The organism is Anaerolineales bacterium (genome assembly GCA_025808555.1).
Classification (GTDB): Bacteria; Chloroflexota; Anaerolineae; order Anaerolineales; family UBA11579; genus JAMCZK01.
This window is the reverse complement of the sequence record CP075526.1, coordinates 778,080-1,700,825: the sequence shown is the minus strand read 5'-3', so window position 1 is coordinate 1,700,825 and position 922,746 is coordinate 778,080. Positions and strand designations below refer to the sequence as shown.

Genomic DNA, 922,746 nt, shown 5'->3' with positions numbered 1-922,746 from the left:
GCTAGTGTGCTGCTAGCAGCCGGAATTAGCCGACGACGTCCTAAGCTTGGGGTCCTTCTGTCCCTGGGTCACGGTGATACCCCTGCCGACCTTCTTGAAAGTTGGGAAAGCGGGCGAATAGCTACGCCGTTCGCCGTGGGCGACATGTTTCCAAATTGCTTCAGGGCTTAGGAGCTATAAGCGCGCTGTCTTTGAGGCGTTGCTAACAATTCTGCGCGCTTGGGATGCGGCGAGATCAGTAACAGCGGGTGAGGCTGCCCGTTCCTCGGAGTACTGAGCCGCGAAACATCCAGACAAGGAGGACAGCATGGCAGACGACAAGACGCGTCACGAGGACCAGCCGAGCGGGGGTGTACGGCACGACCCCACCGCAGTGCCGGGGGAGGACTACAACCCGCAGCCGGGGGACGCCGACCCGACGGGTACGGTGCCGGACGAAGACTTTGTGAACGACGAGGATGATGGCGTGGAGACGCCGGGCTAATGCGCTGCTACGCAGCGCGGTAGAAGCTACTCGGCGGAGCCGAGTAACGCTTCTACGATGAGTGCGAACCTGGAGATTGCTTCGTGCGCAGGCAAGGCTGCGCCTCGCAATGACAGATGGAAACAAAAAAGCCGCCCCATTGCTGGGGCGGCTTTTTGTTTCGTTAAGCTAGTTGACTAGCCTACGACGGTGACGTCCTGAGCCTGGGGGCCTTTCTGGCCCTGGGTCACGGTGAATTCCACCTTCTGACCTTCTTCCAGGTTGCGGAAGCCGTCACCGCTGATGGCGCTGAAGTGGACGAAGACGTCCGGGCCACCCTCACGGGTGATAAAACCGAAGCCCTTGGTGCCATTGAACCACTTCACGGTGCCTTGAATGCGTTCTGCCATTGCGATCTGTTTAACTCCTTTCTTGCAGAGTTAGGTAGAGCGCTCTTACGCCGCGGGGGCGGCGCGACAGACCGGAATTCAGCATCGCTGAATTCACATCTGTGCATTCAAGCATACAGTTGTTGAGACCGTACAGGGGAAAATCTTGAAAAACCACTACTAACCTACAGAGCAGAATATATCACGAAATTTATAAGATGTATATATGAAAAGTGCGCTGCTGTGCAGCGCGGGAGAACTGCCCCGGCTAACGCCGGGCGGCGTTCTCCACCAGTATAGGCAGGCAACGAGGGTATTGCGCTGCTGCGCAGTCAACTATAGGCAGGGCTGGCAGAATGGGGCAGCGAGGGTCCCTCGCTACGCTCGGGACGCACGATGGCTTGGCAGAGGGAGCGATTGGCTGGGCTGTATAATGTGGCTATGCGCAGAACAAACTTAGTCATTTCTTTACTGGTGCTGGCAAGTTTTGCGGTCGGGTGCAGCGCACTGGCACCCGCCCCCACGGAAACGCCCACGGTGACAGCGAGCAGCACGGCGACCCTGACCCCCAGCGCCACGGCGACGGCCAGCCGCACGCCCACGCCGACGATCACGCTGACGCCAAGCATCACCCCTACCCCGAGCGCTACACTGCCGCCGACACCCAGTTTCACCTGGGGGACGGTGAACGTGGAGATGGCCAGCTGTCGCTTTGGGCCGGGCGGCGGCTACCTGCTGACCACCACCCTGTATCAGGGCGATACGGTTGAGGTGCTGGGGCACATGGAGCTGAACGAGAACTGGTGGCTGGTGCGCCAGGTGTCACGCGGGCTGCGGCGCTGCTGGGTGAGCCAGGAGCTGATCACGCTAGGGGTGGACCGCAGCCTGGTGTACCCAATCGATAACCCGCATATTGTCCTGGCATGGACCACGCAGCCGTACGAGCCGCTGAAGGGCGTGCGCTCCAGCCGCAATGGCAACATTGTGACGGTGTATTGGGAGCCGTTCGAGTACTTGCCGGGTGACGATTCTTTGCAGAACAAGTACCTGGTGGAGGCGTGGGTGTGCCAGAACGGCCAGTTCGTGTTCCGAGCCTATGGCACGAACAACACCTCTATCGAGATCCATGACGAGAAGGGCAACTGCAGCGAGGCTTCGTACGCGCGGGCGTTTGGCTCAGACAAGCACGGGTACACAGGCTGGGTGGGGGTGCCCTGGCCCTAGTACGGTGCCTTCGGCACCTTTCGGAGTTCTACGCTGCTTCGCAGCGTACAACTCCAGATCTATAAAAAAAGACGGCGCATGCGCCGTCTTTTTTTATGTGATGAGCGAGCGGCCTACAGGCCGTAGCGGCCGAAGGCGAGCAGGTGGAGCAGGATGAGCAACCATAGGTTGCCGGTCTTGCGCCAGAAGTAGCCAGCGAGGACACCGTTGGTAGTCACGAGGACAAGAGCAGCGGCCAGCGGCAGCGGATAGCGATTGCCGTACAGATACAGCGGCAGGAAGGCGGCGCTATACATTAGCGCTTGCACCAGCACGGCCCAGCGGCCGGGCAGGTAAGCGGCCAAGCGCGGCTGCAAATAAACTCGAAAGAACACTTCTTCAAGGATCGCGGCGACCACGGCCACGACCAGCACGTTGCCGATGGTCGTGAAGGCCGGGGCGACGAGATTGATGACATCCTCGCTGGGCAGCTCGCTGGCGGGCAACACGGCGCCCAGGGCGCGGCTAAGGCCATAGGTGAGCAAGACCACGACGGCCAGCACGCCGATCTCGCTGGGTTTGGGCAGGCGCAGGCCCCAGGCTTTGGGGCCGTAGCCGGCCGAAACCATGGCGATGACGGGCAGCAGCATGGCGCCGGCGAGCCAGGGCCAGGCAAGGCCGAAGCTGTAATGGGTGCGGGCGCCGATCATGATCAGCAGGTAGCCGACGAGCGCCATGATGAGCTCGCGGCGCGGGCCTTTGAGGCGCTCTTTGGGGGCATCTTTCCAGGGAAGGTATTGGCGGGCTACCGCGAAGGTGGCCGCCAGGATGACGGCTTCGGCCAAGAAGTTGCGCGTGGCGAAGCCGGGGCCAACGGTAACGAGGGCGACGGCGAAGCCGACCGCCAGCATGACGCCGATGACGACGCTGGTGTCGTAGTTATTGAAGAAACCTGGTTCTTTCATGCGCGTGCCTCCGGCTTTGTGGCCAATTGCCTGAAAGTATAATGCAAAGGCTATGAAACGACGCGCGGCCCCGCTTTCACTGCTGCTGCTTGCGCTCAGCGCGCTGTTCTCGGCGTGCGGGGCATTGGCGCCGGCACCCACAGAGACGCCATTGCCGCCGCCGGCGACGATCACGCCTTCGGAGACGCCGGTGCCGAGCGCGACCGCCACCCCAACGGAGACGCCGACCCCGGTGCCGACGGCGACAGACACGCCAACGATCACGCCGACCTACGTCACTTCATTGCGGGCGAAGGTGCTGGTGGAGGGACGGCTGTCGTGCCGCTTTGGGCCGGGGGCGGATTATTTGTACAAGTTCACGTTCCCAGGTGGCGTCAATATCGAAGTGGTTGGCCGCATGGAGCACAGCAATTGGGTGCTGGCGCAGGCGATCGGCGGGAACAACCGCTGCTGGGTGAACGGCGGCGAGGAGTATTTGCAATTCAACGGTGACCGCAATTCGCTGCCGCCGCGTGACCCGCATACGGTGCTGGCGTGGTCTTACATTTATACATACGGGCTAAGCGGCGTGAGCGCCAGCCGCAGCGGCAACACGGTAACGGTGAGCTGGTATGGCATTCAGCTGAATGCTGGCGACGACTCGGAGCAGACGCCGTATATTGTGGAGGCGTGGGTGTGTCAGGGCGGCGAGTACGTTTTCACGGCGGTGGGCTCGTGGGGCAGGTCGGCGCAGGTGGTCGATGATCGCAGCTGCGGCATCCCGGGCTATGCCCGGGTGGCAGCCGCGGAGAAGCACGGGTATACGCCGTTCGTGGATGTGCCCTGGCCCTAATCCATGGCGGATTTAAACGAAAGCTCCGGCAGTGATGCCGGAGCTTTTTAGTTTCGTTCTGTTGGTTTACAGAGCGACAACGTCTTGAGCCTGGAGGCCCTTATCGCCCTGGGCCACAGTGAACTCGACTTTTTGACCCTCTTCCAAGTTGCGGAAGCCATCGCCACGAATGGCGCTGAAGTGGACAAAGACATCATCGGCGCCGTTGTCACGGGTGATGAAGCCGAAGCCCTTGGACCCATTGAACCATTTAACGGTTCCTTGCTCTCGATCAGCCATTGAATTTGGAACTCCTTTCTTACAAATTTCGGACTACAGGTTCCAAATCGAACGGGGCTGCCCCCTGAACTTGGTACTGTGTGCCAGATGCTGATGTTAACACGATTCGGGAATTGGGCGTTATGGGTGGCGAGTACTATTTTGTCTATGGGTGGAGATGGGGGTTTAAGGCCGTGGTTGTGAGGACTTAGGTGGCCTAAAGGTTCTCTTTCCCCGTCGCGATGCGGCGAGTGGGCTATCTGCGATGCTGGCGTTTGTTCAGGCGCAGCAATGGCCTTCGCTGCGCTCAGGGCGACGCGGCTTGGAGGCTGTGTTGGTGGATTATGGATGTGGGTAGAGCTGGTTCTTTTCGGGATGGTCTGGCAGATAGAGTACCACGGCGGGGCCAGGGGCGTGGGTGAGCTGGGGATTGTTCAGGGTGCTGGTGCTGCCCTCGTAGAGCTTGCCGTCAAGGGTGAATTGATAGCGAATGGTCCACGGCATGCGGCCATTGATGCGCACACTGTGGTTGGGCTCCAGGCTGATCACCTCGCCCTCTTTGGCGCGGCCGGATTTGAGCACCTCGACGGTTTGGACGGCTTGCTGGTAGCGCCAATAGAGCACCGAACCACCGCCACCAAGGAAGAGCAGGCCCATGCCGACAAAAGGCAGGCCGACGAAGGCAGTGATGATGCCAATGGTGAGGCCGGCGCCCACGATGATGAAGATGAAACCGAGCAGGACGAAGACGAACATCGAGATTACCCAGCCATCCTGCCCTAGGATCTTCCAGACATAGTTGGGGGCGATGCCGCGCGGCGGTGAGGGTGGCCAGGTGAGCTGGCGACGGGTGCGGGCACGCTCTTGTGGCTGTACGGCGGCGGCCTGAGTGGGCGCAGGCATGGTGCCACCGCAGTTGCTGCAGTTGGACTGAAAGCTGAGGTAATTTGTGCCACACCAGGGGCAAATGACAACGCTGTTCATTTCACTCATTTCTTGGGCAGTATAAGCAATTTGGATTGACACTGCCAACTGCGGCGTATACACTTTCGTTATGCCTAAACCTGCGGCGAATGCAAAAGAGCCGCTTTCCCAATCCATTGAGGATTATCTCAAGGCGATCTACGAACTGACACGGGGCGAGGGACGCGCGTCTACCAACGCGCTGGCTGAGTATCTGAACGTAGCGCCGGCCTCGGTGACGGGCATGCTGCAAAAGCTGGCCAGCACGCAACCGGCGTTGGTGGAGTACCAGAAGCACCGCGGCGTGCTGCTGACCGAGCAAGGCGAGCGCGTGGCGCTGGAAACCATTCGGCACCACCGCCTGCTGGAGCTGTTTTTGCACCAGATCCTGGGCTATGAGTGGCACGAAGTGCACGAAGAAGCTGACCGCCTGGAACATGTGATCAGCGAGCAGTTCGAGCAACGCATCGCCGAGGCGCTGGGCGACCCGCGCATTGACCCGCACGGCGACCCGATCCCACGGATGGACCTGAGCCTGCCGGAGAGCGACGAGACGCCGCTGAGCGCCCTGCGCCCGGGCCAGCGCGCCCGTGTGACGCGGGTGCGTGACAGCATGGCAGACCTGCTGCTGCACCTGAGCGAGCTGGGCGTAGTGCCAAGCGCCGAGCTGACCGTGACGGCTTTCTCTGAGTTTGACGGCAACCTGCATGTGAAGCTGCGCGGGCGCAAGGATGAGATCGTGCTGGGGCCGCGCATTACCAGCCAGGTGTATGTAGAAGTCCTGTAGCTTTCAACTAACCTATCAGCCAAACCCTAATGGCGCTAGGAATTTACCCAGGCTGGGGAGCCTGTGAACACGAGTAAAATTGCCCTGGCCTCACTATGCGCATCGCCTATTTCACTGAGACCTTTTTGCCCAAGATCGACGGCATTGTTATCACCCTGACCCATCTATTTGACTATCTAAAAGAAGAAGGGCATGACAGCCTGCTGTTCGCCCCCAGCGGATCGATCGAGCGCTATGCGGGTACGCCGGTCTCACGCCACCGCAGCATGAAGACCCCGTTCTACCCTGAGCTGCGCATCGCTACGCCGGTGGCGCGGGTGGAGAAGAAAGTGCTGGACTTCAAGCCTGACCTGATCCACCTGGTCAACCCCACCTCGCTGGGGATCGCCGGGCTGCGGGTGGCGCTGAAGCATTCCATCCCGGTGGTGGCCTCGTACCAGACAGACGTATCTGGCTTCGCGCGGCGCTGGAAGATGGGCATGGTATCTGAGCCGGTGTTCCAGTTCTACAAGTTCATTCACAACCGGGCGGATATCAACCTGGTACCTTCCAACTTTACGCGCAAACAGCTGGTAGCCAAAGGCTTCAAGCGGCTGACGGTGTGGCCGGGCGGCGTGGACCTGGAGCGCTTCTCTCCCAAGAAGCGCACGGCCAAATGGCGCAAGAAGCTGACCGGCGGTGAAGACGGCAAGGTGCTGGCGATCTTTGTCAGCCGGCTTTCACGCGAGAAGCGGGTGGACCTGTTGCTGCCGATCGCGCGGGACATTCCCGGCCTGCGCTTGGCAATCGTAGGCGACGGGCCGGACCGCAAACGGCTGGAGCGCGTATTCAAGAACACGCCCACCGTCTTCACCGGGTATCTGCGCGGCGAGAACCTGGCGCAGGCATATGCCTCCGGTGACCTGTTCGTGTTCACCGGCGCCGAGGAGACTTACGGCAACGTGGTGGTGGAAGCGATGGCATCCGGCCTGCCGGTGATCGCCCCCAACTCGGGCGGCGTGGTGGACCTGGTGGACAATGGCAAGACCGGCCTGCAATACCCCTCGGAGAGCCCGGAGCGCTTGTTCAAGGCGGTCAAGAAGCTGGCGGGCGACCCGGCCCTGTTGAAACAGATGGGCAAGGCGGGATACAAGAAGGCGCAGACGCAGAGCTGGCAAAATTCGTTCGATACCTTGTTCGCACAGTATGACAAGGCGCTGAAGCTGCCGCGGCGGGCGCCGCGGGACATGGTGGACTTTCATTTGCCGAGCATTCGCAGCAAAACGCGCGGCAAGTAGCCCTCACTATTCCCCATGCTCATCCGCACCATCTTCTTTGACCTGGACGACACTCTGTATCCCAAGGACAGCGGGGTGTGGGACGCGCTGCGCGGGCGGATCGCCCAATATATGCACGAAGTAGTTGGCATCCCTGAGGCGGAAGTGCCTGGCGTGCGCGAGTTTTACTTGAAGACGTACGGCACCTCGCTGCGCGGGCTGCAGAAGCACCACGCCATTGATGCCGAGGATTATTTGCGCTATACGCATGAGCTGCCGATCGAGGAGCTGGTGACGCCCAACCCAGGCCTGGATGCGATGCTGACCCAGCTGCCACAGGCCAAGTACATCTTCACCAATTCGGCCAGCTTTCATGCGGAGCGGGTGCTGCGGGCACTGGGCGTGGAGCGACACTTTGCCGACATTGTGGATGTGCGCGCGATGCAATTCCAGAGCAAGCCGGACCCCTTCGCCTACCAGCTAGCCTTCGAGCGCAGCGGGACGGCAGCCAGCCAGGCGCTGTTCGTGGATGACATGCCGGTGAACCTGGCGGCGGCCAAGCAGCTGGGCGCGTCTGCGGCGCTGGTGGGCAGCGGGGAGCCGGACTCGGCGGCGGATGTCAGCATTGCCCGGGTAGAGCAGCTGATCGAGGCGATGCCCGCGCTGGTAGAATTGCCGCATGGGTGAACGCGCCATCGTGATCATTTGCCTGACGCTGTTCGTGGCGGTGGGCATTTTAGCGGTACTGTATGCGGGGGCGCGGCGAGGCAGCGCCATTGGACAGATCGAGATCGCCAAAAAGATCTTCAAGGGCGCCCGCGACCCCTGGAAGCCGGAAGATGAGCGCTTGGAAGAACTGGCCCGCAAGGTGGAGGCCTTGAAGAAAGACGAGTGAATGTTTATACCGCTCTAATCCGCCCGTGATACGCTTACCCAAATTGAAAAACCTATTCGCCACCCCATCAGAACGGACCGTCCTATGAAATCAAATAAACCGCTTGTTGCCATTCTTGTGGCTTTGATTCTGATTGCCATGTGCGTTTGTGTTACCAGCGTAGCCGTATTTGGCTGGACCTTGCGGGATGACATAGCCCAGATATTGAACGACCCTCAATCTTTGCTGGAAGAGAACAAACCCACTCCGGCTGAACCGGAAGTGCAGACCCCGGTAGGCAGCAATATAGACCTGGGGCGTCTGTTCAACCCCGTCTGGGAAGTCAATGATATTCTGCACCAGGACTTTTATGACCAGCCGGTCAACGACACGGTGTATGCCCAGGGCGCACACGATGGCCTGAAGGCCAGCCTGGAAGCGCTGGAAGTTGACCTGGCCACGCTGACACCGGCGGCAGATGCCCCGCCCACCAGCCAACTGGCCGACGAGGCGAATACGCCGCCTCAGCTGTACGATGCGATGCTGCCGTTCTGGGAGACCTGGCGCCGAGTGCAGTACAGCGGCGTCGAACTGGACACCAGCTACGAGCAGCTGATGCGGGATGCCCTGCACGGCGCGGTGGCCGCCATGGGCGACCAGCACACAGGCTTCATGGACCCCGTGCAACTGTTCCAAGCCGACCTGGAGCTGCAAGGCAACTATGAAGGCATTGGCGCCTGGGTGGACACCGGCGGCGATTACGTGGTGATCATTGCGCCGATGGAAGGCTCTCCCGCGGAAGCCGCCGGCCTGCGCCCGGGTGACCAGGTGCTGGCCATTGACGGCGAAGACATGAGCAAGATCGACAGCTCGCTGGCGGTCAACCGCATTCTCGGCCCGGCCGGCACGCCGGTCACGCTGACGATCGGCCGCGAGGGCGAGGAGCCCTTCGACGTAACGATCGTGCGCAGCCGCATCATTGTGCCGAGCGTGGAAAGCGAGATGCTGGAGGGCAACATTGCCTATGTGCAGCTGTTCACCTTCGGCGCCGACTCGGGGCGCGATCTGCAGGTTGCATTGGAAGACCTGCTGGCCCAGAACCCGAGCGGCCTGATCGTCGACCTGCGTAACAACGGCGGCGGCTATCTGGACACGGCGGTCGAGATCACCTCTGAATTTTTGACGGATGGCGTGGTGCTGCTGGAAGACTACAACGACGGCTCACGCTATACGTATGAAGTGGAAGAGGGCGGCGTTGCCACCGGGATCCCCATGGTTGTGCTGGTGAACCAGGGCTCGGCTTCGGCTTCTGAGATCCTGGCCGGTGCGCTGCAGGATTATGGCCGCGCACCGCTGGTGGGTGAAACCACCTTTGGCAAGGGCTCGGTGCAGATCACGCGCATGCTCTCGGACGACCAGGGCGCCCTGCGCGTCACGATCGCCCGCTGGCTAACGCCGGATGGCCGCCAGATCCACGGCCTGGGTCTGGAACCGGATTATGTGGTGCCGCTGACCCAAGAGGATGTGGACGCCGGGCGTGACCCGCAGCTGGATGAAGCCATCCGCCTGCTGAGCGGCAACTAAGCTGACTTTAGGAGGATAGATGTTCTTTAACTCTGGTTACTTTATCTACATGCTGCCCGCCTTTCTGGCAATGATGCTGGCGCAGTGGTATGTAAATTCGGCGTACGGCCGCTGGAGCCGGGTAGCGGCGCGCAGCGGGCTGACCGGCGCCCAGGCGGCCCAGAAGCTGGCGCAGCGCGGCGGCTTGAACGTGAGCATTGAGCAAGTAGGCGGCCGCCTGAGCGACCATTACGACCCGCGCAGCAAGACCCTGCGCTTGTCGCAGGGGGTTGCGCAGAGCCCCTCGGTGGCGGCGCTGGCGATCGCGGCCCACGAACTGGGCCACGCCATGCAGGACCGCGAGGACTACGGCCCGCTGCGCCTGCGGGCGGCCCTGGTGCCGATGGTCAACATCGGCTCGTGGCTGGGCTGGATCCTGCTGATGGTCGGGTTTGCGCTCAACTTTACGGAGCTGGCCTGGCTGGGCGTGATCGTGTTCGCGGGCGGTGCGGTGTTTGCGCTGGCAACGCTGCCGGTGGAGCTCGACGCTTCAACGCGGGCACGCCGCCTGTTGGCGGACGCGGGCATCATCACCAGTCAAGAGGAGCAGGCTGGCGTGAACAACGTACTGAACGCGGCCGCGCTGACCTATGTGGCGGCGCTGTTCACCGCGGTGATGCAGCTGCTGTACTATGCCTCGTTGGTGATGGGCATGGGGCGGCGCAACAGCTAGGGTTCGCAGATTGCAAGAATAAAAAAACGCCAGCAAATGCTGGCGTTTTTTGTTGGCACGAGGCTATAGGCCGAATTCGGCGATGACTTGGGGAACCCAGGCGGCGATGCGGCCCTCGGTGAGGTCACGCTGGTTGTCATCGTCGAGGGAGAGGCCCATGAACTTGCCGTCTTCCAAGCCGAGGGACTCGTCGAAGGTGAAGCCATCAGTGGACATGAAACCGACCAGGGTGGCGCCGCGCTCGCGCACTTTGCGGCCCAGCAGACCGATGCAGTCCTGGAAGGTGGCGGGGTAGCCGCGCTGGTCGCCCTGGCCAAAGACAGCAGCCTTCTTGCCAGCGAGCTCGAGCGTGTCGAGCTCATCCCACACGTTCTTCCAGTCTTCCTGAATCTCGCCAATGTCCCAGGTGGGGATACCGAGGACGAGGTATTCGTACTGCTCCATGCCTTTTACGGATTCAGAATAGACATTGAGGAGGTTGACCTCATGCCCGGCGGCCTGCAAGAGCTTCTGAATTTGCTCTGCCGCATTTTCCGTATTGCCGGTGGAGGAACCAAAAAACAAACCTATCGTAGCCATGCTGCTCCTGTCGTGATGTGGCGGCGGTTGGGCCGCCTGAGTAACGGCGTTAGTGTAGGAGCAGTACGATGGGGAATCTAGGGTAGTGTGCGAAGTCTAAGTTCAACTGGTATCAAAAATTCATCTGACAGTTGCGCTGCTGCCGCAGCGCAGATTGGCTTGAACTTGGAATGCCCTAAAGGATTCCTCGCCTCGCTCTGCTCGGCTTCGGAATGACAGTTGCGTTTCTACTTCGCTCAGGGCGCGACACGAGGGTGCTGAGGGTGCAGTAAGACCAACCTGCCAAGCAGAATTACTTTAGCAAATCACGAAGCGCGGGCTCGAGGTCAGGGTATTTGAATTCGAAGCCGGCGGCTTGCAGCGCGGCGGGCACGGCGTTCTGGCCGTCGAGGACGACCGTGGAGACTTCGCCGAGGGCCAGCTGCATGGCGAAGCGCGGTGTGGGCAGCCAGCTGGGGCGGCGCAGCACACGCCCCAGCGTGGCGGCGAACTGGCGGTTGGGCAGCGGCTGCGGCGCGCTGATGTTGAAGACGCCGCGGGCCTTGCCGTCCTCGAGCAGGAAGGTGAGCGCGGCAATGTAGTCTTCAATGTGGATCCAGGGATAGTACTGGCGCCCGTCGCCGAACCATCCACCGGCGAACAGGCGGAAGGGCAGCACCAGCAGCGGCATCGCCCCACCCTGCATGGTGAGCGGCAGGCCGGTGCGCAGCACGATGCGGCGCACGCCGAGCGCCTCGGCGTCCTGCGTGCTGGCCTCCCATTGCTGGCAGACGCCAGCCAGGAAGTCTGCGCCCGGGCCGGTCTCCTCTGTGATGGGCTCCGGGCCGCGCGGGCCGTAGTAGCCCACGGCCGAGGCCTGCAGCAAGGTGCGCGGCTTTTTGGGCGCGGCCCGCAGGGCTGCCCGGAGGGCATCCATCACGGCCTGGCCGGCCTGGACGCGGCTGCTGAGGATGAGGGCTTTGCGTTTGGGGGTCCAGCGGGAGGGCAGGAAACCATCGCCCTTGATGCTGGCGCCGGCCAGGTTGATGATGACATCGGCGGCATCGGCGTGCGGCTGCCAGCCGGCCGCCGTACGGCCATCCCAGCCGGCAATGGTGACGGCGGCGGGCAGGCCGGTAACGGCGGCGGGCTTACGGCTGAGGATGGTGACCTGGTGGCCGGAGGCCAGCAGGTGGCGGGTGAGGCGGCGGCCTAACAGGCCGCTGCCACCGGTAATGAGGATGTTCATTTTTGAGCCTCCTTCGCTTGCAAGAGGGCGGCCTTGGCTGGTGGGGGCAGGAAGGCCAGTTCGAGGGCGTTTTGCTGGGCCTGGTGGATCTGGGCCAGGCTAAGGCCGGCCCGGGGGGCGGCCACATCGTACTCGTAGGGCAAGGTGATGGCGCTAATGCCGGGGTCGTCTGAGTTGATGGTAGCCAGGATGCCCGCTTCCAGCTGGGTCTTGAGGGGATGGGCGGCATAACTTGGCACGGTGCTGGTCTGGAGGTTGCTGGTGAGGTTGGCCTCGATGCCGATGCGATGTTCGGCCAGGTGGGCCATCAGGGCGGGGTCATCCATGGTGCGGACGCCATGGCCAATGCGGGTAGCGCCAAGCTCGCGCACAGCCTGCCAGATGCTCTCGGCGCCGGCCGCCTCGCCGGCGTGGACGGTGATATGCCAGCCGGCCTCACGGGCCAGGCGGAAATGTTCTACGAAGAGTGAGCCGGGGTAGCGCCCCTCGTCGCCAGCCAGGTCAAGGGCAACGAAGCGGTCGCGATGGGCCAGCAGGGCGTTCAATTCTTGCATGCCCTGCTCTGCCCCGAAATGGCGGCTGATAATGCCGATCAGGTTGGCCTGAACTCCGGTGTCGGCGACGCCGCGCTGCATGCCAGCGGCCACGGCGGCGCAGATCTCTGCCGGGTCGAGGCCGTGGCCGGTGGCCATGAAGGCAGGGCTGAAGCGGAGCTCTATGTAGTCTATGCCCTCGGCCTTGGCATCGAGGATGTTCTCATAGGCGATGCGCTCGACGGCATCGTAATCCACCATCACGCCAACCATCCATTTGAAGCGGGCAATGAACTCCATGATATTGGGCTGGATGTCGGCCACCTGTACGTGGGGACGCAGCGTGTCCGGGTCCCAGGCGGGCAGCGGAAGGTTGTGCTGGCGGCCGAGATCGAGGATGGTTTGCAGGCGCACGCTGCCATCCAGATGGCGGTGAAGGTCTATGAGCGGCAGGCCGGGGTGGATGTTTGACATGAAACTATTATCCCCTGAATCATGTTTAAACAAAGAAGCGGTGCATAAATGCACCGCTTCTTTGTTTTTTACGAAAGAAAACCTAGCGCTTCTTAGCGGCCTTCTTCTTCGTTGCCTTCTTGGCAGTCTTCTTGACGGCCTTCTTCTTCACAACCTTCTTGGCAACTTTCTTCTTTGCAGCCTTCTTCTTAGCAACAGCCATCTTACTTTCTCCTTCCGGATTGCACTCATGTTTAAAAACAATGAGTGATTTAGAAAAGTATATGGCGTGTGATGTCTAAAACGCGTGTAAAACTGCGTATAAAAACGTGCGAAAAATGTTTTACGCGTGCAAAAAATGTAAAAAAGCGATGTTTTGCGCAAATTTTTTGCACGCGCGCAAAAATTTTCTCTTTTTTATGCGTTGTTCAAAAAAACTTTAGCGTTAGAAGATACCAAACATTTCCTGCAGCAGCGGAAGAATTGTATTCCAGTTTGGCAAGAGCACTTGCGCGCCACCGCCGGTGACCCACGGCGTTACTGCTTCACGCGGCAGCGTGAGCGCGTGCATGCCATCAAAAACAATGGCGCGCAGGAAGACGAAAGCATAGCGCGGCCACAACCACATGGGTAGATTGGTATCAACCGCGTCTGATAATGCGATCATTGCGCCCGGAATGCGCAGCCATTCGAGAGGATTGAGCATCTTTTTGCCAATCGAAACGATGAAAAGCTGCCCATGGGCCATGCGAAAAAAGTCATCGCCAGTACGATCGCGCACGAAGGCGAGGGCCTGGGTGCCATCCAAGTGGTGCGTGCCGGCAGGATAGCCGGCGGTAGGCGCACCAAGCGTGATGTCTACGCCGCCAAGAGCATCCACCACGGCGGGAAAGCCAGCCAAGCGGATGCGCAAGTAGTGATTGACATTGACGCGGAAGTTGGTGCGGATGGTTTCGAGCGCCAGGCGCGGCCCTCCGCCAGCGCCGGCACCCTCGCCGAAGGCGTGGGCGGCGTTGATACGGTTCTCACCATAGCCGGGGATGGGCACCCATAGGTCACGCGGGATGGAGAGCATTTCAATATGGCCTGTCAGCGGGCGAGCGCTGACCAGGATCATGGTGTCGCTGCGGCCAATATCAGTGCCGTCTGGCGTGCGGTCAATGCCCATGATCAGCAGGTTATTGGGCAGCGGGGTGAGCAGGTAGGCCGCCAGGGCAACGATGATGAGCATGAGCGGGCGCACAGAAAGGCAGCCACGCCGCGGGCGTGGCTGGCGCAGTTGGCTGGCCCGGTTGGGTTCGAGGGCAGCCGGGCCGACGACATCTCGCGAGGTGATCGGCCTGGCCTCAGTGGGCTTGCGGGCTGGCTGCGCGGGGGCAGCCCGCTGCGGGCGGGTATCTGGTTGCGCCGCTTCTGGGTCTGAGCGCAGCGGGGGTTCGTAGTTTTCGTAGGGGTCTATCATGGTAAGGATGAGGGATGAAGAAGGAAGGATGAAGGAACTGCAGATATTATGCCGTGCTTAGAGTGGGTAACGGCGGTGGCGGGCTTAGTGTTGCGTTAGTGCGCTTGCAAGCGCAGCTGGATGTCAACTATGTGGCGATAGTTCAGACACCCGCGATGGCCCTTCGCTGCGCTCAGGGCGACACGGGAGTTTAGCTGGCTGGGAAGATTGCTTCGTGCGCAGGCAAGCCTGCGCCTCGCAATGACGGGATGACTGTCCGCAATGTTGGCGATTATTCATACACCACGATGGCCCTTCGCTGCGCTCAGGGCGACACGGGATCTTGGCTGCTATTTGTTTGATTTGAGATGCTGGAACAGGCCAAAGCCGAGGATGAGACCACCAAGGTTGAAAGTGAGGCCAAGCTGGGAGACAGTGATGGCATTGATGAATTCCCTTAGAGCGGCGGGCAAGCGGAAACCAAAAAGATTCATCATGGGGAAAGAGACGAACAACAATGCTGCAGCCAGGGGCAGCAACACATAGGGAGACAGCGGGCCAGGTACTCGGATGGCAAAGAGGCACAACAAACCATAGAAAAGGGCCAGCAGAACAGGACGTAAGCGCAGCAAAAACACCAGTTCATCCATACGAAAGGCCTGGGAAAGCTGGCGAGCATATGAGGCAAAGGAATAGTCTGCAAACATGCCTACAACGAGAGCGATGACGGCGAGATGGTTCTTGTTCAAAGTCATGTATCCGAAAACGGAGGCCGAGCTGGGTCTGTTACTTGAAAAACAAAAAACGCCGCACATACTGTGCGGCGTTCTTTTGTTTCTCAGAACTGTTAGCCAGCTGCTGCGGCCGGGCGGCCGGCCAGGAACGGGTCTTGCTTGCCGGTCAACTCGTCACGGAACTGCTGGGTGTACAGGTTGTAGTAGTGGCCCTTCTGGCGCATCAGTTCACTGTGGCTGCCCATCTCAGCGATCTTGCCGCCTTCGATGACCAGGATGCGGTCAGCACGCTTGATGGTAGAAAGGCGGTGGGCGATGATGAAGCTGGTGCGGTCTTTCATCATAGTCTCCATGCCCTGCTGGATCAGCGCTTCGGTGAGGGTGTCCACAGAGCTGGTGGCCTCATCCATTACGAAGAATTCAGGGTTGGCCAACACGGCGCGGGCCAGGCTGATGAGCTGCTTCTGGCCGACGGAGAGCAGGTTACCGCCCTCCCCCACCTGGCCGTTGTAGCCGCCATCCAGATCCTCGATGAAGCGGTGCGCGCCGGCCAGCTTGGCGGCTTCTTCCACCTCTGCATCGGACGCATCCAGGCGGCCGTAGCGAATATTCTCGCGAATGGTTCCCGAGAACAGGTGCGGCGTTTGCAGCACCACGCCGATGCGGGACTGGATGCCGTGCAGGGTGAAGTCCTTGTAATCCGTACCGCCGATGAGGATACGGCCCTGGGTCGGCTCAAAAAAGCGGCAGATGAGATTGACGATGGTGCTTTTGCCGCCGCCGGTGGGGCCGACCAGGGCGATGTTCTCACCCTGCTTGACATGCAGGTTGAAGTCAGACAGCACGGCTTCATCCGGCGCATCATCGTAGGCAAAGCGCACATTCTCAAAGACGATGTCGCCCTTGATGGTGCCGGGGTCTTTGGCCCCGGGCAGGTTCACCACCGTGGGCACGGCATCCACCATCGAGAAGATGCGCTCAGCCGAGGCTACGGCGTGCTGCAGCTCGGCGTAGACGCGCGCCATCTCCTGGATGGGGAAGAGCATAAAGGTCATGTACGAGATGAAGGCCTGGATACCGCCGAGGGTCATGCCGCCGAACTCGGTTTGCAAGCCGCCATACCAGATGATGCTGCCCAGCGAGACCGCGGTAATGATCTGGACGACGGGCAGGAACAGAGCTGAGAGCCAGGCGGCCCGGAAGCCGGCACGGTACATCTCGCCAGTGGTGCCGCTGAACTCCCGCAGGTTGGCGACCTCGCGGCCGAGCGACTTGACGACGCGTACGCCGGTGATGTTCTCGTTGTAGGCGCCGGTGATGCGCGAGTTGATCTTGCGCACCTCGCGATACTCCTTGATAATGCGCTTCTGGAACCAGGAGGCGACCACGACCAGCACGGGGATGCAGGCGAAGACGATCAGGGCCAGCTTCCAGTTGATGATGGCCATGAAGTACATGGCGGTGATGATGTTCATGATGCCCCAGGTGGTATCCAGCATGCCCCAGGTGACCAGCTCGGCCACCCGGTCTGAATCCGAAGTGACGCGGGAAATGATCCACCCCACCGGGGTTCGGTTGTAGTAGGAGAGCGAGAGATTCTGCAGGTGCTCGAACATGGTCTTGCGCAGGTCATAGCGCACGCGCTCGCCCAGCACGCCGGTGAGCCAGATGAAGGCGAACACGGCCACGGCCTGCACCAGCAGCAGGGCGGCATAAGGCTTCATGAGCTCGAAGACCACGCCGATGTCACGGTTGGCGACCCCTTCGTCAATAATGCGCTTATTGAGGTATGTGAAGTACGAATCCAACCCTGAGACGAGGGTGATGGCGAACAGGAAACCCAGCACCCAAGGCCAGTGGGGTTTCAACTGGCTGAGGATGCGCAGGATGGTGCGACCGTTGAACTTGGTCGAAAATTCTTCTTCTTGAAATTCGTTGTAATCTTCCATTGTTATTCCTAGCCTGTCGCAGAGGCAACTTCGCGCTGGACTTCTTCTTCGATCATGGTTTGGATGTCGAAGACCTTGCGATAGATGCCATCCTGCGCCAGCAATTCTTCATGGGTGCCCTGCTGGACGATCTTGCCGCCGTCAAAGACGAGGATCAGGTCGGCCAGCATCACGCTTTGGATGCGGTGGGCGATGAGGAAGGTGGTGCGGTTCTCCATCAAACGCTTGAGCGCGGCGCGGATCTCGGCCTCGGTCTCGGTGTCCACCGAGGAGGTGGCATCGTCAAGCACGAGGATGGCCGGGTTCTTGAGCAGGGTGCGCGCCAGGGTGACGCGCTGCTTCTGGCCGCCGGAGAGGGTGACGCCGCGCTCGCCCACCAGGGTCTCGTAGGCCTTGGGGAAGGTGTTGATGACGTCGTGCACGGCCGCGGCGCGGGCAGCTTGTTCCACATCGCTATCGGGCGTTTCGTTGGCTACGCTGTAGCGAATGTTCTCGCGAATGCTGCGTGAGAACAGGAACGGCTCCTGCAGCACGATACCGATGTTGTCACGCAGGTAGCGGCGCGGGTAGCGCTTGAGCTCGACGCCATCCAGCAGGATGCGGCCGCTGGTGTAGTCGTAAAAGCGCGGCAGCAGGCTGACCAGGCTGGTCTTGCCAGAGCCGGTGGAACCCAGCAGGGCCACGGTCTGGCCGGGCTGGACGCGGAAGCTGATGTTGCTGAGCACCGGCTGGCCGGGTTCGTACTCGAAGCCCATATCCTCGAAGACCAGCTCGCCACGCGGGCGGGACTCGGGCAGGTAGTCGCCCTCGTCGAGCGGCTCGCGGTTCTCCTTGATGATGCTGGAGACGCGGTCAAAGGACACCAGGCCCTGGCTCATCTGCACGATGACGCGGCCGAGGTTGCGGATGGGCCACAGCAGCCACACCAGCACGCTGACGTAGGCGATGTAGTCGCCCAGGCTCAGCACGCCCTGGATAGTCAGCTGGGCGCCGAGGTAGAAGCCGTACAGCATCTGGGCGCCGGTGATGATGTCGGAAACCGGCCAGAAGAAGGAGTGCCATAGCAGCAGCTTGCGGCCGAGCAGGTACTTGCTCCAGTTCTCCTTCTCGAACTTATCGATCTCGTAGCGTTGGCGGGCGAAGGCCTTGACCACACGCACGCCGCTGAGGTTCTCCTGCAGTACGGAGGAGAGCACGCCATCCTGATTCTGGAAGGCTTCGTAGGCCTTGGAGATGCGGCCGAAGAAATAGATGGACATGCCGACCGTGATGGGCACGCAGATGACCGAAAGCCAGGCCAGGCGCGAGTTGATGTAGAGCAGCAGACCGAAGTTGACCAGGAACAGGCTGATGATGCGGCCAAATTCGATGGACTCCTGGGCGATGAAGCGGCGCACAGCATCCACGTCTGAGGTGACCTTTTGGATCAGCTCACCAGTCTTGTTGCGGTCATGGTAGCTGAAGGTCAGGCGCTGCAGATGATCGTAGAGGAAGTTGCGCAGGCGCTGCACCACACGCTCACCAGTGCGGCCGGCCAGCGTGCCGCTGGCGTAGGTGAAGAGGCCCTGCACCAGCGCCAAACCCAGGAAGCCGAGCGCCACCAGCGGCACGCGCGACTGGAAGTTGGGCTGGCCGAGGACATCATCCACAAAATAGGCCAGCAGTAGGTAGACCAGCGAGCGGCAGACGGCCGAGACGGCCAGGCTGAAGGTGGCCATGGCGTAGGGGCCATAGTTGCCTTGCAGCAAGCCGAAGAAGCCTTTGAGCCGCTTCTGCGAGACGACCTTCTTGAAATCTATGTTTTCTGAATTAACTTGTGTAACCACTATCTTTTACTCCTGATGCAGTGCGCCTGGGCACGAGACACTCAAACAGCCATCCGTAAACGGATGTGCGAAAACAGGCTATCCAATTGATAGGCAAAGGGGGCGAGCCGCAACAAGAAGCCGCCTGGCGGCAGAACCTGCCAGCCAGACAAAACCAACGCTGGAAGTCTATACCAAAGGCAGGGTTTCGTCAAACCCAGCTTACGGATACAATTTTTGGCAACCTCTATGAAAATCAAATTGAGCCATTTTGCCCGCTCCACCCTGATCATTGCCGCATTCTTTGGGCTGGATAAGGTGCTGGCCTTTGCTCGCCAGCTGATCATCAACAACCAGTTTGGCCTGTCTTACGAGCTGGATGTTTTTAATGCGGCAAACAACATCCCTGACCTGCTGTCGGCCCTGATCAGCGGCGGTGCGCTGGGTGTGGCGCTGATCCCGGTGCTGTCTGAGTACCTGGAAAAGAGCGGCCGCCAGGGCGCCTGGGACCTGTTCGTGCGCATCCTGAACCTGGCGTTCATTGTGACCGCGGCGCTCTCGGTGGTGATCGCCATCCTGGCGCCATGGCTGATCGATACGCTGATCGCGCCGGGCTTCCCGGCCGAGCAGAAGCTGCTCTCAGTGGAGCTGATGCGCCTGGACCTGATCGCGATCATCATTTTCTCGATCAGCGGCCTGGCGATGGCCGGGCTGCAAGCCAACAAGCACTTCCTGCTGCCGGCGCTGGCGCCGGGGCTGTACAACATCGGGCAGATCTTTGGCGCCCTGATCCTGGCGCCCAGCAGCCCGTACAACATTGGCGGCTTCGACCTGCCCCACTTCAACATGGGCATTCATGGGCTGGTATGGGGCGTGATCCTGGGGGCGCTATTGCACTTGGCGATCCAGGTGCCCGGGCTGCTGGCCTACGGCTTCCGCTGGCGGCCGGTGCTGGGCCTGCGCACGGAGGGCGTGCGCAAGGTGATTGTGCTGATGGCACCGCGTGTGCTGACCATGCTCTTTATTCATATTTACTTTGTGGCGCGCGACAACCTGGCCTCCGGCCTGGCCGAAGGCTCGATCACAGCTCTCAATCTTGGTTGGTTCATTATGCAGGTGCCTGAGACGCTGATCGGCAGCGCCCTGGCGATCGCCCTGCTGCCGAGCGTATCGCAGCTGTTCGCGCGCGGCGACCGGCCGGGTTTCACCCAGGCGGTGAACGGCGCGGTGCGCACCATCCTGGCGCTGACCATCCCCGCAGCCCTGCTGCTGGGGATAGGCCTGCGCCCGCTGGTGGAGCGCGCCTTCCCGGTGTACTCCGCCAGCGAAGTGGACCTGATCGTGTGGATCACGCAGCTATACCTGGCCGGCCTGACCGGGCATGCTCTGCTGGAGATCGGCTCGCGCTCGTTCTACGCGCAGCAAGAGGCGCGCACGCCCATGTGGGCGGCGGGCATCAACTCGGCGCTGTTCGTGGGCTTGGCGGTGGCGCTGACCGGCCGCATGGGCGCCGGCGGCATTGCGCTGGCGGGCACGATCGCCTTTACGCTGGAAGCGATCGTGCTGTTGTGGCTGCTGGCGCGGCGCTATCCCGGCCTGGGCGAGACGCGCAGCACGCTGCTGCGCACGGCCGCCGGCAGCCTGCTGGGCGCCGGGGTGCTGTACGCAGTGATGCAGTGGGCGCCGCTGCCGGGGGTGGTCGCGGCGCTGGGCGGCATGGTGCTGGGCATGCTACTGGCGATGGCTGTGCTGTGGCCGGATCTCAAGGTGTTCGCGCAGCTGGCGAGCAGCACGGATAAGGTTGAGCCAGCGGAGACGCCGGCGGCAGGCGACGCGAGTTTATAGTTGGTGTTATAGGCACACCGCTCGCTCGCTGTGACAGAAAACTTTTTTCCCCGACAATCAGACAAGACTTTAGAGCGACCTAAAGGATTCCTCCCTCGCCCTGCTCGGTCGGAATGACAAGCCTCTACAGCTCCAGCTTGGCCTTGGCGGCCTGATAGTCCGAGTAGCCGCCGGGGTATTCGACCAGCTTGCCGTCTTCAAGCTCGACAATGCGGGTAGCGACACGGTCAAGGAAGTAGCGGTCGTGCGAGATGGCCAGCACGCTGCCCTCAAACTCGGCCAGCGACTCTTCCAGCACTTCGGCTGAGCGGATGTCGAGGTTATTGGTCGGCTCATCCAGCAGCAGGAAGTTGGCCCCGCTAAGCATGATGAGGATGAGCTGCAGGCGGCTGCGCTCGCCGCCGGAGAGCGTACTGATGGGGTTGTTCATGCGCTGGTATTCGTAGACGAACTTATCCAGCAGCTTGACCGCATTGGCCTCAGACAGGTTGGCGGCGCGGCGCACGGTATCCATCAGGGTCATGGAATGGTCGAGCGTTTCGTGCTCCTGGGCGTAGTAACCAGTCTGGATGCTTGGGCCAACTTTGACCTCGCCGGCGTCAGGCTGCTCGCGGCCGAGAAGCAGGCGGAACAGCACGGACTTGCCGGCCCCGTTGGGGCCGACAAGGCCGACCCGCTCGCCGTGCCAGAGGGTGAGATCCAGCCCCTCCAACACCTGGTTCCAACCGGTGCTAGCCTCAAAGCCTTTGGCGATGTCAGTGAGCTCCAGCACTTTGTTGCTGCCGCGCCAGCCCTTGAACTGCAGCCCCATGGTGCGCGGATCGGCCTTGGGTTTCTCGACCTTCTCCATCTTCTCGATGCGCTTCATCATCGACTTGGCGCGGCGGATGAGTTTCTCGTTCTCGTGCGAGCGGCCCCAGATCAGCATGCGCTTGGCAGACTGCTCCAGGCGGCTGATCTCGCTCTGCTGGACCTTGAACTGGCGCTGCTGCTCCAGCAGTTTGGCTTCCTTGAGGGCGACATATTCGGAGTAGTTGCCCTCGTAGACGGTGACTTTGCCGTCACGCAATTCAGCGATCTCATCGGCGACCACATCAAGCATGAAACGATCGTGCGAGATGAGCACGACCCCGCCGGGATAGCTGCGGATGTATTGCTCTAAAAATTCCTTGCCGGCCATGTCGAGATGGTTGTCGGGCTCATCCAGCAGCAGGATGTCCGGGCGGGTAACGAGCAGCTTGGTGAGGCCGAGCAGCTTTTTCTGCCCGCCGCTCAGGTTGGTGACGGGCAGGTCCAGCTCATGCTCGGCGAAGCCGAGGCTGAGCAGCGTGGCGCGCACCTGGCCCGCGTAGCCGGGCCCGCCGATGCGGGTGTGCTCCTCGAGAAGCTGAGCATGCTCCTCCAGTTTGCGGCTGAGGCGCTTTTCGTCAGTGTAGACATCCGGCTGGCCCATTTGCTCTTCGACCTGGGCGAGCGAGTGCTCAAGCTCAAACAAGCGCGTGTGGGCAGTGAGCGCTTCTTCCAGCAGGGTGTGTTCGGGGTTGAAGCGTGGTTCCTGCGGCAGGTAACCGATGCTGAGCTTGCCGCGCATGTTGGCGTATCCGGTCTCGGTGGTCAGTTCGCCTGAGATGAGGCGCAGGAGCGTGCTTTTGCCGCTGCCGTTGATGCCGATCAGGCCGACGCAGCGGTCTTTATGGATCTCCCAAGAGAGATTTTTAAAAACAGGTTCTGCGTTATAGGTAACCGTAACCTGGTCGAGACTGAAACCAATTATGGCTGCCTCCCGCGGCCAATGGGACCGAGGTGGGTATTGTGGAACGAGTCGGGATATTTTAAGCCGTAGCCAAATACACGGTCGAGGCTGGCGTGAGCGAAGATGATGATGCCTGCAATGCGCAGGGGGATCGAATCCATCGGCACGCTGAGCGCGAACAGAAGCACGGCCAGGGCGCGGTGGTGGAAGAGGTTATAGGTGAAGGCACCGACGCGCGGGCCGGCCAGATAACCAATTGCCGAGAGGTCTGGTGCGAAGAGCAGCGCGGCAAACCACCACCACGGCAGGCCCATACCTGCATAAGCAAAGACGGCGAGTGCGAACAGGGAGGCTTCTTCAATGCGTAATAATGTTTTCACTAGAGGCTCCGTTGAGATTTAATCACAAAGGCACAAAGGGTACAAAGATAAAAACTTTGTTCTCTTTGTGCCTTTGCGGTAGTAGTTAGGGGCGCTAATGGCCTTCTTTTTCGTAGGGCTGGCCGTCGGCTGCAGGCATCTGACCGCGGCCAACAACGCCGGCCAGCACGATCATGGTGGCGATGTACGGCGCCATCAGCAGGAATTCGGAAGGCACGCGCACACCCAGGATGGCGAGCCGCGCGGCCAGCATATCGGCGAAGCCGAAGAGCAAGCCTGCGCCAAAGGCACCGAAGGGATTCCAGTTACCGAAGATCATGGCAGCCAGGCCGATGAAGCCGCGACCAGCGGTCATGACCTCATCAAAGCGGCCCACGGAACCCAGGGTGAAGTAGGCGCCGCCAAAGCCGGCCATCATGCCGCCTAAAATCACCGCCATGTAACGGGTTTTGAAAACGTTGATGCCCAGCGTGTCGGCAGCTTTGGGGTGCTCACCCACCGAGCGCAGGCGCAGGCCCCAGCGCGTAAAGAACAAGCCAAAATGCAGCAAGGCTAGCAAAAGAACCATCCCAAAAAAGAACACATTGTGCGAGAAGACAATCGGGCCGAGGAAGGGAATATCCACCAGGCCGGGGATCTGGATATCCGGGAAGATGCCGGGGTTGTTCAAGTGGCGGCTGCTAGCCAGGAATTTGGCAGAAATGAAAGAGGTGATGCCTATGGAAAAGATATTGATGACCGTGCCAGAGACGATCTGGTCGGTCTTGTATTTGATGGAGAGGATGGCATGCACCAAGGCCAGCAGGGCGCCTGCCAGTACACCGGCTAGCAGACCCACCCACAGCCCAAACAAGCTACCGAAGATGGCCGCCACCATTGCGCCGGTGAGCATCATGCCTTCGATGGCGATGTTGACCACACCGGCGCGCTCGCACAGAATGCCGGAGAGGGCGCCGAGGGTAATGGGTACGGCGCGGATGAGCGTGGCGCGCAGCAGGCCGGCCAGGTTGAGCGAGGTGCCGGAAGCGACCCAGGAAAGGAAGGCGAAGATGAACAGCGCCGCCACCAGACCGAGGATGGCATTGGTGCGTTTGCCAAAGCCGCGCATCAATTGATACCCACCCAGCAGCGCGCACACAAAGGCGATGCCCTGCAGCACCGGCAGCGTGATGAATTCCAAGTTGGGGAAATTGGCCTGGCTGCCGCCAGGGTTAAGGGTGAAGGTGGTGACCATTTGCCCCTGGGTGGTGCGGGCAAACAGGATCCAGATGGCAGCGGCCAACGCCAGGAAAACGATGCCCATCACGCGGCGACGGCTGCCGCTGGTGTACTCCGCCGATGATTTCATTGTGGATGTCAGGGTGCTCATGGTTAACCTCCCCAGCCACGAACATGCAAGGTATCTTCCTGCTGTTCAGGGGCGCGCAGGCGGTAGATGGTGCGGATGATGGCCGGGGCGGCGATGAAGGCCAGGATGAGCGCCTGCATGACCGAGATGATATCCACCGGGACGTTGGCAGCGATCTGCATTTGCAGGGCGCCATTGCGCAGCGTGCCGAACAGCAGCGCGGCCAGCACTACGCCCACCGGATGGCTCTTGCCGATCAACGCCAGGGCAATACTGTCAAAACCATAACCGGAGGAGAAGGCCGGGGCCAGGGTGTAATTGACGCCCAGCACTTCATTAGCGCCAGCCATGCCCGCCAGAGCGCCGGAGAGGCTCATGGCCAGCACAGTGATCACCAGAATATTCATACCAGCGTAGCGAGCAGCATTGGGGTTGGCGCCCACAGTGCGCAACTCAAAACCCAGGCGGGTCCTAAACAACAGCCAATATACGCCGTAGGCCGCCGCCAGCGCAATAAAGAAGCCAAGGTGAAAGCGTATCGGGCTTTCAAAGAAGCGCGGCAACTGAGCAGTGGTCTCAATGAAAGGACTGATGGGGTTGGTGGTGTCTGGGCGCTGCAAAGGGCCGCGCAGCAGGTACTCGCTCAGACGGAAGGCAATGTAGTTCATCATGATGGTGTTGATGACCTCATGCCCTCCGGTCTTGGCTTTAAGCCAGCCGGGGATAAAGCCCCAGATGGCGCCGCCCAGCGCCCCGGCCCCCAGCGCCAGGGGAACATGAATGATGGCAGGCAGGCCTTTGACAGCGAAACCCACGTAAACAGAGGCGACTGCCCCCATGAACAACTGGCCTTCGGCGCCGATGTTGAACAGGCCAGAGCGGAAACCCAAGGCAACCGCCAGACCGGCGAAGATATACGGCACCGATTTGGTGAGGCTTTCAAGGAAGGGGTTGAAGGCCCGTCGCAGGGCGGCGCTCTCTCCGCTGGCAAGAGCGTCGGCAATGCGCTCAGGGTTGCCGATGGCGCCGTTGAACAGCGCACTATACGAGCGTAAAGCGGCGTTGACGCCTACGCTCACTGCTTCCAATGGTGAGCGCGACCAGGCGGTGTAGACCTGCTCCGTGGTGACGGCGACAATGAGGCCGCCCAGCAGCAGTCCAGTAAGGATGGCAAGGATGGGAACGATCAGCGAGCCGCGGGTCAGCTCATGCATGAAGATGCCAAATGCGCTCTTCTTTTGCGGGGGTGTGGATGGGCTGTCTTGGTTCGCCATGCTTAGGAGTCCTTACGGCGGCGCGTAGTTTTGGAAGCGCGGGATGCTTTATTTTTCGGCGTGGTTTTCCTGGCGGCCGGCTTGGCTTTCGCTTTCGACTTGGCTTTGGTCTTTGCCTTGGGCTTAGGTTTGGCGCCAGCTGCCCGCCCGCCCACTACGCCAGCCATCAACAAGCCAACTTTTTCCTTGCTGGCGTCCTTGGAGGGCAGCACATCCACGATCTTGCCGCGGTAAATTACCGCAATGCGGTCAGAGAGCTGCATGATCTCATCCAATTCAGAGGAGACCAGCAGCACCGCGCCCCCGTTGTCGCGGCTTTCGATGAGGCGGCCGTGAATATATTCAATAGAGCCCACATCCAGGCCGCGAGTGGGCTGGGAAGCAACCACCAGCTTGACCGGGCGAGAGAGCTCACGTGCGACGATGACTTTCTGCTGGTTTCCGCCGGAAAGCGAGCCGGCACTGGTCTCTACACTTGGAGTGCGAATATCAAAGCTGCTAACGCGCTCTTCGGCCACCTCGGCAATGGTGGCCTGTTGCAACACTGCACCTTTGGAAAAAGGCTTCTGGTAATAGGTATTAAGCACGAGGTTGTCGGCCACGGGGAAGTTAAGCACCAAGCCATCCCGCTGGCGGTCTTCAGGGATGTGGGCCGTGCCCAGCTCAGTGATGCGCCGCGGGTTGGCCTTGGTGATGTCTTCGTTCAGCAAGCGTACGCTACCGTCCAAAGCAGGGCGCAGGCCGGTAAGCGCCTCGACCAGCTCGGTCTGGCCATTGCCTTGCACGCCGGCAACGCCCAGCACTTCTCCGGCGCGCACCGTAAAGCTCACATCGTCCACGGCAATGTGGCCGCGGTCGTCGCCCACTTTGAGGTTCTGCACTTCGAGTACATCGGCTCCAGGCGTGGCAGCGCGTTTGTGCACGCTAAGGTCCACTTCGCGCCCCACCATCATGGCGGCCAGCTTGCTCTGATCAGCTTCTTTGGGGGTGGTGGAGCCGACTACTTTGCCACGGCGGATGACGGTGATGCGGTCGGCGATCTCAAGCACTTCGCGCAGCTTATGGGTGATGAAAATGATGGACTTGCCCCGTTCAGTGAGCGAATGCATGATCTTGAACAACTCATCTGCTTCCTGCGGGGTCAGCACCGCGGTGGGCTCATCCAAAATCAGGATATCGGCTTCGCGATAGAGCAGCTTGATGATCTCGACGCGCTGCTGGCCGCCCACAGGGAGGTCACGTATATAGTCATCGGGATTGACTTCCAGCCCATAGGCGCTGGAGATCTCGCGGATGCGGTCGGCGGCCGTGCGGCGGTCAAGCACCCCGCCCAGCTTCAGGCTCTCAGAGCCCAACATTACATTCTCGGTTACGGTGAACACAGGGATCAGCATGAAGTGCTGGTGCACCATACCCACCCCAGCGTCAATAGCATCTGTAGGGGAGTGCACCTGGACCTGCTGACCATTGATGAAGATCTCGCCTTCATCAGGTTGGTACAGGCCATAGAGGATATTCATGAGGGTGGTCTTGCCGGCGCCGTTTTCGCCCAGCAAGGCGTGGATCTCACCGCGCTCAAGCGTAAGATCGATCTGGTCGTTCGCCAACACACCGGGGAAACGCTTGGTAATTTTTTTTAGCTCAAGGACGGGGGGCATGGGCTTACCTCGGCGGTGGCTAGGATGAACTTTGTGCATTCTACCATGAGCATCGTCTCGCAGTCAGACGCATGCGTAAAAAAAAGAACCGGGCTATGCCCGGCTCTTTTTTTGTGCAACAGTTGCGATGCTTACGGAGCGGTCTGAATGTCGCCGGCAACGATGCCGTCGATCAGAGCCTGCATGTTGTCGAAGCTCGCCGCTACGCCAACACCACCGTTCTCCAGAGTACCGAGGATCAGGGAACCGGCGCTCTCACCGTTGACAGCCGCCTGAATGTGCTGGAAGACGGTTGCGTCCATGTTCTTCAGCACGGAGTTCAGGATGATGCCAGCGTATTCCGGAGCAGTCTGGGTCCAGTCGCTGTCAACACCGATCAGCCAGGCGTTGCCGCGCTCCTGAATGGCCGCAGCGGAACCGAGGCCAACAGGGCCAGCCACCGGCATGATGATGTCGGCGCCTTCGTCCATCAGGCTCTCAGCAAAAGCACGACCGTCATCCAGGGAGTCGAAGTTGCCAGTGAACAGACCATCCTGTACAGCGGGGTCCCAACCGAGCACTTGGACATTGGTGCCGTGCTCCTGGTTGTAGTACTGCACGCCATACCAGAAGCCGTCCATGAACACAGTCACGGGCGGGATGTTGATGCCGCCGAAGGTGCCCACGACGCCGGTCTGGGTGCTAGCAGCCGCGTGGTAACCAGCCAGGAAAGCAGCCTCGTCAGTGGCGAAGGCGTGACCGGTCAGGTTGGGGAAGTCCAGGTAGTCGACATCGATGATGCCGAAGGCCTGGTCCGGATTAGCAGCCGCCGCAGCCGCGGTGGCATCGCCCATCAGGAAACCTACGGTGATGATCAGGTCACAACCCTGGTCAATCATGGCGTTGATGTTGGGCTCGTAGTCAGCCTGTTCGTTGGATTCAACGAAGGCGCCTTCGATACCAAGTTCATCCACGGCCTGTTCCACACCAGCCCAAGCGGTCTGGTTGAAGGAGGCATCATCAATGCCACCCGTGTCGGTAACCTGGCAGGCCTTGAAGTCGGCCGCGCCGGGCGCCGTCCCACCGCAGGCAGCCAAAACAAGCGCAGCCGCCAGAAGCAGGCCAAACAAGGAATAATGCTTCTTATTCATATACTCTCTTCCTCCTGGAAGAATCTTGGAAGCGCGGGGCGCGCATTGGGGCCCCAAGCACCTCACGTTTAGGGTACTGCGAGTCTATCATGAAGAAATTAGTGTGTAAATCTTTCAGACTAAAAGTATGAATGTTTTAACCTGATCACTGGCCTGTTTGCCAGACCAGCACCCCACTGAGCAGCTCCCCGATGGTGATCTGGACAAATTCAAGCCGGGATTGGCTGAACAAGGATGGATTGACATGCTCCACCGCCAGGCCGGAGGCCACATTGGGAGCCTGGCCAGCCAAGGCTTGCTGGAGCTGGGTCTGCAAACTGTCCCCGGAACGAGCGCTGACCGAGGCGACCCACTGATGGGCCACATCTGCCGGCGGGGCTGACGTGCCAATGAGCATGATGCCCAAACTGGCCAGATGCTGGGCCGCCCCGCTGTTCTCCATTTCAGGAGTGATATAGACCACGCGCACAAAATTGATCATGAACTGGTCTATGGCGGCCTGCCAGTTGTCCGGCGCGGCCTGGACTGCGATGGGATAGGTGCTGTTGGGCGGGCCGGCCGGCACGCACGCGCCGCAGAAATACGCCGCGCCGGCGCTGTACGGCGCCACCAGACCCGCATCGGATGCGCCGTAGAGCATGCCGGTGCGCCAATCATTGGCCGACATGGCGGCGATGTAGCCGGCGATGAAAGCCGCATCCTGGCTGCCAGCGGCGGCCGCCGCCGACAGGCTGGTGACGTTGGGCAGCGGCTCGGCGGGAGCAAAACCTATAGCAATGAAGCGCACCTGGGGCGCCGCGCTGGCAAGCTCCTGCAGGCCGGTGTCTGCCAGCAGCACGGCGGCCTGCAGCGTGGCGGGCAGCTCGGCGGCGGTGAGGCCGGCGCGCTGCTCGAACTGCAGGCCCTGCGCAGCGGCGAAGCCGCTGGCCGCGGCCTGCGCCTCGGCCAGCAGGCCGGCGTCCGCGCCTTCGGGAGCGATGAGGAGCACAATGCCCGGCTCTGTCGTGGGCGTTGGGGGTGCGACTGTGGGCAGTTCAACGGTGGGCGTGGGTTGTGCGGCGCCAAATGAGCACGCGCTCAATAGCAAAGCCAGCAAAAGATAAGCAATTTTCACTCCTGTATAATAACCGCCACAGCCCCATCTGACAAAAATGACCCTGCCCCCAAACCAAACACAGCCCGAAGACGACCCGCAGTTGCCCGCCGCCCGCCGGCGGCATGCGCGGCGCAGCTTGTTTGGCCCCTTAGGTGTAGACGAGCGCAGCCTGGCGCTGGAAGCGCTGGCGCGCAAGACCACGCCCACCTTTGACTTCTTCCTTTACTCGCTGCTGGCTGGCGGCGTCATCAGCCTGGGCCTCATGTTCGATTCGCCGTTGTTGCTGGTGCTGGGTGCGCTGTTGGCGCCGTTGATGGCGCCAGCCGTGGGCATTATGCTGGGCACCGCGCTCGGCTCCAGCAAGCATTTTGGGCGCAACCTCAGCGCCCTGCTTCTGGCGGGTGCGTTCGTGTTCGCCGGCGGCGCAGTGGCCGGCATTTTTAACGGCGCGGTCGCGGACAGCAACAGCGCAGCCGGCCTGCACGCCTTGCTGAGCTGGACCGGCTTGCTGGCGATGGCCGCGGCCGGGGCGCTGACCGCCGCCTCGCTGATACGCGAGCACAACGCCAGCGCGGCCAGCCTGCTGCTGAGCTATGGCCTGTATGTGCCGCTGGCAGTGGCCGGCTTCGGCCTCAGCAGCGGGCAACTGCACCTGTGGCCGCACGGCCTTGTGGTGTTCGCCATTCACCTGGCGGTGGCCACGCTGAGCGGCGCGGCTGCATTGGCGGCGATCGGCTTTCGCCCGCCAGCCTGGTATGGCTACTCGTTCAGCGCGGCCGTGCTGTTGGCCGGCGTGCTGTTGTTCATTGGCTTTACTGGTGCGGGCGCGGCCTTTGGGGCGCGGATTGGCCTGCCCACGCTGACGCCGAGCGCCACCCTGACCGCCAGCATTACGCCGACGCCTTCGATCACGCCCACGCCGGAACCAAGCGCGACACCCTCACGTACACCTACGCGCACGCCCACCCTCACCCCCAGCCCTACGGCAACGCCGCAGCTGGCGGTGATCAATGCGCAGGGCAGCGGCGCCTTCATCCGTGAGGAACCAGCTGGCCTGGCGATCACAACCATTCTCAACGGGCAGGTGGTGGAGCTGCTGCCCGAGCCGCCGCAGGAGGCAGGCGGGCAGCTGTGGCTGCACGTGCGCCTGCAGGGGCGCGATCTGACCGGCTGGATCCTGCAAAGCCTGCTGGCCACCGCCACTCCTCAACCCTAGCCTCTGTGTGCCGTCTGGTACAATTCGGCCTTGCCCGGTAACCTTGCCGGGCTTCATTTTGAACCCATAAGGATGTGAAACATGCAAGTTTTACTGTTACAAGATGTACACAAGCTGGGCCGCGCCGGCCAGATCAAGAAAGTTGCCAATGGCTACGGCCGCAACTACCTGATCCCGCAGGGCCTGGCGATCCCCGCCACCGCTAACGCCATCAAGATGGCCGAGAAGATCGCTGCTAACGCTGACAAGCAGCGCAGCACTCGCAATGCCGAAGCCGAAGCTTTGGCGGCCAAGATGCAGGGCATGCAGTTACTGTTCCCGGCCCGCGCCGGCGAGACCGGCAAGCTGTACGGCTCCATCACCACCCAGCTCATCGCTGAGCAGCTGGGTGAGAAACTGGGCGTGACCTTTGACCGCCGCCAGATCGATGTGCAGCCCCTGCGCCTGCTGGGTATGCACAAGGTGGCCGTGCGCCTGACCCTGGACGTGATCCCGGAGTTTGACGCGGTGGTGTACCGTGAAGGTGAGAACCCGGAGAACTACATGGTGGCCGCCAGCGAACTGGCCGCTTCTGCCGAATCCAACCAGCCGAAGCCGGTTGAAGAGGTTCTGGAGCCCATGGCCGAGGAGCTGGCTGCTGAGGCCGAAGTTGTTGAGGCGGAAGCCGAAGCAGCGGCCGACGAGCCTGCGGCCGAGTAAACGCATCATGCAGAATTAATCAGCCTGCCGATACAATAGGCAGGCTGATTTGTTTAAATGACCCCACAGAATGTCGGCCGCGCCCTGAGCGAACAACGCCAACAGCGCGGCATCACGCTCGAAAGAGCATCTGAAGCCACCCACATCCGCAAGCACTATTTGCAGGCGTTGGAAGAAGGCAACTTTGGCGCCCTGCCCTCGGCTGCGCAAGTGCGCGGCTTTCTGCGCGCCTATGCCGGCTACCTGGAGCTGGACCCGGATGCGGTGATGGGCTTGCTGAAGCAGCAACCGGCCGCCGCCCCGGCGGAGCCATCCGCACCTGAGGCTGCGGCAGACGAAGCAGCGCCTAGCGAGGCTCCGCCCCCGGTTGCGCTGGCAGAACCTGCCCAGCAAACTGCGCTGGAACCGGCCGATGATTACGCCGCCATCGGGGTTCAGCTGCGCGCCCGCCGCGAGAAGACCGAGCTGACCCTGGACGAGGTGGAGCAAAACACACACATCCCGCGGCATTATTTGCAGCGCCTGGAGCGCGGCGATTTTGAAAGCTTCCCCTCCCCCACGCAGGCGCGCGGCATGTTGGGCAATTACGCCGAGTTCCTGGGGCTGGAGAGCGAAGCGCTGCTGCTGCAATATGCTGAAGCGCTGCAATCGCGCTTTCAGCAGCGGGCGGCCGCGGCCCCCAAACCCAAGCCGAAGGCCGCCCGCCTTGCCCTGCCCCCGCTCAAATTCCGCCTGCCTGACTGGGCGCAGCCGCTGCTCACCCGCGATATTGCCTTTGGTGCCCTGGCGGGCGTGTTCCTGCTGGCCTTCATCACCTTCAGCATCGGCCGCGTGCTGGACACGCGGGCCGCCCAGAACATTGAGCCCACCGCGCCGCCGCTGGGCAGCCTGGTGCTGCCGACCGGCACGCCAGACCCTTCGGCTGTGGCCAGCGGCGGCGAATCGATCAACCTGCTGGGCAGCCCCACCCCCAGCGCCACCGCCGGCCTGCTGGGCGCCACAACGGTGGAAGCCGGCACGACCGGCAACATCAATCTTCGCCTACTTGCGCTGCAGCGGGTATGGATGCGCATTACGGCTGACGGCCAGGTGCAGTTCGAGGGGCGCACCACACCCGGCCAGAATTATTCTTACAGCGCCAACGGCCAGATCCTGCTACTAACCGGCAACGGGGCTGGCCTGCGCGCGTTTCTCAATGAGCAGGACCTTGGCATCGTAGGCCTGTTTGGCGAAGTGGTCAACGTGATCTTTAACGCCCAAGGCGCGGCGACGCCCACACCATCACCCACACCGACGACCGATCCGGCCGTGCTGACCGCCACCGCAGAAGCGACACCCAGCCCGCAGCCCACCAGCACGCCTGAGCCATAGGCCAACGGTTACAATCAGCCCCGCATGACCGATAAGAACTTTCATCTGGTGTCTTTAGGCTGCGCCAAGAACACTGTCGATTCCGAATCGATGGCGCAATTGCTGCAGCGCGAGGGTTACCGGCCCAGCCTTGTGGCAGACAACGCCGAAGTGTTGATCGTCAACACCTGCGGCTTTATTGGGCCAGCCAAAGAAGAGTCGTACCAGGCGCTCAGCGATCTGGCCGCCAACAAACGCGGCGACCAATGGTTGATCGCCGCCGGCTGCCTGAGCCAGCGCTATGGCGCTGAAGTCATCGAGCGCGTGCCCGGGGTGGATGCGTTGCTGGGCACACGGCGCTGGATGGACGTCCTGCAACTCATCGATAAGCTGCGCCGCCGCACCAGCCCTGAGCCGCTGTACCACCTGCCGGATGAAGCCATCACCGTTGGCCGTGACGAGCAGGACGTTTTGCGTATTTTCAAGCAAGGCTATAGCGCCTATTTGAAGATCGCCGACGGCTGCCGGCGCCCGTGCGCGTTCTGCGCTATCCCACTCATCAAGGGCACGCTGGTCAGCCGCCCGCTCGACAGTATTTTGGCTGAAGCGCGCGCCCTGCAGGCGGCCGGTGTGCGCGAGATCAACCTGATCGCCCAGGACAGCACCGATTGGGGCCACGAGCTGGGCATGAAAGACGGGCTGGCCAGCCTGCTCGAAGCGCTGGTGCATGAAGTGCCCCATGTGGATTGGATCCGCATTCTGTACAACTTCCCCGGTTCTGTGACCGACCGCCAGATCGAAACGATGGCAGCCCACAAGCAGCTGATCCCCTACCTGGATATGCCATTGCAGCACGCCCACCCCGCCACGCTCAAGCGCATGCGCCGCCCGGCCAATATGGACTGGGTGCACCGTACGTTGGAGAAGATGCGCAACAAACTGCCGGGGCTGGCGCTGCGCTCCACCTTTATTGTGGGCTACCCGGGCGAGACCGACGAAGAGTTCCAGGCCTTGATGGACTTTATTGAAGAGATCCGCTTTGACCGTGTGGGCGTGTTCACTTTCTCCTATGAGCCAGGCACCAGCAGCGAACCGCTGGGCGACCCCATCCCGGAGGACGTCAAAGAAGCCCGCAAGGCGCAGGTCATGGAAGCGCAGCAGCGCATCTCGCTGGAGAACAACCAGGCCCTGGTAGGCGAGACGATTGACGTGCTGATCGAAGGCACGGGCGAGGTGGACGGCAGCGACGAGCCGATCGCGGTCGGCCGCAGCTACCGCGATGCTCCGGAGATCGACGGGCTGGTGTTCGTGGAAGGCGGCGCGCCGGTGGGCGAGATCGTACCGGTGCGTATTACCGGCGCCATGCCGTACGACCTGAGCGGCACGGTAGATGTGAGCCGCAATGTGATCACCCTGGAAGGGTTGGAGATCAGAGAGTAGACAGCGGGGATTGTTAGTCAATAGATACTAGCGAGTTTTCGGCCACCTCATTTCGTGAAGTCAACCTCTTCTGCAGCATTGTCATTGCGAGCCACAGACCGCTTGCGGTCTGTACGCGTGGCAATCTGGGTTTCCGCAACCTAGTGGGCAGACTGCTTCGTAGTTCAGCTGCTACGCCGCTTCAAATCCTCGCAGTGACAGGAGTTGAGGCAGATCCACCACCTTGACAAACCGCCCAAACTCGCCAGCCAGCTGCCTCCTGTGCTATAAGCTCCGCATGCCATACGATGGGGACCAAAGTTGTTAGTAATAACTTTTAACCGCCACCCCCAGCCGCGCAATAACAACTTTAGGCTTCCGCCGCTTGAAATCGTGTCGCCCTGAGCGCAGCGAAGGGCAATCGCATAGCTTGGTTATAAATAAGAGCTTACTAGAGGCAAACTGTTTGAGGAATCACTGAGATTTTCTTGGGGCAATAATATTTAAAACAAGAAAACCAATAGCCCTGCCAACGCTCCGCCAAGCACCAGCCAGGCGGAATTCACCTTATAGCGCAATAGCACAGCCGTCAGCACGGCGATCCCGATCGTGGGCAGGTCGATCAACGCGGCGGCGCCCAGCTGCCAAGCCACACCTGCCATCAGGCCAACCGAGGCGATGTTGACGCCATCCAGGAAGGCGGCGGCCCAGGCAGACTGGCGCAGCCGTGGCAGCCAGCGGGCGGTCAAGCCTACGAGAATGAACGAGGGCAGGAAGATGCCGACGGTGGCCAGCAGGCTGCCAGGCAGCCCGCCCAGCAGATAGCCTACGAAGGTGGCGGAGGTGAACAGCGGGCCGGGCGTCAGCTGGCCCACGGCGATGGCGTCTATAAGCTGTTGCTGCGTAAGCCAGCCCAAGCGAGTGACGAACTCAGCCTGCATGAAAGCGAAGAGCACATAGCCGCTGCCATACAGCACCGTGCCAATTTTGAGAAAGACCCAGAACAGGCCGGAGAGTGTAATGGGCGCGGTGGGTAGCATGCCCAGCGGCAGCAGCAACGCCGCGGCCGGCGGCAGGCGGCGACCAGCGTTGGCAACAAGCGTGACCAGCAACGCCGCGCCAAACAGCAAGGCGATCTCGTTGAGGCCCAAGAGATAGAGGGCGAACACGCCCGCCCCCACGGCGGCCAGCCACAGGCTGCGGGCCGCCGTGCGACCCAGCAGCCACAAAGCGTGCAGAATGAGCACGATCACGACCGGCTTGACGCCGTAGAGCAACCAGGCGGCCTGCGGCAGGCTGCCGTAAGACTGGTAGAGCCAGGCCAGGGCCAGCACGGCCAGTGCGGCCGGGCTGATGAAGCAGAGGCCGGCCACCAGCAGCCCTGGCCAGCCACGGCGCAGGTAGCCGACATGCAGAACCATTTCAGTGGAGTTGGGGCCAGGGATCAGATTGGTGGCGCCGAGCAGATCGAGGAAATGCTGTTGGTTGAGCCAACCGCGGCGCGTGACGACTTCGTCACGCAGCATGGCGATATGGGCGGCTGGGCCGCCGAAGGCGGTGAGGCCGAGCTGCAGGCACAACAGCGCAAGTTCACGCATGGCGCTGCGAGTATAAAGCACATGCCCAAGGTTTAGCAATATTCATTGCAATATTAAATATATTTGCAATACAATATGCGGGTAGCTCAAGGCAACAAAAAAAAAGAGCCCCGCGCATGCGGGGCTCTTTTTTTATTGCTCGACTGAAGCTTACTTCAGAGCGAAGGTGATGGAAACATCCGCGCCGACGGTGATCTGGCCGGGCACGATGCTGGTGCTGGCCTCCGCGGCGCCACCGCCGCCACCCATGCCGTACATCGGGCCATAGTAGAAGCCGGTGGGCACGTAGCTGATGGAGATGATGTCACCCAGGGTCACGCCGGCCGCAGCAGCCAGGGCACGGGCCTCTTCCATGGCGTCTTGCACAGCGGCGTCACGGGCCTGGGCCTGCGCCTCAGACTTGTCGTCCACATCGAAGCTGACGCCCCAGATGGAGTTGGCGCCGGCGCCGACCGCGCGGTCAAGCAGCTCACCCAGAGTGGCCAAATCACGCACGGTGACGCTGACAGTGTTCTCCACCGAGTAGGTGGTGATGTCACCGGGCAGACCGGTCGCCGGGTCATAGCCCTGGTTGGCGTAGACGTTGAAGTTGGCGGTCTGCATGTCGGCAGGGGCAATGCCCATGTTGGAGAGAGCCTGCATGACCGAGGAAACCGTCTCGGCGTTGGCCGCCACCACTTCGGAGACGTTGGCGCCGTTGGTGCGCACGCCAATGGTCACCGTGGCGATGTTGGGCACCAGGCGGATCTCGCCGCGACCGGAGACCGTGATTCCGGTGACGGGTACGCTGGCGCCGGGAGCCACAGCCGCCGGGGCGGCTGTGCCACAGGCAGCCAGCAGCAAGCCAGCCAAAGCAACGAACAAAATACTTTTCTTAACCATGATTCACCATTCCTTTTTTTCCATTTTGCGGGGCTATGCCCGCCCAATGGGTTAACGAATTGTTGCATTAAAAGTTCCCGCCTTGCTAGAGGCAAATGTACGGGACACGCTATACAATGGCTCTGGAGGCCACAATGGATGCCAGTACCTTCAAAAACCTGTATGAGTACCACTTTACTCGCAACCGGGAATTGTGGGATCACTGCATCACGACTCTCACCCCTGACCAATTTTTGCAGGAAGTGAACTATTCGATTGGCTCGATGCGCAACCAATGCGTTCACCTGTTGAATATTGACGAGCGCTGGTTCAGTGGGTTGCGCAGTCTGCCTCTGCCCGATTTTGCCGACCCCGAACCCTATACGGACTTCGCCAGTGTACGCAGCAAGTGGGACGAGGTGGAGGCAGGGATGCGGGAGTACCTGACCGGTCTGAAGGATGTGACTTTGGCTGAGGACTTCATGCCAGGGGTGAAAGTGTGGCAGATTCTGTTCCATGTCATCAACCATGGGACAGACCACCGCGCCCAGATGCTGGCTGGGCTGTATTCTCTGGGCGCGCCGACCTTTGCGCAGGATTATTTCTTCTTTGCAAACGATATGCCGATCAAGTTGAGCTGATACGCTCTGAGCTGCCAGTTGACTAAGGCAGCAACAACATTGGGTCCACCGGCGCCCCACCCTGACGGATCTCGAAGTGGACAAAAGTACCCGCTGGATGGCCGATATGGCCGGCCGTACCCAGGGCCTCGCCCTGCAGCAGCGAAGCGCCGCACAGGGCCTGGACCTCGGCCAAGCCGGCATACAGGCTGAACTGACCGTTGCCATGATCAAGCATGACGGCGAAACCGTAGCCAAAGTTGGACCAGCCGGAAAAGGTGACCACGCCATCATCGGCGGCCAGGATAGGCTGGCCGGGCTCGGCGGCCAGGTCCACACCCGGATGGGCTGACCAGAAATCCTCGCCAGTTACATCAACTGCAGCAACCGGGGGCGCGTAGACCCCATCCCCCACCGCGCCGCCCTGGACATTCAGCGGGCAGGCGCCAGCGCCAAACTCAAGGAAATCCACAGCCATGGCCGTACGCGGCAGGTTGGGCATGGTGCGGCGGCCGAGGCTGCGCTGGCCGCCGGGGATCACCAGCCACTGGCCTGGTTGGATGACGGCGTTGGCGGGGTCTATGCCATTGCCGGCCCAGGTGATGATGGCTTGCGGATCAGCCGAGAAGAAGGCGGCGATGTTATTGACAGAATCGCCGCCGCCGACTTGATGGTAGACACCATCCACGGGCAGTATGGTGAGCTGCATCTCTTCAAAAAGCAGATCAGGAATATCCAGCAGCGCATCATAATTGGCCCACAGGATGGTCTCAGGCTGCAAACTGTAGGCAGCGGCGATGCTGCGCAACGTATCGCCGGGCTGGACGGTGTAGGTTTCCACCTCGAGGCGCGGCATCGGCGTGGCGGTTGGCTCTGAGGTGGGCGTGCCGGGCAGCGGGGAGGGCGTGAGCTCGAGCGAAAGCGTGGGCTGCGGTGTGGGCGCAGGCTCGCCGCCGCAGGCGGCGAGCAGAAACAGCAGCAGGCTCGAGCATAGGATGCGCCGAGCCTGCTGAATGTTTGCGTTCATAGCGGGAAGCAGAAGGCGCTAGGCCTGATCGATGAGGGTCTCCAGGAATTCCTGGTTGCTGTCGGTCTTGCCCATGCGCTGCAGCATGGCTTCCATGGCGTTGGTGGTGTCCATGCCGGCGCCGTGGGGCGGCTCGGCGATCATGGTGCCGTACATGCGGCGCATCAGCCAGACACGCTGGGTGATATCCGGTCCGAGTAGCAACTCCTCGCGGCGGGTAGAGGAACGCTCAATGTCGATGGCGGGGAAGATACGGCGTTCCTGCATCTTGCGCGAGAGGTGCAACTCCATGTTGCCAGTACCCTTGAATTCTTCGTACACGACATCATCCATACGGGAGCCGGTGTCCACCAGGCAGGTAGCGATGATGGTGAGCGAACCGCCCTCTTCGATGTTGCGGGCGGCGCCAAAGAAGCGCTTGGGCGGGTACAGGGCCGAGGGGTCAATACCGCCGGAGAGCGTGCGACCGGAGGGAGTGACCACCAGGTTGTAGGCGCGCGCCAGGCGGGTGATGGAGTCCATCAGGATCACGACATCGCGGCCGATCTCGACCAGACGCTTGGAGCGCTCCAGCACCATTTCAGCGGCGCGCACGTGCGAGGTGACGGGCTCGTCGAAGGTGGAGGAGATGACTTCAGCATCCACCGAGCGGTCCATGTCGGTCACTTCTTCAGGGCGCTCACCGATGAGGGCTACGACAAGGTGCACATCTTTGTAGTTGGTGGAGATGGAGTTGGCCATCTCTTTCAGAATGGTGGTTTTGCCGGATTTGGGCGGAGAGACGATGAGGCCACGTTGGCCGCGGCCCACAGGGGCGACGAGGTTGATCATGCGCATGGCGAGGCCACGCTTGTCGGTCTCGAGGTCAAAACGGCTGTCAGGAAAAATGGGTGTCAGGTTCTCAAAACGGGGGCGGGTCTTGGCCTTCTCAGGGTCCATGCCATTGACGGACTCGACTTTTACCAGGCCGAAGTGCTTCTCAGATTCGCGCGGAGGGCGGGCTTCACCAATGACAAGGTCACCATTGCGCAGGCCGTAGCGGCGGATCTGGGTTTGGGAGACGTACACATCGCCCGGGCCGCCCTGGTAATGCTCGGAGCGCAGGAAGCCGACGCCCTCGTTCATGATCTCGAGGATGCCGCCGCGCACCTCGCGGCCTTGCTTGCTGGCCATGACCTGGGCGATGGTGATGACCAGATCCTCCCGTTTGAGGCGGGCAGCACGCTCCACGCCAAGATCTTTGGCCTGCTTGCGCAAGTCAGCGAGTGAAGTAGTTTCAAGTTCTAGAATGTTCATGGGCTATATCTCTGCTAGCAACGATGATAGGTATGAATGCGTACGGGTAGCTGCCTAACGCCCCGGGCAGTACAGGACTAGGTGAGTCTGCAGGTTGGGTGGGATATTTACGTTGTAACCAAAAAAGTTTTTCTGGGGGGAACTCGCAAAGAATTATAACGGGAAAGTTTTGAGCGGGCAAGCAGGAATTTGGCTGGCTGCTTACTGGGGAGCCAAGGCTTGGCGCGCCATGAAGAGGCCCAACATGGTCTTGGCATCTTCGATCTCGCCGCTGGCGATAGCGGCCATGCACTCATCCAAGCTCAGGCTGACGAGTTCCAGCTCTTCATCCTGGTCAGGCGGCAACGCATCCGGCTGCAGATCCTGAGCGAGGAAGATCCACATGCGCTCGGAGGAGTAGCCGGGGGCGAGGTAGAACTCAGCCAGCAGGCTGAGGGAGCCGGCGGCCATGCCGACTTCTTCGCGCAGCTCACGCTGGGCGGTCTGCTCCACCGGCTCGCCGGGCTCCAGGGTGCCGGCAGGCAGCTCAAGGAGCTGCTTGCCGGTGGAGTGGCGATACTGGCGCACGAGCAGAATTTTGCCTTCGGCATCCACCGGCACCATGGAGACGGCGCCGATGTGCTCGACGGTGTCATAGATCAGCTCGCGGCCGTCGGTGGTCTCGAGCACATCGTGCCGCACGGAGAATTTCTGGCCGCGGTACGCCAATTCACTGCTGATGGTCTTATAGGTCGCCATTAGTCCACGATCTTGTAGTCGGCTACGCGCTGCTCAAGGGCACGCCAGATGTCAGGAGCCGCTTCGCCCGCAGCAAGATGCTCGGCGATGAAGCGACCCATGTCGGCACAGTGGTCAGAGTTGTTGTAGTTGTACATGCCGATGCGGCCCGTGGTGAGCAGGTTGGGCACCTGGCGCAGCTTGTCGCTGACCAGCTTCATTTTGTCGGCATACTCCAGGTCATAGCGCGGGTAGAAGTTGGGCTTGCGGATGACCAGACTGCCGGTCACTTCGTCTGAGCCGTTGATGAGGCCGGTTTCGACCAGGCCATCGATGACGCGCTGGGTGAGCTGCTCATCGCTGGATTGCCAGAGGGGACTGCCCTCAGCGGCGGTAAAGTCGGCCGTGATGACGGTGCGGTCAGCCGGGCCGAGAGCGGGGTTCATCTGCTTTTGTTCAAAGAGGCGGCTGAAAACGACATTGCGCTGCGGGAAGAAGACCCACTGATCTTCCATCACCATCTGGCGCTTGATCCAAACATATACGAGAACCAGGTGGCGGAACTGCAAACCGGTGACCGCCTTATTGAACTGCTCGTCAGTGCCGCCAAAGACCATGCGGCCGATCAGCGGTAGCGGCAGCGAGGAAACGAGATAGTCACAATCAAACTGCTGGGATTTGCCGGCTACTGCGGTCTTGACGCTGCGCACGCGGCCGTCTTGCATTTCCAGGCCTTGCACATCCACGCTGGTGAGCACCTGGCCGCCGTGGGCCAGGATGCCTTCGGCCAACGCCTGCGGCCAGTCACCAAAGCCGGCTTTGGGATAGTAGAAGAACTCGGCATTGGTGTCGGCGGTCTCTTTTTTGAGGCCGAGCAGCTTCAGGACCAGCTCCAGGCCGCCTGAGGCGGGCAGGCGAGTGCGGGCCATCTCCGGGTGCAAAGTGGCGGGTTCGCCCCAAACCTTGTCGGCCAGCGGCTCGAAGACCAACTCATAGGTTGGGCGGCCAAAACGGCGGATGATGTAGTCTTTGTATGAGCCTGGCGGTGTGCGGTTGAAGATGCCCTTGAGGACTTCAATGCCATAGCCAAAGCCGATCTGCAAAAAGCGCACAGGGCCGAGCGCTTTGGCCAGGTTGCCAAGCTTAAGGGGATAGTCGACCAGTTTGCCTTCGAGGTAGAGTCGATTCTTCTTGGGCAACTGGATTAGGCGGTCGCCCATCAGGGCCGTAGCTTCGTCAAGCACACCGGGGATGATGGAATAGAGCTTATGGGCGCCGTAATCCAGCACAAAACCATCGTGCTCAAAGCTGGCGCACAGACCTCCAATGACAGCCTCTTTCTCGAGCACAGTGACGGCGTATTTGCCAGTGCGAGCCAGGAAGTAGCCTGCCGCTAAGCCGCCAACACCGGCGCCAAGCACCACAATTTTTTCTTTGTTAGACAATTGAATCACTCCAAAGCATAGACGATCTTGGACATTGAATTATTTCTTCTCCGCCACGACGAGCATCTGGCCCATCCAGTACGGGATCTGCCAGTGGTACATGCCAAGGCGTTTGACCAGCCAGCCGGCAGCGCGGGCGACAGGGCGCAGATAGGCTTCCATGCGGAAGAGGACATAGCCCAGCTCCAGGCTTTGCCAATGGGTGCGATCTACGCGCAGTTGAAGGCCGAGCTCGTTGAGCATGCGGGTGAGTGTGGGGATGGTGAAGTAGTAGAGATGCACTGACAGCAAGAAGACCCAGCGGCGGCCCATGAGGCGGGCGACCAATGAATGGATGTCAGGATAGTTGACCACCAAGAGTCCGCCCGGTTTGAGGACACGGATGCACTCCTGCAAGGTGGCTTTGGGGTCAGGCGTGTGCTCAAGCACATCCCACAGGCTGACGACATCAAAGCTGGCATCGGCCAGTTTCATATCCTCAATAGTGCCGGGGTATACATCCAAGCCATAGTGCTGCTTGGCCCAGCCAGACATCCAGCGATTGGGCTCACAGCCGGAAACCTGCCAGCCGGCGCGCTGCGCGACGGCCATGAAGGAGCCGCCAGCGGTGCCGACATCCAGAAGGGTGCCGCGCTGCGGGCGCATACGCTCGATGAGCTTGAGCGAGCCGGCGAAGGTGCGCTCACGGCCGGCGGCCTGCGAGACGAACATCTCATCCGTGCCTTCGCTGTACCCGCCGATGACCACATCCGAGCGCAGACGCGGGTTCAAGTACATCAGACCGCATTGCTTGCAACGCACCAACTGGTCAAGCAGCACCTCGTCGCCCGAAGAGCGGAACGTGTTGGCGATCTCGTCTGGCTTGGCGTCCTCGTAACGCGGGGGGTAGACAACCTCGTAATCATCCGCGCCGCATAGATTGCAACTGACATGCTCCAGCAGCGCTTTATACGCTTCTACATTGTTTTGCATTTACTTGCTTCGCCTTAGATAGGTTTTGATGCCTTCGAAACGGGTGTTGATGGCATTGAGTGAAAGCCCGATACCAAGGGCCATTAACCCCGTGGGTACTCCTAGTAGTACTACGCCGCCCAGAATACTATCGGGCAGGCTACCCTGCCCCACAAAGCTGAACAGCCGCAGGATGCCGGCAATGAGCGCGAGCGTCCAGAACAGCAGGGCAACTGCGCCAAAAAGGCGTAATGGGCGGTGGTCCCGCAGCAGGATGGCGGCGGTGAGGATGATGCGATAACCATCGGCAAACGGACGCAGCTTGGAGCTGCTGTCGGCCGGCCGGCTGCGGTAACGAGTGGGTACCTCGACAATATGGAGGCCTTCGGCGAGGGCCTGGATGGTGATCTCGGTCTCAACCTCGAAACCCGAGGTGAGCACAGGCACGCCTTCAACAAAACGGCGGTTGAACGCACGGTAGCCAGAGAGCACATCCTCAAACTGGGTGCCGAACAGGCGGTTGATGTAGGCCACGATCATGCGATTGCCCAATTGGTTAAGACGCTTCATGTTGGCGTCAGTAGCGCCATCCATGCGGTGGCCGACCGCCATATCGGCAGTGCCATCCAGCACAGGCGCCAGCACGGCATTCACATCTTCGGCGTAGTAGGTGTCATCGCCGTCCACCATCACAATGACATCTTCATCCAACTGGTCAAAGATGGCGCGGATGACGTTGCCTTTGCCCAGCGCGCCCACCCGGCGCACTTCGGCGCGGGCCATGCGGGCCAGCTCGGCGCTGCCATCAGTGGAAGCGTTGTCGAAGACGTAGACCTTGGCGCGCGGCAGGTTCTTGCGGAAATCTGCCACCACTTTGGCAATGGTGGCAGCCTCATTATGGCAGGGGATGGCCACAGCGATGCGAGGGCGTGCGGGGGTACGTTTGGATGGCATGATCAGCGTGCAAACCAGCGGAGCGCCAGCGCCCGGTAGGGCACCATCTCCATCTTGGTTTGGAAGTTACGGCGCAAGAAGTTGAAGGGCTGCGACAACAGCTTGAGGGGATGATAACGCAGTTTCCACCACAGGAATCTCGCATACAGGCGGAAGCGGAATGCGGCCAATGCCTTATAGTCCTGACGCCAGGTGGGGCTGAAGTTAAGCTCAGACAGGTTGCTGTAGCCCTGGAACTGGTCATAGATGGAGGAGCCTGGCACCGGCGTAATGATGAAGAGGGCCACCTCGTCCACACCGACGCGGGTCAGATCGCGCACCATGTCCCAGGTCATTTGGAGATCCTCAGGGGTTTCGCCAGGGTAGCCGAGCACAAAGCAGGCCTGCGAACGGATGCCAACCTGGTTCATGCGCTTGACCAGGCGCACGGCATGGCCCAGGTTGAAAGGCTTGCGCATCAGCTTGAGCAGGCGCGGCGAGCCGGTTTCCGGCGAAATGGATATGTAGCGGCAGCCGGCAGCGGCCATTTGGTCAATCGTCTCTTCGTTGAGCATCGTCTCAACCTTGGTGCCAGCGGCGATCTTCCAAGTGATCTTGAGGCCGCGGCGGATGATCTCAGCACAGATGGCACGGATACGCTCATCAGAGATGGTGGGGTCAAGGTCTTCAATGTGAAACTCGCTCACGCCCAGTGTGCGCTGGAAATGCTCGATCTCATCCACCACGTTGGCGGCTGAACGCGGGCGCCAGCGCTGGCGGTTGGTGGCGGGAACCACACAGAAGCCGCAGGGGTACGGGCAGCCGCGCGAGGTGAGCAACGGCAGATAGCGCTCCGCTGAGAGCGGGCCGTGGGCAAAACCGAGGCTCCAGTAGTTGTGCAGCGGGAACAGATCCCAAGCGGGGAAAGGTAGCGCGCTGAGCTCAGCTTCATCCATGAACCCGGCGGGGAGAGTGTAAAAGTCTGGCCCGCCCACCCCATCAATGGCGCGAACAGCAGCAGCATCACCAGCTTGCAGCGCATCCAGCAGGCGCAGGGCGCGGCGCTCTGGCTCCCCGGTGAGGATGTAGTGTGCCCCGGCCGCATAAAATTCGGCGGCGACATGCGAGAGGGCATAGGCGGTGACGGCCTGCGTATTCTCGACGACCACCAGGGTGGCTTGCGGCGCGGCGTGGCGGGCGGCGCGCACCATTTCCATGGTGGACATGTGGTTGGTCAGGTTAATGGCGTAGACGAAGATGATGCGGCTATCGGCGGGGATCTGGGCGGCCAGCTCGGCTGGCGAAAGCCCGTAGACGTAAAACTCCCCCTGGTTGCGCGCCTGGCGCGGCGCGGCGGCATAGGCATCGAGCACTTGCACCGGGTGGCCAGCAGCCCGCAGGCTGGCGGCAAGGTAAGCCAGGCTGATGGGCATATAGACGATGCCAGTGGTCAGCGGGTCGTTGCGTTGCGCTACCAGATTGGGGTTGATTAGCAAAACTGACATAGGGTGCGCCCCACTGCCGTGCGCAATGAGTGCGAAAGATTAATTATACCTAGCGGCCATGTGGTGATTGGTTATGGCAGCGAGCTGCACTGCAGGCTGGCGGCGTAAGGAGCCAATGCATCTGTGGCCGCAGCTTGCAGGAAATGGACTGCGGCTACATAAAAGTAGCCTTCGTGCTGGCAGGCCAGCACGATCACATCGGCAGCATTAGGGAATGGGTGGACCCCGCCCGGCAAGGCCATGAGGAAGTGGCCTTGCGGGCCAACCAACCGGAACTCGGTGTGATCAAAAGGAAGACCGTCACCGACGGCAATCTCGGCAGGTGTACCGGCGCCTTGGTGGCGCGGGTACATGGCACGGCCCCAATACAGCCCAGCACCAGGCTGGCTGAGGAAGGCGGCCGGGTCGAGGCCGCTGGCAGCGATGGCAGGCGAAGCCTGCAGGCGCTGCAACGCGTCGGCCTGGGTTAGGCTGGCATAGTGGTTGGGGAGCAGCCCCTCGGCCAGCGGAATGAAGCTGCCCGCCAACAGAGCCAGCACCGCAGTCCACACCAGGCCGCGGTGCAGCTTAAGGCGAGCCGGCGGCTTGGCAGGCTGGACGGCGGGTGTAGCCGCCTGGAAGCCAAACAGGTAGCGGGCAGCCCACAAGGTGAGCTGGCCGATGCCCAGCGCATAGAAGAGGATGAGTACCCAATCAGCCGGCAGGATCAGGCGCCAGCCGGAAACACGCGCCAGCGCGGTGCTGGCACTGTAAAGCAAGTGCAGGCCGAGCGGGATAAGGGTCAGCCAGCCGACCCGGCGCCAGGCGGCGCCGATGCCCAGAGCGACCAGAGCCATGTTGATGGTCAGCGGCCAAGCCAGGTCTGGCGGGATGATGCCATCCCAGTCAGCCCAGTAGGGCGTGTTGTCAATATAGGCGCTGAGGGAGCAGCAGTGTGTCCAAAGCTGCGCCTCACGTTGCGGCCAGTAGGGGCGCAGGTTGTAGAACTCCACCAGACGGTCGGTGAGGTCAAAGCGAGCGGGCAGCGCAAGAAAAGAAGCCACTTCGTTATGGAGGAAGTGGGCGGTGATGAAGCGGGTCACTTCCACAGGATGCTCAAGCACAAACTGACGCACATTAGCGAAGCCCAGGCTCGCATACTCATCCACCGATGTAGTCTCAACATCAAAACCGGGGTCATTGCTTTCTGGGGTGAGGCTGTACTGGCGAGCCATGTAGAGCGCTTGGTACGGCTGCGAGTAGCCGAACTCGCCCGTGCGGGCACCATTGCGCAGCATCCAGGGCACGGCGGCGAGCACAAAACCAAGCAGCAGCAGCCCTCCCAGCGTGGCGCGCATACGCCAAATGGGGAGGCTGCGCCAGCCGCCGGGAATGCGCATTGCGGCCAGCAAAAGCAGTACTGGCAGGAAGATCAAGGTTTGTGAGCGCAACAGGAACAGCAGGCCCAGAGCCGCCCCCACCCACAGCGCGGCGCGCGGGCTGTGCTGTTTATGCTGCAACCAGTGCAGCACGAACAACGTGAGAGCGGCCAGGCCCAGCGCAGTAGGCAAGTCAGTCATCAGCAACTTGGAATGCGAGACCAGAATGCGGTTGGAGAGCGCCAGGGTGTTGACTTCCCTAAAGATGATGAGCAAAGCCAGCAGGATGCCCGAAAACCGGTGATGAAGCTGGGCAGCGATGAAATAGAGCACCACTGGAAAGAGGGCGAGGACAAGGATCTGCGTATTGACCACATCCGCATATTCCTGCCCGGCAACGGCGTGCAACCCCACGAGAAAGATGCCGTACAGCGGCTTCTCAATAATGTCAGTGAAGCGGTTGCCGGTCAGGAAGCTTTGCGCGGCAATATCCAAGGTAGCCGCGTCTGAGTTCGGGTAGTACTCCCAGTTGGGTGCGGACGGCGCGGGCGAGAAATGCGTGGGACGCAACGGCTCGGCGGTCCAAAGCAGGACCGCCAGCAGCCACAGGCCGATGGCGACAACAGCGTCCAGGCGGCTTTGGCGCCAGCCTGAGCGGCGGACAGCCCAGGCGCCGGCGGTAGCCAGCAGCACGGCAGCCAGCCAAGATAGCAGGACCTGCGTGTTGAGTATCGGAGCGCCCGGCGTATCCCAGCCGGTGCGGTCTGGCGAAAGGCCTAAGCCAGTGAGCACCATGACGATGACGACCAGCAACATAGTGGCCAACGCCGGTGCCGCGACACGCAGCACGCTGCGCTCGGCGCCCCACCTCAGCGTGGGACGCAGCCGCGGCCACAATATCACCGCGCCGGCGGCGGCCCAGGCCAGCCAGGCGCTGAGCGGCAAGATGCGCAGCAAGCGCGCCTGAGCAAACGCATCCGTGATACGCAGGCTGAACAACACAAGATACAAGGCCAGCACGAAGACGATGGCCGCCAACACCAGAAGCACATGCAAACGTATTGGGCGGGAAGTTAGAGCATGAGCAATAGAACGCAGCCCGGCCTCAGCACGCGCCAACGCTGTGCAGCCCGCCGCCAGTCCCAATAACAAGGCCACCAAGGCCAAGCGGGCGAGCGAGAGGCCCAGCAGCAGCGCGGCGTCTTGCTGGCTGGGCTGGGCGAAGACCAGCCCAACGGCCAGCAGGGCGCCAAAGGCGGCGGCCTGTAGCCATATGCGCAGCCAATGGTGAAGGGGGCGTTTCATTTAGCCTTTTCTAACATATTTGCGCAAAGCAAAAGGGGCTGGATTGCTCCAGCCCTTTTGGGTTCGCGTTCGGTTTAGGGGATGTGCAGCTGTGTGCCGCCAGGAATATTCTGGTCAAGACTCATGCTGTTGGCTTCGGCAATGTGCTCGGGCCAAACGTCGCCAAAGGCGCAGGCGATGCTGTAGAAGGTATCAGCGCCGGAGGCCACGTAGGTGGCAGGGTGGGCGCGGAGGGAACGCACACCCCCGAAACTACCCACTCCGCTGGGGATGGTGATGGTGGTGCCGACGCTGAGGCTGTTGGCGTTGTTGGCATTCAGACCGTTGGCAGAAAGCAGCGCATCCGGATTAATGTCAAAACGGCGCGCCAGGCAATAGGGCCATTCGCCCTCGTGCAGGGTGTAACTGCTGGGCACGGCTAATTGGGTGATGGGCGCGGGGGTGGTGGTGGCGGTGGGCTCGGGTGTGGCGCTGGGCTGCACGGTGGCCGTGTCGCCAAAGAGGGGCGTGGGGCTCAGCTCCAGGGTGGGCAGCGTGCCCGCCTTGTCCTGCGCAGCCAGCGCGGTTTGGGTGGCCATGGTGTTGAAGATGGAGACAAACGGGTCTTCAGTAGCCGAGCCGGCCACAGGATCCGTGGTGGCGGAACGCGTGCAGGCGGCCAGCAGCAGGCCAAGAAGTGCGATCAGGAGCGCAAACGAGCGTTTTCTCATGGTTTCAGAACATCCATTCCAGTCAGATCGCGATACTAGCATACGCAAAATTGAGCGTCAAGCGAAGCGGGCTGGCAATGTGCGCTGCTTCGTAGCAGCGATAGAAGGAATATTCGGCAAAGCCGAGTTCACTGCCGATTGAGGTCAGTTTTCGCCTGGGTGCAGTTTGGACGCAAGCAAGCCTCAGCTACTGAGCAGCGGCTCGAGTGTTGCGAAATCGAACTCAATGTAGGGCTGGCCGGCGTCGATACGCTCGCGGCGGCCGCGCATGAAATTGGCGATCCAGGGATTATCAATGTTCTCGAGGTCAAAGTCGCGGTGGATTACGGCATACAGCTCAAGTTCTCGGATCTTCATGAAGTACGGCATTTCCCGCAACCACTTGGGTTCAAGCGTGCACTGGCTGGCGTAACCGCGCAGGAAGGGCGGCATGAATTCGGCCGTAAAGGCTGCTTTGTCCTCGGCGGTGCTGGCCATGTAGAAAAGCACCATAGCGATATCGTTGACCAGCCAGTTGTAGCCGCAATCATCGAAGTCAAACAGGGTAATGCGGCCATCGTCATCAATGAAGAGATTGCCGCTGTGGGCATCCTGGTGAGTTAGCCCGTAAGACTGGGCGTCTTTAGGTAACGTGCGCACATAGTCGCAGACTTGCTTGTAGCGCTGTTTGATTTCGTGTTCGCTGTCGGGCAGGAAAGTGTTCACAAAGTCAAAGATGGGGTCATCCCACTGCGGGCGCTTGGGCGGCGCGGTATAGGCCTGGGTAAGTTTGTGCATGCGGCCAATGGTCTCGCCGTAGGTCTGGTATAGCTCTGGCGTCCAGCGGCCGCGGGCGGGGCCGCCAGGCGCCTTGGCGAAAGCGACAGCCAGGAAATCACCACCATGTCCATCCGGGATGGACTCGACCAGCTTATCGTTGATGGAGTGGATCGCCTGGGCGGCAGAGACACCGCCAGCGACGAGGTAGTTGATCCACTCCGTCTCGCCTTCGATCAAGGTCTGGTTACGGCGGTGGCTGTGGCCGATGCGCAGGATGTATTCCTTGCCATCCCGCGGGAATTCAAAGATGAAGCTTTCAAAGCTATCCAACATCTTGACCGCTGCAGGCTCTACGCCGTAGCGTTGAGCCGCCTGGTGCAAGATGGCATCATTGAAACGGTCTTTGATGAATTGTTCCATGCGGAGAATGGTACTTGGAAATCAGAAACTGCTTGAAGAGATTGGAGATTAACTTATATCCACCACGCAGAAACGATTGCCTTCAGGGTCTTGCATGATGATGTAATCGGCAGTGGGCGGGCGCTTGTTCCACTGCACTTCGGTGGCGCCCAGCGCCTTCAGGCGAGCTACTTCGGCGGCCTGGTCTTCCGTGTAAAGGTCGAGATGGATGCGCGGCGGCAGCTCGTAGGCCGAGTAATGCTGGTCGAGCGAAATATTGGGGCCAGCGCCGTTGCGCGGATGCAGCACAATAAAATCAGCGCTGCGAGACCCTTCGCGTGGCACATAATCCAAAGCAGCGGTCCAGAAGGCTTCCATGCGCGGTAAATGCTCCACCCGAAAGACGATGGAACCAACGCGCAAGCTGGGGTTCATGCTTGGTGGAGTTAAGCGACAGCCGGTCGGAACTTGTAACCGTAGATTAGCATGCCGCGCTCATCGGTGGCGGAGCGCAGCAGGCGGGTGACCATTTCCACCGGCATGCCGATGGCAGGGGTTTGCTCACCCAGGTCAGTGAGTTGAGCGGTGACCAGCGGGCCTTCGACCAGCTTGACCATGGCCAAGGTGTAGGGCGCCTGCTCGGCATAGCCTTCGGGTGCGTCGTACACGGTGGTGAAAGAGTAGACCTCGCCCTTGCCGCTGAACTGGAAGAGGGTCTTGGCCTCTTCGCCACATTCGGGGCAGATGTCACGCGGCGGGAACAGTTTGGCGTCACAATGCTCGCATACCTCGCCGGTGAGCGAGTAGCGCTGTTTCTTAAGTCTCCAATGGCGCGGAATATCCATCTTTTGTTTCTCCTGTCGAGCTTACTGTAATTGGGCCAGACTCTCAGAAACTATCAAATTGGCGGTGATTAATGCGCCTATAATCCAGCAGCTATGACCGTGGAATCTGACGAACAACTGCAAGCGTTGAAGGCGATCGGTAAGATCTGTGCCGCAACCCTGCGCAAAATGATGGCGGCCGCCAAGCCGGGCATGACCACGCGGGAATTAGACGAGCTAGGCCGCGGCTTCCTGGAAGCCCAGGGCGCGGCCTCGGCGCCAGAGGTCATGTACCAGTTCCCGTGCGCTACCTGCATCAGTGTTGCGCCGGTGATTGCCCACGGGGTGCCGGGGGATTATGTACTGCAGGCGGGCGACCTTATCCATATTGATGTATCTGCCGAAAAAGATGGTTACTTCGCAGACACCGGCGCATCGATGCAGGTGGGCAAGAAGAGCCAGGATATCAGCGCCCTGCTGGAAGCAACCAAAGAGACGTTAAAAAAGACACTGGCGACCGCCAAGGCGGGAGTACTCATCAGCGAGCTGGGACGCACCATGCAGAGCGAAGCGCGTCAGCGGGGCTACAACACGATCGCCGAGTTGGCCAGCCATGGCATTGGGCGCAAACTGCACGAATACCCGAGCGATGTGCTAAACGTGCCTAACCCACGCGACAAACGCGTGCTGACCGAAGGGTTGGTGCTGGCCCTGGAACCGTTCCTTGCCGTAGGATCCGGGCGCATTACTGAAGATAGCGACGGCTGGTCATTGCGCACACGTGACCGCTCGATCGCGGCCCAGTTTGAGCACACGATCGTGATCACGCAGGGCAAGCCGATCATCCTGACCCAAGCTTAAAAAAGCCCGCCGAATGGCGGGCTTTTTATTGGCTTTGGGATTGCTCGGGAAAGACTACAGCGCGTAGCGCTTGGCAAACTCTAGCGGGAACGGGATCCGGTTGGCGTAGAAATAGCGGATGAGCTGGCCCTGGTGCTGGGCTTCGTGCTCAAGCAGATCGTAAAGGATGTGCTGGCGCGCCTCGTTCCAAGGCTGCTCAGCGGCGGCGAGGGCGGCATGCAGCCCAGCCTGTGAAGCGGCCAGGGCCGCCTGCACGCTGGCGGGCACTTCGGGTTCCTTCAGGCTGCAACTGAAACCTTGCCAGGCGCCGGCTTCAAAAGCACGCGCATAGCTCTCGCGAGCGCCGACCACGCACCAGAACTGGGCGCCGATGGTGTTGGATGGCGCGGCGCCATTGTGGCTCTTTAGCTGCTCGCTGGTGAGCGATGCGGCCAGCGCGTTGGTGAGCGTGGTAGCTTTATCTAGACGAGCAGCAAGCAGATCCATCTAATTCTCCAATCGGCGCAAAACATGCGTGACCGCGGTCGAGGCAGGCCCGCCCAGGCTCTGCACGATAGCGGTCTTGGCGTCGGCCACTTGCGCCCCGCCCGCCTGACCGCGCAGCTGCAGGGCCGCTTCGGCGGCCTGGTAGGCGCCGGTAGCGCCGCCCGGGAAGCCGCGGGCCTTCAGCCCGCCCAGGGTCGTGATGGGCATCTGGCCGTTGAGCGAAATGGCGCCGTTCTGGGCCAGCTTCCAGCCCTCGCCGCGGGTAGCCAAGCCAGCCGCTTCCAGCGTCAGGGCGCTATAGATGGAGAAAGCATCGAACAATTCGAACAGGTCAGCATCGCCAGGCAAAATGCCAGCCTGGGCGCAGGCGCGCTCAATGGAGAGGCGCGCCGCGTTGAAGGTGAGCGGGTCCGGGCGGTCATGCAGAGCCAGAGTATCGGTAACCGCGCTGGAGCCGATAATCTCAACCAGGGGGTGCGAAAACTTGGGGGGCAGACGCTCACGGCGCGTGAGGATGAGCGCCGCGGCGCCATCGGCATTTGGCGCAACATCAAACATATTGAGCGGCGCGCTGACCATGCCAGCCTTGGTATAGGTCTCTGGCTTGATGGCCTTGCGGAACATGGCATTAGGATTGTGTGCGCCGTTGGCGTGGGCAGTGAGGGCAAAGCCTGCCAGAGCATGCTCTGGCAGTTTGTGCTCATGCACATAGCGCTGCGCCAGCAGGGCCGCCTGGGCGGTGAGGGTGAGGCCCTGCTCGGCTTCGTAGTCAGTGTCGGAGCTCATCGCCAGGGCGGCTTCGACCTCAGCAGGCACTTGCTCGCTGAGCTTCTCGACGCCCAGCACCATGGCGGCGTCTACCTGGCCGCTGGCAACCGCCAGCATGCCGACGCGCAGGGCCATGGCGGCGGAGGCGCCGGCGGCTTCCACCGTGGTGGCCTCAATACCCGTTAGGCCGGCAAAGTCGGCCAAGAGTGCGCCGAGCTGGCCTTGCCTGGAGAGCTGGCCCGCCAGCATGTTGCCGACGTACAGCGCAGTGGGGCGCAGGCCGCCAGCATCCTGCATGGCCGCTTCCATGGCGTGGAAGGCCAGCTCGCGCAGCGAGGTGTTCCAGTGTTCGTTGACGGGCGTCTGCCCGATACCGGCGATGATGATGTTGGTCATAATTCCCTTACTTCATTGTCAACTTGCCGCGCATACGTACATATGCGGCATAGTCGATCTCGGTGCGGCGTTGGATGTATTGCTCTGTGGTGGGCGCCAGGGCCGGCTTGCCAGCGATATTGTCGGTCACCCGCAGCACCATTGCATCCGAGCCAGCGCCAGAACCGAAGGAGACCAGCATGATGCGGTCGCCTGGCTTGGCAATATCCAAAATAGCGGTCAGGCCAATGATGGCCGCGCCGGAGTACGTGTTGCCGATGCGCGGCACCAGCAGCCCGGTCTGGATCTGCTCAGGTGCAAAGCCCAGCATCTGGCCGGCGCGCTGCGGGAACTTGGCGTTGGGCTGGTGGAAGACGGCGTAGGCATAATCTTCAGGCTTTGTGCCAGTGGCATCGAACATGGCCTGGCCGGCGGTGGTGATGTGCTTGAAGTAAGCCGGTTCGCCGGTGAAGCGCTGGCCATGCTCCGGGTACTTGGCATATTGACGGCGCCAGAAATCGGGCGTATCGGTGACGAAGGAATAAGTGCATTCGATCTCGGCGACGGATTCTTCGGCCGGGCCAATGATGAAAGCCGCCCCGCCCGCCCCCGCCGTGTATTCCAAAGCATCGCCCGGGCGGCCCTGGGCCGTGTCCATGCCGATGGCCATGGCGTACTGCGCCATGCGCGAGCCGACGAAGCCCATGGCAGCCACCATGGCCTCGGTGCCAGCTTTGCAGGCAAACTCCCAGTCGGCGGCCTGAATGCTGGTTGACGCGCCGATGGCTTCGGCTACCAGCGTGGAGCTGGGCTTCACCGCGTAGGGATGCGACTCGGAGCCGACCCAGATGGCGCGCAGTTCTTTGACCGGCACCTGAGCGCGGGCGACCGCATTGCGGGCGGCCTCGATCGACATAGTGATGACGTCCTCATCCAAGCCAGGCACAGATTTTTCAACAATGGGCAAACCAGCTGTCCCATCCGTCCACACACGGGCCACTTCTTTGGCTGGCAGACGGTAGCGCGGCACATAGGCGCCATAGCCAACGATGCCAACTGGATGCTCCGGTTTGAGCAAGCGGGCGGTTTCGTGCTCGTGAATGTGTTCTGTCATTGCGACCATTCCTTTAATAATTGCTCGGCGCGGTCTACGCGCACGGTTTTTTCGGCAACCAACTGTGCGGCCAGTTTCTCAACCTGCTCGCCTTGTGCGCCAGCGGCAATCGCCACCTGGCGGGCATGCAGGCTCATGTGGCCGCGTTGGATACCCTCGGTGGCCAGGGCGCGCAAGGCGGCCAGGTTTTGGGCCAGGCCGACGGCGGTAATTATCTCTGCCAACTCGGCCGCAGTGGAAACGCCCATCAGCTTGAGCGCGGCCTGGGCGGTGGGATGAACCTTGGTGGCGCCGCCCACGATGCCAACGGCCATCGGCAGCTCCAAGCTGCCGACGAGGTCACCGTCCGGCGAGACGCCCCAGGTGCTGAGCGAAGTGTAGCGGCCGCGGCTTGCGGCGTAAGCATGGGCGCCGGCTTCCACGGCGCGCCAATCATTGCCGGTGGCAATGACCACGGCATCAATGCCGTTCATGATGCCCTTGTTGTGCGTGGCCGCCCGGTACGGGTCAGCGGCGGCGAAGGCCCAGGCCTCCACGATGCCATCGCGCACCTGCTCGGCAGAGAAATCACCGAAGGCGAGCTCGCTGCGCTTGATGGTGCAGGCGGCGCGCGCCAGGCGGCGGTCGGCCAGGTTGCTGAGGATGCGCAGGTGGACGCGGCCGCCGGTGAGGGCTTCGATGCGCGGCGCCAGGCGCTCGCAGGCGGTGTTGATGGCATTGGCGCCCATGGCATCGCGCACGTCGTAGATCAGATGCAGCACCAGGAACGGCCCAATGGGTGACTCGTCAATACGGCGCACGACCAGCTCACGCGGGCCGCCGCCCAGCTTCAGGAGGACAGGGTCGATTTGGGCTGCCTCGGCCAGCAAATCAGGCGTGGCGGCCTGGATGGCGGCGGTGGCGGCATCCAAGTCAGTCACGTCCAACAATTGCATCTGACCGATCATGTGCGGCGCGTCGGTGGAGGCGGTGAAACCGCCAGCAGCGCGGGCCAGTTTGGCCATGAACGACGCGCCCGCCACGACCGAGGGTTCCTCGACGGCCATCGGCACCAGCACCTCGCGGCCATTGACTACGAAGTTGAGCCCCAGGCCGAGCGGAAGGCTGTGCACGCCGATGGCGTTCTCGACCATGTGGTCAGCCGCTTCGGCGTGGATGCCACCTTCGGCCAGGGCAGCCAACTGTTCCTCAGTGAGCACTCCAAGGCCACGCAGGCGCTGGTGGCGCTCTTCTATTGAAAGGTCATAGAAACCAGGAATACGAGAGGTGCTTTCAGTGGGCGAACTCATACACCCTAATTAATACGCGGGAGTACTTGCAAAAGCTATCAGGAACGGGTGGGGTTTGTGGGGAGAAATTTGTGGCTAAAAAGCAGGTTCTCCATGACAATCCAAGCCAACTTGAGGAGAATCATGAAACCCTTACATAAGCATCTCAGTTGGGGCTTTGTATTGCTGCTGACCCTTCTGGCTGCGTGCAGCCCCAGCGCCCCGGCAACGCCTACACCCACCCCAAGCGGTGGTGGCGGCGACACGAGCGCAAGCGGCTCGACGGACGCCGGCGGCTCGGCCGCTGATCCTGGGGCGAGCGTAGACGCTGCCACCGGGTTGGGTGCGCCGGTACTGGGCGCAGCGCCGGCTGGCGCGGCGCCGCCGGCCAGCCGGCCCAGTGGCGCACTGCCCAGCGATACATCGGCGGAGAATTCAGCCACGATCGCAATATCTGGCGGGTTGCCGCTGATGGTAACGGGCGGGTCCTGTTCCACGCTGGATGGCGAAACCTATGTCAGCGTACCTGCTGTCTTTGACGCGCCGCCTCCGTACGCCTCTTTGGTCATTTATCCGGCCTCGGATGAAAGCAACCTTCGCGGCGGCTATCTGGTGTGGGCAAGCAGTGACGCCGCTACCGATAGTGCCCTGGTATCCACACAGGATTTATTTGTAATCACATTAAACGACGACCTGTTTTCGGGTAGCTTCGCCGGTACTGCGCACAAGGTAGTGGAAGGTGTGCCAGTTCAAGAAGTGATTGATGTCAACGGTGTCTTCAATTGCATCGCCGGTCTGCTGCGTGTATTTGGCGATCACCCAGTGGATATGACCGGAGCTCAATGCGAGACGGTTCCCCAGATCGTGATCAGCAGCGGGCGAAGTGGCGAGAATGCAGCCTTGCTGGTGGTGGAACCCGGTGCCACGCCGGATACCGCGGTGCGCGGCGGATTGAGTTGGCGCGTAGGCGGTAGCGAGTACACTACCAACTGGCTCAGCGTGACCGTAAACGCTGACCAACTGTCAGGCTCCTACTACGGCGAAGGCCGCCGCCCAGATGGCAGCACTTTCCCAGTGCAGGGTGCATTCAACTGTCTGGGGATGTAAAAAGCGAGCAACCCTAATACAAAAAGCCTTTGGCGATGCCAAAGGCTTTTTTGTATTAGGCACCCTCGTATAATCGCCACCATGACCGCCATCACCAGCCGCAGCAACCCAAAAGTGAAACTAGTACGCAGCCTGCATGAACGGAAGACGCGGCAGGCAACCAGCCAATTCCTGGTTGAAGGCGTGTTTCACATCGGCGCAGCGTTGGAGGCTGGAGCAACATTAGAGATGGCGCTATATGCGCCCACCCTGCTGCGCGGTGAGTTTGCCCACGGGTTGCCGCAGCGGCTGCAGCAGGCGGGCGTGGAAACTATCGAAACAAACGAAGATGTGATGGCCAGCTTGAGCGAGAAGGACAACCCGCAGGGCATTCTGGCGGTTGCCCGCCAGAATGCGACCCACCTGGCGAACCTGCAGGTGCATCCCTCGGCGGTGTATTTGGCGGCGGTGGCTCCGCAAGACCCCGGGAACCTGGGCAGCCTGCTGCGCACGCTGGACGCGGCAGGCGGCGAGGGCTTGCTGCTACTGGATGGCGGCGCCGACCCCTGGCACCTGCAGGCTGTGCGAGCGGGTATGGGGGCCCACTTCACCAAGCCGATCGTGCAAGCCAGCTTTGCAGACTTTGTGGTGTGGGCCGCCGCAGAGGGCGTGAGCATCTACGGCAGCTCGGCCAAAGCCGAGCTTCCCTATCGCGAGGTGACCTACACGCGCCCAGCAGCCCTGCTGCTGGGCAGCGAGCGCGAAGGGCTGAGCCCAGAGCAGCTGACCACCTGCAGGCAGGTGGTCAGTATGCCAATGCGCGGGCGGGTCACTTCGCTCAACCTGGCTGTGGCGGCAGGGATCTGGCTGTATACAGTATTGGCCTAGCGCTGTTAGCCCTTGGGGAAGGTAAACGAAGCATATTCTTTGCCCTGCTTCTTGTATTGAGCGATCGCCTCGGCCACTTGCGGGTTGCTGGTCATGGCATCTTCTAGACCTTTGGAATCCCAGGTGACACGGCCGGCATGATATGAGGCCTTCATGCCTTCCACGGCCACATTGGCCTGGGCTGTCACTACACTCGCTTTGATCCTCTCTTCCAAGGCGGCCAGTGATTCTTCAGCCGCCTGGCTCTTGCCGGCAAATTCGGCTTCGATATCCGCAACGCGCTGGCGCACATCGGGCGGCATGGTTTCCTCAATCATGCGCTGTTTTTCTGATTCCAATTGAGCAGCCTTCGACTTCATGTCAACATATTGGTTCATCAGGTTCAGGATTTCTTCGTTTGTCATGCATATCTCCTTGGTTAGGGGTTACCCCAGATACGATATGAGTCAGTTGTGCAACGGGTGGCTTCATGCAGGCCGTCCAGGCAGACCTTGTAGACCACCTGCTCCCAATTCTGTCCTTGCACAGGTGGCACGCTTAGCTGGGTCTGCCCATTGGCATCCGTAGGGGGGAACGTGTAGAGCTGGCTGCCGCCTGAGGGCGTGGTAAGCTCCAAATAGGGCTGCAAGCCGGCCAGCAACTGGCCGTTGGCGTGCAGACTGGCGTAGATGGTCTGACCTTCAGTGGAGGAAACCTGCGAGCGCGCCTCCCACACATCAATGCGGATCTGTTCAAAAGCAGCTTGCACCTGGGGCGAAGCTTGATCGTAAAACTTTGTGCGGTACTCCAGCCCAAGCGGCAGCGGGCTGACCTGTCCGTTTTGATAACGCAAGCATGCGTTCACAAAGCACTGGCTTGCGCCGCCATCCGTGGGTTGCAACTCTGCAATCGGTGCGCCAAAGAGCTCGTAGCCGCCGCGCTGGGTGATGTACTCGTTGAAAACTAAAGGCACGTTGTAACCAAAGTCGCCATCCAATGCATAGAAGGTGAGATTGGCATTCTCCACCCGGGTGACGCGCGGATCAGGCAGGATGCCGAGCAGGGCCGTGATCGGGCGAGGCAGGACTGCGCTGGGCTGATCGGCTGGGGTGTAGAGCACCATGTTGTTGAAGATGACCTCTATGCTGCCATCGGCCAGCTGATATGGCCCCGCCAGGCGCGTGCCTACCACGTCACCCAGCGCGGCCACAGCGCCCACGAACGGCTCGCCATAGGCCAACTGAGACTGGATGACGGCGGCCGGGCTGCTGGCAGGTGCGCCGCAGCCCTGGGCGCAGACCTGGCGGCCGTAGTCCATCAGGCGTACGCCGGTCTGGGGCTCATCCAGGTCCATATAAAAACCCAGATTCTCAAAGTATTGCTCAACCCGGCTTTGCTCTTCTATAAAACGCACGCCGGTGAGCGGCTTGCCAATGTAGCGCTGCCCGCCGAGTTGGCGATAGAGATCCTCGAAACCTTCGTAAATAATGTAGCCATCGACAAAAAGCACGTCGGGCAGATTCATGTCCGGCAGGGGTGCATCCCAAACGCCCAGCTGCTGGCCCAATGGGGCCAGACTGTACTGTTCACTAGGCGCCAAGGCCGGGTTGTAGACCATGAGGCCGGCTTCGATGTATTGCTTTTGGATGTTGCCTTCAACAATGCCGGGCGAGATCACGGCGCCGGCGCGCTGCGGCCCGCCCAGAAAGGCATAAAACTCCGCAAACACTGGCTCGATGCTATACGGGCTAGGGGTGCTGGAAGCGGAATTGGCGCGTGGGGCGGCGCAGGCGACAAGCAGGAGCCCCAGTGTGAGTAGCAATAGGTGATTTCTGCGCCATGCCATATTGTTAATGGGTAAAGGCGATTTTAACATGCGGGCTCACCCTACCCTTTGCCTGGCTGGGGGCGAAAGTACTATAATGAAAACTACCCCATCTCCAAAGGAGCGCCCATGGTGCAAGTGAATGAAGCCAAAACCGAAGCACGCCCTATGACGGAAGAAGGCGACTTTCTGCCGATCCAGGGTATTGACCATTTACATTTCTACGTAGGCAATGCAAAACAAGCCATGCACTACTGGTGGAAGGGTCTGGGCTTCAAGCCCGTAGCCTATTCCGGCCTGGAGACGGGCAACCGCGAGTTTGCTTCTTACGTTTTGGAGTCTGGCAAGATCCGCGTTGTGGTGTCGGCTGCGTATGGCCCCAGCCATGAGATCGCCGGCCACCACCTGGCCCACGGCGACGGGGTCAAGGTTGTAGCCCTGCAAGTGGAAGATGTGGAGAAAGCCTACAAAGAGACCACCGCGCGCGGCGGCCAGAGCGCCTGGGCGCCGCGTGAGGAAAAGGACGACTTCGGCGTTCTGCGCACCTCCGCCATTCACACCTACGGCGAAGTGCTGCACATGTTCGTAGACCGCAGCGACTATAAAGGCCCTTTCGCCCCCGGCTACGAGCCGTACGAGCGCGAAGCACAGAGCACGGGCCTGGCCGCGGTAGACCACATTGTGGGCAATGTTCAGCTGGGCAAGATGAACCACTGGGTGAACTTCTATCACCGCGTGATGGGCTTCCGCCAACTGCAACACTTTGACGACGAGGACATCAGCACCGAGTATTCGGCCTTGATGTCCAAAGTGATGGAGAATGGCAACGGCCGCATCAAACTGCCGATCAATGAGCCGGCCGACGGCAAGCGCCGCAGCCAGATCGAGGAGTACCTGGACTACTACCTGGGGCCTGGCGTTCAACACTTGGCGCTCTCCACGGGCGACATCATTGAGACGATCACGCAGCTCAAGGCGAATGGCATTGAGTTCCTGCGTGTGCCTGACGAGTACTACGAACTGCTGCCTAAGCGCGTAGGCGACATCGTCAAAGAACCGTTGGACAAGATCAACGAGCTGGGCATCCTGGTGGACAAGGACGATGAGGGTTATTTGCTGCAAGTGTTCTCTCGCCCTATTCAGGACCGCCCCACGGCTTTCATTGAAGTGATCCAGCGCCGCGGCAGCCGCGGCTTCGGCAAGGGCAACTTCAAGGCCCTGTTCGAAGCGCTGGAAGCCGAGCAAGATCGCCGCGGCAACCTGTAAAGCCAATGCGATATCTGACCTTCAAAGCACCTGGTGATGGGCGCCCCCGTTTGGGGGCGCTCATTGCAGAAGACCGCGTGGTCTCGCTGGGCCGCGGCGACCTGCCGCAGGACATGCTGAGCTTTATCCGCGCCGGGGCGGCCACCTGGGGGCTGGCGGCGCAAGTGGCGCGCCAGACCCAGACTGTGTGGCCGCTGGATGAGGTGCGCCTGCTGGCGCCGTTGCAAAACCCACCCAGCATACGTGATGCATATGCTTTTGAGCAGCATGTGCGCACCGCCAACCAGAACCGCGGGCGCGAAGTGCCGGCGGAATGGTACGAGTTCCCCGTCTTTTACTTCACCAATCCCACGACGGTGTTTGGGCCAGATGATGAGATCCAAAAGCCCAGTTACACCGAAGCGCTGGATTATGAGCTGGAAGTTGCCGCGATCATTGGCAAGCCCGGCAAAGACATCCCGGCCGAGAATGCGCTGGAGCACATTTTTGGCTTCACCATCATGAATGACTGGTCTGCCCGTGATGTGCAGCGCAAGGAAATGAAAGTGGGTCTTGGCCCTGCCAAGGGCAAGGATTTTGCCACCAGCCTCGGCCCTGTGATCGTGACGCCGGATGAGCTGGAAAGCGTTAGTGCCGCCCGGCCGGGTGTATACAGCCTGGCGATGACGGCACGCGTGAACGGCAAAGAGCTTTCGCGCGGCAACTGGGCCGATATCCATTACTCCTTTGGGGAAATCATTGCGCGGGCTTCGCAGGGGGTAACCCTGCAGCCGGGAGACGTCATCGGCTCTGGTACGGTAGGCACTGGCTGCCTGCTGGAACTGACCAAGGCCGAAGGCCCGTGGCTGAAGGCTGGGGATGCTATTGAGCTCGAAATCGAACGCATTGGCACACTCAAAAACACTGTGCGTTAGCTCTGACGACTGAATTAGAATACTTTCAAGGCGGCTAAGGCTGCCAGCTACCCATCTCGATAAAGGAGCTCCCTCATGCCCTTCTATCATTCCCTTGGTGAATTTCCGCAAAAACGCCATGTGCAATTCCGCAAGCCGAGTGGCGGCTTGTACCGCGAAGAAGTCATGGGCTTGGAGGGCTTTTCCGGCATCCAATCCCTGCTGTATCACCACTTCCTGCCGCCGCGCATCAAGAAGGTAGAGCTGCTGGGCAGCGCCAAATCTGAGTACGTGGACTTTGGTGCCATCCGCCACCGCGCCTTCCGCACCGCGGATATCCCCGCCGGCGGCGACCCGGTAGCCGCCCGCCGCGAGCTGCTAGGCAACAACGATGTCACTATCGGGCTGAGCCGCCCGACCAAAAGCATGGATTACTTCTACCGCAATGCGCAGGCCTACGAGTGCTGGTTTGTGCATGAGGGCAGCGGCGTGCTGCGCAGCCAGTTTGGCGTTCTCGAGTTCCGCGAGGGCGACTATCTGGTAATCCCATTCGGAGTGACATGGAAGCTGGAGCTCTCCGGCACGGAGGCTCGCTTCCTGGTGGTCGAGACACCCTCGCACATTGAGCCGCCGCGCCGCTACCGCAACGAATACGGCCAACTGCTGGAGCATGCGCCGTACACCGAGCGCGACATCCGTGTGCCTACCCAACTGGACACGCACACTGAGCGCGGCGAGTTCGAAGTGCGCGTAAAGGTGCGCGACAGCATTACGCGCCACATTCTGGACCATCACCCGCATGATGTGGTGGGCTGGGATGGGTACCTGTATCCGTGGATCTTCAACATCAACGACTATGAGCCGCGCACCGGCGCTCTGCACTTGCCCCCGCCGACCCATCAGACCTTCCAAGGCCGCGGCTTTGTGCTGTGCTCGTTCGTGCCGCGCCTGTATGACTATCATCCAGATGCGATTCCCGCTCCGTACAACCACTCGAATGTGCAGTCTGACGAAGTGATCTATTACGCCGAGGGCGAGTTCATGTCTCGCAAGGGGATTGACCGTTGCGATATTTCGATGCATCCCTTCGGCTTGCCGCACGGCCCGCAGCCTGGCGCCACCGAGGCCTCGATCGGCAAGCAGCGCACGGATGAGCTGGCGGTGATGGTGGACACCTTCCACCCACTGCACGTCACCACGGCCGCGCTGGAGATGGAAAAGCCTGAATACCAGGACAGCTGGCTGGAAGGCGACGGCGAATAATGAAGGGCAAAGCACTCGAGCGCAACATTGCCCGGATGGCGCTGGCAGCCGGGCTGGTATTGGCTGCCATGCTGGTAGCGATGGTGCTGCAGGGCTCAGCCGAGACCTCCTTTGACACCTTCATGCCGCCGGCTGAGTATGCAGGCAACTTGCTGCAACATGAGGCGGCGGTGCGCACGTACGTGGCGCTGGACAGCCTGTTTGTGCTGTTCTACACGGCGCTGTTCGTGCTGCTGGCGATGGCGCTGAAGAATGCCGAGAATATGTGGCTGGTAGCTGCCGGCCTGGGCGCCTTGCTGATCACTACGTACCTGGACGTGCATGAGAACAATGAGCTGCTGGTCTTCATCCAGATGGCGCAGCAAGGCGTACTGCCCACCGCCGAGGTGGTGCACGCACGCGCCCTGTGGAGCGCGATCAAGTTTCATAGCAGCTACGTCAGCTTTTTTTTGATGGCGTTTGTGCTGCCGGATAAGACAACGCTGGAGCGCGGTTTGCGCTGGAGCTTGTGGCTGGGCTATGTGCTGTTCGGCGTGCTGGTGTACGCCTTTCCCAGCCCGTGGTTTACGCTGGCGCGCTTTTTCTTCATGCTGGTGGGGCTGTTTCTGCTGGCGTGGAACTTCCACCTGCGGGCACGCAAGTAGCCGCTGATGGAACTTGACCCGCAAAATGCCCCGGCCGGAGCGCTGGGCAAGATCATCAACGGTTCGGTGGTGCCCCGCCCGATCGCGTGGGTGTCCACGGCGGATAGCAACGGCGTGCGCAACCTGGCGCCCTTCTCGTTCTTCAACGTAGCCGCGCACAAGCCCCCCACCCTGCTGTTCTGTATCGAAGTGCGCGGCACGGATGGCGGCGTCAAGGATACATACAAGAATATTATTGCCACCAAGCAGTATGCGATCAACATTGTCAGCGAGCCGCTGGCGGAAGCAATGAACCTGAGCTCGACCGAGCTGCCGCCGGAGCGCGACGAGTTCGAAGTGGCCCGGCTGACGCCGGCAGCCTGCGTGCGCATCAAGGCGCCGCGGGTGGCGGAGAGCCCGGTCAGCTTCGAATGCGAGCTGCGCCAGGTGGTACCCATTGGGGATGGCACGCCAGGCTCGGCTTGGATCATGATCGGGGAGATCGTCTATATCCATGTGGCCGACGAGATCATCAATGACAAGTTCTATGTGGATGCGCAAAAGCTCCAGGCGATCGGACGTCTTTCCGGCTTTGGCTATACGCGTACCAATGACACCTTTGACATGAAGCGCCCACCCTCTCAACTTGCGAGCTAGACCATGATCACGATCAACAGCATCAGACTTTGGATGGAAGCCAACGAAAGCATTGCCCCCTGGGTGGTGCTGGGTGCGGTCCTGTTCAGCTTCATCATTGCCCGCTATGTCGTAGGCCGCGGGCTGACCTGGCTGGCGCGCAGCACCAAGAACCAGTGGGACGATGTGCTGGTGAAGCACATGCGGCCCAACCGCCTGTCGTGGGTGGCGCCGCTGGCGGTAATCTACGCCTTTGCGTACCTGTGGCCGCAGTTCGCACGCTCGCTGCAATCCGTATCGCTCTTTATTATTCTGTGGATCCTGGTGCTTACATTGAACGCCCTGCTCTCGGCGGCCAATATCATCTACGAGAGCCGGGCCAACTACAGCGGTGTAGCGATCCAAGGCTATCTGGACCTGGGCAAGATCCTAGTCATTGGCGTGGGCATCATTCTGAGCATCTCGGTGTTCACGGGGCGCTCGCCACTGCTGCTGCTGGGTGGGCTGGGGGCGCTGACGGCGATCCTGCTGCTCATCTTCCAGGACACGATCCTGGGGTTGGTGGCCAGTGTGCAGATCGCCGCCAATGATCTGGTCAAGGAAGGCGACTGGATCGAAGTGCCGGCGTTCAATGCGGACGGGGATGTGACCAACATGTCTCTGCATACGGTCAAGATCCAGAACTTTGACAAGACCTTTACGGTGATCCCGACCCATAAGCTGCTGGAAGTGTCTTTCAAGAACTGGCGCGGCATGAGCCAGAGCGGCGGGCGGCGAGTGAAGCGCTCCATTTCGCTGGATATCCAGAGCGTGCGCTTTTGCAATGAAAAAGAGATGGCGCGGCTTAAGCAAATGGAGCTGCTCAAGGATTTCTTCACCAACAAGCCCAGCCAGCTGACCAATGTTTCAGTGTTCATGGCCTATGTGGATGGCTATCTGCGGCAGCGGCCGGATGTGAAGAAGGACCAAACCATTATGGTGCGCCAGCTGGATCCCGGCCCTACAGGCCTGCCGATCGAGATCTATATCTTCACCACGACCACGGCCTGGGAAGCTTATGAGGCGATCCAGGCGAGCATCTTTGACCATCTGCTGGCTGTGGCGCCGGAATTTGGGCTACGAGTGTTCCAGAACCCGACGGGGGCTGATTTCTCCAGCTTTGGCAGCAGCCTGAGCACGTAAACCCTGCAAAGTTATTATGTCCAAAACAGGGAGGGGGTTAAAACTTATAAGTAACAACTTTTGGGCGGGTTTTCCCGGAGGCAGCTAACGCTGGAGGCTTGGACACGCATGCTGCATCTATAGCTTCAAACAGCGGACGGCGCAAGGGTGCGTCAAGCCACTGGACAAATATGCCGCTCTCGGAAGCAAACAAAAGCCTCGCTCAATGAGCGAGGCTTTTTGTTTGGCATATAGGCTAGATGGCTGAGTAGAGGTGGAATTCGTAGGGAGAAGGGCGCAGCGCGACCTCGTGGATCTCGCTCTGCTTGAGGTCCTTCCACATGGTGAGGACATCTTCGGTGAAGACGCCACCGTCCAGCAGGTAGTCGTGGTCTTTCTCCAGGGCGGCGACACTTTCGTTGAGGCTGCCGGGAACACTGCGGATGGCTTGCTTCTCTTCGGCGCCAAGCTCCCAGATGTTCTTGTCGAGCGGGCCGTAGCCAGCCTTGGTGGGGTCGATCTTGCGCTTGATGCCATCCAGGCCGGCCATCAGGATGGCTGAAAAGGCGAGATAGGGGTTGGCGGTGGGGTCCGGAGCGCGGAACTCGATGCGTTTGGCCTTGGCATTCTCCTCGCCGCTGGCATACATGGGGATGCGCACGATGGCGCTGCGATTGCGCTTGGAGAAGGCTACATTGACGGGCGCCTCGTAGTGCGGCACCAGGCGACGGTAGGAGTTGGTGGTGGGGGCGCAGAAGGCGAGCAAGCTATCGACATGGGTGAGGATGCCGCCAATGTAATACAGGGCGAGCTCAGAGAGCTCGGCGTAGGAGCCCTTGCCGAAGAAGAGATTCTTGCCGCCGCTCCACAGGCTGTTGTGCACATGCATGCCGGAACCATTGTCGCCAAAGAGCGGCTTGGGCATAAAGGTGGCTGTGAGGCCATGCGCCTTGGCGACATTGCGCACAACATATTTGTAGGTGAGCAACTTATCTGCCATGGAGACCAGGCTGTCAAAGCGCAAGTCCACCTCGCACTGGCCGGCGGAGGCAACCTCGTGATGATGCATCTCCACTTTGGCGCCGAGAGCATCCAGGGTCAGGGCGATCTCGCTGCGCACGTCTTGCAGGGTGTCCACCGGCGCGACGGGGAAGTAGCCGCCCTTGGTGGGCACGCGGTAGCCGAGGTTGGTCATATCCTCGCGGGCGCCGGTATTCCAGCTGGCTTCGGGGCTGTCGATGTCGAAACCCATGCTGTGCGGCTCGATGGAGTACGAGAGGTGTGAGAATAGGAAGAACTCGGCCTCAGGGCCCCAATAGCTGGTCTCGGCGATGCCGCTTTCTTTCAGGAAGGCCTCGGCCTTCTCAGCAATGAAGCGCGGGTCACGGCTGTAGCGCTTGCCCTGCTCCGGATCGTGAATGGTGGCGATGAAGGTGAGTGTCGGCGCCTGGTAAAAGGGATCCAGCTGGGCGCTGTCAGGCTGCAGGGTGAGCAACAGGTCAGAGTCATAGATCTGCTGGAAGCCTTTGATGCTGGAGCCATCAAACCCGATGCCGCTCTTGAGGGCACCTTCAAGCTCATCTATCGGTACGGAACAATGTTGCCAGACCCCCAGCGGGTCTGTAAAACGCACGTCTACCATTTTGGGGGAGTGGGCTTTGATCAACTTCTCGACGTTCGCGGGCAGTGCCATTCAAGCTCCTTGGATATTGAAAACAAAAAAAGTCTCCCGAGGTGTTGAACACACTCGGGAGACTCCATTGTCTTCCTAGTATTTAGTTATCCGCGCCGTTGCGAATAAGAGATTATAGTACGGAAACTTTAGGCGCTTGTCAATAGGCAAGCGCGGTGATTATGTACTTAGCAAACGCACGCGGGCAAAGCTCTAATCTTCGTGGGAGTTATGTGCTTGGCAAGCCCAAATGGGGCTTAGATGGCTAATTCAGATGGGTTTAACATAAAAAGGAACGACATGTACAGTTATTCCGTCAAGTTTGATTTCGATTCCGAATACCCCGTACTCCATAAAATGGAAGTCTGCGAAGTCAACCGATACGATTTCGGGTATTCTGCGGATGGTGATGTTCATGTCACTGCCTACGGGACCGTACGGTTTACCGCTGGGGTCCAAGAAGGACGCGTTGAAGGTGAATTGCTCTCCTAGCTCGCCACCGAACGCGGTGACCATAGAAAATAATTCGAGCTTGGCTACCCTATTTTCACCTATATCGCCACTAACTGCTGAAAACACATTATGTAATGATACTGTGGCAGTTTCGTGGTGAACTTCCAACCCTTTGCAGAGAACTGTCCAAAGTCTGGTGGGCATTTTGCTCTCCTAGTCTAATGTGAACGATCGCATTGTAAACGAAAGCGACTCGTTTCCGAGTCGCTTTTTTCGGCGACTGCTGTACTTGGCAATGTCAAAGGATCAACTTCTAGTAATCTCAAAGAAGGGGTTTGCTTTACACGTAGTTGCTTACAGCCTGAATAAAGAACCCAACAATCAGCAGACCAAGAGCAATTCGGGAATTTCGTTTGTAGATTTTCCCTAACCTAATACCTTCGTGGTCTACCTTCTGAGTTGCGATGCCAATATGCCCCGTAGCGTTGATGTCTGATGGAAGACCGTATTTAAACAAAAGTACAGCCCCTGCGATATCCAACGCAAGACCAACAGTGTTCAGACAGTTGGCGTCCATCAGTTATTCTTGCTGGGCTTCTTCTTTGGCTTTTTCTCGACTTCGGGCCTCACATCGGCTCCAATTGGTCCATCAACAGGATGGCGTCGCAGATCTCTTTGAGGGATTTACGGCGATCCATGCTTTCGCGCTGGATGAGCTTGTAGGCAGCTTCTTCATCCAGATTGCGGCGCTTCATCAGGATGCCCTTGGCCTTCTCGACCACTTTGCGCAGCTCGAGAGCTTCTTTGAGGGCGAGGGTTTCTTCGATCAGCAGGGCATTTTCCACGGCGGCGCCGACCAGGCGGCCGACGGCGGCGAGCAGGTTGATCTCGGTCTCAGAGTGAGTGTGCGGCTGGCGATGCTGAACGTTGATTACGCCCACCACCCCAGGCTTGCCGACAATGGGTACCGAGAGAAAGGCCTCAAAACGGTCTTCAGGCAGGTTGCGGAAGTACTTGAAGCGCGGGTCTTGCCCGGCGCCCTGGGCCAGCGCCACCGGCTGCTGCTGGCTGGCGACCCAGCCGGTAATGCCCTCGCCCTGCTTCAGGCTGACCTTTTGCAGGAGGGCGGGATGGGGGTTTTTGGAGGCGCGCAGCACCAGATCCCTGGCGTTGCCGGAGACAACGTAGACCAGCACCGAATCGGCGGCACTGACCTCCTCGGCCACGGTGACGATCTCGCTGAGTACCTCGTCCAATTCCAGGCGAAATACGTCACGCGTTACTCGGTAGAGTAAAGCGAGCTCTTTTTCAAGTTTTACGAGTTCGTCCTGCGTCACGAGGACGGATTATAAGCCCCCACATGACTGTTACAATTTTCGGCGTTCTGACGTGTGTCAGGGATGTTGAAAGGATGACGATGGCTACAAAGAAAAAGAAGCCCGCAAAGAAAGCAGCAGTGAAAGCCAAGGCCAAGAAGGGCGCCAAGGCTAAAGTGACCAAGAAGGCGGCTAAGAAGACGGTGCAGAAAGCCGTGCGCAAGCCGGCCGCCAAGAAGACGGCCGCCCGCAAGCCGAAGGCAGCTGCGGCCCCCAACCTGGGCAATGTGCCGCGCTGGGACCTGAGCAATGTGTACCCGGGTCTGGAGAGCGAGCAGTTCAAGGCCGGCATCGTAGACCTGCAGGCGCAACTGGAAGGCATCGAAGCCTATCTGGGCGAGCACCAGATCCGCAAGAACGCGAGCGGCCCGGCGCAAACCAGCACCGATGAGCAAGCCAACGTACTCTCGACCCTGCTGGACAAAGTGAATGCGGTGGCGCGCCTGTACGGCACGCTACGCGCCTACATCGCCTCGTACACTACGACCGATTCATACAACCAAGCCGCCCGCAAAATCGAGTCTGAGGTGGAGCAGTATGGCGTAAATCTACAGAAAATCGATGTAGCCATCAGCGGCTGGGTCGGGAGCCTGAGCAGCAGCCAACTGGCTGAGATCACGCAGCGCCCTGGCACGCTGGCCGGGCATGCCTTTTATCTGAAAGAGCTGCACGAACAGAGCAAGTACCTGATGGAGTCTGAGCAGGAGGCGCTGGCGGCTGAGCTTTCGCTGAGCGGCTCCAACGCGTGGGGCAAGCTGCAGAACACCACCAATTCGCAACTGAGCGTGGACTTCAAGCTGGACGGCAAGGTGCAGAAGCTGCCGATGCCGGCCCTGATCAACCTGCGCAGCCATGCCAACCCGGATGTGCGCCGCCGCGGCTACGAAGCCGAGATGGCCGCCTTCGACAGCGTGAAGGAAGTGTATGCGGCGGCGATGAATGGCGTGAAGGGCGAAGTCAACACGCTGAATAACCGTCGCGGGCGCAGCGACGCGCTGCATTCTTCGATCGACACCTCACGGATCGACCGCCAGACGCTGGACGCGATGATGGAAGCGATGCAAGACAGCTTCCCCATGTTCCGCAAATATTTCAAGTCGAAGGCCAAGCGGCTTGGCAAGAGTTCGCTGGCATGGTGGGACCTGTACGCCCCGATGGGCAGTATGGACCGCGTGTACACCTACGAGGAAACGCGCGACTTCATCCTGGAGCAGTTCGGCACCTTCTCAGATGACCTGCGCGAGCTAGCCCGGCGGGCCTTTGACAAGGGCTGGATCGACGCTGAAATGCGCGAAGGCAAGAGCGCCGGCGCGTTCTGCATGGATGTGCCCGGGGTGGACGAGTCGCGCATTCTGGCCAATTTTGACGGTTCGATGGAGCAGCTGAGCACGCTGGCGCACGAACTGGGCCATGCATATCACAACGAATGCCTGGTGGGCAAACCCTACCTGCAGGCGATCACTCCCATGACTCTGGCGGAGACCGCCTCGATCATGTGCGAGACGATCATCACCAACGCCTCGATCAAGTTGGCACAGACCCCGGGCGAGAAGCTGGCGATCCTGGAGAGCCAGCTGCTGAATGCTTCGCAGGTGATCGTGGATATCACCTCACGCTTCCTGTTCGAGAAAGAAGTGTTCGAGCGCCGCGACAAGGCCGAACTTTCGGCGGATGAGCTGTGCGAGATCATGGAACGAGCTCAGCTGGCTACCTACGGCGACGGCCTGGACCCCAAGCAGCTGCACAAGTACATGTGGACCTGGAAGCCGCACTACTACTATGCCGGCTTCTCGTTCTACAACTACCCGTACGCGTTCGGTTTGCTGTTTGGCACCGGCTTGTACGCCATCTACCAGCAGCGCGGCGCGGAGTTCACCAAGGACTATCGCGACCTCCTGGCGAGCACGGGCCTGGGCGATGCGGCCACCCTGGCGCAGCGCTTCGGTATCAACATTCGCGAGAAGAAGTTCTGGCAGGACAGCCTGGCCGTCATCGGTGAACAGATCGAAGAGTACGTCAACCTCAAGGCCTAGCTTGGAAATAAAATAACAAAAAAAGCCCGCCGAATGGCGGGCTTTTTTTTATGGACAAGGGGGACGCAGAATGGTGCTGGTGGAGGAAACCGTGATGGGAATGGTTTGCGTGCCAATAATGGCGCCCACGAAGGGCATGGTGAGACGGAACTGATGGGTAACCTGAACTCTAAGGCGACGGCCGGCGCATGCGGCGGGCGCCGGAGTGATGGGGCAGGCTCCGGTGGCGCCGCAGACGTTGACGGCGACAGTGACGTTGGTGGTGTCCGCCAGGTTGACCGGGGTGCTGGAGCTGCTGCGCACGCGGGCAATAATGTCTGAGGCGTTGGTGGGCCGGAAGGAGCCGAAGATCGCGCCTTCTTCGGCAGCTTCACGCAGGGAGATGAGCGAAAAGTAGGCCCGCCCGGAATCCACGCCGACCGAGAGGACCAACAGCAAGGCTACAAAGGAGATGGCCAGCTCGGTGAGGCTTTGGCCGCGCTCACGGCGGCTGCCGGGGGCGCGCATGCTACTCAGACTCCGCGAAGCTGATCTCAAGCGAGGCCAGCATAGGGATCCAGCTGCTCAAATCCACTTCTTTGACGATGGTGCGGCGCGAGATGGTGGTAAAGGTCATGGTGGGGAAGCGGAATATGGGCATGGGTGCACCGGGGGTGAATGTGCCGGTCACTTGCACGATAATACGGTCTCCCAATGCGATGGTGGAGGCACTGACCGGGCAGTTGCCCAGAGAGGAGGTGCCCGGCCCACGGTCATAGCTGATGAGCACATTGGCGGAAGTGACATTGCCCGGACGCCCTAGCTGCACGGCGCGGTTACGGATGGCGGTGCAGTTAATGTATGGCGGCGTGCCGCTGACATCACTGGCCCCGGAGCCGAGACGAGCCGCCTCACGGCTGGCGCTACTGATGGACTGGTAGACGTACAGCGCGCGCCCGGCCTCAAAGATGCCGACCATAATGAGCAGCAGAACCGGGATGGCCAATGCAAATTCGACCATGCCCTGCCCTGAGCGCAGTCGGGAGCGATTGAAGCGGGAGCGTAATGCTTGCAGCATATGCAGAAATTATAGCGATTAGACGCCTTCTGGCCTATTTCTTTTTGGCAGCTTTGTCCCTGGCTTTGGCCGGCGCGGCGGCGGGGCGCCCCATGCTGTAGAGGCGGTTGAGGCCGCGCACCAGGAAGAACAGGGCGATGGCCACGATCAGGAAGTGGATGAGCGCATTGGCGAATTCGCCATAGTTGAGGGTGACGGCGCCGGCGGTCTGGGCGGCTTCGAGCGAGGCGTACGGGCCGGCAGGGTCACCGGGTTTGAGGAGCACGTACAGGTCTTTGAAGTCAGCACCGCCGAGCAGCAGGCCGAGAGGCGGCATGAGCACGCCTTTGACCAGCGTGTTGACGATACCGGTGAAGGCCGTGCCGAGGATCAGGCCCACGGCAAGATCAACGGCATTACCACGAGTAGCAAATTCCTTGAATTCTTTGAGCATCATCCCTCTATGAGACGTTGGATTTATTCTGCGGATAAACGCAGGCCGAAGATGCCGGCGATCAGCAGGACCAGCGAGACAAGCTTGATGGCATCACGCGGTTCATCGAGCCACAGCATGCCAAAGATAGCGGTGCCCGCGGCGCCGATGCCTGTCCACACGGCGTAAGCCGTGCCGACAGGCAGGGTCTTGAGCGCCTGTGAGAGCAGGGCCATGCTGATGACCAGGCCAACCACAAAGGCGGCGGTGTAGGCCGGCTTGGTGAAGCCGTCTGACTGCTTGAGCATCAGCGCCCAGAACACTTCCATCAAGCCAGCAACGAAGAGAATGACCCAGCTCATAGGGGCAGGCACCTTAGGCAAGCGCATCGATCTTGTCCTGCAGGTAGGTGGAGAAGTAGCCGGCGTAGCGCTGGCGCAGCTCCGGCAGGCGCCAGTCTTCGCTGGTGATGGTGCCGCGGCAGTTGGCCGCGCCGCAGGCGCACTCAAAGTCTTCGTCGGGCGTGCTGTCGCACATGGCATAGTCTATACAGACTTCCTCGCCCGCGGCAATGTCGCGCATGGCGACGATGAGGATCTGGCCGCGGATACCCGCATTGCCATCGCAACTGTGATTGATGTAATCGCCAGGGCCGGGCTTGCTGGAGACGAGGTAGAAGCCATCGGCCACCTGGGCGCTCTGGCGTTTCTGGTGCTCGCCCAGCGTCTTGAACACGGCGGTAGGCACCACATCCCCACCCCAGATGGTGACAGTTTCACCCTTGCTGATGGGCTGCACTGCGAACATGCCGCGACCTTCCACTGTTTTCTCCTGGCGAATCTCCAGTTTGGGGGAAAGCCACGAATTAGGGTAAGGCAGGCTGTAATCTTCTGTTTTTGTCATGGGAAAAATGGCTCGGGCGGGCAGGATAGTTCACAGTCTATCATGCCCGCCCGAGAGAGTTCAATAGGAAGCGTAGCCTACCCCAGTTTCGCTGGGTGTCAGCGTGGCTAGGTCGTGAGGCCGAAGCCGAACGGGAAGAGCGGCTCGCCTTTGGCATCCTTCAGGGGAATCTGGTCCATGCTGCGCGGCCAGGTGAAGGAGAGCTTGCCGGTGAACGGCTTATCGCCAAAAAGCACATCGGTGATGCCGGCCGCTTCGGTGCCAGGCCAGAAGGAAGCGACAAAGGCATCGGCGAGCTTGATCTCCTCCGTGATGATGAGCGGGCGGCCGGAGAACAGGACGATGACCAACTTCCTGGCGCGCGCCCGCACGCGGGCGATCAGCTCGCGGTCGGCGTCTGAGAGCAAGAGCGACTCGCGGTCACCGCGGCCTTCGGCGTAGGGCTGCTCGGCCAGCATCAGCACGGCCACGTCTGCCTGCAGCGGTTTGCCATCTGCGGTGACCTGGTCATCAAAGTTGCCGAAGCGGTCAAAGACCACCAGGCTGTCCGTGGAATCGCTGTCAAGGAAGGCATCCAGAACCGTGGTGCCGGTGGTGCTGGGGCCAGGCTTGCCTTGCCATTCGATGGTCCAGCCGCCGGATTGCAAGCCGATATCGTTACCCTCGCCAGCGAGGAAGATCAGGCGGGTGTCCTTGGCGAGCGGCAGCAGGCCACCCTCGTTCTTGAGCAGCACGGCGGACTGCGCCACGGCTTCCCGGGCCAGCTCGCGGTGCTCGTGGCTGCCGACGTGCGGCAGCAGGGATTTGTCAGCATACGGGCGATCAAACAAACCGAGCTCAAGCTTGACCTTGAGGATGCGGCGCACGGCGTCATCAACGCGCTCCATGCTTACATCGCCGTTGTTCACGGCCTGGGTCAAGCAGTGTATGAACCTCTTGTAATCAAAGGGCACCATGTTCATATCAATGCCGGCGTTGAAGGCAATGACAACGGCCTGATAGTAGTCTGGCGTAATCTGATTGATGGCTTCCCAATCGGTGACGATGAAGCCTTCAAATCCCATTTCGCCCTTGAGCACATCGGTGAGCAGGTAGCGGTTGGCGTGCATCTTCATGCCGCCCCAACTGGAGAACGAAGCCATGACGCAGCGAGCGCCGGCTGCCAAGGCATCAAAATAGGGCGCCAGATGCACCGAACGCAACAGCGCCTCATCAACATCGGTGACGCCCTGATCAAGCAGGTACTGCACCATAATGAAGGTAGTGGAGGAGCCGTAGGCGGTGCCGCCATCGCCCACAAAGTGCTTGGGGGTGCCGAGCACGGCGGTGGGCGCAGCCAGGTCTGGCACGCCAGCTGGGTTTTGCAGGCCCTGCAGGTAGGCAATGGCCATCTCGGTCACCAGCTCGGGGCGTTCGCTGAAGCCTTCGAAGGCGCGGCCCCAGCGCAGGTCTTGCGGCACGGAGAGGGCCGGCGCATAGTTCCAGTAGATGCCGGTGGCGGCCATCTCCACCGCGGTGGCACGCGCGATCCGGCGCACCAGATCAGGATTGCGCGTGGCGCCCAGGCCGATGTTGTGCGGGAAGATGGTGGCACCGAATACGTTGTTGTGCCCGTGCACAGCATCCACACCGTAGATCATGGGGATGGCCAGGCGCGTATTAAGGGCGCGCTTCTGGAAGTCATTGACCATGTCAGCCCAATTTTCGGCCGTGTTGGGGTTGGGGTAACCACCGCCACCACTGAGCAGACCGCCGATGAAGTAAGTCTCTACGTCATCGAGGGTGATGCTGTTCTTCTCAACCAGGGTGAGTTGGCCTATCTTCTCGGCCAGGGTCATCTGGCTAAGCAAGGCCTCTACGCGGGTCATGTCAACGGCGGTGCTTACGTTCTGTGCAGATTGCATGTGTCTCCTAGTAACAGCTGTGATGTATGCGTACCCGAAGGCACACTAACTTGCGTCTTGCAGCGCTTTGAGATAGCCCGGATACAAAGCGCGGACATGTTTATTGGGGTCGGGATTGAATTCAGCGGCGTCAACGGCCAGCCTGGCCCATTCGGGGATGGGCTGGACAGTGGGCTTCGTGGTTGCGAACTGGCGAATGGCCTCAGCGTGCGGTTTGAGGCTACCATCGGGCCGCACGAGGCCGAAGAAACGTTCATGGCGGCTGGAGTCACAGGGAGGTTTATCCCATAGCTCTTCTACATAGTCAGCAAAGCACCATGTGATGGCGCCGGTGGTGCCGATCTGCTGAAGCTTGGGAAGGACCTGGCGAAAATATTCGGCCAAATCTTCTTCGGAGGCCATGAAGCGCTTGTAGTGCTGGCCCAGCGCGTCCCATTCCCAATCGTATGAGGCCTGGCCGGGGGCTGCAGTGCACCCGCCGAACTCTTCCATCAAGACGGGTTTGCCGCTCAGCGCGGCAGTGAGGGCGCAGGTATATGGGACAAAATCAGGGTCAAGCGGGTAGCGAGACCAATCCACATACATGGGGTAGGAATGCATGACGGCCACATCGGTTTCGGCGTAGACATCACTGATCATCAGCCCATTGCGCTCATGCAGGCTGCCGCCGTGCAGGCCAAGGGTGACGGGGTGCACGGGGTCAATATCCTTGATGAGCTGGGTCATCTCACGCGTCCAGGCGCGGCCCTCAGCATTGGAGGCGGGCCAGGCGAAGAGGTCAGGCTCGTTGCCGAGGTTCCACATCCAGATGGCGTCGTGCTGCTTGAAGCGCTCGACCACCGTGCGCAGCAGCAAACGCTCGGCTTCAAGGGCGACGGGGTCATTGAAGAAGTTGCGATAGCCGCTGCTCTGCACGCGGCCTTCGCTGACGACCTGGCGAATCCACTTGTGGTGCGGCAAGGGGCCGCCGAGCAGCCAACGCGGCGACCAGTTGGGGCCACTCATGTGGCCGGTGAAGAAGGTGACATCCAGCTGAATGCCTGCATCAACAGCGAGGTTGCAGACGGTTTCCAGATGAGCCAAGGCCTCAGGCGAGACGCGGTCAGGCTGCGGCTGGAAGTCATCCCATAGCAGAAAGATGCGCGCCACGCTCATGCCTAGATCGTGCAGCAAGGCAAAATCCTCGCGCACTTCGCCAGCGTCAAACTGGCTCCACCAGTACATAGCCTTGCGACGCGGCCAGTAATTGGCGCCAAGAACAAAGGGTTGGGGTGTCTGCGTCATAGAGCCAGTTAGGGAGCAGGGATGATGAGCAGGAGCATTGACTCGGGGCTGAGATCAAGCAAGGTTTCGTTGCTCACTTGCAGCGGGGGCTGAACCACGGCCGCTTGCTCTTTGTCAAACAACAGCGCCTGTGCCTGGCCTGAATAATCCCAGCCATTGAGGGTAAGCGGAACTTGCCTGGCTTCAGCGGCCAGGTTAATGACCATCACCGCCAGGGCGCCATCCTCACGCACGGAAGCGAAGACGGATACCAAGTCCTCGTCAGAGGAGGCGTAGACCAGCTCCTGCCCGAATTCCTTGTACATTAGGTAGACGCTGTAGATGGGACGCACTTCGTAGTTGGTCATCAATCCAAAGTTGCCGGCGATGGCAAACTGGTTGACCATATAGACGCCATTGCGAATCATGCGGCCGAGTGAATCCCCCCACCAGATGGCATTGAGATGCGAATCCATGGTGGTATCGCCGCCGCTGCTGGCAGCCCAACTGGAGTTGGCCTCGGTGACGGCTACGGGAATGTCGCGTCCGGCGTGCTCTCGAATCAGTTCGCGCAGATAGGGGATTTTGAGGTCCCACTCAGCGGAGGCATGACGCAACTCGTCAGGGCTAGGTGGGCCGGCCAGTTGCGAAGTGGGAAATGGGTAACGATGGATGGAAACTACATCCACCATATCACCATTGGCCTGTAGAAACTCAATCATCCAGCGTTCGAGTTCAAGCTGATGCGGCTGAGTGGGGTTTTCGTAAAATTGGTTAATTTCTGGGCCGATGAGAATGATGCTGGGGTCAACGGCGCGCATGGCCTCAGCCCACTCACGCCATTCGCGCACAAACTGATCGGTCTCGTAGCCATCGCCGAACAGATTGGGTTCGTTACCAATCGACCAGAAGCGGATGTTATAGCCCTTCTCGCTGTTGAGCATGCGCACATGCTCGGCAGCGCGTTCGGCGGTGCCATTGAGAAGGCGAACATGGATGTATGGCTCGGCGCCGAACTGGCGGGTCAGCGCAACGTACTGATCCAGGTTCCACTCATCCATGTCATTGCGGTCACCCCAGTTGCCGCCGGGGTAACGGACGACGCTTAGGTTGGCGGCCTCAGCTGCCGGCTGCATTTGCAGCGGCACAAACAGCCAGGGGCCGTAGTTGGTGCCATAGACCAGCGGGCTGACAGAGCCGGCGGGCACAGAAGCATCTACGAACAGGCCGGGCTGAGTAACGGGGATGGTTGGCGTCCAAGTGGGCAGAGGCTGCGGCCCGGCGTCGGTCGCCTCGGCGGCAGGCGCTTGGGCTGCTGGGGCGCAGGCCGCCAGCAGCAAAGCAGCGCACAGGCAGGCCAGAAAGGGGCGGAGGCGAACCTGTGCGGCTTGCCTCATTTCTCTACACCAGTGACGACGATGCCCTGCACGAAGACGCGCTGGGCGAGGAAGAACATCACCAGCGGCAGCGCGATGGCCATCATGGAAGCAGCCATGGCGAGGCCCGGCTGGGTGTTGAAGATGTTGTTGAACTGGGTCATACCAATGGAGATCGTGTACAGATCCTCACGGCCTTGCAGGTAGACCAGCGGTTCAAAGAAGTCGTTCCAGGCGAAGAAGAAGTGGAACAAGCCAACCGCGATCAGAGCCGGGATGGACTGCGGCAGGATCACGTGCCAAAGCACCTGCCAGGGGGTTGCGCCGTCCAGCGTGGCGGCTTCATCCAGATCACGCGGGATGGAGCGGAAATACTGGCGCAGCAGGAACACGTTGTAGGCGTTGGCAAAGAAGTGCGGCACGATGAGCGGAAGCCAGGTGCCCCCCCACCCGATGGTGCGAAAGAAGATATAGGTGGGAATGAGCGTGACCTGGCGCGGCAGGATGATGGTGGAGATCAGAATTAAGAAGAGAATACCGATGCCCGGGACCCTGAAGCGTGCGAAGCCATACGCCACCAGGATGGAAGAAAGCAAAGTGCCTATGGTTCCCAGGGTTGCGATGAAAATGGTGTTGCGGAACAGCCGCCCAAGATTCACCTGCTCCCATGAGGTTGGAAAGTTATCCAATGTGGGATCGAAGGCGTAAACCGGGTCAAAGGTGCGCCAGCGACCCACCACCGTGAAGGTGCCGGCTTCGGGATTTTGGGGGTCTACATAGTCGCTCTCTTCGCGGCCGGGCTTTACCAGCGCCAGCTCGCGCACGCCATCTTCCGTAGGGACCATTAGCAGCGGGTATTCGGCCCCCTGGTAGGTAAAGTTAATCGGGCTGGCTGGTAAGCCTTGCGAATGCGTATCACGCACCTGCACGATGGTCTTGAACGCGGTCAGCGACATGTAACCCAGAGGGGCAAGGAACAACAGCAGGATCACCAAGCCAAGGGTAGAGATGCCGAGGTAAGGCAACAGTTTACGGAAGCGCGGTTTGAACTGAAAACGCGGCTTTGAGGGCACGCTAAGGGACTGGCCGGCCATGGGTTATTCGCCTCCTGCGTAGTACACCCAGCGTTGCTGCGTGCGGAATAGGAAGATGGTGATGAGCAGCACGACCACAAACATGACCCAGGCCAAGGTAGCGCCATAACCCATATCCAGGAAGTTGAACGCTGTGCGGTAGAGATACAGGTTGTAGAACATGGTGGAGCCGTTTGGATCGCCACGGCCATTGCTGACAATATAGGCCTGGGTGAAATATTGGAAGGAGCCGATGAGGGCGAGCACCAATTGATAGAAGATGATGGGGGAAATGATGGGCAGGGTCACATGGCGAAAGCGCTGCATGCCGGTGGCGCCATCCACCTTGGCGGCGTCATAGAGCTCGGTGGGCACGTTTTGCAGGCCGGCCAACATAATGATCATGGCGTTGCCGACACCCCAGACGCCCATCAGGGTCAGGGCGGGTAGCACCCAGTTCTCATCCTGGAACCAGCTGGGGCCTTGAATGCCGAAGACGCCTAGCATGCGGTTGAGCCAGCCCGTCTCAGTGCTCATGATGCCGCGCCATACCATCACATTGACCACCACAGGGATCATTGAAGGCATAAAGAACAAAGCTCGATAAATATTCTTGCCCAGCAGGTGCTCAGAATTGACGAGCAGCGCCAGGCCCAAAGGAATAATGATGCCAAAAGGAACTGAAATAGCAACAAAACGGAGCGTCACGCCAATGGCCTGACGGAAAAAGGGGTCTGTGAACAGACGGGCATAGTTGGAAAAACCCGCAAAGCTGATCTGGTCTGGATGCAAGGGGTTGTAGTTGGTGAACGAAAAAGCCAATGAGGCCAGGGTTGGCAGCAAGGTGAAGATCAGGAAGCCGATCAGCCAGGGACTAAGAAACAGCAAACCCCAGCGAATTTCCCTTCGCATCAAATTGTTGCGCGGCTTGCTCTCTTTTGCCTTGGCCGGGGCAGCGGCCATCGTTTGGGTTGTATCTGCCATCCTACACCTCAGAGAAAGAATTGTCTGGCGGGCCAAACTGCAGCCCGCCAGACAATTATCAAGTGAAAGTTACTGAGCTTCCTGGTAGATCGCGGTCAGATCGGTCAGGAACTGAGCGATACGAGCGTCGATGTCCAGGCCCGGGTTGCTGCGCAGGTCACTACCAAACTGCAGGAACGCGTCGTGCGACTTGGCAATGTTGGGCAGCACCAACTCGTGGCCGGGCACTTCCAGGTACGGGATCATACGCAGGAAGACGTCCCAATCCACTACGTTGGGGGCAAAGTTGGCAGCCTGACCTTCAAAGAAGGCAGCTTGCTGAGAGGTGCGGGCCGGCAAACCACCATAGATGGCGTACAGGTCAGCGGAACCTTCACCCAGCATGTAGGAGTAGACCTCGAAGGCCTCTTCCGGATACTGAGTGGTGTTCATGATGGCGAAGGTGTCGCCATGCATCTTGGCGGTGGTCACACCGTTGTAGGAGGGAACCACAGCCACGTCCCAGCTGGGCACGGAAGCCTTGTCGATACAGCAGGTGTACCACAAGTGGGTCAGACCCATGGCAACCTTGCCGGAGCTGAAGGAGTTACCGCTGATCAGGTCGCTGTCCATCGCGGCCTGAGTGGGTAGGAAGGGCTGAGCGCCCCACATGGCATCGTAGTACCACTTGATGGCGTCAACCTGGCCAGCCGAGAGCTCGGCGGTGCCATCCGCAGCCACAGGGTAGTGCGGCTCAAAGTAGGCGCTGAACCAGCGCGGGCTGTCCTTGGTCCACTGGAAGTCAAAGCCGTACTGAACGATGTTGCTGCTGTCAAAGTCAGCGCTGGTGGCATCGTTGCCGTTGGCGTCCACCGTCAGGCGGCGGGCGACTTCGGCCAGGGTGTCAAAGTTCCACTCCACCTCAGCGCCATCCAGCACGTAGGGTTCACCCACTTCGTGCGGAGGATAGGCCAGGCCAGCTTCGTCGAACAGGGCAGTGTTGTAGAACACCGCAGACGGGAAGATGGCGAAAGGCAGACCGATCAACTCACCCTGGTCCTTGTAGAACTCCAGGAAGGCCGGGTCAATGTCGCTGGTGTCGTAGTCGAACTGGTCAACCAGGGGCTGCAGGTCCAGGAAGGCGCCGGGGAAGAAACCACGGCCTTCGGTGCCGACGGGGCCAACGATGTCGGGCGCGTTACCGGCCGCGATCTGAGCGGTCAGGTTGTCACGCGCGAACTGGTTGTCCACGACGATCATGATGAGCTGGATGTGATCCTGGGAGTCGTTGAACTTCTCCACAAACTCACGCTGCAGCGGGATCTGCTGCGGCTGGGCGCCAGCGCCCAGGCCGATGTACCAGTAGATCTGAACGCGGTCAGCCTGAGCCGTATCCGGCTCAACCATCACGCCGCCGTCGTCCTCAGCCTCTGTGTCGGCCGGGGCCGCGGTGGGGGCAGCGCCGCCACCACAGGCTGCCAGTACGAACGAGGCTACCATCAGCAGCGACAGCAAAGTAAGCAAATGCTTCTTCATGTACACTTCTCCTCTTGAAAGTTTAATAAACAACTGCATTAACGGATCTAGAACTTCCGCTGTATAGGGCAACCACCTCCTTTATTTTGAAAGTTGGTTTCACAGAGTAGGAAAGAAAAAGAATCGGCTTTTTCATTTTGCTAAGCCGATTCCCGGATAATCAAGTCTGAGGCGAAGATCTCGTTGGTCACGTCATTGGGCTGCTGCTCAATGACGTTCACCAGCATGTCCACGGCCCGGCGGCCAAGCTCGCCAATGGGCTGGGCAACGGTGGTGAGGGCCGGCTTATAGCTGGCGGCAAACGGCGCATCGTCGAAGCCCACCACGCCTACGTCCTCCGGCACGCGCACGCCCTGCTCACGCAAGAAGCGGATGGCACCGACGGCCATGGCGTCGTTGGTGGCAAACACTGCGTCCGGCTTGTGCGGGAAGATCTTGGCCATGGCGGCGTAACCACCCTCTTCGACAAAGCCGCCTTCGGCGATCAGGTTGTTGTCCACAGTGAAGCCGGCCTTGGCCAAGGTAGTGCGGTAGCCATCCAAACGCTCGCGGCTCACCATCGTGTCTGCCACGCCGGTGATGGTAGCGATGCGCTTGCGCCCGGTTTGGAGCAGGTAGTTGACCGCCATCTGGGCGCACTTCTCGTTATCGATATCGACAAAGTTGACCGGCAGGTCGCGGTAGCGGCCGATAAGCACAAAGGGAATCTGTGAGCGGTGGAGCGCGGCCACAATGGGGTCTTGATCCTTCAGAGACGAAACAATGACCCCGTCAAGGAGGTCATTGCTAAGAATCTGGGTAATACTCCTGCGCTCGTACTCCGGCTCCCCCAGCCAAAACATCACGGAACGATTGACTTGATTACAACGATTGGTAACGCTTTGGATGAGGATAGGGAAGAAAGGCTCTACAAACAGGCGGGAGACGCCAATGGGGATGACCAGACCGATCACGCCGGTGCGTCCACCCGCCAGCTTGCGGGCTGCACGATTGGGCACGTAGTTGTTGGAATTAACCACATCAAGCACACGCTCACGCGTCTGCTCATTTACGTTAGGGTCATTGTTGATGACCCTGGAAACCGTCGAGCGGGATACTCCTGCTTTTTTGGCGATTTCTTCGATCGTGCTCAAATCCGCAACTTTCTGAGAGCGTTCCCAACTTTGCAAGGAAAAATTACAGGGAAACAACTCTCGATTTCGTCAGATATTGGGAGCGTTCCCATTCTAAAGCGATTTTTGCAGGGCTGTCAATACTAGGATTCGGGCTTGACATTAGGGATAAACTGCTTTTATAATTAGGTATTCCTAAATTACGGAGAGAATGTGAAAACCAAAGCTCTAATCGTGTTCGCGTTGAGCCTGGCGCTTAGCGCGTGCTCCACCCCCGCACCCACCAGCGACAAGTTGCAAGTAGTTACCACCATCGGCCAGATCGGCGACGCCGCCATGAACATTGGCGGCGACCTGATTGATGTGCATCCACTGATGGGTCCAGGCGTGGATCCCCACTTGTATGTAGCTTCTGAAGGCGATGTGACTACCCTGCAAAATGCAGATGTGATCCTATACAACGGCCTATACCTTGAAGCCCAGATGGTAAGCATCATGGAACAGATCAGCGAATACAAGACGGTTGTGGCCGTCGCCGAAAGCATCCCTGCTGAACGCTTGCTCGCCTCCCCCATTTATCCGGACGAGCATGACCCGCACGTATGGTTTGATGTACAGCTCTGGCGGATCGTGGTGGAACAGGTGCGCGATACCTTGATGGCGGCTGACCCGGCCAACGCGGCCGCCTTCGAGGCGAACGCGGTTGCCTACCTGGCGGAACTTGATGAGCTGGACGCTTATGTCAAACAACAGGCGGAGCGCCTGCCGGTTGAGCAGCGCATCCTTATTACTGCCCATGATGCCTTCAATTACTTTGGCCGCGCGTATGAATTTGAAGTGATGGGGCTGCAAGGCATCAGCACGCAATCTGAAGCCAGCACCTCAGACGTGCAAGACCTGGCGACAGCAATCGTAGACCGCCAGGTGCCGGCCGTGTTCATCGAATCCTCGGTGCCTGTGCGCACCGTGGAAGCGTTGCAGGAAGCCGTGCGCGCCCGTGGGCACGAGGTCGCGATTGGCGGCCAGCTGTTCTCTGATGCGATGGGTTCGCCCGATACGCCGGAGGGTACCTACATCGGGATGGTGCGCCATAATATTGAAACAATCGTCGGCGCTTTGCTGGGCGAGAACTGAGGCAGCCATGCAGAACCAAGAACTTGCCGTTCAAGTAGCTGACCTGACGGTTGCATACCAGGAGAAACCCGTCTTGTGGGACGTGGACCTGGAAGTGCCCAAGGGCGTGCTGATGGCCATCGTTGGCCCGAACGGCGCCGGCAAGACCACGATGCTGAAAGCGATCCTGGGCTTGCTGACGCCCGCCGCGGGGCATGTCTCGATCTTTGGCAAGCCATACCAGCAGCAACGCGGCCTGGTGGGCTATGTGCCCCAGCGCGGCAGCGTGGATTGGGATTTCCCCACCAGCGTGCTGGACGTTGTGATGATGGGCAACTATGGCAAGCTGGGCTGGCTGCGCCGGCCGGGCGCAGCTGACCGCCAGGCCGCCCGCAGTGCGCTGGAGAAAGTGGGCATGGCGGACTATGCCGACCGCCAGATCAGCCAGCTCTCCGGTGGCCAACAGCAGCGCACCTTCCTGGCGCGGGCGTTGATGCAGGATGCGCAAGTCTATTTCATGGATGAACCCTTCCAGGGCGTTGACGCCACGACCGAGCGCGCCATTGTGGATCTGCTGAAAGATCTGCGCGCCGAGGGCAAGACCGTACTGGCGGTGCATCATGACCTGCAAACCGTGCCCGAATACTTTGACTGGGTGATGCTGCTGAACGTACGCCGCATCGCCAGCGGCCCGGTCAACGAAGTCTTCACTGACGAAAACCTGCGCAGCGCCTACGGAGGCCGGGTGGGCTTCCTCAACAAACGGCAAGACCATGAACCTGCTTGAGCTGCTCCACAGTCTGCTGTTCGACCACACCGTGCGCACCGTAGCATTGGGCACAGCCACCCTGGGCGTGGTGAGCGGCGTACTGGGCAGCTTTGCCGTGCTGCGGAAGCAAAGCCTGCTGGGTGATGCGCTTTCGCATGCCGCACTGCCCGGCGTGGCGATCGCCTATATGCTGACCCAAAGCAAATCGCCTATCGTGTTGATGCTGGGTGCGGGTGTGGCGGGGATTCTGGCGATCCTCTTGTTGATCAATATCACCCGCCAGACGCGCCTAAAAGAAGACAGCGTGCTGGGGATTGTGCTTTCGGTATTCTTTGGCTTCGGCCTGCTGCTGCTCACCTTTCTGCAGCGCAACCCGGATGCACGCCAGGCCGGTTTGAACACTTTCCTGTTCGGACAGGCGGCCACACTGCTGACTCGGGATGTCTTGACCATGGCGGTCTTTGGCGGCCTGGCCGTGCTGCTGGTAGCTGTTTTCTGGAAGGAATTCAAGCTATTGAGCTTTGACCGCGAATTTGGCGCCAGCCTGGGCCTGCCGATGGCACGCATTGATATCCTGCTAACCACCCTGCTGGTGGTGGCGGTGGTGATCGGCCTGCAGGCGGTGGGCGTGGTGCTGATGAGCGCCATGCTGGTGGCACCGGGCGCGGCCGCGCGCCAGTGGACCGATCACTTGGGCCGCATGACCCTGCTCTCGGCGCTGTTTGGGGCGTTGGCCGGTGTGGCCGGCGCCCTGCTGAGCAGCCTGGGCACCGGGCTCTCCACCGGGCCGGTGATCGTGCTATGCATCAGCATCATCGTGCTTTTCTCGCTCTTTCTAGCGCCCAATCGTGGATTGTTGTGGAATTACCTACGGCAATGGAGCAACCGCAGCCGGCTGCGCACCGAAGCTGTACTGGAGAACATTTACTTGATGAGCTCCCAACACGCTGACCCGCGCCACCCGCATGCGGTCACCGCGCTGGAAGCAGTCAGCGGCGCCGGCAACGTTCGCCGCTCGTTGGAGGAACTGCAGCGCCGTGGGCTGGCGACCCCTCACAGCGACAACAAGTGGGCTCTAACCATGGAGGGTGTGCGCGCTGCGGAAACGCACCTTCAGCCCGCCAACAAGGACAAAAAATGAGCAGCGCACAAATTGAAATTCAATTGATCGGCATTGTGGTGGCCGCGGCCTGCGCCCTGCCGGGCGTGTTCCTGGTGCTGCGCGGGATGGCCATGATGAGCGATGCGATCAGCCACACGGTTCTGCTGGGGATCGTGCTTGGCTTTCTGGTCACCGGAGACCTGGAGTCACCCTGGTTAATGTTTGGTGCAGCGGCGATGGGCCTGCTCACCGTGAGCCTTACAGAGTTGCTGAACCGCACGCGGCTGGTCAAACAAGATGCGGCGATCGGCCTGGTGTTCCCTGCCCTGTTCAGCATCGCCGTCATTCTCATCTCGCGTTTTGCACGCGGCGTCCATCTGGATACGGATGCTGTCCTCCTCGGCGAACTGGCCTTTGCTCCGTTCGACCGGCTAATGCTGCTTGGGGCGTTGCTACCGCGCTCTCTGGTGGTCATGAGCATCATCGCCATCGTCAACCTGGTCTGCCTTCTGGCCTTCTATAAGGAGCTGAAGCTGGCAACCTTTGACGCCGGATTGGCTGCGGCTCTGGGTTTCTCGCCTGCGCTTATTCATTATGGGCTGATGGGTCTGGTGTCCATCACAGCTGTGGGCGCATTTGACGCGGTAGGCTCGATTCTGGTGGTGGCCTTCATGGTGGCCCCTGCCGCGGCCGGCTACCTGCTGACCGACAAGCTGGAGCGTATGCTTCTCTATAGCGTGGGCTTGGGCGCATTGGGGGCAGTCGGGGGCTATTGGATGGCACACCTGATGGATGCCAACATTGCAGGCTCCATGGCGACGGTGATTGGCCTGCTGTTTCTGTTGTGCCTGCTGTTTGCGCCGCAGCGCGGCCTGTTGGCCGTGAGCGCTCGACAAAGACGCCAACGCTGGGAATTTGCGCAGACCATGCTGACCATTCACCTGCTCCACCACGAAGGCACGCCGGAAGCCGAAGTGGAGAACCGCGTGGACCACTTGCACGACCATTTGCGCTGGGAGCCAGCATTTGCTCAGGGCGTGGTGCAGCGGGCAGATGAGCGCGGGCTGGTGCGGCTGGAGAATGGCGGTCTGTATCTTACAGACGCAGGCCGCGGGCTTGCGACTACGATGCTGGCAGACAAGCGCTAGACAACAAAAGCCTGCACATCAGTGCAGGCTTTTGTTTATGTACGGTGGAGTTGCGTTACTCGGCGCAGCCGAGTAGAAACTCCTAGGAGTGGCGGCGCCAGCCGCCACGTATGCCCCCACGGGGAGTCGAACCCCGGTTTTGGCCTTGAGAGGGCCACGTCCTAGGCCACTAGACGATGAGGGCTTGCGGCGCAAAAGCAGCGCCGCGTTGGAGTTGCTACTCGGCTGGCGCCGAGTCACGCAACATCCATTGCCGGCGAGTATTACGCCGCTCGCGTTGGGCTTACTACTCGGCTACCGCCGAGTGACGCAAGACCCATATGAAAGGATTTTACCAGTATTTGAATACAGATGACTAACCCTTCCGTGTCCAAGGGATGAAGGCCGGAGTGCGCTTCATGTAGGCGGCGTAACCCGGCTTGCGTTTGGCAAGGGCGCGGTCAAGCATGTCTACGCCGGAGACGTAGCGCAGAAGCAAGGTCATCACGATCGGGCTGAAGACCGTCCACCAGGCGAAGCCACTGGCGACAGCCAGCAGCCAGAAGGCCCACCACTGAACGGCATCGCCAAAGTAGTTGGGATGACGAGTAAGTGCCCAGAGGCCCTCATCGAGCACTTTGCCTTTATTGGCGGGGTTGGCTTTGAAGCGCACCAGCTGCCAGTCGCCCGCAGCTTCAAAGTAAAAGCCGGCCAGCCAAAGAGCGGCGGCCAGGGCATCGAGCCAGCCGAGGGGACGGCTGCCGAGCACAGCGGCCAGCAGCGGAGCGCTGATGGCCCACAGCAGGATGCCCTGCAACAGGAAGACTTTGAAGAAACTACGCCACCACCAGCTGGCGCCGGCTTCACGACGCCATTCGGCGTAGCGGAAGTCTTCGCCTTTGCCGTGGTTGCGGCGGGCGATGTGGATGGCGAGGCGGAAGCCCCAGATGGTGACGAGTGCCAGCAGCAGCCAGTGACGGGCCGGGGTGCCGGCGCCTTCGCTGAGGCTGGCGTACAGCCAGGCTAGAGTGACAAAGCCAGTGCCCCAGAACATATCCACTATGCTGGAATCCTTGATGGGCAGGCTGAGTAGCCACCAAAGGATGCCCATTAGCAGGGTAGCAAGTGCCCCGTAAAGTAGCAGTGTTGTAAATTCCATTTTTTAGTCCTTTGTTATCAATGCAAAACCAGCCGCACCCGGGCCTACATGGGCCCCAATGACTGGCGTGATGCTGATAGGCTGTGGATCAATCTCGGAGACATAAGGTAAGAGGGCAGTACGCAGCTTGTTCGCTCGTTCAGGCGCATTGCTGTGCAACAATACCAAGCGTTCGATCTGCCCGCGCTCGGTCACCATTGATAGCAAACGTGCTTCCGCTTTGCTCGTGGTGCGTACGCGCTCTGAGCCAGGTACTCCGCCACGCATGGTCAGAATAGGCTTGATCTGCAATACACTGCCCAAACCTGCCATCACGCCATTCATACGCCCGCCCCGCCGCAGGAATTCCAGTGTGTGCAGTGCTGCAGCCACGAAAGTACGGCGCTCCAGCGAATCCAATGCCGACGAAATTTCCTCAACGGTTTTACCCTGCGCGGCCAATTTAGCAGCCAGCTCCACCTGGAACCCGGTTCCCATACTGAGTTGGCGCGAATCGCGCACCAGCACGGGAACCGCAGAGAACTCGCTGGCGGCGGACCGGGCAGAGTCGAGCACTGCGCTGAGCGCTTGCGAGATGTGAATACTGATGATTGCTTCTACTCCTTTTGCGGCCAGGGCTTGGTAAGCCTGCACAAATGCCGCAGTGCCGGGAGTGCCCGTGGTGGGGTGCGAAGCATATGAGGGCAGGTTGGCGTAGAACTCTTCGCGGCTTATGTCAACGCCATCCTTGAAGCCTGTGTCGCCGATGTTTATGAACAACGGCACCACCGTTACGCCCAGTTGCTTTATCTGCTCGTCTGGCAGATCACAGGTTGAATCAGTAACAATGCCCACTTTCATTTTTCTTGCTCCCGTTCATTACGTTTAATTGTTCGGTTTTTCATTGTGCACCCTTTGTTTCAAGATGTTGGCTCACTACTGATTTGAGGTCCTCAAAGAATATTGGGAACTGCGGCTGAAGATGGCGCCTAGCCATGTTTATGAAGCCATCCAGATACTGCCGCAGCGCTGCTGCTGGAACGCCAGCTTTATCCAACAAGCTGGCGGCCCAGCTGAGCTCATTTGAAAGAAAATTGAGATCGCCAAGAGCGACAGCCGCCTTTAGATTATTGTGCCAATAGTTGTTGATACGATCCATATTCACTTTAGGGAATTCAAACTCCATTTGGTTAGCGACCTTAGCGATCTCACGCTGGAGTTGGCGCAGATCACGCTGTACGTACTTATTGCGGCCCGCGCGAGGGGGCGGCGAATAAGGGAGAGCAAGATTGCGCTCCAAGACAAGCGCGGCACCGTGCAACTGGTTGCCAAGGTGGACGCCGGCAATCTGACCCGCAATGGCGGGGAGCTGATCGAACGGGCGGCCGCCGTAGTACACGCGCACACCCAGCGGGGCCAGGCGGGCTGCCGCCTGCTGCAGCCCGGCGGCGGTGGCCAGACTGGAAGCAGTGAGCACCACCGCGGCGGGCAGTGTGCGTTGGGCAGCGCTGTCTAGCTGCTCGACCGGGACGTTTGCACCGAGATATGCGACTGGAAAGCCCAGCTGGCGCAGTTCCCAGGCGATGTAGAGCGCGGGGTAGCTATGCTCTTCATCAGGCGCGCAGGCCACCAGTACTTTCTCGGGACGGGTGGGAGGGGGGCAGCTATCAAGCAGGACATACATATGACGCAACACCAGTGCAGTGGCAAAGTGCTCTTGCTGCACGGTAAGCTGGTTGGCGTGCCAGGCCTCGCCGAGCTCGGCGAGGCCGCGCTGGAAGAGGCCTGCGCAAGCATCGGGGGCGGGATAAGTGGCGAAGGCGGCCTGGGCGATGTGCTCAGCGGCAGGCTCGTCATAGGATTCGACGGCGCGCACCCAAGCAGCGCGCAGCTGGGCGAGGGATTGGGTGGCGGGCTGGCCAGGCTGCAAGTTGTGCAGCTGGGCCTGGCGCTGGCGCCAGAGGGCGATGGCCTGCGAGATGGTGACGCCTTTGGCAACTTCCGCCTTTAGCCAGCGCAGCGCCTCAATATCCCTGAGGGAAAAGAGGCGATGACCGCCAGCGGTGCGCTGGGGGGTGGGAAAACCGTAGCGGCGCTGCCAGGCGCGAACGGTATCGGCCGGGAGGCCGGTTTGCTCCACTACATGACCCATGTTGAATCGGGACCAGGTGTTCTCTTCCATTGCCCAGTGATGATATCCAGCAGAGCCCTGTTTGTCAATGTTTTGCACGGTTTTTTGGTACTACGCACTTGTGAAAAGTTTAGGGCAGCTCCATCGGCTATAATCGAAAGAAACCGCCCTTTTGGAGGCTGCTGGATGTACGATCGCGACAAGATTGAGAAGATCCGCGAAGAAAAAGAGAAATGGGAAGAAGTCACCCTGCAGCAAGGCAGCAGCCGTTTACCCGAACGCAAAAAGCAATTCATCACCACCTCATCAGAGCCAATTAATCGCATATACACCCCGTTGGATGTAGCTCATTTGGACTACACCAAGGACCTGGGCCTGCCGGGCGAGTATCCGTTCACGCGGGGGGTGCACCCCACCCTGTACCGCAGCAAACTGTGGACGATGCGCATGTTCGCCGGGTTCGGCTCGGCGGAGGAGACCAACAAGCGCTTCAAGTACCTGCTGGAACAGGGGCAGACCGGCCTCTCCACGGCGTTTGACCTGGCGACGCTGATGGGCTACGACACCGACCAACCGGAGGCCGAGGGCGAGTTCGGCGTGTGCGGTGTGGCGGTGTCCTCTCTGAAGGATATGGAGATCCTGTTCGACGGGATCCCGCTCGACAAGGTCTCGACCAGCATGACGATCAATTCGCCGGCCTCGATCATTTGGGCGATGTACATCGCGGCGGCCGAGAAACAGAGCGTACGCCCGGATCAACTGCGCGGTACGCTGCAGAACGACATTTTGAAAGAATATATTGCGCAGAAGGAGTACATCTTTCCGCCCGAGCCTTCGATGCGCTTGGTGACGGACACGGTGGAGTATGCGGCGCAGCATTTGCCGCAATGGAACCCGATCAGCATCTCGGGCTATCACATCCGCGAGGCGGGCAGCACGGCGGCGCAGGAGCTGGCCTTCACGCTGGCCGATGGCCTCGAATACGTGCGCTGGGGGATCGCCCGCGGGCTGGATATTGACGAGTTTGCGCCGCGGCTGAGCTTCTTTTTCAATGCGCACAATGACTTCTTCGAAGAGATCGCCAAGTACCGCGCCGCCCGCCGCATTTGGGCGCGCGAGATGCGAGAGACCTTTGGCGCCAAGAACCCACGCAGCTGGCTGATGCGCTTCCACACCCAGACGGCGGGCGTCTCGCTGACGGCACAGCAACCGGAGAACAACGTGGTGCGCGTGGCGATCCAGGCGTTGGCTGCCGTGCTGGGCGGGACGCAAAGCCTGCACACGAACAGCATGGACGAGGCGCTGGCGCTGCCGAGTGAGCACGCGGTGAAGGTGGCGCTGCGCACGCAACAGATCATTGCCGAGGAGAGCGGGGTGACCAATACGGTGGACCCGCTGGGCGGCAGCTTCTTTGTAGAGGCGATGACCGACCGGATGGAGAAGGCGGCGCTGGACTACTTCCGCCAGATAGAGGACCTGGGCGGAGTGTTGCCGGCGATCGAGCGCGGCTTCTTCCAGAGCGAGATCGCCGAAGCGGCCTACCAGTACCAGCGCGAGATCGATTCCAACGAACGCCTGATCGTGGGCGTGAACGCCTACAGCGACGAGGCCGGCTATAACATCCCAATCCTGGAGATGGACCCGGAGGGCGAGCGACGCCAGGTGGCGCGCCTGCAGACGCTGCGCAAGGAGCGCGATGCGGGGGCGCTGGGCCAGGCGCTGGACCGGCTGCGGATCGCCTGCCAGGGGACGGAGAACACCATGCCATACCTGCTGGATGCTGTGCGGTCGTATGCGACGCTGGGTGAGATCATGTCGCTGATGAAGGTGGAGTTCGGAGTGTACGAGGAATCGACTGAAATTTAGCGTGCCGGAGGTACGCTCTGGAGTTTGCAAACGTCGGCGTTTGCCACTCGGCTAAGGTCGGGTGACGAAACTCCGCGCGGTAGTACAACTAAGCATGCCTGAGACCCGCCAATGCGGCTGGCGCCGGGCAACGAAAGTAGAGACGGGCTAAAAGTTTTAACCTGAGTGCAAACTTTTACCCGTAAAGTTTGCACTTTTAACTTCCCGACGAATTGGTTAATACTTGACACTTTCCCCCTACTCTCCGGCTATCAAGCTGTAGTTGTAGTGCGGGGTGAGCGGGTCACTACAACTTGACATGATTTCCAGCTAAGCCTTAGATGTACAGGACCTTAATCGATTTGGGTGGCAAGCAGGGATTTTGGTGGCAGGTGTCAATGTTTTGCTCACTTATCTAATAACACTGGCTCAGATGCGCCTTGATTCGGCAGGTGAAGTCGCTGAGAGCAGCCCCGCCAACTACCCTTTCAACAAGCTCACCCAGGGCAGTTTGCCCGCCAACTTGTTGAAGAGCCGCTTGTCTGCCGTCAACATATCTTGGTTAAGTTTGTAGCCTAACGCCAGATAGGTTGCATCGTAGACGCTGCAACCTACATGGCGGGCGAGTTCCAGACTGTCGCCCCACTCCGGCGCGTGCAGCTCAATGCCCAACCCATCGACAGCCTGCAAGATTTCGGCGGCCTGCAAGTTGCTGATACGGCCGCGGCGTTCGGCCTGCCAGACCGCATTGTTCATCTCATAAATCAGCAGCATGGGAGCCTGCAGGCGTCGGCGGCCGGCAGCGTGCTCGCGCAAGAGGCCTTGGACGGCTCCCTGCGCCTCGTCGGGGAAGAAGGCGCACAGGAGCGCGGAAGCGTCGATGATCACGAGCGGTCTTCTAATTCGTCACGCGATGCCTCGTATAGCTCGCTGGCAGTCAAGCCACTTTCGCGTAGGGAGTGTGAGAGTCGCTCCACTTGGCCGTAGGCCTCGAATTGGCGCAGGCGCTCGTATTCCTCGGGCGCTAGCAGCACGCCCACAGGCTTGCCGTGGCTGGTAAGAGTGATGGCACCCTTGCGTATCTTCTTCAGCAACGCAGAAAGGCGGTTGTGCGCCTCGGCAATGGAGATTGTTTTCATTGTCCTCCAAAAATGTCTATATATATAGACATTATATCAGAGGTACTCAGATTAGTACCCAACCAAAGGCGCAGCGGTTCCCCGCTGCGCTTTTGGTTGGGTACTGGAAACTGGCAACTACTTGCTGAGATCGCCGACGACATCCAGCAGGGTTTTGAGGACCAGCTCGCTAGATTGGGCGCGGTGGGGTGTGGGGGCCATGGCGCTGTCGGCGACGAGGGCCTTGATGAGGGCCTCGCCGGTGCTGGCGCCTGAGTTCTTGGCGTTCATGTAAGCGATGCCGGCGTTGAGCAGGTCGGCGGCGGTGATCTCGTCAGTGTCGGAGGATTGCTGGCCGCCGGCGAGCTGGGTCAGGATGGAGCCTAATGGACTACTAGGAGCCGGTTGGGCCGCGGGCTTCTGGCCGCCGCCCATGAGCAACTGGATGAGCTGAAGGATGTTGCCAGCGTTGATCTCGCTGCCTTTGAACTGGCTGGCGGCCTGCTGCAGGCCCTTGGCGTACAGCTGGGCGGAGCCGCTGTTCTGCTGCGAGAGCAGCTGGGCGGCGTAGTCAAGCTGGGTGGCCTGCGGGCTGCCCTGCTTCTGCTGGATGGCCTGGCTAATAAGCTTAAAGGCCTGGACCATGTTGTCGCCATGGTCGTGGTTTTGGGTGTCAGCTTTGTTGAGCTGGGTTTGCTGCTGGGCAAGGGCTTTGGCCACCTGCGAGAACAGCGGGCCGAGATTGATCTGTTGATTGGACATTGCGTACGTTTCCTTCCACTAAAGTGTGCGAATGGTAACGCAGGGTAGAAGAGATTACAAGAAGTGGTGCTGGTTGGGATTGAGTTGCGAAGGTCTTTTAAGCGACTTGGGGATTGCTTCGTCAGCCAAGAAATCGCATGAACATGCGATTTCTTGGCACTCCTCGCAATGACAGCCAGCGTGGGGTTCGCTGCTTTTGCGCACTCCCGCCTTCTAACCAGGCTTGCGCTTTGCGCAAGCCTGGTTAGAAGGCAAGCATCTTGGCCATCTCGTAGTAGTCGAGGTTGGCTTCGCGCTGTTTGGTGGTGACGTCTGCCAGGGGGACAGGCTCGACTTCGCGGCCGCGCAGACCCATCATGACGTCGGTCTGGCCGGCGAGCAGGGCGTCGACGGCTTTGACGCCCATGCGGCTGGCGAGCAGGCGGTCGAAGGCGCTGGGCCGCCCGCCACGCTGGATATGGCCGAGGATGGTGATACGGGTGCTAAAGCCAACATCCATCTTGTCGAGCGCGCTGGCGAGCTCGGTGGTGAGGATGTTGGCGCCTTCGGAGACGATCACGATGGAGTGGGTCTTGCCACGCTTGTAGGCATCCTCAACTTTGGCAGCCACTTCTTCGATCGTGACAGGCGCTTCGGGGATGAGTACGACTTCAGCGCCGCCAATCACCCCGGCCATGACGGCAAGGTAACCGCAGTTGCGGCCCATGGTTTCGATGAGGAAGGCGCGGCGGTGCGATGATGCGGTGTCGCGCAGTTTATCTATAGCATCGCAGATGGTGTTGAGGGCGGTATCCACGCCGATGGACATGTTGGTGCCCCACAGATCGTTATCAATGCTGCCAGGGACGCCAACCACCGGCAGCCCGCGGGCCGCCAGGGCCCTGGCCCCGCGCATGGAACCGTCGCCGCCGATGACGACGAGGGCATCAACGCCGTGCTGCTCAAGATGCTGCATGGCCTTGAGTTGGCCGGCTTCAGTGCGAAACTCTTCGCTGCGGGCGGTACCGAGGATGGTACCGCCTCGCTGAATGATGCCGCCGACCTCGCGGGCATCCAGCGGAGCCATATCGCCGCGCAGCATACCCTCATAGCCGTCGCGAATACCGATGACGTCTATGCCGTTGAAGAGCGCGCAGCGGGCTACGGCGCGGATGCAGGTGTTCATGCCGGGGGCGTCGCCGCCAGAGGTGAGGACTGCGATACGTTTGATGGTAGACATAGGTGCACCAGTTGGATTTTATCAGTGAGTCGGTCGAGCTTGGAGATTGCTTCGTGCGCAGGCTTTGCCTGCGCCTCGCAATGACAAGTTTGGGGACTAGTGTATTTTCAAGTCTTCGACGCGGACGTTGTTGGGGCCGAGCAGACTTTCCAGTCGGGCAACCAACTCATCGTTGAGGTCGGTGGTTTCGTTGGGGAATTCGATGAGGTAGCTGCTGCGCCCCTCGAAGACATAGAAATTGAAGCGGTCGTTACCGGGATAGCTGATGATGGCGCCATGGACGCGGCGGATGTGCAAGATGTCGCGCATTTTGTCGCCCAGGCTACGCAGGTATATGGTAGCGATGCGCGGCCGGCGCTCCTGGCCAGGCTTGGCTGGCGCGGCGGGCTGCGCCTGCGGGGTAGGTTTTGCCTGTGCGGGCGGAGCCAACGGGGGCACTGGGGCGGGAGCGGGCTTGGTGGCCGCAGGCTGCGGGGGCGCAGCAGACACTGGACTGACGCTGGCGCCAAGTTCGGTGGCGGCGACACTAACGGCTGTGGTATCCGGGGCAATGTCCAGTGGAGGCTCGGGTTCAACCTCGGCGGTGTAGGCAGGCTCGCTGAGGTCCATTTCAATGGTGTGCTCATCGGCGGCTTCGACAGGAACTTTGACCATGGGCGAATGGTCCTGAGCCTGCACATCCCACCAGTCGCCGGCAAAGGTTTCAGGCTCAGCGGGCATATCGGCGGGGCTGGGATCAAAATCAGGCTCGTCTGAGGATGCGTAGGCAGGTTGCGGCCCGGTTGCGGGCGGCTCGGCGATGGCGGGCATAGGTAGCCCGTCTGGTTCAGCGGCGGCGGGCTGGCGGACCGGGACCAAGTTTGCGGGCTGCGCACCGGCAGCAGGTGCGGAGGCGCGGAGCGGCTCGACGATGTTGAAGTTGGTATCGAGCTTATCGGCGAGCACTTTGGGCTCAGCGTTCTCAGCATCGATCTTGCCTTCCACCAGTACGAGATTATCCAACTGCACCAGGCCGGCGAAACGCTTCCAGGTTTCCGGGAAGAGCACCAGCTCGATGAGGCCGAAACCATCATCCAGCGTGACGAAGGCCATGTCTTTGCCGCGCTTGGTCTGGAAGCTGCGGAAAGTTTTGACCTGGCCGGCGACGCGGACGCGTTCCTCATGCTGGGCTTCGCCGAGTTCGGTGGATTTGTGGGTGACCACTTCGGCAATGGTGCTCATCATGTGGCTGAGCGGATGGTCTGATACGTAGAGGCCGATGACCTCACGCTCCCAATTGAGGCGCTCACGGCGAGCAAATTCAGTATCGGCGTGGTTGGCGGACGCCAGGGTGATGGGCTGCTCCATGCCGCTGCCAGCGGCAAACATGCTGAGCTGGCCAGCCTCCTTGGCCGCAAAGTGAGCCGCGCTGGTGGCCACGATCTGGTCAACCGCATCGAGCAGCGAGTGGCGATCACCAAAGGCATCCAGGGCGCCTGCCTTCACCAGGCTCTCCAGCGGGCGTTTGCCGACATGGCGCAGATCTACGCGGTGGGCAAGGTCGCCCAGGTTTTGGAAGGGCTGGGCGCCGCGCCCGACGATGATGGCTTCGATGGCGCCGCGGCCAACGTTCTTGACGGCGCCGAGGCCGAAACGAATGGCGCCGGCAGTGTCTTCGCGGTCCTCGACAGCGAAATCCCACACACTGGAATTCAAGTCAGGCGGCAGGACGTCAATGTTCATGCGCTGGCAATCAGTGATGTAGGCAGCCACTTTGTCGGTGTCGCCTTGGGAGACGGATAGCAAGGCTGTCATGTACTCAACAGCAAAGTGGGTCTTGAGGTAGGCGGTTTGAACGGCGATGAGGCCATAGTCTGCAGCGTGGGCTTTGTTGAAACCGTAGCGGGCAAAGTTTTCCCAATCGGCAAAAATACCCTCGGCGGTTTTTTCGGCAATGCCCTGCTTGACTGCACCTTCAATAAATTTCTTGCGGTGCTTGTGCAGCTTGGATTCGATCTTTTTGGCGATGGCCTTGCGCAGGTCGTCCGCCTCGGAGGGCGTGTAACCGGCCACCTCCATGACGGCGAACATCAATTGTTCCTGGTAGACCGGGATGCCGTAGGTCTCAGCGAAGATGCTCTCAAGTTTGGGATGAGCGTACTTGACCTGCTCTTTGCCGTGCATGCGGGCAATGTAGGTGGGGATGAAATCCATTGGCCCGGGGCGGAAGAGGGCCACCATGGCCACCGCATTGTCGAGCCCTTTGGGTTTCATCGCCACCATCCAGCGGCGCATGCCCGAACCTTCAAACTGGAAGACGCCGGCGGTCTCGCCCCGGCCGAGCAGCTCGAAGGTCTCAGGGTCATCCAGCGGGATGTTGTAGAGATTGAGGTCTACCCCGCGGCGCTCTTTGATGAGGACGCAGGCGCGCTGCATGATGGTTAGGGTGGCGAGGCCGAGGAAATCGACCTTGAGCAGGCCGAGCGACTCCAGCGTCGCCATCTCGAACTGGGTCAGTTTTTTAATGGGCGTGTCTTCGGTGGCGTTGCCGGTTGGCCGATGCAGCGGCACGTATTCGATGATGGGCTTGTCAGCGATCACCACGCCGGCGGCGTGAGTGCCCGCGCCACGGATCACGCCTTCCATCTGAATGGCAGTATTCAGCAACTCTTTTGACTGGGGGTTGCTGTTGTACTCCGTCTTGAGGTCACGGATCTCTTCGAGCGCCTCGGTGATGGTCACGGGTTTGCCGGGGATGTTGGGGATCATCTTGGCGACGCGGTCGACATCGCTGAGGGGCACATTCATCACGCGGCCCACATCGCGCACAGCGGCGCGGGCTTTGAGCTTGTTGAAAGTGATGATGGCGGCCACGCGGTCATCGCCGTAGCGGCGGGCGGCGTATTCCAGCATGCGCGAACGCTTATCGTCCTGGAAGTCCAGGTCAATATCGGGCATGCTGACGCGGTCTACATTTAGGAAGCGCTCAAAGATGAGGCCATGGGCCAACGGGTCTACGAGGGTGATGCCCAGCAAATAGGCAACGATGGAGCCGGCCGCCGAACCGCGGGCGTTGTACCAAATGCCCTGTTCGGCGGCGAACTTGCACAGGTCCCACACGATGAGGAAATAGGCAGCAAATCCCATCTGATTGATGGTGTTAATTTCATGGTCGAGGCGGGTGCGGACATCAGTGTCCTGCTCGCGGCCCGGGTAGAGACGCGGCAGGCCAGCCTCGCAAAGTTCGCGCAGGTAGGTGGCGGGCGTGTGGCCGGTGGGCACATCGAATTCGGGTAGGCGGTAGCCCTGGGTGCTGAGGTCTACGTTGCAGCGCTCAGCAATGAGCAGGGTATTGCTGAGCGCATCGGGAACTTCGGAGAAAAGCTCGGCCATTTCCTGCGGGGTGCGCAGGTAGTACGAGTCGCCGGTCATCTTCATGCGGCGCGAATCATTGAGCAGTGCGCCGGTCTGCACGCAGAGCAGCACATCCTGCAGGCGGGCGTCGCTCTGGTTGACGTAGTGCACATCGTTGGTGGCGACGAAGCGGCTTTGGTAACGCGAGCCGAGCTCCATCAGGGTGCGGTTGACACGCTGCAACTCGGGGATATCGTGATGCTGCATTTCAAGGAAGAAACGATCTGGCCCGAAGACTTCGTAGTACCAATCGAGCTTCTTGCGCGCCTCGGCTAGCTGCTCGTTCTGGATGGCGCGGGGGACCTCAGCGGAGAGACAGCCGGAGGTAGCGATGAGCCCTTCGGAATGGGCGGCGAGGAACTCGCGGTCAATGCGGGGAAAATAATAGAAGCCATCCAGCTGAGAAGCCGAGGCGATCTTGAGCAGGTTTTGGTAGCCGGTGGCGTTTTCGGCCAGCAGCAGCATGTGGAAGGACTTTTTGTCTTCCTCAGGGTCACGATGCTGCATGGTGCGCGAGGCGAGGTAGGTCTCGATGCCGATGAGGGGCTTGATGTCTCGCTCACGGGCGGTGTTGAAGAAGTCAATTACGCCGTAGAGCGCGCCGTGGTCGGTGATGGCCAGGGCGGGCATCTCCAGCTCTTTGGCTCGATCCACCAGTTTGGGAATCTTGCTGAACCCGTCCAGCAGGGAATACTCAGTGTGGACGTGGAGGTGGACGAAGGAAGAGGACATTGGGATTTTTGATTGTTGACTGATGATTTTGATTGATGATTCGAACAACAATCAACTGGGTGATTCTAGCATTCTGAGGACAGTGATACCAGCCAGCAAGCTTAAAGTTGCTGGATTTTAAGATTGGGATGATGTGGCAGGTTCAGTTCTCGGCCAGGATGCCACCCCATTCAGCGGGGTCGGAGTCGCGCAGGGTCTGGGAGAAGGTCCACACGTGGCCGGCGGGGTCGGAGACGCTGTATTGGCGCTCGCCGTAAGGAAAATCCTGCGGACTGGCCAGAATTTTGGCGCCGGCGGCCTTGGCCTGGGCGTGGTGGGCGTTGACATCGGCCACGCGCACCATGACGCTGTGGTCTGCGCCGCCCGGCTCGCCGCGAGTGACAACGATGCAGCCTCCGTCACCTACGTTGAGCTGGATGCGGTGGCCGCCGATGCGCAGGCGCGGGGTGAAGCCGAAGGCGGCGCACAGCCAATCGGCGGCGGTGGGCACGTCTGGATAGGCCAGCGTGGGAATGACAAGGCTATTCGGCATGGAGCGATTGGGGAGCATGGGGAAAGTATAAGACCTTGATATGAGAATGCTAGGGCGAGAACTCATAAATTGTGGAGGGTTATAATCACTTTTCACGGAGTATTAGCCCCATCATGTTCAAAAACATAGCCAAAATCATTGGGGGTGACCCCAACAAACAGGCTGTAGAAGCCTACGCCAAGAACGTTGAAAAAATCAATTCACTGGAAGCGGAGTACGAGGCGCTTTCAGAGGAGGCTTTGCGCGGCAAGACCGCCGAGTTCCGGCAGCGGCTGGCAGCGGGCGAAAGCCTGGACGCCCTGCTGCCCGAGGCGTTTGCGGCGGTGCGCGAGGCTGGCAAGCGCACCTTGGGGCTGCGCGCCTACGATGTGCAGATGATGGGCGGCATGGCCCTGCACGAGGGGCGGATTGCCGAGATGCGCACCGGTGAGGGCAAGACGTTGGTAGCAACCGCCCCGCTGTATCTGAACTCGCTAAGCGGCGAAGGCGCCCACCTCATCACGGTCAACGACTACCTGGCGCGGCGTGACGCCCGCTGGATGGGCCCGATCTTCAGTCTGCTTGGCGTGAGCGTGGGCGTGCTGCAAATGGGCACGCGCACCGACAGCGGGCGCTGGGCCTATATTGTGGACTTGGGCAAAGAATCAACCCAGGAGGACCAGCACCAAATGCGCCAGGTAGAGCGGGCTGAAGCCTACCGGGCGGATATTACCTACGGCACGAACAGCGAATTTGGCTTTGACTATTTGCGCGACAACATGCGTATGACCCAGGCCGAGAAGGTGCAGCGCGGCCACAATTACGCCATCATTGACGAAGTGGATAACGTGCTCATTGACGAGGCACGCACGCCGCTGATCATCTCAGGCCCGGCCCACGACGAGGCCGAGCACTACATGCGCATGGCGGATGTGGTGAAGCGCCTGAACCCTGAAGACTACGAGATCAACGAGAAGGACCGCACGGTCACCCTGACCGAAGTGGGTACGGCACACATGGAGCAACTGCTGGGCACGCCGTTGAGCGACCCGGAGCGCCCCGAGGACGTGACGCCGGAACAGGCGCGTACGATGGGCTTTGTGGAGCAAGCGCTGCGGGCGCAGTTCCTCTTCAAGCGCAACAAGGACTACCTGGTGCAGGGTGGCCAGGTGGTGATCATTGACGAGTACACCGGGCGCCTGATGCCCGGCCGGCGCTGGTCAGACGGTTTGCACCAGGCGACGGAAGCCAAAGAGAAGGTGAAGGTGGAGAGCGAAAATGTGACCTACGCCACCATCACCATCCAGAACTACTTCCGCATGTACAAGAAGCTGGCCGGCATGACCGGCACGGCGCTGACCGAGGCCGAAGAGTTCAGCAAGATCTACAAACTGGAAGTGGTGGCGCTGCCACCGCAGGTGGAGTACGCCGCCTCGCGGAAGGATTCAACCCTGGAAGAAGTAGAAGCCAAGGACGAACAAGGGTATCGCTACAGTTACTTCTCACTCCGGGATGACCCGCAGAAGACGCCGGCCCTGTGGCGGCGCAAAGATTATCCGGATGTGGTGTACCGCACCGAGGAAGCCAAGCTACGCTCCATTGTGCAGGAGATCATTAGCATCCATGTCATCGGCCGCCCCATCCTGGTGGGCACCACCTCGGTAGAGCGCTCAGACCAGCTCTCCGGCCGCCTGCGCGCCGAGCCGATCCAGCGTCTGCTGCAGGCGATGCTGCTGCGCCAGATGTGGCTGCAGAAAAACAACAAAACGGATGAAGGTTTTGTCATCCCTGAACTGCAATTCTTGTACGAGCCGCTGGAGAAACTCAACGTGGCGCAGTTGCGCCAGTTTGGGCGCGACCTGGGCGTGCAGCTGAACTTGCAGAACGAAGAGAACCTGCCTACCCTGCTGAGCATCCTGGGCCTGCGGGCCGAGGATGCGCCGCGGTTGGGCAACGTGATCCAGGGCGGCGTGGCGCACCAGGTGCTGAATGCCCGCAGGCATACGGAAGAGAGCCAGATCATTGCCGGCGCCGGCGCGTTCGGGGCGGTCACGATCGCCACTAACATGGCCGGCCGCGGCGTGGACATCAAGCTGGGCGGCGAGATCGCCGAAGAAGTCACCAGCGCGGTCAACCGCGTGCTGCGCAAAGCCGGGCACGCCAACGCATATGCCCTGACCTACGACGAGCAGCGCAAGCTGTTGCTGGAGATGAAACCAGAGGACTTTGGCATTTATAGGTCTGAAGTTGAGTACTTCATGCAGTCGGTAGAGGAAATGGCCAAGGTCAAGACGCTGGGCGGCCTGCACGTCATCGGCAGCGAGCGGCATGATGCGCGGCGGATCGACAACCAGCTGCGCGGCCGCGCCGCCCGCCAGGGCGACCCGGGCTCCTCGCGCTTTTATCTTTCGCTGCAGGATGACCTGATGCGCCTGTTCGGCGGGCAGCAGGTTGAGAGCGCCATGCTGCGTATGCGCATGGACGACGCATTGCCACTGGAATATGGGCTCGTAAGCCGCATCATTGAGCAATCGCAAACCCGGGTGGAGGGCGCCAACTTCGACGCACGCAAGCACCTGCTGGAATATGACGATGTGCTGAACTCGCAGCGCGCCACGGTGTATGCACAGCGCGACCGCATCATGTCCAAGGACGACCTGACCGACGATGTACTGCAGATGCTGGAAGAGGAAGTGAGTTTGCGCGTGCCTGCCGCACTGGCAGATAGCGACGGGGCGTGGAAACTACTGGCCTGGCTGGAGCAGATCCAGCCGACCTTGATCATCAATGGCGTGCCGGTGCCCTCGTTCACCTTCCAGCTGTTGCTGGATGAGCTCAAGGCCAAGAACCTCAAGAGTATTGAAGAAGCCAAGACCGCGCTGAACGAAGTGGCGACACGCGCCCTGCAAACGGAGCAGGCGCACCTGCTGAGCAGCCTGGCCGGGTTGGTGGAAAGCAACCAAACGCGGCTTGACCAGGTGCTGGATGAGCGTCTTGAAACGATCGAAACCTTTAAGCAGGGCATGCGCATGGAGGATGAAGGCCAGCAGCGCAATGCCAACGAGTTGAGCACAGAACTGAGCAACGCCCTACACATGCCGCTGAAGCTGGATGGTGGGCTGCAAAAGTTGCTGCGCGAGGACCCGGAAGCGGCCGCTGACCAGATCTACGAGCAGGTGGCAACCGCACTGACCGAGCAAGCCGTGGCGCGAGTAGTGGGCGCGGTGGAACGCCGCCTCGAGAGCGACCTGGGCATCAAGCCGGCGGAACTCGCCAGCCAGGACTGGCCGCAGATCAGCGAGCGGCTGAATGAGGCGGTCAACGCCGAGTTCGCCGCCCGCCAGGAGCGCCTGATCGGCAATGGCGACGGGCAACTGGCCAGGGACGTGACCCAGGCACTGGGTGACGGCGAAGTGAGCGAGCTGAAGCTGCTGGCCGCCCTGCTGGCGATGCCAGAGAGCCGGGTGGCCAGCTTTGACAAGCGCAGCCACCAGCAGGTGGTGCAGCGCCGCCGCCGGCTGAGCCTGACGTACTATGCGGCCAACTTTATTGAAGGGTTGGATGAACAGAAGGCGGGCGACCGCATCCTGAGCCATCTCAAGAATGCGCGGCGAGCCACCGAAGCAGTGTGGGGTGCGGGCGCGTGGGAAGCGGTGGCCGGGCGCACGCTGGCCGAGCTCTCACCGCAGGCGAGCGAGGCTGTGCGTGCGGCGATCGGCGAAGAGGCGGCGACCCGCATGGGCAGCCAGCCGCTGAGCAGCCTGCCCGAGGAAGCGCGCGTCAAGACGGTGGCCGAGCTTGGCCGCCGGGCGCTGAACGAAAGTTATCGCCAGGTGCTGCTGCGCGTAATCTCTGAACTGTGGGTGGACTATTTGACCCGTATGGAAGCGCTGCGCATCTCGGTGCGTTTGGAAGCGTATGCCCAGCGTGACCCGCTGGTGGAGTACAAGGCGCAAGCCTTCAAGATGTTCCAAACCCTCTTCGCGGATATGCGCACCAGCCTGGTGAACCGCATGTTCACCTTTGGCCCCGGCGCGGTGCAGAACATTGCGCGGGGAGCCAACCCTTCGGCTGCCAGCAGCCCCACGGCAGCGGGCAGCAATGGGAACCAGGAAGCTGCAGCCAGCGGCGCTGCGGAGGAAGCTGCAGCCGAAGGCGGCAGCAAGGGCAAACGCCGCCGCCGCAAGAAGAAGTAAAGGAAGCTTATGGCCTCAGAATGGCATCTCATCCCCACCGGGCGTGTATGGGTGGACCCGGGTGGCCCGTTTGGCCTGGTGCCGCGCTCCTTGTGGAGCCGCAGCCAGCAAGCCAATGAGCACGGCCTAGTGGCGATGGACCTGACCTGCCTGCTGATCATCTCAGAGGGCAAGACCATCCTGGTGGATACAGGGCTGGGCGACAAGCTGAACGAGAAGGGCATGCGCCAGTGGAACCTGGAGTACCCGCAAGGCACGATGCTCGAGAACCTTGCGACACACGGCGTGCGCCCGCAGGATGTGGACATTGTGCTGGATACGCACCTGCACGGCGACCACTGCAGCGGCAATACGACGCTCGCCGACGGTGCACTGGTGGCCACCTTCCCCAAGGCTGAATACTGGGTGCAGCGCCTGGAGTTTGCCGACGCGATGCACACGAATGAACGCACGCGGGCCACGTATTTGCCCGAGAATTTTGTGCCACTATGGGAGCAGGGCAAACTGCGCCTGCTGCACGGCGATACGCAGGTGACCAAGGATGTGCGCTGCGTGGTGACACCTGGCCACACGCGGGCCATGCAGTGCGTGCTATACGAAGGCGACAGTACGCCGTTGCTGTACGTCGCCGACCTGGCAAGCTATGCAGTGCACATGGAGCGGCGCGCCTGGGTAACGGCGTACGATGTAGAGCCGCTGGAAACCATCCGTACCAAGGGCTATTGGCAGGACTGGGCTCTGGAAACGCAGGCCCGCCTGGTATTCGAGCATGACACGACCATGCCAGTGGGTGTGCTGACCCAGGACACTGAGGGCAAGCTGAAGGTGAAGGCAGTCTCCATCAATTGACAGCTGCCCTCAGCAGTCAAAGCAGGTGACGATGGGACCGAGCATATGCGGTGGTGTTGCAGGCTTATTTGTGATTCCGCTTGATTAAAAAAGATGCCACGTTGTAAAGCGGCTTGCGCGCCGCCCACGTCCTCGCAGTGACGGGATCGTGGGCATGTCCTCGCATTGCTAAGCGACTTACGCCTCCTCTCGATGAAAGGTAGCTAGAGTCGCTGGCAATTCGGGCAGAAGTGGGTGCTACGCTGGCCGATGACGGTGCGGCTGATAGGAGTACCGCAGTGCGGGCAGGGCTCTCCGGTTTGCTGGTAAGCCTTGAAATAATTCTGAAACTCCCCACCCCGATAGACCCAATCAATACTTGCGCCGTTGCGCTTGATGCCCTCGGCGAGCACTTTGCGGATGGCGCGCAACAGCTTGCCAGCGGCGGCCCTGTCTACTGACTGGCTGGCCTGTAGCGGATGCAACTGCGCCGTCCACAGCGCTTCGTCTGCATAGATGTTGCCCAAGCCGGCAATGAAGGCCTGATCAAGCAGTAATGGTTTGAGCTGGCGGTTGCGCTGGGTCAGCATGCGGTGGAAGCGGGCGGGCGTGAGGGCGGGGTCGAACGGCTCGGGGCCGAGGGCGCCGAGCACCAGCTCCGGGTCATCCAGCAGCCAGAGGCGCCCGAATTTGCGGGCATCGTCAAAACTGAGCTGCACGCCGTCGTCAAAGAACATCTGCACGCGGGCAAAGCGCCCCAGCCGCGCCTCGCCGCGGCCCAAGAGCAGGTCGCCGCTCATGCGCAGGTGGACCAGCAAGCTGCCCTGCGAAAGGTCAATACGGATGAACTTGCCGCGCCGCCCCACCCCGGTGACCTGGCGGCCGGCCAACTGGCGCCCGAAGCTGCGGGCGCCGGGTACGGCGATACTGCGCGGCCAGCGCACGCTGGCACGCGCAAAGCGCCGGCCGACGACATTCAGACCGAGGCCCTGGCCGCTGACCAGGGAGCGGGCTACGGTTTCTACTTCGGGGAGTTCTGGCATCTTGCGCTACTTCGTAGCGCGGGCAAAGTTACCCGCTTGCAGCGGGTGACACTTTGCCTGCTTGGTTGGTTGGGATTCTTTCATTTTGTGTTTTGCGTTGCTCCGCAACACGGGCGAATCTGCTCGCCGTTGGCGAGCAACGATTGCCAGCAGGGTCTACTCGTTGAACATTTGGCCGACGCTGACGCCGCGATGGGCACGGGAGATGACCTCGCCCAGCAGCTCATCCACCGAGAGGATAGTGAGCCGGTCACCCAGTTTGGCTTTGGCCTCTGCGCTGATGGGCACAGTATCCGTGGTGATGATGCCGGCCAGCGGCTGTTCAGCCAAGCGCTCGATGGCAGGGCCGGAGAGCACGGCGTGCACGAAGACCAGGTAGACATTGCGGGCGCCGGTTTTCTTGAGCAGCTGGATGGCATTGGCGACCGAGCCAGCCGTATCCACTTCATCGTCCAACAGGATGACATCTTTATCGACTACATCGCCAACCACGCTCATGGCTTCGGTGCGGGCGTCGTGGGGAGTGCGGCGTTTCTCGACCAGAGCCAAGGGCACATCAATCCGTTCGGCAAAGTTGCGGGCGCGCTTGGCGAAACCAAGATCTGTGCTGACCACAACGGGGTCTTTGAGCTTCTTGCATAGCTGAGCCACATGCTTGGAGAGGATGTGGAAGGCGGTGAGCACATCGCCGGGGATAGAGAAGAAGCCCTGGATCTGGCCGGCATGCAGATCAAGCGTCATGTAACGGTCTGCGCCGGCCACCTGCACCATATCAGCCATCAGGCGGGCGACGATGGGCACACGGGGCTGGTCTTTCTTATCGGAACGAGCGTAGCTCATATACGGGATGACGGCGGTAATGCGAGCGGCCGAATCCAGCCGCAGGGTCTGCAGCATGATGAGCAGTTCCATCCAGTTACGCTGGACGGGACGGCTGGTGGACTGGATCACATATACATCCTGCCCGCGCACGCTGCCGTGAAGGCGAACCATAATGTTCTCATTGGAAAATTCAACAATGTCTCGCCCGCTGAGGGGTACTTTGAGGTACCGAGCGATCTTCTCAGCCAGCTCCGGGTTGCCGCTACCAGTGAACAGCTTAATGTCGCCATACAGGCCTTTGGTGCTGCGGGCGGCGGGGCTCATTTTGTGCTCCCTTGCAGGGCGTCATATTCAGGGCGAAGGATGCTCATCATCAGTACGTCAGAGTATACGCCTTCGTCATAGTGGGCGTGGCGCTGGCGGCCTTCAAACTGGAAACCCGCTTTCTCATAGGCGCGGATGCCAGCCTGGTTGCGCTCAAACGCACGCAGATACAAGCGGTGCAAGTTCAGGGTCTCAAAACCAATTCGCTGTAGCAACTGCATGGCCTCCGTGCCGTAGCCTTGATTCCAGTGCTCTTTGACGCCAATCATAATACCCAGCTCAGCGCTGCGGTGCACCCAATCGATGTGATGGAAGCCGCAGTTGCCGACCATCATCCAAGTATCGGCACGCTGGATCTCGATCACTAAAGGATGCTCGTGAACAGGACGGTTTGCCAGCTCAGCAAACCAGCGCTCTTCACGCGCCATGGACATGGGCCAATAGGCGGCCAGATTGTGACGAACTTCGGGGTCATTGAGCCAGGAAACGAATACGGGCAGATCAGCCTGCTCCGGGCTGCGCAAGCGTACGCGTGCGCCGTAGATCATGCGTGCACTCCCAACAATTGCGGGCTCATAGTGCTCACATGATACTGCGGAATTTTTTCAACGTAATGTCTCAGGGCAACAGGGTTTGCAAGGCCTGACGCGGAGAGAGCTTGCGCGCCACCAACTGGTCGAGCGCACTGGCATATTGCGCATCGGTAACCGTGCTGCGCCAGCTTGCCATCAGGGACTGCTGGACCAGGCCCAGCAGTTGGGTGTGCAGGCGGGAGCGCTCGCGGCGTTGCCAATCGCCGCTGTTTTGCAAATGGGCCTTGTGGGCGGCCAGCACGTCGAGCAACTCGGGCAAGCCAGTGCCCTCGGTGGCAACGGTGCGGCGGATGGGGATGAGCCAATCATCCGCGGGAGCGGCATCGGCGGGGGCAAACACTTCTTCCAGGCGGCCGTGGTGCTGCACCAAATGCTTGGTGGGATGGCCCAGCTTCAGCATGCCCAGCAAGGCACGCTCGGCGGCTTCTACGCCCGGACGGTCAGCCTTGTTTAGCACGAGGATGTCAGCGATCTCGAGAATGCCGGCTTTGATGGCCTGCACATCATCACCCAGGCCGGGTACATCTACCACGAGGACGCTGTGAGCCAGCTTAACGATCTCAACTTCGGATTGGCCCGCGCCTACGGTCTCGATGAGGATGACGTCAAAGCCAGCTGCATCCAGCACCTGGGCCATGCCGGCGGTGGCTTGTGCCAGGCCACCCAGCGAACCGCGGGTGGCCATGGAACGGATGAAGACCCCACTGTCTCCGGATAGCTCACGCATACGCACCCGATCGCCCAAGACCGCCCCGCCAGTGAACGGACTGCTGGGGTCGACCGCTACGATGGCAACCTTGAGCGGCTGGGCTGCCTTACGGTAGTGCAGGGCAAGCTGATTTACGAGGGATGATTTGCCGGTCCCAGGGGCGCCGGTGATGCCGATGAGGTGAGCTTTGCCCGTGTGGGTGAAGAGCTCGTTGAGGGCGGCCTGGCCGAGGGCGGTGTCGTTCTCCACTTCGGTAAGCAAGCGCGAAGTTGCCAGCCGGTCGCCCTGAAGGACGGAGTCTTGCAGGCTCACGCGTCCTCGTTAGGCGTCTTTGTTGACTAGTTTGCGAATGTCATCAATGATGGCGTGGGTGGGAGAACCGGGGCCATACACACCCGATACACCCATTTCTTTCAGCTTAGGCACATCCTCATCGGGAATAATGCCGCCCACAAAGATACGCACATCATCCTGTCCATTGGCCTGGATCAGCTGAGTGATGCGAGGCACGAGAGTGAGATGAGCGCCAGAAAGAATGGAGAGACCAACTGCATCAACATCCTCCTGCAGGGCGGCCTCGGCGATCATCTCAGGCGTTTGACGCAGGCCGGTGTAGATAACTTCCATACCAGCATCACGCAAAGCCCGGGCGATCACTTTTGCGCCGCGGTCATGCCCATCCAGGCCGGGTTTGGCGACCAAAACACGGATTTTCTTGTCAGTCATAGCTCTCCATTTGAAATTATAACTGTGCCAAGCAGGGATAAAAACAGCCCCATGAAGGGGCTGTTTTGGTTCCTGCGGAAGAAGCTTAGTCGGTCGACTGATCGGTGTAGGAGAGCAGCGCCAGGTGGCGGGCACGCTTGATGGCGCGGGCCAGCTTGCGCTGGTTGCGGGCGATCACGCCGGTCTGGCGACGGGGGCGAATCTTGCCCTCGGGCGACAGGAAGCGCTTGAGCAGATCTACATCCTTGTAGTCGATCTTCAAGGATTTGTCGGCCTCAAACGGATCCGTCTTGGGCTTGCGGAAGAAACGGCCACCGCCGCGCCCGCCGCGCTCTTCGCCGCCGCTGTCTTCGCCTTCTACACGATCTTCACGATTGTCACGATATGCCATGCTTGCTTCTCTTCCTAAGGGTAAATTTCCTTCAATACAGGTTCGTAATTGCAGATGCAGCCGCCCTCACGAGAGCAACCTTCCACCGGCAATACGGGAACTTCAAACTTGCTGTAGACGCCCTGCACGGTTTGCGCCGTGCTGCAATCCTCCGGCCCGGCCACACGCACCAACTCCACGCGCTCATTGGCTTGCAGCCGTTGCAGCGCTTGGTTTTGCTGTTGGGTCTTGTATGCGATGTGCTCGCTAACCGACATGAGGCGCCTGAAACTAGCTGACGTCGGCCAGGGTCTTGCCGTTGGAGCGCAAGTAGGCCAGCAGGCCGTGGGCGTCAATACTGCGCAGGTCACGCGTGGTTACGCGCAGCTTGATGAAACGGTTCAACTCCGGCACCCAAATGCGGCGCTCCTGCAGGTTGACTTCCCAGCGGCGGCGGCTGCGTTTCTTGGAGAAGGGCACATTATTGCCGTAGCTTGGACCCTTGCCGGTGATGGATGATCTTTTGGACATGAAAACTCCTTAACAGCGGGCGATTATACCAATGAAAGACAGCAAGGGGAAGGAGAGATTCGAAGGCGGGTTAGCGAGCCACTTCCCAGGCCAAATGTTCCAGCTCGGGCTGGATCAGTTTCTCCCAGGCCAGCTGGACGGCGGCCGGGCTGCCGGGGGTAGAGATGACGACCTTGCCGCGGTAAACCCCGGCAGTGGCACGCGAAAGCATGGCGGCCGCCCCCACCTGCTCATAGCTGAGCATGCGGAACAACTCGCCGAAGCCGGGCAAGGTCTTCTCCAGGTTGCGACTGAGGACATCAAAGGTGGTATCTCGTGGTGAAATGCCCGTGCCTCCATTGAAGAGGATGAGTTGGGCAGGCCCTGCGGCCAGCTCCTCGAGAATGGACTGGATCTGGGCTGGCTCATCCTTCACCAGGCGGTAATTGACTACCAGATGGCCCAGCGCCTCGATCTGCGGGCGCAGGTAATGGGCATTGGTGTCAGTTTCGGCGATGCGGGTGTCGCTGACGGTAACGATGGCCAACGCCACAGGGCCGCGCTGGGCGGCGAGTTGGCGATGGCTGGCACTGGAGTCTGATGGAGCCATGCGCTCATTTTATCCGACTGGTCATGCTTCCTCGTTTATACTGCCCGGCTATGACCGAGCACTTTCCCGAAGGTTTCCTATGGGGAGCCGCCACCGCTGCATACCAAATTGAAGGGGCGCACGACGAAGACGGACGCGGTGAAAGCATCTGGGACCGCTTTTCGCACACCCCCGGCAAAATCTTTAAAGGCCATACCGGAGACCGGGCGTGCGACCACTATCACCTCTGGCAGGACGACATTAAGCTGATGCAGGAGCTGGGGCTGCAGGCGTACCGCTTCTCGATCGCTTGGGCACGGGTGCTGCCAGAGGGGCACGGCAAGGTGAATCAGAAGGGCTTGGATTTTTATAGCCGCCTGGTGGACGGCCTGCTGGACGCGGGCATCGTGCCATACGCGACCCTTTACCACTGGGACCTGCCGCAGGCCCTGCAGGACCAGGGCGGTTGGCCGGCGCGCAGCACAGCCGAGGCCTTTGCCGAATACGCCGATATTGCCAGCCGCCACCTGGGTGACCGGGTGGCGAGCTGGGCCACGTTGAACGAGCCGCAGGTGAGCGCGGATGCCGGCTACCTGCAAGGCCGCCACGCTCCCGGGCACACCAGCCTGGCCGAGATGGCGGCGACCACGCATCACCTGCTGCTGGCGCACGGCCTGGCGGTGCCGGTGCTGCGGCGCAATGCGCCGCAGGCTCAGGTGGGGATTGTGCTCAACCTACAGCCGCATGTGGCGGCCTCGGCACGTGCGGCGGACGTGAAGGCGGCGCACCTGGGTGACGCCATGCAGAACCGCCGCTTCCTGGACCCGCTGGCGGGCCGTGGCTACCCGGAGGAAGTGCTGGCGCAATACGACGGCTGGCGCGGTTTTGTGCAGGCCGGCGACCTGGAAACAATCGCGGCGCCGGTAGATTATCTGGGCGTCAATCACTACTTCCGCACAGTACACCGCAGCGAGGATACGCCGGATGATGAAGTGACTGTGCCTGTGGGCGCTCACAAGACTGCGATGGGCTGGGAAGTGCACGCACCGGCCATCGAGCAGATATTAGTGCGCCTGCACAAAGACTACAGCTTCCCAGCGTACTATGTGACCGAGAACGGGGCGGCTTTTGCAGACACTGTGAGCGAAGATGGCCAGGTTCATGACCCGCAGCGCGTGGACTATTTGCAGAGTTATTTACACCACGCCCAGCGCGCCATCCAAGCCGGCGTGCCGCTGAAAGGCTACTTTGTCTGGAGCCTGATGGACAATTTTGAATGGGCCTGGGGCTATAGCCGGCGCTTTGGGATTGTGTATGTGGACTATGAGACACAGACGCGCATCATCAAGGACAGTGGACGTGCATACACACGAATCATCAAAGAGAACGCGCTAGGCTAGCCAGCATTTAGCTGATCACGGCGTAGTAGAGGGACTTAAGCAAGTTCCACAAGCTGGGCTTAGCCTGATAACGCGTGTCTTGACGGAAATAGAGATAGCTGCGCTTGGAATGGGCGTGGTAGGGGTCGGGTATTGAGATGAACGGGGCACGCACCACAGACTTGAGCGGGCGGTCGAACATGAGCGGGTTGTTGATGAAACCCACACCAGATTGAATGTCGAACATGTCGTGCCCGGGTGCGGCCCCCCAGGGCGTAATGCACATGTAGTAGCCTAGCGCACCCCAATGGTTCACCACCACTGTGCCATAGTTCAAATCGTCCACGGCCTGCTCCACCGCGGCGGCGACCAGCGGGTCTTGCATGCTCTTGGGATGAACGATGATTGAAGCGCACAGGCTGCCCCACAATTGCTCATTTGCAAACTTCACCGCATTGGTAATGAAATCGACCGTATCGGCGGCATCCAGCGCGGTTTCGGAGAACAGACCCATGAAGGGTTCTTCACAGAATGCAAGCTGGTCTGCGTCGGCTGGGTCAAGGCCGGGCAAGAAGGTCCACGGCAGCTGGCCTTCAGCAGGGCTGCCGATCTGCTGGGCCTGCGGGTACGCCTGAACGAACTTGGCGTGCTGGCGCTCGGCACCGGGATAATAGGCCTTACGAGTAGGCATCTCGGCCAAATAGCCGGCGATGGTCTGGTTGAGCGGCTGGCGCTGCGTCCAGGCGGCATGCTGGATGAGCATGCGCGGCGTGATGCAGTTGAAGCCGGCGTTGCGCACCAGCCAGCCGCCGATCTTGGCGGCCTGCTTGCGCACATCGGCAGCGCTCCACGGGCCGGGCACCACGATGACTGGTGAGACGTTACCCAGCTCAGCGCTGAAAGGCTTGGTGACCAAGGGCTGCTTGTTGAGTTTGCGCTGGCGGCCCTCTTCGCCCGGACCGAAGACAATGGCCTCATAGGTGCGGTCTGAGCCGGTGAGGTGCAGCTCATCAATAGACGGGTGGTGCACCAGATAATTGGCCACCTCCGCCCCACCCTCGGCCACCTGCATATAACCCGGCTCAACAAGGGCACGGAAGCCCTCCTCGATGAGCGGGGCGAGGTAGGCGTTGACCGGATTCATTTTGAGGAAGACGACCTGGCCTTCCACGAAGAGCTTGTGCAAAAAGTCGTAATTGACGGTCGAGGCGATGTTGCCGGCGGCCAGCACAAGGCAGAGTTTGCCCTCAGGCTGGGGCTGGCGGTAGAAGGCAGCCCGCGGCGGCTCATCGCCGTGCATGCTGTCGTACACGTGCACTTCGGCCTGCACGAAAGGCAGGGCCAGGAAATCCTTGACGGATTGCGGGTACACATCCAGCCGCCATTCGCCGGCGTGCTTCCAGCACACTTTGCCGGGCAGGCGCGGCTGGCCGCGCTTCTCAATATCTACCAGCGCTTTGCGCAAGTAGCGCAGCAGGCGATAGGTGACGGTGAGGGTGAAGCGCTCCTCGCCTTCGGCGAGGCTGCGCATCTGGCCGCCTTTGGCGGCCAAGCTGGCGGCGACCCAGCGCTCTTCGATAGCGGGCAGATCGGCGACGATCTGGTCGATCACGACGATGCGGGCGGCCATCGGCAGCTGCGCCCAGGCCTGCTTACCGGCCTGCAGGCGCGTCAACTTGGCGTCAAGGGCGGGTTGGCTGGCGATCGTAGCGGGCGCGGGGGCCTGGGTCTGAACCATGATGGGCAATTCTACGCCAGGAGTGGCATGCCTCAGGGGTTAATCTCCCCAACCACAACCCCATTGTTTAGTATTGTCAGAGTACCCACATCCATGTCTAGGAGAAAGCATAAACGACAATATAAAGCCGTCGACGGGATTGGTTGCATAAAAGAATCCAACGCCTTCTGCTGTTTCAGGTAAATCATTCAGATATATGGGGACAAGGGCCTTCAATTCAGCAGGGAACGAGTAGTTTTCTCTTTCATAGTGGTATATTGCGTCGATAATAGTTGACCCTGTTTCAATGTTAGTTTCTCGAGCTTCGTTAGCATTTACACAGGATGCAATCACCAAAGAAAGACATGTGACGATTAGCAAGGGATATGCCCGCGCAGATTTAATCTCCACGACCACACTCCCAACGTTCAAACCGCGAGGTATACCCGCAACCATAACCAGGCCTCACCCTAAAGCTGAGATGGAATCCATTGACAAGCTTGGTTGTGTAAAAAAAGCCATCACCATTCGCCATGGTCGGCATCTCCGGCAGAAAATTGGGAACTAACTCCTCTAAGCTTTCAGGAAAGGAACTTCTTTCCTCTTTAAAGTAATAAAGGGCCAAAATTATTCTGTCAGCGCGCTGGAGATTCTCTGCCACAACTATGGGTCTTGTGTTTCCACATCCAATAGAAAAGAGCAGAACAATCAAGCTGACAACGACCTTCTTCCTCATGGTTGCCCTACCCACTCTGTTGATCTCCAAAAAAAAAGGGAGATTTCACTGGCATCGGGGTGTTTTAAGTATTATGACACACAGTCTATTTTGATAAATGCTATCTAAGTAAAAAACTAATGATTTACTTGACGTAAAGATACTCTGCCTAGCATCCACTTACAGGAGATGCGTAACGCTGCACAGTCACGGCCACCTGATGCGAGCTTGAAACGGCTGCAGTAGAGCAGTTTGAGCAGATGGTGCTCCTTACAATTGCAACCGAATTGCAACCAACAAGCACAATTTAAAGACGAAACCTCCAAAAGTGGAGGTTTTACGGGGGAAACTAAGTGATCCCGGAAGGACTCGAACCTTCAACCAATTGATTAAGAGTCAACTGCTCTACCATTGAGCTACGGGACCGTAAGAAAGCGAATTATATCAAAGGATTACTGGGTTGCGACTTGGCGCTTTACAAAACCCGAGCGGGCGAGCGCGAGCAACTCGTGCGGGGGTATCGGCTTGCTGAAGTAGTCACCCTGAATTTGCTCGCAGCCGGCTTGCTGATACCGCTTCAGCTGGGACTCATGCTCCACGCCTTCGGCGAAGACTTCCATGCCCAATTTCTGCGCGATCGTGACGATGCCGCTGACGATGGCAGCATGCCCCGCGGAGTTCACGATCTGGGCAGCAAAGTGCCGATCGATCTTGAGGGTGTCAAACGGAAACTCGGCGAGTTGGCTGAGGGTGGAGTAGCCGGTGCCGAAGTCATCGATCGCCAGGCGCACACCAAGCTGCTTTAGATTCATCAGGATCTGGCGCGCCTGGCGGAAGTCTTGAAAGATGATGTTCTCGGAAAGTTCAAGCTCCAGCAGATGGGCGGGCAGTTGGCTGTGCTGCAAGGCAACTTTGACCCGCTGAACCAAGTCGCTTTGTTTCAGATCACGATCGGATAAGTTGACGGATAGGCGTATTGGCGCCAGACCGGAGTCAAGCCAACGCTTGACTTCGGCACAGGCCGTTTTGAGCATCCAGTCAGACAAGTCAACAATCAGGCCCATCTCCTCGGCCAGGCCTACAAAGCGCTCAGGCAGCAATAAGCCCAGCTGGGGGTGATGCCAGCGAGCCAGAGCTTCCACACCAACGATCCTGCCGGTTGCGCACTCCACCTGGGGCTGATAAAAAGCCGAGATCTCGTTACGCTCAAGAGCATAGCGCAGCTGGTTGCCCAACTCCAGCCGCTCGAGGGCCTTGGACCTCATGTCGGTTACAAAGAAGCGGAAGTTGTTCTTACCCTCAGCCTTGGAGGCGTACATAGCCCAGTCGGCATTCTGGATCAGCGTCTCAGGGTCACTGCCATGTACGGGGTACACGCTGATGCCTACGCTGGTGGTGATGAAAGCCTCTGCATTTTGGAAGTTGAAGGGCTGCGAAACCGCATCAATAAGCTTTTGGACGATGCCGACAGCCTCATCAGGGTCACGGATGCCTTCCAACAGGATGCCGAACTCATCGCCGCCCAGGCGGGCGACGGTGTCGCTTTTGCGCAGGGCTGACTGAATACGTTTGGCGATCAACTGCAGGACCGTATCGCCCTGCTCGTGACCAAAGGCGTCATTGACCGCCTTGAAGCCATCAAGATCTAAAAACAGGACGACAAGGGTGGATTGGTTGCGCTTGGCAATATCAATGGCATGTGAGACGCGATCAAGAAACAATGCACGGTTGGCCACCCCAGTGAGCGAATCGTAATTTGCCAGGCGTTGTAATTCAAGCTCGGTGATCTTGCGCTGGGTGATGTCACGCGCAATGCTCTGGTAGACCTGGCGGCCGTCCTGCTCCATGATAGTGGAGCTAACCTCAACTAACATGGTGCTGCCGTTTTTGCGCACATGAGTGCGTTCAAAAGTAAGATAACCGGTCTCAAGCAATCTTTGAACAATGTTGTCCGTGCGTTCAAGTTCTTCGCGCGGATAAATTTGATCAATCTCCATGCTCAACAGCTCTTCGCGCGTGTACCCAAGACGGTCGGCAGCCACCTGGTTCACATCCAGAATCCGGCGGGAAGCGACATCGATGATAAAAATGGAATCAATGGCGTTCTCAAACAGGCTTCTAAACTTGCCTTCACTGACGCGCAGGGCTTCTTTGATGTGGCGTTGCTCTTCATCGTATAGCAATTGGGTTTCTTTGGAGGAAATGGCGAGTGAGCGTTCGAGCAGGTAGCGATCCTGATCGGCCTGACGATACGCCTGTTCAACGGTGGAAAGAAAATCCTCCCATTCCTTGTGACTGGGAGGCGCATCAGGCACCAGCTTCAGGCGCCTGAGCTGACGCCACAAAAGTTTATGCATAACTACCCTAGAGCACTTCCCTCAGGATTGTGAGCGTCATGGTCTGGTTGTGCAGATCGCAGGTGCCGCTGGCGTATGGCGAAATTTCGCCGTAGGAATAAAAGCCCACCTGGCTCACGCCGGGGGGCAGCGCTTCCAGCGTGGCCTCGAGCTCCTCTTCGGTACGTTCGTTGAGCACAAGGCGGCGGCCAACACAACTGATGGCGACGGAGAGAATCGGCCCATCTGGCGTGGTGCTGGCGCCGGCCATCAAGGCGGCTTCACTGGCGCCATCGATCAGGCGGTCAAAGTTGGCTTTCATGAGTTGGGCATAGTATCCGATAGGAATATCGCCAGCGAAAGTCAGCGAATGGGCATTTTCATCAACGCCGAGGATGGTGCGCACGATGGTCTTCTGGGCCTCGCGATCTTCACTAAGTGCGAGCGGGAACAGCAGCGCGCTGGAGGGCAGACCGGAGACCAGGTCTCCCAAATATTCCTTGTACAGGTCGAGGGCTGGGCGGCCATCCAGCTCGTAGAGCACATTGCCTTCCGAACGCGTAACCAGGCGCTGCGGGCCGAACACATCCCAACCGCCTTTGGAGCCATGGCGCACTTCGATGTGCTCGCCATACAAGCCTACAGCGGCCACAGAATCTTGCGTGACCTCGCCGTCGTTGATGACCCAGGTGCGCTCAAATCGATCCCCATCGCCAGCCAGGCCGCCGGTGACGACCACCTGGCCGCCAAACTGGTCATTGAGGGCGCGCACCAGCTCGCTACCGTTGATGGTGGTGCCGTTGGAGAGGACGAACACGGCCACCAGGTCAGGCGCTTTAAGTTGGCTGGCGATCAATTCGCCCGCCTGGTACGAGTCCTTTGCGGAACTCACATGCGTGCCAGCCGAGGCCACCCGCGTGCGCTGAAACTGCATAACGGCTACAGAGAGCGAATCATCCTGCACCTCGGTGCCAATGATCTCGCCGGCGGTAGAGCAGCCCATGACTTTGGCCTGGGGATATTGGCGGATGAGATCTTCGATGGGTGTGGTGGCATCCAGGAAATTGGAGGCGCCAAATACAAGCAGGAGCGTATTGGCAGAATCCAGCGCGGGCAGGTCTTTGACAGACCATCCTTTATCTTTGGTGTAGGTAAAAGTTTCCAGCTTCATGATAAGTCCTAATAATGAATAACTTGCCTTAATGTCAGGTCATTGTATAGCAAGTGTGCAAGTGTCCTAAACGTCAATTTGTACTGGATTCATATTACAATAGAACACACGTTCTTATGTCGGCGCACCTCAATACTCACTCGTTTTTCTCCCTGCTGGCTGGGCTGAATTCGCCCAGCCAACTGGCCGAGGCGGCCGCCGCGGCCGGGCAAAGCGCCATCGCTCTGACTGACCGCAACCGCCTGACCGGTGCAGTCGAGTTTGCCGAGGCCTGCGGCCAGCACGGAGTGAAAGCCATTCTAGGTCTGGACGTACAGTTGGAAAGCGGGCGGCCGCTGGCCCTGCTGGCGCAGGATGCGGCTGGCTGGGCCAACCTGTGCAAGCTGAGCAGCTGGCTGTTGAGTGAGGAGAACAACGAGAGCCGCAAGCTGCCGCTGGCGCGGCTGCTGGCGCATGCTAACGGCCTGCTGTGCCTGGCCGCCTACGAGACGTCTAGCGGCGAAGCCCAACCGCGCACCTTTGCCCCGCCCGCCGCTGAACTGGCCGAGATCAAAGCGGCCTTTGCTGACCGGCTGTACATCCAAGTGCCGCCGGACGCGCACGCCGAGCCCGCTCTGAAGACGGCGCACAAGCTGGGCGTGCGCGGCGTGGCGGCGTGGTCGGTGTACTACCTGCAGCCTGACCAGGCGGAGCTGCAACGCACGGTAAGCGCCATGCGCTTGAACAGCACGGTGGTGCGTGTGCCGCCCGCAGAGCTTGCGCCGCACCAAGCATGGTTCGCCAGCACAGAGGAACTGCAGGCAGCCTACCGCGCCCACCCCGGCGCACTGGCAGCCACCGATGAGGTGGCGGCGCGCTGCACTTTCACATTGCCGCTGAACCAGCCCAACTATCCGCACCTCGACCTACCTGATGGCCAGACCCCACTGCAAGCGCTGCGCCAGCAGACGCTGCAAGGCGCAGAACGCCTGTATCCCGCACTGACCGAGCAGTTCACGCAGCGTATGGAGCACGAGCTGGCTGGCATCGAAGCTAGCGGTTACACCAGCTTGTTCCTCATCATGGCTGAGATCGTGGGTTTTGCGCGCAGCAAGGGTGTGCCGCTATCCTCGCGCGGCTCGGCCGCCTCTTCGCTAATTGCGCACTGCCTAGGCATCACAACACCAGATCCGCTGCGGCTGAATCTCTATTTCGAGCGTTTTCTGAACCCAGCCCGCCCCACCCCACCGGACATTGACACGGACATCTGCTCGGCACGACGGGATGTGGTCATCAAACATGTGTATGAACAATACGGCCATGACCGCGTGGCGATGGTGGCGACCATCAACCGTTTCCGTTTACGTTCGGCCTTGCGCGAAGTAGCCAAAGCGCACGGACTGAGCGCCGACGAGATCAAGCGCATGGCGGCGCGCCTACCCTACCGTTGGTGGGGGCCAGGACAAGATGATCGAGACGAGCAGCCGTATGCGAAGTTGGAAGGCGAGTTCAGCGACCCGCAAGCCCGCATTGTTCTGCAGCAGGCACGTGCCATTCTGGATACGCCGCACCATCTCTCCATCCACCCCGGCGGCATCGTGGTCAGCTCCGGCCCGCTGACCGAGCTGGTGCCGCTGCAGTACTCGGCCAAGGGCATGACCATTACCCAATACGACCTGACCGGCGTGCAAAAGATGGGCCTGGTGAAGATGGACCTGCTGGCCACGCGCGGCCTGACGGTACTGGGTGATGTGGCAGATCGCATCTGCGATATGCATCCGGAGATGGGCCGCAGCCGCCTGGAGGTGCTGGAAGCGATACCCGACGGCGACCCGGCCACGGCGCAAGCGGTGCGCAACGGGCGTACGATCGGCTGCTTCCAAATCGAGAGCCCGGGCATGCGCGCCACGTTGCGCGAAGTGCAGTCAGATTCGGTGGACAACATTATGGTGGCGCTGGCGTTGTTCCGCCCCGGGCCGCTGACCGGCGGCTTGAAAGATGCGTTTGTGCGCCGCCACCTGGGGCAGGAGCCAGTGCGGCATGTGCACCCGGCGCTGGAACCGTTGTTGGGTGAGACGCATGGCGTGTTCCTGTATCAGGAGCAGGTGCTGCGGGTAGCGCATGAGCTGGGCGGCTTCAGCCTGGCCGAGGCTGACCTGTTGCGGCGGGCGATGAGCCACTTTGACCCCGGCAAGCAGATGCAAACACTGAAAGAGAAGTTCATTAGCGGTGCCTATCAACGCCACCAGGTGCCAGCGGCGGTGGCTGAGCGCATTTGGGACATGATGGCGGCGTTTGCCGGGTATGGCTTCCCCAAGGCGCATGCCGCGTCGTATGCGCTCACCGCCTGGCGTTCGGCGTGGTGCAAAACCCACTATCCGGCCGAGTTCATGGCAGCGGTGCTGGCCAACTGGGGCGGCTACTACGACCAGAATACCTATCTGCTGGAGGCGCGCCGTTTGGGCCTGCCCCTGCACGCGCCGCACATCAACTATTCGCAGCCGCAATTCAGCGTGACGTATCACGATGGCGCGCCGCACTTATATATGGGGCTGGAACAGCTGCGCGACCTGGGGCGTGCTACGCAGCAGCGTATTCTGGAGCAGCGCCCGTTTGCGTCGCTGTCAGACTTCCTTGTGCGCGGCTTCCCGCGGCGGAATGAAGCCCGCAACCTGATCGAAGCCGGAGCGCTGGAAGGGCTGGGCAGCATCCCGGCCCTGCTGGAAGGGCTGGAGAGCGGCGGCTGGGTGCGCGGACAGATGCGGCTGTTCAACGCCCAGCACGAAGACCTGCCGGATTGGACGCCAGAGATGAAGGCCGCGGCGCAGGAGCGCCTGCTGGGTGTGAGCCTGATAGCCCATCCGTTGGACCTGCACGCGGCAGCCATGCAGGGCGCGGGCGTGCTGAGCACGCTGGAAGCCGCTTCGCACTTTGGGCAAGAGCTGCGCGTGGCGGGCATGCGCCAAAGCTGGCGTCGGGTGGGCAGCTCAGCAGGCGGCTATGTATATTTTATGGACCTGGCCGACTTGGAGGGCACGCTGCGGGTGGTGATCCCGGGGGATGTGTGTGCACGCGGCCGCAGGAGCATTCAGGAGGGGCAGCCGATCTTGATCGAAGGGCGAGTGGAAATGGCTCGGGATTCTGCAGAGCCGCTGTTGCGCGCCAGCAAAGTAGAGGGGCTGCACCTGCCGGTCATGGCGCATTAACCGAAAGCGCTAGGCCACCCGTGCCATGGCAGTGAACGCCAGCACGAGCAAACCCAGCAACAGGTTCAAGACGATCAGTGACTGGAAGCGGCGCAAGGTGTGCTCCACCGCGGCTCCGCTGGCCTTGCCGCGCGCCTGCTGCAGCGCGGCGCGGCTGAGAGCCGGGGCAACGCTCCAGGTGAGCACGCCTGAAACGCCGATCATGCCCAGAAAGACGATGTGCTTAAGGCAGATGGCTACGGACCAGGCATTGGAAATGCTGAGCAAGCCTTCGTAGTTGGCATTGCCATCCATCTGCAACAAACCTGTGAACGTGAGGATACCCAAGCTGAACCAACCGGCAGGGTCCAGGCGGCGATTGAGGGCATTAGCCCACGTGGCAAATTCTTTTACGGTGAGGGTGCGGCGCATGCTGGGGAACACGAACAGCGCCATCGCCGCCAGGCCGCCCAGCCAGGCCACCGTGGCCAGCATGTGCAACCAGAACGAGATAAGCAGCGCCCACTGCGGGATCATGCGCTAGCCGTTACCACGCTCGAGACAAGTGGCGGCATAGCTATCGGCCATGGCTTGATGCTCCGGCGAGAGCGGCGCGAGGGCAGCGGCCTGGCGCATCAGCTCATCAGCCGAGCACCACTGATCATCACGCGTCAGGCGCTCGGCCCGATCAACAAGATCCAATGAGTAGAAGGCAGATGCAGTTGCCAGACGCTCCTGCACGGTGAAGAAGTTGATGTCATGCAGATTGGGGGCGGCCGCAACCAGCGGTTGGAAGTAGTTCACCGCCTGCTCCCAATCCACTTCCCAGAAGCTCTGGCCGATGATGTAGTTGACCGCCCATTGGCGGTACATGATGGCTTCGGTGTCCAGCGGGCCAATTTGGGCGGCGCGGTTCAGATCGTAGATGCCGCCCTCCAGGTCACCCATGGGTGGCAGGATGCGCATGACGCCGCGATTGCGCAGGGCGGTGAAATACATGCCGTCCACTTCAATGGGATGGAAGTCAGGGAAGTTTGTACGCAAAGTATCCAGGGTGAGCAGCAAGTCATCCCAGCTGCGGGCAGCCAGCTGCGCCCGGGCATCGTTATAGGCCTGGTCTTGCCCGCGCATATCAGGCGTGGGCGTGGGGCCAGCCTCCTCACCGGGCTGCGGCGTGGCGGTGCCGGTGGTGCACAAGACGGCCTGTGAGAGCGCAGCCACCAGGCCCGGGTGGCTGGGGTTGAGTTCGGTCACATATTCAAAGCGCTGGCGGGCCAAGTCGCAGCGGCCAGCCTGCAGGTCACTTTGGGCAAGCTGGAACTGCGTTTCGGCCTCGATGGCGCGGGTCATGCTCTCTGCGTTAGTGCGGGAGTTGATGCCGGCCTGGGCGCCACCCAGCGCGGCAAGGCCCACGATGGCAATGAAGCCCACAATGAGGCCAAACAACCAGCGGCGGCCGCGGCGCGGCGGCTTGGGCGGCGCGGTTTCAGCGGCTACAGATACTTGCTGCGTCTCAGCGTTCTCCGTCGGCGCGGGCGGCTCAGGATCGGTTGCCTGGGGCGTCTGTTTTTGCTTTGGAGGGCGCTTGGGAGAACTGGGAACAGTCTTTTCGATGTCTTCAACATCCGGCATGCGGGCGATTATACCCGCAGCCTTTTTAAGGCCAGAGTGGCCTCATCCTTGGTTAATGGGGCTATTGATCCGTCTGCAGGCTTTCCAGAGCGGTAATGAGCGCCTGGTACTCTTCCCCACAGCCCGTGCACATCTCAAGGTGACGTTGGACCAATGGCAAGGCCTGGGCGGCGTCTTTGCCGTCCAGTTCCATCTCTACAAAGCGGTCCAACCCTTCAAAGCAGGTTTCACAGCCGATCTCATCCTTCTGGGTCTTGAGGATGCGATGCAGCAATTCCTTAAGGGTGGAAGACTTAATGCGTGCCATCTCTGCGACTCCTAGACTACCCAAACTCCAGCAATATTACTCATGATCCGTTGGTCTCGAACAGGGCCAGGGCCTCTTGAGCGGAGAAGCCGGCCTGCTCTTCCAGGCGCTGCTTCATGCGCTGGCGGGCATCATGCAGCAGCTTATACAGGGCGTTGGGGTTGGTGCCCATGCGTTCGGCCACCACCTGCAGGGGCACGCCATCTTGCAAAATGGCCAGCATGGCGGTGCGCTGGCGCTCAGTGAGCTCTTCCATGATGAGGCGTTCGACGCTGCGCAACAGGTCCCGGCGGGCGGCTTCCTGCTCAGGTGAGGCGCCCGGATCGGTCAGCAACAGTGGCGTGTATTCTTCGCCTTCAGGGGTTTCGGTGTATTCCTGCAGGGAGACGTCCTTCCAGCGCTTGCGGCGCAAGTCAGACAAGGCTACGTGGATGGCGATCTTCTGTGCCCAGGTGAGGAAGCGGCTTTCGCCGCGGAAGCTATCCAGGCTGCTGAGCACTTTGAGCACGGCCTCCTGCACAAAGTCTTCGCTGATGGTGTCCAGGTCACCGTTCACGCGGCCGGCCAGGGCGGCGCGCAGGCCGCGCAGCAGCACGGCCCGCAGGTCAGCGATGGCCTCAGGCGAGGCGGCACGCAGATCCGCCAGCCAATCTTGATTTTCACGCACTTGCAGGCTTGGGGTGCTCACGTACGCGAATGATACCAGCCAAGCCCTGCCAGCTTAAAGCTGGCAGGGCCTGGCGGGCAGTTACCACTCGTAGATATTGCAGGGGATCTCTTCGCCATCCACAATGGCGAAGAGCTGACGGTCATGATCTTGAATGGTGATGGCCGGGAAGCCCGGCTGAGACTGTAGGTGCGCCCAGGCGGCCGCGGCCTGTTGGCGAGAGAGCGTCCAATCACGCCAGGCATGTTCATAGCCATTGCTTTCGTAGGCATTGCAAGCCAGGGCAACAGCCAGCTGTTGGGCCAGCGCATGGTTGCCAGCCGCCTGCTGGCTGAGGAAGCCTTGCGCCAAAGCGGGCACGGCGTCAGACGAGAGGCTGGCCAGGTAGCTGCGGTCCACGACTTGCTCACGTGAAGCTTGCGGGGGAATTTGCAGCCCGTGCGCAATGTTGGCACGGGCCGAGAAGGCGTCAAGGTTCAGGATGGGCAGGGCAGCCACAAAACCTGCCGCGGCAAGCAAGACTGCCGCGGCAAAGTACTGTTGGCGCCCGGTCAGCTCCATCAACACGAGGGCCAACAGCAGAACGCCGAGCCATACCATGAAGATATGCGGTAAGAGGCGCATGCTGGTGAATCCATACGCCTGCTCATACAGCAGCAGGCGCTGGAAGGCAGAAACCAGAACCACTGCCACCAGCGCAAACAGCAAGGCACCGAGGCCGGAGAAGTACTTTTGCTGGGCGGCTGCGCGGCGGCTGAGGCTGCTGAGCAGCACGAAGAGAACCAGCACGATCACGGCCACCAGGCACAGCTCGGCAAAGCCACGCCGGGCATACTCAGCGTAGGTTGTGTAACCCTCCGGCCCGAGAATATTCTCAACGCCGCCGAAGAAATGCTGGAACTGGAAGACGACAAAGCTGGCTAGAAGCACAGCTACACTGAGCAGTACCACAAGCGTCTCAGTGAAACCAAGGAACGGTTTTACAAGGGCGGCCTTGGCTGCGCCGGCCCCGCTGCGCAGGAACGCGTAGGTATAGGCGCCGTAAGCCGTCAAAGCGACGATCGAGATAAGCACCAGGCGCGCGATGTATTCGGGAAGGCGGTCCAAACTGAGGAAGCTCACCAGGCCGCCCAGCCAATTGCCAAAGTAGCTATCGGCCGAAGCCAGCAACGTAGCCAACACCAGGACCACAGGCAGCGCAAGCAAAAGACCGCGCAGCACCGCCGCCCAAGGGCGGGCGGGCTGTTTTTTGCTTCGCCTGACGGGCTTGTAGCCACTCACCGCCATCCAGCCGGCGGGCACCAAGCCGGCCAACTTGACGAAGAAGTCGCTGAAGCGATAACGCAGCCATTGGCCCGCCAGCAGGTCGGCGGCGAACAGCATGAGCATCAACACGGAGAAGCCGCGCGTGAACAGGAGCGTATACGGCTCAGTTCGGACGGCACTAACCGCGGCAAAGCCGAGCGCGGCTACCAGCAGCCACCAGCTGCGGCGGGCGGGCTGCAGCTTTAGCCGGCTTGCCTGCCATAGACCGAGGCCGGCGGCAGCCATGATGAACAAAGTGAAGGAAATACCCCAGCGCTGATCCCACAACAACACATCAAAGAGCAGGCCCAGTGCAAAACACAAGGGTAAAAGAAGAACGGGGCGCGTCAAACGTGCCATACAACCTCCTGGCGGAACGGATTTGCGCTATTACCCCCTGCCCTGCCTATCAAAAGCTATCTCAAACTGTCAGAACAGAGCTCAAAATCATCGTAATGATGATGAGCAGCGCCAGCACCGCAAAAAGGATCTGGCTAAATGAGAGCTTGGTCTTGGTTTGCTTCTTGGCCATAAGCAAACTATACCTTATTCAGCACGGCGCGCTTGCAGGGCGTCGGCAACCGCCTGCTCCAACTCCGCCAGCGAGACGGGCTTGGTGACATAACCATCTGCGCCAGCGCGCAAGAGCTCATCCATGATGATCTCGTTGAACTCGGAGGTCAGCATGACCACCGGCAGGCGGGCGAACTCAGCGCGCTGGCGGACGAACTCCAAGAAGTCCTTGCCGCTGACCTGAGGCATATTGAGATCCAGCAGAATTAAGTCGCAGGGTTGGCCGGCCAGGAGCGCCTGAGCGGCGCTGGGCGCATCCAGGAAGCCGCGTGCCTGGTAGCCGAGCAGCTTGAGCATGAGGGCGATGGCGGAAGCCATCTCCTCATCATCGTCCACGAGCCAAGCGAGCTTGGTCTCAGCCAAGGTGCCCCTTGATGCTGGCGGCCAGCGACGGAGTGATGCCTTTGACGGCGGTCAGTTGCTCGATCTCAGCAGTGCGCAAAGCATCCACCGAGCCGAAGGCTTTGAGCAGAGCGCGGCGGCGGTTGGGGCCGATGCCGGGAATGCCGTCCAACTGCGAAACCAGGCTGCTCTTGCTGCGGCGGTTGCGGTGGGCGGTGATGGCGAAGCGATGGGCCTCATCACGGATGCGCTGCAACAAGAACAAAGCCTGCGAGTTGCGCGGCAGCAGCAGGCTGTCGGCATACCCAGGGCGGAAGACCTCTTCGCTCTGCTTGGCCAGCGAGATAAGCGGCACGCGATCTGTGAGGTGGAATTCTTCCAATACGGCGATGGCGCGAGCCAGCTGGCCGCGGCCGCCATCCACGATCAGCAAATCAGGCAGTTTGGCGAAGGCCGCATCGGGCTTTTTGCCGGGCGTTTCGCTGGGCTGTTCGGCGGCGGCCCAGCGCTTGAAACGCCGGGCGAGCACCTCTTGCATACTGGCAAAGTCATCCGGCCCCTCAACCGTCTTGATATTGAAGCGGCGATAAAGCTTATTGCTGGGCACGCCGCGCTCGAAGACCACCATGCTGCCCACAGCCGCGGTGCCCTGCGTGTTCGAAATGTCGTAGCACTCGATGCGCTCAGGCGCGGCATCCAACCCCAGCGCCTCCTGCAGCTCGGCCAGCGCCTGGGTCTGGCGGTGGGCATCCGCTTGCCATTGAGTCTGCAAGGCGGCCAGGGTTTCGGCGGCATTCTCAGCGGCCATCTGGATCAGCTCGTGCTTAGGCCCGCTGCGCGGAATTTTGATCTCGACACCGCCGTCGCCGCGGCGCTTGCTGAGCCACTGGCGGATCACCTGGGCTTCTTCGACTTCCTGCGGCAGCAGGACTTCAGGCGGCACGCTGGCGGCCTGGTCATAGTATTGCTTGATGAACTCGGCCATGACATCCGCATCCGGGCTGTCGGCCGTGTTCTCCATCATGAAGTATTCGCGGCCAATGAGCTTGCCGCCGCGGATGAAGAAGACCTGCACGCAGGCTTCGCGCTCGGAGCGGGCCATGGCGATGACGTCTGAGTCGACGTAATCGGTCGAGATGATCTTTTGGCGCTCCACGATGCTTTCAATGGCCTGCAGTTGGTCGCGCACGGCGGCTGCCTTTTCGTAGCGCAGCTTGGCGGATGCCAGGTTCATCTCAGCCGTGAGGCGGTTGACGATGGGCTCCGTGCGGCCGTTGAGAAATTCGCACAGGTCAGAGATCATCTGGCGGTAATTGGCCTGATCGATCATGCCGATGCAGGGAGCGGTGCACAGCTTGATGTCGTAATACAAGCAGGCACGTGTATCCTGCCCGGTGATCTCGCGGTCACAGGTGAGATAAGGAAAGATCTTGCGCAGTACATCCAGCGTTTTGTGCACCGCCCACACGCTGGTATACGGGCCAAAATAGCGCGAGCCATCAGCATCCATGTGACGGGTGACAGTCACCTTGGGGAACGGATCAGCCCAATGCACTTTGATGTAGGGGTAGCGCTTATCATCCTTGAGGCGCACGTTGTAGTGCGGCTTGTGCTTCTTGATGAGGGTCATCTCGAGGATGAGAGCCTCGAGCTCAGAAGCGACTACGATCCACTCGATTTCGCGCACACGCTGCACCATGTGCTCGGTGCGCGGGTGGTGCTGGGCGCCAGCATGGAAGTAGGAGCGCACGCGGCTGCGCAGGCTCAACGCCTTGCCGACGTAGATGACCTTGCCGTCCTCATCCTTCATGAGGTAACAGCCGGTGCGGTCTGGCAAGGTGCTTAATTGGGCCAGGATCTGTTCAGAGGGAAACATCGCACATATATTCTAGCATCCGCGCCATACGTGCACCATGTATGTGAAAACTTGCTATGAACCAAGACTAAAGATTGAGCAAGCCAGCGCGGCGCTCACGCGCGGCGGCGCGCTTGGCCAAGACTTCGCGATACAGCTCGTCGTAGCCCTTGAAGGTGCGCTCAAGAGTGTGTTGTTCGGCAATTTCACGCGCCCGGCGGCCAAAGGAGCTGGCATCCGGGTTATTGAGCAGCTTGGTGATGGCGGAGGCCATGCTGCGCTCATCACCCGAGCGCACCAAGTAACCGCTCTTGCCGTGCTCCACCATTTCAGAAACGGAGGTGGCGTCCACCGCCACGACGGGCAAGCCACTGGCAATCGCCTCCAGCAGTACCAGGCTCTGTACCTCCATCTCGCTGGCGGTAACGAACAGGGTTGCCATGCGGAACACCTTTGGCAGATCGGTCTTGGAGTCAACAAAGCCAGGGAAGTGGCCGCGCTCGGCAATGCCCAGCTCGGCGCACAAGGCCTGCAGGTCTTCGCGCTCTACGCCATCGCCTGCCAGCAGCAGATGGGCGTCATTGTTCTTCATGGCGCGGGCCGCGGCGCGCACCACGGCGGGCACGTTCTTGTCAGAATCCAGGCGGCCGGCATGCAGGATGATCGGAACATCCGGCGGGATGCCAAATTTTTCGCGCAGGTCCAGCTCTTCCTCACGCGGTAGCGGCTCGTCGGTGAAGCGGCTCAAGTCTGCCCCATTGCTGACCACGCGTACATCCACTTTAGTCTCCTCGTGAATTTCGCGGGCAGCGCGCAGGGAGGGGGCGACAACGAGATCACAACGGCGAATCACGCCGCGGGCATAAGCCCAGGAGATTGATTCAACCGTACGCGCCACTACAGGCATATCAGGCAAATAGGCATTGATGAGCCAGGGCATGGCGTGCGCGGTCAGCAGCACAGGGATGCGCAAGGCACGCGCAGCAGCAATACCTGCCAAGCCGGAGTTTGTCGGGTCGTGCAAATGGACGATATCAGCCTGGAAGTCGAGCAAGGCCGCTTTCATCTCGCCCGCGCCCCACACCGTCAGGCGCTGGCCTACGCGCAGCGGGTTGCGCCAAGATGTAAGGCGCACCAGGTGAATGCCATTGGTGACAGTGGTATAGGGTTCTTTGCGGTCAGATGCGCTGATGACCATGACCTGGTGTCCCAGGCCATGTGCGCCGCGCGCCAGGCGCTCCACCATAAAGGATTGCCCGCTGACCATTGGAGGATATGACTGGCAAATATGCGCAATCTTCATATGTTGTCTTTAAATGATAGCCGCAATTTCAGCGGTTTTGGCATGGGTGAGTTCAAGCAAGCTGCTGGGCGCGATCGAAATGTTCAGCCCGCGCTGGCCGCCTGAAACATACATGGTCTGGTGCTGCAACGCGCTAGTGTCCACCACTACCTCAAACCCCTTGGCCACCAAGGCCAGTGGAGAAATGCCGCCGGTCTGCAGGCCGGTGAGCTTCTCCGCCTGGGCCTGGGTGGCGAGCTGCAGTTTCTTGCCGCCCAGGGCACGGCCCAACGCCTTGAGCTCGATCTGGGCCGCGGCGGGAACCACGCCCAGCACGGGTTTGCCGCCATCCGGGCGGATGGCAACAATGGTCTTGTACATCTGGGCCGGGTCCACGCCTAAATAGGCAGCTGCCTCCAAACCGCTGAGCTTCTCAGCTGGAAGTTCGTGAGCCTCAAAGACCACGCCCTTGGCAGCCAGCATACGGGTAACGTTGTTGACCGGCGGCATATTATTCTTCGCTGCGCCCGGCGATCACGCGGATCTTTTCCCAGGGCTTGAGGTCAGCGCTTTCGGCAAGCAGGGTGCGCACATCGTAGAGCTGATCGCGCAGCAGGGCGGCTTGCTCGAACTCGAGGTTCTTGGCGGCCTGGCGCATACGGGCTTCCAGCTCGCTGATGAGACGTTCCATCTCTTTGCGGGACATTTCCTTGTCGGCGCCGGTCTTGTACTCGCCCTTGGCTTCGGCCATAGATTGGACCTTGATCTGGTCGGTCAGATCACGCACGGCCTTGATGATGCCCACCGGCTCAATGCCGTGTTCGGTGTTGTAGGCTTCCTGCTTGGCGCGGCGGCGCTCGGTCTCCTGGATGGCATAGCGCATCGAGTCGGTCATCTTGTCTGCGTACATGATGACCCGGCCGCGCACATGGCGGGCGGCGCGGCCAATGGTCTGGATCAGCGACGTCTCCGAGCGCAGGAAGCCCTCTTTGTCGGCATCCAGAATGGCCACCAACGACACCTCGGGCAGGTCCAAGCCTTCACGCAGCAGGTTGATGCCGACCACGACGTCAAAGACACCCAACCGCAGATCGCGCAGAATGCTGATGCGGTCCAGCGTTTCAACCTCGGAGTGCAGGTAGTGCACCTTGATACCGAGCTCCAGCAGATACTCGCTGAGGTCTTCGGCCATGCGCTTGGTGAGCGTGGTCACCAACACGCGCTCCTTTTCGGCAACGCGCTTGTTGATCTCGCCAACCAGGTCATCCACCTGGCCGGTGATCGGGCGCACCTCCACCTGGGGATCGATCAGCCCCGTGGGGCGAATGATCTGCTCGACCACTTGCTGGGCACGCTTGAGCTCGTATTCGCCAGGAGTAGCGGAGGTGTAGACCACTGTGCCCAGGCGCTGTTCAAATTCATCGAAAGTGAGCGGGCGGTTGTCCACCGCAGAGGGCAAACGGAAGCCATATTCCACCAGGATGTCTTTGCGTGCCCGGTCACCGTTGTACATGCCGCGCACTTGCGGAATGGTCATGTGCGACTCGTCGATGATCATCAGAAAGTCAGCCGGGAAGTAATCGATCAGCGTCCAGGGCGGCGTACCAGGGGCGCGCTGGTCCATATGGCGCGAATAGTTCTCGATGCCGGTGCAGTAGCCCACCTGGCGCAGCATCTCCAGGTCGTAGCGCGTGCGCTGCTCCAGGCGCTGAGCCTCCAGCAGCTTGTCGCGCGATTTCAAGAAGGCGAGACGCTCTACCAGCTCCTGTTCAATACCTATGATCGCAGCTGCCAGCTTGTCTTCATCAGTAATGAAGTGCTTGGCAGGGTAGATGGCGATGGTTTGCATTTCACGGCGGATCTCGCCAGTGACGGTATGGATCTCCACCATGCGCTCCACCTCATCACCGAAGAAGGTGATGCGATAGGCCAGCTTGTCCTGATAGGCGGGCACGACTTCCAGCGTGTCGCCGCGCACGCGGAAGGCGCCGGGTTCCAAGTCTGTATCCTTGCGCTCGTAGTGAATGTCCACCAGGTGGCGCAGTAAGTTGTCTCGACGGTAAGGCTTGCCGCTTTCCAGATTGAGCACCACGCGGCCATAGGCTTCGGGGTTACCCAAGCCGTAGATGCACGACACGGAGGCGACCACGATGGTGTCCTGGCGCGACATCAGCGAAGTGGTGGCAGCCAGGCGCAGCCGCTCGATCTCTTCGTTGATATCGGTCTCTTTTTCAATATAAAGATCACTGCGCGGCACATACGCTTCGGGCTGGTAGTAGTCGTAATACGAAGTGAAGAATTCGACCGCATTGTCCGGGAAGAATTCTCTAAACTCGGCATACAGCTGGGCCACGAGAGTCTTGTTGTGCGCCAACACCAGAGTGGGCTTTTGCACCGCCTGGATGACATTGGCCATCGTATAGGTTTTGCCGGTGCCAGTGGCGCCAAGCAGCACCTGTTGGCGCAGGCCTTGTTTATAGCCAGCCAGCAGTTTGTCAATTGCTTCGGGCTGGTCACCCGTGGGTTTGAAAGGAGCCTGAAGATTAAAGTTGGCGACCATAAAAGCAATTATAGAACATAAGTTTTTGAATGAGTAGTTACTATGTTAAATTGCCGGCGAATTGACGAAGCTTCAAAGCCACAGGTATAATCGCCACCGCTTGACCCTATAGGATTGGTGTAAAAACAAATGGAAACGATTCTCGATATTGCGATCATCATTACCTCGGTTGCCCTGGTGGCCACCATCCTGCTGCAGAGCAAGCAAGCAGGCTTGGGGGGCATTGGCGGCGCTGAGGTAGCCACCACCTTCTCCACCCGCCGCGGCCTGGAGAAGACCCTGTTCCGGGCTACGATCGTCCTGAGCGTGGTCTTTTTCGCCCTGGCTATCTACACGGTATACGTATCAGGCTAACTCTGGTTTCTGAAGCCGGTTACGCTTCACAATGAAAAAGCTTCGTTGGCAGCTCCTGCTTGTGGTGCTGGCCTTGGCTGCCATTGCCATTCTGTTACTGGCGCGGCAACCCCTTCTGCGCAGCCTGACGGCTGAGCCGGGCCAAGGCGGCATCTATATCGAAGGCCTGGTGGGGACCCTGGGCCGCCTTAACCCCCTGCTTGACGACGCCAACCCGGCTGACCAGGATATCAACCGCCTGCTGTTCAGCGGCCTGCTTCGCTTTGACGAGCGCGGCAACCCGCAGCCTGACCTGGCCGAGGCCTGGGGCGTGGTGGTGACCGGCGAAACGTACAACATCACCCTGCGCCAAGGCCTGACCTGGCACGACGGCGCGCCCCTCACAACCCAAGATGTTGCCTTCACCATTGAACTGATGCGCAACCCAGATCTGCCCATCCCGGCGGATGTGCGCAACCTGTGGAGCTCAGTGGAAGTCATCGTGCTTGACCCGCGCAATATGCAGCTCGTCCTGCCCAAGTCGTTTGCCCCGTTTCAGGATTATTTGACCTTTGGCGTACTGCCCCAGCACCTGCTGGGAAACATGAGCGCGGTCGAGCTGTTGAATGCTCCTTATAACTTACAGCCCGTTGGCTCCGGCCCTTACCGCTTCGGCGAACTGCTGTCTCAGGATGGGCAGATCAATGGTGTAGTTCTGGAAGCATGGGATGGCTATTACGCTGGCCGGCCGTTTCTCGATCAGGTCATTTTCAACTATTACGACAGTTCTGAGGCCGCCTATGCCGCCTACCAGCGCGGCGATGTGATGGGTGTAAGTTATCTGAGCCCGCAGGTATTGAGCAACGCACTCAATGATCCCTCGCTGAGCGTGTACACCAGCCGCCTGCCGCGCCTCACGATGATGATCATGAACCTGGGCAGCACGGAAGTGCCGTTCTTCAGCGAGCTAGGCGTGCGCCAGGCGATCCTGCAAGGCATTAATCGCCAGTGGATCATTGACCAGTATCTGGGCGGGCAGGCTATGCTGGCCAATGGACCGATATTGCCTGGCACCTGGGCCTACAACGAAAGCCTGCCACGCATTGAGTACAACGTGGAAGCGGCCACCAACCTGCTGCGCGAGGCCGGCTACAGTATTCCCGCCACTGGCGGCCAGGTGCGCAGCAAAGACGGTATTGACCTGCGTTTCCAGCTGGCGCACCCGGACACACCCCAGCACACCCTGATCGCTGAGAGCATCAAAAGCGACCTGGCTGCGCTGGGAATTGAAGTCAACCTGCTTGCCGTTCCATATGCTGATCTGATCGCAAACTACCTTGAGCCGCGCAGCTACCAGGCGGCGCTGATCGACCTGAACCTTTCGAACTACCCTGACCCGGACCCTTACCCCTTCTGGCACCAGGCCGCCGTCTCCGGCGGGCAGAACTACTCCCGCTGGGATGATCGCCGCGCCAGCGAATACCTGGAAGAAGCCCGTGTGACCACCAGCCAGGTGCAGCGCGCACGCCTGTACCGCAACTTCCAGAACCACTTCATCAATCAGGCGCCGGCGATCCCGCTGTACTTCCCGGTCTATAGCTATGGCGTGTCCTCCCTTGTGCGTGGCGTATCGGTTGGGCCGCTGTACCAGACCAGCGACCGCTTCACTACACTGGCCGAGTGGTTCCTGGTGGCGCGTGGCCAGCTAGACGAGCTGGAGCCCACTTCACAACCCCAGCAGAGCACAGATACGCCTGCAGCAACCACACCATAAACAAAAAAACGCCCGATACGAGCGTTTTTTATTGAGCTGCGTACAGCCTGCGATAGATATCGTATATCTCGTAGATGCTACGCAAGTGGTTACGCGTTTCCGTGAATTGCACGATCTCAACGAACAGATCCGGGTCACCCTGGGCTTGGTCACGCCAGAAGATCGCATTGCCCGGGCCGGCGTTGTATGCGGCCAAGGCTACGTAGAGATCGCCGTCAAAAGCGTTGAGCTGGCGCGCCAGGTATTCGACGCCTAGGCGAATGCTGACATTAGGGCGGTATAGGTCTTCTCCGGTGAAATTGGGCGGCCAGCCGCTGTGGACAGCCATCTCCTGCCCGGTAGACGGGATGATCTGCAGCAAACCTCGCGCCCCGGCCGACGAGGTGACAAAGCCCTCGTACAAGCTCTCCTGGCGCATCATGCTGTAAACGAACAGCGGGTCAATACCGCGGCGGGCGCTGTCCGTCTCCACCAGATCCTGGTAATAGAGCCCGAAGCGAATCCGGTTGAAATAGACTGGCGCATTCATGGTGCCTGCGTCGGTCATGCCTGCCAGATTGAGCACCTCACGCGCAGCAAAAACCGCACTGCGGTACATGCCCAGCTCCACAAGGTGATTCGCCAGACGGTAGGAATTGGCCGCATCCGTGCTCAGGTCTGCCCGCAGGCTTTCGAACTCATTGCGGGCCGCCTGATAGCGGCCCAGGTGCCACAGCTCTGTGCCGCGCACGAAGCGGGCATCCTGCCATAGCGGACCAGGCACACTGAGGTCAGTATCCATCGGCAGGCTGAAAGTACTACGCAGCCAGGCCTCAGCCTGTTGGCGCTCTGCTTCCAAGTCCACTTCGCGGTGATAGTCGGCTGGGGGCTCAAAGGGATCAAAGCCATCCAGGATGTCGCGAGCGCGCTCGCTGTAATAGCCGGTCGGGTCGATCGTGATGGTAGTGCGCCAAGTGTTACGCGCCGCTTCAGTGTCTCCCTGGGCGTTCTGGGATTTGCCGATCCAGAAGTGGCTCTGCGACTGCTGCTCCAGACTAAGGGCGGCCTGGTTGGCACGGGCAAACAGGCTTTGAGCGGCTACATACTCGCCCAGGCGATAGCGCGATATGCCCGCCATAAACAGCGCATCGTATGCATATTCAGAGGCGGGATATTCGTTGGCCACACGCGGGAAGATCTCGGCGGCGCGGGTGAGCCGGCCACCCACTTCGGCGACCATGCCCGCCTGATAAAGCACCCGGGCCGCATTGGGATGGCCGGCGTTGGTCACCAGGAAACCCTCGAGGGTGGCAATGGCAGCATCAAAGTTATCCAGATAACGCCATTGAATATCTGCTTTTTGCAAATAGCCGTCCAGCCAATAGGTGCCCAGGAGATGCTCGGCGAGCATGCCATCCAACTCACGGATGGCGGCTTCATAGTCGCCAGTATTACGCAGAGAGAGGGCGCGGAAATAGTGGGCCGTATCGTTGTGGTCTGCTGGTGCGGTGCTGAGATAGCGGTCAAAAGCAGCGATCGCGACCAGGTACAACTCGGTGGCGGTGCTGCCGCTGCTATTGGTAGCGGCGTAATAGTCCACCAGGCCGCGCTGCAATTCATCCACTGCCACGCCGGCATTGACCAGCTCCACCAAAGCAGCATACGAGGAAAAGGCCAGCGGAAACTTGGTAACCGCATCCTGAAACAAGGCGTGCGCCTGGGCGCTGTCGCCCATGGCCTGGTAGGCGCGGCCCATCAGCAGGTCCATCTCAGCCTTCAGATAATCGTTGGCGGTGGTGGTGTAAACGTTCTGATAGACCAGGATGGCAGCCTGATGGTCATTGCGGGTGGTGTGCAGCTTGCCGATCTTGACCTGCAGGGCCAGCGTATCGCCCAGGCGCGGGGCCAGCATGGCGGCGTTGTAAGCCGCCAGGGCGCCATCGGTGTCCGCAGCGGCCAGCAAGGCATCGCCGCGCAGCTCATGTACATAGGCATCCAGCACGCCGGGGCGCGTATCTATGTACTGCTGATAAGCCTGCGCCGCGGCAGCGTGGTTGTTCTGCAGGGTATGCATCTCCGCCAGGGCAAAATAGGCCGCGGCGGCATGTTCGCTGGCCGAGAATTGGCTGATCACGCTGTTTAGCGCGGTAGCCGCTTCGGCGTAGCGGCCCAGTTTCACATAAGCACGGCCCACACCCAGCAGCGCGGGTGCCTGCAGATCCGGCTCATCGCTCTGATATACGCGTTGATACTCAGCCAGCGCACCTTCCCAATCGCCGTAGAAGAACAGGCGGTCGGCAGACTGTACGCGGGCGCTATTGGTTGGGGTGGGCGCAGCGGTGGGTTGTGGGGTGACGGGTGTTGCCTGAGCGGCGCTGGGCAATGTAGATGTGGGCAGCGAAGGATCGAGCACACGCTGCATATTGCACGCCAGGCTGCCCAAGGCCAACGCCAGCACAGTGAAAAGAATGGCTCGCCATGGCATGCAGGGAATATACCGTAAAACAATTTTGCCCACGCCAGCCTCATAAGTGGCTAATTTTTGATTACACTACACTTATGGGGGATGAAACCACCTACCGCATAGCTGACATTGCCATCAACGAACGCCCGCGCGAACGGCTCAAACAGCACGGCGCAGGCTCACTCAGCACCGCTGAGCTGCTGGCCGTGCTGCTGCGCACTGGCTTGCAGGGCGAGAACGCGGTAGCGCTGGCTCAGCGCCTGCTGCAAAGCTTTGGCGGACTGGCGGGCCTGCACCGCGCCGACTTTGCCGAGATGGAAAGTACCCACGGCCTGGGCGAAGCCAAAGCCGCCACGATCAAGGCTGCCATCGAGCTTGGCCGCCGCCTGCACACGCAGGACCCCGAGCAGCGCGTGCGCATCAGCAGCCCGGCAGACGCGGCCACGCTGGTGCAATACGAAATGAGCGCACTGGAGCAAGAGCATCTGCGCACGATCCTGCTGACCACGCGCAACGAGGTCATCGAAATTGCGGAGATCTACCGCGGCTCACTCAACAGCGCGCCGGTGCGCATTGCCGATGTGTTCAAACCGGCGATCCGCAAGAACGCCGCCGCGATCATCCTGGTGCACAACCACCCCAGCGGCGACCCAACACCCAGCCCGGACGACATAGCGCTGACCAAAGCCATCCGCGAAGCCGGGCAGCTCCTTGGACTAGAAGTGCTGGATCACATCATTGTGGGTCAGGGCCGCTTTGTTTCGTTGAAAGAGAAACGGCTGGGGTTGTAGTAATTAATACTTGACGTCAAAACCAGCAAATTCATCGCTGGCTGGCAGCCACTCGATCTCGCAGTCTTTGACATCGGCTGCTGGCGGGCCGCTGCGCAGGGCAAGGGCTATCTGCTCCAGGTGAGCACGGCTGCCCTCGGCCAGCACCTCAACATTGCCGTTGAGCAAGTTGCGCACCCAACCGGTCAGGCCCAGGCTGCGGGCTTGCTGCCACACAAAATAGCGGAAGCCGACGCCCTGCACGCCACCGCGCACGATGGCCGTCATGCGTTCGTTCATCCTACCTCCCGCTGCGCGCCGCCAGCCGGCTGATTAGCCACAAAACCGTTGCCACTCCAGCAGCGGAAGCGATGGTGCCCCATGGTACCTGGGCCAGCGGGTCAGGCTGCTCAAACGTGGCCGCACGCCATTCCAGCTCCAGCTGCAACAGGTCGACGCCAAAAGCCGCTTGTGGGGCATTGATGCAGTCGCCACTGCGCGCATACGCTTCCACCAGGATAGCAAAACCGGTTGGATTAAAGCGCTGCACCAGATACCGAACCAGAGAGCCGGACTGTATGGATGCAAGCTGGGCCAGCCCGGGTTCCTGCGGCAATTGACCGCAGAGTGAATACAGCGCAGGCAACGCACCTGCCTGCGCCGCAGCATTCAGCAGGGCCAGCTGCTGCGGGTCAGGCTCACCTTCGGCGAGGACAGCCACGCCTTCGCTTAACCAGGCTGGCAAGTTGGCAAAGCCCTCCGTCCCCAACCCATCATAGAGCGTGAGATGCGCCACTTCGTGTGGAACACGGCGCAAAGCCGCCGGCGGCGCACCAGGTTCCAGAGCGAACAGCAGCACCCCGGCGCCGGGCTGCGTGTGCCCCGCCGCCCAGGGGTAGGCAGCCAGATCGGCGGCGCGCTGCAGGTCAGCCAGATTGGCATAAACGCGCAGCGTGACCGGGTGCGGCTGAGGCAGCGGCAACACCGCCTGCACCCGGGCCACGCCTTCGGCGGCGGCGGTCAGCACAGCCGCAGCCAGCTCTGGCCCGCCACTGTGCCAATACAGGGTGAATACGCCAAGCTCAGCTTGCTGCCAATCGAAACGATTGTCTTCGTAATACAGGTTATAGCGCGGGCTTTCAAAGAATTCGCCGTGATCTGAAGCAATACGGAACCAATAACGAACAGTAGTAAAGGCTTTGGGCTGGTTGCTATCATCCAGCCGTACGGTTACATCAAGGCGGCCGCGGCCTACATCCCCCTCGTAGACCCAGATGCGTTCGCTTTCACCGACCTGGTAAAAGACATAGCCATCCAGAATGACCGCGCTGCTATTGAACTCAGCCGCAAAACTGAAGCTCTCGCTAAAGTGATAATCAGCCGTGTGAGCAGTGAACTCCACCACCTCTTGCGCGCTGGCCCCGATTGTCGGGGCCAGCGCGGTAAAGCAAACAAGGGCGGCAAGCGCGCCGAAGCGGCCCAGAGTGCGCATAAGAATGAATTATAGGCCGCCACCGGGGGTGGGGATGCTATTCCTGATCGGGGTCTTCGTCGTCAACCGCGTCGGGATTGGCAAAATCTTCCAGATCCTCTGGCGAGAAATCCAGCAAGTTGAGCTCATCCATCTCATTGGCGAAGGCCAGGTTTTCAATAGCGCTTTCGAGAAGATCGATCTCATCTTCATCTTCAGCGCGCTCGATCATTTCCTCAAGTGCGTCGGCTATGCCATTGCCGCCAATTTGCGATAGCGCCCAGGCAGCCGCCAGGCGCACTTCGCTTTCTTCATCCTGCAGCAGATCAAAAAGGCCGGGGCGCGCCTCGCTGAGCTCCAGCTCGCCGGCGGCCTTGGCCGCCTCGCGGCTGATCTCCATATTGGGGTCAGCCAGGCTATGCATCACCTGCGGCCCCCAGCGCTCGTCGGCTGAGCGGCCCATGGCGAACAGAGCGCTGCTCACCCACTCCTCTTCGCCGCCGTCAAAGGCGTTCTCGATCAGCTCGGCCACTTCGGGGCGGCTGGAGAAACCCATCGATTCAAGCGCTCGGCGCTGGATGAGCGGGTCCTCGTCGCCATGCAGCACTTCTAACAGAGCCGCCTCGGCCTCTTGCTGGGCCGCGGCAGAGATCTCGCCCACTTCACCCAAGTACACGAAACGGCCAAGGCCAGCGGCGGCTTGGGCGCGCACATCCATATCCTTGTCAGTCTGCAGGATCTGCACAAGTTGGCCGATGAGCGCCGGCTGCTCGGTGGCCCACAGGCCGCGAATGGCAACCACGCGCACACGCGCGTCCTCATCCGTGAGCGCCATCTCATTGACGGAGTCAAAATCCATCACGGTGTTGCTCTCAGCCAGCATCTCGAGGTCTTCGAGCACGGCCACACGGCGAGCGGCGGAAAGCTGCTGCCAGACCGGCAGCAAGGCAGCCAGGTCGGCAGGCTCCAGGGCAGATAAGCGATAGAGATAGCGCGGCGCCAGCGGCGTTTTCTCATCTTGCAGTGCGGCAAGCACGTCGCTAAAACTCAGTTGGTCTTCAGAATGATTATCGTTTTCCATTTAAGGTATGACGAGCGGGTTGAGGAAGTCTTGCAGGTTGATGTAAACCATTGCCATCAGCAGGAAGGCAATACCCACCAGATTGACGGCGTTCTGATATGCGATCGGAATGCGCTTGCCGAAGAACAGCTCAGGCAGGGTGAAGAGGATGCGGCCACCGTCCAGCGCCGGCACGGGCAGCAGGTTGAGCAAACCCAGCGAAACCGAGATGGAAGCGAAGAACGACAGGGTATTCACGCCCGAAGGTAAGGGGCTATCGGGCGCGGCATCTGCCTCGCGCACTTCAGTGTAGATATCGTACATGCCCTTGTAGCCCACCAGGCGGCCCTGGCTTCCGTCAATCTCGCCGCTAGCAATGCGCATGGGTAGCGTGAGCAAGGTCTCGGCCTGGTCATAAATGGCCAGCGCTCCCTGGCTCAGCGCCTCACCAACGCCAATCGGCGTACTGGGATGGCCCATGGAGATGCCGATCGCTCCATCTGCCGGGGCGGGGTCACGCGGCACTAACAGCGTACGGTCATGCTGGCCATTGCGCTGATATTCGATCAGCACTTCTTTGCCAAGGTTATCGTAGATCACACTGCGCAGATCTTCGCTGCTGTTGACAGGCTGGCCGTTGATATGCGTGATGGTGTCGCCCACTAGCAGGCCCGCCTGCTGAGCGGGAGAATCCTCCGAGACGCTCATCACTTGCACCACGCTGAGGTCTGGGCGGCCAAGCTGGACGAAGATAATGGCGTACAACACCAGGGCAGCCAGCAGGTTCATGGCCGGGCCAGCCACAAAAATGAAGATGCGCTTCCACGGCGCGGCGGCAGAAAAACCACCCGGCACGTCCGGGTCATTCTCGCCAGCAGGCAAGGCAAACCCGCCCAGAGGAATGGCGTTCAGCGTGAACTCAGTTTCTTGGATCTTGAACAGCCGCACGATGCGCGGCGGAAAACCAATACCAAATTCCTGCACCTTGATGCCGAACAGCTTAGCGGCGAGATAATGACCAAGCTCGTGCACCACGATCAGCGCAGCAATCGCGATCACAAATTGAAGTACAGCCAGAAGAGCGCTCATGAAATGATTATATCCACTGCTAGAAAACAAGCCGCGCACTGGCTAATAGCCAGATTAGGCTCGCCAGATCAGGCTGGCAGCAAGGTTGCCGCGCCGCCTGCGCCAGCTTGCAGCACGCGCTGCACGCCGGCGATCCTGCCCAGCCGCGCCGCCACCTCAGCGGCATCGGTCGCCGCGCTCAGCACGTGCACATTTGGCCCAGCATCCAGCGTGTAGCCGGCCTGCAAGCCCTCGGCGCGCCAGGCGATCACCGCATGCATCACGGCCAGGCTGGCCGGTTGCCAATATAGCAGCGGCGGGCTGGAGGTCATCATCACGGCGTGCATCAAGTGATTATCCAACTCCATCACGGCTGCCAAGGCGGGCAAATCGCGCTGCAGGATGGCTTGGCGCGCCTGTGCCAGGCGCTGCTCGGCGCCGTGCAGGCGGGCGGCCTGCAACGGGCTGGTATCCGCTAGCGGGTGCCCGGCGGTGGAGCCCACCGCTTTGTGCTCCTCACTGATGACAGCGATGCTATCCACCAGGTCCCAATGTTCAGGCCCCGCCACCGAGACGGCGTAGCTCTCCTCATCTGAATCCGCGGTGCGCCATTCCACGAAGCCGGCCGGCACCGAACGGCTGGCCGAGCCGGAACCGCGGCGAGCCAGGCGCGAGAGCGCCGACTCGTCGAGCGCCAGGCCGGCGGCGGCGCTGGCCGCCAGCGCCAGGGCGGCGAAAGCCGACGAGGAGGAGGCGATGCCGGAGCCGCTAGGGAAGTTGTTGCTGCTGATCACCTGGGCAAACGCTGAGATGCCTGCCATGGCGCGCACCAGATCCAGCATGGCCGAGACGCGGGCCACTTGTGCCGGCGCGGCCGGCGCGCCATTGAAATCGAGCCCATCGGCGGCCAGCTGGCTGTCAAAGCGCACGGTGGTGCGCGTTTCCAGCCCGGCCAGATTCATCGAGATGGAACTATTTGAGGGCAGGCGCAATTCATGATCACGGTTGCCCCAATACTTGATGAAGGCGATGTTGGGATGGGCAAGTGCAGATGCTGTGCTCATAGGGTCATAGCCAAACCATCGGCCCGCGGGTCGCTACCGCCCCACAGCACGCCGGTGTCACTTTCTCTCAGGATAATTTGGCCGCGGCCAAAGGCGGCCCGCTGCAGCCCACCCAGCTGGCGCACCGAGTGACCCATGGCGGCCAGTCGTGTTTGCGTTTCGGCGGGTAGGCTTTCCTCCAACGAGACTGCCAAACCGGCTGTGCCATCTTCGATACAGAAGCGCGGTCGGTCCAGCGCAACCTGTGGGTCGAGCCCGTCGTCGATCAGGCCCACTGCCACTTGCATGTGGCCTTGCGGCTGCATGAAGCCGCCCATCACGCCATAGCACGCAAACAGGTCGCCGCTGTTTGCGTGGGTGATCATGGCCGGGATGATGGTGTGGTACGGACGTTTGCCGGGGGCCAATGCATTCGGGTGGGCTGGGTCAAGACTGAAGCCGTGGCCGCGATTTTGCAGAGTGAATCCCCAGCTCTTGGGCACGATACCGGTGCCGAAGCCCTGGTAGTTGCTGTTGATGAACGAGCAAGCATTACCCTCACCGTCCACCACACTGAAATAGACTGTGCCTGAGCTTGCCACCGGGCGGCCGCGCTGCACATCCGCCACGGCGCGCTGTGAATCAAGCAATGCGGCGCGTTGCGCCGCATATTGCTTGGAGAGCAGCGCCTCCAGCGGGGCGGGGTCCGTGGCCTGGTCGGCCACGTGCCAACGCGCATCGGCAAAGGCCAAACGCATGGCTTCGATCATCAGGTGCCAGCGTTCCGCGCCCAGCGGGTCTTGCCCGCTCAGGTCAAAGTTCTCCAGGATATTGAGCGCGAGCAAGGCCGCCAAGCCCTGCCCGTTGGGCGGGCACTCCCATACGCGATGGCCGCGGTAATCTGCAAAGATAGGCTCATCCCAGGTACTGTGATGGGCGGCCAGGTCGGCCGCGGTCATCACCCCACCCGCTTCCGTTAGCACTGCCACAATGGCTTCGGCAATCTCGCCCTGATAGAAGGCCGCCGGACCGCCATCGGCCAGGCGGCGGAAGGTGCGCGCCAGGCCCGGGTTGCGAAAGATCTCGCCGGGCTGCGGGGCGCGGCCATCAATGGTGAGTTCGGCGCCGTTAGGTGCCAGACTGAGCTGTCTCTCCACACCGCGTTCCCAAAAGTGGCTGGTGATCGGCGCCACGGGGAAGCCACCTTCCGCCAGCTCGATGGCAGGCGCAAGCACTTGCGCCAGCGAGAGGCGGCCATGGGCGGCCAGCAGGTCGGCCCAGCCGGCGGCAGCGCCGGGCACGGTGACCGTGTGAGGATGGAAGTTGGGCAGCTCGGCCAGCCCCTGCTTTTTCAGCAGCTCAAGCGACAAGCCAGCCGGTGCTCTGCCAGAACCGTTAAGAGCAAAAACGCGCTTCGTGCTGGCCTGGTAGTACAGGGCAAAACAGTCTCCGCCGATGCCGGTACTGGTCGGCTCAGTCACATTCAGCGCCGCGGCAGTGGCCACGGCCGCATCTGCAGCCGTGCCGCCGGCGCGCAGGATGCCAAGGCCGGCGGCTGTGGCCAGCGGCTGGCTGCTGGCGAGCATACCGCCGCGCCCAACAACGGGCGAGCGGCGCGAAGCAAAATCAGCGACAGGGGTAAAGTGCATCGGGAGGATTGTAATGGAAGCCGCCAAGAAAAAAAACGAAACGCTGTGCGTTTCGCTCTTCTATGCGTCTAATTCAGAAAATCTTCAGCGTAGTGGCAGGCAACCTGGTGGCCGGGGCGCAGTTCGCGGAGCAGCGGCTCCTCCACCGAACAATGCTCCAGCCGGGCGATCGGGCAACGCGGGTGGAAGCGGCAGCCGCTGGGCGGGTTGAGCGGGCTGGGCACATCCCCGCTGAGCACGGCGCGTTCGCGCCGTTGGGCGGGGTCGGGCATGGGGATAGCCCACATGAGGGCCTGCGTGTATGGATGCAGCGGTTTGGCAAACAGCTCTTCGCGCTCGGTCAGCTCCACGATCTTGCCAAGGTACATCACAGCCACGCGGTCAGAGATGTGCTCTACCACCGCCAGGTTGTGAGCTACGAACATATAGGTGAGCCCCAGCTCATCCTGCAGGTCCTTCAGAATGTTAAGCACCTGCGCCTGAATGGATACATCCAACGCCGAGACCGGCTCGTCGAGAACAATGAACTCAGGGTCGAGCACCAGCGCACGCGCAATGCCGATGCGTTGGCGCTGGCCGCCCGAGAATTCGTGCGGGTAGCGGCTGGCGTGATATTCCTCCAGCCCCACCATCTTGAGCGCTTTCAGTACGCGGTCGTAGCGCTCATTGACATTGCCCAACTTGTGGATCACCAGACCTTCGGCGATGGCATCGCCCACCGGCAGACGCGGGTCGAGCGAAGCGTAGGGGTCCTGGAACACGATCTGCATCTGGCGGCGCAGTTGTTTCAGCTCTTCGCCGCGGGCGGCGAAGACGCTTTGGTCGCGGAAGAAGACTTCGCCATCCGTGGCCTCATCCAACCGCAGCATGGTCTGGCTGACGGTGGTCTTGCCGCAGCCCGATTCACCCACCAGGCCGAGCGTTTCGCCCTGCTTGATGGTGAAACTGACATCGTCCACGGCCTTAACTTCAGCCGCGTTTCCAGACAGAAGGCGGTCGCCTACGGTGTAGTACTTGCGCAGATTGGCTACGCGCACCAGGTCGTTGGTTGCTTTGTTCGCGCTCATAGTCCTGCCACCGCGATCGGGGCTTTATGTCCCTCGGCACTTTCGTACAGCCAGCAGCGCACCTTGTGGCCCGGCGCCACTTCCAGCAGGCTGGGTTCCACGTGATTACAGATCTCCAGCTGGTACTCCACTCGGGCTTTGCAACGCGGCGCAAAACGGCAGCTTGGCTTCAGGCCGATCAAATTGGGCACTGAACCAGGAATGGTCTCCAGACGCTCTTTGACCTGACCCAACACAGGAATGGAGGCTTGCAGACCCATCGTATAAGGATGTAGCGGCTGCTTGAACAGGCGCTGCGTATCCGTCTCTTCCACAATCTGGCCGGCGTACATCACTGCCACGCGGTCAGCCATCTCGGCTACCACGCCCAGGTCATGCGTGATCAGGATGACCGAGGTGCCGGTCTCGGCGCTCAACTCGCGCAACAGGTCCAGGATCTGCGCCTGGATGGTCACATCCAGCGCGGTGGTGGGTTCGTCGGCGATCAGCAATTTGGGCTTGAGCGCCAGCGCCATGGCGATCATGACGCGCTGCGCCTGGCCGCCGGAAAGCTGGTGCGGATAAGCTTTGGCGCGCCGCTCCGGGTCAGGAATACCGACCTGACGCAGCAGATCCACGGCACGCGCCCAGGCTTCTTCCTTCTCTAGCTTCTCATGGATCTCAAACACTTCTACGATCTGAGCGCCGATGGTGAATACAGGGTTCAGGCTGCTCTTGGGCTGCTGGAAGATCATCGAGACTTGCTGGCCGCGGATGCGGTTCATCTCTTTGCCGTTCTTAAGCAGCAAGTCTTCGCCCTCCAGCAGGATTTCGCCAGAGATAATCCTGCCGGGTGGATCCACCAGACGCAGCACCGAGAGTGAAGTTACGCTCTTGCCGCAGCCCGATTCGCCTACCAGGCCAAAGATCTCGCCGGGGGCCACATCAAAGCTGACATCATCCACAGCAGTCAGCACACCGTCATCGGTATAGAAATAGGTCTTGAGGTGATTGACGTCCAGCAAAGGCTGGGCTGTTTTGGAGTTCATATCGCTTGCCATCATCGCCTACTTCTTCGCCACCTGGGCCAGGCGCGGGTCCATCGCATCGCGCACACCATCGCCCAGCAGGTTGAAGGCCAGCACAGTGAGCATGATCGCCAGGCCCGGGAAGAACACCAGATGTGGCGCGGTAAAAACTTGATTGCGCTCGCTGCCCAGCATGGTGCCCCACTCGGGTGTGGGCGGCTGGGCGCCCAGGCCCAGGAACGAGAGGGCGGCTGCCTCCAGGATGGCGGAGGCGATGCTGAGCGTGGCCTGCACCACCAGGGTGGGCAGCGCATTAGGGAAGATGCGCACGAACAGCAAGCGGAAGGCGCTGGCGCCCAAAGCGCGGGACGCAGATACAAACTCCTGCTCCTTGATGGATAGCACCGAGGCTCGAACCAAGCGTGCAAATACAGGAATGTTCACGATGGCGATCGCATACAGAGCGTTCTGCAGACCACGCCCGATCACCGTAATGATCGCGATCGCCAGCAGGAAACTGGGGAAGGCCAGCACCACATCCATAAGGCGCATGATGACGTTATCCACCCAGCCACCTATATAGCCCGAAACGGCGCCGATGACCGCTCCCACCACCACGGCCATGCCAATGGTGCTGAAGCCGATGAACAACGAGACGCGCGTGCCATAAATAATGCGGCTGAACACGTCACGATAATTGGCGTCGATGCCCATTAGATGCTCAGGCTTGTCTTCGGGGCAACCCAGCATGTGGATGCAGGGCGCCTCACGCTCCTTGAGCGTTTCGATGCCCAACAACGACTGCACAGGGTCGTAGGGTGCAATCAGTGGGGCGAATATGGCTACCAGCGTCAGGAAGAGAAGAATGGCCAGGCCCACAATCGCATTGCGCTGCTTGAACAGACGACGCCAAGTGAGTGCAGCCAGGCTGCGGGAGCGCATGGACTCGGTAGTGTTGGAAGGGTTGAGTGCTTTGGTATTGGCAGCCATGGTTACCGCAGGCGAATACGCGGATCAATGTACGCGTACGAGATATCAACAAGTAAGTTCACAATCACATAACCCATCGCCACCACCACCGTGAAACCTTGAATGATGGGGAAGTCTCGGCCAGTGATGGCGTCAAACAAGGCCCGCCCCACCCCGGAGAGGCCGAAGGTGGTCTCAGTTAGTACCGCGCCGGCAAACAAAGTACCTACCTGGATGCCAATGACCGTGATCACTGGCAAGAGAGCATTGCGCAGGGCGTGTTTCATGATAACCAGGTTCTCTGCCACGCCTTTGGCGCGGGCTGCACGCACATACTCGCGTCCCAGCACATCCAGCATGCTGGAGCGCGTGATGCGCGCAATTATGGAAAGCGGGATGGTGCTCAAGGCAATGGCCGGCAGGATCATGTGCCGGAAAGCATCCACAAGGACGTCCCATTGCCCAGTAATGATTGCATTAAAGAAAACGAAATTCGAAACAAAGTCGGCAAACATGTACAAAGTAGTGCCACGCGTCAGGCCCAGGCCCCATACCTGATAGAACGCGTCAGGGATCACGCCAGCCGTAAGGCGCCCCGTGGGCGCCAGCCAGAACGGCGTGTCCTTCAACAGGATCGCAAACACATACGCCAGCATCAGGCCCAGCCAGTACACCGGCATGGAAACGCCGATGTTTGCGCCCACCATAGTGGCCACATCCACTGCGGAGTTACGCCGTACGGCCGAAATGACGCCCATGGGCACGCCCACCAGGATGGCAATGAACAAAGCCGAGAAGCCAAGCTCCAGCGTGACCGGCAGGCGCTCAATGATCATTTGCGAGACTGGGCGGCTATAGCGGATCGAATCGCCAAAATCGCCTTTAAGTAAGATCTCGCGCATATAGATGCCCAGCTGCACAACGATGGGCTTATCCAGCCCCATACGAGCATTGAAGGCATTGCAGGCGGCTTCCGTAGCGCGTTCGCCAAGAGCCGAACGGCACGGGTCACCCGGAATGGAGCGCGCGATCACAAAGGTCACCACCAGGATGCCCAGAATGACCGGAATGGTCAGCAGGATGCGGCGCAGGATGTACTTAGACATAGGTGAAGTTGAGGATGCGCGGGATGGGTTTTGGCGAGAAACTCGCCGCACCCATCCCGCGCATTTATCTCAGACGTTCGCTTAATGAACGGGCCGTCGATTATTCGGCGGGAACGTTCATGAAGCTGTCCCACAGGTAGCCATAGTAGTCAAAGCTACCAGTGTTACCCACGTGGTACGGGTTGGAAGCATCCAAACCGCGGGCCCAGGAGGCCACCACGTCGTCAGCGTCAAAGTCGGAACCGTCGTGGAACTTCACACCATCACGCAGGTGGCAGGTCCACACCGTGGAGTCAGCATTGGCGTCACAAGAGGTGGCCAACTCAGGGAAGGTTGCACCCGAGTCCTTGCCGTACTCCAGCAGCGTCTCAACCACCTGTTGGCAGGCGGTTAGCGACTCACCGTCGGTTTCGTCAGCGCAGTCCAGGCTGATCGGCTCAGCGTTCTGTACGAACACCAGGCTGTCAGTACCGTTGTTCAGGAAGTTGAACTGCGGAGCGCCGAAGGGCGGGTAGTACGCGCCCTGCAGGGAGGCGAGGGCCGCGTGAGCAGCCGCACCGTGAGCAACAGGGATCAGGGGCACCAGCTCCTTGACAGCATTGTTGGCCTCGGCGTACAGCGGGGCAGCCGTGGCTACATCAGCGATCGAGGAAGCCTCTTGCAGAGGGCCATAGATCTCAGCGTGGGCGTTACCAAACTGCGGGTTGTTGGCGCCGAAGTGGAAGTCCATGAAGTTGGTGACGTGCGGGTAGTCCGCGCCCCAACCCAGGAGGTGCATACCATCGGTCAGCTCACCCGAGGTGGAAGCGGCAATGAACTCACCAGATTCCATGGGGACCACCTCAACCGTGATGCCCAGGTTCTCCTGCAGCTGCGCCTGGATCTCGGTGGCTACACGAGCCGGCTCAGGCAGGTAGACGCGGAACACGTCACGGTAGTACAGGCGGGTGGTGAAACCATCCGGGTAACCGGCTTCGGCCAGCAGCGCGCGGCCAGCCTCAGCGTCAAACTCGTACCAGGACTCACCTTCACAACCATTGGGGATGGCGCAGGGGGTGAAGTGAGAAGCGACCTCAGACCCATCGGGGTAGAAGTTGTCCACAATGCGCTGGTAGTCAATGCCCAAGGCAATGGCGCGGCGCACGTCTACATTGTCATACGGGGAAGCCGTGTTGGTGAAACCAATGTAGAACACATTGGGGTTCTGATGGTAGAGGATCTGCAGATTGGGGTCATTCTGAACCGTGGCGTAATCAGACGGGCTGATATTGCTCACGTAGTCAGCAGTGCCAGCCTGCAGTTCCTGCAAGCGGGCGGCGCCTTCGGTCAGCCAGCGCAGGGTCACAGTGCTGGCGCCGTTGGACTCACCCCAGTAATCGTCAAAGCGGGTGTAAACGATCTGGTTGCCGCGGTCCCACTCGGCTACCTGGTAAGGGCCAGTGCCGATGGGGTTCTCCAGCAGTTCGCCAGAGCCACCCGTGCGAGCCAGGTGCTCCTGCGGCTGAATGCCGAAGGGCGTGAAGGCGATCTTGGCCTCAAACGCCGGGTCCGGCTTGCACAGCGTGAACACCACGGTCAGTTCGTCCACCGCTTCGATGGAAAGAACCTTGCCGCCGTAGTCACAGCTGCCGGCATCCAGCTTCAGGCCTTCAAATTCTGCCAGGGCGGAAAACTCATCCTGCACCGCGGTTCCACCGGAACCACAAGCGGCCAGGACGAGGCTAAACGCCACCAGCAGAGCAAACAAAGTGCTCAATTTCTTCATATGTACTTCTCCTCAAAGACTTCTGTCAGGTACTGGATTAATAGAAAAATAGGTGAAACTTGCCCTTTGTTCAGCCTCACCTCCTTTATCTACCCCGGAAAAGGGGTAAGTTTGATTATAGTACTCAGAATAGGGCTGTCAACGCCCAAGTTAGTTAGTGGCTCAGGATTTGTGAGAGGAAGAGCTTGGTGCGCTCCTCTTTAGGGGAATGAAATAGCTGATTTGGGGGGGCAGATTCGACGATCAGGCCATTGTCCATAAAGATCACTTCATCTGCGGCGGCGCGGGCAAAACCCATCTCATGGGTTACGCACACCATGGTCATACCCTCTTTAGCCAGGGCCAGCATCACATCCAGCACCTCTTTGATCATTTCCGGGTCCAGGGCGCTGGTAGGCTCATCGAACAGCATGATCTTGGGGTTCATGGCCAGAGCCCGGGCAATCGCCACGCGCTGTTGCTGGCCGCCTGAAAGCTGCCCGGGAAAGCTGTCTGCCTTCTCAGAAATGCCCACCCGTTTTAGCTGCTCATGGGCTATGCGCACAGCTTCATCCTTCTTGCGGCCGCGCACCACCCGCTGGGCCAGGACAATATTGTCCAGGACGGTGAGATGGGGGAAAAGGTTGAAAAGCTGGAACACCATGCCAATCTCGGCGCGGATACTGTTGATGTCCTTGTTCTTCTCGTTCAGGCGTTTGCCATCCACCCATACTTCCCCTTCGGTTTCCACTTCCAGGTGGTTGATGCAGCGCAACAGCGTGCTCTTGCCAGAGCCGCTTGGGCCTACGATCACGACCACTTTGCCGCGCTCCACGCGCAGGTTAACCCCGCGCAACGCCTGCACATCTCCAAAGTACTTGTGCAGATTACGGGTTTCGATAATCGTCTTATTTTCTGCTGTTGCCATGCAGGCGCCTTTCAAGCACTCTCACCAGGATCGAGAGGATCAACGTCATACCCAGATACAGGATGGCCAATATGGTATAGGCCTCACGGAAGCGGAAGGTGCGCCCGGCATACAAACGCGCCACTTGGGTGATATCACGCACCGCCAGCACGGACACCAGCGAGGAGTCCTTGACCATGGCCACAAAGTCGTTGCCCAGCGCGGGCAGCACATTGCGGATGGCCTGCGGCAGGATGACATAACGCATGGCCTGCCCGTAGCTCATGCCCAGCGAGCGAGCCGCCTCCATCTGGCCCTTGCCAATGGACTGGATACCGGCACGGAAGATCTCGGCTAAAAACGCGCCGTAGGTGACCGAGAGCGCAATGATGGCGCGTACGTTCAGCGAAATGCTGTCATTGGTGATCGCCGCCAACGGCTGGCCGATGAAACCCAGCCCCAGCGAAGTGAGCCAGGCGCCCAGCGTTTTGAACATGCCCAGAGAATCGGGCACAGCCACCAGGGCGATATAAAAGATAAGTACAAGGATGGGAATGCCGCGCACCAGTTCCACATACAGAGTAGAGATGTTGCGCACTACAACGTTGCGAGAGATACGGCCTAGCCCGGCAACCAGACCAATGACCAGCGCAATACTGTACGCGTACAGCGTTGTCGTGATGGTGATGCCGATACCAATGCGAATGAAGTTGAGTGCCTCGCCAAAGCTGGTCTGGGTGGTGACCAGATAGAAGGCACCAACGGCGATGACAAGAATACCTCCGACCCACCACGGAAATTCGTCGATGCGCTCTTGCAATGTTTTGCTGCGCGGCGCAGTGCCGGGCGTGCCGGGAAGGGTGGGCTCGATTTCTGTGCTATGGGTCATGTGCCTCCGGAAGAGAGAAAAAAAGCCGGTGTGCAGAGGCTGCACACCGGCTTATTTATACTCTAGAAAAGACTAGATAACGAGATTACTCTTCGTCTTCGCCGTAGGCGCCAGGCCCAATGTCGTCGTAGGTGACGGCGAAGTCAGGTCCAAAGTAGATGGTGTTGAGCTCAGACAGCGTGCCATCAGCCATCATGGACTCAAGCGCCTGGTTGACCGGTGCAACCAGATCGCTGCCCTTGGGGAAGATGAAGCCGAGCTGATCGCTCGACATCGAGGGACCGACGAGCTTCAGCACATCAGCATTCTCGCCCAGGTAGCCCTGGCCGGCAGTCTCATCGATGATCACGGCGTCAATGTCGCCAGATACGAGAGCCTGAACAGCGAAGGGGAACTGCTCAAAGGCCTGGATGCGGTCCTCGGGCAAGTAGGTGGCGGCGATCTCGTAGTTGGTGGTGCCGGTCTGCGTACCCAGTTTCAAACTGGCGTCGTTGACGATGTCTTCGATGCTTTCGATACGGGTCTCATCAATGCGCACCAGCAGGCGCACATCAATGTTGACGTAGCCAATCGAGAAGTCCACGATCTGGGCGCGGTCCTCGGTGATGGTGATACCGTCAGCGGCAGCGTCAAACTGGCCATCGGCCACGGCCTGGATCATGCCGTCCCAGGCAGCCTCAACATACACCGGGGTGCAGTGCAGGCGGGTGCAGATCTCGTCCCAGGCATCGTAGTCCCAGCCACCCGGAACGCCGGTCTCAGCGTCAACATAGTTGAAGGGCAGGTAGGCGTTCTCAATAGCAACGGTCACCTCACGGCAGTCAAGGTCAACAATGGCCTCGCCCGCGGAGCCCAGACATTCCCCACCGCGTACGGTTGGGTCACCACCCGCGCCACACGCGCTTAGCACGAGGGCACCGACAATGAGGGCAAAAAGGGTAAAGCGAACTTTCTGCATCTTGTTCCTCCTTAGGAACTAATAAAGTAGCGTTGTACTAATGTACTCTTAAAAACGCAGCGATGCAACAGTAGGCAAATGCTACGCTTTTTTCTCCTCATCTTTGGGTTCATCATCGCCTGAAAGTCCCTTGCGGAAAGCACGGATGCCGGAGCCCAGATCAGCGCCCAGCTTGCCCAGGCGTCCCACACCAAAGATCAAAACAACGATAATGAGGATGACAATCCATTCCCAACCACTGAACATAACTACCTCCTGCTGCAAACAGAGGAATCAAACTCCTCTTGCGGGGTCATTCTACCAAAGCAGCCTATTAGCTGTGCAGCTGTGCTTTGAGATTAGAATGCCAGTCTTGGGGTATGACCACAACCACACCCGCTCAATTCGCCCAGCAAGTTCACCGCGCCCTGCAAAGCCTTGGCAAGCGTGGCACCGGCGCACCCGCCGTACAGGCGCTGCTGTACTACCAACTGGTCTGTGCGCAGCCCAGCCGCAGCGGGCGGCGCAGCGCACCATCGATGGAGAACTTTCTGCGGCGCGCGCTGCGCCAGTTCCGCGCCGAGCATGCAGGCCATGCCAGCTTGCTGACCCAGCGCTTCCTTGAACAAGTAACCGCGAAAGAGATCGCTCACCAGCAGTCCATCAGCCAGGAAACGGTGAATCGCAACCAGCACCGCGCCATTCAAGTCTTTGCGGATTGGCTTCTGGTGCAGGAGCGAGCGGCCCGCCAACAACGCCAGGCTGAGCTGCTGGCCAGCTTGCCGCCCGCCGGCTTTGCCGAACTGGTGGGTAAAAGCGCGTTGCAAAAGAAGCTAAGCGGCTTGCTCACCAGCCAGCAACTGCCCTGGGTGATCTGCCTGACGGGTATTGGCGGCATTGGCAAGACATCACTGGCCAACCAGGCCGTGCGCAATTTGCTACCCGCTACGCGCTATGACCGGGTGCTCTGGCTGCATCCGACCGAAGGGCAACCACTCACCCAGGCCACCTTGCTGGCCGCGCTCAGCAGGCGCTTGTTGCCCGCGACGCTGCCGGCCAGCGGGCGCCTGCCTGCACTGCGGCAGGCGCTCAAAAACCAGCCCAGCCTGATCGTGCTGGATGATGTGGGCAGTGAGATTGATGACCCAGCCTGGGTGGATTGGCTGCATTCTTTTGCCAAACCTAGCCGCTTCTTGATCTGCAGCCGCCAGCGGCCCGCTACGCTGGCGCGCGCCTACCTGCTGCCCATTGGTGAGTTGTCCGCCAAGGCTGCGCTAGAGTTGATGAGTATGCAGGCCCGCGAAGTAGGGCTGGAGGCGGCCCTGCCCGCCATCCGAAAGCATGTCGGCGCGCTCTACGCGCGCACGGGCGGCAACCCGCTGGCGCTCAAGCTGGCGGTTGGCCTGCTGCACAGCTGGCCGCTCGCCGCAGTACTGGAAGCGTTGCACGAGCGCACGAACATCGAGATCGACGCGGTGTACAACGCCATCTTCCGGGCCAGTTGGGATTCGTTGAGCCAACCCGCGCGCCGCCTTTTGCTGGCAATGCCCCTGGTGGGCAGCGAAGGCGCCAGCCTGGCGCAACTGCGTGCCCTGAGTGGTATGGACGTGGCCGGCCTGCGTAATGCGCTCATCGAGCTGCATCAGCGCAGCCTGCTTGAAGCCAGTGGCGATGCGGAGGACAAACGCTACAGCATTCACCAGCTTACGCGTGGCTTCTTACGCAACGAAGTATTGAAGCACGCAGATCACGATGAGAGCTGAAAAAGCCAGCAACCAATGGGTGCAAGCCAGCCTGTTGGCCGCGGTGCGCAGCAACCTGGAGTACTGGGCCGCCCAGCCTGCGGCAAAACTGCGCGGCGAGGGCAGTAACCTGCACAATGCCATTCGCTACGGCTTCTATCTGTTCCCAACTCGTCAGCAGGCAGCCCGTTTGCTTAGCCAGAGTTTTGGCATAGGGCTCACACAGCCCACCGCCTGGCTTCCGCTGTATGCCGCAGCGCTGCGGACTAAACCGCTGCCCAGTAGCCTGCAGGCTGGCCTGCTCTACCAGCAAGCCGTGCTGCTGTGGCAGCACGGCCTTATAAAAGACGCTGCCCGCGCCTTTGAGCGCAGCCAGCAATACGCTCAACACCATCGCCTGTCCAGCGTACACATCCGCAGTCTGATCGGGCTGTGTCTGGCGTACAGCCAGCAGCCTGCCAAAGCCGAGCGCGCCGCAAAGCGCCTACAAGCCGCACTTAGCCGCACGCGCACCCCTACTCTGCGCGCCCAAGGGTATTCAGCCTTGGGCACCGCAGCCTACTTTGCCGGGCAGCATCTGCAGGCCAGCCAGCACATTGCCGCCGCGCTGCAGGCTGCCCCGCCCAGCCTGGCGCAGGGCCAACTGCATATCCTGGCTGGGCTTTGCGCCCACGCCTTGGGCCAAACCGATGCAGCCCTAGAACACTACAACGCGGCCGCACACCGCCTGCAGCAGCGCGGTGCCAGCCCGGCCCAACTGGCCCGCGTGGAATTGCTGCGCGCCACCGCCCACTATCACAAGAGCACCCGCGGTCAGCATGTGCGCCTGCAGCCCGCAGTGGCCGCCCTGCAGCGCGCCGCCGAGTTGCTGAACCAGGGCGAGACGGATGCCCGCAGCCGTGCCCAGCTGGAGAGCCTGCTGGGGCGCGCCTACACCCGCCGCGGCGAGGTGGCGCAGGGCATCCGCTACCTCACTAGCGCGCTGGAGCTTTCAGCCGATACCAATGAACCGCACCTAGCGGCGGATATTTTCGCCGCCCTGCAGGAACTGGAAACCAAAAACCCCGCCTAACGGCGGGGTTTTTTAGTTTCTTAGCATTCTTTAGGCGCTGCGGCTGCCGAGCGTGCGCTCCAGCAGATCGTCCATTTCATCGGAGCTAGCCTTGGGTTTGCGGGCCTTGCCCTGGTCTTGGCGAGACTGGGTTTCTTGCGCCTTGCGCCAGGCCATTTCCATGGCAGTGGGAGCGGGCGTGTTGTCCACTTCCTCTTCCACTTCTTCGACTTCAGGTTCCGGGCTGGCCAGCAGAGCTTTGATGCTCAGCTTGATCTGCTTCTTGCGGCGGTCAACCTCCAGCACTTTGACGTCGATTTCATCGCCTACTTTGACGGCTTCTTCAGCCGAGCGGACATAGTCGTGCGACATTTCGCTGATGTGCACCAGGCCGGGGCGCTCAGCGCCTACTTCTACGAACGCGCCAAACTTCTCCAGCTTGGTTACCTTGCCTTTGAGCACGCTTTCTTTCTTGATCTCGCGCCATTCAAGGAGCAAAGGTTTGATGAGGGTCAGTTCAATATGCCCGTCGCTGCCAATGCGGCGAACCCAGGCTTCCACCTCTTCGCCCTCTTTGAGAACTTCTTCCACTTTGCGAACGGGCTCTTTGCGAAGCTGCGAAATGGGGATGACCGCCGGCTTGTCCTGGCCAATATCGACCACGGCGCCAGCCAGCGTAGCTTTAATCACTTTGCCTTTAATGAGGTCTTTCTTTTTGAGGCCAGACTCTTGTGGGGCGGCCTCTTCCATATGTGCTTCCGACATTTCACAACTCCGGGCTTGTTACCGATTTCACAACAAGCCCACATTGTACCTGCGCGCTTAAGGTTTGTAAAGTCTACGGACTGCGTTGCTACGCTGCCGCGCTGGCCGGGCGCGGTTTGCGACCAGAGAACAGCAGCGACAGCAGAACGGAAACCAGCAGGCAAGCCAGCACCAGCCAGCCAATGATCGTGTACATGGAGAACACGCCCACCTTATCGATCAGCAGGCCGCACAAGTAATAGCCCAGCGCAGTGCCGATGCCCATGAACATGGCGGAGAACAAACCCTGCGCAGTGGAGCTCAGGCCGCGCGGCGCCATCTCGGCCACAAACTTGATGCCGGCCACCCACATCAGCGGGTAGGTCAGGCCGTGCATCAACTGGATGAGCAACGCCTGGTCCGGCGTAGCCGTGTTGGCGTAGATGAAGCAGCGCAAAGCCATCGCCAGCATGGAAAGGTACAGCGCGCCGCGGCTACCCAAATTGCGCAAGAACCAGTGAGAGGCGGCCATGATGGGCGTCTCAGAAATTGTGGAAATGGTGATAGCGATCCCTACCAGCGCCACCCCGGAAACCGCAAACGGCAGCCAGCGGCTTACGCCCGGCAGCTCCTGGATAAGCAGGGGCATATAGTCATGCGCGGTGGAGCCGATGCCGGCCACCAGGACTGTGCCCAGGAAGAGCAGCCACTGCGGCTGACGCAGCAGGCGCCCCACCTTTGTGAAGTAAGCGTCTCGGTCCGGGTTCTCTTCAAACTGCAGCGAACTAAGCAGAAAAAGATTGACACTCATCAGCACACAAAATATCCAGAACATGGAGACCAGGCCCAGCCGGTCAAGCACAAAGCCAGCCAGCGCGCTCACAATTCCCCACGCAACCGTGCCCCACAAACGCACGCTGCCATAGCGGTCGCGGTTGCTGCCCATCATGTGGATGGTGGCGCTGTCCAGCAGCGGCAAAGTGTGCGAGCTGATGATCGCCATCAGGATCTGTACGCCAAGAATGAGCGAGAAAGAACGCAGGAACGGGAAGATGACGTTGAGCAGGATCGCCGCAACCACCGAGAGGTACAGCACAAACCGGTGGCGATTGGTGGCATCGGCATAGCCGGCCCAGAAGGGCTTGGCCGCCAGGCCGATCAACGGGCCAACACCCGTCAACACGCCGATCTGCGCGCCGCTAAAACCCAGCGATTGCAGATACAGCACAAAAAAGGGCGTAATGCACGCCCATGCGGCGAATGTAAAGAAATAGCTAAGCGAAAGACGGGCATAACCCGTCTTGGCTTCCGGAGCAGGGAGTGGAGCAGGTTTTAGCATGTGTATAGATACCAAGCATATTAACCCCCAGCTTGGCGTTCGTTTCGCTAACTGATCACGACTTGCGTGCCGTGGCCATTGGCCTGGCGCTGCTCAGGCTGACTGACCGGCGTGACCCAGCGATATAGCCAGGCGGCATGTTCCGGCCGCATGTTGATGCAGCCCTTGCTCATGGGTGCACCAAAGTTGTTGTGCCAATAAGCTCCATGGATGGCATAGCCGCCCTCGGCAAAGAACAGCGCCCACGGCACACCCGGCAGGTAGCGATCGCCCAGCGTGTCCGTCAGGCGGTTATCACCCATGTACTGGCTGGGCATCTTGGCATATAAATTGAAGTTACCAGTGGGCGTTTGCGTTGGTAGCCCGCTGGTGCTGGTATTGCGCACGCCCGAAGAGATCGGCACGCGCAGCACCACCGCGCCATTCTCATAGGCGGTAAGCTGCTGGGCCAGCAGCGAGATCTCGACCCGTTTCTGAGCCGCGGGCACATCCGGGCTGATGGGGGCCAGGTCTGCGGCCGGGATGGGCTGCAGATCCTCGGCTTTGGCGTAGTACTGCACGTTCGTCCACGACTCGGTGATCTGGTACCACGGCGAACCGTCCGGTCCGTCCACCTTGGCGGTCACCCAGTGCATGCTGTCAAAATAGAGCAGGAACTGTGATTGCTCTTGCCAGCCACGCTGCCGCGAATATATGTACGGCTGACTGATGGGCACGCTGATGCGGCACAGCATGCCGTCAGCCGGCACGCTCTCCACTGGCGTGTTGTTGATCTCTTCGACTACCTGTACAAAGCTGCTGTGCACATAGCCGTCTGCGACCTTGAACCAGTTGGGGTTATACGCCGGGCCGGTGAGCGGCTGCAACGCATACTCCAGCTGCACCAGCTCATCGCGGAACAGGGTGCGGATAGGACTCAGATTGATGCGCGGCTGGCGGAACACGCTCGAGTCGTATGTGACGCGGCCCAGCAGCCCGGCGTCTTGCGCGGCAGGCAAACCTGCGGGCAGCCGCCCGGCGGCCAAAGCCGCCAGCGACAGCCCGCTGAGTTTCAGGAAGTCGCGTCGCGTGAGATTCGACATTCAGAGATTCTATCCACAGATAAACACGGATGCCAAATAGATGACGGATTTATCAGATGTTCATCAACAGTCAATTATCTGTGTTCCTCTGTGGACTAATAGTACACTTGCGCCCATGCTAGCCAGGGTCTACTCCTGCGCTGTGGTGGGTTTGGACGGCGTAGTAGTGGAAGTAGAGGTGGATACACATCCTGGGCTCCCCAAAGTGGTCGTGGTGGGCTTGCCTGACGCGGCTGTGCAGGAAAGCCGCGAGCGCGTCGCCTCTGCCATCAAGAATTCCGGCTTCGAGTTCCCTCGCAAACACATCACCGTCAACCTGGCGCCAGCCAGTGTGCGCAAGGCCGGGCCGGTCTACGACCTGCCCATCGCGCTCGGCATCCTGGCCGCCAGTGGCCAGATCCCGGCTGCCAGGCTGGAAGGCTCGCTGACCCTGGGCGAGCTCTCGCTGGATGGGGCCGTGCGCCATGTGCGCGGCGTGCTGCCCATGGCCGCTCTGGCGCGCCAGCAGGGCATCCGCACCCTGTACGTGCCAGCCGTGGATGCAGCTGAGGCTGCCCTGGTACCCGATGTCGACATCTATCCCATCCGTTCGCTGCGCGATCTGGCCGACCACATCACCAACCAGCACAACCTTGCCCCGTTCCAGCGCACGGCTCCCGTGGATGAGCTAGCCGCCCCGGCTTCATACACCGACCTGCGCGAGGTCAAGGGCCAGGAGCAAGTCAAGCGCGCCCTCGAGGTGGCCGCTGCCGGCGGCCACAATATTTTGATGACTGGGGCGCCTGGCGCAGGCAAGACGCTAATGGCGCGGGCCTTGCCAGGCATCCTGCCCGAACTTAGTGTAGACGAGGCGCTGGACGTCACTCGCATCTATTCAGTCTCAGACAAGCTGAGTGAAAGCCATCCGCTGATCCGCACGCGCCCCTTCCGCGCCCCGCACCACACCATCTCGCACGCTGGCCTGGTGGGCGGCGGCACCTGGCCGCAGCCCGGCGAGATCTCGCTGGCGCACCGCGGCGTGTTGTTCCTCGATGAGTTGGTCGAGTTTGCGCCGCGGGTGCTGGAAGTGCTGCGCCAGCCCATCGAAGACAAAGTGGTCACCATCAGCCGCGCTCAGGGCGCCCTCACCTTCCCGGCCAACTTTCAATTGATCGGCGCCATGAACCCATGCCCCTGTGGCTACTACGGCGATCCATTGCGCGCCTGTACTTGCTCACCCGGCACGGTTACGCGCTATCAAAAGCGGCTTTCCGGCCCGCTGCTGGACCGCATTGACATCCATGTGGAAGTGCCGCGCGTAGACTACGAAAAATTGAGTGACGACCGCCTGGGCGAACCCTCCGCCGCGGTACGCGCCCGCGTGCAAGCCGCCCGCGAGCTGCAGCGCCAGCGTTTCGCTGGCCTGCCGGTTCACAGCAACGCCGATATGGGCGTGGCCGAGGTGCGCCGCTTCTGCGAGCTAGACGCTGAGGGCCGTGCGCTGATAAAAGCGGCCATGGCGCAGATGCAACTCACCGCCCGCGCCTATCACCGCGTGCTCAAGCTGGCCCGCACCATCGCTGACTTGGCTCGCGTGCAAAACGTAGCACCTCAGCACTTGGCTGAGGCGCTACAGTACCGGGCGCGGCTCACGGCTTAGGTAAAATCAAGGTACTTCAACTACGCGAGGTGCCATGTCCAAGCAAACTGTCTTTGCCCCCAAAGGAATCAAGCCCATGGGCCCTTACACGCCCGCCATCCGCATGGGAGATCTGCTCTTCATCTCCGGCCAGGTGGGCATTGACCCTGAGACCGGCCAGTTCGTTGAAGGCGGCGTGGCCGAGCAGGCCAGGCAAGTGCTCGAGAACCTGAAGGGCCTGGTGGAAACTGGCGGCAGCTCGATGGACAAGGTGCTCAAGACCACCATGTTCCTCACCAACATGGCTGATTTCGCCAAGGTCAACGAGGTCTACGCCCAATACTTCGCCAGCGAGCCGCCAGCCCGCTCCACCATCCAGGTGGTCGCCTTGCCGGGCGGCGCTCTGGTTGAGATCGAGGCGATCGCCAGCATCTAGCGCGGCTTCTTGCATGCCCCCCAGCGTCAGCATCATCGTGCCGTGTTTCAATGAGCAGGCCACCATCGGCGGCCTGCTTGAAGCCATCCTGGCACAGACCTATCCCGTAGAAAGAATGGAAGTGATTATCGCCGATGGCCTCTCCACCGATACCACGCGTGAGCGCATCGCCGCCTTCAGCCAGCAGCACCCAGAGCTGGCCGTCCGCGTGATTGACAACCCGGCCCGCAGCATCCCCAGGGGGCTCAACCTGGCCATCGCCGCCGCCCAGGGCAGCACCCTGCTGCGCCTGGATGCCCACTCCAGCCCGCACTCTGAATACGTAGCCCGCAGCCTGCAAGCGCTCGACGAGGACAAGGGCTGGAATGTGGGTGGAGTATGGGAAATACGCCCCGGCCAGGACACCTGGTTGGCACGCGCCATCGCTGCCGCCGCCGCCCACCCCTTCGGCGTGGGCGACGCCCGCTACCGCTACACCACCCAGGCCGGCGCGGTGGATACGGTGCCGTTTGGCGCCTTCCGCCGCAACCTCATCGAGCGCATCGGCGCCTTTGACGAGACCCTGCAAACCAACGAAGACTACGAATTCAACGCCCGTATCCGCCTGACAGGTGGCACGGTTTGGCTCGACCCGGCCATCCGCTCAGCCTACTATGCTCGCCCTACCCTGGGTGCATTAGCGCGCCAGTACTGGCGCTATGGCTACTGGAAATGGCGCATGCTGCGCCGCTACCCAGACACGCTGCGCCCCCGCCAGGCGATTCCACCCCTGTTTGTGCTGGCCCTGCTCGGCCTGAGCGGCCTGAGCCTGCTGTGGGCGCCGGCGACGTGGCCGCTGGGGGCCGTGGTGGTATCATACACACTGCTCTTGCTAGCGGCTGCTGTGCAAAAGGCAATTCAACTACAGCAGCCTTCTCTGCTTCTGGGAATGCCCTTAGCCATGATGATCATGCACCTCAGCTGGGGTGGCGCCTTCCTGTGGAGCCTGATCAGTTCGCTCACCAGCACACCTGGCGCACACGCAAATGGCACAAATCCGGTCTAAAGACACCACCCCTAGCATCCGCTTAGGTCTTAGTGAACGCCGTGTATTGCTGGCAGGTGGCGACCTTTTTATGGCCGCCATTGCGCTGGCCGTGGCGCTCTATTTCTGGCTGCTGGGGGTAGGCAACCTGGATGCGCTGGAAGTCATCGAATTCCTCCAAGAGCGCCCGCCCGACTGGTTCTACTTTCTGCCCATCATCTGGGTCATCCTGCTGTTTGAGACCTACGACCCGCATCGCGCCTCCAGTTGGCAGCAGACCCGCAACAGCCTGCTGGTGGCCGCTGCCTTGGGCATGGGCGTTTATGTGATCTATTACTTCGCAGCCGACCCGGGTACGCTGCCCCGCCGCAGCATCGCCGCTTTTGCAGTCACAGCCTTGTTGCTGACCACCTTCTGGCGTCTGCTGTACATCCGCATTTTCACTTCACCCCAGTTCGCCCGCCGCGCCATTATGCTGGGCGCGGGCAACGCCGGCCAGGCCCTGCTCCGCGTCATCGCTGGCATGCCGGCTCCGTATCACATCGTCGCCCTGCTGGATGACGATGCAGAAAAGAAGGGCCGCCAGATCGAGGGCCACGAAGTGCGCGGTGGCAGCGAATTGCTGCCCGAGCTTATTCAAGAACACAATGTGAGCGACATCCTGGTGGCCATCTCCGGCCAAATGCGCGAGACCACCTTCCACGCCCTGCTGGTGGCGCAGGAAAAAGGCGCCGAGATCGTGCGCATGCCCACCGCCTATGAGGAATTGCTGGGCCGGGTAGCCATAAACTATCTGGAGGCGGACTGGCTGGTGCGCTCCTTTGTAGACAGCACCCGCGTCAACCGCTTTTATCAACTGGGCAAGCGCTTGTTTGATATTGTTGGCGGGCTGACAGGCGTTGCCATCCTGCTGGTGCTCACCCCGATCGTTTCCATCCTCACCTTGATCGATACGGGCTGGCCTATCATCTTTTCGCAGACCCGCGCCGGCAAGGGCGGCAAGCCGTATCGCATCATCAAGTTCCGCACCATGCGCAAGGATGCCGAGAAGGATGGCAACCCGCAACTGGCGCAGGAGGATGACGAGCGCACCACCCGCCTGGGCAGGATCCTGCGCAAGACCCGTATCGATGAGTGGCCGCAATTCATCAACGTGCTGCGCGGCGATATGAGCCTGGTTGGCCCGCGCCCTGAGCGGCCCGAGCTGATGGAGCACTTTGAGCGCCGCATCCCCTTTTACCGCGCCCGCCTGCTGGAGCGCCCCGGCATCACCGGCTGGGCCCAGGTTAACTATGGCTACGCCGCCAGCATTGAGGAAATGAGCATCAAGCTGGAGTACGACCTGTACTACATCAAACACCGTGGCCCTATCCTCGACCTCGTGATCATTTTGCGCACCCTGGCCACTGTGTTTGGCTTCCGGGGGCGCTAGCGTGGCCTCCGTTCTGGTCACTGGCGGCGCCGGTTTCATCGGTTCGCACCTGGTTGCCGCCCTGCAGCAGCGCGGCGACAAGGTGCGCGTGCTGGATAATTTCTCCAGCAGCTCGCGCAGCCACCTGCCCGCTGGCGTAGAAGTTATCGAAGGCGATGTACAAGACCCGGCCGCGGTAGAAAAGGCTGTGGCTGGCGTCGAGACCATCTTTCACCAGGCTGCCTTCATCTCCGTGCCTGAGTCCATCGAGAACCCGGCTGCGTGCTGGGCCAGCAATGTAGACGGCACGCTCACGCTGCTGGCAGCCGCCCAGCGGGCGGGTTGCCGCGGTGTGGTGCTGGCCTCCAGCGCCGCCGTGTACGGCGACAGCCAGGATCTACCCCTGGCCGAGCACGCGCCGGCCAAGTGTCTCTCCCCCTACGCCGCATCCAAATACTTCAACGAGACACTGGCCCAGCTCTATACCCTGACCTACGGCTTGCCCGTTACCGCGCTGCGCTATTTCAACGTCTACGGCCCCAGCCAATCGCCCAATTCGGCTTATGCGGCGGCCATCCCCAAGTTCATCGCCGCGCTGGCCGCCGGGCAGGCGCCCACCGTATTCGGCGATGGCAACCAAGGGCGCGACTTTGTGTTCGTGGGCGATGTGGTGCACGCCAACCTACTGGCCGCCGAGGCCAACACCGGCGGCGTGTTTAACATCTGCACTGGGCAGGAGACCACCCTGCTTGACCTGTTGGCCGCGCTGTATCCGCTGTTTCCTGATGCGCCGCAGGCTGTGCACGCCGCCCCGCGCCTGGGCGATGTACCCCGCTCGCTGGGCGACCCGCACGCTGCGCAGGCCGCCCTCGGCTTCCGCGCCGAGACCAGCCTGGCGGATGGGTTGCGCCAGATTGTGGAGGCGCAGTGAGAGCCTGGGTGCGCACCAACCGCCTGCTCTTCGCAGACATGGTGCTGGCCGCCGCCAGCGTGTTGGGCGCCTTCATTCTGCGCCTCACGCCCGAACAACTCATTCTGGACTATTTGCCCACCTTCTTCTGGATGCTGGTGGTGGTATTGCTCGTCAAACCCATCGTCTACAAGCGCAGTGGCTTGTACGAGCGGGTGTGGGCCTATGCCTCCATCGCCGAAATGAAACTGATCGTGCGGGCCGTCACCATCGCCTCGCTGATCGTCACGCCCATCATCTTCGTACTGGATTGGCTGGGCGCCTTCGCCAACTTCGCCCGCTCGCTGGTGGCGATCGATTGGCTGCTCTCGCTGGCCGTGGTGGGCGGCTTGCGCTTCGGCCTGCGCCTGCTGGCTGAGAACCGCAAGGTCATCGAGCAGGCCAGCGGCGTCAAGCTGCGCCGGGCGCTCATTCTGGGCGCAGGCGACGCCGGCGCCCTGGTGGCGCGCGAGCTGCAGAAGAACCAGCAGCTCGGCCTCAACCCGCTGGCCTTTCTGGATGACGACCCGGAGAAGCAAGGCCAACGTCTGCACGGCATCCCCGTGGTTGGCACGTTGAAGGATCTGGCCGTCCAGGCGGCCGCCCTGCGTGCCGAAGAAGTCATCATGGCGATCCCCAGCGCGCCGGGCACTGTATTGCGCCAGGCCGCCGAGCTCAGCCGCCAAGCTGGCCTGCCCTACCGCACCATGCCGGGCCTGTACGAGCTTATTGGCGGCCGCGTCAGCGTGAGCCGCCTGCGCGAAGTAGACATTACCGACCTGCTGCGTCGCCAGCCGGCCCAGATCGACCGCAGCCGCGTGGGCGACAGCCTGCGCGGCAAACGCATCCTCATCACCGGCGCGGGCGGCTCGATCGCCAGCGAGCTGGGTCGTCAGATCGCCCGCTGGGAACCCAAGATGGTGGTGCTGCTTGGCCATGGCGAGAACAGCATCTTTGAGATCCTGCTCGAGCTGCACAACGAATACCCGCAGCTGGAGATCGTGCCGGTGATCGCCGATGTACGTGATGCCGGGCGCATTCAGGCCGCGCTGGAAAAATACAAGCCAGACATCGTCTTCCACGCCGCGGCCCATAAGCATGTGCCGCTCATGGAAGCCAATGTAGCCGAAGCCGTAGCCAACAACGTGCAGGGCACGCTCAACGTGGTGCAAGCCGCCGGCGAAGCCGGGGTGCAGCGCCTGGTAATGATCTCCACCGATAAGGCCGTGCGCCCCAGCAGCGTGATGGGCGCCACCAAGCGCATCGCCGAATGGGCCGTGCTGGATGCGGCCCGCCGCTTTGGCCGCAATTACTCCGTGGTTCGCTTCGGCAACGTGCTAGGCAGCCGGGGCAGCGTAGTGCCGCTGTTCAAGCATCAGATCGCCCAGGGTGGCCCGCTCACCATCACCCATCCCGAAGTTGAGCGCTATTTCATGACCATCCCGGAGGCCGTGCACCTGGTGCTGCAGGCCGCCGCCTTTGAAAGCCAGGGCGAGCTGTACATGCTGGACATGGGCCAGCCCGTGCGCATCGTGGACCTGGCCGAAGACCTGATCCGCCTTTCCGGCTTGACGCCGGGCGAGGACATCCAGATCGAGTTCAGCGGCCTGCGCCCGGGCGAGAAGCTCAGCGAGCAGTTGTGGGAAGCTGGCGCGGAGTATTCGCCCACCAATCATCCAGACATCCGCCGCGTGCAGGAGCCACAGGCGCCTGGCAGCCAGCAGCTGGAAGCCGCGTTGCGCCAGTTGATCGTGCTGGCTGAAGCCAATGACGGGTCTGGTATCCTCAAGCTGCTGGGCGAACTGCTGCCCGGCTCCGAAGTCGGCCAGGCGCCGCCGCCCGACTTCACTGCATTGCCCTGACATGGACACTCACGCCTGGAACGCCTTCATCAGCCAATTGCCGCGCCCTCACCTGCTGCAGACCGGCCAGTGGGCACGCGCCAAGGAACCCTTTGGTTGGACGGCGCACTACAAGACCTGGGAGCAGGACGGTAAGCTAGTAGCTGCCGCCCAGATCCTGCAACGCAGCGTGCGCCTGCCGCTGCTGGGCAAAGAGGTGTGCATGCTGTATGTGCCCAAGGGGCCGCTGCTGGCCGACTGGAACGATGCGGCCCTGCGCACCCGGGTGCTGGCCGACTTGCGCGAGATTGCGCAGGAGCTTGGCGCGTTCTTCATCAAGATCGACCCTGACCTGGCGTACGGCTACGGCCTGCCAGGCGCCGAGGACGAGCGCACAGTGCCGGCCGCGGCCGATTTTGTGGCCGAGCTGAAAGCGGCAGGCTGGCGCTACTCCAATGAGCAGGTGCAGATGCACAACACCATGCTCATCGACGTCGACAAGAGCGATGAGGAGCTTCTGGCGGCCATGAAGCAGAAGGGCCGCTACAACTTGCGCCTCTCGCAGAAAAAGGGCGTCACGGTGCGCCGCGGCACGCCCGCCGATTTCCCCACCTTCTACAAGATGTACGCCGAGACCTCGGTGCGGGATGGTTTTATCATCCGCAATGAGCAGTATTACCGGGCCGTATGGGACGAGTTCTACGAGGCGGGGCTCCTGGTGCCGCTGCTGGCGGAAGTGGAGGGCGAAGTGGTGGCCGGGCTGATGCTGTTCATCTATGGCGAGCAGTCCTGGTACATCTACGGCATGTCGCGTGCCCTGCACCGCGAAACGATGCCGAATTATTTGCTGCAGTGGGAAGCAATCCGTGCCAGCCGCGAGGCGGGCTGCAAGGTGTACGACCTGTGGGGTGCGCCGGACGAGTTCACTGAGGACGACCCGATGTGGGGTGTGTATCGCTTCAAGCTTAGCTTGGGGGCGTATGAGGCCCGCCACATCGGCGCCTGGGACCTGCCGGTGCAGCCTGCGGTGTATGGCTTGTATACGCAGGTGCTGCCGCGGCTGATCGCGGCGATGCGCTGGCGCGGCCGCCGCCAGACACGGCAGCAAGTGCTGGCTGAGTAGACACAGGCTTGTCTTGCAGCGGGCTTGATATAAGTTAAAACTTTCCCCCGTAGAACTTGACAAGATTAATACTTTCCCCCGTAAAGTTTACACTTTTAACTTTCCGACGAATTGGTTAAAACTTTTGCAGACTGGTGCGACGCTGGCATGGCTGGAATTGCGCAGGGTCTGGGAAAAGTTTTACTAATCATCATGGGCGTGCGGGGTTCAGTTAATAGTTCAAGTTCCTTGACAGCAAGCCATCGTGGAAGAGGGAAGCAACGAGCGACAAATTCAATGGTCGGATGAGCCATGGCTGTGGATATACCATGCTCGAGGCTGATGAACGGGAATTGCTGCAGGATGTCAAGGTAGTGACATCGAGGCTTCAATTTCAGTAAGCTTTATTTGAACCAGCTGAGTGATTGCCCTTCGCTACGCTCGGGCGACACCTTTTTGCTTGGCTGGAAACAAACGCCCGTACTGCGCGGTGATAAGGGCGATGGCCTGCTGAATGCGGACGCGGTTGGCGGCGATCTGGTGCCAGCGGCTGGCGCCCGAAGGGTGCGGCAGGGGTACGTACCAAACGCCATCGCGCTGCATTTCAGTGCCGATCACTTCCTCCAGCACAATGCCGCGGCCGTAAAAGGTCTCGATGGCCATTTTGCCAATGGGGATGATGAGCTTGGGCCGCACCAGCGCCAGTTCCTGATCCAGGAATGGGCGGCACAGCTGCTGCTCGCGGGGCGAGGGTGCCCGGTCACCGCCGCCAGTCTTGTTCTTGCCCGGGAAACATTTGGTGACCGAGGTCATGTACTGCGTGCGGCGAAACCAATCTTCGTCTATACCCGCTTCACCCAGCCATTGGAATAAACGCTTGCCGCTGCCGGCATTGAAGGGGCGCCTGGCGACCACTTCGGTGACGCCGGGCGCCTGACCCACGGTCATCATGCGCGCCTTCACGCTGCCACGCGTCACCGCCGGCGGCTCAATGTAATAGCCTGCCGCCAGGCATTGGCGGCAGGCACGCATGGCCAGCTGGAGTTGGTCAAAGCGCGCCTGGCGCTCGGCTAGTTTCAAGCGGGCTGCCCGTGGATCACTTCGCCGCCCAGTCGTTCCCAGGTCTGCTGATACAGTTTGGCGTCTTCTTCAAGAATGGGGCTTTCGCTCAGGATACGCCCGCCACAATCCATATCTTTGAGGGCGCGGAACAATTCTTCAAGATTGAAATCAGATTCGGCGATGGTGAGGTGGTTCTTTTCGCCCGCCGGCGTGTAAGCAATGCCGGAGAGATGGCAGCTCATGTTCTTCAGCGCGTCTGTGCTCAGCGCGTCGCGGTATTTGCCCAGCACCACCATCCACTCGTCGTAACTGTTCATGCTGCCGTCGCCGGCACGCGCATGCAGGTGGGCAAAATCAACGCAGGGCACCACGCCGGGAATTTCGCGGGCCATCTCCAGGTTTTCCTCCAGCGTGCCCAGCTGGTTAGATTTGCCCATCGTCTCGGGGCGCAGGGTGACCGGGTTCCTGTTGCGGCGCAGCTCGGCCACACAATCCTGCAGGCGGGCCTTGGCCAGCTTCATGGCCTCCTCAGGCGGCTTACCGCTGTAGCTGCCGGGATGAAAGATGATCTCGGTGGCGCCGGCCAGGTTGCCGTAGTGGGCGGCATCCATCAGACGGCGGCGCGCATTGGGCCATTCTTCAAAGTTGGCGTTGAGGTTGATATAGTACGGCGCATGCACGCTGAGCAGCACATCCGATTCCTTAGCCTGCTGGCGGATGGCGGCACAGGTTTCCTCGCTGACGCGCACGGACTGCACCCAACCTAACTCGAGCGCCCCAAAGCCCAGGGCGCGGATGTGCTGGACGGCGCCCACGCTGCCGCCGGGTTTCTTGGGCGCCGAGATCGGCGCGCCTACGGTTCCAAATCGAAAAGCCATGCAGGAATTGTAATAGAATGAATCCAGCTTGGAGTCACGCCTGAATCAGGCGTAGAATGCCCCACGAGGATTAGACCAATGACCACACGAGACGAAGCCCTTGCCATCGTGCGCGAGCATGTGAAGAACGAAGGGCTGGTGCGCCATATGCTGAGCGTGGAAACCGCAATGCGCCACTACGCCAAGATCTATGGGGAGGATGCAGAGCCATGGGGCCTGGCTGGCCTGCTGCACGACTTTGACTGGGAGATCCACCCCAGCCTGGAGGCGCATCCCCAAGATGGCGCACCTATTTTGAGGGAGCGCGGCGTGCCGGAGGAGATCGTGCAGGCGGTGTTGAGCCACGCCAACCACAGCGGCGTGCCGCGCACCACACAGATGCAAAAGGCGCTGTATGCCTGCGACGAGCTGGCCGGCCTGATCACCGCCGTGGCGCTGGTGCGGCCCTCGCGCTCGATCCTGGATGTGAGCGTTAAATCGATCAAGAACAAATGGAAAGACCGCGCGTTTGCCGCGGGCGCCAACCGCGAGGAGATGGAGGACGGCGCTGGTGAGCTGGGCCTGGATCTGTGGGAGCATGCGGGCAACGTGCTGGCGGCCATGCAGGCCAATGCCGCCGAGCTGGGCCTGGTGGGCAACCCCGAGGGTGGCGCCAGCTAGCCTCTCCTGTCCAAGCCCTTGATTTCTATGCCGAAAAGCCTGCATCAGCAGGCTTTTTGGTATTTTATGCCCGTGCATCAGCGGCCCAGCTGGCACACAACTTGCAAACCTAAGGGGGAGATGATGCGGCAATGCGCACACCATTTGGATTCATTCAATCTGCATACAGGCAAGCGCCAGCAGGCCAGCGCGGCGCGCCTGCAGGCAGATTGTTGCAAGCTGACACAAGCCACATCGAGGTGATCAAATGAGCATTCTTAGCGGAAAAGGTATGTACCTGTGGATCATCAGCCGGGTGGAAGGGGGTGACCCCAACCGCATCGCCGAGCTGGCCCACCAAGCGGGGATGACCCATGTGTTGATCAAGGTGGCTGACCGCAACTACAAGTACAACGTAGACAGCAACGGATTTGACCATGTGCCCGGCGTGGTTTCGGCGCTGCGGGCGCGGGGTATCCAGCCCTGGGGCTGGCAATATATTTACGGCACCAACCCGGCGGCCGAGGCTGCCATGGCGATCCAGCGCGTCAAGCAGTTCAGCCTGGATGGTTTTGTGGTGAATGCTGAGAAGGAATTCAAGGTGAAGGGCATGGATGTGCCCGCCCGGCAATACATGCAGGCGCTGCGGGCCGGCCTGCCGGGCACGCCGATCGGATTCAGCAGTTATCGCTACCCTACCCTGCACCGCCCGCTGCCGTTCGAGGTCTTCCTGCAATACAGCGACATCAACATGCCCCAGGTGTATTGGGTGCAGTCATCCAACCCGGCCCAACAATTGCTGCGTTCGGTGCGCGAGCATCAGGCGCTCAGCGTCTGGCGGCCGATCCTGCCCACGGGCGCCGCTTACCCCGATGGCAACTGGAACCCGACGCCCGGCCAGATCACCGAGTTCATGCAGGCCTGCAAAGACAACAACATTCCTGGCGCCAACTTCTGGGAGTGGTATTACGCCCGCCGCATCAGCGGTCTTTGGGACGCGGTGAGCAAGTTCCCGTGGGCGGTCAAGCCCGCGCCGGAGCCGGACATCAGCATCCGCTTTCTGGATGCGCTCAACTCACGCGACCCGGTGAAAGTGGCCGCGCTATATGGCAACGCGGGCGTGCATGTCACTGCCCAGCGCACTGTGCAGGGGAGCGAAGGCATCCTGCGCTGGTACAACTCGCTGTTACGCGACACGCTACCGGGCGCGCGCTTCGAGATCACCGGCTCGACCAGTAACAAGAACCTGCGCATCCTGACTTGGACGGCCACCTCGGACAAAGGCCGCGTGCTGGACGGCAAAGATTCGCTTGCTGTGCAACATAACAAGATCGCCTATCACCACACGTACTTCACGGTGAAGTAACAAGCAGTTCACTGCTCCTGTGCTGACTGTACAATGTGTTGGTGTTAAGTCCCCGAAATCTGGTTACGTTGTTGCTCGCATGCCTGTTGGCCGCCTGCAGCCTACCCACCGCGGCGCCAATTGCAGAACCCAGCACCACGCCAAGCCCGTTCCCGCCTTCGGTGGCAACGCATACGCCCAGCGCCAGCCCCTTTCCGCAGCACACCAGCACACCCGCCATCACGCCCACTCCGGCGCCCGAGCCTGCCAGCTTCACCAGCAGTCTTTTGCGCGCCTGGGTACAGCCGGCCAGCTACATAGCCGACCAGTGCGAGTACCTGGCCAAGCGCTGGGACCCGGCGGGCAGCCCGCCTGGCACTGTTGTGGCGCCGATCATGTATCACAGCATTCTGCGCGGCAACGCGGTACCTAGCCTCTCGCAAGATATCAACGAGGTGACCTTTTATCGCATCGTCGAAGTGGCCCGCAAGCTGGGCTACGAAACCATCACCAGCCAGCAGCTGGTGGACTTTTTGCACAACAACACCGCCATCCCGCCGCGCAGCATGCTGCTGATCCTGGACGACCGCCGCGCCGGCACAGCCCAGGAGTACTTCCTGCCGCTGTATGAAGAGTACGGCTGGGGCACGACGCTGGGCTGGATCATTGGCGACACGGACCAGCGCACGGGCGAGAATAGCAGCGAGAGCCTGTGGGATTGGATCGAGCGTTTGAACGAGACTGGCGCCTTCGATGTACAGTCGCACGGGCTGAACCATATCCCTATCGTGGGCGGTGAGAGCGCAGACTTTTTGCGCAGTGAGCTGGGCGACAACCGGCCGATCCTGGAGCAGCACTTCGGCCAATGGCCCATCGCCCATATCTGGACCGGCGGCAACTTCAGTGCGGCCGGTGTGGCCATGCTGGATGAGCTGGGGTATGAGATCGGCTTTACGGTGTACTCACGCGGGCCGATCGCGTTCAATTGGATCCCGCAAGGCGAGGAGGAGCGTGCCATCGCCAACCCGCTGCTGCTGCTGCCACGCTTCTGGGACTCGGCCGCCGAGCTGAACCTGCGCCAGGCGGCCGAGATCGGCGATGCGGCCGAGCAGTTCGCGCGGGCAAACTACGCGGCGGAAGCCGCGTGGTTTGCGCAGAACTGCGGCGGCGAGCTGCCGCCGCTGGACGCGGTGTTTGAGGAGTAGGCATACTGGGTGTTGCATGCTGAGCCAAGTGAAGCAGATAACTCAAGCTCAATATAGAAGACATGGCTGCAAGGATCCTTCGCTAGACTTGCCTCAGCGTCCGGTGTAGCTGTCCTCACCCGTTCAGGATGACACATCGCATAAAAAAACCGCCCGCACAATGTGCGGGCGGTTTTTAGTTTCGCTTATTCTTCGCTGACCGGAGGCAGCGGGTCGGCGGGCGGTTCAGGCAGCGGGCCGATGCCATCGCCGAGGCCGAAGCCATCGCTCATTGGCATCTCACCCAGCGGAGCGCCTAAGGGCGCCAGCTCTTCGCGGCGCGGCTCGGGCTGCGGCAGCAGGTGGGCATTGGCCTCGTGGCCGGTGCCCGCCGGGATCAGCTTGCCGAGGATGACGTTCTCCTTCAAGCCCGTCAGCGGGTCTTCCTGGCCGCCGATGGCTGCGCCGGCCAGCACCTTGATGGTGTGCTGGAAGGAGGCCGCCGACAGGAACGAGTCGGTGCTGAGCGATGCCTTGGTGATACCCAGCAGCACATCCACAAACTTGCCGGGCTCATTGCTCTCAGCCAGCAGGGCTTCGTTCTTCTTGCGCAAGTCCAGACGGTTGACGTAGTCACCCGGCAGCAAGCCGGTGTCGCCTGGGCGGGTCACCTGCACCTTGGACATCATCTTGCGGATGATGACCTCAAAGTGCTTATCGTGAATGTTCTGACCCTGTGAGCGATACACCTGCTGCACTTCGGTGAGGAGATACATGTAGCAGGCTTCACGGCCCTGAATGCGCAGGATGGAGTGCGGGTTCAGCGAACCCTCAGTGAGGGCCTGGCCTGCCTCCACCTTGGCGCCGTTCTGGATCAGCATGCGTGTGGTGTTGGGTACCTCGTACTCCACGGAGTCTTTCAACTCATAGGAGACGAAGACTTTGCGGTCCTCCACGCGCACTTTGCCGGCGTTCTCGGCTTTCAGTTCCTCTTCCTTCAACGAGGCGAGGACATGCCCGGCTTCCACCTTGTCGCCATCTTCGACGGCGATGCGGTAGCCCTTGGGCAGGTCGTACTCATCGTGCACCATGGCAGAGTGCAGAATGCGGATGACACGCAGGTCACTGAAGCGCTCGGACTGGGCCACTTCCACCGTGCCACCCAGCTCGGCTACAACCGCTTCACCCTTGGGCTGGCGGCGGGCTTCGAAGAGCTCTTCCACACGGGGGAGACCGGTGGTGATGTCGGATTCGGCGGCCACACCACCGGTGTGGAAGGTGCGCAGCGTCAGCTGCGTCCCCGGCTCACCGATGGACTGGGCGGCCACGATGCCAACAGCAGCGCCAGTAGCAACGGTGCGGCCGCGGCCCATATCCATGCCGTAGCATTTGATGCAGATACCCATTTCAGCTTCACACGTGAGCGGAGAGAAGACAAACACGTCTTGCACACCCGCAGCCACAACGTTGCGCACCTGCTCATGGTCCAGCAGGCCGCCCTTCTCCACCAGCACTTCGCCAGTGTTCGGGTCAACAACATTATGGGCTACGTTGCGGCCAAAAATACGGTTGCCCAGCGACTGGTCAGCTACATCGTCAGCCGAGCGCATCCAGATGCCTTCGTCGGTGCCACAGTCCTCAATGGTAGTGATGACGTCCTGGGCCACGTCCACCAGGCGGCGGGTCAGGTAACCCGCATCCGCAGTGCGCAGGGCGGTATCGGCCAGACCCTTACGGGAGCCGTGGGTGGAGATGAAGTATTCCAGCGTGGTGAGGCCTTCGCGGAAGTTGGAGCGGATGGGCAGCGGGATGATGCGCCCGGAGGGGTCAGCCATCATGCCGCGCATACCGGCCAGCTGCGAGATGGAGCTGAAGCCACCCTTGGTGGCTCCGGAGTTGGCCATGGTGGCCAGGTTGCCCTTCTCGTCCATGCTCTTGCGCACGGCAGCCGCCACCGTGTTGGTGGTCTCCTGCCAGATCTCGATGACGCGCTCGTTCTGTTCCTGCTCGGTCAGCAGGCCACGGCGGAAGTCTTCCTCTACGGCCTGTTCTTTCTCCATGGCGGCAGCCACAATGCCTTCTTTTTCATCCGGAATGGTGATATCCGAAATGGCGATGGTGGTGCCGGAGCGGGTGGCGTACTTGAAGCCAATGTCTTTGACGCGGTCAGCCACATCAGTGGTGCGCTTCTCGTCGCCGGTCACTTCCAGCAGCTCGGCCAGCAGGTCCTTGATGGTGCCCTTGTCAATCACATCATTGACAAAACGGATCTCGGGCTCGAGTTCCAGGTTGAGCAGCACGCGACCCACGGTGGTGTCCATGAAGCGCGTTTCGGCTTGCGCCATACGGTTGCCCTGCTGGTCGTACCAGGTTTCGGCACGCAGGCGGATGGGAGAGTGCACTTCCAGCTGGCCCAACTGGTAGACCATCACCACTTCGTCCATGTCGCCGAAGACTCGTGGCTGCTGCTTACCCTTGAGGGGTACAGGCGGCATGGTGAGGTAGTACACACCCAGCACCATATCCTTGGACGGGCCAATGATCGGCTCCCCGTCGGCGGGCTTGAGCAAGTTCTTCGTGGAAAGCATCAGTTCGCGGGCTTCCCATACCGCTTTCTGCGAAAGCGGCACGTGCACGGCCATCTGGTCACCGTCAAAGTCTGCGTTGAAGGCGGTAGTCACCAGCGGGTGCAATTGGATAGCGCTGCCCTCGATGAGGATAGGCTCAAAGGCCTGGATACCCAGGCGATGCAGGGTCGGGGCGCGGTTGAGGAGCACCGGACGCTCCTTGATGACCTCTTCCAGCACCTCGTAAACCTCGGGGCGGTTGCGGTCAATGATGCGCTTGGCGCCCTTCACATTGGCGGCGTAGTTGTCACGCACCAGATGGGAAATAACGAAGGGTTTGTACAGCTCCAGGGCCATGCTCTTGGGCAAGCCGCACTGGTACAGCTTAAGCTGCGGGCCGACCACGATCACGGAGCGGCCGGAGTAGTCCACACGCTTGCCCAGAAGGTTGCGGCGGAAGCGGCCCTTCTTGCCCTTGAGCAGATCGCTCAGGGATTTCAGTTCGCGGCGGCCACGGCGCGAGAGGGCCTTGCCGCGCTGCGAGTTATCGATCAGCGAGTCCACCGCTTCCTGCAACATGCGCTTTTCATTGCGCACAATCACATCCGGAGCGCCCAGTTCGAGCAGGCGCTTGAGGCGGTTGTTGCGGTTGATCACACGGCGGTACAGGTCATTCAGGTCTGAGGTGGCGAAGCGGCCGCCATCCAGCTGCACCATGGGGCGCAGGTCAGGCGGGATCACCGGCAGAACCGTCAGGATCATCCACTCGGGGCGGTTGTGCGAGCGCCGGAAGGCCTCGACGACGCGCAGGCGGTTGGTGGCCTTGCGGCGGCGCTGCTTGCTGCGCGAGGTGCGCAGTTCTTTCCAGAGTTCTTCGCTCAAACGGTCCAGGTCGAGACGCTCGAGGATGTCATAGAAGGCTTCGGCGCCCATATCGGCGCGGAACACCTGGCCGTAGCGGGCGCGCAGCTCGCGGTAGCGATTCTCGCCCATGAAGGTCATAGGGCGCAGGTCTTCAAGCTCTTCGCGGGTGCGCACCTGGTCTTCGTGCTCGTTGCTGGAAACTTTTTCATCCAGCGAGTCACGCAGGTTGCTCATGGTCAGCTCGGATTCAGCCTTGAGGCTGGCCTTCTCCACTGCGATGCGCTCAAGCTCGGCGTGCTTCTTCTCGCCGATCTTCTTTTCATTGTCTTCCAGGAACTCTTTGACAACTTCCTGGACGCGGGCGATGTGCTTGTTCTCCACCACTTCGCCGGCCTTGACCAGGTTGCCCTTGACCGCGCTGAAGGTGATGGCGGCCTTGGCAGCCGAGCCCATCTGCTCCTGCAGTTTGGTCTCTACGCGCTGGCCTTCTTTGATGACCGGGTCAATCTTGGCGGCCAGTTCTTCGTCGTAGCGGGTTTCAATTTCCTTGGTGCGCTGTTCCAGCTTGCCGAGCTTGTCATCACGCTGCTGCTTGGCTTCAGCGATCTGGGCGTTGATCTGGGCGGCGTGCTCTTTTTCAGCGGAGCTGATCTCTTCGTCCAGACGAGCCAGGGCCTTCTGGCGGGCATCCTCATCCACATAGGTCACCACGTACTGCGCAAAATACAGCACGCGGTCGAGGTTGCGGCGCGAAATATCAAGCAGCAGGCCCAGGTAGGAGGGCACGCGGCGGGTGTACCAGACATGGGCGACCGGTGCGGCCAGCGAGATGTGCCCCATTCGCTCACGGCGCACGGAGGAACGCGTGACCTCTACGCCACACTTGTCACAAATAATGCCTTTGTAGCGAATGTTCTTGTACTTGCCGCAGTAGCACTGCCAGTCACGCGTGGGGCCAAAGATGGCTTCGTCAAAAAGGCCATCCTTCTCCGGGCGCAAGCGGCGATAGTTAATTGTTTCGGGCTTAAGCACTTCACCGTAAGACCAGCTTCGAATGGTCTCTGGTGAGGCCAAGCTAATGCGCAATGCACGCAAACCCTTTGTTTCCATATGTGCGGCCTCCAATGGTTCAGATACAGCGAAAAGCGAAGCACCACTCAGCCTGACGTCCTACGTTCCCCCAAAGCTCGGACCTTTGATCCAGTCAGGCCGCGCAGCGTGCGCTCTGCAGTTTCTTGTTATCGAACAATTGTGCTATTTTTGAGACAAACCAAAGCAAGCGCTCAGAGGCATTTCCTCAAGCGCTTGCTTGCTCTCAGCACTATTCGATTTGTGTTCGTGAAGGATTATACCAACCAAAAACAGAGAGTCAAGCTAATCACACTAGGATTCGCTGAGAGGCAACTGGCAATAGAAACTGCTGCCAACCCCCAGATCACTCTCGGCCCACACTTTGCCTTTGTGACGCTGGATGATGGAGCGCACGATGTGCAGGCCGGTGGTGGCCGCCTGCCCCTCGCGGCGCTCAAAAATGCGCGGCAAGTCCACCGGGGCAATGCCGGCCCCGCTGTCCTTGACCCGCAGCACCACTGCGCCATCGGCATAGCTAGCGCCCACCCGCACTGACCGCCCGCGCGGGCTGAAGCGAATGGCATTGTCCAGCAGGTAAAACACGGCGCGTTGCAGCAGCGTGCGGTCGGCGCGCAGCAGGCGCTCGGCGCCCTCGGCTGGCTGCAAAACCAGCTCGATCTGCTTCTGGCGCGCCTGGGGCGCGGCCTCGGCCAGCGCGGCCTGCAGCACCTCGCTCAGCGCCAGGTTCTCCGGGCGCAGGCCTTCGGCCTCCTGCATGCGGTCAGCCGCCAGCAGGCTGGCCGAGAGGCGGGCAATCTGCTCAATGCTGGCGTCGATCTTTTGCACATAGCCCTTCTGCTGGTCGTTCAGCGGGCCGAGCACGCTCAGCATGGAAAGATAGCCGCTGACCATTTTGAGCGGGTCTTGCAGATCATGCCCTACTGTGCTCAGTGCTTCCAAGCGAGCGGACTCGAGTTTTTTAGATTGGGTCACATCCTGCAGGGTGCATACAAAGCCCAACAACTCTGGCCCGGCCCACAGCGGGTTGAGCGTGGCTTCGTAGGCGGCCTTATCGATCAACACTTCTGTGCTGTGCGGCCTGGGGCCAGCGGCGCGCAGCAAGGCCAGGAGGGATCGCTCAGTGATCACCTGCTCTACCGGCAGGCCCAGCGCATGATCAGGCCGCAGGCGCAAGATGCGCGCCGCGGCCGGGTTGGCGAATACTACATTCTGCCCAGCATCCAGCATCAGCATGGGCTGCGGGTCGGCCTGCAGCACCGCCTCAAGGCGTTGCTGGCCGAGGCGGGCCTGCAAATATTGGCGCGCATTCGTCGCGGCGGTGGATGCCTGGGCAGCCAGCGTTTCCAAATAGTGCACCGCACCGCTGCCGGGCTCAAAGCGCTGCGGCTGATCGTACGCCAGCCACAAAGCGCCCAACTGTTTCCTGCCATCCTTCAACGCAAAGGCAGCCACCGAGCCGGGATACGGCGTACCTTTGTCAACTTTCAAACGGGCGCGGGCCGGGTTGGCAAGCAGCACCTGCTCCTGCCCCTGGGTCAGGGCGAGCATTTGCGCATCCAGGGCCTCGTAGCGCTCATAGCCTTCGCCTTTGCCAAAGCTCAAACCGCTGCCGCCATTATCGCCCAGGAAGACCAGCCGCGCCAGCGAGGCCCCGCTGGCCAGCGCCGCCTCGAGCAGGGGCTCGATGTGGCTACGCACTTCCAGGCTGGAGGACAAGCCATGGCTCAGCGCCAGCAGGCGCTGGGTCACCTCCGTGCGCGCCAGTACCGCCCGGCGCATGACCTCGAACGCGGAGCCAAGGCGGCCGACTTCGTCTGTGCCAGTCACGGAAAGCGGGGCGCGCAGATCCCCTGAGGCGATGCGCTGCGTTTCAGCCGCCAATGTATGCAATGAAGCGCTGACGCTTTGCAGGCTCCTGCGCAGCAAGATGTAGGCGACCAGCGCCAACAACAGCAGCACACTCAGAATAGGCAGCGCCACGCTAAGCGCCAATTGCTGTGAAAGGCTTGCGGGCCAGCGCGCCACCACGGCCCAGTTGCTGCCAGACACAGGCTGGTACTGCACCAGCAGCCGCGTGCCGTCGGCGGCCGCGTCTTCGTATGACAATGCCCCTGGGCCAGTCTGGCCGCTATACGGCTGCAGCACGGCAGCCGCAAACGGCGCCACGGCAATCTGACCCCGTGCGTCCACCAACAGCGCCTGGGCGCCGAGCGTATTAATGCTCTGCAGGCTCTGCACCACCGGGCGGGCAAAGGGATTGACCTGCCAGGCCGTGCGCCCGACGAGCACATTGCGCACCTGGCCATTGCTGTTGCGCACCGCCGCCACGAACACCAACTGGGCTGAGGTCTGGTCTGCGCCCGCCGCGGGTGGTGCGCTGAGAATTTGCAGCGAGACGCCCTGGATCGCCAGGGCGACTGCGTTCAGCTCGGCCTGGCTGGGTTGCAAGCGGGCGTACTCGGCGGCCGGGATGCCTGCCACCGAATTGCCGCCAGTGTCCAGCAGGCTTAGTTGTTCAAAATAGGGCGCGCCATTTAATTGCGCCTGCAGCAAGCCCGCGGCTTGCTGTGGCCCGGCATCCGCCAGGCGCGTATCAGACGCCAGTTGCAATATCAGGTTCTGACCGGTCTCGAGCACAAAAGGCACCGAGTCGGCCGCGATCTGCACATTGTTAGCGATGCGGTCAGCGAAGAGCTGCTGCGCCCCGCGCCCCACTGTCCACCAAGTGAGGGCGCCCATAACCACAAAGGCCAGCGCGGCCAGCGGCGCCAGCGCAAACAGGAAGCGCGCCTCGAGGCTGCGTTCGCTCGGCGCAGGCTGGGAGGGCTCACTGGTGCGCTCCAACTGCGGACGACGGGCCAGCGCGACCTGCAGCACCAGCGCGCCGATCAGCAGCGGCGCGGCGGCTGCCAAGGCCGCGCCGGGCATACGCGAGAGGGCAAAGTCGAAGCTCACCAGCCAACTGGGCGAGACCCAGAACAAGGCTGAGCCTATAAAAAGAATGGGATACAGCAATGAGAGGGCGGCTGCGGCCACCAATGGCTGACGCAGCCAGGCAAACAGGGCGGTACCGTAGCGTTGGCTGCGCAGGTAAGCGAAGGCAGCTGCCAGCAACCCAAACTCCAGCGGGGTGAAGGGGCTGCGCGTATCCCAGGCGGCCAGCAGCAGGCCGCCGAAGGCGGCCAGCGCAGTGGCCGCCGGCGCGCCGTACCAGACCAGCGCCAGCATCCAGGGGATCGCCAGCAGCGGGGCGATGAGGGCGCCGATGGCCGGCACGCCCAGCGAGGGTATGGGCAGCGCGCCATCGGCCGGCATGCGTAAGGTGAACAGCAAAATCGAGAGAGGAACGGCCAGCACCAAAGCCAGCAAACGCAGCTGCTGCTTGCGCGTCCACAGTACGCCGCGACCGCCCAGGCGCAAGGCCAGCGCAACGCTGGCGCCAAGCAGGATCAGCCAGGCCAGCCAGCCCAGCAGGTCTGTGGGCGCAAGAATGCTAAGAAAAGGAAACGACTGCAGAAAAGTGTAGGTCACGTCCCAGTTGCCAGCTGCGCCTGGCGCTCACGCACAAGCTCGAGCACCTTGTCCAACACCTGCTCGGCCTGCATACCGTCAGACACCAGGGTGATGGCGTCGGCCGCGGCGACCAGGGGTGCGATCTCACGGCTGGTGTCGTAGGCATCGCGCTGCTTGAGAGACTCTAGCACTTCGGCATAGCTCGTGCTGTCGCCGCGCGCCTGCAATTCTTCAAAACGACGCTGGGCACGCTCCTCTTGCGAGGCGGTGAGGAAGATCTTGGGATCGGCCTCGGGCAGCACCACGGTGCCAATATCGCGCCCGGCCATCACCACCCCACCGCGTAGCCCAATGCGGCGCTGCTGTTCGGTGAGGGCGGTGCGCACTCCGGGATACGCTGAAACCTGGGATACGTGCGCTTCCACATCCGGCGTGCGCAGATCCCAGGTGCAGTCCACTTCGTCCAACAATACATCGTACAGGCGGCCATCGGTTACGCTGGCGGGCCGCAAGTCAATATGCACTTCACGCGCCAGTGCTTCCACAGCGGCCTGGTCATCCATGCTCACCTTGCGCTGCAGCGCCGCCAGGGTAACGGCGCGGTACATGGCCCCGGTATCGAAATACAAATACTCCAGCGCATCCGCCAGGCTCTTGGCCAGCGTGGATTTGCCGGAGGCTACCGGGCCGTCGATCGCAATGGTGAGTTGTTTGGACATTTAGCGTGAGTCTCCACTGGAATTGGTTGCCAGGTCCTGTGGAAACAGGTCGCTGGCCGCCCATAGAATGATGTGCTCGTGTGTTTGAGGGGCAATGCGGTACAGCAGCCAACTGACCGGGCTGGCCGGGGCATGCTGCCAGCCCGGCGTGCTGCCCAACAGGAAGCTCTGGCCGCGGTAGGCGCTGGCCTCGGCTGGCTCGGCATCGTTGGCGCGTGTAATGATCAGCGGTGCGCTGCCAGCCGCCGACGCGGCGGGCAACTCTCGCACCAGCCAGGCCAGTGCAGCACTATCTACGCGCAGGTCCACGCTCAGCGTGCCGGGCTGGCCGCTGGCGTAGTTTGAAAGATCGGTCAGGCTATCTTGCAGCAAGTCAAACTGGCCGGCGGCGGGGCCTGGCGCCCATAGGTCGGCGCCGCGGGCCGCGGCCGGATTGGCGAAGCGGGTGGCGCCCGCCAGGGCGAACAAGGCGAAGAACAAACCCAGCGCCCACACCAGGCCATGGATAGCGGCCTGGGCTGACCAGCCGAGGCCGATCAGCAGGCTGGCCACCACGCCCAGCGCCACCACCCCTGCAGCTACATACATATAGGAGCGGGCCAACTCCGGGATGGCTTCATTGCTGGGAATACGCACCAGCGACAATATCAAAAAGCACAGCAAGACCGAGAGCAACACCGCTTGGCCCCAGGCCGCGGTCTGCTCCTCCTGCGGAACGAAAAGATAGCGCGCAATCGCCTGCGCCGCCAGCGCCCACAAGGGCACCAGCACCCACAACAGGTCGGCGACTTGGCGGCCCGGATAAACCAGCGCGATGGCGAGGGCCAGCGCCGCAAACAGGCTCAGCAGGCGGCCAACTGCGTCTTTGTCACGCCAGGCCAACGCCGTGCCCCAGAGGCCGAAGATGAGCGCGGGCAGGCCATAACCAACAAGTGCGAACAGCAGCTTGAGCGCACTGACGCCTGAAGGCTGCACCCAACCTGAGAAGAAGGCCGCCAGCGGGGCAGCGATGCTGCCCAGCCCGGCCGGCACGCGCAAGAACAGCGTGCTGCCTAGAACTAGGACAGCTGCGGTGGCCAAAGCCGCCGGGCGCCATGTGTCAGCAGCCAGGCGCGCCGGGCTGGCAAAGAAGGCCCACACCAGCATCGCCGCAAAGATACCGATGTACACACTGGGCGCGCCGAGCAGCGCCAGCCCCGTCATTGCACCGGCGAGCACATGGCGCTTGGCGCGCCAGGCGGTCAGCGCCAGCGCAAATGCGCTCAGCGCCAGCATCTGCCCGCCGGCCAGGCGCGAGACCGCTACCAGCCCGGGGTCGAGCGCCAGACCCAGCGCCAACACCAACGCCGCCCGGCGGCCAAGTACCTCGCGCCAGAAATACGGCAGCACCACCAACGCCAGGCCGAACAAAGCCGGCCACAGGCGAGCGGCAAACTCGCTGCTGGGAATGACGGAGAAGACCAGGGTGGTGAGCAGAAGATAGGCCGGTTGCGCACCCAGCGCAGCCTGGCCGGTTTGCGCCAAGGTGTAGGCTGGCAGGGCGGCAGCCGCCTCGTGCTCGTTGAGCGGCAAGCCGCCCAGATTGTTGAAGCGCAATAGCGCCGCAACAAGGGCGATGGCAATATAGGCTGCTATTTCAATAGTGAATACTGAGTGGCGCGCCATAACCTATTCATTATAGTCGGCGCAATTCGTGCTGTTATGGTTGTGCTTTACGGAACAGCGTAAATGCTGACCGTGCCATTCTGGAACACCAGCGGCAGGCGCGCTTGGAACTTGGCTTCGTTCACAGAGTAAGCAGCCCGCTCCAAGTCACCCACAATGACGTAGTTAATGCTGTAGCGCTGCAATATCTCACTGGCAGTCACCCAGTCGCCTGTGGAATATAGACTCTCGATGGCGCCGATGCGGCCATAGTCCACATTCCCGCCGCGCCATTGGCCTTCGTGACCTGGCCAACCCATCACGTTCTGCATACCAGTGAAGGTGGCGTAGCGGGCGTAGGCGCTGTAGCTGCCGCCGACCGCCTCGGCCAGCACGCCGGGTTCGGCCGTCTGCAGCCAGGCGATCGCCTCGCGAGCGTCTGGCGGCAAATGGATGCTGCCGTCCAGGGTCAGCGGCTGGCCTTGCGGGCGGCTGGCTATATCCGCAAAGGCGTAGGCTGGGTACACAAAGCCAGCGCCAAGAACGACAAATACCAGCGTCGCCGCGGCCAGGCGCGCCCCGCGGCGCAACTCCAGCATCAACACAGAAATACCGAAGGCAGCCACCACGCTCCACAGCAGCCAGGCCTGGTAATAGAACTTGAAGACGGTGTTCATGCGCGTGCCGAACTGGTCACGCAAATAGATGAACTCCGGCGCGGTCACCAGCAGGGCAGCCACCAGCGCCATCAACACCGCAAAGTGACTGGCGGTCTCAGCGGGCTGCTTGCTGCGGCCCGCTTTGCCGGCGGCAAGCAGCCCGCCCAGCAAGCCCAACAGCACGATCAGCGTCAGCCAGCCGCCCGGCCCGGCAAAGCGGCGGCGCAGGGATTCGGCAAACAAACTACCAAGATCAGGTGCACCAGCCATTGAAGCTACACCCAGCTGTGCAAATAATTCCGACAACTTAATAAAGAAGCCAGACAAAAGGCCGCGCAGAAAGCTAAACACGGTCTCAGACAAATGTAAGAGCATACTTTCAATACCGAGAAAGATCCCAGCTATAAATGCAAAAGCCCCGGAAAACACAGAAAATAGAGGGATTAAAAGAAACGAGCCGAGCCATAGGGCAGCAACGAAGGCTAAGCTATACAGCAATGCCCTGGGCAGACCCGCCCAACCGCGCTGCTTCCATTGCCACAATGCCCACAGCAACAGCGGCGTCAGCAGGGTGGCGAACATGATCCACAAATGCGTGCCGCGGGTGGGCGTAAGCAGATTGGGCAAAATGCCGCCAGCTTGCGATGTAAAGCCAATAAAGAAGGGCAGGAAGAACAGAATGCCAGTGACGCCCACCAGCACGACCAGGTTCAGGAATTCGTTCAGACGCTCGCGCCCCCACCCTTCCTGCGTTGCCCGGCGCAGCACATACGCGCCGGCAAACAGGATGGCATAGATGGGCAGATCCCAGATGTTCAAGAACGCCAGGGCACCGATCACGAGTGCAGCCAGCGCGAGAGACTCCTCCCTGATGTACAAGCCCATGCGAGGTTTCTTGCGCTCACTGCCGCCCAGATAGGTATTCAGCGCAACGCCGGTGGCCAGCAATACAAACGGGATCGAAAGTACGTGCGGGTGCAGATCACCCAGCACGAACGAGAAAGCCGGGAACTCATCAATCAGCTCCTGCTCGCCGCCATCGAAAGTGCGGTCATTGATGACGCGCGAGGCACGCCACCACCACCATGAACCGGTATCAAAGTAGCGCGGCACCCAGCGCGGCTCCTCAATGGGCGGGTTGACCAGTTCCTTGACATCCAGCCAGACCCAAAAAGCAGACTGGGTTTCGCCGGCCGCATTGGTTTCCCAAAAGAGATGGCGGGCGTGCACGATCTCCAGCAAACCCTCAACGTTGCCCATCACCAGCATCAACAGAGGGGCCAGACCCGCCAGCCAGCGCGCCGTGCGCATCAGGGTCGGCTTGTAGACGGCCAGCAGGTTGTAGGTCAGGCCATACGCCGCGGCCGCTCCCATGGCAAACACATTTGCCAAGCCCAGATTGAACGCGATCGCCCCGGGAATACTGAGCAGCTTGGCCTTCAAGGCCACCATCAGGAAGCCAAAGTAATAGTATGAGATCGAATAGCCTGACAGCCACGGGTCTTGCGGCGGCATGCTGGGGGATTGGAGAATGGCGTTGATGAACGCCAGCTCCATTGGCTTTTCAGTCCCCTCCACACGCGGGTAACTGGCACGCATCCACAGCATGAAGATGAACGCTAGTAGATACACCAGCTCGGTGGCGAGGATCTGGCCGCGCTGCGCTCGCAGCCACGCGCCCAGGGCGCCGGCGGGCTGGCTGCGCCAGGCCCAGATGGCCAGGCCGGCCAATAGCAACAACGCGGTCAGCAAACCGGCAGCGCTGTTGGCCAGCAGACCAAAACTGCTCAACAGCCAGAAGATGAAGCCCCACAGCAGCAGCGCCAGCGGGCGCAGCATGGCATAGCCGCGTTCCGGCAAGGCCGGCAGCAGGCGGTAGGCGATGGGCAGCGCCAGCCAACTGAGAGCCGTCAGCAGCGCGTACCAGGCGATGATGTAGAAAACCTCACTCATGGCTATTGCATCACTTCGTATACAACCGTATCCCCAACGCGGAAGACCTCGCGCCACAGGCGGCCGTCTTGCGCTTCAAACTTGGCCAGCCCGGCCGAGCTGTACACGGCGCGCTCCATCTGGCCGACGATGATATAACCCACCCCATATTTTTCCAGCAAGGCCTGCGCCTCGCCAATATCGGTGGTCTCATAGAACAGATTGACTTCGCCCATGCGACCCCACACATCGTTGCCAGGCACGAATTCGCGCTGCTGGCGCTGGTGATGGTTCCAGCCCAGCACAGCGGGCAGGCCAGTGTTGATGGCATAGCGCGCCCCCCAGCGGTACTCGCTGACATAGCCTTCCATGATCACCGGCGAACCGATGATGTTTTCTTGCATCCAGCGGATGGTCTCGTAATCCTCGCGCAGATCCAGCACATGGTCATTCTCGTAGTACACCGAATACTGCATGTACTCCATGCCATCCAAACTGCGCGGCGAGCCGGCCGTCATGCGGTCATTGATCTTGGCGGTCACGCCCAGCAGCAGGAACAGCGCACCGCAAGCCAGCAAAGCTACACCGGCGCCTTGCCAAAAACCGCGCCAACCGGGCGTCCACTCGTGCATGGCCTGCCAGCACCACGCCGCAGCCAGGGCAGCACTGAGCGCCAGCAGGGTCCACGCCTGCATGTAGAACTTGAAGACCGTGTTCATGCGCGATACATCGCCTTGTAGCACCATGACTTCCACGAACAGGGTCAGGAAAACCGCGGTGCCCACCATGAACAGCGCCAGGCGCTTGATCTCATCCTGGTCCGGGCGCAGGAACAGCAGGCCAACCCAGATCAACAACGGCACCAGCAGCCAGCCGACCACCACGCCCATCACATGCAGGCCGAACATCACCATCAGCACGGCAACCAAACCCAACGCCATCAGCCATACGTACGGCTCCAACTTGCGCACGGAGGACAGCGGCGTACTGGCCAGCCATTGGCGCGTCTCCCACACCAGCCAGGCAACAATAAAGAAAAGGAAGATGCCCCAGTGGGTGAAGTACGGCCCGAATTCCACATGGATACCGTCCCAAATGCGCAGTGAGCTGTAGCCTGTGCGATACCACCAGCTGAACGGCAAATAGGCCAGGTAGCACAACACCGCCAGGGCAGCCGGGCCTGCCAGTATCTTCGCCAGGCGCGGCAGCTTGTCAGCCTTGCGCCGCGGCACATAGCGCCAGATGGCGTAGCCAGCGGCGATGGCGGCCAGCAGCGCATACACTGGCAAGTCCCAGGTGTTGATGGGGCGCAGGCTGCCGATGACAATGCCGCCGAAGGCGAAGACCCAGGCCAGCTGCAGCCAGCCGCTGGCCCCGCGCTGCGCACGCGCCGCGCCCCACGCGCTGCTCAAGACAGCCGAGAGCGCCCAAGCCAATGCCAGCAATGTGACCGGCAGCGCGATCATGTGCGCGTGCAAGTCTGCATACGTGAATGTAAACAACGGAAATTCGGTAATTGGCGCAGACTCGCCCGGCGCGGGGAAGATGCGCGTCGGGTTCCAATACCACTCGCCCAACCCATACGGCAGCGGCGCGCCAGAGATGGAAAGCACAAAGCCGCGCAGCATCCACCAGGCGCGGGTGAAGAAGGCTACGCCTTCCACTGCGCCATCACCGCCCAGGCGTACATAGCCTTCAAGGATCATGTGCAGATTGCCCAGGTTGCCCAGCAAGACCGTGCCCACCGCAGCCGCCAAGCCGACCGCCTGCGGGCGCGGCCCGCGCAGCCGAGGCTGGCGTTCCTGCCAGGCCGTCCACACGTTCCAGGCCACGCTGTAGGCGCCCAGCGCCAGCATGGCGAACAGGCTGGGCAATATCAGGTTATAGGCCACCGAGGGCACAATGCCAAGCAACTTCACCAGTGAGCCTACCAGCACAAAGCCATAATAGTAGTAATTGATGTAGCCGCCCGCAAACCATGGGTCGTAGGCGGGGAAGCTGGTGCTCTTGAGCACGGCATTGAAATAGGCAAAGTCCATCGGCTTTTCGCCGCCTTTGGCCGGGTGCCATAGGTCCGGGTTGCCCAAGCGGATCAATAGCATGAGCAGGAAGAAGCCGAGGAACACCAGCTCGGTGCGGATGAACATGGAGCGCTGGCTTTTCCACTCGGCCTTGATGCTGGCCCACTGCGGGCGGGCTGCCAGTAAACCCAGTAAACCGATCAGAAGCGCGAACACGGCCAGCCAACCGCGGCTGAAGGCCAGCCCCAACGAGCCACCCATCCATCCAAAATAAGCCAGCAGCAACAAACCGGCCAGCCGTGCGAAGGGATAACCGCCATCGCGCAAACCGGGCAGCGCCCAGCGTACCAGGGGATAGGCCAGCACGCCCAGCACGCCCAGCGCGATGTACCAGACCACCAAGCTGACCCAGGGCGAGACATTCACCCATGACTCTCGGTTGAACAACTCAGACCAGGTGCCGCCGGCCTGCTGCTGCTCCAACCGGTCGGCTGGAAGCATCAGTGTGGGCGGCACGCCGCCCGAGGCTTCTTTAGGCGTCAGGCGAATGGCCTGGTCAACCGGCGCGGCGGCCAGGATGGCGGCCACCACGGCGGGGTCATAGTCCGCGGTCTTTTGGAAGATCAGCACCTTGGTGTGGTCATAGACCGTGAAAGCTTCTTCGGCCCACTGGTCATTGATCTTCCACGGGCCAAGCTGCGGCGCGTTCTCAAACACTTGTACGAGCTCAAAGCCCAGCTGGCCCGCAAACATGCCGGGCTGCGCTTCGGCATAGCACCACTCGATGGTGCGCTCGGCTGGACAGCCCAGCAGAGCGCGGTAGTAAGCAATCACCAGCGGGAAACGTTCAGGGATACGGGGCAGGCTGCCCCATTGGCGATTGGACGAGATGAATACATATTCGGATTGGTCGAGTGTGGTCTGAAAACGCTGCACTTTCTCAGCGTTCTCATCCCAGTACATTTCAAAGTTCAGGCCGCCTTGGTAGATGCCGCCAAAGCCGTCGTAGCCATCCATGCGCAGCGGCAGGCCGTCGTCCCAACTGGTCTCGTTGGCCAGCGGGCTGCCCTGCAGGGTGGCCTGGGTGTCAGACAACGCGCTGAGCTGCAGGTAATAGATAATGCCCTGGCTCAGCTCAAACGGCTGCGGCAGCTGATAGCTGGCCGCCAGCCCCGGTTGCGAACCCGGTTCGACCGCCAACTCTATATCCAGCAAAGCCGGCGCAAACTCGGGCGTCAGGCCAATTTGCAAACGCAGCGGCACCGGCGCCAGCCGCACCTGCTCCTGCGGACGCAGGTACAGCACCACCTGGTCAGGGAAGCTACCTGGGGAGAGCGCAAACTGCAGTTCGAGCGCCGCGCCCATGTTGATGCTGAGTGGCTCGCTCAAAATGTCCTGCTCAGGCAACTCGGCGCTCTGCGAAGAGCTCAACACCACGCGCTCCACCACCAGGCGACCCTCGCCAGCGGGCAATTGCAAGTTGAGCTGGTATATCGCCAGCGGGTCAGCGAACGCCGTGGCGCCTACCAGCAGGGCCACCGGCGTGGTTTCGCCGACTGGCAGGTTTTCGTAATCGATCACCTGACCATAGTCAGCGTTGAGGGTCTCGTTCACCTCACCCGTGCGCAACATGAGCGCCGTAGTCGCCTGCACAGACTTGATATCGATCTGGGTCAGCAGCCCATCCACGCGGGCCGAGAAGCTGGTGAGCAACGGGGCCACCGGGCGCACGCGGGCGTTGTAGGGCAGCGAGAGTTGCTGCTTCTGCATGCCCTCTTCGCCTTGCAGATTGAGGGTCAGCGGGCCGGGGATGTTCTCATAAATCCAGCGCGTGGCCTGTACGCGAGCGTGCGGCTGGCGATAGATCTGCACGAAGGCCACAGACCATAGCAGGCCACCCATCACGCCCAGCGCCGCCAGGGCGATGGCGGCTGGTCGCAGCCAGCCGGCAGGACGCAGTTTGCCGCGCCCGGGTGCCTGGCTCATCCGCCACAGCTCAAATACGCCCCATGCGCCAAGGATCGCCAGCACGGGATACAGCGGCAGGAAATAACGCATGGTGGGGTTGAAGGCGGCTGACTGCCACACAAAGTACACAAAACCCCAGCTCCACAAAACGAAATACGGCTTCAGCCATTCGCCCTTGAAGGCGCGCCAGCCCGCCCACACAAAGCCGGCCCAGGTTGTGATCGCCAAGGGAATCCCCAGCCCCCACTGGACGATATTTTGCAGACCGAACCACACCGGGCGGCGGGCCCACTGCATCGAGGGCGGCCAGTCGGCATCGCCGCTGACCTGGGCGGCCAGCTGGCGCATGGTCTCGACCCAGGCCGGGTTGAGCCCGAAACCGAGGAAGGCGTAGGGCTGGAAAACGCGGAAGGCCAGCACGCTGACGCCGGCGGCCAGCATCGTGTACAGCACGCCGCGGCCCAGCTCGCTCTCGCGCTGCTCGGCGGGCTGGTTGCTGACGCGGATCAGCACCGCCAGCGGTAGCGTCAGGCACACCAAGCCCACGCTGGCCTTGGAGGCCATCGCACTGCCCAACGCTACGCCGAACCACACGAAATCCCAAATATCAAAGCGGCCTGTGCGCTGCGAAGGCGTCGCCACGCGCACGGCGAAATACACCGTGAGCAGCGCGAAGAAGTTGACGAAGTTGTCCACCGTCCAGAAGTGCGATTGCTGAATCGGCATCACTGAAACGGCGTAGAAAATAGCAGCCAGCAAGCCCACGCGGCGTTCAAACAAACGCGTCGCGATCAGATAGACGAGATACAAGACTCCCAGGTCTGCCACCGCTGAGAGCGCACGGCCCACCAGCTGCACCTGACCCGGCATGTTGAACCATTCCACGGCATAGCGCACGATGGTGACGGGAAGATTGCCGTATACAAAGAAGCTGTAGCCGACATTGTTGGGGTTGAGCGGCGAGTTGGCCGTATCGAAATACTCAGCCAGGCTGCTCACCGGCCGCATTGAGGAGACGACCTGGATCAAGAAGCGCTCGTCCGGATGCAGCTGCTGCCCCTCGCCCCATTCGATGCCGGTGAAGCGCAGCCAGGCCGCGCCGATCAACACCAGCGCCAGGGCAAGCTCATACAACCATTTGGATCCAAGAGTGCGTTTTTGAGGCATGGCTAGTTATCCGCAGCAACCAGGTACAGCAGAAAATCGCGCGTCGGGGTCTGGCTCGTGAACGTGGTCAACACACCCTGCGGGAAGAGCTGCTGTAGGGTGCTTGCCGCAAGTGTATCCTCCGGCTTGAGCAGGTACAGGCGCGGAGCAGTCACGCTGGCGGTGTTGGCCAATTGCTCCGGCCACACCGCATAGTCATGGCCGGGCTTGCCCGCCTCCATCGCCACCAGGCGGGTATCCACCCAGTGCGGGTAGGCCACTACCCAGGCACTATCCAACGAACCGAAGCTGTTGGCATAGTCAGCAATCACCTGGCCCATCTCGCGGCTGTTCCACGAGTTGGCTGTGTAGTTGCGCGTGTATTCGCCGAAGAACAGGCCGTAGTTCAGCAAGGCCACCAGCCCCAGCGCACTCACGCCGAGCAGTTGGGCTAGGCGCAAGCCGAACGCACCATTGAAGCGGGCACGGATGCCGTGCAGCAGCGCGTCGAGCGCCAGCGCGCACAGCAAGAAGGCGGGGATCCACGCCGCGCTGGCGCGGTTCATGGCCGGGTTCTCCTCCGGAAAGGCCAGCGAGAGCGTGGAAGGCAGCATCAACAACGGAATACTGATTAGCAGGAACAGATCCTGCCAGTGGCGGTGGCGCGCGTAGCGCATCACCGCCAGGCATACGCCCAGTAGCAGCAGCGCGCCGCTCAGCGGGTCGAACGCGGGAGCGCGCACGTTGCCCACCACCCACAAATTGCCGCCCGAATAGTTGAACAGGCCCAGCCCCTTGACCAGATTGCCCGCAAAAATGCTGGCGGCCGGGCCGGGGTACTCGCGCTCGGCTTCACCAAGGCGGGTCAGCACGCGCTGGTTGACCAGAGCGGGATTGTCGATGGCGAAGCGCAGCAAAGGCGTCACCGCCACAATGGCGACCACCGCCAGCAGCACCGCGCCCAGCAGCGCCTGGCTGCGCGCCCGCGGGCTGCTGCGGTGCAGCAGGAACAGGCCCAAACCGGCCGCGGCCACCAGCGGCATGATGCGAAAGGCGGTGTAGCCATTTAGGCCTATGCCCATGAACAGGCCCGCCAGCAAGAAGTCGTTCAAGCTGCTACGGCGCAGGCCGCGCAGCAAGTGATACAGCATGGGGGCGGCGAGCGCGGCGTACAGGCCAAAGTTCAGGCCCAGGCGTGAGAGCACATTCGGCCAGTAGGCCAGCCCGGTAAGCAGCAGGGTGAACAAGCCCACCCAGCGCCCGCCAAGCTCCTTGCCCAACAGGTACATGTAAGCCAGTGATGCGAAGGCCAACAGCGCGCTGGCCAGCTTAAGGGTCAGGAAACTGGCGCCGGTGCCGAACACATCCGCAACCCAGGCCGCCAGGTAGAACGGCAGCGGCTCGCGGCCAGTGTTGCGCTCAAAGAAGATGGATGTCTTGCCATTCTGGATGTCGATCACATCCATCAGCATTTCGGCGTGGTCGCTCACCATCTCGGGCGGAGTGGCCGTCAGCTGGTGAAAGCGTAAGAACGCGATCAGCCCGAAAGCCAGCAGCACCAGCAGGCTCCAGCGCGAGAGACTGAGCTTGAATTCCGGCTGGGCCAGCCATGCCGCCGCGCGGCTGCGCAGGCTGGGCCACTTGGCCGCTTTGGCGGCAGGCTGCCAGAAGGCGTATAGCAGGCTGCCCACGGCGCCCAGCCAGCAGACCACATTGAGCAGATTAAAGCGATTTCCGCCGCTAAGCAGGAACGCCAGCACGAACAGCACGCCAGCCGCCAGCAGCGGTGTGCGCCGGAACACGGCTACGCCCTTGTGTTCTTCGGCCGGCGCCAGCTGCGGCAGACTCCATTCGCCTTCCACTGCCCCCCATGCGGCCAAGCCGGCCGCCAGCAGCAACACGCTGGCCGCCAGGGCGGCCGCACCACCCGGTGGAGCCAGCAGCACCTGCCCTACAAAGAACAGCACAAAGGCCCCCACGCTGCGCCAGGGCACCTGCGCCAGCGTGAAGGCTGGCGCAGCGGCCTTGGCCCGCGAGCGGCGGGCAGGTTGCTTGCGAGCGGCTGCCACACGGCTGCGCCGGCCGCCGCTGGGCAGCGGCGGCACCGAAGGCACCCCTCGCCCGCTGAATAAGGCTTTCAAATAATCGAGAACGCTGGGTTCTTGCATAGAGTCGGCCAGGTTAATGACCGGGTTGATTTTATCGTAGGCCTGTGTACCGCGCAGTCACTTTGACAGCTACACAGCCACACGACCAATACGCGCCTACCGGCGCCGCGCTACATACCAGGTATACGTACCCTCAGGGTCGGCGCCGCGGTTGGCGTGCGCGGCAAAGATGCGCTTGGTCAGGGCCAGGTTAGCGCCCGACGGCGCCAGCACCCAGCGGCCAAACAGCTTGCGGGCTACAAAGCTCGGCAGGCCAAAATAGTGGCCCCACTCCAGCGCATGCAACGCGGCGGGCGGAAAATAATGCCACCACGCTTCTACATCAAAGCCGGCCTCGTCCAACCGCGCCGCCCATTCTTCGGGGGAGAGCATGTTGACATGCCGCGAGACGCGCGTGAACAGGCGCACATACCCATCCGCCAATCCCTTCAACCCCAGCTTGCGCAGCCCGCTGGCGATGGCCAGGTTGTGGGGCCAGCGATGGTTAGGCACGCAGAACAGGAACAAGCCGCCCTTGCGCACCAGGCGGCCAGTCTCGTTCAGCACTGCATGCAAATTAGGGATATGCTCCAAGACAGAGTTACTCAGCGCGCTGGCAAAGTGGCCGCCAGGCAGCGGGGCGCGGTGGCCCAGCCCCTGCACCAGCCCGCGGTAGGCGTCCCAACGCTTGGCCTCCTGCAACGAGACGAATGCCGGGTCCAGCCCCACATCCAGCTTCTGCGTAAACACCTGGCTGGCAAAGTGCCCGTCACCGCAGCCAAGGTCAAACACCGGCGCGGTGAGCTCAAAATCCTTGTAGAAATCGGCCTCGACCGCGCGCAGCAGGGCTCGGAAGTACGGCAGCGCCTGCAATTGCATCCACCAGTGCGGGTTCTCACCTTGGCGCGGCGAAGGCGCCGATTGCGGCGGCAGGCTCATTTGCCCACCTCACGCGCAATCTCTTCGAACAGTGCCTCGTGGCGCGCCGCACAGGTTTGCGGGCTGAACTCAGCCCGCAGCGCATTCGCATCGCCGCGATACTTTTCGGGGTGCGAGAGCACTTCGATTATGTTGGCCGCCAGCGCATGCGCATCGCCAATTGGCGACACCAGACCCATGCCGCTCATGCGCACCGGCTGGCGCACCCCCGGCAGCGCCGAGGCCACCACGGGCTTGCCACTCATCATGGCTTCGATCTGCACGAAGCCAAACGTCTCCGTCGAGTTGGTGCTGGGCACTACCAGTAAGTCCAATCCCTTATAGAACGAGGGCATATCCTGCATGGCCAGCGTGCCCAAAAACTTCCATTGGCCTTTGCGTTCGTATTCGGCGATGAGCGGGAACAGGCGCTGGGCATATTCTTCCTCCCCCAGCACATCCTTGTACTGGCCGGCGAACCACACCAGCGCATCCGGAAACTTCTCCAGCACCGCCGGCAGCGCCTGCAGCAAGACTTCCACGCCCTTCTCGGCCGCGAAGCGGGTCGCCATGGCGATCACTGGCCGCTTGCCCGCGGGATTATGCTCGGCGGCAAACGTGGCCGCCGCCCCGGCATCCGCCGGCGGCAGCTCGACCGCCGGAGAAATAACGCGCACTTTGTGGGCAAAACGCCGCAGGTACGGCGAGTGGCTGGCAAAGTCCTCTGTATATGAAGAGATGCGATGCGTGAAGCGGGCCGCCATGTCATTCATGAAGTTGATGACAAAGTTGACGAAACGGTTGAACAGCCCGGCCGACAGGATCAGGTCTGAGTGGTAAATGATCACCGTGGGCTTCTTCAGCAGCCAGCCGCGGATGGCCAATCCCGCAGCATCGAACTGCGGCAGGTGCAGCAGCAGCGCATCATGCTTGCGGGTCTCATCCCAGGCCAGCTTACCAATGCTGGGCATGATCACGCCCTTGCTGATGCGCAGCGCCACCGGCACGCGGCGGATGCGTACGCCATCCTGCACTTCCTCCAGCGGTAAGTCCTTCTCGAACTGTGAGGTGAGCACGGTGACTTCATGCCCGCGCTGCACCAGAGCTTTGGCCAAGCGCTCAGCATAGATGGTCAGCCCGCTGGTGTGCGGGCGGTAATAGGTCAAGACGGTAAGAATTCGCACGGGCTGAGTTTATCGCAGAACAGGTTGCTGGGAACTGGCTAGGATTGCTTGAGGCTCAAAGTTAGCCGCAAAAAACGAGTTTAGATTTTATCTGCGTTTATCTGTGGGTGATTTCTAATCAAACAGCTCGCGGTGAGCTTGTACCCAGGCCACCAGCTCGGCCGTGCCCTGTTCCACCCCGATCTTCGGCTTCCACGCCAGCGCCTTCTGCACCTTGCGGATGTCGCTGATATATACCTTCTGGTCACCCGGCCGGATCGGCCCATAGCTCACCGGGATCTTGCGGCCCAGCAACTTCTCCAGCATCGGGCCACATTCCTTCCATATAGACAGCGTGAAATCTGGCCCACCGCCAATGTTGTAGGCCTCTCCCGCCACTTTCTTCTGCCGGGCCACCGCGGCGTCATACGCGGCGATCAGGTCATGCACGTGCAGCATATCGCGCACCTGTTTGCCGTCGCCGTAAATGCTGATGGGCTTGCCCAGCACGGCCGCGATCACGAACCAGGCCAGCCAGCCCTGGTCCTCCACGCCGAACTGGCGCGGGCCGTAGATGCAGCTCTGGCGGAACACCACCGAGGGGATGCCGTAGATGCGCGCATAATCCCGCACATACTGCTCGGCCGCGCCCTTGGAGCAACCATATGGGGAATGAAAGTCGAGTTGCTGCGTCTCGGGCAGGCCGTGCGGCAGCTTGGCATAGCGGTAGCGCGTCTTGCTCGAATGCAACTTGTGCTCCAGCATCTCGCCGTACACCTTATTGGTCGAGGAATAGATAATAAAGGGCTTGTGGCCGGCAAAGCGAGCCGCTTCCAGCAAATTGAAAGTGCCCAACGCATTGATCTCAAAGTCAGTGCGCGGATCAGTCACGGAAGAGGTCACCGCTACTTGCCCCGCCAGGTGTGCGATCACATCGGCGCGCGCCACCGGCTCGCGTAGTGCGCCAGCCGTGCGCACATCGCCCACCACTAGCTCGAACGACTCAGCGCCATGGCTCTCACGCAACCAGGCCAGGTTGCGCTCGGCGCCCTTGCGCGACAGATTGTCGAAAATGATGACGCGTTCGCCGCGCTTCAACAACACATTGGCGTAATTGGAGCCTATAAAGCCCGCGCCGCCAGTCAGTAAGTAGGTTTTCTTTGCCATAGGTTACGCCTGCCGGTTAAGCAGTTTACGGTAAATACCACCCAGGGATTCACCTTGCTGCCAGAAACCAATGATGCCAATGATCCCGGTGACTGCAAAGTAGGTCACATGTCCCACCACAGCGAAGGCCAGCGCTATCGCCGGGTCTGCATTGAAGAAGCTGAGCGCGCCTACCAGCACGCCCTCAAAGACGCCAATATATCCAGGCGACGAGGGCAACGCCACACCCAATGAGGAGACCGCAACGCTGAAAAAGCCCCACAACCACTGCGCCATGGGGAAGAAGGCGCGCATCAGCACAAAGTACCAGCCTACATTGGTAAGCCAGGTCATTACCATCCAGAAAAGCACGCGCAGGAAGCGTTTTCCGTCTCGCAGGGCAGACAACCCCTGCGTGAATGAACCCGCTTTATCCACCAGCCATTCACGCAATTTAGGCCAGCGGCCCGTCAAACGCTCGATCAGCGCTGGCACCAGTTTGGGATTGCTCGCCATCCAGAACAACACGGCGAAGCCAACCACCACCAGCCCCAGCGACACATAGGCCGCCGTACGAGCCCAATCAGCCCCAACCACCAGCGGCAGCGTGAACAGCAACATGGCCGCCGCCAGCCCCAGGTCAAAAACGCGCTCCACCACCACGGTGGATAGCGCTTCCCAGAAGCCCATCTTGGCGCGGTTGCTGATCAGCAACGCCCGCCCCAGTTCCCCCAGCCGGAACGGCAGCACATTGTTGAGCAAATACGCCTGGTTGAGCACCAGAAAGCAATCCTTGAACGAGGCCCGCTCCTGCAGAATAGTGCGCCACGCCATGGTACGCGTTGTGAGCGTGCCCAGAAAGATCCCGATCACCAGCGGGAACCAGGTGAAATCAGCAATGCGGATGGCCGGCCCCAGTTGATCAATATCAATGAAATAGAACAGGCCAGCCACGGCCGCGGCCGTTACCAGCAGCCCCGGCAACAGCCGCAACAATACAGAAGAACCTGCCCGCTCAGTTTTTGTCATCGCTCAAGCGCAACACCGCCAGGAAGGCTTCTTGCGGAATCTCCACGCTGCCCACCATCTTCATGCGCTTCTTACCCTTCTTTTGCTTTTCCAGTAGCTTACGCTTGCGCGTAATATCGCCGCCATAACACTTAGCCAGCACGTCTTTACGCATGGCCTGCACGTTGGCGCGTGAGATCACGCGGCCCTGCGAGACGGCCTGGATGGGCACCACGAACATTTGGCGCGGGATCAAATCCTTCAACTTGGTGATCACCGCCTGGCCCTTATGGAAAGCGGAGTCTTTGTGCACGATGGTGGTGAATGCATCTACCGGTTCGTAGTTCACATGAATTTCCAGCTTGACCAGCTTATCGGCGCGGTACTCCTTGAACTGGTAGTCCAATGAGGCATAGCCGCGGGTGACCGACTTGAGCTGGTCAAAGAAGTCAATAATGATCTCGGCTAGCGGGATCTCAAAGTTGAGCTGGACGCGATCCTTGCCCTGATGGTCCTGCCCGGTGAAGATGCCGCGGCGGCGCTTGACCATCTCCATCACCGGGCCATAGTAGGCGGTAGGCGTAAAGATCTGGATGTCCATCCAAGGTTCCCGCACTTCAGCAATTTCGCCTTCGTTAGGCAGCTCTGCCGGCGAGTCGATCCGCAGGGTCTCGCCAGATTGCAGCACCACCTCATACGCCACGGAGGGCGCCGTGACGATGATGTCGAGATCGTACTCACGCTCCAGGCGCTCCTGCACAATCTCCATGTGAAACATGCCCAGAAAGCCGCAGCGAAAGCCGAAGTTGAGCGCTTGCGAGGTTTCAGGCTCATACACCAGCGAAGCATCGTTGAGTTGCAGCTTCTCCAACGCCTCTTTGAGTTCCTGATAGTCATCACCCTCTACAGGGTAAATGCCAGCGAACACCATCGACTTGACCTGGCGGTAGCCTGGCAGCGCCTCGATGGCCGGCTCCGCTTTGCTGGTGAGTGTGTCGCCCACGCGGCACTCCGAGACGGACTTGAAGCCGGTGGCTACATAGCCTACTTCGCCAGTGTTCAGGCTGGCGCCTGCCGTCAGCCGCGGCGTGAAGCTGCCCACTTCGATCGGTTTAAACTCGGCGCCGGTGGCCATCAGCCGCAGGGTTTCGTCGCCCTGCACCTTACCGTCCACCACACGCACATAGGCCACAACACCCTTATAGGTGTCATAGTGCGAATCAAAGATCAGTGCGCGCAGCGGTGATTCTGGATTGCCCTTCGGCGGCGGTACGCGCTGCACCACTGCCTCCAGCACCGCTTCAATGTTCAAGCCAGATTTGGCCGAAATTTGCAGCACTTCTTCGGCAGGCACGCCCAGCAGTTCCACGATCTCCGCCGTCACGCGCTCAGGGTCAGCCGCGGGCATATCGATCTTGTTAATGACCGGGATGATTTCCAAATCCGAGCCCAGCGCCAGGTACAGGTTCGCCAGGGTCTGCGCTTGCACGCCCTGGCTGGCATCCACGATCAATACCGCGCCTTCGCAGGCTTCCAGCGCCCGGCTGACCTCGTAGCCAAAGTCCACGTGGCCCGGCGTATCGATCAGGTGGAGCTCGTACTCCTGGCCGTCCTTGGCCTTGTACTGCATGCGCACCGCCGAGGCCTTGATGGTGACGCCTTTTTCGCGCTCCAGATCCATGCTGTCCAGCACCTGGGCCTGCATGTCGCGCGCAGATACCGTACCGGTCAGCTGGAGCAGCCGGTCTGCCAGGGTGGACTTGCCATGATCAATATGGGCAATGATGCAAAAATTACGGATATGTTGCATAGAGCGCAAAGTATAACTGAGCGAGGGTTTGGGCGCGACGCAGGACAGCGCGCTAGGACAAGCGCGCTTGCACTTTCTCGCTGTTGATCTCGCGCAGCACATCCGCCGCCACCCAGCGCGCTGCTTTGCTATCCAGCGTGCCTAACCGCTTGGCTGACGCAACGGCGTGCTTGTTGAGAAACTTGCTGCGCTTGCCCAACTGGCGCAGCGCCCAACTGCTGGCCTTCTTCACAAAATTACGCTCATCGTCAGCCACCGCCTCGATGGCCGGGAAAAAGCCCAGGAAGGTTTCCTCCGGCTCGCGCTTGCGGTGCACCGCCAGCCAGGCCATCATCGCCAGGCCGGCGCGGCGCACAAATTCGCGTTTGGCGCGCGTCCATTGATACGCCTTGTCGAACGCATACGGCGTGGGCTCAAACAGATGCCCGGTCACCGTGTCGCAAATATCCCATGAATGAAAATCACGCACCCAGGCATCCATCTGAGCTTTGGTGACCTGCTTGGGGTCGTCCACAAACGCGGCCAGCAGGCGCGCCTCGTGGTAGCCGCTAGCCCACAGCTCCAGCGCCAGCGAATGGTCCTTGCGGTGCTGCTTGGCGATGGCGTGTAGCGCCGGATGCGGCACGCCGAAGGCTTTGTCGGTCGCAATCCCAAAGCGCGCCATCCCTGCCAGGTTCTTGTCCGTCCCCAAGGCTCTAAGTTGCTTGATGATGGCTTGTGATTTGGCGCTCATATTTTTTTATCCACAGATGAACACAGATAGAGACTGATAAAAGTCTTCTGTCTTGCAGTTTCTCTGCGTTCATCTGTGTTTATCTGTGGAAATCTTGCCCTACACTCCCGCTAGCACCGCTGGCCGCTCAGCCCGCCAGGCCTCGCCTTCCGTGGCTGCCTCAAAGGCCCGCGCGGTGCGCAGCAGCGTCGCCTCCGAGAAATCCGGCCCGATAAGTTGCACGCCCAGCGGCAGACGCTCACTGCTGAGCCCCGCCGGCAGCGAGATCGCCGGTACGCCGGCGTGGTTGGCCGGCACGGTCAGCTGGTCGGCATACTGCATCAGCACCGAGTCGCCGTAGATATCGCCCACCGGGAAAGCTGGCGTGGGCGTGGTGGCGGTCAGCAGCGCGTCCAGCTTGTGGGCGCCGTTGCCGTCGAACGCGGCGTCAAAATCGCCGCGAATGAGCGAGCGCACTTGCAGGGCGCGATGGTAATACTGCTCACTGTATTGTGCCGCGCTCACATACATGCCCATCAAAATACGCAGTTTGGGCTGCGGGCCAAACCCCTCGGCGCGCGTCTTGCGGTACAGGTCACGTAGATCTTTTGGCTTGAGCGCGGTGCGGTGGCCGTACTTGACGCCATCGAAACGATGCAGATTGGAAGCCGCTTCCACACGCGAGATCACAAAATAGGCGGGGATGCCGTAGCGGGTGTGCGGCATAGGCACACCTTCCACGATGCGCGCTCCGGCGTCCGAAAGCTTGTCGGCCGCCCGCAGCACCGCATCGGCGATCTCCTTTGGCAGCGGCTGGCTGTCCATCTCGCCCGTCTCGTGATTGAAAAAGGTGATCTTGTCATAATCCGACGAGAGGCCGATGCGCATGCCCTTGACGCCTTCTTCCAGCGCGGCTGTGTAGTCCGCCACGGGCGTGGCCGCCGCGGTGCTATCGTGCTTATCCGGCCCGGCGATGACGTTCATCATCATGGCCGTATCGCGCACGGTGCGCGCCACCGGGCCAGGGCAATCCAACGAGGAGCCGAACGCGATCAGCCCATAGCGCGAGACACGCCCATAGGTAGGCTTCATGCCCACCACGCCACAGAATGCGGCGGGTTGGCGGATGGAGCCAGCCGTATCCGTGCCGAGCGACAGCGCGCCCTCGCCGGCCGCCACCGCGGCGGCGCTGCCGCCGCTGCTTCCGCCGGGTACGCGGGTCGGGTCCCACGGGTTGCGCGGGGCGGGTTGGTATGCGGACGACTCGTTGGACGAGCCATATGTGAATTCGTCAAGATTGACCTTGCCGAGCATCACCGCTCCGGCGGCGTTCATGCGCTCAACCGGGGTCGCAGTGTACGGGGCCACAAAGTTCGAAAGAATGCGCGAGGCGGCCGTGCTGAGCACGTCCTTGACCGCGAAAATATCCTTGACCGTATAGGGTACGCCGGCCAGCGGCCCCGGCACTTCGCCCTTGGCAAGGCGCTCATCTACAGCTTTGGCCTGGGTGCGTGCCTGCTCTTCGCTCACGGTGATGAAGGCATGCACCTTCTCCACATCACCCCGCGGGCCATCCAGGCGACCGGGTTCGCCGTCGACGGCGCGGATGCGCTCCAGCGCCGCTTCAGTCGCTTCCACGGCCGAGATCTCCTTCTTACGGATCAGCTCAGCAAGTTGGTGGGCTGATAGGTCAGCCAGGTGCATGCTCAATCCAACTCCTCGTGCGGAATGCCCGGCACCACAAAATAGTCCTCGCTGGTCTGCGGGGCGCCGGTCTTGATGTCAGCTGCCTCCGGCGCCAGCGCTGCCCCGTCCTTGCGCGGCGGGACACGCACATCCGGCGGGAAGGGCACGCCATGCGCGGCGGGCGGCGTTCCCTCAGGGATGGGGATGGCGGCCAATTCCTCGATGGATTTGAGCTGCTTGTTGAGCTGGTCGCGCAAATATTCGGCTTCTTCCGCCGTCAGCTCAAGCGCAGCCAGCTCTACAAGATGATCAAAGAGTTCAGGGGAGATTTGTTCGGACATTTAAGCGCTCCGCGGGCAGTATACCATCCGAGGTTCGGCCACCTCGCGATGCTATAATCACCCTAGCTCCAACTTTTAACACCCTACGGAGGCTCCCCCGCATGGCCGTTTCCCCCAGCTACATCACCGAAGAGCACGAGATGCTGCGTCAAGCAGCCCGTGACTTTGCCCAGAAAGAGATCGTGCCTATTGCCGCTGAGCACGACGAAAGCGGCGAGTTCCCGCTGGCCACCATCCGCAAGATGGGCCAGATGGGCTTCATGGGCATCGAAGTGCCGGAGGATTATGGCGGCGCGGGCATGGACACCCTGGCCTATGTGCTGGCGCTGGAGGAGATCTGCAAGGCAGATGCCGCCCACGGCACGGTGATGTCGGTCAACAACTCCTTGTTCTGCCACGGCATCATGAAGTTCGGCACCGAGGAGCAAAAGCAGAAATATGTGCGCGGCGTAGCCACCGGCGAGAAAATCGGCGCCTATTCGCTCACCGAGCCCATGTCCGGCTCGGATGCGGCCACCATGCGCAGCCGCGCCGTCAAAGACGGCGACCACTACGTCATCAATGGCCGCAAGAGTTGGGTCACCAGCGCCCCGGTGGCCGATTACATTCTGCTCTTCACCATGACCGATCCCGATAAGGGCGCCAAAGGCATCAGCGCCTTTCTGGTGGATACAGACCAGCCCGGTTTCACGCGTGGCAAAGCTGAGCCCAAGCTCGGCATCCGCGCCTCGGCCACCAGCGAGATCGTCTTCGATAACTACCGTGCACCTGCCAGCAGCCTGCTGGGCAAAGAGGGCGACGGCTTCAAGATCGCCATGACCGTGCTGGATGCCGGCCGCATCGGTATCGCCGCCCAGGCGCTGGGCATCGCCGAAGCCGCCTACGAGGCCAGTGTGGCCTATGTGCGCGAGCGCGAAGCTTTCGGCGCCAAGATCGGCGAGTTCCAGGGCACCAGTTTCAAGATCGCCGACATGAAGACCCGTATCGAGGCGGCCCGCGGCCTGATCCACAATGCCGCCCTCGCAAAGGAACACAGCAAAGAAAGCGGCGGGCGCTACACGCTGGAAGCTTCGATGGCCAAGCTGTTCGCCTCCGAAACGGCCATGTTCTGCGCCCACCACGCCGTGCAGATCCACGGCGGGATGGGCTACAGCAAAGAACTGCCGGTCGAGCGCTACTTCCGTGACGCCAAGATCACCGAGATCTATGAAGGCACCAGCGAGATCCAACGCATGGTCATCGCCCGCATGGAAACCGGTCTGCGCTAGGCAGCCAATGAAACGCTGGGCCTGGCTTGTAATTGCAACCCTATTCACCGCCTGCGCACAGCCTCCCTCACCTGCCACGCTGCCCGCCACTCCGGCGGGCAGCGCTGTGCTTAAAGGCTACGGCATCTCGCCGCTTGGCTTCCCAGCTGATTTCAGCCAGTACCCACAATTCCTCGAAGAAGTCGCCAGCCTGCCCAACGGCGCAGTCATGTTCAACGGCGCCTGGCGTGATTCGATCGACAGCAGCGGCCAGCCGCCGCAGGCGGCTGCCGGCCTTATGCTGGCCGCGGCGCAATACGGCTTCACGCCCATCATCGTCTTCGGCTGGCGCAGCAGCAACGCGCAGCTGCACTTGGACTTGCCCTCTGACCCAACCAACAACTGGAGCAACCCAGGCGCACGCTCCTTGTTCATTGAGATGCTGGCGGGCTTCGCTACCCAGCACCAGCCGCCGTACATCTTCCTGGGCAATGAGAGTGATGACTACTTCATCGCTCAGCCGAAGGATTATTTACGCTGGATCGAGGTCTACAACCAGGCTTATGACGCCATCAAGGCTGCGTCGCCCGGTACGCAGGTCGGCCCCATTTTTCAGTATGAGCGCATGGCCGGGCTTGGCGTGCTCAACGGTTGGAGCGAACCGCACTGGGGCGCGCTGGACGCCCACGACATGACCAAGGTAGATATCCTCGGAATCACGCTCTACCCGTGGTTCAGCGCGTCGACGCCCGCAGAGATCCCGGATGGCTATCTGGCCCCCTTGCTGCAGCGCACGGGCGCCACGCCCATCGCCGTCACGGAGACCGGCTGGCCGGCCGATACACTGGGACTGCAAACGCCGTGGGAGGCCAGCCCACAGGTGCAAGTGCGCTATGTCGAAGCGCTGGCGCGCATCACTAGTTGCGCTGAGATCCGCATCCTGAACTGGCTGTTCATCAATCCAATCAACGCATTGCCAGACAGCCTGGAAGTGCAACTTTTTGGCAGCATCTCCCTGCGCGATGCCGATGGCGAAAAACGCCCAGTCTACGATGCTTGGCTAAACTTCTCCCCCTAAGCACTCGTGGGTCGGCCCCGTGCGCTGACACTTTTTTAGTTTCTATTTTTAGTAGCGCAAAATCATAGCTATGCCCCGGTGCACAGACAAGGTGTCTTTTTCCACAAAGACCACCTGCCCTTGCTTAAGCAGCACCATTTCAATCACATCATCCACGGCGTCATCAATAACTCCAGGCGCCCCCATATCATCCGCACTATGTAAATGGCGGCCGGTTTGATCCACCCGCGCCGGATAATGAAAATCCTCTTCAACAACTAAGACGTGGCCGCGGCCATCAAGGGCCTCACGCCAAACCTCTTCAATCGTAGAAACTACCTTGCGCTGGCCTATAGCCTTCTCCAAATCATCAAAAATCTGCAGACGTTGGTTTGCCAAGCTCTCTTTGACCAGGGGCCAAACCAGCTTCGCCAATTCGTGCGGGCTGGTCTCATCATGGCTTCCAGCCAGCTGCGCCACAACCGCATTGGTATGCTGGCTCACTTCGTTGAAGAAGGCCAAGTAGCGGTCCACGCCTACCACGGCCAGAGGCAGCGGGTCATCTCTCATGAAAGTCTTAAGCGCATCATCAACCTGCCGGAAGAACTTACGATGGTTCTCATCTCGAACGACCGAGACGCGTACCCCATATCCGCCGGCTACAGACGTCTCGCCACCCGGTCCCGTATGCGCTAGCGGAAAACCCTCTTCCAGAACCTCCACAAGGTCTTGCTTCACGCCCTGATACAAGCGCGTAGGTTGTTCACTAAGCACTAAAACCCAATAGCGTGACGTGCGGTTCATGGCGAAGACCACATCTCGCGTGAAAAAAGTTTCATCAACTACTACACGCTCTTTCAGCGTGAAAGGTAAATGAACGGCGCGCCCAAAATCATGATTTGCAAACAGGACCAGGCCGTCAAGAGTATTGTTAAAATTGATCTCGTCGCTGAGCGCACTCAGGCGCTGCAGCAAAGGTTCGACTTCTCGTTGAGAGAACTCGGTAGACAGCCGTTCAGCAAGCTTATTAAGCAGATTCTTGAGACGAATACGGTCTTGCTTGTTCTCAGGAGAGGTGCGGTGGACTGGGAGAGTTACAGTAACTGCTGGGTACCCTCGCATTTGTTGCAACAGAAGCAGGTCATGACGATTCATAGAATTTGCGTTCCTCCTAGCAATTTGCACCTCGTTTGACGTAAGTATTCTAACCGCCAAGTGCGTGAACGTGATCATCTTGCTGCGTAGGCGACTTGCAATCGATTAACCAGCCAAAAAGCACTAGCTCTTACATATCTGATATGTGCCAGGGACAGGCACAGGGGATACTGTATTGTTTTCACGGCCAAATCAACAAAACACATACATCTCACCGCCGCGCCGATATAATCCGAATATGAAGATCGATATCTGGAGCGACATTGCCTGCCCATTCTGCTATGCGGGCACAACCCAACTCAACCAGGCGTTGGATGCGTTTGAGCACAAAGACCAAGTGCAGATCGTGCATCACAGCTTTCAGCTTGACCCCACCACTCCGTTTAAACCGAAGCAAAGCATCAACGCCATGCTGGCGGCCAAGCGCGGCATCAGCGAAGCGCAGGCTGACCAAATGAACCAGCAGGTGGCGCAAATGTTTGCCGGCCTGGGCCTCAGCATGAACCACCAGGACGCCAAGCTGGTCAACTCTCTGCACGCGCACCGCCTGGTGCACTTTGCTGCGGCCAACGACAAGCAGGAGGCCATGCTGGCGCGCTTGTTCAAGGCCTATTTCACCGACGGGCTCAACACCGCCGACATTGACACGCTGGTGCAGCTGGCCGGCGAAGTGGGGCTGGACCCTGTGGCGGCCCGCGCCGCGCTGGAGTCGGACGCCTACACCGCCGAAGTACAGGCCGATATTGACCAGGCGGCCCAATATGGCATTCATGGCGTGCCCTTCTTTGTCTTCGACAACAAGTATGCTGCCTCGGGCGCCCAAGGCGCCGAGGCCTTCCGCCAGGCGCTGGACCAGATCTGGCGAGAGCTGCACGCCGCTGCCGCATAGGGCGCCAAAGTTTGCACCTGGGGTTAATACTTTCCCCCGTAAAGTTTGCACTTTTAACTTCCCGACGGATTGGTTAAAACTTTTTGGCATTCTGGCAAGCTGACAAGGAGCGCATGGTAGCGACCTGCGCAGCCGCATTGGTGACGGATACTCATTTTGACCCCCAAGCCTTGGAATGTAGCAGAACCTGGAGCAGATCAGGAGAAACCGCAGTACATGTCAAGGAAGTGGTCTTCTGATGAGTGTCGCCGGGGGTAGCCCAGGGGCGATGGGCTTGGGTACACTTTTTCCCATGAGAGCGTGGCTGGGTAGCCGGGCGTTTGTGCTGCTGTGTCTTGCGCTGACGGCGTGCAACTTCCCGCTGGCGGGCAACCCGGCCAGCCTGCCCGGCCCGCAGATCGCGCTGGTCACGGCGACGGCGACCTTGACGTCCAGCGTCACCCCCACGCCAACCCTTACTCCCACCGCCACACCGGTCCCGCCCCACCCGCTCAGCATCGAATACCTGCGCCAGCGCCAATACCCGGCCTCGGAGCTCATCATCGAAGAAACGCTTGAAAATGGCGGCAACTATTCACGTTACATCGCATCGTATAGTTCGGATGGGCTTAAGCTCTACGGCCTGCTGACCATCCCCTTTGGCGAGAAGCCCGAAAGCGGCTGGCCGGTGGTCATCTTCAATCACGGCTATATCGCACCGGCGGTCTACCGCACCACCGAGCGTTACCTAGCCTACATGGAGCGCTTTTCGCGGGCCGACTACATCGTCTTCCGTCCTGACTACCGCGGCCATGACCGCTCGGAGGGCGTGGCCCGCGGCGCCTACGGCAATCCCGACTACGTCATTGATGTGCTCAACGCCACCGCGGCGCTGAAAGCCTACCCGGACGCTGACCCGAACCGTATTGGCATGTGGGGCCATTCGATGGGCGGCTACATCACCCTGCGCGCCATGGTGGTAGATGCGGACATCAAGGCAGGGGTCATCTGGGCGGGAGTCATCTCCGCCTATGCAGACATGGTGGATATCAACGGCCGCCCGCGCTTTGGCACGCGCAGCCTGCTGGAGAATTACGGCCCGCCCACCTCTAACCCTGAATTCTGGGCGTCGATCTCGGCCAACAGCTACCTTGCCGAGCTCTCCGGCCCGCTGCAGTTACACCACGGCACCAGCGACGCCACCGTGCCGGTGTTGATGTCCTACCAGGTGGCAGAGCAGGCCCGCGCCGCAGGCCAGATCGCCGAGCTCTTTATTTACGATGGCGATGACCACAACATCGTCAACTATTTCCCTGCGGCCATTCGCCGCTCGGTTGAATTTTTTGACCTGTATGTGAAGGACGCGCAGCCCTAACCGCTAGTCGAGAAAGGTTGGCTTGCGCTTCAAATCGCCGTGCTGCCAATACCAGGCCAGCGTGGTGCGCAACGCCTCTTGCAGCGGCGTATACGCGAGCCCCAGCTCACGCTGGGCCTTGCTGCCGTCGAACAATGTGCCCTGCGTGCCCGACTTGTATTGCATCACTGAAACCAGCGGTAGCTTGCCCGTCAGCCGAGAGAGCCCTTCCATCAGGATGGCGGTGGCATGAATCATAGGCCCGGGCAGAAACGGCGGCAGCTTGCCACCGCTCAGCGCCACCACCTGGCCGAAGAACTCTTTGTAGCCAATGTTCTGCTCAGCCAGGATGAAGCGCTCACCGGCGGCTGCCTTCTTGGCGGCGAGAATATGCGCCCGGGCGACATCCACCACATATACGATGGCGAAAGTGGCATGCCACGCCGAGGGCAACGTGCCATTGAGCAGAGCTACGATCGAGCGGCCCAGCGGCTTGGTGTCACGCGGGCCGTATACATTGGATGGGTTAAGGAACACGATGTCGAGCCCTTTGGCGATATAGCTGCGGGCCAGATCTTCAGATTCTTGCTTGGAACGATAGTACACATCCGGCAGTGGGCCAGCCGCGCTGGCCTCCGTCACCGTTTGATTGCGCGGCAAGCCAAACACGGCCCCGGAGCTGGTGTGCAGCACCTTGCGCACGCCGGCGGCCAGGGCGGCGTCGAGCACGTTGCAGGTACCCTGGTTGGCCGTCTCCAGCATCAACTGCGGGTCGGCCGTCCATGTGTCGAACTGGGCGGCAGCGTGGTACAGCGTGTGTACGCCTTGCATGGCCTGGGTCAGCGAGTCCTTGTCGAGCACATCGCCGTAGACGATCTCAGCGCCTTTCAGGTGTTCGCCGATCGTGCTGCTGCGCCGGGCCAGCACGCGCACGGGCTGGCCATCCGCCAGCAGCTGCTCCACAATATGCCCGCCAATAAATCCAGTACCGCCGGTTACCAGGTTCGTCATCACGTCTCCATCGCTGTCAAAGCTGTGCGGAATTATATGCGCCAAAGTTTCCAATCTCTTTTGAAGATGCCGCTACACCGCTGCGCTAGAGCTGCGCCCAGTGGCCGCGCATCATACCGGCACGAAGGCAAACCTATGCGTATCAATAAAAAATTATTCTTTGCTGCTTGCCCTGATTGGACTGGGTTTTGGTGCATATTTACTCGATCTTTGTAGTGCCAGCCGCGTTGATCGTTTCGCTGGTTGCGTGAAACAAAAAAGACCGCAGCAATTGCTGCGGTCTTTTTACATGGACGCGACAGGAGTCGAACCTGCAACCGTTGGCTTAAAAGGCCACTGCTCTGCCATTGAGCTACGCGTCCGTAAGAGGCAATTTTATCATGCGCACAGGGACGCCTGTAGCTGCCTGTGCTTGACAGGCCCGCGGGCGCTTGCTAGTATTCCATCCCCGCGCGCCGCGTGGCCCACTACCCCACGGAGAGCCATGAGCACCCTGAAAGCGATCGACAGCCAGAGTTTTGAAGGCGAAGTGCTGCAAGCCGAGAAGCCCGTTTTGGTGGAATTTGGTGCGGTATGGTGCCAACCCTGCCGCATCCTGGAACCCGTGCTCGAAGAACTGGCCGGCGAATGGGGCGACAGCATCAGCGTAGTCAAGTTGGATGTAGATGAGGCCGCCCAGCTTACCCAGGATTATCAGGTGCTTAGCGTACCCACCACGATGCTGTTCAAAAACGGCAAGATCGTGGAGCGCATGACCGGCTACCAGCCGAAGGACAAGATCCAAGGCAAGGTCGAGCCGCATATATAGCTGGTAGCTTTCAGCTATCAACGGTCAGCTTAAAAAAGGCGCCTTCAGAATTGACTTGAACTTCTTGTCCCAAGGATTCCTCACTCGCAAGCTCGTTCGGAATGACGGGAATTACAAAAGAGCGGTGCATATGCACCGCTCTCTTTTTGTCTATCAGGCTGGCGTTGCGTCGCTCCGCAAAGCTGAGCAGCAAGGCCAAAGGGTTCGCGAAGCGAACTCTACGCAGCAGCGGCCTTAGCCAGCGCGTCGGCGCGGCTGGTGTCTTCCCAGGGCAGCTTGACGTCGTCGCGGCCAAAGTGGCCGTAGGCGGCCGTCTGGCGGTAGATCGGGCGGCGCAGGTCCAGATCGCGGATGATGGCGCCCGGGCGCAGATCGAAATGCTTCTCAACCAGCGCGGCGATCTTGTCATCGGCAATCTTGCCGGTGCCAAAGGTCTCCACGTTCACGCTCAGCGGGCGGGCGACGCCGATGGCATACGCCACCTGGATCTCGCAGCGCTCTGCCAGGCCGGCGGCCACCACGTTCTTGGCTGCCCAGCGGGCCGCGTAGGCGGCCGAGCGGTCCACCTTTGTGGGGTCCTTGCCGCTGAAGGCGCCGCCGCCGTGGCGCCCCATGCCACCGTAGGTGTCTACGATGATCTTGCGCCCGGTGAGGCCGGCGTCACCCATCGGGCCGCCGATAACAAAGCGGCCGGTCGGGTTCACGTAGATCTTCAGGTCGCCGTCCACCAATTCCTTAGGCAGCACAGGGTTGATGACCTTCTCAATGATCTGCTTACGAATTTCTTCACCGGAAATCTCATCGGCGTGCTGGGTGCTGATGAGCACGGTGTCAATCCGCTTGGGCTTGCCCTTGGAGTATTCCACGGTCACCTGGCTCTTGCCATCCGGGCGAAGCCAGGGCAGTGTGCCATCTTTGCGCACCTCGGACAGGCGGCGGGTCAGCTTGTGGGCCAGGTACACCGGCATCGGCAGCAGGGTCGGGGTTTCATTGCAGGCATAACCAAACATCATGCCCTGGTCGCCGGCGCCGACTGCTTCGATCTCGGCTTCGGTCATCTCGCCGGACTTGGCTTCGAGCGCCTTGTCCACGCCCATGGCAATGTCACCGGACTGCTGGGCGATCGCAACCTGCACGCCGCAGCTCTCGCCGTCAAAGCCATAATCGCTGCTGGTGTAGCCAATATCCTTCACCACCGAGCGCACCAACTGGTCATAGTTGATGTTGGCCTTGGTGGTGATCTCGCCCAGCAACATCACGAAGCCGGTCTTGACCGCAGTCTCACACGCCACGCGTGAAAGCGGGTCCTGCTCCAGGCAGGCATCCAACACCGCGTCACTTACCTGGTCACAAATCTTGTCGGGGTGTCCCTCCGTCACCGATTCCGAGGTGAACAGAAGTTTTTCCGCCTGCATAAAGGTGCTACTCATAACAACAAGCCTCCGTTAAACAAAAATTTGCCCTTAAGACAGCAGAGAAGGGCAAATCACAGGCTTGCTCCCTCTCATCTTCCAGAACTTTTCTGTCGGAATTGGCACCTTCCGTAAACGGGGGTTGCCGAGGTTTCAACGGGCCGATTCCCTCAACCTCTCTGGATGAAATGCATGCCGATTTGGCACGCTGGGCAATATTCAGTTGTCGGGCGAGACTATACCATCGCCCTATCCCAGTGTCAATTTGGGTCTGGGCGCGCCAAAACTAGTCTTCTAGCGTGCTCAGATCGCCTTCGGGCAAGCCTTGCGCCCGTGCTTTCAGCACGCGGCGCATGATCTTGCCGGAGCGGGTCTTGGGGAGCTTGTCGGTAAAGCGCACATCCTCGGGCCGGGCAATGGCGCCCATGTGCTGGGCTACATGCTGGCGCAATTCTTCAGCCAGCACGTCGCTGGCCACCGCGTCCTGGCGCAGCACAACAAAGCAGTGGATGCCCTGCCCTTTCAGGTCATGCGGCAGGCCGATGGCGGCCGATTCGGCGACGGCGGGGTGCGTGATCAGGGCCGACTCGACCTCGGCGGTGCCGAGGCGGTGGCCGGAGACCTTGATGACATCGTCCACCCGGCCAATGATCCAGTAATAACCATCCTTATCGCGTCGCGCCGAATCGCCGGTCATGTACTTGCCAGGGTATGTGCTCCAATATTGCTTGACATAGCGCTCCGGGTCGCCATAGATGCCGCGCAGCATGGCCGGCCACGGCCGCGTCAGCACCAGGTAGCCTTCCTCGCCATCCTTCACCGGCTTGCCCGCCTCGTCCAGAATTTCGGCCACCTGGCCGAAGAACGGTTTGGCGCCCGAGCCCGGCTTGAGCGGCACCACCGGCGTCGGCGTGATCATGAACATGCCGGTCTCGGTCTGCCACCAGGTGTCCATGATCGGGCAGCGTTTCTTGCCCACCACGTTGAAGTACCAGCGCCACGCCTCCGGATTGATCGGCTCACCTACCGAGCCCAGCAACCGCAAGCTGGAGAGGTCGTACTGCTTCGGCCAGTCGTCACCAAAGCGCATCAGGCCACGGATGGCGGTGGGCGCGGTGTAGAGGATGGTGATGCCATAGCGTTCGATAAGCTGCCACCAGCGGCCCGGGTTGGGGAACGCCGGCCCGCCTTCGTACAGAAAACTGGTAGCCCCATTGAGCAGCGGCCCATACACAATGTAGGAGTGGCCCGTGATCCAGCCTGGATCTGCCGCGCACCAGTAGCGATCCTCTTCCTTGATGTCGAACACATACTTGAGCGTGGTGTAGGTGCCCACCATGTAGCCGCCGTGGGTATGCACGATCGCCTTCGGCCGACCGGTGGAGCCGGAGGTATACAGGATGAACAGCGGGTCTTCGGCGTCCATCGGCTCGGTCGGGAAGCGCTCTTGGGCCACTGGCGTCTCGAGCAACTCGTGATACCAGTGGTCGCGCTCCGGCTGCATGTTGACCTCGTGCGCGGTGCGCTGCACCACCAGCACATTCTGCACGCTGGGGCTGCGCTGCAGGGCGGCGTCGGCGATCTGCTTGAGCTCAATGCGTTTGCCGTTCTGGTAGCTGCCATCACAGGTGATCAGCAGCTTGGACTGGCTGTCTTCAATGCGGCTTTGCAGCGCGTCCACCGAGAAGCCGCCGAACACCACCGAATGCACCGCGCCGATCTTGGCGCAGGCCAGCATGGCGAATACCGCTTCGGGAATGCGTCCCATGTAGATCGTGACCCGGTCGCCCTTGTGCACACCCATGGACTTGATGATGCTGGCCATGCGCGAAACCTCGCGGCTCAGCTTGTAGTAAGAATAGCTGTGCTCTTCTTTGCCGTCTTCGCTTTCCCATATCAGGGCCAGTTTGTTCTTACGATGGGTGTGGAGATGGCGATCTACGGCGTTGTGCACAATGTTGACGCGCGAACCCGTGAACCACTTGTAAAACGGCGCCTTGGAGCCATCCAGTACTTTCTTCCAGGGCTTGTACCATTCGAGCTCGCGCGCCTCAGCTTCCCAGAACCCTTCCAGGTCGCGGTTGGCTTTGCGCGCCATGCTCTCCCAATTTTTGAGATTAGCCTGGGCAACAACATCCGGCGTGGGCCGGTAGGCCACGCCGCGCAAACTGGCCTTGGGCGTCTCAGTTTTCTTGCGTGCGGGGCTCTTTTTGGCCATGCCTGCTCCAGTGCGTTTCAGCCAGCTAATAGTCGATGGGGCTGATCTTCTCCAGCTTTTCAAAGCTGTGGTTGGCAATGATCTGCCGCACCGTGCCGGTGGTGCCGCGCACCACCAGGCTATGCGTGCGGGCGCCAGTGGCCGAATACTTGACCCCGTCGAGCAGCTCGCCATCCGTGATGCCGGTGGCGGCAAAGAAGACATCCTCAGACGAGACGAGATCATCCATGGTCAGGATCTTGTCAAAGTCGTAGCCCATCTCGCGGCCGCGGCGTAGCTCGTCCTCGTTGCGGGCGTACAGCTTGCCCTGGATCTCGCCGCCCATGGCGCGCAGGGCGCAGGCCGCCAGCACGCCCTCAGGCGTGCCGCCGATGCCCAGCAGCACGTCAATGCCGGCATCCGGCATGGCGGTCATCAGGGCGGCGGCCACATCGCCGTCATCGATCATGCGGATGCGCGCTCCACAGCGGCGCACCTCGGCCTTGAGCTCCTCATGGCGCGGCCGGTCAAGCATGATCACCGCCAGATCCTGAATACGCTTGCCGCTGGCTTTGGCGATGGCATCCAGGTTGTCTTTGATGCTGCGCTCCACGTTGATCGCGCCTTTGGCCGCCGGGCCAACCGCGATCTTGTTCATATACACGAACGGCCCGGGGTCGAACATGGTGCCGCGCGGCGCCACCGCCACAGTGGCGATCGAGTTCAGGCGGCCCTCGGCCAGCGGGCGCGTGCCATCGATCGGGTCGACGGCAATATCCACTTCCGGCTCGCCGCCAAAACCGACATGCTCCCCGTTGTACAGCATAGGCGCCCGGTCCTTCTCGCCCTCGCCAATGATCACCACCCCGTTCATCTCGATGCTGTTGAGCACCAGGCGCATGCCGTCCACGGCGGCCTGGTCGCCGGCGGGCTTGTCGCCGCGGCCCATGAAGCGCGCCGCAGACAGCGCGGCCGCCTCCGTCACACGCACAAGTTCAAGAGCCAGGTTACGGGAGGGAGAGAGGTCGTTCAAACGTACTCCTTAGAAAACGAGGGTGACGAGGAAATAGCCGATGGGCAGCGCCCACAACCACGAATCGATGCGGTCAAAGATGCCGCCGTGCCCGGGCAGGATCTGGCTGGCATCCTTCACCTTCATTTGGCGCTTGATCATGCTCTCGCCCAAGTCGCCCAAGGTGGTCAGCGCGCCGACGGCGAAGCCGAGAATGGCCAGGTTGCCCAGCGCAAACATCGGATGAGCCGGCATGCCCAGCCGCGCCAGCAACAGACCGAACAGCGGTGCGCCCAGTGTGGCGAATACCACGCCGGCGGCGTAGCCTTCCCAGCTTTTCTTGGGGCTCAGGCGCGGGCTCATCTTGTGCCTGCCCAGCGGTGTGCCGATGGCGTAGGCGGCGGTGTCGGCCAGCCACACGGCAAGCAGCGTCAGCAGCAGCCACCACTCGCCGTGCTGTAAGTTGCGCATGTGGGCAAAGTACATGCCCAGCACGCCGATATAGAAGATGCCGCTCAGGGTTATGGCAAAGTCGGTACCCGCCTGCTCGCGCCCCCGTTCGTATTGCACCAGGTGCACCACCAGCGCCAGCATGGCCAATGCCGCCAGCAACAGGTCTGTGCGCGCTTGCAGATAAGCAGCCAGGAACAGGCCAGCCGCCCCGGCCACTACCAGCCAGCGCGCCGGTTGAGCGCCTCCGCTGGCAAACAGCCCGGCATACTCCCAGGCGGCCAAGCCAAGAATAATGGCGAAGGCGACGGCAAACAGCCCGCCGCCGGCCATGAAAATGGCAATACCGATCGGCAGACCGATCAGCGCCACCAAGATGCGTTTACCCGCCATTGTCTTCCTCATTCACCAGGCCGCCAAAGCGGCGTTCACGGTGGCCAAAATCCTGAATGGCCTTCAATAGTTCATCCCGCCCAAAGTCTGGCCAGTACGTCTGCGGGAAGACCCATTCCGCATAGGCGGCCTGCCAGATCAAAAAATTACTGGTGCGCTGCTCGCCCGAGGTGCGGATGACCAGATCAGGGTCTGGGATGCCGGCAGTGAACATGTAGCGCGAGAGGGTTTCCTCGTTGATGTCATCCGCCTTTACACCATCCCGCAGAATGGCTTTGACCGCTTGCACCAACTCATCCCGCCCACCGTAGTTGAAGGCTACGTTGAGCACCAGTTTGTCATTGCCCTTGGTGAGCTCCATACCCTTGAGCACTTTCTCACGCAGCGAGGGGCGCACTTGCGCCAGATTGCCAATGTGATTGAGCCGCGCCCCCTGCTTGTGCAGTTCGGCCAGCTCACGCTCGAACACCTCATCAAAGATGCCCATCAGGCCGCTGACCTCTTCCTCTGGGCGGCCCCAGTTCTCGGTTGAAAAGGCATAGATGGTGAGGTACTTGACGCCGAACTCGACGCAGGCGCGGATGATGTTGCGCAGATTCTCGGTGCCAGCGCGGTGGCCGGCCAGGCGCGGCAGGCCGCGGGCCTTCGCCCAGCGGCCGTTGCCATCCATGATGATGGCGATATGTTGGGGAACGCGCCCGTTCAGCTCGGCAGCGGGCTCAGCCCTGTGTGCCAAGACTAGATCTCCATCACTTCTTTTTCTTTTTGCTTGCCCATGCTCTCGATCTCGCCGGTGGTCCCGTCGGTCAGCTTCTGTACGTCATCTTCGCCGCGCTTGAGCTCATCCTCTGAGATCAGCTTCTCATCTTTGTACTCGCGCATGTCTTTGATGACATCCCGGCGAATGTTGCGGACGGCCACGTTGGCTTCTTCCAGGCGGCTGTTGACCACCTTCACCAGCTCGCGGCGGCGATCTTCGGTGAGGGGAGGCAGGTTCAGGCGCACCACTTTACCGTCTGAGTTGGGGTTCAGGCCCAGGTCAGAGGTTTGCACGGCTTTCTCGATATCCTTGATGCTACCCGGGTCGAAGGGCTTGATCAGCAACTGGCGCGGCTCAGGCACGCTGATGGAGGCGAGCTGGATCAGCGGTGTGGGCTGCCCGTAATACTCCACCATCAGCTTCTCGACCAATGCGGGGGTGGCACGGCCGGTACGGATAGCCGAAAGATCTTCCTTGAGCGATGAAATAGCGCCTTGCATGCGCTCTTTGGTCTCTTTGAGCATGTCTGCGATCACGAAAGCCTCCTGAAGCCGCCGGGAAAGCCAGCGGGAAAGACGAATGAGGGCATTTTACCACTGAGGCACTTTTGCCCATTGACAGCGCCTACGGCCGCTCCCACTCAGCGATGGGGCCGGGCTGCACGTAGAACATGGGGTGCGGCTGCGGCGCGGCCAGGGCGGCTTGCTGTGCATGTACGTCAGGCGCCCGCTGCTGCAGCTTAGCGAGCAGGTGCTGCCACTCATAGGCCAGCTGGCCCTCGCTGACCGCCAAACGCTCATCGGTGCGCGGGGCAGCGATGAGAGCGGCGTTGAAGTTGTAGCCGCGCGCCTGGGCTTCGGCATGCACAGCGGCCAGATAGGTGGCGATGGCGGCCTGCGGGTCAGCGCAGGCTTTGAAGCGCAGCAGTTGCGGGTGCTGGGTATAGCCTCGCGTGCGCCCCTGCAGCACGCGCTGTGCCAGCAGGGTTTCGCGCCACAGCGCGGTCAGCCCCTTGGCATCCAGGTGCTGCGGGTGCAGCGACCAGATCCGCATGCCGGCTTGCCTGTCACCGGCTATTTGCCGGAGTTGACCAGCGTGCCGATCGGCTCGCCCAGCAGGGCTTTGCGCAAGGCGCCGTCCTCCCAGAAGTCGAGGACGCGGATGGGCATGTTGTTCTCCATGCACAGCGAGATGGCGGTGCTATCCATGACCCCGAGGCCCATGTTGAGGGCGTCAATATAGGTCAGATGCTCAAAGCGCTTGGCGCCGGGGTTCTTTTTAGGGTCAGAGTCGTACACGCCGTCCACCTTGGTGCCCTTGATGACCAGGTCTGCGCTGATCTCCATAGCGCGCAGGGCGGCGGCCGTATCGGTGGAAAAGTAGGGGTTGCCGGTGCCGCCGCTGAAGATGACCACGCGGCCCACCTCGAGGTGGCGGATGGCACGGCGGCGGATGTAGGGCTCGGCGACGGCGCGCATTTCAATGGCGGACTGGACACGCACGTCCACATTGGCGCGCTCGATGGCATCCATGAGGGCCAGAGCGTTCATCACCGTACCGAGCATGCCCATATAGTCAGCATTGGCGCGCTCCATGCCGCGCTCGATGCCAGTCCGGCCGCGCCACAGGTTGCCGGCGCCGATGACGATGGCCAACTGCACGCCCATCTTGACCACATCTGACACCTGGGCGGCGATTCCTTCGGCTTTCAAGGGGTCAATGCCCAGGCCTTCTGGCCCGCCGAGGGCCTCGCCGCTCAGTTTGAGCAGGATGCGGGAGTAAATGGACTGTTGTGCGTTGCTCATATCACCTCATTCTACAAAAACGGCCAACACACCGTTGGCCGTTTTCTTGTCATTGTTCCCGATTATGAGAATCACCTGCTGCGGCGGGGACCGCTTTGGTCATTCTCATCAAGGCGCTTGACGGGCGTTGGGTCACTTGCCGCCCAGCTCCCAGCGGGCGAAACGGCGCACGACGATGTTCTCGCCGGTGGCGACGACGCCTTCGCTGATCATGTCTTTGATGGTCTTGCTGTCGTCACGGATGTAACCCTGGCGCAGCAGCACGTTCTCATCCAGAAACTTCTGAACGCGGCCTTCGGCGATCTTGTCCCAGGAGGCTTCGGGTTTGCCGGCTTCCTTGGCGGTGTTGAGGGCCACCTGCTTCTCGCGCTCGATGGCGGCCGGATCGACTTCTTCCTCAGTGAGCCATTGCGGGCTGCTGGCGGCAATTTGCAGGGCGATCTCGTGGGCCAGGTTGCGGAAGGCCTCCGAGCGGGCAACGAAGTCCGTCTCGCAGTTGACTTCCACCATGACGCCTACGCGGCCATCGCCGTGGGAGTAGAGCTCGACCGCGCCGTTGAGCACTTCGCGGTCGGCACGCTTGGCGGCCTTGGAGAGGCCCTTCTGGCGCAGGACATCCACCGCTTTGTCGAAGTCACCCTTGGCTTCTTCGAGGGCGGCGCGGCAATCCAGGATGCCAGCACCGGTGGCCTGACGCAGCTCTTTGATCAGTTCAGTCGTGATTTCCATTATTCGGTTACTTCTTCCTCGCCTGTCCCTTGCAGGTCAGACTTCTTCAGTTTCGGTTTGCGAGTCTTGGCGGCGGGAGCGCCGGCAGGCTTCTTGGCGGCAGGTTTGGCAGCGGCAGCGGCCGGGTCAGTTGCTGCTGCAGCTTTTTCAGCATCTTTGGCAGCCTTGGCAGCCGCCTCAGCGGTTTCCTTGGCCTGCTCTTCAGCCACCTTGGCCAGGGTGGCCTGGCCGAGCAGAGCCTCGTCGGTCAGCTCTTCCACCGGGCCATCTTCGGCGCGGCGGCGCGGGGCAGCCGTCTTGGTCTCCACCTTGGCGGTTTCGATTTCCTGCTTGTCCTGGCGCAGGGAGCGGCCTTCCAGCGCGGCGTCAGCCATATAGGACACCATAAGCTTGATGGCGCGGATGGCATCATCATTGGAAGGGATGACGTAGTCAATCACGCCGGGGTTGCAGTTGGTGTCCACGAGGCCCACAACGGGAATGCCGAGGATATTGGCCTCGCGCACGGCGGTCTCTTCGCGGTTGACATCAACTACAAACAACAGGTCAGGCACGCGGTTCATGTTGCGGATACCGCCAAAGCGCTCTTGCAGTTTCTCGGCCTTGCGGGAGTTGGTGAGCATTTCACGCTTGGTGAGCTTGAGCTTGCTGCTCTCGCCCTCGGCGGGGGCCTGCTGGGCCATGCGCTCCAGGCCTTCGAGCTCGCTCACGCGCTGGCGCATGGTGCTCCAGTTGGTGAGCATGCCACCCAGCCAGCGCACGGTGACGTAGGGCATGCCGGCGCGCTGCGCCTCGGCCTCAATGGTTTCCACGGCCTGGCGCTTGGTACCAACGAAGAGCACGCTCTTGCCGTCGGCGACGGCTTCGCGCACCAGCTTGTAGGCTTCTTCCAGCGCTTTTACGGTTTGCTGCAGGTCAATGATGTGGATGCCGTTACGTTCGGTGAAGATGTACGGCTTCATGCGCGGGTCCCATTTCTGGGTGCGGTGCCCGAAGTGCACGCCCGCTTCGAGAAGGGCCTTCATATCAATGGGGGCCATAGGTAAAACTCCTTTGCGTTATACGTCCGCTTCCGTCATCCCTGGCGGTGACCCTCTGTGAGGGCACGCACCGCCAAGTCAGGTAAGCGTGTGAGATGTGCGCTGCTACGCAGCGCAAGCGCCCGCGAAAGCGAGCGCAAAAGCAAGTATACCAGCGGCCTGGGCCAGAGTCCAGAGCAATGCCTTGATATAGAATACTTACAATGAACAAGACGGAATTTAAGGAGGTGGTCAGCGGCTTGCCGCTGGCGCGGCCACTAGCGCGGGCCGAGTTTTATGAAAGCATAGGCTCGACCAATGACGTAGTGGCGGCCTGGGCGGCCGAGGGGGCGGCGGGCGTATGCCTGGCCGCCGCCGACGAGCAGACCCAGGGCCGCGGGCGGGATGGGCGCAGCTGGCATACCCCGCCGGGCAGCGCCCTGGCCTTTAGCCTGCTGTTGCCGCCGCCCGCCGGCTTTCAGGCCAGCCAGCTGGGCCGGGTATCCGGCCTGGGAGCGCTGGCGGTGAGCGAGGCGCTGGGAGGGCTAGGCATCAAGGCCGAGATCAAGTGGCCCAACGACGTGCTGGCGGATGGCAAAAAGCTGTGCGGGGTGCTGCCCGAGGCCCACTGGGCCGGCAGTCAGCTGCAAGCAGTGATCCTGGGAATTGGCATCAATGTTGCAGCCGAGTCTGTACCGGATGCCAGCCAACTGCGCTTCCCGGCCACCAGCGTGGAGCAGGCCGCCGGCCGGCCTGTGGCCGCCGCGGGCCTGCTGCGAGCAGTGCTGGAGAGCCTGCTGACTTGGCTGCCGCGCATGCCGCAGGCGGAGTTCCTGCAAGCCTGGGAGCAGCGCCTGGCGTACCGGAACCAGCCGGTGCAACTGCACAGCGGGCCGGAGCCGGTGACGGGTATTCTGGCCGGCCTGGCAGCGGACGGCAGCCTGCGCCTGGTGGTGGACGGTGCAGAGCGCACGTACCCAGCCGGGCAGGTGCAGCTGCGGCCCTTGGTTGACAGGCCGGGCAATTAAGCTAGACTGAAGCACAGGAGACTTATGCTGGACGATTTTCTGCGAGAAGACGATACGGAAAGTTTCTTGAACGAAATTCAGGAAACCCCGACTTTGATCCAGACCGAGGATGACGAGACGGGCTTTTTGGGCATGACGCCCCTGCAGCGTTTTGTGATCTCGGTGATGTTCTTTTTCATGGTGCTGATCATTGGCGCGTTCTGCCTGCTGATCACGGGCTCGATCGCTATTCCGTTGGGGTGAGCGGCGCGCATAGCTAGGCAAATAAAATCCCACCGCATGGTGGGATTTTTTGTTTAGATCGGCGCAGCATGCTGCGCCCCTACGTATGGTCAGGCGCGGAAGACATACCAGCAGGGATCTTACGCTGGCGCGGCGCCAGCAGTCTTGAGGCTACGGCTCGTTCGGAGTGACCAATCGTCCTATATTCAGTAGAGACTATTCATCCCCAAACTCCATAAATGCCCTTCGCTGCGCTCAGGGCGACACGAATTAGGCACAAGTGTCTTTGCGAGCGATGCGCAGCAAAGCTGCGCAAGCGAAGCAATCCCCAACTTGCTATGCAAACTCGCTTGGGGATTGTGCAATCTTCGATGTTTCGCTCATGCTGCTGCGCAGCATATCGCTCGCAAAGACAGTCAGTGAGATACAAGGACCGCTAACAGCTATCTACAGCTTTGGCAGGACGATACTTTGCTGCTTCTGGTACTTGCCCTTCTTGTCCGCATACGAGACGCGGCATTCTTCATCGGCTTCGAAGAAGAGCACCTGGGCGAGACCCTCGTTGGCGTAGATCTTGGCGGGCAGCGGCGTGGTGTTCGAGATCTCCAGTGTTACGAAGCCTTCCCACTCCGGCTCGAAGGGGGTGACGTTGACGATGATGCCGCAGCGGGCATAGGTGCTTTTTCCCAGGCAGATGGTGAGGACGTTGCGCGGGATGCGGAAGTACTCCACCGTGCGCGCCAGGGCGAAAGAGTTGGGCGGCACGATGCAGACATCGCCCCTGAAATCCACCATCGATTTTTCGTCGAAGTTCTTAGGATCCACCACGGCGGAGTGGACGTTGGTGAAGATCTTGAACTCATCGGCGACGCGAATGTCGTAGCCGTAGGATGACACGCCGTAGGAAATGACGCCCTGGCGCACCTGGGCGGGCTCGTACGGCTCGATCATGCCCTTCTCGCGGGCCATCTTCTCGATCCAGTGGTCAGGTTTCAGTCCCATCTTTCTCTCCTAAGATTGCAAATTTCATATCGGCTTGGGGATTGCTTCGGCGCAGGCAAGCCTACGCCTCGCAAAGACGAAGCATCTTCTTAGCAACCCTGATAGTTATTACTTTACATTTTACGAACCATCTTCAGCCGGCCGCGGCCCCCACAGACTATTGTTGAAGATGATGTTCAGGAACTCAGCGCGCTCTTCTGCGCTGAGCCAGCGCGGCTTAGCATAGTCCACGAAAACAAAGGGCAGCAGCTCGGCGCTGATGTACTGATTATCGTATATCACGTGGCGCACCATCATGCCGTGGGATGTGTCGTAGCCAAAAATGATCTGGTCGAAGAACATGTTGCCCAGGCCGTAGGTAATTAACGAGCCAGGGTTGTAAAACTCTACGCCATGCGGCTGGTGGGCCTGGCTGCCGCTGACGATGCTGGCGCCGGCGGCGGCCACGCGGCCAAAATCGCGCACCAGCGTATCGGAGGGCTTGTACTGGTAGACCTCGTTGTGCTGGAAGGTGGCGATGACGATATAGCCCTCATCTACCAGCTGGCGAATGGTGCTTTCCATGTAGTCGTAATTGCAGGCCCAGGTGCCGGGATAGCTGTCGGTGGCCGAGGCGTAGCCGCCGCCCTTGCCGTTGCAGCCGATGAAGGCGATGCGGTTGCCGTTGTTTTCCATGCGCAGGGGTTGCATGGCTTCATTGAGGTCAATACCGCCACCGTAATAGGGCCAGCCGCGCTGACGGTATTGCTCCAGCGTGTATTCCATAGCGGCGCGGGTCCAATCGTTGAAGTGGTCACCGGTCAGCTCGACCACATCGGTGCCGAGCTCATCCAGCAGCTCGATATAGGCGGCATCACTGCAGAAGACCAGCGTGCGCTGGCTGGGGTCAGGCGGCGGGCAATTCTCGGCGAACGGCACCTCGTTGCTGATATGGGCAATGTCAGCTTCACGCATCACATCGCCGACGTCCTCGGCCGGGTAGGTGATGCCCTTGCGCTCCATCTCCCACGCAGTGGCGCGCACCAGGGCGGTCACGCCGGTCAGCAGCACCGTGGTGAGCTTATCGGCCTCGCGGTTGCTGGGGGGCGCGGTCACCAGCTCGGCGGCGCTGCTGATGGTGATGGGCAGGGTAAGGGCGTAACCGGCGATGTCGAAGCTTTTCCATATCGGCGCCTGGCCGTCCACGGCCAGCACCTTCCAGCGCGGCGCCAACTCCTCAAAGGGCACCAGCGCCCAGCTGGGCTGCCTGGCCCAGGCCGCGTCGAGCAGCTCGGTAGCGGGCAATACTTGCACCGCGCCGGCGGCCGGCTCGCCCCAGGCGGCGCTGAACGCGGCCAAGGTGCTCTGGCTCAGCAGCAGCGGCTCGCCGGCGAACGGGCCGGCGCTGCGGCCAGCCCATGCGGCCTGCAGGTCTGCGGAGGAGACTTCTTCGGCAATGGTGGGGAACGGAGCGACCAACGCATAGACCCACTGCGCCAGCGGCGCGCCCTCCCCGCCTACGGTAATGCTGTAGTCCGCGGCGGCCGCATCCTCAGTAACCAGAGCACCGTCAGGCAGAGCCAGCTCCGCGACAAAGGCTTCGGGCAGCCCGGGGGCCAGATACCACAGCGGGTCAGGCTCAGCGGTGGGGTCTGGCGAAAAGTCTGGCTGGAAGGGAGTCATGCTGGGGGCTGCGCCGCCTGAAGTCGGCGCAACCCCAGTGGGCAGGTTGCAGCCCGCCAGCAGCAGGCTGGCGGCCAACAGAAGCAACAGGCTGCGTTGCAAAGATGTGTGGGTAAGGCGCATAGACGTTTGCTCCGAAGCAGGCACTGCTAAAAACCGCCGCGGGCGGCAACATGCTGCTGGGCCTGGGCTTCCAATTCTGCCGCCTGCGCTTGCAAACTGTGCAGCTCTTGCAAATAGGCGTCGGCCTGGGCGTTGCCTGGCAGCGCCGCGGCATTGATGCGCACATTGAGCGCGGCGCCCTGCAAACTGGCCTTGGCCAGCGCGGCGGCAGTGCCGGCGTCGCTGAGGGCGTTGGTATTGCCAAGCTCGGCGGCTTGCCGCGCAAGCTGCAGGGCGCGCACCGCCATGACAGCCACAGTGAGCGGCAGGCGAGTAGCCTCAAGCGTGGCGGCTTCAATGGCCGCGCTGCGCTCGGCGGCCTTGGCCTCCGGCTCTTTGGGCAGCTTCATGGCGGCCATCACGGCGTGAAAGGCGGCCGCGTCTTGCTCCACCGCCACGGTGAATTCTTTACGCAAACTCTCAGCCTGCTCGAGCAGGCTGTTCATCTCGCCCTGCACCGCGGAGTATTTCTTCTTGCCGATGGTAAGGCGCGCCACCATGGCCACGAGGGCGGCCGCCAGCGCGCCGGCGTGGGCAGCCGCTGAGCCGCCGCCAGGGGCCGGTTCGGCAGAGGCGACCGCATCCAGGAAGGAACTTTCGGCCGGTTGGGAGGTGCTCTGGATGCGGCGTTCCAGAATTTGCTGGCGGTCAAAGTCGTGCAGTTGTAGGTACCAGGCGGCGGCGTCATCCAACGCTTCCTGCGGGATCAGGCCGACCAGCTCGCTACGCTCGATCTGGGCGCCGTAGCGGGCGGCCTCGTAGCGGATCATGTCCATCACGCGCGCCAGGGGCGTCTTGCGGAAGTTGGTCAGGTTCATCGAGACCTGCGCCTTACCATCCACCAGGAAGCCGGCGCCCTTCACAAAGCGCAGCCCGCCGGAGGAGTGGCGCACGGCCTTGCCCACCTCCTGCGCCACACGCACATCGCCGGTGTTCAAATAGACGTTGTAGGCGATCAGCGGCGCCCGCGCCCCGATGGCGGTGGCGCCAGCGCGGCCGAGCCTGGCGGGGCCATAGTCTGGCTTGCGCGACTTTTTGGTCTGGATGGCTTCACGGATGCCTTCGTATTGGCCGCGGCGCACGTCTTCCAGGTTGCGGCGGCTCTCTTTGGTGGCGGCATCTTCATATAAATAGACGGGGATGCCCAACTCGCCGACGCGCTTGCCGAGGCGGTTGGCGATCTGCACGCAGTCTTCCATGCTGGCGCCGGCGATAGGGATGAACGGCACCACATCGGTGGCACCCATGCGCGGGTGTTCACCGGAATGCTGATCCATATCGATCAGCTCGGCCGCCTTTGCGATGCCCAGATAGGCGGCTTCCTCCACCGCGGCGGCGTTGCCGACGAAGGTGATGACACTGCGGTTATGGTCGGCGTCGGAGCTTTGATCAAGCAATACGATGCCATCCACCGAGCGGATGGCTGCGAGGATCTGCTCGACGACTTCAGGGCGGCGGCCTTCAGAGAAATTGGGGACGCATTCGATGATTTGGGTCATGGCACCTCTGGGCAGAATCATACACCCCCGAGGCCGCAGCGAGCTACGCCGCGCTGACCTGCGCCCCTTGCGTGCTGCTGCGCAGCAAAAAGTGCCGCGCAGCCAGCTGGTGCGCCTGCAAGGCGGCCAGCATGGCCGCCAGCACGACCTGCTCACGGCCGGGTTCGACGAAGGCGATAAGCCCCGGCCCGGCGCCGGAGAGCCCAGCGGCGGCTCCCGCCCGCTGGGCAGCGGCGAGTGCATCCGCTGCGCCGGGCAGCAGTGGCAAGCGGTACGGCTGGTGTAAGCGGTCCTGCATGGCCTCGGCCAGGGCGGGCAAGCTGCCAGTGCGCAGCGCCTCGCGCACGGCCAGGGCGTTACCCATGTTGAACACGGCGTCAGCCAGGCTGACCTTCTTGGGCAGCGCGGCGCGGGCGGCGCGAGTGCTGAGGCGCTGGGCCGGCAACACGTACACGGCCTGCCACGCAGCGCACTCCAGCGCTTGCGCGGTGGTGCGCCACTCGGTGTGCTTGACCAGCACCAGGCCGCCGTACAGGGCGGCGGCCAGGTTGTCGGCGTGGCCCTCCAGCTCGGCGCCGAGACGCATTACTAATTCTGGCTTGAGCGGGTTGCCCAGCAGGGCATTGGCGCCCAGCAGCCCCGCCAGGCTGGCGGCGGCGCTGGAGCCGAGGCCGGAACCGAGCGGGATGTTGTTGTGGCAGCGGATGCGAATGTGCGTCGGTGCGGGCTGGCTCACTTCTTCATATACACGCGCCACGGCGCGGTAGACGAGGTTGCGCTCGTGGCGCGGCAGGCGCTCGGCGCCCTCGCCTTCCACATGGATATGCAAGCCCTGCCCGCCCAGTTCGAACTCGGCCTCGTTCCACAGGTCCAACGCCAGCGCCAGGCAATCGAAGGCCGGGCCGATGTTGGCGGTGCTGGCGGGGGCGCTTACGCGGACTTTCATGCCTGGCCCAATTCGCGCACCAAGGCTTCCAAGTTGGCGACCACTGGGCGCGGCGCCGTGAATTGGCTGGCAACGATATCGGCATCCTTCAGGCCGTGGCCTGTGCAGACCGCCACGACAGTCTTGCCGCGCAGGTCCAGGCGGCCAGCCGCCACTTCGGCGGCCAGGCCGGCCAAACCGGCCGCGGAAGCCGGTTCGACCCAGATGCCCTCGCCCGCCAGCTGGCGCTGCATGGCCAGAATGGCATCGTCGCTGGCGGCGACGATGCACCCGCCGGACTCCTGAGCGGCGGCCAGCGCCTGCTCGCCGCGGGCCGGTTTGCCGATGCGGATGGCGGTAGCCACCGTATCGGGCTGCTCGACGGCGTGGCCGAGCACCAGCGGGGCAGCGCCGGCGGCTTGGACGCCCAGCAGGGCGGGCAAGCCGCTGTTGTGCAGGGTGTGATACTGCGTGAAGCCCATCCAGTACGAGGTGATGTTGCCGGCGTTGCCAACCGGCAAACACAGCCAGTCCGGAGCGCGGCCAAGCTCTTCGATGATCTCGAACGCGGCGGTCTTCTGCCCTTGCAAGCGGTGCGGGTTGAGCGAGTTCACCAGCGCTACCGGCGTGCGCTGGCTGGCTTCGACCACCAAGCTCAGCGCGTCGTCAAACGAGCCTTTGATCTGCAATACGCGCGCCCCGTAAGCCAGCGCGCCGGCCAGCTTGCCAGCCGCCACCTTGCCCTGCGGAATGAGCACAAAGGCACGCAGGCCGGCGCGGGCGGCGTAGGCCGCGGCGCTGGCGGCAGTGTTGCCGGTGGAGGCGCAGATGACGGTCTGCACGCCGCGGCCGGCCGCCTCGCCCACGGCGGCGGTCATGCCGCGGTCTTTGAACGAGCCGGTGGGGTTGAGTCCTTCGTATTTCACATATAGATCAAAGCCGCCGCCCAGCTGCTGGGCCAGGCGCGGCACGGGAATGAGCGGCGTATCGCCTTCATACAGGCTGATGCTGCGAGTGTGCGCCGGCAGGTCGATGAGCGCACGGTAGCGCTCCAGCAGCGGGATTTTCATTCGTCTTCAAGGATGATAAAGCCCTGCAGGCCTTCAAAGGTCTTGGGGCCAATGCCCGGCACGTTCAGCAATTCATCCAGCGCATTAAACGCGCCGTGGCGTTCACGATAGGCCACGATGGCCTGGGCGGTGCTGGGGCCAATGTTGGGCAGCAGCTCAAGCTCCTGCAGGCTGGCGGTGTTGATGTTGACCAACAGCGGGCCGGCGGTGGGCAAGGGTGTACGCGTGGCGGATGTGATCGGGATCAGCATGGCATATTGCCCGCCCTCGGTCTGCAGCGGGATGGCTGTGCCGCGCGGCGGGGTGGTAAGGAACAGCAGCAAGCCGGTGACCCCCAGGCCGCACAGCAGGCCATACAGCACCCACCAGGCGGGCGAAACGGTGCGCGGGGTCTTGGGCTTTGCCATTTGCGGGGATTATATACAGCTAATCGTAAGGTCAGCCGTCGCTGACCTTACGATTAGCTGTTGGGTGAAGCATGCCCCAGCGTATAATGCCCCGATGCTCGGAACGATTATCAATATTGTCACGGTGCTCATCGGCGGCACGCTGGGCCTGTTCTTTGGGGCGCGCTTTCCGGAGCGAATGAGCCAGACCATCGTAGCCGGCCTGGGCCTGTTCACGCTCTCGATCGGGGCGCGCCTCTCGCTGGAGAGCGAAAATGTGATCCTGGTGCTGGTCAGCCTGCTGGTGGGCGGCGTGTTGGGCGAGCTGCTGGCGCTGGAAGACCGCCTGGAGAATTTTGGCGCCTGGCTGCAGCAACGCTTCGCCGCCAACGCCGAGGGCGGCAGCGCCATGTTCGTGCGCGGCTTCCTTACCGCTTCGCTGGTGTTTTGCATCGGGCCGATGGCGATCCTCGGCTCCATTCAAGACGGCCTGTCAGGCAATTACGAGCTGCTGGCGATCAAAGCCGTGCTGGATGGCTTCGCCAGTATTGTGTTCGCTTCCACATTGGGGATCGGCGTGCTGTTCTCCGCCCTGGTCGTCCTTTTCTACCAGGGCGGCATCAGCCTGCTGGCCCAGCAGGCGCAAACCCTGCTTTCAGACGCGATGATCACCGAGATGAGCGCGGTGGGCGGCATCCTGCTGCTGGGCGTGGCGGTCAGCAGCCTGCTGGAGATCAAGAAGATCCGCGTGGGCAACTTTCTGCCTGCCCTGCTGATCGCCCCGCTGATCGTGGCGATCATGACCGCGCTGGGCCTGAGCACAGCTCCATGACCATTTGCTGATAAATAAAAAGAGCGCCTGACGGGCGCTCTTTGATTTTCCAGAAGCTTGCGCTAGTTGCCGGAAGCGGCCAGCGCGGCGTCAATGGCCACTGAAAGCTGCTCAAAGGTTTGTGAGCCGCCCAGCAGGGTGCCATTGATGATGAAGGCGGGCGTGCCATTCACACCATTGGCACGCGCTTCGTTGACTGCGGCTTGCATGCCGGCCATGCCGGTACCATCATTCATGCACTGCTCAAAAGCGGCCACATCCATGCCCACGCTATCCGCCATGGATACCAGGCGGCTCTGGGAATAGCCGCCAGCGTTGCTGTGCGAGAAGTTGGCGAACAATGTGTCGTGATAAGGCCAGAATTGATTCTGCTCAGCCGCGCAGAAGGCGGCTGCGGCCGAGGAGTCCGACTCGGGGCCGAGGAAGCCGACCGGGCGGTAGGTGAAGTGCACCAGGCCGGTGTCGATATAGGTCTCGATCAGTTCATCTTCAGCGCCCAGGTATACGTTGTAACAGTGCGGGCACTGAAAGTCTGCGTATTCAACCATTTGCACCGGGGCATTGGGGTCGCCCAGGCTGAGGCCATTGGGCTGCAGATAGGTGCGTTCGGGGGCGCTGCGCACGCGGCTGGCGTAGATCAGCATGCCGGCGATCACCACGGCTACAATGCCGATGTAAAGAACCCACTTCATCTGGCCACGGCGTTCGGCGCCGCGGCGGCGTTCCAAGCGGGCTTGGCGGGCACTTCTGTCCATCTTTCGTTCCTCCAAAACACAGGGTAAGGGTAAGTTCAGTGTAGCAGAGATTCGTACCGCCTTTCACAGACGGCACGCCTTTTACTTTGAATTAATCTGATGCGCCAAACATGTACTGGTACACCGGAAAGCGCTCCGAGGTAAATTCGAAACCCAGCTTCTTGTACAAAGCCAGTGACGGCATATTGTTATCTTGTGTGTTGACGCTCAAGCGGGCTTCCTTGCGGATTTGGGCGTAGCGCTGCAGATCGGTGGCCAGGGCCGCTGCCAGCCCGCGCCCCTGCATGCCCGGGTGCGTAGCCAGGCGCGCCAGGTGCAAGCCCTGGGCGCTGTGTGTGCTGATCTGGTAGGCAACGATGCGGGCTTCATGCTCCACCACGGTGGCAAAGCCGGCCTGCTGGTAGGCGTGCTGCAGGGCGGCGAGTGGGTTCTGCCACAGGGGCATGAAGGCGGCCTTGTCCACTTCATAGACCGCGGGCAAGTCCTCCGCCTGCATGGGACGGATCTGCAGCTGCGGGTTGGAAGGCAGGATTGCCTGGCCCACGGCCCAATCCAGCACGACCACGTTCTGGATGTGCGCAAATCCCGAGCTTGTCAGAAGCTGCACGAACCAATCATTGAGCGGGATGGCTGCGGCCTGCTCGGCGCCGGCTTGCGCCAGTTCCTGGCGCGCTTGCGTCCACAGTGTGTTCCAGGCGGCGTTAATGTCCACCCGGGTCATGGCGGCAAACAGGCGGATCCAGGCCAGCCCGGGAGGGTCTTGTGGGCAGGCCAGGGCGGCGGCCAGGCGGCCGCCGTTCTCGGCGATCAAAAAAGGGGAATGGCCGAGCCAATCGAGAGGACGCCGCCAATCCAGATGGCGGTGTACATATGTCTCAAAATGCAGCAGGTTGGCTAACCGGCTGCGATCTTCTTCAGTTGCAGAACGAAGGGAAAAGACGGCGGGAGCCATCAACCCCATTATACATAGACGGCTCGCAATGCCCGCGTCGGCTTAGCTGCGCTTAAGGATGTGGGTAAAAAAAGCATCCAGAATGGCTGGGTCAAAGTGCTTACCGGCCTGCTCTCGGAGGTGCTGGACCACTTTCTCCTCAGGCCAGGCATCGCGATACGGACGGTTGGAGGTGAGGGCGTCCCACACATCAATGATGGCAAAGATGCGCGCCTCCAGCGGAATATGACGGCCTTGCAAGCCTTCGGGGTAGCCACTGCCATCCCATTTTTCATGGTGATAGAGCGGGATGGGCAGCGCAGGATACAAGAAGTTGATGGCGGTGAGCATATCGCGGGCGTACACCGGGTGGCGGCGCATGATCTCCCATTCTTCATCGTCCAGTGGGCCAGCCTTGCCCAGAATATGATCGGGCACAGCCATCTTGCCGATGTCATGCAGCAGTGCGCCGCGGCGCACATGCTCCAGCTGCTCTTCGGCCACGCCCAAGGCTTGAGCCAGCCGCACCGTCATTTCCGTGACGCGGCGGCTGTGCTCGATCGTCTCCATATCACGCAGCGCCAGGGCATGCGCCCAGCCCTCGATCGTGCGCTCGTAGGCTTCACGCAGGCTTTCATTGGAGGTCTGCAGGTCGTTGAACAATGCTGCGTTATCGATGGCAATGGCAGCCTGGCCTGCCAGGGTGAGCAGAAAATCCTTCCACTCGGCATCGCGCGGCTCCACACTGCGGTGGAATGTTTCCAGCACGCCGATGACGCGACCCTTGGCGATCAGCGGCGCGGCGTAATAGCTGAGGAAACCTTCGGCCTGGGCCAGCGCGGACCAGTTGAGGCGTTGCGGGTCAGCCCGCAGATCGGCCGCCTCCACGATGGTGCGTTCTTTGGCGGCCTTGCCGGCCAGACCATCGCCGAACTTGATGCGCGCCTGCTCAATCCGATCGGTCCTGAACCCCAGCCCGGCGGCAAAGCTGAGCAGCTGCTCCGCATCCAGCAGAAGAATCGAAGCGGCGTCCACGCGCAGCTCGGCAATGCCCTGGCTCAAGATCATATCCAGCGTGAGTTTGAGATCCAGGCTGGTGGCGATGGTGTTGTCAATTTCGCGCAGACTGCGCAGGTGCTGCAGGCGGCGCTCGGTCTGCTCGTACAGGCTGGCGCGGTGGATGGCCGCCCCACCGATATCACAAATGGCGCTCAACACGCGGATATCGTTTTGCTCGATCAGCAACTCGCGCCCTAGTCCCAGCGTGCCGATCACGCGATCTTCGGCTGTGATCGGCACGATGACCAACGCGTTGGTGCGCCGGATCTCCGGGAACTTGATCATCTCATCGTCTGGCTTAGTCTTTAAATTGTTATTCAAGTATGGTTGAGCAGTTTCCACCACCCGGCTGGTGAGCCCCTTTCCGGCGGGAATGACCTGGCCTACGGGCAGCGGATAATCCGCCTGCCCCAAGACAATCAGGTGGTCGCCCGTTTCGGGTTGTACCAGCGTGATAGTGGCTGAATTGGCGCTGACAGAGGCAATCGCCTGCGCCAAAATAATAGGAAGAATGTCATCGACACTGCGCGCCAGGCGCAGGCTGCTGCTGACTGCAGCCACCGCCTCGATCTCACGCTCGCGTTGCTTGCGCTCGGTAATATCGCGGAAGATAATCTGGGTGGCTGGCTGATCCTCGAAGGTGAAGGGGCAGCCGGTCACTTCGACGTCAATCACGCTGCCATCGCTGCGCACAAACTTCTGCTCCAGCACAGACTGGCTTTGGCCAGCCTCGGCCGAACGAATTCGCTCAGCCACGATCTCCTTGAACTCCGAATGCACAAGATCGATCATGGGCGTACCCACCAACGCGTCAGGAGTGCTTACCCCCAGCAGTTTGACCGCGGCCGGATTGGCGAACGCAACCAGCCCATTCTGGTGCACCATGATGGCGTCAGGCATCATGTCCACCAGGCTTTGGTAACGTTCCCGGCTTTCACGCAGCAACCGGTCAGCCTCATCCCGCTCAATGGCATGGCGAATGGAGCGCAGCAGGAGCTCTCCGCTGATCTGGCCTTTGACCAGATAGTCTTGCGCGCCGTTGCGCACGGCATGCAGGGCCATGTCCACATCGTTGAGCCCACTGAGAATGATCACCGTGAAGGCCTGGGCCAGCTCCTGCACCTTGGTGAACGTGTCAAAGCCCTGGCTGTCAGGCAGGCCCAGGTCCAGCAACACTGCATCCAACGGCAGCTCAGGGTCGCCCAGATATTGCAAGCCATCTTTTAGCGTTGCGGCATGCTCAATGCGCAATTCCATATTGGAAACGTCTTTGAGCATTTCCTTGATCAGGCGCGCGTCGCCCGGGTTGTCTTCTACAAGCAATAGTCGGATTGAACTACGGTCATTCCCCTCAATTGATGGCAGTGAACCAGTCGTAGACCCCGCCATATCATCCCCCAGTGTTTATGGATTTATGCAAGCGCGCAAATATACTGCTTGGGCGCGAACTGTCAATATCACCAGGAACAACAATCGCCATTATCTTTTCACCCTTGCTAACAGGAGTGCAAGGTCAGTATAGGTGGTGACTAGAGGTCTTAGGGCTTACAGAATTGTAAGAAGAGATCAGTTCACGATGTTGTTGATCGTGTCGACAAGGGCGCGCAAACGCTCGACGGGAATATCGCTCAAGCGCTGGGCCAACTCGACATAGTAGCGGTTGTCTGGGTTGGAGAGGAATTCCTGCATATCGCGCGGCAACTCATCGAACTGGGCTGACGCCTTGGTCTGAGTGATCCACTGGCCCACCGGCCCGCTGCTATCGGTGAAGTTGTCAAGTGGATAGCCCAGCGTTGCGGCCAGCACCTCCAGCTCGGGCAGCGGCACGGGCGTCTCGCCGCTCTCGTAGCGGCGGATGCGGCTGGGCGAGATGTTGGTGCGGTCGGACAGCTCTTTCTGGCTCAGGTTCTTCTGGTTGCGCCCCTGGCGCAGCAGCGCCGCCACCGTGCGGTGGCGCAACGCCAGCAGGCTCTCAGCCTGCATGGTGTCAGCGGGCGAGACGTCTTGCGAGACGATGTCTTCGTTCCAGAAATGATCGATGGGGATGCGCAGGTAGAAGGCGAGCAGCTCAAGCTCCGGCAGGGAGAGCGAGTTGGCGCCGCGCTCGACAGCGCTCAGCGTGCCGCTCGAGAGGCCGATGACATCGGCGACCTGTTTGAGGGACTTGCCGGCGGCCAGCCGTGCATCGCGCAGCAGCACGCCGATGATCTTGGAGCGCAGCTGAATGGCCTGGTCCTGACTCATAACGGCATTATACGCTGCCTGCGGCAGCGTTCAGCGGCCTGCGGTGGCGCTTTAGCCGCTGCGGGCGTTTTGGTACCTGGGGCGTTAGCCGCCTGTGAGAGTGGTTAGCCGCCGCGGTCTTCGATGACCCAGATGATGCTGGTGCGGTTGAGGGCCAGAAAGTCGCTGGCGCTCAGTTCGCGCTCGCCGTTGATGTCATAGATGCGTACGTGGGTCAGGGCGATGAACGGCTCGGTGGCGTTGAGCGCATCCTTGATGCGCTCATTCTCGCGGGCATGCAAGTGGCCGCGGATGCGGTTGTGCTGGGTCTGAATAATGACCGGGAATTGCAGCGTGCTGATGTGTGGCCTAAAGCCCCGCTCACTGGATGGCAACATGGGTCAGCGATCTCCTATGCAAATATCAATACGTCTAGGGCATTGAGTACCCTGCACCAGAGTGGGTAACGATCATTTCTGGCTGTTTGGGGTCCTTCTCCAGCTTTTGGCGCAGCCGCGAGATGCTGACCCACAGGATCTCTTTCTCTTCGCTGTACTCCTCGCCCCACACGTTGCGCAACAGATCCTCAGCGGTCAAAATGCGCCCGGCAGCATGGGCAAACTGGAGCAGTAGGCGGTACTCGGTGGCCGAGAGCGAGACCAGCTCGCCCTCCAGGCGCACTTCAGCCCGCGCAAAGTCAATTTGCAGGTTGCCACGGGTGAAGACCGTCTCGCCCGCCTCTTGCGAGGCGGTCTTGGCGCGGCGCAGCACCGAGCGCACCCGCGCCAGCATTTCGCCGGCCGAGAACGGCTTGACGATGTAATCGTCAGCCCCCAGGTTCAGCCCCTTGATGCGCTGGTCCTCATCGCCCTTGGCAGTCAGCATGATGATGGGCACGTTGGAGAATTCACGGATACGGGCGCAAGCCTGGAAGCCATCCATCTCCGGCATCATGACGTCCAACAGCACCATGTCCGGCTTGTGCGCGGCGCTTTCCTCCACCGCCTGCCTGCCGTTGGAAGCCTTGAGCACCTGATAGCCCTCCGTTTGCAGGTTGGCCTCGATCAGGCGAACAAAGCGTGGCTCGTCGTCAACAATTAGTATGCGCTCATTCATTTTGTACCCTCTTTGTGCTCAGCCAGCGGTACGCGCGTATGCCGCGGCAAGCGAATGATGAATTCAGCTCCCCTGCCCTTTGTCTTAACCAGGCTGATCTCGCCCCCATGCGCAAGAACGATCTGCTTACATATATATAACCCTAAACCGCTGCCGCGCGCCAGCTCTTTGCTGGCAGGCAAACGATAAAAGCGTTCGAACACCTGCTCGCGGTGTTGCGGCGGAATACCTGGCCCGCTGTCACTAACGGTCAAGGTGGCCTCATCGTCACTCAGTTGCAAGCCGATCTGCAGCGGGCCATTGACGGCGTATTTGGCGACGTTGCTGGCCAGGTTCTCCAACACCTGGCCCAGCCGGCGCGCATCGGCTTCCACGGTGCTGTCTTCGCTGGGCGGCGCCCAGCGAATGTCCAGCGCCGGGAAGCGCACGCGCAGGCGCTCGATGTTCTCTTCGATGACCGCCGCCAGATCGACTGGGCGAATGTCTATATCCAGGCTGCCGTTCTGCAGCCGTGAGGAGTCAAGCAGGTTGTCCACCAATTCCACCAGGCGGTCAGCTTCCTCGTCAATGATGGTCAGGAACTCTTTCTGGTCTTCCAGCTTCCAGCTGGCGTCTGGCCGGAGCAGCGTGGTGGAGTAGCCCTTGATGAAGCCCAGCGGGGTCTTAAGCTCATGCGATACGGTGGCAATGAAGTCTGACTGCAGTTGGCTCAAACGACGCTCAGCCTCCAGGCTGCCGATGCGCTCCACCAGGCGACGATGCTCCAGCACCTGGGTGACGTGGGCCGCAATGTACTGCGCCAGGTTGATCTGGGCCTTGGTGAAGGTAGGCCCGCCAAAGCGCACGAACACCAGCGCCCCGATGGCGCTGCCGCCCGCCAGCAGCGGCAAGCCAAGGAAGGAGCGCTGCTCGAGGCGGTCGGCGCCCGGGTCAGGCTCCGGCTGGGTGACCACGGTCTGAGCCTCGCGGAAGGCGGCGAACCCGGCCGCCTCGCCCCAGGCCGAGTCAGCCTCAGAGGATCGCCCGCGGCCGATGGCGCGGGCGAAGGCCGGCTCCAGGGCGCCGCTTTCGCTAGCCAGGTACAACACGGCGTTATCAAAGATGAACACCGGGCGGGAAAGACGCACGATCTCAGCCAGCGCCTTATCCACATCCAGCGTCTCGGTTACGACGCGGCTGATGGCATACACGGCCTGCAATTCATTTAAAGGCAGCGTGTTGCGCGGCGGCTCGCTCATGCTGCTGCCGACACCGGTAGACTGAACGAAAAGCGCGAACCCTTGCCCGGCAGTGATTCCACCAGCAGCCTGGCCCCATGCCCCTCGATGATGCGCCGGGCCAGCGTAAGGCCAATGCCGGTGCCGGCATGCCGGCGGGTGCTGGAGCTATCCAGCTGGTGGAAGGGCTCAAAGATCTCCTGCAGCTTGTCCGCAGGGATGCCAATGCCGGTGTCGGCCACGGCCACTTCGATGCGCGAGCCTTCCTGGCGGGCGTTGATATGTACGCGGCCATCCCGCGAATTGAACTTGAGGGCATTGTCCACCAGCTGGCCCAGCGCCCACTCCAGTCGGTTGATGTCGGCCTGGGCCAGCGGCAGGCTGGGGGGCACATCCTGGGTCAGGCTGATGTTCTCATTGCTGGCGCGCGCCTGGTACTGATCGATCACCTGCCCGAACAGGGTCACCAGATCCACCGGCCTAGGCTCCAGATGCAGGGTCTCAGCGGTATCGAACGAGAGGAATAGCAGGTTATCGATCAAGCTGGCCAGCCGCTTGTACGATTTCTCCAGCACGCCCAAGGCCGAGCGTTGATCATCGGTCACCGTGCCCAGCGCCTCAGCCGAAAGCAGGTCAATATAGCCCACCATGTGCGCCAGCGGGGTCCGCAGCTCGTGCGACACATTGGAGATGAAGTCATTCTTCATGCGGTTGAGCTCGGTCAGCTTGTTCAGCGCTTCCTGCAGCTCGGCCGTGCGTTCCTGCACGCGCTGCTCCAGCAGTAGGTTGCTCTGGTGCAGGGCTTCCTGCAGCTGGGCGATCTGCTCGGTCACCGCCGCGTCCAGCTTCTGGCGGTCGATCAGCCCCAGGTCCACCAGGGCCTGGCCAAGCAGCACACGCTCGCCCTCGCCACGCCGCTCTTTCTGGTAGGCCAGGGCCTGCTGCAGTTGGGCCTGGGTCAACAGGCCTTTTTCGACCAGGCTGTCGCCCAGGCGCGGCACCAAAACCTCTGGTGAAAGTGGCCCCGTGCGGGATATTGTGGGTATCACTTTGTTCAAGCCGCCTGCGCTATCTACTGACGAAAACGAAAGGGTTTGGTGGAAGAATGACGAACATTCCTTGCAAAAAAGTATACATAAGACCTCGTTGCCAGCACAAGCAGTACATCTCTCCCAGGCTGTTTACAAAATTGCCAAGTCTGTAAAGAAGAACCGCACAAGGCCTAACGGTATAATTAAGTCTCTGACCATATTCTGAACAACAAACTCCCGCAACAAACGAGATTGAAAGGTTTTTATGGCGAAAAGCTCCATCCAGCCTGTAGATATTGGCGCACAAATGCGCTCGGCGTACCTCGATTACGCCATGAGCGTGATCGTTTCACGCGCCCTGCCTGATGCGCGTGACGGCCTGAAACCTGTGCACCGGCGCATTTTGTACGCCATGCTGGATATGGGTATCCGCGCCACCGGATCGTTCAAGAAATCCGCCCGTATCGTAGGTGAGGTACTGGGCAAGTACCACCCCCACAGTGATGATGCCGTCTACGACGCCATGGCCCGTATGGCGCAGGATTTCTCCCTGCGCTATATGCTCGTCAGCGGCCAGGGCAACTTCGGCTCCATCGGCGGCGACCCGCCGGCGGCCATGCGCTATACCGAGGCGCGCCTGCACCCCATGGCCGAAGAGCTGCTGGCCGATATTGACAAAGACACTGTAGATTTCACCGATAACTTCGACAGTTCGCTCAAGGAGCCGGTCGTGTTACCGGCCCGCCTGCCCAATCTGCTGCTCAACGGCTCCTCCGGTATTGCCGTGGGCATGGCCACCAACATCCCGCCCCATAACCTGGGCGAGCTGGTGGGCGCCCTGCAATACATGATCGACCGCTACGACAACCTGGATGACATCACCACCGAGGACCTGCGCAAGTTCGTCAAGGGGCCAGACTTCCCCACCGGCGCCATCATCGTGGGCGAAGAGGGCATCCGCGACCTGTACAGCAAGGGCAAGGGCCAGCTGATCGTACGCGCCAAAGCGCGTATCGAAGAAGGCCGCCGCGGGCGCATGCGCATCGTGGTCAGCGCCATCCCCTACCAGGTCAACATGACCAACCTGATCGAGCGCATTGCCGAACTTGTGCGCGAAGGCCGCCTAGAAGGCATTGCCGACATGCGCGACGAGTCAGACCGCGAAGGTCTGAGCATCGTGCTGGAGCTGAAGGCCGGCGCGCAACCCAAGATGGTGCTCAACCGCCTGTACAAGTACACCCCGTTGCAATCCAGCTTTGCGGCCCAGATCCTGGCCCTGGTGGATGGCGAGCCGCGCCTGCTCTCGCTCAAGCGCGCTTTGCAGATCTTCCTCGACCATCGTCAGGAAGTCATTACCCGCCGCAGCAAGTACGAGCTGGAGAAGGCCCAGGCGCGTGCCCACATTTTGGAAGGCTTGCTGACCGCCCTGGCCAACCTTGACGACATCATCAACACCATCCGCAAATCTAAGGATGCCGATGTTGCCAAAGAGAAATTGATGGAGCGCTTCAAGCTCTCCGACAAGCAGGCTCAAGCCATTCTGGATATGCAGTTGCGCCGCCTTGCCGCCCTTGAGCGCCAGAAGATCGAAGACGAATACAAGCAGATCAAAGAGCGGATTGCCTATCTGAAGGACCTGCTCAAATCCCCCAAGAAGATCCTGGGCCTGATCAAAGATGACCTGGGCGAGCTGGCCACCGCCTACGGAGACGAGCGTCGCACCGCGGTGGACGGCGAGGGCAAGGGCGACGTAAGCGAAGAGAGCCTGGTGGCGGATGAGGCCACCTTGGTGAGCATCACCAGCCAGGGTTACGTCAAGCGCGTAGCCGCCAAAGCCTTCCGCGCCCAGGGGCGCGGCGGCTCCGGCGTCAAGGGCCACGCCACCAAGAACGAAGACGAGGTAGTGCTGCTGGTGCCGGCCCGCACGCTGGATACGATCCTGTTCTTCTCGAACCGCGGCAAAGTGTATTCGGAGAAGGCCTATCGCATCCCCGAGGCGGACCGCACCGCCCGCGGCACGCCGATCGTGAACATCCTCAACGTCAGCCAGACTGAAACCATCACCGCCGCGGTGGCGGTGCCCAACTTCCAGGCGGTAGAGTTTTGCATCATGGCCACGCGTGACGGCAAGATCAAGCGCATGGCGCTGAGCGAGTTCGAAGCCGTGCGCCCCTCCGGCCTCATTTGCATCAATCTTGAGAAGGATGACCAACTGGGCTGGGCTGGCCTGGTAGGCGCCAAAGATCACATCATCCTTGTCTCACGCAACGGCCAGGCGCTGCGCTTCGCCGTGGACAAGGTGCGCCCCATGGGCCGCCAGGCCGGCGGCCTGCGCGCCATCAAGATGAAGGCTGACGACCAGCTGGCCAGCATGGAAGTGGTGGAGCCGAATGGCGACCTGCTGGTGATCAGCACCTACGGCTACGGCAAGCGCACGCCGCTGACCCAGTATCCGGCCAAAGGCCGCGGCACCAGCGGCGTACTGACCACCGACATCAAGGCCTTCAAAGACATAGGCCCGATCGCCGCCGCCCGCGTGGTGCAGAAGGAAGATGAGGTCACCATCATCTCCTCGGCCGGTGTGGTGCTGCGCACTGCGGTCAACGCGATCCGTGAAGCCAGCCGCGCCACGCGCGGCGTGCGCATTATGCAGGTGGGCAAAGAAGACACCATTGCCACTCTGGCGCGCATCCCGGTCACCAACATTGCCGCGGTAGCCAGCGAGGCAGCCGAAGCCGCGGCGGCCGCTGCTCCAGCTGCCAGCCAGCAGCCTGAGGCGCCGGCCAAGCAGCCCAAAGCCAAGTCTGCGCCTGCAAAAGCGGCCGCCAAGACAAAGGCCAAGGCCAAGCCTGCGAAAAAGACTGCGGCGAAGAAATCTGCAGCGAAGAACGCTGCTGCGAAGAAGAAAACAAAAAAGAAATAACTAGATAAGAAGAAACTAAATAGGCCACCTGTAGCTGCGTTTGCGCAGTAAAACAGGTGGCCTATTTTTTGCAACCTCTGTATAACCCACATGTACCCTGACGCCTGTTGTCCACCCATGCGAAACATCTTCTTTTCATTATTAATCCTGCTGCTGGCCTCGCTGGCGTGCAACTTCCCCACCACCACCCTGGGCCCGGGCCAGGGTGTCAGCGTGCAGGGCGCCGTGCCCACCGCGGCCGTGGCGCAAGCCACGCCGCAAGGCGCCGCCGCCCCCGCGCCGACCCTGCCGCCTACGCGTGACCCGAACACGCCGATCCTCACGCCCACGCCAGACGCACCGCACGCCCAGCTGGCGCTGCGCACGGATAGCAGCATCTACACCGTGCAACCCGGCGATTCGCTCAACGCCATCGCCGAACGCCTGGGCGTGACCCTGCAGCAGCTGCTGGCCGCCAACAACATTCCCAATCCCAACGCGCTCAACGTGGGCCAGGTCATCAACGTGCCGCCCCAGCAGCTCACCAACATGGGGCCGAATTTCAAGATCATCCCTGATTCCGAGCTGGTCAATGGCCCGTATGCCATCGCCTTCAACGTGCAGGACTTCATCAACAACCAGCCCGGCTACCTGCGCCAGCATCAGGAGCAGGTGGACCAGCAGTTCCTCAGTGGCGCGGCCATCCTGCAGCGCGTCGCCACCGAATATTCGGTCAATCCAAAATTGCTGCTGGCCCTGCTGGAGTACTACAGTGGCTGGCTCACCAATCCGAACCCGGCCAGCAGCACGCTCACCTACCCGATGGGCAAGCAGGACAGCTGGCGCACGGGTTTATACAGCCAGCTCTCCTGGGCGGCTGACAATCTCAACAAGGGGTTCTACGACTGGCGGGCCGGCCTGGCTGCCGCCTGGAACACCACGGATGGCATCGCCATCCCGCCCAACCCCACCATCAATGCTGGCACCGCCGGCGTGCAGCGCCTGCTAGGCCTCATGCTCAGCGAGAGCCAATGGCGCAGCGCGGTCAGCGAGCAGGGCTTTGTCCAAACCTACACGCGCCTGTTCGGCTATCCGTTCGATTACGCCATCGAGCCGCTGGCGCCGGCCGGCATCAGCCAGCCGGCGCTGCAGCTGCCCTTTGAGCCGCGCGTGCCGTGGGTCTTCTCCGGCGGCCCGCACGGCGGCTGGGGCAACGGCTCGGCCTGGGCTTCGCTCGATTTTGCCCCCGGCGCCGAGCTGTATGGCTGCAACCCCAGCCCTGAATGGGTTGTGGCCGCCGCCGACGGCCTGGTCGTGCGCGCCGACAACGGCGCCGTGGTGCAGGACCTGGACGGCGACGGCTACGAGCAGACCGGCTGGACGGTGCTATACATGCATGTCGCCGCCAGCCAGCGCGTGCAGGCTGGCGCCTATCTGCGCGCCGGCGAGCGCATCGGTCATGCCTCGTGCGAGGGCGGCGTGGCGACCGCCACACACTTGCATATCGCCCGTCGCTATAATGGCGTGTGGATCCCTGCCGCCGGCGACCTGCCTTTCGTGATGGATGGCTGGGTCTCCGTGAGCAACGGCATTCTGTATGACGGCAGCCTGGTGCGCGATGGCGTACGCGTGGATGCCTGCGAATGCCGCTTCCCCGCCAATATGGTGCAGCGCCAACCATGACCCCCCGTTCCTACCGACTCATCGCTTGCAGCCTGGTGGTGGCTCTTGTGACCACCGTATGCAGCAGCAGCTACATCACCCCGCAGAGCATGCAGGGCACGCAGGCTGCCCAGGCCGAGCTGAGCGCCACGGCCAGCGCCTTCGTGCCCTCGGCCACCCCCACTGAGCTGCCCACCATCACACCTACCTCGCTGGCCATGCCCAGCGCCACTCCGCAGGAGTCAGCCACGCCTGCGCCGCCTTTCATCTACACCGCCCAGTCGGGCGACACATTGGATACGCTGGCCGCCCGCTTCGGTGTGGATGCTAGCCAGATTGCTTCGCCGCAGGACATCCCGCCGGGGCTGATCAACCCCGGCCAGGTCTTTACCATCCCGCATGCCGTGGGCCTCACCACGCCCAACGAGAAGCTGGTGCCGGACAGTGAGGTCATCTACTCGCCGTCCGCCATCGGCTTCGACCCGGATGGCTACGCCAACCCCTTCGGCGGCTACATCGCCACGTACCGCGAGTACCTGCCCTCGGCCTGGTACAGCGGGGCCGGCGTGGTGCAGCGCGTGGCGGTGGAGAATTCGCTCAACCCGCGCCTGCTGCTCTCCATCCTGCAGTACCAGAGCAACTGGGTACTGGGCGAGCCCACCACCACCAGCGCGGTCGAGTACCCCATCGGCTACCGGCTGCCACAGGCGCACGGCCTGTACCAGCAGCTCACCTGGGCCGCCAAGCAGCTCTCTACCGGCTACTACGGCTGGCGCGAGGGTCGCCTGACCGAGCTCACCTTCCGCGATGGCATCCGCATGCGCATCGCGCCTGACCTCAACGCCGGTACCGTGGCGATCCAATATTTCTTCGCCCAGCTGTACACCTACGAAGACTGGGCCGAGATCATGCACCGCACCACCGGCTTCGCCTTCACGCATGCATCCATGTTCCCTGACCCGTGGGTGCGCGCCGCCCAAACTGAACCGCTGTTCCCGCCGGCGCTCTCGCAGCCGGCCCTCAGCCTGCCCTTCCTCGACCGCCAGGTGTGGTATTTCACCGCCGGCCCGCACGGCGCCTGGGAGCGCGAGGGCTCGTGGGCCGCGCTCGACTTTGCGCCCAGCAGCGTGCTGCCCGGCTGCGTGGCCTCCACGCATTGGGTCACCGCCGCTGCGCCAGGTCTGGTGGTACGCACCAGCCCGGGCGTGATCGTGGTGGATATGGATGGCGACGGCAACGAGCAAACCGGCTGGGTGGTGCTCTACCTGCACGTCATCGGCGACAACACGCCCAGCGTAGGCACCTGGCTTGACCGCGGCGACCGCCTCGGCCACCCCTCCTGCGAGGGCGGCACCGCCACCGCCACCCACTTGCACCTGGCGCGCAAATACAACGGCGAGTGGATCGGCGGCGGCGGGGCGCTGCCCTTTGTGCTCAGCGGCTGGACCGTGCAATACGGTGCAGACGCTTATCTCGGCAACCTGGTGCGCGGCGAGCGCACTGTGGTGGCCTGCACCTGCAGCGGCCGCGAAAGCATCATCACCATCAGCAGCGATGATCCCTATTAGTCTTCCCTCCCCCGGCCGCAAGCTGTGCGTAGTGCTGGCGGCCAGCCTGCTGCTGGCCGGCTGTGTCAGTGCGGCAGCGCCGACCGCCACAACGCAGCCCAGCGCCCAAGCTGCCACGGCAGACGCCGAGACGACGTCCGAGCCGGTAGTGACCTCGACCCCGCTGCCCACTCGCCCGCTGTACGACGCCGGCACGCTGGTGGACTACACGGCCCAGAACGGCGACAACCTCATCGCCCTGGCGGCGCGCTTCAACACCACCATCCGCGAGATCCGCGCCGCCAACCCCATCATCCCCGATACGGCCACTACGCTGCCGGCGGGCTTCCCCATGCGCATCCCCATCTACTACCGCGCCTATTGGGGCTCGCAATACCAGATCCTGCCAGACAGCCTGTTCATCAACGGGCCGGCCCAGATCGACTTTGACACCCAGGCTTTCGTCGACTCGCAGCCCGGCTGGCTCCGGAACTACCGCGAATACGCCGCTGGCCAGCGCCGCACCGGTGCCGGCTTGGTAGATCTTGTAGCCCAGAACTTCAGCGTCAGCCCGCGCCTGCTGCTGGCCTTGCTGGAGCACCAGTCGGGCGCGCTGACCCAGCCGGTGCTGGACGATGCCATCGGCCCGTACGTCATGGGCTACGAGCATCCCTTCCACCGCGGCGTCTATTTGCAGTTGGTGTGGGCGGCCAATACGCTCAACAATGGCTATTACCTGTGGCGCAACGGAAATCTCATCGAATTTGACCGCCCGGATGGCACCATCTACCGGCCCGACCCCTGGCAGAACGCCGCCAGTGTGAGCCTGCAAATGTTCTTCAACGCCAATGAGCCCATGGCCAATTTCAACGCCTCCATTGGGCCGGAAGGCTTTGCCCGCACTTACGCCACCCTATTCGGCGACCCTTGGCAGGCGGATGTGGCCCATATCCCCGGCAGCCTGCTGCAGCCGGAACTGCGTCTGCCCATGCCGCCCGGCGAGTTGTGGTCGCACACCGGCGGCCCGCATACGGGTTGGGGCACCGGCCGCCCGTGGGCCGCGCTGGACTTTGCCCCAGGCAGCGAGACTCAGGGCTGTTTCAACAGCACATCCTGGGCCACAGCCATGGCAGATGGCCTGGTGGTGCGTACGGATGTTGGTACGGTTGTTTTGGATTTGGATCAGGACGGTGACGAACGCACCGGCTGGGTGCTCTTCTATTTACATTTGGCGGAGACAGGCCGTGTCCAGGCCGGGCAACGTGTGCTGGCGGGCTGGCCGCTCGGCCACCCCTCGTGTGAGGGCGGATCATCCACCGGCACTCACGTGCACATCGCCCGCAAGTACAACGGCGAATGGGTCGAGGCGGCCGGTGCTCTGCCCTTCACGATGGAGGGCTGGACTCCGGTCGAAGGCAACCTGGCCTACAGCGGGACGCTGGAGCGTCTCGGTCACATCATCCGCGCATCCACCTTTTCGGACGCGGCCAGCAGCATCATCTCGCGCGCTCCGGTGGTTTCCTTCCCCACGCCCGAGATCATTCCCACCGAAGAGTCAGAGGACTAGCTCGCCTCTCTGTGCATCCCAAGCGCAGCGAAGCATCCTCGCTGCCCTCATTCCGAGGCGGCGTTCATCCGATATGCAAATCGCAGGGTGGGATACGTTACCGTCAACGGCCGGGGATTCTGAACGTTTTCGCAACCAGCTTCTCCAACTCTACAAAGAGCCGAGAATACATTGTTGCAACCTCCTGCTGCATTTGCTTTCGAGAATAGTGGCCGCTAGGAATTTCACCGCTCACCTCCAAACCCGTGGGCATATGGGTGAGCGTTACTGTCATACCGCGCTTTTCAACTACCCTGGAAGCGCGAGTAGCCTTCTTGCGCTTCCCCGAACTCAACCCTGCAGTCCCTAACCCCACTTCCTTGGGGTCAAGTCTCCAGCCCTTTGCCACTTTTGTGCCCACCTCCAAAGTATACAGAAGCATTGTGTCATTCGGCCAGATCCTCGCCGCCGTCATTCCGAGGCGGCGTAATGAACTCTTCCCATACGCAGATCACCACAGCCGAGGAATCCTTTAGGTCAAGAAAAGTCGTGCCTATTTTTGCATTTGACCTAAGGATTCCTCGCGGAGTTAAACACTGCGCGAAGTATTTGGAATGACTCCATACATTAAAGAGCAATGATCTCGTAATCGGTATCGATCTGTACCGCCATCTTGATCATGTTCTGTGCCGGGCAATATTTGTCATAAGACAGCTGGATCGCCCGCTCCACCGCCGCCTCTTCAATGTCATTGCCGGTGATCAAGAACTCGATCAGCACGTGCGTCCACACCTTGGGATGCTCCTTGGCGGCCTGGGTCGTCACCTTCACCTGCAGCGCCTTCACATCCTGGCGCTTCTTCTGCAGGATAGAGATCACATCCATCCCGGTACACGCCCCCAGCCCCAGCGCCACCAGCTCCATCGGGCGCAGGCCTTCCTCCGTACCACCCACTGACGAATCGGCATCCACATCCACTGAGAAGCCGCTGCTCAATCCTTTGCCGCGGAAATTCAAGCCCTTCTTCCAATCCAATGCCACTTGCATGCTTCCTCCAGAGTGTTGAGTTTGCCTGAAACAACAGCAAGATGATTATAGTTGAGGCGTTACAAGTTAGAATCCCCTGCGCCAATGATCCCCATCAAGCTTGTGCTCTCCGGCTTTCTTTCGTATCGAGACCCTGTCGAGGTGGATTTCACGCGCTTCAACGTGGCCGCCATCTCCGGCGCCAACGGCGCAGGCAAATCCAGCCTGCTGGATGGCTTGACCTACGCCCTGTTCGGCGAGGCGCGCACCCGCGGCGACGCCATCATCAACCTGCACCCGGAGGTGCAGGCCGCCGAAGTGGCGCTTACGTTTGAGTACGAGGGCAACGTCTACCGCGTCCAGCGCCTGCTGCCGCGTGACAAGACCACCCAGCTTGAGTTCCAGATCCGCAACAGCGATGGCCAGTGGAAGCCGCTCACCGAGCGCAGCGTGCGCGAGACCGACAAGCGCATCCGCGAAACCCTGCGCCTCGATTACGAAACCTTCGTCAACGCTTCGTTCTTTTTACAAGACAAGGCCGACCAGTTCACTCAACAGCGCCCCACCGAGCGCAAGAAGATCCTCGGCAATATTCTAGGACTAGAAGTCTGGGAGGAGTACCGCCTGGCCGCCGCCGAGCGCCGCAAGCGGGTCGAATCCCAGATGGCCGAGTTGCAGGGCCGCCTGCAGGAAGTGGCCAACGAGCTGGGCGAGGAACAGCAGCGCAAGGCTCGCCTGCAAGAGTTGCAAGACGGCCTGGCAAGCATGGCCGGCAAGCGCAGCGCCCAAGAGGCCACCGTGCAGCAAATGCGCATCCTGGCCGCCAATGTGGATACGCTGGTCAAAGCCGCCGCCAGCCAGCAGGCCAGCCTGCAGCGCGCCCAGACCCAGCTCACCACCCTGCAGCAGCGCCTTGAACAGCGCCAAGCTGAGCATGCCCAGAACCAGGCCCTGCTGGCCCGCGCCAAGGAAATTGAAAAAGCCTTCGCCAAACTTGAGAAGCTGCGAGTTGAGCTGCGTAAATGGGATGAGATCGCCATCCGCTTCAACGCCCAGGAAAAAAAGCGCTCCGCCCCGCTGACCAAGATCGAGGCCGAGCGCGCCCGCCTGCAAACCGAGCTCAGCGCCCTGCAGGCCGAGCAGGCCCGCGTGCAGACCGCCAGCACCCAGCGCGCCGAGTACGAGAAACAGCTCAGCACGCTCACCGCGCAGATCAAGACCCTCAACGTCAAAGTAGCCAAGCTACCCGAGCTTGAGACTGAGCTGAAACACGAGCAGGCCGCCCAAACAAAGGCGGCCTCAGAGAACAAGCTGCTGGCTGACCAAATGCAGGAGCTCAAAAAACGCCTTGACCTCATCGAAACTGCCACAGGCGCCTTCTGCCCCACCTGCGGCCAGGCGCTCACCGAGGAGCACCGCACGCAAGCCTCCGACTCGCTCAAAAAAGAGGGCAAGCAAATGGGCGACCTTTGGCGCAAGAACCGCGCCGAGTTGGAAGCTCAGGAAAAGAAGATCGAGAAGAAACTGGCTAGCCTTACCGCCGCACGCGAAGCTGACCAGGAAGCCCGCGAGAAGACCCGTCTGGAGGACCAGGCCCGCCTCACCCTCGCCGACCTGATGAAACTTGAGGCCGAGTGGGAATCCAAAGCCGCTCGCCTGGCCGAACTGGAGCGCACCCTCAGCGAAGACAGCTTCGCCCCTGATGCGCGCGCCGAACTGGCCGCGGTGGACGCGGAGCTCAAGGCCACCGGCTACGACGCGGCGGAGCACGACCGCGTGCGTAAAGAGGAGCTGGAAGCCAGCCTTGCAGAGACCGAGCTGCGCACGCTGGAAGCCGCTCGCGGCGCATCCAAACCGGTCGAACGTGAGATCAACGAGCTGCAAACGCAGATCAGCGACCAACAGCAGGAAGTGGCCAAGCAGCAGGAGCTGGCCGATACCGCCCAATCCGCCGTGGACGCTGCCCGCCAGGGCCTGCCCGACCTGCAGGCCGCCGAGCGCGAGATGCTGACCCTGCAGGAGCAGGAGAACGGCATGCGCATGGAGCTGGGCCAGGCCCAGCAGCGCGTGGCCGTGCTCGACACGCTACGCCAGCGCCAGCAGGAGCTGGAAGCCAGCCGTGAGACCCTGGCCGGGCAGGCAAGCCAGTTCGATGCGCTGGAGCGCGCCTTCGGCAAAGACGGCGTGCCCGCCATGCTCATTGAGCAAGCCCTGCCCCAGATCCAGGCCAAAGCCAACGAAGTGCTGGAGCGGCTCAGCAACGGCGAGATGAGCCTGACCTTCGTCACCCAGCAGGATTACAAAGACCGCCGCCGCGAAGACAAGCGCGAAACGCTCGAGATCCAGATCCGCGATAGCGCCGGCCTGCGTGAATATGAAATGTTTTCCGGCGGCGAGGCCTTCCGCATCAACTTCGCCATCCGCCTGGCCCTCTCCGAGGTGCTGGCCCAGCGTGCCGGTGCCCGCCTGCAAACCCTGGTGATCGACGAAGGCTTTGCCAGCCAGGACGAGATGGGCCGCCAGCGCCTGGTCGAGGTCATCAACCTCGTCAAGGAAGACTTCGCCAAGATCCTGGTCATCACCCATGTCGAATCGCTCAAAGACGCCTTCCCTTCGCGCATCGAGGTGGAAAAAGGCCCGCGCGGCTCGCAAGTGCGCATCATCTAGCCTGTCCATGCGCTTGACATACACCCCCAGTGGCTTGTAGCTTTCCCAAAAGCGTGTATCCTCTCGCCCATTGCGAGGGGGCCATGATCCAAATACCTTAGCGACCGCGGGCAGATCACCCCGCCCCTCGTCCAGGAACATGATGATTATTAAAACTTTGGCGCAGATGGCGTATACTCATGCGGCTGATTTTGAAACTGAGGAACCGAAACAACCATGTTGGACAAAATTGCGGGCATTGAAGCCCGCTACGACGAGATAGAGAAAGAGCTCACCCAGGACGCTGGCAACTATCAGCGCGTGGCCGAGCTTTCCAAAGAGCGCTCAGACCTGCAAGAGATCGTGGAGAAGGCCCGCGCCTACCGCAACGCCCTTAAGCGCCAGGCCGAGGCCAAAGAGATGGCCTACGGCAAAGACGCCGAACTGGCCGAACTGGCCGAGATAGAGCTGGCCGAGCTCGATGAACAGGTGCCCCGCCTGGAGAACGAGCTCAAGAGTCTGCTGCTGCCCACCGACCCGCGCGACAAGCGCAATGTGATCGTCGAGATCCGTGCCGGGGCCGGAGGTGACGAGGCGGGCATCTTCGCCGCCGACCTGTACCGCATGTACACCCGCTTCGCCGAGCGCCAGGGCTGGAAGCAGGAGCTGCTTAGCACCAGCGCCACTGGCGTAGGCGGTTATAAGGAAGTCACCTTCCTGCTCAAGGCCAAGGGCGCCTTCTCGCGCCTCAAGCATGAGTCGGGTGTGCACCGCGTCCAGCGCGTGCCGGCCACCGAGGCCCAAGGCCGCATCCACACCAGCACCGCCACCGTAGCCGTGTTGGCGGAAGTGGACGAGGTCGAGATCAAGATCCCCGACACCGACATCAAGATGGATGTGTACCGCTCGGCCGGCGCTGGCGGCCAGAACGTGCAGAAGAACTCCACTGCCGTGCGCCTCACCCACCTGCCCACCGGCATCGTAGTGCAGTGTCAAGACGAGCGCTCGCAGTTGCAGAACCGCCTGCGCGCCATGGCCATCTTACGCGCCCGCCTCTACGAATTGGAAGAGGAGAAACGCCGCTCCGAGCAGGAAGCCACTCGCCGTTCACAGGTAGGCAGCGGCGAGCGCTCTGAGAAGATCCGCACTTATAACTATCCGCAATCCCGCGTCAGCGACCACCGCATCGGCTTCACCTCGCACAACCTGCCGGCGCTGATGGATGGCGACCTGGACGAGCTCTTCAACGAACTCGCCACCCAGGACGAGGCCGACCGCCTGGCCGCAGCGGGGATGGGATAATCTGACGCAGATAAACGCAGATGAACACAGATAAAGTCTTCATCTGCGTTTATCTGTGGCGTGAGGCAACGCCTCACGCACATCTGCGGTAATTCTTGGTTTCGTATGGCAACTCTGACCGTATCCGAAGCCCTGCAAGAATCTATCAATACGCTGGCGCCAGTCAGCGAGACCGCCCGGCTTGACTCTGAGGTGTGGCTGGCCCGCGTGCTAGGCGCCGAGCGCACCTGGCTGCTGGCCCACGGCGAACATCCGCTCAGCGAGCAACAACAGGCCGACTGGCAAACCGGCCTGCAGCGCCTCGCTGGTGGCGAGCCGCTGCCGTATCTGCTCGGCGAGTGGGAATTTTACGGACTAACCTTTCAGGTTAGTCCGTTTGTCCTCATACCCCGCCCGGAAACCGAGCTGCTGGTCGAAGAAGCCATCGCCTGGCTACGTGTGCACACGCAGCGGCGAGCTGCCGCGGATGTCGGCACCGGCTCCGGCATCATCCCAGTCGCCATCGCCGCCAATGTGGCCGATGTGCACTTCCACGCCGTCGACATTTCGCCCGATGCGCTGGCGGTAGCGCAGGCCAACGTGCACAAGCACGGCCTGAGCGAGCGCATAGCCCTAAGCGAGGGCAACTTACTCGCAGGCATTACGGCGCCGCTCGACCTAATCACCGCCAATCTGCCCTACATCCCCAGCGCGCGTGTGCCCGGCCTGGCTGTGGCCGCTTGGGAGCCGCTGCTCGCACTGGACGGCGGCTTCGACGGGCTGGATCTCATCCGCGTATTGGTTGAGCAGGCCGGCCGCCTGCTGAAAGCGGGCGGCCTCTTCCTTGAAGAGATCGACCCGGAGCTTGAGGAACCGGTGCAAGCCCTGGCGCAGGCCCAATGGCCCCGCGCCAGGGTTGAGGTGCTTCCAGATCTGACCGGCCGCCCGCGCCTGCTGCGCGTCGAGCTGGAGGCCGCGTGAGCACGCAAGTGCTGCTCGCCAGCGCACCGGATGCTATCGCCCGCGCCGTAGACTTGCTGCAGCGCGGCGGCATTGTGGCCATGCCTACCGATACCGTCTACGGCATCGCCGCCCTACTGACGGATGCGGATGCAATTGAGCGGCTGTATGAAGTCAAGGGCCGTGAGCACACAAAGTCCATCGCCGTGCTGCTGGCCGGCGCAGAGCAGTTGCCGCTGGTAGCGCAGGGCGCCAGCCCCGCCGCCCTGCGGCTGGGCGAGCGTTTCTGGCCTGGCGCGCTCACCCTGGTGGTGCCGCGCCTGCCCAGCCTACCCCGCGCCCTCTCGCAGACGGATACGGTGGGCGTACGCGTGCCAGACCACCCGCTGGCACAGCAACTGCTGACGGCCAGCGGCCCGCTGGCCGTCACCTCGGCCAATCTGTCCGGCCAGCCGGATGCGCTGGCGGCCCAGGACGTATTGGCCCAGCTCGAGGGCCGTATTGACCTGGTGCTTGATGGCGGCACAACGCCCGGCGCCGTCCCCTCCACCGTAGTGGACACCCTCGCCAACCCGCCTCGCATCCTGCGCCCCGGCCCCATCAGCGAAGCCGATATCCTGGCCGCCTGTCAATCCGCTTAACTTTTCGGTCACCTGCTTGCAGCTTTCCAGTATTTAGATATCCTTGTGCATCTCCAAGGGGATAGAGATGCAATCCAACCGCCACCTGCAGATATCTTTTCAGTTGCACACCCCACCCCCACCGATAAAACAAACAACATCTTGTGGTGGGTGGCTGGCGAACAATGACCCAGCAGACCGCATAGAGTTGCACCATAGGTGCAACTCTCGCGCTGCGCAGCAGCGCACTTATCCATACCTCATGTTTGTTTCATTTTGCACTTATGCGCACGCGGCACACTATGCCTATAGCGAGATCTCCTCTCCTCTCTTTCCAAGCCGCACCCGCACGGGTGCGGTTTGGGTTTAAGCCTGAAAAGCCAACTAAAACATCTGTGCTACAATGCGTGCTTGCAATTTCCAGCGCGCCAGAAGGAACAGCAATGCCAGAAAACGTCATCCGCGTGGTGGGGGCCAAGGAACACAATCTCAAGAACGTCACCGTAGAAATTCCTCGTGACAAGTTTGTGGTGATCACCGGGCTGTCCGGCTCGGGCAAGTCATCTCTGGCTTTTGACACCATTTTTGCCGAAGGGCAGCGCCGCTACGTCGAGTCGCTCTCGGCCTATGCGCGCCAGTTCCTCGGCCAGATGGACAAGCCCGATGTCGAGTACATCGAGGGGCTCTCGCCGGCTGTCTCCATTGACCAGAAGGGCAGCTCGCACAACCCCCGTTCCACAGTCGGCACCGTAACCGAGATCTACGACTATCTCCGCCTGTTGTATGCGCGCATCGGCATACCCCACTGCCCCATCTGCGGGCGTGAAGTAGTGCGCCAGTCTGCGCAAGAGATCGTGGAGGCCATCGAAAAGTTGCCGGAAAGCAGCCGCCTGCTGGTGCTGGCGCCGGTGATCCGCGGGCGCAAGGGCACCCACGAAGCCGTACTGGAAGAGATCGCCAAAGCCGGCTTCGTGCGCGCCCGCATCAACGGAGAGGTCTACCAACTGGACACCGACAAGGTTAAGCTGGACCGCTACAAGATGCATAACATCGAAGCGGTGGTGGACCGCCTGGTGATCCGCAAGGAAGAAGACGCCGAAGCTGCCAAAGCGGCGCGTACGCGCATGACCGATTCGGTCGAGACCGCGCTGCGCTTCGGCCAGGGCACCATCATCGTGCAAAACCTAGCCGAAGACGCCGGCGAAGACCTGATGTTCTCCGAGAGCCTGTCGTGCCCGGAGCACGGCAGCGTGTTGCCGGAGATCGAGCCGCGCACCTTCTCGTTCAATACGCCGCACGGCGCCTGCCCGGAGTGCCAGGGCCTGGGCACCAAGCTGGAGATCGACCCGGCCCTGCTCATTCCGGACAAGAAGCTGTCTTTCAACGACGGCGCCATCACCGCGCTGGAATGGGGTGGCCCGCGCGACGAAGGCGGCTACTACTGGTCAACGCTTGAAGGTGCGGCCCGCGCCTTCAAGATCAACCTCAATGCCCCGGTGGAGAAGCTGACCCAGAAGGATATTGACATGATCCTTTACGGTAGCCAGGGCCGCGAGGTCAAGGTGAAGTACAAGCAGCGCGGCAGTGGACGCGATTACAACTTCAGCACCAAGTTCGAAGGCGTGATTCCCAATCTGGAGCGCCGCTTCCGCGAGACCAACTCGGAGTACTCACGGGCGCGCATTATGGAATTCATGAGCGATCGGCCGTGCCCGGCCTGCAACGGCGCACGCCTGCGCCCGGAGGCGCTGGGCGTGACCGTGCTGGGCGACAGCATTCTGCAGGTCACGCAGCGCCCGGTGCTGGAGACGCTGCAATGGGCGCAGACACTGACCAGCGCCACCAAGCTGAACCAGCGCCAGACCATGATCGCCAAACCGATCATCAAAGAGATCAACGAACGCCTGGGTTTTATGGTGGACGTGGGGTTGGACTATCTCACCCTGGACCGTTCGGCCGGCACGCTCTCCGGCGGCGAGGCGCAGCGCATTCGCCTGGCCACCCAGATCGGCTCGCGCCTGATGGGCGTGCTGTATGTGCTGGACGAGCCTTCGATCGGTCTGCATGCGCGCGACAACGAGCGCCTGCTGCACACGCTGACCAACATGCGCGACATTGGCAACACGGTGCTAGTGGTGGAGCACGATGAGGAGACTATTCGGCGGGCGGACTGGGTAATCGATATGGGCCCCGGCGCGGGCGAGAACGGCGGCCAGGTGGTGGCGGATGGAACGGTGGCCGATATCCTGGCCAGCAAGAAGTCGCTCACCGGCGCCTACCTCTCCGGCCGCAAGCAGATCGAAGTGCCCAAGCAGCGTCGCGCCGGCAACGGCAAGTCGCTGATCGTACGCGGCGCCAGCGAGAACAATCTCAAGAATCTGGACATCGAGTTCCCTCTGGGCAAGCTGATCTGCATCACCGGCGTCTCCGGCTCCGGCAAGAGCAGCCTGATGAACGAGATCGTCTACAAGGCGCTGGCGCGTGAGCTCAATGGTGCGCATCTAATCCCCGGCGCCCACAAAAAGATCGAGGGGATGGAGCATCTGGACAAGATCATCAACATTGACCAGTCGCCCATCGGGCGCACCCCGCGCTCCAACCCAGGCACCTATACAGGCCTGTTCAACCTGATCCGTGACCTGTTCGCTGAGCTGCCGGAGAGCAAAGCGCGCGGCTACAAGCCTGGGCGCTTCTCGTTTAACGTGCGCGGCGGGCGCTGCGAGGCATGCGAGGGCCAAGGCGAAGTGCGCATCGAGATGCAGTTCCTGCCCGATATCTACGTACCGTGCGAAGTGTGCCACGGGGCGCGCTTCAACTCCGAGACGCTACAGGTCAAGTTCAAGGACATGAGCATTGCGGACGTGCTGGCGCTCTCGATCGACCGCGCCTTGGAGGAGTTCTCCGCTTTCCCGGGTATGGCCAGCAAGTTGGAGACGCTGCGGGATGTGGGGTTGGGCTACATCCGCGTGGGCCAGTCCGCGCCCACTCTTTCCGGCGGCGAGGCCCAGCGTGTCAAGCTGGCCAAGGAGCTCTCCAAGCGCTCCACCGGGCAGACCATCTATGTACTCGACGAGCCTTCGGTGGGTCTGCACACCGCCGACGTGCACAAACTGATCGAAGTGCTGCAGCGCCTGGTGGATAGCGGTAACACAGTACTGATCATTGAGCACAACATGGACATCATCAAGGTGGCCGACCACATCATTGACTTGGGGCCTGAGGGCGGCCTGCGCGGCGGCGAGCTGCTGGCCGAGGGTACGCCGGAACAGGTGGCTAAGGCGAAGAACAGCTATACGGGAAAATTCTTGAAGCCGTATTTGAAAGCGAAATAACAGGAGCGCGATAGTCGAGTGGGTTAGTTGAAGCCAACGTTAATACCAAACAACTGGTCAACGCAAATATTCACAAAGTTTCGTTGTTCAGCCCCTGGATTTTCGACACCGAAAAGGTTATCAGGCAGCGCAGAGACTACGACATGCGGCGCCCCAGCAAGACGGGCTGCCTCGATGGAGCTGACCATTACATTGACTGCTCTTCGATAATGATCGAATTCTTCTTGCCTGGTCGTCATGGTATATCCATGGAACACAAATGCAACTCCAAAGACGCAAAGTATGCCCAGTTGAACTGCTTGAAGTGTTTTCTTACTGACCCTTTGTCCCTTACGCAAGAACTCAGCTCCCCCCAACATTCCCCAGACCAATGCGCTCAGACTAGTCATGAAAGCAGGGATGATCTGTGTGCGCTCGGGCATTGTCTGGCTTATTCCATAATGGCCCACCGCAAACGACGCCAAGACGGCAGTGTAGAGCACGACCGGTAAAGCCAGCCAGGCCACGCTATTGTGTTTGCTGTAAAAGCGGCCAGGCTGCGAGGAACGGATAACAAGCGTTGCTCCAAGCAATACTGCGCCAATCATGAGTATGTTTAGATTCTCAGCAAATAGAAAGACGTTGGTATCGTACAAAGCGCCATACAGGATCCTGAGCGGCTCAAAATTAGAACCTAAGACTGAGCTGCGCTCTGCGGTGCCAGGAGCAAGCAAATGCACTAGCATGCCAGCAAGTGCGCCTAGCAACGCCCAAAACAAACCTTGCAGTAGTGGCGTGCGCTTACTAGGCAATGATCGATCGAAAATCACTAAGACAACCATGCTGACGAATAGCATGGCAACCTGTGCGGCGGCATAAACTTCGTGAAAAGCTCCTGCCGCGAGTGCCAGAAATGATAACCCGAGCCACTTCCAGCCCACCACCGCTCCTCGTTTGGACCCCGAAAGATTCGACAATAGCGCCAGCACCAAAGGCCAGATCATGAGCGGAAAGACAAGGGGCTGGCGCCCTGAGCGCCAAAAAAGGGACTGATAGATATCTGGAGTGTTGATGAGCGTCACTAAAACTAGTGCAGCCGCCAATGACCAGGCGATGGCTGAAAGTCTCTTCCCGGTCAGCCAATGCAAGAGGCGAGTAAGGAGCGGCACTAGACTAGCCACCCATAGCGCCAATATCACTAGGATCGCATAGGATGGCTGTGCGTACGGGAACAAGTAGCCACTGAGCACTCCAACAAAATTTCCAAGCAACCGGCCATTAACGCCAGTATAGAACTGGCGCGTGCCGTCTAAGATACCGGAATTTAGGGCCACGCCAGAATAGCAAAAATCATCGCCGATCAAAGCAGAGCTCTGCCCTAAGATCCCACTAGCTAACAGACCAACCAAAGCCAAAAACCCCAGGGCCAGCCAGAGATTATCGCTGCCCAAAGGGCCTGTGGCCCACCGGTGGCTATTAAAGGCCACAGCCAAGCCAAAGGCAGCTGCGACAAGAGTGGAAACCAAAGCCACACGAAAGGCAATGCCCAGACCTGCTCGAAATGAAGTTGTTGATACAGGGTGCTCGCCGGACAAGACAACTTTTCGGACAGCTTCATCGCTGGAGTTCAGATCAATGAGCTGAGTATCGCCGTCCCATTCAATCTGAGCTACACCAGCACCTGGGCCTTCCCGCAGGTACACAACAAGCCCGCCTTGAAAAAAGCCGCTAAATCGGGCACAGGCCTCTGCCCCCTGTGTTATCAGACCTCCGTCAACCAGATTCCAGGGTTGATCACCCTTGATCTCCAGTAGAGGCACCATTAGGCCGTCTTCATACTCTATTGCATGAATAAGAAAAGGTGTACGAACCTGGTCAGTTGGGTTATCTATCCTACACAAGGCAAGTGAATGGTTTGCGGGGTACACCAATGGCGGTAAAAACGAGGAGAGTTCAATCAAAAGGAGTAAAAGGAACCCACTCAAGAGAAACGTGCTTCCAGTTGCGTTGATGAATGGCTGAATAAATGTTTGCCAATTCAGTTGCCCTAAAAAGCGAACGCTGAGTGCGCCAGCCAATAGACTTCCCAGCGAGAGGACAACCAGCAACACAGGACCGGACCAACTCAGCCCTCCCAGTAAATAGCCGAGGATGCAGAGCCAAACTAAAATTCCAGGGAGCGCCTGGAACAAGGTATGTAACGGCTGGATTGGATCTATTTTGAGTTTTTGGGTCATGTGGTGATCCCGATACACAGGAACTCAGGCCATTATAATGCCGTGGCAACAGCCCCTAGAATCATGCCGCAGCTAAGCCTTATCTTGCCCGCCTACAATGCAGCATCCCTGCTGGAAAAGCACCTGCCTGCACTTCTCACGCACCTGGCAAGCCTGCCCTTGCAGTGCGAAGTGCTGGTTGTAGACGATGGCAGCAATGACGCAGGTGCGACCAGACTAATCGCTGAGAAATTCAAGGTCGAATACATTGCCCTGCCTGCCAATGCTGGTAAAGGTGCCGCCGTGCGGGCAGGGATGTTAGCAGCCACTGGGGATGTGCGCTTATTTACCGATGCAGATATTCCCTATGCGTTGAGCAGTCTTGCACAATTTTATGAACAGATCGCTCATCATGGTTTCGACATTGCAATTGGCGATCGCACACTCCCGGAATCGGACTATTTCAAAGATATCCCCCTCCATAGGCAACTTGGCAGCCGGGTATTCTCGTTAATTGCAGGCCAGTTCTTTCTCGGAAGCAAATTCGACACACAATGTGGGATTAAAGCCTTCCGCGCTGACGTGGCAGAAGACCTATTCACAGTCAGCCGCATCAATCGCTTTGCCCTTGATGTAGAACTGCTTTACATTGCCCTGCTTCGCAGTTATCGAATCAAAAAACTGCCAGTACAACTGCGAATTTGGGAAGAAGCTGGCTTGAACGTTCTGAAAGATGGTTTCGCCATGCTGCGTGACATCCTCTCGATCCTGTACAACAGGGCGCGTGGCCGTTATCAACCCGTTAACACGACTATCCCCAGAAACTCATAACATCCCGCAAGCCGCGCCTATATAATAGTTTTATGGCCCGGTCTCGCAGCAAGCTCAAACCAGCCCGTATTCTCGGCATCGAAACCTCGTGCGATGAGACCGCCGCGGCCGTAGTGGAAGATGGCCGGCTGGCGCTCTCGAATGTGGTCGCCTCGCAGGCCGAGATGCACGCCAAGTACGGCGGCGTCTTCCCTGAAATTGCCTCCCGCCAGCACATCAAAGTCATCGACAGCGTAGTGAAAGAAGCGCTGAGCCAGGCGCACTTGGAGTTGGCCGATATTGACGCCATTGCGGTGACACGCGGACCAGGCCTGCCCGGCTCGTTGGTGGTGGGACTCAACATGGCCAAAGGGCTGGCGTTGGGTGGCAAGAAACCCCTGTACGGTATCAATCATCTGGAAGGGCACTTGTATTCAGCCTGGGTGGGGCTGGGTACGGTGAATGGCGATGCTCCGCAATTCCCCCTGCTTGCACTGATCGTCTCCGGCGGGCACACCGAGCTGGTGCTGATGAAGGACCATCTAAGCTACCAACGCCTGGGCGGCACACTTGATGACGCGGCTGGCGAAGCCTTTGACAAGGTGGCGCGTCTGCTCGGCCTGGCCTACCCCGGCGGGCCCAGCATCCAAAAAGCCGCCGAGAGCGGCAACCCGGCTGCATTCAGCCTGCCGCGCGCCTGGCTGCCCGGCACGTGGGATTTCTCGTTCAGCGGGCTCAAGACCGCGGTGCTGCACCAGATCCGCGCCATCGCTCCGGATGAAGACCCGGCCAAGCTGCCGACCGCAGACCTGGCGGCCAGCTTTCAGGAATCGGTTGTGGATGTACTAGTGGGCAAGACCCGCAAAGCGTTGGATGAATTTGACGCCAAGGAAGTGCTGGTGGCCGGCGGCGTCTCTGCCAACAAGGCATTGCGCGCTCAATTGCAAGCTGATCTTGAAGTGCCCGTGCACTTGCCGCCGTTGGCGCTTTGCACGGATAACGCCGCCATGATCGCGGCGGCCGGTTATTACCGCCATTCACTTAAGCGCGCACCGTACAACGGGCTGGCAATGGATATTGAGCCGGGGTGGGCTCTCTAAATGGATTCTGCAGCAGAAAAAAAGGCTCTGATCATTATCGCTTCCAACCGCGGGCCATTCTCATTCCACAAGCAGGGTAACCGCTTCTCGGTGGAGCGCGGCGCCGGCGGCCTGGTGACCGCGCTCGGGGCGCTGGCCGAGCGGCACGAAGTGCTTTGGGTGGCATCGGCCATGAGCGAAGACGACCGCTTGTGGTCGCAAAGTCACAACGGCAAAGCGCAGACCGTGGAGGGGATCGACCTCAAACTGGTGGAACCGCGGCTGGAAGATTACGAGGGGTATTACAACGAAATCGCCAACCCGCTGCTGTGGTTCATCCAGCACCAACTGTGGGATATCCCCCGCGCCCCAAGCATCACAGAGGAAACCTGGAACGCATGGGAACAAGGGTATGAACCCGTAAACAAGCTTTTTGCTGAAGCGATCGCCGAGTCGATCGGCGAAACTGACCGGCCCGTGATCGTGCTGCCGCAGGACTATCATCTCTACATGACGCCGCACTATCTGCGTGAGCTGGTGGGTGAGCGCGTGCAAATCCAGCCATTTGTCCATATCCCCTGGCCCGGGCCAGACGCGTGGCGCATTCTGCCCCAACCGATGCGTGATGCGTTACTTACCAGTCTGCTGAAATCAGACCGGGTTGGCTTCCAAACCGAAAAGGATGCCTTCAATTTTGTGCAGTGCTGTCGCTTTTATCTTGGCGCGCATGCGCACGGCCGCCGCGATGCCGTGGAGTACGACGGGCGGGATGTGCGGGCAGTCTCGTATCCCATCTCCATCGATGTTGAGAAACTGCGCCAGCTTGCCGACGAGCAGGTGACGCGACTTGAACGCTCGCAACTACTGAACATGGTTGGCGACCGCGCCGTGATCCTCCGCGTGGACCGGATCGAGCCGAGCAAAAACAACTTGCGTGGCCTACAGGCCTATCGCGCACTGCTGCGCAAGTATCCTCAACACCGCGGCAAGGTGCAGATGCTGGCGCTGCTGGTGCCATCCCGCATGGAAGTGGACCAGTACCAGAACTATCTAAGCGAGATCATGGCCGAAGCCGGGCTTATCAACGCCCACTACAGCGATTCAATCTGGGAGCCTGTTCGGATCGTGGTGGGTGACAATTATCAACGCGCCATTGCGGCGATGCAGCTATATGATGTGCTGCTGGTAAACCCGATCGCGGATGGGATGAACCTGGTGGCCAAAGAAGGCGTGCTCGTGAACCGCGAGAATGGCGTGCTGCTACTCTCCGAATTTGCTGGCGCTTTCTATGAGCTCGGTCAAGATGCACTCACGGTCTCGCCCTTTGATGTCTACGGCACGGCCGAGGCCATGCACCAAGCGCTAACCATGCCGCTGGAAGAGCGCAGCCGCCGGGCTGCTGCATTGCGCGAAACTGTCGTCAAGAACGATGTGCGCGAATGGTTCGCAGCTCAAGTGGAGGATGCTCTGAACGCCATGGAAGGCACTCCCAACCCCTAGCCTTCGCAAGGAAACAATGATACAATCTTGGCTTCCTATCCAACCCCCTTCAGGGAGACAAGATGATTACCGTAAACAGCCTCACCTATGCCTATAAGGCCGCCAGCGACCCAGCCGTTAAAAGCCTGAGTTTCGAGATAAAACCTGGGGAGATTTTTGGATTCTTGGGCCCAAGTGGTGCTGGCAAATCGACAACCCAAAAGATCCTCACAGGCTTGCTGCGCGATTTCAATGGTGGTGTTTCGGTTTTTGGCCGCGATATCACTACTTGGGGCTCTGAACTCTACGAGCGCATTGGCGTGGCCTTTGAAGTGCCTAATTTGTATCTCAAGCTAAGCGGCCTCGAAAACCTGCGCTATTTTGGCGCTCTGTACGAGGGCGCCAAGCGCGATCCGCAGGAACTACTGAGCTTGGTGAATCTGGGTGACGATGGTCAAATGCTGGCATCGCAGTATTCCAAAGGCATGCGCCATCGCTTAAACATCGCCCGTTCACTGCTCCATAGCCCAGAGTTACTCTTTATGGACGAGCCCACTGCTGGCCTGGACCCAGTTAATGCGCGCCGGGTGAAGGATCTGATCCTGGCCCAGCGTGAAGCGGGAAAAACTGTGTTTCTTACTACACATGACATGACGATCGCGGATGAGCTATGTGACCGCGTAGCTTTCATTGTGGACGGGCAGATTGCACTGATCGATTCCCCACGGGCGTTGAAATTGAAGTACGGCACACCCAACGTTCGGGTTGAGCATGGCAGCAGCGGCGAAACAACCACCAAAGAGTTCAAGATGGACGGACTTGGCGATGACGCCGAGTTCCTCAGCTTGTTGCGCAGCGGCACCGTGCAAACAATGCACACGACCGAAGCAACATTGGAAGGCATCTTTATCGAAGTGACCGGTCGAGGTCTGTCATGAAGCGCATCTTGCCAACCATTCAAACGGATGTACGCCTGCAAATGCGCAACGGGTTCTACTATGCAGTAGTGTTCGTGGCGGTTGTTTTGGTACTTGCGCTTACGCGCTTGAACGTGCCTGATTACCGCTACCTGTGGCCCACTCTGACCCTGGGCAATCTGCTGATCACTACTTTTTACTTCATGGCAGGCCTGGTTCTGCTTGAGAAGAGCGAAGGCACGATGGAGGCCCAGATCATCACTCCTCTGCGACCAGCAGAGTACCTGGCTTCAAAAGTAGCGACGCTGGGCCTGCTCTCGCTGCTGGAAAGCAGTCTGATCGTGATCCTGCTGTCTGGGTTCGATTTCAACTGGCCGCTATTTGCCCTGGGGGTATTACTTACAGCCGCGATCTACAGTTTGTTCGGCTTCATTGCCGTGGCTGGCTACGACTCGATCAACGAGTTCCTGTTCCCTTCAGTGTTGTGGGTGCTGGCTTCACTGCCTCCCCTGCTATACGCGGCCGGAGTCTCAGATCATTGGCTGTTCTGGCTGCATCCCCTACAGGCGCCACTGGTACTTATACGCGCTGCGTTCAATGAAGTTCCCAATTGGCATGTCGCTTATGGACTAGCCTATGGGTTGGTGTCTGTGGGAGTAGTGTTTTATCTTTCACTGCGCGTTTTCAGGCGTTTCGTCATTCGACGGGAAGGAACACGATAATGAATGCTATCAAAGCGCTGCGTGCGCTAGGACCGGTTGACGTACGCGGCATCCGCCGCGACAAAATGCTTGCTTACATAGCACTGATGCCATTTGCGCTGGCGGTGCTTGTTCGCTTTGCCGTGCCGTGGATCCGCGACCAGTTTCTCGCCAGAATAGGCTTTGACATCGAGCCTTTCTTTTTTCTGGTGATGAGCTATTTCTTTGTGATGTTGTCCAGCGCATTGGTGGGCATGGCAATCGGCTTTCTTGTGTTGGATGAGCGCGACAATCAAACTCTGCAGGCGCTACAGGTTTCGCCCCTGCCCATGCGCGACTATGTGATCTACCGTGTCAGCGTGCCGCTGGTCATCTCTGTTTTGATGACCATGGCCGCGTATCCGCTAGCGGGGCTGGGAAATCTGAGCGTGGCTCAGCAGCTGATCGTGGCTCTATCAGCGGCACTACTTGCGCCGCTTTGGATGCTGTTCCTGGGTAGTTTTGCCACCAACAAGGTGCAGGGTTTTGCTCTGCTCAAGGCCGCTGGCTTCATTATGCTGATGCTGCCCATGTTTTCGTACTTTGTTACTTCAGGATGGCACTGGGCATTTGGATTGTTGCCGTCTTTCTGGCCGGTAAAGATCTACTGGCTGCTTGAAGCCGGCGAGACAGCCGTATGGCCCTACTTCCTGGTAGCAGTTGCATACCAGGGAGCGCTATTGCTGTTACTGCTGAACCGGTTCTTGCGAACGATCTACCAACAGCAGTAAATCAAACGTTAGCCTGGCGTGCAGCCAGAAGGAATGCCAGCAGTTGCTCCACATCAGCAACGCCGTCAGCCAGGTAGTCCGCGTGAGCGGCTACCTCTGGCGGGGCATCCTCTGACTGCACGCCTACGCCGTAGGCTGCTATGCCGCCGGAGCGTAGTGCGGCGGCGGCTTGCAGCGCGGCCAGATCACTAATATCGTCCCCCAGGAACAAGGCGGAGCTCAACTGGTGCTCCAACACCAGGTCACGGAATGCAGTGCCCTTGTCGACCTCAACCGGGGGTCGCACCTCGAGCACCATTTTGCCGGTGAACAAGACCAGGCCATGCTGCTGGGCAATGTTATGGATCTGCACGGCGCGGGTCAGCATGAACTCACGCGGATCTTTGGTTTGGCGGTAGTGAATGCTAAGGGTCAGGCCCTTGTCCTCGGCAACCGCGCCGGGCGGCAGCATAGCCCGGATGGCGGCTTGGGCCTGCTCCAGCGCAGTGCGGTGGGCTGCCGCTTGCGGCAGGCCCACCACCTGGCCGTCGAGCCATTGCTCGAGGCCATGATTGCCAACATAGATCAAGCCGGGCAGGCCCACCTTGGCCTGCAAGCTGCCGGCGCGGCGACCAGAGATCAAGGCCACCACAGGCAGCTGCGCCGCCAGCTCCTGCAGGTGTTGGCGGTTGCCCGGAGTGATGGCGGCGGCTTCGGGTGTGGGTGCAATCGGCGCCAGAGTGCCATCCAGATCGCTGAACAGGCCGAAGCGCGGCTGCATAGCCAGCTGCTGAATTTGATCCTTGGCTTTACTCCAGTGGATGGCGGTCATTTAGTTTCCTCGATCTCTCCCAGATAGCCTAGCTCAAGCAGGGCTTGTAGAACCTGCTGGCTGGCGCCGGGCTTGACGGCGATGGCCAGCGGGCCGAGCAGCTCGCCCAGCCAGCGGGCGGCGCGTGAGGCGCGCAGCGCCTTGAGCGCCGCGGCGGAGTGGACGCGCAGCACCAGGCGCGGCGCAAGTTGTGCCTGAGCGCCGTGCTGCTGCCAGCGGCGCAGCGCCTGCGGCAGGTTAGGCGGCAAGGCTGAACCCACCTGGGCCTGCAGCAGGGTTAGCAGTTGGCTAGCCTGCAAGCCTTGCTGGCGGGCAGCGGTCAAGCCAGCGGCGGATATCTGATACTGGTAGTTACCTTTGCGCGGCGGCTGCCAGGTACAGAAACGAGCCACCTGATAGCGGACAGCGCGGGGTGTAAGGCGTGCGGCGGTAATTTGACCCGACGAATCCACTTTAAGTTTTACGCTCTCGGCGGACAGCATGGGGCTGCGCTGAGCAAGCAAGTCTTCCGCCCAGCTGCTCCAGCGAAAGGCCAGCGGCTCGTCACCTTCGGCGCCGGCCAGCTCCAGCAACCCCAGCCAATGCAAAGGCCCAGTGAGATGGTAACGCAGAAGCACACCCTCCACGGCATCCCAATGAGCGAAACCGCGCAGGAAATTGCCGTCTTCGTCGCGCAGATACCACGCGTCGTAATCGCCACCCGTGCGCTGAAAGTCAGGCTGGTGCTGTTTGATGTCGGCGACAAAGGCGGCCAGGCTCCACCATTGTCCAGCGGGCAGATTGCGTAGCAAGGTCAACACCGTGGTGCGGGTTGACCTGGGGTCATTTTGCCAGCCGCCCTCGGCTACCAAACCGGGCAGCAGACGCAATTCATTGAGCTCGTCACTATGCAGCCAGGCGGCCACCAGCGCCTGCAATGCATCGCCACGCGGCATCTCAAGCCAGCTGCGTGCCGCGTTGGCGCTCACCTTGCCGGCGGCATCCAATAAGCCGGCTGCCTGCAGCAACGCTTGCAGGAACGCCGGCTGGATCTGCCAGTTCTCAAGCTCGGCAGCTTCGTCCAGCGCCTTGCCGACGCGCAGAGCGGCCAGCAGGCTGGTGGCCTCGTCCAGCACGCCGTCGTTGACGGCGTGCACCACGGCGCGCTCATCCGGCCGGGCGGGGCGACCCAACTGCGCCGGCACCGGAGAGGGCGAGGGCAAGGTGGCGAGCACTTCGTCAGGCAGGTAGCCGAATTCAGCTGGGCCGCCGGAGGTTTCAAAGAAGGCGCGGCCCAAAAGGCCACGATACCAAAGCTGCTCAGTTACGGAGACGGGATTGCGCTGCGGGCGTTCTTTTTCAATGCGGGCCGCGCCCATTTCACGCAGCTCGCCATAAGTGCGCACGAACTGCAGCCAGGGCATGCGACCGCCGGCGGCAGCCAACGTTTGCAAGGCTGGCAGGCAGGCCGGGGGGACAAGCTCAGGCTCAGTGATCAGTTGGGCAATTTGGGTGGCGAGTTGCTGGACGGCGCGGCGGGCATCCGGCGCGTCAAGCTCCAGGCGCCAGACATCAGCTACGCTGCGCAAATAGGCAAGATCATGGCCTTTAAGGCTATGCTCAAGGCCTGGCATGGGCAGCCGCCCTAGCTGGCAGAAGGCGCCAGCACTTCCAACGCCTGCGGCAAAACGGTGATCTTGAGGTTATGCACGTTGCTGTTAAAGCCGGAGAAAGTCTCGCCGTCAATATGAATGGTGAGTGACTGTTTGGACTGGATCTCGATCGTCTTGGCAGTGCCCATCTTGACCTGCTTTTCAAAGCGGCCCTGGGTGCCTTTGAGAAATTCCGGGATCAGACGGAACATTGCCAAGCGCGAGATCTTGTTCACCTGGGTGTAGTTGAGCAGGCCATCATCAAACTCAGCATCCGGCGCGGTAATGAAACCGCCGCCCTCACGCTTGCCATTGCACACACCCAGCATGAGCACATCCGCCTCCCAGTTCTCCTGGTCGGTGGTGATCTTCATTTTCATCACATCGTAGCGGCGAATAATGGTGAGCAGCGTGGCGGCAAAATACATCAAAAAGCCGCGCACCAGCGGCAAATTGTGGGAATAAATATTGACTGAGCCGCCAAAACCGATGTTCATGGTGTTATCCCAATACTCTTTACGGCCGTTTTCATCTTCGATCAGGGCAATATCGATCTTGCGAGTATGGCCCTGGAGGGCCATTTGAAGGGCATCACGCGGGCCATCAGGCAAGCCCAGGTTGTGGGCAAAATCGTTGCCGGAGCCGAGCGGCACAATGCCAAACTTGGGGCGCTTGTTGGCCGGCACGCTCATCAAGCCATTGATGACCTCGTGAGCGGTTCCATCACCGCCGACGGCAATGACCATCTCGTACCCTTCTTCGGCGGCCTGGCGAGCCAGCTCGGTAGCGTGGGTGGGGTACACCGTGCCGGCCCAATCCGCGCCGCCATGCTGCTCGGCGATGGCGCGCAGGTCTGTAGCCTGCCGCCAGGCGTTACCCAGGTCAGCATTGGGGTTGATGATGAGCTTGATACGTTTGCCAGCCATTGTGTCTCCAGAAGGGGGAATGGCGGAATTATAGTCGTAAACTAAAAAGCCGCCTTTTGGCGGCTTTTTAGTGATTTTCAGCGCAGATCAGGCCAGTTTAGAACGGCCAATCGCGCAAAATACGCTCGGTTTCCTCGGCGTGGCGGGTTTCATCGCTGACGATGTTCTCAAGCTCGACGGCGAGACCCTTATCGCCGTATTCCTCGGCCTGCTCGGCGCGCTGGGTGTAATCGCGTACGGCGCGTTGCTCGGCCTCCAGCACGGCTTCCAGCATCTCGCGGTTGCTCTCAGCCATCGCAACTGGCCGGGCCTCGGTGGTGGGCTCGCCGCCGAGGGCTACGATCTTGTTGGCCAGGAACTGAGCGTGGCGCTGTTCGTCCGGCACTTCAGCCAGGAAAAATTCGACCAACTGCGGGCGATACGGGCCGGTCACCTTGGCGGCGTAGACGATGTACTGGGAAATGGCGCCCAGTTCGCCTGCCAGATCCTCGTTCAGGCTTTCGATGAGATCCGCCTTGGCTTGCACCACAGGGGCGGAACGTTTGCTTTTGGTTGCCATTGCATACCTCCTATGTAGACATCATTAATTCTGAGAACAGTGTCTCATTAGCCATAACGAGACGACAGGGTCATCTATCACAAGCAGGCTGCCTGAATGACCCTAACTGCTTAAGCTGGTCTCATCTTGAGGAGGGAGGGAACGGATCTCAGCTTCGGCACGGCCGGACGAGATATGCAACAGGCCATACGAGGGGTCTTTGCCCTGCAGCACCTGGCAGCAGGCCGAGCCGGGATTGACGACCAGCGTTTGACCAAAGCGGCGGATGAACGGCTCGTGCGTGTGCCCGAAGACGATGACATCCACATCAGGAAAGAAGGCAAGCATGCGCTGGGTGAAATAGTCGAACGAGCGCGGGCCATACAGCAGGTAGGCCAGCTTATCTCGCAGATAATTGGGCCAGTTTATATGACCATGGGCCAGGCCAATGCGCACGCCGCCAAACTCGAGGCGGCGTGCGTTTGGCAGATCACGGAACCCAAGCCAATCGGTATTGCCGCGCACGGCATGCACGGGCGCCACTTCAGCCAATTGCTGCAGTAGGCCAGGCGTGGAAACATCGCCGGCATGCAGGATGGCGGCAACACCCGCCTGCAGGAAGGCGGGCATGATACGCGCGTCCAGACCGCGCTTGCGGTCTGGTACATGCGTATCGGCGATCAACCCAAGTGTGATATTCGGCAATCTGGTCACCCGCTACGATTTTAGCGGGATGACCAGGTCATACGGGTAGGGCGCAAGGATATCAACGCTGCCATCGGGATGCATGTAGACGGCGTCTTCAATGCGCACACCCAGGCCGCGCTCAGGGTAGTACAGACCCGGCTCGACGGTGATCACCATGCCGGGCTTGAGCACATCTTCCGCAGTGGTGTCACGCCCCGTGGAAGGTCGCTCATGGATATCCAGTCCCAAGCCGTGGGCAAAGGAGTGCACGTACCCGTTGCGGGTCAGCGGGTCTTTGCGCACGGTGGGGTGGCCCTGAGCTTCGAATAGCTCGCACACACGGTCCTGGTAGACAGTGCCATGCACGCCGGTCTTGAGCTCGCTCATCACCGTGTCGAATACGGAGCGCACATCATCGTACAAGGCTTGCGCCTCGGGGCTGGCATGGCCGATGCACCAGGTGCGGGTGAAATCGGCGAAGTAGCCGCCGCCCGCCTGGACCGGATAGATATCGAACACGATCGGCTCGCCCAGGCGCAGCGGCGCATCCGGGCTGCCCTGGCTGTGCGGCACACCGCCTTCGGCGCCGGGCGCAAAGATGGTGCCGTGAGGGTTATCCATGCCGCGCTCAGCCAACAGACGGCTGATGAGCGATTTGACCTTGGCGACGGTGACTGGTTGGCCATCTTCCCCGGTCAGAATGCCATTTACATCCTTTTGACGGCTGAGAAAATCGGCCACCAGCCCCACGACTTGAACTGTCTTCTGAGCCACATCGCGCATCTGCACGATCTCTTGCGGATCTTTAGTGGCACGCGCCTGCAGCAGCACCGAATCCTTGTACTCGCCGGTGAACTCGATATTAGGCAGCAGCTCCTGCAGGCCGGATACCAGGCCAAAGGTCTCGCCCGCATCGCGCTGGCCGTAGACGGCCACTTTGCCGGAAGTCAGGCCAACATCGATAAGCATGCGCTGATACAGGCGGGCGGTGGCGCGCAATGGATTCTTGCCCTCCTGCTCGTAAATATCACGATAGTTGTAGTCTGTGATCGAGCGGGTCTGCAGCCCGGTGGCGGCGGCTTCATCCCGCTCCATGTTGTGATAGAAGAGCACCGGCTCCTCGCCGCGCTTGAGCACAAGGACGCCATCGGTCACGTGTTTGACACCGGTGAAATAGGTCATGGCGGGGTTGTGCATGGCATCGCCCAGGATAATGAGGGCGTCCAATCCACGGGCTTGCATCAGGGCAGGTAGATCTGATTTCATATCACAATCCTCTGAAAAATTAAAGTTGCTACAGGCGATACTAGGCCAGCTAACAATAGCTCCAAGAGGACTGTTGCTGAGAACGAGCTGGTCGCTTCCTGTTTCAAATGCTTCATTTCTTCACGGCAAGCAGCAAGGGAGGTCAAGTACCTGCCTCTTTTTAGCGTGGATGTATCAGGTTTTGTGGAACTAAACAACCAAGTCTCCAAGAAATAAATCTGCTTTTCAAGGATAGATTCTCTGCATTCTCTGGTTTTCCTAATTAGTTGATTTAAAAACCAAGTAGGAAAGAAGAAAGACAGCAGCAACACTGCCATAGGCAATATAGCGCCCATATTGGTAAGAAACCGCCTGGGCTCCTCAGGCAAGTGACTAGCAATGACAAGGATAGCAGGAACCAAGCTTAGAATAATGACTAAAAGAAAGAAACTCAGCTTACGGATGGTAGCTTCAATTTTTTTAAGTTCAGTCAAGTCTGACAAACAAGAATTCACTTTAGTCGATTTGGAATACTCTCGAAACAAAATAGTCAGACAATACATAATCCAATAAGCTGTCGCGCCAAGCAAATTAGTTACTAGAATACAACCCTGGAAAATCACAAGGTAGATATACAAGGGAGAAAATCCAGACTGACCCAAAAATGCTTGCATTTCATCTGCATTTAAAAATGCGATTGCCAAGCCACTAATCATGAAAGGAATCACAAATAATTGAGCTCGCCAGCTGACCCAGAGCCTGGTTGCGCCTTCCTCGAGTTGGTTTCGCTTTGTACGCTTGTAGCGAAATGCTTTCCGTAATTGGGAAAAGATTAGACGAAAGTCCATAGCTGCAATGCCGCCCAGCCAAATGCCAATAAAAATTGTGATTGAAAAATTCAACTGAAGCAGGAAAATGTTAGTTCTAAGTACTTCAGTAGTATTGGGAACGGAGAGCAAGAAAAAGAGCAGTAAGCTCAATACGGAAACAAACACAGCTCGCCAGAAATGCGAGAATGGCATCAATCCCATTAATTTTTCAAAATAATGTTCTTGCTCATGTACCTTTCTCATTACGCTTCCACCGAATACAAGGCTTTAGGTAAACAAGAAAAAATTAGCCTGTGCGGCAATGAATAGCTATACAGCCACCGCATGAACCCCCAAGCATTCCCCCGTTTAGCTGCCTGCCAAAAAATATTCTTGGGCAAATCCCCAAACGAACCATAGAGCAGTCTATTCACCGTCGAGGCCCTAAGCTGAGGCAGCAATCGCTGCTGCCAAAGATAATCATAGTCTGTGTTCAGCAATATGCTTTTGGCTGCCAGTGCTCCAGAAATCAGTGCGCTCCGAATACCAAAACCAAACAACAAGTCCTGAAAGCCTGCAGCCTCCCCAACATGTAAAACCCCATTTCGATAACAACTTTTGGGAATTGAAAACCCACCATAGCCTCCCCATTGTTTTTCTTGAGGGAACCTTGTCAAGCCAAACAACCTCGCTATGTGTTTCTTCGTGTTCTTTAGTGCTTGATGGACAAAGCTAAAGTTACTATAGAGAACAGTTGCCAAAGTTGCCTGCCCACCGCTAACCAAGTAATAAACATATCCTGATGGTGCAAGCTCTTCACTTAGCAATACACATGCAAAATCATCCCCCTCCTTTGCAAAGGTTATCCCAGCAGCAACAGCCTTTGGAGGACCGGATGGGCCAGCTGCCCATATATCAGCTTCACTTTGACTAAGGCGCCTGTTAAAGACAAAACGGACGCCAAATCCTTTTGCCTGCTCAAAAAGGGCAGTATCTAGAGAATCAGGATGCTTGTCACCACGACGCACCAAATAAAACAAAATCTTTTTCGTTTCAATTTCAGCATTCCTAAAGTCAGGACTAAACATCTGACCCCCGTGAAATGGCCTCAGCCACCAGTTTGTTGCAATACCCAGCTGATGAAATTCTTCGAGGGGGTCAATATCAGTGCTCCAACTTTCAATGCCCTGAAAATCATCATTGAACCTGCCTCCAACATTGGCTCGCTGTTCAAACACAGAAACTGGGTGTCCAGCCCTAGCCAATACAATTGCCGCCGCCAAGCCAGCTGGACCAGCTCCGGCTATTTTTATTTCTTTTCCCATATTTTTAGGCTGAGCCTGGGGTGCTTTGAGCTTCCAACGCCTGCAGGATCTTTAGGACATCAGCGCGCGAGAGTTTCTCACGCCCCTCGGCCAGGGCTTCCAACGTGGCGTGCGCCAGGGTGCGGGGGATGTTCACAAAGTCGGAAAAGGTGCTGGCAGCCAGCTCCTGCATGTAGGCATCGAACTCTTTGAGATTATGTCGCGCGTAGGTTTGCATCTCTGCATCGCCCCAGTTTTGGGGGTAGAAGTCAACCCCGCGCTGCAGATCCTCACGACGGTTGCGCAAAATATTGACAGATTGCAGCGCGCGGCCAAACTGGATGGCCAGGCTGCGATGGATCTGTACATGCTCAAACCAGGCCCACAGGTCACATAGCAACAGGCCGACTGCGCCAGCTACGCTGTATGTGTAGCGATCCAGATCGGCCTGCGAATGTACGCTGAAACCGTTCAGCACCCAATCACGCATGCGGCCCGCCATGGCCGAGGTAGCCTCCCACACACGGGGCGCAATGAAAGCCGGTGCATAACAACACCACTCGGAGAGGCGCAGAGTGACCTCGGGCAGCTCGTCTTTATAGGGAGCAAAGAGCGCCTCGAAGCGAGCGTGGTCAAATCGCTCGACAGAGGTCTGCGAATCAAGGATGAGACAGATCTGCTGCAGAAGTTGCGTTTTTTGCTCGGCTGTAAGATGAAAGTGGTCTTCAATTTCATCGATGGCGCGCATGCACAAGTAGCCGGCGGCCACGGCTTCCTGCAGGCCTTGGGGCAACCTAATGATGGGCAGATAGAAGGTGCGGCTGGTTTGCTCTAGGACTTGCAGTGCAGTTTGCGTTGTCATTCCTCAGATTATATATGCTTCGCTGTGGCTATGGCGCCCAGCGGCTGCGCTCGCGCAGACGCAGGAACCATTCGATGGCAAGGAAGGCCAGGGCTAAGAAAACCAGCAAGGCTCCATTGAGCACACGCCCAAACTGCAGCCAGGCCAGGGTGGCCGCGTACACACCCACCCAAAGCCCCTGGCGCACGATGACATTAACCCGTGCCGGCGGGTCGCTTGGAAAGCGGTAATTCAGGAAGGAAACAACCGGAAGCCCCAAACCGGTGAAGGCGATAGCGACGAGGAAGAAGAAGAGCCAGCGCGGCACCAGGTTGGGCTGCGTGCTGGTAAGCAGCAAGCCCAGGCCGCCCCAGCCGAAGAGCAACAGCAAGATCGTGGTGGGCAGAAAAGCAAACGGAGACGGAGTGCCTGCTTTGTTCATCTGCGTGATTATACGCTTTGCGCCCTTGACGCAGGAGTCGATGCTGGTGTACACTGCTGCAATTAGGAGACAGGCGTGAAATTTCTGTTCACTCCCATTGACCCCAAGCAGTCCCCGGCTTCCAAGGCCGGCGGTTTCGCTCTGCCTTGGCGTAGTGCGCCTGTTTCCGGCCAGTAAAGCTCATCTATTTTGGTGAACGGCCGCACGGCGCACAGCCCTGCGGCCTTTTTGTTTAAGACCGCGGGCAAACCCTTGCGGTCTTTTGTTTTTTTGATCAGGAGAAGAAAATGGCTACACAAGAATTTGACGATTTTTCACTGCGCTCAGTAACCACTGAAGATGCTGAGGCAGTGACACATGTCATCAACCAGTTTTCGAAAGTGTTTGCCGGGCTGGAAGATGACACTGCCGATGAAGTGCTGGGATTCTGGAAGACGCCTGGGATCGATCTGGAGCGGGACATTCGTGCGCTGATCTCGCCGAGTGGCGAGATGTTGGGCTATGCGGAGGCACTGGCCTGGAATGAGGTGCCTGTGAACCCGTACATCTTCCAGCGCATACTGCCGGAACTGGTGGGATCCCCTGCCCAGGCCAAGCTGCTGGACTGGGCGATCGAGCGCTGCAAGGATGCGCTGGCACGTGTGCCGGCGGAGCTACGCGTGGCCATCGGCTTGCATGCCATCGCCAACATCCCGGCCCAGCATGAGCTGCTGCTTTCACGCGGCTTCAAGGTGACCCGCCATGTGTTTGAAATGGGCGTAGACTTTGCTGCCACACCGCCAGCCCCTACATGGCCGGAAGGCATTGAGTTGCGCCCGTTCGAAGTTGAGCGCGATCTGGCGGGTGTTTACAAAGCGCACGACGAAGCATTCTCTGATCACTTTGGCCATGTGGACGAAGGGTTCGAAGCCGGTCTTAAACGCTTCCGCCACCTGATGGTGGAAGAAGGCTCTGAGTTTGACCCCGATCTGTGGTTCATCGCCATGCATGGCGATGAAGTCGCTGGTTATCTGGTTGGCCGTAAGAAACCGCATGGAGAAGGCCAGCTGGGCTGGATAAGCATTCTGGGTGTGCGCCGCCCCTGGCGCAAGCACGGCCTGGGCTTGGCGCTGCTTCAGCACGCCTTCGGCAAGTTCTACGAGCGCGGCTGGATGCGGGCTGAGCTGGATGTGGACGCCGGCAGCCTGACCGGCGCGGTGCGCCTGTATGAGCGGGCGGGCATGCGCGAAGTGCGCCGCCACGACCGCTACGAAAAGGAACTGAGATCTGGGAAGGAGTTGATGACCACCGACATAAGCAACTAGAAAACTGCACACAAAACCAACACAACAGCGCCGGCATTTCGCCGGCGCTGTTGTTTATGGCCGTTATACTTGCTTCTTGCAGAAAGGGAGTGGCAGCATGCAATACCGAAAATTTGGCAAACACAACCTCAAAGTAAGTGAAATAGGCCATGGCTTGTGGGGCATGGGCGGTTGGACCGACGCAGACGACAAGCAATCCATGGCGGCGCTCGAGCGTTCGCTTGAGCTAGGCTGCAATTTCTTTGACACCGCCTGGGCCTACGGTTCCGGGCACAGTGAGCGCCTGCTGGGCCAGCTCATCCGCAACCACCCTGACGCTGAGATCATTGTGGCCACCAAAGTGCCGCCCAAGAATGGAAAATGGCCGGCTGACCCCGCTGACAAGCTGCAAGAGGCCTTTCCCGCCCAGCACATCATTGACCTTACCAAGCGCAGCCTGGAGAATTTGGGAACAGACAGCCTGCACTTGCAGCAATTGCATGTTTGGGATGACAGCTGGGCCTCTGATCCTGAGTGGGCTGAGGCTGCCCAGCGCCTGAAGGAAGAAGGGCTGATCAAGATGTTCGGCCTGAGCCTCAACCGCTGGGAACCGTGGAACGGGCTGAAAGCCATCCGCACCGGCGCGGTGGATGCCGTGCAAGTGATCTACAACATTTTTGACCAGTCGCCAGAAGATGAGCTGTTCCCGCTATGCGAGGAAATGGGCGTGGGCGTGCTGGCACGCGTGCCGCTGGATGAAGGCGGTTTGAGCGGCAAACTTACGCTGGATACCAAATTCCCGGAGGATGATTGGCGCTCTGGCTACTTCGGCCCGGAGAATTTGAAGCCTACGGTGGAGCGCGCCGAAGCGGTGAAAGCGTTGTTGCCCAGCGGCATGTCATTGCCGGAAATGGCGCTACGCTTCGTACTAGCCCACCCGGCAGTCAGCACCACCATTCCAGGCATGCGCAAACTGGAGCATGTAGAACAGAACATTGCCCTGAGCGATGGCACTGCGCTGCCAGACGAGCTGATAGGCCAGCTGAGAGCCCACCGCTGGGACCGCAAAGTAGCCCCCTGGTCTGATTAGGGTTCGGGGGTAGACTCGTCTGTGACCGTATGCAGAGCAGCTGCCATGTATGGTAGCTGCTCTGGATCACACCAAATCACAATGGCGCGGTAGTCGGCCAGTTCGAAGCCAGCAGGCAACTCAAACTGCTGATCGCTTGCATTTTCCAGCAGACCCAGGTCAATGCTGTCCGCCACATGCGCAGTAGTGAACTTCTCGGCCGGGTCTACATCGGTCAGCAGCACACGCAACTCCGGGCGGTATTCAACCTCAACATCTTCAAGACTTAGCACTTGCTCGCCGCTATCCAGAGCGTAGACTTCCGCGCTGCCGCTGCCGGTGTAGGCCAAGGCGACAAAGTTGCCCGAGGCCACTAATTGCGCATCGGCGAAGGCCGAACCAGCGGTTTCAGCGGTGACGGTTTCTGTTGGCGGGGAAGTAGCTGTTGGAGGGCGCGGAGTAAAACTCGCCATCACGCCCAGAGTCGGAAAGGTGACATAGGCTTGGCGACTGGTGAACAGCGGGGAGATGAGATACCAGGCAAGGGAGGAACCCAAAAGGGCCGCTCCAAGCACTGCCAGGCGCACTTCTGGTCTTTTAAGCATGGAGCGCGGATTATAGCTGACCTACACTCCGCTGGGCGGCGCAGGGGTTTAGGGTTCTATGAGAGCAGAAGCCTGCTCTGCATTCAGCCAAAGGTTGTAACCGTCTGTTTCTGCGCGCAACCAACCCAGCTGCGCCGCCTGTAAAAGCGTACGGCCATTCAGTGCAGTCTGCTGTTCATGCTCCAGCTGGCCATCATTGGCAAGCCAATACACGCGGGCATCCAGTGCGGCTAGCCAATCTGGTGGGTTGAGCGGCGGATACCCGCCATCAGCAAGCAGAAACAAATCGACCCCATACACAGACTGCTCTCTGAATTGAGACATCTGATCAACATCCAGCCCCAATGGAAGTAACGCCTGAAAATTGCGCCAGCTTATAAATACGGTTGCGCCACGCGGGCCAACCCCCGCAATCTGCAATTCGGCATCATCGCCCAGACTGAGCACATCTCCTGGCATTAGCTGCTGGGCCTCAACACCAGCTGAGTGCATCAATGTGATCAGGCTGTCAAAGCTCGCGGGCGGCCATTGGTGCGCCCAACCCACCTGAGCTATCTGCAGGTTTTGCAGGCCGCTCTGCAGGCCATCGGTTTGCTGTGAGCGCTCGCCAAGCACCAGCAGCCAGTCTATCTGGCGGGCAAATGGCGGCAGGTGGCGGCCAAGTTCGCTGGAAAGCTCGACTGCGCTTGCGCCGCCGTTGATGAGCACATTTCGCCCGGTGGGCGTGCGTACAAGAATGGCTTCGCCGGGTACATCCAAGAGCGTGATCTGGAGCCGGCCAGTGGGCGTAGAGAAAGCCAGCCCCCAAGTTCCGAAGGCAAAGGCGGCCAGCGCTGCGGCTGGCAGCACAGGCTGCCAGCGTATGCTGCGCACCGCGCTGCGCAAAGGCACCAGGCTTGCGGCGAGCACGGCAAGGTAGTAGGCCAGCACCATTGGCATGCTGAAATTGCCCACATGGTAGGCCGCCCATCCAGGGCTGGCCAGCCATTCGACAATGCCGATGGTCAAGAGAGCCAGCGGCCAGGCCAACAATGCGAGCAACTGCCCAAGCACGGGTAGCGCCAGGCCGGCCAACAAAGACAGCCCGCCAAAGATCAAGATAGCAGGCTGAAGAGGCACGACCAGGATATTGGCGGGCAGCGCTACCAGCGACAGGCGGCCAAAGTGGTGAAGCAGCAGCGGCAGGGTCAGCAGTTGAGCTGCCAAGGTGAGCAGCACATAGTCATACAGCGGTCCTTTGAGGCGCTCTACCCATGGCTCAGGCAGGCGCCGCTGCAGATAAGCGGTAACCCAAGCCTGCATCGGCTGGGCATAGACCAACAGACCCAAGGTGGCGGCGAAAGAGAGTTGGAAGCCCACATCCCACAAGACCAAGGGGTTGATCAAGGCCATCAGAGCCGCAGTGAAAGACAGCGTGTTCAGGCCATGCTGCTCGCGGCCAGTCAGCTGGGCGCCCAGGACCACGAGCCCCATGATGGCGGCACGAACAACAGATGCCTGGGCGCCGACCAGGAGCGTATACAGCACAATGCAGGCTCCGGCCAGCCATAGGCCTTTGCGCTTGCCCACCCAGCGCGTAAAGAACGCGAGCGCTAGCCCGGCAATAATGCTTATGTTGAAACCGGAGATGGCGACAATATGGCGGGTGGCCGTGTCGTTAAAGTCATCCTTGAGAGATTGGCTGATACCGCTTTCGTCTCCCAGCAGGATTCCAGCCAGCAGGCTGGCAACCGGGTCAGGATACAGGCGGTGCAGCACTTCCACGCCGCCCGCGCGCAGCGCGTACAGCTTAGCCTGCAACCAGTCTCCGCTGCCGGCTTCCAGGCGCTCTGCCTGGGCGAAGGACATCAGGCTGTGCACGCCTTGGCGGGCAAGGTATAGCTGGTATGAAGAACCACCTGTTTGGCCTGGTGTATGCAACTGCCCTGTGAGCAGCACACGATCTCCGTAAACCCAGGCCTGGCCAAGATCCGTACGGGCCAGCAGTCTGCCTGCTATCAGTTGCGGGCTGGCATCGATCTCGATCTGGTCAGCCTCAACCCACAGCTCAATGTAGCCTTCTCGATATACAGGAGGGCGGATCAGCGTGCCAGTCACGGCCACGCGTTTATCAAGATCGTTGTAATACAGCAGGTTGTCTACAGAGCGAACTGGCTGGGCCGCCTGATAACGCAAGGCGCCAACGCAGAACAGGATCAGGGCAAACAGAGCCAACCGCGCCGGGCTGGGCAACTTGCGCCAGCCAGCGGTCAAGACAAGGACCGCAAGTAGCGCCAGGCCTACCCACAGGCTGTTTGACAAAGGGGAAATACCCGCCGCGGCCAAAACGCCAAGAACAAAGGCCAGGCTGACCCACAATAGAGGCAGCTCAGTTAGATATGCAAGGAATCTTTGTTTTGTATCCACCTAGATGCGAAATTATAATCAGCAGCTGCGGACTATAAGGTCACGTTCCTGCCTACTCAACCGATCTGGATTCAAGAAAGGTAAGGCTTAAAAGCAAAGCGCCTACCAAAATAGGTAGACGCTTTTTGTCTATTGCGATGTTCTGCAAACATAGTTAAAAGAAAAGTCCCTTGGCAATGACCTACTCTCCCAGGGGGCTGCCCCCCAAGTACCATCGGCGCTAACGAGCTTAACTACCGGGTTCGAGATGGGACCGGGTGTACCCTCGTTGCAGAGATCACCAAGAGACTATTTCACAAGTCTGATGACTGAATAATGACCCTAAATTAGGTGCTGCACGGAAAATCTTCGAGTTCTCCACACTACCGATTAAGCCCTCGACCATTAGTACAGTTTAGCTCCACACATTGCTGCGCTTCCACCCACTGCCTATCAAGCAGGTAGTCTACCTGCGGTCTTACTCCATAACGGATGAGGGATCTCATCTTGAGACGGGTTTCCCACTTAGATGCTTTCAGCGGTTATCCCTGCCAGACGTGGCTACCCAGCTATGCCCTTGGCAGGACAACTGGCACACCAGAGGTCTGTCCACCCCGGTCCTCTCGTACTAGGGGCAGATTCTCGCAAATCCCTTACGCCCACATCGGATAGAGACCGACCTGTCTCACGACGGTCTGAACCCAGCTCACGTGCCGCTTTAATGGGCGAACAGCCCAACCCTTGGGACCTGATACAGCCCCAGGATGCGACGAGCCGACATCGAGGTGCCGAGCCACGCCGTCGCTATGGACGCTTGGGCGTGACCAGCCTGTTATCCCCGGGGTAGCTTTTGTCCGATAAGCCACGGCCCTTCCACTCGGTACCGTGGGATCACTAAGTCCGACTTTCGTCTCTGCTCGACGCGTTGGTCTTGCAGTCAAGCTCCCTTGTGCCTTTACACTCTACGGCTGGTTTCCATTCAGCCTGAGGGAACCTTTGAGCGCCTCAGTTACTCTTTATGAGGCGACCGCCCCAGTCAAACTGCCTATCTGGCACGGTTCCCCACCCGGATAACGGCGTGGGGTTAGATACGAAACTTGATCAGGCTGGTATTTCACTGTTGGCTCCACCGAGGCTAGCGCCCCAGCTTCAAAGCCTCCCAGCTATGCTACACAAATCAAGCCCCAAATCAATGCCAAACTACAGTAAAGCTCCACGGGGTCTTTTTGTCCTGATGCGGGTAACGAGCATCTTCACTCGTATTTCAATTTCACCGGGTCTTTCGTTGAGACAGTGCTCCACTTGTTACTCCGTTCGTGCGGGTCGGAACTTACCCGACAAGGAATTTCGCTACCTTAGGACCGTTATAGTTACGGCCGCCGTTCACTGGGGCTTCAGTTCAGTGCTTCGCTTGCGCTAACACGTCCCTTTAACCTTCCAGCACCGGGCAGGAGTCAGCCCCTATACGTCGTCTTACGACTTAGCAGAGACCTGTGGTTTTGTTAACCAGTCAGCAGAGCCTGTTTACTGCGACCCAAATTCGCTACAGAAGGAATTCTTTCACGATTATGGGCACCTCTTATCCCGAAGTTACGAGGTTAAGTTGCCTAATTCCTTAACGAAAGTTCTCCCGTTCGCCTTGGTATACTCAACCCATCTACCAGTGTCGGTTTGCGGTACGGTTATTCAAGAGTCAACGCTTAGAGGCTTTTCTCGACAGCAAGGCTCAACCACTTCAGCCTCAGGGCACGGCATCACGCCTCAGCTCAGCTCGCGGATTTACCTACGAGCCTCAACACCTACACGCTTGCAACCTGCACAACCAATCGCAGGCTGGCCTACCTCGCTGTGTCCCCCCATCGCTCATCTCAAATAGTTCCGGAATGTTGACCGGATATCCATCACCTACGCCTCACGGCCTCGGCTAAGGACCGACTAACCCGACGCGGATTGACCTGCCGTCGGAAACCTTAGATTTACGGCGAACATGATTCTCACATGTTTTACGCTACTCATGTCTGCATTCTCACTTCCATACGCTCCAGCTGTCTTTACAGTCAGCCTTCACCGCCTATGGAACGCTCCCCTACAGCTTCAACTTACGTTGAAACCCATATCTTCGGTGCTACGCTTAGCCCCGTTACATTTTCCGCGCAAGATCACTTGACCAGTGAGCTGTTACGCACTCTTTAAAGGATGGCTGCTTCTAAGCAAACCTCCTGGTTGTCTCAGTAATCTCACAACGTTTCCCACTTAGCGTAGACTTTGGGACCTTAGATGATGGTCTGGGCTCTTTCCCTCTCGACCACGAAACTCATCTCCCGTGGTCCGACTGCCTTGCTTTGGAGTACCGGCATTCGGAGTTTGGTTGGGGTTGGTAAGCAGTAAGCCCCCGTACCCATCCAGTGCTCTACCTCCGGCACTAAACACAAGACGCTAGCCCTAAAGCTATTTCGGGGAGAACAAGCTATCTCCTAGTTCGTTTGGCATATCACCCCTACCCACAGTTCATCCCACAACTTTGCAACGTTGAAAGGTTCGGGCCTCCACGAGTGGTTAGACTCGCTTCACCCTGACCATGGGTAGCTCACCAGGTTTCGTGTCTAATTTTTGCGACTGCACGCCCTATTCAGACTCGCTTTCGCTACGGCTTCGGGTGTAAATCCCTTAACCTTGCCACAAAAATTAACTCGCAGACTCATTCTCCAAAAGGCACGCCGTCAGGCCTAACGCCGCGATGCCTATCTCTAGGTTCACAGACGCGTCATTGCCCTTCGACTGCTTGTAAGCTTACGGTTTCAGGTTCTATTTCACTCCCCTCACCGGGGTGCTTTTCACCTTTCCCTCGCGGTACTTGTTCACTATCGGTCGCAACGTGTATTTAGCCTTGGAGAGTGGTCTCCCCGGATTCCCACCGGATTACACGAGTCCAGTGGTACTCAGGTATCTGACGGAAGTCATGAAGTTTTCGCATACGGGACTCTTACCCTCTTTGGTAGGCTTTCCCACACCATTCTGCTAACGTCATGATTGGTAACTTCCATGTGCCAGACCCTACAACCCTCAAGAAGCAAGCCTCTTGAGTTTGGGCTATTCCCCGTTCGCTCGCCACTACTAAGGGAATCTCTGTGATTTCTGTTCCTCTGGTTACTAAGATGTTTCAGTTCACCAGGTGCCCTCCGCCAGGTCTATGTGTTCAACTAGGCGGTGCTGCGAGTTCATCGCAGCGGGTTTCCCCATTCGGAAATCCCCGGATCAAAGCCTGTTCACGGCTCCCCGGGGCTTATCGCAGTGTCCCGCGTCCTTCATCGGCACGTCGCGCCAAGGCATCCACCGTAAGCTCTTAGTAGCTTAACCATATGGTAATGTGGAGAAATCGAAAATTTTCCGCAACAAGGGCAAATCAAACCGAAACGTTCCCGCAAGGGGAGCGTTTTACGTTTGATACGACCCATGTTGTTTGATTTGTTTCATTTGATGATGCTTTAAGGATCATTATTCAGTTTGTAAAGTGCACACGAGCGTTGTTCTGCTCGCCTTAGGCTTGCCCTACAACTCAAAGGTTGTAAGACGCACCCGCTGATGCCGGCGTCAATAGCCGGCCTGGATCCCTATTCAAGGGCGCCAGGTTGGCCATCCACACACACTTTTACTTGTTAATTCGGGAACCTTAGACAGAAGGGCCCGGCGCAACGCCGGGCCCGTAAAGACTAGCCTTTTGCGTTACGACTTTTTATTTGGATTACGAAACCACCAACTCAACTACCAGAAGTGCTCTCCGTTCTTGTTGCATCGAACTGCATTATACCTGCACCGCCTTCGATTGTGAAGGCGCCCCACCAGAAGAGTGGAGATGAGGGGGCTCGAACCCCTGACCCCCGCCTTGCAAAGGCGGTGCTCTCCCAACTGAGCTACATCCCCGGGCCCCTGGCCGGTAGAGTGGGCCTGAGAGGATTCGAACCTCTGACCTCTGCGTTATCAGCACAGCGCTCTAACCAACTGAGCTACAGGCCCTTGCGCAACTCGCAGCAAGCTGCTTCGTTGCGCCTGGAAAAGCTGCTCAGCTGACGCTTCGCGACGCTTTTCCGCGCTGTTTAGTATGGCCGGCACTTAACCGCTGAATAGTGATAAGAAGAATGAAGACTTGCGCTTGCCGACCCATCTGTGAGAAGTATGGGTTGGCGGTTTCGCCCCACCACCGCAGTGGGACTTGGCGTCACATAGTATGTGTTCGCCTGATGTGGAGAGTGGAGAACTCCCTCTGCACCACAAGGATGCTGGAAGGGTCTCAATGCTCCAGAAAGGAGGTGATCCAGGCGCACCTTCCGGTACACCTACCTTGTTACGACTTCGTCCCAGTTACCAATCCCACCTTGGGCGGCTCCCTCCTTGCGGTTAGGATACCGACTTCAGGTGTTATCAGCTTCCATGACGTGACGGGCGGTGTGTACAACGCCCGGGAACGTATTCACCGCACTAATTCTGACGCGCGGTTACTAGCAACTCCGACTTCATGCAGGCGAGTTGCAGCCTGCAATCTGAACTGAGGCCGATTTTGAGGATTGGCTCCACCTTGCGGTCTTGCAACCCGTTGTACCGACCATTGTAGCGTGTGTGTAGCCCTGGATATAAAGGCCATGCTGACTTGACGTCATCCCCACCTTCCTCCGGCTTGATACCGGCAGTCCCGTATGACACATGTAACATACAGCAGGGGTTGCGCTCGTTACCGGACTTAACCGGACATCTCACGACACGAGCTGACGACAGCCATGCAGCACCTGTATACGCTCCCCGAAGGGTCGATCCCGTTTCCGTTCTCTACCACGTATATGTCAAACCCAGGTAAGGTTCTTCGTGTAGCATCGAATTGAACCACACGCTCCGCTGCTTGTGCGGGCACCCGTCAATTCCTTTGAGTTTTAACCTTGCGGCCGTAGTCCCCAGGCGGTGAACTTATCGCGTTGGCTTCGGCACCGATAGGTTTTACCCCACCGACACCAAGTTCACATCGTTTACAGCTAGGACTACCGGGGTTTCTAATCCCGTTTGCTCCCCTAGCTTTCGCGTTGGAGTGTCAGGAGCGGTCCAGAAGGTCGCCTTCGCCACTGATGTTCCTCCGGATATCTACGCATTTCACCACTACACCCGGAATTCCACCTTCCTCTACCGTCCTCTAGTCTGCCAGTTTTGAACGACATCTCCCGGTTAAGCCGTGAGATTTAACATCCAACTTAACAGACCACCTGCACGCGCTTTACGCCCAGTAAATCCGGATAACGCTCGGATCCTACGTGTTACCGCGGCTGCTGGCACGTAGTTAGCCGATCCTTATTCATGAGGTACAGTCCTTTCTCTTCCCTCATAAAAGCACTTTACAACCCGAAGGCCTTCATCGTGCACGCGGCGTTGCTGCATCAGGCTTTCGCCCATTGTGCAATATTCCCTACTGCTGCCACCCGTAGGTGTCTGGACCGTGTTTCAGTTCCAGTGTGGGGGGTCACCCTCTCAGGTCCCCTACCCGTCTTAGCCTTGGTAAGCCGTTACCTTACCAACTAGCTGATGGGACGCAGGCCCCTCCCGAAGCGAATTACTCCTTTAATAGTGAGACCTCTAACTCTCACAGTCACATGGGGTATTAGCAGTCCTTTCGAACTGTTATCCCCCACTTCGGGGCAGGTCACCAACGCGTTACTCACCCGTTCGCCACTAGAAATATCGTATTGCTACAATATTCTCGTTCGACTTGCATGTATTAGGCACGCCGCCAGCGTTCATCCTGAGCCAGGATCAAACTCTCCGCAAAAAAGTACATCTTGCGATGTACAGAGATACATCTCTATGCGGTTAGTCAAAGAAAACGCAAGCTATCTTTACTTCTTATCACTATTCAGATGTTAAGGTCCGGCGCATACACAGGGGCGGGATTCTACCCACACACCTCTGGCCTGTCAAGGCTGCAGACAAGAAAAGTCCCGATGCCGATAAGGCAATCGGGGCCTCTGTCGCTAGACTTTTTCAGTTGTTAGGGGAATGCTGTACTGCTACAGATATTCCGGCTGTCAAATGCTGGAACATTATATGCAGAATTTCACAAATAGCAAGCGATTCTGAAATCTTTAAGATTACATATTTTGCCGTCCAGCCAGCGCCCGCAACAGCGTACTCTGATCGGCATACTCCAGATCGCCACCCATGGGCAGACCACGCGCCAGCCGGGTGACGCGTACGCCTAGCGGGTTGATCTGCTGCTGCAAGTACATGGCGGTGGCATCGCCTTCCATGCTGGGGTTGGTGGCCACGATCAGCTCTTGCACCTGGCCGGTCTTCAACCGCTGCAGCAGCTCGGCGATTTTCAAATCTTCAGGGCCAACACCTTCGATCGGGGAAAGAGCGCCGCCCAGCACATGATAAAGGCCGCGGTAACCCTGAGTGTGCTCGATCGCTAGCACATCCAGCGGCTCTTCAACCACGCATAGCAAGCTCTGCTCGCGCTCTGGGTGATCACAGATGGGACATAGCTCACGCCCGGCGGCGGTAATGTTGAAGCACTGCCCGCAGGTGGCGGTGCCTGAGCGAAGCGCCCCCAATGCTTTGGACAGCTCGTCAGCCAGAGCGCCGTCGCCACGCAGCAAAAAGAAAGTCAGGCGCGAGGCAGTCTTGGGCCCAACGCCTGGCAAGCGGGCAAACGCCTCGATGACGCGCTGGATCGGTTCTGGCAGCAGCACAGGTCTTTAGAAGCTCAGCCCTTGCGAAAGCGGGCCAAGACGATCTTTGGCCATTTGGCGCGAAGCTTCCAGCGCCTCGTTGATGCCTTCCATCAACAGTTTGGCCAGCTTCTGTGGGTCGCCCGCGACATCAGGCGAGATCTCCAGACTGGTGATGCGTTGATCACCAGTGATGACGATCTTCACGGCGCCATCCGCCACTTCAGCAGTCACGGTTTCCTTGGCCAGCTCTTTCTGCGCTTTGACCAGATCGCCTTGTAACTGTCGCAGCTGATTCAACATGCCACCCATATCCCCTAAACCCGGTAATTTGTCCATCGTAGATGTCTCCGATATCAGAATTTTTGAAAATTGACCGACTAATCACTGGTAGCCTGGTCAGTCTGATCCACAATTTCGCCACCCAGGCGCACAGCGGTTGCGACGGCGCCAGAACTGTCGAGCCCGGCGGGCAAGTCAGACGCGCTGGCGGTGCTTAGAAAGCACTGCACATCCAGTGGGCGGCCAAAGGCCTGTTGCAGAACATTGCGCAGCAGTTCCATAGTATCCGGCTTCTCCATTTTGTCCTTAAGGACATCAGTGGAGAAGCCAAGCAGCAACTTATCCTCGCGCAGTTGGCGCGCTTTCACTGAGTTGAGTAAAGCGGCTAGATTGGCGTTTTGCTGCTTGGCCAGATCCTTCACTTTGTTCCACTGCGCCAAATCCAACCCTTGGCCGCCGGCAGTAGCGGATGCCGGTGGCGCTGAGGGGCGCGGGGCGGACGTCTGGCGTTGTGGCGCCGGCTGGCTGCGCGGCGCAGGTGCTTCACTTTGCGACGCTGCGTCGCCTGGCGTCTGCATAGCCTCAACCAGCGCCATTTCAAGTGGCAAGCCTGGCTGCCAAGCCTGGCGCACTTCAGCTGCGGCTTCGTTGAACAAGCGCAGCATGCGCAGGATGCTGGCAGGCGTTAGCGCCTCAGCTTGCGCTTTCATGCGGCGCGCCTCGTCGCCGGCGAACTCGTGACCCAACGGGGCGCCCATGCGGATCAGCAGCAGCCCACGAAGCGTGTCAACCAGTTGGCGTGCCAACTGGCGCGCATCACTGCCAGTGTCCAATGCGGCGCGGATCTGCTCCAGGCCGGCGGCGGCATCCTTTGCAACCAGAGCATCCAGTACACCCAGCACGGCTTCACTGGCCGAAGTGCCCAGCACCTGCTGAGCCCAACCCAGCTGCAGGCGCTCGCCGGGCACGGCCAACTGATCGAACAACGAGATCGAGTCGCGCAGGCTGCCAGTACCCTGGCGGGCGATCAGCTCCAGTGCGTCACGGTCCGCCTCTACCCCCTCATCTTTGGCGATCTTCTCCAGCTGTGCAACAGTTTCCTCCAGCGGCAGGCGCCGGAACTCATGGCGCTGGCAACGTGAAAGCACCGTGGCCGGGATCTTGTGCATTTCTGTAGTCGCCAAGATAAAGATGGCGTGCGGCGGGGGCTCCTCCAGCGTTTTCAGCAACGCATTGAAGGCCGCGGTAGAGAGCATGTGAACTTCATCAATGATATAGACCTTGAACTTGCCGCGGTTGGGCGAGAAGTTGATCTTGTCGCGCAGCTCACGCACGTCTTCCACGCTGGTATTCGATGCGGCATCAATTTCGATCAAGTCCATAAAGCTGCCGTTTTGCATGGAGAGACAATTTTCGCAAGTGCAGTCCGGCCGCTGGGTCGCATCTTCATTGGTGCAGTTTATTGCCTTGGCCAGCAGGCGCGCAATGCTGGTCTTGCCCGTGCCGCGCGGCCCCGAGAACAAGTACGCATGCCCCACCCGGTCAGCTGCCACGGCGTTACGCAGGGTGCTGACCACGTGGGCCTGCCCGACGACATCAGGCCAATTGTTGGGGCGGTATTTGCGATAGAGGGAAAGCGTGGGCGCGCTCATGAACATTCGTAGTGTAACAGAGGCACACGCTCATCCGCGCAGCCTTGCAAGCTCATCAGACACATTAATCTTCTCACGGTAAAAACGGTCCAGTGGAATGCTGACGTTGTAATCTGCAATACGCTTGTTCAGTGCTGCTACGGTTTCTTTGAACGAGGCAACCGCCTTTTGCCATTCGGCCTCGATCCAGCGCGACTCCTCGTTGCTTGCAACGGCAGCCTGATGCCATTCCCAGGCACGCGCCAGCCCGGCGCGTACCGCGGCGTGCTCGCTGTCTATGGCCTGGCGCACCTCAATGAAAGAGAGGGCAAACCCGTTCTCCTTCAGCAGATGGTAGGCTAGCTGCCAGCTCGGATCAACGTAAGGGTTATCTTCAATGTTCAGAGGCTTGCCGCTACCCGGCAAATTATCAAATGCCCCCTCTTCCATGGCCTCACGAATGATCTCTTCGATGTTCGGCATAGCTAGGGCACAACAAAGGTGGCCTGCACAACACCGTCAGCATTAACCAAGGTAAGCGTTTCACCCTTGCTCCATAGAGCTACTTGGCGGTCCCAATATAGTTCACTCACCGTGTCATCACCCTGGCGAGTGTAAATGGACACCTGGCCGCCGGGGTGCAGCACCAAAGCGGGAAAGCGAAACTCGATGCCGCTTCCGTCGCGCAGGCGCCAGCCAACCAGCGAGAGCTCCTGCTGGCCAATATGCTCGATCGTCACACGTTCGTTCTCCAGATCGCCGGCTGCCACCACGGCGCTCACTCGCAACTGGCTGCTGCTAACGCTCTGAATAGCTGCCCCGCTTGCATCCAGCGCCAACGGGTCACCACGGAACACAAAGTAGGTCCACACAGACATTACGATCAATGCCGTAATGGTAGAAACGGCCACATTGAGCAGCAAATAGCGCACAAGGCGCGGATCGGTCAGCAGGTCACGCATCCATACGATAATAGCATTGACCTGCCAGCTCTGCGTTTGCTGGCGATGGTAGACTGGGAAACATGCGAATTTCGGCCGAGAAAGACACAAGCCCGCGACCCGCGGCCATCACATTCACAGGCCGCCTGCTGAGCCTGCAGAGTGTGGGGCTGGTGATCCTGGCCATTATGGCCGCTCCCGAGCCGCCCATCGCCAATCATGAATGGCGCGAGCTTTGGCGCGCCGGTCTGTACATTTCGCTTGGCTTTCTCAGCGCGTGGTCTGGCCTTGGCTTACTAAAGCTGCGCGCCCCATCATGGAATCTGGCCATGTTGGTGCAAGGCGGTGCCTTGCTGCACGCGCTTTTCCTTTACCGTGCAGGCGAGCGGCCCTTCTATATCTATCTGCAAATGCTTTTGGCGATCCTTATCGTGGTGAACCTTAACCAATCCGCGTTGCGGGCCAGTTTCCCGACTGAGCTTATAGAAAGTCAAGAGGCTCCGCAGTGACAACGCCCAATCTGGCACAAGAGCATGCCGCGTTGCTGCGCCGCTTTGAACCCATTCTGCGCTTCACTCATGGGGAGCGCTTCTTCCCCATGGATGTGGAGCGCTATGTTGCCAACAGCAGCTTCTGGGTCCAGCGCCCTAACCAACCCTCAGAACGGGTATATGCCCATGGTGAGTTATCGCTGGAGAAGCTCTCGCAAAGTCGTCGCGAGCCTTTTAACTCGATCCAATACCTCAAATTCATCGAGCCGCTCACCATCACTGAGCTTGCTTCGTACCAGATTCAGCAAACCCTGACAAAAGAAGGCCGCGAGCAGGCCTTTCACGCAGGCGCTGGCCGGCTGGCACGCGTCGGCTACGGCTCACGGCTGCTTGATGCGCTTTTCTCGTTCAGCTTGTTCGTACGCGGCCGCGTGCCAGGCGATACTGCCGCGGCGGCCGCGGTGCGCTATAAGCAAATGCAAACTGACAAAGAAGAGTTTCAGTACTACGGGCGCGTGGTGGAACTTGAAGGCTGGCTGGTACTGCAATATTGGTATTTCTACGCCTTCAACAACTGGCGCTCCGGCTTTTCGGGCGTCAATGATCACGAGGCCGACTGGGAGATGGTGTGCATCTATCTCTACAAAGATGCCGAGGGCGAATGGCAGCCGGAATGGACCGGGTACGCAAGCCATGACTTTTACGGGGACGATCTCCGCCGCCGCTGGGACGACCCCCAGTTGGAAAGAATAACCCAGCACCCTGTCGTCTATGTAGGCGCGGGCTCACATGCAAGCTACTACCAATCCGGGGAATACCTCACGGAACTAGAGTTACCCTTGCTGTCCCCGCTGTCTGCCTTATGGGGTCGCATCCGCTCGGCCTGGGAGAGGCTATTACGCACAGAAGATCGCAGCCGCCCCACTGAGACTTTGTTTCGCATCCCGTTTGTTGATTACGCCCGCGGCGACGGCATCAGTATCGGCCCAGGCCAGCAAAAACCATGGGCCGAGCCCGAATTGATCAACCCTGCTCCCGAATGGGTGCGCGGCTACCGTGGCTTGTGGGGCTTGTACGCGCGTGATCCGATCGCCGGAGAGAACGCTCCGGCCGGTCCGATGTATGACCGCAGCGGTAAGGTGCGCCGCGCCTGGTACGACCCGCTGGGCTGGGCCGGCCTTGACAAGCAAGTGCCGCCCAATCGGGCGCAGGACCGCGCCCGCCGGCGCCAACACGCGATTGAGCAACGCCAGGATGCGCTCAAGATCACCATCAGCGAGAAGACCCGCGAGCTGCGCGACCTAGGCATGGAAGCGGAAGCGATGCAGGAACAGCCGCACATGAAAGAGCTCTACGAACAACGCCAGCGCCGCATTGCGATACTGTCCGAAGAGCTGGATGCACTGCGCGCTCAACTCTCCACCGATGGCACCCTGCGTGAAGCGCTTGGCCTGCATGCCGCGCGTCTAGACGCGGGCTACAAGATCGGCCCGCGCGCTCACATTCGCCGCGCCCATCACCCTGCCAGCGAAACCGGGCTGCGCCTCAGCCGCATCGCAGAGATCTGGGCGGCAGCCAGCATTGGCATCGTCCTACTGGCCTTTGTGGGCATAGTGCTCTTTGCCCGCCAATATCTGCTGGTGGGCATCGTGGCCATGTTGGGCATTGTGGCAGTGGTTGAAGCTGTGTTCCGCAGCCGGCTTGGCTGGCTGCTGGGGCGCCTCACCAACGCCCTGGCGCTGGTGGCAACTCTAGTGCTGCTCTATGAATTCTTCTGGCCCCTGGTGATCGGCATCATCATCCTGGCGGGCACATATATTTTGTGGGAAAACCTGCGCGAGCTTACTTAACTGCGCTTGCGCACGTAACACAAGTCTACGCCCTGCCCCTCTCTCAATTGGCTACCCTGTAGTATCTCAAAGTGCGTTCGAATAAAATCGAGTACTTGAGAATGCTGCTCTACTCCTGTTTGGAATCTAAGCCGGTGCCTTTGGTTAGAAGGAAATCAAAAACCAATACACCCTGAGGCTTAAGTATTCGGTGAAAGTACTGTGCGATCTCCAGCGGCTTATTCAAGTGCTCAAACACTTGGCAACAAAACACCATATCCATTGGTTCAAAAAAGTCGGGCAGGAAATCATTTTCGGGGCGTAAGAGGTGTCGAACAATATCAGCCCGCGAACGCAAGCGCCATGCACCATAATGATATGGCAACATGGCAATATCAGCTAAATGATAAGTATTTTTACCCGAATCTAAAAACCGGGTTGACGCGTAAGTAAGCGGAGCAGTGGAACAGCCAAACTCCAGCACTTGAAGTCCGTGATTTCTGCCGACATAACGCATTGCCTGTTGCATGATCCGCACATCTGCTGGCAAACTAGGCTTGCTAGCCAAATGAAGCAGTGAATAAACAATTTCCGGCCGCTGCCAGGCATCCAGGTGAGTATTGGCGTCTGCGGTATCGGGAAGCATATTACGTTGAAATTTAACCCGATACATGTTCTTTAGAAAATAGGCATCATATGGCCCCCACAATGGGCGGCCTTTGAGGACCTTGGTCCAATATTTACTTAAGTCTTCAAACCAAGTTAGGTCTTGATGGGCGTTAAAAGCTGCCCTCCAAATATTGATACGCAAACCTAGGGGCAAGAATGAGTTAGCGTAGACCTTTGTAAAAAAATCCTTGGGTTGCACGTCGGAGTCAGCAACCATTTTTTCCAGAGGATACTGGCTAAAAATCCCAGGGACATCCACTTTCAGATTATCAAAACGGTTACCTTCAGAAGTGGAATAAAAATTCAAATCATCCATAAGTGGAATTGTAAATGACACTAGTGCTTAGCTGATAACCATCGGAATAAGACAACCTAAACTAGTGGGCCCGCCAGGACTCGAACCTGAAACCAAGCGGTTATGAGCCGCCTGCTCTGCCATTGAGCTACAGGCCCTAGCTTAATAGAACTCTATTTTACTAGCTACAGCACTGCGTAGAGATCCACGCGATACCCATCAGGATCTTGCACGATGGCATAGCGCTGGTCCCATTCAGCGTCCCAAGGCTCCGCGGGCACGGTGTGCCCGGCGGCTTTGACCGCCGCAGCCACACGATCGACCTCAGCGGGCGAATCGTAGCGCACCGCAAACGAAGAATGGTTGCCAGGCCGCGGGGCCTCGCCCAGGATGCTCTCAAGCAGGCTGGCTGCATCGATCATCAGCCGTGCAGACCCGTCCGGGGTAAGCGGCTCCAGATGCTGCTCTTTCGGGTCATATTCGCTAAACTGGAAGCCCAGCAACTTATAGAATGCAACCGTCTTCTCAAGATTGGTTGAACTAATACCAACAGCATCGATCTTCATTGTGCAACCTTGTCCTCTCCAAGCTCAGTGGGGTAACCGTCTTTAAACCAACCATCTGCCCCACCAGCAAGACTCTTAACATTCTTGAAACCCGCTTCAGCCATGATCTCAGCGGCTACCAGCGAAAAACCGCCCCCTGGACAGATCGTGACAACTTCACCCTCCATATAAGGCTCAAGCTCCATCAGCTGAGCTTCAAGACCCTTAATTGCCTCCTTAAACCTCTCAGCGCTTGGAAATTTGACCACTAGTTCCATTAATGGCAAATGCCTTGCGCCGGGTAAGTGTCCAAAGCCAGAGTTGTATTCATTCGCATCTCTTACATCGATCAGCAAGGGTGGCGCACTTGAAGCCATATGCTGCTGCAATTCTTCTGAGGAGATCTCGGTCACATTGGAGAAGTGATACTCACCTCTGATGAGCTTGCTCGTCACAACCCGAATGATCTTGAACAGCATCCCCCTGCGATTGAGCTTAACTTTCATAGTGGCTTCTCAAAGAGAGCGGGCGGCGGGATTCGAACCCGCGAATGTCAGCTTGGAAGGCTGATGCCTTACCACTTGGCGACGCCCGCATGAAGCTTAATTTTACCGCAGTGTCCTTGGTTAGCTCCTCGAGCAATCAAAGCAAAGCCAAAAACATTAGAATAGTACGCTATGCAAGAACTCAAGGGCGCCTCGACCAAATATTTTCCATTCCCCCTCTTCCAAACGCTGATCGCAATCCTTGCCTTTGGCTTACTGATTCCCCAGTTAGGTTTCTATTGGGATGACTGGCCAATGATTTTCCTGGCTGAACAGGGCTCTACTGAATTATTGAGGGAGTTCTACAGTTACATTCGTCCCCTGTCATTCTGGACCTACTCTATTACATTTCCCGTTCTGGGCGTCACTCCGCTCCACTGGCATATCTTCCTGCTCCTCTTGCGCATCCTAACTGCTGTCCAGTTATGGCTTACGCTGCGCCTGCTGTGGCCGCGCGCAGAGCGCATCGCCGCCATGGCAGGAATATTGTTCCTGGTCTACCCTTCCTTTAGCCAGGGTCCGATTGCAGTTGCCTACAGCCAGCACTTCATCGTCTACAACCTGTTCTTGTTCTCACTGTACGCGATGCTGCGCGCTCTGCAAGCGCAGCAGACGCGCTGGCTGTGGCTATCCCTGGCCATCTTGGCTGCCTTCGCCCATATCTTCACCATGGAATATTTTGCTGGTCTGGAGCTTGTGCGGCCCCTCATCCTGCTTGCCTGGTTCTACAGGCAGGATGCCTCGCTCAAAGGATCCATGATTAAAGCCGGCCGCCAATGGTTGCCATATCTGGTGGTTTTAGTGGGTTTCTTCATCTGGCGCACCACCCTCACCATGCCAGAGGATCCCAATCCCCTGGTTTGGATCGGCCTGCCCGCCTTCCTCCAGGCCACTCTGCAAAACTTTGTCACCGTGGTTGTTGACGCATGGACAAGAACACTGAACGCACGGCTTATTGACTTTTCTGACCGTGCCGTATTGTTCTCCTTCGCGCTTGTCATAGTTACTGCTGTTGTTTGCTTCGTTTATCTGCACATCTCATCAAGTAAGCAAAATAAGCAGGAGGCACTTGGAGGCGCCTCGGGCCAGGCCGTTCTGCTTGGCCTCTTCGCGATCCTGCTCGGACTGTTGCCCATCCAGTTCACCGGGCGTACTTTGCTAGGCGGGCTATTCGTAGACAGGTTCTCGCTACCCGCCATGTTTGGTGGTGCGCTGCTCTTCGCGGGTTTGCTTCATCTGCTCCTTCCAAAGACTCTCCACCGCAATGTGGTGTTCGCCATATTGGTTGGCTTGGCCGTAGGTGCCCATTTGCGTTCAACCAATGAATACCGCTGGGATTGGGAGGAGCAGCGGCGTATGTACTGGCAGTTCTACTGGCGCGCCCCTAATTTGGAGCCGGGTACCGCGCTGGTTGGCCCGGAGGTGATGACCGCCTACACCAGCAGCTATGCCGCCGCGGCCGCAGTCAATACGCTATACCGCTCACCAATCTCCGATGACGGCGAGGTCAATCATTGGGTGCTTGACTACTACGACAACCTCATGAGCCACGAGGAAGACCTTGACGATGAGCTGGAGCTCGGCTTCAGCATCAGCAATCTGCACTTCACCGCCAACAGCGAAAAGCTGATCTATTACGACAATACCAATGATGGTCAATGTGTGTGGTTTCTCAACGAGTCAGATCAGTACAACGGCCTGGTAGACCCTGGGATCAGAGGCCTGGCTCTCCTTAGCCAGCTTAGCATGGCCTCCGATTCAGGCGGCCACATACCCAACCCGGAAATCTTTGGGGAAGAACCAGAACGCACCTGGTGCTACTATTTCCAAAAGATGGATCTGGCGCGCCATCAAGGAGACTGGGATACCGTGCTCGCTTTGTGGGAGATCACTAAAGCCCACGGGTACACTTCCACCAGACAGTTCGGCATGTTTCCTGTAGTGGAGGCGCTCCTTAGGTCAGGACGAGAACAAGAGGCCAGAGTTCTCACTGCAGATGTCTTGCTCAAACAACCTGCCGCCTATGAAAAGCTATGCTATGCATGGAAAACCTGGCTGCCAGAAGCAACCCTGCCTCAGGAACTAGCTGACAAGGGCTGCTAACAAATCCACCGCTAACTACTAGAAGGCATCAACAATGAACCTGGAAATGATCAAGCCCGGCCCCAATTCGCCCGATGAAGTCAATGTCATCATCGAAGTGCCCACCGGCGGTGAACCCATCAAGTATGAGTTCGATGAAGCCATTGGCACTCTGGTAGTGGACCGCTTCTTGTATACGCCTATGCGCTATCCGGGCAACTATGGCTTCATTCCGAACACTCTTTCAGGCGATGGTGATCCCTGCGATGTGCTGGTAGCCAACACACGTGCACTCATTCCAGGCTCGCTGATCGCCGTACGCCCGATTGGCGTGCTTATCATGCAGGATGAGGCAGGGCACGATGAAAAGATCCTGGCCGTACCCTCGCCACGTCTTACCAAAAGATACGAAAAGGTGATGGAGATTAGTGATCTGCCTGAGATCACTCTGCAGCAAATTGAGCACTTCTTTGCCCACTATAAAGATCTTGAAGAAAACAAGTGGGTCAAGATCGTGCGCTGGGGCGACGCGGCAGAAGCCCGCGCCATGATCCAGCAGGCATACAAAAACTACAAGACCCACGCGGCCAAATAACCTCGCCGCATTTCCCAAAGGTAAAATATCCACATGGCCACCCCAACCCGCAATCGCATCCCACTGGAAGACATCCAGTTGGCCCCCAAACCCAGCCGCCGCCCGGATTGGATCCGCGTCCGCGCACCCATGGGCGAAAGCTACGAGAACATCAAGCGCCTCATGCGCAGCAAAGCCCTGCACACGGTGTGCGAAGAGGCCATGTGTCCCAATATCGGCGAATGCTGGGGAGACGGTACCGCCACTTTCCTGATGTTGGGCGATGTGTGCACGCGTTCTTGCGGCTTCTGTGATATCAAGCGCGGCATGCCCAACGAGATGGACTGGGCCGAGCCGCTGCGCGTGGCGCAAGCCGTCAAGGATATGGGGCTCAGCCACGCCGTGATCACCAGCGTGAACCGCGACGAGCGCGCCGACGGCGGCGCGCCGATCCTGGCTATGGTGGTGAAGCGCATCCGCCAGATCCACCCCGGCTGTTCAATTGAGCTTTTGATCCCTGATTTCAAGGGCAGCGCTGAAGCGCTGAAGATCGTGATGGATGCCCGCCCTGAGATCCTCAACCACAACGTGGAAACGGTTCCCCGTCTATTCAAGAAGGTGCAGCCGCAGGACAACTACGAGTGGGCCGCTGCTACGCTAAGCAACGCCAAGCGCATGGACCCTGAAGTACTTACTAAAAGCGGCATCATGCTGGGCCTGGGCGAGACCAACGAGGAAGTCAAGGCTGTCATGCGAGACCAGCGTGATTGGGGCGTGGACATCCTCACCCTCGGTCAATACCTGCAACCCAGCAAGCAGCATCTGCCGATTGACCGCTACGTGACGCCCGAGGAATTCGCCGACTTCAAGGAGTACGGGCTCGGCATTGGCTTCAAGTGGGTTGAAAGCGGGCCCCTGGTTCGCAGCAGTTACCATGCCGCCGACCAGGTTCGTGCGCTAAGCGCCGTGCATCGCAAACTGTACGGCCAAGCAGCGAAATAGCCTAATCCAGCAAGCTGGCAAACAAGCGGGGCAGGTCTTCGATGCGCTGCCAACCAGCGCCTTCCTGTACGCGCTCCACTTTAATCCCGGAGAAATAGTCGTCCAGAACTGCAGCTCGCTCCTGTGCCAGTGGAGGAATGCAATAGTCTTCTTCCTCCCAAATGGCAGTGCCGTCAGCCTGTAGCTTTGCATTTTCCAGGCCATGGTGCAAGGACTGCCCAAAGGGCTGCATGGCCTGAATTTCGCTGCTATCCAATCGGGTCCGCAACTCCCGCATAAGCTCCGCCTTCGGCTCGGCAGTTACAAGGTAGTATGCCATTGTGCCTCCTAGGTTAAAGGTGTTGCAGAAAAGCGCCAGGGTTTGCAAGAAAATCGCGCGTCAGTCTGACGTGTTCGAGATCATCAAACCGCACGCGTTGTAGCGGCGCATTGTCAAAGTTCAAGATCACCGCACCAGGAAAAGCCATCAGGATCGGCGAGTGGGTGGCGATTATGAACTGGGCGCCTTGTGCCACCATATTCTTAAGCAATGACAGAAAACTCAACTGGCGTAGTGGCGAGAGCGGCACTTCAGGCTCATCCAACAAATACAAACCTTCAGGGCGAAAGCGCGCCTGGAACAGATCCAGGAAGCTCTCCCCGTGCGAGCGCGCCTCAAGGCCGTTGCCATAGCGGCGTTGCATACCGGCCAGCTGCCCGCTCAAAGGGCCGCGCGCCAATGTTTTTGCGTAATCTGAACGCTCGGAGTACTCTTGTTCGATCTCCAGCAACTGCGTCTGCATGTCCATTTTGCTGTGCTGCTCCGCTCGCAGCCAACCAAGGAAGTCTTCGGACCGCAAAAAGAAGCCGCGGCGCACGCGCTTGTTCCACGCCAGCTTCAGCGCATTAGCCAACGGGCGCACAGCATCCAGGCTTTGGTCACTAGCTACTGGCTGGCTTCCGACTGTGATCATCTCAGCAGCTACAGCCAAAGCCTCCAAGAAAGTAGATTTCCCGCTGCCGTTCTCGCCAACGAAGAAGGTGACTGAGGCGTCAAATTCCAATGGCTGCCAGCTGTGCAAAAATGCCAGATTGAATGGGTAATTTTGTGAAGATGCAACTTTGTGCAGGTCAACGCTGCGGAGCGGCAGCATCTCAGGCCTCGGCTTGGCTCGCTTCAACGTGGGCTATAAGCTCAGCCAATTGCATATCCGCGAGCGACGTGAGGCGCAGATCGGCATGCTCAAGTTTGAGTTGCTCTGTAATGCGGTTGGGCACGGCCACGGCAAACACCCCGGCCGCCTTGGCCGCCAGCACGCCGTTGGGGGAATCTTCAAAAACAATCGCCTCATCCGGCGCAACCCCCAACGCCTGCATCGCAGCCACATACAATTCCGGGTCAGGCTTGGTGCGCTTCACATCATCGGCAGTCTTGATGGCGTCAAAACGCTCGTACAAACCCAGCCGCGCCAGGTGGCCGCGCACCCAGTTCTCTGGAGAGCTGGAGGCTACCGCTAGTTGCAGACCCATATCCTCAGCCGCGTCCAGATAATCGATCACCCCCGGCAGCACTTCCAGCTCGGCAAGGTTGCTAAGATATTTTTGGCGTCGGTTGATCCAGACCTCTTCCCGGTCCAGCGGCATGCCACAAAGCTGCTCTAAATGATTGTGCGGGTCAAAATCAGAGGCACCGTTGCCGCCTACGATCTGCCCCCAGGTCTCCACAGGCAGCGCTTGCCCATGGCTCAGGTACACGGCCTGCCAGGATTCGTAATCCGGCCATTCCGTATCAAGGATCAGGCCGTCAAAGTCGAATAGCAGGGCGCGTATTTTGACCATACGCCAAAATAATAACCCAGAACGAATGGAGGTTTGTTTTAGAAGATGCGTAGCAGGGCCTGAGAAGCCCAGTTGAGCAGCGGTTCAGACAGGACGAACAACAGCACCGTCGCCACAGCCGTAAGACCTGCAGTGATCATCAGCACCGGCTCGCGGTGCACCTCAGGCTCACCATCCTGCATGAACATGACTACGATCAAGCGCAGGTAGTAGTACGCTGAGATCAGTGAGGCAACCACACCCACGATCGCGAGCCACAGGAAGCCGCCTTCCAGAACGGCACGGAACAGGTAGAACTTGCCCGCGAAGCCCAGCGTGGGCGGCACGCCCCCAAACGACAGCATGAACACCAGCATGGCGATCGCCAAGCCTGGGCTGCGGCGGAACAGGCCGGCATAATCCTTGAATTCCAGCCCTCGCCCCAGGCCTTTCTCCACCGCCATCACAACTGCCCAGGAGCCAAAACTGGCAAATGTAAAGCCAAGCAGATAGAACAGCGCAGAAGATACAACATCAAAGCGGGCCGCATCATTGCCATAGGCCACCACAGCCATCAGGATGAACCCTGCATGTGAGATGCTGGAGTAGGCCAGCATGCGTTTCACATTCGTTTGCGAAATCGCCAGCAAGTTACCAATGATCAGGGTGGCCACGCACATGGCATAGAGTACCGGCGTGATCTGCTCGCTGATCGAGGGGAATGCCGCCACAAAGATGCGCAGCAAGGCAGCAAAGCCAGCCGCCTTGGCTCCCACCGCCATGAACGCGGTCACCGAGGTGGGCGAACCGTCGTACACGTCCGGCGTCCACATGTGGAAGGGTACCGCCGCCACTTTGAAGCCCAGACCTACCAGGATCAAGCCAGCGCCCAGCGCCAGGTAGATCGGAAACTCGAGGCCGGCAGTCGCCGCAGCGACCACGCCACTGAGCAGCGTGGTGCCCGTTGCGCCATACACCAGCGCAATTCCATACACCAGAAAGCCGCTGGCAAATGCACCCAGCAGAAAGTATTTGAGGCCAGCTTCTTCTGAGCGCGCGTCGGGGCGGGCGATTGCCGCCAGCACATACAATGGAATTGAGAGCAGCTCAAGCGCCAGGAAGACCACGATCAGGTCCGCAGCCGAAGCCATCAGCATCATGCCGCTGATGGAAAACAGCATGAGCACATAGTACTCAGGCTTGGCAATTTTCATGCGCTTTAAGTAATCGTAAGACAGCGCAACACTCAATACACCACCCAGCACCAGCACCAAATTGATAAAGGTGGAGAAGCCATCGGTGACAAACATGCCGCCAAAGCCTTCCGCTTCCAGCCCCATCTGGCTGACCAGCAGGTGGGCCGTGGCCAACAGGCCAGCCGCCGAGAGCGCTGGCAGCAGGCCCGGGCGCTGCCCGGCAAACACGGCCACCAGCAGCAAAATACACGCCCAGCCGGTCAAAAAGACCAGGGGTAGTGCAGTGATCAGGTCAGCAGATGAAAAGAAGTCCATAGTTCCTACTGGATGATGCCAGCTTGCAGCAGCGTAACCAGCTGTTCAACAGCCGGGTGCATAAGGGCAAAGAAGGGTTTGGGATACAAGCCGATCCAGAAGATGAGGACCAACAGCGGGATCATGATGGCCAGTTCGCGCCAGGTCAGATCCTTCAGCGCTTCATTGGCCTTGACGGTCACCGGCCCCAGGAACATTTTCTGGAACATATACAGCATGTAGACCGCGGCCAAGATGACACCCAGCGCGGCGAACACGGTGAACCAGATCGAGCCCAGCGCCCCACCCGCTTCGCCGGCGCCCCAGGCGCCCAGCAAAATGGTGAACTCACCCACGAAGCCGTTGAGGCCAGGCAAGCCCATCGAAGATAGCGAGACGATCAGGGTCAGCACGGCGTACACCGGCATGATGCTCCACAATCCGCCAAACTCGCTCAGTTCACGCGTATGGCGCCGCTCATAAATAAAGCCTACGATCAAGAACAGGGCGCCGGTGCTGATGCCGTGGTTCACCATCTGCAAAATAGCGCCTTCAATACCCTGGGCATTGAGTGCAAACAAGCCCAGCATCACAAAACCCAAGTGACTGATGGAGGAGTACGCCACCAGCTTCTTTACATCCTTTTGCGAATACGACACGATCGCGCCGTACACAATGCCGATCACGGCCAATGTAGCCATGGCCGGGGCCAGCTCCACTGCCGCCTGCGGGAACAGTTGCAGGTTGAAACGCAGGAAGCCATAGGTACCCAGCTTCAACAGCACGCCAGCCAGAATGACCGAGCCAGCCGTGGGCGCCTGCACGTGCGCATCCGGCAGCCACGAGTGCAGCGGCCACATCGGCACTTTGATGGCGAACGCCGCAGCAAAGGCAAGGAACAACCAGAACTGCTCTTGCGCCGGGATATTGCCAAGCTCCAGCAAGGTCGGCAGATGGAAGCTGCCCTGGTTGATACCCAGCCATAGGATCGCCAGCAGCATCAGGATCGAGCCAGCCATCGTGTATAAGAAGAACTTGATGGCCGCGTACATGCGCTGGGCGCCGCCCCAGATGCCGATCAGGAAATACATTGGCACCAGGGTGAACTCCCAGAAGATATAGAAAAGGAACAAGTCCTGCGCAAGGAACACGCCCAGCATGCCCACTTCCAGCAGAAGGAAGAAGACCATGAAGTCACGCACGCGTTCTTCGACCGCATGCCAGGTGGAAAGGATCGCGATCGGCGTGAGGAAAGTGGTCAGCAACACCAGCAAAATGCTCAGGCCATCAATGCCCATCGCATACTTGATCGTCCAGCCTGCCGCCTGGATCCAGTCGTAGTCAAAGTTCAGCTGAAGGCCGGGGTTGTTGGCATTGAACAGGCCAAGCACCCACAGCGAGATACCAAAGGTCACCAGCGAGGTGCCCAACGCAATCCAGCGGCTCAAGCCATCGCGCTTGCCCAAAAACAGCAGCACCAAGACGCCCACGATGGGGAAAAACGTCAGTAAGTTCAGGGGTTGTAAAAGAAATTCCATCGTCCGTCCTCAGCTTGAAAAGACCAGGTATCCGATCATCAGCACTACGCCAAAGAACACCATCAGGGCGTAGTTGCGCACATATCCACTTTGCAGCAGGCTTAAGCCGCGGCTCAGGCCGCGGGCCAGCGCCGCCAGACCGCGTGAGATGCCGTCGATCACGCCCATGTCCACCGGCTCAGCAAGGAAGCGCGCCAAGGCGCTAAAGCCGCGGCCGATGAGGGTGTCGTGCACCCAGTCGTGCCAGAAACGCCAATCCACCACATCCGCCAGGAAGGCGGCCAGGCGGCGGTACGGCTGGATGATGGCGGCATCGTACAGCTCATCCACCCACCACTTGTTCTCCATGCCCTTGAACACGAAGCCAAGACGCTGCTTGAGCGGGTCCACTTCGCCCGCCTCCAGCGGCTTGCGGCCATATAAACGCCACGAAACATAGATAGCGATCAACGCCAACACAGTAGAGAAGATCGCCACGCCAAAATTGAACACTGTGGCGTGTGCGAAATCATGCCCCAGGGTGTGCTCCAGCCAGTCGGTGAAAGGGTGCAGCACCGGCACATTGATCAGACCGCCGAACACAGACAGCGCCGCCAAAATGCCCAGCGGGATCAACATGGTGGCGGGGCTTTCCACCGCTTCCTTGGCAGCCTTGGTGCGCGCTTCGCCAAAGAACACCAGCCAGATCTGGCGGCCCATGTAGAAAGCCGTCAGGAAGGCAGCCGCCGTCAGCAACCCCCACACCAACATGTTGGCATGCAGTGCATCTGTCAGGATCTCATCCTTGGAGAAGAAACCTGCCAGCGGCGGCAGGCCCGCCAGGGCCAGCGCGCCGATCAAATAAACGCGGTATGTGGTCGGGATCTGCTTGCGCAGGCCGCCCATGTTGCGCATGTCCTGCGGGTCAAAGGGTGCATGATGGTCATCGTGATGCTCATCATGGTGGTCGTCGTGATGTTCGCCATGGTGCCCGTCCAACGGATGGTGGGCGCGCTCCAGCGCCAGGATCACCGAGCCGGAGCTCAGGAACAGTAGCGCCTTGAAGAACGCGTGCGTCACCAGGTGGAACATGCCGGCAACATACGCGCCAATCCCCACCGCGGCCACCATGAAACCCAATTGGCTGATGGTGGAGTACGCCAGCACTTTCTTGATGTCATTCTGTGCCACTGCGATCGTCGCCGCGAACAGCGCCGTCACCGCGCCCACAATAGCGACCACGTTGCCGGCCTCCGGCACCGCGCCGAACAGCGGCGCAGAACGCACCACCAGATACACGCCGGCGGTCACCATCGTGGCGGCGTGGATGAGCGCCGACACCGGCGTGGGGCCAGCCATGGCATCCGGCAGCCACACGTACAGCGGCAGCTGGGCTGATTTGCCCGTCACACCGATCAGCATGCACAGTGTGATAGCGATGATGATGCCAGGATCCACGGTGGCCGCATTCGGCAGCACCTGGTCAAAGCTTAGCGAGCCGAACGCCCAGAAGGTGAGGAACATGGCCAGCAAAAAGCCAAAGTCGCCCACGCGGTTGGCCACGAACGCTTTTTTGGCCGCTTGCGAATTGAGCAGACCCTTCGTGCCATCCGGGTTGCGCGAGTACCAGAAGCCGATCAGCAGGAAGGAGCACAGGCCCACGCCTTCCCAACCTACAAAGAGCATCAGATAGCTATTGCCGCTCACTAGGATCATCATGGCGGCAATGAACAAGTTCAAATAAATAAAGAAGCGCGTGAAACTTCCGGGGTCTTCTTTGTAGCGCACGTCATAGTGCATGTAGCCGGCTGCATAGAAATGAATGAGCGTACCCACGCCCGAGACCACCAGCATCATGGTGACCGAAAGCGTATCCACATTGAATGCCCACGGGATCTGCAGGCCGCCAATATTGATCCAGTCGGCCAGGTGCACGATCTGCCCATGCGGATGCGCCTGCAGGCTAAGGAACTGGAGCACCGCCACGACAAACGCGGAGAACACCGCCAGCGTGCCAATGATGGCGCTGAAACGCTCACCCAGCCGCCGCCCAACCGCAAGGTTGATCACCAGGCCGATGAGCGGAAAGAAAACGATCCAGGGAACCAGTGCGAAGGCGTCCATCATCAGCCCTTAAGATTGCTCATTTCGTCAATATCAATGCTCTTGCGATTGCGGAAGATGACCACGATCAAAGCGAGGCCAACCGCCACCTCCGCCGCCGCCACGGCGATGACGAAGAACACGAACACCTGGCCCGAGAGCGCCCCATGCGCCCGCGCAAACGCCACGAACAGCAGATTGGCGGCGTTGAGCATCAACTCCACCGACATGAAAATGATGATGGCGTTGCGGCGAATAAGCACCCCTAAGGCGCCTAGGGAGAACAGGATCGCAGACAGGGCAAAATAATACGAGATCGGGATCACTTCTGACCGCCTGACTTCTTGTCTTCCTTCACCAGCACAATGGCGCCCACCATGGCAGCCAACAGCAAAATGGAGGTCACTTCGAACGGTAGTAGGTATTCGCTGAATAGCAGCATGCCGATCGCCTGCGGGTTGCCATAGTCGCTGGCAGCCGGCTGCAGCACGGTCAGCACATCGCTGCGGGTGAAGATCAGGTAAGCGCTCTCTGCCAGCAGGACTAGCGTCAACAGCATCGCCAGCGGGCGTTGCCAGCCGCGGCGCGCCTGTTGCTGGATCTGCTCAGCGCCCAGCAACATGATCACGAACAGGAATAGCACCATGATGGCGCCGGCATACACCGTCACCTGGGCCATGGCAATGAACGGCGCGCCCAGCAGCAGAAAGAACACTGCCACTGTGGCAAAGTTCAGGATCAGGAACAGCGCCGAATAGACGGCATTGCGGCTGAACAGCATGCCTAGCGCCGCGCCGATCGCCACGGCTGCCAAAACAAAGAAAAGAATCAGCTCAACATTCATATCAGCACTATTCCGGGTTCTTCATCACCGGGATGGAGCGGTCAAAGGTACCGGGCTCCACCTGTTGCGGGGTCGGCTGGCCGCCGGGCGGTACCGGCACCAGCAGCTTCTCGCGTGTGTAAATGGACTGCGAGCGATCGGTGAAAGTCAGCTCATAGTTATCGCCCAGCACAATTGCCTGGGTCGGGCAGGCGTCTTCACAATAACCGCAGAAAATGCAGCGCAGCATGTTGATCTCGTAGGTGCTGGCATAACGCTCACCGGGCGAGAAACGCTTTTCGTCCGTATTCTCGGATGCTTCGACAAATATGGCATCCGCCGGGCAGGCGGCCGCGCACAGCGAGCAGCCAATGCAGCGCTCCAGGCCGTTCTCGTAACGGCGCAGTTCATGGCGGCCCTTAAAGCGTGTGCGCACCGGGCGTTTCTGCTCAGGGTACTGGTAAGTCTGGCGCGGCTTAAATATCTGCCGTGCAGTCAGCAACATACCTCGGGCAATTTCGAACATTCCTCTCAGCATCTTACAGTCCCAACGCCACGATCACTACTGCAGTCACAAAAACATTCAGCAGCGCCAGCGGCAAAAGTACCTTCCAGCCAAAGGCCATCAGGCGGTCGTAACGCAAGCGAGGCATGGTGGCGCGTATCCAGATCATTACGCCCAGGCTCGCCACGATCTTCAGAAAGAAGTACAGCGGCCCCAAGCCCGGCAGGTCATCCACAAACGGGCCGCGGAAGCCGCCAAGGAACAGGCTGGCAAAAATACCGCTGACTGCGGCCATCTTGATGTATTCGCCCATGAAGAACAGCGAGAACTTCATGCCGGAGTATTCGGTGTGATAGCCCGCCGTCAGTTCCTGCTCCGCTTCGGGCATATCAAACGGCGCACGGTTGACTTCGGCCAGCATCGCAATATAAAAGATGATCGCGCCCAGCGGCTGGTACACAATGAACCACACATTGCGCTGAGCTTCAATGATATCCATCAGGCTCATCGAACCGGCGATCAGGATCGGGCCAATGAAGGCCAGACCCAGTGACAGTTCATAGCTCAGCATTTGCGCAGAGGAGCGCAGGCCGCCCAACATGGCGTATTTGTTATTGGAAGCCCATCCCGCCAACACAATGCCGTATACCGATACAGATGCCACCGACAGGATGTACAGCACAGCCACATTGATGTCAGCGAGATACAGCGGCACCATGCGGCCAAACAGGTTGACCACATCGCCCCACGGCACCACTGCCATGATCACCAACGCCGGCACGACCGTGATGATGGGCGCCAGCACAAAAACGAACTTATACGCCTCAGCCGGCGTGAACTCTTCCTTGAAGATCAGTTTCACGCCGTCGGCGGCCGGCTGCAGCCAGCCGCCCGGGCCGGCGCGGTTGGGGCCGATACGCAGTTGAATTGCCGCGGCCAGCTTGCGCTCATAAAACGTAGTGTAGGCAAAACCCGTCAGCAAGATAAAGACGAGCAGAATGCTCTTGATCACCCATTCCAGTACGAGAACCCAATCAATAATCATCAGGCCTCCACCTTCAGGGTATACGGGCCACTGATCGGCAGGCCCAAACTGCGCGGGATCAGCACCGTGCCACGCGGCACGCTATTGTCAATATAGGCGGTCACCGCGGCCTGCACGCCGTTCACGGTTACTTTGGTGCTCTGGCCGTGCTCCAGGCCCAGGCGCTCGGCATCATCCGGGCTCAGGGTCACCTGCGGCTTCTGCAAGCGGTTATGCAGCAATGTCGATTTGGAGATCATGTTGCCACGGTCGTACAGGGTGGTCACGGGCACGGCCAGCAGGCCGTCACCATGTGCACGCTCCAGCGGCTGCGCAAACGAGAGCACCGGCGTTTCGCCGCGGTCTGCGGCAGTAGATACCTGCACGCCCAGGCCGCTCTTGTTGTCATAGGTCGTGCCACCATAGTACACATCCGCGCGGCCAATGATCGGCCACTGCTCAGTCACTTCAGCGAGATGCTCCAACGTCAGACCCTTGTAGGCTTCGTTGGCCTCGGCCACCTGGGCAAACACGCGCCCGGCGCTCACGGCTTCCAGGTTCGCGCCCAACAGGTTGCCCAGTTGCGCCGCGATCGCAAAGTCGGCCCGCGCCTCGCCTACGGCAGGCACGGCCGGGTAATAACGCTGCACCCGGCGCTCGCCCGAGGTCAACGTGCCTTCGCGCTCAGTGAAAGCTTGCGCCGGCAGCACCACATCGGCCGTCTGAGTGGTCTTGGTCTCAGCCAGTTCCTGCACCACCACAAACTTTGCCGCATCCACGGCTGCCGCCAGCTGTGGGTCATCGCCGCTGGGGTCAACCCCCACCAGGTACAAGACTTCGGCATCTTTCATCAAGGCGGCCAGGTCGCCGCTGGGGCGCAGCCCGAGTTCCCATGCGCCCTGCACGTTGCTCTTATCCCACACGGCCACCAAGCCATTATTGGGCTTACCGACATGACCAGTGGCGATCAGCAGGTTGGCCGCTGCGGCTGCCAGCGATTCAGATGCCGCCAGGTCAGTGCCATCACTGCCATAGAAGACCACCAGGTTCTCAGCCGCTGCAATATCCTTGGCGGCCTCTTTAACTTCATCCTGATGCATCAAGCGCTTGACGGTTTCAGTCTGCTCCGGGCGCTTGGGGGATACGCTGTCCAGCAGGGCATGCACGGCCGCGGCTTCTTCGCCGTAAGCGTAGCGCACCACATGCGTGGCATCGTGCTCAAGCTTGGTGCGGCGCGGGCTGGCGACGATCAGCGTAGCGCCGCGCTCGGCGGCCTGCTTGACCCGCAGCCACCACATGGAGGCTTCTTCTTCCAGGTCACTGGCGATCACCAGGATCGCATCGCCCTTGCCCAGGTCCGCCAGGTTGCTTCCCTGGCCGAGGCCCACCTGGCTCACCAGGTCACCACCGGCCATATTGCTATATAGGGCGATCTGGCCCTTGGCCGCTTCGGTAAAGGCCTTCACGTTGTAATAGTCTTCGTTGCTCAAGCGGCCGCTCACTACGGTGGTCAGCTTGCCGCCGGATTTCTTGACTTTGTCGGCCACTACCCCCAGCGCATCATCCCAACTGGCGGCTTCCAGTTGGTTGTTCTTGCGCACCAGCGCGCGGGTGATGCGGTTGGCCTCTTCAGTGTACTGATATACAAAGCGGCCCTTGTCGCACAGCCAGATCTCGTTCACCAGTTCGTTCTGGCGCGGCATGATGCGCTTCACCACAGACTTGCCGCCAGATTTGGCCTCGCGACGTGTATTCAACGTGGTGTTGCAGTTCACCGGGCAGTGCGTACAGATCGAAGCGACCGACTTGAGCTCCCATGGCCGCGCCCCAAAGCGGAAGTCAGCCGTGGTCAGTGCACCCACCGGGCAGATATCAGTCGTATTGCCCGACCAGTACGAGTCAAAGCCCGGGTCAGAAAAGGTCACGATCTCCAGCTTGCGGCCGCGCTCACTGAACCCGATTACAGGATCATCCGCGATCTCGGTCTGGAAGCGCGTGCAGCGCGCACATTGAATGCAGCGCTCGCGGTCGAGGAAGATCAAGTCGCCCAGCGGCACATGCTTGTCCAGGCGAATCTTCTCGTCGTAGATAAAGCGCGTCTGGCCCGGGCCAAACTTCATGGTCAGGTTCTGCAGCGGGCACTCGCCGCCCTTGTCGCAGATCGGGCAGTCCAGCGGGTGCGAGGTGAGCAGAAACTCCAGCACCTCGTCGCGCGCGTCCTTGACCTTCTCGGTGTAGCCGCGCACTACCATGCCTTCGCTCACCGGCACGGTGCAGCCGGTCTCCAGCTTGGGGCCAAACTGAACTTGCGGCTGGCCGTCTTCGCCCACCACCGGCTGGCCGGTTGCGCGGTCCAGCACCGGGCGGCCCACTTCCACCAGGCACATGCGGCACATGCCCACCGGTTCCATCTTGGGGTGGTAGCAGAATACCGGGATATCAATGCCGGCCCGCTTGGCAGCATCCACCACCAGAGTGCCGGGCGCTACGCTGATCTGCTGGTCGTCAATCGTCAGCGTAACGAGTTTTTGTTGGGTAGTCGTGTCGGCAACAGCCATCTTAGTTGCTCACTTCTTTCAGTTCAGCATCCGCCGGAGCGCTTATCGGCATCCCTACTTTGGTCTCAAAATCACCACGGAAACGCGTAATGCTCGAGATCACCGCTTCAGTGGAGAAGTCGCCCAGCGCGCACAGGCACTTGCCCTTCACGTTACTGGCAACATCCTGCAGCAGAATTACATCATCCCAGGTGGCCTGATTATGGTGGATGCGTTCGGTCAGGTGGCGCATCCAATACGTGCCTTCGCGGCACGGGGTGCACTTGCCGCACGACTCGTGCTGGAAGAAGTGCATGGTCTTGTTGATCAGCCAGTCCATGCTCACGCTCTCGTCCACCACAATGATGGAGGCTGAGCCCAACATGGCGCCAACACTCGGCACGCTCTCGTAGTCCATCGGCGTATCCAGCGCCTTGTCATCCGCCACGATCAGTGAGGACGATGCGCCGGCCGGCATGATGGCTTTGATGGCGCGGCCATCGGTGATACCGCCGCCATGCGTATAGATCAGCTCGCGGAACGTGGTGCCCAGCGGCAGCTCATAGTTGCCCGGCTTGACCACGTTGCCTGACAGACTGAAAACCTTGGTACCCGGGCTCTTCTCGGTGCCAAAACCGCGGAACCAATCCACGCCCTTCTGCACGATCAAGGGCACATTCGCCAGCGTCTCCACGTTGTTGACGATGGTCGGCTTTCCGTACAAACCAAAACTGGGCGGGAACGGCGGGCGCAGACGCGGCTGGCCCAGCTTGCCTTCCAGCGATTCGAGCAGCGCGGTCTCTTCACCGCAGATATACGCGCCCGCACCCAAATGGGTATGAATGCGCAGGCTATATTCGCCGCCAAACAGGCCATCACCCAGCAGGCCTTCTTTCTCCAGTTCGGCGATGCACGCATCCAAATACGCGGCCAGCTCCCAGAACTCGCCGCGCAGATAAATGTACGCAGTGTGTGCGCCCACTGCGTAGGCACACAGCATCACCCCTTCCAGGAACTGGAACGGGTTGCTTTCCATGATCTCGCGGTCTTTGAAAGTACCGGGCTCTGACTCGTCCGCATTGACGACTACATAGTGCGGCCAGGCATTCTTATCAATGAAGGACCACTTCATCCCAGTGGAGAAACCCGCTCCGCCGCGGCCGCGCAGGCCGGAGGCTTTGACCATCTCGGTCACTTCGTCCGGCTTCATGCCAGTAACGGCGCGTTTGAACGCGTCGAAGCCTTCATGCTCGCGGTACACCGAAAGCTGGCCAATATCCTTAATATCGCGGTGGCGCAGAAGGATCTCGTTCATTACATCTCCTCCTTGCGCCAGCCGTCCACCAGGGCGACCGTGCTCTGCACGGTCTGGTTCTCGTGATAGCTGATGCCCTCACGGCTCTGCACCTGGAACATTGGCGCCTTGTCGCACGCCGCCAGGCACATCACCGCTTCCACAGTCACCACGCCATCCTCAGTAGTTTCACCGGGGCGCACGTTCAAGTGCTCGCACACGCCTTCCAGGAACTGGTCAGCGCCACGCAGGGCACACGGCAGGTCATTGCACACCTGCAGGCGATACTTGCCGCCCGGCGTGTCATGATACAGAGTGTAAAAGCCAACGATCGAGGCCACTTCCGTAGGAGCGATCGAGAGCACTTCGCCGATCTGGTCCAGATGCTCACGCGTCACGTAGCCGTGCTCACGCTGGGCCACATACAGCAAGGGCATCACCGCCGAGCGCTTCTGCTCCTGCGGATACTTTGCCAGGATGTCGTCGATCTCCTGGCCGTAACGCTCACGCAGCGGGTTCACCGGTCAGTATCTCCAAGTACGATGTCAATGCTGCCAATGATCGCCACCAGGTCTGCCACATAGCAGCCCTGAGAGATCTTGGGCAGGATCTGCAAGTTTACAAAAGAAGGAGTGCGCCAGTGGCAGCGGTATGGCTTGGGGCCGCCGTCGCCCTCCAACAACACGCCCAGCTCGCCACGCGGCGATTCCACCGGCAGATAGATCGAGTTCTTGGGCGCAGGGAAGCCTTCCGTCCACAACTTGAAGTGATGGATCACAGCTTCCATGCTCTCGCCCAGCTCAGCACGCGGCGGGGGCACAAACTTGCGGTTGTTGCTGCGCACCGGGCCGCTGGGCAATTTGTCCAGCGCCTGGCGAATGATCTTCAGAGACTCATGGAACTCACGCATGCGCACGCGGTAGCGCGCATACACATCGCCCTCAGCTTCGGTGCACACCTCAAAGTCATATTGCTCGTAGCCGCTGTACGGCTCTTCCTTGCGCAGGTCATAAGCAACGCCCGAGCCGCGCAGCGAAGGGCCGGTGATGCCCCAGGCAATACCTTCTTCGCCAGTATAGATGCCGATCCCCTTCGTGCGATCCAGGAAGATGGGGTTCTTGTCCAACAAACCTTCATACAGGTCTACTTCGGCCGGGAAGCTGTCAATGAAAGCGCGTACCGCCGGCACAAACTCAGCCGGCACATCCCGCCACAAACCACCGGGGCGGAAATAGGTCGTCATCATGCGCTGGCCGGCGCACATCTCCATAATGTCCAGAATGCGCTCGCGCTGGTTCAGACAATAGAAGAACATGGACATGGCCGCCAGGTCCAGCGCATGCGTGCCCAGCCACACCAGGTGCGAGGCGATCCGCTGCAACTCAGCAAAGATCACGCGGATGGCCTGGGCGCGCTCAGGCACATCCAGGTCCACCAGCTTCTCAACGGCCAGGCAGTAGGCAAGATTGTTGCCCATGGTGTTGAGGTAGTCCAGGCGGTCGGTCATTACCTCCGCCTTCTCATACGTCTTGGCTTCCATGTTCTTTTCGATGCCGGTATGCAGAAAGCCGATATCGGGGATGCAATTCACCACGATCTCGCCGTCCAGCTCCAGCAGCAAACGCAGCACGCCGTGCGTGCTGGGGTGCTGCGGGCCCATGTTGAGCAGCAGGGTCTCGCCGGTTTGAGCACGCTCGGAAACGAGGTGCTTTAGCTCATCGTGGGTGATCTCAAGCTGTGAAATGCTCATACGGCTCAGTCCTGCGGGCGCGGCTTGCGCTGGTCAATTTCTTTGAAATTGAAGCTGAACTGCACTTCTTCGTACCCCAGCGGGTAATCCTTACGCAGGGGATGGCCTACCCAATCAGCCGGCATCAGGATGCGGCGCGGGTCAGGGTGGCCAACAATATCAAAGCCAAACATGTCCAACAGCTCGCGCTCGTGCCAGTTGGCGTTGGGGAAGACTTCAGTCAGCGTGGGCAGCTTCGGCTCATCCCCGTCCAGCGGCACGCGCACTTCCAGGCGCAGCTTCTGCGCAATGTTCTTGAACTCATACACGGCATGGAAGCGCGGTTTGCGCTCCGGCCAGTAATCGACTGCGCTCAGACCAGCCAGCATGTTGAAGCCATGCGCATTCCGCAGGGTGCGCGCCGCTTCCACAATGTGTTCCGCCGCAATTGTGGCCTTAACCTGCTCGCGGAACTCGCTGATATGCGCGCCAAATGCGCTTTGCAGCGCATCCAGCACGGGTTGCAGTTCGGGTTTCATCTTACGCCCAGTCCTTGAACGTTTCGCCCTTGATCTTCTCGTGCAGGGTCATGATGCCGTGGATCAGCGCCTCAGGGCGCGGCGGGCAGCCGGCCACATACACATCCACCGGCACGATCTCGTCCACACCCTGGACGATGGCGTAGTTGTTGAACACACCGCCGCAGGAGGCGCAGTCTCCCATGGAGACGACCCACTTGGGCGAAGGCATCTGGTCATACAGGCGGCGCAACACCGGGGCCATCTTACGGCTTACCCGGCCGGCCACGATCATCAGGTCAGCCTGGCGGGGTGAGGCGCGCATCAATTCCATACCAAAGCGGCTGGCGTCGTAGTCGGCGCCTTGCGAGGCCATCATTTCGATGGCGCAGCAAGCCAGGCCAAACAGCATCGGCCACATGGCGCGCGTGCGACTCCAGTTCACCACCTGCTCCAACGTGGTGGTGACGATGCCCATATTGCCGAGTTTTTGCTCTAGTCCCATTCCAGCGCGCCTTTCTTCCAGGCGTACACATAGCCGATCAGCAAGATGGCTATGAACACAAACATCTCAATCAAGCCGAACACACCCAGTTGGCGGAACACGACCGCCCAGGGCAGGAAGAACACGACTTCAATATCAAACAGAATAAAGAGTACCGCGATGAGATAGAAGCGCACCGGCATACGGCGAGTGCCCGGGCCGATCGACTGCATGCCCGATTCGTACGGAGCCGCCTTGCGGCTGTTGGTGCGGCGCGGACCAATAATGTTGCCGATAATGATGATCAGCACGGCAAGGCCGCTTGAAATAATCAGTAATACTGCGATGGGTAGGTAGTCTTGCAGCATAGTTGGTTGGCCTACAAAGGTAAACCAGAGCGAATATTCTGATGATTGTAGGTTAAGTTCAGTTTATCACAAGGGTTAAAAGGTGTCAAATTTCACAAAGTAGAGGGGTGTGAGTAACAAAAAATATCCGTCATTGCGAGGACGGGAAGCGGCGTTGCCGCTGAACGACGAAGCAATCTCCAAGTCAACTTCGTAAGATCAGCTTTAGCCTAAAACTCGACCTGCTTGCCAGTCTCCAACGACTGCAGCGCGCCAAACGCTGCCCGCGCCCCGCCAAACAGCTCCTCGTAGGCGATCGGCGCCGGGCCGCCGGCCTGCACCGCTGCCAAAAAGGCGGCCACGCCCGCCCGGTGGCCCTTGTCCTGCTTGCCGCGCCGCGTCGTGGTCTGCCCGTCTTCGGTCAGGTCCAACTGGCGGAAGTCATGCAGAACGGCCACCTTGCCGCCGCAGAACAGCTCCAAACGCTCCTTGGACAGCGAGCGGTCGCCATTCGCCAAATACGTCACCGTCCCCAGCGAACCTTCGGCAAAGCGTAGCGTGATCTGCACATTGTCCTGCTTGTAGCGTTCATCGTCAGGCAGCGCCTCGGCATACACCGCACTGGGCGCCTGCCCCACCAAATAGATCAAGAAATCAATAAAGTGGCACGCCTCGCCCACAATGCGCCCGCCGCCGCGCGCCGGGTCATGCAGCCAGTGGTATGGTGGCAGCGTGCCGGCGTTGACGCGGAAGTTGGCCGCCAGCGGCTGGCTGCGGCGGGCCAGGAACTGCTTGAGGTCCTGGCCCATTGGCGAGAAGCGGCGATTGAAACCGCCCATCAGCAGCGGGCTACCAGCCTTGGCCACTTGGCGCTCCACCGCCGCCAATTCCTTTTCATTCAGCGCCAGCGGCTTCTCGCAGAACACATGCTTACCGGCCTTGAGCGCCGCCAGCGTCTGGCTGGCGTGCAAGTGGTGCCGCGTCAGGATGGCGACTGCGTCCACATTGCGGTCAGTCAGTATCTGCGCCTCGTCGCTGGATGCGTAGCGGAAACCGAAGCGCTTGCCAAGATCGGCCGCTGGCCGCCCACTGGCCGAAGTAATCCCGATCAGCTCCAAATTGCGCAGCGGGCGCACCGCCGGCAGCAGCGTGTTGCGCGCATAGTTGCCCGCTCCCAGCACGCCCAAACCGATCTTGTCCTTGCTCAGCGGCTTGGTTTCGAAATTAACCCGCCGGCTGGCCTTACTGGGCTTGACGGCCGAGCCCGGGTACGTGATCAGCACGCCCAAAAAGGGCTTGTCACTCTGAATAAGTTCATAGGCTTTGGGAGCATTGGCAATCGGGAAGCGGTGGCTGATCAGTTGGCTCACATCGACCTTGCCGGCTGCCATCAGGTCCACAAAGGCTTGCAGATTGCGGCCCTCAGTCCAGCGTACATAGCCAATCGGGTAATCACGGCCACCTTCTTCATAGTCAGGGTCATAGCGGCCCGGGCCATACGAGCGCGAGACGATGAAGTTAAGCTCTTTGCCAAAATAGCTGCGCCGCGGCACGTTCATTCCCACTGCGCCCACGGCCACCACGGTGGCGCGGTCGCGGGCGATCTCGCCGGCCAGCTCCACGGGGTCGTTCGACTCCGTATCAGCGCAGATCAGTACCGCATCAAAACCCTGCCCGCGGGTTAACGCCGCGCTGCGCTCCGCGGCTTCCTTGCGCACCATCGCCTGGAGGCCGCGGGCCGTGGCCAGCGCCACGCGCTTGGCGTCAATATCGATCCCCAGCACCCGGCAACCGGCTGCCGCAGCAATGCTTGCCGCCAGCTGGCCCAGCAAACCCATGCCGATCACCGCCACCCGCTCGCCCAACTGCACATTCGCTAATCGAAAACCGTGCAGGGCGATCGCGCCCAGCGTGGTGAATGCAGCTTCCTCAAAACCCACCTTGCCAGGCAGCACCGCTACCAGGTTACGCGGTACGCTCACATACTCTGCATGCACGGCATAGTTTCCGCCCGCGCACGCCACCCGTTGACCTGCGCGGAACCCCTGCGTTCCCTCACCCAGCTCAACCACTACTCCAGCGCTGGAATAGCCCAGGGCCATCGGCTCGCTCAACCTGCCCAGCGCGGCTTGCGCCGTGCTGGCCAGACCCTCACGGCGCGCTCTATCCAATGTCTGGCGCACCAGGTCCGGCCGAGAGCGCGCCTTGCCCAGCAGCGAAGCGCCGGCAAATTCCACCACCATACGCTCCGTACCCGCCGAAACCAGCGACGCGGCATTACGCACCAGCACAAAGCCAGGCTGCGGGGTTGGCACAGGCACATCCGCCAGGTGTGGGCTTCGCGCCCGCATGTTTTGCAGGAGTTGTTTCATTGGATAGACACTTTTACAGTGGAATTAGGCATTCTACCATCCGCACTTTTAGCTCGCTGTTGGCAGGGGCGTATAATCCGATTCTTCCTGGAGGATCCCTTGGCAGACCCGCGCATTGAAAATTTCGCCCGCATCCTGGTTGACTATTCCACCAACATTCAGCCGGGTGACCGTGTCATCATCGAAACCACCACCGAGGCCATGCCACTGGTGGTTGAGGTCTTCAAACGCGTGGTGGAGCGTGGCGGCCGCCCACATCTTCAAATGGAGTTCCCCGAGCAGCGCGCCCTCTTCCTCAGCCTGGCCACGCCGGAACTCGCCCGCATGGAGAATGAGTTCACCGCCCTCGCCTACCGTGATTTCGAAGCTCGTATCCGCCTATGGTCAGAAGCCAACACCAAGGCCCTCAGCAGCGTAGACCCGCAAATGCAGTCTGCCGCTGCCTCGGCCTTTTCCGCCAGCCTCAAGAACCAGTTCGAGCGCTCCGCCGCCGGCCAGTTCAAGTGGGTGACCAGCATCTTCCCCACCCAAGGCTACGCCATGCAGGCGGGAATGAGCTTGACCGAATACTCTGATTTCATCTTCCGCTCTGTTCATGCCCACGAAGCCGACCCCGTGGCCCATTGGTTAAAGATCAAGCAGGAACAGCAGCGCTACATTGACGCGCTCACCGGGCACGACCGCATTCAGCTGCGCGGGCCCAATGTGGACCTGACTCTTTCCGTAAAAGACCGCAAGTGGAAGAATTCGCACGGTATTTACAACATGCCCGATGGAGAGATCTACACCGGCCCGGTGGAGAATTCCCTGAACGGCTGGGTGCGCTACACCTACCCCGCCATTGAAGATGGCGTAGTGGTCGAAGACATTGAGCTGAAGTTCAATGAAGGCAAGGTAGTCAGCGCCACCGCCCGCACGCAGGAAGCTTACCTAAGGCAAATGCTCGCTACAGACGAGGGTGCCAGCTATGTAGGCGAATTTGCCATTGGCCTCAATACCGATATTGACCGCTTCACAGGCCACATTCTGCTCGATGAAAAGATAGGCGGCTCGTTCCATATGGCGCTGGGCCTCGGCTATCCGGAAACTGGCAGCAAGAACACCAGCGCCATCCACTGGGACATGATCTGCGACCTGCGCCAGGATTCTGAAATTCTGGTTGATGGTGAGGTCTTCTACAAGAATGGCGAATTCGTAATCTAGAGTTTCTGAACTCTCTTCACCATCGCCTGGCTATCCTTATAAACGCTTTCTGCCCAGCGCTGCACATCCGAGCAGTACCTTGCCGCGGTGTTCCAAGCTCACTTCTGCGATTGTGAAGCTCCATTGCACCTTGTCCCACGTCGGCCAGCTTTGCCCCGCGAACGATGCTCCACTCGCGCTTGCCAGAGCTGAAGTCCTGGCCATATTTCTGGCGAGCTAGTTGTGGGGTTAGACCCTCAAAGAGAAATTCACCCAGCAATGCATGCACCGCTAGCCAGCCCTCTCGAGAGTACAAGTTGTGCTGCAGGTAATAGGCGGGCACGCTGAGATGGTGCACAGCATAATAGGCAGGGTCATTGCCCTCCAATATCTGCCCCTCCCAGAATCGATCGGAGCATTGGGCTCCTGCGGGCACCACGCCCCCACAGCCGGGACAATTCAAGTCTTTCATCTCGCTAAACAAACTGCCGCTGCGCCATTCTACGCAAGCGTATACCCGAGCAACCGCGGCGTTGCGTTACTCGGCCCAACCGAGGCCGAGTACTAGCGGCGAAGCGTAGCTCGGCGCAGCCGAGCAGGTTCGCCCGCGCGGCCGCAGGCCGCGCACTAGCCCCAAAAGCCGCGCCGCAGCGGGCGGGTCTCTTCGCTGGTGATGAAGGCGGTATCGTCCACAGACTCAACCAGCCGTTGCACCTCGTCCAGTTCCTTGCGGCGCACACTCAGGTTCAGTAGGCTCACTGTGCCGTCTTTGCCCCGCGCCGGGATCTCGGTCACGCCAAAACCCTCCGCCCGCAGCAGCTCCACCACCGCCGTGCCGCGCTTGCGGCTCACCACTCGCAGATTGATGTACCCGATCGCCAGGCGGTCTTCCACCCACATACCCAGCGTGTTGCCCGTTGCAAAACCAGCCGAATAGCCAATGATGTTGAGCACATTATCCAACCCAGTAATGACCGAGCCCAGCGCAACCACAAAGATCACCGTCTCGAGGAAGCCCAGGATCCAGGTCGCTGCCTTGCGCCCGCGCAACATCATCACAACCCGCAGCGTATCCAAGCTCTGGTTCACCACGCGCAGCATGAAGATGCCGAACGCCAGCAGCACATCTTGTTGTGTAAATGAGAGTTCCATCAGCCGATCTCCACAACGTTCACATGACCCTGCATGGCAGGCACGTACAGGGCGTTCACGTACTCCTTCAGCATACGCCGCGCGCTGAATTGCGGCCCCAGCGTGCTGATCGATTCTTTCACCATCGCCAACCAGCCGTCCGCCGGCTGGTTGCCGCTGCGGCCTGAGTAATACAACGGAATGATCTGGTTTTCCAACACATCGTACAGACTATTGGCATCCGCCAGGTCTTGCTCGGCCGCGTCGCTGTACTCCTGTTCCGCCCCGATCGCCCATCCATTCTTGCCGTTGTAGCCCTCGCGCCACCATCCATCCAAAATCGAGAAGTTGAGCGCGCCATTCAGCGCCGCCTTCTGGCCTGATGTGCCCGAGGCCTCCATCGGGCGGCGCGGGGTGTTCAGCCATACGTCAACGCCCTGTACCAGATAGCGCGCCAGCTCCATGTCGTATCCCTCAAGGAACACAAGCCGCCCGCCGGTCTCTGCCTTCTTGACCGCGCGGTAGACCTCCTGGATCAGCTGCTTGCCTGCCTCATCCGCCGGGTGGGCCTTGCCCGCGAACAGGATCTGTACCGGGCGGTCGGGCTTGTTCACCAAAGCGATCAGGCGCTCCAGATCCTGCAGCACCAGGTTGGCCCGCTTATATGAGGCAAAACGCCGCGCAAAGCCTATCGTCAATGCATACGGGTCCAGCATTGCGCCGCCCGCCACCACCTGCACCGGATGAATGCCCTCGTGCAGCCACTGGCGACGCACGCGCTCGCGAACCCAGAACGCCAGCTTGCGTTTGGCATGCCGGCGCGCCCGCCACAGCTCTTCATTCGGGATGTCATGGATCTTCTGCCAGGCCTCAGGCTCATCCAAATGCGCTCGCCAGGTACCCAGGTGCTTGTTGTACAACTGGCCCATGCGCTTGCTCAGCCAGGTCTGCGTGTGGATGCCGTTGGTGATGTAGCTGATCGGCACCTGCTCCTCAGACCGCCCCGGCCACAGGCCATGCCACATGTTGCGCGCCACCTGGCCGTGCAGTTCAGACACGCCATTGTGCTGGGCGGAGAAGCGCATCGCCAGCACCGGCATACTGAACGCCTCGCCCCAGCCCACCACCTGGTGCGCCAGCTTGATGAAGCCTTCCTGGTCGAGGCCCAGTTCCGACCAGTACTGCGAGAAATAACGGTCGATCAGCCAGATGGGGAACTCGTCGTTGCCGGCCGGCACCGGGGTGTGCGTGGTGAATACGTTGTGCATGCGCACCCGCTTGATCGCTTCGTCGATCCCCAGCCCGCCCTGCACCAGCTCGCGCGCCTGCTCCAGGCCCAGGAAGGCAGAATGGCCTTCGTTCATGTGCCACACCGCGGGGTTGTACCCAAGCGTCCGCAACGCACGCACGCCGCCGATGCCTAGCAGCATTTCCTGCGCTATGCGCAGGTCCAAGTCGCTGCTGTAAAGGCGCGCCGTCAGCTGGCGGTCTGTGTCGCTGTTGCTGTCCACATTGCTGTCAAGCAGATACAGGGGCACACGGCCCACACGGATCTCCCATACCTGCGCATCCAGGCTGCGGCCGGGCAGCTCCAGCGAAACCATCAGCGGCTTGCCTTCCGCATCGACCACCGGCAGCACCGGCATCTCTTCGAACTTAAGAGTCACCGGGCGAGACTCTTGCCAGCCGTCCTCACTTATATGCTGGAAGAAATAACCGTGCGTATACAGAAAGCCCACCGCCACCAACGGCAGCCCCAGGTCACTCGCTTCCTTCAAATGGTCGCCGGCTAAAATGCCCAAGCCGCCCGCATAGATCGGCACGGTTTCATGCAAACCGAACTCCGAAGAAAAGTACGCGATCGGCTTCTTGATATGTTCTGGGTGCGTCTGGTTGAACCAATTCTCAGCTGGCGCCATGTAGGCATCAAAAGCGGAGACGACCCGGTCATAGTGTTCAGTGAAATTGAGGTCTATGCTGGCGGTCTGCAGGGTGAGCGGCGGCAGGTCTCGCAGAAAAACAACCGGGTTATGCGCACTGGCCTGCCACAGAACCGGGTCAATGCTTTGGAATAGATCTTGCGCAGATGGCTGCCAGGTCCACCACAAGTTGTAGGCCAGGTCACCCAGGCGGTTGATTCGCTCAGGAAGGGCAAATTGGATAGGCTGCTGTGATTTGTACGGCATGACTTCCCTATCAGATGGATGTTGGAGTTTCTAAAATGCTACCATGCACGATTTATAAACCAGAGACGATCAGGCTCGGCAGGTATAATCCGCTTCCTGCCGTCTTCGCCTGTTGCAGTTAAATGTGTTTATGAGCAATGTTGAGGAAATTAAAGCTCGTTTAGCCATCGAAGACATCGTCTCTGAGAGCGGTGTACAACTCCGCCGCGCCGGCAAGAGTCTCTCCGGCTTCTGCCCCTTCCACAGCAACACGCGCACGCCCTCTTTTGTCGTCTTCCCCGAATCCGGCACCTGGCGTTGCTTCGGCCAGTGCAACGAGGGTGGCGACATCTTCAAATATGTAATGAAAAAGGAAGGGCTTGATTTCACCGAAGCCCTGCGCCGCCTGGCCGACCGCGCCGGCGTACAGTTGCGCCCGCAAAGCCCCATGGAGCAGGCCGCCAAAGAGCAGCACGGCCGCCTGCGAGATGCGCTGGAAGCCGCCGCGCGCTTCTACCAGGCTCAGCTCCAGACCCCCTCCGGCGCCCCGGTGCTCAACTACCTACATGGCCGCAGCCTGACCGATGAGACCATCGCCGCCTTCGAACTGGGCTACGCCCCCGATACCCTCGAGCCGCTGGCCGCCGCCGTACAGCAAGCCGGCTTTACCCTCGACGAAATGATGGAAGCCGGCCTGCTCAGCCAGGCCGATGATGGGCGCCGCTACGCCCGCTTCCGTCACCGCCTCATCTTCCCCATCCGAGACGCCAACGGCAAAATGGCTGGCTTTGGCGCCCGCGCTCTTAGCGAAGAATCGTTGCCTAAATATCTCAACTCCGCCCAGGGGCCTCTCTTCGACAAAAGCAACCTGCTCTACGGAATGGACAAGGCTCGCAAGAACATCCGCACCCAGGATGAAGCCGTGCTGGTCGAAGGTTACATGGATGTCATCGCACTGCACCAGGCAGGGTTCCCAAACGCGGTCTCGCCCATGGGCACCGCGCTGGGTGAGCAACAGCTCCGCACCCTCAAGCGTCTCACCACCCGCATCGTACTTGCGCTCGATGCCGATGCCGCCGGTGACAAAGCCACCCTGCGCGGCCTGGAAGTCGCTCGCAAGAGTCTTGACCGTGAGGCCGACCCCGTCTTCGATGCCCGCGGCCTGCTGCGCCATGAAGGCCGCCTCCAGGCCGATATTCGCGTCACCGCCCTGCCAGACGGCAAAGACCCTGACGAGATCGTTTCCGCCGACCCTGAAGCCTGGCCGCGCCTGCTGTTGGCCGCCCGCCCCATTGTGGAGCATGTGATGTACAGCCTGGCTGCCGGCAAAGACCTGCAAGACGCTAAGGTCAAGCGCGAGCTGGCGGCCCAGGTGCTGCCGCTTATTGCCGATGTGCCTAGCCCAGTGGAGCGCGACAGCTACACCCAAAAACTGGCCCGCCTGCTCCAGGTGGACGAACGCAGCCTCATGGCTGAGCGCCCAACTCGTGCCGCCGCGCCCCGCCGCCGCACCCCGGCCGCCACTCCAAGCCTGCCCGAGGCGCGCCCCGTACCCAGCATTGAAGACAGCACCGTACGCCTCGAGTCGCACTGCATGAGCATCATCATCCGCCAGCCGGAATTGCTCTACCGCGTAGACCGCGCCTTGCTCGAAGCCGGTCTGCCGCGTCTCTCCATCAGCGACTTTGAGCACAGCGACCATCAGGAGATGTTCCGCCTTTCGCGCGAAGCGCTCGATCAGGATGTGCAGGAGCCGTACAGTTACGCCCTGCAGAATCTACCCATGCCGCTCCTCGACCGCGCCGAAGAGATACTTGTCCATAGCGAGAAACTGGATCCCGAAGACGATAAAGTATTCGAGGATCTGCTGCGCACGTTCCTTTTGCTGCGCCGCCGCCTGCTGCGCAAGAGCAACGAGCAGATGCGTTACCTGCAACAAACCGCCCAGCAAGAGGGCGACCTGAAAGCCAGCGAATACCAGCAGGTGATGATACAAAACACTCTAACCCTGCAGCGCTTGGATAAAGCGCTCGCCACCGGCCCCAAACGCAGCCTCCCGAGAGCCCTATGATGGATCACGACGCAGATCAACCCGAAGACAACATCGAGCTGCCTGAGAACGACGACGAGCTGAACGATGAGGCTGCATCGCCTGAAGAGGGCGATCTGCTCAACGAACTCTCCGAGGATGAAGACGGCGTAGAGGCCCTGCGCGAAGACCTGCGCAAGCTCGAAGAACGCGTCCGCCAGGAAGGCGCCATTGAGCTCGGCGATGACCCGGTGCGCCTCTATCTCAAAGAGATCGGCCGCGTCAGCCTGCTGGATACCGACCGTGAGCTATGGCTCGCCACCCGCGTTGAGGCGCTCAAGCGGCTCACCTTCCTTCAGGAGCAAGCCGCCACTGCCAAGCAGCCTGAGCCCAATCCAGAAACTGTTTTCAAAGCCGCCTATGCTGAGCTTAGCGAAGCCTGGGCCAGACTTGCCAAAGAGGTCAAGGCCCTCAACCAAAAACCGCCCCAGCTCCTGCCCATCGCCCAGGAGGCGCTGCGCCTGCAAAAGACCTGGACCATGGAAACGCCATCCTATGTGCGCAGCTATCTCGACAACGGCATGTGGGGGCGTGACCCCCGCTGGGATGCAGCGGCTCGCAGCACCTTTGTCATTCTGATAGGTTTCTACGTCTTCCCGCGCGAGCTTACCGAAGCCCTGCTGGATTCGCTCGCCAAAGGCGAGCTGCCCTCGCCGCGCAGCTTCTCCAACCAGCTGCCCGCCGCCGAGGAGCTCAAACTGGCCGCCGCGGCTGTGCACAGCCGCGCCATGGAAGCCCAGATCGCCATCATCAACGCCAACCTGCGCCTGGTCGTCAGCATCGCCAAACGCTACGTCGGCCGCGGCTCTACTTTTGAAGATCTTATCCAAGAAGGCAACATCGGCCTGCTGCGTGCCGTCACCAAGTTCGATCCCACGCGTGGCTTCAAGTTCAGCACATACGCCACCTGGTGGATCCGTCAGGCCATCACCCGCTCGATTGCCGATCAGGCTCGCACCATTCGCATCCCGGTCCACCTGCTCGAATCCATCCAGCGCCTCATGCGCGCCCAGCGCCAGATGACGCAGACCCTCGGCCGCGAAGCCACCTTTGAAGAGCTAGCTCTCGAAAGTGGTTTCCTGGATGATGGCGACGTAGCCGCCATCCGCAAATCCATCGCCTCCGGCCAGCCGCCCGCGCCCGATCTCAAGCGTCGCTGGGCGCGCGCCACTACCAAGGTGGAGCAGACCCTGCGCAGCGCCGAGGAGCCCATGTCGCTCGAGAGCCCCGTCGGCGCCGGCGACGGCAGCGAGCTGGCTGACTTCATTCCAGACGAAGACGCCCTCGCCCCTATGGATGCAGCCGCTCGCGAAATGTTACGCGAGCAGGTTCAGGGTGCCCTCGCCGGCCTCACCGAACGCGAGCGCGAAGTACTCGAGATGCGCTACGGCCTGCTGGATGGCAAGGACCACACCCTCGAAGAGGTCGGCCAGCACTTCAACGTCACCCGTGAGCGCATCCGCCAGATCGAGGCCAAAGCGCTGCGCAAACTCCGCCACCCAACCCGCAGCCACCAGTTGCGCGAGTACCTCGGCGGCAGCTGATAACAAAAAAACCGACCCTAAAGGGTCGGTTTTTGTATTCCCGTCATTGCGAGGAGTATTTTGGTGTGCATGAAATGCACACCAAAAACGGACGAAGCAATCCCCAACTAAGCAGACTAGAATGCTAGCTATCTTGTCATCCCGAGACGATAGGCGGAACTCCTCACCAGAACGCCGAGTCGACAAGCCAAGGGATCCTTTGCCTCTCATCTTCCGAATAGGGAAACCTTTAGTTCACTACTCCTCGTCCAGATCCTCATCAAAGTCATCATCCTCGATCGGCCAATCCAGCTCCAGCGGATCCAGCCAAACCACATCAAGCTCAGTACTGCAGGCGGTGCAGGTAACACTCATGCCAATTTTTGGCGTGCCCTTCACGCTCACCTGGGCGCCACAAGAGGGGCAAACAGCATCGCTCATTCCGAGTTCCTTCTCAGCCTAACAGGCTGTACTTAAAGTGGAGCGAACTGTACAGCAGATACACTCATTGCGCTGTCAAAAAGCAACTGGATTTGACAATCCATTCTCGCCAGAGGCTTCGCGGCCTTAAAGCGTAGGGGTGTACGCTGCGAAGCAGCGTAGCATGCTGCGCCCATCCTGACAGGTGTACCAGCCGAAGGCTAGCCTATGTCGCTAAAACTAGCGCACTTCGCTGGTGCTCTTCTCCGTCTTGCTGAACATGCGCTGCTGATCCGGCTCAGGCTCAAAGTAATAGCCAATGCCCGCATCCGTCATGATGTAACGCGGGTTCGATGGGTCGGGCTCGATCTTACCGCGCAAACGGCTGATCAAACCGCGCACCAGGCCCTGGCTGCCTTCGCCGCCGTAGCCCCATACGTATTCCACCAAATTCTCCGAAGGGATGATGCGCCCTGGGTGCGTCATCAGCGCATACAACAAACGGAACTCCAGCTGCGTCAAGCGGGTGGCAGCCTGCTTGCTCACCTGCACGCTGCGCTTTGAAGGGTCCAGCGTGATGCCCGCCTGGCTCAACGCCGGCAGGCTAAAGTACGGCAAGCCCGAGCTGCGTCGCATCAGCGCCCGCAACTGCGCCACCATGAACTTGGGGCTATACGGTCGGCTGAACACAAGGTCCGCGCCTGCTTCAATAAAATCGATCTGCGCCGTCTCGTCCCGCGCTTCCATCAGCATCACGATCGGCGCCTGATTCTCCAGGCGCAGCTGGCTGATGAATTCGGATGTGATTGCTTTTTCTGTAGTGAACGCGAAGAAGAAAAGCTCAGCCGGGCGATCGCCCTGCGATAGCTGGTCAAGCTCAGTAACTAAGCGGACTTCGAAGCCGGCGCGTTGCAGGATAAGAGTGAGTACAGCTGCTTCGTCTGCGTCCGGTGCGAACAGTAAGGTCAGCATTGAAAGAGCGTGTTGCTAGTTATAACACGTTCATGCCTTTGTAGTGGCGCGCACGGCATCCATTAATTCGCGCGCCGATTGCAAAGTTCCTTCACTTATTTCGCCAAACATGTTAGCCAATTCGTTCACGCGCGCGTCATCTTTCAAACGCACGGCTTGCGTTTGCGTGCGGCCATCGTTCATGATCTTTTCAACTTTAAAGTGCTGGTCACCGAACGCCGCCAGTTGCGGCAGGTGCGTCACACACAATACTTGATGTGCTCGCGCCAGGCGCCATAGCTTCTCGCCCACCACGCTGCCCACGCGGCCGCCAATCCCCTGATCGATCTCATCGAATATCAATGTGGGCGTGTGGTCGGCACGCGCCAGCACGTTCTTCATCGCCAGCATCAAGCGCGCCGTCTCACCGCCCGAGGCGATCTTGACCAACGGCTTCAGCCCTTCGCCAGGGTTGGGAGCCACCATGAACTCGACCGTCTCGTGGCCATACGCATCAAAGCCCACTCGCTCGCCGCCGATCTCAAGCCCATTCGCATCCGGCGTGGTACCAAACTCCACCCCAAAGCGCGCGGCTTCCATCTTGAGGTCGTCCAACTCCACCTCAATACCCTTGCTCAGCTCATCCGCCGCGCTGTGGCGCTTGGCGGCCAGCGCCTGCGCCTCCTGCGCCAGGCGCGCCAGCAGCTCGCCCTCGCCCTTCTGCAGAGCGTCCAGCCGCTCTTCCGCGTTCGAGATGTTCTCCAGATCCTTGCGGGCACGTTGCCCAAACGCCACGATCGCGGCAATATCCTCGCCGTATTTGCGCTTCAGGTTCTGCAGCAGGGCCAGGCGCTCTTCCACTTCCTCCAGCCGCTTGGGGTTGAACTCGATCTGCTCCAGGTACGCCCGCAGTTCGCGGGCAATATCAGCCATCTCGTCCAACAGTCCCTGGGCGCGGTTTTCCAGCCCGGCCTGCGAGCCGTCCACCCTTGCCAGCGCCCCCAGCGCTTCCACCGCCGCACCCATGCGGTCACTCGCCGTAGCCGCCTCTGCATCCTGGCTCTCGTCCAGAGCGGCCAGCGCCAAGGTGGCGTTGGCCGCCAGGCTCTCGGCGTTCGCCAGGCGGGTGCGCTCATCCCGCAGGCTGGCTTCCTCGTCCGGCTGCAGCTTGGCGGCCTCAATTTCCTGCACCTGGAAGCTCAGCAGCTCGATCCGTCGGGCAGCGTCCGCCTCGGCCTCGCGCAGGCTGGCCAGCTCGCGCCGCAGTTCCTGCAATTGCCCATAGGTCTTCTGGTACGCCGCCAGCTCGCGCTCCACGCCCGCATAGCGGTCCAACAGCAGGCGGTGCGCCGGCACGCGCAGCAGCGAAAGATGCTCAGACTGGCCGTGCAGGTCGATCAGCAGTTCGCCCAGCTCGCGCACCAGCGCCACGGTGGCCGGGCGGCCGTTGATGCGCACCACATTGCGCCCTTCGCGCCGGAATTCGCGCGCGATCTGCAAATAGTCCGGGTCGTCTAGCAGTTCCTCGCGCTGCAAAATGGCGTGGATCTGTTCGCGGGCCGCATCCGGGATGCGGAAAGTACCCTCCACCGTGGCGCGTTCGTCACCCGCCCGGATCAGGCTGGCGTCGGCCCGAACGCCCAGCAAAGTTTCCACCGCATCGATCAGGATCGATTTGCCCGCGCCGGTCTCGCCGGAAAAAGTCACCAAACCGCTGCCAAGCTCCAGCGTCAGGTCCTCAATGATGGCGAAGTTCTGAATGCGTAGTTCGGTCAGCATTAGCGTTTGAGTTCAATGCCCGCCAGGCGGTAATAGGTGGAAGAAACAGCCAGCGAGAGATAGATCAGCGGCCATAGCACTGCCACAAACGTGCGGATGCCCGCGCCGCCCAGCAAGATATACGCCAGCGGTAGCAGCACGAACGGCGCCGCCCCCAGGCCCACCGCCACCGCTGCCACCCGGAACAAGCGCGGTGAGCGGCGGCGGCCCGTAAGCCGTCGGATCGCCTCTGCGATCAGGTTGCCAGCCAGCGGCGCCAGGAACAGCGTGAAGAAACCGATCCGCATCGCAATGAACGCCCCAATGCCCGAAAGCAACGCGCCCACTACAAAAGCCACAACAAAATCAGCAGTGGTGGCGGTCTCGAACACCTTTTGGCGCCCGCGCACGCATTCCTTGCAGCGGTAGCCGGTAGGCGTATGTACCGCGCACTGAGCGCAGATGTATTTCTCGCAATTATTGCAGCGCAGACCGGTCTCACGGTCTGGATGATTTGCACAATAGGTAGTCGTCATGCGGCTCCAGTTGAAGGGTTGTTAGCCATTAGAGACAATAGGCGCTGGTAAAAGTAGCTCGCCTCGCGGAAACGCAGGAAGCGCAGGCTGTGCTCGCTGGCCCGCACTGCAACGCGGTCGCCCAGCTCCATCGCCTCGGGCGCCTGCCCGTCCACGCTCAGCACGGCTTCATCGCCGCGGGCCAGCTCCACGCTGATGCTGGCGCCTTCCGCCAGCACAAGCGCCCGCTCAACGCTCAAGTGCGGCGCCACCGGCAGTAGCAGCAGATTACGCAGCGTCGGCGGCAGGATCGGGCCGCCCGCGGCCAGCGCATACGCAGTCGAACCGGTCGGCGTGGAAATGATCAGCCCGTCCGATACATACGTGGTCAGCGGGTGGCCGTCCAGGCTGGCACTGAGGTGCACTGGGCGCACCACCCGGCCACGCCCCACCATGGCTTCGTTGAGCGCTTGCCAGGTTCCTACGATCTTGTCGCCGCGCCACAGCTCCACATGCAACAGCATCCGCTTTTCGGTCGAGTACTCGCCGCTCACCAGGCGCGGCAGGGTTTGCTGCCATTCGTGTGGGCCCAGTTCAATTAGGAAGCCAAAGTTGCCGTGATTGATGCCGATCAATGGAATATCCAGCGGCGCGCACACATGCCCGGCGCGCAGCATAGTGCCGTCACCCCCCAGGGCAATCACCAGGTCGCTGCCCCATTGCTTGAGCCGCTGCTGGGTGGCCTGGCCTTGCAGCAGGCCGCTGTCCGCCGCCAACCCCAAGCCCCGCAAAAAGTCTGCCACCTCAGCGCACAGGCTCAGCGCCTGAGTGTTGCTTGCGCTGGCCAGCACCGCCACATGCTTGAATTGGCTTGCGTTCTTCTCAGCCATAGGCTTAGTGTATCCGCTCACTGCATACCTGCCGGTAGCCGCAGGCGGCGCAGCGCGCCGCCACATTGTGCGAGCGATGCAACTCGCCATGCGCCAGTCCCTGGCGCATGGCTGCCAGCAGGCTCAGCACCTGGGCTTCCAGCGCGGCGCTAAACTCCACCCGGAAACTGCGCTGCGGATAACGAATAATGCCATAGGCTGGGCGCTGCTGAAAAGTGCGCGCCACCAGCACGCAGTAGGCCGCCAACTGATAAATATGCGATTCGTACGGCTTGCGCGGTGTGCGCCCGCTCTTGACTTCCACCGGCACCAGGCCGTCCCCATTCTGCACCAAATAATCCGGGCGGCCAATCAGGCCCAATGCCTCGTCCATCAGTGGCTGCTCCAGCCGCCGCTCCACGCCCGTATCCGAGTACACCACCTGCCCGCTGGGCAAGCCCAGTGCGCCGCGCTGTCGGGTGCTCACCCACAACAGCAGCAATGCCAGCAGCAACAGAAAAGCGGCCAGTACAGCGTACATACCTCAACCCACCACTTGCAGTACCAGCAGGATCATTGCCACTACGGCCAGCCCAATCGCCAGCACGCGCAGCGTTCCCGCCAGCTGCCAGCCACGCCCGTGACGGGCGTGCTGGCGTGTGCCCTCAGCCAGCTCCTGCACGTTGGCGCTGGCTGCGCCTTGCAGGCGCAGCCACCAGGCGCGCTGGCAATACAAATACTCGCCGATGTCAGAGGCTTTGATCCACTGCGTGCTCATGCGCTCTTCAGTTTCTCTTCCAGCGCCTGCAGGCTGGCTTCCAGTCGCTGCTGGCGCAGGCTGATCGTCATATCGCCGCGCGTGCGCTCCACTAGGCTGCGGCAGATATCCGTCAGGCGCCGCAATCCGCGCGTCACCGCATCCGGGTAGTCCATCGTCACCAGCACCGCATAGATGTCATCCATCTGCCCCAGCAGGCGCTCAGCTTCATCAGAATGCCCGTGCCGCAAGATATCCAGGCAGCGGCGGCGCAGTTCACCTGCCGCTTCAGACAAGCCCTGCAAATACGTGGCCGATTCCACCTTCAAGTCCTGCGGGTTCGGCAGGCTGCCGTTGTTTACCAATGCGTTCACAATGTTGGCTTCGGCGTACTCCTTCAGTGCATCCTGCGTATACCCGGCAAAGTACAGGTCGGGAAACTCTTTCAAGCCGGCCCGCAACGCATCCGCCAGCTCGGCTGCTGCCTTCAGCTCGCCGGCCGCCACGTCGTGCTCATCTCGGTGGATGGCGCGGATGGCCTGCGAGCAATGCCGCGTCAACTGCCGCGCCTGGCCCAGCGCGGTGTCACGCGCCGCGGTCTGCGCATCAAAGTCCGCCCGTATCGTCTCTGCGATATTTTCAAGTCGTTCCATGCTCAGCTCTTGGGCTCTTCGCCGTCCGGCGGCTGAATGGATTTAAAAAGGTCATCCGCTAAACTCTTGCCAGCAGGCAGCTTGATCTCGCCAAACTGCTTCTCGTACTTGGCAATGTTCTCGCTCAAGGCGCGCTGCAATAGCTTGGCGCTCAAGGGCGACATGAGTACTCGCGATTTGATGATGATGTCCAGCTCGCCCGGCAATAGCCGGCCAAAGTCAAACACCATCTCCGCTGGCGAGTGCGCCACCCGCACCACATTGCTGTATAGCACTTCCGTGCCGGGCGGGATTACCAGCCGCGGCCGCTGGCCAGGGGCGGGTTGCCCCGCCCCTGCCTGGCTCTTGGGATTAGTAGGCTCAGCCATGGCGCGCCTAGAACGGGATCTCTTCCTCGCTGCCGCCCATCATGCCGTCCGGCTCGCTGGGCAGGCCGCCGTATTCTCCGCCGCCCATGTCGCCGCCCCCGCCACCACCGCCGCCGCGGCCGCCCAGAAACACGACCCGTTCCGCCGTCACCTCATACGAGGCGGCCGGCGTGCCGTCCTGGCGCGTCCACACCCGCGGCCCGCCGCTGGCTTTGTCGGGCGTCATGCGCCCTTCGATCATCACCTGGCTGCCGGTCTTGAGGTACTGGTTGCAGATCTCAGCCTGACGTCCCCACGCCGAGATGCGGAACCACACGGTTTCCTTGATCTTCTCACCGTTCGAGCCAGTGTATTGGCGGTTGCTGGCCACATTGAAGTTGGTGACCGCCTGGCCGCCGGGGGTATAGCGCATTTCAGGGTCACGCCCCAAATTGCCTACGATTGTGATCTTGTGATAAGACATGTTTCCTCCAGAAAGTAGGTACCAAAAACAAGCGTAGTCAGTTAACTAAAACAGTCTGTGTATATTCAGTTTAGATAAGTTTTGGGGGCTCCTTTTCGAATGAGCGGCTGTGTAAGTTTTCCGGGCTGCTTGCCCGGCGCTGGTCAAAATTCGCTCACCGACCTTGAAAATTATAGACCAAATGTGCGATAGAAGTCAACCGCTAGCGGTCCACCTGCCACAATCTGAGGCTCGAAAAGCTCACCGAGACGTCTCTCTCGGTTGAAGTGTGCACATACACACCCACCGCACCGCGGAACAAAAGCGAATCAGTGACGCTGAACAGATACATATCATTGACAAAAAAGTGCATCTGGCCGCCCCCTGCCCAAACTCCTAAACGGCTGGTGCCCGGCGCGATTGAGGGAATCGCGCGGCTGCTCACCCAGCCCACCTGGCGGCTCAGGCTGCCATTGTGAAAACGGTCCACTTTGGCGCGCCCATCGCACGAGAGCGCAAAACGGAAGTGATCGCCATCCAGCGCCCGCACTAGCAGACCGTACTCATCATCGCCGCTGCAGAAATTGGTAGTCGCGGTGATCTCAGCGTAAAAATCGCCCACCACGGGGCCATTGCGCGTGCTGAATAAATAGCTGCGCGTGGCATTCAGCACCAGGTTCAGCCGCCCATTGCTTACCTGGGCGCTGCCGTCCGCGCTCGTACTGGTCGGCCAGAACACCGCATCGCTGAAGTCATCTTCCAGCAGCAGCTCGCCAATCCCCGGGCGCATGTCCGCCGTCGGGCTCACCACTGGCGTCGGGAAGGGCGACGCGGTCGGCGTCGGCGGGAACCATACCGGCGTCTCCGTGGGCTCAGCCGTAGGCTCCAGCATTACTTCGGGCTCGGGCTCCATCGCCACGGGCACAATGCACCCGCCCAGTAAGAGCGCCGCCAACAGCAGCGTCATAACCGTATTACGCAACATCACGAGCGCAATTATAGCCAGTGCTAAGCGAGTAGAATCTGAGACCTATGCGCATTCTTGTACGCTCCAAGATCCACAACGCCACCGTCACCGAGGCCAATCTGGCCTATATCGGCAGCATCACCATTGATGAAGAGCTGGTGGAACGCGCCGGCTTGTGGCCCGGCGAAAAAGTACTTGTGGTCAGCAACACCACCGGCGAGCGTCTCGAAACCTACGTCATCGTCGGCCCGCGCGGCAGCGGCACCATCACCATGAACGGCGCCGCCGCTCATCTCATCAAAACCGGCGAGCAGGTCATCATCATGGCCTTTGAGATCAGCGCCGAACCGGTGGAAACTACCTTCATCCTGGTTGACGAGAACAATAAGTTCGTCCGCTATCTCTAAGCGCGGAGCGGCTTTTCACCGCGTAGGCGGTGGCCTTCTCTTAACAAGCCCTCTAGTTCATCCCAGTTTGTGCTTTCGTCAAAGATACGCACCGATCCAGCCGCTCTTGCCCTGATACGGCGGCACAAAGTATCGCTTCTCATCCGCCGCTACCAACACATCCCGCTCCGCAGCTTCGGCCATGATCCATACCGCCGTCCTCCCCTCGCCATGATGCGTTTCGGGCGAAGCAAACATAGCGAACATCTTGCCGTTGATACGAAAGGTGGGTTCGCCCCACGCTTCCACTTCCACAGTATCTGCTAGCCCGCCGCACAACGTGCGCAGCCGCGCCAGCTGGTTGCGCGAATCTTTTGTTTGCTTCTTGGCGGGGTGCGCCATCACGCCTGGTAACGCTGACGGATGTTGGGGACCAGATAGTCTTCAAAACAGCGCTGCAGGCCATATTCCGCCGTCCAGCCCCAGTCCGCCCGCGCCACGCTATCATCGATTCCCATCGGCCAGCTGTCCACGATCCCCTGCCGCTTCGCATCCGGCGCAAAACTGATCTGCGCCTCAGGGAACGCCGCCAGCACCTGTTGGCGAAAATCCTCAGCAGACAAACTGAAGCTATTCACGTTGTAGGCGGTGCGGCTCAACGCAGCCCGCGGCGCGGCCGCCAGCGTCTGCAGCGCCTTGACCCCATCCGGCATCGCCATGAACGCTATCGTGGTGTCCGGGCGCACAAAGCACGCGTACGGCTTGCCCTGCGCCGCCGCATGCAACATCTCCGGGCCATAGTCGCTGGTGCCGCCCGTCGGCAGCGTGAACGCGCTGATCAGGCCCGGAAAGCGCAGCGCCCGAAAGTCCACATATGCCGCCGGTGCCTCGCCCAGTTGCTTGTAGCGGCGCGAATAGTACGCACCCAGCAGTTCCACCGCCAGCTTGTTGGCCCCATACACCGTATCCGGGTGCAGCCATTCATCTTCCTTCACGCTTGGGTGCGCCGCCTTGGTTTCCAGATCCGGCATACCATAGATCGCCTTGGAGCTGGGGAAAATGAACTTGACGGCTTCCCCCCGCGCCGCAGACTGAGCCGCCGCCAGCTCTAAAAGCAAAACGCTGGCATCCACGTTTACCTCGTGGGCCAGCGCCGGTGAATGCTCCGCTCGGGTCGAGAGCAAAGCCGCCAGGTGATAGATAGTGTCGAAAGTGTATTCAGTCCCCAGGCGCTCGATCAGCGCTTTGTCGGTGATGCTGCCGGTAATGTGGGTGGTATGTCCGGCCAGTTCTTCCGGCATCGCCGCCAGGTCCAGGGTCACGATCTGCGCACCGCCAGCCGCCAGCTCACGCACCAAGGCTTGGCCAATTTCGCCAGCCGCACCAGTAATAAGGACAACTTGTTTGGTCATAGGGTTCTTGGGGGCTGAGCAGCAGACGCTACTCAATCCACATTATAAAACAATGCCTCGTGCTGTTGAAATTCAGCCCACCTTTCAACCAGTGCGGCGGCTACTAGCTCAGATCCAGCCTTTGTGGTCTTGATTTTCACTTGACGCAGAACGCCTGTTCATGTTATTCTGGCATAGCACAAATGACCTATTATCAAGGCGTGGTGCAGGAGCAGGCATATGATGATGGCTAAAAGACGCAAGGGTTTGAGCGAACGCCACAAGAAGATCCTGGATTTGCTTGAGCGTTATCAGGAGGAGAACGGCTACCCGCCTTCCATCCGTGAGATCGGCAAACAAACCGGCATCTCTTCCACTTCAGTGGTCAACTACTACCTCAACCAGCTGGAAGAGGAGGGCTACATCGAGCGCGACCGCAAGATTTCCCGCGGCGTGCGCCTCGTCAAGGGTGTTACCGCCGCCGCCAACGCTGTCCGCGAGGCCATCGAGGATCTCATCAAGGTGCCCGTGGTCGGCCGTATCGTCGCCGGCGCCCCCATGCCTGTGCCCGGGTCCGACTTTGCCTACTATGACCAGGACAGCGGCGTCGAGATCGCCCGCAGCCTGCTCGCCCCCGGCGACAAAGAAGAAGACCTCTTCGCCCTCGAAGTCCAGGGTGACTCCATGGTAGACGCCATGGTCAATGATGGCGACATCGTCGTCATGAAAAAGGCCCAGGACGCCCGCAACGGTGAAATGGTCGCCGTCTGGCTCACGGACCGTGACGAGACCACCCTCAAGTACTTCTACAAAGAGAACGGCGGCATCCGCCTGCAGCCCGCCAACCCCACCATGCAGCCCATCTTTGTAGATAACCCCCGCGCCGTCCAGGTGCAAGGCAAGGTCGTCATGGTTATCCGCCAAATGGGTGCTCCCAACTAGTGCCCGCTCCGCTTCACAAAGACTACAAAGACCCGCTCATGTGTGAGCGGGTCTTTTATTTTGAAATCAAGGGCCTTGATGAGAATCACCAAAGCGGTCCCCCCGCAGAAGGTGATTCTCATAATTTAACTGGGCTTCCGTTACGCTTAGAATATGGCCCATGTCAACGCCCAGCTACGAGCGCATCTTCGTCACCTTGCTGCGAGAGATCGCCACAGAGCAAGGCTACACCCTCACCAGCTTCTCGCAGGATTGGATTTTGCGTTTCGAAAAGGCCGGGCAGGTGCGCCACACCTTTGGCTTCAACTTTGAGCTCAACTCGGCCACGGCGCACATGCTGGCTGGCGACAAGGCCGCCGTTGCCGCTTTGCTCCATCACCAACACATCCCCCACATTGAGCATCGCTTCTTCCTCAACCCAAGCCGCGCCGCCTACATCCCAGAGGGCGGCCACTGGCCCGCCATCCTGGCTTATGCCCAGCAGCACGATTACAACATCGTTGCCAAACCCAACGAAGGCACCGGCGGCCTCGGGGTCACCCGTATCAAGAACCAGGCCCAGCTTGAAAAAGCTGTGCTCAGCATCTTCCAAAAAGGGCAGTCACTCAGCCTCTCGCCCTACTACCAAATCCAAAACGAGCATCGCCTCATCATGCTCGACGGTGAATGCCAGCTGGCCTACGCCAAACAGCGACCGCAGGTCAGCGGCGATGGCGCCGCCAGCCTGCGCGCCCTGGTCGAGCGCCAGCTGCTGGCCGGCGCCATCACCCAGGCACAGGCCGTCGAAGCGCTGGAGCAGCACCAGGCCCAGCTGGAGCAGGTGCTGCCGGCCGGCGAGTCGCTCACCATCGGCTGGAAGCACAACCTCGGCGCCGGTTCCACGCCGCAGGCCCTCAGCGCCGGCCCACTGCTGGAGCAGCTCCAGGCCCTCGCCCTCGCTGCCCAGCAGGCTATCAACATCCGCTTCGCCTCCATCGACATCGTTGAGGTTGACGGCGTTCTACGCGTGCTCGAGGTCAACTCCGGCATCATGATGGAGCATTTCGCCCGCCACCAGCCGCAGAACCGTGCCACCGCCAAGGCCATCTACGCTCGCGCCTTGGAAAAGATGTTCGCCTCGCGCTGATAAAATCCTTGCGTGCCGCCGCGCGTTGCCATTCCCCGCTCCAAGCGCATATTTGACCTGCTTCTGACCCTGCTGGCGCTGCCCCTGCTGCTGCCACTGGTTCTGCTCATTGGCCTGCTGGTGCGCATCTTTCTGGGCCGGCCCGTCCTGTTCCGCCAGCCGCGCCCGGGCATCGGCGGCCTGCCTTTTATGCTCTACAAATTTCGCACCATGCGAGATGCCGCCGGGCCTGACGGTCAGCCCCTGCCGGATGCGCAGCGCCTGACCGGCTTCGGGCGCCTGCTGCGCGCCAGCAGCCTCGACGAGCTGCCCGAACTCTGGAACGTGCTGCGCGGCGAAATGAGCCTGGTCGGCCCGCGCCCTCTGCTCATGCGCTATTTGGACCGATACACACCGCTGCAGTTCCGCCGCCATCTCACCCTGCCCGGTATGACCGGCTGGGCCCAGATCAACGGCCGCAACAATGTTTCGTGGGAGGACAAGTTCGCTCTGGATGTTTGGTACGTTGACAACTGGTCGCTGTGGCTAGACATCAAGATCCTGCTGCTAACCCCGCTCAAGGTACTACGCCGCGAGGGCATCAACCAGCCGGGCAACGCCACCGCCTTGGAGTTTATGGGCAGCCGCCCAGCCGCACCGGACGAAAAAGGCCGCCCGTTATAATGCGCGCCATGCACACGGATGCCGCTCTGTACAAGCAGCTGGCCACCATTCGCCAGTTTGAAGAAACCGTGCTCGACGCTTTCCCCAAGGGAGCTTTCTACGGCACCACCCACACCTACATCGGGCAGGAGGCCAACGCGGCTGGTGTGCTGGCCCATCTTAATGATGGCGACATCGTGTTCAGCAACCACCGCTGCCATGGCCATTTCCTCGCCTATGGCGGCGATGCTCGCGCCCTCTTCGCCGAGCTGATGGGCAAGGCCACTGGCGTTTGCGGCGGCATTGGCGGCTCACAGCACCTGCACTGGAAGAGCTTCTATTCCAATGGCGTGCTCGGCAGCACCGCCCCCATCGCGGTAGGCGCTGCCCTTGCTGAAAAACGCAAGGGCAGCCAGGCCGTGACCGTGCTCTTTCTCGGTGATGGCGCCATGGGCGAAGGGGTTGTCTACGAGAGTCTCAATATCGCTTCGCTCTGGGCCGCGCCGATCCTTTTCGTCGTCGAGAACAATCACATCGCCCAGACCACGCCCACGGAGCTTGCCATGGCGGGCAGCCTCGCTGGCCGCTTTACTGCTTTCAATATCCCCGCGGTAGAGCTCGACAGCAGCGATGTACGCGAGATCAATACCGCAGCCAAGCAAGAATTTGCCCAGCTGCGCGCCGCACCCGGCCCACGCACCCTCATCCTGCACACGGCCCGCTTCGGCCCGCACTCCAAGGGCGACGATACGCGTGACCCCGCATTCATCGAGCAGCTGCGCGCGATTCGGGACCCGCTCGCCATCCACGGCGCCCGTCTGCAAGCCGCCGAACGCGCCACCATCGACGCCGAAGTAAATTCGGCCATCGCCGCCGCCTACACTAAGGCCGCAGCCGACCCCTTACCATGACCAGCGTACTCGAATCCCTCAACCGCGGCCTACATGCCGCCTTCGCCGACGAGCGCGTCTATCTGATTGGCGAAGATCTGCTAGACCCATATGGCGGCGCTTTCAAAGTCAGCCGCGGCCTCTCCAGCCAATACCCTGACCGCGTCTGGACCAGCCCCGTATCCGAGGCCGCCATCGCCGGCGTGGGCGCCGGCATGGCTCTGCGCGGCCTGCGCCCCGTGGTGGAGCTCATGTTCGGCGATTTCAGCACCCTGATAGCCGACCAGCTCATCAACAGCATCACCAAATTTCCCGCCATGTTCAATGGCGCCGCCAACGTGCCCGTCGTCATCCGCACGCCCATGGGCGGGCGGCGCGGCTACGGCCCCACCCACAGCCAAACGCTGGAGAAGCTCTACCTGGGGGTGCCCGGTCTGCGCGTCCTGGCGCCCAATACCCTCAGCGAGCCTGGCGAATTGCTGCGCCGCGCCATCCTGGAACAGAACGTTCCCGTGCTCTTTATCGAGAATAAGGTGTTGTACCCAAAGCAAATTTTGGACTCCGCCGCGCTCGCTGATTTTGAGATCCAGGTCAGCCCGGGCGAATTCGCCCCCACGCACACCTTGCGCCTCAAGGGCGCACCCGCCCCCCGGCTCACCCTCACCGCCTACGGCTACATGGCCGATCTCGCTCGCGAGGCCCTGACCCAGCTTGCCTTCCAGCACGAGCTTTTTTGCGAGCTGGTAGTACCCACCCAGCTCGCTCCATTGCCCGCTGCCGGCACCCTGGAGCCTGCGCTGCAGGACTCCCTGCAACGCAGTGGCCGCTTGCTCACCGTCGAAGAAGGCACATACTCCCTCGGCTGGGGCGCCGAGCAACTGGCACGCGCCGCTCAACAATTAGGCGGTCGCTTACAAGCGGCCCGTCGCGTGGCGGCCGCAGAGGCACCGATACCTGCCGCCCGCAACCTGGAAGATGCCGCCTTGCCCTCTGTCGAGGACATCGTCTCCGCCGCGCGGGAAATGGTATAAAGCCTTGATGTCTGAAGCCGCCAAGACTGTTCACGTTCCACTGATCAACCCCAACGAAACTGAGGCCCGTCTGGTTGGCCTTCCTATCTCCAACGGCGCCAGGGTCGCCAAGGGCGATACGCTGGCCACTTTGGAAACCACCAAATCCACCTTTGAGCTCCTCGCAGATACGGATGGCTTTGTTGCCGGGCTGCAAGCCAAACAAGGCGACATGCTGCCCGCTGGCCAGGTCTTGCTGTATCTTGCGCCCAGTAAAGACTGGCAAGCGCCCAAAACCAAGTCAGAAACACAGTCTGGCGTACCGGATGGGCTGCGCATCACTCAGCCTGCTCTCCAATTGGCCCACAAACGCGGCATTGAGCTCTCCACCCTGCCCATTGGCCCCATAATCACCGAGGACTACATCGCCAAACTCGCCTCCCAAACTGGGCAAGCTGCGTTCGCCATTCCTGACTCGGCAAAGCTGCCTAATTCCGTCATCGTCTACGGGGGCGGCGGCCACGGGAAAGCCGTGATCGACCTGCTGCGCGCCGCTGGCGGATACACGCTGGCCGGCGTCATAGACGACAGCCGCCAACCGGGTGACCCCGTATTAGATAGCACCGTCATCGGCGGCGAAGCGGCGCTGGCCGCCTTGCACGCCGCCGGCTGCACGCGTGCGCTCAACGCCGTGGGCGGCATCGGCGCCATGAGCACCCGCATCGCCGTATTTGATCGCTTGGGGGCCGCCGGCTTTGAGTTGCCCACATTGGTGCACCCCAGCGCAGTGATCGAGCCCAGCGCCCAGCTCGGCCCAGGCGTGCAGGTTTTCCCGCATGCCTATGTTGGCTCAGACGCGCGAGTTGGCAAAGGCGTCATCGTCAACACCGGCGTCATCGTCTCGCATGACTGTGTGCTGGAAGAGTACGCCAACCTGGCCCCCGGCAGCATCCTGGCCGGCAGCGTACAGGTGGGCCGCGGTACGCTGATCGGCATGGGGGTCACCATCAATCTAAATGTGCACATCGGCAACCTGGCTCGTATTGGCAACGGCGCCACGGTCAAAGACAGCGTGCCAGACAATGGCGTCGTCCGCGCCGGTGCGGTCTGGCCCAGCTAAGGACCGCCACTCACTTTCTCTAGTCAACGATTTTCTGTTACATTTCGCCCATGGCACCCGCCAAACGCCGCCCCAAGGGTACGCACAGCCGCGCGTTTGGCTCCTCCAGCCGAGAGAACCACGATGCCAGTGGCTTCTATAACAGCTCCCTGTACGCCAAGCTCCCCACTGAAACCAACACTCCTTACGCTCAAACCGAACTGCCAGCTGAGACGCTTAACCGCATCTTCGGCCACAGCAGCGAAGACATGCACGAGCTGCCAGACAACAGTGTCCATCTCATGGTCACTTCTCCGCCTTACAACGCCGGCAAAGAGTACGACAAAGATCTGGATCTAGAGCAATACCTGGGTATGCTTCGCCGTGTATGGGCTGAGACATTGCGCGTGCTGGTGCCTGGCGGCCGCGCCTGCATCAACGTGGCCAACCTGGGCCGCAAGCCTTACATCCCCCTGCACGCTTTCATCATCAACGACATGCTAGCCCTGGGCTACCTGATGCGCGGCGAAATCATTTGGGATAAGGCCAGCTCCGCCGGCGGTTCGACTGCGTGGGGCTCCTGGCGCAGCGCCAGCAACCCCACCTTGCGAGACGTGCATGAATACATCCTCGTATTCAGTAAAGATCGCTTCGGCCGCCCGGCGCCTACGGACGCTAAACGTTTCACCAGCGAGAGAGATGATTTCCTACAAAACACCAAAAGCGTATGGAGCTTCCCCACCGTATCCGCCAAAAAGATCGGTCATCCCGCGCCCTTTCCCGAAGAGTTGCCCCGCCGCCTGATCGAACTTTACACCTTTCCGGGCGAGGTGGTCCTGGACCCCTTCATGGGTAGCGGCACCACCGCCATCGCCGCCTTCAAGGCCGGCCGCAGCTACGTTGGCTACGAGATGGATAAGAAGTACATCAAGCTGGCCGAAACAAGAATTACTCGGGGGAAAGATGCGACCAGCAACCCCTGAGAAGTTCTACGATCCCCTTTACATCAAGCAACTCTTCAATGAGATGTCGGCCACGTATGGAGTGGTCAATCTAGTTTCATCCTTTGGCTTTGCCTGGCTATGGCGCAGGCAGTGTGTGCGCTTGGCAGCACTGAAGCCTGCAGCCCGCGTAGGCGACTTCATGTCCGGCCAGGGCGAAGCATGGCCGCAAGTGCTGGCTGCCATCGGGTCTGGCGGCCAGGTCTTTGCATTTGATATCTCCAGCCGCATGGTGGAGCTGTCGCTCCTAACGAAAGCCTATACTCGCTATGGCAATGTGCACCCTTCAAATCAAAATGCCCTGGTCTCTTCGCTGGCAGCCAGCAGCCTGGATACGGTCATTTCCACCTTTGGCCTCAAGACATTTTCCGAAGCGCAACTACATACCCTTGCCGCCGAAATAGCCCGCGTGCTCAGGCCGGGTGGCACCTTTGCCCTAGTAGAGATCTCTGTTCCCGCCTCGCTCCTCTTGCAATTGCCCTACATGTTCTATCTAGAGCATTGCATCCCGTTGATTGGGCGCCTTATGCTTGGCAATCCTGAAAACTACCGCATGCTTGCCCAATACACGCGCTTGTTCAAGAATACGCGGCGCGCCCAGGCCATCTTTCGTCTTGCGGGTCTTGAGACATCCTACTCAGAGTTCTTCTTCGGATGTGCCAGCGCCATCTATGGCACCAAAGGCCTGAGACTATGACAGCATGCATATGCTCCACTATCTTGGTAGACCAAGACGCAGTACACTTTATTCATGGAACCTTGGCAAGCCGTAGACAAATTCCTTGAAGGGCTACTCGCCCCAGAAGACCACATCCTCGCCGCCGCCCTACGCACCGCTGAGCAGGCTGGCATGCCCAGCATCCAGGTGTCTGCTATGCAAGGGCAGTTCCTCTATATTCTGGCCCGCGCCATTGGTGCCAGGCGTATCCTGGAGATCGGCACTCTGGCTGGCTACAGCGGTATCTGGCTGGCCCGCGCCCTGCCTGCCGATGGCCTGCTGGTCACACTGGAGGCTGAGCCCAAGCATGCCGAAGTGGCCCGTGCCAACTTTGCCACCGCAGGCCTGGCCGAGCGCATCGAGCTGCGCGTTGGCCCGGCGCTGGAAACCCTGCCCAGTTTGCTGCCAGAGTTCGCCTCCGGGTTCGACCTGTGCTTCCTCGATGCCGACAAGCCCAATCTGCCAAACTATTTCAAATGGGCGCAGCAGCTCACCCGCAAGGGCGGCCTCATCATCAGCGACAATGTCGTGCGCAATGGCCAGGTCGTCGAAGGGCAGGATGCCAATAGCGCCGGAGCGCGTGCGCTATTGCAGACACTGGGCCGCTCCACAAACAACACTGTCATCCAAACCGTGGGCAGCAAAGGCTATGATGGCTTTGCGCTGACAATTGTTGAATAAGCCTGGTTCAGTAAAATACTGGCCATGAACATCACCATTTTCGGCTCCGCTTCACCCCAGCCCGGTCAGCCCGCCTATGAAGAAGCTCGCCGCCTTGGCCAGCTTCTGGCGGGCGCCGGCCACACGGTGCTCACCGGTGGCTACATGGGCACCATGGAAGCCGCCTCGCGCGGCGCGGCCGAGGCTGGCGGCCATGTGGTCGGGGTCACCTGCCAGCAGATCGAAGATTGGCGCGCCGCCAGACACAACCCCTGGGTGCTCGAGGAGCGCAAGTTCCCTACCCTGCGCGAGCGGCTATATTGCCTGATCGATTCGTGTGATGCCGCCCTGGCGCTGCCCGGCGGCATCGGCACCCTGGACGAGATCGTCACCATGTGGAGCCAGATGCAAACCAGCGCCATGCCCACTCGCCCGTTGATCCTGATCGGGGATGGCTGGCGCCGCACCATGCTGGCCCTCATCGAAGCACAGGACGAGCACATTCGCCCTGCTCATCGCGAGCTGCTCAGTTACGCCGAGGACATAGATCATGCCGTCAGTTTGCTGGCCGAGGCCCTGGCTGCCTGATGCCCAGCGTACAGCTTGGGCAGCTACAGCAGGAAGCTGCTCAACTTTCAGATCACTTCACCGACCCGCAGGCTTATCTCAAACAGCTTGAGCGACTGCTGCAAAGTTATTCCACACCTGTCCATCGCCACGGACGCATAAAGGGCCTGCGTCCTGTCATCTTCAGTTTCGAGGTGCCGCCGCCGGTCCTCAAACGGCTGGAATTGGAAATGGGGCTGCAAGCCGGCCAGCAGCCAGCTGCCGCTCTGTCAGTTGCAGACGCCCTGTGGGAGCGCCGCAGTTTCGAGACCCGCCAGCTCGCAATCCGCATGCTGGGCGCAACGCCCGCGCCGGTGGCCGAGATCACCACCCGCCTTGAAGCCTGGGCCGCTGAAAATCAGGAAGAGCTGCTGGTCGCTGAACTGTACCAGCGCGGCCCACGCACCATCGCACAAAACGACCCCGCAGGCTTACTCAACTTCGCTCAGCAGCTGCTGAGCAGCAACGAAAGCCGCAAGCAGATCCTTAGCCTCGGTAGCCTGCAGACCCTGCTTACGATGGGCGAGTTTGCTAATCTGCCGTCTCTATTTGCCCTCCTCAGGCCCATCAGCCAGGACCCGCCGCGCAAACTGCAGCCCTTCCTGGCCGATCTGCTCAACACGCTGGCGGACCGCAGCCCAAAAGAGACTGCCTATTTTCTTGGCCAGCTCCTCGCCGCCCAGCCCACCGAAGGCGCCCGCTGGGTAGCACGCCAGGTCATCCGGCAACTGCCCGCCGACATGCAAGCCAGCCTGCGGGAATTGGCCAAATAATTGCTCCCGTTGAGCAGTGGCCAATCTCCATTTCGCTAGCTAGCTGGTATAATCCTGCCTTGACTCGACCAGTAGGCGGCAAACCCATTCGGGCCACCTGCCTGCTCGGAGACCTGCTAATACAAAGGAGATGCAGACGTCATGCCGTTAACCAAAGACACCAAGAACCAGATCATTGGCGACTACCGCCGCGCAGAGGGTGATACCGGCTCTACCGAGGTACAGATTGCCCTGCTGACCAATCGCATTCAACAGCTCACTGCCCATGGGCAAACCCACAAGAAAGATGTGGCTTCCCGCCGCGGTCTGGTAAAGCTGGTGGGCCAACGCCGTCGCCTGCTGCATTACTTGCGCAACAGGGACTACGATGCCTACGTTGCGCTAGCGGATCGGCTCAATATCCGCCGCAAAACCAAGTAGCAAAACACAAATAGTGGATATGCTGAGCATATCCACTATTTTGTTAGCCCGCCCTCAACGGGGCATGCGGGCGCATTTGCGGATACACTAAGCCCCTACAAACTAGTTACCCGCTCGTTAGGGGCATTGGCACTTGCTGATAATTTGCTCGCAGATTGTCTGCAGTTACCAGTTCCTCAACAGGCGGGCCAGGTGCATTTTCACCCTGCGCGTGCAGCCCTGTAGGTGAAATGCGCCTATAGGAGAGATATGAAACCAGAAGTACACAGTTACACCGCCACTGTTGGCAATCAAAGCATCACCCTGGAAACCGGCAAGCTGGCCCGCTTGGCTGGCGGCGCCGTCACGGCCCGCATCGGCGAATCGCTCATCTTGGCCACCGCCACTATGAGCGCCAACCCGCGCATGGGCATTGACTTCTTCCCGCTCAGCGTGGACTTTGAAGAGCGCATGTACGCCGGCGGCCGGATCCCCGGCTCCTTCTTCCGCCGTGAGGGCCGCCCCACTGAAGTAGCCATCCTCACCTCGCGCTTAACTGACCGTCCGCTGCGCCCGCTGTTCCCCAAAGACCTGCGCAATGACGTTCAGGTCATCATGACCGCATTGTCCGCCGACACTGAGAACGTGCTTGACGTCATCGCCGTCAACGCCGCCTCGGCCGCCATCATGATCTCAGACATCCCGTGGAACGGGCCGGTCGGCGCGGTGCGCGTGGGCCGCATCAATGGCGAGTTCGTGGTCAACCCCACCTACAGCCAGCTCCCCGAATCCGATCTTGACCTGCGCATCGCCGGCACACGTGAAGCCATCCTGATGGTGGAATGCGGTGCCAACGAGGTGGACGAAGACGCCATGGCTGCCGCTCTCGTTCTCGGCCACCAGGCCCTGCAGCCCCTGATCGATATCCAGCTGGAGTTGGCCGCCGCGGTGGGCAAGCCCAAGCGCGACTATCCCAAGTTCAGCATTGACGAAGAGCTAAAGAAGAAAGTGCTGGCCCGCGCCGAGAGCGAACTCGAGAACATTCTCGAGAACACCAAGGGCAAAGCGGCTCAGTATGAGGCTATCGACCTGCTGCGCGACACGATTGTCGAAGAGTTGGGCGGCGACGACGCCGTGCTGGCCGGCCAGGTGAAGGAAGCCTACACCTCGGCCGAGAAAGCCGTAGTGCGCCGCCGCATCATCAACGACGGCAAGCGCCCCGACGGCCGCAAGCCCACCGAGATCCGCCCCATTTGGTGCGAGGTTGACCTCAGCCCGCGTGCCCACGGCTCCGGCCTGTTCACCCGCGGCGAGACCCAGGTGCTTACCCTGACCACCTTGGGCACGCCCAAGGAAGCGCAGGAGCTGGACAACCTCACTCCTATCAACACCAAGCGCTATATGCACCATTACAACTTCCCGCCGTACTCCACCGGTGAAGCCCGCCCGCTGCGCGGCTCCTCCCGCCGCGAGATCGGCCATGGCGCTCTCGCTGAGCGCGCCTTGGTAGCCGTGCTCCCGACAGAGAAAGAGTTCCCCTACACACTGCGCCTGGTCTCCGAGTGCCTGTCCTCCAACGGCAGCACCTCCATGGGCTCGGTATGCGGCAGCACCTTGGCGCTCATGGATGCTGGTGTGCCCATCAAGGCCCCCGTTTCCGGTATCGCCATGGGCCTCATCACCGATGGCAGCAAGTACCAGATCCTGAGCGACATCCAGGGCATCGAAGACCATCTGGGCGATATGGATTTCAAGGTCGCCGGCACTGATAAGGGCATCACCGCCCTGCAGATGGACATCAAGATCTCCGGCTTGACTCCGGCCATGATGGCCGAAGCACTGACCCAGGCCAAGGAAGGCCGAAAGCACATCCTCGACAAGATGCTTGAAGTGCTGGCTGCACCACGTGCAGACCTGAAGGACCATGCCCCGCGCATCACCACCGTCATGGTGCCCATCGAGAAGATCGGCGCGGTCATTGGCCCAGGCGGCAAGACCATCCGCGCCATTCAGGAAGAGAGTGGCGCTAAGATCGATATCGCCGATGACGGCACGGTCTTCATCGCCTCAGACAGCGGCGAGAAGGCCCGCATCGCCCGCGAGCGCATCGAGGCCCTCACCGAGACCGCCGAGATCGGCAAGGTCTACACCGGCAAGGTCGTACGCACCACTGACTTTGGCGCCTTTGTCGAGATCCTCCCCAACATTGACGGCATGGTGCACATCTCCCAGCTCGACAGCAACCACGTCGAGAGCGTGGAGAGCGTGGCCCAGGTTGGCGACGAACTCACCGTCATGGTCACCGATGTTGACCCCAGCGGCAAGATCCGCCTCAGCCGCCAGGCCGTTCTCGAAGGCTGGACCGCTGAAGAAGCCCGCGAGAAGGACAAGGGCGGCGCTAGCCGCCCGCGTGGCAACGGCGGCGGTGACCGCGGCGGTCGGGGTGGCCGCGATGGCGGCCGCGGCCGAGACGGTGGTCGTGACCGCGGTGGTTTCCGCGGCGGTCGCCGCTAACCCGTCCCCCGTCAGACTGCAAAACACAAACAGCCCCGCCAAATGGCGGGGCTGTTTTTCATCTATTCCACATGAAAGCCTTGCATTCCTTGCACCCTATCTCCGATTGCTCCACGCAGCAGTCACCTTACGAAGTTGATTTCCACCACCTTCGTAGGTTGTTCTTACCACACACTCATTACTACTCGCATCGCATCAAATATTCACGATACTCATCACCCAACACACATTCGCGCCAGCCGCCGAATTTATTCTTGATACCCAAATGGGCATGCTTGGGTGCTATCATTTTAACTTCACAAATCTAAAACTAGGGAGATGATATGAAGACACCCCGAAGTTTCAGACTTCTTTTCTTCGTGTTCCTGTTCTTGGCCGCCTGTTCCCAAGCCACACTCGTTGAATCTCCTCTCGAAACCAAACAACAAGCTACTCTAACCCCAAGGGCCGCCCTGGACGTGCAGCGCATTGAAATCCGTGTAGTGGAAGGTGTGGGTGAATTTTATAAATCGTCCACAGGCGAACGCTTTGTGCCGCGCGGCGTAAACTACGTCGATTTCTATCTTGCCGAGCATGGCAACTACGAAGACCGCGTCATGGCTACCAATGTCTACAACCCGCAGCGGGTGCGAACCGCCTTCCAGAACCTGGCCCGCTATGGCTACAACACCGTACGAATTTTCTTCGATACCTGCGGCGGCGGGCCTTACTGCATCGGCAACCCCTCCGGGATAGGCTTGAATCCAGCCTATCTCGACAATATGGTGGATCTGATGCACGTCGCCGGCGAAGAAGGTATTTACATCATATTTACTGCAAATTCGGTACCGGAGAATGGCGGCTACTGGCCTTACTTCGACCAGCAGATCAACATCAGCGACCAGCGCTTCGGCTTCGCGGATTACCGCAACGCCGACTGGCTGCACCCTGCCGGGGTTGAGATCAAGCGCCGCTTCTGGCATGACCTGATGGCCGGCCTGACGGAGCGCTCCGCACCTTTCGAAGTCGTGCTGGGCTGGCAGCTCACCAATGAGCTCTGGCTGTGGAAGGAGGCGCCGCCTCTCTCGCTGTCTGAGGGCCTGGTCACCATCTCCAATGAGCAAACCTATGACATGAGCAACGCCGATGAAAAGCGGCAGATGGTGGTGGATGGAGTGCTCTTTTACGTTGATGAGATAGCCGCGATTGTCAAAAGCTACGACCCGCAGGGCCTGGTCACGGTTGGCTTCTTTGCGCCGCAGTTTCCCAACTCCACGGGTATCGGCGGCGACTGGTATGTAGATACCGCGCCGCTGATCGAAGCAGATGCAGTTGATTTCTGGGATTTCCACGCCTATTACGACACAGACCTCAGCGTTCAGCAACAGGCTGAAAACTTCGGCATGCTAGGGTTTGAAGGCAAGCCGGTAATCATGGGCGAGACAGGCTCCGGCCATGCCATTTTTCCATCTGCCTTCACCGCGCTCAGCATCGGTTTGCTGTACATTGCCGATTCGTGCGCGGTAGGCTTTGATGGCTGGCTGAACTGGGGCTATTATCCCTGGCCCGAGGACCTTGACGGAAAGCCATGGACCCTGCTTGAAGAAGATGAGCTGCTACTCAAGGCTATGTCTCCACTGCATCAGCCAGACCCGTGTATTGTTCCGCCTCAACCACAAACCAACGTAGCCCTCGGCCGTGCGGTACAAGCATCCAGCCAGCTTGGCAGCAATCCAGCCGCTGCGGCCGTGGATGGCAGCAGCAACCCATGGAACGCCGGGAACTATCCGCCGCAGTGGATCGAGATCACGCTAGACGAGCCTACTACTGTTCAACAAGTAGGCATGAGCATTGAGCAATGGCCGCCGGGCAACACCCACCACCAAGTCTGGGCAAAGTTGGAGAACCAGACCCAAGTGCTGGTGGCTGAATTCTATGGCTACACCAGCATCGATGGGCAGCTGGTGTACCGGTTGCCGATCGCACTAAATGGGGTCATTGCTGTCCGCATCCGCTCGCTGGAAAGCCCAGCCTGGGTTGCATGGCGAGAAGTAGAGGTGGTCTCGGCCCCAGAACCCAGTGGGGAGGCCTGTGTCGGTCAGGCGCTTGGAACCCTATCCATGCGCCGCTGGCCAGGGAGTGATGAGCCACAGGTTTCTCAATTGAACGCGGGGCAACTGATTTATCTTGACGGGCATTCTGTTACCTCAGATGGCACCCCATGGTTGCGTGTAGGTGCCGGTTTGTGGGTGACCTCACATGACATGGCGCTCTCCGGTGATTGTGAATCACCCCTGTTGAGTGGAGAGCCATTGCCACGAATGGCCGCCGTGACTTTCAAGGTACAGGCGCCAGAGGGTTCCGGCCCGGAGGTCTTTATGGGAGGCAGCTTCCAGCACCCAGGCATCCCGACCTGGGTTCCCTGGAGCATTCTGCTGCTGCCCAGGGCTGGCTTTTATGAGGCAACTGTAGAGATGCCGGTTGGCCAGCAGATTGAGTACGTCTACAACCTTGGCGGCTGGGAGCGCAGCGAGCGCGGTGCAGGCTGTGCACAGCTACCCGAACGCACCTTGCTGATAGAAGACACCCCTATGCTTGTTGAAGATATCATCTCCAATTGGCACGGGTCAGATTGTTAGTTATCCCTGCTCAGGTGTGAAATGCCGCCCCCAAGAAAAACAGCCCCGTCAATTGTGGCGGGTCTGTTTTTTTTTACCTTAGCCACATGAAACCGTGAACCCATGCACTATCATCTTCCCTGCAGTGCTTGCGTCCATCCTTCGCTATATGCAAGCGCACATTCTGGTATGTTTATACGCGCGATACTGATAGCCTAAGCCCTCGTCAACCCCGAGTTTATTCCTAATAGGTGAGCACGCCACTCGTCTGTCCAGCCACTTGATTTCTGCGTCACTTACCAGCAAAACAGCGCCATCCTGTGGCAGAATGCCGCCCACAAACGCAGGCAGCCGCCTGCGCAGCCAGTACAGCCAGTTACCTGCAGCGTGCCGGCTGCTGAGCACATAAGGAGGACTATCAGAAATGGCTAAAGGGCAGTTGAGCGCTCAACTGCCTAACGCCAAGGTTAAACAGCGACAACAGCGACAACAGCGACAAGTGTGACACAACCGACCTAAGCGACACAAACTACAACAGGTGGAGCTCACCAGCAGCTTGCACGCAGGTCGGCGCTACCCGCTCGTCGGCAGCCTACCTGCTCGTCGGCAGCCTACCTGCTCGTCGGCAGGCGCGGCATCTCCGGCCCGGGTACACCCAGCAGCTCCGCCAGCGCCGCTCGCGTCGCCACCCGGTCGTCCCACGGGTACTCGGTCTCGCCGAAGCACATCGACTGCTCGTGCCCCTTGCCCAGCACGATCACCACATCGCCAGGCTTGGCCTGCAGGACGGCGAACGAGATCGCCGCCCCGCGGTCTGGCACGCGGAAGAAGCTCTTGCCCTCCACGCCGCCACGGCTTTCCGCCGCCCGCGCCATCTCAGCCAGTATCTCGTCCAGGCTCTCGGTGCGCGGGTCCTCTGCCGTCAGCACGCTGATGTCGGCCAGCTCGGCCGCGTGTTCCGGCATCATCCGTCGCTTGGCCTTGTCGCGCAGCCCGGCCGAGCCGAACACGGTGATCACGCTGCCTTTGGTGAACTGCCGCGCTGACTCCAAAGCCACTTTGAGCGCATTCGGCGTATGGGCAAAGTCCACGATCGCCGTAAAGTCCTGCCCCATTTCGATCCGCTCCATGCGCCCGGGCACGCCTTCCAGGGCAGCGATACCGGCTTGCGCCGCTTCCACCGGCACGCCCAAGCCCACCACGCTGGCGCCAATGGCCGCCAGCGAGTTGGATACGTTATATGCGCCGAACATGCGTGTCTCCACCGGGAAGCTAAAGCCCGGCCCATGCGCCACAAAGCTCAACCGTCCGGGCTCATTGCGAATATCCGTGGCGCGCAGGTCTGCCTCGGCGTGCAGCCCGTATGACAGCTGCCTGGCCTTCGTGCGCTTGGCCAGCCCCTCATACGACTTGTCGTCGCGGTTCAGCACCGCCAGCCGCTCCACTGGCCGGCTCTTCTCAAAGGGCTGATCCAGACCTTCAAACAGCAGCGCCTTGGCGTCAAAGTAAGCCTCATAGGTGCCATGGTCGTTCAAGTGCTCGTGGGTGATGTTGGTGACAATCGCAATGTCAAACTCGCGTGGGCGCGCCCCGCGCTGCTGCACCAAGCCGATCGAGGTCATTTCCAAAATGGCATGCGTGAGCCCTCGGTCCACCATCTGGCGCAAATAGCGCTGCGTGTCAAAGGCTTCGGGCGTTGTTACATGAAAGCCGGTGTCCAGCACTTCTTCGCCGATCTGGGCATTGACCGTGCTCACCATGCCGGTCTGCAACCCCGCCGCACGCAGGATCTGATACATGAAATTAGACGTAGTGGTCTTGCCGTCCGTGCCTGTGATGCCCAGCAGGGTCAGGTCACGCGCCGGGTAGCCGTAGAACGCCGCGGCCGCCTCGGCCAGCGCGAAGCGCGCATCCGGCACAGTCACGTGCGGCAGCGCAGATTGCACATCCTTACGCTCGCCCACCACGGCCACTGCGCCGCGGGCTGCCACTTGCTCCAAGTATTGGTAGCGGTCTACGCCGCGCACGATCGCAAAGAACAGGTCGCCTGGCTGCACCAAACGCGAGTCCAGTGCAATGCCGGTCACATCCACATCCGGCACCTGTCCATCCAGGTCAATTGTGCGCAGCAGTTGCTTCAATTTCATGGCGGCTCATTGTATAGCAAAAGAGACGCCCGTTGCCGAGCGTCTCTCTGTATCGCAAAATGCTGCGTAGTCTAACGAATGCTCTGGCGCAGGGCGCCCAACTGGCCGGAAACCGAACCGTCCAGCACTTTGTCGCCCACACGCACCACCAAGCCGCCCAGGATGTTCGGGTCTACCTTGAAGGTGACCACACCCTTGCCGCCCAGCGTCTTGAGCACCTGCTCCTGCACCGAGGACTGTTCCGTCGCGCTCAACGGCAGCGCGCTGGTCACCACGGCAGAGCTGCCAGCTGCGTCCGCGCCTTCCAGCACGGTCACCTTGCCAGCCTTCACGCCGGAGAAGAACTCGTCGATCAGGGCCTGCTGCTTCTTGGCGTCCAACGCCTCGCCGATCAGTTTCTGCGCCGCGGCAACTGCCAGCGCGCCTACCTGGCCGCGTACCTCGCCCAGCACACGCACGCGCTCCTGGTCTACCTCGGCCAGGGCCGCTTCGCGAGCCTTGCCAGCCTTGGCCTCAGCGTCCTTGATGATTTCCTTGGCCTGCGCCTCAGCACGTGCAGTCACTTCGCGCGCCTCGCCAGCCGCCTTTGTGCGGGCTTCGCTCAACAGTCTTTCAGCTTCCTTCTCGGCGTTCTCGCGCGCTTCAGCAGCGATGCGAGCGTCTTCAAGGCCCTTGTTAATCTTTTCGCGGCGGGCTTCAAGCATCTTGGCGATGGGAGCGAACACCATCTTGCGAAGCACAACGAAAAGAATCAGGAAGTTGAAGATCTGGACGAGCAGAAAACCCAGATTAATACCTAAAGCTTCCAATGTAGTTGCTCCTTTCTATCGCGGCTCTCTGTTCTTAGAAAACGAACAGAATGAGCATGGCTACCACCAGACAATAAATGGCGATAGCTTCAGTGAACACGATACCCAGGATCATGTTGGTCTGGATGGCGCCTGCCGCGTCCGGATTGCGCGCAATGCCTTGCACGCCGCCAAACGCAGCCATACCCACACCCAAACCGGCACCCATGGCGCCGATCATGGCGATACCAGCACCAATCAGTTTTGCAGCAGCAGCTTCCATTCCTCTATTCCTCCATCAACAAATGAGTCAGATTTTTTAGTGGTGTTCTTCGTCGCCGTGATGCGACTGGGTTGCCTGGGCCATGAAGATCATGGTGAGCATGCCGAACACCAGGGCCTGGATAAGGCCCACGGCAAACTCCAGCATCAACACGCCGGTCTGCGCTGCAACCGGAATGAGCGTACCGATAACGAACAGCAAAACCATACCTGCAAAGATATTGCCGAACAAACGGAAGGAGAACGAAATGATTTTGGAGAATTCCGAGACAATTTCGAAAATACCAACCACAAAATCAATGATGCCCATGCCCGGCTTGGCAAACAGCGCCCTGAAATTGAGGAACTTCTCAAAATACCCCAACCCCTGCGCTCGCACACCAATGATCTGGATGGCCATAAAAGCAATAATGGCAAGGGCGATCGTAAAGTTCAAATCCGTTGCGGCCGCGCGCACAAAGGGCACAACCATGGCAGCGCAGGCAGTATCCCCGCCCACAGCTACCACCGGGGTGCTGCCAATGTGAAACAGCGTATCCTCAGTACATACCGCGTCGTGATCCAGATGGTGGGCGTGTTCCACGCTGTGGTGCGTAATAATGCCAATGCTGTCCACACCCGGGATAAGCTCCATCCAGTTGGCCACCAGGACCAGAAAGGTGATGGCGCCAAAGATGGGGAAGATGGCCTTGGTCCACTTGCCAGCTGTGCTCTCGGTCAGGTTGTGAAGCATCTCGACCAGCGCTTCGATCACGCCAGTGATGCCTTTAAACACTTGCTTGCCGGAACGCAGCGCCGGGCCAACTACAAAAAAGGCCAGCACCAGCAGCACAATGTCTGCCAAAATGGTGGCCAGCATGGTATTAGTGAGATAAAAATCTTCACCAGTACCCGGGAAGGTAAACAGGGTTTCGGTCAGGGCTTCCGCAGGGAGCTGGATGTACGGGCGCACCGGCGGGATCTGCCCAGCCGCAATGACGCTCACGACAATAATCGCCAGAATAATCCAGCGATTGACTCCATACTTCCATTTGCCGGTAGCTTGTTCAGTGTTAGCCACTAGCCGCGTCCTCCTCGTCTCTTGACAAGTCTGGCGGCTGGATGCGGGAGGTCACAAAGCGCACAACCCACAGCATAGCCACCAGAGTAAATGGCACACTTACACACAGCAAAGCAATGGTGTAAATATGGTTTTCATTTGAAAAGTAGTTGTCTAACCACAGCCCGGCGAACAGGGCCACCAGCAGGATAGCAACCGTTAGAAAGCCTGCCAACGAAGCCGCACCCACAAGGGTCATGTTCAGCGCATATCGCCCGGGGTCAGTTTTCTTCGGCTTGTTCAATTCGGCTCTTATTCGGGAATTATATCACAATCCAACTTCTTGTCAAACCAGCCTAAAACAGCGAGCCTGCAGCCGCAATGGCCCACTCATAAGCAGGGGCAATGATCACGCCCAGAATCAGCACCAGCAGCACGCTGGCAAGAATAGCTACACCATGCGCCCGTTCCACCGGCACAGGCTCCTCGCTCTTTGGCTGGTCCAGATACACGACTTTCAGCACGATCAAGTAGTAGTACAAGCCAATGATGGAAGCCAAAACACCCAGAACGGCCAGCCACACAAAACCCGCTTCCACTGCCGCGGCAAACACCAGCACTTTGGCAATGAAGCCGCCCAGCGGCGGAATACCCGCTAATGACAGGAAAGCCAGTAGCAGCACTAACGCCAGCATGGGCGAGCGGCGCTGCAAACCCGCAAAATCTTCAACCTCATCTGAGCCGGTCACCCGCGCCACGATCACAACCACGCCAAACGCAGCCATATTGGTGACCACATACACCAGCAAGTAATACATCACGCTGGCCACGCCCAGTTCAGAAGCCGCCACCACGCCCAGCAGAGCGTAACCGGCATGCGCAATGCCTGAGTAGGCCAGCAGGCGCTTGATGTTCTTCTGGGTCAGCGCCACAACATTGCCAATGAACATAGACGCGGCCGCCAGGATGCCCAGCATCAGCTGCCAGTCCGCCAAGATGTTGGGGAAGCTGGCCAGCATCACCCGCACCAGCACCATGAAGCCCGCCGCCTTGGACGCGGTAGACAGGAACGCCGTAACCGGCGTGGGCGCGCCTTCGTACACATCCGGCGCCCAGAAATGCATCGGCACGATCGCCACTTTGAAGCCCAGGCCCAGCAGCACCAGCACCAGCGTGCCCACCAGCACCGGGCCAGGCACCGCGCCCGCGCTGATCGCATCAGCCATCACATACAGATTGCTGCTGCCCGCAAAACCGAACAGCAGGCTGAAGCCGTACAGCATCACCGCCGTCGTCATGGCGCCGAACAGCAGGTACTTGAAACCCGCCTCGGTGGATTTGTTGTCGCCGGTCATGAAACCGGCCAGAATATACAGAGGGATGGAGGTGGTCTCGATTGCCAGGAACAGCATCACCAGGTCAGCCGAAGCGGCCATCAGGGTCATACCGATCGTGGAGGTGAGCAGCAACAGGTAGTACTCACCCTTCAGCCATACGTTGTCCAGCTTCACGCTCAGCAGCACCGTAATGAACGACGCAAAGATAAACAGCAGCTTGGCCACATACGCCAGCATATCGTGGCGCAGCATGCCGCCCCACACCAGCTCAGCGCTGTTGCCCGGGTTAGCATACAGCAGGGTCAGCGCAAAGGTCGCCGCCAGGCCCACGGCAGTGATCACTGCCAAAATGCCGCGGCGCGTCTCCGGCAGCACCAGGTCAACAATAAAGACGATCGCCAAAACCACCAGAAGAGATATTTCCGGCAGAATGGCCAAAATCATGTCAGGGGTAATGGTGCCAAACACAGTTACGCGCCTCCTACCAGGGCCAGCACCGCCTCAACGCCGTGCTCAACCATGGGAACAACCACACTGGGGAAGATACCGATCACGATCATGATGACGCACAGAATGCCCAGCGCCAGCTTCTCAGAGATTTTGATGTCGTGCATGTGGCCTTCCAGCGCAGCCGGCAGTTCGCCAAAAAACACCTTGCCCACCGCCCGCAGAATATAGGCGGCCGTCACGGCGATCGAGATGGCCGCCACAATGGCGATCCACGGCGTATCCGCCCACACGCCCATGAAAATGGGGAACTCGGCCACAAAGCCGGAGAAGCCTGGCATGCCCATCGATACCAGGCCGCCGATGATGAACGCAATGCCAGCAAACGGCATGATCTTCATCATCCCGCCCAATTCGGGGATCTGGCGGGTGTGCGCCTGGTCATAGATCATGCCGACCACCGCGAAGAACAGAGCCGTCATCACACCGTGGGAGACCATCTGCACGCTGGCGCCCACCAGGCCATCGTGGTTCAGGGTCGCCAGACCCATCGCCACCAGACCCATGTGCGAAACGGACGAATAGCCAATCATGTACTTGAAGTCGGTCTGCGTCATGGCGATGAACGCGCCATACACCACGTTCACCAGCGTCAGCAGCAGGATCCACCACATGTGGAACTGCGCACCCTCGGGCATCAGCATGATGCCCACCCGCAGCGCCGCGAACGCGCCCAGCTTCATCAGCACGCCGGCATGGAACATGGAGACCGCCGTCGGGGCGGCCACATGGCCCACCGGGCTCCAATTATGGAACGGGAAGATGCCGCCCAACACCGCAAAGCCGAAGAACACGAATGGGAACCACAGCTTCTGGAACTCAGGCGAGAAGTTGGCGTTTTGCAAGGCCAGAAAGTCAAACGTGTAGAGCCCGGAGTTGAAGTACATCGCCAGCACGCCAACCAGGGCGATCACCGAGCCAATGAACAGGTAAAGGGTCAGCTTCATCGCCGCGTACTCACGTGACTGCTTCCATCCCCAAATGGCGATCAGCAGGTACATCGGGAACACGGCGATCTCGTAGAAGAAGAACAGGGCGAACAGGTCCAGGGCCACAAACACACCGAACACACCGCTGGCCAGCAGGAACAGGAAGGCGAAGAATTCGCGCGGGCGGTCATCGATGCGCTGCGAAATGATGACGCCAGTGAAGATCACCACACCGGTCAGCAGCACCAGCGGCGCGGCAATGCCGTCAACGCCCACGTGGTAGCTAATGCGCAGCTGCGGCAGCCAGTCGTACTTCTCAATGAACTGGAAGGGAGGCCCGTTGGTGTCAAATCCCACATACACCACGATCGACAGCAGGAAGGTCACCAGGGCCACGGCCAGGGCGAAGCTGTAGATCAGCTTGTGGTTCTTGGGCGGCAGGAACAGCAAAACCACACCGGCCAGGATGGGCAGTAAAACAATTGCGCTTAGAAAAGGAAAGGCCATCAATTCACCTTTAGCCGAACAATGCCACAACGGCTTGATTGATTACGTTGAGCAGCCAGGCCGGCCAGAAGCCGAGCCACAGCATCAGCACCACCAGCGGCGCCATCACCAACAGCTCGCGGCCGTTGATCTCACTGATATGACCCTTCCAGTGCTCGTTCAGCGGGCCGTGCAGCGTCTTGGCGATCCCCTTGAGGATATACGCACCGGTGAAGAATAGGCCGATCATGCTAATGGCCGTGTAGGCCGTGAAGATCGGCCAGGCGCCGCGCACCACCAGGAACTCGGACACGAAGCCGTTCAAACCGGGCAGGCCCAGCGAAGCCATCGAGCTGAGGATCAACAGTGCGCCGTACAGCGGCACCAGCGGGAACAGGCCGCCAAACTGCTCAAGGTCACGCGTGTGCGTGCGCTCGTAGATCACGCCCACCAAAAAGAACATCGCCGCCGCCGAAATGCCGTGGTTGAACATCTGCAGCACGGCGCCATTCATGGCGATCGTTGCGCTCTCGGTGCCGGCCGCATACGCCGCCGCGGCGATGCCCAGAACCACGAAGCCCATATGGTTCACAGAGGAATAGGCCACCAGGCGCTTGAAGTCCGTTTGCGCCCAGGCCGAGAGGGCGCCAAACACGATCGCCGCCGTGGCCAGCAGCGCCAGCACGCCCGCATACTGCTGGGCCTGCTCAGGGTACAGCGGCAGCACCAGGCGCAGGAAACCATACGCACCCAGCTTCAGCAGCACGCCGGCCAGGATCATGGAGCCGGCTGTGGGCGCTTCGGTGTGCGCATCCGGCAGCCAGGTGTGGAACGGCCACACCGGCACCTTGATGGCGAACGCGATCGCAAACGCCCAGAAGGCAATGCTCTTCACGGTCGCGACCGGCAGGCCGAACAGCGTGCCTTGCAGCGCCGGCCAACTCTGGAAGATAGCGATCAGGTCAAACGTGCCAGAAACCACGCCAATCATCTGGATCGCTAGCAGCAATCCCAGTGAACCGGCCATGGTGTAGATCATGAACTTGAACGAGGCGTAGCGACGGGCCGGCACCTTCATGCCGTTCCACAGTTCGCGCTCACCCTTGGCACTGCCCCACTGGTCGATCAGGAAGAACATCGGCACCAGGCCGATCTCCCAGAATACAAAGAACAGCAACAGGTCCAGCGAGAGGAACACGCCCAGCATGCCGGTCTCCAGCGCCAGGAACAGAGCCATATACGTCTTGACCTTTTCCTCAACGCCGAACGAAGCCAGGATGGCGATCGGGGTCAGGATCGCGGTCAGCAACACCATGCTGAGCGAAAGACCATCAATGCCCAGGTGATAGTTGGAGTTGATCGCACTGTACCAAACCGTCTGCTCTTGGAAGCGGAAGCCGTCCACCACCGGGGCCGCCTCAAAGCCGAACCAGGCCAGCAGCGTCAGCCCCAGCGGAACCAAGCTCAGCACAAAAGCCACCCGGCGGGCAAGGTTCTTGTTCTGGCCGGGCAGCAGCAGCACGATCAGCGCCGCCGCCAGCGGGCTGAATAAGATCAACGAGAGAAGATGCGAATTCACAAAGTCCATGAGGTTCCGTTAGCGCAGCACAGTGAATAGATAGTAGAAGAGGCCGCCAAAGGCAACCAGGGCCACCAGCAGCAGGTATTGTTGCACCAGGCCGGTTTGCACCTTGCGCAGCACGCGGCCAATTGCCGCCGTGCTGTTGGCCGCCCAATCGGCAACGCCAGAGATGACCGGCGTCTCGAAGCGGTCACGGAATACCAGGCCAAGATTGACCGAGTTCTGCGCGATCCAGTGCAGCACACCATCGATCACCTTGCGGTCCAGGAACCAGTACGAGAACTTCTCGGCGATCACACCCGCCGGGCGAATGAAGATCTTGGTATACAGCTCGTCAAAGTAGTACTTGTTCTCCAGCAGCGTATACACCGGCCCCAGCGGCTTGCGCAGCGGGTCTTCGCTGCCGGCCTTGCGATACACCAGCCAGCCCAGCCCCAGACCGCCCAGCGCTACACCCAGCGAGATGCCCAGCGGGATCCAGCTGAAGTCTGGCGCGTGCGGGTGCTCCAGCAGCGTACTGCCCACAAAATCGTGGAACCAGTTCGGCAGCAAACCGCCGATGACTGGGAAATGCTCAGGGATGCCCACCCAACCGGCAATGATGGCGAACACAGACAGCACCATCAGCGGGCCGGTCATCACCAGCTTATTCTCGCTGGCGTGGTCAGCCGCCTTGGTGCGCGGCTCGCCGAAGAAGGTCAGGGTGATCTGCCGCATCGTGTAGAACGCGGTCAGCAGCGCCGCCAGGGACAGGGTGATCAGCAGCGCATAGTGATGATTGGCAAATGCATCCGCCAGAATTTCATCCTTGGACCAGAAGCCCGAAGTAATGAGCGGGAAGCCAGACAGCGCAAAGCCGCCGATCAGGAAGGTCCAGAACGTGATCGGCATCTTCTTCTTCAAGCCGCCCATATTGAACATGTCCTGCGGGTCTACATGCTCGCCGGTGTGCAGCACGCCGTGCTCCATACCATGAATGACCGAGCCCGATCCCAAAAACAGCAACGCCTTGAAGAATGCGTGGGTTACCAGGTGGAACGCCGCCGCCACATACGCACCAATGCCCAGGGCCGCGATCATGAAGCCCAGCTGCGAAATGGTGGAGTAAGCCAGCACGCGTTTGATGTCCTTTTGTGCCAGGGCGATCGTGGCCGCAAAAATGGCCGTGAAGGCACCAAAGAACGCCATCACCGTCATGGTGGTGGTCAGCGGGTCGCCGTGGTGCCAGCCCGCCGAGAGCAGCGGGAACATGCGTAGCACCATGTACACACCGGCCGACACCATCGTGGCCGCATGGATCATGGCCGAGACCGGGGTCGGGCCCTCCATCGCATCCGGCAGCCACACGTGCAGCGGCCACTGGGCAGACTTGCCCACCGTGCCAATGAACAGCAGCAGGCCGATCAGGCCAGCCGCCGAAAGCCCCAACACGCCGCTGGGCGAGCTGGCCAGCATGTGCAGAATATTCTCGTTGCGCAAAATTTCGTGGAAGTTCAGCGTGCCGGTGGCCGAGTACAGGGCCACAATGCCAAGCAGCATGAACACATCACCGATACGGGTGGTCAGGAACGCCTTCTTGGCCGCATCGCGTGCCGAAGGCTTGGCGTACCAGAAGCCGATCAGCAGGTACGAACACAAGCCCATGATCTCCCAACCCACGAACAGGGTTAGCAGGTTGTCAGATACCACCAGCGTATACATGCCGAAGGCGAACAGGGCAATGAAGGCAAAGAAGCGCGAGTACATCGGCTCCACCGAGGGCACATGGTGGCCATGATCCTCCGCGCCGTGCGGCGGCAGGCCCGGCTTGTCATGGTCACCCTTGGGAGCGCCAAAGTTGTGATAGCCAATGCTGTAGATGAAGATCATCAGCACGGTCCAGGCCACAAAGAACAGCACGGCCGCGCTCAGCGGGTCGATCATCACGCCAATGTTGAAGACGGTCTCGCCCGTGGGCAGCCACGCGATGGCAGAATGGAACGGGTGCTCGCCGAAGTGGTCAATGCCAACTGCGGCGAAGAACACCAGCATACCGAGCAGCCACGAGGTGGCCGCCGCCACAACGCCCACCGTATGGCTCAGGGCGTTGTTCTTACGCGTGAACAGCAGAATAAGGAAGAACGCCAGCAGCGGCGGGAGCGGAATAAGCCAGATCAAAGTTTCAGTCGGCATTGCTTACCACTTCATCAAGTTGATTTCGTCCGCGGCCACGGTCTTGCGGCGGCGGTAGATGGAAATGATCAGGGCCAGGCCAACCGCCACTTCAGCGGCAGCAATGGCAAACACGATCACTACAAAAGCATGCGCAGCAATCAGGTCAGGCGTGAAATAGCGCCAAAAGGCCACCAGGTTGATGTTTACCGCGTTAAGCATCAGCTCAACACCCATCAAAATAGCCACGGCGTTCTTGCGCGCCAGCACACCATACAGGCCAATGCAGAACAGCAGGGCGGCCAGCACCAGGTACCAGGAAAGCGGGATCATAGCGTCGCTTACTTACCTTTCTTCTGCGGGCGGGCCACCAGTAGCGAGCCCACCAGGGCCGCCAACAGCAGTACCGAAGCCACTTCGAACGGGATCACAAAACCCTCAGGCGATACCAGGGCCACGCCCAGCTCAGCCGCCAGATCGCGGCTGGTGTCGATCTCGCCCGCCAGGCTGGCCACCGCCGGCCACTGGCCGATCAGAATGATCAGGCCAAAGGCGAACAGGGCCGCCAGCAGCAATGCCCAGCCATAGTTCTTGTTTACTGGGGCTTCTTCAATAACATCGCCGCGGGTAAGCATCACCGCAAAGATCATGATGATCGAGATCGCACCGATATACACCAGCACCTGCACCACCGCCAGGAAGCCGGCGTCCAGCAGCACAAAGATCACCGCCACGCCGAACAGCGCCATGATCAAGTAGAAGGCGGCGTGCACCAGGTTCTGGCGCGTCACCATCATAAAAGCGGCCCAGAGGATCAGGCCGGCAGCGAAAAGAAAGACACCTTGCATTGCAGTCATGCGTTTGGCTCCATCACAAAAGGCGCGCTACGGCTAAACCGCACGGGCCTCCGGGCGTTTCTTGAAGACTTGGCGTTCGCGGCGCGCCTTGCGAGACATACCTCGCAACAGCAACCAGCTCAACGCCAGCACCACCAGGTTGCCGGCCAGCAGGGTCGGCACGCGTAGCGCCGTCTCGGCGAACAGCTTGTCCAGCACCGCCGTTGCGATCAGCAAGGCCAGCGAGATCGGCGTCAGCACCTTCCAGTTCAGGTCCAGCATATGGTCAATGCGGATGCGCGGCAGCGTGCTGCGAACCCACATCACAATGAAATAACCAATGCTGGCCTTTGCCATCAGGTAGATAACGCCCAGGATCGGATACTGCTCAGCGCCCGGGCCACGCCAGCCGCCCAGATACAGAATGGCGAACAGCACACCCACCGTGAACGCATGCAGGAACTCAGCCGCAAAGAACAGGCCAAACTTCATGCCGGTGTACTCAGTGTGGTAACCGGCCACAATTTCGGATTCAGCTTCAATAAGATCGAACGGAGTGCGGCCAACCTCAGCGATCGAGGAGACCAGGAAGATGACGCCCGCCACCGGGGCCAGCACAATGAACCAGGTGCTCTGCACCTCCACCATGTGCATCATGCCCATGCTGCGCGCCAGCAACACCGGCACCAGCAGGGTCAGCAGCATCGGCACTTCGTAGGAGATCAGCTGCGCCACGGCGCGGAAAGCGCCTAGCAGCGCGTATTTGTTATTGGACGCCCAGCCTGCCATCAGGATCGAGAGAATACCGAAAGACCCCACCGCGGCGATGTACAGCACGCCCACGTTCAGATCGGTGCCGATCCAGCCAGGCGCAAACGGAATAACCGCCCAGATCAGCAACACTGCGATCATCGAAACGATCGGCGCCAGGTTGAAGGTCAGCTTGTCCGCCTTCTCAGGGATGCTGTCTTCCTTAGTAAGCAGCTTTACGATGTCAGCGATCGTCTGCAGCAAGCCGTAAGGGCCGGCCCGGTTGGGGCCAATGCGGTCTTGAAAGCGGGCCGCCACCTTGCGCTCCAGCCAGATCAGGAAGATCACCAGGATCAGGCCAAAGGATGAGACCACCACCACACCAATAATGGTGCCGATCAGGGTCGCCCAGGCCTCGGGCAACAGGTCGGTCAGCAGCCCTGTCAGCCACTCGTTTGCTACTAAGATCGGGTCTGTCCAAAAAGACATTACATTTCCTCTGTGTGCTCAAATAAAAAGGCTGAACAGCGTAGCTGTAGCAGCCTTTAAGACCATTCCAGGGCACCCTTGCGCCAGGCGTAGAAAAGGCCGCCCGCAAGGATCAGGATGAAGATCACGCCTTCAACAACCGCAAACATCGGCAGCACGCCGTAAGCCACAGCCCACGGGTACAGGAAGGCAGTTTCAATATCAAAGATCAGGAAAACCAGGCCGTAAATGTAGTACTGCACCTTGAACTGCACCCAGGTGTCGCCCACCGTCTCCATACCGCATTCGTAGGTCTCAAGCTTGATGTGGTTGGGTTTGCGCGGGGCCAGGATCTGCGCAATAATGATCGGCAAAAGAGGGAAAACTCCCGCAATTGCAACGAACACGCCAATAAAAAGCCAGTTTTGTTCCATGCGTATTGGGTCTCTTTGTCCTGATTACCGCAAAAAAGATTCACCTTGCGGCAGATTTACAGATAAACCGCATTGTAACACAAGTGCACCGTTTGTGCATCTTTCCGCAATCAAACCCAGTTCATTGACATTCAGGCCCAAAACCCACTCCTTTTTTGCACCTACCTGTACTATCACTCCTATACAGGCAGGGGAGCACAGCATGCGAAAATACGCCTATCCGTCATTGCGAGGCGCAGGCTTGCCTGCGCACAATTTCCCAACGTGCCCATCCGTCTTTGCGAGGACGGCGCAGCCGGACGAAGCAATCCCCAAGCCAGGAAGCCCCGTCATTCCGAGGCGGCACCCTAATGAACCACAAATACACAAGTCCTCAAAGCCGAGGAATCCTTTAGGTCATTCAAGCACTAGATTGACTCTGTGCTCAAACCTAGTAACTCGGAACAGAAAGTTGTTAGTTGTTAGTAGTTGTTAGTGGAGACCCCCACCCCTCCAAAAACTAATAACTTTCAGGAGGGGTACAAGTAGCTGGGCTATACTTCACATCCTGTCCAAGGTTCCCCAACAGCTGTGTCCAAGGAGCAAACATAATGTCAGACCCGGGTAAATTCCGACTCACCTATGCCACCATGTACGATCCCCCGGAGGATCTGCACACCCGCTTCGAGGCCGCCATTGCCAAGGTAAAAGGCAATTTAGGCCAGGAGCACCCCATGTTCATCAACGGCAAGGATGTGCGCGCCGCCGCCAAGTTCGAAGACCGCTCTCCCATCAACACTGACTGGCTGCTGGGCACCTTTCAGGAAGCCACCGCCGCCGAAGTCGCCCCCGCAATGGAAGCCGCCTACGCCGCGTCCAAAGACTGGGGCCGCCGCCCTTGGCAGGAGCGCGTTACCCTCGTCCGCAAAGCGGCCGACCTGATCACCGAGCGCATTTTTGACATCGCCGCAGTCGTCTCCATCGAAGTCGGCAAGAACCGCATGGAAGCCCTGGGTGACGTCTCTGAAGCCGCAGATTTCTTCTACTACGCCTGTGACCAGATGGAGGCCAACAACGGCTTCATCCGCCCCATGGGCGTCGACCCGCTCAAAGGCTACAAAGCCACCAACACCAACCGCCTGCGCCCCTACGGCGTCTGGGTCGTCATCAGCCCCTTCAACTTTCCTTTCGCCCTCACCGCCGGCCCGGCTGGCACCGCGCTGGTCGCCGGCAACACCGTCGTCATGAAACCCGCCGAAGACACGCCCTGGGCCTCACGCCTGCTGGCCGAGGTCTTCCGTGACGCCGGCTTCCCCGATGGCGTGGTCAACTACGTCACGGGCGACGGCGCCATCGCTGGCCAGGCCCTGGTGGATGATCCGCGCACTGCCGGCCTCACCTTCACCGGCTCCTACAACGTCGGCATGCACATCTACCGCACCTTTGCCAATGGCCGCTACCCCCGCCCCATCCTGCTCGAGATGGGCGGCAAGAACCCCGTCATCGTTTCGCGCCATGCTGACCTGGAGCGCGCCACGCAGGGTCTCTATCGCTCAGCCTTCGGCTTGCAGGGGCAAAAGTGCTCCGCTGGCTCGCGCATCTATATAGAAGAACCCGTCTACGACCAGCTGCTCGAGAAGTTGCTGGCTGTGACCAAGACCCTCAAGGTGGGCGACCCCACGCTCAAAGACACCTTCATGGGTCCCGTCATCAACGAGGGCGCCTACAACAACTACAAGGGTTGGACGGAAGATCTGTCCCAGAACGGCGCGATTGCCACCGGCGGCCGCGTGCTGACCGATGGCGACTTCGGCAGGGGTTACTTCTGCGAGCCAACCATCGTCACCGACGTTCCCACCAATCACAAGCTCTGGAAGCAGGAGATGTTCCTGCCCATCACCATGGTGCACAAGATCAAGAGCCTCGACGAAGGCATGGCCCTCGCCAACGATGTCGACTTTGGTCTCACCGCGGGCTTCTACGGCAGCGCTGATGAGTCCAAGTGGTTCTTCGAGAACATCGAGGCCGGCGTCACCTACGCCAACCGCCCGCAGGGCGCCAGCACCGGCGCCTGGCCTGGCTTCCAGCCCTTCGGCGGCTGGAAGGGCTCCGGCTCCTCCGGAAAGGGCGCCGGCGGCCACTACTACCTGCCGCTCTACATGCACGAGCAGACCAACACCGTCATCGAATAGTCTTTTGCATTGCATCGCTAGCGATGCAATGCACCCTCAGTTTCCCACCTTGTGTACTGGCGCAGCATCTGCTGCGCCAGTACACTGAATCCCATCCATCCAGAAAGCCGAGAAATCACAATGCATCGCTCCCGCTCTCCTCGCGCCCTCTCGCTGGCCTTCAGCGCCCTCCTGCTCACCAGCATCGCCTGCCGCACGCTCCTAGGCGCTCCGGAAGCTGAGCGCGACCTCGAGCTCAACCTGCGTCCAACCCCGCAAGCCACCCAAACCCGGCCCATCATCACCAGTGAACGCCTCGACGGCCTGCAATTGCTGCCCGACCTGATCATTGACCCGCCCACCCTCAGCCCCAGCGACCATGACCGCCCCAGACTTAGCGGCACAATGTATGTCCTCGATACGGAGAACTTCCGCATCCACTACACCTGGGACGGCGAAGATGGTGTTCCCTCCGCCGAGAGCACCGGCAGCGGCCATCCGGATTACGTTATCGAAGTCGCTCGCGCCATGGAGTATTCCTGGTTCGCCTCCATAGATCACTTCGGCTGGGCCGCTCCCCCACCAGACTTCGGCCTGGGCGGCGATGACCGCTATGACGTCTACCTGATGAACATCATGGACGAAGATTACGCGGGTTATACCGACTCGGACTATGACAACCCCGTCATTGGCGACAACCCCAACAGCCCGCTCATCGAACAAACCTCAACGCATACTCACATCGTTTTGGACAATGACTATCTGGAAGACTACGACTACGAAGAAGACGGAAGCTATCCCGAAGATGCCTTGAATTACATGCGCAGCACAGCTGCCCACGAGTTCCACCACGCGATCCAGTTCGGCTATGACGGCGAGGAGCCGCACGACTGGGTCTGGGAGGCCACCTCCACATGGATCGAGGAAGAGCTGTTCGACAGCGTCAATGATCCGATATTCAGCCTCGACTCGGTCATGAAGTCACCCGACTCGTGCCAGCTCGCCGAGGGCGGCGAACAGCACGATGACGATCTTGACCGCTGGTACGGGATGTGGATCTTTATGCGCCATCTCTCCGAGCAGTACGGGCACGATATTGTGCTGCGCCTCTGGGAGCACATTATCGATCTCGATGGCTATGATGCCTGGGACGCCTTGCTGGCCGAATACGACACAACTTTCGAAGATGTATTCCTTGATTACAGCGTAGCACTGCTCACGCGCAACTTTGAAGAAGGCTTGCGTTATCCCACCGTTGCTATGGAGGGTTCTGCTGTGCTGGATGACTGGTTCACGCCCACCGATGGCGTGCACCAACTCGGCGCGGACTACGTTGAACTGCCTTTCCAGCAAGCCATCACTGTCACCCTGAACACCGAGGGAATGCTGGGGGCGGTTGTTGGCATTGCCGAAGGTGAAAGTTTCGTCTACCCGATGTGGAATGGTGAAGTCAGCCTGGATAGTAGCGGGCACGAGCGCACATACGTAATTGTCATGAACCTGGAGCGCGCCGTGAATGCTCGCAATTGTCTCAGCAGCGATTACCAGCTATACGTCGCTGCGGGTGGCTCAGCCCAACAACCTGAGTGGAGTATGGCGGCACCCAACTTTCAGCCCCCACGGCCTTAAATGGTAAACGAATGAGAGAATCCTTAACCGCTATAGCGGGGGATATAATTTTTGCTCTTACGCCAAAAATTTGAGGTGCTGTTGTGAGAAATACCCAAAAGACTTTGATCCTTGTGCTGCTGGCTGGCGCAGTTTTGCTTAGCGCTTGTGGCGGCGGCTCTGCTTCCAATACAGATGCGGTGCTAACTGAGGCAGCCCAGATCGCTTTCCAGGCGCTCACCGAAACCGCCGCGGCTGCCCCGCCTACAGCCACTTTCACCCCGATTCCGCCGACGCCCACCTTCACGCCTGAACCGCCCACCCCCACGGCTACTCCAGAGGGCGGCGTTACCCCCACACCATTCCCCACCCAGGCTCAGCAACAGCAACCCAGCACCTCTGGCATTCCTTGCTTGCGCGCCAACCTGGAGTGGGAGTCTCACCCGGATGGTGTTCAGATCTACGCCAACATCCCGTTCACTAAGGTATGGCGTCTCAAGAACACCGGCTCCTGCACATGGAAGCGCGACTTCGCCGTCATCTGGACTCAGGGTGACCTGATGGGCGCTGAAACCGTTGTGGAATTCACCGACCGTGAGATCCCGCCTGGCGATTACGCCATGGTGGAAGTGAGCATGCGCGCCCCCGATCGCTCTGGCTTTTACAAGGGCTATTGGATGTTGCGCGGCGATGGCGTCATCTTTGGTATTGGCAACAACGCCCGCTCCTGGTTCTGGGTAGACATTGAAGTTCTGCCTGTAGCAGAAGAAGACTAACCATAAAAGCGCCCGCTCACAAAGCGGGCGCTTTTTTTAGAATGTGACACGAAACAACTGACGGGGGGTTATTCGTTGTAGAACAATGGGACCATCCATGAGCACCCAACGCCTTGAAGCCATTTTCTTTGACCTTGGCAATACCTTGCTGTACTTTGACGGTGCCTGGCCCCAGGTGCAGCAAAAGGCTGATGCGCAATTACTGGCCCACTTGCAAGGCGAAGGTTTTGTGCTTGACACGCCCAAGTTCCTGCTTCAGTTTCGTTCTCGTCTGAATGACTACTATGCCCAACGAGAAGCAGAGTTTGTGGAGCATACAACTGCCTACGTTTTGAAAACCCTGCTAGCTGACCTGGGGTATCCCGATGTGAGTCAGCAACAGCTCTTGCCTGCCCTGCGCGCCTTGTATGCAGCGTCACAGGCCCATTGGCTTCTGGAAGATGACACGCTGCCCACCCTTACAACTCTCAAAGGGGCTGGATACAAGCTGGCGATTATTTCAAACGCCGGAGACGACGAGGATGTCCAAACCCTGGTGGATAACACCGGGCTACGCCCATACTTTGACCTGGTGCTCAGCTCAGCCGCCTGTGGGGTGCGCAAGCCCAATCCGCGCATATTCAACCTGGCCCTGGAGCGTCTTGGCCTTCAAGCCAGCCAGGCTGCCATGGTGGGCGATACGCTGGGAGCGGATGTTCTGGGGGCCGGCAATGCCGGGCTCTACAGCATTTGGCTGACCCGGCGGGCGGATACCCCAGCCAACCGTGACCACGCCCAAACCATCAAACCAGACGCCCAAATCGCCTCTTTGGCCCAGCTGCCTTCTCTCATTAAGGAAATCGACCCGGCCAACTAATTATTAGATTCTGCCGAATCTGTGGCACAATTCCACAATTAAAGCCCTATAATGAAAATCTGTACTACCAGGGCTCGCAATTCGTTTTGCGGCAATAGCTGGCTGTGCTTTTTTTGTGTTTGTCAGCTAAAGGCGTAAGCCTAATCTAAATCAAAGGAGGTGGTACTCACCAGAAGCACTGAATTACCTGCCTAACCAACTTAGTCAAATTTTTTACGGAGGAGAACACATGCAACGCAATCGCATTTTGGCGCTGTTCAGCATCCTGCTAGTCGCTAGCTTGGTGCTGGGCGCGTGCCAGCCGAGCTCCAGCGCTACGGCCACTCAAGCACCGGTCGAAGCCACTGAAGCCCCGGCAACTGAAGCCCCTCCTGCTACCACCCGCGTGGGTGGCTGGCTGGATGAGATCGGTATGAAGATCGTGGGCGCCGACTCTGCAATCACCCAGATTGCAGCCGGCGACATCGACATCTATACCTCGAACCTCTCCCGCCCGCAGGATGTGCAGGCTGCTGACGCAGCTGGCCTGGAGCGCTCGTTCCAGTACGGTATCTACTACGAGCTGACCTTCAACCCGGCCACGGCCGAGGTGGGTGGCGTGGAGTTCCTGAACGGCACTCTAAACCCCTTCACCAACGCCACGATCCGCAAGGCGATGAACAACCTCATCGACCGTGACTACATCAACCAGGAAGTGTACGGCGGCCTGGGCACTCCGAAGTTCTTCTCGTTTGTGTCCGCGTTCCCCGACTACGCTCGCCACGTTGACGTGATTCGCGGCCTTGAGGCCCAGTTGAGCTACGACCCTGAGGGCGCCGCTGCCGCCATCTCCGCTGAGATGGAAGCCATGGGCGCCACGATGGTCGACGGCAAGTGGAGCTACAACGGCTCCCCGGTCAACATCATCTTCTTGATCCGCACTGACTCCGACGGCACCCGTGTTCCGGTTGGCGACTACATCTCCAACCAGCTCGAGTCCATCGGCTTCACTGTGACCCGCCAGTACGGCACCTCTTCTGAGTTGGCCGCCCTGTGGGTGAGCGGTAACGCTCCGGACGGTCTGTGGCACATCTACACCGGCGCCTGGGGCGTTGGTGGTATCACCCGTGATGACGCTGCTGACTTCCAGTTCTTTGAATCCCCGGACAGCGCCTACGGCTTCACCACGCTATGGCAGTCCTTCGAGCACCAGATCTCTCCTGAGTACCGCGCCCTGGCCAATGACCTGGCCAACGCCAACTACTCGAACCTGGATGAGCGCAAGGCGATGATCAGCGAAGCGTTGCAATACGCTGCTGACGCTGCTCTGCACGTCTGGTTGATCGACGGCCAGGCCTTCAGCCCGTGGCAGCCCAACGTTTCCGTGGCCTTTGACTTGGCCGCTGGCGTTGACATCAACCCGCTGACCACCTTCACCCTGCGCTTCGACGACCAAGAGGGTGGCACCCTGCAATGGGGTACCCCTGACATCTTCGTCGAACCCGCCAACCCGATCGGTGGTAGCAACTGGACCTACGACAACCAGTGGCAGTTGCTGACCCGTGACTCCGCTGTGCTGTTGAACCCGCACACCGGTATCCCCCTGCCGCAGCGCCTCGAAAGCGCTGAAGTGTACGCGCAGGAAGGCCTGCCCATCGGCACCACCTACGACTGGGTTGACCTGAGCTTTGTTGACGGCAACGAGGTCCCGGCGGATGCCTGGATCGACTGGAACCCGGAGACCGAGACCTTCATCACTGTTGGTGAGGCTCACCCCGACGGCTTGAGCTCCCTGATCAAGACCGTGGTTCACTACCCCGCTGAGCTGTACGACCGCACCTGGCACGACGGCAGCCCAATGACTGTGGCTGACTTCGTGATGCCCATGATCATGACCTTCGCCACCGGCACTGAAGGCAGCCCCATCTACGATGCGGCCGCTGCTGGTGGTTTGGCTGCGTTCAAGGGCGGCTTCAAGGGCTGGCGCATCGTTTCCACCGACCCGCTGACGGTTGAGTACTACACCGATGTGTGGACTCAGGACGCTGAGCTGATCGCTGGCGCTAACGCCGCCACCCTGTGGCCGGAGTACGGTTACGGTAATGCTGGTTGGCACGCCATTGCGGCTGCCAACTGGGCCGAGGCTGAAGGCGAACTCGCCTACACCCCGGACAAGGCCGTTCAAGCCGAGGTGGAGCAGACCAACTTCGTTGGTGGCCCCAGCCTGGAAGTGCTGGCCTCTTACCTGCAGCGTGGTGCTGACGAAGGTCACATTCCTTTCGCCGCCACCATGGGCGCGTTCGTAACTGCTGAAGAAGCTACCGCTCGTTACAACAACCTGTTGGACTTCTACGGCACGTACGGTCACGTCTGGTCTGGTGTTGGTCCTTACATCCTCGAGCAGGCTCTGCTGGTGGAGAAGACCGCCGTTCTGGTACACAACCCGAACTTCACCGACCTGGCTGACAAGTGGTCCGCTTTCGCGGCTCCCAAGGTCGCCACTGCTGAGATCGATGGCTCTGCCCGCGTAACCGTGGGTGAAGAGGCCACCTTCGACGTTCTGGTGTCCTTCGACGGCGCACCTTACCCGGCCGACGAGATCTCGAGCGTGAGCTACCTGCTGTACAACGCAGAAGGCGCACTGGTTGAGACCGGCGAAGCTGAGCTGAGCGCTGACGGCCATTACGTCGTCACCCTGAGTAGTGCTTCTACGTCTGCTCTCGGCGCTGGCTCCAACAAGCTGGAAGTTGCTGTTGTTGCCATCCCGGTCAGCATCCCGGCCTTCGCCACCTTCGACTTTGTGACCGAGTAATCGGCCAACAGAGTAGAAGTAGCTAAAGCTCAAAAACAGCGGCAGGGCCTAGGCCCTGCCGCTGTTGCTTTTAAAAGTAGACTATCCTTCCGCTTGTTGAAAAGGATTCTCATTATAGGCATTGGGTTTTTTGGTATATTATTTGGGCATTCCGCCCCGCTTCACACGGAAGCAAGGAGAAATTGATGAGTGTAACTACGCCCGAACTTGAGGCGCCGCAAGGCGTACCTCAGGAACAAACCACGAGTCCCAAGCGCAAGAACAGCACATTTGCACGTGTGGCAAAGTACACCCTGCTCAAATTTGCCAGCATCTTTCTGAGCGTAGTTGTTGCTGTGTACCTGACCATTCTGATCGCCAACATGGGCGGTTACGTGGACCAGATTGTGCGCGGTCAGATCCGCGAGTTTATCGGCCAGCAACTGCGTGCCGATCAGAACTACCAACAGATGGATCCTGCAGAGAAAAATGCATTCTTTCTTGCCCAGGTTGAGCGCGCCGAAAAGCGCTACGGCCTGGACAAGCCGTTTGCTGTGCGCAGCCTGACCTTCTTGTGGAACGCCATCCGCATGGACTTTGGTACGGCGCAGTTAATGGCCAGCGATACGGGCTCGCGCCAGGTGAAGCTAATCATCCTTGACCGCCTGGGGCCAACACTCTTGTTGGTAGGTGCATCCAATCTGATACTGTTCTTTGGCAGTATTGCTTTGGCGCTCATGCTGTCTCGCTCTTACGGCAATTTCTGGGACAAGCTAATCATTGGTTTCTCACCAACCTCATCGGCGCCTTCATGGTTCTATGGCTTATTCTTAATCCTTCTCTTCGCGGCGGTATTCAGGTGGCTTCCCTTTGGCGGCATGATCGACTCCCCGCCACCACGCGACCAGCTGGGCTACATACTGAATGTTGGCAAGCACTTGATCCTGCCCACTATGGCCATCATTCTTAGCAACCTCTTCATCAGTATCTATAACTGGCGTACATTCTTCCTGATCTACTCCAGCGAAGACTATGTTGAAATGGCCAAGGCAAAGGGCTTGAGTGACCGCGACATTCAGTACCGCTACATCCTTCGCCCCACCCTACCTACCATCATCACTAGCTTCGCCTTGCTTGTCATCGGCCTTTGGACTGGCCTGATCCTTACTGAAGGCGTCTTCCAATGGCCCGGCCTGGGCCGCACCTTCATCACTGCGATCGGTCTTTACGACACTCCGGTGATCGTGGCATTAACCATCATCTATGCGTATCTTCTGGCAATCACGGTCTTTGTACTCGACTTCGTTTACGCCTTGGTTGATCCGCGTGTGAAAATTGGCAGCTAAAACTAAGAAAAACAAGGTGAATCGAAGATGCAAGGAATAATCAAGGGCTTTCAACAGCTCCTCAAGTACCCCAGCGCCATTATTGGCCTAGCGCTCATCGCGATCCTGTTCATCGTGTCAATTCTCACGGTGATCATCATCCCGCGCGATGAGGCTATCCGCCTATGGCGCGGCGGGGAAGCGATCTGGGGCCAGAACCCCAAAACCGTACCGCCAGCGTGGACCAATCTCTTCCGCTCTAAGAAGCTTCCCGAGACCATCGTTCTGACAATGGCAGACGAGTCTGTGCAAACCGAGGTGAATGAGCGTGCGGAAGGCGAGAACCGCGTTTTGGTGTACAACTTCAACTACACCGCGGATTTTGCCCCGCAGGACGTTGTCTTTAGCTTCACATCCCGCTATGCCACGCGCAATCCGTTCGTGAGCATCTTCTGGGTCACTCCGGACGGGCGTGAAATTCGCCTTATGGAGCAAGGCATTGGCTATAACTTTAGCTATCGCGCCACCCAGGACACCAAGCTAAGTCGCCGCCTTGGCGGGTTGAGCCCTGAAATCGGCCTGTTTGACAACCCGGAAACGGAAGCGGTTGATGTACTCAAAGGCCAATACCAGATCGTGATCGACTACCTGACTTTTGAGAATGATTCGTCAATCTCCAAAGCAGATGTGGTCATCCACGGCAAGGTATATGGTCTGTTCGGCACTGACCACCAGCGCCGCGACCTGACAATCGGCATTCTGTGGGGCGTTCCCATCGCGCTGGCTTTTGGCCTGGTTGCTTCCTTCGGCACATCCATCGCAGCGATCATCTTTGCCGCCCTGGGCGTGTGGTACGGCGGCTGGGTAGACGAGTTGATCCAGCGCATCACCGAGATCAACCTCAATCTGCCAATCCTGAGCATTTTGATCATGATTGGCACCTTCTACTCGAAGAGTATTACGACCATTCTTGGCGCCACAGTTCTGCTGAGTATCTTCAGCGGCGCCATTAAGAGCTACCGCGCCATTTTTATGCAGGTGAAAGAGTCGCCTTATATTGAGGCGGCCCGCTCCTATGGTGCCACAAGCTCTCGCATCATCTTCAGCTACTTGATCCCGCGCGTGACCCCATTGCTGATCCCCGGGCTGGTGCTGGGCGTACCCTCTTTCGTGTTCCTGGAAGCCACTCTGGCATCCCTGAACCTGGGCGACCCCGTGCTGCCTACCTGGGGCAAGATCATCTATGAGGCGTGGGGCACCGGTGGTGCTGTGTACAATGGCTTCTATTACTGGATCTTGGAGCCTGCGATCCTTCTGATCATCACCGGCCTGGGTTTCGCGCTGGTAGGTTTTGCGATGGACCGCATTTTCAATCCTCGCTTGCGTGACATCTAAAAAACCGAGAAGAAAGACGATTCATTCCTTATGACGAACAACACACTACTCAAAGTAGAAGACCTTACCCTGTCCTTCCGTACCGCCAAAGGCGTCGTGCAGGCGGTGGACAAGGTGCAGTTTGAAATGCCTTCAAATCAGGCTGTGGTGGTGATCGGCGAGTCAGGCTGCGGCAAGACCTCCTTCGCCAAGGCTCTGCTGCGCTTGCTGCCCCGCAACATTGAAGAGTACAGCGGCCGCGTGTATCTGGATGGCCAAGACACTATGGCCATGGATGATGAGACCTATCGCCAGGACATTCGTTGGGCCAAGATCTCCATGGTGCCGCAGGCAGCCATGAACTCGCTCAACCCTGTGCTGCGCGTGGGTGAGCAGGTGGCAGAACCGCTGATCGTTCACTACGGCATGACCCAGGCTGAGGCATTGGAGAAGGCCACGGATATGTTCCGCAAAGTGGGCGTGCCGGTAGACTTCCTTGACCGCTACGCGTTTGAGCTGAGCGGCGGTATGCGCCAGCGCGTGGCGATTGCCATGGCCTTGGTCACTAATCCCAAGCTGATCACGCTTGACGAGCCGACTTCCGCCTTGGACCTGCTGACCCAGGCCAACATCATGAACCTTCTGAAGCGGGTCAAGAAAGAGACCGACGCCAGTTTCATCCTGATCACCCACGATATCGCCACCTCCAGCGAGTTGGCTGACCGCGTGGTGGTGATGTACGCCGGCCAGATCGTTGAAGACGCCGACTCGGCTCGCTTCTTCACCCAGCCGCTGCACCCCTATTCGCAGAAGCTGATGGCGAGTGTGCCGCGCTTACGCGAAACGGTTGAGCCGGAGTTCATCACCGGCCAACCCCCCAGCTTGATCAATCCTCCCGCGGGTTGCCGCTTTGCGGAGCGGTGCCCCAAGCGTTTTGAAAAATGCAGTCAGGACCCCCCGCTGTTTGAAGTTGAGGGGCGTTACGTGAAGTGCTGGTTGTACGAACCCGGTAGCAAGGAGCGCAAAAACTAAATGGCTACAAAGAAGAACTCCGCGGCGCAGGCCGCGGCAAACAAGAACGAAGATCCCAACGCTCCGTTGCTTTCGGTTAAGAACCTGCGCGTATGGTTCGAGTTGCGCCGTTTTGGCTTCGGCAACGCCGGTTATGTGCGCGCGGTAGACGGCGTAACCTTTGATCTGCACGAGGGCGAAGCGATCGCCATCGTAGGTGAAAGTGGTTGTGGCAAATCCAGCCTGATGAAGACGATCCTGGGCCTCAACACCCCCACCGAAGGCTCGATCGTCTTCAAAGGCCGCGACATTAGCAACTTCAACCGCCAGGATCTGGAATGGTATCGTTCGCTGATCGGCTACGTGCAACAGGATCCGTTCGGCTCCCTGGCTCCTTTCATGACCATTGAGCGCATCCTTGAGGAGCCGCTGATCATTCACGGCATCAAGGACAAAGAAGAGCGCATGCGCCGCATCCACAAAGTGATGGAAGAGGTCAAGCTCACCCCGCAAGCCGAGGTGCTACCCAAGTTCCCTCACCAGATCAGTGGCGGCCAGGCCCAGCGTGTTGTGATTGCCCGCGCCATGATCCTGGAGCCCAAGCTGATCGTGGCCGACGAGCCTGTCTCCATGCTGGACGCTTCGGTGCGCGTAGAGATCCTCAAGCTGCTGCGTGATCTGCAGGCAAGCCACAAACTGGCCGTAATCTACATCACGCATGACCTTTCGACTGTGCGCTACTTCTCTGAGCGCATCTTTGTGATGTATGCCGGCCAGCTGATCGAGAAAGCCCCGATGGAGGCGCTGCTCAAGAACGCCCGCCACCCGTACACACAAGCCTTGCTGGCCGCTACATCTGATCCCGACGCCAACAATGCGCTGCACTACAAAGATGTGCCCCCCGGCGAGCCGCCCAGCCTGGTGAAGCCGCCCTCTGGCTGCCGCTTCCACCCGCGCTGCTCGCACTTTATGGAGGGTCTGTGCAACCTTCAAGACCCGCCCGAAGTCTCTCCTGAGGCCAATTACCTGACTTCGTGCTGGTTGTACGACCCGGAACTCGAGGTGAAACTTGCTGAGGCTCAGCGCTAAGCAGTATCTGATCTACGGCTTCTTGATGGTCCTGTTTGGATTCATCATGCCGTGGCTGTTCATCCTGCGCATTGTGGAGATCAACTTCTTCCTTGCGTTCCTGAGCTACGGTGTTTCGCTGGCCGGCTTGCTCTTTGGCATCATTGGCATTGCCATGATCGGCTTGGAGCGGCGCCACCGGGACCGCCGGGCCCACGAAGAGCGCGGGGAATACAACGAATAACAAAAAATCGCCTGCAATGCAGGCGATTTTTTACTCTTTGGAGCCCTCTCGCAAAGCTCTGTAGGACTCGTAGCGCGCAGGGTGAATGGTTCCAGCTTCTACAGCCGTTTTCACCGCACAATCCGGTTCTTCAAGGTGGCGGCAGCCGCGATAGTGGCAGCTATGGATAAGCGGCTTGATCTCAGGGAAATAGCCGTCCAATTCCTCCGGCTGAATGTCCCACAAGGCCAGGGCTTTCAGACCCGGTGTATCAGCAACATAGCCGCCCCCCTCCAGTTTGTACATCAGGCGTTCGGCTGTAGTGTGCTTCCCCTTACCTGACCCTTGTTGTACACCGCCCACGCGCAGATCAAGCCCGGGCTGCACCGCATTCATCAAGCTGGACTTGCCGGTGCCCGAGGGGCCGGCGAGGACAGAAGTCTTGCCCAGCAGCAAGCTGCGCAGCTCTTGTATTCCCAAGGCATCCTGCACAGAGGTGTAATGGACGGGATAACCGAGCTCTGCGTAGTGCCCAAAGGTTGCCTGGGCTTTCTGCATGCCTACCAGATCAACCTTGCTGGCAACAATGTGTGCGGGAATTTCCTGCGCTTCAGCAATGATCAGAAAACGATCCAGCATGCGCAAGCGGGGCGCGGGGTCAGCGCAAGCAAAGATGAACAGCGCCTGGTCAGGGTTGGCGATCAGCACCTGTTCATATTCGCCGTTGGGGCGCGGGTCTTTGCGTACAAGGGCGCGCTGACGCGGGGCAACCGACTCGATCATCGGCTCGGCGCCATCTTCCACGCGGATCTCTACGCGGTCGCCAATGGCGACGATATCCCCAGTTGGGCGGCCCTGCTTCAGGCGACCGCGCAACCTCGCCAGATATTCGCCCTGCGCGGTTTCCACCGCGTAGAAGCCAGATTGGGACCGCAAAACCAAGCCGCTAAGCTGCATCAGCGCGCTTATGGTTCCGGTGTTTCCTGAGCCTGCTGGGTGGCCTCCGCCTCGGCTGTGCCGGTGGCCTGCTGCTGCAGGATGGGGTTGAAGAAGACCGGGTTGACTACGCCGTAGTCGGTTTCCCAGGGATACAGCGGGCCAGGGCTGCCGAAGAAGTAGTAGCCAGCCACACGGCGGAAGATGGGTGCGGCGAAATCAGAACCGTCGCCCACATTCTCGACCAGCACGGCGATGGCAATGTCCGGTTGATTTTCACGGCCAGCATCGGTGTATCCGATGAACCAGGCGTGCGGCAGCAGGCCGGTGCCCGCCGTGGCGGTGCCGGTCTTGCCATACACAGGCAGGCCAAAGCCAGTGAAGCGGCGGTAGGCAGTGCCACGCGGGTCGGCCACCACCAGGCGCATCCCGGCCTGCAGTGTCTCCAGCGTGGTTTGGCTGATCGGGAGCGTGCCATTCACCTGTGGGGTGAAGCTCAGCACTTCATCACCATTGGCGTTGACCACACGGTCAACCAAGCTGGGCACATACAGCGTGCCGCCATTGCCTACCGCGGCGGTATACACCGCAGCCTGCAACGGGGTCAGCAGGGTTGTGCCTTGGCCAAAGGCCTGCTGCACGGCCTGGTTACGGCCGGTCTCTTCGTCAGTCGGCTCAGGGTCCACTACAGAGCCGGCTACCTCGGTGAGGCTCTGGATACCTGTAACAGAGCCCAGGCCAAAGCCACGTGCCATCTCAGCCACGGCGTTCTTGAAGCCCGCGTTATAGAGGTCCATACCGATCTGGTAGAACCACGGGTTGCACGAGCGCATGATGCCTTCAACAAGCGTCAGGCGGCCGCTGGCGGGCAGTTCTTTGTCCAGCGTCCAGTCGATCAGGGTCTGGCCAGCCAGGCCGTGCCACTCCTGCACACAATCCATTTGCTGGTCAGGCTGGAACTGGCCACTCTCCACCGCGGCGGCATAGGTGATGACCTTGAAGATTGAACCCGGCGGGTATTGACCCTGGGTGGCGCGGTTGAAGAAGACGTCATCCCCAGAGGTGAAATAGGAATTCCAGTCTGAGTTGTAGTTGTTAAAGTCTGCCCAGTTCTGGTTGAAGCCAGGCGAGGAAGCCATCGCAAGAATGCGGCCTGTATCACGCTCCAGCACCACCACAGCCCCGTTGAAATCCTTGATGGCCTCTTGGGCTCGACGCTGGAGCTCGCTGTCAATTGACGTATAGATAGAGTCGGAAGGTTGAGAAGCGCTTTGGGCCAACTGGGTCACTACTTCGCCGGCCGGGTTCAATACATATAGTGTCCCGCCGCGCGTGCCGGCCAGGTACTCCTCACCCCACGCCTCAAGCCCCAAGCGGCCTATGCGGTCATCGCTCTGATAGCCACGCGGAATGAATTCCTGCACTTGCTCGGCTGGAATGGAAGCGTAATAGCCTATCGTTTGGGGAGCCAGGCCGCCGTTGTAGTACAAGCGGGTGTCGTAATATTGAAAGCGGATACCAGACAGATCAGACCAATCGCCTGCGCGAGCCAAAAATTCATCTTCAGACACTTCAGCGATCGATACGTAGTATGGAGCCTCAGTATTCTCAGGGAACAGCAAGCTGCTGACCTCGGAGACCGGGCGGCGGCTGACGCGCGCCAGCTCGCTGATCACACGGTTCGCATCCTCCTGCTCGATCAAGCTGGGAAACGCACCCACCGCCACAGCCGTGGCGCTGCCGGCGATGACGTTGCCGTTGCGGTCATAAATCAGCCCGCGGGCCGGCACAGAGCGCTGCATGCTGAGGCGATTGCCACCCGCCAACTCCGGCAGGATGATGCGCTCATCCCAAGTGATGCGCCAATTGCCGCTCTCCAGCTTGAGATCAATGGCGGTATCGCGCGTGATCGGCCCGATGACTGCAGAATTAAGCGTTACCCGATAGCCAACTTGGGCGCTTTGTGGGTTGATCAGAGATTGCAAAAGCTCATAATCCACGCGGAACAGGTTGGCTTGCGTGGCCACATCTGCATAGCGGGCTACAAAGTCCTCTTCGGTGATCTGGCTGCGGCTTTCTGCCGTCAGCATCGTGTACATAGTCGGATAGTCCCCTGCGTTCCATGCATCCAGGTAAGTTCGCACAGCCAGCTCAGCATCCGGTGCCGCGCTTACATTGATCTGGGGCGTAGGCAAGGCCTGGGAAGGCCCCAGCCCACACGCGCTGAGGACTACCGAAATAAGTGCCAGGCTGAGAATGACGCGACGCATAGATATGTCGTGCATTAGTGCTCCCATTGAAGGATGGAGTGGCTTACGGGGCAATCATAGTTCAGATGCCGTTGGCAGGCTTCCGGCAGGTCAACTGCCAAGGGCAACTGCCAGCGCCGCCAGTTACGCAGCAGGTGGCACAGAGGCAGCCCAGCAACGTTCGCAAAACAGCCGGCAAAGGCCTCTACCGGGTGAAAGCTGGTATTTTGTATCCCATAGGCGCCGGCTTTGTCCAGAGGCTGACCACTGGCGATATAGGCGCTCATCTCGCTATCAGAATAGTTGCGCATGGGCACCTGGCTGAGCGCCAGATCGGTTGCCTGGCTGCCGCTGGCCGTATCCAGCATGCACAGGCCACTGTAGACCTGGTGGGTGCGGCCACGCAGCGAGCGCAGAATGCGCTCCGCATCCGCTGCATCCACCGGCTTGCCAATGATCTCGCCCTCGTGCACCACGGTGGTGTCGGCGGCGATGATTACTGCCGGCGTATCGCCTAAGCGCTCGGCAATGGCCTGTGCTTTGCCTTGGGCAAGGCGCACGACATAATCCATCGGGCTCTCGCCCGTCAGCACATCCTCATTGATGTCAGCGGGCATCACCTCAAATGGCAGACCCAGCAGCGAGAGCAATTCCTTGCGTCGTGGCGAGGTGGAAGCCAATACGAGTTTCACTGGATCCATAAGCCTTAATTTTAGCTGGCTAACGTTGGAAAGAGACAAACTTGTGGTTAAATGCTGCGATATGCAAGCGCTGAAGGAACGCATTCGCAAAGATGGCCGCAACCTGGGCGGCGGCATCCTGAAAGTGGATGGCTTTATCAATCACCAGGTTGACCCTGGCCTAATGGAAGCCTGCGGGCGCGAGTTCGCCGAGCAATTCAAGAACAGCGGCGCTACCAAGATCCTAACTGCGGAAATTTCGGGCATCGCCCCGGCCGTAACCACTGGTATGCACCTGAACTTGCCCGTCGTGTATGCGCGCAAGAACAAGCCCATCACCATGCCTGACCAGGTGTTCCTGACCTTGGCGCCCTCACACACCAAGGGCCGCATGGTGGAACTGATCGTTTCGCCTGAGTATCTTTCGAACGGCGAGAAGGTGCTGATCATTGACGACTTTCTGGCCAGCGGCGCTACCATCTTGGGCTTGGCCCGCCTGGCGCAAACCGCGGGTGCGCAGATCGTGGGCGTAGGCGCTCTGGTCGAGAAGACCTTTGAGAATGGCCGCGCCGCGCTTGAGGTACTGGGCGTACCCATCGTATCTTTGGTTGCGATCACCAACATGGATGGCGACGCCATCGAATTTGCCTAGCTCATGATCATTATTCTGGACTTCGGCTCGCAAACATCCCAGCTCATTGCCCGCCGTTTGCGCGAAGCTCAGGTGTACTGCCAGCTCTTTCCTTGTGATGCCCCCGCAGACGAAATACTTGCCCTCAAGCCGGAGGGTTTTGTGCTCTCAGGCGGCCCTGCCTCGGTCTATGCCGAAGGCGCTCCGCAATTGCCCGAGTATGTGATCGAAAGCGGCAAGCCTATATTGGGTATTTGCTACGGCATGCAAGCGATGACCCATGCCCTCGGCGGCCAGGTGGCCGCCAGCCAGCACCGCGAATACGGTTCAGCCCAGTTGCGCACACTGAGTTCCAACGCGCTGCTTGGTGATGGCGAGCAGACCGTATGGATGTCGCACGGCGATCGCATTGAGCGCACTCCGTCCGGCTTCACTCCAATAGCAGCCAGCAACAATGCGCCCATCGCCGCCATGGCTGACGCAAGCCGCGGCTACTACGGCGTGCAATTCCACCCTGAGGTGCTGCACACACCCGGCGGAGCCGAGATCCTGCGTCGCTTCGCAGTAGAGATCTGCAGCGCACCGGCCACCTGGTCCCCGGGGGCCATTGTTGAACAATCGATCCAGGCCATTCGCGCCCAGGTGGGCGACGCCAATGCGCTCTCCGCCATCAGCGGCGGTCTGGACTCCAGCGTGGCCTCGGCCTTGGTGCACGCTGCCATCGGCGACCAGTTGGTTTCGATGTTTGTGGATACCGGCCTGCTGCGCCAGGGCGAGCGCGAGGAAGTCATCCAGGCTCTGCAAAGTGGGCTGGGTATCGAACTCGTGGTGGTGGACGCAGCCGCCATGTTCCTGGCGGATCTCAAAGGTGTGACCGACCCGGAAGAGAAGCGGCGGCGCATTGGCGAGCGCTTCATCCGTGTCTTTGAAGCACAGGCGCAGCAGCTGGGCCTGCCGCCTTTTCTGGTTCAGGGCACCATCTACCCGGATGTGATCGAATCGCGTGCCCCCGAGCGCCAGCATGCCGAGCGCATCAAGACCCACCACAACGTGGGCGGTCTGCCGAAGAAGATGAACTTCAAATTGGTTGAGCCGTTGCGCTACTTATTCAAAGACGAGGTGCGCAAAGTGGGCGAAAGCCTGGGGCTGCCGCCCCATCTGCTATGGCGCCAGCCATTCCCTGGCCCCGGGCTGGCCGTGCGCTGCCTGGGCGAGGTGACCGGGCCGCGCCTGGCCGCCTTGCGCGCCGCGGATGCCATCTTCACCAGCGCGCTCAAGGAAGCCGGGCTGGTTAACCGCCCCCACGCCGCCCTGGCGCAAGCCTTCGCTGTGCTGCTGCCCGTGCGCAGCGTAGGCGTGATGGGCGACCAGCGTACCTACCAGGAAACCATAGCGCTGCGCGCCGTTTCCAGCCAGGATTTTATGACGGCCGACTGGGCCGCGTTGCCAGATGAGTTGCTACGCAAAATATCCAGCCGCATCGTGAACGAAGTGGCGGGTGTGAACCGCGTGGTCTACGATATAAGCAGTAAACCGCCCGCTACGATTGAATGGGAGTAGATGATTGGAAAACGGGGAAAAAATCAAAACCAGACAGATACTTAAATCCGGGATAGTTACAACGCGAAAAATCTCGTCTTATATACTGGGCTTTAGCGCTCTAACACTATTCATAAGCCTTCCTTTGTTTTCGCCCAATCAATTTGGAATTCCAGACTACTTAACAGTTCCGGCTTTTGTAATTGCCTGGATCGTAATGCCATTATTTATCCGCAGAGCAGCTTTTGCAGTTTTGAATGGCGAGAGGCCAGATTTTGAAAAACTTCAGCCTGGCAACCTGTTATTAGCATGGCGCACAGTCGCAGCACTGGTTGCTTTCGGTGTACTGGGGTCAGTCGGCTACTTGATCTTATCCACACTTATTGGGTCGCAAGTTCCGGACAATTTACGAGCCGCATACATCGTATTGTTGATTGTCTTGTGCACTCCCATTACTCTAGCATACTTGGTCCTAATTCAGTTCAGCTGCACCTCGATTGTTGCAGGCAACCAGGTTCGAATCGCTGTTTCTGAAGCCATCTATTTGATTCGCAGGCATTTTCAGTTACTAATCAAAGTAGCATTATTTTGTTTCCTCCCGTTTTACAGTAGCCTGTATGTATATGCCATGATATTGCTCTCAAGTGGTGGCTATGAAAATCAAGCCGGCCAAATCATCAGTACGGAGTTGGCGTTTCTACCTCCTGTTTGGTTTGCCATGGGCGCGATCGTGCAAGTCATTTTCGTTTGCGCCTATCAACAGTTATCGCAAAGAAAAAGATAAATTAGCGTATCAAGCGTGTATCATCTTAGGTGTAAGGAGAACTCATAATGGAACTTGGCAACATACTCTCACGTGCTTGGAAGATCGTTTGGAAGCACAAGGTATTGTGGATCTTTGGCATCCTGGCCTCCTGCGGCTCGCGCAGCGGCGGTGGTGGCGGAGGCGGCAGCAACTTCAGCACCGACGCAGGCGAGAACTTCACCCCGCCGCCTGAGCTGCAGCGCTTCTTCACTGACATGGAGCGCAGCATGCGCTCGATCTCGGAAGAGCAGATCGCCATATTCGTTGCCATCTTCTTCGCTGCTATCTGCTTGCTTGTCATCATCACCTGGCTGGTTGGCCTGTACGGCAAGACAGGCGTAACCGTAGGCGCCTTGCAGGCCGAGGCGGGTAGCGCAGTCACCTTCCGCAGCATCTGGGGCGAAAGCTGGGGCGTCTTCGACCGCGTGGTTGGCCTGAACCTGCTCCTGGCTCTGCCGCCCATTTTGCTGGGTATTGTGCTTGTTGCCGGTGTGGCCGGTCTGGGCGTTCTCACCATGGGCATTGGCGTGCTGTGCATCCTGCCCTTGCTATGCCTCTTCATCCCGATCGGCATCGCCTACGGCATCTTCACAGATTTTGCCAGCATCGCCGTCGTGAAAGAGGGGCTCGGCATCAGTGCAGGCATCCAGCGTGGCTGGGACGTGCTCTCCAAGAACGTGGGCAGCCTAGCCTTGCTGGCGCTCATTCTCATTTTGGGCAGTTTCTTCATTAGCATCGTACTGGCCATCCCATTCTTTATAGCTTTGCTGCCCCTGGTGCTTGGTGCAGCCAGCGGGAATGGCATGCAAAACGCCACCTTCACGCTGATCTGCTTCGCCGGCGCCATCCCGGTCATTCTGGTGGCCAGCGGCATACTGTACAGCTACCTGCAAACCGCGTGGACCCTGGCCTACTCGGAGCTCACTGCAGCGAAATAACATGGGTCTGCTCGACATCACCGCCCTCTCGCGCCTGCGCCGCAACCACGGGCTGGAGCACGCTACCATCCATGTGCTCAGCCGCACGCAGCCGCGCGTATCCACCGCCGGGCATTCAGACCCTCGCGGCTTCTGGCTGCTCGGCGATCTGAGCACCGAAGCCGTATACGCCGCGGTGGAGGAGGCCCTGGCGCGCTTGCGCGCCGGCGAGCGCCAGCTGGCCATCCACCCCAACTGCGGCACCAACCTGGTCACGGCCAGCGTTTCGGCTGGCCTGGCCGGGGCGTTTGCCTTGGGCAGCGCCCGCAACGACCGCGAACGGCTTGAACGCCTGCCGCTGGCGTTCCTGTTTTCGATGGGCGGGCTCTTGCTGGCCCGCCCGCTGGGTACCCGTATTCAGGAGCGCGTCACTACCTCAGGCGAACCGGGCAGCTTGCACGTAACCGAGATCCGCCGCACGCAGCGCGGACGCTTCACGGCTCACCGTATCAGCACGTCTGACTGATATGGCCGTCAAACCCTGCGTTTACATTTTCATGGGTGAGGATGACACCGCCATTCGCGAGGAGATCGCCAAGCTTTCGCGCAAACTTGGCGATCCGGCCACCGCGGAGATGAATACCACTCGCCTGGAAAGCGGCGCCAACCTGGATGCACTACGCCGCGCCGCCCTGGCCGCGCCGTTCCTGGCTGAGCGCAGGCTGGTGATCGCTCAACAAACTGGCAAAACCTTCAACCCAGCCGAGGCGCGCAGCCGCTTCACTGAATTTTTGAATGAAGTACCTGAGAGCACCGCTCTGGTGCTGATCGAGCCAGCCGCGCTGGAAGATCGCCACTGGTTGATGAAATGGGCCGATGCAGCAGAGGGCCGCGCCTTTGTGCGCGAATTCAACCTGCCGCAAGGCGCCCAGCTGGCCAGCTGGCTAAGCCAGCGCGCCAAGGAGCTGGGCGGCGAGTTGCAACCGCAGGCCGCGGCCGCCCTGGCCCAAATGCAAGCCACCGACAAGGCCTCTGCTGAGCAGGAGCTGCATAAGCTGCTCGCCTACGCCAACTACAGCCGCCCGGTAACCGCCGCGGATGTGGAGCTGCTGAGCCTGCCCAGCGGCGAACACGGCGACTTCTTTGCCCTGGCCGATGGGCTTAGCGCTGCCAATGGCTCTCGCGCCATGCAAGCGCTGCTCCCTTTGCTGGAGGAGCGCGACCTGATCCTGCTCTACTTCAGTATGGTGGGTCACTTCAGAGCGCTACTGCAAAGCCGTGACCTGCTGGATGCAGGCTTAGGCGAAGCCGATATTGCCAAACAACTGGGCATGCACCCTTACCGGGCCAAGAAGATGGCCGCCCAGGCGCGCCTCTTCAACTTACCCAGCTTGGAGCGCATTTACGCCCGCTTGCTGGAGTACGACGAACAGATCAAAACCGGCGAGATCGAGCCCCGTCTGGCGATGCAAACGTTTGTGGCTGAGCTTAGCGTGCAAGCGGCTTAGCGCTGCGCGCGTCTTCACCCACCCATACGTAGCTTGGCAGCACGGTCTTGCGCGGCTCCAGACGCAACGCGCCAAGCCGGCGTTCGCCGCGCAGCAGGCTGGGATGCAGCATCACCAGTGTGGCCGCTCGGCCATATTTCTGGCGATAGCGCTCAGCCGCCCACAGGATTTTGCCATCCAACTGGTTGGCATCTTCGATAAAGAATAGGTCTCCCATACTCAGATTCTCCCCTGGGAGTATTGGAGATTAATTAATGGCTGGTTATTTCTCTGTTAGCGCCCAAAGCAGGCGAAATTGGCGCAAATACTCTGCCGCCACACTGGGGCTGTAAATAACGAGGGTATTTTCGTCGTTACGGAACTCAGCGTTGCTACTGAAGTTGTAGGAGCCGGTCACCACAACTGTCTCATCCACGATCAGCACCTTGTCGTGCAAATTGGTGGCGGCCTCATCCCTATGGACTTGCACTCCGTTCTGGCGCAGAAATTCATATTCGCCGCCTTGGTTACCGATCTGGGCGTCATCCATGATGCCCAGCACCTCAACTCCGCGCTGCTGGGCGCGCACCAGAGCATCACCGATCTCGTCCAGGGTCAGCGAGAAGGCCAGAAAGTACAAGCTCTCTTCGGCATCATCGATCAGATCCACCAAAGCCGCGGCCACATTGTCATCCGGGGAGAAGTATGTATGCACTTCTACATTGCCAATGTAGAGCTCCTGATGCGGCGTGTTATCAAATGTATTCTCGCCAAAATAACCACGCGTAAACATTTCGTCAAATTCGTTGGCGTAATTGGCCGCCAGCTCACTGGAACGCAGACGAAGAACATTGTTGCGGTTGCCGTACATATCGCTTACGGTGTAATTTGTTGACCCCGTCCACACTTCATAACCATCGATCACTACAAATTTATTGTGCATGTAGTTAGGGCTGGTATCCGCCACCAAGGGGATCCCCGCCTGGGTCAGCTCCTGCAGTTCACGGCGGTCCATATTATCGGCCTCGACCACCAGGCGCACGTCCAGCCCGCGCGCATACGCATCCAGCAGCGCATCTCGGATGCTCCAAAGATTGAGGTCATAGATCGCCATATACACGCTGCTGCGGGCAGCATAGATCGCCGCAGCTATCACCTCATCCGGGCCGCCTTCTACCTGGCGAGCGCCAGGTGCATACGGGTCGGTGAAATACACATCCACCCAGTCAAGCTCAGCGGACGCTGCGGATTGGGTAGCCACTACCGCATTGGCTTGCGGCGCGCAGGCCGTCATAAGAATGCTTAGAACAAGGAGCATCTTGCGCATCGGCGACATTATAATGACCCCATGAGCAGTACTTATACCGTGGAGGTAGCAGGGTTGACGCGAGAATTGCCCTTGCTTGAGGTCGCCCCCGGCGTCACCATTGCCATTTTGAACATTCTTGGGGATGTGGAACTGGTGCGCGCGTGCGCTAAGCAACTGGCGCACAAGCTTGCCGCGAATGAATACGATGTACTGCTCACCGCAGAGGCCAAAAGCATTCCGCTCATTCACACATTGGCCGAAGAAACCAATAAGCCTTACGTGGTGCTGCGCAAGAATTACAAGTCCTATATGGGCGATTCAATTTCGGCCGAAACAGTTTCCATCACCACCAATTCCAGCCAAACGCTGTATCTTGACGCCAAGGACCTTCCGCTGATCGCCGGCCAGCGTGTCATCTTGGTGGATGATGTGGTGAGCACCGGCTCAACTCAGTTGGGCATGCGTACAGTGGTCGAGAAGGCGGGGGGCAGCGTGGTGGCCGAGGCCGCCATCTTTACCGAGGGCGACCGCGCCAAGTGGGCGCATGTGATCGCCCTCGGCCATTTACCCGTTTTCACTTCGTAAATAGTTTGTAATCTTTTCTGCAGCGCGCCTGAAATGCGCGTCTTAAGTGCTATACTACTTTTGAAGTTTTAGTGCCCGCCTGAAATTCCTGGGCATCCCCACACAGACGTATCTCTTGCTTCTACGCAGACGCGTGAGGCTGCCCACAACGTGGGCAACTATTGTTAGTCATGAGTAATGTAGCCATCCTCCACTATTCCGCACCGCCCATCGTTGGCGGTGTCGAAAGCGTCATTGACCATCATGCCCGCATGATGGTCGCCGCCGGCCACACCGTGCGCATCATTGCCGGCCGCGGCCAGGCGACTGACCGCCGTATTGCCTTCGCTAAAATTCCGCTCATCGATTCGCTCCACTCGCGCGTGCTTGCTGCCAAGCAGTTCCTGGATGCCGGCAAGCTGCCCGCCACCTGGCCGCGTTTGGTCGCAGACATCAGCACACGGCTGCACACTGCCCTGGCAGGTGTTGATGTGCTATTCGCCCATAACGTGGCTTCCCTGCACAAAAATCTGGCGCTCACCGCTGCGCTCTATCAGCTATCACTGCAGCCAAACTTCCCGCGCCTCATCCTCTGGCATCACGACCTGGCCTGGGGCTCCGAACGCTACGGGCAGGAGCTGCATTCTGGCCAGCCGTGGGACCTGCTGCGCACTCCCTGGCCTGCAGCTACGCAAGTAACAATCTCCACCACCCGCCAGGCCGAGCTCGCCAGGCTGCTCAACATCCCCCCGGGGCAAATACTGGTGGTGCCCAACGGCGTCAGCCCGCGTTTGTTCTTCAAACTTGGTCGTCTTTCAATTGAGTTGGTGAACTCGCTCAATCTACTAGCCGCCAGCCCACTACTCCTGATGCCGGTACGCCTCACCTCTCGCAAGAATATTGAGCTGGCGTTGCACAGCCTGGCTGAGCTCCGTAAGCAGATGCCGGATGCTCGCCTGCTCATCACTGGCCCGCTCGGCCCGCACAACCCAGCCAACCACGGCTACTTCGAAAAGCTGAAGCAACTGCGCGCAGAGCTTGGGCTTGAGCAGTCCGCCCACTTCCTGGCCGAGCATGTGGCTGACTTTATCCCTGACGAAGTGATCAGTGATTTCTATCAACTGGCAGATGCGCTATTTCTACCGAGTAAAGATGAAGGCTTTGGCATCCCTGTACTTGAGGCTGGCCTGGCCGGCATACCCGTGTTCTGTTCCAATATCCCCGCTCTGGAAGAACTAGGTGGTGAAGAGGCGTACTATTTCTCCCCAAGCTCTGCGCCAACCGATGTAGCCGCTCTCATCAGCAACACGCTGCAAGCCAGCCCCACCTGGCGTCTGCGCGCCCGCGTGCGCGGAGAGTACACCTGGCAGCAAATCTACAACCAGCATCTGGCCCGCCTGGTGGCAGCATGAAACTAAGCCGCAAATCTGACTTGCTGCGCCATATTCTGGTGCCTGTGATCGACGGCTGCGACATGGAAATGCCGCGCACGCTCGCTCATCTCCTTTCGGGCGAACAGCCGCGCTTGCTTGGCATAGTTCCGGTAGAGGAAAGTGAATCGCTCAGCACCGGCGCAGCACCGGCCCGCCAGTTGCGCGCCGTCATGCGCAGCATTCCCGGCGGCCAACCGCTGCGCATGCTGGTCTCGCACCAGCCTTGGCAGGAATTGCTGGCCGCAGTGGCGGACGAAGAGCCTGACTTGCTGGTGCTTGAATACCCTGCCGCGCTGGAGCGCCTGGGGGTATCGCTCGACACCCTGCTGCGCGAGCTGCCTTGCGATCTGGCCCTCATCCGCGGCCCGCTGCCGCGCAAGCTCAGCAAGGTCCTGGTGGCCATACGCGGCGGCCCGTTCGCCGAACTAGCGCTGCGTCTGGCGCTCACCCTCTCCCAGGCCAGCGGCGCCCGCGTGCAATCTTTGCACGTACGCTCCACCCGCAAGCCAGACATCCCATCGGCCAAGCGCGTCGCCGCCCAGCGAGATGCAGCCTTCCGCGGTCTGCAACGCGTGCTCGAGAACCTGCCGGAAGTCGAACAGCTCCAAATTGAGAGCAGCGACCCGGCGCAGTCCATCATACGCACTTCGCAACGCAGCAGTCTCACCATTCTGGGCGTTGCTGCCCACTTCCCCGCCACCGGCTCCTCGTTTGGACGCACAGTCCAGCGCGTGCTCAAAGAGAGCGCCGGCAGCGTGATCCTTGTGCGCTCCAGCCAGCCCGTGCCCACCGGCACGCTGACAGAAAGCGCCGGCAGCAAGGCCATCTCCGTACTGGTCGATAAATGGTTCGCCGAGAACACCTATCATGCCGACGAGTTTGCTGACCTGAAGCAGCTCGTAAAGCTAAAAGAGCAGCAGGGACTCACCATCAGTCTGGCCATGCCTTCATTGAACGAAGAGGCTACCGTCGGTAAAGTCATTCGCACCGTCAAAACCGCACTCATGGAACGCGTGCCGCTGGTGGACGAACTCGTGCTCATCGATTCGGGCTCTACTGACCGAACCCGCGCCATTGCTGAGAAACTGGGCGTGCCTGTGCATGTGCACCAGGAGCTTTTGCCCGAGTACGGCGCCCGTCGCGGCAAAGGCGAAGCCTTGTGGAAGAGTTTGTACGCAACCCGCGGGGACATTGTGGCCTGGATCGACACCGATATCGTCAATATCCATCCCCGCTTCGTATATGGCTTGCTAGGGCCGTTGCTGGTGGACCCGAACCTTCAGTTCATCAAAGGCTTCTACCGCCGGCCCCTGCGCGTTGGCCGCCAGCTTACCGCCGGCGGCGGCGGCCGCGTCACGGAGCTCACCGCCCGCCCCATGCTCAATCTCTTCTACCCAGAGTTGTCAGGGGTGGTGCAGCCACTCTCCGGCGAGTACGGCGGCCGCCGCTCCGCCCTGGAGCGCCTCACCTTCTATTCGGGCTACGGGGTAGAGACGGGCTTGCTGATCGATATGCTGGAGAAATTCGGCTTGTCGGCGATTGGCCAAACCGACTTGATGGAACGTATTCACCACAACCAAAGCCTGGAAGCCTTAAGCATGATGTCGTTTGCCATCATCCAGGTCGTCATTCACAAGCTTGAAGCCCGCAAAGGCCTCGAGCTCATTGAAGATGTGAATAAAACCATGAAGCTCATCCACTACACCGATGAGCGCTTCTCTCTGGACGTACAGGAGATCAACGAACAGTCACGCCCGCCCATGCTAACCCTGCCAGAATACAAGAAAACGCAAGCTCGCCTGCGCAAACGCCGTCGCTAGCTGGCTGCGCCAGCCACCTCATCCATATACGCCTTAATGCTGGGCACGCCGCTCATGCGGTCATAGTAGAAGTTGTTGACCAGGTTGATAACTTCGGCCCGCGCCGCTTCCGCCCTGCCAGACAACGGCTCGCCCTGGTGCTCACGCGCCAGGATGTCTCGCAATTGCAACAGCTCACGCACGATCTCCTGCTCCTCAGCGCCTTCCAGCACCTTCACCACCGCCAGGATCAACTGGTCGGCCTGCGCCAGCAAATAGTCGATCTGCACAGACGAGCCGGGGTGGAAACAATCATCGATTGTGCGAATAAGCGACCATACTTGATAGAGCACCGTGGCCGGCTCATCAAACAGTTCACGCAGGAAGGCTGCATCGCCATATCGCCCCGTCAGGCGGAAGATGTTGTACATGCGTTTGGCAGCCTTGCCAAAATTGCGGTCTTTGGTGACATACGTACGCACTTGTTTCTCCAACTGGCGCACATATTCGTCAAGCGCGTCCCCATCCACCTGCTTGGCCAGCTTGGTGAACAGGGGGATCGATTCCGCCTCCAAATACACTTCTTGAAAATACGGGTCCAGGTAGCCATCCAGCGGGGTCAGCGTTCCGTCCGGCGCCTGCCAGGTGACGTCCAGCATATTGCTGGCATTCACCAGCTGCTTGCGCACCGGGTCCACGACGACCCAATCCAGCTTGCACCAGCCCGGCTGCTCTGCCGCCTGCTCCCAGGTTAGCGTGAGCGGCTGGCCCGCCGCATCCTGCAAGTCAAGCTTGCCGGCCCGCACGTCCGCCGCGCTCCACGAGATCGGCGAATCTTTGCTCAGTTCACGCCCATCCCGCAACACTGCCTGTGGATAGCTACCAAACTTGATTTCCATCAACTGGTATGTCGGCCCGCGCAAAGTCGCGTCGGCTTTCTCACGGATGAGCTTGGCGAGGATGCTGCAGGCTTCTTCCCGCGTATCCGCAATGATATTGATTCGCTCAAAGTAATCGGCATCACCTGGATATGTTTGAATTTTGGATTGTGCGGCGGAGCCGGATAGCGCCAACGCCGTTTCCACCTTGCCCGGCACATCGTAAAACTCCACCAGCTTGCCCAACTTGCGAAAGTGCTCAAGGTCTTCGGGGCTAAAGTCCAGCATGCTCAGCCGGTGGCCGAAAACTCCCGTACGCACGTCAACAACTACGTCGTCTTGCCCACTTTCCACCGCTGCTGCAGCCAGCCATTGCATGGCTTCGGCTTCGTCGATCTGCACGCCCAGCCGCTGAGCCGATTCAATAACTCGCTGTAGATCCTGCTTAGCTTGATCTTCCATTGCGGGCCTCCTCAAGGTCTCTCAGAATATCTGCAAACAACTCGGCGCCCTGGCGGGCATCATGCTCGGCGTTGTGGTCAAGCACTTCCGGCCGGCCATAGTGGTTGCTCACATGCTGAAAGGCGGTCTCACTCCACCTTACCCCCCGCAAACCAAAGAACACGGCCTTGATGTCCAGCGCACGATGCCCAAAGGGATTGTGGCCAAGGTAATGATGCAAATAGTCGTTTACGAACATCCAGTCAAACGGCGCATTAAAGGCCACGAAGACCGGCTCATCCGCACCTACGTGCGATTGCACCCAATCCACAAGGTGCTGCAAGCCCACTTTGGGAGCTAGCCCTGTGCGGGCCAGCTCCGCCAGATCCAGCTTATGGATCGCGGCGGCTTCCTCCGTTTGGCCCGGCTTATCCGGCTGCAACTCCACGTAGAACGAAGCCCGTGGGTCGCTGACCAACGCTGCTCCGATCGAGAGTAACGCGTAGTCTGCCGGGTTTGGCCCGGCGGTTTCCACATCTATGCAAATGTAAACAGGCTTCCTAGGTATCACTCGCGGGATTGTAGCATGCAGGCAGCGAGGCTCACCCAGGCCAAAGGTGCGGCCTGTATAATCTCCCAATGCCCCGAACCCTTTACGCGATCACCGTTGTTCTTTTCGCGATCATTCTGAGCGCTTGTGCTGGCGCCGGCCCGGTAGGCACACCCACGCCGCAAGCTACTCCCACCCCTGACGTGCCCCAGTCGCTGAACATTTGCATGGCCAATGAGCCTGGCTCGCTCTACATCTATGGTGACAATTCCAGCAGCGCTCGCGCCGTACGCCAGGCCTTGTTCGATGGCCCGTTCGACCTGCACAACCACATTGCCCAAGGTGTCATCTTCGAAACCCAGCCCAGTCCCAGCGTTCAGCCAGTCACCGTTCGCGAGGGCGACCTGGTGGTGGATGCCTATGGCCGTGTAACTACTCTTACTCCCGGTGTCGTGGTGCGCCCGGCTGGCTGCCAAAGCGGCGACTGCATTCAAACCTATGCCGAAGGTGAACTCCAGCTCGATCAAGTGAGCACCACCTTTATCGTGCAAGCGGATCTGCGCTGGTCAGACGGGGCGGCCGTGACTGCGCACGATTCCGCATTCTCATTCCAGATCGCTTCAGCAGAAGCAACCCCTGTAAGCAAAGACATCATTGCAAAAACGGCTAGCTATACCGCCGCAGATGAGCGCACCGTCACCTGGGTCGGCCTGCCCGGCTTCGTAGACCCAATGGCGGCCTCGCGCTTCTGGCAGCCGCTGCCGCAGCATACGCTGGGCAACCTGTCCGCCGCAGACCTACTCACCAGCGAACAAGCCGCTCGTGCTCCACTGGGTTGGGGGCCGTACACGCTGACGCAGTGGGTGACTGGCGAGCGAATTCAACTGGCGCGCAATGCCAACTATCCTGGCAGCCCGCCCAAGTTTGCCGAACTTAACTTTGTCTTCATCGGCAACGACGCAGCCAACAGTCTCAATGCGCTGGCAGATGGACGCTGCGATGTCTTGTTGCCTTCCACCGGTTTGCAGGCGCTGGAGTCCTCCGGCATGCAAGGCGGTGTCATCGCTCAGGACCAATGGCTACACCTGGTCTTTGGCGTCGCACCCCAAAGCTATGACGATGGCTTCAACCTGTATGCTGACCGCGCCAATTACTTCGGCGAGCCCGCCATGCGCCAGGCGCTGGCACAGTGCATTGATCGCAACGCGGTTGCCAGCGCCGTCAACGGCGCGCTGGCCGCGGGCTACCTGCCCGCCAGTAGCCCCTACGCAAATTCCAGCGGAGCCTTACCGGACTACGACCCCGTAGCCGCCAACGCCAGCCTGGATGCGCTCGGCTGGCTCACCAGCGAAGATGGCATTCGCCGCAGCCAGAGCTTCGCCGGAGCTTTATTCGGCCAGGCGCTGGAATTGCGCTTGGCGGTGAGCGAAGATCCCCAAGAACTGACCGTGGCCCAGATCATCCAGACCAGTTTGGCCGATTGTGGCGCAGCCGTAACCATTGAAAGCCTGCCTGCCGCCGAGTTGTTCACCACCGGCCCGGATAGCGTGGTCTTTGGTCGCAATTTCGACCTGGCCCTATTCTCTTGGCCGTTCGGTGAACAGCCTGCCTGCTATCTCTTCCTGGGTGATGCTGTCCCAGGATCGAACTGGAACCAGAATCGTTATGGCTGGGGCGGATGGAATGTGAGCGGCTGGCAAAACGCCAACTTTGACGCCGCCTGCCACACCGCGCTCAACACACTGGCCAGCGACCCTGTCTATGCTCAAGCCCACCAAGCGGCCCAGGCCATCTTCGCACAGGAACTGCCGGCGTTGCCGCTGGCCGTGCCCTATGGCGTGGTAGCCGCCCGCCCCGATTTCTGCGGGCTGGATCCTGATGCTACGAACGGCGCCGAGTTGCTGCAGAATATCGAGAACTATGGCTATGGCGCTTTATGTAACTAACCTTGTCACTTTGATTACGCCAACGTTACCTGACGGCTGCGTCTAAGCGCATCAAGGCGGCAGCCTTGCGGCCGATCTCCACTGCAAAGTTTGTGCCGCGGTCCCACGGGTACACCTGGCTCATGCTGGCAAAGAACAGGCCAGGCATCGGCGTGCGAATATCAGGGATGTTACGTGAGTGGTTGACCAACGGCACAGGCTGGGCATAGTTGGTCTTGTGCACCCAGATCTTCTTGACCCAGCTAGGGTCGAACGCGGGGTTCACGCGCTGGATGCCGGGTACAAACCGATCCAGCAGCTGTTCATCGCTTAGCGAGAAGTACTCGTGCCCCGTTTCCAAATAATCGCCACAATACACAATGTGGTCACCACCAAAGTGCTGCGACGAAACATAGTTGGTGTGCTCCACCAGCGCCAGGAACGGGAAGCCGGCGCTTTTGGGAATGTTGTACCAATAGTAGCCCTGCGGTGAAAGCTGGCGATCCAGCGAGAGGGTCATCACCACCGCCCCCATGCTTTGCAGTTCCAGCAGGCCGCGCAGATACTCTGCGCTCAATTGCGGGGCCAGCTTGGCGAGCAATTGGGGTGATGTGGTCACCAGCGCCTGGTCAAAATGCTCAGTGTCGCCATTGGCGCGCAGCGTCAGCCCGCCATCGGCCGGCGCAATGCTCTCTACCGCGGCCTGCATCTCAAAACGCACACCTATCTGCTTCAATCGTTCAGCGAATTGGTCGGCAAAGGCTTGAAAGCCTCCCTCATACGTGCCCAACCGCGTAGTACGGGCGTGCAGGCGCGCCCATAGCCATGCCATGTTGACTTGCTGGGCGTAAGGGCCAAACTTGCCTTCGATCAGCGGAAGCCACATGCTTTCGTATACGCGTTTGCCCGCCCACTTGCGCATCCAGGCGTCCACCGTGCTGCGCTCCAGCGGCTTCCAGTTGTTGGTGAGACGAAGGAACAAGCCCACCAGGCCAAAACGGATCTTGTCCAATCCCCAGCCCAGGCCGGGATACAGCAACGCGGCCGGAATCGAGTCGAACGGATAGAACTTGCCCTCGTGATACACCACGGTATACGGCCGAGGAAAGAGCACTCGTTCACTCCAACCCAGCTCTTCGATCAGGCCCAGCATATGCTTATCGCTGGCAAACCAGTGGTGATAGAACTTTTCTACGCTCCAATCCCAATGCGGCTCTTTGAACCCCGCCGCCAAGCCGCCCACATGGGCGGCCGCCTCAAAGATCGTGACCTCATACCCGGCCTTGCGCAGATCGTAGGCCGCGGCCATGCCACCAAAACCGGCTCCGATAATGGCGATCTTCATGCCGCCTCCGTACTGGGCACTTCGCCCCAGCGAATACCCTCGCGCGCCAGGTAGTACGCGCCTAGCAGCGTGATCGGCAGCCACAGCGCAATATGCAGCACAAAGGTGTAACTGGTAGCCACTTCCTTCGGCACGCCGTAGGCTTCCAGGATGGCGATGCCTGGTGCATCAAAGGTACCGATGTAACCCGGGGCCGATGGGATCGTAGTGGCCAGGTTGACCACGCCATTCATCAGCATCAGGGCAAAGAAGCTCACCTCGAAGTTGAAAGCGTGCATGACGAACCAGTATTTGCCCGTCTCCAATAGCCAGATCACCAGCGAGCTGATGAATACCATCAATACTTCAAACGGAGAGCGCAGCGCCTCCAGGCCGCCCAGGAAGCGGTTGCCCACCTCCAGCACGCTGGCGCGGAAGCGCTCGGGCATCAGGCGGGCAGTGAGCCAGTTCAGCAAACGCTGGCTGGCGCTGGGGAACATCGCCGCCAACAAGAAAGTGAGCAACGCGCCAAGAAATACCAGGCTGCCCCAGAAAGCGATCTGCTGAATGCTGAGGCCTGCAACCAGGCCGCCGCCAATATCAGCCAGTTCACCAAGATTTACGAAGATAAAGGCCAGCATGACCACGCCATCAAAGATGCGCTCCACAATGATGGTGGCCAGCGAGGCGGAGACGGCTATGCCCTCTTTACGTTTCAGGATGACGGCACGCAACACCTCGCCCGCCCTCGCCGGATAGACGTTGTTGCCCATGTAGCCGATCGCCACGATCGGGAACATGGTGCGAGTGGGCACGGCTTTCAGCGGGCGCAGCAGGTAATGCCAGCGCCAGGCCCGTGCCCACACGGCCAGGAAATACACGCCGATGCCTGGCAGCAGCCAGATGTAATTCGCCTGGCGCACCTGTTGCCAGAAGTCGCCAAAATGCATATTTCGCAGCACAAGATAAAGAAACACAACACTGACGCCAATGCCCAGCCAGAATTGCCAACGGAGTTTAGGTTTTACAGTGCTCATGAAGTTTGGATTCTAGCCTAGACTGGCGGCCAGGGCATGTAGCGCTCATCCTGTGGCGGGTGCGGGAAGACCGGCCGGCCCAGCACCGCGTCCGTGCGCTGGCGCAGCGCGGCCAGCTCCGCCGGGCTGAGGAAGGCGGAGAGCTGCTCATTCAGTTGGCCGCCAGCGCCCAGCTTGACTTGCAACGCGCTTACGTCATCCAACAAATCAGGCGGAATGGACTCGCCAGCAAAATCCCAGACGACAGTGCGCAGCTTCGGCTCCTCGTGGAAACAGATGCCATGGTCGATCAGCCAGATATGGCCATCTTCCCCCTGTAGGATATGGCCGCCCTTGCGGTCAGCATTGTTGGCAAGCAGATCGAATACGGCGGTTGGACGCAGACGCTGGCGCACGGCGTCCTCAAAAGTGAAGTAGTGCTGTTCCGGGTCGTGCTGGACGCGCAGCTGCAGCGAACCCGGCCCAAACGGCCCCTCCGTGCGCAGGACCGTAGGTGGCACCAAATGCCAGCCCAGCGCCTCGCTCAGCAGGTAGGCCGCTACTTCGCGGCCAGCCAGCGTCTCGGGCGGGAAGTCCCACAGCGGCTGCTCGCCGCGCACCGGCTTGTATACGCCCTCCAGCTGGCCGTCGACGCGCACCAGGAATGTGTAGTTGGAGCCCGAGGTGAACTGGCCCTCAAGTTCAAGCCCCCCCGACTGCAGCACTGACAGAACGTGCAGACCGGCCTCTAGTGCTTGTGGCCGTTCTTTTTGACGCAGAAATGGCCAGCGGGGTCCATCGGCTCGCCGCACTGCGGGCAGGTTGGCCGGCCGCGCGAGGCGATCTCGATGCCCCAGTTGGCCATACTGCGGATCTGCGAACGCGTGCACCACAAACGGGCCACATGCAGGTCGTCCGTGCTGGCTTCCGGCGCCTCAACACCTTCACGCAACTCCAACGCCACCAGATCCTGCTCGGCGTCGTAGCCCATGCCAATTTCTGCGGCGCGGAAAAGCGCATCCACCGGCGGGTGAATATGCATCTGCCCTTCCTCAAAATCAGCGGAGGCGTTGGGCAGATCAACATGCTTGGTATTGAGTTCAGCCAGGAACTGCTCAATGGCGACGGCCAGGCTCTGCACCTGCACCTTTTCAACGATCACAGCCACAATGCGCTCTTCCTTCCAGGCCTGAATGTAGAAGACGCGCTGGCCGGCGGGGCCGATGGCATCGGTAGTTATATGGTCAACCGGGCGAAGTTCGATCAGCTTGGTCATAGTATGCGCGCAGTATAGTCCTGAAAATAGTGAATGGAGAGCGGATTAAGTTTCCGTAGCCACCCAGTTTAGCCGCTCCAACGTGGCACGGCCATTCTGGATATGGAGGGTGCTGACCGAGGCAGTCGCCACGCTCAAACGCTGGAACTGGTCCAAGGGCATGCCAGCATAGTGGGCCACGATGAGTTTGATGGGGTCGGCGTGCAGCACGCAGGCGATGATGTCCTTGGCCTTGTGCATGGCGCACAGCGCATCGACTTCGCTCACCAGGCGGGCTTGCTGCTCCAGCATGCCTTCGCCGCCCGGAAAGCGGAACAGCGAGGGCGTGTTCTGCAGCACCGCCCAGCGCTTATCACGCCGCAGCGTCTTGAGCAGCTTGCCTTGCCACTCGCCAAGATCACTTTCCAGCAAGCCTTTGCGCTTGATGATGCGCAGCTTGCGGGCGGCGGCCAGCGGCTGGGCCGTCTCCACAGCCCGCTCCAGCGGGCTGCTGTATACAGCGGCCAGCGGCACCGCTTTGAGCGCGGCCGCCAGGGCGGCAGCCTGCGCCCGGCCGCGTGCATTCAAATGCACGCCGGGCAGGCGGCCCGCCAACCTTTGCTTCTTTACGTAATCGTTCTCCCCATGACGGATCAACAACACGGTTGGCATGCTTACTGGTTTCCTCCGGCTTTGTGACGAGACTTCAATGCATCTGCCGTTTCCTTGCTGGGCGTAGGCACTTCTTCGCTGCGCGTGATGCCAAGTGCTTTGCGCTGGGCTTCACGCCAGCGGGCTAAGCGGTCCTTGATCTCGGCCTCATAACCCTGCTCAGACGGTGTATAGAAATAGGTGCCGAGCACGCCGCTGGGCAGGTACTGCTGCGGCGCAAAATGCTCCGGCGCATTATGTGGATAGACGTAACCTTGACCATGGCCCAGGGCTTTGCCATCGCGGTTCTTGTCCTTCAGGGGGTCGGGCACTTCCACCATGCCGTCGGCTTCAATCTTGGCATAGGCGGAGAAGTAACCCAGGCTGCTGTTGGACTTGGGCGCGGTAGAGAGATACACCACGGCGTGCACCAGCGGGAAGATACCCTCAGGCAGGCCGACGTAATCAAAAGCCTGTGCGGCGGCATTGGCCACCACCATGCCCATGGGATCGCCCATGCCAATATCCTCGCCGGCCAAGATCAGCAGGCGGCGGAAGATGAAGCGCGGGTCTTCGCCGGCATACAGCATCTTAGCCAGCCAGTACAGCGCGGCATCCGGATCTGACCCGCGCACAGACTTGATGAAGGCGGAGATAGTGTCATAGTGTGCATCGCCGTCTTTGTCATACAACACAGCCCGGCGCTGGATGGACTCCTGCGCCACGGGCAGGGTGATGTGCACCACGCCGTCCGTCGGCGGGGTGGATTCCACCGCCAGCTCGAGCGCATTAAGCGCATTGCGGGCATCACCGCCGGCGACGTGGATTAGATGCTGGGCGGCGTCTTCGTCAAACTTGATCGTGCGGCCGCCGTAGCCGCGCTCGGCGTCCTGCAGGGCCTGCTCCAGCACGCGACGCACATCTTCGTCAGAAAGCGGGCGCAGTTGGAAAACACGCGAGCGGGACACTAAGGCACCATTGACCTCAAAATACGGGTTCTCGGTCGTGGCGCCGATGAGGGTGATGGTGCCGTTCTCCACATGCGGCAGCAAAGCATCCTGCTGGGCCTTGTTCCAGCGGTGCACTTCATCCACAAACAAGATGGTGCGCAGATTGTGCAGGCGGCGGCGCTCACGCGCTTCTTCGATGACGGCGGCTAGATCAGCTTTACCGGTCATCACCGCCGAAAGGGTTACGAAATAGGACTGGGTGTGGTTGGCGATGACCATGGCCAGGGTGGTCTTGCCCGAGCCTGGCGGCCCCCACAGCAGGATCGAGGAAAACAGCCGGTCCGCTTCAATGGCGCGGCGCAATAGGCGGCCCTCGCCCACAATATCGTCCTGGCCGATGTACTCGTCCAGGCGGCGCGGGCGCATGCGGGCAGCCAGAGGGCTTTCGGTAGCCAGGCGCTCCTTGAGGGCGTGGTCAAATAGATCGTACCGATCTTGATCCATAAGTAGAACGATTGTACTGCAACGCCCCCAGAGGTATGCCTGCAGGTTGTAGTTGTAGTGAGCGGGGGAGCCCTTCACTACAACTTGACAACATTCATAAGGGATCCAGATCTGCCATAAGCCATGAAATGAGGCTGACGGCAAGCATTTGGGCCAAATATCAAGGAATTGTTCAGAGCTGGATAGTTCCTCGAGGCAGCCACAGCCAACAAGCCCCAATATTGCAGTCCGTACAATATCTTTGCCCTTCGCTCGTCTTCCCTGTAAGATGAGCGAGGGAGCGATCCAAACCCTGATGGCTGGCAACAAACGCGTCACGGAAGCGGTGGAGCAGCACGAATCACGGCTGCGCGGCTTTATCCGCGCCCGTGTGCCGGATGTGCTGGACGCCGAAGACATTCTGCAGGATGTCTTCTACGAGCTGGCCCGCGCCAACCGCCTGCTAGTGCCGATCGAGCACCTGAGCGGCTGGCTGTTCCAGGTGGCGCGCAACCGCATCACGGACCTGTTCCGCAGGCAGCAAACGGGCGAGACAAGCGAGCTGGACGCGGAGACGGGCGAGGATGGCCTGCTGCTGGCCGAGGTACTGCCGGCGGCAGACGGCGGGCCAGAGGCAGCCTTTGCGCGGGCGGCGCTGCTTGCAGAACTGGAGCAGGCGCTAAGCGAGCTGCCGGTGGAACAACGCGCCGTGTTCGTGGCGCACGAGATCGAGAGGCGCACTTTCAAGGAGATGCAGGCGGAAGCGGGCGCGAGCCTGAACACGCTGCTATCTCGTAAGCGCTACGCCGTGCTGTATCTGCGGCAACGGCTGGCGCATCTTTATCAAGAATCGTAGGAAGGACATAAACGATGGAACAACGCATTCAATTCAATATTGCCCGCGGCATTCGGATCGCCATCATGGTGGCTATCGGGGCAACGCTGTTTGTGCTGGTGGGCGGCTTTGTGGTGAGCGGTCTCTGGAACTGGCTGTTGCCCGAACTGTTCGGTTGGCCCCTGATCACCTTCTGGCAAGGGCTGGGCCTGCTGGCGCTAAGCCGCATTCTGTTCGGCGGCATCGGCGGGCCGGGCGGCCCGGGCCGCCGCGGCCGCAAGGGCAAGCGCGGCCCGCACTGGGACCTGAGCGACGAAGAACGCGAGCGCCTGAAGCAACAGATCGTGGACGCCAAGGACGAAGGCGAGACGATGTAGGCTATCAAGCCTAGCAAAGAGCGACCCATTCGGGTCGCTCTTTTGTTTTGGTTCCACATCATCAACCTGATCTATTTCTTTGTGTTTGCTTGACGAACAACTGCAAAGCTCGTGTAGAATTATTCGGTACGGAAGAGTACGCCTCGAAACGACGGCACAGAAAGCCGGGCACTGCTGAGAGCCTGGCCCGCACGCCAGGGCGGAATGGATCCGAATGCTGCTGATGGCAGCTATGTGAAACAATAAAAGCGGCGTGTGCCAAGGCACACGCAACTGAGGTGGCACCGCGGGCTTGCGCTCGTCCTCAGAGCAGATCAACATTGCTCTGAAGGCGGGCGTTTTTTGTTCGCCAGGGCATAGGCTTGGAGATTGCTTCGTCGGCGCTGCTGCGCAGCGCTCCTCGCAAAGACGAATATGAACTAAGGAGTACAGGAACATGATCGCAACCAAAGGACGCATTCTTACCGGCCACCGCCCCACCGGGCCGCGCCACATCGGCCATCTGGTGGGCACGCTGGAGCAGTGGGCCAAGATGCAGGATGATTACGAGTGCTACTTCCTCATCGCCGACCTGCATGTGCTCACGACCGACTACGAACACCCGGAGCGCATTCAGGAGAACATCGTCAACGTGGTGGCCGATTGGCTGGCCGCCGGTATTGACCCGGCCAAGGCCACCCTGGTGCGCCAATCGGCGTTGGCCCAGCATGCCCAGCTCTCGCAGTTGTTCGGCATGATGACCACCGTGGCGCGGCTCGAACGCGTGCCTACTTACAAAGACCAGATCCAGAACCTGGGCCTCAACCCATCGCTGGGGCTGCTGGCTTACCCGGTGCTGCAAAGCGCCGATATTCTGGTCTACAAGGCGAACCTGGTTCCGGTGGGCGAGGACCAGATGCCGCACATCGAGCTGACCCGCGAGGTGGCGCGGCGTTTCAACACACTGTATGGCGAAACCTTCCCCGAGCCGGACGGCCTGCTGACCAAGACGGCGCGCCTGCCAGGGGTGGACAACCGCACCATGCACAGCTCATACAACAATGCCATCCGCTTCATCGAGAGCGAAGAAGAAACCACTAAGAAGGTCATGAGCATGTACACCGACCCCACCCGCCTGCGCGCCACCGACCCCGGCACCGTGGAGGGCAACCCGGTGTTCGAGTATCACGATGTCTTCAACCCCAACAAGGATGAGGTGGAAGACTTCAAGACCCGCTACCGCGAGGGTAAGGTGGGTGACGTTGAAGTAAAGAAGAGCCTGGCAGCAGCGCTGAACGCGTACCTGCGTCCCATCCGCGAGCGCCGCGCCGAGTTCCTAAAAGACCCGGCCAAGGTGGTGAAGATCCTGGACGAGGGCACCGAGAAGGCTCGCCCCCTGGTGGAAGCCACGTTTGATGAAGTGATGCGCAAAATGGGGCTGAGATAGACCTCGGCAACGCTGATAACCAAAAAACGCCCGCAAAAGCGGGCGTTTTTGCATCACACAATAGAAGGTGGTATCCTAAACTCCCCGGTGGCTCTCGCACGCCACCCAACCATTCACCGAACAGGACCGGATGAGCACACCTTCACTAACCGCACCCCACGCGGCTGAATTTACATTGCCAGAGCGGTACCCCACCAACCGCACAAGCCCCGGCCGCTGGCTGTGGTCTCACTTCAAACCGCATTGGGCGCTGGGCCTGATGCTGATGGTAGGCGCCATCACCAACGGCGCCCTGGCAGCCTATGTGCCGATCGAGATCGGCAAAGCCTTCGAAGCCATCATGGCGGACCCGCCCCAGACCCAGCTGTTGATGGGCTTTGTATGGGTGATCATCATCAGCCAGACGGTTCGTTCTGTGCTGCAGTTCGCCCGCAACTTTGCGGCCGAATGGCTGGGCCAGCTTTTTGAGCGCAACATTCGCGAGGAGCTGTACACCAACCTACTCGGCAAGAGCATGACCTTCCATAGCCTGCAGTCGGTGGGCGACACCATGGCACGCGCCACCAACGACGTGCGCGAGATCAATCTCATGTTCAACCCAGGCCTCAACCTGGTGATTGGCGCCGCCTTCTTCCTGTTCACGCCGATCGCGGCTGGGTATGGCCTGCATCCCGCGCTGGCTATCATCCCCACCCTGTTTACGCTGGTGTATTTCGCCGCCATTTGGCAGTATTTAAGGGAATTGAACCCAGTAGCGGCTACGCAGCGCAACGCCTTTGGCACGCTGAACGCGCGCCTCTCCGAATCGCTGGATGGCATCGAGACCGTCAAAGGCATGGCGCAGGAGAAGTACGAGGTCAACCTGTTCCGCCGTAATGCGCGCCGCTTCCGCGACGCATATGTGCACCAGGGCTACATTGAAGGGCGCTTCCTGCCCATGCTGCTGATGGCGATCGCCCAGGCGGCCGGCTTGTGGCACTCGCTGGTGCTGATGCAGCAGGGCCAGATCGTGCTGGGCGATGTGATCGCTTACTTCGGCCTGCTGGCCCTGTTCGGCTTTCCGGTCTTCACTTCGCTGTTCGCTTATTCGCAGGTGTCGTTGGGCGTGGCCAGTGCGCGCCGCATTCTGGAGCTGCTGAACAACGAGACCGACCTGGACCAGAACGCCGAAGGCTACGGCGACGCGATGCAGGGCGCCATCGAGTTCAAGAGCGTCACCTTTGCCTATGAAGATCAGGAGCCTGCCCTGAGCAAAGTCAGCTTCAAGGTCAAACCTGGCCTGACGGTAGCCATCGTGGGCCAAACCGGTACTGGAAAGACCTCGCTGGCCAAGCTAGTCAACCGCACCTATGACGTAAGCTCCGGCTCTGTGCTGGTGGACGGCATCGACGTGCGTGAGTGGAACCTGGAGGCGTTGCGCCGCCAGATCTCCATCATCGAGCAGGACATTTTCCTCTTCTCGCGCACCGTGGCCGAGAACATTGCCTTCGGCCACCAGGATGCCACTCGCGCCCAGATCGAGGAAGCCGCCAAGCAGGCTCAGGCGCACGACTTCATCATGGACTTCAAGGACGGCTACGACACCATCGTGGGCGAGCGTGGCGTCACCTTGTCTGGCGGACAACGCCAGCGCCTGGCGCTGGCGCGTGCCTTCCTCACCGACCCGCGCATCCTGATCCTGGATGATTCGACCAGCGCCATTGACAGCGCCACCGAAGACAAGATCCAACGTGCCATCTACGCCGCTACCAAGGGGCGCACCACGCTCATCATCACGCACCGCCTCTCACAGATCCGCTGGGCAGACCTGATCATCGTGCTGCGCGGCGGTAAGGTGGTGGCCTCCGGCAGCCACGAGCAACTGCTCAAGACATCGCCGGCCTATAAACGCATCTTTAGCGAGTAAGCACAGGACCTATGGGCTTTTTCTCTGGACTCGACGCGGAACAATACGACCGCCAATACAGTGACAAGCAGCTGCTACAACGCATGGCGGACTACTTCAAGCCGCACATGAAAACATTGTGGGCCATCGGCGTGCTGGCGCTGCTGACCGCCGTCACCGCGGCTGCCGTGCCGCTGCTGCTGGCCCGCGCCCTGGACGAACTCAGCACCCAACTCACCCAGCAGCGCATCTCGCTGGTGGTGGGCGTGGTGTTCCTCTCCGGCTTTCTGAGCTGGGCAGCCAACTGGTGGCGCCGCCGCCTGACGGCGCGCGCCATCGGTGACGTGATCCTGGCCATCCGCCTAGACGGCTTTCAGGCGGCCATGTCGCATGACCTCTCGTTCTACGACGAGAACCCCTCCGGCAAAGTAGTCTCGCGCATCACCTCCGACACGCGTGAATACGGCGACATGGTGGTGCTAATCACCGACCTCATTTCGCAATTCGGCCAGGCGCTGATCGTGGGCGGCGTACTGATCGCCATCAACTGGCGGCTATCGCTGTACCTGTTCGGCATGCTGCCGCTGGTGTATTGGATGGCGACCCTGTTCCGCGAGGCAGCCCGGCGCACCACGCGCACCGGCATGCGCGCCATGGGCAACGTCAACTCGGTCATCAAAGAAACCATCAGCGGCATCGCCGTAGCCAAGAACTTCCGTCAGGAAGAAGCCATCTTCAAGGAATTTGACACAGGCAACCGCGGCTCGTTTGAAGTGAATCTGCGCCGCGGCTTCGTGCTGAGCATGGTCTTCCCGGTGCTCAACGCCATGGCCGCCCTGGGCACCGCCCTGCTGTTATATGTGGGAGGTATGAACGTGGCCGCCACCGTCATCACCGCTGGCGCCTGGTACCTATTCCTGCAGGGGCTCGACCGCTTCTGGTTCCCGGTGCTAAACCTCTCGGCATTCTGGACACAGTTGCAATCCGGCCTGGCGGCGGCTGAGCGCTCATTCGCGCTGATCGACGCCGAGCCGCGCGTGGTGCAGACCGGCAAGGTGCGCCTGCCGCGCATCAAGGGCGACATTCGCTTCGAGAACGTCAACTTCCGCTACACAGAAGGCGAGCCGATCCTGCGTAACTTCAGCCTGCACATCCGCCCCGGGGAAACCGTGGCGCTGGTTGGGCACACGGGTGCGGGCAAAACCTCGATCGCCAAGCTGGTCAACCGCTTCTACGAGTTCCAGGAGGGTCAGCTGCTGATCGACGGCAAGGACATTCGCAGCCTGGATCTGGCCGACTATCGCCGCCAGCTGGGCATCGTATCCCAGGTTCCCTTCCTGTTCGATGGCACAGTCTCGCAGAACATTCGATACGCCGCCCCCAGCGTGAAGGACGCGGCCATCCTGCGCCTGGCGCGCAGGATTGGCAAAGGCGAATGGCTGGAGACGCTGCCGGACGGGCTCAAGACCCAGGTGGGCGAGCGCGGCGGGCGGCTCTCCATGGGCCAGCGCCAGCTGGTCTCGCTGCTGCGCGTACTGGTGCAAAAGCCGGGCATCTTCGTGCTCGACGAGGCCACCGCCAGCATTGACCCCTTCACCGAATGGCAGATCCAGCAGGCCCTCGACCTGATCCTGAGCAACAGTACCAGCATCCTGATCGCCCACCGCCTCTCGACCGTGAAAGCGGCTGACCGCATCATCGTGCTGAAAGAAGGCCAGATCATCGAAGAGGGTGACCATGATGGTTTGCTGGGCCAGGGCGGGCACTACGCCACCTTGTACAACACCTACTTCCGCCATCAAAGCCTTGCGTATATCGAAGAGAGCCGCAAACTTGCGGACTAATGCAAGCAATTAAAAAAACCGGCGTTCGCCGGTTTTTTTATTGCTTGCGAGTCAATTCATATATGGTGAAGTCGTGGTCGTTCCTGTTGCCGGCGGCAAAGTGCTGCTGGCTTTGCAATTTCCATTCATCCATGCTGAATTCGGGAAAAAAGACATCGCAGTCTGCAACGGTTTTGACTTGGGTGAGGTAAAAGCGCTGCGCCAGCGGCAGGGCCAGCGCAAATAGCTCGGCGCCGCCGATGACAAACAGCTCTTCCTCCCCGGCCGCCCGAGCTTCTGCCTCAGCAGCTTCGAAACTGGGCAGAACAAGAGCATCGTCTGCGCGGAAGGCGGGGTTATGCGAGAGCACCAGCAGTTTGCGCCCGGGCAGGCGCCCCGCCACCGTGGCATACGTTTTGCGACCCATGAGCACATGATGTCCCAGCGTGAGGGCACGGAAATGCTTGAGATCGTCGCTTAGATGCCAGGGCATGCGCCCATTGCGGCCAATGCCCCCGTGCTCATCCACGGCGGCGATCAGCGAAATGATCACACTGCCACCGGAGCCTTGATATGGGGATGCGCCTGGTAATCCTGCAGGGTGAAATCCTCATAGGTGAAAGCGAAGATATCGCTGACCGCCGGGCTGAGCCGCATGCGCGGCAGCGGCAGCGGCTGGCGGCTGAGCTGCAAGCGGGCTTGCTCATAGTGATTGCTGTACAGGTGGCAATCGCCCAGCGAGATGACAAAGTCGCCTGCCTGCAGCCCGGAGACCTGCGCCACCATCATAGTGAGCAGAGCATAAGAGGCAATGTTGAACGGCAGGCCAAGAAAAATATCCGCCGAACGCTGGTAAAGCTGGCACGACAGCTTGCCACCGGCCACGTAGAACTGGAACAGCAAATGGCAAGGCGGCAGGGCCATGTTGGGCAGCTCGGCCACGTTCCAGGCGCTGACGATGAGGCGGCGCGAATCGGGGTTGCGCTTGATCTCGGAGATGACCCAACTGATCTGGTCCACCGCCTGCCCATCCGCGGCCGGCCAGCTGCGCCACTGGGCGCCGTACACCGGCCCCAGGTCGCCGCGCTCGTCGGCCCACTCATCCCAAATGCGTACGCCGTTATCCTTCAAATAGGCAATGTTGGTGCCGCCCTGCAGGAACCACAGCAGCTCGTGGATGATGGACTTGGTATGAAGTTTTTTTGTGGTCAGTAGCGGGAAACCCTGCTGCAGGTCAAAGCGCATCTGGTGCCCGAACAGCGAGCGCGTGCCAGTGCCGGTGCGGTCGTGCTTTTCCACGCCGTCTTGCAACACACGCTGCATCAGGTCCAGGTAGGCTTGCATCAGGTCAGGGTCGCTCGGGCTTGCTCGATATCGGTGTGGATCTGTGCCAGCAATGCGTCCACGCCGGCGAACTTCTGCTCACCGCGCAGGCGGGAGACAAATTCCAGCTTGAGCGGCTGGTCGTAGAACTCCCCACCAGCATAATCCAAGATATGCGTCTCCACAACCGGGGCGAGCGTACCGTCCTCAAACGTCGGCCGCAGGCCGATGTTGGTGACGCTGGGCAGGCGCTGCCCGCCCAGCCAGGCCCAGGTGACATACACCCCGGTGGCCGGCACCAGGCGCCGCTCGGGGATGCGCAGGTTGGCGGTGGGGATGCCGATGCTACGGCCGCGCTTCGCCCCGCCGACCACCGTGCCGGTCAGCGTGTAGCGCCGGCCGAGCAGCCGCTCGGCCAGGCTCACATCGCCGCCGGCCAGGGCGGTGCGAATAAGCGTCGAGGACACCACCTGGCCGTCCACGCGCACGGGCAACATCTGGTGCACCGAGAAGCCAAGCTCCGCACCAAAACGGCGCAGCGCGTCAAAATTGCCCTGGCGGTCATGCCCCAGTGCAAAGTCATGCCCGATCCACAGCTTGTCAATATCCAGACGGCTGTGCACCTGCTCAATGAACTCGCGAGCCGGCGTGTTGCGCACCTGCTCATCAAACGGGTGCGAGATGAGCATATCCACGCCCAGCGCGGCAAACAGCTCGGCCTTTTCTTCAGGCTGATATAAGTAAAAGCCAGTGAGCGGGCCGCGCAAGACTTCGGCGGGGTGCGGGTCAAAGGTTAAAACAACTGCCGGGGCGCCCTGTGCATGCGCTCCGGCAGTCAGTTCTTTGATGATCTGTTGGTGGCCTGCGTGCAAGCCGTCAAACGAGCCTATAGTTAGCCAGGCATGCTGCGCGCTGGCCGATTGCAGGGAGTTGTGCTGCATACGCCTTTTTAGGAAGCCAGGAAGACCTTACGCGGCTGCCATTCCCCGTCTTTCACTTCAACAACAGCCACCAGTTCGCCTTGCTGGCTGACGGCGCGTGCCAAACCCGTGGCGCCTTCAGGCGCCGGGATGCGGATGCCATTGGTGACCTTCTTCAGCGCGTCTTCGTCCAGCTCGACCGCCGGCCAATCGGCCAAGGCCTCAGCCGCCGGGATGAGGAACTGCGCCCAGCTGCCTTGCTCAAAGGCCTCGCGCAGGCGGCGCAGCGAGACCGCATCCCGCAGGGTAAAGCGGCCGCTACGCGTGCGGCGCAAGCCAACGAGGTGGCCGCCTACGCCCAGCTCTTCGCCAATGTCGTGCGCCAGGGAGCGCACATAGGTGCCGGAGGAGCAATGCACATCCACCACCGCCTCGGGCAGCGCCCATTCCAGCAGGTCCAGACTGTGTACATGGATGATGCGCGGGGCAAGATCGACTTCTTCGCCGCGGCGCGCCATGTCATAGGCACGCTGACCCTGCACCTTGATGGCAGAGTAGGCTGGCGGCTTCTGCTCGATCTCGCCCACAAAGTGGGTCAGTAATTCGGTGAACTGCTCTTTCTCCACATTCACAGGCACTTCCGGGCCGCTGGGGGTTCCTTCAGCGTCGTAGGTGTCAGTGGAGCTGCCCAGGCGAATAGTGGCCTGGTAACGCTTGTCTTCGGCGGAAACAAACTCACTGAGACGCACCGCCGGCCCGATCAGCACCACCAACACGCCCGAGGCGCGCGGGTCCAAAGTGCCGGTGTGGCCGGCGCGGCGAATGCCGGTGCCGCGGCGGATGATCTGGACTACATCGTGCGAGGTGAGCCCGACAGGCTTGTCCACCACCAACACGCCGGAAACGAGATTGTTCACATCTTGATTCATAGTTCCCCTATCCCCAGTTTCTGAGTGATAGTCGTGCATATTAAAACGATGAATTCCTTTCTATGTTCTTTCTAACGTCATAGACGCTGATCAACTATAGGTATTTCGTCCCAACTTCTAATGCAAAGCGGCACGCGTGGCCGCCAGGACACGCTCATGCGCCTCAGCCAGGCTACCGTACACCACGGCGCCAGCGGCGGCCACATGGCCGCCCCCGCCGAATTGGGCGGCGATGCGCGCAACATCATGCCCGCCCTGGCTGCGCCAGCTGATCTTGACCTGGCCGTCGGCCTGCTCAACGAACAGCACGGTGATGGCGGCCCCTTCGATCATGGAGATGTTATTGATCAGCTCGGCGTCGTCATTGCCCGGGTAGCTCGCCGCTTTGCGGTCAGCCAGGGCCAGGCTACCCCACACCAGGCCGCCCTCCTGCTGCAGGCTGGTGAGCCCGGCACCCCAGTAACGCATGGCCTGGAACGAGCGGCGCAACAAGGCGCGCTCATACAGCGCCGGCAGATCTGCCCCCTTCTCCACCAGGTCCGCCGATAGGCGCAGGGCTTTGGGGGTCATGTTGGACGTGCGGAAGCCCATGGTATCGGTGAGAATGCCAGTAAGTAATGCATCCAGAACCGGCGGCGAGAATTCCAGGCCGAGTGTGGGGAAGTGTTCGGCCAGCAAGGCGCATGTGGCCACGGCCGCCGGGTCTACCAGGTTAAGTTCGCCAAAATTGGTGTTGCTGATGTGGTGGTCAATGTTGATGTCCACTTTTGGAAAGCCGCTCAGCGATTCGCCGCAGCGATCTTGCGTGGCCGCGTCCACCGTGACCACCAGGTCCACGGGCGCTACAGCGGAGCGAACCACCTCCGCCCAGCCGTGCAGATGCTTGAAGTCGGCCGGCACGCCATCGGCCAGCACCATCTGCACCTGCTTGCCCTGGGCCTGCAAAGCCAGGCCAAGGGCCAGTACCGATGAGACGGCATCGCCATCCGGGCGGACGTGGGAGGTTACCAATACGCGTTGCGCGGCCCGCAGGCGGGCAGCGGCTTGTTGCAATAGTTCAGTGTTCACGGCTTCTTGGCACCCGGTTTGGGTTTGCTCTCAGGTTGGTTTAGCTCAGAGATGATCTGCTCAATGCGTTGGGCACGCTCCGGCGTAGGGTCCCACACGAAGCGCAGGCGCGGAAAGGTGCGCAAGTCCAACTGACGGGCCAGTTCGCTGCGCAGGAAGCCGCTGGCATGCTTAAGGCCTGCCAGCACTTCCTTCTCGCGCTCCACGCCCTCCAGGGCAGACACGAAGATGCTGGCCACCGAGAGCTCGCGGTCCACATTCACATCGGTCACAAATATCCCCTGCAGGCGCGGGTCAGTCACGCGGAACAAGAGCAGCTCTGAGAGCAGCTCTTGCATCCGCTTGCCTATCCGTGCCGCCCGCGCCAGGGAAACCATACCCGCCTACCTATAGCTGCTACTGCGCGGCTACCAGCTCGCGCACGTAGCACTCGATGACGTCTTTTTCTTTGAAATCATCGAATTCCTTGAGATTGATACCGCACTCAAAGCCGGTCTTGACCTCTTTCACATCGTCCTTCTCGTGCTTGAGCGAGGTCAGCTCGCCCTCATAGACCAGCTTGCCTTCACGATAGACCCGCAAGAACGCGCCACGGCGCAGTTCACCTTCGGTGACGCGGCAGCCGGCGATCTTGCCAAAGCGGCTGATCTTGAAGACCTGCAGCACTTCAGCCTTGCCGATCACGCGCTCTTTGAGTTCAGGCTTGAGCATGCCCTTCAGCGCTTTCTCAACGTCTTCGGTCATGCGGTAGATGATGTCATACAGGCGGATGGATACGCCCTCTTTTTCAGCTTTGCGCTGCGCCGGGCCATCTGCCACTACGTTGAAGCCCATCACGATCGCCTTGGAGGCGGCCGCCAACTGGATATCGCTTTCGCTGATGTTGCCAGTGCCGGTGTGCAGCACATGCACACCGATCTCGCCCTCTTTGTCCTTGGACTTCATGGCTTCCAACGAGGAGACGATCGGCTCCAATGAGCCCTGCACGTCAGCCTTGACGATCAGGCGCAGTTCGCGCACATGGCCTGCCTGGAAGGCTTCGAACATGCTCTCCAGGGTCAGTGCGCCGGAGGGCGAGTTTTTCTCAGCCTTTTCCTTTTCGGCGCGCTCGGCCACGAGGTTGCGGGCTTCGCGCTCATTCTCCACCACGCGGAACGGCTCACCGGCCACGGGCACATCGTTCAGGCCCAGCACCGAAGCAGGCGTGGATGGGCCGGCCTCTTCGATCTTCTTGCCGGCAAAATCAAACATGGCGCGCAAGCGGCCATAGGCCGTGCCCACCACCACGGTATCGCCCATCTTGAGTGTGCCATTCTGCACCAGCAGCGTAGCGATCACGCCACGCGAGGGGTCGCGCTCGCCTTCGATCACGGTACCGATGACTTCACCAGCCGGGTTGGCCAGGATCTCAACATTGTCCGCCACCAGCAGGATGGCTTCCAGCAGATCTTCCAAACCGATCTTCTGTTTGGCCGATACCGGCACAACAATCGTGTCGCCCTCCCATTCGTCCGGGATCAGGCCGTTGTCGGCCAGTTGCTTTTTGACCAATTCAGGATTGGCGTTCGGGCGGTCCACCTTGGTCATGGCGACCACGATGGGCACGCGTGCCGCGCGCGCATGCGCCAGTGCTTCTTTGGTCTGCGGCATCACGCCGTCATCGGCGGCCACCACCAGGATGACTACGTCTGCGCCCTGGGCGCCGCGCGAGCGCATGGCGGTGAAGGCGGCATGGCCCGGGGTGTCCAGGAAGGTGATCAGGCGGTCTTTGTGCGATGCCTGGTATGCGCCAATATGTTGGGTAATGCCACCCGCCTCTTCGTTCACGACAGAGGTTTGGCGGATCGCATCCAGCAAGGTGGTCTTGCCGTGATCCACATGGCCCAGAATGGTCACCACCGGCGCACGCGGTTGAAGGTTTTTCTTATCCTCATTAGCGATCAGCTGGCGCCACAGGGGCACCTCGCCCACGGGCTTGCTTTCCAGCTCATCCACTTTCAGCAGGGTGGCTTCGTAGCCCATTTCGGCGGCCACAACAGCAGCGGTATCAAAATCGATGTGCTGGTTGATGTTGGCCATCACGCCGTTGGACATGAGGGTCTTGATGATCTGAATGGGGCTGGCTTCAATGGCTTCAGCCAACTCACGCACGGTGAGATTGGCGGGGAGCTCGATGGATTTGGCCTCGGTGGCTTTCACATTTTCTGCCATGTCTACATCTCCTTCTATCCATAAGAATTGCTTCCCCCGAAGCACATTCTACCAACTTGCTCAGTAGGCTGTTATATGCGCCCTCAAGGCGCATCTACAGCATTTATTTCTGCGGCAGCGCTTCAAAGAAGGCGGTCAACCGCTGCACATCGGCTTCGCTCAAGCTGGTGCGCAGCGCAGTCGCCAGGTTGTGGCGGATGCCGCGCTCCCAGCAGCTGCGTTGAGCATGCAAATAGGCGCCGCGCCCGGCCTGCTTGCCGGTTGGGTCTGCAAAGACCCCTTCCCCTGTGCGCACCAGGCGCACCAGCGTGCCCTTGGCTTCAGTTTCCCTGCAGGCTACGCAGCTGCGCTGGGGCACATGCCGGGTTCGCCCTGGTGCAGGCTTGGTTGGCTTAGCCATGCAAGTCCTATACAGTCCTTGCGAGTTAGTCTTGCTCCCATTCATCGCGCACATGCGGAATGGTGGTGTCCGTATCCGGATCGTAGTCCAGCTCGCGGAATTTCTTTTTCTTCTTTTTCTTCTTGTCGTCCTGTGCCGGCGTGCCAGGCTTGGCAGCTTTGGCGCCCAGCTTGGCGCTGCTCTTGGCAAAGATCTCTTCCAGAGATTGGCCGGGCGCGGGTCGCTCGCTCTGCATGGCGGCCAGCAGTTCTTCGTCTTCCTCAGAAAGCTGAACCGGGGCATCCGTCAATTCGGCTACCGGCGCAGTCTCTTCCACCGGCGCAGTCTCGACGACTTCGGGCTCCAGCTCAGGTTCGGCTTCCACCACGACCGGCTCGGCCTTGGGTGCGGGGGTCGGGAAGTCAAAGGTGTCGATCGCGCTCTGAATGGTCTTCAGGGTCTCGGGGCCAATGCCTTCCATGGCCAGCAGCACATCGCTGTCCAGCTTCAACTGAGTCATCAGCTCACCAATCGTGGAGTAGCCTTCACCGCTCAGTTTGATGGCCAGACTGGGAGCCAGACCCAGATCATCCAGCGGGATGTCAAAGGCGGTCTCCGGCAGCGAAGCTTCAACGTCAGCCCGCTTCTGGCGTTCAGCATCCAGAATGGCTTCACGCTGAGACTGTGCGCCGCTCTCGATGCGGTCCACAAAGCGGCCCAACAGGGTGTACTCCTCGGGCGTAAGTGGGCGCCCCTCGGCTTTCTTGGCCAGGGCGGTTTCCACCAGGGGCAGCTGCTCCGCCCATTCGGGGTTCTGCTCCAGGAAGGCGGCATCGGCTTGGGCCTTGGCCAGCGCATCCGAGGCAGCCTCGGGCAGGCTCTTGATGTCAATACGCCAGGCGGTCAGCTTGGCGGCCAGGCGGGCGTTCTGCCCGTCACGGCCGATCGCCAGACTCAGCTGGTCTTCGGGCACCACTACGGTTGCGGTCTTGCCGCCCCCGGTCTGCTCTTCAAGATACACACCGGTCACGCGGGCCGGGCTCAACGCCTTGGCAATGAATTGCGAAGGGTCAGAGCTCCATTCGATCACGTCGATCTTCTCGTCATGCAGCTCGCGCACAATGGCCTGGATGCGCACACCGCGCATGCCTACACAGGCGCCCACCGGGTCAATGCCGGCTTGCAGGGCGGAGACGGCCACCTTGGAGCGATAGCCGGGCTCGCGCGCAATCGAGCGGATCTCAACCAAGCCCTGATAGATCTCAGGCACTTCGTCTTCCAGCAGGCGGCGCAGAAAGTCTTTGTGAGCGCGGGTCAGGATGATCTCAGGCCCGCGGGTGGTGTCTTTCACTTCCAGCAGCAGGGCACGCACGCGGTCATGCACACGGAAGCGCTCACCCGGGATCTGCTGGCTGCGCGGCATCTTGCCTTCGGCCTTGCGGTCCAGACCGATCGTGATCATGTGCGGGTTGGCAGCCTGCACCACGCCGTTGACGATCTCGCCCTCCAGCGTGGAGAAGTGGTCCTTCTGCGCCAGGCGCTCGGCCTCGCGAATGCGCTGCTGGATCATCTGGCGGGCGGCCTGGGCGGCCACGCGGCCGAAGTCTTCGGGCGTGCTCTCGACCATGACGATGTCATCGAGCTGCGCTTCGGGATTTTCCTTATGAGCATCTTCCAGCGTCACTTCAGTGCGCTGATCCAACACCTCTTCGACGACCTCTTTTTCGGCGTAGATCTGCATCTCGCCGGTAGCCTCATTGATGCGCGCTTCGATCTGCTGCGCCGTGGAGGCATTGACCGTCTTGCGGTAGGCGGAGACGAGCGCAGCCTCCAGCGCGCCGATGATCACATCGCGCGGCAGCTGCTTGTCATCCAGAACTTCATTGAATGCCAGAGCAAATTCTTTCTTCATCCGTAAACTCCTGATATTGCAACCAATACTATATAAGCAAAAAAGTGGGGGTTGCCCACTTCCGTCGCCATTACTATGCGGTTACGAAGCTTGAGTATTCTAGCACCCGGATTTGGAAAAGGCAAGCGCGGTGGATAAGGAAACCGTGAGCTAGAGAGGCTTGCCCATGCGCCAGCCGGGCTCATGCAGATGGCGCTGCTGGCCGTCATGGTCAAGGAAGCTCCAGTAGCCCGTGACCCGGTGCAGTTCACTGTAGCCGTGGCGCAGATACAGGCGCATGGCGTCCGGGTTGTCCTCGGCCACGTTCAGAGCCACCCAGCTGAAGCCGCGCGCCCGCAGGTCAGCCTCGGCGTGCTGCAGCAGCCCGCTGCCCAGGCCGCGGTTGCGGTGCTCCGGCCGCACACGGAACGAGTGAATGAAGGCCCGCTGGCGGCCATCTGCGGTCTGCGGATCGTTCTCCGCATTCAGCAGCACGAACAGCTGGCCCACCAGCTCGCCGTCAGCCGCCTGCACGCCCCATAGCATGGCATTGCCTACCTGGGCGCGCTCAAACGCCAGGGCATATACCCGCCGGAAGTGAGCGAACTCGCCGTCCCACTCCAGCGCGGGCGCATCCACCGCCTGCAACGGGCGGATGCTGTAGCCCGCCGGCAGGGCGATCTGCTGGGTCTCAGCGTTGCTCACGCTCCACCCTCTCCAACAATGTGATCGCTCAGCAGTCTATCCAGCAAGGCACCCTCCTGCTGGCGCGTCTTGACCTTGCCATCCAGCCAGGCGGCGCGCAGCTGGTAGAGGATGTATTTGTAGGCAGGGCCGGGCTTGAGGCCACGTTGCATCAGTTGCTCGCCGCGGGTATACCCCTGAACATGCCGCCACTGGCGCGCATAGCGCAGCAAACGGCTGCGGAATTTGCCCGCCGGCTGCAGCAAATACACCGCATAGACCGCAAGCAGCGGCAAAGCATCCAAATGATGCGTGAAGGCGCTGTTTGGCAGGGCCTCGTACTTCCGGGCGGCCTGGCGCAACCCGGCCGCGGCGCTCGCCACCGCCGCCAGGTTGGCGTTGAAGCGCAAACGCTGCGCGGCAGCTGTCGCAACGACGGGCAGCATCTGCGCGAACCACAGCACAAACCCCAACGGCACCGGAGTGGTGCTGAAGCCCCACTCCGGCCCAGGCAGCCTGGCGCGCGCCAACCCAGCGGCAATGCGGGCATCAAAGCGCATTTGCGTGCCAGTGGCGCGCAGCACTCCATAACGCTGCAGCGAGTGCAGGATGGCCGCCCGCTGCGGCTCCAACAAGGTCAGCTCCAGCTCACTATAGATGCGCTCACCCGATACACGATCCAGCGTACCCACGCTCGCGCGCAGTTGCTGCAGCGTCTTGCGCTCGAGCTTAAAACCCAGCCGGCCGCTGAAGCGCAACGCACGGAATATGCGCGTGGGGTCATCTATGAATGACTGGTCATGCAGCACGCGGATGACGCCGGCGCGCAGATCAGTCAGGCCGCCCCATGCATCCAGAATGACGCCCGCCTGCGCGCCGTCAAGCCGCAGCGCCAGGGTGTTGATGGTGAAATCACGCCGGAACTGGTCATCGGCAATGTGCGAGAACTGCACCGCAGGCAAGGCGCCGGGCCGCGCATAGCTTTCGCGCCGCGCCGATATCAGGTCCACAAATTCAGGCAGCCCGCGGCCAGGCGCCAGGCGCCACACCGCCGTGCCAAATGCTTTGTGCGGCAACAATTCGCCGCCCAAGGCACGCTGCAGGCTGCGCCCAAAAGCGATGGCGTCGCCCTCCACCACCAGGTCCAGATCCAGGCTGGGCCGGCCCAGCAGCAGGTCGCGCACATAGCCGCCCACTACATAGAGCGGCAGCTTGCGCGCCTCCGCCGCTGCCGCCACCTGGCGCAGCAGCCGGCGGCTGGCTGGCGGCAACGGCGCCAGGGCGCGCGCCAAGGGCAGGCGAGGCGCGTCTGCTTGTAACTGGTTCAGCAATCGAACAGGTTTGGACACCAAATAATGATAGTGGAAAGCGGGCTACTTCGTAAGCAGGAAGCGGAAAGCGACCCGCCCAATGTGCACAATGTCGCCGTCCTGCAGGCGGCTGCCTTCAAGCGAAACGGGCGCATAGTTGACCCAGGTGCCGGCGTGCGAGCCCATGTCTGCAATGTGGAATTCGCCCATCTCGTCCTGCGTGATACGCGAGTGCTGCTTATCCACCGAGGGTTCAGACAATATCAGCGTGCAGGTCGGGCCGGAACCGACCGTGATCTCAGCCAGGCTCAGCGGCAACACCTGGGCCGGCTGGGCCGGGTCTTGCATGGCCAGCCGCTGCAGGGTGGCCGGGACCACAGGCTCCTCTTCTGGCTCATCCTGCAAATGCGGTACTTCATCCATACCCAGCGGCGAGTCGCGCAGGGGGTCCACCACGGGGCGCGGCACGCTGCGGCTGCGCCGGTCTCGCCTGAAGATGTGGTTAAGCCGCACCGGGTCCAGCCGCCCGGAGAGCACCATCACCAAAAAGAAGGCGCCAGCCGCGATGAGCACCACCGAGAACGCCAGCGTGGAGCCCGCCCGCGAGAGCAATGCCTGGAACCAGGTGGCGGGCGCCTGCACGCTGATCTCCACCGGGAAGTCGATACTTTCGCCGATCAGGCCCAGCTCGTCCTCCACCTCGGCTCGCAGGAAGATCTGCTGGCTTTGCGTATACGGCTTGAGGTCCCAGGCAAAGTGGGTGAACGGAGCGGTGGTGTTCTCCGCCACGATCTCATCATTGACGTACAGGGTGCTGCGCACCAGATTACGCTGAAAGCCATCCGGGAACTCGACCAGCAGCTCGATCGGCTGGCTGAACGGTGAAAGCAGCTGCGGGTCGATCGCCGCCGGGCCGCGCGCAATTTGTGCGGGCGGGCTCACCAGAATAGGATTGGGCGGCTGGATCGCCAGTGTGATGGTGAACGGCTGCGAGGTCAGGCCGTCCGCCTGGGCCTGCATGACCAGCTCGTGTTCGCCGCTGCGGCGCAGCTGTGAATAGTATTGGAAGAAATACGCGTTGCGCAACGGCGCGAAGAATGGCTCCGGAGAGTCGAGCGCCTCTGCGCCCGAGAATTGCAGCCGCTGCCCGGCCGAGTTTTCAGCCATGCCCAGCAGCAATTGCGAAGCCTCGTTTTCGAACAAAGACGGCGAATCCACCTGCCAGATGACCAACGGCACGCCCAGCGCATCCAACTGGGCCATCAGATCCGGCGCGGCCGCCTCAATATCCGCCAGGCGCGGCGTGCTGGTCACCCACCAGATGGCGGTGTTGGCGTCATCTTGGGCCGGCTGGGCCGCAATCGCCAGCGCGTTCGAGAGCGCCTGCAGATCAGGGAACAGTGTGCCAGCCGGCACCTGCAGTCCATCCAGGGCGGCCTGCCATTCGCTGACGATCCCATTGTTCACCAATGTACCTTCGGGGGTCACCAGGGTCAGCAAGGTATCGCTGGTGGAGGAGAGGGTGCTGGCCCAATCGCCAATGGCCTGTTTGATATAGTCAAAACGTGGTGTCCCCTGACCATCCCGAATGCCGAAGGGCTCGGCCGGGGTCACAACCATGATCACGCGCAAACCGATCTGCACATTGCGCAGTTGCTGGATCGGCTGGGCCACCCCATCCTCCAGCATTTGCAGCTGTTCGGCCGCCAGGTCAGTGATGCGCGCCCCGCTGGCATCCTGCGCGTCAAAATATCCCGTGATAGCGGGGAAGGCGTCGGTCTGTACTGAACGGAGTGTGATGCGCGCCCCGGTCTGCGCCGCGGCGTTGAAGGGCACCGCCGCCAGCAGCAGGGTCAGCGCAATGAGAATGCGCTTCACTTGCGGCATTCTAACCCGAGCTTTGCGCCCGCAATGTGTGTACGCGATTAAGGCAGCCGCCATGCCTCCGGCGGCTACAATCTGTGCAGTCATGGCCGCCCGCAGCCCCGCAACCATCTTCAAAGCCTTGTGGCAGCTAGGCCCGCGCGCCCTGGCGCAGTACGGGCTGTATGCGCTGCAGCTGCGCAGCGGTTGGCTGCGTGCCCAAACCCCGCCGGGTGGGCGGCCGCAGCCCAGCGGGCCGCTCGTACGCCTCCTGCAGCCGGCCCAGCCGGCCGCGCTGCGCAAGCTGCTCGGCCAGCAGGCCAAAGCCGTGCTGGCCGAGGCGGACGCAGTGCTTCGCAACCGAGTACGCCTGTTTGGCGGTGAACCGCGCCCGCTCAAGGTCAAGCTCAGCGGTGTGCTCAAGCACTGGAGCGCCTACACCCGTGCCATGCCAGACGGCAGCGACATCAAGCTGGTCTGGGAGGTGGGCCGTCTGGGCTGGGCCACTTTGTTGGCACGCGCTTATTGGCTGAGCGGTGAAGAACGCTACGCCGAGGGGTTATGGCGGCGCGTAGAGCATTTTGTCCGCCACAACCCCCCAAATCTTGGCCCACACTGGTCATCAGCCCAGGAAGTGGCGTTGCGCCTGATCTCGCTCAGTTTCAGCTACATCCTGATATCCCAAGCCAAGGCCAGCACGCCAGAGCGAGCAGCCTGGCTCAGCCAGGCTTTGGCCGGCCACGCCGAGCGCATCCCGCCCAGCCTCAGCTATGCTCGTGCACAGAACAACAATCACCTGCTGAGCGAAGCGGTGGGCTTATGGACTGCCGGGCTGATGCTGCCCCAGCACCCCAAGGCCAGCGCGTGGCGCGCCACAGGGCGCGCCAACTTTATAGAAGGCATCCGCCACCAGGTGGCGGCAGATGGCGCCTACAGCCAGCACAGCGCCAATTATCAGCGCCTGATGTTGCAACTCGCCGTCTGGGCCATGCAGCTGGCGGCTGCCGAAGGCCAGCCGCTGCCCGGCCACACGTTGACATCGCTGCGCGCCGCCTGCACCTGGCTGTTCGGCCTGCTAGACGAAGACAGTGGCCAGGCCGCCAACCTCGGTCCCAATGACGGCGCGTACATCCTGCCGTTCAGCGTGCTGGCCTTCCACGACTACCGCCCCGCGCTACAAGCCGCCGCTGCGGCGCTAAACTTGCCTGGCCTGCAACCTGGCGCGTGGGATGAGCTGCGCCTCTGGCTTGGCTTGCAAGGCAAGCTGAAGACAGTCAGCAAACGAGCAGGCAAAGCAAAAGCTCCACTGCGATTGGATAACAGAGATTCATGGGCCTATCTGCGCGCCGCCCATTTTGACGGTCGCCCCGGCCATGCCGACCAGTTGCATCTCGACCTGTGGTGGCGTGGCTTCAACATTGCGCAGGATGCGGGTACGTACTTATATAACGCGCCCAACCCATGGAACAACGCCCTGGCGGGCACGGAAGTCCACAACACGCTCATGCTCGACGATGCCGAGCAAATGAGCCGCGCCGGCCGCTTCCTATGGCTGGACTGGGCCCAGGCCACCGTGCTACAGCACAGCCCGCAGCGCGCCGTGGCACAGCACAACGGCTACCGCCGCCGCTGCCTGACCCACCGCCGCAGCGTGCAAGCAAGCAAGCACGAATGGATAGTGAAGGACGAAGTGCTGGGCGATGTTACAAACCATCGCGCTCGGCTGCACTGGCTGCTGCCAGACTGGCCCTGGCGCGTGGCTGGCGATACGCTGCATCTACGCAGCCCCCAAGGCCGCATCAGCATCCAGGTGGCGGGTCACGCGTTGAGCCTGCTGCGCGCCGGAAAGCGCGTGTATGGCACAGCCGCCGCCAGCCCCACCGCGGGCTGGATCTCGCCTACCTATGCCAGCAAGCAACCTGCATTAGCATTGGTCGTCGAGCTGGAAGGTGACGCCTTGCAAGCCGTCACCACCCGCTTCGTGTTTCCAAAATGAGCAAATCTCTTCACATTCTGCTGGTGCACCAGGCTTTTGTGGCCCTGGATGAAGCGGGCGGCACGCGCCATTATGAATTTGCGCGCTATCTGGCCCAGCACGGCCACCGCGTGACCGTGATCGCCAGCCAGACCAGCTACCTCACCGGCACAGACGCCAACAAAGGCATTGAGATCACCGCCTTTGACGGCGGCGGCAGTCTGAATATTTTGCGCGTGCGTACTCTGCCAGGCTTGCATCGCAGCTTCGCCCGCCGCATCCTCAACTTCTTCAGCTTCACGTGGAACGCTTTCTGGGCCGGTCTGCGCGTCAAGGACGTGGACGTGGTGTGGGGCACCACCCCGCCCATCTTCCAGGCGGCCGGCGCCTGGGCGCTGGCGCGCCTCAAGCGCGCTCCGCTCATGCTGGAGGTGCGCGACCTGTGGCCGGCTTTCGCCATCGCCGTGGGCGTGCTGCATAATCCTCTACTGATCGCCGCTTCCGAATGGCTGGAGCGTCTTCTTTACCGCGGCGCACACACTGTGCTGCTCAACTCGCCCGGTTTCACAGCCCATGTGCAGGCCCGCGGCGCACGCCGCGTGCGCCTGGTGCCCAACGGCGCCGATGCGGCCATGTTCGACCCGCAGGCAGATGGCGCGGCCTTCCGCGCCCAGCACGCCCTGCAGGGCAAGTTCGTCGCTCTCTACGCCGGTGCGCACGGCCTCTCAAATGATCTCGGCGTGCTGCTGCAAGCCGCCGAGCAGCTTCGGGCTCACGAAAACATCCAGCTGGTGCTGGTGGGTGATGGCAAAGACAAGTCCGCCTTGCAGGCACAGGCCGCTGCGATGCAGCTGCCCAACGTGCGCTTCATCCCGCCGCTGGCCAAAGAGGACATGGCAACCGCCCTGGCCGCCGCGGATGTGTGTATCGCCATCCTGAAGCCGCTTCCGCTGTACGCCACTGTGTACCCCAACAAGGTCTTCGATTACCTGGCCGCCGGCCGCGCCGTAGCCCTGGCCATTGATGGCGTGATCCGCCAGGTGGTGGCGGATGCCAACGCTGGCGTCTTTGTGCCGCCGGGCGACCCGCAGGCCATGGCCGCTACGCTGTTGCACCTTTCCACGCAGCCGGAGCAAGGGCGCGCCATGGGTGCGGCCGGCCGCGCCTTTCTTGAAGCGCACTTCAACCGCCCACAACTGGCCTCCCAGTTGGAAGCCATGCTGCTGGAAATGGTTGCCACCCAAGGACAGTAAAATTCCGCTTAGTCGATGGCAAAAAAGAGCAAGACCCTCAATCTGGAAGAAGGCGAACTGCGCCGCATGCTGCTGGATCGCCGTGCCGCGGATCGCAAGCGCCGCGTCGATGCCTTCAGTCAGTCAGGTGAACTGCTGCCGCTGGACGCCGAGGATACCGAAGGCGTTGACGTCGAGCCGCTGGCGGGTACGCGCATCCACGCCGACCCCGACCTACGTCTCGCCCAACCCAAGAACAAGCGCTCCCGCCTTTGGGCCGAGCGCGCCCTGCTGGCGGTCGAGCTGTTGGCGGTCGTCGGCCTCGGTTTTATCTTCATCAATGGCCTTGATCTGCTTGGCCAGCTCAACAGCGAGATCAGCAGCAACTTTGCCGGCGGCACCGCCAGCCCCGCACCGCTGTTAGGCCCGGTGGTGTTGCCTTCCGGCCACACCGCCCCCAGTGCCAACAACCCGGCCGCCCCCAACGAAGCCGAAATTCCTGACCACTTGCGCCCGCTGCTGCAAGCCTACACCGCCGCGCTGGTGATGCCCACGCCTGGCCCTGAGCAGGCCATGTCCATCAGCATTCCTGCCATCGGAGTCAACGCCCCTGTGGTGCAGGGCGATGACTGGGAGGCGCTCAAGCGCGGCGTGGGCCAGCACATTGGCAGCGCCAACCCCGGCCAGAACGGCAATCTCGTCCTCAGCGGCCACAACGACATCTACGGCGAGGTCTTTCGCCATCTCGACCAACTGCAGCCGGGCGACGAGATCATCGTACACACGGCCCAGAACAGCTACACCTACACCGTGACCGACCAGCTCTTCGTGGCGCCTACCTTTGTGCAGGTCATGTTCCCCACGCCGGATGCCACCCTGACCCTGATCAGCTGCTTCCCGTACCGCATCAACACCCAGCGCATCATCATCCAGGGCGAACTGACCCGCATTTCTGACGCGGGCTAGTATTCGCCATTCCACGGAGACGCATTGCCAAAGTTCAACGCCGCCCTGATCTATCGTCTCATCTACATTGCCTTCGGCTTCAGCACCATGGTGATGTACACCACCTACGTGGTCTACCGGGTCGAGGTGGCGGGACTGGATGCCCTGCAGCTGGTGCTGCTGGGCACCGCCCTGGAAGTCAGTATCTTTCTATTCGAAGTCCCAACCGGCGTCGTAGCGGATGTTTATAGCCGCCGCTTATCCATCATCATCGGCATATTCCTGTTCGGCATCGGCCACGCCATCGAAGGCCTGGTCCCCGTGTTCAGCATCATCCTGCTCTCCCAGGTCGTCTGGGGTTTCGGGCACACCTTCATCAGTGGAGCGCTGGATGCCTGGATCACGGATGAGGTCGGGGCCAAGAAAGTAGGCCCTGTCATCATCTCTGGCAACCAGTTGGATATTCTCGGCAGTCTGGCGGGCATCCCTATCGGTGTATGGACCGCTGAGCATTTCGGCCTCTCGTTCCCCTACTTCCTTGGCGGCGGTGTAATGGTCGCGCTGGGCATCTTTCTCATCTTCGCCATGCCCGAGCGCGGCTTCAAGCCCGTGCCCGCCAAAGAGCGCCAGGGTTGGCGCACGATGTTAAAAACTTTCAACGCCGGTCTGCAGGCCGCCCGGCGCAGCGCCGCCCTCATGGTCTTTGCCGTAGCGGCCTTGTTCGTAGGTTTGTACAGCGAAGCCTGGGATCGCCTGGCCCAGCCTTATCTGCTGCAGGTCTTCAGCTTCCCGGCGCTGGGCTCGCTGCAGCTCAGCAATGTTCAGTGGTTCGGCGTGCTCAACGTCATCTTCCTGTTGGTCGGCCTGTTGGCCAACCAGATCGCCAAGCGCGCCGTGGATACCACCCGCGGTCCGGCCGTGGCGCGCGGCTTGCAGCTGCTGTACGCCGGCATGGTGCTCGCCATGCTGCTGTTCTCGCTCACCGGCAGCTTCGCCGTGGCCCTCGTGGCCATGGTGGCCTTCAACGGCCTGCGCCGGGTCACCTTCCCGCTCACGCGCACCTGGATCAACCAGCAGATCCCCGCCAAGTCCCGCGCCACGGTGCTCTCCATGGCCGGCCAGATCGATGCCCTAGGCGAGCTGGGCGGAGGGCCGATCCTCGGCAGCGTGGGCCGCATGTACTCCATGCGCGCCGCGCTGGTCACCTCGGCCCTGGTGCTCACCCCGGTCGTGGCGCTGTTCCAACGCATCATCAATATGACCCAGGCCGTCGCCCGACCCAAAAACAAGAGCCGCTGACGCGGCTCTTGTTTTTTTTATGTCTGGAGTGCTCAGCTTACGGGGTGTACCAGCGTGCCCGCCAATCACCCGAGCCTGCCTCAGGCTCAAAGAAGTCAGCGTTGATGTGCACCATGTGTAGGAACAGCTGGCCCGGCTTCAGCGGGAACGGCGTGCCATCGGCATACTCGAAGCGGATCGGGCGCGTGCGGCCGGTCTCCTTCTCGTAGTCGCCGTTCACCGTCGACCAGTTCAGGTCGCACACCATACCGTCACGCAGCAGCTTGGCGCGGCCGCTGCGGCTCTCCATGTGCACGTCAATGATCGTGCCTGCCGCGTTGAGCTCCTCGTGCTCCACAAAGAACACGATCACATTCTCAAACGCCTGCGGTTCGCCAGTCAGGGCTTCGGTGCTCACCTCCTGCACGTCCGGCGCAAGATACGTGTTCTGGTGGCGGATGTAGGCGCCAGACGCCTCGTCATAGCTCCAGTAGGTCTGGTTGTTGATGTTGTAGAACATCGTCAGCGAGTTGGCCGGCACGCAGCCGTCCGGCGGGTTGGCGTCGAACAGGTTGCCGGTCAGGTTGGGCGGGCCGTAGATGCTTATGTTGTTGGCGGCCACTTCCTGCAGCTTGGTCACGTCAATGCCCGCCGCGCCGATGTCGTTGGCGTCATTGTTGGCCGCTTGGGCACACACCTGGATCTGCGCCAGCACGGTGGGATCAGCCCCGGCGATCACGGTGCAGCCCTCAAAGTAGCCGCGCATCACCTCGTACACCAGGCGGCCGGAGCGTACGCCTTCGATGATGATAGAGTGGCGCAGGCCGGCGTCAATGTCCAGCTTCTCGCTGGCCCCTTCGGCCAGGGTGAAGCCGTCCGTCAGGCCAGTGGAGGGGTTGGGGTCACTGTCCACATCATCCGCCGCCAGGTTGGCGCTAACAAAGTAGAAGGTTTGCAAATGGGTGGGGATGGTGAAACGCACCTGGTACGTGAAGCCGTACTGCGGCTCAACCACAAAGGAGTAGCGGCCCGCGCCGTCGGTCGTCGTGCTCGCCACCACCTGGCTGCTCAGGATCAACTCCACGCCGATGCCCGGCACACCCGGCTCGCCCGCGTCCTGCTGGGCATTGCCGTTAAGGTCATACCAGGCGACATCGCCGATGAGGAACTCACCGTCGCCCACTTCCGGCTGGCTGTCGCCAGCCTGGTCACCCAGGGTCGCATCCAGATCGATCTCGGGATAGCAGCCGTAGAACTGCGCATACAGACGCGTGTCGCCGTCGCCGATCCACCACTCGCTCACCCAGGCCGCCCACTGCAGACCAGTGGCCGGCCGGGTAGCCGCGGGCGGGAACTGCGAGATGGAGATGCCCACGACGCCCCAATCCACTGCGGCCGGCTCGCACAGCGGCTGGCCTGTCAGCGGGTTGTAGCCCGCCGGGAACTCGTCTGGCCCCATGCTTGTAGGCCCAGAAGCCACAAAGCCTGCGTCGAGCACGGCGCCCTCCGCATCCAGCGTGTGCAGGGCAGTCTGGCCGCTTAGTTGGCCAACATCGCTGTCAATGCTGTCATCGTCCCCTGTGTCCATCTGAGTGATCTCATAACCCTCTGGCGGGAAAAAGGCCAGTTGATAATTACTCTCGGTCACAACATCATCCAGAATGTATTCGCCGTCTGGGCCAGTGTGTTTCTCGTCCATTGCGTCGCCGTCGGAATTCAGCAACTGCACCAAGACACCTTCCAGCCCTGGCTCACCATCGTCCTGCAAGCCATTGGCATTCTCGTCGAGCCAGCTGCGGCCAGTGATAGCCGCTCGAGCCGGGCCTTCTTCCACCATGGGCTCCACTTCCGTCCCAGTCTCCAAAAGCACTAGGCCGGCATCGATCGTCTCATCCACGGAAGATAGGCTAAGCGTGCGGGTGCGCCCCGTGCCGGGCTCAACATCGCTATCGAGGGCCGGGTCATCGCCCTGAAGGGGCTCCGTAAAGGTGTAGCCTTCTGGCAGTTCGAAGGCAACATAAAAAACGCCGCCCGACGACTGCACCGACAGGGCGTAGCCGCCATCCGCGTCGCTGACCGCGCTGGTTAGCGCCTCTCCATCTGCAGAATGCAGGGTAATCTCAACGCCAGCAACCCCCGGCTCGCCGGAATCCTGAATGCCGTTGCCGTTCTCATCCAACCAAACCAGGTTTCCAGCGCCTACACAGCCAGCCAAAATTACTGAACACAATGCAATTACTATGAATTGCAATCTAACATTCTTCATAGCAGCCTCCTGCTTGCAAAAATTGTATACGCAAACGCCTTTCAATCAAAATGAGCGGCGTAAAAAGTGGGCCAAAAGCGGGCGGTATAATGAAACGCGGAGCAATAAATGACAACTGATTTCTTTGATACTCGCAGCACCCTCACTGTTGGCCCTAAAACATATACCTTCTATAGCTTAAGAAAACTTGAGGAAGCCAGCCTGACCAAGCTGGACAGGCTGCCCTTCTCCATGCGCATCATGCTGGAGGCTGCCCTGCGCGGCTGCAACAACGTAGACATCCTGGAGCAGGATGTGCGCAACCTGGCCGCCTGGCAGCCCAGCGTCGAGCAGCGCGGCGCCATGCCCTTCAAGCCGGCCCGCGTGCTGTTGCAAGACTTCACCGGCGTGCCCACCATCGTAGACCTGGCCGCCATGCGTGACGCCGTCGCCAAGCTGGGCGGCGACCCCAAGAAGATCAACCCTCAAGTGCCCGTTGACCTGGTGATCGACCACTCCGTCCAGGTGGACTTCTTCGCCAGCGCCGATGCCCTGCAGCGCAACGCCGAGATCGAGTTCATGCGCAACCGCGAGCGCTACGAGTTCCTGCACTGGGGCCAGCAAGCCTTCGATAACTTCCGTGTGGTGCCCCCCGCCACCGGCATTGTGCACCAGGTCAATCTGGAGTTCCTCGCCCATGTGGTGATGACCCGCCAGGTCGGCGACGACGTTCTCGCCTTCCCGGACACCCTGGTCGGCACAGATTCGCACTCCACCATGATCAACGGCCTTGGCGTGGTCGGCTGGGGCGTGGGCGGCATCGAAGCCGAGGCCGCCATGCTGGGCCGCGCCATCGATATGCTCACGCCTGACGTGCTGGGTTTCAAACTGCACGGCAAGCTGCGCGAAGGCGTGACCCCCACCGACCTGACCCTGACCATTACCCAGATGCTGCGCAAGAAGGGCGCGGTGGACAAGTTCATTGAGTTCTACGGCCACGGACTCGACACGCTCAGCCTGGCTGACCGCGCCATGATCGCCAACATGACCCCAGAGAACGGCGGCACCATCACCTTCTTCCCGGTGGATGCCGAGACCCTGCGTTACCTGCGCGCCAGCGCCCGCACCGAGGAGCAAATCGCTCTCGTTGAGGCATACTGCCGCGAGCAGAACCTGTTCCGCGACGCCAATACGCCTGAGCCTGAATTTACCGACACGCTCGAGCTGGACCTCGACTCGGTGGAACCCAGCCTGGCTGGCCCCAAGCGCCCGCAGGACCGCGTCAGTTTGGAGAACATGCGCACCGAGTTCCATAAGGCGCTGCAAGCCCCTAAGACCGAGCGCGGCTTTGCCCTGCCCGCCGAGCGAATGGCCGACAAAGTGACTTTCGGCAGCAACGGCTCTCGCACCGAAATGGGTCACGGCGCGCTGGTCATCGCAGCCATCACTTCCTGTACCAATACCAGCAACCCTTCTGTCATGCTCGGCGCCGGCCTGCTGGCCAAAAAAGCCGTCGAGCGCGGCCTCAAGGTCAAACCCTACGTCAAGACCAGCCTGGCACCTGGCTCCCGCGTCGTGACCGAATACCTTGAGAAGGCTCAACTGATGGAACCGCTGGCCGAACTGGGCTTCAACCTGGTCGGCTACGGCTGCACCACCTGCATCGGCAACAGCGGCCCGCTGGCCGGCGAAGTGGTCAAGGCCATCACCGGCGGCGAGCTGGTCACTGCCGCCGTGCTCTCCGGCAACCGCAACTTCGAGGGTCGTATCCACCCCTACGCCCTCGCCAACTATCTCGCATCCCCGCCGCTGGTAGTGGCCTATGCCCTGGCCGGCACGGTGGATATTGACCTGACCAACGAGCCGCTGGGCATTGGCAAGAACAATGAGCCGGTCTATCTGAAGGACATCTGGCCCACCCAGCAGGAAGTCCGTGAGGCCGTTGAAACCAACGTGACCCCGGAGATGTTTGCCGAGCGCTACTCCAACGTGTTCACCGGCAACGACACCTGGAACGCTATCCAGGCCGGCAGCAGCGAGCTGTTCGACTGGAAGGCAGACTCCACCTACATCCACCAGCCGCCCTTCTTTGAAGGGCTCACCATGCAGCCCCAGCCTATCAGCGATGTGTTGGACGCTCGCGTCCTGGTCAGCTTGGGCGACTCTGTCACCACGGACCATATCTCGCCGGCAGGCTCCATCCCGGCCGACAGCGCCGCCGGCAAGTTCCTGCTCGAGAACGGCGTCACCGTCCCCAACTTCAACTCCTACGGCTCACGTCGCGGCAACGACCTGGTACTGACCCGCGGCACCTTCGCCAATATCCGTCTCAAGAACCTGATGCTGGACGGCGTGGAGGGTGGCTACACCCTGCACCTACCCGATGGCGAGCAGATGAGCATCTACGATGCCTCCCAGAAGTACAAGGCGGATGGCACACCGCTGATCGTGCTGGCCGGCAAGGAATACGGTTCCGGCTCCAGCCGTGACTGGGCCGCCAAAGGCCCCCTGCTGCTGGGCGTCAAGGCCGTCATCGCCGAATCCTTCGAGCGCATCCACCGCAGCAACCTGGTGGGCATGGGCGTGCTGCCCCTTCAGTTCAAGGGTGGCCAAAACCGCGAGACCCTCGGCCTCACCGGCCGCGAGCGCTTCTCGCTGACCGGTATTGAAGGCATGTACGGCCCCGCCGCTGACATCAACGTGGTAGCGGTGGACGAGAACGGCAAGGAGACAGCCTTCACCGTCAAGAGCCGCCTCGACACCCCGCTCGACCTTGAAGTCTACAAGCAGGGCGGCATCCTCCAAACCGTCCTGCGCGAACTGGCCAGGAACTAAGCTGCCACCCACAAAGCACAAAAAAGCCCGCCGAAACGGCGGGCTTTTTCTTGTTCATCTGTCATTGCGAGGACGTGAGGCGGCGCAGCCGCCGAGCAACGAAGCAATCTGGTTGGGCGTCTACCTAATGTAACAATGTGCATCCCGAGCGTAGCGAGGGATCCTCGCTGCCACATAGATAAAACCAGCCAAGCATAGAAGACATGCCAGCAAGGATCCTCACGCTGGCCAGGGTTCGGCGACCTGGTGTGGAATGTAAAACCCGCTCAGGATGACACGAGTGGTGTCTAGGGCGGCCATTCTTTCGTCATTTGCGAGGACGTGAGGCGGCCAGCCGCGCAGCGACGAAGCAATCTGGTTTGCGTCATCCAACAAAAAAGAGCCCGCCAATGGCGGGCTCTTTTTGATCTCGCACTCATGCCTACATCGGCACTTGCTCTTCCTTCAGGTGCATACGCCCATCCGGGCCGGGCTCATAGCTCATCTTGCCCTGCGGCACATGCGGGTCAATTTCCAGGTCGCCGCTATCCATCGCATCCCAGAAGAGCTGGAAGGGCAACTTACCCTCCTGCCACTTCTCGATCATCACCAGGCCGTGGCCCGGCAGCACCGTAAAGGCGATCTTGCGCGGGTCGCTGGGGTTCAGCAGGATCTCAGAGCGGCTGAAAGCGCCCTTGATGCCCTTGGCCTGCGCCTCGGTAGCGCACGACACCAGGTAATGATAGTAGGGAGCATCCAGCGGCACGTATTCCACCAGGTCTGGGTTGAACGCCTTCACACCGCGGTGGCCGTGCAGCTTGGAGCGCGATACCGGCACCTGCGCCTTGACCGCGCCAGCGGCCACTTCGATCCAGGGCAGCGGGCCGTCCAGGTCCATCATTTCCACCGCCTCAGAAGACGGTTTGTCATTGCGTTTGCCGTCCACATGACGCACCTGGGCGCCAGCGCCGTCCGGGCGCACGCCCACGATCAGCGCCAGGTCATCATCGGTAATGTTGCCTTTGTCTACCGGGCGGGCGCTGCCGGTGATGGTCGCCACCAGGCCTTGCACACGCGGGTCCCAGGTGCCAAAGCAGCCTTCGCTGTATTGGCTGGCGATCGAGTCATTCACCGCCGGCACAGACACCAGGTCTTCGATCCGCACCATTTCGGTAAAGAAGTTGCGCTTGCCCAGCTCCTGGCCGGCGCGGCGCATTGCCTCGGGGGTGCTCATCGCCTGCCACTCCTCGGCGGTCACCTTGGGCTCCATTATCTGGTGATTGGTGATCTCATGCGTGCTTTCAGTCGTCACCATGCGCAGGGCAATATCGGTATAAAAGCTGTCGGCGGTGGTGTTGATTGAGGCCGGAAAGGCGCCCACCAGGTCAAAATGGTAGACCCGCTCCGGGTGCTCATCGCCCACGGTCAGCAGCACGCGGATGCTCTTGGCCTGGGCCTGCAGCAAACGCAGCAGCGACATGATCGGGCCGCCGCGCAAGCCCTGTTCCATCAGCACTCGCGGCGATTCGGGCGAGAGGCCCTCAAACTCAAAATCCTTCGGGTCGGGCGGCTGCTTAGCCAGGGCCGAGCGGAAATGATCGATCTTTTCCTTGAACTCCTGCTCGGTCATATGGATCATGGTGTAAACCACCGGCGATTCCTTCAGCCCGAACTGGCGGCGCGCCATGAACATGAACGCCTTGCGCCAGGATATCGGGTCGCCGTACTGGGCCGTGGTCAGGATCACGTCCGTGCTGTCGGCGGGCGTCTCAACCACCTTGTGGCCCAGCTGGCGGAACTTGTCCAGCAGGCCGTCAGCCAGCTCTTCGATCGCCGAAGATACCGGGGTATCGCCGGGCACAAAGCTGACTTCGATCTGGCGCAACCACGAGTGCACCGGGTTGGCCACTTTTAGGGCTTCTTGGGGTATATCCATCGCTTCAACCTCTACAATTTGAGGGATTTTTATGCTGCAGGCAGCATTGCTGCTCCGCAGCGTGTTTCCTGCGCCAGGTAATGGCGCTGTGCGATAATAATCGCAAAGCAATTATCACACACAGTACAGGGTTTAACACGGAAATTCCTATGAAGATACTGGTAACCAATGATGATGGCATCACCCATCCCGGCCTTCTGGCCCTGGTGAACGCCGTAAAACCCCTGGGAGAAGTGACCGTACTCGCCCCAGACCGCAACTGGAGCGCCTCCGGCCACGTCAAGACCCTCCACCGCCCCCTGCGGGTCAAGCCCACCCAGCTGCCTGACGGCACTCCCGCCCATATGAGCGACGGGGCACCTTCAGATTGTATTGCCCTGGCTCTGCTGGGCTACTTCGACCACTCGTTTGACCTGGTGGTCTCCGGCATCAACCCCTACGCCAACATTGGCGACGATGTCACCTACTCCGGGACCGTCACCGCCGCCATGGAAGCCGCCATCGGCGGCCTGCCGGGCGTGGCCTTCTCGCTCGATTCGCCCATTGGCCTCAACAGCCAGCGAGATTTCAGCGCCGCCGCCGCCATTTGCCAGCGCGTCGCCATGCGCGTGGCAGCCGGCGGCCTGCCGCGCCACACCCTGCTCAATGTCAACATTCCCTACCTGGCGCTCGAGCAGATCAAAGGCATGCAGGTCACCCGCCTGGGGCTGCGCGTCTATCGCGATGAGCTGGTACGCCGCACTGACCCGCAGCACAACCCGTATTACTGGATCGGCGGCGAGGCGCCTACCGGCCAGCCGGATGAAGGCACCGAGGTGGGCGCATTGCAAGCCGGCTACGTCTCGATAACGCCGCTGCAAATGGATATGACCGCCTACAATCTGCTGCCCGAGCTCGCCACCTGGCAGTGGTAGCTCTGGCTTGACATCCGCACCCAGTCTGTCCTTAGTCTATGTTGCTGTGGTATCTCATCCGCATGCAACACACCCAGCACGCTGTCAAGGACATTGATGAGAATGACTAAAGCGCTCCCCCCGCCGCAGATCATTCTCATCTTCCATATTGATAAATGATTAACAATGTCGCAAAACCTTTGGGTGCTAAAATCGTAGTTAAGTGCACAGATTGTGCATCTAAGGAGAGAACGATAAGACAATGGACGTTTTGAGCGGTATCTTTTCTGCTTTTGGCCTTTCAGCCAGCGCGGGATTGAACGCCTACATCCCGCTGTTGGTCGTTTCCCTGCTGGGGCGTTACACCTCACTCATTGAGCTGAACTCCCCCTGGGACACGCTGACCAACGGCTGGATCATCGGCCTGCTGGTGGCCCTCTCTGCGATCGAATTCTTCGCAGACAAGGCCCCAATCGTCAACCACCTGAACGACGCCATCCAGACCTTTGTGCGGCCGGCAGCCGGCGCCATCGCCTTCGCCGCCAGCACCCAGGTCATTGATGGCATCAACCCGGTGGTGGCCCTGGCCGCCGGCCTGCTGATCGCCGGCACGGTGCACGTGGCCAAGGCTGGCGTCATGCGCCCGGCCGTCACTGGAGTAAGCGGCGGCACGGCCAATGTGGCCGTCGGCCTGGTGGAGGATGTGGCGGCCATCTCGGTATCCCTGATCGCCGTGCTCATCCCCCTGATCATTGGTATAGTCTTTATCCCATTGCTGGCTCTGGTGATCTGGATGCTGTGGCGCCGCGCCAACCGCAATGCGGTACAACCAACCACTAGCTAAAGTAAGAGGAAAGAAATTATGGCTCTTCGAGGTTCTTCCGGCGGCCGCAATAAATCCGGCCGCTCCAGCTCCGGCGCTCGTTCCACCAGTGGCGGCGGCAGCCGCAGCGGGCGTGGCACCAGCTCCTCCGGCGGCGGTTCACGCAGCACCGGGCTGCCCAGCCGTGGCTCCGCCGGCGCCGCTCGCCGCAGCTCTGGCAGCAACGCCCCCACCAAGACCGGCCTGTCCGGCGCGCGTGGCGGCGTCTCTCGCCGTGGTCTCTCCGGCGGTACCGCCGGTGTGCAGCAGACCCCTGGCTACAGCAACAACAGCGGCCGCCGCTTCCCGTGGGTCCTTGTGATCCTGGGTATTTTATTCCTGTGCTGCATCGTCACCTTCCTGGCCGCCTGGTTCATGGGCGACAGCGCGATGGAGATCCTGCGCCAGCTGCAATAACCAACATCGTATAAATAAAAAAACGCCGGCAGCTGCCGGCGTTTTTTTATTTGTCAAAGCGTTGCCTGAAGTGCGCTTGCAGCGCGGCTAGCCCTTGCAGGGCTAGCCGCCGCTCCTCAGTTGTGCACTCCAGCGCTTCGAACTCGTCTTCGTCAAGAACCACCTGACGCCCGTCAGGGTAGACCAGCAGATCCAGCGCAAAATCCCGGAAGATGATCTGCGCCGGCGTGATCACTGCCGGCGCAGAGATATTGCAGTACCAGCCTTTGAGATGACCATCATCCTTGTCGCGCACCTCAAAGATGTTGTACCAACGATCATCGTAGTAGCTTTCCAGAAAATGGTCGCCTTTGCTCAGCGAAATATCCACCATCTGGCCGCTCTCCGCGTTGAAGAGCGCCTCGACCACAGCTTCGTGATCGGTATAGCTAATCAACTGGCCGTTCCATTCGTACATCAACTGGCCAGCCGGGTTTTGTTTCAATACCTTGATATCAGTCATTGCGGAAAATGCGCAGCGCTTCGGCCGGGTCAAAGCTCAGATCGATCGCTTCGCCGACGGCAGGCAGTTTTGCACTGGATGGCAATTCTAGTGCAAGCGTAGCATCTTGCACCGCCACTTCCGCCAGCCACTGGCTGCCGCGGAACTGCTTACGCTGCAGGGTGCCATGCAGAGCGTACGAGCCATCCGCGCCCAGGCGTAGGCTGTCGGGCCGCAGCAGAAGCGTGGCTTCGCCCGGCGGCTGATCGCCAACCGGCACCGCTCCGAACGGCGTGTGCGCCAGCCCGTCTTGGATGCGGGCTGGGAAGAGATTTTGCATACCCAGGAAGCGCGCCACGAACTCAGTTGCGGGCTGGCGATACAGCTCCTCGGGCTTGCCAAGTTGTGCCAGTTGGCCTGCATTCAAAATCGCCACTCGGTCGGCGATGGCATAGGCCTCCTCCTGGTCATGGGTGATGTACAAGCTGGTTAGGCCCTCACCGCGCAGGATCTCGGCCAGTTGCGCCAGCAGGCGCGTGCGCAAGGCGCGGTCCAGCGAGCCGAGCGGCTCGTCCAGCATCAGCAGGTGCGGCGCGGGCGCCAGCGCCCGCGCTAGCGCCACGCGCTGCTGCTCGCCGCCGGAGAGGCTGGTGACATCGCGGCGCTCAAAGCCATCGAGGCCGACAAGATGTAATACCTGGCCAACGCGGTCAGTGATCTTCTCGACAGAGTGCCCGGCCATTTGCAAACCAAAGGCCACATTACCGAACACATCCCGATGGGGGAAGAGCGCATAATCCTGGAACATAAGCCCAAAGCCGCGGCGGTGCGGCGGTGTGTGGGTGACATCCACGCCGTCCCACAGCACCTGGCCGCTGTCTGGTGTTTCCAAGCCAGCGACGATGGATAGCAACGTGGACTTGCCGCTGCCGCTGGGACCAAGCAAAGCCAACACCTCGCCCTGCTCTACGCGCAGGTCGATCCCCGCCAAGATGGGCTTGTTGTCATACCGCTTGGTGATGTTGCGCAGTTCCAGCACTAGAACTCTCCCACGTCTGCAATGCGCAGCCGCTCGATCAGCAGCATACCGCCGCCAGTGAAGACCATCAACAAAGTGCTGAGCGCCATGGCCTGGCCGTAGGTCAATGCGCCGGGCTGGGCCAACAGACGGTAAATGAGCACCGGCATGGTGGGATATTCCGGCCGGGCGATGAGTGCGGTGGCGCCAAATTCGCCGACGGAGATGGCGAAGGCGAACAGCGCGGCCGCCAAAATAGCGCGACCGACCAGCGGCACATCGATGGTGCGCAACACCTGCGCGGGCGCGGCGCCCAGCACGGCAGCAGCCTGGCGCAGCCGTGGGCGGATGCTGCGCAGAGCTGGCACCAGGCTGCGTACCACGAAGGGCAGCGCCACTAGCGTATGCGCCAGCGGGACTAACAAAGGCGAAGCGCGCAGATCCAGCGGTGGCGTATCCAACGCCACGATGAAGCCAAGCCCCAGTGTGAGCGCCGAGGTGCCGAGCGGCAGCATCAGCAGCGGGTCAAGCAAACGAACAAGGCGACTACGAGCAGCGGCTTCGTTCGCCAGCAGCCAGGAAGCAGGCAGGCCGATAAACAAGGCCAGCGCGACTGTGGCGCCCGCATATACGAGCGAAGTCTGCACGGCGCGCAGCGGTGGGGCAAAGAAGATGTTGTTGCGCGGGTCATCGCCCAGGGCGCGGTAATAGTCCAGCGTAAAACCTGGCGCAGCGGCCTCCTGGCGGCGGTCCGTCTCCAGCCGTGTGACCGAGCGGGCGGCCAGCCCGCCCAGCGGCGCAACGAAGAAGAGCGCCAACGCCGCTAAGAACACAGCGCTGAGCCAGCGGGCAGGCTGCGCTTTCAGCGAACGCAGGCGCGGGGCGCGCTGCTCGACGGGGCGCGAGACCCGTGCCGAGAGGCGTGTATATACGATCGTAAGCGCCAGCGTGCACAGCAACTGCAGGATCGCCAGCAGGGCGGCGGTGGGCAAGTTGAATAGCGCCACGGTCTGGTAATAGATCTCGGTCTCCAGGGTGGCAAAACGCGGGCCGCCGAGCACCAGAATGACGCCAAAGGATGTGAAGTTAAAGATGAACACCAGCAGCGCGGCCGCGGCCAACGCTGGGGCCAGCATAGGCAGAGTGACGCGGGTGAAGACGCGCCAGCCATTGGCCCCCAGCGTGCTGGCCGCCTGTTCAATGCGCGGGCTGAGGCGCGACCAGAAATCACCGACCATGCGTAGCACGATGGTGGTGTTGTAAAACACATGCGCCACAAGAATGGCAGTGAAGGTATTGATTAACTCAAGCGGCTGCTGACCCATGGCAACCAAGGCCTGGTTGAACCAGCCGCGCGGCCCCAACACCGCGTTGAAGGCTGCAGCGACCACCAAAGTAGGCAGCACAAAAGGTACGCCGCTTATGGCGCGTAGCAAGCGCTTGCCAGGGAAGTCATAGCGAGCCAAAAGGTAGGCCGCCGGCAGGCCCAATGCCAGAGTTAACACTGTAGACAGCAAGGCTTGCCACAGGGTAAACCCCAATACGCGATGGATGGCGCTGTCATTCAGCAACTGCAGCAAGGCTGGCTGCCAGCCTTGCTGAAAGCTGAGCGCGAAGATACTGCCCAGCGGGTAAAGATAGAAAACCGCTAAAAAGACCAGCGGCGGCAGCCAAAGCCAATGAGCCAGTCTGTGCACAGCTATTCAGCCTGCCAACGCGTGGCGGTCTGGGGGAAGTTGGCCTCTTTCCAGGCGAAGGCTTGTTGCAGCTTGAATCGATAGATATTCCCCAGGCCAAGGAAGGGGAAGCCGTATTTAGCTTTGTAGAGCTTATCCAAGTCGGCCAGCAGTTTTGTCTCGCCCTCTGGCGAGACAATTTCCATCTCGCCTTCCAGGACGATGACGTCGTCACCGCTTTCAAGGTGGACTACCGCGGCGGCGTTGGCAGCCAGGTTGCGCGCTTTGCGCGAGTCCCATCCAGAGCTGAAGAAGAAACTATCCGCATGCCACAGACCCCATACCGGAGCGGCATGCGGACGGCCATCTTCACGCACGGTGTTGACCCAGTAGTTGCGCGCGGCCAACATCTGATCAGATACAAAAGACCACGGCAACAGCCCGCCTTTGGCAGCGGGCTGGATGCCATAGCCAGGCATGTGGGGACGGCTGGCTTTCATAGGTCTCCTTTACTGGCGTAACACCACCTGGGTCCAGGCATTGATCCATTGCTCGCGGTTGGCGGCAATATCTGCCGGGCTGACCACTGAGGTTTCGTCGGGCACTTGCAGATAGTTTACAAATTCCGGCTGCAGTTGGGCGTTCTCATTGACAGGGAAAACGAACATTTGCATCGGCATGTCCTCCTGAAAAGTGGTGGAAAGCATAAAGTCCACCCAGGCTTCAGCCAACTGGCGGTTCTGGGTACCACGCAGGATGCCCACAAATTCGATCTGGCGGAAGCAGGCACCATCCGCCACTACGGCGGCGGTGGGCGGTTCGTCCATGGGCTCTTCGGCAAATACCAGTTCAACCGGCGGGCTGGAGGCATAGGAAACGATGATGGGGCGCGGCCCGCCCCACTGGCTGAACTCAGAGTAGTAAGCCGTCTCCCAGTCGTTGACAACCTTCACGCCATTGTCCACCAGGCCCTGCCAGTAATCCAAATAGCCATCCTGACCAAAGTGACCGATGGTGGCCAGCAAGAAGGCCAGTCCGGGCGAGGAAGTGGCTGGATTTTGCACGGCCAGCAGATCTTTGTACTCCGGCTTCAGCAAGTCTTCCAGGTTGGCGGGCGGCGCAATGCCGGCCTCTGCAAAGTAGGCTTTCTCATAGTTCAGGCACACGTCACCAAAATCCACGGGCAGGGCGCGGTGCTCTGGGTCGAGTTCAAAGTAGTCGGGAATCTCGGCCAGCAGCGGCGACTCGTAGGGTTCAAAGATATTGCCATCCAAAGCGCGGCTGAGGAAAGTGTTGTCCACGCCGTAGAAGACATCTGCCAGAGGTTGATCGCCCGCCAATACAGCGGCATTGGTAGCGGAACCGGTGTCGCCCATCTTGAGGAAAGTTACGGTGACATCGTGCTCATCCTGGAAGGCGGCGACGACTTCTTCCGAGACGGCGAAGGAGTCATGCGTCATTACAGTAAGGGTGCGCGGGTCTTGCGGCGCGGCTGCGCTGCACGCAGCCAGCAGCAGGGCCAGAGTGGCGAATACAAGTTTCTTAGCCATTATTACTCCTTAGTCATAGTCGGCGGGCGTGAGCACGCACAGCAGCAGCCCACCTTCAAGTGTGATGTGTGCATCGCCAGCGGCCACTACATTGCTGACGCCACGGCTGCTGCCGAACGGGATCCGCTCGGCGTTCAGGGGATATTCCAGCCCGTGCGTGGTTACGCCCAGCGCATCGCCCGCCAGAGGGATCAACGAAACGCGACTACCCAACGGCGCATCCAGCTGCACATGGCGGCGAACAGGGAATAGGCGCTGAGGGCCGTGCAGGAAGGTGATGGGCAGATCAGTAAAGCGCGCATCCGCGGCCAGCAACAGGTTAGCCAGGCTGTGATCCCAACGACGGCCCAAGCCGCCGATGACGGTAACGGCATTGGCGCCAGCCTCCTGCGCATACAGCAACGCCAACTCAAAGTCAGTCTCATTTTTGCGGGCCGGGTGGGCGAGCAGTTGCACGCCATGGGCTTTGAGGTCCGTCTGGAGCGCAGGCTCCAGCGAATCCAGATCGCCAACCAACAGGTGCGGATATACCCCTAGCGTACGGCAGTGGCGCGAGCCGCCATCCGCTGCGATCAGCAAGTCAGCAGCAGGCAAGCCACTGGCGGGCAACTCCAATTCACCGTTGGCAAAGATCAGTGCGTGCAAAACAAAAACCTCCTGCGTGATGCCGGAGGTTGGGTACTGCATCTGCGCATTTCCTCCGCCGGCATGATCCGGATCAGGTGTACGGGTCGCAGACCTGGGTCTGCCTCTCAGCCAACGCGAGCGCAGTTTGGCGTCAGCCAAACGTGTTCGCAAGCTCCCCGAGCGTTAAGTTGTTACTTCTAGTATATCGTGTTTGCCTAGTTCAGCGGCTTACCGTTTTTGTAATTTGCGGCGTAATAATCGCACAGATCTTTTACGGGGCAAGCAGGGCAATTGGGTTTGCGCGCCATGCAGATCTCGCGCCCCAGACGAATGATGTTCAAGTGGGCAGCATAGTACGTATCTGGGGGGAAGAGTGATTCCAGATATGGATGTGCTTTCTCTACGTTCATGCCGGCCGGGCGCAGGCCCAGGCGGCCTGAGACGCGATAGACGTGCGTATCCACGGGGAAGGCGGGAATATCCAGCGAGAATTGCAAGACAATCGCGGCGGTCTTGGGGCCAACGCCGTTGAACTGGGTCAGCCAGTTGCGAGCATCATCGGCCGTATAGTCTTTCAAGAAATCCAGTGAGAGCTCACCGCGCTCTTTGGTGATGGCCTGTAGCACGGTTTTGATGCGCGGCCCTTTTTGATTGGCCAGCCCGGCTGGGCGAATGGCGGCAATGATGGACTTAGCGGGTGCGTCACGCACCTCTTCCCAGGTGGCGAATTTGTCCTTGAGCGCAAAGAAGGCGACATCTCTGTTGACGTCATTGGTGTTCTGCGAAAGGATGGTTGAGACCAGCTCGTCCAGGGCGGGCAGCGGAGTGCGCCACTCCGGCTCTCCGAAGAAATCAAGGAGACGCTCATGGATAGCCACAGCGCGGCGCGCCAGAGCCTTCATGCACGCTCCAGCGTGAAGACCGGTTCAGCCATGCCAACGGTGATGCCGCTCCAATTGGTGACGGGGCGCTGCGGACCGTAACTGCTGAGAGCGGATAATTGCTCAAGGCTTAGGACGCCGAGCTGGCGCAACACTTCCAGCGCTACGGCATGGTTAGCCCACTTGCGCGCATCCCCATCGGCGATCTTGAGGGCAATGCCAGCCGCGGGCGCGCCGGGGCCGAGCACACCAGGCGCCAGGCCGATGGCCTGAAAGCCATCGGCGCCGACCTTGGTGACCATTTGGCCTGCAGTCACTTGCATGAGGCTGGTGTCAAACCGATCCGGGCCGCCGACCATATCGGGATGGGCGCGCATGGCGTCAGCGATCTGCACACAGGCCTCGGCACGCTCTGCAGACAAGCCGCTGGGGTCAGCCAGGCGGGCATAGGCCAATGCGGTGTTGTACAGCGGCGCGGCCCAGTTGGGCGCCGAGCAGCCGTCAATGCCAATGGCAATCTCGCTGATCTGCATACCGGCCATCTCAGCAAACAGGCCGAGAATTTCCTGCTGCAACGGGTGCTCAAGTTCCACATAGCTATCCGCGTCCCAGCCGCGCATGCGCGCATAGGCCAGCATGCCGGTGTGCTTGCCTGAGCAGTTATGCCGCTCAGGGGTGGCGCGCTTGCCATCTCGTTGCAAACGCTCGGCGGTGGGGGCGTGATACGGCGGGTGTGTACCGCATTGCAATTGCGCCTCGGCAACGCCGGTCTTTTTCATCAGCCCATGCAGGACGGCCACATGCTCATCTGTGCCGGAGTGGGACGCACACATCAGCGCCAGCTCCTGTGGAGTGATGCCATAATGGCTCAAACCGCCCGCCAGCACAAAAGGCATGACTTGGAACGGCTTGGCTGCTGAACGGAGGAAGGCTTTTAGATATGGATCGCCGCACGAGGCGATCAGGTCCCCATTGAGGCTGACAACGGCAATGGCGCCATAGTGCAGCGATTCCTGCTGACCCCCGCGGCTAAGGCTAAAGACTGGGCGAAAGCCAGGTTCACCCATCAGCTATTTGCGTTTGGCGTTGGCCAGCATACGGGTCGCGTACTCTTGCATGCCGTAACGTAAGCGTTGGATGTAGAGTGGGCGCAGTTTTGAGCTGGGCTTGTAGCGATCAGCATATTTCGCGGCCAGCTTTTCAATTTCAGCGGATGCATTTTTGCTGCGGCTGATGCCGCGCAACTTTCCGTGCATGTCTTTCAAAAGGTTGTGCATTTGTTTGGCGTCACGCGCTTCAGCTTTGCCACCCCGCCCGGCAATGATCGTATAGTCTTTGTACTGGCGCGATTGCAATTCTTCTAGCTGTTCCATCCACTGGGGGATATCTGCCTGGCCAATAAAGGGCGGCTGATCGATCGTGAGGACATCCCCTATGAATAGCACGCCCTCGTTGGGAGCCAGCAGCCAACACGCATCCGGGCCTGGCCCGGGCCGGGGTTGGATATGCAGCTGGGTGTCGTCAAAGTGCATCTGCGCCGTGTGTGAGAAAGTGATGCGCGGCAGAATCCAGCGCAGGCCGGTGAGCCCCGGCGTGCTCTCCCACTCGGCGCCGCTTTCCTGGCGAACGGTCTTGAAGACCGCGGCGCGGCGGCGGAACTGGCGAGCGATCTCTTCGTGGGCCAGCACGTCCGCCTGCAGGGTCTGGGCGCCCAGCGTGCGATCAGGGTGAGCGTCGAGCTGCACCAGGCTCATGTACGGGCTGGCGCCGGCATCCTTGAGGGTCGCCAGCCAGGCGCGGCCGTCTTCGGGCTTGAGCGGCGCGTCGACCAACACGGTATGCCCAGAGAACAAAAAGGCGCCGACGGACACGCCGGCGTAGTTGCTTTCAAAGTAGATATTGCGCTTGATCTTGCGCATTACTTCAGTTCACCCGTGCGTGCGATGGGTAAAGTGAAGATAAAGCGCGAGCCCTTGCTAAGTTCACTTTCCACCCATATTTTGCCGCCGTGCCCCTCAACCGCTAACTTGCAATAAGCCAAGCCTAAACCTAGTCCCTTGGTGTTGCCGGTGGCGCCTATCTGCACGCGGGCAAATTTCTCAAAGATACGATCCTGATCGGCTTTGGGAATGCCACGGCCCTGGTCTTGCACATACAGTTCAATAAAATCCCCGCTGCGTTTGGCGCCAACGGTGATCTTTTGTCCCTGCTCGGAATACTTCAGAGCGTTCTCGACAAGGTTGATCAGCACACGACGGATCATTTCGGCGTCAGCCATCACGCGCGGCAGGCCCTTGACCACGGCGGGATCAAGCACAATTTCCTTGGCCTGGGCGCCGGGCGAAGTCGCCTCCAGAGCGGCCTGCACAATATCGGCCACGGCATTCGGCTCAGGGTTGCCGATGCGCTGGCCGGCTTCCATGCGCGAGGTGTCGAGCAGGGAGTTGGCCAGGCGCTGCACACGTTCCGTGGAGCGCATGGCAATGTCGAGCACTGAACGTATCGTCGGGTCCTGGTCAGACGGGAGCATCATCTGCAAAACATCCAGGCCGGAGACCACATTCGCCAATGGCGAGCGCAGGTCATGATAGATCATGGAGGCCAGGTCTTCGCGCAGTTGGTCCAGGCGTTTGCGCTCGGCAATATCGCGCAAGATCCACTGCAGTTGCTCCACACCTTCCACAATGATCGAATGAATGAATACTTCGACCGCAATTTGGGTATTGCCCTGGCCTTGCAATACCGACTCATAGGACACTGTGCGGCCATCTTTGAGATTTGCCATTTCTTTCCCCAGGGCCTTGTAATCCGCCTGGTGGAAATGATGCACATTCATGCTGTGCAGGCTTTCTTCGTCAAAGCCTATCCACAGTTCGGCCTGGCGATTGGCCTCGAGGATATTCCCTTGCAGATCAGTCACGAACAGGGCGTCAATGCTGTCTTCAAACAGCTCGCGGTAGCGCGCGCGAGCCGATTCCATCCGCGCAAACAGTTGAGCGTGCTCGATAGCCGTGCCGGCCAGCGTGCCGATGCCTTCGAGCACCGGCAGATCCGCCGCATCGAACACGCCGCCGCTGGGATTGAGCGCCTCGATGACGCCGATGACGTGCCCGCGGGCGCGGATCGGCGCACAGGCTACAGCCTGGGTGTTGTATCCGGTAAGCTCATCCACGGCGGCGTAAAAACGCGGGTCGGCCTGTGCATCTGGCACCACTACGCCTTCGCCCTGTTGGGCGACCCAGCCGGCAATGCCCTGGCCCAGCTGAATTTGCATGCCGAGCACCTGCTTGCTACGCTTGCCGGTGGCGGCGCGGAAGGCGAGCGTTTTGCCTGGCGCATCCAGCAGCGCCAGAGAAACTGCCTCAACATCCAATGCCTCAGTTGTTTGCTCAAGAATGGTCTGCAATACCTGGTCGAGCTGCAAGCTGGCGTTGATGGCGGAGGCGCTTTGCGCAATGGCGGTCATGATGCCGGCGTTGCGCTGGCTCTCGGCATACAGGCGCGCATTCAGTACCGCAAAGGCAGCCTGCTCACCAATGATCTTTACAAGGCTCAGATGATCTTCGGTGTAGAAGCCGGGTTCAGGGTTGGTGAGGGTCAGCACGCCCACCAGGCGCTCACGCGCCAGCAGCGGCGCGGCGACCACAGACTTGGGGCTGGCAGGCTTGCCGCTGGGGGCGGCCTGCCAGCGCGCATCTGCGCTTGTGTCTGCCACCAGCGCCGCCTGGCGGTTCTTGCGCACCCAGCCAGCCAGGCCGTCTTGCAGCGTGAACTTGAGTTGCTCGGTGGTCTCTTGAATTACTTTGTCTTTGACAATAATGATGGAATCGAGCGGCAAGCCATTGTCATCCAACACGATGATTGTGCCGCTGCTGCCGCCCACATTCTGCAGGCAAAGCTTGATGACCCGCTCCAATACCAGGCGCAGGTCTAAGGCGGAGGCCAGCTCACGGCTGACATGCACCAATAAATCTAACGAGGATTGCGGGTTGGCGCCGCGTACGGCGTCACCCTCAGAGGCTGCGGTGATAGCGGCCATTGGCTCACACGAGGAGCGGCAACCCAACCTCGTTGCCGCGACAGATTAAGTCAGTATAGCATAGCGGCATAAGCCGCTTAGGAAGGCAGTGAGGGCAATTCCAGCAACAGAACTTCCAGCGCCAGGCGGGCATTTACATTGGTTTCAAGCTGGGTAATCGCCTTTTCCACCGCCTGCAAGGCATTGGCAGCGTCAGCAAAGCCAATTTTCTGGCCCAAAGAGCTGATCTCGGCAGCGCGATCGGTGTTTGCCAGGGGTATTGAAGCCCCCGAAGCACTCACCAGCACATCCCGCCAGTAGGAGAGCCACACCAAAAGCATATTTCTGAGCTCAGGCCGGTCTTTGCTGGCCTTGTCTGCAAACGCAAAGCGCTGGACGCGGTTGGCAGGCAGCAGACGCTGCAACCCATCCAGCCAGGCCGAACGGCTCTCCAAAAGCGAAGGAACCTGCTGCATGCGGATCGCCAAGCCCGGCAAACCCTGGCTCACGGAGGCCAGTAGGTTGGCCTGCCGAGCATCTACGCCCAGGCTGGTTTGCAAAGTAGGCGCCAATTTCGCCGAAGGCAGCGGCCGCAGGCGCAGCACTTCACAGCGCGAGACGACCGTAGCAGGGATGCTGTCTGCATCCAGCGCGGTCAGGCACAGGATGACCGATGGGTTGGGCTCCTCCAGCGTCTTGAGCAAGGCATTGGCAGCCTCCTCGCTGGCATGGTGAAAGTTCAAGATCAGCGCCACCTGGAAACGTGCTTCCAGCGGAGTGCGCGAAAGCGAGCGGGTCAGCCCACGCAGCGCATCGATCTTGATCTCGCGGTCGCCCTCCTGGCGTTCGACCAACAGCAGATCCGGGTGCTGGCCGCGGCCAAAGCCGCGGCAGGCACGGCATTCGCCGCATAGCTCGCCTGGCGCCGGCGGCTGCGTGCAGTTGACCGCCTGCGCCAGGCGCAGGGCTAGGCTGCGGCGGCCAACGCCCAGCGGGCCGGTGAAAAGGTATGCGTGGCCCAGACGGCCATCTGCGATCTGGCGGCGTAGCAGGCTAACCGCCCATTCGTGGCCCAACATGCCCCAGTTGGTGTTTAAAGCAATGGGTGCTTCCATTGGAAGCACCCATTTTACTCCTGGCTGATTAAGGGTTGAGCTTAGCGCTTGCTCTTAGCTTTCGCCTTGCTCTTTGTTTTTGTCTTGGCTTTGGCCTTTGCCTTGGGCTTAGCTTTCGCTTTGGCCTTTGGTTTGGCTTTCGCTTTGGCCTTGCTCTTCGGCGCAACCTTGGCTTTGGTTTTCGCCTTGGCTTTAGCCTTGGTCTTTACTTTGGACTTTGGCGCAGCTTTCACCTTGGTCTTTGCTTTTGTCTTGGCTTTGGCCTTTGCCTTGGGCTTAGCTTTCGCCTTAGCCTTTGGTTTCGCTTTCGTCTTGGCTTTCGCCTTAGCCTCTGGCTTGGGTGCGGCCGCTGCGATCAGGGCAGAGGGCGCCTCCACAACCGGGAGCGTGGGCGTGATTGGCTCGGGCTCGGGCTCAGGTTCCGCTTCCGGCTCTGGTTCGGCTTCCGGCTCAGGTGCGGGTTCAGGCTCGCTGCTCATCCAGTCTGATGAATCGCTGGAACTTGCGTCGTACCCCATATCGTCCGCCTCAGCGGCTGCTCCCATTTCAGCAGGTTCGTCTGCCCGCAGGAAGACTTCGTCTCCGGCGCGCACCGCATCGCTGACCAGAATGGCAACATCATCCCCAGGGTGGGCCTCCTCCACGTTGTTGTGCTCGATCTGCATGGAGCTGACCAACTCGACAAGGTTTGTGCTGGAGCCCACAATATGGATCTCATCACCCACCTTCAGCGGGGCGCTGAGGCTGAGCACAGCCGCGCTGGGGCCGCCAAAAAAATGCGTGACCACACCAATTTTCTTCTCGTTGTCCATTTATTTCTCCTCCAAGACTGCTGGAATGATGAAATTACTATACATCATGTGAAGGGGGCTTTCAACGCCAAGAATCGCTACAGTACAATCACGCTATGGTAGACCTTGCTGCGGGGCTCAACCCGCAACAGCAACAAGCCTTACACGCCGGCCTGGGGCCGGTTTTGGTGCTGGCAGGCCCTGGTTCGGGCAAAACTCGTGTGCTGACCCACCGCATTGCCCACCTGATCAGCGAATTGGGCGTAAACCCCTATAACATCCTCGCGGTTACTTTCACAAACAAAGCCGCCAAAGAGATGAATTCCCGTGTAGAGGCCCTGCTGGGTGGCCGCCCGCGCGGCCTCACCCTGGGCACGTTCCATTCCACCTGCGCCCGCCTGCTGCGCCAGGAGGCCGACAACCTACCGGTCAACAAGAACTTCGTGATCTACGATTCGGATGACCAGGTGGCGCTGGTGCGCCAGGCGCTGAAGGACCTGAACATTGATGAAAAGATGCACCGCGCCGGCGGCGTGCACGCCAGCATTTCAGCCGCCAAGAACGAGCTGGCTCTGCCGGAAGATATGCCGATCAATAGCTACCGCGACGAGGTGGTGGCGCGCGTCTATCAGCGCTACCAGCAGGCCTTGATGGCCAATAACGCGGTGGATTTTGACGACCTGCTGCTGTGGTCAGCCCGGCTGCTGGAAGACAACCCCGAGGTGCGCAAACGCTATGCCACGCGCTACGAGCACATTCTGGTGGACGAGTTTCAGGACACCAACCAAGCCCAATACAGCCTGCTCAAGCATCTGGCTTCCTTGCACCGCAATATCTATGTGGTCGGGGATACCGACCAATCCATTTACCGCTGGCGCGGCGCGGATTATCGCAACGTACTGCGCTTCGAGGAAGATTACCCGGACGCGCAGGTAATTCTGCTGGAGCAGAATTACCGCTCCACCCAGCGCATCCTGGATGCTGCCATGGCGGTGATCGACCGCAACCCGCACCGCACGCGCAAGCATCTGTTCACTGACCGCGGCCACGGCAGCAAAGTGGTCTACCAGCAAACGCTAAACGAAGAAGAGACCGGCAAATTTGTGGTGGATTGCATTGCTTCAACCATCGCCGAGCGCGGAGCGCGCCCAGGCGACTTTGCCGTGATGTATCGCACCAACGCCCAATCCCGCCTGATCGAAGAAGCTTTCTTGCGCGCTAACCTGCCCTACAAGCTCGTGGGTGCACAGCGCTTTTATGGCCGCCGCGAGATCAAGGATGTGCTGAGCTATCTGCGCCTGGTCTTCAATCCGAACGATGAGATCAGCCTGGGCCGCGTGATCAATGTGCCCACCCGCCGCATTGGCATCAAGAGCCAGGCGGTCCTGCGCACCATTGCGCTGCAAAACAAAACCACGCCGGGCGCGCTGCTGATGCATATGGGCGCCAACCCAGAAGACCCGCTGTTTGCGCCCATCTCCACGCCCACTGCCCAGTCCATGGCCAAATTCGGCCAGCTGCTGGCACGCTGGCATGAGATGGCGCAAGCCGGCGCCGAGCCCATGCAAATGATGGATCGCATCCTCAACGATGTGGACTATCACGGATACCTGATGGCGGATGGCTCTGACGACGAGGCGCAAGACCGCTGGGACAACGTGCAGGAGCTGCGCCGCCTGGCCGCCGAGTACGCCGGCAAGACTTTGCCGGAGTTCCTAGAGAACATCGCCCTGGTGTCTGACCAGGACACCATTGATGAATCTGGCGAAGTGCCCACACTGCTGACGCTGCACGCTGCCAAAGGCCTGGAGTTCCCCACGGTATTCATCACCGGCTTGAACGATGGCACGCTGCCGCACCAACGCGCTCTGGATGACCCCGAAGAAATGGAAGAAGAGCGCCGCCTATTCTATGTAGGCATTACGCGCGCCAAAGACCAACTGGTGCTCGTGCACAACATGTACAAGAGCAGCTATGGCTATGCCGAGGGCACGCTGCCGTCGCGCTTTTTGGATGACCTGCCTGACGAGTTGATCGAGGGCGGCAACCAAAGCCGCCTGGAGCACCCCAATCGCCCTGACCGCTGGGAAAGCCCACGCCAACGCAGCGCGCCCATCTTGCAAACGCAGTTCAAGCCAGGCATGAATGTGCTGCACCCCACCTGGGGCGAAGGCATGGTGCTCAACAGCCGCATTCAGGATGATGATGAGATGGTGGACATTTTCTTTCAGGATGTTGGGCTCAAGAAGGTCATGGCGGCCTTCGCCAACCTGCAACCTCTACCCAAAGGCAAGTAACGATGAATATTTTCATAAGCGGCGGTGCGGGCTACATTGGCTCAGTAGTTGCAGCCGAGCTACTGTCTGCCGGGCATCAGGTCACCGTGTACGACTCGCTGGTCACAGGTCACCGCCAGGCGGTGCCAGCTGGCGCAGCATTTGTGCAAGCCGACTTGGCTGACGAAGCCGCGCTGCGCAGGGCACTCAATGACAGCAAGTTCGAGGCCGTGCTGCATTTTGCCGGTTTTATCGAAGCTGGCGAAAGCATGAAGGACCCCGGCAAGTATTTCGAGAACAATGTAACCAACTCATTCAAGCTGATCGAAGCCGCGCAGCAAGCAGGAGTGCAGCGCTTTGTGTTCTCATCCACTGCTGCGGTGTACCGCAGCAGTGATGAGCCGCTCAGCGAAGAGTCGCCACTTGGCCCTGAGAACACCTACGGCGAAACCAAGCTGATGGTAGAGCAAGCCCTGGACTGGTATCGCAGAGCGCATGGCCTGCGCTTTGCGGCACTGCGCTATTTCAACGCCTCAGGCGCAGCCCCTGACCGCGGCGAGGGCCATCAACCCGAGAGCCATCTCATCCCTCTGGTGCTGCAGGTGGCCCAGGGCCAGCGCGAGAGCATCGCGGTCTATGGCGATGATTACGACACGCCGGACGGCACGTGCATCCGTGATTACATTCACCTCGCTGATCTGGCATCCGCCCACATGTTGGCCCTGGATGCGCTGGCAGAGCGCGACCGCCTGATCTACAACCTGGGCAGTGGGCGCGGCTATTCGGTGCTCGAAGTCATTGAGGCGGCCCGCAAAGCCACCGGGCACCCGATCCCGGCCGTGCACAGCCCGCGCCGCCCGGGCGACGCCGCCCGCCTGGTGGCCTCGCCGGCGCTGATCCAGCGCGAGCTGGGCTGGCAGACTGTACACTCCAGCCTGGAGAACATCATGAGCAGCGCCTGGGCCTGGCACCAAAGCCACCCGCGCGGCTACAACCCCGCATGAAGATCTACTTCGCTTGTTCCATCATGGGCGGCCGACAGGATGAGACCGCCTACCGTCACATCGTGCAGGCCATGCTGGACGATGGGCACGAGGTGCCCACCGCCGGCAATGCCGGCATCGTGGGCACAGGCCATACCGGTCTGGAGCCGGACATGGACCCGGTGGCGGTCTACAGCCGTGATACTGGCTGGATCGATGAGAGCGATACGCTGATCGCCGAGGTCAGCACACCCTCCCACGGCGTTGGCTACGAGATCGGCTATGCCCTGGAGCACCAAAGGCCAGTGTTGTGTATTTTTCGCAAGGGGGTACGCGTCTCCAAGATGATCACGGGCAACACGATGCCGGGTCTGCAGGTGGCCGAATACGCCAACGAGCGCGAAGCCATCGAGGTCGTACGCAACTTCCTTGCAAATCTAAGTTAACTTTTTGCCAGCGGCAGCACGACGGTAAAAATGCTGCCTTCGCCCAGTTTCGAATCCACCCAAATACGGCCGCGGTGATTTTCCACGATGGTCTTGACGATCGCCAGACCCAAACCGGTGCCGGGGATGCTGGGTAGCGCATTGGTGGCGCGGTAGAAGCGGTCAAAGATCTTGGTCTGCTCGTCGAGCGGGATACCCGGACCGCTATCGGCCACATGCAAAATGAGTTGCTTCTGTTCATGGCGCAACATGATGCGCACTTCGCCGCCAGCCGGCGTGTACTTGATAGCATTGCCGATCAGGTTGGCCGCCACCTGGCCCAGTTGGGTATGACTGCCCAGCACGGCTGGCAGATCATCTGCGGGGGCAATTCGTAGAGACAGCTTTTTATCTTCGATCTGTGCCTGGAACGCGTCGATCGTCTTCTCAACAATCGCGCGCATATCTACCGGGGCAAGCTCATCGATCAAGCCTACTTCCACCCGGCCAAGGTCAAGCAGATCGTCGATCAATTCAGTGGTTGTATGCACGCTGGTCTTGACACGGCGGATGAATTCGGCCTGCTGGGGGTTGACCGGCCCGGCGCGCTCGATAAGTTCCACGTAGCCCAGGATGGCAGTGAGCGGTGAGCGTAGGTCATGCGAAACCGTATTGACAAAGTCCTTACGCAAATGGTCCAGCTCGATCAAGTTGGTAATGTCGTGCAGGCTGATCACCGTGCCCAGATCCTGGATGACCGACAAACGCGCGTTGTAGGTGCGGCCAGACGGGTTCTTGATCTCAGCACGGGCTTCAGCCGTGGCTGGCTTCTGCAGCAAGTCCTGCAGCTCCTTATTCGGCAGCACATCCTGCAGGCGGCGGCCGGCCGGATCTTTGCTACCCAGCGCAAATGCCTTGCGGAAGGCGCGGTTGACCATCAGCACTTTGTGCTCGCCGTCAACCAGAATGACACCATCATTGACCTGCTGCAAGATGCTCTCAAGCTCGGCCAGGCGGCGCGCCAAGGGGCCGGTGATGCGCCCGGTCTCCCGGCGCAACCAGCCCTCCCAGCGGTGCTTGTGCTCCAGGCCGCGGCTGGCTGCCTCCAACAGCGCTTCAGGCTCAACTGGCAGGGTCAGATACTCCACAAAGCCCAGCTGGACCCCGCGCAATAACTGCTCTTGCGAGGCCTGATTTGCCAGGAAGATGATGGGCAAAGTGGGTTGATCGGTCTTGAGGTTCTGGGCTAACTGGAAAGAATCAATGTCTGCAAAATCCCCCAGGAACAACAGGTCCAGTTTGCCAGCGCCCAGCCGACGGCGCAATTCGGCGCCACTGTGCACCAGGGTAACAGTGTAGCCGGCTGGCTGCAGCACTCCCTCAGCCAGCTGCTTGCATTCGGTCTTGTCTGGCAAAGCCAGCAACACTTGCTTAGCCACAGGCACGGAATAATAGCATGGCTGGCTTTCTAACAATGCTCTTATTGACTCTGTTTAACGGGGTCATAGAATTACAGAAGCGAACCCGAGCTGTTATGGATTACAAAGACTACTATCAGGTGCTTGGGGTAGGCCGGGATGCCAGCGCGGAAGATATCAAAAAAGCCTATCGTAAACTGGCGCTCAAATACCACCCAGACCGAAACCCGGGCGATAAGACCGCCGAAGACAAGTTCAAAGAGGTCAATGAGGCCCACCAGGTGCTCAGTGATCCGGAAAAACGCGCCCACTATGACCGCCTGGGCAGCGCCTATACGCAATGGGAGCGCGGCGGCCAGCCAAGCGGTTTTGACTGGGGCCAATGGAGCCGCAGCAATGGCAGCGGGCGCGTAGAATATGCTGACCCTGCCGATGTGTTCGGCGGGCGCATGGGTAACTTCTCTGACTTTTTTGAGCAGATCTTTGGCGGCGGCTTTGGCCAGACAGCTACACGCCAAGGCGCCCGCACCCGTACTGCCCCGGCCTACGAGCAACACATCACCATCAGTCTGGAAGAAGCTTTCCGCGGCGGAAGCCGTCTGCTCAGCCTGAATGGCAAACGCCTTGAGGTCAAGATCCCGGCGGGTGCCCAAACCGGCACCAAGATCCGCATGGCCGGCGCCGCCAACGGCAGCGATCTGTACCTGATCGTGGACGTGAGCGCCGACCCGCGCTTTACGCGTGAGGGCGACGACCTACGCACCGAAGTGCCGGTGGATTTGGCAACGGCCGCGGCTGGCGGCGAAGTACGTGTGCCCACTCTGGAGGGTGAAGTCGTGCTGACTGTGCCCGCCGGCACGCAGCCCGGCCAATCCTTCCGTCTCAAAGGCAAAGGGATGCCGAAGCTCAAACAACCCAGCACGCGCGGCGACTTGTACGCCCAGGCGCGCATACGCGTCCCTAAGATCACCAACCCTGAAGATAAAGAGCTTCTAACGAAACTTTCGCAGAACAACTAACTCACAAGAGGATCTATGAAGACACAGCGTAATCGTTCGTTCATTGCAGTCATCAGCGTGCTGGTGCTGGCAGCCATGGCCTGCGGCACGATCCAGTTGCCGGATGCCAGTGAGGCATTGCAGGATTTTGGCAACCAAGTGCAGGAGCAGGTGGAGAACCTGCAACTGCCGCAACTGCAAAACAATCCCGAAGTGCAAGTGTCCAGCGACATGCTTTCGCAGCAGGAGGCACTGATCTCGCTGTATGACGCGGTGAGCCCAGGTGTGGTGTCCATTGCGACGGTGTCGGGGCAAGGCGGCGCCCAGGGCTCCGGCTTCGTGTTTGACATGCAAGGCCACATCGTCACCAACTTTCACGTTGTGGAAGGCGCCCAATATATTGAGGTCACCTTCCCCTCTGGCTTCCAGGCCGTGGGCGAAGTGATCGGTGAGGATCGTGACTCGGATCTGGCTGTGCTCAGCATTGATGCCCCAGCCGAGGAATTGTTCCCCGTGCAACTGGGCGACTCGGATGCGTTGCAGGTGGGCCAGTATGTAGTTGCGATTGGCAACCCGTTCGGCCTGAGCGGTAGCATGAGCCTGGGCGTGGTTTCAAGCAAGGGTCGCACCCTTGAGTCCATGAACCTTGCGCCCAACTCTAACCAGTTCTTCAGTGCCGGCGACATCATCCAGACCGATGCAGCCATTAACCCCGGCAACTCCGGCGGCCCGCTGCTGAACCTGTTTGGCGAAGTGGTGGGTGTGAACCGCGCCATTCGCTCGTTCAGCTTCAACGAAACAGGCGATGCGCTCAACTCCGGGATCGGCTTTGCCATCTCGGCCAACATCGTCAAGCGTGTGGTGCCTAGCTTGATCGAGTTCGGTACCTATGAGTATCCATATCTTGGCCTGAGCAGCAGCTCCAACTTGAGTTTGGCCGCTGCGCAACAGCTGGGCCTCAAGAACAACAACGGCGCCCTTGTGGCGAGTGTAGTAGAAGGCGGTCCATCGGACCAGGCGGGCTTGCAAGAAGGCGACATGATCATCGCCATCAACGGGCGCGTGGTCAAGAATTTTGACCAACTGATCTCGTATCTGTTCGGCAATACCAGCCCGGGTGATGTGGTGATGCTGGACATCATTCGCGAAGGCCAGACGATGCAAATCGAGCTGACCCTGGGCGCACGCCCGGTAACAACGCCATAGGAACATGAGAATGACCCAAAAACGGCCCTTACGGGCCGTTTTTGGGTGTAGGCTATAAGTGCTCTCTGTTTCGCCAAGGGCTTAAAAATGAGGCGCCAGCAGACCACAAGGATCCTTTGTTTGGCTGCCGCACTGGCGGGTGCGGGCCTCGCCTGCAGTATAACGGTGGACTGGGGCAACGACTCCGTGGCAAGTTCCACCGGCACCCCACACACATTCCCAGATACTACACAACCTGTTATGCCAGGCATCGTGCTTTCGAGCGACCTGGCCAGCCAGCAAGAAGCGCTGGTCTCTTTATATGAGACCGCCAGCCAGGGCGTAGTGTCGTTGGATATAGACTCGCCGATAGGTCTGCGGCACGGCGCGGGCTTTGTGATCGACAAGGCCGGGCATATTGTGACCAACCAGCATGTGGTTGACCGGGCACGCGGGATCGAGGTTGTTTTCCACAACGGCGAGCGCGCCGCAGCCGTGGTGCTGGGTATTGATGTGGATTCGGACTTGGCGGTCATCAAGGTGGACGTGCCACCTGAGCAGCTGGTGCCCCTGGTGTTTGGAGACTCGGAGCAAGTCAAGGTGGGCCAATTGGTTGTCGCCATCGGCAACCCGTTCGGGCTGGAGGGCAGTATGTCCACCGGGGTGGTATCCAATGTGGCGCGCACCTTGCCGGGGCTTAATTCCACTCAGCTGAATGAGGAGAACATCTTCGCCGTAGGCGACTTGATCCAGACCGATGCAGCCATCAACCCCGGCAACTCCGGCGGGCCGCTGCTGAATCTGAACGGCGAAGTGATCGGCGTCAACCGTGCCATCCGCACTCTCTACTACAACCAGGACAATCAAGCGCTGAGCTCTGGCGTGGGCTTTGCCATCTCTGCCAATGTTGTGCAACGGATTGTGCCATCGCTGATCGAGAAAGGCTTGTATGAGTATCCCTTTATAGGGATGACCAGCCTGACCGACCTGAGCCTGGCGATCGCTGAAGAAGCCGGCCTGCAGCATACGCGCGGGGCCTATGTGCGCCAGGTGCTGAGCGGTGGCCCGGCTGATCAAGCCGGCCTGATCGAGGGCGACTTGATCACCCAGATCAATGGGAAAGACCTCAACTCTTCCACCGAACTGGCGGCTTACCTGTTGAGCCACAGCAGCCCAGGGGACGTAGTAAAGCTAATAGTGCTGCGGGCCGACCAACAACTAGAGCTCGAATTGACGCTTGGTTCTCGCCCGATGTCCTCGCCTTAGGAAGAATTGCAAGATGTGAGCTAAAAGGCCAAGTGGATGTACCGCCCCGTTCTTCTTATGATGAGGACGACTGAGGCTCAAAAGTGAGCCGCATAATCAGTTCGTCTTCATCAGTCTCTCCGGTATCTACAAAACCCAGCTTCTGATAAAACGGCTGTGGGCTATGCTCATCCGGGACGTAACTGAGGGTCATCTCCCTTGCGTTTGGAAGCTGCTTCACCCGTTCGATGAGCAATTGAATTGCCTGATACCCGTACCCCTTGCCTTGATGTTTAGCGTCGATCAAAAAACGCCACAAGTAATACTTCCCCTGCCCGGGGTCCTCCTCCATCATTATGAAGCCAACCGGGGTTTCATCAGCATACACGGCGCGATACCACGCTTTCGGCTCAAACAACGCTTCCGAGAGGGAATAGGCGTTGGGCGCAACAAATTTCTCCTGTTCCGGAGAAACTCTTAGGTCAAGAATTTCGCGAACATTGGTAGACGTAATGGGGCGCAAACTAACGGTTGCCATAGATGCCTTTTTTGTTTTACTCTCCCACCGGCGGGGCGGCAGACCCGCCGTAGTCCAGCACCTCGCGGTGCTGGGCGCCGGGCTTCTGCGGGCCAATGATGCCGCGCGCTTCCATCTGCTCAATGATGCGCGCCGAGCGCGTGTAGCCAATACGCATGCGGCGTTGGAGCATGGAGATGGAGGCGCGGCCGCGGCGGCGCACCAGGTCGACCGCTTCGTCAAACATATTGTCCTGCTCGCCTTGATTTTGGATCTCTTCGATCTCTTCCCAAATGGGGATTTGCTTGAGCGGCAGGCTGCTGGCGGGGGCTTCGTCGCCCTCGTGGTCAGTGGTGGTGCGGGCAGCGCCTGCATGCGCCTGGGGCGCGCTACCGGCGAAGCTGCGCCAATGGGTGGTGATGCGCGTGATCTCGCTCTCCGCAAGGAAGGCGCCTTGCAGGCGCACCGCCGCGGGTGCATCGGGCGGCTGGAAGAGCATGTCACCCTTGCCCAGCAGGCGCTCTGCGCCGGGCTGGTCCAGGATGACGCGGCTGTCGGTGGTGCTGGCCACGGCGAAGGCGATGCGGGCCGGGAAGTTGGCCTTGATGAGGCCGGTGACCACATCCACCGAGGGGCGTTGGGTGGCCAGCACCAGATGGATGCCGGTGGCGCGCGCCAGTTGGGCCATGCGGGTGATCAGCTTCTCGGTCTGGTCGGGTGCGACCATCATCAGGTCGGCCAGTTCGTCAATTATGACGACGAGATAGGGTAGCTTCTCGCCATCCTGCTGGACGCGCTGGTTGTAATCAATGATGTGGCGGGCGCCCACCTTGGCGAAGCGTTGGTAGCGCTTGTCCATCTCATGGGTGACCCATTGGAGAATGCCCACCACGCGGTCGATCTCGACGACGACCGGAGTGAGCAGGTGCGGGATGCCGTTGTAGCCGGTCAGCTCGACGCGCTTGGGGTCGATCATGATCAGGCGCAGGGTTTCTGGCGTGTTGTTGAGCAACAGGCAGCAGATTAGCGCGTTCACACAGACGGATTTACCGGAGCCGGTGGCGCCGGCGATGAGCAAGTGCGGCATGGCGGCCAGGTCAGCCGAAACGGCATTGCCGGCCACATCCTGGCCCAGGGCGAAGCGCAATGGCGAACGCAGGCGGGTGAAAGCCTCACTCTCGACAACATCGCGCAAAGCGACGCGGCCGATCTGCTCATTGGGGACTTCGATACCCACGTAGCCTTTGCCGGGCACGGGGGCCTGGACACGAATGCGCGAGGCGGCCAGCGCCAGGGCGAGATCATCGGCCAGGGCGGCGATCTTGCCGACGCGGACGCGTGTGCGGCCGCCGCGGGTCTCGACAAATTCCGGCTCTACGCCGAACTGGGTGATGGTGGGGCCGCGGTTGATCTCGACCACGCGAGCTGGAGCGCCGAAGGAATGCAGAGTCTCTTCGATAAGATCGGCGCGCTGGCGGTCCTGATCGGCGCTGAAGCTGACGACATCACCTGGGTCGAGCATATCGGGCAGGGCGGGCAGCTCCCAAGCGGGTTGCGCAGCTGGAATAGCCGCTTCAGCGATCTCTTCCGTGATCTGCTCTGCGAGCTTATTGATCTCGGCCTGTTGCTCCGGAGTGACTTGAGGCACTGCGGAAGGAGCGACGGCTGGGGCTGGTGGACTGGCGTAGCTCACGCCGGACTCGGCATAGATGGGATCAGCAGGAGTGTAGGCCTGCCATTCGGTTTGGGGGGCGCCGGCCGGGCGGCGGCTACGAATCGCGGCCAACAGGGGCGGCAACCAGGCGACCAGGCTGCTGGCGGGCAAGTCGAAGGCGAGTAGAACGGCGATCAGCAGGCCGGTCAATGCGCTGACCCACATGCCGGCGGGACCAAGGCCGCCAAGCAGCCAGCTATAGAGCCCGGCGCCGATGCGGCCGCCGCCAAGACCCTGGGCAGCCAGCTCCATGGCTGCTTCGGCATTGACGGGGAAGAGGAAGGCGTGCAGAAGCAGGAGCGTATTGCCAAACAGCAGGGCGATGCCGGCCAGGCGGCGCAAACGCAGGGGTGGAATGCGCTCAAAATGGCGCAGCACCAGCCAAACGCCGAGCACAATCAGGGCCACCGGGAAGAGATAGAGGCCCCAGCCCAGGCCGCCACGCAGCAGGCGTAGCCAGGCAGCGCCGAAGCTGCCCGGCGAGCCCGAGAAGACCAGCAGCAAGGTCAAAACGCCGACGGCGGCCAGCAGGATGCCGAGGGCATCCAGCTTGCGGTCTGGCGAGATGCTGGCCCAGAAGTTTTGGAGGGTGGGCAGCAACTGCGGCTCGTGAGACGAGTTTTTCCTGGTAGAGCGCTTCTTTTTAGCCATTTCGCTTTCTTTTTTTGAGTATAGCGCAGTGCGCCGCGAGCGTTGCGACCGCAACAACTCCAGCGGGAAGATGTTGTTCGTTTTTGCGGTGGGGGTAGGGGGTGCAACTTAAAAGATATCTGCAATTCGGAGGAACCCATCCCACAAGCGAGTCTTATGCCACAGAATGCACGCTTATAGGGGAACGCACCTGGGTTGTCAAGGAGACTAGGCAGTCAAGTTACAATCCCTTCAAGCGAGGAATTTTGTTCGAATTCACCTTTTTAGGCACATCCGCCTCGGCGCCCTCGGTGCACCGCGGGCTTTCGGCGCACATCATCAAGCACGAAGAGTACCGCTTCCTGGTGGACTGTGGCGAGGGCACCCAGCGCCAGATCCTGAAATCAGGCCTGGGCTTCAAGCGGCTGAACCACATCCTGATCACGCACGGCCACCTGGACCATATTCTGGGCCTGGCGGGCTTGTTCTCCACCTTTACGCGTTGGGAAACACTGGAAGATGTCGAGATCATGGCGGGCAAGTGGACGCTGGAACGCATTGATGCGCTGTTGTACGGCGTACGCGTGATCCCCAAGGGCAAACAGAACCCGGTGAACGTGAGTCTGCGGGCTGTGGAGCCGGGGATCATCTTTGAAACGGAAGACTTCCACATCCGCGCCTTTGCGGTGAGCCACCGCGGGCCAGACTGTCTGGGCTTCGTGTTCCAGGAGCCGGAGCGGCGCCCGTTCCTGCCCGAGAAGGCGGATGCGTTGGGCGTGCCGCACGGCCCGCAACGCCGCGACCTAGTGCAAGGCCAGGCGGTGACGCTGGTGGACGGCCGGGTGGTGCAGCCCGATGAGGTGTTGGGCGATGAGGTGAAGGGCGCCAAGCTGGTGCACATTGGCGATACCGGGCGCACGGACGATATTGTGGAACACTGCCGCGCGGCGGACGCGCTGGTGATCGAAGCGACCTATATGGAAGAGGAACGCGAGATGGCGCGCGAGTTTGCGCACCTGACGGCGCGCCAGGCGGCTGAGCTGGCGCGGGACGCGGGCGTGGGCAAGCTACTGCTGACGCATATCTCGCGCCGCTACCGCGAGAGCGATGTGCTGGCGGAGGCGCAGGCGGTGTTCCCCAATGTGGCCGTGGCGCGGGACTTTGATACGTACCAGATACGCAGGGGCGAGGTGGTCAAGATGGGAAAGCAGCGAGCGGAGTAATGCGCTGCTGCGCAGCGCGGCAGTTTGCTCCGCAAACTGCGGTGAATAGCCGCACGAGGAACGCGGACTTGTAAAAAGCCGCTCTACTTGGAAGATAAGCCACATGGATCCTTCGCTGATGAGGGTTCGGCGTCCTGGTGCGGATGTCGCGCTGCTACGCAGCGCGACGGTTTTCTGCGCAAACTGCGGTTGATAACACAAAGAGGCGGCCCGTAGGCCGCCTCTTTTGTTGCATACCTGCAAACTTACATTGCGCCGATGATGAGACCCATGACGGCAAAGACGACCACGTTGTAGCCAGCGTTGATGAGCCACAGCTTGAGCGGCCGACCCTCGTACATGTAGTTGACGGCAAGGGCGGTGGCGACCCAACCGAGACCGATCATCAAGCCATAACGCAGGCCAGCCGCCATGCCGGCGCCGCGGCCAAGCAGGCTGGCGAGGGTGAAAGCCATAACGAGCTCCAGCACGAAGGAAGTGATGAGCAGGCGGCCGAGATCAGGTGTTTGCTGGGTGCTGGCTTTGCCTTTGCCCTTGGAGCCCATGCCGATCAGGGCTTGCCAGGGCTTGGAGAAGATGAAGGTGTACCAAATGAAGCCGAGGAAGAAAGCGGCCAGGGCGGCCAAAACGACTGCAAGATAATTAATGTCCATTTTTTAGTCTCCGTTCTACGCAATAGAACACCATTCTCAGCCACTAGTTGCCTGAGGCTGGTTTGACACTGCCCCTTGCTGGCGATATACTCGCCAGCAATTAAATAGGCGAACACGCTTTCGTTCGCCCGCGCTGCGCAGCAGCGCACTCATCCAGAGAGGTGGAGGGAATCGGCCCTACGAAGCCTCGGCAACCCCCTATTAAACGGACGGTGCCAAATCCGACAGACGAATTCTGGAAGATGAGGCGATGAAGTCTAATTTCAGTCGCCTCTTGCATGAGAGGCGTTTTGCTTTAACGCCAGTAATGAGCCAAGCAGCCAGTGCGCAGGAAACTTTGCACTGCTGAGTGGCTCTAGGAGGCTTACTTTCTTGAGTACACACCGCACCTACACCCGCCGTGGCTTTTTGGATGCGCTGGCCAAGCGCGTTTTGGTCTATGACGGCGCCATGGGCACCAGCCTGCAGAAGATGAACCTGACCGCCGAGCATTACGGCGGTGAGCAGTACAACGGCTGCCCTGACTATCTCAACATCACCTATCCCGAAGCGCCGGCAGCGGTGCACCGCTCCTACCTGGAGGTAGGCGTGGATGTGGTGGAGACCAACACCTTCCGCAGCAACCGCTTGACGCTGGGCGAATACGGGCTGGGCGAGCGCACGATCGAGATCAACATGGCGGCGGCGCAACTGGCGCGCAAGCTGTGCGATGAATTCAGCACGCCCGAGCAGCCGCGCTTTGTGGCCGGTTCAATGGGCCCCAGCGGCAAGCTGCCCAGCGCGGACGACCCGACCCTCTCCGACATCACCTATGACGAGCTGGTCGAGCTGTTCCGCGAACAGGCGGTGGGCCTGATCCAGGGCGGCGTGGACGTGCTATTGATCGAGACCTCGCAGGACATTCTGGAGGTTAAGGCCGTGATCAACGGCATCCAGAAAGCCTTCGAGGACACCGGCGAAGTGCTGCCGCTGCAGTGCCAGGTGACGCTGGACGTCACCGGGCGCATGCTACTGGGCACCGACATTGCCGCGGCGCTGACGATCCTGGAAGGCATGCCGATCGATGTGATCGGCCTGAACTGCTCCACCGGGCCGGAGCACATGCGCCAGCCGATCAGCTTCCTGGGCGAGAACACGCAGCTGCCGGTTTCGGCGATCCCCAACGCGGGCCTGCCGCTCAACGTGGACGGCGAGGCGGTCTATCCGCTGGAACCGGCTCCGTATGCGGAAGCGATGTTCGAGTTCGTGCACAAGCATCATGTGGGCGTTGTGGGCGGCTGTTGTGGCACCACGCCAGAGCACCTTAAGCAGCTGATCGAAAAGCTGAACCAGCACCCTGCCCCCCCGCGCGCCGACAAGACCGAGGCGCGTTTGTCGTCCTCGATCCAGGCCACCACCATGATCCAGGAGCCGCCGCCATTGCTGATCGGCGAACGGTTGAATGCCACCGGCAGCCGCCAGTTCAAGCGCCTGCTGATGAACGAGGATTTTGACGGCATTCTGGAAATGGCGCGCGAGCAGATCGCCGGCGGCGCACACACGCTGGACGTCAGCGTGGCGCTGACCGAGCGGCCGGACGAGCTGTATCTGATGAGCAAAGTGGTCAAGAAGCTGGCGATGGGCATCGAAGCCCCGCTGGTGATCGACTCCACCGAACCGGACGTCATGGAAGCCGCCCTCAAGATCGCGCCGGGGCGTTGCTTGCTGAACTCCACGCATTTGGAAGCCGGCCGCCCCAAGATGGACCAGGTGCTGCGCCTCGCCAAGGAGCACAACGCCGCGGTACTGATCCTGACGATTGACGAGAGCGGCATGGCCAAGACGGCCGAGCGCAAGTTTGAGGTGGCCAAGCACATCCATGACATTGCGGTGGATGAGTTCGGTTTCCGCCCCGAGGACCTGGTGTTTGATGTGCTCACCTTCCCGTTGAGCACCGGCCAGGAGGAATTCAACAACAGCGCGGTGGAGACGATCAACGCCATTCGCGAGATCAAAGAGAAGCTGCCGGGCTGCTTCACCTCGCTGGGCGTGAGCAACGTCAGCTTTGGCCTCAGTAAAGCGGCTCGCCCGGTGCTGAACAGCATGATGCTGCACTTCTGCGTGCAGGCCGGGCTGGACATGGCGATCGTACATGCCAGCAAGGTCAAGCCGTACGCCGAGATCCCCGAAGAAGAGCGCGTGCTGATGGAAGACCTCATCTTCAACAAGCGCCCCGACGCGCTGCAGAAGGTGATCGAGTTCTACGAGAACCGCGCCCCCAGCGAAGAGGAAGGCGCCGAGGATCCCACCGAGGGCATGACCTCGGAGGAGAAGCTGCACTGGAGCATCCTGCACCGCCACAAAGAAGGCGTGGAAGACGCCATTGACGAAGTGATCGGGCGCAAGGCGCATGAAAGCGACCACGAGACCGCGGTCAATTTGCTCAACAACACCTTGCTGCCGGCGATGAAAGAAGTCGGCGACAAGTTTGGCGCGGGCGAACTGATCCTGCCGTTCGTGCTGCAATCCGCTGAAGTGATGAAGAAATCGGTCAACCATCTGGAGAATTATCTGGAGAAGGTGGAGGGCGTCAGCAAGGGCAAGGTGGTGCTGGCGACCGTGTACGGTGACGTGCACGACATCGGCAAGAACCTCACCAAGACGATCCTGGTCAACAACGGGTACGAAGTGTATGACCTCGGCAAGCAAGTGCCCGCCGAAACGATCATCAGCAAGGCGCAGGAAGTAGGCGCCACGGCCATCGGCTTGAGCGCGTTGCTGGTGAGCACCAGCAAGCAAATGCCGCTGATCGTCAATGAGCTGCAACGGCGCGGGTTGAAGTACCCCGTGCTGGTGGGCGGAGCGGCGATCAACCGCCGCTTCGGCTGGCGCATCCTTTATACCGAAGGCGGCGCGCCCTACCAGCCGGGCGTGTTCTACTGCCAGGACGCTTTTGAGGGCCTGGAGACGATGGACAAGCTGATCGACGAACCCAAGCGGACGGCGCTGATCGACGAAGTGTTCGGCAAGGCGGCCAAAGAACTGGAGCGCGAGAGCAAGCCGCGCACCACGGCGCGGGTGACCGGCCGCTCGGCTGTAGGCCCGGCGGCCAAGATTCCCACGCCGCCCAAATGGGGCGTGCACGTAGTGAACAATATGCCGCTGGACCTGGTGTTCGAGTGCTTGTACAAGAACGAGCTGTACCGGCTCTCGTGGGGCGCCAAGAACAAACAGGGCGCCGAGTGGGAACAGATCTCCAAGGAATTTGACGAGCGCCTGGCGCGCATGGAGCGCCACGCCAAGCAGACCGGCTGGCTGAAGCCGCAAGGCGTCTACGGCTACTGGCCGGCCCAGGCGCAGGGCGAAGACCTGCTGGTGTACGACCCCGCCAGCATCGGCTCCGGCAAGCCTGCCGAACTGACCCGTTTCAGCTTCCCGCGCCAGCCCAGCGGTGAGCTGCTGTGCCTGGCCGACTATTTTGCTCAGGTCGAGAGCGGCATCATGGACGTGGTGGCCCTGCAAGTGGTGACAGTGGGCCAGCAGGCCACCGACGAGCTGGAGAAGCTGCAAGCCACCGGAGACTACACCGAGGCGTATTTCATGCACGGCCTGGCGGTGCAAACCGCCGAGGCCACGGCAGAATTTTTGCACCGGCACATCAAGCGCGAACTTGGGCTCGAGCCCAAGCAAGGCAAGCGCTATTCGTGGGGTTATCCGGCCATCCCGGAAGTGGATGACCACACCAAGGTGTTCGAACTGCTGCCCGCCGGGCGTGAGCTGGGTATGAGCCTGACGGAGGGCTTCCAGCTGATGCCGGAACAGTCCACCGCGGCGATCATTCTGCACCACCCTGAGGCCAAGTATTACAGCGTGGGCGAGAGCCGGGTGGAGCAACTGATGCGGGAACGGGAATAGTAGATGTCAGATTTTCTGAAAGCACTTGGTGGGCCTACCCCCCTCCTGGCAGACGGCGCCATGGGTACCGTGCTGCATGAACGCGGCGTAGCGTTTGCGCGCAGCTTCGATGAGCTCAACTTGGTAGACCCGGAACTGGTCACCAGTATTCATGCTGAATACATTGCCGCCGGCGCAGAGATCGTGATGACCAACACCTTTGGCGCCAACCGCTACCGCCTGACCGAGCATGGCCTGGAAGAGCAAGTAGCCGAGATCAACCAGCGCGGCGTGGAGCTGGCGCGCAAAGCGGCCGAGGGCGCCGGGCGCCCGGTGTGGGTGGCCGGCGACATTGGCCCGCTAGGTGTGCGCCTGGCCCCCTTCGGGCGGGTACAGCCCGAGGAAGCCCGTGCTGCGTTCGAAGAGCAGATCCACGGCCTGCTGCTGGGCAAACCGGATCTCTTGATCATCGAAACCATGACCGATCTATACGAGGTGCGCGAAGCAGTTCAGGCCGCCAAGGCGTTGACTGAGCTGCCCGTGCTGGCTTCGATGACCTTTACGCGGGATGACCGCACTTTGCTGGGCGACACGCCCAGCAAAGTGGCAATGAAGATGCACGAAGCTGGATCCGACATCATCGGCATCAACTGCTCCGGCGGCCCGGCGCAACTGCTTCGCATCCTCAAGCAGATGCAAGAGGCGGTGCCGGGCGCCAAATTCTCGGTGATGCCGAATGCTGGCTGGCCGGAGCAGGCTGCCGGGCGCATTCTGTACCCGGCCGGGCCGGAATACTTCGGCCAGTATGCCCAGGCCTTCGCCCGCGCCGGGGCCAGCATTGTGGGTGGCTGCTGTGGCAGCACGCCGGCGCACATCAAGGCCATGCGCGCCGCGCTGGATGACCCGCAATCAGTGGAACCGGTAGAGAACGGCCAGCTGCGCATCATCGAGCGTACCGAAAAGGTGACCGGCACGGACAAGGGTTCCGAGCTGGCTGAGAAGTTCGCCAGAGGGCGCTTTGTGGTGGCAGTGGAGATGGACCCGCCGCGCGGCCTCTCCACCAGCAAGCTGCGCCGCGGCGCAGAGCTGCTAGAGGACGCCGGGGCCGACGTCATCAACGTGGCCGACAGCCCGATGGCGCGCATGCGCATGAGCCCGTGGGCGGTGTGCGATGTGATCCAGCGCGAGGTGCAGATCGACACGACGCTGCACTTCCCCACCCGCGGCCGCAACCTGCTGCGTGTGCAGGGCGACCTGTTGGCAGCACATGTGCTCGGCATCCGCAATGTGTTCGTGGTGATGGGCGACCCGACCGCGATCGGCGATTATCCCGATGCAATGGACAATTACGACCTGGCCCCTACCGGCCTGATCAAACTCATCAAGCAAGGCTTTAACTCGGGCGTAGACCATGCGGGGGCAGAGATCGGCCAGCCGACCTCTTTCTTTGTGGGAGCGGCGCTCAACCTGGCGCCGCCTGACCCGGAACGCGAGATCAAGCTGCTCAAGCGCAAGCTGGCCAACGGCGCTGATTTCTTTTTGACCCAGCCAGTGTATGAGCCAGCCAAGGCGCGTGAATTCTTGCAACGCCTGGCCGATTCCGGCCAACCGTTGCAAAAGCCGGTGCTGGTGGGCGTGCTGCCGTTGTTCAGCGTGCGCCATAGCACCTTCCTCAACAATGAGGTACCGGGTATCTCGATCCCTGAGGAAATCCACTCCCGCATTGAGGGGGCCGGCAACAAGGAAAAGACCGCGGCCGAGGGTATCAAGATCGCCGCCGAGATCATCGAAGAAATAAGAAGTTGGGGACAAGGCGTCTACCTCATGCCGCCCTTCAGCCGTTACGACCTGGCGGCCGAGCTGATCGACAAGATAAGAGCTAGCGATCACTAGCTCTTACCTTGTATTCGTTAGATCCCTCGCTACCTAAGCACGCAGTTGTGCGCCCAGTTCCTGGGTAATACGGCGAACAATGCGCTCGCGCAGCTTGGCGACTTCGTCGTCCGTTAGCGTGCGCTCGGGGTGCTGATAGGTGAGCTGGTAGGCCAGGCTCTTTTTGCCCGCGCCGATGTTCTCGCCGCGATAGACATCAAAGAGGGCTACATCGGCAAGTAGGTTGCCGCCGGTCTGGGCGATCATGGCCTCGACCTGCCCGGCAGGCAGGCTTTCGTCCACCACCAGCGCCAGGTCCTCGATCACCGGCGGGTATTGCGGCACCGGGCGCGAGTCGAAGCGCTCGGGCACCAGTTCGCCCAGCACATCCAGGTTGAGTGTGATGGCCTGCAAGGTGTGGGTGCCCAGGTCGTACTGGCTGTGGACCTGCGGATGTAGCTCGCCGAAGACGGCCAGCTGGCGCTCGCCGGCCAGGACGCGGGCGCATTTACCGGGGTGGAAACTGGGGTGCGCGCCGGTCTCGTACTTCAGGCCATGCAGGCCGAGGCCGGACAGAAGCTCAGCCACCACGCCTTTGGCGGCATAGAAGTCATAGGCGGCGCTATCGGCAGTCTGCCAGCCGGCTGGCTGCTGCTGGCCGCCGAGCACCACCACGAGGCGCTGGAGCTCGTCCGGCAGAGTCTCCTCTGAGGCGTGGAAGACGGGGCCAACCTCGAAAAGGGCGATGCGCTGGCGCATGCGAGCATTGCGCTCAGCAATTTCCAGCACAGAAGAGAGCAGGCTCTTGCGCAGCACCGTGCGCTCCTGCGAGATGACGTTGGCCAGCTTGACGTACGGCTTGTCGTCCGGCGGGGTGCCAGGCGGCAGGCGGCGCGCTTCAATTTCTGGCGCGGTAAGGCGATAGGTCATGACCTCCTGAATGCCCATGCGCGCCAGGGCATCCTTCACGCGTTCTTCAAGTTCAAGCTTGGGGTTGCCATGCTGCGGGGGCAACGGGTCGGCAATGCGGGTGGCGGGGATGTTGTCGTAGCCGTAGATGCGGGCGACCTCTTCCATCAGGTCAGCCTTGCCGACCACGCCGGTTTCAATATCCATTCGGTGGTCGGGCACGGTGACCAGCAGGCTTTTGCCGTGCGCGGCAACCGTGAAGCCGAGTTTCTTGAGGATGTCGCCGATCTGCTTGTTGGTGAGGGCCACGCCGAGCCAGCGCTGCGCGTCAGCCGAGCTGATCTCGACCTGAACATCCTTGGCAGGCTTGGGGTACTTGTCTACCAGGCCTTCGTTCACTACGCCGCCCGCCCACTGGCGCATCAGCTCCAGGCCGCGGCTGACGCCGCGCGGCGCCATGGCAGGGTGCACGCCGCGCGAGAAGCGATAGGCCGCCTCGGAGGACATGCGCTGGGCCACCAGCGTTTTGCGGACATTGATAAAGTTCCACGACGCGCCTTCGAGCAGTACATTGCGCGTATTCTCAGTGACTTCGGACTCGAGGCCGCCCATGACCCCGCCGATGGAAAGCGAGCCGGCGGTGTCGCAAACCAGCACGGTGAAATCATCCAGCTTGTGTTCCACGCCATCCAAGGTGGTGAGGGTTTCGCCCTGCTTGGCCGGGCGAGTGATGATGGTCGGCGTTTTGCCTTTGGCACGCTGCACCAGCACGTCGTAATCGAAGGCGTGCAGCGGCTCGCCAAGCTCCAGCATGGCGTAGTTGGTGGCGTCAACGATGTTGTTGATCGGGCGCATACCCGCCAGGCGCAGGCGTTGCTGCACCCAGGCCGGGCTGGGGCCGATCTCCACATCTTTGATGAGCCCAAGCACAAAGCGCGGGTTGAGCTCTTTGTCCTGGATATCGATCTTGACCTTGCCTTTGATGCTGGGGCCAGCCGCCTTGACAGCGGTAGGCATGGACTTGAGCTTGCGGCCGGTGAGGGCTGCGATCTCACGCGCCACGCCGTACACATTGGCGTCACGGGCGATATTGGGCGTAATGGCGATGGTGAGCACGGCATCACCGAGCACATCAGCCAGTGGGGTACCGGCCTGCGTGTCCTCGGGCAAAAAGATGATGCCTTCGTGCTCCTCAGAAATGCCAAGCTCCTTGGCAGAGCAGACCATCGAGTACGAATCCACCCCGCGGATCTTGGTACGCTTGAGCACCGTCTTGTGCATGCCTTCCTGGTGGCCGTCATAGATCTCGGCGCCTTCTTTGGCATAGGCCACTTTCAAGGGCGGCTTGAGTTCGCCTTTGTCGCGGTACTCGAATAGATTCGGTGCGCCGGTGAGGACGGTGTGCTCTTGCTGGCCATCAAACAGACGGCACAGCACTAGACGGTCAGCATTGGGGTGCGGACCAACTTCACGAATTTCGGCCACGACCAACTTCTCGGAATCCCAAGAGAGCCCGCTGACCTTGGTTTGCTGCAGACCAGATGGCATGGGCAGGCCGATGTAGTGAATCTCTTCGACCTCAAGGCCGGCCACGGTCAAGGTGTGAGCGAGCTCCTCAAGATTGATGCCGTCAAGGTCAACAAACTCTTTGAGCCAGGAAAGAGGCGTTTTCATTAGAACTGCTCCAAGAAGCGCATATCGTTGCGCCAGAAATAGCGAATATCCTCGATGCGGTAGCGCAACATGGTCAGGCGCTCTGGGCCCATACCGAAGGCAAAGCCGGAATATTTCTCCGGGTCATAGCCGCCGTTGCGCAGCACATTGGGGTGCACCATGCCGCTGCCAAGGATCTCCAGCCAGCCACTGTGCTTGCACACCGAGCAGCCCTTGCCGCTGCACACGAAGCATTCCACATCCATCTCAGCACTGGGCTCGGTGAAGGGAAAATGCGAGGCACGGAAGCGTGTGCGCACATTGGCGTTGAAGAAGCGCTGGGCAAAATCAGTGAGCGTTCCCTTGAGGTCGCCGAAGGTGATGTTCTCTCCAACAGCGAGGCCTTCGACCTGGGTGAACTGCACTTCAGAGCGTGAGGAGACCTGCTCAAAGCGGTAGCACATGCCCGGCAGCACAATGCGGATGGGCGGCGGGTTACCCGGATCCTTGGCGGCGTATTCACGCATGGCATGGATCTGGCCGGCCGAGGTGTGAGTGCGCAACAGGGTCGGGTTCTCCGGGTCGCCGCCTTCTACGTAAAACGAATCCTGCATCTCGCGCGCCGGATGATTGGGAGGGAAGTTGAGCAACAGGAAGTTGTATTCATCCGTCTCAACATCCCGCGAGCGATAGACCTGAAAGCCCATTTGAGCAAAGATGGCGTTGATACGGCGCAGGGTCTGCGTGATGGGGTGCAGGCGGCCAAGCGCCAGAGCGCGGCCGGGCAGGGTCACATCCAGCTTCTCGCTGCTGAGCGACTCGCGCAGGCGCGCACCTTGCAGCGCGGCGCGCTTCTCTTCAAAGGCAGCTTCCAGCGCCAGCTTGACCTCGTTGGCCTGCTTGCCGGCCAGTGGGCGTTCTTCAGCGCTGAGCTGGCCCAGGCTCTTCATTGCCTGGGTTATAGCCGCGTTGCGGCCCAGCTGGGCCACCTTCCATTGTTCCAGCGCAGCCTCATCCTGCACGGCGTTGAGCGCGGCCAGTGCCTGCTCACGTATGTTCTGCAAATTCTCCATTCAAATGCCTCCAAAAAACAAAAAAACTCCAGTCCACTCAAGGGACGGGAGCTCCGCGGTACCACCCAGATTGCAGCCGCATAACGGCTACCACTCAGCCAACGGCCACATGGTGGCGTATGGCTTTCCCTGTATCGTGGGAGTACGGTTTCAGCTACTAGCAGGCTGTAAGCCTGGCATTCACCAAAACGACTCGAGAGGGAACTTCAGCACAGGTCACTGGGCGGGCTTGCAGTCTGGGCCGCGCCTCCCTGGGCAGCAATTGGCTGCGCCTACTTTCCTCTGTCAACGTCTTATATTGCGATGTGCGCCTATTATGCGCTAAAGATTGCCAGTGTCAAGCTGGAGCGGCCACGGCGGCCTGCTCGGCCAGCAATTCCTTCAAGCGGGGATGGTCGGCGTAGTAACCGCGATATTTCTCGGGCAGCATCACGGCAATACGGCACATGATCTCATCCGTGCCGCGCTCCAATTCGGCTTGGCGGTTGCCAGGCGTGAACGGCGGCAAGGTGAATGGGTCCCCAATGGTGGCGGTCAGGACCGGCTTGCGCAGGCGCAGCCAGTCGCCCGCGGAATCCTCCGTGCCGGTGATGGCCATAGGGTAAATGGGCGCGCCGCTGGATATAGCCAAGTAGGACGCACCCTCCTTGGCTTTGAGCATGGCGTGAGTTGGGCTGCGGGTGCCCTCGGGTGCCAAGCCGAACAGGCGGCCCTCTTTGAGGGCCTGCAGGGCTTTGCGCAAGGCGTTCATGTCGACATTTTCGCGGTCCAGCCAGATGCCGTCTGCCACTTTGATGAAGAAGGAGTACAGCGGGTTCTTTTTATGCTTATCTGCCACCCAGCCGGTCATATCCGCGCGGCGAATACACACCAGCCCGAGGGCTGGGTCAAGGAAGCCAAGGTGGTTAATGGCGACAATGGCAGCACCGGTGCGAGGAAGCTTCTCAACACCCTTGAGGGTGACATCGCAAAGATGCTTGAGAGCAAAGTCTACAAAGCGCAGCAACTGGTCGTAATTCATAGTGAAGGGGCATTCTATCAAGGAAACATGTCCTGCTCTGTGCAGTATCTGCACGAAAAGCAGAGATGCTACACATGCCTGGACTGTATAATTTCCGCTCCCATGCAAAAACCCATTCTCTCTTTTGCTCTCGTGCTGCTGCTGGCGGCATGCGGCGGACGCGGGCCCAGCACGCCACAAGCCACCCTGCAAATGCCAGAGGCGGCCACCGCCACGCCGCCGCAGTTCGCTGCGCAGGTGAACGGCGAAGGCATTACCGCTGAAAGCTTTAATGCCAATATGCGAATGTTTCAGGAGGCGCAAAGCCAAACTGGCACACTTCTGGCAACAACGGATGCACGCCAAACCGTCATCGATAGCCTGGTGGACCGCCTGCTGCTGGCCCAGGCTGCCCGCAATGCCGGCTTTGTGGCCGACGAGGCCCTGCTGGACGAGCGACTGGCCAGCGTGATCGAGCAGGCTGGCGGCCAGGCCACCTTTGACAGCTGGCTGGCGAAATACGGCCTGAGCCAGGCTAGCTACCGTGAGGAGTTGCGCCTGGAACTGGAAGCGGCGCACATGGTGGCGGAGATCAGTGCGGGCGTGCCAGCCACGGCCGAGCAAGTGCAGGCCCGCCAGGTGCTGCTGCCAGACCAGTTCTCAGCGGAGCGCTTGTTGGCGCAGCTGCAAGACGGCGCCAGTTTTGAAAGCGTGGTGCAGAACAATGACCCACGGCGCCTGGGCACGCTAGGCTGGTTCCCGCGTGGCTACCTGCTGCAGCCCGAAGTGGAAGATGCCGCCTTTGCACTGCAACCGGGTGAGTACAGTGGCGTGGTGGAGAGCAGCCTGGGCTTTCACCTGATCGAGGTGCTGGGGCGCGAGACCGAGCGCCCGCTGAGCCCACAAGCCCGCCTGGTGCTGCAAACCCAGGCGGTGCAAGACTGGCTAAGCCAGCAACGCTCAGGTTCGACAATCGAAATTCGATTGCCGTAAGAGACGCTGATATATAGACTTGAGCTGGCGGTAGCATGCCAGCCGGGAGCGAGAATGGACGAGTTCGACTTCAAAGAAGAGAAGCCACGCAAGCCCAAAGGCAAATTTGGCTCGGCGGTGCTTAATGTAGGCAGCCTGCTAGCCCTGCTGGCCTCGCTGTGTTCGGGCGGCTACTTTTTGCAGCTGTTCCTCGACCCGGAGAGTGAGTGGAATCCGCTGCCCCCGGTAACGGCGACGATCGCACCCACGCAGACCTCAGTGTTGCCAACGGCAACACTGGAGCCGACCGCCGAGGCGACGGCGCAGCCGAGCGCCACACCGGAACCCTCGCCCACCGTGCAGCCGCTGATCTACAACCTGCAAGACGGCAGCCCGGCCTATCTGGACGCGACCCTGTTCCGCCCCGAGCAGGCGTGCAACTTCATGGGCGTGTTCGGCCAGGTGTTCGGGCTGGATGATGTGCCGCTAACTGGCGTCCGCGTGCAGGTGGCGGGCACGCTCAACAATGAGGCGGTGGACAAGCTGGGTCTGACCGGTGCGGCGACGCAGTATGGCGCAGGCGCTTATTACGAGATCCAGTTGGGCAATGCCCCGCTAGCCAGCGAGAATGCACTGCAAATCGTGCTGCTGAACGAGAACGGCGAACCGCTTTCGAGTTCGACAGCATTCAGCACGCGTGCTGAATGCAATCAGAACCTGATACTGATCAATTTCAAACAAATACCCTGAACGAAAAAACGCCCGGTCACCCGGGCGTTTTTATTAGGCCAAGACGGCTTTTTGTAGCTGTTCGCAGACCAGGTCAACCTGATCTGCGGTCATCACGCTGGAGAAGGGCAAGGCCAGGCTGCGGGCACCCAGGTCTTCGGTGATGGGGAAATCGCCCGGCTGATAGCCAAAACGATCACGTATGTATTTTTGCAAATGGATGGGGGCGAAGTATGGGCGCACGGGAACGCCTGCTTCAGCCAGGTTGGCGATGACGCGCTGGCGGTCGATCTGCGGGGCCAGGCGGACCACATAGACGAACCAGCTCATGCGCGTAGTGGCGGGCATCACCTCGGGTGTCTCCACCAACTCAAAGTCTTGCAAACGCTCGGCATACCAGGCGGCCACCTGGCCGCGACGGGCGACCATCTCATCGAGGCGCTGCAATTGCACGCGGCCGAGGGCCGCGCTCATTTCAGTGATGCGATAGTTGTAGCCCAGGTAGGTGTGCTCGAGCCAGGTGTCGCCTTCGGCGCGGCCCTGGTTGCGCAGAGCGCGCATCAATGCGGCAGCCTCGTCATCATCGGTGACGATGATGCCGCCCTCACCGGTGGTCATTTGCTTATTGGGATAGAAGGCGAACACGCCGGATTGGCCGAAACGACCAGCCGCTGTTCCCTTGTAGGTTGCGCCCAGCGCCTCGCACGAATCTTCGATAAGCGTCAGCGCGTATTCGTCTGCAGTGGGCTGGATGGCAGCGTAGTCGGCCGGCTGGCCAAAGACGTCCACGGCCAGCACGGCTTTGGCAGCCTGGGCTCCGGCTGCGCCGCGGCGCGGCAGCCAGCGGGCGGCGGCATCGCCGCCGGTGCGCAGGTCGGCGGCGGCTTGCTGCAGTAAGGCCGGGTCAATATTGCCGGTGCGCGGGTCAATATCTACGAAGACCGGCACGGCATTCTCGTACAGCAACACATTGGTGGAAGCGACGAAGGAGAACGGCGTAGTCAGCACCACATCCCCGGTGCCGATGCCGGCGGCGCGCACGCACAGGTGCAAACCGGCGGTGCCGGAGTTGACCGCGATGGCATGCTTGCTGCCCACGTAGGCGCTGACCTCAGCTTCAAAGCCGCTGGTGTGCTGGCCCATGCTGAGCACGGGCGATTCCATCACCTGCATCACTGCGGCGCGTTCAGCCGCGGTGAGATCCGGCGAGGACATGGGGACGCGAGGTTTATTCATAACGGGGCGCGGCGATTATCTCACAGCAAGAATGTAGCTGCGGCCAACAGCGCCAGAATGCTGAACAAGCCGCTGAGAAAATTGACCCAATCGTTGCTCATCCAGGCCCAGCCGCGGCGGCGCGTGGTAGCCGTGCCACAACTGTGCAGAGGGTGCTGCTCGGTCTCCTTTTTGCAGTCAGGGCAGTAGTAGATCGCCTGCACGGTAGCGCCGATAAGTGAGTCAAAGTACGAGCCAAGGATGCCAGCCAACAGCACCGAGAACAGGAAGCCTGCCTGCATGAAACCCGCTCCTACAAAGCCAGCCACGAGAGCGATCAGCAGCGCGCCGCCAGCCGCGGCCAGGCTGCCCACCAGCGAAACCCCGCCAGACGTGCCCTTGGGCACGCGCTGGCCGGTGGTGATGAGCTGCGGCTGGCCAGGGCTGAGCACGCCAAGTTCCGTGGCCCAAGTATCCGCCGTGGCGCCAGCCAGGGCGGCGGCGAAGGCCGGCCAAGCAATGCCATCGGGAAGCCAGCCGAGCGCGCCGAGGGCGAGCGCCAGCAAGGCCGGGCCGCCGTTGGCGAGCACCTGGGCCCAATCACGCTGGCCGCCCTTGGAGAAGGTCTTGGCGAGCGCCTTCTTGCGTTTGGAGAAGAGGCGAGTGAGGACGCTGGAGGAGACGAAGAAGGCCACCAGCACGATGGCAGCGGGAAAGCCACCGATGCCAAAGGTGAGCCCGCCCAGCAGCACAGCCGCCAGTGCCCCGCTGGGGGCCAGCATGCGCAGGCGCCAGGCGGCCGCCGCCAGGCCGGCGGCAATGGCCATACCGATAGCGAGTTGCTGCCAGTCAACCGCCAGAAAGATCTCGAACATAATTGTGGATAACTCGTCTGTTTGTGTGGATAACCTTACAGGATGCTCACAATAATGGCTGCCAAAAACAGGCCGCTGGTCACCAGGCTGCTACCCCACAGTAGAACGGACAGGCTATCTCCTTGCGGTTCTCGGAAGAAAAGCAAGCCCAGCAACAAATTGCCCACGTAGAAGAGCAAATTCAGGCCCGGGAGCAGCAAAAGCTGGCTGCCGGCCACGCTGGGCAGCTGGGTACCGTCCGGTCCGAAGCCCAGGTTCACCGCAGGCAGGCTTGGCCCGAGGAAGCCGACCAGGAGCAGCAAAAGCAGGGCTGCGCCAGCGCCAAACGCCATCAGACGGCGCGGCAGGGGCAGCGCCCAGGCCTCCACGAGGACGAAGCTGGGGGCAGTGGAGCGCGCCCGCAGGGGGCGCAGGCTGCCGCGCAAGGATTCGCGCTTGATGGCGGAAACGAACTGGGCATCCTTCTCCGGGCTGAGGACATATACGCGCTCAGCCGTGCCGAGTAGCACAAGGCGGTTCTTGTCGGAGGCCATGTATTCCACCGTGCCCAGCTCAGTATCCTGCACCTGGCCCAGCACAGAGCCGGGCCAGATGGCGCGGGGCAGCGGCGGCGGCGTCTCAAGCTCGCCCCAGCGAGCAATATCAACGATCGCATCGTAGGGCAGATCAACAGCGCGTAAACCCCAACGCAGGCGCAACCCATCGCGGCTGATCCAGTAGCCAGACTTGTGCAAACAGTACAGGCGGTAAAACAGCAGTGGCAGCAGCAAGCAGATCAGCGAGCCAGCCACCAGCAGAACGATGCCCACCACCCCTGGCGGCTGGGCCAGGGCCAACAGGAACAGCACGCCAGCCGTAGTGAGCACGAGCAAGGCCGCCGACACATGCAGGCCGGTGCCGCGGCGGCGCGGCGGGTCAAATTGCAGAGAGGCATGGGTAGCTTGCGCCATACGCCTATATTAATCCAAGCCAAATCAGATCGTGCAGAACTCGCCGTGCGCTCTCGCTTGACCCTGTGAAATGCGGCATATACAATCCACCTGTGCTTTCATTAACAAGTACCCCTCAGAAGCGCAACCCACTTATTAAGCAGATTCAGCAATGGGGCCTGGGCAGCCTGGCGGCCGCTCTTTTGGAGCACGGCGGCGCGTTCGCCAGCCTGGCGGCGCAAGGCCTGTATGTGGCCGAGCCGCTGCTGGCAGCATGGACGCCTGATCAAGGCGTGCGTGAGCTTGCGGCCATGCTGGAAGACCCGCAGCAACGCGCACAACTGGTCAACACTCTGCGAGAGCCGCGCCAATGATCCCATCCCCACTGGCGATCGTGGCCCTGGTTGCGGCATTGATTCTGCTCTTTTCGGTATGGAAGGGCGGCAAGCGCCGCACGCTGCGCCACATCCCCGCCATCCAACGTTTGCAACGCAGCATTGAGCTTTCAGTCGAAGACGGCTCACGCTTGCAGGTCAACCTGGGCCATGGCGGCCTGCTTGGTCCGCAAAGCGCCGCGGCGCTGGCCGGGCTGACGCTGCTGCAACAATTGGCCGAGATCGCCGCCGACAGTGACCTGCCACCCGTGGCGACCAGCGGCGAAGGCACGCTGATGCTGCTGGCGCAGGATACGTTGCGCGGCACCTATCAGCGATTGGGGATCCGTGACCAATTCAATTTTGGTTTGGCGCAGACCACGGGCGTGACGCCGTTCTCGTACGCGGCAGGCACCCTGCCCTCGGTGCTGGACCGCGCCGCACTCTCCACCGCGATGGTGGGCTCGTTCGGCGCAGAGGCGGGTCTGATCGCCGATGCGGCGCAGCGCACTGAAGGCTTCAGCCTGGGCGGCAGCAACGACCTGAGCGCGCAAGCCGTGCTGTTCGCGGCGGCGCACGAGCCGCTATTGGGCGAAGAGCTGTATGCGGCTGGCGCGTATACCAACGCAGGCGCGGCGCACGAAGCCAGCCTGCGCACGCAGGATGTGCTGCGCTGGGTGGTGATCGTTCTCATCATGATCACGGCGGTTTCGCCGCTGTTGGGCGGTGGCCAGTGAAGTTACGCGCGCCCATTTCCACGGCTGTGGCGATCAGCTTCGGCTTACTGGTGATGCTGGGTATCTTTATTCCCGACCTGGCTGACTTCCGCAACCGGATCCTGAACTGGGCCATGCTGCTGGCAGCGATGGCGCTGTTGCTGGGCCTGCTGAACCTGGCCCAGGTGCACTGGCAACGGATACGCGGGCGCGAGAAGCCTGTGTACAGTGCGGTCCTGATCATTGCGATGGTTGTGACATTTGCGGTCACATTGCTGCAAGGCAGCGACAGCGCCACAGCCGAATGGATATTCAATTACCTGGTGGTGCCGATCGAGACCAGCTTGATGGCCGTGTTGGCCGTCAGCCTCACGCTGGCAGCGGCGCGCGTATTCCAGCAGCGCACGGAACTGATGAACATCGTCTTCATCGCCACCCTGTTGCTGTTGCTGGTGGGGGCCGGCCCTCTGTTTGGCGTGGAGTTGCCGTATTTCACCCGCGTGGTCAACCCGTATATCAACAACGTATTGGCGCTGGGCGCGATGCGCGGCTTATTGATCGGCGTGGCGCTGGGCACCATCACCACCGGAGTACGCATCCTTATCGGGGCTGACCGCCCATATGGGGCCTAACCATGAGCACGCCCCATCACGACCCTGAAGAGAACCTGCCAGACTGGCTTAAGGCGCTACGTCAAAAGCAGAGCGAGCAGGCCGCCGAGGACGCGGCCGCTGAGGCCGATAACGCAGCAGAGTCCCAAGCCAACCCAGAGTCTGAGCCAGACTGGCTGGCAGATATCCGCCGGCGCCACAGCGGCGAAGACGACGTTGAGAGCGAACGCGCCCTGACGGACACGCAGCCCAATAAGCCATTCCGGCTGGAGAGCAGGCGTCTGGAAGCGTCTGCCCTTGAGGACAGCGAAGAGTCCGAGGCAGAAGACGCGCTGCCTGACTGGCTGGAGCCCGAGGCAGACGAATTTGACGAAGATGAACCGGAGGCAACGCCAGCTTTTGGAGACGCCGCTGCGGCACCCACCAGCGATCTACCCAGCTGGCTGCAAGGCCCAACTGATGCCGAGCCGGTTTCCAGCGGAGCCTTCTACGACAACTACGAAAACATGGAGCCGCTTACCCCGGCAGAAGTCGAGAATGCCGGCCCACTGGCCGGATTGAGCGGCGTGCTACCCGCTGAGCCGGAGGTGGCCAAGATCGGCAAGGCGCCTGTGTTCTCCACCCGGCTGGAGGTCAGCGAGGGCCAGTTCCGCCATGCAGCTATGCTACAGAGCCTGATCGCCAATGAGGGGCAGCCCAAAGCTGACCTGGCCGGCGATACCCGCCGGCCGGCGCGGCTGCTGAACCTGCTGATGGCAGGCGCCATGCTGGCTGCAGCCCTGGCGCCACTGCTGGGCGGGCAGATGCGTTCGCCGCGGCCGGAGCCTGAGGCGCTACCGGGCGGCACCGCCATGTTCAATGCCATTGATGTGCTGCCCGCCGCTGCGCCCGTGTTGGTGGTATTCGATGTGCAGCCGGCCCTATATGGCGAGCTGCGCGCGGCGGCCAACCCGGTCATCAGCCATTTGCTTGACCGCCAGGCGCGCCTGACCTTTGTTTCGACCCAGCCCACCGGCCCAGGTTTAGTAGAGCGCATGCTGCAAAGCGACTTTGCCCAAGTGCCGCTGGTGGCCAGCAAGGACTACGTCTCGCTGGGCTACCTGCCGGGCGGCATGGCGGCGGTACGCAGCTTTGCCAGCAACCCGCGCCAAGCCACGCTCTCAGCCCCGGCCACGTTCGCACAGCCCTGGCAACGCAGCAGCCTGCAGGGGATTCAAGGCCTGGATGATTTTGCACTGGTGCTGCTGGTGGTGAGCGAAGGCGAGGATGCGCGCACTTGGTTGGAGCAAGCCACACCCGAGCTAAGCAAGGGCCTGCTGGTGGTGAGCAGCGCACAGGCCGCCCCCGTGTTGCGCGCCTATTTGAACATGCAGCCCAGCCAGGTCGAGGCGCTGGTGGCCGGGGTCAGTGGCGGCGCGCACTATGAACGATTGCGAGCGCGCGACAGCTTGAGCGTCACCTATTGGGACTCGTACAGCTATCAGCTCGGAGCGGCGGTGCTGATCATTGTGCTGGGTGGGTTATACGGCCGCCTGATCCATACACCCACGGAGAAGAAGGCATGATACCGGCCGACCTGCTGACCCAGATCGGCATCCTGCTGGCGGCGGCGCTGACGCTGGTCACGCTTTCGTATATCTTTGGCGACCACCCCGTGTTCCGTCTGGTGCTGCACATTTTCATCGGCGCTGCGGCCGGGTATGCCGGGGCGATCGCGGTGCAGGATGTGATATTGCCGCAACTCATCTTCCCGGTGATCGAGCTGACCAGCGGGGCGAGCAGCCTCGACCCGGTGGATGTGGGCATGCGCCTGGGCCTGAGCGCGTTGCTGCTCACCAAGCTCTCGCCGCGCACGGCGCGCTTAGGCAACCCGGTAACGGCGATGCTGGTGGGCGTGGGCGCGGCGCTGGCGATCGGCGGCGCCATCCAGGGCACGTTGCTGCCCCAGATCAACGGCAGCGCGCAGATCTTTGATGTGGCCGGTTTTGATCTGGCGCTGCAGGGCGGCTATTACGGCGAGAGCCTGCAGATCATTCTGCAGGGCATGCTGGCTCTTCTGGCGATGGTGAGCACGCTGGCCTATTTCCATTTCGGGGCTGAGGCACGCGGCAAGCAGGCGCCGCTGCGCAATGTTCTGGTGGATGTGCTGGCTTGGGCGGGCAGCCTCTTCATTGCGATCACACTGGCCACGCTGTTCAGCGGTGTGCTGCTTTCAGGCATGGGGGCGCTGACCGAACGGCTGGACTTTTTGTATTCAACGCTTTCCGCGTTGTTGGGTGCGCCATGAGCGAAGGCCGCCCGCAAATCTCGAGCTCACTGGTGGCCATCGATCTGGGCAGCGTGAACACCCGCGCCCAGTTCTTTGACGCGGTCGAAGGCCGCTATCGCTTTATTGCCGCGGGCGAAGCGGCGACCACAGCCGGCGCGCCAACCTTTGATACCAATCATGGCGTGCTGCAGGCCTTGAGCCAACTGCAGGAGATCACCGGCCGCCAGCTGCTCAACGAGCGCGGCCTGCTGCTGGCGCCGGACGCGGAGGGCAACACCGGGGCCAACGCGCTCACCGCAACGTTCTCGGCCGGCCCGCCGTTGCGCGTCATCACTGTAGGCCTACTGGAAGGCGTATCGCTGCATAGCGTCAACAACCTGGTGGATTCGTTCCACTGTGAGATCGTGGACAGCCTGAGCCTGGGCGACCGCCGCAGTCCCGAGAAAGTGATTGATGCGGTCTCAAAGAACCTGCCGGATCTGATCGTGGTGGCTGGCGGCACCCATCGGGGCGCTTCGCGCTCGGTAGTGCGGCTGGCCAATTACTTGGCCCTGGCGCTGAAGCTGCTGCCAGAGAGCGCCCGCCCGCCGATCCTGTTCGTTGGCAATGAAAATCTGCAGAGCGAGATCGACGCGCTGCTGGCGCCGCTCACCAAAGTGTACAAGGCCGCCAACATCCGCCCCAGCCTGGACCAGGAGAACCCTGGCCCGGCCGAGGCGGCGATGAGTCAGTTGATCTACGAAGTGCAGGCTGAGAAGCTGGGTGGCCTGCGCCTGCTCAACCAGCTGGCCGAGACGCGCCTGAGCCATGCGGCGCAGGCATTTGGGCGCACGGTGCGCTTTTTGAGCACGGTGATCGATGCGCCCAAGGGCATGCTGGGAGTGGACCTGGGGGCCTCCAGCACCACGGTGGCCTCCGCGTTTGGCGGCGAGCTGGAAGTGCGCAGTTTTCCGAACCTGGGCATGGGCCGCGGGCTGGCGGGCATGCTGGCCGAAACGCAGCTGCAGCAGATCACGCGCTGGCTGCCTTACGACATCCCCGATGAGTTTGTGCTTGATTATTTGTATAACAAGCCACTGCTGCCACAAACGCTACCCTCCACCCCGCACGAGCTTGCAATCGAGATGGCCGCCGCCCGCCAGGTGGTGCGCCTGGCGATCGGCAAGAGCCTACCCATGTTCCCCGCCCACGCCATCTATCCGCTGATGGGCACGGTGCCGTGGTTTGACCGCATTCTGGTCTCTGGCAGCACCTTGACGCGCCATCCGCGCCTAGAGCAAAGCCTGCTGGCGGTGCTGGATGCGGTGCAGCCCGTGGGTATTGTCACCATCATTCTGGATCAGAACAATCTGGCCGCGTCGTTAGGCGCGGCAGCCGCGGTGGATGCAGTGCTGGCCGTGCAAGTGCTGGAATCCAACGCATTCATGAACCTGGGCACCGTGATTGTGCCGGTGGGCTCCGCCCGCACGGGAAGCACCGTGCTGCGCGTGCAAATGGTGCGCGAAGGGCAGAAGGAAGAAGTGGTTGAGATCCCCGAAGGCGGCATCACCATGCTGCCGCTGGCGCCGGGCAAGGCAGCCGACCTGTTCGTGCAGCCATTACAGAACATGAACATTGGCCTCGGCGCAGGGCGCGGCGGCTGGATCCGCCGGGTGGTGGGCGGCGCCTTTGGGCTTATTTTTGACACACGCGGCCGGCCGATCCAAATGCCGACAGGGTTCAACAAGCGTCAGGAACTGCTGCAGACCTGGGAACGCACGCTGACGGGGGGCCAATAATGCTGGCTCCCATCACATACATCCAGCCATTGACCACGTTGCGGCGCACGCGCCAACTGCCGGTGGAAGGGCTCATCATAGTAGGCTTGGGCGACCGCTTGCGCGCCACGGATGTGATCGCCCGCACAGGGCTGCACAAGCAGCACATCATGCTTGATGCCACCCGCGCCCTCGGCATGCCCGCCAACCGCGTCAGCAAACTGATCCAGCGGGTGGTGGGCGAAGAGGTGGAAGGGGGCGCCATATTGGCTGGCAGCCGCGGGCTGGCCAGCCGCCAGCTGCGCGCCCCAGCCGCTGGCAAGATCGCCGCGATCAGCGAGGGCCAGATCCTGCTGCAGATCAGCGATGAGAGCGCCCAGGTGCAGGCACGCCTGCCGGGCCTGGTGATCGATATTGACCCGGGGCAAAGCGTGACCCTGGAATGCATTTGTGCGTGGGTGCAGTGTTTGTGGGGCAACGACTTAGTGGCGGAAGGCAACCTGCACATGGTGGCAGACGGCCCGCAACACCAATTGACGGCCGACCAGATCGATATGAGCCTGCGCGGCGCGATCCTGGTGGCGGGCCACTGCAGCCAGCGCCAGGCGCTGGAGCTGGCCGGGCAAGTGCCGATCCGCGGCCTGATCCTGGGCAGCATGGCCACCCGCCTGCTGCCGGTTGCCGAAAAGATGGAGTATCCCATCGCTGTTTTGGAGGGCTTTGGCAAAATTCCACTCAATAGCGATGCTCTCAAGTTGCTTTCAATGCATGAGGGAACCGCGGTGGCGCTTAATGCACAAGCCAACAATCCGCACACAGGGGAACGACCTGAAGTCATCATTCCACTGACAGATGCGGGCCACCCACCCCAGCCGGTGGAAATTCAAAGCTTCCGCATCGGGCAGACGGTACGCGTGCTGTCTGGCAGGTACAAAGGTCAGCTGGGCGAGATCATCGAATTGCGCGAGAATGTGATCTACGAGAGCCAGTTGCGCGGCCCAGCAGCCGAGCTGACCCTGGCAGACGGCGGGCGGGGCCGGGTGCCGCTGGCAAACATCGAGCTTCTAGGGTAAAAATAAGCTGCAATGCTAGACGACGCCGATCTGGATCTGCCATCTGAGCAGCCTGAACCGCCAAAACGTTCAGGCGGCCGCAATTTTCTTGTAGTTGCCGGCATTCTGGGCGGCCTCATGCTGCTTGCCTTGATCGCGCTGGCTGTATATGCGCTGGTCATCCTGCCCCAGCAGCAACGCGCCGCGCCGGATGAAGGTGCAGCCCAGGTAACCAACACCCAGATCGTACAGACCCAGCAACCAAGCAACACGGCCACTGCGCAAAACACCCCCACGCGCACCGCAACCGCTACACGCACACCGGTGCCGCCTACTGCCACCAACACGCCGGTGACACCGCTGTTCACCAGCAACCCGGCCGCCACGCAAACGGTGGAGGCGCTGCTGACCCAGGCGGCCCTGGCGCAGGAGCAGGCCGCAGCCACCACGGACCCGGGGGAAGCGACTGCCACCACTGCGCCAACCGCCACGCCAAGCGCACTGCCGCAAAGCGGCCTGGCGGATGACATCGGCGGGCCGGGCATTTTGGCCATGGGAGCCATGCTGCTGCTGGCGATCGTCTTCACGGCGCGCAGACTGCGCATGAACGCGTGATGCGAACAGACTCAAAAAAAAAGACCCGCAGTTGCGGGTCTTTTTATTTAAGGAAACTCAACGTGTGCCCGAGCACATGACGAGCGACTTCGTACTTGGTCAGCAAAGGCAACTCGTGCTGGCTGCCGTCTTTGGATAGCAGGATGACGCGGTTGGTATCCACCTCAAAGCCAGCATCCTGGGCGCTGACATCGTTGGCTACGATCATGTCAAGCCCTTTTGAAGCCAGCTTGCCTTGCGCGTTGGCGAGCAGGTCATTGCTTTCAGCTGCAAAGCCCACCAGCACGCGCGGCTTGTTGGGCTGCTGGCTGACCTCTTTCAGGATGTCCGGGTTAGCGGCCAATTCCACGCTAGGCACGCCTTCGGCGCGCTTGATCTTCTTCGCAGCCGCGCTACTGGGGCGAAAGTCTGCCACGGCGGCAGCCATCAGCAGCATATCCGCCCTTGCGGCATGCTTCAGCACCGCATCGCGCATTTCAACTGCAGTTTGCACGTGCACCAGTTGAGCGCCAACCGGTGGGGTTAGCGCGGTGGGTCCGGAAACCAGGGTCACCTGGGCGCCCATATCCAGCGCGGCCTGGGCCAGCGCATAGCCCTGCTTGCCGGAGGAGCGATTGGCGATCACGCGCACGGGGTCGATCGGCTCTTGTGTACCGCCAGCAGTGACCAGCACGCGGCGGCCAGCCAGCGGCCCGCCGACGGCCAGCGCTACACGAGCATAACCAGCCAGCTCGGCCGGCTCCAGCATGCGGCCGACCCCACTGAGGCCAGAGGCCAGGTGGCCGCTGACCGGGCCATGGATGTGTGCGCCACGGGCGCGTAAGGTTTCCAGACTGGCTTGGGTGGCCGGGTGGTCATACATGCCACCGTCCATGGCAGGGGCCAGCATCAGCGGCGTGGTGGCGGCCAGAGCGGTCAGGGTGAGCAAGTTATCAGCCTGGCCGACGGCCAGTTTGGAGAGCGTGTTGGCAGTGGCGGGAGCGATTAGGAGCAGGTTTGCCTCTTTGCCCAGTTTCACGTGCAACACGTGGCCTTCGGGGCCCCACAGGTCAGCATCCACGTAGGCGCGGCGGCCAGTAACCGACTGGAAGGTAAGCGGCTTGATGAAGTGCTCGGCAGCAGTGGTCAGGATGACATCCACCTCGGCGCCCAGCTGGGTGAGTTTGGAGGCCAGATCGGCAGCCTTGTAACAGGCGATCGAGCCGGTGACGCCGAGGACAATACGTTTGGAGGCGAGTGGCAGCATCAGTTCTCCAGTTGGGCCAACAGTGTGCGGGCAAAGTGTTGCGCCGCCCCCGGGCTGTAATCAAGAAACAGATTAGGCTCGATCAGTTCAAGCTCCATGAGGTAGAACGCATCTTCTCGCAGAATACCATCCACGCGAGCATAGGCCAGCGGCCTGTGCTGCGTCTGCGCACCCAGTAGATTGCTTACAGTTTCCAGAACGCGCGCGGCTTGTGCAATCAATTCTGGCGAGGCTTCTACGGCCTCAGTGCTGGCGCCATAGCCCATCTGGGTGCGAAAGTCGCCGGATTTTGGCGTCTTGAGTACGGCGTGGCTATATTGATCCCCGAAGAAGAGTAGCGAGTACTCCCCTACGGATTGCACCTCTGGCATGAACTCCTGCACGACCGCGTCACCAAGGGCAAGGACTTCGGGCTGGTGGGTGTTCCACTCGGCCTCGTCTTCGATGACGTAGGTATGGTACGAGTCAGCTGAGACCAGCGGCTTAAGGGCGGCCTGGGTCCAGCCGCGCTGCTGCACGGCGGCATAGGGCTGTGGCTGGCCTTGCGCCAGCCACAGGGAGGGCACAATACGGATGCCGTCAGCTTCCAGCTCGGCTAAGTAGCGCTTGTGCATATTCCAGCGAATAACAGGCAGAGGATTCAAAACCGGCACACCGGCCCTTTCTAGCGCATTCAGCCAGGCCGTGAACTCCGCAGCGCGGATATGGTAATCCCATGTGGAGCGAATAACGACGGCGCGGTACTGCGCCCAGTCCACGTCTGCATCCCAGATCACAGGGGCTACTGCTGCGCCCAATTCAGTCAGCGCAGCCTGTGCTAACTGGTCGCTGGGAATCAGCTGCGGCCACTCGGTATCTGTGGCGAAGGCGATGGGTTTAGCCATTACTGGTTGAGCCCCCAGATAATGCGCAACCCATCCAAGGTGAGCCAGGGAGCAAGGATCTGGATCACGTCTGTTTCCTTGGCGATGATCTCGGCCAGGCCGCCTGTGCCGATCACCTTCATCTCCGGCCCAAGCTCAGCGCGGAAGCGGGCCACCAGGCCTTCCACCAGGCCAACATAACCAAAGAGCAGGCCAGACTGCATGGCGTGGGTGGTGTTGCGCCCAATGGGGCCAGGCGGGCGCTGCAGGTCTACGCGGGAGAGCTTGGCCGCACGCGAGAACAGCGCTTCGGCGGCGATGCCGATGCCGGGGGCGATGGCCCCGCCCAGGTATTCGCCGCTGGCGGTGATGGCGTCAAAGGTGGTGCCGGTGCCAAAATCCACCACGCAGGCAGGGCCGCCGTAGAGGTGCTGTACGGCGGCAGCATCTACAATGCGGTCAGCGCCGACGGTGCGCGGATCTTCGTAGAGGACCCGCACGCCGGTCTTCACGCCGGCGTCCACAACCAGCGGGTCCTTCTGCAAATAGGTGCGACAGGCTTCGACGATCTTGCCGGTCAGCGGCGGGACGACCGAGGCCATGCAGATGCCGGTGAGCTGGCTGATGGGGATGCCAGCGTGCTGGAACATGCCAATGAACTGCAAGCCGTACTCATCCGGCATGCTGCTATGGTTGGTGGCCACGCGCCAGCGCGGTCCAAGGGTATCGCCATCGTACAGACCTAAAGTGACGTTGGTATTGCCAATATCTACGGCGAGAAGCATAGAAATTGCCTTTCTAGTCCAAAATAATGTTGTCGATCAGGCGTGTTTTGCCAAAATACACGGCCATCGAGAGCAACGCGCCCTCGGTGATCGTGTCCAGCTCGTGCAGGGTGAGCGGATCGGCGCATGAGACGTATTGAACACGAGCCAATGGTTCGTGTTCAATGGTGTTTTGCATAAGCGCGCGCAGGACCGCGGCATTGCGCTCGCCGGCGGCGTAGGTGGTGCGGGCGGCCTGTAGGGCACGGTACAGTACAGGGGCGGCTGCCCGTTCGGCCTCGTTGAGATATTTATTGCGGCTGGAGAGCGCCAGGCCATCGGCCTCGCGCTGGGTGGGGCCGACCACGATCTCGAGCGGAAAGTTAATGTCGATCACCATGCGCTGGATCACAGCGACTTGCTGGGCGTCCTTCTGGCCGAAAAAGGCTTTACCCGGCTGTACGGCATTGAACAGCTTGGCCACCACCGTGGCAACGCCGCGGAAGTGGCCGGGGCGCATACCGCCCTCCAATGGCTGAGTGATATTTTCCAGATCGATCCAGGTTTGGAAACCGGGCGGATACATGACCTCGGGCGTTGGCAGCCATACCAAGTCCACCCCGGCATCTTGCAACATTTGCAGATCACGTGGAATGTCACGTGGGTAGGCGGACAAATCTTCATTGGGGCCGAACTGGGCCGGGTTGACGAAGATACTGACCACGACCGATTGGCATTGCTGCTTGGCAAGCTGCACCAGCGAGATATGCCCGGCATGCAAATAGCCCATGGTGGGCACAAAACCAATAGTGCCCGGCAAGGCGGCACGGGCGGTGCGTAACTCGGCGAGAGTGGTGACAGTCTTCATGCCGGCCTCAGCGCTTGTACCAGTTTCCAGATGGTCTCGGTGGCAGGCGTGGGCACGCCGGCCTGCTGGCCGGCACGCACGATGGCGCCACTGATAGCGTCTACCTCGGTCAGCGCGCCGCGCTGGGCATCCTGATACATGGAAGAGTGATTGGCTGCGGTGCGACGGGCCACATCTTGGGCTGCGGCAACTGGGTCGGAAAAAGTGAGCGGGACGTTTAGGGCAGCGGCAACCGCGGCAGCCTCAGCGGCCAGTTGAGCGCTGAGCTCCGCCGCGGCGGGACGAGTGAGTAGCTCGCCGTTGGGGACGGCGAGCAGCGCGGTGAGCGGGTTGATGGCGGCGTTGATGACCAGCTTGCTCCATTGCAGCGATGTCACATCCTGCCCGATATTGACCTGGAAACCGGACGCGGTGAACAACGACGCAAACTCGGCCTGCGCGGGATGGGCTCCGAGCGAGATCACCCCCTCGCCGCCCCAGCGCACGACCCCGGGGGCCACCAAGGTGGCTCCGGTAGTGATGACGCCGATAGCAACACGCGCCGCGCCGAGCACGCGCTCCAACTCTTCCTGATTGCCGAGACCGTTTTGCAATGTGAGGGCAACCCCGTCCGGTGCAAGGCAAGCCTGCAGTTGCTGGGAGGCGCGGAGCGTTTGCCAGGCCTTGACTAGTACCAGGGCGCGGCGCGCACCTGCGAAAACCTCCAGGTCATTGCTGGCGCGCACGGGATAGGTGGTACGCGTGCCATCCACTTCCAGCGTGACGCCGGAACTTTGCAGGGCGTGCAACCCTTCAGGCCAGGTGGCGAGCAGGTCCACTTGCTCGCCTGTGGCCGCCAGACGGGCGGCGAACAAGCATGCCAGCGCGCCGCTGCCTACGATGAGCACGGACACTTACTCTCCCAACTCCTTGAGCAGCGCATCCCAGGCTTCGTCTTTGATAGGTACGCTGTGTTCATCAGTGGGAAAACTGTGGTCCCGCACCTCTTTGATAAATACGCCAAAAGCATCCACCATGGTGGTGTGCATATCGGCATATTTTTTAACGAATTTGGGGGTGAAGCGATCGAACAAACCAAGCAGATCATGCGTGACGAGCACCTGGCCGTCACAGCCCACGCCAGCGCCAATGCCGATGGTGGGGATGGTGAGCTTTTTGGAGACCCACTCGGCCAGGCGGTCTGGCACAGACTCGAGCACCACGCTGAAGGCGCCAGCCTCCTGCAGGGCTAGGGCATCTTCGATCAGCTTGCGGGCGGCCGACTTGGTGCGAGCTTGTGGGCGGAAGCCGCCGAGCGTATTGACGCTCTGCGGCGTAAGACCCAGATGGCCCATGACCGGAATGCCGGCGGCTACGATCTGGCGCACGGCTTCAGCGCGCTCCTGACCACCCTCCAGCTTGACGGCGTCCATGCCGGCTTCCTGCAAGAAGCGCCCAGCGTTGGCAACGGCCTGCTGAACAGACACCTGGTAGGACATGAAGGGCAGATCGCCGATCAGCATCGGCGTCTGGGCGCCACGCGCCACGGCCTTGCAGTGGTGGAGCATATCTTCCATGGTGACAGGCAGCGTATTGGGATAGCCCAGCACGACCATGCCCAGCGAATCGCCCACCAGAATGGCGTCCACCCCGGCGCGCTCCTGGGCCAGGGCGGTGGGGTAGTCATAGGCGGTCAGCATGGTGATTGGCTGGCCGTCTTTCTTCATTTGCCTGAAGGTGCGCGTGGTGACTTTGGGGCGGCTGGCGGTTGCCGCTTTCTTAGGCGCCTCTGTAGACATCAAACCTCCCGCACAATAGCGCTGGGGATAAAAAAACCGCCCCAGCTTGAAAGGCGGCATATGCAATTGCGCCATTTTGGCACCCTGCACACTACCGTCTCGGCCCCAAAATGGGGTCCAAGCAGCAAGTTAATTATAGCGCGGCGTACGCTGGCGGCCTCTTGCTCGTTATAATTTACGCAATCGGATCAAGGAGAAAATGACGATGAGGCAATTCTTTGCTTTTCTACTGGGGGTCGTGAGCGGAGCGCTGATCGGCAGCAGCATCGCCATTCTGGCCGCCCCAAGCTCAGGCGAGGACCTGCGCGGTGAGCTGCGCAACCGCTGGAACCGCGTGCGCGATGAGTTGAGCGAGGCGGCCGGCGAGCGCCGTTATGAACTGGAGCGCCAGCTGAGTTCCATGCGCAACCCTGTGCGTGAGATCCCGCTGGAAGACCGCTAGAACGTAGTGCAACAAAAAAGGCCGCCCTAAGGGCGGCCTTTTTTATTTCGCTTGCGTCTATTCAAACCAGAATTGGTAGGCGGCGGCTTGGCGGGTGAAACGGGTAGCGCCCATCACCACAAGCGTCACCTCATCGTCACCCTGTAGATCAACCTGCAACGTATTCCCTGCCGGCACGTCGAGGATCTCGACGGTAGGCGTAGCGCCGTGGTGAATGAGCGCCAGGCGGAAACTCTGCGGCAGGGCATTCTCGATGCGGGCAAAGCCGGCCGCTTCCCAGCCGCCGCTGCCGCTCTCAAAGTCTTCGAAGTAGTTAATGGCCGGGATGGAAACATCATCCACCATGAAGCCTTCGCCATTTACGGCGGCATCGGTGATGTATTCGAAGCGCAGGAGCACCTGCTGGCCAGCATAGGCCGAGATGTCCACGCTCTCCTTGATCCAGGAGCCGGGCTCCGACCCGCCGGAGAAGCCGGTGTAGCCCCAGCCATAGTTGCCGCCGGTGGGGTTGGAGCCTGTGCCGTTAGGGGTTTGCAAAAAGTCCCACGTGACGCCGCCATTGGTGGAAGCGAGCACGTACCCATAATCCCAGTCTTCTTCGATGTTGTACCAAATGTAGTAGTCCAGGCTCACGGGGCCGCTGACCTCGCGCAGGTCAAATTCACGCGTCAGGGTCATATCAGACTCATCGCCTTTGTTTGACCAGAAGGCATAACGGCCAGAGTAGGCGTCTTGCGGGATCAACTGGGTGCTGGTGGAGCCGCTGAAGTTGAGGGTGCCGCTGCAGGTGATGGTGATGTAGTCCACGCCATACTGCTTGACATCACGAGTTTGCGGGGCGCTGGGGCAATCGCTGACAGTCTCGGTGGCATAGGTGCGCACATAGACCTCATCCCCGTACTGACGGTAGTGGTAGCGGCCATCGGCAACGCCAGCATCATTAAGGTAATTGGTTATCACCCAGTCCAGCACGACATCATCCGCCAGGATCTGCTGGCCGGTGATTCCATCGGTGGCAGCTTCAAGAAGCAGCACATTGTCAATGGAGTCTAGTCCGTTGGCGGGATCGGCTACCAGGGCCTGGGTGGCCTCGTTACCAAAGCGTTCCAAAAAGTAAGTGACGAAGGAAAAGGCAGCGCCATAGTACGGTGTTGTGTAGTCATGGTTGGGCCAGTCATTCAACTGGTGATCAGGGTTGCTAGCATATTGCTGAATGAAGCCGGTGTGCACGTAGCCGTTTAGCAAGGTAGCCAGCTCAGACAACCCCTCGTTGAGCCAACTGGTTTCATTGCGGTCTGTGTTCCAGTGAATCATGTGCTGATACTCATGAGCCAGCACGCCATAGGTGTACTCATCATCCAGCGGGCTGTTGCCAGCGTTGATGAGGAACATCTCGTGGGCGTTGGAATCCGGGCGGGCGATGGGGTGAATTTCATCGGCCGAGGAGAAGTAGCCCGCCACATTGAAACCCATTCCGGTGGTGTAGAGGATGTAGATGTGCGGGTCGTTATCGATACCAGGTGACCACTCGCTGCCGAAGAAGCTGCGGTTGATAGGGTACATCTGGGTCTCAAAGGCACGCGCCAAGCGCTCCAGATCGCCCTGGTCAAAGTTCACGCCGTTCTCGATCCAGAAGTAGACGATATCGCCAGCATAGCGCAGGGTGGCGTTTCGCAGCGAAGTCTCATTGGTGTCGCTGTTGGTGACATAGAAGCTCTTCTGATCACCAACGCTAGAGGGACCAGCGTAGGGTACGGAGTCTGGAATGCTGAGGATGCCTTGCAGGCGGCTGGCGATATCGGCCGGATCATTCTCCGGCACGATGGTTTGCTCGAGCACACGCAGGGTTTCATCCGACGCAGGGTCATTGTTGATGACCACGTTGGGGGTTGGCGCCTGCGTATTTGGCCCGGTGTAATCAGCGGGCAGATCGAGCTCGCTCTCCCAGAACCACAAGAAGCCCAGGCCGCCCACGGCGGCGCATGCGATGCAGGCGATCAGCAGAGAAACCAGCACGATCGCCAGAATTAACAAGGTTCGTCTATTCATTTAGCCCTTTCAGTTGGTCAGGCTGTTGTGGGTACACCCCAGCCAGGAGGCCGAATATAACCCACATGATAGGGAAGGTGAATGAATCCTGGGTGAAATTGCGCATCAAGGTTGCCAGCCAGGCGAACAAGCCTGCCACGGCAACGAAGCGATAGAAGCCATCACCTGAGCGCCACATGTGACGCAATAAAGCCAGGAAAGAAATAAAGAACACCATGAAGAACCAGAAACCAGGCAGCCCGGTCTCGGCCAGCAGGCGAATATGCAAGTTCTTGATATTAGGGATGATGGTCGAATCAGGGCTGAGCTGGCGGGCGATCTCTGGGATGGTGTAGGACCAGTCGGGGAACTCAGGGAACAGGTACAGGCCGCTAGCACCCAGCCCTACCCCAGTCAGCGGAGCCACTTCGAAGACGTGATAGCCGGCAACCGCGTAGGCCAAACGCGGGCCGGCGCTGATGTCGATGACGTACTCAACCAGATTGCGCTCTTCATTCTCGCTGGGTTCCCACAGGCTGGTGATGTAGTCATAACTGGCGAGGAAGCTGCCAGCGGCGACCAGGGCGGCAATGGCGGCCAACACCAGGCCGAAGCGCAAGGCCAAAGCAGCCGGCTGTTTTTGGCCGCTCGATTTTAGGCTACGGGATTGGCCGCGGCGAAATTGGGCACGCGGGGCACGACGGAACGGCGTACGGCGGAACGGCGCACGACGGAACGGCGCACGATACCAATCCCAAGCGCGTTGCAGCGCGCCGCGTCCCACCAGCGCCAGCACCGCACCGGCGCATACGAGTGCTACCAGCAGGCCGCCGCGTGAATAGGTGAGCAACAGCACACCCAGACTGAGCAGCAACAACACTGGCTCCAACCAACGCCAGTGGGTCAGCGAGCTACGCAACAGCAGTGCGGCGAACAAGAACGGCATGTACAAACCCACCAGTTGGTCGGCCAGCCACGAAGGCTCATACGCCAGGCCGCTCACCCGCTGAGTAAATAACGGGTGCTCGGAAAAAGCAAGCTGTACCGAATTGGCCCAGGCCGAGGTTACCAGTTCAGTGTGAATGGCGAGGGCCTGCACAAAACTCCACAGAATGGTGACGGCCAAGCCTGCGTACAACCAACGCAGCGAGAAATGCACATCCTGACGGGTGCGATTCATCCAGAAGGCGGCGACGAAGAAGGCTAGTCCAACAAGCAGCGACATCCAACCGCGCAGAATGCGGCCATCCACCTCGGCGCCGCGTAAGGGTTCAGGCGCATACAAGATGGCGATGGCGCTGGACGCGGCGGCGAAAAGGAGGAACACCAGGAGGGGACGTAAGTTGACCGGCAGCGGTAGCCGGCGCTGGCGAAAGTGCAACAACAGTAACACTGGCAAAAGCAGGGCCAGCGGCAGCATGGAGAAAGGCTTGATCTGCGCCAGGCCCAGCGGGCCGGGGATGTAGCGGAAGGTGGTGATGGGCAGGCCAAACAGGACCAATGCCCACAAAGCCTGCGAGGCGCGTTTGAGGTTGCCGGTGGACAGCCAGGCATCCATTAGCGCACCGGGCGCAAGCGGGCCGGCGTCAGCAGCACGTACAGCGGGGCAGCCAGCGCACCAGCCACAGAGCCGAGCAACATGTAGGTAGCCAGGCTGACATTGCGCTGCACGGGTAGCTCGGCGGCCTGGCTGACGTAAAGCTCCGTGTACATGGAGATGCCCTGGGTGTGCTCGGCTAGAAATTGCATTTCCGTCATGAGCTCGAACAAGGCAGACTCATCGGGAGGTTCCACGGCCAGTAACTCGCTCATGCGGGCACGGGCCGCCTGCAAATCCGGCGAAGCCACGGCGGCGGCCTGCACCGCATTGACGAAGGCCTGCGCCCAGCTGGAGGCCAGTGCTTGAGCAGTGGCTGGATCAGGCGAGGTGGCGTAAAAACGCCAACCACCATCCGATGGATGGCTTAGTCCAAGCACGCGACTGCGCAGTTCCTGCACGCTGTAGCCGGGCACAATCTCAGCCACCACAGCTAGCACCTGGTCAGACCAGGCCAGCTCTTCCATGCGCTCGGTCTCACGGAAAAGGAAATGGAACAGGTCACGCTCGGGGAAGTATTGCCAGGCCTCTTCCAGATTGGCGTCCACCACTACGGTAGCGCGGGCGCGGTAGTTTGGCGGCCAAAGCTGGTAGACGCCCCAGGCCAGCACAGCGCCCAGTAGCGCGCCCAGCAGCCAAAGGCGCCAGGCCGCCAGAATTTCAGCCAGAGGGTCAGCGGGGAGAGTTTCGCGTTTTTTAGCCATATGTTATTCAGCAATGCCGGCCTGACGTTGGCGGCGGGCGCGCAACAGGGGAAATAATAGCTTACGCAACCAATATTTAGCGCGCATAAGCGAAAAATAGCCGCCGCCCTCACGTTTGTGAACACGCAGCATGTCTTCCCAGGCGCGCATATCGTTCTGCAGGGTCTTGGAATCAGCATGTAAGCGGAACTGGGCCCAAAGCCGCGGCAGATAGCGCAGACGACTGCGCTTGGCAATATTCACCCACAGGTCGTAATCCATGGCGAACTGCAGACTGGCGTCCAGCGGGCGCCACAGGTTGCCGCGCCATACGGTGGCCTGTTGCGGAATGTGTACATAGCCGCGCAACATACGCGCATAGTCGGTCTGGGCGGCGGGGAAGCGGCCGCGCGGCTTGCCCGCCGCGTCGATGAACTCGGTATCGCCATAGACCAAGCCTACTTCTGGATGCTGCTCAAGGAACTCTACGGCTTCACGGATAGCGTGCGCTAGCAAGATGTCATCGGCATTGATCCAAGCCTGGTACTGACCGCGGGCGCGCGCAAAGCCCTTGTTGATGGCATCCGCCTGGCCCTGGTCCGGCTCCGAGACCCACCAGTGCAACTGGCTGGCATAGCGCTTGATGAGATCGACGCTGCCGTCGGTAGAACCACCATCCACTATTATGTACTGGATGTTTGCATAATCTTGAGACAGCACGGACTCAATCGTGTGCTGCAGATACTGTGCCTGGTTATACGAAGGCGTGACGATGGTGACCAGCGGTTGAACCATATCAATATTCCCGGCGCTGAAAAACACGGCGCAAACCGCCCAACCCAAACAAGCTAAGGAAAGCGAAGAAGATACGCGGCAAATGGCGCAGCAAGCGTCCAGGCTGCAAGCTGGCTACCCGCCCGAAGGAGCGCAAGGCCGCAGCGGCCTGGCCGCCATCGAGCAGATAGCGGGCGTCAAATACGTGCGCGCCAGCCAACACTTGGCGGTGGTGGGCGGCAATGAGCTCGCGCATGTGCGGCTGGCTGCCGGCCCAAGCCAGGATGCGCATGGCCTCGCGGCCGAAACCGGCCGCCTCGCCCACGTTCTTGGCGCTGGCATGGTGGCGGGCGGCGGCCCACACCGCGGGCACATACATGGCCGGGGCTTGCTGCAGCATACGCAGCCAGAGCTGGTGGTCAAGCAGATAACGGTAGCTTGCATCCAGCGGGCCGGCCTGCTGCAGGACAGCCCGGCGCATGAACACGGTGGGCTGACCGATGATCTCAAAGGAAAGCAGATCAAGCAGGGAGAACTGGCGATAGTGGATGGTGTTGAAGATGCGGCCGGTGCGATCTATGGAATCCAGATCGGCGTAGACTATGCCCGCCTGAGGATTTTGCTGCAATGCAGCCACGGCCTGCGCCACTGCGCCCGGGCGATAGAAATCATCAGAGTTGAGCCAGGCGACAAATTCCCCCTTGGTGCGTGCCAAGCCCTTGTTGATAGCATCGGCCTGACCCTGGTCTGGCTCGGATACCCACCAGTCCAGTTTGTTGGCATAGCGCTTGATAAGCTCCACGCTACCGTCGTTTGAGCCACCGTCAACGACAAAGTATTCCAAATTAGGGTAATCCTGCCCAGTAACTGACAGGATCGTATCTTCAAGAAAGGCAGCCTGGTTGTACGAAGGAGTAATTATGGAAACAAGTGGCTGATCGGAAGAAGCCATTACTTGGCTCCCAGATCGTAGATGATGAAATCTTGAGTCCGCACATACACGCGGGCATTGGCTTCGAGATAGGCTTTGAGCTCGGCCTGGCGCTCAAATTCCCCAAATTCGGTGATAAGGAAATACTGCACATCTGCAGTGCGATCTTCAAAATAGTCTTCAAAGCTGCCCCAGTCGCTGCCGCGCATCTCAGCCAGATCAAACTCAGCCGTAATAGGCCATAAGCGCAAATTCCAGCCGCCATAATAGTTGAGCAGATAGCCGTAGCCATCCACCAGGCCGATGGTGTTGCCATCATTTGGAATTGCGGCGCCTACGCGCTCCCAATAGGCAGGCGCTTCGCGATAGTCAGCAGCAAACAAGGTGGAGCGGAAGATCCACGCCGAATGTACGAGCACACCGAGCACGACCGCCAGGGCCAGCGCCTGCCACAGGCGTGCTTGCTGCTGTAGTTTCTCGTGCAACGTGCCGAGGGCAGCAACCATGCCCAGAGCGATGACGGGCACAAGTTGCAGATGGTAGTACGAGTGGGTGGTGGTTTGATGCGGCAGCAAGATGCCATAGGCCACATAGCCGATCCAAATCCCGACCAGCATGCCGCGCGGGTGGCGTGGTGCTAACAACGTGCCGATGCCAGCGGCCAGCAAGGCTCCGCTGCTAAAAAGGCCTTCCAGCATCTTCACCCAAAAGATGTAGAACGAGGGAGCAAACGCTTGTGGCAAAAGAGCAAGGATCCAATCTTGCAGATAAGAGCCTGAGGTGTCGCCTATGTTGAGCAGGTAGTAGCCTGCAGCGGGCAGCGCACTGAGCAGTGCCATAACCCACACCTGGCGATTGCGCAATGCGGTCTTGAACCCAAGCGTAGACAACACTAAAGCCAGCATGAAGCCCATGACAATAAACACGGCCACAATTTTGACTAACACAGCCAGGCCGGCACTAGCCCCGGCAATGAGGACCCACTTCCACTCTTGCTGCTGAGACCAGCGATACGCGGCATAAGCCGCCAACACCAACAGAGCCACCATCAGCGGGTCTGGCTGGAAGGAGCGACTAGCCTGGGCGGCAAATGGCAAAAAGCTGAAATAGGCTACCGCAAGCAACGCGGGAAGGCGGCCACCCAGGCGGCGGGCGAGCCCATAGAGGGGAATGCCTGCCAGGATCCACGCTAACGAATTGACGATCCGGGCAACCCAGAGCTGTGGCCCACCCACCAGGCTATAGCCAAAAGCCACGATGGTTTCCAGAATGGGCGGTTCGAGTTCGCCGACCACGTTGCGCATACTCACCATGCGCTCCTGGACGGCTGGATCGGGATCCGGGTGCATTTCAAAGTAGATACTGCGAGCCACGATAGCGCCATGCAACTGGCGCGTGGTGTGAAAATCGAGCGGGGGATCCGTGAGATCCAGCATGCGCAAGGCGAAGCCAAGCAGCAGGAGCACCGCAAGCAGGATCTTTGCTGTACGCGAAGAAGGTTCCAGAAGGGATGGGCGAGGTTGCGAAGCTTTTCGGAGGCTCATGTGGGGCTAGAAGAGCGAATTATATTCAACCTTCGGGAAGACTGTGAGCTTACCTCCGATCGTGGCATCCAGCACCTGGCGCCCATCGGCCTCGTAGGCCTGGCGCGCCATGGAGTATGAGCGCTCCGAAGTATCCAGATCAGGCAGCTGCCAGCGGAAACCGGCGCCGAAGTAGCCGGCGCTGAAATGATCCTTATCCTCGCCCTGAGAGGTTACGGTGGTGTTGGGTGTGCCCTTGGCACTGAAGTTATGGTCAACACCAATAAGAATGACGGTTTCAAAACCCATGTAATACGCCAATTGCAAAGCTACGTAGGTTACCGTGGCGCCTTCCCATAGACGGCGACGAGCATCGGTGGCAAAGGTGGGGCCGTCGTAGGTGCTGTGCAGGAACATAGTGTGCTCGTCTGGCTGAATGAAGCGGCGCGAACGCCAGGAGAGGAACTTGGGCATCTGCAACGCCCGGATCTCTGGCACAGTTTGTTCAATGACGAGGTCATTGACGCACACAAAGTAGCTGGTGGCAAAGCCCCACTCGGGGAACGCCAGATAAACGCGGTTCATGCCAAAGGTCAGCTCATGTTTAAGCTTACTGACATCCGTGCTGCGCAAGCTAGGCCCATTGCCGAGTATAAAAGCGCGTTTACCACGCTGGCTATCTTTGAGGGCGCCCAGGCGGGCAATGCTTTCCCGCCGCCAGGGATGCAGAGTTGCCGCCGGCCAGGCGGCGGCATGGCGCAGCGCCAGCAGGCCGGCGCTGCCCGCCTGCCAGAGCGGCTGCGGCGTGGCTTGCTTGATGCGCTGTTTGAAAGAACTCATTCTGTGCTGAGCCGCGCCAGCGCACCGCCATCCACCACCAGAGACTGGCCGGTAATGTAGCCAGACGCTTCCCCATCGCCCAGGAAGTAAATGCTGCGGGCGATCTCTTCGGGTGTGGCCAGGCGCTTAAGCAGAATTTTGCCGGCCAGGTCCGCTTTGCGCTGCTGCATATCAGCACCTTGCACATGGCCGCGGTCCAACCCAGCCTGCAGCATGGGTGTATCCGTGGCGCCCGGCAAGATGGCATTGGCGCGCACGCCATCCTTAGCAAATTCAATGGCCATGGCGCGGGTCAGCGCCAACAGGCCACCCTTGGAGCTGGCATAGGCGCCAATATCAGCTGAGGTGGCGAAGGCATGTACGGAGCTGACGTTCACCACCGCGCCACGCGCGGCGGCCAAGGCCGGATATAGATCGCGCGCGAGCAGGAAGGGTGCACGCAAGTTGATGGCGTGCACCCGGTCCCATTCGTCTGCGCTGGTGGCGGCCAAGGACTTGGCGACTTGCAACGCGGCGTTGTTGACGAGCACATGTAAATGGCCGCCGAGCTGCTGGGTGAGCTGGTCTACGACAGCGTCCACCTCGCCCGCAACCGCAAGGTCAACGCCGATGAAGGTGACACCGTCGGGCAAAGCGGGGGTAGGCTGAGCCTGGTCAATAGCCCAAACACGCCAGCCTAGCTGGTGGTAGTGCTCTACGCAGGCGCGGCCAATGCCGCCTGCGGCTCCGGTGATAACAACGTGACGGGGGCTGGTCATAAGCTGATTTTAGCGGGGCGGGTAGTCTGCCGGGTCTAAATCATCGGCAGCAATTCCCAGCCCGTCGAGTAGATTGCGGATGGTGTTCCAATGCACGCGCTCCCAGGAAAAGGGGCTGGCATTGGAGTTGTGCGGCGCCAGCAGCACATTGTCCATGCTGCGCAGCGGGCTATCCGCTGGCAAAGGCTCGTGCTCAAACACATCCAGCATGGCGCCGGCCAGCTTGCCCGCCTGCAACGCGGCGATGAGGGCAGGCTCATCCACCAGCGGGCCGCGGGCGGTGTTGATCACCACGGCATGCGGTTGCAGGTGCGCGATCGTCTGCGCGTTGAGAATGTGATGGCTGGTGGGGTTGAGGTCTGCATTGAGGCTGACAAAGTCTGCCTGAGACAGCAGCTCCTCCAGCGAGACCATATCTACACCTGTCTCAGCCAGAAAACTATCCGGCACGTCGGCGGTATCGTAGCCCAGCAGGCGCATGCCAAAACCGCGCGCTCGGCGGACGACGGCTTTGCCAATACGCCCCACCCCGATCACACCCAGTGTGCATTCGAACAGGGAGCGGCCGGGCAGCTTCCTCCACTCGCCGGCCTTGATGGCCTTATCCAGCCAGGGCGTCTGGCGAGCAAAGCTGAGCACGCCTGCCATAACCGAGTCGGCCACTGGGTCTGTGAAGGCATCCGGCGTATTGCGGATCTGGATGCCGAGTTCGGCGGCAGCCACCCGGTCGATCGAGTCGATACCGGTACCCCATTTGGAGATCACCTTCAGACGCGGGGCGCAGGCCGCCAGCACTTCGGCGGTGTAGCGGTCATCGCCGCAGACTGCGCCGTCAAACTGGCCGGCATACTGTAGGATCTGCTCGGCCTCCATGCGCTCTTCTACTTTCGGGACTATGAGCTCTAGGCCATAATGCGCAAACACGGGGCGAAAGCGCTCTACGGTGGGCAGCATGTAAGGTGCGGAAAGCAAAATGGTTTTGGTCATGAGGTCTTCTGTCGCTGCTGCATCAAAAAGTCGGCAATTTGGAAATCAAGCTCTTCGTCAATATCCCAGGCCTCATTGCGCGGGATGGGGAACATGAGTGGGCTGGCGCCAATACGGTGGCTGTGTTGAGCCAGGCTGGCGCGGCTAAAGATGTAAATGCACGAATTTTCTTCGTAAACGGGCGGCAGGTCCTGGGTGCGCAGGAGCTCTTTGGGGTTGTGATTCACGGCCTTACCTTCGGCATCATAGAAGCGGGTCTGCAGGCCAGTCACACTGAATAGCGAATCTACCTTGGGCAACGCGGCAACAAAGGCATCAATGGCGCGCCCGATAGTTTCACTACGCAGCAAGGGATTGGTGCTGTGGGTCTGCAAATAGAAGTCAGCTGGAATTTGGGCTGTATCGTGCAGCAGGATCTCGTTCATGGGCACTTCGCCGGCGCGCAGGTGTTCAGGGCGCTCGATCACGCGCACGGCCGGAAAGTGCTCCGCCAGCCCAGCCTTAATGCTGGGGCTGTCGGTATCCACGGCGATCTCGGCGATACCGCGGCTGGCCTGCAAGGCACGCAGAATGTGATGGAACAGCGGCGCTCCCGCCAGAGCGCGGTAATTCTTGCCAGGCACGCGCTCGGACTGGTCTCGCATGGGAACAAGGGCGACGATTCTTGGCGTGTTCATAGGCATAGGCTAGGCTGATTTATCCCGCGGGCGCGCGCTTTGTGACGTCGCAAGGCGCGGCTCCAGTGCATCCGGCGGGTAGTAGAAGACACGCTTGAGTTGGCTGCTGGGCTGGGCGGGGTCACGGTAGCCGCGGTAGGTGCCCCAGTATTGCAGAAAACGAAAGCGCGGGATGTTGATCATCTGGCGTAAAAACTGCCCCTGGCGCAATGCGGCGGCATAGTCTGACAGTGTGTTTCGCACGAAAAGGCTTAGCAAATTGACAAAGCTGAAAGTGCTGGCGGGCAAGATCTGCCGCAGGGCTATGGCTTCACGACGGTGACGGTTCATGATCTGGGCTGCGGTCTCATTATGTACATGGTACACGCCGGCCTCGGCCACGTAGGCAATTTTGTAGCCCTCAGCATGGGCCGTACTGGCCCATGCCAAGTCTTCCAACCCGGTCAATTCTTCATCAAAGGGTATGGTCTCCCAGACGCTCTTGCGCAGCGCCGAGTTGGCGTTATTGGCAAAGCCGTGCGGCTGGGCCGGAGTGGAGTGCTCAGGAAACCACTTGCGGAAGTGCTGGCTTTCCGAAAACTGGCTCTCGTCCGTGCCGCGCTGTTTGCCGTAGGCCATGGCCACCTGGGGGTCTGCAAACGGGGCCACGAGGTTCCTGAGCCAATCATCGTGCTCGGGGAAGACATGGGCGCTGGCAAGCACCATCACATCGCCGCTGGCTTTGCGGATGCCCAGGTTAAGTGAGCGGCCAAAGGTGAAGTCTTGCGGCTTGATGTGCACAATTTTGGCCCTATGACGGCGCGCAATGGCCAGTGTGCGGTCAGTGGAGCCGGAGTCGACCAGGATGACTTCAGGGTTGGGCAGGCTTTGGCTCGCGATGGCGGTTAGCAGGCGGCCAAGGTGTTTCTCTTCATTTAGAGCGCGGACGATAATGGAGATGTGCGGTGTTTTTTTTGTGCTTCGGGGCTTGCCGGTGGGCATTTAAGAATATTACCAGCGCTACTGCGGCGGCGCGTGGTGGGGATCGGTAGGTTGGGGTACGTTGCTAAGCGATACCAGCCCTTTTTCAACCAATAGGGCAATCACCTGCCAGACCTCCTGAAAGCTGAGGTGCAGCTCATCAGCAATATCGGCCACACGGCGCGTGCCGTCACAGCGATCCATGATCTCAAAGCGGCGTTTGTGCCCGGCGGCATCGCTCTTGTAATCCACCCAGAGGCCGTAGCCGGAGGCGAAGACTTCGCCCTTAAAGTGGTTGACCACGTAGCGGTTGTGCATAAATGCATCAATAAGCTTAAGCACCAGCTCTACTGACTGTTTCAACCGCTCCTGCGAGACGATGGCAGGCGTATCCAGGCTGGAGTGGTACTCAGGGTAAGGGGCAAAGCGCGAGCCGGGCAGATGCGGATCCACCACCCGCGAGAGCGAAAGCATGGGCACGCGCACACCGGGGGCGTTGAACTGGCGCTCGTCGTTATCAATGACGGTTCGGAAGCCGCCCACATAAGCGCCGGGCTCGGCGCCCGCCAACGCATTCACGAGGGCGCGGTCAGCGGCGCTGAAGGGCTGGAAGGATTGCTGTAGAGCGTGGGGTGCATCATTGCCCAGCATCTCGAGAAAGAGGCCCCCGAGCATATTCGGAATCTCGCTCTCGTGCTGGCTGAGGTAGGCGATCGAACCCTGGGTTTCAGGGAACAGCAGCAGGCGTACGCCGTAGTACGGCGCATGCCCGGCAGCGGCCGCCGCCAACAGACGACGGGCCACTTCCACACCGACCACCACGCCCGTGAGGTCATCATTCACCATGGCGGGATGGTCCAAGTGGGCAGCGAGCACGAAGTTCTCCGGGCGCTGGCCGGGGATATAGACTTCGCCAATTTTCAGCGTGCCGAGCGTGAATTCAGAGCGAATTACAACGCGATAACGCTCATCAGTGAGCGAATCGCGTAGGTTTTGGCTGGCGCATAAACCCCAATCACGCTGGTAATACTTAAAGACGTAGGGAATGGCGTCTGGGTGGGCTGGATGTACATTCAGGTGCGCCAATAGCTCTTCGCGGCTGACCTCACCTTCGAACGGTAGCGAATACGAGACGACATGCAGAGGATGGTCAGCATAGTCAAGTAAGCGATGACCTTGCAGTGTTTCGAGATAGGCCTCGTGACAGGTCCACTTCTCTGGCACAGTCCAGCTCCACACTTTCGTGCCACTGGGCACTTCATGGATCGTCATGGGCACTTCTTGCGCCAGGCGATGCAAGGCTCGATCGTAGTCATCCGAGATCAGGTCACGCTTCAGGAACCACAACTCCTCGATGAGTTGCATCATGCTGGCCATTAGTGGGCTGTCTCCGGGCGGTTGCTGACCAAGGCCCAAGGGTCTACCCGCAGCAAGGCATCCGTAGCAGTCACAAAATCCTGCAAGCGGCAGACTGAGAGGCTGCCGTGATTGAGAGTTTGCGTACGCCAATCACCATTGGCGCGCAGCGCTTGCTCAATAGGCGCCAGACGCAAGTGGGGATCAATATCCATATCACGCACGAACATGCGGTAGCTGCGCGGCTGCCAAGCGCCATCGATTTTGATCTTGCCGGGGAATTCCTTCCAGTAGCGATAAGGGACAGGTGCGCGCTGCTCACTATAGTGCACCATGGAGGCGGCTTGAATATCTGCGCCTAACAGCAAAAGCTTGAAATCTGCCTGCAGCATGCGGTCAAACGTCGAGCCATCATCAAAAGCGGAGGGAGTATCGCGCTGGGCCAAGTCGCCGGCCAGCGCTCCCAGCGCGGCGACGGACTGCATGGGGTGGAGCGTACGGTACGCTCCGGGCTGCTGGCGCACAAATTCTGAGAAGACCCCCATGCCCTGTGAGGGTGTGGTGGCCGGGTCGTATTGGCCGGTCTTGGCAAACTCGAAGGAGAAGGTTGGCACTACCAGAGTGCCATGCTGGCCAATTGCGCCTTGCAACGCCTCAAGATAAGTAACAAGGCCGCCTTCCGGCTTGCCGAGGAACTGCACGGCAGAGTGAATGAGCAGGCCATCGCCGGCCTGGATGCCGAGGGCTTGGAGAACACCATCCAATTGTTGGCGAGTGAGGGCTGGTAGCGCCATCAGAGCACCTTGCGCACCAGCGTAAGATCCAGCGCAAAGCCTTGCTTGCGCCAGAAAGCCAGGCCAGCTTCATTGCCAGCCTGCACCTGCACTTCGACGGAATGCACGCCCAGCTCAGTAAACTTCTGCATGGCAGTTTGGGCCAGTTGAGCAGCCAGCCCGCCGCCGCGGGCTGCCTCTTTTACGTACAGGTCACTGATCTCGCCAACTTGCTGACCGCCCAGATAAGCCGGGCTTTGTTTCACCCGCGCCATCAAAAAACCCAGCGCCTGCCCATCTTGTTCAGCCAGCCACAGAAAGCTAAAACGCCCGAGAGTGCGCTGAAAGCTCTCGGCCCATTTTTGTGGGGCATTCTCTACTTCAGGAAAAGCCAGGCCAAGACTGCGATGATACGCATCCAGTTGCTTCCAGAGCGCAGCCGCGCCGGGCAGATCTTCCACACCCCCAGCGCGGATAGTTACCCCCATGCGCGCGCCTCCCGCACGATGGCCGGCCACTGCGCTGGGTCGAGCCCATATTGGGCCAAGAAGGCATACGCCAAACGTTCGAGACCAAATGCCACACAGCCGGTGTGAGCAGGTTTGCCGTCAGGCAGCGTGATCTTGAGATGGCGGCCAAAGAAATCCTGGTGATAGTTGTACGAACCCACCGCCAGCGTGCTGCCTTTGAAAGGCAAGCGGGCGCGGATCTCGTACTTGAGTTGGAAGGCGTTCTGGAAGGCGGTTTGCTTGCGGAACTCGCCAACGAAAAAGGGATCGTTAGCGCTCTCCACCATGTATGCCAGCCCAAGTTCGGCCAGCCAGGGGGTTACTTTCTTGCGGGCGGCTTCGCGATTGTCCAGCACATAGTCAGCCGGGCCAACGAAGATGATCTCGCGCATGGTGAAATCCCACAGGCGTTCGAGGCTGTTGAGATTGCTGGATTCGTAGCGGAAGCAATGACCGACCGCAGTGGCAGCCAGCTGGCCGCCCGGCAAGGGTTTATCGGCCAGGCCAAAGTAGAAGTGGTAGCACACCGCCGGGGAGAGCAACGCCTGGATCTTGGAGAACGATTCCATCGACGCGTTCAAGCCGGTAGGCTCATAGGCGGCATGCTCTGCGAAGTCGCTGATGATGTGCAGATCCTCGCGGAGGTGGGTGGCGAAGGTCAGCGAGTGCGGGAAAGCACGGAAGTAACCGACGCGCCCCAGCATCTCGGCCGAGATGAGCGTCGGAAAACGCTGCGGGGCAGCGCCAAATTCGGCGGCCAGCTCCAGAAAATAGTCTTCGAACACGCTGATAAGGTTGGCCAACAGCGGCCCGAAGCTGTATACGCCCGTAGTTTCGCGGTGCACCTCACCACGCTGCTCAAGCTCCGGCATGGGATCAGTTGAATGAGGCACGGGGCGCTGAAGGTAATCTTCCAGCACCTCCACTTTTGGTTTCGCATTCCCGCTGGCCATGTCCGTAACCACACTTTGGATCTTGGCTTCCAGGTCGGCGGGGGCGGGAGCGCGCAGCTGCAGGTCGATGCGGCCGCCATCAGGGGCGATGCTGGCCGAGGCGATGGCCTCGTCGACATATGCCAGCTTGGCCTGCACCTGACCTACTAGATGGGCTGGGATGGGAATACTAGGCTTGAGAGAGAGGTGCTCAGCCATGCTTGCTCTGAATATGGGCCAGGATGGCCGGCACACTAATGAGGGTGCTGATGGTTTCGGCAGTAATTTCAATCCCGAAGGCGGTTTCCAGCCCAACCATGAGGTCCATATGCCCCATTGAATCCCAGGCGGGTAACTCGCCAAATTGCAGATCAGGGGTGATGTCTTCGGGCGCAGCCTTGAAGACATCAATAAATACAGATCGAAGCCTCAAAAAATTCGTATCCTGCATACTTGTCTTATACCAGAAAGGGCTTGTGTTCCACCAAGCCGTCACGCACCGTTTTGATGGCCGGCGACTGCTCGACGCGCAAAGCGTTAAAAGGGAAGTCCCGCAGGTTCACATAGCCCATACTAGTGGGCTCCACAAAGCGCTCAAAAGGCAGGCTGGTCCTGAAAAGCTGGAAGTAGAGCACACGCCGTGCCTCATGTACAAAAGCCTCCGGCTGCGGCACTTTGTCGGCGGCCAGGAAAGCTTCGGCCTGGTGCTTGTATTCACTCAGACTGGCAGGAAAATACAACGTAGGGTATTGCGTGTAGCGAGCCGCCCCAGCGCAGAGAGCCGGCTTGCCCATGATAGAAGCTTCCAGCCCGATCGAAGAGTTGTAGAGCATGACAAAGTGCGCTTTAGCGATCAATGCGTACGAGTCCACATAGTCCGTCGGTGGGATGAAGACAACATTGGGCAAAGCCAGCAAGCCGCGCGCCTGCACCCACTCAGCTACGCTTTGGCGGCTCTGCTTGGTGGAGCCAGGGCGCATCTCATCTGGATGGGCGCGGATGACGAACAACGTGCGCGGATTGGTTTGGATGAGCTCGGCTACATGATCAAGCCAGGCGAACATGTCCGTGAACAGCACATTGGCATGTACCTGACTGGTATCAAAAATGACATTGGTAAAGACTGGCACCAACTTATCGAACTGGGCTGCTTTTGCCAGAAAGGCTTCGTCCAGCGCTTGAATATCTTGCCAGAAGCGGATGCCGGCCATGCTGAAATCGCCTTTGAAACGGCGACTTAGGTAATTGTCCAACCGATGGTTTTCTGCTTCACCCAGTTGAAAACTCTCAGGGATTTCCATGGGATAGGCCGTGGCTTCGCCTGCAGTAAAGAACGCACTCAGCGGCTGCAGGCCGACTTCATGCGTTATCACGCGCAAGCCGCGCTGCAAAGCGATCTGGCGCGCCACAGCCTCAGGGAACATGATGCCATTGAAAACCACCACAGCCAGCAGGTCCCTGCCATCTATGAAGGCAGCAAACTCACGGGCCACATTGTTGGCGGAGAGGATGTATTCGCGCAACAAGATACGCGTGGGCTCATCGTCTGCCAAGTCATGGCGGCGCAACGCCCAACGCAGCGAGGGCAGCACCAAGTGGCCGAGCGGTAAGCCGCCGTACTCCACAGCCAGCAAATCATCAACGCTCAAGGACTGCAGGCGAGCGATCAAAGCGGCGTCGGGCTGGTAGCCGAACCCCTGCGCCTGCGCACCGGCATACATCCGGCGCGATTGGGCCATGCAGGCCGCGCACGGCGGCGCCTGGGTGGCATCGTCCGGGTTGGTGCCCAGCACGCAGCGGCTCATGCCCGCGTTGCACACGAAGTGCAAAACGGGCACGCCTTCCAGACGCAAGCCCCACGAGGCCAGCAGCGAAAACGCCGCATTCTGGCTGAGATGGCCCAGGCGCGTAGAGGCATTGAAGAACACCACCGGCTTGTGCTGCGCCTGCTCGGCGGCCGCTACGGCGCGGGCGGTGCGCGCCAAACGCACCCGGCTACGCAACGTAGCGGGTGCGCGTTGGAGTTTGTTGGCTATTCGCTTGAGCACAGTGAACCCAGCCGCGTAGAGCGGCAAAAATTACTTGGCGCGGCGCAGCTTCTCGAGGGAGGGCTTCTCGCTATCGTATACGCGCTTTACGCCGTCACCCAGGGCTTGCTCGGTGACACGGATGTATTTCACCAACTTCTGCAAGCCGCCCGGTTCCACCGAGGCGGCCTGGTCGCTGCCCCACATGGCACGGTCAAGCGTGATGTGGCGCTCAATAAAGCAGGAACCGAGGGCCACAGCCACCGCAGAAAGCACTAACCCGACCTCGTGGCCAGAGTAGCCCACTGGGCAGGCAAACTTTTGGCGCAGGGTTTCGATCATGCGCAGATTCAGCTCATCCGGCTCACAGGGATAGGTGCTGGTGGTGTGAGTGAGCATGGTGTTGCCCATATCCACATGCTTAATGGCTTCGTCGATCTGCTCCATGGTAGACATGCCTGTGGAGAGCACCACCGGACGGCCAGTCTTGCGCACATGGTCCAGCAGGGCATGATCGGTCAGGGACGCCGAGGGAATCTTGTAGCAAGGCGTGTCAAACTTCTCCATGAAATCAACAGCCGGCTCGTCCCACACAGAGACGAACCAGTCAATGCCCTTGGCCTTGCAGTGCGCATCGATCTCGGCATATTCCTTCTCGCCGAACTCAACTTTATTACGGTAATCCATGTAGCTGATGTAGCCCCACGGGGTCTCGCGCATCTTGTCGCGCTGGTCGGGCGGCACAGCCAATTCTGGCGTGCGCTTCTGGAACTTGATAGCATCCGCCCCGGCCCACTTGGCCAGATCGATCAATTGCTTGGCAACATCCAGGCTGCCATTGTGGTTGATGCCGATCTCACCGACGATATACACCGGGTGGCCATCCCCCACCATGCGTTTGCCAAGCTTTAATTCTCGAGTCATTCGTTCGTCCTTTGGGCGTTTATCGCCATGATTAAATCACAAAGCTCGCGCACTGCGCCATGCCCACCGCGCTGCGTGAGACGCTGGTCGGCCTGGCGCAACACAGCGGGGTGCGAATCGGCCACGGCCACAGCGCAGCCCGCGATGGGGAAGCACGGTAGATCATTGGTGTCGTTGCCGAGGAATAAAGTAGCTTCCGCAGGCACACTCAGCTCCGCCAGTAGCTGGCGCAATGCCTCGCCTTTTTCCTTGATCCCCTGGCGATAGCCAATCTGGAGCTTCTCGCAGCGACGGGCCACAACGGGGTTGCCCTCACGCGAAAGCACGAAGACCTGCACGCCGCTTTGCTTCAGTTTCTCAAGCCCCAGACTGTCACTACGGTTGGCAGCGATCGATTCCTTGCCGTTCTCATCCATCCAGACGCGGTTGTCGCTCAGCACCCCGTCAAAATCCAGCACCAGCAGCTTGACCTGCTTGGGGTACGGGCGTGGCAGAGGGCCAGGCCACACGGCGTCCAATTCCCCCGAGGTGGCCAGCCATTCACCACGCTGCCAGTCATTCATGGTGTCAATGTCCACGCTGTAGCGCGGGTCTACCAACACGGGCAGTATCATCTCGCCGCTCATGGAGTGTTTGTTTAGGATGACTGAACTGCGAATTGCATCAACATGGCCGGTCTGCCAATAGGTGGCGGGCAGGTTTTGGCGCGGGGCGTTGTAGGGTTCCCCGATCCCCTTGACCTTGAGCAGCGGCTGCATCTGCCCATTGGCATCCACGCGCCACATCTTGTGGGGGTTTTGGCCGCTGGGCACTACCCCGCGGGCCGAATCGGCTTTGGGGTTCTTGAGCAACAGCTGCACGGCCTCATCCACTAGGCCGCGCGGGCGCAAGGGAGAGGTGGGGCGCAGCTGCACCACGATCTGCGGCTTGTAGCCTTCGTTCTTGGCGAGCCAGGTGAGCGCATGCTCAAACACCGGCAGGTCTAGCGTGTTGTCCTGGGCAAACTCCGCCGGGCGGATGAAAGGCGCCTCGGCCCCAAGCTCACGCGCAATGCGGGCCATATCCTCATCATCGGTGGAGATGATGGTGCGCGTCACGGTTTCCGCTTGCAGGGCGGCGGCGATGCTGAATGCCAGCAGCGGGTGCCCGGCGAACAGGCGCACATTTTTGCGCGGAATGCTCTTGGAGCCGCCGCGGGCCGGAATGATGGCCAAGACTTCAGGCTTGCTAGACTTCATTGCTACCATGCCGTCCAGCCGCCATCGACGACTAAATTCGCACCTGTCATATAGCTCGAAGCGTCGGAGGCCAGGAACAACAGCGCGCCGTTCATTTCATCCTGCTGGGCCATGCGGCCCATGGCAGCACGGGCGGAATAGGCTTTGACGAACTCTTCGTCTTGCGTGTTGCGCACGCCGCCGGGGGTGAGCGCATTCACGCGGATGTTCTGCGTGCCGTAGTAGGTCGCCAGATATTTGGTGAGGCCCAGGATGCCGGCTTTGGTAACGGTGTAATCCACCGGCTTGAAGGAAGGCGGATGACCCTCGCGCTGGTAAATACGCTGGTCAGGCCCGCCCAAGCCGTACGTGGAGCAGATATTGATGATGACCCCACCCTTCTGAGAAAGCATGTGCGGCACTGCCGCCTGACTGAACAGGAACGCGCCAGTGAGATTAACCGAGAGGGAATTGTTCCAATTCTCCAGGCTGTATTCTTCAAACGAGCTGTTGTGCTTACCTACTTCACCGGCATCAAACTTGGGGTCGAGCGCGGCGCTATTAACGAGGATATCCAGGCGGCCAAACTTCGCCACAGTGGCTTGCACCGCGGCTTGCACGGCAGCTTTATCGCTGACGTTGCTGGCTACAGACAGGCTGGCTTCACCAAGCTCGGCGTGCAGGGCAGCCAGCTTGGCTTCGTTGAGGTCTACCAGGGCTACCGAGGCGCCAGCCTGCACCAGGGTGCGGCAGAACTGACTGCCAAGCAGCCCTACGGCGCCAGTGACCAGCGCCACGCGGCCGCTGAGATCGAATGCAGATTGAATGCTGGACATGGGTTAGCCCTTAAACCGCTCTTGAAACGAAAGTGGCCTGTTTTTGCAGGCCATGGCGGATTTTATCATGGCAGATCCAGCTCTATGCGCACGCCCCTTTGATGCGCCTGATGGGCCGCAAGGGCGATCTCCAAGGCGCGCACGCCATCCTGTAGGGAGCACACCGGTTGCGCAGAACCTTGTGTCACCTCCAAAAAGTGGCGCGTCTGGGCAATAAACAAATGATTGCGTTCAAAGCCTGCCTCAGGCGCAAACTCGCGTTGTTCACCCCTGGCGTCGATCTGTAGCAGCGTGCCGGTGCCTGCATCCCACTCCAACCGGCCCTGGGTGCAAACGATCTGCAAAGTGTGGCTGGGCGGCTGCTGCACATAATCCAGATGGACGCTGGCCAGCGCCCCGCTGGCGAATTCAAGCCCAATCTCAGCCTGGTCCTCAACAGCGATCTCCAGCTCGCCACTGTGGCTCAGCATAGCCCACAAACCAGTCGCTTCGCCCAGCAGCCAACGCAAATAGTCAAACGGGTGGCACAGGGTCAATACCACACCGCCGCCCAGGTCTGCGCGGGCGCTGTAGCTCTGGCGGTAGTCTTCATAAGGATGCCAGTTTGGCAAATACTCACCCCAGTGGGCACGAGCGGAAAGCACCCGGCCAAGTTGGCCCGAACGCAAGATCTCTGTTGCGATCTGCAGGGTGGGATGGAAGCGCCATTGGAAGCCCACCAGCACGCGGCTGCCGCCTGCAGCCACGGCAGCTTGCAATTCATAGATGCGCTCCATACTATGGCTGAGCGGCTTCTCAAGCAGCAGGCTGCAGCCTTGGGACGCGGCGGGGATGGCAACATCGAGGTGCAGCGCGGTGGGGTTGGCAACCACGACCGCGTTGGGCTCGTGCGCCAGAGCGGCTGCAACCGTGTGCTCCACAGGGTATTCCGCCAGTTCGCTTGTATCCAATTTGCTGTTGTTGCTGCGCAGGAACACAAAGTCTTTTACACCCAGGGCGCGCAAGTTATCAAAGTGGCGTTTGCCGATGGAGCCATACCCGGCGATCAGGATCTTCATGACCAGTCAGCCCCAGCCTCATAGCCCCACTTCAATAAAGCCGCGCCGGTGCGCTCTTTGAAGATGTTCTTGTCGCCCGGTGTAAAGAATTGACGCCACACAGGTTGAGCGCTCTTTTCCAGAGCAATGTCTTCTTGCGCGATCTCGCCGGAAACCTTGGCTTCTAGCCCATCCGCACTTAGTCCCAGGAATGCCCACACCTTGGCGAGCATATCGAACGGCCGTGCCAGCAGGTCTTCATAGCGCAAAGAGTAGTAGCTCTCGCCATAGAACTGGTGCCCCAGGCGGTCAGTCTCATTCACACCAGTTGCCCACTGGGCAGCGGCATCTGCCAGCCAGCCTGGAGCAAAGATGGCTACATTGTCAGCCGGGCGGTTGCGCTCGCGGCGGGGCGCGGAGACATCACTGCCGGTGAGCTCTTGCAGGCGTTGCTTTACGAGCACATCGCGGCCATCGCGCACAATGTGGATCAAGTTTGCATCGGGATAAAAGGCGGCCATCTCCTCCACGGCACGGGCGCCTAATTCATTGGGACTTTGGTCGCCTACAACGGTCTTGCCCAACGGGTGTGCCTGGCGCTCGAGCAAAAAATCGGCCATGGCCCGCAAAGCAGCCGTGGTGGGCGGCGCAGCCACCTCTTCAGATTGCGCAAATAGCTCACTGAGCACGGGTTGACTAGTGAAAAAGTGTGCCTGCGTGCCGCAATACAGGTCTGGGTGCACATTGAGCAAGCGCGCCAACACCGCTCCGCCGGAATGCGGCTGCCCGAGCACAAAGAATTTCTGGAGCGGGAAGAACTCTTTGACCTCGGCCAATTCAACAGCGGAGAGTGGGGGCAGCGCGATGCGGGACTGTGTCTCCTTGCCTGTAATGGCGCGCATGGCTTTGCGCAACGGCAAGCTCATTCGCGGCCTCTAGTCTGGCCCAGGCACGAGAGCAGGTAGGCGCCCGTGCGCTGGCCGGCGCTGGCATCGGTGAAGGTGCATTCACGTGCAATAAAGGCAGCGCGCTCCTCAGCATCGGCGCCGGGATGGGTCAGGTAAAAGTTGAGCGCATCGCGCAACTGGTCACTGTCATAGGCCACACGACCCGCGGAGGAATTGCGGAAGCGCGAGTGGGTAGGCCAATCACCAATGCGTGAAAGCGGCAGGGTGAAGTTGCCCGGCCAGCCTTCAGGCGAGTCAATGCATGCGCTTACCACTGGCGTCTTGTGGGCTGAGGCTTCGACTACCATGGTGGAGTAAACGGTAACAAACACGTCTGAGTGGGCCATCATCGACGATTTCTCGTGCATATCTTCCCCTGAATAATGGCCCAGCGAGCCACCCAGCGCAACCGGCTCCACTACATGAACATGCGGGTGCTTCTTTGCTAAGGCGAAGATGGCTTCGCGCTCCTGCGCAAACCGCGGCACATCCATGAAGTGATTGGGGTGCAAGCGTACCAGCAGCTGGCTGGGCTCGGTTAGTTGCCCGCCGGAAACTAGATCGGCCAGCGCCTCGATATCCTGAATATTGGGCGAGAAGGTGATGAAACTGCTGGCGAAAGAGATCAGCTTACGCTGCGGGTCAAGCCCATGGGCTTGGAAATACTCAGCCCGCGGCAGCACCCACTCCTGTTTGAAGTAGCCGTCATAGGAGGGAATGCCGCCAATATGCACACGCGCCGGATCCCAATCCGAGCCATCGACCAGCTCCTGCTTCTGGATCTCAGACCAGCAGGTGATCCAATCCACCGGTGCGCCGGGCAGGCTGTAACTGCTCGAATTGTCCCAACCAACAATGACAGACGCGGTGGGTATGCTGTGGGCAGCCGCCTCGCGCAGCAAGTAGCGGTCATAGCGCCAACCGGGCGTACTGGCGACCACCAGGCTGGGCTGGTACTTGGCGAACAGGTCGCCGTAGATATCCGGCGTAAAGCGTTGCTGAGCGCGCTGCAACCAACCGCGCGCCCGGCGGCTGCGGCGCAGGATGGCGACGGCCAGTTGCATAAAAGGGAAGAGTAGTTTGCGGCGCGAATGCGCCTCATCCTTCACCTGACTGATGTAGCTATCTACCGCCTCAAGGTTGATGCGATTGGACGCTCCCGCGCGGCGCAAAAAGTCCAGCCACCATTGAACGCCATAGGAGCGCGTCTGAAAATACTGCTTGACCTGTTTGAGTCGCAGCCCTTCGATGATCAGGCCGGGCTGAGCAAAGCGATTGCGAATGCGTTCGACGATCTCGTCATCGGTGAGTAGCACGACCTCGACGCCGTCGTCGAGCAAAGTGCGCAGGACATCGCTTTGCAAGAAATAAACGATGGCCAGGCCGTGATCTGCGCTAATAAAGATACGTTGTGTCATTTTTGTGTACGATGCAAGCGGTCAAAGCTCCAACCGTTGAGCCACTGCAGCAGCTTGCGCAGCGGCGCCCAGCCCCAGATGGCGGATGTGCGTTTCTGCACTATGGGAGCCACGGGCAGAGTGCCACCCAACAGGTCCCCTGCAGCAGGCAGTTGGTTGCCCATATGCTGCACATGCCACTCGGCGGTGGATAGGCGCAGGTAGCCGCGCGCATTGATGGCCTCGTCCAGCAGGCGCACGCGGCCCATTGGCCGCTCAGCCGGGATGGGCAAAACTTCCTGCAAGATACGCTTGCGCGCCGTGAATTGGAAGTGGGCGGCGCCGACCCAGTATTGGCGTTTCTTGTAGCTGAGGCGTACGGCCTTGTTGTCTTTGAAAAAGGCGCGCCCGTGCTCCTCGCTGTTGCCCAGGCTGCGGACGTGCTTCCAAAAATCATCCCAGCTGAACAACTGACCTGTTTCAAGTTTGGCGCCGCGCTGCCCCTTGGCCCATTTGACCGTAGCTGTGGAGTATTTTTGCGGCGTGAGCATGGGCATGGCGGTCACCATGCCGGCTTGCGGCAGGGTACGCAGTGCATCCAGACTGCTGGCTAGCCAGCCGTTATAGAAATATACATCCGCATCCGCATAAGCGATGAACTCACCCGGCGCGGCTGCAAAGCAGATGTTCCAGGCCGCCGGCTTGCCGAGATTGCGCTCCGACAGTGTGAGGTACTGGATGCGGCCTGCGGTCTGTTCGGCCAGCAGGTACTCGCGCACCTCGGCGCACGAGCCGTTGTCAAACAGCATCAGGTCGTAGGCGCCCTCGGTGTTGGCGTGTAGGCTACCCAGGCACAGCTTGAGCAGCTCAAGGTTATGTGTGTAGTAGCCGCTGAGGAACGGGATGTAGCTGATGACCACGACTGTCACCGGGGCAGGCGGAGCGATGCTTTCCACAGATTTGATCGGGTTCTGGCCGACGCGCATGGCTAACGGCCTCCCAAAGCGAAGCGCAGGTTGCGCACCTGGCGCATGATGCGCCAGCGCAAGCCGCGGCCCTCGATGGCGTTCGGCTGCAGCCAGCGCTCAATGCTGCGAAGTACACGGATGGCAGACAACCCTGCGCGGCGCACTTTGCCATTCACCAGCTCATAGGGCACATCCAGCAACATGTACATATTGCGCATGCCGCCGCCCAGCATCGTATTCTCATCGGTCTCGATGTGACGCTGGTGGCCGTGCTCACTATTGAGATGGGCATAGTTGTGGTTTTGGTGCACGATCTCTATATCCGCGCTGCAATCGATGGCTTGCCACTTGCGGCGATTGGCCTCATACATCATCCAATTGTCCCAGCCCGCCCGGCCAATGGCGAAGGTAGGCATGCCAGTATACAGATGGCGCCGGAAGGCGAAATAATCGCTGCCGCCGCGGCTGTGCAGCTTGCCACGGGCGTGCATGTCGGCCCGTAGCCGACTATCCCAACCGGCCGAGAATTCCAGCGACTGAGTGATATCGAGATCATAGCGGCGGCCCAGAAGCACAAAATCAGGCGCCTGAGCGGCGGCTTGCCGCAAGGACTGCAAGAAGCTTGGATAAAAGATAATATCGGCGTTGACATAAACCAGATACGGCGCAGTGCTGTTCTGGCGCGCCGCGTCAAAAATAGCGCTCACCAGTGGCGTTCCGTGTGAATTAGCCGGCACCTCAGACACATGCTTGACGCGAAACTCGGCTGCCGCCTCGGCAATGCCCTCATCGCTGCCTACAAGCACAATATCCACACCCTCACCCAGGGCCAACCACGAGCCGAGCGCGTTGCGCTGGATGGTGGTGATGTGCGGGTCACGGAACGGCTTGGGGGCCGTGAAGATGCATACTTGCGTCATCGGCGGTCATCTACCTGGCGGTAGTCCTTGTGTTGCACGGCAGCATTGATGTCCGCCAGATCAGGTTTGGCCTGCACCAGGGCCAGAATGTCTTTCCATGTAAAGGTATCGTCGGGAAACTGGCTGGCGATGGCGCGCGCCAGCTCCAGATCCTCAGGCGTATCCACTGTCCAGCGCAGATCACCGTACGGCGGCTCATGCGTGAATTCGGCGATGCGATAGCGCTGCGGATTCTCATAAAAGAAGGGCATCGCATGCTCGCGCTGGTGCGGCTCTTTGGCTTCCGCCCAGGCCGTTTCCAGCGCGGCGCGGGTGCATAGCTCTGCATCCAGGCCGATCGGGATCGTGCGGCCTTGCGGCAGCCGGTTGGCGGCGAAATCGAGCGGTGGGTCTGCGCTCACAAATTTGTGCACATACTCATCCAATAAACCGGGGTCAATGAATGGACAATCAGCGGTAATGCGCACGATCACATCGGCCTCAGTCTGACGGGCAGCCTGCATATAGCGGTCGAGCACATCGTGCAGGCTGCCGCGTACGCAGGCTACACCTTGCTCGGCGCAGTAAACCGCCAGTGGGTCATCCAGCGCCCCTTCGGGCGCGGCCACCGCCACCTGCTGGATGCCAGTGGCGCGCTGCGTGCGGCGCAGCACCCAAGCCAGCACAGGCTGGCCGTTGAGGTCAGCCAGCACCTTGCCGGGCAGACGGCTGGAGCCCATGCGCGCCTGGATGATAGCGACAACTTTGGGAGCGCTCATGCCACCGCCATTTCGTAGGCGCGCTGCAGGCCCAGCTTGTTCTTAGACCAGTCCGCGCGGGCTTCAGCCTGCTGGCGGGCGCGTTGTGCGTAAGGCTTCAAGTCAGTTTGCATGGCTGCCACAATCTTATCGGCAAGTGCGGCTGCATCGCTCACCGGGAACAGCCAGCCTTGCTGGCCGGGTTGTACCCACTCGCGGTTGGCGGGAATATCAGAGACCAGCGCAGGGAGCTCACACGCCAACGCTTCCATCAAGGAGACAGACGAACCGTCGCTGCGCGAAGCACTGATGTATAGGTCCGCAGAGCGGTAATACTCCGGTAATTCTTCCTGCGAGAGGTAACCGGGCATGTGCACACGCTCCGCAAAGCCGGAGCGTTCGACCAGCTTGCGGATGCGCGGCGCCAGGTGCCCGCCGCCGGGCAGCAGCAGACGCAGCTGCGGCTGGCTGGGCGCCAGCGCGAAGAAGGCCTGCAGCGCCGTCTCTGTATCGTAGACCGCCTCCCAGCTCCGCAGGTGCAGCAAAACGAAACTATCCTGCCAACTGAGGCTTTGGCGTAGTGCGCTTTCAGCCGCAAGTGGCTGGAAACGTTGCAGGTCAATGCCCCAAGGAAAGACTACGGCGCGCTGCGGGTCGTAACCCAGCTCGGCCGCCGCATCCACTACGGCCTGGCAATCGGCGATGAGCACACGCGCTTGTCGCAAGGCGACGCGTACTTTGCGGCGCGCCCACCAGCTACGCTGAGCGGTGTAGAGAATATCCGAGCCCCACGACATGGCGGCCAGCGGCCGGGCGCCAGCGCCGGCCGCTTGCCAGGCCAGAGTGTGCAAAGGGCCAGCATGAACTACGTCTGGCCGGTGGGTACGCACCACATCGGCAATACGCCCCTGTACCGCGTGCACGCCCGCCGGCAAATGCTCGGCCTGTACGCGCTCGGGGGCGGCGCATAGAAACAAGCCGGTGTGCCCCAACTCTGCAATGGCAGACAGGAAGCGCCGGTCATGCGGGCCATGCTGCTGACTGATATACAACACTTTCATTCAAGCTCTATGCAAGCAAGCTCTATGCTAGATCGCTCAGGCGCACTTCTTTGCCGTAGGGCATGTCGGCGGCGGCCTTTTTGCCCAGAACCTGCGGAATATCCCAAGACATCAGCGCACCATCAACAGCCGGGCGCAGCACTTCGAGCATGTCTTCGGTGAAGACCTCGCCAGCCTTGACGTCACGCGCTACGCGCAGGCAATGGCGCTGCACAATGTAGGTGTCCTTCTCGTTCTCGGCCACAAACTTCTGCTCAGAGCCAAGGGCACGCTCCAAGATGCGCACTTCGCTGACCATGTGGGCCCAATTGGCGGGATTGAGGGCGAATTTGTGATCCGGTCCTTCACGGTCATTGCTATCGGTAAAGTGACGCTCGATGACACGCGCCCCCAGCGCCACCGCGCCCACTACGGGCGCGGCGCTCTGGGTGTGATCAGACAGACCCAGGATCACATTCGGCCATTTTTGAGCGTAGGTTTTGAGCACATTGAGGTGCAGGTGGTCGTAGTTGCTTTCGGCGGCAGTGTAGTTGGTGTTGCATTGCATCAGCACGATCTGCTGGTTGACCGGTAGCACCACCGCCATGGCGCGCTCCACATCGGCCATGTCACAATCACCGGTAGCCATCAGAATCGGCTTGCCAAAGCTGGCCATGCGCACGATCGCCTCTGGCCAGGACATCAGGCTGGAGCCGGCCTTGAAGGCGGGCACATACGGCTCCAGCATATCAATGGCATCGTGGTCATACGGCGACGAGAAATAATGGATGCCGTACTTGTCGCAGGCCTCTTTGAGGATGGGTGTCCACTCGAACGGGATGGAGGCATCTTCATAGACCTCGACGACACTCTTGGTCCAGGCGGCCTGGTGGGAGATCTGGCCGCCTAGCGAACGGAAACCGTAATCGGAGACGATCTTGGGGGCGCGGAAGTTCTGGAACTTGGCGGCATCGGCCCCAGCCTCTTTGGCCAGGCGGATAAGTTCAATGGCGCGGTCCAGATCGCCGTCATGGTTGGCGGCGATATCGGCAATAAAGTAGGCAGGATGCTCCAGGCCGATCTTGCGACCCTGAATAGTAATCTCCAACACTGTCATCCTTTCACCACAGCAGCCGCCATGGCCTGCACCGTCTGGCGGTGTCCGTTTTGTGATTCTACAAATAAGCGCTCAATGCCATCGGCTACGCTGGGTAGCTGGCGCCCGAGCGCCTGGGTGAGGCGGCTGACATTTAGCCGCAGGTCCGCCGAGCGCGGCGCCTCGGCGCCAGCACCCTCGGTGTTGGCTGGCTGAACCAACTGCTCATCCAAGCCAAAGCGCCGCGCAATTGCCACGCCAAAGTCATATTTGCTCAGGCTGTCGCGACTGCCGGCATGGTAAATACCGTGTGCGTCCTGCTCCAGCAGTTCCAGCAATATCTCAGCCAGCAAACCCACATGCAGCGGGCTAAACAAGCGATCCGTAAAACCCTTGACCGCAGTGCCCGCCGAGAGGTTGTTGTAGAAGAACTCGGCCAGGCTGTGATTGCCTTGCAGGCTCCAACCGAACAGATTGGGCCGCACGATCAGCCATTTGGGGTGCGCCGCCTTGACCGCCAACTCCGCCATGCGCTTGGTCTTGCCATACACGCTGAGGGGGTTGGGCGCGTCGGTCTCTTTGTACGGCGCCTTGCTGCCGTCAAAGATGGCATCGGTGGAAACATGCAAGAAGCGCATGCTCCGCTCTGCGGTAGCGCGCGCCAGTTGGCCGGACAGCTCCGCATTCAGTTGACGGGCCAGCTCCGGTTGCTTTTCACACGCATCAATATTGGCTAAGGCGGCGCAGTGCACCACCCAGTCTGGCTTAGCCGCCTCCAACACAGCATTCACCGCACCAGGGGCCAACAGGTCCGCCTGCAAGGTCTCGAAGCTGGGATTGTGCAGCGGCCGCAGGTGCGTAATGCCCACCACCTCATAGCGCGGCGCGGCCTGCAAGGCGAAGTTGCTGCCCAACAGGCCGCTGGCGCCGGTGACCAGAATGCGGGCCGCCGTACTCATTAGCTCAGCTTACCTGCTTTCATATCAGCTTCGATCGGGGCGATGATGTCGCGGATCTCGGCTGGGTTGAGCATTTGCTCGTTCTCGTTGCTGACGTAGTGGAATCCATCCGGCAGCGCTTTGCCTTTATCCGCCCACGAGTGCACGAAGAACGGCCCTTGCGCCGGCTGGATGACGTACATGCTCTCGAGTTCCACCGCGGAGCGGGCTTCGTCTTCCGATATCAGCATCTCGTGCAGTTTTTCCCCGGGGCGGATACCGACTACTTCGATCTTGGCATCCGGGGCAATCGCCTGGGCCAGGTCCGTGATGGTGGTGCTCGGCAGCTTGGGCACGAAGACTTCGCCGCCGTGCATGATCTCAATGCAGTTGAGCACAAAATCCACGCCCTGCTCCAACGAGAGCCAGAAGCGGGTCATGCGCTCATCAGTAATGGTGAACTTGCCGGCCTCGCGCTGGCGCAGGAAGATGGGCACCACGCTGCCACGGCTGCCCACTACGTTGCCGTAACGCACGCAGGCGAAGCGCGTCGGGCGGTCACCGGAATAGGCGTTGCTCTGAACGGTGAGCTTCTCTGCGGCCAGCTTGGTGGCGCCGTACAGATTGGCGGGGCTGACCGCCTTGTCCGTGCTGAGCGCCAGCACCTTCTCCACATTGTTCTCCAGCGCGGCTTCGATGACATTGGCCGTGCCGAGGATATTGGTCTTGATGGCCTCCATCGGGTTGTACTCACAGGCTGGCACCTGCTTGAGCGCCGCGGCATGGATGACGATGTTGACGCCATCCATGGCGCGCTTGAGGCGCTGCTCGTCACGAATATCGCCGATGAAGTAGCGCAGATTCTCTTGATTGAAGCCCGCCTCGCGCATCTCGTGCTGCTTGAGCTCATCGCGGCTAAAAACAATGATCTTCTCTGGCTGGTATTTCTCCTGCAGGATCTTGATGCAGGCCTTGCCAAACGAGCCGGTGCCGCCAGTGATCAGGACAGTTTGATTTTTCCAGTTCATCTTGCTCTCTCTTATTTACTGAATACGATCAGCGGATAGCGTCCGTATTTGCCAAAGAAGCGCGGGAACATCTCTTCCACACGATACAACACCTTGAGCCAAAATGCGCCCGCCCACTGTTCACGAATATAGAAGCGCAGGAAGTGTGTACCGAGGGTGCGCCAAACATAAATATCGATGGGGAAGTAAGCGCTCAGAGCCTGGCGCAGTTCTTTGTAGCCGCGCTTCTTGACGAAGGTGCCGCGCCCCATCGTCTTCTCTTGGGGCAAATGGTCCTTCTCTGGCGCCGCGCCGCGCACGCGCTTGATGAAATCGGTCAGCTTTACAAAAAACGTATCCAGCGGAGCGTTGCCCCAGCCGTTGACCACCGCGGCGCTGTGGCCCGGGGCCAGCACACGATAGAGCTCGCAGTAACCGGTCACCTGCTCGTTCTCCGGCACATGATGGATGGTATGCAAAGACACTACACCATCGAAGACATCGCTGGCAAACGGAAGCCGGGTGACATCCGCCACCACGAACAGGCCCTTATCACCGATTCGTTTGCGGGCGGCCTGCAAGGCAGTGATGGAAAGGTCAGCACAGACGCGCTTGTGATAGCTGGCCGAGTATTCCAAATACACAGGGTACTGGATCGGGCCGGAGCCGGCGTCAAGCAGCAGGCGGCCATCAGGCGCCAGATGGCGCTTGACGCGCAGGTGGGCCCGGTGAATGTATTCCTGCGAGACGGGACGCAAGTCTTCGTAGCGCGCGTTCTGGAACAAGCCGTCCGAGATCTCCTGCCAGCCGACGCGGTCGTAAAACTCGCGTACCTGGCGCTTGACCTCGCGCTCATCCACGTTGGTTGGTGTCCCAGTCAAAGGGTTCTCCCATCAAATAGTCAAAAGTGCGTGCATACTGGCTCTGCCCTTGCGGCGTGAAGAGGGCAGCCAGCGGAGCGGTCTCCAGATCCTTAGCGAAGTGCAGCAGATGCCAGGGGAATGGCTGAGGATAATCAAAAAAGAATCGATAGGCATAATGCCAGGCTTGATCCACTTCAGCCGGTCTCAGCTGCGCAGCGGGCAGATCAGCCATGCTGTTATCCAACATGGCGAAGTAGTCTTCCCAGTTGGCCGGGTCCTGCGTGAAGCCTTTGCCGCGGTAGTGGGTGCGGCCCGCCACGATCACCGGGCGGCCGCTCATGGCCATCTCCAGGCCAACCGTGGTGGTGTAAACCAAGCCCAATTGGGCGGCCTCGACCAGGTCGTAGGTATTGATCGGGTCGCCAGCACCCACCAGACGAATGTTCTCGGGTAGCTGGGGCATTTCCTGTTTGACCAAGTCTGCCACCGAAGGGCCGTCCAGATTGCGCTCGCCGGGGTGCACGCGCACCACCAGCTGCACATCCTGGAGCTGGGCAAAGTAGGCCAGCGTGCGGCGCAGCCAGGTGCTCATATCGCCAGTGAAAGCGTTGCGCCCCAGGGTCAGGCTATCGCCAATGACGTTGGCGGCCAACAGCACCACCGGGCGCGCATCCAGGCCGAGCTTGGTACGGACCTGTGCGGCGCCTTCAGCCGGAGCGTCTTGCCATTTGCGGTAGAAGTGGCGGAACAGCCCGGCGGCCTGGCGCGTGGCGAACAACTCCTGCACCTCGGCGCGCTGTGGGTCGGTGAAAGGCTCATTACGGCGGGCCGCCCACAGGGCGCCAGTCTCTTGCAACATGACCGATTCGTTGTGCGCCAGCCAGATACGGCCGCGTTGCTCGCCAAATTCATAGCTCACCACGGCGATGTTCAAATGGCGGGCGGCATGCAGCACAGCGCCAAATTCCATAATAAGGCCGTTGGGCAAGATGACTACATCCGGCTGCTCACGCTGCAGCCAGGCCAGAGCAGCCGAGGCGGCGGCGCGGTTGGCGCGCAGGCGTAACTGAAACAGCGGGCTGGCCTTGTCCACTTCTTCCACCTGCTGGGTGTATTGCACATCCATCACAGACACTTGCTCCACCTGAGCGTCTAATGCAGCCGGCAATTCGACAGCAGGAATATTCAGGAAAGACTGCACCGGAACCAAGGTTTGCATCGGAGCGAATACACTGCGCGCATAGGCCTCACGGCGGCGCAGGTCAAAACGCGGCACATCATCTTTCCATGTGGCGTAGGGCAGATAGGCCATATTCACTTCATACCCCAGGCCGCGCAAAGCCAACGACAGCAACGTAGCATGATGGATCCAATAATGCAGCGTGGCAAACACCAGCACCTTGCTACCAGCCTGTGCCTTAAGCGGCGAATTGTTCACCGCATCCACCCAGCTTGGCAGCTGCGCGCGCAGCTCCTCCAACTTAAAGCCGTCAATGGGCGCGTTGCCGCCGCGCAGCGCCCAAGCGAGCTCGGCAGTTGCCGGCACGTGACCCAAGAAATCTTTCAGACGGCTGGAGGGCATGCTGGTCAGGCGGCTCCCACGCGGTCAATAGTCCAGTCAAGCTGCGGGCGCACAAAGCCTTGGCGCGGCTCCGGCCAGTGCATGCCTGGGGCCCCCATGGCGTCCACGGTAAAGGCCAACGCGCGCTCATCCCAAAAATATCGGCGCACACGGAAGGCGCTGGCGTTGACGCCCAGTAGGTACTGGCCTTCGTTCAGGAAGTTGGCCGGGATTACGGCACGGCTGATGTAGCGACCCGCTTCACGCGTGCCGTACTTTTCGAAGGCAGCCGGGTCATCGGTATCAAACGAAGTGAGGATGACCTCGCCGCGCATGCTTTGCAGATAAATACCAACGCGCAGGCCTTGAATCGGCTGGGCCAGTGTGTACTCAAACTCAATTTCCAGTGGCTGGCGCGATTGCGCCGTCTCCACCACGCTGCCGCTGGCGTCTTTGACGCGCAGCGCTACGGGCGCAAACGGCGCAGCATCCGCTGGCACTTGATCCGCGCCCCAGCTGCGCTCACCGTTCTTCTGGAAGCTGGAAGACATGTAATAGTCCACCGCTTCACGCGTGGGAGCGCGGAAGGCGAGCTGGCCGCGCTCCATCACGATGCATTCTTCAGTCAGGCGCAGAATGGCGGACATGTTGTGGCTGACAAACAGCACCGTGCGGCCCGCCGCGGCTACATCGCTCATTTTGCCCAGGCATTTGCGCTGGAACTCAGCATCGCCCACCGCCAGCACTTCGTCTACCACCAGGATCTCAGGCTCCAGGTGCGCCGCGACCGAGAAGGCCAAACGCAGGTACATGCCGCTGGAATAGTGCTTGACGGCAGTATCGATGAATTTATCGACGCCGGCAAATTCGACGATCTCGTCAAACTTCTTGGCGATCTCGCTGCGCTGCATACCCAGCACGGCGCCATTGAGGAAAATATTCTCGCGGCCGCTAAGCTCTGGATGGAAGCCCGTACCTACTTCCAACAGGGAGCCAACGCGGCCATTGATCTCGGCAAAGCCCGTAGTGGGGTCAGTGACGCGCGAAAGGATCTTGAGCAGCGTGCTTTTGCCCGCGCCGTTGCGGCCAACCACGCCCAGCACCTGGCCCTGTTTGACGTCAAAGGTCACGTCGCGCAACGCCCACACCTTCTCGGCGCGGTCGCGCAGCTCGCCCTTGAGTAGGCGCACCGGCCAGGTGACCGCCGCGCCCAGGCGTTCGCCCAGGGTGCTGTAGGCCTGTTGGCTGCCGCCCAGACGGTACTGCTTGCCTAACCCTTCAACACGAATGGCGTAGCTCATCTAGACCACATCCGCAAAGGTGCGCTCCATGCTACGGAAGTACATCAGGCCACTCACCAGCATCGCCAGTGACGAGGCCAGCGAAACCCACAGCATGTTCTCGGAGTAGACAGGGATACCCAGCAAGGCATAGCGGAAACCTTCGACCACACCCACCATGGGGTTAAGCGCATACAGCCACTGCCAGGCTTCGGGCAGGCGTTCAAAGATGCTTTTGGCCTCATAGGCGATCGGCGAAGCCAGCATCCAGAATTGGGTCAGGAACGGAATGATGTATTTAACATCGCGATAATGCACGTTGAGGGCCGCCAGCCACAGGCCAACGCCCAGCGCGGTGAGCAAGGCCACCAGAACATATAGCGGCAACAATAGCAAATTGACGGGGGCAAACTGATAATAGATCATCATGCCTGCCAAGATCAGGAAGGCGACCGCAAAATCCAGCACACCGCTGAGCACATTCGCCAGGGGCACAATGATGCGGGGAAAGTAGACCTTGGTGATCATATTGCGGTTGGCTACCAGCGAACGGCTGGCGTCGCTGACCGCGTTGGAGAACAGGTTCCAGGGCAGCAGTGCGGCGAAGGTAAAGAGCGGACGCGGCACCCCACTGGTAGGCAGGCCTGCCACTTCGCCGAAAAGCAGATTCAGCAGCAGCATCTGCAGCAGCGGCTGCAAGATGGCCCAGGCGCCGCCCAGCAGGGTCTGCTTGTAGCGCACCAAGATGTCGCGCCAGGTGAGGAAGACGATGAGCTCGCGGAAGTTCCACAGCTCACGGAAATCCAGCCCCACCATGCCGCGTTGCGGCCGAATGAGCACTTTGGCGCTCTTGGTTGCCAGGCTACTCATGTTATGCCAGCTCAGCCCGGTGCTGCATGTACCAGTCAATGGTCTTGCGCAGCCCCTCTTCAAAATTAACACGCGCACGGAAACCAAACAGCTCCTCAGCGCGGCTCACATCCAGCAAGCGGCGCGGCTGCCCGTTGGGATAGGCTTCATTCCAGACCAGCTCCCCGCTGTAGCCCACCAGGCGACTGATCAACTCAGCCAGGTCCTTGATGCTGATCTCATAGCCAGACCCAAGGTTCACGGGTTCATCGCCATCGTAACGTTCAGCCGCCAGCACAATGCCTTCGGCAGCATCTTCCACATACAGGAATTCACGCGTGGGTGAACCGTCACCCCACAGCTCCACCTGAGGATCGCCGTTCTCATTGGCCTCCACAAATTTGCGGATGAGGGCCGGGATCACGTGCGAGGAGGCCGGGTTGAAGTTGTCTTTTGGCCCGTACAGGTTCACGGGCAGCAAATAAATAGCATTGAAGTCATGCTGCTGTCGGTAAGCCTGTGCCTGCACCAGCAGCATCTTCTTGGCGAGGCCATAAGGGGCGTTGGTCTCTTCGGGGTAGCCGTCCCACAGCTCATCTTCGCGGAAGGGTGTATGCGCAAACTTAGGGTAGGCGCACACCGTGCCAAGCGCCACAAATTTATCGACGCCACTCTCCCACGCCTGATGCATGAGCGGAATGCCCATCATGATGTTCTTATAGAAGAGATCGGCCGGCTTCTCGCGGTTGAGGCCAATACCACCGGCCAGCGCGGCAATATGGATGACGATATCTGGCTTGGCGTCTTGCAGCATGCGGCTGATGTCTTCGGGCTGCACCAGGTCATAGTCTTTGCTGCGCGGCACAAAAATATCGGTGGCGCCGCGCTGGCGCAGTTTTTCAACGACAAAGGAGCCTAGGAAGCCGCCGCCGCCAGTCACGGTTATACGTTTGCCTTGCCAAAAATTTGCTTCAGCCATTTTTCACCTTTACTGCACGATAAACTGCGCGTTACGGAAACGCGGATTGTGCGGGTCCTTGATCAAGCCGTCTTGCAGCGCATGCAAGAGCTCGCGGATGCCGTCGTCAACGCTGTAGCGCGTCTGGTATCCCAGCACGCGGCGCACCTTTTCAAAAGAGACGCTGATATCGCGCATGTCTCCGCCAAAAGTGAGGTCTTTGTAATTCACAATAATCTCGGGCAGGCGCTTGATGATCAGGCCTACGATCTCGTCTTTGCGGTAGTTGCCCGATTCATCACCGAGGTTAAAGATCTCGCCGCGCACGTTGTCGTCAGGCGCTTCCAGTCCCAGTAGGATGCCGGCGACGATGTCGCGCACATGCACAAAGGAACGCGAGTAGCCGCGCTGGTAAATAAGCAGCTCGCGCTTGGTGAACGCCTCGAGTACAAATTGATTGACGATCAAGTCAAAGCGCGTACGCGGCGATATGCCAAACAGCGTAGCAAAGCGGAAGATGACCGGCGTGCAGGTCGAGTCTTTTTGCGCCTGCAGATACTCCTCGGCGGCGATCTTGGTTTCGGCATAAAGCGACTGTGGATGCAGTGGCGACTCTTCAGTCACCAAGCCCCCATCCTGGGATTGGCCATAGTTGCTATAGGTCGAAGAGAAGATAAAGCGCTTGGCGCCCATTTCAGCTGCCTGCTCAAAGACGCGTTGGGTGGTTTCCACGTTGTAATGCCACGCTACCGACTTGCCTACTGCCTGGCAAGCGGGGAAGCCCACAATGCCGGCCAGATGTACGATGGCGTCGGGCTGGGCGCCGGTGCGCAACAATTGGCGGAAGTTATGAGACTCACCTACATCGGCTTTGATGAACTTGAACCCGGGATGCGCCAGATAGGCCACTAGCGAATCGCCGCCGAACAGTAATTTATCCATCACGCTCACTTGGTGGCCACGCTGCAGCAGCTCGCCCACCAGCAGAGAGCCAATGTAGCCCGCGCCGCCAGTCACGACAATATGCTTGGCGCTCACGCGGGCTTCTCCACAATGTTGTTCTCCATGATCAAATGCACTTTATGCCCGGTAATGCGCAGAGTAGCCGCGTCAGGGCGCACAGGCTCTACGGGCATCCCCTGCTCCATACAAGTCAGCTTGCAAATATCAAGAATGTCATCCGGGCTGCCGGGGGCCACCTCGATGCATACGCTGCTCACGCCGGCGGCACGCGCCTCGGCCAGCAGGGTCTGCACACGGCTGCGCGTGCGGCGGTAGAGCGCCATCGATTGTTCAACATAGTCTACAGTGAGGCGGGCACGCAGGCTCAGCCCTTGGGGGGTGATGATGTAGCGTAGCTTGCGGCGCTGGGCGCGGGTGACCTTGACATAACCCTTGGAGATCAGGCGCTTCAGGTGCCAGTTGACCGTACCCACGGCCACGCCCAGCTGGCCAGCCAGAGAGGCCTGGGTGACATCCGGGTCGGTTTCGATATGCTCCAGCAGGAGAAGATCCCGCGCGGGATCGGCGTGTTGTTCCATCGTTTTTACTTCAAAATTCAGCCGCTGAATTATAACGTTGGGAAGGTAAAGGTCAAGCCCGCAACCAGTCCCACAGCATATAGAGGGCACAGCTGGCCAGGCCCACACCCAGCAGCTGGTGGATCTCCACAATCGGCCACCACTCCAGGCCTACATAACGACGCAAATACCAAGGGATCAGCCATGCGCACAGAATCAGCGCCGAGACCAGGCTGCGGCGCAGCCAAGGGTCCTTAGTCTCTTCCTGCCGTACCCAAGCCCAGGCTGTCAGGAGCACTTGAACGGCAGCAAAGGCACTGCGATAGCGTGGGTTGTCCCATAAGTCGCCGCCGCCGCGGTATGAAGCCACTAGACTAACCACCCAGCTGCCCAGCAGCCAGACGCCGGGTAACTGCAACCAGGCACGCGCTCGCAACACCAGATAGCTGGCATACACCAGCAGGGCTAAAACCGCGGTCCAACCCAGAGCACGCCATACACCGATGACAGTCCACACCATCGGGCCGCCAGCGGCCAGGGCCGCGGGCAGCAGCGGGCGCACCAGCCCATAAGCAACCAGGAAGGGCACTTTGGCCCAAAGGGGCATACGCTCAAATTGGCGTGCCACCCAGCCGGACGAATTCTCGCTGACATATACCTGCCAGTCCGCCGATTGTACAAGCCAGGTGTCACCTATTGAACTAAACACGAAGAAATACAGGCTTGCCGCCACCGCCAGAATTCCCAAGCCAATCCAGATGTGTCTATCCCGTAACAGCTTCCAGTTCGTCAGTGCCAGCCAAGTGATGGCGGCAAATAGCAACAGAGAAGAGACGAACGGCCATGACAAAAAAGCCGCACTGGCAAAGCTCACCAGCAACAGCTGCAACCCTAAACGACGAGTACCGCTGTTGATCTGCTGCACAGCCAGCAGCACCATTGGGAGCAAACACACGGTAAAGGCCTCGCGCATCTGCGAAGAGCCCAGTAAGGCCGCTTCCGGATACAGAGCCAGCCCCCACGCGGCCAGCCAGGCCACCCGCTTACCAAACGCGCGCGCTCCAGCCGCCCACACAAATGCCACAGCCAGCCCTGAGACAACTGCCGCTGGCAGCAGGGTCAACAATGGCATGTGAGTAGGGGCAGCCAGATACTTATAGATGGTCGCGCTCAAGAAAAGCAAACCGCCATACTGGTCGGTGACGCTGTAACCAGCAAAGGCCTTCCACAATGGCTCATTGGATTGGGCAAATTGCCAGGCGGCCGAATCTCGGTTGAAGGCATCTTGCATCACGTACCCGGCCGCCTGCACATCCGTGTCGTAGCCCCAGGCAGGCAGCCCCAACAGCCAAATGATGCTAAGCACCAAACGGAAAGCAATCGCGCCAAGCACCAACCAGGCCAGCCAGCGCGGCGCGTTCTCAATTCGCATGACGCGCCAGGCCGCTAAACCGACACCGACCAAAAGACCAAGCAAGCCAGTGAACGACCACCAGCCCTGCAACGAAGCAAAACGATTGGAGACCCAGGCCAGCAGACTAGACAAAACAAGAATCAGAAAACCTACTACTAAATAGTTTCGCAACGAAGAGTTTTTGTGCTTTTTAGCCATAACTTTACTGACACCCATCAGAAAGGCGGGCGGAAGGCACTATTGTGCCGTATTCCATCAAAACCACAGCCAGCACATTAACATCCTGGCTACTGCATCGGATCACAATGGCATCCGAAGCATTCGGGAAGTGAAGGTCAGCACCGTCATGGGGCAGCAACAAGGCGGCAGGTTCAGGCCCAATTAGAAAGAAACTTACACGAGGATAATCTTGAACCTGCGTAAGTAAAAAATCATTATCGCGGCCTTGCCCAGCGCTATAAAAGCTAGGATACAAAGCGCGGCCGTGCAAAACACTCGCTTGGCCGCTTTCCAATAGGCTGATGAGTTCGGTCGGCGCAGAGGGGATTTTTTCTACAACTTCTAATACCTGCACAGTGCTCAGTTTGGAAAAGCGCGGGCTAGAGAGTGCTTCAATAAGGGAATAGGACAAGCCAGCCAACAAAAGGGCCATTACAGCGCTTATCCAAGCGCCAGGGGTGTAGTGTTTCTCTTTTGGCTTGGGTGTCACATCTACCGAGAGCGCTTGCTGGCGCCATTCACTCTTTGGCAACACGGCTGATACCCACAGGACCAGCTGTCCCATGCCAATGGCGTAGTACAGCAGCACCGTCCAATCAGCAGGCAGGTTGTAGCGCCAGCCCGCTACGCGGGCCAATGCCAGGTTGGCGGTAAACCCCAGATTGATGAATAGGGGTACCAAGCCAACCCAGCCTAACCGCTGCCACGCTGCAGCCAGGCCCACGCTAACAAGCACAGTATTCAGCGCAATGATCACATAGCTTTCAGACGCAAGCCCGCCATCCCAACTGGGCCAATATGGCAGCTCACGCACGTGTGCTTCCAGGCTGCGCAATACTGCAGTGGTGGGCAGGGTCATAAAATTGACTATCTGATTGCGTACAAAGTTGTCAGTTACAAAACCAGCAACGTATAAGGGGTCCTTCAGCATGAAGCTGCGCACCGCCCCCATTTGGCGAGCATAATATTCACCCTCTGTCTCGCCCATCAGGAAAGGTAAACCAAAAGTGCCCGGTTCATACCGGTAGCGGTTCGCCAAAAAACCGGACACAATGGAATCTTCTATTGCCCATTGCCCCATACCCAAGCGATTTCGGACAACCCATGGGCTGGCCACCAACAACACCCCAATCCCGAACAGAACGCCTGACCGCCAACCCTTACGGAACCCCCACACCAACACAGCCAGCAATACGAATGCCGGCACTACCGTAAGCATCTGAGAACGCAGCAACACAAAGGCGCCCAATACGCCGCCCACCAACAGACCCCGGCGCGCATCAGGCTTGGTTTTACTCAGCCAGCCGACTGCCAGCACACCCACAGTGGCAATGCCTAGTGCGGCCGGCAGATCCGCCATCAGCATTTTGGCATGCGAGAGATTGATGATATGTCCAAGCGCAATGGCATTGGTCTCACGAAAGATCATGAAGCCGGCCAACAATAAGCCTGAGAGGCGGTGATGTAGGCGCGTGCCAAGCAGATACAGCGCAGCCGGAAAAAGCGCCAGCACCATTACCTGCACAGCGATCACATTCGTATAGTCGGAGTTAAACAGCGCCTCAACGCCAGAGAGGAACATGACATACAGCGGGCGACGAATTGCCACCATTCCGCCGAAGTGGAAACCCTCTCCTATCTGAACATTCTGTGCGATCACATCATGATTGAACGCGTCGGAAAGCGGATAGCTCTCGTAGTTCGGGCTGGTCAGATCCGAACTGTAGTACGTTGGCTGAGCAGGTTGCTGCAACCACATCCCCGCTGCCACCATCCACACCAGCACCGCCAGCACAAGATCCACTCTTTCAAAAAAGCCGTAGCGTTTTCGCAGCCAGGCTATAGCGATCAACAAGCTTATAGATGTAATCAGGGTGAGCACGACTTGGGTAAGCAAAATAGGCGCATTGGGCGCCATCCAACGCGTGGCATCAAATCCCAGGCCAACCCGCGTGATAACGATAATGAGAATTGCGCCAACAAGTGAGGCAAAAGCTATTAGGCTGGCGACCAGCAGTTGGCGTTGGGAGCGTAATGCCCTAAGATCAAGACCACGGGCGGTCAGCCAAAGCAACAACAAACCAGCGGCCAAGACTGCCATATAAGCAAATACGGGTTGCAGACGTTGGGCATACAAAGCCAGCGGGCCAAGCATCGTAATCGAATAACCAGGCGACATGAGTGCAGCCCCGGTGGCCAACATCAAAATGCCCCCCAAGCAGATCGAAACAATCCAGGGATTTGCTTCAATTAACCAGGCAACGAATTGCTCTCGCGGGCGGCGAAGTGCGCGCCAACGCAGCAGAACAGCGCCTTGTGCAAACACAAGCAACAGCACCACACCGGCGAGGACCAGGCGCTCGGCGGAATAGCCCAGGAATAATGCGGCGCTGCTTTCACTTGGAGTTGAAAGCAGGCTGACGACAGCAAACAGACCGCATAGCAGGCTTGCGGCTAGGGTCAGGCGCCATACAATCTCAGATTGTTTTTTTGAGGATTTCATGAACCAGTGTTGGAGTAGTACCCCAACACTTTTGAATCATATCTTAACTACGGGCACTCAAAAGTATTCCCAATAGGCATAAAAGTCTCTACGCCCACATCTTGAAAATCATGCACTGATTGGTAGTAGCGTAGCAACGGAATGCTGACCCAGCGCTTCCAGGCGTTGTTCTCAACGATCAAACTATCGCCATATTGTGGGTTTCGCCCGCGGAAAACCGTATCTTCCAGTTCGCCGACAATGAGAGCGTATTTGTGTGCGGCCAAGTCTGAAGCAAATTCATCAAAGAAAGCCCGATTAGCAGATAACGCCTGGTCCATCACATACTTCTTTTCATATTCAGGATGCAGTGCAACTTCGGTCATATACCGAAAGGTCAACAAGTGCCTTTGGTCCAGGAACAGGATTGGGCCATACTGAGCCGCACAAGCTACATTTGCATCTATACGCTCCATGATGTAGCTAAGGCGTTCCTCGTCGGGTAGATCCAACGGAGCGCCTGAATACAGCGGAAACAAAGCCGGTATCAGCAACATACCTGTGAGTGCAGCCTGAGCACTGCGGTTGTTCCCCACCCACTTACCCAACTGCTTATGCAGCCCAGCCTCCCAGGCCACCCCCATCAACAGCACCAATGTGACCAGAAGCATATCCAGGTTGTGCAGATCTGCGCCACCGCCAACTTTGGCACTGGCGATCAACCCCACGACGAGGAATGCGCCCAATCCGCCCAGCAAAACCAGGCGCTGGAACGCAACCGTCTTCCAATGGCCAGTTCGCACGAGATAAAGCATAAGCAACACCAAGGGGCCGGCCGCGGCCAGCAAACCCAGCAGAATTCCCGGGGGGAAGACATCGTTGGGCAGCATACGTTCCCACGCAAACGGCTGGCTTGTCACCGTGGCTTGGAGCGCCTGCACGCTGCTTACGCCTTGCGCACCCGGCGTAGCATCAATAGGTCCTATAGGATCAGAGGTAGGAGCAAACAGGCTGGACAAAATGCCGCCGATGATCGGCAGCCCTGCGCTCCACAGCCCGCTCAGGCCCAGTGCCACCGCCCGCGCCCAGTCTTGCCAGCGCAGCTTGCTCTGCAGCCACGCAGCATCAGACAGGCTGAGTATTACAGCCCAGATCGCTGGCGCAAAGGTCCACGTAAACCGACTGGCGGCCGCGTAAGTGCCCGCCAGCGCCACCAACGGAATTGCGATCCAGAGTGCCTGCCGGCGAGCGAAAGCAACCAGAATGGCGCTAAGGATCAGCGGCGCATAGATTGGTCCCTGGTTCAGAAAAATCAAAGCCCACAGCCCAGCCAGAAACCACTGCAAGCGGGCCGTCTTCAATGGTCTAAACGCAAACCAGCCCAACAGAGCATATGGAAGAGTGCTCATCAGCGCGCTCCAGGCTCGCGCACCGGCTATAGTCAGGTCTGACGATAGGAAGGGTAATCCCCACAGTGTTTGACGCCCACGGTCTATCCAGGCAAATATCGGCTCCGTCGCCGGATAGTCATACCGTTCACGCCCATACAGCAGGGAATAGTCCCAGAGACGGTTCCCTTCTGACCAATGCAGTGCAAGCGGGTAACTGGTAACGCGCACAAACGCATCGCCAATGACCAACCCAGTGGCTACAAACAACAGCGAGAGAAAGAATGCATTCCAGGTCACCAGGGCTTTGCGGTTACGAGTCAATAACAAAGCCGCTGCCAGAACCGCCATGGCGTACAGCAAAGTGCGTGTAAAAAAGCCTGTGAATAAACCGCCCCATGGCGAATAGTAAATAAAGTACCAGGGGAAAATTACGAAGAGCGCCAAAACGAACCAGCGCAACAACGGAACAGCAGCTAAGCGGTCAAACAGCTTGTTGCGCAGGGCGGTCGCCGCTTTAGACTGCTGCAAACTGTTGCAAACGGCCCACAGTACGCACACCAGCAGAAGAGCCAAGCCAAGCAGTGTAAGCAACCACTTGAGTGAAAGCCGCCCAACAAAAAACCCGGAACCCCAGGCGATCTGAAACGACTCGGCAAATGCGCCCAGCGCAAAAAACAGAGCAACACCAAAAAACAGCTCCTTGCGGCTATGCATTGTGTAAATCCTTTATCAAGCCAGCGTAAGCAGCGCCCATAACGTCTACAGTGTAACTTTGGCGAGCCTTGTGTTGCGCAGCACGGCCCAAACGGGCACGTAATTCAGCATCGCCGATAATGCGTCGCAATGCATCGGCCAGGCTGGCGGGGTCCTGCGGCTCAACCAGCAGCCCAGTCTGCTCGTGTTCGAGAACGTCGGTAGACGCCTCGATCCGCGTCGCCACCACAGGGAGTCCTACAAACATGGCTTCCAATAGAGCAAGTGACATCCCCTCCCAAAGCGAAGGTTGCACAAATACATCTGCAACTGTCAGCAACTCTGCCACATCATTCCGTACGCCTATAAAACGCACTCTATCATTTAACCCAAGCGCGCTTGCTTTTGCTTCAAGCTCTTCACGCAAGGGGCCATCCCCAACAAAAGCAAAGACAGCATTCGTCTCCTGAAGAAGATGGATAGCATCAAGTAGATATGTATGACCCTTTTGCACCATCAGACGACCAACAGTCACCAGCAGAAGCTGATCCTGGGTAACCACCAGAGAGCGACGCAGTGATTGTTTTTGCTCCGCAGTTAGTGCGATTTCAGGCGGGGGCACGATGCCGTTATCGATCACCACGAGCTTCTCAGGGCGTGCTCCTTCACGTTGTGCAAGACTGCGCACCTGGCTCGAAACACACACCATGCGAGTGCACGCCGCGGAATTCGTGAGTTGGCTATGCAGCGAGCTTAGCAAGCCGGGGGCATTTTCAATATGGCCGTGGTGCGTACCCAGGCGCACCTGGGTGCCAGCCAGCCAGGCCAGCGGCAGCCCCAGTAGATTGCTATGCGGCGTATAAGTGATGACTAACTGGTGCCGGCGCAGGATAGCAAACAAACGCAGCATGGCTGTAGCCAGCCGCACCAGGTTGGCGGCCACAAAACCGTCCTGTTTCCAGCCATTGAGCGAGATCACCGGATACTTGTGCTGGTGCTGCCACTCAGCCGCCAGTCCTTGTTTGTCATATACAAAGGCCGCCTGCACCGAGTAACCGTTTTTATGAAGGTAATCAGCCAGAAGAAACAGCACACGCTGTGCACCGGCCACTTCCATCTGAGTTCCAAGCAAAAGTATTGAGGGTTTAAGGCTAGGCATGGGAGGCTGCGCGATTATAACGAGAGAGCGGGGCTGCTTTTTTCTGCCTAGAGCTCTCGGTCAAAACCTGCGTGTAGTTTTGACAATAGGCCCAGACGCGTTAGCAGCTCCCGGATTGCAAAGCGGATTTTTCCTAGCAACCACAGCGGTCTCCGCTTGCGGAGATAGCGCGGGTAGTCAGGCACCAGCTCCTCAAGAGAGCGCCATTCTCCAAAATTCCGGGCCGCGTCCAGCCGTAAGTGCTCAGCAGCACTGCGCAACTCAGGGTGAACTTTGTCATACACGCCATAGCGCAGCTGAACGGCAGTGCGCTCAATCAACGCTTCGCGCCCACCCTCCCGCGTGCTCAAGCCTTGCGCCGCATCGGTAAAGTACCCCAGCACTCCGTCCACCCGCCCCATCTGCAAGCCATTGGCCGCCATGCGCAGTGACAGATCCATGTCTGCTGCCACCCGTAGCTGCTCATCAAAATAGCCTACACGCTCGGCCACCGCGCGCCGTAGCACCCAAAAGGCGCCACCCTGAGCAAACGCACGCGCAAAATAAACCGGGTCATACACAGGTGTATGCCTACGCTGCCCACTCTGCTCCCCGTACGTGGGCACAGTAATGTAGTCTCCATAGGATAAGGCCCAGTCTGTGCCCTCCATTGAGTTCACCTGGCGTTCCAGCGAATCGGGCTGGCGGCAATCATCGATATTCCAGATCGCTAACAATGGAGCACTAGCGGCCGCCCATGCTCGGTTCCATGAGGCTCCTAGTGTCTCTCGCTCGACGGAATGCACTTGAATCTGCGCCGGAAACTCAGCTTGGAAGGCATGCGCGATCTGCAACTCATTAGGGGATGGCTGGTTGCAGATAAAGATAACTTCTGCACTACTAAACAGGGTCTGCTGCTGCAGTTGTGCAATATAAGCAATCAAATAGGCTTCACCCTTGTACACAGAAGCCAGAATGCTTACTCGGGGGGAACTCATAACCCTTCGCTCTCGATAGCATCAAAAGCTCGCAGCGCACCACGCACAAAATCCCTTGTGGTCCAAGCCTGCGCACGTTTGCGACCAGATTCGATCAAGTCCTGGCGCAACTTGGGATCCGAGTGTAGTTTTCGCACTGCGTCGGCAACTTCATGTGGATCAGTTGGATCCACCAGAATGGCTGCATCAACCAGTTGCTCCTCGGCGCCGCTCACACGGGCTGCAATTACTGGGCAACCCAGCGCAAAAGATTCCAACGGGGGTAGATTCTCTGGCCCAAAGAAACTCATGTAGGTTAAAGCCAATGCGTTTCTATATAAAGCGTATAGATCTTCACGGCTTACATAATCCAGAAATTTGACTTGATCAGATAAGCCATGTGCCTCGACCAGTTTTTGAATACCACGCTTTGCTCCAAAGTCAGCGCCGGTAAGCACCAACTGCAATGCTGGCCCGGTTTTTTTGAGATCCGCCAAAGCTAGCACTAAGTTAGCGTGATTCTTGTGAGTCCATAATTGTGCCGGGTACAGCAAATACCCCGGCTTTAATTCGAAGTCGGAAAGCACTTGCATATCATTTTGGGCACCGCTATCCAGAGCGGCTTGCGGGGTGGGGTGCGGCAGCAAGGTCACCTTATCTCGGGGGACCTCGTAAAAGCGCATGATCTCGTCCCGGCCAGCTCCCGTGCCGGCCACCACAACCCGCGCCTCGGGCAAGCACCGGCGATAGTGCCTTTCGCGCGTGTGCCACTCTCCGCCCGCGCTCACTTCAGGAAATTGCGGCTGAAGGCGATGCTGCAGATCCAGCACCAGGGGCACAAAGGGCATGCGCATTGCGCTGATGCGCGGGCTTAGGAACCAGGCAATCTCTGCCCCGGCGCGTCTTGCCTGGCGCTCCAAGCCAGAACGCCAGGCAAGACGATTTTCCAATTCTGGCAGGAAGCGGAACAGCTTTAGCAATGCGCGTTCCACCAAACCAGGCTTGCTGTAGCGCTGCCAGACGAGATTGCTTGCATCGGTGAGTTCTAGAGTAGTAGGGCTTAGAACGACAAACTGGTGACGAGACTCGGGGGCAACGCTCTCCAGTGCCTTGAGCAATTCACCTTGGAAAGTAAAGGCGCCGCCATCATGGGTGTAGTACTGATCAAGTACAACCGCGATCTTCATTCTTTGCGTGCCACGACCATAATGTGCCATGTATCCGGGCCAATGGTCTCGCCAGCCTGATAGGCGGGCAACCACTCAAGGGAGCAAAAACCGGCTTGTTGCAGAAACAAAGACATCTCTTGCACCAGGAAGTAGCGGTTTAACTGAGTCTCCTGCAGCTCCGCAACCAGCTTGCCTTCCGCGTCAGTTTCTCGCAAGGTGTAGTGGACTTCTGCCAACTGCCGAACAACGTGGAGGGTTGTGCGCGAGGTGCGCAACAGTTCGCCATTGGGCAAGGGCCAGCGCGCCTGGCGCTCATGCTCATAACCACGCAACATAGCGGATGCATGCCAGAACTCCAAGATCAGAAGGCCGTCCTCGCGCAGGGCATCGTGCGCATTGCGCAAGGTTTGCAGCACCGCATCGTTGGTTTGCACATAGCCGATCGAATCAAACAAGCAATACACTGCGTCAAACTTTTGGGGCGCCGGCACTGCCTCGCGCATATCATGCAACGCAAAGGTAACCTTCGAACCCGCTCGTTCGGCATTCGCCCGCGCCACCGCAAGCAAATCTTCCGAATAATCCGTAGCCAGGATCTGGTAACCCAGATTTTCGAGTTCAAACGCATGGCGGCCCGTTCCACAAGCCAGCTCAAGCAGCGCCTTGGTTTCACCTTTTGAATTGCGGCGAAGGCATGCGTCCACAAATGCAGCCTCATCGCTATAAGGCTTGTTGGTGTAAATGTGGTTGTAATACTCGGCATATTTGCCGAGGTATGAGCCCATTTTTTAGCCTTCCCAGCCGGGGGCACGGCGGATGGCATCACAGATCACATCGATCGTCTCGTCGCTAAGATTCCATGTGGAGGGAAGGTATAGCCCGTTTTCCCACAAGCCGTCTGCGACCGGGCACGGCACATCTCGAAAACCCTGCATCTTCTCCAGGACTGGTTGCTGGTTCATGGGGCAGAAGAAGGTGCGGGTTTGTATGCCGCTTTCTGCCAATGCATCGATCAGCTTATTGCGGTCAATACCAAATTCCGCAGGGTCAACCACAATGCCATACATCCAATACACGTTCTTGGCCCACTCAAGCTCGGCCGGAAGTTGTATGCCTTTAATGCCTTTGAGCTTCTCGTTGTAGCGATGGGCCACGCGGCGCTTCTGCTCCACAATGTGGTCGATCTTGCGAAATTGCGCCAAGCCTAATGCGGCTACAAAGCCAGGCATACGGAAGTTAAATCCAGCCAACTCATGCCTGAAACGCGGCTGAGTAAACGCCAGGTTGCGGAGCAGCTTTACGCTCTCGGCGAAGACATCATCATTGGTCGTGATCATGCCGCCTTCACCGGTAGTAATGACTTTGTTAGCATAGAAGCTGAAACAAGCCATATGGCCAAAGCTGCCAGTCATGCGGCCGCGCACAGTGGCCCCATGCGACTCTGCACAATCCTCGATCACGATCAGGTTGTGCTTGTTGGCAATCTCCATGAGACGGTCCATATCTACTGGATGCCCATACAAATGCACAGGGATGATCGCCTTGGTGCGCGGAGTGATCAGGCCTTCGATCAAGTCCAGGTCTAAATTCCACGTCACGCCTTCAGAGTCAACTGGCACGGGCACAGCGCCATTGTGCAAAGCAGCCAGTGCGGTGGCGATATTGGTGCTGGAGCTCACCAGCACCTCATCGCCTGGCTGCAGATCCAAGGCAGCCACTGCAAGGTGCAGGGCAGACGAACCGCTATTTACAGTGACGCCATGCTTGCAGCCTACATAGGCGGCAAATTCATTCTCAAAATCCTCTATATATTTGCCAAAAGTGCCGGACACTTCACCTTTGCGCAGAGCGTCAACAACGGCACTGATCTCGTCTTCACTTATCACTGGCTCAAAGACAGGGATCATTTCTTTACCTCCACAAATACCTTGTCTTCGGCCTCTCCCAGGTAAGGACCTTGTTTGACACTAATGCACTGCATATCCTCCAGCACTCGGATGGCATGCACCCCGTGGATCAGCACAATTGCATCGCCAGCATGCATTTCGATCTCACGCAGGAGATCACCTTCGTCGCTGTACAGGTCTACTACCACCACGCCGCGCTGGACAACAAACATCTGCTGCAAGTCAGAGATCGTGCGCTCAACCGGTTTGTGAAAGTGAGGTGGCTCCACGAAGCCAGCGTTATGCGCCAGCAAACCAAACTGGAAGGACGAATCTGCAGGAGAGAAAAATGTCGTCTTCTCTACTTTTTCAGTAGCCCAGATGATCTCAGCATATTTTGTGCCGTTGTATTCAACGATCTCTATACTCATTGCAACCTGCCACTAAGAAGATAAACAATCCTGGCTCGCACAGACTTCCATGCTACCCGAATTGGCCAATACACCCACAGAAAAAGACGCGCCAACCCGGTTTGCAAGCGATATACCGGAGAAGAGAGGAGTCTCTCGATATCGTCGGCGGGACGCTGCTCAATTTGCACTCGCCCCTGCCTGATATCCTCTCGCAATGCTTCAATGGCAGCCGGATGCTGACCCTCAAAACGCTCCAACCATTGCAGGCCACCCAATTCACCGAGGCGCATGGGCGATCTAAGTCTCTCAAATTGCTCTTCTTTCCATTTTTTATTCGCTTTGAAAGCTTCAGACCAGTTCACATTTGAATAATAGCCAACCTTCTGCTCAGCCTGTTTTGGAAACACATACGAATAATGATGCATCACCATGGGGCGCCCGCTTGGTGCAGGTGCATCCAGCCAGTTCAAGCTTCGCAAGTCGTGACCATGTTCATTAACTACTGTTGCCGGCCGATGCGATGCATAGCGATAGCCGGGCCGCCATTGAAATACACGGGGAACTTTCGGATACTGATACAAATGCCATTCGCCAGTTATGTAACTTTCAAAACTGCCGAAGAACTCAAAATAGGGAAAGGAGATACCAGATATTTTTGGGGATTCCGAAAGAGTGGCCAGAAGCGCAACCAGGTCACCTTCCAGGTAAAACTCATCGCTATCCACTTGCCATAACCAATCACCGGTAGCTCTGGCCGCAAAAGTCTGCGCCATCTCATCCTTCTCGGGCCAAAAGCCGTCCGCGAAGCCCGCATCCGCGGCGCTAATGACAATCAGTTTATTTTGCGGGTCATGCTGTTCTTTGAACTGCTGTAGCATCTCCAGCGTGCCGTCAGTAGAGTGTCCGTCGGGGCCTGCCAGGGCGCTAGCCGCGCGTGCCGCCCCTTCAACCACAATGATCTGGTGCGCAAAGGGATAAAGCGCGCGCAGGTTGTACTCCAGAAACGGCATGGCGTTCAGCGCCAGCATGCCAAAGGTCACCTTAGCCACGCGCGCTCCCAGTGGACAACAACACCTTCAGGTAAGAATCCAACACCCGGTCCGCTTCAAACTTCGCGCGCGTATATTTCTGCGTCCTTTTTCTGAGCTCAGATAGCGTTGGTGAATTCAGCAACACCGCTGCACGTTGAGCCATCGCATCTACGTTTAGGCCTGAGAAAAGGAAACCATTACGTCCGTCATCAATAATGTCGGCATTGCCGCCGCGTTTAAAGGCAATCACAGGCAGGCCAAGATAAGCCGCCTCTACGATCGCCATGCTGAAATTTTCCATCAGAGCTGGGGAGATGGCGACATCGCACGCCTTTACATATTGAATATGCGCGCTGTAACTCACCTGACCGGGCAGCAGCATCCTTGCCCGGGCGGGGTGCTGCCTAAGCTGCGCCATCACATCAGGCTCCACGAAACCGGGGATATAAAACCCCAAGGGGAACTTGAGTTTTAGCTGCAGCTTATCAATAATTCGAAGCAGATAGCGGGCGCCTTTAATGTAACCGCCCGCTGATGGCAGATAAACAACCTTAGCCCTACTGGGTAGCCCAAGCTGCTTGCGAATGTTCCTGGACCCTATCTGATCAACTGCAGCGAATTCAACAAGATTAGGCACTACACTAACCGCTCCGCGAAACTTGTATGTTTTCTTGAACCATGTGCGCATATATTGAGAAGGGCAGAGCACGTGATTGACCCTTTTGAGCACTTGGTCTTCAAGCCATATGGCCATTCGTGTGTCCAGTCGAGAAAACTTTCCCATGCCCGACTCTGCAGCCAAGCGCGCCGGATTATGATGCGAGATCAGCACAAAATGCTGATCTCGCATCTTGCGCAGCCACAAGCCTGGCGCACCGTGGTCAGATAATAAGACCGTTTGCGGGGAAAACGCATATATAGAGCGCGCCATGCGCAGTGCGCCGGGAGCATTCCGCAAGATCTCTGCGGTTTGGTACGCCAGCTTTCCTGGCTGCAAGAACCGCCAAGGTAGTAGCAACAGCACAAACAAGCGCTTGAACCACACAGGCGCCAAGCCGTGCCGGATGATGCCCTTGGCTGGCTTGTCCTTCACACCATTGTCAAAGAAAGTAAATAATCGGACATCATAGCCACGCCTGCGTAAAGCTCGCCAAAGGTTGTAGTGCGCACTGGCTACTCCACCAGCCCCATATGGGGGCGCACTGGGTGCCACGATGGCAATACGTGTTTCACTAGGTTTCAGCGTGGCCATTGTGTCTTAACCCAGAAAACAGCCTTGTCTACAAAGCTACGCAATCCGCCCTCTGCCAGGTGAGAGCTACTGTAAAGTTGCCAGGCTTGCTTATTGTGTACAGCAGCGGAACGGCATGCCGCCCACCAACGACGCTCAAGCACAGCGCGCAATGCGCGGTCATCGTATATCTTCTTGCGTCCATTGGCTTGTTCAATACCCCGCAACCAGGCGTCTACTCGGCTCAAAAAAGTGCTATTCGGCTCAAATTTCCATATGGAAATGTGGTTATGCAATTCCAGATCGCGCTTGGTAACGCGGAGGCCAAGCCGCGTAAGTTGGCGTGCCCGCACTGCGGCAGCCGTTTCAGCCTGCTGGACGCCAAAAGCGTAGCCGACCTGGCCAGCATGAATACGATAGTGCAGCAAGACTTCCTGCAAGTTTGCAAAACACAGGCGCCTGGCAGCCCGTTCCCAGAGATCATAGTCTTGTGCCCGCTCTATGGTCGGGTCGTAATGGAAACCTTTGCTAAGAAAATCCTTTCGGCGCAGCATCACCGCACTATGCACCAGGGCTGAGTTGAACAACATCTCAGCCTGTATCTCTTCAGCCGTTGCGGGTAGCTTCCAAACCTGTTCTCGGGGCAAACCCAAAGTCTGCGCCCATGCTCCAACCATACTTACATCAGGGTTTGCATCCAAAAAGTGTGCTTGTGCTTCAAGCCGCCGCGGCAGACTGATATCGTCCGCATCCATGCGCGCCCAGTAAGCGCCGCGAGCCATACGCAATCCGCGGTTAAGTGCTTTTGAAAGCCCGCTACGCCTGCGATTACGCACCCAGTGCCAGCGCGGATCTTGCACCGCCGAGATCACTTCAGCGCTCCCATCAGTAGAAGCATCATCTATGCAAATAAACTCAAAATCACTCAGGGTCTGAGAGAGTACGCTGTCAATCGCATCATTCAGGAATGGCAGCCCGTTATAAACTGGCATCACCACACTTACCCGCGGAGCTTTCAACCGACCAGCCTATTGAGAAGGTTCATTTCCAGATTCACAATGCGTTCAAGGGCGAAATGAGCTTCTACGTATTCGCGTCCAGCACGGCCAAGGCGCTGGCGCAGCGCGGGATCGTCTATCAATCGCTGCAAACCTTCGCGCAAACTGGCGGCGCCCGTTTCAGAAAGCAACCCATTTTCACCATCGGTGATGATCTCTTGAATGCCTGGCACGCGGGTGCCGAGCGCAGGCAAGCCACAAGCCATAGCTTCCAACAGAGCTTTGGGGTGTCCTTCATACAAAGAGGGCATGACAAAAATGTCACATTGGTTCAGCATAAGTGGTAGTTCGTGATTGGCAACATTGCCTAAGAACTTAAACTGCGCAACTGTACCCTCAGCAAAACGCTCAAGTTCTTCTTGCAATGGTCCATAGCCGATCAGCCACACCTCTATATCCATATCGACGACAGCCGTAATGAGGTTATGCAGATTCTTTTGAGCGTCCAAGCGGCCCACAAACCCGACCCGCAGTTTCTCGCGCTGTTCAGAATCGCTAGGGCGGAAACGGTCAGTTTCTACATAATTGGGAATAACACCTATCTTCTCTGGAGCGATCTTGTAGCGTTCGACAACAGATTCCGCCATTTTGGTAGTGGTCACTGTTATCCAATCGGCTCCGCGAAAAACCTTTTCTTCCAGTTTACGAGCCTGCTTCGCCTCACGCGAACGCTCGCCATATCGCCGTTCCTGAAATTCAGCCAGTAGATAGCCACAGCGCGCTACAAATTGGGCTTGCGACTTGCGTGCAACTTCCATGGCAATATCCGCGCCTGCCATCTGATTGCTCTTGATCACATCCGCCTGAACGGGCTCTGAAAGCAGCTTACGCTCATAGGCACCCAAGCCCAAACCTTCCACATTCGCGCGGATGCTAAGGCCTGGTATGGTATGAGCAAACGCAAGGTCATCCTTATCACCATAGGTAATAAAGTCGATCTTTATGCCACGTTCCTGCAATTTGCGATAGAGCGCCAGTTCGCGGTCGATCATGCCGACCGTATTCCAGGTCTTTAGCGAAACCCCTTGGGTAAAGAATAGAGCCAAGTTCATTTCAACACAGGCAACAAAGGCTCATACAGCTCGCGATAATAGCGGCTGGCAATTACCGGCCAACTGAAATCCTCAATGCGCTTCAAACCATTCGCAATCAATCGCTGGCGTAATTCGGGATCTTGGATCACTCGCAAGACGCCTTGCGCCAGGGCGGCAGGGTCCTCGATCTCAGTTAGCAATCCGTCCTGTTCGTGCGTGACCACATCCGGCACCATCCCCACACGCGAGCCTACAAAAGGAATGCCCGAGGCCAGTGCTTCCAACACGCCTTTGGGGCCGCCCTCTTCACGAGAGGCGAGCAGATAGACATCCACCGCATCAAATAAGCGTGGAATACGATGAAAGTCCTGCTCCACTACATGCACATAAGGAATTCCAGCTGCATCCAGACCCTTTTTGATGTAACCCCTCGCTGGCGCGGTGAGCAGCACAAAGATATTTTTATGATTACGGTGAATTTGAGCTAACGCTTCTATTAATACATCAGGCCCCTTGATCAGCTTGGGCGTCAACCCTTCAGCCATTCCCTGCCCATCTTTGTGAAAAGACCCGATGCAAAAAGCATCTTCGGGGATGCCAAGTTCGTGCCGGCGCTCACGGCGTTCTTCCGGGCTGGCCGGCCCGAATCTCTCCAAATCAACTCCCAACGGGATAGCAACAAGTTTTTCTTTCCTTACGCCCGATTGAATCAATCTGTTGTACATGACCGTGCTTGCTGTATGCAAACGGGCAAAGCGATCCTGCGATTTTAGAACTTGCTGAAGCGCATCATGAAAGTCTGGGCTCTCCAGCAAGCCGTGAAAGACCGTGCCCACAACCGCATTGCGATTGTTGTACTTGGAGTCAATACTGGCAAGAATGTCCCAGAGCGAACCGTAATGTATGATCTGGCCAGACACATTCTTCAGCGACTTAACTACTCTCGCCTTTAGCCCGAACTGCTCCTGAACATGCTTGGTAATGTAGTAAGCCTCCCAGTCCAGCACCCAGTTCACAAAGGGCGCCATGTAATAAAGGCTAGGCTGGCTTGGCAACCGAGGCGAAGCTAGCGAAAGTAGGGAGCGAATGCCCCGCGGGATGCTCATTCTGCGGCCCCCATTTTTTGCGATTGCTTCATTGTGTCAGCGGCGCCGAACTGCAGGTCACAGAAATGCTTGTATTCCTTGCAGCGCTCATACAGTTCCGCATGTCTCCCCTGGTCCACGATGCGGCCAGCTTCCATCACCACAATGTTATCGGCGTGTATCACTGTAGAAAGCCGGTGAGCAATCACCACTGCCGTGGTGTCTTTGATAATGTTGTCAATCGCTTGCTGAACTTGTCGTTCGGCTTCGGTATCCAGTGCGCTGGTAGCCTCATCCAGGATCAAGATACGCGGGCTGTGATACACGGCCCGGGCTATCGTGATACGTTGTTTCTGGCCGCCAGAAAGCAGCACCCCCCGATCGCCCACCAAGGAATCATATTTCTCAGGTAGCCGATCAATAAAATCATTGGCATTTGCAACCCGGGCGGCTTGTTGAACTCGCGTCATATCCGGGGCATCGTCTGGATAAGCAATATTGTGCGCCACAGAAGCATTAAATAGAATACTGTCTTGCGATACCACACCTATCATGCGCCGGTAGGCAGGCAGATCCAGGCCGCGCAGGTCCAGCCCATCTATAGTGATGCGCCCCTCTTGCGGATCATAGAAGCGAAGTAATAGATCAGTGATCGTGGACTTACCAGCGCCACTCTCGCCGACGAGCGCGACCATCTGCCCGCGGCGAATGCTAAAGTCTATGTTGCGCAACACCTTTTCGGCGCCATAGGCGAACGAAACGTCTTCAAAGTGGATTTGCTCAACAAAGTCGTGCTTGACTATACTGCCACTGATCACAGATGCCGTCTCGTTGAAGAATTCTTGAACACGCTCACTAGTGGCGACCGTGGTTTGAATAACCTTCAAGGAGCGCGCCATGCTTGTGATTGGGTCCAAAACCGCGCGGCCAACATATAGATACAAAAAGAAGCCAGTGGTGCTCAATTGCCCATTAATAAATTCGTTTGCGGCAAAAAGGAGAACCGCAACATTAACCAATGAATTAATAATAAGGGTAACAGGTTCGTCGACATTCTTAAAAAACGAGAACTTAAAGATAGCCGAAATCGCTTTTCTTGAAAGTTGAGCAAGTCTTGTGCTCTCATAGCCTTCTGCCACAAACGACTTAACGACACGTATATTTGAAATCACTTCCTGCAAATAAGATGTCACTTGCGCCTGAATTCCAAATTGCTCACGGACGCGGCGCTGAGTAGGCCTCTTGACCAACTGAATGAATACGTACTGCGCCAGGGCTGCCAAGACCACAAACAAGCTCAGTCGAAGGCTGGTCCTAAGCAGCAAAAACCCATACATAAAAACCAACACGCCAGAAACAATTACAGACCGCACAATAGTCTCAAGTCCATAAACGACAGCGTCAGTGTCTTTGTCAAGGCGCGAAATAAGCTCGCCCGTACGGTTTCGATTGAAGAAATCCAATGAAAGACCAATCACATGCGAAAAGAGAGAGGCCTGCATACCTCGTCCCGCTCGCACACGTATCCAAATTCCCAGAAGGTATATAAGAAAGTTTAGTGAATACAGCGCTAATGAAACCCCTAGATATAAAATCGCGACAGCGACAATTACATTCCAGGCATTTGCCTCTTGAGGAAAAAACTGGTGCAGAAGATACTGCCCAATATTGTTTAGGTCGATATCCAAGAAACTGTTTGGCACTGTTTCAGCAAGCCGGTTGAAAGCATCAGGCCCGTGCACGGCCACCTCCAGTACCGGCGCAGTCACCATAGGTTGTGCAGCCGTCAACAAGCTTGCGACAAAATACATTGCTAGCGAGAGCAGCATTTGAGGCCAATACGGCCTCATGTACTTTATAAGTAGCTGGAAAAATTGCCCATACTCATAGTTCTGTTTCACTTAGCTCACCAAATCCAAGACGCGTTGACTTGCCCCGCCATCACTGGTGCCCAGGTAAGTATCAATGAATAGTTGCCGAGTCTCACCATCCATTCGAAAATCCTCAATCCGAGTGTTAGGCAACTCAAGGATTACATCGGGGATCGTCATCCAATCATTAACCCCAGGGAAATTGAATGCAGTGCCTGTGTTGCGCTGTCTCCACAAACGATGAAAAGCCGGAGGCACTTCACCAACATCAGCAGAGGGGCTGGGGCGATCAACATTAATTCCAAAGACCCCGCAATAAGCAGACTCTAGTGCAGCGAAGCTATAAAAATGTATACACACATCAGCAACACTTAGAAGCTCCAAAGTAGTCGAGGGATAGTCCGACTCATCGTAAACAGTCAGATCGGCCAACTCTTTCAACCATCTCCGCAAGGGATCTTTCTTTCGCGCCTTTCCAATCAATACAGCATCATTATTATGAGCAAAGGCCTTAACCGCTTCTGTGAGCTTTCTGTCGTTCCAACCAAGCAACAACCACCACAGATACTCAAGGAGAAAAGTGTTATCTCTGCGCACAGCTTGCAGGAAAGCCTTTATCCGCTTTCTTAGGTCATCCTCTTCAAAAAAGCGCGGCCAAGAACCGCTGATGTTCGCCAACGTGATGGGAAGATACAGAACCACACTCGTATCAGCAGGAATCCCGTACTTTGTGCGGACTACGCTCGGGTCAATCTCCCGCAAAATGTCTAATTGGGGAAAGCCAACACAAATCGCTTTTTCGGCCAATTTAGCATAAGCCACCTTTTCGTCAACACCACTAATAGCCTGGAAGTACTTTGCACCCCAGTCAAGCCAAAATTCACTATACAGACAGAGGTGATCTGTGTTGCATAAACTTTGCAGATCAGCTTCTATAAAGGTGTCGATACCATGTTGAAGTGCAATAAATACTGGCCCCTTGGGAGGGAGTTTATATTTGTCGCGAGTATGAAGAGAGAAAATTGCTTTGGCATCTATCTTCGCCAGCGCTGCACTTAGCGCCTCAAGTGAATCGAATTCCTTTGAGTGGGCCTCTTTCAGCAAGGCAGGCTTGACAGAGGCATCAAGATACTCCTTGCCCTTGGCGTCATTACAGATCCAGATCTCTACCGGCAGCCCGCGCGTCATGGCCTCGCGAATCAGAGGACCTAAAAATTTGTAATAATTGCTGCGATGTACTACAAAGATCAGCAAGTCAACCAGCCTGTTCAAGTAAATCCGAGAAATCTGTTTTTTCTTTCGAGCCGATCCACAGAATGTCGCCAATAAATTGTTGGGCAGTATAGGTTTCAAACGCGCAGTGGTAATAGGGACGATATGCATCGTGGACGACTACAACCCCACCCGGCTTGAGCAATTCCTTTGCCTCTAGCGTGCAGCGACGGCGTTTGCGCCCATCCACAAGCACCACGTCAAACCTGCCTCCTAGACGCGCAGGAAGGCCAATATAGTCATCCATAGGCACCTGTCGATCATCAGCGTGCTCGCGTAAAAAAGGCGACAGCTTGCCATAATCAAAAACGTCAATACGAACGTTTTGAGAAGCGAAGATAATGCGACCATCTTCTTCACTCTTACTAAATTGAGCACTTTCTGCAAAAACTGGCTCGAGACTACTCAGAAAGTATTCACGGTCATACTCGAGGGAGTTCCAAAAGAATTGCTTCACTTCCTTCAGCAGCATGTTGGTTAAATAAACCGTGCTTCGCCCACTCCCCCACTCCAACACATTTAGCACGCCCGAAGCTGGAGCTTTGCGCAGCAGGATCGTCTCAAAAAGATCGGCATCCCTGTCGCTCATGAAAGCTTTGTGACTCCACTGGGAGTCATCAACTATCCAATCCTTATCGGGCAGATCAGATGATGTCATTTCGTATCCTCGTTGTCCTTCTGTAAGAGGTTACGAAAGCGCTCCATCTCCTCGAGGTTTTTCGTTTTGTTGCTTTTGTGCATGCGGTAGCGATACAGCGGGATCTGCAGATGATGGATCTTGTAGTAATCCGCCAGGCGTGCTCGCAACTCTTCTTCTTCGCGATGGCGGAAGTTGCCATTGTAAAGACCGAAGTTTGCGATCAGATCCGTTCGATACATAATGCCGCATGAAACCGGGTGGTCTTTGGCATAGCGTCGCTCTAGTTTGTTGCCAAATTCATCTACCAGAATGTAGTCGCACGATACGCAAAACGCATCATGATTCTCTGCCAGATAGCGAGTGAGAAAAAACAGCAGGTCTGCGTTAATGTAATCATCAGCATCCACCCGAACAAAATACTGGCCACGCGAGGCGCGTATGCCTCGGTTTGCCGATTCAGCTACGCCTACATTTTCTTCATTCACGATATAGCGAAAGTTTGGGTAGTTTTCAAATTTCTTCAGTTGGCTCAGCGTGTCATCGGTGCTGGCGTCATCCACCACAATGACCTCATATTGGTCTTGTGGGAAATTCTGCGAGAGGCAGCTGCGTAGGCAGCGCTCGACATACGCGCCATAGTTGTACGAAGTCACAATAATTGAAGCTTTCATTTCGCACCACCAATCGCGTTTACGCGCAACATACTGATCTCATCAGCAATATTGCGCAACTGCCGCAGTTCATCAAAATCCATGCCGCCCAGATGCGCAAGTTCGGTAGGGTTCTGCAGCGCCCGGTTCGGCGTAAAGTGTTTCTCGATATATTGCGCCCCGCGTGCTACTGCAAACAACGAGGCGCCAATCCCTGGAGTGTGGTCGCTGTATCCCAGGAATTGCTCCTTGCTAAAGCTGGGCATTTCAACTTCAGCGCCTATCGTAGGGTACTTTGAAACACAATAAAAATAAACCAGGTTGTCGCCTTCAAAAGGCATGCCTTGTGTTTTCCAGTCCCAGGCGCCAAGCGAGATCAAGATCTTCTTGCCTGTTGCCAGGATCTTTTTGCAAAGGTCTATATCAGCGATCGTACGGCTAGCAATCTTATACGTTTGCAGTCCCAGCTCCTCGCACCAGTCAATCCGGTCCGCGGTAAAGATTGAGGCAAACAATTCAATGCCTACATGATCACAATAGGCTTTTACGTCTCTAAACTCACTCTTACTAAATTGCAGGTACTCGCGATCACTGTTACCAAACAAGGCCTGCGAGTCATACAGCTGCACCTTCACCGCATCCGCGCCAGCCAGCTTGCATTGCTGGATAATCATTTGCGCACGGCCAATGTCTCCGCTGAACTGAGGGTGGATCTCAGCGATCAGGTTGATCTTAGGGATCAGTTTGTTTTGATGCATAGTCATTCCTTTGCCCAGTCGGGTTTGCCTTGCGCCTCAATGGCTTCGAGATCTGCCGCTGTATGCAAATCTGTGGCATTTGCAATATAGACGCCGCAGTGTGTACTGATGGACTGCTGAAAAACATACTCGTACTTCATTACGCGGAAGCAGGCATTCTGCACCAGGTCTGCATCCACCGAAAACACTTCGTTCAGTTTGCGTTGCACGAGCTTTTCGATGGCGCCGTCCAAGTCCGCCGGGTTGAGCTGCGGAGAATTAGCCTGCAACGAAACTACGAAGTGCGGCGCGGGGTCAAACTGGCGTGCCGCGTGCACGATCACGTCCTGCTTGAACACCTCGTGACCAGCCAGTTCCTGTGGCCGCAGAATAACGCTCGCTCCAAACTCCTCCGCGCGCCCTGCGATCTCGCTATCCTCAGTAGATACAAAGCAGCGATCAACGTATTTCGACTGCCGCGAAGCCTGGATAGCCCAATAAAGCAGTGGCCGGCCCCACAGGGTTGCAATGTTCTTGCGCGGCAATCGCTGAGAGCCGCCGCGCGCCGGGATCACTACGTACACCTGCCGGTTCTCGATCATGCGATCTTCCGCGCTCCGTCTCCGGCTGGCTTGCTGCGCTCCAGCGAATAAGCACCATTTCGCATGCGGATGATGTATTTGCCGGGCTGCTCATCCAAGGCCGGGCTGCCAGTCTCCAGGCAGGTCAGGCGGAAGATGTCTAGCTCCGGATCACTGCCATCGATATACACGCTGTCAATACCCTTGGCTTGCATGGATGCGATCAGCTCTTTCGCCTGCTGGCGCAGCACGTGATACACCTTGAGCGAATCTTTGACATATTGGGTCGCATTGCGCTGGAAGGCGCGCATGCCTTCGCCGGTCAGGTTGTAGCGCAAACGGGTGCGGTCCATACGCGTGGCCTTGATGTAGCCGCGGCTGATCAGGCGCTTGATGTACCAATTGACGCTGCCGATGGCCATACCCAAATGGCTGGCCAAACCAGCCTGGGTAATCGTCTCATCCTCGGCAATTGCTTCCAACAGTCTGTATTCGCGTTGCTTCACGTGACTAGCTTTCAGGAAATGAATTCTGACACGCGCACAGCGAAAGTGTCAATAGGCGACTTTTAAGCGCTAGCTCAATTTCTCAAACAAAATGGCTTCAATACGCTCAGCAGTGCGCCCGTCCCATAGATCGGGCTGCTGTGGGGCCACTTTTTGCCCTTGCAAGGCTCGGTAGCCAGCCAAAATGCCCTCGGGTGTATTACCCACCAAGCGGTTTCCGCCCATTTGTAGAGTAATAGGGCGCTCTGTATTCTCGCGTGCCGTCAGGCACGGGATGCCCAGCACGGTGCTCTCTTCCTGAATTCCGCCGGAGTCCGTCAAAATAAACTGGGCCTGCGTCATCAAGCTCACGAACTCCAAATAACCCACCGGTTCCAACACCTTCACACCACTGGCTTGCAAAGCATCCAGCAAGCCCCACTCGGCCATACGAGCGCGTGTGCGCGGGTGCACCGGGAAGACTAACTGCGTACTTTTCTGGATCTCGACCAGCGCCTCAACAATGCTATCGAGTGCAGCCTGCTCATCCACATTCGAGGGACGGTGCAGCGTCACGACGCCATACCCGCCCGGCTTCAACCCATGCGCATCCCACGCGGCCAGCTGTTCCGCGGCCGGCTTGAAGCGCAAAAGGCTGTCCACCATGATATTGCCCACGCGGTGCACGCGCTCAGCAGGAATGCCGGCCGCGGCCAGGTTCGCGTCCGCATCCGGCGAAGGGGTGAATAAATAGTCCGCCAGCACGTCCGCCACAATCCGGTTGTGCTCTTCCGGCATCGCGCGGTCAAAGCTGCGCAAGCCGGCTTCCACATGCGCCAAGGGAATATTGAGCTTATTGGCCGCGATCGAAGCGGCCAAAGTAGCGTTTACATCACCGAACACCACCACCATGTCAGGGCGGTTCGCCGCAAACTCGCGGTCCAGCGCCACGATCACCCGCGCCACCTGCTCATTAACACTGCCGCCGTGAATATCCAAGTACAGGTCCGGCTCAGCCATTTCCAATTGGCGGAAAAAGACATCTGACATGTTGGCGTCAAAGTGCTGGCCGGTATGGATCAAGCCCGCTTGCAGGCGGCCCTTGGCTTTCACCGCCGCCATCAGCGGCGCGGCCTTCATAAAGTTCGGCCGCGCCCCAACCACGAGAGCCAGCTTCTTAGCCATGCTAGCTCACCAACTCCGCCGCCTGGGCGGCTACGTGCTGGCCGATGGCCAGGCTGGCCGTCGCCCCCGGTGACGGCGCGTTGAGCACATGCAGCCAACCATCGCCGTGCGCAAACCGAAAATCCTCCACCAGCTTGCCGTACTTATCCACCGCCTGGGCGCGCACACCCGCCCGCGCCGGCAGCAGGTCCTCGGCCTGGATAGGTGGCATCATCTTCTGCACATCGCGGGCGAACACCCGCACACTTCCGGAGCGCACCAGTTCCCCCAACCCCGTTCGCAAGTTTGGCAACACCAGCCGCCAGAAGCCGCTGTAGCTCAACGACTCCAGCGAATCTCTCAGGTCAAAGTCACGGCTGAAATAGCCTTCACGCCGCAGGCTGAACACCGCGTTCGGCCCCACCAGTACTTCCCCGTCCGTCATGCGCGTCAGATGCACCCCCAGAAACGGAAAGCGCGGGTCGGCCAGCGGATACACCATGCCGCGCACCAGGTGCTGTGCCTCCGGACGCAGCCGAAAGTACTCGCCGCGGAACGGTATGATGCGCAGTCCAGGGTCGACCCCGGTCTGGCGCGCCAGCCGATCGCTGTGAAGCCCGCCACAGTTCACCGCGATGCGCGTTCGTACTTCACCATTGCCAGTTTGCAGGTGTAATATCCCATTGTTGTGCTCAAAGCGCTGTAATCTGGCGCCCAGGCGCACTTCTGCGCCCGCCAGCACCAATTCTTCGGCCAATTTACGGGCGACCTGACTGTAGTCCACAATGCCGGCCTGTGGCACCCAAATGGCCTGTAGAGCGCTCACATATGGCTCGATTTCTGCAATGCGCTGCTGGCCCACGATCTCCAGCGCCAGCCCATTCTCCGTGCCCCGTTCGTACAACAGCTGCAAGCGCGGCAGTTCTTCTTCACTGGTAGCGACGATCAACTTGCCGGTCATCTCATACTTGATGCCGTGCTCGTCGCAAAAAGCCAGCATGGCGGTGCGTCCCGCTGTGGTGAGTTGTGCCTTTAGGCTGCCTTTTTTGTAGTAAATGCCGGAATGCAGCACGCCACTGTTGCGGCCGGATTGGTGCGCGGCTACCTGCGGCTCCTTCTCCAGCACCGTTAGCGAGCTGCCCGGGTACTTCTGCAAAAGCGCCCGCGCCGTGGCCAGGCCCACCAGGCCGCCGCCGATGACGGCAAAATCATAGATCTTGTTTTGCATATCTGGTCAGCATGATAACTCAGCCAAAAACTTGACGACAGCCGATCCACACACTAGAATGATCCGGCTCATTAACATGCAACTGGGTGGCCGTTGTCCAAAGACAACGGCAACTGCGAAGCCGGTGAGATGCCGGCGCTGTCCCGCAACTGTGATCCGTCCTTGAGACGGTAAGCCAGGTCGCCGGCCCAGCTTGCTCAAGCACAATCCTCGACGATAGGAGGTGCCTCACCGTTCAAGCCCAGAACCCCGCTTGACAACACCTTCCCTGCCGCGTGCAGGGATTTTTGTTTAATCGATTAAGGAGATTTACCGTGAAGAAACGCATTCTCAGTAGCCTTGTGCTGCTCGCCCTCTTGGCCGCCTGCGCTCCCGCAGCCGTGGCTACCCAAGCCCCTACCGCAGTAGTGGAACCCACTACCACTCCCATAGTCGACACCAGTATCAGTCTCACGGATGACCTTGGCCGCGAAGTTACCCTCGCTGCCCCCGCCGCCCGCGTCGTGTCCATGGCGCCCTCCAACACTGAGCTACTCTTCGCCGCAGGTGCCGGGGACCAAGTCGTCGGCCGTGACCTGTACTCCAACTTCCCCGAGGAAGCGCTGGACGTGGCCGACATTGGCGACACCTACGCTAGCCTAAACACCGAGTTCATCCTCAGTCTGGAGCCAGACCTGGTGCTGGCCGCAGGCATTACGCCGCCGGAGCAGGTGGACCAGCTCGAACAGCTTGGCATCACCGTCTACTGGCTCGGCAACCCAACCGACCTTGAAGGCTTGTATCGCAACCTGGAGACCGTCGGCATTCTCACCGGCAACGAGCAGGAAGCCCTGGCCGCCATTGATGAGCTCAGCGCCCGCGCCAATGCGGTGCTCACCAAAGTGGCCACCGTCACCATGCGTCCCACCGTCTTCTACGAAGTCGATGGCCAAACCGACCCGAACGCGCCCTTCACTGCGGGCGCCGGCACCTTCATTGACCTTATCATCAACCTGGCTGGCGGCGCCAACGTCGTGAGCAACCAGGAAGGCTACATCGCCTACAGCATCGAAGATCTGCTGGTAGCTGACCCGGATGTGATCCTGCTGGGTGACTTTGCCTGGGGCGCTACTGTGGAATCGGTGGCCGCCCGCTCCGGTTGGAGTGCGCTGTCTGCCGTCGCCAACGACCGCGTCTATCCGTTCAACGACGACCACATGAGCCGCCCTGGCCCGCGCCTTGTCAACGCGCTCGAGGAGTTGGCTTTGCTGCTGCACCCAGAGCTTTTTGACTAAGTACACAATAACTACGGGAAGGCGGGGTCATGAATCCCGCCTTCCCGTAGTAGCACTTATGAAATCTTTCATCCGCCGCCATCCATTCATCACAACAGCCATCCTTCTGGTCGGCGCGTTTTTGCTTAGCATCGCGCTAGGCTCTGTCTTTATCCCTCCTGAAAGGATTTTCAAAGCGCTACTCGGCCTTGAGCCGTTGCAGGGCACACTCAACACCATCCTATTTGAGATTCGTTTGCCGCACGCTGTGCTCATCACGCTCACCGGCGCAGCGCTTGCGGCCAGCGGTACTGCCTATCAGGGTCTGTTCCGCAACCCCTTGGCCGACCCGTACCTCATCGGCATCGCTTCCGGCGCCGGGTTGGGCGCCGTTACCATGATGGCGCGTGATTGGCCCAAGGATTTGCTCGGCTTCTACAGTGTGCCTGCCGCCGCCTTCGCCGGAGCGCTGCTCACCGTCGCCATCGTGTATTGGATTGCGCGCCTGGGCAAAACCGTGCCGGTCACCACGCTCATTCTGGCGGGTGTTGCCGTGAGCACCTTTGCCACCTCACTCAGTTCATTCCTCATGCTGCAATCCGAGAGCGAGTTGCGCCGCGCCATTGCCTGGCTGCTGGGCGGCGCAGCGCTCAGCGGCTGGCAGCCCGTCATTGCCATGCTGCCGTATGTGGTCATCGGCATCACCGCGTTGCTATTCTCCGGCCATCAGCTCAATGTCTTGCAAACCGGCGAAGAGCAGGCCCAGCAGCTCGGCCTGCCGGTGGAGCGCATCAAGCTGGTGCTCATCATCGCCGCCTCGCTGGCCGCTGCGGCTGCCGTGGCCTTCTCGGGCATGATCGGCTTCATTGGCCTTGTCATCCCGCATTCCCTGCGTCTTATTTGGGGCGGCGACCACCGCCGCCTGCTGCCGCTCTCGCTGCTCGGCGGCGCCGCCGCGCTGCTGGTGGCCGACGTCGTCGCTCGCACCATCCTGCCTCCCCAAGTCGTGCCGGTGGGGATCATCACCGCACTGGTGGGCGTGCCTTTCTTTCTCTGGTTACTGCGCCGCGCCAAGGCACAGATGTATTGGTAACCGCTATGCTTAATATCGAGAAACTTTCACTGGCATACGGCAAAACACAGGTCCTCACAGACTTTAACCTGCAGCTGCAACTAGGAGAAGTGCTGGGGCTGATCGGGCCTAACGGGGCGGGCAAAAGCAGCCTCATCCGCGCCCTCAGTGGCGTCCTGACCCCGCAAGCAGGCACTATCACCTTCAAAGGGCAGAACCTGCTGGCAATGCCTGAAGCCCAGCGTGCCCGCCTGGTCAGCGTGGTGCCTCAATCCACGCAGCTACCCCCCGCCTTCACCGTGTACGAATGCGTAGCTCTTGGCCGCACCCCGCATCTCAACTGGCTGGGCAGCTTGGGGGTCGAGGACAAGGCAAAAATTGAGTGGGCCATGCAGATAACCGAGAGCGCCGCGCTAAAAAACCGCCGCGCCGGTGAGCTTTCTGGCGGCGAGCAGCAGCGCGTGTTGCTCGCTCGCGCCTTAGCACAGGATTGTCCAGTCCTGCTGCTCGATGAGCCGACCGCTCACCTCGACCTCCACCATCAGGTAGCCATCCTAAACGTGGTGCGCAGCCTGGCCCGCGAGCGTGAGCTGGCTGTCCTGGTTGCCCTGCACGACCTCAATTTGGCCTCTTTGTTTGCCAGGCGGCTGGCTCTATTGGTCGACGGGCGGCTGCAGGCGGAAGGCGCCGCGAAAGACGTACTCACGCAGCAAGTGCTCCAGCGCGCCTATTCTGTATCTACTCGCATCCTGCCTGATCCTGAAACCGGCCAACCCTGGGTTGTACTGCAAGACAAGTAGAAAACTCAGCCAGCAATTCCGCCGCGCGCCACGCGCTGCGTGCGTACAATCCGCGGGTGTCTATTAAGCGCATCCTTATAGTCGAAGACCAGCCGCAAGCTGCCAACGCCCTGTTGGAGGGTTTGGCCAGCTTAGGCCCGGCCGTCACCGTCCATAGCGCGCCTTCTGCCGAGGCGGCTCTGCGAGCCTTGCAGGACGCGCCCTTCGACATGCTCATCGCCGATGTGCTCCTGCCCGGCATCTCCGGGCTGGAGTTGATGGCGCGCTTCCGCGGCAGCCAGCCCGCCACCCGCGTCATCCTACTCAGCGGCGTGCAGGATGAGTCCATCCGCAGTCAGGTAGCCCGCAGCGGCGCTGACGGCTTTTTCTTCAAACCGGGCGAACTGGCCGATGTGTTGGATGCCGTTGAGCGCCAGCTGGGACTCGTAAAAACCATCCTGCCCACCGAACTGTCTGTCATCAAGAATTCGCAAGACAACGCCAGTATTGCTCAACAACTCGCCGAACTGCGCTTCACAGTGCAGGCCTATTCTGCGTTGCTCATCTCGGTAGACGGCCAGGTATTGGCCCGCGCCGGCGTTCTGCCTAATCCCAATGTGGAGGCCAACCTCATCACCCACATGCTGGCCGCTATCCAGGCCAGCCAGCGCATGGGCAATTTGCTAGGCTCGGCACAGCCTGATGATCTGTTGGCCATCCGCGGCACAAATGAGCATGTCTATTTCGCCAGCCTTGGCTCCGGGCGCTGCCTCGCTGTCGTCACCAAGCCGCTCAGCAACGCCCGTGCGGCTGCACTAGCCCAGGCCATGCATAAAACCGGCTTGCGCCTTGCTCCGCCTGTTACCCAAGCCGTGCAGGCAGAGAACAGGCTAGGCGAAACAGACCCACACCTGGAAAAATTGCTCGCCATGGAGGATACGCGGCCCAGCCGCGTGGCCGCCGAGCGCTACTGGGAATCTGCCGAGCTGCCTGCGCCGCGTTTGCACGGTGCCATCAGCTATGAGCAAGCCTCTCAGATTGGCCTGGCACCAGGTGCGCTTACCGATATCAATCAATAGCGCATTTGGCTGTAGAATACAAAAGTCATTTTTAGCTTTTTGAACACCCGATAAAACAATGAAGTCTTTCTCAAAGGTCTTGGTCTTCGCAGCTCATCCAGATGATGAAGTGATAGGCTGTGGCGGATTCATTCGTAAGCTGGTAAATGCCGGCGCACAGGTCACAGTGGTTGTTGTCACCGGGGGCCAGACGGGCATTTCTCCAGCATTTCAGCATATTGACGACATCGCCACAGAGCGCAAACTGGAAAGCGAAGCAACCCAAAGTATCCTCGGATTTCAAAAGCTATTCTTCCTGCCCTATAAGACGCAGGAAGTGAAAAATGATCGGGAAACCTTTCACAGCTTCATCAAGTTGATCCGCGAGGAAAAACCTGATCTCGTTCTAACCCATGCGGAGCATGATAAGCACAGAGACCACCAGGCCGTCTCTATCATCTCCAAGGAAGCAGTTTGGAAGGCATGGGAGAATGTGATGCCCCAGCTTGGCGAACGCCACCGTGTCGGCGAAACCTGGTACTACGAAGTTACGGACCCCTTTCAGCAGGTGGATGTACTGGTAGACATTTCAAGCGAAATGGATGCCAAGCTCAAAGCAATTCGCGCCCATCACACGCAGCAGGAAGTCATTCCCCGGATCGAGGGCCTGATTGAAGGCCTCGGAAAAACGCGAGCCTTTATTCTCGAAACCCTTTACGCCGAGGGATACCAGGTTTGCTCAATACTTCCCCGTGTGATCGACAACCAGTGAATTTCGTCTACCTGACAAGCACAGCGGTGCGCCACAAGGCCTTTGTCAAGCATCTCTCTGCATTTTTCCCTCCAGCACTCATTGTCATGGAACCCAAAAAGTCCTCCGGGGCTGTTGGTTCTGCCATGCTCAACAACTATGCTGAAGGACTCAAAGAAACAGAGCGATCCTTCTTTCCTCAGGCGGTAGGCTGGGAACCACCCGGCAGCATGCTTGAGACGCGGCCTGGCGGAATTAACGATGAGCCTGTACGAGAAGCAATCAGATCAACCAACCCTGATTGGCTTCTTGTGTTCGGCACCAGCATTTTGGGCAACGATTTGTTGAGCGTGCCCAAGCACCACTCGCTTAACATCCATACCGGCTTGACACAGAGCTTCCGTGGCGTGGATAGCTCTTTCTGGGCCATATATGATGAAATGCCTCAGGCCATCGGCACTACTGTCCATCTTGTGGATGCAAAGATCGATACCGGAGATGTACTTTTGCAAGGCCGGCCACAACTGGATCCACAAGACAGCTTGCAAACCATCTTCCTAAAAACAGTCGAACTCGGCTTTAACCTCATGAAAGATAGCTTGAGCGGCGTGATTGAAGGCCGCCTGGCCCCCAAGATGCTCCCCAATAAGGGCAAACTCTATCAATCAAAACATTTCACTGAAGCAGTTTTGGAGGAGGTTTTGTCAAAAAAGACACGAGTGATCCAGCGCTATTTACAGGATAAAGAGGAGCTGGACAAGCAGATCTCGTTGGTCAACGGCTTGTAACGCACTCAAAACATCGTTTCTATGGCAAAAATGTTACAATTTTGCGCCCTCGGCTAACCCGACCCATTGGGGCGTGGTGCAATGGCAGCACACCGGACTTTGAATCCGTGGATCCTGGTTCGAGTCCAGGCGCCCCGACTTGCGTCAGCTATGCAAGCCACAGAAGACCCTCTCCCTGATTCTTCCCCGCTCTCACTCTTAACGCCTGCCAGGTGGCCGGCTACATGACCACCCGCGTCATTATCCTGGCCGCCGGCAAGGGCACGCGCATGCGCTCGCGCCTGCCAAAGATCCTGCACCCCATCGGCGGCAGGCCCATGGTGCAGCACGCCCTTGACGCTGCCCGCCAGGCCGCCTCATTGCCGCCCGTGCTCGTCATCGGCCACCAGGCGGCTGCCATCCGCGCCGCCCTTGGCGACCAGGCCGAGTATGTCGAGCAACATGAGCAGATGGGCACAGGCCACGCCGTCATGCAGGCACAGCCGCTGCTGGAGGGCAATGCCGAGCAGATCATCGTCTCGAATGCCGACTTGCCCTTGCTTACTGGCGAAACCCTGGCCGCCCTTGCTGAGGCGCATGCCAAAAGCAAAGCCGCCATCACCCTGCTCACACTAAAACAAAAAAATGCCCGTGGCTTCGGGCGTATCAAACGCCTTAAAGGCACACCGGTTGCCATTATTGAAGAAGCCGAGGCCACGCCCAAACAGCTACTGATTGACGAGCTCAATGTTGGCGCCTACTGCTTCAACGCCAAATGGCTGTGGGCTGCGCTTACCAGGCTCAAGCCCTCCGCCAAGAAGGGCGAGTATTACCTGACCGATCTGCTCGCCATCGCCGTCAAGCAAGCCAAGAAGATCCACAGCCTCGAGCTGCAAGACCCCACTGAAGCCATCGGCATCAACACCCGCGAGCATCTGGCCGAAGCCGAGTACGCCCTGCGCCAGCGCATGAACCGCCATTGGATGCTGGCTGGCGTCACGATACAGGACCCCCACACTACCTACATCGAACCGGGCGTCACCCTTGGGCAGGACACAACGCTGCTGCCCAACACCATGCTGCTGGCAGGCACCCAGGTTGGCGAAGACTGCATCATCGGCCCCAACACCACCATCAGCCATAGCCGCGTGGGCAACAACTGCCACATCCAGGCCGCCGTGGTCGAGCACGCCGTCATCGAGAACGATGTTGAGATCGGCCCGTTTGCCCACCTGCGCAAGGGCGCCCACCTGGAAGATGGCGTACACATGGGCAACTTTGGCGAGATCAAGAATTCGCGCCTGGCCCCCGGCGTCAAGATGGGCCACTTCTCTTACATCGGCGATGCCACCATCGGCAGGAACGTCAATATCGGCGCCGGCACCATCACCGCCAACTATGACGGCAAAAACAAGAACCCCACTGTCATCGAAGACGGCGTCTTCATCGGCAGTGACACCATGCTGGTTGCCCCACTGCACATCGGCAAAGGCGCCCGTACCGGCGCTGGCGCGGTGGTGACCAAAGATGTTCCCCCCAACACCGTGGTAGCGGGCGTGCCGGCCCGCGCCATCCGCAAACTGGAAGGTTCTGATTAGTCCGCTCATAGCCCTGCTTGCTCTTTTACTTGCATTCGATTTACTGGTCACTGCCACCCGCGCCAGCATCATCAATGTGCGCCAGACCCGTCTGGTCACTCTGGAAGACGAACTGGAAATCAAGGCGGCCCGCACCCTGGAGTTGCTTAGGCATCGCCAGAATCTTCGTGATGCTTTGCAGCTCTCGCTGGTCCTGCTGCGTTTCCTCATGGCCGGCCTGGTGCTCGATTTCCTCATCCCTACTTCACAAGGCAGCGCCTCGCTCATCAACCTGGGTTCCCTGGTGGCGATCGGTTTTGCCATTTGGCTGGCCGAATTCTTTGTGGAGCGCCGCGTCCTGCAAGACCCAGAGCGCTGGTCGCTGCGCCTCAGCGGCGTGGCCCGCGTGGTCAACACGCTGATGCATCCCATCATCTTCGTGCTCTCCCGCCTGAGCCCCGGCAACCAGAACGTTGCCGATCTCGAAACCATCACCGAGGATGAGCTCAAGTCTTTCGTCACCGCCAGCGAGCAGCAAGGCGTGCTGGAAGAGGACGAGCACGAGATGATCATGTCGATTGTGGAGTTTGGCCACACACTGGCGCGCGAGATCATGGTGCCGCGCATAGACATCTTCGCCCTTGAGGCCAGCACCCCTCTCAAAGACGCCGTGGATGCGCTCATCGAATCAGGCTACTCGCGCATCCCGGTCTACAATGAAACGATTGACGACATCGCAGGAGTGCTCTACCTGAAAGACATCCTAAAAGTCTGGCGCAGCGGCGAGGAGAACAACAAGCCCCTGCGTGACCTGGCGCGCGGCGCTTACTTCGTGCCTGAGTCCAAAAAACTCGATGAACTGCTCTCCGAAATGCAGGGCAGCCGCATCCACATGGGGATCGTGGTGGATGAATATGGCGGCGTGGCTGGCCTGGTAACTCTCGAAGACCTGATGGAAGAGATCGTCGGCGAGATCCAGGATGAATATGATGACCTGGGTGAGGAGCAGAACTACCAAGAAGTCTCCGAAGATGAATACTTGTTTCATGGGCGTATTCCACTGGCAGACTTTAACGAAATCATGCAAAGTGATCTCAGTACAGAGAACGCCGACACCCTGGGCGGCTTTCTGTTCAGCACCCTGGGCCGCCTGCCACGCGTGGGTGAACAGGTGAAGCAGGATGGTTTGCTCTTCACCGTAGAATTCATTACCGGCCGCCGCATCCGCCGGGTCCGCGCCTTGCGTACTCCGTCGGCTCTGTTGGAAGCTGAGAAAGAAGATAATGTCAAAGACTGAGCTGGTAAAAGCCGCACAAGAAGCACAAAAAGCCGCCTACGCGCCATACTCCAACTACTTCGTCGGCGCCGCGCTGCGCACCAAAGCCGGCAAAGTCTACTTGGGTGCTAACATCGAGAACGCCGCGTACCCTGACTCGATCTGTGCCGAGCGTGTGGCCATGTTCACTGCCATCATGCAGGGTGAGCGCGAGTTTGACTCGATCGCTGTGGTCACGCGAGACGGCGGCTCACCCTGCGGCTCCTGCCGCCAAGTCTTGGCTGAATTTGCCCTCCACGCTACTGTGCTGCTTGCCAATCAGGCTGGCGAGATATTGCAAGAATCCACCGTCGATAAATTATTGCCCGGCGCCTTTCTGCCCAGCAATCTCAATATCAAACCGTAAGCACTATATGCGCACCCTGGTCATTAGCGATATTCACGCAAATCTCACCGCGCTTGAAGCCGTTCTGGCAGATGCGGGGACCGTGGATGCCGTTTGGTGCCTGGGAGACGTCGTAGGCTACGGCCCTGACCCCAACGAGTGCATTGCCCGTTTAGCGGCTTTGCCCAACCTGGTCTGCCTGCAGGGCAACCATGACGCGGCCGCCATTGGCCAATTGCCGCTGGAGAGTTTTAACGCCGAGGCGCGCACTTCAGTGGAGTGGCTGCGCGACATGCTTACGCCGGAGTCGCTGGCCTTCCTGCAGAACCTGCAGCCGATGCGTGTGGAAGAAGGGGTCACCCTGGCCCATGCCAGCCCGCGCCAACCCGTACTGGAATATCTGCTAGATAGTTATTCGGCCTTGGAGAATTTCAGCTACTTTGAGACCCCGTTCTGTTTTGTTGGCCATACTCATGTACCCGTGCTGTTCATCAAACACGGCGCGGGGATCAACCTACAGATTCCGCCTGCCGGCACTACGCTAGAGTTGCATGACCGCTGCATCGCCAACCCAGGCTCCGTAGGCCAACCACGCGATCGTGACCCGCGTGCCGCCTATGCCATCTTCGATCCCCAATATGCCTCCTGGCACTACACTCGCGTGGAGTATGACATCCCCCTGGTGCAGACCCGTATGCTGGCTGCCAGGCTGCCGGAGCGTCACGCCAGCCGTCTCTCTGGCGGTTGGTGACGGAACTTTTTTCTACGTTGCTGCGTTACTAGGGGAGGAACACTCAAAGGAGAGACAACATGAAACATAAAACGCCCTCATATATTGTTGTTGCATCTATTCTCGCCGCCATGCTGCTGGGCGCCTGTGCCCCAGCGGCCGCTGCCATTGCAGATTACGAACGCAGCGCGCAAATGGAAATGCCTTCCAGCCCCAATATGACCTTTGCAGGCGAAATGGTCGCCGCGGATAGCATGGAAGAAAGCTATGGTGGGGGAGTAGCTGGTGCGCCGCCAGCCGCCAACGCTGAGCGCCTGGTCATCCAAAACGCCAGTCTCTCCATCGTGGTGGATCAGCCTGAAGAGGCCATGCAAAGTATTACGGCCTTGGCAGAACGCTTCGGCGGCTTCGTGGTCGATTCATACCTTTATCAACGCACCCTTGCAAATGGCACCCAGGCCCCCTCGGCCAGCATCACCATCCGTGTGCCGGCTGAGCGTCTCACCGAAGCTCTGGAGTTGATCGAGCAGGACGCTCGCACTGTGGAGAACCGCAGTCTCTCCGGGCAGGATGTGACCGCCGAATACACTGACCTCCAGTCCCGCTTACGTAACCTGCAGGATGCTGAGGCCTTGCTGCGCCAGATCATGCAAGACGCCGAGGACACCGAAGATGTGCTTGCTGCTTTCAACCAGCTCAATTACATAACTGAGCAGATCGAAGTCCTCAAGGGCCAGATCAAGTACTACGAAGAATCCGCCGCCATGTCCTCCATCAGCGTGGACCTGATCGCCAGCCAGGCTGTTCAGCCTATCACCATTGGCGGCTGGGAGCCGGTAGGCGTGGCCAAAGACGCCATTCAGGCCCTACTCAGCGCTCTGCAAAGCATCGTCAATGCCGTGATCTGGCTGGTGCTGTATGCTCTCCCCATTCTGCTGGTGCTCGGCGCACCCCTGTACTTCCTAGTGCGCTGGCTCCGCCAGCGCCGCGGTGTGCGCAGCAAACCTGCCGCCAAGCGCAAGAAGCGCTAACTTCAAGAGAATAAAAAAGGCCGGGAATTCCCGGCCTTTTTATTTGTTTGCCACACCCGCCCGCGCCAGCACGCGCTGTGCGGCTTTCACCAGCGGCATATCGATCATCTTGCCATCCAGTGCGAACGCGCCGCGGCCCTCCGCTGCGTGCCGGGTATACCCATCCACTACGCGTTGCGCCCAGGCGGTCTCCTCTGCGCTCGGAGTGAAGGCGGCCAAAACCGGCGCGATCTGGTCAGGATGCACGACCTGCATACCGCTGTAGCCCAACCGCGCCCCTTGGGCCGCCAGCTGCATCAAGCCCGCACTGTCTTTGAAGTTCACATGCAACATGTCGATAGCCTGCAGACCAAAGGCGGCCGCATGCGTCACTACTGCGCTGCGCGCATAGAAGATCTCATCAGCCTCCTGCGTACGGATGGCGCCCAGATCACTGGCAAAATCTTCTGAGCCAAAGATCAGCGCCACCAGATGCTTATCCGCGCTGGCGATGTCTTTTAAATTCACCAGGCCCATGGCGCTCTCGATCTGCGCCAATAAGCTCAATGTATTCGCCGCCAGCCCGCGTTCGCGCTCCGCTTGCTGCAGACGTACACCAACAGCCTGAACATCCGCCGCGCTGGCCGCTTTCGGCAGCACGATGCCTTGCAGGTTTGGATGGCTGGCGATCTGCAGATCCTCAGCCTGCAGGCCGCTATCGGCAGCGTTCACGCGTACCAATCGCTCGCTGCGGCCAAAATCAAGTTCGGTCAGTGCTTTGGCAATCAACGTGCGCGCTTCCGCCTTGCTACTGGGCGCTACGCCATCTTCCAGGTCCAGGCACACACAATCCGCGCCCAGGCCTGCAGCCTTCTCCATCTTGCGCCAATCGCTGCCGGGGACATACAACAAGGTTCGTCTTGTGCGCATTAGGCCTCTCGTTTCAAAAACATCACAGCCCGCTCGATCTCGACCACGGGCTCGCCTGTTTGCTTGTAAGCCACATGGCGCAAACGCACCACACCGCGGTCAGGTTTGCTTCCGGAGGGGCGCTTTTCCAGCACTTCAGTTTCCACCCAGATCGTGTCGCCAGCAAATACAGGGTTGGGGTGGTTGACCCTCTCGTAGCCAAGGTTAGCCACGATCGTGCCTTCGGTCAGATCAGGCACCGTAATGCCCACAACGACCCCAAAGGTGAAGATGCCATTGACGATCCGCTGGCCGAACTGGCTGCGTTTGGCAAACTCCTCATCCATGTGCAGAGGCTGAGTGTTCATTGTCAGCCCGCTGAACAACACATTATCCGCCTCAGTGATCGTGCGGGTGCGGCCATGGCGCATTCGCTGGCCCACTTCCAATTCTTCGTAGTACTTACCCGCCATCGTTTGGCTCCAGTTCCACCAACAGCTGGTCTTTTTCCACGCTCTGGCCTTCAGTTACGGCGATCTGCGCCACTTTTGCGTCCTGGCTTGCCATGATGCGCACTTCCATCTTCATCGCCTCCAGCACCACAAGCACTGCGCCTGCGGTCACCGGTTGGCCGGGCTGCACCAGCACCTTGCGCACTTGGCCCGGCATTGGCGCCCGCAGGCTGCGTTCTGCGCCCGCTGCCTGGCCGCTCGAACGGCCGCCCGTGGTGCGCCGCAGCCTGTAACTGCGGCCGGCCACATGCAGCCAGGTATCCCGGCCATCTTTGGCCCAGGCGATCTGCACCTGTTGGCCGCCCAAGGTTAGTACTACCGGCTGGCCGAGCTCAAGCCTGGCTTCATACACCTGCCCATCGATCACGGCTCGTAGCGCCTCGCCTCTGGTCTGTACTTCAACCACATGCGTATCACCGCCATGTGCAAAATAAAACTTCACAGTGCACCACCCATGCGGAAGCCGCTGCCGCTGGCCCACGGCGAATACGGGTCTGGGTCATCTGTGGCAACGGCTGCACCAGGCTGCAACTCCAGCGCGGCTGCAGCCAACAAGGCCATCGCCGGCAAGCCGCCATCCGGCTGCCACCCGGCAAATGTGCGTTCGATCGTCTGGGTGTCAAAGTCACCCGCCGCCACAGTCGGCTCTGCCAACACGGCTTGTAAAAAATCGATGTTATTGACCACACCCAGCAGCACAGTATCCGCCAGCGCCATCCGCATGGCGGCCAGCGCCTGGGCGCGGTCGGCCGCATGCACGCTGAGCTTGGCCAGCATAGGGTCATAGTGCACGCTCACCGCCTGGCCCTCAGTAATGCCCGCATCCACTCGTGCCCCTTGTGGAAACTGAAGCTTCAGTACCTTGCCGGCTTGCGGCAGAAAGTTGGCCGCCGGATCCTCCGCATAGATGCGGCACTCGATTGCGTGGCCGCGCTGCGCAAGCTCACTCTGTGAAAACGGCAGCGGTTCACCCGCGGCTACGCGCAGCTGCCACTCCACAATATCCACGCCAGTCGTGAGCTCAGTCACAGGGTGCTCCACTTGCAAGCGGGTGTTCATTTCCAGAAAATAGAATTCACGCGTGGCCGGGTCAACCAAAAACTCCACCGTGCCGGCGTTGGTGTAATCCACTACGGCCGCTGCAGCCACTGCGGCCTCGCACATCGCCGCACGCAAGCTCGCATCCAACAAGGGTGACGGTGTTTCCTCCACCACTTTTTGCCGCCGGCGTTGCAGCGAGCACTCACGTTCGAACAAGTGCAGCAGCTTGCCATGCTGGTCGCCCACCACTTGCACTTCCACATGGCGCGCCGTCGCCAGGTACTTCTCCAGCACTAGCCGCTCATCGCCAAAGGCGCTGGCGGCCTCACGCCGCGCCGCGGCCATCGCATCTTCCAGTTCTACCGCTGCCTGCACCACCCGCTGGCCCACGCCGCCGCCGCCCGCTGCCGCTTTCACTAGCAGCGGGTAGCCCAGAGCCTTGGCGGCTTTGCGCAGCTGAGCGTCGCTGTCCTCGCCCTGGTAGCCCGGCAGCACAGGCACTCCAGCCTTCAACATCAGCTCGCGGGCCGTAGCTTTGTCGCCCATGGCGCGCATCGCCGCTGGCGGCGGGCCGATCCAGACCAAGCCCGCCTTCATCACCGCTTCAGCAAATTCGGCATTCTCAGCCAGAAAGCCATAGCCCGGGTGCACCGCTTCGGCGCCAGTCTGCTTGGCCGCCCGCAGCACAGCTTCGAAATCGAGATAGGACTGCCGCGCCGCCGCCGGGCCGATCAGCACAGCTTCATCCGCAACCTGGCTATGCAATGCGCCAGCGTCCGCCTCAGAGTACACCGCCACCGCCCGCAGACCCAGCTTGTGGCACGCATTTATCACCCGCACGGCGATCTCGCCGCGGTTGGCAACCAACACAGTGGTGAAGGGAAGTTTGTTTGCCATTGGGTATCAGTATCCAGACCGCTCGCTCAAAAATTCCAGGCGCGAACGCGGCAGATCCTCAAGCACAAAGGGGATCTCGCCTAGACGCGGGTTGGCATACAAGCCAAACATCAACAAATGGTCGGCGAGCACCAGCCATTCTCCAGGCACCTCGCCCTCAAAGTCGTTTGAGCTTAACAGTAAGCCCTGCAGCTGCCCCAGCTGGCCGATCTCGGCTGGCAGCACGCCGCTCAAGCGATTGTGGCGTAAGTTCAGGATCTCCAGACTGCGTAGCTTTCCAAAACTGGCGGGTAATGGCCCACTCAGCTGATTACCTTCCAGGTCAAGGATGCGCAGGTTCCCAAGGTTCCCATACGCCTCAGGCAACTCGCCCTCAAAACGATTATGGTGCAGGATGACCGTATCCAGATGCTGCAACTCAGACAGCTCTGGCGGCAATGGCCCGCTGAGCTGGTTGTAATACAGCACCAGCGTACGCAATTGGCTCAACTGCGCCAGTGCAGTGGGCAACTCCCCGCGCAGGCTGTTCCAGTTCATCGTCAGGCTCACCACGCGCCCGCCTTCGCAGCTCACTCCGTACCATTCGCACACCGGAGCATCGCTCAGCCAGCCACGCTGGTCGACCCATTCAGGGCCATGAGTCCCCTCGTAGAACGCTACCAGCGCAGCCCGTTCGCGCTGCAATACGGCATCGCTGGGGCCGCAAGCCGCCAGCGTCACTCCCAGCACTAACAATGCCTGGAGCGGAGGGAGCAGGACTTTCGCTTTCATCTTTCGAGCCATAGGATTATGCTTAATGGTAATTCATTGCATGAGGTGCATGATGGACATAGATTTCCTGCTGCGCGAATTCACAGAGAACCCCAAGCGCATCAAGGCACTCGTTACCGGGGTAAACAAGACCGAGGCGCGCTATAAGCCCGGCCCTAAAACCTGGTCGATCCTTGAAGTTGTCAATCACTTGTACGATGAAGAGCGCTTTGATTTCCGCGTGCGCCTCGACATTATCCTCAATCGCCCCGCCGAAGATTGGCCGCCCATTGCCCCCGCGGCCTGGGTGACCCAGCACAAATACAACACGCGCGACCTGCAAACCTCGCTGGCCGCCTACCTCAGCGAGCGCCGCCGTTCGCTGCGCTGGCTGCGCTCACTCGGCCAGGTTGACTGGAACACGCGCTATGCGCGCGCCGGTCGCAGCATCCGCGCCGGCGACATGTTCGCCGCCTGGGTGGCGCACGATGGCCTCCACATCCGCCAGCTCAATGAGCTGCATCGTCTGCTGCTCGAGCGCGCCGTCAAACCCTACCAGCCAGGCTACGCGGGCGAGTGGTAGCAAGCTAGCTACACGAAGCCTGTCCACAGCACACTAAGATTCGTTGCTGCCACTACATTGAAGTTGATCCAGGGCTTCTTGGACAATGGAGCTATCCAATTCATTGTCCGCTAAACGCAGCCAGAGATCGCAAAGCATCGGCTGCATTAGCGGCGTCACCTCTAGGCTTACCCAAGTAAGGTGTAGGGCATCATCACCGCGCCCCACCCGCGCGTACGCCTCAATAAAAGGCAGGCGCTCAGCTGGGTGATTAGGGTGATCGTCCAATTCGAATGCAATGTCGCCAAGTTCTACAACATGCTGCCAATCCTGTTGTTGCCGCGCCAGATCTGCTTTCTGGAAGTAATAGCACCAGCTATTGCTCGGACCCTGATCCCAATAGGGCAACTTGGCCTCTGTCTCACTCTCGCTGATCAACTCGGTATTGCTAAAGCGAGCCAGATCCGCCACTTCGGGCGAAAGCATCGGATAGTTTGCATCAATAACCGGGTCAATGACACGCAAGCATCCAGGGGGTTCATAGATCACCACCAAGATATTCTCGGCGCGGCCTTCATAGCGCACAAAGTCATAGCTCCTGCTAAGCACCCCGCTTGCTTCCAACCTGTTGAATGCAGATGAGCGCAGCCCTGCATAGAACCAGCTGTAGTGAAGTGTTTCCCCAGGTTGTGGCGCAGCATACATCCAGTTCAGCGGCGCGGTGAGCGAATTATCGGTGCTATGCCTCAGCACGCGCAGCTCTGGGCTGATGATGGCCGTATTGTCCGCCAAAGAGGGGGCGCGCCAGGCCAATTGCCTGAAGAGTTCCCCCTGCCGCTCCCATTCTAGGCGGTATTCATTTGAAATAAGGAAGTGCATTCCAACGCTCAATGCTATCAACCCGGCCAGCAAATACGTTTTGGCGCGAACGCGTAACCCACCAAGCACTCCGGCGAACAGCAAGCTAGCCCCAAACATCATGGGGATGGTGCCGCGGTCTTGCGGAAAGCTCAGACTGATGCGCAGATCGGCCACCCAGAACGAGAGACTGGCTATGCACACAGTCGCTAGCCCCAGCCAGATCGGCGACCGATCAGTCTCAGCCCCCGCTGCGCGGCCAGCTTGTAAACCAACTGCGGCCACCACGAACGCGGCGCCTAACACACCCAGATATGGGATATTGAACACAGTACCCGATTGCAGCCTAGACCACACTGTGGTCACGCGCCCCCAGGCCATCAAGCCGCCGGCCAGCACATCGTTGAGGGCGATCGATACCCACTGCAGTGCATACTCCAAGGGGGCATCTGCAACCTTATCGATAAATACAACCCCGTAGAGGGCTTCCGCTTGCTGGCTAGCCCAGTAGCGCCAGGCAAAAATCCCTGCCAGCATCAGCGCATACGGCGCCCACGCTTTGAGCACGTTCTGCAAATTGGGTCGCCCGGCCTGCCTTAGCGTCAGCCAAATAAGCGCGGCTCGTACAAGTTCAAGACCATAGAAATACTCTGTGCACAGCATGCTAAACAGACCCAAGGCTATCGATCCCGCGACATACAACTTGCTGCGATTACTGGTTTTTAGGCTCTTGACCATTAATATCAATGAGCCAATAAACAGCGTGTAATAAAGAAAATACACACTGTATGTCACTGCAATACTTTGCTGGCTAAAACCTGGGTAGACGACAAACAGCAAACCGGCAATAAATACCAGACTGGTTTGCTTGGGCCAAAGCAAGCGCAGCAAAGTGTAGAAGGCCAGCCCACTGACCCAACGCCACGCCAGCGCGTACACATGCCAGGCCACCAGGCTCTTGCCCAGTATCAGTAATGAAAAGTAATACACCCAGCCGGACGCTGGCCGGTAGTGCACAAAATCCTGATACACCTCCGGGCCAAAGCGATAGCTGTTCCAGCTCAGAGGCCAATCATCCCAATACAAGCCTAGCCATGGGATCAATAATCCATAAGCAAGAATGGACAACACAAAGCTGGTGATGCCGAACTTGTGTTTTTGAAAACCTGCCAGCAATGCATTCATGCGCAGATCAAACTACATCCTAAATACGCCGAAGCCTTCGCCCGTGCGCGGCGCCTTGAGCACTACCGAGAGCGCCAGCCCCAGCACGGTGCGCGTCTCGGCCGGGTCCAGAATGCCGTCGTCCCACAACCGCGCCGTCGAGTAGTACGGATGGCCCTCGTGCTCATACTTGTCCAGGATCGGCTGCTTGAGCGCGGTCGCCTCGGCCTCCGTCAGCGCCGGCTTGCCTTCGCGCGCCAACTGGTCCTGCTTGATCGTCAGCATCACGTTGGCGGCCTGTTCGCCGCCCATCACGCTGATGCGCGCATTCGGCCACATCCATAAAAAGCGCGCGTCGTAGGCGCGCCCGGCCATGCCATAGTTGCCCGCCCCGAACGACCCGCCAATGATGACGGTCAGCTTGGGCACCGTCGCGGTGGCCACGGCGTGCACCATCTTGGCGCCATCCTTGGCAATCCCGCCCGCTTCATATTCTCGGCCAACCATGAAGCCCGTGATGTTCTGTAAAAAGAGTAGAGGAATGCCGCGCTGCTCGCACAGTTCAATAAAATGAGCGCCCTTCAACGCGCTCTCGCTAAACAGCACGCCGTTATTGCCCAGAATGCCCACCGGATACCCATGGATCCGCGCAAAGCCGCACACCAAAGTTTCGCCATACCGCGCCTTGAATTCGCGGAAACGGCTTCCATCCACAATGCGCGCGATCACTTCGCGCACGTCGTAGCTTTCGCGGAACGTGGTCGGCAACACCCCATACAGTTCCTCTGCTGCATACAGCGGTTCCTCTGGTGCGCTGACCGGCGTTTGCAGCGTGCTGCGGTCAGGAAGGGTCTCAACGATCTCGCACAGAATATCAATGGCGTGCGGGTCATCCTCGGCAAAATGATCTGCCACGCCGGAGAGGCGTGTGTGCACATCCGCCCCGCCCAGATCCTCGGCGCTCACATCTTCGCCTGTCGCCGCTTTGACTAGCGGCGGGCCGCCCAGAAAGATCGTGCCGGTCCCCTTAACAATGATGGCTTCGTCGCTCATCGCCGGCACATATGCGCCGCCTGCCGTGCACGAGCCCATCACTGCTGCGATCTGCGGGATAGCCTTGGCGCTCATTTGCGCCTGGTTGTAGAAGATGCGCCCGAAGTGCTGCTCGCCTGGGAACACCTGGTCCTGCATCGGCAGGAACGCCCCGCCCGAATCCACCAGATACAAACACGGCAAATGGTTTTGCATGGCAATCTGTTGAGCGCGTAGATGCTTGGTGACCGTGAGCGGGTAGTACGAGCCACCCTTGACGGTGGCGTCGTTGGCTACGATCATCACTTCGCGGCCAGCCACGCGGCCGATGCCGGCCACAATGCCCGCCCCCGGCGCGTCGCCATCATAAATACCCTCCGCCGCCAGGGCCGAGAGCTCCAGGAACGGGGAGCCTGCATCCAGCAAGCGCTCGATCCGCTCACGCACGAACAACTTGCCGCGCTGCTCGTGCCGTGCCCGCGCCTCGGCTCCGCCGCCGGCATGCACCGCCGCCAGCTTGGCGCGCAGCTCCGCCGCCAGGGCGCGGTGGTGTTCGGCGTTCTGTTTGAATTCTGAGGAATTGGGGTCTATACGGCTGGCAATAGGGTCCATGCCTGAATTATAGACTTTGGCGATTACTTAAAGTAAGCGATGGTGACGCCTTCTCCGCCTTCATGCGGGTTGGCGAAGACATAGCGCTCTACATAGCTGCGCTTGCGCAGCATGTCACGCACCATCTCGCGCAGCGTGCCAGTCCCCTTGCCATGGATGATGCGCGCTGAACGTAAGCCTGAGGCATACGCCGCATCCAGGTAGGCGTCCAGTTTGTTGTATGCATCCTCAAAGCGCATGCCGCGCAGCGAGACCTCGGATGCCACGGTATCCGGCAATTGCACCGTGCCTTGCCAGTCGGGCAGGGGGCTCTCACTTGGCTCGTCCAGCAGCTCCAGGTCGGTATAGCGCGCCCGCGCCCGCAGCGCGCCCACTTGCAGCTCAGCTTCTTCCTCACTCAGGCCGATCACCACGCCGCGCGCCCCCAGGCTGCGCACCCGCACCGCATCCCCCAGGCGCAGCGCTCGCCCCGGCGCCGATTCCGGCACTGCCTGGCGCTGCACCGGCTCCTCCACCGTATCTTCCAGCGCCTCAATGGCTTGCTTCACCGCCTGCACCTTCTCCAGCGGTTGGCGCTCCCGCGCCAGGTCAGCCCGCAGCCTGCCAGCTTGAGTCTTCAGCGCATCCAGCTCCTTCTTGGCCTGTTGCCGCGCCGCTTCCAGTACCTCGAAGCGCTCATCTTCGATCAGCTCCAGCCGCTCAGCCAACTCTGCCCGCAAGCCCTCGGCGGTGCGTTCGGCATCTGCCGCCCGCTCGTGCGCCTGGCGGGCGCGTTCGCGCTCGCGGTGGATGTCGTCAAGTAGATCCTCTGCCTTTAGGTCAGCCGGGTCGATCCCGCTGCGCGCCTGCTCCAGCACTTCGTCGCTCAGCCCAAGCCGCTTGGCAATCGCCAGCGCGTTGGAGCGCCCTGGCAGGCCGACCGTTAGATGATAGGTTGGCGCCAGGGTCTTCAGATCGAATTCAACACTGGCGTTCACCACGCCCTTCGTTCCCTGCGCATACACTTTCAACTCAGGGTAGTGCGTGGCCACCAGAGTGGTGATGCCGCGCCGCACCAGGTGATCCAGCAGCGCCCGCGCCAAAGCCGCGCCTTCCTGCGGGTCTGTGCCGGCGCCAAGTTCATCGAATATGACCAGCGAACGCTGGTCGACCTGCTTCAATATGCTGACAATGTTGGTGACATGGCCGGAAAACGTGGAGAGTGACTGCTCGATCGATTGCTCATCGCCAATATCTGCGTACACGGACTCAAAAAATGAAATCTGGCTGCCAGCTGCGGCCGGAACATGCATCCCGCTCTGGCCCATTAACGCCAACAGGCCCACCGTCTTAAGCGTGACGGTTTTGCCGCCCGTGTTGGGCCCAGTGATCACCAGGCAGTAGTTTTCAGGGAACAACTCAATATCAGAGGAAACCACGGTATCGGGGTCCAGCAGCGGGTGGCGCGCGTCGAACAAGCGCAGCGTCACGCCAGGATGTGGACTATCCGTGTGGGGGCGCAGCGGCAGCAGCTCAGGCGCATGGGCGCGCAGCTGCTCGGCGTACTTGGCGCGCGCAAACACCAGGTCCAGCTCAGCCAGTCCCTCCAGCGCCGCGGTGATCGCCTCGCTGTGCGTCTGCACCAGCACGGTCAGCGCCAGCAGGATGCGCCGTTCTTCTTCTCGCTCGGCCAGTTGCAGCTCGCGCCAGGTGTTGTTCAGTTCCACCACGCCCAGCGGCTCAATGAACAGCGTCGCCCCGCTGGCAGATTGGTCGTGCACCACGCCTTTGACGCGGCTGCGCTCCTCCGCACGGATCGGCAGCACATAGCGCCCATCCCGCTGCGTGAAGATCGGCTCTTGCAGCGCCTTGGTGTACGGCTCGCTGCTCAGCATCTTCTGCATCCGGCTTAACAGCCGCTCATGCGCAACACCCAGTTCGCTGCGGATCTCGCCCAGCTCGTCCGAGGCGCTATCCAATATCTGGCCGCGCTCGGAGATGGTTTTGGTGATCGCATCTACCACACCCGCGGGTTGCGGCATCTGCGCCGCCAGTTCCGCCAGCAAGGGGTAACTGGCCTGTGCATCCTGCAGTTGCCGCGCCAGGGTGCGCGCCGCCACCAGGGTGCCTTTTACATCCAGCAGCTCTGGTGCAGTCAGTGCCATGCCGCGCCGGGCATTGCCCAGGGCCGGGCGTAGATCGCGCGCACCGCCCACGCCCAGCTTGGGCTGGTCGTCCAGCAGGGCGCGCGCCTCGCCCGTCTCGGCCAGCCGGCGCCGGGCCGCGTCAATATCCGCCGCCGGGCGCAGAGCCAGGGCGCGCTCATGCGATACGCTGAACACGCTATGGCGCGCCAGGCGCTCCAAAACTTTGGGAAACTCCAGCGTTTGCAGAGCTTTTTCGTCCATCCTGCGCAGTGTATCACGCAGCATGTGTGCCTTTTTGCACGAGCGCATTTGCCCCGTGCTATTTATTCCTGTATCATCGTTTTCAGAGGATGCGCCGTTGTGCAACGGTTTCACTATCCTCCCAGCCCAACGGCGCGTGAAGGGCCATCATGGACGTTATCAAGGTGTCAGGGGCATCACGTACATCCGCTGTGGCTGGTGCCATTGCGGGCGTATTCCGGGAACACAAGCGCGCCGAGATCCAGGCCATCGGCGCCGGTGCGGTCAACCAGGCCGTTAAAGCGCTGGTTCTGGCGCGCAGCTATCTGCAAGAGGATGGCTACACGGTCTACTGCACACCCGAATTTGCCGATGTGGAGATCGAAGGCAACGTGCGCACTGCCATCAAGCTTGTCATTGAGTGTCACGAGATTGCCAGACAACCGAAAGATGAAACACAAAACGCCGCATAAGCGGCGTTTTTTATTTCTCTTTCTTGAGCCTTAGTGATCCAGTGAGTGGCTGGCAAAGCTCTCCACTTCCTCAGGAAGGAAAACTACTTCTTCCTTGCCCATCAGCTTCTCGCTCATCTTTAGCTTCACCAGCTCAACCAGCCCGTCATGGGTCACAAAGTTCATATTGTCGGTCGGCACGGTCAGCACCGGGCACAAAGTGAAGTTGGTCACCCAATCCTCGTACAGCCCATTGAGCTGCTCAAGGTATTCAGTGCTGATCTTGGCTTCAAAATCACGCCCGCGCTGGGCGATCCGGCGTTGCAGGGTGGGCACAGACGCACGCAGGTAGATCACTAGATCAGGCGGGCGCAGCAAATCACATAGCAATGTGTACAAATTGCGATACGAGGTGTAGTCGCGCTCATCCATCTGGCCGGACAAGAACAGGTTCTTGGCAAAGATCTCCGCATCCTCATACACAGAGCGGTCTTGGATCACCGAGTTCGGGTCGGCCAACAGGCCCAGATGCATGCTCAGGCGGTGACGCAGAAAAAACACTTGGGATTGAAACGCCCAGGTGCGCATGTCTGCATAGAAATCTTCAAGATAGGGATTCTCAGCAACCGGCTCGTAGTATGGGTTCCATTCCAGGTGGTCTGCCAGTTTTGACACCAGCGTCGATTTTCCAACACCAATATTCCCAGCCACGGCCACAAAATGCTTCATTCGTCCCTAGTCTCCTCTTTCAAAAACGCTACTGCGCGGCCGGATTCAGAGTCCATTATAAGCTCCATCACCTGGCCGGGTGCTACATCGTCAACGTGGATCAGGCGCAAAGTGTTCTGCAAGCCATCCAACTCCGGCGCCCAGTCCGTCAAATGGTTGGGCGCCTCATAAAAGAACGCGTTATTGAAGATGGCGTCCACATCATCCAGGTGCACCGCCAGCGGATAAATACGCGACTCGATCAGATCCTGAAAAAAGTGCGTCCCATAGGATGGCTCGGGCGCCGGGCCTACGCCTTCACCAGAGAGCTCCACCAGGGCGCGCGTGTTGTAAATATCGGCATAGCTCACGCTCACGCCCAGATCGGGCGTGCTGGTGCCCCAGCGCCCCGGCCCCACGCAAATGAACTCTTCGCCTTCCAGCACTTTGTTGATCTTGCTGATTGCCCGCGTCAGTTCGCCGCGCGCCTGAGAGTTGGGCAGGCCGTAATACCCGCCCGGCGTCACGAACAACGCATAGCGGATGTTCGTCGCCCGCCCATGCGGCGCCACCTTGCTGGTGGAGAACACGATCGCCTGCTTGTCCAGCCGCTCCGGCAGGCGCACCGCCACCTCATGCAGGTGGCTTTGCGGGCGGCACTGCAGGATAAATAACTCAATTTCGGGCTTTCCGTCGCGCTCAAATACGCGCATGGTGAATTCCATATCCACCGGCGAGCTGTATTTCTTCTCCAAGTGCGCCAGTATGCGCCGCATGCGCTCCGCAAACGGTGTATTGCGCACCACGCCGTCAAAGGTGAGCACCAGCTCGTTATCCGCCCCTACCATCGAGCGGATCGGGCTCAGGTCGCCATCCTTATATACAGAGGCAGCTAGGCGCAAATGGGGATAGCGCCCGTTCATAACGTCCGTGAACGGCAGGGTCTTGAAGGCATTGTCCTCAAGGTCGATCACGTCCATGTAGTGCTGTGAATACGTGTGGATGGAACGCGGGTCGCTCTGGGCGCGCAGCTCCGGATGGCTCAGCGCTACCAGGCGCGGATAGTCGTTGCCCACATGGTCCACCGCCCGTGTGCCCATGCCCGCCACCAGGCGCACAAACCCCGCGTTGCGCAGGATCTTGGGCGACCAGCGGAACAGGTTGCGGCTGAACGCTACCCCGGCAAAATGCGGGAAGTAGTACTTTCCATACGCCTCACCCTGCACCACCTGGATTAGCACCGCCAGGCGCTCGTCATAATCTTCCAGGCCGTGCGAGCGGCGGTACAACAGCGCATCCGGGTTCAGGGCGCTGGCGTACACCGCCGCGATCGCCTGGGTCAGCCCGCGTAAATTCTCAGCATGCGTGCCCTGGTTCGGGCAGAAGAAGCTGGCGTATTTGCCGGCAAACGACGAGCCGAAGTTGTCCTCCAGCAGGCTACTGGAGCGCACAATGATGGGCTGCCTGCCGATCTTCTCCAGCATCGCAGACAGCTCGATCAAAATATCCTCAGGGAAGCTGCCTGCCGCGTACTCTTCTTTGATCTGCTCGTATTCGGTGCGGATGACTTCTTCATCCTTGTACTTCTGGTCTGCCCAGTGCATCATGCCGTTGTTGGCCATGAACGCATACATCACATCCGCGCCCAGAAAATACGAGTCGGGAATATCCACATTCTTGACGATGTCTTCTTCGGCCACGGCTTGCAAGATGCGCAGCGCCAGCAGCATACCCGCCGCCTTGCCGCCCACCTTGCCCTTGCCGATCTTGTAGCGGCGGATCTCCAGCAGGTCATCCAGCGTGAACCACTCTTTGGCAATGTTGATGTATGCCAGTTGGTCTGAGATCATGGATTTGAGCAGCACCACCTTGATCTCGCGCTCGCGCGCTTCATGGCGGCGGCGCTGCTCCTTCTCCATGCGCGAGATGGCCATGGCCTGCTCGAACAGCGCCTCCTGCGAGGCCAGCTCCGGGTTGAACGTGCGCAGCAGGTCTTCGCTCTCGGCGCCGCGCTCGGCCAATATATCTTTCACCAGCCCTTCAAAGATCTCAAAGGGCAGGTTGTTTGCAAAGCTCACATCCGTCAGCTGATCGCGCACCACATCCAGGCGCAGCTTCCACTCCTCCGGCGCTTCGTCGCCAAAAGCATCCAGTAATCCCTCGCGCTGCTGCGAGTCGACCGCTTGCTGGCGCACCATCTCCTCAAACATCTGCGAGGACAGAATGCCGCGTTGGATCAGCTCGTTACGCATCTTGGTGCGGATGCGCCGGCGCAGGGTAGGGTATTGCGCCAGCGTTAAATAGATGCGATAGGCCGGATCAATAGAGTTGTATGGCAGCGTCATAATTCAAAAAAGCCGCAAGCGCACACTGCATGCGGGCGGCAAAACCTGGCTAGATTGTAAATCGCCGTGAGCTTACTTGCCCAAATGCATGGGCATGATCACATGCAAAAAGTCGTCGCTCCCCATCGGGCGCATCACCCCCGGCGCCGCCGGCGCCGTGGTTTCCAGCGCCACGTTGGGCGTCTTCATCACTTCCAGCGCCTCGCGCAGATAGCGCACATTGAAAGCGATCAGCACGCCGTTGCCTTCCACCGTCGCATCTACTTTGCTGTCGTTGGAGCCGGTCTCCTCGGCTGTAGCCGAGATGTCCACGACGCCCGGCGCCTTGCCGTCGCCGGGCTTGATGTCAAGCCGCGTGATGTGCGAGCTCTCACGCGCAAAGATCTCCGCCTGGCGCGCCGCCCGCAGAAAGGCGTCGGTCGCCACTACCGTACGCGTCTTGAAGCTGGTCGGCACGATCTGCTGGATCTCTGGGAACGCGCCTTCCACCAGCTGGCAGCGCAACTCGGCATTCTTCATGCTGAAGATCACTTGGCCGCGGCCGGCCGGCATCACCATGCTGATGTTCTCTTTGTCATCGGTGGCGATCCGCGCCACTTCGCTCAACGCCCGCGCCGGAATGATGGCACGCATCGTCTGCTCCGCCTTGGCGCCCAGTTTGGCCTTGCGGATCGACAGCCGGAAGCCGTCTGCGGCGATAAGCGTGAGGTCCTTGCCCTCTACTGTGGTCAGCACGCCGGTCAACACCGGGCGGGCATCATCTTTCGATGCCGCAAAGACCACCTGCTGGATCATTTCCTTGAAATCGCCAGCCGGCAGCTCGATGCCCGTCGCCTTATCCGGCTCCGGCATCGGCGGGAACTCTTGTGCATCAATGCCCTTGATCTCAGCCTTGGCGCGGCCCGCCTTGATGTGCAGAGTCTGCGTGCGCACCGCCAGGTCCAGCTCAATTGTCTCGCCTGGGAAGGTGGATACCAGGTCGATCAGCGTGCGCGCCGGCACCGTGGTGGCGCCTTCCTCGCTGATCTTGGCGCTGATCCAGCAGGTAATGCCCATCTCGCGGTCAGTTGCCGACAGTTTTAACCGCCCATCCTCCGCAGAAATGAGCACATTTGCCAAAACAGGGTATGTACTGCGCGAAGAAACGGCGCGCGAGACGATATTAAGGCCCTGGGCCAAATTCTCTTGGGGGACTGAGACTTTCATGGGCAGAACTCCCGCTTAGGGTTACTACTGGCTTACCCAGCATTATTTGGGGTCAGCCAGTTGAGTATATCATTTGAATGATAGGCCCCAAACAGCGAGTTTTAACCACAAAGCGGGCTTATTGAGCCCGCTTTGTTTACCAGTCTTGCTAATAAGCGATACCTACAGCCACCCGCGCAGCTGCATCGCCTCGACCACTGAGCCGATCGCCACCATATAGGCCGCATCACGCATCTTGACCTTCTCGCCCACCGCCATCCTAAGCACCTTGCCGAAGGCTTCGGTCATCTTCATGTCCAGCCGCTGGATCACTTCCTCCTGCGACCAGTAGTAGTTCATGTCGTTCTGCACGCCCTCAAAATACGAGACGGTGACGCCGCCGCTGTTGCACAGGAAATCGGGAATGACGAAGATGTTGCGCTTCTCAAGCTCCTCGTCGCCTTCCAGCGTCGTCGGCCCGTTGGCGCCTTCGGCTACGATCTTGACCGTGTCGCTGATCTTCTTGCCGCTCTCGGCATTAATCTGGCCCTCGAGCGCCGCCGGGATCAGCACATCCGCATCCTGCGAGATCCAGTCGTCGCCGCCACTGATCGTGTAGCCGGCCTCTTGCGCCTTGGCCTTGTTGATCGAGCCGTACTCATCCGTAATGTTCTGCAGGAAGGCAATGTCCAGGCCCTTCTTGCTGCTCACGCTCAACGAAGCCTTCTCTTCGCGGTCCCAATACGAAACGCACAGCACCTTGCCGCCCAGCAGCTGCGTGAAGCCCAGGCCGGCAAACTGGGCCACGTTGCCAAACCCTTGGATCGACGCGCTGGTCTTGCTCGGGTCCAGCTTGAGATGCTTCATCGCCTCGCGCACGTTGTAGATCACACCGTAACCGGTAGCCTCTTTGCGCCCCTTGGATCCGCCGCCGCCCACCGGCTTGCCGGTGATCACGCCGGGTGTGTACTGGCCCACCAGCCTGGAATATTCGTCCATCATCCAGCCCATCATCTGCGGGGTGGTGCCCACATCCGGCGCCGGCACGTCCACTCTCGGCCCCAGGTTGTGATGGATCTGGCCCACCCAGCCGCGGCACAGTTGCTCCTTCTCCTTCACAGAGAGCGAAGCTGAGTCCACCGCCACGCCGCCCTTGGCGCCGCCCAGCGGAATATCTGCCACCGCGCACTTCCAGGTCATCCACATCGCCAGGGCACGCACAGTATCCATCGTCTCCGACTGGTGGAAACGAATGCCGCCCTTTGTCGGCCCGCGTGAATCGTTGTGCTGTACGCGGTAGCCAAAGAACACCTTCTGGCTGCCATCGTCCATGCGCACCGGAATTTGGAACTTGAATTCGCGGCGCGGCCAACGCAGCTGCTCCGCCACATCTGGATCCAGATGCAACTGCTTGGCCACGTTGTCAAACTGGGCTTGGGCGATGCTGAAAGCGTTGGTGGTCTCCGACATTACTCTCCTGCACAATAGTTTGTGTTTTAAACAACTATGCGGACACCTCAGACCAGGTTGTCCGCATGTACTGCTGGTTTCAGACTGTTCAGGCGTTTATTCACGTCCAGAAGTGACCCTGAAGGCTCAGACAGGCCTATACGCTATCAGAGTCTCGTAGACCCGTCAAGTTGAGCCCTCGCAGTGCTGTTAAGTACGGCTCAACATCTCGTAATGCTAGCGTCCCACGTCCTCGGCCCGCCGCACGGTCACGCGTTCACCCTTGCGGATCACACCCGGTTTCTCCACCCACGCCACCAGGCCGCGCTTGCCGATCGCCTGCTTGGGGAACGCCGTGCGCAGCTCCGGCCGGTCAGGATACTGGTCGGCCAGGCAGCCGCCGGCCGTCACGCACGGCATGTTCTCGCCCTCCACCACAATGCCCGCGCCGCCCTCAAAGTACAGACGGCTGCCGGCGGGCAGTTGCGTCAGGTCAGGCACGCCAGACAGCATCAGGTTCGCTCCCAGCCAGGCCGGCTCCACACGCTCCACACCCATTGCAGCGGCGATCTGCGCCAATTCCTCGGCCGAAACGATCGAGATCTGGCGCACATTGCGGATCAATTCACCCTTGGGATACGGTGCCTGGAACTTGTTGGCTTTCATGGTCAGGCCAAAATGCTTGTCGCCCACCAGGCCTTCCAGGGTCGTTTCAACTTCCTCAAGCTCGGTGCTAGGGATATATTCTGGCGTGATCGCCAGCGCTTCAACAGTGCCATTCATATCAGCCATCACAGCCTCACTTTCCCAGCTTGCTCAGCTGGGCCTGCAATTCTTCGCGCACGGCGGCCGGGTTGGCTTTGCCGCTCGCCTTTTGCATTACTTGTCCAAATAGAAAGTTCAGCAGCGGGGTATTCCCCGCCAAATAGTCTGCCGCCTGCTTAGGATTGGCCTCGATCACTTCGCCCACCCAGGCCGCCAGCTGCCCGCTATCCGAGATCTGCTGCAACCCGCGCGCCTTGATGATGCTGGCCGGGCTGCCGCCCTCGGTGAACATCACGCCCAGCACTTCACGCCCACCGGCCGCGTTCACCTTGCCACCCGCCACCTGGTCGCACAGGGCGGCGAAATGCTTGGCGCCGAAGCGCAGTTCGCCGATCTCGATGCCACCCTCATTCATAAGCCCAAACAACGGCCCAGTCAGCCAATTGGCAATCGTTTTTGCGTCCGCCACTTTGGCCGCCACAATCGCCGCCTCATAAAAATCAGCCACTTCACGCTCAGCCACAATGACGTTAGCGTCATAGGCTTTCAGGCCGTATTTACTGATAAAGCGCTCGCGCCGCGCCTGCGGTAATTCAGGCAAGCCTTTGCGGATCTTTTCGACCCAGGCCTTTTCTAGCACCAACGGCGGCAGGTCAGGCTCCGGGAAGTAGCGATAATCCTCGGCCACTTCCTTGGAGCGCTGCGCCTGCGTGGTGCCACGCGCATCATCCCAACCCAGGGTCTGCTGCACCACCTGGCCGCCCGCTCCCACCAGCTGTTCTTGACGCGCCAGCTCATACGTAGTGGCGCGTTCCAGCGAGCGGAAGCTGTTTAGGTTCTTGATCTCGGCCCGCGTGCCAAACTCGGTGCTGCCCACCGGTCGGATCGAAATATTCGGCTCGATCCGCATCAAACCCTTTTCCAGATTGCCAGAGTTCACACCAACATAGCGCAAAATGCTGCGCAGCGCATACGCACAATTACGCACCGCTTCCACTGAATGCAACTCCGGCTCAGTGACGATCTCCAACAGCGGCACGCCGCTGCGATTGAGATCCACCAAGGAATAGCGCTCGCCACCTTTTTCCACATGGGTCAGCTTGCCGGTGTCCTCTTCAATATGCACGCGCCGGATGGCGACGCGTTGCTCGCCCTCGGCCGTGTCGATCATCAGCCAGCCATTCTGCGCCAGGGGCTGCTCGTATTGTGAGATCTGGAAACCCTTGGGTAGGTCCGGGTAAAAGTAGCTCTTGCGCGCAAAAATGCTGGTCAGGTTGATGGTGCAGTTCAGCGCCAGTGCCACTCGCAGCGCATATTCCACCGCGGCCTGGTTGATCACTGGCAGCATGCCGGGCATGCCAGAGCACACCGGGCACACGGCAATGTTCGGCTCGCCCACCGTGGAATCCACCACCGGGCACGCGCAGAACATCTTGCTGCGCGTTTCCAACACCGCGTGCACTTCTAGCCCGATAACAGGCTGGTACTTGGCAGACATGCTGCTTACGCCGCCTCTCCGCTCACCGAGGAATCATCGCCCACGTTCACCTGGCCGCGCACGCCGCGCACCTGGCTGCGCTCGCCGATTAGCGAGTGCTTCAGTTGGCTATCCTCGATAACCACGCCACGCTCCACCACCGCATCCTCGATCGTGCTGTTGCGCACCGTCGAGCCCGCCCCGATGGAGACGTACGGCCCCACTGTGCTGTTCTCGACTGTGGCGCTGGGGTGAATATATACCGGAGCGTGCAGCGTTACACCACTATGGTTAATCTGGCCGCTATTGTCGCGGCCCTTTTCCAATAGCTTCTGATTCGTTTCCAGCACCGTGTCCGGTAGTCCCGCATCCAGCCATTCGCCCACCACTTCGGTGCGCATGCGCAGCCCCTTCTTGAGCATGATGTCGATCGCGTCCGCCAAAAAGAATTCGTTCTTGGTGATCACGCCTTTTTCCATCTGCTCGTCGATCGCCGCCATCAGCTCTTCGCCGCGCTTGAAGTAATAAATGCCAACCACGGCCAGGTTGTTGCTCATGTCGCTGGGCTTCTCGATCAAGCCGCTCACCAGCCCATCTTCACCCAGCGCAGCCACGCCAAAGCGGCGCGGGTCAGGCACGGGCTTCACCCACGCCACCGCGTCCACTTCTTCCTTGTCCAGGGCTGAGAAATCCGTCTCCACTACCGTATCCACAAAGATCACCAGCGTTGGCCCACTCATGAATTCGCGCGCCTGCGCCAGCGCGTGGGACTGGCCTTTCATTTCCTTCTGCTCCACAAAGTGCGCCTTCACTTTGGGGTGCTCGGCTTTCATGTATGCCTGTACCTGTTCGCCCAGCCAGCCCACAATAAAAACCATCTCGGCCTGCTCGGCGCCGGGCGCGGTCTGCAGCAGTTTCAGCACATGCCCCAATATCGTGTCGCCGGCCGCGGTCAGCAGCGGCTTGGGGCGGCTCCACGTGTGCGGGCGCAGGCGCGTGCCAAAGCCGGCCATAGGCACAATGATTTTCAGCGTCTCGCTCATGGTCATCTCCTTGCTACAGCGCTGGCGCCTGTGTGTGCCAGTCGGTCACCTTTTGATAGGCCGCTGCCACTGCCAGCAGCCGCTCGTCCGCAAAGTGCGGCCCAAGCATCTGCAGGCCAATCGGCAACCCTTGCATATCAAACCCAGCGCACACGCACAGGCCGGGCACACCCGCCAGGTTGGCCGGCAGGGTGAATACGTCTTCCAGGTACATCTCTAGCGGGTCGCTGCCGTGCGCGCCGATGCGAAATGCCGTGCTCGGGGTCGAAGGAGCGGCGATGATGTCCACTTTTTTGAACACTTCGTCAAAATCCCGGCGGATCAGCGCCCGCACCTTCTGCGCCTGGCCGTAGTACGCATCGTAGTACCCGGCAGACAAGGCATACGAGCCGATCATGATGCGTCGCTTCACTTCCGGCCCAAAACCGGCCCCGCGGCTGTGCTTGAACATCTCGATCAAGTCGTCCTGCGCCACGCGCAGGCCATAGCGCACGCCGTCAAAACGCGCCAGGTTGGCCGAGGCTTCCGCTGGTGCGATGATGTAGTACACCGGCAACGCATATTCCGTATGCGGCAGGCTCACTGGCACCGCCTTGGCGCCCAGCGCCTCCAGCTGGCGGATTCCTTCGCGCACCCCGTTTTCCACCTCGGCCGAAAGCCCTTCGATGAAGTATTCCTTCGGCACGCCGATCCGCAAACCCTTGAGCGATTTGCCGCTCGGTTTGTCCAGCTTGGGCGTCTTTTCTACAGTGGTCGCGTCCCGCGGGTCGTAGCCGCCCATCACTTTCAGTATCAGGCCCGCGTCCGCCGCATCCCGCGCCAGCACGCCCACCGTATCCAAAGAGGAGCCGAACGCCACCAGCCCATAGCGCGAGACACGCCCATAGGTGGTCTTGAGCCCGGTCAGCCCGCAGAACGCCGCTGGCTGGCGCACACTGCCGCCCGTGTCCGTTCCCAGCGCCACTGGCGCCAGGCGGGCGGCCACTGCCGCCGCGCTGCCGCCGCTGCTCCCGCCCGGCACGCGCGTCTCATCCCACGGGTTGTGCGTCACGCCATACGCCGAATTCTCGGTAGAGGAGCCCATGGCGAATTCATCGGTATTGGTTTTGCCCAGCACCACCACGCCGGCGTCCAGCAGACGCTGCACGCTCGTGGCCATGTAACTGGGTACAAAATTCTCGAGGATGCGCGAGCCGCAGGTGGCCGGCATGCCAGCCACCGCCAGCACATCTTTCACCGCGATCGGCAGGCCCAGCAGCGCGGGCAGTTTGGCCGTTTTGCTGCGTCGCGCTTTGGCGTATTGTTTGTCGGCTGCCGCGGCCGCTTGCAGCGCACTGTCCGCCGCCACATACAAATACGCGTTCAAGCGCGGATTGTGCTGCTCAATTCGTTCCAGGTAGGCGCGCGTCAGCTCCACGCTGGAGAAGGTGCCCGCCCGCAATCCAGCCAGCGCCTGCTTGGCGCTCAGCTCGTGCAGGGCCGCGCTGCGTGCCGCGCTCACGGGCCACCATCCAGCACCGGCGGCACTTTGAACTGCTCGTCCACCGCCTCTGGCGCATTCGCCAGCAGCTCGGCGCGCGGCATGGCCGCCGCCGGCTCATCCGGCCGCAGGCGGCTTCGTTCCACCACAATGCTGGCCATGGCCGGCACATCCGTGGTGTCCAGTTCCTGCAGTTTGCCTACATGCTCAAGAATGTTGGAGAGTTGCTCCCCGTAACGTTCTTTTTCTTCTTCGCTCAGGTGCAGGCGCGCCAGCAGTGCAATATGTTCAACGTCTTCTTTGGTTAAGCGCATACGCGCTAATTATAAATCGCCGCCACCCTCGCCGCACTGTAAAGTGTCGGCTTACCAGTCCTGCGCATACCAACGCAGGTATTGTTCTACATGGCTGCTCCAGTACGCTTCGCTGTGGTCGCCGCTGAACAGATACCACTCATGCGGGATGTTGCGCTGCGTCAGCAGCTCCTCAAACCAGATGGCCGAGTTCAGGATGGCGCGCTGGTCGCGCTCGCCAATATCCAGCCAGATGCGCGGCATATTGTCCATCGCCATCCCGTCCAGCCAGCCGCGCATCTGTGGCGCATCCTCCTGGAACACCGGCGGGCTGTGCCCACCCACCGCCGAGAACAGCTCCGGATAGTTGAACGCGAAGTGGATCGCCCACGACGCCCCACGCGAGAGCCCGCCCACCGCCCGGAACTCGCGCTCGGTCAGCGTGCGGTAATTTGCATCCACCCAGAGTAGCAACTCTTCGATGACCGCCTGGCGGAACGGGTCTTGCGATGGCTGATTGGACGAGCGGTCATACGGCATCACAATAATGAATGGCGCCACCTCGCCCGCCGCGATCAGGGCGCTGGCGGCCTCGTCGGCGCCCAGCCGGTCCCACTGGTCATCGTTGTAGGTCTGCCCATGCACCAGGTACAGCACCGGGTAGCGCTCTACGCTCTGGTCGTAGCACGGGGGTGTATACACTCGGAAGCGCAGCCCGTAGTCCAGATAAGCTGAATCCACCTCGTGATAGGTCACCTCGCCGCCGGTTTCCAGGCACTCCGCCTTCACCAGCTGTGTCGCCAGCGCCGCCTGCGTTTCCGTGGCCTTGGCCAAGTTCACATCCAACGTCGCCGTTGCCGCCGCTGCAGACGCCTGCGGCGCAGGCTTGGTTGCCGTCTCCGTTGGCATGCCAGCCAGCGGCTGCCCCCCGCACGCCGCCAGCAGCCATGCGGCCACTATTAGCGTCAGCGCAGTAATCCGCGCTCGCCTGTCATTGCGAGGCGCAGGCTTGCCTGCGCACGAAGCAATCTCCATGCGAGTATCCAAAACATCTTGGGGATTGCTTCGCCGGCCTTCCGGCCAGCTCGCAAAGCCAGTTGAGGCAAACATCAACAATCTTTGTCTATCTGTGTTCATCTGTGGTTAAACAAAAAAGAGGCTCCCCGTTGCCTCTGCTCAGAAGCTAGCGCGCGAACCGCTCTTCCTTCCACACATTGGCGCGGTTGTGATACCCGGCCTGCTCCCAGAAGCCCAGCTGGTCCTCGGTCAAGAACTCCAGCCCGCGCAGCCATTTGGCGCCCTTCCACAAATACGGCGTCTCCAGATCCTCGCGCCCGCGGATGTAGCCCACCACGCCACGCAGCGGCAACCCGTGGTCTGGGTCCAGCGGTTGCCCGTTGAACATATCCGCCAGCAGAAAATTCTCCGCCAGAGCCACCTCGATCGGGATGTTCACGGTGAAGCCATACTCTGCATGCTGCAGCAGATATTTGGCCGTGGGCTTGAGCTTGATCAATCCTTTATCCACCAGGTCTTTCAAGCCCACACCTTCCCACTCGGTGTCGAACTTGCTCCAGCGCGTCACGCAGTGCAGATCCATCACAACTTTGCGGCGCGGCAATTGCTTGAACTCGTCCCAGCTCCAGCGCCGCTCTTCCTCTACCTCGCCCCAAACGCGCAGGTCCCAGGTCTCCGGGTTAAAGCGCGGCACCGGCCCATAATGCAGCACCGGGAACTTCTGCGTCAGCGATTGTCCGGGCGGCAGTCGCCCTTCGCTGCGCACCCGCGCTTCTTCCTCACGGCGATCCTTCGAGAAGTCGAACATAGCCCTCAGTATAGACCCGGCGCCTGCCGCCTGCATGAATGCAGGCTAAATCTCCAGCGAGTCTCCGGGCTGCATCACGAACGCCTCCGTGTCCGTTTCCGCGTTCACTCGTTTTACCCAGGCGTGCTCGTCCTGCTTGATCACATCCCAGGTCGAGTAGTGATACGGCTGCACCCGCTTGGGCCGCAGCAGCTTCACCGCCTTCAGAGCATCGTCTGGCCCCATGGTGAAGTTGTCGCCGATCGGCAGGGCCGCAAACTCCACGCCCTCATCGCCGATCAGCGCCATATCGCCGAACAAGCCCGTGTCGCAGCCCAGGTAGACCTTCTTGCCCTCTGGCGTGGTCAGCAAAAAGCCGCTCGCCGTGCCCCCTGGGAACCCGTCGGGAAAGCCTGACCCATGCGCCGCATGCGTCAGCTTCAAATAGCCGAACGGGTGCTTGAACCCGCCGCCAATATGCTGGCCGTGGGTCTTGTATCCCTTAGCAGCGTAATAGCGGGCAATCTCGTCATTGGCAATGATCATGGCGCCCGTGCGCTGGGCTATCGGCTCCACGTCCCCCGAATGATCCCAGTGCCCATGGCTAACCAAAATGTAGTCCGCCGGAACATCGTCCATCGCAATAGACGCCTGGGCATTCTCCCGAAAGAAAGGGTCAACCACCACATGCATCCCATTGATCACAAAAGCGCAGGTGGCGTGTCCATACCAAATGTAAGTCGTCATCAGGCTCCTTTGAAGGTTTGTCTTAATCTATAAACCCTAACCCTCTCTTTAGTTCTTTGTATCAGTTATTAGTATTAGTCTTAGGGCCTGTGGATTTGTGGATAGCTACCCTATTTTCACGCTAAAGCACTATATGCCGCCAATACGCTGAAAAGAGCAGGCTATCTTGGGCTAAAGCGTAAGCAATTTTCCACAACGGCAGGTAGCAGACAATAGGGAGTACTCCCGTGCAGAGCTATCCTATAGGGAATATGCCCGATTATCCTCAAAGTATCCACGCTCATACACACAGCCAGGCTTGACAACTGCAGAGGCAGAAGAGCGGCTATCAACAGCCTGCTATCCACAAATCCCCTGAGTTATCCACCGAAACAAGCCAGGTTATCCACAGAAATAAACTAAAAACAACGGCCGGCGGGCCGTTGTTTTTAAGGTGCCGAAGGTGGGAATCGAACCCACACTCCCAAGGGAACGCGATTTTGAGTCGCGCGCGTCTGCCAGTTCCGCCACTTCGGCTAAAGGCATGAAAGTATAATCAGCCGGAAAGGCATGGTCAACATGGAGTTTGCGGTTTTTGCAAACTCCACCGCAATAGCGCAGCTATTGCGTACGCACCAGACGAAGGTCAACGCCTATATCCTCGGTACGACTGAAGCGCGGAGTAGCGTAACCGAGCGTTAGCTCTGTAGCTACTCCAAAAGTTGTACGGGTTTGTGCGGCATCTCGATTAACTATAAGGACTAGTGCAACGTATGAAATTAGGCATCATCGGCCTGCCGCAATCCGGCAAGACCACCATATTCAACGCCCTCACCCACAGCAACCGCCCGCTCGCCATGAGCGCCGGCCGCATTGAGATCACCACCGCCGTGGTCGACGTGCCAGACGAGCGCCTCAAGCGCCTCGCTGCCCTATTCGCCTCCAAGAAGATCGTGCACGCCCAGATCTCTTTCGCCGACGTGGCCGGTATGGGCTCTGGCGAGGCGTCCCAGGGCCTCAGCGGCCAGCTGCTCAACGCCCTCAGTGGCATGGACGGGCTGCTCATCGTTTTGCGCGCCTTCGAGGACGATAGCGTGGCCCACCCCGCCACCACCGTTGACGCCGCCCGTGACCTGCGCTCCATCGAAGACGAGCTGCTCCTCAACGATCTCATCATTGTCGAGCGCAAGCAGCAAAAGCTCAAAGAAGAGCGCGGCAAAGGCGGCCGTGATATCGCCGCCCTCGATCGCCAGATCGCCCACTTCGAAAAACTGCACGCGGCCCTCTCAGATAACAAGCCGCTGCGCACCGCCGGCCTCACCGACGACGAGATCACTGCCAGCGCCGGCATCGGCCTCCTGACCCTTAAGCCCATCCTCGCCGTCATCAACCTCGGCGAGGGCCAGGCTGCCCCCGCGCTCACCTCCAGCCTGCCCGTGTTGGCTCTGCAAGGCAAGCTTGAAATGGAGCTGGCCCAGTTGCCCGCTGATGAGCAAGCCATATTCTTACAAGAATATGGCTTGCAGGAGCCCGGCTCCCTGCGCATCATCCGCGCCGCCTACGACCTGATGGACACGCAGACCTTCTACACCGTCGGCGAGCCCGAGGCCCACGCCTGGATGCTGCGCAAGCACGCCAGCGCCCTGGAGGCCGCCGGCGCCATCCACTCCGATATCGCCCGCGGCTTCATCCGCGCCGAGATCGTCGCCGGCGATGAACTCCTCGAGCTCGGCGGCATGGCCCAGGCCCGCGACAAAGGCCGCCTCCGCCTCGAGGGCAAGGAGTACAAGATGGCGGACGGCGACATCATCAACGTTAGGTTTAATGTGTAGAGTGACTGGTAAAATTCTAAGAGATTAATACAGAGGGAACATGAAAATAAAGTTGGGGGTAGAACAAGTGTCAATTGAGCAAGTAAGCATGCTCAGTGAGGCGATCACTGCTCTTGAAGAAGGTGCAACTTCACACGCAGTCAGTTTGTTGCGAGAAGCAATAACTGACGAAGATATATTGTCTGGGGAGGAGAGCTTACACCCAGACTGGCTTGATATCTATTCAGAGTTATCAAGTCGACCTTCCGCCCATCGTTATGCAAGATTACTAGAAGAAGTAAAAAGGCTGGTAGCCCACCTCTTGGGAGTTGATGAAGAAGTACAGCTAGTTGACCCCAAAACCGAGAATATAGTCTTTTTGTTAGGCGCCGGAGCTTCCAAACCGGAACCATCGGGTATCCCCACTGTTAAAGAGCTCCTTCCAGATATGCTGGCTAGGGCCCGAAGACTTGACCGCGAAGATGTCAATAGACTCGCTGATTTTTGTGTTGAGAAGAAGATTGAGAATATCGAAGACTTGCTGACTTCAGCTCAACTTGCTGAATACTGCAGTCAAAACCCCAACGTGCTAAATTTGGTTGACTTTCTGCTGTTTGGGAATCTTCAAGCACAAGAAGAGCGACGGGTCTTTAGAAGACCAAGGGTTGACTTTTCTTCAGTACTCTTCTTGCAAGATACTCTTCAAGTTCTTTTCGGTCTTTTATCTAGTCGTATGTTGCCAGCAAAACCCAATGCTGGTCACTTAGCTATAGCTGACTACGTCAAAGGGAACAGCAAGTCCTCGATTGTTACAACTAACTATGACTGCTGTATGGATTTAGCGCTACTCAAAGATGGGCACGACTTAAACTATCAACTTGATTTTACCAATGACCAAGGTGGTGCACCAAAATCAGGGACGCGTCTTATTAAGCTTCATGGGAGTCTTAATTGGTTTTTCTGTGAGACTTGTCAAAAGGTTCACTTAATTGATATCAACACGACTGTACAAAATTATCTCAATGATATTGCGTTCTACCCAGTGATAGCAGTTTGCAAGGAATGTGGAGGACAACGAAGAGGGTTGCTCGTGCCTCCACTGGCAATGAAGTTTGACATTTTTCCTTCATTAAATTCACTCTTAGAGCGAGCCGAGGACGCCCTCAGTGAAGCCAGCATTGTGGCTGTCGTGGGCTTCTCCTTTTCTGATGCAGACCTATATATTTCAAGAATGCTTAGCAAGTGGTTATCAACAAACGAGAAATCTCGAATGATTATCTTTGACCCAGATGTTTCTGTTGTGGAGAAAGTGACCAAACAGTTTGAATTGAGAATCCAAAATTTTGATAAAAGACGAGTACTTTCAGTTTATGGTGATTGTGCTGAGACCTTGCCTAAATTTTTGAATGGCGATTTTATTAGCAAGGAAATGAAGGATGATAAAGGAAATATCTAGAAACACCTCCCAAGAAAGTAACATCCTAAAGGCGATTGACTAGTCTGGTTGAGCGTTATTTTCGCTGAACCTCCTCCTTGACACCGCGCCCCAATCCCTCTCGCCCCCGCTAATCCCTGCTACATTCCCCCCACTTGCAACATTTCGCAGTCCAGCCTTGGGGGTTCCATGCACGCTGTCACCGACTCCGGCTCCAGCACCGCGCCAGAGCCTGCTCACATCCTCGCCCGCCTCATCCACCACGGCCTCGCCGCCCAGTTGCCTGAAGCCTTGCCGCCGGAATGGCAGGCCGCCTACAACGCCGTTCGCAGCCTCACCGCCAGCACCTACGCCCAGCGCCAGCGGGCCTTCCTTGATTCCATCGCCGAGCGGCCTGACGCCGCCCACATGGAGCTTGAGGTCCAACAGGCTGCCGACGATCTCGCCTACGACTACATCGGCCAGCTGCGCGTCTATTCCGCCTGGGAAGCTCTTGAAACTCCGCCTCCAGCACAGCCAGCCCTTGTCCAAGGCGTCATCGCCCGTCCTAGCCTCAACCTGCTTGTCGGCGCGCCCGGCGCCAAAAAGACCTGGCTCGCCCTCCATCTCGCCGTCAGCGTCGCCACTGGCCAGCCCTGGCTCGGCCGCTCCACGCAACCTGCTCCAGTCTTAATTGTCGATGAAGAGGGCGGCTTGCAGCGCACCTGGTCTCGCCTCGCCCTTGTCATGCGCGGCTTCAACGCGCCCCGCACAGCCCCGCTCCATTTCATCCCGCCTGCCTTCCACAACTTTGCTGAAGACAACGTCGTCGTCCCCCTCGTCCAGCGCGCTCACTCCCTCAACGCCGGCCTCATCGTCATCGATTGCCTCAACAACATCATGCCCGGCACAGATGAGAACAATGTCCTCTCCGTCCAGCCCGTTCTTGCCAACCTGCGCCGCCTCAGCCTTCAGGCGGATGTCGCTGTGCTGGTCATTCACCACACCAATAAGCAAGGCGTCTTCCGCGGCTCCTCCGCCCTTTCCTCTGGCGTAGATCACATGCTCCTGGCCCAATCCCCGCCGCAAGACTCTTGCATTCAACTCTCCACCATCAAAGCCCGCGATGTCGAGCCGCTCTCCCTCACCGCCCAGACCCACTTCTCGCCAGACACATTTACTCTATCCCTCGCCGATCGCCAAACCGCGCCGGCCAGGCTCAGCCGCTCCGCCCGCAGCCTCCTCCTCACCCTCGCCGAACTTGGCGAAGCCGCCACTCCACAACTCATTTCCCAGCCCGGCGCTTCCCGCGCCCGCACCCTTGTGTACGAGCTTGCCTCAGCCGGCTACATCACTCGCACCAATCCCGGCGGCCACGGCACGCCCGCCCTTTACGCCCTCACCCCGCTCGGCCACGAGGCTGTCAACCATGCCTAAGCCAACTCTCACCATGTCCAGATATCTTTTCAGTTGCACCCTATACCCTCACCGACTTAACGAGCAACATCTTTTTGCAAGTTGTGTGATCCTAGCTCACAAAAAACTTTCCTTAGACCAATTCCTCGGCGCGGGTCGCAGAGGAACCGCGACAGAATGCACAACTCACACGAGCGTCTGCGGAGGGGGCTCGGGGGGAACCAACTCAAAGCGCAGCGTAGGTTCCCCCAACGGGGTCGCAGGGGCAGAGCCCCTGCAAGAGATTCGCGAATGCAAATACCTCATTGTTCCGCCTTTCGCCCTTGCCCGCTGATCTACATTTGCCCCTCAGCGCAGCATCTCCGCTTCGCGTACGGCGCAAAAACTCCCGCACCGCTTCCGACGCACAATTCCTGCCCCTTATCCATAATAAGCGCCGGAGACCACGCACTCATGCCCCGCGCCACATCCCTGCCCCTCAACTCCGTCCTCCACGGCGACTGCCTGGCCGAGCTGGCCAAACTCCCCGCCAACTCCATCGACCTCGTCTTTGCCGATCCCCCCTACAACCTCCAGCTCGGCGGCGAGCTGCGCCGCCCCAACAACACCAAGGTCCGCGGCGTCCAGGAAGCCTGGGACCGTTTTGATGATTTCGCCGCCTATGATGACTTCACTCGTGCCTGGCTCGCCGCCTGCCGCCGCGTCCTCAAGCCCAGCGGCACCCTCTGGGTCATCGGCAGCTATCACAACATCCATCGCGTCGGCAACATCCTGCAAGATCTTGACTACTGGCTGCTCAACTCCATCGTCTGGGTCAAAGCCAACCCCACGCCCAATTTCCGCGGCACCCGTTTCACCAACGCTCACGAAACCCTGCTCTGGGCCCAAAAAGAGCAGGGCGCGCCGTACACTTTCAACTATCACGCCATGAAGTCGCTCAACGAAGACAAGCAGATGCGCAGCGATTGGCTGCTCCCCATCGCCTCCGGGGGCGAGCGTCTGCGCGCCGATGGCGAGAGCGCCCACCCAACGCAAAAGCCGGAATCATTGCTCTACCGCGTCCTGCTCTCCAGTACCAACCCCGGCGATGTAGTTCTTGACCCCTTCTTCGGTTCCGGCACCACCGGCGCCGTTGCCAAGCGCCTGCACCGCAACTGGATCGGCATCGAGCAAGACCCCGCCTACGTCCGTCTAGCCCGCCGCCGCATCGGCCAGATCGAGCCCGTCGCCTACGAAGCCGAGCTCTTCGAGGCGCATGAGCCCCGTCGCGAGCCGCGCATTCCCTTCGGCAACCTGCTCGAAGCCGGCCTGCTCGAAGCCGGCCAGCGCCTCTACCTCGGCGAAAAGGGCCGCGAGAGCGCCCGCATCCTCGCCGATGGCTCGCTCAGATACAACGGCCGCCGCGCCTCTATTCACCAGGCCGCCAAAGAGGCCCTCGCCGCACCCGCCAACGGCTGGCAGCATTGGCACTACATCGACCCAGACACCGGCCGCCGCCGCCCCATCGACGACCTGCGCCAATTGCTGCGTGAAGGAATCAAAGATAAATAAATTAGGGTTTTATCTGCGCCGCGTGGCGCAGCCACGCATCTGTGTTCATCTGTGGCTAAATTTCCCAGCCAAGCTACAATTCAGTCAAGAAAAGGAAAACACCTCATGACCGAATACACCCTCAGCCGCTGGTCCCTCAAAGACCTCTTCCCCGGGGCCGACAGCTCCGAGATGAAAGCCGCCATCAAAAAGCTCGAGAGCAATGTCGCCGCTTTTGAAAAGCAGCGCGAAAAGCTCACCGACAAAATCAGTGACGCCGACTTCAAAGCCATCGTCACCCAGATGGAGCAAAACACCCGCCTCGCCGCTCGTATCGATCAGTTCGCCGGTCTCTGGTTCAGCGAAGACACCCAGAACCAGGAAGCCCAGGCCTTTCAGGCCCGCGTCGACCAGCTCATGGCCGAGCTCAGCAACAAGACCCTCTTCTTCAGCATCTGGTGGAAGGCGCTCTCTGATGACCTCGCCGCCAAGCTGCAAGCCTCCGCCGGGCCGGAGTTCGACTATTGGCTGCGCCAGATCCGCAACTTCAAGCCCTACACGCTCACCGAGGCCGAAGAGAAGATCATCAACCTCAAAGACGTCACCGGCGCCAAGGCCATGCAGGCCCTCTACTCCGCCATCACCGACCGCTACGTCTTCAAAGTAGATGTCGACGGCGAGATCAAAGAGCTCACTCGCGGCGAGCTGATGAAGCTGGCCTACAGCCCCAATCCAGACCATCGCCGCAACGCCTACCAGGAGCTCTACCGCGTCTATGGCGAGGATGCCCCCATCCTCGGCCAGATGTACCAGACCGTCACGCGTGACTGGAAGTCCGAGAACCTCGACCTGCGCAAGTTCGAGAGCGCCATCTCCGTTCGCAACCTCGGCAACGACATCTCAGACGAGGTCGTCGACACCTTGCTCGGCGTCTCGGAGGAGAACACCCGCATCTTCCAGCGCTTCTTCAAAATGAAGGCCAAAGTCCTCGGCATGGACAAGCTGCGCCGTTACGATATCTATGCCCCCGTCGCCAAGTCCACCAAAGAATATTCCTACGATAAGGCCGTCGCCCTCACCCTCGAATCCTTCGGCAGCTTTGACCCTCAACTGGCCGATATTTCCCGCCGCATCTTCGATGCTGGCCACGTGGATAGTGAAGTCCGCAAGGGCAAGCGCGGCGGCGCCTTCTGCTCTTCCGCTGATCCGGCCCTGCTGCCGTATGTGTTGATCAACTACACCGGCGCCGCCCGCGATGTGTCCACCCTGGCCCACGAATTCGGCCACGCTGTGCACGCCGTCCTGGCCGATAAGCACAACGCCTTCAACTTCCACTCCTCGCTGCCGCTCGCTGAGACCGCATCCACCTTCGGTGAGATGCTGCTCATCGACCGCCTGCTCGAAGAAGAAACCGACCCCGCCGTCCGCCGAGACATCCTCTTCGGCCAGGTGGATGATGCCTACGCCACCATCATGCGCCAGGTCGGCTTTGCCCTCTTTGAGCGCCAGGCCCACGAGATGGTCAGCCAGGGCGCCAGCGTAGACGAGCTCTCCGCCGCCTACATGGCGAATCTAAACAATCAGTTTGGCGACTCGATGGACATCGCCGATGAGTTCAAGTACGAATGGGTCTCCATCCCGCATATCTTCTACTATCCGTTCTACGTCTACGCCTACTCCTTCGGCCAGCTGCTCGTCTTCTCGCTCTACCAGCAGTACAAAGCCGAGGGCGACTCGTTCAAACCGCGCTACATCCAGCTCCTCTCTGCAGGCGGCTCCGACTCCCCGGAGAACATCCTCAAGAACGCCGGCGTAGACATCAAAGACCCGGCCTTCTGGCAGGGCGGCTATGATGTCGTCGCCAATATGGTGAATGAGCTCGAGAAGCTGAGCTAAAACAAAAAACGGCCGGTGCAATGCACCGGCCGTTTCGTTTGCCACCTAAGCAGCGCTAGATCGGTTCCTCGTTGATCTCGTTCTGCTCGTCTTCACGGCGGCGTTCGCGCTGCGCATCGTACTCGCGCTCCTGCGTGCCGCTCACACGACCCTGGTCGTGCTCACGCGGGTCCTGCGCCGCAGAACCTCGCTTGTCGGCCTGCTCGCCGTTGCCGGTTCGCAGATCCTTGTCTTTGGTCTGTTTGTTGCCAGCCATTTTTTCCTCCAGAGGCAAAGGATTTGAAAATGGGCCTCTGTTCCCGCTAACGCCTCCCCCGCAGAGCGCGTTACCGAATCCGCTGCTTTCTCACATTAGCTTTGGCTGTGAAGTATTAGGCCAGCATTGGAAATGCGCTTGTATAAAGAGTAAACCTAACAAAAAAGTCCGGTGCATTTGCACCGGATTTTTGGGTCTCCTTACTAAGCATCAAGTGCCAGGCGGAGTTCGCGCAGCAAACTCCTGCATGGCCGAAGGCCATGCATCAGTCTAGCCGCCAATACCACAGCTCGTCGATGCGATAGGTGTAGCCTGCCGTTGAGTCTGCATTCACATACAGGCCAAAACGCCCGCCGGCAAAATTGCCGTCTTCGATCTCGTCGATCTCAAATTGGTTTGCATACAGTGTGAGCACATCACCAATCAGGCGAATACCAATGGTATTGGTTTCCTGGCTGCCGCGACGGATGTAGTCGTTCTCTGTCCAGCCGATCAGCTCAGTCTTGCTATACGGCGCCGTGGAGTCCAGACGGTCCAGGCGGTAATGACCATCACATGAAAAAGCAAAAATGTAGCCGCGTGCTCCGGCGCCAGTGCTTTGCGGCCCGCGCACAATGAAGCCATAGGCTTGCTTGCCGCTGCAGTTGTCGGTGCGCACTGTCATTTGCAGGAACATGTCATTGGGCGAAGGCGCCGTGAACCACCAGGTGTCAAAGCCGGCCTGTTTGCCGGTCACGTTCAGGTAACCACCGCCCAGCGCCAACCGCAGCAATGTGTCGTTGGGTAGGCCGCTGGAATCGGCCCAGTTGCGGTCAGTGTCCATACTGTCATACAGCGTAGGCGTGTTGCCGTATTCGCTGCGCGGGTCGAACGGCAGCGGCGTAGGAGTCGGCGTGAAAGTGGGCGTCTCCGTGGGTGGCAGTGTTTCCGTAGGCGGCAGGGTCTCGGTTGGCTCCAAGGTGTTGGTAGGCAGAGGAGTCTCGGTGGCCGTGGCTGCCAGCGTTGGCGTTTCGCTGGGCGGGGGCAGCGGGGTTTCGGTGGCGGTAGGGGCGGGCGCAAATGGCAGCGCGCACGCACTCAATAGCAAGCTCACGGCTGCCAACAAAGGCAAAGTTCGTCTCATGGGTCGTTCCTTATTCTCCGCCTAAACTATAGAGCAAGCCTGCCTTTTTTGCACAAAAAGCGCGCCCGCGTAATTGTTAATATCAAGTTGCTTGATAAGCCTTGCTCGCACTGGTATAAGAATTCCCGTTATGTACATTGCGATCGAGGGCGTGATCGGGGTGGGGAAGACCACCTTGGCGCGCCTGCTGCAGGAGCGTTTTGAGGCTGAGCTGCGCCTCGAAGTCTTTGACGAAAACCCGTTTTTGTCAGATTTCTATGGTGATCGAGCGCGCTATGCTTTTCAGACCCAGATCTTCTTTCTGCTCAGCCGCTATCATCAGCAGAACCGTTTTGCGCCTGACATTCTGAATCAGGGCAAGAACCTGATTACGGATTACACCTTTGCCAAAGATGCCTTGTTCGCGCGCATCAACCTGGTGGGCGATGAGCTGGAGATGTACTACAACGTGCATGATGCGCTGGCTGAGAAGATCCAGCTGCCGGAGCTCATCGTATACCTGCAAGCCTCCACAGATGTGCTCATGCAACGCATTGCCCGCCGTGACCGCCCCTACGAACGCCAGATGGAGCGAGCGTACATCGACACGCTCAACCAGGCTTATGAAGGCTTCTTTGACGACTATATAAAGGGGGTCCCCGTACTGCGCATTGCCACCGATGAGCTGGATATTGTTAGCAGCCCGCAAGCGCAAGCGCACGTGGAGCAACTGATACGCGAGGCGCTACGATCCGCCCCGCGCCAAACCCAATTGCCGCTCGAATAAAAAAAGACCTGCAACGCAGGTCTTTTTTTTGTTTTTGAATAATCAATTCTCATATCGACTGTTGTCTATTTGTTCATCCTGCCGGCTGTCGCGCGGTGCGGGTTGCCCAGGCGCATCCAGTGCAGCCCAGCGTGCCTCCGCGGCCGCCAGGTCCTCTTTGCTGGCTCGGCGCACCATGGACCACTTGCCGCAATGCGGGCAGCGCTCAAACTTACGGGCGCCCATATTGAAGCTGAAGAAGCGCAGCGGGAACGGCAAGTCGCACTTGGGGCAAACCGCACCGCCACTCATGCCATATTTGCCGCGCACCGGTTTGCCGCGGCCAAACAGAGCCGGTACGACAGTGGTCACTAGCGTCACCACCAGCACGATGCCAAGGATCGGAAACACCAACTCAAGCATCTTGCCGCGCGCCTGCTCGGCGGAAAGAAAAATGCGCGTGAACTCGTTCGAGCGCAGCTGGCTGCCATCGCTCAGGTAGCCCAGTGCGTACATCGTGCGCTCACCGGGCTCATAGTCTTTCGTGGTGAACTGAACCCGATAAGGTTCCTCGGCGACGCTGCCGATCAACTCATCCTCAATGTAAAAATCCACGCGCTGCAGATCGCTAGGGCCGCTGGCGCGCAGGCTGAACAAGCCCTCGATGTCACTACCGAAACCAGCGTAGCCAAAATCGCGGCTCATGCTGAGTATCAGGCCAGTCTCCTGCGCGCGCGCTGGCGTGACAACAAGGAACAGGGCGGTAGCTGCAAAGATCAAAGCAAGCTTCTTCATTCATTACCTCCAACGCGTCAATATGGTTTCGCGTTGAAACAAACGGATCGCAAAATATAACAGCGCCAGATCAACGAATACCAACGCGCCGGCGATGCTTAGTAACAGCGTTTGGTTCAACGTTACTGCCCCGAACATCTGGCCCAGGAATAGGGCCATCACCGGCAAGATCAGCAGGGCGGCCAGCTGTTCCGCGGCGCGCGGGTCATTGACCCGTGAAGAGATCATGATCGCCAGGCTTACCCCGGTGACCGAAAGCAGGGGGCCGACCACAAAAATTCCTAGCAGCCACAGCGGCGAAAGCAGACGCGCCGCCACTTCGCTGCCCGCCAATATGCCGGTGCCAATTGCAAAGATGGTGAAACTGCCCAGGCTTGCCAACAACGCCGGCAGCGCCGCTGCAAAGGCCTTGCCTGCTAACAGCTCGCCGGTAGTGATCGGAGTGGCCAACAGTGGCTCCAGGGTGCGCGTGGTCTTCTCGCCCACAATGCTGTAGGAAGCGATGGTGATCGGGATGATGGCGGGCATGAGCAGGAACAGCACCAGGAACTGCTGCAGCAGGATCAGCTGCGTACACTGGATGCCTTCCAGCGGGCCGCATGCGGTGTTGAGCGCCGCCAACAGCGGCCCAAACTCCGATTGCACCGCGCTCAGATCCGCGCCTATGGTGGTGTAAAGCATGCCGAGTGGGATGACTGCAAAGACCAGCGGCATGAAGACCACGCTGAAGATCACCAGTTTGTTGCGGAACACTTCCGCCCATTCTTTGGCGATCAGTACGCCTATCTTCTTCATGTGGCCGCCTCTGGCTGGGCCTGGGCGCCCAGTAGCTGAAAGTACACATCTTCCAGGCTTTGGCGGATCTCGCCCACAAACTGCACGTCGGCACCCAGGCCGATCAGCTCGCGCAGCAGTTCGGGATTGTGCGCTTCGGGGTCATCCAGCTTGACCACGATCTTGTCGCCGCGCAAATTCGCTTCGTGCACGTAGCTTTTTTGGCGCAGCGCGTTGGCAAAGGCCTCTTTGGCCGCAGCGAGATGGAAGACTACCGAGCGGCCAAACAGTTTGCGTCGCAAACTGTTTGGCGTGTCCACCGCCAGCAGCTTGGATTTGAAGACGGCGATGCGGTCGCACAAGCGGTCCGCCTCGTCCAGGTTGTGAGTGGTAACGATGATGGTGCGGCCCTCGCCGCGCAGCTCCTCAATAAAGTCACGCACCACCCGTGAAGCTTCAGGATCCAGGCCGCTGGTCGGCTCATCAAAGAAGATCACCTTCGGCTCGTGGAGCAGGGCGCGGGCGATGGCTAGCTTTTGGCGCATGCCCTTGGAAAAACCGCCCACGGCTTCGTGGCGGCGACCCCACAAGCCCAGCATGCGCAAATAGCGCTCCACCTGGCCGGGGATGTCTTCGACCTCGTACATCTTGGCGAAGAAGTCCAGATTGCGCTCGGCGCTCAGTTGCTCATACATACCCGGCGTCTCGGTAAGGATGCCGATGTGCTTGCGCAGCTCAGTGTTGTCTTCGCCCAGGCGGTGGCCCGCCACCCATGCTTCCCCTTCAGTCGGTGCGATCAGTGCCGCCAGCATGCGAATGGTGGTGGTTTTGCCGGCGCCGTTCGGCCCCAGCAGGCCAAACACTTCGCCTACTGGGATCGTGAGATCCAAATGATCCACCGCCTCCAGGTCGCCAAAGCGCTTGGTCAACCCGTTGATGATGATTGCTTCGGCGCTGGGCGGCGTGGATGGGCCGACTGCAGGCCCGGATGTTTCACGTGAAACATCGCCTGCGCCGCCAACCTTACCGTTCTTCCAGAGCAGGTATGCCGCTAGCAGTGCGCTGGGTAAACCACCAATAAGGCCCGTGGGCAGCGGTCCCAGCAGCGAGCTAAGCCCCGGTGCATCCAGGTGGGTCATGTAGATGCCAATGCCGGCGATCGCATTGATGCTGCCATGGGCAATAACTGCCGGCCACACGCTACCGCCGCGCAAGGTCAACCAGCCGATGATGACCGCCAGCGGAACGGTGAACCACACCATGGCCAGGATGCCGGTCCACGGCTCGCCCCAATAGCCGAAGCCATAGTTGTGGCCCATGGCAATGATGGGGGCGTGCCACAAGCCCCAGATGACGCCCACCGCCAGCATCGCTTTGCGGAAACCCAGCGGCATCAGCTTGGGCTGCAGATACGCCCGCCAGCCAAACTCTTCGCCAAACGTAAAGAAGCCATTGAGGATGGGGCCAAGCAAGATCGCCTGACCGATCTGGATCAGCATCATTGTCCAGACATCAAAAGGCAGTTCCTGGCCGGCCATCGCCGCCGCGTCGTCCAGCAGGCTCTGTAGCTGGGTCAGGTTGCCGTCAAAATGGCTGGGGAGAATCGCGTAGTACACCACCAGGCCCAACAGGGTGAGGACTGGCGGCAGGATCCAAGCAAGGCCCCAGCTTATCCAGTTGCGGCCGGCCTGCGGGCGCAGCCACATGTCCTTCCAGCCTTCGCGCGTGATGATACGTGTCAATAAATGCGCCGCGGCCGGCGCCCACATACAGCCCAGCGCCAGTAGCGCGGTCGCCAGGGTGATGCCAGTACCCGGAAGGATCTCCGGACTGTTGACCAGGCCGCCGTTTACATATATGACGCCTGCGATCGCCCAACAAATGCCGAAGGCCAGGCCAACAAAGATCCAGATCCGTCGTGTGTCCAAAGTGTTCATAGTGCTCCTGTGTTTCACGTGAAACAACTCAGTTTATGAAATAGACCAGACCGCCGATGATCAGTGCGCACAGCAGCAGCGTGCCGGTGACAATGTAAATGGCAAAACGCCCATCACTGATGCCGTACTGGGTGCGGTAGGGGTCGGTGCCAGCGCCAGCGCCGGTGTTGATGCGTGATTTGGCGCCGCGAGGCCGCTTGAGGCGAATGCGGGCGTCGTCAAACTTTTCCACCAGCTGCCATCCGTGGGTAGCCTCTTCCTCCAGCGCTTTGGCCATGGTTTCCCGAGACCGGAAGCCTGAAACCGCGGAGCGCAGAATTTTGAACTCGTAGTTCTGTAGATCATCTTGTGTGTAGTTGGTCATCTCTTCCTCTTCTTGCATCAATCGTTGCAGTTCAGCCTGTGCTGCTCCAGCGAAGGCCATGATCGCATCCTTTCTCTAGGATAAGAACGAACACTCTTATCGTTTGCTCGCTTCCCATGCTGTGATCTTTTCATCCATTAACTTGCGCAGCTCGGCCGGCTCAAAACCCAGCTTCTCGGCCTCTTCTATCAAATGCTCGCCCATCACGCCGAGCTGCTGCTTACGCAATCGTTGCAGGTTCCTGCCGGTCGGCGCGTCTAGGATGTAAGTGCCGCGACCGTGCTGGGTGGAGATGATCGACTTCTCGTCCAGCAAACGATAAGCCCGCGCCACTGTGTTGAAATTGATCTGCAGGTCGGCTGCCAACTGGCGCACGGGGGGCAATTGGTCGCCGGGCTTCAACTCACCATTGGCGATCGCCAAACGAATCTGGTCCATGATCTGCAGATAGGCCGGGGTGTGTATGGTAAGGTCCACACGGAGTCTTGAAAGTGGGCTCATTGCTATGCGTACCTCTGTATGAGTGTATATGTGTATTATTGTATGAATCTCGCGCTTTGTCAAGTGCCAACACCCCTTTGTATCGCTTAAAAACGAAACTTTTTTAAGCAGAAAAAACTGTGCCCAGCTTCGCTCGGTATGTGCAGGTTGGTGATCCGTAAAAAAACGGAATTACATACTCGTAAGGTTTTAAGCGCGCGCTCGTTATAATGCGCGTATGGATAAGAAAACCCTGCTCAGCCAAACCATTGAGCACATCGACATCAAGTCGTTTGACCCCACCCCCCTGGTGGACCAATACGAGCGCATGGCCTTTCAGGCGCGTAATCTGGCTCGGGCGGCCCGCATTTACGACAACATGCTGGCCGATACCGAGTGCGCGGTCATCCTGTGCCTTGCCGGCTCGCTGGTCAGCGCCGGGCTCAAACGGGTGATCTACGATTTGGTGGATAACCACATGGTGGATGCGATCGTCTCCACCGGCGCCAACGTGGTGGACCAGGACTTCTTTGAAGGCCTGGGCTTCAAGCACTACATCGGTGACCCCAAGTCGGATGACGATGCGCTGATGAACCTGCGCATTGACCGCATCTACGACACCTACATTGATGAAGACGAGCTGCGCATCTGCGATGACACCATCAAGCAGATCGCCGATAGCCTGCCGCCGCGCCCCTACTCTTCGCGCGAGTTCATCTGGCACATGGGCAAGTATCTCGTCGACAACGGCAAGGGCGAGGGTTGCTTCGTGCGCCGCGCCTACGAAGTGGGCGTGCCCATCTTCGTGCCGGCCTTCTCCGACTCCAGCGCCGGTTTCGGCCTGGTCGATCACCAATACCGCGCCACCGGCGGCGTAGTCTCCATCGACTCCGCCAAGGACTTTCTCGAGCTGACCAAGATCAAGATCGCCGCCGGCACCACCGGCCTGCTCATGATCGGTGGCGGCGTACCCAAGAACTTTGCACAGGACATCACTGTGGCGGCCGAGATCCTGGAAGGCGAAGCCGACATGCACAAGTACGCCATCCAGATCACCGTCGCCGACGAGCGCGATGGCGGTCTGTCGGGCTCCACGCTGCAGGAAGCTCACTCATGGGGCAAAGTGGAGCAAGAGAGCGAGCAGATGGTGTTCGCTGAGGCCACCCTGGCCATGCCGCTCATTGCCGGCTACGCTTATCACAAAGGCAGCTGGAAGAAGCGCCAGCACAAAGACTTCAACGCCGTGCTCGATAAGAGCGCCCAGGCAGCCTAGCTGCGTTTAGATAGAGGAGAGCGAATGATCCCGAACAAGATTTTCTTCACCAAGGGTGTGGGTGTGCACAAAGACCGCCTAGCTTCCTTTGAGGCAGCCCTGCGCAGCGCCAAGATTGAAAAATTCAATCTGGTCTACGTATCCAGCATCTTTCCGCCCAACTGCAAGATGGTTTCGGTGGATGAAGGCCTTAAGCACCTTTCGCCGGGCGAAGTGGTCTTCTGTGTCATGGCGCGCAGCGACACCAATGAACCCAACCGCCTAGTGTCCTCCGCCATTGGTGTAGCCCTGCCGCAAGACACCACTCGCTACGGCTATCTATCTGAGCATCATGCGCACGGTGAGACCGGCGAGAAAAGTGGCGAATACGCCGAAGACCTGGCCGCCACCATGCTAGCCACTACCTTGGGCCTGGAATTTGACCCGGATACGGCCTGGGATGAGCGCAAGCAGATCTACGATGCCAACCCGCACATCTTCAAGACTCGCCACTACGTCCAATCCGCCGAGGGCCACAAGAACGGACTGTGGACCACGGTGCTGGCTGCCGCGGTGCTGATCCGCTCCGAGGACTGACCCGCGTACATGGCTGACTCCGGCACCCACACGCCACCATACAACTTCGGCGGCCTGCCAGACGAGTTCACCGCCTACGACTCCGCCAAGGTGGCTGTGGTGCCGGTGCCGTTCGACCTGACCACCTCGTGGATGCCGGGCACCGCCAAAGGCCCGCGCGCTCTCATCGAAGCCTCGGGCTATCTCGAGCTCTACGACATCGAGACCGCCAGCGAGCCCTACGAACACGGCATCTTCACTGACCAGGCGGTGACCGCCGACGATACGCTGGCGCTAAACGCCAATGTGCATGCCCGCGTCAAGAAGCACATCGACGCCGGTAAGTTCGTCGTCACCCTTGGCGGTGAACATTCCGTGGCCTACGGCTCCGCCAAAGCCCACATCGAAGCCTACGACCAGCTCAGCATCCTGCACTTCGATGCCCACACCGACCGCCGCGAGGAGTTCGAAGGCGACAGGTTCAGCCATGCTTGCACTCTGCGCCGCATCTCTGAGCTCAACGACGACATCGTTTCCGTCGGCATCCGCAGCCTGGATGTCGGCGAGCTGCAGTACCTCGATGAGAGCAAGGTCTTCTACGCCGAGAACATCTTCCATTCGATGGATTGGATCGATAAGGTCTCGCGCCTGCTGAAGCCGAACGTCTACATCACCTTCGACCTCGACGTCTTCGACCCGGCCATCATGCCCTCGACCGGCACGCCCGAGCCCGGCGGCCTGTATTGGTATCCCGTCCTCGCCGCCCTCAAGGCCGTCGCCGCTGAGCACAACATTGTCGGCTGCGACGTGGTCGAGCTGCTCCCCACCGAGAACAAGGCGCCAGACTTCCTTGCCGCCAAGCTGATCTACAAACTGCTCGCTTACAAATTCGCCCAGGCGAATTTCGCCTAACGCATAGGAGGCACCAATGAGAAAAGCCGTCTTTTCCATCAATATGACCATAGACGGCTATTGCGGCCACGAAACGGCCGTCGTTGATGATGAGGTGCACCAGTACTTCACTGACTTGTTGCACCAATCAGACGTCGATATCTTTGGTCGCCACACCTATGAGCTCATGTATCCGTTCTGGCATGATGTCGCCGTGACTCAGTCGGAAAACGCGGTCACAAATGAATTCGCCCTCGCCTTCGACGCCATCCCCAAGATCGTCTTCTCCACTACACTCGAACGCGCCGAGTGGAATAACACCACCCTGCTGCGTAGCGGCTTGAAAGAAAAGATCATCGAGCTGAAGCAGCAACCCGGCAAGAACATCTCCATCGGCAGCATCAATGTTGCCGCCCAGGCTGAGCAATGGGGCCTGATTGATGAATATCGCTTCGTCGTCCATCCCATCATTGCCGGCAAGGGGCCGCGCTTGTTTCAGCCGGGCGGCGGCCGTACCCTCACATTGGTGGACTCAAAGGTATTCGGTTCAGGAGTCGTTGCCCTGCATTACAAGAAGTGATCTTTGCAAGCCAACACTCGCGATGATCCACTGGTGGTCTGATGTTGCCTAATATGCCCATCCACAGCGCCGTCCAGCCGCCTACTCCGCCGCTGGACCGTTACATCGAGGTGCTTTGGTACCAGCATATCCCCATCTATAGCGCGAGAGAGATTATCCTGCCCAGCCCGCACATGGAGCTGATCTTCAACTTTGGCCAGCCCCACAAGGTCTTCCTCGCGCCTGACCTTGCAGAATTCACTATACATGAGCAAGCTTGGCTGGCTGGTTTGCAAAGCCGCTATTTCACCATCGAGTCCACCTCCAGTCATCTGCTGGGCGCCCGCCTCAAGCCCGCCGGCGTCGCAGCCTTCTTTGCCGGTGATGCCAGCCAGTTCACCGATCGCGTCACTCCGTTGCGCGCCATCGTGGGCGCCGCTGCCACCGACGAGTTGCACATCGCCCTAACTACTGCCGCGGATGACACAGCGCGTTTCGCCGCCTTGGAGAGCTTCCTGGTGCAGCGCCTCAAGCAAGATCGCCCCGGCCTCGCTCTGGCGCTTGAGGCCGGGCAGCGCATCCAGGCTGCCGAGGGCAGCCTGGGTATCGCCGAGCTGAGCGAAGGGCTGCATGTCAGCCATAAGCACTTGATCGAAGTCTTCACCTCCACCGTTGGCCTGCGCCCCAAGCAGTTTGCTCGCGTCATACGCTTCAGCCATATGCTGCCCGATCTGCTCGCCGGCGCCCAGCCGGATTGGGCCGCGCTCGCCCAAAAAGCCGGCTACCACGACCAATCGCACTTCAATCGAGAGTTCCAGCTCTTCGCCGGGTTGACGCCCAGCCAATACATAGAATTACGCTCGCACTACAGCAACTACGGTCCCAGCGAGGATTCTCGCTTCGTTCCCCTCGGTTAATTTTTTGCAATACAAGATCGGCCGCCCTCCCTACAATACATAGCAAGGAGGCGCATGAGCACGATCCACATTCTGTCTGATCTGGTTGGCGGGCAATGGCATTATCTGCCGCCCGGTGGCCAGCAAGGCCTCACTATGGTGCACACCTTCACCTGGCAGGTGCCTGATGCCCTGCTGGTGTCCAGTAGCCAATCTCCCGGTGGTGAAAGCTTTGGCTACTGGTATTGGCATCCCGCTGAACACAGGGTCAAGATGATCGCCCTCGGCAAAGCGTTGGATGGCGTTAGCTTGGCCGAATATACCGAGGTCACCCGCCACGGTGACCTGATGACTTGCCATCTACTCACCCATGACAACTCTGGCACCAAGCGCTACCGCGAAGAATGGCGCTTCACCGATCGCGATCACTATGACTGGACTTTGTACGCCTTGTCTGACGCTGGTGAGCAGCAAACCATGCAAGCCAGCTTTGAACGACGAACCCCTTAACTACTGTGGAGGAAAAGATGTTGATGGATATTCTTGCAATCGTGGCGGGCTTTGCCGCCTGGAGTGTGCTATGGCTGGGCGGTAGCCCGCAGGTGCTTAAGCTGTTCCCTGGCGCCCTGCAAAAGACGGTTCCGTGCGCCACACGGGCGCACTGCTCACCATGCTGGTGTTTGCCGCCCTGGTCTCGCTCGCGGCGGGCTATGTGGTCACCCTGGTCAGCGCGGGCGCCAACTTGCCGCTGATCCTCGGTGTGATCCTGCTACTGGTTGGCATCATGGTGCAGCGCCAATATTGGAAGCTGATGCCCGTCTGGTATCACTTGCTGTTCTTGGCGCTGTTGGTACCGGCAACGCTGTTTGGGGCCAGCCTTACAGGCTAGCGGAGTGAAACAATCTTTAACAAGGCGGCACCTTCATGTGCCGCCCTTGTTTGTTGGGCAGCCTTTCCAAAAACGTGAATGGTAGAATCGCCTCAGTACCCCAATTCGCTCGCCAAGGAGCTGCGTAGATGGAAAAGCAAGTCGCTACATTTGAAGTCAAGAAGGGCCTGGCCCAGATGCTCAAGGGAGGCGTGATTATGGACGTGGTCACCGCCGAACATGCCCGCATTGCTGAGAATGCCGGCGCCGCAGCCGTAATGGCCCTCGAGCGCGTGCCTGCTGACATCCGTGCCCACGGCGGCGTGGCCCGCATGAGCGATCCCGGCCTCATTGAAGAGATCATGAGCACTGTCAGCATCCCCGTCATGGCCAAGGTGCGCATCGGCCACTTTGTGGAAGCCCAGATCCTCGAATCCCTCGGCGTGGACTATGTAGACGAGTCCGAAGTGCTCACCCCGGCCGACGAAGCCAATCACATCAACAAGCATGACTTTAAGATTCCCTTCGTGTGTGGCTGCCGCAACCTGGGCGAAGCCCTGCGCCGCGTTGGCGAAGGCGCTGCCATGATCCGCACCAAGGGCGAAGCCGGCACCGGCGATGTAGTCGAGGCCGTGCGCCACGCCCGCACCGTGCTGGGCACCGTACGCCGCCTGCAGACCATGCCAGACGAAGAAGTCATGGCGCTCGCCAAAGAGCTTGGTGCGCCGTTTGAACTGGTCAAAGAGACCAAAGAGCTTGGCCGCCTGCCCGTGGTCAACTTCGCCGCCGGTGGCATCGCCACCCCGGCGGACGCCGCCCTGATGATGCAGCTCGGCGTGGACGGTGTTTTCGTTGGCTCAGGCATCTTCAAGTCCGGCGACCCTGCTCGCCGCGCCGAAGCCATCGTCAAAGCCACTACCCACTACAACAACGCCAAGATCCTGGCTGAGGTCAGCCGCAATCTGGGCGAGCCGATGGTGGGCCGCCAGGTCACAGACATCCCCAAGGAAGATCTGATCGCCCAGCGCGGTTGGTAACTGAATTCAAAGCCTCCGACCTCGAATCTCTGAAAGAGATTCGAGGTCGGATATCCTGCAAGTTATGAACTCCTCTCCAACCATCGGCGTCCTTGCCCTCCAAGGTGACTTTGCAGAGCATGCCAATATGCTGGCCAGCCTCGGCGCGCAGGTGCGCGAGGTGCGTCTGCCCGAAGAGCTGGATGGGCTCGACGGGCTCGTGCTGCCCGGTGGCGAATCCACCACCATCGGCAAGCTGGCCACCGATTATGGCTTGATCGAGCCGTTGCGCACGTTCGGCCAGACCAAGGCCATCTACGGCACCTGCGCCGGCGCCATCCTCCTCTCAAAAGACGCCGAACGCAAACAGCCGCTGTTGGGCCTTATGGATATCACCGTCGAGCGTAACGCTTATGGCCGCCAGGTCGAGAGTTTCGATGTTGAAGTGGACGTGCCCGCCCTCAAGGGCCTTGCCCCTGGTGACCCGCCGGTGCGCGCCGTCTTTATCCGCGCCCCGCTCATCAAATCCGTTAGCGGCGATGCCCAGGCCCTCGCCAGCCTGCCAGACGGGCGCATCATCGCCGCCCAGCAGGGCAAGCTTCTAGCCACCGCCTTCCACCCCGAGATCTCGGGAGACGACCGCTTCCACCGCCTGTTCCTGAACCTGGCCAAAAGTTAACATAACCTTGATGCAAGCCAAAAACCGCTGTTGTAGAATAGCAGGGTGTTGCACGACTTTACAATTTCAGACTATGGGGCGCTAAACACCGCCCGCCATCACGCTCTGTTCTTACACAATCAATCCGTGCTCACCCGCGGCCCGGCCGCCCTCGCCCGCCGCTCCCTGCTGGCGCCCTTGTGCTCCCTCACCGGGGTACACACCGCGGTCAGTTCAGAAGAGGGTCTGGTGCTGCAAGCCCAACGCTTCCCGGGCCGCTCGCTGGCCGCGCTGGTTTTCGCCGCCCCGCAAGCCGCGCTCAGCGGCCCGGCCCTCACCGCCGCCGTGGAGTACATGCTGAAACAGCTTGGCCCACACGGCGCACAGGGCATCTTCGCCGAGCTTGACGAGCACAGCGGCGCCAACGCCGCGCTGCAGCAAGCCGGGCTTAGCGTGCAGGGGCACCAGCGCCTGTGGCGGCTTACCCGCCCGCCACAGGCCGGCTATGACAACCTGCTTTGGCAGCCGCACCTGGGTCGCCATGCGTTGGCTGTGCGCCTGCTGCGCAGCAGCCTGTTGCCGCCGCCAATGCAGCACTTGGAATGCGGATCGAACGATACGCGTGATAGTTTCGTTCTGTATGAGGGCGGCCAGCTCGCCGCCTTTGCTGATGTGCAGCGCGGGCCAAAGGGCATTTGGGTTCAGCTGCTCATCGAGCCCGGCCGCGCCCTGGCTGACCGCCTGATGGCGCTCATGCTGCGCTTGCGGCCGCGGCCCGGCCGCCCCGTGTATGTATGTGTGCGCGCCTTTCAAGACTGGCTGGAGCCGGTGCTCGAAGGGCTGGATGCACAACCTGGCCCACGCCAGTCCGTTTTGGTGCGCCGCATGGTGCAACCAGTAAAAGTAAAAGACTTGCAGAAGATTGCCAAGGCTGCCGCAGCGGAAGCTTCCACCATCCAATTCCCCGTGCAGTCCGCCGCAACCATGGATGAAAAATGACAAGACGCCAAATCACTGACGACCTTGACGCTTTGCTCGGCGTGCTGCCGCCTGATGTGCAGGCCGCCGTGCGCGAACACAACAACAGCTCTGACCTGCTCGAGATCATTCTTGACCTTGGGCGGGTTCCTACCACGCGCCTGGTCAACGAAGAAGTTGTACTTCTGGAACGTGAGATCAGCAAAGACGACATCGCCTATGTCGTCCAGCGCCTGCGCGACTTTGACGAAGACAATCGCGCTGGCATTGAGCGCAGCCTGCACCGCATTTCGGCTATTCGCAATCGCCGCGGCGATGTGGTTGGCCTGACACTGCGCGTCGGCCGCGCCGTCTACGGCACCATCGACATCATTCAAGACTTGATCCAGGATGGCAAGAGCCTGCTCATCCTCGGCCGCCCCGGCGTGGGTAAGACCACCCTGCTGCGCGAGGCGGCCCGCATCCTGGCCGAGAAGAACCGCGTTGTGATCGTGGATACCTCCAACGAGATCGGCGGCGATGGCGATGTGCCCCACCCGGCCGTTGGCCGCGCCCGCCGCATGCAGGTGGCGACGCCTTCCATGCAGCACGAGGTCATGATCGAAGCGGTGGAGAACCACAACCCGCAGGTCATCGTCATCGACGAGATCGGCCGTGAGCTGGAGGCCAAGGCCGCCCGCACCATCGCCGAGCGCGGTGTGCAGCTCATCGGCACGGCCCACGGTAACTCGCTCGAGAACCTACTGCTCAACCCCACCTTGTCTGACCTGGTCGGCGGCATCGAATCCGTCACGCTGTCAGATGAAGAAGCCCGCCGCCGCGGTACCCAAAAGACGGTGCTTGAGCGCCGCTCGCCGCCCACCTTCGATGTCCTCGTCGAAATTCAGTCCCGCAGCCAGTTCGCCGTGCATCGAGACGTTGCCATCGCGGTAGACGGTTTGCTGCGCGGTTATCCCATCGATCCTGAGCAGCGCATGCGCGATGAGAATGGCGAGATCAAGATCACCGCGGCTCAACCGGCCGCTGCACCCGCCCGCTCCGGCCGCAGCGAATCCGCCCCGCGCACCAGTGGCCGACTTGCCAAGAACACACCCACAGGCCGCCAATCCAGCGGCGGCTCCATGGGCGGTGGACCGCGCCGCCGTGAGCCCGTGACCGATTCGTCCGCCCGCGCCCAAGAACCTGACGGAGACTATGAAGCCTATGCGCGCATCCAGCCCGCCGCGGTGGCCGTGCCCAGCGTGGCCCCGCGGAGCAGCGCCAGCCTTCAGCCGGTGCGCATCTACCCCTTCGGGGTGGCGCGCAACCGGCTGGTGAATGCCGCCAAGCGCGTCGGCGTGCCCGTCATCCCGGTCAAAGAGCCCGGCGAGGCGGATGTGCTTGTCACCCTGCGCACCTACTACCGCAAGCGCCAGCGCCCCATCGTGGATGCTGAGCAGCGCGGCATGCCCGTGTATGTGTTGCGCGCCAACACCGTCTCGCAGATGGAGCGCTTCCTCTCCGGCCTGTTCGATCTTCCCGGCGGCATGGAAGAGCCTGCCGAGATGGACGAGCAGCTCGGCCAGACCCGCCAGGCGATTGATGCCGTGCTCAACGGCGAGCGCTGGGTGGAGTTGCCTCCGGCTACCTCTCAAATTCGGCGCCTGCAGCACCAAATGGTCGAGGAGTCCAAGTTGGTCTCCCACTCCTACGGCAAAGAGCCCAATCGCCGCGTTCGTATCTTTCGTGAATAACCACTAACCCCTGCTCTCAGAGGAACAATGAAGCACATCGGTATTGTTGGCGTCTCGTACGAAGGTGCAGCCCTGTGCTATCGCACCATCATTCAGGAGAGCAAAGAATTCTTCGGCCCCTTCAATAATCCCGAAGTCACCCTGCACAACTTCAACATGGGCGACTATCACTTTCCTTCCGAAGAGGGCAAGTGGGATCAGGTCAGCGAAACCATCTTGCAGTCGGCCAACAAGCTTGCCGCCATGGGGGCTGATTTCCTGATCTGCCCGGACAATACCGTCCACGTATCCATCGACCCGGTCATCGAGCGCTCGCCGCTGCCCTGGTTGCACATCGCCGAAGAAGTGGGCCGCGAGGCCCTGGCCCGCGGCTATAAACGTGTCGGCATCCTCGGCACCCAACCGCTCATAGAAGGCCCGGTCTACCCGCGCAAGCTGGAGCCGATGGGCATTGAGCTCAAGTTCCCTGACCTGGCCCAGCGCCAGCAGGTGCACAAGCACATCGTGGATGAACTCATCTACGGCACCATGCTGCCCGAGACGCGGCGCTACTTCCAATCCCTGATCGCGCAGTTTGCGGAGCAGGGCTGCGACGCCGTAGGCCTGTGCTGCACCGAGATCCCGCTGCTCATCGAGCCGCAAGACTCCGTGCTGCCCACTCTAGACTCGACCCGCTTGCTCGCCCGCGCCGCCCTGCGCTACGCCGCAGCCTGACCAACCCCAGTCACCTCGTATAAACAAAAAAACGCCTGCTTTAGCAGGCGTTTTTTTGTTTACTTGTGTCATTCCGAGCGGGTGCTAAGGTTAAATACCGGAACGCCAGGCCATCTCAGCGAGGAATCCCTGTAGTCTTGTATTCCAAGAGTTGATTTTTAAACTACCATCCGAGCGATTAGCGTCGAATAGTCACTTTCTTGACGAAGCGGTTCACTGCCCCAAAGCGGTACTTGTATTCTTCATCCCCGCGCATGAAGTCAAACACGACCTTCTTTTCCTCAATGCTGCGTTGCATCATCTCCGCCATCATCAACCAGCCGGGTGAAAGCTGCGCATGCGCATTGCTGAACCCGGCGTTGTAGCCCCAGATGCGGTTGTCGTAGTCAAAGTTCATGTACGCCGCCGCCCGTTGCATGCCAACCTTGAGGAACACCAGTTGCAGCCAGCCGCCGGCGAAGGCCGCCCGGGCGATCGCTTCCATCTGCACTCGCATGGCGGGCGTCAGGAACTTCAGCTTGTCTTCCTCTTGCGTCATCAGGCCAAAGAAGTCATCCAGGGCCTGGTCCAGCCCGCCCGCCTCGCTGATCAGCTCGGTGCTCACCGGCAACACGTTCCGTGCCGCTTTGCGCATCTTGCGCCGCAGTTCGTGCGCTTGCTTGCTGTCTAGGCTTTCCAGGTAGGCGTCGAAGTTCTCCGGCAACGCGATGTATGGGCACGGCTGCAATGTTTCCTCTGCTGCCTGCAGCCCGGCGGCTTGCGCCGCGGCCTGTACGCTTTCAATCGTCTTTGACTCGTCCAGGATGTTGTACAGCGTCAGCTGCGCCCAGCCTTCATCCGCCTTCAATGCCTCAAGCACGGCTTGCACAAACGCGTCCAAGTCCTGCGGCCTGGCGATAAAGTCCAGGTAGTCGGCAATTTCATGGCTGCCGATCAAATACAGCTGCCCGTCCGGAGTGCGGAACAGGGGCGCAATCCCCAGCAACGCCCCGTCCTCGCCGCGGCCGGTAATGATGTGCAGCTCGGCATCCTGCCACTCACCACCGCCCAGATGCTGCCACCAGGCCTGCTGGAAGGCAAAGGTCAGGAAGGGCAGATTGAGATGGCTTTTTTGCAAAAGCGCGTCCCACTCCTGCTGCAAGGTTGCCCAGGAGGCTGTGTTGCGAATGATGTCTATCTTCATGGATTGATGCGTGGAAGTTTGTGCAGAATGACTCAAGGGATTTTACCAGTATAATTTTTTGCGCGCGTAGTACATGCAGTGCGTACAATTGCGGCGCTTATCCATATGCCTAACGCGCTCGATCTCTTCGTAGTACCCCTCTACAGACGCGACGGACAAGACCAGGCTTACCTGCCCGGCGTATACCTGCTGGCTTCACCGCGCCGCGCCGCCCGCGGCCGCGCCGGCGAGCGCCTGGTGCTGCATCTCACCCTGCCGCCTGAGATCACCCTCAGCGCTGACCAGCAGCATGCCCTGCTCGGTGACCTGGCTGAGGGTTACTTCCGCACGCCCGGCTCCGTCACCGCCGCCCTGCGTGAGCAGATCGACCGGCTCAACGCCTACTTCCTGCAGCTCAATCAGCGCGGCCAGCCCGGCGCAGCCCGGCTGAGCGTCCTCTCGATACGCGACGAGCGCGTCACCCTGGCTCAGGCTGGCGCTCAGCATGGCTTCGTGCTCAACAACACCATCCAGCACTTTTACGATGCCCCAGCCTCCGGCCGCGGCCTTGGTATGGGCAGTCAGACCGAAATTCGTTTTTACCAAACCGAGATCACCGCCGGCGATTGCCTGCTGCTCGTGCCAGACATCCCCACCGGCTGGAATGAAAAGACTCTCGCCAGTGTAGCCGGCCAGAAGCTTTCCACCCTACGCCGCCGCTTCCTCAGCGAGGCTGGCACACACCTGCGCGCCCTCATGCTCATGGCCCAGCCTGGCACTGGCCGCCTCAGCCTCATGACCAGCTTTGAAGACGCGCCGCCCGCCGCCCGCCCGCAAACCGCCAGCGTCGCTCCGGCTCCTGCTGCCCCCGCCGCGCCGCCCGCCGCCCCCGAGCCCCGCCTGGAGGCTTGGGAGCAGCTGCCTGAGCCTGATATTGAAGAGACAGGCGCCTATCCGCGCTCGGCTGCTCAGGCTGAGTTGCCAGAAACTGACTGGCCCACGCAACACGAACCCGAGGAGCCCAGCGGTTTTTCGGTGCTTATAGATGAAATTGCCACTCGCGCCCGCCAATTTTGGCTACGCGTCTCGCCAGGCCTGCGCAGCTTCCTCCTCCGCCTGCTCCCAGACGAACCGGTCTTCAATCTACCGCGCCAAACCCTCGCCATCATCGCCATTGCAGTTCCCCTCGCGGTGGTCATCCTGGTCTCGGTCATCTACTTGCAATTCGGGCGTGTCCAGCTCTACGAAAACTATCTGGCCCAGGCGCAAAGCGCCGCCGCCCTGGCCCAGGCCCGCGAGAACCCGGTCGAGATTCGCCAGGCCTGGATCGTCGCCGTGCACTACGCTGAGCGCGCCTCGGCCTACGAGCAAGATGCTCAGGCCGCCGCCGAGTTGCTGTCCCAGGCCCGCCTCGCGCTGGATGAACTTGACTTCATCGAGCGCATGAACCTTCAGCCCGCCCTCTTCACCAACCTGCCGCGCGCCACCAACATTACCCAAATGGTCGCCGACAATCGTGACCTCTATATGCTGGATTCCAATACAGGCAAAGTATTGCGTGCCTTTCTCACCTCCAGCGGCTACCAGTTGGATAATGATTTCTCGTGCGAGCCCGCCTCGTACGCTGGCACCATTGTCAGCAATTTGGTGGATATGGCTCTCCTGCCCTCCGGCTCACACGTCCTGGGCGCCACCCTTGCCGCCATTGATGCCAATGGCAACATCATTTACTGCATCGTCGGCGAGCCGCCCGCCGCCGCCGTCCTCAATGAACCGGATAGCCATTGGGGTAAGCCGGTCGCCATTGCCATAGAGAACAACAATCTCTATATTCTCGACCCCGTCACCAACGCGGTCTGGGTCTACTTCGGCGAGGGCGGCTCCTTCACGGGCGAGCCGCGTTTCTTCTTCGGCGCAGAAGTGCCCAGTATGCAGCAGGCCGTTGACATCGTGATGGATGGAGATACCCTCTATATTCTGGATGTGACGGGCCGCGTGGCGGCCTGTGTCTTCAGTGATGATCTCGACAACCCCACCACCTGCACCGACCCGCTGGAATTTGGCGATACGCGCCCGGGCCAGCAGAGCGGCCCCACAGTGGCAGGCGCCAACTTCTCACAACTTTTCCTCACCGACCCGCCTGGTCCTTCACTGTTCTTTCTCGATCCCATCGTGCCGTCGGTCTATCAGTTCAGCACCCGCCTCAGCATGACCCGCCAATTGCGCGCGCAGAACGAGCTTCCATCTAGCTTGGTCACAGCGTTCACCATCTCGCCCAATCGCTTCGTCTTTCTGGCCTTCCAGAACCAGGTCTACTTTGGCCCCATGCCTTAGGCAAGGCCGAAGGCGTACGCATGCCTGAGTATGTTGAACTAGCCGTCAACGTTCCCAAAGTTTCTGGCGTCTTTCACTATCACGTCCCGCCTGAGCTGGAGCACACCCTGCGCCCCGGCCATCTGGTGCTGGCGCCGTTTGGCAAACTGATCGTCCAGGGTGTCGTGCTGCGCAGTGTGGACACGCCGGAGGTGGCCGAAACCCGCCCCATTGATAGCTTGCTCGACGACGATCCCGTGCTGACCGCCGCTCAACTCGAGCTTGCCCGCCAACTGGCCGATGCAACCCTGGCCCCAGTAGCGGCATGCGTGGCTTTGATGCTCCCGCCCGGCATTGGCCGCACCGCCGATGTGCTCTACAGCCTTACCGCCATACCCGTCCCTGCCGAGTTCACCTCCGCACAGCGTCTGGTTTTGGATACGCTGGTCAAACGCGGCGCCCTCACTGGCAGTCAGCTCGATAAGGCATTGCCACGCCGCAATTGGCGCGCCTCCATCCGCGCCCTGCAGGGCCGCGGCCTCATTGCCACCCAGCCGGTCATCCCTTTCCCGCGTCAAAAGGCCCGCTTGGTGCGCACCGCACGCCTGCTCCACGCTCCACCGCCTGAACTCAAGCTCGGCAAAACCGCAGCCGTGCAGGCTCGCCGCGCCGCCTTGCTGGATGTCCTGCAGCGCGAGCGCGGCCACATTGCCGCTGAATGGCTGTATGCCGAGAGCGGCGCCCAGTTGGCGGATCTGCGCTATTTGGAGGAGCACGGCTATGTGGAGCTCGGCGAGGCTGAGCAGGTGCGTGACCCGCTCGTGGGCCTGCAAACTGCGATGGATGTGGCCCTCAAGCTCACCCCCGCCCAAGACGCCGCCTGGCGCGCCGTCGAGGCCGCACTCGCCAGCTCTGACCCCGAGCCGATCCTGCTGCATGGCGTCACCAGCTCCGGTAAGACCGAGATCTACCTGCGCGCCGTGGCTCACGCCCTCGCCGCCGGGCGCACCGCAATCGTGCTGGTGCCGGAGATTGCGTTGACTCCCCAAACCGTCCAGCGTTTCTTCGCTCGCTTCGGCAATCAGGTCGGCCTGCTGCACTCCGAGCTTTCCGACGGCGAGCGCTACGACACCTGGCGCCGCGTCCGCCGCGGTGAGCTGCGCGTGGTCGTCGGTCCACGCAGCGCCCTCTTCGCCCCGCTCGAGAATCTCGGCCTCATCGTGCTCGACGAAGAGCATGATGACAGCTACTACGAAGCCCAGCAAGATGTGCACTATCACGCCCGCACGGCCGCTTTGCAGCTTGGCAAAATTTCGAACGCGCTGGTACTGCTCGGCTCCGCCACGCCCGATGTCGGCAGCTACACCCAGGCGCGTAGCGGCGCCTGGCAGTTGTTGCAGCTGCCCGAGCGCGTCCAGGCCCACGGCGCCATCGACAAAGCGCCCGCGCTGCCGCCGGTCGAGATCGTCGACATGCGCCGCGAGCTCAAGGCGGGCAACCGTTCCATCTTCAGCCGCGGCTTGCAAAGCGAGCTGGAGCAAGTGCTGCAGCGCGGCCAACAGGCTATCTTGTTCCTCAATCGCCGCGGCAGCGCCACCTACGTCTTCTGCCGTGACTGCGGCCATGTGATGCGCTGCCCCAATTGCGAAACCCCGCTGACCCAGCACGGAAGTAGCGAACTCACCCACGACCTCGTATGCCACCAGTGCGGCTACCAGCGCACGCTTCCGCAGGCTTGCCCCAATTGTCAGAGCGCAAATATCCGCCACTACGGCACCGGCACTGAATCCGTCGTGAAAGAATTGGCTCGCCTGCTACCAACCGCCCGCACTCTACGCTGGGATCGCGACAGTACCCGCACCAAAGGGGCTCACCAGCGCATTCTCTATCAATTCGCTGAGCATCAGGCTGATGTGCTGGTCGGCACGCAGATGCTCACCAAGGGCTTGGATCTGCCCAAGGTGACTCTCGTCGGTGTGGTCCTCGCCGATGTCGGCCTGCAGATGCCCCACTACCGTGCCGCCGAACGCGTCTTCCAGCTCCTCACTCAGGTTGCCGGCCGTGCCGGGCGCTCTGCGCTCGGCGGCCGCGTCATCTTCCAAACCTTCCAGCCTGAGCATTACGCCATCCAGGCTGCCGCCGCGCATGATTACGCTGGCTTCTACGAAACCGAGAGCGCCTACCGCCGCCAGCTGCGCTACCCACCCTTTGCCCAACTGCTACGTTTGGAGTTCCGCCATCTCGATGCCCGCAAGGCTGAGCAGGAAGCTGGCGCCCTGGCCGCCGAACTGCACGCCCAGATCGCCCGCCAGGGCCGCGGCTCTACCGATGTCATCGGCCCGGCGCCCAGCTTCCACGCCCGCGTCAACAAGGAGTACCGCTGGCAGATTCTGCTGCGCGGCCCGCAACCTGCCGAGCTGGTGCGCGGTCTGCGATTGCCCGGCTGGCGCGTCGAAGTAAATCCGCCTGCGCCACTATAATGTTTGCGAGGGATTGTCAGTGCGTCGAGAATTAGTCAGCTGGGAAGAAGTCCAACATCTCATCAACCTGCTCATGCAGCAGTTCGAGCATGAGTTCCAGGCCATGCTGCTCATCACCCGCGGTGGCATCGTGCCCGGCGGCATGCTGGCCGAGCGCATGGGCCTGGCCGAGATCCTTACCGCCGCAGTGGACTTCCCCGCCCAGATGGAAATTGCCCGCCAAAAAATGCTCGTCTTTCCCAAATTTGTGCAATTCCCAGACGATGAACTGCTGCGCGGCCGCCGTATTCTTGTGGTCGATGACGTCTGGGGTTCCGGCCGCACCAGCACCGCCGTCAAGAACCGCGTCTCCGCTGCTGGCGGCATGCCCTTCACCAGCGTGTTGCACTTCAACCCCCATCGCAACCTTTTTGATAACACCCGCCCGGATTACTTCGCTGCCAGCACAGACGCCTTCATTGTCTACCCCTGGGAGCACGAACCTACCGCCGGCTGGGCCATGCGGGACTATTAGGCCGGGAAAAGCACCCAGCCTTGGGCAAATGCTGCGCATTTGCCGCGTGATTTCACATCTTCTGGCAAACACTAAATCTCAAAGTCGTGTCGCCCTGAGCGAAGGGCAGTCAGAACGCCAGTTTTCAAGACAAAGCCTGCTGAAAACTTGTGATTTTGCGAGGGATGCGCTGCCGCGCATAACGCACAGCGCCGACGAAGCAATCTATCCACACAGTCTGTTGCCGCCAAACTGTAGCTCGCAATCACAGACAAAATGTCATTCCGAGGCGGTCTTTTAGAAGTCAGCCCCGCCCTCAATCACTACAGCCGAGGAATCCTTTAGGTCAAGAAAAGGCTGGCTGGTTTGAGAGCGACCTAAAGGTTTCCTTGTCTCACTCCGCTCAGGTTCCGAATAATGCCGGGTGAAAGTGGCACTTGCTAGCAATGACAGGAATTAAAACGTAGGGGCGGGTCTCAGACCCGCCCCTCGTTATCCGTGTTCATCCGTGGATGAATTTGCCCCGCTTTACTCCCTATCCCTTAACCAACTCCGCATACCTACTGCGCAGCTTGCTCAACTTCGGCGGGATCACCGCCATGCAATAGCCGGAGAACGGGTTGCGCTCGAAGTAATTGTGGTGATACTCCTCGGCTACGAAGAAATCGCCCAGCGGCGCAAGCTCCGTCACGATCGGCTGCGCATACTCGCCGGCATGCTCGCGGATGAACGCTTCGGCCTCCGCCTTCTGCGCCTCATCGGCGTACAGGATCACCGAGCGGTACTGGGTGCCGATATCGTTGCCCTGGCGGTTCAACGTCGTCGGGTCATGCGTCGCAAAGAACGCCGTCAGCAGGTCGCCGTAGCTCGCCACCGCCGGGTCGTATTCCACTCGCACCACCTCGGCGAAGCCCGTGCGCCCGGTACACACCTGCTCGTACGTTGGCGCCTTGGCGTCCGCCGGCCCGCCGGCGTAGCCCGGCTCGATCCGCGTCACACCCTTGAGGATCTTGAGCGCGGCCTCCGTGCACCAAAAACACCCGCCGCCAAAGACTGCTGTTTGCGTTGCCATTATTTTCTCCTTCGTTGCTCTTTGTTACAAAGAGCAACGAATGGTTTGTTTTCTTACTGCGCTTCGTGATGAGCATTTGCTCATCTACTGTTTGCCGCGCCGTCCTTCGTCCTCGTTGATCGCCACCCAGCCGGCCATCTCGCCGATCTCGAAGCGGTCATCGTCCACCCACTCGCGCACCGAGGAATAGGACCGGTCATAGCGCGAGGAGGAGTCATTGCCATCCAGCTGCTCCTTCACCATGGCGCGGATGCCTTGCAGGCGTTGCTGCCACTGCGCCATGTTCTCCACCGTCAGGTCCACCCAGCCGTTGAAGGCGTTCTCAGACTTCACCACCGGCCCGCGCAGAATGCGCGTGCCGTCTGATAGCAGGATCGGCAGCCCCACCGAGATGATCTCCTGGCGCAGCTTGGCATCGCTGCCGATGCGCGCCTCCAGCTTGGCCGCCATCTGTGCCGGTGTGTCCGCCAGCGCGTTGCTCATCTTGTTGCCGTACTCCTGCTTCAATAAAAATGCCTCGAACATCAGCTTGGACATGCGCGGCGGGCCAAGGATCTCGAACGCTACTGACTCGCCATGCTGCTCGCTCAGCTCGCGCAGGCGCCGCAGCGCCGAATCGCGCAGCGTACCGGCCCGGAAGCTGGGCCCCATCACCGCGCTGTCCAGCGCGGCCACAATGTCGCGCCCCGTGTTGCCGCCCATGATCTCGCGCACCACATTGAAGGCGATCTCCTCCGGCGTCACGAATTCCATCTGCCCATATGAGGTGATGGCGGCGAAGTCGCCGGCCGCGAACAAGCCGTTCTCGCCGGTGTTGATGTAGACGGCATGCATGGCTTCGCCCGTCGCCGCGCCAAATTCGCCGCTGGGCGCCAGGTTGGCCGCGTTAAGCGGCAAGGCCTGCTCCGGCGGGCAGTCGTACAGCATGAAGTCTTTGCCGCCGCGGCTGATCTTGCCGTAGCCGATCTCTTTCCACGCGATCAGCGCCGTCGGCTTGAACTCCTTGACCACCGTGGGGCCGCCGGGCGTGCGCGCCATCAGGAACGTGAGTAGCGATTGCGCGCCGGCCAGCGCCGCTTTGGACATCAGCACCCGCGAGGGCTTCTCTTCGCCGTGCGTATACGGAATATTGAGGCCCATGCCGCCGGTGCCGCTGGTGCCCACCTTGACGTAAGCCTGGGTGCCGGCCTGCAGCATCGCCTCGTGCATGATCTGGATGTGGCGCACCAGCTGCGGAATATATAACGAGGCCAGCAGTTGCTCGATCTCGTCCGGCCAGTTGGTTTCCGGGCTGTCTTTGGCGATCTCGCTCTGCAGCTTGCGCGCATACGCGTAGATGTTCTGATAGGCCACGCCGGTGGAAGTATTGATCGCGTCCACCACGATGTGGGCCGGCTCGCCGTCCAGGCCGGGGGCGCGGCCGGTAATGATCTGGTACAGCAGGGATGCGTTGAGGATGTCTTCGTTCAGCTCATCCACGATGTCGTTGATGAGCACTTTGCGTTTGGCTGGGTCGGCCAGGATGGCGTTGCGGGGCGGGTTCTCCGCCTCCTGCCACTCGGTGCGCACAAAAATGTCTCCCCAGGCGGAGAGGAACTTGGTTTTACTATTCGGGAAAGCTGCTTTCAGCTCTGCGATGGCCTGATCTGATTCGGATCTCTTGAGAGATGCCACTACCAACCGGGCAGGCTCGTGCGCCAACAGCTCCCGGCACACGGCGTTGCCCACCAGCCCAAAACCACCCAAGACAAGGGCATTCTTTCCACGAATATCCATTCACACGCTCCATAGGGGTCTTTGCGCCTGAACCGGCGCCCTTTAAGGATACTACGCCTTTAGGCGGATACTACGCCTTTAGGCGGATACTACGCCTTTAGGCGGATACTACGCCTTTAGGCGATGGGGCAAAGGATAAAAAAGCTCCCTGGGAACTGTGTTCCGAGGGAGCTTTGGGCTGGCGCTATTGCCGTAGCTTGGGTAGGCCCAGCGCCTCCTCAGGCGTGGGCTTGGGCAGCAGCAGCTTGCGCACCTCGTTGGCGGCCGTGCCCAGCACGATGACAATGATCACCACCATCGTCCAGGCGATGCTGGCGAAGACGCGGTCATCCCACGGGCCGGGCTGCAGGATGCGGATGATCTGCCCGCTGGCGTAGCCCAGCAGCGCCACGCCGGCCAGGCTGTGCACTACAGTGGCTATCCGCGTGAGCCGCGTCCAGCGGCCCTGCAGCAGCTTGATTCCATTGATGAGCACATCGATCGCGCCCAAGCCGATGAACCAGGGTAGCAAGCCAGTGAGCATGGTGAGCGCATCGTGGATCAGCGCCCAGCTGCCACCGCTGGGCAGGCGGATATCCCACGGCAGGCTGGTAAAGGCGCCCAGCACGGCCACCAGGATGATCAGCTCGGCGATGGTTTCGGCATAGTCCAGCCGGTCACGGGCCGGCAGCAGGGCCGGCAACGTGGCCGGGTCCCACTCGGGCTCTTTGACCTGCAGGTCGGGCAGGTTGCGGTCAATGACGGCGAAGACCAGGGTGATGGCGCCGAAGCTCATCAGCAACACTTTGACGTAGTTGCCGATGATGTCGCCAATGCTGAAGTCAAAGCCGGTGTTGCCAAGCACCAGCACCAGCCCCACCAGGTGGATGAAGGTGATGATGCCGCCGCTGATGGTGAGCACGCGGCGGTAGGCGGGCATGACCTGCGGATGGATGAGCGAGTTGCCCGCGCCGTAGCTGGCCGCCATCGCCTCCGGCGGGCCGTATTCTTTGAGCAGGGCGATGATGCCGGCCTGGTCCGCCTCGGCGGCGGGGTTCAGGCCGCGGGCTTCGGCGGCGTCTTGCAGGGCGGTGCGCAGCTCCAGCTGCACGTCTACACGCGTCTTGGCGGGCAGACGGCGGCCTACGGCTTGCACATAACGGTCGATAAGGGTTTCGTTCATGTTCTCTCTTTGCGCACTTCGCATTCTGCGGGCGCTTTCTATTTAATTTTCTCGATCATACGCTCAAGGCTGAGCGCAGGCTGCTCACCGCGCAGCAGCACGAACAGCTGCTTGGCGGCTTCGATCACCATGATGGCCACGGCCACCGAAAGGCCGAACTTGACCAGGCTGTCCACCACCGGGATGTTGACGATCTCGGCGTTCTGCAGGATGGTGTAGACCACGAAGATGCCGGCCAGCTGCAGCACGAACTCCGCGCCGCGCAGAATAAGCGTCCAGCGGCCGCGGCGGTAGACCAGCACCTTGAGCGCCAGCTCAGCCAGCCACAGCGCGCTGAGCCAGGGCACATAGGCCAGGAAGCTCTCGGCCAGCACGGGGAAGATGCCCGGCGCGCCGTCGCCCCAACCCATGATGCCGATCCACTCCGGCGCGAAGTTGAACACCAGCAGGGCGGCGACGGTGAAGAACATGCCCACCAGCTCCTCGGTGCGGTTGATGCGGTTGGGATCCTGAATGGCGGGCAGCTTGTGCGGGTCCCAGTCCAGATTCGGCTTGGCCGGCTTGATGATCTTGAAGCCTTCGAGTAGATAGAAGACGAAGGCCACGACGCCGAGGTTGAGCAGCATGGCGTCGACATAGTTGGCCATGAAGCCGCCCCACCATTCGAAGCTGAAGCCGCCGCGGTTGATCTGCAGCGCCAGGCCGATGAGGTGCACGATGGTGACCACGATGGCGGCGATGGCGTAGCTGAGGCGGAAGGCCGGGAAGGCCGCCGGGCTGATGAGGTAGCGCTCAGGCTGGTAGCGGGCGGCGAACTGCTCCGGCTCGCCATACTCGCGCAGCAGGGCCGCCACGCCCTCGGCGTGCTCCGGCTTGCCAGCGTCGAGGCCGCGCTCGGCCAGGGCGTCCTGCAGGGTGCTGCGCAGCTCCAGGGTCACGTCGGCGCGGGTTTTGGCGGGCAAGTGGGCGCCTACCTCGTGGATGTAGCGGTCGATCAGGGTATCGGTCATTTCGATTCTCCGTTCAGCAGGCCGGCCAGTGCGGCGCTCATTGCCTGCCATTCATGGGTAAGGTCGGCAAGCGCCTGCTTGCCCTGGGGGCTGATGCGGTAGTAGCGGCGCGGCCGCGCCTCATCCACCACCCGCCATTCGCTCTCCAACAGGCCCTGGGCCTCCAGGCGGCGCAGCAGCGGGTAGAGCGTACCCTCGGGGATATCCATGCCCTGGGCGGCGAGCTGCTGCTTGAGCGAGTAGCCGTATTGGGGTTGGGCGAGCTGGCTGAGCACGGCAAGGCCCAGGGCGCCCCGGCGCAGCTCGCCGATGAGCGTTTCCAGCAGGGAGGGGTATTCCTCTTTGGTTACCATGTGAGGAATTATACTGTGTGTAATACAGTATTGTCAATAGGAAGTATTACTGGCACTAAAACGGCTATCTGTAGCTGAAGTCACTCAGTTACCCGGCACATTCCTAATAGCGTATATTTAGGATTCATAAAAACAGTTCCTAGAGGGTGCAATGTTCAGTAAGCGCAAATCAATTGGGGGTTCAAGATATTGGGACAAAGCATTTTTAAATGAATTTGCAACAATGTTTAGAAACGCAGGGTTTTCGGTTATAAGGATTCGGCTTCCGCGTAATTTAATACCTGCTAAAGAAAAAGATTATATTTCTTTGGAAACGTTTTTTAACAGGGAACGTAACTACCCGTCAATAATTCTTGAAGCAACTAATGCTAAAAGCAAAGAACTTATAAAGGTTCTATTTGTAAACATATCCAAAGAAACATACTTTGTTGATGACACATTTCCAAGTGGCCATAGCCAACCAACAGAGATATATGTGCAGTCACCGGATCCCGGAAGGACTTTTTCCTTATTGGCTTTCTTTTACGAGTATCTAAGTGAAAGAAGTAAGGGGAGTTTCTCTGCATTTTCCGGCTTAGTGTTTGCTCTCGGACTCATGGCTGAAGTCATGTCTTTGTTCAGTGATGGCAAATTGCTATTCGTCCAGATGTTTAAAAACCCAGCCTTGTTCTTCGTAGACCTATTCATAATATTTATCTTTTTGGCAGGACTCTACGGTTATCTCTCGAGCCCACAAGGTTTGCATATTCGATTTCGGGATTCGTCAGTCGGAGTTATGTTGCGCATGGCTTTGCGCGGTGAACTTAGAGATAACCCAATAGTAAATCTTGTAGTTACAGTGCTCGGCACAATACTTGCCTCGATACTGCTTAAGTTCCTTGGCGTTATTTAAAAAACTGTATTTCAAAGTCCGATGGAAGGGGCTAATCGCATCCCTTGACACCGCCCGCCAATCCGCCCCGTTCGTCGCTTCCCATGGCATAACAGGCCGCATGGCCAAACCCGTAGCCCTCGTTCCCACGCGCCCTGATAGCCCTCGCACAGCCCGCCCAGGTGCCTTGCTGTCAAGCAACCTTGATGAGAATGACCTAACCAGTCCCCCGGGAATAGGTCATTCTCATAATTCCACCGTCGTGTGGACAAAATGCCGCAAAGTGTCAAGTTTTAACCAATTCGTCGGGAAGTTAAAAGTTAAAACTTTCCCTGTAAAAGTATTAACTTGGAGCATCTCCAGGTGCAAACTTTTACCTAAATCCCTGTCAAGTTGTAGTGAACCGCTCCCCCAGCCGCTACAACTACATGTTTCTCACCAAACTCCTCATATGGGGCGGCCCCAGCCGCCACGTATAAGAATCCAACAATTCTCTTACGCGTTTCTACGACAGCCGCTTGCCCGCCCCTATATAATCTTCGCATCCCCTACGGGGCGATTTTTGACTTTCAATGCGATTGTCGCCTGCGGGCGGCAGTTAGGTAGGAACCCACAATGATGCGATTTGACCGATTTACCGAACGTGCCCAGGAGGCTGCCCAGCGGGCGGCTGAGATCATCCAGCGCTACGGGCACAACCAGATTGACACCGAGCACATACTGCTGGCCCTGATCGAGCAGCCTGAGGGCGTCATCGGCCAGCTGTTGGACATCCTCAAGGTGGATGCCAATTCGCTCAAAGAGCGTTTGGACTACGTTTTGCGCACCAGCCCCAAGGCCAACATCTTTGGCGGCGGCGCCGGGCAGATCTTCATCACCCCGCGCGTCAAGCGCATCGTAGACATCGCCAATGAGGAGGCCAACCGCCTCAAAGACGAATACATCTCCACCGAGCACATTTTCCTCGCCATCCTCAACGAGCGCAGCACCCCGGCCGCCCGCCTGCTGGAAGGCGCCGGCATCACGCGCGAGCGTGTGTTTGACGCGGTGCAGCAGCTGCGCGGCGGCCAGCGCGTCACTGACCCGCAGGCCGAGACGCGCTACCGCACGCTGGAGAAATACTCGCGTGACCTCACCCAGGCCGCCCGCGAGGGCAAGCTGGACCCGGTCATCGGCCGTGACAGCGAGATCCTGCGCGTGATCCAGATCCTCTCGCGCCGGAGCAAGAACAACCCCGTCCTCATCGGTGAGGCCGGCGTCGGCAAGACCGCCATCGTCGAAGGCCTGGCGCAAAAGATCGCCACCAACGATGTTCCCGAAATTCTTTCGGGTAAGAAGGTGCTCTCGCTCGACCTGGGCGCCATGATTGCCGGCTCGCGCTTCCGCGGCGAGTTCGAAGAGCGCCTTAAGGCCACCCTGGAAGAGATCCAGCGCGCTGAAGGCGAGATCATCCTGTTCATTGACGAGTTGCACACCGTCGTTGGCGCCGGCGCCGCCCAGGGCGCCATGGACGCCAGCAACATGCTCAAGCCGGCCCTGGCGCGCGGCGAGCTGCACGCGGTGGGCGCTACCACGCTCGACGAATACCACAAGCACATCGAGAAGGACTCGGCCCTCGAGCGCCGCTTTGCGCCCGTGTATGTCGAAGAGCCCTCGATGGATGACACCATCCAGATGCTGATGGGCCTGCGTGACCGCTACGAGGCGCACCACAACGTGCGCTTCGCCGACGATGCGCTGGTGGAAGCCGTCAAGCTCTCCGCCCGCTATGTGCCCGACCGCCGCCTGCCCGACAAAGCCATCGATCTGATGGACGAGGCGGCCGCCAAGCTGCGCGTGGCGCTCTACTCGCTGCCGGATGAGCTCAAGACGATGAAGACCGAGATCGAACGCCTGCAGGCCGAAGAAGAGCAGGCCGGCGTGGAACGCAATTACGAGCGCGCCGCCGAAAAGAAATCCGAGCGTCTGCGCATCGAGGGCGACTTCAAAGCCAAGCGCGAGAAGTGGGAGAGCGAGCACCAGCTCGACGAAGTCGTTGACATCAACGACATCGCCGAAGTGGTTGCCCAGTGGACCGGCATTCCGGTCAGCCAAATGATGGAGACCGAAGCCGAGAAGCTGCTCAACATGGAAGCCCGTTTGCACGAGCGCATCATCGGCCAGGATGAAGCCATCAGCGCCATCTCTGACGCCATTCGCCGTGCCCGCTCGGGCCTCAAGGATCCCAAGCGCCCCATCGGCTCATTCATTTTCATCGGCCCCTCCGGCGTCGGCAAGACCGAGCTCGCCAAGGCGCTGGCCGAATTCATGTTCGATGACGAAGACGCCCTGGTGCGCATCGACATGTCCGAGTACCGCGAGCAGCACACCACGGCGCGCCTGTTCGGCGCCCCTCCGGGCTACATCGGCTACGAGGAAGGCGGCCAGCTGACCGAGGCCATCCGCCGCCGCCCCTACCGCGTGATCCTTTTCGATGAAATCGAAAAGGCCCACCCGGATGTATGGAACGCCCTGCTGCAGATCCTGGACGACGGTCGCCTGACCGACGGCCAGGGCCGCACGGTCGATTTCCGCAACACGGTGCTGATCATGACCAGCAACCTGGGCACCGAGTTCGTGCGCAAGTCCGGCTCGCTCGGTTTCCTGCAGAACAGCGGCAACGACGAGGAGCGCGCCTCCAGCCAGAAAATCCAGAAGGCCCTGCGAGACACCTTCCGTCCGGAGTTCATCAACCGCATCGACGAGATCATCACCTTCTCGCCGCTGTCGGTGGAGGACATGAAGCAGATCGTCGACCTGCAGATGAAGGAAGTGCAAGACCGCCTGGCCGAGAAGGGCATCCAGGTCGTACTGACCGAGGACACCCGCGAATGGCTGGCTACCCAGGGCTACGACACCGCCTTCGGCGCCCGCCCGCTCAACCGTGCGCTGCAGAAGTTCGTGGAGAGCCCGCTCTCCAAGGAGTTGCTGGCCGGCAAATTCAAGCCCGGCACCACCATCGAGGTGGACGTGGACGAGAAGCGCGAGGGCACCGTCTTCAAAGAAGGCAAGCCCGTCAAGCTCGAGAAGCAACAGGAAGACGTGAGCGCATAACGCAACAAAAAAGAGCCGCCCAACCGGGCGGCTCTTTTGTTTTCAGGGCATGGTGGCTTAGTGTTCTACGCCGCCGGCGGTGATGGCTTGCTTGACCTCGGCGATGGCCTGGGTGACATGGATCTCACGCGGGCAGGCCTCGGTGCAGTTGAAGGCGGTGCGGCAGCGGAAGGCGCCGCCGTGGTCAGCCAGGATCTCGAGGCGCTTGTTGGCCGCCTGGTCGCGGCTGTCGAAGATAAAGCGGTGCGCATTCACGATGGTGGCCGGGCCTACGTACTGCTCATCCGACCAGAAGACCGGGCAGGAGGTGGTGCAGGCCGCGCACAGGATGCACTTGGTGGTGTCTTCGAAGCGGTCGAGCTGTTGCGGCGTCTGGCGGCGCTCTTTGCCATCGGCCGGCGCATCCTCATTGATGAGGAAGGGCATGAGGGATTTGTAGCTGTTGAAGAACGGCTCCATATCCACGATCATGTCCTTGAGCACCGGCAGGCCAAGAATGGGCTCGATGGTGATCTCGGTGCCCACGTCCTTGACCAGAGCTTTGCAAGCCAGCATGTTGCGGCCGTTGATGCGCATCGCATCCGAGCCGCACACACCGTGGGCGCACGAGCGGCGGAAGGAGATGGTGCCGTCTACATTGCCTTTGACATGCTCCAGCAGGTCCAGCACGCGGTCGGTCGGCTCGGCCTCGATGTTGTAGGTGTCGAAGCTGGGCACATTGCGGCCAGCCTCGGGGTTGTAGCGGTAAATTTTCAGATAGACAAGCATGGCGCTCCCGGTTTAGTAGACGCGTTCTTTCGGCTGGTGTTTGGTGATGGTGACCGGCTTGTACTCCAAACGCACGTTGTCGCCGTCCATCCAGGCCAGAGTGTGCTTCAGCCACTCAGCGTCATTGCGCTGAGGGAAGTCCTCGCGGGCGTGGGCGCCGCGGCTCTCCGGGCGGGCGTGGGCCGAAACAGCGGTGGCCAGGGCTACATCCAGCAGGCAGCCCAGCTCCCAGGCGTTGAGCAGGTCAGTATTGAAACGCTTGCCGTGGTCGTCCACGCCGACGTTCTTATAACGCTGGCGCAGTTCGCGTATCTTCTCGATGGCGCTGGCCATACCATCGGCCGTGCGGAAGACGCCGACGTCATCCATCATCTTGGTCTTCATCTCTTCGCCGAGGGTGACAACCTTCTCGCCGCCGCTCTTGCCGAGGATGCGGTCAAGCTGCTCTCGGGTGAAGTCGGTGGGATTAGCTTCGAGCGGCTTGTAGTCAGCGCTCTTGGCGTATTCGGCGGCCATCTTGCCGGCTTCCTTGCCGAAGACCACGAGGTCAAGGAGGGAGTTGGTGCCGAGGCGGTTGGCGCCGTGCACGGAGACGCAGGCCACTTCGCCAGCGGCGAAGAGGCCGGGCACGATGGTGCCCTTGGCGTCGCTGAGGGCCTGGCCGTGCATATTGGTGGGGATGCCGCCCATGGCGTAGTGCGCCGTGGGCTGGATGGGCATGGGTTCTTTGATGGGGTCAATGCCCAGGTAGGTTCGGCAAAAATCCACAATGTCAGGCACTTTGGAGAGCAACTGCTCACCGGTGACGCGGTAGGGCGTGCCGTCTGGCAGCTTGCGTCCGTCGAGCTCGGCATAGTGGTTGACGACTTCAGGACGCATGTCCAGGTGAACGTAGCGGTCGCCCTTGATGCCATTGCCGTCACGAATTTCGAGATAGATCGAGCGGCTGACCACATCACGCGAGGCGAGGTCCTTCACGGTGGGGGCGTAGCGCTCCATGAAGCGTTCACCCTTGCCATTGATGAGGATGCCGCCCTCGCCGCGCACACCCTCGGTGATGAGGATGCCGAGCTTGAGGATGCCAGTGGGGTGGAACTGGAAGAACTCCAGATCCTGGGCGGGCAGGCCGCGGCGCAGGGTGATGGCGACGCCGTCGCCGGTGTAGGCATAGGCGTTGGAGGTTAGCTCCCAAATACGGCCGTGGCCGCCGGTGGCGAAGACGATCGACTTGGCGTGGAAAACGTGCAACTCGCCGGTGGCGAGCTCAACGGCGACCACGCCGTTGGCCACGCCGTCCTTCATCAGTAGGTCGAGAACATGGAACTCATCGTAGAAGTGCACCTTGTTCTTGATGCAGTTCTGGTACAGCGTTTGCAGGATCATGTGGCCGGTGCGGTCTGCGGCGTAGCAGGAGCGCAGCACGGGCTGCCTGGTTTCATTGTTGGTGTGGCCGCCAAAGCGGCGCTGGGCAATGGTGCCATCCGGGTTGCGCGAGAAGGGCAGACCCATATGCTCGAGCTCATAGACCACTTCGGGCGCCTGAGCGCACATGTAATCAATGGCGTCCTGGTCGCCCAGGTAGTCGCTGCCTTTGACAGTGTCGAAGCTGTGCCACTCCACCTTGTCGGGCTCGAGGTTGCCGAGGGCGGCGCCGATGCCGCCCTGGGCGGCCCCGGTGTGGGAGCGGGTGGGGTAGAGCTTGCTGAGTACGGCGGTGTCCGCGCTGCGCGAGGCGTAGAGGGCGGCCATAAGGCCGGCGCCACCCGCGCCTACGATGATGACTTCATGTTGGTGAGTTTGCGTCATAGTCTCTATTGAACCAGTTCCGGGCGAGCGCCCATGGCTAGGGCGGTGGCGCCGATGGCGGTGACCACCAGCCAGAAGATGAGCATGAGGATGCTGAGGATGCGGCGAGTGCTTTCTTTGTGCACAAGGTCGTACATGACCTGGCGCAGGCCGTACATGCCGTGGGCAAAGGCGAAGCCCAGCAGCAGGAAGTTGTAGATCACCCAGCCGGTGTCGGCCAGGCGCACGGCGACGTAATCAATATCAATGGCATGCACGCCGACGATGACGTCTTGCAGGTAGACATGGAACCAAGCCAGGGGGATGAGCAGAATGCCGCTGTAGCGCATGAAGCGCCAAGCGGTGGTTTCAAAGTTGGGTTTGATCTTGGTGGCCATGGTTATTTACCGAAGGGCAGGAAGGTGAGCAGGTCGATATGGAAGTTGTGCAGGAGCATGTTGTAGAACATGACCAGGGCGCCTGGCGCCCACAGCAGGATGGCTACCACGAGGGTGATGCGCACAGCCTGGCGCTGCTTCTCGATGGCCCAGCGCTTAGGCATCCACATGTCGGTTACGGCGATGCGCAGGCCGTTGACGCCGTGATAGATGACGGCGAAGAGCAGGCCGATCTCGCCCAGCATGAAGGGGGTGGCGCGGTAGAGCTCGATGGCGTGCTCATAGAGCGAGGGGTAGAAGTAGACGGTGGCAGTATCCAAGATGTGAATGGTGAGGAAGAGCAGGACACCCAGACCGGTGAGGCGGTGAAGGAGGAAAGCATAATGCCCTTCGCGCCCCATGTAGGTTGCGTATCCCTTTACGGTATTTTTGAGCGGTGTGCTGGGGGCAGCCACGTACAACTCCTTTGAAAACCAATCTCCGCGGATGTTAAAAGGCATTATAGCACCGCGCGGCATGCGTGCTGTTTTGCACGCGCGAGGAGTGTTTAATCATCGGATGAAAGAAAATTCTGCTGCAGATGAACGCAGATGCACGCAGATAAAATGCAAACATCGACCCTGATGCGCAAACGCAGTTCGCCAGAAGCGGGCGCGCCTTGCTCTTCGCAATGACGGAACGACGAGGGTGCAGCATGCTGCGCCCTTACGGCCGCGGCCCGAGTGACGTTCTCAGTAATGTGCTGCGTGGGGGCGAAGAAATAGTGTTGCGGGCTACTTGAAATCGATGCGCATGACAGCGCGGCGGGGGAAGGGGTGATGGACGAGCTGCATGCCGGCGGACTCAAAGGCGCCGCGGCTGCCGACGTTCATCTCGCCCCAGCTGATGGTCTGGCCAGGCTTGGGCAGCAACGGGTAGCCCTCGAGGGCGCGGGCGCCGCGAGCGCGGGCGTGCTCAACGGCGGCCTGGGCCAGCGCGTAGGTGATACGGCGGCCGCGGTAGCCGATGCGCACCACGAAGCAGGCCACCGCCCACACGCCATCATCGGCGGGATCTTCGTCGCGGCCCTCCCAGGGCGTGGTCTTGTCGAGATAGCGCAGGTAGGCCGGGCGCGGCTCCACGGCGCACCAGCCGACCGGCTCGTCATCCAGGTAGGCGACGAGGCCGCTGGTGTAGCGAGCGCGGGGATGGTCACACTGGGTCTGCTCGCGCAGCATATGCGGGCGCACCTCGCGGGGTAGTTCCCACCAATCGCTGGCGCGTACCTTGTAATGCTGGCACATGCAGTGAGCGGTCTGGCCGCGCTGGCCGAAGATGGCCAGCAAATCCTCCCAGCGCGCTTTATTGGCGGGCAGGATGGTGAGTGCGTCTGCGGCGATGGGGGTTTGGTCTTTGGCCATATCAGAAGTCAATGCGCATAACGACGCGGCGTTTGCTAGGCTGGCTGGCGGGTTTGAAGCCAGCGGCAACGAAGATATTGTAGCTGCCAACGTGCAACTCGCCCCAGGTGATGGTCTGGCCCGGATGCGTGATCATCGAATAGCCCTCGAGGGCGGTGGCGCCGCGGCGACGGGCAAACTCGACCGCGGCGCGGGCGAGTTCATAGGTGAAACCGCGGCCGCGGTAGCCCTTGCGGATGATGAAGCAGGTGGCGGCCCAAACGCCGGGGTCGGCGAGGTCTTCGTCGCGGCCGGTGGAGAGCATGCGGTTGAGTACCAAGTTGGGATGGTCGAGGCGTGGAGCGACTGCGCACCAGCCGACCGGCTCGCCATCCAGGTAGGCGACCAGGCCGCTGGTCTGCCTGGCGGATGGTTTGCCGCAGTTGGTCTGCGTGCGCAGGTTGCGGGCGAGTTGCTCTTCGTCTACGGTGAACCAGCCGCGGTCGCGCACTTTGAAGCGCTGGCAGAAGCAAAACTTGCCATGACAGCGCGCCGGACCCAGCACCGCCATCAAGTCATCCCAGGATGCACGGTTGGCAGGCACGGTGGTGAGAACGGGTGCGGGGATAGGTTGTTTCGCCATAGCGCTTAACTTTAACCACAAAGAGCATAAGACAAAAACCAGATTGCCACGTCGCAACAAGCGGCTCGCCAGAGCGGGGCTCGCCCCGTTGCTCCTCGCAATGACAATGCTTAAAAGCAGAACGGGCGAATTTTCGCCCGTTCTGTGGTCTTACATGTGTGCGATGACCGCGTCGCCGAAGGCTGAAGTGCTCAGCTTCGTGGCGCCTTCCATCAGGCGATGGAAGTCGTAGGTGACGGTCTTGGCGGCGATAGCACCCTCGATGCCCTTGATGATGAGGTCGGCGGCTTCACCCCAGCCCATGTAGCGCAGCATCATCTCGCCGGAGAGGATGACCGAGCCCGGGTTCACCATGTCCTTGTCGGCGTATTTGGGCGCGGTGCCATGGGTAGCCTCGAAGACGGCGTGGCCGGTGGCGTAGTTGATATTGCCGCCCGGCGCGATGCCGATGCCGCCGACCTGGGCTGCCAGCGCGTCGGAAAGATAGTCGCCGTTCAGGTTCATAGTGGCGAGTACGTCAAAGTCAGTGGCGCGCGTGATGGTTTGCTGGAAGACGATATCTGCGATGACATCTTTGATGAGCAGCTTGCCGGCCTTGAGGGCGGCGTCCTGCTCGGCGTTGGCGGCTTCCTCGCCCTTATCGGCCTTGGTCTTCTCCCAGGTCTGCCAAGTGTATACATGGTCGCCAAATTCGCGCTCGGCCAGGTCGTAACCCCAGTTGCGGAAGGCGCCTTCGGTGAACTTCATGATGTTGCCCTTGTGCACAAGAGTTACATTCTTGCGCTTGTTGTCCAACGCCCAGCGGATGGCGGCGCGCACCAGGCGCTCGGTGCCTTCCACGGAGACGGGCTTGAGGCCGATGCCCGCAGTGTTGGGGAAGCGGATCTTGGCAAATTCCTTGGGGAAGGCCTGTTGGAAGACGTCTTTGAACTTCTTGTTGTCCTCGGAGCCGTTCTCGAACTCGATGCCGGTGTAGATATCCTCCGTGTTCTCGCGGAAGACGACCATGTCGACGTCTTGCGGACGCTTGACCGGCGAGGGCACGCCCTCGAACCAGCGCACCGGGCGCAGGCAGACGTAGAGGTCCAGCTCCTTGCGCAGGGCTACATTGAGCGAGCGCATACCGCCGCCGATGGGCGTGGTGAGCGGGCCTTTGATGCCCACCAGGAACTCGCGGAAGGCCTGCAGAGTCTCCTCAGGTAGCCAGCTCTGGAACTGGTTGAAGGCTTTCTCTCCGGCGTAGACTTCCATCCAGTGCAGCGTGCGTGCCCCGCCGTAGGCTTTCTCCACAGCGGCATCCAGCACGCGTACGCTGGCGCGCCAGATATCGCGGCCGGTGCCGTCACCTTCGATGAAGGGAATGATCGGGTTATCGGGTACGTTGAGGACACCATTGTTAATGGAAATCTTTGCGCCCCCGGAAGGAACCTGGATGATGCTGTAGGCCATGCACGCTCTCCAATGTGAAAAGTATATGAATTTTAGGGGATTATACACTTCGGCTTTCTGGGGACTTTGCAGCCGAAACAAGAATCGCTATAATAAAATCCATTGCAGTTGGCCCGCGACCTGTTTGGGTCGCAATTTTCCCCACCGGGCATACCCGGACCAAAAGCCTGCTTACGAAGTTTATTTAGTTACCGCAAGTGTTCCTAAAGGAGGAATCGCTAGTGGCACCTACGTCTTTACCTGTTAACCGACAGGCACAAATTGAAGAACCCTGGCACAAGCTGGGCCACACAGAAGTGGCCGAGCGCCTGGGCACCTCTCGCGAGCAGGGTCTCAGCTCGGCAGAGGCGAAAGCGCGACTGGAGAAGTACGGCCCCAACCGGCTGGAAGAAGCGCCGCCCAAGAAGTTCATCACCCTATTGTGGGAGCAGCTCAACAACTTTGTTGTGTACCTGCTGTTCGCGGCGGTCATCATCTCGGCCATTTTGGGCGAGTGGGTGGAAGCCGGGGCCGTGATGGCAATTGTGGTGCTCAACGCCGGCTTCGGCATTGTGCAGGAGCGCCGCGCCGAGCAGGCGCTGGCAGCACTGCGCCAGCTGGCTTCGCCAGAGGCGCATGTGCTGCGCGACGGCCGCCGGGTGGACGTGCCGTCCTACGAGGTGGTGCCGGGCGATGTAGTATTCCTGGAAGCTGGTAACTATATTCCGGCGGATGTGCGCCTGATCGAAGCGATCAATCTGCGCATTGAAGAAGCCGCCCTGACCGGAGAATCAGTGCCGGTGGAGAAGAGCGCCGGCCGCCTGGAGAAGGACGATGTGGGCCTGGGTGACCGCGTGAATACCACCTTTATGGGTACGCTGGTGTCGTATGGCCGCGGCAGCGGCATTGTGGTCAACACCGGCATGCGCACCCAGGTCGGCTTGATCGCCGAGATGTTGCAATCGGTGCACCATGAGCCAACCCCGCTGCAGCGCCGCCTGGAAGAGCTAGGGCGCTGGCTGGGCTGGGCTGCGCTGGTGATCTGTGCGCTGGTGTTCGGCGTCGGCATTTTGCGCGGGCAGGAAGCCCTGCACATGTTTGAAGTGGCCGTGACGCTGGCAATCGCGGCGGTGCCCGAGGGCCTGCCGGCGGTTGTGACCATCAGCCTGGCGCTGGGTATGCGCGAGATGATCAAGCGCAATGCGCTGATCCGCCGTCTGTCTTCGGTGGAGACGCTGGGCTCGGCCACAGTGATCGGATCGGACAAGACCGGTACGCTGACCCAGAACGCCATGACTGTGACGAGCGTGTGGGTGGACGGCCGCCGGGTCGAGATCTCGGGCACCGGCTACCACCCGCAAGGCGAATTCACCCTGGATGGCAATTCATTTGACCTGGACAAGCACCACGGCGTGTTCAGCGCGCTGTGGCTGGGCGCCCTGAACAACGACGCCATTTTGGAATCGAGCGCCGAGACAGGTACCCGCGTTGTGGGTGACCCGACCGAGGCGGCCATGCTGGTGGCGGCGGCCAAGGCCGACGCTGCCTATGGCGAATTGACCAAGCGCTACCCGCGCGTGCAGGAAATTCCGTTTGATTCGGACCGCAAACGTATGACCACCATTCACCAGGTGGCCGACCCGCTGACCGCGGACCTCTCGCCTTTCCATGAGGGGCACGAACATAAGGGTTGGCATGTGGTGGCGGTGAAAGGCGCGCCCGACGTGGTGCTGGAACTGTGCAAGCAATACCAGACGATCGACGACGCGATTGCGCCGCTGAACGACAACATGCGGACGCGGATCCTGGAGGCCAATGACCAGATGGCGCAAGATGCGCTGCGCGTGATCGCTGTGGCCTACCGCATCAGCAAGGATGTGCCTGACAAACTGACACCTGAGCTTGTGGAGCAGGACCTGGTGTTCGTAGGCCTGCTGGGCATGATCGACCCTCCGCGCCCGGAAGTGAAGGACGCGCTGGCGAAGGCGCGCAGCGCCGGCATCCGCACGGTAATGATCACGGGAGACTATCCGCAGACGGCGCGGGCGATCGCCATTCAGATCGGCCTGGTGGATGAGGCCAACAGCAAAGTCATCCCAGGCGCCGAACTGAACGACATGAGCGACGAGCAACTGCAGGAAGAGATCAAGCACACCAGCGTGTTCGCCCGCGTGTCTCCGGAGCACAAAGTGCGCATCGTCAAGGCACTGCGCGCCAACGGCAACATCGTGGCAATGACCGGCGACGGGGTGAACGACGCGCCGGCGCTCAAGCAGGCTGACATTGGTGTGGCGATGGGCATCACCGGCACGGATGTGGCCAAGGAAACGGCTGACATGGTGCTGACGGATGACAACTACTCCAGCATTGTCTCGGCAGTGGAGCAGGGCCGCGTCATCTATAGCAATATCCGTAAGTTTGTGTTCTTCCTGCTGTCGTGCAACACCGCCGAGATTATGATCATCTTCACGGCGATCATGATGGGACTGCCCTCGCCGCTGGCGCCGATCCAGCTGCTGTGGCTCAATCTGCTGACGGACGGCGCCCCGGCGCTGGCCCTGGGCACCGAGAAGGGCGACCCGGACATCATGAAGCTGCCGCCGCGCCGTAAGGATGAGCCGATCATTGACGGCGAGATGCGCATCGGCATTGCCATTCAAACCGTGGTGAAGACCGCGGCCACGCTGGCGGCCTACATCCTGGGGCTGCAAATGTTCCCGTCCAGCGGGGTTGAGAACCTGACCGCATCTACAATGGCGTTTATGACGTTGGGCCTGTCTGAGCTGGTGCGGGCTTATACCGCCCGCTCGGAGCACTTCTCCATGTTCCATGGTGGCCTGTTCTCCAACAAGAACATGAATGTGGCCGTAATGATCTCGACTGTGCTGCTGCTGGTGGTGGTGTTCTTTCCGCCCTTCCAGGGAGTGTTCGACACCACTTCGCTGACCTGGCTGCAATGGGAGATCGTGCTGCCGCTGGCCGTGCTGCCTGCGATCGCAGCTGAGATCACCAAGTGGTTCATCCGCCGTGGGTTGGAGCGCAAAGCGGCTGCTGCGGCTGCATAGTCAAATACTCTAGTAATAGAGTATTAGACTGAATGCCTGTAAATATAAAAAAGCCCGCCATTTGGCGGGCTTTTTTTGTTGTGTTTGAGAGCTAGCTGGCAGCCGCGGCGCGTTTCGCCAGCGACTGGCCGAGGAACATGACACCAATGCCGAAGATAGGATGCAAAGCCTTGGCAATCGCTGGAATGGAGTCGGCGCGGATGTAGCCTTGCATGCCAAGCATGACCAGCGCCAGCAGCGTTAGGCCAATGATGCGCCCGCCCAACTTGCCAACCAGGGCCAGGATCAGCATGACCACCAGCATGAGCAGCATCAGCATGCCGCTCCAGGCGTGCCAGCTGCTGGGAGCGGCGCCGAAGTAAGCTGCGCCAATGAGGGCGATCTGCAGGAAGCCCCAGAAGAAAACAGTTTTTCCCAAGCGAATGAATAGATTGCGAACGTCCATAATTCTCCTCTTTGAGTTAAGCCATTGCGGGTTGCAAGGCGAGTTCATCCAGTAGGCGGGCAAAGTCCTCGGCGGTTTGGCTGGTGAGCAAGTCCTCGCGCTGCGTCGGGGTCAACCCGTAGGGGCTGATGTAGCGGGCGGCGTGTTTGCGGAACAGCACCAGGCCGAGCTCGGTACCGTAGAAGCTTCGCATGGCGTCGAGATGAGATAAGACCATCTCGCGCACCTGCTGGCTGGTCACCTCGTGGCGGTCAAGGCCGGCAAAGATCCACGGGTTGCCGATGGCGCCGCGGCCGATCATGACCGCGTCGCAGCCGGTGTGCTCGCGCATGCGGCCGATGTCGGCCACCAGGCGCACATCGCCATTGCCGAAAACGGGAATGTGCACAGCGGCTTTCACCTGGGCGATGGCGTCCCAGTTGGCTGCGCCGCGATAGGCTTGCGATTTGGTGCGGCCGTGAACAGCCACGGCGGCACCGCCATTGTCCTCAATGATGCGGGCGATCTCGACATGGTTGAGGCTGTCGTCATCCCAGCCGATGCGTATTTTGCCGGTGATGGGGATGTCAAGCTGGCTGGTCAAAGAGCGGAAAATCTGGGCGATCTTAGCCGGCTCGCGCAGCAGGCCGGCGCCAGCGCCGCGGCCGGAGACACAGCGCACGGAGCAACCCATATTGATGTCAATGATGTCGGGATTGTAGGGGCGCAGCTTGAGGGCCGCCTGCAGCAAGCGCTCAGGGTCATCGTCGAAGAGCTGGAAGGTGACGGGACGCTCATTGGGGAGGAAGGCCAGGCGTTGGTGCAAATGCGGATGGCCGTTGAGTACATCCAGCGCGTTGACAAATTCGGTATAGCTGATGGCCGAGCCGAGCCGGCGCGCCAGCGAGCGGAACGGCTGGTCAGAGAAGCCGTCCATGGGTGAGAGGATGACACGGCCGTGAATGGGAATCGGGCCGATGTGGAAGGCTGGCTCAGCCAGTGGGGCCATGCGGCTATTCTAGCGTACAGTTGCCGATGTAAGGAAATTTTAGCCGCAGATAAACGCAGATGAACACAGATAAAGTCAAAATCTGCGTTTATCTATGTTCATCTGAGGACTTTTTTTCTATTCGCTTATACTTTCGGCGTAAAGGACTCCTATAATGACCAAGAGCTTTGACCAAAAACTGTCTGGATACGCTGACCTGATCGTGCACATTGGCTTGAACGTGCGACCGGGTCAGAAAGTTGTGGTGAGTGGCAAGAACCTATTTCGCGGAGCGCCGCTGCACAGCGCCCCGTTGGTGCGCAAGATCGTGGAGAGCGCTTACAAGGCTGGGGCGCGCTTTGTGGACGTGTTCTGGGATGATGACCAGAGCCAGCTGGTGCGTTTTACCCACGCGCCGCGTGACAGCTTCGAGGAGTTTCCCACCTGGCGCACGCGTGCGCTGCATGAATATGCCGCCAACGGCGATGCGATCGTCTCCATCTATGGCGAGGACCCTGACCTGTTCAACGGTCAGGACGCAGCGCTGGTGACCCAGGCGCAGCGCACGATGGAGAAGCACATGCAGCCCCAGATGGAGCTGCTGATGAAGAACGCCTACAACTGGCTGCTGGTCAGCGTGCCGCATCCCAATTGGGCTGCCAAGGTGTTCCCAGACCTGCCGGCTGAGCAGCAGATGGACGCAATGTGGGAGCATATCTTCAAGTTGTGCCGCATTGACCGGGATGACCCGGTGGCGGCATGGAAAGAGCACATTGCCCAGCTAAACGAGGCGGCCAAGTATCTGAACGAGAAGCAATACGACGGTCTGCACTACCGCGCGCCGGGCACCGACTTCACTGTGGGGCTGCCGGCCGGGCATCTTTGGAACAGCGCCCAGTCAGACACGCAAGGTGGCATTACCTTCACGCCCAACCTGCCGACTGAGGAGATCTTTACCCTGGGCGACAAGAACCGCGCCGAGGGCACGCTCAAGGCGTCCATGCCGTTGAGCTATGGCGGGCGGCTGATCGAAGACTTCAGTATGGTGTTCAAAGACGGCCGCGTCGTCGAGGTCAAGGCTGGCAAGAACGAGCAGGCGCTCAAAGACCTGCTGGATGTCGACGATGGCGCTGGACGCGTCGGCGAGATCGCCCTGGTTCCGCACAGCTCGCCCATCGCACAGTCTGGGCGGCTGTTTTACAACACCTTGTACGACGAAAATGCCGCCAGCCATATTGCCGTGGGCCGTGCCTATCGCTTCACGCTGAAGGGCGGCGAGAACATGAGCGCTGAGGAGTTCGAGGCGGCCGGCGGGAATAACAGCCTGGTGCACGTCGATTTCATGATCGGCTCGGGCGAGATGGACATTGACGGCATCACGAAGGACGGCACCAAAGAGCCGCTGATGCGCAAGGGCGAGTGGGCTTACAAAGCCTGACCCAATACAACACAATATTAAAGCCCGCACAGAACGTGCGGGCTTTTTATTAGGAACACCTTGACATAACCTTAGAAAAGCCTGGCTCTGGAAGCGGGTCTTGTATGATAGTTAAGTTGAGGGCTGTTAGTGGCGTTTGCGTAACCAAAGGCCCGCGCCGCGTTAGCGGCGCAGCACCCACGCACAAAACGAACAACATTTTCTGGAGGTTGCGATGGAGACTTTTGAAGCAAACGGAAAGCAGCACAAGGGGTATCTCGCTTTGCCGTCCGGCGGCGAAGGCCCTGGCTTGCTGCTATTGCACGCATGGTGGGGCCTGACCGACCTGTTTAAGGATCAGGCGGATAAGTATGCGGCTGAAGGCTATGTGGTCTTTGCGCCTGACCTGTTTGATGGCGCCCAGGCCAGTGAGCCAGCCGAGGCGGAGAAGCTTGTGCAAGCCGCCTCGGCCGACTTTCCGGCGGTTAAGGCCGCCGCGGAAGCTGCGGCCAGATTCCTGCAGAACCACCCCGCCGTCACCAGCGACAAATTGACCGCGGTGGGCTTCTCCTTCGGGGCGGCGTATGCGCTGGTGCTTGATGAAGCCTTGCCGGACGTGTTCGGCAAGGTGGTGCTGTTCTACGGCATGGCCGGGGCGGATGTCAGCAAGAGCCAGGCCAAATACCTGGCCCACTTTGCTGAGAACGACCCGTTTGAGGACACCGAAGCGGCGCGCTGCATGAATGCGGCCAACCTGGAACGCCACATTTACCCCAATACCGGGCACTGGTTCTATGAGCACAACCGGGCGGATGCCTACAATGCCGAGGCGGCTGACCTGGCCTGGCAGCGCACCATAACCTTTTTGAAGGGTTAAACATAGTGAAGCAGAAGCTGCCCGCGGTGGCGGCCTCTGCTATCATTTGGTTCGAGGTGAACGCCCATGCAACAAGTCTTGTCTGAACGCATACTGCCGCGCAGCCGCAGCACCTGGCTGGCGGAGGCTACGCTGATCGTTTTCGGAGCGCTGTTCATTGCTGCACTGGCCCAAGTGCGCATCCCGCTGCAACCCGTGCCTATCACCGGGCAGACCTTGGCGGTGCTGCTGGTGGGCATGGCGCTCGGCTCGCGCCGCGGCCCGTTGGCCGTACTGGCCTATTTGGGCATGGCGGCGGCCGGCTTGCCGTTCTTCACTGGCGGCCAGAGCGGCCTGGCTTACATGGCCGGCGCCACAGGTGGTTACCTGGTGGGCTTTGTGGCCGCGGCTTATGTGGTCGGCTGGCTGGCCGAGCGCGGGTGGGACCGCACGCTGGGCAAGACCCTGATTGCCATGGTGATCGGCAATGCCGTGATCTACCTTTTTGGCATTAGCTGGCTGGCCACGATCGTGGGCGGCTTCAGCGGCCCCAGCGGGTCACTGGCCCTGGGCTTGTACCCGTTCCTGTTGGGCGATGCGCTCAAGGCCCTGGCAGCTGCCCTGCTGCTGCCAGCCGCCTGGATGATGCTGAACGAGCAGCCCAAGTAAATTCGAGAATAAAAACGCCCCAGCCATGCTGGGCGTTTTTTTGTTGGTTTAGGCGCCACTGGCGACGCTGTGTTTTTTCTGGCGGTGATACTCCGTCCAACTGATGAGCTTATGGGTTTGCTCATCCCACAGATGCAGGAAGATGGTTTTGAAGCTGGTCCAGAAGGTGATCGTTGCCACCTGGTGAAAGATCTCGTTCTCGTAATGAGCGCGTTCCAGGTTGTAGTTGGGGATCTTGGGGGAAAGGTGATGGACATGATGGAAGCCAATGTTCCCGCTGAACCACTGCGCCACTTTGTTCATCTTGAAGAAAGATGCGCCGCGCAGGGCCGCCTCGGTGTAATCCCACTCCTCATGCCAGCGCCAGTAAGTGTCCTCGAACTGGTGCTGAACATAAAAGAGGAACACGCCGATGGACGAGCCGAAGACCATGATGGGCAGCCAGATCAGCAGCGTCTCGCGCCAGCCGATCCAGGCGCTGAGGGCGGCGAAGATGGCGGCGAGGGCCACGTTGGTATAGAGCACACTGCGACGCTCGCGCTTGTCGACATCTTTGCTGAGCATGAAGCGGTGCAGCACGATGAACAACAAGCTGGGGCCGATCACGAACTTGACCAGCGGGTTACGGTAAATGCGGTAGGTCACCTTGCGGTGCCAGGGCAGCGCGGCGTATTCGTCCACCGTCATGGTGTAAATGTCGCCAATGCCTCGAAAGTCAAGATCGCCGGCGGTGGCGTGGTGCTTGGCATGCGTGCGGCGCCAGTGATGGTAGGGCGTCATGGACACGATGCCCAGGATGCCGCCCACGAAATCGTTGAGCTTGGTGGATTTGAAGAACGAGTTATGGCCACAATCATGCTGGATGATGAACAGACGCATCATGAACAGCGCGTTCATAAAGGCCAGGGCCAGGGTGATGAGATAGTTGACGCGCAGGCTGTAATACATCAGCACCCATATCAGCAGATATGGGACCAGGCTGTTGATAAGCTGCCAGGCACTCTTGCGGTGGTCGGGCACTTGATAGGGCTTGATCGCGTCTACCCAGGCCGGCTTGGTCTTGGCTTTGGTGGTTTCCATGCAGGTGCTCCTGTAAGAGGGGTGGGTACATTGTAGTGGCATAGCGCTGATGAGGCTAGCCACTGGCATAACTTTGTTATGAACCAGGTTGAAGCAGCATTATGGCCCCGCCCAACAGCGCGGCAAGCGCCGCCAGCCAGTAGAACATGCCGATGGAGAAGCTGGCCAACACGGTGAGCACAATGGCGGCGGCGATAAAAAGCGCGGCGAGGCCGCGTTGGCCGCGGCGGTGGAAATACCACGGGCCAATGTAAGCGGCGCTGAAGATCATCAGGATGACGATGCCCCACCAGCCCTGAGATTGGAACCAACTCAGGTTTTGAGTGGTCTGTACACCGTTGGTAACGGAAACTTGCGTGCCGCCACTGGTGAGCAGGACCAGCACGCTGGCCAGCAAGCCGGACGCGGCGGCGAAGGTGAACAAGAAAGAAGGCAGGCGAGACAGAATGACGCGCATGTTATTGCGTGGAGAGGTAGCCAAGCCCAAATAACACGGCTGAGATGATCAGGCGGCCGGTTTGCTTGCCCCAGGCAGGTGTGCCGCTGGCGTGGGCGCTGTTGACCGCAGCCAGAATGTGCATGGCCAGCAGGCCGGCGCCTAGAGCCCACAGCGCCCATGGCGACTGCGCCCAGACCATGTAGCCGGCCACCAGCAGCAGACCGCCTACGACCATCATGGAGTTGGCGGCCATGGTAGAGATGCTGCCGCTACGCCACTGCTGCGGGCCGGCCAGCAGGGCCAGCAAGCCGTAGAGGGCGATGAAGGGGGCTACGAGAAATCTAAGCCAGTCCATGTATTAATTGTAATGCCGGCGCGACAAATGCCATCAACACTCGTTACTTCTTTTACACAGGCAAACAGTGCCTAAACTCATCAGGAGGAACAATGCGTGTTACTAGCAATCTTGGATTTTTGCTTTTGGGTATCTGGCTGATCTTGATCGGCCTGAGCCAATTCGTCAGCCTAGGCAACATCGGGGCCCTCACCAACATTCTGGCCCTGGTGTCAGGCATCCTGATCGTGCTGGGACGCTAAGGCGTCCACTCCTCTCTCCGGCCGCCCACAACCGTGGGCGGCCTTTTTTAATCCTTTTTGAGCAGAGCGAGGTCGAGCGCCTCGCGCAGGGTGCGGGCTTCGCGCACCTCGATGCCGGCGGCGAGCTCTTCGTTTTTGCGCAGGCGGCGCGGCATCACGGCGGATTTGAAACCCAGCGCTGCCGCCTCTTTGAGGCGGGAGGGCGTGTGCGGCACAGTGCGCAGCTCGCCGCTGAGGCCAACCTCGCCGATGAGGACGGCATCGGCGCGCAGGGGCTTATCCCAGGCGGAGCTGGCGATGGCGGCAGCCAGCGCCAGGTCAGCGGCGGGCTCGCCGATGCGCAGGCCGCCGACCACATTGACGAAGACGTCCTGCTCGGCCAGCGGCAGGCCGAGGCGGCGGGTGAGCACGGCGGTGATGAGCAGCAAGCGGTTGTTATCGACCCCGTTGCCGGAGCGGCGCGGGTTGCCGAAGGCGCTGGGGCTGGTGAGCCCCTGGACTTCGACGAGGAGCGGGCGGGTGCCCTCCATGGTGACGGCGATGGCGGATCCAGCGGCGTTGACGACGCGCTCGGCCAGGAAGGCTTCGGAGGGATTGGGTACCTCCTGCATGCCGGTGCCGACCATTTCGAAGACGCCAACCTCAGCGGTGGCACCGAAGCGGTTCTTGACGGCGCGCAGCAAGCGGAAGGACTGGAAGCGATCGCCTTCAAGGTAGAGGACGGTATCGACCATGTGCTCAAGCAGGCGTGGGCCGGCGATGACACCCTCTTTGGTGACGTGGCCGATGAGGAAGACGGCCAGGCCGCTGGATTTGGCAAGCTGGCGAAAACGGTCGCTGCATTCGCGCAGCTGAGTGACCGAGCCAGCGGACGAATCGATCTGGGGGTCGTAGACGGTTTGGATCGAATCGATGATGAGCAGGCGCGGCTTGATCTGCTCAACGTGATGCAGGATGGCATCCAGGTTGGTTTCGGTGACCAGCAACAAGGAATCGGGTAGCGGGTTTTGTGAATCGGTCGCGGGAGTGGGCCGCAGGCGCTCCGCACGCATCTTGATCTGCGAGGGGGATTCTTCGCCTGAGACGTAGAGTACGCGGTCGTTGGCGGCCATTTCCATGGCGGTTTGCAAGAGCAGCGTACTCTTGCCGATGCCCGGGTCGCCGCCGATGAGGACCAGTGAGCCGGGCACGATGCCGCCGCCGAGCACGCGGGCAAATTCGCCGATGGAGAGCGGCATACGCTCGCTTTCGGCGCCACCGGGGATCTGGGTCAGAGGTTTGGGAGCGGCAGCGTTGGCGCCGTTACTGCCGGCGGCGCGGCGGGCCGGCTCATCGGCGACGAGTTCTTCAATGTACGTGTTCCATTCGCCGCACTGCGGGCAGCGGCCGAGCGCCTTGGCGGCGGCGCGGCCACAGCTCTGGCAGACGAAGCGGGTGTGGACTTTAGCCATGCGTAAGCATCTCCCAGCTCATGTGTCCCAGCAGACGTTCAAAAATGCTCATAACGCCAAGTCTACTATATTTAGAACATATGCACTAATAACTGGGACTTGACAAAGCCGTTCAACTCGTGTATTTAACATATATGTTAATTAACTTAGGTGTTAATTATGGCTGATGCACTAACCCTTACGTTCTCTGCGTTGGCAGACCCCACCCGCCGGGCGATCCTTGACCGGCTGTCTGAAGGGCGGGCAAGCGTGTCTGAGCTGGCTGCGCCGTTCAAAATCAGCCTGCCAGCGGTCTCACGCCACCTCAAAGTGCTCGAGCGGGCTGGGCTGATCGCCAGAGGCCGTGACGCGCAGTGGCGCCCCGCCACGCTGCAGGCTGAGCCCTTGAAGGATGTCTCCGTCTGGCTGGAACGTTACCGCCGCAACTGGGAAGAGAGTTACGAACGGTTGGACGAGTATTTGAGCGAAGTGCAGAAAAAACAAAAGGAAAACAAGGAGAAAGATGAGTAACCAACGAAAGTTTGTAGTCAGCATGCCTTCCGATACGGAGCTGGTGATGGAGCGTGAATTTGACGCGCCGCGCGAGCAAGTGTTCAACGCGCATTTGGATGCGAAGGCGATCCCGCTGTGGTGGGGGCCGCGCGGTTACACCACGGAAGTATTGGAACTGGACGCGCGCCCTGGCGGAAAGTGGCGCTTTGTACAGCGCACCACGGGGGGCCAGGACATTACGTTCTTTGGTGAGTACCGCCTGATCTCGCCCCACGATAAGTTTGTGAATACCTTCGGGTTCGATGGAATGCAGGGTGAGCCGGGTGAGGAGGAATACAACTTCATTGACTTGGGCAATGGCCGGACGTTACTGCGCACCTATTCTAAGTTCAAGACGAAGGAAGAACTGCAGGGTGTGCTGGAGACCGGCATGGAAGTTGGCGCCAACGAGACCTACGACCGGCTGGATGAGTACCTGGCTGACGCGCGGGAAAATAAGGCCTAAAAAATGAGCACAGAACGAAAGTTTAAAATCAGCTTTCCCTCGGACACTGAGATGGTGATGGAGCGCGAGTTCGATGCTCCGCGCGAGCTGGTTTTCGACGCCCATCTGAACCCTGAGGCCATTCCACAGTGGTGGGGCGGGCGCGGGGACAGCACCGAAGTAGTGGAAATGGATGTGCGTGCGGGCGGCAAGTGGCGCTTTATCACGCGCACCAAGGACGAGCAGGAGTTCGTCTTCTTCGGCGAGTATCGCGAAATTACTCCGCCAGAGCGGTTCATCAGGACCTTCGGGTTTGAGGCACCCGCTGCCCTTGGCATTGCAATGCCCGGTGAACCCGGCGAAGAAACCTACAGCTTCATTGACTTAGGCAATGATCGCACCCTGCTTCGCGTCCACTCCTTCACGACCCGGGAAGAGTTCGAGGGCATGGAGGAAGGCGCTAATGAGAACTACGACAAGCTCGATGAGTTCCTGGCGCAGAAAACCGCGGCCTAGTCTCCACGAACAAAGAGAGCGCCTTTTAGGCGCTCTCTTTGTTATCAGGGCAGGCTATCCAACAGTTGAGCCGCCAGTTGCTGGGCCTGAGCGCGGATCTCGGGCATGGCGGTGCTCTCCCACAGCATACCTTTGAGGGCGGTGCCCAGCGTGTACAGGCGCGGGCCTAGTAGGCCGTCTGGGCCGGCCTCCAGACCCTGCGAGAGCGCATCGGGCTTGATGAGCTGGCGGGCCAGCAAATTCTGCACCAGGCGGCTGGGTAGACGGGCGTAGTTGCTTTCGGAACCCATGCAGTTGACGATGGCGTCCACTTGCAGTGCCTGTTCACCGTGGGGGCTGCGAAACGTAACGCTGAACTCTTCCCCATTAAATTCCACGGCGGTGATGCGGCCCCGCAGGCTGTGCAACTGGCGGCTGGCATGCATGGTGTCCAGCGCGGCGGCGCATTCCTGCGGCATGCGGTGACGCGACACATCCCACAAACGGCGTAGGTGGCGCATGAAGCGCCGTTTTTCGGCGGGCGGGAGTTGATGCCATAGCGCCTGGGTGTTGGGGCGGAGCGCATCAATGACGGCGCGCCAGTTGCTGCCCTGGGTAGCGGCCGCATTGAGGTGGCGGCGCAGCACGCGCAGCATGGTGGGCAGGGAGTTTAAGCCTGCCAGCTCGGCAGCGAAGTCAGGATAGATGTGCCCGAGTTGGTGCACGGCGGGCCACCAGCCGTGGGTGGAGATGGCATATAGAGGGCCGCGGTGTTGCTGACCCTGCAGGCTCAGCAGGGTATCCACGGCGGTGAGGCCCATGCCGATGACAAGGACGCGGTCGTCGGCAGCCAGGCTGGCCGCAAGGTCTGGCTGCCAGGGGTTGGCGAAATACTTGGGCGCGGCAGCCGCTTGCGGGCTGAGGAAGCCGGGCTGCGGCGGCAGGAAGTTGCCGAAAGCCAGCACAACGGCATCGCTGGTGAGGACGCGGCCGGAGGCCAAGGCTACTTCGGCGCGGCCAGGCTGGACCTCGATTTCCAGCGCCTCATCGTGAATGAGCACAATTTGCACGCCAGGCGTTTCCTGGGCGGCTTGCAACTGGTCTTGCAGGTATTGGCTATAGAGTTGGCGCGGCACAAACGCATCCGTTGCGAAGTCGTGGCCATTTTGTACGAGCCATTCGTGGAAATGGCCCGGATGGTCAGGATAGGCGCCCATTTTGTTGGCGGGCACGTTGAGGCGATGGGCGGGCGTGGTGGTGTCATAGGCCACGCCGCGTCCGGCAGGGCCGTGTTGCTCTATGAGATGGATCTTGAGCGGCGCGCTGGCCTGGCGGGCGAGTTGGACGGCCAGCAGCGTGCCGCTGGCGCCGCCGCCAATGATGGTGATGGTTGGGGTGTGAGCGACCATTTTTAGCGTTAAACAAAACAAGAGATATGTCAGTATCTCTTGTTTTTGTTGATAGTTAAGTTTACTGGCTAATTGGCGGCCAGGGCTTCCGCAGGCGGCGCAGGCGGGATGGTCTTCTTCTTGCGGCCCTTGGGCTTGGCTTTGGTGAGCACGATCTCCGGCTGCTCATCGCCCACTTCCACATCAATGACGATGGTGTCGCCTTCCTTGAACTCGCCAGCCAGCAGCGCATCCGAGAGCGGGTCTTCGATCTTGCTCTGCAGGACGCGCTTGAGCGGGCGAGCGCCGTATTCACGGTCGTAGCCCAGCTCGGCGAACAGGTCCAGGGCGGCTTCGGTGGGTTGCAGCGCCAGCTCGTTCTCTTTCAGACGGGCGCCCACCTTCTCGATCTCGAGATTGACGATGGCGCGCAGGTTCTCTTTATTGAGGGCGCGGAAGATGATCACCGAATCGACCCGGTTGATAAACTCGGGGCGGAAGACGCGCTTGAGCGCATCGGTGAGCTTCTTGCGCATGTCCTTGTAGGCGATCTTCTCTTCAACCTCGTCGTTGGTCTTGAGGTTGAAGCCGATCTCACCCTTGCGCATGATCATGTCTGCGCCCACGTTAGAGGTCATGACGATCAACGCATTGCGGAAATCCACCTGGTGGCCGCGGGCATCAGAGAGATGGCCCTCTTCCATGATCTGGAGCAGCATGTTGTGCGCCTCGGGATGGGCCTTTTCGATCTCGTCGAAGACAACGATCGAGTAGGGACGGCGGCGGATGGCCTCGGTGAGCTGGCCGGCATCTTCGTAGCCGACATAGCCTGGAGGCGCGCCGACGAGGCGGCTGACGGAGTGGCGCTCCATGAACTCGGACATATCGAGCTGGATGAGGGCTTCCTCACTGCCGAAGAGCAGCTTGGCGAGGGCCTTGGTGAGCTCGGTCTTCCCCACGCCGGTGGGGCCGAGGAAGATGAACGAACCGATGGGGCGGTCAGGATCTTTTAGGCCGGCACGGGCACGACGCACGGCCTTGGAGATGGCGTCAATAGCCTCCTCCTGGCCGACAATGGCTTTGTGCAGGTCTTCTTCCATGTGCAGCAGGCGCTCGGATTCTTCCTCGGCGATCTGCATGACCGGAATGCCGGTCCACATGGCGATCAGCTCGGCGATGTCATCGACCGAGACGATGGGGCTGGTGTCACGATCCCAGGCGGTGCGGAAGGTTTCAAGCTTGGCTTCCAGTTCGGTCTCGCGCTGTTGCAGGGTCTCGCCTTCTTCCTGGCGGCCTTCTTCTTCAGCTTCCATGCGCTGGCGGCGCAGGCCCTTGAGCTCTTCGGTGACCGCTTTGGCTTCCTTGGCGGCCGGGCTCTTGTACATGCGCACGCGCGAGGCGGACTCATCGATCAAGTCGATGGCCTTGTCGGGCAGGAAACGCTCGGTGACGTAGCGGGCCGAGAGGCGTGCGGCGGCGTCGAGGGCTTCGTCTGAGATGCGCAGGCGGTGATGCTCCTCATAGGCGGGGCGAACGCCGCGCAGGATATCGATGGTCTCTTCGACGGAAGGCTCGTCTACGATGACGGGCTGGAAACGACGCTCGAGGGCCGAGTCGCTCTCGATGTGCTTGCGGTACTCTTCCAGTGTGGTGGCGCCAATGACCTGCAGCTCGCCACGCGAGAGGGCGGGCTTGAGGATGTTGGCAGCGTCCACCGAGGAGCCTGCCGCGCCGGCGCCGACGAGCATGTGAGCTTCGTCGATGAACAGAATGGCCTCGCTGGCCTTGAGCTCATCGATCACTTTCTTGAGCCGCTCCTCGAACTGGCCACGGTACATGGTGCCAGCCACGAGCGAGCCGACATCGAGCTGCAGGACGCGCTTGCCGAGCAGAGGGGCGGGCACATCGCCATCAATGATGCGCTGGGCCAGGCCCTCGACGATGGCGGTCTTGCCGACGCCGGGCTCGCCGATGAGGGCGGGGTTGTTCTTGTTGCGGCGTGCCAGGATCTGGATGACGCGCTCGATCTCTTGTTCACGCCCGATAACGGGGTCAAGCTTTTCTTCTTCGGCCTGGGTGGTAAGGTCCACGGCCAACTGGTCGATCATGGGGGTTTTGGCGCTGCGCTGCTCGCGGCGCGGGCGGCGTTCGCCGGACTGCGTGCTGCTGGCCGGGCGGCGCGGAGCGCTGCTCTCCTGCAGGACGCGGCGGGTCTGGCGGCGGATCTGCTCCGGCGTGACGCCGAGCTTGCGCAGGACGTTGAGGGCGATACCCTCGCCGTAGCGCACCAGGCCGAGCAGCAGGTGCTCGGTGCTGACGTAGTGGTTGCCCAGGCGGCGGGCTTCTTCAAAGGCAAATTCCAGCACTTGTTGGGTGCCGGGGGACAGGTCGATCTTTTCGCCCTCGTGCTGGCCGGCGCCGGTCATGCGCTCGACGATCTCCTGCACGCGCGGGGCTTCGAGCCCGAGGTCACGCAGGACACGGGCGGCGACACCACCCTCTTCACGAATGAGGCCGAGAAGCAGGTGCTCTGTGCCGATGTAGTTGTGGCGCATGCGCTCGGCCTCCTGATGAGCGAGGCTCAGCACGCGGCGTGCACGTTGGGTAAGGCGTTCCATTCCAGCCACGGTCGTTCTTCCTTTTGATTGCGGCGAAAAAACAGCAACTTTGGGGATTCTACCAAATTCAATTTTGTAAAGTGCGCAGGCGAGATTAATGTTGATACTGTGTTAATACGGTACTAAAAAGAGCGTGTGCAAAGCACACGCTCTTTTTTCTAGTCTCAACTGATTGACTTACTGCTCGTCGCCCTGGTTCATCTCCGCCATGGCAGCGGCGTAATCCAGGTCGCTGAACTGGGCCGAGTCGACCTTGCTGAGCGAGAGGCCGATGCGGCGCTTATCGGTCTCGATCTTGATGATGCGCACGACCAGCTTGTCACCCTCGTGTACGACTTCCTTGGGGTGCTCGACATGCCCTTCGCCCATCTCGGAGATGTGGATGAGGCCTTCGATGTGCTCATCCATACGCACAAAGGCGCCGAACTTGACCAGGCGGGTGACGGTTCCTTCCACCAACTGGCCCACATGGTACTTGTTGATCTGGTCTTCCCACGGGTCTGCTTGGAGCTGGCGCATGGAGAGGCCAATGCGCTTGCGGTCCTGGTCAATGCTGATGACCTTGACCTCGACCTCGTCGCCGACCTTGAGCAGCTTGCTGGGGTGGTCTACGCGCTCCCACGAGAGTTCGGAGAGGTGAACGAGGCCGTCAGCGCCGTTGATGTTGACGAAGGCGCCGAAGTCCGCCAGGCTGGTGACGTGGCCCTTGCGGGTTTCACCGATGGCGATCTCGCCCAGCAGGCGCTCTTTCATGGCTTCACGGGTTTCCTGGTTGGCGGCGCGCTCGCTCATGATGAGGCGGCGGCGCTCGCGGTCAACTTCGATCACGCGGGCGCTGAGCTGCTCGCCCTTCATTTCTTCCCAGCGCTGCTCGGGCGTATCGCCCTTGTAGCGCAGGCGGCGAGCCTGGCTGATCTGGGAGGCGGGCACGAAGCCGCGCAGGCGGCCGACGCGCACAATGAGGCCGCCCTTGTTGAAGCCGTCAACGACGCCAGTGTAGGTTTCCTTGGACTTCATCAACTCTTCGGCGTTGCCCCAGTCATCATCTTCCTTGGAGCGTGTGTAGGAGAGTTGCATCATGCCGCCAGCGCTTTCAGGGCTGACTACATAGACCTGGATCTCCTGGCCGACTTTGATCTGCTCTCGCTCCTCGGGAGTCATGGCTTCGACTTCGCGGGAGGAGATAATGCCTTCGGACTTGGCGCCGATGCTCACCAGAATTTCATTGTTGGCTGTGCTTGCCACGATACCGGTGCGCATCTCGCCCGGGCGAGGCATGTCCAGATTCAATTCGCTCTGATTGAGCAGTTCTTCCATGGTCAAGCCGGTAGGCTGCGCCTGAGCGCCGGCTTGCTCCCCCGAATGGGAGAGTTCGTTTTGATTCATATGGTGTGGTTACTCCAGAAATTAAGTTGCCCAGATTATAACGCCAAATATCGGCAGCTTTCATTAGTGCTGGGCGGATACGGGCCACCTTACCGCTGTGATAGACTATGCGCCCAATACAGCAGAAGGACCATAATTGACCATGCCCCGAGCAGCATTCCCCTTCACAGCCATTGTTGGCCAGGAGCGCATGAAGCGCGCCCTTATTTTGAACGCCGTTGACCAGCGCATCGGCGGTGTGCTTATCCGCGGGGAGCGCGGTACGGCCAAATCCACCGCCTCCCGCGCCATGGCTGCGCTGCTGCCGGAAATTGACGTTTTTTCCGAATCGCCGTTCAACGACGACCCCAATGCGCCGGAAACCTGGTCAGACTGGGCGCGCGAGCGCAAAGAGGCCGGGCAGCCACTGACGGTGGCCAAGCGCAAGGTAGGTTTTGTGGACCTGCCGGTGAGCGCCACCGAGGACCGTGTGGTGGGCACCCTGGACATTGAAAAGGCGATCCAGAAAGGCGAGCGCCACTTTGAGCCAGGCGTGCTGGCGGCTGCCAACCGCGGCCTGCTGTACATTGACGAAGTCAATCTGCTGGATGACCACGTGGTGGATCTGCTGCTCGACTCGGCTGCGATGGGCGTCAACATTGTGGAACGTGAGGGCATATCCTTCTCGCACCCCGCCCGTTTCATCCTTATCGGCACCATGAACCCGGAGGAAGGCGACCTGCGCCCACAACTGCTGGACCGCTTTGCCTTCTCGGTGGATATTGGCAGCATCCGTGACCCGCGCCAGCGTGTGCAGATCATGGAGCGCAACCTCAAGTTTGAACTGGACTCCGAAGCTTTCTATAAGGAGTGGGCGCCCAAGGAGCAGGAGCTGGCCGAGCAGATCCTGGCGGCGCGCAAGCTGGTCGACTCGGTGGCGTACACCTCGCGTGACCTGGTGTCCATCGCATCGCTGACGGCCTCGCTGCAGGTGGACGGCCACCGCGCCGACCTGGTGATCCTGAAGGCAGCGCGTGCCCAGGCGGCGTTCGATGCGCGCAAGGCGGTGAGCGATCTGGACATTGCGATCGCCGCCGAACTGGCGCTGCCGCACCGCATCAAGCACGGACCCTTCCACCAATCGGAGATAACCGTCACCGAGCTGCAAGAGAAGATCAACGAAATGAAACAGTCTGGCGAGGCTGACGGGGACGCGGATGCTACTGAAGAGAGCCAGGACGACAGCAATCACAAAGACCCCGTAAAAAAAAAGATCTAGATAACACCGAGATCAGCCAGGCCGAGCCGCAGAACCAGACCGCAGAGCCCGGCCCGCAGGATATCTTCAACGCCGGTGATGCGCGCTGGTGGGACGGGGGCCAGAAAGTGAACCCGACCCAGGAAACCTTTGCGCCGCAGAAGCTGGCCAATCCCCTAGACAAGATTACGCGGCGCCGCAGCGGACGCCGCTCTCGCACGCGCACGGAGCGCAAACGCGGCCGTTACATCCAGGCACGCCCGGCCGGCGATGACTTGAGCGATATTGCCTTTGACGCCACGATCCGCGCCGCGGCGCCCCACCAGAAAACCCGCACCGAGCAGCGCAAGCACATGGCGTTCGCCATCCAGCGCCAGGACCTGCAGCGTAAAGTGCGCGTCAAGCGCACGGCCAACCTGGTGCTGTTCGTCGTGGATGCGTCATGGTCGATGGCGGTGGCCGAACGCATGGCGGCCACCAAGGGTGCCATCCTCTCGTTGCTGACGGATGCATACCAGCGCCGCGACCGGGTGGGTCTGGTGGTCTTTCAGAAGGACCGCGCCAACCTGGTGCTGCCTCCCACCAATTCCGTGCAACTCGCTCAGCGCGCCCTGGCGGATATTCCCGTAGGCGGCAAGACGCCGCTCTCCGCGGGTTTGTTCATGGCGCACGACGTGATCACCCGCGAGAAGCGCCTGCACCCGGATGTGCTGCCGCTGATGATCCTGCTGACAGATGGAGCCGGCAACGTGGCCCTTGGCGACGGCGCGCCGCAGCCAGAAGCACACCGACTGGCAGATCAGATCGCCGAAGATGACATTCGCAGCGTTGTGGTGAATATGGAACACACCGCCTTTGACCAAGGCCTGGCGGATGCACTGGCCGAGCACCTGAAGGCGCCCTGCTATACCTTGAGCGAACTACGCGCCGAAAATCTCTATCAGGCCGTCAAGGCCGAATTGAATTCTTAAGCGGTATCGCCGCCGCGCAGATAGGTTTCAACCGCAAAGATCTGCGTGGAATCGCCAATGATGCCAATGCGGTCACCCGCCTGGAACTTGGTGGAGGACTTGGGATTGGCGTTGAGCTTCTGCTCGCGCACGAGAGCGACCACGGACGCGCCGGTTTTGCCGCGCAGGTCTGATTGGGCCAAGGTCTGGCCGACCAGCGGCGAATCCTGCGGCACTTCGATCCAGGTGATCTCGATCTCGCCAATGGCGCGCAGGATATTGCGCACCAGCGGCTGGGCGGCGCTGTACTCGTTCATGGCTTCGTACCGCTTGATGCGCACTTGCTCGGCGTATTCGTCCACCTCGCGGCGCGGCAGGCCTAGCTCCAGCAGAGTGTGGCGTACCATCTCCAGACCGCCTTCCAGTTCGGGGTGCACGACGAAGCTGGCGCCCAGCTCAGTGAGGCGCTGAATGCCCTCTTCTGTGGCGGCGCGGGCGATGATGGGCAGCTTGGGGTTGATGTCGTGGGCGCTGCTTACGATCATCTCGGCGGCGGCTTCTTCCGGAACCGAGACCACCAACGCCTTGGCATGCTGCAGATGAGCGTGGGTCAGCACTTCCGAATTGGCGGCGTCACCGTAGAGTACAGGCACATTCTCTCGGTTTAGCATCTCCACCCGTTCCACGTCGGCTTCAACGACCTTGACCGGAATGTCCATCGAACGCAGGACCGACAGTAGATGGCCGCCCACCCGGCCGTAGCCCACCAGCACCACAGGCTGCTCGCCCGCCTTCTCGTCCGTGATGGGCGGCGCGGTGTGACGGTCGAGCCGTTTCCAGAGCCATGGAACGCCTTTGAGGAGTTGCTCGGCTTTCGGGATCAGGCGGAACATCCATGGATTGACGGTAATCGAGAGCAAGGCCGCGGCGAGGATGAGCGAGTACTGGTTGCGGTCCAGCAGACCAAGCATCAGGCCGGCCTGACCCACGATGAAAGTGAATTCGCCGATCTGGCTGAGACCGGCGGCCACCACCATAAAGGTTCTGGCCTGGCCGGGGATGAGGAAGCCGATCAATAGATTGATAAAGACTTTGCCCAGTACCACCACAAGGGTCAGGACGAGCACCTGCCCCAGATGCTGCACCAGGAAGATGGGGTTAACCAGCATGCCCACGGAAACAAAGAACAGCACCGCAAAGGCTTCACGGAAAGGCAGCACGTCTGCGCCCACCTGGTGACTGAGCGGCGACTCGCTGACGATGGCGCCGGCGACGAAGGCGCCCAGCGCCAGGGAAACCGAGAAGATCTCGGAGGCACCGAGGGCAGTGGCCAGCGTGATGACAAGGATGGCGAGGATGAATAGCTCGCGCGAGCGGGTATGCGCAATGCGGTCGAGCAGCCAGGGGATAAAGCGCTTGCCGACCAGGAACATAATGACCACAAAGGCGCCGGCCTTGAGCAGCGTAAGGCCCAGGGTGCTGAGTGCAAAACCCCCGCCGCGCGGCGCCAGGGCCGGCATGAGGATCAGGATGAGCACAGTTGCCAGATCTTCAAGCACCAGCCAGCCCACGGCCACGCGGCCGTGCGGCGTATTGAGCAGATTGTTATCCATCAGCCCGCGCAGCAACACGACCGTGCTGGCGATGGAGATACCCAGACCCATGGTGATGCCGGCGGCGGGCGGCCAACCCCATACCTGGCTGAGCGCGTAACCCGCCAGGGTGCCCAGGGCCATTTGGAATATCGCGCCGGGCACAGCAATACTGCGTACCTTCCACAAATCCGTGAAGGAAAAATGCAGACCCACGCCGAACATAAGGAAGATGACGCCCAGTTCGGCCAGCTGGCTGATGGTATCCGTGTCGCCGACGAAGCCGGGGGTAAAAGGCCCGATAGCAATGCCCGCCAGTAAATAGCCCACAATGGCGGGCAATTTGACACGGCGGGCAAGAAGGCCGCCGATGAAAGCGGCGGCCAGCGCGATCGAGATGTTGATGAGCAATGGCAAATGGTGCATCGCTATTCCTGTTTGCACCGGAGTATCGCAATGCGATACGCGGCTGTTTGGTTGTTTACATTGTCTTAGTTCTATTTAAATGTAACAGAGAGACAGCGGAAACGTAGTCTAATTCAGCGCATGAAAGACAATCTGCCCGCGATCCTGATCACCGGCGCCTCCACTGGCATTGGCAAAGCGTGTGCGCTGCACCTGGCGCAGCGCGGCTGGCGCGTGTTTGCCGGTGTGCGCCGCATGCCGGATGGCCGCAGCCTGGCCGCAGCGGCCAAGAACATTACGCCTGTGATCCTAGACGTGACCAAATCGGCACACATTACCCGCGCCGTGCAGACAATTCAAAAGAGTCTGGGCAGCAGCGGCCTGCAGGCGCTGGTGAACAACGCCGGGATCGCCGTAGCTGGCCCGCTGGAGTTTCTGCCAATCGAAGAATTGCGCTACCAGATGGAGGTCAATTTCATTGGCCAGGTGGCGCTGACCCAGGCCTGTCTGCCGCTGCTGCGGGCCGGGCGCGGGCGGGTGATCAATGTCAGCTCCATCAGCGGCAAAGTGGTTCCGCCCCTGCTGCTGCCGTATTCGGCGTCAAAGTTCGCCTTGGAGGCGTTTACGGATGGCTTGCGGCGCGAACTGCATCCGTGGGGATTACCGGTGGTCTCGATCGTGGCAGGCAGCATAGCGACGCCAATTTGGGAGAAGACGGTGGGTACTGCCAGCCGCATGCGCGGCGATCTGCCGCGCCGGGCGGAGAGCCTGTATGGGCCGATGATGCAACGCGGCTATCGCCGGGCCGAAAATTCGGCGGGGCGCGGTCTGCCTGTTGAGGAGTTCGCCCGTTTGCTTGAGCACATTGTGCTGACCCCGAATCCGCGCACGCGCTACATCATTGGCAGGGGCACTTGGCTGGCGGCCACCCTGGCGCGGCTGCTGCCTGACCGTTGGATGGACCGGCTGCTGCGGCGCAGCTACTGAGGCGGCGCAGAGGGCCGCTACGTATAATGTAAGCGTGCCGATACTTACGGATGGCGCCCTGGAAGTGTTTAGCAACAGCCCAGAGCAGACCCGCCGCCTGGGGATGCAACTGGGCGAGCTGTTGGCGCCCGGCGACGTGATCTGGCTTGAGGGCGACCTGGGCAGCGGCAAAACCACCCTGGTGCAGGGCGTGGCCGCCGGCTGGGGTTCTGTGGACGCGGTCACCAGCCCAACCTTTGTGCTGGTCAATGTGTATCGCCGCCCCAATCGCCAGCAGCTGGCGCATATGGATGCTTATCGTTTAGAGAGCGCCGAAGACGCAGAACAGCTGGACCTTGATGCATTGATGGACCAGGGGCCGCTGGTAGTGGAGTGGGCGCCGCGGATTGCCGCGGCGCTGCCGGCGGAGCGGCTGCGCCTGCAGCTGGAAACGGTGGATGAGACCCGTCGGCACATTCTTATTGAGCCAACAGGCGAGCGTTATCAGAATATGGCGCGTGCCTTCAAAGATGCTGTGTACGGTAACTAAGCATGACCCTGCTAGCCATTGACGCTTCCACCCGCAACACCGGCATCGCCGTCTATGACGGCGTGCAGGTGTTGTATGAGTGCAGCTGGCACAGCGAGCAGTTCCACAGCGTGGAGCTGGCCCCAGCGGTTGAGCTGGGCCTGCAGCGCGCCGGCGTCGGCGCCAAGGGTTTGAGGGCGTTGGCGGTCGCCATCGGCCCGGGTTCGTATACCGGTCTGCGGATCGGATTGGCGTTGGCTAAAGGGCTGGTGTTCGCTCGCAACCTGGCGCTGGTCTCGGTGCCCACGCTGGATGTGCTGGCACATGGCCAGCCCGTGCAGGACCTGCCGATGGCGGCGGTGCTGCAGGCGGGGCGCGGCCGCCTGGGCGTGGGCTGGTATCACGCGGACGGCGGTGTGTGGCAGGCCTCCACCCCGCCCGAACTGCTCACCGCGGCCGAGTTGGCCGAGCGTATTCAGCGGCCCACATATATTTGCGGTGAGCTGAGCGAGTCAGACCGCGCCACCGTCGGACGCAAGTACAAGAACGCGGTGCTGGCCAGCCCGGCCTTGTGCTTGCGCCGCCCCGCCATCCTGGCCGAGATGGGCTGGCAGCGCTGGCAGGCTGGAGAGCTGACTGACCCGGCGGGCCTAAGCCCCGAGTATCTGCAAGCCAGCACTGCGGTGCCGTAGTGAGCCAGGCTGATCTCAACATCCGCCCGATGCGGCTGGAGGATATAGACCAGGTGCATGCGCTGGAGATGGCCATCTTCCCTACCCCGTGGTCACGCAACAGCTATGTATTTGAAATTGAGCAAAACAGCGCCTCACACCAGTGGGTGGTGGAAAGCCAGCCCGGCGGCCAGATAGCTGCCTACATCGTGTGTTGGTTGCTGGGCGGCGATGAGCTGCACATCGCCAACATTGCTGTGGCGCCTGGTTTTCGGCGCCAGGGGTTGGGCAGGGGGCTGCTGGCGCATGTTTTGGCAGCTGGCGCCGAACTTGGCGCCCAGAGTGCCGCGCTGGAGGTGCGGGCCAGCAACCTGGCCGCTCAGCAACTGTATACAGAGTTTGGCTTTGAAGTGGTGGCAGTGCGCAAAGGCTATTATCAGGATAACCACGAGGATGCCTTGCTGCTGCACTTGCCCAGCCTGAAGGCGTATGCAACCCATCAAACCAGCCAAACCCCACTTGATTTTTGAGGGCGAGTCTTACATTAAGACGGGTACTATTAAGCCCGCATTTTTTAGAGACAATCAATAGAGGTTGAATGACTACGATCCGCACTGAACTTGAGGCCAAGTTGACCGAGCGCCGCGCCCGCATGGCGGTATTGGGCATGGGCTACGTGGGCTTGCCGCTGGCAACCGTTTTTGCCGAAGCCGGTTTTGACGTCACGGGCATTGACCCTGACCCGCGCAAGATCGAGGCGCTGCAAAAAGGGGAATCCTATATCGGCGACATCCCCAGTAGCCAGGTGGCCGCGCTGGTGAAGGCTGGCAAGCTGCACGCAAGCGCCACCTTTGAACCGCTGGCCGAGATGGACTTGGTGAGCATCTGTGTGCCCACCCCGCTGCGCAAGACGGGTGACCCGGATCTTTCCTACATTCTTTCGGCCACCGAGCAGTTGGCGAAGCATCTACACTCGGGCATGGTGATCGTGCTCGAGTCCACCACCTACCCCGGCACCACGCGTGAGCTGGTGCTGGAGAAGCTGGAGAGCATCAGCGGTTTGAAGGCGGGTCAGGATTTCTTCCTTGCTTTTTCTCCTGAACGGGTGGACCCGGGCCGCGAGGACTGGACCACGGTCAATATGCCCAAGGTCATCGGCGGTATCACCGCCGCCTGCGGCGAAGTGGCCGCGCTGTGGTACGGGCAGGCGCTCAAGACGGTCATCCCGGTCAGCTCGGCTGAAGTGGCTGAGATGGCCAAGCTGCTGGAGAACACCTTCCGCATGGTGAACATTGGCCTGGTCAACGAGATGGCGATCATGTGCCAGCGCCTGGGCGTGGACGTCTGGGAGGTAATCGACGCGGCGGCCACCAAGCCGTTCGGCTTCATGAAGTTTACGCCGGGGCCGGGTCTGGGCGGCCATTGCATCCCCATCGACCCGCTGTATCTTTCGTGGAAGCTGAAATCCCTAAATTACACGGCGCGCTTCATTGAGCTGGCGTCTGAGATCAATACCAACATGCCGCGCCACGTGGTGAGCCGCGTGCAGGAAGCGCTGAACGAGCATGGCAAGGCGCTGAATGGCAGCAAAGTGCTGATCATCGGCGCGGCGTACAAACCGGACATTGACGACCTGCGCGAATCGCCGGCTCTGGACGTGATCGGCTTGCTAAAAGAAAAGAAGGCCAGCGTCACCTATCACGACCCCTACATTCCGCATGTGGAGCATGATGGTTGGTCAATGGACAGTGTGCCCGACGTGCTGAAGGCCACTGCCGACGCTGATGCTGTGGTGCTGGTGACCAACCACAGGGATTATGACTACCCTGCGCTGCTAAAGAATGCCAAGCTGATCGTAGACACGCGCAACGCCTTTGGTACGTTAGCCAAAAACGACCCCAAGGTGATCAAGCTCTAGTGGCTACCTATTTGCTCACCGGGGCAGCGGGCTTCATTGCCGCCCGCGTAGCGGAGCTGTTTTTGCAAGACGGCCACAGCGTTGTGGGCGTGGATGATCTCAACGATTCTTACGACGTGCGCATGAAGCAGCATCGCTTGCAGGCGCTGCAGACGCACGACAACTTCGAGTTCCACCATATGGATATCGCCGACCGCGATAAAGTGGCCGCCCTAGGGCGGCCGTATGACGCGGTCATCAATCTGGCGGCGCGCGCCGGCGTGCGCGACAGTGTGCGCGACCCGTGGGTTTATATCGCTGCCAACATGGTGGGCACCACCAATCTGCTGGAGTTGTGCAAAACGCACGCGGTTCCCAAGTTCATTCTGGCGTCCACATCCAGTATCTATGGCAACGATGCGCCGCTGCCCACGCCGGAGACGGCGGACAGCAGCCACCCGCTGCAGCCGTATGCGGCCAGCAAAAAGGGCGCCGAGGCGATGTGCCATGCCTATCATTACTTGCATGGCATTGATGTCTCCGTAGTGCGCTACTTCACTGTGTATGGCCCGGCGGGCCGCCCGAACATGTCCATGTTCCGTTTCATGCAATGGATCAGTGAAGGCCGCCCGGTGCTGGTGAATGGCGACGGCGAGCAGAAGCGCGGTTTTACGTATCTGGATGATATTGCGCGTGGCACCATTCTGGCGCTCAAGCCGTTGGGTTACGAGATCATCAATCTGGGCGGCCACGAGACCATTTCCATCAACCAGCTCATCACTATGATGGAAGAGGCGGTGGGCAAGAAGGCCACCATTGAGCACGGCCCCTTTGACAAGGCTGACATGATGGCCAATTGGGCCGATGTCAGCAAGGCTGGGCAGCTGCTGGGCTGGGAGCCGGCGGTGGGCCTGCAGGAAGGCATTGGTCGCATGGTGGCTTGGTACCGGCAGGAGCACAGCTGGGCCAGCCAGATCAACACGGATTAGTATGCAGCGCAGTCCCTTCGATAAACTCAATAAGCTCTATCTGCGTGTCTTTGATTCGGAGTTCATGCGCCGTATTTTGCGCAACTCCAGCTATTTGGTCAGCGCCACCGTGGTCACGGCCGGTATTGGCTTTGTGCAGAACATATTCCAGGCACGCGTGCTGCTGGCCTCCGGTGTGGGTCTGCTGGCGGCCATGGCGGCCTTCACCAATGTGATCAACCGCTTCACCGCCTTTCGTATCGACGAGCTGGTGGTCAAGTATGTGCGCTTATATGTGGAGCGCAACGAGCCGCAGAAGGCTGCCGCGGTGTACAAACTAGCGGCGATGCTGGAGAGCGGCGGTGCGTTGGTAGCCTTTGCTTTGATCTGCATCCTTGCTCCGATGGGCGTCGAGCTTTTTTCGGACCAGAGCGGCGTAGAGACTCTGTTTGTGTTGTACGGCAGCCTGGTGCTTATCAACCTGGCGTATGACAGCTCTGATGGCATTTTGCAGGTGTTCAATCGCTTTGATGCCAAGTCTGTCATTGATGTGTGCCAGAGCCTGTTGCGTCTGGGGCTTACCGTGGGTGTGTTTTTCGCAGGCGGTGGCCTTATGCAAATGATCCTGGCCGAGCTGGCTGGCCGTTTGCTGCGCTCGCTGGCGGTGACGGCGCTGGCCCTGCACACCGCCCAGCGCGAGTGGGGCGCGGGCTGGTGGCGCACGCCGATCAGCGTGCTGCAGAGCGACCGCCGCAGCCTGCTGACCTTTGCCTTCAGCACCAACCTGAGCGCCACCGTGAGCCTCGTGGCCAAAGACAGCGAAGACCTGTGGGTGAACGCGTTCCTGGGCAATGCCAGCGGCGGCATCTATTCGGTTGCTCGCAGCCTGATCGGCTTGTTGCAAATTCCAATCAGTCCATTGCCCTCCACAACCTACCCGGAGCTTTCGCGTGCGGTAGCGCAGGACAATTGGAAGGCGGTGCGTGGCGTGTTGCGCCGTGGTTCGTTCCTGGCGGCTTTGTATTCCCTGCCCGTGGCGGTTGTTCTGGTTTTCTTTGGCCGAAATATCATTGGGCTCATGCAAGGCCCGGACTTCTTGCCGGCGTACGCGCCCCTGGTCATCCTGGCCATTGGCTATACCGTTGTCAATCTTTTCTACTGGAGCCGCGCCGCGTTGTTAGCCTTTAACCGGCCGGTGTATCCCACCTTGGTAAATCTGGCCGGCATGGTGCTCAAAGTGGCGGGCGTCTTCCTGGTTGCGCCGTATGGCGCAGTCGGCTTTGCTGCATTGCTCTCTGGCTATTACATATTCACGGTTGGCCTCTCAGTGCTGCGCATCAATCAAGACCTGCGCCACCATCTGGCGCCTGCGGCGGCCTGAGATGCGGGTTGCCCTGATTGAGCCGGGTCAGCTGCCGGCCCAAACCGCCAACAGCATCCAACGCATGAAGATGGCCCAGGCCCTGGCAGCCACAGGTAACACTGTGCGCGTGTTTGCGCCTGGGCGCGATCCGGATATGAGTTGGGATGCATTTGCCCAGCATTATGGATTGCAGCATGCCTTTGAATTGGAGTGGGTGCCGAACCTGCCCACCCTGCGGCGGTATGACTTTGCCATCAATGTAGTGCGCCGGGCACGGGCCTGGGGGGCGGATGTGCTGTATTCGCGCTCGCCGCAGGCCGCCACCTGGGCGGCGCTGCGCGGGCTGCCCAGCATCTTTGAATTGCATGATGTGCCCATGGGCTTCATGGGTCCGTGGTTGCTGCGCCGCTTTTTGGCGGCGCCGGCCGCCCGCCGCCTGGTGGCGAACACGCAATTTCTGGCAGACACGATCGCGGCTGACTATGACCTGCCAGAGCGTCAGGGATTTCTGCTGATGGCGCCCAACGGCGTGGATCTGGAGCGCTATGCTGATTTGCCGCAGCCTGCAGAGGCCCGCAAGCAGCTTGGCCTGCCCGAAGGTTTCACGGTGGGCTATACCGGCCATCTGTACCCGGGGCGCGGGCTGGACATGATGTTGGAGTTGGCGACGACACTGCCGGAGATGCGCTTCTTGCTGGTGGGCGGAAAGCCGGCGGATGTAGAGCTAGCCCGCCAACGGGCGGCCAGCCTGCCAAACATCACGCTGACTGGCTTTGTAGCCAATGCGGAGCTGCCGCGCTACCAAGCCGCCGCCGATGTGCTGATCATGCCGTACAGCCAACAGGTATCCGGGTCCTCTGGCGGCGACATTGCACCCTACCTCAACCCGATGAAAATGTTCGAATATTTGGCGTGCGCCCGTCCTATCGTGACGAGCGACTTGCCGATACTGCGCGAAATTCTGAGCGAGGACAATGCCGTTATCCTGCCCAGCCAGGATGTGGCTGCCTGGGCGCAGGCGCTGCGCCAGTTGGCGGCCGAGCCTGCCCGCCGGGCAGCCCTGGCCGCCGCCGCCCGGCGCGTGGCGGAGCAAAATACCTGGCAGCAGCGCGCCGCTCGTTTGCTGGCTGGCCTACGTTAGAATTAGCCAGATTTCCACGAGGAGAGAATAGTGTCTGTTGCATTGATCACCGGCATCACCGGCCAGGACGGCTCGTATCTGGCTGAATTGCTGCTAAAGAAGAATTACAAGGTTGTCGGCATGGTGCGCCGTTCGAGCACACTCACGTTTGAGCGCATTGCCGATATTCAAGATGACATCATCATTGAGCAGGGCGATCTGCATGATCAATCCTCCCTGGTGGATCTGCTCGAACGCTACCAGCCCACTGAGATCTACAATCTGGCGGCGCAATCATTTGTGCCCACGTCATGGAACCAGCCGGTGCTCACCGGTGAGGTGACCGGACTGGGTGTTACGCGCTTGCTGGAAGCCATTCGCCAGGTTGTGCCGCAGGCGCGCTTCTATCAGGCCTCCTCGTCTGAGATGTTTGGCAAGGTGCTGGAAGTGCCGCAGAGCGAAGACACCCCGTTCTATCCCCGCAGCCCTTACGGCGTGGCCAAGGCCTACGGCCACTACATTACGGTCAACTACCGCGAGTCGCACGATATGTTTGCCGTCTCCGGCATTTTGTTCAACCACGAGAGCCCGCGCCGCGGCCTTGAGTTCGTGACCCGAAAGGTGTCGCACAATGTGGCGCGCATTAAGCATGGCCTGCAAAAGACCCTGCCGATGGGTAATCTGGAAGCACAGCGCGATTGGGGCTTTGCCGGCGATTACGTCGAAGCCATGTGGATGATGCTGCAGCGCGAGCAGCCCGACGACTTCGTCATCGGCACGGGCGTTACCCAATCCGTACGTCGTTTATGCGAGCTGGCGTTCGCCCGCGTGGGCCTGGACTACAAGGATTTCGTCACCAGCGATGAGAGCCTGTTTCGCCCAGCGGAAGTAGACTTGCTGATCGCTGACCCCACCAAGGCCAAGACCACGCTGGGCTGGCAGCCCAAGGTGGACTTTGAGGGCTTGGTCAATATGATGGTCGACGCCGATATGGAGCGCGTGGCCGCCAAGCTCAAGCAGTGATCGGTGTAGCGCACCGCAGGTTACGGAACCTTGCCGGCGATAAAATCAAATGATGTCCTCAGCAGGAGCGAATGTACTGGTTTCGTAACGGCAGCAGCTTGGATCTTTTGCCCTGGCTGCTGGCTTTTTTGCTTGCCTGGCTGGGTGGCTGGTTGCTGGCTTCGCACGCATTCAAGCTCAGCAAGCAAGAGCGTTTGATCGCCGGCCTGGGCCTCGGTGTAGTACTGAGTGCCTGGCTGGCGAATCTGGTCGGCCGTTGGTTGCCAGCCCATCTCACGTTTTGGGTGGCGCCAGCTTTGCTTCTACTGTTCGGCGCTTTAGCCGCCTGGCGAAGCCCACAGAGACCGATTTTAGAGCGCAAAGATCTGCAGATCTGGCCCTGGCTAGTTGCCGGGCTTGGGTTTGTATGGCTGTTTCTGTTGTGGAGCAAGGGGCTGGCGCTCTTTGACGAACACAAGAACCTCTCGCTCATTTCGGTGATCGGCAACGGCCAGATCCCGCCCTTGTATCAAGAACCGAACTTTTATCTGGCGTATCACTACGGTTTCCACCTATTCGCTGGCAGCCTGATGCAGCTCGGCAAGATGCTGCCGTGGAGCGCATTCGATACCGCCAAGTCGCTGGCTTGGGGCATCAGCCTCTTGCTGGCGGCCGTGCTTGGCCGCCGCATGACCGGCAGCGCCTTGGGCGGCTGGGCCACCGCCGCGGTCCTGGCGCTGGCCAGCGGAACGCGCTACCTGCTATTGATGCTGCCGCCCGGCATACTGCTGCGCGCCGATGGGTTGATCCAACTGCAAGGCACCAGCGCGTTGATCGGCCAGCCCTTTTCGCAAGCCTTACTGGCCGGCTGGCTGGTGGATGGCGGCCCGTCAATGCCGTATCCGTTTGCATTCTTGAATGGCATCCTGCAACCGTATGTGATGGCGCATCAGGGGCCAACGACGTTTTCGGTACTTGTCTTTATCTTGTTGTGGCTGTTGTTGCCGCGTGTCAACGGCCGCGGCTCCGTTTTGGTCCTGGCGCCTGTGTTTGCCATGTGGGCCCTGGTATGGGAGAGCAGCTATGCCTTGTTCGCACTGGGCTTGATTGGCTTCGCGGTTGTGTATTACATGCGCACACGTTCGCTAGCGCTGCCCTATTTACCCGCGGCCCTGGCCGCGCTGGTGCTTTCGGCCCCGATGGTGCTGCTGCAAGGTGGCACCTTCACCGAGATGGCGCGCGCCATGTTGAGTTCGGTGACTGGCAGCATGCAGACTGCCAGTGGTCTGCTGGCAATGCTGTTGCCGCACACCGCAGCGCTGCCCACAGAGGCGGCGGATATTCTGGGCTTCTCGTTACGTTGGCCCCCGGCCATCGTATCTTCGCATCTGGGGCCGCTACGCTTATTCTCGCCCGTCGAGTTGCTGGTGGCCTTGTTTGAGCTTGGCCCGATCATGCTGTTTGCGCCGTTGCTCACCGCTTGGGCCTGGCGGCGCGCCAAAGCAGGGCAATGGGAACTGGGTGCGCTCACGATTGCGGCCTGGGTCGGGCTGCTTATGCCGATCGTGTTTGCCTATGAGTCTGATCGTGATATCTCCCGCCTCACCAGCCAGGCTTTGCTGATCTGGGGGCTGATGCTGGTCTTTGCCGTTGCGGACCAGGCAGTTCGCTGGCGCCCGCAATTGCGCATTGCTGGCATGGCTGCGTTGGTCCTGGCTTGCCTAGGAGGCTTGTTCGTGGCTGGCATTCAGATGACGGCAGCCTCCAGCACGCAATTAGGCGACGGATTCGATAAACTGGATGCCGATCTCTCTGCCCAAGTGTGGGGCACGTTGCCTACGTATGCGCGCCTGTTCGGCCCCCTCGGTTCCACCACGATCCTGTCAGGCCGTCTGGCCGGGCAGCTGCTCGACCAGGCACCGGAAGGTTCAACCTGGGATATTCTAGAGACCCGACCCACGCTGGAGATGCTTCGTCTGCATAGTTTTGACCACATATATATAGACAGCCGATGGTGGAACAGCTTGCCAGCTGAGATACGCGCAAGTTCCGATCTGGATGCCGAATGCATTGAGACCCGGGCTGAAGTTTGGGATAATGCACGGGTTAATTACCGCCGCCTGTTGGATCTGAGTAAATGTAACTAATGCCAACTGTAAAGAAACAACGCCCGGCTTCTCGCAAGACCGCCCCAATGTGGGTGTCTGTAGTTGTGCCTGTGTACAACGAGGTAAAGAACGTGCCCCTGCTGCATCAGCAGATCACCGCGGCATTTCGCAATGCCAGGTACGCCTGGGAACTGGTGCTGGTGGATGACGGCAGCAGCGATGGCAGCTTGCAGGCGATGGAAGTGCTGGCGGCGCGCGATCCCAAACACACTCGCGTGGTTGCCTTGCGCCGCAATTTTGGGCAAACTGCGGCGATCTCTGCCGGTATTGACTATTCCACCGGGGAGATCATTGTGCTGATGGATGGCGACCTGCAAAATGACCCGGCCGACATACCCAAGTTGCTAGCTGAGATCGAGAAGGGCTTTGATGTGGTTAGCGGCTGGCGCAAGTTCCGCAAAGATAACTTCATTACGCGCACGCTGCCATCCATGATCGCCAATGCGCTCATCTCGCGCGTGACAGGCGTGGTCTTGCATGACTACGGCTGCACGCTAAAGGCCTATCGACGGGAAGTGTTGACTGGCTTCAGGCTATATGGCGAAATGCACCGCTTCATTCCGGCTTATGCCGGGTATGTGGGCGCCACGATCACCGAAGTGCCCGTGCAGCATCACCCGCGCAAGTTTGGCCGCAGCAAGTATGGCCTGGAACGCACCATCAAGGTGATTCTCGACCTATTCACGGTCAAGTTCTTGAGCGGGTTTGCGAACAAGCCCATTTATCTATTTGGCGGTGTGGGGATTGGCTTCAGCGGTATCGGTTTACTGGGCCTGCTCTTTCTCTTCGTACGCAAATTCCTGATCGGTTCTGGGGTGGTGGATTCTCCAGTGTTCATTCTGAGCGCGCTGCTGTTTGCGATCGGCGTACAGTCCATCCTGCTCGGGTTGATCGCAGAGATGATGGTGCGCACCTATCACGAGTCACAATCCAAACCCATTTACCGGGTTCGCTACATAATCAATGAGCCAAAGCGGTAGCGCCACGCCACGCGCCAACTGGCTACGTGTTCTCTCCACCCTGGCCGCGCTGGCTTTGATGGTGTATCTGCTGCGCCAACACTGGGCTGAGATCACCGAAGCGATCACGCGCATTGAACCTGGCCGCTTTGCGCTGGCCATGGGCTTCATGCTGATCTCGCGCCTGGCAGTGTCCGGGCGCTGGCATGTCTTACTGCGCGCCGCAGGCATCCCGATCCCTTGGCAACAAAGCATCCGCATCACTCTGGCTGGCTTGTTTGCGGGCAACTTTTTGCCCAGCACGGTGGGCGGCGATGTAGCCCGCCTGGCGGGCGCGCTGCAGCAAGGCTACGACTCGGCGGTGTCTGCCGCGTCCTTGCTGGTGGACCGCCTGGTGGGGCTGGTTGGCATGGCATTGGCGGTACCGGTGGGCGTACAGAAGTTGCTCGCCAGCGGGCTCTTGCATGCCTCCAGCGTGAATGTGGCCAGAAGCTTCGCCGCAGGCGGCCTGCTGGGCAAGCTGCTGGTTTGGGTGCGCTCGATCGTTTCGCGGGTAATGAAAGCTGTCCGTTTGTGGCTCTCGCATCCCAGGGCGCTGTTGAGTTCACTGTTTTTCACATTGGTCCATATGGCATGCATCTTTGCAGCCATGTACATCCTGCTGGAAGACCTGCATGACCCCTTGCCGTTATGGACGATCGCCGGCTTGTGGAGCCTGGTGTACCTCATCACCCTGGTGCCCTTCACCATCAATGCGTTGGGCTTGCAGGAGATCAGCATCACCTTCGCCTTTAGCCAACTGGGCGGAGTCTCAGAGCCGCACAGTCTGATGTTTGCAGTATTGGTGCGCTTGATGTTTATGCTGGCCAGTCTGCCGGGGGCTTTGTTCCTTTCGGATGTGCTGCCGGGGATCTCCAAAGCCCAGCCGTTGCTTAAGAAGCTTGGTTTATGAAGCTGAGGTTCTCGTTCTCATCAGTTGATGTTGCCTATTCTCTAAAACTAGGCCTGCCTCTGCTGTGCCTGCTGTTTGGGTTGACCACGCAGCAGTTCGGCTTGCAGATCACGCAAATGGAGCTGATCTTTACGTCAGCCCGTTTTCGTGGAGCGTTCTACGCGCTGCAGGCTATTACAGCCGCACTCGGTTTTCTGGCCCTGTATGCCTGGTTGGGTGGCGCGCCGCGCTTGCTGGGTTGGCTTAGCCGCCTGCAAGCCTGGTTGCGGCGCCCGCCTGGTCCCTGGTTGGCAGCGCGCGCCCTGATGATTTTTGCGCTTACCTATCCCATTTTGCTGTTTGGTTTCTACGGAAACTTTCTGGTCCAGCTCTTTCCGCGCTTACTGAGTTTTGTGATTTTGTTGCTGCTTGGCGCCGGTTTGCTGGCGGTATGGCGCGGCGGCAATTGGCTTCGCCAGTTGCCGCTGGCGGCCGTATACCTGGCTGCCTGGTACTGTGCAGCCACCTTCTTGAATTTGGTGAATGCGTATCCCTTCTCGCTTGAGTGGTCCGAGGTGAGCCGGTTTTACCAGGCCTCGTTCTACTTCAGCGAGCAGGTGTATGGGGTTCGGTTGCCCTTGCCGATCACGCACCCTACACGCTACCTGCTGCAATCCTTGCCCTTCCTGTGGGCCGAGTCGCCGCTGTGGTTGCACCGCTTGTGGCAGGCCCTTTTATGGTCAGCCATGCCACTGCTGACAAGCTATCTGCTTGCCCGCCGCCTGACACTAGGCAAATGGCGCTGGCCTTTTGTTGCATTCTCGTTTCTTTATCTGATGCAAGGCGCGGTGTTTTATCACTTGCTACCGGCTATTTTTATAGTGCTATGGGGTTTTGACGCTAAACGCCCTGGGCGAAGCCTGGCTTTCACAGTCGCCGCTTCAATTTGGGCGGGTTTGAGCCGAATCAACTGGCTGCCGGTGCCCGGCGCCTTGGCAGCCCTGCTCTACCTGCTTGAAGTTGCCTGGCCCGCCAGACAACAGGTCTGGCGTTACCTACGACAGCCCGTGCTGCTGGGCGCTGTGGGCTTGGCCGCGGCTGCCGCGGCGTACGCCATCTATATCGCCAGTTCCGGCGTCGCCGACCCCGGCCAGTTTGGCTCGGCGTTTACGTCTGATTTGCTTTGGCGGCGGCTGTGGCCAATGCAGGAGTTTCCGCTTGGCGTTTTGCCCGGCATTCTTCTGGTTTCATTGCCACTGGTGCTCGTGATCCTTATCCGCCTGCGCCAGAGCCACACTGCATTGGGGCCGTTGCGCGCCGCGATCATCTTTATCATTCTGGCGGTGTTGTTTGCCGGCGGGCTGGTGGTGAGCGTCAAGATCGGCGGCGGCACCAACTTGCACAACATGGATGCCTACATGGTGCTGTTGTGGGTGCTGGCCGCCTACATGCTGGCTGGCGACTATGCACCCCAAAAGGGCAAACCTGCCGATCTGCGCCTGCCGACTTGGCTGCTGGCCTTGCTGGTGAGTATCCCAGTGCTTTTCGCGGTCTACAGTGGTGGCCCGCTGAACTTGCCGCGCGATGAGGTGGCAGAGGCCACCCTGACCGAGATTCAGCAATTGGTCGCCGAGCACACTGCGCGGGGTGAGGAAGTGCTGTTCATCTCTCAGCGACATTTGCTGACCTATCACATGGTGGATGCGCCATTGGTGCACGAGTACGAGAAACTTTTCTTGATGGAGATGGCGATCTCCGACAATCAGCCATATCTGCTCCGTTTCTGGGACAACCTGGAAGAACATCGCTTTGCATTGATCATTACGGACCCATTGCACGATTACATCTACACTGAAAGTCAGGATGATCTGGCAGCGGAGAACAATGCCTGGGTGCAGCATGTGTCTGTGCCGGTGCTTTGCGCATACGACACGCTACGCCTCTATCCGGAGCTTGGCATCGAGATCCTGCAGCCACGTATTCCCAAATGTGATTCGTAGATGCCAGCTGAGCACATCCTGATCGTCAATAGTGAATACCCGCCGATTGGTGGCGGCGCGGGCAACGCCAGCGCCCAGCTGGCTCGCCATCTGGCGCAGCTGGGCCGGCGCGTCACGGTGCTGACGGCACGCTTTGCTGGCTTGCCTCATGACGAGCAGCAAGAAGATGTGCGCGTGGTGCGCCTGCCTGCTTTGCGCTCCAGGCAAGATCGGTCCGGCACAATCGAGCAGATCTCCTTCCTGCTCTCGGCAGCCTTGCTGGGCCTGCCGTGGGTGCTGCGTTTACGCCCGCAGGCAGTCATCGCTTTCTTCGGCGCGCCGAGCGGTGCGGCCGTGTGGTTCTGGTCTTTCTTTGCATCCATTCCCTACATCGTCAGCCTGCGCGGGGGTGATGTGCCCGGCTTCCGCCCGTATGATTTTGCGCGGCAGCACCGACTGCTGGCGCCGCTGCTGCGTTGGGTCTGGCGCAGAGCCCGCGCCGTGGTGGCCAATAGCCAGGGCTTGCGCGACCTCGGTGCAGCGTTTGAGCCCAAAGTGCCGATCGCCGTTATCCCTAATGGAGTGGACTTCGAGCAATTCCAGGCCGGCGAGCGCCAATGGCAGCCGGCCCGCCTGCTGTTCGTGGGCCGGGTGGTGTATCAAAAGGGGCTGGATGTGCTGCTGGACGCATTGGGTGGGCTGACTGAACGCGAATGGAGCCTGACGATCGTGGGTGATGGCCCGCGACGCGGCGATTTGCAGGCACAAGCCGCGCGTCTGGGCATCGCTGAGCGCATCACGTTTTCGGGGTGGAAGACGGGGGCCGAGTTGGCCGCCGCATATTCTGAAGCTAACTTGTTTGCCTACGCCTCGCGCCACGAGGGTATGCCCAATGCGCTGCTCGAGGCGATGGCGAGTGGCTTGCCAGCCGTGGCCACCCGCATTGCCGGCAATGAGGAACTGGTGGCGGATGGCGAAACGGGGCTGCTGGTGCCCAGCGAGGACCCGGCTGCCCTGCGAGCCGCGCTGGCGAAGATTATTGACGACGTCGCGCTGCGCCAAAGCTTCGGGGCAGCAGCGCGCAAGCGCGTGCAGACAAGATATAGTTGGCACACCGTGGCCAGCCAGTATGCAAACCTGCTGGACCAGGCCACGGCGGACTGACCCATGTGTGGCATTTGTGGCATTGCAGACGGCAACGGGCGCAGCCTGGACAAGGCGGCTTTGCATCGGCTTAATACCGCTATCGCTCACCGCGGGCCGGATGGTGAAGGCTATTACGCACACAACGGCATCGGTCTTGGCATGCGCCGTCTGGCCATCATTGATGTAGCCGGCAGCGACCAGCCTATTTTCAACGAAGACGAATCCATCGCCATTGTTTTCAATGGCGAGATCTACAGCTACCAGCACCTGCGCGAAGGTTTATTGCAGCGCGGCCACCAGTTGCGCACCAATGGCGATACCGAGTGCATCGTGCATTTGTATGAAGAAGAAGGGCCGCAATGTTTGCGCCACTTGCGCGGCATGTTTGCCCTGGCCTTGTGGGACGAGAACCGCCAGCGCCTGCTGCTGGCGCGCGATCGGCTGGGCAAGAAGCCCATTTTCTACACGGTGCAGGATGGCAAACTGTATTGGGCCGCCGAACTGAAGCCGCTCTTGAGCGTGCTGCCGCGCCAGCCTGAACTCAACCTGGCGGCGATCGACCAGTACCTGAGCCTGCAATACATCCCCGAACCCTATACCGCCTATGAGGGCATATACAAGCTGCCTGCCGCCAGCTTCGCCATCTGGGAGCGCGGCCAGCTGCACATCGAGCGCTATTGGGACCCGAACTTTGAACCCAAGCACGCTGCCAGCGAATACGCATTGAGCGAAGAGCTGCGCGAGATCGCCGCCGAGTCGGTGCGTTTGCGCCTCATCAGCGAGGTGCCCCTGGGTGCCCATTTGAGCGGCGGCATAGACTCCAGCATTGTGGTGGCGTTGATGGCGGAGGCCAGCAGCGGCCCGGTCAAAACCTTCTCGGTGGGTTTTGAGGAGAGCAATTTCTCTGAGCTGCCCTTGGCGCGTCAGGTGGCGGAACGTTATGGCACTGACCATCACGAATTCACTCTTACCTTTGGTGATATTCCCTCCACACTTGAAACACTCCTGCAGCACTTCGGCGAGCCGTTCGCTGACCCTTCGGCGCTGCCGCTGTATCACCTCTCGCGCCTGACTCGCCAACACGTCACCGTGGCGCTGAATGGCGACGGCGGCGATGAATCCTTCGCCGGCTATCCGCGCTATTGGCTTGACCCGCTGGCGGACCGCTACCTGCGCCTGCCCAAGGCAGTCACGCGCAGTATGGTGCCGGCGCTGGCCGGCGCGCTGCCGGATGCAGGCGACCGGCCGGTGGGCCGCGGGCTGAGCAACGGCATCAAGCGCCTTCCACAGCTCACCGAAGTGGATGAGCGCGCCAGCCTGCTGCGCTGGTCTTCATATTTCACCGTGGCGCAGAAGGCTGCGTTGTGGAAGCCTGCAATTGCCACAGGGCTTAACTTGCGCCAGGCGGAGCAGGATATGGCGGCGATCTACGCTTCCGCTCCGGCGCGCACGCGGCTGGACCGCACGCTATACACCGACATGAAAACTTACCTGCCCGGCGCGCTGCTGGTCAAGGCTGACCGCATGACGATGGCGCACGCACTCGAAGGTCGCTCCCCGTTCCTCGACCACACGCTGGTGGAGTGGGCAGCGCGCCTGCCGGTGCGCTATAAACTGCGCGGCCGCCAGGGCAAGTATCTGCTGCGCAAGGCCTTTGCTGACAAACTGCCCGCCGATGTGCTGGCGCACGGCAAGCAGGGTTTTGGCATCCCGGTGGGCGCCTGGCTGCGCGGCCCGCTGGAAGGCTGGCTGCGCCAGCTGCTGCTGGCGCCGGATGCCCCGCTGGCGGCCTGGTTCGAGCGGGATGCGTTGGCGCAATTGATCGCCCAGCACCAGGCTGGCAAGCAGGATCATGGCAAGCGCCTGTGGGCGCTTGCCTGCCTTGCTCTATGGGCAAGGCAAAATGAAACCGCGCTATAATCATGGCCTTGAAATTATCTGGAGTTTGGTGGTGTTTCCAAACTCCAAAAGCTGCCGCAGGCAGCGTATGGGCGCGTAGCTCAGCTGGTTAGAGCGTTGCGTTGACATCGCAAAGGTCGTAGGTTCGAGTCCTATCGCGCCCACAGCATCATCCTTCTGTTCCCCCCCGCAACCTGAACTTCTCCCCAGACTTACCGCTTAGATAGCACGGCTTCCGCCAGCAACCTGGGCCGCGGTTGACCTGCCAATCCCCTTCTGCTAGAATGCCAGCACGCATGGTTAAGCACGCGCTTTACGTGTACGCCTATTATTACGCTGAGACCACTCCGGCGGCTTTGCCCTGCGTTCTGTTGGAAGACTAGTTCGAAACACGCTCGTAATCCCAAAGACCACAGGCTGGCGGCCTGTGGTCTTTTTTGTTTGCCTGGAGGAAAGATGGCATTGCCACGTAGTGAAGTTGTGTCGGTGCGCCGGCGCGAAATGGCGTTCAGCGAGGAACAGAACGCGGTATGGCGCGATCTGTATGTGCGCCAGCTGCCCAATGTGCAGCAGTATGCCTGCGCCGATTATCTGCGCGGCTTCGAATTGCTGGCTTTGCCGGCTGAACGCATTCCACAACTGAAGGATCTGAATGCGGTGATCACACCGCGTACGGGCTGGAGCACGGTGCGCACGCAGGTGCGCTACTCGGATGCCGTGCCGTGGTATCACCACTTTGCCAAACGCCAATTCCTGATCACGGACTACATGCGCGGCCGACACGAGATGGATTTCACGCCCGAGCCGGACATGTTCCACGATATCTTTGGGCACTTGCCGTTCATGGTGCTGCCGGAGTACACCGCGCTGCAGGACCTGTTTGCGCCGGCGTTCCTGCGGGCTACGGATGCCCAACGCGAGACCATCAAGCGCCTGGCGTGGTTCAGCACCGAGTTCGGTCTGATCCGGGAGGCGGGCGAGCTCAAGATCTTTGGGGCGGGTCTGATCTCTTCGTTTGGTGAGATCCAACATGTGATGGCGGGCAATACACCGGTGCGGCCGTTCACCGTCGCGAATGTGATCGGTTACGAGAAGGCCATCTATACGTTCAATGAGGTGCTGTTCGTGATCGATTCGGTCGAGGCACTCAAGGCTGAATTGGCCCACTATTTTGACACTTTGGGTTGAGCTGTGGCTGTGCTTACAAAAAGTTATTATTGCGCGAAAGGGGAGGGGGTTAAAACTTATAAGTAATAACTTTTCGGCGTCCGATGACATGCCATGCTTGTAACAAAGAAACGGCAACAACAGCCTGTTTAGGTCTAAAAATCAAGTGGCTGGACAGAGCGCCGAGGCTGATTAGCCCCCGGCGATGGCGCCCATGACGATGAAGGGCTCGCGCCCCTCGACGATGGCGGTCGGCAGCGGCACGTCAGTAGGCGCGAACGAGATGTCTTCCTGGCAGGCGAAGTAGCGCAGGTAGGCGCGGCGTTGCTTGCTGGCATGGTCTCGAATGGTGCCGCGCAGCATGGGGTAGGCGGCCTCGAGCGCATCGAGGGTGCGCTCAACTGTGACCGGCGCCTCGACGGCGAGCTCGACCTCGGCGCCGACGCTGGCGAGGTTGCGCAGGTGGTAGGGGATCTGGACGCGGACCATAGCGAAAGAGCTTACTGCACGAAGACCAGCAGAACGCCGACGGGGTCGATCACATGCAGGACATGGAAACGGCCGTCGATCAGCTCGGGCGGCTTGACGCGAACGCTGTCCTTGAACTCGGGCTGCGTTGCCACTTGCTGAGCCAACTCATGCCAGGGCTGCACGTCATCCACCTCGATCAGGAGCATGAAGTCTCGGCCCAGTCCTTGACGTAGTAGTCCTGCAGACGGAACTCGAAACCGTTCAATTCAAAATCGACCGTGCCGCCCCAGCCGGGAGTCTTGTTGAAACCGAGGGCGGTATAGAAGCGCTGGGAGAGCTCAAAATCCCGGGCGGGCACATAAGATTTGAGGCTCTTGATGGCCGGCACGGCTATTTCAGCGTTTGCACTTCGATGGATTTGACCGCAGGCAAGTTCTCGGCGATGGCGAGCCAATTGTCGCCACCATCCGGCGAGACGTAGACCTGACCGCCGGTGGTGCCGAAGTACACGCCGCATTCGTCGAGCGTGTCCACCGCCATGGCGTCACGCAGCACGTTGACATAGCAATCCTTCTGGGGCAGGCCGTTGGTGAGGGCTTCCCATTCGTCGCCGCCCTTGCTGCGATAGACGCGCAGCTTGCCATCCGGCGGGTAGTGTTCGCTGTCGCTCTTGATGGGGACAACATAGATGGTCTGCGGGTCGTGGGCGTGCACATCCACCACGAAGCCGAAATCGCTGGGCAGATTGCCGCTGATCTCGCGCCAAGTGTCGCCGGAGTCATCGCTGCGCATCACATCCCAGTGCTTTTGCATGAAGAGCACGTTGGGGTGGCTGGGGTGCATGGCGATGTGGTGCACGCAGTGGCCCACCTCTGATTCTGGATCCGGCAGGAAGTTGGATTTGAGGCCTTTGGTGATGGTCTTCCAAGACTCGCCGCCGTCGTCGCTGCGGAAGGCGCCCGCGGCCGAGATGGCGGTGACGATGCGCTGCGGGTCATTGGGATCAAGGATGATGGTGTGCAGGCACAGGCCGCCGGCGCCGGGCATCCATTGTGAACCTGTGCGGTGGTCGCGCAGGCCGGCCAGCTCGGCCCAGGTTGCCCCGCCGTCTGTGGACTTGAACAGGGCGGCATCCTCCACCCCAGCGTACAGGGTATCGACATCGTGGTAAGAGGGCTCGAAATGCCAGACGCGTTTGAAATCCCAGGGGTGAGGCGTGCCGTCGTACCACTGGTGCGTGCCGGGCTTGCTGGCGTAGGCGAACTCGTTGCCCACCGCGGCCCAGGTCTTGCCGCCGTCATCACTGCGGTGGACGACCTGACCGAACCAGTCGTCGGTCTGGGAGGCCCAGATGCGGTCAGGGTTGATGGGCGAACCTTTGAGGTGATAGATGGGCAGGCCGCCGAAGAAGGGGCCGCTGATCTGCCAGTTCTTGCGGGCGGCATCGCTGGTGGCGATGAAGGCGCCTTTGTGGGTACCGATGAGGACGCGTACGTTAGGCATGGTGGTCTCCTGTGTGAGGCAATTTTAGTTCACAAGATACTTCAGTTGCGCTTACGCATATCTGCCACCACCGCCACCGTTCGCAGCAGCCCGCCCGGCGGCCCAAAGGGCAGCACAAAGCCAGCCCAATAGGCGAATTCGAAGGGTATCAGGGCGAAGGCCAGCCAGCGGCCGGCGGGCTTGTTAGCCCACAGCAGCAGCCCGCAGACAACCTCCACCGCGCAGACCAGCACGAAGCCGGCGATCAGCGGCCAGCTGGTGAACAGGCCAAACTGCTCGAAGAATGGACCCGTCTCGTGGGTGGGGAAGCTCATGAAGCGCCAGGCGAAGCCGTAGCGGGCGAAATACCAAGTGCCGTAGGCCGCCGGCAACCCGAAGCCGAGCCCGCTGAGCAGCGCCATGAGTGCGGCGAACTTGCGCATGGGCAGAGTGTACTAGACAACAAAAAAGCCGCTGGCATTTGCCAGCGGCTTTTTATATGGAAGAGCAGCGGTTAGCCGTGAGCGGCCGACCGGTTGCGAAGCAGCAGGATGGCGGCAAGGCACAGCAGGGCGGGAGCGATGAGTTGGCTTGTATTGATCATATCCAGCCCGGCTTGAATTCCGAAGCCGCTAGTGGCGCCGCCGCGTGACCACCAGTACCTCTGAAAGCCCAGGGTGATGACTGCGACCACGGGCAGCAAGAAACTTGCCAGGGCTAAGACCCAGGCGGTTGCCGGGCGCTGTTTGCGCAGTCCGAGAGCGTAGATGCCCAGGCCAGTCATGAATACAAGATACGCGGCAGGGTATACCCACCATGGTAGTGCGTTGCGTAAGGCGAAAGCCGCTCCAGCGGTGAGTGCGCCCACGGTGCTGATGAGTAGCACAGTCCTCGCATGGGCATCAGTCTTGCCAAGCTGCCAGACCCCGGCCGCCAGCAACAGGTAGCTGAGCGGCATGCCGAACAGCCGCGTGTATTCGATCCAGCCGTCTGGCCCACCCAGCGGGTCGTCGTAGGTCAGTTCGAGGCGGCCACTGGCAATCACGACCAGCAGGATGGCGGCGCCAGCCAGAAGCAATAAGCTGGCGCGGCGTTGTGTTTGTTCTTTGTGCATATTCCCAACCTCCTTTATGCGCTCTTCGAGCGCGGTCTTGCAAACATCCAGCAGGGTGCTGGCCCACAGCCTAAGCAATGCGGCCGCATTGCTGTGCTGGGCGGCCTCGCGGCTGCAGTCCGCGAAGAGCTGGGCCATGTGGGCGCCATACGCCTGCCGGTATGTGCGCGGGTAGAGTTTCAGCAGCTGTGTGAATACTTGCTGCGAAAACCGTATCGCTTTGGCGTGTGCAATGGGCGTTGGCATACATCCCTAGTCGCAGTTCGGCACTCCCAGGAAGCACGGCATCTGGTCAGCCACCAACGTGAACCAGCCAATGACGACGCCAACCAGGATCACGCCACGCACCAGCAGCGAAGCCCAGTTCGTTTTTGAATTCTTGCTGGTGCGCAAGTTTTTGGCGATGGGGAATAGGATGGCGGCAGTGACGGCGGCCATGAGCCACATGATGCCGAAGAGCGGGAAAGGGAAATTGTCCCCGTAGCTTCTGCGGTTTACCAGCTCCATGATCACGAAGGGCACGGTGCCCAGCAGGCCAATAAGCGCAGACAAGCCCGTGGGAGCTCCATACAGCCATAAGCCGAACAGCATCAACACAAGCGAAACCCCGCTCACGATGCCCGCGCTGGCGGGAATGGGCAAGGAGCTCGGGTCCACTCCGATCGCACCCAGCAGGGTGATAACTGCAAGCGGAAGGCAGAGGACGAAAGCGATCTTCGCCCGGGTTCTTGGGTCTAAAAGGATCTTGCTCATGTTCATCTCCTTGCGATGTTCTTCAAGAGCGGTTTTGAACAGGTCTGGCACGGTCGCCAGCCACAGGCCGGCCAGGCCGCGGGCGCCGGATGTGGCCAGCGCTTCGCGGCTGCTATCGTGGAAGACCTGCGCCACCTGCGCGCCGAAGGTTTGGCGGAAGTTGTGCGGATAAATGCGCAACAGGCGCACAAACCAGCGCTGTGAAGCGGCTAACGGAGTCTGTTTCATAGCTTTCAGCTGGCCGGTGTCAGCTTCTTGCGGCCCACCAGGCGCACCAGCTTTTGCAAGCGGTCCGCCTCGGCCGCGGCGGTTTTGCGGCCAAGGGCGCTGAGCTTGTAGTAGCGGCGACGCTGGTCGTCCAGGGCGGGGTCGGGGCGCTCGTCGCTCTCCTCGATGAGGCCGAGCTCCAGCATGCGCTTGATGGCCTGGTACAGCGTGCCCGGGCGCAGCAGCATCTCGCCATCGGTCTGGGCCTCGACTTCTTTCATGATGCCGTAGCCGTGCCGTTCCTGGTCGGCCAGCGCCAGCAGGATGTGGAACACGGCCGGGGTCAGCGGCAGCAGGTCGTGCGGGGTTTTGGCAGCACTCATAGCTCTCCTATATATCCAATATGGATATATTTGATGACGATATATTGCCTGACAGGATGATAGTTGTCAAGAGGCAAAAACTTGCCTGTGGTAAGCGCAAGCCGTATAATCTGCCCACATTGCAAATACCGTAATGACCGGGACGAGTAGCTGAACCCGCTGCCAATAGGAAGCCGAGGCCATCGACTGGAAGCCTTGGCGGGCCGCCTTCAGCCAAAACCCCCCGCGAGCGGAGAGCCGGAACGTTGCGCCAGATGGCGTAGCCACTAAGGCGAACGGGCGCTCCCGATACAGGGCGATCGAGATGTGCACGCCGATGGCGTCTGGAGTTGCTGCGCGACTCCAAGCCGAGGTGAGCATAACGTAGGTGGAACCGCGGACGTATGTTCGCCCTATACATGGGCGAACTTTTTGTTTAAGGAGCAGGAATGGCAAAGCAACAAGAGAAGTACGAAGACAGTAATCTTTATAAGATCCGTCATTCGGCGGCGCACATCATGGCCCAGGCGGTCAGCGAGCTGTTCGCGCCCGGCGAAGCCAAGGTGGCGATTGGCCCCCCGATCGAAGACGGTTTCTACTATGACTTTGACCTGCCGCGGGCGCTGACGCCCGACGACTTCCCGACCATCGAAGCGCGCATGCGCGAGATCATTGGCAGCGGCTTTAAGTTTCAAAAGCGCGTCGTGAGCGCCGATGAAGCCAGGCAGGAATTCAAAGACCAGCCCTATAAGCTGGAGTTGATCGAGGGATTGGACGCCGGCGGCTTTGACGAGAACGGCAACCCGCTGAAGGAAAAGCCTGAGATCTCGTTCTATACGCACGATAGCTTCACCGACTTGTGCCGCGGGCCGCATGTCACCAGCACGCAAGACATCGCCCCCGATGCATTCAAGCTGATGAGCATCGCCGGCGCCTACTGGCGCGGCGACGAAGCCAACAGGCAGCTGCAGCGCGTGTACGGCACGGCCTGGGAGAACGCCGAACAGTTAGCCGATTACTTGTGGCGCCAAGAGGAAGCCAAGAAGCGCGACCACCGCAAGCTGGGCAAGGAGCTGGGCCTGTTCCATTTCTCCGAAGATGTCGGCCCCGGTATACCGCTGTTCACGCCCAAGGGCGAGATGTTGCGTCACCTGATGGAAGGTTATGTGCGTGATGTGCAGACGCGCTACGGCTACCAGCACGTGTGGACCGGGCATGTGGTCAAGGAAGACCTGTACAAGAAATCAGGCCACTACGAGAACTATGGCGATGTGATGTTCCCGCCAATGGTGGACGAGGATGTCGCCTTCCGCCTGAAGCCGATGAACTGCCCCAGCCACATGACGCTCTATAACGAGATGGGGTTGCATTCCTACCGCGAGCTGCCCATGCGCTTCTGCGAATTCGCCACGCTGTACCGCTATGAAAAATCCGGCGAACTTTCGGGTCTGGCCCGCGTGCGCTCGCTGACCCAGGATGATTGTCATGTGTTCTGCACGCCGGAACAGATCGAGCAGGAATTCACGCTGGCTCTCAATCTCATTCGCGAGGTACTGGATCGCTATCGCTTCTCCGACTACAGCGTGCGACTTTCGCTGAAGGGCGAGGAGGGCAAATATGTAGACGACCCGGAGAAGTGGAGCAGCGCCGAGGCCGCGCTGCGCGCCGCGCTGGACAAGAACAAGGTGGACTACTGGGAAGCAGAAGGCGAAGCCGCCTTCTACGGCCCCAAGGCTGACTTCATTGCCCGGGATGTGCTTGGCCGTGAGTGGCAGCTTTCCACAATCCAGGTTGACTTCATCCAGCCGGCCCGCCTGGGCTGCACATACATCGGCGAGGACAACAAGGAGCACACGCCGGTGCTGCTGCACCGCGCCGTGACGGGCACGACCGAGCGCTTCATGGCCACGATCATCGAGCACTTCGCCGGCGCGTTCCCGGTGTGGCTGGCGCCGGTGCAGGCTACGCTGATCCCCATCGCCGACCGCCATGTGGAGTTTGCCAGCCAGGTCGCCGCCGAGCTGAAAGTCGCCGGCCTGCGGGCCGAAGTGGACGCCGGCAGCGACCGCATGGGCGCCAAGATCCGCTATGCCCAATCACAAAAGGTGCCGTATATGCTTGTGATGGGTGACAAGGAAGTGGAGGCCGGCGCCGTGGCCGTGCGCCTGCGCTCCGGCGAGGACCTGGGCGCCCTGCCGGTGGCCGATTTCCTGGCTCGCGCCCAGGCAGATATTGAGAAGGGCGATTAGAGGTAGGCCAAGACAGGTAGCTACACTGTTGCAGGCTGCTCAAGGCGCACCTGGTTGCGCCCGGCGTGCTTGCCCGCATACAGCGCATCATCTGCGCGCTTCAGGAATTGTTGAAAATCTTCGCTGGGGCGCAGACTGGCAGCACCGATTGTTATGGTCAGGTAATTGGACTTGCCACCCACTTCCAGGGCGGTGCGTTCTACCGCCCCACGAATGCGCTCAGCCACGATCGCTGCGCCAGAGAGATCGGTGTTGGGTAACAGTACCAGGAACTCCTCGCCGCCCCAGCGGCAGATCGCTTCACTTTCGCGCACAGTGGTTTTGAGCAGCTCGGCAAAGCCGGCTAGGGCGGCATCCCCCGCCGCGTGGCCGTGCGCATCGTTGATGCTTTTGAAGTGGTCCAGGTCGCACATCAGGATCGCCAGCGGCAGGCCGTGGCGTAGGCTTCGCGCCACCTCGCGCTCAGCTAACTCGCTCATCATGCGCCGGTTATGCAAGCCAGTGAGCAGATCCGTGGTGGCCAGCTGGGTCAACTCTGCCTGTTGTTCAGTCACAATGTGGAAATAGCGCCACAAGATGCCAGAGATGGCGAAGATCGCCGCACCGAAGTTCAGTCCACGCATAATACTGAAAGCAGCCGCATCCATTTGATTGGCCGGTTGGCTGGTGCCGGCGATCTCCTGCAACCCGATGGCATACAGGGCGAACGTGGTCACCAGGACCAGTTTGACACCGGTCGAGATTCGAGCGCTGACCACCATGATAGGAAACATACCGAAAAAGCAGAACCTGGAAACCAGCGACACGGCCAAGATTGAGGGTAAGTACACTCAACGCCACCAAATAGATCGCCCAGAAAGCGAACACGCCTACAAGAAAAATGCTCAGCCGGCGTTTCTGGCTGAGCATCCAAAGCAATCCGGTGCAGATCAGGCCATAGGCAAAAGTCACCATCCACAAGCGGCTCTCTAGCAACACCAGCAATATGGAGTGGATCAGGCTCACCACAATGCTAAGAATGGCTGCAAACCGGGTCACCCGCTGGTAGGTCAGTCTGACCAGGTCTGTATTTTCGTAGGATTTAAACTTGAACATCTCAGGGATACGCAGCATGGGCAAATTATCGCATATGCCCTGCCGGCGGGAGAAACCGGCCGAGCCGTTTGCTTGACACCCGCTTGGAGTTTGTTTCGCAAACTCCCCGTGCTGCGGAGCAGGGCAAGACACTGGTACACTGCCAGCATGAAAGCCGTCCAATTCAACTTCACCATCCCCCGCTATGCCCTTGGGCTGGCCGTAGCCAAGGTGGCCCCCTCGCTGCTGTGGAGCGGCCTCACGTGCACCAGCATGCAGGACGTGGCCGAGCCCAGCTTCCCGACCCAGCAGTGGGTGCGCATCAAAACCCGCCTGGGTGGTATCTGCGGCACCGATCTGGGCACCATATACCTGCACACCAGCCCGTATTTCTCGCCGTACAGCGATTTCCCCTTTACTTTTGGGCACGAAAATGTAGGCACCATCTCTGAAGTGGGCGCCGAGGTCAGAGGCTTCAAGCCCGGCCAGCGGGTGATCGTGGAGCCGACCCTGTGGTGCGCTCCGCGCGGCTACGAGAAGGCTGAGTGGTGCGAATACTGCGCCAAGGGCGAGATCAATCGTTGCGCGCGGCGCAGCGGCGGCAAACTGGCGCCGGGCATGTTCATCGGCTCCTCAAAGGATACGGGCGGTAGCTGGTCCGAGTCGTTTATTGCCCACCAGAGTCAGCTGTATGCAGTGCCGGACAGCATCAGCGATGAGAACGCCCTGATGGTGGAGCCATTCGCCTGCGCGCTGCACTGCGTGCTGATGGATATGCCCAGGGACGATGAGACCATTCTCATCCTGGGGGCGGGCACCATGGGCTTGGTAACCCTGGCCGCATTGCGCGGGCTGGGCAGCAAGGCCAAGATCCTGGTCTCAGCCCGCTACCCGCACCAGGCCGAGGCAGCCCGCAAGCTGGGCGCCGACGAAGTGCTCAAGGGCGATTTGTATAAACTAGTTGCCGAGCGCACCGGCGCCACGCTGCTGAAGCCGACCATCGGCAAGCTGGTGATGGAAGGCGGCGTGGACCGCGTGTATGAATGCACCGGCAACGACAATTCGCTGGATGATGCCAACCGTTTCGCCAAGCGCGGCGGCACGGTGGTGCTGGTGGGCTTGCCGGGCCAGGCCAAGGGCATCGACTGGTCGGCGATCTTCACGCAGGAGTTGCGTATCCTCTCGGCCACGGAGTACAGCCATGCCGACGAGTACAAGGGCAAGACCTGGAAGAGCTATGACCTGGCGCTGGATCTGATGGAAAAGGGCAAGGTCGATCTGGGTTGGATGGTGACGCGCAAATATGCGCTCGCTGATTACAAGAAGGCCCTGGGTGATCTGGCCCAAAAGGGGTCTGAGGGCATCATCAAGGCAGCGTTTGAATTTCCTGCAAAGTAAAGCTCGATTCTAGAGGTGCGTCTATGGCTAAGATGCAAGTGATGTACCCGCCAAGCTGGGTTGATCGGCTACTGGACTGGATTGACCGCCTACCCATGCCTTCATGGGCTTTTTACTTAATTGTTTACCTTTTTTCAGTCGTCGCCACTCATTTTGCCAGTTGGCTGAACCTTACGCTTCCCTGGGGGCAACCCTCAGTGCTCGCATTCCTGAATGGGGTTTGGCCTCCGCTGGTCTTCTTCATAATTCACAACACTGATAATTTGGCGGAAGAGGCGATGCGCCGCTTCCAACCCCTGGTGCGCACCAAGCTTAGCGAATTCCAGGAATTGCGCTATCGCATTACCACCATGCCAGCCGGCGTGCCTGCTGTCCTGTATACACTTTCCCTGCTTGTCATGGGCTGGCTGTCCATTCAAGACCCGCGCATGGTGGTCTACGAGACCCCGCCTGGGGAAATCCATCCACTGTCATGGGTAATCGGTTTCGTTCTTAGCGTGCCATCTTACAGTATGGCGCCTGTGATCTTTTATCACGCCCTGCGCCAGCTGTATCTGATCACAAAAGCCTTTGAACTGGTGGACGAGGTAAATGTCTTCCATCAGCAGCCCATGTATGCTTTCTCTGGTTTGACCATGCGCACCGCATTGTGGTTTTTGTCCATGGTTTACGTCACATATGTAAGCAACCTTCTATACGAAGCTACTTTGACCGAGGATACGATCAACCTGAGCATCGCAGCTGGTTTGGTGCCAGCCTCATTGTTTGTGGTGCTGGTGCCGCTGTTAGGAATCCACGCGCGGTTGGTCCAAGCGAAAGCAGAGGTGCTGGCCAAGAACAGTCACCAAATTGAGAAGGCACAACAAAGCCTGTACAAAGCAATTGACAGGAACAATGCGGAGCGCATTAAGAGCGCCGATGCCGCCATTTCCAGCTTGTATCGCGTGCAGGAGCAGCTTAAGTCGGTGCCAACATGGCCGTGGGCTACCGGGTCCTTCCGCAACTTTCTGTCGGCCATCCTGATCCCGATGATGCTGTGGCTGTTGCAGACCCTGGCGAGCCGCTTTTTGTAAACAGGCCATCAGGTAGAATCGCGCGCATGTCACAGATCGCCCCTCAGGTTCCCAAGGGCCCCAGCCGCACGCTCAAGAAACGCCTTGGCATGTTCACCACCGTGGTGGGCATGCTCATCTTCCTGCTGGGGGCCACACCGCAATTGTTTGGCCTGGACCGCAGCCCGGTGGTGGGCTTTGTGCAGATCACCGTCTTCATTCTGGGCCTGGGTTTGCTCGGGCTGGGCGGCTACTTCACCCTGGATGCGCTGTGGCGGGACACTCCCAAGAACATTGCCGCCGATATTGGCATCCGACTGGCGGGTACCGGCTATGTCATCGCGCTGACCTCCGGCCTGGCGGATGTGTTTGGCCTGGGCACGCGGCCGCTGCCCTCCGTCCCGTTCTTCGGCTACTGGCAGGGCGCTGGCGTGCTGATCGGCCAGCTGATCATGATCGTGGGCTTCATCATGTTCTCGCCCTTTTGGGTGCGGCGGCCACAGCCGGCCAAGAGCAACAAAAAACGGCGCTGAGCGCCGTTTTTGTTTTTAGTAGGCTTCTGCCACCGGGCTGAGCCCGATGACGCCGAGCATTGCTTCGTTGCTGGAGAACTTGAATTCGGGCAGCCCGCGCTCGGCGGCCATCGCCGCCTCGGCCTCCTCAAGTTTGACCAGATCGGCATTGGTCACGACCGGGGTGCCTAGCGTAGCCACTTTGGCTTGCAGGGCGGCCAGGGCGCCGCGGCCGGTGCCGGCGCGGCTGGCTAAGTAGGCCAGCACGGCGTGCGCCGCCTGCGTGCCGTCTTTGCGAGCCGCGCCCACAAGGCCGGTGCTGGCCTCGCGTGCCCAGCCGGCCAGGAACACACCTTCTACAGCTTTCTGGCTCTCGGGGTCGTAGGCCTCGTACGAGATGCCATCATCGGCGAAGCGAGGTTCGGGGTTCTTGGCAAAGTCACCCCACTTGTCCAGCGGCAGGCCAAAGCGGTTGTCGATACGGTCGCCGATGCAGAAGACCACGGTATCGCCTTCGATGAGGCGGTAGCTGCCCTGACCCTTGGCGGTGGCGCTGCCATCCTCACGCGCAACCAGCAGGGTGTCTTCGACTTCCAGGCCAAGCACGCGGCCATCCACATCGCCCACGATGCGGTGCGGCGAGGCTAGGAAATCGAAGCGCATGCGCGTATCGGAGACCCTGGGTTCCGCACTCGGCAGGGCGGAGAGAATGTAATCTTTGGCGGCTTGCGGGTCTTGCCCTACAGCGGCCATGTTGGGCGCGCAGCGGGCGATCTCGGCATCCAGGGCGGCCAAGTCCAGATTGGCGGCCACGGTTTCCATTTCTTTTTTGGTGAACTTGACATCCGCCGGCCCGCGGCGGACGGCGGCCACCAGCTCGTCCACTTTGAGTTCGCGCACGGCCCAGTGGGCAATATCAAGCATCACGTTGCCGGCGCCGACGCAGATGATGCGGCGACCCATGCCAAATTGCTGCTGGCTATATGGCGGCAGCTTGTTGTAGTGATACACCAGATCCTTGGCGTGGTAAACGCCCTGCAAGTCTTCGCCTTCGAGGCCCAGCCATTTGGTGCCCTGGGCGCCCACGCTCACCAGCACGGCGTCAAAACCCATGGCTTGCAGATCTGCCAGACTGAGCGGGCCAGCCTGCAGGATGCTGAGATTGCCGAAGTAGCTCACGTTAGGCAGCGCGAGCACCTGACGGAACTGCTTGCGCAGACCATCCTTCATTTTGTACTTGTTAGGATAAATGCCGTACTCGGCCAGGCCACCCGCCTTGATGTCTCTATTGATCAGGGCCACCTGGACGCCGGCGTTGGCCAGCTCGCGGGCGGCAAACAGACCGGCTGGGCCGGCGCCGATGACGGCTACAGTGCGTTGCGAAGACATGGCCTTCATTGTACGGCGGATTGCGCGTGGTTGCCGTGTCAAAAGCCTTGTTTTGACTGGCAAAATGTCCAAAAGATAGTCTGCTGTGCTATATTCGTAAGCGCCACCCAATTCGGGTGGCCTCACATTTGCCTATGCAACTTACCCAATACACTCTGCCCAACGGTCTAAAAGTTCTGCTTAAGGAGATCCACACCGCGCCACTTATCAGCCACTGGCTGTGGGTGCGCGCCGGCTCGCGTGATGAAGGGCCGGGCTTGAGCGGCATCTCGCACTGGGTGGAGCACATGCAGTTCAAGGGTACGCCCCAGTTCCCGGCGGGCGAACTGGACAAGACCATCTCCCGCGATGGCGGGTTTTGGAATGCCATGACCTATATTGACTGGACGGCGTACTACGAAACCATGCCCTCCGAGAAGATCGATCTGGCGCTGCGCCTGGAGGCCGACCGCTTTATCAACAGCCAGTTTGACCCGAAAGAGGTCGACTCAGAGCGCACGGTGATCATGTCGGAGCGCCAGGGTAACGAGAACAGCCCCATGTTCCTGCTGGATGAGGATGTGCAGCAGGCCGCGTTCGACACGCACCCGTACAAGCATGAGGTCATTGGCTACATGGCTGACCTCAAAACCATCACGCGCGACGATCTTTTCAACCATTACAAACATTTTTATGTGCCGGGCAATGCGGTTTTGGCGATCGCCGGCGACTTTGACACGAAACAGATGCTGGCCCGCGTCGAGGAGCTGTATGCAGCCGTGCCAAGCGGCCCGGCGCCTACCCGCATCGCGCAGGATGAGCCCGCGCCGGAGGAAGAGCGCCGCGTGGTGACCCAGGGGCCGGGCGAGACCGTATTTGTGAAGGCAGCCTACCGCTCGCTGCGGGCAACTGACCTAGACTTTTTTGCCCTGACGGTGGCGGACAGCCTGCTGGCCGGCCCGAGTAACCTCAACCTGTTTAGCGGTGGCATCTCCAACAAGACCTCGCGCTTGTACCGCCGCCTGGTGGAGAAGGACCTGGCCGTGGGTGTGAGCGGCGGCCTGCAGGCCACCATTGACCCGTACCTGTACGACATCACCATCACGGTGCACCCCAATAGCAGCGCCGAGGCGGCAGTCGCCGCGCTGGATGACGAGATCAAGCGACTACAGGATACGCCGCCCAAGATCGAGGAATTGCTGCGGGCGGTGAAGCAGGCCAAGGCGCTGTTCGCCTATGGCAGTGAGAGCATCACCAACCAGGCGTTCTGGATGGGCTTTGCCGAAGTGTTTGACCGCTATGCCTGGTTTGAAAGTTATCTTGAACGCCTGGCGGCGGTGACGCCCGCGGACGTGCAGCGCGCCGCCCAGCTGTACCTGCGGCCCGAGCGCCGCGTGCTGGGCGTGTACCAGCCCGATGGCAGCCCGGAGGCCGAATGACGCCGCGCTCTGCCATTCCAGGGGCGGATGACATCACGCGGGTGGAGCTGGCCAACGGCATCGTTGTGCTGGCGCGTGAGAACCCCAATTCCAAAGCCGTAACCTTGCGCGGCTCACTGCTGGCGGGCGGTCTGCTGGACCCTGACGATAAACTGGGTCTGGCCGACTTCACCGCCTCGATGTTGATGCGCGGCAGCGCAGCGCGTGACTTCCAAAGTATTTACGACTCGCTTGAATCCATCGGCGCCAGTTTTGGCTTCAACAGCGGCACGCACACCACTGGCTTTGGCGGGCGCTCGCTGGCTGAGGATTTTGGCCTGCTGCTGCAACTGGGCCGCGAAGCGCTGCTGACACCGACCTTCCCGGATGAGCATGTGGAAAAGGTGCGGGCGCAGCTGATGACCGGGCTCTCGCTGCGCGCCCAGGATACACGCGACATGGCTTCGCTGTTGTTCGACGAGATGGTGTATCGCGATCATCCGTATGCACGGGCCGATGAGGGCCACCCGCATACGATCAGCGCGATCACGCGGGAAGACCTGGTCAACTTTCACAAGAGCAATTTTGGGCCGCGTGGCATGCTGCTGGTGGTCGTGGGCGGTATCTCGGCCGCGGTGGCCGTAGAGCAGATCCGCGCTGCCTTCGAAGACTGGCAGAACCCACAGCAGCCGGTGCCCGTGCAGCTACCGGAATGGCAGCCGTTGTCCGCCCGCGGTTACCAGCGCCTAGACATTGCGGGCAAGAGCCAGAGCGATGTCATTGTGGGCACCGGCGGCCCGCTGCGCAAGGCCCCTGACTATATGGCCTCCTCGCTGGGCAACAACATCCTGGGCCGCTTTGGCCTGATGGGCCGCGTGGGCGATTCGGTGCGCGAGAAGGCCGGCCTGGCCTATTACGCCTACAGCAGTTTGGGCGGCGGGCTGGGGCCGGACCCGTGGATCGTGGCGGCGGGCGTCAACCCTGCCAATGAAGAGCAGGCCACCGAACTAATTTTCAAAGAAATTGATCGCTTCACCACCGAGCTGGTGAGCGAAGAAGAACTGAGTGACAGCAAATCCAACTACATTGGTAGCATGCCACTCTCGCTGGAGAGCAATGGCGGCGTGGCAGATGCCTTGATGAGCATGGAGCGCTTTCAGCTTGGGTTGGACTATTACCGCAAGTTCCCCGACGAGGTCAACGCCGTCACGCGCCAACAGGTGCTGGAAGCGGCGGCGCAGTATCTCAAGCCGGATCAGATGGCGGTGGCGGTAGCCGGGCCGCCGCGCACAGAGGCGGCATGAGCCTGCACACGGGTGTGGACATGGTTGAGGTGCGCCGCCTTCGTGAGGCGATCGAGCGCCACGGCGACCGCTTCCTCAAGCGCATCTATACCCCGCGTGAATTGGAGCAACTGAGCGGCAATTTAGCCTCACTGGCGGCGCGTTTTGCCGCCAAGGAAGCCGTGGCCAAGGCGCTGGGCACCGGCATCGGCGACCTGAGCTGGCTGGAGGTCGAGATCCTGCGCGGCGAGCGCAAGGAGCCGGTGCTGCAACTGCACGGGGCGGCCCTGGCGTTGGCCGAGAAGCACGGCATCACCCGCTGGTCACTGAGCATTAGCCACACACAAGAGCATGCGATCGCTTTTGTGGTGGCCATGTAGCCCCTAAATCTACAGGCGTATAATTCGGCTTGGCATCGATTGATAGCCAAGGAGTCCTCAATGGGAAAGATTCTGCGCGCAATCGGGCTGGGCCTGCTGGGCCTGGTCCTGCTTTTGGCTGCGGTGGTGGCGATTCTGCTGCCCGGCCAGATCAAGGCTTCATATCCACAGATCGACGGTGAAATTCAGGTGCCTGGCCTGCAAGGCGAGGTTGAGGTCATTCGAGATGAGAATGGCATTCCGCACATCTATGCCAGCAATGAACACGACCTGTTCTTTGCCCAGGGATATGTGCACGCCCAGGACCGTTTCTGGCAGATGGATTTTCAGCGCCATACCAGCCGCGGCCGCCTATCTGAACTGATGGGCAGCAATACCGTGGATATTGACCAGTTCCTGCGGACGATGGGCTGGGAGCGTGTGGCCCGAGCTGAAATGGAGCTGCTGGACGACCAGAGCGTAATGATGTTGGAGGCCTACTCGGCCGGCGTGAACGCCTACATGGCCGAGCGCAACGGCACTGAGCTGAGCCTGGAGTACCTGTTCCTGAAGCTGCTGAACAGCAATTACACCCCGCGCCCCTGGGAGCCGCTGGATACCGTAAGCTGGGCCAAAGCGATGGCCTGGGACCTGCGCGACAACATGGACACTGAGATCACGCGCGCCATCCTGCTGAAGACCTTCACGCCGGCGCAGATCGCTGAGTTGTATCCCGCCTATGCGGAGGACAAGCCGGTGATGGTGCCCGATTTTGAACTTGGCGAAGAATCCATCAGCGTACAGCAACTGGCGCCGCACGGCGCCGAAGTGGCTGCGCTGATGCAAACCCTGGATACGCGCATCGCCGCTCTGGACGCGCTGCTGGACAGCGACCCGAATGCCGACCTGGGCTCCAACAGCTGGGTGGTATCGGGTGACCTGACCGCCAGCGGCATGCCGCTGTTCGCCAACGACCCGCACCTGGGCCAGAGCGCGCCATCCATCTGGTATCAGGTGGGCCTGCACTGTGAGCCGGTTGGCCCGGACTGCAACTTCAATGCGGCGGGCGTCTCGTTTGTGGGTGCGCCGGGTGTGGTGCTCGGGCACAATGACCGCATCGCCTGGGGCTTCACCAACGTTGGCCCGGACGTGATGGACTTGTACGTCGTGCTGGTGAACCCAGACGACCCCTACCAGTATGAAATGAACGGTGAATGGGTTGACATGCAAGTCGTGATCGAAGAGATCGTGGTGGCGGGCGGCGAGACGATCGAGATGCCGGTGCGTATCACCCAGTTTGGCCCGATCGTCTCTGACACGTATGGCGACTTGACTGATTTTGACGAAACCTCTGGCTTGAACCTGCCGGAGAATTATGCGGTGGCCTTGAGCTGGACGGCGTTGCAGCCTGGCACTACCCTTCAGTCGCTGTTTCATCTGAACCGCGCCCAGAACTTTGAGGAGTTCCGTGAAGCAGCGCGCCAGTTTGTCGTGCCCTCGCAGAACCTGCTGTATGCAGATGTGGATGGCAACATCGGTTACCAGATGCCAGGGTACATTCCCTTGCGGGCCGCTGGGGATGGACGTTACCCGGCCCCGGGTTGGACCGACCAGTTTGCCTGGATCGGCTACATTCCGTTTGAGCACCTTCCGTATGCTTACAATCCAGAATCGGGCTACATTGTGACCGCCAACAACGCGGTAGTGGATGCCGAGTACCCGTATCACATTGCAGACACGTGGGATTACGGATACCGCGCCCAGAGCATTGTGGACATGATCGAAAATGCGCCGGGCCTGATCGACAGCGCCTACTATCAGCAGATGCTGGGTGACAACCTGAACCTCGGTGCCTTGCCGGTGGTGGACGCCCTGGTGGCACTGGACTATGGCGACGCTCGGCTGAACGAGCTGCGCGACCTACTGACGCAGTGGGATGGCCGCCATGACAAGGAATCGGCCGGCGCAGCCCTATTTGCCCCGGTGTGGAAGCATTTGCTAGCCACGACGTTCAATGATGACCTGCCGGAGATCGCCTGGCCCAACGCCGGCGGCGGCAGCGGCTGGTATGTGGTGATGGAGAACCTGCTGGCGCAGCCTGACAGCGCCTGGTGGGATGACCGCGCCACGGTCGATATGGTCGAGACCCGCGATGACATCTTGCAGCGCGCTTTTGCTGCAGGCGTAACCGAGGTGGAAGACAAGCTGGGCAAAGACGAGAGCCAGTGGGCCTGGGGTGATCTGCATACGATCACTTTTGAGCACGGCGTGATGAGTAGCTTCCCGCTGATCGACCGCCTGTTCAACCCCGGCCCGTATCGCCTCTCGGGCGGCAATTCGATCGTGAATGCCACTGGCTGGGGCGGCAGCCCGGACTATGACACCAGCACCATCCCATCCAAGCGCACGATCTTTGATCTGAGCGACTGGCAGAATGCGCTGCAGATTACCTCGTTGGGCCAGTCAGGCCATGTGAATCATGAGCACTACAATGACCTGGCGCCGCTGTGGGCTGACATTCAGTTCATCCCGCTGCATTGGGAGCGCGAGTCCATTGAAGCCGCGGCCGAAGGACGCCTGATCCTCAAGCCGTAAGGCAACTGTGCATAAAAAGAGGGCTGCCATTGGCAGCCCTCTTTTTTGTTATGCAGCTTTGACTGAACGCCTGGGAGGCGGGTTGAGGGGTGGGCGTAGTTTGTAGTTCATCAGCATCAGGATATAGACGCATAGCGTACCGATGCCAAGCAGAATAAGCCAGGCCGTCACTTCGCGCCCTGCGAGCAGCGCAGGCGTGAAGCTTTGTAGCACTACGATGCCGTTCCACAGGCCGTGCAGCAGGATGTTGAAGCCATAGACCAGGAAGACATTCAGAACTTTGGCCTCGTTCTTGGCGCGGGCGATCGCCCAGCCCATCAGCCCGGCTGTGGCGATGTGAAAGGCCGTGGCGCCCAGGCGCACCGTGGTGGTGCTGGCCCAATCGAGAGTGCTGCCGGCGAAGAGATTCTCCATCAAGGCGAAGCCGGCCCCGCCCAGCACGCCGATGGCAAAGCCTTGCGCGTTGGTGATGGGGCGGCGCCAGATCAGGATCCATAGCGCCACCGGTTTGAACAGCTCCTCGATCAGAGGAGTGAAGAGCGAAAGATCCAGTAGCAGCAAGCCCAGGATGAACGGATCGTTGAAAAAGTCGTGCAGCAATACCAGCAGCTCTTCCCCGCTTTGGATGCCTGACATCGCCGCCTCAATGTGAGGTAGCTGGCTGGCTAGCGAAGGCGTGCTGAGTACATAGACAGCGCCGATGATGAGCAGGCCAAAGCCCACGAGAAACTCGAGGATGATGGCGATGAAGGGTGCGGCGGTAAGCCCGCTGGCTAATGCACCCCAGGTGAGGCGCGGGCCGCCCAGCTGCAGGCGATGCAGTGAGAGCCACACCAGCGCCCCCACGGAGAGGGACGCGGCCAGGATGTGCACGGGCGGCAGCACAATATGCAGCTCGGACTCCAGCAGCCAGCTGCCTGCCAGGATCGCCAGAGGCAGGATGACGAACGCGAGGACAGCCATACGCGGGTCCAGCTTGAAGCGCCGCACAGGCTTGTTGAACAGGTGCGCCAGGCTGAGCGCGGCCGAGGGCAGCAGCAGGATACCCGCCCACAGCGCGGCAGCCGAGGTGAGCAGCAGATCCCAGGCTGGGCCTTCAGCGGGCTGCAGCAGCGGCTGCAACGCCACATAGGCCAGTGAGCTCAGGCCAATGCTCAGGAAGCCTGCCGCGCCAAAACCGCTGCCGAGGAATTGCAGCCAGGAGACCCAGTTGAATCCAGTTTTTGCGGGGCGGGCGACGCGGGAGCTCAATTCTCCTCAATGGTGATGTTGAGGATCTGGTCTCCGGGCGGCAGACCGAGAGCCTGCGAGGGGTCACGCGGCGAAAGCGCTTCAACCACGTTCTGGCCCTGGATTACCTGGCCGAAGATGCTGTAACCGCCGTTCAGGTGCTGCGCGGGGCCGTAGGTAATGAAGAACTGGCTGCCGTTGGAGGTTGGCCCGGCGTTGGCCATGGCCAACAGGCCGGCGCGGTCGAATAGCAGGCTAGGACTGGTCTCGATGGCGAAGGCGTAGCCGGGGCCACCGTAGCCAGTGCCGCTGGGGTCGCCCGCCTGGGCTACGAAGCCCGGCAGCACGCGGTGGAAGCTGGTGTCTTCAAACCAGCCCTGCTGGGCCAGGAAGACGAAACTGTTCACCGCGAACGGCGCAACTTCGGGGAAGAGTTCGACCACGATGTTGCCGCGTTCCGTGGCGATGGTGGCGGTGTAGCTGACCCCGGGCTCCAGCTGCATGTCAGGGCAGCGGTTGAACTGGCGTTCGGCCAGCAGCTTGAGACGCAGGATAATGTCCAGGCTGTCAAAGTCGATCGGGCCGCCATGCGGGCCTTCATTGGTGATGACGAAGGGCGGTGTGCCCAGGTTCTGGGCCTGGCCCTCATCCCAGGCGGCCTGGGCCAGGGCGGCCAGCTCTTCGCTCTCGAGGGCATCGGCAAAGGTGGCCGTATCCAGGCTCAGCAGGGTCGCCTGCTCCATCAGCCAGTCATTGAACCCATCTGCATCCAGGTTTGCCCAGTCAGCCTGCCAGCCGTAGAGCAGGTCATACATTTCCCAGAACATGCCTTGCTGCCCGGCCGCCTCGGCGGCGATCACGGCTTGAGCGGCTTTGTCGTTCAGCGGCTGCTGTGGCGTGCCAATGAGCGGGTAGTGGCGGTAGACCAGGCGAATGTCTTCAGGGTATTGGGTCTGCAGGCGGGTCAGTGTTTCGGCAAATGCCGCGCAGGTGGGGCACTGGAAATCGCTGTAGATCAACAACGTAATGGGGGCGCCAGCCGGGCCGCGTGCCCAATCGCTGGCGCTGATCGGCGCGAAGGGCATGCGGTTGAAGTAGGTCACATCCCGCGGGGCGCTGATGGAGGTGCACTGCATGGCCGGGTAGCTGCTGGGGGCTTGGGCCGCGGCCGGTTGGGTGGTCTGCGCGGCGGACGTGGCGGCAGGTGCGCCGCCGCAGGCGGCCAGCAGCAGGGCCAAAGCAACAGTGACGATGATTAGATGTGAACGCATGGGCGGATTCTACCAGCGGCGCTATTGCAGGCTGGCGAGCAGGGCTTGCAGCTCTTCAAATGAGGTCAGGCTCTGCATGCGCTGGACAAATACGGTCAGGCTGGGGCTGATGCGGCGCAGTTCGCGCACCGCCGCGCCCACCGGGTCTTCGCCGGCCGGGCCGGTGGGCGTGTCGGCATAGCTGCCGTAGAAGGCAAAGTAGGCCTGGTTGAGCTTGCGGATGGCGAAGCCGTTCTCCCAGAACACCAGGCGGCGCGCTTCCATGTAAGCTTCGGCATCGTCAACCTTGCCTTCGGCCAGCAAGGCATCCACTTGCAGGCGAGTGATGTGCATTTGCTCGCGAAAATCAAACGCTGGCGGGTCGTCCGCCCGCGGCGGGACGCGGCTGGGGCCGGGTGGTGGTGCGTACTCCGGATAGTAGTGGGCGATGACCGACGCGCCGATCTCCTTGCCAAAGAGGTTGGCGGTGGTTTCGTTCATCGTGGTCAGGTCTTGCGAGGCGCTGTAGTTGAGCCCCAGCGGATGCCAGGCCAGATAGTTGTGCAGCCATTCGTGGGCGATGACCTCGCTGAGCCAGTTGAGCGAGCTGGTTTGGGCCACCATGGTGGGATAGGTGCCGATGCCGCCCACCGGCACCACCAGGGTAGAAACGTCGAGCGCATTGGCAACCGCGTCTTCGATCTCAATGTGCTGCTCAAGGGTCAGCTCGGTTTCGAGCGAGATGTTGGCCTGTTGGCCAATGCTGTCGCGCCGCGAAACCACTAGCGCCCAAGGCAGCGGCGTGCTGTGGTACAGCAGCGGCGGAATGGGCTGGCCACCGGTGGTGAAGCCTTGCTGGGCCAGCGTTTGAGTGAGCTGGGCTTGCAGGATGCTCTCGGCCAGCGGTGCTTGCTCGGCGCGCTGGGCGTACAGCGTATCCAGGAACGCGCCCGTCTCCTCCATTTGGGCCGTCACATTGCCGGGGTCGGCGTGCAGTTGGTTGAGCATGGCTTCCTGGATCTGGATCTGCGCCACCAGAGCCATAAGATCACGCACCAGCTGCGTTTGCGCATCCTCCGGCAGGTATTGGTGGGCGCCAAGTGCGGCTTGCTGCAGCTTGAGGACCGCTGCATCCAGGGTCCAGCTGACATAATCGAACTCTACGGCCCGCGTGAAGGCACGCACCTGCTCGGTCTCATCCGAAAGGACAATGCTGGATGTGCTGAGAATGGTGGAACAGCCCGCCAGAAGCAGCAGGCATGCCAGTATGCGGCGCATTTGGGCATGATACTGCCCTTTGCAGGGGTACAGATGAGGGTCGGTTTAGCGCAAGGTTGTTGGCTATAATGCCAAGCCATGAATTTTCTTATCACCGGCGCGGCCGGTTTCCTGGGCTCGGCCCTCGCGAACCAACTCTCGCGTGAGGGTCACCTGGTCAGGGGTATTGACAACCTCTCCAGCGGCGAGCCGCAAGTGCTTTTTGATGATGTGCACTTCACGCGCGGCGATGTGAACGACCGCCCCAAGCTGTGGACCCTGTTGCAGGATATTGACTGCGTGTATCACCTGGCGGCGCGGGTGCTGGTGGCCGAATCGCTGCTGTACCCGCGCGAATACACGGACGCCAATGTGGGCGGCACCGTCAGCCTGATGGAAGCCATGCGGGATGTGGGCGTGCGCCGGGTGGTGTTCGCCTCCTCCGGCGCGGTGTACGGCGACCAGCAGGAGCAGCCGCTGCGCGAGGAAGCTTCGCCCTTCCCGCATTCGCCGTACGCGGTCTCCAAGCTGGCCGCTGAATACTATGTGCGCACCATCGGCGCTCTGTGGGGCATCGAGACGGTGTGCTTGCGCATCTTCAATGCGTATGGGCCGGGGCAGCACCTGCCGCCCTCGCACCCACCGGTGGTGGCCAACTGGCTACGGCAGGCGGTGCGCGGCGGCTCGCTAGTGGTGCATGGCGACGGCAACCAAACGCGCGATTTCATCCATGTGAGCGATGTGGTGCGGGCCCTGGTGGCGGCCGCCACCGCCCCCGGCGTGGACCAGCGCGTGATCAATGTGGGCAGTGGGCAGGAAACTCGCATGCGTGACCTGGCCGAGATGATCCTGGAGATCACCGGCCGCCACGGCGAGATCCTGTATACGCCGCACAATGCCACCGGCGTCTCACGCATGTGCGCGGATACGCAACTGGCCTCGAAGCTGTTGGGCTTCACCGCCCGCATGCCGCTCGAAAAGGGTTTGAAACAAACCCTAAAAGAAGACGCCCGTTTTAAGGGCGCCTAGTTTCTTGTTTCTTCCGAATCTCTGAAAATTATTCGACTTTGAAGCGCTGAATGATGTCAGCATACTGAGCCAGGCGCTCAGGCGAAGGGTCTTTGCCGCCAAAGGTCAGGAAGACCTTGAAGGCAGCGTTGCCCTGCGGGTCAAAGAACTGAACGCTCAGTGCATCCTTGCCGTCGGTGTGGCTGGGCTTGGTGACGGCGAAAATGCTGGCCAGGCCGGCAATGCGAATATGCATATCCAGCGAGGGGGTCTGCACGTTGAAGAAGCCATGGGCGCTGCTGAACTTGCCGAAACTACCAACGGCTTCCAGCGTGGCTCCGCCATTGGAGACAACCACATGAACATCCCCCAAGGCTTCAAAGGAGCGGATGATGGCTTCCCACTGCTGGGCGTCAAGCTCGATCGCCAACTCGGCGGGCATGGCGCGCACCACTTCCAGCTCGGCAACGCCGAGCTGGCGGGCCAGCACCAGCACCATCTGCTTGCGATCACTGTCGTAGGCCTTACGAATGGCCTCGGCGCGTTCAATCTGGTTAAGTCCGTCTAACTTCGGCAGGCTGTTTTCCAATACCATCTCTATATATCCTTTAGGCGAATGTAGCAATTCTACATCATGGGCTACAGAATCTGCAGCACATGCAGCGGCCCCAACAGGCCAAGCGAGCGCAGACCGAGCAGGATCACGGCGCTCAACCCCCAGTATCCCAGCAGGTACATCCAATCCCAGCCGCTAAAGTGCATGCGGCGGAAGAAGGTGCGCTGGCTGTGGGCGCCGAAGGCGCGCGCATCCATGGCCAGGGCGGTGCGCTCGGCTTGGCGGATGGCGGTGGTGAGCAGCGGCACGGCGGAGCGGCGCAGCTGCTCCAGTCGGCCGCGCCAGCCGGGCTGGCTGTCCACGCCGCGCACGCGGTGGGCGGCCTGCACGACGGACATCTCGCTTTGCAGCATGGGGATGAAGCGGAAAGCGGCCAGAGTGCTGTAGCCGATCCGGTACGGCAGGCGGGCCTGCTGCACCAGCGCACGTACAAAATCAGCCGAATCGGTGGTGAGCGAGAAAGGCAGCGAGCTGATGAGCAGGCCCAGGATGCGCAGCCCCGTCACCAGCGCGATGTACAAGCCACCTTGATACAGCTTGATCGGCCCCAGGGCAAACAGCAGAGGTGTATCCGCCACCAGGCTTTGGCGCACTAGGAATGGGTACAAGGCCGTGAAGAGCAAAACGATCATCATAAGTGGGCCAAGCAGGCGCAGGAAACGGCCCAGCGGGACGCGGCCAAGCGTGAGCAGGGTCAAGCTCACCAGAACGGCGAAGGCCAGTGGAGTCCATGGCTCGCTGGCGAGCAGCATCAACGCCATTTGCGGGATGGCAACCAGCAGCTTGCTGAGCGGGTTGAGCCGGTGCAGAAATGAATCATGGGGCTGGTATAGGGTCTGCATGCTATTGGCTCAGCGCGATGTAGTCGGCCATGGTGAGCACGCTGCGCAGGTGCGGGTGCTCGGTGGCCAGCAGGGCGGAAAGCCGCGCCAGCGGCGGCAGGGTCAGGCGCGCTTCAGAGAGCAGCTGCGGCAAGCCGGCCAGCTCAGCCGGGGTGCCGTCAAACAGTACTTTGCCGGCGCTCATCGCCACGACGCGGTTGGCGTTCTCCAGCACCAGGCGCATATCATGCGTGATGACGATGACGGTCTTGCCCTGCTGGTTGAGCCCGCGCAGGATCTTGAGCAGAGCGGTAGCGTTGCGTTCATCCTGCCCGAAGGTGGGCTCGTCCAGGATCAGTACGTCCTGCCCCAGGGCCAGCATGCTGGCCACACTGAGGCGGCGTTTCTCGCCGTAGCTCAGGGTGAAGGGATTGGCCTTGGCGTAACGCCACAAGCCAAAGGTCTCGAGTAGCTCCTGGGTCTTGTGGGCGATGACATCTTCGGGCTCGTGCATGACGCGCAAACCATACGCCACTTCATCCCAGACGGTTTCGGTGACGAACTGGTGCTCAGGGTTTTGGAAGACGTAGCCAATCCGCCGGGCAAGCTGCTTGGCGGGAATGCTGGTGAATTCTTCGCCGTGTAGGCCAATGCTGCCCACCGGCGGGCGCAGGATGCCCATCAGGTGCTTGGCCAGGGTGGTCTTGCCGGCGCCATTGGCGCCGACGATGGCCAGAAAATCGCCCTGGTTGACCTTTACCGAAACATCATGCAGGGCTTCGAGATGGCCGTAGGCAAAGGTGAGGTTTTTGACCTCGAGCGCCGGCGCGGCCGGGCTGCGGCTTTGCGCCGGCTGCGGCGCAGCCGCCACCGAGCCCGCTACCCAGCCTCGGAAAGCGCGCACCGCTTCTCCCAGTGTGATCGGGAACAGGGGTAGCTCCCGCCCGCGGCGGCGCAGCTCGTGCGCCAGCACGGCCACTTGCGGCATCCATACGCCCATTTCCTGCAAAGCCGGGCCGTATTCGTCAAAGACCAAGCGCGGTGGGCCGTCGGCCAGGATGCCGCCTTGTGGATTCAGCACTACCACGCGGTCAATCAAGTGCATCAGCTCATCGAGCTTGTGCTCAATCAACACCAGCGTATGCTTGCTGCGTGATTTGAGTTCGGCCAGCAGGGCAAAGACCTGCTGGGTGCCCATCGAGTCGAGGTTGGCGGTGGGCTCGTCGAAGACCAGGATCTCCGGCTGCATCGCCAGCAGCGAGGCCAGGGCCACGCGCTGCTTTTCGCCCCCGGAGAGGGCCGAGACGGGGCGGTCGCGCAACGCCAGCACGCCCACATCGGTGAGCACTTGCTGGATGCGCGCTTCCATTGTTCGGGGGTCCTGGCCCAGGTTCTCCAGGCCGAAGACGATCTCGTCTTCGACCTTGAGGGTGGCGAATTGGGCGTCAGGATCCTGGAACAGAATGCCGACCTGCTGTGCAAGGTCGGCCACGCTGTGCTCCTGCGTATCGAGGCCGCCTACGCGTACATTGCCCTCGCGCAGCTCCCCCACTGCCTGCGGCAGCAGGCCGTTGAGGGTGAGCGCCAGGGTGCTCTTGCCGGAGCCGGACGGGCCGAGCAGCAGCAGGGTTTCGCCCTGCTGCACATTCAGGTTGAGCTGGTTGATGGCCGCGAGTTTGCGCCGCGCGTATTTGACGGTCAGCGCGCGGATCTCAATAATCGACATCTACGAACTTAAGCCAGGAACAGGCGGATATCTTCAACCATGAAGACGGCCAGAATGCCGATCATGAGCACGCTCAGCGCAATGTAGCGCCAGCGCCATGATGTGTTCCACAGGCGGTAGATGTTGTAGAGGATCACACTGAGGGCAACCACATCGATGATGACGCTGATGAGCAGCGAGACCGAGCCGCTCAGCCCCACGAAGGGCAGCACAAAGGGCAACACGATGTACTGCAGCGTACAGCGGATGGCTACGAACACCAGGTAGCCCGCCATGCTGCGGTCACTGCCTTTGACCTGTTCAGGCGTGGGGGCTACAAGCCCATTAGTCTGGCTGGACTGCATCGGCTTAGATTTCATCCGCGGTGGTTTCTCCCAGGGCGGTATTGGCCAGCACGCCAGTCTTGACTACCGAGTTGGCCAGGTAGCGCGCCACCAGCGAGCAGGCGGAAAATACGACGGCGGACACGACCGCCGCGATCAGCAGGATGCTGGGTTCAAATGCGGTGGTGCGCAGCATGGAGCCGAGGATGAGCAGGTAGACCGTGATGCCGGAGGCCATGCCCAGCCACAGCATGCGCGGCGTACTGAAGTTCTTGTAGCGGGTCAGCAGCCATACGAACAGCTCGCCCACCAGGCCGATCAGCCCGCCGATCATAAGTACGATCAGGCTGTATGGGCCCAGCATGGAGGGCAGCGCGCTGAGGATGCTGGCTAGCATGGTGGCGCCCGGCTTGCGCATCACATAGGCGGCAAAGGCAGCCGGCAGGAAATACAGGCCGCCCAAGATGGCGCGGGTGAAGATGCCGCCAGCGCTCAACAGGCCGGCGTATGCCCAGGTTACCGGGATCAGCAGCACACCGAAAGCCAGGCCAATCACGATGGTGACCAGCAGGTCGCGCGTGCTCCATGTAGAAGACTTTTTAGCCATTTACTAACTACCTTTCCCTTGCTGCAGGCAAGTTGTACCACTTTCCAGCCGCGTTGACGCGGTCTGGAAAAAGCGCGTAGGATGAATTCCTTGGTGTCCCTCAGGGGCGATCAGGCACTTTGCAGGCCGGGGGAAGCCCGGCCTGCAGTTTCTGATGTTAAGAGCCGCAGGAGCTAGGCGGCTACTGATTGCCAAACTATAGTGCCGGGTCTAGCCAGAATCTAGACCCCATGCTCAAGATAATTTTCGCCCGCGTTGAAACTATTAAACGAGCGATCGCGCTTGTTGGGGCCGAGCAAAACAAAGCTTGCCATCCTGCAACACACGATTGCCAAAATCCTCGTCAAGAAGATTCTGTAACAAGAGTACGAACTCTCCATTCAAAGAAAGAAATGATCACCATATTTATGCTCAGGGTTGCTCGATTCCTCCAAAAAAAAGCGATTCATAAACCTGTAAGTTGCCTAGTGAAGATTGCAAGCCTTTGTTTCACAAAAAATATTAAGGTACTTCGTCGCAACAGGGATACTTTAGAGCCGCAAGGCCGATTTGCACCACGCGTTGGGGCGCGTGGTGGGCTACCCCCATGTGTGGGTATGCTGTGAAGCTTCTGAATGCGGTGATAAACATAGAAAGCGCGAACGAAATTTTAAAAAGCGAGCGAATCAACTCACTCTTAAAGAATATGATTCTTTTAGGTTTTTGTAGGTGATTCAACGGCAAAAATCCTTGACCTGCATAGGGCTTTTGTTACAATGCCGCCCCTCAGCGTATCTCACACGCGGGACAGCAATTTATCTTTACCATGTATAGCTGAACACAAAATACTAGAAAGCTCTGGAGCACATACAGAGCCTTCTTTTTCGTCTACGTGTGAGACGAGCTGAGAGAGAGGAGAGCCGTTGAACGCAAGCCACGCCTGGCAAGCTGCCCTGGGGCAGTTGCAAGTTGAAATGCCGAAGAGCACCTTTGACACCTGGGTGCGCGAAGCAGAGTTTGTGGCCTATGAAGACGGCTCTTTTGTTGTTGGCGTCAACAACGCCTACGCGCGTGACTGGCTGGAAAGTCGCCTGAAGAGCACCGTGACGCGCATGCTGACTGGCATCATGAACCGCAGCGTGGAAGTGCGCTTTGTAGTGTGGACCAAGGAGCAGGCCGTGCCCGCCCAACCCACGATGCGTGAGGCCGTGAGCGAAGCGCCGCCCGCCGATATCACGCAGACCGAGGACGCACCCGCCGTCAGCATTGAGGCTGAACCGCTGGCTGGCCCGCAGTTCGGCATCAACTCCCGCTATACCTTTGAGAATTTTGTCGTAGGCTCTGGCAACCGCCTGGCCCACGCCGCGTCCATGTCCGTGGCCGAGACCCCGGGCAAATCCTACAACCCGTTGTTCCTTTACGGCCGCGTAGGCCTGGGCAAGACCCATTTGCTGCGCGCCATCGGCTACGCTGCCCAGCAGCGCGGGCTGCGAGTGCTGTACGTGTCCTCCGAAGAGTTCACCAATGACCTCATCAGCGCCATCCGCAGCCAGACCACTCCGGCCTTCCGGGATAAATACCGCTCGGCGGATGTGCTGCTGATCGACGACATCCAGTTCATTGCTGGCAAAGAATCCACCCAGGAAGAGTTCTTCCATACCTTCAATACCCTCCACGGCCAGAACAAGCAGATCGTGGTCACCTCTGACCGCTCTCCGAAGGGCTTTCTGACCCTGGAAGAGCGCCTGCGCTCCCGCTTCGAATGGGGCCTGCTGGCGGACATCCAGCCCCCGGATTACGAGACCCGCCTGGCTATCCTGCGCAGCAATGCCGAGAAGCTGGGCCGCCCCGTGCCCGCCGAAGTGCTGGAAGTGATCGCTGAACGCATGCAGTCCAACATCCGTGAACTGGAAGGCGCCCTGAACCGCATCGTGGCCTACGCCTACCTGCGGGATGTGCCCCTGACCGCCGGTCTGGTGGATGGCGCCCTTGCTGATATGCTGCCGGAGCCGCAAAGCCTCTCGCCGGAGAATATTGTGGAAGCGGTGGCCAAAGCCTTCAACCAGCCGCTCGACAAGCTACTCTCGCGCGATCGTTCGGCCCCGGTGGCGCTGGCCCGCCAGGTGGCGATGTACCTGCTGCGCGAGGAGGCTCGCCTCTCCCTGCCCACGATCGGCGAAGTGCTGGGCGGCCGCGATCACACCACCGTGATGCACGGATACGAAAAGATCAGCGACCTGATCGAAACTGACGAACGCTTACGCCGCCAGGTCAGTGACCTGCGCGACCAGCTCTACGGCGAGCGCACTGCGGTGCGGGCCTAGGTTCGAGCCAAAACAAAAAAAGAGGCGTGGATGAAATCCACGCCTTTTTTTTGTTTACAGCTGAGGTAAATGTTCGCCAGGGTCTGCGCCGTTGTGTTGCATCACAACCGCGATCTGCTGCAGCGTTGGCATGTTGTGCCCGGTGCCGATGTTCTGCACCTTGGCCGCGCCGGTGGCGTTGCCAAGCATGGCCAGTTTCTCCAACGGCAGGCCGTGCAATACGCCATAGATCATGGCGCCCGCCACGCTATCGCCGGCGCCGGTCGCATCTTTGGCTTCCACATCCAGGCCGGGGGCTTGCACGCGCTCATCGCCGCGGGCAGCCAGCAGACCCTGCTCGCCGCGCTTGAGCAGGATCAGTTCGGCGCCGATCTTTTGCAGCGCCTGCACTACGGCTTCGTCATCTTCCAGGCCGGTCAGGCGCAACGCCTCGCGGCGGTTCATCAGCACCACATTGCTCATCGCGATGGCTTGCAGGTGCCAGCTATTATCGATCTCCGGATTTCCGGGGCCGGGGTCAAAGAACGTGGTCACGCTGGCGGCGCGGGCGGCTTCAAAGCCGGCCAGCGCCAGCGCCGGGCTTTCGGGATACTCCGCCCAGCCGTCAGCAAAGAAGGCCGCCCCGCTCTGGATGGCGGCTTGCCATTGCGGCAGCAAGCTGCGGTGCTGCAATGAGCCTGGATAGCCAAGATAGCCGGGCTCGCTGTCTTCATCCACAATGACGCCGGCAACCGGCGTATGCGCCTCAGAGCTCACCAAGAAATTTTCAACGTCCACTCCTTCGCGGCGCAGCCCCTCGCGCACCACCAGGCCGAAGCCATCATCGCCTACTTCACCCAGCGCGCCCACCTCCACGCCAAAGCGGGACGCCATGATCGCCACGTTACACGCGCCGCCCGGCCCCACTTCCATATAAGACAAGCGGTGAATGTCACGCGCTTGCACCGGAAACTTTTGCAGACGCATGCCAATGTCTGCGATCAGGTCGCCAAGAATGTTCAGTTTCACTTGTTTTTCTTCTTTCGCCATTGTTTGTATTCGTCCACAAATTGATCAACTGTCAAAGGAGTCGCATTCATTTTCAAAGCCTGCGCCAGGCGCACCAGTTGCGGCGGGGCCACTTCGGCCTCGTCCAGTTTTTGGGTTTGGCGCAACACCTCGGCGGGTGGGCCATCCAGGTGGATTTTGCCATTAAGCATCACCACCATGCGTTCGGCGTGTTGAGCGCAAAAATCCACATCGTGCGAGATCATGATCAGCGTACGCCCCATTTTGTGCAGATCGGTCAGAATGCGGCTGATGGCGCGGCGGCCAAGCTCGTCTTGCCCGATAGTGGGCTCGTCTAATACCAGGATGGGCGTATCCATGGCGATGGTGGCCGCCAGCGCCAACAGCTTGCGCTGCGGGGCGGGCAGGTCATAGGGGTGACCCTCGGCCATGTCTTGCAGGCCCACCAGCTTGAGCGCGCTGGCCACGCGGCGCTGCACCTCGGCTTCGCTGGCGCCCAGGTTGCGCGGCCCGTAGGCTACTTCGCGGGCCAGCGTGCGTTCGAACAGCTGGTCATCCGGATTCTGGAACAGGAAGCCCACCCGGCGGGCCAGGGCGGCCGGGCTGCGCTCGGCAGCCTTCCAATCGCCAATGTGGACTGTACCCTGCGTAGGGCGCAGCAAGCCATTGAACAGCTTGACCAGGGTGGTCTTGCCTGCGCCGTTCTCGCCCAGGATGGTGAGTAGTTGGCCGGAGGGGATGGTGAGATCGACACCATCCAGCGCCAGCACGTCCGAAGGGTAACGAAAGCTGACGCCCTCTACGCGCAGGTTCATTTCAGGGCCTTCTTCGCCTGCTCCAGCGTAACCGGCAGCTGCTTGCGGCGCAGCAGGCGGGCGGCTGCTTCGCTGTATTGAGTACGGCCAATGCCCAGTCGCAGCATCAGCTCAGAGCTCAGCACCTCCTGCGGGCTGCCTTCGGCGCGCAATTTGCCGCCGCCCAGCGCCACCACGCGGTCACAGAAGGTGGCCAGCCACTCCAGCTTGTGCTCTGCCAGAATGACGGTGATCTTGCGCGTGCTGACCAGCTTGCTGAGGGCGGTGAAGACGTCTCGTGTGCCGTCAGGATCAAGCTGTGAGGTGGGCTCGTCGAGCACCAGCACGCGCGGCTGCATCGCCAGGATGGAGGCGATGGCGATGCGCTGCTGTTGGCCACCGGAGACCGAGAACGGTGAGCGGTCGGCCAGGTCTTGAATATTGACCAGTTCAAGCGCTTCGTCTATACGGGCGTGCATTTCGCCGCGCGGCAGGCCTAAGTTCTCCAGCCCGAATGCGATCTCTTCGCGCACAGTAAAGCGTGCTCCACTGATCTGGTTGAACGGATTTTGGAACACCAGCCCCACCTGGCCAGCCAGCTGGCCCAGGTCCAGCGAGGCCATGTCCTTGCCGTCGAAGGTGAGCTTGCCTTCAAGTTCCCCGTTGAAAAAGTGCGGCACGAAGCCGCTGAGCGCGTAGCACAGCGTGCTCTTGCCGGCGCCGTTGGCGCCGACAATGCCGATGAACTCGCCCTCGGCAATGCTGAGCGAGATGCGCTGCAGAGCCGGCTCCTCGCTGCCGGGGTACCAGTAGCTGAGCTTATTGAGCTCGATCATTGCAGGGCGCTCCACAGCCGCCAGGCCAGCAGGCCGGCGGCGCCCAGCACCAGCAGCCAGCGCAGAATGCGTTGGCTGCTGCTATCTGCCAGGATGTGCAGGCTGGTCTTGCGCGCCGGGCTGCTGAAGGCGCGCGCCTCCAGCGCCATGGCGCGCTCGCTCACGTCCATCACGCTGCCCAGGATCAGCGGGCCTACCATCGGCAGCAGCAGCCGGGCGCGGCTGAGCAGGCCGCTCTGCAACTCCAGGCCGCGGGCTTGCTGCGCGTCAATGATCACCTGGGCGCGGTCCTGAAAGCTGGGAAAGATCTGGATGGCGGTAAGCACAACGTAGGCAATGCGCGGCGGGAAGCCGCGCTCGGTCAGGGCTTGCATCAGCTGAGCTTGCGGCGTGCTCTGCATCAGCAGCAGCGTGCCGCCCAGCGCCACCAATAGGCGGGCGGCGAAGGTGAGACCGGCCAGCAATCCCTCTTGCGTGAAGGCGAAGCGCCCAAGCCGGAACAGGATCGTTTCCCCGCCGCTGAAAAAGCCCTGGATGATGGTGAGTGAGATAAGGAAAGGCCCAACGACCAGCAAGCAGGATTTTAGGAAGGAGCCGGTTAACCGCCCCCAGATGGCCAGAGGCAGTAGCAGCACCACGAACAGGCCCAGCAGCCAGGGCAAGCTGGGCAGCGCAGCGGCGCTGGCAAAGCACAGCGCCGTGAGCGCCACCTTGGTGAGCGGGTGCAGCCGGTGCAGGCCACTGGAGCGCTCGATGTAGATACTGCCGCCACGCATGCGCCGATTAAACCACCTTAAAAACAATGGCCCGCATGTGCGGGCCATTGTTTAGAAACCTTGCTATGAATTAGCGGCGGGCCGTCTTCTTGCGGGCGGCCTTTTTCGTCGCCTTCTTGGCAGCCGTTTTGCTGCCGGCTGGGCGGCGGGTCTTGCCCTGCAGTGGGCGGCCGGCGGCCATCGGCAGGTTGCCGAAGCGAGCCTTCTCGCGCACTGGCAGCGCCAACAGCAGCGACCAGACGATGAGGAAGGTCACCAGCTTGTCCAGCGGGTCAGAGAAGGTGCCCTGAGCCACGTTGGAGAGCAGCGCATCCAGACCAGCGGCCCGGAAGGCAGCCACCAGCGCATCGGTACCTGCGCCCACCACGCCACCAAAGACGTAAGTGGCGATGGGGGCCGAGAGCACGGCCGACAGGATGCCGGTGATGATGCCGGCCAGGGCAGCCTTACCAAAGGTGTTGAACCATCCGGAGCGGGCGAACACGCCTGCCAGCGCGCCGATGATGGCGGCCACGCCAGCCCAGGCGAACGCCTGCGGGAACAGGCCGGTTAGCGTCCACACCAGATTGGAGAGGAAGCCGGTGGCAGCGCCAGCCCACGGGCCGACGAGGGCGCCCACCAGCACAGTACCGATGGAGTCAAGGTACAGCGGCAGGCCAAGGCGCAGCACAATCGTGCCGACCGCCAGGTTGATGCCGATGCCAATGGCCATCAATGTAATGCTGAGCGTTGTGAATTCCTTGCGAAAACTATTCATTCGTTCATTACTCCTTAGTAGATAAAACGACGAACTCCCCGCCATTATACGAAAAAGCGCAACCTGTAACTGATAGAATGCCGCCCAAGATGACAACGCTTGTGGAAATTTTCTCAGACGGCTCGTGCGAAGGCAACCCCGGCCGCGGCGGTTGGGCCGCCTTGCTGCGCTCAGATGGGCATGAACGTGAGCTCAGCGGCAGCGAAGCGCATACGACAAACAATCGTATGGAACTCACCGCCGCGCTGAAAGCACTGGAGTCGTTGCCGGCTGGCAGCCGCGTGCACTTTTTTACCGATTCAGAATATCTGCGCAAAGGGATCACCGAATGGCTGCCAGGCTGGGTGGCGCGCGGTTGGAAGCGCAAGGGCGGCGCGCTGGCCAATGTGGACCTGTGGCAGGCGCTGGCCAAGGTGATCCGCCAGCATGAGATCGAATGGCGCTGGGTGCGCGGCCACGCTGGCCACGCCGAGAATGAGCGGGTAGACCGGCTGGCCCGTAGCGCTATGCTACGAGCTTGACTGGTGAGATTTTCTTTGCGCTGGCGCGCCATGCAGCGGGTATGGGAAATAAAAAGCGGCTGGCAGAATGCCAGCCGCTTGGCTGTGAGGCGACGACGGGATTCGAACCCGTGGTCAGGGTTTTGCAGACCCTTGCCTTGCCACTTGGCCACGTCGCCGGAAGGGGCATTATACCTACGCCTGCGCGCAGACAAGATTGCCGTAAAGAAAAACAGGCCAGCGGCCTGTTTTTCTTTCTGAGCGGGCGACGAGACTCGAACTCGTGACCTTCTCCTTGGCAAGGAGATGCTCTACCAACTGAGCCACGCCCGCAATACATCTATTATAGCCCGATTCATGTGTGGCTGTGAACCGTGCTATTCGTTTGGAGAAACGTCGCTCGGCGTTAGCCGAGCACTTTCTCCTATAAGCCGACCCAAAACCGGTTACTGTCGCTGGGTGGAGAAGCGTTACTCGCTAGAGGCGAGTAGCTTCTCCTTTAGCAAGGGCGTTAGCCCTTGCGTAGGTGCCGAGGGCCGGGATCGAACCGGCGACACCGCGATTTTCAGTCGCGTGCTCTACCAACTGAGCTACCTCGGCGATTGCCAAAAATGAGGCGAGGGCAGATTGTACAGGTGGGCAGGTGGCCTGTCAAGAAAGTGACTGCTTCGTCTTTGCGAGAACGGCGCTGCGTAGCAGCGCCTACGAAGCAATCCCCAGCCAGGCACGCAATTCGTCTCGCGGATTGCTTCGCTCGCTTTGCTCGCTCGCAATGACGGACTAGATACCCCAGCCATCACGCGTGCCCACTCTTTTGGCAGGCAGGCCGGCCCAGGTTTCGCCTTCGCCCGTGGATTGGAGTAGCACCGCGTTGGCGCCCAGCACCGTGCCGCGGCCCACTTTCAGTACGCCCTCTTTGCACAGCACTTTGCTGCCGGGGGCGAGGATCGCTTCGTCACCGATCTCGATGCCTTCGAACTTGGACTGCGTAGCGGGCAGGTGCACATCGGCGCGGCCCAGGGTGACGCCCGGGTAGATCTTGACATTGGCGCCGATCATGCTGCGCGGATGAATGACCACGCCGACCCCGCCGTGAACCAAATCAAACCCTGGGCCGATGCGCACCGAGCGCGGGATCTCGACCCCCAGCAGCTTGAGGGCGTAGTAGGCCAGGATGCCGAGCAGGGGGACGCCGCGGGCCGAGACGAGCAGGTTAGGAAAGGACATAGAAACCAAGAAAGGCGGCTGAGGACAGTAGAAAGAAAAGCTGAAAGAAATAGAGCGGCGTGGGGAGAGCGTGAAGAGGCATGGCTACAACTCCTTCACCATGTAGGTGCCTTGCAGGCGGTAGCCGCGGCCGGCGTAATAGCGGCGCGTGCCCACCGCGGCGATGATGGCCATGCGCGGGTAACCCGCCTGGCGTGCTATGCCTTCGGCATGGGCGAGCAGCTGGGTGCCCAGGCCAATGTGCTGGGCCGCGCCGGTCTGCTCGGCGCCAACCTCGAGCGATTGGCCGTAGACATGCACCTCGCGTACCAAGGCCGCCCCGGCTAACTCATCCAAGCCAGTATGCGGTGCAGCCGCGGCGGGCAGCGACAGACGCAGGAAGCCGGCCAGCTTATCCTCCGGCGTGACGTAGGACAGGAAGTGCTCGTGGGCGTGCGGCGTGCTGTAGGGCAGATCCTGCAATTCCAGCTCGACGGGGTTGACGGCGCGGCCGCGCACCTCGCGGCAGCGGATGCAGCGGCAGCGCTGGCCGCGTTCGTGCATGCGCTGGTGCACATCCATGCGCAGGCTGGTGCGCTTGTTGCCCTCGACCACGTTGGTGGAAGGGATGTCTCGGATGACGCGGTTGACCCGGCAGTATGCTGGGATATTCGCTTTGAGCTCAGCGAGCAACTCCACCAGTTCTTCGGTGGTATAGGGCTGGTATTCGCCGCGCTGCCAGTGCAGGTACAGCTCAGCGTTCTCGAGCAGCTGGGTGGGATAGATCTTCAATTCGTCCGGGTTGTGACCGGCCCATAGTTTGACAAAATCCTCACGGTCGGTCTGCGGGGTGGCGCCCAGTAGATTGGGCATCAGATGCAGCACGATCTTGAAACCGGCGGCGCGCAGCTGGTCTACGGCGCGCTGGGTCTCGGCGGCGGTGTGGCCGCGCTTGTTCAACTCCAGCACGCCGTCGTCAAAACTTTGCGCACCGAGCTGCACCTTGGTGACGCCCAGGCGGCGCAACCAGGCGATCTCGTCCGCGTTCACATGGTCGGGCCGGGTTTCGATGGCCAGGCCCACATTGCGGTGGGCGGCGGTCTCGTTGTAGGCGTGAGCCTCTTCGATCGTGGCAAAGGGCTGGTCGTTCAGCGCCTCGAACATGCGCAGGACAAACTCCTCCTGATACGCACGCGTATACGAGCTCCAAGTGCCGCCCAGGATCAGGAACTCGATCTTGTCGGTGGGGTGACCGACAGCCTCCAGCGCGTCCAGGCGCGAGCGCACCTGCGCGTACGGGTCGAACTGGTGTTGTAGGGCGCGCATGGCGCCGGGCTCGTCTGGCAGGTAGCTCTTGGGCATGCGCACATCGGTGGGGCAGAAGACGCACTTGCCCGGGCAGGGGTAGGGCTTGGTGAGCACGGTGACCACGCTGACGCCGGAGAGCGAGCGCATGGGTTTGAGGCGGATGCGGTGCAACAGGGCCGGGTCTTCGGCCATCTCGCCCGCGGCGACCAGCTGACGGTAGGCGGCGACGAGGAACTGTTTGCCGATGTAGCCGCCGCCCTCGCCATCCAGCGGGTAGCGGCGCAGCGCCTCGTGTGGGTTGGCGCCGGCGCGCACTTCCTCCAAGATCAGGCGGGCGCGTTGCATACGCTCATGGGTGGGGAGTTTGGACTCCTCCCACGCGTGGATGCGGGGTTCCTGGGGCGTAAGTAAGGCCATAATAGGGGCATGGATGCCGCGGTAGCGCAGCAATTGGTTGCCCTGAACAAAGAATTCTATCAAACGCACGCTGAAGCGTTTTCGGCTACCCGCGGGCGGTTGCAACCGGGCACCCAGCGAATACTCAACGACCTGCTCCCCTCGGCGCGCATACTTGACCTGGGCTGCGGCAACGGCGGCGTGGCGGCGCAGCTGGCGGCCAGCGGACACGAAGGCGGCTATGTGGGTGTGGATTTTAGCGAGGGCTTGCTGGCGGCCGCCCGGGAGCGGGTGGCGGCGTATCCGGGCTACCCTGCCGAGTTTGTGCAGGCTGACCTGAGCGGGGAATGGGCCGCGGCGTTGGACGGCAAATTTGATGTCGTGCTTGCCATGGCGGTGATGCATCACATCCCGGGGCGCGAGCTGCAGCTGACGTTCCTGCGCCAGGTGCGTGCTCTGGTGAGAGAGGGCGGGCGCTTCGTACATTCCAACTGGCAGTTCATGCGCAGCCCCAAGCTGGCGGCCCGCGTGCAGTCGTGGGCGGCGGCTGGATTGGACGAGAGCCAGGTGGACGCGGGCGATCATTTGCTGGACTGGCGCAGCGGCGTGCGCGAAGGGCATGCGCTGCGCTATGTGCACCAGTTCAGCGAGGAGGAGTTGGCGGGGTTGGCGGCGGAGGCGAGCTTTACGGTAAGCGATCTGTTTTATTCTGACGGTAGCACAGGGGATCTGAGCCTGTATTCGGTGTGGGGCAAAGCCACGCACGGCGAACAATAGTAAGCTTGCAACATACGGTGGACAACATGGAGCGCGCCAAACTCATTGACCAATTGCAAAACTCTGCCGAAGCGTCGATCCGCTGGAAGGTGCGCGTCAATGTGCTGGGCGAAGATAGAAACAGCCCCGCCATTCGCAAGCTGGAGAAGGAGATCGCCGGCTCGCCGCGGGTGGCCGCCCTGTTGGGTCGGGTGGATGACCAAGGGCGCTTGCAAGCCAACGTCTACGCCAAGTGGCAGGGCGCGCAGTGGGTGCTGATGACCCTTGCGGATATCGGCTATCCGCGTGGCGCGAAGTGGCTGCAACCCACCGCAGACGAAGTGATGAGCACTTGGTTGGCTGAGCGTTTCTTTCGTGAGTTCACCGCAGACAGCAAGCAGGATGCAATCAAGAAACAAAGAACGGCCATCCCTCTGATGCAGGGCCGCCATCGCACTTGCGCCTCGCAGCAGGGCAACGCTTTGTACGTCGTGCTGGCGTTAGGGTTGGAGGATGAACGCATTCACCAACTGGCCGAGCGTCTCTTGTACTGGCAATGGCCGGATGGCGGCTGGAACTGCGACAAAGACCCTGATGCCGATACTTCGACCTTCATTCATACCCTGTGGGCTATGCGCGGGTTGCACCTGTATGCCCAGCGCACCGGCGACAAAAAAGCCAAACAGGCTGTGGCCCGCGCCACAGAAGTGTTCCTGACGCGCAGGCTGTACAAGCGCGCCCGCGACGGTGCGGTGATCCGCGAGGAGTTCACCAAGCTGCACTATCCGCTGTACTGGCACTACGACATTCTGGGCGCGCTGAAAGTGTTCGCTGAGATTGGCGTCACTAAAGACGCGCGCCTGCAAGACGCGCTAATGCTGCTGAAGAGCAAAGAGCTGCTGGCGGGCGGCTGGCCGGCGGAAAGCAAGTACTACACCAAAGTATCCAACCAGATAGGCCTGGGCACCGACTATGTCGGTTGGGGCGGCACCAGCACAAAAAAGATGAACGAGTGGGTCACGGCCGACGCGTTGTATGTGCTTAAGCGCTTTGGTGAATTGAAAGTGTAACGAGTTACTTCACCGGATGCCGCAGCACGGTCTTGAGCTTGCTGGGGGCGGTGCGGCGCGGGTCGCCCAGGTAGATCTCATGATGTTTGCCGTTGGGCTTGAAGCCCTGCTCGTCGCTGAAGGCCACCATGCGCGCAATAGTGGCCGGCTCGTCAGCATATGGCCCGAGGTGCATGACCTGCACGGCTTTGCCCTCGGCAAAGGCTTCGAAGCGGGCCGCGTCCAGCATAGCCGGGTTCTTCTTGGCGCGCACGGCCTCCACACCTTCGGCGAAGATGGCTTTGGTGACCGGGCTGGGCTGCATGATCATGGCGGTGAAGTACCAAGTGTCTTTTCGGTTGGGGGTGAATTCCTCGTGGCTGCTCTTGCTCCACCATAGTCCTTCGAGCGGCATCACGGCGTAGTCGATGGGATCCGTCTTGCGCTTCTTGCACATGAATTTGATGGTGTACGAGAGGCTGTAGAGCGCTTCGACCGCGTTCTGATAATCCGGCGCATCATCCACTTTGACGTTGGGTGGGATGACGCCGTCGATCATGATGAAGTTGAAACGCGGCACAGTGACCAGCGAGACCTGTTTGGCGCTTGGGTTGTAGAGGTGCTTGTATTCTTTTTTGAGGTCCAGTTTTTCCATGGTATCCCTGCACACAATAGTGGTTTGCTGCAAAAAAGTTACATATCTTCTTCGTCGTCCTGCTCGGTGACCTGGCTTTCAAAGCGCGGAATGTAACGGTCGAGCCAATCGAGCTCGGTTTGGAGGGTGTTGGCACTGTACTCGAACATGCCCTGCAGAAAGGCGGGCAGGTTCTCGGCCCCCTGCCAGGCCTGCTCCACCTCCTGAATGCGTTCGAGCACGTGGCGGCGGTACTGGCGCAAGGCGGCCACCGCATCCTGCGGGCGGATGCCGGGTAAGCCCGCCAGGCCCACGAGGAAGGCGGTATTGGCTTGGCCGGGGCCGCCGAGGGCGGCCAGGGTGGCCTGGTACCAGGCATCCTGCCCGCTGGGCAGGATGCGGTAGACCCGGCGGGCCGGGCCTTTGCCCACGGCGGGCTGCATTTCACTGCGGATCCAGCCTTTTTTCTCGAGCTTGCTGAGCAGGTAGTAAATGGAGGAGAAGCCAATATCGGCCCAGCGGCGCATGTTGCGCTGCTCGAGCACTTGCTCGATCTCGTAGCCGTGGCGAGGGGCTTCGGCGATCAGGCCGAGGATGGCGAGCTCTGCGTTTGTCATAATATCCTAGAACTAAAATATTATACCATTGCTATACAGATAGTTATCGTCTAATACGGTTGGACTTATAATCTCTTGCATGGAATTGCTTAAAAAGGCCGAATTAGAGTTGAGCGTCGTGCTGCCCGCCTATAACGAGGCTGAAGTAATGGCCGAGTTGCTTCAGCGTCTTCTGAGTGAGCTGCGAAAAAGCAAGCTGCCTTTTGAGACGATCCTGGTGGATGACGGTTCGCAGGATGCTACAGCTGAGAAGGCTGAGCTTGTAAAACAGGAATTTCCTGAGCTGATCGTGATCAGACACCCCTACAACAAAGGAAATGGAAGCGCAGTCAAAACCGGCTTGCGGGCCGCGAAGGGGCGCGTGGTCGTATGCATGGATGCAGACGGCCAGCATGATGTGGCTGATCTGCTGCATCTGTACGATGCAATCGGGGAATACGATCTTGTGGTGGGGGCGCGGACAGAAAGCTACAAGAGCCCACCGACTCGTAAGCTGGGAAACTGGATCTTCAATCAGTTTGCCAGCAAGCTAACCGGCTTTAAGATACAGGACCTTACTTCTGGTTTTCGCGCCTTCCGGCGCGAGGCGATCGTCCCCTACATTGATCTGCTGCCGGCGCGCTTTTCTTATCCCACAACCAGCACTCTAGTCTTCCTTAAAGCGGGATACAACGTCAAATATCTGCCTGTTCAAGTTAAGCCAAGAAACCAGGGGCAAAGCAAGATAGCCATTGTGAAAGACGGCTGGCGCTTTATGATGATCATTCTCAAGATCATCGTGCTCTTTGAGCCTCTGCAGATCTTCCTGCCGGTTGCGATGCTGTTCCTATTAACCGCTCTAGCGTCTACTGGGTATGCATCCATCTCGCTGCAAAGGCTCTTTATCCCGAACTCCGGCGCCTTGTTCTTTTCCATATCGGTTTTAGTGTTCCTGCTGGGTTTGATCGCTGAGCAGATCACCAACCTCCAGATCATGTCCAGCAAAAATGGCAGATAGCCCGCGCCCCTGCAATCTGTGCGGTGAAGCCGCTCGGATCGCTTTTCTTTACAATCGTAGCGGTTACTCGATCTACAAGTGCAGAGTTTGCGGGCTTGTGTATGTGGGCAAGCTGCCCACTCCCGAAGATTTGGCGCAGCTTTACTCAGATAAATTTTTCGGGTCTTCTTCAAAATTTGATGCCGCCGATAACAGCCCCAGCATGGTCAATGGGCGCGACCGCGTGAGCCAGATCATGGCCCTGCCGGGCATCGGCGTACAGGCCTGGCTGGATGTGGGCTGTGCCACGGGCGAGTTCCTGCTGGCCGGGCGCGGGTTTGCGCAGGAATTGCATGGCACGGACATTTCTGCATATGCGATCGATGTGGCCCGCCGCCGCGGCCTGGAGGATTTGAAGGTCGGCAGTTTCTCCGCGCTGGAGTACAGCCCGGCCAAGTTTGACCTGATCACGATGTGGGACCTGATCGAGCATGTAGAAGACCCCGCTACCGTGTTGCGCAAGGCCTTTGAATATCTAACGCCTGGCGGCTATTTGGTTTTGAGCACAGGCGATGTGGAAAGCCTGGCGAGCAGGCTGATGGGCCGCTTCTGGCACCTCATGATCCCGCCCTTTCATACGTACTTCTTCTCCCGCAAAACCATTGAACGCTATCTGCGGACAGCGGGGTTTACCGAGATCCATGTCAGGTATCCCGGCAAGGTGGTTCCGCTCGACTTCATGCTGGAGAAGGCGGCGCGGCTGGTGAGCCCGCGATTGAGCGAGCGCGTGCAGCCGCTTTTGCGGAGGGTTAAGCTGGGGCGCTTTCGCTTCTCGGTCAATCTCTTTGACATCATGACGGTGGATGCGAGAAAACCTGCGAATGTTTAGGCGCACACGCTGGTCTGCGCACCTTCAAATTGGCTTTGGTCTTGTGATCCTGGGCCTGGTGTTGTATGGCGCGGTGCAGCAGTGGCCGCGCATCCAGCCGGTGCTGGCCGAGCTGCGCTGGGGCTGGATGGCGGGAGTCATGCTGGTTCAGATGGGCTGCCTGCTGGTGCTGCCTGGGCCGCTTTGGGTTTGGCTGGCCAGCCAGCAGAAGACTTTTACTTTTCTGGAGGCTGCAAGGATTTTTTTCCTTTCACAACCGGCCAAATATTTGCCTGGCGGCATCTGGGCCTTCCCTGCCAAGGGCTTATTACTCAAGCAGCGAGGCTTTTCAAATCAAGTCACCGCAGGCGCGATCCTGTATGAGACGCTGGCATTATGCAGCGGTGCACTGGTGTTGGGATCGCTTGCCAGTGATATTGCGATTGTGGACCTGCGCTGGATCGCGGCAGGCGGGGTAGTGCTGGGCTGGGTTGCCATGTTGATCTTGCTGAAACCGCCGGGGGCCTTGGCCCGGCTGCCGGAGAAATGGCGGCTTGCAAGCAGTGAACCCATTACGCTCGGCGCAGCTGCATGGAAGGCGACGCTTTCGCTCGCCGTGGCCAGCGCCGGGTGGGTGCTGGCGGGCGCGGCCTTTTATATGACCTTGCTGGCCCTGGGCGTGCCACCGGGTGCTGACATTGCGTTGGTTTCGATCGCCTCTTTTGCAATCTCATGGTTGCTTGGCTTTGTCGTGTTTCTCTCACCGGGCGGAGTCGGCGTTCGAGAAGCAAGCCTGGTTTTGCTGGCCGGGGGCGCAGTGGCCGCGCCGATCTTGTATCCTGCGGCGATCCTCTCGCGGCTACTGTGGTCGCTGGGGGAGCTTATGTTATATTTTTATTTTTCGGGGCCTTGGCGAAGACCACCTCAAAAAAATGCTTAACAGCAAAATCACTTACGACGCCGAGCATCTCAGGAAGCTGTACAACCGCTCTCAAGAGACCTTGCTTGAGATGGCGGCTCCCTCCTATTTGCATCCCAACCCCCTCATCCGCTGGATCGTAGGCAGGCGCATGCGAGAAGCGATCAGCTTCCTGAACCTGGAAGAGGGCGCCAGCTTGCTTGACTTTGGCTGCGGGGCGGGCATTTTGTTTTTGCAGCTGCCGAATGACGGACGTTCTTATATTGGAGTGGACCTTGAGCTCTGGCCTGCAGAAGGAATGCTGGCGCACCATGGGCGCACCGATGTAAAGCTCTATGACAGTCAGACATGGGTAAGCCAGGTTGCCGATCGGAGCCTGGACAATATCACGGCTCTCGAAGTTTTAGAACATGTTTCTGACCTGCCTGCTTTGTTGACCACGTTTCGTCAGAAGCTTGGCCATGAGGGAAGGTTGGTTGTATCCGGCCCCACCGAGAACAAAATATACAAGCTGGCTCGCAAGGTGTCTGGTTTTTCCGGGGATTATCACGTCCGTGATATTTTCGAGATCCGCAAGGCGATTGAGGCGGCTGGGTTCGTGCTAGAGCAGCGCTCGCAGCTGCCTCTGCCGGGGCCACTGTGCTTGTTCTCGGTGGAGCGCTACAGGCTGGCGGAGTAGCGCATCGTGAGTGTGCTTAGAAAGCCAGTCTTTGGCAATGTTTCCTGGGGGGAGCTGCTGCTTCTGGGCCTGGGGGCGATAGCGGCGGGCGTTTGGGCCTACGCCCAAGCCGATTTTAATGGCAATGAATTTGACACCCTGCTGTACCTGAATGTGGCCATGTTTCCGCGTGCGGCGGGGGCTATCCTCAATCGTTATGCGCACGTGTACTTGCAAAAGCTGTTCCTTTTTGTCTTCCCTGACCCAATTAGCGCGGTCAAGGGGCTGTGGGTGTTTGAATTTATTGCTACAGCTGTACTTGTTTACCTGTGTGCCAAGCTTCTGAACGTTAAGAACAAGGCTAGTACCCCGATCTTGGCGCTGCTCTTGTTTCTGGCGCAAAGAAAACTGTATGCAACGGCCGGGGCGCCATTGATTGAATTCACCCTGGTCTTGTTTCTTTGCCTGGGTATTTTTGTTTACTTGCTTTACTTGAATTCGCCCAAACGTTCGCCGTGGAGCTTGTTCGCGCTCGGCCTGGTGCAGCTGCTGCTGTTTAAAACCAAGGAATCCGGTCTGATCTTTGCCCCAATTGTGCTTGCGGCCGCCTATGTTTACCGCGATGGGTGGCGCCCGCGAGTGAGCGGGTTGTTATGGGCCGGGGTTGGGTTCGTGGCGGGCTGGGCCGCACTGATGCTGTTGGATGCGTGGTTCCTGGGGGATGCGTTATTCAGCCTGCGCCCAGACAACTGGAGAGAGCTGATCCGCTTCAACCTAACCATCGTCTACCCCGAGCGGTCTCCGTTGAGCTGGTACGACGTGATGCTCGCCACCGCATTGGCTAGCCCAATCCTGCTTTCCATTCTCGCCCTGTGGGATGATCAGACACCGCATGATTGGGCGCGCCGAATGATCTGGCTGCTGCCTATCTTTTTGGTGCTCTTTTTGAGCGTGACCGCCTACCGGGCCGCGTTCCCTCAAAACTTCCGTTACGTGTATCCCAGCTTTGCGCTGTTCGCCATTACGGGCGCGCAGTTCTTTGGCGGCGGCAAGAATGAGGCGCGCTATCTCAAGCTGATCCTCCTGTCTCTTCTCATTGGCGCGGCGCTCTACTACCTGATTGTGCCGGCCATGGTCAATGAAGCTCTGCGCTGGACCCAGGCAACACTCGTTAGCAATATCTTGCCGAGTTTTTTAATGTCCTTCGTTTTATTGGCCCTGCTATTGCCCGAGTTGTTCGGTATTTCAAGGAGGCTACTTGTCGTGCCTCCGCTTGTAGTGCTGATGTTCCTGCCGGCGTTGCATGCCCCGGTAGAGTTCGCCACCGCGCGCGTGCATGCCGAGAACTTCTATTCCCCCTACACCATCTTTGGTTCGAGGATCACTGCTCCCAGAGACGCGAGTATTTTCGTAACCCAGGGTGTGTACCGCGAATACGCAATGCTTGGCAGGGATTCGGGCAGTGTAGAGAACTACTTTGAGGCTTACTTTGATACCCAGGTTGGCCAGGTTGGCTACAGCAACAATTTAGAGGATTTTCTGCTTGTGGCGTATGACTATGGGTTCGTGTTGCGCTCTGAGGTTGAAGCCAGCAGCTTTGAAGACGATCTACTTTTGGGCGGGTACAGCATTTTCGAGGATGCGCGGACCGAGGTCTTGTTCCTAAGTCGAGATTGATTGCATCTAAAACTCCCGCCAATAGGCAGGAGTTTTGCTAGCGATGCTGATCGATCAGGATGGTGTTGCCGTCCGGGTCCAGCACTACAAGATGCCCTGGACCGCTGGCTTTCTCGGTGTCAACCTCGGTTTGCAGCTCGAGGCCACTTTGCTTCAAGCTGCTTTGGATGTCACGCACATCGGTGAACTCCGTCAGTTCTTTGGCATTCTGGTCCCAGCCCGGGTTGAAGGTTATGAGGTTGTCCTCGAACATGCCCTGGAAGAGGCCGATGGTCGCAATCCCGTTCTGCAGCATAAGCCAGTTGTCATCCTGATTGCCGCCAAAGACGGTAAAGCCCAATTTTTCGTAGAACTCACGCGAGGCCTTAATATCCTTCACGGCCAGGCTGATCGAAAACGCTCCAAGTTTCATGGTGATCTCCTTTGATTGCAAACAGTATATAGCACGCGCCGCGTGGCGTAGAATGCTTGCATGGCACGTGAAGCCCGCACCCAGCGCGTAGAGGGCATTGTGTTGAAGCATGCTGATTTTGGCGAGGCGGACCGCCTGGTGACCCTGTTCACGCGCGAGGAGGGCAAGCTGCGCGCGATTGCCAAGGGGGCGCGCAAACCCGGCTCACGCAAGGGCGGGCACCTGGAGCCCTTCACGCGGGTGAGCCTGCTGCTGGGCAAGGGTCGCGAGATCCCGGTGGTGGAGCAAGCCGAGGCGGTGGAGCTGAATGCGGCGTTGAGCAGCAACCTGGTGGCGCTGGGCTATGCCGCGTATGTGGTGGAGCTGGTGGATAAGTTCAGCGCCGATCACGACGAGAACCGCGGCGTGTACCGCCTGACGCGGGATACCCTGCAGCGGCTGGCCGGCGGCGAAGACCTGCAGCTGGCGGTGCGCTTTTTTGAAGTCAAGTTGCTGGAGCAGATGGGCTTCCGCCCGCAGCTGCAGCAGTGCGCCGCCTGCGGCCAGGAGATCCAGCCCGAGGACCAATACTTCTCGTTTGAGCTTGGCGGAGCGCTGTGTCCGCGTTGCGGGCGCAGACCCGCAGGCGCGGCGGTCAGTTTGCCGCAGCGCATCAGCCTGGGGGCGCTGAAGGTGCTGCGCCACCTTCAGCGCAGCGACTATGCCACGGCGCGGCGGGTGCAGCCCAGCCCGCCGGTGCAAGTTGAACTAGAATCGCTGATGAACCTGTATGTCTCGTATCTGTTGGAGCGTAGTTTGAATACGCCCAAGTTCTTGCGCCGCGTGCGCAAGTAAGGAGTCTGCATGGAGCTGACCCACACCCGTTTGTTGGTGAATGATATTGAGACCTGCCGCGCGTTTTATGCTGAAACGCTGGGGCTTGGCGAGCCCGCCGTCAAGGTGGAAGGCATCTACTATGAATTTGTGGCTGGCCCAGGCCGCTTGGGGCTGTATGCGCGCGAACTGATGCAGAGCGTTGGCGGTGTGGCACAAAAAGCCCGCAGCGGGGACCAGGCCGCGGACAAGTCCGCACTGACCTTCCGCGTGGCGGACGTGGACGCGGCCTATGCGGAGCTCAAAGGCCGCGGTGCAAACTTTGTGACCGAACCGCACAACCAGGATGCCTGGGTGCTGCGCGTCGCACACCTGCGCGATCCCGAGGGCAACCTGATCGAGATCAATGCATCGCTGAGCAGCTAAGGACACATGAAACGCACACTGGGTACCGCATTCTTATTTGCCGTCACCATGGCAGGCTTGTTCAGCCTGCTGCGCCAATGGTTCCATACTGAAACGTTCTTTCCAGAGGCGAGCGCGCTGAGCGGCTTCCTGACCGTCTTCGGCTCGCTATACAGCATCCTCACCGCCTTCGTGATCCTGGAAGTGTGGAAGCAATATAACAACATTGCCGAGCTGATCGACCAGGAGGCCCAGGGGTTGGAGCAGCTGTATGGGTTGACGGTGTATTTTCGCGATGACAAACTGACCGCACAGACCAAAGAGGCCATCAAGGAATATGCCTCGTTGATCATTGAGGGCCAGTTTCGCAAACTCGGCGGGCGTGACCGCACGACCCGCAGCAGCAAGTCCTTCGAGCGCATTGCGGAGATCATCAGCCATGTCCACTTCAATGATGACCATGACTCGGTCGTGTTCAACCAGGTGCTGGAGCACTACCGCCAGATGGCGCGCACTCGCACCGAACGCATCAACAAAAGTGTGCGGCGCCTGCCGGTGCTGCTGAAATCGTTTATCTACATTGCTTCGTTCTTTACGCTGCTCACGTTCTCTTTCATGCCGTTCTCCACTTCGCATTATGGTGCGCTGGCGATGCTGGTGATCAGTTTCCAGCAGATCATGATCTTCTTTATCATCGAAGGGCTGGATAACCCGTTCGTGGGCCACTGGCGGCTGACGCCGGAGCCATATGAGCGGCTGGTACGGCATTTGGAGGAAGTGGAATAGCTGTTGGCTGTGTCATTCTGACCGGGTTTGTGCATCCTACACGAGAACGCTAAAACCTGACCAGGGAAGAATCCTTATTGTCACATCTTCCATATAAGCCTGATATGCTCAACACTCATCTGGGTTCCCTCGCTTCGCCCCACACAACAAAAAAAGACAAAAAAAAGAGACCCAGATCTGATCAGGCCTCTTTTTTTGCCTGTGCCGCCGCCCACTTGCTTGACAGCGTTCCCCAATTCGCCAACATCGTTCCCCATCCCTGCTACAGTCTCAGCGCTTACCCGCACAATTGTTTTTTTGGGGGGTTTCCAAATGTTGCCTATTGCTCGCGCTACCCATAAGCCTGCTTGCAACCCGAAAAGTTTTAACCAATTCGTCGGAAAGTTAAAAGTGCAAACTTTACGGGGAGAACAATTAACCTGGGTGCAAACTTTGCGTTACAGCTTATATCACCGGGCGCTCAGCTGGCCGGTGCTCTCCAGCGCGTGGCGGAACTGCGTCTCGTACAGCTCAGCGTACAGGCCATCCAGGGCCAGCAGCTCCTTATGAGTGCCTTGCTCTACCAGCTTGCCAGCCTGCAGCACCAGAATGATGTCGGCGGCCAGGATGGTTGACAGGCGATGGGCGATGACCAGCGAGGTGCGGCCCTTCATCAGCGGCAGCAGAGCAGCCTGGATCAACGCCTCGGACTGCGAGTCGAGCGAAGACGTCGCCTCGTCCAGGATCAGGATGCGTGGGTCCTTGAGCACCACGCGGGCGATGGAGAGGCGCTGCTTCTCGCCGCCGCTCATACGGTAGCCGCGCTCGCCGACCACGGTGTCATAGCCCTGGGGCAGCCCGGCGATCATGTCGTGGATGTTGGCGGCCTTGGCGGCGGCTTCCATCTCGGCTTGGGTGGCGTCAGGCTTGGCGTACAGCAGGTTGGCGCGCACCGTATCGTGGAACAGGTAGCTCTCCTGCGTCACCATGCCGATCTGTTCGGCGAGGCTGACCTGGGCCAGGTCGCGCAAGTCATGCCTGTCGAGCAGGATGCGGCCATGGGTGGGGTCATACAGGCGCGGCAGCAGGTACGTGGCGGTGGTTTTGCCGGAGCCGCTGGGGCCGACCAGGGCGGCCAGCTGGCCGGGCTGGATCTCAAAGCTCACATCTTCCAGCGCGTAGCGTCGGGTGGGCACGATCTGCTGCACCTCGTCCTCTTCGCCACGGCGCGGCGGCACCTTCAGCAGCGGCTCTTCATTCTCTTCGACGTAACTGAAGGACACATTCTCGAACTGGATGTGGCCTTCGGCCCGTTTGATGTGCTTGGCGTTGGGCTTGTCCTGGATGTCTATGGGCAGATCCAAAAATTCAAAGACCCGCTCGAAGCTAACCATGGACGTGGCGAATTCGACCTGGACGTTGGAAAGGGCCGAGATAGGCCCATACAAGCCGAAGATGTAGGCCACGAAGGCTACGATGCTGCCGGAGCTGATAGAGCCTTGCAGCACAAAATAGCCGCCGCCCCAGAAGATGAGCACCATCCCGATGGAGCCAGCCAGCTCGAGCCACAGCGAGAACCAGCGGGCGATCATGGCGCGGCGCAGGCCAATATCGCGCACGTTCTGGTTGATGCCGCGATACTTCTCGCGCTCCTGCGGCTGGCGGCCAAAGGTCTTGGCCAGCAGAGCGCCGCTGATGCTGAGCGTCTCGCCCACGATGACCGACATGTCGGCGTTGTAGTTCATCGCCTCGCGGCGCACATCGCGCAGCACGCGCCCAACCCGGCGGGCGGGCAGCAGGAACAGCGGCACGACCGCCAGCGCCATCAGGGTGAGACGCCATTCGATGGCGAGCATGATGCCCAGCGTGCTGAGCAAGCGCACCGCGTTGGTGAGGATGCTGGGCACGGTGCTGGTGATGGCGTTCTGGGCGCCCACCACGTCCTCTTCGAAGCGCGAGATGATGAGGCCGGACTTGGTGCGCGTGAAGAAGTGCAGGCCCATGCGCTGCAGGTGCTCGTACATGCTTTGGCGCAAATCGTAGATGATGCCTTCGCCAATGCTGGCGTTGAGGTAGCGCTGGCCCACGCCGATGAGGCCGCTGACCAGCGGCACGGCCAGCATGAGCAGGCCGAGGATCATCAGGCGGTGATAGTCCTGATTAGGGAGCACATTGTCGAACAGGTCGCGATACAGCAGCGGGGGCAGCAGGTCCACCGCGGAAGTGATGATGATCGCCACCAGCATGAGCGCCAAGCGCTTGAAGTACGGCCGTGCATAAGCCCATACGCGGCGCAGCAGCTCGCGGTCAATCGGTGCTTTGGCCGCCTGCTCGTCGTAAGAAAGGAAGGTGCGCCAGCCGCGGCCGCCGCCCCCGCCTCCACCACCGCCGCGCATCAGGCAGCCTCGTGGTGCAGCACCACCATCGGGATGGTGCGCTGGGTCTTGCGCTGGAAGCCCTCGTAGTGGGAATTGCGCTGGCTCAATTCCTCCCATAAGGTGGCGCGCAGCTTTGGCCCGGCGATCTTGGCAGTGGCGTTGTAGCTGTCCTTACCGATCTTGACGTGCACGGCCGGGTTGGCCTTGAGGTTGAGGAACCACTGAGGGTGTTCATCTTTGCCGCCATAGGAAGCAATGATGACCGGCTTGTCTTTGTGGAAGAAGCAGTACAGCTCCACCCAATGGGGCTTACCGGTGACCCGGCCGACAGTTGTGAGGTGAATGATCTTCATCCCGCGCATAGGTAAATTCTATAGCACCAGCAAGCCCAGACGGGCTGCACGGCGCACGGCCTCCGTTCGGTTGGTGACGCCAAGCTTGGCGTAGATGACAGAGCTGTGGAACTTGACGGTGTGCTCGCTGATGCCCAGTTGCAGAGCGATCTGCTTATTGGCCAAACCTTCGGCGAGGAGTTGCAGTACGTCGAGCTCGCGTTCGGTGAGCTCTTCGGCCAGCACTTCGTCTGGGTTGGGCACAGGCGCCAGTGCGGCTGGCAGCAGGGCCGGCGTTGTGGTGATCAGCCCGGCGGCAAGGGCGCTGATGGCGGCGGCCAGCTCGTCTTCGCTGCAGTCGGGCGGCAGCCAGCCCCAGCTACGCGCTGGCAGGGCGGCCAGCCCGCGGGCCGCGTCTTGCTGCTCACTGAACAGCAGAACTGCTGGCGGCAACTCAGCCTGTGCCAGAGCCTGAGAAAGCTCAGGTTCTGGCAGTTCATCGGCGGCGATGAGCAGCACGTCAATGCGCTCGGTCGCCTCGTCGAGGATGGTTTGAAGCGCGGCTGCCTCCGCAGCTATGCCGATGTGCGCCGCGCTGCTTAACAGCGCGCGCAGGCCGCTGCGCAGTGCGGGCGCAGCGGCCAGGATGGCGATGTACAGCGAGGGTTCGGGCTGCCGAGCTATCGGCGCCCCCAGCCGCGCATGCGGCGGCCCCAGGCCAGTTGATGCATGCCGTGACGCCCAAACGGGCGGCGGCCGAACGGGCGCTTGCCACCGCGCCCGTGGCGGCCCCAGCCGGGGCGGCCGCGGTGCGGCGCTTCGGCGCGCTCGCTCAAGGTCACCTGGACGGTTTGCGATGTGCCGCCGCGCAGGTATTCCAGCGGGGTGGGCGTACCCACCACGCCGCTGTTGAGCTGCACCATCAGGTCATCATGGTCACGCACGGGCTGGCCGGCGAAACCCACGATGATGTCGCCGACCATAAGGCCGGCGGCTGCGGCGGGGCTCTCCGGCTCGATGCCGGCGATCAGCAGGCCGCTGGCTTGCTCGCTGGGCACTTCGACCCATTGGCTGCGCACGCCCAGGTAGCCGCGCTTGATGCCGCCATGCTGCTGGATGGATTTGGCGATCTTCCAGGCCTGTTTGGCGGGGATGGCCAACAGGCTGCCCCAGCCGAGACCGGACGTGTTGATGCCCAGCACGCGGCCTTCAGCGTCCACCAGCGGGCCGCCGGAGAAGCCAGGATAGGCTGTGGCGTCCGTGCGCAGGTAGCTCTCGATCAGGCCGCCGCCATGCGTGCGCAGCGGGCCGCCGATCGCGCTGAGGATGCCGAAGCTGGCTTCCACGCTGCTGCCGGGGCGGCCGAGCGCGAGGGCGACCTGGCCGACCTGCGGCTGCTCGTTGACTTCGGCGGGTGTGCCGACCGCGTCAACCAGCTTGAGCACGGCCAGATCACTGTTGGGGTCGCGCCCCAGCAGTTCGGCGCCCAGGGTGGTGCCGTCTGCCAGGGTGACCTGGATGTCGGCTTCCTCGCGCACGGTGTGGCTGGCGGTGAGCATCAGCCCGGGCTCCACCACTACGCCGGTGGAGGGCAAGCGGCGGCGGGCATGCACCGTAACGATGGATGCATTGGCCGCCTGCGTGGCCTGGACCAGCGAGTTGGAGAGCCCCGTAAGGCTTTGGTTGTTGTTTGCGTCTTTCATAAGACTCCTTTCATGATAGCGGGACATTGATAAGGTTGCCAGCCAACCGGTATAGCTGACAAATGTGTTGTGTCCCTGCAATGTAGAGTCTATAGATTTCCCCGTTCTGCCACATCCGCCGTTTGGGTAGGTGGCGGCTAGACGATAGCATAGGCTAATTTTTCGCGCATGTTAGAATCATTTTCATAGTCGGCGCTTATCCGGCTGTGTAGATCAAGGAGACGAAATGAGCGAACCGACTGTTGTAGCCAAAGACGTAGTGGTCAGCATGGCTTACAAGCTGACTGTGGATGGAGAAGTGCTGGACGAAGCCGGCAAGGATGATGCCATCCAATTCTTGCATGGCCACCGCAACATCATTCCTGGGCTGGAGAATGAACTGACTGGGCTGAAGCTGGGTGACAGCAAAAAAGTAAGCGTTCAGCCCGAAGAAGGCTACGGCCTGACCGATAGCGAAGAGATCGAAGAGATCTCGCTGGAAGACTTCCCCGAAGGCATTGTGCCGGAGATCGGCATGGAGCTGGAAGTGAAGGACGAAGACGGCAATGACCTGTACGGCCGCGTGCTGGCGATCACTGACGACACCGTCACGATGGACTTCAACCACCCGTTGGCTGGCAAGACCCTGGACTTTGAAATCACCGTGGTGGGCCTACGCAATGCCACCGAAGATGAGCTGGCGCACGGGCATGTCCACGGCCCCGAGGGCCATCACCATCACTAGACCGAAACTGAATATTTAGAAAAAATAACCCGCCGACGGCGGGTTATTTTTTTGTCTGCCACCAATTGAGTACACGTAGGGCGCGCAAGGTGTTGCCGCGGCCGGGCTTGTTTGCCGTCTCGTACTGGAAGAAGTGTTTGCCGGCCTGCATGCGGTGCTGCGGCCAGCGGCCATCTGCGTCGCGGGCGGCCAGCAGCAGGTTAATAGCATCTTGAGCGCGCGGATCCGGCTTGGCGCCTGAAACGGCAATGACTTCGAGGCCTTTCAAGAAGTCATATTGCCACTGTGGCAGGAATGGAAACTTCAGGAAACGTTCACTGATCACTTCGCCGGTGCGATGAGAACGATAGAGCCGGTGCTGGAGCAAGAACTGGCGGCCGTCGGACTGGGCTTTTGCAACAGGTAATGTGCTTTTTGGAAACGCCTGTTTATACTCCCATAATCCTTCAAGGACAGAGCACGTGGTGTGAAGGGATGCATGAGTGTCTCCCTGCCATTGGCGACAGTTCCAGCCGCCGTCAGCCATCTGACGGGCAAGCAGGAAAGCGGCCATGGTGTGGAGGCGGGGTTCTTTAAGGTGGAAATATGAGAGCATGCCCAGTAGCATGCCGACGATGCAAATGTCTGGGTGCCCAGGGTGAGTGTCTTCGGGAAAGTCTTTGCCCACGTTGGTTAGCAGACTGCTGTTGAGCAGCAAATAACTGGCTTTAAGTGCCTGGGGGTGTTTGGGCGGAAGGCCGAGACGTTTGAGGGCAAGCAAAGTGTAGTGTGTTGAGATGTACTTCGGGGAATAAATCCCTGCTCCCCAGGTGCCTTTTTTGTCCTGCCTTGCCAACAGGCGGGCGCCCCAACCCTCTTCGGCTACTTTGTTGCGCTCGCGCTGCCAAGTGGTGGGTTTGGCATTCAGCAGGTCGCGCTGCACCTGCCATCGAATGGCGGGGTCGCCATCCAGCAGCCATGCGCGCAAAGGCATCTCGATTTTCATTCTTCGTGGGGTCAGCGGCAGGCAGCGATCATTCCGCCAAAAACATCACACCACAGGAAATTGGCGTCGACGTACCAGAGGAACGCCGTGGTGGCGCAGACGCCGAGCAGCAGCAGGGCCAGGCAGCCCAGGATCATGTTATTGCTGAAGCGCGGGCCTTTGCGGCGCGAGCGACGTGAGCTGGTGGGCGGCGCGGCTGGCTCTTCTGCATCGTATTGCAGCGGGTCTACAAAATTGCGGGCGGCCGCCATGCGCACCGCCACCGGCTCGTCTGGCCGCGAAGGCGGCGGCAGCGGAGGTTGGCTGGCGGCCGCAGGGCGGCCAGATGGCGATGCGGAAGCGGAGCGGCGCTCTGGTGTTGGCGCGGCCGGCCGATCTTCAAGGGATGGAAGGCTGGCTGTGGGCGGTGGGGGCACCACGCTGCGACGCGGCGGGCTTACGCTCGGCGGTGTCGTCTCCAGTGTATTGAGGTCAAGCTCGTAGCGCAGCGTGACCACTTCGCCCAGGCGGATCTCGTCGCCGGGGCGCAGAACGGTGATGGTACGCACGCGCTCGCCGTTGACGAAGGTGCCATTGGTGGAGCCCAGGTCCTCCAGCACGAAGCCACCGCTCTGGGCAATAAGGCGCGCGTGGCGGCGCGAAACTTCAATATCCTGAATGGGCAGATCACTGCCGGGGTCACGGCCGATGATAAAGCTGTCTTTGGACAGACCCGTGCGCTGGCCGGGGTTTGGCCCGGCCTGGATGACCAGACTGAAATTTGTCGCCATGCGCGTGAGTGTATAGGATTCGTGTTTTGACTGTCAAATCAAACGATTGACAAGTTTGTTTGGATAGTTGCTAGATTATCAGACTGCCTTCGTTGACCTGCAGCTCGTAGCCGAAGACCTGGCTGAAGGCAGCCATGACCTCTTGAACCACGCGCTCCATATCAGGCTTGTCGTTGAGCAGGTATTCGAGGCTGATCTGGTTCTGGTTCTCCAGCCCGCAGGCGATGATGCCCTGCCAATAGCTCATGTCTGGCATAACATTGAGGGCAAAGCCGTGGCGCGAGACGCCCTTGGCATCGACCTTGACGCCGATGGAGGCGATCTTGCTGGGCGCCTGCAGCAGATGCGGCGGGCAGTGCACGCAGCGCGAGGCCACATCCGGCTGCACCCATACGCCGGTTTGGCCTTCCACCTGGCCGGTGGGGATGCTGAGCTGGGCCAGCGCCTTGATCAGGGTCTTCTCTAAGTTGCGCAGATAGGCAATGTAGTCGACCTTGGGGATGCGCGGGTTGCCGCTGGCCGGGTCTGGCGTCACATCGCCGAGCGGCAGCAGCGGGTAGCCCACCAGCTGGCCGGGGCCGTGATAGGTCACATCGCCGCCGCGGTCAACCCAGTGCACATCCACCTGCTGCTCCTGCAGGCGGGCTTGCTCCCACAGCAGATTCTCGGCCTGGCCGCGGCGGCCAAAGGTGTACACGTGCGGATGCTCGAGCAACAGCAAGGTCGGCGGGTGCTCGCCGCGGGCGATCTGCTCGGCGAGTTGATTTTGCAAGTTCCAGGCCTTTTTGTATTCCACCAGGCCCAGGCGATATACCTGACAGGTCTTCATCGGCTAGTCAGCAAAGCAACGCCGGAACAGATCGTGCTGCAAGATATTGGTAGGGTCGGCATTGCGCTTCAACTCCTTTAGAGCAGCAATCGTATCCTCTCCCAGAAATTTACGCGTGTACTCGGCGGAGAGCATGCCATCTTTGGCGAAGTAGAAGCGGCCGCCATTGGCGAGCACAATGGCGTCCATTTCTTCGGCCAGCGTTACCAGGCGGGCAGGATCGCGCGGTACGCGGAAATCCAGCGCCAGTGAAAAGCCGTCCACGGCGTGCGAGAGCAGGAACTTATCCGGCCGGTGGCGCTTGAGCACCGCCAGGTAGGGCGGCAGGCCGTGACGCTGAGCCAGCTCGAGAATTTGGCGGAAAGTGGACTCGGCCGCCGCGGCGGGCACAAAACTTTGGTGCTGAACGAGCCCCGTGCGTCCATAGATGCGTTCCCAGCCCGGAATGTAATCTAGCAGAAAGTTGAATTCCACCAATGATTGCAAATAGGTCTTGTTGTTGAGCAGCAGACGGTCGGCGGTGTATTTGGCGAAGTTGACCAGACCCACTCCGAAATTGTTGACGAACGGCGCCATCAGCGGCGGCAGCGCGCCTTTGGGGATGCCCATGATGCTGGCGGGCAGGTCCAGTTCGGTCTGCTGCGGGGCATCGTCGCCGGCATGCAGGTAGCTGGCGCGGTGCAGCTGGCCGCGGCCGAGTGAACTGCCGCGGGCGGCGGCATCCAGCCAGCCCACGATGTAGTCCTCGTCTTTGTTGGCATCCACCGCGGCCAACATGCCGGCCAGGTGTGGTTGGGTCCAGGCGGTAACGCGCACATGGCTGGAGTGCACCTTCTTGAGTTGCAGCGTGATGGAGGTGAAGATACCCAGCAACCCCATCCCGCTGATCATGGCGTAGAAGAGCTCGCTGTTCTGCTGGGGGCTGCAGGTCACCTGCTGCCCGGTGGGCAAGAGGGCGGTGAATTGCAACACATGCTCGCCGATGGGGCCGGCCTGCCAGTTGTTCTTGCCGTGAATGTTGGCCGCCAGGCAGCCGCCCAGCGTGGGGAACATGGTGCCGGGCACCACCGGCGGCCACCAGCCGTGCGGTAGGGCGTGCCGCCACAACTGCTCGATGGTGACGCCGGGCTCGGCGGTGATAGTGCCGGTTTCGGCGTCCCAGTCAAGGATGCGGGTCAGCCCACCCAGCTCGAGCACAATGTGGCCGGCGTTGAGGGCCGCATCGCCGTAGCTACGGCCCGAGCCGCGCAGGCCTATGGTGAGGCCGGCGGCCTGCGCCTGCTCGAACAGCGCGGGCAACTCATCTGTGTGCTGGGGGCGAAAGACATAGGCCACACGCTTGAGCGAGTGGCCGAAGTTCTCCAAACCGGCTGCATTGTGAAGCAGGGGGGGCGCAGAACTCAAAAGGAGAGTCTCCGAAAAATAAATGATGGCACATTGCGCACCGCCAGCATCAACCAGCGCCACCACCCGGGCACGTACACAACCTGCTTGCGGCCTTTGATGGCTTTCCAGACGCCATCGGCGCATTGCTGCGGGCTGATGACGCCAAAGTTGCGCGGGGCATTGGCCAGGATCTGGGTGTCGACAAAGCCGGGGCGCACGGTAAGCACATGCACGCCGTGGCGGCTGAGACGGTTGCGCAACGCTTCGAGATAGGTGTCCAGCCCGGCTTTGGAGGCGTTGTAGGCTGGGTTGAGCACGCGGCCGCGGTCGCCGGCCACGGAAGAGATGCCCACCAGGTGGCCGCTGCGCTGTTTTTGGAACAGCGCGCCCACCTGGCCCAGCCAGGCCACGCCGCCAGCCAGATTGACCGACAGCATGTTCTGGTCCTTTTCAAGGTCAAACTCGTTGATATCCACTTTTGGCATGACGCCCGCACAGTAGATGAAGACATCCAGACCGCCAAGATTGGTCACTAGGCGTTGCAGCATGGCAGGGATCTCGTCGAGCTTGGTGACATCGTGCGCGTAAGGCAGGGCGCGGGTTTCGCCGCCTACATTAAGCTCGTTGGCGAGTGCCTGCAGTGGCTCAGGGCTGCGCGAGAGGGCGGCGACCACAAAGCCTTCGGCGGCCAGGCGGCGCACCAATGCGGCGCCGATGCCGGAGGAAGCGCCGACGACGACGGCGCGCTTGCGCCGCGTCAGCGGCGCTTCGGGCGGGAGAGGTGTTTGGGCAGTCATGGCGCGTCAATTATGCCATTGCCTGCCCAAAGGCAGCTAATAAAGGCAGTAGTCACCTGCTGCCTTTTTGGCTTGGAGCTATTTGTTCTTTGAAGAACCGCTGAGCAGGTCTGCGACGATGTTGACGATCAGTTCTGAGAAAAGCACAGACACCCAGAGTACGACCGCCACCGGCATCAGGCTGCGTACCAGTTGCGGAAAACCCTGGGCCAGGAAGGTGACCGAGTTGCCATCAAACCAGAATAAAAAGATGGCCAGGGTGGCGAAGATAGCGCCACCGATGAGTGCGCTGCGCACGCTCGACAGCAGGCGGGCACGTGAAAAGCTGCGTTTCTCAAGTTGCTGCGGGTCGCTCGGCGAGTTAAGTTCGAGCAAGTTGTCCAGCTCACGGTCCAACTGTTGCAATCCAAGATCCACAGTTTCTCCTTTGGTGAGTGAAGCGGCCAGACGACGCAAGGAAGCATCCTTTGCCAGGTGGTCTTCAACCAGTTGCCGGCTCTGAGGGCTGAGCTCCCCGGCCGCATAGAGGGGTAGCAGGTCCAGAATGACTTCGCGTTCAACGTTCATGTGTTCTCCTGTTCGGCGCGTGCCATGAATAGTTTTAGGCGCGCCCGGTGTACAGTGACTTTGGCGGCCGAGAGGCTGATCTTGAGCGTTGCGGCGATCTCGGCGTAGCTCAATTCTTCCTGTGAGCGCAGCAGTAAAGCGCTGCGCTCCCGCTCGCTGAGCTGGCTCAGGGCCAGTTGCAGCCAGGCCATATGGTCGGCGGCCTCGGTGATGGTGTGCAGCGGCTGGTTGGCGGCTCGCAAACTCTCGGGCAGGTCAACCTCACGGCGGTGCCGCCGCCGGTCAGCCAGGTAGAGATTGCGTGTGATCGCAAAGAGGTATGCACGCAGCGTAGGCTCGCGCAGGTGGTCCAGTCGCAGCCAGGCGCGGGTGAACGTTTCGCTGGTCAGATCCTGAGCCATTTGCTCGTCCTGGCAGAGCCAGTAAGCAAAGCGCTGCACGGAGGCAGCATAGCGCTCATACACCTCATGAAAGTCCATTTGCCCGTCCTGGAGTATATGCATAGCAACCCGAAAAAGTTACAAGGGAACCTTCATTTGATGAGCGGTGTATTCCAGGTGAGGTGCATGATGAAAAACCCACTGCGTATATTTGCCGCCGCGCTGGCGCTGCTGCTCGTCTTCTTTTCGCTGCCGTTGTGGCTGCCACAGCTGATGGCGCCCACCGCGGCCGCCAGCGCCCCGAGCTTGCAAGGCGACCCTGTACTGCTGCTATGGAGCAACGACTGGCAGATGGATAGCGAGGTGAGCGCCGCCGGCCCGCGCCTGGTGGCCTGGCAGCCGGATGGCGAGCTTGCCTGGACACTGGAGACCGGCTATTCCTATGGGGCGGTGGTGGACGGCCAGCACGCTTACCTTGTGGAGGACCCGGTGAGGAATGCATATGAGCCAGAGGCTTTGCTGCAATTGAGCGTGGTTGACCTGCTTACTGGCGAGCGCATTAGCCAAATGGCCTTGCGCGGCAACTTTCTCGCTAATCTGAGCTCTGGCGCTCCCGTACCGGTATTGGTACTGGATGGCACGCTGTATTTCACCAATCAACGCCAGGACAGCAACCTGGCCGCCTATGACCTTGCCAGCCAAACGCTGGATGAGGCACGCTACGACCTGTGCGAGCGCGGCTACCCGGTGGAGTTTGAATACTTGGCCAGCCAGCATGCCATGGTGAGCCTTTGCATTGAGTTTGGTGATGAGATGCAGGCTTACCTCACGCGGGTGTCACTCGCTGATGGAGAGCAGCACAGCCTGGAGTTGCTGAACATGACCGTGAAGGAGCATTATTCGGCCAACGGGCTGGTGGTCGGCCCGGATGGGCGCGTGTATGTGCTCAATAGCAGCGACTACAGCATTATGGAAATTGACCCGGCCACCATGCAGACGTTGCGCCAGGCCAACTACAGCGAAGGCAAGCAGGAGCAGGGCGGCCTATTGCAAGCTGCCCTTGACTGGCTGCTGGAGCAAGCGGCCCGCCCGGCGCAGGCCAAAATGCTGTTCGCCGTCACGGCGCTCTCGCCGGATGGCAACCAGCGCGAGCTCTATGTGGTCGATCTGGCCAGCCTGCAAACGGTGCAGCGCATGCGCATGCCGGGCCTGGCTGCTGAGTTAGCGTTCGCCGACGCCGATACGCTGGTCGTGGTCTATCCAGGACAGCAGGAATGGTCCCAGGCCGCCGCGCTGGATCTGGATACGGGCGAGCATGCGGTGCTGCCCATCCCCGCGTTCGGCTATCTGCGCGAGTTGTTCGTGCTGGCGGGGCAGCGCTAAGCGGCCGTTTGTTACAATCGCCTCTGATATTAATCGGAGGACGAATGGGCCATCTATTTATTCCCGGGCCGGTAGATGTAGACCCGGAGATTGCTGCAGAACAAACCCGCGCCATGCTGCCGCACCGCAGCGCGCAGTTCGAGGAGATCTTCCGCCGTGCCAGTGAGAACGCACAGAAGATCTTCTTCACCAAGTACCGCGTATTTATCAGTGCTTCGTCCGGCACCGGCTTCCACGAGGCCGCCGTGCGCAACTTTGTGAACCAGGATGTGTTGTGCTGCGTCAACGGCGCGTTCGCTGAGCGCTGGAAGCAGGTGGCCGAGAGCAACGGCAAGCAGGCTGATGTGCTGAGCGCTGACTGGAAAGAACCGATCGCGCCTGAGCGAGTGAAGGAGGCACTGAGCCAGAAGAAGTACGAAGCCATTCTGGTGGTGCACAACGAAACCTCGACGGGTCTCGTCAACCCTGTAAAAGAGATTGCTGCAGTCGTGAAGCAGATCAGCCCGGATACGCTGATCTGTGTCGACGCGGTGTCCTCGCTGGGCGGCGACAAGATCGATATGGACGGCTGGGGGCTGGACATGGTGCTGACCTCGACCCAGAAGGCGCTGGCGTTGCCGCCGGGCATCTCGCTGGCGGCGGTGAGCGACCGCGCCATGGCCAAAGCCGAAACAGTCGCCCACCGCGGTTGGTACTTTGACCTGGTGCGCATGGAGAAGCACCGCCTGAAGGACAGCACGCCGGCCACGCCCGCCATCGGCCTGGTATATGCGCTGGATAAGCAACTGCAACGCATGCTGGCCGAGGGCCTGGAGGCGCGCTTTGCCCGCCACGCCGCCATGGCCGAGCTGACCCAGAACTGGGCCACCAGCCGCGGGCTGGAGCTGTATGCCCCCGAGGGCTACCGCTCGCAGACGGTCACCACAATCGACAACAAGCTGGGCATTGATGTCAGCAAGCTCAACGCCTTCCTGAGCGAGCGCGGCATGCGCATCGCCAACGGCTACGGCCAGCTGAAGGGTGTGACCTTCCGCATCGGCCATATGGGCGAGCTGGGGCTCTCTGATATGGAAGAGTTGCTGGCCGCCATGGACGATTTCCTGGCGCAGAGTAAATAAAAAAAGCCCCGCATCTGCGGGGCTTTTTTTTGTGTATATGGTTAGTTGGGCTTCTTGGCGTGCACGCGCGGGCGGTTGTTGCCGTCCGGCAGGATGGCAAGTAGCACCATTTGCACCAGGCTGACGATGATCGCACCCAGGAAAGCGGAGGCAAAACCATCGTAGGTGAATTGCACACCGAACAGGTTGCTGAGCCAGGCAGTAGCCATGAACAACAAGGTGTTCACCACCAGGCTGAACAAGCCCAGGGTGAGCACGTACACCGGGCAGGTCAGCAATTTCAGCACAGGCGCCAGGAAGGCGTTGATGATGCCAAAGAACAGCGCCAGCAAGAGATAGGTGGTCCAGCTCTCATCGGCAACAGACAGGCCCGGCACAATCGCAATGGCAGCATACAGCGCCACGGCGTTGACTGCAAAACGAATAATCCATGAATTCTTCATAATGTATTGGTAATCTCCTTACTTGTCTAATGTAACATAATTGTCAATGCGATGTTTTACCGCATACGCGGCGGCCTCAGACCGGGTGGAAAGGGCCAGCTTGCTCAATATCGAACTGACGTAGTTGCGCACCGTTTTCTCACTTAGGAAAACTTGCTCAGCGATCTCTTTGTTACGCTTGCCCTGAGCCACCAGGGCAAGCACTTTGAGTTCCTGCTCGCTCAGCGGGGCAAACGCCTCGGATTCAGCTTTGCGGGTGGTCTCACGCATGCGCTTGAAGACCTGCTGGGTCACGGCGGGGTCCAGCAGTGATTCGCCGCGGCCGATCCGCTCCAGGGCGGTGATCAGCTCGCGGCTGTCGATTTGCTTGAGCACATAGCCTGATGCGCCGGCCGAGATGGCGTCAAACAGCAGCTCGTCGTCGGCAAAGGTGGTGAGCATCACCACTTTGGTTTCCGGGCGGGCGGCCATGATCTCGCGCGTGGCCTCGATGCCGCTTTTGCCGGGCAGGCGGATGTCCATCACCACCACATCCGGCTGGAACTCGGTGGCCTGGCGTATGGCCTCGTCGGCCGTGCCGGCTTCGGCCACAACTTCGAATTGGGGGTAATGACTGAGCAGGGACTTGATGCCCAGGCGCACCACCTCATGGTCATCAACAAGAAGAACTTTCAGCATGTGCTTTGTATAATTCCCTTAAGGATTATAGCATTTTGCAATGACCTGTCTTTTTAAACACCGAAACGGAGCTGCATGAGCACGCGAACGCTGCGCGGGTTGGCGATCCTGCTACCGCTGCTGTTCATGGTGGGCGTCATCTACGCCCGCCTTACCCTCGTTCCCCCTCAATATGCTCTCGAGGGCAACATCTTTGCCGTGGTGGCAGTAGCTCTCGGCTCAACCGGGTTCTCTATATTCTTTTTCAACATCATTGACCGGCGCGAGGAGGAGATCACCCAGCGCGGCCGCCAGATCGAGGCGCTGCATGAAGCTGCGCTGACGCTGACCGTGGAACTGAACCTGCAGGTCGTGCTGCAGAAAGTGGTCGATATCAGCCGAAATCTGCTGCACGCCAAGTACGGCGCCCTGGGCGTGGTGGAACGCGGCAGCACTACCATCCAGCAGTTCATAACGTCAGGGATCGACGCCGAGGCGCGGGCGCGCATCGGTGCGGCCCCGACCGGGCATGGTTTGCTGGGAGTGCTGATCAACCCCGAGGGCGGTGCCTTGATCATTAAGGATATTCGCAAGGACCCCCGCGCCATCGGTTTTCCGCCCAACCACCCGCCAATGAAATCGCTGCTGGGGGTGCCGATCAAATCCAAAGGGGAGATCTTTGGCAATTTGTATGTCGCTGACAAGTTCGTTGGAGAAGATGAGACGGAGGTCTTGCTCAACTTCAATGAAGACGACCGCCAGTTGCTCCAAAAATTTGCCACCCAGGCCGCGATCGCCATTGAAAATGCACAGCTGTACCGCAAGACGCAGGAGCTTACCGTGATCCAGGAGCGCGAGCGTTTCGGCATGGCGCTGCACGACGGCATCATGCAGTCTGTGTATGCAGCTGGCCTCTCGCTGCAGGAAGCCAAGTATGAGATTAGCACCAATACTGAGCACGCCGCCCGGCGCATCGACCAGGCGGTGGACAGCCTGGGTGAAGTGCTGCGCGATCTGCGCAACTACATCATGGGGCTGCGCACCGGGCGCTTTCAGGGGCAGGATGTGGCCACCAGCCTGGGCCAACTGGCAACGGAGTTGCGCGCCAATACCCTTATGAATGTTGTGTACGAAGCCCCGACAAAACTCAGCGTGATCCGCCTGGATGAAACCCGCACAGAGGAGCTGCTGCTGATTGCCCAGGAGGCGCTCAACAACATTCGCAAGCATGCCCAGGCCCGCAATGTGCTGGTGAGCCTCAAGGGCGAGGGCGACCAGGTGGTGCTGCGCATCGCGGACGATGGCATCGGCTTTGACTTTGAAACGGCCGCCGGCGGCGACGGGAACGGCTTGCGCAACATGCGCGAACGCGCCCGCAAACTGGGCGGCGACCTGGAAATTGATAGCGTGTCCAGCCAGGGCACGCGCCTGCGGGTGCAGATGCCGCTGCAGCCTGCGCCTACCAACCCTGCTGGCGCATAAAGTAGCGCAATTCCTCGCGGTGTTCCGGGTGGGCTACGTTGATCAGTTCGCTGGCCCGCTCGCGCACACTCTTGCCGTGCAAGGATGCGATCCCGTATTCCGTGACGACGTAATGCACATCGCCGCGGGAAGTGACCACGCCGGCACCCTCGCGTAGGCGTGGCACGATGCGCGAGATGTCGCCGCGGGCCAGGGAGGGCAGGGCCACGATGGCCTTGCCGCCTTTGGAGCGCACCGCCCCGCGGAAGAAATCCAGCTGGCCGCCGATGCCGCTATAAAAATAGCCGCCCACTGAATCCGCACACACCTGCCCGCTCAGGTCCACCTCGATCGCCGAGTTGATCGCGGTCATCTTGTGGTTCTGAGCGATCACAAACGGATCATTCACATAATCGGTAGGGTGCAGCTCGATCATGGCGTTGTCTTCCACAAAGTTGTACAGCCGCTGCGAGCCGAACAGGAAACCGGCCACGATCTTGCCGGGGTGCAGGGTCTTGGCTGTGTTGGTCACCACGCCCTGTTCCACCAGGTCCACCACGCCGTCGGAAAACAGCTCGCTGTGGATGCCCAGGTTGCGCTTGTTGCCCAGCTTGGCCAGCACCGCGTTGGGCAAGGCGCCAATGCCAAGCTGCAGCGTGGCCTCGTCAGGCACCAGGTCGGCCACCAGCTCACCGATCGTCTCCTGTTCCGGCGTGATCTCTTTGTGCACCGGCTCGGGCAGCGGGTAATCCACCGGTACCAGGTAATCAATATCGCTGACATGAATGAACGAGTCGCCCAGCACGCGCGGCATCTGCGGGTTGACTTCGGCGATCACCATGGTGGCCGCTTCGGCGGCCGGCTTGGTGACGCCGACCTCAACGCCGTAGGAGCAGAAGCCGTGCTGGTCAGGCGGGGAAACCTGGATGAAGGCAATGTCGAGTGGCAGCAGCCCGTCTCGAAAGAGCGCAGGCACTTCGGAGAGAAAGATCGGAATGTAATCGGCGCGGCCTTCGTTCACTGCTTTGCGGGCTGGCGCGCCGATGAACAGCGCCCGGTGGCGGAAGCTGCGCGTGAAGCGCGGCTCCAGGTAGGCGCCGCCGGCGAAGGTGAGCACATGCACCACTTCGACGTTCTCGAGCGCAGCCGCCCGGGCCACCAGGGCGCGCTCGATCTCCTGTGGGAAGCCCGCCCCGCCGCCCATATAGATTCGGGCGCCGGAGGGGATCTGGTGTACGGCCTCAGCCGGAGTGATGGTCTTTTGGGCGAATGCAGTATTGGCGGCGTTCATGCTCACATCATACAGAAAGCAGGCATCCTTGCCAGATGACGAATGTTGGTAAGTTTTGTATATTTATCCTGTGAGTAAGGTCCTCGGAAGGCCACTATCCCAGGGATCTTGGGACAGTATTTGGGCAATATGTCCCTAGTGTGTAAAGCGGCGCCAGCGTAAAGTGTTGGCAACTTTTTGGTCACGGTTTGCCGATACGCAAACCAGGAGGAAGATATGAGCTCTGTTGTGCAACGGGGTCGCCTGATCCAGGATCCCCCAATCGCTAAGTTTTTATTCAATGATCTGCGGATGGCATGGGTGTGGCTGGCTGTGCGTGTGTGGCTGGGCTACGAATGGCTGCAGTCTGGCCTGGGCAAGATCAGCAACCCGGCCTGGACCCAGACCGGCGAGGCCCTGAAGGGCTACTGGACCAACGCCGTAGCCATCCCGGAGACTGGCCGACCGCCAATCTCGTTTGACTGGTACCGTGATTTCTTGCAGTTCATGCTGGACACCGAGGCGTACACCTGGTTCGCCAAGCTCATTGCTTACGGTGAGGTGCTGGTGGGCATTGCCCTGATCCTGGGTGCCTTCACAGGCATTGCTGCCTTCTTCGGTGGCTTCATGAACTTCAACTTCATGCTGGCGGGTTCGGCCAGCACCAACCCGCTGCTCTTCGTGGCGGCGCTGGGCCTGATCATGGGCTGGAAGATCGCTGGGTACCTGGGTCTGGACTACTTCCTGCTCCCCTGGATCGGTACACCCTGGGGCAGGGAAGACGCAAAACCAAGAAAGAAGTGACGACTCTGTAAATAAAAAGAGGCCCGTATGGGCCTCTTTTTATTTACCGATCAAACTGCGATGATCCACCATGATGCAACGGTCCATCACCATCTGCAGGCCGGCGGCTTGCGCCGCCGCCGCTGCGGCTGCATCCTCCACGCCCACCTGGGACCATACGGCTTTGGCGCCGGCGGCGATGGCATCCTCCACCACGTCTTGCAAATGTTCAGAGCGGCGGAAGACGTCTACGATGTCGATCGGCACTGGCACCGAGGCCAGGTCTGGATACACAGGCTGGCCATCAATGCTGCTCAGCAGCGGATTGACCGGGAAGACTTGGTAGCCCGCCTGGCGCAGATAGCTGGCGATGCGGTAGCTGGTGCGGTACGGCTTATCGGAATGGCCGACCACGGCGATCGTGCGCGCGTTCTGCAGCAGCGCGCGCAGTTCATCTTGTGTGTGCAAAGTCAAGCAGAAACCTCCCATGGGTAGCGCATCCAGATCAGGGTGCGCAAGGCGGAGAAACCCGCCGCTTGCATGGCCTCGGCGGCCAGGCCGGCGGGATAGTTGAGCGCCAGCTTGCGGTCACGCCGCAGCTGGCGGCTGGCGCTGGCCAGCAATTGTGCCAGCGGGGGCTGCGCATCGTGCGGGTCGGCCGCCAGCCAGAGGCGGTCGGCCTCCAGCGTGGAGCTTTGCCAACTGAGCACGGCCTGCAGGCGGTCGCCGTGGACGGCGCTCCAGTGCACCGTGCGCGGGTCGCCGAACAGGCGCTGCAGGCTGGCTTGCCAGCCTGGGCGCAGGGCGCTGGTCTTGAGCGGCAACTGCCAGCGAACATCGGCGGGGTAGAGCGCATCCAGCCAGATGTTTTGCATGCCCCAGTCGGCATCGATTCGTTTGCGGATGCGTATGGAGTTTGCCGCCGGGGCGGCCTGGGGCAAGCCGCGCCAACTGGTGCGGCGCATCTTTTCCACAAAGCCCAGGCGGCGGTAGAGATTGACCGCGGTCTCGTTGTTTTGGTCCACTTGCAGCCAGGCTTCGGCGCGGCCGCGGCTGCGCACATCCTCCAGCGCGGCCTGGGTCAGCAGGGCGGCAATGCCGCGCCCGCGGTGGTTGGGATGCACGGCCACATTGGCGATGAGGTAGCGGGTGCGGCTGCCCAGGTGCTGCGGGATCAAGCTCAGGTTGCCCACCAGCACGCCGTCCTCCACCCACACCATGCCCATCAGCGGCGCGTCAAGGTCGGCGGGTTGGGTCGGCAGCCAGCGCCCGGCGCGGGCGGCCTGGCGCATCTGGCGGATGTACTGGTAACCATCCGAATCCAGCGTGGGGGCAAAGCACAGCTCCACCAGGTCAGCCACGGCCAACAGGTCTCGGCGGGCATCAAAGGGACGTAGGTTGGCGGGGCGGGTGGAAACGGGAAAATGGGCAGCGCTGGCGCTCATGGGACGCTCAATTCAATTATAGTGCCGCGTTGATATAATCCTTTTATGCGCATAGGTAAAGAGCTTCTAAAGAAGCTGCCCCTGCTTCTGATGCTGGCAAGCCTGCTGGCGGTGGTGGCCCTCTCGGCCTGGCCGAGCCAGGCGGCAGCCTCTCCCTTGTTTCAATCTACGCCGCAACCCCTGCCTGAGCCAGGCCCGGATGGGCGTATTTTGTATACTGCCCTGCCGGGCGATTCCCCGTGGTTGATCGCAGGAAAGTTCAATATTCCTATCGAGCAACTGCGCATTTTGAACGGCTGGGGACCGGACAAGGTGCTGCAGGAAGGTGAAACCGTGGTGCTGGCGACTGCCGCGCAGACCACGCCCACTGCTCCAGAACCGACTTCCGAAGTGGTTGCCACCAGCACACCCGAAGGCACACCCGGTACCGGCACCATCTGTGTGCTGCTGTTTGACGACGTGAATGGTGACGCCATGCGCCAGGATGCCGAACTGGGCATCCCCGGCGGCGCGGCCAGCGTCAGCGAGCGCACCGGCCTGGCCTCACGCCAGGGCGATACGCTGGCCCAGCTGGATGCCACCACCGGCCTGCCGCAGGCCGTGTGCTTTGATGACCTGCCGGGCGGCGAATACACCGTGAGCGTGGCCGCCCCGCAAGGCTTCAACCCCACCACCGCCCAGAGCGCAACCATCCAGCTCAGCCCGGGCGATGAGACCAGCCTGAACTTTGGCGCCCAAGCCGGTTCCTCCGGCGGGTTCAACATTCTGACGCCGGAAGAGGGCGGCCCGCCGTCTCCGTTGATGGGGCTGCTGGGGATTGTATTGGTCGTGGCAGGTGGCGGGCTGGGTTTCTACAGCTGGCAGCTCTCGCGCCGCCGCTTCTAAGCCAATTCCGAATACAGTGCTTTGAGTGCAGCTTCAAAAGCGTCCGCCGTCCAGCGGGCGCTTTTTTGTGCGGCCTGTTGCTCCAGCGCGGCGCGCACACTCTCTTCGACCACAACGGTGATGATGGCCGCGCCCAGGCTGCGCGTATCCCCGGCGGGCGCCAGGTAGGCGGCTGAGCCGGCCATCGTCTCGGTCAGTGGCTCCTGCAGCGCCACGATCGCTTTGCCGTAGGCCAGCGCCTGGCGCAGGCTGCTGCCCCACGCTGGCGGCGGCTCAGGGTGAATGAGAGCGGTACAGCTTTGGATGAGCGCGTGCAGTTCGGTTGGGCTGGGCTGGATGGTTTGCACATAGTCCTGCACATCGAAAATAGGCAGCTGGCTCTGCAGCCAGGCGTCCTGCTGCGCGTCCAGGCCAGCGATCAGGAGCGGGTACAGCTCGCCGATGGAGCCCGCCGCCCAGGTCCACGCTTTGAGCAGTGGCAGCAGCGCTTCGGGCTGGCCAGAGCCGTGGTACAGCAAATATTCTTGCGGAGTGTTGGCGGGCAACGCGGCCTGCGTAACAGGCGCGGCGACCGGCGGCAGCGTATTGAGCACGCCGGAATGAGCCGGGGCGGGCAGGTCGCTCGGCCACAGCAGGCGCGCGCGCGCCAGGCCGCCGCTGGCCTGGGCGGCCGCCATGCGGCCGCGGGCAGCGGGGCTAGCCGCGTATTCAGCCGGACTGGCCAGGGTGGGCACCTTGCCCAGCAGCGACGCGGCGCGGGCGGTGGTGTGGATGACTGTCGCGCCGTGCTCTACGGCCAGGGCCTGCAGGCGGCTTTGCTCCCAGTCGCCACGCTCGCGCGGGGTGGCGAGCAGGGTCTGCACGCGGGCAGGCAGCGGCTCGCTGATCGCACCGGGCAGGGCCAGCAGCAGTTCGGCCTCGGTGGGCGCGGCAGCCAGCAGCTCACGCAGGTGAGCGGCTGCCGCGCCCAGTGAGGCGTGGGTCAGCGGCCAGCCGTCGTAGAGGATGCGCGGGGGCATACAGGGATAGTAATTGGTAATTGCAATTACGGGCTAGTTTCAGTTGCTTGACAATCGGCTTCATCAAACCTGCCAACCAACATTCTCTGCTATAAGCCCCGCATGGGTATGCCAGGCTTGGAAGAGAAAAAGTTGTTAGTAATAACTTTTAACCCCCACCCATATTCCAGCAACAATATCTTTCGGCGTGCTGTCATTCCGAACGAGCCGAGGGTGAGGAGCAAGAGGCGCCGCCGTTTATAATGGACGTTCACATGGCCAAGTCAAAGTCCAAAACCACCGCAGCAAAGAGATCCGCTCCCAAGGCGAAGAAGACCCCCAGCCGCACGAGTGCGGCTGGACGCAAGCAGGCCGCGCCCAAGCCCGCCGCACCGCGCGATTTTCAGTCCATCGTGATGGCGTTGCAGCAGTTCTGGGTGGAGCAAGGCTGTGTCCTCTGGCAGCCCTACAGCCAACAGGTCGGCGCCGGCACCATGAACCCGGCCACCTTCCTGCGCGTGATCGGCCCCGAGCCGTGGAATGTGGCCTATGTCGAGCCCTCCGTGCGCCCCGACGACGGCCGCTACGGCGAGAATCCCAATCGCCTGCAACAGCATCACCAGTTCCAGGTGATTCTCAAACCAGACCCTGGCAACCCGCAGGAGATCTACTTGCGTTCCCTGCAGGCCATCGGCATTGACGTGCACAAGCACGACATTCGTTTTGTGGAAGACAACTGGGCCTCACCGACGCTGGGCGCCTGGGGCCTGGGTTGGGAAGTCTGGCTGGATGGGTTGGAGATCACCCAGTTCACCTATTTCCAGCAGGCCGGTGGGATCACCCTCGAGCCGGTTTCGGTGGAGATCACCTACGGGCTCGACCGCATCGCCATGGCGCTGCAAGACGTGAATTATGTTGGCGATGTGCGCTGGAGTGCTGAGCGCAGCTGGGGCGACCTGAACCTGCAGGCCGAGCGCGAGCAGAGCAAGTACTACTTCGAGTTGGCCGACGTGGAGCGCCTGCGCCAACTGTATGACCTATACGAGGCCGAAGGCCAGGCCGCGCTGGATGGCGGCCTGCTGCTGCCCGCCTATGACTATATGCTGCGCACCTCGCATGCCTTCAATGTTCTGGATGCGCGCGGCGCCATCGGCGTGACCGAGCGCCAGGCTTACTTCCGGCGCATGCGCGCCCTGGCCAGCCGCGTGGCTGAAGCCTATGCCGCCGAGCGCCAGCGTGAAGAATATCCCTGGCTGGAGCAGGCGGCCGAGGCGAAGCCCGCCGCCAAGACTGCGAAGATTACCGGCCCCAAGACCGCCAGTGACTTTTTGCTGGAGGTCGGCACCGAAGAACTGCCGCCCAGTGACCTGGACGCGGCCATCGAGCAATTAACCGCCAGCTTGCAGCAGCTGCTGCAAGCTGAGCACTTGGAGCACAAAGGCGTGACGGTGCAAGGCACGCCGCGCCGCTTAGTTGCACAGGTCGCCGCCTTGGCGGCCAAACAGCCGGACCTGCAGCAGGTGGTCAAGGGGCCGCCGGCCGCCCGCGCCTTTGGCGCCGACGGCACGCCCACACCGGCCGCCGAAGGCTTTGCCCGCGGCCAGGGGCTGCCGGCCAGCGCGCTCAAAATCGAAACGATCGACGGCGGCGAATACGCCGTGGCGCGCGTCGAGCGCAAGGGTCGCTTGGCGGCCGAGGTGCTTGCCGAAAAACTGCCAGAGTTGATCGCCGGGCTGCGTTTTGAAAAATCCATGCGCTGGAACGCCAGCGGGGTCACCTTCTCGCGCCCCGTGCGCTGGCTGTTGGCGCTGCATGGCGATGCACTCGTGCCGTTCGAGTACGCCGGCCTGCAGGCTGCCAAGAGCAGCCGCGGCCTGCGCCTGGGTGCCAGCGAGCAGTTCGTCGTCAGCAATGCCAAGGATTATTTCGCCAAGCTGAAGAAGCAAGGCATCTTGCTGGATGTGGCTCAGCGCAAAGCCGCCATTCAAAAGCAGATCGAGAAATTGGCGGCGAGTGCAGGCGGCAACATACCGGACGACCCAGGCCTGTTGGACGAAGTCACCCACTTGGTGGAAGCCCCCACCGCCCTGCGCGGCGAGTTTGACGCCGCCTTTCTGGACCTGCCTCAAGAAGTCCTCATCGGTGTGATGAAGAAGCACCAGCGATATTTTCCAATCGGAAAAGATGGCAAACTGCTCAATAGTTTTATTGCGGTAGCCAACGGCGATATTGACGCCAAGGCAGTCACCGCTGGCAATGCAGCTGTGCTGCGCGCCCGCTTTGCAGATGCGGCTTACTTCATCCGCAAAGACCGCGAGCACCCGTTCTCGCATTATGTGGATGGGCTCAAGCAGCTCACCTTCCAGAAAGAGCTCGGCTCGATGTGGGACAAAGCACAGCGCGTGGCTGAACTCACCCGCGTGCTCAGCCCTGCGTTGGGCCTGGATGCGGAGGAGACCCAGACCGCCCACCGCGCTGCCCAATTGAGCAAGGCCGATCTGGTCACCAAGATGGTGGTCGAGATGACCTCGCTGCAGGGCGTGATGGGGAGCACCTACGCGCTCGAATCGGGCGAACCGGCCGCGGTCGCCGACGCTATTTTTGAGCACTACTTGCCGCGCTACGCCGGCGATAGCACGCCGGTGAGCAAGGCTGGGTTGGCGGTTGGCCTTGCCGACCGCCTGGACAGCCTGACCGGCCTATTCGCCGTGGGCTTGGCGCCCACGGGCGCCAAAGACCCGTTCGCCCAGCGCCGCGCCGCCATCGGCCTGGTGCAGAACCTGATCGCCTGGGATATGGACTTTGATCTGCGTCAGGGTATCGAGCGGGCTGCTACCGGGCAACCGGTGGCGGCAGATGGCAAAGTGCTGCAAGACACGCTGGACTTTGTTGTGGGCCGCTTGCGCGCCCTGCTGCTGGAGAACGGCGAACGTCACGATGTGGTGGACGCGGTGCTGGCCGCCCAGGGCCATAACCCGGCCGCCGCCGCCCGCGCCGTACGCCAGTTGGCCGCCCACAGCGCCAAGCCGGACTGGCCGCAGACGTTGGCCGCCTTTGCACGCTGCGTGCGCATCACGCGCGATCTGAATGAGACCTACACCGTAGAAGAAACCGCGCTGGTTGAGAGTGCCGAGCGCGGCCTGCTGGACGCCGTACAGGCGGCCGAAGCCGCCCCCCGCGCCGCGGGCTCGGTGGATGAGCTCATGGCGGCCTTCACACCGATGATCCCGGCCATCAACACTTTCTTCGACAAAGTGATGGTAATGGCCCAGGACGAGAGCGTGCGCCGCAACCGCCTTGGCTTGCTGCAGCGCGTGGCGGCCCTGGCCCACGGCGTAGCCGACCTCTCCAAGCTGGAAGGGTTCTAGGCGGTGTTCATCACGCTGGAAGGCCCGGAAGGCAGCGGCAAGACCTCCCAAATTCCGCGCCTGGCCGAGGCGTTGCGCGCCGCTGGCTACAAAGTGCTGACCACGCGTGAGCCGGGCGGCACGCTCATCGGCGACCAAATTCGCAAGGTCCTGTTCGACCTGGGAAACAAGGCCATGCAGCCGCGCAGCGAGATCCTGCTGTTCCAGGCTTCGCGAGCCCAGTTGGTTGACGAAGTCATCCGCCCAGCCATCGATGCCGGCGAAGTGGTGCTGTGTGACCGCTACGCCGATAGCACCATGGCCTATCAGGGTTACGGCCACGGGGTGGATCTGACCCAGTTGGCTGAGCTGGTACGCTTTGCCACCGGCGGCTTGAAACCCGACCTGACCCTGTTCTTTGATATCAGCCCGGAAGCCGGCTTGCGCCGCCGTGACGCGGATGGCAACTGGAACCGGCTAGATGATTACGATGCCGACTTTCACCAGCGCGTCTACGCCGGCTACCAGGAACTGATCGCGACCGAGCCGCAGCGCTGGGCCGTGGTGGATGCGACCCGCACGCCTGACGAGGTGGCCGCGGATCTGGCCCGCGTCACGCTGCAGCGTCTGGAAAGCAAGTAGCGCCTTGTATAATCAGGCGCACATGAGCAACCCAAGCCCAGAATTTGGTCCTGTAGCAGAACCCCTGTTGATCGTGATCTCCGGCCCATCCGGTGTAGGCAAAGACAGCGTGCTTGAACTGATGAAACAGCGCGGTCTGCCCTTCCACTTCGTGGTGACCGCTACCACGCGCCCGCCGCGGCCAGAAGAGCGCGATGGTGTGGATTATCTGTTCGTCAGCCGTGAAGAATTTGCTGGCTTGATCGAAAAACAAGAGCTGCTGGAATATGCCATCGTGTACAACGACTACAAGGGCATCCCCAAGGACCAGGTGCGCAAAGCCCTGACCAGCGGCAAGGATGTGGTGATGCGCGTGGATGTGCAAGGCGCTGCTACCGTGCGCAAGATCTCGCCTGAGGCGATCCTGGTGTTCATCACCACCTCCAGCGAAGAGGAGTTGGTGGAGCGGCTCGAGCGCCGCAAGACCGAGACGCCCGAGAACCTGAAACTGCGCATCGCCACCGCCCGCCAGGAGTTCAAGCGCATTGATGAGTTTGACTATGTGGTGGTCAACCGTGACGGTGAGTTGGATGAAACGGTGGACCGTATCGAAGATATCATCTCCGCGGAGCATCACCGCGTAAACCCTCGGCGCGTGCAACTGTGAGCGAGCGCCCTGAAAACACCCCCCAGCCTGAAGCTGACGAGCCCCAAGTCCTGGGGCGCATCTCGCCGGCTCGCAAGCCGGTACGCTTGCCGCAAAACCGCCCGGTGGTGGTGTATGTGGTGCTGGCGATCACCGCGCTGGTCTATGCGCTGCAGTCACTGACGTCGATTGGCCTGCTGGATCTGGGGGTCTGCCCGTATTTCATCAGCCCGGACATTCCGGCGTGCTATGGCATGAAGGTCAACCCGTTGATCATGGCCGGCCAGTGGTGGCGGCTGATCACGCCGGTGCTCTTGCATGCCGGCTTGCTGCACATTGCGTTCAACATGTATGCGCTGTTCGCTCTGGGGCCCGAGCTTGAGCGCATGTTCGGGCACTTTTCGTTTCTGAGCTTGTATCTGGTCAGCGGCTTTGCCGGCGGGGTCATGTCGTTCCTGATGAGTGAGGCGCCTTCGCTGGGAGCCTCCACCGCGGTGTTCGGCCTGCTGGGGGCGCACGCCGTGTTCGCCTATCGCAACCAGCGCGTATTTGGCCGCCGTGCCCAGGCGGTGATGCGTAGCATCCTGCAGATCGCCGCGATTAACTTTTTGATCGGCCTTTCGCCCGGCATTGACAACTGGGGTCACTTTGGCGGTTTGCTGGGCGGGCTGGTGTTCACATACCTGAGCGGGCCAGTCTTCGAGCTACGCGAACATGGCGAAGAGCTGGAATTGGTGGATACCAATCATTCCAACCAGGTTTGGCTGGGCGCTATAGCAGTGCTACTGATCTTTGGCGCGGCCGCGGCCGGCAAACTGTTGGGCTAGCTCCAGCTATTTCTTCGCAGCAGCCTTGGCGTAGTCTGGGGTGCGCTTTTCTACAAAAGCGGCCAGGCCTTCTTTATGGTCGCTGCCTTCGCCGGCGATCTCCTGATTGTGGGCTTCATAATCCAGAATTTCTTCCAGGTTTGAGAGCAAAGCTTTGTTGAAGGCGCGCTTGGTGAGACCCATGGCGTTGGTCGGACCTTGGGCCAGGCGCAGCGCCCAATCCCAGGCGGTCTGCTGCAGCTGCTCGGCGGGCACGACAGCGTTCAGCAAGCCCCAGGCCAAGGCCTGCTCAGCTGTGATGGGGTCGTTGTAAAAAGCCACCTGGGATGCACGGCCCAGGCCGATGACGACCGGCAGCATCAGCGAGACGGCCGAGTCGGGCGCCAGGCCAATGCCGCTGAAGCCGATGACGAAGCGTGTTTCGGGCGAGCCGATGCGCAGGTCGCAGGCCAGGGCCAGGCCCAAGGCTGCGCCGGCAGCGGCACCCTGGATGGAAGCCAGGATGGGTTTCTCCAGCTGGCGTATCTGAAGCACCAGCGGGTTGTAGGTCTTTTGCAGATGTTGACGGAAGGAGACGTGCCCTTCGCCGCCAAATTCGGTGACGTCCTGCCCGGCGCTGAATAGCTTGCCATTGGCTTGCAGCAGCACACTGCGTACAGAGCGGTCTTTCTTTGCGTCTTTGAAGGCGTTTTGCAGCTCAACGGCCATTGGGGTGTTGAAGGCATTGGCCTTCGGGCGGTCGAGGGTTAAGGTGAGCACACCCTCTTTGAGCTCGCGCGCAATCGTTGCATCAGACATTGACGCCTCCGTTACAGGAATATTGGATTGAATTGTAATGGAATGATGCGGCCAGACCGTGGAACTACGGCAGCGGCTCGAAGTCTTCGCCGTCTACATCTTCGCCGTCATCGTCATCAAAGTCGATGGCGAGCTCGATCTCTTCGTCTGGCAAGCGCACCCACAGCATCAGCATCTCACCTTCATCCGTGTTAGCGCTGCGCGCTGCCAGGATGGGGGCGGTTTTGTTGTTGCCGTCTTCGTCTCGGTATTCAAGATCGATGGCTTGGCGTTTCTTCCAGGCGCGGTAGCAACGCTCCACCAGCTCGCCGCCGTTGAAGGTGCGTAAATGAGTGAGCGCTACGCCGTACAGGGTTGGGCCTTCAAGGACCCCCGTGGACCAGCCGTCGTCCACAACTTCAAAGGTGGGCGGCGGGCCTTCGATGATGGTTATTTTGTCGTCCATGCTTTCCACTTGCGCGCGTAGTTTACCATACGCAAAATTTGATTGCTGGCTGGCTTTGCAATGGGTCTGTGGGCCAGCAAAATGGCCAAGGTTATAATGCCGCGCGTATGTACAAATTAGTGATTCTGGTTGAGCCGCAAGATGATGCGGCTCATTTTGACAGCCGCTGGCCCCTGTTCCTGGCCGAGGCGGAGAAGATGCCCGGCCTGCGCCGTGAAGTGACCAGCCGGGTAGACCGCGTGCTGCACGGCAGCTACCCGGTCCATCTGGTGCACGAGCTGTTCTTTGACTCGCTGAGCGCAGTGGCGGATGCGATGGGCTCACCCCAGGGTCAGAAAGCTGGCCAGGTCCTGCAAGACATCAGCGGCGGCAAGGTGACCCTGCTGTTCGCCGACCACCTGCAGGATGATCTGGCGCACTTCCGGCGCCATAGCGATGATGCCCCGCCTGGAGACCGGGCGTGACGCGTAAAACTTGGCTGATCCTTGGCGCAGTGGTGGCTGCCAGCGTGCTGGGCGTGTTCTTGTACAACCGCTATGCGCCGTCGCCGGGTCGCTGGGCGCTGTTCCGCGAGCTGAATACGGACCGCCAGCTGTTCGAGCAATATGCCATTCGCCCGGGAGCGCGCTGTGACGGCGCCCCGTTCGCCTTCCCGACCCATGGGGTGATTCTCGGCCTGTGGAACCAGTCGTACCGCTTTGGGCATACGCATACCGGGCTGGATATTTTCTCCGGCACGCAACCCGGCATCACGCCGATCTATGCCGCCTACCCGGGCTATCTGACCCGTCAGGCGGATTGGCTCTCCACCGTCATCATTCGTATTCCCAGCGATCCGCTTGAGCCCGGTCGCCAGATCTGGGCCTACTACACCCATATGGCCAGTGTGGACGGCCAGAGCTTTGTCTCTGAGCAGTTCCCGCCGGGCACGAGCGAGGTGTATGTGGAGGCCGGCACTTTTCTTGGACATATGGGCAATTACTCGGGCGATCCGATCAACCCGACCGGCCTGCATTTGCACATCTCGATCGTAAAAGATGACGGCCAAGGTAACTTTCTGAATGAGACCCGCATTGGCAATACGTATGACCCGACCCCGTATTTCAATATGAACGTGAATCATCAACACAACCGCAGCGATGTGCCCCTGTGCGAAGGCGTAGTGACCTATGAAGATTGGGAATTGATAGATGACAGCGAGTGAACGTGTAGCCCTGCTGGCGGGGGCGGGGACAGAGCTTGGGCAACAACTGGCGCGGCAATTGGCGGCGCATGGATGGCGCGTAGCGCTGAATGACTTGCTGCCCACGCGCATCGAGCCGCTGGCAGAGGAATTGCAGACGGCTGGCGGCCAAGTTGGCGCCTATGCCGCGGATCTCACCCGCAAGCTGGCTTTGCAAACGATGCTGCAGGGCGTGCTGGAGCGCTGGGGGCGCGTGGATGCGCTGGTGTTCATCCCAAGCGTGCGGCCTGATGGCGTTGTGCTGGATATGGACGAGTGGGATTGGCACCGCGGCATTGACGCCACGCTGACGGCAGGGTTCCTGATCACCCAGTCGGTTGGCCGCGTGATGCGTGAGATCGGCGGCGGCACGATCGTGTATGCCGGCGCTGGCGAAGCGGTCTCAGCGGTGTATACGGCCGCCGCCGCCGGGCTGCAGGCCCTGGCGCACCGCGCCGCGCCGGAGCTGGCCACTCATAAAATTCGCCTGGTATGGCAGCCAGGCAGCCAGGCGGCGGACGTGTTGGCCGAGCTGGCTGGTCTTACAATTGGCGCAAAGTAAGGAGCACCCATGGCGGAGAACAAAGAACTCATCTTGGTCGAAATTAGAGAACGCGTTGCTCTGCTGCGCCTGAACCGTCCCGATGCGATGAACGCGCTCAATAGCGCGCTAATGATCAAGCTGATGGACAAACTGGAGCAGCTGGACGCGGATGACGGCGTAGGCGCCTTTGTCATCACCGGTGACGAACGGGCTTTTGCCGCCGGCGCCGACATCAAAGAGATGGCCGAGGCTTCGTCTGTGGAGTTGATGCTCAAGGGGCACATCTCTCCGTTTGACCGCATCAAGAAGATCACCAAACCCATCATTGCGGCTGTCTCCGGCTGGTGTTTGGGCGGCGGCAATGAGCTGGCCATGTCGTGCGACATGATCGTGGCTTCCGAGAGCGCCCGCTTTGGCCAGCCCGAGATCAACCTGGGCGTCATCCCGGGCGCAGGCGGCACACAACGCCTGACGCGGGCGGTGGGCAAGGCGTTGGCGATGGAGATGGTGCTGAACAACCGCAGCCTGAGCGCCGAAGAGGCGCTGCGCCGCGGCCTGGTGAACCGCGTGGTGCCGGTGGAACGCTACCTGGTGGAGGCTATCCAGCTGGCCACCGAAATCGCCGCCCGCGCCCCGCTGGCCGTACGCCTGGGCAAGGAAGCGGTGAACCGCGCCTTTGAAACGCACTTGGGTGACGGGATCCAGGAGGAGCGCCAGTCCTTCTACTTCCTCTTCGCTTCCGAGGACCAGAAAGAAGGCATGCGCGCCTTTGGCGAGAAGCGCAAGCCTAACTGGAAGGGGCGGTAGCGCATAGAGAAAGAAAGCGCAGCAGTCCACTTCTGTTCCGTGTAAACTTAAGCGCGTAGTTCCGTCAGCGGGCAGCCCGCTAGGAACTACAAAGCGCACGCCGCAGGCGTGCGCAAAGCCCCGGTAGCTCAAATGGATAGAGCAGAGCACTCCTAAGGCTAAGGCTGTGGGTTCGAGTCCCACCTGGGGCATATGCAGCACCTGACGGCGCTGCATCTAGGAGTTTCTACTCAGCTTTGCCGAGTAACGAAACTCCATCCGCTGGTTCAATGCACATCCGAAGCATATCCAGCGCCTGACGGTGCTACGCCTAGGAGTTTCTACTCGGCTTCACCGAGTAACGAAACTCCTAGGCGTTGGTTCACTCGCATAGACTTCGGCACTTAGGAAGTCGCCTTATAACGTTATGACATTAGAGCCTCCTTGCAAGCCCTTGACACAAGTTTCACAAACGCTATAATCCCATTTGACGAGCGTCCGGGTGCCCCCCTCACCTGGGCGCTTGTCATTTAAGGTCCAGCCTCACATTGGCCTCATGACCTGGCAGTCCAAACACTCCTATAATCTCTGCAGGAGCTGATATGCAATCCTTTCAAGACAGATCATCCGTATGGGCCGGCGCATTCTTCGGCGCGCTGACCACCGCGGCGCTGACCGGCGTTTTGGCGCTTGCTGAGCCATTGCTGGGCACACCCTTCCTCCCCTTCGACATTTTTGATGTGATGGCGCGCGTGCTGCCAGGCGGTTTGATCCGCTTCGTGATCGAGAACATGGTGGCAGTGATCCAGTTCCTGCAGCGCTTCCTGCCCATCGGAGATACGTCCACGGCCGCCAAACTGGCCGAGCAAAGCATTGCGGTGTTGCAGTTCATCGTTGCTGGTGCCGCGTTCGGCGCACTGCTGGCCTGGTTGCAGCGCAAGAGCAGCAGCATTGCTACCTATGGCCTCGTGGGTGGCCTGCTGCTGCTGGCGTTTACGCTGATGGTGCATGCGCAGCTGGGGATTACCGCCGGCCTGGGCAGCCTGGCGTTGGCCGTGCTTTATCTTGTCTGGGGTTGGGGCACCGCCAGGCTTGTACAAGCCTATGCGGCCCGCCCGCAGGAAGCGGCAGCCCCGCAGCTTTCGCGGCGGCAGTTCCTTACCGTTAGCGGGGCCAGCCTGGCGGTGACGGCGCTGGGCGCCTGGGGCGCAAGCCGCTTGTTCGGCGGGCAGGCCATGCCACCGCGCACCGATAGCACGCCGGTGCCGGCAAGTGGTGATGACCCGTTCGGGGCGCGGCTGACCAGCGGCCCGGCCCAATCGCCATCTCCCGAAGAGCTGGCGGCGCGCCCGGCGCCGGTGCGCGGCACGCGCCCGGAACTGACCGCCAATGATGACTTCTACCGTATTGACATCAACACCCGCCCGCCACAATTGAACGAAGACGCCTGGCAGCTTCAGATCGGTGGGTTGGTGGACACCCCGTTGCAGTTCACGCTGCAAGAGCTGCGTGGATTGCCCTCGCAGACCCAGATCCTGACCATGCAGTGCATCTCCAATACCGTGGGCGGCGATCTGACCAGCGCTTCACGCTGGACGGGTGTGCGCTTCAAGGATGTGCTGGCGCTGGCCGGCGTGCAGGCGCAGGCGGCGGGGGCATACATCACGTCTGCTGATGGTTTCTATGAGTTCGTCACGATGCATGACATCGAAGATGAGCGCACACTGTTGGTGTATGCGATGAACGACGAGCCGCTGCCGTATGAGCACGGCTTCCCGCTGCGCGTGTACATTCCCAACCGCTATGGCATGAAGCAGCCCAAGTGGATCGAATGGATCGAGCTGGTACCCGAGCGGGTTGACGGGTATTGGGTGGATCGCGGTTGGGACCGCGAAGCTTTCGCTCACACGGTTTCTGTGATCGACACCGTGGTTGCGGATCCCGATGTGGGCGAAACCGGCCAGGCCACCTGTGGCGGCATTGCCTGGGCAGGCACGCGCGGCATCAGCCGGGTGGAGGTCAAAGTGGACGATGCCGAGTGGTTGCCCGCCGAGTTGATCAACCCACCGCTGAGCCAACTGAACTGGGTATTGTGGAAGTTTAGCTTCCCGTATGTGATGGGTCGCCGCGTGCTGCAAGTGCGTGCCTATGATGGCGCCGGGCAGCCGCAGGAGACGCGCAATGCGCCTCCTGCGCCCAGCGGTGCTACGGGCATTCACCAGGTTGTTGTGACCATATAAAAAACGCCTCCCGCAGGGAGGCGTTTTTGTTTTGTGGAGTGTTGGCTTATTGAACCTGGAAGTTCAGCGTGGTCTCCAGCTCGCCATTGAGGTAGAGGTCTACCTTGTAGGAGCCGTTGGGCCACAGCATGCCGGTGTTGGCCAGGTCAAACGTGAGGATGGCATCGCCGCTCTGGATGCTGACCTCGTCGATCAGCGTGTTGGCCGCTTCGCCATCCACATTGACCGCGGTCCACACGGCGCGCACCTCGGTGCTGTCGGAGGCATTGGCCAGGTCGACGATGGCATAGAAGACATCTTCAGGGCCATAGACGTTGGTGCGCTGGGTGCCGGCCGAGTCGTAAGCCATGTAGGCATCCTGGAAATTGGCCGTGCTGGCGCTGAAGCCACAAGCCAGGGCGGTAATTGCCAGAACTGCGACTACCAGTAAAACTTTGAAATTTACGTTCTTCATCTTTCTCCTAAAGTACGGGTATTGCAAAGGTTAACTGATTCTAGTCCAGTCTTGTTACTCGGTGGACGCTTTGTCGGTTTCGACATCCGCTGCTGGATCGGGCGGAGGGGTGAGCTCCAGTTCGACCGAGCCTTCCATCTGGATCTGGCCGCGCAGGAATGCGCCTTCCTCGGTGGACATGGAAACAGTGACCACGTCGCCCCATACGCGCCCGGTGGCGCGGATCTCCACCTTTTCGGCCAGGATGTCGCCGCGCATCGCCCCGGCCACGATGACGTGGCGGGCGCGCAGCTGCGGGCAGGTGACCCGGCCGGTCTGGCCGATGACTAGCAGGCCGTCAAGTTCGATCTCGCCCTCGAAGGCGCCTTCCACGCGCACGCCGCCGCTGCCGGTCAGCTTGCCGCGCAGGTTGATGCCATCCGCCACCACCGAGGTGATGCGCTCGGTAGGCGGCGGGGCAGCCTGCTGTTTGGAGACGCTGGCTTTGCGGCGGAACATCAGGCGGCGGGCGCCCCTTCTTCGCTGCTGTTGTCGGCGATGCCTACGGTGTTGAAACCTGAGTCGACGTACATGATCTCGCCGGTGATGCGCTTGGAATGGTCAGACGCAAAGAAAAGGGCCGCGTTGCCGACATCCTCGATGGTCACATTCTCGCGCAGAGGGGCGGCTTCGGCGAACTTGTTGTACAGGCCCTTGAAGCCCGAAACGCCAGAGGCGGCCAGGGTGCGGATGGGGCCGGCCGAAATGGCGTTCACGCGGATCTTGCGCGGGCCAAAATCGCGGGCCAGGTAGCGCACCGAGGATTCCAAGGCGGCCTTGGCTACGCCCATTACGTTGTAGCTGGGCACGGCCTTCTGGGAGCCATAATAGGTCATGGTCATCAGGGAGGCCCACTCCGGCAGGTAGGGCTCGAAGGCGCCCGCCAGGGCGGTGAAGGAATAGACGCTGATGTCCATGGCGGTGTGGAAGCCGGCGCGGGTGGTGTTGTAGTACGGCCCGCTCAGCTCCTCGCGGTTGGCGAAGGCCACCGCATGCACCAGGATATCGATCTTGCCGTAAACCTTGTGAGCCTTCTCGGCCACGCTGGCAATGTCCTCGTCCTTGGTGACGTCACAGGATTCGATGAATTTGCTGTTGATGGACTGGCCCAGCGGCTCGGCGCGCTTTTTGAGCACATCCCCGGCGTAGCTGATGCCCACATCGGCGCCATGTTCGTGCAGCGCCTTGGCTACGCCCCAGGCGATCGAGCGCTCGTTGGCTACCCCGAAAATAAGGGCGGTCTTTCCTTGCAGTAAGCTCATGTTCTCTCCTCTTTGTTTATTGGCAAATCTGCCTGTGGCAGACCTGCCACAGGCAGATTTACCATATATCGCCAGGGTTTACTCAGCCAGGGCTCAGGCGTGGCGCCCAGGCCCACACGGGGGCCGGTGCGCACACGGTCATCCGCCACGGCCGGGCCGCGCTCAATGAAGATTATAGCCTTCGGGTCTGTGAGGCTTAGGCGGTTGTGCTTGCCTGTAATGCCAAAGGCCTGGGCCAGCTTGCCGGGGCCATTGGTCCACAGTGGGGCAGGGCGGCCTTTGCGCCGCCTGGCAATGAGTTCTAACCCCTCAATGGGCTGCACGGCGCGTATCAATACAGCGTGCGGCACACCCTCAGGCTGTGCAACCACGTTGAGCATCCAATGGTTGCCATAGGTGAAATATACATAGGCTACGCCCGGCGGGCCGTACATCACTTCGGTGCGCTTGGTGCGCCCGGCGCGGGCATGGCAGGCCAGGTCCTCTTCGCCACAATAGGCTTCGGTTTCTGTGATGATGCCGGCGATGCGGCGCTCGCGCCCGTTGATGCGCTGTAAGTGCACCAGGCGCTGGCCCAGCAGGCTGTGCGCCAACTCGAGTGTGGATTGCTGGTAGAACGCACGTGATAAACGGGTAGGCATGTAGGCGTGCCTAGGCGGCAGCCGCCAGCGGGCCGGGCAGCAGGTCGAGCAGGTCGGTGATGGCGCTGATCTGGGCTACATCCGGCTTTTCGTACAAGCCGTTCCAATTGAGCAATAAGCATTGCAAGCCCGCGCCGCGCGCTCCCAGTACATCGGCGTAATAGTTATCGCCCACATACAGAATGCTGTCTTTGTTGACGCCTAAAAACTGGATCATGCGCAGAAAGATCTCTTTATCCGGCTTGTAGGCGCCCAGCTGGCTGGCCGCCAGGAAGAAATCCATATGCAGATCCAGGGCCATGCTGTTCATTTCCGCGTGCACAGGTTTGGGGCGGTTGGTCAGCAGGCCGACGCGGTAGCCGCGTTGGCGCAGGGTGGCCAGGGCAGCCCGCGTTTCGGGCAGCACATGGCTGACCGGCGAATAGTTCTCGCGCATGTACTCGTGCACCTGGGCCGCGTATTGCTGGGCTTGCTCTTCGTCAAAGCCCAGCGAAAGCAGGCTGCGCACGCCGTAGTTCACCCAGAATTCCTGCGTGCCCTCTTTGTAAGCGGTAATGTCGGCCTTCAGATCATCCGAACTGGCCCAGTATTGGTGCTCCCACAGCTGGCCAAAACGACGCTCCTGCGGCGTCAGCGGGCGGCCGCGCAACGTCTCGGCAAAATCGGAGATAAAGGCGTGCGCATGCGGCTCGTTATAGCGCAGCGTGTCGTCCAGGTCGAAGACAATCGTTCGGATCGGTGTTGGGTCGAGCGGCTTAACCACCAATGTAAGACATCTCCACTTTGGGCAAGGCAGCGGTGTTGGCAGAGCGCAGCTCTGAATAGCGGTCGGCGCGCTTCTCCCACACGGCGGCGATGGCGGCCTGCAGGGCGGCATCGTCTGCGCCGCGGCGCAACAGGCCGCGCAGGTCAGCGCCGCCCAGGGCGAACAGGCAGGTGAACAGCCGCCCGTCGGCAGAAATGCGGGCGCGGCTGCAGTCTCCACAGAAAGGCTGCGAGACGGAGGCGATGATGCCCAGCTCGCCGCTGCCGTCGGCATAGCGGTAGCGCTCGGCCACCTCGCCGCGATAGTTCGCCTCAAGCGGCTCGAGCGGCAGCTCGGCGTTGATGGTCTCAAAGATCTGGCGGGCGGTCAGCACATCGTCCATGCGCCAGCCATTGCTATGACCCACGTCCATATATTCGATCAGGCGCAGGATGTGGCCGTGTTCACGGAAGTAGCGCGCCATCGGAAGGATGGCATGCTCGTTCACGCCGCGCTTCACCACCATGTTGACTTTGACCGGCGCCAGGCCAGCGCGGGCGCTCTCGGCGATCCAGGCCAGCACGCGTTCCACCGGGAAGTCAACATCGTTCATGCGCTTGAAGGTGTCATCGTCCAGCGCATCCAGGCTGACGGTCATGCGCTTGAGGCCGGCGGCTTTCAGGCTGTGCACGCGCTCCAGCGGGAAGGAGCCATTGGTGGTGAGCGCAATATCCTCCACGCCGGCCAACGCTGCCAGCCGGCTGATCAGGCTCTCTAGGTCCTTGCGCATCAGCGGCTCGCCGCCGGTGAGGCGCACTTTGCGCACCCCCAGGGCCACAAAGGCGCGGGTCACCTGCTCAATTTCGTCAAAACTGAGCAGCTGCTCCTGCGGCAGGAATTGATGGTGCTTGCCGAAAACCTCTTTGGGCATGCAATAGGTGCAGCGAAAGTTGCAGCGATCCGTGACAGAGATGCGCAGATCGTGCAGGGGGCGGGCCAGGGTGTCTACCAGTGTGCTCATAGGAATAAAAGAGGCGTAGTGAAGCACTACGCCTCTGGTGATGCTCACTTAATCCGATTATATCGCGCCGCTATTGCTCGATGACCTCAGGCTTGCGGCTGGCGCGCTTCTCCTGGAAGTTGCGCAGCAGGATCGAGATACCCACCGCGATCAGGATCAGCGGCCACAGCTTGTTGAGCCAGTCGGTGCCGCCCATGATGCCGCTGAAAAAGACGAACAAGGCAGCGCTGAAGGCGATGGCGGTGAGGCCTTCGCGCAGGCCGGCCAGGAAGCGGCCCTCGAGCAGGTTCTTGATCAGCGTACCCACGCCAATGAAGCCGGGGATCAGCGTCCACATGTACGACCAGCTTGCCCAATCGCCCGATTGGTTCTGGTAGTGCAGGATGCCGCCCACGCCCGCCACGATCGCGGCGGGGACCGCCAGGCCGGGCGAGCGGAACAAAACACTGAGCAGCAGGATCGCCGCGCCGATGGCGACCATCAGCACCGGCCATTCAACTTGCAGATCGATCATGCCCGCAAGTTCGGGGAAGAATTGCTGCGCCAAAAACCAGCCGCCGGCCAGCAACAAAAGCACACCGATGACCGCATTTCCATTTCGACTTGTATCCATAAATATCTCCTTCTGCATATATACGCAGTGCTGCAGCCGGCGTTGCACGCCGAGCTAGCGCTTTTGCTTCGCCAGCCGCTCGCGGAAAACGCCTGCAACCCCCAGCAACACCAGCAGGCTGCCGCCAATCGTGTAGATCGTGATCTCCTCGCCCAGCACGAAGTAACCCAGCAGCAGGGCCAATACCGGATTGACGTAAGCATACGTCATCACGATGCGGGTCGGCAACAGCTTGAGGGCGATCACGTAGGACGTGAACGCCAGCGTGCCGAAGATCACCAGGTAACCCCAGGCCAGCCAGGCTTCCGTGTTGGGCGTGGGTGCCGGCTCATTGAGCAGCACGGCCAGGAGGCCAAAGCCGATCGAGCCGAACAGCATCTGGTAGGCCGAGCTGACCCGCGGGGCCAGATCCAGCTGGTTGCGCGCCTGGTACACCGATCCGCTGGACCAGGCCATGGCGGCCACCAACAGCGCGATCGTGGCGATCGCATCCGCCTGCACCCCGCTGGAGAGCGACGGCAGGGTCAATACCACAATGCCGCCGAAACCGATCAGCAGCGAGATGAACAGCAATGGCGACGGCAGCTTGCGGTCCCAGATTGCTTCCACCATCGCGGCCCAGATGGGCGAGGCCGCCACCAGCAGCGCCGCCAGGCCAGATTCGGTGCGCTGCTCGGCAAAGGTCACCAAGCCGTTGCCGGCTACCCACAGCAGCATGCCAGACACCAATAGGGTCAGTGCTTCGCGCCGCGTGATGCGGATGCGCTCTTTTTTGAAGTAGCTCCAGGTGAACAGGATCAGGCAGCCCAGCGCGGCGCGCATCAGACCCATGGTGAAAGGCGGGAAGCCGGCGCCCTCGCGCACGGCGATGCGGATCGCCAGGTAGGTGCTGCTCCACACCAGGTAGACCACCAGCAGGTTGGCCAGACCGGTGCGATTCAAGCCTTGCGAAGATGTGTGAGTTGTCATTCCGCCCAGTCTACTTTGCCGGAACAGTAACCGCTACGCGGCTGCGATGCACGATGACCACGCCGATCAGCACCGCCAGCGCGCCCAGCCACTCGCCGCGCGAAAGCCATTCGCCTAGAATCGGGCCGGCAATGATGGCGGTGAGAATGGGCTGGATCAGCAGCGTCGGCGAAACCATCGAGGCGGGCAGATGGCCTTGCGCATAGTTGAGCAGCATCCAGCCGCCGCCCTGCACCACCAGACCCAGCGCGGCCAGATACAGATACGTGGGCTGCGAATAGCCGGTCAGTGGCGCTTGCACTATCAGGCAGAAGATGAGCAACAGTACGCTGCCGACGGCCGCCGTGACCCAGAAGAATGAAAAGGTATCCAAATGCTCGCGGCCGCGTTGCGCCACCAGCATGTAGCCCGCATAGAAGAATGAGCCGATCAGGCCGAGGATGCCGCCGCGGTTGATCTCGAACTCTGCGCCAAATTCGATCCCCAGCACAACCAACGCGCCTAGCATCGCCAGCGCCAAACCTAGCCAGAAGGTGGGCTTGAGTTTCTCGCGGAAGATGAACAGCGCGCCCAGCCCCACCCAAAGCGGTGCCGCATTGCCAAGCAACGTAGGGATCGTGGCGCCGCCGTAAGCGACGCCACTGGACCATACCGCCAGGTCGGTTGCCAAAAACAGGCCGGCCAGGGCGCCGAACCATAGGCCTTGGCGCGAGAGCGGCCCCAGTTTGCGGCGGCTGGCGAAGAATGGGATCGCCAGCGCAACCGCGGCAATGCCCATGCGGTACAGGCTCACCACGCTACCCGGCGCGTCGGCCAGGCGGGTGAAGATGGCCGAGGTGGCGATGATCAATGTCCCCGCCGCAAGGGCGAGATAGGCTTTCCAAAGCGATTGGGTTTTAGGCATACGTCTCGGATTCTAATTGATGAGCCTCTATAGGAACACCAGCACAGGTCAGGGAGTTGCTTCGTTTGCTAATTTAGTTCTGATAATGCTTCACTAAAATCAATCAGGCACGCAACGGTATAATGCCCGTAGCATGCTGGAGGCAAGATGGAAGATAACAATAAGCCTGAAATTCTCGTAGAACGTGATCAGCGTGGCACCCCCAGCGGCTTGGGCGCTCAATTCAAGCTTTTGCTGCGCCTGATGCGTGACCCGCGTGTAAGCCCTCTACTCAAAGTGCTGCCGGTGGGCGCGGTGGTGTATCTGTTCTCGCCTGACCTGCTGCCCATGATCCTGGACGATGCCGTCGTGCTGGGTGTGGGTTTCTATGCATTTATCGAGTTGTGCCCGCCTGACGTCGTGGCCGAGCACCGTGCCGCCCTGGCTGCTGAAGCTGCGAGAGGCAGCTAATCCCATGCAATTTTTGCAGAAATTCCTCCCTCCCGGCGGCGGTGGCCGCATGGCCGATTTTCTCAACCAGTTCCGCCTGACCTGGCGTCTTCTTCGCGACAAGCGGGTCATTGCGCTGTACAAGATCATTCCGTTTGCATCGCTTTTGTATCTCATCTCCCCGCTGGATTTTGCCATTCCCCTGCTGGATGATGTAGCCGTTCTCTGGCTGGGCACCTCCATATTCACTGAGCTGTGCCCGCCCGATGTGGTGGAAGAGCACCGCGCCGCGCTGGCCAAAGGTGGCCGCCGCGCCCAGATCAAGATCGATGAAGGCGACGTAATGGACGCCGACTATACGGAGAAAGAATAAAGACCTTACTTCGCCTACTGCCTTTGATGCTGCTGTTGGCGGCCTGCTACAACCGCCCGGCCCCCAGCACCTCCCCCTCCGAGCCGGTGATCTCTACACCCGTATCGGCTTCCCCCAGCGATACCGCGCCGGCTGAGCAGGCCACCTTGGCCATCGATAAGGACCAGGCGGCCGCCGTGGGTTTCGCCAACCCGGCTGACTACAGTTGGAACCTGGTGAGCCAGGGCTATGCCCAGCCGCTGCTGGTGACGCATGCCGGCGACGGCAGCGGGCGCCTGTTCGTGGTGGAGCAGCAGGGCGTGATCGCCGTGATCGAGGATGGCCAGCGCCTGGCTGATCCTTTCCTTGATATTCGCTTTGAAGTGGGCAGCAATGGCAACGAGCAAGGTCTGCTCGGCCTCGCCTTCCATCCTGATTTTGAGAACAATGGCTATTTCTATGTGAACTACACCGGCCTGGGCGGCAACACGGTCGTTTCGCGCTTCCAGGTTTCTGATAACCGCAATGTGGTTGATACGAATACGGAAGCGCCGATCTTGTACATCGCACAGCCGTACGCCAATCACAACGGCGGCCACATTGAATTTGGGCCGGATGGCTATCTGTATATCGGCAGCGGCGATGGCGGCTCCGGCGGTGACCCGCAGAACAATGGCCAGTCGCTCGAGACCTTGCTGGGCAAGATGCTGCGCCTTGACGTGAATGTGGATGGCCCCTACGGCATCCCGTCCGACAATCCGTACGCATCCGGCGGCGGGCTGGGAGAGATCTGGGCCTATGGCCTGCGCAACCCTTGGCGCTTCAGCTTCGACGCTGCTACGGGCGATCTATACATTGCCGATGTGGGCCAGGGCGACTGGGAAGAAGTGCACGTGCTCCCCGCGGGCTCTGGCAACGGCGCCAACCTGGGCTGGAGATACTACGAAGGCACGCACCCGTATGAGGGCACCCCGCCTGAGGGCCTGGAACTGAATTTTCCTGTGGTCGAGTACGATCACGGCTCGCGCTGCTCCATCACCGGTGGCTATGTGTACCGCGGCGCCAATGTTCCTGAATGGAATGGCATCTACTTCTACGGAGACTTCTGCTCCGGTGAGGTGATGGGTATGCATCAAACCCCCAGCGGCGAATGGGATTCCCAGGTGCTATGGGATACGCAGGCGTTGATCACATCCTTCGGCCTTGACGAGGCTGGTGAACTGTACCTGGTGGATCGCAACGGCGGGATTTACCAACTCCAAGCCAACAACTAAACTCAGCAGCATGGCAGCACCCACTCCAACGGCTGACATTGTGGTGGTCTACAACCCGCAATCCAGCGCGGCCAATGAAGCGCGTCTGCGCAAAGCCATTGGCGATGCATTTGGCGCACGCCCAGTGGATTTTTGCGAATGCAGCCCGCAGGCCGACATGCAGGCGCGCCTGGCGCCCTGGCTGGCCAACGGCGTGCGCCTGGTGATCGCCGCCGGCGGCGACGGCACCATCTCGGATGTGGCCGAAGCGCTGGTGGGCACGGATGTGGTGCTCGGCATCCTGCCGCAAGGCACCAGCAACGTGCTGGCGCGTGAGCTCAAGCTGCCGCTGCGCATGGATGCCGCCGCCCGTATCCTGGCCGGCGAGTACGCCGTGCGCAAGATCGATGTGCTGCGCGCCGGCGACAGCGTGTGCGTGCTGGGCGTCAGCGTAGGCCTCAGCGCGCAGGCTATGAAAGATACCGGCCGCGGGCAGAAGCGCCTGCTTGGCCCGTGGGCCTACTGGCTCACCTTTGCGCGGCACTTTTTTAGTTTGCGTTCGCATCTCTTCACGGTGGAGCTGGATGGGTACGCCACCCAATTGCGCTCCACCGATGTGCTCGCCATGAATGTTGGCACCATTGCCTTCCGCGCCATCCGCTGGGGGCCAGACGTCAAGCCCGATGATGGCCTACTGGATTTTTGCTTCCTGTGGGCGCGCAACGGCCTGGAATACGCCCTGACCATTCTCAGTTTTGCGGTGCGCCTGTACACCCGCAACGAGCGCGTGAATGTGGTGCCGTTAGCGCGCAGCCTGCGTATTGTGCGCCCGGAAGGCTTATTGGTGCAGGGGGATGGCGACGTGATTGGCGTCACGCCGATCACGATCACGCTGGAGAAGGCTGCGCTGAACATTGCTGTGCCGCAGCCAGCCTAGTCTTTTTCCTGTCAAATTCTGAGAGTACTACTAAGCTGTGCGGCGTTGGCGCACAGCTTCGAACAGCAGCAGGCTGCCGGCGGTGGCCGCGTTCAGCGATTCGATCTGGCCGGGCATGCGGATCTGGATCGGTTCTGCGCCCAGGCCGCGTGCCTCCGGGCTGGGGCCATTGGCCTCGCCGCCCACGATGAACGCCAGCTTGCGGGTCAGGTCCACTTCATCAAAAGGGCGGCCAATGTTGGCTTCGGCCAGCATGGCATACAGGCTGTGCTGCACCAAGAAGTCACGGATGCCTGACCAGTCCAGCTCCAGTACGGGCAGGCGCAGTTGGGCGCCCATGCCGCCGCGTAGCACCTTGGGCGCAAACGGGTCTACGCAGCCCGGCGCCAGCAAAGCTGCGTGCGCACCCGCCGCGGCCGCGCTACGCAGCAGCGTGCCCACATTGCCAGGGTCGTTCACCCGGTCGAGAATCACCACCAGGTCCGGCGCGGCCGCCAGCGGCACATCCTGGCGTTCAACTTCCAGTAGCAGGCCAGCTGGGGTCTGCGTATCGCTGCTGGCTTCCATCACACTATCGGTAACCTCTTCCATCTCCGCGCCTGCCCCTTTCAGCGCGGCGACCAGCTCCATGCCGCGCGGGTCCAGACCGGCGGTGTAGAAGCCCTGGCGTACCTTCCAGTTGGCGGCCAATACCTCCTCCGCCAGGCGCACGCCTTCCACAACGAAAGCCTTCGCTTCGCGGCGGGCTTTGGCGCGGCCCTGCAGGGCGCGGATATGCTGTACGCGTGGGTTCTGTGCTGAACTGATCATGCGCGGCTATTGTAGTGCCGCGCCGCAAGGCAAGGCAAGCCCCAGTGTAGAATTCCATTTTGGAGGAATCGCATGGCTGACCCGCGTGTACAAAAACTTGCTCAAACCCTTGTGGAGTACTCCGTCAAGGTGAAACCTGGTGACTGGGTGGTCATTTTCGGCCATCCATTGGCCGAAGAACTGGCCGCCGAAGTGCTCCGCTACACTTTGCGCGCCGGCGGCAACCCCAGCGTGCTGATGGGTGTTGGCGCTACGCAGCGCGTTTTCCTTGAAGAGGCCAATGACGAGCAACTCAAGTGGCTATCGCCTTTTGACCGCATGCCCTTTGAGCAGGCGGATGTCTTCATCAGCTTGGACGCGTCCGAAAATACGCGCAACCTGACCATGGTGGACAGCCAGAAGCAGCAAATCCGCTCGGCAGCCCGCCGCGAGATCATGCAAGCCTATATGCGCCGCAGCGCCAGCGGTGAGCTGCGCTGGACGCTGACCCGTGTACCCTGCCAGGCTTATGCCCAGGAAGCCGACATGAGCCTGAGCGACTATGCCGATTTTGTTTACCGCGCCTGCAAGGTTGACCAAGCCGACCCGGTCGCCTTGTGGAACCAGATCGAAGCTGACCAGAAACGCCTCGTGGATTGGCTCAAGGGAAAGAAGCAAGTCCATCTGCGTGGCGGAAATATTGATATCCAGATGTCCATCGAGGGCCGCACCTTTGTGAACTCCACTGCCCATCACAACATGCCGGGCTCTGAGATCTTCACCGGCCCGGTGGAAGATTCAGTGAACGGCTGGGTCAGCTACACCTATCCGGCGATCTATCTGGGGCGCGAAGTGGATGGCATTCGCCTCGAGTTCAAGGATGGCAAAGTGGTCAATGCCACCGCTGAGAAGAACGAGGAGTATTTGCTCAAGATGCTGGATATTGACGCTGGAGCACGCTTCCTGGGTGAGCTGGGCATTGGCACCAACTTCAGCATTGACCGCTTCACCAAGAGCATCCTGTACGACGAGAAGATGGGCGGCACCATCCACATGGCGCTCGGCATGAGCTACCCGGAAACCGGCGGCAAGAATGAATCTTCGCTGCACTGGGACATGATTTGCGATATGCGCAACGACAGCGAGATCGTAGTGGACGGCGAACTCTTCTATAAGAATGGCGAGTTTCAAGTCTAGGCTGGGGATTGCTTCTACACGCAATGACGATGAAACAAAAAGACCGCCCATCGGGCGGTCTTTTTATCGTTACAGCGGGGATGCTAGTTGAGCTTGGCCTGGGCCATCACGGCTTTGAAGGCAGCCGCGTCACGCACTGCAATGTCAGATAGCATCTTGCGGTTGATCTCAATGTTGGCCTTCTTCAGGCCATTCATCAACTGGCTGTAGCTCACGCCGTTCAGGCGGGCCGCAGCGTTGATGCGCATGATCCACAAGCCACGCAAATCGCGCTTCTTATTGCGGCGGTCGCGATAGGCATAGGCCAGGCTCTTCAGGCGGGCTTCGTTAGCGCGCTTGTACAACTTGGAGCGCGTGCCAAACTGGCCCTTAGTCTCCTTGAGAACCTTTTGGTGCCGCTTGCGGCGGGTAATACCGGTTTTTACTCGTGCCATGCTTCCTCTACTTCGCCGTGCGCGTGGCCGGGTTGGCGCGGTACTTGCTCATGTACGGCGCCAACTGGCGGATGCGCTTCTGCAGGGCTTTGCCCTGCACGGGGATCATCTCCGTGAATTTTGCCTTGGTGCGCGCCGAAGTGCGGCGGCGCAAGTGGCTCTTGCCGCCCTTGGTGCGCACCAGCTTGCCAGACCCGGTCAAGCGAAAACGCTTGGCGGTGGCTTTATGGGTCTTCATGCGAAATTTCTTAACTGCCACAACAACTCCTCTTGCGCTTTAGCTGAGCGCTATTCTTCTGCGCCATTAGCCGCAGGTTCTTTCTTTTCCTTGGCCTCGCCCTTGGCGGCATCCTTGCCCGCGCCTTCATTAGGGGCCAGCACCATCAGCAGCGTGCGCCCCTCAAACTCGGGGGCCTGCTCAATGATCGAAATGTCCTGCAACTCGGCGGCAATCTCCTTGAGATCCTGCAAAGCGATCTCAGGATAGTCACGCTCGCGGCCGCGGAAGCGGATACGAACCTTGACCTTCTTGCCTTCGTTCAGCCAGCCACGCGCCGCCTTGGTTTTGAAACCGCGGTGGTGCTCGGTGGTCTTGGGTCGCAGACGAATTTCCTTGATCTCGACCTTTTTCTGTGCCTTGCGCGCCTCACGTTCTTTCTTGGTGCGCTCGTAGGTGAACTTACCGTAGCTGACCACTCGGCAGACTGGCGGCTTGGAATTGGGGGCAACCTCAATCAGGTCCAGGCCCGCCTCGGCGGCGATCCTGAGCGCTTCTTCGATTGGCACAATTCCACGGTTTTCGCCGTCCGCATCAATGAGGCGGACTTCCTTTACCCGAATGGCTCTGTTTACACGGTATTCAGATGTACTGATCTGCTTATTCTCCTGGCACAAATTCGCCCCGGCAACCGTCGCCTTTGCGATCGATAGCCTTGGGGCGTAAGGCGGGGCGCATAATACCATACGCGCCAATAAAGAGTCAACGGGAGCCTGCCCAAAGGGGCTGAGCGGTGCTTCCCGACAGCTCTGGTTTGCCAGATGTTGTTCGTTTTCAGTGTGGGGGTGGGGGGTGCAACTTAAAAGATATCTGGCAATTGCCTCACCCTGACCCAGGTATCTTGCCATATCCCAGGCGGCCAGCGCTATTTTTGATAGTGGCTGTCAAGCAAGAGGGCTGTCGGCTGGGGATGAGGGACATGCGAACGCATAACTGCGAGGGTTGCCATTCGTTCCCAGCCTGAGGCTGGCAACCTTTTGGCCCGTACAGTGTTATTAGAGTACTGGACGCTGTGCATACAGCAGGCTTCGCCGAGCCCTGGCCAGTATGCTGGCTGTGCTGCCCGCACAGCTGAGGAGGAGCACATGAACGCACCGTATGCATTGGTCGTGGATGACGACCAGGCAGTGACTGAGATCTTTCAGCGCGCTCTGCAAGACTGTGGCTATCAGGCCGATGTGATGGACAGCGGCCACAAAGCCCAGGCGCAGCTGGTTTTCACAACGCCTGATCTTGTGCTGCTTGACCTGCATATCCCCAATCTCTCAGGCGACATTATTCTGCGCCAATTGCGCGGCCAATTGCGCTTTGCCAATACACGAGTGGTGATCACCACCGGTGACGCCAGCGCGGTGGCCCGCTTTGCCGGCCTGGCTGACCAGGTGCTGCTCAAGCCCATCGGGTATGAGCAAATGCGCCAGCTGGCCCAGCAATATCTCTCGGTTTCTGTGTAACTAGAACACCGCTCTGCAAGAGCGGTGTTTTTTTATTGAGTGCAGCCTGCTTCCTGGGTGATGCTTGCATACACCTCCGCCGGCGCCTGTGCCTGCCAGTCTGCCCACATGGCGCACAGCATGGCGCCGGCGGCCGGCCCGTCGCCAAGGGCTCGTTGGCTGGCTTCAGTGGCCTGCGGCCATTGGCCTAGCATGGCATGGGCTTGCACCAGCGGCAGCCACTCAATGCTGAGCGCAGGCTGCAACCCTTGATCTTCAGCTGCGTTAAGCGTCAGCAGTGCCGTGACAGGGTCGCCAAGTTGATTGGCCAGCTGAGCGCGTTGGTAGTAGTAGCACCAGCCATGCTGCGGCTCGGAACCGAAAATGTTCGTGTTCGGCGCTGTGCCCTGCTGCAGAATGCGCGTGTGATTGGAATAGGCCGCTACCTGACGTTCTTCTTCCGTCAGGTAAGGGTTGAACTCGTCATAAGCGTTCAAGGTCCACAGGCAGCCGCCCTGCGGCGCCATGCGCACTATCAGCAGGCTGTCGGGGTTCTCGCTGCGAAAGATGTGCCCGCGGTAGTTGATGTCAAAAGTTTCGCCGCGCAGAATGGGGTCAAGAGTGTGCGAATAGCGTAGTTCAAGGTTCCATAGGTCCGCCACGGGAGCTGCGCTGTGGATGGGATAGAGCATATTTAGCGCAGCCCCAAGCAAAGGTTCACCGGTCAAGGGGGTCAGCCGGTCTGGGGTGATGATGGCAGTGCTCGGCGCAATATGGGGGGCGCGCCAGCTTAGCTGCCAATACAGATTGCGCTGCGCAATCCAGTCCTGCCGGTAAAGCTCGGCATTGCGCACATGGCTGCCTACGGATAGGCCGAGCAAAATTGCCAGCGTCACGGCGCGCCAGCGCGTGGAGCGAATCACCTTCGTAAGCAGCCACACCACAAGAAGGGACGCGCCGAAAAGCGCAGCCATCAAATAGCGGCTACCATAGTCGCCCTCGTTGGCGCGGTTGCCCGTGATCCAGATAGGCATCAGGCCCAGAAAGACTGCAGCGAGGCCCAGCCATGCCGCCTGGCGCAAGGGCTCGCTTTGCTGCTCGTCGCGCAGGCGGGTGAGCAGCAGGCTAAACCCGGCCGCGCTGAGGGCGGCCAACACCCAGGCCGGCCAGAAGCTAGGCTGCAGGACAAGCCGCCACACGCCGATCAGCGCGTGCCAAAGATCCTGCAGTGCGCCGGGCCCGAGCTGGGCCAGCAAGCGTAGCGGGTTCCGACTTAGCTCCAGCGGATACGGTTCCTGGGGCAGCTCCAGCAGCCAGAAGCGCCAGACCAGCCAGGCGGCCAGCACCAGCAGATATGGAGCCCATTGGGCGGCTACGCGCCTGGCGGAGGTCAGCCAGTTTTCTGAGCTGTGTTGGCGGCGCAGGATCAGCCAGAGGAACAGCACGCGCACCATGTCCAGCCCGACGAAATACTCCATGGTGAACATGTGCACCAGCGCGGCCGCAAGCCCGAGCAGGGTGTACTGCCAATAATGGGCTGGGTGCGCTGCGGCATGTGCCATCGCGCCCAATGAGACGAAGAAAGCGATTTGTGCACCCAGCTGGGTGGCGAAGGTGGCTGGTACAGGTTGGGTAAGGTAGCCCGGATAGACTGCAAACAGCAACGCCACAGACAGAATGAAGCGCGGCTGGCGCGGCCATAGGGGTTTGAGCGCCCAGGCCAGGCCCAGCACGCCCAGCCAGCGCATCACTAGTGCACTGAGGTGCCATACCAGCGGGTGTGTGCCCAACTGCCCGATAATAAAGAAAGGCCATGGAGAGAAAGGTCGGTCATAGCTGAAATGGGTCAGAAGCTGACCCCACTGCTTGTTGTGAATAAAAAGAATAATCGGCCAATCATCCCAATAAAAGCCCAACCAGGGGATGAGTGGCCCATAGGCCAGCAAGCAAGCGGCCAGATACAACCAGGGAGCGTAGCGCAAGGGGTCTTGCAAAAGTGACTGAATGATGCGTTTCATGCGCGCCTGCCTTGAAGCTGGGCCAGCCAGGTATGCTGTGGGCCGTTCTGGCGGTAGCGCCAGAACCACAACAGCGCTGGCATCACCAAGTACAGCCAGTAATGTTCATTGAGTGCGACGGGGATGAGCATAAGCCAGGCGGCTAACCAGGCCGTCAGCAGGCGCAAACCGCGCAAGGCGCCAAAGGCGGGCAGCAGCACCAGCGAATGATACGGCAACAGGAACGGGTATAGCAGCGAACCGGCGGCCATCAGCTGTAGCCAGTCTGTGCGCTTGCTGAACGTCAGCATCAGCACGCCGAACCCGGCGGGCAGCCAGCCGGTCACTGCCCAACCCGCCGCCGAAGGGTGCGTATTGCGAAAGCCCAGCGTGCCAACCAGGCTGCCTGGCCAGCCGGGCCAAACCAGCAGACTGAGTAGGCCAAAGGCCAGCGCGGCGATGAACCAGCTTTTGCGCGCAAAGATTGCGAAGCCGACAAAGGTGGCTTTCATAAGCACTACCGGCGCCAACCACGGCAGGCCAAGGATGGCTAACAGCGCCAGACCATCAATATGGCCGAGCCACAACACCATGGCTACTTGAAATGTAAGTACGGCCAGCAGCGTGGCTGGAATACGCCAGCGATTCTGACCCAGAACGCCTTGGTGGTACGTGCAAACCGCTACCGCAGCAATGGTGATGCCATTGATGAACGCCAGCCCCAACCGCCAGGGCAGCTCGGCCAGCGGCCACAGCACGATCGATGTCCAGGGTGGGTAGTAGACGTCTGTGGCGGTGTTGGCATGGAACATGGTGAGCCAGTCGTAGCCTAGTAGAGGTGCGTCACGTAGCAGCCAGCCCAATATCAAACCGCCGGCCAGGGCCAACGCCACTAGGTCCAACCGGATGCGGTTGGCTGCATCCGGCGGCCAGATGCGGTCAAGGTAGGCATTGATGCGTTGCAAGGCTGACATGCGGGGCTAAGAATAAACCAAAGGGATGAAGGCTGCACGTCTAGGAATCAAAAAGCCTGGCAAAGACCAGGCTTTCTGTCAGTCGGGGCGAAAGGATTTGAACCTTCGACCTCACCGTCCCGAACGGTGCGCGCTAGCCGGGCTGCGCCACGCCCCGAGAACTCTCGAGCACGCGGCAAAAGGCTTTAGCCTTTTGCCACAACGCCCCGAATGAACAAGAATTGTAACTTCATCTATGGAGTTTGCGCAGCAAACTCCAACGCGAATGGCGCAGCCATTCGCAAAATGAGCCGTGATTATATCCGCGTTTAGTCTTGCTCTGCCCAGGCCTGCCGGGGCAGGCGGATGGTGAAGCGGCTGCCTTTGCCTTCAACGCTCTCGGCGCTCACCGAGCCACCCTGCAGTTCGACGAGCGTGCGCGTGATGGTGAGACCCAGCCCCATGCCGCCGTGTCGGCGGGTCATATGGTCTTCGACCTGAAAGAAGCGATCGAAGATGCGTGGCAGATCCTGAGCCGGGATGCCTACCCCGCTGTCCGCCACCTGGATCTCGACGGCGTCCGGATGCTCGGCCAGGCTTACTTGCACCATGCCGCCCGGGTTGGTGAAGCTGATCGCGTTCTTGAGCAAATGGTCCACCGCCACGAAGAGTTTGTTGGCATCCGCGGTGATGTATATGGAATCCGCCGGGATCTGGCTGCTGAGTACGATGCCAGCTTCGTTGGCGCGGGCCTCGTGCGCCTGAAGCAAGGTTTGCATCTGAGCGGCTACGTCAAAGCTTTGTGTGCGCAGCACGGCGGTGCCGCTCTGTGCCAGCTCGATCTTGGAGAGATCTTCGACGATCTGTTTCAGACGCAGGGCGGCTTTCTCGATGGTTTCGCTCTGTTGCCTGGCTTCGCCGTCCAGGATTTCTTTTAAATAGCTGGCATGACCAAGAACCAGGCCCAACGGAATGCGCAACTCGTGCGAGGTGATGGCGATGAAGTCATTGCGCAGCTTGTCCAGCTCGGCCATGGTTGTGTAGCTTTGGCGGGCCTGGTGTAGCATCTCGGCATTTTCCAGGGCAATCGCGGCCTGGGCTGCCAGGCTTTCCATCACCAGCACGTCTTCTTTGTCGTATTCCCCATCGCGCTTGTTCACCGCGCACAGTACACCGATGGCGATCCCGTCGGCCACCATCGGCACGGCCAGCAGGCTGCGTGCCTCCAGCTCTGGCTGGGCTTCGTGCGCTTCGCTCAGCAGTACTGGCCACAGGCCCCGGTAGGCCTGGCCTATAGGATTGTTCTCGAGCGGCAATGAGATCGCTTCGCGGCGCTCATTCGGCAGCCAGGGCGCAAACACCAGGCGCAGCGCCTCACTCTGGGGGTCGTAGCGGGCCAGGGCGCCTTGCTCGCTGTGGGTCAGCTCGGCCGCGGCGCGCACGATGGCGCGCACCAGTTCCTCCGGCTGCAGCGTGGCGCTGAGCGAGCGGTTGGCCTCCAGCACGCGCTGCACGCGCTCCAGCCGGGTGCGCAACGCGTGGGCGTCCATCAGTTCGGATGTTTTAGCCACACTGCGAGTATAAGGTAGAGAAAGGAGCAGAGGAAGTGATGCTTTCATACTCTTGTCTGATTACTCGTCACTTGCTCCCTTAATTTGCGTATAATTTTTTGTAGAGGTACGTATGTCCGGTCATAGTAAATGGTCCACCATTAAACGCAAGAAAGCCGTAACCGACGCCAAGCGCGGCGCCGTCTTCACCCGCCTGGCGCGCGAGATCACGATCGCTGCCCGCGAGGGCGGCGGCAGCCCCGAAACCAACTTCACCTTGCGCCTGGCGATCGATAAAGCCAAGGGCGAGAACATGCCCAGCGACAATATCGACCGCGCCATCAAGCGCGGCACGGGCGAGGACAAGGACGGCGCCACCCTGGAGCAGGTGACCTATGAAGGTTTCGGCCCCAACGGCGTGGCCGTCATCGTGGAAGCCGTCACCGACAATCGCAACCGCACCGTCTCCGAGCTGCGCCATGCCTTCAGCCGCAACGGCGGCACTTTGGGCGAAACCGGATCGGTGAACTGGCAGTTTGACCGCGTGGCTTTCTTTGCCTTTGCCGCTCAAGGCAAGAGCGAAGAAGAGCTGTTCGAACTGGTCGTGGAAGCCGGCGCCGATGACATCTGGTACGAAGACGGCCAGGTGGAAGTGACCGGCCCGGTCGACGCGTTCAAGCGCATCGGCGATGCGCTGCGCCAGGCCAACATTGCCATCGATGATGCCGGTCTGCGCATGCAAGCCAAACAGGAGCTGGAGCTCACCGCCAGCGAGAGTCTGCAAGTGCTGCGCTTCATTGAAAACCTGGAAGAGATCGACGACGTTCAGGCTACCGCAAGCAACCTGAAGATCAGCGACGAAGCCTTGGCCCAGCTCTAACGTCTATGTTGGCCATCGGAATCGACCCCGGCACGGCCATTACCGGCTACGGACTCGTACGCCAGACGCCGTCTGGCAATTTGGAATGCGTGGATTGGGGCGTCATCCTCACCCCGGCCAAAATGGAACTGAGCGAACGCCTGGCGCAGATCCACGCAGGACTGGTCACCATCCTGGAGACCCACCGGCCGGCCAGCGCCGCGGTCGAATCGCTCTTCTTTCAGCGCAACGTGCGCACGGCCATGAGCGTGGGCCAGGCGCGCGGCGTGGTGCTGCTGGCGCTGCAGCAGGCCGGGCTGGCCGTGGCGGATTACACGCCCAATCAGGTCAAGCAGGCCGTCAGCGGTTACGGCGCGGCGGATAAACACCAAATGCAAAGTATGGTCAAAACTCTACTCGGTCTGTCTGAAATGCCCAAGCCGGATGACGCCGCCGACGCGTTGGCGATCGCCATCTGCCATCTCAACACCCGCCGCACAGTGGCGGCCATGGAGCGTGCACAATGATCAGCGAATGGGATCTGTTCCTGCGCTTTGGCGCCGCGCTCGTCATCGGCTTCTCCATCGGCCTGCAGCGCGAATTCTCGCATGGCGGGCGCGGCAAGAACATCCCCGCTGGCGAGCGCACCTTCGCCCTCTTCGCCCTGGCGGGCAGCCTGGCCGCCATGGCGTCTGAGCGTTACCACCAGCCGCTCATCTTCTTTGGCCTGCTGCTGGCAGTGGGGTTGATGCAGGTGGTGGGCTATTACTTCAAGGCCAGCGACCAGCATGTGGGCATGACCACCGAAGCGGCCGTGCTCATTACCGTGCTGCTGGGCGGCCTGTGCTATTGGGATTATGTAGGGTTGGCGGTTGCGCTGGGCGTAGCCACTACGCTGATCCTTTCCATCAAGCTGGAGACGGACCGGCTGGTCACGGCGCTGACGCGCGAGGACATTCAGGCCGCGCTGCAATTCCTCGTCATTACTGCGGTGGTGCTGCCGGTGCTGCCAAATCAGGCCCTGCTGCCCGCGCCGTTCGATGTACTCAATCCTTTCAAGATCTGGCTGATGGTGGTGCTCATCTCCGGCATCAGCTTCCTGGCCTATGTGCTCATCAAGGTGCTGGGCAGCGAGCAAGGGCTCGGCCTGTCCGGCCTGCTGGGCGGCCTGGTATCCAGCACCGCGGTCACGCTCAGCTTCTCGGCCCGCAGCAAAAAGCAGGCCCGTTTGGTGCGCATGCTGGGTTTTGGCGTGCTGCTGGCATGGTCGGTCATGTTCGTGCGCGTGATCGTGCAGATCGCCATCGTCAATATGGCCTTGGTCGAGGTGGTGTGGAAGCCGCTTGCGCTGGCCGCTCTGGCGGGTCTGGGCTATGCCTTCTATCTATATGTCGCGAAGCGCAGCCCGGCCAACAGCCAGGTGGAGTTCAGCAACCCGTTTGACCTGATGTCTGCGCTGCGCTTTGGCTTGTTGTATGCGTTTGTGTTACTCATCAACCGTGCTGCACAGCTCTACCTTGGAGAGCAGGGCGTCTTGCTCTCCAGTTTCGTCGCTGGCTTCTCAGACTCGAATGCCATCACGCTTAGTCTGGCTGAGCTCAGCTACAGCGGTGGCCTGAGCCTCAACACGGCCGCGCTGGGCATCGTCATTGCTACGATGACCAACACACTCTTCAAGGGCGGTATTGTGCTCACCTCGGCTTCCCCAGGCCTGCGCCGTGCCATCTGGCCGGGCATGCTGCTGGTGGTGGTGGTTGGCATCGGCTCGGCCTTCCTGATCTAGCCATGATCTCTTCGCTCAGCGGGCGGGTGGCCCATATCGGTGAAAGCAGTATGACGCTGGAGCTGTCCGGCGTGGGCTTCAAGGTCAGCGTGCCGCGCGGCGTGCTGAGCGAAGCCCAAATTGGCCAGAGCCTCAGCCTGCACACCTATCTGGTGGTGCGCGAGAACGAGCTGAGCCTGTACGGCTTCCCATCCCCTGAAGCGCGTGACACCTTCAGGATGCTGATCGGCGTGGAGCGGGTTGGCCCCAAGTTGGCCCTGGCGATCCTCACCGCCCTCAGCGTCACCAGCCTGCGCGCCGCCGTGCTGGGCGGGCAGAGCGCGGTGCTGGGCAAGGTGCCCGGTGTGGGCAGTAAGACCGCTCAGAAGATCGTGCTGCATTTGGCTGACCGCATTCTGCCCATGGAGGGCGATGCGCCCGTGCCAATGGCACAGCCCGCGGATGGCGATCTGTTGGATGCGTTGTTGGCATTGGGATATAGCGTGGTCGAGGCCCAGGCCGCTTTGCAATCTGTGCCAGCAGACGCCCCCGCTGATATTGAAGAGCGCTTGAAGCTGGCGCTGCGCTACTTTAAAAAACCAGCCTAGTTCGCCTTTGCGTCTTCGGCGCCGTTTTCCTTCTCTGCCAACTCTCCCCCCAATACCAGCACCTGTTCTTCCAGCGCAGCGATGCGTGAGCGCATTTCGCGCTCCAGGGCGGCCAACGTGTCGCGGCCATCTTCCTGATCCGTGCGCAGTTCAGTGCGCATTTGCATGGCTGGTGAAAGGTCCAGCTCGCGGATGGTTTGCTCCATATCAAATATCAGCGTCTCAAGCTGGCGCAACTCCACCGTCAGCCGCGCCAGTTCTACAGCCGGGGTGGGGCTGATGTCCATTTCCAGTTCCATGCGCCTATCCAGCGTTTCCAGCGCCTGCAAATTCTTGGCGCTGTAGGCCTGGTTGATCTCGGCCATGATGTCTTCGTGCCATTTGCGCTGCTCATCATCCTGCGCCAGGTCAGGGTGGTAGCGCTTGGCCAGGCGGCGGAACAGGTCGCGCACGCGGCGCTCGTGGTTGATATCCTGCGAGGTAGGGGCGGCCCGTTTTTTGAAGGGGTGCTCAGCCTCCGGCTCCTGGGCTTCGCCCTCCGCCGCCGGCGCGGCGCCAAAGCGGCGCGGCCCGCGGGCGCCGCGCCAATCGTTGGATGGCGGGGCCTGATCGACGGTCAACTCCTCCAGCTGGCGCTGCAGGCGCTGCTGGTGCGCCTCCAGAGGGCCGATGCGGCGGTTATACAGGTCAGTGAACTCCTGCAGGGCGCTGCGGGTGTTGGTCAGCTCCACATCGAGCAGGTCCATGTACTCACGGCGCCGCGCCAGTTTGGCGCGCAGGCTCTCAAGCTCAGCCTGTAGAGGGGAGATGAGACTACTGGTCGTTTTCGGCATTTTCGGCAAAAGTGCCAGAAATTATAACGAGCCTGCTGGCCGCGCTCCAAACCGCCCGTGCAATTGGTTTGTGAAATACTGGACTAATTGGAGCCTATCTGTTATCATCTACCCAAATGCCTAAATTGGCTAAATCCCTTTCGCGAAATGCGGAGATTTGACCCATGACTGACATGATCAAAGATATTTCTTCCAGCCTGCAAAAGCAGATCGATTCCTTTAAGCCTGAATTTGAGCTGCGTGATGTCGGCACGGTGACAGCCGCCGGTGACGGTATTGCCCGCGCCACCGGCCTGGCCCAGGTGAAAGCCCAGGAGCTGGTGCAGTTTGAGAACGGCGTAATGGGTATTGCCTTCAACCTGGAGCGTGACAACGTCGGCATCATCGTCATGGGAGAATTCTCCGGCATTAACGAAGGCATGACTGTGCGCTCCACTGGGCGCATTGCGTCTGTGCCGGTTGGCGATGCCATGGTTGGCCGTGTGGTCAACGCCCTCGGCGAACCCGTCGACGGCAAAGGCCCCATCGCCTTCACCCAGTACCGCCCGATCGAGCGCATTGCTCCGGGTGTGATTCGCCGCAAAGACGTAGACACCCCGGTGCAAACCGGCATCAAGGGTATTGACGCTCTCACCCCTGTTGGCCGTGGCCAGCGCCAGCTCATCATTGGCGACCGCCAGACCGGCAAAACCGCCTTGGCGATCGACGCCATCATTAACCAGAAGGGTAAAGACCTGCTGTGTATCTATGTGGCCATCGGCCAGAAGAAAGCCGCCATTGCGCGCACCGTTGCCATTTTAGAAGAGCACGGCGCCATGGACCACACCGTGATCGTGGTGGCCTCGGCTGACGAATCGGCCGCGCTGCAGTACATTGCCCCTTACGCGGGTTGTGCCATTGGTGAAGAATTCATGGAAACCGGGCGCGATGCGCTCATCGTCTACGATGATCTTTCCAAGCATGCTTGGGCTTACCGTCAGGTGTCCTTGCTGTTGCGCCGCCCCCCGGGCCGTGAAGCCTACCCGGGTGATCTCTTCTATCTCCACTCCCGCTTGCTGGAGCGTGCCGCCCGCCTGGCGGATGGCTACGTGGTTGTGCCCAATAGCTTCAGCGGGGACGTGGCTGAAGAGAAAGACGGCCAGGCTTTCAGTGGCCCTCTGGCCAAGCACAACGCCGAAGAGGCGTTGAAGGGCGCCAAGGACAGCAAGATCGTTGAGCTCAAGCATTCCGGCGGTTCACTGACTGCGCTGCCGATCATTGAAACCCTACTGGGTGACGTTTCGGCCTATGTGCCCACCAACGTTATTTCCATCACCGATGGCCAGATCTATCTGGAAGCCAACCTGTTCTACGCGGGCATCCGCCCGGCCATCAACGCCGGCCAATCTGTCTCGCGCGTAGGTGGTGACGCCCAAACCAAAGCCATGAAGCAGGTGGCTGGTGGTCTACGTCTGGACATGGCTTCGTTCCGCGAATTAGCGGCCTTTGCTCAATTCGGTTCCGGCTTGGACAAGGCCACTCAGGCTCAACTGAACCGCGGCCAGCGCCTGCAGGAAATTCTCAAGCAGCCTCAATACATGCCAATGGCACTGGAGCACGAAGTTGCGGTGATCTTTGCTGGTACCAGCGGCCTGGCGGACAAGATCGAGATCGAGCGCATGAACGAGTGGGAAGCTTCCCTTATTCGCTTCCTGGATGCCTCGCACTCTGACATCCTCAAGGAGATCCGCGAGAAGAAAGCCCTTAGCGACGAGCTTAAGGCTCGTCTAAAGAGCGCCATCGAGACCTTCAATAGCACCTGGTCCTAGGCATACGTCAGGATCAGTGAGCAAGTATGGCTAACACACGCGAAATTCGCTTACGCATCAAGAGCATCAAGAACATCTCCCAGGTGACGCGCGCCCTGCAGGCGGTTTCCGCCAGCCGCGTGCGCAAAGCCATGGATATGGTGCAGGCCACCCGCCCCTACGCTACCAAGGCCTGGCAAGTCCTGACCCATATTGCCAAGCAGCCCGGCCGCAGCAACCTGCACCCGCTGCTGCTGGAGCGCCCGGATGTCAAAAGCGCTCTGGTGGTTATGGTCAGCGGTGATCGCGGCCTGGCTGGCCCGTACAACACCAATGTGCTGCGCCACACGCTTAGCCATTTTCAGAATTACCCTGTCCCGGTGCGCTTCATTCCAGTAGGGCGCAAAGGCTCCGAGCTCTTGTTCCGCCGCGGCCTTAACGTGATGGCGCAATTCATAGATGTGCCAGCCGAGCCAAAGTTCTCGGATGTTTCGGCCATCGGCCGTATTTTGGTGGATGAGTTCCTGGCTGGCACGGCCGATGAGGTCTTCCTCGTTTATACCGACTTTGTCAATATGATCCGCCAGGTGCCGGTTATCAAGAAGCTGCTGCCCCTGGAGTTTGAACATGCTGAAGGCTTGGTGCAGTCTGACAACCCGAGCCAGACAGATGCCTCGGCCTCATATATCTATGAGCCGGGCCAATACGAAATTTTGGAAGAGATCGTGCCGCGCTTTACGGCGTTGCAGGTGTACCAGGCGGTGCTGGAATCGTTTGCCAGCGAGCATGCTGCCCGCATGGTGGCCATGAAGAACGCCACCGATAACGCCAGTGAACTTGGCAAGGGCCTTACCCTCGAATACAACAAGGTGCGCCAGCAAGGCATTACCAACGAAATGTTGGATATTGCCGGCGGCGCGGAAGCGCTGGCCCAGGCCAGCTAGCGGAGGAACGGATGGCAGAAGTGAACGGACGCGTAGTCCAAATTCTGGGGGGTGTGGTGGATGTGGAGTTTCCTGAAGCCAACATGCCCGAAGTCTATGATGCGATCGAAATCCAGCGCCCCGATATGGGTCCAGTGGTGGTGGAAGTGCAAACTCACCTAGGCAAAGGCCAGGTGCGTGGTGTTGCTCTTGACACCACTGACGGCCTGCAGCGCGGCATGGAAGTCGTCAACACCGGCGTGCCTATCACTGTACCGGTTGGCACTGCCACCCTTGGCCGCATGTTCGACGTGCTTGGCCAGGCGATCGACGGCCTAGGCCCGGTCAACAGCGAGACCAGCTACGCCATTCACCGCAATGCGCCTGCCTTCGAAGATCAGTCCACCAGCGTGGAAGTCTTCGAAACCGGCGTCAAAGTCATTGACCTCATTGCCCCCTTCACCAAGGGCGGTAAGACCGGCATCTTCGGCGGCGCCGGCGTAGGCAAGACCGTCATCATTCAGGAGCTCATCCGCTCCATCGCCACTGAGCACGAAGGTAACTCCGTGTTTGCCGGCGTGGGTGAGCGCACCCGCGAGGGTACGCAGATGTACCGCGAAATGACCGAGTCGGGCGTGCTCAAGGACACCGTGCTGGTCTACGGCCAGATGAACGAGCCCGCCGGCAGCCGCCTGCGCGTGGCCCTCACCGCCCTCACCATGGCGGAGTACTTCCGTGACCAGGGCCGCGATGTGCTGCTGTTCATCGACAACATCTTCCGCTTCTCGATGTCCGGCTCCGAAGTGTCGGCGCTGCTGGGCCGCATGCCCTCCGCCGTGGGTTACCAGCCCACCCTAGCCACTGAAATGGGTCAACTGCAGGAGCGCATCACCTCCACCCGCACCGGCTCCATCACCTCCATGCAGGCCGTATACGTGCCCGCAGATGACTACTCTGACCCCGCTCCGGTAGCCACCTTCACCCACCTGGACGCCACCATCTCCCTGGAGCGTGCCATTGCGGATAAGGGTATCTACCCCGCCGTGGACCCGCTGGCTTCCACCTCCCGCATTCTGGATCCCAACGTTGTGAGCGAAGAGCACTACCGCACCGCTCGCGAAGTGCAGCGTGTGCTGCAGCGCTACAAAGACCTGCAGGACATCATCGCCATTCTGGGCATCGATGAGCTGAGCGAAGATGACAAGCTGATCGTGGCGCGTGCCCGCAAGGTGGAACGCTTCTTCAGCCAGCCCTTCTTCGTGGCGGAGCAGTTCACCGGCACCCCCGGCCAATACGTATCCCTGGCCGAGACCGTGCGCGGCTTCCGTGAAATTCTCGACGGCAAGCATGACGACCTGCCTGAGCAGGCCTTCATGATGGTCGGAAACATCGACCAGGCCGTAGAGAAGGCCAAGAAGCTGGCCGAATAATTAGCTCACCAATGTGTCCGGTCGGGCAGTAAAACTGCCCGACCGGCGCAGATGAGGACTGATCTGTCATGACCATCCGTTGCGAAATTGTTTCCCAGGACCGCAGCGTCTTTGAAGGCGATGCAGACATCGTGACCATCCCCGGCCACGATGGCGAAATGGGTGTGCTGCCCAACCACGCGCCCCTGCTTTCAACCCTTCACCCGGGTGTCGTCAAGGTCAGGCAAGGCTCTCAGGAGAGTTTGTTCACCGTAACCGGCGGCCTGGCTGAGATCCAGCCCGACATCGTCACCATTCTGGCCGATGCGGCCGAGAACATCGAAGAGATCGATGTGAACCGCGCCGAACGCGCCAAGCGTGAGGCTGAGCAGCGCCTGGCCGAAGGCTTGCCGCGCGGCACCGAAGCCTACCTGGCCGCCGAAGCTGCCCTGGCCCGCTCCAACCTGCGCCTGGATATTGCCCGCCGCTTTGGCCGCGCCAACCGCCATTCCCGCTTCCCAACTCAAAGCTCCGGCGAGTAGAATAATCTCACGCTCAGCGCCTGTACAAGCTCTGCCCCTAGGGCAGGCGTGGCAATCTATCTGCATGCGTTATGGCTCCTGCCTCACACGAGCGCGGTTGCCATTGCCTCACTGGCATACTAATGAGACCCTATGGCTGTTTTAGCACGTGAACTTGGTATTGATCTCGGGACAATGTTCATTCGCATTGTCCAGGGCGGTGAGATCACCTTGCAGGAGCCCACGGTGGTTGCCGTGGACCTGCAGGAGCAAAAAATGGTCGCCGTGGGCGAAGAAGCCCTAGGCATGATTGGCCGCGTCTCAGACGAGACGCTCGAAGTCGTGCGTCCTTTGCAAAAGGGCGTAGTCGCTTATTACGAACTCACCGAGCTGTTGCTCGAGACCCTCGTGCGCCGCGTCGGCGGCTCCGTGCGTCTGTTCAAGCCGCGCATGATGATCACCCACCCCTACGGCATCACCAGCGTAGAGCGCCGCGCCGTGCATGAGGCCGCCCTCGCCAGCGGCGAGGCCGCCCTCATTTCCCAGCCGCTGGCGGCCGCCCTCGGCATTGACCTGCCGGTCGGCACGCCCACCGGCAACATGGTGGTGTGCCTCGGCGGCGGCTGCACCCAAGCCGCCGTGCTGGCCATGAATGATGTGGTCTCGGGCGAGAACCTGCGCCAGGGCGGCCTGGACCTGGACGATGCCATCGCCAGCTATGTACGCCGCAAGTACGGCCTGCATATCGGCCAGCGCACCGCCGAGATGGTCAAGCTGCGCATCGGCGCCGCCGTGCCGCAGGATGAAGAGCAGAGCATCGAGCTGCAAGGGCAGGATCAGGTGACCGGCCTGCCGCGCCCGCTCACCGTCACTACGTCCGAAGTCGTCGAGGCCGTGCAGCCGGCGCTGGACGAAGTGTTCGAAATGATTCGCCGCGTGCTGGAGAAGACTCCGCCCGAATTGGCGTCTGACATCATTGACCGCGGTGTGGCGTTGTGCGGCGGTGGCGCGCTGCTGCGCGGCATGGACCGCTTGATGACCCAGAAGCTGGGCGTGCCCGCCTACCTGGTGGATGACCCGGTGAACTGCGTCGCCCTCGGCGCCCAACGCGCGTTGGACGAATATAAGACCCTTGCCCGCTATTTGGGCTGATCCCAACAGAAACAAAAAAAGCGGCCTGCAGGCCGGTTTTTTATTTGTCGTAGATGGAAATGCTGCCATCCGCTGCATCATACAGCGGGTGCAGCCCGCGCAGCAGGTTTTCGAAGTGCGGGAAGGCGCTTTCACCCAGGGCGGCTTTTACCTGCAGCGGGTAGAACAGCAGGATCGCATTTTCATCGCGCATCATTTCATCAAAGCGGGTATCGCCTTCACCAAGCGGTGGGTTGTTGCCCGCCAGGATCAGCGGATACATGACCTTTAAGTCATGGGGCTGCTTGTTGAGATACAGCAGGAACAAGGCCGGTTCGTTGGATATCCAGGGCACATCCTGTGGCAGGTCACGCGCCGCTTGCAGCAGGGGCGAGCCGCGGTAGTACGTAGCCGTATAGCCGTGCCCCATTGCGTGGCGTTCAGTCACCATTTTGTTGGTCACCGGAAGCCAGGCCAGCAGGCCCACCAGCGTCAGCGCCGCCAGCAGCCCACTGGCGGCTTTGGGCTTGCTGGCCAGCAGGCCCAGTAACCCGCTGCCGATCAGCACGAGCAGCCATGGGAACAGCGGCAACATAGTCCGGTCGTTGATATCTGGTGTGACGCTGGAGAAGACGTAGGCGGCCAGGCACACCAGCACAAAAGCAGCCGCGTGCAGGCTGGTGGCCACCGCCAGGCCGGCCCAGGCGGATGGCGGGCGATTGCGCCATGCCTGCCACACCGCTGCGGCGATGCCGCCCAGCAGCAGCAGCACCATCAAAGCAGCCACTGCTTTTGATGCCAGGCTGGGCAGACCCCATACCGCACGCAATGGCAGCCAGCTGCCCAGCACATTCACCAGGGAAGTCCAGAAGCTCGTCAGGCTGTCAGTCAGGTCGGCCGGCATGCCGTAGCTGCGCCCAGCGACCGAGGGCATGCCAAGCAGCCACGCCAGGGGCAATACTCCAATGCCGAGGAAGATCCCGGCCTTGCTGGCGCGTGCTCCCAGGCTGCCGGGCAACAGCACCAGCAGCGCCAGGACGCCGGCCACTACGTTGGCCGCGCCCACCAGGCGCGTCAATACCGTCAGCCCGGCGCAGATCGCGGCGGCATACAGCGCCCAGCGTGGCTGGCGTGCAATGTAGATCTGCAAACATACAAAGCCGGCTAGCATCAGCGCCAGGTACAGCGGCTCGCTCATCGCTCCGCCCAGGTTGTCCATCATGGGCGGAAAGCTGGCCATGCCCAGAGCCAGCAGCACGGCCAGCGCCTTGCTGCGCGTGATGGCATAGGCGCCCGCGCTCAAGGCGAACACGGCTACGAACGCCCCGGCAAGATTGATCGCCACTGTGGATGTGAACGGATGAACGCCGGCGAGCAGAAAGCCCGCCATGAGCAGCGGATACAGCGGCTGGTGCAAGGTCAGTGGGGCGTAGTTACCGCTGGGCTCCAGCACGCTCAACCCGTGGCCGGCCACCAGATTGCGCGCCGCTGAAATGTAGGCGGCCGAATCGCTGAACGCCCACGGCCCCCAGTGCATCTGGCGCAGCGTGAGCCAGGCAGCCGCCAGGCCGATTGCCGCCAAAAGCCAATAAAAGCGATCTTTCAAGAAGGCCATGCTAGTCACTGAACGTATACACCCACACGCCGCCCTGCTGGGTAAGTGGCACAAGCCCCAGGCTGGTGAGCGAGTTCCGTAGCGCGTCAAAGTCGGTGTAGTCTGCCGGGTCGATCACGATGTATTCAACCTGATATTCGCGCAGCGTGTTTACGCTGTGTTCGTCTGGGAAACGATCCAGTATCGGCGCCAGGTACTCGAATTGCGGCGTTTGGTTGGCGTTGAAGAAGCCGCCGGTGAAGGGTTTCTGGTGCGTCAGTGCGTAATACACCTGCTCCTGGTCTGCCGAGCGGCCGAAGGGCAGCTGCACTACCGCTCCTATGCCGGGCTGTTCTGCCAGCCAATGATCCACCGGGCGCGCCTCCACCGGCTTGATGCTGCCATAGTAAGTGCCAGGATAAAAATCGAACAAGGCCAACGCGATCAGGCCCGCCGCGGCCCAGGTGCGCCATTGGGGCTTCAGCCGTCGCAGCAGCAGATCGGTGCCCAGGCCGGCCGCGAAGGCTGCAAACAGCAACGTGAATACTCCCATGCGCATAATGGCGCGCATCTTCGCAAAGAAGGGCAGATAGTTGTAGAGCAGCAATCCGGGCAGCGGCACACGTTCACCACTGACCAGCACCGGTTCGCGGTCCCAGTGCAAGTGTGGCCCCATGGCGATCACCAGCGCTGCCAGCATGACCAGCCCAGCGGTGTACAACAGCGGTTTGTTGGCCAGATCCTTCTTCCATATGAAGGCCAGCGCCACCAAAGCCAGCGTCACCGCGCCAATGTACAGCGAGCCTTCGATCCACTGTGAGCGGTCAACGATCTCGCTGATCCAACCGCCCCACAGGAAGTGGCTGGAGGCCGGCGCCAGAAAATCCGTCAGCTCGGCCGCGTATTCGTTCATGTAATCTACGCTGCGGTCGGCCAAGCCGCCTTGGCCCGCCAGCGAAAGGAATGGGCGCAGCGCCAGGTACAGGAATGGCGCGCTCAGTGCCGCGGTGGCTGCCACCCGCACCCAGTTACCTGGCTGGGTGAGCAGGCCGCGCACTTGGGCGCGGTTTTCAAAAAGCAGGTAGCCGCCAATGAAGGCAAGCGTCATCAGCAGCGTGAATAGCAGGTAGTACATAGATGTGAATGCGATCAGTCCCAGAGAGACCGCGCACAGCGTCATCCAGGGCCAGTTGAACTTCTGACGCGTTCGCAGCACCTCATAAAGCCCCATGAAATACAGCGGAAACCAGGCCGTGGCTGAAAGGTTGAGGTGTCCCGCCGTGTAGTGCGCAATTCGGTTGGGGAAAAAGGCATAGATGGTCCCAGCCAGCAGGCTGGCCGCGTGTGATCGAGTATGGCGGTACACCCATGCATATATGGCCAAGCCGGAAAACACAAAGCTAAGCCACATGCCAATGTTGAAGCCCGCTACCGGCCCCAGCGCCATGCTGAACGGAATACTGGGCAGCAGCGCCGCCAGGCTGGTATCGGTGGTGGAGAGATTCCAGCCCTGCGGGTAGTTCATCATTGGATTAAAGAAGATGTGCGCGTTCTCGCCCAAAAAGAAGCCTTGATACCAGCGCACCAGCCAAACGAAGTAAATGCCATCACCTTGCGTGCCGCCCACGATGGAATCAGTGAAATCAAGAACCAGCGGATAGGTGAATAGCAGAGCCAGCAACAAGAAAAAAGCCCCGGCCAGGGCAAAGTGCTTGATCTTGGGCATGATGAGCTTAATTATAGTTACTGGAGGTAAAAAACGAAGCGAATAATTCAATTATTCGCTTCGTTTTCTTGCAGGGTTAGTCTAGATAATAGGTCATGCGCTGCAGGTGGATCGAGGGGTCGATGTTCTGCACGCGCACACCGGCCGGCACATTCAGATTCACCGGCGCATAGCTCAAAATAGCGCGGATACCCGCATCTACCAGCACATCGGCTACCTGTTGAGCGGCGCTGGCGGGCACGGCGATCATGGCCATCTTGATGCCAGCCGCCTGCACCTCGCTCTTTAGCGTGGCGATGTCTTTGATCACAAATTCCTGGTACTTCTGGCCGATCCGCTCCGGCGAATTATCAAAAATGTCGCGGATCTTGAAGCCGCGCTCGCTGAACCCGCTGTAGCCAGCAAGCGCCCGGCCAATATCGCCTGAGCCTACGATCACGACCTCCCAGGTCTTGTTGACCTTGAGGATCTCGCGCACCTGGTTGGCCAGGTACTCAATGTTGTATCCAGTGCCTTGCTTGCCAAATTCGCCGAATTGCGAAAGATCTTTGCGGATCTGGGCGGCCGAGATGCCCAGGCGCTCGCCTAGCTCCTGCGAGCTGGTCACCTGGCGGCCTTCCGCCAGCATTTGCTGCAGCGCCCGCAGGTATACCGGCAGGCGGCCGATCACAATGTCTGGGATCTGTTTTGCCATAGCTTTCGTGTCTCCCGCTCAGAACTGTAGCATTAAAGCGCTTATTGTGCCATTGCCCACAATGCTTGTACAAGCAGGGTGCAAGGTATGTCCATCATGGATTGCGGATTGGTTGTAAGTCTGTAGCAGATTTTTTGGCTGGGCGGAGTATCATTCGCACCGTATGGATGGAAATTTTATTGATCATGTAGAGATCAGCGTGAGTTCAGGCAAGGGTGGCGACGGCATAATGCACTTCCGCCGCGAGCGTTTTATGCCGCGTGGCGGCCCTGACGGCGGAGATGGCGGCCGCGGCGGCTCTGTGGTGCTTCAGGTACAGAGCTCAATGCGTACCCTGTACAACTTCCGCCGCCAAAAGAAGTTCGAAGCCGATGAAGGCCGCCCAGGCGGCACCAACAACCGCAGCGGCCGCGGCGCTCAGGATCTGGTGCTAAAGGTGCCGCCTGGCACCCTGGTATATGACGCCAAAACCGGCAATCTGTTGGCTGATTTGGTGAAGGACGGCGACACCTACGAGGCGGCCCGCGGCGGCCGCGGCGGCCGCGGCAACCAGCACTTCGCCAACTCGCGCAATCAGGCCCCCCGCATCGCCGAGAAGGGCGTCCCGGGCGAAGAGAAGATGTTGCGCCTGGAGCTCAAGCTGATCGCAGATGTGGGCATCGTGGGCGTGCCGAATGCCGGCAAATCCACCCTGTTGGCCGCCCTCACCAACGCCAAGCCGCGCATTGCCGATTACGCCTTCACTACCCTGGAGCCGAACCTAGGCGTGGCCGCGCTGGACGAGGACAGCAGTCTGGTTTTGGCTGATATTCCCGGCTTGATCGAAGGCGCCCACACCGGCAAGGGTTTAGGTCACGACTTTTTGCGCCATATCCAGCGCACCCGTGTGCTCATCCATCTGCTGGATGGCATGGCTGAAGACCCGCTGGCTGATTTCACCCAGATCAACAGCGAGCTGGCTCTCTTCGACACGCAGTTGGCTGCCAAGCCTCAGGTGGTGGCGGTCAACAAGATCGACCTGCCCGATGTGCAGGCGCGCTGGCCTGAACTGCAGTCTGGCTTGAAGAAGCTTGGCGTCAGCAGTCCGCTGGCGGTTTCGGCCGTGAGCGGGCAAGACGTGCGCCGCCTGCTGGGCCGCGCCGCAGAGGAGTTGCGCACCCTGCCGGAGCCTCTGGCCGAAGAACTGCCCATCTACCGCCCGGAGACCGACCCCACCGAATTTGACATCCGCCGCGAGGGCGACGGTTGGCGCCTGAGCGGCCCGGCGCTGGAGCGCGCCGCTGCCATGACCTATTGGGAGCATGACCAATCGGTGCGCCGCTTCCAGCGCATTCTGCGCCAGCTGCAAGTGGATGTGGCCATGCGCGAGAAGGGCGTCCGCGATGGAGATACGGTCTATATCGGCGAGTATGAGTTGGAGTGGAAGGAATAGTCGAAGGCAATCAGGGCAATCAAAGGCAATCACGTCCGTGCATCCCGAGCATAGCGAGGGATCCTCGCAGCGGACGTTTGTAGCCCACGTATGTAGCAAGATTATTTGTCATTCCGAACGAGGCCGAAGGCCGAGGAGGAATCCGTTAAGCCTTAGGTTAAGAACCTACTCCCTGCACGAACAACTGCAGATTTGGTCATTTATCTACCCCCGCTCTATTCAAAATACTCCATAACCAACTCGCTCACATCTTGCCCGGTAGATTGCTCTAGCAACCTCAGAAATTCAGCACCTGTAGCAATCTGCCCGTCATGCATCGCGTAATAGTCTTTCAAAAACGTATAGAAAGCCTGGTCGCCCACCTGTTGGCGCACCGCGTGTAGGAACTGCGCCCCGCGCAGATACACCGCATTCACATAAGGCCGGAAGCCGGGCAGCTCGTAGGCGGTGCTGTCCACGGCCCCGCCCGGTCCCCACTGGTTGATCCGAAACTCCCACCACCAGTCCAGATCAGATGGGTGGGCCTGCTCGTAGTAGAGCAGCTCAGCATAGGTGGCCATCGCTTCGTCCAGCCAGGGTTCGTTGCCGGCATCGTTGCCCACCGCGCCGAACCACCAGTTGTGCGCCACTTCATGCGCGGTCAGCATCGTGAGCAGGTTGCGCGGCGTGCCATCGTAGCGGCGGAAGTAGCCCATGTCGAGGAAGAAAATACCGTCCGACTCCATCCCGTCCGGGAAAATGCACCCCACGATGGCCAGGCTCTCGTACGGGTAGGCGCCGAACAGGGTCTCGTACAGCTCCAGCGAAGAGACTGCCGTGCGCAGGGCCGCCTGGGCGGCGGCGCGCTCTTCCTCGAAGTAGTAGATGGTCACCGGAATGCGCTGCTCGCCGGCATGCAGGGTCTCCGCCTGGTAGTGCCCGCTGGCCGCCCACACAAAGCGGCGTGCGTTGGGTAACTGGTAGTGATACGCGCTGCCCTCCTGCCGCGCCGGGGCTGGCGCGGCGATCTGCAGCAGACTGGGCGGGTTGACGGTGTAGATCGAGACGTCGAAGTCGGCGCTCTCGTAGACCAGATATTCGCCTTGCTGAGTGGGTTCGTTGATCATCCAGCCGGCGTCAGCTGCGTAGGGCGGGATGAAGGGATACCAGTCGATCAGGGTCATCTGGCGGGCCGACCAGCCCAGCAGGGTTGGCCGCTCCGGCACAGCGATGGCGAACTCCAACTCCACCTGCAGTTGCTCGCCGGGCAGCAGTGGGCGGGCAAGCAGCAGCTCGATCTGGCCGCCGTTGCTTGTCATGTGTTCACTCCACTCCAGACCGCGGTCAAACTCGATCGAGCTCACGCTAAGCAGCTCGTCTGAGATCGGCACGACCAGCGGCACCAGCTCAAACGCCTGGTCGGTGTTGTTCGTGTAGCTGATGCGCTGACTGACCGCTAGGTAATGAGCGGCAAAGTCGAGCGTGGCGACCAGACGATATTGGCTGGGCGTGAATGTTTCCGGGGCGGCGAGTGTGGGGGTAGGGACGAGAGTGGCTTCGGCGGCGGCTTGCTGGGTGGCAGCAGCTTCGCTGCCGAGAGGTGGCGAGCCGGTATAGGGCAGGTTGCAAGCGGCGAGCAGGAGGACTAGTAGGCTGGCAAGAGCTATACGTCCGTTGTTCATACGGCGCGCATGGGGGCGAAGCTGCGGCGGTGGTGCACGCAGGGGCCATGGGCGGCGATGGCGGCTCGGTGGGCCGGGGTGGCGTAGCCTTTGTGCTCGGCGAAGCCGTATTGGGGGAAGAGGGTGTCCAGGCGACACAGCTCGGCGTCACGTTCGGTCTTGGCTAGTACAGAGGCGGCCGAGATGCTGAGGCAGCGGGCGTCGCCGCCCACCAGTGGGGTCTGCGGCAGGTCTACGGCGGTGAGGCGCACTGCATCCAGCAGCAGGTGCTGCGGCGGCACCTTGAGCGCCTCCAGGGCGCGGCGGGTGGCGAGGTGGCTGGCCTGCAGGATGTTGATGTCTTCGATCTCTTCCACACTGGCGCTGGCTACCGCCCAGGCCAGAGCATGTTCGCGAATGCGCGGCGCCAGCGCCTCGCGCTCGGCGGCGGTCATCTGCTTGGAGTCGCGCACGCCTTTGAGCTGGCGAGCGATGCTGCTGGGCAGGATGACCGCGGCGGCATACACCGGCCCGGCCAGGGCGCCGCGGCCGGCTTCGTCGGCCCCGGCGATGTGCAGCAGGCCTTGCTGCCACAGCCTGCGCTCATAGCGCAGGGTGGGCCAGCGCTGGGCCGCTTTGCGAACCTTCGGTGCAGCCACGCTAGGCATAATGCCCCAGCAGATCATTGCTGCGGATGCGCAGAATATCGGCCAGCATGGCCAGCGTATCGGCCACCGGGCGCACGTGGCTTTGGTCGCTGTAATACCAGGGGATGGGCAATTCAGTGATCTTGTAACCACGTTTGCGCGCCAGGTAGAGGATCTCCACGTCAAATGACCAGCCGTCGATCGTCTGGTGGGTGAACAGCTCCTGCACGGCGCGGGCGCTGAAGCATTTGAAGCCACATTGGGTATCGTGCAGGCCCGGCAGCGCCAGCAGGCGGATCATGGCGTTGATCACGCGGCCGCCGATATGGCGCACCTCGGGTTCGTTGTAGCGCACTGCGCCCGGCGCCTCACGCGAGGCGATGATCACCTCACTGTTCTGGATCGCCGGCGGGATAAAGCGCGGGATCTCGTTGACCGGCATGGAGAGGTCCGCATCCAGCATCATGCGCCACTCGCCCTGGGCGAAGAGCATGCCCTGGCGTACGGCCAGGCCCTTGCCGCGCCCATTGGCCTGCAACACATGGAAGCCGGGATGCTTATCCGCAAATTCCCGGGCAATGCGCAGCGTGCTGTCGCTGCTGCCGTTCTCAACCACCACCACTTCCCAGGTGAAGTCTTGCTGGCTCACAAACTCAAACACGCTGCCCAGGCTGGCGGGGAGGCGTTGCTCTTCGTTATAGGCGGGAATGATCAGAGAAAGATAGGGGGCGGGCGGCACGAGCGGCATTGTGCGATTATACGCACCCCCAGCGGCTATGGTTATACTGCCCGCATGCGAGCTTTGGTGCAACGCGTGCGCGCCGGCGCGGTGAGTGTGGATGGGCAGGAGATCGCCCGCATTCAACGCGGTCTGGTGATCCTGCTGGGCGTTGGCCCGCAGGACGGCGAGGCTCAGGCACAGTACCTGGCCGAGAAGATCGCCAACCTGCGTATTTTTGAAGACGCTGAGGGCAAGATGAACCTGTCGCTGCTGAAGGTGGGCGGCGCGGCGATAGTAGTCTCGCAGTTCACGCTATACGCCGACACAGAGCGCGGCCGGCGGCCATCCTTCGTGAATGCGGCCCCGCCGCAACAGGCCGAGCCGCTGGTCGAGCGCTTTGTCGCCTTACTGGCCGCCCAGGGTGTGGCGGTGCAGACCGGCCGCTTTGGGGCCGAGATGCAGGTGGACATTCACAATGATGGGCCGGTAACGATCTGGCTGGAGAAGTAGCCCGCGCTTCCTTCTCTGCTTACTTCCATAACCCCACATCAAACTGAACCGCCATCGCCCCTGCCGCCAGGGCGGCGCTGGCTTCGGCTTCGCCCATGATGCCGCCGGCGGCGATGACCGGCACGCCGGCGCGGGCAAGCGTCTGCGTGGCAGCCAGCGCCTGTGGGAACAGTGCTGGGCCATACAGCCGCCCGTTGAGCAGCCCTCCACCCTCTCCGGGCAGACTGCCGCGCGGCGGGCCGAGGCTGACCGCGCTGGCTCCCGCCGCCAGACAGCGATGCGCCAGCTCCTCGGCACGCGGCAGGCAGAGCTGGGCGATGACCGGCAGCTTGCCCGCCGCCGCGGCGCACAGATCGGAGGCCAGCTGCGGGCTCGCATCCGCCGGGATGTTGAGCTCGACTGCCAAGATATTGTCCAGCGCCTCAATGTTGGGCATCACTTTGCGCAGCGCGCTGGGCTCGTCTACTAGCAGGTTCAAAATGATGGGCAGTTCGGCATGTGCCCAGGCCATGCCGTATTCACGCACGCAGGAACGCAGGCCGGGGTTGGGCAAACCGGTATGCAGCAACACGCCGCCAGCGAAGGGCAGCATACGCTGGCCCTGGCTTGCGCGGCGGGCTTGCAGGCTGATGGGGTTGGTAATGAAGGCGCCAATGGGCAAGCTGTCTGGCAGGGGGGGCTCCCTGGGCACAAAACCCAGGCTGCCGGCCGCATTGAGGTACGGCGTGCGCAGATCCAACGGGGGCGCGTCTGGGACCATGGCGGCATTATACGAGGGCAGGCTGATGGTTATCGCCAAGCACTACGCGAGCCTTGACTGCTAGCTTGCGGCGCGGCGATATAATGCCCGCATGGCAACCACCCAACGACCCCGCAAGCAGGCAGCTACAAGCAGGAAGATCCCACAGTCTCCGACCGAGCGCAGATCTGGCGATGATATTTTGCGCTTCGAGATCAAGCGCAGCCACTTTTGGGCGCTAGTAGCCCCGCTGACTTTTGTGTTGGGCCTGGCGGTGGGCTTTGTGCTGTGGGGGCGCGGCCCGGTGGCGACAGCCAACAACCCTGCCCCAACCGGGGCGCTGACGCAAACCCAAAGTCAGCCCAATCCTGGCAACAATCTGGCAGACATTCAGCGCTATGAGATCACCATTGACGACAATGACCCCGTATTTGGCCCGGCGGATGCGCCCATCACCATCGTGGAATTTGCCGATTTCCAGTGCCCGTACTGCGTGCGCCACTTTGAGCAGACCTATCCGTTGATCCTGGAGCAATACGGCGAGCAGGTGCGCTTTGTGTTCAAGAACTATCCGCTGCGCTCCATCCACCCGGATGCCGACGCGGCTGCCCAGGCGGCGGAGTGCGCCCAGGAGCAGGGGATGTTCTGGGAATATCACGACCTGCTGTTCGGCGGCGCGCTGGGGCTGGGGCGCGAGGCGTATGCCGGGTATGCCGACCAGCTTGGCCTGGATACGGATGCGCTGCTGGCCTGCCTGGACGAAGGCCGCTATGCTGAGTCTGTAGAGCGTGATTACGCGCTGGGCCAGCAATTGGGTGTTTCCTCCACGCCGACCTTCTTCATCAACGGGATCGCCATGGTAGGCGCCTACCCGATCGATGCGTTCCAGACCGTGATCGATTTTGAGTTGGGCAACAGCGGCCAGTAGCGCGCTGCCGCATCGAACGTATTAACAAAAATGCGGGCGGGTCTTAGACCCGCCCGCTATGTTTTAACTCAACGGCTGCTTGAAATTCCAGATGCCGTTGGCCTGGCCCCAACGGCGGCCGCAGCTGCATTGCAGCACGGCCGATGTCGGCGCGCCCAACGCCGCGCCGCACTCCGGGCACTTGAAGAAGCTGCCCGCGGTCGCGGCCTGCCCGCTGTGTGCGCTGCGGGCGCGCAAGAAAATGCTGGGCGTGAACTTCCAGAACGCGCCCAGCGGCTGAAACAGCCCGTCCAGCGCCACGAGCAGCTTGGTGGGGATGTTGCGCTTGAGCCAGCCGAGGCGGAAGTGTGAGACAGCCAGCTGGCGCTCGATCCGGAAGCCCAGCTCGCCCAGCCAGCGGTTGATCGCCGCCGGATGAAAATCAAAGTTCAGCTCAATATATTCCACCGGCTCCTGGCTGAACGGGTTCCATTTTTGCCTGCCCAACAGCCAACGCACGATCGCTTTGAGGTTGCGCTTGTTGGCGTATTCGAGGATGAAACTGGCCCCGGGCTGCAAAGTGTTGCGGATCTGCGCCAGCGCGGCCGGCGCATCCGCCATGTGGTGCAGCACGCGGATCATGGTGGCGCCGTCAAATAGGCCATCCACAAAAGGCAGCTTGTAAACATCGGCGGCTACATAGATATACCGCTCGTTTGCGCCCAGATACTGCTGGGCCTGTTCGAGTTGGGTGGAGGAGTAATCCATCACCACGATGCGCTCGTAGCCGGCGTAGCGCGGCGTGTTGCGGCCGGCGCCGGCGCCCACCTCCAGCATCAGCTTGCCGTGCCTGGGCAGCAGGCGGCGCAGGGCAATCTGCTCGGCGCCGTCTTCATAGGCGCGGCCGCCCTGCTCCCAGAAGCGGGTTTGGTAGTCAGAGCCTTCGTAATCGCAAACCGGGGGGCGCTGCTGTGTGTCAGTTGCCATTGATGTGAGCTTTGATACGGGTCTTGGCGCCTTCGGCGTTGCCGCGGCCCACACCGTAATAAGTGAAGCCCAGGTTGCGCATGATCTCAGGCTGGTAGATGTTGCGGCCATCCAGCAGCACGGGCTGCTTCATGCTGTCACGCACGCGGGCCAGGTCCAGATTCTTGAATTCGTTCCATTCGGTCGCCACCAGCACCGCGTCCACGCCGTCCGCCAGGGCATAGGCATCCTTCACCATCTCCACGCCGGGCATCACGCCGCGGGCCACGTCCATGGCCACGGGGTCGTAGCCGCGCACCTTGGCGCCGGCCGCTTGCAGCGTGGCCGCAATGTCGATCGAGGGCGCGTCACGCATGTCGTCCGTGTTGGCTTTGAAGGCCAGGCCCAGCAGGCCGATCGTCTTACCCTGCAGGCCGCCCAGCATCTCATCCAGCTTTTGGACGATGGCGTTGCGGCGGGCGGAGTTGACCTCCATTACAGAGTTGAGGATGCGCGTGTCCACGCCCATCTCATCGCCCATAAAGGCCAGGGCCTTGACGTCTTTGGGGAAGCACGAGCCGCCGTATCCAAGCCCGGCTTCGAGGAACTGCTTGCCGATGCGGGTGTCGAAGCCCATCCCGGCCGCGACTTCTTTGACGTCGGCGCCGAGGCGCTCGCAAATGTCGGCGATCTCGTTAATGAAGGAGATCTTGGTGGCCAGGAAGGCATTGGAGGCGTACTTGATCATCTCGGCTGTGCGTAGGTCGGTGATCACGATCGGGGCACGCAGGGTGAGGTGCAGCTGGGCCACCTTGTCGGCCGCTTCGCGGCTGGTGGAGCCCAGCACCGTGCGGTGCGGGTTCATAAAGTCGGCGATGGCCACGCCCTCACGCAGGAATTCGGGGCAGGACACTACCCAGAAGTCGATCGGGGTGGGCTGTGCCTCGCGCACGATCTCGGCCACCCAGTCCCCCGTGCCGACCGGCACGGTGGACTTGTTGATGACGATGACCGGGGCGGCCATGTTCTGGGCGATGCTGCGGGCGGCGGCGGCCACGTACTTGAGGTCAGCCTCGCCGTCCGAACCGGAGGGCGTGCCCACGCAGATGAACACGAATTCGCTGTCTTTCAGGGCGTCTTGGTACGAGGTGGTGAAGCTGAGGCGGCCAGCGGCCACATTGCGCTTGACCAGCTCTTCCAGCCCAGGCTCGTAGATCGGCATTTCGCCGCGCTTCAGCCCGGCCACGCGGTTCTCGTCCACGTCCAGGGCGATCACCTGGTTGCCCAGGTCGCTAAAGCAGGCGGCGGTGACCAAGCCTACGTAGCCTACGCCAATGACAGTGATCTTTCGCATTCAGGTGCCTCCAAAAAAGTTGCAGGGTGAATAATAACACCCGCGCCGCGCGGGCAGCTGTTTGTGCCCTAACGTTACAATCGTGTTTGTGAAGCCGCAATGCTACCTCGTGAGCGCCGTATTTGTGCTCTGGCTGGCCGCCTGCAGCGCCCCGCCCCCGCCCGCTACGGCGACTGCGCTGCCCAGCGCCACTCTGGCGCCTACGGTGACCCCCAGCCCGGTGCCCAGCGAGACGCCCACCGCAACGGCCACCCCGCGCAGCGCCATCTGCACGCCGCTGGCCGGGCATGACATAGCCACCTTGATGAGCCTGTACATGACCCAGCCCTTCATCCCGCCGGCCGGCGCCAACAAGGAAACCGGGCATCATGGCTTGGATTTTGCCTATTACAGCGGCGGCCCCACCGGCGGGCATATCAATGGCACGCCGGTGCAATCCGTGTTGGATGGCTATGTAGCCGGTGTGGGCTACAACGCGGTGTATGGCCACTACCTCGTGAGCGAGACGCCGTTCGAGCAGTTGCCAGCGGGTGTCGCCGAACTCTACGGCATGCAAGCGAATCACTCGCTGTATTTGCTGTATGCCCATTTGCAGCAACCCGCGCCGTTCGCAGCCGGCGATGGGCTGGTCTGCGCCCAGTTGCTGGGCCATGTGGGCGATTCGGGTGACCGCTTCTTTGTAAGCGACCCGCATTTGCACTTCGAGACGCGGGTCGGCGCGGCCGGGCTGCAGCTGGGCGCGATGGCCTACTACACCACCACCGCCACCGAGGACGAGAAGGCCGAGTACATGCGCTGGCGCACCGGCGACGAGTTCCGCCTGGCCGACCCCAGCATCCTGCTTACCGTAGCACCCTGACGTGGCAATGCACTTCTGTCATTGCGAGGACGTGAAACGGTGCAGCCGTTGAGCGGCGTAGCAATCTGAGCTTTGCTTTCCTACCTGTGTCCTGTAGCGATTGCCAGGTTTGGTGCGCTCCCCTCCGCCTTCCTTGACATGTCCACCCAATTCACCCAACAACTCCCATTCGCTGCTATAACCTCCTGGCCGACCGAGCATCCTGCTTACATCGAACCCTGACTTGGCAATTCGCTCTGTCATTGCGAGGACGTGAAACGGCGTAGCCGTTGAGCGGCGTAGCCGTTGAGCGGCGTAGCCGTTGAGCGGCGTAGCAATCTGAGCTTTTGCTTTCTGCCTATGTCCTGTAGGACCAGTGGAACGAGGTTAAAACTATTAAAACAATTAATACATTAAATACATTTCCCGTAAGCGCAGGCTAAGTGCTCGCCAAAAACAGGGGCAAATGTTTTAACTTGGGGTCGGGGCCTCGAAACAAGATGATGATTATTAAAAGTTATCCGCAAACAAACAACGGATATTCGATAGAGTTTGCGTAAAACTCCAAACGCTCGGCTGCCTTTGCCGAGCGTAGTAAACTGACAATATCCCACAGTAAGGAAATGGCATGACCTCAGCCCGAGTCATTCGCTCCCCGCGCGGCACCCAGCTCACCTGCAAGAACTGGCAGATTGAAGCCGTCTACCGCATGCTGCACAACAACCTGGACCCTGAAGTCGCCGAATACCCTGAGAACCTGGTGGTCTACGGCGGCCGCGGCCAGGCCGCCCGCAACTGGGAATCGTTTGACGCTATTTTGGAGACGCTGCGCACCCTGGAGCCGGATGAGACCCTGCTGGTCCAGTCTGGCAAGCCGGTCGCCGTGTTTCGCTCGCACACCGATGCGCCCCGCGTGCTGATCGCCAATTCCAATCTCGTCCCGTATTGGGCCACTCAGCATCACTTTGATGAGCTGGCTGCCAAAGGCTTGATGATGTACGGTCAGATGACCGCCGGCTCGTGGATCTACATCGGCACGCAGGGCATCTTGCAGGGCACCTATGAGACCCTGGGTGCGCTGGCCCGCCAGCGCGGCTGGGGCTCGCTGAAGGGCAAGTTCGTGCTCACCGCCGGCTTGGGCGGCATGGGCGGCGCCCAGCCGCTGGCTGTCACCATGAACGAAGGCGTCGGCCTGGTGGTGGAGGTGGACCCGGCGCGGGCCAAACGCCGCCACGAGATCGGCTATGTGGACGATGTGGTCGATACGCTCGAAGAAGCCATGACCTTGGTTGAGGACTATGTCGCCAAGGGCCAGCCGCGCTCGATCGGGCTCATCGGCAATGCGGCTGAAATATTCCCTGAGCTGTTACAGCGCGGCGTCGTGCCGGATGTGGTCACCGACCAGACCCCCGCGCATGACCTGCTTGCCTATATCCCGGCGGGCATGAACCTGGCGGAGGCGGAGGCGCTGCGCAGCAGCGACCCCGCCGAGTTCGAGCGGCGTTCGCAAGCCAGCATGGCCGCCCACGTGGAGGCCATGCTGGGCTTCCAGCAAAAGGGCAGCGAGGTCTTCGACTACGGCAACAACCTGCGCCAGCGCGCTTTGGAATATGGCGTCAAGAGCGCTTTCGACTTTCCCGGGTTCGTGCCCGCCTACATTCGCCCGCTGTTCAGTGAGGGCAAAGGCCCGTTCCGCTGGGTGGCCCTCAGTGGCGACCCTGAGGATATATACAAGACCGACGAAGCCATCAAGCAACTCTTCCCGCAGGATGAGCATTTGCAACGTTGGCTGGTGATGGCGCGCGAGCGCATTCCCTTCCAGGGTCTGCCGGCGCGTATCTGCTGGCTGGGCTATGGCGAGCGCGCCAAGGCCGGCCTGCGCTTCAACGAGATGGTCGCCAGCGGCGAGCTGAGCGCGCCCATCGCTATCGGGCGTGATCATCTCGATTCCGGCTCGGTGGCCTCGCCCAATCGCGAGACGGAGGCGATGAAAGACGGCACCGATGCGGTCAGCGACTGGCCCATCCTCAACGCTCTGATCAACGCCGTCAACGGCGCCACCTGGGTATCCTTCCATCACGGCGGCGGCGTGGGCATTGGCTACAGCCAGCACGCCGGCCAGGTGATCGTGGCGGACGGCACGCCGCAGGCGGCCGCCCGCCTGGAGCGCGTGCTGACCAGCGACCCCGGCATGGGCGTGGTGCGCCACGCCGATGCCGGCTACGACGAGGCGCTGGCCGCGGCCAAGCGGCACGGCATCAAGATGCCGATGCTGGGCCGCTAAAGCGATCCCCATGAGCTCAATGAGAGACTCGCTGCGTGTGCAGCTCGTATTCCTGACCTTTGTGCGCATGCTGATCAGCACGGCATTCCGCATGGTCTATCCGTTCCTGCCCGTCTTCCGTGATGCACTCAATGTGCCACTGGAAACGCTGACGCGCGCGGTTGGGTTGCGTTCGCTGGTGTCGGCATTCGCCGCACCGTTCCTCGCCACGGTTGGCGATACCCGCGGCCGCCGCACCGGCATTGTGCTGGGTCTGTTCGTGTTCATTCTCGGTGTAGCCGTGGTCAGCTTTTGGCCTACCTTCGGCGGCTTCACCCTGTCGATGATCCTGATGCTGATGGGCAAGGCCACCTTTGACCCGTCGCTGCAAGCCTACATTGGTGACCGCGTGCCGTATGCCCGGCGCAGCGCGGCCATCACCGTCACCGAGTTCAGTTGGTCGGGCGCTTTCATTCTCGGTGTGCCCGTCATGGGGTGGATCATTGGGCGCTTTGGCTGGCTGGCGCCCTTCCAGCTCCTGGGCGTGATGGTCCTGCTGTGCATCTTTGCCGTGCTGTGGATGATGCAGGCCCAAGGCGCCCGGCCAGCGGTTGCCAGCAGCACCCTGGGCAACTTCAAAGTGGTTATGCGATCCCAGTCGGCGCGCATGGTGCTGTTGCTCACCTTGTTCACCTGTACCGCCAATGAGCTGGTGGCGCTGACCTTTGGCGCATGGCTGGAGATGAGCTTTGGCTTGCAATTGGCCGCCCTCGGCGCCGCCGCAGCCGTGCTCGGAATCGCCGAGCTGAGCGGCGAGGGGCTGGTGGCGCTGGTGACCGACCGCCTCGGCAAGCGCCGCGCCATTGTCATCGGCCTGTTGGTCAACTGCGCCGCGTGTGTGGCCATGCCCATCTTCGGCGGCAGCTACGCCGGCGCGCTCATTACGCTATTTTTCTTCTATGTGAGCTTTGAGTTCATCATTGTGAGCAGCATCCCGCTGATGACCGAAGTGCTGCCCGCGGCGCGGGCCACGATGATGTCAGGTTTCGTCACCTTTGCTTCGATAGGGCGTGCGCTGGCCAGTCTGGTGACCCCAGTGCTGTTTGCGCAGGGATTCGGCTTCAATACCGGGGCGGCGATCGCCTTCAACCTGCTGGCCCTATGGAGCCTGACGCGGATCCAGATCGCCGCTGAAAACCCATGATCCCTTAAGCCAGCCAAAAGCCGCCGCCGCTATAATTTTGATCATATGCGCACACTGCACGCCGCCCTCCTGCTCGCTTTCGTTCTGACCACTGTTCCCACCCCGGCCCTGGCCGCCCCGGCGCCCACGCCGGCGGCCGGTGACCCGCTGTGCCTGCCGCCCGCCTTCGGCACGGCGACTGACTGCCAGCCGCTGGGCTCGTACGGTTACTTCCAGCGTCTGTCTGAGATCGGCATGTCCCTGCCACTTCGCCCGCTGGACGCGCAGCTGATCGACCCGGCCATGGCCGAACTGCCGATCAGCTACGCCATCGTCAATACCTCTGACAGCACCGGCATCATCCAGCGCCCGGTGTTTGCCACGCTGGAAGATGCGGTGGCGTACACCAACCCGCGCTCCTACATCAAATTCGGTACAAGCCCCCATTACGTGACCTATACCGGCTTCCAGCAGGTGGACGGCACCAGCTATTACCTGACCAACCTGGGTTGGATGAAACGCAGCGATCTCTCCCCGGTGGAAGTGCGCCGCTTTGGTATGGGCATGTTGTTTGACACCACTCCCGCGCGGCCGTTCGGCTGGGTGCTGGAGCACTCCGCTGGCGAAATGGCACCGTTCCCCACGTACAGCAGCCCCAGCCTGCAGGCGCCGCGTTCGCCTGGCACCCTGGCGGCTTACAGCGTCATCGAAGTCTTCGATATCCAACAGGTTGCCGATCTGCAGTGGTATCTGGTGGGGCCGGACCAGTGGCTGAATTCGTTGCAGATGCGCTTGGTGCACCCGATGACAGAAGCGCCCGAGGGGGTGGAGGGTGGACGCTGGATCGAGATCAACCTGGAGCAGCAGTCCCTGTCGGTCTATGAGAACAACCAGCTTGTCTTCGCCACACTGATCGCCACCGGCCTGGATAATTTGTGGACGCGGCCAGGCTTGTTCCAGATTTACGAGAAGCACGACACCACGGCCATGAGCGGAGATTTCTCCGGTGGCACGGGTGGCTATTACTACCTGGCGGATGTGCCTTGGACGATGTATTACGACCAGGCGCGTGCGATCCACGGCGCCTACTGGCGCCAGAAGCAGTTCTTCGGCTATCAAGGCTCGCACGGTTGCGTGAACCTGGCGATTGGCGATGCCCGCTGGGTCTATGAATGGGCCAATGTGGGCGATTGGGTGTATGTGCATGACCCGTCTGGCCGCACCCCGACCGACGAAGAGTTCCAATACAGCGAGGGTGGGGCATAGTCGTGAATAAAAGGCCAGGCAATTTTGCCTGGCCTTTTTATATGCGATGACTCCATTGCACCGTTGTCATTCCGAACGAGCGGCGTAGCCGCGAGGAGGAATCCGTTAAGGCGATGACCACCATGATCCTTTCTGTTCGAGCTTTTCAGGATGAGCAGAATCCGCACAGTTGGAATACATGCCAGCGCTGACCGCTGGTTTGCTCCTATGCTAGAATTTTTGTCTCATGCTGACACTCCCTGAAAAGATCATATTCTTCATTGCCGCCGCAGCCAGCGGCTACGCCGCCCTGCAAGTGGCCTTGCGCGTGGTGCGCATCATCGGGCGCGGGCATGGCAAGCCGGATTGGTCGCTCATCCCCAAGCGGTTGCTGCCCACTGGCGTCAAAGCCGTGGCGCTCACCCCTACCTGGCGCAAGCGCCTGCTGGTGAGCGTGCTGCACGCCATGGTGGTGTGGGCCTTCATGTTCTATCTGCTGGTCAATATCGGCGATGTGCTCGAGGCGTTGATCCCCAACTTTGTGTTCCTGGGGCAGGGCGTGATCGGCAATGTGTATCGCCTGCTGGCCGACCTGCTGACCGTGGCCGGCATCAGTGGCATGCTGGCCTTGCTGGCGCGCCGCTTCGTGCTGCGCCCGCGCGAGCTGACCACGCGTGAAAGCACCCTGCTGCACCCCAAGGCGCGTGCCGGCATCCGCCGCGACTCGCTCATCGTGGGCCTGTTCATCGTCTTCCATCTGGGCGGCCGGTTCCTGGGCAACAGCTTCAAGCTGGCCCTGCATGGGGCCGACCCGTGGCAGCCGCTGTCTTCGGCTGCGGCCCAGCTGTGGGCCGGGCTGTCGCCTGCCGCTCAAACCGTTGGCGAGCATGTCGGTTTCTGGCTCGCCATTGGCCTCATCATGGCCTTCTTCCCGTACTTCCTGTATTCCAAGCACATCCATATCTTCATGGCGCCGCTCAACTTTCTGCTGCGCCCTGAGCGCCCAGCCCCGGGTGCGCTGGATAGGCTGAACTTTGACGACAACACCATCGAGCAGTTTGGCGCCACGCGGGTAGAAGATTTCGCCTGGCATCAAATTCTGGATGGCTATGCCTGCATCATGTGCAATCGCTGTCAGGACGCCTGCCCGGCCTACAACACCGGCAAAGTGCTCTCCCCGGCTGCGCTGGAAATTAACAAGCGCTATTTCCTCAATCAAGAGGGCGGCCGCCTGGCGGCCGGCGAAGCCAGCAGCCAAACCCTGCTCGAATTTGCCATCACCGAAGAAGCCGTGCTGGCCTGCACGGCCTGCGGCGCCTGCACGGACATTTGCCCCGTGGGCAACGACCCGATGCGCGACATTATGGACATCCGCCGCTCGATGGTGCTGATGGAAGACAAGGCGCCTGCCCAATGGCAGACTGCCTTTCGCGGCATGGAACGCAGCATGAACCCGTGGAATGTGCCGCCCACCGAGCGCATGAAGTGGGCTGAGGGACTGAACGTGCAGACGGTGGAACAGAACCCTGACCCCGAGGTTTTATGGTGGGTCGGCTGTGCCCCGGCAACTGACCCGCGCGCCCAGGAGACGGCCAAGGCCCTGGCCAAGGTGCTGCACGCCGCCAATGTGAACTTCGCCGTGCTGGGCCAGAACGAGCAGTGCACAGGCGACTCGGCTCGCCGTGCTGGCAATGAGTTCCTGTTCAATGAGCTTGCCACCGCTAACGTGGAGATGCTCAACGAAGTTGCCCCCAAGCGCATCCTGACCACCTGCCCGCATTGCATGCACACCCTGAAGAACGAATACGGCCAGTTTGGCGGCCACTACGAAGTGGTGCACCACACCAGCTATATTGATGAGCTGATCAACGGCGGCCGCCTGAGGGTGAAAGCCGGGCCGGATACTCAAACCGCTATGCACGACCCGTGCTATCTGGGGCGTCAGAACGATGTGGTCATTGAGCCGCGCAATGTGCTCAACGCGGTCAACGCCGATCTTGTAGAGATGGCCAAGACCAAGAAACAATCCTTCTGCTGCGGCGCCGGCGGCGCCCAGATGTGGAAGGAAGAAGAGCACGGCACCACCCGCGTGAACAGCGAGCGTATTCGCCAGGCGCAGGAAGTGGGCGCCGACACGCTGGCAGTAGGCTGCCCCTACTGCATGATCATGCTCTCGGACGCCGCCAAGACCGATGCACCACAGATGCGCGTGCGCGATGTGGTCGAGATCGTGTTCGAGAATTTAGACGACTAGTTGTCAGAAAGTGCACATCGATTTCAAACAGCGCAGCCATTGGCTGCGCTGTTTTTGGTCACTGTGTCATCCTGAGCGGGTAGTGAGATAGCCATCTGGACGCCGAAGCCGCGCCAGCGAAGGATCCTTATGAGCGTATCTTCTATGCAGCGCGTATTTGTGAGACATACCAATAAGAATCCCTCGCTGCGCGCGGGATGCACACCTTTACTAGGCCAACCCGCGCGCATCCTCTAAAAATTCCTGCACGGCCTGTTCCTCGGTCGCCCATGAGGTCACCAGGCGTATCGCCGACATGCCCTCGCTCGCTGGCGCCCACACATAGAAGCCGTACTCTTGCTGCAACTGTGCGATCAACTCATCCGGCAGGATCGGGAAGATCTGGTTGGTCTGTGGCGGCGTCAGAAAAGCGAAACCTAATTCCTGCAGCCCATCGGCCAGCTGCTCAGCCATGCGGTTGGCGTGCTGGGCCAACTCAAAATACAACTCGTCGGCGAACAGCTCCAGGAATTGGGCGCCGACCACGCGGCCCTTGGCAAGCAGCGCGCCGCGCTGTTTGATGTGCCAGCGAAATTCGGGCTGCAGGGCCGGATTGGTAATGATGATCGCCTCGCCCAGCAGAGCCCCGTTCTTGGTGCCGCCGATGTAGAGCATATCGGTCAGCGCGGCAATATCAGCCAGGCTCAGGTCGCTGTCTTTGGCGGTCAGCGCCGAGCCGATGCGCGCGCCGTCCAGATACAAGTACAGGCCGTGCTGCAAACAGAAGGCTCGCAAGGCTTCCAGCTCAGTTTTGGAATAGATCGTGCCCACTTCGCTGGCGTGTGATATGAACACCACCTTGGGTTTGGTTACATGCTCGTCGCGCGGGGCGCCGAGTAGCTGGTGTAGCGCCTGCGGGTGCAGCTTACCATCCTGGCTGGCGATGGTCTCGATCTTGTGGCCGGTGGCTTCCACCGCCCCGGCCTCGTGCACATTGATGTGCCCGCTGTTTGGCGCGATCACGGATTCATATGGCCGCAGCATGGAGGCCAGGCACAGCAAATTCGCCTGCGTGCCCCCAGAGACAAAGTGCACCGCCGCTTTCGGATTGCCGATCGCCTCCTGGATCATAGTCTGTGCCTGCAGCGAAAGCGCGTCTTCGCCATAGCCGGTCATTTGCTGCAGGTTGCTGGCGGCCAGGCGTTCCAGGATCTTGGGGTGAGCGCCTTCGGAGTAGTCGTTGAAGAACTGGTACTTCATGGCGCTGATTATAGTTGTCCGGTTGTCAAGCGATTGTGCAGCAGGCCGCCATGTTCCTCAGTTAGAATTAACCCTATGGCTGTGAAAGTCACCCTCCCGCAGATGGGCGAGGGCGTCACTGACGCCACCGTCACCAAATGGATCAAAAAAGAAGGCGAGCAGGTCAAGGAATATGACCCGTTGGTCGAGGTCAACACCGATAAGGTGGATACCGAGATCCCCAGCCCCGCCAGCGGCACGATCCTCAAGATATTGCAGGCTGAAGGCGCGGTCGTGCCTGTGAACGCCATCCTGGTGTGGATCGGCGAACCCGGCGAAAGCGTGCCGGAGGAAGATGGCGGCGCTCCCGCGGCCGCGGCGCCCAAGCCGGCAGCGGCGCAGCCCGTGCCGGCCGCCTTGCAGCCCGTTCCGGCGGCTGCACAACCCACGCCTGTGCCAAGTCAAGGTGTAGTGAAGCCCACCCCGGCGCCACTACAACCACAACTACAACCCGCACCTGTAGCCCACCAGCCCGCACCGGCCACCGCAGGTGGCCCGGTATCGGCCCTGGCGGCCAAAGTGGCCGCCGAGCACGGCGTCAACCTGGCGGCAGTGCAGGGCAGCGGCCCCGGCGGCCGCATTACCAAGGAAGATGTGCTGGCTGCGGCCCAGTCGGGTACCGCCCGCTTTGCGCCCGGCGGCCAGCCGCCTGCCGCCAGCGGCCCGGTATCGCTGCCCACGTTTGACGGGCACAACATGGCTACCTTCCTCTCGCCAGTGGTGCGCAAGCTGGCCGCTGAGCACAATATTGACGTTAGCCGCATCCGCGGCACGGGTGAAGGCGGCCGCGTGACCAAGGCCGACGTAGAAGCTGCGTTGGCCAATGGCCACATACCAGTGCAGTTTGCCGCGCCTTCGGCGCAACAAACTGCCGCGGCGAAGCCGCAATTTCCACCCGCGTTCCCCGAGGCCATCCCCGGCACGGTGATGAAGCTCAACCCGGTGCGCCGCGCCATTGCCGAGCACATGGTGCGCAGCAAGCACACTTCGCCGCATGTCACCACTGTCATGGAAGTCGACATGAGCGCGATCAGCCGCCACCGCGCCGCCAACAAAGCCGCCTTTGCCCAACAGAGTGTCAATCTCACCTTCACGGCTTATTTCGTCAATGCCATTGTGGCGGCCTGCAACGCCTATCCCATCGTCAACTCTTCGTGGAGCGACGAGGGCGTAGCGGTGCACAGCGCTGTCAACATTGGCGTCGCCACCGCGCTGGAGCCGGACGGCCTGATCGTGCCGGTGGTCAAGAACGCCGGCAGCATGACCCTGCTGGATATGGCCCGCGCCGTCAACGACCTTTCGGGCCGCGCCCGCGGCAAGCAGCTCAAGACCGATGAAGTGCAGGGCGGCACGATCACGCTCACCAATCACGGCACCAGCGGCTCGCTGTTCGCCACGCCTATCATCAATCAGCCGCAATGCGCCATCATCGGCACCGGGGCCATTCAGAAGCGCGCCGTGGTCATCAACGACGCCATCGCCATCCGCCCCATGGCCTACATCACCCTCACCTTCGACCATCGCATCCTTGACGGAGCGGTGGCTGATTATTTCCTCGGCACCATCAAATTCACACTGGAGAATTGGGCCTAGGCCCGCATTGGAGTAAAGCATGGCAAATTATGACGTTTTAGTGATCGGCGCTGGCCCGGGTGGCTATGTAGCCGCTATCCGCGCTGCCCAGTTGGGCAAGAAGGTCGGCATCGTTGACCGCGAGTTCCTCGGCGGGGTGTGTCTCAACGTGGGCTGCATCCCTTCCAAGGCGCTGCTTAAGAATGCTGAGATCGCCCACACCCTGCGCCACCGCGGCGAGGAGTTTGGCTTCAGCTTTGACAATCTCAAGCTGGACTACGGCGCGGCGGTCAAACGCAGCCGCCAGGTGTCTGAGCGCCTGGTCAAGGGCGTTGAGTTCCTGATGAAGAAGAACAAGATCGATGTCATCTGGGGCACGGGCAAACTGGCCGCCAAGGACACCGTCTCGGTCACCAGCAAGGACGGCGAGACCGAGCAGCACAAGGCCAAAGACATCATCATTGCCACCGGTGCCAGCGCCATCAATGTGCCCGGTGTGGAGCCGGACGGCAAGCAGGTGCTCACCTATTGGGAAGCCATTTTGCAGGAAACCCTGCCCAAGTCCGCCGTCGTAGTGGGAGGTGGCGCCATCGGCCTGGAATTTGCCACAGTGTGGGGCTCCTACGGAGTGGACGTGACCCTGGTGGAGATGCTCGACCGCATCGCCCCGCTGGAAGACGAAGAGGTCAGCAAAGAGCTGGCCAAGCAGATGGGCAAGAACGGCGTCGCAGTCAAGACCGGCACCAAGCTTGAGAAAGTGGAAAAGGGCAAGGGTGGCGTCAAAGTCACCGTATCCGGCAAGGACGGTCAGGAGACGATCGAGGCTGAGCAGATCCTGATGGCGATCGGCTTCCGCCCCAACACCAAGGACCTGGGTCTCGAAGCGGTTGGCGTGAAACTGGGCCAGCGCGGCGAGATCGAGATCGATGACCGTATGGCCACCAGCGTACCCGGTATCTGGGCCGTGGGCGATGTGACCGCCAAGCTTATGCTGGCCCATGTAGGCTCCGCGCAGGGCATTGTGTGCGCCGAGAACATTGCCGGCGTGGAAACGGTGAAGTTGGACTATCGCATGATGCCGCGTGCTACCTATTGCCACCCGCAGGTGGCTTCGTTCGGCCTGACCGAAGCGCAGGCCAAGGAAGCCGGCTACCAGGTGAAGGTCGGCCGCTTCAACTTCCAGGCCAATGGCAAGGCCCTCGGCCTGGGCGACTACTCCGGCTGGGTCAAGCTGGTGACCGATGAGCGCTACGGTGAGATCCTTGGCGCCCACATGATCGGCCCCGAGGTCACCGAGCTGCTGCCTGAGCTGACCATCGCCCAGATGGCCGAGTTGACCGCCGCCGAGGTGGCGCGCAATGTGCACGCCCACCCCAGCCTGAGCGAAGTGCTGATGGAAGTGGCCCACGCCGCCGAAGGGCAAGCCATTCACATGTAAGAAACAAAAGAGGCCGCAAGGCCTCTTTTTAGTTGTGGGGGATGCGCAGGCTCAACCCGGAATTGGGCGCGCCCAGCCTGTATTGGCTGGGGCGCTCAAAGTTGGTCTGGCGCAAGTCGGCCAGCAGCCCATCCGGCGCAATGCGGCGGCCGATACGCTCATCGGCCGCCTGGCGCGGCGTGGCCACCGCCTTGGCGCGGTAGATCTCCACGGCCGGGGCGGCCTGGTGGATGGCGGCGCAGCACACGGCGCGCATGTAGTAGCGATTGAATTCGCCGGCCGCCAAGGTCATCGCATAGTTGGCGGGCAGCTTCGCCGTCACCTCGCGGCCCTGGCGGGTATAGGTCTGCTCCGTTTGCAACAGATCTGCCGCGCTGAGCGCTGCAGCAAAGCTTTCGGGCGTGCCGGTTTCCAACGCGGTCAGTAGTAGCGGCAGATACCTAACCGCGCTCTCGGGCCTCAGTAGTGGATTGATGTACAGCGAATTTTGCTTCGCGTCGTGTTGCAGCTCATCCAGCATCAGTTTGCGGATATCGGCCGGCACTGGCTCGTAGTCATACATCGCTGTCACGGTCGAGGATGGCTTGGTAGAACGACTCAGCGCGGCGCATGCCCGTGTGATAGTCGGCGCGCTCAGCGATGAGCGTGCTATTGAGCGATGCGGCTTTGCTTCGCAAGGTCGCATCACTCAATCCGTGCAGGATGGCGGAGGCCAGCGCATCCGCATCGTTGGGGTTCACCAGCAGGCCATTCTCGCTGGGCGTGATCCATTCACGAATGGAGTCCAGGTCGCCGGCTACCGGCAGCAAGCCGCAGGCCATCGCTTCGAGCAGGGTGTTGGGCGTGCCGTCGTGCGTGCTGGGCGAGACCATGAGCTGGGCGTGGCGGTATCGTTCGGCCAGGTCAGCGGGCGTCAGCTTGTGCAGTAGGTTCACGTGGGTTTGGAGGCCATACTGGCGCACCCAGGCCTCGGCCTGCGGCTCGTTCGCCATCGCAGGGCAGTCCACTTGTAATTCAGGCACATCTTTCACTACGATTGAGAGCGCCTTGAAGAAGACATCGTTGCGCACGTAGGCGCGTATGCCGCGCGGGTTGATGATGCGCGGCGTGGCGAAGGGTTGTTTGGGCGGGTGGAACAGGTCGCGGCGCACTCCACCGTTGCCCGGCACAGCCAGTGTGGGTGCGCCGGCCGGCAGGGCCAGGTCTTGAGCCAGCCGCAGGTCACGCTGGGTGTCGGCCAGTAGGCCGCTGGCGCGCCGTAGGGCGCGCCGCGTAGCGGCGGCCATGAGCGGCGTGCTACGGGCGTGCAGTGTGAAATCATTGCCCCAGACGGAAAGCAGCAACGGCAGCGGGCTGTTTTGCATGGCAGTGGCGGCCAGCATGCCCTCGTAGGGGATGCGTAGAGCGTGCACCAGCTGTGGCTGTACCTGGCGGATGACAGCTTGCAACCCGGCGGCCGCGCCCGGCAGCGTGAGCGGGCCGGCCAGGTTGCGCAGGGCGGTACGCAGGCCGGTGGGCAGCAAGCCGCGGGCCGCTTTGCGCCCGCCGCCCGCGCCGCTGTAGGCTACGGGCGTATGGTGCAGCGAGGCCAGCCCGGGCTGGGCTTCGCAGACAAAAGTGCTGGCCAGGTGTACCTGGTAGCCTTGCTCAATGAAGTAAGCCAGCCATTGCTGCGTGATGGGCGAACGGCCGTCGGCCACGAAGAGGATACGCATTGGCGTACGCATCAGCCCTTCACCGTGTTAATGGCATGGATAAAGGCGGCTGCCATGCGCTCAAGATTGAAAGTGTCTTGCACGCGCTGGTATGAGGCTGCGCCTTTGGTTTGCAGGGAAACTGGATCGGCCAAGGCGTGTGCCAGGGCGGCGCGCAGCGCGGCTTCGTGGCCGGGCGGCAGCAGCCAGCCGTTCGTGCGGTCCACTAAGTCGGCCTGGCTGCCGTCGCCCTCGGCGACGATGATTGGCAGGCCATGCGCCATGGCCTGCTGCACGGCCAGGCCTCCCGTGCCGGGCAGCACGAAGAGATGGGCCTGGGCGAAGCGCTGCTCCAGTGCTTCGCCTTGCAGATGGCCAGTGAACTGGGTGTTGGGGTAGATGCGCTGAGCCAGTTGCTGCAGCTCGGCGCGGGCCGGCCCGTCGCCCACCAGCACCAGCTTGGGCTGGTGCTGGGCGGGCAGGGCGGCGCAGGCGCGCAGCAGTGCATCCAGGCGCTTGCGGGTTTGCAGGCGTCCGACGTACAGCACGGTCAGCGGCCCGTCAAAGTTGCGCGCCTGCACCGGTGCGTTGGGGCGCGGTGCAACCGCGTTGGGGGCGACGAAGATGCGTTCGGCAGGCAGGCCGAGGGCACGGTATTCGGCCTCGCCGCGCTGGCTGTAGGCAATCAGGCCATCGAACTGTTGCAGGAATTTGAGGCGCCGCTCGGTGCGCAGGCCTGCCAACGGGCCGCGCAGGGGCGGCGCGCCGAGGCCCCAGCCAAGCACGGGGCGGCCGTGCGTCTTCATCCAGCGGATGGCTTGCGGTGTGCTGAGGTAGCGCGGGTTGGCCTCGACCACCAGCGCGTCTGGGTTAAGACGCTGCAGCCAATCCAACAGGCCGCGCTGGTAGCACAAGTAGAGTGGGCCGGAGAATATGTGTAGATTGAAGGCAGGTTCCCAATGGGCAACATCCAGATGCATCGCCGAGCGAATAGCCTCGCCAGGGCGCGGTTGCCCGGCGAAGACGCTCAGGCCATCCGCATCTTTGGCCAGCAGGTCGAAGAATGGGGCGCGGTAACTGGGCAGGACGCGCTGCACGATGCCGAGGCGGCCGGCAAAATGGCTCATGCCGCCCTCGCAATGATGTAGCTCTTCTTTTTTAGTTCGCTGGCAGCATGGATGCGAGTGAATACAGCATCCATCCAATACATTTCATAGCCAGCTTGCTCAAGCAATTGCCAGCAGGCGCGACCAGCTTCGTAGCCGTGTAATTCAATGAACAAGACAGGCTTGGCGCTGCGCAGAAGGGTTTGCATGCCTTGCAGCGCCAGCACTTCGGCGCCTTCTATATCAATTTTGATCAGATCGGGCGCAGGATGTGTTGTGGCGAAATCATCCAACGCAATTGTTTCAACTTCAATCGTCTTGGCCGCGGCGCCGCCGGCGTGCAGGCGGCCCATGTCGTCGGAGCCGTGCAGGGCGAATGCGCCGCGGCCGCTGCGCTCGGCCGCGGCGGCCGGAACCAGCTGTATGCTCAAGCCCCGGTTGAGCTCCAAATTCTGGCGCAGACGTTGCTGGTTGGCGGGCAGTGGCTCAAAGGCAAAGACGCGGCCTTGCTCGCCAACGACGCGGGCGAACAGCAGGCTGACATAGCCGACATTGGCGCCCAGGTCGTACACCACCTGGCCGGGCTTGACCCAGTGTTGGATGGCGTGCTGCAACTCCATTTCGTAGGTGCCGAGCCAATAATCTTTCTCAGATTGCATATCCAGTAGCAGGCTTGCGCCCAGTAACCCGCCGCCCGCAACCGTGACCTGGGCCAACCCGCGCGGTGCGGCACGGTTGAGGGCGGCGCGCAGGCCGCGGCTCAGCGGGCCGAGCTTATACAGCCCGCGTTTGAGCGGGGCAGGTAGCAGGCGGGCGGCCGCTGCCGCCAGGCCCAGCAACGGGTTAGCCACGCAGCGCCTCGAGGTACGCATCCACCATTTGCTCGAGGCCAAGATGGGCTTCGGCGTGGGCGCGGGCGGCCAGGCGCAGGGCGGCTTGCTGGGCGTCCTGTGCGGTGAGCATCTCTGCCGCCGCCACGGCCAGGGCGGGAGCATCTGGCGCATCCAGCTGCCACGGGTCCCCGCCGTACGCCACCAGGCGGCCAGCGGCGGGGGGCACCAGCTCGCTCAGCGCGCCTGTATCGTAGGCCAATACGGGCAGCCCGCAGGCCAGCGCCTCGATGACCGAGTTGGGGCAGGCGGCGTTGATGTCGGTAGAGTACAGCAGGTGAGCGGAGCGGTTGAGGGCCGGGATCTTGTCATTGGGCAGTACGCCAACCCATTGGATGGGGCGTTGGGTGCGGCCTGCGTAGCGCATGCGCTGCACCTCGCTCACCATGCCGGCCACGACCAGCTCTATGTCCAGCTGGTGCTCGCGTTCCAGTGTACGAACCAGGCCGATGGCGCTTTCAAGACCCAGCTCGTAGCCGCCGCGCAGGCTGCCCTCCACCACCAGGATACGCAAGTGGCTGGTTGGCGGAGCTTCTTCGCCTTGGGGTGTGAACGTGGCCAGGTCAACGCCATTGTGAATGATGCGGAAATCTGGCCCCGCACCATATTGGCGCTGCCACCACTCCTGCACAAAGCGGCTCTGGTAGACGATCCGGGTGGCCAGCCGGCCACGAATATGGGCCAGCACCCGGTTGCCGCGCTCGGCCCGCAGCCAGTGCAGCGGGCCGGTGCGCATGCGGCGATGCAGCCAGTTGATGCCATCCAGCCGTTGCACGACCGGGATATTGCGCTGGCGCGCCTGGCGCAACGCGCCAAAGTGGCGCGTGCCGCCGATGACCAGCAGGCTGTCCAGCGCGCCGTCAAGCTCAAAACTGTGCTGAATGTTGCGGGCGGCCAGACCATGTATAAGCTTGGCCTGGAAGGAAACCATGCCGCCCACACCGGAGACTTTGGGGATGATGCCAATGCGTTTCACAATAGCCTACTGTACTTGCAAATCGCTGATCTCGACCCAGCTCTCGGCCTGCGGTTCTTCTGTCCCATAGCGCATCTGCCCGCTGGGCAGCCAGGCGGCATACTGGTTGTCGATCCAGATGACGAGGCTAAGCGGAGGCTGCGGCGCAATCTGGGTATGCAGCTGGCTCTCGCCATTGATGCGGAAGTCTACGCCACTCGTTTCCCAGACCAGCTCGAAATTGTGCCATTGGCGCGGATCGTGCTGCAAAGCGGCCGCCTCTTGGCGCACCAGCGCGGCGGTCAGGCGGCGTAAGCCGCGGGCTGCCGGCGGCAGTGCCAGGAGGGGCAGCGCCAGCAGGCCAGGCGCCAGGGCCAGGCTGGGGATGCGCGGCGAGCGGTGTACCGCCGCCATGGCCCCGCTGCCGGGCAGCGTATTGTGCAGGCTGAGATGGTTTTGCGGCGAAGCGAACATGAACCAGGCCGCGTTGGGCAGCGCCGGCAGCTGGGCGCGGCCGCCTAAGCCGAGAGCAAAACCAAACGGATCGTTCCACAGGCCGAAGCCCCAGGTGCCCGGCAACTGTGCCTGCGAAGCGCGGGCGCGCAGGCTGAGGCGCAGCGGGGCGCGCTGGGTGAAGCGCCGGCGCGGTATTCCGGCGTAATCGTCGAGTTGAGCCAGGTGGTATTCGTTGCCGTGGGCGGCGCCAAGACTCAGGCGCCAGAGGTCTTTGTGTTGCTCTACGCGTCCGCTGCCCGCGGTGCGCGCAGCGAGTGGCGGCAGCATGCAGCAATTATACGGACTCGTGCGGTATACCTGCGTCTCGCTCACGCGATGCGCAGGTATACCGCGGCCAAAATGCTATAATCGCTTCGTTGTGTCGTTTTTGCGATACAACTACATCCCCCTGAAAGAGCAATGCATGGACATCACCTGGTACGGAAATTCCTGTTTTCGCATTACGGAGCGCAGCATGCCCACCGTAGTGACCGACCCCTATGATCACACCAGCGCCGGTTTCAAGGCGCTCAAACTCAAGGCCGACATTGTGACCGTGAGCCACGATGCGCCCGGCCACAACTTCGTCAAGGGCGCCAAGGGCGCCAGTTGGGAGATCCAAGGCGCGGGCGAATATGAGATCGGCGGCGTGTTCGTGACCGGCGTGGCCATCAATGAGGGCAAGGACGCCAACGTCATCTTCACCTTTGACTATGACGGTGTGACCGTCTGCCACCTGGGCGATATGCGCAGCGTGCCCAGCCGCGCCCAGGTGGAGGGTCTGGGCACGGTGGATGTGCTGCTGGTACCGGTGGGCGGTGGCAACGCCCTGACGGCGGCCAAGGCGGCCGAAGTGATCGCCCTGATCGAGCCCGGCATCGTGGTGCCGATGCATTACAAGGTGGATGGCACCATGCTGAAGCTCAACCCGCTCAAGCAATTTCTGCAGGAGATGGGGCTGGATAAGCAGAAGAGCGAGGCTTCACTAAAAGTCACCTCCTCCAGCGTGCCCAATGAAACCAAAGTCGTTGTACTGGAAGCGGCGTCGTAATGTCTGGCATTAAGTTATTGATGACCTGGGATATTCAGCCCGGGCGTGAAGAAGATTACTTCGAGTTCCATATTCGTAAGTTCGTGCCTGCGCTGGAAGGGCTGGGTGTGGCGCTGAGCGAGGCCTGGCTGACCGTGTACGGCGAGCAGCCGCGCTTGCTGGCCGAAGCGGTCATCCCTACCATGGATACAGCCCGCCGCGTGCTGGATAGCAGCGCCTGGCAGGACCTGGGGATACAGATGCAGGAACTGGTGGACAATTTTGACTACAAGTTGGTACCCGCCCGCGGCGGTTTCCAGCTGTAAGCCGGTGGCCGGCGCGGCCACAACCCCTAAAGCAAGTGAAATCACAGATCGCCAAGCCATTGCTCCGCTGGTATCACGCACGCAAGCGCAGCCTGCCTTGGCGCGAGCGGCCGGAGCCGTATGCGGTGTGGGTGGCCGAGATCATGGCCCAGCAAACGCGCTTGGAAACCATGCTGCCGTATTACCAGCGCTGGATGCGTATGTTTCCTAGCGTACAAGCGCTGGCCGCCGCCCGCGAGCAGCAGGTGCTGAACGCCTGGGAGGGGCTGGGCTACTACAGCCGCGCCCGCAATCTGCATAAGGCCGCCCGCCACCTGGTGGCCGAAGCCAGTGGGCGCATACCGCGCTCGGCAGCCGGCTTGCGCCAGCTGCCCGGGATCGGCGCCTACACCGCCGGGGCGATCGCTTCGCTGGCCTTTGGTGAAGACGTGCCCGCCGTGGATGGCAATGCGGTGCGGGTGCTTTCGCGTTTGTTTGATGTGGAAGAGCCTGTGCATACCGCCGCGGGCCAGCAACGCCTTTGGGCGCTGGCGGCCAAACACCTACCCGCCGGGCAAGCCGCCGAGTACAACCAGGCCATGATGGACCTGGGCGCTACGCTGTGCAGCCCGCGCCCGAAATGCAGCGAGTGCCCGTTGCAGGCGCAATGCCTGGCCAATGCACGCGGCACGCAGCTCCTGCGCCCGGTCAAGCGGCGCGGGGCGCAGCTGCCGGTGCGCCATTACGCCGCCGCCCTGCTGTGGCAGGGCGGCAAGGTGCTGGTGTTGCAACGCCCGGCGCGCGGCTTGCTGGCCGGCATGTGGGAGTTCCCCAACGTGCAAGTAGAGCAGGCTGGGCGCGCCAAGACGCAGTTGCGATCTGCCTTGTTGCGTGAACTCAGCGTCAAGGTTGACGCCGGAGGGTTGCACGTTGAGCTTGAGCATACCTACAGCCATTTTCAGGCGCGCTTGCGTGTGTATGACTGTGGCCTGGTCAGTAATGAGATAACTACAGACCGTCCGTATAAGTGGCTTGCTCCACGCAGCCTGAGCCGCTTGCCAATGGGCAAGCTGGACCGCGGCGTGGCCGACAGCCTGCAGGGGCGCCATGCCGGTTAGCTTTGTGCGCCGGGTGGAAGACTTTGTTTGCGAACGCTGCGGGCAGGCGGTGACGGGCGATGGCTACACCAATCACTGCCCGGCCTGTCTGTGGAGCAAGCACGTGGATATTGCCCCGGGCGACCGGGCCGCCGGTTGCGGCGGCATGATGGAGCCGGTGGAAGTGGAGGCCCGAGGGGGTCAGTACCGCATCCTGCACCGTTGCGTCGTGTGCGGGGCGGAGAAGTGGAACCAGGCCGCGCCGGCGGATGACTTTGAGCAGATCCTGGCCGTGGCGCGTGCCAGCAGCAACCGCAAACTGGGCTTGTAGACAGAGCCTCACAATTGGCGCGATAGAATTTCCCCAATGAAACACGTTTTCAATATCCTCAGCATAGTAGCTTTGGCCGTGCTGGGGGTGGCGCTGGTGTTGTCTCTACAGAACTGGATGAGCGGGGCCATTGAGTTGCCAGGGCAGTTCTATACCTTTACTACGATCTTTCTAGGCATTTTTATTGAGGCGGCGCCTTTTCTGCTGCTAGGCACGCTGGCTTCAGGTTTTGTTGAAGTCTTTTTCAAGAAGGAATCTATTCAACGCATCATGCCGCGCAATCGCTTTCTCGGCGCGCTGGTGGGCGGCTTGCTGGGTTTTGTGTTCCCGGTGTGCGAATGTGGCGTAGTGCCTTTGACGCGGCGCCTGTTTCGCAAGGGCATGGCGCCTGCCATGGGCGTGGCCTTCCTTATGGCTTCGCCGGTGCTCAACCCCATTGTCATCCTCAGCACATATGCAGCCTACGGCTGGGGGCCAGTGTTGTGGCTGCGCATCGGGCTCAGTTTGGCGATCGCGGTTGGCATCGGTCTTATCTTCGCCGTGGAGGAGCAGCCGGAGCGGCTGCTGCGCCCGCGCAGTCTAAGCTTGGCGCCGATCCGCGGCGGCAGCGTGGACTTGGCGGTACCGATGCACCAAGGCAGCCTCGCTAGCCGGGTGCGCCGCGCTTTAGGGATAGCCGGCGAAGAATTCTTCGAGATGGGTCGCTACCTCATCATCGGCTCCATGCTGGCGGCGGCGCTGCAGGCGCTGGTGCCGCAGGGCACCCTGCTGGCGCTAGGCAGCGGCCCGCTGCTCTCAGTTTTGGTGATGATGTTGTTAGCTGTGCTGCTGTCCATCTGCTCAACGGTGGACGCATTCGTATCGCTGGCCTTCGTAGGCACGTTCACCACAGGCTCGATCCTGTCGTTTTTGGTGTTCGGGCCAATGGTGGACATCAAGAACATTCTGCTGTATATGCAAGTCTTCCGCCGCCGCACGGTGCTTTACATGGTGATCCTGCCCGCACTGATGGTCATTCTTGCCACGGTCTTCATCAACTTGAACCTGGGAATTTAGCCATGAGCGAACGCGCCCACAAACAACTCCAAGCCGGTATCTTGTTGGGCCTCGGCGCCTTCCTGTTCTATAAGAGCTTGTCTGGCACCTTGTACTTCTATATCAATGCGCGCTTCACCTGGCTGGTGCTGGCGGGCGGCGCCATCCTGTTGGCTCTGGCTTTTGTCGCCTGGCCGCGCCGCAGCGAGGCGCATGTTCATCATCACGAAGATGACCACGAGCATGACCATGCCCACACCCGCAGCCTCTGGCCTCTGGTGGTGCTATGCGTACCGCTGGTGCTTGGCTTTCTTGTGCCTTCTCGGCCCTTGGATAGCTCGGCCCTCGACACGCGCGGCCTGACCACCAATGCCCTGGCCAGCATGGGCGGCCAGAATGCCGTCCAGTTGGAGCAGCCCTCCGATCAGCGCAATGTGCTGGATTGGGTGCGCGCCTTCAATTTTGCGGTTGACCCGGTGATCTACGAAGGCGAGCCTGCCGATGTGGTCGGCTTTGTCTATCGCGATCAGCGTCTGCCCGAAGGGCAATTCCTAGTGGGCCGCTTTGCGGTGAGCTGCTGTGCAGCCGATGCGTTCGCGGTGGGCATGATTGTTCAAAGTGATGACGCCAGCCGCTGGCAACCCAACCAATGGGTGCATGTCAATGGCATTGTGCAAGTGAGCTACCTGGACGGCGTGGCAATGCCTTTGATCGAGGCTGCCAGTATCAAAGAAGTCGATATTCCTCCCCAGCCGTACTTGTTCCCATGAGCGCCTGGCGCAAGCTGGATGTGACGGTTGCTGCGGTGACGCTGGCTTTGCTGGCCGCGCTGCTCTTTGTGCTGTGGCGCGGCGACCGCGTCAGCCTGGCCGTTGTGCGCACGGTGCCCGCCCCCGGTAGCCTGGCTGCCGCCACCGCTCCGATAGTGATCGAGTTTGGCCAGCGTATGAACACCGCCAGCGTGGAGCAGAGCTTTAGGATGGAGCCGGCGGTGGACGGGCGATTTGTGTGGAATGACAACACGTTGTACTTCATGCCCAGCCAGCCCTTGGAGGTGGGCCAGCGCTATACAGTAACGCTGGCCCAGGGTGCACAGGGGCTCATCGCGCATGAGTTGCTGCAAGATCTCAGTTTTTCCTTTGAGGTGCGCCCGGCAGGCGTGGCCTTTTTGCGATTGGCAAGATCCGGTTACACACTCTGGGCGATGCCGGATCTGGATGCACAGCCCGTGCAGCTTTCGCCCGGCGATGCCGTGTTTGACTTCACCGTCACCAGTGACGGCGAGAGCTTGATATTCTCGGTGGTGAACGAGCAATCAGGCATTGACCTGTGGATCGTGGGCCGCAACGGCGGCGATACCCGCATTCTGCTGGCCTGCGGCGTAGACCGCTGCACCGGGCCAAGCGAGCGTGCCGGGCGCATCGCCTACACCCGCGTACTTGCGCCCATGACGCCCACAGAGCCGTACGGCCCGCCGCGCGTCTGGTTGCTCGACCCGCAGAGCGGCGCAACCGTGCGCCTGCACGCGGATTCCCAGAAGATCGGCTTCGGCCCGCATTGGTCGCCAGACGGGCAGCGTTTGGCCTACTTTGATGGCGGTAACGGACGGCTGGTGGTGCTGGAAATGCGCACCGGCGAGGAAGTGCACATCCCCACCCTGGCCGGTGTGGTTGGCAGCTGGTCTCCGGACGGCGAGTACATGCTTTTCTTCGACACGCTGCTGATCGAGGGCAGGCCCGTCAATCAGATCTACCGGGCCAACTTCACTACTCAGGATGTGCTGCCGTTCTTCGACCCCCAGCCTACCGATGCAGACTATAGCGGGCCGGTGATCTCGCCCAGTGGCGAGTGGGTGGCGCTGAAAGTGCGCGATCTGGAAAACCTGGCCAGCGAACAGCTGTGGGTGCTGCCACCGGATGGCGCATATGCCATGGTGGCTGTGCAAGAAAGTGGATACCTTTACAGCAAACACCAGTGGCGCAGCGATTCGCAAGCGCTGCTCTATCACCGTCTGCAATTGGGCACCGCCGAGAGCGACCCCAGCCTGTGGCTGTGGGAGCGCAGCCTGGGCGCCAGCCGCCTGCTGGTGCAGGACGGCAACCAGCCGCTTTGGCTACCCTGAGCGTATAATCATTTGTGATGGCGCAAGCACACATCAGCAGTGAACAAGAGATCAAAGAGCGCACCAGCGGCTGGCTGGCCCACCTGGCTGAGCGCGGCTACCGCATCACCGGCTCGCGCCGGGCGGTGGTGGATGTCCTTGCGGAAGCCGGCGCCTCGCTTTCGCCCGCCGAGATCTACGAGCAGGGCCGGGCAGTCCATAAGCAGCTGGGCCTGGTGACGGTCTACCGCACCCTGGAGAAGCTGGAAGAGCTGGGCCTGGTGCAGCGCGTGCATCGGCCGGATGGCTGCCATGCCTACATCCCCGCGCTGCACGGCCATGAGCACTTGCTTCTGTGCCAGCAGTGCGGGCGCGTTGAATACTTCCGCGGCGATGACCTGTCGGAGCTCAGCCGTCGTCTCGAGGGCGAGAGCGGCTACACGATCAATGACCACTGGTTGCAGTTCTTCGGCCTTTGCGCCCAGTGTCAATAAACTCCCCTCTGATATAATTGAAAACACTTTTCAATAACTGGCGCGGTTCTGCCAGCATTTAGTCTATGCAGACTTCCACCAAACAAACCCCGCAAACCCATGGCGCACATGGGCCAGCAGTAGAGCTTACGCGAGTGGACGTGCGCTTTGAAGCGCACCTGGCGCTCGAAGACGTGAGCGTTTCCATTGACCCTGGCTTGCGCGTGGCAGTCGTCGGGCCGAACGGCGCAGGCAAATCCACCTTCTTCAATCTTGTCAGCGGCCTGCTGGCCCCGACCCGCGGCGAGGTGCGCGTGCATGGGCATGCGCCCGGCCAGCACTTGTGCCTGGCGTATGTGACCCAGGCCAATCAGCTTGACTGGAACTTCCCGGTGAGCGTGTGGGACGTGGCCATGATGGGGCGGGCCGGCAAGCTGGGCTTACTACGCCGCCCAGGTGCACCCGATCGTGAACTCGTGCGCGCCAGCCTGCAGCGCGTGGGCATGCTGGCCCTGGCTGACCGCCAGGTGGGCCAGCTCTCGGGCGGGCAGCGCCAACGCCTGTTCATTGCGCGGGCGTTGGCGCAGGAGGCGGACCTGCTCCTGTTGGATGAACCCTTCGCCGGCCTTGACGTGCCCTCCCAGGAGCAAATTCTGCACATCTTGGATGATCTGCGCAGCCAGGGCGTGACAGTGCTGTTTGCCACGCATGACCTTGAGCTGGCTGCGCAAAAGTTTGACCGGATACTGCTACTGAATCACCGCTGTGTTGCTTATGACATCCCGGCTCAGGCGTTGACCCAGCCCAACCTGAGCGCTGCCTTTGGCGGCCACTTGCAGGTTGTGAACACGGCTCAGGGCCCGCTGGTGGTGGGCGATAGCGGCGGGCATCATCACCATGGCGCGGAGGGCAAGCATGGTTGAGTGGCTGCTGGAGCCGCTGGGCTACGCCTTCATGCAGCGCGGCTTTTTGGCCGCTGTGGTGGTGGGCGTGGTGTGCGCGCTGGTGGGCTGTTACATGATCCTGCGCGGCATGGCCTTTTTAGGTGATGCGCTCGGCCACGCCACCCTGCCCGGCCTGGCGGTAGGCTACTTGGTTTCCAATGGCGACCGCTCAGGCTCCTTCTTCTGGGCCTTGGGCACCGCGGTGCTCACTTCGGTGGTGATGGGAGCCTTGAGCCGCAATACAAAATTGCGCCACGACACAGCCATCGGCATTGTGTTCGCCGGCATGTTTGCGCTGGGCATTGCCATCATTTCCAGTATTCGCAGCTACGCCGTGGATCTGACCCATATGTTGTTCGGCAACATCCTTGGTGTCACCACAGGCGACATCTGGCTGGTCTTGGCGGTCAGCTTGGTTGTGCTGCTGGCAATCACGTTTTTTTACAAAGAGCTGCTGGTGGTTTCTTTTGACCCTGTGCTGGCAGTCACTCTGCGTTTGCCGGTGCGCGCTCTGGATGTGCTACTGCATGTGCTCATCGCCCTGGCCATCGTGGCTTCGCTGCAGACCGTGGGCATTGCCCTCGTGGTCGCCATGCTGGTCACCCCGGCCGCTACCGCTTTCCTGCTCACCAAGCGCTTGAAGCGCATGATGGTCATGGCCGCCGGCCTGGCGGCTTTCTCTGGAGTGGCCGGGCTGTACACCTCGTACTACTTAAGCATCGCATCCGGCGCGGCGATCGTATTGGTATCCACCTTTCTCTTTGTGCTTGTCTATTTATTTCGTAATGCATTGCCAACAGCCAGGCGAGTGGAAACAAAAAGCCCTGCTCATTGAGCAGGGCTTTTTGTTTGTTGTTCATCCGCAGTGTGCCTACGGTGTGGTGTAAGTGATGATGAGCTTGAGGCCGTTGTTGAGGAAACGCACCAGCGTGTCGCCACTCGGTGCGCCAGAAAAAGCGATTCGGTACTCAAGCATCTTTGAGCCGCCAAGCGCAGCCTGCGCTCGCGTCTTTACCGCTTCACTGGCGCCGGAAGTTGACAACGCACTGGCGCTACACCACTCAACATCCGCGCCGGAGGTGGCGGCGTTGTAGTCGCCCGCGTCCAGCGGGAAGTAGCTGCCCGGGATAGCTTTCAGGCAGCCCATCACCGCAAAAGGGTCGGCTATCGTATCGAATTTAGTGAAGTCCACGGTCACCTGTGTGATCGTGGACCCAGCCGGGATGGAGGAGAGATCGAACAGCGCGAAGACCTGCACACCATTGCCGCTGCTTGAGCCCGCAAACGGGGAGCCGCTAGTGGCGCCCGTAGAGCTCACCTGGCCGATCTGGCTGGCAATGAACGTGGTGCCCGTGCTGCCGCCTGTGCCACCGGAGCCGACTACATCAATGATGACGTAGAAACTGCCGAAGGTCTGGCCGGCCGCGTTGCGCAGCATCCAATAGCCGGTGTGCGTGCCGGTTGCGCTGGGCGCAGTCAGGTTGACGGAAACATCCAGCGTGCTGTTAGGCGCGATGGTGGCCGTGAGCGGCTGCGTAGCCGGACCGCCCATGGCCGCGCCGCTGCTAAACACCACTGAGTATGAGGTGCTCCATGAACAGGTGCCGGAGTTGCGAATGCGCCAGGTCTTGGTGAACGTAGCCCCGGGCGCAAAATCGGTGCCATCCGGCACAGTCACATCGCTCACGAAGGCCATCGCATCGCAAGCCGGGTTCACTCCGCCGGTGCCACCCGTGCCGCCCGAGGCAGTGGGGGCGGCCGTGTTGGTCACCAACGGGGTGGAGGTAGCTTCAGAGGTCGCCGTGGGCAACGGAGTTTCCGTGGCCGTGGGCACCAGCAGGGCGTTCTCAGTGAGCTGGGCGCTGACAGTGGAAGCGGCCGCGGTTTGCACCAAAGACGCTGCATCTGGCGAATTGCTTGAGGGGAAGCTGCACGCACTCAATACAAGCGCAACAGCCAGCAGAAGGGCAAAGACCTTGGTTTTCATAAGACTCCTAAATAATTGCATTTTGGGGATTCTAGCAGAGCGAGGCAGGAATTGCCCGTAGGCGGGTCTTAGACTTCGCTTAGAAGTGCGTCTACCCGCTGGAGCAGCTGTCCAAGCTCGAACGGCTTGCGCAGGTACTCATGCGCCCCGGCCTGCAGCGTGGCTTGTAGTTCCTCGGCCGTGGCCATAGCGGAGATCAGCAGAATGGGCATCTGGGCGCCGGCCGCCTGGTTGAGCTTGGCGCACAGGGCCGGCCCGCTCAGCCCAGGCATGTTGACATCCATGATCACCAGGTCAGGCCAAAAATGAGAGGCGGCATACAGGGCCGCCTGCCCGCTGGAGGCAGCGCACACCTGGTAACCGGAAAGACTGAGACCGGCCCGGATCATTTCCAGCAATTCAGGCTGGTCATCCACAACAAGTATCTTGGGCATGTGCTTACTGCCCAAAACGTTTGAGATTGGCGACTATTCTAGGAATTTATTACTAGTGAGGCTGAAGCTTAGGGAGACTTAATGTTCCAGCTCGATCAGGATGTTCTCCAGCAGCTGCAGCAGCACGGTTTTGACCGCCTCTTTATCGGTGGAGATGCAGGGCAGCATCGGCACACCCTCGTCCAGGCGCAGGGCCACGCGCAGGTCTTCTACTTCCCAGGCGTCTGGCAGGTCTTGCTTGCTGGCGGCCACCACGTAGGGGGTGGGCGAGAAAGCGCGGAAGGCCTCCATGATGTTGCGAGCTTCCTGAAAGGTTTCCGGGCGGGTGCTGTCCACCATCACAATGAAACCCAGCATGCCTTCCGAAAGGATCTCCCACATGAAATCGAAACGCTTCTGGCCTGGCGTGCCGAACAGATACAGCACCAGGCTGTCGTCCACCGTGATGCGGCCAAAATCCATCGCCACCGTTGTGGTCTCTTTCACCCGCTCAGCATCGGAGCTGATCTTGCGCTCGGTGGAGACAACATCGATCTCGCTGACCGTTTGAATGAACTCGGTCTTGCCGGCGTTGAAGGGACCGGTGACCACCATTTTGACTGTGAGGGCGCGTGCGTCGTTTTCCATCAGGCTAGATCGAGCGGATGCGTTCCATGAGGCGGTTCACCAGACTCTTCTGCTCCTGGCGGGTCTTGCCAGGGAAGGCGCTCTGCAACCCATCGATCTGAGTCGGCGCGCCGGCCGGGCGGATCAGTTTGACCAGGCCAGCTTGCAGCAGGCCGTAGACGATGCGGCGGATCTCCACCTCGTTCATCTTTGTGGCTTTGGCAATTTGGCGGATGCTGTTCTTGGGGTTGATGTAAGACACCACACGCCACTCTTCCACGTTCAGATTGACCTTCTTGAGGTTCACGCCGGGGCGAGCGGTGAAGGCCAGCGCCATGTCCAGATTGGGGATCTCGGAGTTCAGCTTCTCCCACTCATTGACCTGGCGGGAGCCTTCCATAATGAGGTCTTCCAGCGCCATGCGCACCGGGATCTTGCTTTCAGGCACGTCTTGCCCGGCGTCGAACTTGAAGCGGCCCTCGACCCAAGTGAAGAGCTGCTGGATCACGAAGACAAAATAGTCCTGCAGGCTCTCCAGGATGTCTTGCTGGGATACATAGCCGGAGTTGATCAGCAGCAGCCCCAGCTCTTTGTCGCTCATGTTGGCGGCACGCGCTTGCAGGGTGTTGAGTTGGGCGTCGTTGATCTTTTCGGAGCGGTGCAGGATATTGGGCAGGGCGGCCTGCTGCTGGCCGTTCTCGCTGGTCAGCTGGGCATACGCCAGCTTGCCCGTGCGGAAGATGAGCCGGGCGCCTTCGTTTGGCCCTTGCACCAGCAGCGCGCCGCTTTTACCTGCCAGATTGATCAGGTTGAGTAGCTGGGTGACGGAAAAATCCTGCAGGTTGCCTTGTAATGCCATCGATGCTCACGGATCGAAGCGATTATACATGCTTGAGAGCGGCGGGGTTTGCCGGCTGCAACGGACGGGCTTTCTTGACATGGGTATATGGGCTGACTATAATCGCCCCTTGCCGTTTGTAGAAAATTCCTCGGTAGCTCAATGGCAGAGCGGGCGGCTGTTAACCGCTAGGTTGTAGGTTCGAGTCCTACCCGAGGAGCTGCGTATGCTCTGGTCTGTAGACCAGAGCATTTTTGTTTTCTTGGCAACACGTTCGAAAAAACTGAGCGGGCGGCTGTTATCCGCGTGGCTATAGGTTGCACGCCTGTTCCGATTTTTGCTTCGTTGCCTCACATCTCCCTCGTGACAAAGCGAACTTGCAGATAAGTCTTGTGCGCGCCTGGAAACTTTAGACAAAAATTAGTGTTACTATGTTTAGGTATATGTGCAAAGTGTGCAATTTTGTGCAAAAACTGGCAGCATATATCTTGTCGGGGGGCCTCGGCGAGAGCCGAGGGGTTTCCACAGTCGGGGCGGTGCGCTAGTGCAAGACTACGAGCGCCAAGCCCTGCTGGCGCAGATTGCAGAGCTGTACTACATGCAAAACATGAGCCAAGCCGACATTGCGCAGCGTTTTGGCTTCTCGCGCTCAAAGGTGTCACGCCTGATCACAGAGTCGCGCGAGAGCGGAACGGTGCAGATCCGCATCAACCATCCGGTTCGCCGCGAATCGGCTCTGGAGAGCCGCCTGGCCAGGGCGTTCAAGCTCCAAGATGCCTACGTTCTCCAAACCAGCCTGTACAACGAAGCTCAAAGCCTACGCTCCCTAGGGCGTCTCGGCGCCACCTACCTTAATGAGCACATTACGCCGAATAGCACCCTCGGCATCTCCTGGGGCACTGCCATCTACGAAGTCGCCCAGGCGCTCCGCCAGCGCAACTATCCCAGCCTCCGCATCGTGCAGATCATTGGTTCGGTGGGCTACGGTGACCCGGCGGTAGATGGCCCGGAGCTCGCCCGCAATATTGCAACCCTTTTCTCTGGCAAGTATTTCACGCTCAACTCTCCCGTACTCGTAAAAGACAAACAAGCTCGTGACACATTGATGAACGAGCGCCATATTAAAGAAGTGCTCGCCATGGGCCTGGATGCTGACTACTACCTCGTCGGTATTGGCTCCACTACGCCTGAGCATTCGGCCCTGGTGCGCGCCGGCTCTGTGCTGGCCAAAGAGATGAACACCATCAATCGATCCGTCGGTACCGTAGGTGACATCTGCGCACGCCTGTATGACCAGAGCGGAAACTTTGAAGGCATCGAGTTCAACCAGCGCGTCGTGGGCATTTCGCTGCAGCAGCTGCGTGATGCCAATGGCACTGTAGTGGGCATCGCCGGCGGTGAAGCCAAGGCACCCGCCATCCTGGGCGCGGTGCGCGGTGGCCTGGTTGATGTGCTGATTACAGATGATAAGGCTGCCACTAAAGTTTTGGAATTGGACCACCAATGACCGTCGCGACGATCAGAACCACCATTCAGCACGAGGCAGGCTTGCATGCCCGTCCCCTAGCGCAGTTTGTAAAGACTGTGAAAGAATTTGACGCTGAAGTCCAGGTGACCAACCTGACCCGCGGCAAAGGCCCGGTATCAGGCGCCAGCCCGGTCAAACTCCTGCTGCTGGCAGTCCTCAAGGATCATGAGATCGAGATCGAGGCCACCGGCAGCCAGGCGGCCGAAGCCCTGGATGCTTTGCAAGCGCTCATCAACGATAATTTTGGAGAAGAGTGATGCTTGATTTCCTTTCAGACAACATGGGCGCTCTGGCCCTTCTGCTGTTGATCATGTGGGGTTTGCAGTTTGCTTTTACCTATGTGCAAATGCGCAAGTTCTACGCCCGCCTCAAAGTTGTGCGTCAGGCCGGCCTGACCGCAGTGGGCAAGGGCGGCGGCCAGTACCGTGGCCGCGTGTATGGTGTGCTGACCATTGATGAGAACAAGAAAGTCATCCATGCCGAAAAAATGTCCGGCTGGTCCAACTTTTCCGGGCTGAAGGCCGTGCCCGAGCTGGTCGGCCTTTCCCTCCAAGACATTCTGGATGAGACGCGTGAATTGCCCGTGTCTCGCAAACTTTCCGAAGCCTTCCGCGATGCCGCGGTGTATCTGCTTGATGCGAAGCCCTCGCAGACCCTCCCCGAAGCAGACCCCGGCAAATAAACCGAATGACAGGAGGTACTCCAACCAGCGATTGCCGAAATGTCTCATCACTTTAATCGACTACTAGAGGAGAGTTTCTGACTATGGATGCTTTAGTACATGCAGCAGAATGGTTCATCGGCCTGTTCCAGACGGGCGGCGGAGTGTTCCTTTCTCTCGTCGGCGGCATTGTCCCGCTGCTGATCGTTCTGTTGACCGGCGTTAATGCTCTCGTGGCCCTCATTGGCCCCGAGAAGATCGACAAGGTGGGCGAGTGGGCTGCCCGCGACGGGATCATTTACTACCCCGTTCGCTACATCCTGCTGCCTTTCCTGGCTGTGTTCTTCCTGACCAACCCCATGGCCTACACCATGGGTCGCTTCCTCCCGGAGCGCTTCAAGCCGGCTTTCTACGATGCCGCCGTCTCCTACGTTCACCCTCCCCTGGGTATCTTCCCGCACATCAACCCGGGTGAGCTGTTCGTGTGGCTCGGCATTGCTGCCGGCATCGAGTCCCTCGGCCTCTCCACCGTGCCCCTGGCGCTGTGGTACCTGGTCGTGGGCTTGATCGTGATTTTCATCCGTGGCATTGTGACGGAGCGCATCACTGCAATCATGTGGGCGCGCCGCCAGGCCAAGTAATTAAAGGAGAAAGAAAACGATGAATGCGTTCCTCGTAAAAGTTGGCCGTGGTGTTGGTGGCGTCGTTGGCGCTCTCTACCAAGCCGGCCGTGACGCTGTAGATCAGGTTGTCGTCAACATTCTGCCTTTCATGGCCTTCATCAGTTTGGTGATCGGTATCATCCTTGCCACTGGCATCGGTGACTGGATCGCCAACCTGCTGGCTCCCCTGGCGGGCAGCCTGTTTGGCCTGTTGGCTCTGTCCGTGATCATTGCCATCCCCGTGCTCTCGCCCCTGCTGGGCCCCGGCGCGGTGATCGCTCAGATCATCGGTACCCTGTTGGGCAGCACCCTGCTGGCCAACGGTAGCATTCCCCCTTCCTACGCTCTGCCGGCGCTGTTTGCCATCAACCCGCAAGTGGGTTGTGACTTCATCCCGGTCGGCCTGGCCCTGGGTGAAGCTGAGCCCGAGACTGTGGAAGTTGGCGTGCCGGCGGTGCTGTTCTCCCGCCTCATCACCGGCCCCGTGGCTGTGTTGATCGCCTTCCTGTTCATGCCCCTGCTTCCCTACTAAGCACTTGCTTTTGAGTACTGGGAGGGGAACAATTTTGTTCCCCTCCCAGCTCAAGAAGTGAAACGGAACTTAGGACAAGAGAGGATAAAAAGACGATGAGCAAGAAATACAAGAAAGTAAAGATCAGCGCCGGCCCGCGTGGCTGGGGCGGCCCTTTGGTCATTGAACCCAAACCCGGCAAGGACCTGATCTACTGTGTGACCGGTGGCGGCATTCACCCGCTGGCGCAGCACATTGCTGACCTGACGGGCGGCACCCCCTTTGACGGGTTCAAGTCCAAGGCTGGCTTTGATGAAATTGCCGTCGCCATTATCGATTGTGGCGGCACGGCCCGCGTGGGTGTTTACCCCATGAAGGGTGTCATGACCGTGGATGTGTACGCCACCAAGCCGTCTGGCCCCCTGTTCCGCTTCATCAAAGAGAACATCTTTGTTTCCGGCGTCACTGAAGCTCAGGTTGAACTGCTGGAAGACTAAACCAAGCTTTCAGAAAGATCCAAGAACTAATCATGGTTAAGTATCAGGCTCGCATCACCCACATTGGCCCGCACGTCTCTGAGTTTGTGGAGGAGAAGGTGCTCGTGTTCTTCGGCAGCGACGCCCCCGAGGAGCTGGCCGAGTTTGCCATTTTGCATGACGGCAAAGTCATGGAAGGCCAACTGGTGCCCGGCGACACGATATTCCTGGGCGATGAAGGCTTTGCCGTTCTGGCGGTTGGTGAAGTTGCCAACAGCAACCTCGCCAACCTGGGCCACCTCGTGGTCAAGGTGAACGGACAAAGTGAGCCTGAAATGCCCGGCGATGTGTGCGTGGAAGCCAAGCCCCTGCCGCCCATCGAGGTGGGCATGCTTGTAAGAATTGAGGAGTCCAAGTAGTTATGAAGACGCTGCGTGAACGACTGCAAGAATACGAAGCCGAGCAAGGCCACCCCATCCGCGTAGGTTTGGTGGGTGCCGGCCAGATGGGCACTGGCCTGATCGGCCAGATGGAGTTGATGGACGGCATGAAAGCGGTCGCCGTCACCGATGTGCTGCCCCGCCGCGCTTTCGACGCCTTCCATGAAGCCGAGGTCGACCCGGCCCTGATCGGCGAAGCTGCCACCGCGGTTGAAGCCGAGGCGCTGATCGCCGCCGGCAAACGTGCCGCGTTGCAGTCCACGCAAGAGCTGCTCAAGATCGCCAACCTGGATGTGATCGTTGAATCGACCGGTATCCCTGAAGTGGGCGCCGAGGTGTGCCTCGGCGCCATTCAGGCTGGCAAGCACATCGTCAACATGAATGTGGAAGCAGACGCCACCATCGGCTATTACCTTGGCCAGCAGGCCAAGCAGGCTGGCGTGGTGTATACCCTGGCCGCCGGCGATGAGCCCGGCGCCATCAAGGAACTGTACGACTTTGCCGACGCGCTGGGTTTCAAGATCGTGGCCGTGGGCAAGGGCAAGAACAACCCGCTCAACCGTGCCTCCAACCCCGATAGCGTGGCCGAGAAGGCCCGCACGCGCAAGATGAGCCCCAAGATGCTTGCCTCGTTCGAGGATGGCACCAAGACCATGGTGGAGATGACCAGCATCGCCAACGCCATCGGCTTCGTGCCGCAGGTGCGCGGCGCCCACGGGCCGGACGTCAATGTCAAGGACCTGGCCAAGGTGTTTTCCCCCACCGCGGCGGGTGGCATCCTGGAGAGCGAGAAAATTGTGGAGTACGCCGTGGGCCCAGCGCCCGGCGTGTTCGTCATCATCACCACTGACCGCGAGAAGATCATTCGCGATCTGAACTACCTCGGCCTCTCCAGCGGCGGCAACGGCTACTGGAGCCTCTACCGCCCGTACCACCTGGCTAACCTCGAGACGCCCATCTCCATCGCTCATGCTGCCATGGAGGGTCTCTCGACCCTGGTCCCGCTGCGCCCGCCCACGGCCGAGACCATCACCACGGCCAAGCGTGACCTCAAGGCCGGCGAGCGCATTGACGCCCTCGGCGGCTTCACCGTCTACGGCATGATCGAGAAAGCCAGCGTCGCCGCCGAGCAGAACCTGCTGCCGCTCGGCCTTGCCGTCGGCGCCACCCTGGTGCGCGACGTGCCCATGGGCCAGGCGCTCAGCTACGATGATGTGCAGCTGGACGAGAACCAACTGATCGTGAAACTGCGCCGCGAGCAGGACCAGATGCCCGGCACCTACCAGGCTGAATATGCGAAAGCGAGCGTCTGACCCCGCGTCCGCCAAAAACGGAGGCGTGGTGGATCGTTTGTCCACCACCTATGGCCACCTGTGGGGCAAAAAGCCCCAGGCAGTGGCCAAGCCTCGCGCCCTCACGTCAGAAGTGCGTGATCTGTTCGCCGCAGACGCTGTGCGCGCCGAGATGATCGCTACCGCCGCTCACGCCGCCCAACTGGGCTTGGTGGCCGGCCAATTGAGCGAGGCCAGCCTGCGCTTGGGCGGGGATAAATTCCTGGTGACCGCCGCCAGCAGCTGGCTCTACCAGCTGCACGACGATGACCTGCTGCTGGCTTCGGATACGCCTGAAAAAGGCTTTGCCGAAGAGGCATTACCCACTTACTGGCCCCTGCACCTGGCGGGTTACCGCCAGACGCCGCAAGCCGGCGCCGCACTGCTGGGCCACCCGGCCGCCGCACTGGCGCTGATGGCGGCGGGCAAGCTGCCCGCCCCGGGCCTGCTGGCCGGCGCCGAGGCGCTGGGCAACTTTGTGATGTGCGCCGCCGAGGCTGAGCAAGTGAGCCAGGCGCTCGGCCCCGCCCGCGTGATATTTGTAAAAGGTGTTGGCGTGCTGGTGTTCGCCGAGACCTTGCAGCAGGCCGTGATCGACCTGCAATTGGTGAACCGCCTGTCTGAAATTAGCTGGTATCAGACCCGCGGCATGTGAACTGAGGTTCATAAGGACTATGGCAAAAAGCAAGAACGCACAAACTTCACAGGCAGCCGCTAAACGCAAACTGAGCGAGAAGCAGCTTCATGACATGCTCTACACCATGATGCTCATCCGCCGTTTTGAGGAAAAGGCGCTGGATCTGTATTCGCTGGGCAAGGTCCACGGCACCATGCACCTCTCCATCGGGCAGGAAGCTACGGCGGTGGGCGCATCCGGCGCGCTGACCCAGCAAGACTATTTGCTCAACACCCATCGCGGCCACGGCCACTGCCTGGCCTGGGGCAGCCAGGCTGATTTGATGATGGCCGAGTTCATGGGCAAGGAAACCGGTTACTGCCGCGGCCGCGGCGGCTCCATGCACATCGCCAATGTTGACGCCAATAACCTGGGCGCCAACGGCATTGTGGCCGGCGGCCTGCCCATCTCGGTCGGGGTGGGACTCAGCATCCGCGCCCGCAACACCGAGCAGGTCGTGATGGTCGTGTTCGGCGACGGCGCCTCGAACGAAGGCGCCTTCCACGAGTCGATCAACATGGCCAGCATCTGGAACCTGCCAGTCATCTTCCTGTGCGAGAACAACCAATATGCCATGTCCATGCCGGTCGAAAAGAGCATAAACATTGACCGCATCAGTGACCGCGCCGCGGCCTACGGCATTGAGGGCGTCACCGTTGACGGCAATGACCCCGAGGCGGTGTATGCGGCCGTCTCCAGCGCACGCCAGCGTGCCGTTGCCGGCAAAGGCCCCACCTTGATCGAATGCAACACCTATCGCTACATGGGCCACTCCAAGAGTGACCGCCAGGCTTATCGCACCCGTGATGAGGTCAAGGCCTGGATGGATAAAGACCCCATCGAGCGTTTGGTTGCCAATCTGGGCATGAGCAAAGAGGACAAGGACGCCTTGTTCAAGAAAGCCGAAGCCGAGATCGCCAAAGCGGTTGAGTTTGCCGAGGCCAGCCCCGAGCCGGATGTGGCCGACATCATGGAGGGCGTATATGCCTAGCGCCAACGGCACGCGTGAGATCACGTACGTCGAAGCCGTGCGTGAAGCGCTCACCCAGTCCATGCAGGCTGATGAACGCGTCTTCCTGATCGGTGAGGACATTGGCGTGTACGGCGGCGCCTTTGGCGTCTCCGCCGGCATGCACGCCCAGTTCGGCGGTGAGCGCGTGATCGACACACCCATTTCCGAAGCCGCCATCGTGGGCGCTTGCGTGGGCGCCGCCCTCACCGGCATGCGCCCGGTGGGCGAGATCCAGTTCATGGATTTCATCACTTTGGGCATGGAGCAGTTGGTGCTCCAGGCCGCCAAGGTGCGTTTCATGTTCGGCGGCAAGGCCACCGTGCCCATGGTGCTGCGCACGCCCGGCGGCTCCGGCACCGGCGCGGCCGCCCAGCACTCCGAAAGCCTCGAGACTTGGTTCACGCATGTGCCCGGCCTCAAAGTCGTCATGCCCAGCTCTCCGTATGACGCCAAGGGCTTGCTCATGGCTGCCATTCAGGACGAGAACCCGGTCATCTTCGTTGAGCATAAGCTGCTCTATAAGATCAGCGGCCCTGTGCCCGAGGAGCCCTACACCATTCCCCTGGGCGAACCCAACATCGTACGTGAGGGCAAACATCTCACCGTGGTTGCCACTTCCATCATGGTGCAGCGCGCCAAACAAGCTGCTGAAGAGTTGGCCAAAGAGGGTATCGAGATCGAGATCGTCGATCCGCGTACCCTCAACCCGTTTGACGACAGTCTGATGATCCAGTCAGTGATCAAGACTGGCAAAGCGCTCGTAGTGCACGAAGCGGTCAAGACCAGCGGCTACGGCGCCGAGCTCGTCTCGCGCATCGTCGAAAGCGAAGCCTTCGATTACCTCGAAGCCCCGGTGCGCCGCCTGGCCGGCCTCGACATCCCCATTCCCTACAACCGCAATCTGGAGTATCACGCCGTGCCGCAGGTCGAGAACATCGTGGCCGAAGCGCGCAAGCTTGTGCGCGGGGAATACTAATGGCCAAAGAAGTCATCATGCCCGTTTTTGGTTTTAACCAGGAGACCAGCCAGATCGTCTCCTGGCTGGTCAAAGACGGCCAGTCGGTGGAGCAGGGCGACCCCATCGCCGAGGTCACTACCGACAAGATCAACATGGAGATCGAAGCTCCCACCGCTGGCGTGTTCAGCGGGGCAGGCTATGCCGCCGGTGAAACCGTTCCGGTCACCACTGTCATTGCGTACATCCTGGAGCCGGGCGAGAAAGCTCCTGATGCGCCCGCCAAGGCCCTCGCAGCCCCACACGCTGCCGCCACCCCTGACGCGGCGCAAAAATCAAGTAGTATCGACCACCCCCTCCCCCAAACCGCGCAACAGCCAGCTTCCCCAACCCCTGCCTACCAGCCGCCCGCTGCCGACGGCCGCGTAGCGCCCGTGTCTGACCTGGCCGCCAAAGTGGCCAGCGAACACGGCGTGGATCTGGCCGCCGTGCGCGGCAGTGGGGTGGGCGGGCGTATTACCCGCCGAGATGTTGAGAGCTACCTTGGCGCGGGCCAGCTGGCCTCGGAGACAGCGGCTCCGGCGGTGGGCAGCGGCGCCAAGGTGCGCGCCACCCCGGCCGCCCGCAAGCTGGCCAGCCAGCGCAACATCCCGCTGGCAAGCGTGCGCGGCAGTGGCCCGCATGGCCGTGTCCAGGCCGCCGATGTGCAGGCTGCACAGGCTGCTCCCGCTGCCCGCCCACACACGGCCGCCCCGGCCCAGCCGGGCGGCGTGCTACGCATCCCCTTCACCCAGATGCGCCGCACCATTGCCGACAATCTGCAGCGCAGCATGCAAGAGGCGCCGCATATCTACTTCCAGGTGGATGCGGACATGAGCGCCCTCAACGATATGGTTGCTGAAGCCAATCGCACCGCCGTAGATGGTGACGCCAAAGTCACCCTCACCGCGGTGCTCGCCAAAGCCGTGGCCTGGACCCTGCTGCGCAATCCCAAACTCAACAGCCACCTGGGGCAGGGCGAAGTCTTGCAATATCAAGACATCAACCTTGGCCTCGCCGTAGCGCTGGATGAGGGCCTGATCGTCCCCGTCATTCACAATGCTGATCACAAGAGTGTGCGCCAGCTGGCCGCCGAAGTAAATGATTTGGCAAGCCGCGCCCGTAGTGGTAAGCTGAAGCCCGCTGATCTGCAAGGAGCAACGTTTACAATCTCCAACCTCGGCATGTTCCGGGTCGATCGCTTCACCGCAATCATCAACCCGCCGCAGGTTGGTATTCTGGCCATCGGGCGCGCCTCCCGCCGCCTGGTGCCAGATGCGCAAGGTCAGGCCAGCGTCCGGCCCATTGCCACGCTCACCCTTTCGGTGGATCACCGGGTGATCGATGGCGCGGTGGCTGCCGCTTTCCTGGATGACCTGAGCGCGGTGTGTGAACGGCCGCATCTTATGGCTTTGTGAGTGATGAATGGAAACCACGCTTGAAAACCTGATGTTCAAAGGGGTGCCGGCTGCCAACGGCATAGCGATTGGCAAGCCGTGGGTCTACCACCCCCAAACGGCGCACATCGTGCGCCGCACGGTTTCAGACGTGCAGAAAGAGCTGGCCCGTTTTGAAGCGGCCAAGCATATTGCTGTCCAGCAGTTGGCCGGCCTGCAAGAGAAAGCCCACGCCGAGATTGGCCAGCATGAAGCGGCTATCTTCGAAGCCCACCAGATGTTTCTAGAGGACCCCGAGCTACTGAAAGCCATCACCCGCCGCGTGCGTGAGGAGCTGATCTGCGCCGAAGCCGCCGTGGATGAAGCCGTGCAAGAGGCCGCCGCTGAGCTGGCTGCCATCGAGGACGAGTATTTTCAGGCCCGCGCCATTGACCTGCGTGATGTCGGCCGTCGCCTGGTGCACCTCCTGCTCGGCGTTGATACTGAAGTCAAGGATTTTCCTGATGAGCCGGTCATCGTCTTCGCCGAAGACCTGACTCCTTCCGATACCGTGCAATTTGAGCGTAGCAAGCTGCTGGCCCTCGTCACCGTCCAGGGTGGGCCTACGTCGCATACCGCCATCCTCGCCAACAGCATGGGCATTCCTGCCATCGTCAGCGCGCCGGTGGACCTCGCCGCGGTCGAGCATTCCACCCTCGGCGTGGTGGATGGCCGCACCGGCGAAGTGCTGCTCGACCCCTCGGCTGACAAGCTGGAAGCCTTTCAGGCGGAGCAAACCCGCCTGCAGGCCAAGCGGGCTGCTGCCAAAGCCCGCAGCCAGGAAACCGCCACTACGACTGACGGCCACCAGGTCGAAGTAGTGGCCAACATTGGCAACGCGCAAGACGCGTTGCAGGCGTTGGAGTACGGCGCCGAGGGCGTCGGCTTGTTCCGCACCGAGTTCCTGTTCCTCGACCGGCATGCCATGCCGACTGAGTTCGAGCAGACCAACGCCTACCGCGAGATCTTTGACGTGATGCGCGGCAAGCCGATCGTTGTGCGCACGCTGGATATTGGCGGCGACAAATCGGTGGACTATCTTGGCTTCAAGACTGAGGCCAATCCCTTCCTGGGCTGGCGCGCCATCCGCATGATGAGCGAGCGCCCCGACCTGCTGCTCTCCCAGTTTCGCGCCTTGCTCAAAGCGGGAGTGGATACTGACCTGTGCATCATGGTCCCCATGGTCTCGCGCCTCACTGAGGTCGAACAGGCGCGTGCCTTGCTGCGCGTAGCGCAGGAAGAGCTGACCGCCGAAGGAGTGCCGTTCTGCCAGACCTTGCAATTCGGCATCATGATCGAGGTGCCCTCGGCTGTGCTGGTGGCCGATCACATTGCCCCGCTGGTGGATTTCTTCAGCATCGGCACCAACGACCTGACCCAGTACACCATGGCGGTTGACCGCACCAATGAGCGCGTCGTCAATATCGCCAGCCCCTTCCATCCCAGCGTGCTGCGCCTGATCAAGCTCACCATTGACGCCGCTCATGCCCAGGGCAAATGGGTCGGCGTGTGCGGCGAATTTGCGGGCGAACCGCTGGCCGTGCCCCTGTTGCTCGGCATGGGGCTGGATGAGTTCAGCATGTCGCCGGTCAGCGTGCCCGAGGTAAAGGATCTCATCCGCCGCTTCTCAATAGAAGAGTGCAAAGATGTCGCCAGCCGCGCCTTGCGTCTGCCCAAAACCGAAGCCGTGCAGGCCTATCTGCGCTCGATCGTCAGCGCCAAACAATAAGAACCGAGGCTTGTGTGCAAGCAAACATAACTCCTGAACAACTGGAGCAGTATTTAGCATTGGCCGTTAGTTGTGCCCGAGAGGCGGGTGCGCTGCTGCTTGAAGGCTTTGATAAGCAGAAGACCATTGACCACAAAAGCTCCGCGGTGGATTGGGTCACAGAGTATGACCGTGCCTCCGAGAAGCTGATCGTTGCGCGCCTCACCGCCGCCTTCCCGGACCATGGCCTCATGGGCGAGGAAGGCAGCCGCCGCGAAGGTAAAGACGGTTACGCCTGGTATGTGGACCCGCTGGATGGCACTACCAACTACGCCCACCAGTTCCCCATGTTTGCCGTCTCGATCGCGCTGTATAAAGATGCCCAGCCCTTGGTCGGTGTCGTCTACGACCCCCTTCGTGATGAACTGTTTACCGCCAAGGCAGGCCAAGGCGCCTTTCTGACCAAAACCAGCGGCACGCAGCAGCTGCAGGTGAGTCAGGCCCAGGTGTTGGCCACCAGCCTGCTGGCCACCGGCTTCCCGTATGACAGCCATACCAGCCCGCACAACAACTCGGTTGAGCTCAGCTTCTTTGTACGCAAGGCTCAGGGTATCCGCCGGGCCGGCTCGGCCGCGCTGGATATGGCCTATGTGGCCGCTGGCCGCCTGGATGGCTATTGGGAGTTCAAGCTCTTCGCCTGGGACATGGCTGCTGCCCGCCTCATCGTCGAAGAAGCCGGCGGCCGCTTTACCCAGCCGGGTGGGCAGACCGTCAGCATGGATATGCAGCAGTCGGCCTGTGTCAGCAACACCCACATTCACGACGAAATGCTGGCCGTGCTTGCGGAGGCCGCCCAACAGCGCGCCACAGCCTAATCACACAGCAATACCTTGACAAAAGTTGTTAGTAATAACTTTTAACCCCCACCCATTTCCCAGCAACAATATCTTTTGAACTCAGGCTTAGCCTGTACGGGCGGTATATAATCAGCGCATGCATTCAGCCCCGCATGCCTGCCCCGTGTGCCAGGGTGAGCTCACGCTCACCCGCTTGGTCTGCCGTGAGTGCGAGACGGCGATCGAAGGCCGCTTTGAATCCGGCCCCTTCTCGCGCCTCAGCGCCCAACAGCTCCACTTCGTGGAAGCGTTTGTGCGCAATGAGGGCAAGATCACGCGCATGGAGGAGGAGTTCAAACTCTCCTATCCCACCATTCGCAGCCGTCTGCACGAGGTCATCCGTGCCCTGGGCTATGAGCCCGGCAAGGACAGCGCCACCACGCTGAGCGAGGAGGAGCGCCGCAAGATCCTGGAGGATCTGGACAGCGGCAAGATCACCTCTGAAGAAGCCATGCGCATGCTCGAGTAGCATGCACGTTGCAACAATAAAAAAAGAGCGCTGCATTGCAGCGCTCTTTTTTAGTCGTCAGATTTTGGCTTGGCAGTCGGTTTCTCGGTCTTGGTTTCGCCTTTAGCTTCTGTGCCTGAGCTCGTGCTCGTAGTTTCCTTGGCCTTTTTGCCATTAGTAGGCGCAGGGCTGGCGGCTTTGCGGCTTTTGTCCGTCACATAAAAGCCCGAGCCCTTAAACACCACACCCGCCGCGCGATACACCTTGTTGAGCGTGTGCTTGCGGCACTCAGGGCATACTTTGAGCGGGCTGTCTTCAAAACTTTGCTGGCGGTCAAACTCATGGCCGCAGTTATCACAGCGGTATGTATAAACTGGCATCTTCTCTAAAACCTTAACGGCGAGATTATAGCCCTGCGTTTGGGGCTTTGCAAGACGGCTTGCTTTAGGGGCTTGTGCGCTCTTCGGCTTGCTGGCGCCACTCCGTAGGCATGGCTGAGGCGGGCAAGTTGAGTAGGCTTTGCCAGTCAGGCAGCGCATTATCGGCCTGATTGAGCGCTTCTAGCGCGGTGGCCCGCCAGTAAAACAGCTGAGCGCGCTGGCTATCAGATTTAGCTAGTGGCGCCCCCGCGTTCACCTCAAAAAAGGCGCTGCTGGGGTTACCGGTCAGCAGCAGGGCCTGCGCCAGGTAGACGCGGGCTTCAAACCAGTCAGCCGCCCCGGCGACCGCCACGCGGAAATCGCTTAGGGCCGCTTCGTTCTGCCCGGCTTCCAACTGCTGGATGCCACGATAGTATGCCGCCGAGGGCAGGTTGGGGTCGTACTCCAGGGCGCGTTCAAAGGCCTCACGGGCAAAGGATTCGTTGCCGTTGAGCTGGTGCGCCAGGCCAAGCAACTCCCAGCCGCGCCCGTCCTCGCCTTCAAAGCCCAGGTACAGCTGCAAGGTTTGCACGGATTCGGAGTAGAGCCCTAGGCCTTGCTGGGCGTTGGCGATGGTGAGATAGCTGGGCAGGAGAGTCAGATCGATCTCCTGGGCGCGCAGTGCGGTTTCGAGGGCATTTTGATATTCGCCGCGCACCAGGTAGATCTGCGCCTTCTGATTTAGCACCACGGCATTGTTGGGCGCGATCGCTTCTGCAGCCTGCACATCCACCAGGGCCTGATTCGGGTTGGCGCGGCTGAGGTTATACGCAGAGCGCTCCAGATAGCCTTCTACCAGGTTGGCGTCAAGCAGCAGAGCGGTGTTCAGATCCGTCAGGATGCTGGCAGTGCTCGCATCCTGCGCGATCAGGGCACGGGCGCGGCCCAGATAACCGTAGGCGAAGGAGGCGTTGATGGCGATGGCCTGTTCATAGGCAGCCATGGCCGCGGGCAGGTCGCCATTTTGCAGGCGGCTCTGGCCCAGGTAATAGGCCGCGTCTGCGGCTTGTGGGTTTTGTGCCAGGTAGCTTTCAAACAGGCTGGCCGCTTGCGCCCACTGTTTGGCGTCGTAGGCAGCCAGCGCATCACTGAAGACGGCGCTGTCTGCATGCGGTGTGGCCAGATAGCGCGGCGTGGCGGTGTAGGTGGCCTGCAGCAGTTCCCGCGGGTCACGTGGCGCCACCACGATCTGGCGCGTGGCGGTGGGCTGGGGCGTGCCTGCCGCGGTGCGGGTCGCCACCGGAGAGCCGCCAGGGGTGGCTGTGTTGACGAAATTGGGAATGATGCCTTGCTGGGTGGCGTAAAAGACGGCTGCGATCAGCGCAATGCCGCCGAGGAGGGTGCCCAGTACCCAGCCAGCCGACCAGGCCTGGTCTACGCGGCGCTTGCGGCGTTTGCGCACCTTGGGCGCAGCGATCTCGCTGGTTTGCCATTCACCCTGGTCCTCCGGCACGAAGGCGGGCACGCCGTGTTCTGGGATGTCTGCGCCTAGCAGTTCCAGGTCGTGTCGGGCGGCGCTGTTGTCAGGGTCCAAAAAGAGCACGTTGTGCAGGCAATAAACGCGCTCCTGGCGGGATTCGACTGCAGTGCTCATCAGCAGCCAGTAGAGCGGCTCGCGATTGTCTGTTCGCATTAGGGCGAGCAACAGCTCGCGAGCACGGGCTGAATCGCCGGATTGCCCGGCTTCAACCGCCTCTTGCAGCATCTGGTCCTTGGTAAGCGCCATTGGGCGTGAGTCTAGCACACGGCCTCACGGCGGACAAGAAAGCCCGGTTGATATAATTTTTTCCGTGCAACGCCCTATCATTGCAGCTTTGGTGCTTGTTTTCTCGCTTTTATTGGCAGCTTGTACAGGCGCGGCGCAGGAAAGCACTCCCCAGCCCTCTGCTGAGATCACTGAATATTCGCTTGCCACCGCAACGGCCACCCCGGGAGAGGTAACACTAGAGTTCGAGCTGCCTACGCCTACCCCGCATATGTATACGGTTGTGCAGAATGACACCTTGTTTGCGATCGCGGCGCGTTTCAACATCACGCTCAATGCTTTACTGGCGGCCAATCCGGGCATCAATCCGCAGGCCCTGTCGCCAGGCGCCCAACTACTGGTGCCCTCCGGCGCAGGGGCGTCCACTACCCCAGTGCCGCAGATCACGCCTGTGCCCGCCAGCATGCATCCGCCGCGGTGCTATTCCACTGCGGCTGGCGAATTGTGGTGCCTGGTGCTGGTGGTCAACGATGGCGAGCAGCCCATGGAGAACGTGACCGGTTTTGTGCGCTTGCTCAGCGCCGATGGCGCCGAAATGGCGCTTATTGAAGCTGTACCCCCGCTCAACTTACTGCCCATTGGCGCGGCGATGCCGTTGGTGGCCTACAGCGCCAGCCCACCGGCCAATTGGGCCAGCGCCCAGGCAGAGGTCACTTCTGCTTTTTGGGTACAGAGCGACGAAGCGTTGTATGTGCGTATAGACAGCGTAGATTTTGGCTGGAGCGCCAGCGCAGAGGACCCTGCCGCAGTCCGGGTGCAAGGCCAGGTAAGTTTGGCCGGCCAGGCCAGCAGCCTATGGGTGATGGCTGTGGCGTATGATGCCGCGGGCCAGCCAGTGGGCGTACGGCGCTGGGAGAATAGCAACGGCGAAACAGGCTTTGACTTCTGGGTCTACAGCTTGGGTGCGGAAATTGCGGATGTACAGGTGATAGTAGAAGCGCGGCCTTGATCAAGGCCCGCCAAACGGCCCTTGGATCAGACGCAGGGGGATCGGCGTGAATACCAGGATCATTATGAGGATCCCAATCCATGCAAGAATCTTGCGGCCCGTATCTAGCAGAGTAACGTCATCGCGCGGTTCGGCGTTGGTGCGGCCCATATAGAAGATCAGGAACACCCAGATCCACCAGCCGGAATAAAAGAATCCGAGAATGGCCAGGCCGGCGAGAATGAACGGCCACAGCACACGCATGCGCTTGCCCATTAGTGCGTACAGAATGTGCCCGCCATCCAGTTGCCCGGCGGGCACCAGGTTGAAGGCGGTGACCAGCAAACCCGCCCATCCAGCCCACGCCACCGGATGCAGGAATACATCCATGCCGCCGAGGGGAGTGGGTTGGCCAGTGAAGATGTAGCGCAGCCAATACACGATGGGGTGCAGGCCGCCGTAGCTCTCGGGGGCGGGTAGCCACTGCCCAAAGATGAGGTACTTGGAAGCCAGGTAGAGGATCGAGTTGCCCTCCAGGCTGATTGCGTCGCCGGCGGGTATGAAGGCAGGGAGTTGGTTTAGCTCTGAAAGACGCAAGCCGATCAGCAGCACTGGGATGGCAACCACAAGCCCGGCCAACGGGCCGGCGATGCCGATATCAAACAGCACTTTTTTATTGAGTGGCTGCTCTTTCAATCGAATGAACGCACCCAGCGTACCAAAGGGGCTGAAAGGGAACGGCAAGAAGTAAGGGAGGGTGACTTCGGTGCCGTGATAGCGCGCCGCTAAGTAGTGCCCAAACTCATGCGCCAGCAAGATGCTTAAGAGCGCGGCGGCGAAAGGCAGTCCACTGGGGAGCGCTGCCAGCCACTCGTTCAGATTTGCGGGAGTGTGCTCACCCAGTTCGTATAAGACGCCGGTGAACACTACGCTGGCCAGGGTCAGCAGGAAGAAAGCAAGGTTTACCCAGGGGTTGGAGCGTGGTGGACGCGGCCCGGCTGGCACCATCAGGATCTCGTGTTGCCCTTTGTCTTCCCTCAGGAATACGTTGAGCTTTTGAGCTTTGAGCGCAGCGGTCAGCTCGCGGTGCGTGCGCTCCGAGTTGATGCGTAGTTTGCCGCTGTAACGCACGGTGTAAGGCAGCCTGCCGCCGCCTTGGGTAACCTGCTCAATGTCAAGATAGCGCGCAACCAGTGGGGTGACGGTGTCAGTGTTTTGTTGTTCGCTCATGGGTTAGAAGAGCAGGGATGCCAGCTCTTTGCGGTAGGTTTGGGTTTGTAGGTTGTGCTCGCCCAGCAGGGCCAATATGCCCAGTGCGCAGCGGTGAGCCAGGCCGGCAGCGTAGCGCTTGTTTTCACGCAGGAGTTCAAGCAGGCCGTCCATGGCGGCTTCCAGTTGGCCGCGGCCCACCAGGCGCAAACTGTTGGTGAGTAGCGCGCTCCATTCGTCCTCGCCCAGGTCCCCATTGGCGTCATCGGCCATGGCCTGTGCGAGTGGGATGAGCTGTTCGGCCAGGCCGTACAGCTTGCTGACCGGGAAAGCGCGCAGAATGGGCAGCGCGCCGGCGAAATCACCTTGAACTAACAGCGCCTTAGCAAGGCCTAGCAGGGCCTGCGGGTGATCAGAGTCATTATCGAGAATGAGGCGGAAGGCCTGCTCCGCCGCTGGCCAGTCTTGCAATGACAGCAAGTGCTCGGCGCGGCCGACTTGCAGGTCATAGCTGCTGGGGCCAAGCGCCTGCAGGAATTCGCTCAGCCTTGCTTCGGGTTGCATACCGTTAAACTCCGCCACCATCTGGCCGTTGCGGAACGCTTTGACCGCGGGGATATCCTTGACGTGTAGTTGCGCAGCCAGGCGTTGATTGGCATCGACATCCAGTTTAGCGAGGCGGAAGGCGCCGCCAGCCTCCTGGGCTAAGCGTTCCAGAATGCGATCCAGAGTCCGGCAGGGAATGCACCACTCCGCCCAAAAGCTCACCACGACAGGCTGCTGAAGCGAATGCTCCAGCACCTGTCTATGGAAATCAGCCTCGCTAATGTGGATGATGTGGTCGGAAGCCATAATAAATAGATGGGCTGTATCCTACCAAAATTCCCTCAGAGAATTCTTAAATCGGTCAGCGGCTTGCTTATTTGACATGCCTCCGCGCGGCGTGCTAAGATAGGTAAGCTGTTTCACTTTTTTGATCCTCGCACTTATTTTTGCCTCGGGCCTGACCCTTGGCCGGCATATGCACTCATTTGGTCTTACCGAAACAGCACATGAGCAAAAGTAACTGAACAACCGCCGGCGGCTGAGTTTTTGCCTTTGGGTTTGGCATGAGCGCTCCTGGGAGCGCTGTTTGCATTAGGCAAAGAACTGGAGCCGAATGAGCGTTAGTTTCGTCTTGCGATTGATAGGCATGCTGGGGTTCGGAGCCCTGGGTGTATACGGAGGCGTGGAATTTGCCAACCTCTCCGGTGAAGACCCGCAGCAGTTTGCCCGTATTTTTGGCCTGGTGGGGGCCTTGGTTGGCCTGGTTCTTACTCCTTACATTACTGTGCATCCTTTCCGGGCAGTGCGGCGCATGTTGGCGCAGATCTCGTCCCGGGCATTGTTGGCTGGCCTGTTTGGCCTGATCATCAGCTTGGTGATCGCAGGCTTGCTGGCCTTCCCGCTTTCTCTGCTGCCGCGGCCGTTCAGCCAGATCCTGCCGCTGGTCTTCGCGGTGGTTATCAGTTATTTCGGCGTGACGGTTTTTATCTCGCGCCAGAATGACATCCTCTCGTTTTTGAATCTTCCCAGCCGCGGTGCAACGCCTGAAGGGCGCACCCGCAGCGGCAGCGAGAACGGCACCAGCATTTTGATGGATACCAGCGTGATCATTGACGGACGCATTGTGGATATTGCCCGCACCGGCTTCGTGCCTGGGGCGCTGATCATCCCGCGCTTTGTACTGAACGAGCTGCAGCACATCGCCGACTCCGGCGACAAGCTGCGTCGCCAACGCGGCCGCCGCGGCCTCGAGGTGGTTGCCTCGCTGCAGAAAGACGCCAGATTGGGCGTGCGCATCAGCGATGTGGACGTGGAAGGCACGCGCAATGTGGACGACAAGTTGGTCATCCTGGCGCGCCAGATGCATGCCCCCGTGCTGACCAATGACTTCAACCTCAACCGGGTGGCCGAACTGCAGGGTGTGACCATCCTGAACATCAATGAGCTTGCCAACGCGGTCAAGACCATCTTTTTGCCCGGCGAAGAGCTGGCCGTGAAAGTGATCCAGACCGGCCGTGAGCCGCGCCAGGGCGTTGGTTACCTGGACGATGGCACCATGGTGGTCATCCAGGATGGCAGTGAGTATATTGGCCAAACCGTGCAGGCTTCGGTGACCAAGGTGCTGCAGACGGCCGCCGGCCGCATGGTGTTTGCCAAGCCAGAGAACGGGCGCAACCGCCGCAACAACAAGCCGTCAAAGAACTAAACATGACTCTACGCATCTACAACACACTCACGCGTCAAAGCGAAGCATTCGAACCGTTGACCCCAGGCCAGGTCAGCATGTATGTGTGCGGCCCTACAGTGTACGACAATGCCCACATTGGCCACGCCATGTCCAGCCTGGTGTTTGATATTGTGCGCCGCTATCTCGAATATCGCGGCTATCAGGTGCGCCATGCCATGAACTACACCGATGTGGACGACAAGATCATCGTGCGCGCCAACGACTCGGGCGAAGAGCCACTGCACCTGGCCGAGCGTTACATTGAACAATATGCCCAGCACCTGCGCGAGCTGAACGTGCTGCCCGCCACGGTCTATCCGCGAGCCACAGAGGAGATCCCTGCCATCATTGAGATGGTGGGCGGCTTGATCGACTCCGGGCATGCGTATGCCGCTGAAGGCGATGTGTACTACCGCGTGGAGAGCGATGATGATTATGGCAAGCTCTCGCATCGCAAGCTGGAAGACATGAACGCCGGCGCCCGCATCAATGTAGACGAGCGCAAAGAACACCCCATGGACTTCGCGCTATGGAAGGCCGCCAAACCCGGCGAGCCGGCCTGGGACAGCCCCTGGGGCCCTGGCCGCCCCGGCTGGCATATTGAATGCTCGGCCATGGTGTTTCGCCATCTGGGCGAGCAGATCGATATTCATGGGGGCGGCAACGACCTGATCTTTCCTCATCATGAGAACGAGATCGCCCAGAGCGAGAGCCTGAGCCATAAGCCGTTTGCGCGCTATTGGATGCACAACGGGATGATGCAGCTCTCGGGCGAGAAGATGTCCAAGTCGCTGGGCAACCTGATCACCATCACTGATTTTGTCGCCAACCATGAGCCAGACGTGCTGCGCATGATGATCCTGAACACCAGCTATCGCCGCCCGCTCACCTACAGTGATGAAGTGGTCGAGGCGGCAGGCCGCGGTCTGGAGCGCCTGCGCAGCGGGCTCAACCCGGCGCTGCCGGGCGCCAATGGCGCTGCCGCGGATGCGTTGAGTAGCCTGCAGACCGAAGCCGAGGCCGCGCTGGGCAAGTTCACCGCGGCGATGGACGATGATTTCAACTCAGCGGCCGCATTAGCCGTGTTGTTCGATCTGGTGCGCCTGATCAACCAGACGCGGGATACTGGCGCCACCGATTCCGAGCTCAAGCCAGCACAGGATGTGCTACGTGAGCTGGCCGGGGTGTTGGGCTTGCGTTTGGAGCGTGCACAGAAGAACGTGGACGCCGCTCCGTTTGCTGACCTGGCGGCTAGCCTGCAAGCTGAAATTGCTGACGCGGCCATTTCGGCCGGACTCAAGGCGGCTGCAGGCAATGATGTTGCAAGCATCATTGCTGCACTTCTGGAGGCTCGCGTTCAGCTGCGTACCCAAAAGCAGTGGCAACTCTCCGACACCATTCGTGACCGTCTGGCCGCACTCGGCGTCGTGGTGGAAGACAGCGCTGGCGGCACCTCGTGGCGCTGGGGCTAATGTGAGAGAATGGGTCTACGGCCGCAACGCAGTCTATGAAACCCTGCGGGCGGGCCGGCGGCGGCTGTATAGCCTGAAGATCGCCGAAGGGGTGCAGCCCAGCCCGCGCCTGCAAGAGATCCAGCGCCTGGCGCGGGCTGCCAAGTTGCAAGTGCAGCAGGTGCGCCGCGGCGAGCTGGACGGCTACATAGACGGACACCACCAAGGGGTGGCGCTGCAAGCCGAAGAGTATCCGTATGCTCACATGGGCCAGTTGTTGGAGAAAGCCAAATCCTCCGCCCAGCCGCCCTTCTTTCTGATTCTCGATACTTTGCAAGACCCACAGAACTTTGGCACTTTGCTGCGCACCGCCGAAGCGGTGGGTGTGCACGGCGTCATCATCCCGCAGCGGCGCACGGCCACCATTACGCCGGCGGTGGTGAATGCGTCTTCGGGCGCGTGCGAGCACTTGCTGATCGCACAGCACAACCTAGCCCAAGCCATCGATGAGCTTAAGCGCGAAAGCGTCTGGGTCATTGGGCTCGACGGCGGCCAGGAAGCGCAGCCGTTGGGCCGCCTCAAGCTGAATATGCCGATCGCGCTCGTCGTGGGCAGCGAGGGCGAGGGGATGCGTCGCCTGGTGCGCGAATCGTGCGACGGGTTGCTGCGCCTGCCGATGAGCGGCCAGGTCGAGTCGCTCAATGCCGCCGTGGCTGGCTCAGTGGCGCTCTATATGGTGTGGCAAGCGCGCGGTTTCTCTGCCTAGAGAGTTTCCATGAGCGACGTCCGTGTGCGTGACTATCTAGCGTATTCCAAGTGGCTTCTTGTAGGCTGGGCGGCTGGCCTCCTCGTGGGTTGGATGCTGGACCGTTACTTTAGCTTCGGCAATCCTGTGCTTGAAGGCCTTAGCCGCTTCATTGTTGGTTACGGCGATACGATTGGTGCCTCGCTGGGTATGCTGGTGGGCCGGCTGCGAGCGCGGCGCAAGTCACATGCCGAGACCTTCTGGCTGGGTACCGTGCTGGGTACGCTGGTTGGCCCGCTGGTCCATTTTGTGATGCTGCGCCTGGGGTTCAGTTCCGCCGGGGTGCCGGGCGCCTTGATCGCGGTGGCCTATTCCAATGCCGATAACTGGGGTGGAGTCCTCTCATCGTTTCTGTCGGCCAGGCCGGGCAATACGCTTGCTGGCGCCCTTGCCAAGCTGTATCAGGACAAGTTCGTGGTTGCCAATATAGCGGTGCTGCTACTTCTGCTGGGGCTGGCTATAGCTATTCGTCTGGCCGGGTTTGCGCCCACCAGCTACCTCTCGACGGCGATCGAGGGGGCTGTACTGGATAATGACAGCACCCTGGCGGTGCTCCTGTTCTATTTTTGGTCCCGAAGAGCCTAATTTTCCGATTCCAGCATTGACTCAGCCCGCCAACGCGGATAAACTTGCGCTCTTGCCAAGCACTCTCGGCAGCAGGAGGGTGGCCCTTGGTAAGCTCTGCGCGCCTGTGCGCAGTTAAGTTAACAAAACGGAATAACACGCCGACGTAGCTCAACGGCAGAGCAACCGCCTTGTAAGCGGTAGGTTATGGGTTCGATTCCCGTCGTCGGCTTCCGCGCAACGCAAGCATAGGGCACTGCAATGTGCGTGCGTTGCGCGGAATCATGGGCAGATACCCAAGTGGCCAACGGGGTCTGACTGTAAATCAGATGGCGTACGCCTTCGGGGGTTCGAATCCCTCTCTGCCCACTACGTGGAGTCCGCTTTTATTTTTGCGAACTCCAATAGGAGCGTGAAGCACGCTGCAGCGCGTGGTGATTGCGAAGCAATCACCCTGGCAAGCGGCGCAGCCGCTCGCCAGCCCTCATAGCTCAGTGGTAGAGCGCATTCTTGGTAAGAATGAGGTCATGGGTTCAATCCCCATTGAGGGCTCTGGAAGTAAAGAAATAATTTGAAGGTCAGGTAATTAAGGAGACAGTAAGAATGGCGAAGTCAAAGTTTGATCGCAGCAAGGCGCACTTGAATGTGGGAACGATGGGACACATCGACCACGGCAAGACGACCTTGACGGCGGCGATCACCAAAGTAGCGGCTCTGATGGGCAAGGCTGAGTTCCGCGGCTACGACCAGATCGACAATGCGCCGGAAGAGAAAGAGCGCGGTATCACCATCAACATCACTCACGTGGAGTACGAGACCGAAAAGCGTCACTACGCCCACGTGGACATGCCGGGTCACCGCGACTACATCAAGAACATGATCACCGGTGCAGCCCAGGTGGACGGCGCCATCCTGGTGGTAGCGGCCCCCGACGGCCCCATGCCCCAGACCCGCGAGCACGTCCTGCTGGCTCGCCAGGTGGAAGTGCCCAGCATTGTCATCTTCCTGAACAAGGTTGACATGATGGACGACCCCGAACTGCTGGAGCTGGTCGAGCTGGAGCTGCGCGAGCTGCTCACCAGCCAGGGCTTCCCTGGCAGCGAGACCCCGATCGTGCGCGGTTCTGCGTTGAAGGCCCTGGAGAGCACCTCCACCGACCCCGACGCCGAAGAGTATGCTCCCATCCGTGAGCTGCTGCGCGTGATTGATGAGTACATTCCGGAGCCGACCCGCGAGACCGACAAGCCGTTCATGATGTCGATCGAAGACGTGTTCTCGATCAAGGGTCGTGGCACCGTAGTGACCGGCCGCATTGACCGCGGTGTAGTGAAGCTGAACGACGCGGTGGACATTGTGGGCCTGCGTGAGCAGCCGGGCAGCACCGTCGTGACCGGTATTGAAATGTTCCACAAGCAGCTGGATGAGGGCATGGCGGGTGACAACGCCGGCCTGCTGCTGCGTGGTGTGGACCGTGAAGGTGTGGAGCGCGGCATGGTATTGGCCAAGCCGGGCAGCATCAAGCCGCACACCAAGTTCATGAGCGAAGTGTATGTGCTGAAGAAGGAAGAGGGCGGACGTCACAAAGCCTTCTTCACGGGTTACAAGCCGCAGTTCTACATTCGCACGTTGGATGTGACGGGTGAAGTGACGCTGCCGGACGGTGTGGAGATGGTGATGCCGGGCGACAACGTGAACCTGCAGGTGCAGTTGCAGACCCCGGTGGCCTTGGAGCAGGGCTCCAAGTTCGCCATTCGTGAAGGCGGCCTCACCGTGGGTGCTGGCGTCATCACCCAGATCTTGTCCTAAGGGACTGGTAGTTTAGGAGCTTTACATGGCTGGTAAGAAAGGCGTACGTGTGGTTATCACTCTGGAGTGCACTGAGTGCCGTGAGCGTAACTACACCTCTGAGAAGAGTCGCCGCAATGACCAAGCGCGGTTGGAAATGAAGAAATTCTGCCCGCGCTGCAAAGTGCATCGCCTGCACCGCGAAACCAAGTAGTTTTCCGGGTGCGCGCCTTTATGGCGCGCATCTGGCTTAGGCGAGTAGCTCAATTGGCAGAGCACCGGTCTCCAAAACCGGGGGTTGCGGGTTCGATTCCTGTCTCGCCTGCCTGAAACGTATCCGCAAGCAGATTGGCTGCTTGCTTGAAGGAGATTGGCATGACTAACCAAACTCAGGTTCGCCAACCCAACGCCATTCAGCGTTGGTTCCGTGAAACCATCGCTGAGTTGCGCAAAGTATCCTGGCCCACCCGCGCGGAGGCGCTGGCGCTGACCCGCATCGTCATCATTGTGATGATCATCATGGCCATCATCCTGGGTGGGTTGGACACGCTGTTCGGTAGTTTTTTCCGCTGGCTGTTGTACTAACGGGCCGGCAGTAGGGTAATAACCATGTCAGAAGAATTTGAGTCGGCGCAAGCCCCACTGACGCCGCAAGACGGCGAGCCACAGCCAGAGGAAACACTGGCTGACAGCCAGCCTGCCCAGGCTGAGCCTGAAGCCGCGCCTGAGATCGCCACCGCTGAGGTGGAAACTCTCCAGGAGCAAGCGCCGGCCCCAGAGCCTGTGGCTGAAGAGCCGGGCCCTGTGCAGGAAGACAAGCCGCGCCCGCAGACCACGCGCCGCATGGCGGATGAGTTCTCTCGCGATGGCGGCGACGATGTGCCTGACTTCAGCCAGGTGCCCGCTGTAGAGGGCGAGCATGCCGATGGGCGTGCCTGGTACGTAGTGCACTGCTACTCGGGCTACGAGAACAAGGTGCGCCACAACCTGGAGCAGCGCATTGAATCGATGGGCATGAAGAACCTCATCTTTGATGTGGTTGTGCCCACCGAAGAGGAAATTGAGGTCAAAGAAGGCAAGCGGCGCACTGTTGAGCGCCGCGTCTTCCCCGGCTATATCCTGGTCAATATGATCCTGTCTGAAGAGTCCTGGTACGTGGTGCGCAACACACCCGGCGTCACCAGTTTCGTCGGCCAGGGCAATACCCCGCTCCCCCTGCGCCCAGAAGAGGTTTCGCAGATCGTCAAGCGTATGGAAGCGGAAGCCCCGCGCATCAAGGTCACCTTCAAGCAGGGTGAGCGTGTGCGCATTGTGGATGGTCCGTTCAACGATTTCCGCGGCACGGTTTCGGAGATCGATATGGAGCGCGCCAAGGTGCGCGTGATGGTCAACTTCTTTGGGCGTGAAACCCCGGTGGAGTTGGACTTTTTGCAGGTAGAAAAAGCGTAGTCAATTTGTGGGAGAGTGCGGCGCAAAAGCGCCGCGGGCCAATGCTGCGCATTGGCTTCAGAGGCTCGCTAAGACCACTTAGGAGAAAAGAATGGCAAAGAAACTGAAAGCAGTAGTTACCGTTCGCATCGAGGCTGGCAAAGCCAGCCCGGCGCCGCCGATCGGCCCGGCTATGGCTGGGCACGGCATTAACCTGATGGGCTTCTGTAAGGAATACAACGCCCGCACGGCCAACCGCGCCGGCGACATTATTCCGGCTGAAGTGTCCATCTACACAGATGGTTCGTTCACCTTCATCCTCAAGACCCCGCCGGCCTCCACGCTGTTGGCCAAAGCGGCTGGCGCCGCCAAGGGCGCCGGTGAGCCCAACCGCCAGAAGGTGGGCGAGGTGACCCGCGCCCAGGTGCGTGAAATTGCTGAGATCAAGATGCCCGATCTCAATGCAAACACCATTGAAGCCGCGATGAAGCAGATCGAAGGCACTGCCCGCAACATGGGCATCACCGTCGTTGACTAAGTTGTGGGAGAGTGCGGCGTAGAACGCCGCGGGCCAATGCTGAGCATTGGCCACATGGCTCGATAGCACCACGAAGGAGAAAGATGGCTAAAAAAGGCAAGAAGTACCAGGCAGTAGCCGCCAAGGTGGCTGAGAAGGACTACTCCCCCAAGGAGGCCTTGCAGCTCGCCAAGGAGACTGCCTACACCAAGTTTGACCCCACGGTTGAAGTGCATATTCGCCTCAATGTGGACCCTCGCAAGGCTGACGAGCAGGTGCGCGATGTGGTGATCCTGCCGCACGGCTTGGGCAAGACCATCCGCGTGCTGGTGTTCGCTCAAGGCGAGGCTGCCAAAGCCGCCCGCGATGCCGGCGCTGACGCCGTAGCCGATGATGATGAGACTCTGAAGAAGATCTCCAACGGCTGGCTTGACTTTGACGTTGCCCTCTCCATGCAGGAGATGATGGGTAATCTGGGCAAGAGCGGCCTGGCACGTGTGCTCGGCCCGCGCGGTTTGATGCCCAACCCCAAGGCTGGCACGGTGGTCTCCTCTGCGGATGACCTGCCGCGCGCCATCAAAGAAGCCAAGGCTGGCCGCGTGGAATTCCGCGTCGACAGCACCGGCAACCTGCATGTGCCCATCGGCAAAGCATCTTTTGAGCCCGAGAAGCTCCAAGAGAACTTCGCTGCGTTGCTGGATGCGGTCGTAAGGGCGCGTCCTTCCGGCGTGAAGGGCGTGTATGTCCGCCGCGTGTCTGTGAACGCCACCATGGGTCCTTCGATCAAGGTGGACACCTATCAGGCAACCACCCCCGGGGCCGCTGCGTAAAGCCGGGCAATTGCCTGGTCATGTAGTACAATCTGCACCGCTTTCGCTCTACCAAAGACAGCAGGCGTTTGCGCAGCAATCTGCGCAGGCTTAATCCCCTGCCGAGGTAAGGGCTTTACCGTAGTTTCTGACTGCGTAAAAGTCTTTGCTTCGATTTTCTGGAGCAAAGACTTTTTGTTTAGGAGGTAAGTTTGGCGCTTTCAAAGGAAAAGAAGCAAAGCATCTCTGCGCAGTACGAGCAGTGGCTTGGCGACGCGGAAGCCGTATTCCTGACCGAATACTCCGGCCTCAGCATGCCCGCCTTCGATGAGTTGCGCAAGCGCATCCGCGAGGTCGGCGGCGAATTCCACGTGATCAAGAACACGCTGGGCCGCCGGGCCTTCAAAGCCGCCGGTTACGAGGTGCCCGAGGCAGATCTGCTCGGCAGCACAGCCATCGGCCTGGCTTTCTCGGATGCTCCTGGCGTAGCCAAGGCGCTCTCAGACTTTGCCAAAGATCAGGAAGCCGTAAAGATCAAATCCGGTTTCCTGGGCAAAGATTATCTGAGCAAGCAAGACGTCACCCGTTTGGCCACCCTGCCCGCCCTGCCTGTTGTGCGCAGCCAGTTCCTGGCGCTGCTCAACACGCCCGCTACGCAGCTGGTGCGTTTGCTCAATGAACCTGGCCGCCGTGTGGCCCAGGTCATCAAGGCCAGTGCTGAAAAAGCAACGGCATAACAACAAAACATACTGAATATCTAAGGAGATATTGAAAATGGCTGATCTTAGCAAATTGGTTGAAGAGTTGGGCAAGCTGACCGTTGTGGAAGCTGCCGAGTTGGTTTCCAAGCTTGAAGAGGCTTGGGGCGTTTCCGCCGCCGCCCCCGTGGCCGTGGCTGCCGCTGCGCCTGGTGGCGCCCCCGCGGCTGCCGCCGAGGAGAAGACTGAGTTCGACGTCTTCGTGAAGGATGCTGGCCCCAAGAAGATCGAGGTCATCAAGGTCATCCGCCAGCTCACCAACATGGGCTTGAAGGAAGCCAAGGATATGGCCGAGGCCGGCAACGCCAAAGTTCTCGAGGCCGTGGGCAAGGAAGCCGCCAACGATGCCAAGTCCAAGCTGGAAGCCGCTGGCGCGGTTGTCGAGCTCAAGTAACTCTGGCTCAATCACTAAAAAAGCACGGCCTTATGGCCGTGCTTTTTTGTTGCCCGCGCTCAGCCGCTCGTAGGCCCAGCGCGTGCCGCTGATGGCGGCTGTCAGCAGAAACAGGCTCAGCACAGTGCCTTCGCGGGCATAAAACGGGATCTTATAGATCAGCGAGAGCGAAACGGAGACGATTACGGAGATCATATCCACCGCATAACGGAACTTTGCGAAGGCGATCTTCGTTAACCTACTCAGCTCATCGCAGGTGTTTTCCACTGGGAAGGTGATGGTTTTGAGGTTCAGCACCATGCCGGTTGAAATGCCGCCCGTTAATGTGCCGGCTACTAGCAAGCCCATGCGCTCCAGATAGCTTGCCGGAGTCAGGGTGGCGAAGACCTGATATGTGAAGAAGTCGATCACGCGGCCCAGACACAGCAGCGCAATGATCTGGATCGCATAGCGCTTCGGATAACGAAAGCGGGTCAGCGCTGCATAGGAAAGTGCAAAGGCCAGGTTCACTCCGATGGTTACCAGACCGACGTTTACGTTGAGCACATCTGCCAAGGCAACATTGGCCGCATTAAAACTGCTTACGCCAACGCCACCCACAATGGTAAGGCTGATGCCCATGCCGGTGAGACAGTAGAACAGAAGGGAAAGGAGAAAGCGTACGGATTTTTGCATGGGTATGGGAATGTGTTTGTGCCAAAAACTACATTTAGTTCCTACTCACCTTTATTAATCTTTGCGTACGCTATGATATAGTGAAAATTAATCTTCGGAGAACGAATATGGCGGCTCGAATACTGGTAATTGAAGACGACGAGGCCATTTTGGCGTTCTTACGGCGTGGCCTGGGGTATGAAGGCTATGAAGTAGAAACGGCAGAGACCGGCCAAAAAGGGCTTGCTCTCGCAGGCGGTAACCGCCCTGACCTCGTAGTGCTTGACTGGATGCTCCCGGGTATGGACGGCCTGGAGGTTTGCAAGCGTCTGCGCGCTATGGGCAAGATCCCCATTCTCATGCTGACCGCCAAAGATTCGGTGAATGACCGCGTCCAAGGCTTGGATGCCGGGGCTGACGACTACATGGTCAAGCCCTTCAATCTGGATGAATTGATGGCGCGCATCCGAGCTTTGCTGCGCCGCACCCAAACCCCCAAAGAGAAGTCTTACAGCTTCGGTGATCTCGCACTCGATACAGGCACTCGCCGCGCCCAGCGCGGGGAGCGCGTGATCGATCTCACCGCCAAGGAATACGAACTGCTCGAGCTGTTCATGCGCAACCCCCGCCAGGTGCTTACGCGTGAGCAGATCTATGACAATGTGTGGGGCTATGACTTTGGTGGCGAGAGCAATATCATCGAGGTGTATGTGCGCTACCTGCGCCAAAAGCTGGAGGTAGGCAAGGAAACCCGCCTGCTGCACACGGTACGCGGCATGGGCTACGTTCTGCGCGAAGATGAATAAATGTCGCTGCGCGCCCGCCTCACCCTCTACTACACCATTGTGCTGGGCGCCGTACTGGTCCTCTTTGGTTTTGCCGTCTATGGCCTGATCTCGGTCGTGCAGTTGCGCCAGGTGGACAGCGCCCTTGAGCGCGCTGCCAGAGACCTCTTGTTTGTCGCCCGGGTGGATGACCTGGGCGACATTATTTTTATCCAACGGGTTGCCTTTGACTCCAGCGTGATCAGCCAAGTGTGGAATACCAGCGGCCAGATGGTTGGCGTCACCCAGACCATTGACCCGCAAAGCCCCTTCATGCAGCCGCTGGATGCGGCTGCATTGGAAAGCGCGGACCGCACGTTCACTAGCGTCAGCGTCGGCAGCATTCCATACCGCGTGCTGACGGTGCCCCTGCACTCCAATGGTGAGCGCGTCGGTGTGTTGCAAAGCGGCTCCTCCCTTAGCATCTTTGAGGCATTGCGTACCGACTTGGTGCGCTACCTCATCCTGCTTAGTGGCATCGGCATTCTCATTGCTGGCGGCGTAGGCCTGGTGACCGGGCGCCGGGCGCTGGCGCCCCTGGCCACGGTCACCGACACCGCCCTGCAGATCACACGCGCCGATGACCTTTCGCGGCGTATCCCGCCGCCTTCTGACCCTGAAGACGAGGTCGGGCGTCTCATCACCGCCTTCAACGATACGCTGGGCCGCCTGGAGAAACTGTTCCTTACCCAGCGCCGCTTCGTGGCCGATATTGGCCATGAGCTGCGTACCCCGCTCACCGTTGTGCGTGGCAACCTGGATCTGATGCGACGCATGGGCAAGATGGATGAAGAATCCATGCATAGTATCGAGCAGGAGGTGGTGCGCCTCTCGCGCATGGTGGAAGACCTGCTGGTTCTAGCCCAAGCCGAATCGGGCAAGCTGCCGATGGACCGCCGCCGGGTGGAGCTGGACAGCCTGATGCTCGAGACCTTGAACCAGGTACGCGTGTTGGCCGGCGAAAATGTGCGGTTGGATATCGGCAAGATCGACCAGGTGCTGGTGTGTGGCGACCGGGACCGCTTGCGCCAAGTACTGTTGAACTTGATGGCAAATGCCATCAAGTACACCAAGCCCGGCGGCGTCGTCACCGTCAACCTCTCGAAAGATGAGGCCAGTGCCCAACTGGCTGTGAAGGACACCGGTCTGGGCATCCCTGCCGAGGACCTGCCGCATGTCTTCGAGCGTTTTTACCGTGGCGATAAGTCACGCTCGCGCAGTAAGGACGGCGCGGGTTTTGGGCTGGGTCTTTCGATTGCGTATTGGATCGTACGCAACCACGGCGGCGATATTGAGGTCAAATCCAGGGTGAGCCGCGGCAGCACTTTCACTGTGCGCCTGCCGCTGGCGGATGGCAATTGCCCAGACGCTACCTCTGAGCTGCGGCTCAATACACCGTTTCCGGCTAGGGACTCTACGGCGACGTCTGAGCCCGACGCTCAGCCTGAGCGCACAAGCTAGCCCCGCCCGCCGCCAGCCATTCGTCGAGCACAGGGCTGTGGCTGCGCCCGGCCGCCGCGTCGGTGTAAATGTTCTCTCCCCAATATTGGTAATCTCGGGTTTCTTGCGCCCAGGCGGCGCGTGGGCGGCTGGCGCCGTTGATACCGCCGTTGTAGCCTGCCATGGCCATGCTGGCATTGTTCTCAAAGTGGTTCAGTGAATTGCGCAGGTAGTTGAGGCCGCGCTTAGCGTTGGTATCCGGCGCAAAGGCGTCTTCGCCTTCGGCGAAGTGGTAGGGCATCACCTGGAACAATCCCTGTGCTCCGGCTCGGGAAAGCGCCCGCGGGTCTCCGCATGATTCGATCTGCATCACGGTCGCCACCAGGTTGGGATCAAGCTGGTGTTCGGCGGCCCAGCGCAAGATATGCGCTTCCCAGCGCAGCACCTGCGGAGTGAACAGCGGCGCCAGCTGGCCGCTGTAGGCTGCGGGCGCCTCGGCAACCTCAGCTGCCGCAGGTTGGCTAATCGGCACACCGCCCTTGCTCAGGAAGAATGAAAACGGCAGGTTGAGCAGACCCCAGAAGAGCAATGCACCAAAAATAACGGCGCTGACCGGAGGGTACAGCAAGACCGAGAGGCAGCCACTCGCCTGGCCTGCCTCTCGGTCTCGGTACTGCACGGAAGGAGAATTCCGCTGTTGCACGTTAGTTGTCTACGTCCTCGTAGCTGAAGGCACGCGCGTTCACGTTGGCCTGCTGGCCCTTGGTCATCAGGCCGTTGTACATGGCCGGCTGGGCGGCGCGGTTGCCAGCGGGCTGGCTGCGGCGCATGGTGGGCGGCATGCTGCGCTCACGTTCGGTGAACAGCTTGCCACTGTTGCTGATCAGCGTGCCGATGATGAGCACACGGATGAGCCACACGAACACGGCCACGAAGGCCGGCACCACCGCCAGGAGGGTGCCCATGTCGAGCAGGCCCTCGCCCAGCACCGGGCTGTTGGCCAGGGCGATGGAAACGCCCCACCAGGTCAGCGTGGCGTTCATGGCAGAAGCCAGCACCCAGGCCGCGAACAGGTACCAGGTGTCGGAGCTCTGTTGGCTGCGCAGGTTGGTGTGGTTGGTGAACATGTGGGCAATGCCGGCGAAGTCAATGGCGCAGAAGGCCACCGCCAGAATGGAAGCCCAGGCCACACCGCCGAACTGCAGCGAGCCCATCAGATCGTTCAAGGCAAATTGGGTGGTGCTGAAGTTGAACAGCTCAAATGCAACCAGAGCCGCCAGGATAAAGAGGCCCCACACCAGATTGCGCTGGATAAAGGCCGGTACATTGAAGTGGCGCAGCAAACCTTTGTTGACCATCTCTTTCTCTCCTTTGGCCGTTCAGGCCAAACATCTGTTCTAAAGATGGCCAAAGTATAGAACAAGAGAGCTATAAGAGTCAATCGCCGTGTATGGGGCGCGCGGTTGGGAGTCACTCCCTATATAGGCTGAATCGCACGAATCACGGGCTTATAATTTTTGGGATGGCGAAGACCAGCGCAGGAATCCTGATGTATCGTGTGTTGACACCCGGCAAGCCTGAGGTGTTGCTGGTTCATCCCGGCGGGCCGTTCTGGCGAAATAAGGACCTGGGTGCGTGGTCGATCCCCAAGGGTGAATATACCGACGAAGACCCGCTGGCGGCCGCCCGACGTGAGTTCAGGGAGGAAACTAGCTTTGAGGTTGAGGGGGAGTTTATTGCTTTGCAGCCGGTGATCCAAAAGGGGGGCAAGCAAGTGAGCGCCTGGGCGGTTGAGGGCACTATTGACGCGGATGCGGCCCGCAGTATTGAGTTCGAGATGGAGTGGCCGCCGCGCTCTGGGCGGCGGGCCAGCTTTCCAGAAGTGGAGCGGGCGGCGTGGTTCTCTCTTGATGAAGCTTTGCTGAAGCTCAACCCGGCCCAGACCAGCTTTGTGCTTCAGCTGGCCGAGCGCTTTGGCTTCCCACTTACGTAGACGCATCTTCCCCCATTTTGAATAAATCATATAGCGGAGCGCTGGATCTTGCGCTCCGCTATCTACATGTTTGTTTCAAGCAGCCTGCCTAGGCTAGGGCGCGTTCGGCGGATTTGGACATGCTGAAGGCGGCGTGGTGCATGGCGATTAGCTTGCCGGTATTGTCCATACGGATCAGGTCCGTGCCGCGGGCGGTGTTGCCGCTGGGCAGGGTTGCGCTCCACACCAGCTTAAGGAAGTCAGCCTGTACACCAGCATCCAGCAGGCGGAAGGTGGTCTTGGGTGGGAAGGTCTCACGCAGCAGGCCGGAGTACCAGCTGTACAGTTCGCGGGAGCCGGTGCGGCCCTGGCCGTTGCATACCAGGCGGCCTTCGGTCTGGTAGAGGAAAACTACGCTGTTCGCTACGCCTGAGTTGAGGGCGGCGATGAGCTTGTTGCCGATCTCCAGCGCCTGGGCCACACGCGGGTCACGCGTGGGCGTGGGGGCAGCAGGCGGCGTGGTGGGCGGGTTGGGTTGCGGGTTCTGCACCGGAGGCGTGGGCGGGGGCGCCGGCGCCTGGGCAGGCGGTGCGGCCCAGTCGAAATGGCTGATCGCGCTCCACAGGTCAGTCTTTACGTAAGAGGTCTGCCATTCCCAGAAGTTGGCCGCGTTGAGGCCGATGGTGCGAGCGGTCTGCAGGAATTCGATGACCTGGCTTGCGGTGGGCGACCAGCTACCCTGGCCGTAGGCGGCCCCGGTGGGGATGACGGGCAGTACGGGCGAGAGGGCCTTGTATTCGTCAATGGTGCGCTTGAGCTGCTGGCCCGGATTGCTGGAGCCGACCCAGTAGACCTGCGGCATGTTGATGTCGCAAAATTCCAGGAAGGCGGCGAACGGGAAAGGTGCGTGCAGCTTGGGGTAGCGGTAGGTGCTGAGCGCAATGGGGAACTTGGGCAGGCCGCCACGCAATTCCTGCATGTAGGCTTTCGCCGTACTGGCCATGTTGGTCGCCTTGAATTCCTTCTCAGCGTTCACCACAAAACCATCCAGGCCGAGCTGCTTGACGCGGGTGATGGCGCGCTTGGCCTCATTGACGGCGTTGACGCCGTAGATATACTGCCAACCCCAGGGGGAGATGCCGCGTGAGCGCAACGCCGCCACCAGGCCGGGAACCATATCCACGCCGTTGGTGATGTTGTAGTTGTAGACGCCGTCAGCCACTTTAATTAGTACGTGACTGAGGCCGGCTTGCTTAGCAGCATCGGCAATTTTGCCGGGGTTGCCTTCAAAAGCCCGTTTTATTTGCCAGAGGTAGTAGCCTTTTCCTTTGAGTTCCATGACCCCCTAGATGCAGGAAATATGCCAAATTGGGCAGATTTTTGCGCCACAAGCGGCGCTGGAGTTTTGCGCCAGCCTTCGCTGGCGCGGCAAAAAGATGTTGTTTGTTTTCTCGGTGGGGGTGGGGAGTGCAACTTAAAAGATATCTGCCAGGTTTGGATTGCATGCTAGTTCCCCCCTTTGCTGCGGCAGGTATAGCAGATCCTTCAGGCACCGAGGCTAAAAGGAGCGGGACATCAAGGAGTTGGTTGGTACAAGATTAGTGGCTGCGCTTGCGCTTGACCCACCCCGACATCTGCTCCCAGATGATGAGCCCGAAGGCGACCAGCATGAGTGCCAGCAGCGGCCAGAGCCAGACTCCTTTGCCGGTGGAGACGGGGCCGCTGGCGCTGGGCGCCAGCTCGGCGGCGGCAGTCGCTTGCGGCTGGCCGGAGGCGGCCGGCCGCGTGTCCTGGATGGCGGTTGCGCCCTGCTGCGCCATCAGCAGAACGCCGTTGCTGCGGTTGGGGAAGCTGGGCGCGGTGAGCGCTTCCACCACGCCTTGCAGGCTGGCGGGCGTGTTGCCCAACAGTGCCAGCGAGGCGGTATCGCCATTGGGCAGGCGGTTCAGTGAGGCGATGGCCAGCGGCACGCTGGGTGAATAGCCCAGGCGGCTCCCGTTGCTGAGGGCAACCTCGCCACTATCGCCAGCACGCTGCACGGCGAAGAGAGTCTGCATTTCGAGATCAGACAGGAAATCATCAAAATTGCCCAGAATGATGATGTTGTCGGCGCCAGCGCTGGCAAAGGCGGCGCTGCTGGAGCCGATCTGTACGCTGGGCAGCAGCGGCCAGGCCTGGTAGCTGGCAGCTAGGCCGCGCAACAGGCGCGCGGCGTTGGCCCAGGCCTGCGGGTCGTTATCGGGCAGCAGCAGGGCGGTGCCCTGCATGCTGTTGTGCAGGAAGGGTAGCGGGAATTCGCCCAGGGTCAGTTCTGTGCGCACCAGCGGATCGTTGGAAGTGGGGATGCTGATGAGCGAGTCGGCATAGATGGTGAGCCAGTGGTCGCCCTCGGCAGGGTTGGCGCATAGGTCCAGCGGCACCACATCGGCAGAGATGAGCAGCTCGTTCATGCCGGGCTTCAGGATCGAAGCGGGCAGCAGGGTGACTTCGCTGTGGCGTGCGGCGGTTTGATCCACCAGGCGGGTGGTGCTGATGGCCTGGCCGTTGACCTGCACGGTAACGCTGGAGCGCAAATAGTCGAGCAGTTGGGAGTGGGCAAAGCGCAGATCCAGAAAGGCTGCATCACTCACAGCGCGGTCTGGTGAGATATAGAAAGGCACGCGCAATTCGGAGCGGCCAAAGCGGGTGAAGGTGAAATCGGTCTGGCCCAGCTGCGAGAAATTGCTGGCCAGCGTATCCGTGGGCTGCAGGCTGGGCTTGGTATCCTGCGGCACGTAGGCAATGTTGCCGCGGTCGTTGAGTACCAGCGGGCTGCCTACCGCCAGGGCGGCGCGCTGTACTGCCGCCTCGCTGCCGCCGCTCACTACCAGGATGGCGCGCTGGATGTTCCAGGGCGAGCGGGCCACCTCGATGAAGCCCAGGCCGGCGCGGTTGGCGGCGGGCTGGCGCAGAGTGGCATCCTGATTGTGCGGCAGGGTGGGGCTTTGCAGATCTCTGAACAGCTCCAGTTGGCCGACATACACCAGATGCTTGTCGGCCAGGTTGTCTTCGTTGAGGGCGGATTCGATAGCCAGCTCAATAGGCTGCTGGGGCGCGAAGCGGCCCAAGGCGGCCGCCACGGTGAGGGCCGCCGCCACCTGGCCCTGAGTGGGATTGGGCGGCAGCACGATTAGCGTGCCGGGGTGCTGCAGCGCATCAGCGGAGAAGAAGGGATAGGGCAGCTGGGCCAGCGCAGGCTCCACGGCGGTTTCGGCGTAGCTGAGGCTGAGCATGGAGCTGGGCTGCAACAGGACGGTGCTGGAGAGATTCAACTGGCACGAGGCCGAGGCATCCCAATCTATATTGAGGGTGTGCTGCGGCCCGGCGGCCAGCAGGGCTGGTTCCAAGGCCAGGCTGAGCTGCTGTTCGCCATTGGTGCTCAGCACGCTGCGGTGCAGCACTGTGCCATCGAGCCGGACGGAGATGTGCCCGGCGACCAAGTTCTGCTGGGCTACTTCCCCCTGGGCAGGCACAAAGCTGGAGAAGAAACTCTGCAGATCCAGCGTGAGGGTGCTGCCGGTCTGCGGATCCCAGTTGGGCGGGGTGGTGAAGGTGAGGGCGAGGCTGCTGTACGGCCCTTGCAGGGCGGCAAAGGGCTCTGCGCCCAGTTGGGTCAGCGTGATCTCGCTGACTTGTGTGCCGGTCTGCAGGGCGGGCGCGGCGGGAATGCTGGCCAGCAGGCTCAGGGCCAACAGGAGGAGTGCGAAGCGTTTAGCTGTTGCCATTTTTGGGCTGCCCCAGGTCAATTGGGAAGATATAGATACGCTCGGCAGCCTGATTGGCTTTCTCCAGCGCAAATTCCACATTCTCGATGAGTTGCGTGAGGGTTTCGTCGTGTTCCCAGGCGGTGAGGCCGACGCTGGGTTTGAGCGAAACCTTGTACAGCCCGGAGCTCTCCTCCATGGGTTGCAAGAGGCCCTGGCGGATGCGCAAGAGAGTGCGGGCTGCGGGCTGTGGGGGTGTATCCGGCAGCATGATGGCAAAGGCGGTCTCGTTCCAGCGGCCGACGGCATCATTGCCGCGCAGCTGCTTATTGAGGATCTCCACCGTGTGGGTGAGGAAATCGCTCAGCACCACGTTGGGCAGCGAGTTAGCGAAGGTCTTGAGGCTCTCGAGTTCGATGAGGGCCAGCGAAAGCGGCGCGTCGGGCCGCTCGGCCATGCGGCGCTCGACCAGGTTGCTGAAGTGAGCGCGCTTGTAAGCACCGGATTCAGGGTCACGGTTCAGACGGTCGCGGATGGCCTCGATGGGCCGGTTGATCTGGTAGCGCACGAGCACGACGAAGATGCCCAGCAGCAGGCCGCCGAGCGCGAACAGCAGCAGCGAGCGCAGCGGCTGCGGGCTGATGGGGGTGGTGGGGGCGTGGGCCTCGTCCAGCACGGCAATGTCGAAGACCTGGTAGATGCCCTTGATGGTGGCAATGCCCTGCGCGCCGACTTGATTGCCCAGCGCGGCGGCGAAGGCCGGGTGAGGCCCGTCTACGTTGAGATAGAAGATGTTGGATTCGGGCGGCACTACCACGCTGCGCTGGTAGTGCGCAAAATCTTCGCCGGCGGAAGGCATGCTTTGCTGCGTATTCTGGTAGACGCGCTCGCTGGCCACGATCTCGGAATAGGTGGTGATGACGGTGCGCTTTTCCAGCGTATCAAGGCTTGAGACCACATCTCGGCTGCTGGTCAGCTTCTCATTGGGGAAGATGACGAACGAAGTGGTGGCGCGATAGATGGGCGTGGCGCTGAGCGAGATGGCCACCGAAAGGATGCAGGCGCCGAGGATGAACAAAGCGACCCAGCGCCAATTGCTTTGCACGAGTTCAAAGTAGTGGCGAACCATTACAGCTCTGCTCCGATGATGAAGGTGCGACCCCAGGTGGAAATGTTGTCGCGGTTGATGCAGGTTTGAAAGGTCAAGGTCATATTGCCGCCGTAGACGCGGTAGAAGAGATCGGAAGCGGTCAGTTTTTCACCCGTATCCAGGTTGAGGAAGTCGCTCAGCGCGCTGTTTGGGCTCAGCGCCTGGAAGGAATGGATCTCGTAGATCTCAAACTCCACCACGGTACCGTCACCCATGACGAGCTCGGCGATATCACCGGGTTGCAGGTTATAGAAGCTGCCGCCGGCCAGGTAATTGTGGGCGATCAGGCCCTCGTTGCCGGTGTGTTGGCGCACGATGCGGAAATTGGTCACCTCACCGAAGTTGCTGGTGACCCAGGCGGGATCGCTGCTGGGCTGCTGCACCACCGGGTACTGGAACTGGCCTTGGACATAGACGCCCACTGGCTGGTTGCCGTTGCCGTTGGCAAGGCTTTGCACGAACTGGTCAAAGGCGGGCAGGGCGCTGGTGTCGGAATCGGTAATCAGGGTTACGCTAACCTCTTCCTCTTCGCTAACTGGCTGCGGCTGGAGCTTTTCGGTTGGTGCTGGACTGGCGGTTGCCGTGGCTGCCGGCGCGCTGGGCTGACTGGTGGTTGTGGGCGGGACGGCGGAAGGGCTGCTTGGTACGGCTGTGCTGGTGGGGAGGGAGGCCGCCAGCACAGGTGCAGTAGGCTCGGGCTGGCTGGCGCGGGCGGGCGTGGCGCGCAGGGCCAGAGTGAGCCCGCCGGCCACGGCCAGCGTGGCCAGCAGCCCGGCACCGATGGCGCCAGCCCAGGTGCGCCCTTCGCGGGTGGAGGTGACTGCGCTGCGGGCCGGCATCTGGCGCACCAGCGCAGGCTGCTGTTGGCGCGCCTCTTGCGGCGAGAGGGCGGCGAGGCGCTCGAGTACTTTGGGGTTGTTGGGGCTGAGCTGGAGTACGCGTTTGAGGGCGTAGATCTGTTTGCCACGGTCGTCAATGGCAAAGCTGAGCAGCCACCACCCTTCGGTATAGCTCGGGTCGGTTTTAAGAGTTTGGGAAAGCAAAAGCAGGGCTTGCTGCCGTTGGCCCGCCTTAAGTAATGCCTTTACTTGCCCGCTCGTTTCTGAAAGCCGCATATCCCTGCTGGTACTAATTGGCTATAAGCCGATTAGTAATCTTAGACGCAGGGTGGCCGTTTTTACCTATCAGAAATGCAAGGACTGCGGTCAGAACATGAACGGGATCAGCTTCTTTGTAGATCGCTGGTAACTGGCGTAGCCAGGAAACTTGGCGGCAAGTAAGCCCTCCTCGTAATGCAGCTTGAGCACCAGATCAGCCAGCAGCACCAGCCAGAATGCAATGCGCAGCGGGCTGGGCGCGGCCAACACCAGCGCCAGCGTGAACAGCAGCAAGCCGGTGTACATAGGATGGCGGATGTACGCGTAAGGTCCGCGCTGCACCAGGCTCGCTTCAGCCAGCGGTACCGGCGAAGCGCCGAAGTTGCCGATGCCCATGCTGAGAACGGCCCAGGCGGCCAGCGCCAGGCCGCCGAGTTGCAACGCCAGCAGGGCGGCCGGCTGCGCCAGCCAAGGCCCGGTGAGCAGCAGGGCGCCGATGGCGGCGAACTGGACCAGGACGAAGGCGTTGGCTTTGGTCATTTGCGTACTGTGCTCCATACACTGCCCAAGGCGAGAACCGTCGCCAGCGCCCAGGCGGCATTGGCTACCAAAGCGCTATCCGCCTGCTTGAGGGCGATGCCAACAAATGCCCATACGAGGACCAGCGCGTAGGCTGCGTCGCGCTCGCGCAGTAACATCGCGGCGCCCAGCAGGCTGGCCGTAACCAACATGATAACTGCCCACAGCTCGGCGCTCAGGCCCCACGCGCCCCAGCCAAGAAAGGTCAATACCTGGGAGGCATTGGCTATGGTGGCGACGCTCGCCCAGCCAAGGTAGATGCTGAAAGGGATCTGCACACACCAAAGGAAGCCCGCGTCTTGTTTTGCGGTGCGAATGCTGCGATAGATCGAGATGAGCGACAAGAGCAACACGACGATGACTATGATGGTCAGTGTGAATTGCTCATAGTGCCACAGCACGATCCAGGCGGCATTGGCCAGGCTGGCTATCCAGTAGGCCGGGGCGATCTGGTCAAGAAGCTTGTTGCCGCGTTGCGCCGGAAGCGCCTGATACACAGCAAATGCAATCAGGCCAACATAGATCAGCCCCCAGATCGAGAACACATAGCCCGCTGGTACAAAGCGGATGGCAAAACGGTCAGATATCTCGCCGGTAGTCTGCCCATTGATGGGCAATATATTGGCCATCGCATTGACAGTGATGGTGAGAAGCGTTAGAACGACTGAAACAATTCTGCGATTCATTGTTGCCTCCTATCAAAACCCAAGCTCTTTCTTGATCTGCTTCTCGCTTTTACTGCTGGCGGCTTTATCGCCCAGCAGCTCTTGCCAGAATATATCATCGTAGCGCCGAGAGCGTACAGGTAACGGCATCGGCACGCCCCAACCCAATAGCAAGACCTCTTCTTTGGGCTGCAGGCGGGCCAGCATGCCGCGCAGGGCCTCACGGCCGGCCAGGCCACTGAGCACGGCACGGATATCGTCATCGTCGCCCAGCCATCCGCTGATGCGCGTGCCTAACTGCGACATGACCTCGTCGTAGATCTGGCTGGGACGCTGGTCAATGATCAGCAGGGTGACGTAGTACTTGCGCAGCTCGCGGGCAATGGTGCTGAAGCTGGTTTGGGCGGCCATCTCGCGGTTAAGCAGTTTGTGGGCCTCTTCCACGGCGATGACCAGCGGACGCGGCTCGTGCTGGCCGGTGGTGCGGAACTCGTTGGTGGTTGTCTCCCAGCGCTCACGGATGCGACGGGTGAGCAGGTTGCTGACCAGCAAATAATCCAGGTCGCTCTCGTGCTTGCCGAAGGAGAGGACAACGTGCTTGCCCGCCTCCAGTGCTTTGATCACCTCGCCGATGCCGTCCATGGCTGGCTTCTCGACCAGGTAGGGCAGGTTGAATACGCGGCTGAGCTTGCTGTGCAGGCCCTCGGCCGCCATCACATTGACGCCGCGCTCGTCTGCCCAGGCGGCCACGCTCTCCGGCGCGGGCACCTTTTTGCCGTCCTCGTTCTCGATGACGGCGTTGGCCTTCATCTCTTTGAAGGACTTGAACCAGTTGCGCGCGCCAAAGGTGGAGACCAGCGCGTCGAGCGTAGTGGGCGTGGTTTCCTTGAGGTTGAGCTCGCGGGTGAGCAGTTCAACATCCTGCGGCATGATGTCGCTCATGGCGATCTCCAGGTGGAAATCGGGGTTCTGACCGCGGATGTTGGTGCCAGCGCCCAGGCCTACAATCTGAACGCGGCTAGGGAACTTGGTCTTGAGCCCGGTGACGCGCTCATTGGTGTCAGACGAGGTGTCGTCAAAGCCGTACTCGTTGTGCATGTCCAGCACCAGCACCGAAGCGGCGTTGTGGTGGATGAGGCCAGCCAGCAGCAGGCGAGTGAGGAAGCTTTTGCCGGTGCCGGTAGCCCCGAACACGCCGGAGGAGCGCTGAACCAGTTTGTGCAAGTCGATGGCGACGGGGTGATCCTGCTCGCGGGTGGTGCCGATGACAAAGTTGTCCTTGTCGCCAGGGTCGCCGAAGATCTCGGCGATGTCGCCTTCACTGGCGAGCATAACGCTGGCCTGGTGGGCTGGTACGGTCTTGATGGGCAGGGCGCGCGGTTTCTTGCGCAGACCTGCTTCAATTGCTTTCATCCATTCGTCGTATTCTGGCGTACCGAGCTCCGGACCGCGCTCCATCATCAGGGCAGGCAGGATCTCGAGATTGGTGAAGAGGGTTTGGCCGTGTAGCAAACCCGCCAGTTCGGCAGGCAGCCGTACACCGCTCTGCTCGTCAGCAAAGCGCGGGTCAGTTGCTCCCAGCAGCAGGTCGGTCACCAGCCCGTGAAAGAGCCAGCGCCCGCTCTCGATGACGACAAAGGCACCTTCCTGCACATCCTGGGCCGACACTTGCAGACGGGCTAGTAAGTTGGTTTTGAGGCTGCCGCCGACGATAAAGCCGACGCGTTGCCGGCCTTGCATTTCTTCGCTCATTGCTCGTTCTCCAAAACATCTGACAATGCCCCCAGCACTTGCATCAGGATTGCGTAGTCATCGCGCAACAGGGCGATGATTTCCTGAGCGGCGCGGGTGCGCCATTCTGGTTGCCCGGCGGTGGCGTTAGCCGCGGCGGCCTGGCGCACGTGGGCGGCCAGCAGTTCGCCGACTGGCAGCTCGGTGTCACGCAGCAGGTGGCGCAAGTAACCGAAGCGGCCGTGGTTGGTGAAGGTTACGATCTCCTCCGGGCTGCATTGGTGGATGGCGTCCAGGCTGAGCGGGGCGCGCGGCGCCAGCGCATGGCTGATGGCGCCGTTGTGGCTGTGGCCTACGGCCAGCACGCTGATCTCCATCGGCACGGTGCGGTTGACGCGGTTGTCAGCGATCACGGTGTCGTCCACCGGCTGGTCACGCGTCACCAGCTGGCGCACCAGGCCATCGTCCAGAATGCTGAGCTCATGCACAACGCCGTATATGGAGTCGTTAGGCCCGAGCGGGGCGCGCACCAGGGCGCCGAAGCTGGGGCGCTCCTGCTCCACGATGGGGCAGCCGGCCACAAAGCCGGTGATGCCCGAGCGCAGCAGGCGCCCGATAGGGTAGTTGGTGTCGGTCATCTAGTTCCTTCCGCGGCCCGGCAAGTCTTTGAGGGCCTGCTTGTGCGACATGTCGCCGGTGTGCACGCCTTCGGCTTCCAGGGCGCGCTGCAGCATGTTGGTGATTTCGTCCTTCTCGGCGCGGCTCACCACCGCGATCTCATGGGCGCGGTGTAGCGCGTAGGGGTACGGGCGCGAGCCGAGCAGCTTGCACTGCTCGACGAGCGCAGCGTGCAGCGTATCGAGCATGGCGCGGTTCTGCGCCACCCAGGCGGGTACTTCGACGCGGGCCAGATTGCTGCTGCGTTCGTCACCCACATTGAGATAGAAGAAGTGCAGCGTCAACGGGCCTTCGTAGCGGCCCGAAAGCTGGTTCTGGTGCGCGAAGAGTGCCGAGCGCTCGCCGGGGGCCAGGAATGCGAAAAGGTCGGCGTCGGTTACACCGCGCAGGTAACGCAACTTGCGGGTGTCGCCCAGCATCTCTTGCGGCGTGGCGGCGATCTCCAGGGAGCGCACGACGAGATCGGCGCGGGGTTTATCTACATAGCCGGCGGTTATGGCCTTGGTGGCGTGCAGGGCTTGCAGCGCGGTGAGGTATTTCTCCAGAGCGCTCAGGTAGCTCTGTTGCTCCTGCGAGTCCTGCGTGCGGCTGCCCCACAGCTCCAATGGGCCATCGGTGAGCGCAAGCACGGGCAGGTCGTGCTTTTCGGCAGCCAGGGACGCGAGAAAAATGCGTTCGTTGGTATCGCGCTCCAGGCCTACCTGGTCTTGGGTCACGCTGCCGGTGGGGCTGTATTCGGCGTAGTGCAGTTCGCTTTGCACGCGCTGTAGAGGCGCCTGCCCGCTGTGGGTGCGCATCAGGATGGCGCCCAGGTTCACAAGGTAGAAGTTGAGCGCGGCGTGCCGGTCAGGATTGATCTGCGAGCCATCGGCAGCAATGACCATCAAGCTGCCGGGCGCAGCGGGCAGGGGGAACTGCGCTGTCAGTGGCTCGTCGGTGGGCTTGGCGGCCCGCAGCCAGCTATCCAGCTGGGCGGCCAGTTCCACCTTGGCGCGCAGTTCGGCGCCCTTGTTGGCATGCTCGGCCAGCAACTCATTGGCCTTGTTGCGCAAGGCCTGCACGCGTTGCTGCTCCTGCGGCGCGTTGGCGGCAATTTGGGCGGACTGCTGCTTGACAGAGAGAAGATCCAATGGCATTATAAAATCCTAGAACACTTGTTCATTTTAGCATAACCGCCTTGAGCAACATAGCGATTCTAATCGCAATGAGGCCAAGGCAAATCCAACCCAGCGAACAAGTGGAACGGAGCAGACATGCAAGAAGCACGTGGTTCGTACAACGCTTATTTCTACGGCCCCAACGGAAGCAAAGACCAATTCACCCTGCGCCAGTCAGACGAGCAGTCTGACAAGGAATTTATTCTACGCGTCAAGAACTTCATCAAGCTGCTGGAAGAGCAGGGCTGGACACCGTGGGAAGTAGCGGCGGTTGTAGACTCACCTGTCGTTGCCGAAGGCAACGACCGCGCAGCGAAAGCTGCGCAGAGCGGCAGTGCGGCGCAGAAGAGCTTCGAGCTCGAGAGCATCCAGCTGGCAGCCGGCGGCGAACACCCGCGCTGGGTGGTAAAAGGCGGCAACTTCAAGAAGTTCGGCGTCACCTGCTGGCCGGAGGTGCTGGACGCGGCCGGCATCGCCGAGAAGCTGGACCCGATGAAAGAGAACAAGCCCAAGGGCCGCTGGCTGGCGCGCTATGTGGAGCGCGAGAACGACGAAGGACGCCTGGTGCCTGACAAAGTTGTGGAGTTGGTGAAGAACTAGGAACCCAGCGCAGGCTTGCAACGTTCACAGGGTGGAGGCAAATATGGAGAAACTACTGATCGCTGCCATACTGCTGGCATTGCTGGCCGCTTGTGCGCCCAGCCAACTGCCGCCGGACGGTGCCGAGGTCTCCTGGGACCAAGCTGTGGCCCTGCTGCACGACGGCCAGGTATCGCAGATATTCCAGGCACACAGTCTGCGCGTAGTGCTGACCCTGCGCAACGGTGCCCAGGTTTCAACCATGGAGCCGTCCATCGACGCGATCTTCTTTGAAGTGGAGCGCTGCGGCGCGCCGTGCGCCAACATTGCGCTGGCTACTGAGTAGTACTGTGTTCTGCTAGCCTGAGATAGGCTGAAACAGGGTGATCTGTAACCCATCTGGCGAACGCAGGCGGGCGTTGAGGTCGTTCCATGGAGTGAGCATGGGTTCGTGCTCCAGCACGGCGCCGTATTCCTGAGCGCGGGCCACCGCGGCGTGAATATCCGGCACTTCAAAACAGAAGCGGATCTGGCCGCTAACCCGGCGGCCAACCTCGATCCGGTCTACGCTGGCCGCATAACTGGGGTCGAAGACTTCCAAAGCGGCCCGCCCGGCGTGGAACATCTGGCCGCGGCCGCCCTCGTCGTTGGTCCACAAAGCCGCCGGGTCTAGCCCCAGCCCGTCTCGATAGAAGGCAACCACGCGTTCATAATCCTCGGTGGTCAGCGCTACGCGCAGTTCGGCAACCGGCATACGTTCTTACCCGATCTTGATCGCGCCACTGACCGGCGCATCCCAGCCGGCGTTGTTGCCGATGGCGATCTGCGCATCCCACAGGGCCGCAATCTCCTTCGGCAGCGGGGAGCTGCGGCGGGTGGCCATGTCAATATGGATGCCCAGCAGCTCCGTGATGGCGGCCAACTGGCCGTCACGGCCGCGCACCATGAAGTGCATCATCAGGAAAAGCTTGGGATTGCGCTGCAGAGCGCGTGAGTACACCTGGAAGTTTTCCCCTAAGCGCAACTCTGCCTGAAAACGCGTATGGGACTCCAGCGCAAAGCTGCCGTTGCCGCTCTGCGTGTGATATTCGTGGCCAAAGCCGAAGCTGTTGTACCAGTTCCAGGTGGCGCGGTCGAAAAAGTGCGTGTACCACATCACGTTCATGTGGCCGAGAAAGTCTAGATGCTCTTGCTGCACCGTGCCTTCAAAGGTGAGGGGGAGTTTGCTGAAGTCCATGCGCTGATTATAAGGAGAATCAGCCATCTCACGAGGGAAAGCTGGGTGGCTTAGGTATAATCATTTTTTGTTTGATCTTCACAACGCCTGCCCTGCGCGGGGGTTGTTAGTTGCAGGAGCACCCACATGGCTTTAAAAAAGAAAGACCACCTGGAGTTGTACCGCCAGATGGTACTCATCCGCCGGGTTGAAGAGCGCTCGGCAGAGCTGTACCAGGCTGGCAAGATCGGCGGCTTTTTGCACCTGTACATTGGGCAAGAGGCCGTGAGCACTGGCATCGTCTCCGTGCGTCAGCCGCAAGACCGCATCATCACCGCCTACCGCGACCACGGTGTGGCGCTCAATGTGGGCATCTCGGCCAAGGCCGTGATCGCCGAGCTGCTGGGCAAAGAGACCGGCGTCTCCAAGGGCCGCGGCGGTTCGATGCACATGGCTGACGTGGAGAAGAACTTCTGGGGCGGCCACGCCATCGTAGGCGCCCACCTGCCCATCGCGGCCGGCATGGCTCTGGGTGACCAGTACGAGGGCCGCGACGGCGTGACCATCTGTATGTTCGGCGATGGCGCCACCAACATCGGCTTCTTCCATGAAGGCGTAAACCTCTCCAAGGTATGGAACCTGCCTGTGCTGTGGCTGTGCGAGAACAACCAATACGGCATGGGCACTGCGGTGGACCGCGCTTCTGCCGTGGAGCAGATCCACATGAAGGCCGAGGGCTACGGCATCCCGCACTCTCGCCTGGAAGACGGCATGGACATCATGAAAGTGCGCGAGGTCGTTGGCGCTGCGCTGGATCACATTCGCAGCGGCAAGGGGCCATACTTCCTTGAAGTCATGACCTACCGCTTCCAAGGCCACTCTATGGGTGACCCGCAGCGCTACCGTGAGAAAGACGAAGTCACCAAGTGGGAGAAGAGCGACCCGATCGGCATCTACCACCGCTACATTGTGGGCGAGAAGATCGCTACCAAGGCTGACCTGGATAAGATCGAAGAAGCCGTGGAAGCCGAAGTCAACGAAGCCATTGAATTCGCAGAGGCCAGCCCCGATCCGGGCTTCGACACCCTCTACGACTACATGTACGCGAGTAAGGAGTAAGCATGGCTATCATCACTATGCGCCAGGCCATCTCCGATGCCCTATGGGAAGAGATGGAGCGAGACCCCAAGGTGTTCATCATGGGGCAGGAAGTGGGTGTGTGGGGCGGCACCTATGCAGTCACCAAGGGTTTCCTTGACCACTTTGGCGAGAAGCGTGTGAAGGACACGCCTATTGCCGAATCAGCCATCGTCGGCGCCGGCATCGGCGCCGCCATGGTGGGCTTGCGCCCGGTATCCGAGATCATGACGATCAACTTTGCCTTCGTGGCGATGGACCACATCGTCAATGAAGCGCCCAAGATGCACACTATGTTTGGTGGGCAGATGAGCGTTCCCTTGGTCATCCGCACTGCGGGCGGCGGCGGGCGCCAGCTGGGCGCCACCCACTCGCAGACGCCGGACGCTGTCTTTGCACACTTCCCCGGCCTCAAGGTCGTCTCGCCCGGCACGCCGGCAGACGCCAAGGGCCTGCTGAAAGCCGCTATCCGCGATAATGACCCCGTGCTGTTCATTGAGCACGCCGCCATGTACCAGATACGTGGCGAAGTGCCCGAAGGTGACTACACCACGCCCATCGGCGTATCCAAAGTGCAGCGCGAAGGTGACGCGGTCACCATCGTGACCTACTGTAAGGGCTTACAGCTTTCCATGGCCGCCGCCGAGCAGCTCTCGCAAGAGGGCATTGAGGTGGAGATCGTTGACCTGCGCTCGCTGCGCCCGCTCGACATGGGGCCCGCGCTGGCTTCGTTCAAAAAGACCAACCGCGCCGTCATTGTGGAAGAAGGTTGGCCTAGCTACGGCGTAGGCGCTGAAGTCGCCACCCGCCTCTACGAGGCCGCCTTCGACTACGCCGATGCGCCCATCAAGCGTGTGGCGCAGAAGGAAGTGCCGCTGCCGTACAACGCCGCCCTGGAGCAGTTTGCGCTACCCCAGGTGGATGATGTGGTGGCGGCGGTGAAAGAGGTGCTGTAATGGCAGACATCGTAACCATGCCCAAACTCGGCTTTGACATGGCCGAAGGCACCCTGTTGCGCTGGGTCAAAAAAGAAGGCGAGAAAGTAGAAAAAGGCGAACTGCTGGCCGAGATCGAGACCGACAAGGCCACGGTTGAAGTTGAATCGCAATACAGCGGCGTGGTGCTCAAGCATCTGGTGACTGAAGGCACGCCGGTCCCCGTAAACAACCCCATCGCCGCCGTCGGCGCCGAAGGCGAAACCTACGAAGCCGCCGCCGCGCCGGCCGCCGCCAAGGCAGCGGACAAGCCGGCCAAAGCGGAAGAGAAGCCTGCCAAACAGGAGCCAGCCGCCGAAAAGCCAGCCGCCAAATCTGCTACCCCCGCGCCCGCCAAAGCAGAGCAGCCCGCCGATGGCGATGGACGCCTGCCGGACGGTGTGCGCGCTTCGCCCTTGGCGCGCAAGATTGCCCAGGAACGCGGCGTCAACCTCAAGTCCCTGCGCGGCTCTGGCCCGCTGGGGCGCATCACCAAGCGTGATGTCGAGGGCGCCAAAGCGGGCGGTGGCGGTCTGGCCCTGCCCGGCCTGCAACTGGCCGACCTCGGCCCAGCCCCGGCCGACAAGCGCGTGCCGCTCTCGCGGCTGCGCGCCGCCATCGGCCGCCGCATGGTTCAGTCCCGCCAGGAAGTGCCGCATTTCTACGTCACGCACGAATACGACGTGGATCGTCTGCTGGATGCGCGCGCCCAGGCCAACGCCGCCCTTGAGGGCAGCGGCGAGAAGCTGAGCGTCAACGACTTCATCATCAAGGCCGCCGCGCTGACCCTGCGCCAGTACCCCAACCTCAACGCCAAGCTGGATGGTGACGCCATCGTGCAGCTGGGCCAGGTCAACATCGGTGTGGCGGTAGCGGTGGAAGGCGGCCTGTTGGTGGTCGTCTGCCGCGATGCGGATCGCAAGCCGCTGCGCCAGATCTCGCAGGAAGTGCGCGAGATGGCTGGCCGTGTGCGTGAGGGCAAGGTCAGCCCGGATGATATTGAGGGCTCTACCTTCTCGATCAGCAACCTGGGCATGTATGATGTGCACAGCTTCACCGCCATCGTCAACCCGCCTGAAGCCGCCATTTTGGCGGTGGGCGCGGCGCAGGAAGTACCGGTGGTCAAGAATGGCCAGATCGCGGTGGGTAACCGCATGCGCGTCACCATGTCGATCGACCACCGCGTCAGCGATGGCGCTGAGGGTGCGCAGTATCTGCAGGCGCTGGCCGCCTACATTGAGAGCCCCATCGCGCTGCTCATGTAGCGTGTGACCAAGGAATCAAAACGGCGGGCCATTGGCCCGCCGTTTTTTGTTACGCGTGTCATTCCGAGCGGGTAAAAAAAGTTTGACCAGATCGCCGAGCCCGCGCCAGCGAGGAATCCCTGTTGGCACGTCTTCCACGATGGACTTGCATTTACTGCACGCCTAATCGTTGCTTTATCCAGCGAGTATCATTGCACCATGGATAACCAACGTTTCCTGACCGATGGGCTGGAGCAACTCAACGCCTATTTGCAGTCTGACGAAGTCTTTTGGCCCATGGACCGTGACCCCCAGCTGACCCTGGGTAACCTGCTGCTGGCCGCCGCCAGCCTGCAGGCCGCCGGCCAGCAGCGGCCGCAGGACGCCGCCGCCCTGGCCGACGCCCGCAAGGAATGGGGCATCGCCTGGGAGAAGAAGGCCGAGCGTGAGTTTGCCGCCCGCATGCGCCAATGGTCGAACTACCTGGCTGAGTTGGCTGATAAGCCCAAGCAGCACGCCCGCTATTACAAGAACGAGGTGCGCGCCCGCGTGTTGCTGCAGCTGCTGGCGCCCGAGGCACCTAAAGGCAGCCAGCAGCTGGCCGGGCTGGATGCCATCCTTAAGCCGCTGGTGGAGCCGGGTGATTTCTTGTGGGAAACCAGCCAGCAGACGAGCTACCCCAAGCCTGCGTACTGGTTCCTGTGGGTTACGCCCAAGCTGCCCGAGGAAGAAGACAAGTAATAAAAAAAGCCTGCATTTCCGCAGGCTTTTTTATAGGTTACTCATACCTAAATCGCCATACCCCCAGCGCCAGGAAGACCAGGCCGAACAAGGTCAACGCGCCGACGGCCGGCAGCGCCTCAGCCAGGCCAAAGCCGCGGATGATGATGTCCTGAAAGCCGCGCATCGCCCAGCCGGTGGGCAGGTAGGTGGCGATCTTTTGCATAAAGCCCGGCACGATCTCGATCGGCCACATGGCGCCGCCCAGGCCAGCCAGCGGCAGGATCAGCATCATGCTCATGGCGTCGATCTGGGCGTACGTGCGCACCAGCGCGGCCAGCAGCATGCCCATGCTGGTGATGCAGAAAGCAAAAGCCACGATCATCGCCGCCAGCGCAGCCGGCGATTGCCCCCAGGGAACATTGAAAGCCACCTGGCCCACGATCACCAGCAGGCTGATCTGCACCACGCCGGCAATGAACACGCCCAGCAGCTTGCCGCCCAGGATGGCCAGCTTGCTCACCGGCATGGTGAGCAAGCGGCGCAGCGTGCCTTGCTCGCGCTCCAGCAAGATGCTGCTGGCGCCATAGACGATGAAGAACATCGAGAAAATGACCATGTTGCCGGGCGAGGCTTGGGCGAAACCGATGGGAATGCTGGTTTGCTCCTCCAAACGGCTGACTGCGCTCGTCTGCAGGCTGATCGGTTGGCTCTCTTGTGCCTGACGTGCGGCGTCCACGCCTGCTTGCAGGTATTCCGCTTCGCTTGGCGCTCCATCGAGGGTGAATAGCTCCAAGCGCTCGGCCACGTGCAGGCTGGTGTTGGCAATCTCCACGCTGGCGCTCACATGGTAAAGGGCGGCCAGCACCGCTTGCTCAACCACTTGGGCCGCGCGCGGCTCAGATACGTTGGTTTGAAACAGAAGATGGCTATGCTGGCCCGCCAGCAAGCTCTCACTCAGGTCTGCGGGCAAGGTCAGCATGGCGGCGATCTCGCCGTCTGCCAGCTGCTGACTGGCTTCATTGCTTGCGGCCGCGTAGGCGTGCAGGCTGGGGTACGCATCCAGTGTCGCTATCAGCTGGGCGCCGGTATCCCCGGCGTCCTGATTGATCACCGCCAGCTCCCAGGTGGGAGGTTCATCGCTGGAGGCGAAACCTTGCATGCCCACACCCAGCACGGTTGTGAAGATCAGCGGCAACGCCAGGCCCCAGATCAATGTGCTGCGGTCTTTGTAGGTGGTGTAGAGATACAACCAGGCGATCTGGAGGAGTTTTTTGAATTGGCTCATTTCACAAACCGTTTTTGAAAGGCCAGCGTGGCCAGAATGAAAGTCACGATGCCGATGAGCGTCAGTACCAGGATTGGCGTTTGAATATCTGCCAACCCGCCGCGGTTAATGGTGAGGGTCAAGAAACCGTCCATGGCCCAGCGATTCACTGTGAGCTTGCTGGCGATGTTGATGATGCCGCTCAGGCTATCGGTGGGGAAAAAGCTGCCGCCCAGGGCGCCGAACACCAGCGAAACTGCGCTGCCCACTACGCCTGCCTGGTTCTCGTTACGCGAGAAGGCGGTCAGCATAGCGCCCAGGCCACTGGCGGCGAACACTGTCAGCAGCACCATGATCGCCAACCCAAAGAGTGAGCTGCCCCAGTTCACGCCAAAGATCAATGTGCTGCTAGCCATCAGAATTGAGAATTGCAATACGCCGGTGAGGAAAGTGCCACCCATCTTCCCCAGAATGATCTCCCAGGTAGGAGTGGGAGTGGTCATCAAGCGCGGCAAGGTGCCGCGGCGCTCCTCTTGCAGGATTGAGCGCGAGCCTTCGAACATGCTGAACATCAGGAAGAACACGGCCATGCCTGGGATAAAGAACGCAAACGGGTCCACGGTCTCCCCTGTTTCGCCAGTGCTGACCACATCCAGCTCCAGCAAGGGCTCTCGCAGGTTCATGCTTTCGCTTTGCAGCTCGGCGCCAATGGCGGCGCCCAGCTGGCCCATAGCCGGGCCAAGCAATGGGGCGTAGCCCGCGGCCTGCTGCCCAGCCACCTGGCCGGCCAGCAGTGTGGTGTTGATCGCGGCGGTGATGCGCTCGACAATACTGTGCACGATCACCGGGCTGATCTCAGCGGTGGGATCGGTGTACAACTCCACGCTGGCCTGGCCGCTATTGCCTTGCTCATCAGGGATGACGGTCTCGCTGAACCCAGCCGGCACCACGATCACGGCGCGCAACTCGCCGGCTTCAATGCGCGCTTTAGCTGCTTCGGGATCCTGCATCGTTTCCAGGGCGATCAGGTCGCTTAGCTCGGGGCTGGTCAATACATCCTCGTAGGCCTGGCCCAGCTCGCCTTCGTCCATGTTGACCAGCACCACTGCGATGTTCTCGATGGGCGCTTCGTCTCCACCCAGGTCGCCAAAAGCAAGGCCGATCAGGGCGCTGATGATCAGCGGCGCGGCCAGCATGCCCGCCAGCGCCTTCCAGTCACGGAAACGTATCAGAGTATCTTTGACCGCAATTTTGAGGGCTTTCATGCTCAGTCTCGCAAAGCGCGGCCGGTGAGGTGCAGGAAGACCGCTTCCAGATTGGGTTCGGCTACTTTGATGCTCTTGACCTGCCCGCCGGCGGCGCTGATGGCGCCAATGATCCCGCTCAAGCGCGCGTTGGCGTTGGTGGCTTGCAGCACCAGCTCATCGTCCTCCAGCCCGGCATGGTGAACCCCGTCCGGCTTGGACAGCGCGGTCAGTAGGGCTTGGCTGTCGTTCACGCCGCTGATGCCGATGCGCACCACATCCGTCTCGCCCACCAGTTTGGTCAGCTCGTCCTGCGTGCCGAGGGCAATCAGCTTGCCGTGGTCCACAATGCCGATGCGCCGGCTCAGTTCGGCGGCTTCTTCCATATAGTGAGTGGTGTACAGCACCGTCAGACCGCGCTGGTTGAGCTCCAGCACCGTATCCAAGATGCGGCGGCGGCTCTGCGGGTCGATGCCCACGGTGGGTTCGTCCATGAACAGCACCTTGGGCTCGTGCAGCAGGCCCACGGCAATATTGATGCGCCGCTTCATGCCGCCGGAGTACGTCTCCACTTTCTCGTTGGCGCGGTCGCTCAGCCCGGCGATCTCCAGCGTCTCCTCCACGCGCTGCTTCAGGCGCGCCCCGCTGAGGTTGTACATGCCGGCCCAGAAGCGCAGGTTCTCACGCGCTGTCAAGTCCGGATACAGAGCGATCTCCTGCGGCACCACGCCAATGACTTCTTTGACGGCGTTGGCCTGTGTGCGCACGGAGTGCCTGTCAATGATGGCGTCGCCCTGCGTGGGGCTCAGCAGGCAGCTCAGCATGGAGATGGTGGTGGTCTTGCCGGCGCCGTTGGGTCCAAGCAGGCTGAAAATCTCGCCCGCCTGAATATCAAAGCTGATGCCTTGCACGGCGTGCACTTTTTCGTAGCGCTTGTGCAGGTCCTGGGCTTGCAGAATGGGCTGTGTCATTGGTTGTCTACCTCGATAGCTTTTATACGGCTCTTGGGGATCGCCTTTTGGGATGAGTGCGCAGGCGCGCTTCGATCTGCTCCAGATTCTTGAGCAGGGCTTTTAACTGGGCTGGCGAGAAGCTGGCCAGCGTGTCTGCAGCCAGTTCCAGCGCCAGCGGGGCCACGCGCTCCAGCGTGCGCCCTCCGGCTGCGGTAAGGGCCAGGCGGTGGCTGCGACGGTTTTCGCCGGGGAGGCGCTGCAGCCAGCCGCGTTCCACCAGCCCCTGGCTAAGCACGGACACACTGGAACGCTCGATCAGCAGGTAATCCGCCAGGGCCGAGGGCGTCACGCCCTCGCGTCCGCCCTGGGTCCAGGCGGCCAGCAACAGCCGGAACTGCGCCTGGGTGATCTTGAACTCGGAGAAGTGCTGGTCGAAGCCGGTGGCCATGTGGGTGCCGATGCGCATCAGCGCGGTGCATACTTCTGCTTGCAGGTTCGGTCCCATAGTTAGTAATCTAATTGTTAGTATTCAAATTGTCAAGATGCATGTTGCGGCGCGCGTCGATTAAAATCATGTCGAACCGTTTATATAGTCAGGAGTGCTGCCATGCCAAGATCCCTGCCCAATCGTTTGCTCGTCATCCTCTTTACGCTACTGCTGGCCGCGTGCATGCCGGGCAACATCAGCACGGCTGACCAGGTGGCCACCAGCGTGGCCGCCACCCTGCAGGCGGACGGCCAGCCGGTGCCCACCGCTGAGCCCACCTTGGGGGAGGTGGCCACCCAGGCACCCACTGAGCCGGCGTGTGCCAACGCCGGGCTGACCAGCGTGGCGTATGTCAAGGACGGCGATGTGTGGCTGTGGGTACAAGGCGGCATGCGCACCCAGCTGACCACCTTTGGCGATGTGCAGGACCTGTCCATCTCAGACAACGGCTGCCGTATCGCGTACACTCGCAGTGTCCCCAACCCGATGCATGACCCCGCGGTTGAATTTGTAGCCCCTGAAACTCTCAACGAACTGTGGGTGGTGAGCAGCGACGGGACGAGCAGCCGCGCCCTGGTGGATACTGCTTATTTGTCAGCCCAGCCGGTGCCTGTGGGCGACAACATTGTTTCTGTGTTGCGCTTTGAGTTTCAGCCGCGCTCTCACACCCTGGCGTTCAATACACAAATGCTGCATCCTGGGGTTGGTTTGACCATCCGCAATGACATCAACCTGGTCAATGTAGATTCGGGCTCGATCACGACATTGCTTGGGGTGGAACAGGCGGGTGGCATTTTCGTTTTCTCGCCAGATGGCCTGCAGGTGGCCTTCTCCACGCCTACCAGTGTGGGTGTCATCAACACGGATGGTAGCTTCCTGCGCCGCGATCTGATCACTTTCCCGATGGTCATCACCTACAGCGAATATTTGTACAGCCCGCCGCTCCACTGGTCCCAGGCCAGCAACTCCCTCATGGTGGCGATCCCACCCGCGGATGGCTTGGCGGAAGGCATGCCCGAGACGGCCCTGTGGTGGATCCCGCTGGATGGCACCCCCGCTTTCGAAGCTGGCAGCGTGCAGACCGCTTTCTTTGTCATAGGCGAGGTAGTCTTTTCGCCGGATGCTGGGCGGATCGCCTATCTGCGCCCGATCGGTGAGCCGGGCAGCGGCATGACCGAGCTGGTCGTGGCGCTTAGTGATGGCAGCAACGAATCCCCCGTGATCAGCGACCCGGCGGCGCAGTTCCTCGCCTGGTCGCCGGATAGCAGTCGTTATCTGTATGCGTACATGGATAGCGGGCTACGCCTGGGGCTGGCCAGCGCGGCCGATAGCAGCACCACCTTGCTGGCCTCGCTGGCGGGCGCAAGCCCGTTTGCCGTGCAGGCCGAGTGGGTAGATGCCAGCCGCTTCCTGCTGCTGGAGCAGGGTGAAGGTGGCGCTACGCTTAGCCTGATGGACACCGCTGGCCTGGCTGAGGTGATCGAAAGCTTCAGCACACCCTTCGTAGCCTTTGACGCCGCGCCATAAACACTGGGCATTAAGTAACGGGGCAAGAATCGCCAACTACTGGCTATACTAGGCAGCAGGAGTCTTTAAGATTATGCGCACAGGCCATCGTTCAACCCCCATCCGGCACGCGGCCAGCGAGAGCGGCCAGGCCATCGTTCTGCTGGTGCTCGTCTTCGTTGGCCTGCTTGGCATTATGGGGCTGGCGATCGACGGCGGTCGTTTGTATACTCAGCGCCGTTCGGTTCAAAACGCCGCCGACAATGCCGCCCTGGCGGCTGCGTTTGCCATGTGCAGTTCCGGCAACGCCGTATCCGCCGGCGTGGCTTCAGCCAGCCAGAACGGGTTCACTGCCTCGCCCCCAACTACAACGGTCAGCATCCAGACCCCGCCTACCAGTGGCACCTACGCTGGTGATGATGAATATGTGGTGGTCACCATCACCAGCCGGATCGGGATGGGCCTGGGGCGCATCGTATTTTCCGGCACGCCTGAGGTCAGCGCCCGCGCGGTGGCGCGCTGCACCAGCGGCGGCGGCCCCATTGGCGGCGGCAATGGCCTGATCGCGCTCAATGATGCTCAGGAGCGCATTGTTGATCTGTCTGGCAGTGGCTGCATTCGCGTCAATGGCGGCGGCGTTTTCGTCAACTCCGATCATGATCAAGCCGCCTACGTCGATGGAGGTCAAACCTGTGGCTCTGGAATTCCCCGCCTCAGAGCCGACACCATCCAGATTGTTGGAGGTTTGTGGATGCCTGAATGGATGTGGCGCTGGAGCGATCCGACCCTGGCGGTGACCCCATACCCACCTCAGACGGGTGTACCCCACATGGCTGACCCACTGGGGGCAGTTCCATATCCCACAGTTCCGAGTGCCGCACCTTCCCCCTCACCTGTTCGCTGTGGTAGCTCGGGAAACATTTTCTTGACCAGCGGTAACCTTGACCTATTGAACTGGGTTAACTGCACGCATCCCAATCCAATAGTGATCTACCCTGGCCTTTACAACCGTATATGTATTGGTTCGGACGCAATCGCGAGTTTTCAGCCGGGTTTGTATTACATCACCGGTACCACCTCTTGCAGTGGTGGTGGCTCCTTCGTGGTGAATGGCTCGGGGAATGTAACTGGTAATGGAGTAACCGTCTTCATCGCCAGCCGCGGCGTTCACATCGGCGGCAGCGGCAATGTGAACCTGACGGCGCAGACCAGCGGCCCGTATGCGGGTATGGCCCTATTCCTTGCCCGTGAGAATGGTAGCGATGTGCGAGTGGATGGCGATGGTGTTACCAACATGCGTGGCACTATTTATGCCGCAAATTCGCTCATTTCGTTGGCTGGCTCAGGCACCAACAAGACCCTCAACGCGCAAATCATTGCCTGGCGTTATCGGGTAAGCGGTAGCGGTGTCATTACAATTGATTACAACCCCGGGGTAGTCTTTGGCGGGGGTGGCAGCTCCCTAATTGAGCTTTCAGAGTAGATTTAGTTAGTTTTTGGTCGAAATCCCCGCCTTGGGCTTCCTGCAACTAACAGGCTTGTTAATTGGGGTTTTCGGTGCTTGCATTTTTGCAAGCGCATGTTATGATTTGGGCTGAGAAAAGTCGAAAATTGATTGACTCGCAGTTGAATTGTGTGCAATCAAAAGTAGATTTATTGCTCATACTTTTTTTATCTTGACCTAATTTTTAGAAGTGGGTAGTTGTGCTGTTGGCTGAAGAAAAAGACGTTGTTCAAACCACCAACACCGGGTTGGATTTAGACGCCGTGCAAGAGCTCGGCTCTCAACGCGTCGTGATGGTGGTTGAGGACGACCCAGACACTCTAAACCTGCTCAAGCTCACCTTGCGCCGCGCCGGCATGAACGTGGTTGGCGCCTCAGATGGCAAGCAGGCCCTGCGCAAGTGGATGGATGCCAACCCCAGCGTGGTGTTGCTTGACCTGATGATGCCCGAGATGGACGGTTGGGAGACTCTCAGCCAGCTGCGCGCCATCAGCGACGCGCCCATCATCATCCTCTCGGCCCTAAGTCAAAAAGATAATGTCGTCCGCGGCCTGAAAGAGGGCGCCGATGACTATGTCTCCAAGCCCTTTGTTGGCGATGAAGTCGTCGCCCGCATCGAGGCCGCGCTGCGCCGCTCCGGCGCCGGCAAGCCCGCCTCTGTCCTGGTCTTCCCTGATCACGGGCTCTCGGTAGATCTGCAGGCGCACCAGGTGAGTCTGCGTGAGCAGTTGATCGACCTGACCCCGCGTGAGTTTGCCGTATTAGAAATTCTGGCCCGTCAGCACCCCAAGCCGGTCTCCTATGAGACGTTGGCGCGTGAGGTGTGGGGCGAGGACAACGAAAAGATCCGCGAACGCATCAAGTGGATCGTGTACTTATTGCGCCAAAAAATAGAGAAGGACCCCAGCCGCCCCGAGCTTATCTTGAACAAGACCCGCTTTGGCTACCAGCTGGCAAGTGAGTGAACATGAGTACTCTGCGTAAGATCTTGTTTGCGGTTGTTATCGTCGGCTTGTTGGCAACAGGGACAACGACTGTTGCCCGCGCGTGGGAATGCAGCCAATACAATTTTCGCATTACGGAAACTGGCGAAGTCCAGGTTGAGAATCGCTCCAGCAACTACGAGCCCGCTCAGCAGGCAGATGTTTACGTCAATGGCTCACATGTTGGCCGCTATAACGTTCCTGCGAAGAACAGTGGTACCGGCTGGACCACTTTTGCCAATGTTTCTCCTCCATCTTCGAACTGGACATGGCGCGTAAAAGGAACTGTAGACTGCGAAGATCAGGGTTCTCACTCTGTATTCAATCCTAGTTGTGCTGATATCGGTGTTGGCCCGGAAAGCCGAAAATTTGATCCGCCCTCCAGCGGCACTTTTAGCCTGGGCAATGGGCATACGGTCACCATCAGTATTTCTGGTGATACATTCAATTGGAGTGCAACCCTTGGCATAAAAGCTGTAATAGTTAAGGGTGGGCCTAATTCGAGTGTTTACAACTACAATCCTGCAGCGACTTCAGGTTCGGGATTGCATGCCCCGTCAAACCCAACAGGTGGCTTCTACGGGCTTAGTCACATTACTTTTTGTTTTGGTTATCCTGCACCCACTCCCACGCCTACCGCTACACGAACTCCTACGGCCACAGCTACTTTCACGCCATCTAACACGCCCACCAATACGGCCACATTCACGCCGTCAAACACGCCCACTAACACGGCCACCCTGACGCCGTCCAACACGCCTACCTACACGGCTACCTTTACGCCGTCAAACACGCCGACTTACACGGCCACCTTCACGCCCTCCAACACGCCGACTTTCACGGCAACTTTCACGCCGTCCAACACGCCTACATACACAGCCACCTTCACGCCGTCCAACACCCCGACCTTCACGGCTACTTTGACGCCGTCGAACACGCCTACATACACGGCTACGGCTACACCGACCGATACACCGACCGCCACAGCTACGTACACGGCTACGGCCACGCCAACCGACACCCCCACCGCCACGGCCACCTACACTTCAACCGCCACGGCGACCTTTACCGCGACCCCCACGGCCACCGATACGGCTACCCCCACGCCGACCGATACGCCCACCATTACGCTGACGCCCAGCATCACGCCCACCGGCACCCTGACGCCCAGCGCCACCTTCACCAGCACCTTTACGCCCACCAACACGGCGACCTTCACCAGTACCTTCACGCCCACCAACACGGCCACCTTCACCTCGACGGCGACCTTTACCAGCACCTTCACGCCGACGGGCACGGCCTCGCCTTCCGCCACCTTCACACCTTCGCTGACGGTGACCGGCACCCAGGCCGCCAGCCTGACGCCCACCAACACCGAGCCGCCGACCAACACGCCCACCTTCACGGCGACCTTCTCGCCGACCCCGACGGTGTTCGTGCCCATCACGGGTGACGGCGTAACCTTCGTGGGCCTGTGTGTGGACCAGCAAGGCCAGATCGTCAATCCCAACGAGGCTTCCGGCGGCGATCTGCGCTGGGAGGTCAGCAATGCCAATGCCAGCCCGATCAACTTCGTGTGGTGGGTGGTTGGCGGCAGCGCCTCGGGCGGACCGATCTCGGTGCCGGCCAACAGCACCATCGCCTTCGGCACTCCGGTGGACGGCGCCCTGCCCAACACGGTCTCGATCATGTGGATCGACCCTGTGGATGGCCAGTCCAAGACGCTGACCAACAACAACAGCGGCACGCTGTGCAACGGTGAGCTGCCCACGCCCACCGTCACCCCCAGCCCCACGCCGGGCGTGCTCATCCCCATCACGGGCATCGAGCTGCCGGCCATCTTCCGGGACAATATGTTCCTGAACGTGGGCATCGGTGTGTTCGGCTTCGCCCTGATCCTGCTCGGCATCGGCATGAAGCTTGACCGCGACCGCCAGAACCGTGCCGCCGGCGAAGATGAGTACGAAGACGAGGATGAGGAATAGCCTGCATCCGTAAGCAGCAACTAACAACAAAAGCGGGGCCAATACTGGCCCCGCTTTTTGCATCACCGGTCATTCAAGGGAATGAGGGTGCCCAATTCTTTAGGCAGACCAAGATATAGAGCCGGCCACGCGCGATAGAATCATTTCATACCATGGACGCTTACTCCCCCCAACCTCAAAAGCATGAATCCAACGCCCTCATCATCGGCATTGTCCTGGTGGGCATGCTGGTTATTGTCTTTGCCCTCGGCAAAGGCGTCTTCGATGTCGCCACCATGCCGGCTGTAGACCTGGCCGCCGATGATGCCCAGCAGGCCGGCTTCCTGCCGGTATATTCCTCTGCCGGCGCCGCCGATCCAAGCCTGGTGTCGGTTGATACTGCCCCCGATGGGTTCCCCACCCCCTTGCCGCACGAAGTGCAGGATGTCATCGTGGGCAGGGTGCCTGACCGCATCGTCATCCCCTCCATTTCGCTGGATGCGACGGTCATCCCCATCGGCTCGATCGATCTGGCCTATGAGGACGACGTCTTCCAGCAGTGGCTGGCGCCTGACTACCGCGCCGTGGGCTGGCACGAAACTTCGGCCGGCCTGGGCGCGCCCGGCAACACGGTGCTGAACGGGCATCACAACATCTATGGCGAAGTCTTTCGTGACTTGTATCGCCTGCAGAAGGGTGACGTGATCGAGGTGTTTTCGCAGGGTGAGATGTTCGACTATGTTGTCGTCTACACCGCCGTGCTACCGGAGCGTAACCAGCCCATGGAAGTGCGCACCGCCAATGCCGAGTGGATCCAGCCCACTGAAGATGAGCGCCTGACTGTGATCACGTGCTGGCCCTATGAGAGCAACACCCATCGCGTGCTGATCGTGGCTGTGCCCTTCACGGCAGGCTCCTAAACTGTCCGTCATTGTGAGGCTGCCGAAAGTTGCATGAATATGCAACTTTCGGCTCCGAAGCAATCTCCAAGCAGGCTATACAAGAGACACAAAAAAGATCCCCGCCTCCTCAAGCGGGGATCTTTTTAGGAACGGATCCGCATCCTCGGTTAGAGAAGCTCGCTCAGCTTAGCGGAACCGCGGTGATGAACAAACGGCCCCAGGTGCTGATGCCATCCTGCTCGATGCAGGTCTGCAGCACCAGGGAGTTCTTGTTGTTGTATACCTTGTGGAACAGGGTGGAGGCGCTGATCTGCTCGCCACTCTCCAGGTCCACGAAATTGGATTGGGTCGAGTCGGGGGAGAGGGCCTGGTAGCGCTGGGTGCCTGTGACCTGGAACTCACGCGTACTGCCGTCGCCGTAGACCAGAGTGATTGTCTGGCCGATGCCAATGTTGGTGAAGGCGCTGCCGGCCAGGTAGTTGTGGGCCAGGAAACCCTGGCTGCCGTACTGCGAGGCCAGACCGAACTGGGTCACCACGTTGGGCTGCTCGCTCACGAAGGCGGCGCTGCCGCCCTGGCCAACTACGCCGTAAGCCATCACGCCGTCCACATAAATGCCGGTCACCTGGGCGCTGTTGCCGTTGGTCACCGAATTCACGAAGCTGCTGAAGGCGGCAACCGCCGGGGCGGCTTCAACCTGAGCAGCTTCTGCCTGGGCGGCAGGGGCGGCTTCCACCGCGGCCAGTTCGACAGCGGGCTCGGTTTCAATGACTGGGCTGCTGGTATCCTTCGTCAGGTTTACGGTGAAGGTCTGGGCCAGAGCCACGCCGGGCTCAACAGCGGCTGCTTCGGCAACAACCGGGGCGGCAACTTCAGCAGCCGGGGCGGCCACTTCGGGGCTGCCAGTGACCGGAGCCACAGCGGCTACCACCGGGGCGCTGTCTTGGGCGCGGGCCGGCGTAATGGCAAAAAAGGCTCCGATGATGATTGCAGAGAGGGTACCGAGGAGAACGAGGATGCTGAGCGATTTCATGCTTCTAACCTACCTTCCGAGTTGAGGAGAACTCGAATATTGGTTATATTTTAGTTAGGTAATGGTAATAATCAAATAGGATGAGGGTACTCTTTGCAGAACTGTTAGTTTTACTGTTCTGGGCTGAGGAAACAAAAAAAAAGCGAGCTGCACCGGCAGCTCGCTTTGGTTTTGAGGCTATTTGCTTGGGCTAAACGGCTTGCACAGCCATGGCCAGCGAATTAAGCCGTGATTCGGCCAGGCCGGGCAAGGTTTCGCCTACATAGAAGGCGCCGCTGCCTTCCATTGCCAATGACTGCAGCGAATTGCCGTATAGCGTGGCTCGCAGAAAGTCCTGCGTGCGTTGCAGCCCGGCAATGAAGCCGCCGCAGAAGCTGCTGCCCGCATTGCTGATATCCGCCAGGCGCGCCGGATAAGGTGGTATCTGGTAGCGCTTGCGCGCCTCCACATCCAGAAGCCACTGGCCGCGGTGCACACTATGCACCACCACCGCCTTGCAGTTGAAGCTCCCCACTGTTTCGATCATTTTCCACAGGCCCTGGCTGCGGTTGGCAAAGAGAGTCACCAGGCGCTCTTCTGTGGTCAGGAACACCGTCAGCCCGTTGACCAACTCGGGCAGCTCGGCCAGAAAGTCCGGGTGCATATAGCCGCGCCCCGCATCCAGCGTGACGATGGGCGTGCCTTGCTCACGCAGGGCCGCCGGCAGCAGCTTGTGGGTGTGATAGTCCAGTGGGCACAGGTGCGCAGTCCCTGCGCCGCGGTAGGCGGCCGGCACATCGTCTGGCCGCAGCGAGAGCGCATTGCGCTCTCGCTTGGGGTCCAGGCGCTCCACCGGGGCCTGGTAGCCCAGCAGGCTCTTGGGCAAGGGCAGGTTGTGGCGCGCAAAATATTTGATGGGGTTCTCGCGGTGGGCGGTGGCCACGTCGCTGTAGGCTACGAAGCGCCGCAGGTCTTGCGGCTCGGCCAAGCGCATGATGCCGCGCGTATCCAGCGCGTGGCCGCCGGTGTGCAGCTCCCAGTCTGCGGGAAAGTCGCTGCCGACCCGGCTCACCAGACCGGGCGTGTCGCCCCAGATCTGGTAGGCCGCCGCGGCGTAGAGCAGGTTGCCGCCCGGCTGATCCACCAGCGCCTGGCCGGCAGCGTTGATGATCGTGTCGCGCTGTAAGCGCCCCAACAGGATACAGCTGGGCGTGGTTTCACTCATAGGGGGATGATTATAGATGGCTGAAGCATCTGATTAACCGATTAATGGATTAATCCGGTTAATCCATTTAATCATTGCTTGGATTTGCAAACCATGCCAGCGGATGCTGGCTTTCCACCCATACCCGCACCGGCGTGCCGGGCGGCAGCCGCTGTTCATGCGGCGCGTAGGCATGCAGCAGCCGCCCGGAGGGCAGGCGCAGGCGGTACATGTTCATGGCGCCGCGGAAGTGCCGCGCCAGCACAATGGACTGGCTACCGGTTTGCGGCTCGAAGCGCACATCGTCTGCGCGCAGCACCAGCTGCACATCTGCGCCATCCGGCGCATCCAGCGTCTGGGTGATCAGGCCGATCTCAGTCTCCACCCCGTGCGGCGTGCGCCGCCCGGGCAGGAAGTCGCTGTTGCCCATGAACTCGGCCACGAAGCGCGTGGCCGGCTGGTGAAAAATATCCTCGGGCTTGCCCACCTGCTCTACCCGGCCCTGGTTCATCACTGCCAGCCGGTCGCCCAGATACAGCGCCTCTTCCTGGTCATGGGTCACAAAGATCGCGGTCAGTTTGCCCACCTTCAACAGCACGCGCAGGTCTTCGCGCATCTTGAGGCGCAAGTCCGCGTCCAGGCTGCTTAATGGCTCGTCGAGCAGCAGCAGGCGCGGTTCGGGCACCAGTGCTCGCGCCAGCGCCACGCGCTGGCGCTCGCCGCCGGAGAGCTGGTGCGGGTAATCGGCGGCGCGGCCTTCCAGCCCCACCAGGCGCAGAATGAAACCCAGCTTTTCCTCGCGTTGCTTGCGGCTGTGCCCCTTCAAGCCAAAGGTGACGTTCTCGCCAATGCTCAGGTGTGGAAAGAGCGCATAGTCCTGGAACACCATGCCCACGCCGCGCCCCTCGGGCGGCGTAAAGCTTAGGCCGCTGGCGGCCAGCTGGGCGCCAATGCGCACCTGCCCGCTATCGGGCCGTTCAAAACCGGCGATCAGGCGCAGCACGGTGGTCTTGCCGCAGCCACTTGGCCCCAGCAGCGCCAGCACTTCGCCTTCGGGCAGTTGCAGGCTTACGTCTTGCACCGCCGGGTGGGCTCCGAAAGCCTTGCTGATGTTGTGGAGTTCGAGGGCGTTAGGTTTCATAGGGACCAGTCGAGTCTAATTGTCTTTTTCTTCGCGCAACACCAGTAGCGCCATCGGCAATGAAGAGGTCAAGATCAGTAGCAACGCAGGGGCGGCGGCGCGGGCGAAGAAGGCCTCGGACACGAATGACCACACGCTGGTCGCCAGCGTCTTGAAGCCGATCGGCGCCAGAAGCAGGGTGGTGGGCAGTTCCTTCATCGCGGTCAGGAACACCAGCGCCACCGCGGCGCTCACGCCCGGCCGCAGCAGCGGCAGGGTGACCCGCCGCACCACCCCCAGCGGCCCGCTGCCCAGGCTGCGGGCCGCTTCTTCAAGCTGGGCCGGCACGCGCTGGAACGAAGCCCGCACGGCGGCCACCGCCTGCGGCAGGAACAGGATCAGGTAGGCAAACACCAGCATGGGCATGGTCTGATACAGCGGCAGGGCGTAATTGGCGCCGAAGAACACCAGCGCCAGGGCGATCACAATGCCTGGCAGGGCAAAGGCCAGATTAATAATGCTGCCGATCAGGCTGCTGCTCCGGCTGGGCCGGCGTGCCAGCAGATACGCCACCGGCAGCGCCACCAGCGTAACCGCCAGCGCCCCCAGGCCGGACGCGCTGACCGAGTTCCATATCAGGCGGGCGCTATTGTCCAGCGCTTCGCCGGCCAGCCAGCCGCGCACCAGCCAATACAGCAGCACCCCTGCTGGCAGCAGCAAGGCCAGCGCCACGACCGCGGCGCAGAAGGCCGCCGCCGGCCAGCGCCATGCACCCAGCTTGATGCGCTCGGCTTTGCGCGGGTTGGCGGCGCTGTTGAGCTGGTTGCTGCGCCCGCGCGCTTTGCTCTCCAGCACCAGCACCGCCAGCGAGAACAGGATCAGCATCAGGGCCAGCACCGCCGCCGCCGAGCGATCGAGCGCGGTCTGGTATTGGATATAGATGGCGCGGGTGAAAGTGGTGTAGCGCATCACCGCCACCGCGCCGAAATCACGCAGCACATACAGCACCACCAGCAGCGAGCCGGAGGCCATGGCCGGGCGCAGCTGCGCAAAGGTGACCCGCCAGAAGGTGGACCAAGGCCCATGCCCCAGGCTGCGGGCCGCCTCCTCCTGCGCCGGGTCCATGCGCTGCAGTGCGGCGCGCACCACCAGTAGCACATAGGGATAGTTGAGCAGGCTCAACACCAGCAGCGCACCGGGGAAGCCGTAAATATCCGGTAGGCGCGTGATGCCGAACGGCTCTTCCAGCCAGCCCTGCAGCAGGCCGCGCGGCCCCAGCGCCGAAGCATATAGGAACGCGCCGACATAACTGGGAATGACCAATGGCAACGGAGTCAGCACCGCCCACAGGCGGCGCAGCGGCAGGTCGGTGCGCACCGTCAGCCAGGCGATGGGCACGGCCAGCAGCAAACACACCAGGGTCACCGAGGCGCCTAGCGCGGCGGTACGCCATACGGTGGCCAGGGTTTGCGGGCGCTGCAGGGTTACCCAGGCAGCGTCGCCGCCGTTGGCCGCCCGCAACAGCAGGTAGGCCACCGGCAGCAGCACCGCCGCCGCGGCCAGGATGGCTGGCAGCCACAACAGCAAAAAGGCACGGGGGCTGGGCATTGCTGCCCAGACCCGCCGTACCTTTTGATTACCAGCGTTCAGTAGGTTGCCGGTATCCAGCACTCGGCTAGGGTACCATGCCTACTTCTTCGATCAACGCCGCGCTGCCTGCTATGTCAGACAGACCGCCCAGAGCGATGTCGGGGGTGTTGAGCTCGCTCAGAGGCACCAGCAGGGTGGAGGTAGCGACACCTTCCACCAGCGGGTACTCGAAGGTGCTGCTGGCGAAGTACTGCTGGGCCACCTGCGACAGCATGAACTGCAGGAAGCGCACGGCATTCTCCTGGTTCCGGCCGTTAGCCAGAATGCCAGCACCAGCCACCATCACCAGCGAGTCAGGCCCGCCGTTGTTCAAGTAGTGGTTGCGAGCGCCGTAGCCCTCACCCTGCTCAGCCAGGAAGCGATACAGGTAGTAGTGGTTGACAAAACCCACTTCCACCTCGCCCGAAGCGACAGCTTCCACTACACCCGTGTTGTTGGAGTAGTAGACCGGGTTGTTGGCGGCAATGCCCTCCAACCAGGCGCGGGTCTCGTCTTCGCCCCAAAGCTGGCGCATGGCGGTCACCATGGTGACGAAGGAAGCGTTGGTGGGCGGCACGCCAACGCGGCCGTTCCATTCCGGCGCGGTGAAGCCGCGCAGGTCACCCGGTAGTTCAGCCGGGTTGATCGACTCGGTGTTGTAGACCACAATGCGGGCGCGGGCAGTGATGCCGACCCAGTAGCCATTCGGCGAGGCGTAACCGGGGGCCACGCGCTCCAGGATGCTGGCGGGCAGTGTGCTCAGCAAGCCGGCGTCCTCAATGGCGCCAAGACCGCCAGGGTCCTGGGCGTAGTAGACATCGGCCGGGGAGTTGACGCCTTCCTCGAGCAGGGCGGCAGCCATTTCAGCAGTGCTTCCATAGCGCACTTCGACTTCGATGCCAGTGGCGTCGGCGAACTGCTGGATGATCGGAGCAACCAGGCCTTCACTGCGGCCCGAGTAAATAACCAGTTTGCCAGGATCGGCTTCTTGCTCAACAGGGGCAGCAGGCTCGGTCGGCTCGGGGGCCGTAGTGGCCTCCACAGTCAGCTGGGTCGCTGGCGCGCATCCGGCCAGTAGCAAACCAACCATGACGATGAAACTAAATACTGCAAACTTACGGGACATGTTCTCCTTCTTACGAAGCGCGTATTCGTGGATAAGGATTACCCACGTGCGACGAGTATAGAAGGAGCGCCCCTATTCTCATATAGGCCAGTGAGAATATAGAGTTCAACAGGGTTAAACCCCCAATCCGAAGGGGTAGAGCAATTTTTGCGCGGCGCAGCCGCGCGCTGGATTCTACCGGGCGAAGCCGGTAGAAACTCTGTAGTTATGTGTAAGTAGGTGGTGGTGTCAAAAAGATAATACTAATAACTTTTGACGGGCGCAGCATGTGCCTCTTATGGGCACTACTTCCCCGCCGCCATGTAGCGCTTGCGTTCCGCCGGCTTGAGATGCTCGATCGCATAGCGCAGCATGGTGCGCGGCATGCTGGCCGTTTGCGTATCCAGGAAGGCGCGCATGCGCGCCGGGTCCTGATCACCGGCGAAGCGCAGCCAGCCGCCCGCCGCCTTGTGGATGAGGTCTTCCTTATCTTTCATCAACATCTCGGCAATGGTGAAAGTGTCGTCCACATCGCCGTGACGCAGGAAGTAGCCTGTGGCGACGATGGCTGTGCGCCGCTCCCACATATTCCTGGAGCGGGCCAGCGTGTATAGCGGCTTGCGCGGCTTATCGTGCAAATAGCCGCCCACCACGTGTACCGCCGCCAGATCCACCAGATCCCAATTGTTGATGCGGTCATGACGGCGCATATAGAGCTTATACAGCTCGGTACGCCGTTCTGCCGTAGTCTTCTTGCTGCGGGCGTCCTTATCCATGATGCTCATGGCGCCGGCGCGTACTTCGTGCAGCTTGTGCTCCATCAGCTTTTCGAGTTCCGCCGCCGGCATGCCCATGTGTTGCTTGGCCAGGGCGAACACATCCCCCATGCGCACACCCAGAAAAGCATCGCCTTCACCATACTCCCCTTCACCCGACTTGAAGTAGCGTTGGATCTTTTGCAGCTCCAGGTCAGACTGTTTTGTCTTGAGCTGCTTGATAAAGCTGCTGGCCGTCAATGGTTGCCTCACAAGCTCTCCGCAACCTGCGTGATCTTGTCAGCCATTTCGTGCAACCCCAACGCCGCATACACACGGAAGGGGTTCATGGGCAGAGCGCGTTCGGTGATTACCAGCTCGGTGAGTTGGCCCAGGGCGCGGAAGGTGACTACCGTGTGCTGGTCTTGTGGAAAATCAGCCGGCATGCCGATCGATTCAGGCGCAATGCGCGCTCCCCTGGCATCTGCCAGGTTGTGCACGTACTCGATGCGCTCGTGGGGGATGATGCGCGTGTACTCGATCAGCGAGTAGTGCTCCGTGCCATCTGGCGCACGCATGCTCACCAATGTGCGCCCACCCTCGCGGAAATCCATCTCGCATACCGGGCAGGTGTAGTGCTGTGGCCCCCACCAGCGCCGCATCTGCTCGGGCGTGCTCCAGGCTTGCCAGGCCAGTTCCAGCGGCGCATTCACAATGCGCCGCACCACCAGGTCTTGCGTGGCGGGTGTACTACTTGCCGTCATAGGCGTCTTGCAGGGTCTGCATATCCAGCTTGCGCATCTTCAGCATGGCTTGCACCACTCGGCCGCCCTTCTCCGGGTCGGGGTCCTGCATCAGCTTGCCCAGCAGGGTGGGTACCACCTGCCACCATACGCCAAAGCGGTCCTTGACCCAGCCGCACATCGAGTGCTCGCCGCCGTCCTCGGCCAGCCGCTCCCAGAAATGATCCACTTCGTCCTGGGTCTCGCAGTTGATGAACAGCGAGATACCCTCGGTGAAGCGGAAGTTGTCGCCGGGCGCATCGATGGCGTAAAACTCTTGCCCGTGCAGTTCAAAGTTGCCCATCATCACCTGCCCGTCAGGCATTTGCATCTTGGTGTTGATCTTGGCGTCTTTGAAGACCGAGGCGTAAAAATCGATCGCCTCACCGGCGCGGCCATTGTTGAATACGAGGAACGTCACGATCTTTTGCATAGTTCTCCTTAGTGTTTGCTGTCCCGCCGCGTCATACGGCGGCGCTTGGGCTGGGTCTGCACTTCGAACAGGTGCTGCTCCAGCGCGTCCAGGCGGCCCTCCCACAGGCGCGCAAAGCTGTCCAGCCAGCTTTCCAACTGGCGGAAGCGGCTGGCTTGCAGCGCATAAATGCGCCGCTGCGCCATCGCTTGCGCCTGCACCAGGCCGGCCGCGCTAAGCACTTGCAGGTGCTTGGAGACCTGCGGCTGGCGCAGGCTGAGCGCCTCGGCGATCTCACCTACCGAGCGCGGACCGTTGCGCAAATATTCCACCATGCGCAGGCGGTTGGGCTCGGCCAGGGCAGTGAAGACATCGCTGTTCATGCTTTTATATATACCCCATATCGAATATTCCTGTCAAGGAATATACTGGAGCAAAAAAAACTATTCCTTATTCCTCTCCGAGGGTCGAGATCTGGCGCAACAGGCCGATTACCAGCAGGCCAATGCTCAACCCCTCGCTGCCGCTCACGGCGATGTCCGTGCCGCGCTGCTCAGCCCGGCGCAGCAACAGCATGCCGGCCGCCACGCCCATCACGGCGCCCAGGATCGCACTTACGGCCAGCAAACCCGATTTGTTGTTCATGGCAAGCGGTTCCTGTTAAAGAAGCGGCTGAATGCATTAGCCCAGCTTTGGGCGGCCAGCATCGGCTTGGCGGCAATGTCTGCGCCGCGCAGGATCGCCGTGTTGGCTTGCTCTAACCAACGATGAACATAGATGGTGTGTTGCGGGATCCAGCGCATGGCGCGGGCCAGCAGATAAATGGCGGCCACCAACGCCACCAGCAGCACTACGCCCATCAGCAGCAGTGGCATGGCCAGCAGCACCGTTGCCAGCTGCGAAGCCCGCGTGGCCGTGCCCGCCTGCGCGATGAGCAGGGCATACAACCCTACGCCCGCCAGCGCCGTCCCTAAAATGAGAGGCAGAGCGATCTGCAGCCACACCTCGCGCACATGGCGGCGGCGTGCCGCCGGGTGGCGGGCGGCGGTGTACAGATCTTCGGTATGCGGGTATTGGCTGCGCATGCCCCTAGTATAGCGGATGCGCGCGGGTGCAAAAAGAGCCGGACAGAAGTCCGGCTCTTTTTGCAAGTCTATGCTTCTTGGCCGCCAAATTATTTGGCTAGCACCGCAATCTTCTTGCTCTTGGCGTGCTCAGCCTTGGCCACGTGCAGGGTCAGCACACCATCCTGCATCTCGGCCTGGGCGCGCTCGGCGTCCAGGTCGCTCGGCAAGCGCAGGGTGCGCTCAAAGCTGCCGCTGGGCAGCTCGCTCAGCAGGACCTGCTCGTTCTCGCCCAGCACCTGGTTGGCGAACTCGCCCTGGATGGTGATGGTGTTCTCCAGCACTTCGATCTGGACATCCTCGGCCTTCAGGCCGGGCAGGTAGGCCCGCAGGATGTACTCCTCGCCATTGGCGCTGACATCCACGGGGATGTGCACGCTGGTGTTGCGCACCTGGCTGAAGCGGCGGGTGCGGGGGTTGAGGTAAAGGGTCATCATGGTCATCTCCTATCAATAAGGTTTGACTGGGATGCTAGCCGGCGTGTGTAAGAAATCGATCATCGCTGTATCAGCGCTTTGTTAATCGGCTTACTCCTTGTAGAGTTGAACCTGCCCCGGGCTTTGCTCATTGGTATACTGGGCCTGCTGCGGGGTGTAGCGCAGCCTGGCAGCGCACCGCGTTTGGGACGCGGTGGTCGGCGGTTCGAATCCGCCCACCCCGACTATGTTCAAAACAAAGAACTTCGTTCGCAACAACCGCAAGGCCCACGGCGTGGTGGAAGCTGTGCACTTGGACCCCAACGGCCAGCTGGACTGGGTGCGCGCCTACGAACGCCGCGGGCCAACCTGGTCCGACACCGTCCTGCTCGACCGGGACGCGCTGATCCAGCGCCTGCAGGCCGGCAAGCGCTTCTACATCGGCGACCGCCGTGAGCAGTGGGCCTCCGAATTTGAGCTGGGCCAACGCCTGCGCCTCAAGAAGACCCACCAGGGCACCTTCCTGGTATTGGGCGAGGGCCGCGGCGACCTGCCGCAAGACTGGCTGGAGGGTGCGCCGCTGGTGTAGCAGCCCTGACATGGCTTCAAACGCACGCGCAGCCGCGTGCGTTTTTCTTATCCAGGTTTCCTTTTCGCCGGAGAAATGATGCGAATTTTTCTAACTATCTGGGCCGGCCAGGTGGTCTCCCTTGTCAGCTCCGGGATGACCTCCTTTGCTCTCGGCCTGTGGATCTATGAGCAAACCGGCCAGGCCACGCCGTTCGTCCTGATCGCTCTGTTCAATGCCATCCCGCCGTTTGTGGTGAGCCCCTTCGCCGGCGTGCTGGTGGATCGCCTGAACCGCAAGACCGTGATGCTGCTGGCTGACACGGCCACGGCCGTGGTCACATTGATCCTGTGGTTGCTGTTCAGCCAGGGCCAATTGCAGCTGTGGCAGCTGTACGCCGGTGCACTGGTCACCTCGGCGGCCGGCATCTTCCAAATGCTGGCCTACCAGACCATCGTCACCAGCCTGGTGCCGCGCGAGCAACTCACCCGCGCCAATGCCATGGTGCAGACCGCTCATTCGCTGGCGGCGATCCTGTCGCCGGTGGCCGCGGCCGCCGCCTACGGAACGCTGGGGCTGACCTTCATCTTTGGCTTGGATCTGGCCGGCTTCGCCGTGGCCGCCCTCATGCTGCTGCTGGCGCGCATCCCCCAGCCTGCCGCCCAGGATGCCAAGGTGAGCCTGCTTGCCGATCTGCGCATGGGCTTTGTTTATCTGCGCAGCCGCCCCGGGTTGATCTCCCTGGCGGTGCTGATTTCACTGTTGAATCTGATGCTGAGCGCCAGCACGGTGCTTTCCACGCCCATGATCCTGGGCTTCACAACCGCCCAGGTGCTGAGCGTGATGCAAAGTGTTTCCAGCGTGGGCTTGCTGCTGGGCGGCCTGTGGGCCAGCGCTGGCCGCTCGCCGCAGCGCAAAGTGCTCACCATGGTGCTGTGTGCCGTGGTGAGCGGGCTGGGCCTGGCCGCCAGCGGCCTGCAGCCCAACCCCGTTCTGATCGCGGTGGGCTTCTTCCTGTTCATGTTTCCCATCACCACCATCAACGCCTCGATCCGCGCCGTGGTGCAAACCAAGGTGCCCAGCAATTTGCAGGGCCGTGTCTTCTCGCTGATCGTAATGATCTCGCGCGCCGGGGTGCTGCTCTCCATGCTGCTGGCTGCCCCGCTGGCCGATCGAATATTCGAGCCCGCCATGGCGGTGGGCGGCGTGCTGGGCAGCGGGCCGCTGGGCGCCCTGCTCGGCGCAGGCCCGGGCCGCGGCATTGGCTTGATGTTGCTGCTATCTGGCTTGGGGATGGTGAGCGCGGCGCTGTTGATGTACGCCTACCCGCGCATGCGCAACGTGGAGTGCGAACTGCCGGATGCCGTTACGCCGGCTGGCTAGGCTTTGCCGCCAAACGGCGAACCCAAATCCACCCGCGCTCCCGCGGTCGAAACCTCAATCAAACGCTGCAAGCGTTTGATCTGCGTGTCTTCGCGCTTGGCGCTGACCACCCACCACAGGATCGTCTTGCGGTAGCCGGGCGGCTGCTGGTTGAAAAAAGTCCAGGCCTGCTTGTTCTTCTTGAACCTGGCCTCCAACGTCGTTGGCAGCGCTACCCCTTGCTGCTCGCTGGAGTATTGCTGGCTCTTAGCCGGGTCGCGCTCCTCGTAAGCCTTCATGCCCGCTGGCGTCATGCGTCCTTCTGCTTGCAGTTCCAGCACACGTTTCAAGTTCACCGCGCTCCAGTGGCTGCCCTTGCGGCGCGGCGTGATGCGGTTGGTGTAGCTTTCGGCGTCAATCCCCTTGCGGATGCCATCGATCCAGCCAAAGCACAAAACTTCGTCCACCACCTGCGGCCAGGTGATGGATGGCTTGCCGGTGTGCTTCTTGTACATGCCCACCCATAGCTCATCGGCGCTTTTGTGATTCTTTGCCAGCCATTTGCGCAGGGCGGCTGGGGATTCAAAGAACACGGGCTTCATGCGGGTTCGTTCAGCAGGTCGTTGATCTTTTGCACCGTGTTCCAGGTGCGCGTGGTCGCCTCGTCGCCGTATTCCTTGCCGAGGAAGTCCATCAGATCCAGCGAGCTGGCTTTGGGATATACCACACAGGCCAGATGGCTGGCCGTGGCCGCCTGCACAACAAAACTGCCTTCGGGGTCGGAGTAGGGCAGTTTTTTTGTGCCCTTGGCGCCGTCATTGAGGAAAGTGATGTGCATGCGCACGCCTTCGGCCGCTTTCACTTTCTTGAATGGCGCCGCTTTCACCAGCGCGGCAATATCCGCCGCGCTGCGCACCACCACGTCAGACCGAAAGCCAAACGTCTCGGCGATCTGCGCCTCGATAGCGCTGCGCAGTTTTTTGGTGTCCTTGCTGCTTGTATGGAAGATGACATTGCCCGCGGCCTGCAGGGTGCGTACGTTCTCGTAGCCCATATCCTCGAACAGTTTGCGCAGCGAGTCCATCTTAACGCTGCGTTTGCCTAGATTGATGCCCCGCAACAGGGCTACATAACCCGTCATGGCTTAAGTATATGCACGCTGGCGCATCACTTCAAAGGCGATCGCCGCCGTGGAAGAGGTCACGTCCAGTTCGGCCTTGAAGTCGCGCCCATATGGAATACTGATGAGCCTATCACACTGCGCCAGCGCCGCCGCGTTCAGCCCGCGCCGCTCCCCGCCGATCAGCAGGAACAGCGGCCCACCGAGCGCCGCCGCGTACAGCGGCGTGCTGCCGGCGGCTTTGGCGGCCGCCAGGCTGCGGTAGCCGCGCCCCTTGAAGAACGCCAGCGCCTCCAGCACATCTGCCCGCGCCGTGGGCATGTGCTCGCTGGCGCCTGCGCTGGCCCGCGCCACTACGTTCAGCGCGGTGTCCCAGTTGCGCAGCGGGGCCACCAGGCCGTTGGCCCCGGCCGCATACAGGGCGCGGATCGCCTGGCCGTAGTTGTAGGGGTCCTCCACACCGTCCAGCATCACCACCCAGCCGGGCGTCTCCGCCAGCGTCTCCAGCGGCTCAAAGCGGCGTTCGCCGGCCAGGGCCAGCACACCGCCGTGGCTGCTGCCCTGCGCCAGCGCGTCGATCTCGGCCGCCGGCGCCGCGTGCAGCGCAATCCCGCCTTCGGCGGCCAGGCGCTCGATCTGGCCCAGGTTGCGCACATCCTTGCCCTGTTGCACATACACGGCTTCAATGCTGCGGCGTTGCGCCTGCAGCGCCGCCAGCACGGATACCCAGCCTTCAAGGATGAGTTTGCTCATAGTTGCATTATATATAGAAGGAAGAGTGAGCAATGAGTAATGAACGGGATGCAGCCTTATGTTTCCTGCTCGCTCATTACTGCTCCCGCTCACTTTCTTACATATAATAGCCGCCACATGCTTGGTAGCACGCCTGCACTCATCACTTCCACCGCTACCCTCACTGCGCTGGCAGAGCGCTTGCAAAGCCACACCCTGATCGCCGTAGACACAGAATCCAACAGTCTGCATGCCTACCGTGAGCGCCTGTGCCTTTTGCAGTTCTCTACGCCGCAAGAGGATGCGCTGATCGACCCCTTCCCCCTTTCGGATTTGGAGCCGCTCGCCGCGCTCTTCGCCAGCCCCGCCCATGAGAAGATCTTTCACGCGGCAGAATACGACATTCTGGTGATGCAGCGCCAGTACCAGTTGGAATTTGCCAACCTGTTCGACACTATGATCGCCGCCCGCATCCTTGGCCGCAAACGCGTCGGTTTGGGAAGCCTGCTCGAGGAGGATTTTGGCGTCAAGCTTGAGAAGCGCTTCCAGCGCGCCGATTGGGGCGCTCGCCCGCTGTTGCCAGCCCTGCTCGACTATGCCCGCCTGGATACGCACTACCTCATCCAGCTGCGCAACAAGCTCAAGGAGGATCTGGAGGCCGCCGGCCGCTGGGAGCTGGCCCGCGAAGACTTCGCCCGCCTGCCCGCCATCACCCGCGCCAACCTGGATGTGGAAGATGTGCCTGAGGTGTGGCGCGTCAAAGGCGCCCGCGATCTCAACCCGCGCCAGGCGGCCATCCTCCAACAGCTGGCCGAATACCGCGCCAACCGCGCCGCCCAGGCCGATCTGCCGCTCTTCAAGATCATGGGCGATACCACGCTGACCGAGATCGCCAAGCTGGCTCCCACCACGGCGGAGGAATTGGCCGCCGTGCCCGGCATGAGCGAAGGCCAGATCCGCCGCCACGCCAAGGGCCTGCTGGCGGCCGTGCGCAACGGCCAGCAGGCTACTCCGCTGCGCCGCCCTTCCCGCCGCCCGTACGATGAAAGCTACATTGAACGCCTGGATCTGCTGCGCCTATGGCGCAAAGCCGCCGCCAAGGAGCTGGATGTGGAGTCAGACGTGGTTCTGCCGCGCGATATCATGGAAAGCACAGCCCGCGCCAACCCGCGCACCTTCACAGAGCTTGAACCTCTGTTCGTCAGCGTGCCCTGGCGCCTCAAGACCTGGGGTGATCAAGTGCTTAAAGCCTTGCACCCTAATTAAGGACATTGCCCACTATGCAGATCCATTTTCACGGGGCGGCCCAAACCGTCACAGGTTCACAGCACTTGCTGGAGATCAATGGCCGCAAAGTGCTGCTGGATTGTGGTCTCTACCAGGGGCCGCGCAAGGAAGCCATCCAGCGCAACACCAACTTCAACTATGACGTAACTGAGCTGGATGCGGTCATTCTGTCGCACGCCCACATTGACCACAGTGGCAACCTGCCCAATTTGGTGAAGAATGGCTACGCTGGGCCTATCCACGCCCAGCGCGCCACGGCCGATCTATGCAAGGTGATGCTGGAGGATTCAGCCCGCATCCAGGAGAGCGACGCCGCCCACATGAACCGCCGCCTCAAAGCGGGCGAGTCGCCCATCGTGCCGCTTTATACGGTGGCAGACGCCAACCAGGCCAATGACCAGTTTGTGCCGCAGAAATATGCCACGCCGTTCGAGATCTTCCCCGGCGTCCAGGCCACCTTCATCGAAGCCGGCCACATCCTCGGTTCCGCCGCCATTGCGCTGGATATTGACGACCATGGCAAGCAGCGCCGTTTCTGGTTCTCGGGCGATATTGGTCGCCCTGGCCTCACCCTGATCAAAGACCCGGTCATGCCCAGCGCAGCTGACACGCTGCTGATGGAAAGCACCTATGGCGACCGCAACCACCAGCCGCCCGCCCAGGCGGCTGAACAGTTGCGCGGCATCATCGGTGACACGCTTGGGCGCGGCGGCAAAGTCATCGTGCCGGCCTTCGCCGTGGGTCGCACGCAGGAGATCGTGTATCACCTGCACCAGCTGATGGCCGCTGACGAGGTGCCCAAGGTGCCAGTCTTCGTGGACAGCCCGCTGGCCGTCAACGTATCCGACATCTTCCGCCGTCATCCCGAATGCCTCGACGATGAGACCCGCCAGTTTTTGGAGAACGGCAATCACTCCGAAGCGTTGGGCTTCGAAATGCTCACCTACATTCGCTCGGTGGACGAGTCCAAGGCGCTCAATGACCGCAAAGATCCAATGATCATCATTTCGGCTTCAGGCATGATGGAAGTTGGGCGGGTCTTGCACCACCTCGAGCACAACGTGCACGATGAGAACAGCCTGGTGCTGATCGTCTCGTGGATGGCGCCGCACACCCTGGGCCGCCGCTTGGTGGAGGGTGCCGAGCGTATCCGCATCTTCGGCACCGAGTACGACCGCAAGATCCGCGTGGCTACTATCAATGGCTTCTCCGCCCACGCCGGGCAGGATGGCCTGCGTGAATACGCCGCGGCCGTAAAGGACACCGTGCGCAATATCTATCTTGTACACGGTGAAGCCGGCCCCGCCACCGCCCTGACCGAGAAGCTCAACGCCGATGGCTTCCCCAACGTGCACTTTCCCGCCATGGGTGATGTAGCCGAGCTCTGGTAGCACCTTCCTGTGTCATTCTGACCGGGTTGATTCCTCTACACCAGAATCGCCGATGCCCGACCCGGGAAGAATCCTTGCATACACATCTTCCAAGTAGCGCGTGACTCGCCGCGCACCCCTATTTCCCCAGCAGCCGCGCAACCTCGCTCACAATGATCTCCGGCTGGTGGAACATGACATAGTGCCCGGCCTTCTCCGCCGGCACAAAGCGCCCATTCGCCAGCATCTCCACCGTCTTGTGGTGCGCCGCATTGATCGATTTGCGCTGCTTCTTATCCAGCATTCCTGGCTTCATCCCGCTGATCACGCTCACCTCGACGCCGTCCAGGCGGTTTGGATTGTCACGCAACCACTCCATGTCAGGAATGAAGTTCGTGATCTCGGCGGCAAAGTTCTCGGCCGCCCGCACCGTGAAGTCGTATTCGTAATGGTCCGCGCGCACATCCGCGGGCTGGTTCTTCCCCGGCCCCTGGCCCATTAGCTTGTACAGGCCCAGTTTCGCCATCAGGATCAGCATCTTCGGCGTGCCCTCAAATTGCCTGCGCGCCGCCGGGGTGAAGAAATCCGGCGCGTTCTCATCGCTCTGGTCCACCAGCACCAGCCCGCGCACCGCCACCTGGCCGCCAGCGGCCAGCTGCCGCACGATCGGCCCGCCCCAGCTGGCCCCCACCAGAATGAACGGCGCCAAGTGCGGCAGGCCGCCTAGCAATGCCGCCAGGTCGGCCACCAGCATGTTCAGGGTATGCGCGCCGGGGCGGTCATCGCTGCGGCCAGTGCCGATGCGGTCATATACCAGGGTCGTGGCCAGCTTGGCCACCTCAGGCTGCACCTGCCCCCACATCGAGCCCGAGAAACCCATGCCCGCTTCGAAGACAACCGTCGGTCCGCCTTCACCCTTCAGACGATATTGCAGCTTGCGCCCGTCGGGCAAAGTGAAGTAATTAGATTCTCCGTAGGTATGCGCCATCGTAGTCCTTAATGTTTCCCAGATTCAGACCAATAAGACTGCACATGCATGGCGTCTTTGTCGAAGCCATGCTCGGCTTTCAGTGCTTTGTGCAACAGTTTCATCGTGGCCGCTTCGCCGGCCGCCCAGGCGTACCAACCAGCCCGCGGGCGGCGTTGGATGGCTGCCAGCAGGCTCTCTGGCCCGCGGCGCGGCACGCGCTGCAGGTTTAACAGTGGGTGCGCCTCAACGGGAATGGCATCATCCTGCAGGCTGCTGCTTTCTAGGTAGACTTCCAGCGGGGTGGTGGGTTGCACCGCAGCGATGAGGTTGTTGATCGCCGGCGTTGAGCACGCATCGCCGATCAGCAGGAAGCCAGCCGGCTCTGCCTGCGGCATGCGAAAGCGTGAACCCAGGAAGGTGCTGGCCAGCTTGTTGCCCGGCGTTGCCTGGCTAAACCACAACGTTGCCGGCCCGGGCGGCTGGTGCATCAGCACATCAATTTCAAATTCATTCTGTTCTGGGTAAGCCGCCACCAGTGTGTAGGAGCGCTGATACTCGCGTGGACCGCCCGCCAGGTCAGGGAACCATAAGCGCAGCCAGGTCGCCGGGTGCCACTCTATTTCCTTGAATAGCTGTGGGCTGCCAAAACGAAAACGCACGAAGTGCGGCGTGATCTCGCGTCTATCCAGCAATGTCAGTTCATAATCACGTGCTCCATAGCCTTTCAACATAAGGCCAGTCAACCCTCTGCTCACATTTATCTCCTCAGATTCAAACTCAGCCCATGGTATGTCCCTGTCCGCTCGCGGTCAATGTGGATTGGTGAACAGGGTTCTCAATGCGGGTGAGTTTCCCAATCGCGGAGTTCGCTCCGTTATAATCGGTAGTGGAGAGGTGCCAGAGTGGACGAATGGGGCAGTCTCGAAAACTGTTGTGGTCCTTCGGGCCACCGAGGGTTCGAATCCCTCCCTCTCCGCCAGAATAACTTCCCTGCATGAAGACAAGTGAGATCATTCGCCGTCGCCTGGCCAACCAGCATCTGGTTGCCAGCGCACTGCGCAACCCGCTTGAGGTCGTCTCAACCCAGGGTGCCGTCCAATCCCAGGATTTTTACGGAGCGCTGTGGGGCCTGGCGATACGCCTGCAGCCTCAATCTGTCTCAGTGAGCAAGCGCAGCAATCTCCAGGCAGGGTGGACCGAAAGCGAGGTTGAAGCCTGGTTCTCCGATGGCCGCATCCTGCGCCTGCACATCTTGCGCCCCACCTGGCACTTCGTCGCCCCCGCCGATGTGCGCTGGATGCTGATGCTCAGCGCGCCGCGTGTGCACGCTCTCAATGGCCACATGTATCGCAAACTGGGCGTGGATGGCCCTGCCCAAAAGCGTGCGCTGAAGATCTTCCAACGTGCCCTGGAGGGCGGCCAGCAGCTCACCCGCAGTGAGCTTGCCAGCGCTTTGCAAGCCGGTGGTGTGCCTGAGGCACAAGGCCAGCGTCTGGCCTACTTCGTCATGTTCGCCGAGCTGGAAGGCCTGCTCACCAGCGGCCCGCGCCGCGGCAAGCAGTTCACCTACATGTTGCTGGATGAACGCGCCCCTGCCCGCGGCCGCTCGCTCGCCCGCCAAGACGCTCTGGCCGAGCTGGCCCGCCGCTACTTTGGCGCCCGCGGTCCGGCCACCGCGCACGACTTCGCCTGGTGGTCAGGCCTCACCGTGGCCGATTGCCGCGCTGCAGCCCTGTCGCTGGGCGAACTGCGCAGCGCTGAGCTGGATGGCAAAGCCTACTGGTGGTCCGAGGCGCGGCCGCCCGCCAATAGCGCCCGCGGCGCCTGGCTGCTGCCCAACTTTGACGAATACGGCATCGGCTTCGCCGACCGAAGCCACACCGAGCCGAACGACTACAAGTCCTTGTGGGCCGGCGGCGCGCTCATGCTGCCGCACTTCTACGTCATCAACGGGCGCACCGCCGGCATGTGGAAGCGCGAGCTGCAAAAGGACGAAGTGCACATCACCCTGCAATCTCCCTTCGGCGGCAATGCCGCTGCCGATGCCCGCTCCCTCAAAGCCAGCATCAAGCGCTACGGGGAGTTTTTGGGGCTGAAGCCAGTCGTGGGAATGCTGGACTAAGAACGATTGAGCCAGTGGCGGCCGTTGCGCTCCAGTAGGCTTCGGTACAGCTGGCGGTATTGCTCAGCCTGACGTTTCAAGTCAAACGCCTGCTCAACATATTCGCGGCCCGCTGCACCCATCTTTGCCCGCAAGCCAGCATCATCCACCAATCTGGCCAACGCCGCCGTCAACTGCTCCAGGTTGCCGCTCTCAAACAGCAACCCGGTCACGTCGTCCTGCACCAACTCCGGAATATCGTCCACTGCGCTCGCCACTACGGGTTTGCCCGCAGCCATCGCCTCGATCAACGAATTGGGGATGCCCTCATTGCTGGGCAGCGAAGTACAGGTGGCGATGTCAAAGCCCTTGGTGATTGCTGTCGGGTCGGCAACTTCCCCGGTAAAGATGACCGCATCGCCCAGCGGCTCGGCCTCCGCCCGCAGCTGCGCCAGCATCGGCACTGCGCCCGGTTGGGTGGTGTCGCCGCCGCACACCACCAGATGCACATGTGCGTACCTGGCTTGTTGGCGCAGTTGCTTCACCGCCGCGATCAGCAGCGAAATATTCTTGCCACCACCCAGCCGTGACGTTCGCCCAATGATTATCTTGTCAGTGCCCAGGCCAAACCGTTCAACCGGCGCAGCATTGAATGCGGCCAGGTCCACTCCGTTGTAGATCGTATGGATCTTGTCAGCGGGCAGCATGCGCTCAAGATAGCTGGCCATGCCGCGCGTCGAAGCCACTACTGCATCCAGGCCTTCCTTGCGTCCCAGGGCCGCCCCGCCGCGCATGCCATCCACTCGTTCGATCACGCTTGGCACGCCGGCCAGGCGGGCCGCATCTGCGTATAGACGTAAGTTGGCGATCTGCACCAGGTCAATGCGCTCACACAGCAGGTGCCAGGCCAGCGGCAGCTTGCGAAAGGGCAGCACGCTCACCTTCGCCACCTGGCTGTAGTCAGGCAGAACATAGTCTGAATGCGTAGCAATAAAGTGAAAGTCAAACTCATCGCCCAGTTCGCCCGCCAGGCGGTACAGCCACTTTGGCATGCCCCCCACGCCAAACATCTGCAACAGATACGCGATGCGTGCTTTCATCGTGGTTTGCGGGTAACGATCCCAAAACCGCCCACGTAGCTGCTCCACACGGGATGTGTGCGTTGATTAGCGTCAAAGCGCAAGGCGCGGCGGCGCGTACTTGCCATCAGGCGTGGCAGCAGCCAGCGCTGTACCCGCGGTAGAGGGCCGCGGCCCTCGATGACTCCTTGCTGCCACCAATGGCGCAGCATATCTGCCAGCAGGCTGCCAAACAAGCCTTGCTTCTCAATGGCGTATTCACTAAAACCCATGCGCTGCAGGTTCTCCGCCCAGAACCATTCGGTATAGCGCCCATAGTCTGCCGGGTCAGCATGCTGGCGAAACATAAATGGCACCGTGATCAGTGCAATGCCTCCGGGCTGCAGCACACGCACCATCTCTTGCAATACAGGCTCCGGGTTGTTCACATGCTCCAAAACTTCGGAGCACAACACGGCCTCGTAACTGCCTGCCGCCAGCGGCAGCCGGGCAGCGTCAGCCTTTAGGTCCAAGCCCTTGTCGCTCACAAGGTTGGCAACCGTTACCTGCAGCCGCCCGCTGACGCGCTGGCCGTAGCCGCGCTGGCCCTGCTTCACGCCACCCAGGTCCAGCAGGCGGCAGCCGTCAGACAAGCTGCCCAGTTGCCGCGCCAAAAACTCGTCTACGTGCTGGCGCCGTAGAGAATAGGACAACTGATTGTCTAGGGAGAGGTCTACAGGGTTAGTTCCGCCCATACTTCTCCCCAGTGCACTTCCTGGTGCACCAGCTTCAGTCCGGCCGCGGCTGTTTCTTCCGCAAACTGTGCCAGCGTGAACTCGGTTTTGTGATCCAGGTCCAGCCGCCACTCCACGCCCAGTTCCTTCTTCAACGGCACGCGCCAGTCTCGCTCAAACAGCGGCACGCGGATGAATATCCGGTTCGCTTTGGTGGCATTCATCACGCCGCGCAGAAACTCTGGTCGTTCCACGATGTGCTCCAGTACATTGGAAAGCACGATCGTGTCATAAGAGCTGTCTACTTCAAGTTGCAGCGCATCTTGTACCGCGAAGGTAAGGTTGGGTAATTGGAAGCGCCGCTTCGCTTCTGTAATACTGTCGTCATTCAGATCTACCCCATGCACAGTTGCTCCGGTGCGTAGGGCAATGTCTGCTGCAACAGCGCCCAAGCCACAGCCAATGTCCAGCACTCGCTCCTGTGCCTTGATGCGCTCAACGAAAAAATCGTGATATGAGGTGTGCTTATGCTTGGTGTGCACACCGCCGCCATACACTGCCGCCAGCGGACCTTGTAATGCATACAGTTCTGCATCCAGGCGAAAGAGGAAGCGTAATGCCTCATCTGCCGGCAATTGCTTGCTGCGCCGTGCGATTACGCGGTCAAGCGCCAGCTCCAGCATGGGCTGTGGCAAAAGGCCAACCAGCCATGCTAACCCTTTGGCAGCAACACGCATCAGACGCTTCATTTTGTCGGCCCCAGCTTGCGCAGAAAGATGTTTTGATCGCGGCTAATGCCCTGGCGCTGAGCAAAGCGGTAGGCGCCCGTGTCTTGTTGGTTGGCTTGTTTCCATACATATAGCCAGTTCGGCTCTACACGCAGGGTCAGCACGTTACGTGCAAAGAAGATGCGGTTTAACTGAGGAGCAGTGACGAAATTCACTGTATTAATGAAGGCTGGGGAGCGCCCTTGAAGTCGCAAAAGCAGGGCCGTCAACCAACGCGGAGAGAAGGCGCGGCGTCCAATCTTATAATGAGCCTCGTAAGGGAAGCGATAATCCGGTGTTTGGATATGAATCAGGCCTCCCACCTTACAAACACGTATCATTTCATCAATGGTCCCCTCTACGTCCTCTACATGCTCAAGTACGGTGTAGCAATATACAAAATCAAAACTTTCATCGGGATGAGGAATATCTTCTGCGTTAGCTTTTTGGAATCGTTCAGCTGCTATGCCATGCAGTTCCGCTTTAAGCTCCAGGATCTCCATTGCCTTGTCATACGGCTCGATTCCGTGCACCTCAGCCCCACGCTGGTGCAGCACCACGCTCTCGGCGCCGGTTCCCGCACCCACTACCAATACGCGCTTTCCGGCAAAGTTCACGCCCATCCACTCTTCCACTTTGCGGATGTTCGGCTCGGCAAAAGTATGCTCCTCCTGCAGGCGATTTTCGGTTCGTTCACGCCAATCGCGCAGGCTTAGGTCCTTGCGGTAATAGTTCTCATAATATTGGCGCATCAGGCTGTCTATGCGGGCAGACAGGGAGGTTTTTGGGTCAGTCATCGGCAGTGATTATGCTTCATTCCTCTCGTGTATAGAGCGCCATTTTAATGCCCTGTCTTCACTAATACGAATCCAATATCCCGTTAACGCCCCTCTTGCGTTCTGGCACTATCCTCTACTTCGTATGTGAGTGAACCGTACAAAACTTACTAATAGGAGAAACAGCATGTCCAAAATTATCGGAATTGACCTGGGAACCACCAACAGCGTGGTTGCCACTATTGAAGGCGGCGAACCTGCCGTCATCTCGACCGCCGAGGGCGGCCGCCTGCTGCCCTCTGTCGTCGCCTTCAGCAAGAACGGCGAGCGCCTGGTCGGCCAGACCGCCAAGCGCCAGGCCGTCATCAACCCGGAGAATACGGTGTCTTCCATCAAGCGTTTCATCGGCCGCCGCTTTGCCGACGTTGCCGACGAGCGCAAAATGGTCCCCTACGAGGTGATCGAAGGCGCCGGCGGCGACGCCCGCGTCAAACTTCCCGCCACGGGCAAGGAATACAGCCCGCAGGAGATCTCCGCCATGGTGCTGGGTAAGCTCAAGGCGGACGCCGAAGCCTACCTGGGCGAGAAGGTCACCCAGGCCGTCATCACTGTGCCCGCCTACTTCAACGACAGCCAGCGCCAGGCCACCAAGGACGCCGGCAAGATCGCCGGTCTGGAAGTCCTGCGTATCATCAACGAGCCTACCGCTGCAGCCCTCGCCTACGGGCTGGACAAGAAATCCAATGAAACCATCCTGGTCTTCGACCTGGGTGGCGGTACCTTCGACGTCAGCCTGCTGGAGGTGGGCGACGGCGTCATCGAGGTCAAGAGCACCAATGGTGACACCCACCTGGGTGGTGATGACTGGGATGAAGCCATCGTGAACTGGCTTGCCGACGAATACAAGAAGGAGCAGGGCATTGATCTGCGTGCTGACCGCCAGGCGCTTCAGCGTCTGCGTGAGGCCGCCGAGAAGGCCAAGATCGAGCTCTCCACTCTCACGGAGACCGACATCAACCTGCCGTATGTAACGGCCGATGCGTCTGGCCCCAAGCATCTGCAGTACAAGCTCAGCCGCGCCAAGTTCGAGCAGCTGACCGAGAGCCTGCTGACCCGCCTGCGCGGCCCCTTTGAAGCCGCCATGAAAGATGCTGACATGCAAGCCAGCCAGATCGACGAGGTCGTGCTGGTGGGTGGCTCCACCCGAATGCCCATGGTGCAGGAGCTGGTGCGCACCCTCAGCGGCAAAGAGCCGCACAAGGGCGTCAATCCTGACGAAGTCGTCGCCGTGGGCGCCGCCATTCAGGCCGGCGTGCTGGGCGGCGAGGTCAAGGACGTGCTGCTGCTGGATGTCACCCCGCTCTCCCTGGGTGTCGAAACCTTGGGCGGCGTGATGACCAAGATGATCGAGCGCAACACCACCATCCCGGTCAAGAAGACCGAGGTGTACTCGACCGCCGAGGACAGCCAAACCGCGGTAGACATCCACATCCTGCAAGGTGAACGCACCCAGGCCGCCGACAACATGAGCCTGGGTCACTTCCGCCTCGACGGGATTCCTGCCGCCCCGCGCGGCATGCCCCAGGTCGAGGTGACCTTTGACATCGATGCCAACGGCATCCTCAGCGTAACCGCCAAGGATAAGGCCAGCGGCAAGGAGCAGCGCATCACCGTCACCGCCTCCACCAATCTCAGCAAGAGCGAGGTGGAGCGCATGGTCGAGCAGGCCAAGGCGCATGAGAGCGAAGACCGCCAGCGCCGTGAGCTGGTCGAGGCCCGCAACGCCGCCGACAGCCTGGCCTACCAGACCGAGAAGACGCTGAAAGAGCTGGGCGACAAAGTGCCTGCTGCCGAACGCAGCAGCATCGAAGCGAAAGTGAAAGAACTGCGCACCGCAGTCGAAGGCGAGGACCGCCAGCACATCCAGAAGCTCAGCGAGGAATTGCAGAACGCGTTCCATGCCATCAGCCAGCAGCTGTACGCGCAGGGCCAGTCTGCGAATGGTGCTGCACAAAACGGCAACACCCCTCATAGTCCAAATGACGAAGAAGGTGTTGTTGAAGGCGAATTCCGCGAGGCGTAAAATCGCAAAATGCGATCACTAACAAAAATGCGAGCCATCGGCTCGCATTTTTGTTTGTTTTGCGATGCTTTTTTGTAAGTATGAAAAAAATTAATAGGTTTGTTCATAGGCAAAAGTCTTGTTTCTTACATGTGTGCAAAGTGTCTTAATCCATGCCTGATTCTATTAATCCGTCGATTTGTAACGCGCGCCGACAAACGTGCGTTCGTCACAATAAGCAGCGCAGCTGAATTACGCAATACAAAACGGAGGTAATAGCAATGGAAAATCAAAATCGTCGCAAATGGCTGCTGGCTTCAGTGCTCGCCTTACTGGCCGCCGCAACCCTGTGTGTCTGGGGCGCGGCCGCCGCTGGTCTTCGCTTTAGCTCGCCGCCCCTGGAAGCCGCCATTCAGGCCTTCAACGACACCCGCGCTCAAGATCCGCCTGCCAGCACTGGCGGGGGTGGAGATGTGGACATCTCTGTTCCCGGCGGCAATAGCAACGGCAATGGCGGTGGTGACAACGGTGATGGCGATGGTAATGGCAACGGCAATGGTAACGGTAATGGCAATGGCAACGGCAATGGTGGCGGCAACGGTTCGGGTGACTCCGGCTGTCTGCTCGGCTTCATCTGTCTCGATGCCAGCGTCAATACCGGCGGCTCATTTGCCGGCACGGCTGGCGGTCTGAACATTGATGTGGATGCCGATACCAATGATGGCGGCATCAATGTGAATGCGGATGTCAACACCGGTGAAACCGAACGTTGTTTCCTGGGCTTGCTGTGCATCAACTCCAATACCAATGCCAGCCTGGATCCTCGCGTGAATGTGGACAGCAATTCTGCCGTCAGCCTGAACGGCAACGGCACTTTGCTGACCGCCGATGTAGATGCCGATGTCGACCCGGATGTTGATGTGAATGTCAATGCCAACGCCAACACCCAGTCCAACGGCAACTGGCTTGACAATCTGCTGAACCTGCTCGTGAACGTCAACTAACCCTGCTGCGCTTGCCCCAAGGTTCAAACAGGCCCCTGCCGTATGGCAGGGGCCTGTTTTTGGTTACTATCCTCTGCGGCGGCCACCCCGGCGCCCGCCATCACGACGGCCCGCGTCGCTCCCGCCTTGGGGCGGGCGTGGGCTGGCTGGCTTGGTTGCCGCCGCCGACTTGTAAGCCGATATCACCTGCTGCGGGTGCGCCGCCGCATGATAACTGTCATCCAATAGCATCGCCAGCAGCGCCTGGCCTTCTTCATTCTCGGCCAGCTGACGCGCCAGCTGGCGGAAGCGCTGGCTGCGCTCCACGCGCAGTTTGTCGCGCCCGCGCAGTTCGGCTTCCAGTTGCGCCGTCAACCGCTGCGACACAATGCTGGCCACATCCTCTTCAGTCGGGGCAGGCCGCTCGGTGAATTCGATCTTGTAGATGGCCGCGATCTTCTTGAGCTCGCGCTCCTCAATCCCGGTAATGATCAGGCTAATTGCCACGCCGCCCGCGCCGGCCCGGCCGGTGCGCCCGGCCCGGTGGATATACAGCTCAGCCTCCTCGGGCGGCTCGTACAGGATCACCAGCTCTAGTTCCGGGATGTCGATGCCGCGCGCCGCCACATCCGTCGCCACCAGAAAGTTCAACGAGCCATCCTTCAGTTGACCCAGCACCTTCTCGCGCGCTGCCTGCGACAGCTCTGAACTCAGTTCGGCTGCGTTGAGGCCAAAGCGCTGCAGAACGGTGGTGACATAGTTCACACGTACCTTGGTATTGCAAAAAATGATTGCCTGGTGCGGGTTCTCGATCTCCAGCAAACGCACCAGCGTACGGTCTTTGTCCATGCGCGGCACGGTCATCACCACATGCTCCACGTTGGTCACGTGCACATGGTCGCGGCTCAGGCTCAGGAAGTCTGGCGTTTCCAGAAAACGCTGCGCCAGGCTCTGGACTGTCTGCGGGAAGGTGGCCGAGAACATGCTGGCTTGCACGCCTTGCTTGGGTAGGTAGCGTTGCACTTCCAGCATGTCTGGATAAAAGCCCATCGAGAGCATGCGGTCAGCTTCATCCAGCACCAGCATGCGTAGCGCACTCAAGCTCAGGTTGCGCTTTAGCAAATGGTCCAGCACGCGGCCCGGCGTGCCAACGATCACTTGCGCGCCGCGCTCGAAAGCCTCCATTTGCGGGCCGTAGCCTACGCCGCCATACACCGGCACTACCTCCAGCCCGCTGCCCGGGAACAGCACCTGGGCGTCCTTGGTCACCTGGCTGGCCAGCTCACGTGTCGGCACCAGCACCAGCGCCTGCGGCTCTTTGCGGCTGGCGTCCAGCCGTTCCAGCATGGGCAGCAAAAACGCGCCGGTCTTGCCGCTGCCGGTGCGCGCTTGCACCATCAGGTCCTTGCCTTCCAGCATATAGGGGATGGATTTGGCTTGCACGGGCGTAAGCTGCGTCCAGCCGGCGCGTTGCGCCGCCGCCTGGATTCGGCTGCTGAGCTCGTTCATGGCGGCTTCGGGCATGCTATTTGAACTGGGGTTTTCCATATGTAAAACTGCTTTCCTGGATCAAGAGTGTCCCTCATTATAAGAGAACGAACCTGTTGGCACGAACCTGTTCCTCGTCGCAAGTTGGCATAACCCGCTTTAGATAGGCTTAATCTCGCGGATGATAGAATCGCACACAGTCCATGCAAGAGCCTTATCTCAACCCAAAGAATCGCCGCCGCCGCCCGCCAATGCCCAAGTGGCAGCGCATCCTCGCCATCCTGCTGGGCGCGTTGCTGCTGGCCGTGCTGGTCTATAACCTGCCGCCCGTCAAAGAACGCCTGGCCTGGCGCGTAGACGCGCTGCGCACCAGCATCGTCTACTTCTTCAACCCGCCCGAAGAGGCGGTCTTCCAGCCGCAGATCACCACCATCAGCCAGCCAACCCAGCAGCCCACCCGCACCGCCCAGCCCACTGCCGAGGCGACCGCCGTGCCGCTGCCGCCCCGCGTCCAGCTGGAAGGTTTCACTTATGTAGACCAGCACAACCGCTGGAACTACTGCGGCCCGGCCAACATGACCATGGCGCTCAACTTCTGGGGCTGGGAGGGTGACCGTGACGAGGTGGCTCGCTACGTCAAGCCCGGCATTGGCAACAACCCCAACCAGCCCGAAGACAAGAACGTCATGCCCTACGAGATGCAGGACTTCGTCAATACCCAGGTTCCGGGTATGCAGGCCCTCATCCGCATGGGCGGCGAACTGGAGACGCTCAAGCGGCTGCTGGCCGCCGGCTATCCCGCCATCGTGGAGAAGGGCTACTACACCACCGATGCCAGCGGCAAATACTCCTGGCTGGGGCACTACCAGTTCGTCACCGGCTATGACGATGACGAAGGCGTCTTCATCGTGCAGGACACCTACGAACGCGGCGGCGAGGGCGGCACCGGCAAAAATATGCGCTGGCCCTATGATGATTTCCACGCTGCCTGGCGCCAGTTCAATTTCCTGTTCATCGTGGTCTACCCCGAAGGGCAGCAGGCCGCCGTGCTCGAGGCGCTCGGCCCGTGGGCCGACGAAGAATGGGCATTCGCCAACGCTATGCAGATCGCCCGTGCCGATACCGAAACCCTGACCGGGCTCGACGCCTATTACGCCTGGTTCAACGTCGGCACCAGCCACGTGCGCCTGTTCGAGTATGCCGACGCGGCCCACGCCTACGACTACGCCTTCCAGCTCTACCAGAGCCTCGACCCCGACGCGCGGCCGTACCGCATGCTGTGGTACCAGAGCTGGCCCTATTGGGCCTATTACTACAGCGCCCGCTATCCGGACACGATCAACCTGGCCAACACCACCCTCGCCACCATCGCCGAGCCCACGCTGGAGGAGAGCCTCTACTGGCGCGGCCGGGCTCGCGAAGCCATTGGCGAAATTGACAACGCCATCGCCGACTACCGCGAGGCGGTGCGCCTGAACCCCAACTTTGGCCCCGGCATTGCGCAGCTGCAGAGCCTCGGCGTGAGCCCCTGACATATGAAGATCCTGCACTTCGCCGACGCCCACATCGACATGGCCAACACCGGCCGCCAGGATCCCGATACCGGTCTGCCGATCCGCGTGATGGACTACCTGCGCTCGCTCGACGAGATCGTCGATACCGCCATCCGTGAGAAAGTGGACCTGGTGCTCTTCGCCGGCGACGCTTACAAAGACCGCAACCCGGCCCCCACCTTCATGCGTGAGTGGGGCCGCCGCATGATCAAGCTTTCCAAAGCGCGCATCCCCACGCTGCTGCTGGTGGGCAACCACGATCTTTCGCCCAGCCTGGGCCGCGCCCACGCCCTTGAGGAGTACGCCACCCTCGAGGTGCCGTACATCAAGGTGCTTGACCAGCCGCAGTTCCTCGGCCCGGCCGATCTGTGGGATCTGCCGCTGCAGGTCATCGCCCTGCCGTGGATCACGCGCTCTGGCATGCTGGCGTTCCTCGCCAGCCAGGGCGAAGCCACCGGCGACATCTACGAGCAGATGGCCGAGCGCCTTAGCGTCCTGGTGACCGGTTACCTGGAGCAGGACGCCGACCACAGCCTGCCCATCGTGCTGGCCGCGCATGCCTCGGTGCAGGGCGCGGTGTACGGCGGCGAACACACCGTGATGCTGGGCAACGACCTGGTGCTCTCCGGCGGCCTGGTGAAGGACAAGCGCCTCGATTACGTCGCGCTGGGCCACATCCACAAAAAGCAAAACCTCAACGAGGGCGGCCAGCCCCCGGTGGTGTACCCCGGCTCCATCGAGCGGATTGACTTTGGCGAGGCACGCGACGACAAATTCTTCGTTATCGCCGATGTGAACAAAGGCAATACCCAGCTCGATTGGCGCCAGCTGCGCAACATCCGCAAGTTCTGGACCGGCAGCGTGACCCCCGAGAACGAGCTCAACGTCACGGCCGAGATCATGGCGGCCCTGCCGCCCGCCGCCGAGATGCAGGACGCCATTGTGCGCCTGGTGGTGTACTACCCACGTGAATGGGAACCCTTCATTGATGAGGCCCGCATCCGTGGGGCGGCGGGCAGCGCCTTCGAGTTCCATCTCATCAAGCGCCCGCAGGTGGGGCTGCGCAGCCGCATCGCCGAGGGCCGCGTGGTGAGCGAGATGACCCCGTATGACCTGTTGGACATCTACTGGGACACCATCCAACTTAGCGACGAAGCCTCGCGCAGCACGCTGACCCAGCTGGCGCGTGACATCATCGAAACCCCGCTGCAGGACGAGCCGTGAGGTTGCGCACTACGCGCTTCCCCATAATCTTTAGCGGCCTGCTGGCCGCCAGCCTGCTGCTGGCCGCCTGCGCGCCGCCCAACACGATCCTGCCCACCCTCACTCCAACGCCCAGCCGCACGCCGCGCGTGACGCTGGAGCCGCAGGCGGTGGCCACCCTGGCGCCGGAAGCCGCGCTGGAATTGCACGAGCTGGGCTGGCTGACCTACACCGCCAGCATCGGCGGGCGGCGGGATGTGTGGGTGATGCGCCCGGACGGCAGCGGTGAAATCAACCTCACCGGCGAGTTCCCCAATGGTTTCGCCGAAGCGCCGGTCTGGTCGCCGGATGGCAGCGGCATCGCTTACGACGCCATCCCCAACTCCGATGTTTCGCGCGACATCTATTACATGAATCTGGCCGACCGCGCCCACACTCCACTCACCTCGCTGCCCGGCTTTGACTGCTATCCCAGCTTCTCGCCGGATGGAAGCAAGATCGTCTACATGTCGGAGCGCGATGGCAACCGTGATCTGTTCATCATGGACAGCGAGGGCAACGAGCTGCTGCAGCTGACCGACCATATTGCCTATGACTACGAACCTGCCTGGTCGCCGGATGGGGAGCAGATCGTGTTCACCTCGCGCCGCACGGGCAACTCGGAGATCTTCATCATCAACGCTGACGGCACCGACCTGCGCCAGCTGACCGACCAGTGGGGCCTGGACTGGCGGCCGAGCTGGTCGCCGGATGGCGAGTGGATCGCCTTCGAGACCTGGCGCAACGGCAACGCCGACATCTACATGATGCGCCCCGACGGCAGCGACCTGACCCAACTGACCGACAACCCGGCCGAAGACGGCCACCCGACCTTCTCGCCGGATGGGCGCTATGTGGTGTTCCATTCCTCGCGGGCCGGCAACTTCCAACTGTTCATCATCGCGCTGGATGACCCGGCCAACCCCTGGCACCTGCCCACCGAGAGCCCGTACGCACTGCTGCCGGCCTGGTCGCCCGTGACCCAGATCCCGGCGCTGGACGATTTGCCGCAAGCCGAGCCCGAGCAGGATGCTATCCCTGGCTCTTCGGCGGGTGAGAGCTAAATGCGTATGCCGTTGTCCTCGATCTTCTCCACGCCGGCTCAACAGACTGAAAAAGATTCCTTGCCTATTTTGCGGGCGCTGATCGCCCGCTATACAGACGAGCAGCCCTTCAAGGGGCTGCTCGTGGCCTGCTCGCACATCCTGGTGCGCAATTCGCTGGCGGTGGTCGAAGCGCTGGCCGCCGGCGGGGCCGAAGTGGTGCTGTGCGATGCGCACCGCAGCCCGGCCTCGGCCGCCGTGGAAGCCGAGCTGGCCGCGGCCGGTGTGAACGTGCTGCCGCTGGCCGATGCGGCCCAGGCCGCCGACATCTTCGTCGACGTCAACGCCGTGCTGGGGCGCAAGCGCACCCCGCGGGCCGCGGCCGAGGTGACCCGCACCGGCGTGATGCACTACACCGGCATTGCCTGCCCGGTGGTGAGCGCGGATGACTGCAAGGCCAAACGCATCGAAGGCTTCTTCGGCACCGGCGATGCTTTCCTGCGGGCCTGGCAGTTGCTGCGCCCAACCGACCCGTTGGCCGGCAAGCGCGCCGTGCTGTTCGGCTATGGCAAGATTGGCCGCGGCGTGGCCCGCCGCGTGCGCGCCGCCGGCGTGCAGCTGACCGTGGTGGATGCCAGCCTCTCGGCCCGCCAGCGCGCCGCCGCCGAAGGCTTCGAAACCATCGATTCGGCTCCACTGCCTGCCCTGCAAGCGCGGCTGGCCGCTACCGATATTGTCATTTCGGTTACCGGGCAACCCGGGCTGCACAGCCGCCTGCTGCCGGCCGCCTGGCTGCGCACCAACCTGCCGGTGCTGGTGAGCCTCGGCGCCGAGGATGAATACGGCCCCGCCTTCTCGGAGCACGAGGTGCTGGGCGGCACGCAGGTGCCGTTTAATTTCCACCTGGCCCAGCCGACCCTGAACCGCTATGTGGACCCGCCGCTGGCCGCCCATGTGCTGGCGCTGGAGGCCTGGGCGCGTTCGCCGCAGGCTTATGCCCCCGGCATCCACCCGCTGCCGGCCGAGATGGACCGCTGGATCCTGAGCGAATGGCGCCGCGCCTGGCCGGACGAGAATTTGGAGGGGATCGCGGAGGAGCTGGGGATGGAGTGAGGCAAGGATGAAGGGGGAAGGATGAACGATGAAGAAGAACAAAGGCAATGTTGAAGTTTGAATGTTGAATTCAGAATTGGCTCTCCATAGGAGAGCTTTTTGTTGCGTATCCCGAGCGTGAGCGAGGGATCCTAGTGGGGATAGTTTGATAGGATGGCTTGAACTCCGTATTGAGTGGATGAGGATCCTTCGCCGGCGGGCAGTGCGCTGCGAAGCAGCGACCTGCCCTGGCTCAGGATGCACGGCAGAAGGTGGCTTGCTTGCGTACCCCTCACCCGCTCGCTGCGCTCGTGCTCTCCTAGGGAGAGCTTTTTGTTGCGCATCCCGACTTGGATTTGAGATGGTGTGAATGAGGATCCCGAGCGCAGCGAGGGATGCACACCCTATTCGCGCAATTCGGGATGCACACCCTGTTCGTGCGATTATGAGAATGACCTGCGGCGGGGGGAGCGCTTTGGTCATTCTCATCAAGGCGTTTGACAAGCTAGTCCTGTAAGGCATAGACGGCTTCTGCTCCTTTACGCTGGCCGTTGGTGCGTTTGATGAGAGCGGTTCTTTTGAGCCGCTGCAGGGTGTTTCGTACGGTTGCCTGTGAGAAGGCCGGCAATGCTTTGGTGATGGCTTGGCGAGTGGCAGTGGGGTGCTGGGAGAGATAGGTGAGGATGGAGAGGGCTGCCGAGGGCTTGGCGCCGAGAACGCCCACGCTTGGTGGTTGTTTCGCTCGCTTTTGCTCGCTCGCAAAGACAGATGGCTCGGCTTGTAACTCGGTGGGGTGGAAGATGACGCGGGACGAGCCGTCTGGGGCAGGGGTGAAATCGGCACGGGCGGCGAAAGGCGGCGGGGCGAAGAAGCGGGCTTTGAGGGTGCGCAGCTCGACATAGTTGCTGGTGGGCTCGGAATGGGCCATGAGCATGAGGTCGGCTGAGGCGGCGATGCCGGAACTGCCGCGAAAGTCACCCTCCTTGTTGGCGTGGTGGAGGACAAGGACGGCGGCCTGAGTCTGCTCGGCGAGGCGGCGCAGGCGGAAGAGGACGGGCTGAACGGCGGCGAGGCTTGAGTCGGTAGCGCCGCGCATGAGATTCGCCAAGGCATCTATGATGATGAAGCCGGTCTGGTGGGAGAGGGCGCGGTGGGTGAGGCGCTCGGCATCGGCGACATTGCGCAGGTCGAAACCGCCGAGGGAGACGGCGTGCAGGGGCAGACCCCAGGGGGCGTTGTGGGCTTTGAGGGCGGCGGCGAAGCGGTTCCAGAGCTGATAGAGGCCGGTTTCTTCATCAATGAAGAGGACGTGGGACTGGTTGGTGGGGTGATTGAGCCAGGGCTTGCCGAGGGCGAGACAGGCGGCAAGATCGGTAGCGAGGTAGGTCTTTTTGGCGCCGGGCTGGCCGATGAGGAAATTGAGGCTGGGGCGCGGAAAGAGGTTGGGGATGGCCCATTGGATGGTGGGCGGGGCGGCCATGAGCTCATCGGCGGAGTAGGATTCGCGGGTTTGGTGGGTGCGGTCTACGCCCTCGGGCATGGCCTCGTTGACGAGGTTGAGCTTGAGGACAAAGTCTTCATCGTCGTTGATGGCTTCGGTGAAGGCTTGGAAACGGGTGCGGAAATCGGTATCGAGGACCTCGCACACGGCGTCGTAGGCGGTTTGCCAGCCGGGCAGCAGGTCAGGCGGGTAGTTGGGGCGGTAGCCGTGCTGGATGAGGGCGCCGAGCACCTCGGCGGCCGCTTCGTCTGCGGCGGTGGACTGGACTGGCTCAAGTGGCCAATCTGGGAAGACTATGGCGTCGTCTTCACTCGCTGGCTGCGCGGCGGTGTCTTGGTCTTGCATGATGCCCCCTTTGGCAATGGCTATGAGGGGGCTATATAAGCACGGATGGGGCGATTTGTGGGCGCGGAGGGGCGGGTGTCAAGGGGGAGGAAATACCCGCAAAAAGTTCGTGTTTGCGAAAAGGCGATCCTTCTGGTAGCATGATTCTTATGAGCAGCGCATCTGCATACTTTTCAGCTAATCTAGGAAAAAAAACCAGGCGAATTGCGGAAACAAAGCAAGAAATCCAAGTCAATACTGTCTACCAAGCTGATTGTGTGGAATTTATGGCTCATATGGACGCAGGTTCAGTCAGCCTAACAGTTACATCGCCCCCCTATGATGAGCTTCGAGATTACAACGGCTACAAATTTGAGTTTGAGAAAATTGCATATAGCTTGTATCGGGTGACCCAAAAGGGTGGAGTAGTAGTTTGGGTTGTGAATGACAAGATAAAAAATGGGAACCGATCATTGACTTCGTTTCGTCAAGCTATCTTCTTTCAAGAGGTTGGCTTTAATGTGCACGATGTGATGATCTATAAAAAGAAAAATACGCCCTTCATGCGTTCTAATGCCTACACTAATTGCTATGAATTTATGTTTGTGTTTAGTAAGGGTTCGCCTAGAGTCTTCAGTCCACTGAAGACAAAAACTGTCAGGCAGGGTCAGGAGATGCTCCCCTTTAATAAGGGTACTGATGGTGTAAATAAGAAAGTTCTGGGAGAGTTAAAGCCAGAAAAAACATTAACAAATGTTTGGGAATACGCGGTTGGCTTTGGCGGTTCTACTAGAGATAAGTTTGCATTTGAGCACCCCGCAATATTCCCAGAGAAGCTAGCTGAAGATCATATAAAGTCCTGGACTAAAGAAGGTGATTTAGTTTTTGATCCAATGTGTGGCTCAGGAACAACCCTTAAAATGGCAAAGATAGCCAGACGCCTTTATCTGGGTTGTGATATCTCTGCTGATTACGTAAAGCTTGCAAAAAAGAGGCTAAAAGCAACGTTGTACGATTAGCGTAAGTATTTAATTGCTCGCTCAAGAATTGCAATATCATCCTTGAATCTCCCGATCCCGGTATTGCAGCTATCACAAATCCAGTTGCGGGGGTTTCCAGTTTTGTGATCGTGGTCAATGACTACTTTGCTAGTTATGCCCGCAATTGTTCGTTTGCCGCAAACTGGGCACTCAAATTCCACATTGTGGGGTTTGGTTTTATTCCATTCAATTCGGACCTTCTGGTTTAGATTAATACCTTCAAGAATCTTTCGACAGTTTTTACAGGTGGGACGACGTTGAACCCTATCGCCTTTTGCAGTCTGGTTTTTGTCAAAGAAAGTCGTTGGTAACAAGCTATGGCATACGTTGCAAATCTTTTCCGGGTAATTATCCCCTGTTTCTGATGCATCAAATTCTTTGAAGTCTGAAGACTTTAACTCCACTAATTCCCAAACAGGGATGAAGAAAATATTTGCCCCTCTGGAAGTTGTAGATTTAATGAGTCCAACTTCGTTTTTTCGAATTTTTATCTTAGGCGTTTCAATGTCTCTGAGAGCAACAGCGCATAAAGTTTTCAATTTCGTCTACTCCTCAAGCAAATTGCTGGCAGGTAAATTCAGCGCATAGGCAATTTTCCAGATGTTTTTGAGTGTTATGTTTTTCTCGCCCCGTTCAATCATGCCAATATAGGTTCGGTGAAGACCCGCAATCTCTGCCAGTTGTTCTTGAGATAAGCCCCTTTTTAGACGGTTCTTGCGCACTGCGGCCCCGAAAGTGACTAAAACTGTTGGTCTAGACACTCCGCAACAATACCCTGATGCTAACTATAGTTCTACACACTATGGTTGGCGTTTGATAGAATATCCGTTCCATTCCTGCTACAATCCGCAGCATGGCGAATTTGGAAGCCCTGTTGGCCCATTGGCGCGCCGAGCCTGGCGTGGGCGGCAACATCACCCGCTGGCACCAGCAGCCGGCCCGCCCGGGCCAGTACGAGCCGCTGCCCAGCGAACTGCATCCGGCGCTGGCGGCCGCCTTTGCGCGGCTGGGGTACGGGCAGCTGTACAGCCACCAGGCCGCTGCCTGGCGCGGCCTGCGGGCGGGCACCGACGTGGCGGTGGTGACCGGCACGGCCAGCGGCAAGACCCTGTGCTACAACCTGCCGGTGCTCGACAGCCTGCTGCGCGACGAGGCCGCCCGGGCGCTGTACTTGTTCCCGACCAAGGCGCTGGCGCATGACCAGCGCGACGAGCTGGATGCATGGCTGGCGGCCGCCAGCGCAAAGTTGCCGGTGGCCGCCTACGACGGCGACACGCCCACGCACCACCGCACCAACATCCGCCGCAAAGCGCACCTCATCATCAGCAATCCCGACATGCTGCATTACAGCATCCTGCCCTCGCACACCCAGTGGGCGGAGTTCTTCGGCAACCTCAAGCACATCGTCATTGACGAGATGCACTACTACCGCGGCGTGTTCGGCTCGCATGTGGCCAATGTGCTGCGGCGGCTGGCACGCGTCACGCGTTTTTACGGCGCGCAACCGCAGTTCGTGCTGGCCTCGGCCACCATCGCCAACCCGGGCGAGCTGGCCGAGCGCCTGATCGAGCGCCAGGTCACGCTGATCGAAGAGGACGGCGCGCCGCGCGGCCCGCGCCATTTTGTGGTCTACAACCCGCCGGTGGTGGACGAGCAGCTGGGCCTGCGCGCCAGCCTGTATCAGGAGAGCGTGCGCCTGGCGTCTGACCTGCTGGCCTATGACGTGCAGACCATCCTGTTTGGCCGCACGCGGCGCATGGTGGAAGTGATGTTGAAAAATCTGCGCGACCGCACCGCGGCCAACGAGGCACAGATCCGCGGCTACCGCGGCGGCTATCTGGCCGCCGAGCGCCGCGAGATCGAGACCGGCCTGCGCAGCGGCCAGTTGCGCGCAGTGGTGGCCACCAACGCGCTCGAGCTGGGCGTAGACATTGGCGGCATGGGCGCGGCGGTGCTGGCCGGTTACCCCGGCAGCGTGGCGGCCACCTGGCAACAGGCCGGGCGCTCCGGCCGCGGCGAGCAGCCTGCCCTCGGCGTGCTGGTCGCCTCGGCGAATCCGCTCGACCAGTACCTGGCGCGCCACCCGGAATATTTGCTGGGCCGCTCGCCGGAGCGCGCCTTGATCAACCCGGACAATTTGCTCATCCTGCTTTCGCACCTGCGCTGCGCGGCCTTCGAGCTGCCGTTCCAGCCGGGTGAGAACTTCGGCACGGTGCCGGCCGCCGAGGTGGAGGAGTTTTTGCGTCTGCTGGCGGAGGGCGGCGAGCTGCGCGCCTCGGGCGGCAAATACTATTGGATGCAGGAGCAGCAGCCGGCGCGCGGCGTCAACCTGCGCGGCGCCAGCACCGACTCGGTGGTCATCCAGGCGCGCGACGACAAGGGCGCCTGGCAGCTGGTGGGCGAGGTGGACCCCAACGGCGCGCTGTGGCTTGCGCATCCCGACGCCATCTATATTCACGACGGGCGCACGTACTTTGTGGACAAGCTGGATCTCGACGAGAAGGTGGCCTACCTGCGCCCCATCGAGGCCGACTATTACACCGTGCCCAAGAGCCGCAGCACCGTTTCGCTGGTAGAAGAGCACAAGCAGCAGCCGGCGCCCGGCGGCAGCCAGCATTATGGCGAGCTCAACATCACCGTTGAGATCACCGGCTACGACAAGATCCAGTGGAGTGGTAACGGCCTGGCCGACCCGGAAAACCCCGGCGGCGGGCAGCTCAGCCTGCCGCCGATCGAGCTGAACACGTACGGATATTGGTTCGCGATCGGCGACGATACGGTGGAGCGGCTGCGCGAGCAGGGCCTGTGGACAAACGATGCCAACGACTATGGCCCGGACTGGATGGCGGTGCGCAAGGCGGCGCTGGAGCGCGACGGCCATCGCTGCCAGGTGTGCGGCGCACCCGAGCCGCTGGACGTGCACCACAAGCAGCCGCTGCGCAGCTTCCGTTCGCATGAGGAGGGCAACCGCCTCGAGAATCTGGTGAGCCTGTGCCCGACCTGCCACCGCCGCGCCGAAGCGGTGGTGGCGATGCGCAGCGGGCTGGCTGGGCTCTCGTTCGTGCTGCGCCACTTGGCGCCGCTGTATTTAATGTGCGACCCGAGCGACCTGGGTGTGCATTCCGACCCGCGCTCAGATCTGGCCGAGGGCGGGCCGGTGGTGGTGATGTACGACAACGTGGGCAACGCGCTTGGATTCAGCGAGCGTTTGTTTGACTTGCACGGCGAGCTGATGGCGGCCGCGCTGGAACTGGTCGAGAACTGCGGGTGCAAGGACGGCTGCCCGTCGTGCGTGGGGCCGGGCGGTGAACAGGGCCAGGGCAGCAAGCGCGAGACGCTGGCGCTGCTGCGCGAGCTGGTGGCGGAGAGAAGCGAGGTTAACCATGTGCCGGCCAACTCTTAGTTCAAACACGCCTCTATCTGGTCAGTGCCGATACATAGCCCGCTGGGATGAATTCAACACAGAATCTGTAGGGGCGGGTCTAAGACCCGCCCCCTACGCAGTCAGGATTGATGTCTGGCCAACTGGGTATCCTAACTCTAAGCGCAACGTCATTCCGAGGCCGCTTATTTGCCGCTGCCACAGCATTGATCGCTGGCCAGCCGAGCCGTTCCGCTTTCCTGTGGAAGAATTCTTTAAGGCAAGTGAAGTCCAGTGTGGTTTCCAAGTGCCCTAAAGGATTCCTCGCCACTCGCTACGCTCGGGCTCGGAATGACTTTGAAGCACGTGTACTGGATGAATACCGCATAATGGACACACATGGCCTCCCTCTCTGACCGACTGAAAGCCCTGGGCGTAAAGCTGGGCACGGGCGACATTGCGCCCAAGCAGCCAGCTGCCTTGCAGCAGGCTGCCCAGGGCATCGAGCAGGTGGTGCCCGGCCGCGTGCAGCTCACCGATTTTGGTGAGGCGTATGTGGTCGAGCACTTCATCCCGGCCGACGAGCCGCACGGCCAGCACCTGCTGCGCTTCCCGGAGGCGATGCAGCGCATGGCGGCGTGGGCGGGCGACACGCGCCTGGCGCTGATTCCGGCCGAGCGCTTCCTGTTCCTCGACACCGAGGCGACCGGCCTGTGGGGCAGCGGCACGATGGCGTTCCTGATCGGGATGGGGCGCTTCGAGGCGGGCGGCTTCCGCTGCGTGCAGCTGTTCCTGCGCGAACCGGCGGAGGAGCGCGCCATGCAAGCCGTGCTCGACCATGCCATCACGCCGGACGACGCGCTGGTGACCTTCAACGGCAAGAGCTTCGACCTGCCGTTGCTGGCCAACCGCTACTTGGCCAACGGGCTGCGCTCGCCGTTGCGCAACCTGCCGCATATTGACCTGCTGCATATCGCGCGCCGTCTGTGGAAGGATCTGCTGCCCAGCCGCGCCCTGGGTGACCTGGAGGCGCAGCTGCTGGGCATCATCCGCACGGGCGAGGACCTGCCGGGCTGGCTGCTGCCGCAGCTGTTCATGGACTATATGCATACCGGCGACGCCCGCCCGCTGGCCGGCGCCTTCTATCACAACCGCATGGATGTGGTGAGCATGGCCAGTTTGCTGGAGCACATTGCCCGGAAGCTGGAGACGCCGATGGAGCTAGTGCAGCACGGCAGCGAGATGGCGGCGATCGGGCGGCTGCTGGCGGATACCGGCTTCGCCGAAGAGGCCATCGAAGTCTTTCAAGGCACGCTCTCGATGGAGCTGCCGGAGGACAAGCGCGGCCAGCTGAGCGAACGGCTGGCGGCCTTGTTCCGGCGGCGCGGCAATTATGAAGCGGCGCTACAGCTGTGGCTGCAGGCCGCCGCCGACGGGCAGGTGTACGCGCATGTGGAGATCGCCAAATACTACGAGCATAAGACGCGCGAGTACACGCTGGCGCTGGAGTACACGCTGACGGCGCTCAAAGTGGTGCGCCGCAAGCGGCCCACCCACTTTGAGCGCGTGCACTGGGAGCCGCTGCTGGAGCAGCGCCAGGTGCGCTTGGAGCGGAAGCTGGGACGGTAGTTGGGACAGATAATTCAGTCCACAGATGAACACAGATGGACACGGATGTTGTCGCCGATGAATAAGTGAGAGGGTTAGTTTATGGCAGCGAGGATCCCTCGCTGCGCTCGGGATGCACGGTTAAATATCTTGAGGATTGCTTCGTGCGCAGGCAAGCCTGTGCCTCGCAATGACGTGCGGGGCTGCGGAGCAGCGTACGCACTACACTGAAAGAGCCGCTATTTTGAGCGGGGGATTATTGTCAGGGCTGGGGAAGTCCGCTTCGGGAGTGATCCATTCATGAGCGCGGATGGGGCGGCCGGCTTTGGTGGCGCTGCGCTGCAGCTGCGCCAGCCAGCCGTCGCGATCCACGGCGGCGACGTTGTTGCAGCAGTAGAGTGTGCCACCCTCGGCGGTGCATAGCAGGGCGGGTTTGAAGACGGCCGGGTAATCATTGACCAAGTCCACGACGCCGAAGGGGCTTTTGGCATAGCGCGGCGGATCCAGTAAGACGATATCGAATTGTTGTGGGGCAAGTTTGGGGAAGCTGGGCATGCGCTTGCCGCGCACGAACTGTGGCTGGCCGATGCCAGCCAACTGGCGCAGGGCGGGGAAGGCATCGCTCTTGATGAAGACAGGCGAGATGCCAAGCGTATTTAGTTCTGCATTCTGGCGCCCGACGGCCAGGCCACTCTCGGCAAAGTCTGTGTTGGTAACGGCCAGGGCGCCGGCGACCGCCGCAGCGGTGCCAACGCTGCAGGTGTAGGCGAACAGATTGAGCAGCGATCTGCCCGCGGCATTCTGCATCAGATGGCGGCGGCCGGCGCGCATATCCAGAAAGAGCCAGGGGTCCTGCCCGTCATGGCGGGCCTGGATGCGGTAGCGCACGCCCAGCTCGCGCACGGTGCGCGGCTGGCTGGCAAACGGCTGCCGCTCGGCGGGCAGCGGGTTGCGGATGCGGGAATTCTTTTGGCTGCGGTCGTTGTAGATCGGCGTGAGGGCCGGCAGTTCTTTGGCGTAAAAGCTTTCGATCTCAGAAAGTTGCTCGGGCGCCAGTGAGTGATGGAAAGTCTGTATCAGCAGCAGCTCGCCATAGCGGTCAATGGTGAGGCCGGGCTGGCCTTCAGCCGTGCCGTGAAAGAGGCGATAGCTGTCGGTGTCCTCGGCGTGCAGACGGGTGATAAGGTCTGTGCGGTTTTTGAGGGCGGCGGCCAGCAGGCTGGCCAGTTGGGCAGACGGCATGGCCGGCTAGCCTTCCGCGGGGGCAAAGAATACGAGTAACTGCAGTTGTTCTTCTATAGTTACGAACTTGTGCGGCGCGTGGGCAGGGACAAAGAGGAGTGCGCCGGGTATGGCCGGCTGTTCTTGCGCGTTGACGCGCAAGATAGCTTTGCCACTGATGACGTAATACACCTCGTCTTGGTTGTGCGGGGTTTGCATATCCTGGCTGCCGGCGGGCAGGGTGTAGAGGCCCATGCTGAGGCTGGGCACGCGCAGGAACTCAAGATAGCGCTGGTCTCTGCCGCCGACCTGGGCCAGCAAATCGTGCAGGTGGAAGGCGCGCATCAGGGCGCGTAGCTTTCGGCCAGCACGGCCTGCCCGGTCGGCCCTTGCAGGCAGCCCAGCACACTGCGGGCGGCGCCCTGCGGGGCCTGGGCGGCCAGAGCCAGGACGGGCAGGCTGACCTTGTAGTCAAAGATATCTACGCTGTCGTCCGCCCAAGCGGCGGGCAGGATGCCAGCCGCGCTGGTGTTGGCGGCCACGTTTTCGAGCACTGCAGAGGGAACGGTGCCGACGAAGGCCTGGCTGCTGAAGGCGCCGCGCACGACATTGCTGCGGAAGGCCTGCAGGGCCTCATCGCTATCGGGCGGGATGAAGAGCAACACCGTCTCGGCGCGGCCGCCCAGTTGGGCCCAATCGCGTACGCGGCCGCTGAGTAGATCGGCGGCTTGCAGGGCGCTGAAGCTGCTCAGGCCCTGGGCGGGATTGACGACCAGCACGATGTGCTCGGTGGCAATGAGGGCGGCGAACTCGGCCGAGGTGTTGCGACCGAGATGAATGTAGAAGTCGTATTCGCTATAGTCAATTTGCGAAGCGTGAACGGAGTCGATCACCGCGGCGACGCTGTCGTCTGCCGGCAGGCACGCCATCACGGCCTGGGCGGCCGGGTACGCCGCCGGGCTGATGGCGATGCGCACTGATTCCTGCGGGGCAGCCTGAGGGCTGCAACCGAGCAGGAGCAGGGCGGCGAGGAAGAGATAAACGGACTTCATTGCAGTAACAGGATAAGGATACCCAAGACGGCGCAATAGGCGGCGAACGGATAGAAGGAATGGGTGGCGAGGTAGTTGAGCAGCCAGCGGATGGCGGCGTAGCCCACGAGGGCCGCAGCCACAAAGCCCACAGCCAGCGGCAGCAGCAGGTCGGCGGCGCTGCCCAGGCTGCCGAGCTGCAAAAGGGCCACGAAGCCGGCGGCGGGCATGACAGGCACTGACATCAGGAAGGCGAAGCGGGCGGCCTGGCGGCGGTCAAAGTGGCGCAGCATGCCGCCGAAGAGGGTGGAGGCGGAGCGTGAGACGGCCGGCAGCAAGGCGAAAATTTGAGCGACGCCGATCCAGAGTGCATCGGCGGCGGTGAGCTGGCTGAGCTGACGCTGTTTTTTGCCCAGCCACTCGGCAGCCACCAGTAGCAGGCCATTGACGATGAGGAAGACGCCGGTGTAAGCCAGGCTGGAGAACCTATCCATACTGTCCTTGATGAGCCAACCAACAAGGATGGCCGGCAGGGTGGAGAGCAGGATCAGCCAGCCCAGGCGGGCATTGGTGAGCATAGGCTGGCTGGCGTTGCGAGAGCGCAGGCTGGCGAGCATGTCTGTAGCGATGGCCAGCAAGTCTTTGCGGAAGTAGGCCAGCACGGCCAGCCAGGTGCCGAGCTGGATGAGCACATCGAACACGAAGGCGGCGCTGTCTTCGGCCGGCAGGCCCAGCCAGTTGCGGGCCAGGATGAGATGGCCGGAACTGGAGATGGGCAAAAATTCGGTCAGGCCCTGCACAATGCCCAACAGGGCGGCTTCAAGCAATGTCATGTCAAAAATGAAACCTCAGTTTGGAATGCCTTATCTTACTTGAGGGGGCTGTGGTGCGCTTCCAGCGCGGCGGCCACTTGAGGGAACGTGCCATCCAGAATGGCGGCGCGCAGATCTTTGGCGATGTGAATGAGTGTATAGAGATTGTGAATGGACAGCAGCGTAGCGACCAGCATCTCTTTGGCCACAGCCAGGTGGCGCACATAGGCGCGGGTGAAGCTGCGGCAGGTGTAGCAGCCGCAGCTTTCGTCAATGGGGCGGGCGTCGCGGGCGTACTCCGCATTCTTGAGGTTGAGGCGGCCGCCGGCCCGCAGGAAGGCGGCGTTGGTGCGGCCCAGACGGGTGGGTAGCACGCAATCGAAAATGTCTACACCGCGTTGGATGCACTGCACCAGATCTTCGGGGGTGCCGACGCCCATGAGATAGCGCGGCTTGTTGGCGGGCAGGATCGGGTCGACCACATCCAGCATGGCGTGCATGTCTTCCTTGCTTTCGCCGACCGATAGGCCGCCGATGGCGTTGCCGGGCAGATCCAGGCTGGCCACGAACTCGGCGGACTGGGCACGCAGCTCAGGCCAGACGCCGCCCTGGACAATGCCGAAGAGGGCCTGGTCGCCGCGGCGTTTGGCGGCGATGCAGCGCTGCAGCCAGGCGTGGGTGCGCTGCATCGCCTGCGCGTTGTAGGCGCGGTCGGTCGGCTCGGCGCATTCGTCGAAGGCCATGATGATGTCAGCGCCCAAATTCTCCTGAATGGCCATCACACTTTCGGGGGTGAAGCGGTGCAGCGAGCCGTCAATGTGGCTGCGGAAGTCTACGCCGTCGTCATCCACCGAGCGGGTTTGCGACAGCGAGAAGACCTGGAAGCCGCCCGAATCGGTCAGCATGGGATTCGGCCACTGCATGAAGTTGTGCAAACCGCCCATCTCGGCCACCAGTTTGTCGCCGGGGCGCAGGTAGAGGTGATACGTATTGGAGAGCACCAGGCTGGCGCCCATCTCGTGCAGTTGGGGCGGGGTGATGGCTTTGACGGTGGCGGCGGTGCCGACCGGGGCGAAGACCGGGGTGAGCAGCTCGCCGTGCGGGGTGGCAAAGCGGCCGGCGCGAGCGCGGCCGCTTTGGCCTTCGAGCGTGAATTTGAAATCGAAGCTCATGGCCAGTAGTAGGGCACGGCGACCACGGCGATGGCCAGGGTGAGCAGGGTTAGCGGCAGGCCGAGGCGGAAATAGTCGCCAAAGCGATAGCCGCCCGGACCCATGACCAACAGGTTGGCGGGGTGGCCGGTGGGGGTGAGGAAGGGCAGCGAGGCGCCCAGGGCGATGGCCATCAAGATCGCCTGCGGCGAAGCGGCCAGCACGCCCAGGCTGCTGAGCGCCACGCTGGAGATCAGCACCACGACCACCGAGGTGGGGATGAACTGGGCCGCCAGATTGCTGGCGATGAAAAGCACCGCGATCAGCAGTGGGGTCTGCCAGCTGCCCGCCGAGGCGAAGAGAATATCGCCTAGGTAGCCGGCCGCGCCCGTATTCTCCATGGCGATGCCTAGCGGCAGCATGCCGGCGATGAGGAAGATGGCGGGCCAGTGGATGGAGCGCTGGGCCTCTTCCATGGTGAGGCAACGCGAGAGCACCATGAGGGCGGCGCCGGCCACGGCGGCGATCTCGATGGGCAGCACGCCGAAGCCGACGCTGGCGACGACGCTGAGCATGATGAGGGCGGCCAGCAGGGCTTTCTCTTTCCGCGGCGCCTCCTGCAGGTCAGGCGAGGTGACGAGGAATTCGCCGCTCTCGGCGAGCAGCTTGATGCGGCTACGGTCGCCGTGGATGAGCAAGGTGTCGCCGGCGTGCAGCGGCATCTCGCGCAGGTTGAAGCGATAGGCGCGGCCGCGGCGCCAGATGGCGAGCACGTTCAGGCCGTAGTGCTCGCGGAAATGGATGTCGTGCAGGGTCTTGTTTTTGAGCTCAGCATGGGGCGAGATGACCATCTCGGCCAGGCCCACATCCTCGGTCTCGAGCTCAGATGGGCGCGGCAGGGTTGCATCGCCGATGATCTCGAGCTCCTGCAGGCCGTGCAGCAGCTCCACGTCTTCGGCGCGGCCCTCGACGACCAGCTGGTCGCCGGCGCGCAAGCGCTCACGCGGGCGCGGCATCAGGCGGGTCTTGCCATCGCGCAGGATGCCGAGCACCGAGAGCCCGAAGGCATCCGCCAGGTCGCTCTCGGCCAGGCTGAGGCCCTCCAGCCGCGAGCCTTCGGGAACGGTGAGCATCTGCAAGCGGTCCTGCAGACGGTACTCGGCCAAGTCGCCTTCGCGGATGGTGAAATCAGATGATTGGCCGAGGGCGGCGAGCTGCTTGCGGCTGGTCTGCAGCAGCAAGCGGTCGCCAGCTTGCAGGGGCAGGTGCTGGAAGTTGGTGCGCACGAGGTTGGCGCCCTGGCGGATGGCGAGCACGTTGGCGTTGTACTGCTTGCGGAAGTCCATGCGCGAGAGGGTGCGCTCTTCCAACGGGGAATCGGGCGTGATCTCCACTTCCACCAGTGAGACCTGCGGCGAGATGATGTCGCGCACGGCCAGGCTGGGGTCCTGACCGGCGGCGGAGGCGCCGTTGCGGCTGGGCAGGGTCAGGGTTTGGCCTTGGATGATCTGCTGCAACAGTTCGATGCGGCCGAGCACCAGCAGCTCGTCGCCGCCGCGCAGCAGCGTGTCTGGCGTAGGCGAGAAGCGCGGGCGGCGGTCACGCGTGATGCCGATGACATTGAGCTTGAGGGCGGCGCCCAGGCGGCTGGCGCTGAGCGGGCGGCCGGCCAGGCTGCAATCCACCGGCAGGCGCACCGTGAACAGGCGCTCCTCCAGGCCGAAGAGTTCGCCGGTTTCGTGCATCTGGCTCACTTGCAGGGCGGAGGTGCGCTGCGGCATGAGGCGGCGGCCGAAGATGGCCAGGAAGGCGATGCCGCCCAGGGTGACGGGCAGGCCGACGCGGGCGAAATCAAAGAAGCTGAAGGCAGGCAAGCCGAGCTCGATGAGGGCGTTGTTGGCGAGCAAGTTGGAGGCGTTGCTGATGAGCGTGTTGGTGCCGCCCAGCAGGGTGCCGAAGGCGATCGGCATCAGCAGGTGCGAGGTGGCCAGGCCGCGCTTTTTGGCGATCTGGCTGACCACCGGCAGCATCATCACCACGATGCCGGTGCTGCTGGTAAAGGAAGAGAACAAGGCCACCATGAACAAGGTGGCGGCCAGCAAGGTCACCTCGTTCTTGCCACCGGCGGCGTTGAGGCGGCGGCCCAGCCAGTTGGCGACGCCGGTGCGGGCCAGGCCGGCGCTGATGATGAGCATGGCCCAGATGGTGATGATGGCCGGGTTGCTGAAGCCGGAGAAGGCCTCGGTGGGAGTGATGACCCGGCTGAGGGCCAGGCCGAGCAGCACCAGCAGGCCGATCAAGTCGGCGCGGAAGCGCTCGGTGGCCAACAGCAGCACGGCGGCGGACAAAATCCCCAGGGTAAGGGCGATCTCAGTTGTCATCAGTCGATGTGGCCGCTTGTGCGGCCGCCGCCGTTGAACGGCGGCCGGGGCCGTGTGGATAAGGAAACGAGCATGGGGAGCAAAGATTATACCGTTGGCGTAATTGGAGGGCGCTGAGGGGCTGCTGATATAATCCGCTCGTTACTTCAGAATAGACCCGTAAAAGGAAACGAATGAAACCGTCTGACGTCCACGCAATTATTGCCAAGCATCTGCCGGCAGGCAGTGAGCCGAT

861 protein-coding genes, 22 tRNA genes, 3 rRNA genes, 4 riboswitches and 2 other annotated features (1 of these 892 cut by a window edge) are annotated in these 922,746 nt (G+C 60.5%); of the genes, 353 read left to right on the top strand and 533 right to left on the bottom strand.

Features of this window, described 5'->3' with window-relative positions; translation table 11 throughout:
- The first annotated feature begins 307 nt into the window (after positions 1–307).
- On the top strand, positions 308–484 hold the full coding sequence (locus KIT08_08510) for a hypothetical protein (protein UYN89130.1): 177 nt from the start codon (positions 308–310) through the stop codon (positions 482–484).
- A gap of 176 nt (positions 485–660) precedes the next feature.
- On the opposite strand, the gene KIT08_08505 is transcribed toward KIT08_08510, so the two are convergent.
- Entirely contained in the window at positions 661–873 is a 213-nt protein-coding gene (locus KIT08_08505; GenBank protein ID UYN89129.1) for a cold-shock protein, read from the bottom strand.
- 420 nt (positions 874–1,293) lie between these two features.
- On the opposite strand from KIT08_08505, the gene KIT08_08500 reads away from it, so the two are divergent.
- Entirely contained in the window at positions 1,294–2,076 is a 783-nt protein-coding gene (locus KIT08_08500; GenBank protein UYN89128.1) for a hypothetical protein, read from the top strand.
- Between the two features lie 113 nt (positions 2,077–2,189).
- Here KIT08_08500 and KIT08_08495 read toward each other — a convergent pair whose 3' ends face one another.
- Positions 2,190–3,020, bottom strand: a complete 831-nt coding sequence (locus KIT08_08495; GenBank protein ID UYN89127.1) for a CPBP family intramembrane metalloprotease — start codon at positions 3,018–3,020, stop codon at positions 2,190–2,192.
- Positions 3,021–3,072: 52 nt separating this feature from the next.
- On the opposite strand from KIT08_08495, the gene KIT08_08490 reads away from it, so the two are divergent.
- A complete protein-coding gene (locus KIT08_08490; protein ID UYN89126.1) occupies positions 3,073–3,852 on the top strand; it encodes a hypothetical protein in 780 nt (259 codons plus the stop codon).
- Positions 3,853–3,918: 66 nt separating this feature from the next.
- Here the strand turns inward: KIT08_08490 and KIT08_08485 are convergent, their stop codons facing one another.
- Both KIT08_08485 and KIT08_08480 read right to left on the bottom strand, forming a co-directional pair.
- Positions 3,919–4,131, bottom strand: coding sequence for a cold-shock protein (locus KIT08_08485; GenBank protein ID UYN89125.1), 213 nt, complete (start codon positions 4,129–4,131; stop codon positions 3,919–3,921).
- Between the two features lie 321 nt (positions 4,132–4,452).
- On the bottom strand, positions 4,453–5,013 hold the full coding sequence (locus KIT08_08480) for a hypothetical protein (GenBank protein UYN89124.1): 561 nt from the start codon (positions 5,011–5,013) through the stop codon (positions 4,453–4,455).
- A gap of 151 nt (positions 5,014–5,164) precedes the next feature.
- Here KIT08_08480 and KIT08_08475 point away from each other — a divergent pair, with 151 nt between their 5' ends.
- The 6 genes from KIT08_08475 (at position 5,165) to KIT08_08450 (ending at position 10,286) form a co-directional block, all read left to right on the top strand.
- Complete coding sequence (locus KIT08_08475; GenBank protein ID UYN89123.1) at positions 5,165–5,860, top strand: metal-dependent transcriptional regulator; 696 nt, start codon at positions 5,165–5,167, stop codon at positions 5,858–5,860.
- 95 nt (positions 5,861–5,955) lie between these two features.
- On the top strand, positions 5,956–7,137 hold the full coding sequence (locus KIT08_08470; protein ID UYN89122.1) for a glycosyltransferase family 1 protein: 1,182 nt from the start codon (positions 5,956–5,958) through the stop codon (positions 7,135–7,137).
- Between the two features lie 15 nt (positions 7,138–7,152).
- Positions 7,153–7,803 (top strand): pyrimidine 5'-nucleotidase, encoded by a 651-nt coding sequence (locus KIT08_08465; GenBank protein UYN89121.1) that lies wholly within the window; start codon positions 7,153–7,155, stop codon positions 7,801–7,803.
- Positions 7,796–8,011, top strand: coding sequence for a hypothetical protein (locus tag KIT08_08460; GenBank protein UYN89120.1), 216 nt, complete (start codon positions 7,796–7,798; stop codon positions 8,009–8,011). Before KIT08_08465 ends, KIT08_08460 begins: the two co-directional genes overlap by 8 nt.
- An 84-nt stretch (positions 8,012–8,095) precedes the next feature.
- Positions 8,096–9,574, top strand: coding sequence for a S41 family peptidase (locus tag KIT08_08455; protein UYN89119.1), 1,479 nt, complete (start codon positions 8,096–8,098; stop codon positions 9,572–9,574).
- A gap of 19 nt (positions 9,575–9,593) precedes the next feature.
- Positions 9,594–10,286: a zinc metallopeptidase gene (locus tag KIT08_08450; GenBank protein ID UYN89118.1), complete on the top strand. Its 693-nt coding sequence runs from the start codon at positions 9,594–9,596 to the stop codon at positions 10,284–10,286.
- Positions 10,287–10,349: 63 nt separating this feature from the next.
- Here the strand turns inward: KIT08_08450 and KIT08_08445 are convergent, their stop codons facing one another.
- The 7 genes from KIT08_08445 to KIT08_08415 all read right to left on the bottom strand — a co-directional run bounded on the left by KIT08_08445 (position 10,350) and on the right by KIT08_08415 (position 19,029).
- Positions 10,350–10,865 (bottom strand): flavodoxin, encoded by a 516-nt coding sequence (locus tag KIT08_08445; protein UYN89117.1) that lies wholly within the window; start codon positions 10,863–10,865, stop codon positions 10,350–10,352.
- 292 nt (positions 10,866–11,157) lie between these two features.
- Positions 11,158–12,093, bottom strand: coding sequence for a TIGR01777 family oxidoreductase (locus KIT08_08440; protein ID UYN89116.1), 936 nt, complete (start codon positions 12,091–12,093; stop codon positions 11,158–11,160).
- Entirely contained in the window at positions 12,090–13,100 is a 1,011-nt protein-coding gene (gene add, locus KIT08_08435) for an adenosine deaminase (protein ID UYN89115.1), read from the bottom strand. Before add ends, KIT08_08440 begins: the two co-directional genes overlap by 4 nt.
- A gap of 424 nt (positions 13,101–13,524) precedes the next feature.
- On the bottom strand, positions 13,525–14,541 hold the full coding sequence (locus tag KIT08_08430) for an LCP family protein (GenBank protein ID UYN89114.1): 1,017 nt from the start codon (positions 14,539–14,541) through the stop codon (positions 13,525–13,527).
- 329 nt (positions 14,542–14,870) lie between these two features.
- Complete coding sequence (locus KIT08_08425; GenBank protein ID UYN89113.1) at positions 14,871–15,170, bottom strand: hypothetical protein; 300 nt, start codon at positions 15,168–15,170, stop codon at positions 14,871–14,873.
- A 197-nt stretch (positions 15,171–15,367) separates the two neighbouring features.
- Positions 15,368–17,203 carry an ABC transporter ATP-binding protein gene (locus tag KIT08_08420; protein UYN89112.1) on the bottom strand — a complete coding sequence of 612 codons (1,836 nt, stop codon included), beginning with the start codon at positions 17,201–17,203 and terminating at the stop codon, positions 15,368–15,370.
- Positions 17,204–17,211: 8 nt separating this feature from the next.
- A complete protein-coding gene (locus KIT08_08415) occupies positions 17,212–19,029 on the bottom strand; it encodes an ABC transporter ATP-binding protein (GenBank protein ID UYN89111.1) in 1,818 nt (605 codons plus the stop codon).
- A 228-nt stretch (positions 19,030–19,257) separates the two neighbouring features.
- Here KIT08_08415 and murJ point away from each other — a divergent pair, with 228 nt between their 5' ends.
- Complete coding sequence (murJ, locus tag KIT08_08410) at positions 19,258–20,853, top strand: murein biosynthesis integral membrane protein MurJ (protein ID UYN89110.1); 1,596 nt, start codon at positions 19,258–19,260, stop codon at positions 20,851–20,853.
- A gap of 124 nt (positions 20,854–20,977) precedes the next feature.
- Here the strand turns inward: murJ and KIT08_08405 are convergent, their stop codons facing one another.
- From KIT08_08405 to KIT08_08375, 7 genes are all read right to left on the bottom strand, one after another.
- A complete protein-coding gene (locus KIT08_08405; GenBank protein UYN89109.1) occupies positions 20,978–22,444 on the bottom strand; it encodes an ABC-F family ATP-binding cassette domain-containing protein in 1,467 nt (488 codons plus the stop codon).
- A 179-nt stretch (positions 22,445–22,623) separates the two neighbouring features.
- On the bottom strand, positions 22,624–22,986 hold the full coding sequence (locus tag KIT08_08400; protein ID UYN89108.1) for a DUF4260 domain-containing protein: 363 nt from the start codon (positions 22,984–22,986) through the stop codon (positions 22,624–22,626).
- Positions 22,987–23,080: 94 nt separating this feature from the next.
- Positions 23,081–24,355, bottom strand: coding sequence for an ABC transporter permease (locus KIT08_08395; GenBank protein UYN89107.1), 1,275 nt, complete (start codon positions 24,353–24,355; stop codon positions 23,081–23,083).
- Positions 24,356–24,357: 2 nt separating this feature from the next.
- Positions 24,358–25,608, bottom strand: a complete 1,251-nt coding sequence (locus tag KIT08_08390) for an ABC transporter permease (GenBank protein UYN89106.1) — start codon at positions 25,606–25,608, stop codon at positions 24,358–24,360.
- Between the two features lie 2 nt (positions 25,609–25,610).
- On the bottom strand, positions 25,611–27,266 hold the full coding sequence (locus KIT08_08385; GenBank protein ID UYN89105.1) for an ABC transporter ATP-binding protein: 1,656 nt from the start codon (positions 27,264–27,266) through the stop codon (positions 25,611–25,613).
- 131 nt (positions 27,267–27,397) lie between these two features.
- A complete protein-coding gene (locus tag KIT08_08380) occupies positions 27,398–28,396 on the bottom strand; it encodes a BMP family ABC transporter substrate-binding protein (GenBank protein UYN89104.1) in 999 nt (332 codons plus the stop codon).
- Positions 28,397–28,541: 145 nt separating this feature from the next.
- Entirely contained in the window at positions 28,542–29,510 is a 969-nt protein-coding gene (locus tag KIT08_08375; protein ID UYN89103.1) for a hypothetical protein, read from the bottom strand.
- A 37-nt stretch (positions 29,511–29,547) separates the two neighbouring features.
- Here KIT08_08375 and KIT08_08370 point away from each other — a divergent pair, with 37 nt between their 5' ends.
- The 4 genes from KIT08_08370 (at position 29,548) to rimO (ending at position 34,197) form a co-directional block, all read left to right on the top strand.
- The gene (locus tag KIT08_08370) at positions 29,548–30,708 is read left to right on the top strand and encodes a DUF389 domain-containing protein (protein UYN89102.1); all 1,161 of its coding nucleotides are present in this window, start codon (positions 29,548–29,550) and stop codon (positions 30,706–30,708) included.
- Between the two features lie 81 nt (positions 30,709–30,789).
- Positions 30,790–31,407 (top strand): 50S ribosomal protein L9, encoded by a 618-nt coding sequence (gene rplI, locus KIT08_08365; protein UYN89101.1) that lies wholly within the window; start codon positions 30,790–30,792, stop codon positions 31,405–31,407.
- Positions 31,408–31,464: 57 nt separating this feature from the next.
- Positions 31,465–32,778, top strand: coding sequence for a DUF4115 domain-containing protein (locus KIT08_08360; GenBank protein ID UYN89100.1), 1,314 nt, complete (start codon positions 31,465–31,467; stop codon positions 32,776–32,778).
- A gap of 24 nt (positions 32,779–32,802) precedes the next feature.
- Positions 32,803–34,197, top strand: coding sequence for a 30S ribosomal protein S12 methylthiotransferase RimO (rimO, locus tag KIT08_08355; protein ID UYN89099.1), 1,395 nt, complete (start codon positions 32,803–32,805; stop codon positions 34,195–34,197).
- A 482-nt stretch (positions 34,198–34,679) separates the two neighbouring features.
- Here rimO and chrA read toward each other — a convergent pair whose 3' ends face one another.
- Complete coding sequence (chrA, locus tag KIT08_08350) at positions 34,680–35,774, bottom strand: chromate efflux transporter (GenBank protein ID UYN89098.1); 1,095 nt, start codon at positions 35,772–35,774, stop codon at positions 34,680–34,682.
- Positions 35,775–35,924: 150 nt separating this feature from the next.
- The gene (locus KIT08_08345; GenBank protein ID UYN89097.1) at positions 35,925–36,656 is read right to left on the bottom strand and encodes an SIMPL domain-containing protein; all 732 of its coding nucleotides are present in this window, start codon (positions 36,654–36,656) and stop codon (positions 35,925–35,927) included.
- A gap of 134 nt (positions 36,657–36,790) precedes the next feature.
- Between KIT08_08345 and KIT08_08340 the strand changes: the two genes are divergently transcribed.
- A complete protein-coding gene (locus KIT08_08340) occupies positions 36,791–37,276 on the top strand; it encodes a DinB family protein (protein UYN89096.1) in 486 nt (161 codons plus the stop codon).
- Positions 37,277–37,298: 22 nt separating this feature from the next.
- Here the strand turns inward: KIT08_08340 and KIT08_08335 are convergent, their stop codons facing one another.
- The 12 genes from KIT08_08335 to KIT08_08280 form a co-directional block, all read right to left on the bottom strand.
- Positions 37,299–38,282, bottom strand: coding sequence for a peptidoglycan DD-metalloendopeptidase family protein (locus KIT08_08335; protein UYN89095.1), 984 nt, complete (start codon positions 38,280–38,282; stop codon positions 37,299–37,301).
- Positions 38,283–38,300: 18 nt separating this feature from the next.
- Positions 38,301–39,578, bottom strand: a complete 1,278-nt coding sequence (rho, locus tag KIT08_08330; protein UYN89094.1) for a transcription termination factor Rho — start codon at positions 39,576–39,578, stop codon at positions 38,301–38,303.
- A 201-nt stretch (positions 39,579–39,779) separates the two neighbouring features.
- Entirely contained in the window at positions 39,780–40,316 is a 537-nt protein-coding gene (locus tag KIT08_08325; protein UYN89093.1) for an NUDIX hydrolase, read from the bottom strand.
- Complete coding sequence (locus tag KIT08_08320) at positions 40,316–41,740, bottom strand: NAD(P)-binding protein (protein UYN89092.1); 1,425 nt, start codon at positions 41,738–41,740, stop codon at positions 40,316–40,318. The genes KIT08_08325 and KIT08_08320 overlap by 1 nt, the downstream gene beginning before the upstream one ends.
- Before the next feature lie 39 nt (positions 41,741–41,779).
- On the bottom strand, positions 41,780–42,712 hold the full coding sequence (locus KIT08_08315; protein UYN89091.1) for a class I SAM-dependent methyltransferase: 933 nt from the start codon (positions 42,710–42,712) through the stop codon (positions 41,780–41,782).
- Positions 42,713–43,645 carry a glycosyltransferase gene (locus tag KIT08_08310; protein ID UYN89090.1) on the bottom strand — a complete coding sequence of 311 codons (933 nt, stop codon included), beginning with the start codon at positions 43,643–43,645 and terminating at the stop codon, positions 42,713–42,715.
- A 2-nt stretch (positions 43,646–43,647) separates the two neighbouring features.
- Positions 43,648–45,129 (bottom strand): B12-binding domain-containing radical SAM protein, encoded by a 1,482-nt coding sequence (locus KIT08_08305; GenBank protein UYN89089.1) that lies wholly within the window; start codon positions 45,127–45,129, stop codon positions 43,648–43,650.
- Positions 45,130–45,200: 71 nt separating this feature from the next.
- Positions 45,201–47,792 (bottom strand): hypothetical protein, encoded by a 2,592-nt coding sequence (locus KIT08_08300; protein UYN89088.1) that lies wholly within the window; start codon positions 47,790–47,792, stop codon positions 45,201–45,203.
- 74 nt (positions 47,793–47,866) lie between these two features.
- Positions 47,867–48,502: a LysM peptidoglycan-binding domain-containing protein gene (locus KIT08_08295; GenBank protein ID UYN89087.1), complete on the bottom strand. Its 636-nt coding sequence runs from the start codon at positions 48,500–48,502 to the stop codon at positions 47,867–47,869.
- Between the two features lie 183 nt (positions 48,503–48,685).
- The gene (locus KIT08_08290) at positions 48,686–49,681 is read right to left on the bottom strand and encodes a phosphotransferase (protein UYN89086.1); all 996 of its coding nucleotides are present in this window, start codon (positions 49,679–49,681) and stop codon (positions 48,686–48,688) included.
- A 48-nt stretch (positions 49,682–49,729) separates the two neighbouring features.
- Positions 49,730–50,095 (bottom strand): hypothetical protein, encoded by a 366-nt coding sequence (locus KIT08_08285; protein UYN89085.1) that lies wholly within the window; start codon positions 50,093–50,095, stop codon positions 49,730–49,732.
- 11 nt (positions 50,096–50,106) lie between these two features.
- Positions 50,107–50,505, bottom strand: coding sequence for a Zn-ribbon domain-containing OB-fold protein (locus KIT08_08280; protein UYN89084.1), 399 nt, complete (start codon positions 50,503–50,505; stop codon positions 50,107–50,109).
- Positions 50,506–50,598: 93 nt separating this feature from the next.
- On the opposite strand from KIT08_08280, the gene map reads away from it, so the two are divergent.
- On the top strand, positions 50,599–51,345 hold the full coding sequence (gene map / locus KIT08_08275; protein ID UYN89083.1) for a type I methionyl aminopeptidase: 747 nt from the start codon (positions 50,599–50,601) through the stop codon (positions 51,343–51,345).
- A gap of 54 nt (positions 51,346–51,399) precedes the next feature.
- Here map and KIT08_08270 read toward each other — a convergent pair whose 3' ends face one another.
- From KIT08_08270 to KIT08_08255, 4 genes are read right to left on the bottom strand one after another with little or no spacing between them, the layout of a single operon-like run.
- A complete protein-coding gene (locus KIT08_08270) occupies positions 51,400–51,831 on the bottom strand; it encodes a hypothetical protein (GenBank protein ID UYN89082.1) in 432 nt (143 codons plus the stop codon).
- Complete coding sequence (locus KIT08_08265; GenBank protein UYN89081.1) at positions 51,832–52,995, bottom strand: thiolase domain-containing protein; 1,164 nt, start codon at positions 52,993–52,995, stop codon at positions 51,832–51,834.
- 7 nt (positions 52,996–53,002) lie between these two features.
- The gene (locus KIT08_08260; GenBank protein UYN89080.1) at positions 53,003–54,088 is read right to left on the bottom strand and encodes a hydroxymethylglutaryl-CoA synthase; all 1,086 of its coding nucleotides are present in this window, start codon (positions 54,086–54,088) and stop codon (positions 53,003–53,005) included.
- Positions 54,085–55,377: a hydroxymethylglutaryl-CoA reductase, degradative gene (locus tag KIT08_08255; GenBank protein UYN89079.1), complete on the bottom strand. Its 1,293-nt coding sequence runs from the start codon at positions 55,375–55,377 to the stop codon at positions 54,085–54,087. The genes KIT08_08260 and KIT08_08255 overlap by 4 nt, the downstream gene beginning before the upstream one ends.
- 123 nt (positions 55,378–55,500) lie before the next feature.
- On the opposite strand from KIT08_08255, the gene KIT08_08250 reads away from it, so the two are divergent.
- Positions 55,501–56,463: a hypothetical protein gene (locus KIT08_08250; protein UYN89078.1), complete on the top strand. Its 963-nt coding sequence runs from the start codon at positions 55,501–55,503 to the stop codon at positions 56,461–56,463.
- Positions 56,464–56,544: 81 nt separating this feature from the next.
- On the top strand, positions 56,545–57,330 hold the full coding sequence (locus KIT08_08245) for an RNA methyltransferase (GenBank protein ID UYN89077.1): 786 nt from the start codon (positions 56,545–56,547) through the stop codon (positions 57,328–57,330).
- A gap of 5 nt (positions 57,331–57,335) precedes the next feature.
- On the opposite strand, the gene KIT08_08240 is transcribed toward KIT08_08245, so the two are convergent.
- Together KIT08_08240 and KIT08_08235 are read right to left on the bottom strand one after the other, a co-directional pair.
- Positions 57,336–57,734 (bottom strand): hypothetical protein, encoded by a 399-nt coding sequence (locus tag KIT08_08240; protein ID UYN89076.1) that lies wholly within the window; start codon positions 57,732–57,734, stop codon positions 57,336–57,338.
- Positions 57,735–57,748: 14 nt separating this feature from the next.
- Entirely contained in the window at positions 57,749–59,155 is a 1,407-nt protein-coding gene (locus KIT08_08235; GenBank protein UYN89075.1) for a hypothetical protein, read from the bottom strand.
- Between the two features lie 108 nt (positions 59,156–59,263).
- Between KIT08_08235 and hppD the strand changes: the two genes are divergently transcribed.
- The 6 genes from hppD (at position 59,264) to KIT08_08205 (ending at position 64,997) form a co-directional block, all read left to right on the top strand.
- Positions 59,264–60,400 carry a 4-hydroxyphenylpyruvate dioxygenase gene (gene hppD / locus KIT08_08230; GenBank protein UYN89074.1) on the top strand — a complete coding sequence of 379 codons (1,137 nt, stop codon included), beginning with the start codon at positions 59,264–59,266 and terminating at the stop codon, positions 60,398–60,400.
- A 50-nt stretch (positions 60,401–60,450) separates the two neighbouring features.
- Complete coding sequence (locus KIT08_08225) at positions 60,451–61,314, top strand: fumarylacetoacetate hydrolase family protein (GenBank protein UYN89073.1); 864 nt, start codon at positions 60,451–60,453, stop codon at positions 61,312–61,314.
- Between the two features lie 75 nt (positions 61,315–61,389).
- Entirely contained in the window at positions 61,390–62,556 is a 1,167-nt protein-coding gene (locus KIT08_08220; GenBank protein ID UYN89072.1) for a homogentisate 1,2-dioxygenase, read from the top strand.
- Complete coding sequence (locus KIT08_08215) at positions 62,556–63,200, top strand: hypothetical protein (protein UYN89071.1); 645 nt, start codon at positions 62,556–62,558, stop codon at positions 63,198–63,200. Before KIT08_08220 ends, KIT08_08215 begins: the two co-directional genes overlap by 1 nt.
- 6 nt (positions 63,201–63,206) lie before the next feature.
- The gene (locus tag KIT08_08210) at positions 63,207–63,836 is read left to right on the top strand and encodes a flavin reductase family protein (GenBank protein UYN89070.1); all 630 of its coding nucleotides are present in this window, start codon (positions 63,207–63,209) and stop codon (positions 63,834–63,836) included.
- Between the two features lie 3 nt (positions 63,837–63,839).
- Entirely contained in the window at positions 63,840–64,997 is a 1,158-nt protein-coding gene (locus KIT08_08205) for a mechanosensitive ion channel (GenBank protein ID UYN89069.1), read from the top strand.
- Between the two features lie 235 nt (positions 64,998–65,232).
- Here KIT08_08205 and glnA read toward each other — a convergent pair whose 3' ends face one another.
- The 3 genes from glnA to KIT08_08190 form a co-directional block, all read right to left on the bottom strand.
- Positions 65,233–66,669, bottom strand: a complete 1,437-nt coding sequence (gene glnA / locus KIT08_08200; protein UYN89068.1) for a type I glutamate--ammonia ligase — start codon at positions 66,667–66,669, stop codon at positions 65,233–65,235.
- Between the two features lie 249 nt (positions 66,670–66,918).
- Complete coding sequence (locus KIT08_08195; protein ID UYN89067.1) at positions 66,919–67,305, bottom strand: hypothetical protein; 387 nt, start codon at positions 67,303–67,305, stop codon at positions 66,919–66,921.
- 422 nt (positions 67,306–67,727) lie between these two features.
- On the bottom strand, positions 67,728–68,438 hold the full coding sequence (locus KIT08_08190) for an ANTAR domain-containing protein (protein ID UYN89066.1): 711 nt from the start codon (positions 68,436–68,438) through the stop codon (positions 67,728–67,730).
- 80 nt (positions 68,439–68,518) lie between these two features.
- Between KIT08_08190 and KIT08_08185 the strand changes: the two genes are divergently transcribed.
- Entirely contained in the window at positions 68,519–70,510 is a 1,992-nt protein-coding gene (locus KIT08_08185) for a M3 family oligoendopeptidase (protein UYN89065.1), read from the top strand.
- 48 nt (positions 70,511–70,558) lie between these two features.
- Here the strand turns inward: KIT08_08185 and KIT08_08180 are convergent, their stop codons facing one another.
- From KIT08_08180 to KIT08_08125, 12 genes are all read right to left on the bottom strand, one after another.
- Positions 70,559–71,017: a pilus assembly protein gene (locus KIT08_08180; GenBank protein ID UYN89064.1), complete on the bottom strand. Its 459-nt coding sequence runs from the start codon at positions 71,015–71,017 to the stop codon at positions 70,559–70,561.
- A 1-nt stretch (position 71,018) separates the two neighbouring features.
- Positions 71,019–71,567 carry a pilus assembly protein gene (locus KIT08_08175; GenBank protein UYN89063.1) on the bottom strand — a complete coding sequence of 183 codons (549 nt, stop codon included), beginning with the start codon at positions 71,565–71,567 and terminating at the stop codon, positions 71,019–71,021.
- Positions 71,568–71,601: 34 nt separating this feature from the next.
- Positions 71,602–72,003, bottom strand: a complete 402-nt coding sequence (gene mscL, locus KIT08_08170; protein UYN89062.1) for a large conductance mechanosensitive channel protein MscL — start codon at positions 72,001–72,003, stop codon at positions 71,602–71,604.
- A 20-nt stretch (positions 72,004–72,023) separates the two neighbouring features.
- Positions 72,024–72,341: a multidrug efflux SMR transporter gene (locus tag KIT08_08165; protein UYN89061.1), complete on the bottom strand. Its 318-nt coding sequence runs from the start codon at positions 72,339–72,341 to the stop codon at positions 72,024–72,026.
- A gap of 13 nt (positions 72,342–72,354) precedes the next feature.
- Entirely contained in the window at positions 72,355–72,882 is a 528-nt protein-coding gene (locus KIT08_08160; GenBank protein UYN89060.1) for an SET domain-containing protein, read from the bottom strand.
- Positions 72,883–72,989: 107 nt separating this feature from the next.
- The gene (locus KIT08_08155) at positions 72,990–74,786 is read right to left on the bottom strand and encodes a glycoside hydrolase family 3 C-terminal domain-containing protein (GenBank protein ID UYN89059.1); all 1,797 of its coding nucleotides are present in this window, start codon (positions 74,784–74,786) and stop codon (positions 72,990–72,992) included.
- A gap of 45 nt (positions 74,787–74,831) precedes the next feature.
- Positions 74,832–76,070 (bottom strand): cellulase family glycosylhydrolase, encoded by a 1,239-nt coding sequence (locus KIT08_08150; protein UYN89058.1) that lies wholly within the window; start codon positions 76,068–76,070, stop codon positions 74,832–74,834.
- A gap of 8 nt (positions 76,071–76,078) precedes the next feature.
- Positions 76,079–77,446, bottom strand: coding sequence for a hypothetical protein (locus tag KIT08_08145; protein ID UYN89057.1), 1,368 nt, complete (start codon positions 77,444–77,446; stop codon positions 76,079–76,081).
- Positions 77,443–78,519, bottom strand: a complete 1,077-nt coding sequence (locus KIT08_08140; protein ID UYN89056.1) for a carbohydrate ABC transporter permease — start codon at positions 78,517–78,519, stop codon at positions 77,443–77,445. Before KIT08_08140 ends, KIT08_08145 begins: the two co-directional genes overlap by 4 nt.
- A 3-nt stretch (positions 78,520–78,522) precedes the next feature.
- Positions 78,523–79,482, bottom strand: a complete 960-nt coding sequence (locus KIT08_08135; protein ID UYN89055.1) for a sugar ABC transporter permease — start codon at positions 79,480–79,482, stop codon at positions 78,523–78,525.
- A gap of 69 nt (positions 79,483–79,551) precedes the next feature.
- Entirely contained in the window at positions 79,552–80,997 is a 1,446-nt protein-coding gene (locus KIT08_08130) for an extracellular solute-binding protein (GenBank protein ID UYN89054.1), read from the bottom strand.
- A gap of 140 nt (positions 80,998–81,137) precedes the next feature.
- Positions 81,138–82,130, bottom strand: coding sequence for a LacI family DNA-binding transcriptional regulator (locus tag KIT08_08125; GenBank protein ID UYN89053.1), 993 nt, complete (start codon positions 82,128–82,130; stop codon positions 81,138–81,140).
- A gap of 192 nt (positions 82,131–82,322) precedes the next feature.
- On the opposite strand from KIT08_08125, the gene KIT08_08120 reads away from it, so the two are divergent.
- The 4 genes from KIT08_08120 to KIT08_08105 are packed head-to-tail and all read left to right on the top strand — an operon-like array spanning position 82,323 to position 86,241.
- Positions 82,323–83,243 (top strand): zinc ABC transporter substrate-binding protein, encoded by a 921-nt coding sequence (locus KIT08_08120; protein ID UYN89052.1) that lies wholly within the window; start codon positions 82,323–82,325, stop codon positions 83,241–83,243.
- Between the two features lie 7 nt (positions 83,244–83,250).
- Positions 83,251–84,009 carry a metal ABC transporter ATP-binding protein gene (locus KIT08_08115; GenBank protein UYN89051.1) on the top strand — a complete coding sequence of 253 codons (759 nt, stop codon included), beginning with the start codon at positions 83,251–83,253 and terminating at the stop codon, positions 84,007–84,009.
- On the top strand, positions 83,996–85,132 hold the full coding sequence (locus KIT08_08110) for a metal ABC transporter permease (GenBank protein ID UYN89050.1): 1,137 nt from the start codon (positions 83,996–83,998) through the stop codon (positions 85,130–85,132). Before KIT08_08115 ends, KIT08_08110 begins: the two co-directional genes overlap by 14 nt.
- Positions 85,129–86,241 carry a metal ABC transporter permease gene (locus tag KIT08_08105; protein ID UYN89049.1) on the top strand — a complete coding sequence of 371 codons (1,113 nt, stop codon included), beginning with the start codon at positions 85,129–85,131 and terminating at the stop codon, positions 86,239–86,241. Before KIT08_08110 ends, KIT08_08105 begins: the two co-directional genes overlap by 4 nt.
- A gap of 111 nt (positions 86,242–86,352) precedes the next feature.
- Here KIT08_08105 and KIT08_08100 read toward each other — a convergent pair.
- The 4 genes from KIT08_08100 to KIT08_08085 all read right to left on the bottom strand — a co-directional run bounded on the left by KIT08_08100 (position 86,353) and on the right by KIT08_08085 (position 89,540).
- Positions 86,353–86,425: transfer RNA gene (locus KIT08_08100), tRNA-Glu, on the bottom strand.
- 171 nt (positions 86,426–86,596) lie between these two features.
- On the bottom strand, positions 86,597–87,379 hold the full coding sequence (locus KIT08_08095; GenBank protein ID UYN89048.1) for a DUF1295 domain-containing protein: 783 nt from the start codon (positions 87,377–87,379) through the stop codon (positions 86,597–86,599).
- A 3-nt stretch (positions 87,380–87,382) separates the two neighbouring features.
- Positions 87,383–88,219, bottom strand: coding sequence for a DegV family protein (locus KIT08_08090; protein UYN89047.1), 837 nt, complete (start codon positions 88,217–88,219; stop codon positions 87,383–87,385).
- 40 nt (positions 88,220–88,259) lie between these two features.
- A complete protein-coding gene (locus KIT08_08085; protein UYN89046.1) occupies positions 88,260–89,540 on the bottom strand; it encodes a MerR family transcriptional regulator in 1,281 nt (426 codons plus the stop codon).
- A 135-nt stretch (positions 89,541–89,675) separates the two neighbouring features.
- Between KIT08_08085 and KIT08_08080 the strand changes: the two genes are divergently transcribed.
- The gene (locus KIT08_08080) at positions 89,676–91,355 is read left to right on the top strand and encodes a methylmalonyl-CoA mutase family protein (GenBank protein ID UYN89045.1); all 1,680 of its coding nucleotides are present in this window, start codon (positions 89,676–89,678) and stop codon (positions 91,353–91,355) included.
- A gap of 459 nt (positions 91,356–91,814) precedes the next feature.
- On the opposite strand, the gene KIT08_08075 is transcribed toward KIT08_08080, so the two are convergent.
- The 6 genes from KIT08_08075 to KIT08_08050 all read right to left on the bottom strand — a co-directional run bounded on the left by KIT08_08075 (position 91,815) and on the right by KIT08_08050 (position 99,108).
- Complete coding sequence (locus KIT08_08075; protein UYN89044.1) at positions 91,815–92,222, bottom strand: type II toxin-antitoxin system VapC family toxin; 408 nt, start codon at positions 92,220–92,222, stop codon at positions 91,815–91,817.
- Complete coding sequence (locus tag KIT08_08070; GenBank protein ID UYN89043.1) at positions 92,219–92,473, bottom strand: type II toxin-antitoxin system Phd/YefM family antitoxin; 255 nt, start codon at positions 92,471–92,473, stop codon at positions 92,219–92,221. The genes KIT08_08075 and KIT08_08070 overlap by 4 nt, the downstream gene beginning before the upstream one ends.
- 117 nt (positions 92,474–92,590) lie before the next feature.
- A complete protein-coding gene (locus tag KIT08_08065; protein ID UYN89042.1) occupies positions 92,591–93,214 on the bottom strand; it encodes a hypothetical protein in 624 nt (207 codons plus the stop codon).
- 244 nt (positions 93,215–93,458) lie between these two features.
- Positions 93,459–94,433, bottom strand: a complete 975-nt coding sequence (gene pfkA, locus KIT08_08060) for a 6-phosphofructokinase (protein UYN89041.1) — start codon at positions 94,431–94,433, stop codon at positions 93,459–93,461.
- 96 nt (positions 94,434–94,529) lie between these two features.
- Positions 94,530–98,558 carry a DNA polymerase III subunit alpha gene (locus KIT08_08055; GenBank protein ID UYN89040.1) on the bottom strand — a complete coding sequence of 1,343 codons (4,029 nt, stop codon included), beginning with the start codon at positions 98,556–98,558 and terminating at the stop codon, positions 94,530–94,532.
- A gap of 142 nt (positions 98,559–98,700) precedes the next feature.
- Positions 98,701–99,108 carry a VOC family protein gene (locus KIT08_08050; GenBank protein UYN89039.1) on the bottom strand — a complete coding sequence of 136 codons (408 nt, stop codon included), beginning with the start codon at positions 99,106–99,108 and terminating at the stop codon, positions 98,701–98,703.
- A gap of 95 nt (positions 99,109–99,203) precedes the next feature.
- Here KIT08_08050 and KIT08_08045 point away from each other — a divergent pair, with 95 nt between their 5' ends.
- Both KIT08_08045 and KIT08_08040 read left to right on the top strand, forming a co-directional pair.
- Positions 99,204–103,265, top strand: a complete 4,062-nt coding sequence (locus tag KIT08_08045; GenBank protein ID UYN89038.1) for a hypothetical protein — start codon at positions 99,204–99,206, stop codon at positions 103,263–103,265.
- Between the two features lie 9 nt (positions 103,266–103,274).
- Positions 103,275–104,114, top strand: a complete 840-nt coding sequence (locus KIT08_08040; protein ID UYN89037.1) for an MBL fold metallo-hydrolase — start codon at positions 103,275–103,277, stop codon at positions 104,112–104,114.
- A 203-nt stretch (positions 104,115–104,317) separates the two neighbouring features.
- On the opposite strand, the gene mutM is transcribed toward KIT08_08040, so the two are convergent.
- From mutM to KIT08_07995, 9 genes are all read right to left on the bottom strand, one after another.
- The gene (gene mutM, locus KIT08_08035; GenBank protein ID UYN89036.1) at positions 104,318–105,136 is read right to left on the bottom strand and encodes a bifunctional DNA-formamidopyrimidine glycosylase/DNA-(apurinic or apyrimidinic site) lyase; all 819 of its coding nucleotides are present in this window, start codon (positions 105,134–105,136) and stop codon (positions 104,318–104,320) included.
- Between the two features lie 156 nt (positions 105,137–105,292).
- Complete coding sequence (locus tag KIT08_08030) at positions 105,293–106,252, bottom strand: ribose-phosphate diphosphokinase (GenBank protein ID UYN90802.1); 960 nt, start codon at positions 106,250–106,252, stop codon at positions 105,293–105,295.
- 26 nt (positions 106,253–106,278) lie between these two features.
- Entirely contained in the window at positions 106,279–106,830 is a 552-nt protein-coding gene (locus tag KIT08_08025; protein ID UYN89035.1) for a GNAT family N-acetyltransferase, read from the bottom strand.
- Positions 106,831–106,900: 70 nt separating this feature from the next.
- Positions 106,901–107,896 (bottom strand): methylmalonyl Co-A mutase-associated GTPase MeaB, encoded by a 996-nt coding sequence (gene meaB, locus KIT08_08020; protein UYN89034.1) that lies wholly within the window; start codon positions 107,894–107,896, stop codon positions 106,901–106,903.
- Between the two features lie 9 nt (positions 107,897–107,905).
- On the bottom strand, positions 107,906–108,310 hold the full coding sequence (locus KIT08_08015) for a cobalamin B12-binding domain-containing protein (GenBank protein UYN89033.1): 405 nt from the start codon (positions 108,308–108,310) through the stop codon (positions 107,906–107,908).
- An 85-nt stretch (positions 108,311–108,395) separates the two neighbouring features.
- Positions 108,396–108,701, bottom strand: a complete 306-nt coding sequence (gene rpsR / locus KIT08_08010) for a 30S ribosomal protein S18 (GenBank protein UYN89032.1) — start codon at positions 108,699–108,701, stop codon at positions 108,396–108,398.
- A 14-nt stretch (positions 108,702–108,715) separates the two neighbouring features.
- Positions 108,716–108,958 carry a hypothetical protein gene (locus KIT08_08005; protein UYN89031.1) on the bottom strand — a complete coding sequence of 81 codons (243 nt, stop codon included), beginning with the start codon at positions 108,956–108,958 and terminating at the stop codon, positions 108,716–108,718.
- A gap of 13 nt (positions 108,959–108,971) precedes the next feature.
- The gene (rpmB, locus tag KIT08_08000) at positions 108,972–109,211 is read right to left on the bottom strand and encodes a 50S ribosomal protein L28 (GenBank protein UYN89030.1); all 240 of its coding nucleotides are present in this window, start codon (positions 109,209–109,211) and stop codon (positions 108,972–108,974) included.
- A gap of 70 nt (positions 109,212–109,281) precedes the next feature.
- Positions 109,282–109,800 (bottom strand): molybdenum cofactor biosynthesis protein MoaB, encoded by a 519-nt coding sequence (locus tag KIT08_07995; protein UYN89029.1) that lies wholly within the window; start codon positions 109,798–109,800, stop codon positions 109,282–109,284.
- A gap of 50 nt (positions 109,801–109,850) precedes the next feature.
- Here KIT08_07995 and KIT08_07990 point away from each other — a divergent pair, with 50 nt between their 5' ends.
- Entirely contained in the window at positions 109,851–111,179 is a 1,329-nt protein-coding gene (locus KIT08_07990; GenBank protein UYN89028.1) for a beta-glucosidase, read from the top strand.
- A 7-nt stretch (positions 111,180–111,186) separates the two neighbouring features.
- On the opposite strand, the gene KIT08_07985 is transcribed toward KIT08_07990, so the two are convergent.
- The 4 genes from KIT08_07985 to KIT08_07970 all read right to left on the bottom strand — a co-directional run bounded on the left by KIT08_07985 (position 111,187) and on the right by KIT08_07970 (position 117,097).
- Entirely contained in the window at positions 111,187–112,896 is a 1,710-nt protein-coding gene (locus tag KIT08_07985; protein UYN89027.1) for an aldehyde dehydrogenase family protein, read from the bottom strand.
- Between the two features lie 1,048 nt (positions 112,897–113,944).
- Positions 113,945–114,016, bottom strand: a tRNA-Lys gene (locus tag KIT08_07980).
- Positions 114,017–114,042: 26 nt separating this feature from the next.
- Positions 114,043–115,947 carry an EAL domain-containing protein gene (locus KIT08_07975; GenBank protein ID UYN89026.1) on the bottom strand — a complete coding sequence of 635 codons (1,905 nt, stop codon included), beginning with the start codon at positions 115,945–115,947 and terminating at the stop codon, positions 114,043–114,045.
- A 7-nt stretch (positions 115,948–115,954) separates the two neighbouring features.
- Positions 115,955–117,097, bottom strand: coding sequence for an FIST C-terminal domain-containing protein (locus tag KIT08_07970; protein ID UYN89025.1), 1,143 nt, complete (start codon positions 117,095–117,097; stop codon positions 115,955–115,957).
- A gap of 116 nt (positions 117,098–117,213) precedes the next feature.
- Between KIT08_07970 and KIT08_07965 the strand changes: the two genes are divergently transcribed.
- Positions 117,214–120,282: a DNA polymerase III subunit alpha gene (locus KIT08_07965; protein ID UYN89024.1), complete on the top strand. Its 3,069-nt coding sequence runs from the start codon at positions 117,214–117,216 to the stop codon at positions 120,280–120,282.
- Positions 120,283–120,291: 9 nt separating this feature from the next.
- Here KIT08_07965 and KIT08_07960 read toward each other — a convergent pair whose 3' ends face one another.
- From KIT08_07960 to uvrB, 10 genes are all read right to left on the bottom strand, one after another.
- A complete protein-coding gene (locus KIT08_07960; GenBank protein ID UYN89023.1) occupies positions 120,292–120,798 on the bottom strand; it encodes a hypothetical protein in 507 nt (168 codons plus the stop codon).
- Between the two features lie 3 nt (positions 120,799–120,801).
- The gene (locus KIT08_07955; GenBank protein ID UYN89022.1) at positions 120,802–121,893 is read right to left on the bottom strand and encodes a hypothetical protein; all 1,092 of its coding nucleotides are present in this window, start codon (positions 121,891–121,893) and stop codon (positions 120,802–120,804) included.
- A gap of 61 nt (positions 121,894–121,954) precedes the next feature.
- On the bottom strand, positions 121,955–122,200 hold the full coding sequence (locus KIT08_07950) for a hypothetical protein (protein UYN89021.1): 246 nt from the start codon (positions 122,198–122,200) through the stop codon (positions 121,955–121,957).
- A gap of 40 nt (positions 122,201–122,240) precedes the next feature.
- The gene (locus tag KIT08_07945; GenBank protein ID UYN89020.1) at positions 122,241–122,888 is read right to left on the bottom strand and encodes a sigma-70 family RNA polymerase sigma factor; all 648 of its coding nucleotides are present in this window, start codon (positions 122,886–122,888) and stop codon (positions 122,241–122,243) included.
- A gap of 60 nt (positions 122,889–122,948) precedes the next feature.
- Positions 122,949–124,532 carry a DUF4173 domain-containing protein gene (locus tag KIT08_07940; protein UYN89019.1) on the bottom strand — a complete coding sequence of 528 codons (1,584 nt, stop codon included), beginning with the start codon at positions 124,530–124,532 and terminating at the stop codon, positions 122,949–122,951.
- Positions 124,533–124,718: 186 nt separating this feature from the next.
- Positions 124,719–125,108, bottom strand: a complete 390-nt coding sequence (locus KIT08_07935) for a response regulator (GenBank protein UYN89018.1) — start codon at positions 125,106–125,108, stop codon at positions 124,719–124,721.
- A complete protein-coding gene (gene uvrC, locus KIT08_07930; protein UYN89017.1) occupies positions 125,101–126,963 on the bottom strand; it encodes an excinuclease ABC subunit UvrC in 1,863 nt (620 codons plus the stop codon). The genes KIT08_07935 and uvrC overlap by 8 nt, the downstream gene beginning before the upstream one ends.
- Positions 126,964–127,030: 67 nt before the next feature.
- On the bottom strand, positions 127,031–128,245 hold the full coding sequence (locus KIT08_07925) for a glycosyltransferase (GenBank protein UYN89016.1): 1,215 nt from the start codon (positions 128,243–128,245) through the stop codon (positions 127,031–127,033).
- A 9-nt stretch (positions 128,246–128,254) separates the two neighbouring features.
- Complete coding sequence (locus tag KIT08_07920) at positions 128,255–128,734, bottom strand: hypothetical protein (GenBank protein ID UYN89015.1); 480 nt, start codon at positions 128,732–128,734, stop codon at positions 128,255–128,257.
- A gap of 1 nt (position 128,735) precedes the next feature.
- Complete coding sequence (uvrB, locus tag KIT08_07915; GenBank protein ID UYN89014.1) at positions 128,736–130,784, bottom strand: excinuclease ABC subunit UvrB; 2,049 nt, start codon at positions 130,782–130,784, stop codon at positions 128,736–128,738.
- Positions 130,785–130,913: 129 nt separating this feature from the next.
- Between uvrB and secG the strand changes: the two genes are divergently transcribed.
- Entirely contained in the window at positions 130,914–131,138 is a 225-nt protein-coding gene (secG, locus tag KIT08_07910; protein ID UYN89013.1) for a preprotein translocase subunit SecG, read from the top strand.
- Positions 131,139–131,169: 31 nt separating this feature from the next.
- Positions 131,170–132,891, top strand: coding sequence for a peptide ABC transporter substrate-binding protein (locus KIT08_07905; GenBank protein UYN89012.1), 1,722 nt, complete (start codon positions 131,170–131,172; stop codon positions 132,889–132,891).
- Between the two features lie 28 nt (positions 132,892–132,919).
- Here the strand turns inward: KIT08_07905 and KIT08_07900 are convergent, their stop codons facing one another.
- Complete coding sequence (locus KIT08_07900) at positions 132,920–135,355, bottom strand: tetratricopeptide repeat protein (protein ID UYN89011.1); 2,436 nt, start codon at positions 135,353–135,355, stop codon at positions 132,920–132,922.
- Between the two features lie 74 nt (positions 135,356–135,429).
- On the opposite strand from KIT08_07900, the gene radC reads away from it, so the two are divergent.
- The gene (gene radC / locus KIT08_07895; GenBank protein UYN89010.1) at positions 135,430–136,125 is read left to right on the top strand and encodes a DNA repair protein RadC; all 696 of its coding nucleotides are present in this window, start codon (positions 135,430–135,432) and stop codon (positions 136,123–136,125) included.
- Between the two features lie 3 nt (positions 136,126–136,128).
- Here radC and KIT08_07890 read toward each other — a convergent pair whose 3' ends face one another.
- The 15 genes from KIT08_07890 to tatA form a co-directional block, all read right to left on the bottom strand.
- A complete protein-coding gene (locus KIT08_07890; GenBank protein UYN89009.1) occupies positions 136,129–136,404 on the bottom strand; it encodes an acylphosphatase in 276 nt (91 codons plus the stop codon).
- Between the two features lies 1 nt (position 136,405).
- Positions 136,406–137,596 (bottom strand): hypothetical protein, encoded by a 1,191-nt coding sequence (locus KIT08_07885; GenBank protein ID UYN89008.1) that lies wholly within the window; start codon positions 137,594–137,596, stop codon positions 136,406–136,408.
- Between the two features lie 37 nt (positions 137,597–137,633).
- Positions 137,634–138,656 carry a HEAT repeat domain-containing protein gene (locus KIT08_07880; GenBank protein UYN89007.1) on the bottom strand — a complete coding sequence of 341 codons (1,023 nt, stop codon included), beginning with the start codon at positions 138,654–138,656 and terminating at the stop codon, positions 137,634–137,636.
- Positions 138,657–139,724 carry a site-2 protease family protein gene (locus KIT08_07875; protein ID UYN89006.1) on the bottom strand — a complete coding sequence of 356 codons (1,068 nt, stop codon included), beginning with the start codon at positions 139,722–139,724 and terminating at the stop codon, positions 138,657–138,659. It abuts the gene before it with no gap.
- Positions 139,725–139,792: 68 nt separating this feature from the next.
- Complete coding sequence (gene mvaD, locus KIT08_07870) at positions 139,793–140,767, bottom strand: diphosphomevalonate decarboxylase (GenBank protein UYN89005.1); 975 nt, start codon at positions 140,765–140,767, stop codon at positions 139,793–139,795.
- Complete coding sequence (locus KIT08_07865) at positions 140,764–142,395, bottom strand: gamma-glutamyltransferase family protein (GenBank protein UYN89004.1); 1,632 nt, start codon at positions 142,393–142,395, stop codon at positions 140,764–140,766. Before KIT08_07865 ends, mvaD begins: the two co-directional genes overlap by 4 nt.
- A gap of 68 nt (positions 142,396–142,463) precedes the next feature.
- On the bottom strand, positions 142,464–143,462 hold the full coding sequence (locus KIT08_07860; GenBank protein ID UYN89003.1) for a dipeptide ABC transporter ATP-binding protein: 999 nt from the start codon (positions 143,460–143,462) through the stop codon (positions 142,464–142,466).
- Positions 143,459–144,490, bottom strand: a complete 1,032-nt coding sequence (locus tag KIT08_07855; protein UYN89002.1) for an ABC transporter ATP-binding protein — start codon at positions 144,488–144,490, stop codon at positions 143,459–143,461. Before KIT08_07855 ends, KIT08_07860 begins: the two co-directional genes overlap by 4 nt.
- A gap of 18 nt (positions 144,491–144,508) precedes the next feature.
- Positions 144,509–145,411, bottom strand: coding sequence for an ABC transporter permease (locus KIT08_07850; GenBank protein ID UYN90801.1), 903 nt, complete (start codon positions 145,409–145,411; stop codon positions 144,509–144,511).
- Between the two features lie 50 nt (positions 145,412–145,461).
- Entirely contained in the window at positions 145,462–146,544 is a 1,083-nt protein-coding gene (locus tag KIT08_07845; GenBank protein ID UYN89001.1) for an ABC transporter permease, read from the bottom strand.
- A 100-nt stretch (positions 146,545–146,644) separates the two neighbouring features.
- Positions 146,645–148,309 carry a hypothetical protein gene (locus KIT08_07840; GenBank protein ID UYN89000.1) on the bottom strand — a complete coding sequence of 555 codons (1,665 nt, stop codon included), beginning with the start codon at positions 148,307–148,309 and terminating at the stop codon, positions 146,645–146,647.
- Between the two features lie 154 nt (positions 148,310–148,463).
- Positions 148,464–149,192, bottom strand: coding sequence for an amino acid ABC transporter ATP-binding protein (locus KIT08_07835; protein ID UYN90800.1), 729 nt, complete (start codon positions 149,190–149,192; stop codon positions 148,464–148,466).
- A 4-nt stretch (positions 149,193–149,196) separates the two neighbouring features.
- Positions 149,197–150,084: an amino acid ABC transporter permease gene (locus tag KIT08_07830; protein ID UYN88999.1), complete on the bottom strand. Its 888-nt coding sequence runs from the start codon at positions 150,082–150,084 to the stop codon at positions 149,197–149,199.
- 85 nt (positions 150,085–150,169) lie between these two features.
- Positions 150,170–151,042, bottom strand: a complete 873-nt coding sequence (locus tag KIT08_07825; protein UYN88998.1) for a transporter substrate-binding domain-containing protein — start codon at positions 151,040–151,042, stop codon at positions 150,170–150,172.
- 81 nt (positions 151,043–151,123) lie between these two features.
- On the bottom strand, positions 151,124–151,288 hold the full coding sequence (tatA, locus tag KIT08_07820) for a twin-arginine translocase TatA/TatE family subunit (GenBank protein UYN88997.1): 165 nt from the start codon (positions 151,286–151,288) through the stop codon (positions 151,124–151,126).
- Positions 151,289–151,401: 113 nt separating this feature from the next.
- Between tatA and KIT08_07815 the strand changes: the two genes are divergently transcribed.
- Both KIT08_07815 and KIT08_07810 read left to right on the top strand, forming a co-directional pair.
- Entirely contained in the window at positions 151,402–152,784 is a 1,383-nt protein-coding gene (locus KIT08_07815; protein ID UYN88996.1) for a hypothetical protein, read from the top strand.
- Positions 152,774–153,835 (top strand): hypothetical protein, encoded by a 1,062-nt coding sequence (locus tag KIT08_07810; GenBank protein UYN88995.1) that lies wholly within the window; start codon positions 152,774–152,776, stop codon positions 153,833–153,835. The genes KIT08_07815 and KIT08_07810 overlap by 11 nt, the downstream gene beginning before the upstream one ends.
- A gap of 30 nt (positions 153,836–153,865) precedes the next feature.
- On the opposite strand, the gene KIT08_07805 is transcribed toward KIT08_07810, so the two are convergent.
- The 3 genes from KIT08_07805 to KIT08_07795 all read right to left on the bottom strand — a co-directional run bounded on the left by KIT08_07805 (position 153,866) and on the right by KIT08_07795 (position 156,979).
- Entirely contained in the window at positions 153,866–154,579 is a 714-nt protein-coding gene (locus KIT08_07805) for a 30S ribosomal protein S1 (GenBank protein UYN88994.1), read from the bottom strand.
- A gap of 88 nt (positions 154,580–154,667) precedes the next feature.
- A complete protein-coding gene (locus KIT08_07800) occupies positions 154,668–155,897 on the bottom strand; it encodes an MFS transporter (GenBank protein UYN88993.1) in 1,230 nt (409 codons plus the stop codon).
- Positions 155,898–155,944: 47 nt separating this feature from the next.
- Entirely contained in the window at positions 155,945–156,979 is a 1,035-nt protein-coding gene (locus KIT08_07795; protein UYN88992.1) for a L,D-transpeptidase, read from the bottom strand.
- A 115-nt stretch (positions 156,980–157,094) separates the two neighbouring features.
- Between KIT08_07795 and KIT08_07790 the strand changes: the two genes are divergently transcribed.
- From KIT08_07790 to KIT08_07760, 7 genes are read left to right on the top strand one after another with little or no spacing between them, the layout of a single operon-like run.
- Positions 157,095–158,618 (top strand): YifB family Mg chelatase-like AAA ATPase, encoded by a 1,524-nt coding sequence (locus tag KIT08_07790; GenBank protein ID UYN88991.1) that lies wholly within the window; start codon positions 157,095–157,097, stop codon positions 158,616–158,618.
- A 34-nt stretch (positions 158,619–158,652) separates the two neighbouring features.
- Positions 158,653–159,033, top strand: coding sequence for a RidA family protein (locus tag KIT08_07785; GenBank protein UYN88990.1), 381 nt, complete (start codon positions 158,653–158,655; stop codon positions 159,031–159,033).
- Between the two features lie 13 nt (positions 159,034–159,046).
- A complete protein-coding gene (locus tag KIT08_07780) occupies positions 159,047–160,078 on the top strand; it encodes a glycosyltransferase family 2 protein (protein ID UYN88989.1) in 1,032 nt (343 codons plus the stop codon).
- Positions 160,059–161,489, top strand: coding sequence for a sugar transferase (locus tag KIT08_07775; protein UYN88988.1), 1,431 nt, complete (start codon positions 160,059–160,061; stop codon positions 161,487–161,489). Before KIT08_07780 ends, KIT08_07775 begins: the two co-directional genes overlap by 20 nt.
- A 1-nt stretch (position 161,490) precedes the next feature.
- The gene (locus tag KIT08_07770; protein UYN88987.1) at positions 161,491–162,399 is read left to right on the top strand and encodes an NAD-dependent epimerase/dehydratase family protein; all 909 of its coding nucleotides are present in this window, start codon (positions 161,491–161,493) and stop codon (positions 162,397–162,399) included.
- Positions 162,396–164,279 carry a polysaccharide biosynthesis protein gene (locus tag KIT08_07765; protein UYN88986.1) on the top strand — a complete coding sequence of 628 codons (1,884 nt, stop codon included), beginning with the start codon at positions 162,396–162,398 and terminating at the stop codon, positions 164,277–164,279. The genes KIT08_07770 and KIT08_07765 overlap by 4 nt, the downstream gene beginning before the upstream one ends.
- 1 nt (position 164,280) lies before the next feature.
- Positions 164,281–165,381: a peptidoglycan bridge formation glycyltransferase FemA/FemB family protein gene (locus KIT08_07760; protein ID UYN88985.1), complete on the top strand. Its 1,101-nt coding sequence runs from the start codon at positions 164,281–164,283 to the stop codon at positions 165,379–165,381.
- Positions 165,382–165,795: 414 nt separating this feature from the next.
- Here KIT08_07760 and KIT08_07755 read toward each other — a convergent pair whose 3' ends face one another.
- The gene (locus KIT08_07755; GenBank protein ID UYN88984.1) at positions 165,796–166,440 is read right to left on the bottom strand and encodes a uracil-DNA glycosylase family protein; all 645 of its coding nucleotides are present in this window, start codon (positions 166,438–166,440) and stop codon (positions 165,796–165,798) included.
- Complete coding sequence (locus tag KIT08_07750) at positions 166,437–167,300, bottom strand: TIM barrel protein (GenBank protein UYN88983.1); 864 nt, start codon at positions 167,298–167,300, stop codon at positions 166,437–166,439. The genes KIT08_07755 and KIT08_07750 overlap by 4 nt, the downstream gene beginning before the upstream one ends.
- A gap of 78 nt (positions 167,301–167,378) precedes the next feature.
- Here KIT08_07750 and KIT08_07745 point away from each other — a divergent pair, with 78 nt between their 5' ends.
- The 3 genes from KIT08_07745 to KIT08_07735 all read left to right on the top strand — a co-directional run bounded on the left by KIT08_07745 (position 167,379) and on the right by KIT08_07735 (position 170,489).
- The gene (locus tag KIT08_07745; GenBank protein UYN88982.1) at positions 167,379–167,960 is read left to right on the top strand and encodes an HDIG domain-containing protein; all 582 of its coding nucleotides are present in this window, start codon (positions 167,379–167,381) and stop codon (positions 167,958–167,960) included.
- A 247-nt stretch (positions 167,961–168,207) separates the two neighbouring features.
- Entirely contained in the window at positions 168,208–169,305 is a 1,098-nt protein-coding gene (locus KIT08_07740) for a nuclear transport factor 2 family protein (protein ID UYN88981.1), read from the top strand.
- Between the two features lie 41 nt (positions 169,306–169,346).
- Complete coding sequence (locus KIT08_07735; protein ID UYN88980.1) at positions 169,347–170,489, top strand: polysaccharide deacetylase family protein; 1,143 nt, start codon at positions 169,347–169,349, stop codon at positions 170,487–170,489.
- Positions 170,490–170,674: 185 nt separating this feature from the next.
- Here the strand turns inward: KIT08_07735 and rpoC are convergent, their stop codons facing one another.
- The 15 genes from rpoC to KIT08_07660 form a co-directional block, all read right to left on the bottom strand.
- Positions 170,675–175,009, bottom strand: coding sequence for a DNA-directed RNA polymerase subunit beta' (gene rpoC / locus KIT08_07730; protein ID UYN88979.1), 4,335 nt, complete (start codon positions 175,007–175,009; stop codon positions 170,675–170,677).
- A gap of 273 nt (positions 175,010–175,282) precedes the next feature.
- Entirely contained in the window at positions 175,283–178,522 is a 3,240-nt protein-coding gene (locus KIT08_07725) for a HAMP domain-containing protein (protein ID UYN88978.1), read from the bottom strand.
- The gene (gene cmk / locus KIT08_07720) at positions 178,519–179,223 is read right to left on the bottom strand and encodes a (d)CMP kinase (GenBank protein ID UYN88977.1); all 705 of its coding nucleotides are present in this window, start codon (positions 179,221–179,223) and stop codon (positions 178,519–178,521) included. The genes KIT08_07725 and cmk overlap by 4 nt, the downstream gene beginning before the upstream one ends.
- Entirely contained in the window at positions 179,224–180,888 is a 1,665-nt protein-coding gene (locus tag KIT08_07715) for a hypothetical protein (protein UYN88976.1), read from the bottom strand.
- A 47-nt stretch (positions 180,889–180,935) separates the two neighbouring features.
- Positions 180,936–183,479, bottom strand: a complete 2,544-nt coding sequence (locus KIT08_07710) for a hypothetical protein (protein UYN88975.1) — start codon at positions 183,477–183,479, stop codon at positions 180,936–180,938.
- Positions 183,480–183,481: 2 nt separating this feature from the next.
- Positions 183,482–188,614, bottom strand: coding sequence for a glycosyltransferase family 39 protein (locus KIT08_07705; GenBank protein UYN88974.1), 5,133 nt, complete (start codon positions 188,612–188,614; stop codon positions 183,482–183,484).
- Between the two features lie 2 nt (positions 188,615–188,616).
- On the bottom strand, positions 188,617–190,761 hold the full coding sequence (locus tag KIT08_07700; GenBank protein UYN88973.1) for a glycosyltransferase family 39 protein: 2,145 nt from the start codon (positions 190,759–190,761) through the stop codon (positions 188,617–188,619).
- A gap of 96 nt (positions 190,762–190,857) precedes the next feature.
- On the bottom strand, positions 190,858–191,679 hold the full coding sequence (locus KIT08_07695; GenBank protein UYN88972.1) for a methyltransferase domain-containing protein: 822 nt from the start codon (positions 191,677–191,679) through the stop codon (positions 190,858–190,860).
- Positions 191,676–192,842 carry a glycosyltransferase family 4 protein gene (locus tag KIT08_07690; protein ID UYN88971.1) on the bottom strand — a complete coding sequence of 389 codons (1,167 nt, stop codon included), beginning with the start codon at positions 192,840–192,842 and terminating at the stop codon, positions 191,676–191,678. The genes KIT08_07695 and KIT08_07690 overlap by 4 nt, the downstream gene beginning before the upstream one ends.
- Positions 192,843–192,956: 114 nt before the next feature.
- Positions 192,957–193,988 (bottom strand): GDP-mannose 4,6-dehydratase, encoded by a 1,032-nt coding sequence (locus KIT08_07685; GenBank protein ID UYN88970.1) that lies wholly within the window; start codon positions 193,986–193,988, stop codon positions 192,957–192,959.
- Positions 193,989–193,991: 3 nt separating this feature from the next.
- Positions 193,992–194,996, bottom strand: a complete 1,005-nt coding sequence (locus KIT08_07680; GenBank protein UYN88969.1) for a flippase-like domain-containing protein — start codon at positions 194,994–194,996, stop codon at positions 193,992–193,994.
- A complete protein-coding gene (gene lepA / locus KIT08_07675) occupies positions 194,983–196,785 on the bottom strand; it encodes a translation elongation factor 4 (GenBank protein ID UYN88968.1) in 1,803 nt (600 codons plus the stop codon). Before lepA ends, KIT08_07680 begins: the two co-directional genes overlap by 14 nt.
- A gap of 52 nt (positions 196,786–196,837) precedes the next feature.
- A complete protein-coding gene (locus KIT08_07670; GenBank protein ID UYN88967.1) occupies positions 196,838–197,518 on the bottom strand; it encodes a DNA alkylation repair protein in 681 nt (226 codons plus the stop codon).
- 99 nt (positions 197,519–197,617) lie between these two features.
- Positions 197,618–199,201 (bottom strand): aspartyl/glutamyl-tRNA amidotransferase subunit A, encoded by a 1,584-nt coding sequence (locus tag KIT08_07665; protein ID UYN90799.1) that lies wholly within the window; start codon positions 199,199–199,201, stop codon positions 197,618–197,620.
- 2 nt (positions 199,202–199,203) lie between these two features.
- The gene (locus KIT08_07660; protein ID UYN88966.1) at positions 199,204–199,524 is read right to left on the bottom strand and encodes a hypothetical protein; all 321 of its coding nucleotides are present in this window, start codon (positions 199,522–199,524) and stop codon (positions 199,204–199,206) included.
- Between the two features lie 101 nt (positions 199,525–199,625).
- On the opposite strand from KIT08_07660, the gene KIT08_07655 reads away from it, so the two are divergent.
- Together KIT08_07655 and KIT08_07650 are read left to right on the top strand one after the other, a co-directional pair.
- The gene (locus KIT08_07655) at positions 199,626–200,792 is read left to right on the top strand and encodes an acyl-CoA dehydrogenase (GenBank protein ID UYN88965.1); all 1,167 of its coding nucleotides are present in this window, start codon (positions 199,626–199,628) and stop codon (positions 200,790–200,792) included.
- 7 nt (positions 200,793–200,799) lie between these two features.
- Positions 200,800–201,849 (top strand): hypothetical protein, encoded by a 1,050-nt coding sequence (locus KIT08_07650; GenBank protein ID UYN88964.1) that lies wholly within the window; start codon positions 200,800–200,802, stop codon positions 201,847–201,849.
- 48 nt (positions 201,850–201,897) lie between these two features.
- On the opposite strand, the gene KIT08_07645 is transcribed toward KIT08_07650, so the two are convergent.
- Positions 201,898–202,983 carry a hypothetical protein gene (locus tag KIT08_07645; protein UYN88963.1) on the bottom strand — a complete coding sequence of 362 codons (1,086 nt, stop codon included), beginning with the start codon at positions 202,981–202,983 and terminating at the stop codon, positions 201,898–201,900.
- 238 nt (positions 202,984–203,221) lie between these two features.
- On the opposite strand from KIT08_07645, the gene KIT08_07640 reads away from it, so the two are divergent.
- Together KIT08_07640 and KIT08_07635 are read left to right on the top strand one after the other, a co-directional pair.
- Positions 203,222–203,872, top strand: a complete 651-nt coding sequence (locus KIT08_07640; protein ID UYN88962.1) for a DsbA family oxidoreductase — start codon at positions 203,222–203,224, stop codon at positions 203,870–203,872.
- 292 nt (positions 203,873–204,164) lie between these two features.
- Positions 204,165–205,226, top strand: a complete 1,062-nt coding sequence (locus KIT08_07635; GenBank protein UYN88961.1) for an alpha/beta fold hydrolase — start codon at positions 204,165–204,167, stop codon at positions 205,224–205,226.
- A 3-nt stretch (positions 205,227–205,229) separates the two neighbouring features.
- Here the strand turns inward: KIT08_07635 and KIT08_07630 are convergent, their stop codons facing one another.
- Positions 205,230–206,216 carry an NAD-dependent epimerase/dehydratase family protein gene (locus KIT08_07630; GenBank protein ID UYN88960.1) on the bottom strand — a complete coding sequence of 329 codons (987 nt, stop codon included), beginning with the start codon at positions 206,214–206,216 and terminating at the stop codon, positions 205,230–205,232.
- Between the two features lie 290 nt (positions 206,217–206,506).
- A tRNA-Lys gene (locus KIT08_07625) sits at positions 206,507–206,578 on the bottom strand.
- A gap of 122 nt (positions 206,579–206,700) precedes the next feature.
- On the opposite strand from KIT08_07625, the gene trxA reads away from it, so the two are divergent.
- Positions 206,701–207,024 (top strand): thioredoxin, encoded by a 324-nt coding sequence (gene trxA / locus KIT08_07620; GenBank protein ID UYN88959.1) that lies wholly within the window; start codon positions 206,701–206,703, stop codon positions 207,022–207,024.
- 218 nt (positions 207,025–207,242) lie between these two features.
- Here the strand turns inward: trxA and metK are convergent, their stop codons facing one another.
- The 10 genes from metK to rpsB form a co-directional block, all read right to left on the bottom strand.
- Positions 207,243–208,439: a methionine adenosyltransferase gene (metK, locus tag KIT08_07615; protein ID UYN90798.1), complete on the bottom strand. Its 1,197-nt coding sequence runs from the start codon at positions 208,437–208,439 to the stop codon at positions 207,243–207,245.
- Positions 208,440–208,525: 86 nt separating this feature from the next.
- Positions 208,526–208,626: riboswitch (SAM riboswitch) on the bottom strand.
- A gap of 96 nt (positions 208,627–208,722) precedes the next feature.
- Complete coding sequence (acs, locus tag KIT08_07610) at positions 208,723–210,654, bottom strand: acetate--CoA ligase (protein ID UYN88958.1); 1,932 nt, start codon at positions 210,652–210,654, stop codon at positions 208,723–208,725.
- 25 nt (positions 210,655–210,679) lie between these two features.
- On the bottom strand, positions 210,680–211,666 hold the full coding sequence (glpX, locus tag KIT08_07605) for a class II fructose-bisphosphatase (protein ID UYN88957.1): 987 nt from the start codon (positions 211,664–211,666) through the stop codon (positions 210,680–210,682).
- A 9-nt stretch (positions 211,667–211,675) separates the two neighbouring features.
- Positions 211,676–212,488, bottom strand: coding sequence for a phosphatidate cytidylyltransferase (locus tag KIT08_07600; GenBank protein UYN88956.1), 813 nt, complete (start codon positions 212,486–212,488; stop codon positions 211,676–211,678).
- Entirely contained in the window at positions 212,478–213,158 is a 681-nt protein-coding gene (gene uppS, locus KIT08_07595) for a di-trans,poly-cis-decaprenylcistransferase (GenBank protein UYN90797.1), read from the bottom strand. The genes KIT08_07600 and uppS overlap by 11 nt, the downstream gene beginning before the upstream one ends.
- Before the next feature lie 68 nt (positions 213,159–213,226).
- Positions 213,227–213,784: a ribosome recycling factor gene (gene frr / locus KIT08_07590; protein ID UYN88955.1), complete on the bottom strand. Its 558-nt coding sequence runs from the start codon at positions 213,782–213,784 to the stop codon at positions 213,227–213,229.
- Between the two features lie 88 nt (positions 213,785–213,872).
- The gene (locus tag KIT08_07585; protein ID UYN88954.1) at positions 213,873–214,301 is read right to left on the bottom strand and encodes a DNA lyase; all 429 of its coding nucleotides are present in this window, start codon (positions 214,299–214,301) and stop codon (positions 213,873–213,875) included.
- Positions 214,302–214,321: 20 nt separating this feature from the next.
- The gene (pyrH, locus tag KIT08_07580) at positions 214,322–215,053 is read right to left on the bottom strand and encodes a UMP kinase (protein UYN88953.1); all 732 of its coding nucleotides are present in this window, start codon (positions 215,051–215,053) and stop codon (positions 214,322–214,324) included.
- A gap of 132 nt (positions 215,054–215,185) precedes the next feature.
- Positions 215,186–215,782 (bottom strand): translation elongation factor Ts, encoded by a 597-nt coding sequence (gene tsf, locus KIT08_07575; GenBank protein ID UYN88952.1) that lies wholly within the window; start codon positions 215,780–215,782, stop codon positions 215,186–215,188.
- A complete protein-coding gene (gene rpsB / locus KIT08_07570; protein UYN88951.1) occupies positions 215,782–216,822 on the bottom strand; it encodes a 30S ribosomal protein S2 in 1,041 nt (346 codons plus the stop codon). The genes tsf and rpsB overlap by 1 nt, the downstream gene beginning before the upstream one ends.
- Before the next feature lie 203 nt (positions 216,823–217,025).
- Between rpsB and KIT08_07565 the strand changes: the two genes are divergently transcribed.
- Together KIT08_07565 and KIT08_07560 are read left to right on the top strand one after the other, a co-directional pair.
- Entirely contained in the window at positions 217,026–217,829 is an 804-nt protein-coding gene (locus tag KIT08_07565; GenBank protein UYN88950.1) for a biotin--[acetyl-CoA-carboxylase] ligase, read from the top strand.
- Positions 217,830–217,853: 24 nt separating this feature from the next.
- Positions 217,854–218,072, top strand: a complete 219-nt coding sequence (locus KIT08_07560) for a hypothetical protein (GenBank protein UYN88949.1) — start codon at positions 217,854–217,856, stop codon at positions 218,070–218,072.
- Positions 218,073–218,498: 426 nt separating this feature from the next.
- Here the strand turns inward: KIT08_07560 and KIT08_07555 are convergent, their stop codons facing one another.
- The 6 genes from KIT08_07555 to KIT08_07530 all read right to left on the bottom strand — a co-directional run bounded on the left by KIT08_07555 (position 218,499) and on the right by KIT08_07530 (position 224,622).
- Entirely contained in the window at positions 218,499–219,053 is a 555-nt protein-coding gene (locus KIT08_07555; GenBank protein UYN88948.1) for a dCTP deaminase, read from the bottom strand.
- A gap of 120 nt (positions 219,054–219,173) precedes the next feature.
- Positions 219,174–220,838 carry a CapA family protein gene (locus tag KIT08_07550; protein ID UYN88947.1) on the bottom strand — a complete coding sequence of 555 codons (1,665 nt, stop codon included), beginning with the start codon at positions 220,836–220,838 and terminating at the stop codon, positions 219,174–219,176.
- A 26-nt stretch (positions 220,839–220,864) separates the two neighbouring features.
- Positions 220,865–222,376, bottom strand: coding sequence for a glutamate formimidoyltransferase (ftcD, locus tag KIT08_07545; GenBank protein ID UYN88946.1), 1,512 nt, complete (start codon positions 222,374–222,376; stop codon positions 220,865–220,867).
- Positions 222,377–222,419: 43 nt separating this feature from the next.
- Positions 222,420–223,322 (bottom strand): homoserine kinase, encoded by a 903-nt coding sequence (gene thrB, locus KIT08_07540; protein UYN88945.1) that lies wholly within the window; start codon positions 223,320–223,322, stop codon positions 222,420–222,422.
- On the bottom strand, positions 223,319–224,371 hold the full coding sequence (locus KIT08_07535) for a threonine synthase (protein ID UYN88944.1): 1,053 nt from the start codon (positions 224,369–224,371) through the stop codon (positions 223,319–223,321). The genes thrB and KIT08_07535 overlap by 4 nt, the downstream gene beginning before the upstream one ends.
- Positions 224,368–224,622, bottom strand: coding sequence for a helix-hairpin-helix domain-containing protein (locus tag KIT08_07530; protein ID UYN90796.1), 255 nt, complete (start codon positions 224,620–224,622; stop codon positions 224,368–224,370). The genes KIT08_07535 and KIT08_07530 overlap by 4 nt, the downstream gene beginning before the upstream one ends.
- 250 nt (positions 224,623–224,872) lie before the next feature.
- Here KIT08_07530 and KIT08_07525 point away from each other — a divergent pair, with 250 nt between their 5' ends.
- Positions 224,873–225,589 carry a DUF554 domain-containing protein gene (locus KIT08_07525; protein ID UYN88943.1) on the top strand — a complete coding sequence of 239 codons (717 nt, stop codon included), beginning with the start codon at positions 224,873–224,875 and terminating at the stop codon, positions 225,587–225,589.
- A 62-nt stretch (positions 225,590–225,651) separates the two neighbouring features.
- Here the strand turns inward: KIT08_07525 and KIT08_07520 are convergent, their stop codons facing one another.
- The 8 genes from KIT08_07520 to KIT08_07485 all read right to left on the bottom strand — a co-directional run bounded on the left by KIT08_07520 (position 225,652) and on the right by KIT08_07485 (position 233,891).
- Positions 225,652–226,344, bottom strand: coding sequence for a DsbA family protein (locus KIT08_07520; protein UYN88942.1), 693 nt, complete (start codon positions 226,342–226,344; stop codon positions 225,652–225,654).
- A gap of 91 nt (positions 226,345–226,435) precedes the next feature.
- Entirely contained in the window at positions 226,436–227,296 is an 861-nt protein-coding gene (locus KIT08_07515) for a GNAT family N-acetyltransferase (GenBank protein UYN88941.1), read from the bottom strand.
- Positions 227,297–227,338: 42 nt separating this feature from the next.
- Positions 227,339–229,657 (bottom strand): GAF domain-containing protein, encoded by a 2,319-nt coding sequence (locus KIT08_07510; GenBank protein UYN88940.1) that lies wholly within the window; start codon positions 229,655–229,657, stop codon positions 227,339–227,341.
- A 243-nt stretch (positions 229,658–229,900) separates the two neighbouring features.
- Positions 229,901–230,578, bottom strand: a complete 678-nt coding sequence (locus tag KIT08_07505) for a helix-turn-helix domain-containing protein (protein UYN88939.1) — start codon at positions 230,576–230,578, stop codon at positions 229,901–229,903.
- Positions 230,579–230,682: 104 nt separating this feature from the next.
- A complete protein-coding gene (locus KIT08_07500) occupies positions 230,683–230,955 on the bottom strand; it encodes a hypothetical protein (GenBank protein ID UYN88938.1) in 273 nt (90 codons plus the stop codon).
- 34 nt (positions 230,956–230,989) lie between these two features.
- Positions 230,990–231,673, bottom strand: coding sequence for a response regulator transcription factor (locus tag KIT08_07495; GenBank protein UYN88937.1), 684 nt, complete (start codon positions 231,671–231,673; stop codon positions 230,990–230,992).
- Positions 231,670–232,911: a GAF domain-containing protein gene (locus KIT08_07490; GenBank protein ID UYN88936.1), complete on the bottom strand. Its 1,242-nt coding sequence runs from the start codon at positions 232,909–232,911 to the stop codon at positions 231,670–231,672. Before KIT08_07490 ends, KIT08_07495 begins: the two co-directional genes overlap by 4 nt.
- Positions 232,908–233,891 carry an ATP-binding protein gene (locus KIT08_07485; protein ID UYN88935.1) on the bottom strand — a complete coding sequence of 328 codons (984 nt, stop codon included), beginning with the start codon at positions 233,889–233,891 and terminating at the stop codon, positions 232,908–232,910. The genes KIT08_07490 and KIT08_07485 overlap by 4 nt, the downstream gene beginning before the upstream one ends.
- A 295-nt stretch (positions 233,892–234,186) precedes the next feature.
- Here KIT08_07485 and gyrA point away from each other — a divergent pair, with 295 nt between their 5' ends.
- The 4 genes from gyrA to KIT08_07465 all read left to right on the top strand — a co-directional run bounded on the left by gyrA (position 234,187) and on the right by KIT08_07465 (position 241,599).
- Positions 234,187–236,844 carry a DNA gyrase subunit A gene (gene gyrA / locus KIT08_07480; GenBank protein UYN88934.1) on the top strand — a complete coding sequence of 886 codons (2,658 nt, stop codon included), beginning with the start codon at positions 234,187–234,189 and terminating at the stop codon, positions 236,842–236,844.
- A 117-nt stretch (positions 236,845–236,961) separates the two neighbouring features.
- Positions 236,962–238,506, top strand: a complete 1,545-nt coding sequence (locus KIT08_07475; GenBank protein UYN88933.1) for a LysM peptidoglycan-binding domain-containing protein — start codon at positions 236,962–236,964, stop codon at positions 238,504–238,506.
- Complete coding sequence (locus tag KIT08_07470) at positions 238,503–240,053, top strand: LysM peptidoglycan-binding domain-containing protein (GenBank protein UYN88932.1); 1,551 nt, start codon at positions 238,503–238,505, stop codon at positions 240,051–240,053. Before KIT08_07475 ends, KIT08_07470 begins: the two co-directional genes overlap by 4 nt.
- A complete protein-coding gene (locus tag KIT08_07465) occupies positions 240,040–241,599 on the top strand; it encodes a LysM peptidoglycan-binding domain-containing protein (protein ID UYN88931.1) in 1,560 nt (519 codons plus the stop codon). The genes KIT08_07470 and KIT08_07465 overlap by 14 nt, the downstream gene beginning before the upstream one ends.
- Before the next feature lie 606 nt (positions 241,600–242,205).
- Here the strand turns inward: KIT08_07465 and KIT08_07460 are convergent.
- Entirely contained in the window at positions 242,206–242,625 is a 420-nt protein-coding gene (locus KIT08_07460; protein UYN88930.1) for an OsmC family protein, read from the bottom strand.
- An 84-nt stretch (positions 242,626–242,709) separates the two neighbouring features.
- Here KIT08_07460 and KIT08_07455 point away from each other — a divergent pair, with 84 nt between their 5' ends.
- From KIT08_07455 to uvrA, 5 genes are all read left to right on the top strand, one after another.
- Positions 242,710–245,271, top strand: a complete 2,562-nt coding sequence (locus KIT08_07455) for an SMC family ATPase (GenBank protein UYN88929.1) — start codon at positions 242,710–242,712, stop codon at positions 245,269–245,271.
- Between the two features lie 216 nt (positions 245,272–245,487).
- Positions 245,488–246,552 (top strand): peptide chain release factor 1, encoded by a 1,065-nt coding sequence (prfA, locus tag KIT08_07450; GenBank protein ID UYN88928.1) that lies wholly within the window; start codon positions 245,488–245,490, stop codon positions 246,550–246,552.
- 105 nt (positions 246,553–246,657) lie between these two features.
- Positions 246,658–247,512: a peptide chain release factor N(5)-glutamine methyltransferase gene (gene prmC / locus KIT08_07445; protein UYN88927.1), complete on the top strand. Its 855-nt coding sequence runs from the start codon at positions 246,658–246,660 to the stop codon at positions 247,510–247,512.
- Positions 247,509–248,132 carry a threonylcarbamoyl-AMP synthase gene (locus KIT08_07440; protein UYN88926.1) on the top strand — a complete coding sequence of 208 codons (624 nt, stop codon included), beginning with the start codon at positions 247,509–247,511 and terminating at the stop codon, positions 248,130–248,132. Before prmC ends, KIT08_07440 begins: the two co-directional genes overlap by 4 nt.
- 422 nt (positions 248,133–248,554) lie before the next feature.
- The gene (gene uvrA / locus KIT08_07435; GenBank protein UYN88925.1) at positions 248,555–251,443 is read left to right on the top strand and encodes an excinuclease ABC subunit UvrA; all 2,889 of its coding nucleotides are present in this window, start codon (positions 248,555–248,557) and stop codon (positions 251,441–251,443) included.
- A 23-nt stretch (positions 251,444–251,466) separates the two neighbouring features.
- Here uvrA and KIT08_07430 read toward each other — a convergent pair whose 3' ends face one another.
- On the bottom strand, positions 251,467–253,659 hold the full coding sequence (locus KIT08_07430) for a hypothetical protein (protein UYN88924.1): 2,193 nt from the start codon (positions 253,657–253,659) through the stop codon (positions 251,467–251,469).
- A gap of 42 nt (positions 253,660–253,701) precedes the next feature.
- On the opposite strand from KIT08_07430, the gene KIT08_07425 reads away from it, so the two are divergent.
- The 6 genes from KIT08_07425 (at position 253,702) to KIT08_07400 (ending at position 259,394) form a co-directional block, all read left to right on the top strand.
- On the top strand, positions 253,702–254,469 hold the full coding sequence (locus tag KIT08_07425; protein ID UYN88923.1) for a glycosyltransferase: 768 nt from the start codon (positions 253,702–253,704) through the stop codon (positions 254,467–254,469).
- A gap of 32 nt (positions 254,470–254,501) precedes the next feature.
- Positions 254,502–255,548: a tRNA (adenosine(37)-N6)-threonylcarbamoyltransferase complex transferase subunit TsaD gene (gene tsaD / locus KIT08_07420; protein UYN88922.1), complete on the top strand. Its 1,047-nt coding sequence runs from the start codon at positions 254,502–254,504 to the stop codon at positions 255,546–255,548.
- Positions 255,549–257,027 carry a trehalose-6-phosphate synthase gene (locus KIT08_07415; protein UYN88921.1) on the top strand — a complete coding sequence of 493 codons (1,479 nt, stop codon included), beginning with the start codon at positions 255,549–255,551 and terminating at the stop codon, positions 257,025–257,027.
- A gap of 62 nt (positions 257,028–257,089) precedes the next feature.
- Entirely contained in the window at positions 257,090–257,944 is an 855-nt protein-coding gene (locus tag KIT08_07410) for an ABC transporter ATP-binding protein (GenBank protein UYN88920.1), read from the top strand.
- Positions 257,941–258,645 carry an ABC transporter permease gene (locus tag KIT08_07405; GenBank protein ID UYN88919.1) on the top strand — a complete coding sequence of 235 codons (705 nt, stop codon included), beginning with the start codon at positions 257,941–257,943 and terminating at the stop codon, positions 258,643–258,645. The genes KIT08_07410 and KIT08_07405 overlap by 4 nt, the downstream gene beginning before the upstream one ends.
- Positions 258,645–259,394, top strand: coding sequence for a hypothetical protein (locus KIT08_07400; protein UYN88918.1), 750 nt, complete (start codon positions 258,645–258,647; stop codon positions 259,392–259,394). The genes KIT08_07405 and KIT08_07400 overlap by 1 nt, the downstream gene beginning before the upstream one ends.
- A gap of 1 nt (position 259,395) precedes the next feature.
- Here KIT08_07400 and otsB read toward each other — a convergent pair whose 3' ends face one another.
- The 10 genes from otsB to KIT08_07350 all read right to left on the bottom strand — a co-directional run bounded on the left by otsB (position 259,396) and on the right by KIT08_07350 (position 268,628).
- A complete protein-coding gene (gene otsB, locus KIT08_07395) occupies positions 259,396–260,205 on the bottom strand; it encodes a trehalose-phosphatase (protein UYN88917.1) in 810 nt (269 codons plus the stop codon).
- On the bottom strand, positions 260,202–261,818 hold the full coding sequence (locus tag KIT08_07390) for a hypothetical protein (protein UYN88916.1): 1,617 nt from the start codon (positions 261,816–261,818) through the stop codon (positions 260,202–260,204). Before KIT08_07390 ends, otsB begins: the two co-directional genes overlap by 4 nt.
- An 11-nt stretch (positions 261,819–261,829) precedes the next feature.
- Positions 261,830–262,762: a diacylglycerol kinase family lipid kinase gene (locus KIT08_07385; protein UYN88915.1), complete on the bottom strand. Its 933-nt coding sequence runs from the start codon at positions 262,760–262,762 to the stop codon at positions 261,830–261,832.
- A 97-nt stretch (positions 262,763–262,859) separates the two neighbouring features.
- The gene (locus KIT08_07380) at positions 262,860–263,321 is read right to left on the bottom strand and encodes a ferritin-like domain-containing protein (GenBank protein UYN88914.1); all 462 of its coding nucleotides are present in this window, start codon (positions 263,319–263,321) and stop codon (positions 262,860–262,862) included.
- A gap of 102 nt (positions 263,322–263,423) precedes the next feature.
- Positions 263,424–264,005, bottom strand: a complete 582-nt coding sequence (locus KIT08_07375) for a metallophosphoesterase family protein (GenBank protein ID UYN88913.1) — start codon at positions 264,003–264,005, stop codon at positions 263,424–263,426.
- 12 nt (positions 264,006–264,017) lie between these two features.
- Positions 264,018–265,253: an aminopeptidase P family protein gene (locus tag KIT08_07370; protein ID UYN88912.1), complete on the bottom strand. Its 1,236-nt coding sequence runs from the start codon at positions 265,251–265,253 to the stop codon at positions 264,018–264,020.
- Positions 265,250–266,305, bottom strand: coding sequence for a hypothetical protein (locus KIT08_07365; GenBank protein ID UYN88911.1), 1,056 nt, complete (start codon positions 266,303–266,305; stop codon positions 265,250–265,252). Before KIT08_07365 ends, KIT08_07370 begins: the two co-directional genes overlap by 4 nt.
- A complete protein-coding gene (locus KIT08_07360) occupies positions 266,305–267,366 on the bottom strand; it encodes an NAD(P)-binding protein (protein ID UYN88910.1) in 1,062 nt (353 codons plus the stop codon). Before KIT08_07360 ends, KIT08_07365 begins: the two co-directional genes overlap by 1 nt.
- A 4-nt stretch (positions 267,367–267,370) precedes the next feature.
- A complete protein-coding gene (locus tag KIT08_07355) occupies positions 267,371–268,207 on the bottom strand; it encodes a phytoene/squalene synthase family protein (GenBank protein ID UYN88909.1) in 837 nt (278 codons plus the stop codon).
- Between the two features lie 28 nt (positions 268,208–268,235).
- Positions 268,236–268,628, bottom strand: coding sequence for a hypothetical protein (locus KIT08_07350; protein ID UYN88908.1), 393 nt, complete (start codon positions 268,626–268,628; stop codon positions 268,236–268,238).
- A gap of 287 nt (positions 268,629–268,915) precedes the next feature.
- On the opposite strand from KIT08_07350, the gene KIT08_07345 reads away from it, so the two are divergent.
- Together KIT08_07345 and KIT08_07340 are read left to right on the top strand one after the other, a co-directional pair.
- Positions 268,916–269,932, top strand: a complete 1,017-nt coding sequence (locus tag KIT08_07345) for a GNAT family N-acetyltransferase (protein UYN88907.1) — start codon at positions 268,916–268,918, stop codon at positions 269,930–269,932.
- 97 nt (positions 269,933–270,029) lie between these two features.
- Positions 270,030–271,001 (top strand): aldo/keto reductase, encoded by a 972-nt coding sequence (locus tag KIT08_07340; protein UYN88906.1) that lies wholly within the window; start codon positions 270,030–270,032, stop codon positions 270,999–271,001.
- Here KIT08_07340 and KIT08_07335 read toward each other — a convergent pair.
- From KIT08_07335 to KIT08_07280, 12 genes are all read right to left on the bottom strand, one after another.
- Complete coding sequence (locus KIT08_07335; GenBank protein UYN88905.1) at positions 270,998–271,585, bottom strand: DM13 domain-containing protein; 588 nt, start codon at positions 271,583–271,585, stop codon at positions 270,998–271,000. The two genes, KIT08_07340 and KIT08_07335, sit on opposite strands and share 4 nt — an antisense overlap.
- 48 nt (positions 271,586–271,633) lie before the next feature.
- Positions 271,634–273,991, bottom strand: a complete 2,358-nt coding sequence (locus tag KIT08_07330; protein ID UYN88904.1) for a ComEC/Rec2 family competence protein — start codon at positions 273,989–273,991, stop codon at positions 271,634–271,636.
- Between the two features lie 168 nt (positions 273,992–274,159).
- Positions 274,160–274,276 (bottom strand): 5S ribosomal RNA (gene rrf / locus KIT08_07325).
- An 80-nt stretch (positions 274,277–274,356) separates the two neighbouring features.
- Positions 274,357–277,327 (bottom strand): 23S ribosomal RNA (locus tag KIT08_07320).
- Positions 277,328–277,818: 491 nt separating this feature from the next.
- Positions 277,819–277,891, bottom strand: a tRNA-Ala gene (locus KIT08_07315).
- Positions 277,892–277,910: 19 nt separating this feature from the next.
- Positions 277,911–277,984: transfer RNA gene (locus KIT08_07310), tRNA-Ile, on the bottom strand.
- Between the two features lie 286 nt (positions 277,985–278,270).
- Positions 278,271–279,776, bottom strand: a 16S ribosomal RNA gene (locus KIT08_07305).
- Together the 16S, 23S and 5S rRNA genes with 2 tRNA genes alongside form the textbook arrangement of a ribosomal RNA operon.
- Before the next feature lie 319 nt (positions 279,777–280,095).
- Entirely contained in the window at positions 280,096–280,698 is a 603-nt protein-coding gene (gene recR, locus KIT08_07300; protein UYN88903.1) for a recombination mediator RecR, read from the bottom strand.
- 6 nt (positions 280,699–280,704) lie between these two features.
- Positions 280,705–281,016 (bottom strand): YbaB/EbfC family nucleoid-associated protein, encoded by a 312-nt coding sequence (locus tag KIT08_07295; protein UYN88902.1) that lies wholly within the window; start codon positions 281,014–281,016, stop codon positions 280,705–280,707.
- A gap of 41 nt (positions 281,017–281,057) precedes the next feature.
- Positions 281,058–282,611 (bottom strand): DNA polymerase III subunit gamma/tau, encoded by a 1,554-nt coding sequence (gene dnaX / locus KIT08_07290; GenBank protein ID UYN88901.1) that lies wholly within the window; start codon positions 282,609–282,611, stop codon positions 281,058–281,060.
- Positions 282,612–282,641: 30 nt separating this feature from the next.
- On the bottom strand, positions 282,642–283,073 hold the full coding sequence (locus KIT08_07285; protein ID UYN88900.1) for a DUF1992 domain-containing protein: 432 nt from the start codon (positions 283,071–283,073) through the stop codon (positions 282,642–282,644).
- Positions 283,074–283,075: 2 nt separating this feature from the next.
- Complete coding sequence (locus KIT08_07280) at positions 283,076–283,552, bottom strand: lamin tail domain-containing protein (protein UYN88899.1); 477 nt, start codon at positions 283,550–283,552, stop codon at positions 283,076–283,078.
- Between the two features lie 62 nt (positions 283,553–283,614).
- Between KIT08_07280 and KIT08_07275 the strand changes: the two genes are divergently transcribed.
- Positions 283,615–284,040, top strand: a complete 426-nt coding sequence (locus tag KIT08_07275; protein ID UYN88898.1) for a hypothetical protein — start codon at positions 283,615–283,617, stop codon at positions 284,038–284,040.
- Complete coding sequence (locus tag KIT08_07270) at positions 284,037–285,872, top strand: hypothetical protein (GenBank protein UYN88897.1); 1,836 nt, start codon at positions 284,037–284,039, stop codon at positions 285,870–285,872. The genes KIT08_07275 and KIT08_07270 overlap by 4 nt, the downstream gene beginning before the upstream one ends.
- A 109-nt stretch (positions 285,873–285,981) precedes the next feature.
- Here KIT08_07270 and KIT08_07265 read toward each other — a convergent pair whose 3' ends face one another.
- From KIT08_07265 to KIT08_07245, 5 genes are all read right to left on the bottom strand, one after another.
- The gene (locus KIT08_07265) at positions 285,982–286,836 is read right to left on the bottom strand and encodes a class I SAM-dependent methyltransferase (GenBank protein UYN88896.1); all 855 of its coding nucleotides are present in this window, start codon (positions 286,834–286,836) and stop codon (positions 285,982–285,984) included.
- A gap of 65 nt (positions 286,837–286,901) precedes the next feature.
- Positions 286,902–286,973: transfer RNA gene (locus KIT08_07260), tRNA-Ile, on the bottom strand.
- Positions 286,974–287,000: 27 nt separating this feature from the next.
- Positions 287,001–287,381, bottom strand: coding sequence for a VOC family protein (locus KIT08_07255; protein ID UYN88895.1), 381 nt, complete (start codon positions 287,379–287,381; stop codon positions 287,001–287,003).
- A complete protein-coding gene (locus tag KIT08_07250; protein UYN88894.1) occupies positions 287,378–287,866 on the bottom strand; it encodes a rhodanese-like domain-containing protein in 489 nt (162 codons plus the stop codon). The genes KIT08_07255 and KIT08_07250 overlap by 4 nt, the downstream gene beginning before the upstream one ends.
- A gap of 17 nt (positions 287,867–287,883) precedes the next feature.
- A tRNA-Gly gene (locus KIT08_07245) sits at positions 287,884–287,955 on the bottom strand.
- An 82-nt stretch (positions 287,956–288,037) separates the two neighbouring features.
- Between KIT08_07245 and KIT08_07240 the strand changes: the two genes are divergently transcribed.
- Genes KIT08_07240 through lipA form a run of 3 tightly spaced genes read left to right on the top strand, consistent with a single transcriptional unit; the run spans position 288,038 to position 291,563 of the window.
- Positions 288,038–290,008, top strand: a complete 1,971-nt coding sequence (locus KIT08_07240) for a hypothetical protein (GenBank protein ID UYN88893.1) — start codon at positions 288,038–288,040, stop codon at positions 290,006–290,008.
- Positions 290,009–290,042: 34 nt separating this feature from the next.
- Positions 290,043–290,582 carry an inorganic diphosphatase gene (gene ppa, locus KIT08_07235; protein UYN88892.1) on the top strand — a complete coding sequence of 180 codons (540 nt, stop codon included), beginning with the start codon at positions 290,043–290,045 and terminating at the stop codon, positions 290,580–290,582.
- 33 nt (positions 290,583–290,615) lie between these two features.
- The gene (gene lipA / locus KIT08_07230; protein ID UYN88891.1) at positions 290,616–291,563 is read left to right on the top strand and encodes a lipoyl synthase; all 948 of its coding nucleotides are present in this window, start codon (positions 290,616–290,618) and stop codon (positions 291,561–291,563) included.
- 1 nt (position 291,564) lies between these two features.
- Here lipA and KIT08_07225 read toward each other — a convergent pair whose 3' ends face one another.
- From KIT08_07225 to KIT08_07140, 18 genes are all read right to left on the bottom strand, one after another.
- Positions 291,565–291,882, bottom strand: a complete 318-nt coding sequence (locus KIT08_07225; GenBank protein UYN88890.1) for a hypothetical protein — start codon at positions 291,880–291,882, stop codon at positions 291,565–291,567.
- Between the two features lie 13 nt (positions 291,883–291,895).
- Entirely contained in the window at positions 291,896–292,696 is an 801-nt protein-coding gene (locus tag KIT08_07220) for an AAA family ATPase (GenBank protein ID UYN88889.1), read from the bottom strand.
- 1 nt (position 292,697) lies between these two features.
- The gene (locus KIT08_07215; protein UYN88888.1) at positions 292,698–293,381 is read right to left on the bottom strand and encodes an HAD family hydrolase; all 684 of its coding nucleotides are present in this window, start codon (positions 293,379–293,381) and stop codon (positions 292,698–292,700) included.
- 38 nt (positions 293,382–293,419) lie between these two features.
- A complete protein-coding gene (locus KIT08_07210; protein ID UYN88887.1) occupies positions 293,420–294,871 on the bottom strand; it encodes an NADH-quinone oxidoreductase subunit N in 1,452 nt (483 codons plus the stop codon).
- Between the two features lie 5 nt (positions 294,872–294,876).
- Complete coding sequence (locus KIT08_07205) at positions 294,877–296,388, bottom strand: NADH-quinone oxidoreductase subunit M (GenBank protein ID UYN88886.1); 1,512 nt, start codon at positions 296,386–296,388, stop codon at positions 294,877–294,879.
- Positions 296,389–296,397: 9 nt separating this feature from the next.
- A complete protein-coding gene (locus tag KIT08_07200; GenBank protein UYN88885.1) occupies positions 296,398–298,491 on the bottom strand; it encodes an NADH-quinone oxidoreductase subunit L in 2,094 nt (697 codons plus the stop codon).
- A 2-nt stretch (positions 298,492–298,493) separates the two neighbouring features.
- The gene (gene nuoK, locus KIT08_07195; GenBank protein UYN88884.1) at positions 298,494–298,796 is read right to left on the bottom strand and encodes an NADH-quinone oxidoreductase subunit NuoK; all 303 of its coding nucleotides are present in this window, start codon (positions 298,794–298,796) and stop codon (positions 298,494–298,496) included.
- Positions 298,793–299,314 (bottom strand): NADH-quinone oxidoreductase subunit J, encoded by a 522-nt coding sequence (locus tag KIT08_07190; protein ID UYN88883.1) that lies wholly within the window; start codon positions 299,312–299,314, stop codon positions 298,793–298,795. The genes nuoK (KIT08_07195) and KIT08_07190 overlap by 4 nt, the downstream gene beginning before the upstream one ends.
- Positions 299,315–299,321: 7 nt before the next feature.
- Positions 299,322–299,819, bottom strand: a complete 498-nt coding sequence (gene nuoI, locus KIT08_07185) for an NADH-quinone oxidoreductase subunit NuoI (GenBank protein ID UYN88882.1) — start codon at positions 299,817–299,819, stop codon at positions 299,322–299,324.
- Positions 299,820–299,832: 13 nt separating this feature from the next.
- Entirely contained in the window at positions 299,833–300,837 is a 1,005-nt protein-coding gene (gene nuoH, locus KIT08_07180) for an NADH-quinone oxidoreductase subunit NuoH (protein ID UYN90795.1), read from the bottom strand.
- A 5-nt stretch (positions 300,838–300,842) separates the two neighbouring features.
- Positions 300,843–303,380: an NADH-quinone oxidoreductase subunit NuoG gene (gene nuoG, locus KIT08_07175; GenBank protein UYN88881.1), complete on the bottom strand. Its 2,538-nt coding sequence runs from the start codon at positions 303,378–303,380 to the stop codon at positions 300,843–300,845.
- A gap of 1 nt (position 303,381) precedes the next feature.
- On the bottom strand, positions 303,382–304,674 hold the full coding sequence (gene nuoF / locus KIT08_07170) for an NADH-quinone oxidoreductase subunit NuoF (protein ID UYN88880.1): 1,293 nt from the start codon (positions 304,672–304,674) through the stop codon (positions 303,382–303,384).
- On the bottom strand, positions 304,674–305,174 hold the full coding sequence (locus tag KIT08_07165; GenBank protein ID UYN88879.1) for an NAD(P)H-dependent oxidoreductase subunit E: 501 nt from the start codon (positions 305,172–305,174) through the stop codon (positions 304,674–304,676). Before KIT08_07165 ends, nuoF begins: the two co-directional genes overlap by 1 nt.
- Positions 305,171–306,403: an NADH dehydrogenase (quinone) subunit D gene (gene nuoD, locus KIT08_07160; protein UYN88878.1), complete on the bottom strand. Its 1,233-nt coding sequence runs from the start codon at positions 306,401–306,403 to the stop codon at positions 305,171–305,173. The genes KIT08_07165 and nuoD overlap by 4 nt, the downstream gene beginning before the upstream one ends.
- 5 nt (positions 306,404–306,408) lie before the next feature.
- The gene (locus tag KIT08_07155) at positions 306,409–306,921 is read right to left on the bottom strand and encodes an NADH-quinone oxidoreductase subunit C (protein ID UYN88877.1); all 513 of its coding nucleotides are present in this window, start codon (positions 306,919–306,921) and stop codon (positions 306,409–306,411) included.
- Between the two features lies 1 nt (position 306,922).
- Positions 306,923–307,405 (bottom strand): NADH-quinone oxidoreductase subunit B, encoded by a 483-nt coding sequence (locus tag KIT08_07150; GenBank protein UYN88876.1) that lies wholly within the window; start codon positions 307,403–307,405, stop codon positions 306,923–306,925.
- The gene (gene ndhC, locus KIT08_07145; GenBank protein ID UYN88875.1) at positions 307,396–307,752 is read right to left on the bottom strand and encodes an NADH-quinone oxidoreductase subunit A; all 357 of its coding nucleotides are present in this window, start codon (positions 307,750–307,752) and stop codon (positions 307,396–307,398) included. The genes KIT08_07150 and ndhC overlap by 10 nt, the downstream gene beginning before the upstream one ends.
- 209 nt (positions 307,753–307,961) lie before the next feature.
- Complete coding sequence (locus KIT08_07140; protein UYN88874.1) at positions 307,962–310,103, bottom strand: bi-domain-containing oxidoreductase; 2,142 nt, start codon at positions 310,101–310,103, stop codon at positions 307,962–307,964.
- 99 nt (positions 310,104–310,202) lie between these two features.
- Here KIT08_07140 and KIT08_07135 point away from each other — a divergent pair, with 99 nt between their 5' ends.
- Positions 310,203–311,306, top strand: a complete 1,104-nt coding sequence (locus KIT08_07135) for an aminopeptidase (protein ID UYN88873.1) — start codon at positions 310,203–310,205, stop codon at positions 311,304–311,306.
- A 606-nt stretch (positions 311,307–311,912) separates the two neighbouring features.
- Here KIT08_07135 and KIT08_07130 read toward each other — a convergent pair.
- Positions 311,913–312,437 (bottom strand): DUF2179 domain-containing protein, encoded by a 525-nt coding sequence (locus tag KIT08_07130; protein ID UYN88872.1) that lies wholly within the window; start codon positions 312,435–312,437, stop codon positions 311,913–311,915.
- Positions 312,437–314,602 (bottom strand): alpha-glucan family phosphorylase, encoded by a 2,166-nt coding sequence (glgP, locus tag KIT08_07125; GenBank protein UYN88871.1) that lies wholly within the window; start codon positions 314,600–314,602, stop codon positions 312,437–312,439. The genes KIT08_07130 and glgP overlap by 1 nt, the downstream gene beginning before the upstream one ends.
- 130 nt (positions 314,603–314,732) lie before the next feature.
- On the opposite strand from glgP, the gene dnaG reads away from it, so the two are divergent.
- Both dnaG and KIT08_07115 read left to right on the top strand, forming a co-directional pair.
- Positions 314,733–316,652, top strand: a complete 1,920-nt coding sequence (gene dnaG, locus KIT08_07120; protein ID UYN88870.1) for a DNA primase — start codon at positions 314,733–314,735, stop codon at positions 316,650–316,652.
- Positions 316,649–318,214, top strand: coding sequence for a sigma-70 family RNA polymerase sigma factor (locus KIT08_07115; protein ID UYN88869.1), 1,566 nt, complete (start codon positions 316,649–316,651; stop codon positions 318,212–318,214). Before dnaG ends, KIT08_07115 begins: the two co-directional genes overlap by 4 nt.
- 237 nt (positions 318,215–318,451) lie before the next feature.
- Here KIT08_07115 and KIT08_07110 read toward each other — a convergent pair whose 3' ends face one another.
- The 11 genes from KIT08_07110 to KIT08_07060 all read right to left on the bottom strand — a co-directional run bounded on the left by KIT08_07110 (position 318,452) and on the right by KIT08_07060 (position 325,911).
- Positions 318,452–318,634: a hypothetical protein gene (locus KIT08_07110; GenBank protein UYN88868.1), complete on the bottom strand. Its 183-nt coding sequence runs from the start codon at positions 318,632–318,634 to the stop codon at positions 318,452–318,454.
- Positions 318,635–318,853: 219 nt separating this feature from the next.
- Positions 318,854–319,585, bottom strand: a complete 732-nt coding sequence (locus KIT08_07105) for a response regulator transcription factor (GenBank protein ID UYN88867.1) — start codon at positions 319,583–319,585, stop codon at positions 318,854–318,856.
- 30 nt (positions 319,586–319,615) lie between these two features.
- Positions 319,616–321,343 (bottom strand): DNA repair protein RecN, encoded by a 1,728-nt coding sequence (recN, locus tag KIT08_07100; protein UYN88866.1) that lies wholly within the window; start codon positions 321,341–321,343, stop codon positions 319,616–319,618.
- Positions 321,343–321,858 carry a B-box zinc finger protein gene (locus KIT08_07095; GenBank protein UYN88865.1) on the bottom strand — a complete coding sequence of 172 codons (516 nt, stop codon included), beginning with the start codon at positions 321,856–321,858 and terminating at the stop codon, positions 321,343–321,345. Before KIT08_07095 ends, recN begins: the two co-directional genes overlap by 1 nt.
- Entirely contained in the window at positions 321,855–322,727 is an 873-nt protein-coding gene (locus KIT08_07090) for an NAD(+)/NADH kinase (GenBank protein UYN88864.1), read from the bottom strand. The genes KIT08_07095 and KIT08_07090 overlap by 4 nt, the downstream gene beginning before the upstream one ends.
- 4 nt (positions 322,728–322,731) lie before the next feature.
- Positions 322,732–323,247 (bottom strand): CRISPR-associated protein Cas4, encoded by a 516-nt coding sequence (cas4, locus tag KIT08_07085; GenBank protein ID UYN88863.1) that lies wholly within the window; start codon positions 323,245–323,247, stop codon positions 322,732–322,734.
- A gap of 3 nt (positions 323,248–323,250) precedes the next feature.
- Entirely contained in the window at positions 323,251–323,484 is a 234-nt protein-coding gene (locus tag KIT08_07080) for a hypothetical protein (protein UYN88862.1), read from the bottom strand.
- Complete coding sequence (locus KIT08_07075) at positions 323,481–324,116, bottom strand: haloacid dehalogenase (protein UYN88861.1); 636 nt, start codon at positions 324,114–324,116, stop codon at positions 323,481–323,483. Before KIT08_07075 ends, KIT08_07080 begins: the two co-directional genes overlap by 4 nt.
- Positions 324,117–324,118: 2 nt before the next feature.
- On the bottom strand, positions 324,119–324,484 hold the full coding sequence (locus KIT08_07070) for a DUF3467 domain-containing protein (GenBank protein ID UYN88860.1): 366 nt from the start codon (positions 324,482–324,484) through the stop codon (positions 324,119–324,121).
- Positions 324,485–324,491: 7 nt separating this feature from the next.
- Positions 324,492–324,947 (bottom strand): single-stranded DNA-binding protein, encoded by a 456-nt coding sequence (locus KIT08_07065; protein UYN88859.1) that lies wholly within the window; start codon positions 324,945–324,947, stop codon positions 324,492–324,494.
- A gap of 202 nt (positions 324,948–325,149) precedes the next feature.
- Positions 325,150–325,911: a hypothetical protein gene (locus KIT08_07060; protein ID UYN88858.1), complete on the bottom strand. Its 762-nt coding sequence runs from the start codon at positions 325,909–325,911 to the stop codon at positions 325,150–325,152.
- 47 nt (positions 325,912–325,958) lie between these two features.
- Between KIT08_07060 and KIT08_07055 the strand changes: the two genes are divergently transcribed.
- Positions 325,959–326,300, top strand: coding sequence for an aspartate 1-decarboxylase (locus KIT08_07055; protein ID UYN88857.1), 342 nt, complete (start codon positions 325,959–325,961; stop codon positions 326,298–326,300).
- Between the two features lie 78 nt (positions 326,301–326,378).
- Here the strand turns inward: KIT08_07055 and KIT08_07050 are convergent, their stop codons facing one another.
- Positions 326,379–326,681, bottom strand: a complete 303-nt coding sequence (locus tag KIT08_07050) for an MmcQ/YjbR family DNA-binding protein (GenBank protein ID UYN88856.1) — start codon at positions 326,679–326,681, stop codon at positions 326,379–326,381.
- Entirely contained in the window at positions 326,681–327,691 is a 1,011-nt protein-coding gene (locus tag KIT08_07045) for an NAD-dependent epimerase/dehydratase family protein (protein UYN88855.1), read from the bottom strand. The genes KIT08_07050 and KIT08_07045 overlap by 1 nt, the downstream gene beginning before the upstream one ends.
- Before the next feature lie 225 nt (positions 327,692–327,916).
- Between KIT08_07045 and lexA the strand changes: the two genes are divergently transcribed.
- The 14 genes from lexA (at position 327,917) to KIT08_06975 (ending at position 342,668) form a co-directional block, all read left to right on the top strand.
- Positions 327,917–328,612: a transcriptional repressor LexA gene (lexA, locus tag KIT08_07040; GenBank protein UYN88854.1), complete on the top strand. Its 696-nt coding sequence runs from the start codon at positions 327,917–327,919 to the stop codon at positions 328,610–328,612.
- Positions 328,613–328,772: 160 nt separating this feature from the next.
- The gene (locus tag KIT08_07035; GenBank protein UYN88853.1) at positions 328,773–329,738 is read left to right on the top strand and encodes a hypothetical protein; all 966 of its coding nucleotides are present in this window, start codon (positions 328,773–328,775) and stop codon (positions 329,736–329,738) included.
- Positions 329,739–329,768: 30 nt separating this feature from the next.
- Positions 329,769–330,401, top strand: coding sequence for a sugar transferase (locus KIT08_07030; protein UYN90794.1), 633 nt, complete (start codon positions 329,769–329,771; stop codon positions 330,399–330,401).
- An 8-nt stretch (positions 330,402–330,409) separates the two neighbouring features.
- Positions 330,410–331,291 (top strand): thiamine pyrophosphate-dependent dehydrogenase E1 component subunit alpha, encoded by an 882-nt coding sequence (locus KIT08_07025; protein ID UYN88852.1) that lies wholly within the window; start codon positions 330,410–330,412, stop codon positions 331,289–331,291.
- On the top strand, positions 331,288–332,301 hold the full coding sequence (locus KIT08_07020; protein UYN88851.1) for a hypothetical protein: 1,014 nt from the start codon (positions 331,288–331,290) through the stop codon (positions 332,299–332,301). The genes KIT08_07025 and KIT08_07020 overlap by 4 nt, the downstream gene beginning before the upstream one ends.
- Before the next feature lie 7 nt (positions 332,302–332,308).
- Complete coding sequence (locus KIT08_07015) at positions 332,309–333,400, top strand: NeuD/PglB/VioB family sugar acetyltransferase (protein ID UYN88850.1); 1,092 nt, start codon at positions 332,309–332,311, stop codon at positions 333,398–333,400.
- A 50-nt stretch (positions 333,401–333,450) separates the two neighbouring features.
- Complete coding sequence (locus KIT08_07010) at positions 333,451–334,362, top strand: site-specific DNA-methyltransferase (protein UYN88849.1); 912 nt, start codon at positions 333,451–333,453, stop codon at positions 334,360–334,362.
- The gene (locus KIT08_07005) at positions 334,343–335,077 is read left to right on the top strand and encodes a class I SAM-dependent methyltransferase (GenBank protein UYN88848.1); all 735 of its coding nucleotides are present in this window, start codon (positions 334,343–334,345) and stop codon (positions 335,075–335,077) included. The genes KIT08_07010 and KIT08_07005 overlap by 20 nt, the downstream gene beginning before the upstream one ends.
- A gap of 54 nt (positions 335,078–335,131) precedes the next feature.
- On the top strand, positions 335,132–335,779 hold the full coding sequence (locus KIT08_07000) for an O-methyltransferase (GenBank protein UYN88847.1): 648 nt from the start codon (positions 335,132–335,134) through the stop codon (positions 335,777–335,779).
- Positions 335,780–335,803: 24 nt separating this feature from the next.
- Positions 335,804–336,346 carry an LOG family protein gene (locus KIT08_06995; GenBank protein UYN88846.1) on the top strand — a complete coding sequence of 181 codons (543 nt, stop codon included), beginning with the start codon at positions 335,804–335,806 and terminating at the stop codon, positions 336,344–336,346.
- On the top strand, positions 336,346–337,137 hold the full coding sequence (locus tag KIT08_06990; GenBank protein ID UYN88845.1) for a hypothetical protein: 792 nt from the start codon (positions 336,346–336,348) through the stop codon (positions 337,135–337,137). The genes KIT08_06995 and KIT08_06990 overlap by 1 nt, the downstream gene beginning before the upstream one ends.
- Positions 337,138–337,278: 141 nt before the next feature.
- On the top strand, positions 337,279–337,557 hold the full coding sequence (rpsO, locus tag KIT08_06985) for a 30S ribosomal protein S15 (GenBank protein ID UYN88844.1): 279 nt from the start codon (positions 337,279–337,281) through the stop codon (positions 337,555–337,557).
- 249 nt (positions 337,558–337,806) lie between these two features.
- Entirely contained in the window at positions 337,807–340,050 is a 2,244-nt protein-coding gene (locus KIT08_06980) for a polyribonucleotide nucleotidyltransferase (GenBank protein ID UYN88843.1), read from the top strand.
- A 323-nt stretch (positions 340,051–340,373) separates the two neighbouring features.
- Positions 340,374–342,668, top strand: a complete 2,295-nt coding sequence (locus KIT08_06975; protein UYN88842.1) for a hypothetical protein — start codon at positions 340,374–340,376, stop codon at positions 342,666–342,668.
- Positions 342,669–343,258: 590 nt separating this feature from the next.
- Here the strand turns inward: KIT08_06975 and KIT08_06970 are convergent.
- The 13 genes from KIT08_06970 to KIT08_06910 all read right to left on the bottom strand — a co-directional run bounded on the left by KIT08_06970 (position 343,259) and on the right by KIT08_06910 (position 356,383).
- Complete coding sequence (locus KIT08_06970; GenBank protein ID UYN88841.1) at positions 343,259–344,794, bottom strand: UDP-N-acetylmuramoyl-L-alanyl-D-glutamate--2,6-diaminopimelate ligase; 1,536 nt, start codon at positions 344,792–344,794, stop codon at positions 343,259–343,261.
- 71 nt (positions 344,795–344,865) lie between these two features.
- Positions 344,866–345,603 (bottom strand): F0F1 ATP synthase subunit B, encoded by a 738-nt coding sequence (atpF, locus tag KIT08_06965; GenBank protein ID UYN88840.1) that lies wholly within the window; start codon positions 345,601–345,603, stop codon positions 344,866–344,868.
- A gap of 34 nt (positions 345,604–345,637) precedes the next feature.
- The gene (gene atpE, locus KIT08_06960) at positions 345,638–345,865 is read right to left on the bottom strand and encodes an ATP synthase F0 subunit C (protein ID UYN88839.1); all 228 of its coding nucleotides are present in this window, start codon (positions 345,863–345,865) and stop codon (positions 345,638–345,640) included.
- A gap of 36 nt (positions 345,866–345,901) precedes the next feature.
- The gene (atpB, locus tag KIT08_06955; GenBank protein UYN88838.1) at positions 345,902–346,924 is read right to left on the bottom strand and encodes a F0F1 ATP synthase subunit A; all 1,023 of its coding nucleotides are present in this window, start codon (positions 346,922–346,924) and stop codon (positions 345,902–345,904) included.
- Positions 346,917–347,207 carry an AtpZ/AtpI family protein gene (locus KIT08_06950; GenBank protein UYN88837.1) on the bottom strand — a complete coding sequence of 97 codons (291 nt, stop codon included), beginning with the start codon at positions 347,205–347,207 and terminating at the stop codon, positions 346,917–346,919. The genes atpB and KIT08_06950 overlap by 8 nt, the downstream gene beginning before the upstream one ends.
- Before the next feature lie 52 nt (positions 347,208–347,259).
- Entirely contained in the window at positions 347,260–348,708 is a 1,449-nt protein-coding gene (locus tag KIT08_06945; protein UYN88836.1) for an NADH-quinone oxidoreductase subunit N, read from the bottom strand.
- 2 nt (positions 348,709–348,710) lie between these two features.
- Positions 348,711–350,183, bottom strand: coding sequence for an NADH-quinone oxidoreductase subunit M (locus KIT08_06940; GenBank protein ID UYN88835.1), 1,473 nt, complete (start codon positions 350,181–350,183; stop codon positions 348,711–348,713).
- 10 nt (positions 350,184–350,193) lie between these two features.
- The gene (locus KIT08_06935) at positions 350,194–351,750 is read right to left on the bottom strand and encodes an NADH-quinone oxidoreductase subunit M (protein ID UYN88834.1); all 1,557 of its coding nucleotides are present in this window, start codon (positions 351,748–351,750) and stop codon (positions 350,194–350,196) included.
- Between the two features lie 9 nt (positions 351,751–351,759).
- Positions 351,760–353,916 carry an NADH-quinone oxidoreductase subunit L gene (nuoL, locus tag KIT08_06930; GenBank protein UYN88833.1) on the bottom strand — a complete coding sequence of 719 codons (2,157 nt, stop codon included), beginning with the start codon at positions 353,914–353,916 and terminating at the stop codon, positions 351,760–351,762.
- Positions 353,917–353,919: 3 nt separating this feature from the next.
- Positions 353,920–354,225 (bottom strand): NADH-quinone oxidoreductase subunit NuoK, encoded by a 306-nt coding sequence (gene nuoK / locus KIT08_06925; GenBank protein ID UYN90793.1) that lies wholly within the window; start codon positions 354,223–354,225, stop codon positions 353,920–353,922.
- A gap of 11 nt (positions 354,226–354,236) precedes the next feature.
- Positions 354,237–354,752 (bottom strand): NADH-quinone oxidoreductase subunit J, encoded by a 516-nt coding sequence (locus KIT08_06920; protein UYN88832.1) that lies wholly within the window; start codon positions 354,750–354,752, stop codon positions 354,237–354,239.
- A gap of 33 nt (positions 354,753–354,785) precedes the next feature.
- The gene (gene nuoH / locus KIT08_06915; protein UYN88831.1) at positions 354,786–355,970 is read right to left on the bottom strand and encodes an NADH-quinone oxidoreductase subunit NuoH; all 1,185 of its coding nucleotides are present in this window, start codon (positions 355,968–355,970) and stop codon (positions 354,786–354,788) included.
- A 56-nt stretch (positions 355,971–356,026) separates the two neighbouring features.
- Positions 356,027–356,383 (bottom strand): NADH-quinone oxidoreductase subunit A, encoded by a 357-nt coding sequence (locus KIT08_06910; protein ID UYN88830.1) that lies wholly within the window; start codon positions 356,381–356,383, stop codon positions 356,027–356,029.
- A 590-nt stretch (positions 356,384–356,973) separates the two neighbouring features.
- Here KIT08_06910 and KIT08_06905 point away from each other — a divergent pair.
- The 10 genes from KIT08_06905 (at position 356,974) to KIT08_06860 (ending at position 369,565) form a co-directional block, all read left to right on the top strand.
- Positions 356,974–358,554 carry an aldehyde dehydrogenase family protein gene (locus KIT08_06905; protein UYN88829.1) on the top strand — a complete coding sequence of 527 codons (1,581 nt, stop codon included), beginning with the start codon at positions 356,974–356,976 and terminating at the stop codon, positions 358,552–358,554.
- A gap of 120 nt (positions 358,555–358,674) precedes the next feature.
- The gene (locus tag KIT08_06900; GenBank protein UYN88828.1) at positions 358,675–360,162 is read left to right on the top strand and encodes a hypothetical protein; all 1,488 of its coding nucleotides are present in this window, start codon (positions 358,675–358,677) and stop codon (positions 360,160–360,162) included.
- 83 nt (positions 360,163–360,245) lie between these two features.
- Complete coding sequence (locus tag KIT08_06895; protein UYN88827.1) at positions 360,246–360,917, top strand: hypothetical protein; 672 nt, start codon at positions 360,246–360,248, stop codon at positions 360,915–360,917.
- 97 nt (positions 360,918–361,014) lie between these two features.
- On the top strand, positions 361,015–361,773 hold the full coding sequence (locus tag KIT08_06890) for an HAD family hydrolase (GenBank protein ID UYN88826.1): 759 nt from the start codon (positions 361,015–361,017) through the stop codon (positions 361,771–361,773).
- A 229-nt stretch (positions 361,774–362,002) separates the two neighbouring features.
- Entirely contained in the window at positions 362,003–364,564 is a 2,562-nt protein-coding gene (locus KIT08_06885; GenBank protein UYN88825.1) for a hypothetical protein, read from the top strand.
- A gap of 185 nt (positions 364,565–364,749) precedes the next feature.
- Positions 364,750–365,889, top strand: a complete 1,140-nt coding sequence (locus KIT08_06880) for an ABC transporter permease (GenBank protein ID UYN88824.1) — start codon at positions 364,750–364,752, stop codon at positions 365,887–365,889.
- A gap of 27 nt (positions 365,890–365,916) precedes the next feature.
- Positions 365,917–367,263: an ABC transporter permease gene (locus KIT08_06875; protein ID UYN88823.1), complete on the top strand. Its 1,347-nt coding sequence runs from the start codon at positions 365,917–365,919 to the stop codon at positions 367,261–367,263.
- A 30-nt stretch (positions 367,264–367,293) separates the two neighbouring features.
- Positions 367,294–368,274, top strand: a complete 981-nt coding sequence (locus KIT08_06870; GenBank protein ID UYN88822.1) for an ABC transporter ATP-binding protein — start codon at positions 367,294–367,296, stop codon at positions 368,272–368,274.
- Positions 368,275–369,342, top strand: a complete 1,068-nt coding sequence (locus tag KIT08_06865; GenBank protein ID UYN88821.1) for an ABC transporter ATP-binding protein — start codon at positions 368,275–368,277, stop codon at positions 369,340–369,342.
- Positions 369,323–369,565: a hypothetical protein gene (locus tag KIT08_06860; protein ID UYN88820.1), complete on the top strand. Its 243-nt coding sequence runs from the start codon at positions 369,323–369,325 to the stop codon at positions 369,563–369,565. Before KIT08_06865 ends, KIT08_06860 begins: the two co-directional genes overlap by 20 nt.
- 30 nt (positions 369,566–369,595) lie before the next feature.
- On the opposite strand, the gene rsgA is transcribed toward KIT08_06860, so the two are convergent.
- From rsgA to maf, 3 genes are read right to left on the bottom strand one after another with little or no spacing between them, the layout of a single operon-like run.
- Positions 369,596–370,480 (bottom strand): ribosome small subunit-dependent GTPase A, encoded by an 885-nt coding sequence (rsgA, locus tag KIT08_06855; GenBank protein UYN88819.1) that lies wholly within the window; start codon positions 370,478–370,480, stop codon positions 369,596–369,598.
- Positions 370,481–370,509: 29 nt separating this feature from the next.
- Entirely contained in the window at positions 370,510–372,765 is a 2,256-nt protein-coding gene (locus KIT08_06850) for a hypothetical protein (protein ID UYN88818.1), read from the bottom strand.
- Positions 372,765–373,430: a septum formation protein Maf gene (maf, locus tag KIT08_06845; GenBank protein UYN88817.1), complete on the bottom strand. Its 666-nt coding sequence runs from the start codon at positions 373,428–373,430 to the stop codon at positions 372,765–372,767. The genes KIT08_06850 and maf overlap by 1 nt, the downstream gene beginning before the upstream one ends.
- Positions 373,431–373,491: 61 nt before the next feature.
- Here maf and xpt point away from each other — a divergent pair, with 61 nt between their 5' ends.
- The 6 genes from xpt (at position 373,492) to holA (ending at position 378,809) form a co-directional block, all read left to right on the top strand.
- Positions 373,492–374,061, top strand: coding sequence for a xanthine phosphoribosyltransferase (xpt, locus tag KIT08_06840; GenBank protein UYN88816.1), 570 nt, complete (start codon positions 373,492–373,494; stop codon positions 374,059–374,061).
- 3 nt (positions 374,062–374,064) lie between these two features.
- Entirely contained in the window at positions 374,065–375,600 is a 1,536-nt protein-coding gene (gene guaA, locus KIT08_06835; GenBank protein ID UYN88815.1) for a glutamine-hydrolyzing GMP synthase, read from the top strand.
- Positions 375,601–375,724: 124 nt separating this feature from the next.
- On the top strand, positions 375,725–376,363 hold the full coding sequence (locus KIT08_06830; GenBank protein UYN88814.1) for a hypothetical protein: 639 nt from the start codon (positions 375,725–375,727) through the stop codon (positions 376,361–376,363).
- Positions 376,364–376,410: 47 nt separating this feature from the next.
- Entirely contained in the window at positions 376,411–377,322 is a 912-nt protein-coding gene (locus tag KIT08_06825; protein UYN88813.1) for a hypothetical protein, read from the top strand.
- Between the two features lies 1 nt (position 377,323).
- Positions 377,324–377,827, top strand: a complete 504-nt coding sequence (locus KIT08_06820; GenBank protein ID UYN88812.1) for a hypothetical protein — start codon at positions 377,324–377,326, stop codon at positions 377,825–377,827.
- Position 377,828: 1 nt separating this feature from the next.
- The gene (holA, locus tag KIT08_06815; protein ID UYN88811.1) at positions 377,829–378,809 is read left to right on the top strand and encodes a DNA polymerase III subunit delta; all 981 of its coding nucleotides are present in this window, start codon (positions 377,829–377,831) and stop codon (positions 378,807–378,809) included.
- Here holA and KIT08_06810 read toward each other — a convergent pair.
- Both KIT08_06810 and KIT08_06805 read right to left on the bottom strand, forming a co-directional pair.
- Positions 378,790–379,026: a hypothetical protein gene (locus KIT08_06810; protein UYN88810.1), complete on the bottom strand. Its 237-nt coding sequence runs from the start codon at positions 379,024–379,026 to the stop codon at positions 378,790–378,792. The two genes, holA and KIT08_06810, sit on opposite strands and share 20 nt — an antisense overlap.
- Before the next feature lie 45 nt (positions 379,027–379,071).
- Complete coding sequence (locus KIT08_06805) at positions 379,072–380,115, bottom strand: hypothetical protein (protein ID UYN88809.1); 1,044 nt, start codon at positions 380,113–380,115, stop codon at positions 379,072–379,074.
- 21 nt (positions 380,116–380,136) lie between these two features.
- Here KIT08_06805 and KIT08_06800 point away from each other — a divergent pair, with 21 nt between their 5' ends.
- The 3 genes from KIT08_06800 (at position 380,137) to KIT08_06790 (ending at position 383,914) form a co-directional block, all read left to right on the top strand.
- Positions 380,137–380,682, top strand: coding sequence for an adenine phosphoribosyltransferase (locus KIT08_06800; GenBank protein UYN88808.1), 546 nt, complete (start codon positions 380,137–380,139; stop codon positions 380,680–380,682).
- A gap of 170 nt (positions 380,683–380,852) precedes the next feature.
- Positions 380,853–382,073, top strand: coding sequence for a glycosyltransferase (locus KIT08_06795; GenBank protein UYN88807.1), 1,221 nt, complete (start codon positions 380,853–380,855; stop codon positions 382,071–382,073).
- Positions 382,070–383,914 carry a glucosyl-3-phosphoglycerate synthase gene (locus tag KIT08_06790; protein UYN88806.1) on the top strand — a complete coding sequence of 615 codons (1,845 nt, stop codon included), beginning with the start codon at positions 382,070–382,072 and terminating at the stop codon, positions 383,912–383,914. The genes KIT08_06795 and KIT08_06790 overlap by 4 nt, the downstream gene beginning before the upstream one ends.
- Here KIT08_06790 and KIT08_06785 read toward each other — a convergent pair.
- Complete coding sequence (locus KIT08_06785) at positions 383,911–385,233, bottom strand: hypothetical protein (protein ID UYN88805.1); 1,323 nt, start codon at positions 385,231–385,233, stop codon at positions 383,911–383,913. The genes KIT08_06790 and KIT08_06785 overlap by 4 nt on opposite strands.
- The gene (locus tag KIT08_06780; protein UYN88804.1) at positions 385,217–385,783 is read right to left on the bottom strand and encodes a 3'-5' exonuclease; all 567 of its coding nucleotides are present in this window, start codon (positions 385,781–385,783) and stop codon (positions 385,217–385,219) included. The genes KIT08_06785 and KIT08_06780 overlap by 17 nt, the downstream gene beginning before the upstream one ends.
- Positions 385,784–385,851: 68 nt before the next feature.
- Between KIT08_06780 and KIT08_06775 the strand changes: the two genes are divergently transcribed.
- Entirely contained in the window at positions 385,852–387,708 is a 1,857-nt protein-coding gene (locus KIT08_06775; protein UYN88803.1) for a hypothetical protein, read from the top strand.
- A 25-nt stretch (positions 387,709–387,733) separates the two neighbouring features.
- Here the strand turns inward: KIT08_06775 and KIT08_06770 are convergent, their stop codons facing one another.
- Genes KIT08_06770 through KIT08_06745 form a run of 6 tightly spaced genes read right to left on the bottom strand, consistent with a single transcriptional unit; the run spans position 387,734 to position 393,387 of the window.
- Positions 387,734–389,032 (bottom strand): NAD(P)/FAD-dependent oxidoreductase, encoded by a 1,299-nt coding sequence (locus KIT08_06770; protein ID UYN88802.1) that lies wholly within the window; start codon positions 389,030–389,032, stop codon positions 387,734–387,736.
- On the bottom strand, positions 389,029–390,048 hold the full coding sequence (locus KIT08_06765; GenBank protein ID UYN88801.1) for a flippase-like domain-containing protein: 1,020 nt from the start codon (positions 390,046–390,048) through the stop codon (positions 389,029–389,031). The genes KIT08_06770 and KIT08_06765 overlap by 4 nt, the downstream gene beginning before the upstream one ends.
- A gap of 17 nt (positions 390,049–390,065) precedes the next feature.
- A complete protein-coding gene (locus tag KIT08_06760; GenBank protein ID UYN88800.1) occupies positions 390,066–390,752 on the bottom strand; it encodes an SCO1664 family protein in 687 nt (228 codons plus the stop codon).
- A gap of 23 nt (positions 390,753–390,775) precedes the next feature.
- Positions 390,776–391,303, bottom strand: a complete 528-nt coding sequence (locus tag KIT08_06755) for a DUF3090 domain-containing protein (GenBank protein UYN88799.1) — start codon at positions 391,301–391,303, stop codon at positions 390,776–390,778.
- Positions 391,304–391,348: 45 nt separating this feature from the next.
- Positions 391,349–391,954, bottom strand: a complete 606-nt coding sequence (locus KIT08_06750) for a histidine phosphatase family protein (GenBank protein UYN88798.1) — start codon at positions 391,952–391,954, stop codon at positions 391,349–391,351.
- A 2-nt stretch (positions 391,955–391,956) separates the two neighbouring features.
- On the bottom strand, positions 391,957–393,387 hold the full coding sequence (locus tag KIT08_06745; GenBank protein ID UYN88797.1) for an AAA family ATPase: 1,431 nt from the start codon (positions 393,385–393,387) through the stop codon (positions 391,957–391,959).
- A gap of 295 nt (positions 393,388–393,682) precedes the next feature.
- Between KIT08_06745 and KIT08_06740 the strand changes: the two genes are divergently transcribed.
- The 5 genes from KIT08_06740 (at position 393,683) to KIT08_06720 (ending at position 399,733) form a co-directional block, all read left to right on the top strand.
- Positions 393,683–394,222, top strand: a complete 540-nt coding sequence (locus tag KIT08_06740) for a sigma-70 family RNA polymerase sigma factor (protein ID UYN88796.1) — start codon at positions 393,683–393,685, stop codon at positions 394,220–394,222.
- Positions 394,223–394,236: 14 nt separating this feature from the next.
- The gene (locus KIT08_06735; protein ID UYN88795.1) at positions 394,237–394,578 is read left to right on the top strand and encodes a hypothetical protein; all 342 of its coding nucleotides are present in this window, start codon (positions 394,237–394,239) and stop codon (positions 394,576–394,578) included.
- A 436-nt stretch (positions 394,579–395,014) separates the two neighbouring features.
- Positions 395,015–396,004: a tryptophan--tRNA ligase gene (gene trpS, locus KIT08_06730; protein UYN88794.1), complete on the top strand. Its 990-nt coding sequence runs from the start codon at positions 395,015–395,017 to the stop codon at positions 396,002–396,004.
- A gap of 130 nt (positions 396,005–396,134) precedes the next feature.
- Complete coding sequence (locus tag KIT08_06725; protein ID UYN88793.1) at positions 396,135–397,910, top strand: ABC transporter ATP-binding protein; 1,776 nt, start codon at positions 396,135–396,137, stop codon at positions 397,908–397,910.
- Between the two features lie 11 nt (positions 397,911–397,921).
- Positions 397,922–399,733 carry an ABC transporter ATP-binding protein gene (locus tag KIT08_06720; protein ID UYN88792.1) on the top strand — a complete coding sequence of 604 codons (1,812 nt, stop codon included), beginning with the start codon at positions 397,922–397,924 and terminating at the stop codon, positions 399,731–399,733.
- 37 nt (positions 399,734–399,770) lie between these two features.
- Here the strand turns inward: KIT08_06720 and KIT08_06715 are convergent, their stop codons facing one another.
- The 12 genes from KIT08_06715 to KIT08_06660 all read right to left on the bottom strand — a co-directional run bounded on the left by KIT08_06715 (position 399,771) and on the right by KIT08_06660 (position 412,305).
- Positions 399,771–400,265, bottom strand: coding sequence for a dihydrofolate reductase (locus KIT08_06715; protein ID UYN88791.1), 495 nt, complete (start codon positions 400,263–400,265; stop codon positions 399,771–399,773).
- Positions 400,262–401,056, bottom strand: coding sequence for a thymidylate synthase (locus tag KIT08_06710; GenBank protein ID UYN88790.1), 795 nt, complete (start codon positions 401,054–401,056; stop codon positions 400,262–400,264). The genes KIT08_06715 and KIT08_06710 overlap by 4 nt, the downstream gene beginning before the upstream one ends.
- The gene (locus tag KIT08_06705; protein ID UYN88789.1) at positions 401,056–401,976 is read right to left on the bottom strand and encodes a bifunctional riboflavin kinase/FAD synthetase; all 921 of its coding nucleotides are present in this window, start codon (positions 401,974–401,976) and stop codon (positions 401,056–401,058) included. Before KIT08_06705 ends, KIT08_06710 begins: the two co-directional genes overlap by 1 nt.
- An 8-nt stretch (positions 401,977–401,984) precedes the next feature.
- On the bottom strand, positions 401,985–402,884 hold the full coding sequence (truB, locus tag KIT08_06700) for a tRNA pseudouridine(55) synthase TruB (GenBank protein ID UYN88788.1): 900 nt from the start codon (positions 402,882–402,884) through the stop codon (positions 401,985–401,987).
- 117 nt (positions 402,885–403,001) lie between these two features.
- Positions 403,002–403,952: a DHH family phosphoesterase gene (locus tag KIT08_06695; GenBank protein ID UYN88787.1), complete on the bottom strand. Its 951-nt coding sequence runs from the start codon at positions 403,950–403,952 to the stop codon at positions 403,002–403,004.
- The gene (gene rbfA / locus KIT08_06690; GenBank protein ID UYN88786.1) at positions 403,949–404,329 is read right to left on the bottom strand and encodes a 30S ribosome-binding factor RbfA; all 381 of its coding nucleotides are present in this window, start codon (positions 404,327–404,329) and stop codon (positions 403,949–403,951) included. The genes KIT08_06695 and rbfA overlap by 4 nt, the downstream gene beginning before the upstream one ends.
- Before the next feature lie 19 nt (positions 404,330–404,348).
- Positions 404,349–406,163: a translation initiation factor IF-2 gene (infB, locus tag KIT08_06685; protein ID UYN88785.1), complete on the bottom strand. Its 1,815-nt coding sequence runs from the start codon at positions 406,161–406,163 to the stop codon at positions 404,349–404,351.
- A 103-nt stretch (positions 406,164–406,266) separates the two neighbouring features.
- Entirely contained in the window at positions 406,267–406,563 is a 297-nt protein-coding gene (locus tag KIT08_06680; GenBank protein UYN88784.1) for a YlxR family protein, read from the bottom strand.
- 25 nt (positions 406,564–406,588) lie between these two features.
- On the bottom strand, positions 406,589–408,454 hold the full coding sequence (gene nusA / locus KIT08_06675; GenBank protein UYN88783.1) for a transcription termination/antitermination protein NusA: 1,866 nt from the start codon (positions 408,452–408,454) through the stop codon (positions 406,589–406,591).
- 150 nt (positions 408,455–408,604) lie between these two features.
- Positions 408,605–409,138: a GNAT family N-acetyltransferase gene (locus KIT08_06670; protein UYN88782.1), complete on the bottom strand. Its 534-nt coding sequence runs from the start codon at positions 409,136–409,138 to the stop codon at positions 408,605–408,607.
- Entirely contained in the window at positions 409,135–410,466 is a 1,332-nt protein-coding gene (locus KIT08_06665) for a CCA tRNA nucleotidyltransferase (GenBank protein UYN88781.1), read from the bottom strand. Before KIT08_06665 ends, KIT08_06670 begins: the two co-directional genes overlap by 4 nt.
- A gap of 24 nt (positions 410,467–410,490) precedes the next feature.
- Complete coding sequence (locus tag KIT08_06660; protein ID UYN88780.1) at positions 410,491–412,305, bottom strand: FHA domain-containing protein; 1,815 nt, start codon at positions 412,303–412,305, stop codon at positions 410,491–410,493.
- Between the two features lie 91 nt (positions 412,306–412,396).
- On the opposite strand from KIT08_06660, the gene KIT08_06655 reads away from it, so the two are divergent.
- The 4 genes from KIT08_06655 to KIT08_06640 are packed head-to-tail and all read left to right on the top strand — an operon-like array spanning position 412,397 to position 417,741.
- A complete protein-coding gene (locus KIT08_06655) occupies positions 412,397–414,286 on the top strand; it encodes an alginate lyase family protein (protein ID UYN88779.1) in 1,890 nt (629 codons plus the stop codon).
- The gene (locus KIT08_06650) at positions 414,283–415,518 is read left to right on the top strand and encodes a glycosyltransferase family 4 protein (protein ID UYN88778.1); all 1,236 of its coding nucleotides are present in this window, start codon (positions 414,283–414,285) and stop codon (positions 415,516–415,518) included. Before KIT08_06655 ends, KIT08_06650 begins: the two co-directional genes overlap by 4 nt.
- A gap of 15 nt (positions 415,519–415,533) precedes the next feature.
- The gene (locus KIT08_06645) at positions 415,534–416,463 is read left to right on the top strand and encodes a class D sortase (GenBank protein UYN88777.1); all 930 of its coding nucleotides are present in this window, start codon (positions 415,534–415,536) and stop codon (positions 416,461–416,463) included.
- Positions 416,464–416,487: 24 nt separating this feature from the next.
- Positions 416,488–417,741: an MFS transporter gene (locus KIT08_06640; protein UYN88776.1), complete on the top strand. Its 1,254-nt coding sequence runs from the start codon at positions 416,488–416,490 to the stop codon at positions 417,739–417,741.
- Between the two features lie 37 nt (positions 417,742–417,778).
- On the opposite strand, the gene KIT08_06635 is transcribed toward KIT08_06640, so the two are convergent.
- Complete coding sequence (locus tag KIT08_06635; GenBank protein UYN88775.1) at positions 417,779–419,986, bottom strand: DUF3048 C-terminal domain-containing protein; 2,208 nt, start codon at positions 419,984–419,986, stop codon at positions 417,779–417,781.
- Between the two features lie 108 nt (positions 419,987–420,094).
- Between KIT08_06635 and acnA the strand changes: the two genes are divergently transcribed.
- Complete coding sequence (gene acnA / locus KIT08_06630) at positions 420,095–422,800, top strand: aconitate hydratase AcnA (GenBank protein UYN88774.1); 2,706 nt, start codon at positions 420,095–420,097, stop codon at positions 422,798–422,800.
- Positions 422,801–423,221: 421 nt separating this feature from the next.
- On the opposite strand, the gene KIT08_06625 is transcribed toward acnA, so the two are convergent.
- Positions 423,222–424,715 carry a hypothetical protein gene (locus KIT08_06625; GenBank protein ID UYN88773.1) on the bottom strand — a complete coding sequence of 498 codons (1,494 nt, stop codon included), beginning with the start codon at positions 424,713–424,715 and terminating at the stop codon, positions 423,222–423,224.
- Between the two features lie 149 nt (positions 424,716–424,864).
- Here KIT08_06625 and surE point away from each other — a divergent pair, with 149 nt between their 5' ends.
- The 3 genes from surE to KIT08_06610 all read left to right on the top strand — a co-directional run bounded on the left by surE (position 424,865) and on the right by KIT08_06610 (position 426,887).
- Positions 424,865–425,629 carry a 5'/3'-nucleotidase SurE gene (gene surE, locus KIT08_06620; protein ID UYN88772.1) on the top strand — a complete coding sequence of 255 codons (765 nt, stop codon included), beginning with the start codon at positions 424,865–424,867 and terminating at the stop codon, positions 425,627–425,629.
- A 241-nt stretch (positions 425,630–425,870) separates the two neighbouring features.
- Positions 425,871–426,452 (top strand): DUF4126 domain-containing protein, encoded by a 582-nt coding sequence (locus KIT08_06615; GenBank protein ID UYN88771.1) that lies wholly within the window; start codon positions 425,871–425,873, stop codon positions 426,450–426,452.
- 18 nt (positions 426,453–426,470) lie between these two features.
- On the top strand, positions 426,471–426,887 hold the full coding sequence (locus tag KIT08_06610) for a hypothetical protein (GenBank protein UYN88770.1): 417 nt from the start codon (positions 426,471–426,473) through the stop codon (positions 426,885–426,887).
- A gap of 46 nt (positions 426,888–426,933) precedes the next feature.
- Here the strand turns inward: KIT08_06610 and KIT08_06605 are convergent, their stop codons facing one another.
- From KIT08_06605 to KIT08_06550, 12 genes are all read right to left on the bottom strand, one after another.
- Positions 426,934–427,389 (bottom strand): DUF402 domain-containing protein, encoded by a 456-nt coding sequence (locus KIT08_06605; GenBank protein ID UYN88769.1) that lies wholly within the window; start codon positions 427,387–427,389, stop codon positions 426,934–426,936.
- Entirely contained in the window at positions 427,382–428,407 is a 1,026-nt protein-coding gene (locus tag KIT08_06600) for an ABC transporter ATP-binding protein (GenBank protein ID UYN88768.1), read from the bottom strand. The genes KIT08_06605 and KIT08_06600 overlap by 8 nt, the downstream gene beginning before the upstream one ends.
- Positions 428,407–430,083: an iron ABC transporter permease gene (locus KIT08_06595; protein UYN88767.1), complete on the bottom strand. Its 1,677-nt coding sequence runs from the start codon at positions 430,081–430,083 to the stop codon at positions 428,407–428,409. The genes KIT08_06600 and KIT08_06595 overlap by 1 nt, the downstream gene beginning before the upstream one ends.
- 2 nt (positions 430,084–430,085) lie before the next feature.
- Positions 430,086–430,562 carry a pyridoxamine 5'-phosphate oxidase family protein gene (locus KIT08_06590; protein ID UYN88766.1) on the bottom strand — a complete coding sequence of 159 codons (477 nt, stop codon included), beginning with the start codon at positions 430,560–430,562 and terminating at the stop codon, positions 430,086–430,088.
- Positions 430,563–430,571: 9 nt separating this feature from the next.
- Positions 430,572–431,612 (bottom strand): thiamine ABC transporter substrate-binding protein, encoded by a 1,041-nt coding sequence (locus tag KIT08_06585; GenBank protein ID UYN88765.1) that lies wholly within the window; start codon positions 431,610–431,612, stop codon positions 430,572–430,574.
- 9 nt (positions 431,613–431,621) lie between these two features.
- Positions 431,622–432,299: a thiamine diphosphokinase gene (locus KIT08_06580; protein ID UYN88764.1), complete on the bottom strand. Its 678-nt coding sequence runs from the start codon at positions 432,297–432,299 to the stop codon at positions 431,622–431,624.
- Positions 432,290–432,428, bottom strand: a riboswitch (TPP riboswitch). (Overlaps the previous gene by 10 nt.)
- A gap of 26 nt (positions 432,429–432,454) precedes the next feature.
- The gene (locus KIT08_06575; GenBank protein UYN90792.1) at positions 432,455–433,141 is read right to left on the bottom strand and encodes an endonuclease III; all 687 of its coding nucleotides are present in this window, start codon (positions 433,139–433,141) and stop codon (positions 432,455–432,457) included.
- Complete coding sequence (locus KIT08_06570) at positions 433,138–434,187, bottom strand: asparaginase (protein ID UYN88763.1); 1,050 nt, start codon at positions 434,185–434,187, stop codon at positions 433,138–433,140. Before KIT08_06570 ends, KIT08_06575 begins: the two co-directional genes overlap by 4 nt.
- Positions 434,188–434,190: 3 nt before the next feature.
- Entirely contained in the window at positions 434,191–435,039 is an 849-nt protein-coding gene (locus KIT08_06565) for an MBL fold metallo-hydrolase (GenBank protein ID UYN88762.1), read from the bottom strand.
- The gene (locus KIT08_06560; protein UYN88761.1) at positions 435,039–437,159 is read right to left on the bottom strand and encodes a GAF domain-containing protein; all 2,121 of its coding nucleotides are present in this window, start codon (positions 437,157–437,159) and stop codon (positions 435,039–435,041) included. Before KIT08_06560 ends, KIT08_06565 begins: the two co-directional genes overlap by 1 nt.
- Positions 437,160–437,236: 77 nt before the next feature.
- On the bottom strand, positions 437,237–438,253 hold the full coding sequence (locus KIT08_06555; protein UYN88760.1) for a hypothetical protein: 1,017 nt from the start codon (positions 438,251–438,253) through the stop codon (positions 437,237–437,239).
- Between the two features lie 41 nt (positions 438,254–438,294).
- Positions 438,295–439,065 (bottom strand): hypothetical protein, encoded by a 771-nt coding sequence (locus tag KIT08_06550; GenBank protein ID UYN88759.1) that lies wholly within the window; start codon positions 439,063–439,065, stop codon positions 438,295–438,297.
- 95 nt (positions 439,066–439,160) lie between these two features.
- On the opposite strand from KIT08_06550, the gene KIT08_06545 reads away from it, so the two are divergent.
- The 3 genes from KIT08_06545 to KIT08_06535 are packed head-to-tail and all read left to right on the top strand — an operon-like array spanning position 439,161 to position 442,749.
- Positions 439,161–441,341, top strand: a complete 2,181-nt coding sequence (locus tag KIT08_06545) for a UvrD-helicase domain-containing protein (GenBank protein UYN88758.1) — start codon at positions 439,161–439,163, stop codon at positions 441,339–441,341.
- A 2-nt stretch (positions 441,342–441,343) separates the two neighbouring features.
- Positions 441,344–442,324, top strand: coding sequence for a UDP-glucose 4-epimerase GalE (gene galE, locus KIT08_06540; protein UYN88757.1), 981 nt, complete (start codon positions 441,344–441,346; stop codon positions 442,322–442,324).
- On the top strand, positions 442,321–442,749 hold the full coding sequence (locus KIT08_06535) for a nucleoside 2-deoxyribosyltransferase (protein UYN88756.1): 429 nt from the start codon (positions 442,321–442,323) through the stop codon (positions 442,747–442,749). The genes galE and KIT08_06535 overlap by 4 nt, the downstream gene beginning before the upstream one ends.
- Here the strand turns inward: KIT08_06535 and KIT08_06530 are convergent.
- Positions 442,746–444,167 (bottom strand): response regulator, encoded by a 1,422-nt coding sequence (locus tag KIT08_06530; GenBank protein UYN88755.1) that lies wholly within the window; start codon positions 444,165–444,167, stop codon positions 442,746–442,748. The two genes, KIT08_06535 and KIT08_06530, sit on opposite strands and share 4 nt — an antisense overlap.
- Positions 444,168–444,262: 95 nt before the next feature.
- On the opposite strand from KIT08_06530, the gene KIT08_06525 reads away from it, so the two are divergent.
- The 3 genes from KIT08_06525 to KIT08_06515 all read left to right on the top strand — a co-directional run bounded on the left by KIT08_06525 (position 444,263) and on the right by KIT08_06515 (position 447,595).
- Entirely contained in the window at positions 444,263–445,165 is a 903-nt protein-coding gene (locus tag KIT08_06525; GenBank protein ID UYN88754.1) for a J domain-containing protein, read from the top strand.
- A gap of 15 nt (positions 445,166–445,180) precedes the next feature.
- Positions 445,181–446,350, top strand: coding sequence for a trypsin-like peptidase domain-containing protein (locus KIT08_06520; GenBank protein UYN88753.1), 1,170 nt, complete (start codon positions 445,181–445,183; stop codon positions 446,348–446,350).
- A 240-nt stretch (positions 446,351–446,590) separates the two neighbouring features.
- The gene (locus KIT08_06515) at positions 446,591–447,595 is read left to right on the top strand and encodes a trypsin-like peptidase domain-containing protein (GenBank protein ID UYN88752.1); all 1,005 of its coding nucleotides are present in this window, start codon (positions 446,591–446,593) and stop codon (positions 447,593–447,595) included.
- A 55-nt stretch (positions 447,596–447,650) separates the two neighbouring features.
- Here the strand turns inward: KIT08_06515 and KIT08_06510 are convergent, their stop codons facing one another.
- Entirely contained in the window at positions 447,651–448,112 is a 462-nt protein-coding gene (locus KIT08_06510) for a GNAT family N-acetyltransferase (GenBank protein ID UYN88751.1), read from the bottom strand.
- A 16-nt stretch (positions 448,113–448,128) separates the two neighbouring features.
- On the bottom strand, positions 448,129–450,456 hold the full coding sequence (locus tag KIT08_06505; protein UYN88750.1) for a DNA translocase FtsK: 2,328 nt from the start codon (positions 450,454–450,456) through the stop codon (positions 448,129–448,131).
- A 245-nt stretch (positions 450,457–450,701) separates the two neighbouring features.
- Between KIT08_06505 and KIT08_06500 the strand changes: the two genes are divergently transcribed.
- Entirely contained in the window at positions 450,702–451,658 is a 957-nt protein-coding gene (locus KIT08_06500) for a ribonuclease Z (protein UYN88749.1), read from the top strand.
- A gap of 245 nt (positions 451,659–451,903) precedes the next feature.
- Here the strand turns inward: KIT08_06500 and KIT08_06495 are convergent, their stop codons facing one another.
- Positions 451,904–452,311, bottom strand: a complete 408-nt coding sequence (locus KIT08_06495) for a DUF1761 domain-containing protein (GenBank protein ID UYN88748.1) — start codon at positions 452,309–452,311, stop codon at positions 451,904–451,906.
- Between the two features lie 146 nt (positions 452,312–452,457).
- Positions 452,458–452,560, top strand: a riboswitch (SAM riboswitch).
- A 201-nt stretch (positions 452,561–452,761) separates the two neighbouring features.
- Here KIT08_06495 and metH point away from each other — a divergent pair.
- Both metH and KIT08_06485 read left to right on the top strand, forming a co-directional pair.
- Positions 452,762–456,205, top strand: a complete 3,444-nt coding sequence (gene metH / locus KIT08_06490; protein UYN90791.1) for a methionine synthase — start codon at positions 452,762–452,764, stop codon at positions 456,203–456,205.
- A 3-nt stretch (positions 456,206–456,208) separates the two neighbouring features.
- The gene (locus tag KIT08_06485) at positions 456,209–458,077 is read left to right on the top strand and encodes a bifunctional homocysteine S-methyltransferase/methylenetetrahydrofolate reductase (protein UYN88747.1); all 1,869 of its coding nucleotides are present in this window, start codon (positions 456,209–456,211) and stop codon (positions 458,075–458,077) included.
- A gap of 33 nt (positions 458,078–458,110) precedes the next feature.
- Here the strand turns inward: KIT08_06485 and pheT are convergent, their stop codons facing one another.
- From pheT to KIT08_06470, 3 genes are all read right to left on the bottom strand, one after another.
- On the bottom strand, positions 458,111–460,639 hold the full coding sequence (gene pheT, locus KIT08_06480) for a phenylalanine--tRNA ligase subunit beta (GenBank protein ID UYN88746.1): 2,529 nt from the start codon (positions 460,637–460,639) through the stop codon (positions 458,111–458,113).
- Positions 460,639–461,691 (bottom strand): phenylalanine--tRNA ligase subunit alpha, encoded by a 1,053-nt coding sequence (gene pheS, locus KIT08_06475; protein UYN88745.1) that lies wholly within the window; start codon positions 461,689–461,691, stop codon positions 460,639–460,641. Before pheS ends, pheT begins: the two co-directional genes overlap by 1 nt.
- A gap of 37 nt (positions 461,692–461,728) precedes the next feature.
- Positions 461,729–461,989: a binding site (T-box leader), on the bottom strand.
- 39 nt (positions 461,990–462,028) lie between these two features.
- A complete protein-coding gene (locus tag KIT08_06470; GenBank protein ID UYN88744.1) occupies positions 462,029–462,712 on the bottom strand; it encodes a 1-acyl-sn-glycerol-3-phosphate acyltransferase in 684 nt (227 codons plus the stop codon).
- A 102-nt stretch (positions 462,713–462,814) separates the two neighbouring features.
- Here KIT08_06470 and KIT08_06465 point away from each other — a divergent pair, with 102 nt between their 5' ends.
- Together KIT08_06465 and KIT08_06460 are read left to right on the top strand one after the other, a co-directional pair.
- Positions 462,815–463,684 carry a peptidylprolyl isomerase gene (locus KIT08_06465; GenBank protein UYN88743.1) on the top strand — a complete coding sequence of 290 codons (870 nt, stop codon included), beginning with the start codon at positions 462,815–462,817 and terminating at the stop codon, positions 463,682–463,684.
- A gap of 54 nt (positions 463,685–463,738) precedes the next feature.
- Positions 463,739–464,413 (top strand): hypothetical protein, encoded by a 675-nt coding sequence (locus tag KIT08_06460; protein UYN88742.1) that lies wholly within the window; start codon positions 463,739–463,741, stop codon positions 464,411–464,413.
- Positions 464,414–464,446: 33 nt separating this feature from the next.
- On the opposite strand, the gene KIT08_06455 is transcribed toward KIT08_06460, so the two are convergent.
- From KIT08_06455 to KIT08_06445, 3 genes are read right to left on the bottom strand one after another with little or no spacing between them, the layout of a single operon-like run.
- Positions 464,447–465,628 carry a DegT/DnrJ/EryC1/StrS family aminotransferase gene (locus KIT08_06455; GenBank protein UYN88741.1) on the bottom strand — a complete coding sequence of 394 codons (1,182 nt, stop codon included), beginning with the start codon at positions 465,626–465,628 and terminating at the stop codon, positions 464,447–464,449.
- 20 nt (positions 465,629–465,648) lie between these two features.
- Positions 465,649–466,482: a DUF92 domain-containing protein gene (locus KIT08_06450; GenBank protein ID UYN88740.1), complete on the bottom strand. Its 834-nt coding sequence runs from the start codon at positions 466,480–466,482 to the stop codon at positions 465,649–465,651.
- Positions 466,483–466,517: 35 nt separating this feature from the next.
- Positions 466,518–467,432, bottom strand: a complete 915-nt coding sequence (locus KIT08_06445; protein ID UYN88739.1) for a hypothetical protein — start codon at positions 467,430–467,432, stop codon at positions 466,518–466,520.
- Between the two features lie 92 nt (positions 467,433–467,524).
- On the opposite strand from KIT08_06445, the gene KIT08_06440 reads away from it, so the two are divergent.
- From KIT08_06440 to KIT08_06405, 8 genes are read left to right on the top strand one after another with little or no spacing between them, the layout of a single operon-like run.
- Complete coding sequence (locus tag KIT08_06440; protein ID UYN88738.1) at positions 467,525–467,785, top strand: hypothetical protein; 261 nt, start codon at positions 467,525–467,527, stop codon at positions 467,783–467,785.
- Positions 467,782–468,522 (top strand): hypothetical protein, encoded by a 741-nt coding sequence (locus tag KIT08_06435; protein UYN88737.1) that lies wholly within the window; start codon positions 467,782–467,784, stop codon positions 468,520–468,522. The genes KIT08_06440 and KIT08_06435 overlap by 4 nt, the downstream gene beginning before the upstream one ends.
- On the top strand, positions 468,519–469,133 hold the full coding sequence (locus tag KIT08_06430) for a hypothetical protein (protein ID UYN88736.1): 615 nt from the start codon (positions 468,519–468,521) through the stop codon (positions 469,131–469,133). Before KIT08_06435 ends, KIT08_06430 begins: the two co-directional genes overlap by 4 nt.
- 2 nt (positions 469,134–469,135) lie before the next feature.
- Positions 469,136–470,677, top strand: coding sequence for a hypothetical protein (locus tag KIT08_06425; protein UYN88735.1), 1,542 nt, complete (start codon positions 469,136–469,138; stop codon positions 470,675–470,677).
- The gene (locus tag KIT08_06420) at positions 470,674–471,399 is read left to right on the top strand and encodes a hypothetical protein (protein ID UYN88734.1); all 726 of its coding nucleotides are present in this window, start codon (positions 470,674–470,676) and stop codon (positions 471,397–471,399) included. Before KIT08_06425 ends, KIT08_06420 begins: the two co-directional genes overlap by 4 nt.
- Complete coding sequence (locus KIT08_06415) at positions 471,396–473,159, top strand: glutamate mutase L (GenBank protein UYN88733.1); 1,764 nt, start codon at positions 471,396–471,398, stop codon at positions 473,157–473,159. Before KIT08_06420 ends, KIT08_06415 begins: the two co-directional genes overlap by 4 nt.
- Positions 473,159–474,211, top strand: coding sequence for a KOW motif-containing protein (locus KIT08_06410; protein ID UYN88732.1), 1,053 nt, complete (start codon positions 473,159–473,161; stop codon positions 474,209–474,211). Before KIT08_06415 ends, KIT08_06410 begins: the two co-directional genes overlap by 1 nt.
- Before the next feature lie 12 nt (positions 474,212–474,223).
- The gene (locus KIT08_06405; protein ID UYN88731.1) at positions 474,224–474,805 is read left to right on the top strand and encodes a hypothetical protein; all 582 of its coding nucleotides are present in this window, start codon (positions 474,224–474,226) and stop codon (positions 474,803–474,805) included.
- 43 nt (positions 474,806–474,848) lie between these two features.
- Here KIT08_06405 and coaBC read toward each other — a convergent pair whose 3' ends face one another.
- From coaBC to panB, 6 genes are read right to left on the bottom strand one after another with little or no spacing between them, the layout of a single operon-like run.
- Positions 474,849–476,054 (bottom strand): bifunctional phosphopantothenoylcysteine decarboxylase/phosphopantothenate--cysteine ligase CoaBC, encoded by a 1,206-nt coding sequence (gene coaBC, locus KIT08_06400; protein ID UYN90790.1) that lies wholly within the window; start codon positions 476,052–476,054, stop codon positions 474,849–474,851.
- Positions 476,051–476,935 (bottom strand): hypothetical protein, encoded by an 885-nt coding sequence (locus tag KIT08_06395; GenBank protein UYN88730.1) that lies wholly within the window; start codon positions 476,933–476,935, stop codon positions 476,051–476,053. The genes coaBC and KIT08_06395 overlap by 4 nt, the downstream gene beginning before the upstream one ends.
- Positions 476,935–477,699: a type III pantothenate kinase gene (locus KIT08_06390; GenBank protein ID UYN88729.1), complete on the bottom strand. Its 765-nt coding sequence runs from the start codon at positions 477,697–477,699 to the stop codon at positions 476,935–476,937. The genes KIT08_06395 and KIT08_06390 overlap by 1 nt, the downstream gene beginning before the upstream one ends.
- A 13-nt stretch (positions 477,700–477,712) precedes the next feature.
- The gene (gene panC, locus KIT08_06385; protein ID UYN88728.1) at positions 477,713–478,546 is read right to left on the bottom strand and encodes a pantoate--beta-alanine ligase; all 834 of its coding nucleotides are present in this window, start codon (positions 478,544–478,546) and stop codon (positions 477,713–477,715) included.
- Entirely contained in the window at positions 478,543–479,439 is an 897-nt protein-coding gene (locus KIT08_06380; GenBank protein ID UYN88727.1) for a 2-dehydropantoate 2-reductase, read from the bottom strand. Before KIT08_06380 ends, panC begins: the two co-directional genes overlap by 4 nt.
- Entirely contained in the window at positions 479,440–480,324 is an 885-nt protein-coding gene (gene panB / locus KIT08_06375; GenBank protein ID UYN88726.1) for a 3-methyl-2-oxobutanoate hydroxymethyltransferase, read from the bottom strand. It abuts the gene before it with no gap.
- A gap of 205 nt (positions 480,325–480,529) precedes the next feature.
- Between panB and KIT08_06370 the strand changes: the two genes are divergently transcribed.
- A complete protein-coding gene (locus KIT08_06370; protein ID UYN88725.1) occupies positions 480,530–480,766 on the top strand; it encodes a YtxH domain-containing protein in 237 nt (78 codons plus the stop codon).
- A gap of 57 nt (positions 480,767–480,823) precedes the next feature.
- Here KIT08_06370 and KIT08_06365 read toward each other — a convergent pair whose 3' ends face one another.
- The 60 genes from KIT08_06365 to lhgO form a co-directional block, all read right to left on the bottom strand.
- Positions 480,824–482,815: an immune inhibitor A gene (locus tag KIT08_06365; GenBank protein UYN88724.1), complete on the bottom strand. Its 1,992-nt coding sequence runs from the start codon at positions 482,813–482,815 to the stop codon at positions 480,824–480,826.
- Positions 482,808–484,352 (bottom strand): O-antigen ligase family protein, encoded by a 1,545-nt coding sequence (locus KIT08_06360; GenBank protein ID UYN88723.1) that lies wholly within the window; start codon positions 484,350–484,352, stop codon positions 482,808–482,810. Before KIT08_06360 ends, KIT08_06365 begins: the two co-directional genes overlap by 8 nt.
- Complete coding sequence (locus tag KIT08_06355) at positions 484,352–485,095, bottom strand: hypothetical protein (protein ID UYN88722.1); 744 nt, start codon at positions 485,093–485,095, stop codon at positions 484,352–484,354. Before KIT08_06355 ends, KIT08_06360 begins: the two co-directional genes overlap by 1 nt.
- Positions 485,096–485,098: 3 nt before the next feature.
- Positions 485,099–485,869: a glycosyltransferase gene (locus tag KIT08_06350; GenBank protein UYN88721.1), complete on the bottom strand. Its 771-nt coding sequence runs from the start codon at positions 485,867–485,869 to the stop codon at positions 485,099–485,101.
- Between the two features lies 1 nt (position 485,870).
- Positions 485,871–486,800 (bottom strand): glycosyltransferase, encoded by a 930-nt coding sequence (locus KIT08_06345; GenBank protein UYN88720.1) that lies wholly within the window; start codon positions 486,798–486,800, stop codon positions 485,871–485,873.
- Positions 486,800–488,323 carry a glycosyltransferase family 39 protein gene (locus tag KIT08_06340; protein UYN88719.1) on the bottom strand — a complete coding sequence of 508 codons (1,524 nt, stop codon included), beginning with the start codon at positions 488,321–488,323 and terminating at the stop codon, positions 486,800–486,802. The genes KIT08_06345 and KIT08_06340 overlap by 1 nt, the downstream gene beginning before the upstream one ends.
- 6 nt (positions 488,324–488,329) lie before the next feature.
- Complete coding sequence (locus KIT08_06335) at positions 488,330–489,142, bottom strand: hypothetical protein (GenBank protein ID UYN88718.1); 813 nt, start codon at positions 489,140–489,142, stop codon at positions 488,330–488,332.
- A complete protein-coding gene (locus KIT08_06330; GenBank protein ID UYN88717.1) occupies positions 489,139–489,900 on the bottom strand; it encodes an SDR family oxidoreductase in 762 nt (253 codons plus the stop codon). The genes KIT08_06335 and KIT08_06330 overlap by 4 nt, the downstream gene beginning before the upstream one ends.
- Before the next feature lie 9 nt (positions 489,901–489,909).
- Positions 489,910–490,887: a phosphoglycerate dehydrogenase gene (locus KIT08_06325; protein UYN88716.1), complete on the bottom strand. Its 978-nt coding sequence runs from the start codon at positions 490,885–490,887 to the stop codon at positions 489,910–489,912.
- On the bottom strand, positions 490,884–491,570 hold the full coding sequence (locus KIT08_06320; GenBank protein ID UYN88715.1) for an acylneuraminate cytidylyltransferase family protein: 687 nt from the start codon (positions 491,568–491,570) through the stop codon (positions 490,884–490,886). Before KIT08_06320 ends, KIT08_06325 begins: the two co-directional genes overlap by 4 nt.
- Positions 491,571–491,573: 3 nt before the next feature.
- Positions 491,574–492,545 (bottom strand): glycosyltransferase family 2 protein, encoded by a 972-nt coding sequence (locus tag KIT08_06315; protein ID UYN88714.1) that lies wholly within the window; start codon positions 492,543–492,545, stop codon positions 491,574–491,576.
- Between the two features lie 18 nt (positions 492,546–492,563).
- Positions 492,564–493,901 (bottom strand): DUF4910 domain-containing protein, encoded by a 1,338-nt coding sequence (locus KIT08_06310; protein UYN88713.1) that lies wholly within the window; start codon positions 493,899–493,901, stop codon positions 492,564–492,566.
- Positions 493,901–494,674 (bottom strand): AAC(3) family N-acetyltransferase, encoded by a 774-nt coding sequence (locus KIT08_06305; protein UYN88712.1) that lies wholly within the window; start codon positions 494,672–494,674, stop codon positions 493,901–493,903. Before KIT08_06305 ends, KIT08_06310 begins: the two co-directional genes overlap by 1 nt.
- Entirely contained in the window at positions 494,674–495,141 is a 468-nt protein-coding gene (locus tag KIT08_06300) for a GNAT family N-acetyltransferase (protein UYN88711.1), read from the bottom strand. Before KIT08_06300 ends, KIT08_06305 begins: the two co-directional genes overlap by 1 nt.
- The gene (locus KIT08_06295; protein ID UYN88710.1) at positions 495,132–496,313 is read right to left on the bottom strand and encodes a hypothetical protein; all 1,182 of its coding nucleotides are present in this window, start codon (positions 496,311–496,313) and stop codon (positions 495,132–495,134) included. The genes KIT08_06300 and KIT08_06295 overlap by 10 nt, the downstream gene beginning before the upstream one ends.
- Complete coding sequence (locus KIT08_06290) at positions 496,306–496,527, bottom strand: acyl carrier protein (GenBank protein ID UYN88709.1); 222 nt, start codon at positions 496,525–496,527, stop codon at positions 496,306–496,308. The genes KIT08_06295 and KIT08_06290 overlap by 8 nt, the downstream gene beginning before the upstream one ends.
- A 25-nt stretch (positions 496,528–496,552) precedes the next feature.
- Positions 496,553–498,142, bottom strand: a complete 1,590-nt coding sequence (locus KIT08_06285; protein ID UYN88708.1) for a hypothetical protein — start codon at positions 498,140–498,142, stop codon at positions 496,553–496,555.
- Between the two features lie 30 nt (positions 498,143–498,172).
- Positions 498,173–499,045: an N-acetylneuraminate synthase family protein gene (locus KIT08_06280; GenBank protein UYN88707.1), complete on the bottom strand. Its 873-nt coding sequence runs from the start codon at positions 499,043–499,045 to the stop codon at positions 498,173–498,175.
- Positions 499,042–500,283 (bottom strand): acylneuraminate cytidylyltransferase, encoded by a 1,242-nt coding sequence (locus KIT08_06275; GenBank protein ID UYN88706.1) that lies wholly within the window; start codon positions 500,281–500,283, stop codon positions 499,042–499,044. The genes KIT08_06280 and KIT08_06275 overlap by 4 nt, the downstream gene beginning before the upstream one ends.
- A 2-nt stretch (positions 500,284–500,285) precedes the next feature.
- The gene (locus tag KIT08_06270; protein UYN88705.1) at positions 500,286–501,098 is read right to left on the bottom strand and encodes an SDR family oxidoreductase; all 813 of its coding nucleotides are present in this window, start codon (positions 501,096–501,098) and stop codon (positions 500,286–500,288) included.
- A 65-nt stretch (positions 501,099–501,163) separates the two neighbouring features.
- Positions 501,164–502,156, bottom strand: a complete 993-nt coding sequence (locus KIT08_06265; GenBank protein ID UYN88704.1) for a Gfo/Idh/MocA family oxidoreductase — start codon at positions 502,154–502,156, stop codon at positions 501,164–501,166.
- Positions 502,153–503,061, bottom strand: coding sequence for a sulfotransferase (locus KIT08_06260; GenBank protein UYN88703.1), 909 nt, complete (start codon positions 503,059–503,061; stop codon positions 502,153–502,155). Before KIT08_06260 ends, KIT08_06265 begins: the two co-directional genes overlap by 4 nt.
- Positions 503,058–504,500, bottom strand: a complete 1,443-nt coding sequence (locus KIT08_06255) for a hypothetical protein (protein ID UYN88702.1) — start codon at positions 504,498–504,500, stop codon at positions 503,058–503,060. The genes KIT08_06260 and KIT08_06255 overlap by 4 nt, the downstream gene beginning before the upstream one ends.
- Positions 504,497–505,465, bottom strand: a complete 969-nt coding sequence (locus tag KIT08_06250) for a glycosyltransferase family 2 protein (GenBank protein UYN88701.1) — start codon at positions 505,463–505,465, stop codon at positions 504,497–504,499. Before KIT08_06250 ends, KIT08_06255 begins: the two co-directional genes overlap by 4 nt.
- A gap of 2 nt (positions 505,466–505,467) precedes the next feature.
- On the bottom strand, positions 505,468–506,367 hold the full coding sequence (locus KIT08_06245; GenBank protein ID UYN88700.1) for a hypothetical protein: 900 nt from the start codon (positions 506,365–506,367) through the stop codon (positions 505,468–505,470).
- Complete coding sequence (locus KIT08_06240; protein ID UYN88699.1) at positions 506,364–507,125, bottom strand: glycosyltransferase family protein; 762 nt, start codon at positions 507,123–507,125, stop codon at positions 506,364–506,366. Before KIT08_06240 ends, KIT08_06245 begins: the two co-directional genes overlap by 4 nt.
- Complete coding sequence (locus KIT08_06235; protein UYN88698.1) at positions 507,122–508,165, bottom strand: glycosyltransferase; 1,044 nt, start codon at positions 508,163–508,165, stop codon at positions 507,122–507,124. The genes KIT08_06240 and KIT08_06235 overlap by 4 nt, the downstream gene beginning before the upstream one ends.
- Positions 508,166–508,187: 22 nt before the next feature.
- On the bottom strand, positions 508,188–509,252 hold the full coding sequence (locus tag KIT08_06230) for an N-acetylneuraminate synthase family protein (GenBank protein ID UYN90789.1): 1,065 nt from the start codon (positions 509,250–509,252) through the stop codon (positions 508,188–508,190).
- A 5-nt stretch (positions 509,253–509,257) separates the two neighbouring features.
- Positions 509,258–510,199: an SDR family oxidoreductase gene (locus tag KIT08_06225; GenBank protein UYN88697.1), complete on the bottom strand. Its 942-nt coding sequence runs from the start codon at positions 510,197–510,199 to the stop codon at positions 509,258–509,260.
- The gene (gene pseB, locus KIT08_06220; GenBank protein ID UYN88696.1) at positions 510,199–511,206 is read right to left on the bottom strand and encodes a UDP-N-acetylglucosamine 4,6-dehydratase (inverting); all 1,008 of its coding nucleotides are present in this window, start codon (positions 511,204–511,206) and stop codon (positions 510,199–510,201) included. Before pseB ends, KIT08_06225 begins: the two co-directional genes overlap by 1 nt.
- An 11-nt stretch (positions 511,207–511,217) precedes the next feature.
- Positions 511,218–512,066, bottom strand: coding sequence for a class I SAM-dependent methyltransferase (locus tag KIT08_06215; GenBank protein UYN88695.1), 849 nt, complete (start codon positions 512,064–512,066; stop codon positions 511,218–511,220).
- Positions 512,038–513,630, bottom strand: a complete 1,593-nt coding sequence (locus KIT08_06210) for a hypothetical protein (protein UYN88694.1) — start codon at positions 513,628–513,630, stop codon at positions 512,038–512,040. Before KIT08_06210 ends, KIT08_06215 begins: the two co-directional genes overlap by 29 nt.
- Positions 513,631–513,635: 5 nt before the next feature.
- The gene (locus tag KIT08_06205; GenBank protein UYN88693.1) at positions 513,636–514,910 is read right to left on the bottom strand and encodes an ABC transporter ATP-binding protein; all 1,275 of its coding nucleotides are present in this window, start codon (positions 514,908–514,910) and stop codon (positions 513,636–513,638) included.
- On the bottom strand, positions 514,911–515,759 hold the full coding sequence (locus KIT08_06200; protein UYN88692.1) for an ABC transporter permease: 849 nt from the start codon (positions 515,757–515,759) through the stop codon (positions 514,911–514,913). It lies immediately after the preceding gene.
- 1 nt (position 515,760) lies between these two features.
- Positions 515,761–516,717, bottom strand: coding sequence for a GDP-L-fucose synthase (locus tag KIT08_06195; protein ID UYN88691.1), 957 nt, complete (start codon positions 516,715–516,717; stop codon positions 515,761–515,763).
- Positions 516,718–516,726: 9 nt separating this feature from the next.
- Complete coding sequence (locus KIT08_06190) at positions 516,727–517,734, bottom strand: NAD(P)-dependent oxidoreductase (GenBank protein ID UYN88690.1); 1,008 nt, start codon at positions 517,732–517,734, stop codon at positions 516,727–516,729.
- Positions 517,731–518,237, bottom strand: coding sequence for a winged helix-turn-helix transcriptional regulator (locus tag KIT08_06185; GenBank protein UYN88689.1), 507 nt, complete (start codon positions 518,235–518,237; stop codon positions 517,731–517,733). Before KIT08_06185 ends, KIT08_06190 begins: the two co-directional genes overlap by 4 nt.
- Before the next feature lie 52 nt (positions 518,238–518,289).
- Positions 518,290–519,762 carry a hypothetical protein gene (locus tag KIT08_06180; protein ID UYN88688.1) on the bottom strand — a complete coding sequence of 491 codons (1,473 nt, stop codon included), beginning with the start codon at positions 519,760–519,762 and terminating at the stop codon, positions 518,290–518,292.
- Between the two features lie 70 nt (positions 519,763–519,832).
- Positions 519,833–522,352, bottom strand: coding sequence for a hypothetical protein (locus tag KIT08_06175; GenBank protein ID UYN88687.1), 2,520 nt, complete (start codon positions 522,350–522,352; stop codon positions 519,833–519,835).
- Positions 522,353–522,399: 47 nt separating this feature from the next.
- A complete protein-coding gene (locus KIT08_06170; GenBank protein UYN88686.1) occupies positions 522,400–524,436 on the bottom strand; it encodes a hypothetical protein in 2,037 nt (678 codons plus the stop codon).
- Entirely contained in the window at positions 524,429–525,574 is a 1,146-nt protein-coding gene (locus tag KIT08_06165) for a glycosyltransferase family 4 protein (protein ID UYN88685.1), read from the bottom strand. The genes KIT08_06170 and KIT08_06165 overlap by 8 nt, the downstream gene beginning before the upstream one ends.
- A 47-nt stretch (positions 525,575–525,621) precedes the next feature.
- Complete coding sequence (locus tag KIT08_06160) at positions 525,622–526,518, bottom strand: glycosyltransferase (protein ID UYN88684.1); 897 nt, start codon at positions 526,516–526,518, stop codon at positions 525,622–525,624.
- Positions 526,519–526,547: 29 nt separating this feature from the next.
- Entirely contained in the window at positions 526,548–527,717 is a 1,170-nt protein-coding gene (locus KIT08_06155) for a glycosyltransferase family 4 protein (GenBank protein ID UYN88683.1), read from the bottom strand.
- Positions 527,714–528,484: a class I SAM-dependent methyltransferase gene (locus KIT08_06150; GenBank protein ID UYN88682.1), complete on the bottom strand. Its 771-nt coding sequence runs from the start codon at positions 528,482–528,484 to the stop codon at positions 527,714–527,716. Before KIT08_06150 ends, KIT08_06155 begins: the two co-directional genes overlap by 4 nt.
- A 3-nt stretch (positions 528,485–528,487) precedes the next feature.
- Positions 528,488–529,606, bottom strand: coding sequence for a DegT/DnrJ/EryC1/StrS family aminotransferase (locus KIT08_06145; GenBank protein UYN88681.1), 1,119 nt, complete (start codon positions 529,604–529,606; stop codon positions 528,488–528,490).
- On the bottom strand, positions 529,603–530,016 hold the full coding sequence (locus KIT08_06140; GenBank protein ID UYN88680.1) for a hypothetical protein: 414 nt from the start codon (positions 530,014–530,016) through the stop codon (positions 529,603–529,605). The genes KIT08_06145 and KIT08_06140 overlap by 4 nt, the downstream gene beginning before the upstream one ends.
- The gene (locus KIT08_06135; protein UYN88679.1) at positions 530,013–531,047 is read right to left on the bottom strand and encodes a glycosyltransferase family 2 protein; all 1,035 of its coding nucleotides are present in this window, start codon (positions 531,045–531,047) and stop codon (positions 530,013–530,015) included. The genes KIT08_06140 and KIT08_06135 overlap by 4 nt, the downstream gene beginning before the upstream one ends.
- Complete coding sequence (locus tag KIT08_06130) at positions 531,040–532,281, bottom strand: glycosyltransferase family 4 protein (protein UYN88678.1); 1,242 nt, start codon at positions 532,279–532,281, stop codon at positions 531,040–531,042. The genes KIT08_06135 and KIT08_06130 overlap by 8 nt, the downstream gene beginning before the upstream one ends.
- A complete protein-coding gene (locus tag KIT08_06125; GenBank protein UYN88677.1) occupies positions 532,269–533,252 on the bottom strand; it encodes a glycosyltransferase family 2 protein in 984 nt (327 codons plus the stop codon). The genes KIT08_06130 and KIT08_06125 overlap by 13 nt, the downstream gene beginning before the upstream one ends.
- A gap of 23 nt (positions 533,253–533,275) precedes the next feature.
- A complete protein-coding gene (locus KIT08_06120) occupies positions 533,276–534,310 on the bottom strand; it encodes a glycosyltransferase family 4 protein (GenBank protein UYN88676.1) in 1,035 nt (344 codons plus the stop codon).
- 56 nt (positions 534,311–534,366) lie between these two features.
- Entirely contained in the window at positions 534,367–535,380 is a 1,014-nt protein-coding gene (locus KIT08_06115) for a glycosyltransferase family 4 protein (protein ID UYN88675.1), read from the bottom strand.
- 74 nt (positions 535,381–535,454) lie between these two features.
- Complete coding sequence (locus KIT08_06110; protein ID UYN88674.1) at positions 535,455–537,338, bottom strand: ABC transporter ATP-binding protein; 1,884 nt, start codon at positions 537,336–537,338, stop codon at positions 535,455–535,457.
- Positions 537,339–538,562, bottom strand: a complete 1,224-nt coding sequence (locus KIT08_06105; protein ID UYN88673.1) for a hypothetical protein — start codon at positions 538,560–538,562, stop codon at positions 537,339–537,341.
- 1 nt (position 538,563) lies between these two features.
- The gene (locus tag KIT08_06100) at positions 538,564–539,238 is read right to left on the bottom strand and encodes a hypothetical protein (protein UYN88672.1); all 675 of its coding nucleotides are present in this window, start codon (positions 539,236–539,238) and stop codon (positions 538,564–538,566) included.
- Positions 539,235–539,891, bottom strand: coding sequence for a glycosyltransferase family 2 protein (locus KIT08_06095; protein ID UYN88671.1), 657 nt, complete (start codon positions 539,889–539,891; stop codon positions 539,235–539,237). The genes KIT08_06100 and KIT08_06095 overlap by 4 nt, the downstream gene beginning before the upstream one ends.
- Positions 539,888–540,628, bottom strand: a complete 741-nt coding sequence (locus KIT08_06090) for an N-acetylneuraminate synthase family protein (protein UYN88670.1) — start codon at positions 540,626–540,628, stop codon at positions 539,888–539,890. The genes KIT08_06095 and KIT08_06090 overlap by 4 nt, the downstream gene beginning before the upstream one ends.
- Positions 540,629–540,630: 2 nt before the next feature.
- Positions 540,631–541,182, bottom strand: a complete 552-nt coding sequence (locus tag KIT08_06085; protein ID UYN88669.1) for a hypothetical protein — start codon at positions 541,180–541,182, stop codon at positions 540,631–540,633.
- 23 nt (positions 541,183–541,205) lie between these two features.
- Positions 541,206–541,694: a winged helix-turn-helix transcriptional regulator gene (locus tag KIT08_06080; GenBank protein UYN88668.1), complete on the bottom strand. Its 489-nt coding sequence runs from the start codon at positions 541,692–541,694 to the stop codon at positions 541,206–541,208.
- A 69-nt stretch (positions 541,695–541,763) separates the two neighbouring features.
- Positions 541,764–542,858, bottom strand: coding sequence for a UDP-N-acetylglucosamine 2-epimerase (non-hydrolyzing) (gene wecB, locus KIT08_06075; GenBank protein ID UYN88667.1), 1,095 nt, complete (start codon positions 542,856–542,858; stop codon positions 541,764–541,766).
- Position 542,859: 1 nt separating this feature from the next.
- On the bottom strand, positions 542,860–544,065 hold the full coding sequence (lhgO, locus tag KIT08_06070; protein ID UYN88666.1) for an L-2-hydroxyglutarate oxidase: 1,206 nt from the start codon (positions 544,063–544,065) through the stop codon (positions 542,860–542,862).
- A 67-nt stretch (positions 544,066–544,132) separates the two neighbouring features.
- Positions 544,133–544,272, top strand: a riboswitch (cobalamin riboswitch).
- A 107-nt stretch (positions 544,273–544,379) separates the two neighbouring features.
- Here lhgO and KIT08_06065 point away from each other — a divergent pair.
- The 12 genes from KIT08_06065 to KIT08_06010 all read left to right on the top strand — a co-directional run bounded on the left by KIT08_06065 (position 544,380) and on the right by KIT08_06010 (position 554,744).
- Positions 544,380–545,339 carry an ABC transporter substrate-binding protein gene (locus KIT08_06065; GenBank protein ID UYN88665.1) on the top strand — a complete coding sequence of 320 codons (960 nt, stop codon included), beginning with the start codon at positions 544,380–544,382 and terminating at the stop codon, positions 545,337–545,339.
- A gap of 58 nt (positions 545,340–545,397) precedes the next feature.
- Positions 545,398–546,411: an iron ABC transporter permease gene (locus KIT08_06060; protein ID UYN88664.1), complete on the top strand. Its 1,014-nt coding sequence runs from the start codon at positions 545,398–545,400 to the stop codon at positions 546,409–546,411.
- Positions 546,412–546,416: 5 nt separating this feature from the next.
- Entirely contained in the window at positions 546,417–547,190 is a 774-nt protein-coding gene (locus tag KIT08_06055; protein UYN88663.1) for an ABC transporter ATP-binding protein, read from the top strand.
- Positions 547,191–547,246: 56 nt separating this feature from the next.
- On the top strand, positions 547,247–548,248 hold the full coding sequence (locus KIT08_06050; protein UYN88662.1) for a response regulator: 1,002 nt from the start codon (positions 547,247–547,249) through the stop codon (positions 548,246–548,248).
- A 58-nt stretch (positions 548,249–548,306) separates the two neighbouring features.
- Entirely contained in the window at positions 548,307–548,999 is a 693-nt protein-coding gene (locus tag KIT08_06045; GenBank protein ID UYN88661.1) for a PIG-L family deacetylase, read from the top strand.
- On the top strand, positions 548,996–549,766 hold the full coding sequence (locus KIT08_06040) for a hypothetical protein (protein UYN88660.1): 771 nt from the start codon (positions 548,996–548,998) through the stop codon (positions 549,764–549,766). Before KIT08_06045 ends, KIT08_06040 begins: the two co-directional genes overlap by 4 nt.
- A 67-nt stretch (positions 549,767–549,833) precedes the next feature.
- Positions 549,834–549,904 (top strand) — tRNA-Gln (locus tag KIT08_06035).
- An 86-nt stretch (positions 549,905–549,990) separates the two neighbouring features.
- Entirely contained in the window at positions 549,991–551,343 is a 1,353-nt protein-coding gene (gene glmU / locus KIT08_06030) for a bifunctional UDP-N-acetylglucosamine diphosphorylase/glucosamine-1-phosphate N-acetyltransferase GlmU (GenBank protein UYN88659.1), read from the top strand.
- A 76-nt stretch (positions 551,344–551,419) separates the two neighbouring features.
- Positions 551,420–552,619 (top strand): HlyC/CorC family transporter, encoded by a 1,200-nt coding sequence (locus KIT08_06025; GenBank protein ID UYN88658.1) that lies wholly within the window; start codon positions 551,420–551,422, stop codon positions 552,617–552,619.
- Positions 552,606–553,004 carry a cytidine deaminase gene (gene cdd, locus KIT08_06020; GenBank protein UYN88657.1) on the top strand — a complete coding sequence of 133 codons (399 nt, stop codon included), beginning with the start codon at positions 552,606–552,608 and terminating at the stop codon, positions 553,002–553,004. Before KIT08_06025 ends, cdd begins: the two co-directional genes overlap by 14 nt.
- 7 nt (positions 553,005–553,011) lie before the next feature.
- Positions 553,012–553,734 carry a metallophosphoesterase family protein gene (locus tag KIT08_06015; protein ID UYN88656.1) on the top strand — a complete coding sequence of 241 codons (723 nt, stop codon included), beginning with the start codon at positions 553,012–553,014 and terminating at the stop codon, positions 553,732–553,734.
- 59 nt (positions 553,735–553,793) lie between these two features.
- Positions 553,794–554,744, top strand: coding sequence for a DUF4349 domain-containing protein (locus KIT08_06010; protein UYN88655.1), 951 nt, complete (start codon positions 553,794–553,796; stop codon positions 554,742–554,744).
- 39 nt (positions 554,745–554,783) lie between these two features.
- Here the strand turns inward: KIT08_06010 and KIT08_06005 are convergent, their stop codons facing one another.
- The 5 genes from KIT08_06005 to KIT08_05985 are packed head-to-tail and all read right to left on the bottom strand — an operon-like array spanning position 554,784 to position 558,853.
- Positions 554,784–555,653 carry a CoA ester lyase gene (locus KIT08_06005; GenBank protein ID UYN88654.1) on the bottom strand — a complete coding sequence of 290 codons (870 nt, stop codon included), beginning with the start codon at positions 555,651–555,653 and terminating at the stop codon, positions 554,784–554,786.
- Positions 555,653–556,105, bottom strand: coding sequence for a MaoC family dehydratase (locus KIT08_06000; protein UYN88653.1), 453 nt, complete (start codon positions 556,103–556,105; stop codon positions 555,653–555,655). Before KIT08_06000 ends, KIT08_06005 begins: the two co-directional genes overlap by 1 nt.
- Positions 556,095–556,586: a biotin/lipoyl-binding protein gene (locus KIT08_05995; protein ID UYN88652.1), complete on the bottom strand. Its 492-nt coding sequence runs from the start codon at positions 556,584–556,586 to the stop codon at positions 556,095–556,097. Before KIT08_05995 ends, KIT08_06000 begins: the two co-directional genes overlap by 11 nt.
- On the bottom strand, positions 556,583–558,082 hold the full coding sequence (locus tag KIT08_05990; GenBank protein ID UYN88651.1) for an ATP-grasp domain-containing protein: 1,500 nt from the start codon (positions 558,080–558,082) through the stop codon (positions 556,583–556,585). The genes KIT08_05995 and KIT08_05990 overlap by 4 nt, the downstream gene beginning before the upstream one ends.
- A 6-nt stretch (positions 558,083–558,088) precedes the next feature.
- Positions 558,089–558,853 (bottom strand): hypothetical protein, encoded by a 765-nt coding sequence (locus KIT08_05985; GenBank protein ID UYN88650.1) that lies wholly within the window; start codon positions 558,851–558,853, stop codon positions 558,089–558,091.
- A 49-nt stretch (positions 558,854–558,902) separates the two neighbouring features.
- Between KIT08_05985 and KIT08_05980 the strand changes: the two genes are divergently transcribed.
- On the top strand, positions 558,903–559,415 hold the full coding sequence (locus KIT08_05980; protein ID UYN88649.1) for a DinB family protein: 513 nt from the start codon (positions 558,903–558,905) through the stop codon (positions 559,413–559,415).
- 33 nt (positions 559,416–559,448) lie between these two features.
- Here KIT08_05980 and KIT08_05975 read toward each other — a convergent pair whose 3' ends face one another.
- From KIT08_05975 to KIT08_05965, 3 genes are all read right to left on the bottom strand, one after another.
- Positions 559,449–561,203 carry a hypothetical protein gene (locus KIT08_05975; protein UYN88648.1) on the bottom strand — a complete coding sequence of 585 codons (1,755 nt, stop codon included), beginning with the start codon at positions 561,201–561,203 and terminating at the stop codon, positions 559,449–559,451.
- A 246-nt stretch (positions 561,204–561,449) separates the two neighbouring features.
- A complete protein-coding gene (locus KIT08_05970; protein ID UYN88647.1) occupies positions 561,450–563,060 on the bottom strand; it encodes a hypothetical protein in 1,611 nt (536 codons plus the stop codon).
- A 23-nt stretch (positions 563,061–563,083) separates the two neighbouring features.
- Positions 563,084–565,447, bottom strand: a complete 2,364-nt coding sequence (locus KIT08_05965) for an endonuclease MutS2 (GenBank protein UYN88646.1) — start codon at positions 565,445–565,447, stop codon at positions 563,084–563,086.
- Positions 565,448–565,596: 149 nt separating this feature from the next.
- Here KIT08_05965 and KIT08_05960 point away from each other — a divergent pair, with 149 nt between their 5' ends.
- A complete protein-coding gene (locus tag KIT08_05960; protein UYN88645.1) occupies positions 565,597–565,899 on the top strand; it encodes a stage V sporulation protein S in 303 nt (100 codons plus the stop codon).
- A gap of 30 nt (positions 565,900–565,929) precedes the next feature.
- Here the strand turns inward: KIT08_05960 and KIT08_05955 are convergent, their stop codons facing one another.
- The 13 genes from KIT08_05955 to KIT08_05895 all read right to left on the bottom strand — a co-directional run bounded on the left by KIT08_05955 (position 565,930) and on the right by KIT08_05895 (position 579,690).
- The gene (locus KIT08_05955; protein UYN88644.1) at positions 565,930–566,607 is read right to left on the bottom strand and encodes a deoxynucleoside kinase; all 678 of its coding nucleotides are present in this window, start codon (positions 566,605–566,607) and stop codon (positions 565,930–565,932) included.
- The gene (locus tag KIT08_05950) at positions 566,604–568,931 is read right to left on the bottom strand and encodes a PEP/pyruvate-binding domain-containing protein (GenBank protein UYN88643.1); all 2,328 of its coding nucleotides are present in this window, start codon (positions 568,929–568,931) and stop codon (positions 566,604–566,606) included. The genes KIT08_05955 and KIT08_05950 overlap by 4 nt, the downstream gene beginning before the upstream one ends.
- A gap of 72 nt (positions 568,932–569,003) precedes the next feature.
- A complete protein-coding gene (gene dnaN / locus KIT08_05945) occupies positions 569,004–570,137 on the bottom strand; it encodes a DNA polymerase III subunit beta (protein UYN88642.1) in 1,134 nt (377 codons plus the stop codon).
- Positions 570,138–570,299: 162 nt separating this feature from the next.
- A complete protein-coding gene (locus tag KIT08_05940) occupies positions 570,300–571,586 on the bottom strand; it encodes a Glu/Leu/Phe/Val dehydrogenase (GenBank protein UYN88641.1) in 1,287 nt (428 codons plus the stop codon).
- 216 nt (positions 571,587–571,802) lie between these two features.
- Entirely contained in the window at positions 571,803–572,357 is a 555-nt protein-coding gene (locus tag KIT08_05935; protein ID UYN88640.1) for an MOSC domain-containing protein, read from the bottom strand.
- A 7-nt stretch (positions 572,358–572,364) separates the two neighbouring features.
- Positions 572,365–573,828: an Asp-tRNA(Asn)/Glu-tRNA(Gln) amidotransferase subunit GatB gene (gene gatB / locus KIT08_05930; protein ID UYN88639.1), complete on the bottom strand. Its 1,464-nt coding sequence runs from the start codon at positions 573,826–573,828 to the stop codon at positions 572,365–572,367.
- Between the two features lie 5 nt (positions 573,829–573,833).
- Entirely contained in the window at positions 573,834–574,850 is a 1,017-nt protein-coding gene (locus tag KIT08_05925; GenBank protein UYN88638.1) for a hypothetical protein, read from the bottom strand.
- A gap of 13 nt (positions 574,851–574,863) precedes the next feature.
- Positions 574,864–576,351: an Asp-tRNA(Asn)/Glu-tRNA(Gln) amidotransferase subunit GatA gene (gene gatA, locus KIT08_05920; GenBank protein ID UYN88637.1), complete on the bottom strand. Its 1,488-nt coding sequence runs from the start codon at positions 576,349–576,351 to the stop codon at positions 574,864–574,866.
- Complete coding sequence (gene gatC, locus KIT08_05915) at positions 576,348–576,644, bottom strand: Asp-tRNA(Asn)/Glu-tRNA(Gln) amidotransferase subunit GatC (protein ID UYN88636.1); 297 nt, start codon at positions 576,642–576,644, stop codon at positions 576,348–576,350. Before gatC ends, gatA begins: the two co-directional genes overlap by 4 nt.
- 51 nt (positions 576,645–576,695) lie before the next feature.
- Positions 576,696–577,658, bottom strand: a complete 963-nt coding sequence (locus tag KIT08_05910; protein UYN88635.1) for a hypothetical protein — start codon at positions 577,656–577,658, stop codon at positions 576,696–576,698.
- A gap of 148 nt (positions 577,659–577,806) precedes the next feature.
- The gene (locus KIT08_05905; protein ID UYN88634.1) at positions 577,807–578,448 is read right to left on the bottom strand and encodes a molybdopterin-dependent oxidoreductase; all 642 of its coding nucleotides are present in this window, start codon (positions 578,446–578,448) and stop codon (positions 577,807–577,809) included.
- Positions 578,449–578,493: 45 nt separating this feature from the next.
- On the bottom strand, positions 578,494–579,177 hold the full coding sequence (locus KIT08_05900; GenBank protein UYN90788.1) for a metal-dependent hydrolase: 684 nt from the start codon (positions 579,175–579,177) through the stop codon (positions 578,494–578,496).
- A gap of 431 nt (positions 579,178–579,608) precedes the next feature.
- A tRNA-Leu gene (locus tag KIT08_05895) sits at positions 579,609–579,690 on the bottom strand.
- Positions 579,691–579,926: 236 nt separating this feature from the next.
- Here KIT08_05895 and KIT08_05890 point away from each other — a divergent pair.
- From KIT08_05890 to KIT08_05870, 5 genes are all read left to right on the top strand, one after another.
- Positions 579,927–580,985: a YchF family ATPase gene (locus KIT08_05890; protein UYN90766.1), complete on the top strand. Its 1,059-nt coding sequence runs from the start codon at positions 579,927–579,929 to the stop codon at positions 580,983–580,985.
- Positions 580,986–581,025: 40 nt separating this feature from the next.
- The gene (locus tag KIT08_05885) at positions 581,026–582,420 is read left to right on the top strand and encodes an SIR2 family protein (GenBank protein UYN90765.1); all 1,395 of its coding nucleotides are present in this window, start codon (positions 581,026–581,028) and stop codon (positions 582,418–582,420) included.
- Between the two features lie 168 nt (positions 582,421–582,588).
- Entirely contained in the window at positions 582,589–583,815 is a 1,227-nt protein-coding gene (locus tag KIT08_05880; protein UYN90764.1) for an AAA family ATPase, read from the top strand.
- Positions 583,816–584,247: 432 nt separating this feature from the next.
- The gene (locus KIT08_05875; protein ID UYN90763.1) at positions 584,248–585,345 is read left to right on the top strand and encodes a site-specific DNA-methyltransferase; all 1,098 of its coding nucleotides are present in this window, start codon (positions 584,248–584,250) and stop codon (positions 585,343–585,345) included.
- Between the two features lie 105 nt (positions 585,346–585,450).
- On the top strand, positions 585,451–587,220 hold the full coding sequence (locus KIT08_05870) for a M3 family oligoendopeptidase (protein ID UYN90762.1): 1,770 nt from the start codon (positions 585,451–585,453) through the stop codon (positions 587,218–587,220).
- A 55-nt stretch (positions 587,221–587,275) separates the two neighbouring features.
- On the opposite strand, the gene KIT08_05865 is transcribed toward KIT08_05870, so the two are convergent.
- Together KIT08_05865 and KIT08_05860 are read right to left on the bottom strand one after the other, a co-directional pair.
- Positions 587,276–587,476, bottom strand: coding sequence for a hypothetical protein (locus tag KIT08_05865; protein ID UYN90761.1), 201 nt, complete (start codon positions 587,474–587,476; stop codon positions 587,276–587,278).
- 265 nt (positions 587,477–587,741) lie between these two features.
- Positions 587,742–588,599, bottom strand: coding sequence for a hypothetical protein (locus KIT08_05860; protein ID UYN90760.1), 858 nt, complete (start codon positions 588,597–588,599; stop codon positions 587,742–587,744).
- Between the two features lie 130 nt (positions 588,600–588,729).
- Between KIT08_05860 and KIT08_05855 the strand changes: the two genes are divergently transcribed.
- A complete protein-coding gene (locus KIT08_05855) occupies positions 588,730–589,365 on the top strand; it encodes a deoxynucleoside kinase (protein ID UYN90759.1) in 636 nt (211 codons plus the stop codon).
- A gap of 42 nt (positions 589,366–589,407) precedes the next feature.
- On the opposite strand, the gene KIT08_05850 is transcribed toward KIT08_05855, so the two are convergent.
- Genes KIT08_05850 through KIT08_05830 form a run of 5 tightly spaced genes read right to left on the bottom strand, consistent with a single transcriptional unit; the run spans position 589,408 to position 593,691 of the window.
- Entirely contained in the window at positions 589,408–590,139 is a 732-nt protein-coding gene (locus KIT08_05850) for a hypothetical protein (GenBank protein ID UYN90758.1), read from the bottom strand.
- Positions 590,140–590,142: 3 nt separating this feature from the next.
- The gene (locus KIT08_05845) at positions 590,143–590,934 is read right to left on the bottom strand and encodes an ABC transporter permease subunit (GenBank protein UYN90757.1); all 792 of its coding nucleotides are present in this window, start codon (positions 590,932–590,934) and stop codon (positions 590,143–590,145) included.
- Entirely contained in the window at positions 590,931–592,850 is a 1,920-nt protein-coding gene (locus tag KIT08_05840; GenBank protein UYN90756.1) for an ATP-binding cassette domain-containing protein, read from the bottom strand. The genes KIT08_05845 and KIT08_05840 overlap by 4 nt, the downstream gene beginning before the upstream one ends.
- Positions 592,851–592,878: 28 nt before the next feature.
- A complete protein-coding gene (locus KIT08_05835) occupies positions 592,879–593,274 on the bottom strand; it encodes a hypothetical protein (GenBank protein UYN90755.1) in 396 nt (131 codons plus the stop codon).
- Between the two features lie 36 nt (positions 593,275–593,310).
- A complete protein-coding gene (locus tag KIT08_05830) occupies positions 593,311–593,691 on the bottom strand; it encodes a GntR family transcriptional regulator (protein UYN90754.1) in 381 nt (126 codons plus the stop codon).
- Between the two features lie 241 nt (positions 593,692–593,932).
- Here KIT08_05830 and KIT08_05825 point away from each other — a divergent pair, with 241 nt between their 5' ends.
- The 12 genes from KIT08_05825 (at position 593,933) to KIT08_05770 (ending at position 603,835) form a co-directional block, all read left to right on the top strand.
- The gene (locus tag KIT08_05825) at positions 593,933–594,967 is read left to right on the top strand and encodes a deoxyhypusine synthase (protein UYN90753.1); all 1,035 of its coding nucleotides are present in this window, start codon (positions 593,933–593,935) and stop codon (positions 594,965–594,967) included.
- 24 nt (positions 594,968–594,991) lie between these two features.
- Complete coding sequence (locus tag KIT08_05820; GenBank protein ID UYN90752.1) at positions 594,992–595,543, top strand: arginine decarboxylase, pyruvoyl-dependent; 552 nt, start codon at positions 594,992–594,994, stop codon at positions 595,541–595,543.
- A gap of 9 nt (positions 595,544–595,552) precedes the next feature.
- A complete protein-coding gene (gene speB, locus KIT08_05815) occupies positions 595,553–596,434 on the top strand; it encodes an agmatinase (GenBank protein ID UYN90751.1) in 882 nt (293 codons plus the stop codon).
- A gap of 16 nt (positions 596,435–596,450) precedes the next feature.
- Positions 596,451–596,993 (top strand): dihydrofolate reductase family protein, encoded by a 543-nt coding sequence (locus tag KIT08_05810; protein ID UYN90750.1) that lies wholly within the window; start codon positions 596,451–596,453, stop codon positions 596,991–596,993.
- Positions 596,994–597,034: 41 nt separating this feature from the next.
- On the top strand, positions 597,035–597,889 hold the full coding sequence (locus KIT08_05805; protein ID UYN90749.1) for an AraC family transcriptional regulator: 855 nt from the start codon (positions 597,035–597,037) through the stop codon (positions 597,887–597,889).
- Positions 597,890–597,943: 54 nt separating this feature from the next.
- Positions 597,944–598,378 carry a hypothetical protein gene (locus KIT08_05800; GenBank protein UYN90748.1) on the top strand — a complete coding sequence of 145 codons (435 nt, stop codon included), beginning with the start codon at positions 597,944–597,946 and terminating at the stop codon, positions 598,376–598,378.
- A 133-nt stretch (positions 598,379–598,511) separates the two neighbouring features.
- On the top strand, positions 598,512–598,757 hold the full coding sequence (locus KIT08_05795; GenBank protein UYN90747.1) for a hypothetical protein: 246 nt from the start codon (positions 598,512–598,514) through the stop codon (positions 598,755–598,757).
- 128 nt (positions 598,758–598,885) lie between these two features.
- Positions 598,886–599,773 (top strand): pyridoxal 5'-phosphate synthase lyase subunit PdxS, encoded by an 888-nt coding sequence (pdxS, locus tag KIT08_05790; GenBank protein ID UYN90746.1) that lies wholly within the window; start codon positions 598,886–598,888, stop codon positions 599,771–599,773.
- Positions 599,774–599,837: 64 nt separating this feature from the next.
- Positions 599,838–600,431 carry a pyridoxal 5'-phosphate synthase glutaminase subunit PdxT gene (pdxT, locus tag KIT08_05785; GenBank protein UYN90745.1) on the top strand — a complete coding sequence of 198 codons (594 nt, stop codon included), beginning with the start codon at positions 599,838–599,840 and terminating at the stop codon, positions 600,429–600,431.
- A 45-nt stretch (positions 600,432–600,476) separates the two neighbouring features.
- The gene (locus tag KIT08_05780; protein UYN90744.1) at positions 600,477–601,409 is read left to right on the top strand and encodes a hypothetical protein; all 933 of its coding nucleotides are present in this window, start codon (positions 600,477–600,479) and stop codon (positions 601,407–601,409) included.
- Positions 601,406–603,121: an AAA family ATPase gene (locus KIT08_05775; GenBank protein ID UYN90743.1), complete on the top strand. Its 1,716-nt coding sequence runs from the start codon at positions 601,406–601,408 to the stop codon at positions 603,119–603,121. Before KIT08_05780 ends, KIT08_05775 begins: the two co-directional genes overlap by 4 nt.
- A gap of 27 nt (positions 603,122–603,148) precedes the next feature.
- Positions 603,149–603,835, top strand: a complete 687-nt coding sequence (locus KIT08_05770; protein ID UYN90742.1) for an amino acid racemase — start codon at positions 603,149–603,151, stop codon at positions 603,833–603,835.
- Positions 603,836–604,013: 178 nt separating this feature from the next.
- Here KIT08_05770 and KIT08_05765 read toward each other — a convergent pair whose 3' ends face one another.
- A complete protein-coding gene (locus KIT08_05765; protein ID UYN90741.1) occupies positions 604,014–605,018 on the bottom strand; it encodes a GNAT family N-acetyltransferase in 1,005 nt (334 codons plus the stop codon).
- Positions 605,019–605,123: 105 nt separating this feature from the next.
- On the opposite strand from KIT08_05765, the gene KIT08_05760 reads away from it, so the two are divergent.
- From KIT08_05760 to KIT08_05750, 3 genes are read left to right on the top strand one after another with little or no spacing between them, the layout of a single operon-like run.
- On the top strand, positions 605,124–607,331 hold the full coding sequence (locus KIT08_05760) for a hypothetical protein (protein ID UYN90740.1): 2,208 nt from the start codon (positions 605,124–605,126) through the stop codon (positions 607,329–607,331).
- A 20-nt stretch (positions 607,332–607,351) separates the two neighbouring features.
- Entirely contained in the window at positions 607,352–609,790 is a 2,439-nt protein-coding gene (gene priA, locus KIT08_05755) for a primosomal protein N' (protein ID UYN90739.1), read from the top strand.
- Positions 609,791–609,803: 13 nt separating this feature from the next.
- Complete coding sequence (locus KIT08_05750; GenBank protein UYN90738.1) at positions 609,804–610,304, top strand: hypothetical protein; 501 nt, start codon at positions 609,804–609,806, stop codon at positions 610,302–610,304.
- 514 nt (positions 610,305–610,818) lie between these two features.
- Here KIT08_05750 and msrA read toward each other — a convergent pair.
- The 5 genes from msrA to KIT08_05725 all read right to left on the bottom strand — a co-directional run bounded on the left by msrA (position 610,819) and on the right by KIT08_05725 (position 615,656).
- Positions 610,819–611,355 (bottom strand): peptide-methionine (S)-S-oxide reductase MsrA, encoded by a 537-nt coding sequence (gene msrA, locus KIT08_05745; protein ID UYN90737.1) that lies wholly within the window; start codon positions 611,353–611,355, stop codon positions 610,819–610,821.
- Between the two features lie 84 nt (positions 611,356–611,439).
- Positions 611,440–613,131 (bottom strand): hypothetical protein, encoded by a 1,692-nt coding sequence (locus KIT08_05740; protein UYN90736.1) that lies wholly within the window; start codon positions 613,129–613,131, stop codon positions 611,440–611,442.
- A gap of 184 nt (positions 613,132–613,315) precedes the next feature.
- Complete coding sequence (locus tag KIT08_05735) at positions 613,316–614,293, bottom strand: hypothetical protein (protein ID UYN90735.1); 978 nt, start codon at positions 614,291–614,293, stop codon at positions 613,316–613,318.
- A gap of 38 nt (positions 614,294–614,331) precedes the next feature.
- On the bottom strand, positions 614,332–615,303 hold the full coding sequence (locus KIT08_05730) for a hypothetical protein (protein ID UYN90734.1): 972 nt from the start codon (positions 615,301–615,303) through the stop codon (positions 614,332–614,334).
- On the bottom strand, positions 615,300–615,656 hold the full coding sequence (locus KIT08_05725) for a PadR family transcriptional regulator (GenBank protein ID UYN90733.1): 357 nt from the start codon (positions 615,654–615,656) through the stop codon (positions 615,300–615,302). The genes KIT08_05730 and KIT08_05725 overlap by 4 nt, the downstream gene beginning before the upstream one ends.
- Before the next feature lie 151 nt (positions 615,657–615,807).
- Here KIT08_05725 and KIT08_05720 point away from each other — a divergent pair, with 151 nt between their 5' ends.
- A complete protein-coding gene (locus KIT08_05720) occupies positions 615,808–616,548 on the top strand; it encodes a hypothetical protein (protein ID UYN90732.1) in 741 nt (246 codons plus the stop codon).
- Positions 616,549–617,142: 594 nt separating this feature from the next.
- Positions 617,143–619,620, top strand: coding sequence for an AAA family ATPase (locus tag KIT08_05715; GenBank protein ID UYN90731.1), 2,478 nt, complete (start codon positions 617,143–617,145; stop codon positions 619,618–619,620).
- Between the two features lie 57 nt (positions 619,621–619,677).
- On the opposite strand, the gene KIT08_05710 is transcribed toward KIT08_05715, so the two are convergent.
- The 7 genes from KIT08_05710 to icd form a co-directional block, all read right to left on the bottom strand.
- Complete coding sequence (locus tag KIT08_05710; GenBank protein UYN90730.1) at positions 619,678–620,388, bottom strand: succinate dehydrogenase iron-sulfur subunit; 711 nt, start codon at positions 620,386–620,388, stop codon at positions 619,678–619,680.
- Positions 620,389–620,400: 12 nt separating this feature from the next.
- Positions 620,401–622,194 (bottom strand): succinate dehydrogenase flavoprotein subunit, encoded by a 1,794-nt coding sequence (locus KIT08_05705; GenBank protein UYN90729.1) that lies wholly within the window; start codon positions 622,192–622,194, stop codon positions 620,401–620,403.
- 5 nt (positions 622,195–622,199) lie between these two features.
- Positions 622,200–622,571: a hypothetical protein gene (locus KIT08_05700; GenBank protein UYN90728.1), complete on the bottom strand. Its 372-nt coding sequence runs from the start codon at positions 622,569–622,571 to the stop codon at positions 622,200–622,202.
- A 2-nt stretch (positions 622,572–622,573) separates the two neighbouring features.
- Positions 622,574–623,026 (bottom strand): hypothetical protein, encoded by a 453-nt coding sequence (locus KIT08_05695; GenBank protein ID UYN90727.1) that lies wholly within the window; start codon positions 623,024–623,026, stop codon positions 622,574–622,576.
- Positions 623,027–623,344: 318 nt separating this feature from the next.
- Positions 623,345–623,971 (bottom strand): GNAT family N-acetyltransferase, encoded by a 627-nt coding sequence (locus KIT08_05690; protein ID UYN90726.1) that lies wholly within the window; start codon positions 623,969–623,971, stop codon positions 623,345–623,347.
- A 1-nt stretch (position 623,972) separates the two neighbouring features.
- On the bottom strand, positions 623,973–624,593 hold the full coding sequence (locus KIT08_05685; protein ID UYN90725.1) for a GNAT family N-acetyltransferase: 621 nt from the start codon (positions 624,591–624,593) through the stop codon (positions 623,973–623,975).
- Between the two features lie 150 nt (positions 624,594–624,743).
- A complete protein-coding gene (icd, locus tag KIT08_05680) occupies positions 624,744–626,042 on the bottom strand; it encodes an NADP-dependent isocitrate dehydrogenase (protein ID UYN90724.1) in 1,299 nt (432 codons plus the stop codon).
- Positions 626,043–626,263: 221 nt separating this feature from the next.
- On the opposite strand from icd, the gene KIT08_05675 reads away from it, so the two are divergent.
- Positions 626,264–629,086: a cation-translocating P-type ATPase gene (locus KIT08_05675; protein UYN90723.1), complete on the top strand. Its 2,823-nt coding sequence runs from the start codon at positions 626,264–626,266 to the stop codon at positions 629,084–629,086.
- Between the two features lie 91 nt (positions 629,087–629,177).
- On the opposite strand, the gene KIT08_05670 is transcribed toward KIT08_05675, so the two are convergent.
- Together KIT08_05670 and dusB are read right to left on the bottom strand one after the other, a co-directional pair.
- Positions 629,178–629,531 (bottom strand): hypothetical protein, encoded by a 354-nt coding sequence (locus tag KIT08_05670; GenBank protein UYN90722.1) that lies wholly within the window; start codon positions 629,529–629,531, stop codon positions 629,178–629,180.
- Between the two features lie 16 nt (positions 629,532–629,547).
- Positions 629,548–630,519, bottom strand: a complete 972-nt coding sequence (gene dusB / locus KIT08_05665) for a tRNA dihydrouridine synthase DusB (GenBank protein ID UYN90721.1) — start codon at positions 630,517–630,519, stop codon at positions 629,548–629,550.
- A gap of 154 nt (positions 630,520–630,673) precedes the next feature.
- On the opposite strand from dusB, the gene KIT08_05660 reads away from it, so the two are divergent.
- The 3 genes from KIT08_05660 (at position 630,674) to KIT08_05650 (ending at position 633,440) form a co-directional block, all read left to right on the top strand.
- On the top strand, positions 630,674–631,936 hold the full coding sequence (locus KIT08_05660; GenBank protein UYN90720.1) for an aminopeptidase: 1,263 nt from the start codon (positions 630,674–630,676) through the stop codon (positions 631,934–631,936).
- Positions 631,937–632,150: 214 nt separating this feature from the next.
- Complete coding sequence (locus tag KIT08_05655) at positions 632,151–632,792, top strand: dienelactone hydrolase family protein (protein ID UYN90719.1); 642 nt, start codon at positions 632,151–632,153, stop codon at positions 632,790–632,792.
- A gap of 66 nt (positions 632,793–632,858) precedes the next feature.
- Positions 632,859–633,440 (top strand): biotin transporter BioY, encoded by a 582-nt coding sequence (locus KIT08_05650; protein ID UYN90718.1) that lies wholly within the window; start codon positions 632,859–632,861, stop codon positions 633,438–633,440.
- Positions 633,441–633,488: 48 nt separating this feature from the next.
- On the opposite strand, the gene KIT08_05645 is transcribed toward KIT08_05650, so the two are convergent.
- The 3 genes from KIT08_05645 to KIT08_05635 form a co-directional block, all read right to left on the bottom strand.
- On the bottom strand, positions 633,489–634,520 hold the full coding sequence (locus tag KIT08_05645) for a fatty acid desaturase (protein UYN90717.1): 1,032 nt from the start codon (positions 634,518–634,520) through the stop codon (positions 633,489–633,491).
- 76 nt (positions 634,521–634,596) lie between these two features.
- Positions 634,597–635,001, bottom strand: a complete 405-nt coding sequence (locus KIT08_05640; protein ID UYN90716.1) for a hypothetical protein — start codon at positions 634,999–635,001, stop codon at positions 634,597–634,599.
- Positions 634,979–635,314 carry a hypothetical protein gene (locus KIT08_05635; GenBank protein ID UYN90715.1) on the bottom strand — a complete coding sequence of 112 codons (336 nt, stop codon included), beginning with the start codon at positions 635,312–635,314 and terminating at the stop codon, positions 634,979–634,981. The genes KIT08_05640 and KIT08_05635 overlap by 23 nt, the downstream gene beginning before the upstream one ends.
- 92 nt (positions 635,315–635,406) lie before the next feature.
- Between KIT08_05635 and KIT08_05630 the strand changes: the two genes are divergently transcribed.
- Positions 635,407–635,556 (top strand): hypothetical protein, encoded by a 150-nt coding sequence (locus KIT08_05630; GenBank protein UYN90714.1) that lies wholly within the window; start codon positions 635,407–635,409, stop codon positions 635,554–635,556.
- Between the two features lie 47 nt (positions 635,557–635,603).
- Here KIT08_05630 and radA read toward each other — a convergent pair whose 3' ends face one another.
- Entirely contained in the window at positions 635,604–637,007 is a 1,404-nt protein-coding gene (radA, locus tag KIT08_05625) for a DNA repair protein RadA (GenBank protein UYN90713.1), read from the bottom strand.
- A 159-nt stretch (positions 637,008–637,166) separates the two neighbouring features.
- Here radA and KIT08_05620 point away from each other — a divergent pair, with 159 nt between their 5' ends.
- Genes KIT08_05620 through KIT08_05610 form a run of 3 tightly spaced genes read left to right on the top strand, consistent with a single transcriptional unit; the run spans position 637,167 to position 638,499 of the window.
- The gene (locus KIT08_05620) at positions 637,167–637,517 is read left to right on the top strand and encodes a winged helix-turn-helix transcriptional regulator (protein ID UYN90712.1); all 351 of its coding nucleotides are present in this window, start codon (positions 637,167–637,169) and stop codon (positions 637,515–637,517) included.
- The gene (locus KIT08_05615) at positions 637,510–638,004 is read left to right on the top strand and encodes an SRPBCC domain-containing protein (protein ID UYN90711.1); all 495 of its coding nucleotides are present in this window, start codon (positions 637,510–637,512) and stop codon (positions 638,002–638,004) included. The genes KIT08_05620 and KIT08_05615 overlap by 8 nt, the downstream gene beginning before the upstream one ends.
- A 3-nt stretch (positions 638,005–638,007) precedes the next feature.
- A complete protein-coding gene (locus tag KIT08_05610; protein UYN90710.1) occupies positions 638,008–638,499 on the top strand; it encodes an SRPBCC domain-containing protein in 492 nt (163 codons plus the stop codon).
- Positions 638,500–638,543: 44 nt separating this feature from the next.
- On the opposite strand, the gene KIT08_05605 is transcribed toward KIT08_05610, so the two are convergent.
- From KIT08_05605 to KIT08_05595, 3 genes are all read right to left on the bottom strand, one after another.
- Complete coding sequence (locus KIT08_05605) at positions 638,544–639,887, bottom strand: FAD/NAD(P)-binding protein (protein UYN90709.1); 1,344 nt, start codon at positions 639,885–639,887, stop codon at positions 638,544–638,546.
- Between the two features lie 68 nt (positions 639,888–639,955).
- Positions 639,956–642,484 (bottom strand): ATP-dependent Clp protease ATP-binding subunit, encoded by a 2,529-nt coding sequence (locus KIT08_05600; protein ID UYN90787.1) that lies wholly within the window; start codon positions 642,482–642,484, stop codon positions 639,956–639,958.
- Positions 642,485–642,661: 177 nt separating this feature from the next.
- Positions 642,662–643,870 carry a S1 RNA-binding domain-containing protein gene (locus KIT08_05595; GenBank protein UYN90708.1) on the bottom strand — a complete coding sequence of 403 codons (1,209 nt, stop codon included), beginning with the start codon at positions 643,868–643,870 and terminating at the stop codon, positions 642,662–642,664.
- Positions 643,871–644,012: 142 nt separating this feature from the next.
- Here KIT08_05595 and KIT08_05590 point away from each other — a divergent pair, with 142 nt between their 5' ends.
- Together KIT08_05590 and KIT08_05585 are read left to right on the top strand one after the other, a co-directional pair.
- Positions 644,013–645,128, top strand: coding sequence for an ATP-binding protein (locus KIT08_05590; GenBank protein ID UYN90707.1), 1,116 nt, complete (start codon positions 644,013–644,015; stop codon positions 645,126–645,128).
- 107 nt (positions 645,129–645,235) lie between these two features.
- The gene (locus KIT08_05585) at positions 645,236–646,078 is read left to right on the top strand and encodes a VWA domain-containing protein (protein ID UYN90706.1); all 843 of its coding nucleotides are present in this window, start codon (positions 645,236–645,238) and stop codon (positions 646,076–646,078) included.
- On the opposite strand, the gene KIT08_05580 is transcribed toward KIT08_05585, so the two are convergent.
- A complete protein-coding gene (locus KIT08_05580) occupies positions 646,075–648,075 on the bottom strand; it encodes a cation:proton antiporter (GenBank protein UYN90705.1) in 2,001 nt (666 codons plus the stop codon). The two genes, KIT08_05585 and KIT08_05580, sit on opposite strands and share 4 nt — an antisense overlap.
- A 120-nt stretch (positions 648,076–648,195) precedes the next feature.
- Here KIT08_05580 and KIT08_05575 point away from each other — a divergent pair, with 120 nt between their 5' ends.
- The 17 genes from KIT08_05575 (at position 648,196) to KIT08_05495 (ending at position 666,840) form a co-directional block, all read left to right on the top strand.
- The gene (locus tag KIT08_05575) at positions 648,196–649,041 is read left to right on the top strand and encodes an SDR family oxidoreductase (GenBank protein ID UYN90704.1); all 846 of its coding nucleotides are present in this window, start codon (positions 648,196–648,198) and stop codon (positions 649,039–649,041) included.
- Between the two features lie 34 nt (positions 649,042–649,075).
- A complete protein-coding gene (tsaE, locus tag KIT08_05570; GenBank protein UYN90703.1) occupies positions 649,076–649,570 on the top strand; it encodes a tRNA (adenosine(37)-N6)-threonylcarbamoyltransferase complex ATPase subunit type 1 TsaE in 495 nt (164 codons plus the stop codon).
- 2 nt (positions 649,571–649,572) lie between these two features.
- Entirely contained in the window at positions 649,573–650,241 is a 669-nt protein-coding gene (tsaB, locus tag KIT08_05565) for a tRNA (adenosine(37)-N6)-threonylcarbamoyltransferase complex dimerization subunit type 1 TsaB (GenBank protein UYN90702.1), read from the top strand.
- Entirely contained in the window at positions 650,241–650,750 is a 510-nt protein-coding gene (gene rimI, locus KIT08_05560; GenBank protein UYN90701.1) for a ribosomal protein S18-alanine N-acetyltransferase, read from the top strand. The genes tsaB and rimI overlap by 1 nt, the downstream gene beginning before the upstream one ends.
- Before the next feature lie 68 nt (positions 650,751–650,818).
- On the top strand, positions 650,819–652,138 hold the full coding sequence (locus tag KIT08_05555; GenBank protein UYN90700.1) for a nucleotide sugar dehydrogenase: 1,320 nt from the start codon (positions 650,819–650,821) through the stop codon (positions 652,136–652,138).
- A complete protein-coding gene (locus KIT08_05550; GenBank protein UYN90699.1) occupies positions 652,138–653,106 on the top strand; it encodes a GDP-mannose 4,6-dehydratase in 969 nt (322 codons plus the stop codon). Before KIT08_05555 ends, KIT08_05550 begins: the two co-directional genes overlap by 1 nt.
- A 1-nt stretch (position 653,107) precedes the next feature.
- On the top strand, positions 653,108–654,466 hold the full coding sequence (locus tag KIT08_05545) for an oligosaccharide flippase family protein (GenBank protein ID UYN90698.1): 1,359 nt from the start codon (positions 653,108–653,110) through the stop codon (positions 654,464–654,466).
- Between the two features lies 1 nt (position 654,467).
- Positions 654,468–655,589 (top strand): glycosyltransferase, encoded by a 1,122-nt coding sequence (locus KIT08_05540; protein UYN90697.1) that lies wholly within the window; start codon positions 654,468–654,470, stop codon positions 655,587–655,589.
- 30 nt (positions 655,590–655,619) lie between these two features.
- Entirely contained in the window at positions 655,620–656,591 is a 972-nt protein-coding gene (gene gmd / locus KIT08_05535; protein ID UYN90696.1) for a GDP-mannose 4,6-dehydratase, read from the top strand.
- 71 nt (positions 656,592–656,662) lie between these two features.
- Positions 656,663–658,717, top strand: a complete 2,055-nt coding sequence (locus KIT08_05530) for a hypothetical protein (protein UYN90695.1) — start codon at positions 656,663–656,665, stop codon at positions 658,715–658,717.
- Positions 658,717–659,718 carry a glycosyltransferase family 2 protein gene (locus KIT08_05525; protein ID UYN90694.1) on the top strand — a complete coding sequence of 334 codons (1,002 nt, stop codon included), beginning with the start codon at positions 658,717–658,719 and terminating at the stop codon, positions 659,716–659,718. The genes KIT08_05530 and KIT08_05525 overlap by 1 nt, the downstream gene beginning before the upstream one ends.
- On the top strand, positions 659,702–660,649 hold the full coding sequence (locus KIT08_05520) for a flippase-like domain-containing protein (protein ID UYN90693.1): 948 nt from the start codon (positions 659,702–659,704) through the stop codon (positions 660,647–660,649). The genes KIT08_05525 and KIT08_05520 overlap by 17 nt, the downstream gene beginning before the upstream one ends.
- Positions 660,646–662,628 (top strand): hypothetical protein, encoded by a 1,983-nt coding sequence (locus KIT08_05515; GenBank protein ID UYN90692.1) that lies wholly within the window; start codon positions 660,646–660,648, stop codon positions 662,626–662,628. The genes KIT08_05520 and KIT08_05515 overlap by 4 nt, the downstream gene beginning before the upstream one ends.
- Positions 662,629–663,771: a glycosyltransferase family 4 protein gene (locus KIT08_05510; GenBank protein UYN90691.1), complete on the top strand. Its 1,143-nt coding sequence runs from the start codon at positions 662,629–662,631 to the stop codon at positions 663,769–663,771.
- Between the two features lie 3 nt (positions 663,772–663,774).
- Complete coding sequence (gene asnB / locus KIT08_05505; protein UYN90690.1) at positions 663,775–665,673, top strand: asparagine synthase (glutamine-hydrolyzing); 1,899 nt, start codon at positions 663,775–663,777, stop codon at positions 665,671–665,673.
- A 69-nt stretch (positions 665,674–665,742) separates the two neighbouring features.
- Positions 665,743–665,816, top strand: a tRNA-Val gene (locus tag KIT08_05500).
- Positions 665,817–666,108: 292 nt separating this feature from the next.
- Positions 666,109–666,840, top strand: a complete 732-nt coding sequence (locus KIT08_05495) for a hypothetical protein (protein ID UYN90689.1) — start codon at positions 666,109–666,111, stop codon at positions 666,838–666,840.
- A gap of 171 nt (positions 666,841–667,011) precedes the next feature.
- On the opposite strand, the gene KIT08_05490 is transcribed toward KIT08_05495, so the two are convergent.
- From KIT08_05490 to KIT08_05455, 8 genes are all read right to left on the bottom strand, one after another.
- Positions 667,012–667,308: a MoaD/ThiS family protein gene (locus tag KIT08_05490; GenBank protein UYN90688.1), complete on the bottom strand. Its 297-nt coding sequence runs from the start codon at positions 667,306–667,308 to the stop codon at positions 667,012–667,014.
- Positions 667,309–667,319: 11 nt separating this feature from the next.
- On the bottom strand, positions 667,320–667,496 hold the full coding sequence (locus tag KIT08_05485) for a hypothetical protein (protein ID UYN90687.1): 177 nt from the start codon (positions 667,494–667,496) through the stop codon (positions 667,320–667,322).
- Entirely contained in the window at positions 667,487–667,678 is a 192-nt protein-coding gene (locus KIT08_05480; GenBank protein ID UYN90686.1) for a hypothetical protein, read from the bottom strand. The genes KIT08_05485 and KIT08_05480 overlap by 10 nt, the downstream gene beginning before the upstream one ends.
- A gap of 2 nt (positions 667,679–667,680) precedes the next feature.
- A complete protein-coding gene (locus KIT08_05475) occupies positions 667,681–668,793 on the bottom strand; it encodes a hypothetical protein (protein UYN90685.1) in 1,113 nt (370 codons plus the stop codon).
- A gap of 41 nt (positions 668,794–668,834) precedes the next feature.
- Positions 668,835–669,215, bottom strand: a complete 381-nt coding sequence (locus tag KIT08_05470; protein ID UYN90684.1) for a hypothetical protein — start codon at positions 669,213–669,215, stop codon at positions 668,835–668,837.
- A gap of 71 nt (positions 669,216–669,286) precedes the next feature.
- The gene (locus tag KIT08_05465) at positions 669,287–670,024 is read right to left on the bottom strand and encodes a hypothetical protein (GenBank protein ID UYN90683.1); all 738 of its coding nucleotides are present in this window, start codon (positions 670,022–670,024) and stop codon (positions 669,287–669,289) included.
- Between the two features lie 114 nt (positions 670,025–670,138).
- Positions 670,139–670,867: a hypothetical protein gene (locus tag KIT08_05460; protein UYN90682.1), complete on the bottom strand. Its 729-nt coding sequence runs from the start codon at positions 670,865–670,867 to the stop codon at positions 670,139–670,141.
- A 5-nt stretch (positions 670,868–670,872) separates the two neighbouring features.
- Positions 670,873–671,229 carry a helix-turn-helix transcriptional regulator gene (locus KIT08_05455; GenBank protein ID UYN90681.1) on the bottom strand — a complete coding sequence of 119 codons (357 nt, stop codon included), beginning with the start codon at positions 671,227–671,229 and terminating at the stop codon, positions 670,873–670,875.
- A 428-nt stretch (positions 671,230–671,657) separates the two neighbouring features.
- On the opposite strand from KIT08_05455, the gene thrS reads away from it, so the two are divergent.
- Positions 671,658–673,457, top strand: a complete 1,800-nt coding sequence (thrS, locus tag KIT08_05450; protein ID UYN90680.1) for a threonine--tRNA ligase — start codon at positions 671,658–671,660, stop codon at positions 673,455–673,457.
- A gap of 20 nt (positions 673,458–673,477) precedes the next feature.
- On the opposite strand, the gene KIT08_05445 is transcribed toward thrS, so the two are convergent.
- Positions 673,478–674,173: a GGDEF domain-containing protein gene (locus KIT08_05445; GenBank protein UYN90679.1), complete on the bottom strand. Its 696-nt coding sequence runs from the start codon at positions 674,171–674,173 to the stop codon at positions 673,478–673,480.
- Between the two features lie 10 nt (positions 674,174–674,183).
- Here KIT08_05445 and KIT08_05440 point away from each other — a divergent pair, with 10 nt between their 5' ends.
- The 4 genes from KIT08_05440 (at position 674,184) to KIT08_05425 (ending at position 677,514) form a co-directional block, all read left to right on the top strand.
- Positions 674,184–674,429, top strand: coding sequence for a hypothetical protein (locus KIT08_05440; GenBank protein UYN90678.1), 246 nt, complete (start codon positions 674,184–674,186; stop codon positions 674,427–674,429).
- A 270-nt stretch (positions 674,430–674,699) separates the two neighbouring features.
- Positions 674,700–675,929, top strand: coding sequence for an alcohol dehydrogenase catalytic domain-containing protein (locus tag KIT08_05435; GenBank protein ID UYN90677.1), 1,230 nt, complete (start codon positions 674,700–674,702; stop codon positions 675,927–675,929).
- A gap of 23 nt (positions 675,930–675,952) precedes the next feature.
- The gene (locus KIT08_05430; protein UYN90676.1) at positions 675,953–677,002 is read left to right on the top strand and encodes a hypothetical protein; all 1,050 of its coding nucleotides are present in this window, start codon (positions 675,953–675,955) and stop codon (positions 677,000–677,002) included.
- A 26-nt stretch (positions 677,003–677,028) separates the two neighbouring features.
- On the top strand, positions 677,029–677,514 hold the full coding sequence (locus tag KIT08_05425; protein ID UYN90675.1) for a hypothetical protein: 486 nt from the start codon (positions 677,029–677,031) through the stop codon (positions 677,512–677,514).
- Positions 677,515–677,529: 15 nt separating this feature from the next.
- Here KIT08_05425 and KIT08_05420 read toward each other — a convergent pair whose 3' ends face one another.
- Positions 677,530–678,882 carry an FAD-dependent oxidoreductase gene (locus KIT08_05420; protein UYN90674.1) on the bottom strand — a complete coding sequence of 451 codons (1,353 nt, stop codon included), beginning with the start codon at positions 678,880–678,882 and terminating at the stop codon, positions 677,530–677,532.
- 134 nt (positions 678,883–679,016) lie between these two features.
- Here KIT08_05420 and KIT08_05415 point away from each other — a divergent pair, with 134 nt between their 5' ends.
- From KIT08_05415 to KIT08_05400, 4 genes are read left to right on the top strand one after another with little or no spacing between them, the layout of a single operon-like run.
- Complete coding sequence (locus KIT08_05415) at positions 679,017–680,300, top strand: insulinase family protein (GenBank protein UYN90673.1); 1,284 nt, start codon at positions 679,017–679,019, stop codon at positions 680,298–680,300.
- The gene (locus KIT08_05410; protein ID UYN90672.1) at positions 680,297–681,583 is read left to right on the top strand and encodes an insulinase family protein; all 1,287 of its coding nucleotides are present in this window, start codon (positions 680,297–680,299) and stop codon (positions 681,581–681,583) included. Before KIT08_05415 ends, KIT08_05410 begins: the two co-directional genes overlap by 4 nt.
- A complete protein-coding gene (gene acpS / locus KIT08_05405) occupies positions 681,580–681,942 on the top strand; it encodes a holo-ACP synthase (protein UYN90671.1) in 363 nt (120 codons plus the stop codon). Before KIT08_05410 ends, acpS begins: the two co-directional genes overlap by 4 nt.
- A gap of 60 nt (positions 681,943–682,002) precedes the next feature.
- Positions 682,003–684,516, top strand: a complete 2,514-nt coding sequence (locus tag KIT08_05400; protein UYN90670.1) for a penicillin acylase family protein — start codon at positions 682,003–682,005, stop codon at positions 684,514–684,516.
- A 48-nt stretch (positions 684,517–684,564) separates the two neighbouring features.
- Here KIT08_05400 and KIT08_05395 read toward each other — a convergent pair whose 3' ends face one another.
- The 3 genes from KIT08_05395 to KIT08_05385 are packed head-to-tail and all read right to left on the bottom strand — an operon-like array spanning position 684,565 to position 688,274.
- Entirely contained in the window at positions 684,565–685,767 is a 1,203-nt protein-coding gene (locus KIT08_05395; GenBank protein UYN90669.1) for a PrsW family intramembrane metalloprotease, read from the bottom strand.
- Positions 685,764–687,017: a peptidylprolyl isomerase gene (locus tag KIT08_05390; protein ID UYN90668.1), complete on the bottom strand. Its 1,254-nt coding sequence runs from the start codon at positions 687,015–687,017 to the stop codon at positions 685,764–685,766. Before KIT08_05390 ends, KIT08_05395 begins: the two co-directional genes overlap by 4 nt.
- Positions 687,018–687,038: 21 nt before the next feature.
- Positions 687,039–688,274, bottom strand: a complete 1,236-nt coding sequence (locus KIT08_05385; protein UYN90667.1) for a hypothetical protein — start codon at positions 688,272–688,274, stop codon at positions 687,039–687,041.
- A 78-nt stretch (positions 688,275–688,352) separates the two neighbouring features.
- On the opposite strand from KIT08_05385, the gene KIT08_05380 reads away from it, so the two are divergent.
- On the top strand, positions 688,353–689,282 hold the full coding sequence (locus KIT08_05380; protein UYN90666.1) for an NAD-dependent epimerase/dehydratase family protein: 930 nt from the start codon (positions 688,353–688,355) through the stop codon (positions 689,280–689,282).
- Between the two features lie 28 nt (positions 689,283–689,310).
- Here KIT08_05380 and KIT08_05375 read toward each other — a convergent pair whose 3' ends face one another.
- From KIT08_05375 to KIT08_05355, 5 genes are read right to left on the bottom strand one after another with little or no spacing between them, the layout of a single operon-like run.
- On the bottom strand, positions 689,311–689,856 hold the full coding sequence (locus KIT08_05375) for a hypothetical protein (protein UYN90665.1): 546 nt from the start codon (positions 689,854–689,856) through the stop codon (positions 689,311–689,313).
- A 44-nt stretch (positions 689,857–689,900) separates the two neighbouring features.
- A complete protein-coding gene (locus tag KIT08_05370) occupies positions 689,901–690,719 on the bottom strand; it encodes an energy-coupling factor transporter transmembrane protein EcfT (protein ID UYN90664.1) in 819 nt (272 codons plus the stop codon).
- Between the two features lies 1 nt (position 690,720).
- Complete coding sequence (locus KIT08_05365; protein UYN90663.1) at positions 690,721–692,424, bottom strand: ABC transporter ATP-binding protein; 1,704 nt, start codon at positions 692,422–692,424, stop codon at positions 690,721–690,723.
- An 8-nt stretch (positions 692,425–692,432) separates the two neighbouring features.
- Positions 692,433–692,783: a hypothetical protein gene (locus tag KIT08_05360; GenBank protein UYN90662.1), complete on the bottom strand. Its 351-nt coding sequence runs from the start codon at positions 692,781–692,783 to the stop codon at positions 692,433–692,435.
- The gene (locus KIT08_05355; GenBank protein UYN90661.1) at positions 692,773–693,354 is read right to left on the bottom strand and encodes an ECF transporter S component; all 582 of its coding nucleotides are present in this window, start codon (positions 693,352–693,354) and stop codon (positions 692,773–692,775) included. The genes KIT08_05360 and KIT08_05355 overlap by 11 nt, the downstream gene beginning before the upstream one ends.
- Positions 693,355–693,584: 230 nt before the next feature.
- Between KIT08_05355 and KIT08_05350 the strand changes: the two genes are divergently transcribed.
- A complete protein-coding gene (locus tag KIT08_05350) occupies positions 693,585–693,959 on the top strand; it encodes a hypothetical protein (GenBank protein UYN90660.1) in 375 nt (124 codons plus the stop codon).
- Between the two features lie 297 nt (positions 693,960–694,256).
- Complete coding sequence (gene dnaA / locus KIT08_05345) at positions 694,257–695,657, top strand: chromosomal replication initiator protein DnaA (protein UYN90659.1); 1,401 nt, start codon at positions 694,257–694,259, stop codon at positions 695,655–695,657.
- A gap of 54 nt (positions 695,658–695,711) precedes the next feature.
- On the opposite strand, the gene KIT08_05340 is transcribed toward dnaA, so the two are convergent.
- The 5 genes from KIT08_05340 to KIT08_05320 all read right to left on the bottom strand — a co-directional run bounded on the left by KIT08_05340 (position 695,712) and on the right by KIT08_05320 (position 699,828).
- The gene (locus KIT08_05340; protein ID UYN90658.1) at positions 695,712–696,686 is read right to left on the bottom strand and encodes a carbohydrate kinase family protein; all 975 of its coding nucleotides are present in this window, start codon (positions 696,684–696,686) and stop codon (positions 695,712–695,714) included.
- Entirely contained in the window at positions 696,662–697,480 is an 819-nt protein-coding gene (locus KIT08_05335; GenBank protein ID UYN90657.1) for an ATP-binding cassette domain-containing protein, read from the bottom strand. Before KIT08_05335 ends, KIT08_05340 begins: the two co-directional genes overlap by 25 nt.
- Positions 697,477–698,295 carry an ATP-binding cassette domain-containing protein gene (locus KIT08_05330; GenBank protein UYN90656.1) on the bottom strand — a complete coding sequence of 273 codons (819 nt, stop codon included), beginning with the start codon at positions 698,293–698,295 and terminating at the stop codon, positions 697,477–697,479. Before KIT08_05330 ends, KIT08_05335 begins: the two co-directional genes overlap by 4 nt.
- Complete coding sequence (locus tag KIT08_05325) at positions 698,292–699,071, bottom strand: energy-coupling factor transporter transmembrane protein EcfT (GenBank protein ID UYN90655.1); 780 nt, start codon at positions 699,069–699,071, stop codon at positions 698,292–698,294. The genes KIT08_05330 and KIT08_05325 overlap by 4 nt, the downstream gene beginning before the upstream one ends.
- Before the next feature lie 70 nt (positions 699,072–699,141).
- Positions 699,142–699,828, bottom strand: coding sequence for a hypothetical protein (locus KIT08_05320; protein ID UYN90654.1), 687 nt, complete (start codon positions 699,826–699,828; stop codon positions 699,142–699,144).
- 89 nt (positions 699,829–699,917) lie between these two features.
- Here KIT08_05320 and rnhA point away from each other — a divergent pair, with 89 nt between their 5' ends.
- The gene (gene rnhA, locus KIT08_05315; GenBank protein UYN90653.1) at positions 699,918–700,349 is read left to right on the top strand and encodes a ribonuclease HI; all 432 of its coding nucleotides are present in this window, start codon (positions 699,918–699,920) and stop codon (positions 700,347–700,349) included.
- 87 nt (positions 700,350–700,436) lie between these two features.
- On the opposite strand, the gene KIT08_05310 is transcribed toward rnhA, so the two are convergent.
- The 5 genes from KIT08_05310 to KIT08_05290 all read right to left on the bottom strand — a co-directional run bounded on the left by KIT08_05310 (position 700,437) and on the right by KIT08_05290 (position 703,259).
- Positions 700,437–700,507: transfer RNA gene (locus KIT08_05310), tRNA-Cys, on the bottom strand.
- Between the two features lie 81 nt (positions 700,508–700,588).
- Positions 700,589–700,661 (bottom strand) — tRNA-Gly (locus tag KIT08_05305).
- Positions 700,662–700,855: 194 nt separating this feature from the next.
- Positions 700,856–700,928 (bottom strand) — tRNA-Phe (locus KIT08_05300).
- Between the two features lie 180 nt (positions 700,929–701,108).
- Positions 701,109–701,555, bottom strand: a complete 447-nt coding sequence (locus tag KIT08_05295) for a hypothetical protein (protein ID UYN90652.1) — start codon at positions 701,553–701,555, stop codon at positions 701,109–701,111.
- Positions 701,556–701,639: 84 nt separating this feature from the next.
- Positions 701,640–703,259, bottom strand: a complete 1,620-nt coding sequence (locus KIT08_05290) for a tRNA uridine(34) 5-carboxymethylaminomethyl modification radical SAM/GNAT enzyme Elp3 (protein ID UYN90651.1) — start codon at positions 703,257–703,259, stop codon at positions 701,640–701,642.
- Between the two features lie 9 nt (positions 703,260–703,268).
- Here KIT08_05290 and KIT08_05285 point away from each other — a divergent pair, with 9 nt between their 5' ends.
- Both KIT08_05285 and KIT08_05280 read left to right on the top strand, forming a co-directional pair.
- The gene (locus KIT08_05285; protein UYN90650.1) at positions 703,269–704,015 is read left to right on the top strand and encodes a methyltransferase domain-containing protein; all 747 of its coding nucleotides are present in this window, start codon (positions 703,269–703,271) and stop codon (positions 704,013–704,015) included.
- A gap of 5 nt (positions 704,016–704,020) precedes the next feature.
- On the top strand, positions 704,021–705,064 hold the full coding sequence (locus KIT08_05280; GenBank protein UYN90649.1) for a hypothetical protein: 1,044 nt from the start codon (positions 704,021–704,023) through the stop codon (positions 705,062–705,064).
- Between the two features lie 4 nt (positions 705,065–705,068).
- Here KIT08_05280 and KIT08_05275 read toward each other — a convergent pair whose 3' ends face one another.
- Positions 705,069–705,698: a GyrI-like domain-containing protein gene (locus KIT08_05275; protein ID UYN90648.1), complete on the bottom strand. Its 630-nt coding sequence runs from the start codon at positions 705,696–705,698 to the stop codon at positions 705,069–705,071.
- Between the two features lie 38 nt (positions 705,699–705,736).
- The gene (locus tag KIT08_05270) at positions 705,737–706,294 is read right to left on the bottom strand and encodes a PadR family transcriptional regulator (protein ID UYN90647.1); all 558 of its coding nucleotides are present in this window, start codon (positions 706,292–706,294) and stop codon (positions 705,737–705,739) included.
- 79 nt (positions 706,295–706,373) lie between these two features.
- Here KIT08_05270 and KIT08_05265 point away from each other — a divergent pair, with 79 nt between their 5' ends.
- The 5 genes from KIT08_05265 (at position 706,374) to KIT08_05245 (ending at position 711,392) form a co-directional block, all read left to right on the top strand.
- Positions 706,374–707,291 (top strand): glycosyltransferase family 2 protein, encoded by a 918-nt coding sequence (locus tag KIT08_05265; GenBank protein UYN90646.1) that lies wholly within the window; start codon positions 706,374–706,376, stop codon positions 707,289–707,291.
- A 97-nt stretch (positions 707,292–707,388) separates the two neighbouring features.
- Complete coding sequence (locus KIT08_05260) at positions 707,389–708,159, top strand: class I SAM-dependent methyltransferase (protein ID UYN90645.1); 771 nt, start codon at positions 707,389–707,391, stop codon at positions 708,157–708,159.
- Positions 708,152–709,078 (top strand): flippase-like domain-containing protein, encoded by a 927-nt coding sequence (locus KIT08_05255; protein ID UYN90644.1) that lies wholly within the window; start codon positions 708,152–708,154, stop codon positions 709,076–709,078. Before KIT08_05260 ends, KIT08_05255 begins: the two co-directional genes overlap by 8 nt.
- The gene (locus tag KIT08_05250; GenBank protein ID UYN90643.1) at positions 709,071–709,736 is read left to right on the top strand and encodes a class I SAM-dependent methyltransferase; all 666 of its coding nucleotides are present in this window, start codon (positions 709,071–709,073) and stop codon (positions 709,734–709,736) included. The genes KIT08_05255 and KIT08_05250 overlap by 8 nt, the downstream gene beginning before the upstream one ends.
- A gap of 153 nt (positions 709,737–709,889) precedes the next feature.
- Positions 709,890–711,392 (top strand): hypothetical protein, encoded by a 1,503-nt coding sequence (locus tag KIT08_05245; protein UYN90642.1) that lies wholly within the window; start codon positions 709,890–709,892, stop codon positions 711,390–711,392.
- 37 nt (positions 711,393–711,429) lie between these two features.
- On the opposite strand, the gene KIT08_05240 is transcribed toward KIT08_05245, so the two are convergent.
- Positions 711,430–711,804, bottom strand: a complete 375-nt coding sequence (locus tag KIT08_05240) for a VOC family protein (GenBank protein ID UYN90641.1) — start codon at positions 711,802–711,804, stop codon at positions 711,430–711,432.
- A 60-nt stretch (positions 711,805–711,864) separates the two neighbouring features.
- On the opposite strand from KIT08_05240, the gene recO reads away from it, so the two are divergent.
- The 3 genes from recO to KIT08_05225 are packed head-to-tail and all read left to right on the top strand — an operon-like array spanning position 711,865 to position 713,808.
- Complete coding sequence (gene recO, locus KIT08_05235) at positions 711,865–712,638, top strand: DNA repair protein RecO (protein ID UYN90640.1); 774 nt, start codon at positions 711,865–711,867, stop codon at positions 712,636–712,638.
- Between the two features lie 9 nt (positions 712,639–712,647).
- Positions 712,648–713,043 carry a VOC family protein gene (locus KIT08_05230; GenBank protein UYN90639.1) on the top strand — a complete coding sequence of 132 codons (396 nt, stop codon included), beginning with the start codon at positions 712,648–712,650 and terminating at the stop codon, positions 713,041–713,043.
- Between the two features lie 6 nt (positions 713,044–713,049).
- Positions 713,050–713,808, top strand: coding sequence for a DUF4239 domain-containing protein (locus tag KIT08_05225; protein UYN90638.1), 759 nt, complete (start codon positions 713,050–713,052; stop codon positions 713,806–713,808).
- A 449-nt stretch (positions 713,809–714,257) separates the two neighbouring features.
- Here the strand turns inward: KIT08_05225 and KIT08_05220 are convergent, their stop codons facing one another.
- The 4 genes from KIT08_05220 to KIT08_05205 all read right to left on the bottom strand — a co-directional run bounded on the left by KIT08_05220 (position 714,258) and on the right by KIT08_05205 (position 718,200).
- Positions 714,258–716,183 (bottom strand): ABC transporter ATP-binding protein, encoded by a 1,926-nt coding sequence (locus KIT08_05220; GenBank protein UYN90637.1) that lies wholly within the window; start codon positions 716,181–716,183, stop codon positions 714,258–714,260.
- A complete protein-coding gene (locus KIT08_05215) occupies positions 716,183–716,527 on the bottom strand; it encodes a nitroreductase family deazaflavin-dependent oxidoreductase (GenBank protein UYN90636.1) in 345 nt (114 codons plus the stop codon). Before KIT08_05215 ends, KIT08_05220 begins: the two co-directional genes overlap by 1 nt.
- 9 nt (positions 716,528–716,536) lie before the next feature.
- Positions 716,537–717,016, bottom strand: a complete 480-nt coding sequence (locus KIT08_05210) for a response regulator transcription factor (GenBank protein UYN90635.1) — start codon at positions 717,014–717,016, stop codon at positions 716,537–716,539.
- Between the two features lie 161 nt (positions 717,017–717,177).
- The gene (locus tag KIT08_05205; GenBank protein UYN90634.1) at positions 717,178–718,200 is read right to left on the bottom strand and encodes a trypsin-like peptidase domain-containing protein; all 1,023 of its coding nucleotides are present in this window, start codon (positions 718,198–718,200) and stop codon (positions 717,178–717,180) included.
- A gap of 226 nt (positions 718,201–718,426) precedes the next feature.
- Between KIT08_05205 and KIT08_05200 the strand changes: the two genes are divergently transcribed.
- Positions 718,427–718,924, top strand: coding sequence for a peptidylprolyl isomerase (locus tag KIT08_05200; protein ID UYN90633.1), 498 nt, complete (start codon positions 718,427–718,429; stop codon positions 718,922–718,924).
- Positions 718,925–718,967: 43 nt separating this feature from the next.
- On the opposite strand, the gene KIT08_05195 is transcribed toward KIT08_05200, so the two are convergent.
- From KIT08_05195 to KIT08_05165, 7 genes are all read right to left on the bottom strand, one after another.
- Complete coding sequence (locus KIT08_05195) at positions 718,968–719,846, bottom strand: hypothetical protein (GenBank protein ID UYN90632.1); 879 nt, start codon at positions 719,844–719,846, stop codon at positions 718,968–718,970.
- Between the two features lie 74 nt (positions 719,847–719,920).
- Positions 719,921–720,679: an FHA domain-containing protein gene (locus KIT08_05190; GenBank protein ID UYN90631.1), complete on the bottom strand. Its 759-nt coding sequence runs from the start codon at positions 720,677–720,679 to the stop codon at positions 719,921–719,923.
- 70 nt (positions 720,680–720,749) lie between these two features.
- Entirely contained in the window at positions 720,750–721,508 is a 759-nt protein-coding gene (lipB, locus tag KIT08_05185; GenBank protein UYN90630.1) for a lipoyl(octanoyl) transferase LipB, read from the bottom strand.
- Positions 721,509–721,511: 3 nt separating this feature from the next.
- Entirely contained in the window at positions 721,512–722,912 is a 1,401-nt protein-coding gene (locus KIT08_05180; GenBank protein UYN90629.1) for an FAD-binding oxidoreductase, read from the bottom strand.
- Positions 722,909–723,691 carry an SDR family NAD(P)-dependent oxidoreductase gene (locus tag KIT08_05175; GenBank protein ID UYN90628.1) on the bottom strand — a complete coding sequence of 261 codons (783 nt, stop codon included), beginning with the start codon at positions 723,689–723,691 and terminating at the stop codon, positions 722,909–722,911. The genes KIT08_05180 and KIT08_05175 overlap by 4 nt, the downstream gene beginning before the upstream one ends.
- A 78-nt stretch (positions 723,692–723,769) precedes the next feature.
- On the bottom strand, positions 723,770–724,258 hold the full coding sequence (locus KIT08_05170; protein UYN90627.1) for a zf-HC2 domain-containing protein: 489 nt from the start codon (positions 724,256–724,258) through the stop codon (positions 723,770–723,772).
- Positions 724,255–724,737 (bottom strand): sigma-70 family RNA polymerase sigma factor, encoded by a 483-nt coding sequence (locus KIT08_05165; protein UYN90626.1) that lies wholly within the window; start codon positions 724,735–724,737, stop codon positions 724,255–724,257. The genes KIT08_05170 and KIT08_05165 overlap by 4 nt, the downstream gene beginning before the upstream one ends.
- An 87-nt stretch (positions 724,738–724,824) precedes the next feature.
- On the opposite strand from KIT08_05165, the gene KIT08_05160 reads away from it, so the two are divergent.
- Positions 724,825–726,021 (top strand): hypothetical protein, encoded by a 1,197-nt coding sequence (locus tag KIT08_05160; GenBank protein ID UYN90625.1) that lies wholly within the window; start codon positions 724,825–724,827, stop codon positions 726,019–726,021.
- A 44-nt stretch (positions 726,022–726,065) separates the two neighbouring features.
- Positions 726,066–727,139 (top strand): alanine--glyoxylate aminotransferase family protein, encoded by a 1,074-nt coding sequence (locus KIT08_05155; protein UYN90624.1) that lies wholly within the window; start codon positions 726,066–726,068, stop codon positions 727,137–727,139.
- Positions 727,140–727,180: 41 nt separating this feature from the next.
- On the opposite strand, the gene KIT08_05150 is transcribed toward KIT08_05155, so the two are convergent.
- Both KIT08_05150 and KIT08_05145 read right to left on the bottom strand, forming a co-directional pair.
- Positions 727,181–727,582, bottom strand: coding sequence for a phage holin family protein (locus KIT08_05150; GenBank protein UYN90623.1), 402 nt, complete (start codon positions 727,580–727,582; stop codon positions 727,181–727,183).
- A gap of 18 nt (positions 727,583–727,600) precedes the next feature.
- A complete protein-coding gene (locus KIT08_05145) occupies positions 727,601–728,260 on the bottom strand; it encodes a response regulator transcription factor (GenBank protein UYN90622.1) in 660 nt (219 codons plus the stop codon).
- Between the two features lie 75 nt (positions 728,261–728,335).
- Here KIT08_05145 and KIT08_05140 point away from each other — a divergent pair, with 75 nt between their 5' ends.
- Positions 728,336–729,721 carry a GAF domain-containing sensor histidine kinase gene (locus tag KIT08_05140; protein UYN90621.1) on the top strand — a complete coding sequence of 462 codons (1,386 nt, stop codon included), beginning with the start codon at positions 728,336–728,338 and terminating at the stop codon, positions 729,719–729,721.
- Here KIT08_05140 and KIT08_05135 read toward each other — a convergent pair.
- On the bottom strand, positions 729,699–730,991 hold the full coding sequence (locus tag KIT08_05135; GenBank protein ID UYN90620.1) for an acetyl-CoA hydrolase/transferase family protein: 1,293 nt from the start codon (positions 730,989–730,991) through the stop codon (positions 729,699–729,701). The two genes, KIT08_05140 and KIT08_05135, sit on opposite strands and share 23 nt — an antisense overlap.
- A gap of 216 nt (positions 730,992–731,207) precedes the next feature.
- Here KIT08_05135 and KIT08_05130 point away from each other — a divergent pair, with 216 nt between their 5' ends.
- Entirely contained in the window at positions 731,208–731,774 is a 567-nt protein-coding gene (locus KIT08_05130) for a DoxX family membrane protein (GenBank protein UYN90619.1), read from the top strand.
- A 39-nt stretch (positions 731,775–731,813) separates the two neighbouring features.
- Here KIT08_05130 and KIT08_05125 read toward each other — a convergent pair whose 3' ends face one another.
- Together KIT08_05125 and KIT08_05120 are read right to left on the bottom strand one after the other, a co-directional pair.
- Entirely contained in the window at positions 731,814–732,227 is a 414-nt protein-coding gene (locus KIT08_05125) for a CoA-binding protein (GenBank protein ID UYN90618.1), read from the bottom strand.
- Complete coding sequence (locus KIT08_05120; protein UYN90617.1) at positions 732,224–733,198, bottom strand: GNAT family N-acetyltransferase; 975 nt, start codon at positions 733,196–733,198, stop codon at positions 732,224–732,226. Before KIT08_05120 ends, KIT08_05125 begins: the two co-directional genes overlap by 4 nt.
- 45 nt (positions 733,199–733,243) lie before the next feature.
- Here KIT08_05120 and KIT08_05115 point away from each other — a divergent pair, with 45 nt between their 5' ends.
- The gene (locus KIT08_05115) at positions 733,244–734,083 is read left to right on the top strand and encodes a LysM peptidoglycan-binding domain-containing protein (GenBank protein ID UYN90616.1); all 840 of its coding nucleotides are present in this window, start codon (positions 733,244–733,246) and stop codon (positions 734,081–734,083) included.
- Here the strand turns inward: KIT08_05115 and KIT08_05110 are convergent.
- Positions 734,080–735,102, bottom strand: a complete 1,023-nt coding sequence (locus KIT08_05110) for a hypothetical protein (protein UYN90615.1) — start codon at positions 735,100–735,102, stop codon at positions 734,080–734,082. The two genes, KIT08_05115 and KIT08_05110, sit on opposite strands and share 4 nt — an antisense overlap.
- A gap of 254 nt (positions 735,103–735,356) precedes the next feature.
- On the opposite strand from KIT08_05110, the gene glyS reads away from it, so the two are divergent.
- The 4 genes from glyS to KIT08_05090 are packed head-to-tail and all read left to right on the top strand — an operon-like array spanning position 735,357 to position 740,522.
- Positions 735,357–738,449 (top strand): glycine--tRNA ligase subunit beta, encoded by a 3,093-nt coding sequence (glyS, locus tag KIT08_05105; protein UYN90614.1) that lies wholly within the window; start codon positions 735,357–735,359, stop codon positions 738,447–738,449.
- Between the two features lie 3 nt (positions 738,450–738,452).
- On the top strand, positions 738,453–739,070 hold the full coding sequence (locus tag KIT08_05100) for a dTMP kinase (protein ID UYN90613.1): 618 nt from the start codon (positions 738,453–738,455) through the stop codon (positions 739,068–739,070).
- 22 nt (positions 739,071–739,092) lie between these two features.
- Positions 739,093–739,716, top strand: coding sequence for a guanylate kinase (locus KIT08_05095; protein UYN90612.1), 624 nt, complete (start codon positions 739,093–739,095; stop codon positions 739,714–739,716).
- Entirely contained in the window at positions 739,713–740,522 is an 810-nt protein-coding gene (locus KIT08_05090) for a rhomboid family intramembrane serine protease (protein ID UYN90611.1), read from the top strand. The genes KIT08_05095 and KIT08_05090 overlap by 4 nt, the downstream gene beginning before the upstream one ends.
- Before the next feature lie 6 nt (positions 740,523–740,528).
- Here KIT08_05090 and KIT08_05085 read toward each other — a convergent pair whose 3' ends face one another.
- Positions 740,529–741,320, bottom strand: coding sequence for an enoyl-CoA hydratase/isomerase family protein (locus KIT08_05085; protein UYN90610.1), 792 nt, complete (start codon positions 741,318–741,320; stop codon positions 740,529–740,531).
- 64 nt (positions 741,321–741,384) lie between these two features.
- A complete protein-coding gene (locus KIT08_05080) occupies positions 741,385–741,765 on the bottom strand; it encodes a hypothetical protein (GenBank protein UYN90609.1) in 381 nt (126 codons plus the stop codon).
- Between the two features lie 107 nt (positions 741,766–741,872).
- Between KIT08_05080 and KIT08_05075 the strand changes: the two genes are divergently transcribed.
- The 6 genes from KIT08_05075 to KIT08_05050 all read left to right on the top strand — a co-directional run bounded on the left by KIT08_05075 (position 741,873) and on the right by KIT08_05050 (position 746,557).
- Positions 741,873–742,229, top strand: a complete 357-nt coding sequence (locus KIT08_05075) for an EthD family reductase (GenBank protein ID UYN90608.1) — start codon at positions 741,873–741,875, stop codon at positions 742,227–742,229.
- Entirely contained in the window at positions 742,226–742,969 is a 744-nt protein-coding gene (locus KIT08_05070) for a hypothetical protein (GenBank protein ID UYN90607.1), read from the top strand. Before KIT08_05075 ends, KIT08_05070 begins: the two co-directional genes overlap by 4 nt.
- Positions 742,956–743,549, top strand: a complete 594-nt coding sequence (locus tag KIT08_05065; protein ID UYN90606.1) for an SDR family NAD(P)-dependent oxidoreductase — start codon at positions 742,956–742,958, stop codon at positions 743,547–743,549. The genes KIT08_05070 and KIT08_05065 overlap by 14 nt, the downstream gene beginning before the upstream one ends.
- Before the next feature lie 9 nt (positions 743,550–743,558).
- Positions 743,559–744,338, top strand: a complete 780-nt coding sequence (locus tag KIT08_05060; GenBank protein ID UYN90605.1) for an enoyl-CoA hydratase/isomerase family protein — start codon at positions 743,559–743,561, stop codon at positions 744,336–744,338.
- Positions 744,339–744,455: 117 nt separating this feature from the next.
- Positions 744,456–744,529: transfer RNA gene (locus KIT08_05055), tRNA-Arg, on the top strand.
- A gap of 390 nt (positions 744,530–744,919) precedes the next feature.
- Positions 744,920–746,557: a molybdopterin-dependent oxidoreductase gene (locus KIT08_05050; protein UYN90604.1), complete on the top strand. Its 1,638-nt coding sequence runs from the start codon at positions 744,920–744,922 to the stop codon at positions 746,555–746,557.
- A gap of 46 nt (positions 746,558–746,603) precedes the next feature.
- Here the strand turns inward: KIT08_05050 and KIT08_05045 are convergent, their stop codons facing one another.
- The 9 genes from KIT08_05045 to KIT08_05005 form a co-directional block, all read right to left on the bottom strand.
- Positions 746,604–747,011 carry a hypothetical protein gene (locus tag KIT08_05045; GenBank protein UYN90603.1) on the bottom strand — a complete coding sequence of 136 codons (408 nt, stop codon included), beginning with the start codon at positions 747,009–747,011 and terminating at the stop codon, positions 746,604–746,606.
- 54 nt (positions 747,012–747,065) lie between these two features.
- A complete protein-coding gene (locus tag KIT08_05040) occupies positions 747,066–747,509 on the bottom strand; it encodes a polymer-forming cytoskeletal protein (GenBank protein ID UYN90602.1) in 444 nt (147 codons plus the stop codon).
- Positions 747,509–748,312: an enoyl-ACP reductase gene (locus KIT08_05035; GenBank protein UYN90601.1), complete on the bottom strand. Its 804-nt coding sequence runs from the start codon at positions 748,310–748,312 to the stop codon at positions 747,509–747,511. Before KIT08_05035 ends, KIT08_05040 begins: the two co-directional genes overlap by 1 nt.
- Positions 748,309–748,953: a DNA-3-methyladenine glycosylase gene (locus KIT08_05030; GenBank protein UYN90600.1), complete on the bottom strand. Its 645-nt coding sequence runs from the start codon at positions 748,951–748,953 to the stop codon at positions 748,309–748,311. Before KIT08_05030 ends, KIT08_05035 begins: the two co-directional genes overlap by 4 nt.
- A 10-nt stretch (positions 748,954–748,963) precedes the next feature.
- Positions 748,964–749,716: an HAD family hydrolase gene (locus KIT08_05025; protein ID UYN90599.1), complete on the bottom strand. Its 753-nt coding sequence runs from the start codon at positions 749,714–749,716 to the stop codon at positions 748,964–748,966.
- Positions 749,709–750,719: a GTP 3',8-cyclase MoaA gene (moaA, locus tag KIT08_05020; GenBank protein ID UYN90786.1), complete on the bottom strand. Its 1,011-nt coding sequence runs from the start codon at positions 750,717–750,719 to the stop codon at positions 749,709–749,711. Before moaA ends, KIT08_05025 begins: the two co-directional genes overlap by 8 nt.
- A 70-nt stretch (positions 750,720–750,789) precedes the next feature.
- A complete protein-coding gene (locus tag KIT08_05015) occupies positions 750,790–751,332 on the bottom strand; it encodes a hypothetical protein (GenBank protein UYN90598.1) in 543 nt (180 codons plus the stop codon).
- A 54-nt stretch (positions 751,333–751,386) separates the two neighbouring features.
- Positions 751,387–752,301, bottom strand: coding sequence for an EamA family transporter (locus KIT08_05010; GenBank protein UYN90597.1), 915 nt, complete (start codon positions 752,299–752,301; stop codon positions 751,387–751,389).
- Between the two features lie 10 nt (positions 752,302–752,311).
- Positions 752,312–753,205: a DMT family transporter gene (locus KIT08_05005; protein ID UYN90596.1), complete on the bottom strand. Its 894-nt coding sequence runs from the start codon at positions 753,203–753,205 to the stop codon at positions 752,312–752,314.
- 147 nt (positions 753,206–753,352) lie between these two features.
- Between KIT08_05005 and KIT08_05000 the strand changes: the two genes are divergently transcribed.
- The 4 genes from KIT08_05000 to KIT08_04985 are packed head-to-tail and all read left to right on the top strand — an operon-like array spanning position 753,353 to position 756,176.
- On the top strand, positions 753,353–753,655 hold the full coding sequence (locus KIT08_05000; GenBank protein ID UYN90595.1) for a hypothetical protein: 303 nt from the start codon (positions 753,353–753,355) through the stop codon (positions 753,653–753,655).
- Positions 753,656–753,659: 4 nt separating this feature from the next.
- The gene (locus KIT08_04995; GenBank protein ID UYN90594.1) at positions 753,660–754,007 is read left to right on the top strand and encodes a hypothetical protein; all 348 of its coding nucleotides are present in this window, start codon (positions 753,660–753,662) and stop codon (positions 754,005–754,007) included.
- Between the two features lie 26 nt (positions 754,008–754,033).
- The gene (locus KIT08_04990) at positions 754,034–755,260 is read left to right on the top strand and encodes a PQQ-dependent sugar dehydrogenase (GenBank protein ID UYN90593.1); all 1,227 of its coding nucleotides are present in this window, start codon (positions 754,034–754,036) and stop codon (positions 755,258–755,260) included.
- Between the two features lie 10 nt (positions 755,261–755,270).
- A complete protein-coding gene (locus KIT08_04985) occupies positions 755,271–756,176 on the top strand; it encodes an NAD(+)/NADH kinase (protein UYN90592.1) in 906 nt (301 codons plus the stop codon).
- 30 nt (positions 756,177–756,206) lie between these two features.
- Here KIT08_04985 and KIT08_04980 read toward each other — a convergent pair whose 3' ends face one another.
- On the bottom strand, positions 756,207–756,986 hold the full coding sequence (locus KIT08_04980) for an RNA methyltransferase (protein UYN90591.1): 780 nt from the start codon (positions 756,984–756,986) through the stop codon (positions 756,207–756,209).
- Between the two features lie 72 nt (positions 756,987–757,058).
- Here KIT08_04980 and KIT08_04975 point away from each other — a divergent pair, with 72 nt between their 5' ends.
- Positions 757,059–758,162: an aminopeptidase gene (locus KIT08_04975; GenBank protein UYN90590.1), complete on the top strand. Its 1,104-nt coding sequence runs from the start codon at positions 757,059–757,061 to the stop codon at positions 758,160–758,162.
- Positions 758,163–758,245: 83 nt separating this feature from the next.
- Here KIT08_04975 and rplT read toward each other — a convergent pair whose 3' ends face one another.
- Genes rplT through infC form a run of 3 tightly spaced genes read right to left on the bottom strand, consistent with a single transcriptional unit; the run spans position 758,246 to position 759,559 of the window.
- On the bottom strand, positions 758,246–758,596 hold the full coding sequence (gene rplT, locus KIT08_04970; protein UYN90589.1) for a 50S ribosomal protein L20: 351 nt from the start codon (positions 758,594–758,596) through the stop codon (positions 758,246–758,248).
- 7 nt (positions 758,597–758,603) lie between these two features.
- The gene (locus KIT08_04965; GenBank protein ID UYN90785.1) at positions 758,604–758,834 is read right to left on the bottom strand and encodes a 50S ribosomal protein L35; all 231 of its coding nucleotides are present in this window, start codon (positions 758,832–758,834) and stop codon (positions 758,604–758,606) included.
- Between the two features lie 50 nt (positions 758,835–758,884).
- Entirely contained in the window at positions 758,885–759,559 is a 675-nt protein-coding gene (gene infC / locus KIT08_04960; protein ID UYN90588.1) for a translation initiation factor IF-3, read from the bottom strand.
- A gap of 399 nt (positions 759,560–759,958) precedes the next feature.
- Here infC and KIT08_04955 point away from each other — a divergent pair, with 399 nt between their 5' ends.
- Entirely contained in the window at positions 759,959–760,327 is a 369-nt protein-coding gene (locus KIT08_04955; GenBank protein ID UYN90587.1) for a response regulator, read from the top strand.
- A 32-nt stretch (positions 760,328–760,359) separates the two neighbouring features.
- Here the strand turns inward: KIT08_04955 and KIT08_04950 are convergent, their stop codons facing one another.
- From KIT08_04950 to KIT08_04935, 4 genes are all read right to left on the bottom strand, one after another.
- Positions 760,360–762,324 carry a hypothetical protein gene (locus tag KIT08_04950; protein UYN90586.1) on the bottom strand — a complete coding sequence of 655 codons (1,965 nt, stop codon included), beginning with the start codon at positions 762,322–762,324 and terminating at the stop codon, positions 760,360–760,362.
- Positions 762,321–763,277, bottom strand: a complete 957-nt coding sequence (locus KIT08_04945) for a hypothetical protein (protein ID UYN90585.1) — start codon at positions 763,275–763,277, stop codon at positions 762,321–762,323. The genes KIT08_04950 and KIT08_04945 overlap by 4 nt, the downstream gene beginning before the upstream one ends.
- Positions 763,278–763,359: 82 nt before the next feature.
- Positions 763,360–763,434: transfer RNA gene (locus tag KIT08_04940), tRNA-Pro, on the bottom strand.
- A gap of 151 nt (positions 763,435–763,585) precedes the next feature.
- Positions 763,586–764,827 (bottom strand): GAF domain-containing protein, encoded by a 1,242-nt coding sequence (locus KIT08_04935; protein ID UYN90584.1) that lies wholly within the window; start codon positions 764,825–764,827, stop codon positions 763,586–763,588.
- A 112-nt stretch (positions 764,828–764,939) separates the two neighbouring features.
- Between KIT08_04935 and KIT08_04930 the strand changes: the two genes are divergently transcribed.
- The 4 genes from KIT08_04930 to ruvA are packed head-to-tail and all read left to right on the top strand — an operon-like array spanning position 764,940 to position 768,035.
- Positions 764,940–765,686: a YebC/PmpR family DNA-binding transcriptional regulator gene (locus tag KIT08_04930; protein ID UYN90583.1), complete on the top strand. Its 747-nt coding sequence runs from the start codon at positions 764,940–764,942 to the stop codon at positions 765,684–765,686.
- Positions 765,687–765,691: 5 nt separating this feature from the next.
- Positions 765,692–766,192, top strand: coding sequence for a crossover junction endodeoxyribonuclease RuvC (ruvC, locus tag KIT08_04925; protein UYN90582.1), 501 nt, complete (start codon positions 765,692–765,694; stop codon positions 766,190–766,192).
- Complete coding sequence (locus tag KIT08_04920) at positions 766,189–767,448, top strand: MgtC/SapB family protein (GenBank protein UYN90581.1); 1,260 nt, start codon at positions 766,189–766,191, stop codon at positions 767,446–767,448. The genes ruvC and KIT08_04920 overlap by 4 nt, the downstream gene beginning before the upstream one ends.
- 2 nt (positions 767,449–767,450) lie before the next feature.
- Positions 767,451–768,035 (top strand): Holliday junction branch migration protein RuvA, encoded by a 585-nt coding sequence (gene ruvA, locus KIT08_04915; GenBank protein UYN90580.1) that lies wholly within the window; start codon positions 767,451–767,453, stop codon positions 768,033–768,035.
- On the opposite strand, the gene KIT08_04910 is transcribed toward ruvA, so the two are convergent.
- Entirely contained in the window at positions 768,032–768,877 is an 846-nt protein-coding gene (locus KIT08_04910; protein UYN90579.1) for a hypothetical protein, read from the bottom strand. The genes ruvA and KIT08_04910 overlap by 4 nt on opposite strands.
- A gap of 155 nt (positions 768,878–769,032) precedes the next feature.
- Between KIT08_04910 and atpA the strand changes: the two genes are divergently transcribed.
- From atpA to KIT08_04885, 5 genes are all read left to right on the top strand, one after another.
- The gene (atpA, locus tag KIT08_04905; GenBank protein ID UYN90578.1) at positions 769,033–770,676 is read left to right on the top strand and encodes a F0F1 ATP synthase subunit alpha; all 1,644 of its coding nucleotides are present in this window, start codon (positions 769,033–769,035) and stop codon (positions 770,674–770,676) included.
- 26 nt (positions 770,677–770,702) lie between these two features.
- Positions 770,703–771,599: an ATP synthase F1 subunit gamma gene (gene atpG / locus KIT08_04900; protein ID UYN90577.1), complete on the top strand. Its 897-nt coding sequence runs from the start codon at positions 770,703–770,705 to the stop codon at positions 771,597–771,599.
- An 11-nt stretch (positions 771,600–771,610) separates the two neighbouring features.
- On the top strand, positions 771,611–773,008 hold the full coding sequence (atpD, locus tag KIT08_04895; GenBank protein ID UYN90576.1) for a F0F1 ATP synthase subunit beta: 1,398 nt from the start codon (positions 771,611–771,613) through the stop codon (positions 773,006–773,008).
- Positions 773,009–773,076: 68 nt separating this feature from the next.
- Positions 773,077–773,529 carry an ATP synthase F1 subunit epsilon gene (gene atpC / locus KIT08_04890; GenBank protein ID UYN90575.1) on the top strand — a complete coding sequence of 151 codons (453 nt, stop codon included), beginning with the start codon at positions 773,077–773,079 and terminating at the stop codon, positions 773,527–773,529.
- A 132-nt stretch (positions 773,530–773,661) separates the two neighbouring features.
- The gene (locus KIT08_04885) at positions 773,662–774,660 is read left to right on the top strand and encodes a rod shape-determining protein (protein ID UYN90574.1); all 999 of its coding nucleotides are present in this window, start codon (positions 773,662–773,664) and stop codon (positions 774,658–774,660) included.
- A 40-nt stretch (positions 774,661–774,700) separates the two neighbouring features.
- On the opposite strand, the gene KIT08_04880 is transcribed toward KIT08_04885, so the two are convergent.
- From KIT08_04880 to KIT08_04870, 3 genes are all read right to left on the bottom strand, one after another.
- The gene (locus KIT08_04880; GenBank protein ID UYN90573.1) at positions 774,701–776,254 is read right to left on the bottom strand and encodes a hypothetical protein; all 1,554 of its coding nucleotides are present in this window, start codon (positions 776,252–776,254) and stop codon (positions 774,701–774,703) included.
- Position 776,255: 1 nt separating this feature from the next.
- Positions 776,256–777,959: a hypothetical protein gene (locus KIT08_04875; protein UYN90572.1), complete on the bottom strand. Its 1,704-nt coding sequence runs from the start codon at positions 777,957–777,959 to the stop codon at positions 776,256–776,258.
- 76 nt (positions 777,960–778,035) lie between these two features.
- Entirely contained in the window at positions 778,036–778,653 is a 618-nt protein-coding gene (locus tag KIT08_04870; GenBank protein ID UYN90571.1) for a redox-sensing transcriptional repressor Rex, read from the bottom strand.
- Between the two features lie 163 nt (positions 778,654–778,816).
- Here KIT08_04870 and obgE point away from each other — a divergent pair, with 163 nt between their 5' ends.
- Positions 778,817–780,085: a GTPase ObgE gene (gene obgE / locus KIT08_04865; GenBank protein ID UYN90570.1), complete on the top strand. Its 1,269-nt coding sequence runs from the start codon at positions 778,817–778,819 to the stop codon at positions 780,083–780,085.
- 215 nt (positions 780,086–780,300) lie between these two features.
- Here obgE and KIT08_04860 read toward each other — a convergent pair whose 3' ends face one another.
- Genes KIT08_04860 through KIT08_04850 form a run of 3 tightly spaced genes read right to left on the bottom strand, consistent with a single transcriptional unit; the run spans position 780,301 to position 783,120 of the window.
- A complete protein-coding gene (locus KIT08_04860) occupies positions 780,301–781,746 on the bottom strand; it encodes a hypothetical protein (GenBank protein ID UYN90569.1) in 1,446 nt (481 codons plus the stop codon).
- Positions 781,743–782,393: a ribonuclease HII gene (locus KIT08_04855; GenBank protein UYN90568.1), complete on the bottom strand. Its 651-nt coding sequence runs from the start codon at positions 782,391–782,393 to the stop codon at positions 781,743–781,745. Before KIT08_04855 ends, KIT08_04860 begins: the two co-directional genes overlap by 4 nt.
- Positions 782,386–783,120, bottom strand: coding sequence for a glycosyltransferase family 2 protein (locus KIT08_04850; GenBank protein ID UYN90567.1), 735 nt, complete (start codon positions 783,118–783,120; stop codon positions 782,386–782,388). Before KIT08_04850 ends, KIT08_04855 begins: the two co-directional genes overlap by 8 nt.
- A gap of 45 nt (positions 783,121–783,165) precedes the next feature.
- Between KIT08_04850 and dtd the strand changes: the two genes are divergently transcribed.
- Complete coding sequence (gene dtd / locus KIT08_04845; protein UYN90566.1) at positions 783,166–783,603, top strand: D-tyrosyl-tRNA(Tyr) deacylase; 438 nt, start codon at positions 783,166–783,168, stop codon at positions 783,601–783,603.
- 19 nt (positions 783,604–783,622) lie between these two features.
- Here dtd and KIT08_04840 read toward each other — a convergent pair whose 3' ends face one another.
- Positions 783,623–784,363: a hypothetical protein gene (locus KIT08_04840; protein ID UYN90565.1), complete on the bottom strand. Its 741-nt coding sequence runs from the start codon at positions 784,361–784,363 to the stop codon at positions 783,623–783,625.
- Positions 784,364–784,454: 91 nt separating this feature from the next.
- On the opposite strand from KIT08_04840, the gene KIT08_04835 reads away from it, so the two are divergent.
- Complete coding sequence (locus KIT08_04835) at positions 784,455–785,270, top strand: DsbA family protein (GenBank protein ID UYN90564.1); 816 nt, start codon at positions 784,455–784,457, stop codon at positions 785,268–785,270.
- 63 nt (positions 785,271–785,333) lie between these two features.
- Here KIT08_04835 and KIT08_04830 read toward each other — a convergent pair whose 3' ends face one another.
- Together KIT08_04830 and KIT08_04825 are read right to left on the bottom strand one after the other, a co-directional pair.
- Positions 785,334–786,236, bottom strand: a complete 903-nt coding sequence (locus tag KIT08_04830) for a class I SAM-dependent methyltransferase (GenBank protein UYN90563.1) — start codon at positions 786,234–786,236, stop codon at positions 785,334–785,336.
- Positions 786,226–787,569, bottom strand: a complete 1,344-nt coding sequence (locus KIT08_04825; GenBank protein ID UYN90562.1) for a UDP-glucose/GDP-mannose dehydrogenase family protein — start codon at positions 787,567–787,569, stop codon at positions 786,226–786,228. Before KIT08_04825 ends, KIT08_04830 begins: the two co-directional genes overlap by 11 nt.
- An 88-nt stretch (positions 787,570–787,657) precedes the next feature.
- Here KIT08_04825 and KIT08_04820 point away from each other — a divergent pair, with 88 nt between their 5' ends.
- The 5 genes from KIT08_04820 (at position 787,658) to KIT08_04800 (ending at position 795,352) form a co-directional block, all read left to right on the top strand.
- Positions 787,658–788,428 carry a M23 family metallopeptidase gene (locus KIT08_04820; GenBank protein ID UYN90561.1) on the top strand — a complete coding sequence of 257 codons (771 nt, stop codon included), beginning with the start codon at positions 787,658–787,660 and terminating at the stop codon, positions 788,426–788,428.
- Positions 788,429–789,035: 607 nt separating this feature from the next.
- Entirely contained in the window at positions 789,036–790,691 is a 1,656-nt protein-coding gene (gene hutU, locus KIT08_04815) for a urocanate hydratase (protein UYN90560.1), read from the top strand.
- A gap of 10 nt (positions 790,692–790,701) precedes the next feature.
- A complete protein-coding gene (locus tag KIT08_04810) occupies positions 790,702–791,874 on the top strand; it encodes an MFS transporter (GenBank protein ID UYN90559.1) in 1,173 nt (390 codons plus the stop codon).
- A 45-nt stretch (positions 791,875–791,919) separates the two neighbouring features.
- Complete coding sequence (locus tag KIT08_04805; protein ID UYN90558.1) at positions 791,920–793,119, top strand: L,D-transpeptidase; 1,200 nt, start codon at positions 791,920–791,922, stop codon at positions 793,117–793,119.
- A 226-nt stretch (positions 793,120–793,345) separates the two neighbouring features.
- Entirely contained in the window at positions 793,346–795,352 is a 2,007-nt protein-coding gene (locus KIT08_04800; GenBank protein ID UYN90557.1) for a 4Fe-4S dicluster domain-containing protein, read from the top strand.
- 210 nt (positions 795,353–795,562) lie between these two features.
- On the opposite strand, the gene KIT08_04795 is transcribed toward KIT08_04800, so the two are convergent.
- Positions 795,563–796,591: an aminotransferase class I/II-fold pyridoxal phosphate-dependent enzyme gene (locus KIT08_04795; protein UYN90556.1), complete on the bottom strand. Its 1,029-nt coding sequence runs from the start codon at positions 796,589–796,591 to the stop codon at positions 795,563–795,565.
- A 75-nt stretch (positions 796,592–796,666) separates the two neighbouring features.
- Between KIT08_04795 and KIT08_04790 the strand changes: the two genes are divergently transcribed.
- Together KIT08_04790 and lpdA are read left to right on the top strand one after the other, a co-directional pair.
- Entirely contained in the window at positions 796,667–798,223 is a 1,557-nt protein-coding gene (locus KIT08_04790) for a 2-oxo acid dehydrogenase subunit E2 (protein UYN90555.1), read from the top strand.
- A gap of 19 nt (positions 798,224–798,242) precedes the next feature.
- On the top strand, positions 798,243–799,640 hold the full coding sequence (gene lpdA / locus KIT08_04785; protein UYN90554.1) for a dihydrolipoyl dehydrogenase: 1,398 nt from the start codon (positions 798,243–798,245) through the stop codon (positions 799,638–799,640).
- Positions 799,641–799,668: 28 nt separating this feature from the next.
- On the opposite strand, the gene KIT08_04780 is transcribed toward lpdA, so the two are convergent.
- Genes KIT08_04780 through KIT08_04755 form a run of 6 tightly spaced genes read right to left on the bottom strand, consistent with a single transcriptional unit; the run spans position 799,669 to position 805,068 of the window.
- Positions 799,669–800,202, bottom strand: a complete 534-nt coding sequence (locus tag KIT08_04780; GenBank protein UYN90553.1) for a hypothetical protein — start codon at positions 800,200–800,202, stop codon at positions 799,669–799,671.
- A complete protein-coding gene (locus KIT08_04775) occupies positions 800,195–801,367 on the bottom strand; it encodes a glycosyltransferase family 4 protein (GenBank protein UYN90552.1) in 1,173 nt (390 codons plus the stop codon). Before KIT08_04775 ends, KIT08_04780 begins: the two co-directional genes overlap by 8 nt.
- The gene (locus tag KIT08_04770) at positions 801,367–802,461 is read right to left on the bottom strand and encodes a glycosyltransferase (GenBank protein UYN90551.1); all 1,095 of its coding nucleotides are present in this window, start codon (positions 802,459–802,461) and stop codon (positions 801,367–801,369) included. Before KIT08_04770 ends, KIT08_04775 begins: the two co-directional genes overlap by 1 nt.
- A complete protein-coding gene (locus tag KIT08_04765) occupies positions 802,458–803,291 on the bottom strand; it encodes an FkbM family methyltransferase (protein UYN90550.1) in 834 nt (277 codons plus the stop codon). The genes KIT08_04770 and KIT08_04765 overlap by 4 nt, the downstream gene beginning before the upstream one ends.
- Positions 803,284–804,306 carry a glycosyltransferase family 4 protein gene (locus KIT08_04760; protein UYN90549.1) on the bottom strand — a complete coding sequence of 341 codons (1,023 nt, stop codon included), beginning with the start codon at positions 804,304–804,306 and terminating at the stop codon, positions 803,284–803,286. The genes KIT08_04765 and KIT08_04760 overlap by 8 nt, the downstream gene beginning before the upstream one ends.
- A gap of 6 nt (positions 804,307–804,312) precedes the next feature.
- Positions 804,313–805,068 carry a hypothetical protein gene (locus KIT08_04755; protein UYN90548.1) on the bottom strand — a complete coding sequence of 252 codons (756 nt, stop codon included), beginning with the start codon at positions 805,066–805,068 and terminating at the stop codon, positions 804,313–804,315.
- Between the two features lie 91 nt (positions 805,069–805,159).
- Between KIT08_04755 and KIT08_04750 the strand changes: the two genes are divergently transcribed.
- The 10 genes from KIT08_04750 to KIT08_04705 all read left to right on the top strand — a co-directional run bounded on the left by KIT08_04750 (position 805,160) and on the right by KIT08_04705 (position 812,931).
- Positions 805,160–805,831, top strand: a complete 672-nt coding sequence (locus KIT08_04750) for an MBL fold metallo-hydrolase (protein UYN90547.1) — start codon at positions 805,160–805,162, stop codon at positions 805,829–805,831.
- Complete coding sequence (locus KIT08_04745) at positions 805,831–806,136, top strand: hypothetical protein (protein UYN90546.1); 306 nt, start codon at positions 805,831–805,833, stop codon at positions 806,134–806,136. The genes KIT08_04750 and KIT08_04745 overlap by 1 nt, the downstream gene beginning before the upstream one ends.
- A 35-nt stretch (positions 806,137–806,171) precedes the next feature.
- Positions 806,172–807,233: an A/G-specific adenine glycosylase gene (mutY, locus tag KIT08_04740; GenBank protein ID UYN90545.1), complete on the top strand. Its 1,062-nt coding sequence runs from the start codon at positions 806,172–806,174 to the stop codon at positions 807,231–807,233.
- A complete protein-coding gene (locus tag KIT08_04735; protein ID UYN90544.1) occupies positions 807,223–807,543 on the top strand; it encodes an RNHCP domain-containing protein in 321 nt (106 codons plus the stop codon). The genes mutY and KIT08_04735 overlap by 11 nt, the downstream gene beginning before the upstream one ends.
- Positions 807,544–807,579: 36 nt before the next feature.
- On the top strand, positions 807,580–808,599 hold the full coding sequence (locus KIT08_04730) for a permease (protein UYN90543.1): 1,020 nt from the start codon (positions 807,580–807,582) through the stop codon (positions 808,597–808,599).
- A 2-nt stretch (positions 808,600–808,601) separates the two neighbouring features.
- Positions 808,602–809,348 (top strand): TIGR03943 family protein, encoded by a 747-nt coding sequence (locus tag KIT08_04725; GenBank protein ID UYN90542.1) that lies wholly within the window; start codon positions 808,602–808,604, stop codon positions 809,346–809,348.
- On the top strand, positions 809,345–810,700 hold the full coding sequence (locus KIT08_04720) for an Ig-like domain-containing protein (GenBank protein UYN90541.1): 1,356 nt from the start codon (positions 809,345–809,347) through the stop codon (positions 810,698–810,700). Before KIT08_04725 ends, KIT08_04720 begins: the two co-directional genes overlap by 4 nt.
- Before the next feature lie 17 nt (positions 810,701–810,717).
- On the top strand, positions 810,718–811,173 hold the full coding sequence (locus KIT08_04715; protein ID UYN90540.1) for a transcriptional repressor: 456 nt from the start codon (positions 810,718–810,720) through the stop codon (positions 811,171–811,173).
- Between the two features lie 65 nt (positions 811,174–811,238).
- Positions 811,239–812,075, top strand: a complete 837-nt coding sequence (locus KIT08_04710) for a metal ABC transporter ATP-binding protein (protein UYN90539.1) — start codon at positions 811,239–811,241, stop codon at positions 812,073–812,075.
- Positions 812,068–812,931: a metal ABC transporter permease gene (locus tag KIT08_04705; GenBank protein ID UYN90538.1), complete on the top strand. Its 864-nt coding sequence runs from the start codon at positions 812,068–812,070 to the stop codon at positions 812,929–812,931. Before KIT08_04710 ends, KIT08_04705 begins: the two co-directional genes overlap by 8 nt.
- A gap of 36 nt (positions 812,932–812,967) precedes the next feature.
- Here KIT08_04705 and KIT08_04700 read toward each other — a convergent pair whose 3' ends face one another.
- From KIT08_04700 to KIT08_04685, 4 genes are all read right to left on the bottom strand, one after another.
- Entirely contained in the window at positions 812,968–814,083 is a 1,116-nt protein-coding gene (locus KIT08_04700; protein UYN90537.1) for a hypothetical protein, read from the bottom strand.
- A 68-nt stretch (positions 814,084–814,151) separates the two neighbouring features.
- A complete protein-coding gene (locus KIT08_04695) occupies positions 814,152–814,517 on the bottom strand; it encodes a response regulator transcription factor (protein UYN90536.1) in 366 nt (121 codons plus the stop codon).
- 78 nt (positions 814,518–814,595) lie between these two features.
- On the bottom strand, positions 814,596–815,144 hold the full coding sequence (locus KIT08_04690) for an ATP/GTP-binding protein (GenBank protein UYN90535.1): 549 nt from the start codon (positions 815,142–815,144) through the stop codon (positions 814,596–814,598).
- Positions 815,145–815,148: 4 nt separating this feature from the next.
- On the bottom strand, positions 815,149–815,982 hold the full coding sequence (locus KIT08_04685; GenBank protein UYN90534.1) for a DUF4388 domain-containing protein: 834 nt from the start codon (positions 815,980–815,982) through the stop codon (positions 815,149–815,151).
- Between the two features lie 127 nt (positions 815,983–816,109).
- Between KIT08_04685 and KIT08_04680 the strand changes: the two genes are divergently transcribed.
- From KIT08_04680 to KIT08_04605, 16 genes are all read left to right on the top strand, one after another.
- Positions 816,110–816,181 (top strand) — tRNA-Asn (locus tag KIT08_04680).
- Between the two features lie 324 nt (positions 816,182–816,505).
- Positions 816,506–817,468 carry a sugar-binding transcriptional regulator gene (locus tag KIT08_04675; protein ID UYN90533.1) on the top strand — a complete coding sequence of 321 codons (963 nt, stop codon included), beginning with the start codon at positions 816,506–816,508 and terminating at the stop codon, positions 817,466–817,468.
- Positions 817,465–817,746, top strand: a complete 282-nt coding sequence (locus KIT08_04670) for an HPr family phosphocarrier protein (protein UYN90532.1) — start codon at positions 817,465–817,467, stop codon at positions 817,744–817,746. Before KIT08_04675 ends, KIT08_04670 begins: the two co-directional genes overlap by 4 nt.
- Positions 817,746–818,171, top strand: coding sequence for a hypothetical protein (locus KIT08_04665; GenBank protein ID UYN90531.1), 426 nt, complete (start codon positions 817,746–817,748; stop codon positions 818,169–818,171). The genes KIT08_04670 and KIT08_04665 overlap by 1 nt, the downstream gene beginning before the upstream one ends.
- Positions 818,172–818,254: 83 nt before the next feature.
- Complete coding sequence (locus tag KIT08_04660; protein ID UYN90530.1) at positions 818,255–818,791, top strand: PTS glucitol/sorbitol transporter subunit IIC; 537 nt, start codon at positions 818,255–818,257, stop codon at positions 818,789–818,791.
- A 19-nt stretch (positions 818,792–818,810) separates the two neighbouring features.
- Positions 818,811–819,344, top strand: a complete 534-nt coding sequence (locus tag KIT08_04655; GenBank protein UYN90784.1) for a PTS glucitol/sorbitol transporter subunit IIB — start codon at positions 818,811–818,813, stop codon at positions 819,342–819,344.
- Positions 819,345–819,439: 95 nt separating this feature from the next.
- Positions 819,440–819,820, top strand: coding sequence for a hypothetical protein (locus KIT08_04650; GenBank protein ID UYN90529.1), 381 nt, complete (start codon positions 819,440–819,442; stop codon positions 819,818–819,820).
- Between the two features lie 32 nt (positions 819,821–819,852).
- Positions 819,853–820,218, top strand: coding sequence for a PTS glucitol/sorbitol transporter subunit IIA (locus tag KIT08_04645; protein ID UYN90528.1), 366 nt, complete (start codon positions 819,853–819,855; stop codon positions 820,216–820,218).
- A gap of 2 nt (positions 820,219–820,220) precedes the next feature.
- Positions 820,221–821,552: a hypothetical protein gene (locus tag KIT08_04640; GenBank protein ID UYN90527.1), complete on the top strand. Its 1,332-nt coding sequence runs from the start codon at positions 820,221–820,223 to the stop codon at positions 821,550–821,552.
- The gene (locus tag KIT08_04635; protein ID UYN90526.1) at positions 821,533–822,225 is read left to right on the top strand and encodes a class II aldolase/adducin family protein; all 693 of its coding nucleotides are present in this window, start codon (positions 821,533–821,535) and stop codon (positions 822,223–822,225) included. Before KIT08_04640 ends, KIT08_04635 begins: the two co-directional genes overlap by 20 nt.
- A gap of 19 nt (positions 822,226–822,244) precedes the next feature.
- Positions 822,245–823,237 carry a thiamine pyrophosphate-dependent dehydrogenase E1 component subunit alpha gene (locus KIT08_04630; protein UYN90525.1) on the top strand — a complete coding sequence of 331 codons (993 nt, stop codon included), beginning with the start codon at positions 822,245–822,247 and terminating at the stop codon, positions 823,235–823,237.
- On the top strand, positions 823,230–824,234 hold the full coding sequence (locus KIT08_04625) for an alpha-ketoacid dehydrogenase subunit beta (protein UYN90524.1): 1,005 nt from the start codon (positions 823,230–823,232) through the stop codon (positions 824,232–824,234). Before KIT08_04630 ends, KIT08_04625 begins: the two co-directional genes overlap by 8 nt.
- Positions 824,234–825,670, top strand: a complete 1,437-nt coding sequence (locus tag KIT08_04620; GenBank protein ID UYN90523.1) for a 2-oxo acid dehydrogenase subunit E2 — start codon at positions 824,234–824,236, stop codon at positions 825,668–825,670. The genes KIT08_04625 and KIT08_04620 overlap by 1 nt, the downstream gene beginning before the upstream one ends.
- Before the next feature lie 7 nt (positions 825,671–825,677).
- Positions 825,678–827,417, top strand: a complete 1,740-nt coding sequence (gene ptsP / locus KIT08_04615) for a phosphoenolpyruvate--protein phosphotransferase (protein ID UYN90522.1) — start codon at positions 825,678–825,680, stop codon at positions 827,415–827,417.
- 59 nt (positions 827,418–827,476) lie between these two features.
- The gene (locus KIT08_04610) at positions 827,477–828,271 is read left to right on the top strand and encodes an inositol monophosphatase (protein ID UYN90521.1); all 795 of its coding nucleotides are present in this window, start codon (positions 827,477–827,479) and stop codon (positions 828,269–828,271) included.
- Positions 828,272–828,389: 118 nt separating this feature from the next.
- Complete coding sequence (locus KIT08_04605) at positions 828,390–828,761, top strand: DUF2089 domain-containing protein (protein ID UYN90520.1); 372 nt, start codon at positions 828,390–828,392, stop codon at positions 828,759–828,761.
- 50 nt (positions 828,762–828,811) lie between these two features.
- Here the strand turns inward: KIT08_04605 and KIT08_04600 are convergent, their stop codons facing one another.
- Together KIT08_04600 and KIT08_04595 are read right to left on the bottom strand one after the other, a co-directional pair.
- A complete protein-coding gene (locus KIT08_04600; GenBank protein UYN90519.1) occupies positions 828,812–829,120 on the bottom strand; it encodes a zinc ribbon domain-containing protein in 309 nt (102 codons plus the stop codon).
- A gap of 64 nt (positions 829,121–829,184) precedes the next feature.
- Complete coding sequence (locus KIT08_04595) at positions 829,185–830,885, bottom strand: tetratricopeptide repeat protein (protein UYN90518.1); 1,701 nt, start codon at positions 830,883–830,885, stop codon at positions 829,185–829,187.
- 64 nt (positions 830,886–830,949) lie between these two features.
- Between KIT08_04595 and KIT08_04590 the strand changes: the two genes are divergently transcribed.
- Positions 830,950–831,873, top strand: a complete 924-nt coding sequence (locus KIT08_04590; GenBank protein UYN90517.1) for a LysM peptidoglycan-binding domain-containing protein — start codon at positions 830,950–830,952, stop codon at positions 831,871–831,873.
- Here the strand turns inward: KIT08_04590 and KIT08_04585 are convergent, their stop codons facing one another.
- The gene (locus KIT08_04585; GenBank protein UYN90516.1) at positions 831,874–833,082 is read right to left on the bottom strand and encodes a site-2 protease family protein; all 1,209 of its coding nucleotides are present in this window, start codon (positions 833,080–833,082) and stop codon (positions 831,874–831,876) included.
- Positions 833,083–833,085: 3 nt separating this feature from the next.
- Entirely contained in the window at positions 833,086–833,913 is an 828-nt protein-coding gene (locus tag KIT08_04580; protein UYN90515.1) for a tetratricopeptide repeat protein, read from the bottom strand.
- 307 nt (positions 833,914–834,220) lie between these two features.
- On the opposite strand from KIT08_04580, the gene KIT08_04575 reads away from it, so the two are divergent.
- The 16 genes from KIT08_04575 to rplL all read left to right on the top strand — a co-directional run bounded on the left by KIT08_04575 (position 834,221) and on the right by rplL (position 843,844).
- Positions 834,221–835,312 carry a TRAM domain-containing protein gene (locus KIT08_04575; GenBank protein UYN90514.1) on the top strand — a complete coding sequence of 364 codons (1,092 nt, stop codon included), beginning with the start codon at positions 834,221–834,223 and terminating at the stop codon, positions 835,310–835,312.
- A gap of 2 nt (positions 835,313–835,314) precedes the next feature.
- Positions 835,315–836,805 carry a cysteine--tRNA ligase gene (gene cysS / locus KIT08_04570; GenBank protein UYN90513.1) on the top strand — a complete coding sequence of 497 codons (1,491 nt, stop codon included), beginning with the start codon at positions 835,315–835,317 and terminating at the stop codon, positions 836,803–836,805.
- A 1-nt stretch (position 836,806) separates the two neighbouring features.
- Complete coding sequence (gene rlmB / locus KIT08_04565; GenBank protein ID UYN90512.1) at positions 836,807–837,550, top strand: 23S rRNA (guanosine(2251)-2'-O)-methyltransferase RlmB; 744 nt, start codon at positions 836,807–836,809, stop codon at positions 837,548–837,550.
- A gap of 9 nt (positions 837,551–837,559) precedes the next feature.
- Entirely contained in the window at positions 837,560–838,174 is a 615-nt protein-coding gene (locus tag KIT08_04560; protein ID UYN90511.1) for a hypothetical protein, read from the top strand.
- Between the two features lie 139 nt (positions 838,175–838,313).
- Positions 838,314–838,385: transfer RNA gene (locus KIT08_04555), tRNA-Thr, on the top strand.
- A gap of 54 nt (positions 838,386–838,439) precedes the next feature.
- Positions 838,440–838,522, top strand: a tRNA-Tyr gene (locus KIT08_04550).
- Between the two features lie 111 nt (positions 838,523–838,633).
- A tRNA-Thr gene (locus KIT08_04545) sits at positions 838,634–838,705 on the top strand.
- A gap of 51 nt (positions 838,706–838,756) precedes the next feature.
- Complete coding sequence (gene tuf / locus KIT08_04540; GenBank protein UYN90510.1) at positions 838,757–839,959, top strand: elongation factor Tu; 1,203 nt, start codon at positions 838,757–838,759, stop codon at positions 839,957–839,959.
- Between the two features lie 25 nt (positions 839,960–839,984).
- Positions 839,985–840,152, top strand: coding sequence for a 50S ribosomal protein L33 (rpmG, locus tag KIT08_04535; GenBank protein ID UYN90509.1), 168 nt, complete (start codon positions 839,985–839,987; stop codon positions 840,150–840,152).
- A gap of 38 nt (positions 840,153–840,190) precedes the next feature.
- Positions 840,191–840,263 (top strand) — tRNA-Trp (locus tag KIT08_04530).
- A gap of 50 nt (positions 840,264–840,313) precedes the next feature.
- Positions 840,314–840,523: a preprotein translocase subunit SecE gene (secE, locus tag KIT08_04525; protein ID UYN90508.1), complete on the top strand. Its 210-nt coding sequence runs from the start codon at positions 840,314–840,316 to the stop codon at positions 840,521–840,523.
- 258 nt (positions 840,524–840,781) lie between these two features.
- A complete protein-coding gene (gene nusG, locus KIT08_04520) occupies positions 840,782–841,387 on the top strand; it encodes a transcription termination/antitermination protein NusG (protein ID UYN90783.1) in 606 nt (201 codons plus the stop codon).
- A 91-nt stretch (positions 841,388–841,478) separates the two neighbouring features.
- Entirely contained in the window at positions 841,479–841,904 is a 426-nt protein-coding gene (gene rplK / locus KIT08_04515; GenBank protein ID UYN90507.1) for a 50S ribosomal protein L11, read from the top strand.
- Between the two features lie 83 nt (positions 841,905–841,987).
- A complete protein-coding gene (gene rplA / locus KIT08_04510) occupies positions 841,988–842,713 on the top strand; it encodes a 50S ribosomal protein L1 (GenBank protein ID UYN90506.1) in 726 nt (241 codons plus the stop codon).
- A gap of 33 nt (positions 842,714–842,746) precedes the next feature.
- Positions 842,747–842,899 (top strand) — a sequence feature (ribosomal protein L10 leader region).
- Between the two features lie 5 nt (positions 842,900–842,904).
- Entirely contained in the window at positions 842,905–843,429 is a 525-nt protein-coding gene (rplJ, locus tag KIT08_04505) for a 50S ribosomal protein L10 (GenBank protein UYN90505.1), read from the top strand.
- 37 nt (positions 843,430–843,466) lie between these two features.
- Complete coding sequence (gene rplL, locus KIT08_04500) at positions 843,467–843,844, top strand: 50S ribosomal protein L7/L12 (protein UYN90504.1); 378 nt, start codon at positions 843,467–843,469, stop codon at positions 843,842–843,844.
- A 30-nt stretch (positions 843,845–843,874) separates the two neighbouring features.
- Here the strand turns inward: rplL and KIT08_04495 are convergent, their stop codons facing one another.
- Positions 843,875–844,519 (bottom strand): hypothetical protein, encoded by a 645-nt coding sequence (locus tag KIT08_04495; protein ID UYN90503.1) that lies wholly within the window; start codon positions 844,517–844,519, stop codon positions 843,875–843,877.
- Positions 844,520–844,626: 107 nt separating this feature from the next.
- Between KIT08_04495 and KIT08_04490 the strand changes: the two genes are divergently transcribed.
- Positions 844,627–845,304 carry a response regulator transcription factor gene (locus KIT08_04490; GenBank protein UYN90502.1) on the top strand — a complete coding sequence of 226 codons (678 nt, stop codon included), beginning with the start codon at positions 844,627–844,629 and terminating at the stop codon, positions 845,302–845,304.
- The gene (locus tag KIT08_04485; GenBank protein UYN90501.1) at positions 845,305–846,783 is read left to right on the top strand and encodes a HAMP domain-containing protein; all 1,479 of its coding nucleotides are present in this window, start codon (positions 845,305–845,307) and stop codon (positions 846,781–846,783) included. It abuts the gene before it with no gap.
- On the opposite strand, the gene KIT08_04480 is transcribed toward KIT08_04485, so the two are convergent.
- Positions 846,737–847,441 carry a transglycosylase SLT domain-containing protein gene (locus KIT08_04480; protein ID UYN90500.1) on the bottom strand — a complete coding sequence of 235 codons (705 nt, stop codon included), beginning with the start codon at positions 847,439–847,441 and terminating at the stop codon, positions 846,737–846,739. The genes KIT08_04485 and KIT08_04480 overlap by 47 nt on opposite strands.
- Positions 847,442–847,466: 25 nt before the next feature.
- Entirely contained in the window at positions 847,467–848,120 is a 654-nt protein-coding gene (locus KIT08_04475) for a hypothetical protein (GenBank protein ID UYN90499.1), read from the bottom strand.
- A 164-nt stretch (positions 848,121–848,284) separates the two neighbouring features.
- Between KIT08_04475 and KIT08_04470 the strand changes: the two genes are divergently transcribed.
- On the top strand, positions 848,285–848,755 hold the full coding sequence (locus KIT08_04470) for an NUDIX domain-containing protein (GenBank protein UYN90498.1): 471 nt from the start codon (positions 848,285–848,287) through the stop codon (positions 848,753–848,755).
- An 88-nt stretch (positions 848,756–848,843) separates the two neighbouring features.
- Here the strand turns inward: KIT08_04470 and KIT08_04465 are convergent, their stop codons facing one another.
- Positions 848,844–849,956, bottom strand: a complete 1,113-nt coding sequence (locus tag KIT08_04465; protein ID UYN90497.1) for a hypothetical protein — start codon at positions 849,954–849,956, stop codon at positions 848,844–848,846.
- 12 nt (positions 849,957–849,968) lie between these two features.
- Between KIT08_04465 and KIT08_04460 the strand changes: the two genes are divergently transcribed.
- Positions 849,969–850,244 (top strand): hypothetical protein, encoded by a 276-nt coding sequence (locus tag KIT08_04460; protein ID UYN90496.1) that lies wholly within the window; start codon positions 849,969–849,971, stop codon positions 850,242–850,244.
- Between the two features lie 88 nt (positions 850,245–850,332).
- Here the strand turns inward: KIT08_04460 and KIT08_04455 are convergent, their stop codons facing one another.
- The 8 genes from KIT08_04455 to KIT08_04420 form a co-directional block, all read right to left on the bottom strand.
- On the bottom strand, positions 850,333–852,498 hold the full coding sequence (locus KIT08_04455; GenBank protein UYN90495.1) for a cellulose biosynthesis cyclic di-GMP-binding regulatory protein BcsB: 2,166 nt from the start codon (positions 852,496–852,498) through the stop codon (positions 850,333–850,335).
- On the bottom strand, positions 852,485–853,606 hold the full coding sequence (locus KIT08_04450; protein ID UYN90494.1) for a diguanylate cyclase: 1,122 nt from the start codon (positions 853,604–853,606) through the stop codon (positions 852,485–852,487). Before KIT08_04450 ends, KIT08_04455 begins: the two co-directional genes overlap by 14 nt.
- A complete protein-coding gene (locus KIT08_04445; protein ID UYN90493.1) occupies positions 853,606–854,670 on the bottom strand; it encodes a hypothetical protein in 1,065 nt (354 codons plus the stop codon). The genes KIT08_04450 and KIT08_04445 overlap by 1 nt, the downstream gene beginning before the upstream one ends.
- Positions 854,671–854,832: 162 nt before the next feature.
- Positions 854,833–855,264, bottom strand: coding sequence for a hypothetical protein (locus KIT08_04440; protein UYN90492.1), 432 nt, complete (start codon positions 855,262–855,264; stop codon positions 854,833–854,835).
- Entirely contained in the window at positions 855,261–855,989 is a 729-nt protein-coding gene (locus KIT08_04435; GenBank protein ID UYN90491.1) for a tryptophan-rich sensory protein, read from the bottom strand. Before KIT08_04435 ends, KIT08_04440 begins: the two co-directional genes overlap by 4 nt.
- 12 nt (positions 855,990–856,001) lie before the next feature.
- Positions 856,002–857,720, bottom strand: a complete 1,719-nt coding sequence (locus tag KIT08_04430) for an ATP-binding protein (GenBank protein UYN90490.1) — start codon at positions 857,718–857,720, stop codon at positions 856,002–856,004.
- Entirely contained in the window at positions 857,717–858,337 is a 621-nt protein-coding gene (locus KIT08_04425) for a hypothetical protein (GenBank protein UYN90489.1), read from the bottom strand. The genes KIT08_04430 and KIT08_04425 overlap by 4 nt, the downstream gene beginning before the upstream one ends.
- Positions 858,338–859,507 carry a DNA double-strand break repair nuclease NurA gene (locus KIT08_04420; GenBank protein ID UYN90488.1) on the bottom strand — a complete coding sequence of 390 codons (1,170 nt, stop codon included), beginning with the start codon at positions 859,505–859,507 and terminating at the stop codon, positions 858,338–858,340.
- A gap of 123 nt (positions 859,508–859,630) precedes the next feature.
- On the opposite strand from KIT08_04420, the gene KIT08_04415 reads away from it, so the two are divergent.
- Entirely contained in the window at positions 859,631–860,134 is a 504-nt protein-coding gene (locus KIT08_04415; protein UYN90487.1) for a hypothetical protein, read from the top strand.
- 43 nt (positions 860,135–860,177) lie between these two features.
- A complete protein-coding gene (locus KIT08_04410; GenBank protein ID UYN90486.1) occupies positions 860,178–860,459 on the top strand; it encodes a hypothetical protein in 282 nt (93 codons plus the stop codon).
- Between the two features lie 12 nt (positions 860,460–860,471).
- Here KIT08_04410 and KIT08_04405 read toward each other — a convergent pair whose 3' ends face one another.
- Positions 860,472–860,867, bottom strand: a complete 396-nt coding sequence (locus KIT08_04405; GenBank protein UYN90485.1) for a VOC family protein — start codon at positions 860,865–860,867, stop codon at positions 860,472–860,474.
- Positions 860,868–860,873: 6 nt separating this feature from the next.
- The gene (locus KIT08_04400) at positions 860,874–861,350 is read right to left on the bottom strand and encodes a thioesterase family protein (GenBank protein ID UYN90484.1); all 477 of its coding nucleotides are present in this window, start codon (positions 861,348–861,350) and stop codon (positions 860,874–860,876) included.
- A 126-nt stretch (positions 861,351–861,476) separates the two neighbouring features.
- Here KIT08_04400 and pdhA point away from each other — a divergent pair, with 126 nt between their 5' ends.
- From pdhA to KIT08_04380, 4 genes are all read left to right on the top strand, one after another.
- Entirely contained in the window at positions 861,477–862,448 is a 972-nt protein-coding gene (gene pdhA, locus KIT08_04395) for a pyruvate dehydrogenase (acetyl-transferring) E1 component subunit alpha (protein ID UYN90483.1), read from the top strand.
- A 2-nt stretch (positions 862,449–862,450) separates the two neighbouring features.
- Entirely contained in the window at positions 862,451–863,422 is a 972-nt protein-coding gene (locus KIT08_04390; GenBank protein UYN90482.1) for an alpha-ketoacid dehydrogenase subunit beta, read from the top strand.
- Positions 863,422–864,705 carry a 2-oxo acid dehydrogenase subunit E2 gene (locus KIT08_04385; protein ID UYN90481.1) on the top strand — a complete coding sequence of 428 codons (1,284 nt, stop codon included), beginning with the start codon at positions 863,422–863,424 and terminating at the stop codon, positions 864,703–864,705. The genes KIT08_04390 and KIT08_04385 overlap by 1 nt, the downstream gene beginning before the upstream one ends.
- A gap of 198 nt (positions 864,706–864,903) precedes the next feature.
- On the top strand, positions 864,904–865,425 hold the full coding sequence (locus KIT08_04380; GenBank protein ID UYN90480.1) for a hypothetical protein: 522 nt from the start codon (positions 864,904–864,906) through the stop codon (positions 865,423–865,425).
- Positions 865,426–865,462: 37 nt separating this feature from the next.
- Here the strand turns inward: KIT08_04380 and KIT08_04375 are convergent, their stop codons facing one another.
- The 4 genes from KIT08_04375 to KIT08_04360 are packed head-to-tail and all read right to left on the bottom strand — an operon-like array spanning position 865,463 to position 869,373.
- Entirely contained in the window at positions 865,463–866,692 is a 1,230-nt protein-coding gene (locus KIT08_04375) for an ABC transporter permease (GenBank protein ID UYN90479.1), read from the bottom strand.
- Positions 866,689–867,936, bottom strand: a complete 1,248-nt coding sequence (locus tag KIT08_04370; GenBank protein UYN90478.1) for an ABC transporter permease — start codon at positions 867,934–867,936, stop codon at positions 866,689–866,691. Before KIT08_04370 ends, KIT08_04375 begins: the two co-directional genes overlap by 4 nt.
- Positions 867,937–867,938: 2 nt before the next feature.
- The gene (locus KIT08_04365) at positions 867,939–868,886 is read right to left on the bottom strand and encodes an ABC transporter ATP-binding protein (protein UYN90477.1); all 948 of its coding nucleotides are present in this window, start codon (positions 868,884–868,886) and stop codon (positions 867,939–867,941) included.
- A gap of 22 nt (positions 868,887–868,908) precedes the next feature.
- Positions 868,909–869,373 carry a MarR family transcriptional regulator gene (locus tag KIT08_04360; GenBank protein ID UYN90476.1) on the bottom strand — a complete coding sequence of 155 codons (465 nt, stop codon included), beginning with the start codon at positions 869,371–869,373 and terminating at the stop codon, positions 868,909–868,911.
- 102 nt (positions 869,374–869,475) lie between these two features.
- Between KIT08_04360 and KIT08_04355 the strand changes: the two genes are divergently transcribed.
- From KIT08_04355 to KIT08_04345, 3 genes are all read left to right on the top strand, one after another.
- Positions 869,476–870,882, top strand: coding sequence for a hypothetical protein (locus KIT08_04355; protein UYN90475.1), 1,407 nt, complete (start codon positions 869,476–869,478; stop codon positions 870,880–870,882).
- A 73-nt stretch (positions 870,883–870,955) separates the two neighbouring features.
- Positions 870,956–872,344 carry a hypothetical protein gene (locus tag KIT08_04350; protein UYN90474.1) on the top strand — a complete coding sequence of 463 codons (1,389 nt, stop codon included), beginning with the start codon at positions 870,956–870,958 and terminating at the stop codon, positions 872,342–872,344.
- Between the two features lie 227 nt (positions 872,345–872,571).
- Complete coding sequence (locus KIT08_04345) at positions 872,572–873,330, top strand: response regulator transcription factor (GenBank protein UYN90473.1); 759 nt, start codon at positions 872,572–872,574, stop codon at positions 873,328–873,330.
- A 628-nt stretch (positions 873,331–873,958) separates the two neighbouring features.
- Here the strand turns inward: KIT08_04345 and KIT08_04340 are convergent.
- Positions 873,959–874,105, bottom strand: coding sequence for a hypothetical protein (locus KIT08_04340; protein UYN90472.1), 147 nt, complete (start codon positions 874,103–874,105; stop codon positions 873,959–873,961).
- Between the two features lie 42 nt (positions 874,106–874,147).
- The gene (locus tag KIT08_04335; GenBank protein ID UYN90471.1) at positions 874,148–874,285 is read right to left on the bottom strand and encodes a hypothetical protein; all 138 of its coding nucleotides are present in this window, start codon (positions 874,283–874,285) and stop codon (positions 874,148–874,150) included.
- Between KIT08_04335 and KIT08_04330 the strand changes: the two genes are divergently transcribed.
- Both KIT08_04330 and KIT08_04325 read left to right on the top strand, forming a co-directional pair.
- Positions 874,269–875,333 (top strand): hypothetical protein, encoded by a 1,065-nt coding sequence (locus KIT08_04330; protein ID UYN90470.1) that lies wholly within the window; start codon positions 874,269–874,271, stop codon positions 875,331–875,333. The genes KIT08_04335 and KIT08_04330 overlap by 17 nt on opposite strands.
- A 152-nt stretch (positions 875,334–875,485) precedes the next feature.
- On the top strand, positions 875,486–876,232 hold the full coding sequence (locus KIT08_04325) for a sortase (protein UYN90469.1): 747 nt from the start codon (positions 875,486–875,488) through the stop codon (positions 876,230–876,232).
- Between the two features lie 163 nt (positions 876,233–876,395).
- Here KIT08_04325 and KIT08_04320 read toward each other — a convergent pair whose 3' ends face one another.
- The 12 genes from KIT08_04320 to KIT08_04265 all read right to left on the bottom strand — a co-directional run bounded on the left by KIT08_04320 (position 876,396) and on the right by KIT08_04265 (position 885,794).
- A complete protein-coding gene (locus tag KIT08_04320; protein ID UYN90468.1) occupies positions 876,396–877,247 on the bottom strand; it encodes a hypothetical protein in 852 nt (283 codons plus the stop codon).
- 190 nt (positions 877,248–877,437) lie between these two features.
- Positions 877,438–878,451 carry a carbohydrate kinase family protein gene (locus KIT08_04315; GenBank protein ID UYN90467.1) on the bottom strand — a complete coding sequence of 338 codons (1,014 nt, stop codon included), beginning with the start codon at positions 878,449–878,451 and terminating at the stop codon, positions 877,438–877,440.
- A gap of 67 nt (positions 878,452–878,518) precedes the next feature.
- Positions 878,519–879,571, bottom strand: coding sequence for an ABC transporter ATP-binding protein (locus KIT08_04310; protein ID UYN90466.1), 1,053 nt, complete (start codon positions 879,569–879,571; stop codon positions 878,519–878,521).
- A gap of 15 nt (positions 879,572–879,586) precedes the next feature.
- Entirely contained in the window at positions 879,587–881,158 is a 1,572-nt protein-coding gene (locus KIT08_04305; GenBank protein UYN90465.1) for an iron ABC transporter permease, read from the bottom strand.
- A gap of 67 nt (positions 881,159–881,225) precedes the next feature.
- The gene (locus KIT08_04300) at positions 881,226–882,305 is read right to left on the bottom strand and encodes an iron ABC transporter substrate-binding protein (protein UYN90464.1); all 1,080 of its coding nucleotides are present in this window, start codon (positions 882,303–882,305) and stop codon (positions 881,226–881,228) included.
- Between the two features lie 284 nt (positions 882,306–882,589).
- Positions 882,590–883,312 carry a DNA alkylation repair protein gene (locus KIT08_04295; GenBank protein ID UYN90463.1) on the bottom strand — a complete coding sequence of 241 codons (723 nt, stop codon included), beginning with the start codon at positions 883,310–883,312 and terminating at the stop codon, positions 882,590–882,592.
- Positions 883,309–883,803 carry an SRPBCC domain-containing protein gene (locus KIT08_04290; protein ID UYN90462.1) on the bottom strand — a complete coding sequence of 165 codons (495 nt, stop codon included), beginning with the start codon at positions 883,801–883,803 and terminating at the stop codon, positions 883,309–883,311. Before KIT08_04290 ends, KIT08_04295 begins: the two co-directional genes overlap by 4 nt.
- Entirely contained in the window at positions 883,790–884,254 is a 465-nt protein-coding gene (locus KIT08_04285; protein UYN90461.1) for a VOC family protein, read from the bottom strand. Before KIT08_04285 ends, KIT08_04290 begins: the two co-directional genes overlap by 14 nt.
- Before the next feature lie 8 nt (positions 884,255–884,262).
- A complete protein-coding gene (locus KIT08_04280) occupies positions 884,263–884,616 on the bottom strand; it encodes a winged helix-turn-helix transcriptional regulator (GenBank protein UYN90460.1) in 354 nt (117 codons plus the stop codon).
- Positions 884,617–884,683: 67 nt separating this feature from the next.
- Positions 884,684–884,878 carry a hypothetical protein gene (locus KIT08_04275; GenBank protein ID UYN90459.1) on the bottom strand — a complete coding sequence of 65 codons (195 nt, stop codon included), beginning with the start codon at positions 884,876–884,878 and terminating at the stop codon, positions 884,684–884,686.
- The gene (locus KIT08_04270) at positions 884,875–885,318 is read right to left on the bottom strand and encodes a hypothetical protein (protein UYN90458.1); all 444 of its coding nucleotides are present in this window, start codon (positions 885,316–885,318) and stop codon (positions 884,875–884,877) included. The genes KIT08_04275 and KIT08_04270 overlap by 4 nt, the downstream gene beginning before the upstream one ends.
- 89 nt (positions 885,319–885,407) lie before the next feature.
- A complete protein-coding gene (locus KIT08_04265) occupies positions 885,408–885,794 on the bottom strand; it encodes an Hsp20/alpha crystallin family protein (protein UYN90457.1) in 387 nt (128 codons plus the stop codon).
- A gap of 150 nt (positions 885,795–885,944) precedes the next feature.
- On the opposite strand from KIT08_04265, the gene KIT08_04260 reads away from it, so the two are divergent.
- The 3 genes from KIT08_04260 (at position 885,945) to KIT08_04250 (ending at position 887,724) form a co-directional block, all read left to right on the top strand.
- Positions 885,945–886,018, top strand: a tRNA-Pro gene (locus tag KIT08_04260).
- Between the two features lie 2 nt (positions 886,019–886,020).
- Positions 886,021–886,362, top strand: a complete 342-nt coding sequence (locus KIT08_04255) for a hypothetical protein (GenBank protein ID UYN90456.1) — start codon at positions 886,021–886,023, stop codon at positions 886,360–886,362.
- A gap of 78 nt (positions 886,363–886,440) precedes the next feature.
- A complete protein-coding gene (locus KIT08_04250; GenBank protein UYN90455.1) occupies positions 886,441–887,724 on the top strand; it encodes an MFS transporter in 1,284 nt (427 codons plus the stop codon).
- Here the strand turns inward: KIT08_04250 and KIT08_04245 are convergent.
- The 3 genes from KIT08_04245 to KIT08_04235 are packed head-to-tail and all read right to left on the bottom strand — an operon-like array spanning position 887,721 to position 889,576.
- A complete protein-coding gene (locus KIT08_04245) occupies positions 887,721–888,305 on the bottom strand; it encodes a YdeI/OmpD-associated family protein (GenBank protein UYN90454.1) in 585 nt (194 codons plus the stop codon). The two genes, KIT08_04250 and KIT08_04245, sit on opposite strands and share 4 nt — an antisense overlap.
- On the bottom strand, positions 888,302–888,844 hold the full coding sequence (locus KIT08_04240) for a DUF1697 domain-containing protein (protein ID UYN90453.1): 543 nt from the start codon (positions 888,842–888,844) through the stop codon (positions 888,302–888,304). Before KIT08_04240 ends, KIT08_04245 begins: the two co-directional genes overlap by 4 nt.
- 3 nt (positions 888,845–888,847) lie before the next feature.
- Complete coding sequence (locus KIT08_04235) at positions 888,848–889,576, bottom strand: RNA methyltransferase (GenBank protein UYN90452.1); 729 nt, start codon at positions 889,574–889,576, stop codon at positions 888,848–888,850.
- 117 nt (positions 889,577–889,693) lie between these two features.
- On the opposite strand from KIT08_04235, the gene KIT08_04230 reads away from it, so the two are divergent.
- Complete coding sequence (locus tag KIT08_04230) at positions 889,694–890,821, top strand: ribonuclease D (protein ID UYN90451.1); 1,128 nt, start codon at positions 889,694–889,696, stop codon at positions 890,819–890,821.
- 14 nt (positions 890,822–890,835) lie between these two features.
- The gene (locus tag KIT08_04225) at positions 890,836–892,233 is read left to right on the top strand and encodes an MBL fold metallo-hydrolase (protein ID UYN90450.1); all 1,398 of its coding nucleotides are present in this window, start codon (positions 890,836–890,838) and stop codon (positions 892,231–892,233) included.
- Positions 892,234–892,351: 118 nt separating this feature from the next.
- On the opposite strand, the gene KIT08_04220 is transcribed toward KIT08_04225, so the two are convergent.
- Together KIT08_04220 and KIT08_04215 are read right to left on the bottom strand one after the other, a co-directional pair.
- The gene (locus KIT08_04220; GenBank protein ID UYN90449.1) at positions 892,352–893,200 is read right to left on the bottom strand and encodes an alpha/beta hydrolase; all 849 of its coding nucleotides are present in this window, start codon (positions 893,198–893,200) and stop codon (positions 892,352–892,354) included.
- Between the two features lie 8 nt (positions 893,201–893,208).
- Positions 893,209–893,913, bottom strand: coding sequence for a siderophore-interacting protein (locus KIT08_04215; protein UYN90448.1), 705 nt, complete (start codon positions 893,911–893,913; stop codon positions 893,209–893,211).
- A gap of 157 nt (positions 893,914–894,070) precedes the next feature.
- Between KIT08_04215 and KIT08_04210 the strand changes: the two genes are divergently transcribed.
- Both KIT08_04210 and KIT08_04205 read left to right on the top strand, forming a co-directional pair.
- Positions 894,071–894,161 (top strand) — tRNA-Ser (locus tag KIT08_04210).
- 15 nt (positions 894,162–894,176) lie between these two features.
- Positions 894,177–895,304 (top strand): AlkZ family DNA glycosylase, encoded by a 1,128-nt coding sequence (locus KIT08_04205; protein ID UYN90447.1) that lies wholly within the window; start codon positions 894,177–894,179, stop codon positions 895,302–895,304.
- Here the strand turns inward: KIT08_04205 and KIT08_04200 are convergent.
- The 4 genes from KIT08_04200 to KIT08_04185 all read right to left on the bottom strand — a co-directional run bounded on the left by KIT08_04200 (position 895,301) and on the right by KIT08_04185 (position 898,639).
- Positions 895,301–896,383, bottom strand: coding sequence for a glycosyltransferase family 4 protein (locus KIT08_04200; GenBank protein UYN90446.1), 1,083 nt, complete (start codon positions 896,381–896,383; stop codon positions 895,301–895,303). The genes KIT08_04205 and KIT08_04200 overlap by 4 nt on opposite strands.
- Positions 896,380–897,096, bottom strand: coding sequence for a class I SAM-dependent methyltransferase (locus KIT08_04195; GenBank protein ID UYN90445.1), 717 nt, complete (start codon positions 897,094–897,096; stop codon positions 896,380–896,382). Before KIT08_04195 ends, KIT08_04200 begins: the two co-directional genes overlap by 4 nt.
- Positions 897,075–897,758: a methyltransferase domain-containing protein gene (locus KIT08_04190; protein UYN90444.1), complete on the bottom strand. Its 684-nt coding sequence runs from the start codon at positions 897,756–897,758 to the stop codon at positions 897,075–897,077. The genes KIT08_04195 and KIT08_04190 overlap by 22 nt, the downstream gene beginning before the upstream one ends.
- A 62-nt stretch (positions 897,759–897,820) precedes the next feature.
- The gene (locus tag KIT08_04185) at positions 897,821–898,639 is read right to left on the bottom strand and encodes a class I SAM-dependent methyltransferase (protein UYN90443.1); all 819 of its coding nucleotides are present in this window, start codon (positions 898,637–898,639) and stop codon (positions 897,821–897,823) included.
- A 166-nt stretch (positions 898,640–898,805) separates the two neighbouring features.
- Here KIT08_04185 and dnaK point away from each other — a divergent pair, with 166 nt between their 5' ends.
- The gene (dnaK, locus tag KIT08_04180) at positions 898,806–900,701 is read left to right on the top strand and encodes a molecular chaperone DnaK (protein ID UYN90442.1); all 1,896 of its coding nucleotides are present in this window, start codon (positions 898,806–898,808) and stop codon (positions 900,699–900,701) included.
- A 260-nt stretch (positions 900,702–900,961) separates the two neighbouring features.
- On the top strand, positions 900,962–901,684 hold the full coding sequence (locus KIT08_04175) for a hypothetical protein (GenBank protein UYN90441.1): 723 nt from the start codon (positions 900,962–900,964) through the stop codon (positions 901,682–901,684).
- Between the two features lie 66 nt (positions 901,685–901,750).
- Here the strand turns inward: KIT08_04175 and KIT08_04170 are convergent, their stop codons facing one another.
- On the bottom strand, positions 901,751–903,211 hold the full coding sequence (locus KIT08_04170) for a DEAD/DEAH box helicase (protein ID UYN90440.1): 1,461 nt from the start codon (positions 903,209–903,211) through the stop codon (positions 901,751–901,753).
- 143 nt (positions 903,212–903,354) lie between these two features.
- Between KIT08_04170 and KIT08_04165 the strand changes: the two genes are divergently transcribed.
- The 4 genes from KIT08_04165 to KIT08_04150 are packed head-to-tail and all read left to right on the top strand — an operon-like array spanning position 903,355 to position 908,102.
- Positions 903,355–904,683, top strand: a complete 1,329-nt coding sequence (locus KIT08_04165; protein UYN90439.1) for a C39 family peptidase — start codon at positions 903,355–903,357, stop codon at positions 904,681–904,683.
- A 3-nt stretch (positions 904,684–904,686) separates the two neighbouring features.
- Complete coding sequence (locus KIT08_04160) at positions 904,687–905,928, top strand: exonuclease SbcCD subunit D (GenBank protein ID UYN90438.1); 1,242 nt, start codon at positions 904,687–904,689, stop codon at positions 905,926–905,928.
- A complete protein-coding gene (locus tag KIT08_04155; GenBank protein ID UYN90437.1) occupies positions 905,925–907,010 on the top strand; it encodes a PD40 domain-containing protein in 1,086 nt (361 codons plus the stop codon). The genes KIT08_04160 and KIT08_04155 overlap by 4 nt, the downstream gene beginning before the upstream one ends.
- Positions 907,011–908,102, top strand: a complete 1,092-nt coding sequence (locus KIT08_04150; GenBank protein ID UYN90436.1) for a hypothetical protein — start codon at positions 907,011–907,013, stop codon at positions 908,100–908,102.
- A gap of 484 nt (positions 908,103–908,586) precedes the next feature.
- On the opposite strand, the gene KIT08_04145 is transcribed toward KIT08_04150, so the two are convergent.
- Positions 908,587–909,927, bottom strand: a complete 1,341-nt coding sequence (locus KIT08_04145) for an AAA family ATPase (protein UYN90435.1) — start codon at positions 909,925–909,927, stop codon at positions 908,587–908,589.
- A 149-nt stretch (positions 909,928–910,076) separates the two neighbouring features.
- Here KIT08_04145 and KIT08_04140 point away from each other — a divergent pair, with 149 nt between their 5' ends.
- A complete protein-coding gene (locus KIT08_04140) occupies positions 910,077–910,925 on the top strand; it encodes a site-specific DNA-methyltransferase (GenBank protein ID UYN90434.1) in 849 nt (282 codons plus the stop codon).
- Here KIT08_04140 and KIT08_04135 read toward each other — a convergent pair.
- The gene (locus KIT08_04135; protein UYN90433.1) at positions 910,922–911,485 is read right to left on the bottom strand and encodes an Hpy99I family type II restriction endonuclease; all 564 of its coding nucleotides are present in this window, start codon (positions 911,483–911,485) and stop codon (positions 910,922–910,924) included. The genes KIT08_04140 and KIT08_04135 overlap by 4 nt on opposite strands.
- A gap of 6 nt (positions 911,486–911,491) precedes the next feature.
- Complete coding sequence (locus KIT08_04130; GenBank protein UYN90432.1) at positions 911,492–911,707, bottom strand: helix-turn-helix transcriptional regulator; 216 nt, start codon at positions 911,705–911,707, stop codon at positions 911,492–911,494.
- A gap of 92 nt (positions 911,708–911,799) precedes the next feature.
- Here KIT08_04130 and KIT08_04125 point away from each other — a divergent pair, with 92 nt between their 5' ends.
- Positions 911,800–914,349 carry a DEAD/DEAH box helicase gene (locus tag KIT08_04125; GenBank protein UYN90431.1) on the top strand — a complete coding sequence of 850 codons (2,550 nt, stop codon included), beginning with the start codon at positions 911,800–911,802 and terminating at the stop codon, positions 914,347–914,349.
- Positions 914,350–914,706: 357 nt separating this feature from the next.
- Positions 914,707–915,936, top strand: a complete 1,230-nt coding sequence (locus KIT08_04120) for a ribonuclease H-like domain-containing protein (protein UYN90430.1) — start codon at positions 914,707–914,709, stop codon at positions 915,934–915,936.
- Positions 915,937–916,137: 201 nt separating this feature from the next.
- Here KIT08_04120 and KIT08_04115 read toward each other — a convergent pair whose 3' ends face one another.
- The 6 genes from KIT08_04115 to KIT08_04090 are packed head-to-tail and all read right to left on the bottom strand — an operon-like array spanning position 916,138 to position 922,511.
- A complete protein-coding gene (locus KIT08_04115; GenBank protein UYN90429.1) occupies positions 916,138–917,157 on the bottom strand; it encodes a class I SAM-dependent methyltransferase in 1,020 nt (339 codons plus the stop codon).
- Positions 917,158–917,163: 6 nt separating this feature from the next.
- Positions 917,164–917,481: a cupin domain-containing protein gene (locus KIT08_04110; GenBank protein ID UYN90428.1), complete on the bottom strand. Its 318-nt coding sequence runs from the start codon at positions 917,479–917,481 to the stop codon at positions 917,164–917,166.
- Entirely contained in the window at positions 917,481–918,188 is a 708-nt protein-coding gene (locus tag KIT08_04105; protein UYN90427.1) for a hypothetical protein, read from the bottom strand. The genes KIT08_04110 and KIT08_04105 overlap by 1 nt, the downstream gene beginning before the upstream one ends.
- The gene (uppP, locus tag KIT08_04100) at positions 918,185–919,000 is read right to left on the bottom strand and encodes an undecaprenyl-diphosphatase UppP (protein ID UYN90426.1); all 816 of its coding nucleotides are present in this window, start codon (positions 918,998–919,000) and stop codon (positions 918,185–918,187) included. Before uppP ends, KIT08_04105 begins: the two co-directional genes overlap by 4 nt.
- Positions 919,001–919,035: 35 nt before the next feature.
- Positions 919,036–920,151, bottom strand: coding sequence for a tRNA guanosine(34) transglycosylase Tgt (gene tgt / locus KIT08_04095; GenBank protein ID UYN90425.1), 1,116 nt, complete (start codon positions 920,149–920,151; stop codon positions 919,036–919,038).
- A complete protein-coding gene (locus KIT08_04090; protein UYN90424.1) occupies positions 920,148–922,511 on the bottom strand; it encodes an SLC13 family permease in 2,364 nt (787 codons plus the stop codon). Before KIT08_04090 ends, tgt begins: the two co-directional genes overlap by 4 nt.
- A 173-nt stretch (positions 922,512–922,684) precedes the next feature.
- Between KIT08_04090 and lat the strand changes: the two genes are divergently transcribed.
- A protein-coding gene (lat, locus tag KIT08_04085; GenBank protein ID UYN90423.1) for an L-lysine 6-transaminase crosses the window boundary here: on the top strand, positions 922,685–922,746 show its 5' end (the start). The gene runs 1,279 nt beyond the window's last position; 62 of the gene's 1,341 nt are visible here — the first part of the coding sequence; the start codon lies at positions 922,685–922,687; its stop codon lies off the right edge, out of view.

Bases quoted from the DNA above. Each gene is read 5' to 3' on its own strand.
- KIT08_04170 (UYN90440.1), bottom strand. From the start codon at position 903,211: ATGGAAAACCCCAGTTCAAATAGCATGCCCGAAGCCGCCATGAACGAG.
- KIT08_05240 (UYN90641.1), bottom strand. From the start codon at position 711,804: ATGAAACTTGGAGCGTTTTCGATCAGCCTGGCCGTGAAGGATATTAAG.
- KIT08_04245 (UYN90454.1), bottom strand. From the start codon at position 888,305: ATGAAGCCCGTGTTCTTTGAATCCCCAGCCGCCCTGCGCAAATGGCTG.
- KIT08_06405 (UYN88731.1), top strand. From the start codon at position 474,224: ATGCTAGACGACGCCGATCTGGATCTGCCATCTGAGCAGCCTGAACCG.
- KIT08_06055 (UYN88663.1), top strand. From the start codon at position 546,417: ATGCTTAATATCGAGAAACTTTCACTGGCATACGGCAAAACACAGGTC.
- KIT08_06495 (UYN88748.1), bottom strand. From the start codon at position 452,311: ATGGACATTAATTATCTTGCAGTCGTTTTGGCCGCCCTGGCCGCTTTC.
- KIT08_07150 (UYN88876.1), bottom strand. From the start codon at position 307,405: ATGGGACTAGAGCAAAAACTCGGCAATATGGGCATCGTCACCACCACG.
- KIT08_07025 (UYN88852.1), top strand. From the start codon at position 330,410: ATGCACACGGATGCCGCTCTGTACAAGCAGCTGGCCACCATTCGCCAG.
- KIT08_06335 (UYN88718.1), bottom strand. From the start codon at position 489,142: ATGAGTTCTTTCAAACAGCGCATCAAGCAAGCCACGCCGCAGCCGCTC.
- trpS (UYN88794.1), top strand. From the start codon at position 395,015: ATGATCGCAACCAAAGGACGCATTCTTACCGGCCACCGCCCCACCGGG.
- KIT08_06325 (UYN88716.1), bottom strand. From the start codon at position 490,887: ATGACCAAAACCATTTTGCTTTCCGCACCTTACATGCTGCCCACCGTA.
- rpsR (UYN89032.1), bottom strand. From the start codon at position 108,701: ATGGCATATCGTGACAATCGTGAAGATCGTGTAGAAGGCGAAGACAGC.
- KIT08_04745 (UYN90546.1), top strand. From the start codon at position 805,831: ATGTCTGGCATTAAGTTATTGATGACCTGGGATATTCAGCCCGGGCGT.
- KIT08_05670 (UYN90722.1), bottom strand. From the start codon at position 629,531: ATGGACGTTCGCAATCTATTCATTCGCTTGGGAAAAACTGTTTTCTTC.
- KIT08_04955 (UYN90587.1), top strand. From the start codon at position 759,959: ATGAACGCACCGTATGCATTGGTCGTGGATGACGACCAGGCAGTGACT.
- KIT08_07670 (UYN88967.1), bottom strand. From the start codon at position 197,518: ATGAGCGCCAAATCACAAGCCATCATCAAGCAACTTAGAGCCTTGGGG.
- KIT08_06295 (UYN88710.1), bottom strand. From the start codon at position 496,313: ATGGCTGAGCACCTCTCTCTCAAGCCTAGTATTCCCATCCCAGCCCAT.
- KIT08_04160 (UYN90438.1), top strand. From the start codon at position 904,687: ATGAAGATCCTGCACTTCGCCGACGCCCACATCGACATGGCCAACACC.
- KIT08_04835 (UYN90564.1), top strand. From the start codon at position 784,455: ATGGCAACCACCCAACGACCCCGCAAGCAGGCAGCTACAAGCAGGAAG.
- KIT08_05145 (UYN90622.1), bottom strand. From the start codon at position 728,260: ATGCTGAAAGTTCTTCTTGTTGATGACCATGAGGTGGTGCGCCTGGGC.
- KIT08_05030 (UYN90600.1), bottom strand. From the start codon at position 748,953: ATGCCTACCCGTTTATCACGTGCGTTCTACCAGCAATCCACACTCGAG.
- KIT08_05655 (UYN90719.1), top strand. From the start codon at position 632,151: ATGGAGACTTTTGAAGCAAACGGAAAGCAGCACAAGGGGTATCTCGCT.
- KIT08_04595 (UYN90518.1), bottom strand. From the start codon at position 830,885: ATGGCGCTTACCAAGGACCAGATGCTGCAAGAGGCGGTTGAAGCCGGG.
- KIT08_07215 (UYN88888.1), bottom strand. From the start codon at position 293,381: ATGGTCAAAATACGCGCCCTGCTATTCGACTTTGACGGCCTGATCCTT.
- KIT08_04705 (UYN90538.1), top strand. From the start codon at position 812,068: ATGGTTGAGTGGCTGCTGGAGCCGCTGGGCTACGCCTTCATGCAGCGC.
- KIT08_05170 (UYN90627.1), bottom strand. From the start codon at position 724,258: ATGAACGTTGAACGCGAAGTCATTCTGGACCTGCTACCCCTCTATGCG.
- KIT08_07370 (UYN88912.1), bottom strand. From the start codon at position 265,253: ATGAAATCAGATCTACCTGCCCTGATGCAAGCCCGTGGATTGGACGCC.
- KIT08_06940 (UYN88835.1), bottom strand. From the start codon at position 350,183: ATGGCCTTTCCTTTTCTAAGCGCAATTGTTTTACTGCCCATCCTGGCC.
- KIT08_05605 (UYN90709.1), bottom strand. From the start codon at position 639,887: ATGGTCGCTCACACCCCAACCATCACCATCATTGGCGGCGGCGCCAGC.
- KIT08_06145 (UYN88681.1), bottom strand. From the start codon at position 529,606: ATGATCCCTGTCTTTGAGCCAGTGATAAGTGAAGACGAGATCAGTGCC.
- nuoD (UYN88878.1), bottom strand. From the start codon at position 306,403: ATGAGCATTTCACAGCTTGAGATCACCCACGATGAGCTAAAGCACCTC.
- rplT (UYN90589.1), bottom strand. From the start codon at position 758,596: ATGGCACGAGTAAAAACCGGTATTACCCGCCGCAAGCGGCACCAAAAG.
- lexA (UYN88854.1), top strand. From the start codon at position 327,917: ATGGCTAAAAGACGCAAGGGTTTGAGCGAACGCCACAAGAAGATCCTG.
- KIT08_04190 (UYN90444.1), bottom strand. From the start codon at position 897,758: ATGCTGGAGCTGGCGCTTGACCGCGTAATCGCACGGCGCAGCAAGCAA.
- KIT08_06575 (UYN90792.1), bottom strand. From the start codon at position 433,141: ATGAAGGCTCTGGCGCGCCGCGCTGTGGCTATCCATGAGCGTCTCCTT.
- KIT08_07390 (UYN88916.1), bottom strand. From the start codon at position 261,818: ATGCCAGGCCTTGAGCATAGCCTTAAAGGCCATGATCTTGCCTATTTG.
- KIT08_04440 (UYN90492.1), bottom strand. From the start codon at position 855,264: ATGACCAAAGCCAACGCCTTCGTCCTGGTCCAGTTCGCCGCCATCGGC.
- KIT08_05965 (UYN88646.1), bottom strand. From the start codon at position 565,447: ATGGACGAAAAAGCTCTGCAAACGCTGGAGTTTCCCAAAGTTTTGGAG.
- nuoG (UYN88881.1), bottom strand. From the start codon at position 303,380: ATGGCTGTTGCCGACACGACTACCCAACAAAAACTCGTTACGCTGACG.
- rpmG (UYN90509.1), top strand. From the start codon at position 839,985: ATGGCTGGTAAGAAAGGCGTACGTGTGGTTATCACTCTGGAGTGCACT.
- infC (UYN90588.1), bottom strand. From the start codon at position 759,559: ATGGTATTATGCGCCCCGCCTTACGCCCCAAGGCTATCGATCGCAAAG.
- obgE (UYN90570.1), top strand. From the start codon at position 778,817: ATGGATGGAAATTTTATTGATCATGTAGAGATCAGCGTGAGTTCAGGC.
- KIT08_04790 (UYN90555.1), top strand. From the start codon at position 796,667: ATGGCTGTGAAAGTCACCCTCCCGCAGATGGGCGAGGGCGTCACTGAC.
- tsf (UYN88952.1), bottom strand. From the start codon at position 215,782: ATGGAAATCACGACTGAACTGATCAAAGAGCTGCGTCAGGCCACCGGT.
- KIT08_05135 (UYN90620.1), bottom strand. From the start codon at position 730,991: ATGAACGCCGCCAATACTGCATTCGCCCAAAAGACCATCACTCCGGCT.
- KIT08_04185 (UYN90443.1), bottom strand. From the start codon at position 898,639: ATGACTGACCCAAAAACCTCCCTGTCTGCCCGCATAGACAGCCTGATG.
- KIT08_08090 (UYN89047.1), bottom strand. From the start codon at position 88,219: ATGAAAGTGGGCATTGTTACTGATTCAACCTGTGATCTGCCAGACGAG.
- KIT08_06865 (UYN88821.1), top strand. From the start codon at position 368,275: ATGGCTACAAAGAAGAACTCCGCGGCGCAGGCCGCGGCAAACAAGAAC.
- KIT08_08370 (UYN89102.1), top strand. From the start codon at position 29,548: ATGACCCTGCCCCCAAACCAAACACAGCCCGAAGACGACCCGCAGTTG.
- KIT08_08220 (UYN89072.1), top strand. From the start codon at position 61,390: ATGCCCTTCTATCATTCCCTTGGTGAATTTCCGCAAAAACGCCATGTG.
- KIT08_07740 (UYN88981.1), top strand. From the start codon at position 168,208: ATGAGCATTCTTAGCGGAAAAGGTATGTACCTGTGGATCATCAGCCGG.
- KIT08_04975 (UYN90590.1), top strand. From the start codon at position 757,059: ATGGCTGACCCGCGTGTACAAAAACTTGCTCAAACCCTTGTGGAGTAC.
- KIT08_07890 (UYN89009.1), bottom strand. From the start codon at position 136,404: ATGAACGAACGCATGACGGCCATCGTGCGCGGTGGCGTGCAGGGCGTC.
- KIT08_05955 (UYN88644.1), bottom strand. From the start codon at position 566,607: ATGAAGCATTTTGTGGCCGTGGCTGGGAATATTGGTGTTGGAAAATCG.
- rplK (UYN90507.1), top strand. From the start codon at position 841,479: ATGGCAAAGAAACTGAAAGCAGTAGTTACCGTTCGCATCGAGGCTGGC.
- acs (UYN88958.1), bottom strand. From the start codon at position 210,654: ATGGCCAAAAAGAGCCCCGCACGCAAGAAAACTGAGACGCCCAAGGCC.
- KIT08_07045 (UYN88855.1), bottom strand. From the start codon at position 327,691: ATGACCAAACAAGTTGTCCTTATTACTGGTGCGGCTGGCGAAATTGGC.
- KIT08_08335 (UYN89095.1), bottom strand. From the start codon at position 38,282: ATGAACGCAAACATTCAGCAGGCTCGGCGCATCCTATGCTCGAGCCTG.
- KIT08_06355 (UYN88722.1), bottom strand. From the start codon at position 485,095: ATGGCTAAAAAACGCGAAACTCTCCCCGCTGACCCTCTGGCTGAAATT.
- KIT08_05850 (UYN90758.1), bottom strand. From the start codon at position 590,139: ATGAAGAAGCTTGCTTTGATCTTTGCAGCTACCGCCCTGTTCCTTGTT.
- KIT08_07790 (UYN88991.1), top strand. From the start codon at position 157,095: ATGCTAGCCAGGGTCTACTCCTGCGCTGTGGTGGGTTTGGACGGCGTA.
- KIT08_06765 (UYN88801.1), bottom strand. From the start codon at position 390,048: ATGAGCACTGTAAAACCTAAACTCCGTTGGCAATTCTGGCTGGGCATT.
- pdxT (UYN90745.1), top strand. From the start codon at position 599,838: ATGAACTCCTCTCCAACCATCGGCGTCCTTGCCCTCCAAGGTGACTTT.
- KIT08_07660 (UYN88966.1), bottom strand. From the start codon at position 199,524: ATGTCCGAACAAATCTCCCCTGAACTCTTTGATCATCTTGTAGAGCTG.
- KIT08_08270 (UYN89082.1), bottom strand. From the start codon at position 51,831: ATGGATCTGCTTGCTGCTCGTCTAGATAAAGCTACCACGCTCACCAAC.
- KIT08_08310 (UYN89090.1), bottom strand. From the start codon at position 43,645: ATGCCATCCAAACGTACCCCCGCACGCCCTCGCATCGCTGTGGCCATC.
- maf (UYN88817.1), bottom strand. From the start codon at position 373,430: ATGGATCCAGTGAAACTCGTATTGGCTTCCACCTCGCCACGACGCAAG.
- KIT08_08445 (UYN89117.1), bottom strand. From the start codon at position 10,865: ATGGCTACGATAGGTTTGTTTTTTGGTTCCTCCACCGGCAATACGGAA.
- KIT08_05700 (UYN90728.1), bottom strand. From the start codon at position 622,571: ATGGCCACCAAGATCAAACCCAACTTTGAAACCACCGCTTGGCGCTTC.
- nuoH (UYN88831.1), bottom strand. From the start codon at position 355,970: ATGTCTTTTTGGACAGACCCGATCTTAGTAGCAAACGAGTGGCTGACA.
- KIT08_07865 (UYN89004.1), bottom strand. From the start codon at position 142,395: ATGCACTTTACCCCTGTCGCTGATTTTGCTTCGCGCCGCTCGCCCGTT.
- KIT08_06850 (UYN88818.1), bottom strand. From the start codon at position 372,765: ATGCACGACATATCTATGCGTCGCGTCATTCTCAGCCTGGCACTTATT.
- KIT08_07355 (UYN88909.1), bottom strand. From the start codon at position 268,207: ATGACAACGCAAACTGCACTGCAAGTCCTAGAGCAAACCAGCCGCACC.
- KIT08_07875 (UYN89006.1), bottom strand. From the start codon at position 139,724: ATGAGCGCTCTTCTGGCTGTACTTCAATTTGTGATCGCGATTGCTGCG.
- KIT08_04810 (UYN90559.1), top strand. From the start codon at position 790,702: ATGAGCTCAATGAGAGACTCGCTGCGTGTGCAGCTCGTATTCCTGACC.
- KIT08_08345 (UYN89097.1), bottom strand. From the start codon at position 36,656: ATGGTTAAGAAAAGTATTTTGTTCGTTGCTTTGGCTGGCTTGCTGCTG.
- radC (UYN89010.1), top strand. From the start codon at position 135,430: ATGGGGGATGAAACCACCTACCGCATAGCTGACATTGCCATCAACGAA.
- KIT08_05725 (UYN90733.1), bottom strand. From the start codon at position 615,656: ATGGTAACCAAAGAGGAATACCCCTCCCTGCTGGAAACGCTCATCGGC.
- rho (UYN89094.1), bottom strand. From the start codon at position 39,578: ATGAACATTCTAGAACTTGAAACTACTTCACTCGCTGACTTGCGCAAG.
- panC (UYN88728.1), bottom strand. From the start codon at position 478,546: ATGAAGACTGTCACCACTCTCGCCGAGTTACGCACCGCCCGTGCCGCC.
- KIT08_04830 (UYN90563.1), bottom strand. From the start codon at position 786,236: ATGGCAACTGACACACAGCAGCGCCCCCCGGTTTGCGATTACGAAGGC.
- KIT08_05595 (UYN90708.1), bottom strand. From the start codon at position 643,870: ATGAATCAAAACGAACTCTCCCATTCGGGGGAGCAAGCCGGCGCTCAG.
- KIT08_07155 (UYN88877.1), bottom strand. From the start codon at position 306,921: ATGAAACCCGAACTGCAACCCGTGCTGGATGCGCTGCAAAGCGCATTT.
- KIT08_06310 (UYN88713.1), bottom strand. From the start codon at position 493,901: ATGGCCAGCATGATGCAACTCATCGAGGAGTTGTGGTTCCTGAAGCGT.
- KIT08_08095 (UYN89048.1), bottom strand. From the start codon at position 87,379: ATGGAATTTACAACACTGCTACTTTACGGGGCACTTGCTACCCTGCTA.
- KIT08_07880 (UYN89007.1), bottom strand. From the start codon at position 138,656: ATGGAAAACGATAATCATTCTGAAGACCAACTGAGTTTTAGCGACGTG.
- KIT08_05820 (UYN90752.1), top strand. From the start codon at position 594,992: ATGATCCCGAACAAGATTTTCTTCACCAAGGGTGTGGGTGTGCACAAA.
- glnA (UYN89068.1), bottom strand. From the start codon at position 66,669: ATGGCACTGCCCGCGAACGTCGAGAAGTTGATCAAAGCCCACTCCCCC.
- KIT08_05765 (UYN90741.1), bottom strand. From the start codon at position 605,018: ATGAAGATAGACATCATTCGCAACACAGCCTCCTGGGCAACCTTGCAG.
- KIT08_05330 (UYN90656.1), bottom strand. From the start codon at position 698,295: ATGATCGAGCTCAATAAGCTCAGCTACTGGTACCCCGGCAGCGAGGAG.
- rplI (UYN89101.1), top strand. From the start codon at position 30,790: ATGCAAGTTTTACTGTTACAAGATGTACACAAGCTGGGCCGCGCCGGC.
- KIT08_06625 (UYN88773.1), bottom strand. From the start codon at position 424,715: ATGGATATACCCCAAGAAGCCCTAAAAGTGGCCAACCCGGTGCACTCG.
- KIT08_04985 (UYN90592.1), top strand. From the start codon at position 755,271: ATGGCAGCACCCACTCCAACGGCTGACATTGTGGTGGTCTACAACCCG.
- rplL (UYN90504.1), top strand. From the start codon at position 843,467: ATGGCTGATCTTAGCAAATTGGTTGAAGAGTTGGGCAAGCTGACCGTT.
- KIT08_08160 (UYN89060.1), bottom strand. From the start codon at position 72,882: ATGACAAAAACAGAAGATTACAGCCTGCCTTACCCTAATTCGTGGCTT.
- KIT08_06740 (UYN88796.1), top strand. From the start codon at position 393,683: ATGGCTGGCAACAAACGCGTCACGGAAGCGGTGGAGCAGCACGAATCA.
- KIT08_08025 (UYN89035.1), bottom strand. From the start codon at position 106,830: ATGATCTACGGCGCACGCGTACGCTTGCGCAGCCCGGAGCAGGCTGAT.
- KIT08_04415 (UYN90487.1), top strand. From the start codon at position 859,631: ATGCAAGAAGCACGTGGTTCGTACAACGCTTATTTCTACGGCCCCAAC.
- KIT08_06140 (UYN88680.1), bottom strand. From the start codon at position 530,016: ATGAGTATAGAGATCGTTGAATACAACGGCACAAAATATGCTGAGATC.
- KIT08_05735 (UYN90735.1), bottom strand. From the start codon at position 614,293: ATGAACGAAACCCTTATCGACCGTTATGTGCAAGCCGTAGGCCGCCGT.
- nuoI (UYN88882.1), bottom strand. From the start codon at position 299,819: ATGTTCGAAATTGCCCGAGGTATGTTGCTGACTGCACGGCAGATATTT.
- KIT08_07400 (UYN88918.1), top strand. From the start codon at position 258,645: ATGAATGCTATCAAAGCGCTGCGTGCGCTAGGACCGGTTGACGTACGC.
- murJ (UYN89110.1), top strand. From the start codon at position 19,258: ATGAAAATCAAATTGAGCCATTTTGCCCGCTCCACCCTGATCATTGCC.
- KIT08_07090 (UYN88864.1), bottom strand. From the start codon at position 322,727: ATGGCTGAGAAGAACGCAAGCCAATTCAAGCATGTGGCGGTGCTGGCC.
- KIT08_06535 (UYN88756.1), top strand. From the start codon at position 442,321: ATGAAGATCTACTTCGCTTGTTCCATCATGGGCGGCCGACAGGATGAG.
- thrB (UYN88945.1), bottom strand. From the start codon at position 223,322: ATGAAAGTCCGCGTAAGCGCCCCCGCCAGCACCGCCAACATCGGCCCG.
- KIT08_04825 (UYN90562.1), bottom strand. From the start codon at position 787,569: ATGCGAAAGATCACTGTCATTGGCGTAGGCTACGTAGGCTTGGTCACC.
- KIT08_07475 (UYN88933.1), top strand. From the start codon at position 236,962: ATGCGAAACATCTTCTTTTCATTATTAATCCTGCTGCTGGCCTCGCTG.
- KIT08_07415 (UYN88921.1), top strand. From the start codon at position 255,549: ATGGATTCTGCAGCAGAAAAAAAGGCTCTGATCATTATCGCTTCCAAC.
- KIT08_05540 (UYN90697.1), top strand. From the start codon at position 654,468: ATGCGGGTTGCCCTGATTGAGCCGGGTCAGCTGCCGGCCCAAACCGCC.
- KIT08_06165 (UYN88685.1), bottom strand. From the start codon at position 525,574: ATGCCTAGCCTTAAACCCTCAATACTTTTGCTTGGAACTCAGATGGAA.
- truB (UYN88788.1), bottom strand. From the start codon at position 402,884: ATGAATCAAGATGTGAACAATCTCGTTTCCGGCGTGTTGGTGGTGGAC.
- KIT08_08085 (UYN89046.1), bottom strand. From the start codon at position 89,540: ATGGAAGAGAACACCTGGTCCCGATTCAACATGGGTCATGTAGTGGAG.
- KIT08_05270 (UYN90647.1), bottom strand. From the start codon at position 706,294: ATGACAAACGCAGAGCTCGCCATCCTCGGCCTGATCGCCGAAGCCCCT.
- KIT08_04375 (UYN90479.1), bottom strand. From the start codon at position 866,692: ATGAGCCAATTCAAAAAACTCCTCCAGATCGCCTGGTTGTATCTCTAC.
- KIT08_07715 (UYN88976.1), bottom strand. From the start codon at position 180,888: ATGGCGCGCCACTCAGTATTCACTATTGAAATAGCAGCCTATATTGCC.
- KIT08_06000 (UYN88653.1), bottom strand. From the start codon at position 556,105: ATGGCGGGTAAGTACTACGAAGAATTGGAAGTGGGCCAGCGAATGCGC.
- glmU (UYN88659.1), top strand. From the start codon at position 549,991: ATGACCACCCGCGTCATTATCCTGGCCGCCGGCAAGGGCACGCGCATG.
- KIT08_06100 (UYN88672.1), bottom strand. From the start codon at position 539,238: ATGACATCATCTGATCTGCCCGATAAGGATTGGATAGTTGATGACTCC.
- KIT08_07140 (UYN88874.1), bottom strand. From the start codon at position 310,103: ATGAAACAACTCCTGCAAAACATGCGGGCGCGAAGCCCACACCTGGCG.
- ppa (UYN88892.1), top strand. From the start codon at position 290,043: ATGAACCTGGAAATGATCAAGCCCGGCCCCAATTCGCCCGATGAAGTC.
- icd (UYN90724.1), bottom strand. From the start codon at position 626,042: ATGGCCTACAGCATCATCCAGGTTCCTTCCGGGGGCGCAAAGATTTCC.
- KIT08_05495 (UYN90689.1), top strand. From the start codon at position 666,109: ATGGCATTGCCACGTAGTGAAGTTGTGTCGGTGCGCCGGCGCGAAATG.
- map (UYN89083.1), top strand. From the start codon at position 50,599: ATGACCGTGGAATCTGACGAACAACTGCAAGCGTTGAAGGCGATCGGT.
- KIT08_06240 (UYN88699.1), bottom strand. From the start codon at position 507,125: ATGAGCGCTCCCAAAGTTGTCGCTATCATCCAGGCGCGCATGGGCTCC.
- xpt (UYN88816.1), top strand. From the start codon at position 373,492: ATGCAAGCGCTGAAGGAACGCATTCGCAAAGATGGCCGCAACCTGGGC.
- pyrH (UYN88953.1), bottom strand. From the start codon at position 215,053: ATGAGCAACGCACAACAGTCCATTTACTCCCGCATCCTGCTCAAACTG.
- KIT08_05705 (UYN90729.1), bottom strand. From the start codon at position 622,194: ATGACGCAAACTCACCAACATGAAGTCATCATCGTAGGCGCGGGTGGC.
- KIT08_06175 (UYN88687.1), bottom strand. From the start codon at position 522,352: ATGAAATCCTCAAAAAAACAATCTGAGATTGTATGGCGCCTGACCCTA.
- KIT08_05275 (UYN90648.1), bottom strand. From the start codon at position 705,698: ATGGAAAAACTGGACCTCAAAAAAGAATACAAGCACCTCTACAACCCA.
- KIT08_05610 (UYN90710.1), top strand. From the start codon at position 638,008: ATGAGCACAGAACGAAAGTTTAAAATCAGCTTTCCCTCGGACACTGAG.
- KIT08_04360 (UYN90476.1), bottom strand. From the start codon at position 869,373: ATGGGACCGAACCTGCAAGCAGAAGTATGCACCGCGCTGATGCGCATC.
- KIT08_05555 (UYN90700.1), top strand. From the start codon at position 650,819: ATGACTACGATCCGCACTGAACTTGAGGCCAAGTTGACCGAGCGCCGC.
- KIT08_05150 (UYN90623.1), bottom strand. From the start codon at position 727,582: ATGAAGAATTCATGGATTATTCGTTTTGCAGTCAACGCCGTGGCGCTG.
- KIT08_07055 (UYN88857.1), top strand. From the start codon at position 325,959: ATGCGCATTCTTGTACGCTCCAAGATCCACAACGCCACCGTCACCGAG.
- pfkA (UYN89041.1), bottom strand. From the start codon at position 94,433: ATGTCTACCATCAAACGTATCGCAGTCCTCACCTCTGGCGGCGACGCC.
- KIT08_04310 (UYN90466.1), bottom strand. From the start codon at position 879,571: ATGAAACCTAACGCCCTCGAACTCCACAACATCAGCAAGGCTTTCGGA.
- KIT08_07630 (UYN88960.1), bottom strand. From the start codon at position 206,216: ATGACGAACCTGGTAACCGGCGGTACTGGATTTATTGGCGGGCATATT.
- KIT08_08325 (UYN89093.1), bottom strand. From the start codon at position 40,316: ATGGCGACCTATAAGACCATCAGCAGTGAATTGGCGTACCGCGGCCAG.
- gyrA (UYN88934.1), top strand. From the start codon at position 234,187: ATGGCGAAAAGCTCCATCCAGCCTGTAGATATTGGCGCACAAATGCGC.
- KIT08_04235 (UYN90452.1), bottom strand. From the start codon at position 889,576: ATGAGCAAACTCATCCTTGAAGGCTGGGTATCCGTGCTGGCGGCGCTG.
- KIT08_07705 (UYN88974.1), bottom strand. From the start codon at position 188,614: ATGCCTCAAAAACGCACTCTTGGATCCAAATGGTTGTATGAGCTTGCC.
- KIT08_08210 (UYN89070.1), top strand. From the start codon at position 63,207: ATGGAACTTGACCCGCAAAATGCCCCGGCCGGAGCGCTGGGCAAGATC.
- KIT08_06300 (UYN88711.1), bottom strand. From the start codon at position 495,141: ATGGGGGTAACTATCCGCGCTGGGGGTGTGGAAGATCTGCCCGGCGCG.
- KIT08_07860 (UYN89003.1), bottom strand. From the start codon at position 143,462: ATGAGCGCGAACAAAGCAACCAACGACCTGGTGCGCGTAGCCAATCTG.
- ptsP (UYN90522.1), top strand. From the start codon at position 825,678: ATGGAAACCACGCTTGAAAACCTGATGTTCAAAGGGGTGCCGGCTGCC.
- KIT08_06705 (UYN88789.1), bottom strand. From the start codon at position 401,976: ATGCAGCACAACTCCCTGCAATCGGCCAGCGCGCAGCATGCCTGGCTA.
- recN (UYN88866.1), bottom strand. From the start codon at position 321,343: ATGCTGACCGAACTACGCATTCAGAACTTCGCCATCATTGAGGACCTG.
- KIT08_04090 (UYN90424.1), bottom strand. From the start codon at position 922,511: ATGACAACTGAGATCGCCCTTACCCTGGGGATTTTGTCCGCCGCCGTG.
- pheT (UYN88746.1), bottom strand. From the start codon at position 460,639: ATGAAAACGCCTCTTTCCTGGCTCAAAGAGTTTGTTGACCTTGACGGC.
- KIT08_05215 (UYN90636.1), bottom strand. From the start codon at position 716,527: ATGCGCGGGATGAAGATCATTCACCTCACAACTGTCGGCCGGGTCACC.
- KIT08_06320 (UYN88715.1), bottom strand. From the start codon at position 491,570: ATGCCTATGAACACGCCAAGAATCGTCGCCCTTGTTCCCATGCGAGAC.
- KIT08_05265 (UYN90646.1), top strand. From the start codon at position 706,374: ATGGAATTGCTTAAAAAGGCCGAATTAGAGTTGAGCGTCGTGCTGCCC.
- nuoL (UYN88833.1), bottom strand. From the start codon at position 353,916: ATGCCGACTGAAACTTTGATCTGGCTTATTCCGCTCCCGCCGCTGCTG.
- KIT08_04280 (UYN90460.1), bottom strand. From the start codon at position 884,616: ATGAACAGCGATGTCTTCACTGCCCTGGCCGAGCCCAACCGCCTGCGC.
- KIT08_07800 (UYN88993.1), bottom strand. From the start codon at position 155,897: ATGCTAAAACCTGCTCCACTCCCTGCTCCGGAAGCCAAGACGGGTTAT.
- KIT08_04805 (UYN90558.1), top strand. From the start codon at position 791,920: ATGCGCACACTGCACGCCGCCCTCCTGCTCGCTTTCGTTCTGACCACT.
- KIT08_06885 (UYN88825.1), top strand. From the start codon at position 362,003: ATGCAACGCAATCGCATTTTGGCGCTGTTCAGCATCCTGCTAGTCGCT.
- KIT08_07010 (UYN88849.1), top strand. From the start codon at position 333,451: ATGGCACCCGCCAAACGCCGCCCCAAGGGTACGCACAGCCGCGCGTTT.
- tgt (UYN90425.1), bottom strand. From the start codon at position 920,151: ATGAGCTTCGATTTCAAATTCACGCTCGAAGGCCAAAGCGGCCGCGCT.
- KIT08_04755 (UYN90548.1), bottom strand. From the start codon at position 805,068: ATGCTGCCGCCACTCGCTGCGCGCACCGCGGGCAGCGGACGCGTAGAG.
- KIT08_05455 (UYN90681.1), bottom strand. From the start codon at position 671,229: ATGAGTGCTGCCAAAACCCCGCACGACCTGCTGCCGCTGACCCCGGCC.
- KIT08_08050 (UYN89039.1), bottom strand. From the start codon at position 99,108: ATGCTCCCCAATCGCTCCATGCCGAATAGCCTTGTCATTCCCACGCTG.
- KIT08_08490 (UYN89126.1), top strand. From the start codon at position 3,073: ATGAAACGACGCGCGGCCCCGCTTTCACTGCTGCTGCTTGCGCTCAGC.
- KIT08_07830 (UYN88999.1), bottom strand. From the start codon at position 150,084: ATGACCCATAGCACAGAAATCGAGCCCACCCTTCCCGGCACGCCCGGC.
- KIT08_05925 (UYN88638.1), bottom strand. From the start codon at position 574,850: ATGAGCGAGACGCTGAAAATCATTGTGCCTATGGCCGGCTTTGGCACG.
- KIT08_08175 (UYN89063.1), bottom strand. From the start codon at position 71,567: ATGCTGCAAGCATTACGCTCCCGCTTCAATCGCTCCCGACTGCGCTCA.
- KIT08_06805 (UYN88809.1), bottom strand. From the start codon at position 380,115: ATGCGCAAGATGCTCCTTGTTCTAAGCATTCTTATGACGGCCTGCGCG.
- KIT08_04585 (UYN90516.1), bottom strand. From the start codon at position 833,082: ATGAGCGAACAACAAAACACTGACACCGTCACCCCACTGGTTGCGCGC.
- KIT08_04485 (UYN90501.1), top strand. From the start codon at position 845,305: ATGTCGCTGCGCGCCCGCCTCACCCTCTACTACACCATTGTGCTGGGC.
- KIT08_05140 (UYN90621.1), top strand. From the start codon at position 728,336: ATGAGCACGCGAACGCTGCGCGGGTTGGCGATCCTGCTACCGCTGCTG.
- KIT08_04325 (UYN90469.1), top strand. From the start codon at position 875,486: ATGGACGCTTACTCCCCCCAACCTCAAAAGCATGAATCCAACGCCCTC.
- KIT08_06200 (UYN88692.1), bottom strand. From the start codon at position 515,759: ATGAGTAGCCTGGCAACCAAGAGCGCCAAAGTGCTCATTCGGCCGCAA.
- KIT08_05160 (UYN90625.1), top strand. From the start codon at position 724,825: ATGATGAAAAACCCACTGCGTATATTTGCCGCCGCGCTGGCGCTGCTG.
- KIT08_04725 (UYN90542.1), top strand. From the start codon at position 808,602: ATGAGCGAACGCGCCCACAAACAACTCCAAGCCGGTATCTTGTTGGGC.
- dnaX (UYN88901.1), bottom strand. From the start codon at position 282,611: ATGAGCGCGCCCACGCTTTCCCTCTATCGCAAATACCGCCCCAACAAT.
- ruvA (UYN90580.1), top strand. From the start codon at position 767,451: ATGATCTCTTCGCTCAGCGGGCGGGTGGCCCATATCGGTGAAAGCAGT.
- uvrA (UYN88925.1), top strand. From the start codon at position 248,555: ATGCCAGAAAACGTCATCCGCGTGGTGGGGGCCAAGGAACACAATCTC.
- rbfA (UYN88786.1), bottom strand. From the start codon at position 404,329: ATGGTTTCCCTGGCGCGGGCGGCACGGATAGGCAAGCGGATGCAAGAG.
- KIT08_04145 (UYN90435.1), bottom strand. From the start codon at position 909,927: ATGCAAGACCAAGACACCGCCGCGCAGCCAGCGAGTGAAGACGACGCC.
- KIT08_08450 (UYN89118.1), top strand. From the start codon at position 9,594: ATGTTCTTTAACTCTGGTTACTTTATCTACATGCTGCCCGCCTTTCTG.
- cmk (UYN88977.1), bottom strand. From the start codon at position 179,223: ATGTCCAAACAACTCACCATTGCGATCGACGGCCCGGTAGCCTCCGGC.
- KIT08_07815 (UYN88996.1), top strand. From the start codon at position 151,402: ATGACCACAACCACACCCGCTCAATTCGCCCAGCAAGTTCACCGCGCC.
- KIT08_05320 (UYN90654.1), bottom strand. From the start codon at position 699,828: ATGAATAGTTTTCGCAAGGAATTCACAACGCTCAGCATTACATTGATG.
- KIT08_04255 (UYN90456.1), top strand. From the start codon at position 886,021: ATGTTCAAAACAAAGAACTTCGTTCGCAACAACCGCAAGGCCCACGGC.
- KIT08_05525 (UYN90694.1), top strand. From the start codon at position 658,717: ATGCCAACTGTAAAGAAACAACGCCCGGCTTCTCGCAAGACCGCCCCA.
- KIT08_07525 (UYN88943.1), top strand. From the start codon at position 224,873: ATGCTCGGAACGATTATCAATATTGTCACGGTGCTCATCGGCGGCACG.
- KIT08_06150 (UYN88682.1), bottom strand. From the start codon at position 528,484: ATGGGCTCATACCTCGGCAAATATGCCGAGTATTACAACCACATTTAC.
- KIT08_07975 (UYN89026.1), bottom strand. From the start codon at position 115,947: ATGCATAAACTTTTGTGGCGTCAGCTCAGGCGCCTGAAGCTGGTGCCT.
- atpA (UYN90578.1), top strand. From the start codon at position 769,033: ATGACTGACATGATCAAAGATATTTCTTCCAGCCTGCAAAAGCAGATC.
- KIT08_05615 (UYN90711.1), top strand. From the start codon at position 637,510: ATGAGTAACCAACGAAAGTTTGTAGTCAGCATGCCTTCCGATACGGAG.
- KIT08_04430 (UYN90490.1), bottom strand. From the start codon at position 857,720: ATGAGCGAAGAAATGCAAGGCCGGCAACGCGTCGGCTTTATCGTCGGC.
- KIT08_08455 (UYN89119.1), top strand. From the start codon at position 8,096: ATGAAATCAAATAAACCGCTTGTTGCCATTCTTGTGGCTTTGATTCTG.
- KIT08_06465 (UYN88743.1), top strand. From the start codon at position 462,815: ATGCAAAAACCCATTCTCTCTTTTGCTCTCGTGCTGCTGCTGGCGGCA.
- KIT08_05085 (UYN90610.1), bottom strand. From the start codon at position 741,320: ATGTCTGATGCAACGATTGCGCGCGAGCTCAAAGAGGGTGTGCTCACC.
- KIT08_06455 (UYN88741.1), bottom strand. From the start codon at position 465,628: ATGAATAAACCTCGCGTCCCCATGTCCTCGCCGGATCTCACCGCGGCT.
- KIT08_05890 (UYN90766.1), top strand. From the start codon at position 579,927: ATGAAATTAGGCATCATCGGCCTGCCGCAATCCGGCAAGACCACCATA.
- pdxS (UYN90746.1), top strand. From the start codon at position 598,886: ATGGAAAAGCAAGTCGCTACATTTGAAGTCAAGAAGGGCCTGGCCCAG.
- KIT08_06330 (UYN88717.1), bottom strand. From the start codon at position 489,900: ATGACCAGCCCCCGTCACGTTGTTATCACCGGAGCCGCAGGCGGCATT.
- KIT08_04980 (UYN90591.1), bottom strand. From the start codon at position 756,986: ATGATCAGTTCAGCACAGAACCCACGCGTACAGCATATCCGCGCCCTG.
- KIT08_04875 (UYN90572.1), bottom strand. From the start codon at position 777,959: ATGCCCAAGATCAAGCACTTTGCCCTGGCCGGGGCTTTTTTCTTGTTG.
- KIT08_05225 (UYN90638.1), top strand. From the start codon at position 713,050: ATGAAACGCACACTGGGTACCGCATTCTTATTTGCCGTCACCATGGCA.
- KIT08_04580 (UYN90515.1), bottom strand. From the start codon at position 833,913: ATGGCTTCCGACCACATCATCCACATTAGCGAGGCTGATTTCCATAGA.
- KIT08_04475 (UYN90499.1), bottom strand. From the start codon at position 848,120: ATGGTCAACAAAGGTTTGCTGCGCCACTTCAATGTACCGGCCTTTATC.
- dnaK (UYN90442.1), top strand. From the start codon at position 898,806: ATGTCCAAAATTATCGGAATTGACCTGGGAACCACCAACAGCGTGGTT.
- KIT08_07825 (UYN88998.1), bottom strand. From the start codon at position 151,042: ATGCAGAAAGTTCGCTTTACCCTTTTTGCCCTCATTGTCGGTGCCCTC.
- KIT08_05220 (UYN90637.1), bottom strand. From the start codon at position 716,183: ATGCGCGGCGGTGGTGGAGGCGGGGGCGGCGGCCGCGGCTGGCGCACC.
- KIT08_08420 (UYN89112.1), bottom strand. From the start codon at position 17,203: ATGGAAGATTACAACGAATTTCAAGAAGAAGAATTTTCGACCAAGTTC.
- KIT08_07380 (UYN88914.1), bottom strand. From the start codon at position 263,321: ATGGCAACCAAAAGCAAACGTTCCGCCCCTGTGGTGCAAGCCAAGGCG.
- prfA (UYN88928.1), top strand. From the start codon at position 245,488: ATGTTGGACAAAATTGCGGGCATTGAAGCCCGCTACGACGAGATAGAG.
- KIT08_04670 (UYN90532.1), top strand. From the start codon at position 817,465: ATGACCGTCGCGACGATCAGAACCACCATTCAGCACGAGGCAGGCTTG.
- KIT08_05490 (UYN90688.1), bottom strand. From the start codon at position 667,308: ATGGTCCGCGTCCAGATCCCCTACCACCTGCGCAACCTCGCCAGCGTC.
- KIT08_08245 (UYN89077.1), top strand. From the start codon at position 56,545: ATGACCGCCATCACCAGCCGCAGCAACCCAAAAGTGAAACTAGTACGC.
- KIT08_04665 (UYN90531.1), top strand. From the start codon at position 817,746: ATGCTTGATTTCCTTTCAGACAACATGGGCGCTCTGGCCCTTCTGCTG.
- KIT08_07060 (UYN88858.1), bottom strand. From the start codon at position 325,911: ATGTTGCGTAATACGGTTATGACGCTGCTGTTGGCGGCGCTCTTACTG.
- KIT08_05175 (UYN90628.1), bottom strand. From the start codon at position 723,691: ATGACTGCCCAAACACCTCTCCCGCCCGAAGCGCCGCTGACGCGGCGC.
- KIT08_04380 (UYN90480.1), top strand. From the start codon at position 864,904: ATGGATAACCAACGTTTCCTGACCGATGGGCTGGAGCAACTCAACGCC.
- KIT08_06525 (UYN88754.1), top strand. From the start codon at position 444,263: ATGGATTACAAAGACTACTATCAGGTGCTTGGGGTAGGCCGGGATGCC.
- KIT08_07365 (UYN88911.1), bottom strand. From the start codon at position 266,305: ATGAGAAAGGTACATGAGCAAGAACATTATTTTGAAAAATTAATGGGA.
- KIT08_07685 (UYN88970.1), bottom strand. From the start codon at position 193,988: ATGGCAAAGAAAACCTACTTACTGACTGGCGGCGCGGGCTTTATAGGC.
- KIT08_07360 (UYN88910.1), bottom strand. From the start codon at position 267,366: ATGGGAAAAGAAATAAAAATAGCCGGAGCTGGTCCAGCTGGCTTGGCG.
- KIT08_06260 (UYN88703.1), bottom strand. From the start codon at position 503,061: ATGAGCTTGCCGTTGCGCAAAGCCATGCGCGCCATTACAGGCAAGGAG.
- priA (UYN90739.1), top strand. From the start codon at position 607,352: ATGCCTGAGTATGTTGAACTAGCCGTCAACGTTCCCAAAGTTTCTGGC.
- KIT08_07490 (UYN88936.1), bottom strand. From the start codon at position 232,911: ATGAGCGAGCCGCCGCGCAACACGCTGCCTTTAAATGAATTGCAGGCC.
- nuoF (UYN88880.1), bottom strand. From the start codon at position 304,674: ATGAACGAGATCCTTCTGCGCCACCGCGATATTAAGGATATTGGCCAG.
- KIT08_06560 (UYN88761.1), bottom strand. From the start codon at position 437,159: ATGGCCGCTATCACCGCAGCCTCTGAGGGTGACGCCGTACGCGGCGCC.
- KIT08_06820 (UYN88812.1), top strand. From the start codon at position 377,324: ATGGGTCTGCTCGACATCACCGCCCTCTCGCGCCTGCGCCGCAACCAC.
- trxA (UYN88959.1), top strand. From the start codon at position 206,701: ATGAGCACCCTGAAAGCGATCGACAGCCAGAGTTTTGAAGGCGAAGTG.
- KIT08_08205 (UYN89069.1), top strand. From the start codon at position 63,840: ATGATCACGATCAACAGCATCAGACTTTGGATGGAAGCCAACGAAAGC.
- KIT08_04200 (UYN90446.1), bottom strand. From the start codon at position 896,383: ATGAAAGCACGCATCGCGTATCTGTTGCAGATGTTTGGCGTGGGGGGC.
- KIT08_04795 (UYN90556.1), bottom strand. From the start codon at position 796,591: ATGAAGTACCAGTTCTTCAACGACTACTCCGAAGGCGCTCACCCCAAG.
- KIT08_05545 (UYN90698.1), top strand. From the start codon at position 653,108: ATGCAGCGCAGTCCCTTCGATAAACTCAATAAGCTCTATCTGCGTGTC.
- uvrB (UYN89014.1), bottom strand. From the start codon at position 130,784: ATGGTCGCCAACTTTAATCTTCAGGCTCCTTTCAAACCCACGGGTGAC.
- KIT08_07665 (UYN90799.1), bottom strand. From the start codon at position 199,201: ATGCACCTGGCTGACCTATCAGCCCACCAACTTGCTGAGCTGATCCGT.
- KIT08_07410 (UYN88920.1), top strand. From the start codon at position 257,090: ATGATTACCGTAAACAGCCTCACCTATGCCTATAAGGCCGCCAGCGAC.
- KIT08_05515 (UYN90692.1), top strand. From the start codon at position 660,646: ATGAAGCTGAGGTTCTCGTTCTCATCAGTTGATGTTGCCTATTCTCTA.
- KIT08_06585 (UYN88765.1), bottom strand. From the start codon at position 431,612: ATGGCTAAGAAACTTGTATTCGCCACTCTGGCCCTGCTGCTGGCTGCG.
- KIT08_06510 (UYN88751.1), bottom strand. From the start codon at position 448,112: ATGGCAACCGTTAGTTTGCGCCCCATTACGTCTACCAATGTTCGCGAA.
- KIT08_04620 (UYN90523.1), top strand. From the start codon at position 824,234: ATGGCCAAAGAAGTCATCATGCCCGTTTTTGGTTTTAACCAGGAGACC.
- KIT08_05040 (UYN90602.1), bottom strand. From the start codon at position 747,509: ATGTTCCGCCGCAAAGCCAGCGTCTCCAAACAGCAGGCTGCCCCGCCG.
- speB (UYN90751.1), top strand. From the start codon at position 595,553: ATGGCTGACTCCGGCACCCACACGCCACCATACAACTTCGGCGGCCTG.
- KIT08_06590 (UYN88766.1), bottom strand. From the start codon at position 430,562: ATGAAAGCCAGCCGTCCCCACATGCCTGGCTATGGCATCCAGCCCGCT.
- hutU (UYN90560.1), top strand. From the start codon at position 789,036: ATGACCTCAGCCCGAGTCATTCGCTCCCCGCGCGGCACCCAGCTCACC.
- KIT08_05230 (UYN90639.1), top strand. From the start codon at position 712,648: ATGGAGCTGACCCACACCCGTTTGTTGGTGAATGATATTGAGACCTGC.
- KIT08_05115 (UYN90616.1), top strand. From the start codon at position 733,244: ATGCGCATAGGTAAAGAGCTTCTAAAGAAGCTGCCCCTGCTTCTGATG.
- KIT08_04800 (UYN90557.1), top strand. From the start codon at position 793,346: ATGCTGACACTCCCTGAAAAGATCATATTCTTCATTGCCGCCGCAGCC.
- KIT08_06360 (UYN88723.1), bottom strand. From the start codon at position 484,352: ATGGATGCCTGGCTGTCCACCGGCAACCTCAAACGCGCCTCGCAGGCT.
- KIT08_06650 (UYN88778.1), top strand. From the start codon at position 414,283: ATGAGCAAATCTCTTCACATTCTGCTGGTGCACCAGGCTTTTGTGGCC.
- KIT08_06800 (UYN88808.1), top strand. From the start codon at position 380,137: ATGAGCAGTACTTATACCGTGGAGGTAGCAGGGTTGACGCGAGAATTG.
- KIT08_07700 (UYN88973.1), bottom strand. From the start codon at position 190,761: ATGCAAGAACCCAGCGTTCTCGATTATTTGAAAGCCTTATTCAGCGGG.
- KIT08_04635 (UYN90526.1), top strand. From the start codon at position 821,533: ATGCGAAAGCGAGCGTCTGACCCCGCGTCCGCCAAAAACGGAGGCGTG.
- KIT08_06775 (UYN88803.1), top strand. From the start codon at position 385,852: ATGCCCCGAACCCTTTACGCGATCACCGTTGTTCTTTTCGCGATCATT.
- KIT08_05075 (UYN90608.1), top strand. From the start codon at position 741,873: ATGTACAAATTAGTGATTCTGGTTGAGCCGCAAGATGATGCGGCTCAT.
- wecB (UYN88667.1), bottom strand. From the start codon at position 542,858: ATGGCTAAGAAGCTGGCTCTCGTGGTTGGGGCGCGGCCGAACTTTATG.
- KIT08_05510 (UYN90691.1), top strand. From the start codon at position 662,629: ATGCCAGCTGAGCACATCCTGATCGTCAATAGTGAATACCCGCCGATT.
- KIT08_06225 (UYN88697.1), bottom strand. From the start codon at position 510,199: ATGAGTACGGCGGCCCGCATTCTGGTCACCGGCGCCAGCGGCCTGTTG.
- holA (UYN88811.1), top strand. From the start codon at position 377,829: ATGGCCGTCAAACCCTGCGTTTACATTTTCATGGGTGAGGATGACACC.
- KIT08_04945 (UYN90585.1), bottom strand. From the start codon at position 763,277: ATGTCAGCCTTGCAACGCATCAATGCCTACCTTGACCGCATCTGGCCG.
- KIT08_06420 (UYN88734.1), top strand. From the start codon at position 470,674: ATGATACCGGCCGACCTGCTGACCCAGATCGGCATCCTGCTGGCGGCG.
- KIT08_05620 (UYN90712.1), top strand. From the start codon at position 637,167: ATGGCTGATGCACTAACCCTTACGTTCTCTGCGTTGGCAGACCCCACC.
- KIT08_04860 (UYN90569.1), bottom strand. From the start codon at position 781,746: ATGAACAACGGACGTATAGCTCTTGCCAGCCTACTAGTCCTCCTGCTC.
- KIT08_07065 (UYN88859.1), bottom strand. From the start codon at position 324,947: ATGTCTTATCACAAGATCACAATCGTAGGCAATTTGGGGCGTGACCCT.
- KIT08_04645 (UYN90528.1), top strand. From the start codon at position 819,853: ATGGTTAAGTATCAGGCTCGCATCACCCACATTGGCCCGCACGTCTCT.
- KIT08_06365 (UYN88724.1), bottom strand. From the start codon at position 482,815: ATGAATAGACGAACCTTGTTAATTCTGGCGATCGTGCTGGTTTCTCTG.
- KIT08_06275 (UYN88706.1), bottom strand. From the start codon at position 500,283: ATGAAGTCTAGCAAGCCTGAAGTCTTGGCCATCATTCCGGCCCGCGGC.
- KIT08_08260 (UYN89080.1), bottom strand. From the start codon at position 54,088: ATGACAGAACACATTCACGAGCACGAAACCGCCCGCTTGCTCAAACCG.
- KIT08_06920 (UYN88832.1), bottom strand. From the start codon at position 354,752: ATGACTGCAATGCAAGGTGTCTTTCTTTTCGCTGCCGGCCTGATCCTC.
- KIT08_05530 (UYN90695.1), top strand. From the start codon at position 656,663: ATGTACTGGTTTCGTAACGGCAGCAGCTTGGATCTTTTGCCCTGGCTG.
- KIT08_06090 (UYN88670.1), bottom strand. From the start codon at position 540,628: ATGCATCAAAACAAACTGATCCCTAAGATCAACCTGATCGCTGAGATC.
- KIT08_05335 (UYN90657.1), bottom strand. From the start codon at position 697,480: ATGAACCTGCGCGTAGAGGGCGTCAGCTTTCGTTACCCTTCGGACGTG.
- KIT08_07035 (UYN88853.1), top strand. From the start codon at position 328,773: ATGTCAACGCCCAGCTACGAGCGCATCTTCGTCACCTTGCTGCGAGAG.
- cas4 (UYN88863.1), bottom strand. From the start codon at position 323,247: ATGTACGCTGTACTGGCCGCTTTTCTGTTGCTGCTGGCATTGCTGCTG.
- KIT08_07600 (UYN88956.1), bottom strand. From the start codon at position 212,488: ATGGCGGGTAAACGCATCTTGGTGGCGCTGATCGGTCTGCCGATCGGT.
- KIT08_07960 (UYN89023.1), bottom strand. From the start codon at position 120,798: ATGATCCCGCAGTGGGCGCTGCTTATCTCGTTCTGGTTGCACATGCTG.
- KIT08_08405 (UYN89109.1), bottom strand. From the start codon at position 22,444: ATGCGCGGCAAGCTCAGCATCGGTTACCTGCCGCAGGAACCACGCTTC.
- KIT08_05730 (UYN90734.1), bottom strand. From the start codon at position 615,303: ATGACCGATACCCTGATCGACCGCTACATCCACGAGGTAGGCGCCCAC.
- KIT08_08440 (UYN89116.1), bottom strand. From the start codon at position 12,093: ATGAACATCCTCATTACCGGTGGCAGCGGCCTGTTAGGCCGCCGCCTC.
- KIT08_04400 (UYN90484.1), bottom strand. From the start codon at position 861,350: ATGGACTTCAGCAAACTCCCCCTCACCTTTGAAGGCACGGTGCAGCAA.
- radA (UYN90713.1), bottom strand. From the start codon at position 637,007: ATGGCTAAAGTCCACACCCGCTTCGTCTGCCAGAGCTGTGGCCGCGCC.
- KIT08_05990 (UYN88651.1), bottom strand. From the start codon at position 558,082: ATGGCAAACAAACTTCCCTTCACCACTGTGTTGGTTGCCAACCGCGGC.
- KIT08_06980 (UYN88843.1), top strand. From the start codon at position 337,807: ATGAAACCAGAAGTACACAGTTACACCGCCACTGTTGGCAATCAAAGC.
- KIT08_06425 (UYN88735.1), top strand. From the start codon at position 469,136: ATGAGCACGCCCCATCACGACCCTGAAGAGAACCTGCCAGACTGGCTT.
- KIT08_05035 (UYN90601.1), bottom strand. From the start codon at position 748,312: ATGAGCTTACTGCAAGGAAAGACCGCCCTTATTTTCGGGGTAGCCAAC.
- pheS (UYN88745.1), bottom strand. From the start codon at position 461,691: ATGGAGAATTTGCAGAACATACGTGAGCAGGCACTGGCCGCGCTCAAC.
- KIT08_06520 (UYN88753.1), top strand. From the start codon at position 445,181: ATGAAGACACAGCGTAATCGTTCGTTCATTGCAGTCATCAGCGTGCTG.
- KIT08_07455 (UYN88929.1), top strand. From the start codon at position 242,710: ATGATCCCCATCAAGCTTGTGCTCTCCGGCTTTCTTTCGTATCGAGAC.
- KIT08_06710 (UYN88790.1), bottom strand. From the start codon at position 401,056: ATGCAAGCCTACCTGGACCTGATGCAGCGTGTGTTGCAAGACGGCGTG.
- KIT08_06015 (UYN88656.1), top strand. From the start codon at position 553,012: ATGCGCACCCTGGTCATTAGCGATATTCACGCAAATCTCACCGCGCTT.
- KIT08_07285 (UYN88900.1), bottom strand. From the start codon at position 283,073: ATGCCGAACATCGAAGAGATCATTCGTGAGGCCATGGAAGAGGGGGCA.
- KIT08_08380 (UYN89104.1), bottom strand. From the start codon at position 28,396: ATGAATAAGAAGCATTATTCCTTGTTTGGCCTGCTTCTGGCGGCTGCG.
- KIT08_04775 (UYN90552.1), bottom strand. From the start codon at position 801,367: ATGCGTACGCCAATGCGTATCCTCTTCGTGGCCGACGGCCGTTCGCCC.
- KIT08_07340 (UYN88906.1), top strand. From the start codon at position 270,030: ATGCAATACCGAAAATTTGGCAAACACAACCTCAAAGTAAGTGAAATA.
- KIT08_06460 (UYN88742.1), top strand. From the start codon at position 463,739: ATGGACGAGTTCGACTTCAAAGAAGAGAAGCCACGCAAGCCCAAAGGC.
- rpmB (UYN89030.1), bottom strand. From the start codon at position 109,211: ATGTCCAAAAGATCATCCATCACCGGCAAGGGTCCAAGCTACGGCAAT.
- KIT08_08080 (UYN89045.1), top strand. From the start codon at position 89,676: ATGTACGATCGCGACAAGATTGAGAAGATCCGCGAAGAAAAAGAGAAA.
- KIT08_05870 (UYN90762.1), top strand. From the start codon at position 585,451: ATGACCGAATACACCCTCAGCCGCTGGTCCCTCAAAGACCTCTTCCCC.
- KIT08_04930 (UYN90583.1), top strand. From the start codon at position 764,940: ATGTCCGGTCATAGTAAATGGTCCACCATTAAACGCAAGAAAGCCGTA.
- KIT08_07535 (UYN88944.1), bottom strand. From the start codon at position 224,371: ATGAAAATCCCGCTGCTGGAGCGCTACCGTGCGCTCATCGACCTGCCG.
- panB (UYN88726.1), bottom strand. From the start codon at position 480,324: ATGTCTACAGAGGCGCCTAAGAAAGCGGCAACCGCCAGCCGCCCCAAA.
- KIT08_04870 (UYN90571.1), bottom strand. From the start codon at position 778,653: ATGGCAAAACAGATCCCAGACATTGTGATCGGCCGCCTGCCGGTATAC.
- KIT08_04685 (UYN90534.1), bottom strand. From the start codon at position 815,982: ATGGCATTACAAGGCAACCTGCAGGATTTTTCCGTCACCCAGCTACTC.
- KIT08_04990 (UYN90593.1), top strand. From the start codon at position 754,034: ATGCTGCTGTTGGCGGCCTGCTACAACCGCCCGGCCCCCAGCACCTCC.
- KIT08_07335 (UYN88905.1), bottom strand. From the start codon at position 271,585: ATGCTTAAAAGACCAGAAGTGCGCCTGGCAGTGCTTGGAGCGGCCCTT.
- KIT08_06410 (UYN88732.1), top strand. From the start codon at position 473,159: ATGCTGGCTCCCATCACATACATCCAGCCATTGACCACGTTGCGGCGC.
- KIT08_05590 (UYN90707.1), top strand. From the start codon at position 644,013: ATGCCCCGAGCAGCATTCCCCTTCACAGCCATTGTTGGCCAGGAGCGC.
- KIT08_04115 (UYN90429.1), bottom strand. From the start codon at position 917,157: ATGCCGTCTGCCCAACTGGCCAGCCTGCTGGCCGCCGCCCTCAAAAAC.
- KIT08_08475 (UYN89123.1), top strand. From the start codon at position 5,165: ATGCCTAAACCTGCGGCGAATGCAAAAGAGCCGCTTTCCCAATCCATT.
- dnaN (UYN88642.1), bottom strand. From the start codon at position 570,137: ATGAAAGTCTCAGTCCCCCAAGAGAATTTGGCCCAGGGCCTTAATATC.
- KIT08_05190 (UYN90631.1), bottom strand. From the start codon at position 720,679: ATGGCGACAAATTTCAGTCTGGTCATCCAGGCCGGGCCAAACCCCGGC.
- KIT08_08135 (UYN89055.1), bottom strand. From the start codon at position 79,482: ATGGCAGATACAACCCAAACGATGGCCGCTGCCCCGGCCAAGGCAAAA.
- KIT08_05485 (UYN90687.1), bottom strand. From the start codon at position 667,496: ATGCTCCTGATCGAGGTGGATGACGTGCAGCCCTGGCATGAGTTGGCT.
- KIT08_05775 (UYN90743.1), top strand. From the start codon at position 601,406: ATGACAAGACGCCAAATCACTGACGACCTTGACGCTTTGCTCGGCGTG.
- KIT08_05580 (UYN90705.1), bottom strand. From the start codon at position 648,075: ATGCACCATTTGCCATTGCTCATCAACATCTCGATCGCGCTGGCCGCC.
- KIT08_05865 (UYN90761.1), bottom strand. From the start codon at position 587,476: ATGGCTGGCAACAAACAGACCAAAGACAAGGATCTGCGAACCGGCAAC.
- KIT08_07275 (UYN88898.1), top strand. From the start codon at position 283,615: ATGCGAATTTCGGCCGAGAAAGACACAAGCCCGCGACCCGCGGCCATC.
- KIT08_05410 (UYN90672.1), top strand. From the start codon at position 680,297: ATGACGCCGCGCTCTGCCATTCCAGGGGCGGATGACATCACGCGGGTG.
- KIT08_08105 (UYN89049.1), top strand. From the start codon at position 85,129: ATGAGCAGCGCACAAATTGAAATTCAATTGATCGGCATTGTGGTGGCC.
- KIT08_06970 (UYN88841.1), bottom strand. From the start codon at position 344,794: ATGAAATTGAAGCAACTGCTGCGCACAATTGACCTGGATGGACAGGTG.
- KIT08_05130 (UYN90619.1), top strand. From the start codon at position 731,208: ATGAGCTCTGTTGTGCAACGGGGTCGCCTGATCCAGGATCCCCCAATC.
- KIT08_05650 (UYN90718.1), top strand. From the start codon at position 632,859: ATGCAACAAGTCTTGTCTGAACGCATACTGCCGCGCAGCCGCAGCACC.
- KIT08_05155 (UYN90624.1), top strand. From the start codon at position 726,066: ATGGGCCATCTATTTATTCCCGGGCCGGTAGATGTAGACCCGGAGATT.
- glgP (UYN88871.1), bottom strand. From the start codon at position 314,602: ATGCCGTACAAATCACAGCAGCCTATCCAATTTGCCCTTCCTGAGCGA.
- KIT08_04715 (UYN90540.1), top strand. From the start codon at position 810,718: ATGGCGCAAGCACACATCAGCAGTGAACAAGAGATCAAAGAGCGCACC.
- KIT08_04735 (UYN90544.1), top strand. From the start codon at position 807,223: ATGCCGGTTAGCTTTGTGCGCCGGGTGGAAGACTTTGTTTGCGAACGC.
- KIT08_06395 (UYN88730.1), bottom strand. From the start codon at position 476,935: ATGGCTAAACCCATCGCCTTCGCCACAGATACCGAGTGGCCGCAGCTG.
- KIT08_05935 (UYN88640.1), bottom strand. From the start codon at position 572,357: ATGGCTGATATGAATGGCACTGTTGAAGCGCTGGCGATCACGCCAGAA.
- mutM (UYN89036.1), bottom strand. From the start codon at position 105,136: ATGCCAGAACTCCCCGAAGTAGAAACCGTAGCCCGCTCCCTGGTCAGC.
- KIT08_07015 (UYN88850.1), top strand. From the start codon at position 332,309: ATGTCTGAAGCCGCCAAGACTGTTCACGTTCCACTGATCAACCCCAAC.
- KIT08_07050 (UYN88856.1), bottom strand. From the start codon at position 326,681: ATGGCGCACCCCGCCAAGAAGCAAACAAAAGATTCGCGCAACCAGCTG.
- KIT08_07950 (UYN89021.1), bottom strand. From the start codon at position 122,200: ATGGCACGCATTAAGTCTTCCACCCTTAAGGAATTGCTGCATCGCATC.
- KIT08_06185 (UYN88689.1), bottom strand. From the start codon at position 518,237: ATGGAACAACACGCCGATCCCGCGCGGGATCTTCTCCTGCTGGAGCAT.
- KIT08_06645 (UYN88777.1), top strand. From the start codon at position 415,534: ATGGCAAAAAAGAGCAAGACCCTCAATCTGGAAGAAGGCGAACTGCGC.
- KIT08_06825 (UYN88813.1), top strand. From the start codon at position 376,411: ATGGAACTTGGCAACATACTCTCACGTGCTTGGAAGATCGTTTGGAAG.
- KIT08_07190 (UYN88883.1), bottom strand. From the start codon at position 299,314: ATGAATGTTGAGCTGATTCTTTTCTTTGTTTTGGCAGCCGTGGCGATC.
- KIT08_08215 (UYN89071.1), top strand. From the start codon at position 62,556: ATGAAGGGCAAAGCACTCGAGCGCAACATTGCCCGGATGGCGCTGGCA.
- KIT08_04140 (UYN90434.1), top strand. From the start codon at position 910,077: ATGAGCAGCGCATCTGCATACTTTTCAGCTAATCTAGGAAAAAAAACC.
- asnB (UYN90690.1), top strand. From the start codon at position 663,775: ATGTGTGGCATTTGTGGCATTGCAGACGGCAACGGGCGCAGCCTGGAC.
- KIT08_06120 (UYN88676.1), bottom strand. From the start codon at position 534,310: ATGATCGACCGCGAACTGGCGCTCTATCGCAAATTGCAGGAACGTGGC.
- KIT08_07905 (UYN89012.1), top strand. From the start codon at position 131,170: ATGAAAAAGCTTCGTTGGCAGCTCCTGCTTGTGGTGCTGGCCTTGGCT.
- KIT08_06770 (UYN88802.1), bottom strand. From the start codon at position 389,032: ATGAAGATCGCCATTATCGGAGCCGGTTTTGGTGGCATGGCCGCGGCC.
- KIT08_07080 (UYN88862.1), bottom strand. From the start codon at position 323,484: ATGAGCACGCAGTGGATCAAAGCCTCTGACATCGGCGAGTATTTGTAT.
- KIT08_05985 (UYN88650.1), bottom strand. From the start codon at position 558,853: ATGAAAGCGAAAGTCCTGCTCCCTCCGCTCCAGGCATTGTTAGTGCTG.
- KIT08_05005 (UYN90596.1), bottom strand. From the start codon at position 753,205: ATGCCTAAAACCCAATCGCTTTGGAAAGCCTATCTCGCCCTTGCGGCG.
- KIT08_06755 (UYN88799.1), bottom strand. From the start codon at position 391,303: ATGACCAAGCTGATCGAACTTCGCCCGGTTGACCATATAACTACCGAT.
- tatA (UYN88997.1), bottom strand. From the start codon at position 151,288: ATGTTCAGTGGTTGGGAATGGATTGTCATCCTCATTATCGTTGTTTTG.
- KIT08_08235 (UYN89075.1), bottom strand. From the start codon at position 59,155: ATGGCATGGCGCAGAAATCACCTATTGCTACTCACACTGGGGCTCCTG.
- secE (UYN90508.1), top strand. From the start codon at position 840,314: ATGACTAACCAAACTCAGGTTCGCCAACCCAACGCCATTCAGCGTTGG.
- KIT08_07210 (UYN88887.1), bottom strand. From the start codon at position 294,871: ATGGACTTCTTTTCATCTGCTGACCTGATCACTGCACTACCCCTGGTC.
- KIT08_05110 (UYN90615.1), bottom strand. From the start codon at position 735,102: ATGCCCCCGCGCATCCTCTACGACGGCTGGCCGCTGACCCACGCCTCA.
- hppD (UYN89074.1), top strand. From the start codon at position 59,264: ATGGTGCAAGTGAATGAAGCCAAAACCGAAGCACGCCCTATGACGGAA.
- KIT08_07710 (UYN88975.1), bottom strand. From the start codon at position 183,479: ATGAGTGAGGTTTTCTACATCATCGCCTGGTACGCGCTGCTGACGGCT.
- KIT08_06445 (UYN88739.1), bottom strand. From the start codon at position 467,432: ATGGCGCAAGCTACCCATGCCTCTCTGCAATTTGACCCGCCGCGCCGC.
- KIT08_05645 (UYN90717.1), bottom strand. From the start codon at position 634,520: ATGGAAACCACCAAAGCCAAGACCAAGCCGGCCTGGGTAGACGCGATC.
- KIT08_05375 (UYN90665.1), bottom strand. From the start codon at position 689,856: ATGGTATTGGAAAACAGCCTGCCGAAGTTAGACGGACTTAACCAGATT.
- KIT08_06990 (UYN88845.1), top strand. From the start codon at position 336,346: ATGCCCAGCGTACAGCTTGGGCAGCTACAGCAGGAAGCTGCTCAACTT.
- guaA (UYN88815.1), top strand. From the start codon at position 374,065: ATGATCATTATTCTGGACTTCGGCTCGCAAACATCCCAGCTCATTGCC.
- rimO (UYN89099.1), top strand. From the start codon at position 32,803: ATGACCGATAAGAACTTTCATCTGGTGTCTTTAGGCTGCGCCAAGAAC.
- add (UYN89115.1), bottom strand. From the start codon at position 13,100: ATGTCAAACATCCACCCCGGCCTGCCGCTCATAGACCTTCACCGCCAT.
- tsaB (UYN90702.1), top strand. From the start codon at position 649,573: ATGACCCTGCTAGCCATTGACGCTTCCACCCGCAACACCGGCATCGCC.
- KIT08_06485 (UYN88747.1), top strand. From the start codon at position 456,209: ATGTCAGATTTTCTGAAAGCACTTGGTGGGCCTACCCCCCTCCTGGCA.
- KIT08_06905 (UYN88829.1), top strand. From the start codon at position 356,974: ATGTCAGACCCGGGTAAATTCCGACTCACCTATGCCACCATGTACGAT.
- KIT08_06115 (UYN88675.1), bottom strand. From the start codon at position 535,380: ATGGCGCCCTTTGTGAACTGGGTGCTGGACTGGGAGGCTTACTACATT.
- KIT08_07780 (UYN88989.1), top strand. From the start codon at position 159,047: ATGCCCCCCAGCGTCAGCATCATCGTGCCGTGTTTCAATGAGCAGGCC.
- KIT08_05770 (UYN90742.1), top strand. From the start codon at position 603,149: ATGAAGCACATCGGTATTGTTGGCGTCTCGTACGAAGGTGCAGCCCTG.
- KIT08_08285 (UYN89085.1), bottom strand. From the start codon at position 50,095: ATGAACCCCAGCTTGCGCGTTGGTTCCATCGTCTTTCGGGTGGAGCAT.
- lipA (UYN88891.1), top strand. From the start codon at position 290,616: ATGGCCACCCCAACCCGCAATCGCATCCCACTGGAAGACATCCAGTTG.
- KIT08_04455 (UYN90495.1), bottom strand. From the start codon at position 852,498: ATGGCAACAGCTAAACGCTTCGCACTCCTCCTGTTGGCCCTGAGCCTG.
- KIT08_06655 (UYN88779.1), top strand. From the start codon at position 412,397: ATGGCCGCCCGCAGCCCCGCAACCATCTTCAAAGCCTTGTGGCAGCTA.
- KIT08_06515 (UYN88752.1), top strand. From the start codon at position 446,591: ATGCCAGGCATCGTGCTTTCGAGCGACCTGGCCAGCCAGCAAGAAGCG.
- KIT08_07000 (UYN88847.1), top strand. From the start codon at position 335,132: ATGGAACCTTGGCAAGCCGTAGACAAATTCCTTGAAGGGCTACTCGCC.
- KIT08_04700 (UYN90537.1), bottom strand. From the start codon at position 814,083: ATGAAAACCAAGGTCTTTGCCCTTCTGCTGGCTGTTGCGCTTGTATTG.
- acpS (UYN90671.1), top strand. From the start codon at position 681,580: ATGAGCCTGCACACGGGTGTGGACATGGTTGAGGTGCGCCGCCTTCGT.
- KIT08_04770 (UYN90551.1), bottom strand. From the start codon at position 802,461: ATGAGCCATTTTGCCGGCCGCCTCGGCATCGTGCAGCGCGTCCTGCCC.
- KIT08_06125 (UYN88677.1), bottom strand. From the start codon at position 533,252: ATGCCAGTTTATAACGGGCTGCCATTCCTGAATGATGCGATTGACAGC.
- KIT08_06890 (UYN88826.1), top strand. From the start codon at position 361,015: ATGAGCACCCAACGCCTTGAAGCCATTTTCTTTGACCTTGGCAATACC.
- KIT08_08195 (UYN89067.1), bottom strand. From the start codon at position 67,305: ATGCCCACCAGACTTTGGACAGTTCTCTGCAAAGGGTTGGAAGTTCAC.
- mscL (UYN89062.1), bottom strand. From the start codon at position 72,003: ATGATGCTCAAAGAATTCAAGGAATTTGCTACTCGTGGTAATGCCGTT.
- KIT08_07115 (UYN88869.1), top strand. From the start codon at position 316,649: ATGATGGATCACGACGCAGATCAACCCGAAGACAACATCGAGCTGCCT.
- KIT08_07810 (UYN88995.1), top strand. From the start codon at position 152,774: ATGAGAGCTGAAAAAGCCAGCAACCAATGGGTGCAAGCCAGCCTGTTG.
- KIT08_05385 (UYN90667.1), bottom strand. From the start codon at position 688,274: ATGCGCCGCATACTGGCATGCCTGCTGCTTCTGGCGGGCTGTTCCACC.
- KIT08_04150 (UYN90436.1), top strand. From the start codon at position 907,011: ATGCGTATGCCGTTGTCCTCGATCTTCTCCACGCCGGCTCAACAGACT.
- nusG (UYN90783.1), top strand. From the start codon at position 840,782: ATGGCGGATGAGTTCTCTCGCGATGGCGGCGACGATGTGCCTGACTTC.
- gatC (UYN88636.1), bottom strand. From the start codon at position 576,644: ATGCGCTTAACCAAAGAAGACGTTGAACATATTGCACTGCTGGCGCGC.
- KIT08_07655 (UYN88965.1), top strand. From the start codon at position 199,626: ATGGCCGTTTCCCCCAGCTACATCACCGAAGAGCACGAGATGCTGCGT.
- KIT08_05425 (UYN90675.1), top strand. From the start codon at position 677,029: ATGTCACAGATCGCCCCTCAGGTTCCCAAGGGCCCCAGCCGCACGCTC.
- KIT08_08425 (UYN89113.1), bottom strand. From the start codon at position 15,170: ATGGATGAACTGGTGTTTTTGCTGCGCTTACGTCCTGTTCTGCTGGCC.
- KIT08_04950 (UYN90586.1), bottom strand. From the start codon at position 762,324: ATGAAACGCATCATTCAGTCACTTTTGCAAGACCCCTTGCGCTACGCT.
- recO (UYN90640.1), top strand. From the start codon at position 711,865: ATGGCACGTGAAGCCCGCACCCAGCGCGTAGAGGGCATTGTGTTGAAG.
- KIT08_08040 (UYN89037.1), top strand. From the start codon at position 103,275: ATGGCCTCAGAATGGCATCTCATCCCCACCGGGCGTGTATGGGTGGAC.
- KIT08_07680 (UYN88969.1), bottom strand. From the start codon at position 194,996: ATGACAAAAACTGAGCGGGCAGGTTCTTCTGTATTGTTGCGGCTGTTG.
- KIT08_07845 (UYN89001.1), bottom strand. From the start codon at position 146,544: ATGTCTAAGTACATCCTGCGCCGCATCCTGCTGACCATTCCGGTCATT.
- KIT08_07255 (UYN88895.1), bottom strand. From the start codon at position 287,381: ATGAAGATCGATGCTGTTGGTATTAGTTCAACCAATCTTGAGAAGACG.
- KIT08_08265 (UYN89081.1), bottom strand. From the start codon at position 52,995: ATGACCAACATCATCATCGCCGGTATCGGGCAGACGCCCGTCAACGAA.
- KIT08_06745 (UYN88797.1), bottom strand. From the start codon at position 393,387: ATGGATCAAGATCGGTACGATCTATTTGACCACGCCCTCAAGGAGCGC.
- KIT08_06195 (UYN88691.1), bottom strand. From the start codon at position 516,717: ATGGCTGAAGCAAATTTTTGGCAAGGCAAACGTATAACCGTGACTGGC.
- KIT08_05810 (UYN90750.1), top strand. From the start codon at position 596,451: ATGAGAAAAGCCGTCTTTTCCATCAATATGACCATAGACGGCTATTGC.
- KIT08_07105 (UYN88867.1), bottom strand. From the start codon at position 319,585: ATGCTGACCTTACTGTTCGCACCGGACGCAGACGAAGCAGCTGTACTC.
- KIT08_06975 (UYN88842.1), top strand. From the start codon at position 340,374: ATGAAGACACCCCGAAGTTTCAGACTTCTTTTCTTCGTGTTCCTGTTC.
- KIT08_07995 (UYN89029.1), bottom strand. From the start codon at position 109,800: ATGGCTCCATCAGACTCCAGTGCCAGCCATCGCCAACTCGCCGCCCAG.
- mvaD (UYN89005.1), bottom strand. From the start codon at position 140,767: ATGAGCACAGCATCTGCACTTGCCCATCCCAACATCGCCTTCATCAAG.
- KIT08_07645 (UYN88963.1), bottom strand. From the start codon at position 202,983: ATGAATCGTCATGACCTGCTTCTGTTGCAACAAATGCGAGGGTACCCA.
- KIT08_08340 (UYN89096.1), top strand. From the start codon at position 36,791: ATGGATGCCAGTACCTTCAAAAACCTGTATGAGTACCACTTTACTCGC.
- KIT08_05710 (UYN90730.1), bottom strand. From the start codon at position 620,388: ATGCTTGTCTATCTGAAAATTTACCGCTACAACCCCGAGGCTGGCCGC.
- KIT08_06435 (UYN88737.1), top strand. From the start codon at position 467,782: ATGATCCCATCCCCACTGGCGATCGTGGCCCTGGTTGCGGCATTGATT.
- secG (UYN89013.1), top strand. From the start codon at position 130,914: ATGGAAACGATTCTCGATATTGCGATCATCATTACCTCGGTTGCCCTG.
- KIT08_07760 (UYN88985.1), top strand. From the start codon at position 164,281: ATGGACACTCACGCCTGGAACGCCTTCATCAGCCAATTGCCGCGCCCT.
- KIT08_05350 (UYN90660.1), top strand. From the start codon at position 693,585: ATGCTCAAGATAATTTTCGCCCGCGTTGAAACTATTAAACGAGCGATC.
- KIT08_04600 (UYN90519.1), bottom strand. From the start codon at position 829,120: ATGCCAGTTTATACATACCGCTGTGATAACTGCGGCCATGAGTTTGAC.
- KIT08_06720 (UYN88792.1), top strand. From the start codon at position 397,922: ATGGGCTTTTTCTCTGGACTCGACGCGGAACAATACGACCGCCAATAC.
- KIT08_07095 (UYN88865.1), bottom strand. From the start codon at position 321,858: ATGACGACTACCTATTGTGCAAATCATCCAGACCGTGAGACCGGTCTG.
- KIT08_07220 (UYN88889.1), bottom strand. From the start codon at position 292,696: ATGCTGCCGCTCCGCAGCGTTGACCTGCACAAAGTTGCATCTTCACAA.
- acnA (UYN88774.1), top strand. From the start codon at position 420,095: ATGACAACTGATTTCTTTGATACTCGCAGCACCCTCACTGTTGGCCCT.
- tsaD (UYN88922.1), top strand. From the start codon at position 254,502: ATGGCCCGGTCTCGCAGCAAGCTCAAACCAGCCCGTATTCTCGGCATC.
- KIT08_05365 (UYN90663.1), bottom strand. From the start codon at position 692,424: ATGTCGATTATTGAGATCCGCGCGCTGACCGTCAAATACGCGCGGCGC.
- KIT08_07965 (UYN89024.1), top strand. From the start codon at position 117,214: ATGTCGGCGCACCTCAATACTCACTCGTTTTTCTCCCTGCTGGCTGGG.
- KIT08_06935 (UYN88834.1), bottom strand. From the start codon at position 351,750: ATGGACTTTGTGAATTCGCATCTTCTCTCGTTGATCTTATTCAGCCCG.
- KIT08_07265 (UYN88896.1), bottom strand. From the start codon at position 286,836: ATGGATGATTTGAATTTTTATTCCACTTCTGAAGGTAACCGTTTTGAT.
- KIT08_07200 (UYN88885.1), bottom strand. From the start codon at position 298,491: ATGGACGCCTTCGCACTGGTTCCCTGGATCGTTTTCTTTCCGCTCATC.
- KIT08_04355 (UYN90475.1), top strand. From the start codon at position 869,476: ATGCCAAGATCCCTGCCCAATCGTTTGCTCGTCATCCTCTTTACGCTA.
- rplA (UYN90506.1), top strand. From the start codon at position 841,988: ATGGCTAAAAAAGGCAAGAAGTACCAGGCAGTAGCCGCCAAGGTGGCT.
- KIT08_08510 (UYN89130.1), top strand. From the start codon at position 308: ATGGCAGACGACAAGACGCGTCACGAGGACCAGCCGAGCGGGGGTGTA.
- KIT08_08055 (UYN89040.1), bottom strand. From the start codon at position 98,558: ATGTCCTCTTCCTTCGTCCACCTCCACGTCCACACTGAGTATTCCCTG.
- KIT08_05910 (UYN88635.1), bottom strand. From the start codon at position 577,658: ATGGAGATTGCTTCGTGCGCAGGCAAGCCTGCGCCTCGCAATGACAGG.
- KIT08_04405 (UYN90485.1), bottom strand. From the start codon at position 860,867: ATGCCGGTTGCCGAACTGCGCGTAGCGCTGACCACCGAGGATTATGAA.
- KIT08_05940 (UYN88641.1), bottom strand. From the start codon at position 571,586: ATGTCGGAGACCACCAACGCTTTCAGCATCGCCCAAGCCCAGTTTGAC.
- KIT08_04350 (UYN90474.1), top strand. From the start codon at position 870,956: ATGCGCACAGGCCATCGTTCAACCCCCATCCGGCACGCGGCCAGCGAG.
- KIT08_07070 (UYN88860.1), bottom strand. From the start codon at position 324,484: ATGGCTGAGCCTACTAATCCCAAGAGCCAGGCAGGGGCGGGGCAACCC.
- KIT08_06470 (UYN88744.1), bottom strand. From the start codon at position 462,712: ATGAATTACGACCAGTTGCTGCGCTTTGTAGACTTTGCTCTCAAGCAT.
- KIT08_07940 (UYN89019.1), bottom strand. From the start codon at position 124,532: ATGGCACGTTTGACGCGCCCCGTTCTTCTTTTACCCTTGTGTTTTGCA.
- KIT08_08240 (UYN89076.1), bottom strand. From the start codon at position 57,734: ATGACAAACGAAGAAATCCTGAACCTGATGAACCAATATGTTGACATG.
- KIT08_07850 (UYN90801.1), bottom strand. From the start codon at position 145,411: ATGCGCTCCCGCAGCCTGGCTGCACTCACTTGGCGTCGTCTGTTCAAG.
- KIT08_04720 (UYN90541.1), top strand. From the start codon at position 809,345: ATGAGCGCCTGGCGCAAGCTGGATGTGACGGTTGCTGCGGTGACGCTG.
- KIT08_06255 (UYN88702.1), bottom strand. From the start codon at position 504,500: ATGACACAACGTATCTTTATTAGCGCAGATCACGGCCTGGCCATCGTT.
- KIT08_04640 (UYN90527.1), top strand. From the start codon at position 820,221: ATGAAGACGCTGCGTGAACGACTGCAAGAATACGAAGCCGAGCAAGGC.
- KIT08_05050 (UYN90604.1), top strand. From the start codon at position 744,920: ATGCAATCCTTTCAAGACAGATCATCCGTATGGGCCGGCGCATTCTTC.
- KIT08_07405 (UYN88919.1), top strand. From the start codon at position 257,941: ATGAAGCGCATCTTGCCAACCATTCAAACGGATGTACGCCTGCAAATG.
- KIT08_04650 (UYN90529.1), top strand. From the start codon at position 819,440: ATGAGCAAGAAATACAAGAAAGTAAAGATCAGCGCCGGCCCGCGTGGC.
- KIT08_04470 (UYN90498.1), top strand. From the start codon at position 848,285: ATGGCGAAGACCAGCGCAGGAATCCTGATGTATCGTGTGTTGACACCC.
- KIT08_05800 (UYN90748.1), top strand. From the start codon at position 597,944: ATGAGCACGATCCACATTCTGTCTGATCTGGTTGGCGGGCAATGGCAT.
- KIT08_04575 (UYN90514.1), top strand. From the start codon at position 834,221: ATGAGCGTTAGTTTCGTCTTGCGATTGATAGGCATGCTGGGGTTCGGA.
- KIT08_05400 (UYN90670.1), top strand. From the start codon at position 682,003: ATGGGAAAGATTCTGCGCGCAATCGGGCTGGGCCTGCTGGGCCTGGTC.
- KIT08_07110 (UYN88868.1), bottom strand. From the start codon at position 318,634: ATGAGCGATGCTGTTTGCCCCTCTTGTGGCGCCCAGGTGAGCGTGAAG.
- KIT08_05950 (UYN88643.1), bottom strand. From the start codon at position 568,931: ATGACGCTGCCATACAACTCTATTGATCCGGCCTATCGCATCTATTTA.
- lipB (UYN90630.1), bottom strand. From the start codon at position 721,508: ATGAAGACCTGTCAGGTATATCGCCTGGGCCTGGTGGAATACAAAAAG.
- KIT08_06245 (UYN88700.1), bottom strand. From the start codon at position 506,367: ATGACGCAAGTATGCATCTTCACGGCCCCCAAGCCGTTCCGTGACCCG.
- KIT08_08255 (UYN89079.1), bottom strand. From the start codon at position 55,377: ATGAGTTCGCCCACTGAAAGCACCTCTCGTATTCCTGGTTTCTATGAC.
- dnaG (UYN88870.1), top strand. From the start codon at position 314,733: ATGAGCAATGTTGAGGAAATTAAAGCTCGTTTAGCCATCGAAGACATC.
- KIT08_08360 (UYN89100.1), top strand. From the start codon at position 31,465: ATGACCCCACAGAATGTCGGCCGCGCCCTGAGCGAACAACGCCAACAG.
- KIT08_08465 (UYN89121.1), top strand. From the start codon at position 7,153: ATGCTCATCCGCACCATCTTCTTTGACCTGGACGACACTCTGTATCCC.
- KIT08_05885 (UYN90765.1), top strand. From the start codon at position 581,026: ATGAAAATAAAGTTGGGGGTAGAACAAGTGTCAATTGAGCAAGTAAGC.
- KIT08_04995 (UYN90594.1), top strand. From the start codon at position 753,660: ATGCAATTTTTGCAGAAATTCCTCCCTCCCGGCGGCGGTGGCCGCATG.
- KIT08_07900 (UYN89011.1), bottom strand. From the start codon at position 135,355: ATGCCATGGCGAGCCATTCTTTTCACTGTGCTGGCGTTGGCCTTGGGC.
- dtd (UYN90566.1), top strand. From the start codon at position 783,166: ATGCGAGCTTTGGTGCAACGCGTGCGCGCCGGCGCGGTGAGTGTGGAT.
- rpoC (UYN88979.1), bottom strand. From the start codon at position 175,009: ATGGAAACAAAGGGTTTGCGTGCATTGCGCATTAGCTTGGCCTCACCA.
- KIT08_05690 (UYN90726.1), bottom strand. From the start codon at position 623,971: ATGGCCAAAGACCAAACCCCCATCGCCGCAGACGCACTCACCATCCTG.
- KIT08_08115 (UYN89051.1), top strand. From the start codon at position 83,251: ATGCAGAACCAAGAACTTGCCGTTCAAGTAGCTGACCTGACGGTTGCA.
- KIT08_05635 (UYN90715.1), bottom strand. From the start codon at position 635,314: ATGGACTGGCTTAGATTTCTCGTAGCCCCCTTCATCGCCCTCTACGGC.
- KIT08_07640 (UYN88962.1), top strand. From the start codon at position 203,222: ATGAAGATCGATATCTGGAGCGACATTGCCTGCCCATTCTGCTATGCG.
- KIT08_07240 (UYN88893.1), top strand. From the start codon at position 288,038: ATGCAAGAACTCAAGGGCGCCTCGACCAAATATTTTCCATTCCCCCTC.
- KIT08_04710 (UYN90539.1), top strand. From the start codon at position 811,239: ATGCAGACTTCCACCAAACAAACCCCGCAAACCCATGGCGCACATGGG.
- KIT08_06205 (UYN88693.1), bottom strand. From the start codon at position 514,910: ATGAGCTACGCCATTCGTGTTGAAGGGTTAGGCAAGCAGTACCGTCTG.
- KIT08_06390 (UYN88729.1), bottom strand. From the start codon at position 477,699: ATGCTTCTCGCCGTAGATATTGGCAATACCAACGTCACTTTAGGTCTG.
- KIT08_08165 (UYN89061.1), bottom strand. From the start codon at position 72,341: ATGAGCTGGGTCATTCTCTTCGTTGCTGGCTTGATGGAAGTGTTCTGG.
- KIT08_08145 (UYN89057.1), bottom strand. From the start codon at position 77,446: ATGAGGCAAGCCGCACAGGTTCGCCTCCGCCCCTTTCTGGCCTGCCTG.
- KIT08_07955 (UYN89022.1), bottom strand. From the start codon at position 121,893: ATGCCGGATGTTGAAGACATCGAAAAGACTGTTCCCAGTTCTCCCAAG.
- KIT08_05000 (UYN90595.1), top strand. From the start codon at position 753,353: ATGGAAGATAACAATAAGCCTGAAATTCTCGTAGAACGTGATCAGCGT.
- KIT08_05165 (UYN90626.1), bottom strand. From the start codon at position 724,737: ATGGACTTTCATGAGGTGTATGAGCGCTATGCTGCCTCCGTGCAGCGC.
- KIT08_08065 (UYN89042.1), bottom strand. From the start codon at position 93,214: ATGTCCAATCAACAGATCAATCTCGGCCCGCTGTTCTCGCAGGTGGCC.
- KIT08_07550 (UYN88947.1), bottom strand. From the start codon at position 220,838: ATGCGCCTTACCCACACATCTTTGCAACGCAGCCTGTTGCTTCTGTTG.
- KIT08_08130 (UYN89054.1), bottom strand. From the start codon at position 80,997: ATGAAGAAGCATTTGCTTACTTTGCTGTCGCTGCTGATGGTAGCCTCG.
- KIT08_05065 (UYN90606.1), top strand. From the start codon at position 742,956: ATGACAGCGAGTGAACGTGTAGCCCTGCTGGCGGGGGCGGGGACAGAG.
- KIT08_04965 (UYN90785.1), bottom strand. From the start codon at position 758,834: ATGAAGACCCATAAAGCCACCGCCAAGCGTTTTCGCTTGACCGGGTCT.
- KIT08_05715 (UYN90731.1), top strand. From the start codon at position 617,143: ATGATGCGATTTGACCGATTTACCGAACGTGCCCAGGAGGCTGCCCAG.
- KIT08_07750 (UYN88983.1), bottom strand. From the start codon at position 167,300: ATGGCTTTTCGATTTGGAACCGTAGGCGCGCCGATCTCGGCGCCCAAG.
- KIT08_05205 (UYN90634.1), bottom strand. From the start codon at position 718,200: ATGAAAGACGCAAACAACAACCAAAGCCTTACGGGGCTCTCCAACTCG.
- KIT08_04385 (UYN90481.1), top strand. From the start codon at position 863,422: ATGGCAGACATCGTAACCATGCCCAAACTCGGCTTTGACATGGCCGAA.
- KIT08_05845 (UYN90757.1), bottom strand. From the start codon at position 590,934: ATGAAGAAGATAGGCGTACTGATCGCCAAAGAATGGGCGGAAGTGTTC.
- KIT08_06875 (UYN88823.1), top strand. From the start codon at position 365,917: ATGCAAGGAATAATCAAGGGCTTTCAACAGCTCCTCAAGTACCCCAGC.
- galE (UYN88757.1), top strand. From the start codon at position 441,344: ATGAATATTTTCATAAGCGGCGGTGCGGGCTACATTGGCTCAGTAGTT.
- KIT08_04450 (UYN90494.1), bottom strand. From the start codon at position 853,606: ATGGTTCGCCACTACTTTGAACTCGTGCAAAGCAATTGGCGCTGGGTC.
- KIT08_07345 (UYN88907.1), top strand. From the start codon at position 268,916: ATGGCTACACAAGAATTTGACGATTTTTCACTGCGCTCAGTAACCACT.
- KIT08_06570 (UYN88763.1), bottom strand. From the start codon at position 434,187: ATGGGTGAACCTGGCTTTCGCCCAGTCTTTAGCCTTAGCCGCGGGGGT.
- KIT08_04290 (UYN90462.1), bottom strand. From the start codon at position 883,803: ATGACGGCAAGTAGTACACCCGCCACGCAAGACCTGGTGGTGCGGCGC.
- KIT08_07470 (UYN88932.1), top strand. From the start codon at position 238,503: ATGACCCCCCGTTCCTACCGACTCATCGCTTGCAGCCTGGTGGTGGCT.
- KIT08_07520 (UYN88942.1), bottom strand. From the start codon at position 226,344: ATGGACAGAAGTGCCCGCCAAGCCCGCTTGGAACGCCGCCGCGGCGCC.
- tuf (UYN90510.1), top strand. From the start codon at position 838,757: ATGGCGAAGTCAAAGTTTGATCGCAGCAAGGCGCACTTGAATGTGGGA.
- KIT08_05460 (UYN90682.1), bottom strand. From the start codon at position 670,867: ATGAAACAGACTCCGTTAGCCGCTTCACAGCGCTGGTTTGTGCGCCTG.
- KIT08_04265 (UYN90457.1), bottom strand. From the start codon at position 885,794: ATGATGACCCTTTACCTCAACCCCCGCACCCGCCGCTTCAGCCAGGTG.
- KIT08_05355 (UYN90661.1), bottom strand. From the start codon at position 693,354: ATGGCTAAAAAGTCTTCTACATGGAGCACGCGCGACCTGCTGGTCACC.
- KIT08_07225 (UYN88890.1), bottom strand. From the start codon at position 291,882: ATGGCATACTACCTTGTAACTGCCGAGCCGAAGGCGGAGCTTATGCGG.
- KIT08_05360 (UYN90662.1), bottom strand. From the start codon at position 692,783: ATGAAATCTAAGCCGATGCAGTCCAGCCAGACTAATGGGCTTGTAGCC.
- KIT08_05880 (UYN90764.1), top strand. From the start codon at position 582,589: ATGCACGCTGTCACCGACTCCGGCTCCAGCACCGCGCCAGAGCCTGCT.
- KIT08_07350 (UYN88908.1), bottom strand. From the start codon at position 268,628: ATGAACAAAGCAGGCACTCCGTCTCCGTTTGCTTTTCTGCCCACCACG.
- KIT08_06155 (UYN88683.1), bottom strand. From the start codon at position 527,717: ATGAAGATCGCGGTTGTACTTGATCAGTACTACACCCATGATGGCGGC.
- KIT08_05760 (UYN90740.1), top strand. From the start codon at position 605,124: ATGCCTAACGCGCTCGATCTCTTCGTAGTACCCCTCTACAGACGCGAC.
- KIT08_06545 (UYN88758.1), top strand. From the start codon at position 439,161: ATGGTAGACCTTGCTGCGGGGCTCAACCCGCAACAGCAACAAGCCTTA.
- KIT08_04320 (UYN90468.1), bottom strand. From the start codon at position 877,247: ATGAAATCGCTCAGCATCCTCGTTCTCCTCGGTACCCTCTCTGCAATC.
- KIT08_05325 (UYN90655.1), bottom strand. From the start codon at position 699,071: ATGCGTGGCGGCAGTATCTACATCGAGCGCTCCAGTGGCCTGCACCGG.
- KIT08_06725 (UYN88793.1), top strand. From the start codon at position 396,135: ATGAGCACACCTTCACTAACCGCACCCCACGCGGCTGAATTTACATTG.
- KIT08_04275 (UYN90459.1), bottom strand. From the start codon at position 884,878: ATGAACAACAAATCGGGTTTGCTGGCCGTAAGTGCGATCCTGGGCGCC.
- KIT08_04855 (UYN90568.1), bottom strand. From the start codon at position 782,393: ATGCCTAGCGTGGCTGCACCGAAGGTTCGCAAAGCGGCCCAGCGCTGG.
- KIT08_05295 (UYN90652.1), bottom strand. From the start codon at position 701,555: ATGTCCTTTCCTAACCTGCTCGTCTCGGCCCGCGGCGTCCCCCTGCTC.
- KIT08_04695 (UYN90536.1), bottom strand. From the start codon at position 814,517: ATGCCCAAGATACTTGTTGTGGATGACCAGCCTGAATTGCTGGAAATG.
- KIT08_05370 (UYN90664.1), bottom strand. From the start codon at position 690,719: ATGCAGACCCTATACCAGCCCCATGATTCATTTCTGCACCGGCTCAAC.
- KIT08_07560 (UYN88949.1), top strand. From the start codon at position 217,854: ATGCTGGACGATTTTCTGCGAGAAGACGATACGGAAAGTTTCTTGAAC.
- KIT08_06880 (UYN88824.1), top strand. From the start codon at position 364,750: ATGAGTGTAACTACGCCCGAACTTGAGGCGCCGCAAGGCGTACCTCAG.
- KIT08_06370 (UYN88725.1), top strand. From the start codon at position 480,530: ATGAGGCAATTCTTTGCTTTTCTACTGGGGGTCGTGAGCGGAGCGCTG.
- KIT08_07745 (UYN88982.1), top strand. From the start codon at position 167,379: ATGACCACACGAGACGAAGCCCTTGCCATCGTGCGCGAGCATGTGAAG.
- KIT08_08390 (UYN89106.1), bottom strand. From the start codon at position 25,608: ATGGCGAACCAAGACAGCCCATCCACACCCCCGCAAAAGAAGAGCGCA.
- atpC (UYN90575.1), top strand. From the start codon at position 773,077: ATGACCATCCGTTGCGAAATTGTTTCCCAGGACCGCAGCGTCTTTGAA.
- KIT08_04250 (UYN90455.1), top strand. From the start codon at position 886,441: ATGCGAATTTTTCTAACTATCTGGGCCGGCCAGGTGGTCTCCCTTGTC.
- KIT08_05015 (UYN90598.1), bottom strand. From the start codon at position 751,332: ATGGATACAAGTCGAAATGGAAATGCGGTCATCGGTGTGCTTTTGTTG.
- moaA (UYN90786.1), bottom strand. From the start codon at position 750,719: ATGAGCACACTGGTAGACACCCTGGCCCGCCCCCTGCACGATCTGCGC.
- KIT08_06340 (UYN88719.1), bottom strand. From the start codon at position 488,323: ATGAGCCTCCGAAAAGCTTCGCAACCTCGCCCATCCCTTCTGGAACCT.
- KIT08_05290 (UYN90651.1), bottom strand. From the start codon at position 703,259: ATGGCCTTACTTACGCCCCAGGAACCCCGCATCCACGCGTGGGAGGAG.
- KIT08_05970 (UYN88647.1), bottom strand. From the start codon at position 563,060: ATGGACCCTATTGCCAGCCGTATAGACCCCAATTCCTCAGAATTCAAA.
- KIT08_08045 (UYN89038.1), top strand. From the start codon at position 99,204: ATGTTCAAAAACATAGCCAAAATCATTGGGGGTGACCCCAACAAACAG.
- KIT08_04195 (UYN90445.1), bottom strand. From the start codon at position 897,096: ATGGGCGGAACTAACCCTGTAGACCTCTCCCTAGACAATCAGTTGTCC.
- KIT08_06550 (UYN88759.1), bottom strand. From the start codon at position 439,065: ATGGACAACGAGAAGAAAATTGGTGTGGTCACGCATTTTTTTGGCGGC.
- KIT08_06350 (UYN88721.1), bottom strand. From the start codon at position 485,869: ATGGTTCAACCGCTGGTCACCATCGTCACGCCTTCGTATAACCAGGCA.
- gatB (UYN88639.1), bottom strand. From the start codon at position 573,828: ATGTCTGCCAAGTACCAGCCTGTTATCGGGCTAGAAGTGCACGCGGTG.
- KIT08_07020 (UYN88851.1), top strand. From the start codon at position 331,288: ATGACCAGCGTACTCGAATCCCTCAACCGCGGCCTACATGCCGCCTTC.
- KIT08_04315 (UYN90467.1), bottom strand. From the start codon at position 878,451: ATGAGTGAAACCACGCCCAGCTGTATCCTGTTGGGGCGCTTACAGCGC.
- KIT08_05685 (UYN90725.1), bottom strand. From the start codon at position 624,593: ATGGCGAAACAACCTATCCCCGCACCCGTTCTCACCACCGTGCCTGCC.
- KIT08_08505 (UYN89129.1), bottom strand. From the start codon at position 873: ATGGCAGAACGCATTCAAGGCACCGTGAAGTGGTTCAATGGCACCAAG.
- KIT08_06735 (UYN88795.1), top strand. From the start codon at position 394,237: ATGGAACAACGCATTCAATTCAATATTGCCCGCGGCATTCGGATCGCC.
- KIT08_05835 (UYN90755.1), bottom strand. From the start codon at position 593,274: ATGGCCTTCGCTGGAGCAGCACAGGCTGAACTGCAACGATTGATGCAA.
- KIT08_07795 (UYN88992.1), bottom strand. From the start codon at position 156,979: ATGTCGAATCTCACGCGACGCGACTTCCTGAAACTCAGCGGGCTGTCG.
- lpdA (UYN90554.1), top strand. From the start codon at position 798,243: ATGGCAAATTATGACGTTTTAGTGATCGGCGCTGGCCCGGGTGGCTAT.
- KIT08_07280 (UYN88899.1), bottom strand. From the start codon at position 283,552: ATGCGTGACCTGCTGACCGATCCGCGCCTTGTGCGCTATTTGCTGCTC.
- KIT08_06615 (UYN88771.1), top strand. From the start codon at position 425,871: ATGGACGTTTTGAGCGGTATCTTTTCTGCTTTTGGCCTTTCAGCCAGC.
- KIT08_06250 (UYN88701.1), bottom strand. From the start codon at position 505,465: ATGCGCGTCGGCCAGAACCCGATCAAATCTGTGGAAAGCATCGCTCCG.
- KIT08_07695 (UYN88972.1), bottom strand. From the start codon at position 191,679: ATGAGCCTGCCGCCGCAATCGGCGCCTTCGCCGCGCCAAGGTGAGAAC.
- KIT08_05080 (UYN90609.1), bottom strand. From the start codon at position 741,765: ATGGACGACAAAATAACCATCATCGAAGGCCCGCCGCCCACCTTTGAA.
- KIT08_05960 (UYN88645.1), top strand. From the start codon at position 565,597: ATGGACGTTATCAAGGTGTCAGGGGCATCACGTACATCCGCTGTGGCT.
- KIT08_07465 (UYN88931.1), top strand. From the start codon at position 240,040: ATGATCCCTATTAGTCTTCCCTCCCCCGGCCGCAAGCTGTGCGTAGTG.
- chrA (UYN89098.1), bottom strand. From the start codon at position 35,774: ATGCGTGAACTTGCGCTGTTGTGCCTGCAGCTCGGCCTCACCGCCTTC.
- KIT08_04625 (UYN90524.1), top strand. From the start codon at position 823,230: ATGCCTAGCGCCAACGGCACGCGTGAGATCACGTACGTCGAAGCCGTG.
- KIT08_08015 (UYN89033.1), bottom strand. From the start codon at position 108,310: ATGACTGACAAGAAAATCCGTGTTTTGGTCGCCAAACCCGGCCTGGAT.
- KIT08_05600 (UYN90787.1), bottom strand. From the start codon at position 642,484: ATGGAACGCCTTACCCAACGTGCACGCCGCGTGCTGAGCCTCGCTCAT.
- otsB (UYN88917.1), bottom strand. From the start codon at position 260,205: ATGACCGCCATCCACTGGAGTAAAGCCAAGGATCAAATTCAGCAGCTG.
- uvrC (UYN89017.1), bottom strand. From the start codon at position 126,963: ATGTTTCCCTCTGAACAGATCCTGGCCCAATTAAGCACCTTGCCAGAC.
- KIT08_04230 (UYN90451.1), top strand. From the start codon at position 889,694: ATGCTTGGTAGCACGCCTGCACTCATCACTTCCACCGCTACCCTCACT.
- KIT08_07385 (UYN88915.1), bottom strand. From the start codon at position 262,762: ATGGCTGGCAAACGTATCAAGCTCATCATCAACCCCAATGCTGACCTG.
- lhgO (UYN88666.1), bottom strand. From the start codon at position 544,065: ATGCAAAACAAGATCTATGATTTTGCCGTCATCGGCGGCGGCCTGGTG.
- KIT08_05415 (UYN90673.1), top strand. From the start codon at position 679,017: ATGCAACTTACCCAATACACTCTGCCCAACGGTCTAAAAGTTCTGCTT.
- KIT08_06995 (UYN88846.1), top strand. From the start codon at position 335,804: ATGAACATCACCATTTTCGGCTCCGCTTCACCCCAGCCCGGTCAGCCC.
- rpsB (UYN88951.1), bottom strand. From the start codon at position 216,822: ATGGCCCCCATTGATATGAAGGCCCTTCTCGAAGCGGGCGTGCACTTC.
- pseB (UYN88696.1), bottom strand. From the start codon at position 511,206: ATGAACTGGAAAAATCAAACTGTCCTGATCACTGGCGGCACCGGCTCG.
- KIT08_04390 (UYN90482.1), top strand. From the start codon at position 862,451: ATGGCTATCATCACTATGCGCCAGGCCATCTCCGATGCCCTATGGGAA.
- KIT08_08140 (UYN89056.1), bottom strand. From the start codon at position 78,519: ATGGCCGGCCAGTCCCTTAGCGTGCCCTCAAAGCCGCGTTTTCAGTTC.
- KIT08_06555 (UYN88760.1), bottom strand. From the start codon at position 438,253: ATGGAAGCACCCATTGCTTTAAACACCAACTGGGGCATGTTGGGCCAC.
- KIT08_07555 (UYN88948.1), bottom strand. From the start codon at position 219,053: ATGGGACTGAAACCTGACCACTGGATCGAGAAGATGGCCCGCGAGAAG.
- KIT08_06345 (UYN88720.1), bottom strand. From the start codon at position 486,800: ATGGCTTCTTCCGATCAGCCACTTGTTTCCATAATTACTCCTTCGTAC.
- KIT08_05720 (UYN90732.1), top strand. From the start codon at position 615,808: ATGTTCAGTAAGCGCAAATCAATTGGGGGTTCAAGATATTGGGACAAA.
- KIT08_07925 (UYN89016.1), bottom strand. From the start codon at position 128,245: ATGAAGATTGCGCATATTTGCCAGTCATATCCTCCAATGGTCAGCGGG.
- KIT08_08460 (UYN89120.1), top strand. From the start codon at position 7,796: ATGGGTGAACGCGCCATCGTGATCATTTGCCTGACGCTGTTCGTGGCG.
- KIT08_04885 (UYN90574.1), top strand. From the start codon at position 773,662: ATGGCTGTTTTAGCACGTGAACTTGGTATTGATCTCGGGACAATGTTC.
- surE (UYN88772.1), top strand. From the start codon at position 424,865: ATGAAGATACTGGTAACCAATGATGATGGCATCACCCATCCCGGCCTT.
- KIT08_06450 (UYN88740.1), bottom strand. From the start codon at position 466,482: ATGTTCGAGATCTTTCTGGCGGTTGACTGGCAGCAACTCGCTATCGGT.
- KIT08_08250 (UYN89078.1), top strand. From the start codon at position 55,501: ATGAAACCCTTACATAAGCATCTCAGTTGGGGCTTTGTATTGCTGCTG.
- KIT08_04370 (UYN90478.1), bottom strand. From the start codon at position 867,936: ATGAAAGCCCTCAAAATTGCGGTCAAAGATACTCTGATACGTTTCCGT.
- KIT08_06130 (UYN88678.1), bottom strand. From the start codon at position 532,281: ATGGCCACGCTGAAACCTAGTGAAACACGTATTGCCATCGTGGCACCC.
- KIT08_04125 (UYN90431.1), top strand. From the start codon at position 911,800: ATGGCGAATTTGGAAGCCCTGTTGGCCCATTGGCGCGCCGAGCCTGGC.
- KIT08_07295 (UYN88902.1), bottom strand. From the start codon at position 281,016: ATGGACAAATTACCGGGTTTAGGGGATATGGGTGGCATGTTGAATCAG.
- KIT08_04630 (UYN90525.1), top strand. From the start codon at position 822,245: ATGGCAAAAAGCAAGAACGCACAAACTTCACAGGCAGCCGCTAAACGC.
- KIT08_06305 (UYN88712.1), bottom strand. From the start codon at position 494,674: ATGGCGCTACCAGCCCTCACTCGCCAACAATTGGATGGTGTTCTCCAA.
- KIT08_08185 (UYN89065.1), top strand. From the start codon at position 68,519: ATGGCTACAAAGAAAAAGAAGCCCGCAAAGAAAGCAGCAGTGAAAGCC.
- KIT08_05250 (UYN90643.1), top strand. From the start codon at position 709,071: ATGCTTAACAGCAAAATCACTTACGACGCCGAGCATCTCAGGAAGCTG.
- KIT08_06790 (UYN88806.1), top strand. From the start codon at position 382,070: ATGAAACTAAGCCGCAAATCTGACTTGCTGCGCCATATTCTGGTGCCT.
- KIT08_07005 (UYN88848.1), top strand. From the start codon at position 334,343: ATGCGACCAGCAACCCCTGAGAAGTTCTACGATCCCCTTTACATCAAG.
- msrA (UYN90737.1), bottom strand. From the start codon at position 611,355: ATGGCAACGCAAACAGCAGTCTTTGGCGGCGGGTGTTTTTGGTGCACG.
- KIT08_04840 (UYN90565.1), bottom strand. From the start codon at position 784,363: ATGGTCCCAGACGCGCCCCCGTTGGATCTGCGCACGCCGTACCTCAAT.
- KIT08_05340 (UYN90658.1), bottom strand. From the start codon at position 696,686: ATGGCGAAAGAAGAAAAACAAGTGAAACTGAACATTCTTGGCGACCTG.
- KIT08_07885 (UYN89008.1), bottom strand. From the start codon at position 137,596: ATGCGCACTCTGGGCCGCTTCGGCGCGCTTGCCGCCCTTGTTTGCTTT.
- KIT08_06605 (UYN88769.1), bottom strand. From the start codon at position 427,389: ATGACTGATATCAAGGTATTGAAACAAAACCCGGCTGGCCAGTTGATG.
- KIT08_08495 (UYN89127.1), bottom strand. From the start codon at position 3,020: ATGAAAGAACCAGGTTTCTTCAATAACTACGACACCAGCGTCGTCATC.
- KIT08_05575 (UYN90704.1), top strand. From the start codon at position 648,196: ATGAAAGACAATCTGCCCGCGATCCTGATCACCGGCGCCTCCACTGGC.
- KIT08_05060 (UYN90605.1), top strand. From the start codon at position 743,559: ATGGCGGAGAACAAAGAACTCATCTTGGTCGAAATTAGAGAACGCGTT.
- thrS (UYN90680.1), top strand. From the start codon at position 671,658: ATGGCAAAGCAACAAGAGAAGTACGAAGACAGTAATCTTTATAAGATC.
- KIT08_05520 (UYN90693.1), top strand. From the start codon at position 659,702: ATGAGCCAAAGCGGTAGCGCCACGCCACGCGCCAACTGGCTACGTGTT.
- KIT08_05860 (UYN90760.1), bottom strand. From the start codon at position 588,599: ATGAGACGAACTTTGCCTTTGTTGGCAGCCGTGAGCTTGCTATTGAGT.
- KIT08_06505 (UYN88750.1), bottom strand. From the start codon at position 450,456: ATGGCTAAAAAGAAGCGCTCTACCAGGAAAAACTCGTCTCACGAGCCG.
- KIT08_07920 (UYN89015.1), bottom strand. From the start codon at position 128,734: ATGCCGCCGGTCAACAACGTTACCCGTATGCTGGCTGCCAAGGGCGTG.
- KIT08_05855 (UYN90759.1), top strand. From the start codon at position 588,730: ATGTACATTGCGATCGAGGGCGTGATCGGGGTGGGGAAGACCACCTTG.
- KIT08_06095 (UYN88671.1), bottom strand. From the start codon at position 539,891: ATGAAAGCTTCAATTATTGTGACTTCGTACAACTATGGCGCGTATGTC.
- KIT08_04660 (UYN90530.1), top strand. From the start codon at position 818,255: ATGGATGCTTTAGTACATGCAGCAGAATGGTTCATCGGCCTGTTCCAG.
- atpD (UYN90576.1), top strand. From the start codon at position 771,611: ATGGCAGAAGTGAACGGACGCGTAGTCCAAATTCTGGGGGGTGTGGTG.
- KIT08_04215 (UYN90448.1), bottom strand. From the start codon at position 893,913: ATGTTGAAAGGCTATGGAGCACGTGATTATGAACTGACATTGCTGGAT.
- KIT08_04880 (UYN90573.1), bottom strand. From the start codon at position 776,254: ATGGCCTTCTTGAAAGATCGCTTTTATTGGCTTTTGGCGGCAATCGGC.
- KIT08_08070 (UYN89043.1), bottom strand. From the start codon at position 92,473: ATGAAAACAATCTCCATTGCCGAGGCGCACAACCGCCTTTCTGCGTTG.
- atpE (UYN88839.1), bottom strand. From the start codon at position 345,865: ATGGAAGCTGCTGCTGCAAAACTGATTGGTGCTGGTATCGCCATGATC.
- KIT08_07075 (UYN88861.1), bottom strand. From the start codon at position 324,116: ATGGAACGACTTGAAAATATCGCAGAGACGATACGGGCGGACTTTGAT.
- metK (UYN90798.1), bottom strand. From the start codon at position 208,439: ATGCAGGCGGAAAAACTTCTGTTCACCTCGGAATCGGTGACGGAGGGA.
- KIT08_04655 (UYN90784.1), top strand. From the start codon at position 818,811: ATGAATGCGTTCCTCGTAAAAGTTGGCCGTGGTGTTGGTGGCGTCGTT.
- KIT08_06610 (UYN88770.1), top strand. From the start codon at position 426,471: ATGGCTCTTCGAGGTTCTTCCGGCGGCCGCAATAAATCCGGCCGCTCC.
- KIT08_05380 (UYN90666.1), top strand. From the start codon at position 688,353: ATGAATTTTCTTATCACCGGCGCGGCCGGTTTCCTGGGCTCGGCCCTC.
- KIT08_05825 (UYN90753.1), top strand. From the start codon at position 593,933: ATGGATAAGAAAACCCTGCTCAGCCAAACCATTGAGCACATCGACATC.
- KIT08_04305 (UYN90465.1), bottom strand. From the start codon at position 881,158: ATGCCCAGCCCCCGTGCCTTTTTGCTGTTGTGGCTGCCAGCCATCCTG.
- KIT08_08295 (UYN89087.1), bottom strand. From the start codon at position 48,502: ATGAGAAAACGCTCGTTTGCGCTCCTGATCGCACTTCTTGGCCTGCTG.
- KIT08_04270 (UYN90458.1), bottom strand. From the start codon at position 885,318: ATGCGCAGCCAATACCCGCATACCGAAGATCTGTACACCGCCGCCCGC.
- KIT08_04285 (UYN90461.1), bottom strand. From the start codon at position 884,254: ATGCAAAAGATCGTGACGTTCCTCGTATTCAACAATGGCCGCGCCGGT.
- KIT08_07495 (UYN88937.1), bottom strand. From the start codon at position 231,673: ATGAATGAGCGCATACTAATTGTTGACGACGAGCCACGCTTTGTTCGC.
- KIT08_05430 (UYN90676.1), top strand. From the start codon at position 675,953: ATGGCTAAGATGCAAGTGATGTACCCGCCAAGCTGGGTTGATCGGCTA.
- KIT08_06045 (UYN88661.1), top strand. From the start codon at position 548,307: ATGAAGTCTTTCTCAAAGGTCTTGGTCTTCGCAGCTCATCCAGATGAT.
- KIT08_06210 (UYN88694.1), bottom strand. From the start codon at position 513,630: ATGCCCTCCAGCCGTCTGAAAGATTTCTTGGGTCACGTGCCGGCAACT.
- KIT08_05980 (UYN88649.1), top strand. From the start codon at position 558,903: ATGATGGACATAGATTTCCTGCTGCGCGAATTCACAGAGAACCCCAAG.
- KIT08_04435 (UYN90491.1), bottom strand. From the start codon at position 855,989: ATGAATCGCAGAATTGTTTCAGTCGTTCTAACGCTTCTCACCATCACT.
- glyS (UYN90614.1), top strand. From the start codon at position 735,357: ATGGCCAAGTCAAAGTCCAAAACCACCGCAGCAAAGAGATCCGCTCCC.
- KIT08_07855 (UYN89002.1), bottom strand. From the start codon at position 144,490: ATGAACTCCAAAACAGCCCAGCCTTTGCTGGACGTCAATCACCTCAAG.
- KIT08_07585 (UYN88954.1), bottom strand. From the start codon at position 214,301: ATGCGGATCTGGTCGCTGCACCCGCAGCACCTGGATGCCAAGGGGCTG.
- KIT08_07500 (UYN88938.1), bottom strand. From the start codon at position 230,955: ATGTTGCCATCCAGTGAGCGGGGCTTTAGGCCACACATCAGCACGCTG.
- KIT08_05840 (UYN90756.1), bottom strand. From the start codon at position 592,850: ATGAACACTTTGGACACACGACGGATCTGGATCTTTGTTGGCCTGGCC.
- KIT08_06265 (UYN88704.1), bottom strand. From the start codon at position 502,156: ATGAAGATCCTGATCGCCGGGTATGGCTCCATCGGCAAACGCCACTTT.
- KIT08_05120 (UYN90617.1), bottom strand. From the start codon at position 733,198: ATGAGCGCCAGCGCTGCCCATTTTCCCGTTTCCACCCGCCCCGCCAAC.
- KIT08_04110 (UYN90428.1), bottom strand. From the start codon at position 917,481: ATGCGCGCCTTCCACCTGCACGATTTGCTGGCCCAGGTCGGCGGCAGA.
- KIT08_08480 (UYN89124.1), bottom strand. From the start codon at position 5,013: ATGCCTGCGCCCACTCAGGCCGCCGCCGTACAGCCACAAGAGCGTGCC.
- KIT08_08150 (UYN89058.1), bottom strand. From the start codon at position 76,070: ATGACGCAGACACCCCAACCCTTTGTTCTTGGCGCCAATTACTGGCCG.
- KIT08_05805 (UYN90749.1), top strand. From the start codon at position 597,035: ATGTTGCCTAATATGCCCATCCACAGCGCCGTCCAGCCGCCTACTCCG.
- KIT08_06315 (UYN88714.1), bottom strand. From the start codon at position 492,545: ATGCCCACCGGCAAGCCCCGAAGCACAAAAAAAACACCGCACATCTCC.
- KIT08_04410 (UYN90486.1), top strand. From the start codon at position 860,178: ATGGAGAAACTACTGATCGCTGCCATACTGCTGGCATTGCTGGCCGCT.
- metH (UYN90791.1), top strand. From the start codon at position 452,762: ATGGGCACCAGCCTGCAGAAGATGAACCTGACCGCCGAGCATTACGGC.
- KIT08_04425 (UYN90489.1), bottom strand. From the start codon at position 858,337: ATGACCGACACCAACTACCCTATCGGGCGCCTGCTGCGCTCGGGCATC.
- KIT08_06005 (UYN88654.1), bottom strand. From the start codon at position 555,653: ATGCGCACAAGACGAACCTTGTTGTATGTCCCCGGCAGCGATTGGCGC.
- infB (UYN88785.1), bottom strand. From the start codon at position 406,163: ATGGCAGAAAATGTGAAAGCCACCGAGGCCAAATCCATCGAGCTCCCC.
- KIT08_08300 (UYN89088.1), bottom strand. From the start codon at position 47,792: ATGAAACGCCCCCTTCACCATTGGCTGCGCATATGGCTACAGGCCGCC.
- KIT08_06060 (UYN88664.1), top strand. From the start codon at position 545,398: ATGAAATCTTTCATCCGCCGCCATCCATTCATCACAACAGCCATCCTT.
- KIT08_08315 (UYN89091.1), bottom strand. From the start codon at position 42,712: ATGCAAAACAATGTAGAAGCGTATAAAGCGCTGCTGGAGCATGTCAGT.
- KIT08_06870 (UYN88822.1), top strand. From the start codon at position 367,294: ATGACGAACAACACACTACTCAAAGTAGAAGACCTTACCCTGTCCTTC.
- KIT08_06680 (UYN88784.1), bottom strand. From the start codon at position 406,563: ATGGCTAAGCCAACCAAGCCTGCACCAGGGCGAACCCGGCATGTGCCC.
- KIT08_05420 (UYN90674.1), bottom strand. From the start codon at position 678,882: ATGTCTTCGCAACGCACTGTAGCCGTCATCGGCGCCGGCCCAGCCGGT.
- KIT08_05875 (UYN90763.1), top strand. From the start codon at position 584,248: ATGCCCCGCGCCACATCCCTGCCCCTCAACTCCGTCCTCCACGGCGAC.
- KIT08_04175 (UYN90441.1), top strand. From the start codon at position 900,962: ATGGAAAATCAAAATCGTCGCAAATGGCTGCTGGCTTCAGTGCTCGCC.
- uppP (UYN90426.1), bottom strand. From the start codon at position 919,000: ATGACATTGCTTGAAGCCGCCCTGTTGGGCATTGTGCAGGGCCTGACC.
- KIT08_08180 (UYN89064.1), bottom strand. From the start codon at position 71,017: ATGCGCGCCCCCGGCAGCCGCCGTGAGCGCGGCCAAAGCCTCACCGAG.
- KIT08_04240 (UYN90453.1), bottom strand. From the start codon at position 888,844: ATGACGGGTTATGTAGCCCTGTTGCGGGGCATCAATCTAGGCAAACGC.
- KIT08_04365 (UYN90477.1), bottom strand. From the start codon at position 868,886: ATGACACAGCCCATTCTGCAAGCCCAGGACCTGCACAAGCGCTACGAA.
- KIT08_06580 (UYN88764.1), bottom strand. From the start codon at position 432,299: ATGCAGTACCCAACCTCCGGCATCACGCAGGAGGTTTTTGTTTTGCAC.
- KIT08_04605 (UYN90520.1), top strand. From the start codon at position 828,390: ATGCATTCAGCCCCGCATGCCTGCCCCGTGTGCCAGGGTGAGCTCACG.
- KIT08_04490 (UYN90502.1), top strand. From the start codon at position 844,627: ATGGCGGCTCGAATACTGGTAATTGAAGACGACGAGGCCATTTTGGCG.
- prmC (UYN88927.1), top strand. From the start codon at position 246,658: ATGGCAACTCTGACCGTATCCGAAGCCCTGCAAGAATCTATCAATACG.
- KIT08_07205 (UYN88886.1), bottom strand. From the start codon at position 296,388: ATGGAATTTCTTTTACAACCCCTGAACTTACTGACGTTTTTCCCCATC.
- KIT08_08305 (UYN89089.1), bottom strand. From the start codon at position 45,129: ATGTCAGTTTTGCTAATCAACCCCAATCTGGTAGCGCAACGCAACGAC.
- KIT08_04730 (UYN90543.1), top strand. From the start codon at position 807,580: ATGAAACACGTTTTCAATATCCTCAGCATAGTAGCTTTGGCCGTGCTG.
- KIT08_07990 (UYN89028.1), top strand. From the start codon at position 109,851: ATGACCGAGCACTTTCCCGAAGGTTTCCTATGGGGAGCCGCCACCGCT.
- KIT08_06810 (UYN88810.1), bottom strand. From the start codon at position 379,026: ATGGGAGACCTATTCTTTATCGAAGATGCCAACCAGTTGGATGGCAAA.
- KIT08_07985 (UYN89027.1), bottom strand. From the start codon at position 112,896: ATGGTTCAGACCCAGGCCCCCGCGCCCGCTACGATCGCCAGCCAACCC.
- KIT08_08385 (UYN89105.1), bottom strand. From the start codon at position 27,266: ATGCCCCCCGTCCTTGAGCTAAAAAAAATTACCAAGCGTTTCCCCGGT.
- KIT08_06785 (UYN88805.1), bottom strand. From the start codon at position 385,233: ATGGAAGATCAAGCTAAGCAGGATCTACAGCGAGTTATTGAATCGGCT.
- lepA (UYN88968.1), bottom strand. From the start codon at position 196,785: ATGCAACATATCCGTAATTTTTGCATCATTGCCCATATTGATCATGGC.
- KIT08_05465 (UYN90683.1), bottom strand. From the start codon at position 670,024: ATGGCCCAGCTCTTCGCGGACTGCAGCCGCGAGGCCGCCCAGCACAGC.
- KIT08_06235 (UYN88698.1), bottom strand. From the start codon at position 508,165: ATGAAAGTGTTGTATATCAGTCAGCAGCATGGCCCGCATGACCGGCGC.
- KIT08_05285 (UYN90650.1), top strand. From the start codon at position 703,269: ATGGATGCCGCGGTAGCGCAGCAATTGGTTGCCCTGAACAAAGAATTC.
- KIT08_04920 (UYN90581.1), top strand. From the start codon at position 766,189: ATGATCAGCGAATGGGATCTGTTCCTGCGCTTTGGCGCCGCGCTCGTC.
- KIT08_04165 (UYN90439.1), top strand. From the start codon at position 903,355: ATGCAAGAGCCTTATCTCAACCCAAAGAATCGCCGCCGCCGCCCGCCA.
- KIT08_04690 (UYN90535.1), bottom strand. From the start codon at position 815,144: ATGGAAAACGACGCACGCGCCCTCACAGTCAAAATGGTGGTCACCGGT.
- KIT08_07650 (UYN88964.1), top strand. From the start codon at position 200,800: ATGAAACGCTGGGCCTGGCTTGTAATTGCAACCCTATTCACCGCCTGC.
- KIT08_06565 (UYN88762.1), bottom strand. From the start codon at position 435,039: ATGCGCAAGATCAAGCGCAATATCTACTTTGAAAGCAACTACGCCGGC.
- KIT08_04300 (UYN90464.1), bottom strand. From the start codon at position 882,305: ATGTCCCGTAAGTTTGCAGTATTTAGTTTCATCGTCATGGTTGGTTTG.
- KIT08_07505 (UYN88939.1), bottom strand. From the start codon at position 230,578: ATGAGTCAGGACCAGGCCATTCAGCTGCGCTCCAAGATCATCGGCGTG.
- KIT08_05435 (UYN90677.1), top strand. From the start codon at position 674,700: ATGAAAGCCGTCCAATTCAACTTCACCATCCCCCGCTATGCCCTTGGG.
- KIT08_06910 (UYN88830.1), bottom strand. From the start codon at position 356,383: ATGGAACAAAACTGGCTTTTTATTGGCGTGTTCGTTGCAATTGCGGGA.
- KIT08_07805 (UYN88994.1), bottom strand. From the start codon at position 154,579: ATGTCGGAAGCACATATGGAAGAGGCCGCCCCACAAGAGTCTGGCCTC.
- KIT08_07460 (UYN88930.1), bottom strand. From the start codon at position 242,625: ATGCAAGTGGCATTGGATTGGAAGAAGGGCTTGAATTTCCGCGGCAAA.
- KIT08_06900 (UYN88828.1), top strand. From the start codon at position 358,675: ATGCATCGCTCCCGCTCTCCTCGCGCCCTCTCGCTGGCCTTCAGCGCC.
- KIT08_04780 (UYN90553.1), bottom strand. From the start codon at position 800,202: ATGTATGACTACGAGCCAGTGCCGGCCGATATCCGCAAACTGATGCTG.
- KIT08_05200 (UYN90633.1), top strand. From the start codon at position 718,427: ATGAGCGAACCGACTGTTGTAGCCAAAGACGTAGTGGTCAGCATGGCT.
- KIT08_08485 (UYN89125.1), bottom strand. From the start codon at position 4,131: ATGGCTGATCGAGAGCAAGGAACCGTTAAATGGTTCAATGGGTCCAAG.
- KIT08_07565 (UYN88950.1), top strand. From the start codon at position 217,026: ATGAACAAGACGGAATTTAAGGAGGTGGTCAGCGGCTTGCCGCTGGCG.
- KIT08_05390 (UYN90668.1), bottom strand. From the start codon at position 687,017: ATGCGTTCACATCTAATCATCGTCACTGTTGCTTTGGCCCTGCTGCTG.
- KIT08_07840 (UYN89000.1), bottom strand. From the start codon at position 148,309: ATGAAGAAATTGAGCACTTTGTTTGCTCTGCTGGTGGCGTTTAGCCTC.
- KIT08_06170 (UYN88686.1), bottom strand. From the start codon at position 524,436: ATGCATAGCCGCAAGGAGCTGTTTTTTGGTGTTGCTCTGTTTTTTGCG.
- rpsO (UYN88844.1), top strand. From the start codon at position 337,279: ATGCCGTTAACCAAAGACACCAAGAACCAGATCATTGGCGACTACCGC.
- KIT08_06010 (UYN88655.1), top strand. From the start codon at position 553,794: ATGAAACATAAAACGCCCTCATATATTGTTGTTGCATCTATTCTCGCC.
- KIT08_08430 (UYN89114.1), bottom strand. From the start codon at position 14,541: ATGATAGACCCCTACGAAAACTACGAACCCCCGCTGCGCTCAGACCCA.
- KIT08_06635 (UYN88775.1), bottom strand. From the start codon at position 419,986: ATGAAGAATGTTAGATTGCAATTCATAGTAATTGCATTGTGTTCAGTA.
- KIT08_08155 (UYN89059.1), bottom strand. From the start codon at position 74,786: ATGCAATCTGCACAGAACGTAAGCACCGCCGTTGACATGACCCGCGTA.
- KIT08_07970 (UYN89025.1), bottom strand. From the start codon at position 117,097: ATGAAGCTGGAAACTTTTACCTACACCAAAGATAAAGGATGGTCTGTC.
- KIT08_08110 (UYN89050.1), top strand. From the start codon at position 83,996: ATGAACCTGCTTGAGCTGCTCCACAGTCTGCTGTTCGACCACACCGTG.
- KIT08_07775 (UYN88988.1), top strand. From the start codon at position 160,059: ATGGCACAAATCCGGTCTAAAGACACCACCCCTAGCATCCGCTTAGGT.
- ftcD (UYN88946.1), bottom strand. From the start codon at position 222,376: ATGACCCAAATCATCGAATGCGTCCCCAATTTCTCTGAAGGCCGCCGC.
- KIT08_04205 (UYN90447.1), top strand. From the start codon at position 894,177: ATGAAGACAAGTGAGATCATTCGCCGTCGCCTGGCCAACCAGCATCTG.
- KIT08_04560 (UYN90511.1), top strand. From the start codon at position 837,560: ATGAGCGACGTCCGTGTGCGTGACTATCTAGCGTATTCCAAGTGGCTT.
- atpG (UYN90577.1), top strand. From the start codon at position 770,703: ATGGCTAACACACGCGAAATTCGCTTACGCATCAAGAGCATCAAGAAC.
- KIT08_07130 (UYN88872.1), bottom strand. From the start codon at position 312,437: ATGGAACTCTCATTTACACAACAAGATGTGCTGCTGGCGTTCGGCATC.
- KIT08_06415 (UYN88733.1), top strand. From the start codon at position 471,396: ATGAGCGAAGGCCGCCCGCAAATCTCGAGCTCACTGGTGGCCATCGAT.
- KIT08_07430 (UYN88924.1), bottom strand. From the start codon at position 253,659: ATGACCCAAAAACTCAAAATAGATCCAATCCAGCCGTTACATACCTTG.
- KIT08_04850 (UYN90567.1), bottom strand. From the start codon at position 783,120: ATGCCGCTCGTGCCGCCCGCCCCCTATCTTTCTCTGATCATTCCCGCC.
- ndhC (UYN88875.1), bottom strand. From the start codon at position 307,752: ATGCTGCAAGACTACCTACCCATCGCAGTATTACTGATTATTTCAAGC.
- KIT08_04220 (UYN90449.1), bottom strand. From the start codon at position 893,200: ATGGCGCATACCTACGGAGAATCTAATTACTTCACTTTGCCCGACGGG.
- KIT08_07635 (UYN88961.1), top strand. From the start codon at position 204,165: ATGAGAGCGTGGCTGGGTAGCCGGGCGTTTGTGCTGCTGTGTCTTGCG.
- KIT08_08395 (UYN89107.1), bottom strand. From the start codon at position 24,355: ATGAGCACCCTGACATCCACAATGAAATCATCGGCGGAGTACACCAGC.
- KIT08_08470 (UYN89122.1), top strand. From the start codon at position 5,956: ATGCGCATCGCCTATTTCACTGAGACCTTTTTGCCCAAGATCGACGGC.
- dusB (UYN90721.1), bottom strand. From the start codon at position 630,519: ATGGCCCCACTGGCTGAGCCAGCCTTCCACATCGGCCCGATTCCCATT.
- KIT08_04120 (UYN90430.1), top strand. From the start codon at position 914,707: ATGGCCTCCCTCTCTGACCGACTGAAAGCCCTGGGCGTAAAGCTGGGC.
- KIT08_05740 (UYN90736.1), bottom strand. From the start codon at position 613,131: ATGGATATTCGTGGAAAGAATGCCCTTGTCTTGGGTGGTTTTGGGCTG.
- KIT08_05095 (UYN90612.1), top strand. From the start codon at position 739,093: ATGAGCAACCCAAGCCCAGAATTTGGTCCTGTAGCAGAACCCCTGTTG.
- KIT08_07250 (UYN88894.1), bottom strand. From the start codon at position 287,866: ATGAAAGTTAAGCTCAATCGCAGGGGGATGCTGTTCAAGATCATTCGG.
- KIT08_07515 (UYN88941.1), bottom strand. From the start codon at position 227,296: ATGGCTCCCGCCGTCTTTTCCCTTCGTTCTGCAACTGAAGAAGATCGC.
- KIT08_08290 (UYN89086.1), bottom strand. From the start codon at position 49,681: ATGGAACAATTCATCAAAGACCGTTTCAATGATGCCATCTTGCACCAG.
- KIT08_05045 (UYN90603.1), bottom strand. From the start codon at position 747,011: ATGAAGAACGTAAATTTCAAAGTTTTACTGGTAGTCGCAGTTCTGGCA.
- rnhA (UYN90653.1), top strand. From the start codon at position 699,918: ATGACAACGCTTGTGGAAATTTTCTCAGACGGCTCGTGCGAAGGCAAC.
- KIT08_04105 (UYN90427.1), bottom strand. From the start codon at position 918,188: ATGAAGTCCGTTTATCTCTTCCTCGCCGCCCTGCTCCTGCTCGGTTGC.
- KIT08_04225 (UYN90450.1), top strand. From the start codon at position 890,836: ATGCAGATCCATTTTCACGGGGCGGCCCAAACCGTCACAGGTTCACAG.
- KIT08_06795 (UYN88807.1), top strand. From the start codon at position 380,853: ATGAGTAATGTAGCCATCCTCCACTATTCCGCACCGCCCATCGTTGGC.
- KIT08_05010 (UYN90597.1), bottom strand. From the start codon at position 752,301: ATGACAACTCACACATCTTCGCAAGGCTTGAATCGCACCGGTCTGGCC.
- KIT08_08280 (UYN89084.1), bottom strand. From the start codon at position 50,505: ATGGATATTCCGCGCCATTGGAGACTTAAGAAACAGCGCTACTCGCTC.
- uppS (UYN90797.1), bottom strand. From the start codon at position 213,158: ATGGATGGCAACGGCCGCTGGGCGAAGGCCCGCGGCCTGCCGCGCCTG.
- KIT08_07785 (UYN88990.1), top strand. From the start codon at position 158,653: ATGTCCAAGCAAACTGTCTTTGCCCCCAAAGGAATCAAGCCCATGGGC.
- KIT08_05660 (UYN90720.1), top strand. From the start codon at position 630,674: ATGACCAAGAGCTTTGACCAAAAACTGTCTGGATACGCTGACCTGATC.
- KIT08_05630 (UYN90714.1), top strand. From the start codon at position 635,407: ATGCGTGTTACTAGCAATCTTGGATTTTTGCTTTTGGGTATCTGGCTG.
- KIT08_05905 (UYN88634.1), bottom strand. From the start codon at position 578,448: ATGTTCGACTTCTCGAAGGATCGCCGTGAGGAAGAAGCGCGGGTGCGC.
- KIT08_06280 (UYN88707.1), bottom strand. From the start codon at position 499,045: ATGACTCGAGAATTAAAGCTTGGCAAACGCATGGTGGGGGATGGCCAC.
- cdd (UYN88657.1), top strand. From the start codon at position 552,606: ATGTCAAAGACTGAGCTGGTAAAAGCCGCACAAGAAGCACAAAAAGCC.
- KIT08_08005 (UYN89031.1), bottom strand. From the start codon at position 108,958: ATGTCGGTTAGCGAGCACATCGCATACAAGACCCAACAGCAAAACCAA.
- nusA (UYN88783.1), bottom strand. From the start codon at position 408,454: ATGAAGAAAGAATTTGCTCTGGCATTCAATGAAGTTCTGGATGACAAG.
- KIT08_07530 (UYN90796.1), bottom strand. From the start codon at position 224,622: ATGCTGATCCCGATCACATCCGCCACGCGTACACCCTTGCCCACCGCC.
- KIT08_08500 (UYN89128.1), top strand. From the start codon at position 1,294: ATGCGCAGAACAAACTTAGTCATTTCTTTACTGGTGCTGGCAAGTTTT.
- KIT08_05475 (UYN90685.1), bottom strand. From the start codon at position 668,793: ATGCCTAACGTACGCGTCCTCATCGGTACCCACAAAGGCGCCTTCATC.
- cysS (UYN90513.1), top strand. From the start codon at position 835,315: ATGACTCTACGCATCTACAACACACTCACGCGTCAAAGCGAAGCATTC.
- KIT08_05255 (UYN90644.1), top strand. From the start codon at position 708,152: ATGTTTAGGCGCACACGCTGGTCTGCGCACCTTCAAATTGGCTTTGGT.
- KIT08_06750 (UYN88798.1), bottom strand. From the start codon at position 391,954: ATGCCAACCGTGTTGTTGATCCGTCATGGGGAGAACGATTACGTAAAG.
- KIT08_04495 (UYN90503.1), bottom strand. From the start codon at position 844,519: ATGCAAAAATCCGTACGCTTTCTCCTTTCCCTTCTGTTCTACTGTCTC.
- KIT08_05470 (UYN90684.1), bottom strand. From the start codon at position 669,215: ATGCGCAAGTTCGCCGCACTCATGGCGCTGCTCAGCGGGCTCGGCTTC.
- KIT08_06270 (UYN88705.1), bottom strand. From the start codon at position 501,098: ATGTCCAGCATTCAATCTGCATTCGATCTCAGCGGCCGCGTGGCGCTG.
- ruvC (UYN90582.1), top strand. From the start codon at position 765,692: ATGTTGGCCATCGGAATCGACCCCGGCACGGCCATTACCGGCTACGGA.
- pdhA (UYN90483.1), top strand. From the start codon at position 861,477: ATGGCTTTAAAAAAGAAAGACCACCTGGAGTTGTACCGCCAGATGGTA.